Genomic DNA, 729,265 nt, shown 5'->3' with positions numbered 1-729,265 from the left:
GCCTTCACCCGCCCCGCGATGATGCACACCCTGGCCCAGATCGGCTTCCAGCAGTCCTACACCTACTTCACCTGGCGCAACACAAAGCAGGAACTTACCGAATACCTGACCGAACTGTCGGGCGAGGCCGCCTCCTACATGCGGCCCAACTTCTTCGCCAACACCCCCGACATCCTGCACGCCTACCTCCAGCACGGCGGCCGCCCCGCCTTCGCCGTCCGCGCCGTCCTGGCCGCCACCCTCTCCCCCACCTGGGGCATCTACAGCGGCTACGAACTCTGCGAGAACACCCCCCTGCGCGAAGGCAGCGAGGAATACCTCGACTCCGAGAAGTACCAGCTGCGCCCCCGCGACTGGGAGGCCGCCGCCCGCGAGGGCCGCACCCTCGCCCCCCTCATCACCCGCCTCAACACCATCCGACGCCGCCATCCCGCGTTGCGGCGGCTCAGGAACCTCCGCTTCCACCACACCGACAACGACGCCGTCCTCGCCTACAGCAAGCGCACCGGGGCCGACACGGTGATCGTGGTCGTCAATCTCGACCCTCACCACACCCAGCAGGCGACGGTCTCGTTGGACATGCCGCACCTCGGCCTGGACCAGGGCGCGTCCCTGTCCGTGCACGACGAGCTGACGGGTGCCACCTACCAGTGGGGCAGCACCAACTACGTGTGCCTGGATCCCGCCCGGGCGCCGGCCCACGTGCTCCACGTCAGGTGAGCCGCACCGCAGATCGGAGGGTCAAGAGCGTCATGACTGTCAACGAGCCCGTCCCGGACACCTTCGAGGACACACCCGCCAAGGACCGGGACCCGGACTGGTTCAAGCGCGCCGTCTTCTACGAGGTCCTGGTCCGCTCCTTCCAGGACAGCAACGGCGACGGCATCGGCGACCTCAAGGGCCTGACCGCCAAGCTCGACTACCTCCAGTGGCTCGGCGTCGACTGCCTCTGGCTGCCGCCCTTCTTCAAGTCACCCCTGCGTGACGGCGGCTACGACGTCTCCGACTACACCGCCGTCCTGCCCGAGTTCGGCGACCTCGCCGACTTCGTCGAGTTCGTCGACGCCGCCCACCAGCACGGCATGCGCGTCATCATCGACTTCGTCATGAACCACACCAGCGACCAGCACCCGTGGTTCCAGGAGTCCCGCGCCAACCCGGACGGACCCTACGGCGACTACTACGTGTGGGCCGACGACGACAAGCAGTTCCAGGACGCGCGGATCATCTTCGTCGACACCGAGGCGTCCAACTGGACCTTCGACCCGGTGCGTGGCCAGTACTTCTTCCACCGGTTCTTCTCGCACCAGCCGGACCTCAACTACGAGAACCCGGCCGTGCAGGAGGAGATCCTCGCAGCCCTGCGCTTCTGGCTGGACCTGGGCATCGACGGGTTCCGGCTCGACGCCGTGCCCTATCTCTACGCCGAAGAGGGCACCAACTGCGAGAACCTCCCGGCCACCCACGAGTTCCTCAAGCGGGTGCGCAAGGACATCGACGCCCACTACCCGGACACCGTGCTGCTGGCGGAGGCCAACCAGTGGCCCGAGGACGTCGTCGACTACTTCGGCGACTACGCCTCCGGCGGCGACGAGTGCCACATGGCGTTCCACTTCCCCGTCATGCCCCGCATCTTCATGGCCGTGCGCCGCGAGTCGCGCTACCCCGTCTCGGAGATCCTCGCCAAGACCCCCGCCATCCCCGCCGGCTGCCAGTGGGGCATCTTCCTGCGCAACCACGACGAGCTCACGCTCGAAATGGTCACCGACGAAGAGCGCGACTACATGTACGCGGAGTACGCGAAAGATCCGCGCATGCGCGCCAACATCGGCATCCGGAGGCGCCTGGCGCCCCTGCTGGACAACGACCGCAACCAGATCGAGCTGTTCACCGCCCTGCTGCTGTCCCTGCCGGGCTCGCCGATCCTCTACTACGGCGACGAGATCGGCATGGGCGACAACATCTGGCTCGGCGACCGCGACGGCGTCCGCACACCGATGCAGTGGACACCGGACCGCAACGCCGGCTTCTCCACGGCCGATCCCGGCCGTCTCTACCTGCCGACGATCATGGACCCGGTCCACGGGTTCCAGGTCACCAACGTCGAGGCGTCGATGTCGTCGCCCTCGTCGCTGCTGCACTGGACCCGCCGCATGATCGAGATCCGCAAGCAGAACCCCGCCTTCGGCCTCGGCTCCTACACCGAGTTGCAGTCGTCGAACCCGGCGGTCCTCGCCTTCCTGCGTGAATACGAGGACGACCTGGTGCTGTGCGTGAACAACTTCTCCCGGTTCGCCCAGCCCACCGAGCTGGACCTGCGCGAGTTCGACGGACGGCACCCGGTCGAGCTGTTCGGCGGGGTGCGCTTCCCCGCGATCGGCGAACTGCCGTACCTGCTGACCATGGCGGGCCACGGCTTCTACTGGTTCCGGCTCGCCCGAGTCGCATCCCGCATCGGCCGCCGCCACTGAGCGTGCGCCGAGGAAAGGACGCGTCACCATGCCGAAGACCGCATCTCTCGACCCGAGCAGTACCGGCATCGCCCAGCCGATGGCGTCGCTCGGGGAGTTGTTGCGCGAGTGGCTGCCGCGGCAGCGCTGGTTCGCCGGCAAGGACCGACCGGTCACGGATCTGCGTCTGCTGTCCATGACCGAGCTGTATCCGGGCTGTCTGCACCTGCTGGTCCAGGCGGACCACGCGCCGGTCCCCACTCCGGGCGGTGGCACCCTCACGCCCGGCGGTGACTGCTACCAGCTCCTCATCGGAGTGCAGGAGCATCTGTCGCCGCGTCTCGGCCGGGCCCTGATCGGCCGGGCGGACAGCGGTCCGTTCGCCGGTCTGACGGTCTACGACGCGCTCCTGGACCCCCGTTCGGCGCATCTGCTCCTCGAGCGGATGCGGCACCCCGGCACCCTGGGCCCTCTGCACTTCCACTCGGACCCGGCGGTGCCGCTGCCCTCCGGTCTCGCGCCGCGGCTGCTGGACGCCGAGCAGTCCAACACCTCGCTGGTGTACGGCGACGCGTTCATCCTGAAGGTCTTCCGACGCATCCAGCCGGGCGTCAACCCCGATCTGGAGGTGCCGGTCGCGCTGGCCGGCCAGGGCTGTGGACGGGTGCCCGCGCCGGTGGCCTGGTTCCGCACGACGCAGCCGCAGGAGGCGACGCTCGGCGTGCTCCAGCCGTTCCTGCCCGACGCCTCGGACGGCTGGACACTGGCCCTGCACGCGCTGTCCCGGGGCGAGGACTTCATGGCGGAGGCGCACGATCTGGGGCGGGCCACGGCGGACGTCCACCTGGCGCTGGCCGCGGCCTTCCCCGGGGGTGATCCCGGCGGGGGCGGGGCGATGGCGACGGCGATGACCGAGCGGCTGGAGGCGGCCGCGCTCGCGGTGCCCGCCCTGCGGCCGTTCGTGCCCGGGCTGCGCACCGCCTTCGCCGCCCTGGTCGCCTGCGACTCCGGGCCGAGCGCCCAGCGCATCCACGGCGACCTGCATCTGGGGCAGGTGCTGCGGGCGGGGCGGGAGTGGTTCGTCATCGACTTCGAGGGTGAGCCGTCCCGTCCGCTCGCCGAGCGGCGCAGCGTGCACTCCCCGGTGCGGGACATCGCCGGCATGCTGCGCTCCTTCGACTACGCCGCCCGGCAGCGCCGCCCCTGGCGCCCGGAGTGGGCGCGGCGGTGCCGTGAGGCCTACTGCGCCGGTTACGCCGTACGAGCGGGCTGGGACCCGCGCAAGAAGCACGCCCTGCTCCGTGCCTACGAGACGGACCGGGCCGTGTACGAGGTTCTCTACGAGGCCCGGCACCGTCCCGCCTGGCTTCCCGTACCGATGGCGGCGATCGAACGTCTCGCCGTCCGAGGAGGCTGACCCGATGGTGGCACTGCGCGACACGTCGCTCCCCGAGCCGGCGGGCCCGTTCCCGCCGACGGCCCCCGCCCTGGACGCCGGCGAGCGTGCGCGCCTGCTGTCGGGTGCCCATCACGACCCGCACGCCCTGCTGGGCGCGCATCCGGTGCCGGGTGGGATCGCCTTCCGTGCCCTGCGCCCGTTCGCCGACGCCGTGAGCCTCGTGATCGACGGCGAGCGCACGGCGCTCACCTCGGAGGGTGACGGCCTCTTCTCCGCCCTGCTGCCGCTCGACGCGATCCCGGCGTACACGCTGGTGGTGGTGTACGGCGGCGACGAGCACGAGGTGCACGACCCGTACCGATTCCTGCCGGCGCTCGGCGAGCTGGACCTGCATCTGATCCGGGAGGGGCGGCACGAGCAGTTGTGGCGGGCGCTCGGGGCGGAGCCGATGACGCACCAGGGCGTGACCGGCACCCGGTTCACGGTCTGGGCGCCGAACGCGCGAGGCGTGCGGGTCGCCGCGGACTTCACGTGCTGGGACGGGACGGCGTTCCCGATGCGGTCGCTCGGCGCGTCCGGGGTGTGGGAGCTGTTCCTGCCGGGCGTCGGTGAGGGTACGAAGTACAAGTTCGAGATCACCTCGCGGTACGGCGAGCGGTTCCTGAAGGCCGACCCGATGGCACGGCGGACGGAGGTGCCGCCGGACACGGCGTCCATCGTGACGGCCTCCCACTACGAGTGGGGCGACCAGGAGTGGCTGGCCCACCGCGGTGACACCCCGGTGCACGAGGCCCCGTTCTCGGTGTACGAGGTGCATCTCCCGTCCTGGCGGCAGGGGTTGACGTACCGTGAGCTCGCCGAGCAGCTGCCGCCGTACGTCAAGGACCTCGGCTTCACGCACGTGGAGCTGATGCCGGTCGCCGAGCATCCCTTCGGCGGCTCCTGGGGCTACCAGGTCACCGGCTTCTACGCGCCGACCTCGCGGCTGGGCACGCCGGACGACTTCCGGTGTCTGATCGACTCCCTGCACCGGGCCGGCATCGGCGTGATCATGGACTGGGTTCCGGCCCACTTCCCCAAGGACGACTGGGCGTTGGCCCGCTTCGACGGGGACGCGCTGTACGAGCCCGGGGACTCGCGCCGCGCCGAGCATCCGGACTGGGGCACGTACGAGTTCGACTACGGGCGCACCGAGGTGCGCAACTTCCTGGTCGCCAACGCGGTGTACTGGTGCGAGGAGTTCCACATCGACGGCCTGCGCGTGGACGCGGTCGCCTCGATGCTGTACCTCGACTACTCGCGCGAGGCGGGCCAGTGGGAGGCGAACGCCTACGGCGGCCGGGAGGACCTGGCCGCGATGACGTTCCTGCAGGAGATGAACGCGACCGTGTACCGGCGGGTGCCGGGTGTGGTGACGATCGCCGAGGAGTCCACCGCCTGGGGCGGGGTGACCCGGCCGACCGACAGCGGCGGTCTCGGCTTCGGCCTGAAGTGGAACATGGGCTGGATGCACGACTCGCTGGAGTACATCAAGCACGAGCCCGTGCACCGCAAGTACCACCACCACGAGATGACCTTCTCGATGGTGTACGCCTACAGCGAGAACTACGTCCTGCCGATCTCCCACGACGAGGTCGTGCACGGCAAGCAGGCCCTGGTCTCCAAGATGCCGGGCGACTGGTGGCAGCGGCGCGCCAACCACCGTGCCTACCTGGGCTTCATGTGGGCCCACCCCGGCAAGCAACTGCTGTTCATGGGGCAGGAGTTCGCGCAGGGCGGCGAGTGGTCGGAGGCGCACGGGCCCGACTGGTGGCTGCTCGACCCGGCGTACAGCGCCGAGCCGGACCACCGGGGTGTGCGGGACCTCGTCCGCGACCTCAACGTCCTCTACCGCCACACCCCGGCCCTGTGGCAGCGGGACACCGACCCGTCGGGCTTCAGGTGGGTGGCCTGCCACTCCGCCGACGACAACGTCTTCGCCTTCCTGAGGTACGACGCCGACGGCACCCCGCTCCTCGCGGTGAGCAACTTCTCTCCCGTGGTACGCCACGACTACCGCCTCGGCGTCCCCGAGGACGTCCCCGCCTGGCTGGAGGTCCTCAACACGGACGCCGCCCGCTACGGCGGCAGCGATGTCACCAACCCGGACCCGGTGAAGCCGGAGGACGGGTCGATCGGGCTCACGTTGCCGCCTCTTGCCACGGTGTGGTTGATGCCTTACCCCGTGTGAACCACGCCCGGCGGGGCATTCGGGGGCGTACGACCGGGGCGTCCCCGTCGTCGCCGCCGTAGGCCAGCAGAAAGGGCTGATCCCGTGCGCACCGTCGGAGTGGAGGAGGAACTCCTCCTGGTCGACCCGGAGACCGGCGAACCGCAGGCGCTCTCCGCCGCCGTACTCGCCCACGCGGAGCGGGAGGAGAAGGAGCAGGACGTCTTCGAGAAGGAACTCCACGACCAGATGCTGGAGTTCGCCACGCATCCGCAGTCGGGCATGGAGGCGCTGGGAGAGGAGATCGTCCGCTGCCGCAAGGAGGCGGGCCGGCACGCCCGGGAGACCGGGTGCGCGGTCGCCGCGCTCGCCACGTCACCGCTGCCGGTGAGCCCCGCCGTGGGGATGACCCGCCGCTACCGGTGGATGGCGGAGCACTACGGGATCGCGACCCGCGAACAACTCGTCCTTGGATGTCATGTCCATGTGTCCGTCGAGTCGGACGAGGAGGGCGTGGCGGTCATCGACCGGGTGCGACCGTGGCTGGCGGTGCTGATGGCGCTGAGCACCAACTCGCCCTTCTGGATGGGCCGGGACTCGGGCTACAGCAGCTATCGCAGCAGGGTGTGGCAGCGCTGGCCGTCGGCCGGTCCGACGGAGCTGTTCCACTCGCCGGAGCGCTATCACCGACGCGTCGCCGACATGGTGGCCACGGGCACCATCCTCGACGAGGGCATGATCTACTTCGACGCCCGGCTGTCCCCGCGCTATCCCACGGTGGAGATCCGCGTGTCGGACGTGTGTCTGCACGCCGACACGGCCGTCCTGATAGCGACGCTCGCCCGCGGTCTCGTCGAGACCGCCGCCCGGGAGTGGCGGGCCGGCCGCGAGCCGGTCGACCACAGTGTGAGCCTGCTGCGGCTGGCCGACTGGCGTGCCGCCCGCTCCGGCCTGACCGGTGAGCTGCTGCACCCGAAGACCATGCGGCGCACGCCCGCCGAGACGGTCGTACGGGCGTTGCTGGAGCACGTCGAGGACGCGCTCCGCGACACCGGGGACCTCGACCTCGCCCGCACGACCTGCCAGGAACTGCTGCGGCACGGCAACGGGGCCCAGATACAGTGCGCGCTGCTGGAGCGGACCGGCAGCCTGCGGGACGTCGTCACGGAGTGCGTGCGCCAGACCCAGGCCGGCTGACGTCAGAGGATCAGGGTCAGTGGCGCCTTTGCCCAGCCCTTGGGAGGGTTGTGCGTCTCCCGCGGTCCGGCCTCCGGAAGCTGCTTTCCGCGGGTGGGATTTCGCCCGGGGGGCACGCCCCCACCCGGTTCGAGACCGGTGGTGCGCTCGGGCTCAGGATCGGGATTGACGTAACTCATGCCCTCCGAGTCCCCCCGGTCCGCCCCGGACCATCGTCGTCGGAATACTTCTCGATTCCCGGCACCATCCGGTCTCACCTGGGCTACATTCGACCACCGCCGATAACGGTCCTCGTCGGTGGAGTCACACCCCGTACACGTCAGGAGCAGTGCATGCGCGACTTCGCTCTCGCTCCCCCAGCCGTTCCGTCCCTGACCGGAGGGCTCGCCGACAGCATCTTCGAGACCGCGGACCGCTCCCCCGCCCTGCGGGTGCTGGCGCGTCGGCCCGATCCCGCCTCCACCACATGGGAGGCGGTGACCGCGATCGAACTGCGCGACCAAGTGGTCGATCTGGCCAAAGGTCTGATCGCCTCCGGAATCTCACCGGGGCAGCGCGTGGCCATGATGGCCCGCACCCGCTACGAGTGGACGGTGCTGGCGTACGCCCTGTGGACGGTGGGTGCCGAGGTGGTCCCGATCCCGCCCGCGTCGTCACGGGACCAGGTGGAGTTCATCCTGCGGGACTCCGGCTGCGTCGGCGTGGTCGTCGAGGACGAGCAGACCGTCATGACGGTGGGCTCGGTGTGCGCGACGCTGCCGACGCTGCGGCACGTGTGGCAACTGGACGCCGGGGCGCTGGAGCAGCTGGTGGTGCGGGGCGAGGACGTACCGCTCGCCACCGTGGACTCGCTGCGCCGGATCGTGATGCCGGACTCCACCGCGGTCGTCGCCTACACCTCCGGCTCCTCCGGCCGCCCGCTGGGCTGCGCGCTGAGCCATCGGGGCCTGGCCAACCCGTGCGACACCCTGCTCGCGGGCTGGGGCCACACGGCGGCGCGGCCGGGAGAGCAGCCGGCCGTCCTCGCCTTCCTGCCGTTCTCCCACGTCTACGGCCTGATGATCCAGGGCCTGTGTCTGCGCGGCGGTCTGCTGATGGGCCACGAGCCCGAGCTGAGCGAGGAGGCGCTGGCGTCGGCGCTGCGCTCGTTCCGGCCGACGTATTTCTACGCGGTGCCGTCCGTGTTCGAGAAGATCTACAAGACGTTCCTGCGCACCGCCGAACAGGCGGGCCGGGGCGCGCTGTTCGAGCGGGCCGCCGAGACGGCACGGGACTTCGCCGCGGCCCTGGAACGGCAGCGGCTGGGCCGGGGGTCGGGGCCCGGTCTCGACCTGCGGCTGCAGCACGCGCTGTACGAGCGGACGGTGTACCGCAGGCTGCGCGCCGCGTTCGGCGGCCGGGTGGTCCGCGCGGTGTCGGGCGGCTCCCCGCTCAACCGCGAGCTGTCCCACTTCTACGAGGGCATCGGCATCTACGTGCACGACGGCTACGGGCTGACCGAGACCAGCGGCGGCATCACCATGCAGCCGCTGGGCCGGGAGAAGTCGGGCACGGTCGGGCAGGCCCTGCCGGGCTCGGAGATCGCGGTGGCCGAGGACGGCGAGATCCTGGTGCGCGGCCCTTCGGTGTTCCAGGGCTACGTGGGCGACGAGGCCGCGACCCGGGCGGCCCTGTGGGGCGGCTGGCTGGCGACGGGAGACCTCGGGCACCTGGACTCCGAGGGCTATCTGACGATCACCGGGCGCAAGAAGGACGTCATCATCACCAGCGGCGGCACGAGCGTGGCCCCGGCCCTGCTCGAACAGCGGCTGCGGATGCATCCGCTCGTCCACCAGGCGGTGGTCGTGGGCGACAACCGGCCCTGCGTGGGCGCGCTGATCACCCTGGACCCGGACTTCCTGGCGCACTGGCGCGGCCGCCTCGCCCTGCAGGGCGACACGCCCAGCCGGGAGGCCCGCGAGGAGAACGCGCTGCGGGACGAGATCGGGCGGGCGGTGGCCGCGGCCAACAGCGCCGTGTCCCGCTCGGAGTCCATCCGCGCCTTCCGGGTGCTGCCGGAGCCGTTCGACCTGGCCAACGGGCTGCTGACGCCGTCGATGAAGCTGCGCCGGGACTCGATCGTGCAGCACTACGCGGCGGAGATCGAGGCGATGTACCAGGCACGCGCTCCGCTGCCCCGGCAGAACCCGGTCGAAGAGGTACTGAGCTGGGACGACTCGGACAACGTGTTCCGGTAGGAGCGGTTCCCCTTTCCCGGCCCGAGGATCATGCTGGTGCGCACGTGTTCGGCTGCGTGCCCGCCCGGCTGGCGGGAAGGCATCGGGCGCGATGGGATCAATGAGGTGCCAAGACGCGATCCGAGGGCACGCGAATGGCGTTGAGGCATACCGCCTGGAGCCGCAGAAGGGATGGAACATCGTGACACGACCCAGGATCCTGGTGGTGGGGGCGGGCTTCGCCGGAGTGGAGTGCGTACGACGTCTGGAACGCAAACTCGCCCCTGACGAGGCAGACGTCACCCTGGTGACGCCGTTCTCCTACCAGCTCTACCTGCCCCTGCTGCCCCAGGTCGCCTCGGGTGTGCTGACGCCCCAGTCGATCGCCGTCTCCCTGCGCCGCAGCCGCAGGTACCGCACCCGGATCATTCCGGGCGGCGCGATCGGTGTGGACCTCAAGTCCAAGGTCTGCGTGATCCGCACCATCACCGAACAGATCGTCAACGAGCCCTACGACTACATCGTGCTGGCGCCCGGCAGCATCACCCGCACCTTCGACATCCCCGGCCTCACCGACCACGCCTTCGGCATGAAGACGCTCGCGGAGGCCGCCTACGTCCGCGACCACGTCATCTCCCAGCTCGACCTGGCCGACGCCAGCGACGATCCGGCGGAGCGGGCCTCCCGGCTGCAGTTCGTGGTGGTCGGCGGCGGTTACGCGGGGACCGAGACCGCGGCCTGTCTGCAACGGCTGACGCACGCGGCCGTCAAGCGCTATCCGCGCATCGACCCGTCGCTGATCAAGTGGCATCTGATCGACATCGCCCCGAAGCTGATGCCCGAGCTCGGCGACAAGCTGGGCCGCAGCGCCCAGGAGATCCTGCGCCGGCGCGGCATCGAGATCTCCCTCGGCGTCTCCCTGGAGAAGGCGGCGGCGAACGAGGTCACGTTCACCGACGGCCGGGTGGTGCCCACCCGCACGCTCATCTGGACGGCTGGTGTTGCCGCCAGTCCGCTGATGAGCACGCTCGGGGCCGAGACGGTGCGCGGGCGGCTCGCGGTCACCGCCGAGATGAACCTGCCCGGCAACGACGGTGTCTTCGCCCTCGGTGACGCCGCCGCCGTGCCCGACAAGGCGAAGGGCGACGAGGCCGCCGTCTGCCCGCCGACCGCGCAGCACGCCATGCGTCAGGGCAAGCACGTGGCGGACAACGTCATCGCCACGCTGCGCGGCCGGCCCCTGGAACCGTACGTGCACAAGGACCTGGGCCTCGTCGTCGACCTCGGCGGCACCGACGCCGTCTCCAAGCCGCTCGGCATCGAGCTGCGGGGCCTGCCCGCGCAGGCCGTCGCCCGCGGATACCACTGGTCGGCGCTGCGCACGAACGTCGCCAAGGCCCGCGTCCTGACCAACTGGACGCTCAACGCCCTGGCCGGGGACGATTTCGTCCGCACCGGCTTCCAGGCCCGCAAGCCCGCCACGCTGAAGGACTTCGAGTACACGGACGCGTATCTGACACCGGAGCAGGTACGGGAACAGGTGGAGGCGGCGCCGAAGCGGGAGCTGTGACAGGCCGGTAGAGAGGCCTCCGACAGGCTGCCGCGGCCCGTCCGACACGGCGTTCGCCGAGCGGGCGGGCCCGGGGCGTCCGGTGCCTGGGGGGCCGAGCGGGCGCCGGAGTCGGTCGCAGTCCGGCTGCCGGTGGCGCGGCACGGGCGTCGGTGGCCACGGCGGCGTGGGCGCCGGTGCCTGTTCCGGAGGCCGTGCTGCCGGCCGGCCCGGTGGGTGGAGGGGGACCCGTCGGGCGTCGCATGCCATGCTGGCAGCTGGATCTTGGTGCGAGGCTAGGCGGGAGAGCGCGTCGGCGTGAGGGTGGCGGGACGGTCGGTACGGTCGGTGTGGGCGGAGCTGCGGGATCGGGCGGCGGCGTCCGATCCGGGGCTGCTGCGGCTGGCGGCCGGGCTCAGAACCGTGTCGGCGATCGTGCTGACGCTGGTCGTCCTCAGTCTGCTGCGGGCCGATGTGACCCATCTGGTCGCCGGGGCCATGGCGGCGATGGTCTCCACCTTCGCCATCCGCGAGAAGCAGCGCGGCCCGCAGGCCGTCACGCTCGCCCTGGGCCTGCCCGTGGCGCTGGCCTCGGTGTCGCTCAGCGCGCTGCTCAACACGCGGGTCGTCGTCGGTGACCTGTTCTTCGTCGCGCTGATCTTCGGCGCGGTCTACATCCGCCGGTTCGGCGACCGCGGCACGGCGCTCGGGCTGATCGGGTTCCAGATCTACTTCCTGTCCCTGTTCGTCGGCGCCACCCCCGGCCAACTGCCCGAGCTGTACGCGGCGATCGCGGTGGCCTTCGGATGCAGCGCGCTGGCCCGCTTCGTCCTGGTCCCGGAGACACCCACCGGTGTGCTGGAGCGGCTGCGCAAGGCGTTCCGGGCCCGGCTCGCCCAGCTGCTGAGCGCGCAGATCGAGCTGCTGGACGCGGATCCGGACGACCTGGAGAAGGCGCTGGACGACGTCCGCCAGAAGACCGCGCGGCTGCACGAGAGCGCGCTGATGATCCAGTCCCGGCTGGGCGAGGGCACCTCCGACGAGGCCGTGGCGCGACTGGTGCAGCGCCGGATCGCCGACGCCGAGATCGCCGCCGAGCGGCTGGGTCTGCTCCTGCTGAACCTGCGCAGCGCCGAGCGCGCGGACACGCTCACCATGCATCTGCCGGGGGCCTCCTTCCCGGCGGCCGATCCACTGCCCGAGCGGGACGAGGCGACCGTCACGCTGCGCCGGGACCTCCAGTCGCTGCGGCTGCTCGTGCTGCGGCCCGGCGTCGCGGGCCTGAGTACCGCGCTGGCGCAGATCCGCAACCGGCTCCTCGGCTACCGTGACGAGAAGAATCTGCCGCCGGCGGCACCGGCCGTCCAGGACGCCTTCCGGGGAATCGGCGAGAGCGCGCGGGCCGTCCTCGGCCTGCGGATCGCGCTGGAGGGACCGCTGGACGAGTCGGACGAGTCCGACGACTCCCCCGAGACGACCCGCTCGCGCGAGGAGCTGGACGCCGAGGACGCGGCCATCGGCGCGAGTGAGGAGAGCGAGGACGAGGAGCCGCGGGACACCGGGCTGCGGCGCCCGACCACGCGTGCCGCCGTGCAGGTCGCGGTGGGGTCGGCGCTCGCCATCGTCGGCGGTGAGCTGCTCTCCGCGCATCGCTGGTACTGGGCGGTGCTGACCTGCTGGATCGTCTTCCTCAACACCGCCTCCACCGGCGAGATCCTGGTCAAGGGGTACCGTCGGCTGCTGGGCACCGTGTTCGGCGTCGTCGCCGGCATTGTGCTGGCGGGGGTGGTCGGGCAGCACACCTGGACGGCGTTCGGACTGGTGCTGCTGCTGATCTTCGCGATGTTCTACTCGGCGCCGCTGTCCTACACGCTGATGTCGTTCTTCGTGACCGCGATGCTGGGGTTGCTCTACACCCTGCTGCACACCTACAGCATGTCGGTGCTGGTGCTGCGGGTGGAGGAGACGGCGCTCGGCGCGGCCTGCGGGGTCGTCGCGGCGGCGCTGGTGCTGCCGGTGCACACGGACCGCCGTACGAACGAGTTGCTCGCCACGGCGCTGGACCGGCTCTCCGACGTCACCGAGGCGGCCGTCGACCAGCTCAGCGGCGAACCCGCCACCGAACTGCTGGACCAGGCGCGGGACCTGGACACGGCGGTGGCCGATCTGCGGGCGTCCACCAAGCCGCTGACCCACCCGATCACCCCGCTGCGCACCCGCCGCGACACCGCGCTGTACGTGGTCGCGCTCCTGGAGACCTGCGCGTACCACGCCCGTTCCCTGGCCGCGACGGCCGAACTGCTGCCGACCCATCCGTCGATAGCGGCGGATCCCCGGCTGCGCAGGGCGGGGCGGCGCATCGCGCGCAACCTGGAGGTCATCGCCGCGCACGTGGCGGGCGAGCCGGACGCGGGCGAGGTGGAGACGGGGTCCAGCATCGCGTCCCTGCTCGGGCCCGACGTACCCGGCTCCCCGCGGTACGGGCGCGTCACCGACCGGGTGCTGCGGCATCTGCAGCGCCTGGACGAGGGCGTGGTGGGTCTGGCCAGGCCGCTGAACGTGCCGGTGGCCGAGCCGAAGCGGTGATCCCGCCCGGCCCGGCCCCCTACGGGCTCACACGCGGCGCCAGCGTGCCATCGCGAAGGAGAACAGTCCGAACATGACGAGCCCGATCGCGACGCAGACCAGCAGCCACGGTCCCAGCGGGGTGGCGGCGAAGGTGCGCAGGGTGTCGTCCAGGCCCTTGGCCTTGTCGGGTTCGTAGTCGATCGCCGCACGCACCGCGAAGGCTCCCGCCGCCGCGAACACCACACCGCGGGCCAGGCCGCCGCCCACCCCCGTCACGTCCACGAGCCGCCGCTTCCGGGGCGACAGCGCACCGAACTTGAGCTTGTCGTGGAAGGACCGGCGCAGCGCCTGTACGGCGATCCACACGCCCGCCACCACGATGCCGATGCCGGCCAGAGCGACGAGCCACTGTCCGGCGGGCCACTTCAGGACCTCGGCCGTGACGTCCTTGGACTGCTTATCGCTGGATCCGCCGCCGCTCCCCGACCCCGCCGCGAAGGCCAGTACGGAGTACGCGACGAACGCGTAGAAGACGGCCCTGACCAGCGACAGCAGTCGCTTGCGTGCCTTGCGCCCGTTCGGGCCGGTGGAGCCGAAGAGCGCCTCGGACAGCCGCCACAGCGCCATCCCCACCAGTCCGATGCCCAGCGCCCACAGCATGGCGGCGCCGAAGGGCTTCTGCGCGATCTCGGCGAGGGCGCCGTGCCGGTCCGCCTGATGCCCCTTGTCGCCGAAGGCGATCTGCAGGGCCAGCACCCCGACCAGGAAGTAGATCACCCCCCTCGCGGTGAACCCCGCCCTGGCGGCGCCCTCCGCCACCGAACCCTTCGCCGCCCGCTCGGCCTCCCTGCGGCCGGTGCGTGCCATGACCCTCGTATTCATCTCGGCCTCCCGAAATTCCGGATGCCCCGGGCCGGGGCGGACATACGCGGCCCCGCCCGGCCATGGGCGCGGGCGGGGCCGAAGGATGCTCATCCAGCCACCGGCGGTTATTCAGCCCCTGACGTCGCTCCGGTCAGAGGGCCGCGTGCGGCAGCGGGGTCGGCCGCCGAGAGCCAGCGGTGCGCGGCCTGAAGGGCTTGTCTCACGTCACGCGTCCCGGTGGAGACGCACAGGGTGTACGCCAGGTCCTGGGCCCGCGGGCTCGGCATGGACCCGTGTGTGGTCTGATCCACCGCAAGCAACGCCTCGTACTCCTCGACGAGTCGGCGCAGGACGGCGGGATGGGGCCTCAGCATCGGTGTCGCTCCTTGTGTCCGTTCGTGATGTCGACCGACGAGCACCGCGGAGACGTGGACACCGTCCGGACCGCCCAGAAGGCGCTCGCTGCGGTGGTACCGCTCCGCGGGTGCGCCTCCGGTCCGAAGCACGACACAGCGTCTGCCCCACACCCTTCACGGCAAACACACGTGTGTGAGGGCGAGTTCAGAAGACGGGCACCACGGCGGTGATGCGTTTCCCCCCGGAGGGCAGGTCGGACACCCGGACGTCACGCGAGAGCCGGCAGACGATCGGCCAGCCGCGGCCACCGGGGCGCCTGCGCCCTTGTTCGTCGAAAGGGTTGGTGGCCACGGGCAGTCGGTCGCTGCGGTCGCTGACGGACACCCGCACGGCGTGTTCGTCGACCTGGACGTCGTACTCCGTGACGCCGCCGCCGTGCAGGATGGCGTTGGTGGTCAGCTCCGAGGCGACGAGCAGCGCGTCGGAGAGTCCGTCCTCGTCGCACGGCGAGCCGGTGTCGCGGCACCGGCAGGCCACCGCGCACCGTATGGCGCTGCGGACATCGGCCGGGCGACACGGGCCATGGCCGTGGGGCCGGGCCCGGGCGTCCGGCGTGTCGATGGGTTCGGTCCTGTACTTCGCACGCATCCCCTTCGCTCCCTGAGTCGTGCTGCCTCGCTGGTCTGGAAGTTGCCGGGCCCGGCAGAGGTCCCTCTGTCCGGCTCACCGTTCAACGCCCGGTCAAACCGGACCCGACCCTTCATTCCGTCTGCTTCCGCCCGCTTCCGCTCGCTTCCGGCCAGAGGTGATCGGGGGGTCATCGAAGCGCGTCGAAGGGGTACGCGGACGCCATGAGGGATGTCGTGGACTCAGACGAACTGCTGCGCCGTATCCAGCGCGCCAGGGCCTGCGCGGACGAGGAGACGCGTGCCTGGCGGGCGCGGGGCGAGGAGCTGGAGCAGACCGATCCGGGCGGTGCGCGCGAGGCGGTCGTGCGGGGGCTGGCCTATGAGGCGGTGCTGAGGGTGCTGGACGAGATCGTCACGCCCGGGGCGCACAGCGAGGAGGCGGGGCCGCCGGCCGGTGGCGTGAGCTGATGGGAGGCCGTCGGCTAGGGAACCCGCCCCCCATGTCTGTCGACCACACGCGCGCACCGCTCCTGGAAGCCCTGACCGACTATCGCCGCAAGGGGCGGCTGTCGTTCACGCCGCCCGGGCACAAGCAGGCGCGTGGTGCCGACCCGGCGGTGCGCCAGGTGCTGGGGGACGCGGTCTTCCTCGGTGACCTGCTGGCCTCGGGCGGTCTCGACGACCGGCTCACCCGGGGGCAGGTACTGGAGAACGCCGAGCGGTTGATGGCGGACGCGGTCCATGCGGAGCACACGTTCTTCACGACGTGCGGAAGCTCGTTGTCCGTCAAGGCGGCGATGCTGTCCGTCGCGGGCCCGCACGAGAAACTGCTGGTGGGGCGGGACGCGCACAAGTCCGTGGTGTCGGGACTGATCATCTCCGGCATCGAGCCGGTCTGGGTCGAGCCGCGCTGGGACGCCCGGCGCCACCTCGCCCATCCCCCGTCGGCCGAGGAGTACGAGGCCGCGTTCCGGGCGCACCCGGACGCGAAGGGCGCGCTGATCACCAGTCCGACGCCGTACGGCGCCTGCGCCGATCTGCGCTCGGTGGCCGAGGTGTGTCACCGACGGTCGGTGCCACTGATCGTGGACGAGGCGTGGGGCGCCCATCTGCCCTTCCACCCCGACCTGCCGTCCTGGGCGATGGACGCGGGCGCCGACATCTGTGTGACGAGCATCCACAAGATGGGCAGCGGCCTGGAGCAGGGCTCCGTCTTCCACGTCCAGGGCGACCTGGTGCCGCCACAGCTGCTGAAGAACCGCGCGGACCTGCTGGGCACGACCAGCCCGTCGGTGCTGATCTTCGCGGGTCTGGACGGTTGGCGCCGGCAGATGGCGCTGCGCGGTCGCGAGATCATGGGCGGCACACTGGCCCTCGCCGCGGAGGTCCGGGCGGCGATCGAGGAGATCGACGGGCTGCACGTCAGCGACCGGGCCGACTTCTGCGGGCCGGGACTGGCCGACGACTTCGACCCGTTGCCCGGTGTCATCGACGTCACCGGGCTCGGGATCACCGGCTTCCAGGCGGCGGACTGGCTGCGTGAGGAACGGCGTCTGGACGCCCACCTCACCGATCACCGCCGCATCGGCGCGCAGATCACCCACGGGGACGACCGGGAGACGACCGGCGAGCTGCTCGCCGCGCTCAAGGACCTCGCGCGGGCCGCGCCGGACCTGCCCCCGGCCCCGCGGGTGGACGTTCCGCCGCCGTCCGAACTGCGCCTGGAGCAGGCCATGTTGCCGCGGGACGCGTTCTTCGGCCCCGCCGAGGACGTGCCCGTGGACGAGGCCGCAGGGCGGATCGCCGCGGAGATGGTGACGCCGTACCCGCCCGGGATCCCGGCGGTACTGCCCGGCGAACGGCTCAACGAACCGGTGCTGCGCTATCTGCGCACCGGGCTCGCGGCGGGCATGCACCTGCCGGACCCCGGCGATCCGGAACTGGAGACCGTCAGGGTCGTGGCGGGGGACGCGCAGTGAGGTCGCGGGTACGTGGTGTGACATCGGGGTGTCGTGAAGTGAAACGGGTCACGCGGCCGGGTTTCGAGTACGCGAAACCCGCGTAGATGGTTTACCGTTCATTCATAAGTGGTCACGGGGTCGACCGTATCGGTCCCCCGGCACCACCCTTGACGGCCCTGGCTGGCCTCCCCCGTCCAGCCAGGGCTTTTTCATGCCCACGGGAAGACCTCCCGCACGCCGAGGTGCCCATGGCGCCGTCAGCGGCTGAAATGGGCGTAGGGAAAGCACCGCATCCGCTCGTCGGCGAGGAGCTGCGCGCCATGACCAAAGCGACCAAACTCCTGACCGCCCTCCCCCCGCCTCAGCGGCAGCGCCTGATGACACTCGCGCGGGAGGTGCAGTTCCGCGAGGACGCCCGCATCTTCGACGCGGGTGGCACCGCCGACCGCTTCTGGGTGATCCGCTCGGGCGCGGTCTCCCTCGTCCAGGAGGTGACGTCGCGGCAGCGGGTGACCGTCGCCGGCCTCAGCGCCGGTGACATGCTCGGCTGGTCGTGGCTCTTCCCTCCGTACCAGTGGGACTTCAGCGCCGAGGCCTTCAGCCCCGTACGGGCCTACGAGTTCGAGGCGCAGCCGGTGCTCAAGCTCTGCGAGGAGGAGCCGGCGCTGGGACTGTCACTGGTGCGGATCGTCGCCGAGATCCTCGCCCACCGGCTGGAGATGACCCGGGGCAAGCTGCTGGAGGTGTACTCGACACCACGGCGCGGGCGGCTGTAGCCGTCCCCGTGTGCCACCTCCGGTGACGGCCGCCGGGGCCGGATGCGGCAGCTGCCGCCGAGGTCGGGTCCGGCAGCGGCCCCCGGGGTCAGATGCGGTAGCGGCGCAGGGCGGGTACCGCCACGGCCAGGACCAGCATGAGGGTGACGACCAGGAGGCCGCCGCCCGCGACGGCCGCGCGGGGGCCGAAGGCCGAGCCCGCCGTGCCGTGCAGGACGTCGGCGAGGCGGGGCCCGCCCGCCACGACGACGGTGAAGACGCCCTGCATCCGGCCGCGCATCTCGTCGGTGGCGGCGGACAGCAGGATCGCCCCGCGGAAGACCATGGAGACCATGTCGGCGATCCCCGCGACGGCCAGGAAGGCCACCGCGAGCCACAGACTGCCGCTCAGCCCGAAGCCCGTGATCGCGGCGCCCCAGGCGACGACCGCGCCGATGACCATCCAGCCGTGCCGCCGGGCCCGCGAGAAGGTGCCGGAGAACAGCCCGCCGAGGACCGCGCCGATGGGGATCGCCGCGAACAGCAGGCCCAGGGCGAGTCCTTCGCCGTACGACGCGTAGGTCTCGGCGGCGAGTTGCGGGAACAGGGCGCGGGGCATGCCGAAGACCATGGCGATGATGTCGGCGAGGAAGGACAGCAGCAGCACCTTGTGCCCGGCGATGTAGCGGAAGCCCTCCGCGATCTGCCGTATCCCCGCCCGGCGCACGGCCGTGGCCGCGAGCGGCGGCAGCGGGGGCAGGCGCAGCACCGCCCACAGCGTGACGCACAGCGCGACGGCGTCGATGAGGTACAGCTCGGGCAGGCCGACGACGGGGATGAGAGCCCCGGCGAGCAGGGGTCCCGCGACCAGTCCGGTCTGCATGACGGTCGAGCCGAGGGCGTTCGCGGCGGCCAGTTCGTCGGCGGGGACCAGACGGGCGATGGAGGCGTTGCGGGCGGGCGAGTTGAGGCCGAAGAACGCCTGCTGCACGGCGAGCAGGACCATCAGGGCCGCCACCGAGTCGAGCCCGCCGACGGCCTGCAGCCAGAACAGCACCGACGTGACGGCGATACCGCCGTTGGTGACCAGCAGCAGCTTGCGGCGGTCCACGGTGTCGGCGACCGCGCCGCCCCACAGCGCGAACAGCACCATGGGAACCAGGCCGGCGAGGCTGGCGTAGCCGACCCACGCCGACGAGCCGGTGATGTCGTAGATCTGCTTGGGCACGGCGACGGCGGTGAGCTGGCTGCCGACGGCCGTGACGACGGTCGAGGACCACAGCCTGCGGTAGGCCGGGCGGCGCAGCGGCCGGGTGTCCATCGCCCACCGGCGCCAGCCGCGCCGCGCCGCCCCCTCCCCTCTCGGATCGCCCTCGTCCTCGGTCTCCGGTGCGGTGCTGCTCTCGCTGGTGTCCACAGGGTTCCTGGTTGCTCGATACATCTTTCGATTCGGGGATCACTATGGCAGGACCCGCTCGACGCGCCGCGGGGAATTCCACCGGCCGAGACGGCGGCGACGCGTCGAGCCTCGCCCGCCGGCCCGCCGCGCTGTCCAGGAGCAACTCCAGGGCGGTCGGGTGGGAGCTGGTCACCCTCCGCGGGCGGGGCCTTGCATCTCGGCCGGGGCCCCCGTTTCGCCCGTATTCGACCGGTCCAACACCGGCCTCCTCACCGGATTCTGGGCGTTCAGCGGGCCAGCGAGGCCCGGTCGCCCATGACGACGACGGGGTGGGCCTTGGGGTCCAGGGCGAGGAGGAGGTCCTTCATGTGTTCCTTGGCGATGCTGACACAGCCGTGGGTGGGGCCGTCGTGGTCGACGTGCAGCCAGATGCCCCCGCCGCGGTCCGCGCCGAGGGGGCGGGTCCAGTCCAGAGGGGATGTGCCGGGCTTGCGGTTGTAGTTGATGGCGATGACGTAGTCGAAGGAGCCGGTCAGGGGTTCGCCCTCGAAGCCCGTCCCGGGTGCGCTGAAGCCGTGGGAGTGGTCGTACGGCAGCCTGGCGCCGGGGTCGGGCAGGAGGCCGCCCGCGTCGGTGAGGGTGAAGACACCGATGGGTGAGCGCAGGTCGCCGTCGGTGTGGTGGCCGGTCCAGCCCTTGAGCGCGTTGTGCGCGGGCCAGCTCGCCTCCGCCCGCCAGCCGGCCCCGGTGCGTTGGTACAGGACGACCGTGGACTGCGGGGAGTTCTTGCCGCGCCCGGTCACCAGGACGACCTGCCGGGACTCCCGCGGCACCTCGGTCCAGGTCCTGGGGCCCACACCGGGCACCTGGTGCGGGCCCACGTCGCGGAAGACCTCGGGGCCGGGTGCGCCCGCGTGCGAGGTCGCCGGAGTTGAGCCGGGCGTGACGGCGGCGCCGCCGCATCCGGTGAGGAGGAGGGACGCGGCGAACAGCGCGACTCGGGGACTGCGTCGGATCATGCCACGACCTTGGCCGACAGTGGTGAGGAACGCATCAACTTCTAGGGTCTGTTCGGTTTGCCGGGTGTGTAGAGCCATTTCTCGAACAGCCTGTCCAGGTTCTTGCCGGACACACCTTCCGACAGGGTGATGAACTGTGCGGTCGTACCGTGGCCGTCGCGGTGCCCGGTCGCCCAGGCCCGCAGGATCCGCTGGAAGGCGCGGTCGCCGACGGCGGTGCGCAGGGCGTGCAGGGTCATGGCGCCGCGGGCGTAGACCGGGGTGCCGAAGATGTTGGCGCCGCTGCCGGGGTCGCCGGGCGGGAACTCCCACAGGGCGTCGCCGGCCGGGCGGGCGTACAGGGCGTCGAACGTCTTCTGCGCGCTGTCGCCGCCGTGCTGTTCGGCGTAGAGCCACTCGGTGTAGGTGGCGAAGCCCTCGTTGAGCCAGATGTCCTTCCAGGAGGTGAGGCTGACGGAGTCGCCGAACCACTGGTGGGCGCTCTCGTGGACGAGGGTGGACAGGCTCGGCGCGGAGTCGTACACGGGCCGGGTCTGGGTCTCCAGCGCGAACCCGACGTTCGGGGCGCGGTCGACGATCGAACCGGCGGCGCGGTACGGGTAGGGGCCGAACAGTTTGCTCTCCCACTCCAGGACGGAGGGCAGCTTCTTGAGCGCCGGGGCCGCGGCGGTGGCCTCGCGGGGGTCGACGGCGTTGTAGACCCTGATGCCGTCGCGAGTCGTGTACTGCTCCACCTTGAACTTCCCCACGGTCGCCGTGGCGAGGTAGGCGGCCATCGGCTCCGGCTGGTGCCAGCGGAAGGTGGTCCTGCCGTGGGCGGTCCGCCGGCCGAGGAGGGTGCCGTTGGCGACCGCCGTGTGCCCTTCGGGGACGGTGATCGTGAAGTCGTACGACGCCTTGTCCGTGGGGTGGTTGTTGCCGGGGAACCAGGTCATGGCGCCCTGCGGCTCCCCGGCGACGAACGCGCCGTCGTCGGTGGGGATCCAGCCGTCCAGGGAGCCGTCGGGGTCGGTGACCGGGCCGGGCTCACCGGTGTAGGTGACGGTGACACGGAACCACTGGCCCTTGTGCAGGGCCCGGTGCGGGGTGACGACGAGTTCCTGGCCGGCGCGGCGGTGGTCGGCCCTGGCGTGGTCGACGCTGAGTCCGGTGACCTTCAGCCCCTGGAAGTCGAGGTCGAACCGGGTGAGCCGCTGGGTGGCGCGGGCGGTGAGGACCGCTGTGCCGTCGAGCCGGCGGCTGCGCGGGTCGTAACGGAGGGTCAGGTCGTAGTGGCCGACGTGGTAGCCGCCGTTGCCGGCGAGCGGGAAGTAGGGATCGCCGACGCCTGCGGTCCCGGTCGTCCCGGCCGCCGCGGGTCCGGCGGCCGCGAGCAGCGCGGCGAGGGCGACGGGAACGGCCACGACGACGGCCTCGCGGCGCAGGACCTGGGTGCGTCTGGCGGGCTGCCGCCGAGGGAGTGTCACGTGCGCTCCTTGGGGGTGGAGGGTGATCAACCGCCCTCAGAGTAGGCGCGCGCTGCCACCGATTGCCCCTCGTTCAGGTCAAGTTCCACGCGCGTCGCCCGTGCTGCGACGCCGTCCCCACGCCGTACCGCAGTACGCTCCCGGCACCACCCACCCCGTGAGAGAGGCCGACCGTGAGCGTGCGAGTGCGTCGCGTCTACGAACCGCCCGAGCCCGACGACGGTGTGCGTGTCCTCGTGGACCGGCTGTGGCCGCGGGGCGTCTCCAAGGACGCGGCCCGGGTCGACGAATGGCCCAAGGACCTCACCCCCTCCACGGAGCTGCGCCGCTGGTACCACGCGGGCGAGGGGTCGTACGAGGAGTTCGCCCGCCGGTACGAGGCGGAGCTCGGCGAGCCCGAGGCGGCGGAACTCCTCGAGCACGTCCGCGAGTTGGCCCGCACGGGCACGGTGACGCTGGTGACCTCCGCGAAGGAGCCGGAGGAGAGTCACGTGGCGGTGCTGGTGCGCCTTCTGGAAGCTTAGGACTTCCGCAAGGACGCCCTGGAAGGCGCACCGGCACTGAGGCTCAGCCCGTCTGCTCGGCCGCCGCCCGTCCCGCCGCGCGGCCGGAGAAGAGGCAGCCGCCGAGGAAGGTGCCCTCGAGGGCGTTGTAGCCGTGTACGCCGCCGCCGCCGAAGCCGGCGACCTCGCCCGCCGCGTACAGCCCCTCGACGGGCTTGCCGTCGGTGCCGAGGGCGCGGGAGTCGAGGTCGGTCTGGATGCCGCCGAGGGTCTTGCGGGTGAGGATGTGCAGCTTGACGCCGATCAGCGGGCCCGCCTCGGGGTCGAGGAGGCGGTGCGGGGTGGCGACGCGGCCGAGGCGGTCGCCGACGTAGCGGCGGGCGTTGCGGATGCCCTGGACCTGGGCGTCCTTGGCGTAGGGGTTGGCGATCTGGAGGTCACGGGCCTCGATCTGGCGGCGCACCTCGGCCGCGTCGAGCAGCGGCTTGTCGGTCAGCCCGTTCATCTTCTCGACGAGTTGTTCGAGGGTGTCGGCGATCACGAAGTCCGCGCCGTTGCGCAGGAACGCCTGCACCGGGGCGGGCGCGCCCTTGCCGAGGAGGCGGTCACGCAGGACGGCCCTACGGTCCTTGGCGGTGATGTCGGGGTTCTGCTCGGACCCGGAGAGCGCGAACTCCTTCTCGATGATCTTCCGGGTGAGGATGAACCAAGAGTGGTCGTGGCCCGCGATGTCCTCGGTGGTGCGCAGGTGCTTGAGGGTGCCCAGGGTGTCGTAACCCGGCAGGCAGGGCTCCGGCAGGCGGCGTCCGAGGGCGTCGAACCACAGCGAGGAGGGGCCGGGCAGGATGCGGATGCCGTGGCCGGGCCAGACGGAGTCCCAGTTCTGGACGCCCTCGGTGTAGTGCCACATGCGGTCGCGGTTGACCAGCCGGACACCGGCGTCGGCGCTGATGTCGAGCATCCGGCCGTCGACGTAGGCGGGGACGCCGGTGACCATCTCGGCGGGCGGGGTGCCCAGCCGCTCCGGCCAGTAGCGGCGGACGATGTCGTGGTTGGCGCCGATGCCGCCACTGGTGACGATCACGGCCTGCGCGGTCAGCTCGAACTCGCCGACCGCGTCCCGGTTGGAGGCGACACCGCGCGGCGAGTCGTCGTCGGCGAGTACGGTGCCGCGCACGCCGCGCGCCACGCCGTCCTCGATGACGAGGGCGTCGACGCGGTGGCGGTGGTGGAAGGTGAGGAGCCCGTCGCGGGAGGCCTGCTTGGCGTAGTCGGCGAACGGTTCCACCACGCCGGTGCCGGTGCCCCAGGCGACGTGGAAGCGCGGTACGGAGTTGCCGTGTCCGTCGGCGCGCAGGTCGCCGCGCTCCGCCCAGCCGACGGTGGGCAGCAGCTTGATGCCGTGCCCCTCCAGCCAGGAACGTTTCTCCCCGGCCGCGAACTCGACGTAGGAGCGGGCCCAGCGCACCGCCCAGGAGTCCTCGTCCTCGATCCGGTCGAACTGCGCGCTGCCCTGCCAGTCGTTCCAGGCGAGGTCGAAGGAGTCCTTGATGCCGAGGCGGCGCTGCTCCGGGGAGTCGACGAGGAACAGCCCGCCGAAGGACCAGAACGCCTGGCCGCCGAGGTTGGCGGCGTTCTCCTGGTCGACCAGGGCGACGCGCCTGCCCCTGCTGGTGAGTTCGTGCGCCGCGACCAGGCCCGCGAGGCCGGCTCCGACGACGATGACGTCCGCATCCATGGCGACCGTTGCCCTTTCTCCTGAAGATGTGATTCCGGAATATCCGGCTGAGGTGTTGGCCGAGGTGTCAGTCCGGGGTGCCGCTGCCGTCCGTCAGCAGCGCGGTGAGCAGTTGCTTGAGCCAGGCGCGGGCGTGGTCCACGTCCCTGTCGAGCAGCAGTTGGGTGGTGACCCCGTCGTACGCGGCGACGACCGCGTGGGCGGCGGCGTCGACGTCGCCGAGGACGGCGGGCAGCGCGGTGTGGCCCTGGGCGCGGGCGAGCCGGTCGGCGACCGCGCGGCGCAGCCTGGCCCGGTGCTCGAGGAGGGACTGCGCGACGGCCGGGTCCCGGGCGGCGTGCACCAGGAAGTCCGTCTTCACCAGCAGCCAGTCGATGTCGAGGAGCAGCACGTCGGTGACCCGGTCCACGGAGGCGGGCACATGGAGGTCCGGCCCGTCGCCGGCGAGCGCGTCGGCGACCTGCTGGGCGATGAGGTCGGCGCGCTCCTGGTAGAGCGCGAAGAACAGCTCGTCCAGGCTGTCGAAGTTGGAGTAGAAGGCGCCCCGGCTGTAACCGGCGGCCTCGCAGACCTCCTCGATCGACACCCGGCCGAACCCCTTGGCGGCGAACACGGCGAACGCGGCGTCGAGGAGGTTGGCGCGCGTGCGGACGCGGCGCTTGGTCACCCGACCACCGGTGGTCTGCTGTGCGGCCATGCCTCACCTTCCCGTTCGATACAGGAATGTATCCGATACACCGATGCATCGAAAGAGGACTGGCGAGGACTGGCGAGGACTGGCCAGTGAACACACTTTCGATTCACGAGGTAGATTGGAGCGCATGGCCGCGCACCTCCAGGGCTCCCTCTTCGACCAGGCCGACGAGCTGCGGCTGGGCTCCCTCGACGGGATCCGCCGGACCGAGCTCGACCGAGGCGCCTGGCTCGACGAGCTGCCCGGCTGGCTCTCCGGATCGGACACTCTGTTCGAACAGTTGGCGGCCGAGGTGCCGTGGCGCGCCGAGCGCCGCCATATGTACGACCACGTCGTCGACGTCCCCCGACTGCTCTGCTTCTACGGCCCGGACGACCCGCTCCCCCACCCGGTGCTGGCCGACGCGCGCCGGGCGCTGTCCGCGCACTACGCCGAGGAACTCGGCGAGCCCTTCACCACGGCGGGGCTGTGCTACTACCGCGACGGCCGGGACAGTGTCGCCTGGCACGGAGACCGGACGGGGCGGGGCGCGCACGAGGACACCATGGTCGCCATCCTCTCCGTGGGCACGCCCCGCGACCTGCTGCTCCGCCCGGCCGGCGGCGGCACCGCCGTACGGCACCCGCTGGGGCACGGCGACCTGATCGTCATGGGCGGCTCCTGCCAGCGGACCTGGGAACACGCCGTACCGAAGAGCACACGCGCCACGGGCCCACGCATCAGCGTCCAGTTCCGCCCGCACGGCGTGCAGTAGGGCGACCCGGGCCGAGTACGAACTCGCGGATGCCGGCGTCCGCCGTCGCGGCCGTAGCGGCTGCGCTTCGTGCCGGACGGTGAAGTCCCGTCACATCCTGGGGCGGTTGATCAGCCGGGAGAGGACGATGACGCTCTCGGTCCGGTCGATGTGTCGGGCCTCGCGGACCCGCTGGACCGCCCGTTCCAGGTGGGGGATGTCCCGGGCCAGCATGTGCACCATCGCGTCCGCGGCACCGGACACGGTGCACGCCTCGACGACCTCGGGTATCTCCTCGAGCTCCCGCCTCAGCAGCTCCGGTGTCGCATCACTCTTGCAGTAGACCTCGACGAACGCCTCAGTGCGCCAGCCCAGCGCCTGCGGATCGAGGAGCGCGGTGAACCCCCGGATCGCTCCCGTGGCAACGAGCCGGTCGAGACGGCGTTTGGCAGCCGACGCGGACAGACCGGCGGCCTCACCGATCTCGGCATAGGTGCTGCGCGCGTTGCGCATCACGCACAGCAGGATGCGTTCGTCGATGGCGTCCATGCGTCACCCCGCCCTTCACCGTCCCGACAGGCACGCAAAGGATCGTCGACAGACCCATATTTACGCAAGAATCCCTTGCTTGATCACAACGCATGGCGATTGTTTGCGTGCCTTCCCGACTTCTAGCATCAGCCCACCGCCCACCGCCCCTGGACGAAGGTCCCTCCCGCATGCCCGCAACGCTGAGTTCCCTGGAAGCCGCCGCCCTCGCCGCGGTCGATGAAACGGCCATCGGCCGGATGCTGCTCGATCTGCTCGCCGTCCCCAGCGTGACCGGCAGCGACGCCGAGTCCGACCTGCAGCACATCCTGGCCAAGCATCTCCAGGGGCTCGGGCTGGACACCGATCTATGGTCGATGGACCTGCCCGAACTACGCGCCGCATCCGGGTTCCCCGGCACCGAGGCCCCGCGCAGTGAGGCCTGGGGCCTGGTCGGGCTGACCCCGGACGGTGGCGACGGTCCCACCCTGATCCTTCAGGGCCACGTCGACGTCGTGCCGCCCGGCGACCCGGCGCGGTGGGACGGCGACCCGTTCGCGCCCAGGACCGCCGGTGACACCGTGTACGGGCGCGGCGCCTGCGACATGAAGGCCGGAGTGGTCGCCAACCTGGCCGCCCTGGCAGCGATCCGCGCCTCCGGCGCCCGGCTGCGCGGACGGGTCGCGGCGCACTTCGTGGTGAGCGAGGAGGACGGCGGCCTGGGCGCCTTCGGCACACTGCGCCGCGGCCACACCGGCGACGCCTGCATCATCACCGAGCCCACCGGCGGCACCCTGGTGACCGCGAACGCGGGCGCTCTGACCTTCCGGATCGAGGTACCCGGCAAGGCCACCCACGGCAGTACGCGGTACGCGGGAGTCAGCGCGATCGACGCCTACCTGCCCATCCATCAGGCCCTGGCCGCTCTGGAGGCCCGCCGAAACCTGCGGCCCGACCCGCTCATGGCCGAGTACCCCGTCCCCTACCCCCTGTCCGTGGGCAGCGTGAGCGCGGGCGACTGGGCGAGCAGCGTCCCCGACCTGCTGGTGGCCGAGGGCAGACTCGGCGTCCGGCTCGACGAGGACCCGGAACAGGCGCGCGCGGAACTGGAGGAGTGCGTGGCCCGGGCCTGCGAGCGCGATCCCTGGCTGAGCGAGCATCCGGCGCGGGTGACCTGGCCCGGCGGCCAGTTCGCCAGCGGGCGGCTGAAGGCCGACAGCACACTGCGCGACGTGGTGCACGACGCGCACGCCGACGCCGTCGGCGGACCACGGATGCCGGAACGCGGTGCCCCCTACGGCAGTGACCTCCGGTTGTACTCCGCTGCCGGCATACCGACCCTGCACTTCGGCCCCGGTGACGTACGGCTGGCCCACGGCCCCCGCGAACAGGTCCGGATCAGTGAGATCGTCACCGTGGCCCGCACCCTGGTCCTCGCGGTCCTACGGAGCGTCGGCACGAAGTGATCTCCGGCTGCGCGACCGAGGGACGGCTTCTCGCTCATGCGCTCGGACCGCTGTGGAGCGTGCATCCCGCTCCCGCCGGCGGTGACGGGCGGTTGGCGTCGATGACGTGCATGACGACGCCATAGGGCTGACCGCCGTAGTAGCGGGCATCTCTCCACCGCATAAAGGTGATCAACGGCATGCCGAGCAGGCCCAGCACCTCCAGCACCAGCATCATGTGGCTCTCCGATCAGCGCCCATGGGCGCGGCCGACTGCCATGCGGTGAAGAGCGGTAGCGCGCCGCCGTCGAAGACGACGATGCCGAACGGCCGGTCGAAGGCGATGTGCCGGATGACGGGAGGGCGGACGCGGACACTGCGCACGTGGCTGTAGCCCGTCACCGCTGCCGCCTCCAGCCCCCGCTCATTGACCCGCAGCAGCGACTCCTGCACGAACTGGCCGATCATCAAAGGCTCGGGCGACATCCCCGAGAAATCCGCGCGCCCCGACACCGTCTGAGCGGCCCCGAGCGCCCGGAGGTGCCGCGTCACGTCGAGTCCCGTCCGCAGGCAAAGTCGTGGCAGCGCGACGGTGACCGCGTCCGCCTCCACGGGGCGCCGCTGATCGTGCGGGGCCCACGCGGCGGGCAGTACCTCGGCGGCGGGCTGCCCGGGCTCGCCGAGGACGAAGCTCACCTGCACGGGCTCCTGACCGACTCCCGCCATGCAACGCAGCGCCACCACGTCCACCGGGCTCCCGGACAGACCGGGCGCCGTCCACGCGTGGGTCGGCCGGGGCAGCTCCTGGAACATGGTCGGCACCAGGTGCTCGACCCCGCGCTCGTCGGTGAAAGGCCGGTCCGCGGTGTCCTGCGGCCGGAAGGGGAATTGCCAATCGGCCCGGAGCGCAAGCGCGTTGACCAGGACGAGCAGCACCTCCCGGTCCGGCCGGAGCGGCAGCGCGCCGATCAACCCGCGCGTCGCGTCGCGCACCCAGCCGTTGATCGCGGACACGGTGTCCGGGGCGCCCGGATCCAGGTGCCCGAAGCGGATCTCCGGCAGTGACTCGCGGTATTCCCGGTACAGGGGAGTGCGCGCCCAGGCCCCCGTCGCCACCGTCAGGCCGTCCGTCTCCGCCAGAGCACCCGTCGCGGCACAGGCCGCCGCTGCGGCCTCCTGCCCCGCGGCCCCCACCAACGAACGCAGCTCCTCGGCCGTCCCCGCCCGAGCGCCCGCCGCGGCAGCCGCCAGGGCAAGCCACAACCCCGCAGGCGAACACACGAAATCCCCGTCCACGGCATCGACCGCGGGGTCATCGGAAACTTCCACCAACCAGCGTTCGGCAAGCCCGCGGACGGCGGAAACATGCTGCGTGAGCTCGGCCTTCGGCACGCCTTCCCCCCAGGCTTCAGCCGTCCCCACGGCACCTGTTTCGGCCAAACGTAGCAGCCCCCTCGGACAAGATCAGGCATATCGACACAGCGGAACTCTCCGCGCCCGTACGGCTCACGCATCGCCTGGCCCTCGGGCACCTTGACCGCGATGTGCAGTAGGGGGCGCCCGGGCCCCGGAACTCTGTCGTCCGTGCGCGCGTTCCCCGACACTGGCCCCAGGACGGGGAGGCCGTATGAGGACGGAGTCCGAACGACCCACCACCGCTCCCCGGCGCGGGGAGCTGGACGTGCTGCGTGCGCTGGTCGTGCTCGGTCTCGTCTTCTTCCACGCCGGGCTGGTCTTCTCCCCCGACGACGACTTCTACGTCAAGAACGCCGAGACGACCGACGCGGTGACCGTCATGGCCGGGCTCGGCGTGGTGTGGGCCATGCCCCTGTTGTTCCTCGTCGCGGGGCTCGGCGCCCGGCACTCGATCCGCCGCCGCGGCCCGGGTGGCTTCGTCCGGGAGCGCCTGCTGCGCCTGGGCGTCCCGCTGGTCTTCGCGACGGTCGTCCTGTGCCCTCTCCCCCAGTGGCTGCGGCTGCGGGCCGCCGACCCCGGCCACCACGAGTCGTACGGGGAGTTCTGGTCCCGCTTCCTCAGCGTGCGCCCGGACCCCGCCGACTTCCCCTTCGTCCTCGAAGGGGAGCACTTCGAGACCGGCCATCTGTGGTTCGTCGTGCTGCTGCTCGCCTTCTGTCTGCTGCTGGCCCCGGTCGCGGCGCGCCTGGCGGCGGGTGGCGCGCGCATGGCCGACGCCGTGTGCCGCCGCCCGTTCCTGCTGTTCCTGCCCGCGCTGCCGCTGGCCCTCATCAACACGCTGCTGGGCCTGGAGGAGAACTTCGCGGGCTGGCACCGCTGGGCCTACCTGCTCTTCTTCCTGTACGGCTTCGCCCTCGCCGACGACGACCGCGTCCGCTCCGCGATGCGCCGCCTGGCCGTCCCGGCCGGGGTCACCGGGCTGCTGCTGTTCCTGGCGACGGCGCCCGGCTTCCTCACCGAGGACGATCCGTTCACCGCCTGGACGCCGGTCGCGATGGTCAGCCGGGCGCTGTTCAGCGCGGCGGGCTGGTGCCTGGTGGTGGCGATCCTGGGCCGTCTGGACCGGCCCCGCGAGCAGCGGTCGACGAAGCGGCGACAAGCGGGCCCGGTCATGGGCTACCTCGTCGTCGCCGCGCTGCCGTTGTACGTGCTCCACCAGCCCGTCGTCGTCGCCTTCGCCTACGGCGTGGTCGGCTGGTCCGCGCCGATCGCCGTCAAGTACGCGGTGATCGTGGCCGCTTCGCTGGCGGTGATCCTCGTCGTGTACGAGTACGTGGTGCGCCGGACCCGGGTGACGCGGCTCCTGTTCGGTATGCGTCCCGACCCCGGAACGCGTCCCGACGCCGATATCCGCCCCGACCCGCCGACCAGGCCGGTTCCCTGATCTGCTTTGCTGTGTCCCGTCGGGCACGGACCTCACCACGCGGGACGATCATGCGGGCAGATGTGCAGCAAGTCGCCGACGGCACCTATCTGGTGCACGGCAGCAACACCAACTGGGTGATCCTCACCGAGGGGGACTCGGCCACGCTGGTCGACACGGGCTACCCCGGCGACCGCGAGTTGGTGCTCGACTCCCTGGCCCAGGTGGGCAGTTCACCCGAGGCGGTCACGGCGGTGCTGATCACCCACGCGCACAACGACCACCTGGGCTCGGCCGAGTACCTGCGCGCCACGCATGGCACGCCCGTATACCTCCACGAGGCCGAAGTTCCGCACGCGCGCCGCGACTTCCTGCACCAGGTCACTGTCGGCGAGGTCCTGAGGAACGGCTGGCGGCCCGGTGTGCTGCCGTGGGCGGTGCACGCGATCCGGTCCGGCGGCACCGCGAAGGTGCCGGTGACCGCCCCCGAGCCGTTCCCCGTGTCCGGAGCGCTCGACCTGCCCGGCCGGCCCGTGCCCGTGCACACCCCCGGCCACACCCTCGGGCACTGCGCCTTCCACCTGCCCGACGCGGGGGTGCTGATCTCCGGCGACGCCCTGGTGAGCGGCCACCCCACCTCGCGCGAGCAGGGTCCGCAGCTGCTGCCCGACATGTTCCACCACGAGCGCGAGCGTGCCGTCGCCTCCCTGGACGTACTCGAAGGGCTGGCGGGCGACCTTCTGCTGCCGGGGCACGGGCCGGTGCACCGGGGACCGGTGGGACGCGCGGCACAGCGCGCACGCGAGCTCGCGGTTTAAGGTCGGGCCATGGCATTGCAGATCAGCGCCACGAATCCGGAGCACCCCACGCTCCTGCTCACCCTGCCGTGGCACCTGCCGCTGGAGGAGTGGCCCGAGGAATACCTCGTGCCGCTGCCGCGCGGCATCTCCCGCCACGTCGTGCGCTACGCGCGCGCCGGCGACGAGGTGATCGCCGTCAAGGAGCTCGCCGAGCGGCCCGCGCTGCGCGAGTACGAGCTGCTGCGCGACCTCGACCGGATCGGCATCCCCTCGGTGGACCCGCTGGCCGTGGTCACCGGTCGCCTCGACGAGGCGGGCGAGCCGCTGGAGCCGGTGCTGATCACCCGGCACCTCGGCGGGTCGATGCCGTACCGGTCGATGTTCGAGACGACGATGCGCCCGGCGACCATGCACCGTCTGATGGACGCGCTGGCCGTGCTGCTGGTCCGGCTGCACCTCGCCGGATTCGCCTGGGGCGACTGCTCGCTGTCCAACACGCTCTTCCGGCGGGACGCAGGCGCCTACGCCGCGTACCTCGTGGACGCGGAGACCGGTGACCTTCATACGCAGCTGAGCACCGGGCAGCGCGAGTACGACCTCGACCTCGCGCGCGTCAACATCAGCGGCGAGCTGCTCGACCTGGAGGCGTCCGGGGCGCTGCACCCCTCGGTGGACCCCATCGACTTCGGCACGGAGATCTGCGGCCGTTACGGGAGCCTGTGGGAGGAGCTGACCCGCACCTCGGTCTATCCGGCGGGCAAGTACCACTACATCGAGCGCCGGATCCGGCGGCTGAACGAGCTCGGGTTCGACGTGGCGGAGATGCAGATCGAGCACTCCTCCAACGGCGACACGGTCACCTTCGTGCCCAAGGTCGTCGACGCGGGTCACCACCAGCGGCAGCTGTTGCGCCTGACCGGTCTGGACACCGAGGAGAACCAGGCGCGGCGGCTGCTGAACGACCTGGAGAGCTGGATGGCCACCCAGGAGGACTACGCGCCCGGCGATCCCCTCGCCGCCCGCCCGGAGGTGCTCGCCCACCGCTGGGTGCGGGACGTGTTCCGGCCGACCGTGCGGGCGGTGCCGATCGAGCTGCGGGGCTCCATGGACCCGGCGGAGATCTACCACGAGCTTCTGGAGCACCGCTGGTTCCTGTCGGAGCACGCCCAGCACGACATCGGGCTCGAGGTCGCGGTCGCGGACTACATCGAGAACATCCTGCCGAAGGCGCGCGAAACCCTGGTGCCGACGACTCCGGACACGTCCCCGTGACTCAGTCGTGCGGGACCACGGCGACGGGGCAGTCCGCGTGGTGCAGCACGCCGTGCGCCACGGAGCCGATCCTGGCGCCCACGGCGGTGCGGTGGGCGCGGCGGCCGACGACCATCAGCTGGGCCCGTCCGGCCATCGACAGCAGGACCTGGCCCGCGCTGCCCATCTCCACGTGCTCGACGACCGGCACGTCGGGGAAGCGGTCCCGCCACGGCTGGAGGGCCGCGGCCAGCGCCTTCTTCTCGTACGGCTCCAGGCCACCGGCCTCGTCGAGGAGCTTCAACGAGCCCGGGCTGTAGGCGAACACCGGCGGCAGCGTCCAGGCGCGGACGGCGCGGACGGTCGCTCCGCGCGCGGCAGCCGTCTCGAAGGCGAACCGCAGGGCCGCGGCGCTGTCGTCGGGCTCGCCCTGCTGGCCGACGACGATGTCGCGGCCGGCCGCCTCGCCGGCCGCCTCGTCACCGGCGCGCACCAGGACGACGGGCCGCGCTGCCTCCGCGATCACCTGCTGGCCGACGGAGCCGAGCAGGAAGCCGACGACCGGTCCGTGGCCGCGCGAGCCGAGGACCAGCAGTTCGGCGTCGGCCGCCGCGGCGGTGAGGGTCTCGACGGGAGCTCCCTCCGGCAGCTCCGTGGTGATCTCCAGGCCGTGGTGCCGCTCGGCGACCGTCCGTACGGCGTCCTCGACCCCGTCCCGCACCCACTGCTCCTGTGTCGCCCGGTCCGCCACGTCCGGCTGGAGCCGCCAGGCGTGCACCACCCGCAGCGGCAGGCCGCGGCGGACCGCCTCCCGCGCCGCCCAGGCCAGCGCGGCCAGGCTCTCCTCGGTCCCGTCGACCCCGGCCGTGATCGGGCGCGTCATGGGGGTGTCTCCTCGTCTCGTGATCCGGATGCCTCGGCCCCAGTCTTCACTACGCTGACCGTCATGACCTTGGAATGGGAACAGGTGATCGTCGACGCGACCGACCCGGTGGCGCTGGGCCGCTGGTGGGCCGACGCGCTGGGCTGGGTGGTGGTGACCGACGCTCCCGACGAGTACGAGATCAGGCCCGCGCCGGAGCGGGTGCCGGGCCTCCTCTTCGTCCCGGTGCCGGAGGGCAAGACCGTCAAGAACCGGCTGCACCTCGACTTCCGCCCCGAGGACCAGCGCACCGAGGTGCACCGGCTGCTGTCGCTCGGAGCGCGGTACGCGGACGTCGGGCAGGGCGAGCAGTCGTGGGTGACGCTCACCGACCCGGAGGGAAACGAGTTCTGCGTGCTGAGCGGCCGCGTCCCGCATACCTGAGCGAAGCGGGTCGATCGAACATACGATGGCGTGAGCCGGGCCGGTGACATGGGGGAACCGGTCCCTGAACCCGAGCTCGGAGTGGGAGAGGCATGCCAGAGGCCGCCGAAGCAGCGCGGACCGTCATCCTGACCGTGGACGACGACCCGGGGGTCTCCCGCGCCGTCGCCCGCGACCTGCGGCGCCGCTACGGCGCGTCGTACCGGATCGTGCGCGCCGAGTCCGGCGAGTCGGCGCTGGAGGCGCTGCGCGAGCTGAAGCTGCGCGGGGACCTGGTGGCCGTGATCCTGGCCGACTACCGGATGCCGCAGATGAACGGCATCGAGTTCCTCGAACAGGCCCTGGACGTGTATCCGGGGGCACGGCGCGTGCTGCTGACCGCGTACGCGGACACCAACGCGGCGATCGACGCGATCAACGTCGTCGACCTGGACCACTACCTGCTCAAGCCGTGGGACCCGCCCGAGGAGAAGCTCTACCCGGTCGTGGACGACCTGCTGGAGGCCTGGCGGACCGGAGACCACCGGCCCGTGCCCAGCACCAAGGTGGTCGGACACCGCTTCTCGGCGCGCTCCTCCGACGTACGGGAGTTCCTGGCGCGCAACCAGGTGCCGTACCGCTGGTACTCCTCCGACGAGCCCGAGGGCCGGCGGCTGCTGGCGGCGGCCGGGCAGGACGGAGAGCGGCTGCCGCTGGTGGTCACCCCGGACGGGACACCGCTGGTCGAGCCGGAGGCACCCGACCTGGCCGCGCACGTGGGTCTCGCCACCACGCCGACGGCCGACTTCTACGACCTGGTCGTGATCGGCGGTGGCCCGGCGGGGCTCGGCGCGGCCGTGTACGGCGCCTCGGAGGGGCTGCGGACGGTGCTGGTCGAGCGGTCGGCGACCGGCGGGCAGGCCGGGCAGAGCTCCCGCATCGAGAACTACCTGGGCTTCCCCGACGGGGTGTCCGGCGCGCAGCTCACCGACCGGGCCCGGCGGCAGGCGACGAAGTTCGGTGCCGAGATCCTCACCGCGCGCGAGGTGACGGGACTGGAGGTCGGGGGGTCCGCGCGGGTCGTGCGGTTCTCCGACGGCTCGGCGATCGCCGCGCACAGCGTGATCCTCGCGACCGGCGTGTCGTACCGCGAGCTGGGCGCGCCGGGGGCGGACGACCTCACCGGCTGCGGGGTGTTCTACGGCTCGGCGCTGACCGAGGCGGCCTCCTGCCAGGGGCACGACGTGTACATCGTCGGCGGCGCCAACTCGGCCGGGCAGGCGGCGATGTACCTGGCCCGGGGCGCCAAGTCGGTGACACTGCTGGTGCGCGGTCCCTCGCTGTCGGCGTCGATGTCGCACTACCTGATCCAGCAGATCGCCGAGGCGCCGAACATCTCGGTGCGCTGCGGCACGGTCGTCGAGGCCGCGCACGGCTCGGACCATCTGGAGCAGCTGACGCTGCGGGACGTGGAGAGCGGCGAGAGCGAACTCGTCGACGCGCAGTGGATGTTCGTGTTCATCGGGGCGGCCCCGCTGACGGACTGGCTGGACGGGACGGTGCTGCGCGACGAGCGCGGGTTCATCCTCGCCGGGCCCGACCTGACCCCGGACGGGCGGCCGCCGGCGGGCTGGGAGCTGGACCGGCCGCCGTACCACCTGGAGACCAATGTGCCGGGCGTGTTCGTGGCGGGCGACGCGCGCGCCGAGTCCGCCAAGCGCGTCGCGTCCGCCGTCGGAGAGGGAGCCATGGCCGTGATGCTCGTCCACCGGTATCTGGAGCAGTCGTGAGCGGGCGGGCGATGCCGTGCAGCCCGGCCGAGATCGGTTCGCTGTTCCTGTTCGAGGATCTGACGCCCGAGCAGCTCGGCAGGCTGTGCGCCGCGGGGCGGGTGGAGAAGTTCGAGCCCGGCCCGGTGTACTCCGAGGGTGAGCCCGCCACCTGCTTCTACGTGATGATCGAGGGCACGGTCGTCATCTCCCGGCGGGTCGGCGGCGACGACGTGGAGGTCAACCGGACCTCCCAGCCCGGGGTGTACGCGGGCTCCATGCAGGCCTATCTCGGGGACCGGGTGCCGCAGGTGTACGGCAGCTCCCTGCGCGTGACGGAGCCGACGCGGTTCTTCGTGCTGCCCGCCGAGACGTTCTCGGCGTTCATGCAGGAGTGGTTCCCGATGGCGGTCCACCTGCTGGAGGGGCTGTTCTTCGGCTCCAGGAACACTCAGCGGGCCGTCGGGCAGCGCGAGCGGCTGCTGGCGCTCGGGTCGCTGTCCGCGGGGCTCACGCACGAGCTCAACAACCCCGCTGCGGCGGCCGTGCGGGCGACGGCGTCCCTGCGGGAGCGCGTGGCGAAGATGCGGCACAAGCTGGCCGTGATCGCACAGGGCTCCTACTCCCCCGAGGTCCTGGCCGGCCTCATCGAGATCCAGGAGCGCACCGCCGAACGGGTCGCCAAGGCCCCGGCGTTGAGCCCACTGGAGGCGTCCGACCGGGAGGACGAGCTCACCGACTGGCTGGACGACCACGCCATCCAGGAGGGCTGGCGGATCGCGCCCACCTTCGTGCAGGCCGGTCTCGACGTCGACTGGCTGGAGCAGGTCGCCGCCGCCGTCGACGAGGAGATCCTGCCCGGGGCGGTCGGATGGCTCAACTACACCGTGGAAACCGAGTTGTTGATGGACGAGATCGCGGACTCCACCACCCGCATCTCCCATCTCGTCGACGCCGCCAAGCAGTACTCGCAGCTCGACCGCGCCCCGTACCAGGTCGCCGACGTGCACGAACTCCTCGACAGCACGCTGCTGATGCTGTCGGGCAAGATCGGGCAGCGCATCAAGGTCGTCAAGGAGTACGACCGTACGCTCCCGAAGATCCCCGCGTACCCGGCGGAGCTCAACCAGGTGTGGACGAACCTGATCGACAACGCGGTCTTCGCCATCGACAGCGCGGGCGGCGAAGGCACGTTGACGGTGCGCACGGCCCGCGACCACGAGCGGCTGCTGGTGGAGTTCCGTGACACCGGGCCGGGGATCCCGCCCGACATCCGCAGCCGTATCTTCGACCCCTTCTTCACCACCAAGCCGGTGGGCGAGGGCACGGGTCTCGGTCTGGACATCTCGTGGCGGATCGTGGTCAACAAGCACCACGGCTCCCTCCAGGTCGAGTCCGCGCCGGGCGACACCCGCTTCCAGGTTCTGCTGCCGCTCACCGCGGCGGACCCCGAGACGGCCGAGGAGCCGGAATGACCAGCGAGAACAGCGACAACGGCATCGACCCCACCGTCCCGCCGAGCGGCGCGGGCTGTCTGGAGTGCGACGAGGGCGGGGGCTGGTGGTTCCATCTGCGGCGCTGCGCGACCTGCGGCCACGTCGGCTGCTGCGACTCCTCCCCCGCCCAGCACGCCACCGGCCACTACAAGGCCACGGGACACCCGCTGGTGCGGAGCTTCGAGCCGGGCGAGGAGTGGTTCTGGGACTACGCCACGGACGAGCTCTACGAGTCCGGTCCGGACCTGGCACCCCCGGTCAGCCACCCCGCGGACCAGCCCGTGCCGGGGCCGGCGGGGCGCGTCCCGGCCGACTGGGCCCGGCAGTTGAGGCGCTGAGGTCTTCCTCAGGCGCGCTTTTCCCCTGGTCGCAGGGGTGTTGTCAGTCACCCGTGCCAGGATGGAGCCGTGCCGCAGACCGTTTTCACCCCGCCGTTGATCGGCCGGGACGAGGAACTCGCCCGACTCGCCGGTGTCCTGGAACGCGCCCGGGGCGGGGAGGCCCGTGCGGTGCTGCTCGCCGGGGACGCCGGTGTCGGCAAGACGCGGGTGCTGGTCGAGGCCGCCGCGCGGGCCGCCGAGGCCGGGACGACCGTGCTCACCGGTCACTGCGTCGACCTCGGTGACGTCGGTCTGCCGTATCTGCCGTTCACCGAGATCCTCGGGGCGCTCGCGGGCGACGAGCGGTTCGCCGACGTCCTCGCCGCGCATCCCGTGGTCGACCGGCTGCTGGGTACCGGGAGCGACACCGTGCGGGACGACGGGGGTCCCCCCACCCGCTCCAGCACGGGAGGAGGGCGACTGCGGCTGTTCGAGGGCGTGGCCGGGCTGCTGGCCGACCTGGCGCGGATCGCCCCGCTGCTGCTCGTCGTGGAGGACCTGCACTGGGCCGACCAGTCCTCGCGGGACCTGCTGCGGTTCCTGCTCAGCCGTGGCGTCCTCGGGCGCCCCGCGGGCGGTGCGCCCGGCCACCGGCTCGCGGTCCTCGCGTCGTACCGCGCGGACGACCTGCACCGCCGTCACCCGCTGCGCCCGCTGCTGGCGGAACTGGTGCGGCTGCCGGGTGTGGAGCGGCTGGAGCTGCGGCCCATGGCGGACGGGGAGGTGGCCCGGCTGGTGCGTTCCCTGGAGGACCGTCCGCTGCCCGACGCCACGGTGCGCGGGATCGTGGAGCGGGCCGAGGGCAACGCCTTCTACGCCGAGGAGTTGCTCGCCGCGACGGACACGCAGGCCGGGGGCGTGCCCAGCGGGCTGGCCGACGTCCTCCTCATCCGTGTCGAGCAGCTGTCCGACACGGCCCAGCAGGTGCTGCGCACGGCCGCCGTCGCCGGACGCCGGGTGGAGCACGCGTTGCTGCGGGACGCGGTGCGCCTGTCCGAGGACGAGCTGGAGTCGGCGCTGCGCGAGGCCGTGGGACGCCAGCTGCTGGTCGCCGGCGAGGGTGACACGTACACGTTCCGGCACGCGCTCGCCCGTGAGGCCGTGTACGCGGATCTGCTCCCGGGTGAACGGGCCCGGCTGCACGGCGCGTTCGCGCGGCTGCTCGCAGGGAACGGCCGGCCGGAGAACGCGGCCGAGCGCGCCCACCACCACCGCGAGAGCCATGAGCTCGCCGAGGCGCTCGCCGCCTCGCTGGAGGCCGCCGACCACGCCCAGCGGGTGGGTGCGCCGGCCGAGGAGCTGCGCCATCTGGAGGCGGTCCTCGACCTGTGGGCGGCGGTGGAGCCGGCGGCGCGGCCCTCGGGCGACGGCGTCGACCAGGTCACGCTCACCCTGCGCGCCTCGGCGGCGGCCGCGCACGCCGGGGACACGCACCGCGCGGTCGCCCTCGCCCGCTCCGCGCTGGCCGGGGTCGGCCAGGACGCCGATGCCGAACTCGCCGCCCGGGTGCGCTACACGCTCGCCGGGAACCTGATGAGCGTCGACAGCCTGCCGGCGGCCTTCGCCCACAGCAGCGAGGCGCTGGGGATGATCCCCGCCGAGCCGCCGTCGCCCACCTGGGTGTGGGCCGCGGCCACCCACGTCATGGCGGCACGGCACGTCGGGGAGAACGACACCGCGCTGCGCGTCGCCCGCCAGGCGCTGGGCGTCGCCGAGGAGCTGGGCCTGACGGACGCGCGGGCCGACCTGCTGGTGTCGCTCGCCCTCCTGGAGGGCGACGGCCGGCGGAGCGTGCGGGGCCGCGAGCGGCTCCGGCAGGCCCGGGAGCTGGCCCTGCGGTCGGGCAACGCGCCGGTGGAGATGCGGGCCCTGGTCCACCTCGCCGTCGGCTCCTTCGAGACCGGGGCGCTGGAGGAGTGCGTGCCCTGGGTGACGGAGGGGCTGGACCGCGCCCGCCGCGCGGGGCTGCTGTCGTCGCCGTATCCCCTGGAGATGCGCTACCTGCGGCTGCTGGTGCTGTACACGCTGGGCCGCTGGGACGAGTGCCTGCGTGCGGCGGCGGACGACGCCGAGGTGCTGCCCGCGGCGGGTGGATACACCGTCGGGCCCGCGCTGTTCGTGTCGCTGGCCCGCGGCGACCTGGGTGCCGTGGAGCGGGCCGAGGCCCTGCTGAAGGGCCCGTTCGACTGGATGGCCGTGCTCGTCTCGGGCATCGTCCTGACCGACGCGGCCGCGCTGCGCGGGGATCCGCGGGGGGCGGTGACGCGGATGCGGTCCGCCGTCGACGCCCTCACGGACGACGCGGGCAGTCGCCCCGACGTCACGGTCCGGCTGGCCGCGCTCGCGCTGGCGGCCGTCTCCGACGCGGCCTGCGCCGCGCGCCTGACCGGCGACGCGGCGGCGGCGCGCCACTGGGCGGACACCGCGGCCGAGTTGGCCGAGTTGGCCCGGTCGGCGGCCCGCCGGGGCGGGAGCGGCGCGCGACAGGGGCCGGAGGGGCTCGCCTGGCTGGCCCGCGCGGAGGCCGAGCGGATACGCGCCGTGTCGGGGCCGGACGTGGCGGCCTGGGAGAAGGCGGCCGCCGCGTTCGACTACGGCGACGTGTACGAACGGGCGCGCTGCCGACTGCGGCTCGCCGAGGCCCTGTTGACGGCCGAGCGGCGCGAGGAGGCGGCCGCCGAGGCGGGTGCGGCGCGGGAGACGGCCGTGCGGCTCGGCGCCGCCGAGCTGCTGGAGCGGGTGGACGCGCTGATCCGCCGCGGCCGTCTCACTCAGGTCGCCGCCGAGGGCACCTCCGAGGGCCACGTCCCGCCGCTCACGGCCCGGGAGCAGGACGTGCTGCGGCTGCTCGCCCGGGGCCGCAGCAACCGCCAGATCGGCGAGGAACTGTTCATCAGCGGCAAGACGGCGAGCGTGCACGTCTCCAACATCCTCGGCAAGCTCGGCGCGGCGAGCCGTACGGAGGCGGTGGCTCTCGCCTACCGGCGCGGCCTGATCACACCGGAGCCGACGGCATCCCCGTGACACACCGGGTCCGCCGTCGGCCGTAGGTGCCGGCCTGCCGTCAGTGGCGGGCGGCCGGTGTGTTCGCGGCGGTCACGTTGACGGCCGCCCAGGACTTGTCGACCGTCTTGTACTCGACGCTGGTCGCGCCGTAGAGGTCCTTGGCCGCCTTCAGGGTCGCGACGCGCGCGCCGTGGAAGTCGGTCGAGGAGACCATGTAGCGGGTCAGGGCCCGGTAGTAGATGGCCGTTGCCTTGGCGCGGCCGATGCCCCGCACCGTGGAACGGTCGTAGGTGGGCGAGTTGTAGGTGACCCGGCCGATGGTCTTGCGGCCGCTGCCCTCCGCGAGGAGGTAGTACGCGTGCGAGGAGACCCCGGAGCCGGCGTGGACCTCGGTGTTGTAGACGGCCGGTGACCAGTAGTCGATCGCGCCCTCCAGCCGGTCGAGGGAGGGGCGGTCCAGGCGGCGCAGGAACTTCTGGTCCAGGCCGAGCTTCTCGCCGACGAGGTAGTTCGGCGGGTTCTTCGGGTTGTTGGCGCTGAACTCGACGTTGGAGCCGAAGATGTCCGCGAGGGACTCGTTCAGGGAGCCGGGCTCGCCGTACTGGTTGCCGGCGCTGTCGACGCGCGTGGGCTCCAGGCGGGCCGTCGCGTCGACGACGCCGTGGGTGAGCTCGTGCCCGGTGACGTCGAGGACGACGAGCGGCTTCTTCAGCAGTTCGCCGTCGCCGTCGCCGTAGAGCATGCAGCCGCACTCGGGGTACCAGAACGCGTTGCCCACCTTGTTGCCGAAGTGGACCATGGCGAGGGCGCCCTTGCTGTTGTTCTTGATGCCCTTGCGGTTGAACGTCTTCTTGTAGAAGTCCAGGGTCTGGGTGACGCCGTACTGGGCGTCGACCGCGGCACTGGTGCGGTTGGAGACGGTCCCGTTGCCCCACTTGTTGTTCGTGGAGGTGAACTTCCGGCCCTGCGCGAAGTTCACCAGCTCCTGGCCCTTGGCGTCGCGGGTCTCCGTACCCCAGCGGGTGGGGTCCTTCAGGAGGTAGCTCGTACGGGCCGTGCGGGTGGTGGTCAGCTTGACCGTGCCCGCGAAGAGGGAGGTGCCGGTGCCCGCGGCGGTGGACGGGTAGGCGGCGACGCCCGGGGCGGGGGCGGCGGTGAGGGCGTCGGCGTGCGGGGCGGTGCCGGTGGCCGGGTCGAGGGTCTCGCCGCGCTCGCGCAGGGCGTCGAGCAGCCGGGGCGAGAGGAACTCGTCGCTGTCGGTCGCGTTGCTGCGCACCTTGCCGCTGACGGCGTCCACGACCACCGTCCGGGAGCCGCCGGCGCCACTGGTGTCGGCGTCGGTGACGCGCACCTGGTAGGCGAGGGACGGGGTGCCGCCGCGGGCGTCGACGACGAGTTCGGCGGCGGACGCGCGGCCCTTGGCGACGGATGCGGCCTTCGCCTCGGCCTGCCGGGCCGTCAGCTTCGCCTTGGTGCCGGCGGGGCGGACGGCCCGGTCGGTGGCGCGGGTGACACCGGCGTACGCCAGCCGCTCGGTGAGGTGGACGACGAGGTCGCCGCCGAGGACGGGCATGCCCTGGTGCGTCCGCACGAACCGGACGTGTCGTGCGCCCTCGGGGTCGATCAGCACGTCCTGGGGCGCCAGTTGGTCGCCGTCGGTGACGCCGGTCGCGGAGGCGTGGGCGAAGGCGGCGGCGCGGGCGGCCTCGACGACGGCGGCGGCCTGGGATCCGGCTGCGGTGGCCGTGGCCGTGGTGCGGGCGTCGCCCGCGGACGGCGCCGCGAAGGCCGTGCCCGCGAGGCCCGTGGCGGCCGTCGCCACGGTGACGGCGACCGCGAGGCCGCGTATGTGTGCTCTACGCACGAATGAGGGTTCCTTCGTTCACGGGCGGCAGCGGTCACCGGCAGGGGCGACCAACCGCACAGCGACATGGCGCTGTTGAGCGCCACGGGGGCTGGTCGGGCCCCGGAGTAACCCTTACGGACACGTCATGTTCATGTAAAGCCTGATAAGCCCTGTTGAAGGCACTTCGAGGCGATACGCTGCGAATCCGCACCGCTCAGTGATCAACGGATGACCAACTGTGCGTCGGACATGGAGATGTGATGGAGCGCGAGAAGGTTGCTCACTTCGGATGTGATCGATCTCGCACTGGACCGTCGGGCAGGCCTCGGCGGAGACAGGAGAAGAACCGGATGGCCTCAGCAACGCTGAGCAGAGGTACGGCACTGGCGGCGGCCCTGCTTGCCCTCCTCGCGGTCCCGGCCCACGCGGCGCCGCAGGAACCGCAGCCCGACCTCACCGGCCTGCGCGACTTCCTGCGCACGGCGCAGCAGCAGGGGGCACCCGGCGCGATGGCACGGATCGACGACAACGGCACGGTCAGCAAGCTCACCGTGGGGGTCGCCGACCGCGCCACCGGGCGGGCCCTGAGCACCACCGACCGCTTCCGCATCGGCAGCGTCACCAAGACGTTCACCACCGTCGTCCTGCTGCAACTCGTCGACGAGGGCAAGCTGACCCTCGACACGTCGGTCAACACCTACCTGCCGGGCCTGCTGCCGGACAGCCGCATCACCGTGCGGCACGTACTGAGCCACCGCAGCGGCCTGTACGACTACACCAACGACATGTTCGCGCAGACCGTCCCCGGCTTCGAGGCCGTCCGCACCAAGGTCTTCACCTACCGTCAGCTGGTGGACCGGTCGCTGCAGCACGCCCTGACCAACGCGCCCGGCGCGGCGTACTCCTACTCGAACACCAACTTCGTCGTCGCCGGGATGCTCGTCGAGAAGCTGACCGGGCACTCCGTACAGACCGAGTACCAGAACCGGATCATCAAGCCGCTGAACCTGGCCGACACCTTCTATGTGCACCCCGACACGCACATCCCGGGCCGGTACGCCCGCGGCTACCTCACCCCCGACGAGTCCGGCGGGCCCTTGGTCGACTCCACCGAGCAGACGGTCTCCTGGGCGCAGAGCGCGGGCGCGATCGTCTCCAGCACACAGGACCTCAACACCTTCTTCTCCGCCCTGGTCGGCGGCCGGCTGACCTCGGCGGCGGGGCTGGCGGAGATGGAGCGTTGGACACCGGCGGGCACGGGCCAGGCGTACGGCCTGGGGCTGCGGCGCCGCGACCTGTCGTGCGGGGTGTCCGTGTACGGCCACACCGGCACCGTCCAGGGCTACTACACGTACGCCTTCACGTCGAAGGACGGCCAGCGCAGCCTGACCGCCGTCGCCAACACCTCCAACAACAGCGCCGTGCTGAACACCATGCTGCGCACCCTGGATTCGGCGTTCTGTGGCAAGCCGACGGCTCAGGCACGCGGCGCCGCCGCCCGAGTCGTGGAGCGACACGAGGACGTCGCGCCGGGGATCGTCCGCGACTGAGGCAGGGAGCCGGCCGGGCCGGGGCGCGGTACGAAGCCCCGGCCCGGCCGGCACGGGAACCCGACTCATCCGAACCCTCCAGGCAACCCCCACCCGTACAACCACGTCTCGCTATACACATCGCGTATACACACGTTGCATACGCGTGTCGTGTGGGACGAGACGAAAGGCACGCATGTACGGCAAGGCATTCGCCCCCGAGTACCAGGGCGCCCTCACCGCCCTCTCCGTGAACTCCGACCTGGTCGACGTACTGGCCGCCGGCACCGAGCAGTTGCGGGCCGCCGAGCAGGCCGGGCGCAGCGGGGAGGCGGCCCGCTCCGGGCTCGCGGTCGCCGAGGCGCACCGCCGGCTCGGTCAGGTGGGAGAGGCGGACCAGGCCTGGAAGGCGAGCTACCGTGCGGCCCGGGACGCCGGGGACACGGGGGCGATGGCGTGGGCGCTGTGGAGCGGCGGCACGCTGGCCCGCCAGCGCGGCGCGTTCCCGCTGGCGCGGAGGCTGCTGGGGCTCGCGGCCGAACTCGGTGAGCGGGGCGGCGACATCGTGGTCCGCGGCTACTCACTGGCGGGCCTCGCCGAGACCGGCCGCATCCAGGGCGACTACGAGGCCGTCGGCAGGCTGCACGAGCAACTGCTGGCCGAGGCCCGCAGGCGCGGCGAGGCACGGCACACGGTGTGGGCCCTGGAGGGCATCGCGCAGATGCACCGCAACTCCGGCGCGTACGACACCGCGTACGCGTTGTTCGAGGAGGCGGCGGAGATAGCGGGACGCGCCGACGACCGGCGCGGGCACGCCTGGGCGCTGCGCGGGCTGGCCGACATCGTCTCGGTGCGCGACGGCGACACGGCGCGGGCCCTCGCCCTGCTCTCCGAGGCGGAGGCGACGTGCCGTGCGATGAGCCTGTCCAGCGCCCTGGCCTACAACCACAAGATGCGCGGCAACGTCCTGTACCGGGCCGGGCGTTACGCCGAGGCCCGCGACCTCTACGAGCAGGCCCTCGCGGAGTTCCGCGCGATGCGCGAGCCGCGCGGCGAGGCACTGTCCCGCCTGGGACTGGCGAAGTCCCTGGCCCGCCTGGGCCGCGACCACACCGAGACGGCGACCGAACTCGCCGAACTGGCGGGGATCCTGGAGCGGATCGGCCTCCGACACGCACGGGAGATGGTGGCCCGGGCGCAGGACGAGCTCGGCCTGACGGTCGGGGACGCGGCGGCGGGGAGCGCGGCAGCCGGGGACACGACGGCCGAGGCCGGATGCGCCGGAGACATGGCAGCCGAGAGCGCGGCGCGCGAAGAGACAGAGGCCAAGACCGAGGCGGCCGGAAACGCGGCAGCCCGGACGACAGCGGCCGAACCCGTGGCGGCCGGAAACGTGGCCGTCGGGAACGTGGCGGTCCACAGCGCGGGGGGCGCCCTGTGACAGCGCTCCCCTCCGTCGAGCGGGCCGCGCTGCCGCTTCCCGCGGTGCTCGCCCGCAGCCGTGCCCTGGTGCGGCCCGCGTTGCGTGAGGCCGTGGGGCGGTTGCATCCGTGGGTGGCCGAGATGGCCGGGTACTCGTTCGGGTGGTGCGAGGTCGGTGGTGCGCCGGCCGTCGGGACGGGCGGCAAGGGGGTGCGGCAGGCCCTGGCGGTGCTCGGGGCGGAGGCGGCCGGGGCACCCGGGCGGGCCGGGGTCGCCGCGGCGGTCGCGGTGGAGCTGGTGCACACCTTCTCGTTGCTCCACGACGACATCATGGACGGCGATCCGACCCGGCGCCGTCGCCCCACGGTGTGGAAGGCGTACGGCACGGGGCCGGCCGTGCTGGCGGGCGACGCCCTGTTCGCGCTGGCCGTCGAGACGCTCGCCGCGCATCCGTCGGGCGCCGGTGCCGTACGCCTGCTGTCCGGCGCGCTCGGCGACCTGGTGCGCGGGCAGGCCGACGACCTGTTGTTCGCCACGCGCCCCTGGACCGGTCCCGGGCGGGTGCGACCGGACGCCTACCGGGCGATGGCCGAGGCCAAGACCGGCTCGCTGCTGGGCTGCGCCGCCGCGCTGGGTGCCGCGCTCGGCGGTGCGCCCCCGGCCACGGTCGACGCCCTGGACCGGGCCGGGCGGCACCTGGGGGTCGCCTTCCAGGTGGCCGACGACGTGCTCGGGATCTGGGGCGACCCGGCGGTCACCGGCAAGCCCGTCCACGCCGATCTGCGGGAACGCAAGAAGACGTTCCCCGTGCTGGCCGCCCTGGACTCCCCCGGCCCGTCGGCCCGGCGCCTGGCGACGCTGTTGGAGTCCGGCGGGGACCCGGGCGAGGCGGCCGTGCTGGTCGAGGAGGCCGGCGGGCGGGCGGCCGCGCTGGCGGAGGCGCACCGGCATCTGGCCGCCGTGGAGTCGGCCCTCGCCGCCGTACCGCTGGAGGCGGCGGCCGTCGAGGAGTTGCGGTCCCTGCTGGACTTCGTCGTACGCCGTGATCTCTGAGCCGCACGGCTTGTCTCTGAGCCGTACGCCATGATCCAGAAAGGAGTTGACCCCGCCGAGCTCCCGGGTCAGGGTGCGAAGCGGCGCGGACCACCACCCACCGCGCCGGAAGGATGGTTGCCTTGATCGGCATCTCGGACATCGAAGCCGCGGCCGAACGGATCGCCGGGCACGTCGTGCGCACCCCGACGGTGCCGAGTCCCGGCCTGTCCGGCCTGCTCGGCGTCCCGGTCACCGCGAAGCTGGAGCTCCTGCAGCGCACCGGCTCCTTCAAGGTCCGCGGGGCGACGGCGAAGCTGCTGTCGCTCAGCGAGGCCGAGCGGGCCGCCGGGGTGGTGGCGGTCAGCGGCGGCAACCACGGGATCGCCCTCGCGGTGATGGCCGCCGAGCTCGACGTCAAGGCGACGGTGGTCATGCCGCGCTCGGCGCCCGCGCGTTCCGTCGCGCTCGCCGAGGAGGCGGGCGCGACGGTGCGGCTGACGGAGGACATGGAGGGGGCGTTCTCCCTCGTACCGCGGCTGCGGGACGAGGGCCTGACACTGGTGCACCCGTTCGACGACCCCGTTGTGATCGCCGGGCAGGGCACCGTCGGGCTGGAGTTCGCCGAGGACGCCGGTGAACCGACCGACGTACTGGTCAGCGTCGGGGGCGGCGGGCTGATCGCCGGCGTGGCGGCGGCCCTGCGCGCGCGGCGCCCCGGGGTGCGGGTCTGGGGCGTGGAGACCGAGGGCGCCGAGGCCATGTCCGCGGCGCTGGCGGGGGGCGGGCCGGTACGGGTGCCGGTGTCGTCCATCTCGTCCACCCTCAGCGCGCCCGCGGTGTCGCAGCTGACCTACGACCATGTCTCGGCACTGGTCGAGGACGTGCTGGTGGTCCCGGACCGGGAGGCCGTGCGGGGCTGTCTGGAGCTCGCCGAACACGGCAAGGTGTGGGCCGAGCCGGCCGCGGGGTGCCTCCTCCCGGGGGCCCGTCGGGTGCTGGAAAGGGTCGGCCCGGGCGCCCGGTTGGGACTGGTGGTGTGCGGGGGCAACACGACGGCCGGGGATGTGACGGCCTGGGTGGAGCGCTTCGACCTGCGCCGGTAAATCGAAAAGGCGGTCGTATCTAATATATCGGCGCCCGGAGTTGGCTTTCCGGGCGCCGACGGCTCGGTTTACCGCGGGTTACCACCAGTTCGACGTACGGATATTCGTACGGCGGCCCCTCGCGGCCGAATTGTCCGGGCGCCGACGTGCGCGGGTACGGCATGGGCGCTTTTCGCCGCGCATACGCTCGCCGCTCCGCTCGCCACCCCACTCGCCGCTCTTGAATGAAAGACAAGAAGAGGCCGGAGTTGCGATTCCTTTGAACGCTCACCGGCGCGCTCGCCGTACCACTGGGAAAGGGCCAGAACCGGGGGTTCGACGAAGGATGACCATGGTCAAGGCGCACGTCTCCACGCACGAGTTGGTCGCCGGCAGGTACCGGCTCCTCGACGTGGTCCACCGGGAGACGAACCGGGTGTGCTGGTACGGCGAGGACGTCGAGACCTCCCGGCCGTGCCTGCTCACCGGCATCGGGCTGCCGCACGACGCGGGCGAGGAGACCACCGGCCGGGTGCTGCGCATGTCCGAGACGATGGCACGCCTGTGCCCCGGCCAGGTCGCCCCGGTGCTCGGTGCCCTGACGGAGTCCGGCACCCTGTGGACCGTCACCGACTGCGTCGACGGCACACCCCTGGGCGAACTCCTGGCCCAGCAGGGCACGCTGGGCCACGTCAGGGCGGCCCGCATCGGCCTCGAACTGCTCGACGTGCTGGACACCGCGCACGGCCAGGGCATCACCCACGGCGAACTCAGCCCGGGGCAGGTGTTCGTGCGGGAGCACGGCCCGATCGTGGTCACCGGCTTCGGACTGGCGGGCGCGACCCTGGCGCCCCGGCTCACCGCGCCGTCGTACGCCTCCCCCGAGCAGGCCCGCGACGAGCGCATCGGCCCCGCGGCCGACCTGTGGGCGCTGGGCGCCATGCTCTACACCATGGTCGAGGGGCGCCCGCCCTTCCGTGACCGCGGCCGGCCCGAGGCCACGCTCAAGGGCGTGGACCGGTTGCCGCTGCGCACGCCGGTGCGGGCCGGCTCCCTCAACCAGGTCGTGCAGGGCCTGCTGCGCAAGAACTCCCGGGAGCGGCTGACCCGCCCGGTGGTCCGGGCGGCCCTCACCCGGGTCCTGACCGAGGAACCGGAGGGGACGGCCGAGGAGGAGTCGGAACCCCTGCTGCGCCGCGCCTACACGGCGGTCGTGCACGCCGGGCCCGGGTGGAGCGGGCGCACCATGGTCGCCGGGACGGCCCTGGCCGTGGTCACCGTCGCGGTCGCCGTCCTCGCCGCCACCGACCAGCTGACCGGCACGGACAACACGTCGTCCGGCGCACAGGGCCGCCCGTCCGCCTCGGCCGACGCCTCCCTGACGCCGTCCGCTGCGCCCACCTCCGGCAGCGCGTCGGCGCAGAGCCCGGACGGGCAGGCGACCCGGCCGTCCGACACGCCGACCGCCACCGCGTCGAAGTCCCCGCCGGCCTCAGCGTCGGCCTCCGCCCCGCCCTCGGTCCCCGAATCCGCGCCCGCCGACGCCGACGGCCTGCCGTCCGGCTTCCACCGCTACGACGCCGCGGAGGGCTTCTCCGTGGCCCTCCCCGACGGCTGGAAGCGGATCAAGACCGAGCGCCAGGGCGATCTGGCCTACCGGGTCACGTACGGCGCGGCGGGTGACGCGCGCACGCTCGCGGTGACCTACAGCGAACGCGTCGGCCCGGATCCGGTCGCCGTCTGGCGCGACGACGTCGAACCCGGGCTGGAGAAGGAGGACGGCTTCCGGCGCATCGGCGACATCCGGGCGACGACCTACCAGGGGTACAAGGCCGCCGACATGGAGTGGCTCAGCGACTACGACGGCAGCCGCATCCGCACCTTCGGCCGCGGCTTCCTCCTCGGCGGCCACCGCGGCTTCTCGCTGCGCTGGACGGCACCGGCCGCCGACTGGGACGGTTCGACGAACCAGCGCGCCCTGGAGACCGCCCTGCGCAGCTTCCGACCGGCGTCGGACTGAGGCGCGCACCAGGGCCGACGCGCGCCAGGTGGTGTCCCCGCCGCGTCGGCCCCCGAGCGAACGACCGCCTGCCTCAGCCCTCCGACCGCGGCGCCCGCTGCGACCGGAGGGGCGCGCCGTGCAGTGGCTGGGTCGCCCAGCGGGCCGTGAACGTGCGGTCGGGGAGCGAGCAGGTCACGAGCAGGTGGTGCGGGGTCTCCAGGAACGCCACGTCGACGGTGAGGGTGTCGGCGTCGGTCCAGCCGCCGCTCACCGCGGTCGCCAGCGGGTCCTCGCCGACGCTCCAGCCGCCGTGGCCGAGCGACACCTCCAGCCGCTGCCCGTCCTCGGTGAGTGCGACCGTCCAGCCGTCCGCGCCGGACGCCAGGGCGACCGAGGTCAGACCCGGTTGGGCGGCGCAGACACCGTCGGCCGGGGTGAACTCGGCGGCGGACCACTCCTCGGCCCGCTCCGGCGGTGCGGGCTTGCCGGGGGCGGGCGGCAGCGCGAGCCGGGTCAGGCGCTCCCGCAGGGCCGCGTCCGCGTCCTGCCCGTCGGGCAGCGGTCCGTCGGCGAAGGCGGGCAGCAGGTGCTCCCAGACCAGGTCCAGCAGCGCCTGCATGTTCTCGGTCGCCGCGGTGGTCGCGATCACGGCCTCCTGCTCGGGCAGGACCAGGCAGAATTGGCCGTACGCGCCGTCGCCGCGGTAGCCGTGCCGGGACTGCCAGAACTGGAAGCCGTAGCCCTGGTCCCAGTCCCGCCGGTCCTCCTCGGCGACTCCGACGCCCGTCGGGATGTGAGTGCGCGTCGCCTCGGCCACCCACTCCGGGTCCAGCAGACGCTCGCCCTCCCACACACCACCGTTCAGATAGAGCTGACCGAGCCGGGCGACCACGTCCGTCGTGGCGTGCAGCCCGCTGAAGCCCAGCTCGCGGCCGGTCCGGTCACGCAGCCACGCCACCTCTCCGGCGCCCACCGGGTCCAGCAGCCGCGGTCGCAGGTAGTCCGTGAGCGACTGGCCCGTGACCCGCTGGACGATCGCGCCCAGGGTGTAGGTGGCGGGCTGGTTGTAGGCGAAGACGGTCCCCGGGTCGCGGTCCGGCGGCAGCAGGAGGAACCCTCGGACCAACTCGTCGCGGTCGAGGGCGCGGGCCAGGTCGATGGTCTCCTCGTCGTGTCCGCTGGCCATCGCCGCGACATGCCGGACGAGCATCGCGCGGCTGCGCGGGTCGGTGATGTCGGCCTCGAACTCCGGGAAGTACGAGATCACCGGATCGTCGAGCCGCATCAGCCCCTCGGCGACGGCGAACCCGGCGGCCGTGGAGGTGAAGCTCTTGCTGAGCGAGTAGAGGAGATGCAGGCGCTCGGGGGTGTACGGCGCCCACCAGCCGGAGGCCACGAGACGGCCGTGGCGCAGGATCATCAGGCTGTGGGGTTCGATGTCCGGGGCGGCGTCGAGGGCGTCCAGGAAGGCGAGGACCCTGGTGGCGTCGACGCCCTGGGCGGCGGGCGTGCCGGCAGGCAACGGGCGAACACTCATACGGGCATCCTGCCCCGATGATCGGGTGGTGATCGAGTCGTTTTCCCCATCTCGTTTTCCTCGCCCACGTCCGGGGACTCGCACCCCATGGTGCAAATCGGATACACGATGATGACCGAGCAGGCCGGCCCCCGAGAGCTCGTGGACCACGTGGTCCGGGCGGAGGAGGCGGGCTTCGACTTCTCGGTGACCTCGGACCACTACTTCCCGTGGCTGCGCGCACAGGGGCACTCGCCGTACGCGTGGGCCGTCCTGGGCGCCGCCGCGCAGGCCACGTCGCGGATCCCGCTGATGACGTACGTGACGTGTCCGACGTTCCGCTACCACCCGGCCGTGATCGCCCAGAAGGCGGCCACGCTGCAGTTGCTGTCGGAGGGCCGGTTCCGGCTGGGCCTCGGCTCCGGGGAGAACCTCAACGAGCACGTGGTGGGCGGCGGTTGGCCCGCCGTCGACGTGCGGCACGAGATGCTCGAGGAGGCCGTGGAGATCATCCGCGCGCTCTTCGAGGGCGGTCACGTCAACCACCGCGGCACCCACTTCGACGTGGAGTCGGCCCGGTTGTGGGACCTGCCCGACGAGCCGCCGCAGATCGGCGTCGCCGTCTCGGGCGAGCAGTCCTGCGCCCTCGCGGGCCGACTCGCCGACCTCGTCATCGCCACCGAGCCCAAGGCGGACCTGCTGGAGGCGTTCGACCGGCACGGCGGCACGGGCAAGCCCCGCGTGGGCCAACTGCCCGTCTGCTACGACCCCGACCGCGACGCGGCCGTGAAGCGCGCCCACGAGCAGTTCCGCTGGTTCGGCAACGGCTGGAAGGTCAACTCCGAACTGCCGCACCCGGACGCCTTCGAGTCGGCCACGCAGTTCGTCACCCCGGACGACGTCGCCGCCTCGATCCCCTGCGGCGACGACCCGGACGACTTCGTCGAGGCGGTACGGCCGTACGCCGAGGCCGGGTTCACGGAGGTCGCCCTGGTGCAGATCGGGGGCGAGTCGCAGGAGGCGTACACCGACTGGGCGGCGAAGACCCTGCTGCCCGCGCTGCGCGACGCCCTGAACTGAGGCGTCGTCGCCGTGCGCCGTCCTGTGTGGGGCTCCCTCGACAGGGAGCCCCCGCCTCAATGCCTCACCGCGACGTGTAGCGGCGCCGCGTCCACAGGGGCAGCGCGAACCAGCACAGGACGTACCACAGGACCACCGCGGCGACCAGCCAGGGCACGTAGTCGTCGTGGGTCGCCACCCGCAGGACCAGCAGCAGCGCCGCGGTCATCGTGCAGAGCAGCAGTACCAGGCCGACGAAGGTGAGCCGGGAGGCCCACCGGACCGCCTGGGGTTTCACGAGGCGCCCGGAGACCAGGCGGTGCAGGGAGACGGGGCCTATGAGGGCGCCGGTCGCACAGGCGCCCATGACCACGGTCACGATGTAGATCGCGTGGTCCGTGTCCCCCAGGCTCCGGTAGACCGGCGTGAACACAACGGTGAGCAGGAAGCCGAAGAGGATCTGGACGCCCGTCTGGGCCACCCGGACCTCCTGGATGAGCTCCCCCCACATCCGGTCGGCTCTCTCCTCCTCGGTCTCGTTGCGTCCCCTGCGCCTGTCCTCACCGTCTCCGGTGACCGTCACCGTTCCTCCCGGGATCGAACGTTCTTACGTCCTTCTGTTTCCCGCGAGTACCCCGTGAACGGCGATTCTGTCGGGTCGAGCGCCCGATCGATCTACCAGCGACCCTCCACCTGCTCCTTGATCCGCCGCTCGTAGAGGTCCCGGATCGCGGCCAGCGTGTCGTCGGACAGCTCCGGCAGCCGGGCGGCGTCCGCGTTGGCGCGGGCCTGCTCGGGCGAGCGGGCGCCGGGGATCACGGTGGTCACGCCGGGCTGCTGGACGACCCAGCGCAGGGCCAGCTGGGCCGGGGTGTACCCCTCGGGGGCGAGGGCCGCGAACTCGGCGGCCGCCTCCACACCGGTGGCGTAGTCGACGCCGGAGAAGGTCTCGCCCTGGTCGAAGGACTCACCGTGCCGGTTGTAGGTGCGGTGGTCGTTCTCGGGGAAGACGGTGTCCTTGGTGTACTTGCCCGACAGCAGGCCGGAGGCCAGAGGCACCCTGGCGATGATGCCGACGCCCGCCTCCTGCGCCGCCGGGAGCACCTCCAGGAGGGGCTTCATGCGGAAGGGGTTAAGGATGATCTGCACGCTCGCCACGCCCGGCCGGGCGATCGCGGTGAGCGCCTCCGCGCAGGTCTCGACGCTGACGCCGTACGCGGCGACGCGCTCCTCCTCGACCAGGGTGTCGAGGGCGTCGAACACCTCGTCGCTGGAGTAGACCGGCGTCGGCGGGCAGTGCAGCTGCACCAGGTCGACACGGTCGACGCCGAGGTTGCGCCGGGAGCGGTCGTTCCAGGCGCGGAAGTTGTCCAGGACGTAGTTCTGCGGGATCTGCTCGACGCGGCGGCCCATCTTGGTCGCCACCAGCACATGCAGGTCGGGCCGGCCGCTGAGGAAGGCGGCGATGGTCTGTTCGCTGCGCCCGTCGCCGTAGACGTCGGCGGTGTCGAAGAAGGTCACCCCCGACTCGGCCGCCGTCTCCAGCACCGACAGGGCTTCCTTGTCGTCCACGTCTCCCCAGTCGGCGCCCAGCTGCCAGGTGCCGAGACCGACGACGGATGCGTGCTGACCAGACCTACGGAATTCGCGCTCGTCCATGGCGTCAGTCTGTCACCCGTCGCGCCCCTGCGCGGAGCCGGTCGCTCCGGCGCGCACCTGTGAATTTTTCACCCACACGAGTGACGATGTTCGACAGCTGGGGAGCACGTGTCAGCGGGCGCCTAGCGTGAGCCCGTGACTGATCGTTCAGTGAGCAACTTCCAGCCGGCGGAGCCCTCCTGGACCCGGCGGGGCTTTCTGCGCACCGCCGCCGCCCTCACCGCCGTACCCGTGCTCGTCGCGGCGGATCCGGCCGTCGCGGCCGAGGAGCTGCCGGACTTCCCGACGGACGTCCCCCTCGCGCGCACCGCGTACCGCAACTGGGACGGCGAGATCACCGCGACCGGGCTGTGGGCCTGTGCGCCCGAGGCGCCCGAGCAGGTCGTCGCCGTCGTCAACTGGGCCTGGCGGCACGGCTGGACGGTCCGTCCCAGGGGCGCCTCGCACGGCTGGTCGCCGCTGACGATCCCGCCGGACACCCCGGCGGACGCCCGGGTCCTCCTGGTCGACACCGCCCCGCACCTCACCGGCCTGTCCCTGGAGTCGCCGAGCACCGTGCGCGCCGGGGCCGGGGCCACGCTGGAGGCCCTGCTCACGTACCTGGAGGGACATGGCCTCGGGGTCACCGCGAGTCCCGCACCGGGCGACCTCACCCTGGGCGGCGCCCTGGCGGTCGACGCCCACGGGACGGCCGTACCGGCGCGGGGCGAGAAGCGGTCGGCGGGGCACACGTACGGCTCGCTCAGCAACCTCGTCCTCTCGCTGACGGCCGTGGCGTGGGACGAGGCGAGCGGCGCCTACGCGCTGCGCACGTTCACCCGCGACCAGGCCGACTCCGCCGCACTCCTCGCCCATCTCGGGCGGTCGCTGGTCACCGAGGTGGTCCTGCGGGTGGGGGCGAACGCCAACCTGCGGTGCGTCAGCCGTACGGACATCCCGGCGGCCGAGCTGTTCGCGGCGCCCGGGAGCGACGGGCGGACCCTCGCGAGCTTCCTGGAGTCTGCCGGCCGGGTCGAGGCGATCTGGTTCGCCTTCACCGAGTTCCCGTGGTTCAAGGTGTGGAGCGTCGCCCCGACCAAGCCGTTGACCTCGCGCCGTGTGACGAAGCCGTACAACTACCCCTTCTCCGACAACGTCCCCACGCTTGTGGCGGACCTGGCCGGGCGGATGGTGTCGGACGCGGCCTGGTACCTGGCGCCGGTGCTCGGCAACGCGCAGCTCGACGTGGCGACGGCGGGGCTGGTGGCGACGCGGTCCGCCGACATCTGGGGGCCGTCGAAGAACACACTGCTGTACATCAGGCCGACCACCCTGCGGGTGCACGCGAACGGGTACGCCGTGCTCACCGGCCGGGACCAGGTGCAGCGTGTCGTCAGCGAGTTCACCGACTTCTACCGGGAGCGGCTCGACGCCTACGCCGCACAGGGCAGGTTCCCGGTGAACGGCTCCGTCGAGATCAGGATCACCGGTCTCGACGACCCGGCGGACGCCGAACTCGCGGGCGCCCGCACGCCGTCCCTCTCCGCGCTGCGTCCGGTCGACGGGCACCCGGAGTGGGACACGGCCGTCTGGCTGGACGTGCTGACGCTGCCCGGCACTCCCCACGCCGACGCCTTCTACCGGGAGTTGGAGCGGTTCCTGCTCGACACCTACGACGGCACCCACGCGCTCACCCGCGTCGAGTGGTCCAAGGGGTGGGGATACACGGACGCGGCCGCCTGGATCGACGAGGAGGTCCTGGGGACGGCCGTCCCCGACTCGTTCGGCGCGGCGTGGGGTGAGGCGGCCGCCGTGCTTCGACGGCTCGATCCGCACCGGGTGTTCGACACCTCCCTGCTGGGCCGGCTCTTCGCGTGAGACCGGGCTCGTCAAGCATCCCCACCCAAAGCGATCGTGCCACCACACAGGGCAGCTCCGGCTCGGACAAGATCGGCCCGGTTCCGGGCATCGGTGCGCCGGGGCGGTTTACCCCGCAGGTCAGGGGTACTCGCGGCGACGTACCCGAGAGAGCGAAGGAGGAGACGACCGTGACGAAGGTCGAGGAATCCATCGAGGTCGGCGTGCCCGTGCACACCGCCTACAACCAGTGGACGCAGTTCGAGACGTTCCCGGAGTTCATGAGTGGTGTGGAGCGCGTCGAACAGCGCACCGACACGCTCACGCACTGGGTGACGGACGTGGCCGGACAGCACCGGGAGTTCGATGCGGAGATCACCGAGCAGATCCCGGACGAGAGGGTCGCGTGGACGACGGTCGCCGGTGAGGCACGGCAGGCCGGTGTGGTGACCTTCCACCGCCTCGACGACGCGCACACCAAGGTGATGCTCCAGCTGGACTTCGAGCCGGAGGGCCTGACCGAGACCGTCGGCGACAAGCTGGGGTTCGTGAAGCGGCGGACGAAGGGCGATCTCAAGCGCTTCAAGGAGTTCATCGAGGAGCGCGGCCACGAGACCGGCAACTGGCGCGGCGTGGTCACCTGAGCCACGCCGCCCCCGGTCACCCGACGGCTGCCGTCCGGCACTCCGGGTGGCCCCAGCCCTGGTCGTTCTTGGCGATCTGTTCCCCGGCCGCGTAGGTGCGTCCGCACACGCAGCGGCCGGGGAACTTCGCCTTGATCGTGCGGGACGACGAATCACCGCCGCGCTGTCGGGGTGCCTTGGCCCCGGCGGCGCGGCGGCGCGTCGTGCCGGAGGTCCCGGAGGAAGGGGCGGCGGACGAGGGCGGCGGCTCGGGAGAGCCGAGGGCGCTGCCCGCGGCCTGCTGGGCGGTCGCGGCCTGGCTGGCGGCGCGGTCGGCGAAGTCGTTGAGCGGGTCGCCGTCGACCTGGTGGGCGGGCACGTAGCGGAAGTCGACCTCGCGTCCGCCGAGCAGTTCGTCGATGCGAACGACGAGCTCCTGGTTGGCGACCGGCTTGCCCGCGGACGTCTTCCAGCCGTTGCGCTTCCAGCCGGGCAGCCAGGTGGTGACCGCCTTCATCGCGTACTGCGAGTCCATCCGGACCTCGAGCGGCACGCCCGGGTCCGTCGCCGTCAACAGGCGCTCCAGCGCCGTCAGTTCGGCGACGTTGTTGGTGGCCTTGCCGAGCGGCCCCGCCTCCCAGCGGGCCGGGGCCTCGGTGTCGTCCGACACCACCCACGCCCAGCCCGCCGGTCCGGGATTTCCCTTCGAAGCCCCGTCGCACGCGGCCACCACACGTTCACGCATGCGCACGATCATGCCATGCCGATCGGCGGCGTTCCGCCGTCGCTCAGGAGACGTCCGTGGTCTGCGGCATCTCGCCCTCGGTCGTGGTGACGTCGATCACCGAGAAGTTGGCGCCCTGCGGGTCGGTGAGGGCGGCGAACCGGCCGTACGGGGTGCCCATCGGCCCGAACCGGAGCGTGCCGCCGAGCTTGGTGGCCTTGGCGACGGCGTCGTCGCAGTCGGGGACGGTGAAGTAGACGTTGATGTAGGGCGGCACCTCGGGCGGGAAGTCCTCGGTCATCTTCATCCGGCCGAAGGCCATGGCGTCGCCGACCTGGAACATGCGGAAGTCCATCGCGTCGTCCTGCATCTGCTTCACCCGGTAGGTGAAGACGGCCGGGAAGAACGCGTCCACCTTCTCGGGCTCGCGGGTGAAGACCTCGGCCCAGGCGTAGGCACCGGGTACGCCCATCGCCTCGAACCCCTCGTGCCGGCCCGCCTGCCACACCCCGAACACCGCGCCGCTGGGCTCGCGGGCCAGGACCATCGTGCCGAAGTCACCGACCTGCATCGGCCCCATCAGCACCTCGCCGCCGTTGTCACGGATCCTGCCGGCGGTGGCCTCCGCGTCGTCGGAGGCGAAGTAGAGGCACCACTGCGACGTGCCCTCCTGCCCCGGCATCGGCGGTACGACGGCGGCGACCGCCTTGCCGTCCGCGTAGGCCTGGGTGTAGTTGCCGTACTCCGACGACGCCTCGCCGAAGGTCCAGCCGAGGACGTCGCCGTAGAAGCTCTTGGCTCCCTCGACGTCACTGAACATCGCGTCGGCCCAACAAGGGGCTCCTTGAGGTGGTGCGGCCATGGTGCGGCCCTCTTCCCGGTCGATGGGGTGCCCGGAACGGCTTGTCCGAATCTTCACGCTAGCCACCTGTTGGTCGGTCCGCGCGCCGAATGCCCGCTTCCGCACGAGACTGGAGGTCTGCGGCGGACGCAGGGGGCGGTGGCATGGCGGACGGGACGATGGACGCGTGGTCGGTGGTGGCGCCGGGACCGGTCGAGGGCGGCTCACTGCGGCTGGTCGAGAAGCCGGTGCCCGTGCCCGGCGCCGACGAGCTGCTGGTGCGGGTCCGCGCGTGCGGGGTGTGCCGCACCGACCTGCACGTCGCCGAGGGGGACCTGCCGGTGCGCCGGCCGGGCGTGACGCCGGGGCACGAGGTGGTGGGTGTGGTGGCGGCCGCCGGGGCGGCGGTGAGCGCCTTCGCGGTCGGCGACCGGGTGGGCGTGGCCTGGCTGCGCCGTACGGACGGGACCTGCGCGTACTGCGCGCGCGGGGCGGAGAACCTGTGCCCCGACTCGCGGTACACCGGCTGGGACGCCGACGGTGGTTACGCCGCGTACACGACCGTGCCGGCCGCGTTCGCCCACCCGCTGCCCGGCGGTCTCGACGACGTGGCGCTCGCGCCGCTGCTGTGCGCGGGCATCATCGGCTACCGCGCGCTGCGCCGCGCCGCCCTGCCGCCGGGCGGACGGCTCGGCCTGTACGGCTTCGGCGGCAGCGCCCACCTGTGCGCGCAGGTCGCCCTGGCCGAGGGCGCCACGGTGCACGTCCTGACGCGCGGGGCCGCTGCGCGACGGCTGGCGCTGGACCTGGGGGCCGCCTCGGCGCGCGACGCGTCCGACCCGCCGCCCGAGCCGCTGGACAGCGCGATCCTGTTCGCCCCCGTCGGTGACCTGGTGCCGGTGGCGCTGCGGGCCCTGGACCGGGGCGGGGTGCTGGCGATCGCGGGCATCCACCTGAGCGACGTACCGCCGCTGCGCTACGAGAGCGAGCTGTTCTACGAGAAGGAGCTGCGCAGCGTCACCTCCAACACCCGCGAGGACGCGCGGGAGTTCCTGGCGCTGGCCGCCCGGCACGGCGTACGCGCGACGACGCACACCTATCGGCTGTCGCGGGCCGCCGAGGCCCTGGGCGATCTGAAGGCGGGACGTTTCGACGGAGCCGCCGTACTGGTGAACGACCTTTTCTGAGCGCCGCCCTCCGGCGTGCGGCGGCGCGGCCGACGCTCCCCCCGCCTCATCAGCAAGGTTTGCACCTCCAGGGACCGAAGCCGCCCCTTTCACGCCGTACCCCGCCGCCACGGCCGCTGTTTGCCTGGAACCACGCGTATGACCGCGTCGCTCACCTCTGTACTTCTCCCGGGAGGGAATGTGTCCACTCCGGACAGCGCCACCGGTCCCGCCACTGACGAACCCGTCCCCGAACCCTCTGCCGACGGGCAGCTCACCAGTCTCAGCACGCTGGCCGCGCGCCGGCTCGCCACGACCACCAAGTCCGAACCCCAGATGCAGGCCATCAGCTCGCGTTGGCTGCTGCGGATGCTGCCGTGGGTGGACGTCAGGGGCGGCGCCTACCGGGTCAACCGACGTCTCCAGCTCCGGGTGGGCCGGGGCCGGGTGCAGTTCGAGCACAACGGCGCCGACGACATCAGGGTCATCCCGGAATCACTGACCGAGCTGCCGGCGCTGCGCGGCTACCCCGACGGCGACGTCCTGAGGGAGGTCTCCACCCGGTTCCGGGTGCGCGAGATCCGGGCCGGCCAGCTCCTGTTCGAGGCCGGGCAGCCGGTCACCGAGGCGTACCTGGTCGTGCACGGCCGCTTCACCCGCTTCGTCACCGGCAAGTACGGCGAGGAGGAGGTCCTCGGGATCGTCACCGACGGTGCCGGTCTGGGCGACGAGGCCATCGGCCGCGCGGATCCCCTGTGGCTCAGCTCCGTGCGGGCGGAGACGTCGGGCGTGGTGCTGGCGCTGTCGTGGGACACCCTCATGGAGTTCACCGGGCGCGCCCCGTCCCTCGCGGCGCACCTGGAGGCGTACGCGCAGCGGCAGAGCAGGCCGATGAACCGCAAGGGCGAGGCCGATGTCCCCGTGCAGGCCGGTCACGTGGGCGAGCCGACGCTCTCCGGCGGCTTCGTGGACTACGAACTCGCCCCGCGCGAGTACGAGTTGTCGCTCACGCAGACCGTGCTGCGGGTCCACACCCGGGTCGCCGACCTCTACAACGACCCGATGAACCAGACCGAGCAGCAGCTCCGGCTGACCATCGAGGAGATCCGCGAACGCCAGGAGTGGGAGCTGGTCAACAACCGGGAGTTCGGGCTGCTGCACAACGCCGACTACGGACAGCGCGTCAGCACGTTCACCGGTCCGCCGACCCCGGACGACATGGACGAGCTGCTGTCGATGCGCCGCAAGACCAAGCTGTTCCTGGCGCATCCCAAGGCGATCGCGGCCTTCTTCCGGCAGTGCAACCGGCGCGGTCTGGTGCCGGGCACCGCGACCGTCGAGGGGCACGAGATCCCGGCCTGGCGGGGGGTGCCGATCTTCCCCTGCAACAAGATCCCGGTCAGTGACCAGCACACCAGCAGCATCATCGCGCTGCGCACCGGGGAGGGCGACCAGGGGGCCGTCGGCCTGTACCAGACGGGCATCCCCGAGGAGTACCAGCCCGGTCTCAACGTGCGGTTCATGGGCATCGACGGCAACGCGATCATCCGCTACCTGGTCACCGCCTACTACTCGCTGGCGATCCTCGTCCCCGACGCGGTCGGGATCCTGGAGAACGTGCAGATCGGTCGGACGGCCGAGTGAGCGCGGCCCTCACCTCCGGCGCCGCCTCGCTGCCGCTGCCCGGGCCGCCGAACCTCGCCCGCGCGGTGCGGGCCCGGCAGGCAGGGGCGGTCCCGGGGCTGCGGTACCGGCAGGTCGCGCCGGCCGACCCCGCCAAGGCGGCGGAGATCGACCGCCGCCTCGAGGCCTGGGCCCGCCGGCACGAGTTGTTCCCCAGGGCGTGGAAGGGCGACTTCGCCGGGTTCCAGTTCGGCCGGGCGGTGGTCCTCCAGCATCCGGCGGCGGCCGACCTGGAACGCCTCACGGTGGCCGGCCAGTTGCTGCTCGCCGAGAACATCGTCGACAACTGCTACTGCGAGGAGGACGAGGGCCGGGGCGGAGCCCACCGCGGCCTCGGCGGCCGGCTGATCACGGCCCAGTCGGCGCTCGACCCCTTCCACGGCCCGCCCGCGCTCCAGGAGGAATGGGCGCGCGGCGTCCAGGCCGACGGGCCGCTGCGCTCGTACCACTGGGCGGTCAAGGACTACGCCGTCGTCGCCACCCCCAGCCAGGTCGACCGGTTCGTGCACGACATCGCCCGGCTGCACCTGGGCTACGTCGCCGAGGCGGCGTGGGCGGAGACGCGGTACACGCCCCGGGTGTGGGAGTACCTGGTGATGCGGCAGTTCAACAACTTCCGTCCGTGTCTGTCGATCGTCGACGCCGTGGACGGCTACGAACTGCCCGAGGCGGTCTACGCCCGTCCGGAGATCCAGCGGATCACCGCGCTCGCCGGGAACGCCACCACGATCGTCAACGACCTGTACTCCTTCACCAAGGAGCTGGCGAACGACCCCACGCACCTCAATCTGCCGCAGGTCGTGGCCGCGAACGAGCGGTGCGGGCTGAAGGCCGCCTATCTGAGGTCCGTCGAGATCCACAACGAGATCATGGCGGCGTTCGAGGAGGAGTCCGCCCTCCTGTCCGCCACCTCGCCGCTCGTCGAGCGCTACGCCCGGGGTCTGTCGGACTGGGTGGCCGGCAACCACGAGTGGCACGCCACCAACACGCACCGCTACCACCTGCCCGACTACTGGTGAGCGAGCGAGCGCTTGACAGACCGTCATCAGCACCAGAACGAGGAGTCACCGTTGACCACAGCCCCCACCTCAGGCGCCCCGACCACCACCGTGCCGACCCAGTCGACGTACCAGAACCGCGTCGCGGACTACTGGAACGCCGAGGAGAACCCGGTCAACCTCGAACTCGGAAAGATCGACGACCTGTACCACCACCACTACGGCGTGGGCGAGGCCGACTGGTCGGTGCTCGACGAACCCGACCCCGAACTGCGCCGGGAGCGGACCACCGCCGAGCTGCACCGGCTGGAGCACGCCCAGGCCGAGCTCCTCGCCGGCATGCTCGGCCCGCTCACGCCCGCGGACCGCGTCTTCGACGCCGGCTGCGGACGCGGCGGCGGCAGCGTGGTGGCCCATCTGCGCTACGGCTGTCACGCCGACGGAGTGACGATCTCGGCGAAGCAGGCGGAGTTCGCCAATGAACAGGCCCGCAAGCGGGACATCGACGACAAGGTCCGCTACCACCACCGCAACATGCTCGACACCGGCCTGCCGAGCGGCGCGTACACGGCGTCCTGGAACAACGAGTCGTCCATGTACGTCGAGCTGGACCTGCTGTTCGCCGAGCACGCCCGGCTGCTGCGCCGCGGCGGGCGGTACGTGGTGATCACCGGCTGCTACAACGACACCTACGGGCAGGCCTCGCGCGAGGTGTCCCTGATCAACGCCCACTACATCTGCGACATCCATCCGCGGTCGGCGTACTTCCGCGCGCTGGCCCGCAACCGGCTGGTGCCGGTGCACGTGCAGGACCTGACCGCGGCGGCGATCCCCTACTGGGAGCTGCGCAAGGAGGCCGAGCACCTGGTCACGGGCATCGAGGAAACGTTCCTCACCGCCTACCGCAACGGCAGTTTCCAGTACCTGCTGATCGCGGCCGACCGGGTCTGAGCCACTGACGGGGCGTGTAATCCGGTCGACAACTCGGCGCTACGGACGGTGTCATGGGCCTGGTGTGCGCCATGAACGCGAAGATGCGACCCGACGAGATCGACCTCGACGCCCCGCTGGTCGCCGGGCTGATCGCCGAGCAGTTCCCGCGGTGGGCGTCGCTGCCCGTGCGGCGGCTGAAGTCCTCCGGCACGGAGAACGCGATGTTCCGGCTCGGCACGGACCATGTCGTGCGGCTCCCCCGGTACCCGGGTGCCGTGGAGAGCGTGGAGCACGAGCAGCGCTGGCTGCCCCGGCTGGGACCGCGGCTGCCCGTCGCGGCACCCGAGCCGGTGGGGCGGGGCGGTCCCGGTGCGGGGTTCCCGTGGCCCTGGTCGGTGTACCGCTGGCTCGACGGGCACAATCCCGTCGCGGGCGCCGTCGAGGAGCCCACGGAGCTCGCCGAGGACCTCGCGGCGTACATCACCACCCTGCGCGGGATCGATCCGCGGGACGGGCCGCCCAACCACCGGGGTGTCCCCCTCGCCTCCCGGGACGAGTTCACCCGTTCGGCGATCGCCCAGCTGGAGGGCAGGCTCGACACGGCCGCGGTGACGGCCCTGTGGGAGGAGGCCCTGCGCGTCCCGCCCCGCACCGCGCCGCCCGTGTGGGCGCACGGTGATCTGTCGCCCGGGAACGTACTGGTCAGGGACGGGCGGCTGGCAGCGGTGATCGACTTCGGCAATGTGGGCGTGGGCGACCCTGCCGTCGATCTGATCGTCGCCTGGAACCTGCTCCCGGCGTCGGCCCGCGCCACCTTCCGCAAGGCGGTGGGCGCGGACGACGCCGAATGGGCACGCGGGCGCGGCTGGGCGCTGTCGATCTCCCTCATCCAGCTGCCGTTCTACTGGGACACGAACCCGGTGCTCGCCGAGAACTCACGGCACACGATCGGGGAGATCCTGGCAGAAGCAGAAGGTGAGGAGAGCTAGCCTCACTCGCCCTCGTACGCCTTCTCCAGCGTGGCGATGTCGAGCTTGCCCATGGCGAGCATGGCCTTCATGGCCCGGGCGGCCTTCTCCTGGTCGGGGCCGGTGACCATCTCCATGAGCCGGCCGGGGACGACCTGCCAGGACACGCCGTACTTGTCCTTGAGCCAGCCGCAGGGGCCGGGCTCGCCGCCGCCCTCGATGAGCTTGTTCCAGTAGTAGTCGACCTCCTCCTGGTCGGCGCAGTCGATCTGGAAGGAGATCGCCTCGTTGAACTTGAACTCGGGGCCGCCGTTCAGCGCGACGAACTTCTGGCCGTTCGCCGTGAAGTCCACGGTGAGCACGGTCCCGGGGGTGCCCGGTCCGGCCTCGGTGTAGCGGGTGACCTTCCCGACGCTGGAGTTCTTGAAGATCGACACGTAGTGGTGCGCGGCTTCCTCGGCCTGGCCGTCGAACCAGAGACACGTGGTGAAACCGTCGGTGGTCATGAGTACCTCCTGGGGCGTGGAACGCAGTCACCTGTATCGACCGATCCTCACCGCGGAACTCATCGGTCGCACCGCGATTGATCCTCGCCCCGCGGGAGCCGGCCTGCTCGCGCTCTGCCCGTGGCGAATCTGCCCCGGGCAGAGAAACCTCGTACGGACGTCGTCGGAGGTCAACAGTGGAGTCGACGGCAATCCCGCGACCACGAGGAGACCCGATGACTCCACTCACCATGTTCGCCCCGCGCGCCGAGGAGGGCGACACCCCTCCGACGCGCTTCGACGACCACCTGGCCGCCCAACTGCTCGCCCAGCGCATCGTCCTGCTGGGCACCCAGGTCGACGAGATCTCCGCCAACCGGGTCTGCGCCCAGCTGCTGATCCTTTCGGCGGAGGACCCGCGCACCGACATCAGCCTCTACATCCACAGCCCCGGCGGGTCGGTGCACGCCGGTCTCGCCATCTACGACACGATGCGCCTCATCCCCAACGACGTCTCCACGCTCGCCATGGGGTTCGCGGCCAGCATGGGCCAGTTCCTGCTCGGCGTGGGCGCGCCCGGCAAGCGGTACGCGCTGCCGAACGCGCGCATCATGATGCACCAGCCGTCGGCCGGGATCGGCGGCACCACCGCGGACATCGAGATCCAGGCGGAGAACCTGGAGTTCACCAAGCGGACCATCGAGCGGATCACCGCCGAGCACACTGGTCAGACCCCGGAGACGATCGCCCGGGACGGCGACCGTGACCGCTGGTTCACGGCCGAGGAAGCCAGGGAGTACGGCATCGTGGACCGGGTCGTCGAGTCGCTGACCGACGTGCGCCCCGCGTCCGCCCGACGACGGATGGGGCTGTGACATGGGGACGTACACGATTCCGAACGTCGTCGAGCGGACCTCGCAGGGTGAGCGGTCCTACGACGTGTTCAGCCGGCTGCTGTCGGAGCGGATCATCTTCCTCGGTACGGAGATCGACGACGGCGTCGCCAACGTGGTCATCGCGCAACTCCTCCATCTGGAGTCGTCGGCGCCCGAGAGCGAGATCGCGATCTACATCAACTCGCCCGGCGGCTCGTTCACTTCGCTGATGGCGATCTACGACACGATGACGTTCGTGCGGGCACCGATCTCGACGGTCTGCGTCGGACAGGCGGCCTCGACGGCGGCCGTACTGCTGGCCGGAGGGGATCCCGGTCGGCGGTGCGTCCTGGAGCACGCGCGCGTGCTGCTCGGGCAGCCCGCCAGCGGCGGACGGCAGGGCACCGTCTCCGATCTGGCGCTCCAGGCCAAGGAGATGGTGCGGATCCGCTCCCAGGTCGAGGAGGTGCTGGCCCGGCACACCCATCACGACATCCCCTCGTTGCGGGCGGACATGGACCGCGACAAGGTGTTCACCGCGCGGGAGGCGGTGGCGTACGGGCTGGCCGACGAGGTGCTGAGCCGGCGCCCCGTGACGGTCTGAGGCGCCGGCGGGCAAGGTTGGTCAGGCGGCCAGGCAGAGCGGCCCGTTGTACGCCGTCGTGGAGGGGCGGCCGGTCCGAGCCGAGTGCCGGGTGAGTTCGCGCTGCGCCAGCGACAGCAGGTCGCCCAGGCCCAGTCCGAGGGCCTGGGCGGCGGCCGCGAGGACCTCGGAGGAGGCCTCCTTGCGGCCGCGCTCCACTTCGGAGAGGTAGGGCATGGAGATCCGGGCGGCCTCGGCGACGTCCTTCAAGGTGCGTTCCTGAGCGAGGCGTTCCCGCCTGAGGACATCGCCGATCAGGTCGCGCCACAGGGGCTCCCGGGGTGCCGGTGCGGGCGCCGGCGTCGCGGGCGCGGGTCGCAGCGGGATGACACGGGCTTGGTCGGTCGCTTGGCTCGTCACCCCCTCAGACTAGGATCCCGTGCCGCGGTGGGAGAGGTGTCCGCGTTCCGCCCTCGGTGGAATCGAAGGAATCGGTCATGTCGCCCATAGCGCCATCCTGGGCGCTCCGGGTGTACGCTGCCGTCGATTTTTCGTCACTTCCACGGTTCGGGGGGCATGCGATGGGGAAGCCCGGGTATTCGCCGTTCAGAGAGCCACGCGCTCTTCGCTTTCAGCGGAAGATGTACACGTCGAACCGTGACTTTAGGGAGAGGTAATGGACACCGCCGTGATCGGGTCGGAGGCGCAGGTCGTCGAGAAGACCGCCGGGACCAGCACGGGCGGCGGACCACTGCCCGGTGTCGAGGAGCCGCGGCGTGTGGCTCCGCGGGACGCCCGGGAACTGTCGAGGCAGTTCTTCCGGCGTCTCGCGGAACTCGAGGAAGGCACGCACGAATACCAGTACGCGCGCAACACCCTGATCGAGATGAACATCTCCCTGGTGCGGTTCGCGGCCGGCCGGTTCCGGGGCCGTGGGGACGACATGGAGGACATCGTCCAGACGGGGATGATCGGTCTGATCAAGGCCATCGACCGGTTCGAGCTGTCGCGCGAGGTGGAGTTCACGTCGTTCGCGCTGCCGTACATCGTCGGTGAGATCAAGCGTTTCTTCCGGGACACCACCTGGGCGGTGCACGTTCCGCGGCGCCTGCAGGAGCTGCGGGTGGAGCTGGCCAAGGCGCGCGACGAGCTCTCCAGCCGTCTCGACCGGGAGCCGACTGTGGCGGAGCTCGCCACGCTGATGAACCTCTCCGAGAACGAGGTCGTCGAGGCCCAGATCGCCGCGAACGGATACAACTCCTCGTCCCTGGACGCCGCGCTCACCGGCGACGGCCCCGAGAACGGCGAGGCGGTCCTCGCCGACTTCATCGGAGTGGAGGAGGCGGGGCTACAGCTGGTGGAGGACTTCCAGTCGCTCGCCCCGCTCATGGCCGAACTCAGCGAACGCGACCGGCAGATCATCCATATGCGGTTCGTGGAGGAGGCCACCCAGGCGGAGATCGGCGAACGGCTCGGCTGCTCGCAGATGCACGTCTCCCGACTGATCAAGCGCATCATCACCCGGCTGCGTGAGGGGATGCTGGGCGAACTCGGCTGCGCCTGACACAGCGGCCGCGCTCCCCTGAGTCACGGATGCCGTCCCGCCCGAGAAAGGCGGGACGGCATCGACGGGTCCAGGTCAGCTCTCGACCGATGTCGCTTCTCGGTCTACGTCTCTTCTTGGTCTACGTCGCTTCTCGGACGACGTCACTTCTTGGGCGGCTCGCCCAGCCGCATCACGGCGCTGACGCGCTTGCCGACCGGCACGCGTTCCGCGGTGACCGACGCGGCCAGCGCGTGGACGATCTCCAGACCGTGCCGGCCGACCCGCCGGGGGTCGCGCGGGAACCGGAGCGGCAGGGCGGCGCTGCTGTCGTAGACGCTCACCGTGACGCTGTCGTCGGTGCCTTCCAGTTCCAGGATGTACGGCCCGTTGCTGTGCCGGTCCGCGTTGGTGATCAGCTCACTCACCACCAGGAGCAGGTCGCCGCCCAGCCGATCGTCGATCATGGCGCACCACTCGGTCCTGAGTGTGTCGACGAAGTGCGCGGCGAAGCTGCGCGCCTCGGCGATGCATCCCGGTTCACCGGTGTAGTGCGCTGCCCGCCGTAGCGGGTCCACGGGCACATCGAAACCAGTCGGTATCACTGCCCCGTCCAGGTGCTCGATCATGCGTTTCTCTCTCGGAGGCCGGCCTGGCCGGACGCTTGCTGCACCAGTGCTCGTACCCCGGCCCGGGCAAGACACTCCCGGGACAGTTACGCCCTCGTCGAACGTGTGTTGCGATTCACGATCCGGGGGACTCCGGCGAGGCGGGCGATCCACTCGTGCCGCTCGGCAGGCAGGGTCGGCCGGGGCTGCCTAGCGTGGTCGGCGTGAGTGCGGTGATGCGGTCCGAGCGCGTGGTGGCGCCGCACGGCTGGGTGCGGGCCGGGGGTTCCGCCCTGGTCGGCCTGGTCGCGATGGGGGTCGTCGCCGCGCTGGGGCTGTGGGCGGCGGGGGCGGCCGATCTGCCGGACGGGGCGTTTCCGCGGGTGGTCGCGGCGACCGTGGTCACGGCGGTGGGCGGCACCGTGGAGCTCTCCGGTAACGCCGGAGACCTCGCCGACACGAAGGCCGGGCTGACCGTGATCCCGCTGTCGGTCACCCTGACGGGGGCCCTGGTGATCGCCGCGGGGTTCCTGCGGCCGCTGCGGCACAGGGCGGTCGCCGGCGCCGGGGAACTCGCCGGCTGGGCGGCCCGGATCGCCGTCGTGTGGCTGCTCGCGCTCCTGGCCGTGGCCTTGGCCGCCCGTCACACGTTCACGCTCTCCGTGGGGGAAGAGACGATCGACGAGCTCGGCGACATCTTCGGCGTCACACCGAAGGTGGGCTTCAGGACGGACGTACCGGCGACGCTGTTCTTCGGTCTCCTGTGGCTGGCCGGCGTCCTCCTGCTCGCCCTGCTGGTGGCGCGCGGGGCACCGTTGCCGGCCCGTCTGCTGCGCTTCCAGGAGTCGGTGCGTCCGGCCGCGTACGCCATGGTCGCCCTGCTGCTCGCATGCGTCGCCCTGGGTGTCGTCGTCGCCCTCGTCGTCGCGGTGACGCGCGGCCATCCGGTGGAGACACTGGCCGTGATCCTGCTCGGGCTGCCGAACCTGGTCTGGCTCGCGTTGACGATCGGTCTGGGCGCCACCTGGAACGGCCGGGTGGAGGGCCCCTTCGGGCTGCCCATGCCGCATGTGCTCGACGAGGTGCTGCGCTCCCCCGACTCCGCCACACTCAACCTGCGCACGCTGGCCGAGCAGGACGGCCGGGTGTGGTGGCTCCTCGCCGTGGACGCGGTGCTGCTGGCGGCCGCCGCGTTCGTGATGGCGGCCCGCTCACCGGCCCGTACGCGCCCCTGGCAGCACGCGGTGCACATGGCCGTCGCGCTCGCCCTCACGGTCCTCATGATCTGCCTGGTCGGCCGTGTCGACGCGCACTACGGCCTGTCGGTGCTGGGCATCGAAGACCTCGTCGACGGCCTCTCCGGGGAGCTGTTCCTACGCCCGGAGACCTGGACGGCCGTGGGCCTCGCCCTGCTGTGGGGTCTGGTCGCCGGCTTCCTGGGCGGGCTGCTCGCCCGAGGAGTGCGGCGGCGGGGCGAAGTGCCGGGAGGCTGAAGCGAACCGGCGTACCGGTGGGCCCGGAGCAGGGCCATGCCGTCGTCGCGGCGGAACGGCGGGCGGCCCGCCGGGGTCTCGTGGACGACACGGGCCAACCCGCGCCGTTCCAGCAGCCGCATCGGCAGCAGCAGCGGGTCGAGCGACACCGTGGGCCGGACACCAGGGGGCGTCGTCGCCGTGCCTCGGCAGTCGTCATCGCACCGCCCGCTTCCTACTTCCGCATCACGGCGGGTTCGTGCCGGCGCAGCAGCCGGGACACCAGGTGGCCGAAGAGGGCCGAGAGGACGACGAGCATGGCGATGTCGAGCAGCCACACCCCGGTCGAGTGCCGGAAGAGCGGGTCGCCGGTGAGGTCGCCGGGCACGATCCGGGCCAGGTCGAGGGTGCCGGCCATCGCGCCGAGCGCCCACCGTGAGGGCACCAGCCACGCCAGTTGCTCCAGGCCGGGCACGCCGTCCAGTTTCAGCAGCGCGCCGCAGAAGACCACCTGGACGATGGCGAGCAGCACCAGCAGCGGCATCGTCACCTCCTCCTTGCGCACCAGCGCGGAGACCAGCAGGCCCAGCATCATCGCCGTGAAGGCCAGCAGGGCGACGGCCGCGGTGATCTCGACGAGCGGCGGCAGCAACACGCCGCCCCCGCCGGGCGCGCCGAGGTCGACGCCGTAGAGGGCGACCAGGGTCAGCACCACGGCCTGCAACACCGTGACCGTGCCGAGCACCACCACCTTGGACATCAGGTACGCCGATCTGGACAGGCCGACGGCCCTCTCCCGCCGGTAGATCACGCGTTCCTTGACGAGTTCACGCACGGCGTTGGCCGCGCCGGTGAGGACACCGCCGACGCACAGGATCAGCAGCGCGTTCATCGCGGTGTCGCGGGTGAGCGCGCCACCGGCCAGGGCGCGGGCCATCGCGCCCATCACGAAGGGCAGCGCGACCATGATGACCAGGAAGGTGCGGTCGGCACCGAGGGCTGCGGTGTAGCGGCGGACCAGGGTGCCGAGTTGGGCGCCGCGGCTGCGCGGCCGGGGCGGCGGTGTCATGATGACCGGCCCGGAGCGGGGCCGGCTGGGTTGCGCGGTCGCGTCGGCCACGTACCGGCGGTGGAAGCCGGAGGCGCGGTACTCCTCCGCCCAGTCCCGTTCGGTGTCCCGTTCGAACGCCTCGAAGGCCTCCGGCCACTGGGTGAAGCCGAAGAACTCCAGAGCCTCCTCGGGCGGTCCGTAGTAGGCGGTCCTGCCGCCGGGGGCGAGCACGAGGAGCCGGTCGCAGACGTCCAGGCTGAGGACGCTGTGCGTGACGACGATGACGGTGCGGCCGTCGTCGGCGAGGCCCCGCAGCATGTGCATCACCGAGCGGTCCATGCCGGGGTCGAGACCCGAGGTCGGCTCGTCGAGGAAGAGCAGGGAGGGTTTGGTCAGCAGTTCCAGGGCGACGCTGACCCGCTTGCGCTGACCGCCGGAGAGGCTGTGCACGGGCTGCCGGGCGCGCTGTTCGAGGCCCAGTTCGCGGATGACCTCGTCGACCCTTTCTCGGCGCTCTGCCTTCGCGGTGTCCTGCGGGAAGCGCAGTTCGGCGGCGTAGGACAGGGCGCGGCGCACGGTCAGCTGGGCGTGCAGGATGTCGTCCTGCGGGACCAGGCCGATGCGCTGGCGCAGTTCGGCGTAGTCGCGGTAGAGGTCGCGGCCGTCATACAGGACGGTGCCGTGGTCGGCGGGCCGCTGGCCGGTCAGGGCGTTGAGGAGGGTGGATTTCCCGGCGCCGCTCGGGCCGACCACCGCGAGCAGGCATTTCTGCCCCACCGGGAACGACACATGGTCCAGCAGCGCCTTGCGGCCGCGGTCCACGGCGACGGAGAGGTCCTGTACGTCGAGGGAGACGTCGCCGGTGTCGACGTACTCCTGGAGTTCGTCCCCGACCAGGCAGAACGCCGAGTGGCCGATGCCGACGATGGCCCCGGGGCCCAGCCGGGCCCGGTCCTCGACGCGTTGTCCGTTGAGGTAGGTGCCGTTGTGGCTGCCGAGGTCGACGATCTCGAAGGTGCCGTCCGGCAGGGTGTGCAGCTCGGCGTGGCGGCGGGAGACGACCAGGTCGTGGAGGACGAGGTCGTTGTCGGGTTCGCGCCCGATGCGGAAGGCGCGGGTGGGCAGGGGGCGTACGGAGGTGGGCTGCCGGTACGTTCCTGTCAGGACCGGGTTGGCGACGGCGGACAGGCGTTCCGGTGCCGGTGGTGGCCGGCCGGCCAGGACGACGCACGGGCCGTCGGAGGGGCTGCCGAAGCGGAGCACGCTGCCGGGGCCCACGTCCCACTTGTGGACGCGGCCGCCGTCGGCGTAGGTGCCGTTGGTGCTCTGCTCGTCCTGGAGCGTCCAGTGGTCGCCGTCGGGTTTGAGGACCGCGTGGTGCCAGGAGACCCGGGAGTCGTCGAGGACGATGTCGCCGAGCGGGTCGCGGCCGACGCGGTAGGCGTGGCTCGGGCTCATCACCACGGAGCCCGTCTCGGTCTTCAGCACGAGTTCGGGCGCTGTCGAGGCGACAGGCCGCTCCGCCATGGCAGGATTCTATCGATCCGCTCATGTGTACGCCCGGCCGACAGGGAGGCGTCGTTCGGGGTCAGGCGACGGGCACGACCAGCGCCGGGATCACCCGCTGCATGCGCAGCGCGTCGACGGACTCGGCGAGCAGTTCGTACTCGGTGGTGTCGTCACTGACGGCGATCCGCACCAGGCGTCCGGCGGCCAGTTCGTCGGCGACCAGTTCCTGTCGGTCGACGTCCGCACACCAGGCGCGCAACAGCCCCGGTACGTCACGCACGGTGTCGGCGACCGGGACGAGCGCGCCAGGGGGGAACGCCCCGCTCTCCGGCCGCGGGTCGAGCCGCTCGGCCATCCAGGAGGCCCGGTCGCGCAGCCACCACAGGGCCAGTGCCAGGGTGGGCGCCCGGTAGGTGCCCAGTGGTACGCCGATCCGTCGGCCGCCGCAGACGCCGTATGCGGTGACATGGCATAAGAATTCGTCGTGCACGCCCCACTCCCCCGAACGTCGATCGCTGTGCCGGTGCGGCCTCGCTTTCCCTACGGCTCGTCTGTCTTTCAACAGTCCCTACTTTGAGTATCGCCCCTCCTGACACAGTGTCACCATGACTTTTTGGCCACTCTGTTGGCATATTCAGCGGATCCCTTGGCCGGATCGCGACGGACCCGGTGAGCAGGCCCTCGGGGCGGGCCATTGATCACGCGGAGTGACGAGTGAAGAGGAGTGATGAGTTCCGCCGTCCGAGGAGTGCTTCAGTGGCCGAAGGGGCCCGGAGGCGGGTGGCCGAAGGGGCCCGGAGGCGGGTGGCCGAAGGGGCCCGGAGGCGGGCGGAGCGCCTTCGGGACCCCTGCGTGTGCGAGTGTCCTACCGCTTGATCACCGCGTCGATGCGGGCCAGCTCGTCCGCGTCGAAGTCGAGGTTCTCGATCGCGCCGACGCTGTCCTCGATCTGCTGCGGGCTGCTCGCGCCGACGAGGGCGGAGGTGACCCGGCCGCCGCGCAGGACCCAGGCCAGGGCCATCTGGGCCAGGGTCTGGCCGCGCGCCTCGGCGATCTCGTTCAGGGCGCGCAGCGTGGCCACCAGTTCCTCGGTGAGCGCGTCGGAGTTCAGGAACGGACTGTCGCTCGCGGCCCGCGAGTCCTCCGGGATGCCGTCGAGGTAGCGCGCGGAGAGCATCCCCTGCTCCAGCGGGGAGAAGACGATGGAACCGACCTGGAGCTCGTCCAGCGCGTCCAGCAGGCCCCCGTCCTCCGGGCGCCGGTCGAGCATCGAGTAGCGCGGCTGGTGGATGAGGAGCGGGGTGCCGAGCTCGCCCAGGATGCGGGCGGCCTCGCGGGTCTGCTCCGCGGAATAGTTGGAGATGCCGACGTACAGCGCCTTGCCCTGCTGGACCGCCGAGTGCAGGGCGCCCATCGTCTCCTCCAGGGGAGTCTCCGGGTCGGGGCGGTGCGAGTAGAAGATGTCGACGTAGTCCAGGCCCATCCGGGTCAGGCTCTGGTCCAGCGAGGACAGCAGGTACTTGCGCGAACCCCACTCGCCGTACGGGCCGGGCCACATCAGGTAGCCGGCCTTGGTGGAGATGATCAGCTCGTCGCGGTACGACGCGAAGTCCGCCTTGAGCGCCTCGCCGAAGGCGGACTCGGCGGCGCCGGGCGGAGGGCCGTAGTTGTTGGCCAGGTCGAAGTGGGTGATGCCGAGGTCGAAGGCACGGCGCAGGATGGCGCGCTGCGTGCTGACCGAGCGGTCCGGGCCGAAGTTGTGCCACAGGCCGAGCGACAGCGCGGGGAGCTTCAGGCCGCTGCGTCCGGTGCGCCGGTAGGGCATCTCGGTGTAGCGGTCGGGGTGTGCGGTGTACAACGCGACTCCAGAGGGGTTGGCACGAGGTGAATCCGGGCTCCACTCTTTCGCGACCTGCGGCCAGTGGTCCAACAGAAGAATCCGATGGGATTCAGCGGATACGCTTCTCAGTCATGGAACTGCGCCATCTCCAGCATTTCGTCGCGGTCGCCGAGGACCAGCACTTCACCCGGGCGGCGGAGCGGCTGCTGGTGTCCCAGTCGGGTCTGTCGGCCTCGATCCGGGCACTGGAACGGGAGCTTCAGACGCCGCTGTTCGTGCGCACGACCCGCCGGGTGACGCTCACCCCGGCCGGCCGGGCGCTGCTGGGCGAGGCGGAGCGGATCCTGGCGCAGGTGCGGGCGGCGCACGAGGCGGTGGCCGCGGTGCAGGGCGTGCTGCGCGGCATGCTGGCGCTCGGCTCGGAGCAGTGCATCGCCGGGGTGAACGTGGCCGGGCTGCTGGCCGCGTTCCGGCGGCAGCACCCGGATGTGGAGATCTGCCTGCGCCAGGCGGGCTCGGGGGCGCTGGCGGAGGAGGTCGCGGCCGGGCGGCTCGACCTGGCGTTCGTGGTCCGGACGCAGGAGGACACCGACCAGCTGAGGTCCGTGCCGGTGACCAGCGAACCCATGACGGTCCTGTGCCATCCCAGCCACCGGCTCGCCGCGGCCGGCGCGGCCGTCACGCCGGAGGACCTGGGCGGCGAGGTGTTCGTCGACTTCCACCCGGACTGGGGGCCGCGCCGCACCACCGACGCCGCGTTCGCCGCGGCCGGCGTGCGGCGGACCGTGGCGCTGGAGGTGAACGACGTGCACAGCCTCCTCGACCTGGTGGACGAGGGCCTGGGCATCGCCGTCGTGCCCCGGCACTTCCGGCACAAGCGCGCGTCCCTCACCGCCCTGCCGGTGAAAGGCACCGGCGAGACCCTGTACGAGACCGTCGCCCTGCTGCCACCCGCGCAGGCCACCAGCCCGGCGGCGCGGGCGCTGATGGGCCTGCTGGAGGCCGGAGGCCCGGCGACGCCCCCGGACGAGCCCCCTCCCGCCTGACTCGACGGCGCGGTGCGATGGTGGACGTATGCATGCTAAGGACGTCCTCATCGACGGTTTCAACCGCATCCAGGAAGAGGTCCGCGCGGTGGTCGAGGGCCTCGGGCCCGACGAACTCGGCGCCCGCCCCTCCGATGACGCCAACTCGATCGCGTGGCTGGTCTGGCACCTCACCCGGGTGCAGGACGACCATCTCGCGGACGCCTTCGACCTCGATCAGGTGTGGCTGGCACAGGACTGGGAGAAACGGTTCGGTCTCGGCCTGCCACGCCACGACACCGGGTACGGCCACACGCCGGCGAAGGTCGCCAAGGTGCGGGTGGACTCCGGCGACCTGCTGACCGGCTACTACGACGCCGTGCACGAGCAGACGCTGAAGGCGCTGCGCGGGCTGAGCGCGGCGGAGCTGGAGCGCGTCGTCGACGAGCGCTGGGATCCGCCGGTCACCCTGGGCGTACGGCTGGTCAGCGTCCTGTCCGACGATCTGCAGCACGTCGGACAGGCCGCCTACGTCCGCGGGCTGCTTCAGAGCGCGGCCGCGTAACCCGGCAGGACGACGTCCTCGATGAGGGCCCTGCGCTCGTCGAACGGGATGAACGCGCTCTTGAGGGCGTTGACCGTGACCGTGCGCAGGTCCTCGACCGTCCAGCCCGCCTGCTCGACCAGCAGGGCCATCTCGCGGGTCATCGTCGTGCCCGACACCAGCCGGTTGTCGGTGTTCAGGGTGACGCGGAAGCCGAGGTCCTTCAGGGCGGTGATCGGGTGCTCGGCGATGGAAGTGGCCGCGCCGGTCTGGAGGTTGGACGTCGGGCACATCTCCAGGGCGATCCTGCGGTCGCGCACCCAGCCCGCGAGCCGGCCGAGCTTGCCCGCCGCGAGGTCGGGGATGTCGTCCGTGATGCGGACGCCGTGGCCTATGCGCTGGGCGCCGCACACCTGCAGGGCCTGGTGGATGCTGGGCAGGCCGTGCGCCTCGCCGGCGTGGATGGTGAACGGGACGTTCTCGCGGCGCAGGTGCTCGAAGGCGGCGAGGTGGTCGGCGGGCGGGAAGCCGTCCTCGGCGCCGGCGATGTCGAAGCCGACGACACCCGCGTCACGGTAGGCCACGGCCAGGTCTGCGGTCTCCTTTGTGCGGTCGAACATCCGCATCCCGCACAGCAGGGTGCCGACACGGACCGGCGTGCCCGCCGCGGCCGCCTTCGCCATACCGGCCGCGAGGCCCTCCTGCACCGCCTCGACGACCTCGGGGAGGGCCAGCCCGCCCTGGAGCATCAGCTCGGGGGCGTAGCGCACCTCGCCGTAGACGACACCGTCGGCGGCGAGGTCGAGGACGTACTCCTCGGCGGTGCGCAGCAGGCCCTCGCGGCTCTGCATGACGGCGAGGGTGTGCTCGAAGGTGGCGATGTAGCGGACCAGGTCGCCGGAGTTCGCGGCCTCGAAGTACCAGGCGGCGAGCTCGTCGGGGTCGGTGGTGGGCAGGGTGTGGCCGACCGCGTCCGCGAGTTCGACGACGGTGGTGGGGCGCAGGCCGCCGTCGAGGTGGTCGTGCAGGACGGCCTTGGGGAGCCGGCGGAGGGTGTCGGTGTCGATGCGGGGCGCGGTCATGTGCTTCGTTTCCTTGGCTGGTGGTGCTGTGGAGATCAGTCGGTGGCGTCGGTGGCGGGCTGGAGCAGGTCCCAGCGGTTTCCGTACAGGTCCTGGAAGACGGCGACGGATCCGTAGGGCTCGTGGCGCGGCTCCTCCAGGAAGGTCACGCCCGCCGCGAGCATGCGGGCGTGGTCGCGGGCGAAGTCGTCGGTGTGCAGGAAGAACCCGACCCGCCCGCCGGTCTGGTCACCGACCCGGCCTCGCTGGGCCTCGTCCTTCGCGCGGGCGAGGAGCAGATCGGTGCCGCCTTCCCGGGTGTCCGGCCGCACGACGACCCAGCGGGAGCCGTCGGGGCGGGGCGTGTCCTCGACGAGGCGGAATCCGAGGGCCTCGGTGTAGAAGCGGATCGCCTCGTCGTAGTCGTCGACGACAAGGGTGACCAGGGCGATACGTCTCATCGGAGCCTTCCCGGAGGGGCGATTGACGGGAGAGGTTATACGTAAAACTTCGGGGGCGCCAGTCGCTTGTTCGGGGCGTGGGGTCGCGAGGTTCGGGGCGTGGGGCCGCGAGCCTTTCAGGCGGGGGGCCGCGGGTGTTCCCGGCGTAGGGCTGCGGGCTCCCGGGCAGAGGGCCCGCGAGTCTTCCCGGCGTAAGGCTGCGGGCCTAGCGGGCATAGGACCTGCGCGTCTCCGGCGCATGGGGCCGCGGGCCTCCCGCGCTTGGAGCCCAGCCTTCCCGCCGGGCCGCGGGCCTCCCGAGCGTGGGGCCGCAAGTCTTCCCGGCGCAGGCCGCGGGCCTCCCGGACGTGGGACCGCGAGCTCTCCGGGCGTAGGGCCGCGAGCCTCCCGGACGCGGGACCGCGACTCTTCCCCGCGCAACGCCGCGAGCCTCCTGCGCATGGAGTCGCGAGCGTCCCGTGCTTGGAGCCGAGCCTTGCCGGCGTAAGGCTGCGGGCCTCCCGGGCACAGGGCCCGCGAGCCTCCCGCGCGCGGGACCGCGAGCTCTCCGGGCGTAGGGCCGCGAGACCTCCTGCGCGCGGGACCTCCTCCGGGCGTAGGGCCGCGGGCGGAGGGGAGGTGCGGCTTGGGCCCGAGGCGGGGGCGGTGTGGCTCGGTTAGCGTGCCGGGATGGAGATCACCAAGCCGTCCCGGGGTCGTGAGCAGCGCAAGCGGGACGTTCTGAGCCGGCTCGAGCGGGAGATCGACATCTGGGTGGCCTCGGCGGACCCGGACGGGCTGCCGTGTCTTGTCCCGCTGTGGTTCGTCTGGCACGACCAGTCCCTGTGGCTGGCGACCCGCCCGGCCAACCCCACGGGCCGCAACCTCCGTGACGGCGGCCGGGCCCGGCTGGCGTCGGGGGACACGCGGGACGTCGTGCTGATCGACGGCGACGTGGAGACGTTCACCGCGCGGGAGGTGCCACCGGACGCCGCCGACGCGTTCCTCGCGAAGACCGGGTGGGATCCTCGGGAGGACAGCGCGCTCTATGACTACTACCGGGTGCGGCCGCGCGCGGTGCAGGCGTGGTGCGAGGTGCATGAACTGCCGGAGCGGCACCTCATGCGGGACGGGGTGTGGATCGTTTAACGTCCCTCGGAGGCCTTGGGCCTGTTACTAAAGTGGCGTCGTCGCCCGAAGGGCGGCCGCGCGGCGTCCGGTGCGTGCTCTCGGCGTGCCGCCCGGAAGCCCTCGTACTGGGCGTACTCGGGCTTTCGGGCGGTGCGGCGAGAGTGCGTGCCGGGCGTGGCGCGGCAGGCGCCACTTTCGCAACAGGCCCTACGCCTCACCCGGCCCGTCGAGCCTCTCCCTCTCCTCGTCCGTCAGCCGCAGCGCCCCCGCGGCCACGTTCTGGACGAGGTGGTCGGGGTTGCCGGTGCCGGGGATGGCGAGGACGTGGGGGCCCTGGGCGAGGGTCCAGGCGAGGCGGATCTGGGCGGGGGTCGCGCCGTGGGCGGCCGCGACGGCACGGATCTCCTCGTCGTGGATGGAGGCCGGGCCGCGTGCGCCGCCGTCGCCCGCGATGGCGAAGAACGGTACGAAGGCGATGCCCTGTTCGCCGCAGATCCGCAGGACGTCGTCGGTCGCGGGGGCCCGGTGGCCGAGCCCGTACCGGTTCTGCACGCTCACCACGGGCGCGATGGCCTGCGCCTGAGCGAGATGACGGGGCTCCACGTCGGAGATGCCGAGATGGCGGACCAGGCCCGCCGTGCGCAGGTCGGCGAGCGCGCCGAAGTGCTCGGCGATCGAGTCCTGGCGCATGCGGCGCAGATAGACGAGGTCGAGGTGGTCGCGGCCGAGCTGGCGGAGGTTCTCCTCGACATGGCCGCGCAGGTCCTCGGGGCGGGCCGCGGTGCCCCACTCACCCGCGTAGTCGCGGTAGGGGCCGACCTTCGTGGCGATGAGCAGGTCGTCGCCGTACGGCGCCAGCGCGCTGTTGATGAGTTCGTTGGCGGAGCGCAGCGAGGAGAAGTAGAAGGCGGCCGTGTCGATGTGGTTGACGCCGAGCTCGACCGCCTTGCGCAGGACGGCGATCGAACGGTCGCGGTCGCTCGGCGTCCCGAGGTGGAAGGCGGCGCTGCCCGTCAGCCGCATCGCGCCGAAGCCGACGCGGCCGACGGTGTGGTCGCCGAGTTTCCAGGTGCCCGCGGCGTCCGCGGTGATCTTCTCCGAGGTCATCGGCGGAGTCTCGCACAGCCCCGGCCCGCGGGGCCGAGGACTTTACGGAGCCGTGGCGCTGAACGCTGCGGCGCTTCAGCTCAGCGGCTTCTCCAGCACCGCCTTGCGGTGGCTGAACGTCTCGATGGAGTACCGGCCGTGGTAGTTGCCCATGCCGCTCTCCCCCACGCCGCCGAACGGCAGGTCGGAGACGGTGAGATGGGCAAGCGGCAGGCCGTGGCCGATGCCGCCGGAGGAGGTCTCCGCGGCGATGCGGCCGCGGGTGTCCTCGGACTCGGAGAAGACGTACAGCGCGAGCGGCTTGTCGCGGTCGTTGACGAAGGCGATGGCCTCGTCCAGGCCGTCGACGGTCACGATCGGCAGGATCGGGCCGAAGATCTCCTCCCCCATGACGGGCGACCCGGGGTCGACGTCGGCGAGCACGGTCGGCGCGATGTACTTGTCCGTACGGTCGCTGCGGCCGCCCACGACCACACGGCCCGAGTCGAGCAGGCCGGTCAGCCGGTCGAAGTGGCGTTCGTTGACGATGCGGCCGTATTCGCCGGAGGCCTGCGGGTCGGTGCCGTAGACCGCCTCGACGGCTCGGGCGAGGGCGCCTTCGAGGGTGGCGGCGGTCTTCGGGTCGGTCAGGACGTAGTCGGGGGCGACACAGGTCTGGCCGGCGTTGAGGAACTTGCCGCGCGCCAGCCGGTCGGCGACCACGTCGAGGTCGGTGTCGCGGTCGACGAACACCGGCGACTTGCCGCCGAGTTCGAGGGTGACCGGGGTGAGGTGTTCGGCGGCGGCACGCATGACGACACGGCCGACGGTGCCGTTGCCGGTGTAGAAGACGTGGTCGAAGCGCTCGGCCAGCAGGGCGGTGGTCTCCGGGACGCCGCCCTCGACGACGGCGACCGCGTCGGTGTCGAGGTAGGCGGGCACCAGCCGGGCCAGGGCGGCGGAGGTGGCGGGCGCCAGTTCGCTGGGCTTGGCGACGACGGCGTTGCCCGCGGCGAGGGCTCCGACCACGGGGGCGAGGAGCAGCTGGGCCGGGTAGTTCCAGGGGGCGATCACGAGGACGACGCCGAGGGGGTCGTACTGGGTCCAGGCGCGCGCGTCCGCGCCGAGGTGGGCCGGGACCGGGGCGGGCTCGGGGCGCAGCCAGTCGGCGAGGTGGTCGAGGGTGTGGTCGATCTCGCGGACCGTGAAGTCGATCTCGGTGCGGTAGGCCTCGGTGGAGCTCTTGCCGAGGTCGGCGTGGAGGGCGGCGGCGAGGTCGGGGCCGTTCTCCGTGAGCATCTCGCGCAGGCGTCGCAGCTGGGCGGTGCGCCACTCGACGGGCTTGGTACGGCCGGTGCGGAAGGTGGCGCGCAGCCGGGCGACGGTGTCGGCAGGTGTCTCGGGGAGTGCGGTGGTCACGGTGCCTCGGTTCATCGGAGTCGGCTAGATGTATATGCCAACCTTTCATAGGCCGAAAGATATTCCCAACTACCGGGAACCACGTCCGGCATCGGCCGCTCGTACCAGGGCGTCGAAGAGCCCCTGCTGGGCGGGGTCCTCGTGCGCGGTGTCCTCCGGGTGCCACTGCACGGCCGTGAACCACCCCGCGGCGGCGGCGAGTTCGAGCCCCTCCACGGTGCCGTCGGCGGCGCGGGCGGTGACGGTGAGGCCCGCCCCCAGGCGGTCCACCCGCTGATGGTGGTAGCAGGAGCACTCGGCCTTCTCCGCGTCCGTCGCCTGCTCCAGTACCGTGCCGCGCCGGATCTCCACCGGGTGCACGACGTGCCGGTGCGCACGCTCCGGGCCGCCCATGTCCTGTTCCAGGGTGCCGCCGAGGGCGACGTTGACGACCTGGAGGCCGCGGCAGACGGCCAGCAGGGGCAGGCCCAGGTCCAGGGTCCGGCGGGCGACTTCGAGGTCGAAGGCGTCCTGGAGGTCGTCGACGTCGTAGACGCTGTCGTGGGTGTCGGCGGCGCCGTAGCGGTGCGGGGCGAGGTCGCCGCCGCCGGGGAGGAGGACGCCGTCGAAGCGGGTGAGGCGGGCGGGCACGTCGGTGATGGCCGGGTGGATGGTCGCCGGTTCTCCGCCGGCCCGCCACACCGCCTCGACGAGCGCGCGGGCGTTGACCTCGGCCGCGTGGCGCAGCGCCGAGGCGGTGGCGGAGAAGCGGGCGGGGACGGCGATGAGCGGGCGTAGGGGCGTCGTGGTCACAGCTGGATCCAGGTCGTCTTGAGCTCGGTGTACTTCTCCAGGGCGTGGGCGGACTTGTCGCGGCCGTTGCCGGACTGCTTCATGCCCCCGAAGGGCACGGTGAGGTCGCCCTCCTCGTAGCAGTTCACCCAGACCGTGCCGGCCTTCAGCGCGCGGGAGACGCGGTGGGCGGTGGACAGGTCGGAGGTCCACAGGCCCGCCGCGAGGCCGTACTCCGTCGCGTTGGCCAGCCGTACCGCCTCGTCGAGGTCGTCGAAGGTGAGGACGGACAGGACGGGGCCGAAGATCTCCTCGCGGGCCAGCCGCATGCCGGGGTCGACGCGGTCGAAGACCGTCGGTTCCAGGTAGGTGCCTCCCGTGTCCGCGCGGATGCGCTCGCCGCCGGTGCGCAGGCGGGCGCCCGCCGCGCGGCCCGCGTCGACGTGGTCCAGGACGCGGGCGAGGTGGCTCTCGCCGACCAGCGCGCCCATCTCGGTGGCGGGGTCGAGCGGGTCGCCCACCCGCAGGGCGCGGGCCCTGGCTACGACGGCCTCGGTGACGTGTTCGGCGATGGAGGAGTGCACCAGCAGCCGCGAGGGGGCGGTGCACATCTCGCCCTGGTTGAAGAAGATGCCCCAGGCCGCTGTGGCGGCGGCCTTCGCCAGGTCGGGGGCGTCGGGGAGGACGATGTTGGGCGACTTGCCGCCCAGCTCCAGCCAGACCCGCTTGAGGTTGGAGTCGGCGGCGTAGCGCAGGAAGTGGCGGCCGACGGCGGTGGAGCCGGTGAAGACGAGGGCGTCGACGTCGGGGTGCAGGCCGAGGGCCCGCCCGGCGACAGGACCGTTGCCGTTGACGACGTTGAGGACACCCGGCGGCAGTCCGGCCTCGGTGGCGATCCGGCCCAGCAGCAGGGCGGACAGCGGTGCGTGCTCCGAGGGCTTGAGCACGACCGCGCAGCCGGCGGCCAGCGCCGGGGCGACCTTCCAACTCGCCAGCGTCAGAGGGAAGTTCCACGGGACGACGGCGCCGACGACACCGGCCGGTTCGCGGGTGACGAGGGCCAGGGCGTCCGGCGTGGTGTGCGGGGACTCGTCGGTGAGCTTGTCGGCCAGTTGCCCGTACCAGCGGAAGGTGGTGATGGCCGCGCGCAGTTCGATCTCGTACGCGTCGGTGATCGGCTTGCCCATCTCCAGGGCGACAGAGAGGGCGAGCTCCGCCCGGCGCTCTTCGAGCAGGTCGGCGACGCGCACGAGGGTACGGCCGCGTTCGGCGGGGGTCAGGCGGGGCCAGGGGCCGGTGTCGAAGGCCCGGCGGGCGGCGGCGACGGCCGCGTCCACCTCGGCGGCGCCGCCGTCGGCGACCTCCCCCAGCACCTGGCCGTCCCGGGGCGAGACGACGGCGTAGGCCGCTCCCCCGCCGCTCTCGTCGGCGCCGTCGATGTGGTGCGCGCCGGACACCTCCAGGACCTTGGCGCGGCGCAGCCACTCGTCGTGGGTGATGTCCGGCATGCGTGGGGCCTCCAAGTCGGGCGACGGGTTCGCGTGCGTACGGGATGGAAGGAGCGGATGCTCACGAGCGGGCCGGGATCCGGACCGTCACGAGCGGGCCGTGGTCCGGCCGGTCATGAGCGGGCCCGGGTCAGTCGCGCGGCGAGCATGCCCAGGGCCAGGACGGCCGGGACGGTGAGCTCGAGCCAGAGGGCGGTGGTCTGCTCGCCGCCGATGAGGGTGGTGAAGTTCTCGACGATCAGCCAGAGGGCGCCGGCGATCCCGACGGCGCCCAGAGCGGGGGCGATCAGCGTGTTCCAGGGCCGCGTGTCCAGGCGGTCGCGCCGGAAGAAGGCGACCACGGAGACCGAGGTCAGCAGGTACAGGAGCATGATCCCGAGGACGGCGACGCCGCTGCCCCAGGAGAAGAGGGTCAGCACCGGGTCCTTGCCGGCCAGCGCGAAGGGGACGACCAGGAGCACGGCGATCGCGGTCTGGACGGCGCCCGCGACACCCGGCGAGTGGCGGCGGTTGATCGACGACAGCCTCCGCGGCAGCAGCCCGTCACGGCTGAGCGAGAACAGGTAGCGGTTGGCGGAGTTGTGGAAGGCGAGGATGCCGGCGAAGAGGGAGGTGGCCAGCAGGATCGGCAGGACGTCGTTGACCCAGGTGCCGAACCGGTCGGCGATCGGCGCGAAGACGAACGCCGTCGAGTCGCCGCTCGCCAGTGCCTTCCCGGCGGCCGCGGTGGCCTTGGACGCGCCGTAGGAGGAGACCAGCATCCAGGAGGTGAAGGCGAAGAAGCCGGTGACGAGGGCGACGGCCAGGTACGTGGCCCGGGGGACGGTCCGGCGGGGCTCGCGGGCCTCCTCGCCGTAGATCGCGGTGGCCTCGAAGCCGATCATCGACGCCACGGCGAACATCAGCGCCACGCCCGGCGCCCCCTTGAGGGCCGCGCCCGGCGAGAACGACTCGGTGAGGCCGAGCCCCTCGGGGCCGCCGCCCTTGGCGAGGGTGACGAGCGCGAAGGCCGCCAGGATGCTGAACTCCGCCAGCACGAACACCGCCAGCACCCTGGCGCCCATCTCGATGCCCACCGCGCCCAGCACCTGCACGATCGCCATGGTGACCAGGGCACACGCCCACCAGGGCGCGTCCAGACCGGTGTGGTGCGCGAGCAGGGCGCTCACGGTCGCCCCGTACAGGCCGTACATGGCGGCCTGGATCGCACAGTAGGCGAACAGCGCGATCCCGGCGCTGCCGGTGCCGAGCGAGCGGCCGAGGCCCTTGCCGATGTACGTGTAGAAGGCGCCGGCGTTCACCACATGGCGCCCCATCGCCACGAAGCCGACGGAGAACAGCAGGGTGATCACACCGGCGGCCGCGTATGCGGCGGGGGTGCCGGGGCCGTTGCCGAGGGCGACGGAGATGGGGACGGAGCCCGCGATGCCGGTCAGCGGCGCCTGGGCGGAGAGGACGAAGAAGAGGATGCCCAGGACGCCGAGCGAGTTGGGCTTGAGTCTGCCTGCGGTGGAGGTGTCGGGCGCGGTCTGGTTCCTGAGCGCTGTCTGACTGTCCACTCGGATCACCTGCCAGGGAGGGGAGAGGAATTCGTTTCAGGCCAAACGAGTTGCCTCATGGTGGGCTGGAACTATCCGTTTGGCAAGGGGTGGCGGCGGATTGCCGCGCGAAAAGAGGTCAGGCCCCGGACGACGGACGTCCAGGGCCTGGAGGGGCCGGGTGGGCAGTCAGTCGTCCGTCGGGGAGTCGGTGTCCGAGGAGGTGCCTCGGGAGGCGTCCGAGGCGTCCTCCCCGTCGGCCTCCAGCAGCCGCAGCAGGCCGCGGAGCTGCTCCACGGCCTCGTCGGTGACCTCGGGCTCGCCGAACACCAGCTGGTGCAGGACGAGCCCGTCCAGGGCGGCGAAGACGAGCCGGGTCAGCGGGCGGCCGGCGTCGCCGGGGAGCATGCGGGACAGTTCGCGCTCGGTGGCGTCGAAGTAGTCGTCGTACAGGGCGCGGAGCTGCGGGAGCAGTTCGGGCCGGCGGCGGGACTCGAGGAGCAGTTCGTACTGGAAGGCCTGGATGTCGGGGTCGGCGGTGACCATGTCGGACAGTCCGACCGAGAAGTCCGCGACCTTTCCGGTGCCCGGCTCGACGTCGCTCACGGTGAGGCTGGTGCGCACGGCGTGGGCGAGCGCCTCCTCGATGAGGGCGTCCCGGGAGCCGAAGTGGTGCACGACGAGGCCGTGGGTGGTTCCCGCCTCCTGTGCGACCGCCCGGTAGGTGAGCTTGCGCAGCCCGCCCCGGGCCACGACCCGCACGGCGGCGTTGAGCAGGGCCTCGCGGCCCTCCCCGTAGTTCATGCGCCTGCGCGGCCCACGGCTTACGGCACCCTCGGCGGAGTCGGTCATGGCTGCGACCTTACCCGCCCGTTCACTCACCGTTTCGGCGGGCGGATGCCCCGGAACTCCCAGTCGCCGCCGAGCGCGGTGGACAACACCTCCTCGGACTCGGTGGGCTGGGCGCCGACGTCGGCGCGGACGGGGACGGGCCCGGTGACGATGTGGTTGGTGAGCCGGCCCAGGCCCTCGACCTCCACCTCGACCACGTCTCCGGGCCGCACCGGCCGGGAGTTCGCGGGGGTGCCCGACAGCAGGACGTCGCCCGGGTACAGGGTGATGGTGCGGGCGATGTCGGCGACGAGGTAGTGCATGTCCCACTTCATCTCGTCGGTGGAACCGTCCTGCACGACCTCGCCGTTGACGTACGTCCGCAGCCGCTTGCCGTGGAAGTCCCAGTCGGTCACCAGGCCCGGGCCGAGCGGACACAGGGTGTCGGAGCCCTTCACCCGGAGCATGGACCCGGCGTCGGTGTCACGGAAGTCGTGCAGGCCGTAGTCGTTGGCGACGGTGTACCCGGCGATGTACTCCCCCGCTTCCGCCGGGGAGATGTTGCGGGCGGTCCTGCCGATGACGATGGCGACCTCGCCCTCGTAGTTGAGCCACTTGCAGCCCTCGGGGCGGACGATCGCGCCCCGGTGGGAGTTGAGGGCGGAGGTCGGCTTGTGGAAGTACGTGGGCGTGTCGGGGAGTTGGATCTGGAACTCGTCGACCCGGCTGCGGTGGTTGAGGTGGACGGCGATCACCTTGGACGGCACGACCGGCGGCAGGTGCTGGGCGTCCTCGGCCTTGACGCGGCGGCCGTCCCCGGCGACGAGTTCGTCCCCGTCGACGGTGACCTGGACGGCGGCACCGTCGAGGAGGATGCGGCGGTACTCGGGCATGGCTGACCTTTCTAGGGACGGTGGGGGCGACGAGGGGCGGCGGCGCCGGTCCAGCCGTCGGTCGGGCGGTCGAACCAGAGATGGACCTGGCCGGTGCCGACGGAGTTCTCGTACGCGCCGTACTGCCGGGCCGCGGCGACGCAGTCCCGCTCGCCGAGGGCGCCGGCCATCATCAGGTAGTGGAAGAACTTCGCCTCCGGCTTGAACTTCCAGAAGTCGTCCATCGTGTCGAGGACCTTGTCGTGGCGGCCCTCCTTGAACCAGGCGATGCGCTCGCGGTCGGCCTCGCGGGCCTCGGGCGTACGGATGTGGACCGGGTCGCTGGCCTCGTGGTCGCGGATCTCGCGCAACGGCCAGAACGTGTGCGAGAGGGCACCCGAGGCGATCAGCAGCACCCGTCGCCCCGGAGTGGCGGCGATGCCGTCGGCGAGCGCGCGGCCCAGGCGCAGGTGATCCTCCATGTCGCCGGTCTGGCAGACGCCGATGGTCACCCACCGTTTGTCGGGCAGGCCCTCGCCGAGGAACTTCCAGAGGTTGATGGTGGCGTAGTAGATGGGCAGGTAGTCGTCCTCGATCGCGGTGATCCAGGTGCCGTGCCGGTCGGCGAACGAGGCGATGTGGTGGGCGAGTTCGGGATCGCCCGGGAAGTCGTACGGCATCCGGCACATGCCGCGCGGCAGTTCCTCGGAGGTGAACAGGCCCGCGCGGCGCCGCTGGGCGGTGACGACGAACTCGACGGTCGTCGCCCAGTGGGAGTCGAGGACGACGACGGTGTCGTACTCGGCGGCACCGGCCTCGAAGACGTCACGGCGCAGTTCACGGAGTCCCGTGACGAGGGTGATCTCCTTGCCCTCGTTGAGCTCCAGCCGGTCGGCCTCGGGCAGCACGATGGTGGGGACGTGGGCGAGCAGGCCCGCGCCGACGATCTCACCCATGGTTCTTCCATCCGTTCGGTGCCGTGACGGTGTTCTTGAGGTCGCAGTAGAAGTCGAAGCTCCAGGTGCCGCCCTCGCGGCCGACGCCCGACTGCCGGGAGCCGCCGAAGGGTGCCTGGAGGTCGCGTACGAAGAAGCAGTTGACCCAGACCGTTCCGGCGACGAGCCGCTCGGTGACACGGTCGGCACGTCCCCGGTCGCCGGTGGCGACGGTGGCGGCCAGACCGAAGCGCGTGTCGTTGGCGAGCCGGATCGCCTCGTCCTCGTCCGCGAAGGTCTGAAGGGTGAGGACCGGCCCGAAGACCTCCTCCTGCACGATCTCCGAGTCCTGGGCGACATCGGTGAGGAGCGTCGGCGCGTAGTACTGACCGTCCACTCGATGCCCGCCGATGACCGCGCGGGCCCCGGCCGCGATCTCCCGCCGCACGAATCCGTCGATCTTCTCCAGCTGGCGGGGATGGATGTTCGGCCCGATGTCGGTGCCCTCGTCCCGTGGATCGCCCTGCGCCAGCCGGGACGCCTTCTCGACGAACCGCCGCGTGAACTCCTCCGCGACCGTCTCCTCGACCAGGATGCGGGTCGCGGCGAGACAGACCTGACCGGCGTTGTCGTACTGCTCCACCGCGAGGTCGACGGCGAGGTCCAGATCCGCGTCCGCGAAGACCAACAGCGGTGACTTGCCACCGAGTTCGAGGCTGAGCGGGGTGAGATTCGCTGCCGCGGACGCGGCGATCCGCCGTGCGGTGGGCACCGACCCGGTGAAGCTGATCCGACGTACGTCGGGGTGGGACGTCAGGGCGTCACCGATCTCGGAGCCGTACCCCTGCACGACATTGAGGACCCCGGCGGGCAGCCCGGCCTCGGCGGCGATGTCCGCCAGCAACGATGCCGTGAGCGGCGACCACTCGGCCGGCTTGAGGACCACGGTGTTCCCGGCCGCCAGTGCCGGGGCAACCTTCCACGTCGCCAGCATCAATGGCGCGTTCCACGGCGTGATCAGCACGGACGGCCCCGCGGGATCCCAGCTGACGTGGTTCGTGTGCCCCCGCGTCTCGAAGTCCTCGTGGTCCAGCTCCAGCAGCCACTCCGCGAAGAAACGGAAGTTGTGCGCGACGCGGGGCATCACACCGCGCCGGTGCGAGCGGAGCAGCGCGCCGTTGTCGGTGGTCTCGACGATCGCGAGCTCTTCGATCCGCTTCTCGACACCGTCGGCGACGGCGTGCAGGAGGCGGGCGCGTTCGGCGCGGGGGGTGGCGGCCCAGGCAGGAAAGGCGGCCTTGGCCGCGGCGACAGCGGCGCCGACTTCCTTGGGGGTGCCGCGGGAGATCTCACCGAGGACGCTTCCGTCGATGGGTGAGACGTCGGTGAAGGTCTCGGCGGAGGCGACACGCTCGCCGCCGATCCAGTGCCGGGTGTCGACGGAAACACCGCCGACGGTGATCTTGTGGGACATGAGAAGGGGCTCCTTGGAAGAAAGGGGGGTCCGGTGAGTCACCTCAGGGGCGCGGGGCTGCGGACGTACCGGACTCCAACAGCCGTCCGCCGTCCCAGACCACCCCGACCTGGCGGTAGTACGCGGCGATCGGCTCCCGAATCTCCAACCGCGCCAGTTCCTCCGTGGGCGCCTCGAACAGCTCCAACTCGGCGTCTCCCACCCAAGGTTGACCACCCTCGAACGACGCGGCCCCCGACTCGATCAGCTCATCCAGCGCCGGCCCCTTCCCCTTCTCGATCGAAGGCAGCCACCGGTGGTGGGCCATGGGATGCCCGTTGACGAACCCGTTCGACTCCGCCGGCTCCCGCAGGGTCACCACCGCCTGCGCGAGACGCCGATCCCCCGCGGCCAACGTCGCCCCGAACCGCGCCCCCGCCCCGAACCGCGGAGCGGGCCCGTACGGATGGGGCCGCGTCTGATGAATGGACCCGAGCTTCTTCGGATACCCCTGGTGCAGCCCGCGCGCGATCGCGAAGTCCTTGTCGACCCAGATGTAGACGCACCGCGAGTACGTCTGCCCCCGGTACGTGCAGCGCACGACCGCGAACGCCTCCTTGTACTGCGCGCGCACGGGATCCAGCAGCTCCTCCCCCGACGCCGAGCAGGACTGCCAGTCGGCCCAGATCAGAGCCACCGCACCGGGATCGTCGTCGGCCAACTCCAGCGGCTCGGGCAACAGTTCACGTACCCGCGCGGGATCCGTGCGGTACTCGACGGTGAGCAGGTCTCCGGAGTAGTGCCACGGCGGGGAAGGGATCAGCGACGAGGCACCGCTCGCCGTCCTGGGAGGGAAGTAACCACGGACAGAGGACATGGCGGAGGTTCCTTACGCGGTGAGGGCGGGCTGCTTCAGCAGCTGGGCGCGGTAGCGGGCAGCACCCAGGGCGGCGGCCTTGCCGCCGAGCGCGACGACACCGACCAGTCGGCCGTCGGCGTGGTAGCCGACGAGGACGTCACCGTCCGGGTCGCCGTCCAGGACACGGACGTCGTGCCGGCCGAGCCCCGGCGCCCCGAAGGACTGCAACCGGAAGTCGTGCTGGTCGCTCCAGAAGGTGGGCAGCGGGGCGAAGGCGGCCAACTCACCCGACGTGCCTGCGAGATGAGAGACGAGAACCTTCGCCGCGTGCCTGGCGGTGTCCGTCGGGATCGACCAGTGCTCGACGCGACGGGCCACACCGTCGTAGCGGGCGTTGGGGAAGCGGGCCACATCTCCGACCGCGACCACCTCCGGCAGCCCGCCGACGCGCAACTGCTCGTCGGTGAGCACACCGTCGGCCAGGTCGAGCCCGTTGCCCTGGAGCCACTCGACGTTGGCCACGGAGCCGACCGACTCCACGACCACGTCGGCGGGCAGCACACGACCGTCGCCGAGAACGACCCCGGTGACCCGGTCGTCCCCCTCGAACCCCGCCACCGACACGCCGAGTTCGAACCGCACCCCGCGCGCTTCGTGCCGCTTGAGCAGCGCACCGGCAAGGAGTTCACCGAGCGGACCGACCAGGGGCAGGGGCAGCGGATCAACCACGGTGACCCCGGACGCGCCGAGACCGACCGCCGTGGCGGCGACCTCGCAGCCGATGAAGCCGGCGCCGACCACGACCACCCGTACACCGGGCCGGGTCAGTGCGTCCCGCAGGGCCCGGGCGTCGGTGAGCGTACGGACCGTGTGACGGCCGGCGAGGGGGCCGGGGCAGCGCAGGCGCCGAGGGCGCACGCCGGTGGCGACGACCAGTCCGTCATAGGGGAGGACCGAACCGTCGTCGGTCTCGACAGTGCGTTCGGCGAGCCGGGCCGCGACGACCTTCGCGCCGAGGCGCCACTCCACGTCGGCGGTGACGGCCTTCGGGGTGAAGGCCAGGGCCTCGAAGGGGGTCTTCCCGGCCAGCACCTCCTTCGACAACGGCGGCCGGTTGTACGGCATGTGCGGTTCGTCCCCGACGACCGTGAGGGTCCCGGCCCAGCCCGCCGCGCGCAGTTGCTCGGCGGCACGCAGGCCGCCCATCGAGGCGCCGGCGACGACAATGTGTCCGGTCATGGGACTCAGCCGTCGATCCGGATGGCCTGGAGCGGGCAGACGTCGGCGGCTTCCTCGACCTCGTCGCGCAGGGCGTCGTCGGGGTCGGAGACGTACGCCAGGTGACCGTCGCCGTCCATCGAGAAGACGTCGGGGGCGGCGAAGACGCACTGGCCATGGTCCTGGCACTTGTTCATGTCGACGACGACCTTCATGGGGCGGCCCTCCTGAGGAGCTCGTTTGACTTCAAACAACATAGGGAGCCGTCCCACCCTGGTCAATACCTGTCCAGGTGGATAAATTCTTCGGACCACCCCTTGCGGGACGGCTGCCGCCTCCATACCGTTCGGAGTCAAACGAATGGCGGCGACGCGCCGCCCTCCCCCCAGCGCCCTCAGGCCCGGGGGTGCCCACCTTCCGCCTAGGAGACCCCGGTGAGCGCTCACGACACCCCGGACATCACCCGACACCTGGAGCGGCTCGCCGCCGACGGTATCGACGTGGTGCGGGTGACCTATCCCGACCTCATCGGCACCGACCGCGCCCGCGACGTCCTGCTGGACCACCTGCCCTCGGCCTGCGCGCACGGCCTCGCCTTCTGCAGGGCCGTCTACCACACCTCGCCACAGGGGGACGTGATCCCGATCGCGGGCGGTCTGGAGGCGGGCCTGCCGGACGTGTGCGTACGGCCCGACCTGTCGACGCTGGCCCCGCTTCCGTGGGAGCCCGGTGTCGCCGTCTGCCTGGGCGAGGTCAGCGACCCGGCGACCGGCGGTCCGGCGGCGGAGTCGCCGCGCGATCTGCTGCGCGCGGTGCTGGCCCGGTGCGCCGAGCACGGGCTGCGGCCGGTCGTCGGCCCCGAGCTGGAGTACTTCCTGCTGGAGCCCGCCCCCGGCACGCCCTCCGGGTGGCGCCGCGCCCCGGAGACCGCCGGAGCCGTCTACACGGCGGGCCTGCGCGCCGACCCCGACAACCATCTGCTGCGCACCCTGCGGCAGCTGCGGGACGCGGGGATCGGCGTCGTCACCGGCAACCACGAGTTCGACGGCGGCCAGTACGAGATCAACCTCGTCCACTCCGAGGCCCTGGACGCCGCCGACCGCGCCTTCCGCTTCAAGTCCGCCATCAAGGAGCTGGCCCGCAAGGAGGGCAGGCTGGCCACGTTCATGGCGAAGCCGTTCGGCGACGCCGGCGGTTCCGGTTTCCACCTCCACCTGTCCTGCGAGGACACCGACGGGCGCAACGCCTTCGACGACCCCTCGGGCGCCCACGGTCTTTCGGCCATCGCGCGGCACGCCCTCGCCGGCATTCTCGCCCACACGCCCGCGCTCGCCGCGCTGGCCAACCCGACGGTGAACTCGTACAAGCGCTTCGGCCCCGACACCCTCGCGCCCTGGCTGATCGACTGGGGCCTGGACAACCGCAGCGCGATGGTGCGCGTCCCGCCGGAGCGGGGCAGCGGTGCCCGCCTCGAACTCCGTCTCGGGGACGCCAGTGCCAACCCCTACCTGCTGATCGCCGGGACGATCGCCGCCGCGCTGCTCGGTGTGCTGGCCGCCGAGGAGCCGCCCGCCCCGCTGGAGGGCTACGGCTACGACACGGCGAGGTCCGCCGTGCTGCCGACGAGCCTGCCCGCCGCGCTGGACGCGCTGGAGGCGGACACCGCCCTCGCCGAGCTGCTCGGCAAGGACTTCACCACCTCGTTCCTGAGCTACAAGCGCAACGAGGTCGAACGCTTCCGACGGCACGTCACCGACTGGGAGTTCACCGAGTACGCCTATCACCTGTGAGGACGCCCATCACCTGTGGGTACGCCCATCACCCGCGAGAACAGCCACCACCTGTGCCGCCCGTGACATCGAGGAGACCGCACCGCATGACCACCCCGACCCTGACCGACGCCCTGCGCGAACCCATGCCCATGGCGGACGTGGACCTCGCCGACCTCGACCACTTCACCGACGGCGTCACCCCGTGGCGCATGTTCCACACCCTGCGCCACCAGGACCCGGTCCACTGGCAGCCCGAGGACGCCCCCAACTCCGGTTTCTGGGCGGTCACCCGGCACGCCGACATCACCACCGTCGACCGTGACCCGGAGACCTTCACCTCGACAAGGTTCGTCAACCTGGAGGAGGTCGACGACGACCAGATCAAGAAGCGGGCCTCCATCCTGGAGCTGGACGGCGTCCGCCACCGCGCCCTGCGCAGTGTGATCCAGCGGCAGTTCGGTGCGAGCGTCATCAACAGCTACGCCGACTTCCTGCGTGGTCTGACCGCGAGGACGCTCGACGCCGCCCTGGCCAAGGGGACGTTCGACTTCGTCGCCGACGTGTCCGCCGACTTCCCCATCAACGTCCTGGCCCGGCTCCTCGACGTCCCGCCGGAGGACAACCAGAGGCTCATCGACTGGGGCAACCGCATCATCGGCAACACCGACCCCGACTACGCGGACGTGCTGCTGCACAGCGCGGAGAGCGAGAAGTACCGCGACCTGCCCTTCCGCTCCCCCGCCTCCCTGGAGGTCTTCGAGTACGGCCGGGAGCTGGCCCGGCAGCGGCTCGGCGGCGCGGGCACCGACCTTGTCTCGAAGCTCGTCAACACCACCCCGCGCGACGGAGTGCCGCTGTCCGCGCAGGACTTCGACAACTACTTCCTGCTGCTCGTGGTCGCCGGCAACGAGACCACCCGGCACACCATCTCCCACTCCCTGCTGGCCCTCCTCCAGCACCCCGAGCAGCTCGCCCGCCTCCAGGAGGACCCCTCGCTCATCCCGACCGCCGTCGAGGAGTTCCTGCGCTGGGCCTCCCCCGTCTACCACTTCCGGCGCACCGCGACCCGGGACGTCGAGCTCGGCGGCAAGCAGGTCAGGGAGGGCGACAAGGTCGTCATGTGGTTCGCCTCCGGCAACCGCGACGAGGAGGTCTTCGGCAACCCCTACGACTTCGACGTCACCCGGCAGCACAACGACCATGTCACCTTCGGCAAGGGCAGCCCCCACCTGTGCCTGGGCAACCTCCTCGCCCGCACCGAGATCCGCATCATGTTCGAGGAGCTGATCCCGCGGATCGCCGCCATCCGCCTGGCCGGGGACGTGCCGCGCGTGCGCTCCAACTTCGTCAACGGCATCAAGAAGCTGCCGGTCGAGGTGACACTCGCCTGACCGACCTCGTTCAGTAATGGCCCGTTACTTTGTGATGCCCCTGAACGTTACTCGAGACGCCACGGTGTGGCCGGCGTGTCGTGAACGAGCAGGAGGAACGGGTGTTGACCGAAGCGTTGTCGGGTCTGGCGGCGGCCGGCGGTTCGGCGATGGTGGGGGCCATGGCGACCGATGCCTGGCACTCCGCCCGGGGCAGGTTCGCCCGGCTGCTCGGGCAGGGGGAACCGGCCCTGGAACGGGTCGAGACGGAGCGGCTCGATCGCGCGGCGGCGGACATCGATCAGATCACCGAGGGGAACCGGGACACCGCGCGCCAAAGCCTTCAGCGTCGGTGGACCGGCCAGTTGGAGCTCCTGCTGGAGGAGCACCCGGCAGCGGCCGACGAACTGCGTGCCCTCGTCGAGGAGTTGGTCTCTCGGCAGCCGAGGACTCGGCAGACCTGGGTGCAGAACAACGTCGCCCACGCGGGCGGGGTCCAGCACATCACCCAGCGCGGCGACATCAACGTCGGCGGGGCAGGCAGGGGACTCGGGTGAGCGGCGGGGTACGGGACGAGAGCCGCGGGGTACGGGACGAGAGCCCGGCCGGGACGGCTCGGGTCGGCGCGCAGAACAACGCCGCGCACGACAGTGGGACGCAGTACATCACCGGAGGCGGTGACGTGAAGAGCGTCAACCTGTTCTTCAACCGGCCCTCCTCGGACCCCGATTCCGGCGGCTCCCCGGGCGCCGGGGGGAAGTTGTCGGCGAAGATGCGGGCGGCCCTCGTCGGCTCCGGCTTCGGAGTCGTGACGCTCGCGGCCGCGCTCACCGTCTACGCCACCAACGCGCCCCGGACGTCCGACACGGCGAACACCCACGGCACACGGCCCAGCACGGCGGCCTCCGCCTCGCCGGCACGGTCGGCCTCGCCCACACCGTCGCCCTCCCCTTCCCCCAGCCCCACGCCTCCGGCGGCTCCGGCGGCTCCGCCGGTCGCGGCCCCCGCGAGGACGACCGAGCCGGCCGCGCCCGGGCCCAGCGCGGCACCGTCGAAGAGCGCGCCCTCGACGACGTACAGCGAGCCCTATGCCCCGACGGGCGTGTACTGCAGTGCCTGGCAGAGAACGGACTCGGCGGACATGGTGGTCCGGGCCTGCGCCCAGGCCGTCGACGGAATCGGGCGGGCGTTCTTCGGCGCCGAGATCGAGAACCGCGGCAAGGAGACCATGAACGCGTCGGTTCTGGTGAAGTACGTGGTCTCCCGGAAATCCCTGGCCTGCCCCAGGAAGCCCGACCCCTGGACCGGCATCGTGATCAAACCGGGCGACCGCTGGCGCTCCGCGCTCCCCGAGTGCCAGGTCGACGATCTCAAGGGGCATGCGGTGCAGTCGCAGGCATGGGCGGTGACGCAGTCCCGCGAACCGAGCGGCCTGCGGATGGCCTCCTCACCGTCGCTGGACATCCAATCGAGCGGTACCGTCGTCCCTCGTTCCACATGAGGGGGAACCCATGGCTGCCCCGAACCGCCGCGAACGCCTGCGCCGTCAGATGTCGAAGGACATCAGGGCGGTGGCACGCGAGGTCATCACCCAGCAAGGCGTGGAGGCCCTCACGCTCGCCGAGATCGCCCGCCGGATCGGGGTGACCCCGGCCGCCCTCTACCGGCACTTCGACGACCTCGCGGACATCGTCCGGCACACGGCCCACGACATCGTCGCCGAGCTCACGGCGCAGTTGCGGGCCGCGATGGACGCGCAGGACCGGACGGACTTCGCGGCCCGGCTGATCGCGCCCTCGCGGGTGTTCCGAAGCTGGTCGCTGGCGAACCGTCAGGAGTTCAGTCTCCTCTTCGGCACGCCCACCGCGGCCGCGGGCACCGCGCAGAACGACCTGACCAGCGAGTGGGTCCGCGAGCTCGCCGGCGTGTGGGGGCCGGAGTTCATGCGGCTGTGGGCGATCCGCCCCTACCCCGTCCTCAGCGACGACCAGCTCGACCCCCGCCTGCGCGAACAGGTCACCGACTACCGCGCCGCCACCGGCGTCGAGATGCCCCTGGGCGCCCTGGTCGTCATGCTCTCCTGCTGGCGCTCGATGTACGGCCAGGTCGCCCTGGAGGTCTTCGACCACTTCGCCCCCCTCATCAGCGACCAGGAGCCCATGTTCGAACTGCTGATGCAGGAGCTGGTGACCCAGCTGGGGCTGGGCGGGCACTACCGCCCGCCGCGTGATCGCCCGGAGACGACCTAGATGTGCTGTCCGGACATCGCCGCCTACGTCCGCTGGCATAACGCCCGCGCCGAACCCGAAGAGCGCCTTCGCGCCCGACTCTTCGATCCGCAGTTGGACCGAATAGCCCGCCAGGGCGGCCTGACCCAGTTCTACGATCTTCATATGAGTGACCGGAACCTGACAGCCGATGAGCTGCAGACGGCCCGACTGTCGCTACGGCGTCCGACCGAAGCCGATATCGATGCGATCTTCGCAATCCACCATGATCCCGAGACCTGCCTGCACAACCCCTCCGATGCGCTCGCCCGCCCCGATGAGGCCGAGGAGCTGTATCGACGCTGGAACGAGCAGTGGCAGCGATACGGATACGGGTACTGGGTTGTCCGGCGCCACGACTCCGATCAACAGTTGGGCTTCTGCGGGATCAAGCCCATGGAACTGCAGGGCCTCAAGGTCCTTAACCTCTTCTACCGCTTCGCCACCTCGGCCTGGGGCCAGGGCTACGCCGGCGAAGCCGCCACCGCGGTGACCACGTGGGCATCCCACCATGTTCCCGACCTGCCGCTGATCGCCCGCGTCCGGCCGGCCAACACCGCTTCCCAGCGCGTGGCGATCCGCGCCGGCCTGACTCGAGCGGAGCACCTCGACGGCACCGGATACGACGGGCACGACTGGATCTACGCAGCGAAGCTGCCGAACTGAACAGCCTCCAGGGTGCAGGTGGCCCTCACGGCAGGAAAGCTTCATGGCCGTCCAACCTTCCGAGCCAAGCCACTAGAAGACCGGTGTCAGGTCGTTCGACGGGTGGTTCCCACCCGCAAGCGCGGGCTTCTTGCATCCCCGGCGACGAGGTGGCTGTCGATCACCACCGCCGTCATCGGCGGCGCTGCGCGCAGGCGCGGTGGTCGCCATGGTCGGCACCGTTGTGCTGCGCACCCAGGAGAGCGGACCCGACCGGGGCTCTGGCCGCTGCTGCGGCCTCGGCTGACTGGACGAACAGGCGGGGCGCTACGCCTGGAGCGTCCATCCACCCTCGGCAGCCTGCTCGTGGTTCTCCCTTGCGTGATCAGCAACGAGCCTCCATCATCAGGAATCCTGATACTTTAAATTTGTAGCGATGGAGGCCGGTCATGTCATTCAGGTCCAGAATCCAGGCCAGAGGGGTCCAACTGTTGCTCGGCCGAATGATGAGCCGCGTGCACAGGGATCTGCGCTTCACCGACATCCCGAAGCGCACGGAATCCATCCGGGTGGAGACCGGCGCCGGACCGGTGACCTGCACCGTCTACCGCCCGTCGGCCGCCGCCGCAGCCCCTGCCCCCGTGTACGTCAACTTCCACGGCGGCGGGTTCGTGATCGCCCGCCCCCAGCAGGACGACCACATCTGCCGCTACATAGCCGCCACGGCCGGCTGCGTCGTGATCAACGTGGACTACGCCGTCGCCCCGCAGCAGCCGTACCCCGCACCCGTCACCCAGGCGTACGACGTCACCGCCTGGGTGGCCGAGAACGGCACCGCCCACAACTGGGACGGCTCGCGACTCGCCGTGGGCGGACACAGCGCCGGGGCCAACCTGACCGCCGCGGTCTGCCGCACCGCTCGGGACCGCGGCACCTTCACGCCCCGCCTCCAGATCATCGACTCGGCACCCCTCGACCAGCTCGCCGACCCGGCCACCAAGCAGTCACCCATCGCCAAGCCCCTGCTCACCCCTCAGCTGATGCGGGTCTTCACCGCCGCCTACGTCCCTGATCCCGCCGACCTCGCTCATCCTCTGGTGTCGCCCGGACTGGCCGACGACCTCGCCGGACTGCCACCCGCCCTGGTCATCACCGCGGAGAACGACCGCCTGCGCGACGAGGGCGACGCCTACGCCAAAGCCTTGGAGGCGGCCGGCGTTCCGGTCACCCACCGTTGCTTCGAGGGTGTCGACCACTACTTCACCCACACCGGCCCAGCGCCGGCCGGGAAGGAAGCCATCGATCTGATGGCCACCAGCCTGCGCACGGCACTCACCGCCTGACCGCTGACAGAGGCCGACAGCTCTTGTGACGACATGCTGCCCAGGACTTTGTCCGGCCGATCATGTTCGGAGCCAAATGACGAGAGCGGCTGCAGTGGCGGTGCCGAGGAAGAGGACGCCGATGTCGACGACCGCGCCCAGGTGCTGCGCGCGAGAACACCCGCGGCGGCGACATCGCCGCCTTCATGGCCGACGTGGCTCCCGCTCACAGCGATGGCGGGCCCTGGTCACCGCCCCCCGCCACGACCTGCGCACCACGCGGTGACCCATGGATGCAGGACTGGCCGGTCTTCTCGGTGGTGTCATCGGTGCAACAGTGGGGCCCTTGGGGCAGCCGGGTCCGCCTGCATAACCACCCGCAAGACTGAACAGCAGGCGCACATACAGGCCCAGACCCAGCTGACGCAGGCACAGTTAGTTCATCCGCGATTTCGTCGACATGAGCCGTCCCGGTAGAAGTCCTCCATCGCGCGGCGCACAGCCGCCTCTTGGTCGCAACTGCGCGCCCACGTGCGGGGCGTGCGCGACATCCTCGGCCGTGTCGCCCCGATCATGTCGCTGATCGCCGCTGCGGCGGCCACGGACCCGGAGATCGCCGCGCAGTGGCCTGCCGGCCCCGACCCGCGCTACACCGTCCAGCACGCCGCAGCGAAGGCACTGACCTCCAAGCCCGACGCCCGCCCCGACGTCGATACCGCCCGCGCCGCCGACCTGCTCTACGGGCTGCTCAGCCCAGAGCTATACCTGATCTTTGTCCGCGACCGGGGCTGGTCCCCGAGGCCTGGCAGGAGTGGGCCTGCGCGGCCCTCACCGCCCACCTCTGCACTGATCACGAGTAGGCCACTGATCCTTCGGCGACAGCTGCCGGTCGACCGTGCCGCCGGAGAACGTCGCGCCCCTGAAGGTGACCGTACCGCCGGACACCGACATGCCGCCGAAGTCGACCGTGCCGCCAAAGAACATCACGCCGCGGAAGTCACCTCCGTCGAAGGTGACATCGGTGAAGTCGAAGGCCTGGCCCTGCCACGAGTGCGGATGGTCGGGGAGTAGACGCAGACGGTTGCGGATGACGCAGATTGCAGAGCCTGGCGGTATACGGGGAAATTCCAGGGGAGCGGACGGCCGCGCGCTGCTACGGTCGGGCGCCATGAGCTGGCTTCCCGATGACTTCGTCCACCCCGTCCTGGTACCGCTGCCGGGCGGTGGTCATCACCTGCGGCCGATCCGGGAGGCGGACACCCCGCTCGACTATCCGGCTGTGATGGGTTCGCGCGAGCGGCTGTGGACCATCTTCGGCCCGGCCTGGGGCTGGCCCGCGGACACCATGACCTACGAGGCCGACCAGGCCGACCTTTTGCGGCACGAGAAGGAGATCGCCGCGCACCAGTCCTTCAACTACGCGCTGTTCGACGGAGCGGAGACAGTTCTGCTCGGCTGTGTCTACATCGACCCGCCGGAGAGGGCCGGCGCGGACTGCGAGATCTCCTGGTGGGTGGTGGACGAGCTGGTGGGCAGCAAGGTCGAGCATGCCCTCGACGCGCTGGTGCCGCAGTGGATCGCCGCCGACTGGCCGTTCGAGCAGCCGCGCTTCCTCGGCCGTGAGATCTCCTGGTCGGACTGGCTCGCCCTGCCGCAGCATCCCGACACGTAAGTGGTTGTTGCCCGTACCGATCTCGAAGGCTGTCGGTCGAACGGGAGTCTCGATCGGGTGACTGCGGCGGTTTCCGCGCGTGGAAGCAGGGCCTCCTGGTAGCTCGGGGGTGCGATCCCATTCCGAGTGGTACCCGGAGGCCCGGTTGTCTTTGTTGTACGCGCCCGGGCACGTTGACTTCAACTCGCCCGCCGTGTCGTGCGATTGCCTCGCGCATGCGTACGGCAACGCGGCCGACCATCCGGACCGGGTGCGCCGGCTATCCGTCGGACATGACGGACGCGGAGTGGGCGGCCGTCCGGCCGTTGCTGCCGGTGCCTGCAAGGTGGACTTTCGTGCTCAGGCCGCCGCGGGAGCGTCCGAGACTGTGATCGTGGGGTTCGGCCCGGTCCAGTTCCCCTTTTTTCCGGCTCCGGCGGCATGCTGGTGGGCCAGGCAGACGGTTGAGTGGCCTCGAGGGTTCGGCGATGGTCGGCCCACCGCCGGCCGCGGACCGGATCGGCCGGCATCAGCGGTTCGATCCGGTCCCACATCGCATCAGTGATCACTGATCGGACGGACAAGTCCGATCAACTGACCAGCCGTTCAAAGAGTCACGCTCTAGCCCATCAGCCCCGCCGCCACCGTCGCGCCCAGTTCCCAGCACGCCTCGATGTCGGCCCTGGTCGGTTCGCCGGTCACGGTGACCGGGTCGGCGGCGCGGCGCCAGCCCAGACCCGTGGTGATGGAGTCGATGGCGCGGAGCGCGCCGGTGACGTCGTTGCCGCCGTGGACGTAGGAGCCGAAGGGGCGGCCGCGCGTGGCGTCCAGGCAGGGGTAGTAGACCTGGTCGAAGAAATGCTTGAGGGCGCCGGACATGTAGCCGAGGTTGGCCGGGGTGCCGAGCAGGAAGCCGTCGGCGGCGAGTACGTCGGACGCCGTGGCGGCGAGGGCCGCCCGCCGCACCACCCGGACGCCCTCGATGTCCGGCGCCGTCGCTCCGGAGACCACGGCCTCGAACAGTGCCTGACAGTTGGGCGAGGGGGTGTGATGCACGATCAGCAAGGTGGCCACAGCCCCCCAGCCTGCACGTTCACCGCCGTGGGCCGCAAGCCGCGCCCACCATGGGCGAGCCGTTCGAAAATCTGTTGCGCACCTCGGCCCTCCCCCGGACCTTGACCCCAAGTCCAACCCCCCGCGCCCCGCCGCCCTTTCCGACGCCCCCGCCATCACGGACCTGCTCAACGCGGTGGACGAGATCGAGATCGGGCGGCCCGAGACCGACCTCCACACCGTCGAGGCCGACCTCGAGCATCCGGGGGTCGACCTCGAACGGGACTCCTGGCTGGCCTTCGACGGGGACCGGCTGGTGGTGTACGGACTGCTGTGGGACGAGTCGGGGGGCGAACGCATCGACATCGATATCGGTAAGTCCGGCCTTTGGCACTTGCGGAATGCATGCCTTGCTGATCGCCTCTGGTACTCGCGAGGCCTGGACGCCGCCCGTGCTTGCGGCCGGTCGGCGGGGCGGCCAACCATCACCACCGCCGAGATCATCGGCCTTGGGGATCAATGAACCGTAGCTATCGATGCGATTGATCACGGGTTGGCGCCTCCGCTGAGGATGCCACCACGAGTGGGCGGTCAGGCTCTCAGCCGAGCTTGTCGAGTGCTATGAGGATGTCGGCCGGTTCGGCGCGGGTGGTGTAGTCGGAGTCGACGAAGGCCCAGCGGATCACGCTGTCCCGGTCGATGACGTAGGTGGCGGGGATCGGCAGGGTGCGGGCGTGGCCGGCGTTGGAGCGGTGGAGGTCGATGCCGAGGCTCCTGTAGACGGCGGCGAGGTCGTCCGGCAGGTCGAAGGCGAGGCCGAACTGCTTGGCAGTTTCGCAGCCGATGTCGCTGAGCACGTCGAAGGCCAGCTCGTTCTTCTCCGCGTGCGACAAGGACTCGTCGGGGGTCTGCGGTGAAACGGCTACCAGACGGGCACCGCGGGCAGTGATGGCGTCGTGGTGCTGCTGCAGGGATCGCAGGGTGATGTTGCAGTAGGGGCACCAGGCGCCACGGTAGAAGGTCAGCACCACCGGCCCGTCGGCGAGCAGTTCGTCCAGCGCGACGGTCCGCCCAGTGGCCGAGGGCATTGTGAAGGACGGGGCCTTGGCGCCGACGGTCAGAGCCTCGCCGGCCTGGCCGGAGGCGGCCAGCTCGCGTGCCGCGCGCTGCATGACGGCGCGGACGTCTGCGGGGATCTGCTGCTGGCGGCTGTCGAAGAAGGCGCGCAGTTCGGCGTTGACGCTCACGGGTCTCCTCACGAAGGATAATCTTGGAATGGTCGTTTCAAGATAGCCATTGAAGTGCACTCCACGTCAACGGGCGAGGCGATATCTTGGAACCATCAGTTCAAGATGACGGGATGAGGCGGCATGCCGGACGTCAAGCATTTCGACCCCGACGCGACCCTGGACACCGTGGTACGGCTGTTCTGGCGGCAGGGCGTGGCCACCACCGGGATCCAGGACATCGTCAACGCCACCGGGCTCAACCGCTCCAGCCTGTACGCGACCTACGGCGGCAAGCAGGAGTTGTACCGCGCCGCCCTCGAACGCTACGTCCAGAACCGCTCCCGGCCGACCCTCGGCCGCCTCGAAGAGGACGACCGCGGACTACCGGCCGTCACCGACTTCTTCACCGCCCTGATCGAGACCCGCTGCACCGGCGAGTACGCCCAGTGGGGCTGCATGGTCTCCAACGCGCACGCCGGCACCGAGAACAGCGACCCCGACGTACGGGCCCTCCTGGACCGCCAGCACCAGCGGCTGCGCGACGCACTGCACACCGCGCTCCGCTCTGCCCAGCGCCGGCAGCAGCTCGCCGAAGGAGTCGACCCCGGGGCCACGGCCGACATCCTGGCGCTCCTCGCGCACGGCGTGAACCTGCGCTCCCGCGCCGGCGCGGACGCCCAGCAGCTGCAGGCGACCGTCGCGGCGGCGATCACCGCCGTGACCCGCAGGCAGTGACCTTCCCGCACCGCCGCGCCTTCTGAGCCGCACTGCCCGGACAGCGGGCGGACCCGGGCAGCCAGCCGGTCGAGATCGCCGCAGCGCAGGCCGGCCCGCTGCCCACCGCGCCGGGATCAGCCTGGTCGCGGCGCGGTCACTGGCCGAGGTGGGCCCGGGCATCGACACCCTCCTCGTGGCCGGCGCCATGGACCACGCCGACGGCCGCTACCAGGCCGTCGTCGACCAGGACGTCGTCGGATGGCTGACCACCGCGGCTCCGGCCGCACGACGCGTCGGCGGAGTGTGCGCGGGCGTCCACCTGTCGCCGAGGCCGGTCTCCTCACCGGCCTGCCAGCCACCACCCACTCGCTCACCGCCGACCAACTGGCCGCGCAGCACCCGGACATCAACGTCGACCCAGAGCCGATCTTCATCCGGGCAGGCCGTATCTGGACCTGCGCGGGCGTGACCGCCGCCATGGACCTCGCCCTCGCGATGGTGGCCGAGGACCACGGACCGGCGATCGCCCTCGACGCCGTCTTCCCGTGTCATCGGGCGCCGACCGGCACCGCCTTCGTACGGACCGGTGGCGGCCGCGCCATCGGCTACCCGGAGAACTCCCCCGCCGTCGGCCGGCGCGTCGCCGCCGTCGCCCTGCCGACGTCGGTGACCGGGCGCAGCCGGTAGGTGTAGGAGTAGTCGCGGTCGGCGAACAGCTTGTACTCGTCGTGGGTGTGGGCGCCCCAGCTGTTGTCGCCGCCCACGCCCATCTGGCGGTGGTTCAGGCGCAGGACGACCGCGTCGCGCGGGGTGAGCTGGTAGTCGTGGCGCACCCCGCTCGACAGGTCCTCCGGGGTGAAGTGCGAGGCGTTGACCTCCAGGAGCGGTTCGCCGGAGACGAGCAGGCCGACGCCGTCGCGGCGGGTCAGCGCGGCCCAGCGGACGTCGGTCTTGTTGCCGTTCTCCTGCGGGCGCAGGTAGGAGGTCCACTGCCCGGCGACGGTGCCGGAGTACAGGCCCACGTCGGTGCCGTTGTTGCGGTCCCACATGTTCTCCTCGGGGCCCCGGCCGTAGTAGTGCAGGCGGTCCAGGGCTCGCGGCAGGAACAGCAGGGTGCCGACCTCGGGGATGTACGGCAGGCTCGACGCGCCCGGGTGCAGGGTGTTGTCGACCTTGATCTCGCCGTTGCCGAACACGGTGTACGTGGTGGTGTACGTCGACTCGACGGTCGTCGGCAGGGTGCCGCTGACCTTGATCTCGACGGCCTTGTCGCGGAGCGCGCGGACACCGACCTCGGTGACCTTGCGCTGGGCGCCCGCGTCGCGCCAGGTCTGGTTGCGGGTGTGCTGGCCGTTGCCCCGGTCGTTGTCGGTGGGTGCCCGCCAGAAGTTCGGCACGGGGCCCGAGGTGAGCAGGCGGACGCCGCCGGCCTCGTACGACGTGAGGGTGCCGGTGCTCTTGTCGAGGGTGACGGTGAAGCCCCGGCCCCGGACGGTGACGGTCTTCTCGCCGTCGTCGTGGCGCAGCGTCGGCACGCTGTCCAGCGGTACGGGGGTCACGGCGGGGCTGTTCGCGGCGACGGGGAGTTGCTGTTTGGCCGTCTCGAAGCCGGCCCTGGCCCACTTGGTGGGCTCCTTGGTGGTGAAGGAGAGCTGCAGGAAGTACTCGGTGCCGGGTGCCGGGTTCCTCGGCACCTTCACGGGGACCGTGATGTCCTTGCTGGTCAGCGGGGGGACGTCCAGTTGGTCGCGGGTCAGCCTGCCGTGCTGGACGACCTTGCCGTCGGCGACGAGGGACCAGTGGCCGTCGAACTCGCGGACGTTGGTGAACAGGTACTCGTTGGTGAGGGTGACGCGGCCCGAGGTGACGGTGTCGCCGGAGGCGGGCCTGGCGTTGATCGCCTGGTAGATCTGCTTGACCTCGACCGACTTGCCGGTGGCTCCGCGGTCGGCGGTGACGATGCCGTCCCCGGAGAACGCGCCGTCGTTGGGGTTGTCTCCCCAGTCCCCGCCGTAGGCGTAGAACGTCTTGTCGCGGGGCCGCTTCTGGGTGAGGCCCACGGTGGCGGCGTCGAACCAGAACCGCACGCCGTCGTCGCCGGGGCGGCGGCTGTCGGAGGCCAGCTCCTCGGCGCTCAGCGCGCGGGCGTACACGCGCGCCCGCCGGATGGTGCCGCTGAACTCACGGGTCGGATTGTCGACGTCGGTGGCCAGGGCCAGCGGCGCGGTGTTGACGGCGGGGCGCCGGGTGGTGGTGCGGGTGGCCCGCACCGAGCCGTCGACGTGGAGGGTCAGCGTGCCGGCCGCCGCGTCGAAGACGCCCGCGATGTGGTGCTCGCGGCCGGTCCAGTCGTCCGGCAGCGCCCAGCTCGCGGTGACCCACTGGCCACCGCCGTGGATGAAGAACTCCAGGGTCCTGTCCGTCTGCTTCAGGGCGTACTGGGTGTCGCCCTTGGCGAGGATCGGCTGGTGGTAGCCGGTGACGTGCGGGGTGACCCAGGCCTCCAGGGTGAGCGAGCCGGTGAGGTCGAGGCTCGTGTCGCGGGCGAACACGGTGCCGCCCGAGATGCCCTTGGCGCGGCTGAAGGTACCGCTCGGGTTGATGACCTCGCCGCTCAGGGCGGCGGGCCCGGACTCGGTGAGCAGCTTGCGGGTCGGGGTGGGCCAGCTCAGGGCCTGGTCGACGAAGTCCCAGATCCAGCCGCCCTGGAGCACGTCGTAGCGGCGGACGAGGTCCCAGTACTTCTTGAAGTTGCCGCTGGAGTTCCCCATCGCGTGGGAGTACTCGATCATCACGTACGGCCGGGTGTCGGCGGTGTCCTTCGCCCTCGCCTCGACGCGGGAGGGGCTGTCGTACATCTCGGAGCGGATGTCGCTCATGCCCGGCCGGTCGTCGCCCTCGTACTGGATGACACGGGTGGTGTCGTAGGAGCGGATCCAGTCGTACATGGCGTTGAAGGTGCTGCCGCCGCCCGCCTCGTTGCCGAGCGACCAGATGACCACCGAGGCGTGGTTCTTGTCGCGGTGGACCATGCTCTGGGCGCGGGCCACGCACGCCTCGGTCCAGTCGGCGTGGTTGCCGGGGTACTCACCGCGGATGCCGTGGGTCTCGAGGTTGGTCTCGTCGACGAGGTACAGGCCGTACTCGTCGGCGAGTTCCAGCCACAGCGGGTTGTTCGGGTAGTGCGAGGTGCGCACGGTGTTGATGTTCAGCCGCTTGATGATGCCGATGTCCTCGACGAGGTCCGCGCGGGTGAGCGCCGAGCCGTGGGTCGGGTGCATCTCGTGCCGGTTGGTGCCTCTGAAGGAGACCGGCTTGCCGTTGATCCGCATCAGCCCGTCCTTGAGCGCGAACTCGCGCAGACCGACCCGGTGGGAGAGGGTCTCGACCACCTTGCCGGCGGGATCACGCAGGCGGAGCACGGCCGTGTAGAGGTACGGGTGTTCGGCCGACCACAGGCGCGGCGCGGGAACCTCCTTCGACGCCTGTACGGTCGTCTCGTCGCCGGAGTCGAGCGCGACCGTCTGCTGGAGCGGCCGGGACCAGACCGGGTGGCCGCCGGCGTCGTACAGCTGGGTCTCGACGGAGTACCGGCCGGCGCCCTTGCCGCCGTAGTCCCGGACGCTGGCCGTGACGGACAGTTCGGCCGTCCTGTAGTCGTCGCTCAGCGGGGTGTCCAGCTTGAAGTCGCGCAGGTGGACGGCCGGTGTGGAGTACAGGTAGACCGAGCGGAAGATGCCGCTCAGCCGGATCATGTCCTGGTCCTCGAGCCAGTCGCCGTCGGAGTAGCGGTAGACCTCGACGGCGATCTGGTTGGTGCCCGGCTTGAGGTGCCGGGTGATGTCGTACTCGGCGGGGTCGTAGGAATCCTCGTGGTAGCCGACCAGCTCGCCGTTGATCCAGACGTAGTGGGCGGACTTGACCCCCTCGAAGTGCAGGAACGTCCGCCGTCCCGACCAGTCGCGCGGGACCGTGAAGGTGCGGCGGTACTGACCCACGGGGTTGTACCGGGTGGGGGCGGCGGGCGGCTGCGCCTGCTCGCCCAGGCCGTTCGGGCCCCACCACGGGTAGGTGATGTTGATGTAGATCGGGCGGTCGTAGCCGTGCATCTGCCACGCGGAGGGGACGGGGATCGTGTCCCAGTCGGTGTCGTCGAGGTCGGTGCGGTGGAAGTCGACGTCCCGGTCGTCGGGCCGGTCGGCGTGGGCGAACTTCCAGGTGCCGTCCAGGCTCAGCCGGAACGGCGAGCGCGTGCGGTCGGCGGCGAGGGCCTGGCCAAGGGTCGCGTACGGCATCAGGGTGCTGTGCGGCGCCTCGGAGCCCAGCCGGAAGACGTTGATGTGGCCGTTCCACTCCGGGGTCGCGTCGGCCGTCTCGCGCGAGCCGGCCGCGTGGGCCGCGGCGGACGGTCCGGACAGGGCGAGCGCGCCGAGGACGGCGGCTCCGCCCTCGAGGAGACGACGACGGCTGACAGCCGTGGGAGACACGTGCGGGTGCGGCATGTCCGTGACCTTCCTCAGAGCGAACAGAAACGAACTTTCCTGACCGTGGCTCAGTACGTCTTGTCGAAAAGGAAGTGGATAAGGCAGTTGATGGCGAGTCAGTTGACTACGGCAGGTGACAGAGGTGTCACCGAGCCAGCCTCACCCTAGGTCTCGATCACAAACGAAGCAATGATGCTGTCGGACTTTGTGCGTTCCTGATGGGGCGTTGCGAGTGGGTGAGGTACGTCGAGGCTTTCATGATCATGGAGATGCGGGCTGACGCCGGCCGGTCAGCGCACCAGCTGGACGACGCCCACGGTGCCCACCACCACGATCAGGCCCCGCAGGACCACCGGGCTGAGACGGCGGCCCACCGTGGCCCCGATCTGGCCCCCGAGGGCGGAGCCCACGGTGAGGAGGGCGACGGCCGTCCAGTCGAAGTCGGCGACGAACAGGAAGACGGTCGCGGCGACGGCGTTGACGACGGCGGCGAGGACGTTCTTGACGGCGTTGAGGCGCTGCATGGTGTCGTCGAGGAGTACGCCCATCAGGGACATGTAGATGATTCCCTGCGCGGCGGCGAAGTAGCCGCCGTAGACGCTGGCCAGGGTCAGCCCGACCAGGAGGAGGGGTCCGCCGTCGGGGTGGGTGGCGGTGCCGTCGCGTTCGCGTCGGCGCCGAAGGCGGGTGCTGATCAGGGGCTGCAGGACGACCAGGACGAGGGCGAGGGTCACCAGGACCGGCACGATCCTCTCGAACGCCGTGGCCGGCAGGGCCAGCAGGAGCGTGGCACCCGCGAGGGCTCCGACGACCGCGCCGGCGCCCAGCTTGAGGATGCGTCGGCGCTGTCCCTGGAGTTCTCTGCGGTAGCCGATGGCTCCGCTGATGGAGCCGGGGATCAGACCGAGCGCGTTGGACACCGTGGCGGTGACGGGCGGCAGGCCGGTGGCGAGCAGGACGGGAAAGGTGATCAGGGTGCCGGAGCCGACAACGGTGTTGACGGCTCCGGCACCCAGGCCCGCGGCGAAGACGGCGAGCATCTCCGGCGGTGTCACGCTGCCTCGGTGGTGGCGGTGCTGATGATGTTCATGAGGCGAGCATAGGAACCGGACGGTTCGGCGGGCGCCGCAATGTCAGCGGCCGGACAGCAGCGCCTCCAGTGCCGTCGCCGTGGCGGGGTGGCGGCCCAGCAGGGCCACGCCCCGGGGTGCGGGTTCCGCCGCTTCCCACGGGTCGTCGCAGCCCAGCAGGTCGGCCACGGCGTCGCACGTGGCGGGGTGGGCGGCGAGCAGCGCCACACGGGCGGCGCCGCCCCCGCTGCGTGCCGGACGCGTGGACTCCGGCTCGGGCACGGCCCGCCACGGCGGCACCCACGCGTCCAGCGCCGCGAGCCGGCCGGGGAAGATCCGTCCGGCCTCGCGGATGAGCAGCGGGGCGAGTTCGGCGCCCCCGGAGCGCAGGCTCGTGATGAGGGTCGGCAGCCACGGCAGCAGCACCGGGTCCGGCAGCCGGGCGAACGCGTTCGACACCGCCTCCACTACGAAGTCGGCCAGCGCCGGCACCGGCTCCAGGGCGTGCAGGAAGCCGCTGAGGTAGCGCGGGTAGGCGGGCACCGCGAGGGGGTTGCCCAGCAGGTCGTCGCACCGGGTGCGCAGCTCCGCGCGGGAGAGGCGGCCGAGGTGCGTCTGGGCCGCCCACAGCAGCGCCACCTTCGACGGGTCCTCGGGGTGCGACTGGGCGACGGCCAGCTCCAGTTGGGTCCGGTCGCAGCCCAGCGACAGCGCGAGGCTCTCCATGCTGAACAGGAAGCCGAGCATGGCCGCGACCTGGCGGACGGTCGCGTCGTCGTCGGTGAACGCCGTCGGCAGCAGGGTGCAGTAGTGCGCGTACCCCGTCTTGACGAAGGACTCGATCCACGCGGGCAGCGTCGGCTCGCTGGTCCGGTAGTACGCCAGCAGGCGACGGGCCCGGCGCAGTACCTCCGGCGCGCCGTCGACGCTGCGTTCGGTCGCGAGGACCTCAAGGGCACGGGTGCCCAGTTCGTCGGCGAGGCGCCGGCTGCGCAGGTACAGGGTGGCGTCCTCGACGGCTTCGAGGACGGTGGCCGTGGTGGCCTGGGGGCCGTAGGCCGCGCGGCGCAGGCGCTGTTCCAGTACCTGCTCGATGCCGACGCCCTCGTAGCCGAGCTCGATCAGGGCCCGCTGGTGCGTGCCCAGGGCCAGGTCCCACGACTCCTGGATCGGCCGTTCGCCGAGCCGCCGCTCCCCCATGATCGGCCGGGCCGTACCGTGCGGCATCAGGTACTTCAGCATCCACAGCACGTCCGAGCAGCGCTCCAGCTCGGGCCGTCCCGCTATGTCCAGCAACGCCCGCTGCACACCGCGCTGTTGCAGCTTCAGGCCGAGTGGCGCGAGCCGGTCGTACACATCGCGGGCGAGGGGTGGCAGGGCGTCGTAGCCGACCTGGCCGATCCGGTCGCCGCCCATCATGATCTCCACGAGTCGGCGCACATCACGCCGGCCCGGCACGGAGTCCTTCTCGATGCAGGTGACGGCCGCGTCCTGGAAGTCGTACGGCGTCGGTCGGGCGCGGTCGCGCATCCCGGCGAGGAGGATCGACGTCTCGAAGACGGCGATGGCGTCGGCGGTGGAGGCGAGGTAGCCGGCCCGGCGCGCGGCACGCACGATCTCCACCGACCAGCCGAGCAGTTCGGCCTCGTCCAGGCGGTCGAGCGTGGGCGGCTGCTGGAGGAAGCCGGACAGCTTGTCGGAGGGAGGGGCGGCCGGTTCGGGCGCGGGCGCCGCCACGGGCTTCCGGGGCTTCTTCGTGCCGGCCTGTCCCTCCAGGCGGAACGGCTTCACGCCTGTGCGCTTGACGTTCTTCGCCCACACCGTGGCGGCGATCGACACGGATCCGGCGGCGAGGCCGAACTGTGCCTCGATCGCGGCGTGGCTGGACGGGATCAGGCCGTGCTGCCACTTGGTCGCGCTGGGCGGGCTGATCTCGAAGGTGTCGGTGCCGTGCACGCCGAACTCGGCGACGTGGCTGGCCGCGTGGAAGGCGCCGCAGACGTAGAGGCAGTCCTCGGGGTCGGTGCCGGTCGCGGCGAGGTGTTCGCGCATCCGGGTCCACATGTACCGCTCGCGGTCCTCGTCGACGCGCACCCGGTGCGGGTCGCCCGGGGCGAGGCGCCGGAAGAGGCTGCCGATCAGGAGCATCACCTGTCGGTAGGTGTCGTGGTCGCTGTCGCCGAGCGGCAGCTCGACGTACTGGTGCCACCACTCCGACCAGTGCCGCACCCGGCCGTGGCGCAGCAGGTGCTCCTCCAGCTCGGCGAAGCGCGGCCGCAGGTCGCCGATCTCCACGCCGACCGCGTCGCCGTGCAGGGCCGCCTCCTCCTCGGCGGACGACGACGGGGCGGTCGGCGACTCGGCGTTCGGCGTGTCCGGTTCGGCCGGTGCGGCCTGCGCGACGGGCGTCGTGTCGCGGGCGTCCCACTGGAACACGTGGTCGGAGGAGCGGTCGACGAGGACGAGTTCGACACCCGGGGTGTCGAGCGCGTAGGCGATGGCCTGGTACTCGGCGGACGCCTCGGTGATCGGCGCGACCACCGACAGCGGCGCCCACTCGGCGGGGAAGCCGTCGACCTCGGTCGCGTACGCCTGGACCGCCACCGGGAGCCGGCAGTTGCGCAGTTCGGCCAGGAGCGGGGCCATGTCCTCGCACAGCTCCAGGTAGACGACCTTGGGCTGTTTCTCCCGCAGTCGGCGGGCCATGGCGGTGGCGGAGGCGGGTGAGTGGTGGCAGACGGGGAAGATCTCGAGTGGTTCGCGTACCGCGCGGTCGACGTCGTCGACGATGCCTAGGAGGATGCCCTCCAGGGCGTCGGGGCCGTCGGCGAAGGCGGTGGCCGCTTCCTGGAGTTGGGCGCGCAGCGCGCCGAAGGTGCCCTCGGTCATGACAGGGTGGCGATCGCGTCGCGGCCGCCCTCCAGGAACTCCGGCCAGGAGCCGCCCTGTTCCTTGCTGCGCGGCTCGACGACGCCGTGCAGGTACTTGTTGAGGATGGCGAGGTCCTCCGGTTCGCGCCGGGCCAGTGAGCCGACGAGCGAGGAGGCGAGGGTGTGGGCGCTCAGCGCCCGATCGCCGAAGAAGTTGCTGTGCAGGACGGCGTCCTCGAGGACGCCGATCTGCTCGGCGGTGGACAGCGCGGACTCCAGCTTCTCGTCGTCGCTGCCGGCGGCGGCCGCGGAGGCACGCAGGTCGGCGAAGCTCTGCAGCAGCACGTCGAGGAGGGTGGGCGGCACCTCCAGTTCGATCTGGTGGCGGCGCAGCAGTTCCTCGGTGCGGAAGCGGACGATCTCCGCCTCGCTCTTCTTGTTGGTCACGACGGGGATGCGGACGAAGTTGAAGCGGCGCTTGAGGGCCGAGGAGAGGTCGTTGACGCCGCGGTCGCGGCTGTTCGCGGTGGCGATGATCGAGAAGCCGGGCTTGGCGAAGACGATGTTGTCGCTGTCACTGTCGCTGCCGAGTTCGGGCACGGAGATGTACTTCTCGGACAGGATCGAGATCAGCGCGTCCTGGACGTCGCTGGTGGAGCGGGTGAGCTCTTCGAAGCGGCCGATCGCGCCGGACTCCATCGCCGTCATGATCGGTGAGGGGATCATCGACTCGCGGGACTGGCCCTTGGCGATGACCATGGACACGTTCCAGGAGTACTTGATGTGGTCCTCGGTGGTCCCGGCCGTGCCCTGTACGACGAGGGTGGAGTTGCGGCTGATCGCGGCGGACAGCAGCTCGGCCAGCCAGGACTTGCCGGTGCCGGGGTCGCCGATCAGCAGCAGGCCGCGGTCGGAGGCGAGCGTCACGACGGAGCGTTCGACGAAGCTGCGGTCGCCGAACCACTTCTGGGAGATCTCCCGGTCGAGGCCGTCGGCGCGCTCGGAGCCCAGGATGAACAGGCGGACCATCTTCGGCGACAGACGCCAGGAGAACGGCTTGGGGTTGTCGTCGACGGACTCCAGCCAGTCCAGTTCCTCGGCGTACTTGATCTCGGCGGGGGCGCGCAACAGGTCGGACATGTGAGGGCCTTTCCAAGCGGGTGGGTACGGGAAAACTGAGCGATCAGACGAGCGATGTCTTGAGTTCCTGGACGAGCCTGCGGATGTGACCCGAGATCACCGGTGTGCCGAGGGTCTTGAAGCGTTCGCGGAACCAGGGGTTGACCTCCTGGCGCCCGGAGCTGGTCACCGAGCCGACGGGGATGAACTTCACGCCGGAGCGGTGGACTTCCTCGATGCCCTCGAACAGCGGCTGGGAGCGGTCGAACTCGTAGAAGTCCGAGATCCACACCATCACGGTGTTCTTGGGCTCGGTGATCTTCGGGCGGGCCATGGCCATCGCGACGGGGCCGTCGTTGCCGCCGCCGAGGTTGGTGCGCAGCAGCACTTCGAACGGGTCGTTCACCCAGGGGGTGAGGTCGAGGGCGCGGGTGTCGTACGCGATCAGGTGGACGTCCACCTTCGGCAGTCCCGCGAAGATCGAGGCGAGGATGGTGCAGTTGACCATCGAGTCGACCATGGAGCCCGACTGGTCGACGACCACGATCAGCCGCTGCGGTGTCGTCTTGCGGGCGGTGTGGCGGTAGTAGAGGCGGTCGACGTAGAGCCGTTCCTCCTCCGGGCTCCAGTTGGTGAGGTTCTTCCAGATGGTGCGGTCGAGGTCCAGGTTGCGGAAGACCCGCTTGGGCGGGACCGACCGGTCGATCGCGCCGACCGTGGCCTTCTCGACCTGGGTGCGCAGCACTTCGGCGACCTCGTCGACGAAGCGGCGGATCAGGGCCTTGGCGTTGGCGAGGGCCACGCCGGAGAGGTTGTCCTTGTCGCGCAGCAGTTGCTCGATGAGCGACATGCTGGGGGTGAGTTTGGCGGCGAGTTTCGGGTCGGCGAGCACCTCGCGCAGGTGCATGCGCTTGACGAGGTCGGCCTCGATGTTTCCGAGCTCGGGTCCGATCTCCGGGATCAGTGTGCTCAGGTCGGGCGTCCCGCCGTAGCCGCCGGTCGTGGTCGTGTCGGGGCCCCTGCCGTGGCTGTTGCCGCCGGAGCGGCCGCCGCGGAGTTCGCCGGGGCGACAGCCGAGGGCGCGCTCCAGCCAGCCCGCGTCGGACTGCCAGCGGGAGAGCTGTCCGGCGGTGACCGTGCCGTTGCCGGTGGCGAAGACGTTGAGCAGCACCTTCGACACGAGTGCGGCGCGGCGCACCTCGGCGGCGCGGTCGCGTGGGCTGTCGTCGTCGGCGTCGTCCCCTTCGGGGACCATCAGGCCGTCGAACTCGGCGGCCAGTTCGGGGTGGCGCTGCACGATCGAGTCGACGGAGGTCTGCGGGTCGAGCAGTGCGGGAGGCAGGCCGATGTCCTCGACGACGGCGAGGCTGGCCGCTTCCAGCGTGGTCTGTTCGTCGGAGTCGAAGAGCCGGGAGAGCAGGCGCCAGTAGAGGACCTGGCGGCGGTTGGCCTCGGGGTTCGCCTCGGGGGTCTGTGGTGCCTCGGGGGTCTGTGGCGTGTGGGTCACTTGCGCAGCAGCCTTCCCGCGCGCTCCCGCAGCACCGCGACGGCGTCGGTGGCGGCCTTCTCGGCCTTGACGCCGGCCTTGTCGGTGGTGCCCCCGGCCCACGCGCCCGCGTGGAGGGCTAGGGTCTTCTTCCGCACGGTGGTCTCCACGGCGAGCGGCTGGACGGTGTACGCGCCGTCGTCCCAGCGGAGCAGGCCGATGCACGCGGTCGACGCGGTGACGGCTTCCGGAGTCAGCGGTCCGGCGATCGGGACGCGGTCGGTGTCGACGGTGAGCGGCGGGTGTCCCGCGCGGGTGAACGTCAGGGCGGCGCCGTCCTGTTGGGCCGTGTAGCCCTCCAGGAGCACGGGGACGGCGATGCGCGCCGGGTGCCGGTCCAGGGGTGCGGTCGGCTGGGCGGTCGCAGCCGCCAGGGCCACGCGGGCGGTGGCGAAGGCGTCGGCCGGCTCTCCGGGGCGGGCGTGCTCGTCGCTCCAGACCAGGTCGCCCTCGGCGGTGACCGGCATGTCGGTGAGGTCCATGGAGAGGCCCTCACCGGCGGCCGCGAGGAGCGACAGGTGCGGCCGGAGCAGTTGCCAGACGCCGGCTCCGACGACCGTGTCCGGCTTGGGCACGGCGACGCCGGCCCGCACCAGGCGGGACGCGGTGCCGTCGGCGGGCTCGAACACGGCGTGCACCTGCGCCTGTGCGGCGGTGGCGTGTTCGTGCAGGTCGACGCCGAGGGGCAGCAGGCGGCCGGTGGCGGTGCCGGTCACGGCCGGGGCGGCGGCGCCGGGCAGTGTCAGCAGCAGCGCGCGGGACCACAGGTCGGCCCAGCGGCGGGCCGGGATCCGCTCCAGGGTGGCGCCGGGGCAGGACGCGGCGAGTTCGGCGGCGAAGCCGTCGAGGAGGGTCGCGAGCCGGCGCAGGGCCGGGTCCGGCAGCATCGCGGAGACGATCTGGGCCGCGCCGGAGACCGTGTCGTGGTCCATGCCCTGCCATCCGGCGCGGGCCAGGTCCGACAGCCAGGAGCGGGCGGCGGCCAGCAGGTTGACCGGCTGCCGCTCGACGGGCGGCGGGGCGTTCTCCTCGTCCCGGCCGCGGCCCGTGATCTCGTCGACCCGGACCATGAGGGCGTCGTGGACGGAACCGAGCAGGGCGCCGCGGGCGGCGGCGAGGGCGACGAAGTGGTCCTCGCCGGCGGCTCCGGCAGCCGCCTTCTCCGCGGCCTCGGCGACCCTGGAGGCCAGCGGCGTGCCCGTGACGGCGTGGGCGAGCCGGGTCAGGTCGGCGGCCTGCGCGGGCTGGGGGCGGAGCAGTCCGGCGACGAGGGCCCGGTCGAAGGCGTCGACGGCCGCGAGGGCTTCGTCCAGTCCCTCGACGGTCTCCGTGACCCCTTCCGCGCGCTCCCCCGCGCTCGGATCGGGCTCACCCGGGGTCACGTCCACGGTGACCGCCCTGGTCGGGGGGAAGAACTGCATCTCCGGCAACGGTGCGGTGGTCGGGGCGAGTTCGAGGTAGGCGAGGTGGCGCAGGAACCGGCTGAAGACGGTGGCGGCGGCCTTGGAGTCGGCCGGTGCGGGGCGGGTGGTGGTCATGGTCTGGGTGAGGTCCGGCGCGCTCGGATCCCCGTCCGCCACGTCCACTCGCAGATAGCGGGCGACGCGCTGACCGCCGTACTGGAGCACCGCCTCGGTGACCAAGGCGCGGATGTGGTTGCAGAAGCCGCCGCGGGCGCCGCCGCAGGGGCGGTTGTTGTTGGTGCTGCACGCGTACGCGTAGGTCCCGGCCGCGACCGACGAGACGTAGACGCGCTCGATGTCCGAGCCGCTGGACACCACGCCCTGGAGGCGTCCGTCGGCCAGTTCGACGAACGGCACCTTGGCGAGCTTGCGTGGCCGCGCGGGTGGGATCACCCGGGCGGTGCTCGACTTCTCCCAGTCCGACAACGCACCATCTCCTTCGCGCCAGCAGGGGTCCCCGAACAGACCCTTCGAAAGGGGTCCTCAAGGGGATCGTCCCGCCACCTCGGAGGGACATGAAAGAACCTACCGGCGACCACTGACAACACCTCTGACCTGCGGATCCGCCCCTCCCGCACGACGATGTCCATGGCGTCGCCGTGCGAGTGAAGCAGCGAGGCGGACCGCCCCCGTCGGGTGCTTTCACGCCTCCCCCCCTCATGGTGCGAAGGCCCGGACCCGTGCGCGACTCACGGTCGGCGCGGTGTTAGCCGGGGGAGCGCCGGGGCACTCGGGGCCCTGGTGGCTCCGCTCGGAGTCGCCGCGTACAGGCTGGAGGTGAAGGACATGGGTCACGGTGGAAACGTCATCGACGAGTTGATGACCGATCACCGCGAGGTCGAGGAGTTCTTCGGCCGGATCGAGGCGCTGCCGTCCGGTCACAAGGACCGCAAGCTCTACGCGGACCAGGCGACCATGGAACTGGTGCGGCACTCGGTGGCCGAGGAGGCGTACCTCTACCCCGCCGTACGGGAGCATGTGGCGAACGGGGACGCCATGGCCGACCGGGAGCTCGAGGATCACGCGAAGGCCGAGCAGATCATGAAGGATCTGGAGGGCTGCGACGCCGACGACCCCGAGTTCGACCGGCTGATCGGCATGCTGATGTCGGAGATCCGCGCGCACGTGGCCGACGAGGAGCAGAACCTCTTCCCGATGCTGCGCGCCTCCTGCCCGCCGGACGCGCTCGACAAGCTGGGCGACAAGGTCCGCCAGGCGAAGAAGGTGGCCCCCACCCGTCCGCACCCCGCCGCCCCCGACAAACCGCCGGCCAACAAGCTGCTGGCGCCGGGTGCCGGGCTGGTCGACCGGGTCCGCGACGCCCTGTCCGGGCGGGGCAAGGCGGACTGACACGGCGCGGGGCGCCCACGCCGACGCGCAAGGCACGCACGTCGCCCTTCATGGGCCCGTCGGGACACCCGGCGGGCCCAAGGCCGTCCCGCGTCGGAGTGTCGCCGGCTGTCCCGGCCCCCGGGTCAGGCGATGAGTGCGCGGCCCGGCCCGAGACGGTCGACGAGCTGGGCCTGGTGGAGGCCGGCCACGGGGGCGAGGAGATCGGGGTGGCGCAGCAGTACGGCCGCCTGCCGGTCGCGCTCGTCGGGTGCGACCAGGCGCCGGAACTCGGCGGCGGCCGCGTCGGTGTGACCGTCCTCGGCCAGCGCGGCCAACGCGAGATCCACCAGCTCGGGGTCGGTGAGCAGGCAGGCCGCCCAGCTCGCCACGACCTCGTCCACCCAGGTGCGCCAGGCGGAGTCCTCGTCGTCCACGGCTTCCCCGGCCGCGTCGGCGCCGCTGATCCAGTCGAGTCGCGCGGAGCCCCCGGGGCCGGCCATCCCGACCAGCGCGGCGTCCATCGCCGTCGGGTAGCGCAGCCAAGCCGCGACCGTCACGGCCTGGCGTGCCTGTACCTCGCACAGGGCGGCGGCGAGGGCGCCGCCGTTGGCCGGGTAGGCACACGTGAGCCAGTGCGCTGTCGCTGCGATGACCGGGGAGAGTGACGCGAGCAAGCTGAGCCGTCCGGGGTACTGCGGGAACAGGGGTTCCGAGAACGGTAGCTTTCGGGGCGGGGGCGAGAACATGGCTCGGCGCCCGTCACCTGCGTGGTTTCGGCCACAGTGGGGTCACAGCCTGCGCCTCCGCTCTGAACGGCTGTGCGCCGGGTCAGGCGGGCATCCGGTCGGCCGCTCGCAGGTTGTAGACGTGGAACGCCCTGCCGATGACCGGCTGGGCCACGTTGCGGACCTTGACTCCGCCGCTGGTCATGCCGTGTTCCGTGCCGGCGTGGGCGTGGCCGTGGACCGCGAGGTCGGCGCCGGCGGTGTCGATGGCCTCCGCCAGGAGGTAGCTGCCGAGGAAGGGGTAGATCTCCAGGGGTTCACCGGCGAGGGTGTCCTCCACCGGGGAGAAGTGGGTCAGGGCGATCCGTACGTCGCAGCCCTCCTCGTCCTGGCCCAGTGCCTCCAGGGACTCGCGCAGCGCGTCCGCCTCCCGGCGTGAGTACCTGACGAACTCCTTCATGATCGGCTCGCCGAACTCGCCGGCGCACCGGCCGACGAAGCCGCCGCCGAAGCCCTTGGTGCCGGCCACGCCGATGCGTTTGTCGCCGCTGGTCACGACCGTGCTCCGGCCCTGCAGGACGGTCGCGCCCGCCTCCTGGAGGACGGCGGCGACCTCGTCGGGGCGGTCGTCGTGGTGGTCGTGGTTGCCCAGGACCGCGACGACCGGGACCGCGAGGTCCTTGATCTCCCGAGCCACCACCCGCGCCTCGTCGGGCGTGCCGTGCCGGGTGAGGTCCCCGGCGAGCAACAGGATGTCGGCGCACTCGGGCAGGGTCTCGAACGAGGGGCGCAGCGCGCCCTCGCTCTCGGGACCCATGTGGATGTCTCCGACGGCTGCGACCCTGATCACGCCAGCTCCTCCGCATGGTCGGGCGACGCGGCGTCCGCGACGAGCAGGTCGCTGTAGACCGGGAATCCGGCCAGCTCGTCGCGGGCCGCGCGCAGGATGTCGTCGCGGCACTGCGCGGACGGCACGGTGCCGGTCAGCAGGACGGCCTCGCCGCGGGCCTCGACGCGTACGCCCAGCTCGCCGAGGGGGCCGGCGGCCAGGTGGTCGGCGAGGTGTGCGACGCGGTACACGAGGTTCTCCGGGGCGCCGGAGGGGTTTTCGGCGCCGTGGTGGCTCATGACTGCTCCTTCGGCGGGGCGATGACGTTCAGGCGTTCCAGGAGGAAGAGGAAGGCCGCGGGCATGGGCTCGTCGCCGCAGGTTTCGCGCACCTGCGGCCAGTCGACCTTCTCGCGCAGCGCGCGGGCCACGGGGAGCACGGCGCCGAAGTCGCAGTGGTGTTCGGAGAAGGCGGCGATCAGGCTGCCGACCAGGTCGGTCGGCGACAGGACGGGCATGCGCACGGAGTCGACGGGGATGTCCTGGGCGCGGGTGAGCATCTCGGTGGTGACCGGCCGGTGGGCCAGCTCGAAGATGATGTCGATGGCCTGGCCGAAACAGGTCGTCTTCAGCAGCCAGTCCTCCGGTGGTGTGCACACGTCCAGGCCGGCGTCGCGCAGGGTGGCCGCGACCGCTTCGGCGTCCCCGGGGCGGACGCAGAAGTCGGCGTCGTGCTGCAGGTTCGTGCTGCCGCCGTGCGCGTGGACGGCGACACTTCCGGCCAGGGCGAAGAGGTGCCCGTCCCGTTTCAGCAGGGCGCCGATCTGCTTGGCTGCCTCCAGGATCGCCTGGTGACGGTCCTGGGGCAGGCTCTGCCCCGGTGTCTCCCGCGTCTCCTGTATCTCCTCTATCTCCTGGTGCAGGCTCCGTTCCCCGGTGGGCGGGGCGGTGTGGGGCGGCTGTTACGGACTCCGCGTCGCAGGCCGGAACTCCCGCTCTTCGGGGCGCCTGGCGAGCGTCGTGTCCTCCCCGTGCTGCGTCATGGTCACTCCGTTCGAGGCGTGGAGCGATGAACCGTCCGAGCTGTCCGGACGCCGGACGGCGCCGGTGCACCCTTCGTGTACCCGGCGCCCCGCCTTCGACACGGCCCGCGCGGACGGCCGGCCGGGCGTGGTCAGCCCCGGACGCTGCCCGCCGTCAGCCCGCCGACGATGAAGCGCTGGAACAGGGCGAAGACGCACACGACCGGCAGGCTGATGAGTGTGGCGGTGGCCATCAGGGCTCCCCACGCGGTGCCGTGCTGCCCGACGAAGGCGTTGAGCACGACGGTGACGGGCCGGACGTCGGAGTCCCCGGCGAGGGTGAGACCGAAGAGGAACTCGCCCCAGGCGAGCAGGAACGACAGTCCGGCCGCAGCGATCACGCCGGGCACCATGATCGGCAGTACGATCCTCAGCAGTACGCCGGTCAGCCCGCAGCCGTCGACCAGGGCGGCCTCCTCCAGTTCGGGCGGCACCGCGCGCAGCACCGGCCGCAGCACGATCACCGTGAACGGCAGGGTGAGGGTGGTGTCGGCGGCGATCAGGCCGAGGTAACTGTCGTCGAGTCCGGCTCGGCGTTCGAGGATGAACAGCGGTGCGGCGAGCACGATGGCGGGCGGCAGCTGGGCGACGAGGAGGGCGAGCACCATGGTGCCCGAGCCGCGCATCCGCACCCGGGCGAGCGCGTAGCCGAGCGGGAGGCCGAGGAGCAGGGTGAGGGCGACGACCCCGCCGGCGATCACGAGACTGTTCAGCAGGGCCCGGGCGAGTCCTTCGTACGACAGGGCGGTGTCGTAGTTCTCCGTCGTGACCGGGGTGGGGACCCACTGGGGGGACGGGACGAGGATCCGCTCGGGCCGGGTGAGGCTGGTCTTGGCCATCCAGTACACGGGCAGCAGGAACACGGCGGTGATCAGCGTCGCGGCCGCGGTGAGCGCCCAGGGCCGGCGCGGTGGTCTCACGCGACTCCCCCTTCCGCTTCCTCCCGCCGCAGCCGTCGTACGTAGAAGACGCCCGTGAGCAGGGGTACGACGAGCAGCAGCAGGCCGGCGGCGGCTCCCCGGCCGAACCGGAAGAACGTGAAGAAGACCTCGTAGACGTAGAGGGAGAGCAGGCGGGTGGCGTCGACGGGGCCACCGCCCGTCATCACGAAGACGATGTCGAAGACCTTGAAGGTGTAGATCAGGCCGAGCAGCAGCACGGTCAGTGAGACCGGCCGCATCAGGGGGAGGGTGATCCTGAGGAAGCGCTGGCGGGCGTTCGCGCCGTCGATGGCCGCGGCCTCGTGGAGTTCCGGGTCGATGGTGTGCAGTCCGACGAGCAGCAGGAGCATGTTGAACGGCACACCGACCCAGACGTTGGCGAGGACGACGCCGGCCAGGGACGTGGAGGGGTCGGTGAGCCAGTCGTGGGTCAGGCCGCCCAGGCCGACCGCTTCGAGCAGCGCGTTGTAGGCGCCGGACTCCGCGTCCAGCAGCCAGCGGAAGAGGGTGCCGCTGACCACCGGGGGCAGCAGCCAGGCCATCAGCAGCAGCGACCTCAGCAGGCCGTTCAGCGGGAAGGGCCGGGCGAAGAGCAGGGCCAGGGCGAAGCCCAGGGTGAACTGGAGGACCAGCGAGGCGAGGGTGAACAGGAGGGACAGGCGTACGGAGTGCCAGAAACCGGGGTCGGAGACGACGGCGCGGTAGTTGGCGAGGCCGTTGAACCGCTCGGGCCCCCCGAGGAGGCTGCCCAGTTCGACGTCGTGGAGGGACGTCCACACGTTGTAGAACAGCGGGTACGCCAGGAACAGGGCGAGGAAGGCCATGCCGGGCAGGCAGAAGAGGTAGCCCTCGCGGCGGACGCGGGCGGAGGGAGCGGGTCGCCGCCAGGTTCTCCCCGCGCCCCGCACTGGTCTCCGGCCGTGCCGCGCCGTTCTGCCGGCGCGCCTCACCGCTCTCCCAGTGCCTTGTCGATCTTCGCGGCCGCCGTTCTCGCCGCGGCGGAGGGGGACGCGGAACCGGTGAGGACGGCCTGCTCGGCCTCGGCGACGGCCTGGGAGGCGTCGGCGTAGTGCGGGCCGTACTGGCGGGGGCGGGCGAGGGGCAGCTGGCTGAGGAAGAGCCGCAGGGCCGGGTCGGACGCCCAGGTGCCCTCGTCGGCGAGATCCTTGCGGGCGGGGAGGTTGCCGAACGACACCAGGTACGGCACGAGCACCGACGGTCGCTGGGTGTACTCCAGGACCTCCCAGGCCTTGTCGACGTGGTCGCTCGACGCCATGATCACCCAGTTCTCCCCGCCCAGACAGGTGGCGGCCTCCTTGTCGCGGGGCAGGGCGACGACCTCCCAGTCGAACGCCGCCTTCTTGAGGGTGGGGATCTGCCAGGGGCCGTTGATCTGGAGGGCGGCGCGCTGGTCGAGGAAGCGGGTGTTGACGTCCTGCTGGGTCCAGCCGACGCACTGCTCGGAGAGCGAGCCCTTGGCGACGAGGTCGTCGAGGAAGGACAGGGCGGTCGCGCCGTCGGTGGCGAAGGTGTCGAGGTCGCCGCCCGCCTGCCACAGGAAGGGCAGGAACTGGAAGACGCCCTCCTCGGTCTTGATCGCGCTGAGCGCCAGGCCGAACCGGTCCCCGCTGGTCAGCCGCTCGGCGGCGGAGGCCAGCTCGCCCCAGTTCGTGGGGGGAGCGACCTTCGCGGACTCGAGCATGCGGGTGTTGCGGTACAGGGCGAGACAGTTGCTGTTGTTGGGGATCCCGAGGGTCTTGCCGGCGACCTGGCAGCCTTCCCAGGGGCCTTTGTAGTACTGGTCGGCCTGCCCCCATTCCTTGACGCGGCCGGTGAGGTCGGCGAGGAGTCTGCTGCCGCCCAGGGAGTTCATGGCGACGTTGTCCACGATGGCGATGTCGGGCAGTTCGCCGGAGATCGCGCCGAGGGTGATCTGCCGGTCCAGCTCGGCGAACGGGAAGGTCCGCCGCTCGATCCGCACGTTCGGGACGTTGGCCTCGATGTCCTTGATGAGACGGTTCATTCCGGGCTGGAAGTTGTCCAGCGTGAAGTAGTCCCACCACGTGAGGGTGACCGTGCCGGTCGTGCCGGAGTCGCAGGACGCGACGGCCCCACCGAGGCCGAGGGCGGCCGCTCCCGCACCCGCGGCCCGCAGGAAACCGCGACGGTCGACCGTGTACGACATGCTCCGCTCCCAGTGGTCGGTCTGGATGCTCAGAAAGCGATCAGAAATCGAAGTCGAGGTCCGGGAACTCGGGCTCGGGCTCCGAACCCGGCACGGGGCGACAGCGTCCCGTGCTGGCGCGCAGGGTGATCAGGGGTTTCAGCAGGACGTGCCGGGGAGGTGAGCCCGGTGAGGTGAGCCGCTCGATCATGAGGTCGACGGCGACCCGGCTCATCTCCTTGGCGGGTATCTCCGCCGCGGTGAGCTGCGGGGTCACCTGTTCCGCCCAGGGGCCGGCCGCCACGCCGACGACCGAGAAGTCACGGGGCACACCGCGGCCGTGCCGGGTCAGCGCGCGGTAGACACCCTCCAGGGACGCCTCGTTCAGGGTGACCAGGGAGGTGGTCGCCGGGTCGTCCCGCAGGATCCGCTCCACGACCTCCTCCCCGGAGGCCAGGTCGTCGCCGCAGAGGTAGGCGTGCGGGGTGAGCCTCAGCTTGGACATGGCCTCCAGGTAGCCGTCGTTGCCGAGCCGCGCGAAGCCGTACCCGCTGTCGAACAGCTCCTGCGACCGGTTGACGAAGGCGATCCTGCGATGGCCCAGGTCGGCGAGGTGCTGCACACAGCCGCTCGCCAGGCCCGTGAAGTCGAGGTCCACCCAGCCGGTCACGTCGGACCGGGCGTTGCGGCCGATCAGGACGAAGGGGAAGCCGGCGTCGGCGAGGTACTCCACGCGGTCGTCCTCCCGGCGGATCTCCATGACGATCACGCCGTCCACCCGCCGCCCCGCCACCGTCCGCCGCTCGCCCTCGGACCGCTCTTCCTCCGACCGCCGCTCGCCTTCCGACCGCCGCTCGCCGTCACTCCCCTGCTCCCCCTCGGTCCCCCACTCACCGTTGGTGCGCGGCTGCTCCCCCGCCACGAGCCGCTCCCCCACCATCCGATGGAACGAGGGGGCGTACGTCGTCCTCGCCGGGGCGAGCAGCAGGTCGTAGCCGTAGTCGGTGGCGGCCTCGGCGACCCCGCCGATGAAGGCGAGCTGCATGGGGGTGTAGTCGCGGTTGCGGCCGGCCGGCGGGTAGAGCAGACCCAGCGTGTGGGTCGCGTCGCTGTCGCGCGGCCCACCCCGTGCCGTCTGCTCCCCCGCGTGGCTGCTCATGGTCCCCCGACCGGCAGCGGTTGTTCGGCCCAGATGGTCTTGCCGCCGGGGGTCTGCCGGGTGCCCCAGCCCTGGGTGAGCTGGGCGACCATGTGCAGTCCCCGGCCGCCTTCGTCATAGGTGCGGGCGCGCCGCAGGTGGGGGGCGGTGCTACTGGCGTCGGACACCTCGCAGATCAGGGTCCGGTCGCGGATGAGGCGCAGTCCGATGGGGACGGCTCCGTACCGGATGGCGTTGGTGACCAGCTCGCTGACCACCAGTTCCGTGGTGAAGGCCGCGTCCTGAAGGCCCCACAGGGCGAGCTGGCGGCTGGTCTGGGCGCGGGCGTCGGCGACGACCGCGGGGTCGGACGGCAGGGCCCAGGCGGCGACCTGGTCGGCGTGCAGGGCGCGGGTGCGGGCGAGGAGCAGGGCCACATCGTCGTCGCGGCTGTCGGGGAGCATCTGCTTGAGGATGGCCTCGCAGGTGACGTCGAGTGAGGGCATGGGCGAGGCGAGGGCGGCGCGGAGCCGTTCGAAGCCGCCGGAGACGTCGTGGTCGCGGGCCTCGATCAGGCCGTCGGTGTAGAGGGCGAGCAGGCTGCCCTCGGGCAGTTCGAGTTCGGTGGACTCGAAGGGCACGCCGCCGATGCCGAGGAGCGGTCCCGGGGTGAGCCGGACGATGCTGGTGCTGCCGTCGGGGAGGAGCACGGCGGGCGGGACGTGGCCGGCGCTGGCCATGGTGCAGATCCGGGAGACGGGGTCGTAGACGGCGTACAGGCAGCTCGCGCCGATCTCGCCGGTGTCGGGCTCGTCGTGGACGATGTCGCCGTCGGAGGTGAGATGGGTGACCAGCTCGTCCAGGTGGGTGAGCAGTTCGTCCGGGGGGAGGTCGACGTCGGCGAGGGTGCGTACGGCGGTGCGCAGGCGTCCCATGGCGGCGGAGGCGTGGACGCCGTGGCCGACGACGTCGCCGACGACCAGGGCGACGCGGGTGCCGGAGAGGGGGACGACGTCGAACCAGTCGCCGCCCACGCCGGCTCCGGTGCCGGCGGGCAGATAGCGGTGGGCCACCTCGACGGCCGCCTGTTTGGGGAGGGCGCGGGGCAGGAGGCTGCGCTGGAGGGCGAGCGCGGTGGTGCGTTCGCGGGTGTAACGGCGTGCGTTGTCGACGGCGACGGCCGCCCGGCCGGCGAGTTCCTCGGCGAGGATCAGGTCGTCGTCTCCGTAGGGCCGGGAGCCGTGGGTGCGGACGAAGACGGCGACGCCGAGGGTGATGCCCCGGGCGCGCAGCGGGGTGGCCATGACGGAGTGGAACCCGAACTCGCGGACGCGGGCGGAGCGCTCCGCGTGGGTGGCGACCCAGCGGGCGAAGTCGGGGTCGGCGGCGCCGCTGAGGACCGGCCGCCCAACGGCCAGGGAGCGGGCGGGGGGCGAGTAGGGCGGGTAGGTGTCGACCGCGCCGAGTTCGACGGCGGCCTCGGGGACTCCCTCGGCGGCGGACTGGTGGGCGACGCGGCGCAGCATGACGGCGGCGTCGACGGGGCCGGGGGCGGGTTCCTCGCCCCGGGTGACGGCGTCGAGCAGGTCCACGCTGACGAAGTCGGCGAGGTGGGGCACGGCCAGGTCGGCGAGTTCCTGGGCGGTGCGCGCCACGTCGAGGGTGGTGCCGATGCGGGTGCCGGCCTCGTTCAGCAGCGTGAGCCGCTGCCGGGCGGCGTACTGCTCGCTGCTGTCGAAGGTGGCCGTGCCGACGCCGGTCACGCGGCCGGTGGCCGGGTCGCGGACGGGCCACAGTTCGATGATCCACGCGCGTTGACGGGCGGAGGCCACGGCAGGCGCGAATCGCTCGTAGCGCATCGGCTCGCCCCGCTCGGCGACCCGGCGGACGCATTCCAGGAAGCCCTGTTCGGCGCGGATCCCGCCCAGCAGGTCCGGGTAGGGGGTGAGGCGCGCGTTGGTCGGCCGCGGCCGCTCGTCGTCCTTCGCCACCTCGTTCAGCCGCCAGGTGCCGGAGTCGGTGGTGTAGGTGGAGAGGGCCACCGAGGACTGGGCGAACGCCCACTCCAGCAGCTGCCGGTCCTGCTCCGACTCGCCCTGGGAGGCGGTGACGACGAATGCCTGGAGGCTGCCGTCGGCCCCCAGGGAGGGGTGGGCGTGGAGGGCCAGTTCGACGCGGTGGCCGTCGCGGTGCAGCAGGGCCGCCGTGCCGCTCCACTCCTGGGACGTCGTGGAGGAAACCCCCGCTGTCTCCGCGGCCCCTTGCTGGGCGAGGAGATCGACGGCTGCGCGTCCCACCACCTCCTGGGCGCGGTAACCCAGGAGTCGCCGGGCCCCCTCGCTCCAGCCGGTGACGTCGCCCCCCGGGCCGATGATCGCCGCGGCGGCATCGGTCGACCGCCCGTGGTGGCCGGCGCGCTGATCAGCAGCGGCCATTCCTGCTCACTTCGCACCCGTGCTGTGACTCACAAGTCCCAGCGTGCCCGGAGGGCAGAAATCGGACAAGTCAGGCTCGCGCGCGGGTGCGGCCCGGGCTTCCCCGGGCCCCGGGTCGACGCGATCAGTGTTCCGGGGTGCGGCACCCGCCGTGCGCGACGGCTTCGAGACGGCAGAAGCAGGACGCCTCGATCGGTACGTCGGCCAGCGCGACGGCGATCTTGAGCTGCTGGGCCACGATCCGCGCCTCGGCCGTCCTGCCCAGCCGCACCAGGCACTCGTGGAGCCCGTGCAGGGACCACACGTTGCCGGGGTGCTGCGAGGCGCGGGGCAGGGTGTCGTCGAGGCCGAGGTCCGCCCGGTAGACCGCCTCGGCATCGGTGACGCGTCCCTGTTCCAGCAGCAGGGCGCCGTAGGCGTGCCGGGTCGGCTGCATCCATCCCCAGGGTTCGTCGTAGGGGAGGTTGTCGTCGAGGGCGATGGACCGTTCGAGGGCGGCGAAGGCGGCGTCGTGGGCGCCCTTGCGGTACTCGAGTTCGCCGTCGAGCATCGCGGACGCGATCGCGAGGATGTCGGCGCAGGTGTTGTTGAACAGCATGCGTGTCTCCTGGACCCGGCCGGCGGCCGCGCGGAAGAGCGCGCGTTCGGCCTCGGCCTCGGAGACGCGGCCGGTGGCGGAGAGCGCGACACCGCGGGCGTAGTGCCGCATGGCGGTGGTCACGCTGTAGAGCTCCGCGTCGGCGGGCTCGGGCAGGTCCAGAATGTCGGCCCAGCGACCGAACCGGATCAGCACATGGACCCGCATGGCGAGGAAGGCCTCCAGCCAGTCGGCCATGGGCGGGCTCTGCACCCGGAGCAGCTCCTCCGGGAGGGCCTTCTCCAGTTGGGTGGCGGTCTCCAGGGCGACCTCGCACTGGCCGAGGAACATGGCGCCGTAGATCTTGAAGTGGTGGTTGTGCGCCCGGTAGAGGGTGTAGAAGTTCATCGCCCCGGCCCGCGCGCGGTACTTCTCGTCGACGGCGATCGCCCGGCTGTTGTCCGCCACCACACCCCGGTAGTCGCCGCACAGCACCTCCAGGTGCGAGGGCATGTGCTGGAGGTGGCCGGCGTCGGGCACCAGGTCGCGCAGCCGGTCGGCGGCGGGCAGGGCCGTCTCGGGGGTGGGCGACATCTCCATCAGGTGGATGAACAGGTGCAGGACCCCCGGGTGCCTGGCGCCCGCCTCCGTGGCCAGCGCCCGGTCGAGGGCCGCCTTGGCCTCAAGGGTGCGGGCACCGTCCGCGGGCCGGCCCGTGCGCAGGTCCCACAGCTGCCAGGGGGTGAGGTTCATCAGGGCGTCGGCGTACAGGGTGACGACGTCGAGGTCGCGGGGCGCCAGTTCGTACACGGCGCGCATGGCGTCGGCGTACGGGGTGTTCCAGACGGAGCAGTCCTCCACGGGGCGCGCCCTCGGGTAGCGGGCGCGCAGGGCGCCGATCAGGGCGCGTTCGACGGGGTCGGCGCCGGTCGACTTCTCGTGGGCCAGTTCGACGGCGGCGTGGGTGCGCTCGACGGTGCGGGCCAGGTCCTGTTCGTCGAAGAACTCCCAGGGTTTGTTGTAGTTCGGGCCGAGCGCGTAGGCGATGCCCCAGTGGGCCATGGCGCAGTCGGGGTCGGCCGCGGCGGCGGCCTCGAAGCAGGAGACGGCTTCCTCGTGGTTGAAGGCGTACGTCCACACCAGCCCGCGGTCGAACCACGTCTGCGCCTCGGGGGACGAGGTCGTCACGGGGCGGCTGTGGGTGCCGAGGTCGTAGTAGTCCATGCGACTCTCCCGAAATGGCGGCCGCCCGGGTCACCGGGGCGAGGGGCCGAAAATCTCTGCCGGGGCCTACCCCGCACCTCGTAGCGTGATCCCATGATCCGCTGGAGTCTCGACCGCTACCGCACCGAAATCATCACTCAGACGGACCTGCTGCGCACCCTGTTGACGGGCGCCGATCCCACCGCACGCGTGCCGACCTGCCCGGAGTGGAACCTCGGCCAGTTGCTGCGGCACGTCGGCGGGGTGCACCGCTGGGTCGACACCGTCGTCCGCACCCGCGCCACCGACGAGGTCCCCGACACCCTGGTCAACGAGGTCTTCGGGTACGGCGACGAGGACCCGGCCGAGCTCGACGCCTGGCTCGCCGTCGGCGCCCGTCGGCTCACCGATGTCCTGGCGGAGGCCGGCCCGGACGCCCGGGTCTGGACGGTGGTGCCGGACCAGCCCCTGGTGTTCTGGGCGCGGCGCGTGCTGCACGAGACGGTCGTCCACCGCGCCGACGCAGCGTGGACCGTGGGGGCCCGTTACGAGGTCGACGCGGCGGTGGCGCGGGACGCGCTCGACGAGTGGATGTCCTTCGGCACGGTCCCCGAGGCGTACGACGCCGACGGCGCCGAACCGTTGCTGGGTCCGGGCCGCGAGGTCTGCTTCGTGGCCACCGACGACCCGGCCGGGTCCTGGCACGTCGATCTCACCGGCGACGTCCCGCGCTGGGACCGCGCCGACGGCGGGGCGGCGGCCGTCGCGGTGCACGGCTCCCTCACCGACCTGCTCCTCCTCGTCTACGGCCGTCCGGTCGCCGATCGGGTCGAAGTGCGCGGTGACACGGGGCTGCTCGAGCTGTGGCTGCGGCGGACGGGGTTCTGGCTGCACGAGTGAGCCCGAGAACCCGGTTCTGGCTGCACGAGTGAGACCGAGAACCCGGTTCTGGCTGCACGAGTGAGCCCGAGAGCCCGAGAGGTCCCGGAGTTCAAGAGGCGGATGCAAGACGGAGGGCGCTCAGATCTGGCCACGGGAGCGCTCCCATGGAACGATGGCGCGGCTCCGGCGGAGCTCGGAGCCGCGCCGATCTCGTCGAACGGAGACCCCCCACATGCAGAACTCCGGACGGTTATTCTTGTCATGCACACGGCGCATATGCGTCGTTCTGGCGGTCTGGGCCCTGGGCGCCGCCCTCGGAGTCGCCCCCGCCGCGGCACAGCCGCAGACCGCGTCCCCGCGCACGGCGCCGAGCGCGGCCGCGGCCAAGACCGTGTACATCCCCCCGAGCTGGGCCTCGACCGGCGAGGTGCCCTGGGCGCAGGACCGCACCCGGGAGTCCGCCGACTTCATCCTGCTGTGGGGCGAGAAGTCGGGCACCGACCCGAGGAACGCCTCCGGCGACTACCGCTTCGACCCCGACAACATCCTCAGCCAGCTGGAGAACCTGTACTCCTACTACGTGAACACGATGAAGTTCACGCCGGAGACAGGACTGCTGGCCCAGCACAAGATCGACGTGATCATCACCCGGACCTGGAACCGCACCGCCCTGGACGCCTGGGCCACCGGCGGTTCGGCCGACGGCCGGGTCGGCGTCATCAACATCGCTCCCGCGGCCGCCGCACCCGGCTCCTGGGGTCTGGCCCACGAACTCGGCCACGTCTTCCAGAACTACACCTTCCTCGGCAAGGGCGGCGGCCTCGGCTTCACCGACCCGTCGGCCGGGACCTTCTGGGAGACCAGCGCCGAGTTCATGGCCATGCAGGTGTACCCGAACGGCGGCGCCGGCGACCTGACCCGGTTCCTGCGCACCGAGAACCTCGCCTACTCCTCCAGCCGTCACCACTACGGCAACTGGATGCTGGTGCAGTACCTCGTCGACAAGTACGGCGGCATCAAGACCTTCAACGACATCTGGAACCAGGCACGCAGCAACGAGCACCCGCTGGAGACCTACCGCCGCATCAACAACCTGACCCAGGCACAGCTCAACACCCGGATCGCCGAGTACGCCCAGCGTCAGGTCACCTACGACTACTCCAACCGCGCCAACGTCATGCCGTTCATCACCAACGTCTACGGCGCGGGCTTCATCAACGCCTACAACGGCGTGCCGGTGAACGCGGTGAACCAGTCCGCCGGGCACTACGGCATCCCGGACGCCCTCGCCCCGTCGGACTACGGCTACAACAAGATCAAGCTGGTGCCGTCGAGCGACGGCGCACTGATCAAGCTGCACCTCAAGGGCCACGCCAACGCGGCGGCCGGCTCGGGCTGGACGTACGGGTTCGTCGCCGTGAAGAACGGCACCCCTCGGTACGGTTCCCTCTCCAACAGCGCGGACGGGCAGATCAACTTCCAGACCCAGCCCGGCGAGAAGGAGGTCTACCTGGTCGTCACCGGCACCCCCGACTCCGTGCACCACTACGGGTACCTCGACGGCTACACCAAGAACTACCGCTATGCGTACGAGTTCCGCGTCAGCGGCGCCACCCCGTCCGGCTACGAGCCCGGTTACCAGAAGCCTGCGGCGACGGGCGGCGGCCACTGGCACTCCAACGGCGGCGGCTGGGTCGACAACCGCGCGAACGTCGCCTCGAGCGTCTACGTCGGCCCGCGCGCCGCGGTGTTCGGCAGCTCGACGGTGACCGGCAACGCCCGTATCGAGGGCCTGTCGTGGGTCAACTCCGGGGCCACGATCGGCGGCAACGTCGTGGTGAAGGACAACGCGATCGTCCAGGGCGGCGCCAACCTCTCGGGCAACCTCGTCATCGGCGGTGACGCCGAGCTGTGGATCGCGTGCTCGTCCGGAACGTACCTGATGTTCAACCCCGACCGCGGCTGCGACGGGCGGGGCGGGGAGAGCGACGTGAACCCGGCCCACGGCACGTTCACGGACGCGGAGCTGGCCATCACCGTCTAGGGCGGGCGAGGGGCCGCCGCCGTACGGCGTCGTGGGCGCCGGTCGGCGGTGGCCCCGAAAGGGCCCGTCATGACGCTGCCTTGACCGTCTGCGGAACCGTTCATGACGGACCTTTGATGCTGCCGTGACCTGCGGAGATGTCGCGTTGACAGGGGGCTCGACGGGCTTGTAGACGTGTGGGGTTCCCGGGGCTCGTGGGGCCGGTGTATCGGCCCGAGAAACGCCCCGTCGTGTCTTCAGTGACCTGCGAAGGACAACCGTGTCCCTTTTCCCCCGCGCCGTGAGATCGGCGCGCCTCATAGGCGTCTCCACCGCCGCGGCGGCTCTCACCCTGGGCGTCGCGAACACCGCGCTCGCCTGCGACATCCGCGACTTCTCCGCCGTCGCCACGTGCGACGACAACGGCAAGGGCATCATCCGCGTCACGGACACGGACGCGTCCGGCACGCCCGCCGTCGTCACGCTCTACATCAAGATGTCCGTCGACGGCGAGGACGACCGCAACCTCGACACGAAGACGATCGAGCACCCGACGGCCCAGGGGGTCAGCGTCGACTTCGCCTGGGACTGGTCGCCCGGTCAGACCTACCGCATCCACGTCAAGGCCGGCAACCAGGTCGACGACGACATCCAGCCTTTGCTGACGACGCCGTCCCAGGGCTGCGAGACCCCCGCGCCCACCACCACGCCGTCGGACTCGGATCAGGCCTCGGCCTCGGCCTCGGCCTCGGCCTCGGCTTCGGCCGCCGCCACGCCGTCGGCGTCGTCCTCGGAGACGCCGTCCGCCGCGCCCACCGGGCCGAGCGACTCCCCCGCCGCGTCTCCCCAGGGCGGCAGCGGCACGCACCTCGCCGAGACCGGTGGCGGCAACGGCACCGGGCTGATCGCCGGGACGGCGGCCGCGCTCGTCGTCGCGGGCGGTGGCGTGGTCTTCGCCCTGCGCCGCCGAAGGGCGTCCGGCTCCCACTGACACCAGAGTTCCACGTCCCTCAAGTTCCCTTGCTGCGAGGGGGCTTGAGGGGCATGGGGAGCCTTGCGGGGGGCATGGCCGAGATTTCCACGAAGTGGTCACAACTCGGCAGGCATACAACCCCCTGCACGTGTCAACTGTCCTGCCGAGAAAGAGAAGGCGACGAAGGTCACGTTTACGTATCGGGCATTTGGCCCGTGAATCTTCACACCAGCCTCACATATTGGTTAGGTTGGCGCCCAGCCGCACGGTTCCCTCCGGCGAAAGCGCCGGGTCGCGCGGCCTCCGCCGAATGCAACTGCCCAGCACGGCACAGCCGTAGGGCCGCCGTGTCCGAGCCGGTGGCCGACTCGGCAGGCGGAGTACGGAAGGAGTACGGCTTCCATGGCGACGGATCGCAGCCCGCGCACCACCGGCCTCGGTCTCCCGGACGGGGACGCCGAGCCGAGCCGGGAGGAGATCCAGCAGCGGATCAACGCCCTCTACAACCGGGCCGAGACCGACACCGGGACCTACAACGCGACCCGTGCCATGTCGACGGCGAGCAGCCTGATCGCCCCGTCCGACGCCTCCCGTGACAACGTCGCCCGCCAGTGGTTCGACGTGGCGCGCTCCAAGCTGGGCCCCACGGTCGCGGCCGTACTGCCGCCCGACAGGGCGCCCGTCCGCCCGACCGGCCCCCGCCCCGCCAGGGCACCGGAGCGCACGGCTGACGCCCCGTCGGCGCGTGAACTCCCGTCAGCACGTGAGCTCCCAGCGGCGCGTGAACTTCCGGCGGCCCCCGAGCGCCCGGCCCCCGAGCTGACCTCGCGCGCTGCCGTCGCCGCGCTGCCGTCGGCGCCGTCGTCCCGGCAGGGCAGCCCCGCGGGCCCCGCACCCACCGCGGCGGAACAGTCCACTCCGCGCACCGCCAAGGAACGCAACCAGCGCAAACTCAAGGCTGCCCGCGAGCTGTTGACCCGCCAGGCCACCCAACGCGCCACGCCCGTCGCGGCCCTGGAGGCAACGCCGAGCCCGCGGCCGTGGGACACGGGGTCGCTGCCCGCGGCGTCGACCGAAACGCCACAGGCCGCCCGGCCCTGGGACACGGGGTCGCTGCCCTCCGTGCCGACCGACACTGCGCAGGCCGCACGGCCCTGGGACACCGGAAGCCTGCCCGCCGTGCCGACCCAGACGCCGCAGACCGCCCGGCCCTGGGACACGGGGTCGCTGCCCTCCGTGCCCGCCGACACTGCGCAGGCCGCACGGCCCTGGGACACCGGAAGCCTGCCCGCCGTGCCGGCCCAGACGCCGCAGGCCGCACGGCCGTGGGACACCGGGTCGTTGCCCGTCGCCGCGCCCGAGGCGGCACCGGCCGCGCAGACCTGGGACACCGGTGGGCTGCCGGCCGTGCCGGCCCAGGCGCAACCCGCCGCCCAGACCTGGGACACCGGGAGCCTGCCGACCGTGCCGCCCCAGACCCCGCAGGCATGGGACACCGGGTCCCTCCCCGTCACCACGCCCGCGGCGGCGCCGATCCCGCAGACCTGGGACACCGGAAGCCTGCCGGTCGCCCAACCGGCCACGACCCCGTGGCAGACGCCGCAGCAGCCCACCTCCGCCGGTCAGCCGTTCGCCGCCGCCGCGCCGGTGGCCGCCGCCCCGCCCGTGGCTGTCGCACCGCCGGTGGCCGCCGCCTCGGTCGCCGCCGCCACGCCGTTCGCCACCCCAGCGCCCGTCGCCCCCGCAGCACCTGTCGCCCCCGCGGCGCCCGCCGTCGGCGTGGCCGAGTCGGTGTATCAGGGGCGGGCCGCGCGGGCCCTCGACTTCGCCCGGGCACAGGTCGGCAAGCCGTGTGTCTGGGGCGCCAACGGGCCGACGTCGTACGACTGCTCCAGCCTGACCCAGGCCGCCTGGCGGACCGCCGGTGTGGCGCTGCCGCGTTCCGCGCAGGAGCAGGCGCTCACGGGCACGGCGATCCCGCTCAGTGACCTCCAGGTCGGTGACCTGGTCTTCTTCCACGGCGCGACCCACGTCGGCCTCTACGCCGGCAACGGCATGATGATCCACGCCCCGAGCCCGGGGGCGTACATACGCGAGGAGTCGGTCCTCCACGCCGGCGAGTCGGCGGTCCTCGGCGCGGTACGGCCCGCCTGAGCCGTCCTGTCCGGTGCATGGTCCCGGCCAGGGCGGGAACCCGGTGGCCGCTGTCCGTACCGACACGTCTGGAGAGGCCATGAGTCTGTTGCGTCTGGTCGGCCGCCCCATGCTCGCCTCCATGTTCATCAGCGGCGGCCTGAGCTCCGTCCGCGCGCCCGAGGAGGTGGCGCCGGTCGCCGAGGACGTCGTACGCCCTGTCTCCGAGCGGGTGCCGGTGGTACCGGACCGGACCGAGCAGGCCGTACGGCTGAGCGGTGCCGTCCAGGTGGCGGCGGGTTTCATGCTGGCCACGGGGCGCGTCCCCCGGCCGGCCGCGCTGGCCATCGCGGCCACGCTCGTCCCGACCACTCTGGCGGCCCACCGCTTCTGGGAGGAGGAGGACCCCGCCGACCGTGCCGAGCAACGCATCCACTTCCTCAAGAACCTCTCCATGCTCGGCGGTCTGCTGATCGCCGCCGACGACACCGCGGGCCACCCCTCCCTGCTGTGGCGCGGCCGCCACGCGGCCCACGACGTACGCCGGGACGCCCATCTCGTACGGCGTTCGATCCGCGCGACGGCGCGGCCCGCGGCCGCCGCGGGTGGCGTCCGGGCCAAGGTGTTCAACTGACGGTTCGCCCCCGGCCGGAGGGCCGGCAGAGGCGGTGTCACGTCTCGCTCCGGCCCACCGCCCGCGCCGCCACGACCTGCAGTGCCGCAGCCGACAGCAGCGCGCCCGGGAGGGACCACACGCCGAGAGGGCCCGCGGCCGCCGCTCCCAGCGCGAAGCCAGTGATCTTGGCGCTGGCACCGGTGGTGCAGACCTGGCCGCGCAGGTGCTCGGGAGCCTCCCGGTGGCGGACGGCAAGGAGCGCGGCGAGCTGCGGCCCCTCGCCGACCCCGGCCAGCAGCGCGGCCATGACGACGGTGACCGGCCGCCCCGTCGCGGCCAGTGCCGACGCCGCCGCCTGGAGGAGCGCACCGGCCCGTATGACGGTCTCCGGGGCGACGTCGTACGGCCGTCTCGCCAGGACCGCGTTGGCCGACAGGGCCGAGACGGCCGTACAGGAAAGCAGCAACGCACCGCGCCCCGCTCCGCCCAGGACCTGTGCGCCCAGGAGCGGCAGGCAGGCCATCAGCATGCCCTGAGCCGCGCAGGAGACGACCGAGGAGACGGTGGCCCGGGCCAGGCGGCGGTTCGTGACGATGAGCCGAGCCCCGGCGACCAGCCCTCCGACCACGTAGACCCCTCTTCCCTCACCTGCCCCTCCGACCCCGGAGGACCCCCTTCCCTCATCTGCCCCTCCGACCCCGGAGGGCCCCCTTCCCTCATCTGCCCCTCCGACCCCGGAGGGCCCCCTTCCCTCACCTGACCCAGCGACCCCGGAGGACCCCGTCTCCCCGAGCGCACCCCTCCCCGGCAGCACCCACGCCGCAGGCACCGCCACCGCGACCAGCGCCGCCGACACCACCACCGCCGCCGGTGCGCCGGCCACCTCGGCCACTCCTCCGGCGAGCGCCGGGCCGACCAGGCCGGCCGAGCCGTATGTCATCGCGTCGAGGGCGTTGGCGCGGGGCAGCCGCTGGTGGGACACCACTCGGGGCAGCTGGGCCGTCCAACCGCCCGACAGTGCGGGCCCCAGCAGTCCGGTCAGCACCGCGACGAGGACGGTCGCACCGAAGGGCAGCCGACCGAGCCCCACGAGGACGCCCGTCAGACCCGCCGCGTACAGGACCAGCGCCACGGACAGCAGCCGCCCGGGACGCTCGGCCCGGTCCAGCAGGGCCCCCAGCACCGGCCCTCCGACCACCGCCGCGACGGTGATCGCCGCGAGCAGCGTGGACGCGTCCGTGGCCGAGCCGGACAGGGCGAACCCGGCCAGCAGGAGCGCGGGGCCGGACATGTCGTCGCCCGTACGGGCCGTGACCGCTCCGGTCAGGTACAGGCCCAGCGTGTAACGCCTCTTCATCGACGGGACGTTACGTAGGTAACTCAAACCTCCGCAAGATGCGTTACATTGCAGCGGTGTCCTCCCCCGCCGACGACTGGTCGAGCCGCCACTCCGTGCCGGCCATGGCCCGCCGCACCGCCGCCCTGCTCAACGTCCTGTCCGCCGACCGCCCCGACCCCGCGGCGGTCGCCGAGGCCCTGCTTGCTCACGGTGAGACGGGCCCTCTGGAACTCACGTCCCGCGAGGTCGAGCGGATGCGCGCGGCCGCCGCCCTGGTACGGGAGGTCTTCACCGCCGACGGCGTGGACGGCGCCGCGGAGGTGCTCAACCGGCTGCTGCACCGGCACACCGGACCGCTGCGCCTCAGCTCGCACGGGGGCGGCACGCCCTGGCACCCCCACCTCGACCGCGACGACGACGCCCCCTGGGACGAGTGGCTCCTCGCCTCCTCCTGCATGGCGCTGACCGTCCTCCTCTGGGACCGTCAGGTGCCGCCCGGCAGGGTCTGCGCCTCGCCGAGCTGCCACGACGTCTTCATCACGCAGGGCAGCGGGCCCGAGCGCCGCTACTGCTCACGCCGGTGCGCGACCCGGGAACGAGTCGCCGCCCACCGCCGCGCCGCCCGTGCTTCCGACTGACCCACGCATCTTGGTGTGTCGGTGGCGTCGGCTACAGTGCGTCCCTCTGATCGAGTGATCGAATCGCAGTTCGGGGTGGGGAAGATGTGGCGCCGAGTGGCCGGAGCGGCCTTGCTGGCGGGGGTTCTGGCGGGGTGCGGGACCGCGGAGGACGACGACAAGAAGGCGAGCGCCTCGTCGGCCCCCGCGAAGGCCGGCGGTGGGGACGGTGGCGCGGGCGCGAAGAGCGGCGGGAGGCTCGGCGGGCCCGGTACGGCCTGCGAGCTGCCCGTCTCGTTCGAAACCGCCGCGCGCTGGAAGGCGGAGTCCGTCCTGTCCGGCTCCGGCGCGTCCGGCAGCCCTGAGGAGCAGCCGGAAGAGCTCCTGTACCAGGGCCCGGTGGCCCCCGCCTGCGAGGTCGACGCCAAGCCCGCCGGACACGTCGGATTCCTCCGCGTCTACACCGGCAAGCCGGGCGGCGCCGACGCGCGCGGCGTGCTGGAGGCGTTCCTGGCGGCCGAGAACGGAGCGAGCAAGGAGACGTACCGCTCGTTCAAGACAGGCGGACTCTCCGGCATCGAGGTGGAGTACCTCTACACGAGCGAGTTCCTCGACGAGCCGAAGAAGGAACACGCCCTCGCCGTCGCCACGGCCGACGGCCCCGTCGTGCTGCACCTCGGCGGGATCGACACCCAGGAGCACCAGAGCATGCTGCCGGCGTTCGAGCTGGCGAAGCGGACCCTGCGTACCGTCTGACGGCCGTCAGACGGCGAGCAGGTCGCGCATGCGCTCGGCGGCCCGTACGGCGGCCACGCCGCAGCAGTTGTTGAAGAGCACGTGCAGCTGTTCGACCTGGCCGGCGAGGGTACGCAGCCTCGGCACCCATTCGCCGAGTTCGTCGTCGGTGTAGTCGTGGCGGAACCGGTCCTCCTTGCTCCCCGTCCCCCAGGCGGAGCTGCGCCCGTGGAAGCGCACGACGCCCACCCGGGAGGAGGTGACGGGGGCGACCGGCGGGATGGAGGTGGGCAGCGTCCGCGCCATGTCGACGCCGACGGCCGCGAAGCCGTGGGTGCGGAGCAACGCCCGACTCGTGTCCGCCTGTTCGTCACGCCACCACGCCGGGTGGCGGAACTCGACGGCGACGGGCCAGCCCGCGGTGCGCTCGGCGCACTGGGCGAGGAACCCCTCGGCCCGGGTGCCGGGCCGGAACCAGGGCGGGAGCTGGAACAGCACCACACCGAGCTTCCCGGCCTCGCGCAGTGGTTCGATCCCGTCGGCGAAGCGTGCCCAGACCTTGTCGAGGACCCACGGGTCCCGGGAATCGGCCGGTAATCCGCCGGGCAGGAGAGCCGACCTGGTGGGGTGTCCGGTCAGCAGGGAGAAGGCCTTCACGTCGAACACGAAGTCGTCCGGGGTGCGTTCCACCCACAGTCGGCTGTTGCGTGCCGAAGGCAGCGCGTAGTAGCCGGAGTCCACCTCCACGATGCCGAACCTGCCCGCGTAGTACCGCAGTCGCCCCTCGGCGTCCCGCTGCCCCACCGGGTACCAGCCACTGCCGACCAACGCCCGGTCGGTCCACGAACACGCGCCGACCCGAATCTCGCCCATGGCGCTGCGCGTACCCCGGGACGCCCCACCCGTGCGGCCCGATCACCCCTCACGCAGGGTGATGATCGTCTCACGGCCGCGGGAGCGATCGTACGCGCGCGGTCGCTGCGGGTGCGCGGCGAGGGCCGGGTGGCGCATTCTTGCTGTGTCGCCCACCCGGCGGCGCACGGACGAGGTAGGGCCATGACTGGGAGCGCCAAGGGCGAGAACGGCATGCCGGGGCGGTTGGCCGCGCTGCTGACCGACGCCGCCGCCGACGCGGCCGGCGCGGCCGACAACCGCGCCGGGGGTGTCTACCTGCGCTCGAGCACGCCCGGACAGCTGCGTCTGGCCGTGCTCGCCGGGCTTCCCGGTTCCCTGTTCCGGCCCTGGTGGCGGCTGCACGTGGACCGGCCGTTCCCGGTCGCCGACGTCCATCGGCTCGGCGTCCACGTGGTGCTGCCGAACGCCACGGAGACCATGCGCCGCTATCCCCAGTTCGCGGCCGGTCTGCCGTTCCCGTTCGGGTCCATCCATGTGCCCGTCGCCCACGCGGCCTCCGCCTTCGGTGTCCTGACCGTGCTGCGGGCGTCCGCCGCCGACGCCGCCGAGATGCTCACGGAGCGGGACCGGCTCACCCGGGTGGCGCAGCGGCTGGGCGGAGCCCTTCGGCGCCTGGAGCAGACGGGGGCGCCGGTCCGCTGGGACGACGAGCCGTTGAGCGTGCGCCCGCCGGCCACCTGCTCCGCCACGGCGCGGTCGGCGCGTTTCTCCTGGGAGCCCGCGACGGGGGCCCTGATCGCCGACGAGCACCTGCCGGCGCTGCTCGGCGTGCCCGCCGGACGGGAGCTGCGCCATGTGCGCGACCTCGCGGAGTGCGTGGCGGACCCTCCCCGGCTCCAGTACCTGCTGCGGCAGACCGCGGCCGGCCGGCCCCCGTCGCTGCCGGTGCCGGTGCGCACCGCGAACGGGAAGCCACGGCTGGTGCGGCTGTGGGGGCCCGAGGACACCGACGGCGCCCGGTCCGCCGGCGGGGTCGTGCTCGACGCCGGTTCGACCTCGACGGCCGAAGCGGCGGCCGACCTGCTCCCGGACGGTGTGCTCTGCCTGGACCGCCTGGGCGTGGTCGGCTACGCGAATCCCCGGGCCGCCGAGCTGCTGCGCCGCCCGCGCGCCGAGCTGGTCGGACGGTCGCTGTGGGAGGGCGTGCCGTGGTTGCGGCAGCCCGCCTACGAGGAGCACCTGCGCGCCGTACTGCTGTCGGACCAGCCCGCCCACTTCCACGTCAGACGGCCCTCGGGGCAGGAGGAGCAGCCCGCCGAGAGCGACTGGCTGGCTCTGTCGGTGTACGCGGGTACCGACATCCTCACCTGCACCGTCCGCCCGTCCAGCCGGGTGCCGGAGCCGCCCATGGAGCCGCCCGTGGACCCGTGGGAGAGTGTGGGCGGCGTGGAGCCCGGCCGGGGCGCTCGCCCGGCCTCCGCCGAGGACGCCACCGCTGAGGGCACCGCCACGGCCCAGGACAGCACGACGGACCAGGACGCCGTACCCGGCGAGGCAGCCGTGACGGTCGAGGCCGCCGTGACCGCCCCGATGTACCGCCCGATCGCCCTGGCCATCGCCCTCACCGAGGCCGTCACCGCCCGTCAGGTCTCCGCCGTGGTGATGCAGGAGTTGCTGCCCGCGTTCGGCGGCCGCATGCTCGCCATCTATCTGCTCCAGGACCGGCGCCTGTACCTGGCGTGGGAGCACGGCTTCCCCGAGGGCTTCCTCGCCCCCTTCGACGGTGTGGGGCTCGAAGCGCGGCTGCCCGGCGTCGAGACGCTCACCACGGGCCGCCCGCTGTTCTTCGACTCGATGCACCAGTTGCAGAGCGCCTATCCCGGCATCCCCCTCGACGCGACGGAGGGGGCGCGCGCCTTCCTGCCCCTGATCGCCTCCGGACGCCCGGTCGGTTCCTGCATCCTCGGCTTCGACCGCCCCCGCAGCTTCAGCACCCAGGAGCGCACCGTGCTGACCGCCGTGGCGGGGCTGATCGCGCACGCCATGGAGAAGGCGCAGCGCTACGAGACCGAGGCCGCGCTCGCCCGGGGCCTGCAACAGGCCCTCCTCCCCCACCGACTGTCGGCGCACCCGCAGGTGGAGACCGCCGGCCGCTATCTGCCGGGCACCCAGGGCATGGAGGTGGGTGGGGACTGGTACGACGTCGTCGAGACCGGCGGCGCCCTGGCCCTGGTCATCGGCGACGTCCAGGGGCACGGTGTCCAGGCGGCCGCGACCATGGGGCAACTGCGCAGCGCGGTCAGGGCGTTCGCGGTGGGCGACCATCCGCCGGACGAGGTGATGAGGGGGACCAACCGTCTGCTGATCGACCTGGACCCGGGCCAGTTCGCCAGCTGCTGCTACGTACGTCTCGATCCCCTCACCGGGGTGGCCCGGGCCGCCCGCGCGGGCCACCCGCCGCCGCTGCTGCGCCGTCCGGACGGGGGCACGGAGGTCGTGGAGATCCCCGGCGGCGTCGTGCTGGGTGTGGACCCGGGCGCCGGCTATCCGGTGACCGAACTGTGCCTGGAACCCGGCGCGATCCTGGCCCTGTACACCGACGGCCTGGTGGAGCGGCCGGGCGCGGACATCGACGACGGCATCGCCGCGCTGCGGGTCGCCCTCTCCCGGGTCGGCGGCGGGGAGGTCCGCTCGGACGGCCGTTTCCTGGCCGGGGTCGCCGACCGGCTCACCACGACGGCACGGCACACCGTCGACCGCCCGGACGACATCGCGCTGCTGCTCGCCAGCCGCCGCACCGCGGCACCGCGTGATGACTGAGCAGTGGCCAACCGGCCGTCGCCGGTGGGTCGTCGAACAGGGTGTGACCCTGCGTGACGCCTCTCGCCTCATGAGGCGCGGCAGTGTAGACATGGGCACATGGTCCGGATAACGGGTCGACCCGGGTCTCGGCCGACCCGTCTTCCCAGCCCCCTGCGTGCCGCGCGCCCCCATGCCCGCGGCCGGGGGTCGCTGAGTGGGCGCAGCGTCGCCGGTCAGGTGTTCGTCCTTCAGCTCGTCATCGTGTTGTTGCTGGTCGTGGCCGCGGTCGTGGCGCTGGTGCTCCAGGTGCGGCACGACAGCAGTGTGGAGGCCCGCAACCGCTCACTCGCGGTCGCGGAGACCTTCGCCAACGCGCCCGGCACCCGTGAGGCACTGAGCTCACCGGACCCCACGGCCGTGCTGCAGCCGTCGGCGGAGGCCGCCCGCAAGGCGGCGAACGTCGACTTCATCGTCGTCATGAACACCGACGGGATCCGCTACACCCATCCCAAGCCGGACCGCATCGGCAAGAAATTCGTCGGCAACCTGGCGCCCGCCCTCGCCGGCAGGACCGTGACCGAGGAGATCACGGGCACGATAGGGCGGCTGGTGCAGGCCGTGGTGCCGATCAAGGATTCCGACGGGAAGGTCGTGGGCCTGGTCTCGGCCGGCATCACGACGGCGCGCGTGGGCGGTGCCCTCGACCAGCAGCTGCCGCTCCTGCTGCTGGCCGCGGGCCTTGCGGTCGCCCTGTCGACGGCGGGAACGGCGCTGGTGAGCAGACGGCTGATGCGACAGACGCACGGCCTCGGCCCGCACGAGATGACCCGGATGTACGAGCACCACGACGCGGTGCTGCACTCCGTGCGGGAAGGGGTGATCATCGTCGGTGACGACGGCCACCTGCTCCTCGCCAACGACGAGGCGCGTCGGCTGCTGCAGCTCCCGGACGACGCCGAGGGACGTCAGGTGCGGGCCCTCGGTCTCGACCCGGCGATCGCCGACCTGCTCGCCTCGGGGCGCGTCGCCACCGACGAGGTGCACCTGGTGAGCGACCGGCTCCTCGCGGTCAACCAGCGGCCCACCAACCTGCGGGGAGGCCCGTCAGGCAGCGTCGCCACGCTCCGTGACTCGACGGAGCTGCGTGCCCTGTCAGGCCGGGCCGAGGCGGCCCGGGAGCGCCTCGACCTGCTCTACGACGCCGGGGCCCGCGTCGGCACCAGCCTGGACGTGACCCGGACCGCCGAGGAGCTGGCGGACCTGGCCGTGCCGCGGTTCGCGGACTTCGTCGTCGTGGACCTGTACGACGCGGTTCTCGCCGGTGAGGAGCCGGAACCGGGCATCGGGCTGCGGCGTACCGCGCTGGCCGGCATCCGCAAGGACGCCCCGCTCTATCCGTCGGGCGAGCGGATCCGGTTCGTGGCGTCGTCGCCGCAGGCCCGGAGCCTGGAGAGCGGCCGGCCGGTCGTGGAGCCCCGCCTCGGCGAGGCGCCCGGCTGGCGCGCCCAGGACCTGGAGCGCTCCGCGCAGGTGGTGGAGTACGGCATCCACTCGCTGATCACCGTGCCGGTGCGGGCCGGTTCCCTCGTCCTCGGCGTGGTCAGCTTCTGGCGCTCGGAGAAGCCCGAGCCGTTCGACGCGGAGGAGGTGGCGCTGGCGGAGGAGCTGGTCGCTCGTGCCGCGGTCTCCATCGACAACGCGCGCCGCTACACCCGCGAGCACAGCATGGCCGTGACGCTCCAGCGCAGTCTGCTGCCGCGCAGCCTGCCGGAGCAGAGTGCCCTGGACATCGCCTACCGGTATCTGCCCGCTCAGGCGGGTGTGGGTGGTGACTGGTTCGACGTACTGCCGCTGTCGGGGGCCCGTGTGGCGCTGGTGGTCGGTGACGTCGTGGGCCACGGGCTGTACGCGGCGGCCACCATGGGGCGGCTGCGGACGGCGGTGAGCAACTTCTCCGCGCTGGACCTGGCTCCGGACGAGCTCCTCGGGCTTCTCGACGAGCTGGTGGGCCGTATCGACCAGGACGAGCAGGACGAGGGCGGCACCGCGCCCATCACGGGCGCCACCTGCCTGTACGCGGTGTACGACCCCGTCTCGCGGCGCTGCACCCTCGCCCGCGCGGGCCATCCGCCGCCCGCGGTGGTCCGTCCCGACGGCAGCGTGACGTTCCTCGACGTGCCGGCGGGGCCTCCGCTCGGCGTGGGGGGCCTGCCGTTCGAGACGGCCTCCGTGGAGCTGGAGGAGGGCAGCCGGCTCGTGCTGTACACCGACGGGCTGGTCGAGGACCGCGAGCGGGACATCGACACCGGCCTCGAGCTGCTGGGCGCGGCCCTGGCGTCGGCCGACTCCTCGCCCGACGACACGTGCCGGGTCGTCCTGGACGCGCTGCTGCCGTCCCGGCCGAGCGACGACGTGGCGCTGATCGTGGCGTGCACCCGGGCGCTCGGGGCCGACCGGGTGGCCGAGTGGGACGTGCCGATGGATCCGGCGGCCGTCGGCGAGGTGCGGGCCGCGGTGACCGCCAAGCTCGCGGACTGGGGGCTCGAGGAGCTGACGTTCACCACGGAGCTGATCCTCAGCGAGCTGGTGACCAACGCGATCCGCTACGGCGCGGGCCCGGTGCGCGTGCGGGTGCTGCGGGACAGCAGCCTGATCTGCGAGGTCTTCGACGGCAGCAGCACCTCACCGCATCTGCGTCACGCGGCCATGACCGACGAGGGGGGTCGTGGACTGTTCCTCGTGGCGCAGTTGGGGGACCGGTGGGGCACGCGCTACACCCCGACCGGCAAGATCATCTGGGCGGAGCAGCCGCTTCCCCGGGAGGCACGCGACTCATAAACCCGACTTATGAGCCCATAGATCGGACCCGCGTACCGACTTAGGCTTGCCTCAGTTTAGGCTTCCCGTCGAGTCGTCCTGTCATCGCTCGAAGGGAACCTGATCATGCCGCGCCCTCTGCGGGTAGCCATTGTCGGAGCCGGCCCCGCCGGGATCTACGCCGCCGACGCGCTGCTCAAGTCCGACGTGGCCGCCGACCCGGGGGTCTCCATCGACCTCTTCGAGCGCATGCCCGCCCCGTTCGGCCTGATCCGTTACGGCGTCGCCCCCGACCACCCCCGGATCAAGGGCATCATCACGGCGCTGCACCAGGTCCTCGACAAGCCGCAGATCCGTCTCTTCGGCAACGTCGACTACCCGACCGACATCAGCCTGGACGACCTGCGCGCGTTCTACGACGCGGTCATCTTCTCCACCGGCGCCACCGCCGACCGTGAGCTGCGCATACCCGGCATCGACCTCGACGGCTCCTACGGCGCCGCGGACTTCGTCTCCTGGTACGACGGCCACCCGGACGTGCCGCGCACCTGGCCGCTCGAGGCGGAGAAGGTCGCCGTGCTCGGTGTCGGCAACGTGGCCCTCGACGTGGCGCGCATCCTGGCGAAGACCGCGGACGAGCTGCTGCCGACGGAGATCCCGGCGAACGTCTACGACGGCCTGAAGGCCAACAAGGCGCTGGAGGTCCACGTCTTCGGCCGACGCGGCCCCGCGCAGGCCAAGTTCAGCCCGATGGAGCTGCGGGAGCTGGACCACTCCCCCAACATCGAGGTCATCGTCGACCCCGAGGACATCGACTACGACGAGGGCTCGATCGCGACCCGGCGCGGCAACAAGCAGGCCGACATGGTCGCCAAGACCCTGGAGAACTGGGCCATCCGCGACATCGGCGACCGGCCGCACAAGCTGTTCCTGCACTTCTTCGAGTCGCCCACCGAGATCCTCGGCGAGGACGGCAGGGTCGTCGGCCTGCGCACCGAGCGCACCGCCCTCGACGGCACCGGAAACGTCAAGGGCACCGGCGAGTTCAAGGACTGGGACGTCACCGCGGTCTACCGTGCCGTCGGCTACCTCTCCGACAAGCTCCCCAAGCTGCCCTGGGACATCGAGACCGGCACCGTCCCGGACCAGGGCGGCCGGGTCGTCCAGGAGACCGGCGAGCACCTGCGGTCCACGTACGTCACCGGCTGGATCCGGCGCGGCCCGGTCGGCCTCATCGGTCACACCAAGGGTGACGCCAACGAGACGGTGGCCAACCTGCTGGACGATTACGCCAACGAGCGCCTGCAGACGCCCACTTCGCCCGCCCCCGAGGCCGTGGACGCGTTCCTCGCCGAGCGCGACGTCCGCTTCACCACCTGGGAGGGCTGGTACAAGCTGGACGCCGCCGAGAAGGCGCTGGGCGAGCCCCAGGACCGCGAGCGCGTGAAGATCGTCGAGCGCGAGGACATGCTGAAGGCGAGCGGCGCGTAAGGGGGTTCGCCCCGTAGAGCGTTCCGGCGCGGGCAGGGCCCACCCCGATGCGGATGGTGGGCGGACCCTGTCCGCGCTGCCGATTGTGGGGGCCGGGCGGCGCCCGGGACACGGGTGAGCGGCGGTCGACTGGTGCGACGGCCGCGCGCCCCGCGCGCAGGCCGTGCGCCCCGTGTGCGCCCGGGGGCTGCGCACACCCCCGCTTGATCGTGTGCGGCGTGGAAAGACAATACTGGGACCGCACGTCGTTCCCGCCCCACAGATGGACTCATGTCAACGTCCCCCAGCGCCCGTCCCACGATCCCTTCCACGGTCTGGTCGACCCGCGGCCGCCACACCGCGACCGCCGCAGCGGACGTCGTCCGAGAACACCTGCGGCGGCTCAAGGACGACCAGGTCATCGACGACTTCAAGGAAGTACCCGACGACGAGAGCCCCGAGGGCCACCGTGTCTTCGAGGCGCGCTGGCGGGTCCCGGACGCGGTGACCGTACGGGCCCGGCTGACGCTGACGGACGTCCCCGAAGCCGGCTCGGACGCCGGGCAGGAGTGGACGCTGGTCGCGGAGGCGGAGCGGCCGTGGGAGCAGCGGTGGCCCTCCCCGGCCGCCGTGTTCTGGCCCTGGGAGTACGAGAGCGACCCCGACCACGTGACCCCCACGGGCCTGCGTCTCGGCGACGCCAACCCGCTGCCCGCCGACGAACAGGACATGCGCCGCGTGTTGCGCGGTGCGCAGCGCGACGGCTGGAGCATCGACGTCGTCGTCCACGAGGCGATGACGCCCGACGCGATGGGCCGGCGGCCGCTGACGCGGTTCCTGCCGCCGGGACTGCGTCACCGCGTGGTCGAGCACCGGGCCTCCCCGCACCAGTTGCGCGCCGTGAACTACGCGCTGCGGGACTCCGGCGTGGAGGTGCCGCGCGGCGGCGCCGTCGTACTGCCGGGCACCCCAGCCCCGCCCGACGCCGACGCCGCCGACCTCGCCGTACGCACCGTGTTCCTGGACGGCTCGGAGCCGACCGGTCTGGTCGACGCGGTGGTCCGCTTCGCCGCGCTGCCGAGGCCGCTCCCGGACGGCGGTCAGGAGGCGCTCGCCGCTCTCCGCGACGACTGGAGCCTGCTGACGCTGGAGGAGGAACTGGCCCGCGAGCGCAGGCTGGTGGCGATGTACGCGGAGGCGCTGGAGGCCATGACGAAGTCCCGCGACCTGTACCGGGAGGCCGCCGAACGGGCCCACGAGGCACTCACCGTCTACCGCGAGACCGGCTCCGTCGAGGCACCCGAACCGCAGCAGACGAAGCCGGCCGACAAGTCCGGCACCTCCCCGTTGCAGCAGCTCACCCGCACCTTCGAACGCCTCAAGTGGCGCCCCGCCCCCTCCTCGAACGGCACCACCGAGGCGGAGGAGACACCCGAGAGCTAGGAACAACCGCGGGTCAGCAGAACAGCGGGAACCGGTCGGCGTCCGCTCCCAGGGCCTGCCGGTCCGGTTCCGTGAGCGGAAGGCGGCCCGTGCCGGCGCGGGCGTAGTGCTCGTCGCTCCAGTCCACGGGCAGCGGGCGGCCGAGGAGACCGTCCAGGGTGGTCCGTACGACGGCCAGGGCGGTGGGGGGCGGGCCCGGGGCGGTGGGCAGGGCGACGACGAGGTCGAGATGGTGGACGGCGGCCTCGACGGTGAGCGTGCTGATCAGGTCGCCGGCGGTCAGGACGTGGCCCTGGGTGGCGACGAGGGCGTCCGCCCGGGCCGCCGCGGCGGCGTGGACGGCGGCCGACGCGGTCTCCAGGTACAGCCCGCGCAGCTGACCGAAATCGAGGAACATGCTGGCCGCGACCCGGTTGTAGCGGCGGCCGTTCGCGGCGCCCGCGGGGTTGGGCCGCCAGTCCTGCCAGTAGGTCACGGCGTCCCGGTCGGCCGGCCCGGAGGCCGGCGTGTGCAGGGCCACCAGGGCGCGCTGGGCGTCCCCGACGAGGTGGAAGAGGAGATCGCGCACCGCCCAGCCGGTACATCCGGTGGGCTGCCAGGACTCCTCGTCGCCGAGCGGCTCGACGACGCTCGCCAGCGCCTCGTAGGCGGCGCGCAGTGCCTGGGCCTGGTCCGGCGGAACGTGTGGTTCGGGCATGCCGGCCAGCTTAGGGGTGGACCGCTTGGGCAGTCCGGTGGGCCGGAACGGGTGTCAGGTCGCGTTGCGTGGATACGCGGATCCCACGGCACCGCTCCGCCCGTCCCGGAAGGTCTCGCGCATGGGCAGCCCCAGTCATGGTCTCCACTCCGACGTCATGCTGCGCGTCAACGGCAAACCGCACACGCTGACCGTCGACCACCGGCGCGTGCTGCTGGACCTGCTGCGCGAGGATCTCGACCTGCCGGGCGCCAAGAAGGGCTGCGACCACGGTCAGTGCGGCGCCTGCACGGTCCTGGTGGACGGGCGGCGCGTCAACAGCTGTCTGCTCCTCGCCGTCTCCCTGGAAGGCTGCGACATCACGACCGTCGAGGGCCTCGCCGGTGACGGTGAGGAGCCCCATCCGCTCCAGCGGGCGTTCCTCGAACGGGACGGCTTCCAGTGCGGCTACTGCACCCCGGGCCAGATCTGCTCCGCGCTCGGCGCGGTCGCGGAGGCCGAGGCGGGTCATCCCTCGCACGTGACCGACCCGGCGACGCCGTCCGGGCGGCCCGTACCGCTGGACCGGGACGAGATCCGGGAGCGGCTCAGCGGGAACCTGTGCCGCTGCGGCGCCTACCCGCGCATCGTCGACGCGGTGGAGGACGTGATCCGGTGAAACCCTTCGCCTACGTACGGGCCGCAAGCGTCGAGGAGGCCGCCGACGCCTACGCGTCCCGCCCCGGCGCCCGGTATCTCGGCGGCGGCACCAACCTCGTCGACCTGATGAAGCTCGGCGTGGAGCGGCCCGAGGCCCTCATCGACGTCAGCCGCCTGCCGCTGGGCGCCGTGGAGGAGCTGCCCGACGGGTCGCTGCGCGTCGGGGCGACCGTCCGCAACAGCGACCTCGCGGCCCATCCCCTCGTCCGTGACCGCTACCCGGCGCTGTCCCAGGCGCTGCTGGCGGGCGCCTCCGGTCAGCTGCGCAACGCCGCCACCACCGGCGGCAACCTGCTGCAACGCACCCGCTGCCCGTACTTCCAGGACCTGTCCAAGCCGTGCAACAAGCGAGAGCCGGGCAGCGGTTGCGGTGCCCTGGAGGGCGTCCACCGCGACCACGCCGTGCTCGGGCACTCGGAGCACTGCGTCGCCACCAACCCCTCCGACATGGCCGTCGCCCTTGCCGCCCTGGACGCGCGGGTGGAGCTGTACGGCCCCGAGGGCACCCGGAGCGTCCCCGCGGCCGAGTTCCACCGACTGCCCGGGGACCGTCCGGAGCGGGACACCGAGATCCTGCCCGGTGAGCTGATCACCGGCGTGGTGCTGCCGGCCCGCCCGGCCGGGCTGCCGTCCGCGTACCGCAAGGCCCGCGACCGGGCCTCGTACGCCTTCGCCCTCGCCTCCGTCGCCGCCGTGGTGGAGGTGGCCGACGGGGTGGTCTCGTACGTCGGGCTGGCCTTCGGCGCTCTGGCGCACCGGCCCTGGCGGGCGCGGCGGGCCGAGGAGGCGCTGCTGGGAGCCGCGCCCACCGTCGCGGCGTTCGAGCACGCCGTCGATCTGGAACTGGCCGCCGCGCGGCCCCTGCGGGACAACGCCTACAAGGTGCCTCTGGCCCGCGGTATCGCCCTCGACGTCCTGGGCAGTCTCACGGCGCCCGCCAGGACCTGAACCGGCATCCCGAGGAGGACTCCATGGCCGAGCCCGCCAGCGTGTCGGGCGCTCCCGCCGAGCGCCGGGAAGGGCGTCTGAAGGTCACCGGCACCGCCCGCTACGCCGCCGAACACGCCTCTCCCGGGCGCCTCCAGGCCTGGCCCGTGCCGGCGGCGGTCGCGCGCGGCCGGGTGACGCGGATCGACACCGCGGCAGCCCTGGCCGTGCCCGGGGTCGTGACCGTGCTGACGCCGGACGACGCCCCGCGGCTGGCCGGGTCCGACGACGCCACACTGGCCGTCCTCCAGGACTCCCGTGTACCGCACCGGGGGTGGTTCGTCGCGCTGGTCGTGGCGGAGACCCTGGAGGCGGCCCGCGTCGGCGCGGCGGCCGTGGACGTCGGGTACGCGACCGAGGAGCACGACGTCACCCTCACCGACGCACACCCCGCCGGGTACGTCCCCGAGCAGGCCAACGGCGGGTATCCGGCCGTACGCGAACAGGGCGACCCCGAGGGCGCGTTCGGGTCGTCCGAGGTCCGCGTCGACGTCCGCTACCGCGTGCCTCCGCTGCACAACCACCCCATGGAGCCGCACGCCACCACCGCCCGCTGGGACGGTGACCTGCTGACGGTCCACACCTCCAGCCAGGGCTCCGGCGTCGTACGCGCCGTGCTGGCCCAGCTGTTCGACGTGCCCCAGGAACGGATCACCGTCCACGCCGAGCACGTGGGCGGCGGCTTCGGCTCGAAGGGCACGCCCCGCCCGGACGTCGTACTCGCGGTGATGGCGGCGACGCGGACCGGACGGCCCGTCACCGTGGCCCTCCCCCGGCGCTTCCTCCCGGCCGTCGTCGGACACCGCGCCCCCACCCTGCACCGGCTGCGCCTCGGCGCCCGCCCGGACGGCCGGCTGACGTCCCTGCTCCACGAGGTCACCACCCACACCTCGCACGCCAAGGAGTTCGTGGAGCAGGCCGCGACCCCCGGCCGCGTCATGTACGCCACGCCGAACAGCCGTACCGCCCACCGCGTGGTGCCGCTCGACGTGCCGACACCGTCCTGGATGCGCGCCCCGGGCGAGGCGCCCGGCATGTACGCGCTGGAGTCCGCGATGGACGAGCTCGCCACCGAGCTGGGCATGGACCCGGTCGCGCTGCGCGTCGTCAACGAGCCGGAGGCCGAGCCCGACAGCGGCAAGCCGTTCAGCAGCAGGCATCTCGTGGAGTGTCTGCGCGAGGGCGCCCGCCGGTTCGGCTGGGACCGACGCGATCCGCGTCCGCGCGCCCGCGAGGAGGGGCCCCTGCTGATCGGCTCTGGCGTGGCGGCGGCCACCTACCCCGTCCTGGTGTGGCCCTCGAAGGCCTCGGCACGGGCGCTGCCCGACGGGACCTTCCTGGTGTCGATCAACGCGGCGGACATCGGCACGGGCTCCCGTACGGTACTCGCGCAGATCGCCGCGGACGTCCTGGACGTGCCGCTGGAGCGGGTGCGCATCGAGGTGGGCCGCACCGATCTGCCCGCGGCGTCGCTCGCGGGCGGCTCGTCGGGCACCGCGTCCTGGGGCTGGCCCGTCCACGAGGCGTGCACCCGGCTCGTGGCGCTCCTCGGCGACCGCTCGGGGCCGCTGCCGGCGCAGGGGCTGGCCGTCGAGGCCGACACGGCGGGCCGGGCCGACGCCGACAGTCCCTACGCGCGGCACGCGTTCGGCGCGCACTTCGCGGAGGTCGCCGTCGACACGGTCACCGGTGAGACCCGGGTACGGCGCCTGCTGGGCGTGTACGCCGCCGGGCGCATCCTCAACGCCCGTACCGCGCGCTCCCAGTTCGTCGGCGGCATGGTCATGGGTCTGGGCATGGCCCTCACCGAGGGCAGCACGATGGACGCCGCGTTCGGCGACTTCACGGAGTCCGACCTGGCCTCATACCACGTCCCCGCCCACGCCGACGTCCCCGACATCGAGGCCCACTGGGTCGACGAGGACGACCCCCACCTCAACCCCATGGGCAGCAAGGGCATCGGCGAGATCGGCATCGTGGGCACCGCCGCCGCCATCGCCAACGCCACCCACCACGCCACCGGCATCCGCTTCCGCGCACTGCCGCTGACCCCGGACCGGGTACTGACGGGGCTGCTCGGGCGGAGCACTTGAGGCCCGACGGCCGAGGTGCAGAAACGGGTCCCGCACCTCAGTCGCCCGGTCGGCTCGCTTCCGTCGTACGGTTCGGCGCTGCTGCCGGCCTCCTCCCCGCCGGCTCTGCCACGATCAGGGCGAGGAGGGCGGTCAGGGTCGCGAGGACCGCGGTGGAGGTGGCGAGCCATGAGGGTGCCAGGGTGAGGCTCAGGGCGCGGGAGAGGCCGGCCGCGTGCCACTGGTCCTGGAAAAGCCGCGCCGTGACCAGTGCCGCCGGAACCACGACCGCTCCGGCGAGCAGCACGGCCGTGGACCGGAACGTCAGCAGCAGGGCCAGCAGCACACACAGTACGGACGCGCCGAAAGCGAATCCGTAGACCTGGAGGGACGCGCCGTCCCGGCTCGCCGGGAAGTGGGCGGCGCCACAGATCGCGAGGGCCGCGACGGTGAGCCAGGTGGGCCAGGACGGCGCCCCGGCGGTTGGGCCCGCACCGCGCGGGCGCCGGTTGCGGCCGGAGCGCAACACCAGCCGGACACCGGCACGTTCGCCCAGCAGCGTCGTCAGCCGCGACACCTCGTCGGGTGTCTGCGCGACCCCGGCGGCCCCCGTGGCCTCCGTGGCCGCCGTCGGGAACACGGGGGGCCGGTTGGGGTGGGATTCGGGAGAGCGGGTCGTCATGCTCAGCTCCAGGGACGGGGTGCGGCCGCTCCTGGCCCCCGACACGCGACACGCGACTTTCTGTTGATCATTGGCTTGATCATTAGTACGACCCCCCAGGACGGCCCGCCACTCGCGTGGGCCACATGGATGAGAACCGGCCATCCGCGGCGTGGGTGACGCACACGCGGGTACCCCGGAGGCCATACGGGCGCCGTAACCGGGAATCCGTACGGGGAAGGGGCCCGCAGACGGCGGCACACCGGCGCACCGGACCGAGGAGAGCCCGTGGACACGACCACAGCAGTGATCGCCGTCGCCGTGGTCCTCGCGGCCGTGGCCCTCGTCGTCGCCGTCTCGCTGCTCATCCGGCTGGTGAAGGCCCGGCGCTCGCTGCGGCGGGCCGGGTTGCCGACCGGGCCCCGCTGGGTCTTCTGGGGCGCCGTCCTCTATCTCATACTGCCGACGGATCTACTGCCCGACCCGGTGTACCTGGACGACATCGGCGTCCTCCTGCTGGCGCTGCGCACCCTGCGCCGCCCGGTCGCCGACGCACAGCGGCCCTCGCCTCTCGGCAGGCCGAGCGATACCGCCTGATTCCACTCAGACCCCGCTCGACCCCCGCTCAACCTCCCTGCGCCCCCGGCCGTCTCAGGTCGGGGGTGGCGAACTCGCCAATGACTACGGAGCGTAAGGAAACCAACCACCCGTTCGATTCGTATAAGTCAATGGAAGCCCAGGTGATCCACCGGGCGAAGCGACGACGCAGCACGACGCGCCATGGCGACGGCTTGGTCGGCGCAGCACGAAGAGGGAGAGACGATGCAACCGTTTGCGCTCAACTACGCACGCCCGGCGGCGGATTTGGACGTTTCCATTCCGTATGCCTATGACTCAGGACTGCAGTTGAACGTACTTCTCGACGGCCGGATCGCCGCCTCGGACCTCGCGCTGCTGAGGGAACTGGGGACCACCACGTCCACCGCCGGTTCGAAGACCCACTTCGACGACTGAACGCGGGACCGACGACGATGACCGTGTTGATCCTGACCTGTGAACAGGACGTGACCGCGGACATGGTGGTCGTGCACCTCAACGCCTCCGGGGTTCCCGTGGTCCGGCTGGACCCGGCCGACCTGACGGGCGGGGTCGCCCTCTCGGGCGAGTACGTGCACGGCGCCTTCCGCGGCCACCTCTGGTCCGCGGGTCGCCTGGTGAGCATCGACGGCCTGCGGTCCATCTGGGTGCGCAGGCCGGGCACTCCGGCCACCCGGGTGCCCGAGCCGTCCGACTGGCTCACCGAGGAGTCCTCACAGGCGTTGTACGGCATGCTGCGCGGCTCCGGCGCGAGGTGGATGAACCATCCCGACGCCGCCCGCCGGGCACGCCACAAGCCCTGGCAGCTCCGTCTCGCCCAGCGCAGCGGACTGCCCGTGCCGGCCACCCTGATCACGACGTTTCCGCAGGCCGCCCGCGAGTTCGCGGAGCGCTTCCCGGACCTCGTGGTCAAGCCGGTCTCCGGCGCGCACCCGCAGGAGCCGCCCCGCGCGGTGCCGACGAGCCGGGTGGCGCCGGACGCGGACTTCGCCGCCGTCGCGTACGGCCCGACGCTGCTGCAACGCAGGGTCGCCAAGCGGGCCGACATCCGTCTGACCGTCGTGGGGGATCACATGCTGGCCGCCCGCAAGGAGACGGCCCCGGACGCGGATCCCGACGACGTCGACGTCCGCTTCGCCCCGGCCGACCTGCCGTGGCGTCCCGTCGAGGTGCCGACCCGCGCCGTCGACGGCGTCCGCACGTACCTGCGGGAGGCCGGACTGGCGTACGGGGCCTTCGACTTCGCCGAGGACGCCGACGGCACCTGGTGGTTCCTGGAGTGCAACCAGTCCGGCCAGTTCGGCTTCGTGGAGGTGGAAACCGGCCAACCCATCGCCCGCACCATCGCGGAGTGGCTGGCGGAGCCGGGCCCGCGCGAGGGGGCGTGCTGCGGCGAGGGACGGAGTGGTACGACGGTGTCCTGAACTCGGCGGGGGCGGGCGGCCGCCCCCGATTTCAGGCCACTTGAGGGGGGGTCACTCCCCCAGCGTGCGGGCCAGCTCCGTGGTCGCGCGCGTGACCTCCGCGTCGTCCTCGGCGAGCAGCTGCGGCAGGACTCCGCGCCGGTCGCGGACGGCCCGTCGGGCCGCGCGTTCCCACACGACGGGGTTCTCACGGCGGTTGAGCAGTTTCGGGTAGACGGCGGCGGTGCTCTCCCACTGCCGGGCGTCGGCGATGCTGTTGAGCAGCTGGATGATCTGCGGCCGGCACGTCACATGGGGCAGCTGGGCGAGCTCCCACAGGAACGGCACGGTCGCTGCGGTGGCCTGCTCGACCACGAAGCCGTACTGGCAGATGCGGCTGCGCAGTTCCGTGAGCGCGGTCCGGGCGGTGTGCGGGTCCCCCCAGGCCACGCTGGTGAGGAGGAGGGGGATGGCGGCCGCGGAGCCGGTGGAGTCCTTGATCTCGCTCCAGGGCACCTGCCCGAGCGTCATCAGGGGCGTGGTGCGTGCCAGTCCCTTGGCGGGCGCGTCGCGGTCCGTGCGCTGGGTGCTCGGCTTTCCGTTCGGAGCGGGGCGCATGTCGGTGGACCCTTCCACGGTGGTGTCGGGTGTGGGACGGATCGACAGCATGGCCCAGACGGTCTTGCCCGCGGGGCGTCTGGGCGTCCAGCCCCACCCGACGGACAGGGCCTCGACGATGGCCAGGCCTCTTCCGTGCTCGTCCAGTTCGCAGGCCTCGGCCGAGGCAGCGGGCACGGGTGGGCTGTCGATGTCGTCGGAGACGGTGAGCAGCAGGTGGCCGGGGGTGAGCGCGAGTCCGAGCCGGACCGTCGGCATGCCACCGGGGACACGTGGCGCCGCGTGTTCGGCCGCGTTGGCGGCCAGTTCGCCCATCACGAGCATCGCGTCGTCCTCGCGGTGTTCGAGCGACCACTGGCGCAGGATGCCGCGGGTGAAGGCGCGGCCCAGGGCGAAGCCCTGTCGGTCGCAGCTGATGCGCAGATCGGCGGAGACGACGGAGGGTGGCGGCGCGTCGCCGTCCGGGCCGGGTTCCTCTTCCGCCTCGGCCGTCAGGACCGCGCGCAGTGGGGCGCGGTCCGCGCCGTTCCCACCCGCCCTCGGCACACCTTCACTGGGCGAACGGGGCGCGTGGTACGCAGGCGACGACACGACATCTCCCTGATGCGACGTCAGGCTGGGGCGGCAACCTCGGGGTTGACTCCGCGGCTATTATCCACGCCAACGGCGCTCGCGTGCAATTGCACGGGAAATTGCGCGGAATTCAGCCGAGCGCGCGGCACGGAACACGAACGGCAAGGAGACTGCGGTGCCACCAGTGCGGAACGGGGTGCGGGCGAGCTCGCTGGACGCCTGCTGGATCAAGACCCGGCACAGCAACGCCGAGGGGAACTGCGTCGAGGTCGCCGCCCTGACCGGCGGGGACATCGCGATGCGCAACTCCCGCGATCCCGACGGACCCGCGCTCGTCTACACGCCGGCCGAGATCACGGCCTTCCTGTCCGGCGTCAAGGACGGCGAGTTCGACCATCTGGTGCGGGGCAACGGGTGAGCCGCGCGGTCACGCCACGGCCAACTCCCGTGTCGTCACGGAGGGATACGGTGAAGGTTCGCCGAGTGAGATAGAGTTTTTCTCACGTCTGCCTGTCTCCGGGGAGCCATGATGTCCGCCGCGTCGCCTCGCATCTCGCGCCTCGAGTCCTACCTCGACCGGCCCGATCCCGCGCCGACCTTGCTGAAGATGCTGGTCGGCGTCCAACTGGCCGGGTTCCGCGAGGACGCGGGCCTCTCCCAGGACCAGGCGGCACGCGCCCTCGGCTTCAGCGGGGCGAAGCTCTCCCGCATCGAGTCCGGAAAAGGCCGTCGCCCTCCGACCGAGCGGGACGTGCGGGCCCTGCTGGAGCTGTACGGCACCGATGCCTACGAGGCCTCGGTGCTGATCAAGCTGCTACAGCGGGCCGGTGAGCCGGGGTGGTGGCAGCGCTACGACAAGCGTCTGATGCCCGAGTGGTTCGACCGGCTGGTGGGGCTCCAGGAGGCGGCGGCCACCATCCGCACCTTCGAGATCCAGTACGTCCCCGGCCTGTTGCAGACCGCCGCCTATACGCGGGCGGTGGTGGAGCGGGGGCTGCCGAACGCGCCCGCCGGTGAGGTGCAGCGCCGGGTCGAACTCCGCATGCGCCGGGCCGAGTTGGTGACCCGGGCGGACGCGCCGCGGCTGTGGGCGGTCGTCGACGAGTCGGTCCTGCTGCGGGTGCTCGGCGGCAAGGACGTCATGCGGGAGCAGCTCGGGCATCTGATCGAGATGGCCCGCCGCCCCAATGTCACCGTGCAGGTCGTGCCCTTGGACGTCACGAACGCCTCGGCGCCCGCCATACCGGTCACCTATCTCCGCTTCGGCGGCCTCGACCTTCCCGACGTCGTCTACCTCGAGCACATCAGGAGTGCCAACTTCCTCGAGGACCGGGACGAGACGGAGGAGTACCGCCTCGCTCTGGACCGGCTGGCCGACGAAGCGCTCAACCCGCGGGAGTCACTGGGTCTGCTGCGCGAGACGATGAGGTCGCGTTATCCCGCGCAGTGACGGACGACTAGGGTCTCGTGGCTACGGCAGACGGGCCACGCCGCCGAACTCGATCCACTCCTGGGTGAGCTGACGGGGTGCCACCTCGTTGTCGGGGCGCCAGGTGGACACCTCCACGAGCCCGGGAGGGAGGATGTCCAGGCCGTCGAACAGCGCCTCGACGTCCTTCTCCTGACGCACCCGCCCCCAGTGGCCCTGCGTCGCCTGGTCCATGAAGTTCGTGACGAACTCGCGCACCTCGGCGTCCTCACTGACCAGCTGACACATCAACAGGTAGCTGCCGGGCGCGAGCCGCTCCTTCACCCGCTCGACCACGGCCGCCGGTCCATCGGTCTCGCTGTCCGGGATGCAGTGGAAGACGGAGTTGAACAGCACGGCGACCGGCTGGCTGAAGTCGATCAGCCGCTGGGTGTCGGGGTGGGAGAAGATGGCGTCCGTCTCCCGCATGTCGGCGTGGATGACGGTGGTGCGCTCGTCCTGCTCCAGCAGGGCACGGCCGTGCACCAGCACCATCGGGTCGTTGTCCACGTAGACGACGTGCGCGGTGGGGTCGATGCTCTGGGCGACCTGGTGGACGTTGTCCTGGGTGGGCAGGCCGGAGCCGTGGTCCAGGAACTGACGTATGCCGTACTCCTGCGTCAGGGTCCTGACGACCCGCTGGAGGAAGCGCCGGTTGTTGACGGCCAGGCGGCGGGTGCTGGGGACGACCTTGTCGAGCTCCTCGCAGGCCGCGCGGTCGGCCGCGTAGTTGTCCTTGCCGCCCAGGTAGTGGTCGTACATGCGAGCTGCCGTCGGCACGTTGGCGTCGATCTTTGTGGACAGCCGCTTCTCCGAGTGCATTCGCTCCCCCAGCTCCGTGCCGCGCCAACTGGACTGGCATGACTGAGAGTACATCCTAGGAACTCGATGTTTGTCCGTTCCAGTCCGTTGGCACGGCAACCCGCACATGGGAGCGCAAAGTTCAGGCGGCGTCGAGCGTCGCGAGCTCCTCGGCGGTGAGGGTGAGGTCGGGTGCGGCGGCGGAGTCGCGGATCGTCTCGGGGCGGCTGGCGCCCGGAATCGGCACCACCACCGGGGACTTGGCGAGCATCCAGGCCAGGCACACGCGCTGCGGGCTCACCCCGTGGGCCTCGGCGATCCGGGCGAACGGCGCGTGGACGGAGCCGAGTTCACCCGCGCGGGAGATGCCGCCGAGCGGGCTCCACGGCAGGAAGGCGATGCCGAGCTCGTCGCACAGCCGCAGCTCCGGCTCGCTGGAGCGGAACGCCGGGGAAAACTGGTTCTGCACGGAGACCAGCCGGCCTCCCAGGATCTCGTTCGCCTGCCTGATCTGGTCCGGATTCGCGTTCGAGATGCCCGCCCTGCGGATCTTGCCCTCGTCCAGCAGCTCGCGCACCGCGCCGACGGACTCCTCGTAGGGCACCCGGGGGTCGGGGCGGTGGAACTGGTAGAGGTCGACGGCCTCGACGCCGAGCCGGCGCAGCGAGGCCTCGCAGGCCTCCTTGAGGTGCCGCGGGCTGCCGTCCAGCGTCCAGCTGCCGTCGCCGGGGCGCAGATGACCGCCCTTGGTGGCGACCAGGACGTCCCGGCCCCGGTCGTGGGAGGCGAGGGCCTTGGCGACGAGGGTCTCGTTGTGACCGACGTCGTCGGCGTGCAGGTGGTAGGCGTCGGCGGTGTCGATCAGAGTCACGCCGGCGTCGAGAGCGGCGTGGATCGTGGCGAGGGAACGCGCTTCGTCCGGGCGTCCTTCGATCGACATGGGCATGGCGCCGAGGCCGATCGCACTGACCTCGACGTCACCGATGCGGCGGGTGTGCATGGGCTGCGACCTCTTTCGAAGCTGGTGGTGCGCGGGGGTGCGCGGGGACGCACTCCAGCCTGTCCCTGATCGCGGCCGAAGGTCCAATAGAGGAAAGAGAACGCATTCAGCGCTGCGACCACTGAATCGCCGCTGTCCTCCTCGGCCGGGCGCGAGGGGTTGCGTGGTCACCCGGTCGATGTGCGACGCTCGCCACGGCCGGTGGCGCACCGCTCCGGCCGACGAGGGATCTTACGGAGAGGCGGCGGCATGCGCATCGGACTGCTCGGCACCGGGCCCTGGGCCCGTATGGCCCACGCACCCGCCCTGAGCGGGCACGACAAACTCGACTTCGTCGGGGTGTGGGGTCGTCGCCCGGAAGCCGCCAAGGAACTGGCCGCGGCGCACGCTGTGCGCGCCTACGACGACGTGGACGCCCTCCTCGCCGACGTGGACGCCGTGGCCGTGGCACTGCCGCCCGCCGTCCAGGCCGAGCTCGCGGTGCGCGCCGCGCGGGCGGGCTGCCATCTGCTGCTGGACAAGCCCCTCGCGGCGACGGTCGAGGAGGGGCGGGCGGTGGTCGAGGCGGCGCGGGAGGCCGGGGTCGCCTCGGTGGTGTTCTTCACGACCCGCTTCCAGCGCGAGACGGAGGAGTGGATCGACGCACAGGCCCGGGTCGGCGGCTGGTTCACGGCGCGGGCGCAGTGGCTGGGCTCGGTGTTCACCGGTGACAGCCCGTTCGCGGAGTCGCCGTGGCGGCGGGAGAAGGGCGCGCTGTGGGACGTGGGCCCGCACGCCCTGTCCGTCCTGCTGCCGGTCCTCGGTGACGCCCGGCGGGTGGCGGCCGCCGTGCACGGCCCCGGGGACACCGCCCACCTGGTCGTCGAGCACGCCGACGGTGCCACGAGCACCCTGACGCTGAGCCTGACCGCCCCGCCCGCCGCGTCGGGCGCCGCCGTGGAGCTGCGCGGGGAGGCCGGAGTGACACTCCTGCCGGAGAGCTCGGAAGGCGTCGTCCCCGCCCTCCACCGCGCCGCGGACGCCCTGCTGACCGCCGCCCACACCGGTCGCGCCCACCCCGCCGACGCCGCGTTCGGCCTGCGGGTCACCGAGATCCTCGCCTCGGCGGAGGCACTGCTGGCGTCGGACGTGGGCTGAGTGCCCGGTTCCACCGCGTACACCTGGTGGCGGTCGACCGGCAGCCGACGCCGCTGCGCGCGGACCGGTGACGCCGCCCGCGGGTCCTGACTCCGGTCAGCCCGCCCAGCGCTTCAGCGTGGCGATCGCGTACGCGCGGTCGGCCTCGGTGAGGGCGTCGAAGGTGACGTGGTGGTGGGCGTCCGGGGCCCACAGGGTGCGGGAGTCGCGGCCGCCGGGCTGGAAGAATTCGGCGACGGCCGGGTCCTGGGCGCCGTTGAGGAAGAGCAGGCGGTCGCCGTGGCGGCGGACCCAGCGGTCGATGTCGGGCATGACGCCGGCGTCGAAACGCATCGGGATGTCGCGCGGGACGAAACCACGCGGCTGGGAGGCGCCGGGGTGGCGCAGGAGGTCGGCCAGGTGGTGGGTGGGGGCGTCCCAGTAACCGAGTTCGGTGCCGAGTTGGTAGAAGTACGGGACGAAGTCCCGGGCGACCGTGTCGGCGTAGACGGGCAGCAGGGCGGTGGCGTCCAGCCACGCGTACAGCGCGTCCGTGGAAGCGTCGGGGCCGGGGATGGCGGCGGCGGTCGTGGCGCCGTTCTGCCAGAACATGAACGGGGCGCGCAGGACGGCGACTTCGAGGGCCTTGTCGGCACTGCCGACGATGCGGAAGGTGTCGCCGGTGGAGGCCGCCCATGCCTCGTAGCGGGCGACCAGGTCCGCGCGGCGCAGCAGGGCCTCGCGCTGTGCCCGCTCCAGCGCGGCACGGGTCTCGGAGGTGCCGACGCGCGCGAGGAAGCGTGAGTAGGCGGAGTCCTCGCGGTCGTCGACGTTGTTGGGCGCGGAGTAGGCCACCGTGCCGTCCACGTCGTGCGGGTGGAAGCGGCGGTGGTAGACGGTCGCCATGCCGCCCTTGCTGCCGCCGGTGGAGATCCACGCGCCCGGGTACAGCGTGCGGAAGAGCCGGACGACCCGGTGGTGGTCGTCGGCGGCCTGCCGGACGGTGAGGTGGGTGTAGTCGGCCGTCGGTGGGCGTGAGTCGCCGAAGTAGCGGTGTTCGACCTGGAGTTGGTTGCCGCCCAGGAGGACGGTGACTTCGGTGCGCCGGGGTGTGAGCGCCGCTTCGTATCCCGTGGTGAACAGGACGGTCGGGCGGTCGGTGCCCGTGTGGAGCAGGGTGAGGCGCTGCTCGAACGTGCCGGCCGTGCGGTCGGTGTGGTCGACCGGCTGGCGCAGGGCGAGGACGAAGAAGCGGTGTCCGGGCTCCGCGCCGGGCCGTTCCTCGATCACTCGCAGCCCGGGCAGCGCCCGCAGGGCGTTCACGATGTCGTCGTCCCCGGGACGGTCACGCTCGGCAGCGTGCGCCGGTGCCGTGACGGCCAGGCCGGCCGCCGCCGTGACCGTCGCCGTCGACAGGAGCAGGCGTCGTCTGGTCCAGGTGCGCATGGTGGGTCAACCTCCCCGTACGGTGGCCGGTCCCCTTCGTGTGCCGCCGGCCGTACGTCCAGTACAGCCATCGGGCGGCTTCGGAGGATCCCGCGCGCGGGGGGCGCCCCTCCCCCGCGAGAGGGAGGGGCCCCGGGCGTCCCGAGCAGGCCAAGGCGAGGAGTCGGGGCGAGCTAGGGCCTGTCGTTTGGATCACGCCGCAGACGCGGGGTCTGGCACGCCCATCTGCGGCGTTGTCGTCGGTTGCCGATGCTCCGCATCGACGCCCTCCTCCGCCTTGCAGCTGCACGCACCAGACCCCGCTCACCGGCGCCGAACAGCACCGTCGCTGCCCTGCGACCTGATCCAAACGACAGGCCCTAGTCGTCCGTCTCCTCGTCCTCGAACGGCTCGTCGCTCCACCGGAACCACGCCCGGTCCCCCTCGATGTGCAGGAGGAACTCGGGGACGGGACCGTCCGGTGAGGACAGGGAGACATGGCGCCGGAGCTCGTCGTAGGCCGCCTCCCACTCCTCCAGGTGTTCGTCGGCGTCGTCGAGCAGGGCGAGGTCACGGGCGAACAGCGCCTGGACGGTGTCGTACGCCGGGCCGGGGACGAATCTGCCCGACAGCCAGGGGAAGTCGGCGTCGTCGATCAGGATCTCCCCGACTCGCCGCTCACCGCTGGACACGTGCCAGACCTGCCCCACGAACGCCATACGACCTCCGTCCTCCGCCGCCGATCAGGCCTGCGCCAGCATGTCACCCGGCACTGACAACGCCTTCGTCCGTTCCGGCCACGGCCCGCTTCAGCTCGAAGTGGACGCGTTCGCGTACGACGGGGTGGCCGGCCCGCGCGAAGTGCGCGGCCATGGGGAAGTTGCCCTGGTCCGTCGCCCCGCCGATGAACTCCGCTCCCCGTTCGGAGAGGAAGTGGGTGCACTCGGTCAGCAGGTCGTAGGCGTAACCGTGCCCGCGCTGCTCCGGCACGACGCCGATGAAGCCGATGCACGGGCCCGACGGGTTGTGCGCCGGGATGTGGATGCCCACGAACTCGCCCTGCGGGGTGTGCGCCACCTGCCACCACTCGCGCGGTGAGGGGCACCAGCGGAAGAAGTCGAGCTCCTCCTGGGCGGCCCGGTCGAGGCCGCCCTCCTTCTTGGCCCGCTGGGAGTGGACGTCGAGGGTGACGGAGTGGATGCGGCGCAGCGCGTCGAAGAAGAAGGCGTCGTCCGGTTCGGGGCCGAACACCAGACGGCCGGGCCGTTCGGGCAGGCCGCAGTCGGGGGTCCAGCGGTAGATGAGGCGTTCGACCATGAGGGTGTATCCGGCGGCCCGGGCGGCGGCGAAGCGTGTCTCGGCGGCCGAGCGCAGCTCCGGGACGTCGCGCCAGCCGCCGGGCAGGGTGATCTCCAGCTCGGCCCGCCAGGGAGCGCTGCGCAGCAGCTCGGCGCCGGCTTCCTCCTCCCCTTCCGCCACGTCGAACCAGTTCACGAAGAGGGGTTCGGGGTCGTCGGGGCCGCCCCACCAGGCGGCGCGGGCGACGACACGGCCGTCGCGCAGGGCGACCCGCTTCCAGTCGGGGCGGAACCGGGTCAGCCGATGCGTCTCACCATGGCCCAGCGGGTCGGCGTGGTCGTCGAAGACAGGGGCGTCGCGCTCGTCGAGCGCGCGGATGACCAGTTCGGTCATGGGTGTCTTTCCTCCGGGATGCGTGCTGCGTGGAGCGCTCCCGGTCAGGTCAGACGGAACACGCCGGGGCAACGGAGAGGGAGCGCTGAGATGCTGTGAAACGCATGGCACTCGCCTCCTTCCGTCGGTCTCACGGCGTGCGATCACACCCTACGGACCGCGTGTCGCGGGCGTCCACCGCATTTCCGGACGTCCGGCGTGCGGGATCCGGTGCCGTGGAGGAGCGTGGTGGTGTGGCAAGGGTGCGCGTCCTGTCGTCCCACCGGGAACGGGAAGAGGAACGCGAACGGCGAAGCTGGCTGCGGGGAGCGCCGCCGCCACGCTGGGTGCGGGTGCTGCCGATCGCGCTGGCCGTCGGCGTGTGTCTGGCGACCCTGCTCAGCGACGACCCGCTCGACATCGGCTTCCTGCTGGGCGCCATCCCGCCGCTGGCCGTGCTGTCGTACGGTCCCGTGGCGACCGCGCTGCTGGGTGCCGGTGTGATCGTGATGCTCAACGTCCCGGCGTTCCAGCTGGACCGGCCGGGCAGCACCGACCTGCTGACGGTGTCCTTCGTGGCGGTGCTGAGCGTGTTCGTCTCGTTCGTGCGCAGTCGGCGGGACGTGCAGCTGGCCACCGAGCGCACCGTCGCCGAGGCCGCCCAGCGGGCGGTGGCGCCGCCGGTGCCCGAGCGCGTGGGGCCGCTGCGGTGCGCCGGGCTGTACAGGGCGGCGCAGCGCGGGACGCTCGTGGGCGGTGACTTCTTCGACGTGCGCGAGGGGCCGTACGGCGTACGGGCCGTCATGGGGGACGTGCAGGGGCACGGTCTGTCGGCGGTGGCCACGGTGGCCTCGCTCCTCGGGGCGTTCCGGGAGGCGGTGCTGGACCTGCCGGACCTGGAGGCGGTCGCGGGCCGGCTCGACCGGCGGCTGGTGGTGGACTCGGCGCGGGTGCGCCACGCCGAGCTGTTCGCGACGGCCGTCCTGCTGGAGTTCTCCCCGGACGCGGGCGCGGTGCGCATCGTGGTGTGCGGGCATCCGCCGCCGGTGCTGCTGCGCGCCGGCACGGTCGAGGAGGTCGAGGTGACGGCGTGGCCTCCGCTGGGTCTGGGCCTGCCCGACATCACTCCGTACGACGGGCTGAGCGTGCCGTTGCGGGCCGGTGACCGGCTTTTCATGGCCTCCGACGGGGTGTGGGAGGCCAGGGACACCGCCGGTGTCTTCTACCCGCTCCTCGACCGGCTGGCGGGCCTCGCCGACGGCGACCCGGGCGCGACGGCCGACCGGGTCTGGGCCGACCTGCGGGAGTACAGCGAGGAGGTCCGCGACGATGTCACGGTGCTCGTCCTCGCGCCGACGCCGAGTCGCTGACTGCGGGCCCGTCGTCGTCGCCCTCGGCGTCGATGTGCGGCAGGATCCGGTCCAGCCACCGGGGCGTCCACCAGGCATGCGCCCCCAGCAGCGTCATCACGGCCGGGACCATGAGCAGGCGTACGACGGTGGCGTCGATGAGGACGCTGACGGCGAGGCCCAGCCCGAGCATCTTGACGACGATGTTGTCGCTGATGATGAAGGCCGCGAAGACGCTCACCATGATCAGGGCGGCGCAGGTGATGACGCGGGCGGTGATCTCCAGGGCGTGGGCGACCGACGCCTTGGCGTCGCCGGTGCGCAGCCACGCCTCGTGGACGCGGGAGAGCAGGAAGATCTCGTAGTCCATGCTCAGGCCGAAGATGATCGCGAACATCATCATCGGCACATAGCTCTCGATGGGCACCTTGCCGTGGACGCCCAGCGCGGGGCCGCCCCAACCCCACTGGAAGACGGCGACGACGACGCCGTACGAGGCCGCGATCGACAGGACGTTGAGGACGGCGGCCTTGACGGCGACGAGCAGGCCGCGGAAGACGGCGAGGATGATCAGGAAGGCCAGGGCGACCACCACGCCGATGATCAGGGGCAGCCGGCTCGCGACGATGTTGCGGAAGTCGACCTGGGCCGCGGTGGTGCCGGTGACGTATCCCTTGGCGTCGGTGCCGGAGACCGCGTCGGGCAGGGTGTGGTCGACGAGCCCGTTCGTCAGGTCGGTGGTGACGGCGTTCTGCGGCGACTTGGTGGAGTAGACGGTGGCGATCAGGATGTCCCCGTCCTTGGTCGGCGTCAGCTGGGTGACCGCGGCGGCGTTCTTCGTGGAGTTCAGGGTCTGCTGCGCTTTCGAGGCGAGGGCGGAGCGCTGGGAGGACGGCACGTCCGTCTGGTCGATGACGACGGTGAGCGGCCCGTTGGAGCCGGAGCCGAAGGCGTCGGTCATCAGGTCGTAGGCGCGCCGGTCGGTGAAGGACGTGGGGTCGGCGCCGTCGCCGATGTGGCCGAGCTGGATGGAGAAGAGGGGGATGGCGAGGACGGCCACAGTGACGACGCCCGCCGACAGGTAGCGCCACGGGTGGTGTTCGACGCGTTGCGCGTAGCGGTGCCAGGTGCCCTGCGGGATCTCGCCGCCGGCCTCCGTCTCGGCCACGGGTCGGCGCACGTGGTACCGGTCGACGTGTCTGCCGATGAGCCCCAGCAGGGCGGGGACCAGGGTGAGGGCTCCGGTGACGGCGGAGACCACGGTGACGGCCGCGGCGAGGCCGAGGTTGCCGATGAAGCTCACCCCGGAGGTGTACAGGCCGGCCAGCGCGATGATCACCGTGGTGCCGGAGACGAGCACGGCGCGTCCGCTGGTGGCGGTGGCGTGCCCCGCGGCCCGCACCGGGTCGGCGCCGTCCATCAGGCTCTGCCGGTGACGGGTGAGCAGGAAGAGGGAGTAGTCGATACCGACGCCGAGGCCGATCATGGTGGCGAGGGTCGGTGACACGGTGGCGAAGGTGAACGCGGCGGCGAGCAGCCCGAGGCAGGCGAGGCCGCCGACGACGCTGATCAGCGCGGTCAGCAGGGGCAGGCCCGCCGCGATCACGCTGCCGAATCCGACCAGCAGGACGACGATGGCCACGCCGAAGCCGATCAGCTCGCTGACCCGGTCGTCCGCCGAGGGCCGGGCGAGTTCGCCGAGCGGTCCTCCGTACTCGACGTCGGCCCCGGCCGCGCGCAGCGGCTGGACGGCCTGGTCGACGCCGTCGAGGTAGCCGCTGCCGAGGGTGTTGGGCTGCTTGTCGAAGCGGACGGTGATGTATCCGGTCCTGCCGTCGCTGGAGACCGGTCCGACCTTGGACGCGGGCAGGGAGAGCGGGTTCTGCGCCGACAGCACATGGGGCAGTTTCTGGAGGTCGCCGACCGTCGTGGACATCTGCGAGCTCAGCGAGGACAGCGGCTTGTCGGCGTCGTGCGTCACGATCTGGCTGCTGTAGCCCCCGGCCTGCGGATCGTGCTCCTTCAGCACGTCGAGGCCCTTCGTGGACTGCACGCCGGGCAACTGGAAGTTGTCGGAGTAGGTGCCGCCGTAGGTTCGGTCGAGGACCTGCAGGGCGACCAGGGCGACGAGCCAGGCGATGATCACGACGAGGAAGTGGTGGGCGCACCACTCGCCGAGCCGCCGCAGACGCCCTTTGGCGGGCTTGTCCGCTCCCCCTGTTCTGACGCGGATACGTGCCATTGGCCTCGGCCTTCTCTGCCGGGCCGGGCGCCCGACATCCCCATTACACGTCGGCCTGATCTTCTCGGCATCTCGTGTTCCGCGCGTCGGGGGGCCTCGCGGAGGTTACTCAGCGGCCGGGGAAGGTACTCCTGCGGGTGACGGAGCGAGCGGCTCCGGCGGCGGGGCTGTCCTCCCTCCGGATGCACGGCGCGCTGCCGCGATGAATGGTGATAGTGGGCCCGATGGCAGTACCGGGCCGATTCAGCCCTCCGACCCGAGGAGCGGAGATCATGCCGACGTCACAGCCCGACGAGTCCCAGCCCTCCCAGGACCGCGCCACCCCCGACAGGCTGCTCCACACCCGCACCGGCACCGAGGTGTCACCCGAGGACGTGGTCCTTGTCACCGGCCGGGACATCACCCCGCGCAACCTCGAGTGGGCCCGCCGCAAGCTGGCCGAGGAGGGACCCGCCGCCATCGAGAAGCTGCTGCCCTAGGAGGGCCCGTCGTGTCCGGACGGCGGGGCGGGGGTGACCGTCGGCCCGGGTCACAACCGTCGCCGTCTCTCCGGGAGTTGAATCCTGCCCCCGTGGTGTCCGTTGTTCACCGCCGCGCTCTGTCGGAGAGTGCCCGTGCGCTGTCAGACTCCGGGGCGTGACCGACTTCGACATGCTCGTCCTCGGATCCGGCCCCGGGGGTCAGAAGGCCGCCATCGCCGCGGCCAAGCTCGGCCGCCGGGTCGCCGTCGTCGACCGCCCCGACATGGTCGGCGGGGTCTCCCTCCACACCGGCACCATCCCCTCCAAGACGCTGCGTGAGGCGGTGCTCTACCTCACCGGTATCAGCCAGCGCGATCTGTACGGGCAGAGCTACCGGCTGAAGGAGGACATCACCGTCGCCGATCTGACCGCCCGCACCCGGCACGTGGTCGGCCGGGAGATCGACGTCATCCGCAGCCAGCTCTCCCGCAACCACGTCGCCCTGTTCGCGGGCACCGGCCGTTTCGTCGACGCCCACACCGTGGCCCTGCGCGAGGCCGGCGGCGAGGAGCGGCTGATCACGGCCGAGCACATCGTCATCGCGACCGGGACCCGGCCGGCGCGGCCGGACAGCGTGGAGTTCGACGGGCGGACGATCCTGGACTCGGACAACGTCCTCACGGTCGAGCGGGTGCCGCGCTCCATGGTCATCGTCGGCGCCGGCGTCATCGGCATGGAGTACGCCAGCATGTTCGCCGCCCTTGGCAGCAAGGTGACGGTGGTGGAGAAGCGGGCCGGGATGCTCGACATGTGCGACGTGGAGATCGTCGAGTCGCTCAAGTACCACCTGCGGGACCTGGCGGTCACCTTCCGGTTCGGGGAGACCGTCGCCGCGGTGGAGCGGCATCCGCGGGGCGCGCTCACCGTGCTGGAGAGCGGCAAGAAGATCCCTGCGGACGCGGTGATGTACTCGGCGGGACGGCAGGGACTCACCGACGAACTCGACCTGGACAAGGCGGGTCTCGCCGCGGACCCGCGCGGGCGGATCGCGGTCGACGAGCGCTACCGGACGCAGGTGCCGCACATCTACGCCGTCGGGGACGTCATCGGTTTCCCGGCGCTGGCGGCGACGTCGATGGAGCAGGGCCGGGCGGCGGCGTACCACGCCTGTGGTGAGCCGGTCGGCCGGATGCACAACCTCCAGCCGATCGGCATCTACACCATCCCCGAGATCAGTTTCGTGGGACGGACCGAGGACCGGCTCACCGAGGACCGCGTGCCGTTCGAGGTGGGGATCGCCCGCTACCGGGAGCTCGCCCGGGGGCAGATCATCGGGGACTCGCACGGCATGCTCAAGCTGCTGGTCTCCCCCGAGGACCGCATGCTGCTCGGTGTGCACTGCTTCGGTGCGGGCGCCACCGAGCTGATCCACATCGGCCAGTCGGTGATGGGCTGCGGCGGAACGGTCGACTACCTGGTCGACGCGGTGTTCAACTACCCCACGCTCGCGGAGTCCTACAAGGTCGCCGCCCTGGACGCCACCAACAAGCTGCGCCAGCTCGACCACATCGGGGACTGACCGGCGCTGCTCAGAACTCTTCCGCCTCGGGATCGTCGGGGACGACGTGCACGGCGGCCTCCTCGGCGCCGGCGGCTCCGCCGTCGATGCCGACGTCGTCGGCGACCTCCTCCTTGGTGGTGTCGCCGCGCAGCCCCTCGTCCGGGGCGACGAGACGACCGGCCCGCTCACGGCCGACCTCGGTGTCGACAGGCTCGCCGTCGCCACCCGCGAGGTCGCCGACGCCGTCGCCGGGCGGCGGGGTGACATCGGGCTGCTCCCTGGCCAGCCGCCGGTCGAGGCTCTCGCCGTCGTGCTGTTCGGCGGCCGTCGTGCCGTACTCGGCGACGCCGAGCGGCTTCTCCGGCGGGGAGTAGCCCTCGTCGAGGGTGTCGTCGTAGGTACGCTCGTCCACGGCGTCCTGAAGATCGAGCGGCGCGGCGTCCTCCTGCTCCTCGTTGGTTCCCGTGGGCTGGTAGGCGTCGTCCGCCATCGTCGGTTCGCTGCCCATGACGGCCTCCTCTCTGTGCGGTGTCCGGTCTCGGGTTTCCCTTCGGACGCGCTCCAACCTCATGCGTCGCTGTCTCGATCCACACACTCGCCGCGACGGCCCCGCCCCTCTTACGCCAGTGCGTTCACCGCCGCGGCGAACACGCCTGGCAGACACGCGGCGGCGGGCATGATGAGCGGGGCGAGCGCGGACCGCTGCCGGGCTCGCACCAGGAGCTCGGTCAGCAGCCGGTGGCGGCGGGTCGCGCGGTTCCAGTCGGTCTCGTAACGACCCGGCGTCCCGCGGCGCACGTTGTCGACCAGGGCTTCGGCGCCGGTGAGGGCGAGGGAGATCCCCTCGCCGGTCAGCGCGTCGATGTAGCCGGCCGCGTCACCGACGAGCAGCACCCGTCCGTGGAAGCGGGTGCGGGCCCGCTGGCGCAGTGGTCCCGCGCCGCGCACCGCGGTTGCCGCAGCCCGGCGGGGAAGACGGCCGGTCAGCTCCGGGAAGGTCGCCAGTTGGGTCTCGAAGGGGGCCCGCCGGGAGGTCAGCAGTGCCACGCCGACGAGTGAGGGGCCGAGCGGGGTGATGTACGCCTCCCCGTGCGGTCCCCAGTGCACCTCGACGTAGGACGACCACGGAGGCACCGCGTAGTGACGGCGCAGTCCGTATCGGGGCTCCCTGCTGGTCCTCACCTCCAGGCCGAGTGCACGGCGCACCGGTGAGTGCAGGCCGTCCGCGGCGACCAGCCACCGGGCACGAAGACCGGCGCCCGGCACGGTCACGCCGGTCGCGTCCTGCTGCACCTCCCCCACGCGCAGGGGCAGTACGGGCACGCCCGCCTCGATGACGGCCCTGTGCAGGGCGCCGTGCAGTTCGGTGCGGCGCGCGCCGAGGCCGGGGCCGGCCCGGAACGCCGCCTGGACGCGGCGGGATCCCTGGACGTAGCGGATACCGGTGAACGGCTGCCCCGGGACGCCCAGCCCGAGTGCGGTGAGGGCCCGGACGGCACCGGGCATCAGGCCCTCGCCGCACGCCTTGTCGACCGGTGCCCGGCGTGGCTCCGCCACGACGACGTCGAGGCCGGCGCGCGCGGCGTACAGAGCGGTCGCCAGGCCGGCGGGGCCACCACCGGCGATCACCATGTCATGGGTGCCGCTCATGCGGGTACGGCCCGGGTGAGGGCGGCGTTCTCGCAGCGGATGCGGACGGTGAGCAGCGCCGCGTTGGCCGCGGTGAACGCCGCCGCGGTCAGCCACGCGCCGTGCACCAGCGGCAGGGCGGCGATCTCCACCACGACGGCCACGTAGTTGGGGTGGCGCAGGTACCGGTAGGGCCCGGCACCGACCAGTCGTGCCCCGGGAACGACGATGACCCGGGTGTTCCAGTACGGCCCGAGCGTCGTGACGCACCACCAGCGCAGGGCCTGGGCCAGCGCCACCAGAGCGAGCATGGGCCAGCCCAGGGCGGGCAGGAACGGCCGGTGGGCGAGGGCGGGTTCGAGGAGGCAGCACCCGAGCAGGGCGGTGTGCAGGACCACCATGACCGGGTAGTGCCCGCGCCCGTGCTCGACACCGGCGCGGGAGAGGGTCCAGGAGGCGTTGCGCCGGGCGACGACCAGTTCGGCGACGCGTTCGGCGGCGATGGTCAGGAGGAGAAGCGCGTACCAGGTCACCAGGTCACTCACCAGCGCAGCAGGACTAGTTCGGAGCAGAACCCGGGGCCCATCGCCATGAGCAGGCCCCAGCTGCCGCCCTCGGGCGGGGTGGATTCCCGGGCGTTCTGCAGGATGTGCAGCACGGAGACGGAGGACATGTTCCCCACGGCCGCCAGTGAGCTCCACGCGGTGTCCAGGGCGTCGGCGGGAAGACCGAGGGTGTCGGTGACGGCAGAGAGCACCTTGGGGCCTCCGGGATGGCAGAGCCAGGTGCCGATGTCCTCGGTGGTGAGGCCGTGGTCGGCCAGGAACGCGCGCAGGTGACGGCCGAAGTGGCTGCGGACGATGCCGGGGATGCCCGCCCCGATGACGACGCGGAACCCGCTGGCTCCGATGTTCCAGCCGAGGAGCTTTTCCGTGTCCGGGTACAGATGGCTGCGCGTGGCCACCACCACGGGCCCCGTGGTGCCGGGCCCCGTGGTGCCGGGCCCGATGGTGCCGGGCCCGGTGGTGACGCCGGTGCGGGCGACGAGCGCCGCCGCACCGTCGCCGAACAGGGCCCCTGCCACGAGGTTGGCCTGGGAGGCGTCGCGCTGCTGGAGGGTCAGTGAGCACAGTTCGACGGCCAGCAGCACGGCGGTCTCGCCGGGGTGCCCGCGCAGGTAGTCGTTCAGGCGGGCCAGACCGGCCGCGCCCCCCACACAGCCCAGGCCGAACACCGGAACCCTCTTCACATCGGGCCGCAGGCCCACGCGGCGCGCCAGTCGGGCGTCGAGCGACGGGGCGGCGATGCCGGTGATGGAGGTGCACACCAGGAGGTCGACATCGGCCGGTCCGAGTCCCGCTTCCGTCAGCGCGCCGGTGACGGCCTCCGCGCCCAGTTCGAGTCCGACCTCCATCCAGGCGTCGTTGGCCTGCCCGAAGTCGCGGAGACCGGCGTACCGTTCGATCGGCAGGGCGAGATGGCGCGCTCGCACACCTGCGGACGCGTGCAGGTGCCGCAGCATGGCGCGGTCGGCCCCCGGAGGCAGGCACAGATCACCGATCGGCTCGGTGAGATCGTCCTGGGCGTAGCGGTGCGGGGGCAGCGCGGTGCGGACTGCCGCGATCGTGGCTCCCGTGGGGGGTGCGGCCGTCCGGCACGGTGTGACGGACGGGGCGTGGATGTCGACGGTCATGGGGACACGCATACCGATAGTGCCTTCCTCGCCCCTTTTGCCCAATTATCTTTACTTTGTGTCTCTACACCCTTCCGATGTCCTCCCGCGTACGACACACCGCATCCCGGTGCTGCTGCGCTCCTGCCACCTGGAACCGGCGGTCGCCGTGACGGTGTTCGCGACCTTGCTGGCCGTGGCGGCGGGCCGCGGGGCGGCGGGTTCGGCGGCGGTGGCCGCGGCCGTGCTGACGGGCCAGTTGTCGGTGGGCTGGTGCAACGACGCGGCCGACGCCCGGCGCGACACCGCCTGCGGGCGCCGCGACAAGCCCGTGGCCACGGGTGAGCTCGCTCCCCTGGCCGCGGTGGTCGCGGCGGCGACGGCTCTGGGGCTGTGCGTGCCGCTGTCGCTGCTGAGCGGCGTCGGCGCCGGAGCGGCGCATCTGGGCATGGTGGCCACGGGCTGGAGCTACAACCTGCTGTTCAAGCGCACGGTGCTCTCCCCGCTGCCCTACGCCGTGGCCTTCGGCTCGCTGCCGGCGTTCATCACTCTCGGCCTGCCGTCACCGTCCTGGCCCGCCTGGTGGGCGATGACGAGCGGGGCGTTGCTGGGTGTGGGAGCGCACGTGGTCAACGTGCTGCCCGACATCGACGACGATCTCGCGACAGGTGTACGGGGGCTGCCGCAGCGGCTGGGCCGCGCGACCTGCCGGTGGCTGGCCCCGTTCCTGATGCTGGCGGCCGTGGGCGTGCTGGCCGCCGGCCCACCGGGCGCGGCAGGGGGCCGGGGCCTGGGACTGGCGGTGGCGGCCGGCGCCGTCGCGGTGGCGGGCACGGCCATGCCGTCGGACCTGCGGAGTCGGTGGCCGTTCCGGGCGGCGATCGTCGTGGCGGGCATGGCCGTCGCCCAACTCCTGCTGCGGGCCTCGGAGATGACCTGACCCCCCACGCCCCCATCTGCGGGACGAGCCGACCGTCTGACCATTCAGGCGGGGCAGGCTTACGGAACGGGAACTTCCCGGCGCCTCACTCGACGCCGTCCGGCCGGAAACCGGCCTCCACCAGCACCGCGGCCGCCACGCCCCGTCCGACGTGGGCGAGGCCCATCAGCAGGTCGTCACAGTCGATCCGCGCGGAGCCTCGCTGCTCGGCGCGGTCTTCGGCGAGGGCGATGGCCTTGCGGGAGTACGGCGTCCAGGCGATGCGCTCGGCGGCCTGCGAAGCCCCGAGGCTCAGCCGGGCGCCGACGCCGCGGTGGACGTCGTCCGGGCGGACACCGCCGGTCACCAGGAGCCGGGTGGCACTGTTGTCCTCGGCGGTCAGGCCCCACAACAGGTGCTCTGTGCCGATGTAGTTGTTCCGGTGGGCGACGGCGGCCTTCTTGACGTGAACCATGGCGTCCCGGAGGTCGTCGGTCATGGTGTCCGGGCCGTAGCGCTTGTGCGGCGCGTGGAAGCGCTGCTGCACCGCCTGCCGGGTCACGCCCAGGGCGGCTCCGATGTCCGTCCACGAGGCACCGTGCATCCGGCAGTGTTCGACGTAGTCCTCGACCAGGTCGTCGGCCAGGGACTGGAGTTGGCCGGCGAGTCCGGCGGCGGTCGTCAGCAGCGCCAGCCAGTCGGGCTGTTCCTGTCCACCGGGGCGGTGGGCGGTGTCGCAGGTGCGGTCCACTTCGGCGATGAGGTCGTCCAGGTCGGGTAAGGCCATGAGGCAAGTACGCCTTGACAGTTCGGATTTGTCAAGGCGAACTTGCCTACGGGGGAACCCGGTTACGGCGTCGCGTTCGGGCCGTCCGGGCGGCTGCTGCGCTGCTCGACCATCTCGCGGCTGAGCTGCTCCGTCTCCCGCTCGGAGAGACGCTCGAAGCCGTCCTCGGTGATGACCGAGACGATGGGGAAGATACGGCGGTTCAGGTCCGGGCCGCCGGTCGCGGAGTCGTCGTCGGCCGCGTCCCAGAGCGCCTGCAGCGCGGCCAGCGCGGCCTCGCGCCGGGTCATGTCCGGGCGGTAGAGCTTCTTCAACGCGCCCCGGGCATAAGGGGAACCGGAACCCTCCGCGTGGAAGGACGCCTTCTCGTACGTCCCGCCCGCGACGTCGAAGCCGAAGATGCGGCCCCTGACGGCGGCGGACGCGGTGACGTCGTAGCCCGCCAGGAGCGGTACGACGGCGAGGCCCTGCATGGCCTGGCCGAGGTTCTGGCGGATCATCCCGGCGAGCCGGGTCGCCTTCGCCCTGAGGGTCATCGGGGCGCCCTCGACCTTCTCGAAGTGGGTGAGCTCGACCTGGTACAGCTTCACCATGTCGAGGGCGAGCCCGACGGTGCCGGCGAACGCGACGGCGGTGTGGTCGTCCGCCGGGTGCACCTTCTCCAGGTCGCGCTGGGCGATGAGGTTGCCCATGGTGGCCCGGCGGTCGCCGGCTATGAGCACACCGTCGCGGTAGGTGAGCGCCAGCACGGTGGTGCCGTGCGGGAACCGGCCGGGGGCGGCGCGCACACCGTCGGGGAACGGTGGGCGCGTGGGCAGCAACGCCGGGCGGTGCGCGGCGAGGAACTCCGTGAAGGACGAGGTCCCGGGCGTGAAGAACTCCTCCCCCAACCGGCCGACGTGCTCACTCCCAGTCATGCCACTCCCCCATCCTCCGCGGACCGACACCCCAGTACTACCTGCGGCGGACGACCGGGAAACGCCCGGCGGGATCACTCGCGCGCGTTCGGCTTCCGGTGCGGTGGCTGTTCGGGAGTCTGGCGCTCCGGCGGCGCGGGGATGGTGCGGACGGCCGGGCCGTCGCCGTTCAGGGCCACCTCCTCCCCGTGGTGACGGATCGTCAGCGGCGGTCCGGACAGCAGCGTGTACGTCGCCTTGTCCGGCCCTATCTCCACGCGCAGCCGTCGGCCGAGGAGTTGGAGGGAGAACGCGAGGCGGCTGAACGTCTCGGGCAGGCGCGGGGCGAAGCGCAGGGAGTCACCCTCGCGCCGCGTTCCGCCGAACCCCGCGACCAACGCCGTCCAGGTGCCCGCCAGGGACGCGATGTGCAGCCCGTCGCGGGTGTTGTGTTCCAGGTCGCCCAGGTCCATCAGGGCCGCCTCGGCCGTGTAGTCGTAGGCGAGCCGCAGATGGCCGGCCTGCGCGGCGACGACGGCCTGGACGCAGGCGGACAACGAGGAGTCCCGTACCGTCAGCGGTTCGTAGTAGGCGAAGTTGCGGGCCACCTGGTCGTCGTCGAAGTGGTTTCCGCAGGTGTACATCGCCAGGACCAGGTCGACCTGTTTGACGACCTGCTTGCGGTAGATGTCGAAGTACGGGAAGTGCAGCATCAGCGGGTACTGGTCGGGGCGGGTGCCCGCGAAGTCCCAGCGCTGGTAGCGGGTGAACCCGGCGTGCTGTTCGTGGACGCCGAGTTCGTCGTTGTAGGGGATGAACACCGCCTCGGCGGCGTCCCGCCAGGCCGCGCTCTCCTCCGCGTCGACGCCGAGCCCGGCCGCCTGCTTCGGATGGCGTTCCACCACCTCGGCGGCGGCCAGCAGGTTCGAGCGGGCCATCAGGTTGGTGTACGTGTTGTCGTCGGCGATCGCGCTGTACTCGTCGGGCCCGGTCACGCCGTCGATGTGGAAGGCGCCGTGCGCGTCGTGATGGCCGAGCGAACGCCACAGCCGGGCCGTCTCCACCAACAGCTCGACACCGGTGTCCCGTTCGAAGTCGGTGTCCCCGGTCGCGGCGACGTAACGCACCACGGCGTCCGCGATGTCGGCGTTGACGTGGAAGGCCGCCGTGCCGGCCGGCCAGTACGCGGACCCTTCCGACCCTTCTATGGTGCGCCAGGGGAACGCGGCGCCGCGCAGACCGAGTTGGGTGGCGCGTTCCCGGGCTGCGGGCAGCGTGTTCTGGCGCCAGCGCAGTGCCTCGGCCACCGCTTCGGGAGCGGTGTAGGTCAGCAGGGGCAGCACGAAGGTCTCGGTGTCCCAGAAGGCGTGCCCGTCGTAGCCGGAACCGGTCAACCCCTTGGCGGGGATGGCTCGTTGCTCGGCTCGGGCACCGGCCTGCAGGACGTGGAAGAGGGCGAAGCGGACGGCCTGCTGGATCTCCTCGTCGCCGTCGACCTCGACGTCGGCGCGCGCCCAGAAGTCGTCGAGGTACGCGCGCTGTTCGTCCAGCAGGCCCGACCAGCCGCTGTGCGCGGCCGCCGCCAGCGCCGCCTCGACCTGGTCGCTCATCGCGGGCCGGGAACGGGCGCCGGACCAGCCGTGGGCGACCAGCTTCTCCACGCGCAGCCGCTCGCCCGGCTCGAGCACGGAGGTGACCGTCATCCGGGCCACGTCCACGTTGCTCTCGCTGCTCGTGGAGGTCCCGTCGGGGCCGGTGACCACGTGGTCGGCGGCCACGGCCACACGCAGGCCGCTGCGTTTGGTGCGGTGCACGAGACGCAGCCGCTGTCCCGAGGTGTAGTCCTCCTCGGGTTCCAGCGGCGACTTCAGCGCCCGGGCGGCGCGCGGGTCGCCGTTGGGCTCGGGCAGGCTCTCGTTGGCGACGAGTTCGGACTGGATCACCACGCGGGTGCGGCTGTCGACCGGCTCCACCTCGTAGGCGACCGCGGCGATCGCCCGCTGGGTGAGGGAGACCAGACGCGTGGAGCGCACCCGTACCGTCGTCCCGGCCGGGGAGGTCCACTCGCAGGTCCGCTCCAGGACACCCCGGCGCAGGTCCAGGGTGCGTTCATGGGTGACGAGCCTGCCGTAGCGCAGGTCGAAGGGCTCGTCGTCGACCAGGAGCCGCAGTACCTTGCCGTTGGTGACGTTGATGACGGTCTGGCCGGACTCCGGATAGCCGTAGCCGGCCTCGGCGTACGGCAGCGGGTGCAGCTCGTGCACGCCGTTGAGGTAGGTGCCGGGCAGGCCGTGCGGTTCGCCCTCGTCGAGGTTGCCGCGCCAGCCGACATGGCCGTTGGACAGCGCGAACACGGACTCGCTCTGTGCCAGTACGTCGAGGTTGAGGTCCGTCTCCCGCACGGTCCACGGCTCGACGGCGTACGAGCGCTGGCTGATCACGCCTTCCCTCCCAGTTCGGCGAGGTCCTTCACGACCACGTCCGCTCCGTGCCGGTACAGGGCGTCCGTCTGACCGACGCGGTCCACGCCCACGACGTACCCGAAGCGGCCCGCGCGACCCGCGTCCATGCCGGCCAGCGCGTCCTCGAAGACGGCCGCCCCGGAGGGTTCCACGCCGAGGTCGCGGGCCGCGGCGAGGAAGGTGTCGGGGTGCGGCTTGCCCGGCAGCTTCCGCTCGGCGGCCACCACCCCGTCGATCCGTACGTCGAAGAGGTGCTCGGCGTCGATGGAGCGCAGCACGTCGCGGGTGTTGGCGCTGGAGGAGACGATCGCGGTGCTCAGGCCCTGCGCGCGGACCGCCTCGATGTAGCGCAGGGTGCCCTCGTAGGCCTCGACGCCCTGGGTGCGGATCTTCTCCAGGAGCAGCTCGTTCTTGCGGTTGCCGAGGCCGTGGATCGTGGCGGCGTCCGGCGGGTCGTCGGGATCGCCTTCGGGCAGTTCGATGCCGCGCGAGGCGAGGAAGGTGCGCACTCCGTCGGCGCGTGGGCGGCCGTCGACGTACTCGTCATAGTCGGCGCCCGAGTCGAACGGCCGGAAGTCCTCGCCGTCGCGCTCCCGCAGGAACGCGTCGAACATCTCCTTCCAGGCGGCCGCGTGGACGACGGCCGTCTTCGTGACGACCCCGTCCAGGTCGAAGAGGCAGCTCACAATGGTGTCGGGAAGACCGAGATCCGTCATACAGGACACGGTTCCCCGCAGGACGGCGTCCACGGGGTGGCACACGCCACACGGACGTTTTTCGGCGTGCGCCGGTGACACACTCTGCGGTGTGCCCCTGACATTCGACGACCTGCTCCTGCGGGCCCGCGCCCTCGTCCCCGAGGGGCGGCGGGCGCTTCTCGGCATCACCGGCAGCCCGGGCGCGGGCAAGACGACGCTCGCCGAGCACCTGGTCCGGGAGCTGAACGGCCCAGGTGAGCCGTGGGCCGCGCATGTCCCCATGGACGGCTTCCACCTCGCCGACGTCGAACTGGACCGGCTCGGCCGCCGCGACCGCAAGGGCGCGCCCGACACGTTCGACGCGGCGGGATACGCGGCGCTGCTGCGGCGCCTGCGCGAGGAGGGGGACCGTGACGAGATCGTCTACGCGCCCGGTTTCGAGCGGGTCCTGGAGCAGCCGATCGCCGGGGCGGTCCCGGTGCCGCCGACGGCCCGGCTGGTGGTGACGGAGGGCAACTACCTGCTGCTGGAGACGGGCGCGTGGGCGCGGGTACGGCGGCAGTTGGACGAGGTGTGGTTCTGCGAGACGGACGAGGACGAGCGGATCCGCCGGTTGGTCGACCGCCACGAGCGGTTCGGCAAGGGCCGCGAGGAGGCGGTCGCCTGGGTGCTGGGCACCGACCAGCGCAACGCGGACCTGGTGGCGTCGACCCGGGAGCGGGCGGACCTGGTGGTGCGGGCCCTCATTCCAGTGGGTCGTGGCCCCAGTTCATGAGGGAGTAGCGCCACGGCGTGTCGGTGACGTCGCCCGCCGGGCGCTGCCCCAGGTGTCGGTGGACGTAGCCGACCACGGTGCGCATGTGTGCGACGTCGTCGTCGCTGAGGTCGGCCTTCTTGGTGCGGAGCAGTTCGACGATCCGACGCCCGGAGGCGTGTCCGACGCTCTCCCCGTCGCCATCGCCCTTGCTCTGGCCGACGCTCCTGGACTCGTCCGTCTCCAGCCACTTCTCCAGTCGGCCCGGCGTCATGTTGACGGCCTCCGCGAAGGCGTGCAGGGTCGCGCTCCGGTCGTTCTCGTCGTCCTTGCCCGCCATCAGGAACCGTCGTCCTTCTTGCGGAGGGCGCCGGGCTTGTGGACCGCGGAACGGCCCGTCTTGTCGCTCTCCACCTCGTACTGCGGCTCGTCGGCCGAGGCGTCCACGGTCCTGCCGACCGCCTCGGCGCGCTCTGTGATCTTCTTCTTGACCTTCCCGGGGACGCTCTGGCCGTGGCTCTTCCAGGTGACCTTGTCACCCTTGTGCAGCTTCTTCTTCGTCACGGGGGTCTCCCGAACTCAGGGCGCGTTCTTCCTTGCGACCAGAGTCACGTCACCGAAAGTGATTGGCCACTACATCCAACGTCATCTCCGGTTCCCCCCGCGTGTCGCCCGCCGGGCTCCCGATGACGGCGGTGAAGGCCTCCGTCCGCACGGTCAGACCCTCCTCGCTGTGCTCGAACGCCGGGGCGAACGGCCCGTCGGGCCCGTAGCGCACGGCGAAGACGTGCAGGTCCTCCGGCGCGCCCGGGGCCGGGTCCGCCTCCAGGGCGGACGAGGCGACCAGGTGCCGCCAGCCCTCGTCCGGGTTGCCGTAGCCGCGTGGGTCGGCGGCCAGGGCGAACGCGGCCTGTTCCTGGGTCTGTTCGGAGCGGGCGTCGAAGTGGTGGACGTCCTCGGCGTGCGGGTGCGTCGGACGCAGCGCGCCGGCCGACGTCACCCGGCCCTCCGCCGTGCGGCGCACCCGGTCGCCGTCGTCCGCCGCGTAGGGCAGACCGGCCAGCAGGTAGGGCGTGCCGTCGAGGCGTTCCACGGCCACCGTCATCCACAGCCGCGTGCCGTCGGTGACGTACAGGGACCGCACATGGCGCAGGACGTGGTCGCGGCCCACGACCGGCTTGGTGACCAGCTTGGCGGCCAGTCCCCCGGCGCGGACGTCACGGACGCGGACCTCGCCCATCGGCCGGCACAGCAGGAAGCCGTCGACGACGGGCCCGAAGCCGTGCTGCCGGTTGACGGCCGCGGGCAGGAAGTACGTGCCGTCGGCCTCGACCAGCGAGGGGGTCATGCGGTCGTCGAAAGCCACCGAGACCGTGCCGGCACGCAGTTGGTGACGGACGGGCGACGAGGACGGGGTGCGGTGCCAGGGTGTGTCGTCCTGGATCTGCCAGACCAGCATCCACGCGAAGTGGCCGTCGACCCCGCCGTCCGCCTTGACCGCGTGCCGACCCCAGTTGGTGTCGCCCCGGTAGCGGCCGAGGTCGGAGCCGATACGGCGGCTGAAGTAGCGCAGCCCGAGGACGGACTCGAAGCCGGAGTGCTGCTCGCTGTAGCGGGGGCCGCCGTTGTCGAAGCCGCCGCCCGGCAGGCGGGCGTCGATGTAGCGGGCGAGGGCGTCGCCGTCCTCGGCGAAGATCTCCTCGCCGCTGATCCGGTGGGCCTGGGCGAGGAAGGACAGCGAGATGGGGCCGTAGTTGTTGTCGTAGGCGCCACCGTGCTCGGGAGGCAGCAGCGCGCCCCGGTCGCGGACGCGGTGGGCGCGGATCTCGTCGACGTACAGGCCGAGGGCGCGGGAGCGGACCGACTCTCCGTCGCGGGGCGGGAGATGGCGGGCCAGCATCAGACCGCCGACGACGCAGCCGATGGCCTGGTTGCCGGCCTCCTGCGGGTTGAAGAAGGTCGCCTCGGTCAGCCAGCTCCAGTAGCCGCGCGCCACCTCGAGCAGCCGGGCTCGTTGGCCGACGCCGATCAGGCCGTCCGGCGCGTCGAGGATGTTCACCGCCTGGAGCAGCGCCCACACCGTGCTCGGCCAGTCGCCGATGGGGTGGGCTCCCGCCTCCAGCACGTAACGGGCGTACGGGAAGCCCGAGTTGCGGATCCGCAGATTCGGGTAGCCGGGATTGTCCTCGACATAGACCCGCTCGCGCAGATGGAAGGCGAGGCTGCGGTGCACCGCCTCCGGCAGCCGCGGGTCCTCGGTGCGCTGCAGGGCGAGCACCAGCAGCGAGGTGACGCCGAGCGAGGTGTCGCCGATGTCGTCCAGACAGTCGGGGTGTTCGAGGTTGCCCTCGGGCGTGAGCCGCTCCAGGGCCTGCTCGACGACGTCGGCGAGAACCGCGTCGTAGGCCTCGGGGCTGTCCGGCAGGTCGTGCAGCGGGCCGAGCTGGCGCGGGAGGTGCACGGGTGGGGGCGTAGGGTGCACGGGGTTCAACCCTTCATGCCTGGGGTGGCCATGGCGTAACTCGTCGGGGTCACGCGCCGGGTGCGGGACGGTGGGCGCGCAGTGCGACGGTCAGTGTGTGCGGACCCTGTCCACCGATGTGGACGCGGTTCCCGGTCGTCGCGTCGGTGCCGCCCACCACGGTGTAGTCCTGACCTGGGTCGTACCGCAGTACGTCGCTCCGGTCCGGCCCGGCGAGCGGTTCGCCTGCCTCGACGCCGACCTCGACCCGGATCTCGTCGTCACCGACCCGGTAGGTCATCGGCCCGGTCGTCAGGCACCAGCGTCCGTCGCCGATCGGTACGGCGCCCTCGGGCACGCCGCCCGGCCGGAAGGTCAGTTCGAGCGCCCAGGGCACCCGTGGTCCGCTGATGTCGATCCGCAGGTCGGCGCCGTCCTCCCGCAGGTCCACCTCGACGCGGGTCGTGTGCGAGACCTCGTCCCGGGGGCGGTCCGGGAAGGCCATCGCGGCCGAGAAGCGACCCTCGTCCGCCATCCGGTAGTCGCCGCCGTCCCGGCGCCGGCCCGGAGCAAGCGGCTGGTAGTAAGCGGCCGTAAGGGTTTCGGTGAGCCGGTACCGGCCGTCGGCGAGCTGCCGCATGTCGGCGGCGCGGAACGGGCCCAGGTCGAAGAACCCCCGGGAGAGACGGACCGCGTCGAGGACGGCGTCACCGGCGAACAGCCGCAGGAAGGTGGGATTGCAGGCGAGGCCCGAACGGATGCGCCGGTGCTCGGGCACGTCGGAGCCGCCGTACACCACCGTGTGCGCGGTGGCCGAGGCGCGGGTGGCGAGGCGCGCGGTGGTGAGGTACCGGTCGCGCGGAAGGATCTCCGCCGCCGGTGTCGGCAGTACGCGGCACAGGTCCGGGGTGAGGAGGCTCTCGGCGAGCAGGTCGGGGTCGTCGATGCCGCCGACGGCCGCCAGCCGCGCCGCCCGGCTGAAGTCGCCCCGGCCGGTGCGGACCGCGAGCAGTCGGTAGTGCGGCAGGTAGGGGGCCAGCGGGAAGGGGTGGTTCTGGTCCTGCCGTCGCGAGTGGAGGGTCTCGACCGTGCCGTCCGGCCTGATGAGGTCCAGGGTGGTGGCGAGGTTGCGTTCGACGGCGTCCAGCAGGTCGGCGCGGCCGAGCACGCCGGCCAGCAGCAGCAGTGAAGGGTTGGACACGTGGGCCGCGTAGTTGGCGCTGCGTTCCGAGTACAGGCCTTCCGCGTCGATGTCGACGCCCTCGGAGAGCCACTCCTCGATGCGGTCGAGCAGCCGGTCGTCGGGGAACGACCGGTGCAGCCGGGCCAGCGCCGCGCACAGCTCCCAGCGGTGGTTCGGGGTGTGCACCCCACCGGCCAGGAGACTTCCGGAGGCGGCACCGGCGATCTCGGCGAGCGCGGCCGTGACGTCGCGCAGTTCCGGTCCCGCGCCGGCGGCGAGGACGTGCGCGTCGCACACGTCGTTGACGGTGAAGGCGGAGTCAGGCGGCGACTGCACGTTGTCGCCGCCGGCGAAGAGGCCGGTGCCGGTCTGCACGGCCCGCAGGGCGCGCAGGTGGGTCGTCGCGGCGGCGATGGCCTGCCCGCTGCCGTGCAGGGCCGAGTCCGGGGAACGGTACGCCGCGACCAGGGTCTTCACCCTGCGCGCCAGACCACGGTGCGGCACACCGGCGGGTTCCTCGTCGGGGCCGGCCGCGAGCGGGGCGGCCAGCCGGTCGGCGGCGCGGGCCACCGACCGGACGAACTCGTGGTCGAGCGGGGTGGGCAAGGTCAGTCCTTCAGTCCGGCGTTGATGTCGGCGCCCATGACGTAGCGCTGGAAGACCAGGAAGATGGCGATCAGCGGGATCATGGAGATGACCGATGCGCCGAGCAGGACCGACCAGTTGATGTTCTGCGCGCCGACGATGCTCTGGATGCCGATCTGCACGGTGAACTTGCTGGGGTCGTTGAGCATCAGCAGCGGCCAGATGTAGTCGTTCCACCGCCACTGGAAGGACAGGATGGCGAGGGTCAGCATGATGGGCCGGGAGAGCGGCACCATGATCCGCAGGAAGATCGACAGTTCGCGGGCGCCGTCGATGCGTGCCGCTTCCACGAGTTCGTCGGGCACCGTCAGGAAGAACTGGCGGAACATGAAGCATCCGGTCGCGGTGAGCACGGCCGGGAGGATGATGCCGGCGAAGGAGTTGTAGAGGCCGAGGTTGCGGACCACCAGGAACTCCGGGGCGAGCATGACCTCGGACGGGAGCATCGTGGTGGCCAGGATGCAGATGAAGAAGACCTTGAGCCACTTGTTGTCGTACTTGGCCAGCGCGTACCCGGTGCAGCAGCTGACACCCACGGTGAGGATCGTCGTGATCACGCACACGATGGCCGTGTTGATGAAGTACTGGGAGAAGTTGGCGCTGTCCCACGCCGCCTTGAAACCCGACAGGGTGGGGTTGTGCGGCACCAGCGTCAGCGGATAGGAGAACAGGTCGCTGGCCGGCTTGAGGGAGCTGAGGATGAACCACAGCACCGGCAACCCGTAGAGGCACGCCAGAATCCACAGCAGTGTCGTCGCGGGCACCGCCCGCCGGATCCCGCCGCCGACCGCGTTGCGGGGCCGCTTCTTGGAGACGGGCTGTTTGGCGTCGGCGTCGAGCGGGCGTGGCATGTCTGTGGTTGTCATCGGTTCTCCACCCGCCGGTTGACGATCAGCTGGACGATCGCGACGGCCATCAGGATGAGCATGAGCACGAACGACGCGGCGCTCGCGTAGCCGATCTGGCCCCGTTTGAAGCCGGTCTCATAGATGTACTGGACCAGCAGGTTGTTCGACGTTCCGGGTCCGCCGTTGTTGAGGGCGACGAACACCGGGTATTCCTTCATCGCGTTGATCGTGTTGAGCAGGATGACGATGAACGAGGTGGGCGCGATGCTCGGCAGCGTGATGCTGATGAACTTGCGCCACGAACCGGCGCCGTCGAGCTCGGCCGCCTCGTAGTACGACACCGGGACGTTCTTGATCGCCGCGATGAACAGCAGCATCGTGAAACCCGTCCACGCCCAGGCTGCCGCCATCACCACCACCAGCAGCGACAGGTCCGCGTTCGACTGCCACGGAACGGCGCCTCCGCCGAGCTTCTCTATGACGTAGTTGACCAGTCCGAAGTTCTCACCGAACAGCCACCGCCACAGGACGCCCACCACGATGGGCGACAGCAGCCACGGGATGAAGAAGATGACGCGGGCGACCGACGCGCCCTTGGCGTTCTTGTTCACCACCAGGTTGGCGGCGAGCAGCGAGAGCGCGAAGTTCAGCGGGACGAAGAGGACGGTGTACAGCAGGGTCCGGGTCAGCGCGTCGTAGAACGTGGAGTCCCCGAACAGGTTGTGGTAGTTGTCCAGTCCGATCCACTGGAACACCCCCACGCCCGTGTAGTTCGTGAAGGAGTAGAGGAGCCCGATCACCGCCGGCCAGACGAAGAACAGCGCGAAGAGCACGACGTTGGCCGCGATGAGGACGAGCGGCGCGACGGTGTACTTACTGCGTCTCCTGGGCGGGCTCGCGGACACGTCCGAGGCGCGTTTTGTCATCTTCCTGACTCCGTGCTGGTGGAAGGGATTGCAGGTGGGCTCACGCCATGAGCCCAGGATCGCGGGGCGCGTCCAGGGCCGGGCGGCGGTGTCTCACCCTCGCCGCCCGGCCCCGCGGCCTACGATCCGCCGCCGACCTGCTGGTTGTAGCCGGCCACGATGTTCTCCAGGGCCTTGTCGGGCGACTGCTGGCCGTTGATCGCCTTGCCGAGCTCCGTCTTGGTCGGGTCCTCGGTGAGGCTCTTGCCCTTCAGCACCCACTGGGTCTGCGCGCCGTTGAAGTAGCCGGAGATCGGGGCGTAGAGCGGGATCGACTCGTTGTACAGCTTGAACGCCGCCTGGGCCGCCTCGGAGGTGAAGGGGTACTTCGGGTTCAGACCGTTCTCGACCGGCAGGAACCCGGAGGCCTCGCACAGCTCGCGGTAGTGGTCCGGCTCGTAGATCCAGGACAGGAACTTCTGCGCGGCGGTGGCCGCGTCACCGTTGTTGTTGAAGCCGACCATCATGCCGCCGCTGTTGACGTCGCTGGCCTGCACCGGCTGGGCGGGGGTCGGAACGCTGGCCCAGTCGAACTTCTTGATGCCGTCGGCGAAGGCGGCGACCTGCCACACGCCGGACCAGTAGGCGACCACGTCACCGCTCTGGAACATGGCCGACGGGTCGGCGCCGCTGGTCCACACCGACTTCGGCATGGTCTTGTTGTCGTTCCATCCGACGAAGGTGTTCACGGCCTTCTTGGTCGCGCTGTCCACCGAGAACTTGCCGGAGGAGTCCGCGTGGACGTACTTCCCGCCCATCTCGTACACCATGGCGCGGAGGCGGGACGGCGACTGGTCGAAGGTCAGGGAGTACTTGGCGCCGGTCTTCTCGCGGACCTTGTTCGCCGCCTTGATGAAGTCGGTCCAGGTCCAGGTCTTGTCGGGCGAGGTGGGGAAGGGGACCTTGGCCTTCTCGAACAGCGACTTGTTGATGAACAGACCGGAGGCGGTGACGTCCGAGGGGATGGACAGCACCTTCCCGGACGAGTCCTTGGCGAGGAAGTTGGCGTTGATGTTGTAGCTCTTGTTCTTGGCGATGGAGCTGAGGTCGATCAGCTTGCTCGACCAGATCGGGTCCAGCGCCGGCACGGCGGCCACGTCGGGCAGGGAGTTCGCCTGCGCGGCGTTGTGCAGCTTCGTCGTGTAGCCGTCGTAGGGGATGTTGACGAGCTTGACGGAGACGCCGGCTTCCTTCTTGTACTGCGCCACCAGCTTCTTCCAGCCCGCGTCCTGCCCCGGAACGGTGGAGATCCAGAACGTCAGCGACTTGGAGTTGCCGCCCGAGTCGCCCCCCGACCCGCAGGCCGAGAGCAGCAGGGCACCTGCCGTGGCCACGGCAGCGAGGGGAATCACGCGGCGTATGCCGCCACGGCCGAGTCGGCGGGAGCGCCGCACACCCACAGTGGTCATCTTCGATCCCTTTTTTTCGTCGGTAGGGGACGGAGCACGGCGCCGACCGAGGCGGCACGGGTGCATTGTGCAGGAAGGGTTTGCTTTCCGAGGGCGCGGCCTCGCCCGGCCGCGTCATCCTGACAGGCGAGGGTCCCCGGCCGCTGTGGCCGTCGCCGCACCAGCACGCCCTGGTGCGGTTGCCGTACGTCGAGTACGCGCGGGACGCTCACCCAAGCCGACGTCCCGGCCGACTTAGAAAGCGCTTGTCCGGACATTGGCAGACCGAGTCCGAAACCGTCAATCCTTCGTCCGCGCCGCATCGGTCACGGTTTGGACTCCTCGGGCCACCGCGAGGCGGGCGGCGCCCACGACGGTACCGAGATCGCCGACCTGGCTGCTGACCACCTCCGTGGGCCAGCTGAGCCGCTCCAGCTCGGCCCGCACACCGGGCAGGAGCTGCGGAAACGCGCCGGTGCTGCCGCCCAGCACGAGCAGTCCCGGGTCCAGTACCGCGGTCACGGCGGCGGCCAGCCGGCCCACGTCCACGGCGTGCCGGTCGACGACCGCGCGGGCCGTGGCGCTGCCCTCCTGGGCGAGGGCGAAGAGCCGTTCCGCGGTGCGCGGGCAGGAGCCGTCGGTGTCCGGCCATGCCTCGGCGGCCCTGCGCAGCAGGGAGCGGGCCCCGATGTACTCCTCCAGCGCCTCGTGGCGGGGCTCCAGGTCGTCGTCCCAGGGGTACGGCAGCCGGGCGAGCTCTCCGGCGGCGCCGTTGGCTCCGGCCAGGACGTGTCCGCCCACGACGATGCCGAGACCGATACCGACGCCGATGCGCAGATAGCCGAAGGTGTGCCGGCCGCGGGCGGCGCCCTCGTGCAGTTCCGCCAGGGCGGCGCAGTTGACGTTGTTCTCCAGGTGGACGGGCACTCCGGGCGGCAGCGCGACGGCCACCGCGTCGAAGACGGGCCGCGCCTTGGCGGTCGCCGGGCGCACGGTGCCCTCCTCGGCCCGCGCGGTGACGTCACCGACAGCGACCACGATGGTGCGCAGGGGGGCGTCGGCGGGCAGCGAGAGGAGCGCCTCGCGCACCACGTCGGCGGCCTCGGCACGCGGCCCTGTGGCCTCGGCCAGCAGGGTGCCGTCCAGGGCGCAGCCACGGACCCGGGTGAGGGCGGGGCCGAGGTCGACGGCGAGCACGGCGCCCGCGGCCGGGCCGAGGCGGTAGACGGCGGCGCTGCGGCCCGTGCCGCTGGAGGCGGTGCCGGAGTGGGCGGCGAGGTGAACGCCCTCCAGCTCCGCGACGGCGGAGGAGACCGTCGGCTTGGACAGGCGCGCGAGGCTCGCGAGCTGCGGCCGGGTCGCGGTGCCGGCCTGGGCCAGCACGGCGAATACGGCGCTCGCGCTCTCGGTCAGACGGGGGGCTCTTACCACGTCGTGTTCCACAGTTCCCCCAGGTCACAGGCCGTTCTCCGGAACCGATCAACTCGGTGGGAAGCGGCGATGGGTTGCCCTGGCGCCCTGCGTGCCCGGCCCGGACCGAAGGCCCGGAAAGCCGAGTGCGTGACGCCTATTGACACGCACTGTACTTCGTTAGTTAACTTCCTAACGAACGTCACGGTACTCGCCTGCCGTGGTCCGTCAGAAGCCCGTCCCGGGGCTTCCCTAGTTCATCAACTGCCCTGCCTCCAGGCACGGTTCGCCCACCGTCGCAGCACACAGCGCATCGACGAAAGAGGTTCCGTGCAGGACACCGCACCCCTGGTGGTCGGCATCGACGTGGGCGGCACCAAGACCCAGCTCCGCGCGTTCGCGGGCGGCACTCTCGTGGCCGATCACGTCCGTTCCAGCAGTGGCTGGCGACCGCACGACCCGGTGGCCGCCGCCGGCTGGCTGGCGGCGCTGGCCGCCGACGCGCTCCCCGCGGGCGCCCGCCCCTCCGCCCTCGCCGTCGGCGGGCACGCCTGTGAGACCCCGCGCCAGTGCGCGCAGATCCGTACCGCTCTCCAACCGCACGTCGACGCGCCCGCGCTGGTCGTGGGCGACGCCGAGCTGCTCGTGCCCGCCGCCGGACTGGACAAGGGCGTCGGCCTGGTGGCCGGCACCGGTTCCGTCGCCGTGGGGCGGCTGCCCGACGGCACCCCCGTCCAGGTGGGCGGCTGGGGCGCGGTGCTCGGCGACGAGGGCGGCGCGGCCGGTCTCGTACGGGAGGCGGCCCGCGCGGTATGGGCGGCGCACGACCGGGGTGAGGAACCCGACGAGCTGGCGCTCGCCCTGGTGGCCTCCCTCGGTGTGCCCGAGGTACCGGCGCTCGGCGCGGCCCTGGAGCGCGCCACGGACGTCTCCGCCGAGTGGGGCCGACATGCTCCCGCCGTCTTCGCCGCCGCCGAGGCGGGCTCACCGCTCGCCCGCGCCGTGATCGCGGACGCCGGCCGCTCCCTCGCCGCGCTCGTCGCCCGCCTCGGCGCACGCGGGGTGCCCGTCGACGACGTGGTGGTCGCGGGCGGCACGGTGCTGTCCCAGTCCACGCTGTACGACGCCTTCACCGCCGCCCTCGCCGAAACGGTCCCCTCGGCCCGGGCCAGGCCCCTGCGGGTGCCCCCGGTGGAGGGCGCGGTGGCGCTGGCGCGGTCTCTGCTGTGACGCACACGGCGCACAGGGGTCCCCTCGTTCACCCGCGGGACACGTCCCCGCCGCCGAACCCTCGCCGATGGGACACAACTCGGCCGTAGATCTTCGCTCGTACGCACCATCTGACGCACGGGTCACTCAACTCCCCGTCGTATCAGGCAAGATCGCACGACCTTCCCCCGGCCGCAGGGCCGAAGAACTGAAGAGAGGCACACCCATGCCGTCATCCGCCGCGCACCACTCCCCCTCCCTGAACCGGAGGGGTTTCCTCAGAGCCTCCCTGGGCGGCTCGGCCGCGCTCGTCGCCGCGCCGACGTTCGTCGGGTGGCTGGGCGCAGCGGACGCCAAGGCCGCCACCGCGCCCGCCGCGTTCGTGGACGACTACAAGACCAACGTCCCGGCGAACCTGACGCCCGAGACCAACGCCGTGGTGCGGATCCTCGGCGGCATGGCCGAGGTGTGGAAGACCGGTGCCGCCTGGAACACCGGCACACCGCTGCGTCCCGAGGTGCTGCGCGCCAACATGCGCTACTGCGCCCGGGTCACCGCCGCGCGCACCGAGGCGCAGGCGCGGGAGGCGTTCGTCTACGACCGGCAGCACCAGAGCTACGCGATGATCGCCGGCCTGGGCCCGCTGTCCGACCTGTACAAGGCGGGCGCCAAGGCGGTCACGTCGATCACCAGCGCGCCGGAGACGACTCCCCCGACGAAGATCGACGACGCCGTGCCGGCCGACGCGCCCGCGGGTTCCGCGCTGGGCGCCGGTTCGTACACCTCGGACCTCGGCCTGGTGGCCAAGCTCGTGGACACCGTGCGCGGCCCGTTCGCCTCGGGCAACCCCGGCAAGTACGCCTTCCAGTACCCGCGCCCGTGGCGCATGAACGAGGACAGCGAGGTCGTCGACACCGGCCGCACGGACGCCCTCGGCTACCCGGTGTACGACTCCAAGGTGGTCGTCGTGCCGCAGCTGCTGCGGCAGCGCAGCACCTCCCCCGTCGACGACGGCGGCTTCCCCAGCGGCCACACCAACGCCTTCCACCTGGCCTCGCTGGCGTACGCGTACGCCGTGCCCGAGCGTTTCCAGGAGCTCGTGACGCGGGCGCTCGAGCTCAGCCACACGCGGATCATGTCGGGCATGCACTCGACCGTCGATGTCATCGGCGGCCGCATCATGGCCACCGCCCTGGCCGCCGCCACGCTCGCCGACCCGGCCAACGCCGACCTCAAGAAGGCGGCGCGCGCCCAGGCGCTCGCGTACTTCCAGGAGAAGACGGGCACCACGGCCGACACCCTGTACGCGTACGCGCACGCGGCGGGCCCCGCCGCCGATCCGTACGCCGACCGCGCCGCCAACGCCCGCGCGGTGGAGCCGCGCCTCACCTATGTGCTGCCCCGGGACGGCCGGCAGAAGCCGATGACCGTGCCGAAGGGCGCGGAGGTGCTCCTGGAGACCCGGCTGCCCTACCTGGACGCGGCGCAGCGGCGTGAGGTGCTGCGGACGACGGCGCTGCCCTCCGGGTACGTCCTGCTGGACGGGTTCGAGCAGTGGGGGCGGCTGAACCTGTTCGCGGCGGCGGACGGGTACGGCTCCTTCGACTCCGACGTGACCGTCACGCTCGACGCGGCGGCCGGCGGTTTCGCGACGGCCGACGCCTGGCGCAACGACATCGACGGCCGGGGCGGTCTGACCAAGCAGGGCACCGGCACGCTCACCCTGACCGGCCACAACCGGTACACGGGCGGCACCGTGGTGGAGGACGGCGTGCTGGTCTCCGCGTCGGGTCACGCGCTGGGCCACGGTGACGTCCGGGTGCTCGGCGGAACGCTGCGGGTCGACGAGCCGGTGCAGGTGCACGGCGTGTTCGCGCAGGAGTCCGCCGTGCTGGCGCCGACGCTGCGCGCGGGCCGGCACAAGGAGGTCCTGACGGTGACGCGGCGGGTCGTGCTGGGCCCGGGCAGCGTGCTGTCGCTGCGGCTCGACGCCGAGTGCCCGCCGGCCGTCGGGAGCACGGTGCGCGTGATCGACGCCCCGGCGCTGCGCGGCCGGTTCGACCGTGTGGAGCTGAACTCCGACCGGCTGCGGGCCGTACCTGTGTACACGGCGGAAGGTCTGTCGGTACGAATCGTGAAGCGGTAACGCCCCGAGTGGCGGGAGCCGGTGCGCAGGGCGAGCGACGCCCTGCGCCGCCCTCCCGCCACCGCCCTGGGGGTGTCGCCGCGGGGCGGATGATGGCGCGCGCACAGCACACGGTTCTCGACCCGGAAACGTCGCGGATGTTCCCCGGGGCGCTCCTCGCGCGGTCGTCCGGACGGCCGCGCGGGCGGTGGCTCGTGCCGCTCCTCGCCGTCGTGCTGCTGGCGCAGATGGCCTTCGCCATGGTCACCACGGCCGTTCAGCAGACGCCGACGATCGACGAACCCGTGTACGTCGGCGCGGCGGCCGACTACCTGCACGAGCACCGGCTGCGCTACAACCCCGAACACCCGCCGCTCGGGAAGCTGGTCATCGGCGTCGGGGTGGCGCTCGCCGGGCCGCACCTCGACCCGTCGCCCGCCGCCACCCAGGAGGAGTTCGGGCAGCGGCTGCTGTACGAGTCCGGCAACGACCCGGGACGGCTGATGCTCTGGGCCCGGCTGCCGGTGATCGTGCTGACGCTGCTGTTCGGGCTGGTCGTGTTCGCCTTCGCCCGGGACCTCGCCGGTCGGGCCGCCGGACTCGCGGCGCTCGCCGTGTACGCCTTCTCCCCCGACCTGATCGCGCACGGCTCGCTGGCCACGCTGGACGTCCCCGTGGCGGGCTTCCTGCTGACGTCGGTGTGGCTGCTGTGGCGGGCCCGCCGACGGCCCCGCCTTCTGGTGCCGCTCGCGGGGGTGGCGCTCGGTGCGGCGGTGGCGACCAAGATGAGCGCGCTGCCGGCGGTTCCGGTGCTGATGGGTCTGGCCGCCCTGACCGCGTGGCGGGGGCGCGCCACGAACTGGCGTGCGGCGCTGCTGCGGGCGGCGGTCGTGGCGGCGGTGGCCGTCGCCGTCGTGTGGGCGGTGTATCTGGTGGTCGATCCGCGGCTGCGGTGGGTGCCGCAGGAGCCGGTGCCGGTGGCGCGCGGGAAGCGCGGCCTGCTGGTGCAGTTCCTGCCGTTCCCGGAGGCCTTCCGGGACGGGATGCGCGTCCAGTTCTGGATGGAGAACCGGCCGTGGGAGGGCTTCCTGTTCGGCCGGCTCTACGACGGTTCGCGCTGGTACTACCTGCCGGCCGCGCTGCTGGTGAAGACCCCGCTCGGCATGCTCGCCCTGTGGGCGGCCGGCGCGGTCGCGATGATCGCGGTACGGCGGCTGCGGCCCGCGGCGCCCTATGTACTGGTCCCGGCCGCGGTGCTGCTGGCGGTGGCCATGGAAGGGGCGCGGGACTTCGGCACCCGGTACGTGGTCTTCCTGCCGATGTTCCTGGCGGTGGCGGCGGGGTGTGTGCTCGCGGTGCGGTGGCGGTGGGGGCCGGTGGTGGCGGGGGTGCTGGTGGCGTTCGTCGCGGTCAGCTCGCTGCGGACGTTCCCGTACTACCTGCCCTACTCCAACGAGGCGTTCGGCGGGCCGGCGAAGACGCATCTGCGGCTGCACGACTCCAACGTGGACTGGGGCCAGGACCTGGGCCGGCTGGCGGACCGGCTGCACGAGCGGTACCGGGGCGAGCGGGTCTGGCTGGTCTACAAGGGCAGCGGTGTGCCGTCGTACTACGGCATCGAGGCGTCCGAGCCGCGCGGGGTGCCCGCGGACCGGGTGCACGGGCTGCTGGTGGTGTCCGACACCGCGGTGGCCAAGGCGCAGGGGTGGCTGGCCGAACTGATCGACAGCAGTCGTCCGGTGGACGAGGTCGGGCACTCGATCACGATCTACCGCAGATGAGCGGCTGGGCTATGTTGAGTCCTCGTGGAAGACAAAGGAGGCGCACCGGTGCCATCGCCGCAGCAGGCACGCGCACAGGCATCCGCGATCACCTCGGGAAAGACGGTTCCGCAGGCGGAGGCGGCCCCGACTTCCCAGCTCAGGGCACTCTTCGACGGGCCCCATCTGTCCCCGGGTCAGCGGCGCATCGCCCAGTACCTGATCGAACACATCACCGAGGCCGCGTTCCTCTCCATCACCGACCTGGCCGAGCGCGTCGGTGTCAGCCAGCCCTCGGTGACGCGGTTCGCCGGGGCGGTGGGCTTCAGCGGCTACCCGGCCCTGCGCGAGAAGCTCCAGTCGATCGCCCTGGGCGCCCTGGCCGGCGGGGGCCCCGCGGAGGAGGACAGGAGCAACGAGCTCCAGGCGGCGGTCGACGCCGAGATCACGAACCTGGAGAACCTGCGCCGGGACTTCGCCGACCCCGACCAGGTCATCGACATCGGCCGCAAGCTGTCGCAGTCGGCCCCGCTGACCGTCCTCGGCCTGCGCATCTCGGCCTCGCTCGCCGAGTACTTCGCCTACGCCGCACGCCGGGTCCACCCCGACGTGCGGCTGGTGAACCGGGGCGGCAGCGTCGCGTACGACGCGCTGTTGCAGTCCCGTGAGGCGGGCGGTACCTGGGTGCTGGCGTTCTCGATGCCCCGGCACGCCCAGGAGACGCTGACCGCGGTCCGGGTCGCGCGCAGCGCGGGGCTGCGGGTCGCCCTCGTCACCGACCTGGCGCTCGGTCCGGTGGCCGACGAGGCCGACGTCACCTTCGCGACCGGCACCGGTTCGCGGCTGGTCTTCGACTCCTACGCGGCTCCGGGTGTGATGGCCGCGGCGTTGCTGCAGGCCATGACGGACGCGGGTCCGGAGCGTACCCAGGCCCGGCTCGAGGAGTACGAGCAGATCGCGGATCAGCACCAGTTCTTCCTCCGGGACTGAGCCCGTCCGTGAGCTGCCGCATTTCTTACATAGGGTGCCTTCTACCCAAATCGCGCATGAATGTTTTCATACGTCTTGCAAAGGCGACGGCATATATAAATACTGCTCACGGCCACACCCGCCCGCACAGGGCTCCACGACGAACACCCGGAGCCGCCGTCCCCTACCCACGTCGGCGACCAGGGTGTTCGGGGCATCGCCTGCGCGAGCGCCCTCGGCGGCCCCGGTCATCCCCTGGACCGGGGCCGCCCACCCCGTCGGACCATCCCTCCGACCCGCACACCCGGAAGCGACGAACATGGCACTGACGACGATCACGCGCATCAGCCCGGACTGGCCGTGCCAGGTCAAGAACCCCGGCAGCTACGACTGGGAGCGCTCGGCTGCCAAATGGCTGCGCGAACTCGTGCCGGCCCGCTACGCCAGTTATCCCGTCCTCCTGCGCCACCCCGTGCTGCTCGCCCGTCACGCGCACCTCCAGGTCCAGCAGGAGATACGGGTCGCCCGCACCGCCCTGCAGACCGCGCGCGCCGATCTTCCCAGCCTCGGGCTGCCCGAGTCCGTCATCGAGCACACGATCAAGCTGTACGCGGCCGAGGTCATGCAGCTCCAGCACATCGCCCGCAGCGTCCGCGCGGTCAGCCAGGCCCTGGTGGACCACGGCACCGTGCGCTGACCGCCCCCGGCAGGCATGACCGCCGCCGCGCGTGGCACCCGTCGTGAACATGAGCACCACCACCCGACGCGAACCGGTGACCACCGTCCTGACCTGGCGCGTACGCCCCGGCCACGAGCGCGAGTTCGAGGAGTGGACGCACCGGGTCACCCGCTGCGCCCGTCGGTTTCCGGGCAACGAGGGCGTCTCCTGGCTGCGCCCCGAGGACGGCGGCCACCGCTACCACGCGGTGCTCCGCTTCAGCGATTCGCACCGGCTCACGGCCTGGCTGGAGTCCGAGGAACGGGCCGACTGGCACGCACGGATCGAGGGTGTCGCCTCGGAGGTCAGCAGCGAACGGCAGTCGACCAGCGGGATGGAGACCTGGTTCAGCCTCCCCGGCACCTCGGTGCAGTCGCCGCCGAAGTGGAAGATGGCGCTCACCACGTTCCTCGGCGCCTACCCCTTCACGCTGCTGATCCAGTGGCTGGTCACGCCCCACACGACAGGCTGGCCCCTGCCGCTGCGCGCCGCCGTGTTCCCGCTGGTACTGCTGCCGACGCTCACCTTCGTCGTCATGCCCCTGCTGAGCCGGCTGCTGCGGCTGTGGCTGTACCCGCCGCCCGACCGGTGAGCAGGCGGTACGAGCCTGGGGAAACCGGCACGTCCTCTCACGTGCGAGTGAATCGGGCAAGGTCAAGGCATCGGACCATCGGGGTTCCATGTGCCATGCTCGTCGCGTGACGAGCGAACCCGCCGTGCCGGCGGAGCCGGGTGCCGTGCCCGACCTGGTCGCCCTGACCAGAGTCGTGGCACGACAGCGCGTCGAGATGGACCGTTTGCAGGATCTCGCCGCCACCTCGGCGGTGCTGGAGCGGGCCAAGGGCGCGCTGATGGCGCTGACCGGATGCTCCCCCGAGGCGGCGCACGAGGACCTCCAGCAGCGCGCCAAGGCGGCGCACCGCAGCCTCCTCGAGGAGTGCTGGATCACGCTGGGCAACCTGGCGCCGCCCCCGAGCGCCGCCGTCCCCGGCTCTGGACCGGCCGATGTCGACGCCGAGAGCGCGGACGGCGCCTCCGACGTCCCGGACCCGGTCGCCGACGACGACTCCGCGGCGCTCGGCCGCCTCGCCCAGGCCCTGGCCCGGGTCGGTGGCACCCAGGATCTCGCCCGGTGTCTGCTGGAACACCTCGCGCCGGGCACGGGTGCCGACGCGGTCATGATCTATGCCCGTCCGGCCTCCGGCGGGCTGGAACTCGTCGGTCACGCCGGCATAGACGACACCGAGGCCGCCGAGTGGCGTCGGCTGCCGCCGCTGACGGGGATCGCCGCACTGGAGGCCCTGCGGACCGGTCGTGAGCGATGGCTGGAGGACATCGAGAAGGATCGCGAGCAGTACCTGCTGATCGGGGATCCGCCGGAGCGGTGGAGGTCCCGCGCCTGGCTGCCCATACCGCCCGGCGGCTCGGGCGACGTCGTCCTCGGCGTCCTGCGCGGCCACGACGGTCCGTTCACACCCCGCGTGCGGGAACAGCTGCGCGCCGCCGCCCGGCTCTGCGCGGGCTGGCTGCGCTCGGTCGACATCCTTCACCAGCCCACGCACGAGGAGCGCACCTCGGACACCGTGCAGGCGGTGTTCGACGGGCTGCCGGGCGCGGCGGTCCTGCTCAGTCCGCTGCGCGCTCCGTCGGGCGAGATCGAGGACTACCGCATCGACGCCGCGACCTCCGAGACGGTCGACGTCGTCGGCCGCTGCGGCCGCCGGCTCGCCGGTCTGCGGTTCCTCGAGTGCTGGCCCGCCGTGGCGGGTGAGGCGCTGTGGCAGGGCTGCCTGCACACGCTGACCACCGGGGAGCCGTTCGAGGGCCGGCCGTTCGCTCGGCAGCAGGTCGTGGCGGGTGTGGCCGAACTGTCCACGTACTCCGTGCGGGTGGCGAAGCTGGGCGACGGACTGATCGTCACATGGATCCGGCACGAGCCCTCGGACCGGCAGGAGCAGCGGCTGGCGGACGTGCAGCGGCTCGGGAAACTCGGCTGGGCGAACTGGAACCTGGTCACGAGCGAGGTGAGCTGGTCGTCCCAGGTCTTCTCGCTGCTCGACCGGGATCCCGCCGACGGCCCGGTCGCCCTGCCGGAACTGTCCTCCCTCGCGCTGCCCGAGGACGTCCCCGCGCTGACCCGCGCCGTCGCAAACCTGGTCGAGGCGGGGCGGCCGTTCGACCTCCCCTTCCGTATCCGCACCAGTACGGGCGTCCGGCATCTGCGGGCCGTCGCCGAGGCGGTGGCGGACATCCACGGCACCCCGGTCGAGGTGCACGGGTTCGTCCAGGACCTCACCGCGCAGCGCAGCGCCGAGCTGGCCCTCGTCGAGTCCGAGCGGGCGATCCTGACCCAGCACGGCGTGCTGCAGGCCGAACGGACCCTGGCCTCCCGGCTCCAGCACGCGCTGCTGCCCCTGCCCAAGAAGGTCGTGCGGCCGGCCGGACTGGACGTCGAGGTCGCCTATCTGCCCGCCCAGTCGGGGCTCAACGTGGGCGGTGACTGGTTCAGCGCCATCGAGCTGCCCGACGGGGACGCCCTGTTCGTGGTGGGCGACGTCGCCGGTCACGGCATCGACGCGGTCGCCACGATGGCCCAGCTCCGCTTCACCGCCAAGGGCATGATCATCACGGGCTCGTCCCTGACCGGCGCGCTCGCCCGGCTCAACACCCTGCTGCTGCACTCCCGCGACACCCAGGGCACGGCGACGCTCATCCTGGCCCGCTACAGCCCCGGCGAGCGGCGGCTGGTCTGGGCGCAGGCGGGCCATCCGCCGCCGCTGCTGCAACGGGACGGCGAGGCGCACTACCTCGGGCGTCCGCGCGGCATGCTCCTCGGGGCGTCCGACACGCCGGTCTACGAGGAGGCGGAGTGCCGGCTCCGGTCCGGTGACCGGCTCCTGATGTACACGGACGGTCTCGTCGAGCGGGCCGCGGAGAGCATCGACCTGGGCCTGGAACGGCTGGTCCGGGCCGTGAACGACCGCTCCTCGGACGAACCGGGGTCCCTCGACCGACTGCTGGCGGCGATGCTGGAGAGCGAGCAGCAGGACGACGTGTGCGTGCTCGACATCCGGGTTCCAGTGGCCCCGGGCGACGTACGTCCGGGGGGCGCGGGCGACGACGGGCACGAGGCGTCGGGGTAGCCGCTCGGCGGCGCGGGTGCCGGAGCCCACGCGCATCCAGGCGGCGCCCGCTGAATCGGAGTTCGGCGCGCCGGTCACCCGCCGCTGGTGCGGGACTCCAGGTCGCGTCGCGTGTCGTCGCCGTAGACGCCGGTCTCGTCGCCGCGGATGCCGTACCAGAGCTGGAAGCGGGCCACGGCCTGCGTGAGGACGGTGTCGTAGCGGCCGTCGGTCGGGCCGTGGTCGTAGACGTTGGGGATGCGCAGGAGGCGTTCCTGGAGGTCGGTGACCTCGGGGCCGGCGTCTCCCTCGCGCAGGGTGCCGGCGCCGTCGGGGTCGGTGGAGGGCTGGGAGGTCGGGGTGGCAGGGGTGGCCGGGGTGGCCGGGGTGGCCGGGGTGGCCTCCTGGGCGGGGGCGCTCGTCGGCGGGGACGCGGGTGCGGCGGTGTTGTCGGTGCCGTCGCCGGGCAGCAGGAAGGCGCAGCCGAAGCCGACGAGTGCCGCCGCGAGGACACAGGCCGCCGCGAGTGCGGTACGGCGGGGTCGGGGACGGTGGCTCGGTGCCGGGGCGCGGCGGCCGGTGGACACGGGAGGCAGCTCCTGTGTCTCCGCCTCGGATCCGGGCGCCGGTTCGGGCAGGCGTACGGCCTCGTACTCGCCGTTGTCCTGCGTCAGCTCCTTGAACAGCTCCGCGAGGGCGTCGGTGCGGCGCAGCCGCAGCACGCGGATGGGTTCGAGGGGTGGGCGCTCGTCCGGCTCCCCGGGTTCGTCCGGTGTCGGCACGCTGCTCTCCTTCCGTCCCGTGGTCCCCGAGGAGAGATACGCGCGGACGGCCACCCGGGTTCATCCGGGCGTCAGCCTTCGAGGAAGCGCCGCAGGGATTCCTTCAGGGCCGTCACGAAGGCTCGCGGCCGACGGCGTCGAGGGCGTCCAGGGACAGGTAGGGGTTGAGGTCCTCGGGCGGTGCAGGTCCGCCGGGTGGTCGAGGGTGGATGACCGGTCGGTTCGGCACTGTCCTCGTCGCAGTAGCGGCGCCCACGGGCCTGGTAGGCGAGGTCGGTGACGTGGAGGAGGCGGGGGCGGGTCACCTCGCGGGGCCCCTCCGAAGCTGCGACGGCGGGGCACGGCGGGCCGGGACGGCGCCGAAAGGTTGCTTCGCCTGCGGGGTGTGCTCCGCGCGGGCCGTACGATGGCACATCGAGGGCCGGGGCGTGCGCGCCGGGTCCCGGACGGCGTCGTCCTCTCCCCGGAACTTCTCCGCGTCCTCCTCCGAGTCTTCTCCCGAGTCTCCCGAAGGGTTCGCGACTCCCGTGACCACCGCAACACTGCTCGACGGAAAGGCCGCCGCGGCCGCCATCAAGGACGAACTCGCCCTGCGCGTCCAGGCGCTCAAGGACCGGGGCGTCACCCCCGGCCTCGGCACCATCCTGGTCGGCGACGACCCGGGCAGCCGCAGTTACGTGGGCGGCAAACACCGCGACTGCGCGCAGGTCGGGATCGCCTCGATCCGGGTGGAACTGCCCGCCACCGCCTCCCAGGCCGATGTGGAGGCCGCGGTGCTCCGCCTCAACGCCGACCCGGCGTGCACCGGCTTCATCGTCCAGCTTCCGCTGCCCGCCCACGTCGACACCCACGCCGTGCTGGAGCTGATCGACCCCGCGAAGGACGCCGACGGGCTGCACCCGGCGAACCTCGGCCGGCTGGTGCTGGGCATACCGGCGCCGCTGCCCTGCACCCCGCGCGGCATCATCGACCTGCTGCGCCGCAACCAGGTGCCCATCACGGGCCAGCAGTTCTGCGTCATCGGCTGCGGGATCACGGTGGGCCGCCCGCTCGGACTGATGCTGACCCGCAGCACGGAGCACGCCACGGTGACCCTGTGCCACGAGGCCACCCAGGACGTCGCCGCGCACACGCGCGTGGCCGACGTCGTCGTGGCCGCGGCCGGTGTGGCGCACCTGGTCACGCCGGACTGGATCAAGCCGGGCGCGACGGTGCTGTCCGTGGGCCTCACCCGCACGGTGGAGGGCATCCTCGGGGACGTCCACCCCGACGTGAGCGGTATCGCCGGGTCGTACGCACCGCCGGTGGGCGGTGTGGGTCCGATGACCCGCGCCATGCTGCTGACGAACGTGGTGGAGGCGGCCGAGCGGCTCTGAACCTGATCCGGCCATGAAGGGCACTCAGTTCCCCCTCAAGGGGGACTGGAGGGAACTGAGTGCCATGACCGTCGGTCAGGTGCTACGTTCCCGTTCATGAGCTCCAGCAGCAGCGCCGAGGCGGCGTCCGCGAAGCCGCCCATGCGGGACGCACTGGTCGCGGCGGCCTTCCAGCTCTTCCTGGAGCGGGGCTACGAGCAGACCACCGTCGACGACATCGTGGCGCTCGCAGGCGTCGGACGGCGTTCCTTCTTCCGCTACTTCCCCTCCAAGGAGGACGTGGTCTTCCCCGACCACGAGCGCTGCCTCGCCGACATGACGGCCTTCCTCGCCGCGAGCGACGAGGGCCACGAGCCGGTACAGCGGGTGTGCGACGCGGCCCGGCTGGTCCTGGGCATGTACGCCGAGAACCCGGGGTTCTCCGTGCAGCGCTACCGGCTCACCAAGAAGGTGCCCGGGCTGCGGGCGTACGAGCTGTCGGTGGTGTGGCGCTACGAGCGGGCCCTCGCCGACTACTTGCGCGGGCGCTTCGCCGGCCGGCCCGACGGGAACCTGCGGGCCGACGTGATCGCGGCCGCCGTGGTGGCCGCGCACAACAACGCCCTGCGCTCCTGGCTGCGTTCGGACGGCCGCAGCGACGCGGGCGCCACGGTGGACCACGCCCTGGGATACGTGCAGTCCGCCTTCGGCGCGCCTCCCGTCGACGTACGCGTCGCGTCGCTCACCGACGAGCGGCCCGACGACGTGGTCGTGGTCGTCTCCCGGCGCGAGGCACCCCTGTGGCGGGTGGTGCAGGAGATCGAGACCACGCTGGGGCGCGCCTGACGCCCACGCGCGTAGAAGGACGCGGAGAAGATTCAGGGAACGCAGTACCTTTACGAGTGGCACTGAGTGCCATACGCTGAGGCCGTGCACGGTGGCACGGTGAACCGCGCACAGGCGTGCACGGGTGGGCCGCGCACGCGGGATTTCCGCCCGAGCGCAGGGAGTTGAGCCAGCGTGTACCACCGCTCAGGAAGCGCCGTCCAGCAGGCAGCCGGCTCCGCGACGGGCCTCCTCGACCCCCGGGCCCCGGGTTTGGCCTCGGCCTCGGAGGCCATCCTCTTCCAGCGCTGCACCTATTGCGGGACCGCCATGTACCACCGGCTGCTGTGTCCGGTGTGCCGGGGCAGCGAACTGCGCACGGAGCGCAGCGACGGTACGGGCACGGTCCGCCACTCCACCGTCGTGCACCGCAACACCCCTGCCGCGCGCAACGTGTCACTGGTCGAGATGGCCGAGGGCTTCGTGGTGCGGGGCCGGGTCATGGGCCCGCCCATCGGCATCCACAGCGGCGACCGCGTGAGGCTGTCCACGGCCAAGGACCCGGTCCGCGGCGAGCCGGTCTTCCAACTCCTCGACGAGCCGTACCGGGCCTGGCGCTGACACCCTCGGCGCCGACATCGCGGCAGCCGTCCGTGGCTTGATCACGACGGTGGCCGCCTGCCCGGCTCCCCTCACAGGCAACCCACAGGGCTCTTCCTCCGTCATCCGGAACGCGTGAGGCTCCCGGTGCCGACGGGGCTGCCCGCGCTCGGGGTTCGAGGAGGGGACCATTGATCCGTGCCCGGCGAATAGGTGTCACCGCCGTGGCGGTGCTGGCCGCCCTGGCGGCGTCGCCAGGACTGGCGCAGGCGCAACAGCCGTCCGTGGGTGCGCCGTTGACGACGGTGAGCGACAGCGAGGGCGGACTTCCGCCGGGCTGGCGCATCACCGGGGAGGGTGACGCGCGGGAGCTGGTCTGGCGCGCACCGGAGCGCGTCCCCATGGGGGACGCCCGGGTGGAGTTCCATGCCGCGGGCCGCCTGCTGGGCGTACCCGCACCTCAGAAGGACGGCCGGACCTTCCGGCTGGGCCTGAAGGACGTCCACGCGACGAACCTGAGTGACCTTCAGGTGCTGGCGGCGGGGCGTCGACTGGATGCCGAGGAGAAGTCCGCCGCCCCGCGCGACCGCGACTCGCTGACCGCCGCACCACCACCGGCCCAGTCGCCCGCCGGCGCCGTCGACCCCGGCAAGCCGGGGTCGTTCCGCACGACGACCGGCGAGTACAGCCTCGACTCCGTGAAGCTGCCCGACTTCCCGGCCAAGGTGGAGATGAAGGCGGTCGTGGTGGCCCCCAAGGGCGCCACCGGCAAACGCCCCCTCGCCCTGTTCCTGCACGGCCGGCACGGCACCTGCTACAAGGGTGAGGACGTCAGCGGGAACTGGCCCTGCAAGACCGGTGAGAAGCAGATCCCGAGCTACCGCGGCTACCTGCGCGACCAGCAACTGCTCGCCTCCCAGGGCTACATGACGGTGTCCATCTCGGCCAACGGCATCAACGGCCAGGACTGGGACACCTTGGACGGCGGCGCGCAGGCGCGTTCGTCCCTCGTACGGCAGCACCTCGCGCGCTGGGCCGACTGGGCCGCCCACCCGTCCACCGCCCCGGCCGTCGTGCGCAACGCCCCGAAGACGGACCTGTCCCGTGTCCTGCTCGTCGGCCACTCGCGCGGCGGCGAGGGCGTGAACCGGGCCGCGCTGGACAGCCTCTACCCGGCGCCCGCCGACCAGGACGGCTACCGCGGCCCCGTGCGCTGGCACGTCCGCGGGACCGTGCTGATCGGACCGACGATCTTCGGCCAGAATCCGGTGGCCGACGTGCCGTCGGTGACGATCCTCCCCGGCTGCGACGGCGACGTCTCCGACCTCCAGGGTGAGGTGTTCGTCGACGGAACCCGCGGCGTCAGCCGTGGGGCGGCGCTGCACAGCGCGGTCTACGTGGTCGGCGCCAACCACAACTTCTTCAACACCGAGTGGACCCCGGGGCAGGCTGTGGCGCCCGCCGACGACGACTTCTTCGAGGACCAGGACCGGCGGGACCCGGTGTGTTCGAAGGGCACCCGGACCCGGCTGACCGCCGACCAGCAGCACAAGGCCGGCGCCACCTACATAGCCGCCGCGGCCCGGCTGTTCGTCGCCGGGGACGACCGGGCGCGCGAGCTGCTCGACGGCACCGGCAAGCGGGTCCCCTCGGCCGACCCGGCGCGCGTCCTCACGCACGCCGTCGGCGCCAACCGGAGCGGCGGCCTGCTGCCGGACGAGCCGGTCACGGTGACCGGCGGCCGCCTGTGCTCGGCCGTGGACCCCGACCCGGCGGTCGTCTGCCTGGGCGAGAACGTGTCCGGGGGGTCGCCGCACTTCGCCAGGTGGGAGACCGGCCGGGAGACCGGGCGCCGCGCGGTGGCGCTGCGCTGGTCGGCACCCGGATCCGCGGTCCGCGTCAAGCCCGCGGCACCGCTCTCCCTGGCCGGTGCGAAGAACCTCGCGCTGCGCGTGTTCGTGCCGCCGAACAGCACCGGCACAAAGCTGGACGTGTCCCTCACCGACACCTCCGGCAAGCGGGCCGCACTCGGCCGGGTCACGGTGGACGGGCTGCCGGGCAGCGACCGGACCTCCTCGTACTGGGCGCGTGAGGTGCGGGTGCCGCTCACGGCCGCCGCGCTGCGGGGCTTCGACCTGCGGCACGTGAAGACGCTGGAGCTGACGCCGCGTTCGCAGAAAGGCCAGGCGTGGCTGATGGACGCCTGGGGCTGGCGCCCCGGCACTCCGGCCGTCAAGGAGGCCGCGCTGCCGCGCGTCGACATCGGCCGCACCACGGTCAAGGAGGGCGACTCGGGCGTCCGTACATACCGGGTTCCGGTGAAGGTGTCGGGGCAAGGCAGCGGCAAGGTGCGGCTGTACGTCGTCGACCCGGAGACGGGTGAGGCCAAGGACCGTGTGGTGACGGTGCGGCCGGGCGGCCAGGGCGTCGATGTCTCCGTGCAGGTGAAGGGCAACACGCGCTTCTCCTACGACATGGACCACGGCGTGCTGGTGAAGGCGGTCCAGGGTGCCGTGGTCGGCTCGTACCACGGTGGGGTCGTCGTGCTCAATGACGACCCCATGCCCAAGGTGGGCGTGACGCCGGTCGCGGACCGGGTGACCGAGGGCAAGCCGCTGACCTGGCGGGTGACCCTGTCCGAGGCCGCGGACGCGGAGCTGTGGACCACCTTCGCGGTGGCGCCGCTGTCGAGCGGTGCCGAGCTGTCCACCAAGGACGTCGACCCGCAGTGGTTCACCGACGCCACCGGTGAGTCCACGGACCCGGAGCGCCCGCTGTCCAAGGTGGAGTCGCTGGGGCTGTGGGCGACCGTCCCCGCCGGGCGCACCAGCGCGGAGATCTCCCTCGCCACTATCACGGACCGGGTGACCGAGTCCGCGGAGTCCGTGCGCTTCCGGCACATCGACGAGGTCACCGGTGAGCCGGATGAGGGCGGCCCCGAGCTGACGGGCACGGTCCTGGACGCGTCGTAACCCAGCCGCGGAACGGGGGGCACGGACCGCCGGGTCCGTGCCCCTCTGTCATGTCAGCCGCACGCCTCTCAGGTCAGCCGGACGCGGATGCCCACGGTCCCCTCGGTGCCCCGGCGCAGCCGGCTGCCGAGGAGCGTCAGCCGGCCGAGGATGCCGTACTTGCGGGCGACCAGCGTGCGGTAGTGGGCGGTGGTGGCCGCGTCGCAGATCTCGGCGGTGGCCGGGACCTGTTCCCCGGTCGGCCTGCCCCGCACGTCGCAGGGCCCGACGAGGACGTCGCCGCGGGCCCGGATCCGCTTCACCTTCCAGGAGTCCGCGGCCGTCCAGACGCCCAGGGCGTCCCCGTCGCGCACCACCCACACCGGGGTGGGCACGCCCGTGCCGTTCTTCCGATAGCTGGTGACCAGCAGGTACTTGCCCGCCGCGAGCCGGTCGAGCGAGGTGTCGTCCATACCGGGCAGTCTAAGGGCTGTCCCGTGACCCCTGGCGGGCGCGCGACGCCAGCTACGGCACCTCGCCGCGTTGTCGGAACGTCCGCATACATCCAGTATGCGGACGTCCCTCCGCCTTGCGATGCACCGCATCTGACGCCGCACGCTGATCCACCAGGGGTCACGGGACAGCCCTTAGGCACCGCACCCCTCACCAGCGAGGCAGCCTCCGTTCGAAGTCGGGCTGGATCCGCCGCATGTAGCCGGTGTCGTCGCGGCCGCGCATCCCGGAGTCGAGGTAGCGGCGGTGGAGTCGCTCCAGGGCGTCGCGGTCGAGCTCGACGCCGAGACCGGGTCCGGTGGGGACCTTCACCTCGCCGTCGCGCAGTTCCAGGACGCCGGGGACGATCACGTCGTCGGCCGAGTTCCACGGGTAGTGGGTGTCGCAGGAGTGGTCGAGGTTCGGGATGGCCGCGGCGACATGGGTCATCGCGGCGAGGCTGATGCCCAGGTGGGAGTTGGAGTGCATGGACAGCGCGATCCCGAACGCCTCGCAGACGGCGGCCAGTTCACGGGTGCGGCGCAGCCCGCCCCAGTAGTGGTGGTCGGTGAGGAGCACCTGGATCGCGTTCTGCTCGATCGCGGGTTTCAGGTGCTCCCAGGCGATCACGCACATGTTCGTGGCCAGCGGCAGCGGTGACTCCTTCGCCACCTCGGCCATGCCCTCGATGCCCTTGGTCGGGTCCTCCAAGTACTCCAGTACGCCGTCCAGTTCACGGGCCACGTATGCCGAGGTCCCCACCGTCCAGGCCACGTTGGGGTCCAGGCGCAGCGGCCGGCCGGGGAACGCCTCCGCGAGCGCCTTGATCGCGGCGATCTCCTCGTCCGGCGGGAAGACCCCGCCCTTGAGCTTGAACGACTGGAAGCCGTACCGCTGTTGCATCAGCCGGGCCTGTTCCACGATCCCGGCCGGGTCCAGGGCCTCGCCCCAGTCGTCGCCGATGGCGGGGCGGCCGTCGAGGGCGGGGTGTTCGGCCCACTTGTAGAAGAGGTACGCGGCGAACGGCACGGAGTCGCGGACGGTGCCGCCGAGCAGGTCGCTGACCGGGCGGCCGAGCAGCTTGCCCTGGGCGTCGAGGCAGGCGACCTCCACGGCCGAGGTGGTCCAGCCGCGTTCGTGGGAGCTGGGCACGGTGGGCAGCAGGACGGCGTCGATCGCGGCGCCGACGGCCGTGGTGTCGAAGACGTCCATGCCGACGACCGTCCTGGCCGCGGTCAGCAGCCGTTCCAGGCGCGCCTCGCCGCCGGGCGACTCGCCGAGGCCCACCGTGCCGTCCTCCAGGACGAGTTGGAGGACGATACGCAGCGCGAGGGGCTCGTGAACGCCGTTGGAGTTGAGGAGCGGCGGGTCGGAGAAGGCGATGGGGGTGACGATCAGTTCCCGGATGCGGGTGGCGGAGGTGCTCATGCGCCGACCACCTCCAGACCGCGGTCGATGAGTTTCGCGAGCCGGGCGAGGTGTTCCGGCGTGGGGTCGAGCAGGGGCGCCCGTACGCCGCCCACGTCCAGGCCGCGGATCGTCACGCCGGCCTTGATGAGGGACACGGCGTATCCGGGTACCTCGTCGCGGAGCTCGACGAGAGGACCGTAGAACTCGTCGAGGAGGGTCGTCACCTGCGTCTCGTCGCCCTCGGCGAGCGCCCGGTGGAAGGCCAGGGCGATCTCGGGGGCGAACGCGAAGACGGCGGAGGAGTAGAGGCCGACGCCGATGCCCTGGTAGGCGGGCGCGGTCATCTCGGCGGTGGGCAGGCCGTTGAAGAACTGGAAGCCCTCGGTGCCCGGCACGGCGCGGACCGCGCGGACGACGCGGTGCATGCGCTCGATGTCGCCGATGCCGTCCTTGAGGCCGACGACGTGGGGCAGGGCGGCGATCGCGGCGGCCGTGGTCTCGGTGAGACGGGCGGTGGAGCGCTGGTAGAAGACGACGGGGAGGTCGGTGGCGGCGGTGACCTCCTCGACGTAGCGCACCAGACCCTGCTGGGGTGCGGTCACCAGGTACGGCGGCAGCAGCAGGATGCCGTCGGCTCCGGCGCGGGAAACCCGGACGGCCTGGTCGCGGGCGACGGGGACCGGGCCGCCGGCGGCCGCCAGGACGGGCACGCGCCCGGCGGTCGTCTGCACGGCGATGCGCGTGGCCCGTTCGATCTCCTCGGGTGTCAGGGCGTGGAACTCGCCGGTCCCGCAGGCGACGAACACGCCGCCCGCTCCGGCCGAGACACCCGACTCGATGTGCTGGGCGAGCCGTTCCTCGTCCAGTGAGCCGTCCGCGGCGAACGGCGTGACCGGGAAGAACAGCACTCCTTGGAACTTCATGTCTCCCTCGTAACTGGGGGTGTGAGGGTCAGCCCTTCGTGGCACCGGCGGCGATGCCGGTGACCAGCGAGCGCTGGAGGAGCAGGTAGACGATCAGGCTGGGGACGAGGGCGATGACCGCGCCGGCGAGGACCACTCCGGAGCCGACCTCGGGGTCGGTGCGCAGGATGGACAGGGCGACGGTGACCGTGTAGTCGGTGGGGTCCTTCGCGGCGATCAACGGCAGCAGGTACTGGTCCCAGATCATCACGAAGCCGAGGACGCCGGCCACGCCGAGGGCCGGCTTGCACAGCGGCAGGACGACCTGCCACAGCATCCGGAACTCGCCGACGCCGTCGAGGCGGGCGGCCTCCTCGATCTCGGTGGGGATGTCCTTCATGAACTCGGTCAGCAGCATCACCGAGAATCCCCAGGCGCCGAGCGGCAGGATCACGCCCCACGCGGTGCCCTTGAGGTCCACACCGACCACGGGGACGTGGCCGAGGACCAGGGACAGCGGGATGGCGATGACCTCCTCGGGGAGCATCATCGTGAGCATGAACAGGGTCAGGACCAGGGCCTGGCCGCGGAACCGGTGCCGGGCCAGCGCGTACGCGGCGAGCACGGACACCGCGAGCTGGAGCAACAGCGCGCCGCCGGCGATGACCAGGGAGTTGGTGAAGTAGTCCCAGATGCCGCGCTCCCCCGCCACCTTGAAGTTCTGCAGGGTGCTGTCGTGCGGCAGGAAGGACAGCGAGGAGCCGCTGGCGTGGGTGGTGAAGGCGCCGGAGACGATGGTCAGGAAGGGCGCGGCGAAGATGCCGAGGGCGATCGCGCAGAGCAGGATCCGCAGGGCCCAGGAGACGCCGGGCCGGTCGCTCCAGCCGAGGGCGGTGTCGAAACGGGCGGGCGTGGTGCGACGGTCTTCCGTCGCCTTCTCCACCGGGGCCGCGGGTACGGGTGCTTGAACGATGGTCGGTGCTGTCATCGCATGTCTCCCCTCTTGCGGAAGTAGTTGACCGTCACGGTCAGCAGGAGCGTCACGCAGAGCAGCACCACGGAGGCCGCGGAGGCGCCGCCGATGTCGTTGCGGGTGAAGCCCAGGGTGTAGGCGCGGGTCATCCACACCTCGGTGGAGCCGGCCGGGCCGCCGCCGGTGAGGACGTAGACCTCGGTGAAGACCCGCAGGCCGCGGATGGCGGCGAGGGTGAGGACGATGCCGAGGGCGGGGCGGATGGCGGGCAGGGTGATGTACCGCAGCCGCTGCCAGAGCGAGACGCCGTCCATCGCGGCGGCCTCGTACAACGTCCGGTCCACGCCCGCCAGTCCGGCGAGGATGATGACCATGTTGTACGGGGCGAGCATCCAGATGCTCATCACCATCGTCGCCCACAGCGCGGTGTTGGGGTTGTCGAGGTACTGCACGGGCCCGAGGCCGAGGAAGCCGAGGGCGTGGTTGATCAGGCCGTCGGAGGTCGGGTAGTACAGCAGCCGCCACAGCTCGCCGACCACGGCGGTGGCGGTGACGACGGGCAGGAAGACGGCGGTGCGGACGATCTTCAGGGTGCGGGCCTGGCCCTCCAGCAGCAGGGCGAGCAGGAAGCCGACGACGATGGCGCCGAGGGACTGGCCGATGCCGAGGAGGAGGGTGTGGCCGATGGCGTCGAGGAAGCGGTGGTCGGTCAGGACCCGGGTGTAGTTGTCCAGGCCGACCCACTTGTCGCCGAGGAAGGGCCGGACCTTGAAGAAGCTGAGCCAGACGCCCTTGCCCATGGGCAGGAACTTGAAGACGAGGGCGAGCAGCAGTCCGGGGGCGAGGAAGACCCAGGGCAGTACGGCCTTCTTGCTGAGGACCCGAGTTCTGCGTGCCCCGGGGGTGGTCACGGTGGCGGTCATTTCAACAGGTCCTGGTCCTTGAGGTCGCCGGCGAGGGTGTCGTTGAGTTCCTTGAGGCCGGAGCGGACGTCGCTGCCGCAGTAGGTGAACAGCGCGTTCAGGGCGTCGGCGGTGTCCTGCTTGACGGGGGCGAAGTCGGGTGCGTTGGGGAACTGCGCGGAGGCGGTCACGTAGGCCTTCTGCACCACGCTCCAGCGCGGGTCGTCGCGGACCTTCGCCGCGTCGAGCGTGGTGTTGACGGGGATGCGGACGACGGGCTGGTGTTCGCCGCCGGTCATGGCGAGGCGCTGACCCTCGGGTGAGACGAGGAAGGCGCCGAGGGCCTGTTCCTGCCGGGTCTTGCCGGTGCGGGCACCGAAGTAGACGTTCTCTCCGTCGGCTAGGACCTGGTTGCCCGCCGGGCCCGCCGGGGCGGGCAGGACCTCGTACTTGTCCTTGCCGAGCGCCTGGTCGAAGGTCGTCATGTTGTAGGGGCCGGTGAGGTACATGCCGGCGTTGCCGTCCTGGAAGTTGGTCGCGGTGCCGGTGACGGCGGTCAGGGCGCCGGGCTGGATGACACCGTTGTCACCACAGAACAGGTTGTTCTTCATCCAGGTCACGGTGCGCACGGCGGCCGGTGAGTCCATGACGGGCTTGTAGCCGCCGCCGGGGGTGCGCTCGATGATGCGGGCGCCGCCCTGCCAGAGGTAGCTGGCGCCCCACCAGGCGGCGTAGCCGTTCTGGGCGCTGCCCGGCACGACCATGCCGTAGGTGTCCTTCTTGCCGTCGCCGTCGGGGTCGCGGGTGGCGAAGGCCTTGGCGAGGGTGAGCATGTCCTGCCAGGTCTTCGGCTGTGGCAGGCCGAGCTTCTCGCGCCAGTCCTTGCGGACCATCAGGGTCATGGCCTGGCGGGAGTACGGGATGCCGTAGTGCTTGCCGTCGAGGCCGACGGTGGAGGCCCAGGTCTTGGCGTCGATCTGGTCATGGCCGGCGATCGCGGCGGGGTCGATCGGCTTCAGCAGGCCCTGGCCCTGGTAACTCCCCATCAGCGCCGTGTCGTTGATCATGACATCGGGGAGGTCCTTGACGGACGCCCGGCTCTGGAGCTGCTGGTCGAAGTTGATGACCGGCTGGTAGTCGATCTTGATGCCGGTCTTCTTGGTGAAGGCGGCGAACACGCGGTCGTAGGTGGCTGCGGAGTCCGGATTGCTCCGGGTCCAGACCTCCAGGGTGTTCGGGTCGCTGCTGCCCGCACTGCCGGAACCGGAGCCGCACGCGGCCGCTCCGAACATCAGCCCCGTGACGGCGAGCGTGGCGACCAGGCGGCGACGTCGTCGGCGATGCCCCATGGACTCACTCCGTTCATATCCGTGAACTCTCTTCACGAATCTAAATCGAGGCGCCCAAGCTACGAACGGTTTCAGCCGCATGTCAATACATGGCCGGAAGATTGCGCGGAGGCCACACGTTCCCGACGGGACCCCCACGAACGGCCCGCCCGGCGCGGCCGCCGACGTCGTCCTGAAGGCGTCCACCGGGGCGTGCGAGCAGCTTCGGAAGCGGTCGGGATCCGGTGCGCGGCCTTAAATACCCGGTCCGCCCGGGCCCCCGTGCGGGATGCTGGTCGTGAGCACAGGACAGGGGGCCGTGGTGTGACCTGGAAGCGTGTGAACGGGACGGGTGCGGCGGGCGCGAGCGCGGTGCTGGAAGTCGCCTGTGACGAGTCGGGGTCGGACGGCGAGAACCTCACCGGCGGGAACACGGATGTGTTCGCGCACGCGAGTGTGCGGCTGCCCACGGAATTCGCCGCCGCGCAATTGCGGGAGATACGGGACCGCATCCGCTCCCCCGCCGAGGAGTACAAGGCGAACCATCTCCTGCGGGAGAAACACCGCGCGGTGCTGGAATGGCTGCTCTCGCCGCCCGGCCCCCTGCACGGCCACGCCCATGTGCACCTCACGGAGAAGGCGTTCTACGTCGTCGACCGGGCGGTCGAACTGCTGCTGGGCGACGAGGCGCAGGCCGTGGCGCTGTACCGGGAGGGGCCGCGCACCTTCGGGGACGAGCGGTGGCGGGACTTCCTCGAAGCCGCCAACCAAATGCTGCGGGTGCGCTACGACGGCGATCCCGGCGCCCCCGTCGAGGCGTTCTTCCGCACGGTGGAATCCTTGGTGCGCGCGTATTCCGGCTCCCGCGCGGCGGTCATTCTGGAACAGCTCGCCGAGGCCCGCTCCCGGGCGGTTTCCTATCGCGCGCGCGTCACGAACAAACCGGGCCCGCTGATTCCCGTCCTCAATCCGCTGCTCCCCGCCGTCGTCCGCACGGCCGCGCACTGGAGCGCCGGCGGCCGGCCGGTGGTCCTCGTGCACGACCGGCAGAACATGCTGACGCCGGACCGCATCGCCTGGATCGAGGAGACGGCCCGCCTGCGCGGCGTCCGCCTGGCCGGGTTCCGGCTCGTCGTCGCCCGGGAGGATCCACGGGTGCAGCTGGCCGACTTCCTCGCCGGCATCGCCCGCAAGATCGCCTCCGACGAACTGAACGACCAGGGCGACCCGGTCCTCACCGCCCTGCTGCGCCCGTACGTCGGTGCGACGTCCGTCTGGGGCGACGTCCACAGCTGGGCACGGCTCGGCCCGACGGGCGAGGGCATGGGGGTCTCGACGGAGATGACGGCATGATCGTCGATCGGTGAACACGGCGGACCTCGGGCCCGTATGAAAAGAAGGGCGCTCAACGACCGGAGGGCCTCGCGGTGTTGGCACCGCACATTCGGGTTCGGGAGCCATGCATGAGGCACGTACGACGACGGACCGTCCGGCGAGTGACACGGCTGGCGGCCGTCGGCGGACTTCTCCTCGGGGGATTGATGGTCACGCAGGCCATGGCGAGTGAGACGCCCGGCGTCCCCGCCGTCCCGTTCAGTTCCGCGCAGACGGCGGGGAGCACCGGCGCGGAGTTGGTGTCCCGGCTCGGCACCTCCCGTACGGCGGGCAGTTGGGTCGACGCCGAGGGGCGGCCGGTCGTCGCCGTCACCGACGAGGAGACGGCCGCGGAGGTCCAGCGGGCGGGGGCTCGGGCCAAGGTCGTGGGGCACAGCATGAACGAGCTCAAGGCGGCCGCGGCGACGTTGCGTTCGGCGCCGCGGGTGCCAGGCACGGCGTGGGTGATGGACTACAAGACCAACCAGATCGTGGTGCAGGGCGACACCACCGTCTCCTCGGCCGACTGGTCGAAGATGACGCAGGTCGCGGCCGGCATCGGCAGCTTCGTCCGGATGGAGCGCAAGGAGGGCACCTTCACGACCCGCCTCAACGGTGCCGAGCCCATCCTGTCCACCGGCGGTCGCTGTTCGGCGGGCTTCAACGTGACGGACGGCCAGAGCGACTACATCCTCACGGCCGGGCACTGCGGCCCCACCGGCTCGATCTGGTTCGCGGACAACCGGGGCAACCAGCAGCTGGGCAAGACGGTCGGCGGCAGCTTTCCCCGAGACGACTTCTCCCTCGTCCAGTACAACGACGGCAAGGCCGGCAACGGCGCCGACGTCGTGTCCATCGGCAACGGCAAGGGCATCCGGATCACCGGCGCGAGCGATCCGGCCGTGGGACAGCGGGTGTTCCGCAGCGGCAGCACGAGCGGGCTCCGCGACGGCCAGGTGACCGGGCTCAACGCGACCGTGAACTATCCGGAGGGCACCGTCAGCGGGCTCATCGAGACGAACGTGTGCGCCGAACCCGGGGACAGCGGCGGGCCGATGTTCTCGGAGGGCATCGCGCTCGGGATCACCTCGGGCGGCAGCGGCGACTGCAAGACGGGCGGTACGACGTTCTTCCAGCCGGTGACGAAGGCGCTGGACGCGCTGCGGGTCAAGCTGATCGTGTCGGCGCCGGCCGGCGGGCAGGGCGCCGCGCCCTCCGGTGTTCCGGCGCCGTCCGCCTCGGCCACGCAGAGCGCGATCGCCCCGGGCGCGGCCTCACCGGGTTCGACGGCTCCGGTGACGGGCGGCGTGGGTGAGTCCCTCGCGGCCCGGATCATGGATCCCCGCAACGTGGGCCCCGGCCTGCTGGTCATCGCGGGCAGCCTGGTCGCGCTGGCCGCCACCCGCTTCATCCGCGCGGAGAAGGACCGCAACGCCTACCGCCGTCGCTACTCGGCGACCTGGAGCTGATCTCCGCGACACCCGTCCCCGCGCCCTCACCCTTATCCCAAGGTCAGCAGCACCGTGGCCACCGCCGCGCCCAGCAACCCCAGGGTCTGCCCCCGGGTGACCCGTTCGTGCAGCAGGACCAGTCCGAGGATCACGGGGAGAGCCGGATAAAGGGAAGCGAGCACGACCGCGACCGCCAACATCTGCTGTTGAGAGGCGAGTTGGAACAGTGTGAGGCCGAGCGCCGCCCCCGCTCCGACCGCCACCGCCCCCGCGCTCAGTGCCGCCGTGGTGCGGCGGGCGTGACGCGCGGCGGTCGGCAGCAGCACGAGTACGGCGGCGGCTCGTCCCGCCGCCAGCGGCCACAGCCCCGCGGCCGGGTCGGCCGGGGCGAGGGCCAGGTACTGCGCGGCGACCCCGAGGCCGGCGAGCAGACCGTCCCGCGTGCCGCCGCCTTCCCCGGCCCGACCGCCGCCGCCCTCCCCCGCCCGGCCGCCGGCGACCAGCCACAGCGCGGGCACCGTGAGGGCGATGCCGGTCCACGCGAGGCTTCCGGGGCGGTCGCCGAGAGCCACCCCGCACAGCACGGACAGCGCGACGGAGGTGACGGCGCTCACGGGCACGACCACGCTCATCGCGCCGTGGCTGAGGCCACGGTTGAGGAAGTGCATCGCCGCTCCGCTGCCGATGCCCGACAAGGCGCCCCACAGCAGATCGCCGGGGCGGACGGCCTCGGCGGGTATGAGAAGTGCGGCGAGGGAGGCAAGCACGAGCCCGCCCACCTGGCCGATGACAGTGACGGTCGTGAAGTGGGCTCGGCGGGACAGGAGTCCGCCGGCGAAGTCGACGATGCCGTGGACGACGGCCGAGGTCAGTGCGAGGAGGGCACCCATCCGCTACGCGGTGCCCAGGGACGGCGCTCCGATGCGGGCGGCGCTTCCGGCAGGGCGGCTGTCAGGCCGCCGTCACCGGATGAGGGGCCGCGGCGGCCCACTCCAGGACGAGGCGCTGATACTCCTCGCGCTGCTCGCCGGTCAGTGTCCCGCCCGACCGGAGCCACAGGGCCCGGATCTCCTCGTTGACCTCGGCAGCCGATCGATCGGAGACGGGTTCAACAGTGGTGGACATGGTGTGAATCTTACGGGGGCCGTAGTGAAGGCCGCGTGAGTAAAGGCCATTGATACGGACATATCAGACCGTGTTACTGATCACGTCCAACTGTCAACCCCCGCCATCCCGTTCATCATCGCCGCAGCTCAGGCCTCCGCCGCCCCCAGCACCAGCACCTGAATCGCCAGGACGGCGGCCCCGCGCGCCCAGTCGTGGAAGTCGGACACCTTCGTCTCCAACTCGACGGGAGCGGCCAGGGGATGGCGGTGGGAGCGGATGGTGTCCCGCACCACTTCGCCGGAGACGTCCATCAGGCCGACCCCCTCTCCGGCGAGGAGGATCTTCTGTGGCATCGCGAAGTTGGCGATCTGCGCCACCAGCGTGCCCAGGGCGCGGCCCGCCTCCTCGACCACCCGGGCCGGCATGGGCTCCCCCGCGGCGGCGAGGGCGAGGATCTCCTCGTAGGTGCGGTCGCGGCCGGTGGCGGCCTGGACCTGGTAGCGGATGTTGGGGATGGTCAGCAGCGAGACGGCGCTGCCGCGTTCTCCGTCGGGGGTGAGCGGGCCGTTGGGGTCGAGGATCCAGTGGCGGCCGAAGCCGCGGTCCTCCTCGGCGCAGGACACCCGCTTGCCGCCCAGCACCAGCCCGTAGCCGATGCCGGCGCCGATGGTGAGGACCACGAAGCGGTCGAGGCCGCGGCCGGCGCCGAACCAGGTCTCGGACTCGACCAGGGCGGCGACGTCGTTCTCGACGACCACAGGCAGCCCCGTGCGCTCCTCGACGAGCGCGGCGAGCGGCACGTCCCGCCACTGGAGGAAGGGCGACTCGGCGACCACGGCCCGGTCCTCGACGAGGCCGCCCACACCGATGCCGATACCGGCGAGCCTGGGGTGGGTCCCGGCCAGCTCCCGCGCCATCTCTCCCAGCACCTCGACGACCGCGTCCGGGTCGTGGGTGGTGAGGGGGCGGTCGTGCCGGGCGACGATGTCGCTGCGGAGGGTGGTGACGACGCCGTACACCATCTCCTCGGTGATCTTGAACCCGATGAAGGAGCCGGACTCGGCGACGACGGCCAGCGGCTGGGACGGGCGCCCCTGGCGCGCCTCCGCCGGAGTGCCTCCCTCGGGGACCTCGACGAGCAGCCCCGACTCGATGAGCGGCTTGGTGAGGCGGGTGAGGCTGCCCGCCGAGAGGTCCAGCCGTCGAGCGAGCTCGGTGCGCGAGAGGGGGCCGTGGACGAGCACCTCGATCGCCACCGAGCGTTCCCCTGGGCTCAGTGGCAGCCAACTGGCGGTACCTGTGGTCATGAGGGTCAGACTCCCACACGATTTCTTTCGTCAAGGAAGTAACCAGCTCACTTTAGACACGAAGAAACCGCCCGGCAAAGATGTTCGCACGACCCTTGACGCCTCGATTCTTTTGCCACAAAAGTAAGTGGCCGAGGACGAGCCGCCGCAGACGAGGGAGTCTCCCGATGACCGTCGCCTCCAGCAGCCCTCCGTCACGTCTCCCCCTGGACGGCGTCACGGAGGCACGGACCAAGCAGAGGACGCGCCGGGCGGGCGCCCGGGCGGGGCAGGGTGGTGACGGGCGGCTCGCCGCGGTCTTCATCGCCCCCGCCTTGCTGGGCTTCCTGGTCTTCCTCCTCTGGCCGACCCTGCGCGGCATCTATCTCAGCTTCACCCGCTTCAACCTGCTGACGCCCGCGGAGTGGGTGGGGCTGGACAACTACGTCCGGATGGTGCACGACCCGATCTTCTGGGACTCGCTGACGGTCACCGTCGAGTACGTGCTGATCAACATCGGGGTGCAGACGGTGTCCGCGCTCGCGATCGCCGTCCTGCTCCAGCGGCTGACCCAGTCGGCGGTGCTGCGCGGGATCGTGCTCACGCCGTATCTGATGTCGAACGTGGTCGCCGGCATCGTCTGGCTGTGGATCCTCGACACCCAGCTCGGCATCGGCAACGAGATCATCGCCGGGCTCGGCCTCGACCGCATCCCGTTCCTCGCCGACGAGACCTGGGCGATCCCGACGATCGCACTGATCAACGTGTGGCGGCACGTGGGCTATACCGCGCTGCTGCTCTTCGCCGGTCTCCAGGCCATCCCGAACGACATGTACGAGGCGGCCAAGGTGGACGGCGCGAGTGAGTGGCGGATGTTCTGGCGGATCACGATGCCACTGCTGCGACCCGTGCTCGCGGTCGTGCTGATCATGACGGTGATCGGTTCGTTCCAGGTGTTCGACACGGTCGCCGTCGCCACCCAGGGCGGCCCGGCCAACGCCACCAACGTGCTCCAGTACTACATCTACGGATCGGCCTTCGGCCGCTTCCAGTTCGGCTACGCGTCCGCGATGTCCGTGGCCCTGCTCGTCGTGCTGAGCGCGATCACCATTCTGCAGTACCGGCTCACCCGGGCCGGCCAGAGCGACCTCGGCTGACCCGGAAGGAGTCGACATGGCTGCTGTGACCGCCCCGACAACGCAGACGGGCGTACGGCCCGTACGCCGTCGTCTCTCCCCCGGCCGAATCGTGGCCTGGGTGGTGATGGCCGCGATCGTCCTCGTGACCCTGCTGCCGTTCTACTGGATCCTGCGCACCGCGCTGTCCACCAACACCGCGCTGGCCACCCACCCCGGCGACCCGCTGCCCGTCGACCTGACGGCCGGCGGCTTCGAACGGGCCCTGGGGCTGCAGTCGACGAAGGAGGCCATCGCCCAGGGCGGCTCCGGCGGCGGGCTGAAGTTCTGGCGCTACCTGATCAACTCCGTGGTCGTGTCCACCCTGATCACCGTCTGCCAGATCTTCTTCTCCGCCATGGCCGCCTACGCCTTCGCCCGGCTCAGGTGGCGCGGCCGGGACAAGGTGTTCGGCCTGTTCCTGGCCGGGCTGATGGTGCCCACGATCTTCACCCTGCTGCCGAACTTCGTACTTATCAAGCAACTCGGCCTGGTGGACAACCTGTTGGGCATCGCCTTGCCGACGATGTTCATGACGCCGTTCGCGGTGTTCTTCCTGCGGCAGTTCTTCATGAACGTCCCCCGCGAGGTCGAGGAGGCGGCGCTGCTCGACGGCGCCGGGAAGATCCGGATCTTCTTCCGGGTGATGCTGCCCATGGCATCCACCCCGGTGCTCACCCTTGGCGTCCTGACGTACATCACCGCCTGGAACGACTACTTCTGGCCGTTGATGGTGTCCTACAGCGACAGTTCGCGGGTGCTCACCGTGGCGCTGGCCATCTTCCGGGCACAGACCCCGCAGACCGGCTACGACTGGTCCGGCCTGATGGCGGCCACGCTCATCGCCGCCCTCCCGATGCTGGTGCTCTTCGGCTTCTTCGCGCGCCGCATCGTCAGCACCATCAGCTTCACCGGCATCAAGTAAGGGGACTGGCATGCGAATTCGTACGGTCGCAGCGATGACCGGGGCGCTGGCGCTGTCCCTCGTGGCCGGGTGTGCCCAGGGCGGCACAGCAGCGGGCGGCGGCACGGTGACGTACTGGCTGTGGGACGCCAACCAGCTGCCCGCCTACCAGGCCTGCGCGAAGGACTTCGAGAAGGAGAACCCCGGCCTGAAGGTGAAGATCACGCAGCTTGGCTGGGACGACTACTGGACCAAGCTCACCGCGAGCTTCATCGCGGGCACCCAGCCGGACGTCTTCACCGACCACATCCAGAAATTCGGCCAGTTCGCCGACCTCAAGGTGCTCGAACCCCTCGACGACCTGGGCATCGACGACTCGGCCTACCAGTCCGGGCTCGCCGCCAACTGGACGGGCCAGGACGGACACCGCTACGGAGCCCCGAAGGACTGGGACACCGTCGCCCTCTTCTACAACGAGAAGCTGGCCGATTCGGCCGGTCTCACCGCGGAGCAGCTCAACGACCTCTCCTGGAACCCGAAGGACGGCGGCACCTTCGAGAAGGCCATCGCCCACCTCACCGTCGACAGCAAGGGCAGGCGCGGCGACGAACCGGGCTTCGACAAGAAGCACGTGAAGACGTACGGCCTCGCGACCGGCGGCGGCGGGGACGGCGACGGCCAGACGACATGGAGCAACTTCGCCGCCTCCGCGGGCTGGAACTACACCGACAAGAAGCGGTGGGGCACCAAGTACCAGTACGACAGCAAGACCTTCCAGTCCGTGATCAAGTGGTACTTCGGACTGGCGAAGAAGGGCTACCTGGCCCCGCTCACGGACTACAGCGCGGGCGCCAACCCGGCCAACGCGCAAGTCGCCGCCGGCAAGGCCGCCACCGCCTTCGACGGCGCCTGGATGATCTCGACGTACTACGGCACCAAGGGGCTGAAGGTCGGAACCGCCTTCACCCCGGTCGGCCCCACCGGCAAGCGCGCCACGATGATGAACGGCCTCGCCGACTCCATCACCAAGAACGCCCACAACAAGGCCGGCGCGAAGAAGTGGGTGAAGTACCTGGCGTCCGACGCGTGCCAGAGGACGGTGGGGAGTTACGGCATCGTCTTCCCGGCCACGCCCGACGGCACGAACGCCGCCGTGGCCGCGTACAAGAAGAAGGGCATCGACGTCACGGCCTTCACCAAGCCGGTCGCCGACAAGAAGGACTTCACCACCTTCTCCTTCCCGATCACCAACTACGCGGCGGACATGTTCGCGCTGATGCACCCCGCCATGCAGGACATCTACGGCAACGGCAAGTCCGTGAGCAGCCTCGACCAGACCAACGACCAGATCAACCTGATCCTCTCGCAGTGATCACCCGACCAGTGAAGGGCACGCCCCCCATGACGTTCTCCCTCGGCATCGTCGGCGCCGGCCAGTTCTCCGGCCAGTTCGCCACGCTGTTCCAGGCCCATCCCGGCGTCAGCGACGTGTACGTCACCGATCTGCTGCCCGAACGCGCCGAGCAGCTGGCCTCCGCCCAGGGGCTGGCCGGCACCTTCCCCTCGTACGAGGCCATGCTGGAGTCGCCCGCGGTCGACGCGGTGGCGATCTTCACGCAGCGCTGGACGCACGGCCCGCTGGTCGTCCAGGGCCTGAACGCGGGCAAGCACGTGTACTCCGCGGTCCCCATGGCGATCACCGCCGAGGAGATCGCGGCGATCATCGAAGCGGTCAAGGCGACCGGTCTGACGTACATGATGGGCGAGACCAGCCAGTACAACCCGGCGACCGTGCACGCCCGCAACCAGATAGCCGAAGGCGCCTTCGGGCGGCTGTTCTACGCCGAGGGCGACTACGTCCACGACATGGACCTGGGGTTCTACGAGGCGTACCAGTACAGCGGCGGGGAGAACTGGAAGGCGACCGCCAGCTATCCGCCGCTGCTGTACCCGACGCACGCGGTGGGCGGGGTGCTGGGGGCCTGGCAGACGCACGCGGTGAGCGTGTCGGCGATCGGGGTCGAGGACGACCGGGGCGACGGTGTCTTCGACAAGGAGGTCAGCCAGTTCGGCAACGATGTCTCCAACGCCACCGCGCTGTTCGAGGTGGCGGGCGGCGGCTCGTTCCGTACGAACGAGTTCCGGCGGGTCGGCTACCCGTCCCACATCCGCGAGTCGCGTTTCCGGTTCTTCGGGACGGAGGCGAGCATGGAGCAGCTCGCGACGGTGGCGCTGTGGCAGGACAAGAAGGGGGTGCAGGACATCAGTGAGCTGCTCGAGCCCAAGCCGAGCATGGCTCCTGACGACCCGTCACTCCAGCACATCGCGCCGGACCTGCGGGCCGCCTTCACGTCCGGTTCGGCGCCGGTGCACGACCGGGCGCGGCTGCCGCGGGAGTTCGACCACCTGCACAACGGGCACGAGGGCAGCCATCACTTCCTGGTCGACGACTTCGTGACCGCGGTCAACACCCGCACCCTGCCGTCGGTGAACGCGTGGGTCGCCGCCCGCTACACCCTGCCGGGCATCGTCGCGCACGAGTCCGCTCGGCAGGGCGGGGTACGGCTGGAGATCCTGGACTTCGGGGACGCGCCCGAGCTGTGACGCCCTAGGTGTGAGGCGGGGGCCGGGCGCCTGTGCGGTATCAGGTGCCCGGCTTGCGGCCGTACACGAAGACGTCGTCGTTGACCCTCAGCAGCGACCAGTACTTCTTCGCGGCGGTCTTCGTCATATTGACGCAGCCGTGGGAACCGGGCGGGTTCCACATGCTGACGCCGACCGAGTGGAAGGCCTGCCCGCCGTCGAAGAACTGGCTGTACGGCATGGGCACGTGGTAGACGCTCGACACGTGGTCCTTGTGCCGCCAGTAGATCTTCTTGAGGCCGGTGCGGGTCTCGTACTTGTCGCGGCCCGTGCGCACCGGCACCGGTCCGTAGACGAGCCTGCTGCCGTCCTGGATCCAGCTCAGCTGGAGGGTCAGGTTGACGCAGGCGATGCGACCCTTGTTCGTCGGGCACTTGCCGTCCCGGTTGGGGTTGTTGCCGACGGCCTTCTGCTTGTTCATGAGGTCCATCACGCCCCAGGTGACGGGTCCCGCGTAGCCGATGTTCGGCGTGATGCCGTGCTTGTTCTGGAATGCCCGGATCGCCGTGCAGTCGGCGGCCGACTGTCTGCCGTCGACCGGGCGCCCCAGGAACTTCTCCACCTGCTTCTGGTACGGGCCGGCCTGCGTGGTGCAGCTTCCGGCCGCCTGCGCGGGCGCGGCGCCCAGCGCGATGGTGAGCGGTGCGACCAGTCCGGTGATGCCGAGTGCGACGGCACTTCGTCTGCGTATGTCCCCCATGTCGGGCCCTTCGTCCTCCGTGAATGCTGCGGTCTCTTGCACCTAGACCCGTGTACGGGGATGTCGGTTGTAATCCTGTCCGGGCTGTGACGAAACGGTGAACTTACTGTCCGGTGAGGCAAGCGCGCAAGAGGGCGACGGCTCGGGTGAGGACGTCCGGGGTCGCCGTGAACGGCAGGCGCAGGTGCTGGGTGAGCGTGGCGCCGTCGGCGGCGAAGAGCGGGCCCGGTGTCAGGGCGAGGCCGCGCCGGGCCGCCCGGGCCGCCAGTTCCGTGGCCGACGGGGTCGGGCCGAGGCGGAGCCACAGCGACAGTCCGCCGCCGGGGATCGTGTACGTCCACCCGGTCCCGTCGAGGAGCCCGGCGAGGTGGTCGCGCTGGGCACGCAGGCGCCGGCGGCGGTCGGCGAGCACGGCGTCGAGTCCGTCCCCCAGCAGCTCGGCGGCGATGAGCTGTTCCAGGGGCGGCGGCGAGAGCTGGGGCTGGAGGGGGTTGCGTCGCAGGTGGCGTACGAGGTCGGCACGTGCCCGGATCCAGCCGACGCGCAGGCCGCTCCAGAGGATCTTGCTGGCGGAACCGATCTGGATCACGCCGGGTCCGGCCAGGTGGGGTTCGGTGCCGGGCGGGGTCCTGAGGTCGAGGTCGCGCATGGTCTCGTCGGCGATCACGGGCAGCTGGAGGCGGGCGATCTCCGCACGGGTCGCCGCGCTCATGTGGGCGCCGGTGGGGTTCTGGAAGTCCGGGATCAGATAGAGGAGTTGGGGGTTGCGGCGGCGCACCGCGGCCGTGAGGTGGTCGGTGTCCCAGCCGTCCGTCGCCGTCACGGGTATCGGGAGCAGGCGGGCGCGGCGGCCGCGCAGGACGGCCAGGGCGCCGGGGTAGGTGGGGCTTTCCACCGCGACGGGTCGTCGGGGGTCGGTGTGGAGGTGGTCGACGAGCAGGGTGAGCGCGGCCTGGGCGCCGGAGGTGACGAGGATCTGCTCCGGGCGCGTCGGCAGGCCGGCGCGGGTGTAGCGGTCGGCGAGGAGGTCGCGCAGGCGTGGCAGGCCCGCCGTGGCGACGCCGGAGTCCACGAGCAGGGCGGCGCTGCGTCGGGCCGCGCGGTCCAGGGCGGCGAGGTAGGCGTCGTGCGGGGCGGCCGTGACGGCGAGGGTGAGGTCGAGGTCGGCGTCGCCCGCTCCGCCACGGTCGAGGGACCAGGGGGTGGTGCGTTCGGTGAGACGGGCGGGCAGGCGTACGACGCTGCCGCTGCCGTGCCGGGTGTGCAGCCAGCCGTCGTCCCGCAGCCGGGTCAGGGCGGTCACGACGGTGCCCCGGCTGAGCCCCAGGGTCCGGGCGAGTTCCCGCTCGGACGGCAGCCGGGTCCCGGCGGGCAGGCGGCCGTCGACGACCGCCTCGCGGACGGCCGCGGACAGGGCGTGGGCCAGCGGTGCCTTCCGGTCGCGCCAGGCGCCGAGCGCGGCGGCGAAGCCTGTTTCCATGGGTCCACTTTCTCTGGTCCAGTTCCTCTCTATTGGACCAGGTGCCGACCGGGGGCACTCGCCTAGGCTCCCGGCATGCACCGCACACTCGCCGACGACCTGTCCCGGCTTCCCGAACTCCTTCAGTCCGCCCGTGACCTGGCCGCCCGTGAGGCGACGGGCCTCGCGGAACGTACCGTGGTCCGGTTCGACGAGGCGCCCGGCCGCGACCCCCTGCCCGCCGAGGGATCCGGCGGGCAGGGCGCCCTCGCGCGGTTCGCCGAGCGGTGGGCGCCGGGCTTCTCCGGTTCCGCGGGCCCGCGCTACCTCGGCTTCGTCACGGGCGGCGCCACACCCGCCTCGGTCGCCGGGGACTGGCTGACCAGCGCCTACGACCAGAACGTGTCCGGTTCGGGCGGGTCGTGGGCGGCCGCGCTGGAGCGGGAGACGGTGGTCTGGCTGCGGGAGCTGTTCGGCCTGGGCGAGGAGCACTCCGGGGCGTTCGTGACCGGTGCGACCGTGTCCAACACGGTGGGCCTGGCGGTCGCCCGCGAGTGGCTGGGCGAGCGGCTCGGTGTGGACGTCTCGCGGGAGGGCGCCGCCGCCCTCGGCCCGGTCGACGTGCTGTCCGGCAGCCCGCACTCCAGCATCACCAAGGCGATGTCCGTGCTCGGCATCGGGCGGGACCGGCTGCGCCGTGTGCCGGTGTTGCCCGGCAACCGCGAGGCCGTCGACGTGCCCGCGCTGGAGGACGCCCTGGCCGCGCTGGAGGGGCGGCCGGCGATCGTGGTGGCGAACGCGGGCACGGTGAACACGGTCGACTTCGACGATCTGCGGGCGGTCGCGGCCCTGAAGGAGCGGTACGACTTCTGGCTGCACGTGGACGCCGCGTTCGGTGGCTTCGCCGCGCTCTCCCCCGCGTACGCGCATCTCGTCGACGGGCTCGACGCCGCGGACTCGGTCTGCGTCGACCTGCACAAGTGGCTCAACGTGCCCTACGACGCGGCCGTCCAGTTCACCCGCCGCCGCGACCTCCAGGTACGGGTCTTCCACAACGCCTCGCCCTACCTCGGCCTGCCCACCGGCGACCCCGACTTCCTGCACCTCACCCCGGAGAACTCCCGGCGACTGCGCGCCCTGCCCGCCTGGTTCTCCCTGGTCGCGTACGGCAGGGCCGGCCACCGCGAGATCGTCGAGCGCAACATCGCCCTCGCCGGGCGGCTCGGCGAGCACCTGACCGCGCTGGACGGCCTGCGCCTGCTGGCGCCGGTCCGCCTCAACGTCGTCTGCTTCACCCTCGCCGAGAACCCGACGGAGGAACGCGTGGACGCCCTGGCCCGCACGGTCGCCTCCTCCGGCGAGACGTTCCTGACGCCGACGGTGTACGGCGGGGTCCCGGCGCTGCGGGCGGCGTTCAGCAACTGGCGGACGTCGGAGGCGGACGTGGAGCGGGTCCTGACGGCCTTGGCCGCGGCGCGTGTGCGCTGACGCCGCGGTGGCGCCCGGGCCGGGCGCCACCGTGCGTCCATGTCGGTCTTCCCGCGGCGGACCGGACCTCAGCGGTACCCGGTCGTGTCCGCAGGCTTCCCCGGGTCCTGGACCTCGACGAGGTACCGCCAGGCGTCCGGGCTGCTGCCGTCGAGGTCGGTGAAGCCGTACTCACGGGCGAGGCCGCCGCTGGAGAGGGACCGGCCGTTGAAGCGGTCCACGCCGGGGTCGGCGGCGAGCGCGGCGACGGCGCGACCGACGTAGCGGGGCGTCTCGGAGATGGCGAAGTGCGGGACGCGGTCGAGGGCGTCGCGCCAGTTCTCCTCGCGCACCCCGAAGTGCTCCAGCATCATCTCCGAGCGCAGCCAGCCGGGGGTGAGCGCGACGGCGGTGGCGCCGCGCGGGCCGAGTTCGTGACCGAGGGAGAAGGCCATGCGCAGCACGGACGTCTTGGCGAGGTCGTAGAAGAGGTTGTTGCGGTAGGTGCCGCGGTTGTACTCGGCGGTGCCGTCGGTCATCTCCACCACCAGGCCGCCGGGGTGGCGCAGCAGCAGGGGCAGGGCGTGGTGGCTGGTGATCGCGTGGGTGTCGATCGCGAGCCGGAGCAGGCGGAGCCCGTTGTCGAGGTCGTGCTCCCAGACGGGGACGTCGAACTCGAAGAGCTTCTCACCGCCCCAGATGTCGTTGACGAGGACGTCGAGGCGGCCCTGCTCGTGGGCGACGCGGTCGACGAGGGCGCGGACCTGCGCCGGATCGAGGTGGTCGGTGGGGACGGCGATGCCCGCACCGCCGGCCTCGGTGACCAGGTCGGCGGTGTCCTCGATGGTCTCGGGGCGGTCGTACTCGGAGCGCTGCTCCCGGGTGCTGCGTCCGGTGACGTACACGGTGGCCCCGGCCGCCCCGAGTTCCACCGCGATCCCCCGCCCGGCGCCCCGTGTCGCTCCGGCGACGAGCGCGACCCTGCCCTGCAGTGGCCCTGACATGTCCGGCCTCCCGTTCTCCTGGTTTCCCGAGTGCTGTCGCCTTCGAGGCTGACGGGAAAGCCGGACATCTTCTGTCGCCCTTTACGCGGGAATCGCTTTGTGCGGAGGAGTCACTCGGACGGCCTGTGTCCTGCGCCGTCAGTGTCCCCGGGCGATCCACTCCTGTAGCTGCGGGGCCTCGGCGCCGATGGTGGTGGAGTCGCCGTGGCCGGTGAGGACCTGCGTCTCGGGCGGCAGGGTGAGCAGGCGGTCCCGGATCGAGTCGATGATCGTCGGGAAGTGGGAGAAGGAGCGGCCGGTGGCGCCGGGGCCGCCCTGGAAGAGGGTGTCGCCGGTGAACACCGTGCCCAGGCCGGGGTCGTACAGGCAGACCGCTCCGGGGGCGTGGCCGGGGGTGTGCAGGACCCGCAGGTCGGCGCCGGCGGCCTCGATCACCTGGCCGTCGAGCAGCCACGCGTCGGGGTCCCGGTCGGGGTGGGTCTGCTTCCACAGCGGCAGGTCGTCGTGGTGCAGCCAGATGGTGGCCCCGGTGCGGTCGGCTAGGGCGGGGGCGGCGTCGATGTGGTCGTTGTGGGCGTGGGTGCACACGATCGCGGTCAGCCGCCGGTCCCCGACCGCCTCAACGATCGCGTCTGCGTCGTGGGCGGCGTCGATCACGATCACCTCGTGGTCGTCCCCCACGATCCACACGTTGTTCTCCACGTCCCAGGTGCCGCCGTCGAGGCTGAACTGCCCGGCGGTGACGAGGCGTTCGATGCGCGCGGCCATCACAGCACCACCACCGAACGCAGCACGTCCCCGTGGTGCATCCGCTCGAACGCCTTCTCCACCTCGTCGAGCTGGATCGTCTCGGTCACGAACGCGCCCAGGTCCAGGCGGCCCTGCAGATGCAGGTCGATCAGCATCGGGAAGTCCCGGCTGGGCAGACAGTCGCCGTACCAGGACGACTTCAGGGCGCCGCCGCGGCCGAACACGTCCAGGAGCGGGAGTTCGAGCTTCATCTCAGGGGTCGGTACGCCGACCAGGACGACGGTGCCCGCCAGGTCGCGGGCGTAGAAGGCCTGCCGGTAGGTCTCCGGGCGGCCGACCGCCTCGATCACCACGTCCGCGCCGAACCCGCCCGTCAGCTCACGGATCGCCTCCACCGGGTCCGTCTCACGCGAGTTGACCGTGTGGGTGGCGCCCATCGTGCGAGCGGTCTCGAGCTTGCGGTCGTCGATGTCGACGGCGATGATCCGCGCCGCGCCCGCCAGGTTCGACCCCGCGATCGCCGCGTCCCCGACACCACCGCAGCCGATGACCGCGACGGTGTCACCCCGGCCCACGTTGCCGGTGTTGATCGCCGCGCCGATACCGGCCATCACCCCGCAGCCCAGCAGCCCCGCCACCTGCGGAGCCACCGACGGATCGACCTTGGTGCACTGGCCGGCAGCGACCAGCGTCTTCTCCGCGAACGCGCCGATCCCCAGCGCCGGGGACAACTCCTGGCCCGTCGAGGCCAGCGTCATCTTCTGCTTCGCGTTGTGCGTGTCGAAGCAGTACCAGGGCCGCCCGCGCAGACACGCCCGGCACTGCCCGCACACCGCACGCCAGTTCAGGACCACGAAGTCACCCGGCGCGACATCGCTGACGCCCTCGCCGACCGACTCCACCACCCCGGCCGCCTCGTGCCCGAGCAGAAAGGGGAACTCGTCGTTGATCCCGCCCTGCTTGTAGTGCAGGTCCGTGTGACAGACCCCGCAGGCCTGAATCCGCACCACGGCCTCGCCCGGCCCCGGGTCCGGGACCACGATCGTCTCGACGCGTACCGGTTCGTCCTTCCCCGGTGCGATCACGCCGCGCACTTCCTGCGCCATGGTGCTGCCCCTTTCATACGGCGGCTCTGCCTCTCCCTCCCGACCCTAGACGTAACTGATCAGTAACGGCGCCTGAGCCCACGACATACCCTTGCCGGTACCTCGACCAAGGAGCACCGTGACCATCGCAGAGACGGAGACCGGCGCGCCCCCGTGGCGACTGCTGCTCGGCTATGTACGGCCGCACCGATGGACCCTGCTGCTGGGCGCGGTGCTCTCCCTGCTCACCGGGGTCACCGGGCTGCTGCTGCCGCTGGTGGCGCGGGGCCTGATCGACGACCTGGGGCACGACCGTGCCATCACCGCTGCGCTGCTCACCATGTCGGGTCTCGTCGTCGCCAACGCGGCGCTGGGGGCGCTGGGTTCGTACGTGCTGCGGCGCACCGCCGAGTCGGTGGTGCTCGGCGCGCGGCGCGCGTTGTCGTCGTACCTGCTGCGCCTGCGGATCACGGCCGTCGACCGCAGCGAGCCGGGCGATCTGATGGCGCGCGTCACCTCCGACACGACCCTCCTGCGCGAGGTCACCACGGACTCGCTGGTGGGTCTGGGCACGGGCGGGCTCACGCTCGTCGCGACGGTGGTGATGATGGGGCTCGTGGAGCCCGTGCTGCTCGGGGTCACCCTGGCCGTGATCGCGGGCGCGGGTGTGATCCTCGGTCTCATCGTGCCGCGCATCAACCGGGCGAGCCGGCGGGCGCAGGACGCGGTCGGCGTGATGGGCGCCTCGCTGGAGCGGGTGCTGGGCGCGCTGCGCACGGTGAAGGCGTCCGGCGCCGAGCACCGGGAGGAGCGGACGCTGCACGGCGCGGCCGAGGAGTCGTGGCGGCAGAGCGTCAGCGCCGCCAAGTGGTCGGCGGCCGCGGGCAACACGGCGGGACTGGCGATGCAGGTCGCCTTCATCACCGTGCTCGCGGTGGGCGGGGCGCGGGTGGCGACCGACGCCATCGACGTCGGCACGCTGGTCGCCTTCCTGCTGTACGTCTTCTACCTCATGTCGCCGATCCAGCAGGTGGTCGGCGCGATCACCCAGTACCAGACGGGCTCCGCGGCCCTCACCCGTATACAGGAGGCGCTGAACCTGCCCGCCGAACCCCCGGCCGGTGCCGTCGAGTTGCCGTCGGCCGACGCGCCTCCGGCCTCCCTCGCCTTCACCGACGTGCGTTTCCGGTACGCCGACGACCTGCCGTACGTGCACCACGGTGTGACGTTCGAGGTGCCGGCCCGCGGTATGACGGCGTTCGTCGGCCCGTCCGGCGCGGGGAAGACCACCGTGTTCTCCCTCATCGAGCGGTTCTACGATCCCGAGGCGGGGTCGATCACGCTGGACGGCCGGGACGTCACCGACTGGGAGCTGCACCGGCTGCGTGCCGCCATCGGCTACGTGGAGCAGGACGCCCCCGTGCTGTCCGGCTCGCTGCGCGACAACCTGCTGCTCGGCAACCCCGGGGCGGACGAGGGCACACTCACGCGTGTGCTGAAGACGACCCGCCTCGACGGGCTGGTCGCCCGGCTGCCGCAGGGGGTCGACACGCTGGTCGGGCACCGCGGCACCAAGCTGTCGGGCGGCGAACGGCAGCGCGTGGCCATAGCCCGCGCCCTGCTGCGCCGGCCCCGGCTGCTGCTGCTCGACGAGGCCACCTCGCAGTTGGACGCGGTGAACGAGGCGGCGCTGCGCGACACGGTCGCGGATGTCGCCCGTACGACGACGGTGCTGGTCGTCGCCCACCGCCTGTCCACGGTGACGATGGCCGACCGGATCGTCGTCATGGACGCGGGCCGGGTCCGCGCGGTGGGGACGCATCGTGAGCTGGTGACCGGCGATCCGCTGTACGCGGAGCTGGCGGCCACCCAGTTCCTCGCCACCGCGGAGTGAGCGTCCGGGGCGTAGGGTGACCGGTTCAGCTCGTGGACGCGGCCCAGGGGCGGCGAGGCCCGTGACCCCGGCGGACAGGGGTGGCGGGCGCCGGGCTGCTGCGCTTGCCGAGGCGGTTGCGGCGGAGGAGTCTCGAAGGTGAGGCCGAGACGGCCCGTCGTCCCCGCGGGCCGCGGGCCTTGCGAGGAGGTCATCATGGGCACAGCGGCAAGCTCCACCTTCGACCGCCAGACCCTGCGCAGGGCCCTCGAAGGCGATGCGCAAACGCTTCTGTCGCTCTACGCGGACGACGCGGAACTGCACATCGTGGACCGCAACACCCAGCCCAGCCGCCCCCGTGTCCTGCACGGACGCGGCGAGATCGGCGAAATGCTCAACGACGTCTACAGCCGCGACCTGTCGCACAAGCTGGAGGAGTGCATCGTGCAGGGCGACCGCGCCGCCTTCAGCGAGTCCTGTCAGTACTCGGACGGTGTGCGGGTCCTCGCCGAGTCGATGGTCACCCTGCGGGACGGCAAGATCGTCGAGCAGACCATGATCCAGGCCTGGGACGAGTAGGGAGGAACACCGCGTGTCCCGCCGACCCCGGGGCCGGCGGGACACGTCGTCAGGGACGGACCGTCACGTCAGCGTCCACTTCTGGTTGTCGCCGCCGTTGCAGGCCCACAGCACCATCTGGGTGCCGTTGGCCGTGGCCGCGCCGTTGGCGTCGAGGCAGAGACCGGCGTTGACGTTGGTGAGGGTGCCGTCGCTGTTCACGTTCCACTTCTGGTTGTTCTGGCCGTTGCAGTCCCAGATGACGACCTTGGTGCCGTTGGTGGTGCCCTGGTTGTAGGCGTCCAGGCACTTGTTGCCGTACACCACGAGCTCCTTGCGGGAGGTGTACGTCCAGACCTGGTTCTGGCCGCCGTTGCAGTCCCACAGCTCGGCCTGGGTGCCGTTGGTGATGGTGTTGTCGAAGATGTCGAGGCAGCGGCCGGACTGCTTGCCGACGGCGAGGGTGCCGTTCGCGCCGGGCAGGGGCTTGACCGTGATGTCGGCGAGCGTCGGGGCGTTGGTGAAGGTCAGCGTGTTCGCCGAGCCCTTGGACAGGGAGACCAGCAGGGAGATCGTGCCCTGCGCGGAGCCGGTCGGCGGGAAGGAGACCGTGGTCGCCGTCTGGCCGTTGACCTTCAGGGTCGCGGTACGGGCCGCGGAGGAGGTGTTGGTGTAGGCGACGTCGACGACCTTCAGGCCGGTGTTCCCGGCCACCACGCCGGAGAAGCCCGACGTGCCCGCGTAGGTGCTGCCCGAGGCCTCGGTACCGCCGGTGACGGTGAGCATCACCGAGCCGCCGGCCGGGACGTTGGCGGTGTAGCTCGTGCCGAACGATCCGACGTCGGCGCGGGCCCACAGGTCACGGACGGTCGCGGAGGCGTTCGTCAGGCCCAGGTCGGACCAACGGACGGTGATGTCCCGGGCGGAGGAGGTGCGGTTGAGCAGGACGACCGCGCGCTTGCCGGTGCCGGACAGGACCTTGCCGTACACCTGCGCCCCGCTGGTGTCCTCGGCGACCTTGACCCCCTGGAGACCCCGCGGGTCCTGGTCGACCGCGACGACCTCGGGGTTCTTCAGGATGTTCGCGGTCTCGGTGGTCATCGTGCTCAGGTCGTTCCCGGCGAGGAGCGGGGCGCCGGAGATCGCCCAGAGGTTCATGTGGGTGCGGTTCTGGGCGGCGGTGAAGCCGTCCATGCCGACCATCAGCATGTCGGGGTCGTTGTAGTAGCCGGTGTGCTGGGCGGTGGGGTGCAGGCCCTGGTCGTAGTTGGACAGCAGGTTCGTCATCGACGGCTTGTTGCCGTAGAAGATGATGTCGGTGCTGGTCCGGAACATCGAGCCGAGGCCCGGGGCCCAGTTCCAGGTGTTCTGGTAGCCCCAGTTGCACAGGGAGAGGGTGAGCGGGCGGCCGGTGGTGGCCGTCGCCCGGGCGACCGCGTCGCTGATCGACTTGTACGTCGTCGCCGCGTCGAGCTTCTCCGCGTCGCCGCCGCACCAGTCGACCTTCACGAAGTCGAAGCCCCACTGGGAGAACTGGAGCATGTCCTGGTCGTAGTGGCCCTCGCTGCCGCTGCCCGGCGCGGCGGGGCGGCCGGTCGGGAAGTAGTAGCCGCAGCCGTCCTTGCCCGCGTCGGTGTAGATCCCGGCCTTGAGGCCCTTGCTGTGGATGTAGTCGGCGATGGCGCTCATGCCGCCGGGCCACTCCGACTGGTCGACGGTGATGTTGCCCGCGCTGTCACGGGTGCCCTGCCACCAGCCCTCGTCGATGTTGATGTACTTGTACCCGGCCGCGGGCAGGCCCGCCGCGACGAAGGCGTCGACCTGCTTCTTGATGACGTTGTAGTCGATCTTCGCGGCGAAGCTGTTCCAGGACGCCCAGCCCATGGGGGCGGTGGGCACGGGGATCTGCCGCGAGGTGGCGGCCTGTGCCGCGCCCGGCTGCGCGAAGAGGAGCGCGGCGGTCGCGGTCAGTGCCAGCGCGAGGGCGCGGACGGCGGCGTCTCTCCAGCGCCGGACCGGGTGCGGGCGGGGTGGGGGGTACATGCGCGGCTCCTTAGTACGGCAGGGCATGCGACTCGAAACGTTCGTGATCTCGAACAAGGATCGACTTTCCGAACGCGTCGCGGGCCGAAAGTAGAGCCACGCGCGGGCGAAGTCAACGGATGTGACAGGCGTGAATTGGCTGTATTCCATGGGTCGTTCCACCACGGCCGCCCGCGCCACGGCCATACTGTCCGTCGTGCGAGTGGCGATCATGACGGCAGGCTCCCGGGGTGACGTGGCCCCCTACACCGGGCTCGGGCACGCGCTGTCGTGTGCGGGGCATGAGGTCACCCTGGTGACACACTCCCGTTTCGAACCGCTGGTGGCGGGCTCGGGCCTGGGTTTCCACGCGCTGCCCGTGGATCCCCGGGCCGAGCTGGAGTCCTCACGCGGGCGGGGGCTGCACCGCAGTGCGAGCGGCGTGGGCAAGCTGGCCCGGGTGGTCGAGATGGCCCGGTCGTTGGTCGGGCGGATGACCGACGACCTCGTGACCGCGGCCCGCGCCAGCGACGTGCTGCTGCTTTCCGCCTCTCTCGCTCCCCTGGGGCACACCATCGCCGAGGGCCTGCGCCTGCCGAGCGTCGGGGTCTACCTGCAACCCCGCCACCCCACACGGGAGTTCGCGCCGCCCGTCCTCGGCACCGTCTCCTTGGGATCCGTCGGCAACCGGCTCGCCGCGCACAGTGTGGATCTGGCCGTGGAGCGGGTCTTCGCCCAGGCCGTCCCGGCGGTACGGGCCCGCCTGGGGCTGCCCCGCTCCCGTCGCCCCGGCGCCGCACGGCGGGCACGCGAACGGCAGGGCTGGCCGGTGCTGCACGGCTTCAGCCCTCTCGTAGTGCCCCGGCCGCACGACTGGCGTGCGGGACTCGACATCACCGGCTACTGGTGGCCGTACGACCGTGAGACCCAACTCCCCCCGCACGTACGGGACTTCCTGGACGCGGGGCCCGCTCCGGTCTTCGTCGGCCTGGGCAGCGCGACCGTGCCCGACGCACGGCGGCTCAGCAGCGACGTCGTACGCGCCTTGCGCCGGGCCGGACTGCGCGGGGTGGTCCAGCGGGGCTGGGCCGGCCTGGAGGCCTCCGGAGACGACATCCTCACGATCGACGAGGTGCCGCACTCCCTGCTCTTCCCGGAGATGGCCGCCGTGGTCCACCACTGCGGCGCGGGCACCACGGCGGCTGGCCTGCGCGCCGGCGTCCCGGCGGTCCCGGTCCCGATCCAGTTCGACGAGGGCTTCTGGGGCGCCCGCCTGGTCGCCCTGGGCGTGGCGCCCCGTGCCGTCCCCCTGCGCCGGCTGACCGCCGACACCCTGGCCTCGGCGCTGGTCCGGGCGACCCACGAGACAGGGTTCCGGCAGCGGGCGCAGGCGTTGGGCGCGCGGGTGCGCGGGGAGGACGGGGCGGGTCCGGTGGTGGCCGCGGTGAGCGCCTTCCACCGGTGAGGGCCCACGCCCCCGAACGACGGGCCCTGACCAAGGGCGTCATCCCGCGCCATCCAGTGCCCCCTCCTCCTCCCACCCCACCGGCCGCAGAATCCCCAGCAACTGACGCACCAGTTCCTGGACCACCTCGTCCAGCGTCGCGTCCACCCAGCCCGCGCTCCAGTCGTGCAGGAGGCCGTTGACGCTGCCGATGAAGGCGGCGGCGGGCAGGCGGTAGTCGCGGGTGACCGCTTCTCCGCGCTCGGCGGCGGACGTGGCCTCGGCGCGGATGAGGTCGACCCAGCGGGCGCGACGGGCCAGTCGCTGTTCCTCCAGGCGGGGGCTGACGCCGATGATCTCGACGAAGGTGATGCGGATGCGGCGGGGGTCGGCGGTGACGTTGGCGGCGTAGGCGCGGAAGATCGCGGTGACGCGGTCGGCGAGGGGCAGGTCCTGGGCGGCGGCGAACGCGGTCAGGACGGCCGCTTCCGCCCAGTCGTTGACCTGGAGGTGCAGGGCGGCCAGGACGTCTTCGAGGGTGCGGAACTCCTCGTAGAACTGCCGCGTCGACAGGCCCGCCGTCTCGCTGAGCGCGGCGACGGTGGTGCCGCGGTAGCCGGGGGTGTCGCCGAACAGCTGGAGCGCCGCGTCGAGGAACCTGCGGCGCCGCTCGGCCTGCCGCTCCTCGGCGGTCTTGCCTCCGTACCGGCCCTTCGGCGCTCTGAGTCTGCCCGTCACTGACCCCACCCTCCGTAGTCGACCCGAACTCCGGCTCCCCTCCGCCAATTTTGTCGTGTACGCAGTCTTGTGGCGAAGGGGCTCCCTTCCTTACTTTCCAGTAAGTACAGTCTGAATGCATCGGTATTCAGATTCGCACCGCCCACTCGGCATGCCCCCCAGCCAGAGGAGAGAGCACTCATGCCTGCCTTCAGAACCAGGCACCTTTGCTCCGTAGCCGCCGCCCTCGTCCTGACCGTCACCGCCCCCGCGACCGCCGCGACAGCGGTCGGCGCCGCCTCCGGCTCCGGCTCCGCCGCGCTGCGCGAGGTGATGTTCGTCGGGAACAACTGGGACGGCACCGCGGACGTCATCAAGTCGACCGGCGACTTCGCGAAGATCGGCCGGATCAATGTGATTCCCGACAAGGACCAGCGGATGGCGGAGATCAACGCCGACCCCATCTGGTGGATCGCCTTCATGACCATCCGCAACTCGGTCGGCGAGGGCCACGACCAGTTCGTGGACGACATGTACTCCACGCCGGACGGGAAGTCGGTCGTCGTCTCCCGGCCGAGCTTCGGCGACGTCGTCTCCATCGACCTCGCCACGGGTGCCGTCAACTGGCGATTCCGCGTGTCGGGCTACCGCTCCGACCACATGGCCGTCTCCCCCGACGGCACCCGGGTCGCGGTCTCCGCGTCGACCGCCAACACCGTGCACGTCCTGGACATCAACACCGGCAAGCAGCTGGGGTCGTTCGCGACCGGCGACAAGCCGCACGAGAACATCTTCTCCAAGGACGGCAAGACCATCTGGAACATGGCCATCGGCGACGTCAACACCGCGCTGGACGCGCCCTGGCTGGACTGGACGAAGGGCGACCGGCGCGTCACTGTCGTCGACGCGACCACGTTCAAGCAGGTCAAGACCGTCGACATGCGGCAGCGGCTGGACGCGATCGGTCTGAAGGACTACTCGGACGCGGTCCGTCCCGCCGTGTTCTCACCCGACGAGTCCAAGCTGTACTTCCAGGTCTCGTTCTTCAACGGCTTCTTCGAGTACGACATCGCCACCGACAAGATCACGCGGACGAAGACCCTGCCGAAGAACCCGTCCACCAGCGACGACCGGACGACCTTCGTCAACGACTCGCGCCACCACGGGCTTTCGATGAAGCCGGACGGCACGAAACTGTGTGTCGCGGGCACGATGGACGACTACGCGACCGTCGTCGACCGCGCCACCCTCCAGGAGGGCCCGCTCGTCCCCGCCTCCAAGCCCTACTGGGCCACGGTCAGCGGCGACGGCAAGAGCTGCGTCATCTCCGAGAGCGGCGCCGACCAGGTCACGGCCATCGACTTCACCACCGGCAAGAAGACGGTGTCCGTCCCGGTGGGCGACCACCCGCAGCGGGTCCGGCTGGGCCATGTGGCCGCGGACTGGACGAGCCCGGCGTCCTGACCCTCGCCGATGGCGGTTCGGCGGCCTCCGTAAGGCAGCCGGCCGCCATCGGCGCGTGACACCCTCATCTGCCGCGGGTGGCTCGGGGAACGCCCTCGGGCATCCCGAAACGCTCAGCCGCTCGAGTAGCCGCTGACATGCAGAAGCCGGAAGCCCTGGCCGACGAGGTCGTTGAAGGTCTGCTGGTACTGGCTCGCGGTCAGGCCGTGGCGGGCCTGGAACGGCGCTCCGCCGCCTTGCTCGAAGATGGCGGTGAACCGTTCGCCGCCGCCGGCGCTCAGGTAACCGTTGACGTCCACCGGCCGGAAGCCCTGGCCGACGAGGTCGTTGAAGGTCTGCTGGTACTGGCTCACGGTCAGACCGTGGCGGGCCTGGAACGCCGGTCCGCCACGTTGTTCGAAGATCGCTGCGAACAGGTCCACGCCGCCGTTGGAGTAGCCGCTGACGTGCACGGGCCGGAAGCCCTGGCCGACGAGGTCGTTGAAGGTCTGCTGGTACTGGCTCGCGGTCAGACCGTGGCGGGCCTGGAACGGCGCTCCGCCGCCTTGCTCGAAGATGGCGGTGAACCGTTCGCCGCCGCCGGCGCTCAGGTAACCGTTGACGTCCACCGGCCGGAAGCCCTGACCGACGAGGTCGTTGAAGGTCTGCTGGTACTGGCTCGCGGTCAGACCGTGGCGGGCCTGGAACGCCGGTCCGCTCCGTTGCTCGAAGATCGCTGCGAACAGGTCCAGGCCGCCGCTGGAGTAGCCGCTGACGTCCACGGGCCGGAAGCCCTGGCCGACGAGGTCGTTGAACCTCTGCTGGTACTGCCCGGAGGTCAGGCCGTGCATCGCGTGGAACGAGGGCCCAGGGGACTGCTCCCAGATCGCGGCGAAGCGCTGCATGTCGAGCGCCCTCAGCGCACCCGCGACCGTGGCGGCGCCGGCGGTACGTTCCTCTTCGCTGATGTCCCGGAGGTCGTCGCGGATTTCGAAGGTGACGTCCGAGCCGTCGCCGCCGTCCTCGATGTGCAGCACCGTGGAGCCGAGTTCGGTTGTCACCACGGCTGCGGGGGCAGCGCCCTCGGGCTGGGGGGCCTGATCGGTGGAGGAGCCGCCCCAGTGAACGCTTACTTCACCCGCGCGTGCGCCGTCGGGGTCCTCCAGCTGGTAGACGACCTGTCCTCCGGCTCCGGTTGCGCGTTCGTCGGCCTGGAACTCCCACTCCCCCCTGTCGCTGATGAGTTCAGGCGGACTCGAGGTCCACTCACCGCGATCGAGGCGCATCGCCGTGCGCCTGAGCTTCAGGTCCCGGCGGCCCGAACCTCTTGTCAGCGTGGCGTGGTTGTTGAGCGTGACATGCGTCGATCTGGTGGCCATCGCGCTCCCCTTCCAGGGGAATTGTCATCCAATTTCCGATATTCCCACGCTACGCGCCGTCGCCTCACCCTGCCTGACGATGACACCATGTCACCGCCCGAACGCGCCGAGTCGCCATCGGGGGCGGGCGGAAAACGGAAGGGCGAGGGAACCATGGGCACCGCGCCAGCGGTACAAGCGCGTTGCAGGCGCTTGCCCTCGCGGCAGGGCCCGGCGTGAACCCTGACGCGAGGGGAGAGTCGAGCGCTCTCAGCCGCCGGTCTTGGCCGCCCAGGCCGTCAACTCGGTCCGGGCCGCGGCCAGCAGGTCGGCGGAGGGTGCCGTCGCGCCGTTGGTCACCAGCGCGTAGTGCAGGGTGCCCGAGTCGGAGTCGGTGAGCAGCAGTCGGCGGCTGCCGGTGCCGCCGGGCTCCGGGGCGGCCGCGACCGGGGTCGTGCTGGTGTACGCGGGCGGGGCGTACGCCGTGCCCAGGTCGGAGACGACGGTGGTGGTGGAGGTCGGGAAGGACGCCGGGAGGTGCAGTTCGGTGGGTGCCGAGCCGCTGCCCGACCGCCACAGCAGCAGGCCGTACTGTCCGGAGCCGACCAGGCGTGCCACGTTCGGCAGAGAACCGGGGACGGGGTTCCAGGTCAGGGTGGTGGAGCCGTCGCGGGAGCGGTCCTCGTAGGTGAAGGCGACGGTCGTGCCGGAGGTGGCGCTCGGGTAGACGCGGTCGAGGAGCCGGGCGTCCTGTCGCAGCGTCGGCTTGCCCGAGTCGTCGAGGCGTACGGCGGAGAGGTCCTCGTCGTTCCAGGCGTCGGCGGAGGTGAGCACCTTGTCGGGGTTGCCGTTCATCAGCTCGTGATGGCGGCCGTTGTAGATGTCCCACTGCCACTGCGAACCCGACAGCACCGGCCCGCCGGCCGCAGTCTTCGTCCACCAGGTGGAGCCGGGCAGGCGGGAGTCGAGGGCCTGGTACATCGCCTTCAGGACGGTCGGGGCCTTGTCGGAGACGGTGCCGGCGAGCGGGTGTCCGAACTCGCTGACGACGGCGGGGGTTTTCGTGGCGGCCGCGCGGTCGCGGACCGTGCCGAAGTCGCCCGCGTACTGCCCGTCGGCGGCCTTGCCCCACATGAAGACGCCGGAGATCGCCTTCTGGTCGTAGAAGTGGGTGTTGAAGACGTAGCGTGGGCCGAGCGTGCCCGCGTCCAGCAGGCCGCCCTCCTGCTTCTGGAAGTCGATGTTGGCGTTCCAGAAGAGGTTCGGCTCGACGAAGGCGGGCTTGTCCTGCCAGCCGGCCGCGTCCATCCTGGCCCGGAACTTCACGTAGAACGGCCACAGCACGTCCCGCTCCCAGGTGCGGCTGGTCTGCCCCGAGTCGTAGACGCCCGCGTGCGGCTCGTTGTACGGGTCGAAGCCGACGACGCCCGCGAACTGCTCGGCGGACAGGTGCTGTTTGACGTACGCCATGGTCTGCTGGGCTGTGGTGAGGAAGGCGTCCTGGAGGCCGTACGCGTTGTGCCAGAAGTCGTACGACGCGCGCTTCACCGCTTCGTTCTGGGTGATGTTCTGTCCCCAGAACAGGCAGATCCCGCAGGACTCGTCGGGGTAGTTCCCGGCGTCCACGGCCCACTTGGGGGCGCCGTCGCCGGTGTACCAGCTGTCGGGGTCGAAGAGGTGGCGGGAGTAGAGGTCCTGGTGGAAGTCCGGGTAGACACGGATGCCGGCGTCGAGGAAGGCGCCCATCTGGTCGGTGGCGGCGGCCAGGTAGGCGGTGTCGACCTGCCCTCGGGCGGGTTCGGCGTGGGCCCAGGAGAGCAGGAAGCGGACGGAGTTGCCGCCGCCGAGGGCGCGCAGCGCGGTCGCGGACTTCTTGGCGTCGGCGACCGAGGCGAAGGGCAGGCCGCCGTTCTCCTCCAGCTTGGTCTCGCCGGAGACGTTGTAGCCGCGCAGGACGACCTCGCGGCCCTGGCCGTCGGTGAAGCGGCCGTTGGACACGGTCAGGGGCGTGCCGTCGAACCATTGGGAGTCGGTGAGGGGGGCGGCAGTGGCGGGGCCGGGGCCCACCACCGTCAGGAATCCGGAGAGGACAACCAGAACGACGAGGAGACGAGCCCTGATTTTCGTCATGTCCACTACAGTCCGGTGATTTCCGGACACCGTCAACACCACTGACTCACGAGTAAGTTATGACGAGCGCCCCCGTCCGAGGACGAGGGCGCTCGCTTGTGCCGTTTCCCGTTGCCGTTATGCGTGGACGTGCCGGTGTCCACGACCGTGCCCGCGGCCCGCGAACACCCGGTAGAGCGCGAGGAGGATGACGGATCCGACGATGGCCGCGATCCAGGTGGACAGGTCGAAGAAGCCGTCGATCGAGTCGACTCCGAAGATCACCTTGCCGAGGAACCCTCCGAGCAGCCCTCCGGCGATACCGATGAGCATGGTGACGATGATTCCACCCGGGTCCTTGCCCGGCATGAGCGCCTTGGCAATGGCCCCGGCGAGCAGACCGATGACTATCCACGCGATGATGCCCATGTCAGTTCTCCTAGCTGTCGGTTCGCTCCACGTGTTTCCAAGGAACCGGCGACCAAACAGCGCCGTTCAGTTCCCGAAGCGCGAGGAGCCGAGGGTGACCAGGTGGCCGACGAGGCTGATCTCGACGCCGTTCGCGGTGGCGCGTGCGGCCGTGAAGCCGACGGCCTCCGGGAGATCGACCCTCCACGCGGAGGTGGCCCGTTGGGCGCCGGGAACGGTCAACGAGAGTTCCGTGCCCTGCGCCAGGAGGGTTCCCGTGCTGCTCAACGCCTGCCCGCCCACGGTGCCCGAGACCTTGACCCGTGCCGCCTGGCCGTCCGACCCCGGAGCCTGAGAGAGTTTCAAGGGGCTTCCGTCGCCCGCCAACCGCGTGACCACGTCGGACAGTTCCTGGTAGGAGAGGGTCAGGGTCCCGGTGGCGAGGTTCGCCTCGGCGCTGCGCGCGGTCAGCGAGGTCGCCTGCACGCCGCGCAGGTCGAGACGGAGCCGGTCGACGTGCAGATAGCCGCCCTGCGTGTTGGTGGTGGTGTCGATGAGGAACCCTTCCGCGTCCAACGTGACGTGGCTGAAGTCCCGGCGCGCCGCCTGCGTCAGAAACGGGAAGCCCTCGATTCCCACGTCCACGTGTCCGTCGGTGGTGTTCCCGTAGCCGTACTTCTCCTTGACGAGCTGCGCGGCCTCCCCCTCCGCGTAGTGCACGGCCACCCGGTCCGCAGCCGTGAAGAGAACGGCCAACACCACCAATGTGATCGCCAGAACCTTCACCCATCGACGTCTCACGCCGACCCCTCCACCTTGTTCGATGTTCGCGTCCTGATGACGTGATCATGTAGGTCGCGTCGCACTGCGGAACCGTGCTTTACGAAGGGATTGCGCTCAGTCGGTGGTCCGGTCCGGCTCCGCTCCGGTCCCGGTCAGGAAGTCGGTGAGCGCGGCGGCGAGTTGTTCCGGCTGGTCCTCGGGGACGAGGGTGGAGGAGTCGGCGATCTCGATCAGCCGGCCCTTCGGGTACAGCTCCGCGAGTCGGGGACCGTGCTCACGCGGCATCAGTCGGTCCTCGGCCGCCCAGACGACCAGGACGGGGCGGTCGAAGGCGCGTAGCTCCTCGCTCCAGGCCAACAGGGTCTTCCGGTCGGGCGCCGACGTGGCGAACTTGGCGAAGTCCCTGCGGATGGCCCTGCTCCGGGTCGCGGGAGCGAACCAGTCGTCCATGATCTCGTCCGGGATTCCGCGCAGGCTCATCCCGCCGTATCCGTTGCGGTTGTTCCGGAACGCGGGCACCCGCATGAGCCGCGTCAGCAGCCGGACGCCACCGGGAACCCTGCACACGTGGGCAACCGCCTTGGCGGGTCCCGGGGGAAAGTTGTCGAACGCCTCGCAGGCCACCAGCACCATCCGCGCGACCCTCCGGCCCTGCTCCTCCGCCACGAGGAACTGGCCGCCGCCCCAGTCGTTGAGGACGAGGGTCACCTCGTCGAGCCCCAGCCGTTCGATGAACTCGCCCAGCAGCCGCGCCACACCGCGGTGGGAGAGGTCGGCGTCCGGGTTCATCGGCCGGCGATGACCACCGAGAGGCAGCGTGGGCAGGACGCAGCGGTACCCGTCCAGCAGCGGTACCACCTTGCGCCACTGCGTCTCGTTCATCGGCAGACCGTGGCCGAACACCAGCACCGGCCCGCGGCCACCGGTGTCCTGAAAGTCGATCGGTCCGGACGACAGTTCGATCTCCGGCATCGCGCCTCCATGTGACGGATCGTTGAACCCACAGTGTTGTTCCGCTGCAACCGATACTCCGGTACCGGCCGGCAGCAGCGGGTGTTCCGCGTGACCTTCGCAGTCGCAAGACCGATACTTCGAGAATGCGTGAGATTCTCCCGGTGCTGAGCGGCTGGTACGGCGCGGGAGCCCCGTTCGGGCTCGCCACCGTCGTCGCGGTGAGTCGGAGCGCGCCGCGCGATCCGGGGGCCGCGATGGCGGTGGGGCCGGAGGGCGAGGTCGTCGGGAGCGTGTCCGGAGGCTGTGTCGAGGGTGCGGTGTTCGAGCTCGCGCAGGAGGTCGTGGCGAGCGGGGAGGCCCGTCTCGAGAGCTTCGGGTACAGCGACGACGACGCCTTCGCGGTGGGGCTGACCTGCGGCGGCGAGATCACCTTGCTGGTCCGTCCGGTCACGCCCGAGCGCGATCCCGCTTTCGGTGCGGTCGCGGAGTCGGTCGCCGCGGGCGAACCGGTGACCGTGGCGACCGTGTTCGACGGTCCGGCCCCGCGCGGTGCCGCCCTCGCCGTCTGGCCGGACCGTGTGGCCGGCACGCTCGGCGCCGCCGGTCTGGACGTGGCGGTCACCGCGGACGCGCGCGGTGAACTGGCCCTGGGTGCGACGGGCGTACGGCACTACGGGCCGCACGGGGAGCGGCGTGAGGACGCCGTGTCCGTCTTCCTGCACTCCTTCGCACCGCCACCGCGCATGCTGGTCTTCGGCGCGATCGACTACGCGGCCGCCGTCGCCCGCATCGGCGACTTCCTCGGCTACCGGGTCACGGTGTGCGACGCGCGCCCGGTCTTCGCCACCGCGAGGCGATTCCCGCCGGGCGTCGAGGTGGTCGTGGAGTGGCCGCACCGGTATCTGCGGGAGACCGACACCGATGAGCGCACGGTCGTCTGCGTCCTCACCCACGACCCGAAGTTCGACGTACCGCTCCTGGAGGAGGCGCTGCGTCGGCCGGCCGCGTACATCGGGGCGATGGGCAGCCGCCGTACGCACGACGACCGGCGGAAGCGGCTGGTCGAGGCCGGTCTCACGGACCGCGAGCTGTCCCGGCTGCGCTCGCCCGTCGGACTGGACCTCGGGGCCCGTACGCCCGAGGAGGTGGCCGTGTCCGTGGCCGCCGAGATCGTCGCCCTGCGCTGGGGCGGCAGCGGCGCTCCGCTCGGCGCGACGGGCGGGGCCATCCATCCGGCCGGGAGCACGGGTCAGGACTCCGTGCCGGCGAAGCCCCGTGACGGCGAAGCCGACCCCCGTCACACGCCGTGACGGCGATGGTCCGCGATGACCGCCTCCAGGTGGCGCAGCGCCGCTGTCACGCGGGACGGGTCCTCGCGGAAGAAGGGGTCCTCCGGTACCGGGAGTGACCCGGCGAGGGCCCAGCCCCGGCCGCGTGCCCAGGTGGCGTCGTCGGTGTCGACGGCCTCGCGGAAGGCGGGCAGTGCCGAGGCGGGGAGGAACTTCCAGGCGGGCAGCAGGTCCACCGCCGGGTCGGCCACGGCGAGCGTCCCGAAGTCGATGACCGCGCTGAGCCGGCCGTTCCTGGCCAGGAGGTTGCCGGTGGCGAGGTCGCCGTGGACCCACACCGGCGGCTTGTGCCAGGCGGGTGCGGCGAGGGCCGCCTCCCACACCTCCTCCACCGCGTCGACGTCCACGAGGTCGGTCTTGCGCAGCGCCTCGATCTTGGGCCGGACACGGGCCTCCGCGGCCAGGGAGTCGCGGGTGTCCCCCATCGGGACACCGCGGAAGGCGTTGCTCTGCTCGGGTCCGGGCCCGTCGGCCGCGTCGACGCGCTGGAGGGCGGTGATGAAGCCGGCGAGGTCGAGGGCGGTCCGCACGGGGTCGGCGAGGCCCTCACTGGTGGCCGTCTCGCCGTCCAGCCAGCGGTACACCGACCAGGGGTACGGGTAGCCCTCGCCTGGTTCACCCTGCGCCACCGGTTCCGAGACGGGCAGTGGCAGGTGCGGGGCCAGTCGGGGCAGCCAGCGGTGCTCGCGCTCCACCTGTCCGGCCCAGTGGGCGTAGCGCGGCAGCCGTACGGACAGCTCGTCGCCGAGCCTGAAGGTGGCGTTGTCCATGCCGGGCCGCGGGACGGGGGTGAGGGGGAGGTGTGCCCAGTGCGGGAACTGGGCGGCGAGAAGGTGGTGGACGAGGGAGGCGTCGATCAGCACAAGGAGCATGCCAGCGGGTCCCGGGGCGACGCGTCCACCGAATTTCTTGCGCGCCATCGGAATTCCGCCGGTCCGGCGGCGAAAAAATTCTCCGCACTCGACCCGTTTTCGGGTGTGTGGGGTGGACCCGAGTGGGGTACGCGCGCCTCAATGGAGCGGGCGTTTCGCCTTCTCCAGATCATCCCTCGTGCAGAGGAAGGAGGTCCGTTGACAGCGCACCAGTCGCGAAGCCGGGCCGCTTCCGGGCGAGAGGACCGGAGCGGCCCGGCCCCTGTCTACCCCCGGGGCTTCCGGACGCGCTGCGGCAGCCGGTGCAGTGCGACGTCGCTGACGTGGCCGTCGGCCAGCGTGACCGTCATGTACGTGCAGTGGGGCTGACGGCGGCGGTCGGTCGGGGAACCCGGGTTGAGCAGGCGCAGGCCGGTGGGGGCGGTGGTGTCCCACGGGATGTGGCTGTGGCCGAAGACCAGCACGTCGAGGTCGGGAAAGCGTGCGGCGCACCGGGACTCGCGGCCCTGGGCGGGGCCGGTCTCGTGGATCGCGCCGAAGCGCACGCCGTCCAGCTCGGCGTACGCCACCTCGGGCAGCCGGGCGCGCAGGTCGGGGCCGTCGTTGTTGCCGTACACCCCGATCAGCCGTCGGCTGCGGCTCTCCAGCAGGTCGAGGGTGGCCGTGTCGACCCAGTCCCCCGCGTGGAACACGACATCGGCGTGCGGGACTTCGGCGAGCAGGGGCGCGGGCAGTTCACGGGCGCGTTTGGGCAGGTGGGTGTCGGACATCAGGAGCAGACGCACACCGTCAGCGTAGGGTCTCCCCCACCGCGGCGTCGCGATCCGGCCACCCCTGCCACTTGGCCGAAAGGAGCCACATCCGCTCCCCAGGGTTAGCATCGGGCCAGGCGCGCGCCAGAGCAGCCAGGCGCACGGCAACCGACCCGAGGGGGCCAGGAGCCCATGCCGGTCAAGGTCAGCGTCATCGTTCCCGTGTACAACCCCGGGCCGTACCTCGAGGACTGTGTCGCGTCGCTGCTGCGGCAGTCGATGCCCCCCGACGCGTACGAAGTGATCTTCGTGGACGACGGTTCCACCGACGGGACGCCGGCCCGCCTGGACGCACTAACGGCCGAGGACCCGCGCGTCCGCGTCGTCCACCAGGAGAACTCCGGCTGGTCCGGAAAGCCCCGCAACGTGGGCATCGCCGCCGCCCGGGGCGAGTACGTGATGTTCGTCGACCACGACGACCTCCTCGGCGACGAGGCCCTGGAGCGGATGTACGACTACGGCGTGGCCAACGGCGCCGATGTGGTCGTGGGCAAGATGGCCGGCAAGGGGCGTGGCGTGCCGGTGGAGCTGTTCCGTACGAACCGTCCGCGCGCGACCGTCGCGAACGCGCCACTGATCGACAGCCTCACCCCGCACAAGATGGTCCGCCGCGCCTTCCTCGACGGGATCGGTCTGCGTTTCCCCGAGGGCAGACGACGGCTGGAGGACCATGTCTTCGTCGCGGAGGCGTATCTGCGCGCGGAGAACGTCTCCGTGCTCAGCGACTACGTCTGCTACTACCACGTCAAGCGCGACGACGAGTCCAACGCGGGCTTCCGGCGCTTCGAACCGGCGGGTTACTTCAAGAACCTCCGGGAGGCCCTCGACGTCGTCGAGCGGTACACCGAACCGGGGCCGCTGCGGGACAGGCTCTTCCGGCGCTGGCTGCGCGTGGAGATGGTCGAGCGGCTGCGCGGGCGGCGCTTCCTCGACCTGCCCGAGGACTACCGCCGGGAGCTGTTCGACGAGATCCACGGGGTCGTCGTCGAGCGGTTCGGGCCGGGCGTCGCGGCGGGGCTGCCACCCGCACAGCGGGTCGTCGCCGCGCTGGCCGCCGCCGGCCGGTTCGACGACGCGGTGGCCTTCGCGGAATGGGAGGCCGCACTCGCGCTCCGCGCCGTGCCGGTCGGTGTGGAGTGGCGGGACGGGATGCTGCGGATCGAGTTCACCGCCGAGTTCATACGCGAGAGGCGGCCGCTGGAGTTCCCCGCCGGCCCGTTCTATCCCGGTGAGCCTCCCCTGGAGGTGTCCGAAGCGGTGACGTGGGTGTGCGCGGACGCCGTCGAGCGCTTCGCCGGGGCCCCGGCCGATCTGCGGCTGCGGGAGAGAGCGAGCGGCGCGCCGTACTTCCAGCCGGTGGAGGTCACCCGGGAGACGGTTCCGGTCGGCGACGGCACCGCCGTGCGGCTGGTGCTGCGTGTGACGGCCGCCGTCGATCCGGCCCGCGCTGCGAGCGGCGGTCCGCTGGGGGACGGCCTGTGGGACGCCTTCGTGCGGGTCAGGCTGGGCGGCTGGACCAAGGAGTGCCGGCTGGGCCCGGCCCCGCAGGCAGGTAGTCCGACGCCGTACGACGCCGGTGTGGTGGACGGGCTCGTGGTCCTGCCGTACTGGACGCGCCCGCACGCGAGCCTCGCCCTGGACGTGGGCCGCGCGGGCGTGCGGCTCGGCCTCGGCGGCATCACGCCCGGGGACGTCACGGTCGAGGGCGGGCGGCTGCGCGCGGTGCTTCCGCTGTACGTTCCCCGGCCCACGGGTGTGCTGCTGCGGCTGACCGGCGACGGAGCCTCCGTCGACGTGCCGGGCACGCTGAGCCCTGCCAACCCCTCCGGTCTGGAGGTCGCCCTGCCCGTCGGCGAGATGTCCGGGACCCGACGGGTCGCGCTGTGCCTGGCCCCGGACGCCGGGTCGCCCCGCTTCCACGCGCTGCCGTTCGCCCTGCGCCTCGGGTTCGGCGGGGCCCGGGTGGTGCCGGTCCCGCGGCCCGGTCTCGCACAGCGGCTGGCACGCAGGGTGCGGCGGGCGCTGGGCACGGCCCTGGGGGTGAGGAGGGCTTAGGACGACCGGGGGGACACAGTCGAGGCACGGAGGTGACGAGCCGTATGCGTCCCCTGTCGATCGAGGGCGCCTGGGTCCTCGAACCCGCGGTGTTCCCGGACGAACGCGGCAGCTTCCACGAGTGGTACCGCGGTGCGGAGTTCCGCGAGGCGAGCGGCCACGACCTGGCGCTCGCGCAGGCCAACTGTTCCGTGTCGCGCCGGGGCGTCCTGCGCGGGGTGCACTTCTCCGACGTACCGCCCGGGCAGGCCAAGCACGTCACTTGTGTGCGCGGTGCCGTCCTGGACGTGGTGGTGGACCTGCGGGTCGGCTCCCCCGCCTTCGCGCGGTGGGAGGCAGTGCGCCTGGACGACGTCGACCGGTGCGCCCTGTTCCTCGCCGAGGGGCTCGGGCACGCCTTCCTGGCCCTCAGCGACGACGCCACCGTGGTCTACCTGTGCTCGACCGGGTACGCGCCCGAGCGGGAGCACGGGGTGCACCCGCTCGACCCGGAGCTGGGCATCGACTGGCCCGAGGACCTGTCCCCGCTGCTGTCGCCGAAGGACGCGCGGGCGCCGTCGCTGGCCGAGGCGCGACGGGCGGGGCTGCTGCCGTCGTACGCGGCCTGCCTGGCGCACTACGACGGACTCAGGCGCTGACATCCACCTGTTTCCGTTCCCCCGTCACCACGACCGGCTCAGGAGCCGACGCCCACCTGCTCCAGGGCCCGGCGGACCGGCTCCCAGCCCTGGGCTCGCCGCAGGCCCAGGTTGCGGGCCCGGACGAGGGGTCGCCACAGGCCCGCTTCGAGCAGTGTCTCCGGGCGCACCGCTCCCGCGCGCTCCAGGGTCGCCTCGGGCACCTTCTGCGGGTCGGGCACGTCGTACTCCGCGACGATCTCGTCGTACCGGTCGCGCAGCACGGTGTTGCGGGGGTCGGCACCGAAGACGACGAGCTGTCCGGTGGGCTGGGTATCGACGAGGACAGTCACCAGGTCGGGGCGATGGCGGGCGAGGATCTCGGTGAGTTTGTAGACGTCGCCGGTCCAGGCCGTGGTGTGGCGGTCGCGGGCCGCCTCGTCGATGCTGCGGGGCAGCATGTCGTCGAGGACGATCACGCTGCCCCATCCGGAGTACCGCTCGACGTTGATGAAGTCGCGCAGCGCGTACTCGAACAGGTGCATGCCGTCGATGAAGGACAGGTCGAGGGTGGCGCGGCGCCAGTGGCCGAGCGGGTGGCGGCCCCGGCGCAGGTTGCGCAGCGGATGGCGGCCGCCCTTGAGGTGGGCGAGCGGGTCGGCGCGGGCGAAGAAGTCGTCGCTGGTGGCCTTCACCAGGTGGACGTCGCACCGGAGCTCCGAGGTCACCTTGAAGGCGGGGTCGACCGCGATGCTCGGGACGCGGGAGAGCTTCAGGCTGCGGCCGTCGTTGACACCGATCTCCAGGTAGTTGCGGTTGGCGGTGACCTTGTGCAGTTCCCGTAGGAACTCATGGCGTTTCACGCGGGGACTCCTTGCCGATCAGGGGCAGTGCCTCGTGCAGGGCGGCACGCCAGTCGCGCGGTGGCGGCAGGCCGGCCTCCTGCCAGCGGCCGTGGGCCAGGACGCTGTACGCGGGGCGCGGCGCGGGCCGCGGGAAGGCGGCGCTGTCGGTGGGGCGCACCCGGTCCGGGTCGGCGCCGACGCCCCGGAACACCTCGCGGGCCAGGTCGTACCAGGTGGCCTCACCGGAGCTGGTGGCGTGGAAGACACCGTGGGTGTCGGGGCCGACGCGCGGGCCGAGGTCGGCGACGCGTGCGGCGACGTCCGCGCTCCAGGTCGGCTGGCCCCGCTGGTCGTCGACGACGGCGACGGTGTCCCGGCGCGCCTCCAGGGCGAGCATCGTGCGTACGAAGTTGCTGCCGTGGGCCCCGTAAAGCCAGGCGGTGCGGACGACGGCGCTCGCGTCGGGGAGTTCGGCGCGCACGGCGATCTCGCCGGCGAGCTTGGTGCGGCCGTAGGCGGTGCGGGGGTCCGGGGGGTGGTCCTCCGGGTAGGGGGTGGTGCGGGCCTCGCCGGAGAAGACGTAGTCGCTGGAGACATGGATCAGGCGGGCGCCGGTCGCCGAGCAGGCGCGGGCGAGGATGCGGGGGCCCTCACCGTTGACGCGCAGGGCGCGTGCCTCGTCGGTCTCGGCGTCGTCGACGGCCGTGTACGCGGCGCAGTTGACGACCAGGTCGGGCCGGTGGACGGTGAAGGCGCGCTCGACAAAGTCGACCCGGGCGATGTCCAGGGCACGCCGGTCCAGGCCCACCACGTCCGCGCCGCGCCGGGTCAGCTCGTCGACCGTGTCCCGGCCGAGCATCCCGCCCGCTCCGGTGACCAGCCACCTCATGGCGTCCCGCCGGGCCGGCCGGCGCGTCGCTTCAGGGGCTCCCACCAGGCGCGGTTGGCGCGGTACCAGGCGACGGTCTCGGCGAGGCCGGTCGTGAAGTCCCGGCGCGGGTGGTAGCCGAGTTCGGTGCGGGCCTTGGTCCAGTCGACGCTGTAGCGCAGGTCGTGGCCCTTGCGGTCGGCGACGTGCTCGACCCGGTCCCAGTCGGCCCCGCAGGCGTCGAGGAGGAGGGCGGTGAGTTCCTTGTTGCTGAGTTCGGTGCCGCCGCCGATGTTGTAGACCTCGCCGGGGCGGCCCAGGGTGCGGACGAGGTCGACGCCGTGGCAGTGGTCGTCGACGTGCAGCCAGTCGCGGACGTTGCGCCCGTCCCCGTAGAGCGGGACCTTCCGGCCGTCGAGGAGGTGGGTGACGAACAGCGGGACGACTTTCTCGGGGAACTGGCGCGGCCCGTAGTTGTTGGAGCAGCGGGTGACACGCACGTCGAGGCCGTGGGTGCGGTGCTGGGCCAGGGCGAGCAGGTCGGAGGAGGCCTTGGAGGCGGAGTACGGGGAGTTCGGGCTCAGGGGGTGGGTCTCGGGCCAGGAGCCGGTGTCGATGGAGCCGTACACCTCGTCGGTGGAGACGTGGACGAACGGCCCGACGCCGTGCCGGAGAGCCGCGTCGAGGAGGGTCTGGGTGCCCAGCACGTTGGTGCGGACGAACTCGCCGGCGCCGTCGATGGAGCGGTCCACGTGGGACTCGGCCGCGAAGTGCACCACCTGGTCGGCGTCGGCCATCAGCTTGTCGACGAGGGCCGGGTCGCAGATGTCGCCGTGGACGAACTCCAGGCGGGGGTGGCCCAGGGGCAGGTTGTCGGTGCTGCCGGCGTAGGTCAGCCGGTCGAGCACGGTGACGCGGACGGCGTCGTCGGCGGCGAGCAGGGTGCGGACGTAGGCGGAGCCGATGAAGCCGGCGGCGCCGGTGACGAGGACGTTCATGTGTGGATCTGCACCTTGCTGTGGTCGCCGAGGACGAGTCGGTGGGCGCTGGGGACGACGGGGGCCGGAGTCACCTCGACGTGCCGGCCGATCAGGGAGTTCTCGATGCGGCCCACGCCGTGGATGGAGGAGTCCCGCAGCACGATGGAGAACTCCAGTTCGCTGTCGGTGATACGGCAGTTCTCCGCGATGGAGGTGAAGGGGCCGACGTAGGAGTCGCGCACTTCGGTGCCCGCGCCGATGACGACGGGACCGACGACGCGGGAGTTCACCACGCGCGCGCCCTCCTCCACGACGACCCGGCCGATGGTCTCGGACCCGCCGTCCACCTGGCCGTCGATACGGCGTTCGAGGCCCTCCAGGACCGTACGGTTGACCTCGAGCATGTCGACGACGTTGCCGGTGTCCTTCCAGTAGCCCTTGATGAGGGTGGAGCGGACGTCGGCGCCGGTGTCGATCAGGTGCTGGATGGCGTGGGTGATCTCCAGTTCGCCGCGCCGGGACGGCGAGATGGCGCGCACCGCCTCGTGGATGACCGGCGTGAACAGGTACACGCCGACCAGGGCGAGGTCGCTCTTGGGGTGTTCGGGCTTCTCCTCCAAGCCGACGACCTGGCCGGAGCCGTTCAGTTCGGCGACGCCGAAGGCGCGCGGGTCGGGCACGCGAGTGAGGAGGATCTGGGCGTCGGGGCGGGTGCGGCGGAACGTGTCGACGAGGTGGGTGATGCCGCCGACGATGAAGTTGTCGCCGAGGTACATCACGAAGTCCTCGTCGCCGAGGTAGTCCCGCGCGATCAGCACGGCGTGGGCGAGCCCGAGGGGCTTCTCCTGGGGGATGTAGGTGATGTCGAGGCCGAAGGAGGCTCCGTCGCCGACCGCTTCGCGGATCTCGTCGGCGGTGTCCCCGACGATCACGCCCACGTCGGTGACGCCGGCCGCGGCGATCGACTCCAGCCCGTAGAACAGCACCGCCTTGTTGGCCACGGGCACGAGCTGTTTGGCCGACGTGTGGGTGATCGGCCGCAACCGTGTACCGGCGCCGCCGGACAGCACGAGAGCCTTCATCTGCTTCACCATAGCCATGATCAGCCCAAATGGAACCTTGTCCTCCGCCTGCGGGGCTCCGCGGGCCCGCGCCCCCGGGCGGGCCGACGGCGGCCCGGCGGCGCCCCGAGTCAGTCGCCGGAACGTTCCAGCAGGAGCTCGCACCAGACCTGCTTGCCGCCGCTGACCGGCACGGTTCCCCAGGTGTCCGACATGGCCTCGACGAGGAGGATGCCGCGGCCGCCGGTGGCCTCCCAGCCGATGTCGGGCGGCTTGACGGGGGTGCGGGGCGAGGCGTCGGTGACGGCGACGCGCAGCCGGTGGTGGTGCAGGGTGAGGTCGAGACGGACCGGGCCGTCGGTGTGTACGAGGGCGTTGGTGACGAGTTCGGAGACGACCAGCAGGGCGGTGTCGATGTCGTCGCCGGGCACGCTCCAGCCGCGCAGGGTACGGCGGGTGTAGCGGCGGGCGTGCCGGACCGCCTGGGGGACGCGCCACACCGTCCAGGTCTCGCGCCGGGGACGTACCGCCATGCCGTCGTAGCGCATGAGGAGCAGGGCGATGTCGTCGGCGCGGAGGGCGTCGTCGAGGAGGGCGTCGGCGACGAGGCCGAGGTGGGCCGGGTCGGCGGCGGCCAGTTCGTCGGCGAGCCGCTCCATGCCCGTGTCGATGTCGGAGTCGCGGGTTTCGACGAGGCCGTCGGTGGTGAGGGCGAGCACCGTCCCCGGGCTCAGGGAGAGGGGGCTGAGGGGGAAGTCGGCCTGCGCCAGTACGCCGAGCGGCGGGCCGCCGTCCGCCTCCGCGATGTCGGTGGTGCCGTCGGGGTGGCGCAGCACCGGCGGCAGGTGTCCGGCGCGCACGCACCAGGCGGTGCCCTCCTCCAGGTCGACGTCGACGTAGCAGCAGGTCACGAAGAGGTCGGTCTCCAGCTCCAAGAGGAGCCGGTTGGCGTGGGAGACCACCACGTCCGGGGGGTGCCCCTCGGCGGCGTAGGCGCGCAGGGCCGTGCGCATCTGGCCCATGAGGGTGGCGGCGGCCGCGCTGTGGCCCTGGACGTCACCGATGACGAGGGCGACGTGGTGGTCGGGCAGCGGGATCACGTCGTACCAGTCGCCGCCGACCTCCAGGCCCGCCGTGGTGGGCAGGTAGCGGGCGACGGCGACCGCGCCGGGCAGCTTGGGCAGACGGCGCGGGAGGAGCTGGCGCTGGAGCATGCCGACCAGTTCGTGCTCGGCGTCGAAGGCGTGGGCACGCAGCAGGGCCTGTCCGGCGAGGCCGGCGGAGGCGGTGAGCAGGGCGCGTTCGTCGGGGCCGAAGTCGTGCGGGGTGTCCCAGCCGATCAGACAGGCGCCGGCCATGCGGCCCGCGGCGGGCAGCGGCAGCACGGCGAGGCCACCGGGGCCGACCTCGGCGAGGGCGGGCTCCAGGGCGGTTCCGGCGGGCCAGATCTGGGCGCGGCCCTCCCGCAGGGCGGCGGCGAGGGTGGGCATGGTGCGGACGGGCGCGTCGGGCCATTCGGAGCGCCACTCCAGCCGCCACAGCTCGGGCCAGGCCTCCGGTTCGGGCGGGTCGAGGACCGTGACGACCAGCCGGTCGTTCTCCAACTCGGCGAGGGCGATCCGGTCGGCCCGCAGCGGCTTGCGCAGGGCGGTGACCACGGCCTGGCTGACGTCGCGGACCGTGCCGGCGGTCGCGAGGGCCGCGGCCAGTCGCTGGACACGGGCCACGTCGGTGACGTCGGAGCGCAGGGTGGAGGCGTCGGCGACGGTGCCCGCGAGCCGGGCCGGGCGGCCGTCCCCGCCGGGCAGCAGCCGGCCGCGCAGCCGCAGCCATCTGGGCGGTCCGCTGGGCTGCACGACGCGGAACTCCAGTTCGCGGTCGCCGATGGACATGTGGTCGGCCTCGACCACGGACATCAGCGAGGGCAGGTCCTCCGGGACGGTGAGGCCGAGCAGGGTCTCGACCTTGCCGTCGAACTCCTCGTGGGTGAGGCCGAACAGCTCCAGGATGTCGTCGCCGACCTCGACCCGGCCGGTGTCCATGGCGAGACTGAAGGCGCCCCCCGTGAGTTCCTCGCCGCCGTCTGCGGCGGGCCCGGGCGGGGCGGAGCAGGTGGCGGCCTCGGCGACGAGCGCCAGGCACGCGCGGTCCTCGGCGTCGAAGCCGTCGGGGCTCTCGGTCATGACGAGCAGACAGCAGCCGCCGTTCTCGTCGTCCCGGACGGGCAGGGCCGCCAGATGGACGTCCCGGGACGCCATCCGTCGCGACTCGGCGTGCCCGGCGAGCTCCGCGGGACCGAGCCGGACCGGCTCCGCGGTGCGGTGGGCGTCGGCGACCGGGGAACGCCCGGCGACCGGGTAGCTCTCGCGCAGCCCGTACAGGGTCCTCGGTACGCCGACCGACTCGACCAGGCAGAGCAGGTCTCCCTCCGCGCCCGGGGCATACAGGGCGGCCAGCGTCGCGCCGGTGAAGACAAGTGCCTGTTCGAGAGTGCGGCGCACCCGCTCGGGTGAGTCGGGATCGGTCGAGAGCGTCTTGAGGGCAACCTCGGCACGCAGCGTTCTCGTCCTGCGTACGGCGGCGCCCTCACTGACCACGTCCGTCATTACAGCGCTTGTACGACGTATGCGCAGCCCCCGTGACCGTTCGACGAGCAAACGGGGCCCGGTCCGCTCGAAAGGGGCCGAACATGTCTTTACACGTGCGTACCGCACGGTGATCTCGTGACAGCGGTTACTGTCCGCGCCCCCCGACCGGCTGGAAGTCTCGGTGCCGGGTCACGGAGGGGGACGCATGGACAAGCGGTACGAGGTGTACGCGCTGGCGGACGGGCACTTCTACGACACACCGGACCGCCTGGCGGCGGGCAGGGCGCAGGCCGCGCCCCTGTTCGAGACGGCACGGCGCGCCGTCCCCGACGACTGGGCCGCGGCCCGCATCGGGGACTGGCTGACGCTGACGCCGAACGGCCCCGACGGTGCGCCGCTCGCCGGACCGGCCCAGGGATGGAAGATCCACGCCTCGGCCACCCGGGCGAACGCGGACGAGATCGCGGCGATCGTGTGGGACTACTGCGTGCCCCGGCGGATCCCGTTCAAGTTCGTCCCCGGCCCGCACCTGCTGCACCTGCGCAACACCAAGTACGCGGCCCGCGACGGCAGCGGCAAGTTCGTCACCGTCTACCCGGCCGACGAAGAGCAGCTGCACACCGTCCTGTGCGAGCTCGGCGATCTGCTCAAGGGCTACGAGGGCCCGTACATCCTCACCGACCTGCGCTGGTACGACGGACCGCTCTACGTCCGCTACGGCGCGTTCGCGCGCATGTTCGTCGTGGACGAGCGGGGCTCACTCGTGCCGGCGGTACGGGACGGCGCGGACCGGCTGGTGCCGGACCGGCGGGCGCCGTCGTTCCAGGTGCCGGAGTGGGTGAAGCTGCCGGCGTTCCTCGAACCGCACCTCGCGGCGCGCAACACCACGACGGTGGGTGAGCTGCCGTACCGCATCGAGAAGGCGCTGCACTTCTCCAACGGCGGCGGGGTGTACGCGGGCACCGACACCCGGGACGGGCGCAAGGTCGTCCTGAAGGAGGGGCGGCCGCACGCGGGGCTCGCCGCGGACGGCGCGGACGCGATCACCAGGCTGGAGCGGGAGAAGGCGGCGCTGGAGCGGGTGGCGGGGACCGGTGTGGTGCCGGAGGTGCGCGACTGGTTCGAGCTCGGCGGCCACCGCTTTCTGGTCATGGACTTCGTCGAGGGCCGCCCCCTGAACTCCTTCTTCGCCGAACGCCATCCGCTGCTGACGCCGGACCCGGATCCGGCGGACGTCGCCTCCTACACGGCGTGGGCGCTGCGCATCCTCCGGGCGGTCGAGGAGGCGGTCGAGGCCCTCCACGCGCGCGGGATCGTCTTCAACGACCTGCACGTCTTCAACATCATGGTCGCCCCCGACGGGGAGTCCGTCCGTCTGATCGACTTCGAGGCGGCGGCACCCGTCGCCGAACAGGGCCGCCAGGTGGTCGCCCACCCCGGCTTCTTCGCGCCGCCCGACCGCAGAGGCGTCGACGTCGACCGCTACGCCCTCGCCTGTCTGAGACTGGCCCTCTTCCTGCCGGTCACCACGTTGTTCGTGGTCGACCGGGACAAGGCGGCGCACCTGGCGGAGGTCGTCGCGGAGCAGTTCCCGGACGTGCCGCGGAGGTTCCTGGAGGAGGCGGTCGCGGAGATCACGCGGACGCCGGGGGCGGGTCGGCCGGGCACGGGGCAGGCCGCCGGGGGCTCGGGGACGTCGGGCGCCGGGGAGGCCGGGGACGAGGGTCGGCCGGGGCGGTCGGAAGCGGAGGAGGCCGCGGAGGCGGGTCGAGCGGGCGCCGTCGTGGGGGCGGCGCGGCTCGTCGGTGCGTCTCTCGTGTCTCCCGGCGACTGGCCCTTCAGCCGTGACTCGATGGTGAAGGCGATCCTCGCTTCGGCCACGCCGGAGCGCGACGACCGGCTCTTCCCGGGCGACATCGCCCAGTTCTCCGACGGCGGCGGGCTCGGTCTGGCGCACGGTGCGGCCGGGGTGCTGTACGCGCTGGCCGAGACCGGTGCCGAACGGTACGACGAGGGCGAACGCTGGCTGCTGGAACACACCGAGCCGCCGCCCCCGGGTACACCGCTCGGCCTGTACGACGGTCTGGCGGGCGTGGCCCTGGTCCTGGACCGGCTCGGGCACCGGGGACGGGCGCTGGACCTGGTCGACGGCATCCTCGCCGAGAAGTGGCAGAAGCTCTCCTCGGACCTGCACGGCGGTCTGGCCGGGCTCGGCCTGGTCCTCGGCCACCTCGCGGAGACGACCGGCGAGGCGGAGCTGCGGGAGCGGGCCGCCGAGGCCGCCGGTCTCCTCGTACGCCGGCTGGCCGAGCCGCTCCCCGACGCGCCCCGGCGACGGGCCGGGCTGCTGCGGGGGGCCGGCGGGCCGGCGCTGTTCCTGCTGCGGCAGTACGGGCGCACCGGTGAGCCGGAGCTGCTGGCGGCAGCCGCCGGGGCACTGCGCCGGGACCTGGAGTGCTGCGTGATCCAGAAGGGCGGCTCGCTGGAGGTCGACGAGGGCTGGCGGACCCTGCCGTACCTCGGCGACGGCAGCGTGGGCCTGGGCATGGTGCTCGACGACTACCTGGCGCACGCCGACGACGCAGGCCACACCCCGGACGCCGTGGCGGAGTTCGAGCGGGCCCGCGCCGGCGTCGTGACCGCCGCCACCTCGCGCTTCTACGCCCAGCCCGGCCTCTTCCAGGGCCGTGCCGGGATGATCCTGCACCTCGCCCGCACCTCGGCGCCCGGCGCCGGCGCGGACCGGCTCGCCGAGCAGATCGCCGGGCTGGGCTGGTTCGCGATGGCGTACCAGGGCCAACTGGCCTTCCCCGGACACCAGATGATGCGGCTGTCGATGGACCTGGGCACCGGAACGGCAGGGTGCCTGCTCGCGCTCGGCGCGGCCCTCGACGCGGGGTCCACCGCTCACCTGCCGTTCCTGCCGCCGCTCGGGCGGCCCACACAGCGCGGCTCCGCGACCTGACGGAGTCGTGACACCACCCCGTCCCCACGGATGGACACCCTAGGAAGGACACCGAAATGGCACTTCTCGACCTGCAGACGATGGAGTCCGACGAGCACACCGGCGGCGGCCAGAGCACGGTCAGCCTGCTGTCCTGCATCAGCGCCGCCAGCGTTCTGCTCTGTCTCTGACGGACCCCGTACGTCCCGGCCCCGGGCGGCCCGCTCCCGCGAGGGAGGGCCGCCCGGGGTCCCGTCCCTCACCCGCGGGGGCTGCTGCCGCATGACGACCCGTGCCGACGACGAACAGGACGGCCCGCAGGACGCACCACGGACGACCCAGGACGCGCGGGCGTTGGCGCGTTCCGCCGGGCGGCACAGCGGTCGGCGCTGCCTCGCGCTGTGTCTGCTGAGTACGGCCGCGACCGGTGCGGGCCTGGCGTTGCCGGCCGCTCTGGGCCGGGCCCTCGATCTGCTGCTGGCGCACGCCCCGGCGACCCGCTGGGTGCTGTACTGCGCCGCCCTGGTCCTGCTGCTCGCGCTGCTCGACGCGGCCGGGACCGTCCTCACCAGAACCGTGGACGCGCGCACGACGGCCTGGCTGCGGCGGCGGCTCGCCGGGCACGTGCTGGCCGTCGGCCCACGGGCCGCGGACCGCTTCGGCTCCGGTGACCTCGTCGCCCGGCTCGTCGGCAACGCCGCGCAGGCGGGCACGGCACCCGCGGCGCGGGCCGCGACGCTCGCCGCGACGGCCGGTCCGCTCGGCGGTGTCGTCGCCCTCGCCGTGATCGACCCGTGGCTCGCCGCCGTGTTCCTCGCCGGAGCACCCGTGCTGTTCCTGCTGCTGCGCGCCGTCGCCCAGGACACCTCGTCGTGCGCGGCGCGCTACCAGCGGGCGCAGGGGCGGATCGCGGCCGCGCTCACGGAGGCCGTCGGCGGACACCGCACCATCCGGGCGGCGGGTACGGCCGCGAAGGAGACGGCGCGGATCCTGCGACCGCTGCCCGAGCTGTCCCGCGCGGGCCACCTCATGTGGCGGGTGCAGGGGCGGGCCGCCGCCCGTGCCGTCGCCGTGGCGCCGTTGCTGCAACTCGGGGTGGTCGCCGTGGCCGGAGTGCTGCTCACCCGGCACCGGCTGACGGTCGGCGAGGTCCTCGCGGCCTCCCGGTACGCCGTCCTCGCGACCGGCGTCGGAGTGCTGGTCGGGCAAGTGGCGAGCCTGGCACGGGCCCGCGCCGCGACCGGGCGCCTGGCCGAGGTCCTGGCCGAGCCCGCCCCCGCACACGGGACGCGACCGCTGCCCGACGGGCCCGGCCGACTGGAGCTGCGCGGGGTGACCGTCCGGCGCGGCGGCCGCACCGTGCTGGACGGGGTCGACCTGGTCGTCCCCGGGGGCACGACGCTCGCCGTGGTCGGCCGTTCCGGCACCGGCAAGTCCCTCCTCGCCGCCCTGGCGGGACGGCTCGCCGACCCGGACGAAGGGGAGGTCCTGCTCGACGGAGTGCCGTTGCCTCACCTCCCCCACGACGACCTGCGCCGCGCGATCGCCTACGCCTTCGAACGCCCCGCCCTGCTCGGCGGCACCGTCGAGGACGCGATCGGGCTCGCCCTGTCGTCCCCCTCCCCCGCCCGCGTCCGCCGAGCGGCCCGCGCCGCCCACGCCGACGACTTCGTCCGCCGCCTCCCCGACGGCTACGCGACCCTCTGCTCCGACGCCCCCCGCTCCGGTGGCGAATCCCAACGCCTCGGCCTCGCCCGCGCCTTCGCCCACGCCGGCCGCCTCCTCATCCTCGACGACGCCCTCTCCAGCCTCGACACGGTGACCGAGTCCCGCGTCACCGACGCGCTGCTCAGCGGCGGCACGAGCAACACCCGCCTCCTGGTCGCCCACCGCGCGGCGACCGCGGCCCGTGCCGACGCGGTGGCCTGGCTGGACGGGGGACGCGTACGCGCGGTGGGGCCGCATGCGCGGCTGTGGCGGGATGTGGAGTATCGGGCGGTGTTCGGGGAGGCGGAGCACCGGGCGGTGGACAGGGAGGGGGTCGGGTCGTGACGGGCGGGGTTCGGCGGCGCGGGCCGCGCGGCGAGACGCACCGGCGTGGGCTGCGGTTCCTGCGGGCCCGGCGGCGGGTCGTCGTACGGCTCGCCGGGTGGTCCGTGCTGGAGACGGGCCAGACGTTCCTCATCGGCTACGCACCGGCCCGGGCCCTCGACGCGGGGTTCCTGCGGGGGCGTCCGGAGGTCGGGCTCGGCTGGCTCGGCGTCGCGGGCATCGGGGTCGTCCTCGGCGCGTACGGCACCGCACGGGTGTACGCGGCGGTCGCGGCGCTCGTCGAACCGCTCAGGGACCGGCTGGTCGAGCGGGTGGTGGGGCGCGGGGTGCGGGAGGGGGACCACCGGGCGCTGTCCGGGCTCACCCAGCAGACGGAGATCGCGCGGGACACCTTCGCCGGTCTGGTGATGGTCTCCCGCTCCTTCGTGTTCACCGCGGTCGGCGCGCTCGTCGGCCTGTTCTCCCTGGCCCCGCCGCTGCTCCTGGTCGTCGTGCCCCCGCTCGCGGCCGGGGTGGCGCTGTTCGCGGCGACCTTGCGACCGCTGGCCCGCAGGCAGGAGGCGTTCCTCGTCGCCGACGAGGCGCTGGCGGAACAACTCGGCACGGTCTGCCCGGGGCTGCGGGACGTCACGGCCGCCGGTGCGGAGGAACGGGTCGCCGCGGACACCGCCGCCCGCGTCGACGCCGAGCTGGGCACCGCGCGTTCCCTCGCCCGTTGGAGCACGCTGCGCGTGGCCGCCCTGGCGATCGGCGGCCAGTTCCCCATCGTCCTGCTTCTCGCCACCACCCCCTGGCTCCTCCGCCACGACGTCACCCCCGGCGCCCTCCTCGGCGCCCTCGCCTACGTCACCCAGTCCCTCCTCCCCGCCCTGACCAACCTCATCCACGGCCTCGGCACCAGCGGCTCCCGCCTGACGGTGGTCCTACGCCGACTCACGGCGGAGGGCACGGACCAGCCCTTCGAGCCTGAGGTGACCGAGCCGACCGCACAGAGCGGGCGGCCCGACGGGGCCGAGGAGACGGAGCACCCCACCCGGACCGACCGGACCGATCCCGGCCGGCAGCCAGAGCAGGCACAGCAAGCCGAGCAGGACCAGCGGGCCGAGCGGACCGGGCAGACCGAGCGGACCGGGCAGGGCCAGCGCACCGGGCAGACCGGGCAGACCGAGCGGACCGGGCAGGGCCAGCAGGCCGAGCAGGCCGAGCAGGCCGAGCAGGCCGAGCAGGCCGAGCAGGCCGAGCAGGCCGAGCAGGGCCAGCAGGGCGAGCAGGGCCAGCGGGCCGGGCAGACCCGGCAAGCCGGGCAGACCGAGCAGGCCCAGCGCACCGGGCAGACCGGGCAGACCGAGCAGACCAAGCGCGGCCAGCGCGCCAGGCGGGCCGAACACAGCGGCCAAGCTGACCGGGCGGGGGAAAGCGAGCAGGGCCAACAGTCCGGGCTGACCAAGCGGGCCGGGCAAACCGGCCGGACTGACTTGGCCGAGGAGTCGGAGCAGACCGAGCGCGGCCAGCGGGCCGAGCAGGACCAGCGGTCCCAGCCGGCCAAGCGGGACCACCGCGCCGAGCGGACCGAGTCGGCCAAGCGGGACCACCGCACCGAGCGGGCCGAGTCGGCCGGGCAGGACCAGCGGTCCCAGTCGGCCAAGCGCGGCCACCGCGCCGAGCAGACCGGTCCGGCTGACGCGGCTGAGGAGGCCGATCAGACCTCGCGCGGCCGGCGGGCCGAACAGACCGGCGCCGACCAACCGGCCGGTGCCCGCAGCGCCCTCATCGACATCGCCTCCGCCCCCGCCCGCACCCCCGTCCCCGCCCTCTCCCTCTCCTCCCTCACCTTCGCCTACGGCCCCCACAGCGCCCCCGTCATCGAGGATCTCCATCTCACCCTCCCCGCCGGAGCGCACCTCGCTGTCGTCGGCCCGAGCGGGATCGGGAAGTCCACGTTGACCGCACTGGTGGCGGGGCTGCTGGCGCCGCGGTGCGGGGCGATACGGGTGTGTGGGTGGCCGGTGCCGGGGGGCGAGGCCTCGGTGCGGCGGGTGTTGATTCCGCAGGAGGCCTACGTCCACACCGGCACCCTCGTGGAGAACCTCGCCTACCTCCGCCCGGACCCGGTGCCCGCGGCGGAGCTGCTCGCCGCGGCCGAGGCGGTGGGGCTGACCCCGCTGATGGAACGGCTCGGCGGGCTCGACGCCGAGGTGGATCCCGGGACGCTCTCCGCAGGCGAGCGGCAGCTCATCGCGCTGACCCGGGCCTACCTGTCGTACGCCCCGCTCGCGTTGTTGGACGAGGCGACCTGTCACCTGGACGCGCGGGCGGAGGAACGTGCGGAACGGGCCTTCGTGGAGCGGCCCGGCGGCACACTGGTCGTCGTCGCGCACCGGATCGGTTCGGCGCGTCGCGCGGACCGGGTCCTGCTGATGGACGGCCCGCGCACGGCGTACGGCACCCACGACGAGCTCATGCGCGACTCGGCACCGTACCGCGAGCTCGTCGGCGGCCGGCCGTCACAGCCAGCCCTCCCCCTGTGAGATACGGATCGCGTCGATGCGGTTGCGGGCGCCGGTCTTGCGGGTGATGGCCGCCATGTAGTTCCGCACGGTGCCGTGGGAGAGGTGCAGGCTCCCGGCGATCTCCGCGACGGACGCTCCCTCCGCGGCCAGGGTCAAGACACTTAACTCGCGCCGCGTCAGCGGCATCTCCGCGGCCTTGAGGAAACCGAGGCCCAGCGAATCGTCGACGAAACGTTTCCCCTCGGCGACCCGCCGGATCCCGCGCACCAGGCGATCCGGCGAGCCCTCCTTGTCGACGTAGCCGAGCGCCCCCGCCTCGACCGCCCGCTTCAGCAGCCCGGGTCTGTTCGCGGCGGCAAGCACCAGAAGCCGGGGCGGTGCGTGGTCCGGGCCCCGCCGGGTCAGTTCGCCGAGCGGCGGGATGCCGTAGGAGTCCGAGCACTCCAGGTCCGCGGCGCACACATCGGGCCGTACGGACCGCAGCAGGCCCGGCGCGCCGGGCCACGAGGTGTCGTGGACCCGCAGGTCCGGTTCGCGGCCCAGCCACTCCGCCAGAACCGATCGCACCAGACACGCGTCGTGCACCAGAAGTACCCGGATCACTGCCACCCCTTCAGCCAGCGGTACGCCTCTTGTCTCCACCGCGTTGAGCGCGTGCCCATTGTTGACGCCCGTGACCGTCCGTGGGCGCGAAGAACCGGCCATCAGGGTGCGCGGGGGCGCATGTGCGGCGCCCGTTCACTGCCGCGCGCTTCGACTGTGGGGGCATGGCCGGGCGCCGAGGGGGTAGGAGGCGGCGCCGCTCGCCGTGCGCGACGGCCCGGCACGGGGGAGATTTGTCCCTGGGACCGCGCGGCCGTGCGAGGAGGTGGTCGGCGTGTCCGACGGGCAGACGTCCCGGCAGGCGTCGGCGGCTGCCAGGCCCCCGGTGGACCAGCCGCTGCTGTCGCTCGCCCTGAGCACGATGATGGAGGACGTCCAGGCGCACTCCGGGGCGGTGTATCTGCGGGCGCCCGACGAGCCGGTGCTGGAGATGGCGGTGATGGCGGGGCTGCCCCGGGCGTTCGCGGCGCCCTGGGAGCGGGTCGGGCTGAGCGCGCCGATCCCGGTCGCGGAGGCGGTACGTCAGCGGCGGCTGGTGTGGGTGGGCGGCGAGGAGGACATGGCGACCCGCTATCCGCGCATCGCCGTCGTGCTGCCCTACCCGTTCTGCCTGGTCGCGCTGCCGGTGGCGACCGACTCCACGGTGTACGGCGCGGTCTTCCTGACCTGGCCCGGCTCGCATCCCACGGAACTCTCGGAACGGGAGCGGGAGCAGCTGACCGCGGCCTGCGACCGGCTCGCGACGCGGCTGGCGCGCGCCGCCGCGGAGAGCCGTTCGCTGCGCGCAGAGCCGGATCTGCTGGGGGTGCCGCCCGCGGGGGGTGTGGCGGGCACCCTCGGCACGGTGGAGGCGGCGCGCATGGTGGCACGGCTGCCCTACGGGCTGTGCTCGCTGGATCTGGACGGTCGGGTCGCGTTCATCAACGCGGCGGGCGCCGACCTGCTCGGTGTGCCGGCGAACCGGCTGCTCGGCACCCAGCCGTGGGCGGCGATCCCCTGGTTGAACGATCCGATGTACGAGGACCGGTACCGGGCCGCGTTGATCAGCCAGCACGTCACCTCGTTCGTGGCGCTGCGGCCGCCCGGCGACTGGCTGTCGTTCCGGTTGTATCCGAGTACGACGGGACTCAGCATCCGGATCAGCCGCGCGCGGGCCGTGTCGGAGATGAACCGCGCCGGGCCGCAGCCCGGGGACGCCCCGTCGCGGCTGGTCAGCATCTCGCAGGTGCTGAGTCTGGCGGCGGCGCTCACCGAGGCGGTGGGTGTGCAGGACGTGGTGCAGCTGGCCGCGGACGAGATCCTGCCCGCGGTGGGCGCTCAGGCGCTGGTGCTGCTGGGTACGCGGGCGGGACGGCTGCATGTGCTGGGGCACCGGGGATATCCGGATCCGCATATCGTTGAACGATTCGACGGGATGACATTGGCCTCGCCGACGCCGGGTACGTACGTCCTGCGCAACGGAGTCCCCGCGTTCTTCGACTCCCGGCAGCAGTTGGAGCGGCTGTATCCGACCCGGGACGCGACACCTGACGGCTTCGCCGCGTGGGCGTACCTGCCGCTGATCGCCTCCGGGCGGCCGGTGGGCACCTGGGTGCTGTCCTATGCGGAGCCGCATCACTTCCCGGCGGACGAGCGGGCGGTGCTGACGAGCCTCGGCGGGCTGATCGCGCAGGCGCTGGAGCGGGCGCTGCTCTACGACGCCAAGCACCAACTGGCCCACGGGCTCCAGGCGGCGCTGCTGCCCCACTCGCTGCCGTCGCTGCCGGGCATCGAGGCGGCCGCGCGCTATCTGCCGGCCACCCGGGGCATGGAGATCGGCGGCGACTTCTACGACCTGGTGCCGACGCCTCCGCTGGCGGCGGCGGTGATCGGGGACGTGCAGGGGCACAACGTCACCGCGGCCGGGCTGATGGGGCAGATCCGTACGGCGATCCGGGCGTACGCCACGGTCGGCCAGGAGCCCGGGGGCATCATGCGCAGCACGAACCAGCTGCTCATCGACCTGGGCTCGGACCTGTTCGCCAGCTGTCTGTACCTACGGCTCGATCCCGGGCGCGGTCGGGCCGTGATGGCCCGCGCGGGTCACCCTCCGCCGCTGCTGCGCCGCCCGGACGGGCGGGTCCGCGTCCTCGACCTGGCCGGGGGCCCGCTCCTGGGCATCGACGCCTCGGCGACGTATCCCACCACCGAGGTGGATCTCGCCCCCGGGTCCGTCCTCGCCCTCTACACCGACGGCCTCATCGAGTCCCCCGGCGTCGACATCGAGGACGCGGTCGCCGACCTGGCCCTGCGCCTGAACGAGTCCGGAGACCGCCCCCTCGACGAACTGGCCGACACCCTCATCCACCGCCACGCCTCCGCGGAGGAACGCCCGGACGACGTGGCGGTGTTGCTGTTGCGGGCCCGGGAGGAGGAGGGGTGAGCGGGCGGTTGCCGGAGTCGTGGTGACGGCGAACGCCGACCGCCGCCCATGGGAGTGTGGGCGGCGGTCGGGTGGCGGGGGCTCAGCGAGTGGGTGGGGGGTGGTCCGGCCCTCGGGTGGGGCCAGGGCCGGACCGTTCCACTGCCGGCCGGGACCGCTGGTGAGGCGGGATCAGCGGTTCTCGTTCAGACCGTTGTTCTGGCCGCTGTTCTGGCCGTTGCCGGCCTGGCCGTTGCCCGCACCGGCGTCCTCGCCGCCGACGCCCTGGCCGGCGTCCCCGCCGCCGACCTCCTGGCCGCCGACTTCCTGACCGGCGCCTTCACCGCCGACCTCCTGGCCGCCGACTTCCTGACCGGCGCCTTCACCGCCGACCTCCTGGCCACCGGCTTCCTGGCCACCGGCGTTCTGACCACCGGCCTCCTGGCCGGCACCCTGCTCACCGGCGCCCTGGTCACCGGCGCCCTGGCCACCGGCTTCCTCGCCGCCGGCCTGGTCGCCGGCTCCACCGGCACCACCGGCACCCGCGCCGCCGTCGCCGAGGGTCGCGCCGACCGCCTCGAGGGCGGTGGTGACCGGCTGGAAGAAGGTCTCGCCGCCGGCGGTGCAGTCACCACTGCCGCCCGAGGTGAGGCCTATCGCGCTGCCGTCCTGGGTGAACAGCGAGCCGCCGCTGTCGCCGGGCTCGGCGCAGACGTTGGTCTGGATGAGGCCGGTGACCGTGCCCTCGGGGTAGTTCACCGTGGCGTCGAGACCGAGGACCTGGCCGTCGGCCAGACCCGTGGTGCTGCCCATCCGGAAGACCTGCGCACCGACGGTCGCGTCCTGGGCCTGGGTGATCTGGACGGTCTGGTCGCCGAGGTTGACCTCGCTCGGCGCCTGCGTGTTCGGGTCGTCGTACTTCACGAGCGCGAAGTCACCGTCACCCGGGAAGGTCGCCTGGTCGACCGTGGCGATCGGCTGACCGCCCTCGGAGTCGGACCACTGCTTGGCCGCGACACCGCAGTGACCCGCCGTCAGGAAGGCCGGGGAGCCGTCGCCCGCGGTGACGTTGAAGCCGAGCGAGCAGCGCGCGCCACCGGCGAAGATGGCGTCACCGCCCGAGGCGAAGGTCTTGAACGTGCCGGCCGACTTCTTGATGGTCGCCATGTTCGAGCCGAGGCCCTGCACCGTGGACTCCAGCCGGTCCCACTTGCTGCCGGTGACCGTGCTGTCGGCGGTGACGAGGATCTTGTTGTTTCTGGGGTCGACGGCCCACGAGGTGCCCGGGATGGTCGCCTTCGCCTTCAGCGTCTTCGCACCGGCGTCGAGTTCGGCCAGGCTGTTGGCGACCTCGCGGACTTCCGCGCCCGCCTTCTTCGCCTGGACGATCACGTTGCTGTCGCCGTTCACCACGTTGACGACGAGCTTCTGCTTGTCGGCGTCGTAGTACGACCCGGCGAACGCGTCGCCGAGCAGGTTCTCGAGCTGCGAGGCGAGGTCCGAGGCGTCCGCGGACTTGAGGGTCTTCGGCGCGGCCGCGTCCGTAGCGCCGTCCTGGGACGCGTTGGCGTTCGGGAGCAGCAGTGCCGCCGCTCCGAGCGCCGCCACGCCACCTACCGCGATCGCGGCCTTGCGCTTCGGAATTCGCTTGTGACTCAAACTTCTCGACCTCCTGGGGGGACGGGGTCAGTGCTGCCGATCGGCAGCTCGTACAGCGGCGCCTGGATGGCTGTAGGTACGCAGGGGGCGGTCGGTGCGTTCAAAGCTGTTTGCCAACTGCTTTTGCGAAACACGGAATCGGCCATGGCGCGCGCATGACGGACCGGCGGCGGGAACAATCCCCCATATGACGATGACCACCGCCGAAGCCGACAAGATCCTCACCGACAACTTCGCCCCTTGGGTCCTCGCCCTCGGCCTGTCGGTCGAGGCCCTCGGGGACGACCGCGCCGTCCTGCGCCTGCCCTGGTCAGAAGGGTTGGCCCGGGAGGGCGGCGCGCTCTCGGGGCAGGCGCTGATGGCCGCGGCCGACACCGCGACGGTGATCGCCGTCTCGGCTGCCCGGGGCGCCTACGGACCGATGACGACGGTTCAGCAGTCCACGTCCTTCCAACGGCCGGTGACCGGTTCGGATGTCTTGATCGAATCGGTGCCGACCAAGGTGGGCCGCAGGATGGCGTTCGCCGACATCACGATGACCGACGAGAGGTCGGGCGAACTGGCCGCCCGGGCGAGCACGGTCTACGCGCTGCTGGGCTGAGATCCACGGACCTCGCCGGAGTGACACGTTCCGCTACCGGTTGGTAACGATGGGTTCAGTACTCGGAGCGGAATCCCGGCTTCAGGGAATCTGCACATCGAATGCTCAATCAGGTCACCGGCGTCGGCGGATCTGCACAAGTCCACGGCGCCGGCCACGCCTTTAAGGCGGGAGTGTCTGATTCGCCGTCACTCCCCTCGCACTCCCGCACGCCGTCACCGCGTCGCATGTGAAGAAGTCGCCAGCACACCGTGCGCATCTCTGCACGGATCGGCACCGCTGCGGCGCAAGTGCGCAGGTGAGACGGGTGGTTGATTGGAAGCGTCGGCCGCAAACCTGCTTTGATCCATCGCACCGCAGGAACGCCGACGGCTCCCGGAAACGGGGTCCTGGGCCACCTGCGGTCGCGGCCGTCATCTGTCCCCAGAGGGGGCCGCTCCCCCCTTATGAGATATCCATATGAAGGGAAGTTCCACCATGAACTCCACCCCCCAGGTTGAGACCGTCGAGATCTCTGACGCCGACCTCGACAACGTTTCCGGCGGTCTGGCCGTGAACGCCCTCGGCACCGTCACCGGCCTGGTGGACGGCGTCGCCCCGGTCTCCGGCCTGGTCGACACGGCCGTCGGCACCGTTGAGGGTGTCACCGGCCTGAACACCGCGCCGGTCACGAACCTGGTCGCCGGTCTCTGATCGCGCCTTCGTGCTGCTGAGTCCCGGAGCCTCCCCGGCTCCGGGACTCTCGGTCGTCGTAGTGCGGCCCGAAACAACCGACACGCGTGCGTGTCCCCTGAAGTAGCCGACACGCGGTGCGTGTCTCTCGTCGCAGGTGAGGGAAAGTCCCGTGCAGTTCCGCCAACAGGCCCTCGCCAAGCTCCAGTCCCCGGAGGAACTCGACCTCCCGGTGCGCTTCGCCCGCCCGCAGGGCTGGCTGGTGCTATCGGTGACGCTGATCGCCATCGCGGCCGGGTCCGTATGGGCGGTGACCGGCTCGGTCGCCTCCACCGTGAGCGCCCCCGCGGTCCTCACCCACGGGGAGGGCAGCTACATCCTGCAGAGCCCCGCCGCGGGCCAGGTGACCGCGATCCTCGCCAAGGAGGGCGAACGGCTCCCGGCGAACGCCCCCGTCCTGAAGGTCCGTACGAGCGAGGGCGACACCGTGGTCCGCACGGTCGCCGCCGGACGCATCACCGCGCTCGCCGCCACGATCGGCCAGATCATCCAGACCGGCGCGAACGTCGCCGCCGTGGAGAAGGTGGCGCACGCCGACGATCCGCTCTACGCGACGGTGTACGTCCCCGCCGAGAACGCCTCCTCCATCCCCGACGACGCCGCCGTCGACCTCACGGTCCAGACCGTGCCGACCCAGCAGTACGGCGTCCTGCGCGGCCATGTGAAGTCGGTGGACCGGGCCGCCCAGTCGGCGCAGCAGATCTCCGCGTTCCTCGGCGACAGCCAGCTCGGCGACCAGTTCACCAAGAAGGGCCGGCCGGTGGCCGTCCTGGTGCGCCTAGACACGTCCTCGTCGACGAAGAGCGGCTACAAGTGGTCCAGCTCCGGCGGACCGCCGTACACCCTCACCTCCATGACCATGGCCACGGGTTCGATCCGGCTGGCCGACGAGCGTCCCGTCGATTGGCTGCTTCCGTGACCACCGCCCAGGAGACCCGGAGCAGGCGCCGCGCCGCGCCGCCCAAACGCACCGTCCCCAAGGGCCGCGGCAAGACCGTCCGGACTCCCACCGTGCTCCAGATGGAGGCCGTGGAGTGCGGCGCGGCCTCCCTCGCGATGGTGCTCGGCCACTACGGCCGGCACGTCCCGCTGGAGGAGCTGCGTATCGCCTGCGGTGTCTCCCGGGACGGTTCGCGCGCCAGCAACCTGCTGAAGGCGGCCCGCAGTTACGGCCTGACGGCCAAGGGCATGCAGATGGACCTGGCAGCCCTCGCCGAGGTGAAGGCGCCCGCGATCCTCTTCTGGGAGTTCAACCACTACGTCGTCTACGACGGCATGGGGCGCCGCTTCGGCCGCCGCGGGGTCTACATCAACGACCCCGGCAAGGGCCGCCGCTTCGTGCCGATGGAGGACTTCGACGGCAGTTTCACCGGTGTCGTACTGGTCCTGGAGCCGGGCGACGGATTCACCAAGGGCGGGCGCAAGCCGGGCGTCCTGGGCGCGATGCCGGCCCGGCTGCGCGGCACCGCGGGCACCATGCCGGCCGCCGTGCTGGCGAGCCTGCTGCTGGTGCTGGTCGGTGCGGCGGTGCCGGCGCTGAGCCGTACCTATATCGACATGTTCCTGATCGGAGGTCAGACCTCCCTGTTGGGCGTGCTCTTCACGTCCATGGGGGCGTGCGTGCTGCTCACGCTCGTGCTGACCTGGCTCCAGCAGGCCAATCTGCACCACGGCCGCATCATCTCCTCCACCCTCTCCAGCGCCCGCTTCCTGCGCCATCTGCTGCGCCTGCCGGTCACCTTCTTCTCGCAGCGCAGTCCGGCCGACCTGGTGCAGCGCCTCCAGTCCAACGACGCCGTCGCCGAGACCCTGGCCCGCGACCTGGCAGCGGCGGGCGTGGACGCGGTGGTCGTCGTGCTGTACGCGGTGCTCCTCTACACCTACGACCCGCAGCTGACGTACGTGGGCATCGGTGTGGCGCTGCTCAACATCGTCGCCATGCGGGTGGTCATCCGGCTGCGCGCGACCCGTACGGCGAAGCTGCGCGCGGACAGCGCCCGGCTCACCAACACGGCGTACACCGGTCTGCAACTGATCGAGACGATGAAGGCGACCGGCGGGGAGGACGGCTACTTCCGCAAGTGGGCCGGGCAGCACGCCACCACCCTGGAGGAACAGCAGCGGCTCGGGGTGCCGAGCGCCTGGCTGGGCGTGGTCGCGCCGACGCTCGCGGCGCTGAACAGCGCGCTGATCCTGTGGATCGGCGGGATGCGGGCGATCGAGGGCCACATCTCGGTCGGTCTGCTGGTCGCCTTCCAGGCGCTGGTCACCCGTTTCACCGCTCCCCTGACCCGGCTGAACGGTGTCGCGGGCCGCATCCAGGACTTCGCGGCGGACGTGGCGCGGCTGAAGGACGTGGAGAACTTCCAGGCGGACCCGCTGTACGGCCGCTCCGGTGGCGCCGACTCCACTCGGCGGCTGCACGGGCACGTGGAGCTGGAGAACATCGAGTTCGGCTACAGCCCCCTGGACAAGCCGCTGCTCAGCGGCTTCGACCTGACCGTCGGCCCGGGGCAGCAGGTCGCGCTGGTCGGCGGCTCGGGCAGCGGCAAGTCCACGGTGTCCCGGCTGATCTCGGGCCTGTACACGCCCTGGGAAGGTGTGATCCGTATCGACGGGCAGCGGTTGGACGACATCCCGCGCGGGGCGCTCGCGGCCTCCGTCTCCTTCGTCGACCAGGACGTCTTCCTCTTCGAGGGCACCGTCCGCGACAACGTGGCGCTGTGGGATCCGTCCATCCCCGACGACGCCGTGGTGGAGGCGCTGCGGGACGCGGCGCTGTACGACGTGGTGATGCGCCGACCCGGCGGCATCCGCAGCCGCGTCGAGCAGGACGGCCGCAACTTCTCCGGCGGCCAGCGCCAACGCCTGGAGATCGCACGGGCGTTGGTGCGCAGGCCCAGCATCCTCGTCCTCGACGAGGTGACCAGCGCGCTGGACGCGGAGACCGAGCAGGTGGTCATGGACAACCTTCGCCGGCGCGGCTGCGCGTGTGTGGTGATCGCCCACCGGCTCAGCACCGTGCGTGACAGCGACGAGATCGTGGTCCTGGAGCACGGCACGATCGTGGAGCGCGGGCGGCACGAGGAGCTGGTGGCACGCGGCGGCGCGTACGCGACGCTGGTCAGGGAGCGGTGAGATGACGTACCCCCCATCCCCTCAGGAGCCCCAGGCCCAGCCGCCCCAGCCGCCCCAGGAAGGCGACCTCGTCCTGGGCGCCCTGGGCTCGCTGGGCACCCGTATGGACTGCACCGGCTTCAACCGCCTCGACCTCGAGGGCCCTCAGGTGCTGTGGCTGGTCGCGTCCGGTGCCATGGACCTGTTCGCGGTGGACGCCGGGCAGCAGGGCCACTGGCACCACCTCGGCCGGCTGGAGGCGGGCTCGCTGCTGCTCGGCCCTGTCTCCGGCCCCGAGCACACCCTCGTGGCGCGCCCGCTCAGGGACTGCGTGGTGCACCGCATCGGCCTGCGCGAGCTGTACCAGCCCGCGGACACCCAGACCTGGTCGTACGACGAGTACGGCAACCCCCAGTACGTCCCGCCGACGACGAGCCCGCTGGAGTACGCGCTCGCCCTGGGCGTGGGCCGCAGCCTGTCCATCCTCTTCCAGGCGCCGATGGCCACCGAGCGGGCCGCGGAGATGACCGACGACGACGTGTTCTGGATGCAGGTGCCGCCCGGCAGCGTCCAGTACGGCTCGCTGTACGGCGCGGAGGCGGCCGCGGACCTGCTGATGGACCCGGCGGTCTGGCAGACCATGGTCGACCAGCAGTACCGCCTGCTGACCACGCTGGACCGCTGGATCGAGCAGCTGGAACGCACCCACGAGACACGGACGGCCGCCGGCATCAAGGCCGGTGAGGCGGTCCGCGCGCAGGCCGACCGGACCCTGATCGCCGCCATCGGCAAGCGGTCGGCGAAGCGCTCCACGGCCGCCGACGCGGACGCCACGTTCGCCGCCTGCAAGCTGGTGGCCGAGGCGGCCGGGATCACGCTCGCCGAGCCCGCGAGCAGCGGAGCCGACAGTGACCGGCTCGACCCGGTCGAGCGGATCGCCCTCGCCTCGCGGGTGCGGGCGCGGGCGGTGCGCCTGGACGGGCGCTGGTGGCGGGAGAACGTCGGACCGCTGGTGGGGCACCGGGCCCTGTCGGGGGCGCCGGTCGCGCTGCTGTGGCGGCGCGGCGGCTATGTCGCCGTCCATCCGGCGACCGGACGGGAGACCCCGGTCGAGAAGGCCAACGTGGAGGAGTTCGAGCCGCGTGCGGTGATGTTCTACCGCCCGTTGCCCGAGCGGCGGCTGAGCCCGCTTCGGTTGCTGCGGTTCAGCATGCGGGGGACGCGCGGTGACCTGGCCAACCTCATCGGCAGCGGCCTGGTGACGGTGGCGATCGGGGCGCTGGTACCGATCGCGACGGGCAAGGTGCTCGGCGAGTACGTGCCGAAGGCCCAGCAGGGACTCATCGTGCAGGTCTGTCTGGCCGTGATGGTCAGCAGCCTGGTCGCGGCCGCGTTCATGCTGCTGCAGAACCTCACCATCCTGCGCCTGGAGGGCCGTATCGAGGCGACGCTCCAACCGGCCGTCTGGGACCGGTTGTTGCGGCTGCCGACGAAGTTCTTCACCGAGCGGTCCACCGGTGAACTGGCCAGCGCGGCCATGGGCATCAGCGCGATCCGCAGGCTGTTGGCCGGGCTCGGTCCGTCGGTGGCGCAGTCCGTGACCGTCGGTGCCATGAACCTCGGTCTGCTGCTCTGGTACAGCGTGCCGATGGCGATGGCGGCGGTCGGCATGCTGGTCGTGATCGCGGGCGTGTTCCTCGGGCTCGGCCTGTGGCAGGTGCGCTGGCAGCGGCGTCTCGTCGTACTCACCAACAAGCTGAACAACCAGGCGTTCCAGACGCTGCGTGGCCTGCCCAAGCTGCGGGTGGCGGCCGCCGAGAACTACGCCTACGCGGCCTGGGCGTCGGAGTTCGCCCGCAGCCGGGAGCTCCAGCAGCGCCTCGGCCGGATCAAGAACCTCAACACGGTGCTGGGCACGATCTACCTGCCGCTGTGCTCCCTGCTGATGTTCATGCTGCTCGCCGGTCCGGCGCGGGGCGCCATGTCGGCCGCCGACTTCCTCACCTTCAACACGTCGGTGACGATGCTGCTCACCTCGGTGACCCAGTTGACCGGCGCGTTCGTCTCGGCGGTGGCCGCGCTGCCGCTGTTCGAGGAGATCAGGCCGGTGCTCGACGCCACGCCCGAGGTGCGCACGGCCAGCACCCGCCCGGGACCGCTGTCCGGCGCGATCGAGGCCCGCCGCCTGTCGTTCCGCTACTCCGACGACGGCCCGCTCGTCCTGGACGACGTGTCGTTCGAGGTGCGCCCCGGCGAGTTCGTCGCGGTCGTCGGCCCCAGCGGCTGCGGCAAGTCGACGCTGCTCAGGCTGCTCATCGGCTTCGACAAGCCGGTCTCCGGCAGTGTGCTCTACGACGGCCAGGACCTGGCCGCCCTCGACCAGTCGGCCGTACGCCGGCAGTGCGGGGTGGTGCTCCAGCACGCCCAGCCGTTCACCGGATCCATCCTCGACGTCATCTGCGGCACCGAGCCGTACACACCCGAGGAGGCGCTGGCCGCGGCGGAGCTGGCGGGGCTCGCCGAGGACATCAAGCGGATGCCGATGGGACTGCACACCATCGTCGGCGGCAACGGCGCGATCTCCGGCGGACAGCGTCAGCGCCTGATGATCGCCCAGGCCCTCATCCGCCGCCCCCGCATCCTCTTCTTCGACGAGGCGACCAGCGCCCTGGACAACGAGACCCAGCGCACGGTCATCGAGTCCACCCGCAAGCTCAACGCGACCCGCATCGTCATCGCCCATCGCCTGTCGACGGTCCTCGACGCCGACCGGGTCATCGTCATGGAGAACGGCAAGGTCGCCCAGCAGGGCCCGCCGGCACAGCTCCTCGCGGACACGGGCGGCCGACTGCACGAGCTGGTGCGGCGCCAGCTGGCGTAGGCCCTCCTCGATTCCTTCTCCCCGGATCCCAGCGAAACGTTGCCGTTTCGCTGGGATCTGGTCTAGGCTCCCGGTGTACGAAACGGTTTCGTTTACGTCTCCTTTGCCCGAGCCGACGAACGACTTCCCTGGAGTGGTTCTCCATGTCCCAGAAGACCCTGACCGACGGCGCGCACACCCGCGCCGCGGAGACTCCGCCCGACGCCTCCGCCAAGCGGTGGTGGATCCTCGCGGTCGTCGCCCTCGCCCAGCTGATGGTGGTGCTGGACGCCACCATCGTGAACATCGCGCTGCCCTCGGCCCAGGCCGACCTCGGGTTCTCCGACGGCAACCGGCAGTGGATCGTCACCGCCTACGCCCTCGCGTTCGCCTCACTGCTCCTGCTCGGCGGTCGCATCGCCGACTTCTTCGGCCGCAAGCCCGCCTTCCTCATCGGCATCGTCGGATTCGCCGCGGCCTCCGCACTGGGCGGCGCCGCGAACGGCTTCGGGATGCTGGTCACCGCCCGCGCCCTTCAGGGCGCCTTCGGCGCCCTGCTCGCACCGGCCGCCCTCTCGCTGCTCAACACGACCTTCACCGACGCCCGCGAACGTGCCCGTGCCTTCAGTGTCTACGGCGCCATCGCCGGTGCCGGTGGCGCCGTGGGCCTGCTGCTCGGCGGTCTGCTGACCGACGCGCTCGACTGGCGCTGGACGCTGTACGTCAACGTGCCCATCGCGGTCCTCGCCTTCGCCGGCGGCTGGCTGCTGCTGAGCAACCACCGCGACGCGGCCGGCTCCAAGCTGGACGTACCGGGCACGGTCCTGGTCGCGGCCGGCCTCTTCGCCCTGGTCTACGGCTTCTCCAACGCCGAGACACACGACTGGGGCTCCCCGCTGACCTGGGGCTTCCTGATCGCGGGCGGGGTACTGCTGGTGGCCTTCACCTGGTGGCAGACGCGTGCCGCGCACCCGCTGCTGCCGCTGCGCATCCTGCTGGACCGGGACCGCGCGGCCTCGTTCCTCGCCGTGCTGATCTCCAGCGCGGGCATGTTCGGCGTGTTCCTCTTCCTCACCTACTACCTGCAGCTGAACCTCGGCTTCAGCCCCACGAAGACCGGTGTGGCGTTCCTGCCGATGGTCGGGGCGCTGATGGTGACGGCACAGCTCGGCACCACGCTCCTGGTGCCGCGCGTCGGGCCGAAGGTGATCATCCCGCTCGGGTTCGCGATCGCCGCGGGCGGTATGGCCTGGCTGACCGGCATCGGGGTCGGCTCGGACTTCGCGAGCGCGGTGCTGCCGCAGGTGATCGTCATCGGGGTCGGCCTCGGCCTGGTGATGCCGCCCGCCATGCAGCTGGCCACCGGCGGGGTGGCGGCCGAGGACGCGGGCGTCGCCTCCGCCACGGTCAACGCCATGCAGCAGGTGGGCGGTTCGATCGGTACGGCGCTGCTGAACACCCTGGCCGCGAGCGCGGCGACCGACTACCTGGTCGGCCGGGACGTCACCAGCAAGGCCGTCCAGGCGCAGGCCACGATCGAGAGCTACACCACCGCCTTCTGGTGGTCGGCGGGCTTCTTCGCCGCCGGCGCGGTGCTCACCTTCCTCCTGCACCGCCGCGGAGTGCCGCAGCAGGATGCCGGGGCCGCGCAGGTCGTCCACATGTGACCCAAAGGGGTCGAGCCGCAACAGACCCGAGGGGCCGCGTCTGCAGGGAGACGCGGCCCCTCGTCGTGTCGGCACTGTGGGTCGTGCGGTGATCCCAGGGACCGGCGGGCGGCCCCACTCCGCCCGGCCGGCCCCTGGTGCGAGATCGCGACGAACCCCCGCGTCAGTGACCCGCACTCCCCACTTGCGGGCCTCCTACGGCGTTCACAGGGAGATCGCGATCCCGGTCTCAGAACGCGAAGAGACTGGTCCCGTAGGAGTTCTTCACGCACTCGTTGGCGAAGGTGCGCTCATAGGAGACGCGCTTGCCCTGCCAGACGCCGTCGACGGTCACGACGACCGGGTCGTACTGCTTGGTGCACGCCATGCCGTCCCGGCTCCCCAGGGCGTCGAAGTCCCCGTCGGCGCTGCGCAGTTCGGCGCAGGCCTCGGCGGCGGCCGGGTGGGTGCCGGAGGGCCTCGGGGCGCAGGTCAGGGTGACCGCGCGGGCCGGGGTGGCGAGGGCCGAGTTGTCTCCGTGACCCACGGTCAGGACGAGCGCCGAGGGGGCGTAGAGCGAGGTCGAGGTGGCGAGGGCGGGTCCGGTGAGGGGGCCGCATACGGCGGTGGCCGCGAGGCCGAGAGTCGCTGCCCATCGCGCGGTGTTCCGCATTGTGTGCATCCTTCCGCTTGCTTCGAGGGTTGCCGGATCCAGCTCGGTCGGTGCCGGAGCGGCGAGCGCGAGTCTGCCGAGTCCGTCGTCGAATCTCACATCGAACACATGCGTTTCAGTAACCTTGCGTATTGAAACAGTGGCGTGAAGTCACAGAATTCGAACGTTCCAACGCCGAAACCGAGCGGCTCTTGATCCCTCGGGCGGGTCGGATGGCCGGTTTCCACCTGTTCGTTAATCGTCTTGAAACATTCCGCTTCCGCTCTCGGCGGACTCCTCCGCACCCCCTTGTGTTCATGGACCAGTCGAGTAATCGTCATTACATGATTACGACAGAGCAGCGCGAGAAACTGCGCGGATGGTTCGCGGGCCGACTGCCCGACGACCTCTTCGAGGAGCTGACCGAGGTCACGGTCGACCGCGAGGAGATCACCGTGATCGGCCGCATCCCCGAGCCCCGGCTGACCGAGGACGCCTCGGCCGCCGAGCGGGAGGCGGCCGTACGAAGCCGCGTCCAGGAGTTCCGGGAACGCACCCGGGAGGCCCGGATGGCGGTGGCCCGCGAGGCCGAGCACCGGTTCGACCGCAAGGTCTCCTGGGGCGTGGTGTGCGACGGGGAACGCGCCCTGTTCACGCACGTGGCCGCGCCCGTGATGACACGACTGCGCCAGCCGGAGCGCCAGGTCCTGGACACCCTCATCGCCGGGGGCGTCGCCCGCAGCCGCAGCGACGCCCTCGCCTGGTGCGTCCGACTGGTCCAGCGGCACACCGACGAGTGGCTCACCGAACTGCGGGACTCCCTGGAGCACGTCCAGCAGGTGCGGGCACAGGGGCCGGACAAGGAGGCGGAGGGGAAGGAGGCCGACGCATCGGACGGAGATCAGTGATGGCGAAGCACTGGGCGGACTTCCAGTACGAGATCTATCTCAACGGGATGTCGGGCGCGGTGCCCCGGCTGCCGACCGATCTGACCCGGCTGGAGGAGCTCACCGAGCAGCGGCTCGGCCCCGGCCCGGTCGGCTATGTGGCCGGCAGCGCGGGCGACGGCAGCACCGCGCGGGCGAACCGGGTGGCCCTGGGGCGCCGCAGGATCGTGCCGCGCATGCTGCGGGACGTGCACGAACGCGACCTGTCGGTCGAGGTGCTGGGCCGCTTACTGCCCGCGCCATTGGCGCTCGCCCCGGTCGGCGTGCTGTCGATCATGCACCCGGACGCCGAGTCCGCCGCCGCCCGTGCCGCCGCCGCGCAGGGAGTGCCGTACATCCTGTCCTCGGCGGCCGGCACGCCGATCGAGCAGGTCGCGGAGGTGATGGGCGACGCCGAGCGCTGGTTCCAGCTGTACTGGTCCAAGGACCGGGAGGTGACACGGAGTTTCCTCGGCCGGGCGAAGGCAGCCGGGTTCACGGTGCTCGTCGTCACGCTGGACACTCCACTGCTGGCCTGGCGCCCGCGTGACCTGGACCAGGCGTATCTGCCGTTCCTGCACGGCGTGGGCACCGCCAACTACTTCTCCGACCCGGCGTTCCGGGCGGGCCTGGCCAAGCCGGTGCACGAGGATCCGAACGCGGCCGTCCTGCACTTCGTCTCGCTGTTCGCGGACCCCGGCAAGACCTGGCCCGACCTGGCGTTCCTGCGGGAGAACTGGGACGGCCCGATCGTCCTCAAGGGTGTACTGCACCCCGACGACGCGCGCCTGGCGGCCGACGCCGGGATGGACGGGGTGGTGGTCTCCAACCACGGTGGCCGGCAGGTGGCCGGTTCCGTCGCGGCGGCCGACGCACTGCCCCGGGTCGTGGAGGCGGTCGGCGACCGACTGACGGTGCTGTTCGACAGCGGCGTGCGCACCGGCGACGACGTCTTCAAGGCGCTCGCTCTCGGCGCGCGTGCGGTGCTGCTGGGGCGGCCGTACGTCTACGGGCTCGGCCTCGACGGGCAGGCGGGTGTGGAGCACGTGATCCGGTGTGTGCTCGCCGAGTTCGACCTGACGCTGGCCCTGTCCGGGCACGCCACGCCGGCCACCGTCGGCGCCACCGACCTCGTGGAGGAACGGTGACGCCGGTCGTCTCACCTCATGACGTGCGGTCCGTCAGCTCCACCGGCCGGGCGGCGGGCGTCTCGGTCCCGGCGATCGAGAGGGAACCCGGGCTGGCCTGCGCCGAGTCGGTCACCCAGCGCTGACCGCCGGAGCCGTCGCGGACCTTGGCGACGACATCGGCGCCCGGTTCCCCGGTGGTGGCGGCCAGGGCGAGGGTGTCGTCCCAGCGGGGCAGCAGCTCGCCCTTGGCGGTGAGGTCGTAGCGGACGTCGTCGGCCCGCTTGTCGTCCTTCTCCGCGCACTCCCCGAGGATGACGACACCGGCGTCCGCGTGCGAGTCCAGGCACAGTTCGGGGTCGGCCACGCTGCGCAGCTGCCCGTCCTCCCCGTACGACCACTGCTGGGTCCAGTCGGAGGAGCACACCGCGAGCTCGGTCGCGGCGCCTTCCTTCGCCTCGCCCCGGACGTCGAGGCACAGGTCGGCGGCGACGTTGCGCAGCCTCGTCTGGCGGGTCGTGGTCGGCAGTTGGGCGGTGCCGGGCGGCGAGGGCGACGCGGCGGGCGGGGCCGCGGAGTCGGTGTCGGGGGCACTGCCGCGGCCGCCGGCCGCGCTGGTGGAGGCGGCCGGGTCGGCACCACCGTCGTCGGCCCACATCCCGGCGGCGAGCAGCGTCGTGAGCAGCCCGGCCGAGGCCAGGCCGACTCCGGTGAGCAGCGTGCGCGGCCCCTTGGGTCCCCCGCCGGGTACGCGGCGGGCCGGGGACGGGATGCGGGACAGGAGTCGGCGGCCTGTCCCGCCCGGGCGTCCACCGCGGTGGCGGGCGCCGCGTACGCGCACGGTCTGCTGCTGGCTGCGGCCCGGCCGGGAATCGAGGTAGCGTCGGGCGCCCCAGCCGAGCGCCGCCTCCGCGAGGAGATCGCCCAACCGGCCCTCGAAGTGGCCGAGTTGTTCGGCGGCGGCCCGGCAGTAGCGGCACTCCGTCAGATGCTGCTGGACGTCCGGCAGCAGGGCGCCGCCGCGGCGGATGGGGACGTCGAGGAGCCGGTTGTAGAAGCGGCAGTCCTTGCTCGGGGCGAGTTCCCGGTGGGCGCGGACGAGGCCCTCGCGGAGCTTGTCCCGCGCCTCTTCGAGGGCGGCGGCCGCGGCGGCCGGGTCCAGGCCCAGCAGGCCGGCCGGGACGGTGAGGGGCTCGGCCTCGACCTCGACGTGCCACAGCATGGCCCGGGCGACCGGCGGAAGGCCGTGGAACGAGCGCTCGGCCAGCACACGGTTCTCGGGGGTCAGGGACTTGGCCGTGCGCATCCCGCGGCCCCCGGCGGGCTTCTGCAGCTCCGGCAGGACACCGGATATACGGTCCTCGGCGGCCCAGAGCCGGACGGTGTCCCGTACGGCCACCAGCAGCCGGGGGCGCAACGCGGCGCCGGGCTCGCCCAGCGTCAGCCGGTCGAGGACCTGGTGGAAGGCGGCCGTGGTGACCATGGCGGCGACGCCGGAGGAGGAGGCGAGGCAGATCACCGCGTACTCGTGCGCGGGCTGCCAGTGCCGGGTGATCAGGAGGGCGGTCGCCTGGGCGACCTCGTCGTCCGGGCCGCCGCGCGTGCGGGCGGCGAGGGAGTCGTCGGACTCTCCGAACGCCCCGCCCGGCGGTGGGTAGGAGGGACGGGGTGGAGGGGGGGTGGGCACTGAGCGGATTCCTTCGGTACGTACCTGTGCGGCGCGAAGCGCGAGGGGCATGCGATCACCGACGGCGATACGGACTCGAGTCACCGCCGGACGCACGAGACCCGGCCATTGCCCCCCACGGGTGGTTCACCTTTGCACAATTAGTTCACACACAACAAGGCGCATGACCTAACATCCGACCACTGAAGGAAAGTCAGAGGTCGCGGCCACGCCGTCCCTTGGGACCTTGCCGGTCGGCCGTCAGATCTGCCAGGAGCGCAGCCGGTCCGCCGCGCCGTAGATGTCCGTCTTGCCGTCGATCAGGTCACGGGCGAGGTCCACGAGGGCGCCGTACGGAGGGTCCATGCCGACCCCGCTGACGAACATGTACGACACCGCCGTCGCGCAGGCGAAGCGGGCGTTGGCCGACGGCAGGGGCTTGAGCAGGGTGAGGGTGTGCAGCAGGGCGGCGGCCCGCCAGGCGGGGTCGGAGTTCACGCCGAGGCGGGGCGGGTCGACGCGGTGCCGGGCGACGGCGGCGACCAGTGCGGAGAAGTCGTTGATGGTGGGCTGGTCCGGCAGGACCTCTTCGTGGCGCTGGAGCAGCCAGGGCACGTCGATGTGGATGACGGGTGCCATCGGTCAGGCGACCCGCCCTTCGCCCCTGGCGGGCGGCTCGTCGTCGGGGAACGCGGCCGCGAACTCGTCGGCATGGGACGCGAAGAACCGACGGAACGCCTCCGCGCCTTCCTGCAGCGCCCGATGCCGGGCTATGTCGGCGGCGGCGGCCTCCCGTACGAGGGCCTTCATCGACGTACCCCGCTCCTTGGCGATCTGTCGCAGGTCCTCCAGCTCGCGATCGCTGAACTCCACGTTGAGGGCTGGCATGCCCCTCACGGTACCGCGCGGGTACTTTCTCGTAAATATGCGCAGGTCAAGAAGGAGGGACCGCGGTACCGATCATCGATACCGCGGCCTGCTCCTGCCGTGCGGCGCTACGGTCAGGACTGGTCTGCCACGAAGGACGCCATGCGGGTCAGTGCCGCGTTCCAGTTGATCGCGGTTTCGTTCGTCGACCAGGACTGGATGTCGTCGATGTAGCAGAACTGGCCCACGCAGCCCTGGAGCTTGAGCTGGGCGTAGGGGTCCTGGATGCTCGAGTTGGGGCCGCCGGCGAGGGTTCCCGCGGGCGGGTTCGGCAGGTTCGGGTCGAGTTGGTGGGCGTACCAGCGGCTGTGCTGGTTGTGGGCGTTCGCCTCTCCGTAGCCGGTCACGTAGGACATGTTCAGGGCGTTGCGGCCGAAGAGGTAGTCCATGCTCTGGACGGCCGCGTCGCGGTACTTCGAGGCGCCGGTGATGTCGTACGCGGTGGCGATGACGACCGCGTTGTTGAGGACCTGGTGGCTGGAGCCCCAGTCGTAGAGGTTGCCGGCGGGCGCGTACGGCATGCCGTACGGCTGGGACTTGAGCGTGGCGAGGTACGTGTCGGCGGCCTCGACCACCGATCGGCGCACCTTGTCCCGGCCCGGGAGCCCGTTGGGGACGGTGGCGAGGTCGAGGCGGCCCGCGGCGGCCGTCCTGCCCCAGTCGAAGCCGGTGGGGCCGAAGATGTCGGCGGTGTGGACCGGGGAGCTCACGACGTGGTCGGCGAACCGCTTCTCACCGGTGGTGAGGTACAGCTCCGCCGCCGCCCAGTAGAACTCGTCGGTCGCGTCGGTGTCCGGGTAGGCGCCGCCGCCGGTGCCGTCATCGGGGTCGGCGTACAGGGCGGGGTGGGCGAGCGCCGCCGACCACGCCTTGCGGGCGGCCGCCAGTGCCTTCGCCGCGAACGCCTTGTCGTAGGGGCGGTACAGGCGTGCGGCCTGGGCGGCCGTGGCGGCCAGGTTCAGAGTCGCCTGGGTGGACGGCGGGTGCAGTTCGCGCTTCTGCGGGTCGTCGCTCGGCAGCAGCGGCAGGCCGGTCCACGACTCGTCGTGGATCTTGTGGTGGGCCATTCCGGCCAGCGGCTGCCCGTCCGGCACCTGCATCTTCAGCAGGAACTCCAGCTCCCAGCGGGCCTCGTCGAGGATGTCCGGCACCTTGTTGCCGCTCTCGGGGAGCGCCAGCGTGCTGTCGCCGAGCTTCGCGGGCTGCCCGGTGCGGGCGTGCAGGGAGCGTTCGTGGGTGCTGAGCAGCTCCCAGGTGGTGATGCCGCCGTTGACGACGTACTTGCCGTGGTCGCCCGCGTCGTACCAGCCGCCGGTCACGTCGAGCGTGTAGTCGCAGACGCCCGGCTGGCAGGGCACGGCGGAGTCGCCCCGGTTGGGGGCCACGTCGACATGGCCGGCGAGCCTGCCGTAGCCGGGGCGCAGGTCGTCGCGGATCGGGGTGCCGCTGCGCTGTGTGTAGTAGTACTTCACCGCGTCCAGCCGCAGCTTCTCGTAGGCGGCGGAGCCGATGTCGAACGGGCGGCTGGTCTCGCCGTCGGCGACCAGGGTGAAGTCCTTGCCCTGCTTGCGGTAGGCGCCGAAGTCGATCGCGTGGACGTTCTGCCCGGAGGAGGCGTCCACCCCGCGCGGCACGCTCCAGCCGTGGGCGACCGTGGTGCCCCGCGCGTTCTTCAGCTGCCAGGGCAGCTTGGTGGTGGCGTCGGTGACGAGCGTGGCGTTCTTGGGGCCCGCGGGCAGGTAGGCGACCTGGTTGACGCGGACGCGCGGGCCCGTGTCGGGTTCGTACACCTCGGGGGGCACCCCGCCCAGCAGCGACACGTCGTCCATGCAGAACCGCCAGGCGTCGGCGCTGCCGCCGAGCTGGAAGGCGACCTGGCCCTGGGTGGTGTCGACCGGGGAGGTGAAGGTGTAGCTGTAGGAGTCGCCGGACACGGTCAGCACCGGGCTCGCCTCGTACCAGGTGTCGTACGGCGACACGGACAGACCGACGAGGGCCCGCGCCACATGGCCGTCGGGCGCGCCGGACGCCTTGTAGGAGAACCGGTAGGTCTCCCCCTTCACCAGGGTGATGTCGTTCTGGCCGACGGCGGCGTCCCAGCGGTTGGTGGTGCCGCCCGGCACGTCGGCGCACAGGCGGCCCTCTGACAGGCCAGCGGTGACGTTGCTCGTCGTCCACCAGGGGGCGGTGGTGGTGTCGAAGGTGCCGTTCTTGACCTGCTCGACCTCGTCGGCCCCGGCCTGCTGTGCGGGCAGCGCGCTCAGCGCGGTGGCGAGCAGGGCCGTCAGGGACAGCAGGGCGGTTCTGCGTCGTTTCACGTCCGGGCTCCTCGGGGAGGTGCGGGTGGCGCTCGTCGTGGGAGCGCTCCCAGAGACGGATGGGGCCATGCTGGTCGGCGTGGTGACACCCCGTCAACGGTCCGGACGAGACGGCTTTCGGGTCGTTGTCAGTGGCGAGTTCTACTGTGGCCTCCGACAGCTCAACGTGAACGGCTCACCACGGATCGACGAGGAACTGGAGATCTCCATGACCACCCTGCCCGACAGGCCGAACACCGCCCTGCTGGTCATCGACGTCCAGAAGGGCGTGGTGGCGGGCGCGCCCCGCCGTGACGAGGTGATCGCGAACATCGACGCCCTGATCACCTCGGCGCGCGCTCAGGACGTGCCGGTCATCTGGGTGCAGCACTCCGACGGTGAGCTCGTACGCGGCAGTGAGAACTGGCAGTACGTCGAGGAGCTCGTCCGCCTCGACTCCGAACCCCTCGTCCACAAGATCTGGTTCGACTCCTTCGAGGACACGACGCTGGAGACGGTCCTCGCCGAGCACGGGGTGGGCCGAGTCGTCGTCACGGGGGCGCAGACGGACGCGTGCATCCGCTCGACCCTCCACGGCGCCTTCGTGCGGGGGTACGACGTGACGCTGGTCGGTGACGCGCACACGACGGAGGACCTCAGCGAGTACGGCGCTCCGGCCCCGGAGCAGGTGATAGCCCACACCAACATGTACTGGTCGTGGCAGAGCGCACCCGGGCGCACCGCGGGCACGGTCGAGACGGCGAAGGTGACGTTCGGGGCGGCCGACGCGGGTTGAGGCGCTGCCGGGAGGGCGGTGCCCAGGCCGATGGCTCCCGGCCTGAGCACCACATGGTCCACTCGGGTCAGGCCGGTGCCTCCAACTTGCTGATGCGGAGGGCGCCTTGGAGCGTGCCCGGGGCGCCGCTGGTCAGGGTCAGCCGCAGTCGGGAGCCGCGTACCGCGTCGAAGGTGATGACCGTCGGCGCGTCGGAGGCCGTGGCCCAGTCGACGGCCGCCCCCGTGACCGGCGCGTAGGCGCGACCGTTCCAGACGGCGACCTCGACCCGCGCGGGGAGCGTGTGCCCGGCGTCCACCGTGAACGACACCTCCACCCGGTCGAAGGTCCGCGTCCGTCCCCAGTCCACCGAGACCCAGTCCTCGGGCCTTGCCCCGTCGAAGGCGGGGAGCAGGGCGGTCGCGGACTTGAGGAAGCCGTTGGACCAGCCGGTGGCCGGGTCGCCGTCGAGTACGGCCGCGGGCAGGGTGTCCGGTCGGCCGGAGTAACTGGCGTCGGCGTGCGGGTAGTCGACGGGGGCCGGGTACTCGGGCGCGAACTCCGGCGCCGGGGTGGTCGCCACCGACCGGGCTGTGGTCGTCCGTATGGTCGCGGTGCCCGCCCGCAGGCCGTCCGCGCGAGCCGTCACCTTCAGGACGCCCGCCTTCGTACCGGCGCGCACGATCGCGAGTGCCTTGCCGTGGAAGGCGGTTCGCGTACGGGCCTGGTAGCGCTCGGCGCTCTCCTGGCGTCCGTTGTCGAGGCCGGCGAGGGATCCGCCGGTGACGTCGAAACGGATCAGGTGCTCGGCGTCGGGCACGACCACTCCGCGGACGTCGACGACCTCGGCCGTCACGAAGGCCGGCGAACGGCCGTCGGCGGCGAGGGACCTACGGTCGGCGGTCAGCCGTACGGCGTGCGGCTTCCCCGCCGTGCGCAGGACGTCCGTGGCGACGACCCTGCCACCGCGGCGCGCGACCGCCTTCAACTCCCCCGGCCGGTACGGCACCTTCCACGTGAGATGGAGTTTGCCCGCGCTGCCGTTGGGGCTGGTGTAGCTGCCGGGGTAGGGGCCGTCGGTGAAGGTCTTGTCGTCGCCGGTCGGCTCGGTGGTCTCCAGGTACTCCCGCCCGTCGACGGTCCTCTTCCTGTCGAACTTCCTTGTGCCCAGGGACTTTCCGTTGAGGAACAGCTCGACGGTGTCGACGTTGGAGTACGCCCACACCTCGACCGTGTCGCCCTCCTCGTGGTTCCAGGTCATCGGCAGCAGATGGACCATGGGTTCGTCGGTCCACTGGCTCCTGAAGAGGTGGTACATGTCCTTCGGGAAGCCCGCGGTGTCGACCGCGCCGAAGAAGGACGCCTTCACCGGGAAGACGTCGTACGGCGTCGGCTCGCCGATGTAGTCGATGCCCGACCACAGGAACTGCCCGGCGAACCACTTCCGGTCGCGGTCCTTCTTGTGCCCGTACTCGCCGCTCATCGTCCAGGAGGCGAGGTTGTTGTCGTAGGAGGAGGTGGCGCGCTTGCCCGGCGTGTGGTTCTCGCCGGTGTTGAGGTGCTCGGGCTCCTGGTACGCGCCGCGCGTCGAGGTCTCCGAGGAGGACTCGGACTCGAAGAGGAACAGCTTGGGGTAGCGGGCGTGCAGCGCGTCCACCGACTTGGCGGTGTTGTAGTTGAGGCCCAGGCCGTCGAGCTTGGCGAGGATCAGGTCGCCCGGGGAACCCGGCGCGGGGACACTGCGGTGCCGGTGGGAGCCGATCACGATCGGCCGGGTCTCGTCATGCTCCTTGATCCGGGCGATCAGACGGTCCGCGATGCCGAGACCGGCGGTGGAGGTGAACTCACTGATCTCGTTGCCGATCGACCACATGACCACGGCGGGCGAGTTGCGGGCGGCGAGCACCATCTCGGCGATGTCCCTGTCGGACCACTCGTCGAAGAACCGGCCGTAGTCGTACCGCGTCTTGGAGCTGCGCCAGCAGTCGAACGCCTCCACCATCATCACGATGCCGAGCTCCTCGCAGACCTGGATCATCTCCGGCGAGGGCGGGTTGTGGGAGGTGCGGAAGGCGTTGACGCCCATCGACTTCATGATCGTCATCTGGCGGCGGATCGCGTCGATGCTGACCGCGGCACCGAGGGCGCCCAGGTCGTGGTGGAGGTCCACGCCCTTGATCTTGGTGTGGGTGCCGTTGAGGGAGAAGCCCTCGTCCGGGTCGAAGCGGAAGGTGCGGATGCCGAACGGGGTGCGGTAGGTGTCGGTGGTGGTGCCGCCGACGCGCAGCTCGGTGTGCAGGGTGTAGCGCCGCGGGCTCGCGAAGTCCCACAACGACGGTTTCGGGACGGTGAGTTCATGGGTGTGGTCGGCCCTGTCGGTGACGGCGACCGTGGCGGAGGTACGGGCGACGGTGCGGCCGCGGGGGTCGGTGATCCGGGAGACGACCTCGACGTCCGCGCCGGTGCCGGTCTCGTTCACCAGGGCCGTCCGCACCCTTACGAGGGCCCGCTCGGCGGTGACCTCGGGTGTGGTGACGTGGGTGCCCCAGCGCGCCACGTGCACCGGTTCGGTGACGACCAGGCGGGCCTCGCGGTAGATGCCGCTGCCGGAGTACCAGCGACTGCTCGGGAGCCGGTTCTGGACCTTGACCGCGAGGACGTTCTCGGTGGTGCCGTCGGTGTGCACCAGGTCGGTGAGGTCGAAGGCGAAGCCGGTGTAGCCGTACGGGTGGCGGCCGACCTCCGTGCCGTTGCAGTGCACGGAGGAGTCCATGTAGACCCCGTCGAACTCCACCGAGATCCGCTTGCCCGCCAGGGCGGGCGGCAGGGTGAAGGCGAGGCGGTACCAGCCGAGGCCGCCGGGGAAGAACCCGGTGCCGCTGGTCGTGCCGTACTGGGTGGTGGGCGTCTGCTCGATGCTCCAGTCGTGCGGGACCGCGACCTCGCGCCACGCCGAGTCGTCGTAGGCGGGGTCGGCGGCATCGGCGTAGGCGCCGGTCGGGTCGGTGATGCCGCCCGGGTTGACCAGCGCGAAGCGCCAGCCGTCGCGCAGGGCGACCGTGTGGCGGCCGGGCGCGTCCCGGGCGGCATCGGCGGCCGTCGCGGCCGGGGCGGCGCCCAGGAGCGATCCGGCGGCCGGGGCGGCCGCGGAGGCGATCAAGACCGATCTGCGAGTGACTGACATGGCGGCTCTCCCTCATCAGGGCTCATCAGGACCCATAAGTACTCACAACTGATCGTGAACCAACAGAATCTGACGACGTGCCACACGAGCCCGTCAAGAGGGCCGTGAGCCGCCCCGTCTCTCACGTCCCACTCAGGGGGCCGGCGTGGAAGGGGTCGACGTTCGCGGAGGACCGGTACGCACTAGGCTGGGAGACCGGTGACACCTGTTCACTGTGAGTGTGCGCGATGGAGTGGCGACGATGAGCCCGGTGTACCCGTTCGACGATGCCGCCACGGCGCGGGCCCTCGTCGGCACGGACGGCCTGCTCGTCCAGTGGAACGAGGGCGCGCGCCGTCTGCTGGGCTGGACGCCGGAGGAGGTCGTGGGCCGCCCGGCCGCGAACCTGCTGGCGGGCGACGCGCCCGCCATCCCCTCCGGCGAGCCCCGCTGGAACGGCGAGCTGGCGCTGCGGCACCGCGACGGCCGCACCGTGTCCGTCTGGGTCCTGGTCCACCACAGACACCCCGCGGACGGTGGCGGCCGGCTCGTCGTCAGCCCGCTCTGGGCGCCCGGACCACTGCCGCCGGACGACCCGCTGTCCGGGGTCGAGCTGACCCAGTCACCGTGCGCGGTCGCGATCTTCGACGAGCGGCTGCGCCTGCACCGGATCAACGCCCCCATGGCCGAGGTCCTGCGCGTTCCCGAGGAGCGCCTGCGCGGCCTGCGCATCCCCGACATCGACGGTCGGCCGCAGAGCGCGGACTTCGAGCAGCAGATGCACCGGGTGCTCACCACCGGCCGGGGCCACGACGTGCGCTCCTACGCGCCGATCAGCGGCGAGGGGCGCATCGCGGCCTGGCTGGCCCGGATGTCCCCCGTCACCGACGCCGACGGACGGGTGCGGGGCGTGTGCGTCGCCGCCCACGACTTCACCGAGCAGTACCTGGCCAGGGAGCGGCTGCAACTGGTCAACGAGGCGAGCGTCCGCATCGGCAGCACCCTCGACGTCACCCGTACGGCTCAGGAGCTGGCCGACGTCTGCGTACCGGCGCTGGCCGACTTCGTCAGCGTCGACCTGCTGGAGCCGCCCGAGCAGGGCACGGAGCCCGCGTCAGGGCAGTTCAGCGCGCCGATCACGCTGCGCCGGGTGGCCCACGGCTCGGTCAACCCGGGCAGCCCCGAGGCCGTGGTCAAGCTGGGCCAGCTCGATGTCTACCCCAGCCCCTCGCCGCAGGCCGACTCCCTGCTCGCGGGCCACGCGATCGTGGCGTCGACGGCCACGGACGACCTCGAACGGTGGCTGTCCTGGGACCCGGTCCGGCGTGGGCGGATCGAGGAGTACGGCATCCACTCCACGATGTCCGTGCCGATCAAGGCCCGCGGCACGACCCTCGGCGTCGCGGTCCTCACCCGCTTCCGGCGTCCCGACCCGTTCACGCCCGACGACGTGCTGCTCGCCGAGGAGATCACCGCGCGGGCCGCCGTCTGCATCGACAACGCGCGCCGCTACTCCCGCGAGCGCGAGACCGCCCTCGCCCTGCAGCGCAGCCTGCTCCCCCGCAACCTCCCGCGCACCGCTGCCGTCAGGGCCGCCTCGCGCTACCTCCCGGCGGCACAAGCCGGAGTGGGGGGCGACTGGTTCGACGTGATCCCGCTGTCCGGGATGCGGGTCGCCATGGTTGTCGGGGACGTGGTCGGCCACGGCGTCCAGGCCTCCGCCACCATGGGCCGCCTGCGCACCGCCGTGCGCACCCTCGCCGACATCGACCTCGCCCCCGACGAGCTCCTCACCCACCTCGACGACCTCGTGCTACGGCTCTCCGACGAGGCCGGCACCGAGGGCAGCCCCGGCGAGGTGGGCGCCACCTGCCTGTACGCGGTGTACGACCCGGTGTCCCGGCGCTGCACCCTCGCACGGGCCGGCCATCCGCCGCCCGTGCTGCTGCCGCCGGGCGGCGCGCCCCGGCAGGTCGACCTGCCCTCCGGTCCGCCGCTGGGTCTGGGCGGGCTGCCGTTCGAGTCGGCCGAACTGGACCTGCGTGAGGGGTCCGTCCTCGCGTTCTTCACCGACGGCCTGATCGAGTCCCGCGAGCGCGACGTCGAGGCGGGCCACGCGCTGCTGTGCGAGGCCCTCGCGGCCCAAGCGGACTCCCTCGACGAGACCTGCGACCGCATCCTGCACACCCTGCTGCCGACGGGCGGCGCCGCCGACGACGTGGCCCTGCTGCTGGCCCGCACCCAGGGCCTCTCGCCGTCCCGGGTGGCGACCTGGGACATCCCCGCCGACCCGGCGCTCGTCGCCCCGATCCGCAAGCAGGTCGTCGAACAGCTCGCCGTCTGGGAGCTGGACGAGGTCGGCTTCACGACCGAGCTCGTGGTGAGCGAGCTCGTCACCAACGCCATCCGCTACGGCTCCCACCCCATCAGGCTGCGGCTGATCCACGACGCGGCCACGCTGATCTGCGAGGTCTCCGACACCAGCCACACCGCTCCGCACCTGCGCCGCGCCAAGACGTGGGACGAGGGCGGCCGAGGGCTGTTGCTGGTCGCCCAGCTCACGGAGCGGTGGGGCAGCAGGCACCACACGGAGGGCAAGACGATCTGGGCGGAGCTGGCACTGCTCGACGAGGAGTGAGCACTGCTCGAGAGCGCACTTCTCGAGAGCGCGCTTCTCGCTTCGGTTCTCGCTTCGGTTCTCGCGGAGGGGGAACTCGACGCACATGTCTCAGTCGAAACGTTCCGTCGCCTTATGGGTGAGCGCGCTCGCCGTGCCGGGGCTGTTGACGGCCTGCGGCACGACGGGCCAGTCGCGGGAATCGGCCGACAGCGCGGGCGCAGTGCACCGGGTGGCGGCCGAGGCCGCCGTCGGCACCACGCGGTGCCACACCTCCGAGCTCCGCGCCTCCGTCGGCCGCAACGATCCGGGCGCCGGGCAGTGGAACTTCCCGGTCGTCCTCACCAACGTCTCCTCCCGCACCTGCACGGTGTACGGCTATCCGGGCGCCGCCTTCCTGGACGCGTCCGGCAAGCAGCTGGGCCCCGATCCGAAGCGCGCGCCGAACCAGAAACCGGCGAAGGTCACGCTGGCGCCGGGCCGCAGCGCGTGGGCGGGGCTGTCGTACAGCAATCCGGAGATCAGCGGCGCCCACGCGGCCACCCCCGCCGCGCTCCTGGTCACCCCTCCGGACGAACGGAAGCCGTTGAAGGTGAAGTGGACGGGCGGGCCCGTGCCGGTGTCCGGCAACGCCTCCTCGGTGTTCCTGACGGTGTTCGCGCCCGGCACCGGCCCCTGACCGTCCGCCCCAGCCCGACCCTCCTGTCGGGCCTCTTACCCAGCCGTGTTTTCATGGGCGGCTCCCCCATCTGATCGTGTCCTGAAGGAACCGCCCTGAACGCCCCGCTCGCCGAGTCCCTGTCCGTCGCCCTGCTCGTCGCCACTCTTGTCTGGGCCGTCCTGCGTCCCGGTGGGTGGCCGGAGGCCGTCGTGGCGGTGCCGGCCGCCGGGATCGCCGTCGCCACCGGGGTGATCTCGCCCGACCACGCGCTGGCGGAGGCCGAGCGGCTCGGGCCGGTGGTCGGTTTCCTCGCCGCGGTCCTGGTCCTCGCGCACTTCTGTGACGTCGAGGGCCTCTTCACGGCGTGCGGGGCGTGGATGGCCCGCTGGGCCGCGGGCCGCCCCCGACGGCTGCTGACCGCGGTGTTCGTCCTCGCCTCGGTGATCACGGCCGTGCTGAGCCTGGACGCCACCGTGGTGCTGCTGACGCCGGTCGTGCTGGCCACCGCCACCCGGATGGGCGTGCGGTCCCGGCCGCATCTCTACGCCTGCGCGCACCTGTCGAACACGGCGTCACTGCTGCTGCCGGTCTCCAACCTCACCAACCTGCTGGCGTTCACGGCGAGCGGCCTGAGCTTCACCCGGTTCGCCGCGCTGATGGCGCTGCCCTGGCTGGTGGCGATCGGCGCCGAGTACCTGGTCTTCCGGCGGTTCTTCGCCGACGACCTGGCGGCTCCCGCGCCCTCCGCCGACATCGCCGAGCCACCGCGGCTCCCGCTGTTCGCCCTGGTCACCGTGGCCTGCACGCTCGCCGGGTTCGTGGTGGCCTCCGCCGTCGGCGTGGACCCGGCGTGGGCCGCGTCGGCGGGGGCGCTGGTGCTGGCGGTCCGCGCGCTGGTGCGGCGGCGGGCCACACCGCTGACGGTGGTGCGGGCCGCTTCCCCGGCGTTCCTGGCGTTCGTGCTCGCCCTCGGGGTCGTCGTGCGCGCGGTGGTCGACAACGGCCTCGCCGGCGCGCTGCGGCATGTCCTGCCCGGCGGCTCGGGGTTCGTCGCCCTGCTCGCCCTGGCCGCCCTGGCCGCCGTCCTGGCGAACCTGATCAACAACCTGCCCGCGGTGCTGGTCCTGCTGCCGCTCACCGCTCCGGCCGGTGCCGGGGCGGTGCTCGCCGTGCTGCTCGGGGTGAACATCGGGCCGAACCTGACCTACGCGGGGTCGCTGGCGACGCTGCTGTGGCGGCGCATCGTGCAGCGGCAGGAGGAGGGGGTCGGCGCGGGTGTGGGCCTCGGCATCGGCTTCGGTGAGTTCACCCGGCTCGGGCTGCTCGCCGTACCGGCCGCGCTGGTCCCCGCGGTGGCGGCGCTGTGGGTGTCGCTGCTGGTCGTCGGGGCCTGAGCGCGCGTATCACCCGCGGGTCACCGGCCGCCGTAGCCGTACCCCCCGTAGCCGTAGCCATAGCCCCCGTACCCGTAGCCCCCGTAGGGGTAGCCGCCGTTGCCGTAGCCCCCGTAGGGGTAGCCGCCCGGCGCGCCGCCGTTGTGGTTGTTCGGGGAGCAGTAGTACGGGTTGTACGAGCAGGGGTCGGCCGTGGACGGTGAGGCCGTCGGGGTCGGCTTCGGGGTGGTGCGGGGTGTGGTCGGGGTCGGCGTGGGGGTGGGGGTCGGGGTCTTCGCGGCCTTCGGGGTGGGCGTCGGCGACGGGGGCGTCGGAGCGGGTTGGCTGTCCGTGCCCCAGTTGACGACCTCCATCTGGGGGTTGGGCTTCGAGGTGTCGACGACCCAGCGCTGGGCGGGGTCGTCGTCGCCACGGTTCTTGAGGACGAGGGCGCCGGAGCCGTCGGTGGCGGCGGGTGCCAGCGCCAGGTCCTGGTCCCAGCGGGGCACCAGTGTGCCCTGGAGGGTGAAGTCGTAGCGGACGTTCTTCTCGCCGGGCCGGTCGGCGCCGGTGCACGGCGCGAGCCGTACGGAGTAGCCGAGGTGGGAGTCCAGGCAGAGACCGGGGTCGGCCGCGTTGCGCAGCAGGCCGTCGGTCTCGTACGTCCACTGCTGGGACTCGGTCGAGGAGCACTTGGCCAGCCGTGTCTCGGCGCCCTGGACGGTCGCGCCGACGATGCCGACGCAGAGGCCCGAGTCCACGTTGTGCAGCCTGCCGCTCAGCGTGCCCCGGGCGGTGTCGCCGGATCCGGTCCGGGACGGGTTGGTCGTCGAGTCGCCCGAGCCCGAGCCGGGTGCCTCGGTCGTCTCGCCACCGTCGGCCGACGATGTGCCGTCGTCGGGTCCCTGGGCGGACCACAGCACCAGCGGCAGGACGACCAGCCCGCTCACGGTGAGGACGGCCGCGGCGAGGTTGCGGCGGCGGACACGACGGGCCGCCTTGCGGTCCGAACGACGGGAGACGGGACGGGCGTCGTCGGCGGGATCGGTACCGGAATCCGGGCGGGTGTCGGCACGGGACTCGGCACCGGTGCGGGACCGGGCACCGAGACGGCCGCCGGCGCGGGCGGCCTTGCGGGAGTCGGGGCGGGCGGCCTTGCGGGAGCCGGAGTCGGCCCGGCCGCCGGGGCCGATCTGCGGGGCGGGCCCGGGTGAGTCGAAGGGCTCTCCCGGGAAGCCCACGAACTCCGCCGACGACGGCGCCGGCGCGGCGGGCTCGTCGCCCCGGTTCGCCCGCGCCTCGAGGTAGGCCCGCGCGCCCCAGCCCAGGACCCCCTCGGCCAGCGCGACGCCGAGCCCTCCGCCGTTGAACTGCTCCAGCTGGGCCGCGGTGTGCGAGCAGTGCTTGCACTGCTCGAGGTGGGCGCGCAGATCGGGGTCGAGGTCGACAGCGCCGCGCCGACAGGTCACGTCCAGCAGTCGGTGGTAGCGGCGGCAGTCGTCGTCGGGGGCGAGTTCGCGGTGGACCTGGAGGCACTCGTCGCGCAGGCGCTCCCGGGCGCGGCGCAGTTCGACGCGCGCGTCCTCCTCGTCCAGGCCGAGCAGCCCGGCCGGGGTCGCCAGTGGTTCGGCCTCCACCTCGGTGTGCCAGAGCAGGCAGCGGGCGGCCTGGGACAGCCGCTGGAACGCGCGGGACAGCAGCCGCCGGTCCGCCGAGGGGAGCAGTCGGGCGGCGACACGGGCCCCGTCGTCGGTGTCGGGGCGCAGGGCCGGGTGGAGCAGGTCGCGTCGGCCGTCGGTGTCCCACTCCGCGGCGATGCGGCGCACGGTGACGAGGAGGTGGGGCCGCCACGCGGCGGTCGGTCCGCTCTGTCGCAGGGACGCGCCGAAGAGCCTCGTGAACGCCGCGGTGGTGAGCATGCCCGCGGCCCGCGCGCTGTCGGTGCACAGCCTGGCGTAGGCGAAGGCCGCTTCCCAGTGCCGGTCCAGCAGTTCACCCACGGGGTGGAGCGCGGGCGAGCCGCCCGTCCACTTGGTCAGCTCGGCACTGAGCTGTTCGTCCGTGGCATCGAACCGGCGCGCGGGGGTCGGGAAATTCGACGGGCCAGCGTCAGTCAAGGCGGCATTCCTTCCAAGGGCATGCGGCGGATCCACCCGTACAGAGTTCGGCATCTCGAACGTCCGTCTGTGCAGCTCTTTTGGAGCGCGGGGGGAGTGAACGGGGAGACGCCTCGTGCGCGCAGCGAGAATATTTTGTCTGCGCGCCGACAACGCACACCTTTACACAGGTCATCGACAGTGAACAAGAGATCTCGTGGTTTTGTGCATTGCGTGCAGGCCACCACTTTTGACGGAACGTCACTCCAGGACCTCTAAGGAATTTCGCGTCTTATCGGAGCGTAAATTCGGGTGGGGATTCCCCGATACGCGCCCGGCGGCATCCCGTACCGCTCCCGGAACACCCGGCTGAAGTGAAACGGACTGGCGAAGCCCGAGGCCGCCGCGACCCGTTCCACGGACAGGTCGGTGCTCTCCAGGAGCCGGGCCGCGTGGCCCAGCCGTGCCTCGCGCAGCGCCCGCATCGGCGAGTGGCCGAGCTGCTCGGTGAACAGGTGCGCGAACCGGGAGGGCGACAGGGCGACCGCCTCGGCGAGCGAACGGACCGTGTGCGGGGCGCCCGGGTCGGCGGCGATCAGCGCCTGCGCCCTGAGCACCCGGGCGTCGGCACCGGGCCGGGCCGACGGCGGGCGTGCGGCGGCGGTCGTGAGGAGGACGACCTCCTCCAGGGAGCACAGGGCGAGTTCCCGTGCGGCGCTGCCGTGCGCGACGGCGACCGGATCGTCCGCGGCGGGGGCGGTGACGGGCGGGGCCCCGGTGCCGGTCCAGCGGGCGTCGGCGAGCATGCGGCCGAACGCCGCCTCGACGCGCCCGTGCAGACCGGCCGGGACGGGCGTGACGACGTACATCCCGTCGCCGGTGCCGTACGGCCGCAGCCAGGACGTCCAGGACGGCCGCGCCTGACAGTGCGCCCACCAGAAACGCCAGTGCGGGGCGCCGGGCTCGACGCCGTAGCCGTGCGGGACACCCGGCGCGAGCACCACGAGGTCCCCCGCCCCGGCCCGCGTCCCGGCGTGCCCCTGGCGCAGCCGGCCGCGTCCGCCGGCCGTCCAGGTGAAGAGCCAGCTGTCCGATCCCCGGGGCCGGTCGACGGTGTACGCGGGGAGCTGGTCGAAGTGGCCGACGACCACATGGCCGGGCGGCGGCGAGGGGTCGCCGGGCGTGGCAGTCCCGGGCATGTCGTCAGCACGCATGGGCATCCTTCCGTAGGCGGTGTCGGCCTAGCGTGGTGGGCAGAGGACAACGGACCGAGGAGGGACCGTATGACAGCCACGGGCATCGACGCCGCCGAGGCTCCCATACTGACGGAGGCGGGGCTGCGGCAGTACCGGGAGGACGGCTTCACCGTCGTGCGCGGCATGTTCGGGTACGAGGAGATCGACCGGCTCCGCGCCGAGTTCACGGCGCTGCACGCGGCCGGGCCGGTGTCCGGGCACTTCGAGCCGCGCCCGGATTCCACGGACCCGCTGCGCGTGTACCCGAGGGTGATGCAGCCGCACGAGGTCAACCCGCTCGCGCGGCGGGTGCTGCTGGACGCCCGGCTGCGGAGTGTGCTGGAGGCGCTGCTCGGTGAGGAGGTGCTGGCCGCGCAGAGCATGTTCTACTTCAAGCCGCCGGGGGCGCGGGGGCAGGCGCTGCACCAGGACAACTTCTACCTGCGGGTGGAGCCGGGCACGTGTGTGGCGGCGTGGATCGCGTGCGACGAGATCGACCGGGAGAACGGCGGTCTCGAGGTCGTGCCGGGTACGCACGCGATGGACCTGTTCTGCCCCGAGGAGGCGGACGCGGGGGTGTCGTTCGCGCGGGAGTACGTACCGCCACCGCCCGGCCTCGCGGCGGTGCCGGTCGACATGGCGCCGGGGGACGTGCTGTTCTTCAACGGCAGCCTGGTGCACGGGTCGCAGCCCAACCGCACCGACGACCGGTTCCGGCGCTCGTTCATCGGGCACTACGTGGGCCGCTCCACCGCCCGCATCGGCGCGTACTACCGCACGGTGACCATGAGCGGTGAGCGGGTGTCCCTGGCGGAGAGCGAGGGCGCGGGCCCGTGCGGCACGGAGTTCACGCCGGACGGGCCTCACTGAAAAGCGCTCCGCACACGTTCGGTACCCGGCGCGAGAGGCCGGCCCTGCGTCGTCGCTGCGGCGTGCCGGTCAGTGGCCGGCGATCGGGTGGGGGGCGTAGGGCTGCTCCAGCTGCTCCAACTCCTTGTCGCTGAGGGTGAGTTCCACCGCCGCCACCGCGTCCTCGATGTGGTGGGGCTTGGCGGCGCCGACGACGGGGGACGTCACGGTGTCGCGGTGCAGCAGCCAGGCGAGGGCGACCTGGGCGCGGGGGACGCCTCGGTCGTTCGCGATGCGGGTGACGGTTTCGACGATGGCGCGGTCGCCCTCCAGGTAGAGGGTGCTGCCGAAGTCGTCCGTGGCGCTGCGGTCGGTCTCGACGCCCCAGTCGCGGGTGAGGCGGCCGCGGGCGAGCGGGCTCCAGGGCAGCACACCGACCCCCTGGTCGGCGCAGAGGGGCAGCATCTCGCGCTCCTCCTCGCGGTAGAGGAGGTTGTAGTGGTTCTGCATGGAGACGAACCGGGTCCAGCCGTGCCGCTCGGCCGCGTACTGCATCTTGGCGAACTGCCAGGCGTACATCGAACTCGCCCCGATGTAGCGCGCCTTGCCCGCCTTGACCACGTCGTGCAGGGCCTCCATCGTCTCCTCGACGGGGGTGTGCGGGTCGAAGCGGTGGATCTGGTACAGGTCGACGTGGTCGGTGCCGAGTCGGGTGAGGCTGTGGTCGATCTCGGTCAGGATCGCCTTGCGGGAGAGGCCGCCGCCGTTGGGACCGGGCCGCATCCGGCCGTGCACCTTGGTGGCGAGCACGATCTCGTCACGGCGGGCGAAGTCGCGCAGCGCCCGGCCGACGATCTCCTCGCTGGTGCCGTCGGAGTAGACGTTCGCGGTGTCGAAGAAGGTGACGCCGGCGTCCAGTGCCTGCCGGATCAGCGGGCGGGACGCCTCCTCGTCGAGGGTCCACTCGTGTGTGCCGCGGTCGGGGTCTCCGTAGGTCATGCAGCCCAGACAGATCCGCGACACGTCCAGACCCGTCGCACCGAGCTTCACGTACTGCATCGTTGCCGCTCCTGCCGTCGCACGGGGGTACTCAGGCGAGCCTACGTCCCACCCAGCAGGTCCAGCGCACGCTCCCAGCCGAACTCCCCCGCCTCGCCGCCCGCGTACGGCTCCCCGAAGCGCACGCCCATGCCGCGCAGGCGGACCAGGCTGTCCTGGTAGGCGGGGTGGGCGGCGAGGGAGTCGGACACGCACGGCAGGACGGCGATCGGCACGCCCTGGCCGGACACCTCGCACAGGGTGCCCAGGGCGAGGGTGTCGGCGATGCCGGCCGCCCACTTGTTGACGGTGTTGAACGTGGCGGGCGCGACGACGACGGCGTCCGGGTCGGGGAAGGGCCGCGGATCGCCGGGGCGCCGCCACGCGGAGCGGATGGGCCGTCCGGTCTGCGTCTCCACCGCGGCGGTGTCGAAGAAGCCGTTCAGGGCGGTGGGCGTGGCGAAGACGCCCACCGCCCAGTCCCGCTCCTGCGCGGCGGTGATCAGCTTGCTGACCCCCGCGGCGATCCCGGCGGCACAGACGACGACGTAGAGGAAGGGCTTGCCGTCGGGTTGGGTCACACGGGGAACCCTACTGAAGGGGGAAGGACCGGCCGTGTTCGGCCTCGGGCCGCGGTCCCAGGATGCGGCGCTCGGCCTCGGTGATCGGCACGTCGTTGATGCTCGCCTCGCGACGGGTCATCAGGCCGTGCGCGTCGAACTGCCACAGCTCGTTGCCGTACGACCGCCACCACTGCCCGTGGGTGTCGCGGCACTCGTACTGGAAGCGGACGGCGATGCGGTCGCCGTCGAAGGCCCACAGGTCCTTGCGCAGCGCGTAGTCGCGTTCGCGTGCCCACTTCGCGGTGAGGAACGCGACGATCTCCGCGCGGCCGGTGAGGAAGGTGTCACGGTTGCGCCAGACCGAGTCCTCGGAGTAGGCGAGGGCGACCCGGTGCGGGTCGCGGGTGTTCCACGCGTCCTCGGCGGCCTGGACCTTGCGGGCGGCGGTCTCCCGGGTGAAGGGCGGCAGGGGCGGGCGGTCGGACATGGGCTGCTCCGCTACGAAATGGAGAACGAGCGTTCTCCGGGTGGCTGCTACCGTAGGAGAACGCTCGTTCTCGCGTCAAGGAGCCAGCCGGTGAGGCACCGGCGAATGAGCCGGTGGAAGGAGTGGTCGATGGACAGCGCGGTCGCCCGCGAGCAGGCGCTGGACGCCGCCGAGCGGCTGTTCTACGGGCGAGGCGTCCAGTGCGTCGGCATGGACGACGTGCGCGGGGCTTCAGGGGTCTCGCTCAAGCGGCTCTACCAGCTCTTCCCGGCGAAGGAACAGCTGGTGGAGGCCTGTCTGGAGCGGCGGGACGAGCGCTGGCGCGGGCGGCTCACGCGGTCCGTGGAGCGGCACGAGGATCCGCGTCGGCGTGTCCTCGCCGTCTTCGACTGGCTCGAGGAGTGGTTCGGCGAGGACGGCTTCCGCGGGTGCGCCTGGATCAACGCGTACGGCGAACTGGGCGCCGTGTCGGACCGCGTGGCGCACCAGGTCCGCGCCCACAAGCAGGCGTTCCGCGACTACCTCGCCGGTCTCGTGGCCGAGGCGGGCCTGCCCGCCGCTCTGACCGGGCCCCTGTTCCTGCTGGCCGAGGGCGCGATGGTCACCGCGGGCATCACCGGCGACACGAAGCCGGCGGCGGAGGCCCGGGACGCGGCCCGGATGCTGATCCGCTGACGCGGAGGCCGGGATGCGGCTCGGGGAGATGAGTCGGCGTCGGATCAGGTGTCCGTCAGGGCGATGGCACTCACCGGGCAGGCCCGGGCGGCCTCGCGGATCATCGGGTCGCCCGCGCCGTCCTCCCGGCCCGGCAGGAGGGCGCTGTAGCCGTCGTCGTCCTGGGTGAAGACGCCCGGGGCGGCGAGGGCGCACTGGCCGGCGCCGATGCAGACGTCCTTGTCGATGTCGATGTGCATGACCGTCGGCCTCTCACCAGGTCACGGGGAGTTCCAGCATCCCCTGGATGGTGTCGCCCGGCTTGAAGGGGATCGTGTCCGCCGGGGCCGCGAGCCGCAGTCCTGGCAGGCATGCGAAGAGGGAGTGCAGGGCGATCTCCATCTCGGCGCGGGCCAGGTTCTGGCCGAGGCACTGGTGGATGCCGAAGCCGAACGACACGTGGTGGCGGGCGGAGCGGTGCCAGTCGAGGGTGTCGGGTTCGGTGTAGACGGTCTCGTCGCGGTTGATGACCGACGTCGAGAAGATCACACCGTCTCCGGCCCGGATCGTCGTCCCCGCCACCTCGATGTCCTCGGTGGCCAGCCGCAGCAGACCGTCCGCTATGGACAGCATCCGCATCAGTTCCTCGACGGCGGCGGGCAGCAGCGCCGGGTCGGCCCGCAACTCGGCAAGCTTCTCCGGATGTTGGAGCAGCGTGTAGGTGCCGAGCGAGATCATGTTGGCGGTCGTCTCATGACCGGCGACCAGCAGGATGATCGCGAGGGCGGTCACCTCCTCACGGTCCACGGCGCCTTCGCGCAGCTGCTGATGGACGAGGTCGTCGAGAACGCCGTCCCCGGGCCGCCGCTCCTTCCGCTTGCGGTCGATCAACTCGCCGACGTACTCCTCGAGTCGTTCCCGCGCCCGGAGCGTGTCGTCCGCCGTGGGTCCGCGCAGCAGCCGCCGCGACTGCTCCTCGAAGAACTCGTGGTCGGCGTACGGCACACCCAGCAGGGCGCAGATCACCATCGACGGCACGGGCAGCGCGAACGCGCTCACCAGGTCGGCGGGCGGCCCCTGGGCGGTCATCGCGTCGAGCCGCTCGTCGACGACGCGCTGGATGCTCGGGCGCAGTTCGTTGGCGCGTTTCAGGGTGAAGCTCGGGACCATCATGCGTCGCTGCACCCGGTGCTCCGGGTCGTCGACGCCGAGCAGGGCGGTCTTCTTGTGGCGGACGGCCGCGAAGCGCTCGGTGGGCGCGGGGAAGCCGGGCCGGGTGCGGTCGGTCGACAGGCGGGGGTCGGCGAGCAGGTCACGGGCGACACCGTGACCGGTCACCAGCCAGGCGGGGCTCCCGTCGAAGAGGCTGACGCGCGTCAGGGGGCGCGTGCCGCGCAGCGGCTCGTAGGCGGTCGGCGGGTGGTAGGGGCAGGTGCGGTCCTGGGGGAAGGCGACGGGTTCCGGCAGTTCCGAGAGTTCCGACAGTTCCGTCATGGAAGACCTCACAGACGAAGGGTGCGTCGTGACGATCTTCATTAGATGCCCGGGGCATCTATAGGGCGACGCGAAGTTCGGCCAGATCGGTGAACGGGACGATCTGGCCGGAGTTGAGCGTTCCGCGGCGCCGGCCGGAGGGGCGGATGCCGCTCGCGCCCGGTAATTCGGTTGCCGTCGTGCGGGCCCGCCCCCAGGATCCAGCCATGTCCACGATCGATGCCCTTCCGCCGCTGATGTCCGCCGCCACCGTTCCCGTGCGTGGCCGACAGCAGCCCGGGGGTCCCCGGAGGCTCGACGCCGCGCGCTCATGACGGGCGCGCTCGTCGCGGGGCTGGTCGCGGGCTACGGCATCGCCATCCCCGTGGGCGCGGTCGGCACCTACCTCGTCTCCCTCACCGCGCGCACCTCCCTGCGCACCGGCGCGTGCGCCGCGCTCGGCGTCGCGACCGCCGACGGGCTCTACGCCCTGCTCGCCACGGTCGGCGGTTCCGCCGTGGCCGCCGTGCTGCGGCCGGTGCTGGGGCCGCTGGCCTGGGCCTCCGCCCTGGTGCTGCTCGCGCTGGCCGCGCTGGGCGCCGTCACCGCCGTACGGCGGTACCGCGCGCGCCATCTCACCGCGCGCTCCGAGCCACCGCCGCCGAGTCCGGCGCGGGCCTTCCTGTCCCTGCTCGGGATCACGCTCCTCAACCCCACCACCGTCCTCTACTTCGCGGCCCTGGTGCTCGGCACCGGCACCGCGGACGCGGCTCATCCCCTGGCACAGGGCGCGTTCGTGCTGGCCGCCTTCGCCGCGTCCGCCAGCTGGCAGCTCCTGCTCGCCGGGGGCGGCGCGCTGCTGGGCCGGGCCCTCACCGGGCGCCGGGGGCGTCTGGTGACGGCGCTCGTGTCGAGCGGGGTGATGGCGGTGCTGGCCCTACGGATCGTCGCGCAGGCGTGAGCGGGACCGGGCCGTGTCCCGTGAATCACTGGACAGGAACCCGAGCATGGTGCGGATGAATCCCGCGCATACGCGTGTTGTAGCGCGGTACGGATCAGTCGTACGACGCGACGAGCGACGAAAGGGACGGATGCCATGCCTCTTGAGGGCGAGTACGAACCCAGCCCGACCCAGTGGGTGCGTGAGCAGGTGGAGCTGTACGAGAAGTCCGGCGGCACGGAGGGGACGACCCTGCTGGACACGGGAATGCCCGTCATTTTGCTGACCACGCGGGGCGCGCGGAGCGGGAAGATCCGCAAGACGCCGCTGATGCGCGTGGAGCACGAGGGACGGTACGCCGTGGTCGCCTCCCAGGGCGGGGCGCCCACGCACCCGGTCTGGTACCACAACGTCAAGGCCGACCCTCGGGTGGAACTCCAGGACGGCCCGCAGAAGTGGGACATGACGGCGCGTGAGGTCACCGGCGAGGAGAAGGCCGCGTGGTGGGAGCGTGCCGTCGCGGCCTATCCCCCGTACGCCGAGTACCAGACGAAGACGAGCCGGGAGATCCCCGTGTTCGTCCTCGAACCGGCAGACGGAAGCTGATCCGAAAAAATTTCCGCGTCCGGGTGCATGAACCGGGGGACCCCGGGCACCCGAAGGTCAGGCCCCGCCGCGTTCCCCCGTCGCGGCGGGGCTTTCTCGTGTCTCGCGCGCCGCTCGGTCGGTCACGTCGAGGAAGATCTGGTCCGCCTCGGGGACGATCCCGGCGATGGACCCCTTGATGCGGTCGGCGACCTCCTCGACCCGTTCGCTGTCCAGACCGGGGGCCAGGTCGATGCGGGCGGCCACGAGGGCCTGGTCCAGGCCCGTCTTCATCGTGAACAGCGCCTCTACGCTGTCGATCTCGGGCTGGGCCTCCAGCAGCGCCCGGATCCTGTGACTGGCCTCCGGGTCGGCGGCCTCCCCGATCAGCTGGTCGCGTGCGTCGCGGCCCAGCCGGTAGGCGACGTACACCAGCAGCGCGCCGATGGCGAGCGAGGCCGACGCCTCCCACACCACCTGGCCGGTGACCATGTGCAGGGCCATGCCGACGATGGCGAGGGTCACCCCCAGCACCGCGGTGCCGTCCTCGGCGACGACCGTGCGCAGGGCCGGGTCGCGCAGTCCGGCGGCGCCACCCTGCTTGCGCACCTGGTACAGGGCCCGTACGAGGGAGGCGCCCTCGGCGAGGAGGGCGACGCCGAGCACGACCAGACCGACCACGTATCCGCCGAGTTCTTCCTCCGCGCCGTTCTTGAGCGCCTCGAAGCCCTGGAAGAAGGAGAAGCAGCCGCCCATGACGAAGATCCCGACGGCCGCGAGGAGCGACCAGAAGAACCGCTCCTTGCCGTAGCCGAAGGGGTGACGGGCGTCGGCCGGGCGGCGGCTGCGGCGCAGTGCGGCCAGCAGGAAGACCTCGTTGAGGCTGTCGGCGACCGAGTGGGCCGCCTCCGACAGCAGCGCGGGCGAGTGCGCGAGGAGGCCGCCCACCGCCTTGGCGACGGCGATGACCAGGTTGGCCGCGAGGGCCACAAGGACGGTGACGCGTGTCTTGTGATCGGCTTGGCGTTCCGTAGGTGTCTCACTCACCCTTCGCCGATTGCCCAGGTCATGGCTGATCACACCGTGCCGTCGGCGGAAAACGGGGAACCCGGGGGGAAGCGGGGAACTCGGCCGGAAAGCGGGGGTACACGGCCGCGAGGCAGGCACGACAGCGAGGAGGAACCATGAGCGGCGGGGGCGCCGGCAACAGCGCGTACGGTCACACGACGTTCAAGCGGTCCAAGAGCCACTTCACCGACCGGATCACCGCGGACGGCCGCGACGGCTGGCCGGTGGAGGCGGGACGCTACCGTCTGGTGGTCAGTCGCGCCTGCCCGTGGGCGAGCAGGACGCTGGTGTCGCGACGGCTGCTGGGTCTGGAGGACGCCGTGTCCCTGGCGGTCGCCGACCCGGTCCAGGACGACCGAAGCTGGCGCTTCACCCTCGACCCCGGCGGGCGGGACCCGGTCCTCGGCATCCGCTACCTCGCCGAGGCGTACGACCGGCGGGAGGCCGACCACCCGGGCGGGGTCAGTGTGCCGGCGCTCGTGGACGTGCCCAGCGGCAAGCTGGTCACCAACGACTACCAGCAGATCACCCTCGACTTTGCGACGGAGTGGACGGCCCTGCACCGAGCGGGCGCGCCCGACCTGTACCCGTCGGCGCTGCGTGACGAGATCGACTCGGTGATGGCGGACGTCTACGAGGACGTCAACAACGGTGTCTACCGTGCGGGGTTCGCCACCGACCAGCAGGAGTACGAGGAGGCGTGCGCGGCTGTCTTCCGGCGGCTGGAGCTGCTGGTGCCGCGGCTGACCCGGCAGCGCTATCTGGTCGGTGACACGATCACCGAGGCGGACATCCGGCTGTTCACCACGCTGGTGCGTTTCGACGCGGTCTACCACGGTCACTTCAAGTGCAACCGCTGGAAGCTGACGGAGAACGAGGTGCTGTGGGCGTACGTCCGTGATCTCTACCAGACGCCGGGATTCGGCGACACCGTCGACTTCGACCACATCAAGCGGCACTACTACCAGGTGCACACCGGCATCAATCCGACCCGCATCGTCCCGCTGGGCCCCGACCTGTCCGGCTGGCTGACCCCGCACCACCGGGAGCAGCTCGGCGGGCGCCCCTTCGGGGACGGAACACCGCCGGGTCCGGTCCGCGCCGAGGAGGAGATCCCGGCGCCGGGACGCCCCTGAGACCCCCTGCTCCGACGACGCCCCGCCCCCGTACTCCCCCTGACAACCCACTTCTCCGACCAAGGAGGTCCCGTGACCAAGAAGAAGAAACTCTCCCGCGGCTACCAGCCGCTCGGCTTCGTGCTGGGCTGGTCGAGCGGGTGGCTGGCCGGGCTCGCCTTCCGCAAGACCTGGAAGGCCATCCGGCACGAGGACGACGCACCCGACGCCCTCGACCGCGACCGCGGCTGGGGCGAGGTCCTCCTCGCCGCCGCCGTCCAGGGCGCCATCTTCGCCGTGGTCCGCAGCGCCGTCGACCGCACCGGCGCGAAGGCCATCGAACACAGGACGGGAGTCTGGCCCACGAAGGAAGAGGGCGGCCGCGACTGAGCCCGCGCGCCGCACTGCGTCTGAGGCCGAGTTCCGGCTGCGTCCGCTCGGCGACACACATGGCCGCGCGCAGCCGGCCCCGGCCGACGACTGGGACCCACCGCCGCGGCTGACGCCGAGCTCGGCCGGCTCGTGTGAACGACCCACAGTGACGGCGAGGCCTCACTCGGCCGGGCCCGGCTGACGGCTTGGGCCCACCCCCGATTGCCGAGGCCCACGGGCCGGGCTCGCCTCAGCCCCACCGCCGGTGCCCGGGACACCCCCCAGAGGTCCGGGTGCCGGCGCATCTCGGACGGCCCCGGCTCTGGAACGTGCGGCGGAGCCGCTCAGCGGGGCCTCGCTCGTCCAGGGATTCGACGCCACCCGGCACGAGAGGCAGCGGCTGTGCCGTGCCGAGGGCTGGCGCCGCGTGCGCACCGGCGCCCTACGACTGCAGGTACCTCAGGACCGCCAGGATCCGTCGGCTGTAACCGGTGGTGTGCGACAGCTCGAGCTTGTCGAAGATCATGTTGAGGTTCTTCTCCACCGAACTCAGAGAGATGTGCAGCTTCTGCGCGATCGCCGTGTTGGTGTGCCCCTGGGCCAAAGCCTCGAGGACACTGCGTTCGCGGGGCGTGAGGCGGGTCAGCGGATCTCCGTGTGTCGTGCGGATGACCAGCTGCCGCACGACCTCGGGATCGATGGCAGCGCCGCCCGCCTCGACGCGTTCCAACGCATCCAGGAACTCCTCGACCTGAGCGACGCGGTCCTTGAGGAGGTACCCCACGCGTTCCGCGTTGGAGGCCAGCAACTGCGCCGCGTAGTTGCGCTCGATGTGTTGGGACAGCACCAGTACGCCGGTCTCCGGCCACCGTTCCCGGATCTCCAACGCCGCTCGCAGCCCTTCGTCGGTGTGTGTCGGCGGCATCCGAATGTCGAGGACGACGACGTCGGGTCGCCGCAAGTCCATTTCCGCCAGCAGCGCATCGGCGTCACCGAATGCGCCCAGGACCTCGTGTCCCTCCTCGATGAGGAGCCGGAGCAGTCCCTCACGCAGCAGGGTCGAGTCCTCGGCGATCATCAGGCGCATGGCAGTTCCGCGGTAATGGTGGTGGGTCCCCCTTGGGGACTGTCGACGCGCAGGACGCCGTCGAGCGCGGCGACCCGGCTGCGCAGTCCGCTCAGTCCGCTGCCCATGGGATCCGCGCCGCCTGCGCCGTTGTCCTGGATCTGCACCGTGAGCACCCTGCCGAGGAGCGCCACCCGCACGGAGATGGCCGTTGCACGGGAGTGTTTGGCCGCGTTGGTCACGGACTCCGACACGACGAAGTACGCAGCGGTCTCCACTGGCTGAGGCAACGCCTCAGTGACGTCGAACTCCGTACGGACGGGGATGCTGCACCGCTCGGACACTCCGCCCAGCGCCTCCTTGAGCCCCAGACTGTCCAACGCCGAGGGATAGACCCGCCAGGTCACTTCGCGCAGTTCCGCGAGGATGTTCTGGGACTCCTGATGTGCCTGGTGCAGCAGGGCGTCGGCCTGCTCAGGATTGCGTCCCCGGCGGGCCCGGCCGAGGAGCATGCCCAGCGCCACCAGGCGTTGCTGGATTCCGTCGTGGAGGTCCCGTTCGATACGCCGGCGTTCGGAGTCCACTGCCTGCACGACCGCTGCCCGGCTGGTGGCCAGTTCATGGATGCGTTGCTGCAGGAGTTCCCGTTCGGAGGGGCCGAAACACTCGCGGGCGATGCGCGCGTCCAGGGTGGCGAGTGAGTGGAGCCCCTGGACGTCGAGGAAGAGCAGCACACTGCCGAGGAGTACCTGCATGAGCAACTCGTCCCAGTGGAGGGTTGCCTGGGCCATTCCCCTCACGAGCAGCCCCGCCAGGACGACGCCGAAACCCAGCAGTCCGGTCACGACGCCGCAGAGCAGCCCCGTATAGCTGCGGACCGCCAGATAGCGAAGGATCTTCTGGTCGGATGCCTTGTAGTGCTCGGGGAAGCGGTCGCCGAAGAAGACGGCCCGGCGGGTCCGTTCCAGGGTCGTGAGCCGGCGGGCTCCGGTCACCATGATGCCGAGCGCGCTGATACGGGTGGGCGGCCACAGCAGGAAGGGGCCGAGGACGGTCCCGACGACGAGGAGGTAGAGGAAACCGAGCAGGGCCGTGCCGCAGCCGAAGAACGTACCGGCGCACCGACGCGGCCAGGAGGCCGGCAGGGTCGCGGCCGCGTCGCCTTCGCCGGAGTCGTCCTGGCCGAGTGGGCCCGGCAGGTGATGGGCGGTGAAGCCTGCGGAGTCCCCCTGCACGGGGGCTGAGCCTAGTGCGGCCGGGTAGCCGGAGCAAGATCGTTCGGGCCGCGTGCTCGGCGGCACCATGGTGCGAAGTTGCCGGTGGCGGGTCATGAAGTGCGGCGGTGCTGGGCCTTGTTACGGCCGCGCAGCCGTACGGCCAGGTATACCGCCAGGGCTGCGACGACCAGAACCAGCACCGCTTTGGAGACGATGCTGACGTAGGTCTCCGCCACTTCCCACTGGTCGCCCAACCAGTAACCGGCCATCACCAGGACGGCGTTCCAGATCAGGCTGCCGAGCGTGGTCAGCATGACGAACACGGGCAGAGGCATGCGCTGTACCCCGGCGGGGACGGAGATGAGGCTGCGGAAGATCGGCACCATGCGGCCGAGGAAGACCGCTTTGGTGCCGTGCTTCGCGAACCAGTCCTCCGTGCGCTCCAGGTCGGATGCCTTCACCAGCGGCAGTTTCGCCCAGATCGCGTGCATGCGTTCACGGCCGAAGAGCATGCCGATCCAGTAGAGGACCACGGCTCCCGCAACCGAGCCCAGAGTCGTCCAGAACAGCGCCGAGGCCAGCGTGAGAACTCCTTGCCCGGCGGCGAACCCGGTCAGCGGCAGGATCACCTCGCTCGGCAGCGGCGGGAAGAGGTTCTCCAGCGCGATGGCCAGGCCGGCTCCAGGACCGCCCATGGTGTCGACGAGATCGGCGGCCCAGCCCGCGATGCCGTCGGCGGGTTCCTGAGGCAGGGCCAAGGACGTGAGGTGCATGTGACTCTCCAAGCTGACGGGCCGGTCGTCCGGGCAGGCGCCCCAACTGCCCACCAAGCTAGAAAGCACAGGTCAACAGCGGTATGAGGATTACCGTCCAGTCCAATGCGGTTACCCGCACCGGACACCTGCGGAAAACCGCACCCACGGGAACGCGGCCGGCTTCCTCAGCGGCGAGGACCACCGAGGCACCCCTGGGCGTGCAGACCAACGTCGGGGTCCGGCCCAGCTCCCCTGCCGCCCGGGCCGAGCCCGGCTACGGCCGGACTCGGCCCCTCCCGCCGGCGGCCTCGCCCCGTGGGCAGCCGGGCTCGGTCTCACGCTGCTCCTGCGATGTCCGGGACACCGCTTCCCTTGCTCAGCCCTGCTTGGGTGCCGTTGAAGGGACGCGGCGGAGGGTGAAGGAGTGGCCGGCGGGGTCGGCGTAGCCGCGCTCCTCGTAGGGGCCGGGGGCGTAGTTGGTTTCCAGGGGGCGGCCGCCGAGGCCGATGACCTTGCGTTCGGCCGCGTCCAGGTCGTCCACCAGGAAGTCGAGGTGGGCCTGGAGGGAGTTCTCGGGGCGCGGCCAGCTGGGCGGGGTGGCGTTCACGTCACGGCGGAAGGCGAGCCGGGTTCCGTCGGCGCCCCTGATCTCCACCCGGTTGGCCGTCGCATCCGTCTCCTGCGCCTCCAGCAGTTCCTTGTAGAACACGGCGAGCTTCTCGGGCTCGGCACAGTCGAGCACGACGACGCCCGCTTTCACCAGTGCCATGTCTCCTCCGCGGGATTCCGGGCGCGGAACGGAGGTGCCCCGCCGCCCTGTTACCTTGCGGATATCCCGGCCCGCCCGATTCAGTCGGCCCCCGACGCGCCAGCCCGGTTCTCCAGCCGTGCCGCCGCCGCGCTCAACAGCAGTTCCAGCGCGGCCGGATAGGAGCTGTGCCGCATGGCGGCCGCGAGATGGCGGGCCGTGGCGGCGATGTGCGGATGGGTGTCGGCGGGCAGCCGGGCGTACGTCTCCCGCCACACCTGGGCCTCCGCCTCGCGCGCGGCCCTGGGCAGCGCGCTGCTCGCGGAGTCGAGGGCGCCGAAGGCCAGGTTCTGGTCGACGAACGTGTGATAGATCCGCACCGCCTCGCCGTCCGGGAACCCGGCGTCGCGCAGCACGCCGAGGATCGTCTCGACGGCCTGGATCTCGTGGACGCGGCCGGTCACCCGGTAGGCGCTGAGCACGGCCGCCCGGGGATGGGCGAGCGCGCCGGCGTGCATGCGCAGGCCGAGGTCCCACAGGTCGGCCCGCCAGTCCCCGGTGGGCCGCCAGCTGCGCAGGGTACGGCCGATCAGCTCGTCGGCGATGGCCAGCATCAGGTCGTCGGTGCGGCGGAAGTAGCGGTAGAGGGAGCTGGGGTCGGCACCCAGGGCGTGCCCGAGACGGCGGACCGAGAGCGCGTCGGCGCCGTGTTCCTCGATCAGCCGCAGAGCGGTCTCGACGATCAGCTCCTCGGAGAGGACGACACCCTGCTTGGTGGGCCGCCTGCGCCGCCGGGCGGCGGGCGGGACGACGCGCTCGGTCATGGCTGCCTCCAGGAGACGGGCGGGCGCAGGTCGGGCCCGCCCCACGCGCATTCCACGCCGACCCGGCCGTGATCCCGCACCGGGCCCGCTGTGGTGCAGCGCACTTTATGACAACACCGTTGACCTGTTAACCCCCCGGCCAGTTTCATATGCGGTCACCGGGGCCCACCGCGCCCCCCCGTGCGAGCGGAGTACTGGCCATGACCGACAACCCCTATGGCGTCACCCCTCCCGCGCGGCCCGCGCTGCGCAAGTCCCTCGGTGTCCTGGACGGCGTCGCCGTCGCCGCGTCCAGCACGGCCGCGACCACCAGTATCGGCATCGGCCTGGGTGTCACGGCCGGCGTGGTCGGCCTGCACCTGCCCGCGATCATGCTGCTGGCCTTCCTCCCGGTGCTGGGTATCGCGGGCGCCTACTCGCGCCTCAACAAGGTCGAGCCGAACGCCGGAAACGGCTACGTGTGGGTGGGCCGTTCGCTGAGCCCATGGCTCGGCTTCATGGTCGGCTGGGTGAACATCGTCGCCGTGGTCGCCTTCCTCGCCTACACGACCGCCGTCACCGGGTCCGCGCTGCTGCAACTGGCCGGGAAGGCCGGCTGGCACCAGGTGGGCCCACTCACCCTGGACCCGGGCTCCACCGCGCAGACGACCGCCGTGGGACTCGTGGTCCTGGCCCTGGTCACCGTGACCGCCGTCACCGGCATCCGCACGGCGGCACGCATGCAGACCGGACTGTTGATCTTCGAGTACGCCGTCCTGCTCGGCTTCTGCGGATACGGCATCGTCACCGGCCCGCACCCGTTCAGCCTGAGCTGGTTCGATCCGTTCGCGATCACCTCGGCGTCGGCGCTCGCGCAGGGACTGCTGCTGTCGGTGTTCTGCTACTGGGGCTTCGAGGCCGCCTTCAGCGTGAACGAGGAGGTGCGCGACCCGCGCGACGCCTCCCGGGCCGGCTTCATCACGCTGGTGACGATGCTGGGGCTGTTCCTGCTCGGCTCGATCGCCTTCCAGCGTGTCCTGTCCGAGCCGGAGCTGGCCGGGCACGGCGCCGAGGGCCTGGCGTACTTCGGTGACCGGCTGGCCTCCGAGCCGCTCGCGGCGCTGCCGCTGGTCGCGCTGATGTTCTCGGCGGTAGCCTCGCTCCAGGCCGGTGTGATCCCCACCGCCCGCGCGATGTTCGCGATGAGCCGGGACCGTACGCTCGGCCCGGTGTGGTCCAGTGTCAGCGTCCGGTACGGGACGCCGGCGGCCGGGACGCTGCTGGTCGGGGCGGTGGCCGGAGTCGTCGCGGCGCTGTCGCTGGTGATCCGGCGGCTCTCCGACATGATCATGGCCACGGTCAGCGCCGTCGGCATCGTCGTGGCGCTGTCGTACGCGCTCACCGCGCTCGCGGCGGCCGTCCGCTTCCGCGGCCTGCTGCGCGAGGACTGGCGGCAGGGCGTGCGCGCGGTGGTCCTGCCCGCGCTGAGCGCGGCGGCCCTGCTCGCACTCGGCGGCTACCTCGGCTGGTCCTTCTACACCTCCACCGACCACCTCGAACTCCGCGCGGACAACGGGTGGTTCCTGCTCCTGACTCCCCTGGCGATGATCGCGTCCGGTTTCGTCGCCGCGGCCTGGGCCAGATGGGTGCGCCGTTCCCCGTACTTCCGCACCGGCACCGGCACGGACGCCGACGCGCCCCAACTGCTCACCGTGTCCCCCTGACCCCACACGCCTGCCCCCCACGCCTGCCACCCAAGGAAACGGATCATGCCCGCAGATCTCCTCTTCACCGGCGGTCCCGTGCTCACCCCAGAGGGCCGCGGCGCGACCGCGCTGGCCGTCACCGGTGACCGGATCACCGCCGTCGGCGGCGACGACGTACGCGAACTGGCCGGGCCGCGCACGGAGGTCGTCGACCTCGCCGGACGGCTGTTGCTGCCCGGTTTCCAGGACGCGCACGTCCACCCGGTGCCGGCCGGTCTGGAGCTCACCCAGTGCGACCTGAGCGGCACGAGGACCGCCGAGGAGACCCTGGCGGCCGTCCGCGCGTACGCCGCCGCGCGTCCGGAGCGGGAGTGGATCACCGGCGGCGGCTGGTCCATGGAGGCCTTCGAGGGCGGTACGCCGACGAAGGCGCTCCTGGACGCGATCGTCCCCGACCGGCCGGTCTACCTGCCCAACCGCGACCACCACGGGGCCTGGGTCAACAGCCGCGCCCTGGAACTGGCCGGGGTCACGCGGGACACCCCCGACCCGGCCGACGGGCGCGTGGAGCGGGACGCCTCCGGCGAGCCGAGCGGGACGCTTCAGGAGGGTGCGATGCGGCTGGTCGGACGGCTCGTGCCGGCGGCTGGTCCGGCCGAACTGCTGGCCGCGCTGCTGCACGCCCAGCGCCGGCTGCACTCCCTCGGCATCACCGCCTGGCAGGACGCCCTCGTCGGCGACTTCCTGGGCATGCCGGACCCCTCGGAGGCGTATCTGACGGCCGCCCGCGACGGTTCGCTGACCGCGCGTGTCGTCGGCGCGCTGTGGTGGGACCGTGGGCGTGGGGCCGAGCAGATACCCGAACTGGCCGAGCGCCGGGCCTCGTTGAGCCACGGCCGGTTCCGCGCGGGCACGGTGAAGCTGATGCTGGACGGGGTCGCCGAGAACGGCACGGCGGCGCTGCTCGATCCCTATCTGGACAAGTGCGGCTGCGTCACCGCCAACCGGGGCACCAGCTTCATCGACCCGGACCGACTGCCCAAGTACGTCACCGAGTTGGACGCGCTCGGCTTCCAGTGCCATTTCCACGCCCTGGGCGACCGGGCCGTACGCGACGCCCTGGACGCGATCGGGGCCGCGCGGGCCGTGAACGGGCCGAGCGACACCCGGCCGCATCTGGCGCACCTCCAGGTCGTGCACCCCGACGACGTGCCGCGCTTCGCCCGGCTCGGGGCCACGGCGAACATCCAGCCGCTGTGGGCGGCGCACGAACCCCAGATGGACGAGCTGACGATCCCGTTCCTCGGGCCCGAACGGGCCGCGTGGCAGTACCCGTTCGGGGCGCTGCTCGGCTCCGGGGCGCGGGTCGCGGCGGGCAGCGACTGGCCAGTCAGCAGCCCAAACCCGCTCCAGGGAATCCATGTCGCGGTCAACCGGGTCGGCCCCGGCGGCGACGCCCCGGTGTTCCTGCCGCACGAGCGCATCTCTCTCACGGACGCGCTGACCGCGTACACCGCGGGATCGGCGTACGTGAACCACCTCGACGACACCGGCCGGCTGAGCGCGGGGGCACTCGCGGATCTCGTGGTGCTGGACCGCGACCCGTTCGAGGGCCCACCGGAGGCGATCGCTCAGACCCGGGTGGCGCTGACCTATGTGGGCGGAGAACGGGTCTACGCGGCCGACGGGGCGTGAGCCGGGATCGTCACGGGCGGCGAAATCGCCCTGCGGGCACTGGAGTTGCGCCATCGCGTCACAGGGAACGCCGCAGAGTGACCGAACTCGCCGCGAACCCGTGCCGCTCGTAGAAACGGACGGCGTCCGGGTTGGCGGTGTAGGCGGTCTCCTCCACGTGCCCGGCCCCCCGCCCCTTCGCCCAGGCGAGGAACTCCCCCACCATCCGGCCGCCGGCACGGGCACGCCGGTGCTCGGGGCGGACGTACACGCTGATCAGGGTGGCGGCGGAGCGGACGGGCCGCATGACCGAGGCCTCCGTCACGGACCCCATGAGGTGCCCTACGCCCCGCCCCTCGAACTGGACGCGACGAGCCCCGGTATGTCCTCGGCACGGGCCCACCGCACGGTCACTTCTTGATCGGTCATGGCTGCACGCCAATACCGCAACGGTGCTTGCGCTGCCCGGCGTCGACGAGGATGTCTGCGTATCCGCCGACGGATGCATGGGACTCAGGAGGCGATGATGCTCGGGAGAGGCACGCGGTTGCTCGCCGGCGCCATGATCATGGTGTGCGCGGTGCTCGTCGGCCCCAGTGCGCCAAGCGGTGCCTTTGGCAGGTCACTGCCCGCCGAAGCCGTCAGGGACGTCGTACCGAACCGGGTCATGACGTGGAACATCTGCAACCCCTGCGACGTGAGCAACGTCGACCGGGCAGCGGACATCGCCACGTACGCTCCTCAGGTCATCGGCCTGCAAGAAGCGTGCGTGCGTGACGTCGAGAGGATCCGGGAGTACCTGAGGAACCTCTACGGGCTGGTCTACCACGTCGCATACGGGACGGTCCTGCAGAACTGGAGCCGCTGCGGGGGTGCGCCGTGGAATCCGGGGGCCTTCGGCCAGGCGATCCTCTCGGCGGCACCCATGACCGATGTCGTCAAAGTGGAGTATCCCGACGGCGGATCCGAGGACCGTGGGTACATGGCGGTGACCACCACCGTGGGCGGCAGGCCCACCCGGGTCTTCGACACGCACCTCGCCCAACGACGTCAGGAGTCGGTCCGCGCGGACCAGACCCGCGTACTCGCCGCAGCCGTCGCCCGGCACGACCGGGCGATCCTTCTCGGCGACTTCAACGCCACGCCGGACGCCCCGGAACTCACCGCGATATGGGCCCTGGCCACGGACGCGGACCCCCGGTGCCATCCCTCGCCCACGGGCACCTGCGCGCCGACCACCGACTGGCAGAGCAAGTTCGACTACGTGTTCCTGCGAGGCATCGCCCCACTCGATCACGGTGTGCATGCGACCCCGTACTCGGACCACCACATGATGCACGCCGACCTGGACATGGACCGAACGTGAGGCTGAGTCAGCTGTGAACGGTGAACCGGACGTGATGCCCGGAACTGTGGCTTCCACCACGGCGCATGCGGTCTTGTCCTGGTGAGATCACCGGATGCTCGGTTTCATCCTCCGTCTCCTGCCCTTCTGGGTACGCGAGCCCCTGCTCATCGCGATCACGTCCGTTCTCGGCGTACGCATCATGTATCTCGCCGTGAGCGAGCACGATCTGGTCGCGGCCGGTCTGGGCGTGGTGTTCCTCGTGTTCACCGCGGTATCCGTCCACCGGGTGGTCCGGGCCCTGCGCGCACGCCGGAACCCGAGTCCGGTGGCCTCGGCGGGCGGGGCGGTGGTCACTGCTGTCGCCCAGGTCCCGGCCCATGCCCAGGTTCCGGCTCAGGTTCCGGCCCAGGTCGCGGCCCAGGTCGGAGCTGAGCCGCGTCCCGTTGCGGGCACTCCGGAGAAGGAGCCCAACGCGTGGGGCCAGGCCCTCGCGGCCGTGGCCGTGTTCGGGGCACTCGGAGCCGCGCTGTGGGTGGCCCCGCAGGTGATGCCGTCCGACGACACCACCTCGAAGCCCGCCACGTGTTCGAGTGCGGAGGACGAGGAGCTGCCGAAGCCCTACAAGGCGACGCCCCGGCCCGTGACCGGTGAAGAGCTCTGCAAGGCGCTCAACCGGCCCGACCTGGCCCGGCTCCTCGGTACGCCCGAAGAGACCGCGACCAACGCTTCCGGCAGCAACAACACCGCTCCCCTCACCGACGAGAAGGTCGCCCTGCCGGAGGCCGAGGTCGACTTCGAGACGTACACCGTGAATGTCGCGGCCACTTACAACCATCTGTCGACCGCCCAGTACGTGAAGTTGATGAAGTACGGAGACGAGACGAACGTCAGGACACTCACGGTTCTCGGCCGGCCCGCGGTCTTCTCCTCGGATCACACCATGAAGCTGGAGATCAATCTTGGGAGTGGCGGCTCCGGCGGGCCGGTCGAACAAGGTCCCCTCGCCAGGACGTTGACCGTGGCCCTCGACCGCAAGGACCGGGGCGGCTACTGCGACATCTCCGTGTGGAGCACGTCCGGAGCCCTTCCGGCGGACAGCGTGCTCGTCGGCATCGCCGAGAAGGTTCTTCCGGCGATCCCCGAAAGGGCTGCTCGATGACTGCGGCGAGGTAGGTCACCTCACGCGACGGCGGTCCCCTCCAGCTCCACCATCTGGCCGGGGACCGCCAGCCGTGTCACCCCGAGCATCGTGGTGGTCGGTGCCACCCCCGCGGCGCCCAACCGCGACGCCAGGACGCCGTAGTGCGGGAACAGCAGATCGATGTCGGTGGTGTAGACGTTGAGCCGGACGAGGTTCGCGAGGGACATGCCGGCCTCGCCGAGCACGGCCTCCAGGTTGTCGAGGCTCAGCGCCAACTGTGCGGCCATGTCACCGTCATGCAGGGGCTTGCCGTCGCCGCTCATCGCGGTCTGCCCTGAGCAGTACAGGGTCCGGGTGTGTCCGGTGACGATCTCCCCCTGGTTGAATCCCAACTCCGCCGACCAGGTCACCGGGTTGACCGCCGTTCGTTCCACTGCCACATCAGCTCCATTCGGTTCTTCGGTAACCACGAGCCTGCCAACAATTCACGACACCCTTGGTCATGTATTCGATACGGTCCTCGTGTGCGCGCCGATCGGCTGGTCTCGCTGGTCCTGCTGCTGCGTCAGCGCGGTCGCCTGACCGCGGACACGCTGGCCCGCGAGCTGGAGGTGTCCACCCGTACCGTGCTGCGCGACATCGAGGCGCTGTCCGCGGCCGGCGTCCCGGTCTACGCCGAACGCGGCCGGCACGGCGGGTTCGCGCTGTTGCCCGGTTTCCGGACCGAGCTCACCGGACTGAACCACGACGAGGCCCTCGCCCTGCTGACCGCCGGAACGGGGCGCGGCGAGCAGGTGTTCGGCCTCGGCTCGGCACTCGCCTCGGCCAGGCGCAAGGTGGTCGACGCGCTGCCCGAAGGCCACCGGGCCACCGCGAGCGACGCTGCCCGGCGTTTTCTCGTCGAGCCCGAGACCGATCTGCTCTCCCGCCGGCCGGACCCTGAGGAGGTGCCCGGCACGACGATGATCGAAATACGGCGCGCGGTGCTCGTCGGACACAAACTGCGCATCCACTACGCGGCCGCGGACCAGCAACCCCAGTGGCGCACGGTGGACCCGATCGGCCTGGTCACCGTGCGGGACCGGGGCTACTTGCTGGCCACGAGAGCCGGCGCGGACCGCACCTACCGGCTGTCGCGGGTGTCGGCCGCCGAGGAACTCCCCGAACCGGCACAGCGACCGAGCCAGGTCGATCTGGACCGGGTCTGGCGGGAACGCTGCGCGCGGTTCCTGTCCAGCGATCATCTCGCCGTGCTGATACGGGTGAACCCGGAGCGGCGGGAGGAGCTGCTGAGCACCGCGGTGGCCGTCCGCGCGGCAGAACCGGAGGCGGACGGCTGGCTGCGGCTGGAGGCGACGTTCCAGGATCTGCGACACGCCGAGTGGGCGCTGTGGCAGCTCAGCACGGACGCGGAGGCCTTGGCCCCGGAGTCGTTGCGCACCTCCCTGCGTGACCGCGCCGCCGCGCTCGCCGCCCGCTACGGAGCCTCGTCCTGACCGGAGTGGTTCCTGGACAGGTGTCCAGCTATGCTCGGCCTCCTGTCCTGGACAGCTGTCCAGGAACTCTAGGAAGGGCGGGGACGGACATGGAGATCCTGGCGGGCGTGCTGGTCGGGCTGGTGGCCGCGTTGCATGCGTACATCCTGGTGATGGAGATGTTCCTGTGGCAGAAGAAGCCGGGGATGTCGTTCCACGGGTTCGACCCTGAGATGGCGCGGGCGACCGCTGCGATGGCGGCCAACCAGGGGCTCTACAACGGGTTCCTCGCGGCGGGTCTGGTCTGGGGCCTGGTGGCCGCCGACCCGACGGGCTTCCGCGCGCAGGTGTTCTTCCTGTCGTGCGTGATCGTCGCGGGCGTGTACGGCGCGGCCACCGCCAACCGGCGGATCCTGGTCGCGCAGGCACTGCCCGGCGCGCTCGCCCTGGCCGCCGTCCTGATCGCCCAGTGACGCGCGGCACCCAGGAGGATCCGCGGGCCGCGCGCACCCGGGCGAGGCTGCGCGAGGCCCTGCTCGCCGAGTGTGCCGAGCGGCCGCTCGCGGAGGTCGGCGTGGCCGCGCTGGTGCGGCGCGCCGGGGTCGGCCGGGCCACGTTCTACGTCCACTACGCCGACCTGGAGGCCCTGGCCGTGGACGCCTGCGCGGACGTCGTACGCGAGGCGGTGGAGGCGCTGCACGCCTGGCAGGGCCGGCCCGACCCGGTGCACGCGCCGCCCGCGCTCGCGGAGTTCTTCGCCGCCCTCACCCCGCACGCGGGGCTGTACCGCGCCCTGCTCAACCCGGGCGGAGGCGGCCCGCTCGGCCGGGTCCTGCACCGGGACCTGCGCGCCTACAGCCTGCGCGAACGCGAGCGCGCCGGCGCGGCGGACGCCCCGCTGGTCGCCTCGGCCGTCGCCGCGACCTTCGCCGGGGTCCTGGCCGACTGGCTGCACGGCCTCCTGGACGCGAGCCCCGAGGCCGTCGCCGACCAGGTCTGGCAACTCCTGGTCGCCCTGCACGCCAGCCGGTGAGGCGCGAGCGCGGCTCAGCGGCAGCCCATTCCGTCCTTCACCAGCGGCCAGGCCTCGACGCCGTCGGGGGTGCGGACGTACGCCTTCGTCGGGTCGTCCGTCAGCCACAACCGCCAGTCGCGGAGCCGGTATCCGGTGTCGTGGGCGCCCGCGGGCATCCGGACGTCACCGTCGTACGGGGCGGTCAGCATGCCGGGTTCGAGGACGCCGTCGGGGTCGCGGGCGTACAGCCGGGCGTCGTCGCCCGCGCCCAGCTCCAGGAAGTGCGCCTTCTGCCAGTCGCAGTGGGCCGAGCCGACCGAGCTGCTGATCAGCGTGGTCTGCACCCGGCGTCCGTGCTCGTCGGTCCAGATCTGGTACGGCAGCGAGTCGGTGAAGTCGGCGGGGAGTTCGGCCGGGTTGCAGGACGCGGTGGTCTCGGGGCCCCAACCGGGAGCGCCCTCGCGGTCCTTGGCGACCACGACGGCGGCCTTGGTACGGCCGCCGACGTCGAGGGAGTACAGCACCCGGTCGCCGTCCTCGCGCTCGACCCGGTAGCCGGAGCGCGGGAGGTCGGGTTTTTCGATGTCGAAGTACAGCTTCAGGCCGTCCTCGGGGGTGTCCCCGCCGTCACCCTCGCTCCACCGCTCGCCCTGGCCCCCCGAGTAGATCTCGCCGTCGCACTCCAGGGCCCGGCCCGCCGCCCCCGACTCGACGCGCAGGGCTTGCACGCTGTCCTCGTCCAGGTCCCGCGCGGGCACGTGCAGCGGTCCGGCGTACGGGGTCGCGGGCGGGGTGCCCTCGACCACCACGTGCTCCTCGCCCCCGCATCCCACCGCCGTCACGGCCAGCACCGCCACCACCACGAGTCCTCTGCGCATCCCCGCCCCCGTTCTCCGGTCTTTCGTCTCGCTCCTTCGACGCCGAAACGACCAAGAACGTTCGGGGTCCGTCAGCGCACCGCCTGGAACGTCCGCCGGTATGCCTGCGGGGACACCCCGATCGCCGCGTGCAGGTGCTGGCGCAGGGAAGCGCCGGTGGCGAAGCCGACCTCGCCCGCGATCTGGTCCACGGAGAGGTCGCTGGCCTCCAGCAGGTGCCGGGCGCGGGCGACGCGCTGCTGGATCAGCCAGCGGCCGGGGCTCAGGCCCACCTCGTCGTTGAAGCGGCGGGCGAAGGTGCGCAGGCTCATCCGGGCGTGCCCGGCGAGGTCGGCGAGGCTCAGGGGTTCCCCGAGGCGCTCGAGGGCCCACGCCCGGGTGGCGGCCGTGCTCGTGGCCGCGGACTCGGGCACCGGCTGCTCGATGTACTGGGCCTGGCCGCCGTCCCGGAACGGCGGGACGACACAGCAGCGGGCGACCGCGTTGGCGAGTTTGCTTCCGTGGTCCTCACGCACGATGTGGAGACAGACGTCGACGCCGGAGGAGGCCCCGGCCGAGGTCAGGATGCGGCCGTCGGCCACGAAGAGCACGTCCGGGTCGAGTTCGACGTGCGGGAACATGCTCCGGAACTGGTCGGCGAGCAGCCAGTGGGTGGTCGCCCGGCGGCCGTCGAGGAGCCCGGCGGCGGCCAGTACGAAGGCGCCGGTGCAGATGGAGACGATGCGTGCCTCGGCGGGGATGCGGGCGAGGGCGGCGGCGACCTCTGCGGGGAGTTCGGCGGTGACGCTGGTGGGCGAGATCGGCGGGACGACGACGGTGTCCGCGGTCTCCAGCGCCTCGGGTCCGTGCTCGACGGTGACGCTGAAGTCGGCGTTGGTGCGCACCGGTTGGCCGTCGACCGTGCACGTCACCACCTCGTACCGACCGTCGGTCGTGCCGAAGATCCGGCTGGGGATGCCGAGCTCGAAGGGGTAGACCCCGTCGAGGGCCAGGACGACGACCCGTTCAGGGCGCTTGCGCGTTCGCATGGCACGATCCTAGCGAAGGTTGGCCATCGTGCCATTTTCCCCGCGATCACTCCCGGGCAGGCTTGATCACCATGAGCGATGTGAACACGATGCGCGCCATCAGTCAGGACGTCCTCGGCGGTCCCGAGGTGCTGAGGGAAGTGGAGCTGGAGCGGCCCGCGCCGCGAGCGAACGAGGTACTGGTCCGGGTACGGGCCGCGGGGGTCAATCCCACCGACTGGAAGCACCGCGCCACCGGCGCCATCCTCGGCTCGCCGCCCTTCGTCCTCGGCTGGGACGTCTCCGGCGTGGTCGAGGCGACGGGCTTCGGCGTAGCCGCCTTCGCACCCGGCGACGAGGTCTTCGGCATGGTGCCCTTCCCGTACGGCCACGGTACGCACGCCGAGTACGTCACCGTCCCGGCCCGGGCGCTGGTGCACAAGCCCGCCGCGATCGACCATGTGGAGGCCGGCGCCTTGCCGCTGGTCGCGCTGACGGCGTGGCAGGCGCTGGTGGAGACGGCCGACGTGCGGCCGGGGCAGCGCGTGCTGATCCACGCGGCGGCCGGCGGGGTCGGGCACGTGGCCGTGCAGATCGCCAAGACGCGCGGGGCGTACGTCATCGGCACGGCGAGCGCGGGCAAGCACGACTACCTGCGGGAACTGGGTGTGGACGAGGCGATCGACTACCGCGAGACCGACTTCGAAGAGGCCGTCAAGGACGTCGACGTGGTGCTGGACACCATCGGCGGTGACCACGCGGTGCGCTCGCTGCGGGTGCTGCGTCCGGGCGGGGCGGTGGTGTCGATCCTGCCGGTCGGGTCGGAGGAGTTCTACGAGGAGGCCGAACGGCTCGGCGTTCGGGCGGCCTTCCTCCTCGTCGACGCCGACCGCGCCGGTATGCGGGCGATCGCGGAACTCGTCGAGGCGGGGAAGCTGCGCCCCACGATCGCGGGGACGTTCCCGCTGGCCGATGCCGCCGAGGCACACAGGCTCGGCGACACCGGCCGGACCACGGGGAAGCTGGTCCTGACGGTCGACTGAACCGTCAGAAGGTCAGGACCGGCTTGATGGTCTTGCCCGAGGTCATGTCCTGGACGGCCTGGCCGATGTCCGCGAAGGCGTAGGTGCCGATCAGGCGGTCCAGCGGGAGCCGTCCCTCCTTGACCAGCTTGACCAGGGCCGGGATGAAGCTCTGGGTCTCGCTGTCGCCGAGGGTGAGGCCGACGACCTGCTTGCCGCCGAGCATGCCGTTGACGTCCAGGGCGACTTCGGTACCGAAGGCCGGGGCGCCGACGATGACCAGGGTGCCGCGGGCGGCCAGCGCATCGACGCCCTGGCGCAGGACGGCCACGTTGCCCGTGGTCTCCACGATGCCGTCGGCGCCCTGGCCGCCGGTGATCTCGGCGATCGCCTCGCCGGGGACGGCCTGGCCGGCGTCGACGGTGTGGGTGGCGCCCAACTCCTTGGCCAGGGCGAGGCGTTCGGCGACCCTGTCGACGGCGATGATCGTGGTGGCCGGGGTGAGCGCGGCCGCCATCACCGCCGACAGACCGACCGCGCCGGCACCGAGGACGACGACCGTGTCGCCGGTCGCCGGCTTCAGTACGTTCCAGACGGCGCCGACTCCGGTCTGCACTCCGCACCCCAGTGGGGCGATGGACTCCAGCGGGACGTCCGGGTCGACCTTGACGAGGCTGCGCTCGTCGACCAGCGCCCGCTCGGCGAACGAGGACTGGCCGAAGAAGTGGCCGCCGAGCGGCTCGCCCTCGCGGCTGATCGTGGCCGTGCCGTCGGCACGCCGCCCGCCCAGCAGGTTCAGCGGCAGCCAGCCGGCGCAGTAGGCGGGATGGCCGCCGTCGCAGTTGCGGCAGTCGCCGCAGGAGGTGAAGGACAGCACGACGTGGTCGCCGGGGGCCACCGCGGTGACGGCCGAACCGACCGCCTCCACGACCCCCGCGCCCTCGTGGCCGAGGACGCCGGGCAGCGGGAAGGGCAGTCCGCCGCCCGCCACGCTGAGGTCGGTGTGGCACAGGCCGGCGGCCACCAGGCGGACAACCGCCTCGTTCGGGGCCGGGTCGTCGAGGACGACGTCGGAGAGGGTGAAGGGGGCGCCGCCGGACTCGACGACTGCGGCGCGGGTGGTGATGGGCATCGGGTGAACTCCCTTTGTTCTACGGGCTGTTCTACGGCCGCACTCAGTCGAGCGAGACGACGACGGACTTGACCTTGGTGTAGGAGGCGAGCGCCTCGGGCCCGTACTCGCGGCCGAAGCCGGAGTCCTTGACACCGCCGAAGGGCACGGCGGGGTCGAGCATCGCCCAGTCGTTGACCCAGACGATGCCCGCCTGGAGCCGGTCGGCGACACGGTGGGCGCGGGCGAGGTTCCGGGTCTGGACGCCGGAGGCCAGACCGTACGGGGTGGAGTTGGCGAGGGCGACGGCCTCGTCCTCGGAGTCGAAGGGCTGGACGGTGAGGACCGGGCCGAAGACCTCCTCCTGGACGACGCGGGAGTCGTTGGCGAGGTCGGCGATCACGGTGGGCTTGTAGTAGTAGCCGCCGTCGAGGTCGAGGCGCTCGCCGCCGCAGACGATGCGGGCGCCCTCCTTGCGGGCGATGTCGACGTACTCCTCGACCTTGCGCAGGTGCTTCTCCGCCGCCATCGGACCGACGACGGTCTCGGGCTGCCTGGGGTCGCCGACGGGCACGCCGGGAACGGCCTCGGCGAGGATGCCGAGCAGGGTGCTGTAGACCGAGCGCGCAACCAGCAGGCGGGGGCCGCCCATGCAGAACTGGCCGGTGTTGAAGACGAAGCCCTTGATGATCGCGCCGACGGCCTTCTCCAGGTCGGCGTCCTCGAAGACGATGTGCGCCGCGTTGCCGCCGAGCTCCATGGTGACGGGCTTGAGGTTCTCGCCGGCGATGCTCGCGGCGTGCCGGCCGATCGCGGTGGAGCCGGTGAAGGCGATCTTGTCGACGCCGGGGTGGCGCAGCAGCGCCTCGCCGGCCACCGGGCCCGCGCCGGTGACGACGTTGACCACACCGTCGGGGACACCGGCCTTCTGCAGGAGCTCGGCCATGTACAGGGCGCTGAGCGGGGTCTCGTCGGCGGGCTTGTGGACGACCGTGTTGCCGGCGGCGAGGGCCGGGGCGAGCTTGGAGCCGGCGAGGATCAGCGGGAAGTTGAACGGGGTGATCGCGGCGACGACACCGAGCGGGCCGCGCTTGGTGTAGGCGTGGGCGTTCATGGGGGTGTCGCGCTGCGCGCCGTCGAGGGTGTACGCGAGGGAGGCGTAGTACTCGTAGTCGTTCGCGGCGTTGGTGACGTCGACGGCGTGGGCCAGCGTGATCGGCTTGCCGACGTCGAGGCTCTCCAGCCGGGCGATGTCGTCGGCGTTCTCGCGGATCAGCTGGGCCACGCGGTGCAGGACGCGCCCCCGCTCGCGGCCGCTCAGGCCGGACCACTGCCCGGCGTCGAAGGCCTCCCGGGCCGCGCGCACCGCCGCGTCCACGTCGGCGGCGCCCGCCTCCGCGACGGTGGTGACAACCGCGCCCCGGGACGGGTCGACCACCTCGCTGCGCGCTCCGTCGGCGGCCTCGCGCCACTGCCCCCCGATGAACAGTCGGCCGGGTTCCATCTCGAAGGTGGTCATCACCACTCCTCAGCGTCGTCGCCAAGATTTCAACAAACAGGTTTCCTGTTGTTTCGCCGTCTGGTGCGCAGTCTCATTACAGACAGGTTTCCTGTCAATGGTCTACGCTCTGTTCATGCTCGGCACCCAGGAAACCAAGGCACCTCCGTCACTGCTCTACATGGTGAAGCAGGTGGAGCTCGTCGTGCGCTCCCACCTGGACGAGCTGGTCAGACCCTCCGGGATCACCGCCCTGCAGTACACCGCGCTCACCGTGCTGGAACGGCACGACGGACTGTCCGCCGCACAGCTCGCCCGCGACTCGTTCGTCACCGCCCAGTCCATCGCAGATCTCGTCCGTTCCCTCGAGGGCCGCGGACTGGTGCGCCGGGAGCGCAATCCGCGCAACCGACGGGAGCTGCTGATCCTGCTGACCGACGACGGACGCGAGCTGCTCGCGCGCCACGCCGGGCCGGTGCGGGAGCTGGAGGAGCGGATGGTGCGGGACCTCACGGCACACCAGGCCGAGCAGCTCCGACAGGCCCTCACCAAGGCCTGGCACGCACTTTCGTAACCCTGTGAACAAAACCTCGAAGGAGTCGGTCGCAAATCGAAGACATATGTCAACCGAACATGCTCAAATTCACTGCATCGGGGGTAACTTGCTGGGCGGGGGGCTGCTCGGCGCACCCCGTTGTCGGAGCAGGTTGGAGGCGATGTCGTCGTGCGGCAGGAACCGGCGGCGCCCACCCGCCATCTGCGTGTGCACCGGGACCGGGGACACACGGTGCTGGAGTTCCACGGTGAGATCGACATCGTCGCCGCCGTGGAGATCGTCCCGCACCTGGACGAGGTGACGGCGGCCCCCGACCCCCGGGTGGTCATCGACCTCACCCGGATCGACTTCTTCGACTGCTCCGGGCTGCGCCTGCTGTACCGGGCCCGCAGCCGGGTGCTGGAACACGACGGGCGGCTGCTCCTCGTCTGCCCCCACCCGCTGACCCTGCGCGTCCTGCGGGTCACCGGCCTGAGCCGCCTGCTGCCCCCGCACCCGACGCTGGACGCGGCGCTCAGCCGACCCGAGGCCACGTCCGGCACGTTATGACCGCGCCCTCGACCCCACCGCCCGCGGCTACCCGGCCGTCGGCGGGTCGAACAGGGCGCTGACGGACTCGCCGTTGTGGATCCGGCGCACGGCCTCGGCGAGGGCCGGGGCGATGGACAGGATCCGCAGCTTGTCGGTGTGCTCCTCCTCGGGCACCGGCACCGTGTTGGTGCACACGATCTCCAGGACGTCCGGCTGCTCGCTCAGCCGCTTGAGCGCGCCGGCCGCGAACAGGCCGTGCGTGCACGCCACCCGGATCGAGCGCGGACCCAACTCCCGCAACCGGTCGAGGAGTTCCAGGACGGTACTCCCCTTCGCGATCTCGTCGTCGAGGACGATCACGTCCCGCCCCGCGACCTCGCCTATCACCGAGCTGATGCTGACCCGGTCGTCCGCGAACCGCTGCTTCGCGCCCGCCGCCACCTGCGCGCCGATCAACCGGGCGAACGCGGCCGCCTCCTTGGCGTTGCCGAGGTCCGGCGAGACGACGGTGGTGCGCGTGAGGTCGTACTGCCGGAAGTGCGCGGCCAGCTCGCGGTGGGCGTGCAGATGGTCCACCGGGACCGAGAAGAAGCCGTGCACCTGCGGCGAGTGCAGCGTCATCGCGAGGACACGGCGCGCGCCCGCCGCCACCATCAGGTCGGCGACCAGCCGGCCGCCCAACGAGATACGGGGCGCGTCCTTCTTGTCGGAGCGGGCGTAGGAGTAGTGCGGCATGACGACGGTGATACGGCCCGCGGACGCCCCCCGCGCCGCGTCGCACATCATCAGCAGCTCCACGAGGTGCTCCTGCACGGGCCGCACCAGCGGCTGGAGCAGGAAGACGTCCCGCTCCCGGCAGTTCGCCTGGAGCTGGACCTCCAGGCAGTCGTTGGCGAACCTGCTGACCCGGGTCGGGCTGAGGGGAACACCCAGATGGGCGCAGACCTCGGCGGCCAGCTCGGGGTGGGCACTACCGCTGAACACGGCGATGTCTCGCACGATCCGCTCCTCGCATGATCACGTCCGGGCGACCTCATGCTACGGACCCGGAAAATCCGTTGCGGCCCACCCCGGACCGTGCGCCATGATGGCGCCGTCCGCTTTCCCTCACGTCAGGACCACCCGCATGCGCCGACTCCTCGAAAACACCCGGCTCCCCCACTGGACGACGGTTCTCGAGGACTCGACCACGCATGCAGACCCTGAACATCGGAATTCTGGCCCACGTCGACGCCGGTAAGACCAGCCTCACCGAGCGGCTGCTCTTCGACCACGGCGCCGTAGACCGGCTCGGCAGCGTCGACGGCGGTGACACCCGCACCGACAGCGGGGCGATCGAGCGACAGCGCGGCATCACCATCCGCTCGGCCGTCGCCGCGTTCACCGCGCACGGCACACAGATCAACCTCATCGACACCCCCGGGCACTCCGACTTCATCGCCGAGGTCGAGCGCGCCCTGGAGGTGCTGGACGGCGCGGTCCTGGTGCTGTCCGCGGTGGAGGGCGTGCAGGCGCAGACGCGGGTACTGATGCGGACCCTGCGTCGGCTGCGGCTGCCCACGCTGGTCTTCGTCAACAAGATCGACCGCGCGGGCGCCCGCGCCGACGGCCTGATCGCCGACATCCGGCGCCGGCTCACCCCGCACGTCGTCCCGCTGACGCGGGTCACGGGCATCGGTACCCCCGGCGCCCGCGTCGCGCCCCGCGCCCTGACCCAGCAGGCCGCCGAGACCCTCGCCGAGGTCGACACCGACATCCTCGCGGCGGTCGTGGACGGCCCCGCCCCGGCCCCGGACACCCTGCGTGCCGCGCTCGCCGCACGCACCGCCGACGGCTCCGTGCACCCCGTGTACTTCGGCTCGGCCCTCGGCGGTCAGGGCGTCGCCGAGCTCGTGGAGGGCCTCGTCCGGCTGGTCCCCGAACCCGAACGAGGACCGGCCCCCGAGCCCGAGGCACCGGCCGTTGCCGCCCCGCGCGGCACGGTGTTCGCCGTACGTCCCGGACCCGGCGGCGAGCGGACGGCGTATCTGCGGCTCTACGACGGTGAGGTGACCCAGCGTCAGCGGCTGACCTTCCTGCGCCGTGAGGCCGACGGCCGGACCACCGAGGTCCCCGGACGGGCCAACCGCCTGGAGGTGATCGGCCGCCCCGGACCGCTCACCGGCGGCAACATCGCGACCCTGACCGGGGTCTTCGGCCTGCGCGTGGGCGACCGGCTCGGTGAACTCGGCGACCGGGCACCACAGTTCGCGCCGCCGACGCTTCAGACCCTGGCCCGGGCCCGCCGCCCCGAACAGGCGGCGCGGCTGCGCTCCGCCCTGCTGGCCCTGGCCGACCAGGACCCCCTGCTGCACGCCCGCCCCGCGGCCGACGGGGCCACGGCGCTGCTGTTGTACGGCGAGGTCCAGCTGGAGGTGGTCGCGGCGACCCTCGCCCAGGAGTTCGGCGTCGAGGCCGACTTCGAGCCCGGCCGGGTCCGGCTTCTGGAGCGGCCGGACGGGACCGGCGAGGCATGGGAGGAGCGGCCGTGGCTCGACCACACCAGGTACTGGGCGACGATCGGGCTGCGCGTGGAACCGGGACCGCACGGCTCCGGCGGGGTGTTCACGTACGAGACGGAACTCGGGGCGCTGCCCCGCGCCTTCCACCAGGCCATCGAGGACAGCGTGCACAGCACCCTGCTGAGCGGACCGCACGGCTGGGCCGTCACCGACTACCGGGTCACCCTGATCCGCTCGGGTTTCGCCCCTCCCCTGAGCACCGCGGCCGACTTCCGCGGCCTCACCCCGATCGTGCTGCGGCGGGCGCTCGCGCGGGCCGGGACCCGGGTGTACGAGCCGTACCACGCCTTCGAGACCGAGGTCCCGCCGGACGCGCTGGCCCCCGTGACCGCTCAGCTCGCCTCCTTCGGAGCGGAGTTCAAGGAGGCGACGGGCGGATCGACGGCGTGGGTGATCACCGGGGAGCTGCCCGCCCGGCACGTGCGCGAGGTCGAACTGAGGCTGCCGGGGCTCACCCATGGCGAGGGCGTGTGGTGGTCCCGCCCGTCGGGTGATCGGCCGGTCCGGCGGTCCGTTCGCACATGATCGGTCAACGGGTCGGTCTGGCGGGGGCGTTGCGGGGGCATCCGCTCTGTAGGAAGGAGGGCCGTCGCCATGACGACTCCCATCAGACGCGTGTCGGGACGGATGCCCGGCTGGGCGAAGGCGGTGAGCGCGGTCGTGATCGTGCTCGTCGTGTTCTTCGCGGGGATCCGGCTGAGTGTGCTCCCCGGTCTGAAGGACCTGTTCGGCACGGAGACCCACGACCGCTCCGGCCCCGCGCTGCTCGAGTCCATCCAGGACATCAGCCGCTACGACGCGGCCTCCGGCAACTTCCAGGTCGTCGTGGACCTGGAGAAGGACGCCAAGCTCCTGCCCGACGCGATCCGCGGCTCCCGCACCCTGTACGTCGGGGCGGGCACCGTGGACGCCTACGTCGACCTCGGGAAGGTCGGCAAGAACGACGTGACGGTCGACGACGACCGTACGTCGGCCACGCTCCGCCTGCCCCACGCCCAGCTCGGCAAGCCGGCGCTGGACACCGACCGCTCCTACGCGGTGTCCAAGCAGCGCGGTCTCCTCGACCGCCTCGGCGACTTCTTCTCGGACAACCCCAACAGCGAACAGGCCGTGCAGAAGCTCGCGGTACGGCACATCGGGGACGCGGCCAAGGAGAGCGAGCTGACCAAGCGTGCCGAGACGAACACCACCAACATGCTCGAAGGCCTGCTGCGCTCCCTCGGCTTCAAGGAGGTGAAGGTCTCCTTCGACGCCTGATCCCCTGACTCCGGTGCCTCGGGTGCCTGAGGTGCCGCAAGTGCCTCAGGTGCCGAGCACGCCAGGCAGGGCGAGGGCGCCGACCAGTGCGGCGCCCACCAGCAGCCATGCCACGTAGTCGCCGACGTGCCCGGACTGCAGGCGCCTGAGCGGCAGCGCCCGGTCCGGTGCGGCGAGCAGTCCGGGCCGGGTGACGGCCGCGGCGGCCAGGGCCACCGCCAGCAGGGTGGACAGGACGCCCAGCAGGGCTCCGGCCCAGCTCCAGTGCACGGCGGCGGGCGCTCCCCCGGATCCGGCCTCGTTGACGGCGTGCGCCACGACACGGGCGAGTCCGGGGGCCGTGCCGACGGCCAGCGCCCCGGCGAGCAGCACCGCCGGGACCACCGTCATGGTGTCGGGGATCCGGGTCAGCCGCTCCCGCGTCTCGGGCTCCTCGCCGGTGCCGGTCGTCTCGTACTCCTCCTCCTGGGGCGGGGGTCCCAGGCCGAGGAACACCCGTGCGGCGACCCGCAGGACGGCTCCCGCGGTGACCGCCGACGCGAGGACGTACAGCAGGGTGAGCGGCCCGCCCACGGCCTCCTCCGTGACCGTCTTGCCGAGTGCCGTGCCGAACGGCGGCAGCCCCGCGAGGCCGAGGGCTCCGACGGTGAACATCACGGCCACGCCGCGCAGCCCCCGGGCCCGCCCGTGCAGCGCGCGTTCGTCGACGCTGCCGTAGCGGTCGAGGAGGATGCCCGCGCAGGCGAACAGGGCCGCCTTCACGCCCGCGTGGCCGAGGACGTACAGCGCGATGCCGTCGTCGGCCTCCGGCTCGAGGGTGCCGATGCCGATGAGGAACAGCCCGGTGTGGGCGACGGTCGAGTAGGCGAGGAGCCGTTTGATGTGCCGTTGGTACCAGCACATGACGGCGCCGATGACGGCGGTGAGCGCGCCGAGCACGATCAGCACCCGCTCCAGGTCGGCGGCCGGGATGCCGCCCGGCCCGGAGAAGACGGTGTTGTAGACGCGCCAGACGCCGTACACGCCGAGTTCGACCATGACGCCGGACAGCAGCATGCACACGGGGGTGGGCGCGACGGCGTGCGCGTCCGGCAGCCAGAGGTGGAAGGGCACGGCGGCGGACTTGACCAGCAGGCCGGTCAGGACGAGGACGAAGGCCGCGAGGACCAGCGCGTCGGGGCGGCCGTGCGCGTCCAGGCCCCGCCCGATGTGCGTCATCGCCAGCTCGCCGGTGCGCCCGTACAGCAGGCCGATGCCCATGAGCATCGCGTACGCACCGAGGGAGTTGACGATCGCGAAGGTCAACGCGCCCTGCACGGCCTTGGGTTCGTCGATCCGGTAGCCGGTCAGCGCGAAGGCGACGACGCTCATCAGCTCGAAGAACACGAAGGCGTCGAAGAGGTCCCCGGCGATCGCGAAGCCGCACATGCCCGCCTGGAAGACGAGCATCAGGGCTGGGAAGGAGCCCGCGTGCCGGCGTGGCGGTTCATCGAAGTAGTGCCAGGAGTACACCAGCGCGGCCAGTGTGAGCAGCGAGGCGAGCGCGGCCATCCCGAGGCCCGGTCCGTCGCCCACCACGACGATGCCGACGCTGCGGCCGTTCACCGGCCGCCAGCCGCCGACCCACTCGACCATGGGCGGGGAGCAGTCGAGGAGCAGGACGATCGCGAGGGCGGCCGTGCCGGCGGAGACCGCGCACGCGATCGTTTCTGCGGCGATCCGGGGCAGCAGACGGCCCCCGGCGACCAGCAGCCCGGCTCCGAGGAGCGGGACGGCGACGAGCAGGGGCAATAGGTGGTTCATCAACCGCGCAGCTCCGAGAGCTCGTCGGGATCGACCGTGCCGTGCCGCTTGGCGACCTGCACGACGAGGGCGAGCAGGAGGGCGGTGACGGTGGCGCCGACGACGACGTCGGTCAGGGCCAGGGCCTGGACGACCGGGTCGACCACGGGCCGCGCGCCGGGCTTCATGTCGGAGAAGACGGGTGCGGTGGCTCCGTCGCGGTAGCCGACGGCCAGCAGCAGGACGTACGTGCCGGACTGGCAGACGGCGAGACAGCCGACGGCGTGGATCAGGTTGCGGCTGGTGGCGAGGCCGTAGCAGCCGACGAGGAAGATCCAGACGGCGACCAGGTACGGCAGTACGTCCATCACGGCACTCTCACCTCGCCCTCTCCCCGTTCTCCCCGCTGTCCGTGCTGTCCTTCACGATCTCCACGGCCTGGTCCAGAAAGCGGGCGAGGAGGACGACGACCGCGCAGGCGACCTCCATGCCGATGGCCGCGTTCAGCAGCGGGACGCTGCCGCCGGAGGACAGCGTGTTGAAGGTGCCGTACGGCAGCAGTGTGTTGGCGAGGAAGGCGGTGCCGGCGAGGACGGCCGCGAGGCCGGTGACCAGGTAGGCGGAGGCGGCGAGCGCGTCACCGACCTCGAACAGGCCGAGGGGCCGGACGCGTTCCAGGGCGCGGTAGTCGGCGCCGAGGTACAGCAGGTGCAGGGCGGTCGCGGCGACCACGCCGCCCTGGAAGCCGCCGCCGGGGCTGAGCTGCCCGTGGGCGATCACGTAGAGGCCGATGAGCAGGGCGGCGGGCAGGACGAGCAGGGCGTAGCCGCGTACGGGCCGGGCGACCTCGGCGGGTTCGGGCGGTTCGCGGTGTTCGTCGCGGGTCTGCCGCAGCAGGACGACACAGCCGAGCACGGCGGCGAAGAGGATGCTCATCTCGCCGAGGGTGTCGAAGGCGCGCTGGTCGAAGTTGACGGAGGCGATGGTGTTGGCGGTGTGCCGGGAGAGCGACGCCCGTACGGCCCGGTCGCCGTAGGGATGCCGGTCGCCGCCGAAGCCGGGCAGGTCGAGGCAGGCGGCCACCAGCAGGGCCGCGAGCCCCCCGCCGCCGGCGTACACGAGCCACAGCCGCAGGCGCCGGTTCACGAGCGCGGCTCCTTCTCGCGCGCCCGCCGCCGCACCTTGCGGACCGTGAGCAGCAACAGCAGCGGTGTGACGGCGGATCCGACGGCGATCTGCGACAGGGCGACGTCGGGCGCCTGGAGCACGGTGAACAGGACGGCGAGCACGACACCGAGGACGGACAGGACGAGGGCCTGTCGCTCCGGGTCGCGTGTCGCGACGGCGACGGTCGCGGAGGCGGCCACGAGGAGCAGGGCCACGACGATGACGGCGTCGGTCACGTCACACCTCGCCGCGGTCCGCTCACCGGCTCAGCCACGGCGGACCCCGCTGAACCCGCCCGACAGGGCCCGGGAGGCGACGACATTGCCGCCGATCAGCAGCGCGCCCGTGACCAGGAGCTTCGCCGTCGCACGGCCCGGTGCGGCGACCGCGCACAGGACGGCCACCACGACCGTGCCGAGGCCCGCGACCGCCCAGGTCGCTCCCCAGGCGCGCGGTGGGTCCCCGGCGAGTTCGTCGGCGAGGAGCCGGGCGAAGACGAGGGTGCCGACCGGGCCCAGCAGTGCGAGGACCAGGGCGACGTCGACGTAGCCGGGGCGGTTGTAGCCCTGGGCGAGGAGCAGCAGGGCGGGGCAGGCCAGGGCGGTGGTCAGGTTCTGGGCGATCACGCGGCGGCGCAGTGGTCCGGTGGCGACGCCCCACAGGGTCGCTCCCACTCCCCCGGCCAGGACCAGCGTCGCGGCGAGGATCCAGCCGTTCACCGGTCGGTCACCGCCCGCCGTGCGGCTCGGGCCGCGAGTGCGCCGACGGCCGCGGCGCCCGCGCCCACCGCGAGTTCCAGCGGGTCCACGGTGCTGATGAGGACCAGCCACAGCACGGCGAGGGCGGCCCACCAGCCCAGCAGTTCGGCCGCCGGGAGGAGCGTCGTACGCCGGTCCACGCGCCACCTCCTCGGCCTCGCTCTTCCGGGCATCCAAGCACCGCGCCCGTCCCGGGGGGTGGCGGCGCGCGCGGCTCTCCACCGGAGTGCCCCGAGCGCAGGAACGGAAACCGGGGGCGCGGCCGGGCCGGTGCGGGGCAGTTGTGGACTGGTCACCGCGATCCGGGGTAACCCCCTTTGTACGCCAGGGACGTTGAAGTCAGGAGAACCTCATGGTCCACTCTGTCTTGCGCCTGCGCACCACCAAGTCGGCCAAGCCCGACAAGGCGCCCAAACCGCCCCCCGCGGCCCGTCGGCGGCTCCCCTTGCCCCTCCGCCTGCTGGCGACGCTGCTGGCCTTCGCCTTCATGCTGGCGTTCGCGGTGGTGCTGGCCCGGCTCACGCTCCAGCCCTCCCCCGCGTCCCAGGCGCTGACGCACACCAATCTGCACCCGGGCCGTTCCCTGAAGGCCTATCTGGACCAGCCCGCCCTGCGGGACGCGGTCAAGCAGATCGGCGGGAACGTGCTGCTCGGCGTGCCGTTCGGCGTGCTGGTGCCGGTCGTGGCGCCCCGGACGCGCGGCTTCCTGCGGGTGCTGGTCCTGACCGCCTTCGTGATGCTCCTGGTGGAGTGCGCCCAGGGCGCGCTCGTCACCGGGCGCGCCTTCGACATCGACGACGTCATCCTCAACACGACAGGAGCACTGATCGGTTACCTGCTGCTGGGCCGTCGGCTCAGCCGGGCGGTGCATAGCTGAGGTCCGTCGCCGTGAGCGACGCGGGGACCAGGTGCAGCCAGGCGGTGCCGCGCTCATCCGACGCCGAGCGGGTCCGCGCCGAGCTCCCGGAGCCGGGTGCGGACCCGCTCGGCGTCGGGGTGGGCGAGGTCGGTGAGGAGGGCGAGGGCGCTGCGCCATGCGGCGCGGGCGGCATCGTCGTCACCCAGAGCCCGGTGGGTGTCGCCGATGCGGATGAGGGATCCGGCCTCCTCGGCCGGCACGCCCACGTCCTGGTACAGGGCGAGTGCGTGGCGGTAGCCGTCGAGGGCCCGCGCGTGGTCGCCGAGGTGGTGGTGGACGTAGGCGATGCTGTCCCAGGTGGCCGCCTGTCCGACGAGGTCGCCGAGTTCCTGCAGCATGGTGAGGGCCTCGGAACAGTGGACGAGGGCCTGCCGGTAGTCCCCGAGCGTGGCGTACGACCAGCCGACCGCGTTGAGGGCGGACGCCTGCGCGGCTTTTCCTCCGCGGTCTCTCAGCAGGTCCAGGGCCACCTGGTCGTGCCGGAGGGAGCTGTGGAAGTCACCGCGCTGCTCGGACTCCCAGGCGAGGCTGCGGTGCACGGTGGCGCGCCCGACGTCGTCCCCCAGCGCGGTGAAGGCCTCCAGGGCCCGTTCGAGGTGGGTGGCGGCCGCGTCGCGCAGGCCCAGGCGGCCCTCCGCGCGGGCCAGCCCGCGAAGACCGTGGGCCTCCATGACCGGGTCGGACAGCCGCAGGGCCGCGTCGAGCGCGGTCCGCTGCACGGCCGCCCAGTCGTGCCAGTGCCCCTGCCGGTCGAGGAACCGCTCCAGGGAGGAGACCAGCAGGCAGGCGAGGCTGTCGCGTCCCGATGCGGCGGCCGCGTCGATGACGGCGAGCAGCACCGCGTACTCGGCCCTGAGCCAGGCCAGCGCCCGTTCGTCGTCGGCGAGCGGCTCGGGGAGGACTCCGGCGGGGACGGGCGGGAGCGGCATCCCGTCCGCGTAGGGCGCGGTCAGCAGAACGGCGGCGTGCGCCGTGTGCAGGTAGTGCTCGAACAACCGGGTGACGGCCTGCCCGCGTTCGGCGTCACCGTGCCGGGTTCGCGCCAGCTCGGCCGCGTGGGCGCGGAGCAGGTCGTGGAAGGCGTACCGGCCCGGGACGTGCTCGTTGACGAGGTGCAGGCTGGAGAGCTCCGTCAGCAGCAGTCGCGTCCGGCGTACGTCGAGCCCGGCGAGGGCGGCCGCGGCCGGCGCGGTGACGTCGGGACCCGGGTGCAGCCCGAGCAGCCGGAAGAGGCGGGCGGCGGCGGGTGAGAGGGCGCGGGAGGTCCAGGAGAAGACGGCGCCGACGTCGGCGGACGTGTCGGCCCTGGTGAACGCGTCGAGGCTGCCGTGGGCTTCGCGCAGCTCTGCCGCGATGGCCGACAGCCCGAAGTGCGGGTGGGTGGCCGCGCGGGCGGCGACGCAGGCCAGGGCCAGGGGCAGTCCGGCGCACAGCGCGGCGATCTCCGCGACCGCGTCCGGCTCGGCGGCGACCCGCTCGGCGCCCAGGCGGCGGACGAGGAGTTCGCGGGCCTCGTCGGTGTCGAGCTGACGCAGCGTGAGGGAATGGGCCCCGTGGGCCGCCACCAGACCGGGAAGCTGGTTGCGGCTGGTGACGATCGTGAGGCTGCCCGGCGTGCCGTGCAGCAGCGGCCGTACATGGTCGGCGTCCCGCGCGTTGTCCAGCAGGACGAGGAACCGGCGCCCGGCCAGCAGGCTGCGGTACAGGGCGGCCCGCGCGTCCGGGCCGTGCGGGACGCGTTCCGGCGGCACCCCCAGGGTGTCCAGGAAGCCCCGGACCGCTTCGTCGGGGCTCATGACCGCGCCGGACGGGTCGAAGCCGCGCAGGTTGACGTAGAGCTGCCCGTCGGGGAACCGGTCGGCGACCCGGTGGGCCCAGTGCACGGCGAGGGTGGTCTTGCCGATCCCGGCCATGCCGCCGATGGCGCTGATCACCACCGTCCCGACCGGCCGGGCCGCGCTCGGCAGCAGCCCGAGCACCTCGTCCAGTTCGGCCCGTCGGCCGGTGAACGTCGGCAGGTCGTGCGGGAGTTGCGTGGGAACGGGAAGCGAGGCCCCTCGCCCGCCGACGGACCCGGTCGAGCCACCGGACCCTGTGGACCCCGTGTCGCCGCGCACGGTCCGGTGGGCGTCGCGCAGCTCCGGTCCCGGGTCGATGCCCAACTCGTCGGCGAGCCGGGCCGCCACGGTGTCGTAGGTGTGGAGCGCCTCGGAGCGCCGGCCGGTGGCCGCCAGGGTGAGGATCAGCCTGGCCAGCAGCGGTTCGTCCAACGGGCTGTCGGCGGCGGCCGCTCGGAGCCGGGGCAGGGCCACGTAGGGGATGCCCGCGCTCAGCGCTGCATCGGCGGTCTCCTTGACGGTCGCGAGACGCTCGTCGTCGAGTGAGCCGAACGCGGCGTGGCCGCGCGCCTCGGCGGGGATCCCGGAGGCGACCGGTCCCTGCCACAACGACAGCGCGTCGGTGAGGAGTTCCACGGCCCGTGCGGGCGCCCCGTCCAGAACCGCCCGCTGCGCCTCGGCCCGCAGCGAACGGAAACGCAGCAGGTCCAGGGAGTCGGCGTCGGTCAGCAGCCGGTACCCGCCCGCGCCCCGCAGGAGCCAGCGGCCCGTCGCCCGGGTGGGCAGGCCGGGCTCCAGGAGACGGCGCAGCGACCCGACATGCCGACGGACCACGTTGACGGCGCTGTCCGGGGGACGCCGGCCCCACAGCACGTCGACGATCTCGCTCACCGCGACCGGTTGCCCCGCCCGGACCAACAGCAGCGCCAGCAGCGCCCGTTCCTGCGGTCGTCCCGGCTCCAGCTCCGTTCCCGCCCGCCAGACCCGAACCGGTCCGAGGACCGCGAACCGCACCGACTCCGGCGCCACTCGTCCCCCCTCTGGTCTTCCGCCCCGGCACGCACCCTACGTCATGCGGAATGTGACCCTGGGTTACAAAAGCGCCGCTCGGGTCAGTGGCGGGTCCAGGTGAACTTGTCGCCGCCCACCCACCGGACCACGTCGGGATCGTCCAGGTCGTGGACGGTGATACCGAAGGCGGCGGCCGCCTCCAGCACGTCGGTGACGGCCCTGGCGAAACCGACGACCTGGCCGTCGATCTCGACGATGCGGAACGGCGGCGTGCCCGGCTGCACCCCGAGCACCAGGATCCGCGGGTTGGTCATGTGCGGGCTCGCGCTTTCGGTCATGAATAGAGCGTAGAGCGCAAACCGCGCGAGTGGCGCGTACGGGGCGTTCCGCGGACCTCCCTCAGGGGCGCCGCCAGTCGTCCCGCTCCAGATGCGAGCCCGCCTGGGGGCCCATGCGCAGCATGCCGCCGTCGACGGACCAGGAGGCGCCGGTGACGTACGAGGCGTCGGGGCCGGCCAGGAAGGCGATCACGGCGGCGACCTCGCGGGCGTCACCGGGGCGGCCGAGCGGCACGCCGGGGCGGGGTTTCGACTCCACGTCGGCGTCCTCCTGCCCGGTCATGGGCGTGGCGATCTCACCGGGCGCCACCGCGTTGACGGTGATGCCGTACTCGGCGAGCTCCAGGGCCATGACCTGGGTGAGCAGGCCGAGTCCGCCCTTGGCCGCGCAGTACGGGGCGGCGCCGACGCGCGGCTGGTGCTCGTGGACGGAGGTGACGTTGACGATCCGGCCGCCGTCGCCCTGCTGGATCATGTGCCGCGCCGCCTTCTGCCCGCACAGGAAGGGGCCGACGAGGTCCACGTCCAGGACCTCGCGCACGGTGTCGAGCTCCAGGTCGACGAAGGGCGTCATGGTGCCCGTACCGGCGTTGTTGACGAGGACGTCGATGCGGCCGAGGCGGTCGCACAGCTCGTCGACGGTGCCGGCGGCGACGGGCAGCCGGGTGAGGTCCATCTGGGCCACGACGGCCCGCTGCCCGTGGGCGCGGACCTCGTCGGCGGTCTCCTCGGCGCCCTTGAGGTCGGTGTGCCAGGTGATGCCCACGTCCATCCCCGCCCGGGCCAGTCGGACGGCGGTGGCGCGGCCGATGCCGGAGTCGGCTCCGGTGACCAGGGCCACCTTGGTGCGTGCGACGGGGACGGACACCGAAGACATGGCGTGCACCTCACGGAGACACGGAAGGGGGACGACGCTCGCAGTACCCGGGTACGTGGGGGACAAACCGCGCGCTCGCCGTGCGTGCCGGGTGGGGCTGGGGAACTCTGGAGCCAGAGGAGCGACCGCTGAGATCGGAGTCGGAGGTGGCGATGGATCCCGTCCGGGCCCTGGACCGGATCGCCTTTCTGCTGGAGCGGTCCCTGGCACCGACCTACCGCGTCCAGGCCTTCCGCACCGCGGCCCGCGTCCTGTCGCGGCTGCCCGAGGGCGAGCTGGAGGAACGGGCGCGGGCAGGCACGTTGGAGGCGCTCAAGGGCGTCGGCCCGAAGACCGCGCAGGTGGCGCGCGAGGCGCTTGAGGGGCGGGTCCCCGCCTATCTGGAGAAGCTGGAGGGCGAGGCCGGGGGCCCGCTCGCGCAGGGCGGCGAGGAGCTGCGGGCGCTGCTGCGCGGGGACTGCCATGTGCACTCCGACTGGTCGGACGGCGGCAGCCCGATCGAGGAGATGGGCCGGGCGGCGGCCGCGCTCGGACACGAGTGGGCGGTGCTGACCGACCACTCCCCGCGGCTGACCGTGGCCCGCGGCCTGTCGGCGGAGCGGCTGCGGGAGCAGCTGGACGTGGTGGAGCGGCTCAACGCGACCTGGGCGCCGTTTCGGCTGCTGACCGGCATCGAGTGCGACATCCTCGACGACGGCTCCCTCGACCAGGACCCGGAGCTGCTCGAACGGCTCGACGTCGTGGTGGTGTCGGTCCACTCCAAGCTGCGTATGGACGCGCGGGCGATGACCCGCCGCATGGTGGCCGCCGTGCGCAACCCGCACGCCGACGTCCTCGGGCACTGCACGGGGCGGCTGGTCAGCGGGCGGGGACGGCCCGAGTCGGACTTCGACGCGGACGAGGTGTTCGCCGCGTGCGCCGAGTCGGGCACCGCCGTGGAGATCAACAGCCGCCCGGAGCGCCTCGACCCGCCGAAGCGGCTGCTGCGCCGGGCCGTGGAGGCGGGCGCGCTGTTCTCGGTCGACACCGACGCGCACGCGCCGGGCCAGCTGGACTGGCAGGTGCACGGGTGTGCGCGGGCCGAGGAGTGCGGGGTGCCGGCCGAGCGGGTGGTCACCACCTGGTCGGCCGACGAGCTGCTGGCGTGGACGCGGGAGGGGCGTACGCCGGCCGGAGTGGGAGGGCGCTGACGTGGTACCCGTCTCGACACGAGAGCAGGAAGGGGCGTTTTCGACCATGCCGAGCAAGCGGCGGGCGGCCGTGTTCGATGTCGACGGGACCCTCGTCGACACCAATCACCTCCATGTGACCACCTGGTGGGAGGCCTTCAGGCAGGCGGGCCACCGGGTGCCGATGCACGCCGTCCACCGGGCCGTGGGGCTCGGCTCGACGGATCTCATCGCGCACCTGCTGGGCGACGACCGCGACGAGGAGCGGGACGCGGAGCTCAGCGCCGCCCACAAGGCCCTCTACGGCCAGTACTTCGACCGGCTGCCCGCGCTGCGGGACGCCGGGCAGCTGCTGCGGCGCCTGCACAAGGACGGCTGGGCGGTGGTGCTGGCCACCTCGGCGAGCGGGGCGGAGCTGTCCGCGCTGCGGCGCGCGATCGACGCCGACGAGGCCATCACTGCGACGGCGAGCGCCGACGACGTCGAGCGGGGCAAGCCCGCGCCGGAGCCCGTCGAGCACGCTCTGGAGCTGGCCGGGGTGCCCGCCGAGCACGCGGTGTTCGTCGGCGACACCGTGTGGGACATGCGGGCGGGCCGCCGGGCCGGGGTGCGCTGCGTCGGCGTCCTGTGCGGCGGCATCCCGCGCGCCGATCTGGAGGAGGCCGGCGCGGAGGCGGTCTACGACGACCCGGCGCACCTGCTGGCCTCCCTCGCGGACAGTCCTCTGGCATGACCCGCCGGAATCGGGGAATATCCGCAGGTCATGACGCGTGTGAGTGATGAGGTACGGCTGTGGGAGCGGCCGCTGAGCGGTTCAGGGCCGATGGATTTCGTACGGCGGGGGGCGAGCGGTGTCGCCCGGTCGGTCCGGGCGGCCTGGAGCGGCCCCGGCCGGGAGCGGGACTTGGTCGTGCAGTCGCTCAAGGCGGCTGGGGCCGCGCTGCTCGCCTGGTTCCTGGGGGGAGTCCTGCTGAGCGACCCCCTGGCCATGATGGCGCCCTGGGTGGCATTGGTGCTGGTGCAGGCCACGGTGTACAGCTCGCTGCGGCAGGCGGCGCAGCAGTTCACCGCGATCTGCGTGGGGGCGCTGCTCGCCTCGCTGGCGCAGGTGATTGCCGACGACACGACGGGCGCGCTCGCACTGTGCCTGCCGCCCCTGATGCTGCTGGCGAACTGGTCCCGGTTCGGGGACCAAGGCGTCTACGCGGCGACCACTGCCCTGTTCACCGTCGCCTCGGGCACGGCGGTCACGGTGTCGGCGGTGTCGCACCGGGTGGGGCTGGCGGCGCTCGGCGCGGTCGTCGGTGTCGCGGTCAACGCACTGATTCTGCCGCCGGTTCACCTCAGGGACGTGCGGGAGAACCTGGAGGCGCTGGCCCGGGGGGCGGGCGACGTGCTGCATTCGATCGCGGCCGGGCTGCTGGAGGGCGAATGGGACGCGTCGACGGCCGCCGAGTGGTCGCGGGCGGCCGCCCGGCTCGAACGCCGCTGTGAGGGGCTGCGCTCGGCGCGCTCCTGGAGCCGGGAGAGTCTGCGCCTGACGGCCCGCCCGCTGCGCGCACTGCACCGTGGTCCGCTGGATGTGCCGCCGGAGACGGAGGACGAACGCTGGTGCCGCGTCGCCGCCCATGTGACGGTCCTGACGCGCACCCTCGCGGTGTCCGTCGACGACGACCGCTCCCCCGCCCCGCCGGAGGGTCAGGCGCTGCGGGAGTACGCCCGGCTGCTGGAGCTGATCGGGGACGCCTGCCACGCGTCCGCCGAGGACGGGTCGCGTGCGGCGCTGGAAGAGCTGCGGGAGCTGCACGGCCGTCTGCAGCGCAGTCTGAGTCACCATGCGCGGGAGGGGGGCGCGGCCCCTACGGCGGTCCTGGGCACGCTGTTGCTGGAGGCGGAGAACATCTGGTCGGAGGTGGCGCCGAAGGAGAACGTGCCGGAGCGGGACGGGGGGTGACGCGCATCACGGCACGACGGGCGGTGGGCGGGGAACACGCACCAGTGGTTCGCCGTTGAACCACGCGTGGGTACGGATGGGACAGTGTCCCCGGGCCTCACCTTTTGCCCACAGGGACGATCGTTCGGCTGAAGCCCTGTGGAGCCTTTCGCCGAGAGGCGACCGCCATCCGTACCCACCTCTGACCGCCCCGACCGGAATCCCCCGTCCGGTCGGGGCTCGCTCTTTCCGCCCGGGTTGTGCCCGGCCCGGGCGGCGGGCCCTTGACTTCGAGCGCACTCCAATTCGTAGCGTGCCGGTCATGACCTACCGCACCACGGCACAGCACAAGATCGGTTCGGGCTTCGGCGCCGACAGCACCGCCGACGACGTCCTCGACGGCATCGACCTCACCGGGCGGCTCGCCCTCGTCACGGGCGGCTACTCCGGGCTCGGCCTGGAGACCACCCGCGCGCTGGTCCGGGCCGGTGCCCGGGTCGTCGTCCCCGCCCGCCGCACGGCCGCCGCCGCGCAGGCCCTGGAGGGCCTCACCGGTGTCGAGGTGGACGAGCTCGACCTCGGCGACCTCGACAGCGTGCGCGCCTTCGCCGACCGGTTCCTCGCCTCCGGCCGCACCCTCGACATCGTGATCAACAACGCCGGGATCATGGCGTGCCCCGAGACCCGGGTCGGGCCCGGCTGGGAGGCGCAGTTCGCGACGAACCACCTCGGCCACTTCGCCCTGGTGAACCGCCTGTGGCCGGCGATCGAGCCCGGCGGCGCCCGCGTGGTCTCCGTCTCCTCCCGCGCCCACCACTTCTCCGGGATGCGCTGGGACGACGTCGACTGGGGGGAGGGCTACGACAAGTGGCAGGCGTACGGACAGGCCAAGACGGCGAACGTGCTGTTCGCCGTCCACCTGGACCGACTCGCCCAGGACCGTGGCGTACGGACCTTCTCCCTCCACCCCGGCGGCATCATCACACCACTCCAGCGGCACATCCCCAAGGAGGAGATGATCGAGCGCGGCTGGATCGACGAGGCGGGCAACGTACTCAACCCCGGGGGCTTCAAGAGCCCCCAGCAGGGCGCCGCCACCCAGGTGTGGGCCGCGACCTCGCCCCAGCTGGCCGATCTGGGCGGCGTCTACCTGGAGGACTGCGACATCGCCGAGCCCGCCCTGTCGGACGCCGAGACCACCGGCGTCAAGCCGTGGGCGACCGACCCGGACCAGGCGGCACGCCTGTGGGAGCTGTCGGCACAGCGTACGGGGGTCGACGCCTTCGCCGGCTAGTGCCGTGACCGGAAAGGTTTGCCGGGAAGCTCGCGGCGTCCGGTGCGGTGCATCGCAAGGCGGAGCATCGCCCGTGTACTGGATGTACTCGGGCGATGCGACAACGCGGCGGTGGGGGCCCCTCCCGCGCGAGCGAAGCCGAGCGTGGGGGAGCCGTGCCGGGCGCCGCGAGCCGGTGAACCTTTCCGGTCACGGCACTAGGTGTGCTGTGGACGGGCCCCGGTGCCGCTGCCGGGGTCCCAGAACCTCGCCCCGTCCGGCGAAGCGTGGTGGTTCGCCTGTGGCTTTGGGTACTCGGTCCGTTCCCCCAGCGGAGCTGCCGAGAGGAGCCGAAGGTGAGCAGCGAAACGGGCATGAGGATCGTCGTCACGGGCGCCACCGGCAACGTCGGCACCAGTGTGGTGCGCCTGCTCTCGGAGGACCTGGGGGTCGGGTCCGTGCTGGGCCTGGCCCGGCGGATCCCGGAGTGGACGCCGCCCAGGACGGAGTGGGCCGCGGTCGACCTGTCCTCCGAGCAGGCCGACCCGGCCGCGCACTTCGAGGGAGCCGACGCCGTGATCCATCTGGCGTGGGCGTTCCAGCCGACGCACGACCCCGCGCGGACCTGGCGCACCAATGTCCTGGGCAGCATCCGGGTGTTCGAGGCGGTGGCGTCGGCGCAGGTTCCCACGCTGGTGCACGCGTCCTCCGTGGGCGCGTACTCGCCCGGGCCGAAGGACCACGCCGTGGACGAGTCCTGGCCGACGCACGGCTGGCCGGACGCCGCCTACTGCCGTGAGAAGGCGTATCTGGAGCGGGCGCTGGACACGTTCGAGCGCGACCACCCCACGACCCGGGTGGTGCGGATGCGACCGGCGTTCCTCTTCAAGCGGGAGTCGGCGAGCGAGCAGCGCCGCATCTTCGGCGGCCGCTTCCTGCCGGGGCCGCTGGCGAGGCCGGAGATGCTGCGCTTCCTGCCCGACATCCCGGGGCTGCGGGTGCAGGCCCTGCACACCGACGACGCGGCCGAGGCGTACCGGCTCGCCGTGACCTCCGAGGTTCGCGGCGCCTTCAACCTGGCGGCCGATCCGCCGGTCGACGCGACGCTGCTGGGCGAGATGTTCGGCGCCCGTCCGGTCCGCGTTCCGCGTACGGCGGCCCGCTCGGCGATCGCCGCCGCGTGGGGTCTGCACATGATGCCGGCCTCCCCGCACCTCTTCGACGCGGTGCTCCGGCTGCCGCTGATGGACGCCACGCGCGCGCGTGTCGAACTCGGCTGGCACCCGCAGCACACGGCGACGGAGGTCCTGGAGGAGTTCCTGCTGGGGCTCCAGCGGGGCGAGGGGGCGGAGACGGCGCCGATGGCGGGCCGCAAGGTGGGCTGAGAGCCGAGAAGGTGAGAGCAGGGGGCGGACGGAAGACCGCCCGCCCCCTCTTCGTGGCGCCTCACGGCCTCACGCCGACGGTTCGTCCGGTACGGGATGCTCGGGGTGGACGGTGGCCCCCTGCGGGGTGCCCTGTCGGCCCGTGCCCGCCTCGTCCGTGTCGGGCACGTCCTCGGCGGAGCCGTCCCGCTCCTCGGCGTCGGCCTCCGCGCGGGCGGTGTCACCCTCCCAGGGGTCCTCCCCGTCGCGTGCCTGCTGGTCCGGCAGGTCCCGCGGTACGGGCCCGTCGCTCTGACCCGCTCCTTCGACGCGATGCTCGGTCATGGCGTACTCCTTCCCGTCATCCGGGTTGCCGTCGTCGAAAGACAGGCGAGTACCTCCGCCGCGACCTGCGAAACCTGCGCCTAAGGGCTGTCCCGTAATCCCTGGCGGGCGTGCGACGACAGCTACGGCACCTCGCCGCGTTGTCGGGACGTCCGCATACATCCAGTATGCGGACGTCCCTCCGCCTTGCGATGCACCGCATCTGACGCCGCACGCTGATCCACCAGGGATTACGGGACAGCCCTTAGGGAACGCGCGAGGCGTTCTCGATCTCCGTCAGCGCCGCGACGAGTTCGGGCGCGACCGCCTCCTGCACCCAGGCGGCGTGGTCCTCGCCGGTCGCCCTCGGGATCGTCTCGGTGATCATGATGAGGTAGAGGTACGCGCGGTAGAGGGCGAGCCGCAACCGTGCGGGCCGGTCGAACTCGGCGTGGCCGCCTGCCTCCCGGTAGCCCGCGAGGAACGCCTCGTCCTTCGTGATGTCGCCGAGCAGGGCCAGGGAGACGAAGTCGGCCAGTGGGTCGCCCCAGAACATGCGCTCCCCGTCGATGAGGCCACCGATGCGGGCCTCGCCGGCCGTGCGGTCGACCAGGATGTTGCCCCGCCACAGGTCGAAGTGGACGAGGCGGGGGACGGTGACCTCGTCGAGGGCGTCGTGGGCGGCCTCGGCGGTACGGGCCACCTCGTCGGCCGGGAGGGGCAGCGGGGCGCCGTAGTGGCGGGCGTCGTCGAGGACGGCGTCGAACATCGTCGTGAACGCGGTCCGCCAGTCGGGGGCGAGCGGCCCCAGGGCGCCGGAGGGGTAACCGAAGGCGGGCCCGGTCACGGTGTGCAGCCGGGCCACCTGTCGTCCCAACTCGCCGCGCAGGCTGGTCTGTTCGGCTTCCGTGAGCGAGCCGTCCCAGGGGGCGCCCGGGATCGGCGTCATCAGCAGGTGCTGTCCGTCGAGGGCCAGCACCTGCGGCGCCGGGACGTCCGCGTGGGCGGCCCCGCGGTAGAACTCCGCCTCGGAGACCAGCAGTCGGTTCTCGTGCCGCAGGCCGGTCGCGGTCGGCGCGGTCTTCAGCACGTAGCGGCTGCCGTCGGTGAGGCGGAGCTCGTCGACGGCGTTGTACGTTCCGCCGCCGAGCGGTGCCAGGTGGGCGAGGCGGTCGGGCTCGAGGCCCGCTTCCGCGAGCATCCGCCGGGCCCGCTCCCAGGAGTCCGCCACCGTACGCCCACCCTTCTGTCGGTCAGCCCGCTGCTCGCTCAGCCCGCCGCGTACACGTCCTCGACGTAACGCCCGGCCGCGATGAGCCCGTCGAGCCACTGCTCGGCGTCCGCCGCGCCGGCGTCCGGCGTGCGGTCCCGGTACAGCGTACGGAACGCCTCCCGCACGCCGGGCGCCATCCGAGAACCGTCGCCGCAGACGTACACGCGGGCACCGGCGGCCAGCAGCTCCCAGACCTCGTCGGCCTCGGCGGCTATCCGGTGCTGCACGAAGGTCACCTCCCCCTCCGGGGCGGCGCTGAAGGCCGGGCGCAGGGACACGGCCCCGGCGGCCTCGGCGGCGCGCAGCTCCTCGGCGTGCAGGAAGTCGGCGTCGGGGGCGTCGCAGCCGAAGTAGCACAGCGCGGGGGCGAGTTCGGTGCCCGTCGCGAGGGCCGCCGTACGGTCGGCGACGGCACCGCGGAACGGGGCGAGGCCGGTACCGGCGGCCACCATGACCACCGGTGTTCCGGCGTCGATCCGGAAGGCCTCCCGGCAGGGCTGCACGCGGGCGTAGACGGTGGCGCCGGGCTCGATGTCGACGAGGTGACCCGAGCCGGTGCCCCGGTAGAGGCCCTTGCCCGAGCGGGAAGGGGCTTCCAGCAGGGACACCATCAGGTCCGCGTGGCCGGGGTCGACCGCGGGCGAGGAGGAGATGGAGTAGTGGCGGGGGCGCAGCGGGGTGAGCAGGTCGAGCAGCTGCGGCCAGTCCAGGGCGCCGCGCAGGGCCGGGAAGTCCTCGATCACCTCGACGAGGGTGCGCGGGTCGTCGGTGAGGGCGGCGAGGGCCATGCGCTCGGGCGGGCAGGGGTTGGCGGAGGACAGCACGGCGAGCTGGGCCGCGGTCGGACGCTCCTGCAACTCGACGTGGTGGGTCAGCAGCTGACGTACCGTCAAGGGCCGGTCCAGGGCGAGGCCGTCGCGGCGCGGGCGGGTGGGCCGGATGTCCAGGACGGTGTCGAGGTCGACGCCGAGGGCGGTCGCGGCGCGGTCGACGAGGGCCGGGGTGTTGACGGGCAGGACGGTGAGGTGGTCGGCGGTGCGGTAGGTGGTGCCCTCGGGCAGGGCGACGCGGACGAAGCGCTTGCGGCGCGGGTACCCGGGGGCGGTGAGGTCGTGGGCCTCGGTGACCGTCATCGGGACCAGCCCGTGCCGGTCAGCGAGGACGTCGAGCGGGCCGCCGGTGAGCGTGCGGACCTCGTAGGCGGCCGTGGGCTCGTCACCCGGTGCGGTGGCGTCCGGGTCGCCGTACTGCTCGAGGAGGGCGGTGCGCATCCGTGCCGTGAACGCGCGGACCGCGCCGGTCAGGTCGCCGGAGGCGTCGGCGGCGGTGCGGTCGGTGAGGCGGGTGGCGCCGAGTTCGGTGAGGCGTTCGTCGAGGCGGGTCGGGACGTGCTGGTAGGTGGCGGCCCAGTTGCGGTCGCCGACGCCGAGGACGGCGTACGTCACCCCGGACAGGTCAGGGGGTGTTGTGAAAGTCCGGTGCGGTGCCGTGGTGTCCTCCAGCCAGGCCGCGAAGGCGGTGGCGTCGTCGGTGGGGCGGCCGTTGTAGGAGGCGGCGGTGATGAACACCGGGCGGTCGGTGGGCAGGCCGGCGGCGAAGTCGTCCAGGGCGGCGACCTGGGTCTCGCACCCGATCTCCGCGGCCTCGTCGGCGAGTTGGGCGGCGAACTCGCGGCAGGTGCCGTAGTTGCTGCCGTACAGGAAGAGGGCGCCGGTGCCGGGGCGGACACGGGCGGGCAGCGCGACCGTGTCGACCGTCTCGCCGGCCGGGGCCTGGACGGCTCCCGGGAGCGGTGTGTGGGCGCGGTCCGCCGCGGTGCGCGGGGTGAGGGTCAGGGTGAAGCCCTCGGGCTTGAGGGTGAGGGTCTCCTTGACGGTGAGCCGGTAGTCGGCGTGGTCGCCGGGCCGGTAGCGGTGGACGAGCATCGCGAGCAGCATGGTCGCCTCGTGCAGCGCGAACTGCCGCCCGATGCAGGCGCGTTCACCGGTGCCGAAGGGCTTGAAGGCGTGTGCGGAGCGGGCCGCCTCCGCCTCGGGCGTGAAGCGGGAGGGGTCGAACAGCTCGGGGTTGTCACCCCACACCGGCTGCCGGTGCAGCATCGGCGCGAGCACGGTGACGGCCTGCCCGGCCTTCAGCGGGATCCGCCCGCCGAGGAGGGTGTCCTCGACGGCGTGGCGGCTGAAGGCGGCGGCCGTCGGCCACAGCCGCAGCGCCTCGTTGAGGACCTGCCGGGTGTAGGTGAGCCGCCCGACCTCGTCGTAGGTCGGCTCGGGGTCGGTGTCGCCCCACATCGCGTCGACCTCGCGCTGGACGAGCCGGAGCGCGGTGGGGTGCTTGGCGAGGTAGTACAGCGCGAAGGACATCGCGCCGGAGGTCGTCTCGTGGCCGGCGATCAGGAAGGTGATGACCTGGTTGCGGATGTTGGCGGCGTCCAGCGTGGTGCCGTCGTCCGGGTGCGCGGCGCTGAGCATCAGGCCGAGGAGGTCCTCGGCGCCGCTCTGGTCGGTGCCGGCCCGGGCGGCGATGACGTCGTCGACGACCCCGGCCAGGTAGTCGGAGTCCGCGCGGAAGGCCGCGTCGGCCGCCGAGTGGTCCTGGCCGGGGACGCGGGCGAGGCGGGTCATGGCCCACTCCAGGCAGCGGACCATCGACTCGACGAAGGGGTGGGGTTCGTCGCGCTCGAAGGAGCCGAAGTCGTAGTCGAACCCGGCGAGTCCGATGGTGTCGAGGGTCATCCGGGTCATGTCGTCGGGGACGTTCACCGGCTGTCCGGCGCCGGCGGCGCGGTCCCAGGAGTCGATGAGCCGGCGGGCCACCTTCAGCATCACGGGGTGGTAGGTGCGCATCGAGCCGAGCGCGAAGGCCGGCATGAGGATGTCGTGCGCCTTGGCCCAGTTGGGCTCGTCGTTGTACGCGGTGAACAGGCCGTCGGCGGTGAACGCGCGGACGTTCTCCAGGGCCGGCCCGACGTGCTTGGCGAACCGCCGCTCGTCGGCGAGTTCGCTCACCAGGTCGAGGTCGGCCACGAACAGGACGTCCCGCCCGTGCAGCCGCCGCACGAGCACCGGGCCGTGCTCGCGCATCAGGTCCATGATCTGCTGGATCGGCGTGTGGCCGGGGCCGGTGGCGGAGATGTCCACGACCGGAACGCCCGAGAAGGTGTCGGTGGTCCGCGGGTGCACTGCGGTGGGGGGCATGGCGCGACAACTGCCTTTCGCGGTACGGAAGTACTGCGATCAAGCCTGGTTGACGCGGTGGGGCACCCCGTGCCCCGGCACTACACGATCGTGCAGTCAAGAACGGGCAAGGGGACTTGCGCACTCCGCTTCGATGCGCAAGGCACCGGTCCGACCCGCGCGAGACGCGCCGGTCTACCCTGGCGCGATGACCACCGCGAACGTGCTGTCGATCGCTCTGGACGACATCGAGGACCCACCGCTGCGGCCGCTTCCCGGGGAGGCCGCCGAGCTGCTGGTCCGGCTGGCCCCTCCCCCGCGCCTCGTGGCTCACCTGCGGGCCGTCCACGACGTAGCCGCGCAGCTCCTCGACTGGGTGGAGCGGCGCTGTCCCGCGCTGGTCGTGGACCGGGAGGCGGTGCTCTTCGGCGCCGCCACGCACGACGTGGGCAAGACCCTGCACCCGGCGGAGCTCTCCGGCCCCGGCGCGGCGCACGAGGAGGCGGGCCGGGACCTCCTGCTGGCGCACGGCGTGTCGCCGGAACTGGCCCGCTTCGCCGCGGGCCACGCCTCCTGGGACGCCCCGGGCACCGGCGTGGACGACCTGCTGGTCAGCCTCGCCGACAAGGCCTGGAAGAACAGGCGCGTCACCGCTCTGGAGGACCTGGTGGTCGCGGAGCTCTCCCGTGCCGGGGGCCGGCCCGTCTGGGAGGAGTTCATGGCGCTGGACGAGTTCCTGACCGAGGTCGGCGAGGGGGCCGACGGCAGGCTGGCCTACCAGAACGCCCATCCCGTGCATGGGTGATGAACGCCCATCCCGTGCATCGGTGATGATGGGCGGCGGGAGGTGCCGGTGGAAGCGGGACGGTCGCAGGCCGTGGTCTGGCGCAATCGCGCGCTGATGCTGTTCGACCGGGTCGCGGTGCCGGTCGCGGTGTGCGACGTGTACGGCGCGGTCCTGCTCGCCAATCCGGCGATGGCCGCGGAGTGCGGGACGACTCCGGGGCGGCTGCGCGGGCGGGAGGTGCTGGAACTGTTCCGCCCGCAGGAGGCGACGCAGGTGGAGCGGATCGCGGAGGCGCTCCGGCTGCGGCACCGGTCGCGCTACCAGGTGTCGGTGGTCTGGCGGGCGTCCGACGGCCGGGAGCGGTACGGGGAGCTGACGGCGGACCCGGTGAGCGACACCGTGGAGGAGACACCCACCCTGCTGGTCATGCTGCGTGTCCAGGGTGACCGCGAGCCCCGCCCCGAGGAGCCGGCGGTGCGGGTCACACCGGTCGAGGCGACCATCCTCGCGCTGCTCGCCGGGGGCGCGACGACGGCCCGCGCCGCCCGCGAGACCGGCCTCACCGCGGACGGCGTGACGTACCACCTGCGGCGCCTGTCCGCCCGCTGGGGCGCCGCGAACCGCACCGAACTGGTCGCGCGCGCCTACGCACTGGGCGTGCTGGCGACAGGCGTGTGGCCGCCGTTGCCCGCCCCGGCCCAGTAGCCAGCCCTGCAGGATCCGCGAACGCATCGGTCCTGGATCTCGTACGGTCCGGTGCGGGCGGCGTCCCCGCCTCGGGGTGACGTCAGGACCCCAAGCCCTCGGCCGGGCGGGCCGGGGATGCTCGGCCACGGCTCGCGAACGCTGTCGTCGGTTTGCGCCAAGTACGGGGTGAGACCGCCGACCGGCGGTCCGGAGACGGAGGTCCCATGGCCACGGGCCTGGACGACAAAGAGCTGCTGGGCCGTGCGGCACGCGACCCGGACGCCTTCGAACCACTGGTCGAACGCCACTCGCGGGCCCTGCACGGCTACTTCGCGCGCCGCGCCCCCGGAGCCGCCGACGACCTGCTCGCCGAGCTGTGGCTCCAGGCGTACGCGACACGCCGCGGTTTCGACCCGGACCGCGGATCCGTACGGGCCTGGCTGTTCGGCGTGGCCAGGAACGTGCTCTCCGCACACTGGCGGCGGATCGCCGCGACGCGGCCCGACGTCATGCGCGGAAGCGGCGACGACGACCCCTGGGAGGCGGTGGACGACCGGCTCGTCGCGGCTGCCGTGGCGCCCAAACTGCGCGCGCTCCTCACTCGGTTACCGCCGGACGAACGGGAGTTGCTGCTGCTGGTCGCCTGGGAGCAGCTGACGCCGAGTGAGGCGGCGGCCGTGGTCGGCATCCCCGCCGCGACGGCCCGCACCCGTCTGCACCGTGCCCGCAACCGCATGCGCGCGGGCGCTCCCCTCGATCGGACCGGAGGCCCGGCATGACCGACATCACCGAACGTGACGACCTTCTTGACTTCCCGGGTGCCGACGAGCTGGTGGCGGCCGGAGCGGTGGCCCCTCCCTCGGCGGAAAGGATCACCGCCGTACGCGAGGTACTGGCTCTGCTGGCGGATCGTGAGGCCGAGCAGACGCACGCCCCGGCGCACGACGTCGTCGTACCGGGGACCGTGGCACGGCGGGGCCGTCCGAACGCGGCCCTCGCGCCCCCGGAGGACACGCTGGTCACCATCGGGGGCGCTCGGCAGCTCGCCGGTGAGCCTTCGTGGACCGGCGAGCGGCGCGGGCGTGGCTCGCGCCGCCGCCGGGTACTGATCGCCATGGCCGCGGTGGCGACGATCGCCGCCGGTGCGGTCGCCTATCCGGTGCTCGACCTGGGCGGGAAGCCGACGTCGACGGTCTCGGCGGCCTCGCGGTTCCTGAACGAGATGGCGGAGGTCTCCGAGGACGCCCAGGGAATGCAGGGGAAGTACTGGCGGGTCACCGCCGTGACGGTGAAGGCGGGCGTCCCGCGGGAGGAGACCTGGTGGGCCGACCGAGAGGGACGCACCTGGCGGGTGGACAAGAACGGCAAGGCGTACAAGTGGGAGAACCATGCCCGCTGGCGCGTGGGCGACCGGCGTCTGACCTGGCCGGATCTCGACGAGCTGCCTACTGATCCGGACGCCCTGACCGCCCGCTTCCCGAAGGACGCGGAGCTGCGGTTCTTCCAGATCGTGAACCTGCTGGACGAATCGCCCGCGAGTCCCGCGTTGCGGTCCGCCCTCTTCCGGGTCGTCGCGGAGATCCCGGGAGTGAAACTGGCCACCGGCGTCAAGGACAGCAGGGGCCGCTCGGGCACCGCGATCACGATCGCGTCGAAGTGGGTCTGGCATTCGGCCGACGGAGGGGAGCCGACCGTCTCCTGGCAGCCGGCCCGCAGCATCATCGACCCGAAGACCGGCTGGATTCTGGAGTCGAGCGGCACGCCCGCGGGAGAGGGCCGCATCACCGTGCTCACAGCGAGCCCGGCCGACCGCATCGGCTGAGTCCCGGAAATCCATTCGCTCGCCCTCGGTGCGGCTGTCTACCCTGGACCGAAACCTAGTACCCCTAGGTTTCGGTCCAGGTTCCGGAACCCCGCCGCCCAGGAGGCACTCCATGAGGTCACTCACCGAGCAGGACATCCGCAGCTCTTTCATCAACTGCTCCAAGGGCGAGGCCAAACGGCTGGCGGTCCCCCGCGATCTCGACGAACGCCCCTGGGGTGACCTGGACTTCCTCGGCTGGCGCGATCCGGGCGCACCCGACCGCAGCTATCTGGTCACCGAACGGCGGGGCGAACTCGTCGGCGTGACCCTCCGCTTCCCGCCCTCGCAGCGCGGCTTCCTGCACCGCAGCATGTGCTCCCTGTGTCTGACCACCCACCCCGGCGGCGGCGTCTCCCTGATGACGGCCCGCAAGGCGGGCCCGGCCGGCCGCGAGGGCAACTCCGTCGGGCTGTACATGTGCACCGACCTGGCCTGCTCCCTCTACGTACGCGGCAAGAAGTCCCCCGAGTCCGGGAGCCGCTTCGAGGAGAGCCTCACCCTGGAGGAGCAGATCACCCGCACCACGGGCAACCTGTCCTCCTTCCTCGACAAGCTCTACGGCTGATCCGGGCCTCACCGGTCCGTTCACCGCCCAGGCTCGCGTCCCGCACCGGCGTCGCCCATCCGGCCCATCTCCGCGTCCGGCTGGGGAAAACCACTGGTCGAGACGGGGGTTGTCCGTACCGCGCGGGCCGTTACAGTCCCCTCTGAGCACGTTCGGTGTGCCTCAGGAAGGGGAACAGGCCCAAGGATGCAAGACGTACGTGAGTGGCCTTCGTTCCTCATGGGATTGGTGAAGCGACACCGGGACCCCGTGGTCGTCCAGACGCTGCGGTCGGCCGGTGCCGCCACGATCGCCTACGTGATCGCGCTGCGCCTGAGCCCCGAGGCCGCGCCGCTGACCGCGCCCCTGACGGCGCTCCTGGTCGTCCAGGTCACGCTGTACGCCACGCTCACCAACGGCATCCGCCGGGTCAACGCCGTGGTGGCGGGTGTGCTGGTCGCCATCGCCTTCAGTCTGCTGGTGGGTCTGACCTGGTGGAGCCTCGCCCTGCTGATCGTGGCCGCACTGATGGTCGGGCGGCTGGTGCGGGTCGACGAGTACGTTCCCGAGGTGGCGATCAGCGCCATGCTGGTGCTCGGTGTGACCACGGTCGGGGACACGGCCTGGTCGCGGGTGCTGGAGACGCTGATCGGCGCGGTCGTCGGGCTGGCGTTCAACCTGTTTCTCGCTCCTCCGGTGTGGGTGGGCGAGGCGGGCGAGTCGATCGAGGGGCTGGCGCGCCGGGTGCGCCGGTTGATGCTGAGCGTCGGCGAGCAGGCGGCGGGCCGTACGCCCGTGGAGGAGGCGGCCGCGCGGCTGCACGAGGCGCGCCGGCTCGATCACGAGATCATCGAGGTGGACGCGGCCCTGCGGCAGGCCGAGGACAGCCTGCGGCTCAACCCGCGGGTACGGGAGGGCCTGCTGCACCGGGTGGTGCTGCGCACCGGTCTGGACACGCTGGAGATCTGCACGGTGGTCCTGCGCGTCCTGGCGCGCACGCTCACCGACCTGGCCAAGGCCCGCGAGCCCGAACCGCTGTTCGCGCCGCAGACGGGCGCCGCGGTGGAGCAGTTGCTGTCCGAGATCGCCGACGCCGTGGTCAGCTTCGCGGTGCTGGTGACCACCCACCTCAGCGAGAGCGCCGAGTCGGCGGAGGCGCGGCTGACCGCGGAGCTGCGCACGGCCGTCGGCACGCGCGACAAGCTGGCCCTGCTGCTGCGCGAGGAGGCCCAACGCGAGGACCGGCACTGGCAGCTGCTCGGCGCCGTCCTGACGGAGGTGAACCGGATCCTCGACGAACTCGACACCGAGCACCGCTCGCGCCGTCTGCTGGAGGAACTGGACCGTGTGTCGCGGGAACAGCGCGACCGGATGCCGCGGCTGACCCGGCTGCGCGAGCGCCTGGGCGTTCAGGAGCAGCTGTGGCGGAACCGTACGGGGATCTGAGGGCGTTCTCTGTGCAGGAGCGCCGGGCCGGGCCGGCGCGGGACGAGGGGGAGCGGGCCGATGGCCGACACGACGGTACGGATCGACGGGAACACCCTGCGGCTGCCGGGCGGGGCGGCGGTGCGGTTCGTGCGCACCCTGCGCCTGCCCGAGACGGGCACGCATCCGCTGCCGCCGGGGCTCGGCGAGTTCCCGGTCCGCCGGGTCTCCGACTATCCCGACACCGTGCCGGAGCAGTGGCGGGCGCGCGGGGGCGTGATGCTCCCGGTGTATCTGCGCGAGGCGATGTGGCTGAGCTTCACGGGCACGAGTGAGCCCGCCGCGCTCCAGGTCGGGGTGGGCAAGGTGTGCGCGGTCTCGGGCAAGCCGTGGAGCGACCGGCTGTCCCGGCGTCCCCGGCACCCCCAGAACTATGTGGTGCTGCCCCGCCAGCCCTGGCTGGACGGCATCAACTCGGGCAAGGGCACGGTCCGCCAGTTCGTGGCGGTGCCGCTGGGTCTGGGCGCGACGGTGGAGGGCCAGGTCACGGGCGAGGAGGTCTGGGGCGGCGTACAGCTGCAGTCCTTCCCGCTGCGGGACGAGCCGCTGGCCAGGTGGCGCGAGGAGGAGCGGCGCCGGGCGGAACAGCGCTCCATGACGGCGACCGGCGGCTACGGGGCCGCCCTGCCCATGGCCGCTCCCATGGCACCGGGCGCGGCCCCCGCGGCCGCTCCGGCGGGTCGGCCCCGGGCCGCCGCGGCCATGGGGCTCGGGGTCGGCGGGTCGATGCGCCAGGAGGTCTACCGGGACGAGCGGCCCCTGTCGGACTGGGCGGAGCGGCCCGCCGGGCGGGTCTTCGTGCACCTGGTGACGCCTCCGGAGTGGCGCCGCATCACCGGCGAGGCTCCCCCGCCGTCGCCGGTGGACCGTGCGGCCTACACGCGCGCGGGTCTGCCCTGGTACGACTACTACGACGCGGACGCCGAGGATCTGGCCCCCACCGACACGCTCGGGGCGGTCAAGCCGGTGGGCGACTGGCTCGGCGACGACCTCGACGCATGGCAGGCCCCGGCGCCCTCGCAGGTGCAGCACCTCAAGGGTGAGCCGGTGGAGGACGGCGACTGGTAGCCGCCGCGCGCGTCGCGCCCTCCGTAACTCACCGCGCCTCTTTTGCGTCGAACGGGTGATCCGGGCGAAGGTGGCTGTGACGACCGGGGCAACCGACGACCTGAGGTGCGGACATGGGCAGTGGTACGGAAGCGTCGCACGGAGGCTGGAGCAGGCGGCGTTTCGTGACCCTCCTCGGTGGGGCGGCGGCGCTTCCGGTACTGCCCGCCTGCGGGAGTTCGTCGGACCCGAACACGCCGCAGCCGCAGGAGGCCGCCACCTCGCCACGGCCCGAGGACACCGCTTCGGCCTCGCAGTCGCCGCCCGGGGCGCCCTCCGGCCCCAGGCCGCTCTACATCGGCACCTACACCTCCATCGAGGGCGGCGGCACCGGCATCGGCGTGGCCACCTACGACCCCGGCACCGGCCGGATCACGGGTGGCGACCCCGTCACCGGTGTCGCGGACCCGTCGTATCTCGCGGTGCACCCGAACGGGCGGACGCTGTACGCGGTGAACGAGCGCGAGCAGGGGACGGTGACCGCCGTACGGCTCGCCGACCGGAAGATCCTGGGCAGCCGTCCCACGGGCGGCGCGCATCCCTGCCATCTCTCGGTCCACCCGAGCGGGCGGTGGCTGCTCAGCGCCGACTACGGCTCGGGCAGTGTGGCCGTGCACCCGATCGAGGCGTCGGGCGGCCTCGGCGAACGCACCGACAAGGTCACGCACTCCACGCCCTCCCCCGGGCCGGGCCAGGAGGGCCCGCACGCCCATCAGTTCATCACCAGCCCGGACGGCGGTCACGTCCTCGCCGTCGACCTCGGCACGGACACCGTCTACACCTACCGCCTGGACGACAAGGCGGGCACGCTCACCGAGGCAGCGCAGGCGCACACCCGGCCGGGGGCCGGTCCGCGCCATCTCACCTTCCATCCCGGCGGCCGGTACGCCTACCTGGCCAACGAGACCGACGACACGGTCGCGGTCTGCTCCTACGATCCCCCGAGCGGCCGCCTGACCATCGGAGAGCCGCAGTCCACCGGGAGCGGGAAGGGCACCAACTACCCGGCGCAGATCCTGGTGACGTCCAACGGCGCGTACGCGTTCCTCGCCAACCGGGGCGACAACAGCATCGCGCGCTACGCGGTGGAGCGGGACGGCGCCCGGCTGCGGCTGCTGGGCACGGTGCCGGTGGAGGGGGACTTCCCCCGGCAGATCGCCTTCTCGCCGGACGGCGGACTGCTGTTCGCGGCGAACCAGAAGTCGAGTACGGTCAGCGTCTTCCACGTGGACACGGGCAGCGGTGCGCTGCGCCCCGCGGGCAAGCCGTTCGCGTCACCCGTCGCCGTCTGCGCGCTGCCGCTGTAGGGCGCGCGGGCAGGAGGCCGCGCTCGCCTGCGCCAGCAGGGCGTGCACCCGCTCGGTGAGCTGCGCGACGTCATCGGCGGGCGTGTGGAACGGCAGGCGTACGTCGCCGTGGGCGCGGGCGCGTTCGATGCGCAGCGTCAGCCCGTGCCGGTCCACGGCGAGCGGCTGGACGCGGACGGCGCCGTGCAGGCTGTCCGGTTCGACCAGCCGGGTGAGCCGCTCGACGGCGTCGGAGTGGCAGTCGGCGAGGTGGGTCAGCAGCCGCGCCTCGGCGCCGGACAGCGGGTCGGGCTCGGCGGCGGCGAACTCGTCGAGGTCGACGACCACCGCGCCGGCGGGTTCCTTCAGCACGACACGGGTGGCCGTGAAGGTGAGGTGCTCGTCCTCCGGGGCGAACCAGCCGGCGAGCCAGAGCCGGGTGCGGATCCGGCTGCGCACGGGGACGGGCGCGACGTCGGCGAACTCCAGCACGGCGGACGGCTCGCCGCGCGGCGCGCAGATGGCGGCCGTGAGCAGGGCGCTGTCCTCGGGCACGCGCAGCAGCACCCGGCCGTCGCCCGCGACACTGTGCGCACCGACGAACTCCTCGCGTCCGCCGGACGCGGTCACCGCGCAGGACCACGCGGTGGCGAGCACCGAACGCGCCCGCTGTGCCGCGGCAGGCGCGGCCGTCCAGTTCTGGCTGTCACCCATCCCAGACCTCCTTAGGTAAGCCTTGCCTAACTTATCGAAGATCGGGGTGTACGCCAACCACCGGCCCCCACCCTTCGGGGGACGCGCACGACGGTGCACGCTCAGAGGACGCCCAGCAACGCCCGCGCGCACAACTCCCGCACCTGCTCCCGCGACAGGTCCGAGCCGCGCAGCCACTCCAGACAGACCGCGGTGGTGAACGCCAGCCAGCCGCGCACCGCCAGACGCACGTCGGGGCGCTCCTCGAAAGCCGGGCCGAACTCGGGATCGGCCGCGAGGGCCGCCAGGATCTGGCGCTCCTGCGCCGCCAGGGCCCGCCGGTACACCCGGCGCACGGTCCGGTCCCCCGCCGCGTCGGCGCGGTGGAAGGCGCGGTAGCCGTGGGCGTGCGTACGCACGTACTCCAGGTAGGTGTCGAGGCCGGCGGTGAGCTGTTCGCGCACCGGGACGCCGGGCACGGCCGCCGTCATCCGCAGCATCCGCCCGCTCTCCCGCTCGACCACCGCCGCGAAGAAGTCCCGCTTGGTCGGGAAGTAGTGGTAGAGCAGCCCGCGGGAGACCCCGGCGATCTCGGCGACCTGCTCGATCCACACGTCGTCGTACGGGCTCTCCGAGAACAGCCGCGCCCCCACCGTCAGCAGCTGTTCCCTGCGTTCCGAGGTGCTGAGCCGGCGGCGTGTGCGCGCTGAGTCGTTCGCGGCCATCCCCGCACCTTACTTGACGTCGGTTCAACAACGGGTCGAGACTGATCACGTTATTGACCCCACGTACAACAGACAGTCCCACACGCACGTCACACGCACGTCCACAAGCGCTCAACCTGCCGCTGACTCAAGGGAGATCGCGTCATGGCGACGACGACGGGGGCCGTACCGACGAAGGGGCCGCGCGGTGCCGCGGCGGGCTGGCCCGAACTGCACCGCATTCCGCATCCGCCGTACCGACTGCCCTGGCTCGGCGACCTCCTGGGCGTGAGCCGGGACAAGCCCCTTCAGGACAACCTCCGGTTCGCCCGCCGCCTGGGCCCGATCTTCCGGCGCAAGGGATTCGGCAGGGAGTTCGTGTTCGTGGGCGGTGCCGAGCTCGCCGCCGACCTGGCGGACGAGACCCGCTTCGCCAAGCACGTCGGCCTCGGCATAGCCAACCTGCGGCCCGTCGCCGGGGACGCGCTGTTCACGGCGTACAACCACGAGCCCAACTGGCAGTTGGCGCACGACGTCCTGGCCCCGGGCTTCAGCCGGGAGGCCATGGCGGCCTACCACCCGATGATGCTGTCCGTGGCCGAGCAGCTCACCGCCCACTGGGACCGCGCGACGGCGGCCGGACGCTCCGTCGACGTGCCCGGCGACATGACCAAGCTGACCCTGGAGACCATCGCGCGCACCGGGTTCGGGCACGACTTCGGCTCCTTCGAGCGCACCCGCCCGCACCCCTTCGTCACCGCGATGGTGGGCACCCTCACCTACGCGCTGCTCCTCGACACCGTGCCGTCCCGGCTGCTGCTGCGGCGCGCGGCGCGCCGCAACGAGGCCGACATCGCCTACCTCAACCGCACCGTCGACGGTCTCGTGCACGCCCGCCGGTCGGCGAGCGGGAACGGCGACCTGCTGGACCGGATGCTGGAGACCGCCCACCCGGAGACCGGGGAGCGACTGTCCGCGGAGAACGTGCGCCAACAGGTCATCACCTTCCTGATCGCCGGCCACGAGACGACGTCGGGCGCGCTCTCCTTCGCCCTGCACTACCTCTCCCGGCACCCCGACATCGCGGCCCGCGCCCGCGCCGAGGTGGACCGGGTGTGGGGCGACGCGGCCGTACCGGCGTACGACCAGGTGGCCAAGCTGCGGTACGTCCGCCGGGTGCTGGACGAGGCACTGCGGCTGTGGCCGACCGCGCCGGCCTACGCGCGGGAGGCCCGCGAGGACACGGAGCTGGCCGGCGACCATCCGATGCGGCGGGGGGCCTGGGCCCTGGTCCTCATCCCGATGCTGCACCGGGACCCCGCGGTGTGGGGCGCGAACGCCGACCGGTTCGACCCGGACCGCTTCGACGCCCAGGCGGTACGCGCCCGTGCGCCGCACACCTACAAGCCCTTCGGGACCGGGGCGCGGGCCTGCATCGGGCGCCAGTTCGCGCTGCACGAGGCCATGCTGGTCCTCGGAATGCTGCTGCGCCGGTACGACCTGGTCCCGGACCCGGCCTACCGGCTCCGGGTGACCGAACGCCTGACGCTGATGCCGGACGGGCTGCGGCTGCGCCTGGAGCGGCGGCACCCCGTCACCGCCGCGGTGTCCCCCGCCGTGGAGGAGCCGTCGTCAGAGCCGCGCTGCCCAGTGCACGGGGTGGGTGACTGACTCCGGCAGCCGCGTGCCGGCGCTCCCCCGGGCCGCGTTGAGCTGCGGCTGAGTGAGGAAGAACGCGCCGGTCAGGTCGGCGTCGGTGAGGTCGGTGTCGCGCAGGTCGGCGCCTATGAGATCGGCGCCGCGCAGGTCGGCCCCCGTCAGGTCGGCGGCGATCAGGTAGGCGCCCCGCAGGTTGGCTCCGCGCAGGTCGGCGCCCTTGAGGCGGGCGCCCATCAGGTCGGCGCCCCGGCGGTTCTTTCCGCGCCCGCGGGTCCCCGCCCGGGCCAGTTCGCTGGTCCTGAGCAGGAGCGCGTTGACCTGCTCGCGGTGGGCGCCCACGTCCAGCGCGGCGAGTTCGTCGGGAGTCTGCAGGGTGAGCCGCTCGGTCTGCTCCAGGGCCCGCCGCAGGTCGGAGTGGATCGGACGGGCGGCGGGCAGGGAGAGGGCCTCGGTGAGGTACCAGAGCAACTCATGCAGGTGCCGGACGACCGGGAACACGTCGACCATGCGACGGGCGTGCTCGCGCGACCCGGTGCGCCAGTCCTCGCCGCCGAAGGTCACCTGCGAGACCTTCTGTCCGGCGCCGAAGCAGTCGTAGACCGTGCAGCCGCTGAACCCCTTCTGACGCAGCTTCGCGTGGATGCCGCACCGGTGGTCGCCCTGGAGGTTGGGGCAGGGGGTGCCGGCGTCCTTGTCGAGGGCGAAGTCCGCGGAGGCGGCGAAGGGCAGGGCCACGCAGCACAGGCCGAAGCACTGCGCGCAGTCGCCGCGCAGCGCGGCCCGGTCGGCTGGTCGATCTGACATGACGACCAGCCTACGTGCGCCGGACCGCCCCGCGTCGCGGCGGCTACCTGCTGAACAGCTCGAAGGAGACCGCGGGCTTCCCGCCGAACCGCTCCCCCGTGGCTTCGGCGTTGCGGCTCAGGAACGCGCGGACGTACGTCTCCGGGTCCTCGTCCGTCAACGCCTCGATGTAGGTGCGGTGTTCGAGCAGGGAGCGCACCGCGCGCTCCAGGCCCGGCGTGGCGTCCACGGCGTGGGTGGGTGAGGCGGATCCGGCGACGGCGACCCAGCGCACCCCGTTCCACGGCTGGAGGCCCTGCTCGACGAGCTCCGGGAAGATCCACCGGTTGCCCGCGTCCGCCGCCGCGTCCAGGGTGGCACGGCCCACCGCGACATGGTCGGGGGTGTTCCAGGCGACGCCGCCCCAGGTGTCCCGGTGGTTGAGGGTGATCACCAGCTCGGGACGGTGTCGGCGGATCGCGGCGGCGATGTTCCGGCGCAGGGCGGTGCCGTACTCGACGACACCGTCCCGGTGGTCGAGGAACTCCACCGCCGACACGCCCACCACCGCCGCGCTCGCCCGCTGCTCCCGCTCCCGCAGCGGGCCGCACTTCTCCGGCGCGAGCGTGTCGATGCCTGCCTCGCCGCGGGTGGCGAGGACGTAGGCGACCTCGCGGCCGCCGTCGGTCCAGGCGGCGATCGCCGCCGAGCAGCCGTACTCGAGGTCGTCCGGATGGGCGACGACGGCGAGGGCGCGCCGCCAGTCGTCCGGCATGGGCTGGAGCTGGGTGTTCGTCGGCTCGGTCATGGAGCCAGCCTGTCAGACCTCGTCGCGGGCCAGGGCCAGCAGCCGGTCCAGGACACGCGGTCCGCCCGCGCGGACGCCGTCGTGCTCGAACTCGTCGGTGACCCAGGTGCGCAGGCCGCGGATCGCGCGGGCGGTGTCGAGGGAGTGGGCGGTGTCGACGTACATGTCGTCGTGGTAGACGGCCGCCGCGACCGGCACCTCGTTGGTGGCGAGGCGGGCGCGGTCGTACAGGGGCCGCCAGTCGGTGCGGGCGGCGAGCAGCTCGGCGGTCTCGCGCAGGGGGCGCAGCGCGGGGTCGCAGTCGAACATCCAGGGGTGGATCGTCTCGCCGGTGAACAGCAGCGGTCCGTCGCCCGCGAGGGTCTTCGCCGCGTCGAACTGCGGGAACTCGGCGCGGACGCGTTCGGCCGACCAGGCGGTGGGGCGGGTGTCCTGGCCGTAGATCGCCTCGTGGACGAGGGCGTACAGGGGGTGGCCGGCGTACGACAGGAGTCCCTGGACCTCCTCCTGGAACGCGTCGGCCAGGGCCGGGCCCTGGGGGGTGCGGACGAAGGTGTGTTCGAGGAGGTGGTGCAGCCGGTGGCTGCCCTCGCTGCCGCCGAGGAGGATGCCGAGGGACTGGAAGGCCTCGACGGTGAGGCGGTAGCCGTTCGGGAGGACCACCGGTTCCCGCGCGAGGTGCTCGGCGATGCGCCGCGCGCGTTCGACGTCCTGGGGGTAGCGGGCGTAGTGCGCGGTCACCTTGCGTTCGACGCGCGGGTAGGCGGCGCGGTAGACGTCGTCGGCGTGGGCGTCCAGCGAGGGCAGGCCGCCGGTGACGATCGCGGCACTCAGGCCCTCCGGGGCCGTGGAGAGGTAGTTCACCGTGCAGAAGCCGCCGAAGCTCTGCCCGAGCACGGTCCAGGGGGCACCGCCGGTGACGGTCGGGCGGATGGCCTCGCAGTCGCGGACGATGGCGTCGGCGCGGAAATGCGTGAGGTAGTCGGCCTGTTCGGCGGGGCCGCCGCGCAGCGGGAGCGTCTGGCGGTTGGCCGGGGTGGAGTGGCCGGTGCCGCGCTGGTCGAGGAGGAGCACGCGGTACTCCTCCAGGGCGCGGGCGAGCCACGCCTGCTTGCCGACGAAGCGCTGGGCGCCGAAGCCGGGGCCGCCCTGGAGGTAGACCAGCCACGGCAGGTCGCGGTGCGCCTTGTCGCTCGCGACGACCTCACGGGCGTAGAGCTCGATCGTCTCCCCTGCCGGGTCCTCGTGGTCGAGCGGCACGGTGAAGTGGCGGTCGGTGAGGACGAGGCCGGGCTGACGGTAGCTGGGGGTCAACGGGACTCCTGGGGCGGTCGGGGTGCGGGCCGCGTCCCAGTTCAGCACAGGTCCGGGCGGCCGCGTGAGCCCCCGGGATCAAGGTCGGCTGCTGAATGCCCGCTCAGCGGGCGGCCAGGGGCTGCTGAACCGCCGCTCAGCGGGCCGACAGGCTGGAGCGGCGCACCACCAGCTCGGGCTGGAGCACCACGCGCCGGTGTTGGTGCGGCTTGGCCGGGGTGTCGGCCGCGGTTTCCTCCGTCTCCTCCAGGAGCAGTTCGGCGGCCAGGGCGCCGAGGGTGACGGCGGGCTGGCGCACCGAGGTGAGCGGGACGGCCGCGGCCGCCGCGAAGTCGATGTCGTCGTAGCCGACGATCGCGAGATCGTCGGGGACGTCGACTCCGGCCGCGAACATGGCCTGCAGGACGCCCAGCGCCAGCAGGTCGTTGGCGCAGAACACGGCGGTGGGGCGGTCGGCGAGGCCGAGCAGTCGGGCTCCGGCGTCCCGGCCGGCGGCGACGTCGAGCCGCTCGGTGGGCAGCTCGCGCAGGCACTCCGGACCGAGGCCGGCCTCTTCCAGGGCGTTCAGCGCGCCGGTGCGGCGGTCGCGGACCTGGTTGAAGCCGGGCGGACCGCTGACGTACGCGATGGAGCGGTGTCCGGCGTCGACGAGGTGCCGGACCGCGAGGGCGCCGCCCGCCACGTCATCCACCGAGACGGAGCACTCGGTGGTGCCCTCGGCGACCCGGTCCACCAGGACGAAGGGGATGCCGTGCCGGCGGAACGACTCGATGTTGCGGCCGGTCGCGTCCGCCGGGGTGAGCAGCACGCCCCGTACCCGTTGCTCGGCGAAGAGCGACAGGTACTCGGCCTCCTCGCTGACGCTCTCGGCGCTGTTGCAGACCATCACACCGAGCCCGGCGTCCCGGGCGGCGCGCTCGGCGCCGCGCGCGACGTCGACGAAGAAGGGGTTGCCCATGTCGAGGACGAGCAGCCCCATGATCCGGCTGCGGCCCGCGCGCAGCTGTCGCGCGGACTCGCTGCGGACGTAGCCGAGGCGGTCTATGGCGGACTGGACGCGCGCCCGGGTCTCGGTGGCGACGCTGTCCGGCCGGTTGATGACGTTCGACACCGTACCGACGGAGACTCCGGCGGCACGGGCGACATCCTTGATACCCACCGACTGGGCCATCAGGCGGGGACCTCCAGAAGGACGAGGGGCGGCGGGTGCGCGTTCACACTACCGTCACGGCAGCACCCGCCGGTCCCTCTCATGCGGGCAGGGCGAAGTCGACGACGTGCAGCGCCGACGGGGTCGTACCGGTGGACTTCTCCTGGTACATGAACGAGAGCACGTTGTCCGTCCTGACACGCAGCTCGTCGATGACGACCTCGCCGAAGGCGTTGAGGCCGCTGCCGTCGAACAGGAGCTTCCAGTCGGTGTAGCCGGAGGCCTTCGAGGCGCCGGCGATCCGGCCGAACGGGAAGATCGCGTAGGCGTTGTCGTACTTGTCCAGGATCAGCTTGGTGCGCTGGCTGGAGCCCAGCGGGACCGGGATCTCGGTCTTCTGCCAGGCGCCGGAGGAGTCCTTGCGGAGGTGGAAGGCCCGGCCGTTGGCGGTGCGGTCGGCCACGTAGTCGGTGGTGCACTGGCCGAAGCGGCCGGGGACGTAGCTGATGACGGCGTGCGGCAGGCCGGCGGAGTCGGTGAACTGGCTCTCCTGGTTCATCAGGGAGTGGTCCGGGTTCAGCGGGTCGACGACCAGGCCGCTGTCGGTGACCGCCGCCTTGTCGGAGCCGCCGGTGGTGCCGACGACGGTGCCCGCGTTGTTGCGCCAGGTGCGGCCGCGGTCGGTGGAGTAGACGTAGCCGGTGTCGTGGTTGGTGATGCCGCCGCCGTTGCACATCACGGCGCCGTTCTGCTCGCGCCAGGTGAAGAAGGCGTGCAGCCGGCCGTTGACGTCGTAGTCGATGCCGTGGAGGTACATGTTGCGGGCCGTCGAGGAGCCGTGCTCGCTGGTGTAGGTGCCGGTGGAGCTGGACCACTCGCCGAGGTTGGTCCAGGTCGAGCCGTCGTACTCGGCGAGCGCGTTGCGGCCGTTGCCGGAGATGGCGACACGGTAGCTGAGCTGAAGCTTGCCGTCCGGGGTGGAGATGAACTGCGGGTACGTGAACTGCGAGGTGAGCGCCAGGCCGTCCAGCGTGGACTGCGGCGCGCCGAAGCGGCTCGTGGTCCAGCTCAGCCCGGCCGGGTTGTCCAGCAGCCCCGCGACCGACTTGACGTAGGTGAAGCCGTCGCTGTGGGAGTCCATGTTGAGGTGGAGACGGCCGTCGACCTTGGAGACGCCCATGGAGATGACGTTGTGCGAGTCGTCGGCCTTGAGGGTGTGGCCGACCTTGACGGTGGACCAGGTGCCCCCGCCGAGGACGCGGCGGCCCACGACGGCGTTCCGGTCGGCGGTGTACCAGGCGGCGTACTGGTAGCCCTTGTAGGTCAGCAGACCGTTCTTCTGGAACGAGTTGTTGTTGACCAGTCCGTCGTACGACACGAAGAAGATGGCCTGCGTGTCCAGGGTCGTGGTGCCGGTACGGCTGACCGAGGGGCCCGGGTCGGCGGCACGGGCGGTGCCGGAGGCGAGCACGGGCGTCACCACGGCACCGGCGAGGGCGGCGCCCAGCAGCGTGCGTCTGTTCATCTCGGGGGACTCCATTGTCGGCGAGCGGTAACTGCGGGTGCGGGGGTCAGGCGAGGTGGAACACTTCGGTGAGCGGTTTCATGGCCTCGTCGGGCCGGGCGCCGTCCAGTGACTCGAAGAACGGCGCCATCTCCGCCTGCCAACGGGCGTTGACGTCGGTGGCTTCCATGCCGGCCTGGGCGGCCGCGAAGTCCTCGGTCTCCAAGTAGCCGACCAGCAGGCCGTCTTCGCGCAGGAAGAGCGAGTAGTTGTGCCAGCCGGTGGCCGAGAGGGCTTCGAGCATCTCGGGCCACACGGCGGCGTGCCGCTCGCGGTACTCGTCGAGGCGGTCCGCCCTGACCTTCAGCAGGAAGCACACGCGCTGCATCAACAACCCTCCGGATGTCAGAAGTTGAACTGGTCGATGTTCTTCTTGTCGAACACGGTCGGCTTGCCGAGGCTGATCACGCCGTCCTTGCCGATGGTGTACGAGCCCATGTCGCCGGCCTTGAAGGTCTCGCCCTCCTTGCCGGTGATCTGCCCCGACACCAGCGCCACGGCCGTGCGGGCGGCCAGCTCGCCGAGCTTCGCCGGGTCCCACAGCTCGAAGCCGTCGACGGTGCCGTTCTTGACGTACTTGCGCATGTCGTTGGGGGTGCCGAGGCCGGTCAGCTTGACCTTGCCCTTGTACTTGGAGCCCGAGAGGTACTGCGCGGCGGCCTTGATGCCGACGGTGGTCGGGGAGATGATCCCCTTCAGGTTCGGGTACTCCTGGAGCAGGCCCTGGGTCTGCTGGAAGGACTTCTGGGCGTCGTCGTCGCCGTAGGCGACCTTGACCAGCTTGACGTCCTTGTACTTCGGGTCCTTCAGCTCCTCCTTCATGAAGTCGATCCACGTGTTCTGGTTGGTCGCGGTCTGCGCGGCCGACAGGATCGCGATCTCGCCCTTGTAGCCGATCTGCTCGGCCAGCAGCTGCACCTCGGTGCGGCCGAGGTCCTCGGCGCTGGCCTGCGAGACGAAGGCGTTGCGGCAGTCCGCGGTGGTGTCGGAGTCGTAGGTGACGACCTTGATGTCGTTCTTCATGGCCTGCTTGAGCGCGGGGCACAGCGCGCCCGGGTCCTGCGCGGAGACCGCCATCGCGTCGACACGCTGCTGGGTGAGCGTGTTGACGTAGTTGACCTGGCCGGAGGTGTCGGTGGCGCTGGACGGGCCGACCTCCTTGTAGCTGGAGCCCAGCTCCTTCAGGGCCGCCTCGCCGCCCTTGTCCGCGGAGGTGAAGTACGGGTTGTTGACCTGCTTGGGCAGGAACCCGACCGTCAGCCCCTTCTTCAGGGCCGCGTTCGGGTCGGCCTTGCCACCCGAGGCCGCGGCCCCGGTGCTCTCGTTCTTCACGTCCTCCTTGGTGGTGCCGCCGCAGGCGGTGGCAGCGAGGGCAAGAGAGGAGACAACGGCCAGCGCCGCACAGGCACGGCGGAGGGATGACTTGCGCATGAGGAGGGTTCCTTTGTTACGAGGGTGAGTACAGCGCGCCTTGGAGGGGCGCGGGACTGTTTCGCTATGCGGCTCCGCCGCGTGGGCGCGACCAGCCACGGACGGCCGCAACCTTCGATACGGCCTATCCGGTGGAGCCGGCCGCCGCCCGGGCAACGGCGATCTGCTTCGCGACCCGAGGTCCAAGCACGGACACCACGAGCAGCACACCGGTCACGACGATCTGCGACTGCGCGGAGACATCCTGAAGGCTCATCACGTTCTGCAGCACACCGAGGAGAAAGACTCCCGCGATCGCACCACCGAGCGTGCCCTTGCCGCCGTCGAAGTCGATACCACCGAGCAGTACAGCGGCGATGACGGACAGTTCCAGCCCCGTCGCGTTGTCGTACCGAGCACTCGAGTAGTGCAGCGCCCAGAACACCCCGGTGAGGGACGCCATCAGCCCCGTCACCGTGAACAGGATCAGCTTCTGCCGCTTGACGCGGACACCGGCGAACCGCGCCGCCTCCTCGCTCGCGCCGATCGCGAACAGCGACCGCCCGAACGGGGTGGCGTGCAGGACGACGACGGCGATCGCGAGCAGCACCAGGAAGGGCAGGAGGGCGTACGGGATGAACGTGTCGCCGATGCGTCCGGCCGCGAAGTCCAGGTACTGCGTGGGGAAGTCGGTCACCGCGTCGGAGCCGAGCACGATCTGTGCGATGCCCCGGTAGGCGGCGAGGGTGCCGATGGTGACGGCGAGGGACGGCAGCCCGAGCCGGGTCACCAGCAGGCCGTTGACCAGGCCGCACACGACGCCGAGGAGCAGGCAGATCGGGATGATCGCCTCGATCGTCATGCCCTCGTTCCACAGCTTGCCCATCACCGCGCCGGAGAGCCCCGCGGTGGAGGCGACCGACAGGTCGATCTCACCGGAGACCACCAGCAGTGTCATCGGCAGCGCGATCAGCGCGATGGGCAGGGTGCTGCCGATCAGGAACGACAGGTTGAAGGCGTTGCCGAAGCCGTCGACGAAGGAGAAGGAGAACAGCAGCAGGACGATCAGGAGGGCGCCGACAACCGTGTCCCAGCGGACCGCGCGGCTCACCAGGGATCCGGACTCAGGCATGGCGGGCGTTCCTCTTCTTCAGGGCCGACGCCACCCGCAGCGCGACCACCCGGTCCACGGCGATGGCGAGGAGCAGCAGGATGCCGTTGATGGCAAGCACCCAGACGGAGCTGACGCCGAGGGCGGGCAGCACACCGTTGATGGAGGTCAGCAGGAGTGCGCCGAGCGCGGCACCGTAGACGCTTCCGGAGCCGCCGGTGAAGACGACGCCGCCGACCACGACCGCGCTGACGACGGTGAGTTCGTAGCCGTTGCCGGTGCCGGAGTCGACGTTGCCGAACCGGGCCAGGTACAGCGCGCCCGCGAGGCCGGCGAGGGCGCCGCAGAAGGTGTAGGCGACGAGGATCCGCTTGCGCACCGCGATGCCGGCGAGGCGGGCGGCCTCCGGGTTGGAGCCGAGGGCGTACAGTTCGCGGCCGCTGCCGAAGTGCTTGAGGTAGTACGCGGTGGCGATCACGACGGCGAGGGCGATCAGCGCCAGGTACGGCACGGCGGAGATGCCGCCGGAGCCGAAGTCGACGAATCCGCCGGGCAGGTCGGACGCGGTGATCTGCCGGGAGCCGACCCAGATGGAGTCGACGCCGCGGATGATGTACATCGTGCCGAGGGTGACGACGAGCGCGGGCACCTGGCCGAGGCTGACCAGGAGGCCGTTGAGCAGTCCGACGCCGATGCCGAGCAGCATCGCCAGCGCGACCGCGACGACCGGGTTGCCGCCGCCGTGCAGATAGGTACCGGCGGCGAAGGCGGTGATGCCGAGGGTGGAGCCGACGGACAGGTCGACGTTGCGGGTGATGACCACCAGCGACTGTCCGGTGGCGACCAGGACCAGGATGGTCGCGTTCAGCAGCAGGTCCTTGACGCCCTGCTCGGAGAGGAACTCGCTGTTGCCGGCCTGGGTGATCGCGATCATCACCAGGAAGACGACCAGGATGGCGAGTTCACGCATCTTGAAGACGCGGTCGACCAGCCGGGTGCCGCTGGACTTCGGCGTCTCGGCGACGGGGGCCTGTTCGGGAGTGGTCACCGTCATGCGGCGGCCCTCCCCGTGGCTGCGGCCATCACGGTTTCCTCGGTGGCTTCGGAGCGGGGGATCTCGGCGGTGAGCCGGCCCTCGTGCATCACCAGCACGCGGTCGGCCATGCCGAGGACCTCCGGCAGGTCGGAGGAGATCATCAGGACGGCGACGCCGTCGGCGGCCAGTTGGGACAGCAGCCGGTGGACCTCGGCCTTGGTGCCGACGTCGATGCCGCGGGTGGGCTCGTCCACGATGAGCACCTTGGGTCCGGTGGCCAGCCACTTGGCGAGGACGACCTTCTGCTGGTTGCCGCCGGAGAGGGTGTTGACGGTGTCGGCGATCCGGGCGTACTTGACCTGGAGCTTGACGGCCCAGTCGAGGGACCGGCTGCGCTCGGCGCCACGGTCCATGAGCCCCGCCTTCACGGTCGTACGCAGGCCGGTCAGGCCGATGTTGCGCTCGATGGACATGTCCATCACCAGGCCCTGGGCGCGTCGGTCCTCGGGGACGAGCGCGAGGCCGGCGGCCATGGCGGTGGAGGGCGCGCCGTTCGTCAACCGGCGTCCCCGTACTTCCACTTCGCCCGCGTCCCAGCGGTCGATGCCGAAGACGGCCCGGGCGACCTCGGTGCGGCCGGCGCCGACCAGGCCCGCGAGGCCGACGATCTCGCCGTGCCGGACCTCGAAGGAGACGTCGGTGAAGACGCCCTCGCGGGTGAGGCGGCGGACGCTGAGGGCGACCTCTCCCGGCTCGACGTCCTGCTTCGGGTAGAGCTCGTCCAGGTCGCGGCCGACCATGCGGCGCACCAGGTCGTCCTCGGTCATGCCCTCGACCGGTTCGCTGGCGATCCAGGCGCCGTCGCGCAGGGTCGTCACCCGCCGGCAGATCTCGAAGATCTCCTCGAGGCGGTGCGAGATGAACAGCACCGCGGCGCCCTGTTCGCGCAGGGTGCGCACGACCCCGAAGAGGCGGGCGACCTCGCTGCCGGTGAGGGCGGCGGTCGGCTCGTCCATGATCAGGACGCGGGCGTCGAAGGAGAGTGCCTTGGCGATCTCGACGATCTGCTGGTCCGCGATGGACAGGCCGCGGGCGGGCCGGTCGGGGTCGAGGTCGACACCGAGGCGCTGCATCAGGGCGGCCGTGGCCGCGTGGGTGGCCTTGTGGTCGATGCGGCCGAGGGCGCGGCGCGGCTGGCGGCCCATGAAGATGTTCTCGGCGATCGACAGGTCGGGGAAGAGCGTGGGCTCCTGGTAGATCACGGCGATACCGGCGTCGCGGGCGTCGCCCGGGCCGTGGAAGACGACGGGCTCACCGTCGAGCAGCACCTGGCCGGCATCCGGACGGTGCACCCCGGCGAGCGTCTTGATCAGGGTCGACTTGCCCGCGCCGTTCTCCCCGGCGAGGGCGTGCACCTCGCCGGGGAACAGCTCCAGGGAGACGCCTCGCAGTGCGCGGACCGCGCCGAAGGACTTCGAGATGTCCTTCAGCGCCAGCACCGGGGCGGGTCCCGTGTCGGACGGGTGGGTCATGGGTGGCTCCTCGACGACGTCGGCGGGAGGCCGCCACGACGTCGTGAAAGGTTTCAACTGGGTTGCCGGGACGTTAGGCACGCCACCCATGTCGCGTCAATGGGTCCGGATCGAAAAAATTTCGATAGTCGAAGGTCACGCGCCGGTCACGAAGAGAAGGGCAGGACAGAGGGGTTGACAGCCTTTGCACGGGCTCATAGCTTCCCCTCTTGAATCGTTTCACACCGTCCATCCGCCAACCCGATGTCACAGGAGCCCGAAGTGACCGACCTCGCCGCCGTGAAGGCCGCGCTGAAGACCCAGGCCGTCGAGACGCCGTCATGGGCGTACGGGAACTCGGGGACCCGTTTCAAGGTGTTCGCCCAGCAGGGCGTGCCGCGTACTCCGTACGAGAAGCTGGAGGACGCGGCCCAGGTGCACGCGTTCACGGGGGTGGCGCCGACCGTCGCCCTGCACATTCCGTGGGACAAGGTCGACGACTACGCGGCGCTGGCGAAGTTCGCCGAGGAGCGGGGTGTGAAGCTCGGCGCCATCAACTCCAACACCTTCCAGGACGACGACTACAAGCTGGGCAGCATCTGCCATCCGGACGCCGCCGTGCGACGGAAGGCTCTCGATCACCTGCTGGAGTGCGTCGACATCATGGACGCGACCGGCTCGACCGACCTGAAGCTGTGGTTCGCGGACGGGACGAACTATCCCGGTCAGGACGATGTGCGCGGGCGGCAGGACCGGCTGGCGGAGGGGCTGGCCGAGGTGTACGAACGGCTCGGGGACGGGCAGCGGATGCTGCTGGAGTACAAGTTCTTCGAGCCCGCCTTCTACACGACCGACGTTCCGGACTGGGGGACCGCGTACGCGCACTGCCTCAAGCTCGGGCCGAAGGCCCAGGTCGTGGTCGACACGGGGCACCACGCGCCCGGGACCAACATCGAGTTCATCGTCGCCACGCTGCTGCGGGAGGGGAAGCTCGGCGGGTTCGACTTCAACTCGCGGTTCTACGCGGACGACGACCTGATGGTGGGGGCGGCGGATCCGTTCCAGCTGTTCCGGATCATGTACGAGGTCGTGCGTGGGGGTGGGTTCACCTCCGAGGTGGCGTTCATGCTGGATCAGTGCCACAACATCGAGGCGAAGATTCCGGCGATCATCCGGTCCGTGATGAATGTGCAGGAAGCCACGGCGAAGGCGCTGCTGGTCGATCGGGCGGCGTTGGGTGAGGCGCAGGTGTCCGGGGATGTGCTGGAAGCGAATGCCGTGCTGATGGATGCGTACAACACGGATGTGCGGCCGTTGCTTGCGGAGGTTCGCGGCGAGATGGGGTTGGACGCGAACCCTATTGCTGCGTACAAGGCGTCCGGGTGGGCCGGGAAGATCGTTGCTGAGCGGGTTGGTGGGGAGCAGGCCGGCTGGGGGGCGTGAGCGTCTGCCGGGTCTTGTTGTCTGCGGGGTGCGGGCCGGCTGTGGCTGGTCGCGCCCACGCGGCGGAGCCGCACATCGATACAGCCCCGCGCCCCTGGGAAAGTCCACTCATCCCTCCTCGAGAAGTAAGGAATGTTCATGTCCACCCATCCCGAAGCCGCTGCCCTCCTGGCCCGGTCGAACCGGCTCGGCTCCGACCCCCGCAACACCAACTACGCCGGCGGCAACGCGTCCGCCAAGGGCACCGACACCGATCCCGTCACCGGGGGTGACGTGGAGCTGATGTGGGTGAAGGGGTCCGGTGGGGACCTCGGGACGCTCACCGAGGCGGGGCTGGCCGTGTTGCGGCTGGATCGGATGCGGGCCCTTGTCGACGTGTATCCGGGTGTCGAGCGCGAGGACGAGATGGTCGCGGCGTTCGACTACTGCCTGCATGGGAAGGGGGGCGCGGCGCCGTCCATCGACACCGCGATGCACGGGCTCGTCGACGCCGCCCATGTCGATCATCTGCACCCGGACTCGGGTATCGCGCTCGCGTGTGCGGCGGACGGGGAGAAGCTGACCGCGGAGTGTTTCGGGGACAGTGTGGTGTGGGTGCCGTGGCGGCGGCCCGGGTTTCAGCTCGGGCTGGACATCGCGGCCGTGAAGGAGGCGAACCCGCAGGCCATCGGGTGTGTCCTCGGGGGGCACGGGATCACCGCCTGGGGCGACACCGCCGAGGAGTGCGAGCGCAACTCGCTGCAAATCATCCGGACCGCCGAGGCGTTCCTGGAGGAGAAGGGGAAGCCGGAGCCCTTCGGGGGCGTCATCCCGGGGTACGAGGCGCTGCCCGAGGGCGAGCGGCGGGAGCGGGCGGCGGCGCTGGCGCCGTACGTGCGTGCCGTCGCCTCGCAGGACAAGCCTCAGGTCGGGCACTTCACCGACTCCGAGGTGGTCCTGGACTTCGTGGCGCGGGCCGAGCACCCGCGGCTCGCCGCGCTGGGGACGTCGTGTCCCGACCACTTCCTGCGGACCAAGGTGCGGCCGCTCGTGCTCGACGTGGCGCCGACGGCTCCGCTGGAGGACGCTGTCGCGCGGCTCAAGGAGCTGCACGCCGAGTACCGCGCGGAGTACGCCGCCTACTACCAGCGGCACGCCGAGCCCGACTCGCCCGCGATGCGCGGTGCCGACCCGGCGATCGTGCTGGTGCCGGGCGTGGGCATGTTCTCCTTCGGCAAGGACAAGCAGACCGCGCGCGTGGCCGGCGAGTTCTACGTCAACGCGATCAACGTGATGCGGGGCGCCGAGGCGGTGTCGACGTACGCGCCGATCGAGGAGTCGGAGAAGTTCCGCATCGAGTACTGGGCCCTTGAGGAGGCCAAGCTCCAGCGGATGCCGAAGCCGAAGGCGCTCGCCACGCGTGTCGCGCTCGTCACCGGGGCCGGCAGTGGCATCGGCAAGGCGATCGCGCATCGGCTGGTGGCCGAGGGTGCGTGTGTGGTCGTGGCCGATCTCAACGCCGAGAACGCGGCCGGTGTCGCGGAGGAGCTCGGTGGGGCCGACAAGGCCGTCGCCGTGACCGTCGACGTGACGTCCGAGGAGCAGATCGCCGACGCCTTCAAGGCGGCCGTGCTCGCCTTCGGCGGGGTGGACCTCGTCGTCAACAACGCGGGGATCTCCATCTCCAAGCCGCTGCTGGAGACCTCGGCGAAGGACTGGGACCTCCAGCACGACATCATGGCCCGCGGTTCGTTCCTCGTCTCGCGCGAGGCGGCCCGGGTGATGATCGCGCAGGAGCTGGGCGGCGACATCGTCTACATCGCCTCGAAGAACGCCGTCTTCGCGGGGCCCAACAACATCGCCTACTCCGCCACCAAGGCCGACCAGGCGCACCAGGTGCGGCTGCTGGCCGCCGAGCTGGGTGAGCACGGCATTCGCGTCAACGGGGTCAACCCGGACGGTGTGGTGCGTGGCTCCGGGATCTTCGCCGGTGGCTGGGGTGCCCAGCGGGCCGCGGTGTACGGGGTCGAGGAGGAGAAGCTGGGCGAGTTCTACGCGCAGCGGACCATCCTCAAGCGTGAGGTGCTGCCCGAGCACGTCGCGAACGCCGTGTTCGCGCTGACGGGCGGCGAGCTCACCCACACCACCGGGCTGCACGTGCCCGTCGACGCGGGTGTGGCGGCCGCGTTCCTCCGGTGACGGCCGTGCGGTCGTACGCGGCGGTCGACCTCGGCGCGTCCAGTGGGCGGGTGATGGTCGGCCGCGTGAGCCCGGACTCGCTGGAGCTGGTGGAGGCGCACCGGTTCGTGAATCGCCCGGTGCGGGTGCCGGAGGGGCTGCGCTGGGACGTGCTCTCGCTGTACGCGGGGGTGCTGGACGGGCTGCGGGCCGCCGGGCAGGTGGATTCCGTCGGCATCGACAGCTGGGCCGTGGACTACGGGCTGCTGGACGCCGACGGGGCACTGCTCGGCAACCCGGTGCACTATCGGGACGCCCGTACGGAGGGCGTCGCGGAGAAGGTGTGGGCGACGGTGCCGGCCGCCGAGCTGTACGCGGCCACGGGGATCCAGTACGCGCCGTTCAACACGCTCTACCAGTTGACGGCGGCGGCTTCCTCCGCCCAACTGGGCGATGCGCGGCGCCTGTTGCTCATCCCCGACCTGCTGTCGTACTGGCTGACGGGCGAGCAGGGCACCGAGCTGACCAACGCCTCGACGACCCAGCTCGTCGATCCCCGGACGCGGGAGTGGTCGTACGACCTGGCCGCCCGGCTGGGGATCGACCTGAGCCTGTTCGCGCCGCTGCGGCAGCCGGGGGATCCGGCGGGGGTGCTGCGGGCGGAGGTGCTGGAGGAGACGGGGCTGACGGGGCCGGTGCCGGTGACGGCGGTCGGCTCGCACGACACGGCGTCCGCGGTCGCGGCGGTCCCGGCGAGGGGCGAGCGGTTCGCGTACATCTGCACCGGCACCTGGTCGCTGGCCGGTCTGGAGCTGGACGCTCCCGTGCTGACCGAGGAGAGCCGCGCCGCCAACTTCACCAATGAGCTGGGGCTGGACGGCACGGTGCGCTATCTGCGCAACATCATGGGGCTGTGGCTGCTTCAGGAGTGCGTACGGGCCTGGGGTGACCCGGATCTGGGCGTGCTGCTGCGCGAGGCGGCCGCGGTGCCGGCGCTGCGGTCGGTGGTGGACGCGGGGGACGCGGCGTTCCTGGCGCCGGGCCGGATGCCGGAGCGGATCGCCGAGGCGTGCCGGGTGTCGGGGCAGCCGGTGCCGGAGAGCCGGGCCGAGGTCACGCGGTGCATCCTCGACTCCCTCGCGCTCGCCCACCGGCGGGCGATCGAGGAGGCGCAGCGGCTCGCCGACCACCCGGTGGACGTCGTGCACATCGTCGGCGGCGGTACCCGCAACGCGCTGCTGTGCCAGCTGACCGCCGACGCGTGTGGGCTGCCGGTGGTGGTCGGGCCTACGGAGGCGGCCGCCCTCGGCAACGTGCTGGTGCAGGCGCGGGCGCACGGCCTGGTCGGCGACCGCGCCGACATGCGGCGCCTGCTCGCCCGGACGCAGCCGCTCACCCGGTTCGAACCGCTCGGCGGCACGGACCGCTGGCGTGAGGCGGAGACCCGGCTCACCGCAAGGTGAGCCGGGGCCTCCCCCGGCCTGTCCTCGCCTACTAGGCTGCACTCATCCGATGATCGACCCCAAGGAGCCGCGATGCGTGTCGCACTGTTCCTGACCTGTGTCAACGACACGCTCTATCCGGACACCGGCCGTGCCGTGGTGAAACTGCTGACCAGGCTGGGCGTCGACGTCGACTTCCCGATGGCCCAGACGTGCTGCGGGCAGGCGCACTACAACACCGGCTACCGGCATGAGGCCGAGCCGCTCGCCCGGCATTTCTCCGACGTCTTCGGGGAGTACGAGGCGATCGTGACGCCGTCCGGGTCGTGCGCGGCGATGGTGCGGGAGCTGTATCCGCGGATGGGTGAGCGGGCCCGGGCCGAGGGACGCGGGGACGCCCTCGCGGCGACGCTCGCGCCGGTGGTGCCGAAGACGTTCGAGCTCACGGAGTTCCTGGTGGACGTGCTGGGGGTGACCGACGTGGGGGCGTACTACCCGCACAAGGTCACCTACCACCCGACGTGTCACGGACTGCGCGGGCTGGGGCTCGGCGACCGGCCCAGGCGGCTGCTCCAGGCCGTGAAGGGGCTGGAATGGGTGGAGCTGCCGGGCGCGGACGAGTGCTGTGGGTTCGGCGGCACGTTCGCGTTGAAGAACGCGGACGTCTCGGCGGCGATGGGCGCGGACAAGGTGCGCAACGCCGAGTCGACGGGTGCCGAGGTGCTGTGCGCGGCCGACAACTCGTGTCTGATGCACATCGGCGGGACGATGGCGCGGCTGAGCACGGACATGCGGCCGGTGCACATCGCGGAGATCCTGGCGAGCACGGAGGAGGAACCGGCCGTATGAGCGGGACGTTCGTCGGCATGCCGGCGTTTCCGAAGGCCGCGCACGAGGCCGTGGGCAACGCGACCCTGCGCGGCAATCTGCGCCACGCCACGCACACCATCCGCGCCAAGCGGGCGAAGGCCGTGACGGAGGTGTCCGACTGGGCCGAGCTGCGCGAGGCGGGCAAGCGGATCAAGGACCACACGCTGCGTCATCTCGACCGCTATCTGGTGCAGTTGGAGGAGTCGGTCACCGCGGCGGGCGGCATCGTCCACTGGGCGGCCGACGCGGACGAGGCGAACCGGATCGTCGCCCACCTGGTGAAGATGACCGGGGAGTCGGAGGTCGTCAAGGTCAAGTCGATGGCCACGCAGGAGATCGGGCTCAACGAGGCCCTGGAGGCGGAGGGCATCCACGCCTACGAGACCGATCTCGCCGAGCTGATCGTGCAGTTGGGCAAGGACCGGCCCTCGCACATCCTGGTCCCCGCCATCCACCGCAACCGGGGCGAGATCCGGGACATCTTCGCCCGGGAGATGGGCGAGTGGGGCCGCCCGGCGCCCGAGGGCCTCACCGACACGCCCGCCGAACTGGCCGAGGCGGCCCGGCTGCACCTGCGGGAGAAGTTCCTGCGCGCCAAGGTCGGTGTCTCCGGCGCGAACTTCATGGTCGCCGAGACCGGCACGCTGGTGGTCGTGGAGTCCGAGGGCAACGGCCGGATGTGTCTCACCCTTCCCGAGACGCTGATCTCGGTCGTCGGCATCGAGAAGATCGTGCCGACCTGGCGGGACCTGGAGGTGTTCCTCCAGACACTCCCCCGCTCCTCCACCGCCGAGCGGATGAACCCGTACACCTCGACCTGGACCGGCACCACCGACGGCGACGGCCCCAGCACCTTCCACCTGGTCCTGCTCGACAACGGCCGCACCGACACCCTCGCCGACGAGGTCGGCCGCCAGGCCCTGCGCTGCATCCGCTGCTCGGCGTGCCTGAACGTCTGCCCCGTGTACGAGCGGGCCGGGGGGCACGCGTACGGCTCGGTGTACCCGGGTCCGATCGGCGCCATCCTGAGCCCGCAACTGCGGGGCACGCAGAGCGAGATCGACGCCTCGCTGCCGTACGCCTCGTCGCTGTGCGGGGCCTGCTACGAGGTGTGCCCGGTCGCCATCGACATCCCCGAGGTGCTGGTGCACCTGCGCGAGCGGGTCGTGGAGGGCGGCCCGGTGACGCGGGAGGGCAACAAGGTGGTGCTGAAGCCGGCGAAGGGGCACGCAGCCGAGCGGGCGGCCATGCGGGCGGCGCGCTGGGCGTTCAGCCGGCCGGGCGCCCTGCGCGCCGGGCAGCGGCTCGCCTCCCGCACCCGTCGGCTCCATCCGCGCTCACTGCCGGGCCCCGGCAAGGCGTGGAGCGGTACGCGCGATCTTCCGCCGGTGCCTGCGGAGCCGTTCCGCGACTGGTGGCAGCGCACGCGCGGCGGGAACGACGGCAAGGGGGTCGCGCAGTGAACAGCAGGGAACGAATCCTGGGCCGGGTGCGGCGCGCACTGGCCGACGTACCGCGGGACGACCCGCCGTACGAGGCGGCCGTCGGCCGCGACTATCTGCGGGAGCACGGCGACCGGAGTGTCGAGCAGACCGTGGACCTGCTCGCGGAGAACCTGGCGGACTACCGCGCCGTCGTGCACCGCTGCACGGACGCCGACCTCGCGGCGACCGTCGCGGGGATCCTGGCCGCGCGGGGCGCGAAGACGGTCCTCGTCCCACCGGGTCTGGAGGCGGGGTGGCTGGCGGCGACGGACGCCGAGCGGGTCGCGGACCGGGCGGAGAGCACCCCGCACGAGCTGGATCAGGTCGACAGCGTGGTCACGGCGTGTGCGGTGGCGATCGCCGAGACCGGCACGATCGTGCTGGACGGCGGCCCCGACCAGGGTCGGCGCCGCATCACGCTCGTCCCCGACCTCCACGTCTGCGTGGTGCGCGTCCCCGACCAGGTGGTGTCCTCCGTGCCGCAGGCCCTCGAACGCCTGGACCCGGCACGCCCGTTGACGTGGATCTCCGGTCCGTCGGCGACCAGCGACATCGAGCTGGACCGGGTGGAGGGGGTGCACGGTCCGCGCACCCTGGAGGTGGTGCTGGTGAGCGAGGGCTGACCGAGGTGCGCCCGGGTCGGCTCAGGGGAGGGCCGGGCCGCCGTCGTAGGCCTCGCGGGCCTTCTCGACCCGGGCGAGGTTGTCGCCGGCCCACTCCGCGAGGTGGGCGAAGAGCGGGGCCAGGCTGAGCCCGAGGTCGCTGATCTCGTACTCGACCCGAGGAGGTACCTCCGGGTGGTACGTCCGCACGACGAGCCCGTCGCGTTCCAGCTGTCGCAGCCGCTGGGTGAGCACTTTCGGCGTGATCCCGGTGATCCGCCGCTCCAGCTCGACGAACCGCTGGCGGCCGTGCGTGTGGAGACTCCACAGGATCGGTGTGGTCCACCGGCTGAACACGATGTCCACGACCGGGCTGACCGGGCACGCGCGTTGCGGGTCGGTCCCGGCGGGGGCCGGCCGGCTCATGTCCGCGCCCATACGCATCCCTCCGGGGAAGTCACTTTCCTCTAGGTACCTACTATATCGGCGCTGTTAGCGTCGCTCTCGTCTTCAACCACACGGTTACAGCGGGGAGTTGCTCATGTTCGTGGTGACGGGTGCGACCGGGAACGTAGGCGGGGAGCTCGTACGGGTTCTCGCGGAGTCCGGGGAGCGGGTGACGGCGGTGTCACGGGGGATCTCGGGGGCGGACGTACCGGAAGGGGTCCGGTACCGGCGGGCCGACCTGGCGGACCCGGAGAGTCTGCGTCCCGCCTTCGACGGCGCTCGGGCGTTGTTCCTGCACGACGGTGGGGCCGGCGCCCACCTGTTGAGCCCGCGGGACATCCTCGACGTGGCCAAGGGAGCCGGTGTCGAACGGGTGGTGCTGCTGTCGTCGCTGGGCGTCGTGACCCGGCCGGACTCGGCCTCGCACGGAGGTACCGGCCGGGCGATCGAGGAGGCCGTCAGACAGTCGGGCCTGGACTGGACGATTCTGCGGCCCGGCGGCTTCCACTCCAACGCGTTCGCGTGGGCGGAGTCGGTGCGCACCCGGCGGATCGTCGCCGCGCCGTTCGGGGATGTCGGCCTGCCGACGGTCGACCCGGCCGACATCGCCGCGGTCGCCGCGGTGGCGCTGCGCGAGGACGGTCACGGCGGTGCGGTCCACGAGCTGACGGGCCCCGCGCCGACCACGCCGCGCGAGCGGGCCGAGGCGATCGGCGCGGCGCTCGGCGAGCCGGTCCGCTTCGTCGAGCAGAGCCGCGACGAGGCCCGCGCACAGCTGCTGGCGTTCATGCCCGAGCCGGTCGTCGAGACCACGTTGGGCATCCTCGGCGACCCGACCCCCGCCGAGCTGCGCGTCAGCCCCGACGTGCGGCGGATCCTCGGCCGCGCTCCCCTGGACTTCACCGACTGGGCGCGCCGCCATGTCGCCGTGTTCCGCGGGGAGGCTGAGGTGGTCGGTCAGCGGTAGCGCAGCCCGGCACCTACGGCGGCGGGGGCAGGGGCCTGTGACGGAGTCCCGTGACAGAAGGGCTGAACAAGCGCTTAGATAGGGGACCCGGACACTGTTTCGCCCGCGACCGCCGGAGGCCCTGTTGTTCACGTCCGTCGACGAAGTCTCCGCCCGCCTCGCCGAGACCGGGTACCTGGCCTCCCCCGCCGTCGCCACGACCGTGTTCCTCGCCGACCGCCTCGGCAAGCCGCTCCTCGTGGAGGGCCCGGCCGGGGTCGGCAAGACGGAACTCGCGAAGGCCGTGGCGCAGGTGGCCGGGGCCCGGCTGGTGCGGCTGCAGTGCTACGAGGGCGTCGACGAGGCCCGGGCCCTGTACGAGTGGAACCACGCCAAGCAGCTCCTGCGCATCAGCGCGGGCCGCGACGAGTCGTGGGACGAGACGCGGACCGACATCTTCGGCGAGGAGTTCCTGCTGGCGCGTCCGCTGCTGACCGCGATCCGCGGCGACGACCCCAAGGTGCTGCTGATCGACGAGACCGACAAGGCGGACGTCGAGGTGGAGGGCCTCCTCCTCGAGGTGCTCAGCGACTTCCAGGTGACCGTGCCCGAAATGGGCACCATCACCGCGACGCGCCGCCCCTTCGTCGTCCTCACCTCCAACGCCAGCCGCGAACTGTCGGAGGCACTGCGCCGACGCTGCCTGTTCCTGCACATCGGCTTCCCCGAGGAGGAGTTGGAGCGCCGGATCGTCCGGCTGAAGGTGCCGGGCATCGACGAGGCGCTGGCCGCGTCCGTGGTGCGGGTGGTGGGCGCGCTGCGCGCGATGGACCTGCGCAAGGTGCCGTCGGTCGCCGAGACCCTCGACTGGGCGCGCACCCTGCTCGCCCTCGGCGCGGACACCCTTGACGAGACCGTCGTACGCGACACCCTGGGCGTGGTCCTCAAGCACCAGGAGGACATTCTCAAGGCGGCCGCCAAGCTCGACCTGGACGCGCTGTGACGGCGGACGCGATCACGCCGGCGGCCGCACCGACGGATGTGACGGCGCGGCTGACCGGCCTGGTCGCCGCGCTGCGCTCGCACGGCATCCGCATCGGCACGGGAGAGACCGTGGACGCCGGGCACGCGGTCACCGCGCTGGGCCTAGCGGACCGCGCGCTGCTGCGCGAGGGGCTGGCGGCGACACTGCTGCACACCCCGGGCCAACGGCCGGTGTTCGACGCCGTATTCGACCTGTACTTCCCACGGAGCGTCGGCGCGCCGGACGGCGTCGAGGCGGACCGCGAGAGCCTGCGCGACCGGCTCGCCGCAGCCCTCGCCGCCAACGACTCCGCGCTGATGGGCCAGTTGGCGGTGGAGGCCGTCGACGGCTTCGGCGTCTACGGGAGTTCACCGGGCTCGGACGGCTGGTCGTCGTACCAGGCCCTGGACCGGATCCGACCCCAGACGCTGCTCGCCCGCGTCCGCGACGACGTGCGCGCGCAGTCGGACGGTGCCGGGTTCACCGACCGGCTCCTGGAGGACGAGATCCGGCGGCGCATCGAGGCCTTCCGCGCCCTGGTGGCGGCGGAGGCGCGGCGCCGGGTCGCCGAGCGGCGCGGCCGGGACGAGATCGCGCGCCGGGCCGTCGCCCCGACCGCCGACCGGGTCGACTTCCTGTACGCCGGGAAGGACCGGCTGGCCGAACTGCGGCGCACCGTCCAGCCGTTGGCCCGCAAGCTGGCGACGCGCCTGGCCGCCCGCCGCCGTCGCGCCGCCCGCGGCACCATCGATCTGCGGCGCACCCTGCGCGGTTCGCTGTCGACGGGCGGGGTGCCGATACGGCCCGTGCTGCGCCGACGCCGGCCCGCCCGCCCCGAACTGGTGCTGCTGTGCGATGTGTCGGGCTCGGTGTCCGGGTTCTCCGACTTCACGATGCTGCTGGTGCAGGCGCTGCACGACCAGTTCAGCAAGGTGCGGGTCTTCGCCTTCGTCAACCGTATCGACGAGGTGACCGGCCTCCTCGCCCGTGGCGCGGCCGACCCGGAGGGCCTCGGCGCCCGCATCCGCGCCGAGGCCACCCTCACGGGCTGGCACGGCAGCAGCGACTACGGCGTCGCGCTGGGCGAGTTCACGGAACGGTACGGCGCCGCGATCGGCCCCCGTACGACGGTCTTCGTGCTCGGCGACGCCCGCACCAACATGAGCGACCCGAACCTCCCCGCCGCGCGCCACCTCACCGAACGCGCCCGCCGCACCTACTGGCTGAACCCCGAGCCCAGGGCCCAGTGGGGCGGGGGCGACTCGGCCGCCCTCGCCTACGCGGACCTGATCGAGATGCACGAGTGCCGCAACGCCCGCCAGCTCAGCGCGCTGGTGGGGCGACTGCTGCCGATCTGAGCGAGTCCCGTGCCCCTCGACGGCGCTCAGCCCTCCTTGGCCTTCGCGTACTCCGTGGCCATCTGGCCCGCGAAGTCGTACACGATGCACTGTTCGTCGCCCACCACCCAGGCGTCGTGCCCGGGTGAGACCACGAAGACGTCGCCGGGACCGACCTCGGTCTCGCCGCCCTCGTCCATGGTGACGTGCATGCGTCCCTGGACCACATAGCCGTTGTGGTGGACCTGGCAGGTGTCGGTGCCCGCGATGGGTGCCACGGACTCGGTCCAGCGCCAGCCGGGCTCGAAGGTCGCCACGGCGAAGTCGAGGCCGCTCATGTGGACGGCTTCGAGGTGGCCGCGGGGGTAATCGCGCCGCTCGTCGGGCTTGTCGAGCGTCTTCACTTCCAGCATGACGCTCCTCCCTTCCGGCCGCGCCTCACCGCGGCCGGGGCCCGTCTCCCCGGCGGCCCTGGACGTCCCCGGTGGGGGCCGAGCCCCACCACTTCATCGTCCGCCCGTCCCCTCGGGGCCGCCATTCGGAGGAACGCGGACTCAGTCCGCGTCGCCGCAGAGGGAGGCGAAGCGGGCCGTGTCGATGTTGCCGCCGGAGACGATCACGCCGACACGGCGCGGGAGGGGCCCGGCGCGGCCGGCGAGGAGGGCGGCCAGCGGGGTGACGCCGCTGGGCTCGACGACGATCTTCAGGCGCTCGAAGGCGAACCGCATGGCCCGGCGGATGTCGTCGTCGGAGACGAGGGCGATGTCGTCGACGAGCCGCCGGTTCACGGAGAAGGTCAGTTCGCCCGGGGTGTGCAGGGCCTGGCCGTCGGCGATGGTGCGCGGCACGGGGATCTCGACGCGACGGCCCGCCGCGAGGGACCGCTTGGTGTCGTCACCCGCCTCCGGTTCGACGCCGATCACGCGGATGCCCGGGAGCAGGGCCTTGGCGGCCGTGGCGCTGCCCGCGATCAGCCCGCCACCGCCGACCGGTGTCAGCAGGGCGTCCAACTCGCCGACCTCCTCCAGGAGTTCGAGGGCCGCGGTGCCCTGTCCCGCCATGACGTGCGGGTGCTCGTAGGGCGGGACGATCGTCAGGCCCCGTTCGGCGGCCAGGGCCTCGGCGATGGTGACGCGGTCCGCGGCGTAGCGGTCGTAGGTGACGATCTCGGCGCCGTAGCCGGCGGTGGCCTCGCGCTTGGAGCGCGGGGCGTCCTCGGGCATGACGATCACGGCGGTGGTGCCGAGCTCCCGGGCGGCCAGGGCGACGGCCTGGGCGTGGTTGCCGGAGGAGTAGGCGGCGATGCCCCGGGCGAGCTGCTCGTGGGTGAGCCGGGAGGCGGCGTTGTAGGCGCCGCGGAACTTGAACGCGCCGACCCGCTGGAAGTTCTCGCACTTGAGGAGGACTTCCGCTCCCAGGAGCGCGTCGAGGGTACGGGAGCGCAGCACCGGGGTGCGGTGGGCGACGCCCTTGAGTCGCGCGGCGGCGTCGCGGACGTCGTCGAGGGTGATCGGCGGGGGCGCGGTCGTCACGTGGGGTCTCCCTCGGAGGTCTGGTCGGTGGCTCGGGACTGGGAGAGATAGCTGTAGGCGGAGGCGCGGGAGATGCCCAGGCGCTGCGCCACCTGCTCGATCGCACGGCGTACGGCGAAGACGCCCCGCTCGTCGAGGCCGCGGAACAGCTCCAGTCGCCGTGCGCGGTCGAGGCCGGCCCAGGTCTGGTTCCCGTGCAGCAGATGAGCGTCGACGAGGGCGTCCACGACGGAGTCGATGTCGTTGCCGAAGGTGGTCACCGGCGGATCGGCGCCGGCGCCGGACCCGGCGATTCCGGCGAGCGCGCCGAGCAGGGCCTGGGCCTGGTTGACAGCGGTGACGTCCAGGTTGACGCACAGGGCGCCGAAGACCGTGCCCGTGGAGTCGCGCAGCAGCATCGTCGAGGACTTCACCAGCTGTCCGGAGCCGGTCCTGGTGAGGTAGTTCAGCTCGTCCCCGGCCTTGTCGCCGCGGGCCAGGACGCGCAGGCCGATCTCGCTCATCGCCCCGCCCACGGCGCGCCCCGTCACCGAACCGGCGACGGCGACGACCGACTGCTCCGGGCGTCGGTAGTCGTGGATCACCACCTCGCACACGGGGCCGAACGTCGCCGCGATCCCGTCGGCGACGGGGCCCAGCGCGGCGAGGATCGCGTTCCGCTCCTGCTCCAGGGACTCCTCCGCTGCCATGCGCCCTCTCTCAGGTGGGGCCGACGGCCCCTGCGCACATCATGTTAGATGTACAGTCCAGACCTTGTACAGACAGTCCAGATGAAGTCCGAGGTGCCTAGCGAGCCGTCTGCATCTCCCGCCGGGTGCCGTGGGCATGGACGTCCAGCAGGGCACTCCCGCCACGGCGCCAGGCGTCGAGCAGGCGGGCGGCCAGCCGGTCCTCCAGCAGGTTCGTCGCCTGGATGCCGAAGACGACGTCGTCCTCCAGGTTGGGCTCGTTCTCCAGCAGTCCGCCGATCACGTCGTGCCGGACGACCTGCTCGTGCACGGCGTCCGCCTCCACGTGTTCGTCGTAGAACCGCACGGCCGCGGCGCCCGCCCCGACCCGGCGCAGGGCCTTCGCCAGTCGGCGGGACCCCGGGGACGACGTCACCTCGACCGTGGCGAAGTGCCCGACGAGGGCACCGCGCAGGGCGCGGTGCAGGCCGAGCAGGGAGGCCAGGTTGACGGTGGCGAGGAGCTCGGCGGGCGCGACGTCCACGTAGTGGCCGTAGGCCGTTTCGAGGCCCAGGTCCTCCATCAGGTCGGCGAACAGCCGCGCGTGGATCTCGTCGGCCCGGCCCGCGCCGAACTCGTCGAACTCGACGGCGACCATCGCGGCCTTGGCCCGGCCGTGCAGTCGAGGGATCACCCAGGCGTGCGGGTCGGCCTCCTTCAGGTGGTACAGCGACCTGAGGGCCGCGTACTCCTTGAGGTGTCGCAGCTCGCCCTCGTCGCGCAGGAAGTGGCTCACCCCGGCGGCCTCGGGGCCGACGGGCTCGGTCTGCAGGTCGTCCAGTGCCTGCCGTGCCGTGGCCCCGCCGTCGACGTCGGCGCGCAGGGCCGCGAGGAACCGCTGCTCCAGGGCGCGGCGGACGCGCAGCAGGGCGGGGTCCCACTCCCGGTCGTCGTCGACGTCCTCGAAGCCCTGGTAGTGCAGCTCGTAGAGGACGTACAGGGCGAGCTGGAGGTCGTCGCCGTAGGGGGCGGCGTCCTCGACGGCCCCCAGGGACGGCTGGTGGCACGGGTCGCGCAGGGCGCCGAGCACCGCGTGGGAGAGCGGTCCCCGCGCGGTGGGCAGCCGTGGGCTCCGCTCACGCGGTTCACGACCGATCGGCATCAGCCGGCTCCCTTCGTCCGAGACGTACGGTCCTGCTCCGGCCCCCCGCCCCTGGTGCGTCGCCGGTGGCTCGTGTCGCACCACGGGTAGATGGCGCTGCGGCGGCAGGTGCAGATGGCCACGGTGAAACGGTCGGAGGTCACGACCTCGCCGTCCTCACCGACGATCTCGACCGGGCCCTCGACGAGCAGCGGCCCGTCGCGCTCGGCGCGGATACGGCACGGGCGCTCATTCCTTGGAGGCACGGATCACCACCAGCTCTTCCCGCAGGTCCGCGGCGGACAGCCCGCGTCCGCGCAGCCAGGTCAGCCTGGAGCGCAGGACCGGGCCGAACGGGATCGACGTCCGGTCCGTGACCTCCGCGCTCAGCCCGGCGCCCTTCAGCCGGGTCAGCGTGTCCTCCACCCCGCACAGACCGGAGTGCACCAGCAGCAGGGCACCGGTGGGGCGCAGCACCTCCGGTGCCTCGGCGCACACACGGTCCAGCAGGGCGCGCCCGTCCTGCCCGGCGTCCCAGGCGCGTGCGGCTCCCCGCGGCGGCCATCGGCCGGGGGACGGGACGTACGGCGGATTGCTGATCACCAGGTCGAAGGAGCGGTCACGGACGGCGCCCGTGAGATCGCCGTGGCGGACCTCGACGCGCTGCCGGCTGCACCACGCGTTGAAGCGGGCGGTCAGCACGGCCCGCCAGGAGATGTCCACCGCCGTGACGCTGGCGCCGAGCCGCGCGGCCTCCAGTGCGAGGGCCCCGCTTCCCGTGCCCACGTCCAGGACGTCCGCGCCCGGCCGGATGCCCTCACGGCGCAGCGCGTCGGCCAGCAGACGGGTGTCGTGCTGCGGCTCGTACACGCCGGGCGGGGTCATCAGCCTCGGCGGGACGGGCGCTGTGGTGGTCTCGGTGGTCATCGGGCTCCTCGCCGTGCCCCGGCGGCACTCGGGTGGTCAGGTCCTGGTCGCTGCTCCCGGGTCCCCCTTCTGCACGTGCACCACACATGATCGGTGCGCTTCTCCCACTTACGGGTACACGGGACGATCTCACCGGGAGACGTCGAGGAGGGCTGAATCGATGGGCCGCACGCACGATCTTCCCGTCCTGCGCTCCCTCCAGGAGTTGGGGAGCCTGGTGCGGCGCTACCCCGATCTGTTCGTGCGCTGGTCGCGGGGCCCCCGGACCGATCTCGGCGCCTCGGCCAGCACGGACGAGCTGACGGGTGTACGCATGCCGGGGCTCTCGGCCAATCCGCTCGCCGTGGAACCCTGGTGGGAGGACCGTCCGGTCGAGCTCTGGGTCGCCCGGCGGCTCCACGACTACTCCCACCTGCCCCGCGACAAGGGCCCCGGGGTGCGGGCCTGGGTGCTGCGCGGGCGGATCGAGGGCCGTGGTCCCGACAACGAACCGCTGGTCCGCGAGGTCCGGCCGATCGGCTGGGTCGACGACGGGGTCATCAAGGAGGCACAGGCCGAGGTGGACCGGCAGGAGGGCGCCTGGGGCACCCTGCGCCGCGACGGCGACGACACGGACGCCGGGAACGGAGGCGCCGGGAACGGAAACGGAGACGCCCGCGCCGACGACCGATGAGTCGTCGGCGCGGGCGCGCGCCTCGCAGAGGTCCGGTCTCCGTCGGTCCTCGCCGTCAGTCCTCGCCGCGGACGATGTTCGAGTCGGGGCCGGCGCGGTCGACGGGCGCGGCGGTCCGGGCGTCGACGGCCGAGATCCAGGTACGTACGCCCTTGCCCCGCAGGCGACGGGCCCTCGCCCAGCCTGTCTCTGGCCTTCGGACTACCGGGTTCTCCATGGCGTGCGCGGTCACGGTTGCTTCATCTTCCTTCTAAGATCGCTTCGGTCCCTGAGTCGGTGTACGGACCGGGTGTACGGGCCGAGTCCCCCGTCGCGCCTCGGGCAAACGCCCGCGAGCCTCGTACCCGTCGAACCGGGCCGGCTCACCTGCCTCCGGTGCCGCCGCTGCCGAACGAGCCGCTGGACCCCTCGTCCCAGCGCCGGGGCGCCTGGTCCTCGCTGCGCCTGCCGCCGGAGTTCCTGAGTTCGTGCGGGGTGAGGCGTTCGCTCCCGTCGGCCGCACGGGGCATCTCGTCGGGTTCGCGGAGCTCGTGGGTCTCGCGCACCGGCCCGCCCTCGGGGACTCGCGGATGGTGCTCACCCGGTCGCAGGTGCGCGTGCTCGCGCCCGCGCACCCTGGTGCCGAACCGGACGGCCCACACCAGCGCACCGGTGATGACGAGACCGCCGACGAGGATGGCGAGGAATCCGAAGGTGGTACCGGCCCCGGCTGCTTCGTAGTGGATGGTGTCCATTGCCCCCGGGTACCCGCGACCGCCCTTCGGAATACGCGCGGGTACCACCTGCCCCTCCGACGGCGGAACGGGAGCGTGGCGTGAGCGGCCGCGCCGGGTCGCGGCAGTAGCGTCGGGCTGCCGTGCCGGGTCACGGCCCGGGCTCTCACCAGGCGCGCATGGAGGAGGACGATGACCGAACTGTCGGAACGCGTCGACGACGGAGCCGGCCGCGACACCTCCTCGCACTCCTTCGGCCATACGCTGCTGGGCTGGGCGACCACCACCGACCACAAGGTGATCGGCCGGCTGTACATGGTCACGGCGTTCTGCTTCTTCCTGCTCGCCGGTCTGCTGGCGCTCGCGATGCGCGCCGAACTCGCCCGTCCGGGGCTGCAGTTCCTCAGCAAGGAGGGCTACAACCAGTTCTTCACGGTCCACGGCACGGTGATGATGCTGCTGTTCGCCACGCCGATGTTCGCCGGTTTCGCCAACGCCGTGATGCCACTGCAGATCGGCGCGCCGGACGTGGCGTTCCCCCGCCTGAACGCACTGTCGTACTGGATGTACCTGTTCGGCGGTCTGATGGTCGTCTCGGGTTTTGTGGTGCCGGGCGGCGCGGCGTCGTTCGGCTGGTTCGCGTACGCGCCGCTGAACAGCTCGTACTACACCCCCGGCGCGGGCGGTGACCTGTGGACGATGGGGCTGGTGGTGACCGGTGTGTCGACCACGCTGGGCGCGGTCAACTTCATCGCCACGATCATGTGTCTGCGGGCGCCGGGGATGACGATGTTCCGGATGCCGATCTTCACCTGGAACGTGCTGTTCACCTCGATCCTGGTGCTGCCCGCGTTCCCGGTGCTGGCGGCGGCGCTGCTGGCGCTGGAGTCGGACCGGAAGTTCGGCTCGCACGTCTTCGACGCGGCGAACGGCGGTGCCCTCCTCTGGCAGCACCTGTTCTGGTTCTTCGGGCACCCCGAGGTGTACATCGTGGCGCTGCCGTTCTTCGGGATCGTCACGGAGATCATCCCGGTGTTCTCACGCAAGCCGTTGTTCGGGTACCTGCCGTTGATCGGCGCGACGATCGCGATCACCATGCTGTCGGCGGTGGTGTGGGCGCACCACATGTTCGCCACGGGCGCGGTGCTGCTGCCGTTCTTCTCGCTGATGTCGTTCCTGATCGCGGTGCCGACGGGCATCAAGTTCTTCGCGTGGATCGGCACGATGCGCAACGGGTCGCTGTCGTTCGAGACTCCCATGCTGTGGGCGATGGGGTTCCTGGTTTCGTTCCTGCTGGGCGGGCTGAGCGGGGTGCTCATCGCGTCGCCGCCGCTGGACTTCCACCTCACCGACTCGTACTTCATCGTGGCGCATCTGCACTACGTGCTGTTCGGCACCGTGGTCTTCGCGATGTTCGCCGGGTTCTACTTCTGGTGGCCCAAGTTCACCGGCCGGATGCTGGACGAGCGTCTGGGCAAGCTGCACTTCTGGCTGCTGTTCCCGGCGTTCCAGCTGACCTTCCTGGTGCAGCACTGGCTCGGCGAGGAGGGCATGCCCCGCCGGTACGCCGACTACCTGCCCTCGGACGGCTTCACGCTGCTGAACACCCTGTCGTCGGTGGGCGCGTTCCTGCTCGGCGTCTCCACCCTCCCCTTCCTCTACAACGTGTGGCACACCGCCCGCCACGGGCGGCGCGCCACCTCGGACGACCCCTGGGGGTATGGACGGGGGCTGGAGTGGGCGACGTCCTGTCCGCCGCCCCGGCACAACTTCGTGGCGCTGCCCCGGGTGCGTTCGGAGTCCCCGGCGTTCGACCTGCACCATCCGGACATCGAACTGCGGAAACAGGAGCACTTGCCCCATGCGGACTGAGGCGTTGCTGTTCGGCGGTGTCGCCGTCTTCTTCGGGGGCACCGCGGTGCTCTACGGCATCTGGTCGCACGGGGATCCGGCCGGTACGGCGGCGCTGATCGTGGCGTGCCTCATGGCCGGGGTGATCTCGTTCTTCTGCGCGGTGAACTACCGGCGCAGGGGACGGCGCCCCCAGGACCGCGGCGACGCCGAGGTGGCCGACGGCGCCGGGCCGCTGGAGTTCTTCCCGCCGGAGAGCCACTGGCCGATCGCGACCGCCGCCGGGTTCGCGGTCGCCGCGACCGGGGTGGTGTACGGGCTGTGGCTGTTCCTCATCGGCGTCGGCGCCCTGGGAGCCGGGGTGTTCGGAATGGTGTTCCAGTACGCCGACCGGGGCTCCGGCCGGGAGGGCTGATCGGTGCCCTGGGGGCGCCGGGGCGGAACGTCTCCACCGGCCGGTGGTCGCTCTCGTAGCCCCCGGTGACGGACTGACGCACCTCTCCGGTCTCCTCGCCCTCGGTCAGGCGTTCGCGCTCCGACGCCAGCAGGGCGTGGCACAGCCGGCGGGTGACCATGAAGCCCAGGACCGGGCCGACGACGAGGGCGACGCGCAGGATCCAGGTCAGGACGTTCACGGAGACGCGGAACGTCTGGGCGATGATGTCGTTGCCGCCGGCCAGCAGCAGGACGCCGTAGAAGACGATGCCGGCGACGCCCAGTCCGGTGCGGACGGGACGTTCGCGCGGGCGGTCGCACAGGTGGTGCTCCTGTCTCCCCTCCCCCGTGAGCCGCTGCTCGACGAACGGATACAGGTACAGGACGAGGAAGAAGACCCCGGGAAGGACGACGGCCGGCAGCAGGACGTTCCACATGAGGGTGTGCCCGGCGACGTTGGTCTCCCAGGGCGGTACGAGCCGTAGCGCGCCCTCCAGGAAGCCGACGTAGAAGTCCGGCTGGGAACCGGTCGACACGAGGTCGGGGCGGTAGGGGCCGTAGACCCAGACCGGGTTGATCTGCGCGAGCCCGGAGAGAGCGGCCAGCACGCCGAAGACCATGAGTGACAGGCCGGCCGAACCTGCCGCGAACTGGGGGAGCATCGGCTTGCCGACGGCGTTCTCGTTGGTCCTGCCCGGACCGCGCCACTGGGTGTGCTTCAGGTAGAACACCAGGATCAGGTGGACGGTGACCAGGCCGATCAACGCGGCGGGCAGCAGCAGGATGTGCAGGCCGTACAGCCGGGGCACGATGTCCGAACCGGGGAACTCGCCCCCGAAGGCGAACATGCTCACGTACGTGCCCACCACGGGGATCGACAGCATGATGCCCTGCGCGATGCGCAGTCCCGTGCCGGAGAGCAGGTCGTCGGGGAGCGAGTAGCCCGCGAACCCCTCGGCCAGGGCGAGCACGAGCAGGGTGACGCCGATGACCCAGTTCACCTCCCGGGGCCTGCGGAAGGCGCCGGTGAAGAAGATGCGCAGCAGATGCACGCCGATCGCGGCGACGAAGACGATGGCCGCCCAGTGGTGCATCTGACGGATGAGCAGGCCGCCGCGGACCTCGAAGCTGATGTGCAGGGTGGAGTCGAAGGCCGCGGACATGCGGACGCCCTGCAGGGGGACGTACGAGCCGTCGTAGAGGACCTCGCGCATGTTGGGCTCGAAGAAGAAGGTCAGCCAGATCCCGGTCAGCAGCAGGACGATCAGGCTGTACAGCGCCAGTTCACCCAGGAAGAACGACCAGTGGTGGGGGAACGCCTTGCGCAGCAGCGCGCCGCCCCCGTCGTAGACCGGCAGCCGCGCGTCGGCCGCGTCGGCGACCTTCGCAGCAGCCCCGTCCTCCCGCTCGCGCTCCACGCGGCGCCTCCCTCCGCGACCGGGCCACACCCGTCACAGGGGATGACTTGCCGCCGCCGCGCCGGGCGAGCACCCGTGCGCGGCGAAACACTCGCCCGGCGCGGCCAAGACACCCGTTCGGACGACATCAGTCGTCGGGGTGGCCCTCGGCGGTCCTGCGGTTGGCGTTCGGGCTGGGCGAGATGGGGTCGCCCGTTCCGCCGTGGGTCGGCCGCGAGGTGTCGACGTCGTCCTCCTCGCCTTCCTGCTTGAGCTCCTCCAGCACCTCCTCCGTGGCGTCGTGGGTCGGCTCCTTGTGTGTGTGACGGCGCTTCAGGTTGTTTCGCATGGGCGCCGGGTACCCGGAGATCGGTCGCTCATCGCCCGTGGAAGCAGGCATTACGCACCCGTGTCCGGGTACTCAGCCACCATGCGTGTAGGAGTGGTGGACGCTGGGTCGAACACGGTGCGGCTGGTGGTCGCGGACGCGGAGGGCGGGGTGCCGCTGCCGGTGCACACGGCCAAGTGGAAGCTGCGCCTGTCCGAACAGGTGGGGCCGGACGGGCACATCGGCGAGGAGGCGGTGGAGCAGCTGGCGCAGGCGGTGGGCGCGGCCGCCCGCACCGCCCAGCGGTGGGGCGCGCCCGGCCCGTTGGCGTTCGCGACCGCTGTCGTACGGGCGGCGCCCAACCGGCTGGACGTGCTGCGTACGGTGCACCACCGGACCGGGGTGCGGATGTGCACCCTGCCCGGTGAGGTGGAGGCCGAGCTCACCTTCCTCGGCGCCCGGCGCTGGCTGGGCTGGCGCTGCGGGCCGCTCGCGCTGTTCGACATCGGCGGCGGCTCCCTGGAGGTGGCGTTCGGGCGGGGGCGGCTGCCGGAGTTCGCGGCCTCGCTGCCGCTCGGCGCCAACCGGCTCACCAACGAGTTCTTCCGCACCGGGGACCCTCCCACGCTGGAGGAGGTGAAGGCGCTGCGGCGCAAGGTGCGCCACCAGTTGCGTGACGTGTCGGCCCGCATCCGCTGGGAGGGGCCGCGCACCGCCGTCGCCACCTCCCGTACGTTCCAGCAGCTGGCCCGGCTGTGCGGGGCCGCGCCAGGGCGTGACGGACCCTTCGTCGACCGCGTCCTGCACCGCGCCGACCTGCGCCGCGCCGTGGACACGCTCGTCGCCCTGCCCGCCGCCGAACGCGCCCTCCTGCCGGGCATCTCCGCACCACGCGCCCGGCAGAGCCTCGCGGGCGCCATCGTCGGCCACACCGCCCTCAAACTGACCGGCATCCGCACGGTGGAACTCTGCCCCTGGGCCATCAGAGAAGGCGTCTTCCTCCGCTACATCGAGGAGGGCCCCGACTGGTGGACCAGCACCACCCACGAAACCGACGGCGAGCTCACCGCCCCCGGCGCACCCCTGCGAGTGGCCGCGTCGACGAGCTGAGCGGCCCGGGACCTCTGCACGGGGCGTGTGGAGGTGGCGTGGGTGCCCCGGCGGCGGACACGAGCAGGGACGTGTGCCGCGGCGGATCCGAGCGCGCCTGCGGGTGGCCGTCCGCTCCGCCATGCCGCGGCACCAGCTGATTGGCACGCGATCGCTCAACAATCCATCGGCACCATCAGAAGCACGGCGGAGGTGTGCACGACGGCTCCGACGGTCAGGTCGGGTTCACGAATCGGCAGCCACAGCAGCGCCACGTCGACCTCCCCGGCCCGCAACGGGTCCAGGGGCGAGGCCGGTTGGATCTCGCGGTATTCAACGGAGGCACCAGGATGGCGAATGTCACGTAACTCCACAGCCCCACCCCCAACTGTCTCGCGCTGTGGACGCCAAGGTAGCCCCCTCCGGCCCGTCCCAGGGACCCTGCGGCCACTGCGTGACAGCGGGTGTATCGCCCGCCCCGCACCTGTCTCGTGGACTCACAGCCGGCGCGAACCGCGGCCGCCCCGTCGGACCAGGCGGCGCAGCAGGCGGAAGGTCTGGAAGAGGGTGAGGGGCCACAGGGCGGCGAAGCACCAGATGACGGTGGGGTTCGAGGTGCGGATGGCCAGGACGGCGAGGAGGATCGACGCGGAGGCCAGGAGCAGGACCGACGCGGTGAGCCACGGCAACCCCCGTCGCGTCCGCACGGGGGGCTCGCCGCGCATCGCTCGCGCGAAGCGCCGGTCGCGTCCCAGGGTCGCCTCGATCCGCAGCAGGGCGAGGCGTTCGCCCGGTGACAGTCGTACGTCGTCCGTGTGCCCGTCTTCCACGGCGGCGGTACCTCCTTCGAGCCAGGGACCCCGCACTGGGCCGAGTGCCCCGAAACCGCCCCTCGAAGCACGCGGCGAAGCCCGTCGTGCCTACGCCGTCCTCGCCTCCTGCCCGTCGGCCGCCGCACCCGTGGCACCTGTCCGCTCCCGTCGGCCCAGCAGTGCCGCCGCCACCACCGCCCCCAGCGCCGCACCCGCCGCCGCCACGAGGACGGCCGCGTGGAAGCCCTGGGTCATCAGGTCGCCGACGGAGCGCAGGACGTCCTCGCGGAGGGACGGTGACTGGGCCGGGATGTCGTCGAGGCGCCCGTGCTCGACGGCCTCGGCCAGCCTCTCGCGGGCCGTGCCGGGCAGCGGGAGCGCCGACAGGACGTCCGGCAGGCCCGAGTGCAGCTCCCGCTGGACGAGCGTGCCGGACAGGGCCACGCCGAAGACGGCGCCGACCTGTCGGCAGGTCTGGGACATGCCCGAGGCGACACCGGCCTGTTCCGGCGGCACGGCCGACAGCAGTGCGACCGTGGCCGGAGCCCCCACCACGGACACGCCGGCGCCGATCAGCACGAGCGGCCACCAGTACGTACCGAAGCCGCTGCCGGCCTCCATGCCCAGCAGCGCCACGAACCCGCCCGCCGCCACCAGCGACCCCAGGACGATGGCCAGTCGTGTCCCCAGTCGGCCCGCGACGGCCGGTGCCAGCACCGACGCCACGGTGATGGACACGGTCAGCGCCAGCAGCCGCAGCCCGGTCTGCACGGGAGTGAGCCCGTCGACCTGCTGGAGGAAGAGGGTGAGCAGGAAGATGATCCCGAACAGCCCGAAGAAGCCGAGGAAGTTCACCGAGCAGGTCATCAGCACCACGCGGTTGCGCAGCAGCGCCAACGGCAGCATGGGGTTGCGGGCCCGGCTCTCCCACCCCACGCACAGCCCGAGCACCAGCAGCGAACCGCCGAGCAGCCCGAGGATGCGTGCCGAACCCCAGCCCCGCTCTCCGGCCTCGATCAGGGCGTACGCCATCACCCCGATCCCGGCAACGAACAGCACCTGCCCGACCCAGTCGATGCGTCGGCCCGTCGCTCCCCGCTCGCTGCGGGCCCCCGCCCCGAGCGGCAGCAGCCGGGCCAGCGCCACCATGGCGATCACGCCGATCGGCAGGTTGACCCAGAAGATGCTCTGCCAGGAGTACGCGTCGACGAGCAGCCCCCCGACGATCGGCCCGGCGGCCAGCGCCACCCCGCCCACGCCGGCCCACACGGCCACCGCCGAGGCCCGGGACCCTTCCTCGGTGTAGAGCTGACGGATCAGGGCCAGCGACACGGTGATCATGACGGCGCCGAACACGCCCTGGACGGCCCTGGCCACGAGCAGCGCCTCGATGGTCCCGGACAGCGCGCACGCCACCGACGCGCCGGTGAAGCCGACGAGGCCCACCAGGAAGACCCGGCCGCGTCCCAGCGTGTCGCCGAGCGTCCCCGCCGTGAGGAGGAAGCACGCGAAGGTGAGGACGTAGATGTCGAACACCCACTGCAGGGCCGAGACCCCGATGTCCAGCTCGGACTGGATGTCGGGCAGCGCCACCCCCACCACCGTGCTGTCGAGGTACACCATGACGACACCGGCGCAGATGAACGCCAGGCGCAGCGGGCGCGACCCGCGTCCCCGCGCCGCCGCGACGGTCACGAGCCGACGACCGCGGAGTCCCGCCGGCTGCTGGTCAGCTCGATCTCCTGGCCGAGGAGCCCGCGCAGGATGAGCTCGATGCTGTCGCTCAGCGCGCGCATGGCGACCGGGTTGATGATCGGTTCCAGGCTGGGGATGCCCATGTCGAACTCGCAGGAGAACAGGACCACGACGTCGGGTCCGGTCTGCCGGACGTCCCAGGTGCCGACGAAGCGGGCGAAGTCGCCGGTGAGCTGTTCGAAGGTGATGTGCCGGGCGGTGGGGTCGATGACGTCCCGTTCGGTCCAGGTGAGCACGCCGCCGCGGAAGTTCACGGCCCAGGCGGAGTCGACGGTGCCCGCCTCGTCGGCGGTCACCGTGACCTCGCGGACGGCGTCGGTGTGGTCGGAGTAGCGCTCGAAGTCACGGATTCGGTCGAACACCTGGTCGGCGTCGCGGTCGGACAGTAGTCCCTCGACGGTGATGAAGCAGGCCATGACGGGTTCCTCCGTTGGCGATGATCTCGATGAGCTGTCGGTACGTGGTGGTCAGCCGATGACCAGCGGGCCCCCCTCGAAGGCCGTGCACAGGGCCGCCGCCGACGAGGCGCGGGAGGGCGGATGGAACTTCAGGGCCGCGGCGCAGGCGGCCAGGTAGGAGGTCTCGTCGCCGGAGACGTAGGCCATGCCGCCGAGCGCCTCCAGGCAGCGCGGCACCACGCGGTCGATGGTGTCCTGCACCGAGAACCGGCACACCAGGGACTGGAGCAGTTCGGCCTGGCCGACGGGGCCGTCCGCGTCCAGGGGCGCCGCGGCGCCCACGACGGTGCCCATCGCCGCCTCCAGTTCGACCAGGATCCGGGCCCGCTCCGCGGGGTCCGCCCGCCCGCCGGCGAGGACACGCTCGGCGAGCGCGCTCGCCATGCCCAAGTAGGAGGCGGCCATCATCAGCTCGAACCAGATGAAGCCCACCGTCTGGATGTCGTCCAGGCTGCCGTCGTCGCCGAGTTCGGTGCGGACCACCATGTCCGGCGGGACCCGCACGTCCTCCAGCCGTACCTCGTCGCTCTCCGCGCCGGCCAGCGCCGCGGTGCCCCAGAACGGGTGCACCGAGATGCCCGGCGTGGCCGCGGGGACCACCGCCACCGCGAGCTGGGGTCCGCTGTCCGTGTCGAGCATGACGGAGGCGGTCAGGAGGTCCATGGAGGCGGACAGGCTGCACGGTTTCTTGGAGCCGTTGAGGACGACGGCGTCGCCGTCCTGACGGGCCGTGATCGAGGAGGCGAGGATGGACTGGCCGGACCTGCCCTCGGCGAACCCGGAGGCCATCAGGAGCCCCTGGTCGGCGACGGCCTCCAGCAGCATCCACTCCAGGCCCTTGGTGACCTCGTACGCCTGGATCAGTCCGGCGACCGAGAAGTGGTGCATGGTGGTGGCCACCGCGAGGGACGGGCTGCGGGAGCCGATGGCGCGCTGGAGCCGTACGGCCTCCACGGCGCTCGCGCCCAGGCCCCGGTGCTCCGCGGGAACCACCACCCCGGAGCCGCCCGCCTCCTTGAAGAGGGCGAGCGCGGGGCCCTGCGGCCGTTCCCGCTCGCCCAGGGTCAGGTCGGCCAGCCGGCCGTCGAGTCCCGGGAGGAACTTCTCCAGTGTCTGCCGTTCGCGTTCAAGAAACCGCATCCCCGTCTCCCCCTGAAGGCGCGTGCCATGACTGTCCGGTGCGGGTCTTGCCGATCCACCGGCCGATCTCTGCGGCGATGGGCTGTGACCGGTTGGCCCAGGCCATGTGGCTGAGCCGTTCGCCGTGGTGCCACCGGGTCACCTCGGCGCCGCGCAGCAGCCCGGTCAGCGCGTCGACGGCGTCGCGCGGGGCCAGCGTGTCGCCCTCGACGGACACCGCGAGCACCGGCAGGCGCAGCGCGGCGATCAGTTCCTCGTAGTCGACGTCGGCCCCGGTCGGGCGGTAGCGGCCGGTACGGGCCATCCGGGCCCAGTCGGCCACCAGCACCCGGGACTGCCGTCCGGCGAAGCGCAGGACGTCACCCGGCCAGTAGCCGCGCACCCGGGCGACGCCCGCGACGATGCCGGTGCCGAGCAGCGGGATCAGCCCCGTGAGTCCCGGATACGTCCGGAAGTGCGGGGTGCCGGCGGCGACGAGCAGGACGCCGTCGAGGTCGGCCGGGTTCCGGGCCGCGTACATCAGGCCGATCTGGCCGCCGAGGCTGTGGCCCAGGAGGAACACCGGGCTGCCCGGGGCGCGTTCGCGCAGGGCGGCGAAGACGGCCGGGTAGTCGACGGTGGCCAGGTCGTGGTAGCCGTAGCGGGCCGAGGCGTCCGGCCGGGGCCGGCTGTCACCGTGTCCGCGCAGGTCGGCGACCGCCACGCCCAGGCCCTCGGCCTTGAGGGTGGTGGCGAAACGCCGGTAGAACCGGGCCCGTACGCCGAGTGCGGGCCACACCACGACGAGGGGTTCGCCGGGTGCCCCCGGCCAGTGGTGCACCGCGAGCTCGGCGCCGTCCGGCAGCGTCACCGTCAGCCGCTCGGCCTCCGCCGTGTCGTCGGGTCGATCGCTCACTCGCCCATCCCCATGTACGCGAGCCGGGTGGTCTGGGTCGCTCCGGCCCACTCCAGCGCGGTGGTGATCCGTTCCTCCGGTGTGCTGTCCAGCAGGCGGCGGCCCGGCCAGATCTCGTGGTCGCCGATGACGTCGGCGATCTGCTCGATGCCCGCCTGGAACAGCTCCTCGCGGCGCTGGAGCACCGCGAACACCGGCAGCGTGCCCCACAGTTCGTTGCCGCGCCGGACCACGTCCGCCAGGTGTGGCTTGAGGCCCGGGTCCTTTTCGAGGCTGCGCTTGACGATCTCGCTGCCGACGGTCAGGTGTCGGATCTCGTCGATGCCCGCCCCGCGCTCGACGCTCGCCGCCGCCGGGTCGACGATCTTCCACTTGTGCTCGCTGAGTTCGCCGGTCGGCGCCAGCACCCCTTCGACGAGGATGGTGAGGACGGCGACCCCGGAGACGAACGGGTGCGGCCCGTTCATCACGTCCAGGCCGAACTGCTCCAGCGGGTCCAGGACGTTCCTCTGGTGCTCGCCCGCGTACTGCTCGATGACGTCGTCGAGTTCCGCCTGCGGGACGCCCACCTCGATCATGTGGGCGCGGAACGCCTGCGCGTGCCGGGCCTCGTCCAGCAGCTGGGTGGCGTAGAACTCCATGGACTTCACGTCGGGCGCGTTCGCCACGAGGGAGGTGATGGCCCGGGCGGCCTTGTCCTCGGCGATGGAGCGGAAGGAGAACTCGAAGAGGAGGGCGTCGCGCAGCGGGCCGGGCTTGAGCATGTACTCCGGGGTCACGGCGTCCGGGTGGTGGCCGTTGACCAGGCCCTTGAGGGTGCCCTGGGCGACGTTGGCGATCCAGTAGTCCAGGTCGCACTGCTCCGGGCTGAGCCTGAGCTCACGGGCACCCTCCAGCACGTTGGGCGCCAGGTCCCAGTCGGCTTCGGGAGCGATGTTCGCCGTCATCCTGTCAGTCCTCACGATCGGTCGGTTCGCAGTGCGTTTCACAGTGCGATTCAGATGGCGTTGGTGATGCGGAACAGCTGCCACAGGGAGGACGGCCGGGGCCCGCCCCTGAAGGCGACGTACTCGGGTTCGATCACATGGGGCGCCCACTTGAGCTTGAACGCCTGCTGCGTGCGGGCCGGGTAGACGAAGGCGCCCCGCTCGGCGATCAGTTTCACCATGCGGGTCAGCAGGGGGTTCGCGGTGGTCGGCTCGGCGCCGAGTCCCGCGAAAGGGGTCAGTCCGAGGTGGAGCCACTCGGCCTTCTCCTCGGCGAACGTCTCCAGCGCCGTGTGGTTGATCAGCTCGATGGTGCCGACCGAGGCGTCCGGGGTGCGCCGGGTCAGGTCGTACAGCCAGCCGGGGCGGGTGCCGTACGCGGGCGAGTAGGTGATGTAGCCGATGACCTTCCCGTCCCGTTCGGCCACGAACAGCCGCCGGTGCGGAGCACCGCGGCCCTGGCGCTCGCCCACCAGGAACGTCATCCGCTTGACGTGCCACCCCTTGTCGCGCAGCCACCGGCGGTCGATCTCGTCCAGCGCCGGGAGCCGGTCGAGGGGTGACATCTCACGGACCGTCACCCCTTCCCGCCGGGCCCGGGACATGTTCTGCCGGATCTTCGCGAGGGCCTTGCCCCGGAGGGAGAAGGCGCCCAGGTCGATGCTGTACGAGCTGCCCAACTGGTTGACCGTCCAGCCCTGTCGGGTGAACAGCTCCACGTCCGCCGCCCGCACCTGCGCCGCCACGAGGCGGCGCCGACTGCCGGCCACCCGGGCCTGGAACTCGGCCAGCAGGTCGGCGCGGTGCTCCGGCGGCGCGAAGGGTCCGCCGAAGAGGAAGACGCTGTTGCCGCGGCGCCGGTGGGCGACGACACCCGGCACGGTGTCGGAGGTGAAGTGCTCGACCCCGTCGTTGTACGCGAGGAATCCGCTGGGATGGTCGGCGTACGCGGCGAGGCCGTCCAGGGCGGCCGGTCGGGGGACGGTCATATCGCGTGCGCCTCCGCCCGCCGCGCGCGGTGCGCCTTCTGCTTGCTGGTCTCGAAGTGCTCGAACGGCAGGTCGATCGGCTTGGCGTAGTTGCCGAGCAGCCCCCGGTCGCCGAACAGGTGCAGCGGCACCACGAGAAGCGCCCACTCCGGCCGCACGAGCCACGCCCACGTCAGGATCACCGTTCCGGCGGTGAGCCAGGTGTGCATCACGTTGTACAGCACGTGGAACACCGGGTGGATACGGCCGTCCCTGGACAGGGTGTAGGCGATCAGGCCGGGGATGTAGCCGATGAGGTCGATGTAGAGGAACAGCAGGATCGCCGGGCCCCAGCGCACCTCGTCGATGTGCCACAGGAAGGCGACCGCCGCCACCCCGAAGGCACCCAGGTACTCCGCGCGTGTCGTCAGGTAGTTCTGCCGGTGCCCGAAGGCCTGCTCGGCGTTCATGGTCATTCCCTCGCTCGTGACGCGTCGGCGGTCAGGCCGAGGCGTAGACGTCGTACCGGCTCTTGATCATGTGGCGCAGGGACGCCCGCCAGGCCTCCTCGTTGGCCTTGACGTCCGCCGCCGCCTCGCAGCCGGGGATCTCGGCCAGCGAGGTGGGGATCGGGTAGTCGTGGAACAGCACGGCGGTCATGTCCAGCAGACGGTCGAGCCGGGTGGTCGCCCAGTCGGGCACCACGTCGAAGAAGGCCGGGCGCACCAGCCGCTCGACGATGTCGGGGGCCAGCACCCGCAGGGGGTCGACCTGGATGCCCTCGGCGGCCGCCTCCTCGATGATCAGTTCGACCAGTCGGTGGGTGGTGAGCGCGTGCGGGCCGCCGCTGAGCCAGTACTGGCCCGACCGCACGTCGGCGTCCATGAGGGACACGATCGCCCGGGCCACCACGTCCTGCGGGACGAAGTCGACATGGCCCTCGGGCGCGCTGGGCACGAAGGGCAGCCGGTTGCGCAGAACGTTGTGGGCGAAGGTGTGCAGTCCCTGAGCCTCGGAGATCTCGCCGGTGACGGAGTCGCCGATGATGATCGACGGACGCACGATCACGACCTGCGCGCCGCTGTCGGTGACGATCTTCTCGCCGGCCGCCTTCGACGACACGTACAGGGCGGGACTGCTGCCGGCCCGTCCGGCCTCGTCGCCGCCGGCCGCGCGGATCTCCTCCAGCCGTGCCACGTAGGCGGTGCTGACGTGGATCAGCGGGGCGTCGGCGTCGAGGGCGAACCGCGAGATGTGGCGGGCGCCTTGGACGTTGAGGGTCTCCATCTCCTCGGCGGTGCCGCTGAACTTCACGTAGCCCGCGGCGTGGACCACGACGTCCACGTCGGCGCAGAGCGCGCGGTAGGCGGCGGGGTCGAGCCCCAGCAGGGGCTTGGAGACGTCACCGTGCACCACCTGGTCGCAGCCGGCGGGGGGCCGCCGGTGGGCCAGGCCGATGACGTGATGGTGCTTCAACTGTGGGATGAGGGCCGTACCGAGGACTCCGGCGCCCCCGGTCAGCAGGACGGTCTTGGTCGACAGGGTCATGTCGAGGCCTTTCGCAGCCCTTCGCGGGCCGTCGCGGAGAGGTGCGCACAGGTGCACGGAGCACCGAGGCGCAGGAGGTGCGCAGAGGTGCTACGAGGTCAGGAGAAGGTCTTCGCCAGGGCCGTCAGGGAGCCGTCCACCGCTTCCAGCAGCCGGGCCTCCTCCTCCGGTGTGATGACGGCGGGAGGCGTGAGGCGGACCACGGGATGCGCGTTGAGCGAGTGGTTGACGACCACATGGCGGTCGACCATCTCCAGCAGCAGCTCCCCGGCCTGGCTGGCGTCGGCGAGCTCGATGCCGATGAGCAGTCCGGCGCCGCGCACCTCGCGGACCAGGCCCGGGGCCCGGTCGGCGGCGATGCCGCGCAGGGCGTCCAGGAGCCGGGCGCCGATCTCGGCGGACCGGCCGACCAGCCCCTCGTCGCGGATCACCTCGACGGTGGCGCGGGCCGCGGCCATCGCGATCGGCGCCCCGGAGTAGGTGGAGGTGTGCAGGTAGGGGTCGGCGTCGAAGGGCTCGAACGCCTCCCGGGTCGCGAGCGCGGCGGACACCGGTACGACACCCCCGGACAGGGCCTTGCCGACCAGCAGCACGTCCGGCCGGACCTCGGCGAGGTCGCAGCCCCACCAGGCGCCGAGCCGTCCCAGCCCGGTCATCACCTCGTCCACCACGAGGAAGGCGCCGTTCTCCTGGCACAGTGCGGCCACCTCCTTGAGGTAGCCCGGAGGCGGCAGGATGACGCCGGCCTCGCTCTGGACGGGTTCCACCACGACGCAGGCGTCGCCCTCGCCGGCCCGCAGCGCCTCGGCGAGCGCGGGGGCGTCACCGAAGCGGACGTGGGTGACGTCCGGCAGCAGCGGCCGGAAGGGGGTCTGGTAGAGGTCCTTCGCCGTCAGGGTCAGCGCGCCGAGGGTCTTGCCGTGGTAGCCGTTCCGCATCGAGATCAGCCGGCGCTTGCCGTGCGCCCTGGCCAGCTTGATCGCGGTCTCGGTGGCCTCCGTGCCGGATCCGGCGAAGTGGACCCGCTCGAGCCCGGCCGGTGCCACGGAGATGAGCTCCCGGGCGGCCGGACCGACCGCGGGATCGAGGAAGAGGCGGGTGGAAAGGGCTTGTTGTTCCGCCTGCCGTTGCACCGCCGCGACGATATGCGGATGCCCCGCCCCCGTGAAGAAGACTCCGTATCCCCCGCAGTTGAGGAATTCCTGCCCGTCGGTGGTCACGACACGGGCTCCGGACGCGGACCGCTCGACCAGTCCGCCGAACATCGATGCCAGTTGACTGCGCCCCCTGCTGACGTACTTACGGTGCAGGGTGATCGCGTCGTCGTCCTCGGAAAGCCTGCCTTCTAACGAACCTGTGTTCATCTGTGAACTCCCCCGTTGAAACGCGGAATTTCATATGCCGCTCGGCCGTGGATCATTTCCACGTTCCATCGCGGTCTTCAGTCTGGCCAGGGTCCTTCGCATGCCGTCCCGGTTGACGGCGGCGCGATGAGCGGGCGGGGTGCCGGTGAAGACAAGGCCGAGAAGCTTGGCGACCGGGGCGCTGCGTCCGTTGCGCAGGTCCTCCCAGTACTCCGTCACCAGGCTCTCCCCCTCCCGGTCCTCGAATCGGTAGCCCCACAGTGCCACCGGCATGCCGAACGTCCGTACCTCGAAAGCGAATTCGCGCGCACGTTCGGCGCGGACGACCGTACAGGAGGTGAACCAGAACCACAAACGTCGGCGATTGAATCCGATGAAGCGGGATCCGGCCGGGAATTGTTGATTGCGAGACCAGACGCCGACACATTCCGGGCTCCACTCGCCCATGCGACGAACATCACTCACGGCCAGGTAAACGGAATCGGCCGGAGCGGAAATGAGAGCGCTCTCCTCGACCTTCCCTCGCTGGTCCACCGGGTCTCCAAACATGCCGGGAAGTGCGCCGGAACTCGTCTCTGAAGTGCAAGATTTGACAGTCCATCACTATAGCGGTGATCAATGACGGGTCAACAGTGGACCAAGGAATTCCGCTTCAAATCAAGTAGGCCCGGAATGTACGAATGGGACAGCAAAAGCGCACGGTGGTTGGTGACTTGTGACGTTGACCCGGGCGTGCCGCCCCAGCACAATGAGCGCGCACCCGCGAGAGCGCTCTCAGGGTGACCTCTCCCACCCCTCGAGGAGATCCATGACCGGCAGTCAAGGCCCGGTGCTCAGCCGCCGCGCGCTCATCGGGACCGGACTCGCCGTCGGCGCCGCAACCCTCACCGCGGCCGGGGCCGGCCAGGCGGGAGCGGCGGAACGCCCGTCCGCCGTCACCGCCCCGCGCCGCGCGTACGCCTTCCTCGCCGCCGCCACGGACGCCTATCCGGACCACGGCGCCGTCCGGCTGGCCCAGAGCTACACCGACCAGGCCGGCCTGTTCAGCACGGCGTTCACCTACGACAACGCCCTCGCCGTGCTGGCCCTCCTCGCCTCCGGCACCGAGGACGCCCGCACCCGGGCCACGGCGCTCGGGGACGCGCTCCTCTACGCCCAGGCCCACGACCCGGTGTACGACGACGGCAGACTGCGCCAGGCCTACAACGTCGGCCCGTACACCTTCTACGACGGTTCGCCGCAGCCGGACGGGTTCGTCCGGGCGGACGGCACGGCGAACGTCGGTACCCAGTTCGGCTTCACCGGTACGGCGGTGGGCGACATGGCGTGGGCCGGCATCGCGCTCGGCGCGCTCGCCCGGCGGACCGGAAAGCGGCGCTTCCTCACCGGCGCCGTACGGATCGGCGAGTGGATCGAGCGCGTCGGCCGCACCGACGAGCCCCTCGGCGGTTACAAGTTCGGCGTCAACGGCGCCGACGAGAAGCTGCCCTTCACCTCGACCGAGCACAACACCGACCTGATCGGCCTCTTCGGACGGCTCGCCGGGCTCACCGGGGACCGGGTGTGGCGGGAACGGCGCGCGCGGGCCGCGGCCTTCGTCACGAAGATGTGGGAACCCTCCGGGGGCTTCTTCTACACCGGCACCAACGACGGCGTGACCATCAACAGGTCCCCGATCCCCGAGGACACCCAGACCTGGACGCGACTCGCCCTGCGATCCCCCGCGTTCGCCCGCTCGCTGGACTGGGCGGCGACCCACCTCGCCGTCGTGGACATGGCCGACCGCCGCAACAGCACGGTCCCCGAGGGCCAGTCCTACGAGGGCGTGACCTTCAGCTCCGCGAGTGTCCTGGCGAACGAGGACGCCCCGATCGCCGACGGCCAACCCAAGCCCGACCGCAACGGCGTGTGGTTCGAGGGCACGGCCCACCTGGCACTCGCCCTGCGCGACCGGCACGCGCCCGGGGACGAGGCCCGGGCCCGACGCCTGCTCGCCTCCATCGAGCGCGCGCAGGACCTGCTGGGCGGCGGCCAGACGCTCGGGGGCAGGGCAGTCCCCGACCGTTCCGGGGTCGTTTCGGCCAGCAGCCCGCTCGACACCGGGTTCGGGTTCGGCTACTACCCCTACCGGCACACCGGTGCCACCGCCTGGTACCTGCTGGCAGCGGCCCGCGCCAACCCGCTGGAAGCCTGAAGGTCGGTTTGCGTTCGGCGGCGCCGGGAAACCCGGGGCGGACGAACCGCCCGCCGGAGGGAGTGCCCATGCCCTCGCGCCGCGACGAACCTCACGGCCGCGCCCTGCTGAGCGACGCACTGCGCAACAAGGGCGTCGCCTTCACCGAGGAGGAACGGCAGAGGTACGGCCTGGTGGGCATGTTGCCACCCGGTGTGCTCTCCCTCGAACAACAGGCGCGGCGTGCCTGGGAGCAGTTGTGCTCCCAGGACGGCGACCTGGCGAAGAACGTGTACCTGGAGCAGCTCCACGACCGCAACGAGGTGCTGTACCACCGGCTTCTCGCCGACCATCTCACCGAGCTGCTGCCCATCGTGTACGACCCGACGGTGGGCGAGGCGATCAAGCGGTACAGCCACGAGTTGCGCGGTCCGCGCGGGGTGTTCCTGTCGGTGGACCGTCCGCAGGACGTGCGGCCCGCGTTCGAGGCGCTGGAGCTGGGTCCGGACGACGTCGACCTGGTGGTGGCCACCGATGGCGAGCAGATCCTCGGCATCGGGGACTGGGGCGTCGGCGCCATGCGGATCTCGGTCGGCAAGCTGGCCGTCTACACGGCCGCCGCCGGCATCCACCCGGGCCGTGCGATCCCGGTCGTGCTGGACGTCGGCACCGACAACCAGGCGCTGCTCAACGATCCGCTGTACGTGGGCAACCGGCACAGCCGGGTGCGCGGCAAGGACTACGACGCGTTCGTCGGCGCGTACGTCGACACCGTGCGGGAGCTGTTCCCTCACGCCCTGCTGCACTGGGAGGACTTCGGGCCCGCGAACGGCCGCCGCCTCCTTGAGACGTACGGCGAGAAGGTTTGCACGTTCAACGACGACATGCAGGGCACCGGTGCCGTCGCCCTGGCCTGTGTGCTGAACGCGGCGCGCGTCTCGGGCACGCCGATGCGCGAGCAGCGGGTCGTGGTGTTCGGCGCGGGCACGGCCGGGGTGGGCATCGCCGACCAGCTGCGGGACGCGATGGTCCGCGACGGTCTGGGGCACGACGAGGCCACGGCCCGCGTCTGGTGCGTGGACCGGCAGGGCCTGCTGCTGGGGTCCACCGAGGGGCTGCGGGACTACCAGCGGCCGTACGCCCGTCCCGACGACGAGTGGGACGACCGGCCGGTCGGGCTCCAGGAGGTGGTCGACCGGGTACACCCGACTGTGCTGGTGGGCACGTCGACCGTACGCGGCGCCTTCACCGAGGACGTCGTACGGTCCATGGCGAAGCACGTGGAGCGGCCGGTCGTGCTGCCGCTGTCCAACCCGACCGAGAGGATGGAGGCGCATCCCGAGCAGGTCCTGCGGTGGACCGGCGGCAAGGCCCTCGTCGCGGCCGGTGTTCCGTTGCCGCCGGTGGAGCTGGACGGCACCACGTACGTCATCGGCCAGGCCAACAACGCGCTGGTCTACCCGGGGCTCGGGCTCGGCGCCGTGGTGGCGCGGGCCTCTCGGGTCACCGACGGGATGCTCCAGGCCGCGGCCGAGGCGGTGGCGGATCTGGCCGACCCGTCCGGGCCCGGTGCCCCGCTGCTGCCGCAGGTGGGGAACCTGCGCGTCTCGTCCGCGACGGTGGCGACGGCGGTCGCGCGCCGCGCCGCCGCGGACGGGGTGGCGGGCGCCGACCTGGACGACGTCATCCAGCGGGTGCAGGACGCCATGTGGGAGCCGGACCACGCCGGGCCGGGCGCCTGACTCCCACCTGACGTCGCCTCAGCCGCTGTGGACGCCGACCTCGCGCAACGAGTAACCCCAGTCCGTGCCGCGGCCCAGGCCCTGGACGCGGACGTAGCGGGCCGGTGTGCCGGCGAACCTGGCGGTGTCCAGGCCGCCGTCGCCGGAGGCGGTGGACCAGGCGGTGTGCCAGTGGACGCCGTCCGTGGAGAGGTCGACGCGGTAGGACTTCCCGTACGCGCGTTCCCAGTCGAGGGTGACCCGTCCGACGAGGTTCGTGGACCCCAGGTCGACCTGCCACCACTGGTCGTCGCTCCAGTCACTGGCCCAGCGGGTGCCGGTGTCGCCGTCCGCGGCCCGGCCCGGCGCGTAGCTCGTGAACGGGTTGGACTCGGAGGAACTCGCCGTCGCCGGGGCGCCCTTGGCGAGGTTGACGCCGGCCTGGTGCCTCTCGGACGCGCCCCAGGTGTCGAGGTAGGACTCGGCGCCGCGGAAGAGGTCGTCGACCACGTCCTGGCCACCGACGAGCCGGATGTCCTCGATCCAGTCCGGGACGAGGCCGTAGTGCGCGGCTCCGTCGGTGTTGAGGTCCCAGGTGCGCTGACCCGTGGTCTGCCGGTCGATGACGGATCCGCCGTCGACGCTCTTGAAGGGGTACGTGACCTTGTGGGCGGCGTCCGCGCCGCGCGGGGCCGGCCAGCCGCCGACGCCGTTCATGTCGGTGCCGTAGCCGTAGCCGACGCCGTACTTGTCGCGCAGGGCGTCGGTGCGCTTCGCCTCCGCGGCGAACTGTTCGGAGCCGTGCATGTACTGGGCGACGAAGCCGCCGAGGCCGTAGACCCGCTCGGTCCAGTTCAGGTCCATCCAGCTGTGCGAGGAGATGACTCCGGGGTAGGACGCGGCCTCGAAGATGTCGAGGGCCCGGCCGGTGGCCTTGACGCTCATGTGGTCGACCTCGAGCATCATCTTGCGTTGCATCATGCCGCGCACGGCGTACTCGCCGAGGTCGGTGAGCCCGCGGGTGTTGCACTGGGCGTCCGCGGCGTACGAGGGGACGTCGACCCCCGCCGGGAGTTTCGCCTCGGCCTCGGGTGCGGCGGCCCCGCCGATGGGGTTGTCGTGCTGGGGGCCGGTGCACTTCTCGGTCTTCCAGAAGGTGCCGGTCGACAGGAACTGCCCGATGTTGATGGCGGTTCCGAGGCCGCCCTCGTCGAAGCGGACGCCGCACAGGGCGTTGTCGAACTTGTGGCACAGGAACATGCTGCGCACGCCGAGCGCGTACAGCTCGTCCAGGCCCTTGTCGATGTCGGCCTTGTCGCACTGCGCGATGTCGAGGATCTGCTTGCAGCCGAACGGCTCGGAGGTCTCCACGCCGAGGATCACGGCCAACTTGCCCTGTTCGACGACCTGTCGGGTCTGTGCGCTGTCGGTGACGATCCGGAACCAGCCCTTGCCGGTGCCGCCGTACATCTTGTCGACGTAGGCCTGGAGGTCGTACGTCAGCTTCGCCTGGAGACGGATCGACGTCATCTCGTCGCAGCCGCGGTCCTTGAAGAAGTAGATCGAGCAGATCACGCCGTTGGTGACGAGGTCGTTGACGAGGACCCGCTGGCCGCCGCGCCAGGCGCGCTCGACCCAGGCGTAGTAGTTCTGCTGGTGGGTCAGCGAGTTGTACCGGGGCCAGTCCTTGAAGGTGGGCCAGCCGTTCGGGTCGTGCTTGCCGTCGCCGCCGTTGGTGATGAAGTCGAAGACCGCGAGGGAGCCGTCCGGGTAGTGCTCGGGACAGTCCTTGAGGGCGTCGGCGATGCCCGCCTCGGAGAAGGTCTTGCCGCAGATGAGCCGTCCGCCGAAGGCCTCGTTGGCGAAGAGGTGGTCGTGCGCGTCGACGAACCCGCGTACCTCACCGGCGGAGTTGGTTCCCTTGAAGGGCTCGCCCGTGACGTTGATCTGCGAGTCCGGCGCGGGCCGTGCGGTGGGTGTCCACCAGTCGGCCGCGGCGGCCGAACTCGGCGTGGGGCCGAGGGTCATGGTCAGCACGAGAAGGAGCAGCGAGACGAGGGTGACGTCTTTGCGGCTGCGGTACGGGCGTCGAGCGTCGGTCACTACCCACGTCCCTTGGATTGTCATGAGCGGCACAAGGTGTGGGACGAGGATCACGGTTGCCGGATGCCGCGTCAATACTTCGCGGTAACTTCCCGTTCTCGTGGGCCTGTTACGAGACCAGCCCGGCCTTCTCGCAGGCCGCGCGCAGCCCCGGGGCGCAGATCTGGTTCACGGTGTACACGCCGTCCTTGACGAGGGTCTGCCCGATGTTGTCGACCGTCACCGTGCGCGGGGTGAGCAGGACGGCGGGGACGCGCCGGGTGGTGGGGGTGTCGAACGTCGTCGTTGCGATGTCACGGAGGTCCTCGCCGCGGCCCAGTGCCACGGCCATGGCGGCGGCCGCGTCCGCTTCCGCCTCGAACGGCTTGTACACCGTCATGTACTGCTCACCCTTGACGATGCGCCGCACGGCCGCGAGGTCGGCGTCCTGTCCGGTGACGGGGGGCAGGCTTTGGACGCGGGCGCTCTTGAGGGCGGAGATGACACCGGCGGCGATGTCGTCGTTGGCCGCCAGGACGCCGTCGATCCGGTTGGGGCCCAGCGCGGCGATGGCCGCGGACATGTTGGTGTGGGCGTTCTCCGTGCTCCAGCCCTGGGTTTCGTACGACCGCCTGATGTGCACCTCGCCGGTGAGGACGGAGAGCGCGCCCCTGCGGAACCAGGCCTCGTTGGCGCTGACCGGGTCGCCGTTCATCATGACGACGTCCTCGCCCCTCCCCCGTTCCGCCAGGGCCTTCAGGAGCGCCTCGCCCTGGAGCCGGCCGACCTGTGCGCCGTCGAAGGTGACGTAGCCCGAGATCGGGCCCTCGGCGAGCCGGTCGTAGGCGACGACCGGGACGCCCTCCTTGCGGGCCTCCTGGATGGAGGAGCGCAGCGCCTTGGTGTCAGCGGCGTCGAGGATCAGGACTCTGGCCCCCTTGGTGATCATGGAGACCATCTGCTGGCGCTGCCTGGCCGCGTCGCCGTCGGCGTTGGCGTACTCCACGGTGCAGTCGGGGCAGAGCTCCTTGACCCGCTTCTCGATCAGCGGCTTGTCGGACCGCTCCCAGCGCGGGGTCGACCGGTTCGGGAGCAGCAGGCCGACGGTGAAGCTGTCCGAGCCCTTGCCTCCGTCGTCTCCGCCGCAGCCGGCCAGGGACGCCGCCAGCAGCCCCGCGACGAGCGCCGCGAACCCTTGCCACACACGGGACCTCATGACAGATCCCAGCCTTTCCTCCGGGGCCCGGTCTCCGCCGGGGTCGGCTCGCCGCGCGGTACGACGATCTCGCTCCACACCTGCTTGCCACCGGCCACCGGCACCGTGCCGAAGGACTCCGCCATCGCCTCGACCAGGAGCAGGCCGCGGCCGCCGGTGGACTCCCAGTCGACGATCACCGGCTTGGCGGGCGCCCGCGGCGAGGAGTCGCTCACGCTGACCCGCACCCGGTCCCCGCGCAGCATCAGATCGACGCGGACCGGGCCCTGGGTGTGCACCAGAGCGTTGGTGACCAGTTCGGACACGACCAGCAGCACCGCGTCGGACGCCTCCTCGGCCTGCCACCGGCGCAGGGTGCGCGCGGTGAAGCGGCGGGCGTGCATGACGGCGTCGGGCAGTCGCCACACCGCCCAGCCGGACCGTATCGGCCGGCTCTCCATGCCGTCGTAGCGCAGCAGCAACAGGGCGACGTCGTCCTCACGACGGCCGATCTCGCCGAGCAGTTCGTCGGCCATGCGCCCGGGATCGGCCGGGTCGGCCGCGGCGAGCGCGGCGCGGGTGCGGTCCATGCCCTCGTCCAGGGGCAGGTCGGCGGCCTCGACCAGGCCGTCGGTGACCAGGGCGAGCACCGTGCCGGGGGCCAGGGCCACGGCGGTCATGGGGAACTCCGCCTCCGCGAGGATGCCCAGCGGGGGCCCGCCCTCGACCTGCACCTCCTCGGTGGCGCCGTCCGGATGGCGTACCAGCGGTGCGAGGTGCCCGGCCCGGACGAAGAGGGTGTTGCCCTCCTCCATGTCCAGTTCGACATAGCAGCAGGTGGCGAACAGGTCGGTCTCCATGCCGACGAGGAGGCGGTTGGCGTGGGAGACGACCACGTCGGGCGGGTGGCCCTCCACCGCGTACGCCCTGACCGCGGTCCGCATCTGACCCATGATCGTCGCGGCTCCGGCGCTGTGTCCCTGCACGTCGCCGATGACCAGCGCGACGCGGTACTCGGACAGCGCGATGACGTCGTACCAGTCGCCGCCCACCTGAAGGCCCCGCCGGGCGGGCAGATAGCGGGCCACGGCCGTTCCGCCGGGCAGCACGGGGAGGCGGCGGGGCAGCAGGCTGCGCTGGAGCATCGTGGCGAGTTCCTGCTCGGCGTCGTGCGCGTGCGCCCGCTGCAGGGCCTCTCCGACCAGTGCCGCGGTGGCGGTCAGCAGGGAGCGCTCCTCGGGGACGAACTCGTGCGGCTGGTCCCAGCCGACCAGGCACACTCCGGCGATCCTGCCCTTGGCGGGCAGCGGCAGGACGGCCAGTCCCCCGCTGCCGATGCCGGCGAGGCCGGACTCGAGGACCGTACCGGCGGGCCACAGGTCCATCCGTCCGTCGCGCAGCGCCATCTGCAGGGTGGGCAGGCCGCTGACCGGGGCGTCGGGCCACTCCGAGCGCCACTCGGAACGCCAGATCTCCGGCCACGCCTCGGGCCGCGGCGGGTCGAGCACGGTCACCATGAGCCGGTCGTCCTGCAACTCGGCCAGCGCCACGCGGTCGGCGCCCAGCGGCTCGCGCAGCGCGGTGACCACGACCCGGCTGACGTCGCGGACGGTGGCGGCGTCGTCGAGCGCTGCGGTCAGCCACTGGATCCTGGACACGTCGTCGGCGCTGCGGCGCAGCACCGAGGTCGCGGTCACCACGCCCAGCACCTGCTCCGGCCGGCCGTCGGTGCCCGCGGCGACCCGGCAGCTCAGGCTCAGCCAGCGCATCTCGCCGGTGGGGCGGCGGACCCGGAACTCCAGCTCCCGCCTTCCGAACGCCTGGGTGGACGGCTCCAGGACCGACATCAGCGCGTGCATGTCCTCCGGGAGGGCGTGCGCGAGCAGGGTGTCGGCCTTGCCGTCGAAGTCGTCCGGGGTGATGCCGACCAGGTCGAGCAGGGTCTCGTCGGCCTCGATGAAGCCGGTGTCGGGTACCAGGACGAAGGAGCCGACACGCAGGCCGCGCAGGGCCGGACTCAGCAGCGGAGGCGCCGCGGGGCGGCCGTTCACGGGGTGCAGCAGGTCGGCGAGGGCGTCGGCGTACCGCTCGAGGAAGCCTCGTTGCTCGGCCTCGAAGCCGCCCGAGAAGGACCCCACGACGACGAGGCAGCCCAGCCGTCCGCCCTCCCACCCGAGGGGCAGCGCACCGAACGAGACGTCTCCCCTGGCCGGTGTCGGGCCACCCTCGGAGTAGGAGGCGAGGGCGGCGGGGTTCAGCCACACGGGCCGGTCCGCGCGGAAGGCGTGCGCGGCGGGTGAGTCTCCGGACAGCGGCAGTTTCTGAGGCAGCCCGTAGTCGGCGGTGGCGCATCCGGTGGTCTCCGCCAGCAGGAGCTCGGCGCCCCCGGCGTCGGGCACGTAGAGCGCCGCCAGCGCGACTCCGGCGAAGGCCAGGGCCCGGTCACTCACGGCGGCCTCTGGCGCCGAGAGCGGTGAACCGGTGTCCACGACTCCGGCCTCGGACACTCGCGACTGCGAGACTCCGGCCCGGACAGGGCCGTCATGAGGCATGTGCGCAACCTACCTCCCGTCCATGCCGCCAGGTGCCGACAGGATGAGATCGGGGTACCCATACACAAGAATCGCATAAACGGACTAACGGGACAGAATTGTGCGATTTTCCGCGGCACAGGTGCGATTCACGGCGACGGAACAGCACGAGGCCGGATCGGCCGCGCCCACTCGCCCAGGTGCGACGGGCCCGCCGCACGTCCGGGTCGCGGGCCCATGGGACCGAGGCACCCCCTCATCTACGACGCTCCGCCGCCGAGCCGGGCGACCACGGGCCGGCCGAGCCCCCGGAGCGACCCCGCCGCGAGGCCGACCAGGGGCCGACCGGACGGCTCCACTCGCGCCCGTGCGAGGGTCACCGCAGGGCCGGTCGGCGGGCCGTGCCGCTGCGCTCGCAGATCATCGAGCCCGGTGCAAGACTGACGACGTGGTCGACGCGTGGCTCGGTGAGGAGGCCGGAAGGCGCCATGCTCGATGCGGGAGCCGACTGTACCGGGCTGGTCGGGCGAAGGCCCCACCCCGCCGGGGTGGGTGACGCCGCGCCGCGACCGCCCGAGCCGCCGCGCGCAGGTGTGCGAGGGCGGCGGGCCGTCACCGCGAGCGCCCTCGCAGCGCATCGCACCCGCGCCCGTCCGACCCGCCGCGGCCCCCGTTCCACGTTGCGCGCGCGCCGTTCCACCCCCGCACCGCGCCGGCGGACAAGGGAGGTCCCGCACATGAAGGCCTGCATACGGGACGCGGCGCTCATGATGGTCGCGGTCTCGACGGCGGTCACGCTCGCGGCCTGCGGGGCGGGCGGCTCGAACGACTCCGTCGGAGGGGACCCGCCGACGATCGGTCTGCTGCTGCCGGACGCCACCACGGCCCGCTGGGAGACTCAGGACAGGCCCCTGCTGGAGAAGGAGATCGAGAAACTGTGCGCCGACTGCCAGGTCGAGCACGCCAACGCCAAGAACGACGTGGCCCTCCAGCAGGAACAGATGGACTCCATGATCACCAAGGGCGTCGACGCCATCGTGCTCGTCGCCGTGGACGCCCGCTCGCTCGGCCCCGCCGTCACGAAGGCGGACCAGGCGGGCATCCCCGTGATCTCCTACGACCGCATGGCCCAGGGCCCCATCGCGGGCTATGTCTCGTTCGACGGCGAGGAGGTCGGCAGGCTCCAGGGCGGGGCGCTGCTGAAGGCCATGGGAGACGACCCGGACAGCGGGGACGACCGGCAGATCGTCATGATGAACGGCGATCCCAGCGATCCCAACGCGGTGTCGTTCAAGAAGGGCGCGCTGTCCGTGCTCCAGGGCAAGGTGAAGATCGGGAAGGCCTTCGACACCCTGCAGTGGAGGACGGAGAACGCGAACACGAACATGTCCGGCGCCATCTCCGCCCTCGGTGCCGGCAACATCCACGGCGTCTACGCCGCCAACGACGGCCTCGCCGCCGGGAGCATCTCCGCCCTCAGGGCGAACAAGGTCAGCCCGCTGCCCCCGGTCACCGGACAGGACGCCGAACTGGGAGCGGTGCGGCGCATCCTCGCCGGCGACCAGTACATGACCGTCTACAAGCCCTTCGCCCCCGAGGCCGCCGGCGGCGCCGCCCTGGCCGTGGCCGCGGCCCGTGACGAGAACCTCGACCGTGTCGCGGACGACAAGGTGACGGCCGACGACGGGAAACTGGTACCGGCCGTCATGCTCGCCCCGGTGTCCGTGACCGTCGACAACATCAAGGACACCGTGGTGAAGGACGGCGTGTACACGGTCCAGCAGGTCTGCGTCCCCCAGCTCGAGGCCGCCTGCGCCAAGGCCGGACTGACCTGACAGGGCGGTCCCGCGCTCCGGGGCCCGGGAAGGAGATGGTTCCGTGCCGAGTCCCCCCTTGCTGGCGCTGCGCGGGGTGTGCAAGCGCTTCGGCGTCGTCGACGTCCTCACGGACATAGAGCTGGAGATCCACGCCGGCCAGGTCGTCGCACTGCTGGGCGACAACGGGGCCGGCAAGTCCACCCTGGTCAAGGTGATCTCCGGGGTGACGCCCGCGGACCGGGGCGTGATCGAGTGGGAGGGCCGGCCGGTCCACATCAGGCGTCCCCACGACGCCCGTGACCTCGGCATCGCCACGGTCTACCAGGACCTCGCGCTGTGCGGGAACCTCGACGTCGTCGGCAACCTGTTCCTCGGAAGGGAGATCCGCCGGTACGGGTTCCTCGACGAGGTGGAGATGGAGCGCCGCTCCATGGACCTGGTCAAAAGGCTGACCAGGGGCATCCCCGACCTGCGGGCCCCCGTCGTGTCCCTCTCCGGCGGTCAGAGACAGACGGTCGCCATCGCCCGTTCGCTCCTCGGCGAGCCGCGCGTCCTCCTTCTGGACGAACCGACCGCGTCGCTGGGCATCGAGCAGACCGGCGAGGTCCTCGACCTCGTCGACCAGTTGCGTGAGCGCGGCCTGGGGGTGCTGCTCATCAGCCACAACATGGGCGACGTCAAGGCGCTCGCGGACCGGGCCGCCGTACTGCGGCTCGGGCGCAACAACGGCTTCTTCGACGTGAACACCGCGTCCCAGGAACAGATCATCTCCTCCATCACGGGCGCCACCGAGAACGTGCCCCGCCGAATGGTCCCCCGGGAGGCGGGGTGGTGAAAGGGAAGCGCTTCGCCCGGGCCGTGGAGGGCTGGGTCGCCGTCTTCCGGCGCAAGCTGAGCGCCGGTGAGCTGGGTTCCCTGCCCGTCGTCCTCGTCCTCGTCGCGATCTGGATCGTCTTCCAGTCCCTCAACTCGAACTTCCTCTCACCGCGCAACCTGTCCAATCTCAGCGTGGACATCGTGGGCACGGGGCTCATCGCCGTCGGCATCGTCTTCGTGCTGCTGCTCGGCGAGCTCGACCTGTCGGTCGGCTCGATCAGCGGACTGGCGGCGGCCGTCTTCGCGGTGCTGAACGTGAACAACGGCGTGCCGGAGTGGCTGGCCCTCGTCGTGGCGGTGCTCGCGGGAACCGTCGCGGGGACCGTCCAGGGCTACTCCTTCGCGCGCACTCGGGTGCCGGCGTTCGTCGTCACCCTCGCGGGGCTGCTCACCTGGAACGGCCTCATGCTCTCCATCCTCGGCACCAGCGGCACCGTCAACCTCGACGAGAACGGCCTGGTCGCCGAGCTGACCAGCCACTACTTCACCAACGACGCCGCCGCGTACGGCGTGGCGACGGTCGGCGCGGGCCTGGTGTTCCTCGTGTCGTACCAGGACCGGCGGCGTCGCCAGGCCGTGGGTATGCCGCACCGCACGCTGCGGAGCATCCTGGTGCGCACGGGGATCCTCGCGGTGATCGCGTTCGCCGCCGCGTATGTGCTCAACCGTTTCCAGGGACTGCCGCTCGCTCTGCTGATCTTCCTCGTGGTGGTGGCCGGCCTCGACATCCTCCTGCGCCGCACGCACTACGGACGGCAGGTCTACGCCCTCGGCGGGGGCGTGGAGGCGGCACGACGGGCCAGCCTCAGCGTGACGCGGGTGCAGACCGCGGTGCTGGCGATCTCGGGCACCATGGCGGCGGTCGGCGGCCTTTTCCTGGCGTCCCGCATCACCTCGGTGAGCCAGAGTTCGGGGTCGGGTGTGCTGCTGCTCAACGCCATCGCGGCGGCCGTCATCGGTGGCACCAGTCTGTTCGGGGGGCGTGGCACGACCTGGTCGGCGGTGCTCGGCATGCTGGTCATCCAGTCGATCGCGTCGGGCATGGCGATCACGGACACGCCCGCCGCCGTCCAGTTCATGATCACGGGAGGAGTGCTCTTCGCCGCGGTGGTGATCGACTCGCTGTCGCGTCGCTCGCACGAGGCACACGGGCGGGCGTGAGAACGTCGTTCACCCGTGGCGACAGGCGCGCCCGGGGCCCCGAAGGGCCCCGGGCGCCGGCTCGGCAATGCCTCAATGCCTCAGGTTCGCGCCGACCGCGGCCGCGACGACGCGGTCCCGTTCGGCGCGGGTGAACCGCCCCTCGGACAGCCAGGTGTCGGCGAGGGTGCGCACCGCCCGCACGAAACGGCCGGAGGTCGAGAACGGAGCCTGCGCCCAGAGCACGTCGAGGAAGGTCGGACCGTCGGCGCCGGCACGGTTCGGTACGCCCGAGTCGGTCGTGCCGAACACGACGACGGGCTCGGAGCGCTTGAAGTAGGCGTGGTAGCGGGTGTCGTCCGCGATGTGGAACGGGGCGAGGGTCAGTCCGTGCGTGGTGAAGTGCAGCGGGCGGCTCTCGGGGCGGATCGAGTCGGCGAGATCGCCCCGGAGAGTGAAGTCCTTGTAGAAGGAGAACGAGCGGAACCCGGTCTCCGGGCTCCGGGCCACCAGCAGGACCGGCCCGTAGAACACCGACTGGACGGTGGGATCGTCCAGGGCCTGTTCGATACGCAGGCGGTACGGGGCGGAGATCGCGACCCGGTCGCCGCGCCGCCAGCTCCTGCTCAGGGTGAGGTAGCTGCCGGGCACCGCCGCGACGCGCTGCCGGACCCCGTTGACCGTGACGGTAAAGCCTGCCGTGGCCCAGGACGGCACCCGGAGCTTCAGGTCGAGGGTCCCGCCGCCCTCGCGGAAGGTCAGCGTGCGGACGCCCTCGGCCGGGTAGTCGCTCGTCTGCTCGATGACGAAGCCCCGCTCCGCCCAGCGCAGCGTCGAGGCCAGGTAGAGGTTGACGTACAGCGCGGTGCCGTCGGCGGAGCGGAAGTAGACCGAGTCCTGGTACTTGGTGTGGTTCTCCATGCCGGTGCCGCCGCAGCAGGTGCCGGTGTTGTCGTACTCCCGCACCACCCCCGGGCCCATGCCGACGAAGTAGGTGACCTCCGGGCTGGTCGTACTGGGGGCGTCCCGGCGGGAGGCGAGGATGTGGTTGGTCAGGCCCCGCTCGTAGTAGTCCATGTACGCGGGGTCCGGCTCGTGGAAGAACAGCTGGCGGCTCAGCTTGAGCATGTTGTACGTCGCGCAGGTCTCGGCGTTGTTGTCGCCCAGGGTGGCGGCGATGGCCCCCCGGGCCCGGAACATCTCCCCCTGTCCCGTGCCGCCCAGGCTGTACATCCGGGGGTTCACGACCATCCCCCAGAAGTTGCGGGCCGCGTCGGCGTACTTCTCCTCCCCCGTGTGGTCGGACAGCCGCCTGTATCCGGTGAACTGGGGGATGTGCTGGTTGGCGTGCCGGCCGTTCAGGATGTCGCGGTCCTCGGCGCAGGCGTCCAGCAGGGCGGTGTTGTCGAAGCAGCGGGCGGCCGCGAGGTGCTCCGCCCGCCCGGTGAGGGCGTACAGGTCCGCCAGCACCTCGTTCATCCCGCCGTACTCACCCGCGATGTAGATCGACCACATGCGCTCCAGCTGCTCCTCCGGCAGCCGGCCGAGCCTGCTGTGCACCCAGTCGCCCATCTTGGCGGCGATGGTCAGCGCCTGCGCGTTCCCGCCCAGCGTGTGGGCGTCGAGGAGCCCGCGCATGATCTTGTGGCAGGTGTAGTACGGCGCCCAGATGGTGGGGTACGTCGTGTAGCTCTCCAGCAGGATGAACTGTGTCTCCGGGTACGCCGCCAGGAAGCCGGGGTGGCTCGGTTTCGGCGAGCCGTGGTCGGCCAGGGCCTGCTGGCACTCGCCGAGCGCGGTGACCAGGTAGTCGAGCTTGGTCTTGAGCGCGGCCTCGCGGGTGTCGGCGTACGCCTGGGCGACGAGGGTGAGGAAGTGCCCGCCGAAGTGGCCGCGGAGGTTGCCGTCGGAGGTCTCCCAGCCGCCGGGCGGCCGGGCGCCTCGGGTGTCGAGCCCGGCGTTGGCGCGGAAGACGGCCAGGATGCGGTCGGCCGGGTAGGCCCGGGCGTAGTCGAGCATCAGGTCGCGCTTGCGGCGGAAGACGCTCTCGCCGAGGGTCACCTGGTCGAGAGCGAAGGGGCGTACGGCCCAGGTGGGAGGGGTGGGAGCGGCGGCGGGCGGGACGGCGGTCGGCAGGGCCGGGGCTGTGTGCGCTGCGGCGGCCGCGGTGGTCGTGTGAATGAGGGGGACGGCAGCGGCGGTACCGGCGGCGAGGCTCAACAGACGGCGGCGGGTGGGGGGTTGGGACATGCTCGGGCTCCGATCGTGGGTCGTCGGCGGGCATGGGCGGTCGTGGGGCGACATCATGGGGCGGCGGTCACGGTGACGGTGGCCGTGGCGCGGTAGGTGGTGCCCGCCACGGTTCCCTTCACCTCGAAGGTCCCGGGACGCGCGTACTGGTCGGGATCCACGGGGTCCCAGGTCACGGAGACCCCGCTGTCCTTCGAGCCGTCGTTGTAGGTGGCGACGACGGTCGGTGGAAGCGTCGGTGCCCGGCCGGGCCGGGTGGTGATCCGCTCCTCGGCGAGGCTGGTGATCTCGACGGCGTCGGTCTGGCGCACCCACACGGTCGCGGTGACGGGCCGCGCGGCCCGGTCGGCGAGCCCGGTGATCCGTACGCTGGTGCCGCCCTCGGCGACCTGTCCCTCGGTGAGGGCGGGCCAGGCCACGGGCGAGCGGGCCGTCGAGCCGTCCGGGTACACCAGCGTGACCTCAGGCGGCAGTTGGGGGATCCTGCCGCGCGGGGTGGGCACGTGGACCTCGCGCACGGACTCCGGTGTCTCCGCGTACACCTTCCACTCCTGCACACCGAGGGCCAGGTTCGGGTGTCCGGTCATCCGGGCGCGCAGGGCGGTCGTGGTGACGGGTGTGAAGGTGGTCCGGTTGTAGCGGTCCTCCGCGGTGCCGTAGTCGCTGGGTGCGGCGACCTCGCGCCAGGTGTCGCCGTCGCGGTACTCGATGACCCAGGAGGCGGGGACGCCGACGCCGTCGTCCGCGCCGGGCTGGGCGTCGCGGAAGAAGTACAGGTCGGATCCGTCCACGCGGACGGGTTCGTCCCAGGTGTACTGGACCCACTGGGTGCCCTTCTGGGGCCAGCTGCCCCAGCGCGGCGCGTCGGAGGACGAGGCCGGTTCACGGCCGTCGTTGATCGCCGCGACCGACTCCCAGCCCGAGGTGTAGGACGCCGTGGGCGTCGCGGACGGGGCCACGTTGACCCGGCCGTCGGAGACTCCCTCCGCCTTGACCACGACCTTCTTCGACGATCGCGACGCGCCGTCGGTGGCGGTGAGTTCGAGGGTGTAGGTGCCCGGCTCGGTGAAGCGGGCGACGGTGGTCGGGGCGTTCGGCGTGTCGAGGATGACGGTGCCGCCCTCCGGGCCGTCCGCCATCTTCCACGAGGAGGACAGCTTCCGCGCCGGCAGCCCGTCGTCCTCGACGATCCCCGTCAGCCGGACCTGGCCGGGGCGGCTGTAGGTGGTGTCGCGCCAGGCCTCGACGTAGGGCGCGTGGTTGCGGGCCGCCGGGGGCCGGACGCCGGTGGCGAACGCCTGGATCTCCTTCAGCCCACTGGTGTGACCGTCGCGGTGGCGCATCAGCACCCGCAGCTTCTCGGTGGTCACCTTCTTGAAGCGCGCCTCGTTGAGGTTGGCCCTCGGATTCACCGGTGCCTTGACCGGTCCGGCCACGTCCTTCCACTGCCCGCCGCCGTCCTGGTACTGCACGGTGTAGAGGGCGGGTTCGGCGTATCCGCCCGGCTTCTTGTCGCTGTAGAAGTAGAGCCGGACGTCGTCGACCTGGCGCGGTTTCCCGAAGTCGATCTCGTACCAGTCCTCGGCGTTGCCCGACCCGCGGGCGCCCCAGAACGGCTCGTTGACGGTGAAGCCGTCGACCGCTCCCGCCGCTCCTCTGCCCGGTGCCTCGTGGGAGGCTCGGGCGCCGGCGCCGGCGGCGAGGTTCTGCTTCGCCTTGCCGGTCAGATCGCGGCCCGCCTTGGCGAACAGGTCGGTGACGCGGTCCTTGGGGCCGTACTCGACGTCCTGCGGCTCGGCGACGGTCGTCCGCAGACCGGTCGTTCGGGCCTTCGCTCCTCCCCCGTCGGGGAAGGTGACCTTGCGGGTGACGGGGTCGTAGACGAGGTGGGTGAGGCGGTCGGCGGTGAGGGCGAGCTTCCCGTCGAGGTAGAGGGAGTACCCCTCGGGGACCTGCTTGCCGTAGGGCCGTTTCCCGTCGCCCGGTTCGTCCCACAGCACGGCCACGTCGGTGCCGCGGTAGTTGATGTCGGTGGCGGCGAAGTGGGACCAGTCGATGTCGATCGGCGACAGCTCGATCTTCCGGTCGTCGCGCGGTCGGAAGCCCATGGCGTCCTCGATCACGGTCCAGTTGGTGGTGCCGAGGATCGTGTGGTGGATCCAGGAGCGGTAGCCGATCTTCTGCGGGTCGGCGCTTCCGTCGGCCCAGAACTCGTTCTGGTCGGGCCACCGGTTGTCACCGTCGACATAGTGGGACCAGGCGTTCCAGGAGAGCAGCTTCTTGTACCAGCTGTTGTCGATGTATCTGTTCGGGTACTTCCGCAGCACCGAGGAGAGGAAGCGGAAGGTAACGGTGGAGTTGATGACGGAGAAGTTGTTGCTCCCCGGGTACCCCTGCTCCGCCGCCTCCGCCTTGTCGGCCTGGTTCGCCGTGTAGAAGGGGAAGACCGGGTACTGCTTGTCGTCCGCCCACAGCCGCAGGGCCTCGAGGTACTGGGGGTCCTCGTCCGGCGTGGGCATCAGGCCCACGCTGTACGGGTAGTAGTTGTTGATCTCCTTCCAGGGCACCAGCGTGTCGCTGGCCACGTGCCGGTGCTTGAGCAGCTTGTCCTTCGGGTCCCACAGGTACTTCAGGACCGCGTCCTTGACCCGCTTCGCGATCCCGCGCATCTCGTCGGCCTTCGCGCGCTCACCGATCAGGTCGTAGGCGCGGGCCGCCGCCAGGGCGTTGCTGTAGACGTACGCCGACTCGGTGCGGTCGAGGTTGCCCGGCTTCCAGTGGAACGACACCGCGTCGGCGTCGTTGCCGGTCATGGCGCCCCAGTCGTACTCGATCAGCCCGTTGCCGTCGTGGTCGTAGCTCTCCAGCTGGCCCCGGACGTCCTTCTCCGCGTACCGCGCGAGGTTGCGCGCGATGCCGTCCGGCCCGCCGTGCACCTGGTAGGAGCGCCAGGCCGCCTCGGAGATGTACTGGGTGTAGCTGTTGGACCAGTTCTCCGGGTCGCCCGGGTTGTCGGTGTACTTGCCGCTCTTCGACACCTCTCCGGCCGACACCCACGGGCCGTACCCGTAGCTAGGGTCACGCAGGTACTTGAGGTCGTCGACGAACATGCCGACGGTCAGCGCGATGGCGTTGTCGTAGCCGAGCACGCCCTCCATCGAGGTGGGGAACTGGTAGTCGTTGCCCGGGATGTCGGCGTCGAGGTAGTTGTAACGCAGCAGCCACCAGCGGTAGTAGAGCGTCTTCTCGATGTTGTCGTCGGGCACGTCGAGGTAGGGCAGGTTCTCCGCCCACCAACGGTTGTACGTCTGTACGTGGTTGCGGAAGGCGGCCGCCGGACTCGCGGTGCGCACGGCGGCGTACTCCGTGCGCGAGCGGGCGATCTCCTCGGTGACGAAGCCGAGTTGGACCTTGGTGGTGAGCGTGCGGCCCGCGGGCACGGTGAGGGTGCGCGTCAGGGACTCGCCCTGGCTGTCGGGGGCGAAGCCGTCGCCGCCGAGCCGGGGGAAGACGGTGGTGAGGTTGTTCTTCGCGGCGACCGTACCGGTGAGTTCACGGCCTTCGGCGGTCGTGGTGTACGGGGACGAGGCCCGCAGCGTCACCGTGCGGCGCGCGGAACCGGTGTTGGTGACGGCCAGGTTCGTCACGGCCACGTCGGCGTCGGTGATGAACTTGGTCTGCGTGACCTTCAGGCCGGTGGCCTCGTGGGTTAACTCGCTGCGCCAGTAACTGGGCGTCTGCGTACGGGCGTCGGTGTTCTCCCGGAGCGTCAGGTTCTCACCGTCCACGGCCAGGTCGACGGTGTACGCGGATCGGTTGTCGATGCTCTCCCAGTACGCGACCTTGCCGCCGAACCCGAGCCGGGAGGGCTCGTGTTCCTTCATGAACACCGCCCGGCCCCGGGTGAACAGCCAGTCCCCCGCCGGGTCCTCACCCTTGCGGGCCAGCATCCGGTCCATCCAGAAGTCGGTGCCGTTCCCGGCCTTCCGGTCGGCCTCGAACTGGGCGCGCAGGGTGCGGCGGGTGCTGAATCCGGCCGGCAACTCCGGTACGGGATGGGCCGATCCGGAGTACACCGGGTAGCCGATGTCCGCGTTGTCCGCCGCTGCGGGCGTGGCGGCGGCGAGCGTGGCCAGCAGCCCCAGGGCCAGCGCTCCGGCCAGGGTGGCGCGGTGGCGCCGTCTTCTCCACGACCAGCTCATGACGACCTCCCGTCAGGCCTTGTCGTCGGCAGCCACACCCGCATCGTCGAGGGGCCTCGGTTCGCCCAGGAGTGGTAGGGCACGAGGACGATCCGCTCACGGTCGGCTGAAGGTGCGAGGTCCTCGTCGGTCGTTCCGTACGGCCACGGGGCGTCGTGCCGCGGGCCCGGTACGGCGAGTTCTCCCGGCACGACAACGGTGTCGTCCGGCCCGTCCTCCGGCTCGGCGGACGGATCCACCCGTACGACGTCGACGTCGTGCCCGCCCGGCAGGTCCACCGACTCCGCGCAGTACACCAGCGGCCCCCGTTGGACGGCGAGCGTGCCGCGCACCGCGTCGACACGCGGATCGGCGCCGATCCAGCGCGGTGTCATGGGCAGTTCGAGCCGGACCTCGTCGCCGGACCGGAAGACCCGGGTGACCTCGGCCGTGCCCGGCGCGACGGGACGGCGTACGCCGTCCGGGTCGACCAGCCAGGCGGTGGCACCCCGCGTCCACGCGGGGACGCGCAGGGACAGGGTCCACGGGTGGTCCGGGGACCGGCCGATCCGTACGGTCACGCTGCCGCCGGACGGGTAGTCGGTGCGGACCCGCAGTGCGACGGCCCGGCCCGAGGCGAGAGAGGTGGCGATCTCCGCGTCGGCGTACTGGTGCAGTTGGATGCCGTCGTCGTCCGCCGTCGCCACATACGCGGGCAGCGCGGCCAGCGTCCGGGCCACGTTGGTCGGGCAGCAGGACACCGCGAACCAGGGGGCGCGCAGGCTCGACTCGGCGCGCGGGCTCTCGGCGTCGAGCGGCGGCACCGTGCCGCGGCGGCGCCGGTGGAGGGTGTTGGCGTAGAAGAAGGCCCGGCCGTCGTCGGACGGGGAGGTCGCGACCACGTTGAACAGGGTGCGTTCGGCGAGGTCGGCGTAGCGCGGGTCGCCGGTGGCGAGCAGCAGCCGCCAGCTGAGCATCACGGAGGCGACGCCGGCGCAGGTCTCCGAGTAGGCCCGGTCGGGCGGCAGCACGAAGTCGTCGCCGAAGGACTCGTCGCGGTGGTGCGAACCCATGCCCCCGGTCAGGTAGGTACGGCGGGCGACCGTTGCCTCCCACTGCCGTTCGACCGCGGCGAGCAGGTCCTCGTCGCCGGTCTCGACGGCCACGTCGACGGCGCCGGCGGCGAGGTAGAGGGCGCGGACGGCGTGCCCGCGCAGGACGGTGGCGTCGCGGACGGGCACGTCGTCCTGGAAGTAGGCGCGGCCGAACTCGATGTCGGCGAGCGTGCGGTGTCCGCGGCGGGTGACGAAGAGCGCGGCCTGGTCGAGGTAGCGCTGCTCGCCCGTCGCCCTGGCCAGCTCGACCAGGGCCGTCTCGATCTCGGGATGTCCGCAGACGCCCTCGATGCCGCCCGGGCCGAAGGTGGCGCACACGTGGTCCGCGGCCCGGCGGGCGATCTTCGCCAGCTCACCCTCGCCGCGGGCCCGCGTCTGGGCCACGCCCGCTTGGATCAGGTGGCCGTAGCAGTACAGCTCGTGGCCCCATTCGAGGTCGCTGTAGCGGGGCTGCTGGCCGGGGTGGCCGAAGGCGGTGTTGAGGTAGCCGTCGGCCTCCTGGGCGGGAGCGATGGTCTCGGTGAGTGCGGCGATCTGTGTGTCGAGCGCGGGGTCGGCACCGGAGCCTGCCGCCCAGGCCATGGCTTCGAGCAGCTTGTAGACGTCGGAGTCGGCGAACTCCCGGCCGCGCCGGTCCCGGTGGACACGGCCCTCGACGGCGGCGGGGAAGTTGCCGATCCAGCCGACGCGTTCCATCCAGTCCCGGCAGTGGTCGAGTGTGGCGGTCGCGTTGACCTCGCGGCGCCGGTCCCAGAAGCCCCCGGTGATCCTGACCTCGTCGAGCCCCAGCGGCCGCAGCCGTCCCCGGCTCGGCGCCACCGGCAGGACGGATGACCGCGCCGTGTTCTCCCTCACCAGTTCATGCCTTCGGTACGTCCCTTCAGTGATCGGTGTGTGGACGGATGCCTCAGCCCTTGAGCGCGCCCGACATGAAGCCCCGTACGTAGTGCCGTTGCAGCAGCAGGAAGAGCAGGAGGCAGGGCACGCCGAGGACCACCACGCCCGCCTCGGTGGCGCCGTAGTCGACGGCACCCATGCTCTGCTGGCGCAGGTTCGCGACGGCCAGCGGCAGGGGTGCCTTCGCGCTGTCGGAGATGAGGATCAGGGGTGCGATGAAGTCGTTCCAGGCCGCGAGGAAGGCGAAGAGCCCCACGGTGATCAGCCCCGGTCGCACCGCCGGGAGCAGGATGCGGCGCAGTGCGCCCGCCGTGCCGCAGCCGTCGACGAGCGCCGACTCCTCCAGCTCGCGCGGTACCGCCTCGAAGGAGATCCGCATCATGAAGGTGGCGAACGGCAGTTGGAACATGGCCAGGACGAGGCTCAGCCCGATCAGCGAGTTCTGCAGGTGGAGCCTGCCGAGCAGGACGTAGAGCGGGATGAGGAGCGTGGCGTACGGGACCATGAGGATGGCCAGGGTCAGCAGGAACAGCAGGTTCTTGCCGGGGAAGTCGAAGCGGGCGAAGGCGTAGCCGCCGAGCAGTGACACCCCGAGGGTCAGGGCCACGGTGAGGGCCGAGACGACGGTGCTGTTGAGGAGGTAGCGCCACAGGCCGGCGTCGTAGTCGAGCAGGGTGCGGTAGTTGCCGAGGCCGTAGCCGGAGTCCTGGGCGGTGCCGGGCTGGGCGCTGACCGAGGCCCAGGCGTTCCACAGCAGCGGGAAGAGGAAGATGACGGCCAGACCTCCGGCGACGACGTAGTAGGGCGTCCGGCCGAGGGCGCGGGTGAGCACCGTGGTGTCCCTTCCTGTGGTGGTGGGCGTCATGACTCGGCGTCGCGGCGCAGACCGCGGAACTGCAGCACGTTGAGCAGGAGCAGCGCGCCCAGCACCAGGATCGACAGGGCCGCCGCGGTGCCGAGGTTCAGCCGCTGGAAGGCCTCGCGGTAGATCAACTGCACGACGGTGACGGTGCTGTTGTCCGGTCCGCCCTTGGTGAGGACGAAGAACTGGTCGAACGCGAGCAGGGATCCGGTCACGCAGAGCAGCAGGGACAGCGCGAGCGACGGCCGCAGCAGGGGCAGCGTGATGGAGCGGAAGATCTGGGCGCGGCTCGCGCCGTCCATGCGGGCGGCCTCGTACACCTCGTGGGGGATGCGCTGGAGGCCCACGAGCAGGATCAGCATGTAGAAACCGGCGAACTTCCAGACGACGAGGAACACCGTCGACAGCAGCGCGGACGTCGGCGTGCCGAGGAACGACACCGGATCGTCGACGAGGCCGAGTTTCTCCAGGGCGCTGCTGAGGGGGCCGGTGGTGGGGCTGTACAGGCCCCAGAACAGCAGGGAGGCGGAGGCCAGCCCGAGGGCGCCGGGCAGGAAGTAGACCGTGCGGAAGAAACCGGCGCCGGGGCGGGACTCCTGCACCAGCAGGGCGAGCAGGAGCGCCAGACCGAGCAGGACGACCGTGACGATGACGGTGTACAGGAGGGTGAAGCGGACGGCGGGCCAGAACAGGGTGCTGTCGGTGATGTCGGTGTAGTTCTCGGGGGCGTTGCCGCCCCGGTCGCCCGCGAGCAGCGGCCAGTCGCTGAGCGACATCTGCCCGACGAGCAGCAGGGGCAGCAGGAAGAAGACCGCGACGTACAGGGCCGTGGGAGCGGCGTATCCGAGCCCCTGGATCTTGCGGGACCGCCACCGTGCCGCGGAGGTACGGGGGCGGTCCGCCGGGCGCCGCGGTGGCGCCCGGTGCTCGGCGGCCGCTCGGTCGGGCGCCTTCACCTGCATGGCTCTCCTCTGCCGTGTGACGTGGGAGGGACTTGCGGGGCCGGGGTCAGTCGGCCAGCGACGCGCTGACCGCCTTGTTGTCCTTCTCCAGGGACGCCCCGTCGCTGAAGACCGCGTCGCGCATCAGGCTCAGCCAGGGCCCGTTGGGGTCGTTGAAGGTCTGCCCGAACTTCAGCGCGTACGGGGTACGGCCGTCGGCGACGAGCTGGTTGATGGTGACCAGGCGCGGGTCCGCGGCCGAGTACTTGTTGGACGCCAGGTCGGTGCGCGCCACCACGTCCTTGTGGGCGGCGACCACGTCGACCTGTGCCTCGTCGTCCAGGGACCAGGCGAGGAAGTTCCAGGCCTGGTCGGCCTTCTTGCTGGTGGCGGCGATGCCGATGGCGTCACCGCCGACGAAGGTGGACTTGCCGCCGTCCGGTCCGGGGATGGGGGCCACGCCGAGGTCGAGGTCCTTGGGCATCAGGCCCAGGGTGGTCGACGGCATGGGCATCACGCCGACCTTGCCTTTCGGGAAGATGCCGGTCCAGGTCGCGCCCGTCTCGTCGCGCGCGCCGGGGGCGACGATGTCGTCCTTCACCCATCCGCGGTAGGTGTCGTAGACCTTCTTCGCGGTGGCGGAGTCGAGCTTCGCCTCGGTGCCGTCCTCGTTCAGCACGTCGTCGCCCGCGGCCCAGATCGACGGCCACCAGGTGAAGACACCGCAACCTCCGCAGTTGCCGCCGAAGAAGGTGCCGTTGACGTCGCCGCCGAGCGCGTCCACGGCGCGGGCCTGCTGGTCCCATTCGGCCAGGGTGGTGGGCGGTTTCGCGGGGTCGAGCCTGGCTTTTTTGTAGAGCTCCTTGTTGTAGAAGAGCACCGACAGGTCGAGGGTGTGCGGCACGACGTACTTCTTGCCCTCGTAGGTACCGGCCTTGATGTGCGACTGGGCCAGTTTGTCGGCGAAGGGCAGGGCGTCGACGCGTGAGGTGAGGTCGGCGAAGAGACCGCTGGAGGTGTAGTTCGGGACGAACACCACGTCGGAGGCGAAGAGGTCGGGCAGGTCGCGGGAGCCGGCGGCGGCTCCGACCTTGGCCTGGTAGTCGTCGGTGGGGATGACCGTGAGCTCGATCTTGTTCTTGTGCTTGGCGTTGTACGCCTTCACCAGAGCCTCGCTCTGGGGTCTGGTGGCGGCCCGCGTCCACATCGTCAACGTACTGCCGTCGTCGACGCCCTTCGCGTCCGCCGCCTTGCCCCCTCCCCCGCCGCCCGAACCGTCCTCCCCCGACGACCCGCATGCCGTCACCAGGCTCGCGGCGGCGAGTAACGCGACGGCGCCCGTGACGAGTCCGCGTGTCCGTCCACGTGGTCCGGTCGTGCTCCGCATGACGATCCCCCTCGACAGAAATGGACCGAAAAGGCTTTCTGAAAGCTAGGACGCCGCTCACTGCCCGTCAATCCCCTTGCACAGAACGTCTTGAGACGGCTCACCGAAACCAGCGAAAACGGCAGTGACGCACTCGGGCCGAAAGTTCTCGCGTACGGTTTTACGCACGCGACGCGAGACAGGAGAACCCCCCATGACCCAGGCCACCGGCCCCTCTCGTTCGCATCCCGCCACGCTCGGCGACGTGGCCCGGCTGGCGGGCGTGTCCATCGCCACCGCGTCCAAGGCGCTCAACGGCCGCAGTCAGGTGCGTGCCGAGACCCGGCAGCGGGTGATCGAGGCGGCCGAGCGGCTGTCGTTCCGTCCCAACCAGCTGGCCCGTGGTCTGCTCGCCGGGCGGACGGGCACGGTCGGGCTGCTCACCAGCGACCTGGAGGGCCGCTTCAGCATCCCGATCCTCATGGGCGCCGAGGATGCCTTCGGCGCGGGCGAGGTCGCGGTCTTCCTGTGCGACGCCCGCGGTGACGCGATCCGCGAGCAGCACCACGTCCGCGCGCTGCTCGGACGCCGGGTCGACGGCCTCATCGTGGTGGGCAGCCGGACCGATCCCCGGCCGTCGCTCGGCCGCGAACTGCCCGTCCCGGTGGTCTACGCGTACGCGCCCTCGGACGATCCGGCGGACCTGTCCATCGTCCCCGACAACGTCGACGCCGGCCGGATCGCGGTGGAGCACCTGCTCGCCTGCGGCCGGACCCGGATCGCGCACATCACCGGCGACCCCGGCTACCTCGCGGCGCGGGACCGGGCCGAGGGCGCGCGGGCCGCGCTCGCCGACGCCGGTCTCGCCCTGGTCGGTGAACCGCGGTTCGGGGCGTGGTCGGAGGGCTGGGGGCGGGCGGCCACCGCGCTGCTGCTCGACCGGCACCCGGACGTGGACGCCGTGCTGTGCGGCAGCGACCAGATCGCCCGCGGTGTCATGGACGTCCTGCGCGAGCGCGGGCACCGGGTGCCGGACGACGTGGCCGTGATGGGCTTCGACAACTGGCAGGTCCTCACGTCCTCCTCCCGCCCGCCGCTGACCAGCGTCGACATGAACCTGGAGCAGGTCGGACGGGCCGCCGCGCACGCGTTGTTCACCGCGATCTCGGGGGTGCGGCGCTCGGGGGTCGAGTCGCTGCCCTGCCGCGTGGTGATCAGGGAGTCGACGGCTCCGCTCTCCTGAACCCGTGAACGGCCCCAGGGGGCGTTTCGAAAGTCCCGCACAGCACCCACGGCGCCCGGCAGGCACTCTCGCCGCACCGGCCGAAAGCCCAAGTACGTCCAGTACGAGGGCTTCCGTCCGGCACACCGAGAGCACGCACCGGACACCGCGGGCACCGCACAGGACTTTCGAAACACCCCCTGGCGGCTCACGCGCCCTCTCTTGACACTTCCTCAGCTCGCTCCTACGTTGCGAAAACCTTTCAGGTCAGTTTCCTCGCACGTATGTCAGGCACATGACATTCCGCTTGCCGTCAACCGGAGAGGGAGCACCTCATGAAGCGCCTCCTCGTCGCCCTCGTGCTCATCCTCTGTTCCGCCGTCACCGCCACCCCCGCCTCCGCGGCACAGACCATCGGGTTCCCCAGCTTCAGCGGACCCGCGATCCCGGCACCGCCCGTCGCCCACACCACGGGCGACATGATGAAGGCCATCTACGACGCGGAGAGTTCGGGCACCGACTTCTGGATGGACCGCCTGCTCGCCCGCTCCGGCAACGACCCGGCCGGCTCCTGGCTGATGAGCCGTGGGCGGGCCGTCTTCATGAAGGAGCACGACCCCTCCAAGCTCGGGTTCGGCGGCAAGGTCGCCTACTGGGAGAGCATCAGCGACAACAGCGCCTACACGGTCGCGATCAGCCCCGGCACCTTCACCGAGCAGGTCGCCCAGCGCCGGCAGGTGCCCAGCCACTGGAAGAGCGTCCACACCAGCGGCTCGATCACGGTCGACCAGACAAAGTTCGTCACGGACAACAACGTCGCGGTGACCAACCTGGCGATCAAGAACAACGGCACGAGCTCCACCACGCTGCAACTACGCGCGACCTCCCCGTACGCCACCACCGGCACGGGCAGTGAACTCACCGGGCAGGTGAGCGCCAAGAACAACCTCACCACCATCAGGCCCCGGCTCACCGGCGACGGTTTCAGCGTCTCCAGCGGCGGCCTCAACCGCTCCGTGACGATCGCGGCCGGAGCCACGGTGACCACCAAGGTGGTGATGGGCTTCGTCACCGACGAGATCCCCGAGTCCCTCACCGAGTACAACGCGTACGCGGGCTACTCCCCCGCGACCGCGTTCGCGACCCACGTCAAGGCCTACAACCTGTGGTGGGCGCAGAACGTGCCCTACATCGACGTCCCCGAGCCCGCGATCAAGAAGAACATCTACTACCGCTGGTGGCTGATGCGCTTCAACAACCTCGACGCCGACATCCCCGGGCAGACCTTCCAGTTCCCGACCTCCACCGAGGGCGTCCTGGGCTACAACAACGCGATCGCGCTCACCCAGCCCATGCACATCGACGACCTCAAGTACCTGCGCAACCCGGCCTACGCGTACGGGGACTGGCTCAGCGTCGGCCAGACCTCCAAGGGCGGCCGCTTCCTGGACAACCCGGGCGACCCGGAGAACTGGTCCAACAGCTACACCCAGTACATCGCCGAGGCGGCCTGGAAGAGCTACCAGATCCACGGCGGCCAGCCGGCCATCGCGGGCAACCTGGCCAAGTACGCCGAGGGTGACGTCAAGGGCCAACTCGCGTACTACGACCACGACAACAACAAGCTGATCGAGTACGACTGGGGCGCCCTGACCGGCAACGACGCCGACGCGGTCTCCTTCCACTGGAAACCCGGGAACATGGACCGCGCCGAGTCCGCCTACCAGTACAGCGGCGCCCTCGCCGCCGCGCAGGCCTACGAGGCGATCGGCAACACGGCCAAGGCCACCGAGATGCGCACACTGGCGACGCAGATCAAGGACGCCATCGTCAACGTGCTGTGGAACCCGGGCCGGCAGCTCTTCGAGCACCGGCTGAAGTCGACCAACGAGTGGGTGCCCTGGAAGGAGATCAACAACTACTACCCGTTCTCGGTCGGCGCCGTCCCCAACACCGCGACCTACAAGCAGGCGCTGCGCCTGTTCGACGACCCGGCGCAGTACCCGGTCTTCCCCTTCTACACCGCCAACCAGGTCGACAAGAAGGCGGCGGCCGACGCCGGGAACCCGGGCTCCAACAACTTCTCCACCATCAACTCCACCGTCCAGTTCCGGCTGTACTCCTCGGTGCTGCGCAACTACCCCAACTCCTGGATGAGCGCGACCGACTACAAGAAGCTGCTCTACTGGAACACCTGGGCGCAGTACATCGGCGGCAACACCCAGTGGCCCGACGCCAACGAGTTCTGGGCGGACTGGAACGGCAGCTCGATCGACTACCGCTCCTGGATCCACCACAACATCCTCGGCAGCAGCAACTGGACCGTCATCGAGGACGTGGCCGGTCTGCGGCCGCGCAACGACGCGAAGGTGGAGCTCTCCCCGATCGACATCGGCTGGAGCCACTTCACCGTCAACAACCTGCGCTACCGGGGCGCCGACCTGTCCATCGTCTGGGACGACCCGGCCGACGGCGTGGTGCGCTACCCCGGTGTCCCGGAGGGCTACTCGATCTACGTCAACGGCACCCGGGTCGCCACCGTCAACTCCTTGGTGCCCTTCACCTGGGACCCGGCCACGGGTGACGTCACCACGAGCGGCACGGTCACCCACCACACGGCCGTCCCCGGCCTCAAGGCGCCCAACCAGGTGGTGCAGGACAACCCCCGTCTGGTCGACATGTTCGCCAAGGCGGGCGTGGACCTGACCGCCGACCTGACCAACCTCGCCTCCGGGGCGACGGTGACCGCCTCCCACACCGGCTCCGGCAGCACCACCGCGGGAGCGGTCGACGGGTATCCCACCAACGAGCCGTTCTGGGGCGCCGGCGGCTCCCCCAACAGCCAGGACTGGTACGAACTGAACTTCGGCACCGCCCGCACGCTCAACGAGGTGCGCCTGTACTTCAAGGACAGCCGCCCGGCGAGCACCACCTACCGCGCTCCGTCCGCGTACGCCGTCCAGTACTACGACGGCAGTTCGTGGGTGAACGTGCCCGGCCAGACCAAGAGTCCGGCGGCTCCGCGGGCCAACTACAACCTGGTGCAGTTCCCGGCGATCAGCGCCCAGCGCGTCCGGGTGCTGGCCACCAACGCCTCCGGGGCCAAGACCGGTCTGACCGAGGTGAAGGTCTTCAACCGGGGTGGCGTCCAGCCACCGGCCAACCTCGCGACGTCAGCGACGGCGTCCGCGTCGTACACCTCCTCCTGGGAGAGCGTGACCGCGGTCAACGACGGCATCGACCCGCCCTCGTCCAACGACACGGTGAACCCGCGCTGGGGCACCTGGCCGGAGTCCGGGCAGCAGTGGGCCGAGCTGACCTGGCCGTCGGCGAAGACGATGAACAAGGCCGAGGTGTACTTCTTCGACGACGACGAGGGCATCGACATGCCCGCCTCGTGGAAGCTCCAGTACTGGAACGGCAGCGCCTACGTCGACGTGCCCGGCGCGAGCGGCTACCCGCTGGCCAAGAACCAGTACAACACCGTCACGTTCACCGCGACGGACACCACGCGACTACGTGTGCTTCTCACCAGTAACGGCACCAACTCCGTCGGCCTCCTGGAAGCGAAGGTGTACGGCCCGTGACTCGTTCCAGATGTCTGTCCGCGCTCATAGGCGCCCTCACCATGGTGGTCGCCTTCCTGGTGGCGCCGCCCCCCGCTGCCGCGGCCGTCACGTTCACCTCCACGGGGGTGAACCAGAACGGCGGCAACTGCCTGGATCTCCCGAACAGTTCGTCGACCAACGGGACGCAGCTGCGTGCGTTCTCGTGCGGTTCCGGAGCGAACCAGAACTTCGGTTTCACCCCGGTGTCGGGGTCGAGCGACACGTACACGATCACCACCCAGTCCGGTCAGTGCGTCGACGTCCACGGCGCGTCCACCGCGGACGACGCGGCGGTCATCCAGTGGCCCTGCCACGGCGGGACGAACCAGCAGTGGCGGCTCACCCCGGTGTCGGTGAGCGGGGCGGACAAGACCTTCAACCTGGTCTCCGTCAGCTCCGGCAAGTGCGTGACGCCGAGCGGCGGTTCGTCGGCCTCGAACACCGACCTGGTGCAGCTGCCGTGCGCCACGGCGAACGGCAGGGTGTGGCGGCTGCCCGGCTTCAGCGGCGGCGGCACGGGCACGAAGACCTTCACCAACCCGCTCTCCCAGCACGGGCCCGACCCCTGGCTGACGTACTACGACGGGTACTACTACCTCGCCACCACCACCTGGAACTCGACGGTCACCATGCGCAAGGCCGGCACCCTGGCGGGGCTCGCCACGGCCACCGACCAGGTGATCTTCAACCTGACCCGGCCCAACGGGGCGGGCACCATGTGGGCCCCGGAGTTCCATCTGCTGGACGGCCCGAACGGCAAACGGTGGTACTTCTACTACACGGCCGGGCGGGAGCCGTACGACCTGGGTACGCAGCGGATCCATGTGCTGGAGAGCGCCGGTCTGGACCCGATGGGGCCGTACACCTTCAAGGCCGACCTGCTCGACCCGACCCAGGACAACACCTGGGAGCTGGACCCGAGCATCCTGCAGCTGAACGGCAAGCTCTACCTGCTCGGCACGTTCTACAACGGCTCGCAGCCCATGTTCATCCGGCCGCTGTCCAACCCGTGGACCGCCAGCGGCACCCGGCGCGTGCTGTCCACGCCGACCTACAGCTGGGAGACGGTGGGCGGCGCGGTCAACGAGGGCGCCGAGGTGCTCCAGCGCAACGGCAAGACCTTCATCGTCTACTCCGCGAGCCACTGCTCCACGCCGGACTACAAGCTGGGCATGCTGACGTACAACGGCGGCGACCCGCTCAGCTCCTCCTCCTGGGTCAAGTCACCGAACCCGGTGTTCCAGCGGTCAAACGCCAACGGGGTGTACGGGCCCGGCCACAACGGCTTCTTCAAGTCACCCGACGGCACCGAGGACTGGATGGTGTACCACGCCAACAACTCCGCGAGCGGCGGCTGCGACATGAACCGCACCACCAGGGCGCAGAAGTTCACATGGAACGCCGACGGCACTCCGAACTTCGGCACCCCGGTGGCCCTCGGAGTCACCCTGCCCGCACCCTCAGGCGAGTAGCCCGGCGAGGAACGGTGCGAGGGTTCGGGTGAACGTGTTGTGCGACGGGGCGGCGAACAGCGGGTCGAGGTGGTTCATCCCGCTGTCCGTCTCGTACCGCGCGTACGGGATGCGCGAGTTGGCCACGACCTCGCGCGCGGCCGACACGATCGTCCCCTTGGCGTAGCTCGTCTCGAAGGCGTACAGGGAAACGTCGAGGCCCGCGGTGTGCAGCAGCCGCAGGCCCAGCGAGCGAGCGAGAGCGGTGTCCTCGTAGGGGTCGGTGACGTCGAGGTCCACCGACAGCCGGGCCGGCCAGTACCACTCCCAGACGGTCGGCTCCGGTCCCGCGTACGCCGTCGCGACGCGGCTGACCGGTGTGATGCCGGTGTCGGTCCAGCCGCGTACGTCACCGCTGTCGGCGAGGTGTCCCGAGTGCACGCTGATGTCGTTGGGCCAGCCGAAGCCGGTGTCCACCAGGGTGCCCAGCAGGGCGGCGTTGGTGACGGGCACCGGCGGTCGCAGGGCCTCGGGCATCCGGGGTTGCAGGACCGAGCGGCCGTCCGGGTCGGTGTGCGCGTACCAGCCCGCGAGCTGGTACCAGATCTGGGTGCTCTCCGCGCGGTCGCCCAGGCCGACCGCGCTCAGGGTCAGGTCGAAGACCGCGCCGTCCTCGATGGCCGCGAGCCGCTGCCGCACCTCGTCCGGTGCGTTGTGGACCGGCTCGCCCGTCCCGTCGAAGGCGCCGCGCACCCCGCCGTCGACCAGGGCGAGCGCCGCGAGGTCCCGGTGTCCGGGGCGGCCGTCGAAGTCCCAGGCGGCGTACGCCAGCGCGGTGGTGGCACCCCAGGAGTGGCCGCCGAGCACCACCCGGCGCCGGCCGCCGCGGGAAGCGGCGTCCACGACCGTGCGCAGGTCCGTCACGGTGCGGGCGAGGCCCCAGCGGGCGGCGAAGGCGGAGCGTGCGGGGTCCTGCGAGCGGTAGTGGCCGTCCAGGTAGTACGCGGCCGGGTCGGCGGTGGCGAACCCGGCGCGGTCGGCCAGGTTCTCCTCGCGCCGGTCGAACGCCCACACCTGCACGCCGGGCACGGCCGCGACGAGGTCCCGGGCGAGCAGCCGGAAGTCGTTCGCGGCTCCGAACATGCCGGGCACCAGCACCAGGATCGTGTGCGCCGTGTCGGGACCGACCTTGAGCACGTGCACGCGGTCCGTGCCGACCGGACCGCCCCCGGCGCCCACGGACAGCGGGACGTACGGCTCCCGGCCCCGCCCGGCGGCGGCCGCCGCGGTGGGGCCGCCCACCGCGGACGTCAGGGCGAGCCCGCCGAGGATTCCGCCCAGCACCGCTCTGCGCGGCAGGCCTCCGGTCATGGGGCGCACCCGCCCACGCGCTTGCTGCTCAGCGCCACGTCGTCCATGCGGAGGTCGTACGAGGAGGGCGTGGGATCGGCCTGGTACAACTGCCAGCCCAGCTTGAGCTTGTCGAAGCGCGGGAAGACGAAGTCGTCGGCCGTACCGCCGTGTTGCTTGGTGGACACGGTCAACTCGGGCTTCTCCACGCCGTCCATGTAGACGGTGACCCGGTTGTCGGTCGCGTCGAGGTGGAGCTCGACGCACTGCCAGGTCCCGGCCGTGGCCGGGGCCGAGGTCTTCCAGGCGGTCCAGTCGCCGGTGGGGCCCAGGTCGGAGCCGACGCCCCAGAAGTTGCCCCGGTCGGTGGGAGCGTACTGGCCGCCCAACGGCCGTACCAGCGTGGGGGTGTCGGAGCCGGAGGCCTCCGCCATCGTCCAGTGGGCCCAGTCGGGGGAGATGGGGAGCCGGTCCACGCGCAGCCGCAGCCGGGCCCAGAAGCTGTTGCCTGCGGGTGCGAGGTCGGACAGGACGAGGAAGGCGCGGCCGTTGCCCTCCGTGTGGAGTCTGAGCTGGCGGCCGTGGCCGGTGGTGCTCCGTTCGACGGTCAGCGAACCGTTGGAGGTGTCGCTGGTCCAGCCGCGACCCGCGGTGACCGGGCCGAGGGGAAGGCGGTCGAAGTTCTCCCGGGCGAAGGTTCCGTAGGAGGGTCCGTTCGGGGCTCGGTTCGCGGCCTCGTGCGGGGCTTCCCGCGGGGTGGGGGTGGCAGAGGCGGTGGGGGGTATCGCAAGCAGCGTGGCCGCCGACACCAGCGCGGCAGCGAGCTTCCTCATGCGTGTCATGGGGGCCAGTCTGCAACATTGAAAGCTCAAGCAACATAGGCCACTTGAGCCGATTCCGGGAGCGCGGCCGGCTTGCGGATCAGCAGCAGCGCCGCGTCGTCGTGCAGGCGCCCGCCCACGTGCGCCAGCAACTCGTCGTGCAGCCCGGTGAGGGTGCGCGCCGGTTCGTCGGACACATGGCGGGCCAGTCCCTCCACCAGCGGATAGAACGCGCGGTCGCGGTCGCGGGCCTCGATGACCCCGTCGGTGTAGAGCAGCAGCTGGTCGCCGTCGGCGAAGGGCAGTCGCTGGAGGCTGGGCGTCTGCTCCGTGAGGGCGCGCAGCCCGAGGGGTGGTGCGGGGTGTGCGGGCTCGACCGTCTCGACCGGGCCGCTCGCGCGGACCAGCAGCGGCGGCGCGTGGCCGCAGTTGACCACCTCCAGCTGCCCGCCCCGGGGGTACCCGGCGACCACGGCGGTGACGAAGTCGTCGCCGCCGAGGTTGCGCGCCAGACTCCGCTCGATCCGGTCGACGACGGCGAGGAGGTCGGGTTCGTCGTAGGCGGCCTCGCGGAAGACGCCGAGGACGAGAGCCGCGGTCCCGACGGCGGGCAAGCCCTTGCCGCGCACATCGCCGACGATCAGCCGCACGCCGTACGGGGTGGGTATCAGCGCGTAGAGGTCCCCGCCGATACGGGCCTCGGCCGCCGCGGCGCTGTAGCGGACGGCCGTCTGGAACGGTCCGACGGTCGCCGGGACGGGCTTGAGCAGGGCGTGCTGGGCGGTCTCCGCGACCGATCGGACGGCGGCGAGCACCCGTTCCCGGCGTACGCGCAATACGCTGGCCAGGCCGCCGGCCAGGGTGACGGCGGCCAGGGCGGACAGCGCGGCCGCCAGTTCACGGGCCGGAACACCGTCTCGGATGCCGAGCGACGCGCCGAGGGCGGCGGCGAGGAGACCGACGCCGAGAACACCGCGCGGCCCGTTGGTGGTGGCGGCCAGCGCGGGCCCGGCCGCCAGGAGGGGCAGCCAGATCATCCCCGCCCCGCCGACGAGATCGGCGATCACGACGCCCGTGACGATCAGTACGGGCACGAGGGGTGTGCCGACGGTCAGCTGGGCTACGGCACGCCTGCGGACGGACGCACCGGGCTCGGCTTCTCGCTTGGTGAACAGCCGTGTCAGCCAGCGGTCGTCACCATGGTGTCGGGCCTGACTCATGTCTCGTCCGCAGTCCTCACCTGTGTCCGGGGCATCCAGAAATGCCTGTTTCATCCAGGAAAGACGTTCGGGTCGGCCGTCACAAGGAGCCGGATTTCAGATGGTGAGCGAGAGGCCCCGGGTCACCCGGCTCGCGGTCGGCAGCAGCCGTCCCCGGATCTCGTCCAGCCGGGACAGCCGGTCCGCCGGGAGCGAGACGCCGAGCGAGCCGAGCGTGTCCCCGCTGTAGACGGGCACCGCGACACAGATCGTGCCGAGGGTGTACTCCTCCAGGTCCGTGACGGCGGGGGCGACGGGTGAGGAGTCGAGCCGCCTGAGCAGTTCCGGCGGACTGGTGATCGTCCGAGGGGTGAGATCGGCGAGGCGGTGCCGGGAGAGGTAGTCCTTGCGGGCCTCGTCGTCGAGCTCACGCAGCACGGACTTGCCCAGCGCGGTGGCGTGTCCGGCGTCCTCGAAGCCCACCCAGAGGTCGACGCGGGGCGCCCGGGGGCCGTCGACGATCTCGGCCACCCGGATCTCGCCGTCCTCGTAGAAGGTGAGGTAGGCGGCGGTGGCGAGTTCGTCCCGCAGCGCGGCGAGCGTGGGCCGGACACGGCTGAGCAGCGCCTGCCCACGGCCCGTGGTGTGCAGCGCCTGCAGCTTGTCCCCGAGGACGAACCCGCCGTCGGCCAGCTTCCGTACGTATCCGTCGTGGACCAGGGTCCGCAGCAGGTGGTACGCCGTGGCCAGGGGCAGCCCGGTCTCCCGCGCCAGCTGCTTCGCCGGCGCGCCGTTCTGGTGCGCACCCACCGCCTCCAGCAGCCGGAACGCCCGCTGCACGGAAGTGATCAGAGTCGGCCCGTCCTGCCCAGCCATACGACCAGCGTGCGCCAGGCACCCGGCGCAGGCAAGGCGCACTCCTTCCGGCCGGGGCGTCAGGGTCGACGGCCGCCCCGGTCGAGGCGGAAGAAGTACAGCCCGCCCGCTCCGGCGGCGAGCAGCGGACCGGTGGCGGACCAGCCGCACAGCGAGAGCTCGCCTTCGGTGCGCATCAGCGCGATGAACACCACTCCGACGCCGTCGTCCCCTGCCCCCACGCAGCCTCCATGCTCGCGAACGACGAAGCCCGCCCCGCCCGCCCATCGGCGACCAGGGGGTGTCCTCCGGTCCCGTTCTTCCGTCCGGCACCCCCGGCGGACATCGTTCCGGAGCCGCGCGGCGCTACAGAGGGGTCGCCGTGTGCAGGACGAGGGCCAGGGTCAGGGCGGAGTTCGCCGATGACATGGCGGAGACGGCTGTTCCGGCGGCCGCAGTCCAGGCCGCGATGCCCACGGCCGTGAACGCGGACGGCCGGCTGCGGGTCATGGGTGCCGGGGCGAGAAGGGCGGCCACGCGGCGGGGTACCGGGCCGGAGGCGGCGAAGCCGGTGAGCCCGGCGACGGCGGGAGGCGGTGCGGCGGGGTGGGAGACCAGTGCGGCGCGGCCGATCGCGCGGGCCACGGTACGGCGGCTTCGCACGGCCGCGGCCGCTTCCTCGTCCGCCCAGCGTTCCGTCGTGTAGGACACCGCCGTACGCAGCGGGTGCAGGAACGGGTTGGCGAGCGCGGCCAGGCGGACGGTGAGGAGGAAGCGGTGGTGGCGAGCCGTGAGGTGGGCGCGCTCATGGGCGAAGAGGGCCCGGCGTTCGGCCGGTGCGAGGCGGGAGAGCAGTGCCGTGCTGACGACGATGCGGTCACGGGGCCCGCCGGGCAGCGCGTACGCGTACGGGACCTCGTCGGGCAGGACCGCCGCCTCGGTGGCCGGCAGCCCGGCGAGCGCGCGGTGGGCCCGGCGGCGGGTGCGCCAGTGGCGCCACACGGTGCGCGCGCACGCCGCCACCACCGCGAGCAGCACCGGGACGGCCGGCGGGCCGACGGTCTCGTCGTACGGCACCGCCGCGCGCACCTCCGGGTCGGACCAGCCGTCGGGCAGGGGGTTCCCGGGGAGCTGGGCGGTGCCCACCACCATCAGCAGGCCCAGGCAGACGGAGCTGCATGCCGCCATGGCGGCCGCAAGTCCGGTCAGCAAACGGGTGGCGGTGCGCGGATCGAGGTGGTGTTCGGCGAGGCGGGCCACGGGCCACGCCGTGAGCGGCAGGATCAGCGGAAGGAAGACGAACACTCCCATGCGGCCTCAGTCCGTCCCCTGCGATTCCGGACGGCCGAGCAGCTCCCGCAGGAGGCGTTCGTCCTCCGGTTCGAGGGAGGTGACGAAGCTGGCCAGTACCGCTTCCCGGTCGCTCTCGCCGTCCAGCACCTTGCGCATCCGGTGCGCGGCGAGCCCGGCCTGGTCCGCCACCGGCGTCCAGGCGAAGGACCGACCCACGCGCTCCCGGGTCACCGCACCCTTCGCCAGCAGCCGCGTGAGGATGGTGATCACGGTCGTGTACGCGAGGTCCTCGCCGAGGCGTTCCTGCACCCGGCCCGCGCTCGCCGGCCCGTCCGCCTCGCGCAGGGCCGCCAGGACCAGCCCTTCCAGCTCGCCCTGTCCCCGGCGCCGGGGACCCTGCCGCCGGTTCGTCACACCCGGTCTCCCTTCCCTCGCCGCGCAGTTCACGAGGAGTCCATCGTAGAGATCCGCGGCACCGCTCACCGGCTGTGAGCTGCGCAACGTCCACTCCCGTCGGGGTTTACGTCGGCCGCGAGTGGTGAGGCGGCCCGGATGCCCGACAGCCTCACCCCCGCCGCGCCTCCCGCCGTCCCCTTACCGGCCTCGGACGCGGGGACACGCAGAGCCGCGACCGTGTCCGGGCGGCCCAAGCAGCGTGACGCGTTCTTCGACAACGCCAAGTACCTGGCGATCGTGCTGGTGGCCATGGGGCACGCCTGGGAGCCGCTGCGGTCCGGCAGCCGTGCCGTCACCGCGCTCTACACGGTCGTCTACGCCTTCCACATGCCGGCGTTCATCGTCATCTCCGGCTACTTCTCCCGTGGCTTCGACGCGAGCCCGCGGAAGATCAAGCGGTTGATCAGCGGTGTCGCCGTCCCCTACGTCGTGTTCGAGACGGCGTACAGCCTGTACACACGGTGGGCGGAGCACGTCCCGGACCGTCAGATCAGTCTGCTCGACCCGCTGTACCTGACGTGGTTCCTGGCGGCGCTGTTCATCTGGCGGCTGACCACCCCCCTCTGGGAGAGCGTGCGGTGGCCGGTGCCGTTCGCTCTCGGCATCGCGGCGCTGGCGACGCTGTCGCCGTCCCTCGGTGGCGACCTCGACCTGCGGCGGACGCTGCAGTTCCTGCCCTATTTCGTCCTGGGCCTGTGCCTGCGGCCGGAGCACTTCCGGCTGGTGCGCCGTCGTGAAGTGCGCGTCCTGGCCGTGTCGGTCTTCGCCGGCGCGCTCGCGGTGGCGTACTGGGCGGTCCCGCGGTTCGACTACGCCTGGTTCTTCCACCGCGACAGTGCCGTGGAGCTGGGCGCGCCCGCCTGGTACGGGCCCGTGATGACGCTGGCCCTCTTCGGGTGTTCCCTGACGCTGGTGGCCTGTTTCCTGGCCTGGGTGCCCGGGCGGCGGACCTGGTTCACCGTGCTGGGCGCCGGCACGCTCTACGGGTATCTGCTGCACGGCTTCGTCGCGGTGAGCGCCAACCGCTGGAACTGGTACGGCCCCGCCTGGGTGCACGGCCCCCTCGGCGAGATCACCGTGACCCTCGTGGCGGCCGTGGTGGTGACCGTGCTGTGCACGCCGCCCGTGCGTCGGGTCCTGCGCTTCGCGGTGGAGCCGAGGCTCGACCGGGCCTTCCAACGGGAACCGGCCCGGCCGGCATGACCGGGCCGCCTCGCGCGGGGGCGCGCGCGAGGCGGCCCGGCGGTCCGTGGGGCCATGACCGGGGCCAAGCCCTGATACGAGTAAAGGGCAGGCAAAAGCAGCTGGTCAAGAGCTTACTTGCGCCAGGCGGCGACAGTTTTCGGACGTTCGGGAGGGCGGAGGGGAACTTCTCTCTGCAGCCGCTAGTTTCTACATTGCTGTAGATGTCTACCGAGCGTATGGAGTTCACATGGCCCTGTGGGACCGCTTCAAGGAATCCGCGACGCAGATGCAGACCCAGCTGCTGGCGAAGAAGAACGACCTCAAGAGCGGCGCCTTCCGCGACGCGAGCATGGCGATGTGCGCTCTGGTCGCGGCCGCCGACGGCACCGTGGATCCCTCCGAACGGCAGCGCGTGGCACAGCTGATCGCCACCAACGAGGTGCTGCAGAACTTCGACGCGACGGATCTGCAGCGGCGCTTCGACGCCAACCTCGACAAGCTCACCGCCGACTTCGACTTCGGCAAGGTGAGTGTGCTGCAGGAGATCGCCAAGGCCAAGAAGAAGCCGGCCGAAGCCCGTGCCGTCGTCCAGATCGGCATCGTCATCGGGGGCGCGGACGGCGACTTCGACAAGACCGAGCAGGCCGTGGTGCGCGAGGCCTGCTTCACCCTGGACCTGCCGCCGCACGAGTTCGACCTCTGAGCGCCCCGCGACACACCCCACGGGCCCCGGATCGGCTGATCCGGGGCCCGTGGGGCGGTCGTACGCCGTCGTCAGTGGGCGGCGGCCTGGATGCTGCCGCCCGCCACGAGCCCGTCGGCCGAGCCGACGGCCGCGAGGTCGGCGCAGACGTCGCCGAGCGGCGTCTCGAGGTGCAGGCCGCCGACGCCACCGGCGGCGAGACCACCGGAGACGGCGTCCAGGGCGGCGTCGGAGATCTCGGTGGTCTCGACCTGGGGGGCAAAGTTCATGGCGAGCGGTTCCCTTCGGATAAACACTGGTGAATGGCGGAGTTCGCCCGATTCCCGCATGGAAACCGTCCCGGCGACGTGAGCCACGCGCTGGATCAAAGCACGCCGGCGAAGGGACGGCCAGCGCCCCGGAGCCCGACCGGCGCGTATCGCGAAGGGCGACTTCACCGGTGTGACAGCGCCATGACCGAACACACCGACTCCTTCACAGGGCCCGCCACGCCACTGCACGCCCGGGCGTTGCCGCCGCATTCCGAAACACCCGCTCACGACCGCTGTCGGGGCTCCGCGTGCCCTGCCGGTGAACGGTGTGCAGGTTTACTGGATATTCCATATGTGCTCGAAATCCCGGACATCCGAGGGGCGTGTAACGTGGCGGCGCGTCATGAAGCGGACTTACAGCGAAGGATCAGCCCAGTGACACCCCACTCGAGCGGAATCGACCGTCTGCCCATCTACGACAGCCTGGTGCGTGAACAAGGTGACGTCGTGACAGAAGTGCGCGAGGTGGCGGAACAGATGCAGCTCCAGGCGGCACAGGCCCTGAGGGGCCATCACGAGGTCCAGCACCGTTCACCGGAGCTCACATGACCCGCCTGTGATCGCGGCGGCGCAGCGTCATGACGCGCTCGGCGCCGGCCCCATGCCCCGCAGCTGCTGGATGGTCCCGCCGAGCTCGGACCGGACCTCCTTCAGCTTCTCCTCCTTCGCGGCGACGACCCAGCGCGTGCCGACGAGGTAGGTGCCCCCGTAGATGCTGGCGCTGTCCAGCCAGGTGTTCTTGAACTTCTCCTCGGGGAAGGTGGTGATGATGTAGTCGCCCTTCTTCGAGTGGCACACGCCCTCGCGCAACTCGTCCGCGTCGATGCGGATCTTGGGGGTGCAGCCGATGAGTCCGGCGATCACCTCCACCTTCGCCGGGGCCACCACACCGGCCGCGGGCGCGGCGGACACCTTGGTCGGCTCGCTGTCCGCCGAAGCGTCGTCGTTGCTTCCGCCGCAGGCGGTGGCCAGGGAAAGCAGGGCCAGACTCGCTGTCAGGGCGGCCCCGCGCGCCAGTCGCTTGAACACGTGCCTCTCCGTATCCGGGTGTTCCCGGCCGCGTCGGCGGCCGAGTGTACGACAGGAGATACGGGTGAACGTCCCTGTCCGTTCAGGCGTATTCGCGTACGGGGGAATTCTCCCGTTGGGGATTCCGTGGCGAGGGTGTGCGGATCGTGTAGGAGTGGTCCACGAATTGACGGCGTATAAACCCGTCGATACCGATTCGGTCCACGCCGACACTTCGGGCTGCCTTGCAGCGATATCCTTCATGCAGTAACTACGTGAATCATGAACTTGTTCACCCGCGCTGCGTCCCTGCGCCGCACGGCACCCCCCGCCGCTCCACAACACCCCGACGATCCGTCGGCGTTCGCCTCTTCCGGCCGGCCTGACCCCACTCTCGCCGCGCTCACCGGGGAATGGATGATCGACCCCGCCCACAGCCGGATCGGTTTCTCCGTCCGGCACGCCATGGTGACCACCGTGCGCGGGGCCTTCACGGAGTACGAGAGCCGTCTCTACTTCGACGGCCACGACCCCGCTCGTTCGCGGGCGGAGATCGTGCTGTCCACCGCCAGCGTCGACACCGGTGTGGAACAACGCGACGCGCACCTGGTCCACCGTGACTTCCTGGACGCCCAGGCCTATCCGCGGATGCGGTTCACCAGTACCGCGGTGGAGCTCGCGAGCCCCGACGTGTACCGCATGACCGGTGACCTCACGATCAAGAACCGGACCCGTCCGGTCGTCCTGGAGCTCACCTACATCGGCCAGGTCACCGACCCGTTCGGCTACGAGCGGGTCGGCTTCGACGGGACCACCACCATCAACCGTTCCGAGTGGGGCCTGACGTACAACGCCAGGCTGGCGGAGGGCGGCGCGATGGTGAGCGAGAAGGTGCGCCTCCAGTTCGACATCGCCGCCATCCGCGCCACCCCCGCCCAGGCGGCACTCTGACGTCAGTGGGCGGGCGCGTGGTGGCGCCCGCCCCGTCCGTCCGCGAGTCCCGCCGTCCACTTCTCCTCGATCCTGGCGACCTTCCACACCAGCAGGGCGACCGCCCATGTCGCGACGATCACCACGAGTGTGAACCAGCCGATGACGTGCAGCGCCAGGACGAACGCGCGGCCACCCCGGCGAGACTCGCCCACTCCTTGCGCGTCATGTACGCCTTCTCTTCATGCTTGGGGGCCGCCTCGACTGCCCGGGCGGCCCCTTCAGCCTTGTGCTTCTTTTGTCGCAGCTGCAACTAACTAGCAGTAGAGCTCAGGCCACGCTACGGTCAGCCCTCGTGGACCGGCCGCGGACGATCGCGAACACCGCCGCGCGCAGGCCGCGTACCGCTGGGGACGCCGTCATGCCGCCGACACTCCCACGTGGGGGCGCGGCGCCGATCGGTCAGGGCCGGGCCATCAGCTGTCGGGAGGCGACAGGAAGACGACGATGTCCGTCTGCCTGCCCGGCAGGGGCTCGGGCTCCCGCCAGCCGACGCGGCGGTAGAAGGCGAGGGTGTCGTGCGCCTGGTTCCATGTCAGGAGCCAGGCGCGGCCGCCAGGGGTGGTGTCGATGAGAGCGGACAGCAGCCTACGCCCGAGCCCGGTGCCCCGGGCGGGTGCCCGTACTCCCAGTTCATCGATCTCCAGTGCGCCGACGAGGAGTGCGCCCGGAAGCCGGGGCGGTGCGCGTCCCGCTCCAACCGCTCCCGGAAGGCCGCCGCGACCTCGGAGGCGCCCCTGTGCTTCCAGGGCGGGGCGGTGAAGATCTCGACATAGGCCGCGGTGAGCTCGTCCGCGACGGTGAGGATGTCCGAGCCGAAGTGCCGCATGACGGGGAACCCTAGCCGGACTTCGTCCTCACCGCGCCTGGGTGACGATCCGTCAGGCTCCGTCGGTGCGGCGGCTCTTGAGCCACCAGGCCAGGCCTCCCAGGGCGAGTACGCCGACGGCGATTCCGACGGGGACGCCGAGGGACATGCCGTCGGAGTCCTCGGTGCTGTCCGCGGCCTTCGCCGAGGTCGTCGGGGTCGGCGACGGGGTTGCCGGTGTCGGCTCGGCGGAGGCGGAGGCGGGCTCCTCGGTGGGGGTCGGGCTGATCACCTTGGCCCCGGGCTCGGCGGCCTTCAGTTCGAGGCGCGGGGCGGGGTGGCCGTGCTCGTCGCCCTCGCCGCCGCTGCCGCTGTCGTCCAGCTCGATCCAGCGGTCGACCTTTCCGTCGCTGTAGGTCTGCAGGGTCTTGAAGGCGAGCGACTTGGCGTCGGGCAACTGGCGTACGGACACGACGTACTCGACGTCCTCCCCCACGGCGAGCTTCGTCCCCGAGACGGTGTAACCCCGGCCGGTGGGGGCGAACTTCCACCCCTTGGGGCCTTCCTTGTAGGTGATGTCGCCCGGGGTGATGCCCTCGGGCAGGATCACCTCCAGCTTCGAGATGCCGGCGGAGGCGGACTCCGACTCGGCGGTGAAGGTCAGCGCGACGTCCTGGGCGAGGGCACGGGCGCCCTCGGCCTCGACCTCCGTATGGGCGGAGGCCGGCCCGGCGGTCGCGACGGCGGTGGCGAGCGCGACCGCCGCGAGGACGCCGAGGCGGCTCGCCGCGTGCGCGAGGTTGGTGCGGGACACTTCGGACTCCTGAGGGGTTACGGGACAACAACTGCGGTTCCCTCAGGGAGTCGGAAGCCCCGCGAGAAAAGTTCCCGAGGCCGGCGGGTGATCCGCGTCACAGGCCGGCAAGGCCCGCCGCCTTGCAGTGCCGCGATGCCCATGCTGACGCCGTCGATCTGCCCGGCCTTCAGCTCTCGCACCCTGTGATGTCGTCCGCGCAGTCCTGTACGTCCTCACGGGCGACGGCGTCGAGCCGCCACAGGACGAGGCCGTCGGCGTCACGCTTCGCCGGTGTGATCGTGGCGGTGAAGGGGGCATCGCCGGGGATGTTGAACTGCTCCGCCTCACGGTCGCCGCACTCCACCTCCCACTCGCTCTCCGTGTGGCGTCACCCCCTCGGAAGGCGGCGCCACGCGTCGTCGAGGCGGTGGCGAGTTCGAGAATCCGCTGCGTAAGTTCCGGGAGTCCGGGTAGACGGTGGCAGTCGGCGGGAAAGCGGCGGGCGTGAACCTGGGGAGGTCGAACGCAGCCCTTTCCCGCCTTTTCTTCTGCGCCGGTCCGTCCGGACGGCGGGTCAGTCCGCCGTCAGCGGCTGCTCCGCCCAGATCGTCTTCCCGCGGTAGGTGTGGCGGGTGCCCCAGCTCCGGGTCAGCTGGGCCACCAGCATGAGGCCGCGGCCTCCCTCGTCGAAGACGCGGGCTCGGCGCAGATGGGGTGATGTACCGCTGGCGTCGGTCACCTCGCAGATGAGGTTGCGGTCCAGGATCAGACGCAGTTCGATGGGCGGTCGGCCGTAGCGGATGGCGTTGGTCACCAGTTCGCTCACCACGAGCTCGGTGACGAACGAGGCCTCCTCCAGGCCCCACTCCCGAAGCTGCCGGCCGGCCGCGGTGCGGAGCTCGGCGACCGCGGACGGTTCCGGCCGTACGTCCCAGGCGGCCACGTGGGCCGAGTCCAGGGCGTGCGTACGAGCCAGCAGCAGGGCCACGTCGTCGACGGGCCGGTCCGGAAGCAGTGTGTGCAGGACGGCGTCGCAGCTCTCTTCCAGGTCCGCGGCGGGGCCTGCGCGGGAGAGCACGTCCAGCAGGGCGTCGACGCCTTCGTCCATGTCGTGGCCGCGGGCCTCGACGAGACCGTCGGTGTACAGCGTGAGCAGACTGCCCTCGGGCAGCTCGAACTCGGCGGACTCGAAGGGCAGCCCGCCCAGTCCCAGTGGGGGCCCGGCGGGAAGGTCGAGGATGTGGGGCTCACCGCCGGGGCGCCGCAGCACCGGCGACGGATGGCCCGCGCGGGCCATGCAGCACAGGCGGCTGACGGGATCGTAGACGGCGTACAGGCAGGTGGCACCGAGGTCTCCGGCGTCGCCCGAGGTGCCGTCCGCCTCGGCCGTCAACCGGTCGACCACGTCGTCCAGATGGGTGAGAAGCTCGTCGGGGGGAAGGTCCACGTCGGCCAGCGTGCGCACGGCGGTGCGCAGCCTTCCCATCGCGGCCGACGCCTGTATCCCGTGGCCGACGACGTCACCGACGACGAGAGCGACCCGGGCACCGGAGAGCGGTATGACGTCGAACCAGTCGCCGCCGACGCCGGCCTGTGCGCTGGCCGGTCGGTAGCGTGAGGCGACGTCGACCGCGGGCTGCCGAGGGGGCCGCTGCGGCAGCAGGCTGCTCTGCAGGGTCAGCGCGGTGGTGCGCTCGCGGGTGTAGCGGCGGGCGTTGTCGATGCTCAGGGCGGCTCTCGCGGTGATCTCCTGGCCGAGGAGCAGGTCGTCCTCCTCGAAGGGGTCCGGACGCAGGTGACGGGAGAAGGTGGCCACACCGAGCGTGATGCCTCGGGTACGCATCGGCACCGCCAGGACCGAGTGGAAGCCGAACCGTCGCATCCGTTTCGCCCGTTCCGGAGCCTCGGCGGCCCATCTGGCCGTCCCGGACCGGGTCACCTCGTGGATCCGGGGCCGTCCGGAGGCCAGGCACTCGGCCGCGGGGGACGGGTCCGGGTAGACGGCGACCTCTCCGAGCGGGACCACGGCCTCGGGGCAGCCCGGCAGGACCGACTGGTTGGCCACGCGGCGCAGGAGGACGGGGCTGGGCAGGGTCAGGGCGCTCAGTTCCCGGTCGTCCTCGATGTCGGGGAGCAGGTCCACGGTGACGAAGTCCGCGAGCTCCCCGACGGCCACGTCGGCCAGTTCCTGCGCGGTGCGGGCCAGGTCGAGGCTGGTGCCGATGCGGACCCCGGCCTCGGCGATCAGCGCCAGTCGCTTGCGGGCCAGGTGCTGCTCGGTGACGTTGTGCGCGGACAGGAGCACGCCCCGCACCGTGCTGTCGGTGTCCCGTACCGGCGCCAGCGACACCGACCACACGCTCTCGCCCGGATCGCCCGCCAGTTGCAGGGTCGCCCGCAGATGTTGCCGTTCGCCGGTCCTCAGCACCTGCCGCATCAGCTGTTCGGTGCGGTCGCTCTCCGGGCCGAGGACGATTTCCGACGCCCGCAGCCCGCGCATCTCCGCCTCGGTCAGGCCCATCACGCGTTCCATGTCCGCGTTGACCCGCAGCAGCCGCAGTCCGGTGTCGTAGAGGGCCATGGTGCACGGGGACTGGGTCAGCGACCAGCCGAGCAGACCGGCCTCGTCGAGCTCGGGACGGGACCGGGCCACCGGTGAGACGAGCAGCCACTCATGACCATCGCCGTCACCCGGGGCCATCTCACGGCGATGCGCCAGCAGACTGACCGGCACGAGGTGGCCGTCCCGGTGCCGCAGGTCCACCGCCCCGTTCCATCTGCGCAGACCCACGACGGACCGCAGCGACACGATGGGGGCCTCTCCGGCGAGCAGCACGGCGGCCGACCGGCCCACGACCTCCGACGCCCGGTACCCCACCAGCCGCCGCGCGCCCTCGCTCCACCCCGTCACCACGCCGTGCGCGTTCACGACGGCCCGGGCCGTAGCCGCCTCGCCGTCGACCTGCGTCATCGCACCCATCCTGGTGTCAGCAGCACCGGACCGTACCGACACATAAGGAATACACTATAGAACTTGCAATATTTACGCGTGCGTAGCCAAAACCCGCCCAAAGGGTCAGCGGGTCGTGGCGATGCGGCAGGCCCGTTCGAAGGCCCGGGCGACGTGCCGCCGACCTGGCCGGCGGCGCCGCCGTGTCTCAGTGCTGGAGCGGCTCGTAGTCGAACCAGTCGAAGTGGACGGTTCCGGCCGAGGCGTACATGCCGATCACGCGGCCGGTGAATCCGCCGGCGACCTCGGTGGACAGGTACCGGCCGTCGAGCGCGGCGAGCTCGACGAACGTGCCCTCCGCGTCCTCCACGCCGAGCGAGACGGTGTCCGGTCCTTGGCGTGCCTCGGTGACCCTCCGGGTGGCGGCCACCTCGATCCTCAGCACCACCGGGCCGGCGGCCGTCGGACGGGAGGCCACCACCGATCGCAGCGGACCGATACGGGCGACGACCTGCACCTGCCCGGGCGTCGCTTCGATCGCGTAGTGGTGCTGCTCGTCGAGACGGATCGCCAGGCCCCCGCGCCCGTCGGCCGGGTCGACCAGGACCCGGGTGCGGCAGGAGAGATGCTGCTGGCGGCGACCGACGAAGGTGACCTCGTGGTCGTCGAGCGACTCGCCTCGGGCGCGCAGGCTCAGCCAGCCGGCCCGTTCCTTCGTGGTGTGGTCCCACGCGGGCCGGGAGCGCGGTGAGATCCAGGCGGGGGCGAGGTCACTGAGGTCGAAGTCGTCCCGGACCGGCACGACGGCAGGCTCGTGCAGCGGCCACGGGGGCGGGGCCATGGCGGGTGTCACCTCTCCGACGACCGGCCAGCCGTCGACCCAGGTCACCGGAGCCAGGAACGTCTCCCGGCCCAGTACGTGCCAGCCGGGCGTTCCGCCCTGTGGCCGGACTCCGAGGAACACCATCCACCACGAACCGTCCGGGCCCTGCACGAGGTCCCCGTGGCCGGTGTTCTGGATGGGGCGGTCGGTACCGCGATGGGTCAGGATCGGGTTCTCCGGGCAGGGCTCGAACGGCCCGTTGGGCGTGCGGCCCCGGGCGATCGAGACACCGTGGCACCGCTCGGTACCGCCCTCGGCGATGAGCAGGTACCAGTAGTCGCCGATCCGGTACAGATGCGGGGCCTCCGGGGCCTTGGCACCGGGCGTGCCCGACCAGAGGCGCCGCGGCTCACCGAAGGTCTCCCCCGTATGGGGGTCGATGCGGACCTGGCTGACTCCCGCGACGGTGCACCAGCAGTTGCCCTCCTCGTCCCAGGCGAGATCCGGGTCGATTCCGTGCACCCCGGGCAGCCGGATCGGATCGGACCAGGGGCCGACCGGGTCGGTGGCCGTGAACAGCACGTTGCCGTCGCCGCTCACGTTGGTGACGATCAGCCAGAAGCGGCCGTCGTGGTGGCGCAGGGTGGGTGCGTAGAGCCCGCCGGACGAGGTGGTCTCGGGCGGCAGGCGCAGTTGACTCGGCCGGTCGAGGGCGTTGCCGATCTGGGTCCAGTGCACCAGGTCCCGGCTGTGGAAGAGGGGTACGCCGGGGAAGTACTCGAAACTGGAGCACGCGAGGTAGTAGTCCTCGCCCGCCCGGCAGATGCTGGGGTCGGGGTGGAACCCCGGGAGCACGGGGTTGCTGATGGTGTGGTCCCTCTCGGGCGCGCTCGACAAATCGAGTCCTTTCAGAGGTTGATCACAGCGGCGACGGCAGCGACGGGCCGGGCTGCCGTCGGTCAACTCTCAGCGGCCGCGGGGCCGTTGTACCACCAAGGGGCGGCTCGTCGAGTCCAATGAGAAAGTTTCGCACCTCAACAACAGATACTTTCCATCGGAGGTTAGCCACGGGCCCCCGTGTGGTCAATGGGCGGGGGAGCCGTGCTGGCGCGCACCGTCAGGGTCGTCGCGATCTCCAGGCCGACCTGGGGCGCTTCCTCGCCGCGACCGAGGGTGAGCGCCAGCTCGGTCGCGGCCACGGCCATCTCGGTCAGGGGCTGGTGAACGGTGGTCAGGGGCGGGTCCACCCAGGCGACGACCGGCAGGTCGTCGAACCCCACGACGCTCAGGTCGTCGGGGATGCGCAGGCCCACTTCACGCGCCGCCTGGTAGACACCGAGCGCCTGCAGATCGTTGGCGGCGAAGATCGCCGTCGGGCGTTCGGGCAGCGCCAGCAGGGTGCGCGCCGCGGCGCAGCCGTCCTCGCGGGTGAGGCCGGCGTGCACGACGATCTCCGGATCGATCGGCAGGCCGGCGGCGTGCAGCGCGCTGCGGTAGCCGTCCAGCCGGGCGGAGCAGCACAGTTGATCCTCGGGCCCGCTGATCATCGCGATGCGCCGGTGCCCGAGTTCGGCGAGGTGACGGGTCGCGGTGCGGCCGCCGGACCAGTTCGTGGCCCCGACGTACGGGACGTCGCCGGGCAGTTCCATGATCGGGTCGAAGACGACGAACGGGATTCCCTTGGCCGTCAATTGTGCGCGCTCGGCCTCGGAGAGCTGCGCCACGGACAACACGCAGTTCGGACGCCGGGAGACCGTGTCCTCCCAGGTCGGCGGCGTGTTGTCGTGCAGACCGAACTCGGACACCATGACGCCGACGCGGTGTCGCCGGGCCACCCGCTCCACACCCCGGATGATCTCGACCGCCCACATGTCCTTGAGTTCGCGGAACACGAGCTCGACGACGTTGCTCCGGCCGGCGCCGGCCGGCTTCCGGTAGCCGTACCGGTTGATCAGCTCCTCGACGCGGGCCCGCGTGTCCGCGGAGACCCCCGACTTTCCATTCAGCACCTTGGAGACGGTCGGAACCGAGACCCCCGCCGACTCGGCGATGTAGGCGATCGTCACGGACTTGGGGGCGTCACGCTCCTCGCGCTGCCGATCCGCCGTTCCCTCTGCTGCGTCGTTCGCCAACGTGGCCTTCCCCGGTTGAACAGCGTCGTACAGGTGTGCCGGGTCATTCTCGCATCTCTTACCGACGAACCTGTGGCCTCGGACACATCTTCATGTTAATTTCTCCGCCGCGCGCAACGAAAGTTTCCTTCACTGGCTGACACCTCAGACGGCTTGCAGCTCCGGGCCGCCCCCACCGGAAGGTGCACGTGATGACGACGCGACTGGCAAGGTTTCTCGCCCGACACCGCACACGGAGACTGGCAGCACTCCTCCTGGCGATCGCCCTGTTCCCGCTGATGCCCGCCACCGCGCAGGCCGCCGATCCCCCACCGCCGAGCTCCCCGGCCGCTCGCAGCGCGGTGGCGGCCATGCAACCCGGCTGGAACCTGGGCAACACCTACGACGCCATCCCCGACGAGACCTCCTGGGGCAACCCGCCCGTGACCAGGGAGCTCCTCAGGAAGGTCAAGTCGCAGGGCTTCAAGAGCATCCGCCTGCCCGTCACCTGGGGCACCCACCAGGGCGCCGCGTCCAGCTACACCATCGACCCGGCCTGGATGGCGAAGGTGCGGCAGGTCGTCGACTGGGCCATGGACGAGAACCTGTACGTGCTGCTCAACATGCACCACGACTCGTGGATGTGGGTCAACAACCTCGCCACGGACCACGACACCGTCCTCGCCCGGTACGAAGCCACCTGGACCCAGATCGCGGCGGCGTTCCGCGACGAACCGTCCAGGCTGGTCCTGGAGAGCATCAACGAGCCGACGTTCAGCGGCACTTCGGGCGACGACCAGAACTACCGTCTGCTTGCCGAACTCAACCGCGTGTTCCACCGGATCGTCCGCGAGTCCGGCGGCGGCAACTCCAACCGCCTGCTCGTCCTGCCCACCCTGTACACGAACTCCGAACAGGGCCGACTCGACGCGCTGGCCGGCGAACTCACCGCCCTGCGTGATCCCATGGTCGCCACGACGATCCACTTCTACGGCTGGTGGCCGTTCAGCGTGAACATCGCCGGCTACACCCGCTTCGACGCCACCTCGCAGCAGGACCTCACGGATCAGTTCGACCGCGTCCACAACACCTTCGTCGCGCACGGCATCCCGGTCATCATCGGCGAGTACGCCCTGCTCGCCTACGACCACAACCGCCCCGGCATCATCGAGCGGGGCGAGCAGCGCAAGTACTTCGAGTTCCTCGGCCATTACGCCCGCGAGCGCAAGCTCACCACCATGCTGTGGGACGCCGGTCAGTTCCTGAACCGCACCACCCTGCAGTGGCGGGACCCCGAGCTGTTCGCCCAGATCAGGTCGAGCTGGAGCACACGCTCCGGAACGGCCTCCAGTGACCTGGTGTTCCTCCCGAAGTCGAGCCCCGTCACGAGCCGGACGCTCACCCTGAACACCAACGGCACCGACTTCCAGGGCCTGAGGCACGGCAACCGCAACCTCGTGAACGGCAAGGACTACACCGTCTCCGGCAGCAGCCTCACGCTGACGGCCGCCGCGCTCACCGAGCTGGCCGGCAACCGGACGTACGGGGTCAACGCGACGCTGGAGGCCAGGTTCTCCCGCGGTGTGCCGTGGCGGATCGACGTGATCACCTACGACGCCCCGGTGCTGTCGACCGCCTCCGGAAGCACCAGCGGCCTGACCATTCCCACGCAGTTCCGCGGGGACATGCTGGCGACGATGGAGGCCAAGTACGACGACGGTAGCAACGCCGGCCCCGCGAGCTGGACCTCCTTCCAGCAGTGGGACACCGCCTTCTCGGCGTACACCGGCGACTCCATCAAGCTGACCGCCGAGTTCTTCAACTCCCTCAGGGACGGCTCCCGGGTGACGCTCACCTTCCATTTCTGGAGCGGCGCCACAGCGACCTACCACGTCACCAAGACGGGCGGCGCGGTGACCGGCACCACCGCCTGACCTCACTGCCGCGCGGCCGGCCCCCGGCCGCGCGGTGCCCACCGTGCGCACGTCCGTACTGGTCAGCCTGGGCATCACCGTCTTGGGCACGGCCGTCTCGATGGTGGTGTCGGTGACGCCGCCCGCATGGACGGCGCCGGCGACTGGCGGATCCTATGGTCGGTGGTGCTGCCGACGTCCCGTGCGGTGACCGCGGTCATCACCCTGTTCTACGCCGTGGGCAGAAGCACTTCAGGACCGGTGTCCTCACCGGCGCGATCAAAGGCTGACCGCCCTGCTGCGTGGCTGCGGCCTCCCGTGTTCACGGACCTTCCACGGCCGTGACCAGCCGCCGTACGGCTTCGTCGACCGTGGAGCGGGGGCAGCCCAGGTTCACGCGCATGTAGCCGTGACCCTCGATCCCGAACTTCTGTCCCTTGTCCAGCCACAGACGCGCCCGAGTGAGCATGAACCTGTCCAGGGACTCGGCGTCCATCCCGAGGCCACGGCAGTCCATCCACGCCAGGTAGAGGGAGTCGGCCGGCAGCACGCGCACCTTCGTGGTGGCACTGTTGACCGACTGCGCGAAGTGCGCGTGGTTGCCGCGCAGATAGGTGAGCAGTTCCTCCAGCCATGGCTCACCGTGCGCGTAGGCGGCTTCGGCGGCGACCATGCCCAGCAGGTTCACCAGCGGGAACAGGTTGCGCTCGTACTGGCGGGCCAGTTCCTCACGCAGCCCGCGGTCGGGGACGAAGACGTTGGCGCACTGCAGGCCGGGGAGGTTGAAGGTCTTGCTGGGGGCCGTGCAGGTGATGCTGTTCCGCGCGAACTCCGCGCCGAGGGAGGCGAACGGGATGTGTTTCCTGTCCGGGTTGATGATGAGGTCCTGGTGGATCTCGTCGGACACGACCAGGACGCCGTGCCGGGCGCACATCTCGCCCATGGCCCTCAGTTCGTCCTCGGTCCAGACGTTCCCGGTGGGGTTGTGGGGGTGGCTGAGGATGAACAGTTTGGTGTCGGGCCGGATGGCGGCCTCGAACGTACGGGCGTCGAACCGGTAGCCGTCGTCGGTCCGCTCCAGCGGCGCGAACGCGAGGTGGCGGCCGTTGAGCAGGACGTCGTCGTGGAAGTGCGCGTAGACGGGTGGCTGGATCAGGACCGAGTCGCCCGGCGCGGAGAAAGCCTGTACCGCGGTCTTGAGCGTGGTGATGGTGCCCGCGGTCTGCAGCACCCACTCCCGCGGCACCTCCCAGCCGAACCGCCGGGCCTGCCAGTCGGTCACGGCGTCGAGGTAGCTGTCGCTCGCGCCGCCCGGATATCCGAACACGCCGTAGTCCACGGCCTGGTGGAGCGCGTCGATCACGGCCTGGGGTGCCTTGAAGTCGGTGTCGGCGACCCACATCGGCAGCGGTTCGGCCGCGGCCTCGTCGGCCGTCAGTAGCTCATGGGCGGAGCCCCACTTCATGGAGTTGGAGTTCCTGCGGTCCACGACGGTGTCGAAGACGGACCCCGTGCTCTTCTCGGCGATGTCGCGTCGTTCCTGGTCACCGGGGGTGGTGTCGGCTGCCATGGCTGGATGCTAGCCACGAAGCCGGGCCAAGTGTTCGTGACTCAGCAGCCGGCCCGACGCGGTGACCGGGTGACGGCGCCGGGTCCGCTGTCAGCGCTCGAACTTCCAGGTGACGCTCCTGGTGTCGGCCTTGGTCACGCGGACGGGGATCTGGACGGTCTCGCCGTCGCTCTTCGTGCCGGTGCAGACGAGGCCGGCTCCCGCCACGGCCTTCAGATCGGTGGGGCAGGTGACTCCGGAGACCTTGTCGCCGAACCAGGGCAGCGGGTGGTACTTGCTCTCGGTGCGGCCCGCGACGATGTTCGCCGCGAGCGCCCTGTGGCCGTCCACCGAGGCCGTGCTGTGCTCGTCCAGGCGGCTGGTCGACTCCGTGCCGGCGATCAGATGCGTGCCGAGGCCACCCAGCGCGACCACGGCGGTCACGGCGCCGACGACCCCGACGAGGAACTTGCTGCGCTGCATCGCGTACTCCTGGTGTCCGTGGTGAGGATGCGGCTCCACTCTCGCCCGCGGGCCCGGTCGCGCGCCTCGGCCGAACGGCCGGAATCACGGGCCGGGCCCGCCGCGCTCCCTCGACCATTCGGCTGACCCCGCTTGCCGGGGGCCCGAGCGGCCTGAACGGGTCGACGCAGGCGGGCACGGCCGGGACCTGGTCACCGTCCCTCGGTGACCAGGTCCCGCAGGTACGTCATGCCGTCCTTGAAGCCGTCCCTCGGATCGATCCACGTCAGTCCGGCCTCGTGGACGACCGGCTGACTGAACTCGTCCTCGGTACCGTCCGCGCGGCGCAGGCAGCGCCGCTCTTCCAGGGCGGTGGCGATCGCTTCGAGCCAGTCGGGAAGGGCCCAGCCGGTGGGCACGCTCTCCTGGTCGACGGCCCAGGTGCCGACTCTGCCGTAGTCCGGTCCGTCCTCGCGCGCGTCGACGTAGTAGCCGTACCACCCGTCGCGGGGGTTGCAGGCGAACGGGATCAACCCCGGCTCGCGCTCCCATTGCAGGGTCATCAGCTCGTACTGGGCTTGAACGGACTGGAGGGGCAGCCAGCCCTTGGCGCGAGGCAGCCAGTCGACGCGCCCGTAGCTTCCGACGGGGTCCGCGGAGTCGACACCGGCCGAGCCGTCGTGCAGCAGGTACCACGCCCGTAGAGCATGCGGGAACGGGTGTCCGATCGCGTCTTCCACGGCGGCGATCTGGTCGGTCGTGGCGGGCCAACGCAGCAGCGCGGCGGAAGTCGGAGCGTACTGCCGCAGCCAGGTCTCGATCCGTTCCCACGCTCCCCGCGTCTTGCGTGTGGCCGCGGCGATCGGCTGCACCACGGCGTGTATCCGTCCTAAGTCGTCGGTCATGGGGGCAGCGTACGGGGGCGCGTCGCGCCACCACGGCTCGCGCCGCGATCGGCAGGGTGACGCGCCCGGTGCAGCAGGCCACCTCCAGGACCGCGAACCGCTGGTCGTGGGAAGTCCGCATCGTCGTGTGCGGCCAGGTCCTCCGGTGGTTTCATCGTGCCGTCGTCGGCGTCGGACCGAAAGCGTCGGCAAGGCTGGTCAGGATGGAGCCGGACCAGTTGCTCTGCCCGAACACGCTGACCGGCATGGCGAGCACGCCGCACTCGCGCTGGAGCGTCTCCGCCGGGATTTCAACCGGGAAGAAGTAGTTGCCGGGACAAGTCCGGCTCGCCGTGGGAATCGCCCCGAGCACTTCGTCCGGCAACCGTTCGAACAGCCGCTCGGCCCGTGCGGCCAGTTCGTCGACGACCTGCCGGGGCACGTGGCTGTGCTCGGTCAGCAGACGGTCGGCGAGCCTCAGCTGTGCCGACGTCGGCGGATCCGCCCGGAACGCTGCGGCCAGTTCGGCTTGCGCCGGACCCAGCAGGACCACGCCGAACGTGCGTGGCCACAGCCATCCCTTGGTGACCGAGTGCAGCAGGACCGCACAACCGGTGTCCAGCAAGCGCCGTGTGCCGGCGGCGAACGGGGCTCCCAGGTCGTAGACGCTGTCGATCAGCACACGGCGGCGTGGTGATTCCCGCAGCCACGAAACCACCGCGGCGCACTCGGCGTCGGTCAGGTATCGGCCGAGCGGCTTGCTGGGGTTGGCGAGCAGCAGGTATTCGGGCCGGTGGTCCGTCGGCGACCTCGGCAGGGCAGGCGCCGGTAGCGTCGGGTAGGACGCGGGAGCCAGGCCCGCAGCGCGGGCCAGCTCGAAGTAGACCGGGTACACGTCGCCGGGCAGCCACAACCGCGCTCGCTCGGCGCGCAGCCAGTGGAACACCACACCGAGCCCGTGCCGGACCCCTCGACAGACCATGGCGTGGCCGGACCACTCTTCCGGCAGCTCGAAGCGACGCAGCCAGGCACGGGCGAGATCGCACCGGTGCACCGTCCTCATGTCGGTCGGCGGTTCCGGTCGCACCGGAGCAAGCGCCCGGTACACGTTGGTCTCGGCGACGTCCAGCAGCGACGGCGAAGCACTGAGTTGCCGCCGCCGGCTTTCCTGGAACTCGTCGAACCTCATGCCGGTGCGCCTTGCGGCACGATCTCGCTGGCCCGGTCTTCCAGGGAGGCGTAGCAGCGTCCGTCGGCCATGACGTTCCAGCTGCGCGCGATCCCGCTGGTGCGTTCCCAGAGTAGGCTGGGCTCGGTGTAAGCGGCGATCCGCATCGGCCGGCCGTTCCAGCTGCCGTGGTAGACCGGCGCTCCCCAGGGCAGGCGGCTCGCCAGTTCGAAGCCGTGCTGCTCGGCGAACCGGGTGACGATGGACAGCGAGACCTGGTGCTCTCGGCTCCAGACGTTGGCGGCGCGGTCGAAGTAGAGCGACTCAGTGCTGGTGGACACGTAGAGCTCTTTGAAGCAGACTTCCTCGACACCGAGAGCCGCGGCCCACGAAAGGTAGTCGGCGACCCCGGCCGCGTCGGCGACGCCGCCGTGCTGGAGCACGCAGATCAGCCTCATACGCAGCCCCGGCCAGCGGTCACGTTCCACACGCCAGGTGTCGATCACAGAGCTCACCGGCGTGCGCAGCGTCATCAGCCGCTCGCTGACGGCATCGTCCTGATGGTGCCGGGAGACCGCCAGCACGCTCAGGCCCGCGGCGCTCAGGGCTGCGAGGCGGCCGGCCCGGTCAGCGTGCCGGCCTTTCGCCAGGGTGTGCCCGTTGGTGATCAGGACGACCTTCGGGAAGGCCGCCGAGCAGGCGGACACCAGTCGCAGCTGCTGTTCGAACGGTATGAGCGTGGGCTCCCCGCCGCCGGTGATCACCGCACGCTCGGCCCCCGCCGCACGGGCGCGCTCCAGCCAGTGGGCGACCGCGTCCCACGGGACCGGTGCCGGCGCTTGGTCGCTGGAGATCGAGGCCGAGGAGAAGCAGAACGAACACCGGGCTTGGCAGGCGGAGGCGACCGGCAGAAGCGAAACCGAGCGCGGCCGCATGTCGGCGTAGCGACGCTGTGCCGATCCGTGCAGGTGCAGGGAGGCCGCCATCGCGTCCTCGACCGTTGTCGGACGCAGAGTGAACTCGTCGCCTGCTTGATCGAGTTCGTGGACTGCTGACAACCGGATACGAGCCTCGTGCAGTTCCATGCCGAGGCCGGTCGACACGTTGGGCACCAGCTCGTCGGGGTCCACCATGGTTTCCAGTACCAGCAGCCGGTCGCCCGGAATGGCCAGACGGTCCAGCAAGCGTCGCGCCTTGCCGATGCCGATTCCCAACTCAGCACGGGTCAGCAGGTGGAAGCGGTCGGGATGGGTACTCTCCGGAATCCCCGCCTTACCGTAAGCGAACGCGTACTTGTCGAAGCCCCTCGCGAAGTTCGACAGCACGATGACGTGGAAGCGCTGGCCGCTGTGGTTCATCCCGTCATCATGCATGAACGGGCCCGGCCGACATGGGCCGAACTGCAGGCGGAACGCGGTGTCCCGATCCGATCCGTCGTCGACGACACGCCCCGCCCTGGCGCGCACCAAGCGCGTGTTCACCCCCGGCGGATCATGCCGCAGACGCGGGGCTTGGCACGTCCATCTGCGGCGATGAGTCGGCGTTGGTTTCCTGCGACTTGATCCGCCGGACAGGCCCTAGTGTGGAAAGCGGAGGCAATCGCATGAGTGCGTCGGTGTTCGCCGGGCTGACGGCAGTCCCGACCGGTGGCGCATCCCGGATCGGACTGGCCACGGCACGCCTGCTCGCGACCCGGGGGCCCGGGCCGACTGGTCGCCACCGGCGAGGTCGCCGCCGTCGCGTACCTCGCGAACCCGGCCTCCGGTTCCACCACCGGCACTGATCTCGCCGTCGACGACGACACGTACGGACCAGGGAGCCGCCCGTGCGAAACCGTCCGCAAGGAGAACCCGCCGTGAAGACCACATGCCTCAGATACGTGTGTCTGGGCGTCGTCACCGCCCTCACCGTCACCGCGCTCAGCGCCTGCGGGGGCTCCGGTGCCGACTCGGACGGTGCCCCGGTGGTGGGCGTGGACTATCCCCGTTCCGACACCGACTTCTGGCAGTCGTACATCAAATACACTCCGCGGTTCGCCAAGGAACTGGGCCTGGAACTGAAGACCACCAACTCGCGGAACGATGTCGACAAGCTCGCCTCCAACGCGCAGGTTTTCATCATCCACGGGGTGAAGGGCGTCGCGATGGCCCCGCAGAACACCGCCGCGATCGCGCCCGTCCTGCAACAGCTGGCCGCGCAGAAGATCCCCGTGGTCACCCTGGACACCCGTCCCGACACCGGCGACGTCTACATGGTGGTGCGCGCCGACAACCGCGCCTACGGAGAGAAAGCCTGCCGGTTCCTCGGCACCAAGCTTGGCGGAGAGGGCAAGGTCGTCATGCTCGAGGGCGACCTCGCCTCGATCAACGGCCGGGACCGCACCGAGGGGTTCAACGCGTGCATGAAGCACAACTACCCCAAGATCAAGGTCTTCGGTGAGGCGACGAACTGGGACGGGGCTGTCGCGGCGGAGAAGCTGCAGACGGCGCTCACGGCCCACCCGGACATCAAGGGCGTCTACATGCAGTCCAGCCTGGCGCTCTCCGGCACCCTTCAGGTGCTCAAGCAGCAGGGGCTGCTGGTCGGCCCGAAGGACAAGAAACACGTGTTCGTGGTCTCCAACGACGGCATTCCCCGGGAGCTCAAGGGCATAGCCGAGGGCAAGATCGACGCCACGGTCTCCCAGCCCGCCGACCTCTACGCCAAGTACGCCCTCCAGTACCTGAAGGCGGCGATCGAGGGCAAGACGTTCAAGCCCGGCAGGACCGACCACAACAGCACGGTCGTCAAGGTCCGCGACGGTCTTCTGGAGGACCAGCTCTCCGCGCCGCTGGTGACGGCCGACGGCGGCACCTATGGCGGGGTCGCGAGCCTCAAGAGTGACGACACGTCTCTCTGGGGCAACAACCTCGGCTGACCGGAAATAGGTCGGCTTCTAGGACGGGGCCGCCGTCGTTGGTCAGCTCGGCGCCGGTCAGGTCGAGCCGGCGACTGATATGCGCGCCCGTAAGCTGGACCGCGCCGTGCGGCAGCCCTATCGCGCCATGCGGGCCGAGACCAGTGGCCGTCAGACCGGTCAAGACATCTCAGGGGATTGACAAGTCAAGTCGCCTGCATGGTCCGGGTGAGCGAAAGCGGAGGCGCGCCTCATTGATCGGCATGCGTCAACATGGTCTACCGGGCGGAACATCATGTGGCGGCCTGGTAGGGCGATCTAGCGGTGAGGGTGGGGTCCGTGGATCAGAGCGAAGACCAGATCTTGGCTGAGGAGCTTGCTGCGCTTGGCGCGGTGGGTGGGGGTAGTGGCGGCTTGGTTCGGGTTGTGGCCAAGCTGATGAGGAAGAACGTTCATGAGATCGATCTGCTTGTTCAGTTGCCGTTCGACGATGTGGTGAAGCGCGTCTCCAGTGTGCTCGGGAAAGCGGGCCGGGCAGTCGAAACCGTGCCAGTTGGCTTGGGCGAGGACGAGGAGACCATCCGCGTTGTTGTCAGCGGTGGTGCTGGTGGTCTGAATCCTGTAGTGGTGACCGCGCGGGTGCTGAAGGTCGATGAGGACAGCTCGGAGGTCTGGCTTCGTGCAGCTGCCAAAGAGGGGCTGATCAGGCAGCGAGCCGGGGAGAAGGCCGCCGTCCGTCTCGCCGCCCTGCTGAGCAAGGCAACCGGAGCGGACAAGGCGGGCGGGTGAGCGGCGGGGTCAACAGCAGCCGGGGCCATCTCACAGCGTCGGCCCGGCGGAGCCGGTCCGCCTCGGCTCATCGGCCGTTTTCACGGTCGCCCGTCGGCCGATCGACGGAGGGCCGGAGTCCCCCGATCGGCGGAGAAGCGCGGCTCGGCAGACACAGCCGCTCCCGCGGACGGTGGGGTACGTCGGCAGCGCAGGCAGGCGCCCGTGGCGATCACGATGGCCGCGGTGCCGTAGGCCCACGCCTGGAGGGGGAAGCCGGGCAGGAGCCGGCCGGCGAGGTAGAGGACGGTGCCGGCGAGGGTGACGGTCAGCCATTCCCACCTGCCGTCCATGGCCACCAGAGCGACCACGAGCAGGGAGTACCAGGGATAGCTCGGTGAGAAGAGGAGCAGGGCGGTGCCGGTGACGAGCAGGGCGCCGCGCCAGGGGCGGGCCGGGTCCCCGCGCCACCACACGTACAGGGCGGTCAGGGCGAGCAGCACGGCCGCGGTCGTCCCTGCGGCGACGTCCGGCAACAGGAGCCGCAGCAGGGCGAAGCGGCGGACGTGGCCCGGTTCGTAGCCCTCCTCGTGGAGGTAGCCGGGGAGGTAACCCAGGACGCCCGCGCCGGAGGCCGCGACATAGGGCAGGTAGGCGAGCGCCACCGCGGCGACGGCGGCCGCGGCGACCCGCAGGACGCGGAGCGGGCCGCGCTGCCCGGACAGTGCGCCGGGCAGGACGAGGACGGGCAGGAGTTTGACAGCTATGGCCGCGCCGAGCAGCGCGCCACGGCGGGTCCCGGCGGTGGCGGTGCCGAGCGCGAGCACGACGAACAGCACGCCGAGGGTGTCGATGTGGGCGTTGTTGACCGCTTCCAGGGCGACGGCCGGGCACCAGGCCCACAGCGCGGCACGGGCCGGGGCCCGTGCCGGGTCACCGCGCCGGCGCAGGACGCGCAGCAGGGCGAGGGTCGTGCCGAAGGCCAGGGCGGCGCCGCCGATCTGGAGCGGCTTGTGGCGGCTGTCCGGCGGGGACAGCGTGTCGACGGCGAAGTACCAGCCCTCGGCGACCGGCGGGTAGATGGTGGGAACGGTGGGCCGGTTGATGCGGACGCACAGGCCCTTGGCGGTGTGGGTGAGTCCCCACCCTTCGCAGACCTCCTGGGTGGGGAACAGCCAGTCGTCGCGCAGACGGGCGAGTTCGGGGGCGGCGGGCGGGTGGGCGTAGGGGGAGATGCCGGCGGCCTGGACGCGACCGTCCCAGGCGTAGCGGTACATGTCGTTGCTGGTGCGCGGCTGCGCGGTGAGCCCGGCCAGGGCGACCGCGGCCGAACCGGCGAGGACGAGGACGGTCGCGGCGCGGACCGGAACCCCGCGTACGGTCCACACGGCGGCGGCGAACAGGGTCCAGGCCACGGCGTATCCGCACAGCAGGCGGCCGGGGGCGCTGTGGTTGTCGCCTGCATGGAGGGTGATGACGACGGCCGCGGTGAGAGCGGCGAGAAGGGCCGCGGTCGCGGCGACACGGATCCGGGTGCGCTGTGCGGCGGGTTGGTGGGACGGGGGCGGGACGGGGCTGCCGGCATCCTGCCGGTGCGAGGTGGCGGTGTCGCTCATGGGCGGTCAGGCCCTCCCCGGCGCATGGGGGGTGTGGCGTCGAGCCCCGTGTTCGGCCGGTGCAGTTCCAGGAAGGGGCGGTCGTCGGTCGTCCACCGACCGGTGAGGACCCACCCGGTGGCGTCGGCGGCGCGCAGCAGGGCGGTGGCACCGACGCGGGCCCAGGGAAAGGGGCGTCCGTGCCTGCCCTCGGCGTCCTCCACGCGGACGGTGAGGTGTTCGTCCACGTCCTGCGGGGCGGCTTCCACCAGCAGGCGCCCGCCGGGGCGGAGCAGGTCACGCAGGCGGGTGAGCAGAGCCGCCGGGTCGCCGCCGATGCCCACGTTTCCGTCCATCAACAGGCCCGTGCCCCAGCGGCCCTCGCTCGGCAGCCGGTCGAAGACGGACCGCCGCAGGGCGGTACCGCCCTGGCGCCGCGTCCGGGCGACGGCGGCGGGGCTGACGTCCACTCCGAGGGCCGGCATACCGCGGGCGGCCAGGGCGGCCACCAGACGTCCCGGCCCGCAGCCGACGTCCAGGACCGGTCCGGTGCAGCGGTGCAGTACGGCGGTGTCGGCCGCGTCGGGAGCGGCGCAGAAGCGCTCCATGTCAAGGGGGAGCAGTTCGTCCGCTCCTTCGCCGGCCCGCGTCATGCGGCGCAGGTACAGCGGGCCCCGGCCGAGGCGCACGGCGCGGCTGTAGGGGTCGTCCGTCCAGGGCTCGCCCGGCTCGACGGGCGCGAGCTGATCGGCGCCGTGCGTCGGCGCCTTGGGCTGGGAGGGCAGCGTGACGTGGAGGACGTTCCGTTCCGACGCCGTTCGCTGCTGCGGCTCGGTTCGTCCGACGACGGCAGTGCGCGTCCCCTGCGCGATGCCGCTCATCGGACGCTCTCCGCGAGCGAGTCCAGAGCGGCGGCGAAGCGAGATCCGGGCGGACAGCAGGCGACCACCTCGGCCGCGTCGGCCGCGGTGTCCACGTCTCGCAGCAGCGGCAGGTCACCGACCGTCAGTCCCGCCTCGACGAGCCTGCGGCGCTGGACGGCCCCGGTGCGGTCGGTGGACATCGGCACTCCCCGTACGAGGGCCCCGGCGCGGGACGGATCGGCGAAGCCCAGGGCCCAGAATCCGCCGTCGGCGGCGGGGCCGAACCAGGCGTCGTGTCCGTCGGGGCCGACCTCGGTCAGCAGGTCCGGGGTGAGCTGCGGGGTGTCCATGCCGACCAGCAGCGCGGGATCGGGTCCGCAGAGCGCGAAAGCGGCGGCGATGCGTTCGTCGAGGCCGCCGGACGCCTGGGGCACCACCTCGTAACCGGGCGGCAGCCAAGGGCCGGGGGCCCCGTCGAGGACGAGCACCCGGCGCCGGGCGGGGACCTGGAGCATCGTGTGGAGCGTGTCGGTCAGGGCGGCCTCGGCCAGGGCGGCCGCCTCCTGCGGGGTGTAGGGCGGGGTGAGGCGGGTCTTGACCCGTCCTGGCACCGGCGCCTTGGCGATGACCAGCAGGGTGGCCGAACCCGCCGCTACGGAAGGAGAGTTCACAGGGCGCCTCCCGCGATGCTCGCGCCGACGGCCGGGGTGGCGGCCGGCCGCTCGGCGAGGACGGCCCGCATGTCCCGTACGGCCTGCCAGGTGCCGCGCCAGGTCCCGGTGACCTTCGAACGGCCCGTGCGGGGGCGGTAGGGCACGTCGGTCTCCGTCACCCGCCAGCCGGCGTCGGCGGCGCGGACCACCATCTGCAGCGGATAGCCGGAGCGTCGGTCGGTCAGGTCCAGGGCCAGCAGCGCCTCCCGGCGGGCGGCACGCATCGGGCCGAGGTCGTGCAGGCGCAGGCCGGTGCGGCGGTGGACGAGGCGGGCCAGCTCCAGGTTGGCCAGCCGGGCGTGCAAGGGCCAGGCACCGCGGGCGGTGGGCCTGCGCCGGCCCAGGACCAGATCCGCGGTGCCGTCGAGGACGGGACCGGCGACGGTCGGCAGCAGTCCGGGATCGAGGGAGGCGTCGCAGTCGCAGAAGCAGACCACGTCCGCAGTGGCGGCGGTGAGGCCCGCGTGGCAGGCGGCGCCGAAGCCGCGCCGTGGCTCATGGACCACGTACGCGCCCAGGTCGCGGGCGATGTCGGGGGAACCGTCGGTGGAACCGTTGTCGACGACGATCGCGCGCCAGCCGGGCGGGATTCGCTCCAGCACCCACGGCAGGGCCTCGGCTTCATCGAGGCAGGGCAGCACGACGTCCACAGAAGAGGGGGATGTCTCGATCACCTCACTCACACTACGGACATAAAACAGACATAAGGGATGCGGCGTCCTTACGGAACGCTGACGTCGCTCGCCGCCTCCGTCCGCGTGCCCTTCCTGGTGTGAGACTCGGTGGTGTGAAACGCGTACTTGTCGTAGATGACGATCCCACCGTCTCCGAGGTCGTCGCCGGATACCTGGACCGGGCGGGATTCACCGTGGACGTGGCCGCCGACGGCCCCACAGCCGTCGCTCAGGCCGCCTCCCGGCAGCCCGACCTCGTGGTCCTGGACCTGATGCTGCCCGGCATGGACGGACTGGAGGTCTGCCGCCGCATCCGCGCGGCCGGACCGCTCCCGGTGATCATGCTGACCGCGCGCGGTGACGAGGAGGATCGCATCCTCGGCCTGGAGGTCGGCGCGGACGACTACGTCACCAAGCCCTTCAGTCCCCGGGAACTGGTGCTGCGGGTCGAGTCCGTGCTGCGGCGCGCGGGTGTGCCGACGGCCGCCCGGGCCGGGGCGGTGGAGCCATGGCTGCGGGCCGGCCCGCTCGCCCTTGACCCCGCCGCCCGCCGTGCCACCCGTAGCGGCACCGAACTCGCCCTGACGGCCCGGGAGTTCGACCTGCTGGAGTACTTCATCCGGCACCCCGGGCAGGCCACGAGCCGGGAGCAGTTGATGCAGCGAGTGTGGGGCTGGGAGTTCGGCGACCTGTCGACCGTCACCGTGCATGTGCGGCGACTGCGCGAGAAGGTCGAGGACGACCCGGCGCAACCGCGCCTGATCAGCACGGTATGGGGTGTCGGCTACCGTTTCGACCCTCCCGCACCGCAGGAAGGCGAGGCCGGCCGTGGTCAGTGACACCCTCCTCATCGCGCTCTACGCGGCGATCGGCGCCGTCGGCGCGGGACTGGCCGGAGCGGCGGCCCTGCGGGCGCTGCGGAACCGTTCCGTCGCCGTGTCCCTCGCCGTGGTCGCCGCCGTCACCGTGGCGGCGATGCTCGCCGGAACCATGCTGGTGTCCTGGGCGATGTTCCTGTCCGACCACGACCTGTGGGTGGTGACGATGGTGTGCTCCATGGCCGCGGTCGTCTCGCTCGTCGTGGCGCTGCTGCTGGGCCGCAGCGTCGTACGCGGCAGCCGGGAGCTGGCCGAGGCCACTCGCGCCCTCGGGGACGACGGCAGTTTCACGCCGCCCGCCGCCGCACCCACGGCCGAACTGGCACATTTGAGCCGCCAGTTGGCTGCCACCAGCGCCAAACTCGCCGCCTCCCGGGAACGGGAACGGACCCTGGAGGCCTCACGGCGTGAACTGGTCGCCTGGATCTCCCACGACCTGCGTACCCCGCTGGCCGGCCTCCAGGCGATGACCGAAGCCCTCGAGGACGGCATGGTCGACAACCCCCGTGTCTACCTCACCCGCATCCGCGCGGAGGTCGGACGCATGAGTGCCATGGTCGGCGACCTGTTCGAACTGTCCCGCATCCAGGCCGGTGTGCTCGCCCTGTCCCCGGCCCGGATGTCGGTCTACGACCTCGTGGGCGACGCCATCGCCGGCGTCGACGCCCTGGCCAGGGAACACGGGGTACGGCTCGTGGGCCACGGAGTCGAGCCCGTACCGGTGGAGGTCGACGGCCGCGAGATGTCCCGTGTCCTGGCCAACCTGCTCGTCAACGCGATCCGCCGCACACCCGCCGACGGCACGGTCGCCGTCGCGGCTCACCGTGAGGCGGACCGGGTCGTGCTGTCGGTCACCGACGGCTGCGGCGGTATCGCCCCGGAGGACCTGCCCCGCGTCTTCGACACCGGCTGGCGCGGCACCGACGCCCGCACCCCGCCGGCCGGGGCGGGGCTCGGCCTGGCCATCGTGCGCGGCATCGTGGAAGCCCACCAGGGACGCGCCGCCGTGTGCAACGTGCCGGGCGGCTGCCGGTTCGAGGTGCACCTGCCCGCCGCGGTCTGAGAACGACGGGTGCGGGGAACGGCCGCCTTGGCAGGAAGGAGGAACGGCCCGGCGGGGAAGCCGGACCGGTCCTGCCGCTCTCACACGTCGACCGGTCGCGTCAGCCTCACACGTCGGACCGGTCGCGTCAGCCCGCCCGGAGGGGCACCGACGCGAACTCCGCCATTCCTTCCGCGAAGCCGACCCGCGGTTTCCAGCCCAGTTCGTCGCGCAGCCGCTGCGAGGAGGCGGTGACGTGGCGGACGTCGCCGAGCCGGTACTCCCCCGTGACGACCGGCACGGGTCCACCGTGGGCCTCGGCCAGCGCGGCGGCCATCTCCCCCACCGTGTGGGGCTCTCCACTGCCGACGTTGTACGCCCGGAGACTGCCCTCGGGCAGGGTGTCCACGCCGTCCAGCGCCGCGAGGTTCCCGCCGGCGACGTCCCGGACGTGGACGAAGTCCCGCCGCTGACCGCCGTCCTCGAAGACGCGCGGGGCCTCGCCGCGCGAGAGCGCGGACCGGAACAGCGAGGCGACGCCCGCGTAGGGAGTGTCCCGTGGCATTCCCGGGCCGTACACGTTGTGGTAGCGCAGGGCGGCGACCCGCCCGCCGGTCGCCCGCGCCCATGCGGCGGACAGGTGCTCCTGGGTCAGTTTCGTGGTGGCGTAGACATTGCGTGGATCGGCCGGCGCGTCCTCTGCCACCAGGCCGGCGGCCAGGGGTTCGCCGCAGTGCGGACACGGCGGCTCGAAACACCCTGCCTCGAGGTCCGCCCCCCGGCGCGGTCCGGGCCGTACGACGCCGTGCCGTGTGCACGCGTAGCGTCCCTCGCCGTAGACCACCATCGAACTCGCCAACACCAGGCGCTCCACGCCCGCTTCGGCCATACCGGCCAGGAGCACGGCGGTGCCGAGGTCGTTGCAGCGCACGTAGTCCGGGGCGTCGGCGAAGTCCTTGCCGAGACCGACCATCGCGGCCTGATGGCAGACGGCGTCCACGCCTCGCAGGGCATCGGCCACCGCCTCCGCGTCACGGACGTCGGCGTGCCTCCAGTCCACCCCGTCGGGGACCGGTGGGGGCGTGCGGTGCGCGGCGGGCAGCAGTGCGTCGAGCACACGCACGTCGTGCCCGGCGCCGGTGAGGGCGGTGACGATGTGCGAGCCGATGAAGCCCGCACCTCCAGTGACCAGGATCAACATGCCACCGACCGTAGGCCCGCGCACCCGGTGGCGGGCCGCTCGACGCGATGACGTCAGGGGTTCGTAAGGCTTTCGGGCTCCCGCGCCCTGTCGGCCGGCCAGGACGCCGCCACCGTCAGCAGGGCGAAGGCCACGGCGAAGCCGAGCATGGTGAACACGCCCTTCGGCCAGAAGATGTGGCTGTCGACGAACGACCAGCAGGCGACCGACAGGACGGCGGCACCCGGCAGCACCCGCACACCGTGCCGCCGCCAGAGCACCGCGCAGGTGGCGAGCGAGGCACCGGCCAGCCCGTACACCCCGGTCCGCCCCAACTCGTCGCCGGTGGCGAACAGTCGTCCCGCCGCGCCGTGCACGCCGTGGTCCACCACGGTGCCGGCGGAGATGCCGGCCACCGCGTCGAGGCCGGAGTAGTAGGCGGCGTAACCGATACATCCGGTCCAGGAGAGCACGGTCAGGGCCCCCTCGATGTCGCGGCGAGGCCTGCCCCACAAGGGCACGAGCAAGCCGAGGACCAGGAAGGGGAAGACGGGCAGCAGGACGATGTGCAGCCCGGCCCAGTGACCTGCCGTCGCCGCAGTCAGATGCGAAGGGTGCATCAGACCCGCGACGGCCAACAGCAGCGGAGCGGCGGTCACCACGGCCGTCCTGCGCAGAATACGGAGGGATCGCATCCGGTCACGCTAGGCGGCCGCCGGGCGGTCGACCGCGTCCTCCCACGACGCGTAAGACACCCGTAAGACGGCTCGACCACCGGCGGGCAGGTGTGTTCACCGTTCGGGCCGCCGACGACCGCGCCCGAACCTCCGCAGGGCCGACCAGAGCGCCGTCGCCGTGGCCACGGCCACCATGGCGATCAGCCAGTTGCGCGGATAGTCCAGCGGCAGCACCGACGAGTTGGCCGTCTTCCCCGGACGCAGCAGTACGGGCAGCGCCACCGTCGTCAGCGCGCCGGCGACCAGCAGCGCCCCGCGGACCGGTCCGCGCACACCGCCGCGTACGAGCACCAGCCCAACGAGCAACACCACCGGGACGATCAACAGGTCGTGCAGAACGACAGCTCCGCCCAGCCACACCAACACACCCGGCAGATCGCGGACGTCCATCAGGAGGGACACCCCGACAGCCATGAGCGCCACACCGGCGATGCCCGCCGTCACGCGCAACACCGTCATCCCAGCACCTCCAGTCGGCCGACCCACTTGGTCTGCAGCACGCCCGGCCGGTCTGGGGCGATGAGCCGCGCCGGGTAACCGTGGTCGGGGTCGAGTTCCTCGCCGTTGAGGCGCAGGGCGAGCAGGGTCAGCGGGTCGCGGGCATGTGCACGGCCCAGCTCGGACACCCGGTAGCCGCCACGCAGTTGCAGCGACACCACCCGCACCCGCGCGTCCGGTGGCGCATCCGCCCGCTCCAACAGATCCACCACCCGCACGCCCGTCCAGCGCGCCGATCTGCTCCAGCCCTCCACGCAGGCGATCGGCAACTCCACCTCGTGCTGCGGCAGAGCCCGCAGGTCGTCCAGGGTGAGGGTGTACGGCCGTGGACCGGCCACCACCAGGCGGTACTGCTCGCCGGCGATCCGGCCGACCCCGGCCGCCGCGGCGGTTCGGTTGACCGGAAGGGACTGTGGCCCCTTGTCGGGGTGGCGGGGCGCGAACAGCAGGAAGTCCTTGAGCGGGGTGAACGACTGGCCCACTGTGGTCAGTGTGACGGCTCCGGCGGCCGCGCCCACCGCGGCCAGCAGCGAGCGCCGGTCGCTGCCGTCCTGTGTCGGCAGGGCGAGGGTCCCTGGTGAGCGGCGGGTCCAATGGGCCCGGATCTCGGGTGCCTTGACCGCGATGTGCAGGACCAGCGCCCCGACGACCAGCCACCCCACTGCGTAGTGCACCGGCACGAACGAGAACGGCCACGGGTACCACTGGGCCGTGTTCAGCAGTCCGGTCGCAAGCTCGAAGAGGGAGCCGGCCACCAGCACAGCGACCGACAGCCGCTCCAGGGCGTGCCTGGCCGACCGCAACGGCGGCCACTCGAACAGTCGCGGGTACACCGTCCACAGCTTCGCCAGCAGCAAGGGGATCGCCGCGATACCGGAGGCGACGTGAAGCCCCTGGGTGAGCCGATATCCCCACACCGGGCGGCTCGGGACGGCGTCGGCCCAACCCGGAGGATGTTGCATGAAGTGGCTGACCAGCCCGGTGACGAAGCACACGGCGAACGCCGGTCCCAGCCAGCGGCCGATCGAGGTCGCGGTGCGGGCGTCATGCAGTCTGCCCTGGAACACCGGCGGAGAGACACGCAGTTTCATGCCCCCCATCCCACTCGGGACCCGGCCGTTGCGGAACAATCGAACTCTTACGGAACAGGGACGTTCCGTCAGCGAGTGCGACGTGCGGAGCCGCGGACGGGTGCCCGATGCTCAGTTCCTGTGGCCGACCGGCCGTCCCGGCGGGCCTGGCGTGCCCGGCGTGCGTGGCAGTGGGTTGGGTGCCGTGCCGCCTTCGAGGACCGCCTCGACGTTGTGGGCGGCCAGGCCGACCATCGCGGCTCGTGTCGGGAGGCCCAGGTATGACGGACGCACTCAAGCGCCTCTCCGATGAAGGCGTCGCGATCTGGCTGGACGACCTGTCGCGCAAGCGGATCACGTCCGGCAGTTTTATAGCTAGGGCCGATGCAGAACGATCGAGTTGATGGGTGTCAGGTCGAGGTGCCACGCGATGCGCGGGATGCTGCCGAACGTGCAGTCGACGCCGTTGTAACCACGGCACACATCGTAAGTGGCGTTTGTGCCGCCCGTCTGGTTGTTGGCGACCCAGTGGTAGCCGTACTGATTGCTCAGGTTGTGGGCGCCGTAGCTGTAGTAGATGTTGGTGATCCTGTTGGGGTCGGGAGGGGCGGTCGGCTCCTTTCCAGGGTCCTGAGCGTAGATGCACACTGCTCCAGCGGGACAGCCGTAGTAGGCGTCAGTCGCGGCCGACGCCTCGGCTGCGCCAGCGCCGCTCAGGCTCATGACGATCAGAGTGGCGCAGCCGAGAGCTGCGGCGATGGGACGCGGTGATTTCACGATCTCTCCTCCTGTTTGCCTCGATGGTTTTTCTCGGACCGGTCGGTGCCTTTCCCGCTCGTTCAGAGCTGGATGAGGGAGGGGGCGTCAGCAGTGCTTCACGTAGTGGACCCCCGACCAGTCGGCGACGTCGTCCGAGGAATAGGCGCCGGAGTCGGCCCAGCGGACGACGAAGTCGTTGTCCTTGAATCCGGCTTGAGTTCCCGGGGTCCGATTGTTGATCCACGATCCGTTGCCGAACCAGGGGATCTTGTAATCCGCGCAGTGGTACATGTCGATGACGCCACCGGACCGATTGACGTCGCTGTAGGCGCAGAAATGCCCGTAGCGGCAGGATAAGAGGCCGCCTGAGCGGTTTCACCCCGGTCCTGCCCGGGAGGGCGAGCGTAAGCACGGCCCCCGTGCCGAGCAGGATGCGGTCGGCAGCGATCTGGGTGCCGCCCACGCCGGCGATGTAGGCATCCACCCGGTTCTGCAGGGCCGTAGCCTCTGCTGAGGTCAGCCCCGGTTCCCTGGTTTGCCCAGCGGAGCTTCCTACGGGCGCCGTGCCGGCGGTGGCCGTTCCGCACATCGCCAAGACGGGCTTGCCGATCCGGCGACGATGCCACGCGCCCACGTCCGACGGCGTCTGTGTCGCTCGTCTCCAAGCCCTGTTGCCGCGCTCCACCTGTCGGCCGAGGAGGCCGAATCTCGCACTGTCGACCACGATCCTGACTTGACGCTCCGTCGCGTGCATTCGCTTGAACCTCGTCGCTCGAACCCTGTCAGGGCACCGCCGAGCGGTGATCCCCCCTACTTCGCGGCCACGACGCAAGATCCACTTGCTGCGGATTCCGAGCGTATGGCACTCGTTTGACGACCGTAAGCGGGATGCACGCCCCGAGAGCACCATTGCGCGCACGGCAGCCCCCCAAATCGTGCACGGCATGTGCGGACACAAGTAGAGTTCCTGCGGCGGGACTTGGAGGTGCACGGGTATGACGGACCGTGAAGGCTGCCGATTAAAAGGAACCGAGTCGTTCGAGGCTCTTGCCTCGGCCCTGTTCGCGCCTTTGCGGGTGAACGATGCTGGAAGGCCGGCATTCGAAGCCGTAGTCGATCACGCGGACATCGGGCCCCTCGTCGTCGCGCGTATCCAGGCCGACGCGGCGACGGTGACACGGGACAACCGCTGCATCACGTCCAGTGACACGGAGTGGATGCACTTCAATGAGCCTCCGCCAACTTGAAAATCGCTGGTCAGCAGGGCTGGTGTGACCGTGTTCCGGGGTGCTTGTGCTGGTCGGGGGCTGGAGCCTGCGCTGTATATCGTCCGTCAGCGGGCGGCTTGCCGGTTCCTGCTCGCGGCGGGCGGACGGCCTTCTACGATCCGGTGTATGGATCCCGAGCTGCTGGAGCGGATCACCGCGCGGCGTGGGGAACTGGACGAACTCGAAGAACAGCTGGCCAACCAGCTGGCGGAGGTCCGGGCCGAGCGCGACGAACTCGCCGGCGCCGAGAAGGTTCTTGAACGGATGAGCGAGCAGCTTGCCGAGGAACGGGCCTCGGCCGGGCCGGCGCCCGGGCAGGTGGGCGGCCGGGCGGTGATGATGATCCCGCACCGCACGTCCGGCGTGGAGGAGACCATGCTCCCGCCGGACTACCAGCGCATCCTGGCCGTTGTGCGGGAGGCTGCCGGGCCGGTCATGGCTCGGCAGGTCGGCGAGGTGCTGGGGGTGGACGTCAGCGTGCGGGCCAGACTGGAGCCGTTGCGCGGGAAGCTGGTCAGGCTGGCCGACCGCAGCTGGCTGCGGAAACTGCCCGACGGCCGGTTCACCACTCGCCTGTGACCAGGGACGCTGCCGCTCTGATGGCGCTCTTTGACTGAATTCCCCCTGCTCTGTTCCAAGTCTGCTTACGAGTTGGTGCGTGATAGCGGGTGAGGCGTGTTTGGCCTGGTCGTGGCCTGTTCTCAGGTGTTGTTGGTGCGGTCGGAGACGAGGCCGGCGATGGCGCGGTAGGTGTCGGGCAGGCGGTCGCGGCGGTGGGTCCAGCGCGTCAGTTGTTTCCAGCGTTTGTGGTCGGCGAGGGCGTGTTCGACGGTGATGCGGTCGGAGGAGTGCCCGTGGCGGTCGCGTTCCCACTGTTCGACTCTGCCGGGGAGGGCTCCGGGCCGGGGATTTCTGGGTGGTGTGATCGCTTGCCCGCGGTGGTCGCGGCTCAGGCCCAGGTAGCCGTCGTCCAGGAGGACCTCGACGTCGGGGAAGTGCTGGAAGCAGACGGCGATGCCTTCGTTGCGGGCGGCCGTGGCGTCGTGCATACGTCCAGGCCGCAGCGCATCGGTCCATAACGTGCGGCCACGCCAGTCGGCTATCACGGTGGCCTTCATCGTGTTCTGCTTCTTCTTGCCCGAGACAAACGCACGGCGACCGCCGCGGTTGGCCGGCGGCCTGCGGACCTGGATCTCGGTGGCGTCCAGCCGCAGCTCGACGCCCTCGGCCTGGGCGTAGGCGAACACGTCCGTCAGCGTCCGAAGACGCAGGCCGGGACGGTCGGGGACCGCGCACCCCCGCTCGGCCAGGAGCCGACGTATCTCCCCGATCGCGCGGGTGATCGTGGAGCGGTCGACACCGAATAGCAGCCCGAGCACCGAGTGCGGCAGATCATGGCGCAGGTGGATCAGCGTGGCCACCAGCCGGTCGACGAACACCAGCTGGTGACGGGCGCCGGCACCCGCAGCCCGTTTCCTGTCCCCACCTCGTGCGGCATGACGGCGGCCCTCGAGGACGGCCTGCCACGGCACCGCCAACTCCTCAACCAAGTAGGTGAAATGACGCCGAGAGATCCCAGTGAACAGCCGATGCGCCAGCACCGCACGATTGACCATGATCGCCACAACCGGATCATGCCATCTGCCTGGCACGAAGCTTTACCCGCTATCACGCACCAACTCGTTAAGGGCTGGCGCCTTCTGCGGAAACTCCGCTGCAGCACCAACCGCATCACTGACATCCTGAAGGCCGTCCTCGTCCTTCACCATGCCTCGACCTGAGGCTAAAAAAGGCTCCATGAGTTTTGACATCTTCGTATGCCGGTTCAAGAACGGTGAGCCGACGCCGCTGGACATGAGTGCTGCGCACGAGGTCCTCGCTCCCTATGTGGTGGCACGGGACCCCGGGACGAACTTCCTGCAGGTGCGTACGGCGGAGGGGGAGGAGGCGGGTGTGTTCTTCTCCAGCCCGGGCAACATCACCTTCAACCGCTTCGGAGGCGGCGGAATCATGGACATTCTGGCCATCCTGCTGCGCCGGCTGGATGCAGTGCTCGTCGTCCCGGGCGGACCAACCATGATTCAGCGGGACGAGGACCGCGACCTTCTGCCTGCCGCCCTCAGGGACGAGTGGCCCGTCGTCGTGGCCCGCACCGGCGCGGAAATCGATCGAGCGATCCGGGCTTCTTGAACGAACGGACGGGGGCCCATCCCTGGTGCCCGCCACCGGGAACGGCCTCGTGAAGACCGTTCTCCTCCTTCACCACGCCTCAACCTGAGGTTGAAAAAGGCTCACGGTAGTTGTCACATAGGCAGGTTTGCTGTCACCGGAGTAGTGGAGCACGCGCGGGTTCCGGAGGAGCGCTGACGGGCTGCGGAGCCCTTCCCCGCGGGCTCAGTTGAGTGGCCTGAGACAAGACCGCGCCCCAAAGAAGCGGCCGAGCGCCGACCCGATCGGGCTGATGCGACTGTTCAGCATCACCGAGCAGACCGCCATGCCCTGCCTTGGCGCGGCCCACCCGAAACGCACCGCCAAGCTGCCCAGGTAGCCCGCCTCGTTCAGCCGTGGATGGTGGCGAGCCAGTCGGTCAGCGCGCTGTTGACCTCGTGGGGGCGTTCCTGCTGGACCCAGTGGCCGCAGCCGTCCAGGAGGTGAGTGGCGGACAAGGCGGGGAGAGTGGTGGAGTAGGCGTCGATGGCGTCGGCCATCCAGGTGGTGGAGGCGTCCAGTGTGCCGCCGATGAACAGGGCGGGCTGTGTGATCGGGGCTCCGTGGTGGGGGGCGAGGTCTTCCCAGTCGCGGTCCATGTTGCGGTAGCGGTTGAGGGCGCCGGTCAGGCCGGTGCGCTCGAACTCCCCGGCGTAGACGTCGAGGTCGTCCTCGGTCAGCCAGGCTGGGAGCGGGCCGGCGGGGAAACGGTCACGCAGCCGGCCGCCCAGGGCGACGAAGTGCGGGTCGGGCTCGTCATGGGCGGGCATGGTGTCAGCGGACAACGCGGCGTAGAAGCCGGCGAGCCAGCTCCGTACGTCGGGCTCGATCTCTGTCTCGGCGCGGCCGGGTTCCTGGAAGTAGGAGACGTAGAACTCCTGCTCGGTGCCGCCGATCTGGCCGAAGATGTCGGTGGGTCGGGGGCCGCCGGGCGGCGCGTAGGGGACGCTCAGCAGGCCGACGGCGCGGACGATCTCCGGGTGGAGCAAGGCGGAGGCGGCGGCGATGTTGGAGCCCCAGTCGTGGCCGACGATCACCGCGCTTTCCTCGCCGAGGGCGCGCACGACGGCGACGTTGTCTTCCACCAGATTGAGCATTCGGTAGGCATCGGTCGCGGCGGGCTTGGAGGAGCGGCCGTAGCCGCGTACGTCGATCGCCGCGGCCCGGTACCCGGCCGCGGCGAGGGCCGGGAGTTGGCGGCGCCAGGAGTACCAGGACTCGGGGAAACCGTGCACGAGCAGGACCAGCGGACCGGTGCCCTGCTCGACCAGGTGCAGGCGTCCGGCCGGGGCCTCGACGGTGCGGTGGCGGAGCGCGGCGGTCGGCTCGGATTGCATAGGGGCTTCTCCTCGGTTCGCGGGCAGACGCGGCTACCCATCGAGCATGCGGCGCGACGCCCACCCGACGCGATCGGTCTTGCCATCCTGGCAAACTCGCAGGACGGACGGTGGAGCGGCGCGGTCGGAAGGAACGGTCACAGTGGAAGTCGACGAGGTGGACGGCACGTTGGCGGCGATGGGGCCCAGGCTGCGAGCCGCACGCGAGCAGCACGGCGCCACGCTCGCCGGTATCAGCTGCGCGACCGGCATCTCACCGAGCACGTTGTCGCGGATCGAGACCGGCCGGCGCAAGCCCACCCTGGAGGTGGTGCTGCGGCTGGCGAAGGAGTACGGCGTCTCTCTGGACGAGCTGGCCGGTACCGCACCCGTCCCAGCAGCCGAGTCGCGCACCTCGGCACCGCTGAGCTTCGGCGACAGCAAGGTGGTGCTGCCGCTCACCCGGTACGTCGGCGGCCTGCACGCCCACAAGCATGTCCTGCCTGCCATCGAAGGGGCGCCCGCGCGGCCACGTCAGGTCTCCCACGAGGGCTACGAGTGGCTGTGCGTCCTGTACGGGCGGCTGTGGCTCGCACTCGGTGACCGGGACCTCGTCCTGGCTGCCGGGGACGCCGCCGAGTTCGACACCCGCATCCCCCACGGAGTCGCGAACGCCGGGTCTGACGGACCGGTCGAGTATCTGATCTTGTTCGGGCCGCAGGGAGAACGTCTACGGCAGCGCACCCATCCAGCCGCTGGTCGCGGGACTGGTGAGAGAAAGGCTGCTGAATGAGCATGTGTGACAAGCCGCGTGCCTCATTGGTGACAACCACGCTGCTTCATTCGGTCTCATTCGCCACGTCATCCGGCTCTGCCGGTGACAACTACTGAGCTTCGGCTCAATTCACGGGCCGCCGTTCAGCGCTCTGGCGGCGGCCCGCTCCCGAATCCGCACGTGAATGCGAGGACTTGATGACCACGCCCTGGTCGCGCCGGCGCGATGTCCGCCGCCCTCTCGCCTCACGCGTTGCTGCGCCGCGCGAGCCGGTCGACCCCGCCCGCATCGGCTGGCGCGTGGTGCGCCGCCGCGCGAAGGGCATGTACGCCGCCGCCGTCGCACGCGCCCTCGAGGGCGCCCGGTTCGACGCACGGCAGGACTCGCGGCACGAGCACCTGGCCGACGACACCCGCGTCCGCGCGGAGCTCGCGGAGTGGGAGCGCATCGAGCAGCTGCTTGCCGACGCGGCCCCGGGCACCGTGTACGACCCGGACACCGACGACGTCGTCCAGGCCGAGCTCGCCGCCGAAGCCGCGGCCGCCGCCGCACGGGAAGCCGAGCTGCGCGAAGCCGCCCGGGTCGCGGCCCGCGCCGATGAGCTCCAGGCGCTGCGCGAGCTGGGCACGCTGGAGCAGACCGAGCCCCGCGAAGGCGACGAAGCCGCCCGGGACGAACTCACCCGCCGCTGACCTGTCTCAGGGAAGTTCGACCGGTCTCACTGAAGATTGACCACTGGCGGGTTCGTCTCACCGAAGTGTGACCGTCGCTGTTCTGTGCCACCGATCAGATGGTTCGTCAGCCGCGCACCGCGCGGGTGGCGACCGACGCTGAGCGGGCCTGTCTGCCCTGAGAGGATCAGGGCATGGCGGAGTCACCTATGCAGATCAATGCCCTCATCGTCGATGCCGCTGACCCTGAGCGGCTTGCCGCGTTCTGGTCAGAGTTGCTTGGCCGGCCAGTCGTGGGCCGCATGGGACCCTACGTATGGCTGCAGCGCGAGAACGGCCTGGGTCTGGGCTTCCAGCGAACCGGCGAGCCCAAGTCTGTGAAGAACCGTATGCACTTCGACGTCACCTCACCCAACCCGCCGACAGAGCAGGAACGTGTAGAGGCGCTCGGCGGACGCCGGTTGGAGGAGTACGACGCCGGCGGGTTTCTGGTGATGGCGGACCCCGAGGGCAATGAATTCTGCATCATCCCCGAAGGCCCCTTCGAACTCGATGACGAGGGGCGCGCGGACTACCTCATCTGACCGGCCTTCCCGCCTGAGCGGGAAGGCCGTCGGCTCCCCCGCCGTCATCGGAGTTTGATCGGCGCTGGCGATACCGGCGTCCTGTCCCCGGCCCACTCGGCGATGGTCCAGCAGTTCTTGCGCGGCAGGTCCGACAACAGGCCGGGTACCAACTTCCGGGCCCGGCATCGGGATTCGACCCGTGTGAAGCGTCCCGCTATCCGCTCATCAGGCCCTCGAACGCCTCCTGCCAGCAGGCAGGGGCTACGCTGTGACCTGCGGCCACCGCATGATCGTTTGTCTTCACACACCGATGATCAACGGTGGCCGCACCCGTCTCCACACCGCGTCAGGTCGCGCAGCGTCTGCCTGCCGTCCTGTGTATCGGAGGGCTTGTGCAACGTGGCGAAGTCTGGTGGGTCCAGTTCGACGAGCGGAGGTTGGTCGTACTGCTGTCAGGAGACGACGCGTCCGGGTTCCAGGTGATGCAGGTCGTCGCTCCGGCGGGCCTCGACATCAGCGGTCTGGGCATCGAAGTGACGGTCGGCGCCGGTGAAGGGCTGCCGCTCGAAGGCGTGCTGCGGCTCGCGTTCCCGCGTCCAGGCTTCACCCCGTGCACGTGGCTGACCACCGTGTCCCGGGACGACCTGATAGAGCGGGCGGCCGTCCTGTCCTCCAGGAAGCTCAGCGAGATCGACGATGCCCTCCGACTCGCTGAACAAGCACAGGAGCGGACCCCGGCAACGACCGCGAAGCTCAGCGAGATAAGGGACGCCCTCCGCCGCGGTGAACTCGGGTAGACGGAGAAGGAGCCGACGCCCGCGACGGCATGGGCGATCTCGGGCGAGATGAGCCACGCTGGACACCTGCCGCCTCGACGCCCCTCACCATCGAGATCACGATCTACGGCTGGAGTACTAGGGCCTGTATCCGGTCGTGAGCAAAGGGCCGTTCGCGTGGGGTCGTTAATCCAGATCATGGAGGCGCGGAGATACAGGCCGGCGAGGTAGCTTCCGGGAGTCTTGTCATAGCGGGTGGCTATGTCTCGCCAGGCTTTCAGCTTGTTGATCAGGCGCTCGACGGTGTTCCTCTCCTTGTAGAGATCGGCGTCGTGGCTGACGGGCCGACCGCCCCTGCTGCCTCGCTTCTTCCGGTTCGTGGCCTGGTCCTTCTTTTCCGGGATGATCGTCTGGATCCGGCGTTGGCGCAGGTAGGCGCGGTTGGCGCGGGACGAGTACGCCTTGTCCCCGGCGACCGCGGCCGGCCGGGTGCGGGGACGGCCGACGGGCCCACGTCCCCGCACCTTCTTCAGCACTGGGATGAACTGCGGGCTGTCTGCGGCCTGCCCGGCGCGGTCAGGACGAGCGCCAGCGGGCGGCACTTGCGGTCGGCGACGAGGTGAACCTTGCTGGTCTGCCCGCCGCGCGAGCGCCCGAGCAGGGCGGCCTCCAGTCGGAGCCGGTGTCGGCGCCGGAGGCGGCCTCGCTCTTCCTGGATGGGGTCACCGTCTCCGGATCGTCCGTCTTACCCCTGCTCATCGCCCCCTTTTGACCGAGCCTTCTCCTCGGCGGCCCTCTCCAGGGTGGCGAGGAAACCGTCGCCGAGCTGCATCCCGGCGGCGTCATGGTGGGCCCGGGCGATGGTGGAGTCCACGCTGACCAGCGACAAGTCCACCTCACCCCACTTCGCGGCCTCGGCTATCAGGCCGTCCAGCAGGGCCTCGACGCCCTCGAACTGTTGCCGCAGCCGCTCGGGATACGGGCCGTACCTGCCGATCGACAGGTACGGCGCAATGAACCCCCATGCCTCGTCAGTCAGTTGTGTCCGTGTCACGCACCACGAACTACCAGGTCACGTCACGAGGCTGCCAACAGTGGGCCGAGTTCGGCGGCCCACTGCGGGTAGAGCGCGACCTTCTCCTCGTGCAAGGCAAGGATGTCCCGGGCCAGAGTGGGCGTCATGTCGTCGGACAGGTCCGGGCCAATGGCGATCCTGGCCAGGTAGGGCATGATCTGCGGGTCGCCAGCCAGGTGGACCGGATCATGCATGTACCGCCGCAGAGCTGGCAGGTCGGCGATGCCGACGCAGCAGGCATGGGTGAAGCCGTCGGGACCGCCGAGTACCTGACCCACCGTCGAGAACGACACTGACTCGACAGAGGCCGTCCGCCGTATCACCGCGAGCACGCGCTCGCGCTCCTCCTCGGTCGCGGTCTCCTTGAACGCAAAACGCAGCATGTGAACGATCACGCCTGTGCCACCCTTCCGAGCATACTGAACCAGCCGGTTCAGAGAACTGTTCTGATTGGTTCAATAGCTACACTGAACCCATGGGTTCAGAAGCGTCAACCGGAGGCGGGCGTACGTCTCGTGGGCTGATCGAGCGGCGGCAGGCGATACTGGACGGCGCGTTCGCGGTGTTCGCACGGCGCGGCTACGCCCAGGCATGCGTGAAGGAGATCGCACAGGAGGCGGGCGTGGCCAAACCGACCGTCTACAGCCATCTGAACGACAAGGAGAGCCTCTACCGTGAGGCCGTCGAGGCCGTCGCTGACCGGATCGGCGCACGCAGCCTCGCTGTCATCGAGCAACTGCGCGAAACCGCCACGGACGCCGACCCGCGCACCGCGCTCACGGTCGTGGCCTGCGGCCTGCTGAAGGTGTTTGGTACCGCAGACGCCATCGCCGTAAGGCAGTTGGCCTGTGCGCAGGCGGCGCAATTCCCCGACCTGGCGGCGAGCGTACGTGAGCGTACAGTCCTGCAGGTACGCTCCGCCCTCGCTGACCGCTTGGCCCGCCTGGCCCTCGATGGCCGCCTGAGCAGATGCGACCCGGAGCTCGCCGCCGAACACTTCCTCTCGCTGATCACCGGCTCGCTGGAGTACCGCTCCAGCGCCGCCCTGGACAGCGTCGCGGACCCCGTTGTGGACGTCTTCCTGCGCGCTTACGGAAAATGATCCGCTCCGGCATGTCGCCGCGAACTCGACGCACCGGCAGGTCCAAAACCTCCACGCGCTCGCCTCAAGCACGCGATGATGAGCTGCCCCATCACTACCAACAGATCGCGACGGCCGGCATCCACGGAGGAACACCGTCGAGCGCCTGATCAACAAGCTGAAAGCCTGGCGAGGCATAGCCACCCGCTATGACAAGACTCCCGGAAGCTACTTCGCCGGCCTGTATCTCCGCGCCTCCATGATCTGGATTAACGACCCCACGCGAACGGCCCTTTGATCACGACCGGATACAGGCCCTAGTACTCCAGCAGCGGTTCGTGTCCTGGGCTGGCGGTTGTCGTTGTCCTGGCATGGAGGGGATGACTGAAGTCATTAACTGGGCTGCGGAGTTGGAGTCGGTATTCGAGCGGGTGGCGGGCCGGTTCGGTCGGGCGGATCTACGGTGGCGGATGCGGGACTATGTCCGCGGTCTGCTGGGCCAAGCGGCACGCAAGAACGGCTGGCAGCTTGCGGAATGGGCAGGCCACCGCACTCCGGACGGCTTTCAGCGGCTGTTGAACAGCAGCGTCTGAGACGCGGATGCCCTGCGTGACGATGTCCGTGCTTACGTCGGTGAGCGTCTCGGTCCGGGCGGGGTACTGATCATCGACGACACCGGGTTCATCAAGAAGGGCACCACGTCGGCCGGGGTGGGTCGGCAGTACACCGGCACCTCGGGAAAGATCGACAACTGTCAGATCGGGGTGTTCGCCGCCTACGCCACCAGCTCGGGCCGGGCCCTGGTCGACCGGGACCTCTACCTCCCGAAGGCCTGGACCTCCGACCGTGACCGCTGCCAGGCGGCGAAGATCCCTGATGAGCGGGGCTTTGCCACCAAGGGTGAACTGGCCCGGGACATCGTCCGCCGTTGCATTGCCGCCGGCCTGCCCGCCGCCTGGGTCACCGCGGACGAGGCCTACGGACAAGACTGGCACTTCCGCCGCCTGCTCGAACAACTCGACGTCGGCTATGTGGTCGCGGTCCCCAAGTCCCAGCAGATCAAGTCGCCGGCCGGGATCTGGCGCATCGACCAGCTCATCGAGGATGCCCCTGCCGATGCCTGGCAGCGGCTGTCCTGCGGCGACGGAGCCAAGGGCCCGCGCGTCTACGACTGGGCCGCGGCCAAGCTGCCCGCCAACCTGATCTTCGACCCCGATCCACCCACTCATCACCGATGGGTAATGGCCCGCCGCAGCCTGTCCGACCCCGGCGAGCTTGCCTACTACCTCGCCTACGCACCCGTCGGCACCGAGTTGGCCGAGCTGGTCCGCATCGCCGGCTCCCGCTGGGCGATCGAAGAGTGCTTCCAGGCCGCGAAGAACGAATGCGGCCTGGACCAGTACGAGGTCCGCCGCTACGTCGGCTGGTACCGGCACATCAGCCTGGCGATGCTCGCCCGCCTTTCTGACAGCACTCGCAGCCCAGGCCGGTGAGGCGGCAAAGGGGGCTGCAGAAACGGATCAGCCCTCGTCCCGCTCACCGTGGCAGAGATACGGCGACTCCTGGACGTTCTCCTACCCCACCCACGAGCCGACCACAACGCCGTCACCCACACACTGAAGTGGTCGGCCTGAAGAAGACGCCGCCAAGCCATCGCCCGCCGATGCCACTATTGAAAACGCAGCTCAAGACACGAACCGCTGCTGGAGTACTAAAGGGTGTTGCACAAGGCTGCGATCCGGGCATTTGCCTTGTATGCGTGGGGTGTTGAGGGCTGAGCCGTTGTGGGTGGAGACGTTCACAGGGCTGCGGATGGACCGGTTTGAGAAGTTGCTGAGGGTGGTGCGGGAGCGGGGCGGGAACGGTCCCGGTGGCGGTCGGCCGTGGTGTCTGCCGCTGGCCGAGCGGGTGCTGCTGGTGGCCGTGTACTACCGCACGAACCTCACGATGCGGCAGCTCGCCCCGCTCTTCGGGATCTCCCCGGCCACGGTATGCCGGGTCATAAAGCGCCTGCGGCCGCTGCTCGCGCTGGAGCCGGCACCGCGGCCGGTCGCGGGGGTGGAGCGGTTGTGGATCGTGGACGGCACGTTGATCCCGGTCCGCGACCGTACGGTCGCAGCCTCGTCCCGTGACTACCGGTTCTCGGCGAACGTGCAGGTCATCATCGACGCCGAGACCCGCCTGGTCGTCGCATCAGCGCGTCCGGCGCCCGGGAACAAGGCCGACGCCCACGTGTGGCGCGAGTCCGGTCTGCCCGCGACGGCTGCGGGCACGACCGTGATCGCCGACGGCGCCTACCTGGGCACGGGCCTCATCGTTCCGCATCGCAGACGCGCCGGACGGCCCCTCCTGCGCGGGCAGGAGGAGGACAACGCCGAGCACCGGCGTGTCCGAGCCCGCGTCGAGCACACCTTCGCCCGGATGAAGCACTGGAAGATCCTGCGCGACTGCCGTCAGAAAGGAGACGGCCTCCACCATGCCGTCCAGGCCGTCGCCACCCTGCACAACCTCGCCCTCGCCGGGTGAAACAGCAGGTCAACAACCGCTGAGCCATGCAAACAGCCACACTTGTGCAACACCCTTTAGTCGATCGGCACCACGACCACGGGGCAGTGGCTGCGGTGCAGCAACGTGTGGACGACCCCGCCCAACCTCGGACCAGCTCGGTGCGTTCGGCGATGGGCGCCGATGACCACGAGACCAGCCTCGCGGGTGGCCTCCAGCAGAGCGTGGGCCGGGCCGGTGCGGACGGTGCGGGTCTCGACGCCGACCTTGGGATAGCGCTCGTGCAGGGCGGCCACGTCGAAGTGCGCGACCGCCTCCTCGGCGGCTTCACGCCTGGCTTGTTCCCGCTGCCCGGGACTTGTCGCGGGCAGCGGCGAGGGCACCTCCGGAGTGAGGCGTCGGTGGGTCCAGGAGTGCAGGACGCGCAGCCGGACACCGCGCCGCTCCGCCTCCTGGAAGGCGTAGGCCGCCGCGTCCACGTCGGCGTCGCTCTCCAAGCCGAGCAGCACCTCGCGCTCGCCGTCACAGGGGTGGTCCCCGCGTACGACCATCAGCGGACCCTTCGTGTGCGCGGCCTCCCGACGGCATCACCGCAGCAGACTTCGCCTGAGACGGCCACGGTCTGCGGAGTGACGAAGCTGCCCCTCGACGCGACCGCGGCGCACCGCGAGGCGACATCCCACCCCATCCACAAGCCTTGACGATTACTCCCTGCTTGTGAGCATTCTGCGGGCCGAAGGACACGGCTGTCGTGAGCCGGGCGTGAGGTTGTGGGAATGCGGGAACCCACGAGGAGGCCTGTGGGTCTGACAGGTGAGAGCGCATCGCGACGTGAGGATGAACCGTGCCCTTCCCTGACATACTGAACCGCCTGGATTCGTGGCTGGAAGCCCACGCGCCAGACGAGTTCCGCACTCTTAACCCGCCCGCTACGGCGGCGCAGATCAGTGAAGTCGCCGAGAACCGGTTCGATCTCCATCCGGAGTTGGGGCTCTGGCTCGCCCACCACAACGGGGTGTCGACCTGGACGCGGCCGGGAGGGCCGGGGGGATGGCTGCCTGGTGGCCACTATCCGCTGGACGCGGAGGGGATGCGGCTCGGGCAGCGGGACATGGAACAGGAAGTGGCCTGGAGTCTGGAGGACGAGAGCGAGGAGTCCGTCGTCGGGACGACCGCGCATGTCCGGTGGGTCCCGCTCGCCAGGACGCTGTCGGGGGTGGAGCTTGTCGTCGACCATCGGGAGGGGCCGGCCCAAGGGGCGGTCCTGGAGATCGACCAGGATGCGGAGTTGTGGGGCGTCGTCCGCTGGAAGAGCGTGGCGGAGATGTTCGAGGAGACGGTCGTGTCCCTGGAGACGGGACATCCTGTGGTGACCGCACTGGGCAAGGAGATCCGGGCCGAGTACGTCCGTGAGGACGACGGCACCTCGCAACTGGTCTGGCACTGATACCGCAGAAGGGGAGACCGGCACAGCACAAACGCGAGCGAGGCAAGCGTGACATCACCGCACGACCATCAGGACATCGCCAGCCGCTTCCTCATCGCAGACACGCCCACCCGCATGGCGCTTGTGCGTGACCCAGACGCCGGGTTGACGCCCTGCGCAGCCTTCTCGGCACAGCCGCCTACGACGAACTCGCCGAACTAGCCGGCCCGGCTCCGCAGCAGCACCTGGCGGATACTGCGCCTACCAACCTCATCTTCGTCCCAGGCGTCATGGGCAGCACCCTCGCCAGCTCCGGCCTCGGCGGCATCTGGTGGCTGGACATCAGATCACGCAACAGAATTGACAGCCTGGCTCTCGCCCCCGACGGCCAAAGCGACGCCCACCCCTCCTTCAAAATCCTGTCTGTCGCAGTGGATGCCTCCTACGAAGGCTTCCTCTTTGCCGCCGAAAAGCGACGCGATATCCAGCACCTCACCTTCCCCTACGACTGGCGCAAACCGTTCCACCACAGCGCCGACGCCCTGCACCAGGCCTTGCTGGCAGCACACGAGGCAAACCACCACAAGACTCCGATCAACATCGTTGCTCACAGCATGGGCGGGCTCGCCGTACGCACCGCGCTCATGCGCCATCCCGACATGTGGAACCTCATTGGCAAGATCGTATTCCTCGGCACACCCCACTACGGGGCTCCCGCCATCGGCGGCTACCTCAAAAACCACCTATGGGGCCACGACTTCCTCACCCTGCTCGGCAGATACCTCTCACGCGACACCTTCCGCTCCCTGTCAGGCGTACTGAACCTGCTCCCCGCTCCCGTCGGCGTCTACCCCGCGACCGACGCCAAGGACGCCGCCGAATACGACCACCCCTGCACCAACTTCGACCCCTACGAGGCCGAGGCCTGGCACTTGCAGCTCGACCACACCCAGGAACTACACCTGCAGTCTCTCCTCGACGCGGCGGCCCGGCACCACAGTGACCTACATGCCTGGCATAGGGCTCTCGACCAGCGTCAGCGCGACCGTATGGCAGTGATCGCCGGCACCGGTTTCAAAACCCTCTTCCGCCTCGCATACAACAAGCGGTAGGTGCGCTCGATCCAAGGAACGTTGCCTTACGGAGGGCCATCCGTCGAGCTGTGGCCTCATACGACTCACAACCAGTACTCACATCAAACCTGACACCACATCAGAACGTGCGTCATCCGTGCGTCAGGAATCGCCGCGGGCCCAGGCGGCTCCGGCGCACAAATCGCCATCGAAGCACCGGCAACCGCACCTCAGACAGTGTTCTCCACGTCCACCCGTTGCGACCACCGGAAACAGGTCGAAGCGGCGGCCATTCCCCGAAAAACCGCAGGTCAGGCACCCTCTCGGAGGGGCTCCAGGATAGCGACGCACTCCACGTGCGACGTCATCGGGAAGGTGCGCAGCCTGCCCCATTCCAAGAAACATGCAGGTCAGAGGCGGTTTTGAGGGCGAAATTCAGACCCCCTGGTGAGCCTCGTGCGTCATACGTGCGTCACCACCGCAGCCAACGCGAAGCCGACCTTCTCCCAGCGTTCCCCGACCCGCGCGGTGCCGCGGTCCCCCTGGCTCTCGTTCGGCGCCAGCCATCCTCTGAGGTGAGTGGGGCAAGACGGACCCATCACCTCACCCAGCAGGTCGTCAGGCGGTCGTCAGATGCCACACGGCCCCTTCGCCCTGAGCGCAGGCGAGCTCTCCGAGCCGCACCGACCACTCGTGTTCCGAAGTTTCCTCGTCCCGCCACGCCCACAACCTGGTGGTGTGCCGGTGCAGGGGATACTCCGCCGTCATCCCCATCGCGCCGTGCAGCCGGTGGCCCAACCGTGCTGTCACCGTCGCGGCTCGAGCGGCCACCTCGCGTGCGGTTGCGACCGAAGCCGTGGCCCTGTCCGTGTCGAGTTCCCGGTGCACGGCGTGCTGGGCCCTCTGCAGCGCTGCCTTCCTACGTCCGGGGACGGGCTGTTACGGGGCCGGAGCGTCAAAAACGAGCGTCACGGCCAGGGCACGCTCCTCGGCGGGTTGGGCCCGACGGGCACGTCTTGCGCAGTCGCTTCCCGGCCCCACAGGTTTCTGGGCCCAGGCTGGTGCCGGGGGCGACGGCGAGGCCGCGCGTCGGTGCGCTGCGGGCGCGACCTTCGCGCCGCGCCGAGGGATCGGCCGGAAGGGAAGAGGCCGTGGCGGGCGTGATGGACGTCCCAGGTGAGGTCGGCGAAACCCGGGGAATCAGTGGCGACATCGGATGGGAGGTTGCCATGGGTGGCGGAGATCTGGAACTGGGCGAGCTTCTGGCCGCCGCGGAGGCCGCGCCGCCCGGGGAATCCGTCGGCGTAATCGCGCACGACCTGCGCAAGCGCTTCGGGGCGGAGCGTGTCTCGTTCCTGTTCGCCGATCTTGTGGGGCAGCGGTTGCTGCGTCTGACCGCGCCCGCCGAGGGTGCCACGGCGGACGGTGCCGAGCGGATCGATTTGCGAGGCAGCGTCTACGACACGGTTCTCCGCGGCCAGCGCCAGCATGTGGAACCGGACGGCCAGGGCGGCAGACGCGTGATCTCGCCGGTGACCAACCGCGGCGACTGCATCGGTGTGCTGGAGGTGACGCTGCAGCACACCGACGATACCGTGCTCGGACAGATCAGCGACGCGGCCCACGCGCTTGCTTACATCATCGTCACGGACCGGCGCTTCACCGATCTGTACCACGCGGGCCGACGCACCACCCGGACCAGCCTGGCCGCCGAGATCCAGCACCAGTTGCTTCCTTCGGCCTCCTGCTGTGAGGCCCCCCAGTTCACCCTCGCCGCAGGACTGGTGCCGGCCGACGACATCGGCGGCGACACGTACGACTACACCCTCGATCGGGACACCCTGCACCTGTCCATCACCGATGCCATGGGGCACGACACCGACTCCGCCCTGCTGGCCACATTGCTCATGGGTGCGTTGCGCGGCGCCCGCCGCAGTGGCTGCGACGCGCTCCAGCAGGCCCGGCGTGCCCACGAGGCCCTGCTGGCCCACAGTCGCGGATTGGCCACCGGACAACTGCTGTGCGTCCGCCTCGAGACGGGTGCCTGCGAACTGGTCAACGCGGGACATCCCTGGCCTCTGCGCCTGCGCGAGGGCGCCGCCGAGGTCGAGGAGGTCAAGCTCGCCGTCAACCTGCCGTTCGGCGTGGCTGCGCCCACCTCCTACCGGCTCCAGGAGCTTCAGTTGCGCCCCGGTGACCGCCTGATCCTGCTCACCGACGGCATGCAGGAACGCGGTGCCGCGGCTGTCGACCTGGCCTCTCTCGTGCGCGACACCCGCGCCTCACATCCCAGGGAGGCCGTCCGCACCCTGACGACCGCGGTACTTGATGCCTGCCGGGGCAACCTCAAGGACGACGCCACTGTCCTCGTCCTGGACTGGCACGGTCCCCGGCGATGACCGACCGGCCATACCGACCCGCCCCGTGAACCTTGCTCTGGGCCCGCAGCCTGCCGCCACCGTCTTGCTCCGGGATGGTCGAGTGCCCCGACTCGGGCAGGCGGGTGTGGCCCTGTCGGATCTGATCCTGGCTGAGTTGCGTGACGCGTTGGCGCGTCTCGCGTAAACGATCCCGGTCACTTTGGCGCCGGAGACCGACCGACCCGGTCCTGAACCGAGCGGCGGCGCGTCCTGCGCCGTCTCGGGGCAGTGGCCGTCACCTCGTATGCGGGAGCCGTGCACATGTGATCGGGTCGAACACCGCTGCGTAGTGGGCGATTTTGAGCGTGGCCGGAGGGCTGACATCCCGTGGCCCCTTCGCCCATGTCCCTGCATGGTGTGAGGGTGCGCGAGGGGCGGACCGGGTGGAGCGGACGCAGCCGGGAACCGGGGCGCTCACCGGTGTTGGGCGTTGGTGACCGCGGCTTCCCTGAGCCGAACAACGCTTCGGCCCCCTCGGCGGTCAGGGCTCGGGGAGGTCCCGGACGTCGGCTCGACCTCGACGGAGTGATGACCGTTCCTTGCCGACGGCTTTGCGTCCATGCGCAGGTATCCAGGGAAGACGAACCACCATGACAGTGAACGAATCCCCTCGCGGCACGACCCTGCTCGCAGATCCCCTGCGCAACAAAGGCACCGCCTTCGACCCCCAGGAGCGGGCCGCGCTCGGTCTCGACGGGCTGCTTCCCCCTGCCGTGGAAACGCTCGACGAACAGGCCGACCGCGCATACGAGGCGTTCCTGGGCTACGACAAGCCGCTGAACCGGCACATCTATCTGCGCCAGCTGCAGGACACCAACGAGATCCTCTTCCACCGCTTGGTCACTGGCCACCTGGAGGAGATGCTGCCCGTCGTCTACACGCCGACCGTCGGCGAGGCGTGCCGGCGCTTCAGCGAGATCTACCGCCGCCCGCGCGGGTTGTTCCTGTCGCACGAGGACCGGCACCGCTTCCGGGAGATCCTGCGCAACCGCCCGCACCCGGCCGTGGACGTCATCGTCGTCACCGACGGTCAGCGCATCCTGGGGCTGGGCGACCAGGGTGTCGGCGGAATGGGCATCCCGATCGGCAAGCTGAGCCTCTACACCGCCATCGGCGGCATCCACCCGGCGCGTACGCTGCCGATCCTGCTGGACGCCGGGACGGACAACGAGGAGCTGTTGGCCGATCCGCACTATCTGGGCCGCCGCGAGCGCCGCGTCACGGGCGCCGCGTACGAGGAGCTGGTGGAGTCGCTGGTGTCGGCGGTGGAGGCCGAACTGCCCGGCACGCTGCTGCAGTGGGAGGACTTCGCGACCGCCCACGCCCGCCCGATCCTCACCCGCTACCAGGACCGGCTGCTGACCTTCAACGACGACATCCAGGGCACGGCCGCCGTCGTTCTCGGGGCGCTGACCACGGCCACCACGGTCGCGGGCACCCGCCTGACCGACCAGCGGATCGTGATCCTCGGTGCGGGCTCCGCGGCGGTCGGGGTGGCCGACATGATCCGTACGGCGATGACGGAGGAGGGCCTGTCGCAGGACGAGGCCCGCTCACGCTTCTGGTTCGTTGACGTCGAGGGACTGCTGGTGGCCTCACGCGACGGGCTCAGCGAGGAGCAGCGTGTGTACGCCCGCAGCGACGAGCAGGAGTCGTACGGCCTTGCCGAGGTGGTCCGCCGGGTGGAGCCGACCGTGCTGATCGGCCTGTCCACCGCGAAGGGCGCCTTCACCGAGGAGATCGTCCGGCAGATGGCCTCCGTTTGCGATCGGCCGGTGATCTTCCCCCTGTCCAACCCGACCTCGCACTCCGAGGCAGACCCGGCCGACCTCGCCCGCTGGACGGACGGCAGGGCCCTGGTCGCCACCGGCTCGCCGTTCCCGCCCCTGAAGATCGACGGCCGCGAAGTACCGGTGGCGCAGGCCAACAACGTGTACGTCTTCCCGGCCATCGGCCTCGCGGTGACGGCCGCCCGGGCGACCCGGGTCACCGACCGGATGATGGTCGCCGCCGCCCGCGCCGTGGGCCGGTGCGCCGCACGATCCGCGACGGACGACGTCGGCCCCGCGCCGCTGCTGCCAGCACTGCGGGACATGCGCGAGGCTGCCCGGGAGATCGCCGTGGCCGCGGCGGTGGCGGCCGTCGAAGACGGCGTCGCACCGCATGCGACCGAGGAGGATCTGCGGGCGGCCGTCGTACGCACCCAGTGGACCCCGCAGTACGAACGATGACCTGATGCCGCATCAGGTCATCCGCCTTGCCGTGTTCGCTCCGCGACCGGGCGCCTCACCCGCGGCGGCAGCGTCGGCGAGATCACGATCACCCTCGGCGGCGCCACCGCCCGCGTCCGGGGCAGCCGGCCCCGCCCCGTACCGCCAGATCGCCGACGGATCCCTGGATCCCGCCGTCGGCTGCAAGGCGCTGCTGCCGGCTGCCGGCACGGGCCTTGCCGGGCGAAAGTCGCGACGGCACCGTGACCGCCGAACTCAGCCTGCATTCCCGGGGATCGCGCTGCATCCTGAGCGGCGTCGTGGCTCCGAAGCGCTGCGGATGAAGTCGTTCCTCTTTCGGTGCGCTCGGTCCAGGCAGCTGCCTGGTGTGACGCGGTACGGGCCGGGCATGTGATGGTTCGGACTCGTCCAGCGCCCGTGACGTTCTGTCTGCATGGTTCAGTGGGGGATTCGGCGTGATACTTGACGGCATACCGGTACACCCTGCTTGCGACCCCCCGCCTGACGCAGCAGCGCGCAAGCAGCGCCTGCGCCGTCGGCTGGAGCGACTGCTCGGCGTGGCCGCCACCGAAGGCAATGATCTCGTACCCCTGCGCAACGGTGATGAGATTTTCCCCGCGATGCTCGGGGCGATCCGTTCGGCTCGGCACACCATCGACATGATGACGTTCGTGTACTGGCGGGGGCAGATCGCTCACGACTTCGCCGTCGCCCTGGCCGACCGCGCCCGCGCAGGGGTGCGCGTGCGCCTGCTGCTCGACGGCTTCGGCGCCAAGGAGATCGAGCGGCGGCTGCTCGACCTCATGACCACTGCGGGCGTCCATGTGGCCTGGTTCCGCAAACCCGTGTGGCTGTCCCCGTTCAAGCAGAATCACCGCTGTCACCGCAAGGCCCTCATCGTCGACGAGCACACCGCCTTCACCGGCGGCGTCGGCATCGCGGAGGAGTGGTGCGGCGATGCCCGCAACCCAGCCGAGTGGCGAGATACCCACGTCCAACTGCGCGGTCCGGCCGTGGACGGCATCGCGGCCGCGTTCGCGCAGAACTGGGCGGAGTGCCACGACGAACTCTTCGACGGCCGGGATCGCTTCACGGAACACCCGCAGGCCGGCTCGTCGGTGGTGCAGGTCGTTCGCGGCTCCGCGAGCATCGGCTGGCAGGACATGCAAACCCTCATCCGGGTCATGCTCAGCTCCGCCGAGGAACGCTTCCGGCTGGCCACCGCCTACTTCGCCCCAGACACCTACTTCATCGACCTGTTGTGCGAAACCGCTCGTCGCGGCGTGCGTGTCGAGATTCTGTTGCCCGGCCCTCACACTGACCAGCGTGCCTGTCAGCTCGCCGGTCAACACCACTACACGCGTCTGTTGCAGGCCGGGGTGCGCATCCGTCAGTACCAGCCGACCATGATGCACGCCAAGATCATTACCGTGGACTCGGTTGCCTCCCTCATCGGGTCCACCAATTTCAACCGCCGGTCCATGCACCACGACGAAGAGGTGATGCTCGCCGTCCTGGACGAGGAGTTCACTGCCTCGCTCGACCGGGACTACGAGGCGGACCTCAAGCGCAGCCTGGACATCGACCTCGCTAGATGGACACGGCGGGCCGTGCTGCGACGCGCCAGAGAAGCCGTAGTCACCCCGATCCGGCGCTTCCTGTGAGCCGACCGGCACCCCTGGCACAAGGTGAACCGCAGGCGCCGCGCGAGCTCATACACTCAGGTGCGGGGAGGCGCTTTCCAACGGCAAGGCGATGCCGATGCCCGCTACGCCCGGCATCCACCCACGAGCGTCTGCGGGCAAGGCAAGGGCGTTGAAGTCCACGTCACTCAGCACGATCAGGCTCTGTCCATCGTCCACGCGGCGAGTTGGAACACGACGACACCGAGGCCGTCGAAGCCGCATGGGGCCGCCGATCTCGCGGGTCTTGCCACGTCACTGCCGGGTCTCGCCCACATCACACTCGCCGACGGCATGATCGCTCAACGCGCTCCTCGAAGCCCGGCGCCGGTACGGCATACCCGACCGCGACCTCCTCCTGCTCCGCCCGCTGCACCCCCGGTCGGTCGGCTCCTACGTTGGTGCACAGCAGGCGGGTGCTGCCCACGGGCAGCGGCCTACCGGGCGCTGGAGCGTCGGAGTGCGGGTCGGCGCCCAGCAGCAAGCTGTGCGCTTCCTGGGTGGTGGTGTCACCGTCCGCGGTGACCAGCAGCGGCGGCGGACGCCCGGCGCCCGCCCGTTCCAGGTGGTAGCGGCCGCCTTCTGCGCCTTTGAGCAGCGCGTACACGTGTGGCGTCCGGTGGCTGTGAACGGATTCGACGGCGATGCAGCCCTGCGGTGCTGACGCAACGGCGCAGAGCCGGGAGATCCAGCCCCGCCCGACCGACAGGACCTCGCGAAGTGAGGCACTACGCCCGACGTCTCTCTCCCCCGGCTCCGCGAGGACACCGGGTCGCCGTCCGGTGGTCGGGCCGCCGACCGTCAGGCGGTGCTGAGCATGCCTTCGCGCAGGCGGGCCAGGAGACGGGAGATCAGCCGGGAAACGTGCATCTGGGAGACGCCGAGACGATCTGCGATCTGGGCTTGGGTGAGTTCCTCCACGAACCGCCAGTGAATGATCTTGCGGTCGCGTTCGTCGAGTTCGGCGATCATGGGTCCAAGGGCGTGAAAGTCCTCGACCAGGCCGAGGGCCGCGTCCTCGTCGCCGATGAAGTCCGCCAGCGCGGCCTCGCCGTCCTCGCTCCCGTTGATCGCCGCGTCCAGGGAGGCCGACTTGTAGCCGTTGGAGGCCAGCTGGGCCTCGACGACCTCGTCCTCCGACAGGCTCATCAGCTCGGAGAGCTCCCTGGTCGTCGGTGTCCGGCCCAGTCGGCTGCGCAGTTCCTCGTTGGCACGGGCGAGTTGGACGCGGGCTTCCTGGAGCCGGCGCGGAACGTGCACGGCCCAGGAGGTGTCACGGAAGAACCGCTTGATCTCGCCGACGATGTACGGCACGGCGAAGGAGGTGAACTCGACCTCGCGGGACAGCTCGAACCGGTCGATCGCCTTGATGAGTCCGATCATGCCGACCTGGACGATGTCCTCCATCTCCTCCGGCCCGCGGCTGCGGAACCGACCGGCCGCGTAGCGGACCAGGGACATGTTCATCTCGATCAGCGTGTTCCGGGCGTACTGGTACTCGGGTGTGCCCTCCTCCAGCACCGCCAACTGGTCGAAGAACAGCTTCGACAACTTCCGCGCGTCCTTCGGTGCGACCTTGGCAGGGTCCGCGATCTCCGGAACGTCCACCGTCTGCCCAGCGGTCTGCACGGTCGTCGTCATCATGCGCCCCTCCCCTTCGGTCGGCCTCGTCCTCGCCGGGCCATGGTCCGGCAAGCACGCGCATACCCCGGCCGCCGGTCAGCATTCCTCGAACCTCTGTCAGTCCCCCCTCGGCTCACCGTGACTTCGTACGACTTCCTTCACCTTGGCCACCGCGAACCCCCACCCCTGTTCGACGGTCGGCTTGGCCGGCACGGCGATCTCGTCGGAGTTGGTGAGGACGTCGAGCAGGACCGGGCCCGGACTGCGCAAAGCGCGTCGCACGGCGCTCTCCACGTCGGCCGGGTCGGTCACGCGGATGCCGGTGATGCCCATGGCTTCAGCTACGGCGGCGAAGTCGGGGTTGTCGAGCACGGTGCCGAACTCCGGCAGCCCGGACTGCTCCTGTTCGAGTTTCACCATGCCCAGCCGACGGTTGTCGAAGACGACGAGCTTGACGGGAAGGCGGTACGTCTTCAGGGTCATGAGGTCGCCGAGGAGCGTGCTCAGTCCGCCGTCGCCGCAGAAGGCCACGACCTGGCGCTCGCGGTCCAGGCACTGGGCGCCCAGAACCTGAGGCATGGCGTTGGCCATCGAGCCGAGGTTGTAGGAGCCGATGAGGCGTCGCTCGCCACGCATCTCGACGAAGCGCGAAAGCCACACCGTGGCCATGCCCGTGTCGGAGGTGAAGACGGCGTCGTCGGCCGCGATCCGGTCGACGGCCGCGGCCAGCACTTCGGGGCGGATGTCGTGGGCACGGTTGGTCAGCGCGGAGCGGACACGGCCAACGACGCCCTTGTCGTGCGACGGGTCGGCGAGCCGGGCCTGACCCGTGCGCCACTTGTCGAAGCGTTCACACACCTTCTCCAGGTGAGAGCGGTCACGTGCGCCTTCGGACCCGGCGGGCGCGGCGGCGAGGTGGTCCAGGAGGTCGCGTACGGTGGCGCCGTTGTCCCCCACGAGCCCGGCGTCGACCGGTACCCGGCGTCCGATGTGGGTGGCCTCGGTGTCCACCTGGATCACGGTCCGGCCCTCGGGATACCAGTCCCGGTAGGGGAAGTCCGTGCCAAGCAGCACAAGGGTGTCCGCGTCCTGGAGGGCCGCCGCGGCGGCGGGGTTGCCGATCAGCCCCGTCTGGCCGACCTGGAAGGGGTTGTCGTCGCCCTCGAAGCCCGCCTTGGCCTTCAGCGTGAGCACCATCGGCGCGGCCAGGCGGTCGGCGAGGGTGAGGACGTCCTCGCGGGCGGTGCGGGCGCCCTCACCGACGAGCAGGGTGACCGTCCTGCTGTATGCGGTCATCGCGCAAGCAGTCCGGAACGCCTGGGACTCCGGGATCCGCGATCCGGAAGCCGTGCTCCGGACCGTCCGGAACGCCACCGGCAAGGACGTTCCCGCGCACGGCGCCCCCGCGGCCTGTTACTGGTGTAGCCATTGTGGGAGAAGCGGTAGGTACCGGACGAAGGAGCAACGCGCCACCAGATTGTTGGCGTTTCCGCGGGAGGCAGCCACATTCAGGCAGCTCGGACGGGGTTCTCGACTAACAGGCGGCGTTTCGCACGGCAGGTCTGCCTGCTGTTCACAAGTGAGCGTCCCGGCCCCCGCCTCAGGGGCGAGAGCCGGGACGCAGTGTGGACGTGTCAGTCCGCGGCGCGGACGGCGGGCATCGCCAGGTGCACCGGTCCGGCGCCGGATTCGCTCTTGCAGGAGTCGTGGCAGTCCTTCTCCAGGCTGCAGCACAGCGAGCAGATCGCGCCCTGGTGGAAGGGGCAGTTCGCCATGTCGGGCCGCTCGAAGTCCGTCGCGCACACCGAGCAGGTCAGCGTGGCCGCCGACGGCAGTCCGTCGGAGTCGAGCAGCGGCTCGTCGAGGTCGTCGGTGCGGGCGATGTAGTACTTGCCCTTGGTCAGCACCGCGAACAGCGGGGAGAGCGCCATGGCCAGGAACAGGGCGATGAAGGGGGAGTACGCCTTGCCGTAGTCGCCGAACGCCTCGAAGTAGGCGGCGATGGAGACCGCGGACGCGATGAGCATCGAGCCGAAGCCGACCGGGTTGAAGTTGTACAGGTGGGCGCGCTTGAACTCGATGTAGGAGGGGCTGAGCTTGAGCGGCTTGTTGATGACCAGGTCGGCGACGACCGCGCCGATCCAGGCGATGGCCACGTTGGAATAGAAGCCCAGGACCGTGTTGAGGAAGCCGAAGACGCCGCCTTCCATCAGGGCCAGCGCGATGCCGACGTTGAGGAAGATGTAGACGACACGGCCCGGGTGACGGTGGGTGAGGCGGGAGAAGAAGTTCGACCAGGACAGCGAGCCGGAGTAGGCGTTCGTCGAGTTGATCTTTATCTGGGACAGGATGACGAAGAAGGTGGCCAGTCCCAGGGCGACGGGTGCGGCGAAGGTCTTGAAACCGTGCACGTACTGCTGGATGGGCTCGTTGGCCTTGGAAAGGCCCACGCTGCCGGCGATGTAGAAGGCAAGGAACGCGCCGCCGATCTGCTTGGCCGCGCCGAGGACGACCCAGCCGGGGCCGGCGGAGAGCACCGCACCCCACCACTTCTTCGCGTTCTGCGGTGTCTTGTCGGGCATGAAGCGCAGGTAGTCGACCTGCTCGCCGATCTGCGCGATCAGCGAAAGGGCCACGCCGGCGCCGGCGCCGACACCGAGCATGCTGAGGCTGGAGCCGGTCGGCGAGTTGCCGGCGAAGTGGGTGAACTCCGAGAACTTGCCCGGCTCCTGGATGGCGATGGACACGAACGGGGCGACCATCAGCACCAGCCAGACCGGCTGGGTCCACACCTGCATCTTCGACAGCGCCGTCATGCCGTAGATCACCAGTGGCAGGATGATCAGCGAGCAGATCAGGTAGCCGACGGCGAGCGGGATGTGCAGGCCCAGCTCCAGCGCCTGGGCCATGATCGAGCCCTCGAGGGCGAAGAAGATGAAGGTGAAGCTGGCGTAGATGACCGAGGTGAGCGTCGAGCCGAGATAGCCGAAGCCCGCGCCCCGGGTCAGCAGGTCCATGTCGATGGAGTACTTCGCCGAGTAGTACGAGATCGGGATGCCGGTGAGGAAGATGACCACTGCCGCGGCGAGGATGGCCACCATGGCGCTGGAGAAGCCGTTGGAGATGGCGATCGAGCCGCCGATGGCGAAGTCCGCGAGGTAGGCGATGCCGCCCAGGGCTGTGGTGGCCACGACATAGGGGGTCCAGCGGCGGAAGGACTTGGGCGCGTAGCGCAGCGAGTAGTCCTCCAGCGTGTCGTTCTTGGCCCAGTCGTTGTACGTGCGGCCTGCGGCGCCGGGAGCCTCGGCGGACGTGTCCGCCACCGTCGGCGGTGGCGTGGGCGCCTGGTTGTCGACGATCTCCGTCACGGCTGTTCCCTCTTCCTGAGCGGAGCCCCGGACACCCCGGGGCAGTGCACGGAAGATTCCAGCCACATTGTTTCTTCGCCGTTTCGCCGCCTTTAAAAGGAAGTTCTTTGATTATCTCTTTGGTGACGCGCGTAGAATCGTGCGCAGGATAACTGAGGCATTACTGCTTCGACCGGCCTGAAGCCCTTCCGACCTGCCCATTCGAAAAACCCACTCAGCGTCGGCGTGGACGCTGAAAGCGTTTCGGAATTCCGATGAAATCCACAGTCCCGCGGGAGCCGGCAGACGGGGCTGGAGAGTGTCGGGTTCCGGAATTGCATGCGGACCGAAGGGACGATCAGCTGGACAGCACCTACGGCATCCCCACCGATCGATGAGGCTGCCTAAAAGTTCCCCTAGAAAGTATTCCTGTGGCGGGGTACTGTCAACGGGTCGGCGGGAGAGCCTGCTGCCGGCCCGCTGACCAGCACGAGGCGGACAGGGGTGTCAGAGTTGGGCGACGACGTGGAAGTCGAACGCGTCCGCCCGCGCCAGGTAGAGCGGCTGCCGGAGGTGGTTGCCGCGCAGCCGCAGCAGACCGCGCGGGCCCTCGTAGGCCACTCCCGCCCCGACGTCCGCGGCTCTGCGCATCGCGCGCACGTCCAGGAACCCGGCCCGCTGCGCCAGGGCGGCCAGCAGCCGCAGCCCTTCGAAGCAGGATTCGCCGAGGCTTCCGGCGACCGGCGCCTCCGCTCCGAACCGGTGCGTGTAGCGGCGGCCGAAGTCCAGGCTCTCCGCGGTCGCCAGCGCCTCGAAGAAGCCGGCCGCGGCCCACAGTCCCTCGGTGGCGTCGGCGCCCGCGGCCAGCAGCATGTTCTCGTCCAGGTGTGTGCTCAGCCGCTGGCAGCGCTGGTGCAGTCCGTACGCGGAGAAGGCCCGGCTGAAGCGCACCGCGTCGTCCCCGACCAGCAGCATCAGCACCGCGTCAGCCCCGCACCGCTCGATGCGGCGCAGCGCCGGACCGAAGTCCTCGGCCCCCAGCGATACGAAGACCTCGTCGTGGACCCGGCCGCCCAGGGCGCGGGCGTACCGGCGTGCGGCCCGGGCCGTCGCTCGCGGCCACACGTAGTCGTTGCCCACCGTGCACCAGCGCCGCACCCCGGTGGCCTCGGCAAGCAGCCGCATCGCCGGCAGCAGCTGCTCCGTGTCGGCCTCCCCGGTCAGGAACACCCCAGGGGTACGTTCGCCACCCTCGTACTGCGCCGTATAGACGTACGGGACGCGGCCGGCGATGCGCGGCGCAAGCGTCCTGCGCACCGCCGAGATGTGCCAGCCCACCACCGCGTCCACGGCGCCCAGCGACACCAGCGCCTCGACCTCGGCCGCCACGCGCTCCGGCGGCGCCCCGCCGTCCACCACGACGAGACGGACTTCGCGGCCCAGGATGCCGCCCGCGGTGTTCAGCTCCTCCGCGGCGAGCTGAGCCGACAGCTCGCACGACGGGCCGAAGAGGCCCGCCGGGCCCTGCAACGGCACGACCAGCGCCACGGTCACCGCCTCACCCGCGCTGCGCGGACGCGTCGGCCGCATCGGATCCATGAGACCAACCTCCGTGAGGGCATGGGGGACGCAGATCCTGGTCCCGGCCCCGGCACCCTCGCAGAGGCTCGTAATGTTCCCGCACAGTAGACCTACCGGAAGGACACCGGCAATGCCGTCCGAACCGTCACCGGACCTCGCCCATCTCCTCAGCCACGCCGAGCGGCGCCTGATCCGGCGGCTGACGGTGCTGCTGGCCGAGGAAGGCTGCTCCATCGAGCAGTGGCGCGTGCTGTCCCTCACCGCCGACGGCAAGGGCCACCCGATGACCGAGATCGCCGACCACGCGCTCATGCCGGCCCCCAGCCTCACCAAGCTCGTGGACCGCATGGTCGCCGACAACCTCGTCTACCGCCGCGCGGATCCCGGCGACCGCCGCCGCGTCCTGCTCTACCTCTCCGCCCGTGGCCGTATCCTCCACGACCGCGCCGCCCACCGCGTCCACGCCGAGCAGGCCAGCCTCCTCGCCGCCATCGACGACCAAGGCTCACTCGCCACGGCCCTGTCCCTGCTCGCCTCGGCCCTGGATCAACAGCCCGGGCCCCGGACCGGTGCGGCAAGATCCCACTGATCCTCCTGGTCTCCACCGGCAGCCGTGACCGCCAGGTGTTCGACCGGCGTTGCCGGCAGGGCGTCGCCGGTCAGCGGACCCGCTCGGTGCGCTTGACAGCCGCGCCTGCCTCGACAGGCGAAGGGCTCCCACGAGTCACGTCCTCGCGGGAGCCCTTCGTGTTACCGCCTGCAAGTGAAGGTTGAGAAGACGATCACGAGCAGGACGTCTGTGCAGACGCTGTTATGGCGTCACGGCGCGAGCAGCAGGCTGTCGCCGCGCTCCTTGGCGGCGGCGTAACGCTTGGCGACGTCCTGCCAGTTCACGACGGCCCACATGGCGTCGATGAAGTCGACCTTCTGGTTCTTGTACTGGAGGTAGAAGGCGTGCTCCCAGGCGTCGAAGACCAGGATCGGGGTGGAGCCCTGGCCGAGGTTGCCCTGGTGGTCGTAGACCTGCTCGACGATCAGCCGGCCACTCAGCGGCTCGTACGCCAGCACGCCCCAGCCCGAACCCTGGGTGGTCGCGGCGGCCTTGGTGAGCTGAGCCTTGAAGCCCGCGAAGGAGCCGAAGGACTCGGCGATCGCGTCCGCGAGCTCGCCAACGCCGTCCTTCTCCAGCGGCTCGCCGCCGCCGTCGCCGGTCATGTTGTGCCAGTAGATCGAGTGCAGGATATGCCCGGAGAGGTGGAAGGCCAGGTTCTTCTCCAGGCCGTTGATCGAGCCCCACTGCTCCTTGTCACGGGCCTCCGCGAGCTGCTCCAGCGTGTCGTTCGCGCCCTTCACGTACGCCGCGTGGTGCTTGTCGTGGTGCAGCTCGATGATCTGCGGGTTGATGACCGGTTCGAGCGCTGCGTAGTCGTAGGGAAGCTCCGGGAGCGTGTAAACCGCCATGTCCAACGTCCTCCGACATAATTGCAATCGATGTGCAGTTGCACGTTATCAGCAGAAGGAGTCGATAGCCGATCAGGCGTTGGTCCTAGGACCGCGGTCGCGTCGCAGGCCCAAGGGGCGTTCCACTGTTGGAGAGAACGGGCCAGGTTTCGGCCTGCCTCGAGAAAAGGACGCCGGTTCGGCCGGCGCACCCCTCCTCAGAAGGGCCCTTGGGCGAGCGTCGGGCAGGGAGGCGCCGGGAGATCGCGGTCACCGCATGCCGGGCACGGTCACCGGTGGGCGAACTGCAGTGCGGGACGCTCCCACGTGATCTTCGGCGGAGCCGGGGCGACCGTACCGCCCCGTACGCCGCCCAGCCGCCGGTAGAAGTCCTCCGCCGGCGGATGGGCGACCACACGCACCGCGGCCAGACCTGCGCCCCTGGCCTGGCCGATCATGTGTTCCACCAGGTAGCGCCCGATGCCCTGGCCCTGAGTGGCTAAGGGCTGTCCCGTAATCCCTGGCGGGCGTGCGACGACAGCTACGGCACCTCGCCGCGTTGTCGGAACGTCCGCATACATCCAGTATGCGGACGTCCCTCCGCCTTGCGATGCACCGCATCTGACGCCGCACGCTGATCCACCAGGGATTACGGGACAGCCCTTAGGGCGGCACCATTTGGCTCCACCCAGGGCGACTCCAACTGGTCCCACTGCGAGGGGCGTTCGGAGGTACTTGGGGGTAGTGGCGAGGTGAAGTGGCCCCACCCTGGGGCTTGCCCTGGGACGGTGCCGAGCACGAGGCGTTCTGGGCCATGGCTCAGCGGCAGCTCGGCGAGATCGAGGGCGCGAAAGCCCTGGTCCGGGTCCTGCTCCTGCACCGCCATCAGCAGCACGCGGACATGCTGGCGGGCCTGCGAGCCGCCGTCGACCTGGGCACCTGCAACGACGACGTGGTTGCCCTGGAGGCCCGCAAAGCCGCCCAGGCAGCCGGCCGGGCCCCCACCGTCACCACCCCACCGGCAGTGGCGGACCAGGAAGACCCGGTGGACCCGCAGTTGCCGCAGGTCAGCCATCTCGCTCCGCGTCGTCTGGCCAGGTCACTGCCCGAGGACGCCCGCCCGCTGCCCCGTCTGGAGCAGTGGGACGAATTGCTGAACCTGCGACGGAAGGATTCGTCATGACTGCCGCCCAGCATGCGCTCACCGCCCAGGCATCCGACGCCGCGATCGACACCGCCTGCCGGATGCCGCGGCTGCCCATCATGCGGGCCCAGGCCGCCGACACCATCGCCCGCGCTGAGCGCGAGGGGCTGTCCTACGCCGGATTTCTCGCCGAGCTGCTGATGGCCGAGTGCGAGGACCGCGACCGCCGCCGGGCCGAACGCCGCATCCGCGCCGCCCATTTCCCGCGCGAGAAGTCGCTGCGCGAGTTCGACTACGCCGCCAACCCCAACGTCGACCCGGCCGTCATCCACAATCTGGCCACCTGCGACTGGATCACCAAGGGCTACCCGCTGCGTCTGATCGGGGACTCCGGCACCGGCAAGTCCCACCTGCTCATCGGCCTGGGCACCGCTGCCGCCATGGCCGGTTACCGCGTCCGCTACACCACCGCCGCCAGCCTGGTGAACGAGCTCGTCGAGGCCGCCGACGACAAGCAGCTGGGCAGACCATCGCCCGCTACGGACGCATCGACCTGCTCGAAATCGACGAACTCGGCTACCTCGAACTCGACCGGCGTACCTGGCGCAGGCACGCGTCCGGCACAGTCCTCGCCTGCGCCACCGACAGGCAGGGAAGCCCTCAAGCAGCTCGGTTCAAACGGCTCGCTCAAGCGGCTCGGTCGCTCGGGCGGATCACCGCCGCGATGGTCTTGATCGCCCCGCAGCGCTCGAAGTGCAGCGTGAAAGACACGAAGTCGCCCGCCTGCAATCCCGCCTTTCGCGCATCACATCCCGTCCCGTGTCCGCACGCCCGCGACAGGCCGGGTCCTGCCGACAGGGCTCCGCCGGCAGGACACCAGGAAGGGGCTACTCGGTCCGGGACCTCACAGAGCGGCTACGCACGACGGCGAACACCGCCGCCGCCAGACCCAGCACCCCGACGACCAGGCCGGCCACCCCGAGGCCACGAGCAGTCGAGTCGCTGCTCGACGCGGCCGGCTCGGCACTCGCAGAACTCTTCGGGCTCGCCGACGTGGCGGTGGCGGCGCTGCCGTCCTCCTCCGCGCCCTTGGCGGTGAGCTTGAGGACGGGCGCCGGATTCTCCGGCTCCTCGCCGCCCTGCTCGGCCTCCTCGATCCAGCGGACGACCTTCCCGTCGGAGTACGTCTGGAGGGTCTTGAAGGCCAGCTGGTCGGTGTCCTCGGGCAGCTGACCGAAGGCGACGTTGAAGTCCTCGTACTGGCCGGCGCCGATCTTCCCGCCGGTCCAAGTGATCTCGGAGACGGCGTCGGTGATGGTCCCGTCGTCGGTCTTGACCGGCGTCTTGAGCTTGGTGTTGGTGACCTTCGCGGTCCAGCCGTCCTGCGGGGAGACGAGGACACCGAGGACGGGGTGGTCGGTGGGCAGGAAGACCTGCACCTTCGTGGTGCTCGCGGTGTCCTCCTCGTTGGGGACGCGGAAGGTCAGGACGCCGTCGGTGGTGCCCTTGGCGTAGCTGTCGGGGTGCACGGTGACGTGCGCGGAGGCGGTGCCTGCGGCGGCGAGGACTCCTGCGGCGGTCAGCGCGGTCACGGTGGCCGCGCGGCGCAGGGTGATGCGTGTCAGAGACATGAGGGATGGATCTCCATACTTGAAAAAGGTGTTGGGGTCAGATCGCGTACCAGATCCGCACCGGAGGTCCACGTCGGCGCACGGCGTACCGCAACAACACCTGACAGGACAGGCGGCGCTCATCGGCTGCCCTGCCCGCGACACCCGCCGCCGCGGGTGAGCTCCACGCCCCCGACGACAGCCCCCACCAAGCCACCAGCCCCGGCACGAGCGCCACCGCCCGCCGCAGCAGCGACCACATCGCGGCCTCGCCCCACCGCAGCCACCAGGTCATGAGGACGGCCGCCGCGATGTGGGCCGAGGTGGCGTGGGGCGCCATCGCGTGCGTGTGGGCCATGCGCATGCCGTGCATGGCCATCACGGCATGCGGTCGGGCGGCTTCGAACGCGAGATGCAGCCCGCTCTGAGCTGCGAGCGTCCCGCCTCCGATGCCGGCGAGCGAACGCTCCCGCCCGGCAAGCAGAGCAGCGGCGACGAATACGGGCGCGAAGCCCGCGGCCTGCGCCCACACGGGTGGCGCTACCCCGGTCGCCAGCACGTGTCCCCCGGCTGCGAGCAGCACACACAGCGCGGCGAACACCGCCGCGCGCAGGCCCCGTACCGGCAAGGACACGTCCATGGCGCCCCGATACTCCCACGCGGCGCACGGGGACCTTGCAGCGTGTGCACTTTCGCACCACCGCCGCCCGACGCCGTCTGCTTGCATGGCTGGCTTCGCCTCGGGAGTCGGATGCGCCATCGGTCCGATGCCGAGTTCTCTCGAGCGGCGACGAGGCAGCTGAAGCGCCCGTGAACGAGGGCGCTTCGCTTCAAAAGTCGCATATAGCCCGCTGTGAGTTCCTTCCGACGGGTGCGATTTTCCCCGTATGTCGGCCCGTTGCACGTGAGTCGAGCGCTGGGCATCCATGAGGTGCCGGAGCATCCGCACGGCGGAGCGACGAACTGGGACGAGGTGGCACCGATGGCTGGCGTGAGCCCGGAACCGATAGCGACTTTCTGCGGGAACTGCAACTGCGGATGTCCGCAGCTCTTCCTCGACGCGGATGCGCCCGAGGACAAGCGGGTGCGGATCACTGATGACTTCGGGCGGCAGGTCCAGATGAGCGAGGAGCAGTTCGCCGACCTCGTCGCCCAGGCCAAGGCCGGCGCACTGGACCGCCTGACCGCAGCCCCGGCCTGACCCGCGCTTCGGCCGTCTCGCCGCCATGGCGGGGTCGCCTGGATGGCCGGGGGGCGTCCCTCGGCGAAATGGCCCTGCACCTGGTGCCCCGTTACGACGGGACCGAGGCGGCCGAGTCCACCTGGTCCGGGATCCAGTAGGAGGCCCCGGAACCCGTCCCGGGAATCCGGGGTCTGACGCAAACTCACCGCCGCTTCAGAGGCCGGCGGTTTCGGCGTGGTGGGCGGCGTCGTCTTCCGGGCTCCCACCATGCGCCAGTGGGCGGGCCGCGTAGGTGATGCGGATGACACCGTCGGCGTGCCGTTCGGTGCTCGCATTGACACCGAAAACATCGGCGAGGAGATCCGGGGTGAGCACCTCCAACACCGGTCCCGCCGCCGCCACGGCTCCTTCGCTCAGGACGACGACGTGGTCGCAGAGGCGGACGGCAAGGTCGAGGTCGTGCAGAACGGCGAGGGTGGTGACGCCGGTGGCCCGGATCAGGTCCAGGAGCTCGAACCGGGCGCGGATGTCGAGATGGTTGGTGAGCTCGTCCAGCACAAGAAGCTGTGGGTTTTGGGCCAAAGCCCGGGCCAGCAGGACGCGCTGGCGTTCTCCGCCGGACAGGAATGCGTAGTCGCGGTCCGCGAATGACCGTACGCCGCAGCGGTCGATCGCGTCGGACACGGCCTCGTGGTCCTCGGGTCCGTCGCGGCCGAGCAGGCCGTGGTGAGGGGCGCGGCCGAGGGCCACGATCTCGCTGACCGTCAGGCCGGTGGTGTTACCGCCTGCATCCTGGAGTACGGCCGCCGTATGGCGGGCCGCGGCGCGGGGGGACAACTGCCACACGTCGTCCTCACCCACCCTGACCGCGCCGTCCACCGGGCGCAGTGAGCGGTAGACGGCCCGCAGCAGGGTGGACTTGCCGCTGCCGTTGGGGCCGACGAGCCCGACGATGTCGCCCTTGCGGGCCTCAAGGCTCACGTCCCGGAGGATCGCGTTGCGGTCCAGGGTGACTTGGAGCCGGTCGACAGTGAGTTTCATACGGTCAGTCCAAACCCTTGTTGCGGCGCAGCAGCCACAGGAAGAAGGGGGCGCCGAGCAGGGCGGTGAGGATGCCCAGCGGCAGTTCGTTGGGGCGGTTGAGAGTGCGGGAGAGCAGGTCGACCAGGACCAGGTAGACGGCGCCCAGCAGCGCCGTCAGAGGCAGCAGTCGGCGGTGGTCGGCTCCAATGGTCAGCCGCACCAGGTGCGGGATCATCAGGCCGACGAAGCCGATGCTGCCCGCGACCGCGATGACTGTGCCGGTCAGCAGAGCGCTGAGGACCAGCAGGACGGCGCGCAGCCGGTTGACGTCGACGCCGAGCGCGGTGGCGGACTCGTCGCCGGCCAGCAGCACGTTGAGGCGGCGGCCGAACAGGGACATCAGGGTGGTCGTGGCGAGAACGACCACGGTGACTGTGGGCAGTTGGTCCCACTGGGCGCCCGAGACGCTGCCCAGCATCCAGAACATCACCGTCCTCAGCTCGGTGGGGGTCGCCTGGAGCTGGACGTAGCTGGTCGCGGAGAGAAAGACGTATCCCACGGCGACGCCCGCGAGCACCAGCCTGGTCGGGGCCATCCGTCCCCGGCGCTGTCCGAGGGCGAAGACCAGCGCGCCGGCGGCGACCGCGCCGAGGAAGGCCGCCGCCGACACCCCGAGCCCGGCGAGCGCGGCGCCACCACCCAGGGTGATGACGAGGACGGCGCCGAGCGTGGCGCCGTAGGAGAAGCCCAGCACGATGGGGTCGGCGAGCGGGTTGGACACCACGGTCTGGAGCACCGCGCCGGACACCGCCAGGCCCGCGCCGACCACGGCTGCCAGGACCACCCGCGGGGTGCGGAAGTTCCAGACGATCTGGTCGAGCGCGGGATCGGATGGCGCCGTCCCGGCGCCGGTGACGTGGTGGAGGACGATCCCCCACACGTCCCCGACGGGGACGTTGACGGCGCCGATGCTGATCGCCACGATCATGGTGGCGGCCAGCGCGACGGGCAGGAGCATGAACGCCAGCTGAACCCTGAACCGGCTCAGAGCGCGTCGGGGTGCAGCATGTTCGCGATCTTCTCCACGGCCAGGTCGTTGCTGGGGCCCAGGTACATCGAGTCGGACAGCGTCACGTACGTGTTGTTCTTGGCGGCCGGCCACTGGGGGAACTCCTCGAGAAGTTTCTTGGCGTACGCCGCCGGGTTGGGGTCGTTGTAGCCGATGACGACGAGGGCGTCGACGTCGGTGGCGGCCACCTTCTCTTTACTCAGGTCGGCGAAGGTGGTCTTGGCGGCGTCCCCGAAGGCGTTGGAGGCGCCGGCCTTGGCGAGGATGTCGTTGACGATCCCGTGGGCGAAGACCGAGCTGAAGTCGTTGCTGCCCATGGACATGTTGGAGAAGAGCACCATGACCTTCGGGGGCTTTACTCCCTTGACCTTTTCGGAGACCGCCGCGATGTTCTTCTCGGAGGCGGCGATCAGCTTCTCGGCCCTGTCACTGACGTTGAAGATCTTTCCCATGTCGCGCAGCAGCCGGTAGCTGTCGGCGACGGTCATCTTGGAGGGGTCGTCGTCGCAGCCCTGCGGGGAGACGTAGTTGTTGGCACCGACCTGCTTCAGCTGCTCGCGGGTGGCGAAGCCGTTCTTCCGGTCGAAGCCGTACGTGGTGACGGACAGGGCGAGATCGGGGCGCAGCCCGAGCATCGCCTCGCGGGGAATGTCGTATGCCTCGTTGACCTTGACGTTCCCGGTGGGCAGGGACTTGATCGCGGCGGCCCGGCCGGCGACCTCGGACATGCCGTAGCTCTGCTGGTTGGAGACGATCTTGTCCTGGAGGCCGAGGGCAAGGAGCGTGGAGACCTCGGCCACGGAGGCGCCGTTCATCACGACGACCCGGCTGGGCGCCTTCTCGAAGGTCTGCTTCTCGCCACAGTTGTCGAGGGTCACCGGGTAGCCGGAGTTCGAGGCCGCAGCCTCGGTCGTGCTGTCGCTCGCCTTGTCGTCGGGCGAGGAGCCGCATGCCGCCGTGAGGAGGCACAGGGCTGCGGCCAGGACGGTGGCGACCGGCCGTTTCATCGACATGCGGGCTCCCTGCGTACGAAATGCGCTTGTGAGCTGGAAGGTTTCTGTTGCAGTAGTCGAGGCGAAGTGGCCGTGGGTTCCCGGCAGTTGCGAAGCGTTTCGCGGCGTCCGCTTCTTGACCGCCCTCAAGTACAGGCAATGCGGGGTGGACCTGCGCGACTTGATCGAGGAGGTCCGCGTCAGCGCCTGGTATCCCTGCCGCAGTTCACCCGCAGGCTCCTCCACGACCAGCACGCCGTCATCGCCGGCCTCTCCTCAACTCGGAGCTCAGGTCGCCGGCTTCAGCTGATCAAGCGATCCGGATACGGCCACGCAGAACTCGACAGAACCTGACCGTGGACCCACCACAAGTTCGCAGGCTCATCACACGATCAGGCGACAGAGTCCGTTCATCCGTACCTGCCTGAGCACTTCGCCGAGTACGCGGTCAGGGGGTCTCCGGCGGCCATGGGTACTCCATCACGTGAGCCACCTGCCGGGCCATCTCCGCCCCTTCGAGGCGGTCGACGAGGTGAAGCGACATATCGATCCCGGCGGACACGCCCGCGCTGGTCACGATGTGTCCGGCATCGACCCATCGCTGCCCGGTGAGCACATCGACGTCCGGATACCGCGACGCGAGGTCGTCGAGAACGCTCCAGTGAGAGGTCGCGCTGAGCCCCGCGAGGAGTCCCGCCGCCGCGAGGACCAGGGCACCGTTGCAGACGGACGCCATGAGCGTGCCTTCGTCCGCGAGAGCCCGCAGGCGTGACAGGTGCGTCTGGTCGGTCTGAAGGAGATCGGTCCCGGCACCGCCGGGGTGAACGAGGAGGTCCGGCCTCGGCCCGTCGTCGATGGCACCGTCGGGCGTGACCGTCAGCCCCAGGCCGCACCGCACCGGTCCGCCATCGATGCTCGCGCTACGGACGACCACGTCCCGTTCGGTCAACTCCTGCCAGAGCCGGAGGGTCTCCCACGGGCCGACGGCGTCCAACGGCTCGACGTCCTCGAAGAACAACACGGTGACTCGATAGGGCAGTACGTCGGTCATGGTTTTGGCGTCTCCTGGAGAGCGAGCGGATGGTTCAACACGAGTTCGGGACCTGATCACTTGATCGTTCCGGGCCCGCCGTCACACCCACAAGTGGCATAAGACGCGACTGCCGATAGATTTCTGCCGTGGCCGTTTCGATGACATCACAACGCCCTGTCCGGCGGCATCGTGTCGCCGTGCTCGCACTTGACGGAGTGCTGCCGATGGAGGTCGGCATGCCGTTCCATATCCTCGGTCTGCCAGAACTGCCTTACGAGGTGATGCTCTGCGGTCGCGTCCCGGGTCCCGTCGAAACGGACAAGGGATGGCCCCTGCTCGCCACGCACGGTCTCGACGCGGTCCGCGACGCGGACACCGTGATCGTGCCCGCCTTCCGCGGATACCTCGACGGCTCACGGGACGACGCGGTGGCCGCACTGCGCCAGGCACACCTCAACGGCGCCCGCATCGCCTCGATCTGCACAGGAGCGTTCGCGCTCGCCTCCGCAGGGTTGCTCGACGGTAGGCGCGCGACGACACACTGGCGCTACGCCGACGAACTCGCCCGCCTCCATCCGAAGGTCGAGGTCGAACCCGACGCACTCTACGTCGACGCCGGAGACGTCCTCACCTCCGCGGGCGTGGCCAGCGGCATCGACCTGTGCCTGCACCTCCTGCGGCGCGACCACGGAACGGCCGTCGCAAACGCGGTGGCACGAGAGATCGTCGCCGCACCGCATCGGGAAGGCGGACAGGCGCAGTTCATCAGGAGGCCGCCGGCACCGCCGAGCAGGACTGGCCTCGGCCCGACTCTGGAATGGGCGCTGACCCGCCTTGACAAGCCACTGACGGTCGCCGACCTGGCCGCACACGCCCGGCAATCCACCCGGACCTTCGTGCGCAGCTTCGCGGCCGAGACCGGCACCACCCCTATCAAGTGGCTCAACACGGCACGCGTCGACCGAGCCCGCGAACTCCTCGAAACCACCGACGCCACCATCAGCCACATCAGTCAGGTTTGCGGCCTCGGCACCCCGGCGAACTTCCGGCAGCACTTCCGCCGCACCACAGGGACCACACCGAGCGAATACCGCCAGGCTTTCGCCGTGATCTGACGCCTGCCCAGCCGACTCCCTGTCGGCCAGGCGACAGACTTCTCCAGCAGGCCGGGGCCCCCGGCCAGCCGCGTGATAGAAACGGAGGATCGCCAGGACATCGGCAGTGGGCCAGACCCGCAGATTCGGGCACTCAGCGTCAGCCGGACACGACAGCACGACCTCCGCCCGAGGCACCAGGGACACGTACGTCCCGCAGCGACCCCACCAGGTCCGGATCGAAGAAGCACTTAACGTCATGGGTGGCCTCCGCCCACAGGACCACGAGAGGGCATGCCATCGCGCGCACCCACGTTTGGCTCCATGCCCGCGTCACAGCATCACCTGCTGACACCTCGTCAGCTAAGTCAGCAGAAGTCAGCAAGCGGACTGCCACACGCAGCCGCACTTCGGAATCAACAGTCCGCCCGCGACCAGGCACGCCCGACCACTTCTCGCATGCCGCTCTCAACAGCCGGGAGCAAGGAGCCGGGAAACCGCGACCTCCTGCCCCCAGCAGCCCAGCTCACCCGTCTCAGCAGGTCAGCGCACCCTTCCTCTGGGCTTCAACGCCACGGGCGGCAGCTCTGGGGCCGGAAGCGGGGCTCCGTCGTACCCCTTCACCTCACCGAACCGGGAACCCGTCATCCAGTCCGCACGAGCCTGCACGATCTCTTCCTGGGACCGCCCGATCCAGTTCCAGAACATGATCAGCTCCTCCTCGAACGGCTCGCCGCCGAGCAGCATCAGGCCCGCGTCGGACTCGGCGCGTACGGGGAGTTCGGTGCGGCCGCAGCCGAGGTAGAGCATGGAGCCGGGCAGCAGGGGCACGCCGTCGACGTGGGCCTCGCCGGACATGGAGAGAACGGCGTACTCGAAGTCGGGCTCCAGGGGCAGGCGTACGTCCGCGCCGTGGGCCAGGGTGAGGTCGGCGCCGACGATCGGGGTGTACGTCGTGCCGGGCGAGGTCGCCCCGTCGAGGCCGCCGAGGATCAGTGTGGCCTTCAGGCCGGGGGCCGTGACGACCGGCAGGTCGCCGTGGTGTTCGAAGTGTGGGTCGGTGTGGCGGTGGCTGTCGGGGAGCGCGACCCACAGCTGGGCGCCGTGCAGCAAGCGGGCGTGGGACCTGGGGCTCTCCTCGGAGTGGCTGATGGCCCGGCCCGAGGTCATCAGGCCCAGTTCGCGCGGACGGATCGTCTGCAGGCTGCCGGTGGAGTCGCGGTGCAGCACCTCGCCCTCGTGGAGCCAGCTCACCGTCTGCAGGCCCATGTGCGGGTGCGGGGGCACCTGCATGCCGGGCTCGTCGGCGATGTCATCGGGGCCGTAGTGGTCGACGAAGCACCAGGCACCGACCATGCGGCGGCCCAGGTTGGGCAGCAGGCGGCGGACCTCGGTGGACTCGCCGAGCTTCACACGGCGAGGGCTGAGAAGTTCGCGGACCGGCTCCGCCACGACGAAACCACGGCCGCCGCACACGGCGGGAACCGCCTCGCGATCAAGATTGCTCATGTCGCCCAACCTAGTCCTGTGGGAGCCGTCGCGTCAGCGCGTCCTCGACCGGCGGCGAAGGGGCCCAGCGCCGCCCCCCTCACGTAGTGGAATATTGAATCAATCTACTCCGTTGTCGGCCTCGAAGGAGGTCAGCGTGGACATCACGTACTACGACCACGGAACACAGGCGGAGCGCTGGGAGCGCGCGCGGATGTTCTTCGACGCCAAGGACTACGCCGCCGCGGCCCGCGTCCTGAACGGGCTGGTCGAGGAGGTGCCGGAGCAGACAGGACCGCGGCTCCTGCTGGCGCGCGCCTACTACCACTCGGCCCAACTGCGGCGCGCCGAGTCCGAGTTGCGCGCCATCGTCGAGCGTGACCCGGTGGAGCACTACGCGCGGCTGATGCTGGGCCGCACCCTCGAACGCCAGGGGCGCCACGAGGAGGCCGGACCACACCTGCGCCTCGCCTCGGCCCTCGCGGGCGACTTCGACGAGATCTGATCCCGCCTACCCCTTCCATATGCGCGGGCCCGGCTCCCCCATGGAGCCGGGCCCGCCGCACGTCCGCACCTGCCCTGCCGCTACGCCGCCTTCCCGTACGTCCGCCGTCCCCGCCGGTACGCGATCTCACCGAGAGCCACGTCCACCACGACGAACGCCACCAGCGGAATGCCCAGCAGCGGTACGAAGTAGCCGAGGACGGCGACCGCGGCCGCCAGCGGGACGAGGATCTGCGGGGGCACCTGCTGCCAGGCGCCGCGCGGGATCGGGCGGCCGAAGGCGGACCCGCGGCCGCGCTGCCACCACATGCGGTAGCCCCACACGATCAGCAGGACCAGCGAGAGCGCCAGCAGCATCAGGGCGATCTGGTTGACCAGGCCGAAGAGGACGCCGGTGTGCAGGTCGATGCCCCAGCGGGTCAGCTTCGCCAGAAGCGGGTAGTCGGCGAACCGCAGGACGTCGGTGACCTCGCCGGTGGCCGGGTCGATCGCGACCGCGTCCTGCTTCTCGGGCCAGCTGCGCTGCACCTGCTTGACGACGTACGCGGAGGAGGCGTCGGCGGGCGGAACGATCTCGACCGGGTCGCCGAGCCCCTCGGCGCGCGCGGCCGCCAGCACCTTGTCCAGGCCGACGCCGTGCCCGGCGTCCCCGCCGGAGCCGGAGCCGGCCGCCGCGCCGTGGCCCGCGTGATCGCCGCCCGCCGTCGTGGACACCGACGGGGTGGAGTGACCGAGCGAGGTGCGCAGCTCGTCGATGTTGGCGCCGGCGTACGTGGACCAGGTCAGGCCGGTCGCCGAGAGGAAGAGGAAACCGACGGCGGCCCACACGCCGACGCTGCCGTGCAGACCCAGGGTGCGGCGCCGTCCACTCGTCCCACGCACCTTGCGCTGGGCGCGGCGCCGGGAGAACCACAGCACCAGGCCGCCACCCGCGATCACCCACAGCCAGCTCGCGGCGAACTCGCTGTAGAGCCGGCCGTTCTCTCCGAGGTGCAGATCGCGGTGGAACTCGTCGATCCAGGTGCGCAACGGCAGCGCACCGGTCGCACCGTACTGTTCGAGGGAGCCGCGCACCTTGGCGGTGTACGGGTCGACGAACACGGCGAGAGTGTGGGTCGGGTCGACGCCCTCGACGCCGGACAGCAGCACCCTGGTGGTGGCGTCGGCCTCCGGGGAGGGACGTACGGCCGAGACCGTGCCCTCGGGGTAAGCCTTGCGGGCGGCGGCCACCTGCTGCGAGATCGGCTGCTTCGTCTCACCCACGGACACCGTCATCTCGTGGGCGTACACGAGCTTCTCGGCCTGGAACGCGCCGGCGTAGAGGAATCCGGTGACGGCGGCGACGAGCAGGAACGGTGCCACGAACACGCCGGCGTAGAAGTGCAGTCGCAGGATCAGCGGGCGCAGCGGGGCCCATCTGCCGGGGGTCGGCGCGGGGGCGCTCGGCTGCGGGGCCTCGTCCGATGGGGATCCCCCCGCTGGAGCGGAGCCGGATGTGGGGGAGGGCGAGGAAGCGGTGGTCATCGGCGGGTTTCTCCGGGGTCCGGGGCCTGTCTCAGCCCGTGTCGCTCCAGTAGTCGGGGGGCGACATGGCCGAGTTCCCGGCGACGTCAGTGGCCTGCGTCACACGAGGGCGTTGCGCCGGAGCGCACCGGTCGTCGTGCGGTGCCGTGGCATCCTGGCGCGATGGCATCTTCCCCTGACCGCGCGCCCCTCGCCGAGCGGGTCGAGGAACTCCTCGCCACCGACGGCCCGTTGCCCATCGTCGCGGCCGGCGACCCGGTGCTGCGGCGCGGCACCGAGCGCTTCGAAGGCCAGTTGGAGCCCGCGCTCCTCGCCCGTTTCGTCGAGGCCCTGCGCCGCACCATGCACGCGGCGCCGGGCGTCGGCCTCGCCGCGCCGCAGGTCGGCGTGGCGCTGCGGATCGCGGTCATCGAGGACCCGGCGCCGGTTCCGGAGGAGATCAGAGTGGTCCGGGGCCGGGTGCCGCAGCCGTTCCGGGTGCTGGTCAATCCGGTCTACGCGCCCGTCGGCACCGCCCGTGCCGCGTTCTTCGAGGGCTGCCTGAGCGTGCCGGGCTACCAGGCGGTGGTGGCGCGGCACGCCGAGGTGCGGCTGACCGGTGCGGACGAGCACGGGCGCCCGCTGGACGAGGTGTTCACTGGCTGGCCCGCACGGATCGTGCAGCACGAGACGGACCACCTCGACGGCGTCCTCTACCTGGACCGGGCCGAGCCGCGCTCGCTGTCGTCGCACCAGGCGGCGGCCGAGTACTGGGCGCAGGCGACACCGGAACGGGCGGCTGCCGCGCTGGGGTTCCGCCTGCCGGACTGAGTGCCTCGGGCTGCGGGCCCTGGACTGAGGGCTCCGGCTGAGTGCCCTGGGCTGAGGACGGGTGATCCCGCGATCGGGCTGAGCGGAAGGCTCGTTGTCCTACCGTGAAACGGAGTTCACCTCCAACGCGCTGCACAACCTCGGCGCCGCCCTCTGCTGCTGGGGCAGTTCGCCGCCGCGGCCGAGCTGCTGAGCGAGGCGGTCGGGATCGTCCCCGACCTTGGGGAACGTGAGCTCGAGCAGCGGGCCCGGGCCGCCGAGGAGGTGGCCCGCACCGTTCGGCGCGAACCCTCCCCCGCCTCCTCAGAGCCCTCGGCTCACCCCCGATAGGCCTCCAGCAACCGCAGCCACACCTCGCTGACCGTCGGATACGACGGCACCGCGTGCCACAGCCTGCTGATCGGGACCTGTCCGGCGACGGCGATCGTCGCCGAGTGGATGAGTTCACCGACGCCGGGTCCGACGAAGGTGACGCCGCGCAGGATCTCCTCCTCCAGGTCGACGACCATGCGGGCGCGCCCACGGTAGCCGTCGGCGTAGAGGCCGGCGCCGGCGACCGAGGAGAGGTCCACGTCCACGGCCCGGACGCGGTGGCCGGCCTGTTCGGCCTCCGCGAGGGAGAGGCCCACGGCGGCGGCCTCAGGGTCGGTGAAGACGACCTGGGGGACGGCGGCGTGGTCGGCGGTCGCGGCGTGGGCGCCCCACGGCTCCGACTCGGGGATCGCCACGCCGGAGGCGCGGGCGGCGATGGCTGCGCCGGCGATGCGGGCCTGGTACTTGCCCTGGTGGGTGAGCAGTGCCCGGTGGTTGACGTCGCCGACGGCGTAGAGCCAGTCGGTGCCGGTCACCCGCAGGCTGTCGTCGACGGAGAGCCAGCTGCCGGGCTCCAGGCCGACGGAGTCGAGGCCTATGTCGTCGGTGCGTGGGGCGCGGCCGGTGGCGAAGAGGATCTCGTCGGTCTCGATGCGGTCGCCACGGTCGGTGACGACCACGACGCCGCCGTTCTCGCGGGCCACCGACTCCACGGAGGTACCGGTGCGGATGTCGGCGCCGGCCTCGGTGAGGGCCTCGGCGACCAGTTCGCCGGCGAAGGGCTCCATGCGGTTCAGCAGGCCCTTGCCGCGTACGAGGACGGTGACCTCGGAGCCGAGGGCCTGCCAGACGGTGGCCATCTCCGTGGCCACCACTCCCCCGCCGACCACGACCAGGCGGCCGGGGACGGTCTGCGCGCTCGTCGCCTCCCGGCTGGTCCAGGGCTTGATGTCGGCGAGGCCGGGCAGGTCGGGCAGCTGGGCGCGGCTGCCGGTGCAGACCACGACCGCGTGCCGGGCGGTGAGGACGCGCCGCTCGCCGTCGGGGCCGGTGACCGTCACCGTGCGTTCTCCGGTGAGACGGCCGTGGCCGCGGTGGAGGTCGGCGCCGATGCTCTCCAACCACTGGATCTGGCCGTCGTCCTTCCAGTTCGAGGTGTAGTAGTTGCGGTGTTCGAGGACCGCGGCCGCGTCGAGGGGGCCCTGCACGGCCTGGCTGAGGCCCGGTACGCGGCGGGCGTCGGCGCGGGCGATGACCGGGCGCAGCAGGGCCTTGCTGGGCATGCAGGCCCAGTACGAACACTCGCCGCCGACCAGTTCGCTCTCCACGACCGCGGTGGTGAGGCCGGCCGCGCGGGCGCGGTCGGCGACGTTCTCCCCCACGGGCCCGGCTCCGAGCACCACGACGTCGTACGCGATGGTTTCCGTTTCCGTCATGGGGTCAGTCTGGTGGGTGGTGTGCGACGAAGCCACATGGGTATGCGCGCCGGACACCATGCGGAATAGGTGGTCGTGCGGCCGTGTTGTGCCGACGGCTTCGCCCCCGAACCCAGGAAGAGGGATTCACGCCATGAGCAGCACCGTGGAGCTCACCAAGGAGAACTTCGACCAGACGGTCACGGACAACGAGTTCGTCCTGATCGACTTCTGGGCGTCCTGGTGCGGGCCGTGCCGTCAGTTCGCGCCGGTCTACGAGAAGGCGGCCGAGGAGAACCCGGACCTGGTGTTCGGCAAGGTGGACACCGAGGCGCAGCCGGAGCTGGCCGCGGCCTTCGGCATCCAGTCGATCCCGACGCTGATGATCGTACGAGACCAGGTCGCCGTGTTCGCACAGCCGGGCGCCCTGCCCGAGTCCGCCCTGACGGACGTCATCGGACAGGCCCGCAAGCTCGACATGGACGAGGTCCGCAAGTCGATCGCCGAGCAGCAGGCCGACGCCCAGGCCGAGTAACTCCGCGTAACTCCGCGCGGGGCGGCGCCCTCCCCGTGGAGGGGATGTGCGGGGCGCCCTCCGCCGGGCCCTGGCGTCGACTCCCGCCTACCCGACGGCGCCCCCGACCGAAAGGACGACCGTCAGTCGGCGACAGTCCCTAGAAGGGGTACGGCGCCACATCCCCCCGCACCGTCGTCCAGCGCAGCTCCGTGAAGGCCTCCAGGTTGGCCTCGCCGCCGAAACGGGCGCCGGTGCCGGAGGCGGCGATGCCGCCGAAGGGGGCCACGGCCTCGTCGTTCACGGTCTGGTCGTTGATGTGGACGATGCCGGTGGGGATGCGCTCGGCGAGGTCGAGTCCGCGCGCCGTGTCGCGGGTGACTATGCCCAGCGAGAGGCCGTACGGGCTGTCCGCGGCCAGGGCCGCCGCCTCGTCGGCGGTGTCGAAGGGTCGCACGGGCGCGACCGGGCCGAACACCTCCTCCGCGTAGGCGGGGGTGTGGTCGTCGACGCCGGACAGGACGGTCGGGCGGTAGAAGAGCTGGTCGTGGGTGCCGCCCGCGGCCAGTTTGGCGCCCCCGCCGGTGCTCGCCTCGACCAGTGCCCGCACCTTGGCGAGCTGGGTGCCGTCGATGAGGGGCCCGAGGTGGACCTGAGCGCGGTGCGGGTCGCCGACGGCGAGGGAGTCGGCCTTGGCGGCGAGCCGCTCGACGTACTCCTCGTAGAGGGACCGGTGCACCAGGTGACGGCCGGTCGTCATGCAGACCTGGCCCTGGTGGAAGAACGAGCCCCAGGCGGCCGTGGAGATCACGGCGTCGAGGTCGGCGTCCTCCAGGACCACCAGGGCGGAGTTGCCGCCGAGTTCGAGGTGGGCGCGCTTGAGGTGGCGGCCCGCCGCCTCGCCGACGGCGCGTCCGGCCGCCGTGGAGCCGGTGAACGAGATCACCGGTACCCCCGGGTCCGCCACCAGTGCCTGGCCCACGTCGGGGCCGCCGGGCAGAACCTGCAGCAGCCCCTCGGGCAGGCCCGCCTCGGCGAAGACCGCCGCGAGGGAGAGCCCGCCGCAGACCGCGGTGCGCGGGTCCGGCTTCAGTACGACCGCGTTGCCCAGCGCGAGCGCGGGGGCGACGGAGCGGATCGAGAGGATCAGCGGAGCGTTGAACGGCGCGATCACACCAGCGACGCCCACGGGGACCCGCCGGGTGTACGACAGGCGCGGGGCCTCGCTGGGCAGCACCTGGCCGGCCGGCTGGGAGGCGAGGGCGGCGGCCTCGTAGCACTCCTGGGCCGCGACGTGCAGTTCGAAGTCCGCCTTGCCGGCTATGGAACCCGACTCGCGCACGAGCCACTCGCGCAGCTCCTCGGCGTGGGCCGCGAACAGGTCACCGGCCTTGCGCAGCACCCCGGCGCGGACGAAGTGGGGAACGCGGGCCCATTCGGTCTGGGCGGCGCGGGCCGCCTCGACGGCCGGGCGGACGTCCTGCGCGGCGGCGAGGGTGACCGTGGCGAGCCGGTCGCCGGTGGCGGGCTCGGTGACGGCGTACTCGGGGCCCGACAGAGTGCGGGACTGCCAGGTCTTCTGGTCGAGCAACGGCATGGCGGCTCTCCGATTCAGCATGCGGTGGTCGAACGCGTACCCTTTGGTTGAGCGCTCAACAGCCTAGCGGGAGGGGACGCGGGTGAGCACCGCGTGAGCCTGGCGATTCAACTCGACTCGCGCCGCACCACCGTCGCACCGTACGTCTCACGCGCCTCGGGCTCCGCTCCCGGATTGCGCACCGCGCGGTCGACGAGTCCGGCCAGGTCGCGCCCCGAAGGCAGCTCGATGCGAATGGTGCTGAGCCGGGGGCGCAACAGCCGGCCGAGCATGAGGTCGTCGGCGCCGATCACGGCCGTGTCCTCGGGGATGCGCACGCCCTCGTCCTGGAGGGCACGCATCAGCAGCATGGCGTACTCGTCGTTGTACGTGAACACGGCGTCCAGGCCCAGGTCCCGCCAGCGGGCGGCGAGGGCGGCCGCGGACTCCTCCGTGTGGGCGAGCGGCAGCTCGGTCACGGTGGCGTCGGTGCCGCGCAGGGCGGCGCGGGTGCCGTCCAGGCGGGGCCGGGAGAACATCTCCATGCCCCGCTCCTGCGGGACGACGACGCCGATACGGCGGCGGCCGCGGGCGTACAGGTGCTCGGCCGCGCTCCTGCCGACGCCCTCGTGGTCCATGAGCAGCGCGTGGGCGCCCTCGACCGGCTCGGCGCCGAGCGTCACCACGGCCCGGGCTCCGGACCGCTTCAGGACGGCCACCCCGTCCGGGCCGATGCCGGGGCCGGGCACCAGCACCGCGACCGGCCGCAGCTCGGCCCAGGCACGGGCGGCCTCGTCACCGCGCAGGCCGCTGGCGCCGTACTGGACGACGGTGTAGTCGAGCCGGCTGAGCGCGCGCTGGAAGTCGTGCACGAACCGGCTGTACAGCGGGCCGGCCGGGACGGGCGGGGCGGGCATCAGGACGATCCGGGTGTGTCCCGCGCGCAGGCTGCGGGCCGCCGCGTGCGGCACGTACCCGAGTTCCTTCGCCGCCTCGTGGACCCGGCGGCGCGTCGGCTCGCTGATCCGTACGGCGCTGGTGTTGTTCAGGACGTAGGAGACGGTCGCGCGCGAGACGCCTGCCAGGCGGGCCACATCGGCGCTCGTGGGTACCGGGCGCGGTGCGGGGGACGGCAGGGGCGCGGGCGTTTTCGGTATCTGCACCATGACGTACGGCATCTTGGCAGAAGCGCGGAGCCGGGGTCCGGGCGGGGGAACATGGTCCCGATTTCTACGAACTGGCGTGCATATGGGGGCGGTTCACTCCGTACGGGCCGTCTCGGCGACGTACGCGTCACTGGGCAACGTACGCGTCACCCGAGCGACGTCCGCGTCACCCGGGCGACCAGGTCGCACCAGGCCACCTCCAGGCGCTCGATCGGCATCCCGCAGCGGCTGGTCAGGTGGTGGACCAGGACGGGGTTGAGGCTGCTCATGAGTGTGTGGGCGAGGACCTCGCTGTCCGCGTCCGGCACCGCCTGCCGCAGCAGCAGGGCGACATGGCCGTGGTGCAGTTGCCGGACCGGGGCGGAGAAACGGCGCTCGGGGCTCGGTTCGGCCGCCAGCTGGAGGTCCAGCTCGTCGACCGAGCGGCGCAGCAGGGCGCAGCCGAACGCCCGCAGCCGCTCCGCGGGGGGTGCCCCGGGGCCCAGCGGCGGCGGGCCGCCGAGGAAGGCGGCCTGGAACTTCTTCTCGGAGTGGTCGAGCAGTGCCGTCAACAGGCCGGTGCGGTCGCCGAAGCGACGGAAGACCGTGCCCTTGCCCACGTTGGCCGCGACCGCCACCGCCTCCATGGTGACCCCGGCCGCGCCGTGCTCCGCCACCAGTCGCCCGGCCGCCTCCAGCAGCCGGGCCCGGTTGCGGGCCGCGTCGGCACGCAGGCAGGGCTCCTCCTCGATGGGGCCGACCTGCAACAACTCGGTCGCGGCGAGTGACTGTCGCGTCTTCGGGAACGGCGGCGGGGCGGCGGACATGAAAACAGCGTAAAGCACTGGGAACAAAACTGGACCGCGGTCCGCTTAGGGTGATACAAAGCTAAACGGACCCCGGTCCGGATCCAACGGCACTTTTTCGCACGTCAGGGAGTTAGCATGTCCGTTCGCATTCTTGCGCTCGTCGGCAGCCTTCGCGCCGGTTCGACCAACCGCCAGCTCGCCGAGGCAGCCGCCAAGCTCGCCCCCGAGGGTGCGAAGGTCGAGCTGTTCGAGGGCCTGGCGGAGATCCCGTTCTACAACGAGGACATCGACGTCGAGGGCGACGTCCCGGCCGCCGCCGCCAAGCTGCGCGAGGCCGCGCAGGCCTCCGACGCCTTCCTCTTCTTCTCGCCCGAGTACAACGGCACCATCCCGGCCGTCCTGAAGAACGCCATCGACTGGCTGTCCCGCCCGTACGGCGCCGGAGCCTTCGGCGGCAAGCCGGTCGCCGTGGTCGGCACCGCGTTCGGCCAGTTCGGCGGCGTCTGGGCGCAGGACGAGACCCGTAAGTCCGTGGGCATCGCGGGCGGCAAGGTGATCGAGGACATCAAGCTCTCCATCCCCGGTTCCCTGACCCGCTTCGCCGAGACCCACCCGGCCGACGACACCGAGGTCGCCGCCCAGCTGACCGAGGTCGTCGAGCGCCTGCACGGCCATGCCACGGAGCCGGCCGCCGCCTGATCACTGCCTGATCGCCGTCTGAGACACGAAGGGGGCCGGAGTCTTCCGGCCCCCTTCTCGCGTGCCTCGGATCGCTCTGCCCGATCGTCCTGCCCGATCGCCCTGCCGGATCGCTCTGCGGTCGCTCGCCGAGAGGTCGAGCAAGCGATTTCTGAGTCAAGCTGCCGAAAAATCGTTCAAGCCCGCGACCACTGGCCGTCATCTCTGATTGGCTGGACGGATGCAGACACTTTATCGACGACTGCTGACTCTGATGCCTCGACTTGGTTTGCACGTGACCGACCTCGGTCCGGGATCGGCGGTGGTCTCCCGGCGCAACCGGCGGGTCAGAATGCCCCTGGCCCAGGGCGCGGACGTGGTCGCGCGGGACAACGGCCGCTGGTCGGTGACGGGCGCAGGCGAGGACACCTGGGTGGTGCGGCGCCGCAAGTCCCGCGCGGAAAGGGAACAGGGGGGCGCCCAGTCGACGAGTGTCAAGCTCGGCGACAGCGGCGCGCGCCTCCTGCTCGACCCCGCCGCCCTTCAGGACGAGCGCAAGCTGCAGCTCGCGGCGGCCGAATACCTCTGCCACCAGCACGTGGCCGCCATGCTGGAGTTCTACGGCGTGAACTGCGTGTTCGACGTGGGCGCCAACGCCGGCCAGTACGCCCGCCGGCTGCGCCGCCACGGCTACACCGGACGCATCGTGTCCTTCGAGCCCACCGCCGGGACCTTCGCCAAGCTCCAGAAGGCCGCCGAGAACGATCCGGACTGGTGGGTGTACCACTACGGCCTCGGCCGCGAGGACACGGCGAGCACCATCCACATCGGCTGGAACAGCATGAACTCCGTCCTGCCGCCCAGCGACTACGGCAAGGACCGCTATCTGCGGTTCGCCAAGTCCGAGACGGAGGAGATCCAGATCCGCCGCCTCGACGGCATGATGGAGAAGGCCCTCGACGGCATCACCGACCCGCGCCCCTTCCTGAAGATGGACACCCAGGGCTACGACCTGGAGGTCTTCGCCGGAGCCGGTGAGCGCGTCGGGGAGTTCGTGGGACTCCAGTCGGAGGTCGCCGTGCTGCGGCTGTACGAGGGCAGCCCGGGCATGAGCGAGGCGATCGCCACGTACGAGGCGGGCGGCTTCGGGATCACCGGGATGTACCCCGTCACCCGTGAGGCCAACACGGGCCGGGTGATCGAGTTCGACTGCGTGATGATGCGCGCGGACGCGGCCCCGGCGACGGACTGACCCCGCGTCGGACCGACCCGCGCTACGCCCCGCTCGCCTCGGCCTGCTGCTCCAGCTTCCTGGACGCCCTGAGGCTGGTGAACGTCGTGATCGCCAGGACGAGCACGATGAAGCCGAGCGAGAACGGGATGCTGATCTCCGGGACGTGGACCCCGGACTCGTGCAGCGCGTGCAGCACCAGCTTGACGCCGATGAAGCCCAGGATGATCGACAGGCCGTACGACAGGTGGACCAGCTTCCTCAGCAGGCCGCCGATCAGGAAGTACAGCTGCCTGAGGCCCATCAGCGCGAAGGCGTTGGCGGTGAACACGATGTACGGGTCCTGGGTCAGCCCGTAGATCGCGGGGATGGAGTCGAGCGCGAAGAGCACGTCGGTGGAGCCGATCGCGAGCATCACGACCAGCATCGGGGTCATGATCCGCTTGCCGTTCTCCGTGATGAACAGCTTGGTGCCGTGGTAGCGGTCGGCGACACCGAAGCGGCGCTCTACGGCCTTGAGCAGCTTGTTCTCCTGGTACTCCTCCTCGTGCTCCTCCTTGCGGGCGTCCTGGACCAGCTTCCACGCGGTCCAGATCAGGAAGGCGCCGAAGAGGTAGAACACCCAGGAGAACGCCGAGATGATCGCGGCGCCGGCGGCGATGAAGCCGGCGCGCAGCACGAGCGCCATGATGACGCCGACCATCAGCACCCGCTGCTGGTACTGCGTCGGCACCGCGAACTTGCCCATGATCAGGACGAAGACGAAGAGGTTGTCGACGCTCAGCGACTTCTCGGTGATGTAGCCGGCGAAGAACTCACCGGTCGGCTGTCCGCCGCCGTAGAGGAACACCCCGAGGCCGAAAACGCACGCCAGCACGACCCAGACGATCGTCCAGGTCCCCGCCTCCCTCAGTGTCACCTCGTGGGGTTTGCGGCCGATGAAGAAGTCGACGCCGACCAGGGCGCACAGGGCCACGACGGTCAGTATCCAGACGGTGAGGGACACATTCACGGGAGGTACTCCTGGGCCTGCGAAGATCCTGTGGGGGAATGGACATCGTTGTCGGGTGGCTGGATCCCTTCCACCTCCGAGGGGTGAACAAGAGGTCACGTCCTGGTAAGGAATGGGTTCGGGTGTTCGGGCGGCCACCCGCCGAATGGCGGGCAGGTTCCGCCGTACGGCGGCGGTCCGGGCGGCCGGGCGTGCGCTCATCATGGGCCGCACGAGCCGCCGCGTTCCGCGTGAGGAGTAGCCATGACCTCGGTCCCACCCCCGTTCGACCCCGAACTCGCCGCCGCCCTGGAACTGATCAAGGACATGATCTCGCCGGGCATCACCCCGGAGGAGATCGACGACGCCCGCCGGGGTCCCGGCATCGAGATGCTGGCCGAGCTGGATCTGACGCTGGACGGGTTCTTCGAGGTGGAGGACCGGGAGGTGCCCGGCCCCGAGGGTTCGCCTGCGATCTCGCTGCTGATCTGCCGTCCCACGGCCCCGGCGGCCTCCGGTCCGCGCCCCCTGATCTACCACGTCCACGGCGGAGGCATGATCCTCGGCAACAACCGGGTCGGGGTGGACGGGCCGCTGGCCTGGGCGAAGGAGCTGGACGCCGTCGTGGTGTCCGTGGAGTACCGGCTCGCGCCGGAGCACCCGTACCCCGCGCCGGTCGAGGACGTGTACGCCGGGCTGGTGTGGACGGCCGAGAACGCCAAGGAGCTGGGCGCCGACCCGGAGCGGATCGTCATCGCCGGGGCCAGCGCGGGCGGTGGCCTGAGCGCGGCGCTCGCCCTGCTCCTGCGGGACCGCAGGGGCCCGCGCCCGCTCGGCCAGCTGCTCATGTGCCCGATGCTGGACGACCGCAACGACACGCCGTCGGTCCACCAGATGGCGGGGCTCGGCATCTGGGACCGTACGGCCAACGAGACCGGGTGGACCGCGCTCCTCGGCGAACTGCGCGGCGGCCCCGACGTCTCCCCCTACGCGGCCCCCGCCCGCGCCGACGACCTCTCCGGCCTGCCCCCGGCCTTCCTCGACGTCGGCTCCGCGGAGACCTTCCGCGACGAGGTCGTCACCTACGCCTCGCGCATCTGGCAGGCCGGCGGCGTCGCCGAGCTCCACGTCTGGCCCGGCGGCTTCCACGGCTTCGACGGCTTCGCCCCACAGGCCTCTCTCTCCCGCTCGGCCCGAGCAGCCCAACTGACCTGGCTGCGGAGGCTGCTCGCGGAGTGAGGGCGGGCGCCGGCCGCGGGGGGGATATCGCGCGCGGGGCTTGGTGGCCCAGGTTGATCGCGCCCCTCGGGTGGTGAACGCGCGAGGCCCGCGCTGATCCCGCTCCCTCGGCAAGCCGACACCACACCTACCGCCCCCGCCGACATCGGCCCCGCGTGTCCGCCCCGGGCGGGATCCGCGTTAAGCCCCGGGCCTCCGGCTCTGGGCACCAGCCCCCCGCCAGGGCACAGGGCACCGGCGCCCACAGGCCGACCCCCGGCGCCCCTGCCCCTGCCCCTGCAGCGAGCCGGCACCGCAGTCGCGCCCGCGCCGCCGACGTCGGGGCCTGCCTCGCGTTCAGCTGGGGGTCTTCCGCGTCGTGCCGCCGGGTAGGTGACGCCGGGCTCCGGCCTGGCCGGTGCCGGTGCCGCGGGCGGCCCGGCACCCCCGAAGGGGACGATGTCGCGTGGGCGCGGACGTGCGGTCTCGCCGGTGGCCCTCGTGCGGGCGCTGTTCGGGGGCGTGGGTGTGGCGCATCATGGGCGCATGAAAGAGCTGGCCGGGCGGTTGACCGCGTTGGACCCGGATGCCGGGGCCGCTGTGCAGGTCATCGCCTACTTCGATCGCCTGGCCGAGTCCCGGGCGGGGATGGAGGCGCTGGTGCGGGGCGCCGCCGTACTCGCCGGAGTGGCGGCGCGGCTCGTCGACGTGGACCGGCAGGTGCGGATCCGGGTCGAGGCGGACGGCACGCGCCGCGACACCGACCTGCTGCCTGATCCGCGGTGGCCGTCGGCCGCGCTGACGCCGGGCGGTGCTCCGGCGCTGTGGCTGGAGCGCGCCGGGGCGGCGCCGAGTGTGGTGGACGCGGTGATCCTGGAGCGGGCCGCGGGTGCCGTACGACTCGTCCTGGACCGCACGCGCGGCCGGGCACCGATCGACGACCCCGCCCTGGTCGAAACCGTCCTAGACGCCACCGCCCCCGAGGCGGCCCGGCTGCACGCGGCCCGCCGCCTCGGACTGGCCCCGGGCGCACAGGCCCGCGCCCTCGCCCCGCTCGGCGGCCGGCCACAGGTCCTCCCCGCGGACGCGCGGATCGAGCAGACAGAGCAGACCGCGCAGGCCGCACGGACCTGGCCGGCCGAAACGCCCGCCGGGCGCTCCGGTGCCCGTGTCCCCCTTCCCGCCGCGCACCCCGAAAGCCCCGTCGGCCGTCCCGTCCCAGACCCACCCGGCTCGCTGCGTGCCGGTGTCGGCCCTGCCGTTCCCCTGACGGAGCTGCCCCGCTCCTGGGCCGCCGCGCGCACCGCGTTGCGGTTCACCGCCGACGGCACCGCGCAGGATCCCGGTCCGCGGGTCGTGTACGCCGACGAGCTCGGCGGTCTCGCGCTGCTGGCCGATCTCGTCGCGCCGGGGGGCGAGCCGCCGTCCGACGTGCAGGACCTGGACGCGGCCGCCGCGGACGCGCCCTGGCTGCTGGTGACGCTGCACGCCGTGGCGACGACGGCGAGCCTGCGGGCGGCCGCCGCCGAGGCGAACGTGCACCACTCCACCCTCCAGGACCGGTTGACCCACGCCGAACACCTCCTCGGCTGGCCGGTGCGGACCCCGCAAGGCCGGCTCAGACTCCAACTTGCCCTGGAGATGCGCAGGTTGGCCCGCCCCTGAGCGTCGAGAGGCCGTCAGGCGGGAGGGCCGGCCTCCATCGGGTCCTCGTGGGTGACGAAGTCGTCGACGAGACGGCGGAAGAGCGCGGCGAGGTGATGGAGGTCCTCGGGGACCAGTCCGTCAGGGCCATTTCTCAGGTACTCACTCTCGGCGACGTACCGAAGGACCGTCACGGCCGCCTTGTCGAGCGGCAGTCCGGCCAGGGCCATCAGCTTCTCGTGCTGGCGGGCACAGCCCGGCCCCTGTGATCTGGCACACATCCTCTTCTTGTCAGCTCTTTGGCGGCGACTTGTCAGAGTCTTCGGATTGCATGGCGGCGGCCCCCTTCCCCCCACAGTGAGGAGTGCCGTGTCCGACACGCTGACGCAGGCCGCGAGCGACGAGACGGGCGGTGCGACACCGGAGTTCCCGATGCCCCGTGCGGCCGGGTGTCCGTTCGCGCCGCCCCCGGAGATGATGCGGCTGCACGCCGAGAAGCCGGTCTCCCGAGTCCGGCTGTGGGACGACAGCACGCCGTGGCTCGTCACCCGGTACGCGGATCAGAGAGCCCTGTACGGCGACAGCCGCCTCAGCGTCGACCCCACCCTGCCGGGATACCCCCACTCCAGCGCGGCCTTCCAGGACGCCTTCACCAGGAACCCGCCGTCGTTCCTCAACATGGACGACCCCGAGCACACCCGCATCCGCCGTATGGTCACCGCCCCCTTCGCCATCAAGCGCATCGAGGCCATGCGGCCCGCCGTCCAGCGGATGACCGACGCCTTCATCGACGCCATGCTGGCCGGCCCCAAGCCCGTGGACCTGGTGGAGGCCCTCGCGCTGCCGCTGCCGTCGCTGGTGATCTGCGAACTGCTCGGGGTGCCGTACGACGACCACGAGTTCTTCCAGAGCAAGAGCAAGGTGGGCGTCCGCCGGGACGTCTCCCCGGAGGAGTCCCGGGCCGCCTCCGGCGCACTGCTGACGTACCTGGACGAGCAGCTCCAGGCCAAGCTCGCCCACCCGGCCGACGACATGCTCTCCGAACTGGCCGCCCGGATGCGGGACGGCGACCTCACTCGCCGCGACGCCGCCATGCTGGGCCTGCTTCTGCTCGGCGCCGGACACGAGACGACCGCCAACATGATCGCCCTCGGTGTCCTGGCGTTCCTGGAGCACCCGGAGCAGCTCGCGGTCGTCCGCGACACGGACGACCCGCAGGTCGTCGCGGGCGCGGTGGAGGAGATGCTGCGCTATCTGACGATCGTCCACAACGGCCAGCGCCGCGTCGCCCTCGAGGACGTCGAGGTCGGCGGTCTGGTCATCCGCGCCGGAGAGGGCGTCGTCATCCCCGGCGCCACCGGCAACTGGGAGGCCGGGCTCTTCCCCGAACCGGACCGGCTCGACGTCCGCCGCAACGCCCGCCGCCACATGGCCTTCGGCTTCGGCGTCCACCAGTGCCTCGGCCAGCCCCTGGCCCGACTGGAACTCCAGGTCGTCTACAGCACCCTCTTCCGCCGCGTCCCGACCCTGCGCCGGGCCACCGACCTGGAGAAGATCCCGTTCAAGGACGACGGCGTCGTCTACGGCGTCTACGAGCTGCCGGTGACCTGGTGATCCGTACGACCGCCCCGCCCGCCCAGGGGTTGTCCGGTCGATCACGTAAGTCGCTGAGCTGCCACTTCTTCTCGAAGGAGGCGGTGATGGCACCCGAAACCGCCGTCGCAATGGTGCAGAAGATCACGGACGGGGACTACGCCGACGATGCCGAGGCCAGCGGCATAGTGGAGGCGCTTGACCGGGCCTTGCCTGTCCCAGCGGATATGTGAGCGACTTGATCTTCTGGCCCAAGAGCCGGAATCCGACAGCGGCAGAGGTGGTCGATCAGGCTCTGGCCTACCGTCCCCTTGCGTTGTGAGATGACCTCAAGTCCAAAGCCCGATGATCAAGGCAACGGCGGTGACGGTGCTTAGGAACGCCGCGGGGTGGCGGCCCAGATCCGAAGGCGCCCCCGGCCCGCGCCACACCATGCTTGGCGGAGCCAAAGGCGCCTCCCCGTACGACCCTTGGGAGCTCTACCTCAGCCAGCCTGCCCCGTCGGCCGCACCGTGATGTGGTTGATGTCCACGCCTGCGGGCTGGTTGACGGCGAACACAATGGTGTCCGCGATCTGCTCGGCCGTCATCGTGGCGGCTGCCTCGGGGGTGCCGCCGCGGGCGTGCCAGAAGGGGGTGTCCACGATGCCGGGGGCGACAACGGTGACGCCGACTCCGTCCTGGCCGACCAGGAGGCGGGTGTTCTCGGCGAGGGCGTGGGCGGCCCACTTGGTGACGGAGTAGAGGTTGCCGGGGGTGTGGCGGACGCCGGCGACCGAGCCGATGATCACGATTCGGCCCTTGGAGGTCCTCAGGTGGGGCAGGGTCTCCTGGATCAGCAGGGCGGGGCCCAGGACGTTGGTGAGGATCATGGCGCGCATGTCCTCAGGGGCGTGGGTCTCCAGGTTGCCGGGCAGGGAGAAACCAGCGTTGGCTATGACGTTGTCCAGCTGGCCCCAGGTGTCCAGCACGTGGCGGACGGCGGAGGCGACGTCATCTGCTTCGCCGGCGTCGCCGGTGATCGTCAGCAGCCGCTCGCCCGCCCCCGCGGTGGTGGCGAAGGCGGCCAGCTTGCCTACGTCGCGTCCGGTGACGGCCACGCGGTGGCCCTGCTTGAGCAGGGCGCGGGCGGTGGCGGCGCCGATTCCGGTCGAGCCACCGGTGATCAGCGTGACGGGTTCCATGGGACGGCCTCCTCGGCGACGGGGTCATCGGGGCAAAGCGCCTGCACTCTACCCAGCGATCTTCGACGCTCGCTCCCGGCTTTCTCCGACGGCTCCGCTCCTGACTGTGGATCAGGAGTTAGGCAGTGCCATGCCGATCAGTTGAGTCGTTGATAGGACTGTGGGACATAGGGGTGATCTGACTGACGCCCGGTGGGAGCGACTTGAGCCGCTCCTGACAGTGAGCAACCGACGCTGTGGCCGATGGCGGGACCATCGGCAGGTAATCAACGGAGTGCTGTACCGGATCCGGACAGGCGTGCAGTGGCGCGATCTGCCGGAACGCTACGGGCCGTGGAAGACGGTCCGGCCCAGCCAGCCGAGCGGGCAAGCCCGCGAACCACCGATCCCATGCCCGCCGCATTGCGTTGCCGCGCGTATGCGACGAACGGCCACCAGACACCCTGCACCGTACAACGGCCCTTCGGCCACAAGTGCTTCCGGCGCTCCCCGTGGGACGGGGCACGCAGCCTCTTCTTGCCGACCAGCCCCGCCTCTCCGTACTCCCGGAACTGGGCTGCGCCACCTTGCAACCGCCGCTGTCGGTCTGGTCTCGGCTCTCGTCATGGCGGGAGCCACCTCGGCCACCGCGGCCACCGCGGCCACCGCGGCCACCGCGGCGTCCCCGGCCGACGCTCCGTCCATCCGCTCCGAAGGCAGCGGACAGGCCATCGACGCACTGCCCGAACAAGGGCATCGCCGATCTCCAGCGACGCACTGCTGGGAAGCCCACCAAGCAGGCTCCAGCAGCGAACAGACCGGCAAGAACAGCCTCGGCACATGACTTCTTCGCGAGGTAGGTCGGTGCCGGAACGGCGCTCGTCCGATCGACGACGGTGGCCAGGGTGTGTTCGCTGCTGGCCTCGTGAGACACCGCAGGTCAGGCGCGCGCACCTGGGCCGAACAGTGCAGAAGCCATGACAGCGCCCAGGAGTGAAGCCGAGCGACACGAAGTCAGTGGCACAGCCCCACATGGCCGCCGAGCCGTTCCTGGCAGATCCATCAGGAAGCAGCGCTTGTGTCCCGATTGGGTCAGCTGGGGATCTCATCGGGTGTGCTCACCGTCCTGTCGCCCGGTCGCTGAGCGCCTGCCGACCCGGGCTCGCGGAGCCAGAGGATCAGCGAGGCAAGGAGCAGTCCAGCCTGGTAGCGGTCCGCGAGCTTGTCGAAGCGGGTTGCTACCGCGCGGAACTGCTTGAGCCGGTTGAAGCACCTCTCGACGACGTTGCGGTGCTTGTACGCTTCCGCGTCGAAGGCGGGTGGCCGGCCGCCCTGGGAGCCCCGACGGAGCCGGTTGGCGATCTGGTCGGAGCGTTCAGGGATCGTGACGGCGATGCCATGACGACTGCACCAGGCGCGGATCGCCCGGGATGAATAGGCCTTGGCCGCCAGCTCCCGGTCCGGGCGGGTGCGTGGCCGTCCCCGCCCGGACCGCGGGACACCGACAGCGTCGAGTACGGCCGCGAACACGGTGGAGTCGTTGACGTCGCCGGGTGTGAGCACGAGCGACGGCCGCAGCCGTCGACCGCCAAGTGAACCTTGGTGGTCAGGCCGCCCCGGGACCGGCCGAGGGCCTGCCGTGCCGCCGAGCATTCCGGATCGTCCAGTCTGTTCCCGTCGGCCTCCCCTTTTTACGGGCGCCGGCGGCGTGTTGATGGACGCGGTTGATCGTGGAGTCCACCGAAACCGTCCACTCCACCATGCCCACCGCGTCATCACGGACCTGGACATGCGCCAGCAGCTTCGCCCAGGTGCCGTCCGCATCCCGGCGGGCGAACCGCGCATAGACCGTCTGCCACGGCCCATACCGCGCCGGCAGATCCCGCCACGGCGCACCCGTCCGCCGTCGCCACAGCACCCCGTCGACGACCTGCCGGTGACCACGCCACGGGCGCCCGCACCCGTCCACGCCCGGAAGCAGCGGCGCTATCCGCTCCCACGCCGTATCCGTCAACTCGCCTCGACCCGTCACAAGATCATTATCAGATACGGCCTGGTGACCTGAGTCGGAGATTTTCGGGTAGATCTCGCGAGCTGCCTGGCGTGCCGGAGGCCGGATTCCAGCAAATCGGCCCGGACCTGGCAGCCGCACGGCATCCGACTGACGGCCGCCGATCTGGCGAGGAAATCTCCGACTCAGGTCACTAGCTGTTGCAGAAGGTTGCTGACGCTGCCGGTGAGGTTTCAGGTCGTGGGGTCCCAGAGTCCTTCGGCCTTGCCGCGGGCGAGGTGGTCGGCGTAGACGCCGACCTTCCAGGTGATGACGGACCGGCACTCCTCCAGTGCCTGGATCTGTGCGTCGACGCGCCGCCGGTGGGCTTCGAGAAGCTGCAGGCGTTCCGCCTCGTTTCCCGGACCGTGCCGCACCAGCTCGGCGAACTGCTTGAGGTCGGCCAGCGGCATCCCGGATTCCCGTAGCTTGACGCAGATCAGCAGCCAGTCGACGTCGAACGCGCTGTACCGGCGCCGGCCTCCGGAGGTGCGCTGGACCGGTCCGACGAGCAGTCCCTCGCGCTCGTAGAAGCGCAGCGCGTGGACGCTGAGTCCGGTCTGCTCGGCCACGTCGCCGATGCTCAGTGGCGTTGCAGGAGTCTCGGTGCTGGCCATGCGTCGCAGTCTAGGACTTGATCTAGACCTCGCTCTAGATCGTAGCTTCGACGGCATGACCAGCATTCATCAACAGCCGCTCGGCTCGCACTTCTCCGCCACCAGCACTGCCCAGGACGTCACCGCGGGCCTCGATCTGTCCGGCACGAACGCCGTGGTGACCGGGGGCTACTCCGGGCTCGGCCTGGAAACCACCTGTACCCTCGCGGCCGCCGGAGCCCGCGTCATCGTTCCGGCGCGCCGGCCTGACATCGCGCGGGCCGCACTCGCGAATGTGAAGGGCTGCGAGGTCATCCCCATGGACCTGACCGACCTCGCCAGCGTGCGGGCCGCCGCCGCACACATCCGCGACTCCCTGGCCAGGCTCGATCTGCTCATGGCCGTCGCCGGAGTCATGGCCACTCCCGAACGGCGCGTGGGACCCGGCTGGGAGGGCCAGCTCGCCGCCAACCACTTCGGGCACTTCGCCCTCGCCTGCGAGCTCTACCCACTCCTGGCCGCCGCCGACGGTGCACGCGTCGTGGTCAACAGCTCCGCCGGCCACACCCTGACCGACATCCGCTGGCACGACCCGCACTTCCGCACCGGCTACGACAAGTGGCTGGCCTACGGCCAGGCCAAGACCGCCAACGCCCTCTTCGCCGTACACCTCGACACGCTCGGGCGCGGCGACGGCGTCCGGGCCTTCTCCCTTCATCCAGGCAAGATCATCACAGGGCTGCAGCGGGAAATGGCACTCCAAGAACAGATCGACCGCGGGTGGGTGGACGAGCACGGCAACGTGATCGCCACCGACTTCAAGAACCCCTCCCAGGGCGCCGCCACCGGCCTGTGGGCCGCCACCTCCCCTCTCCTTGCCGACTGCGGCGGCCTCTACCTGGAGGACTGCGACATCGCCGGCATCTCCGCCCCCGAAGCGTCCATGGACGACGGCGGCGTCCGCGCCTACGCCATCGACCCCGATGCAGCCGCACGGCTGTGGGACCTGTCCATCGCCGCGACCGGCACCGCCCCGATCCTCCGATGACGCCACCACACCGCAACGCACCACTGACCATCGAAGGCCGACGTCGCCTCGTCGAACGCTGCCCCGCCCGCCCGATCGCGCACGTCACCGCTGAAATGGGCATCTCTCGGGCGTGCGCCTCGCAGTGAGTCAACCGGTGGCGCCGTCATGGTGACCTCGGTCTGCTCGACCGTCCGTCGACCCCACACCACATCCCGCGTTCGACCTCGGCATGGGTCATCGAGAAGATCGAATCCTGGCGACGCCAGAAGAACATCCGGCGGCTGCTGCTGGAAGCCCAGGCCGCGCGACTGACCGGCGTCGGCGTCGGGCACCACACACCTCCCTGTGCGGCAGTCGCCGGAACAGCTTCAGGGTCTCGTCACGACTCCGGCGCGGCCGCGTATCGGGCCACCGGGCTGACTACGACCTCATCGCACACACCTGTTACCCAGCCCGACATCGTGGCTGACAGACCGCCATGGAGAGGATCGAAAACATGAGCATTGCCCTCGTGCGGAACCCCGGAGACGACACGCCGTACCACTACTTCAGCGCTGTGAACGAGCAGGCCGTGTCGACCACTGAGACGGACGGAGTGGTCAGCGTCGTGCGCCTGACCATGCGTCGCGGCGACGCGCCGCCCCTGCACACCCACAGCCGAGAGGATGAGAGCTGGGTAGTCCTTGCCGGCCGTGTCCGGATCTGGGTGGGATCGGCATCCCTCGATGAGTGCGATGTGCACGACGCCGAAGCCGGAGCCTACATCTACGGCCCGCGGCACGTCCCCCACACGTTCCAGCCGATCACGACGACCGCGGAGGTCCTCGTCATCAACAACCCCGGAGCCGTTGAGAGTTACTTCCAGTCAGTCGGATCAGCCGACACGCGTCGCGATGTGGAGAACACCGACCTCCTCGCCCAGTACGGACCAGAGCTCCTCGACAACCCGCCTCCCGCCAAGGAGTTGTCCGGTCGGTCATGTGCGGAGCCAGATGACGAGGGCCGCCGCAGTGGCGGTGCCGAGGAAGACGAAGCCGCGCTTGTCATAGCGGGTGGCCACGGCCCGGGACTGCTTCAGCCTGTTGATCGCCCGCTCGACGGTGTTGCGTTTCTTGTACCGCTCGTCGTCGAAGCCGGGTGGCCGTCCGCCGCGTGAGCCTTTGCGCAGGCGTGCGGCCTGGCTGTCGGTCTTCCTGCTCCGGGATGATGAGCCGGATGCCCCGGCGCCGCAGGTAGGTGCGGCACGGACGGTTGCTGTATCCCTTATCGGCCGCGAGACTGTCGGGCTTCGTGCGTGGCCGGCCTCGCCTGGTGCGCGGGACGCGGATCTTTTCCAGTACGGCCTTGAACTGGGTGCAGTCTGCCCGCTGTCCGCCGGTGAGAACCAGGGACAGCGGACGGCAGCGGCCGTCGGCGCTCAAGTGGAGCTTGCTGGTGAACCCGCCGCGCGAGCGGCCGAGTCCCTCACTCACGATGGTGGAGTCGACCGAGATGTCCCGGTCGACCTCGCCCGCAGCGTCGGCGGCGGCCTGGACCTGCTGCAGCAGACGCTCCCACGTACCGTCGGCCGACCACAGCCGGTGGCGTTCGTAAACCGTCTTCCACGGCCCGAACCGCTCAGGTAGATCCCGCCACTGCACACCGGTCCTCACCCGGTGCAGGATCCCGTCGATCACCTGCCGGCGATCCCGCCACCGGCCACAACGCCCGTTGCTGACCGGCAGGAACGGCCGCAGCCGACCGACCCCACTCCCCATCCGTCAGAGCGCCCCGCCCCATACCCACACCAACGACCCGAACAGCAAGACAGTCACATGATCGACCGGACAACTCCTAAGACCTGCAGACGTCCTTGAACTCGTCCGCCGCCTTGTCGATCCCGCTGGAGTCGGGACTGGCGTCACCGTTCAGTACGGAGTCGTTGTAGTCCTCGATCGCCCGGCCCAGGTCGTCGACCGCCTTGCCCACCTTGTCGTCGGTGGCGTTGCGGTGGCAGTCCAGGGAGTTGTCGGTGCCCTCGCAACCGGTGAGGAGTCCCGCGGTCAGTGTGACGGCGGCGACGGCGGTGGCGAGGGCGGCGACACGGCGGCGACGAGGACGGTTCGTAAGCATGAGGTGGTCCCTTTCCGATGGCTGGGACACCCACGATCCCGTCAGCCACCCGACCCTCACGAGGGACCGGGCTCCCGGATCCGGGGTGTAGCGCGCTACACCCCGGATCCCCGCTCCCCCGCGACGGGATCGGGGGGCGTTTTCACGCCCGCTGGGCGCGTCATCCGCCCGCGACGCCCTCGGCCTCCCAGCGCAACAGGTCGCCCGGCTGGCACTCGAGAACCTCGCACAGCGCGGCCAGCGTCGCGAAGCGCACCGCCTTGGCACGGCCGTTCTTGAGGACCGCCAGGTTGGCGGGCGTGATCCCGACGCGGTCCGCCAGCTCGCCCACGGACATCTTCCGCTTGGCCAGCATCACGTCGATGTCGACGGCGATCGGCATCAGATCACCTCGTCCAACTCGGCCTGCATCCGCGCCGCTTCGACGTCGCGCGCGACGGCCTGCGCGAGCAGCATCCGCAGCACGAGCACGATGAGGGCGACTCCCAGGATGGCCACGCCGACCCCGCCCATGATGACGGTGACGCCCGGGTCGTCCCGTTGGCCCGGCGCATTGATGGCCGTGACCGCGAACCACACGAGGGCAGCCGCCACGATCGCTCCGATCACCCCGTCCACGTACCGGAAGGCGGCGTGGGAGAACACGGTTCCGCGTCGCACCATGCCCACCAGCCGCCCTACGCAGATCACGGCGACCTGGACCGACACCATGCCCAGGATCGTGACCACGCGCAGCGGGGTCAGCGGGAGCGACCCGTCCTCCGGGTCGCTCCCGCTGACCAACGCCCACACCATCAACGCCTGTACGAACACGGTGCCGACGAGCACCACCACGAGCACGGCGCGCAGCGCACCCACCGCCAGCTTTCCCATGGCTCACCCTTCCATCGAGTTGCGATGGAAATCTATCGATTGTCGATAGGCAAAGCAAGGCGATGCGGCCCTTGTCCACGTGTCTATGTCTCGGTGCGTCTACGAGACCGGTGAAGCCCTACGACGTCGACCCGCGGCAGCTCACGCGTGCCAGTCGGGGTGGCCCGGCATGGCGGGGACTTTCTCGCCGTACAGCCACGAGCGGAGGAAGGGGCCCAGGTCCTGGCCGGTGACGCGGCCGGCGAGGCGGATGTAGTCATCGGTGCCGGCGACGCCGTCGCGGTGTTCGCGGATCCAGGCGCGTTCGACGCGTTGGAAGTCGGCCTCGCCGACCTTTTGGCGCAGGGCGTACAGGGTCAGGGCGCCGCCTTGGTAGGCGTTGTCGCCTTAGGGGGCCATCGCCCGGGGCGTGTAGGCGCCGGGGTGCCGCGCAGCGATCGGTCCCTCCTTGCGGAGGCGGGCGTTGGCGTCCTGGTACATCCCGCGCATGGCGTCCTCCAGGCTGATGCCGTGCGCCCGAGCCGTCCACAGGGTCTGGTAGTAGTCGGCGTGGCCCTCGTTCAGCCACACATCGCTCCAGCGGCGCGGGGAGACGCTGTTGCCGAAGTACCCGTGGGAGATCTCGTGCTCCACGACGACGTCCGTGCCGTTGTCCGCGTACGCCTTCGGGGTCAGCTGTTCAGCGGCCAGGAGGGTCAGGGACTGCGTTTCCAGGTCGCCGCCCAGCGGGGTGGCGTAGACGCCGTAGGTGCGCAGTGGGAAGGTGCCCGGGCCCAGGCGCTGCTCCAGGAAACGGATCGCTTCGGGGACGGTCCTGTTCAGCTGCGGTTGGATGGATCGCGCCTGGCCGGCGGGGAGCGCGTAGCGCAGCTTGATGCCGTGCGGGCCCTTGGCCTGTACGCAGCACGGCGAGCAGACCTGCCCGTCACAAGGGTTCGGCCTCCGGACCCGCCAGGGGCACGCCTCGACTCCCCGCCGCCCAGGGATCAGTCCTGGACCCGGGTGGGCAGGATGATCGCGGACGGGTGTTCCGGGTCGTGGTGGACGGTCTGGTCGGCTGCCAGGAGCACGGTCGCGGTGGCGCGGGGCACTCCCGTGCCGGGGTTGCGGGCGTAGCGGGGGAAGGCGCCGCTGGAGACCTGGACGCGGATGCGGTGGCCGCGCTTGAAGCAGCTCCAGGTGCTCGACACCTGGCACACCTCCGGCCTGCGTGGGACGGGCAGCCACGACGTGGTGGCGGAGGACGTGTTCGTACCCTCCCACCACATCCTGTCGCTGACCGACCGCCCCCTCGTCGACGCCCCGCTCTACCGGTTTCCGATCTTCGGGTACTTCGCCCTGGCCGTTGCTGCCGTCGCATTGGGCAACGCCCGAGGGGCCATCGACGATCTGCTCGACCTGGCCGTCCACAAGGTGCCCACGGGCTCGCGGCGCAGGCTGGCCGAGAGGCCTGCGACCCAGACCGCCGTCGCCCGGGCGGAGGCCCAACTGCGGGCCGCACGCGCCCTGTTCTACTCCGCGATCGACGACGCGTGGCGCGCCGCCACCACGCGCGAGGACGTCCCCGTCGACCTTCGCACCGGCCTCCGTCTGGCCGCGACCCACGCCGCGCGTACGTCCGCGGAGGTGGTCAGGGCCATGCACGACCTCGGCGGCGCATCATCGATCTACGAGGACTCGCCCCTGCAGCGCCGACTCCGGGACGCCGACGCCATCACCGCCCACATCCAGGTCGCTCCCACCACATGGGAGATCACCGACCGCCTCCTGCTCGGTGTGCCGACGGACGTCGAGGGCCTGTGACAGAGGCGGTGGTCGCCGGCGCCGAGCACACCGTCTCATTCGACAAGTACTCGATGCTGATCGACGGACGCCGGCCCGGCGGCGAGCGCGCGCCGGGCCGAGCCCCGCACCACCTGTCAAACGGCCCGGAGAGGGAGGCATTCCGGAGCCAGGACGACCGACCAGGTCAGCGGCGGTACGGGTCAGGCCCAGGCCGTCACCGGTACGAACGAACTGTCCTGCCGGAACAGGTCCGTGCCGTCGGTCGGGTCGACGCGGAGCTGGTAGTTGTAGTGGCGCAGGTAGTAGCCGGGGTAGTTGTACGCCTCGAGGCGCAGCGAGCCGCTCGCGGTGCCCGTGCGGGCGATGAACGTGGCGTCCTTGGCGAACGTCGAGGTGCCGTCGTTGGGGTCGAAGCGGCCCCGGAAGCTGTAGTGGCGCAGGTAGTTGCCGGCGGCGTCACGGAAGGAGTAGCCGTTCGCGTCGGCGAGGCCGGCGACGACGGTGAAGGTGGACGCCTGCTTCTCCGCGGTGCTGCTGGAGCCGCTCACCACGGGCAGGTTGAGGAGCGATGACTGCTCCTGCCAGTACCGGGTGGAGAAGTTGGCCGACTGGAAGGAACGGGTGACGTTCTTCGCGAGGCTCACTCCGCCGGACACCGTTTCCTTGATGACGGTGAAGTGGCGCGCCGTTCCGGATATGGCGGGCAGCGCCTTCGGCGCGCTCCAGGTGGCGAAGGTGTCGTAGCTGTCGCTGTAGTAGTACTTGCCGTCGCCGTAGCCGTCGAAGAAGATCCGCCAGGCGCCGTTGTCGAGCTGCACCAGCGCGGGGCCCTCGCGGTAGCTGCCCCAGCCGGCCCAGTCGCCGGTCCTGGAGATCGTGTAGGGGCCGGTGAGGCGCGAGGCGGTGGCGTACTCGATGTACTTGGCCGTCTCGTTCTTCGTGAAGGCGTGGTAGGTCGAGCCGATCCGCACGATGAACGTGTCGATGTGGTTGGCGCCGATGCCGGACAGGGCGACCGGTGAACTCCAGGCGGTGAGGGCGGAGTTGGTCGCCTTGAGTACGTAAGGGGTGAAGATCCACTCGTCGTTGGTGGTCGAGCAGGACACGATGATGTTGACGCTGCCGTCGCTGTCGACGAACCACTCCGGCGCCCAGGCGCGGGACAGGTTGGCGATCGGGACGGTGTAGTCGTACAGGAAGGTCCAGTTGACGCGGTCGCTGCTGCGCGCGAAACCGATGGTGGTGCTGACGTCCTGCCAGGTGTGCGTGGTGTAGGTGATGTAGTAGAAGCCGTCCGTGTGCTTGAAGACACTGGCGTCGCGGATGCGGTTGCTGGGCGGGGTGTACGCCGAGGACTTCACCAGGCGGAAGTCGGTGGCGTCGTCGGACTGGTAGACGTTGACCGTGCCGTCGTTGCTGTTGAGGAACGGAACGATGGTGTAGCGGGTGGCCGAGCCGCTGGGCGGGGCCGCGGCGAGGGCCGTGCCGAGCAGGCCGGGCGCCTCGCCCAGCACGAGCGCCGAGGCCGGCAGAGCGGCCAGCGCGCGCAGGAGGGTGCGGCGGGACGGGCTGGGGGGACGTCTGGTCACGTGCGGCTCTCCCTGGTGCTGAGGAGTCCCAAAGACTCGGTCGTTCGACAATCCGAACAGGGTTCGGAAAGTCGATCGAAAGGTAGGGGTGGGGCCCGGGCGCGTCAATGGTTTGCGCAGGACGGAACCGGCCCCGTGGGGGAGCTGTTGTGTCGGCGCTGCTCTCGGTGGCTGATGTCGGAGGCGAGTATTCCTGCCGCGCGCGTGTGGCGTTCCGTCATCACGCCACCACACGTTACCGTTCGGTAGGACAACGCCGTCCCGGAGTGCCCGGAGGTACCCGCATGCCGCTCGACCCTGGCGACCGCGCCGACCGCGCCGAAGGCCTGGCGGAGACCGCCCGTGCGCTGGCCGACGGGGAGGTGTCGGCCCGTGAGCTGGTCGAACGCACGCTCGCACGGATCGAGGCGGCGCAGGGCACCCTCAACGCCTTCCGTGTGGTCCGGGCCGAGGCGGCGCTCGCCGAGGCCGAGGCGGCCGACCGGGAACTGGCCGACGGGGCGCGCCGCCCGCTGCTCGGGGTGCCCGTCGCCGTCAAGGACGACATGGACGTGGCGGGCGAGCCGACCGCGTTCGGCTGCCGGGGCGAGCACCCACCGGTGGCCGAGGACGGCGAGGCGGTACGGCGGCTGCGCGCGGCCGGGGCCGTGATCGTCGGCAAGACCAACACCTGCGAGCTGGGGCAGTGGCCCTTCACCGAGGGCCCCGCGTTCGGCGCCACCCGCAATCCGTGGAGCACCGAGCACACCCCGGGCGGTTCCTCGGGCGGGTCGGCGGCCGCCGTCGCCGCCGGTCTCGTGCCGGCCGCCCTCGGCTCCGACGGGGCCGGCTCGGTCCGCATCCCGGCCGCCTGGACCCATCTGATCGGCATCAAACCGCAGCGCGGCCGCATCTCGACCTGGCCGCGCGGCGAGTCCTTCCAGGGCATCACGGTCAACGGCACACTCACCCGGACCGTGGCCGACGGCGCCCTGCTCCTCGACACGGCGAGCGGCAACCACGCCCAGGATCCGCACCGGCCCCCCGCCGTCGACGCCTCGGCCGCGGTGGGCCGCGACCCCGGCCGGCTGCGGGTCGCGCTCGCGCTCAAACCGCCGTTCACCGCGCTGCCCGCCCGGCTGTTGCCCGACGTGCGCGTCCGGGTCGTCGAACTCGCGGAGAAACTAGCCGGGTTGGGGCACACCGTCGAGGAGGCCGACCCGCCGTACGGGCAGATCGGGCTGACGTTCATCCCCCGGGCGACCGCGGGGATCGCCGAGTGGGTCGCCGAGGCGCCCTTCCCCGCGCTCCTCGACCCGCGCACCCGCGAGGCCGCCCGGCTGGGCCGGCTGCTCGCCGGCGCGCCGCTGCGGGCGGCGCGCCGCGCGGAGGCGGCCCTGCACCGCCGGATCGGCGCGTTCTTCGAGACGTACGACGTGGTCCTCGCGCCGACCACGGCCGCTCCCCCGCCACGGATCGGGGCCATGCTGGACCTGGGCGGGTTCGCCACCGACCGCGCCATGATCGCCGCCTGCCCCTACGCCTGGCCGTGGAACGTCCTGGGCTGGCCCGGCGTCAACGTGCCCGCGGGCTTCGCACCCGGCGGGCTGCCCGTCGGGGCGCAACTCCTCGGCCCGGCCGACAGCGAGCCCCTGCTGCTGTCCCTCGCCGCCCAACTGGAGTCCGAACTGCGCTGGTACGAACTCTGGCCCCCGCACACGGCGGTCGCGGACTCCTCCCCGGCGGTGTGAGCCCGCGCCCAGGGAGCGCCCCGAGGCGGGCGAGCGCGGGAGGCAGCGGAGTCCGTGAGCATGCCAGGGCGCAGCAAGCACGTTGCGGGCGCGCCGGCCCTTACCCTGTGCCCATGGAGGACGCTTCGTTGGTCGGGCTCATGGGGCGGGTCACCGGCACGGTCGGGCCGGGGCTCGTCGGTGAGGTGATCGTCCGGGTGCGGGGCGGGGCCGAGCACTTCCTGGCCTACCCGGCGAACGGGATCGGCCGCATCGCGCCCGGGACCGTGGTGATGGTCGTGGAGCATCTGCCGCCCAGGACCGTCTACGTCACGGAGGCCTACGACAGTTGAGACCGCCTCTGCGCAGGTGAGAGCCGTGCGCGTCAAGGTTTCGACAAGGATCCGTCAGTCTCTGTTCCCCGGGGTCGGGCAGGAGCACACTCCCTTCGTTCGGTGCCGTCAGGGCACCATGCAAAGGGGGCGTATGCCGATGGTTGTCGGCGTCGTTGCGGGGGTGGCGGTTGTCGCCGTCCTCGCTCTGATCGGTCTGTTCAAGTTGATGTGGCGGGTCGCGGAACCCAATGAGGCACTCGTCATCTCCGGCTCCAAGCACCGCATGGAGGGCCTGGAGGAGGGGATGGGCTTCCGCATCGTCACGGGGCGCGGCACGCTGGTGATGCCCGGGGTGCAGGTGGTCCGCAAGCTCTCGCTCGACCTGAACGAGACCGAATTGCAGGTGGACTGCGTGACCCACCAGGGCATTCCGCTGAAGGTGCGGGGCGTGGTCATCTTCAAGGTGGGCGACGACTTCGTGTCGATCGCCAACGCGGCCCGGCGTTTCCTCGACCAGCAGAAGCTGATGTCGGAGCGGGTGCACAACGTCTTCGCCGGTCATCTGCGGTCCATCGTGGGCGGGTTGACGGTCGAGGACATGATCCGCGACCGGGAGAAGCTCACCGGGCAGACCCGTGCCGCGTGCGGCACGGAGATGGAGAAGCTGGGCCTGATCGTGGACTCGCTGCAGATCCACGAGATCGAGGACCCGACCGGGTACATCCAGAACCTGGCGATGCCGCACGCGGCGGCCGTACAGCGGGACGCGCGCATCGCGCAGGCGGAGGCGAATCGTCTCGCCACGGAGGCGGAGCAGGCCTCGTTCGCCCGGATGGCGGAGGCGACCCGCGACAGCGAGATCCTCCAGGCCGGTTACCAGGCCGAGCGTGACAAGGCGGGCGCCAAGGCCCGTCAGGCGGGTCCCCTCGCCGACGCGGCCGCCCGCCAGGAGGTCGTCGTGCAGGAGACCCGGGTCGCCGAGCTGGAGGCGCACCGGCGTGAGCAGCAACTCCAGGCCGATGTCCGCAAGCCCGCGGACGCGAAGGCCTACGAGAAGCGCACGCTCGCCGAGGCGGAGCGCGACGCGCGGATCTCGGCGGCGCAGGCCAAGGCGAAGGAGACGGAGCTCGCGGCCGCCGCCGAGGCGACCCGGGTGAAGACCGCCGCCGGAGCCGAGGCCGAGGCCACGAAGACACGGGGCACGGCCACCGCCGCCGCGACCCGTGCCACCGGCGAGGCCGAGGCCGCCGCCGCACAGGCCAGGGGTCTGGCGGAGGCCGAGGCGATCAAGGCGCAGGGTCTCGCGGAGGCGGAGGCCATCAAGGCCCGTGCCGCCGCCCTCGCCGAGAACCAGGAGGCCGTGGTGGCGCAGCAACTCGCCGAGAAGTGGCCGGAGATCGTCCAGGCCGGCGCGTCCGCGTTCGGCAACGTCGACAACATGGTGCTGCTCAACGGCGCCGACGGCATGGCCGAGGTGTTCGCGAAGGCGCTCACCATGGGCGGCACCGGACTGGGTCTGGCACGACAGTTGCTGGCGTCGATGAACCAGAACGGGCAGGCCCAGAGCGGGACTCCGTCCCTGAACGGGGTCGCGGGCCCGCCGTCGCAGAAGGTGCCGGTGCAGGACAAGTAGTACTGCGTGTTCACGGGGGCAGCCTCTAGGGTGCCCCCGTGAACACGTTTACCGACGAGAACGTCCCGGGCCGCTTCGGCCCCTCCGCGACCACCGAGGCCGACCCCCGCGAGGTGGGCCGGGTGCGCACCGAGTACTCCCCCGCGCACGACGGCGACCCCGACCCCGGCGAGATCGTCTGGACGTGGGTCCCCTTCGAGGAGAACGACGGCCGGGGCAAGGACCGCCCGGTGCTCGTCGTCGCCCGCGAGGCGGGCGGTACGTTCCTCGCCGTGCAGCTCTCCAGCAAGCACCATGACGGTGACCGGGAGTGGGTGGCGATCGGCAGCGGACCGTGGGACCGCTCGGGGCGGGAGTCCTGGGTGGACGTCGACCGTGTGCTGAGGCTGCACGAGGACGGCATGCGCCGGGAGGCGTGCGCGCTGGACCGGATGCGTTTCAACCTGGTGCGGCACCGGCTGCACGAGCGCTACGGCTGGACCTGAGCGCTCTCGTGGGGGAACGCCTTCTCGAAGGCGCCCCGCACCACGTTCCCCGGCGTCCGGTCCAGCACGCCGAACACGACCTGCGTGAACGTGCGTGCGAATCGGCCGCCGGGTTCGAGCAGCGCCCGGAACGCGCCCGCCACCTGCGCCGGGTCGTTGCGGAACACCCCGCAGCCCCAGGCGCCCAGCACCAGGCGCCGGTAGCCGTGGGCGGCGGCCGTCTCCAGGACCCGTTCGGCCCGGACGGCCAGGGCCCGCGGCAGCTCGGCAGCGCGCTCGGGCACCGTCCGCAGGACGACGCCGGCGTTCGGCGCGGCCGAGGTCAGGAATCCGGCGGTGTACGGCTCGTCCAGCAGGCGGCCGCGGTCGTCCCGGAAGACGGGCACGGACGGTGAGTGGATGACGCGGTCCGTGTAGAACGGGTCGCGGTGGGCGCGGTGATGGTCGTAGAACTCGCGGACCTCGACCAGGCAGGCGTACAGCGCGGAGGCGCGGCACAGTGCCTCCTCCTGGGCCTGGGCGCCGTTGAGGTAACCGCCGCCGGGGTTGCGCGCGGAGGCGAAGTTCAGCACCGCGACCGGTCCGTCCGGCGCGAGCCTGCGGGCCGCCTCCGTGCTGCTCTCGCCGGTGACCGCGATCCGTGTGTCCACATCAGCCGCGTCGGGCGCCGGCACGGCTACCGGCACCGGATCCGGGCCCACCATCAGCGTCCCCTCGCGGGCCGCCCGTATCGCCGCCGCGAGCGACACCTCGTGCCCGTCCGGCGCGCGGTACGCGCCCGCCGTCACGATCTGCTCGGTCTCGCGCGCGATGCCGCGCAGCCGCGCGCTCACGGCGCCACCCCCGTGGGCGCCGTGACCGCGCGCCGCGCGGCCTCTCCCGTCCCGTCCGTCTCCCCCGTCGTGCTCATGAACGCATCGTGAGGGATGCTGGACGCGCGGTGCAACGGAGTTTTCCGGGTACGAGAACACCCGGGAAGTGGCCGTCCCAGGTCCCGAAAGTACCGTTGTGCACCCTTGTGCGATTCGGATTGAGGGTCTTGGGTGGGACGAGTGATGCCGGTCCGGCTCTCATGAAGGCCGGACCGATGGCATGGTGGAATCTCAGGAGGATCCCGACATGTCGGATACGCCAAGTGACTGTTCGGCCGGTGACTGTACGGAGCACCACACCGTTGTCACCGAGGCCGACGTAGAGGCCCTGGTCAGGGGCATCTGTTTCAAGACCGGCCCGCCTCGCGCGGTCGGGGTGGAGGTGGAATGGCTCGTCCACGAGCTGCGTGAACCGCGGCTCCCCGTATCACCCGAACGACTCAGAGCGGCCTACGCCGCCCTGCGGACCGTGGCCCTGAGGTCGGCGCTCACCATCGAGCCCGGCGGCCAGCTGGAGCTCAGCTCGCCGCCCGCCGCCTCCCTGATGGAATGCGTCCGCACCGTCTCCGCCGACCTCGACGCCGTCCGCACGGTCCTGCGCCGGGACGGCCTCACCCTCGTGGGCCTCGGCGCCGACCCCTGGCATCCGCCCCGCCGGTTCCTGCGGGAGCCGCGCTACGACGCCATGGAGGCGGCCCTCGACCGTACGGGCCCGGCCGGCCGCGCCATGATGTGCACCTCGGCCTCCGTCCAGGTCTGCCTGGACGCCGGGCACGAGGACCCCGGCCCTCTCGGGGTCGGGCGGCGCTGGTGGCTGGCCCACACGCTGGGCGCGGTCCTGGTGGCCGCGTTCGCCAACTCCCCCCTGCTGGGCGGCGAGCCCACCGGCTGGCTCTCCACCCGCCAACTGCTGTGGATGGAGATCGGTGCGGGCCGCGCGGGCGCACCCGAGCTCGACGCCGAGCCGCGCGGTGCCTGGGCACGGCACGTCCTGGACTCCCCGGTGATGTGCATTCGCAGCGAGGACACCCCGTGGGACGTGCCCGAGCGGCTCACCTTCCGGGAGTGGACGAGGTCGGGGCGGCCGACGCGCGAGGACCTCGACTACCACATCACGACGCTGTTCCCGCCGGTCCGGCCGCGTGGCCACCTCGAGCTGCGGATGATCGACGCGCAGCCCGGCGACGACGGGTGGATCGTGCCGCTCGCCGTGGCGACCGCGCTGTTCGACGACCCGGAGGCCGCCGAGACGGCGTACCGGGCGGTGAAGCGCCTGACCGAGCGTGCCATGGCGCTGCCGGCCCCGCACAACCCGCTGTGGCTCGACGCGGCCCGGCGCGGTCTGGCCGACCCCGAACTGCACGACGTCGCCCTCACGTGCTTCACGGCGGCGCTGGAGGCCCTGCCCAGGCTCGGTGCCACCGCGGAGGTTCTGGACACCGTCACGGCGTACCTCGACCGGTACGTCCGCCCGGGCCGGTGCCCCGCCGACGATCTGCTGGAACAACTGCGCGACGCGGACGGTCGCGCGCACGGGAAGGACATCCACCCATGACCGAGCCCGCCCTCGACGCCGAACCCACCGTCGACGCCGATACCGTCCGCGAGCGGGCGGTGGCCTCCCTCGTCACAGCGCGCGAGCGCACCACCTTGCTGACCACCTGTGTCGAGGGACCCGACCTCACCGCCCAGCACTCGCCCCTGATGTCGCCGCTGGTCTGGGACCTGGCGCACATCGGCAACCAGGAGGAGCTGTGGCTGCTGCGGGCGGTCGCCGGCCGGGAGGCGATGCGGCCGGAGATCGACGGCCTCTACGACGCCTTCGAACACCCCCGCTCCGAACGCCCCTCGCTGCCCCTGCTGCCGCCCGACGAGGCCCGCCGGTACGCGGCGGACGTGCGCGGGCGGGCGCTGGACGTCCTGGAGAGCGCCGACTTCCACGGCACGCGGCTGACGGAGGCCGGCTTCGCCTTCGGGATGATCGCGCAGCACGAACAGCAGCACGACGAGACGATGCTGATCACCCATCAGCTCCGCAAAGGCCCGCAGGCCCTCACCGCACCGGACCCGGACCCCGCGCCGCTGTTCACCGGGCCGGCCGAAGTCCTGGTCCCCGGCGGCCCGTTCACCATGGGCACCTCCACCGAGCCGTGGGCCCTGGACAACGAACGGCCCGCGCACCGCCGGGAGGTGGCGCCGTTCTACATCGGCACCACACCGGTGACGAACGGCGCGTACCAGGCGTTCATCGACGACGGCGGCTACGACGACGAGCGCTGGTGGACCGCGGACGGCTGGGCCCACATACGCGGGCACGCGCTGTACGCACCGCTGTTCTGGCGCCGTGACGGCAGGCAGTGGCTGCGCCGCCGCTTCGGCGTCACCGAGGTCGTACCGCCCGACGAGCCGGTGCTGCACGTGTGCTGGTACGAGGCCGACGCCTACGCCCGCTGGGCCGGACGCCGGCTGCCCACGGAGGCGGAGTGGGAGAAGGCCGCCCGGCACGACCCGGCGGGCGACCGCTCCACGCGCTACCCGTGGGGCGACGCCGACCCGGCGCCCGAGCACGCCAACCTCGGCCAGCGGCACCTGCGTCCGGCGCCCGCGGGGAGCTATCCGCAGGGGGAGTCGCCGCTGGGCGTACGGCAGTTGATCGGTGACGTGTGGGAGTGGACCGCGAGCGACTTCCTGCCGTACCCGGGCTTCCAGGCCTTCCCGTACAAGGAGTACTCCGAGGTGTTCTTCGGCTCCGACTACAAGGTGCTGCGGGGCGGTTCGTTCGCCGTGGACCCGGTGGCCTGCCGGGGCACGTTCCGCAACTGGGACCATCCGATCCGGCGGCAGATCTTCTCCGGCTTCCGCACCGCGCGCTCGGTGGACGTCTGATGTGCCGTCATGTGGCGTACGTGGGCCCCGAGGAGCCACTGGGCCGGCTTCTCGTGGAACCCCCGCACGGTCTGTACCGGCAGTCGTGGGCGCCCCGGCGGCAACGGTACGGGACCGTCAACGCCGACGGTTTCGGCGTGGGTTGGTACGCGCCGGGTGACCCGGTGCCCGCCCGCTACCGTCGGGCCGGGCCGATCTGGGCCGACCTGTCCTTCGCCGACCTGGCGCGGGTCGTGCGCACCGGTGCCCTGCTCGCCGCCGTCCGGGACGCGACCCTGGCGGGGGCGGACGCGGAGGCCGCGGCGGCGCCGTTCGCCGCCGGCACCTGGCTGTTCAGCCACAACGGCGCCGTCCCGGGCTGGCCGGGTTCGCTGGCCGCGCTCGCGCCCACACTCCCCGCGGTGGACCTGCTGTCCCTGGAGGCCCGCAACGACTCGGCGCTCGTGTGGGCGCTGGTCCTGGCGCGCCTGCGGGCCGGTGACGACGAGGCGGAGGCGCTCGCCGCCACGGTCCTCGAGGTGGCCGCGGCGGCCCCCGACGCCCGGCTCAACCTGCTGCTCACCAACGGCGAGACCATCGCCGCGACCGCATGGGGAGACACCCTCTGGTACCTCTCGGAGCCCGGCCGACGCGCGGTCGTGGCCTCCGAGCCCTACGACGACGATCCGCGCTGGCAGGAGGTCCCCGACCACACCCTGCTCACGGCGAGCCGCGCCGACGTCCTGCTCACCCCGCTCAAGGACCTGAGCGAGGACACGGCACCCGTACCGTTCGAGGAGCCAAGCACGTGAGTCCGTTCCGAGTAACCCGCACCCTGCCCGAGGACGCCACGGAGACCGCCCTGCGCGTCGACGTCCTGCGCGGCCTGACCGCCACGCCCAAGACGCTGCCGCCGAAGTGGTTCTACGACGCCAACGGCAGCGAACTGTTCGATCAGATCACGGAGTTGCCCGAGTACTACCCCACCCGTGCCGAGCGGGAGATCCTTCTCGCCCGGTCCGGCGAGATCGCCGCCGCAACCGGCGCACGTACCCTCGTCGAACTGGGCTCCGGCTCCTCCGACAAGACCCGCCATCTGCTCGACGCGCTCACCGGCGTGCACACCTACGTTCCCGTCGACGTCAGCGAGAGCGCCCTCACCGGCGCCGGGCACGCCCTGATCGCCGAGCGGCCGGAGCTGAACGTACACGCCCTGATCGCCGACTTCACCGACACGCTGACCCTGCCGGACACGCCCGGGCCCCGGCTGGTGGCGTTCCTCGGGGGCACGATCGGCAATCTGCTGCCGGACGAGCGCGCCGGGTTCCTTGCGTCCGTACGGGCGTTGCTGTCCCCCGGTGACGCGCTGCTGTTGGGCACCGATCTCGTGAAGGACGAGCGGGTGCTGGTCCGGGCGTACGACGACGCGGCCGGCGTCACGGCCGCGTTCAACAAGAACGTCCTGGCCGTCGTCAACCGTGAGCTCGGCGCCGACTTCGACCCGGACGCCTTCGGCCACGTGGCGCTGTGGGACGCGGAGAACGAGTGGATCGAGATGCGTCTGCGCTCCCGTGCAGCGCAGACGGTCAAGGTCCCCGTCCTGGACCTCGCCGTCGACTTCGCCGCGGACGAGGAGTTGCGCACGGAGGTGTCGGCGAAGTTCCGCCAGGAGGGCGTGCGCGCCGAACTGGCCTTTGCCGGGCTGGAGTTGACGCACTGGTGGACCGACTCCGAAGGGCGGTTCGCGCTGTCGTTGAGCACGGTGCGGTGACGTGGGACGTCGGCTGACGTCGACCGACGTCAGCCGCGTCGCCGCGTCGCCGCGTCAGCCCAGGGAGACCTCCAGCGCCTTCGTGACGCGTCGGGAGGCGCGGCGGGCCTCCGTCGCGGGGTCGGCCCCGGTGAGCACCTTCGTCATGTAGTCCTTGATCGGGTTGTCCGCCTCGACGGCGGCCCACTCGGGGGTACTGGGGGTCGCCCGCCCTTGTGCGGCGCCCGCCGCCATGGCGGCGACCCCCTCCTCGCCGGAGACCGCTCCGGCGAGGGTCCGCTTGTTGGGCACGTAGTTCATGGTGCGGGCCAGCTCGGTGTTCCACTTGGCGCCGGTGAGCGCCTTGACGACGGCGACGGCCCCGTCGTGCTGGTCCGTCCGCCTCGGTACGACGAGGTCGGAGCCGCCGGTGAAGACGGCACCCGGCTTGTCGGCTCTCTTGCCGGGGACGGGGAAGAAGCCCAGCTTGCCGGCGAGGTCCGGGTTCTGCTGGACGATCACCCGGGCGAGCCCCGGCACCGCCACGATCTGGGCGACCTTCCCCCGGGCGAACACGTCGGCCTGCGGCGGGTGGTCCTCGTCGGCGGCGACCGGGCCGTCGCCGAGGGACTGGAGTTTGCGGTAGAAGTCCATGCCGCGCAGGGCGGCCGGGGTGTCCAGGGAGCCCTGCCAGATGCTGTTGCGCTCGGTCGCCAGGTCGCCGCCCTCGTCCCAGATGAAGCCGGAGAGGGTGTACCAGTCCTGCCCGGCCAGGTAGATGCCCTGGTGCCCGTCCGAGTCGAGCTTCTCGGTGGCGGCGAGCCATTCGGCGCGGGTCCGGGGCGGGGCCTTGACGCCGGCCTGCCCGAAGAGGTCCTTGCGGTAGATGACGACGCGGTTGGCCGCGTACCAGGGGATGCCGTACTGGTGGTTCCTCAGCTGCCCCGGTACGGCGAGGCCCGGCAGCCAGTCGCGGCCGCCCCAGTCCCGCACCGACTCCAGCGTCAGGTCGAGAAGGCGGCCCCCCTCGACGTACTGCGGGACCTGGGTGTTGCCGACCTCGATGACGTCGGGACCGGACGGGGTGTCCGTCTCCAGGGCGGCCTCCACCTTGGCACCGATGCCGGTCCATTCCTGGATGCGGATGTCGAGGTCGAGGTCGGGGTGGGCGCGTTCGAAGTCCTCGGTGAAGCGGCGCAGGAAGTCCTGCGACGCGCTGTCCTTCATCAGCCACACGGTGACGGTGTGCCGTTCGCTCTCCCCGAGGTGCGGCACCAGACCGCAGGCGCTGAGGCCGAGACCGAGAAGTGCTGCGGGGACACAGACGTGGGCGAGGGGGTGACGTCTCACGGGGGTCCTGTTTCTGTCTGGCGGACAGGGGTCACGGGCCCGGCGTGGGGGACGAGCGCGGTGCTCGAACGGGTGTGCCGGATTTTGGTATAGACCAATACGGCGGGTCAAGGGGGCCCAGGACATTGCCCCGACGTCTCGCGCGCCGCCGCGACTTGGGGCACGGTGGAGTGACGCGTGACACACGTGAGCACTCACGGAGAGGAACCCGCATGTCGAACCACACCTACCGGGTCACCGAGATCGTCGGCACCTCCCCGGACGGCGTCGACGAGGCCATCCGCAACGGCATCACCCGCGCCTCACAGACGCTGCGCAACCTGGACTGGTTCGAGGTGACGCAGGTACGCGGACAGCTCGAGAACGGCGAGATCGCACACTGGCAGGTCGGCCTGAAGGTGGGCTTCCGCCTGGAGGAGAGCGAGTAAGCCCCCAGAGCCTGTCCGAGGACACCCCCCTCAGGTACGCCCTTCACGCTCCTGCGCCGTCTTCAGCTCGGTCGAGGGTGTCGCCCAGCGGGCGAGCACGACATGAAAGCCCTCCCGCCGGGCGTCCTCGCAGACCAGTTCGTCGTCGTCGACGAGCACGCGGACCTCCCGGGTACGGGCGAGCCTGCGGAGGATCTCCAGCTTGGTCCGCCGGGCGGGCCTGCGGTCGTCGTTGCGCCGCATGTACACCCGCCCCGTGGGCAGCCCGTGCGCGTCGAGCCAGTCGAGCGTGTCCTGACGGCAGCGTTCGGGCCGCCCGGTGAGGTAGACGACATCGCACTCCTCGGCGCTCTCCACGGCCAGCGCGACGCCCTCCGCCAGCGGCGGATCCTGCGGAGCGGCCGCGAAGAAGGCGTCCCAGTCACGCGGCTTGCGCTCCAGGAACCGCTGCCGGTGCGCCGTGTCGGCGAGCGTGTTGTCCAGGTCGAACACGGCGAGCGGGCGCTTGCCGCCGGCCGCCCCACGTCTGCCGCCGACCGCCTCACGGCCACTGACGGCCGCCCCACGGCTGCTGCTGTTCATCACACGGCCACCCTACGCACCCGGCAACCTTCGCGCCCCGGGCGGCCACTGCTGTGCGACGACAGCCGACGGCGGTCGGCGACGGCCGGCACCGGCGGGCAGGCAGGCGGAGGCGGGAGACCCCATGCGCAACACGGCGATCTGGACGGCGGCACTGGCGAGCGCGGCACTGGTGACGGCATGGGGGACAGCGGGCACGGCCGCCGCCTCCCCGGCGGCCGCGGCGGCCACGACACTCGTCGTCGCCACGAACGGCGACGACACCGCCCCCGGCACCCTCGCCCGCCCCCTGAAGACCGTCCAGCGGGCGGTGGACCTGGCGAAGCCGGGTGACGTCATCGCCGTACGCGGCGGTACGTACACCCTCACGGACAACATCACCATCGCCACCTCGGGCACCGCGTCCCAGCCCATCACCCTGGGCGCCTACCAGGGCGAGCGCGTGGTCGTCGACGGCGAGCGGCTCCCCGCGAGCCACACCCCCGTCGGCGGCAGCATCCCGCGGGCCGAGCGCGGGGCGATCCACCAGGAGGCGTCGTACTGGCGGATCTCCGATCTGGAGATCATCAACGGGCCGTACGGCGTGTACTGCGACGGCTGCAACGGCAACGTCTTCACCCGCCTGTCCACTCACGACAACTACGAGTCCGGCTTCCAGCTCCAGGGCACCTCCAGCAACAACTTGATTCTGAACCTGGACAGTTACGCCAACCGCGACCCGCGCAAGAACGGCGAGAGCGCGGACGGGCTGGCCGTCAAGGAAGGCAGCGGCGCCGGAAACGTCGTGCGCGGCGCCCGTCTGTGGAACAACGTCGACGACGGCTTCGACGCCTGGAAGTTCACCTCTCCCATCCTGATCGAGAACACCGTCGCCCACGGCAACGGTTTCAACCGCTGGGGCTTCCCCGACTTCGCCGGAGACGGCAACGGATTCAAGCTCGGGGGAGGCAGCCCGGCGCCCGCCGTGGCCCATACCGTGCGCAACTCGACCGCCTTCAAGAACGCGGCACACGGCCTGACCGACAACGGCAATCCGGGCGCCCTCGCCCTGAGCAGGAACAGCACGTACGGCAACCAGGGCACCGGCTTCGACGTCGACACCTCGGGCGGCAAGGCCGTACTCGCCGCCAACCTGTCCGTCGCCGACGCGCGTGCCGCGGCCGTCGGACCGGGCACGGTCGCCAGCGGCAACTCCTGGAACCTCGGCGGGACATGGAACGCCTCGTCCGTGCTCAGCACGGACCCCGCCCCGCTCACGGGTTCCCGAGCGGCCGACGGCTCGCTGCCGTCGGCGCCGTCGTTCCTCGTCCCGCGCAACGGAGCGGCCGTGGGCGCCCGGTTCTGACAACGCATTTCACGTCCGGCGGTTGATTGCTCAAGCACCCCACTGCAATACTCCGCTTTCGACCCAGCCGATCCACAGGAATCCGAACAGCCGGGAATTCGGATTCACAATCCCCCCACAAAACCCGCACCGTGCGGGGCACACAGCAGCAAAGAAGGTGCGTTTGTGCCCGAATTTTCACCGTGGCCCGACGACTCGTCCGCATTTCACGCTCCGAGCTCCGAACCGATAAGTCCGCAGCAGATGTCGCACGATCCGGAATTCCGCTCGCTGCGCCGTGCCCGGCTGCGGTTCGGGGTGCGGGCCACGGCCCTGTCGGTCGGTGCGTTCCTGCTGTACGTGCTGCTGTCGAGTTTCGCGCCCGGTGTGATGAACCAGCCCCTGATCGGCCACCTCACCCTCGGACTGACCCTCGGTCTCGGGCAGTTCGTGGTGATGGCGGCGACCGCCTGGTCCTACGTACGGCACATGCGCACCAAGGTCGACCCGCTCGCCGGCCACTTCCGGTCACAGCTGCGGCATGAACCTCTTCGTCCGCGTTCGAGCGCACACGGAACGGCCGCGCACGGAACGGCCCCGCAGGCACAGGGCGCGAGGGGGTACCGCACGTGGTGACGAGCGCAGCCGGCGTCGTCGACGACTTCAGCCTTCAGCTGACGTTCGTCCTGTTCCTCTCGGTGGTCGTGGCCACCCTGTTCACCGCGCTGCTGACAGCTCCTCAGCGCGACGAGATCGGCGAGTTCTACCTCGGCAACCGCACCATGTCGCCGTTGCGCAACGGCCTCGCCATGTGCGGCGACTACCTGTCCGCCGCGACGCTGCTGGGCAGTACGGGCCTGGTGGCCCTGACCGGCTACGACGGGTTGATGTACCTCGGCGGCACCACCGTCGCCTGGATGATGGTGATGCTGCTGATCGCCGAACCGCTGCGTCGGACAGGGAAGTTCACGCTGGGCGACACGGTCGCGCTGCGCATGCCCCGGCAGCAGCGGCCGGTGCGGCTCGCGCTGGCCGTGTGCACCCTGGCGATCGCCACGCTCTACCTGGTGGCGCAACTCGTGGGCAGTGTGGCCCTGTTGACCCAGTTCACGGGTGAACCCAGCCCCGTCACCCGCACCTTGTGCGTGATCGTGATCGGCACCGTCGTCATCATGTACGCCTCCCTCGGCGGCATGCCCGGCGCCACGGTCATCCAGATCATCAAGGCGGTGATGCTGGTGGTGGGCATCACGGTCACCGCGGGCTGGGTGCTCCACCACTACGACTGGAACCCCAACGCCCTGCTCTCCGCGGCCGCCGACCGCAGCGGCAACGGACTGCAGTTCCTCGAACCCGGCCTGCGCTACGGCGGCACCACGACCAACAAGGTGGACTTCTTCAGCCTGGAACTGGCGATCGTCCTCGGCCTCGCCGCACTCCCCCACGTGCTGATGCGGCTGCTCGCCCCGCGCAGCGTCAAGGTGCTGCGCTCCTCCGTGGTGTGGGCCCTGGGCCTGGTGGGGTTGGTCTGCTTCGCGGCCGGCATCGTCGGCCTCGGCGCCAGCGCCGTCGTCGGCCGGGACACCATCGCGGACACGGACCGCACCGGCAACGCCTCGATCCTGCTCCTCGCCCACGAGTTGGGCGGCAGTGTCCTCACCGCGCTGCTGTCCTGCCTTGCCTTCGTCACGCTGCTCGCCGTCGCGGCCGGTCTGACCCTCGCCGCGGCCTCGTCCCTCGCCCACGACCTCTACGGCGAGGTGATCCGCAAGGGCCGGGCGAGCGAGCGGGAGGAACTCACCGTCGCCCGGCTGGCCGGGGTCGTCATCGGCGTCCTGGGCATGCTGCTCGCCCTCGTCGCCTGGGGGGCGAACACCGCGACGCTGGCCTTCCTCGCCTTCGCCATCGCGGCGTCCGCCCTCCTGCCGACGCTGGTGTACACCCTCTTCTGGAAACGCTTCACGGCCCTGGGCGCGCAGCTCAGCCTCTACGGCGGCCTGCTCTGCTCCGTCCTGCTCGTCGTGTTCTCCCCCGTCGTCTCCTCCACGCCGGCCTCGATCTACCCGGACTCCGACTTCGCCTGGTTCCCCCTGCAGAACCCCGGCATCGTCTCCATCCCGGCGGGCTTCCTCCTCGGCTGGCTCGGCACGGTACTGAGCGACCGGCGCGAGAGCGCCCCGTACGAGGAGTTCGAGGTGCGGATGCTGGTGGGGGTCGCGGAGGAGTGAGCCGTCACCGCCCCCGGGGCGGCCGAACCGACCCCGGGGCGGCCCGCCGAGCCCCTGCCGCCCCGTCTCATGGGCCGGCTCCCGAAGTGACCCCTGACGTCGGCGCCACGGGCCGCGGGTGTGCGGCGAGCCAGTGCTGGAGTTCGGCGTGCCGGAACTGGTACACGGGACCGGAGTAGCGCATGAGGCCCACGGTGCACGCCCAGTCCAGGAAATGGCCAAGACGCAAGGGGAGCCGGCGGCGCGAGCAGAGCAGGAAGACCAGATAGCGACGGGCGGCGCTGAGGCCCGAGGCCTGGCCGGAGGCGATCGCCGCGGCCGCCCCGACGACCAGGCCCGTGCTCGGCTCGAGCAGCAGCGCCGCCGAGCCACCGAACGCCACGCCTCCGCACAGCCCGGTGCCGACGGCGTAGAGGAGCCCGTACACGGTGTCGTCGCGGAGGGCGACGGGTGGGCTCACGGCGGTCGTGGGAGCTCCTCTGAGTCCGGCCGCGACGCTGAACCGGAAGCCGGCGGTGAGCCCGGCGACCAGGCCCAGGACCGTTCCCAGGGCCAACGCCGCGCCCTGATGCCCGGCCGCGGCGGCCCATGCGCCGGCCGCGAGCCCCACGACGGTGCCGATGACCGTGCCGAGGAGGAGGTTGGCGACGAGGCCCAGCAGGAAGCGTCCCCGTCGGCCGGGGAGATGCCGTTTCTGCCAGTCGAGTCTGCTCGGGCTCAGCGCGAGGGCGGCACCGAGCCCCGAGACCGCGGCCAGGGCCAGGACACAGGCCGCGGCCTCCCCGGGGCGCGGTGTGAGCCAGGCGGCCGGGAGGACCGCGGCGATCGAGCAGAAGGTCAACAGCGCGTCCGCGACGCGCACCTTGAGCGCACCGGCCAGCGGCCACAGGGCATGGACGTTGATGTCGGTGGTCAGGTGGGCGACGGCGCCGGTTCCCCCCAGATGCCGGGTGAGGTGATGCAGCCAGACGTGGACCCGGTCGGGGTGGTAGGGAGCCGGAGCCGTGCCGTCGGCCGCCGACTCGACGGCGGCGGGGATGTAACGGTCCAGCAGGTGGCGGTCGAGTGCGTCCGGGTCGTGCAGCGCGATCAGTTCCGCCGGCCGGCCTCGGTACCGGTAGACGGTGGCGGTCAGCCCGAGCCGCCAAGGAGTCGACAGGGCACGGGCGAGTGTTCCTGTGGGATGCAGGTCGAGATGGTCCAGCAGCGGCCCCCAGCGCGTGGCGTCGTACGAGCGTTCACGCAGGTAGGACAGCGCTCGCGCGGACTCCACGGGCGAGACGAGCACCAGCGCGGAGTCGATCAGCGGTTCGTGTCGCATGAGGGCCTCGTAGTGGGCGATCCTGCTGGTGAGTACGACCGGCCCAGCGTCCAGTCCGGTCTGGTGGGCGTTGAGAAGCCGTAACGCGGCCGCCGCACGCGGAGCCGTCGGGTCCGCCGAGCCGTCCGCGCGCAAGGGGTCCATCTCGTCGAGGCCGTCGAGGACCGGCAGGACCATGCGGCGGGCGACCAGCTTGGCCGCCATGTCCCGGGGCCAGTCCAGAGCCTGTGACAGGTGTTCCTCCAGCAGGTCGGTCAGTGACTGGCCGGTGTCCCACTGTGCCATCGGGATGCGGACCGGAACGGGATCGGTGTCGGCCCGTCCGGCGGCCAGCGCGACGACCAGTTCCAGCGCGAGAACCGTCTTCCCGGAGCCCGGGGCGCCCGCGATGACGAGCCGCCCGGGGCGGGTGGCACGGAAGAACTCCGCGATGTCGGGTTCGGGCGGGGGCTGTCCCGGTGCGGGGTCCCCCGGTACGCGGAAAGTGTGGCCCGCCGCCGGGGCGTCGGCACCGCGTCCGGGCGTCGCCCGCAGCGTGTAGCGCAGGTCGATGCGCCGGGTGTCCGCGCCGAGGAGCTGCCGCCGTAGCTTGCCCTCGCTCTCCTGCACCTGGACGGCCAGCGTCGCCGCCCACTGCCGCACGAGGTCGGTGTCCGTCGTCTCGAGTGGCTTCCGCAGCGCCGCCACCGCCGCGGCCAGTCCCGCCACCGAGACCGGCAGCCCGAGCAGACCGGCCGTATCGGCCGGGTCGAGCCCACCACGCAACAGCTGCGCGACCACGTACGCGGCAGCTCCCAGGAAAAGCACCGTGCCGACCCCTACGGCCAACAGCCGACGCTCCCGCTGCCGTCGTCCCCCGATGTCCGCCATGCCTCGCTTCATACCCCTCGCCCGGCGAGAACTCTCCGGCCGCGGTGACAAGTTGACCAATCGCCCGAAGTTGCAGGTATGGGCGCCTGCAACTCCGTACCATGTCCGTGCACTTGGCCGTCCCGGCCCTCACACCCACCGCAGGCGGACCCTCCTGGAGGCGCGATGTCGTCAGCCGGCTCGACCGTGGGGCGCGCTTGAACGGCCCGGACGCCGTACTGGACGAACTCACCCGGCTCCTGCTTCGCCTCGACGGCTTCCGGGACGAACAGACGCGCCAGGTGCTCCTGGAGGAACTCTCCGCGGACACCGGTGAACGGATCGAGGTCTCGGGAGACGATCCCCTCCCACAGGCGCGCTCCCTGATCCGTCAGTGCGCGTGGCGCCCCGGCGTGATGCCCGTTCTGGTGGACCTGCTGCGCGACTTCCACGGCGACACCGCCGAGACACTGCGCTTCCGTGAGCTGGCCCCCCGGCTCGGGTTTCCGTCGCTGCTCACCGGGGAGGAGCGCGCCACGCTGCTGCGCCTGCTGCGCTCCTGGGAGCGGGACATCTGGCGAAGCGCCTACGCCCGGGCGGCGGCGCTGGTGCCGGAGCGGCCGGAGGACCTCCCGCACGCCCTGGAGCTCCTGGAAGACCTCATCGCTCCGCCGGGGGACGTCCCTCCGCTGCTCCGCTTCGCTCTCACCCTCGCCGATCGTTCCGCGCCGCAGGATCGTGTGCGCCTCTGGGAGTGGGCGTACGAGGTCGCCGAACGCCTCGGCATCCCGGCAGGCCGACTGGGCGACCCCGCCGCCCCCGGCCGGACGCGACCGCCGGAGGGCGTGACCCTGGTCCTGCGCCTTCAGCCCTTCCTGCCGGCCCGGCCGGAGTACCTGCTGTCGGTGTGGCTCGGCCAGGGCGACGGGCATTGGATCCCCCTCGTCCACGAGGACGAGCCGCAGCGCCTCGACCAGATCTCCGCCCGCGTCAGGGACTTCCTGCGCACGGCACACGAGTACGACCTCGACGGACCGAGCCGCGTCGAGTTCATGCTGCCACGCGAACTGATCAACCTGCCCGTGGAACAGTGGTTGGTGCCGACGTCCCCCCGGGACCCCGGGAGGCCCCTGGGGTGTCTGCATCCCGTCGTCGTGCGGGACCAGGACCGCCAACGCGACCCCTGGACCCGCCGGTTGTGGCAGGACAGGTGGCGACGACTGCGGCACGGCCGCCCCGACCACGTGCCGGCCCTGCTGCTCGACGCGGACCAGACGGCCGTCGGCCGGCATGAGTTGTCCCAGCGGATGGAAACGGCTGTCCCCGTGCTGGTCAGTGGAACGTCCTCCTGGGAAGAGCAGGAGGGCACCCTCCAGGAACGCCTGGAGCTGCTTCTGCAAACCGGGGTGCCCATCGCGGTGTGGGACCGCACGGGGGGCCCCGAGAGCACCCGGTTCCTCCGGGAGGACCTGGCCCCCCGACTGGTCGACGAGGGGGGACTCGACAGGCTTCCGCACATCATCCTGGATCTGCGCAGGCGCACCGCGGCTCTGGACGGCGCACACCGCCCGAGCACCGACCTCGCTCTGCTCTGGGACGACCCGGAGCGCACCCCGCTGCGCGCCGGAGAGTTCCGCGCACCCCTGTGAGGCCACATGAACGAAGGGCAGGCATCGAAGGTGTCGCACGCATGGCACGTCTACCGAGGCACAGGAGTACCGCACGAAGGCATCGAGAGGCTGCCCGCGCCCCCGCCCTGGCGCACGCCGTCGGCGGCGGAGTCGCGGTACGGCCGCTCGGCCCCGGACCCGTGGCTGCGCGGAGCCGTCTACCAGGCGACGCCGGAGATCGTGGACGTCGTCAACGCCGCGCTGTACCTGCGGCGTCCCCTCCTGGTGACCGGTCCACCGGGCTCGGGCAAGTCCTCCCTCGCCCACCACGTGGCCCACGAGCTCAGGCTGGGCCGCGTGCTGAGCTGGCCCATCACCAGCCGCTCCGTCCTGCGCGACGGCCTGTACACGTACGACGCGCTGGGCCGCCTCCAGGACGCCAACCTGAAGGTGGAGTCGCGCCACATCGACGATGTGGGCGTCATGGACATGGGCTACGACTCTCCCCCGCCGCGTGCCCTGGACATCGGGCGGTACCTGCAGCTCGGCCCGCTCGGCACGGCGCTGCTCCCGAGCCGTGTTCCCCGGGTCCTGCTCATCGACGAGATCGACAAGAGTGACCCCGATCTGCCCAACGACCTGCTCAACGTCTTCGAGGAAGGTGAGTTCGTCATCCCCGAACTCGCCCGTCTCGACCGTCCGGAGGCCCGGGTGCAGGTCTATGACGACCCGCGGGAGACGGTGCACGTGATGCACGGACGAGTGCGCACCGAGGCGTTCCCGTTCACCGTGCTGACGAGCAACGGCGAGCGGGAGTTCCCCGCCGCGTTCCTGCGCCGCTGTCTGCGTCTGGACCTGCCCGAGCCGAGCCTCGACCTTCTCGTCCGTATCGTCGAGGCGCATCTGGGACGGGAGGCCGTGGAGCGGGGCGCGGCGCTCATCGAGGAGTTCGTCCGGCGCAGGTCCGGTGAATCCCTCGCCACCGACCAACTGCTCAACGCGGTCTACCTTCTCCTCAGGGACGGCGGCGGTGGGACACACGAGGGGGACACCGTGCTGCAGACCGTACTGAGGCGGTTGGATCCAGGGTTCTGATGACCGACGACCTCATCTCTCGACTTCTGCGGGGCGCCGAGGACCGGCCGACCTGGCAGGAGGTGGCGGACGCCCTGTGGCTGGCGGGACACCTCCCCACACCGCCGGACGGCCGCCCCGGCGCCCGGAGTGCCGGATCGCCGCCCGTGCCGGACGCGCCGCCGCGACCGGCCCCGGGGCCGACGGCCCGGTTCCCCAGACCGCCGGGAGCGGACCCACCGCGTGATCTCCCGGCGCCGCACCGGGACGAATCCGAGGACGCCTCGTCCGCCCTGGCGAGGCTGGCGCTGCCCGGCGGGCGGGGCGCGGCCGGGAACGCGACCCCGGTCCGCCTGCCGACGGCGCCCGCGCTGTCGGGTGCCCTGGCATTGCGCAGGGCCCTGCGCCCCCTGGGGCGCCGGACTCCCCCCGGGCTCCGGCCCCAGCTGCAGTTGGACGAGGAGGCCACCGTGAACCGCGTCGCCGACACCGGGTTCTGGTTTCCGGTGCTGCGGCCCGCGCCGACCCGGTGGCTCGATGTCGCCCTGGTCGTCGACGACAGTGTGTCCATGGCGGTGTGGGACCGCGCGGTACGGGAGTTCCGAGCACTGTTGCAGAGCGCCGGCTCCTTCCGGTCGGTCCAGGACTGGACGCTGCCGTCGGAGCAGTCCCGATCCCTCGGGGTCGTCCTGCGGCGGGGGCTCCCCTCCCCCGGTGCGAGCACCTCGGCGACCTACAGCAGTCCCGGCGAACTCGTCGATCCGACGGGGCGGCGAGTGGTTCTCGTGGTCTCGGACTGCATCAGTCCCTCGTGGTCGGACGGCACCCTCGACCAGTTGCTCCGGCTGTGGGGCCGCAGCGGACCGGTCGCCATCGTTCAGCCGCTGCCCCGCAGGATGTGGGAGCGCTGCCCGCTGGACCTGCACGAAGTGAAGTTGCGCTCGCCCGTCCCGGGCGCGAACACCGGGCTGGTGACGTCCGCCGCGTCCAAGGGTGACATGCCTGTGCCGCTGCTGATGCTGGACGCGCGGTCGCTCGGCCCGTGGGCGTCGCTCACCAGCGGGGAGTCGTCGGACTTCGACGCGCTGGTCACCCTTGTCGGCTCTGCACCGGCGCGCCGGTCGACGCCCCCGGACGGGCCGACCGCTGCGGAACTCTCCCCCACCGACCTTCTGGAGCAGTTCAGGGCCTTCGCGAGCGAGGAGGCCTTCAAGCTGACCGTCTATCTGTCCGCCGTGGCGCTGAGTCCGCCGGTCATGCGCATCGTGCAGCAGCAGATGCTGTCCGACCCGCATCCGTCCCAGCTCGCCGAGATATACCTCAGCGGTCTCCTGGAACGCACCGAGGACAGCGTCGGAGCACGGGGCGACGACATCATGTTCGACTTCCGCCCCGGGGTACGCGCGGAGCTCCTCGGCGGACTCGGTCGGCGGGCCGCGCGAGAGATCCTGCGTCTCGTCTCCGACTACCTGGCGAACGAGTACGGCTCCCACGTGGATTTCGCCGCCGTGCTCCGTGCCGACGCGTCAGCCGTGGAAGAGCTGCGCCGCCACCGGCCGTTCGCCGAGGTGTCCGCGCAGGTGCTGCGCCGGCTCAGCCCCAAGTACGAGACGGTCGCGCAGAGTCTGGAGCGCTCCCCGGTCCCGGACCGGGCGGTCGGTGCGGCCGCGGGCACCCGCAAGGTCTGGGGCACACGACCGCCGCGGGCGACCGAACTGTTGGACCGCGAGCCGCTGTTGAAGGAGTTGCACCAGGCACTGACGAGTGGCGAGGCGGTGCCTCAGGTCCTGTGCGCACCGGAAGGCGGTGGATCCACGGCTGTCGCGGTGGAGTACGCGCTCACCCTCGGCTCGGAGTTCGACTTCGTGCTGTGGCTGTCCGCCGGATCGCCCACCGTCGGCGGGGCGGATCTGGCCCGCGCGGCCGACGAACTGGCGCGGCGGGCCGAGGACGGCACCGATCCCCGCTGGCTGCTGGTCCTGGACGGCGCGACCCCCGACGAGGTGCTGCCCGACCTGCCCGGTGGCCGCCGTTCGACGCTGGTGACCTCCGCGGCCCCGGACTGGCCCGAGGGGTTCACCGTCCACCGCGTGCCCGCGCTGAGGCGCCGAAAGGCGATGGCGCTGGCGCACCTGCACGCCTCGGCGCTGGAGGCGTCGCAGGCCCGGCGTCTCGCGGAGCGGCTCGACGGCTCACCCCTCGCCCTGGAGCTGGCGACGACCTTCCTGTCGGTCACCGGCGAGACGCCCGAGGCCTGGCTCGACCGGCTCGGGCCGGGCGACGACTCCTCGGCGGCGTCGCCCGGCGACGGCTCCTCTACGGCGGCTGCGGCCTCGGCAGCAGCAGCGTCCGACCCGGTGGGCGAGGCGTGCCGGGTCTCGCTCGACCATGTCCTGAGGTCGGAGAGGTCCACCCGGGACGTGGCGCGCCGGATCGCCGTGCTCGCCGCGGGTCCCGTACCCGTCAAGCTGCTGACGGACCGAGCGCCCGAGGCGTCCGGCAGGTACGCGGACCCGGCGCTCGCGGCGTTGCGCCGACTCGCCCTGCTGCGGGACGGAGAGCCGGGCGACGAGTGGGTTTTCGTCCCCCCGGTCGTCCAGCGCGCCTGCCAGGAAAGGCTGACCGAGGACGAGTTGGCCGAAGCCCGCCGGGCGGCACGCGCCCGGATGGTCGAGCACTTCGGACGCGACCTCCCGGAGGTTCCGGCGCTGTGGACCCGCTTCGGCAAGCTGACCCGGCATCTGGACCCGGTGGGCGCCCTCGGCGACAAGGATCCGGACATCCGCGAGCTCGTCCTGCGACAGCTGCGGTACCTGCATGCCTGCAAGGACACGGCCGGTTGCCGGGCCCTCGGCACGCTCGCGCTGCGGCGCCTGCTGGCCAACGCCGGTGCCGGGTACCCCGGTGTGCGGGCGCTGGTGGAGCTGCTCGCGAAGGTCCTCGACGCGTGTGGCGCCGAGGAGGAGGCGGCCGGGATCCGCGCCGACCCCGAGGACTGGTTGCGGCAGCAACCGGGCGCGACGTGACGGCCACCGCCGGGGAACCGTCCGCGCGCGCCCGGCCGGACGGATCGCAGCCCCGGCCCCAGCACGGCTCGTCCGGCGCGGCACCGGACGTCGAGACCGCTCGCCCGCTCCGCCGCAGGGCCTTGAGCATCGGTGTCTCCCGATTCGCGCCGCACCCCGAGTACGGAGTGGAGGACGACGACGAGCCCGATGACCTCTCCTTCGCCCGCGATCGCGTGGCGGCCTTGAAGAAGGCCCTCGAACACGAGGCGTTCGGCTACGTCTGCACCACGCTCACCAGCGCCGGCGCCGGCGAGAGCACGGTGGACGACCCCGGGCCGACGGCGGCCGCGCTCGGCGCCGCGCTCCGCGAGACCCTCACCGAGTCACCGGGTGACGACGTGCTGATCGTGCACGTGCTCAGTCACGGAGTGCCTCGTACCACCGGGCTCTACGCCCTCGGATCGGACAGCGCCCATCTGCCGGAAACCTCCGTGGACGCGTGGCTGGCCGCGGTTGAGGACTTCCCGGGCCGCCCGGCCGTGCTGTTCCTCCTCGACCTGTGCCATGCGGGACAGGCCGCCCGCAGGGACTGGCAGCTGCGTACCCTGGACGGTTCGAACCGCGCCTGGGTCATGGCCGCCGCGGGCGAGTCGGAACTCGCCGTGGACGGGCGCTTCACCCAGGCGGTCGCCGAGGTGCTGAACGACATCGCGGAGAAGCGGATCCAGTTCGACCACGGCCGACGCTTCATCGACTACTACTGGTTCGTCGGCGAGGTCGAGTCGCGGGTGAAGCTCCTCGCCGCGGACCGCGGCGGTCTGTCGCAACGGGTCACCGCGATCGCCGCCGACCGGGCCGCTCGGGATCTCCCGTTCCTGCCCAACCCCTGTCACGACTCCAGCCCGCTCAACCGGGTCCGGGGCGAGATCGGCGCCCGGCTGAGCGGCGAGCTGGGCGCGTTCCTGGACGAGGTCGCCGACCTGGCGCACTTCCGACGCCACGCCCAGGGCGGTGCCGGCTTCCCCGAGGTGTTGCGGGCCGAGGGCGGCCGAGGGCTGTTCACCGGCCGTGCGACGGAGACCGCGCGCCTGGCGGACTGGTTGGAGGACGAGACCGCCTCCAGGCTCTGCGTGGTCACGGGCAGCCCGGGAGCGGGGAAGTCGGCCCTCATCGGCGTCCTGCTGTGCGCCGCCCATCCGCGACTGCGTACGCCGACGGAGTCGCTGTGGGAGCCACTGGGCCGGTCCGTGACGGCGAGCTCAGCGCTGGCCGCCGTCCATGCCCGGCAGCGAACGCTGCGCGAGATGGTCGACTCGCTGGCCCGGCAACTGGACCTGCGACCGGCGGGACCGAACACGGAGGCGCCGACCGACTGGACCGTGGAGGAGCTGATCGACGCACTCCGCCGGCTGGCCGGGCCTCCTCCCGTGGTGATCGTCGACGCGCTCGACGAGATGCGGTACGGGCGCGAGGCCGTACGGACGCTTCTCCAGCCGATCGGCACCGCGGTCAGACCCGACGGCAGACCCGTGTGCCGGCTTCTGCTGGGCGCGCGCAACGAGGAGCCGTTCACGGCGCTCGTCGAGACGGCCCGGACGTCCGGGGACCTGGTCGACCTGGACGACACACGCCGCGAGTATCTCGAGAAGGACCTCCGCGAGTACATCGTCAAACTGCTGACGGCCGCGCTCCAGGACGCGGCGCCGGGCGGCCCGAGCGACGAGGCCGTGGCCGGGTTCGCCGCGACCACGGCCCGAGCGCTGGCGGACGCCGCGACGGGCTCGTTCCTCATGGCGGCGCTCTACGCGTCGTACGCGCTTCAGGACTCCGTACGGCAGCGGCTCGTCGACCCGGCGGCGGCCCGGAAGCTCGGCTCCGAGGTACCGCTGACGCTTCCCGGGCTCCTCGACCTGAGTTTCGGTCAGGATCACGCCCATCAGCTGCTGCGTCCGGTGCTCGCGGCTCTCGCCTTCGCACAGGGCGACGGTATGCCGGTGTCGGCGGTCACCGCCGTGGCCCGGGTGTTCGCATCCGGCACCGTGCGCGTGGACGCCGCCGTGGTCGGGCAACTCCTGGACGACGTACGGGCGTTCCTGCGCTCAGTGGCGGACAGGGACGGCACGATGCTGCACGGGCTGCTCCACAAGAGCGTCGCGGACGAGTTGCGCCTGCGCCCGGTCCCGACGGATCAGCAGCTCTCCGACACACCCGGGGTCCTGGTCCACGAGGCGTTGCTGCGGTCCCTGCGCGACGATCCGGACGGGCGTCCGGCGTGGGGCGCGCTGCACGGTTATCCACGGCGGCACCTGGCCCAGCACGCGGTGGACGCCGGGCGGTTCGACGAGTTGTGCACCGACCCCGAGTTTCTGGTGCACGCCGACCCCGACTGGCTCGTGCCCGAGTTGCGGCACGCCGTCTCGGAGCCGGCGAGGAGCGCCGCGGCCGTCTACCGGACGAGCGCTCATCTGCATCGCAGGGTCGAGGCCGAGCAACGGCGCCACATCCTGGCCCTGGACGCGGTCCGGCACGAGGCCCGGACCCTCGCCGACCGGCTCGCCGATCCCGTCCCCGGCACCGGATCGCCCATGCTCTGGCGCCCGTCCTGGGCGACCGGGAGCCGGATCAGTGCGGCCCACGCGTTCACCCTCCAGGTACCGGACGACCGGGTGACCGCCCTGGCGGCGGCGACGATCGACGAGGCGCCCCTCGTCGTCACCGGGAGCAGGAACGGCAAGGTGCGCGTGTGGAACACCCGCACCGGACGGCAACATGCCTGGGCCGATCCCCGTTCGGGAGAGATCCAGGCCCTGGTCTGCACGCGGGTCGAGGGTGCCACGGTCCTGCTGAGTGCCGGCAGCGGAGGTGCCCTGACCCTGTGGGATCTGCCCGCGCTGACGGCCAGGAGCCTGCCGCTCGACGGGCACACCGCGACGGTGCGGGCCCTCGCGTGCGGCGAGGTGGTGGACAGTCCGAGCGCGCTGACCGCGGACGAGTCGGGCCGCCTGCTGCTGTGGGATCTGAGTGGCGACGAGCCGGTGAGTACGTTACGGCTGCCCCGGAGCACGAACCGGGTCACCGCACTCGCGCTGGTGCAGGCGCGGGACGGGGCGCGGACGCCGGTCGAACAACGTTCTGTCCTCGCCATCGCCGTGAACGAGCCGGACCACATCCGTTTCTGGTCGCTCGTCACCGAGGAGGAACTGGGCCCAGGGATCCGTCACCCGTCACAGGTCAACGCCCTCGTCACCCTCACGGCCCGGGGTGCGGAGCAGCTCGTGACGGCAGGAAAGGACGGACACGTACGCCTCTGGAACGCCCGCACGCACGAGCTGACCTCGCAGTCGGCCGCACCGCACGACGGGCCGGTCTACGCACTGGCCTGCGTCACCGGCACGGAAGGCGTCCGGATCCTCAGCGGTGGCAGCGACGGCACGATCCGCAGCTGGGACCCCGAGGAGGACGGTCGGCAGCTGTCCGAGATCAACCGGTTCGTGGGGCACATGGGGGCTGTCACCGCTCTCGCCCATCCCGAGTCCGACCCTCCGGTGGTGGTCTCCGCGGGCACGGACCCGGTGCTGTGGGTGTGGAACGTGCCGTGGGAGAGGCAACGTACGAGTATGCCCGTCGGGCACACCTCCTGGGTCACCGCCCTCACGGTCGCCGAACTCCCCGAACGTGTCCTGCTCGCCTCGGCGGGGGCCGACGGCCACATCCACCGCTGGGACCTCGCCGACGGAACCCCCTACGGCACCCCCCTCACCCCCGACCCCGGACCCGAGCGCGCCCGCACCCCCGACACCAGACCCGTGCACGCCCTCACCACCACCCACCTCGACGGCCGCCCCGTCCTGGCGTCGGGGGGAGCCGACGGTCACATCCACCGCTGGGACCTCGCCGACGGAACCCCCTACGGCACCCCCTTCGCCACGGGTACCGGCCCCGTGCACGCCCTCACCACCACCCGTCTCGACGGCCGCCCCGTCCTGCTGTCGGGGGGAGCGGACGGCCTGCTGCTGTGCTGGGACGCGGCGTCCGGCCGTCGGCGTGGGCTGCCGTTCGCAGGCCACAGCGGCGGAGTCAACGCCGTGGCCGGCGTGGACCTCGGTGGCAGACCCACCGCCGTCTCCTGCGGTGACGACGGCACCCTGCGGATCTGGGACCTGTGGACCGGCCTCGCCGCGCGGGCCCCGGTCGCGGCGCACCAGGGCTGGGCCACAGCGCTGGCCTGCACGGAGCTGGACGACGGCACCGCCGTCGCGGTCACGGGCGGGCAGGACGGCCTGGTGCGCGTCTGGGACCTGGCGAACGGGACCGGTCTGACGGAGCCACTCAGAGTGACGGGCGGCGTCAACGCCGTGGCGTGCGGCGCCGTCGGGGGAACGCCGGTGGTGGTGGCCGCCGATGACTGCGCCGTGCGGGTCTGGGACCTCGCGTCGGGCCGGCTGCGCGAGAACATCGGTGTCCCCGGGACGGTGCCGACGCTGCTCCTTCGCGGGCAGGAGCTCGTCCTGGGCTGCGAGTGGGAGGTCGTGGTGCTGCGCCGGAGACGGACCCCGGAGGACTGACCGGCCTCAGCCGGCGGGAAGCAACGGGCCCAGTTCACGGGCCAGTTCGGGCAGTGCCAGATAGCGTGTCGCCTTGTGCGAGGCCACCAGTCCGAGCGAGACGTCGTAGTGGGCGTCGATTCCCGGGAAACGGCTGGGCAGGTCGCGGGGTACGGCAACCATGTCGCCGATGTCGGCGATGTTGACCCAGCGCGCGACCTTCGGGGGCCGCAGCCCCTTGTGCTCCTCGTTGCCCTCGCCCAGCGAAAGGCGCTCGAAGACGACATGGGGCATGCCGAGCGGCGAACCCAGCGTCACGAGCAGGTCGAGCTCCACCGGGTGGTGCCACAGCGCTTCGTACGCCACGACGGAGCCCAGCGAATGCGCGACCACGACCCTGGGCCGCCGTTCGCTCAGCACCCGGTGCACTTCCTCGCGCACCGCGGCCCGTCGTGGTGAGTTCCGGTCGGAGATGTAGGTGTCGACCTCGCGGCAGAACAACACCGCGAACCGCCGTGCCGCCGTGCCGTACCGTTCGGCGAGCCAGCCGGCCGCCTGCCGGACGGGCAGCGTGCCCGGTCCCATCGTGACCTCGGCGGGAGCGCCCAGCGCGGACACCCAGTCCACCAGGAGCCGTTGGGCCCCCGGCGGCAGCTGCTCGGGTTCGTCCGCGCCCTGGGTGGTGCCGAGATGCAGCAGCTGGGAGTAGTACGCGGCGTGGACCGTCCGAGGGTCGGGCGGAAGCCCGAGCGCCGCGGTCCACTCGGCGGCGAGGGCCTGCCCGGCCAGCTCCACCGTGCCCGCCCGGGCCAGGTACCGGTAACACCGGATGCCGTGGATTCCGACGATCATCCCGCCTCCCCCTGCGGCACGGACGCCGCCCCCGAACAAAGCGTAGGACACGGGCGTCAGCATTGCCTGCACCTTCAGCCCTGCATGGCGCTTTCATGGACAAGGTGCGCCGCGAGGAATCCTGCGGGCTGTCCGGTGTTGAACCCGGTATGAGTTCCGTGATCGCCTCGGCCCGCTTCTCCGTGCTCGACCGCTCCCGCACCCGCGAGGGCCGCCCGGTCGGTGAGGCGCTGCGGGACACCGTGGGGCTCGCGCGGGAGGTGGAGCGGCTCGGGTACCACCGGTTCTGGGTGTCGGAGCACCACGGTGTGCCCGGGGTCGCAGGGTCGGCGCCGACCGTTCTGGCGGCCGCCGTGGCCGGGGCGACGCGCACGATCCGGGTCGGCACCGGCGGGGTCATGCTGCCCAACCACCGGCCGCTGGTCGTGGCCGAGCAGTTCGGGGTGCTGGAGTCCCTCTTCCCGGGCCGGATCGACATGGGCCTGGGCCGCTCGGTGGGCTTCACCGACGGGGTGCGCAGGGCCCTGGGCCGCGACAAGGACGACGCCGGGGACTTCGCCGGGCAGCTCCAGGAACTGCTGGGCTGGTTCCGGGGCACTTCCCCGACCGGTGTGCGTGCGCGGCCCGCGGAGGGGCTGGCGGTGCCGCCGTTCGTCCTGGCCATGGGCGAGGGCGCGACCATCGCGGCCCGCGCCGGCCTGCCGATGGTCATCGGCGACCTCCGTGACCGGGAGAAGATGCGGCGCGGGATCGAGACCTACCGCGCGGGGTTCCGGCCGTCGCCCTGGGCGAGCGAACCGTACGTCGTCGTCTCCGGCACGATCGCCGTGGCGGAGACACCCGAGGCGGCCCGGCGGATCCTGATGCCGGAGGCCTGGTCGATGGCGTACTCGCGCACCCACGGCACCTTCCCGCCGCTGCCGCCCGCCGAGGAGATCGAGGCCCGGGCGATGACCGCGAAGGAGCGCGGCTTCTACGAGTCCGGCCTGACCGGGCACATCGTCGGCACCGAGGAGCAGGTCGCCGACGAGCTGGACATGCTGTTGAAGGACACCGGCGCGCAGGAGATCCTCGTCACGACCAGTACGTACGACCGTACGGCGCTGCTGGACTCCCACCGGCGACTGGCCGGGATCGTGAACGGGGAGAACGTCACCGGGTGACGCCGTGCGGAGCTTCGGTCCCTGAGCTCATGAGCCTAGACTCGGGGATTTGTCCCGCCCCAGTCGAAGCCCCGTACGGAGATGTCGCTCATGCCCGGCTCACCCGACTCGTTCGTCCGCGTGCGAGGCGCCCGCGAACACAACCTTCGGAGCGTGGACGTCGACATCCCCCGGGACGCGTTGACCGTGTTCACAGGCGTCTCCGGTTCGGGGAAGTCGTCGCTGGCGTTCGGCACGATCTACGCGGAGGCCCAGCGCCGCTACTTCGAGTCGGTGGCACCGTACGCGCGCCGCCTGATCCACCAGGTCGGCGCGCCGAAGGTCGGTGAGATCACCGGTCTGCCGCCCGCGGTCTCCCTCCAGCAGCGCCGCTCGGTGCCGACGTCCCGCTCCTCGGTCGGCACGGTCACCAACCTCTCGAACTCGCTGCGGATGCTGTTCTCCCGCGCCGGGGACTACCCGCCGGGTGCCGAGCGCCTCGACTCGGACGCCTTCTCCCCCAACACGGCGGTCGGGGCCTGTCCGGACTGCCACGGCCTGGGACGCGTCCACCGGACGACCGAGGAGTCGCTCGTCCCCGACCCGTCCCTGTCGATCCGGGAGGGCGCGATCGCCGCGTGGCCGGGCGCCTGGCAGGGCAAGAACCTGCGCGACATCCTGGACGCGCTGGGGTACGACGTGGACCGCCCCTGGCGCGAACTGCCCGCCGGGGAACGGGAGTGGATCCTGTTCACGGACGAGCAGCCGGTGGTCACCGTGCACCCGGTCCGGGACGCCGACCGCATCCAACGGACGTACCAGGGCACGTACATGAGCGCCCGCCGGTACGTCATGAAGACGTTCTCCGACTCCAAGAGCGCGACCCTGCGGGCGAAGGCGGAGCGCTTCCTGACCAGCGCGCCCTGTGCGGGCTGCGGCGGCAGCCGGCTGCGGCCCGAGGCGCTGGCGGTCACCTTCGCGGGCCGTACGATCGCCGAGCTGGCCGCGGTGCCGCTGGTGGAGCTGGCGGATTCCCTGACGGCACGGGACGAGGCGTCGCGGGTCCTCACCCAGGACCTGCGGTCCCGGATCGAGCCCGTCGTCGAGCTGGGCCTCGGCTACCTCAGCCTCGACCGCGCCACTCCCACCCTCTCGGCGGGCGAGCTCCAGCGGCTGCGCCTGGCGACCCAGCTGCGCTCCGGTCTCTTCGGGGTCGTGTACGTCCTCGACGAGCCGTCCGCCGGACTGCACCCGGCGGACACCGAGGCGCTGCTCACGGTGCTGGAGCGGCTGAAGGCCGCGGGGAACTCGGTGTTCGTGGTGGAGCACCACCTGGACGTGGTCCGCGCCGCCGACTGGCTCGTGGACGTCGGCCCGCACGCCGGCGAGCACGGCGGACGGGTGCTGCACAGCGGGCCGGTGGCGGACCTGGCCGCGGTGCCGGAGTCCGCGACGGCCCGCTACCTGTTCGACCACTCCCCCGCGCCCGCGCGGCAGGTCCGCACCCCGCGCGGCCAGTTGAAGGTCGGCCCGGTCACCCGGCACAACCTGCGCGGGGTGACGGCCGAGTTCCCGCTGGGCGTGTTCACCGCGGTCACCGGTGTCTCGGGCTCGGGGAAGTCCACGCTCATCGGCGAGATCACACCGGACCTGGCGGGCGTGGGCCGGCTGGTGGCGGTGGACCAGAAGCCGATCGGGCGCACCCCGCGCTCCAACCTCGCCACGTACACCGGCCTCTTCGACGACGTCCGCAAGGTCTTCGCGGCCACCGACGCGGCACGGGCGCGGGGTTACGGCGTCGGCCGCTTCTCCTTCAACGTGACCGGAGGGCGCTGCGAGACCTGCCAGGGCGAGGGGTTCGTCAGCGTGGAGCTGCTGTTCCTGCCGAGCACGTACGCGCCGTGCCCGGACTGCGGCGGCGCGCGCTATGAGCCCGCGACGCTCGAAGTGACGTACCGGGGACGGAACATCGCGCAGGTGCTGGACCTGACGGTGGAGGGGGCCGCGGAGTTCTTCGCGGACACCCCGGCCGTGGCCCGCAGCCTGTCCACCCTGCTCGACGTGGGCCTCGGCTATCTGCGTCTCGGACAGCCCGCGACCGAGCTGTCCGGCGGCGAGGCCCAGCGCATCAAACTGGCGAGCGAGTTGCAGCGCGGCCGCCGCGCCCACACCCTCTACCTCCTCGACGAACCCACGACCGGTCTCCACCCCGCCGACGTGGAGGTCCTGCTGCGCCAGCTGCACGGCCTGGTCGACAGCGGCCACACGGTCATCGTCGTCGAACATGACATGTCCGTCGTCGCCGGGGCCGACTGGGTCGTCGACCTGGGCCCGGGCGGCGGCACCGCGGGCGGCCGCATCGTCGCGGCGGGGCCGCCGAGGGAGGTGGCGGGGGCGGAAGGGAGCGCGACGGCCTCGTATTTGTGGCGGGAGACTCACGCGAAGGGCTGACTGAGAGGCGGACCGCCGGGGCGGTTCAGTCGTCCGAGTCGCCACCCGAGCTGCCGCTCGAGCTCCGGCGCTTGCCCGAGGCCCCGCTCACCAGGTGGCCCAGGGCGACCGTGACGAGGGCCACCGCGCGCACCCAGCGCGGGCCACCCCGCGCCGCCCACACCACACAGACGCACCCCCCGATGACGAGCGCGAGGACACACGACAGAACGAGCACGTCCATGCTCTTCCCCCCTTCTGGTACTGCTGGTCAGCGCCATTCTGTCAGTGGAATCCGCCGCCCCGCCTCCGGGCCGCCCCCGCCCTCCGGGCCGCCCCGTCACCGTCCGCGCCACGCCCGGTAGTGGTCCACGAGCGTCTCCTCGATCGGGCGGTAGGTGAGGCCCAGTTCCGTGATGCTGCGGGAGTTGTCCACGCGGAAGCGGATGCCGAGGTGTTTGCGGATGTAGTCCTGGGTGAGTCCGAAAGCGGGGCCGAGGAGGCGAACGGGCCAGTGCGGGAGGGCTGTTCGGGGCAGGCGGAGGTTGCGGGGGTGGTGCTTGCGGAGGATGCGGGACATCTGGTGGAAGGACGTCATCTCCTGCGCCGCCACGATGTAACGGCCGTGCGCCTCGGGTCGCTCCGCCGCCGCGATGTGTGCCAGGGCGACGTCGCGTACGTCCACCGTGGTGAAACTGAAGTCGGGGGCGCCGTAGAAGAAGTAGCCCTTGAGGAGTTCGTCCAGGAGGAAGAGGCTGCCCGAGTCCGAGGCGGGAGTGAGGGAAGGACCCAGGACGAGGCCCGGGTTGACGGAGACCATGCTCCAGCGGTCCTGGGCCGCCTCCGCCTCCCACGCGGCTCGCTCCGCGACCGTCTTGGCGTAGTGGTACGGGTTGTTCTCGACGGTGCTCGTGGTGTTGACGTACTTCTCCGACAGGACCCGGTCGTCCATGTCCAGCACGTCGGCGTAGTCGCCGAAGATCGCGCCGACGGTGGAGGTGAAGACCAGTCGGACGACCGTCTCCGTCCGCTCCACGCTCGCGAGCACGTTGCGCGTGCCGAGCAGCGCGGGCTCCACGACGTCCCGCCGGCCGTCCTTGATCTTCTCCGGCATGAGGAACGGCGAGGCCACGTGGAAGACGACCGAGCAGCCCTTCATCGCCTCGTCGAAGGACCCCTCGCGCAGCAGGTCCGCCTCGAAGATCTCCAGCCGGCCGGGGTGCGTGGCGCCCATCGCCCGCAGCGGGTCCGTCTTCGCCGCGTTCGCCGTGCTGCGGACGGTGGTACGCACCCGGTAGCCGCGCTCCAGCAACTCCCGCACCAGATGGGCGGCCACGAACCCGCTGCCGCCCGTCACCAGAACCGCCTCCCCGCCCGGACCACCCTTCACACGCACTCCCCTCACGGCATCGGACCTGGCCCGCCATGATCTCACCATGGCAGGCCAACAGCCCCTCGTGTACCAGGAGTTCGTCGAGGTCGCGTCGCCGGTTCAGCGCTCGCCGCGGCCGGCCGGCCGACCGTCGAGGGGTCGGCCCGCCGGTCCGGGCACGGCGAGGTGCTGGACGACTGGAGCGACGACCCGCGCCTGACGCGTCCGGCCCAGTGAGTGCTCCTCGGCCGCCCGGGCGAGGGCCCTGCGGTCGGCGCAGTCGCCCGCACCGATCGCGGGCGGCACATGGACCTCGGCCGTGAGACCCCGCGCCGCGACCACCCGCCACACCGAGGCGAGGAGCGAGTCGTCACCGACGAAGGCGGGTGCCGTGCTGGCCGCTCCCCCGGCGATCCGGTACCGGATGCGCACCGGCTGGACCGGGACCCGCGCGTCGAGGGCGGCCTGGAAGACGGCCCGGCGGAAACGGCCCTGGGCGCGCCCGCACCAGGTACTGCCCTCGGGGAACACCGCGACGGCCTGCCCGGCACGGAGGGCCCCCGCGAGGCGCGCGACCGTGTCGGGGAGCGCGCGCAGCCGGTCGCGGTCGATGAACACCACGCCGCCGCGCGCGGCCAGCGCCCCCGCGATGGGCCACTGCCGGATCTCGGCCTTGGCCAGCATGCGGGCCGGGCGGACGGCGGCCAGCAGCGGGATGTCCAGCCACGATATGTGGTTGGCGACCAGCAGCAGGCCGCCGGTGGGCGCGGTGCCGCCGGTGACACGGAGCCGTACCCCGGCGGCCCGGACGATCGCCCGGCACCACCAGCGCACCGCCCCGGCCGGTATCCTCCCGCCGATCGGCGTCAGCACGACCCCGGCGAGGATCAGCGCCACGACCACCGCGAACCGCAGTACGGCGCGCGGTACGGCCGCGGCGGACCCCGTCGCCTCCACGCACGCCCGCGGGGTGCAGGGCGCGCTGGGAAGCCAGACGCTCATCAGGCCGGCACGAGAGAGAGGAAGTGCCGCAGGTAGCGCGAGTTGACCCGGCGCATCGACAGCAGCACATACAGGTCGGCGACCCCGAAGTCCGGGTCGTGCGCGGGCTCGGCGCACACCCAGGCCCCCAGGCGGAGGTAACCGCGCAGGAGGGCGGGGAGTTCGGTGCGCGCGGGAGCGGCGGCCGTCTCGTCGGGCACCCACGGCAGCAGCGGCCGTACGCGGTACTCCTCGGGCGCCAGGTACTTCTCCCGTACGCGGTCCCACGTCCCGGCCGCCAGAACGCCGCCGTCGGCGAGCGGGATGGAGCAGCAGCCGGCGAGCCACTCGTGGCCCCGGTCCACCATGTAGCGGGCGATCCCGGCCCAGATCAGGCCGATGACGGCGCCGTCCCGGTGGTCGGGGTGCACACAGGAGCGGCCGACCTCGACGAGCCCCGGCCGGATCGCGTCCAGCGGCGCGAGGTCGAACTCGCTCTCCGAGTAGAGCCGCCCGGCCACCGCGGCCCGCTCCGGCGGCAGCAGCCGGTACGTCCCGACGACCTGGCCGGTCAGGGTGTCCCGGACGAGCAGGTGGTCGCAGTAGGCGTCGAACGGGTCGACGTCGAGGCCCGGCTGCGGGGAGTTCAGCAGGGCCCCCATCTCCCCGGCGAACACCTCGTGCCGCAGCCGCTGAGCGGCCCGCACGTCGTCCTCGTCACGGGCCAGGGTCACGGTGTAGCGGGTGGGTGCCACGTTCTGCGGGGGACGGTCGAGCGTGGAAACGCCGGTCATGGCTCACTCCAGGGACGGGCCACTTCGGGGACGGTGGCGTACCCCTTGTTTCTTCCGACCCTGATTGGCGAGCACATGACGGACGGCGGGAGGGAGGATGTGGGGAGGTTGAATCCCAGGAGCGACAAGCCACAGCGCACCCGCACCCCGAAAACGACAGCTCCCCCTACGGCGCTACCGCTTCACCTTCCGCGCAGCCCGCAGCCACTCCCTGTTCATACCCGTGATGGACACCAGAGGGATGCCCTTCGGGCAAGCCGTCGCGCACTCCCCCGCCAACGTGCACCCCCCGAACCCTTCCTCATCCATCTGCGCGACCATGTCCAGCACCCGCGTCTCCCGCTCCGGCGCCCCCTGCGGCAACACGTTCAGATGATTGACCTTCGCCGACGTGAACAACATCGCCGCGCCATTGGGGCACGCGGCCACACACGCCCCGCACCCGATGCACTCCGCATGCTCGAACGCGGAGTCCGCGTCCGGCTTCGGCACGGCCGTCGCATGGGCCTCCGGCGCGGACCCCGTCGGCGCGGTGATGTACCCACCGGCCTGGATGATGCGGTCGAACGCCGACCGGTCCACGACCAGGTCCTTGATCACCGGAAACGCCGACGCCCTCCACGGCTCCACATCGATCGTGTCGCCGTCCTTGAAGGAACGCATGTGCAGCTGACAGGTGGTGGTGCGCTCCGGCCCGTGCGCGTCGCCGTTGATGACGAGCGAACACGCCCCGCAGATGCCCTCCCGGCAGTCGTGATCGAAGGCCACCGGGTCCTCGCCCCGCAGGATGAGCTCCTCGTTGAGCGTGTCGAGCATCTCCAGGAACGACATGTCGGGTGAGATGCCGTCCACGTCGTACGTGGACATGGTGCCGTCGGCGTCGGCGTTCTTCTGCCGCCAGACGCGCAGGGTGAGCTTCATGCGTAGCTCCGCTGGGTGGGGTGGACGTACTCGAAGACCAGGTCTTCCTTGTGCAGGGTGGGGGCCTCGCCCGTGCCGGTGAACTCCCAGGCGGCCGCGTACGAGAACTCCTCGTCCCTGCGGGCGGCCTCGCCGTCGGGCGTCTGGGACTCCTCGCGGAAGTGGCCGCCGCAGGACTCGGCTCGGTGCACTGCGTCGAGGCACATGAGCTCGGCGAGCTCCAGGTAGTCGACGATCCGGTTGGCCTTCTCCAGCGACTGGTTGAACTCCTCGCCGGTGCCGGGCACCTTGATGCGCCGCCAGAACTCCTCGCGGATCTGCGGGATGCGCTCCAGTGCCTTGCGCAGCCCCGCGTCCGTCCGCGCCATTCCGCAGAACTCCCACATGAGTTCGCCGACCTCGCGGTGGAAGGAGTCGGGGGTACGGTCGCCGTCGACGGACAGCAGCAGGTTGAGCCGGTCCTGGGTCTCCGCCAACACCTCCTGCACGACGGGGTGTTCGTCGGTCACCTCGCCCTGGTGCGGGTTGCGGGCGAGGTAGTCGTTGATGGTGGCCGGCAGCACGAAGTAGCCGTCGGCGAGGCCCTGCATGAGGGCGGAGGCGCCGAGCCGGTTGGCGCCGTGGTCGGAGAAGTTGGCCTCACCGATGGCGAACAGGCCGGGGACGGTGGTCTGGAGGTCGTAGTCGACCCACAGTCCGCCCATCGTGTAGTGCACGGCGGGGTAGATCCGCATCGGCACCTCGTACGGATCCTCGTCGGTGATCCGCTGGTACATGTCGAAGAGGTTGCCGTACTTGGCTTCGACGGCCCCGCGCCCCATGCGCTCGATGGCGTCGGCGAAGTCGAGGTAGACGCCCTGCCCGCCCGGCCCCACTCCCCTGCCCTCGTCGCAGACGTTCTTCGCGGCGCGGGAGGCGATGTCGCGCGGGACCAGGTTGCCGAAGGAGGGGTAGATGCGCTCCAGGTAGTAGTCGCGCTCGTCCTCGGGGATCTTGTTCGGCGGCCGGTCGTCGCCCTTGGCCTTGGGCACCCAGATCCGGCCGTCGTTGCGCAGTGACTCGCTCATCAGGGTGAGCTTGGACTGGTGGTCGCCGGTGCGCGGGATGCAGGTGGGGTGGATCTGGGTGAAGCAGGGGTTGGCGAAGTAGGCGCCCCGCCGGTGGGCGCGCCAGACGGCGGTGGCGTTGGAGTTCATGGCGTTGGTCGACAGGTAGAAGACGTTGCCGTAGCCGCCGCTGGCGAGTACGACGGCGTCCGCGAAGTACGTGTCGATCTTCCCCGTGATCAGGTCCCGCGCGACGATTCCGCGCGCCCGCCCGTCGACGACGATCAGGTCGAGCATCTCGGTGCGCGGGTGCATCTCCACGTTGCCTGCGGCGATCTGCCTCGACAGCGCCTGGTACGCGCCCAGCAGCAGCTGCTGGCCCGTCTGTCCGCGGGCGTAGAAGGTGCGGGACACCTGGACGCCGCCGAAGGAACGGGTGTCGAGCAGACCGCCGTACTCGCGGGCGAAGGGCACGCCCTGCGCCACGCACTGGTCGATGATCTCCACGGAGATCTGGGCGAGCCGGTGGACGTTGGACTCGCGTGCCCTGAAGTCGCCGCCCTTGACGGTGTCGTAGAAGAGGCGGTGGACGGAGTCGCCGTCGTTGCGGTAGTTCTTCGCCGCGTTGATACCGCCCTGGGCGGCGATCGAGTGGGCGCGGCGCGGGGAGTCCTGGTAGCAGAACTGGACGACGTGGTAGCCCTGTTCGGCGAGGGTGGCACCGGCGGAGCCGCCCGCGAGGCCGGTGCCCACGACGATCACCGTGTGCTTGCGCCGGTTGGCGGGGTTGACCAGCTTGGCCTCGAAGCGGCGTGTGTCCCACCGTTCGGCCACGGGGCCGGAGGGGGCCTTGGTGTCGAGGACGGGTTCGCCGGTCGCGTAGTCGGTGTAGGTCATGTTCAGCTCACCACTCCGGTCATGACGCCCACGGGTACGGCGATGAAACCGGCCGTGAGCAGCAGCGCGAGGACGTCGGCGACGGTCTTCAGGGCGCGGTCGCGGGTGCGGCTGCCGACGCCGAGGGTCTGGGCGGCGCTCCAGAAGCCGTGCCGGATGTGCAGGCCGAGCGCGAGCATCGCGACGATGTAGATGACGTTGCCGTACCAGGTGGAGAAGGTGTCCACGACGTTCTGGTACGGGTGGCCCTCCTGGAAGCCGCCGGAGTGCACGGTGCCGGTGGTGAGGTCCAGGATGTGCCAGACGATGAACAGGCCGAGGATGATTCCGCCCCAGCGCATCGTGCGGGTCGCGTAGCTCGCCCTCGGCTTCTTGTGCACGTACTTGCTGGGCCGTGCCTTGATGTCGCGGCGGCTGAGCTGGTAGGCGGACGTGGCGTGGGCGACGACGGCGACCACGAGCACGATCCGGACGAGCCAGAGTGTCCACTCGTAGTGCATGAACGGTTCACCCACGGTGCGCAGCCAGTGGGCGTAGTGGTTGAACTCGCCGGCCCCGAAGAAGATCTTCAGATTGCCGATCATGTGGACGACCAGGTACAGCAGCATGATCATGCCGCTGACGGCCATCACGGTCTTCTTGCCGACGGTGGAGTCCCACACGGTGCGTGCCATGGAAGGCCGTCGGTCCGTCCGCGTTGCCAGAGCCATGGCTCAAGACGCTAGGCCCGGCCACCCTGATCGGTCCAAGACATGGTCCGGCTTGATTCCATAGGGAACGCCTATAGTGGCGGGATGCAGTTCCAGCAGCTCCAGTACTTCGTGGCGGTCGCCGAGACCCGGCACTTCACCCGGGCCGCGGACCTCGTCCATGTCGCCCAGCCGTCGCTGTCCCAGCAGATCAAGGCGCTGGAGCGGGAGCTCGGGGCGGATCTGTTCCTGCGGGCGCGGGGCAACATCACGCTCACCGACGCCGGCGAGGCGCTGCTGCCGCTGGCCCGGCGCATCCTGGCGGACGCGGAGACCGCGCGGCACGAGGTGCAGGAGCTGGCGCAGCTGCGCAGTGGCCGGGTGCGGCTGGGGGCCACGCCCAGCCTGTGCACCGGTCTGCTCCCGGACGTGCTGCGCGCCTTCCACGACCGCTATCCCGGCATCCGGCTGCTGATCGAGGAGGGCGGTTCGCACGACCTCGTACGGGAGTTGGCGCGCGGCGCGCTCGATCTGGCCCTGGTGGTGCTGCCACTGCCGACGCCGTCACCGGCGCTGACGACGGTGGACTTGCTGCGCGAGGACCTGGTGGTGGTGTCGTCGCCGGAGGCACGGGCGCCCGGGCGGGGCGGGCGGGTGGTGCGGGTCGCGGAGCTGGAGGGCGAGCGTCTTGTGATGTTCCGGCACGGCTACGACCTGCGGGAGCTGACCGTGGCCGCCTGCCGGGCGGAGGGGTTCGAGCCGGATTTCGCGGTGGAGGGCGGCGAGATGGACGCGGTGCTGGGGTTCGTGCGGGCGGGGCTGGGAGTGGCGGTCGTCCCCCGGATGGTGGCGGCACGGTCCGGGCGGGGCCTGCGGGTGACCCCGCTGGCCCGGCCCGGACTGCACCGCACGATCGCCCTGGCACACCGGAGTGATGTGGCTCCGCCTCGGGCGGCCAGGGAGTTGCAGCGGATGCTGCTCGAGCGGTGAGGGGCGCTGCGCTGCTGCTGCACCGTTCAGGGCAAGCGCCGTTGAGGTCTGCGGCACCGTCGTGGCTGGTCGCGCAGTTCCCCGCGCCCCTAGGGCCTGTCGTTTGGATCAGGCCGGCTGTAAGACGCGGCGCCTTGCAGCCGACCCGAGCGGGGTCTGGTGCGTGCAGCTGCAAGGCGGAGGAGGGCGTCAACGCGATGGGGGTCCCTCCCGCGCGAGCGAAGCCGAGCGTGGGGGAGTTGGCAACCGACGACAACGCGGCAGATGTGCGTGCCGGCCCCCGCGACGCCGGGATGATCCAAACGACAGGCCCTAGGGGGCCTCGGTCTCCACGAGCCTGTCGAAGAAGAACTCGTGCTTGAGGAACGACACGTCGTACTCGCCGCCCGGGTAGGGCGGGATGAGCTGGGCCGCCTGGAACAGGCGCCAGCCGTCGAGCAGCGCGGCCAGGCCCGTCTCGTACGGTGGCTCGTCGCTGTCGCCGGTCGTCGGCCTGGTGCGGCCCGTGCCGTCGTAGACGGACCAGCCGACGACGGACGAGTCCAGCGCCGACGTGGCCAGGTACAGGACCAGGACCTGCTGCCTGAGCGGTGTGGCGGTCATGCGGGGACTGGTGGTCATGCCGGTACCTCCTGCGAGACGTCCGCCTGCGGGCGGTTCGAGACCCGGGTCACCCAGTGGTCCAGGTCGAAGGAGTCGTCACCGGTCAGCGCCCGCCAGAGCATGACCCGGTTGTAGCGCTCCAGACGGCCCGTCGCCGGCTCGTACCACGGGAACACCGTGTCCAGTTCCGACCGCACCCGCGGATCCGCCAGGTCGGCGGTGTCCCACAGCCGCCGCTGCCGGACCACCGGATTGAACCGGATCTTGAACATGTAGCGGGGCGTGTCACTGTCGTTGCGCCGCCCACCGTGCCAGATGCCGTGGTGCAAAAACACCACCGTGCCGGCCGGACAGGTCAAGCGTTCCTGCCCGCGCAGGTTCTGGTAGCGGCCCGTGTCGCTCTCGTTGGTCCGCCGCAGGTGGCTGCCGGGGACGCTCAGCGTGCCGCCCATCTCCAGCGTGACCTCCTGCGGGTAGTACATGAGCTGCACGTCGAACGCGTCCGACCGGACGTCGATGATCGCGTCCCCGTGCAGCGGCTGCGCATCACCTCCGCGCGGCTCGCGGATGTGCACGAAGTGGTGGTCGACGTTCGGCTCCGGCCCCACGAGGCTGTGCAGTGCCCCCGCCACCTCGGGAAGCTCCAGGAGTCGCCGGACGAACGACCCCTCGGGGTACGCCGTCGACACGGGCGTCCCGTACGGCACCGGCGCCACGCCCGCGCTCAGCACCTCCAGCGCCTCGGTGTTCATCCGGGCCGGGACCACGGCGTCCATGCGCAGCGAGCCGCGCGCCACGAAACGGGCCAGGTGGACCGAACTCAGCAAGTGTTCTGTGACTGCCATACCCGGAACGCTAGGCAGCCCAGGCCCTTCGGGGCGTTGGCCCGGCTCACCACTACTGGTAATTTCTCACCATGCAGACGGTTGTCGCCCATCTGGACGCGCCTCCGGTGCTCGCCAGCGTCGGTGTCGGCGTCCACGGTCCCGCCGGGCACACCGACGTCTTCCGGCTCCCCGATCTGTGGCAGCTCCACCTCTACCGCTACGAGGCGGACCTCACGGTCGACGGCACCCCGCACGCCATCCGCCCCGGCCGGGTCAGCCTCGTGCCGCCCGGTGCCACCACCCGGTTCCGGTACCGCGGCCGCTCGGAGCACCTCTACGCCCACCTCCGCCTGCCGGCCACCGGCACGTCCCGCGCGATCCCGGTCATGCAGGACGCCGGAACCCAGCTGCCCGCCCTGACCGCGCAACTGCACCAGGCACTGGCCTCCTGGCCGAGCACGCCCGTCCGCGCCACCGCCGAGGTCTGGGCCGCGCTCTGGCGGGTGGCCCACCTCACCGAGCCTCCCCCGCACGGCGCAGGCGCCGGCCCTCACCCCGCCGTCACCACCGCCATCGCCCACATCGAGGCACACCTGGCCGATCCGCTGACCGTCCCGGGCGTGGCCCGCGTCGCCGGTGTCTCGCACAACCACCTCACGCGGCTGTTCCGCGCCGCCACCGGCGACACCGTCATCGCCTACATCCGGGCCCGTCGGATGGCCCGCGCGCATCACCTGCTGCGCGCCACCACCCTCTCCATCCCGGCCATCGCGGTCTCCGTCGGCATCCCCGACCTCCAGGCCTTCAACAAGACCTGCCGCCGCGAACTCGGCGCCTCACCGCGCGCCCTGCGCCCGCCTCAGCCCTGGACGACGGACAGGACATCGGTTTCGTAGTCACCCCGTCGCGTCCACCAGGGCCAGCTCGTGCAGGCGTTCCGGGGGGCCGGGGCGGGCGTAGTACCAGCCCTGGGCGGTGTCGCAGCCCAGTATCCGCAGTTGTTCGGCCTGAGCGCCGGTCTCGACACCCTCGACGGTGACCGCGAGGTCGAGGCTGTGGGCGAGGGAGACGATCCCCTCGACGATCTTGAGGTCGACGGGGTCGGCCGGGAACTGCTGCATGCTCTGGGTGAAGGAGCGGTCCAGCTTGAGGATGCTCACCGGGAGGCGGCGCAGGTTGGCGAGGTTGGAGTAGCCGGTGCCGAAGTCGTCCAGGGCGATGTCGACGCCCATCTCGGCGAGGCGGCGCAGCGGCTTCAGCAGATCGTCGTCGGCGCCGATCAGCGCCGACTCGGTGACCTCCAGGCACAGCGCCCGGGGCTCCAGGCCCTCGCGCTCCAGGATGTCGATGGTGTCCTGGACCAGCCCTGGATGGCTGAGCTGGCAGGGCGAGAGGTTGACGTTGACGCGCAGCGGGCCGGTGAGCGCGTTCCCGCCGTGCCGTTCTCGCCACTCGCGGGCCTGTCTCACCGACTGCGCCAGGACCCAGCGCCCCAGCGGCACGATCAGCCCGGTGTGCTCGGCGAGCGGGATGAACCGGTCGGGGCCGAGCACCCCGTGCTGCGGGTGCAGCCAGCGCACCAGCGCCTCGGCACCGCGCACACTGCCGTCGCCGAGGTGGACCAGCGGCTGGTACTCGATGAAGAACTCACCCCGCTCCAGGGCGGTCGGCAGCGCCGTGGTGAGCCCGTTGCGGGTGATGGCGCGGGCGTCGGCCTCCGGGTCGGCGAGCTCGAAGCGGTTGCCGCCCGCGGACTTGGCCCGGTACATCGTGATGTCGGCGCTGCGCAGCACCTCCGCGGCGCTGCGCTCTCCCGCCGCACCCTCCACGATGCCGATGCTCCCCCGCACCGTCAGCTCCCGGCCGTCCACACTGACCGGGGCGATCAGCGCGTTCATGATGCGTCCGGCGAGTTCGTCGACCTCGCACCGGGTCTCGGGGCCGGTGGTCAGCGCCACGAACTCGTCGCCGCCGAGGCGCGCCACCATCTCGCCCGGCGCGGTGGCGCAGGACTGCAACCGGTCGGCGACCTCGACGAGCAGCCGGTCGCCGGCGGCGTGGCCGAGGCTGTCGTTGATGGTCTTGAAGCCGTCGAGGTCGAGGTAGCACAGGCCGAAGCGCTGGTTCTCGCCGGCGGCCAGCACCTTCTCCAGGCGTTCGAAGAACAGGGTGCGGTTGGGCAGACCGGTGAGGGCGTCGTGCGTGGCCTCGTAGCGCAGCCGCAGGTTGAGCAGGCGGCGCTCGGTGGTGTCCTCCATGAGGGCCAGCTGGTACCGGGGGTCGCCGTCGGCGTCGCGCAGCAGGGAGACCGTCAGGTTGGTCCACAGGGCCGTTCCGTCGGGGCGGCAGAACGCCTTCTCCACGTGGTAGTGCTCGCGTTCGCCGCGCACCAGCTCCTCGTAGAGCCGCCAGACCTGCGGGGCGTCGTCGGCGTGCGTCCACTCCCGGACGTTGCGGCCGCGCACCGTCTGCTCGGAGCCGCCGAACATGCGCATCAGTGCCCCGTTGACCTGGAGGACGTTGCCGTCGAGGTCGGCGATGCCGATGCCTATGGCGGCGCCCTCGAAGACCGCGCGGAAGCGGGCCTCGCTCGCGTGCAGCGCCTGCGCGACCACGCCCTGCGCCTGCAACGCGGCCTGGGCGATGGCCTCCTGCTCGGCCAGAGTCCGCTCACGCAGCGCCCGCGCGAAGCCGGCGGCCATGGCGTGCTGCAACCGGGAGCAGCGGGTGCGCAGCTCCTCCTGGTGGCCGTCCTCGCCGCAGTAGAGCACGAGGTAGGCGTCGACGCAGTCCAGGCTGTGGCTGAGGGCGTCCGGGTCGGTGCAGTGCGCGTCGACGAGCGCGGCGCCGACGGCCTTCGCGGCCTCGGCGTCGAACGCCCTGGCCCGCAGCGCCTCGCTCAGGCGGCGGGCGAGCGGCAGGAGCCGCTCCTCGAACTCGGGCCGGGTCAGCGAGGTCGACGTCACCGGGAACACCGCCCGGCTCCAGATCGTCGCGAACCGGCGCAGTCTGCCCTCCGGCCCGTCCGGCTCCGCGGTCACGCGGTACGCCCCACGCCCGCGAACCCGGAGAAGGCATAGGGATCCTCGTCCTCCGGAGCCGTCTCCGGCCGCCAGCGCGGCGGCGACACCAGTCCCGGTTCCACCATGTCGTACCCCTCGAAGAACCGCGCGATCTCGTCACGCGAGCGCATGATCAGCGGGTTGCGAATGCCCTTGTACACGTCCACCGCGCCCTCGGCCCGCTCGGGTGCCAGCGGGATTCCCTCGTACGAGGCATGCGTGAGGATCAGCAGGCTGCCTGGCGCGAGTGCCTCGCGCAGCTCGGCCACCGCACCGTACGGGTCGTCCGCGTCTTCCACGAAGTGCAGTATGGCAACGAGAAGCAGCGCCACTGGCCGATTCAGGTCGATCAGGTCGAGAACCTGGGAGTCGGCGAGGATCTCCTGGGGCTTGCGGAGGTCGGCGGCGACGACGGCGGCGTCGGCGTTGCCCGCGAGGACCGCCTGGCTGTGCGCGACGGCCACCGGGTCGTGGTCGACGTAGACCACGCGCGCGCCGGGGCTCGCCGCCTGGGCCACCTCGTGGACGTTGCCGAAGGTGGGGATGCCCGAGCCGATGTCGAGGAACTGGGTGATGCCCTCGTCGGCCGCGAACCGCACCGCGCGGCGCATGAACGCCCGGTTCGCCTGCATGATCTTCGGAAGTCCCGGCATGAACTCCATGGCCTGGCGGGCCGCTTCCCGGTCGGCCTCGAAGTTGTGCGAACCGCCCAGGTAGTAGTCGTAGATCCGCGCGACACTGGGCACCGAGATGTCGATGCTTCGTGGGGCCCAGGCGGGACGCTCCATCTATCTCTCCAAGGCGCTAGGCGATCCGGTGTTCGAGCAGAGGCTACTGATCGCCCGCCAAAAGAACGAGCGGAAACGGAAATTGACCGTCCGTTCCCGGTCACTGCCACGCGTCACGTGCCACGACAGCGGTCCGCCCCCCTCCGTGCGGCGCGGAGGGGGGCGGACCAGGGGTCGGTCACACCGGAGCGGGCAAGGATCGGCCCTGGGGAGGTGATCTCTACTGCGCCGGAGCGCCGACCAGCTTTCCGTCGGGGGCCACGGCGTACCACGTGCCACCGACGCCCTGACCGTTGATGTCGCCGGGGGCCTTGTCACCGGCGAAGGTGTAGATCGGCGAGCAGTTGACCGTCATCTGCTTCACGCCGTTGTCGGGCCGGGTGAAGCTCATCAGGCCCTTCTTCTGGACGCCCTGGGTGTCGTTGACCTCGACCGGCGCGACGACCGGCCACTTGTCCAGGCAGGCATCCTTGCAGTTCGAGACGGGCTTCGGCCACGCCTTGTCCTTGACGAAGCGGTAGACCGTCATGCCGTTCTTGTCGACGACGATCTCACCGAGGTTGGGGTCCTTGCGGGTGGACAGTCCGGGCAGGTCGGAACTGCCCTTCGCCTTCTTGCCGTCGGGGGCCAGCGCGTACCACTTGCCGCCCACACCCTGGCCGTTGACGTCACCGGCGGACTTGTCCTTGGCGTAGCGGTAGGCCGGCCAGCCGCCGATGGTCAGCTGCTTGGTGCCGTCGGCGCGGGTGACCTCGCCGAGCGCGGACTTGTCGATGCCCTCGCCGGCGGCCGCGTCGTCCGCGGGCACGGGCGGCCAGGCCGTCGCGCAGTCGCCGTCACAGTTCGACTTCGGCGGTTCGGCGGTGTCCTGGTCGAACCGGTAGAGGGTCATGCCGTTGCCGTCGGTCAGCACCTCGCCGAGTTCGGCGTTGGTGGACACGGCCAGCTTCCCGGCCCCGACACCCTGCGCGTCAGGCACGGAGGCGGGGGCCGAGGGAGCGGCGGAACCGGCCGCCGCGCCGGCACCGGCGCTTCCGTAGTCACCGGTACCAGCCACGGTGCCGGTACCGGCCACAGTGCCGGCGCCGGCCGCGGCCGTGGCGCCCACGTTCTGACTCGACGCCGAGCCGGATTCCTGACCGCACGCCGTCGTCAGCGCCAGCACGGCCGCAGCGCTCGCCACGAGTGAGGCGCTCCGCCAGGAGGTCTTCATCGTCGTCAACTCCCGTAAATCACAAGGATGTCGCAGCGCCCTGCTGCGCCGCCGCACGGTCATGAGTACGCAGGGAACCCGTGGGTGTGTTCAACGCCGGCACAAATTTCTTTCCAGGAACCGTGAAGGAGGTTCCCGGAGGACCGGCGACGGTCCTCGGAAAGCCGTGCGGCAAACCCCGGGGGCCGAACTTCCCTCGTTCGGGGCAATCTGCTCGCGGTACGGACGCCTGCCCGCGCGCGAGGACTCATGATCTTCGTCGTGCATGCATCCGAACCGACCAGATCCCCTTTTGTCTCAAGGGCGTTGGCCCTGATGACCATGACGTGGATCCTCGTGGGCGCACCGGCGGGCACCGCGTCGGCCGACGCGTGCGCGTCCGCCTCCACGGGTCCGAACGGCATCGAGGTGGTGGCCGTCGCCGGAAGCCACACCTGGCCGACCCCTCCGCCGTGCCCGGTGCCGACACCCCCGCCGCCGTGCCCGACACCGACACCGACACCGACTCCCACCCCGCCGCCGAGCCCCCCGCCCACGCCCACACCCACGCCCCAGCCGTCCAAACCCCCGCCGCCGAGGCCGACGCCCACACCGGCACCCGATCCACCGCCTCCGCCGCCCCCGCCCCCACCGGCACCGCGGCCCGCGGCCCCCCGTCCGGCACCCACTCCGCCGCCGACGCCCACACCGACGCGCACCCCCACACCGTCAGCCACGCCCGAGCCGGCCCCGCGTCCCTCCGTACGGCCGGTGAGCTACCCGGAGTACCACTCCCCGCCGCACAAGGCGCCGGCGCACGGGGGAACGTCGCCCCTCACCCACGTCCTGCTCATCACGGTGCCCGCGGTGGTCGCCGTCGCCGCGCTCCGTCCGCGCTGATCCCTGGAGGAACCCTTGCCGGAATGGCTTGTTCTGACCCTCGCGATGGTTGCCGCGTGTGCCGTGGTGCTCGTCATCACCTTCCTGAGGCACCGCTCGGTGGGCGAGGACGACGACCCGTCCGAGACCCCGGACGTCATCGAGTACATGACGATGTGGATCGGCGTGGTGTACGCCATCGTCCTGGGCCTGGCCATCGCCGGTGTCTGGGAGGCCCGCAGTGTGGCCCAGGACCACGTCCAGGCGGAGGCGCAGGCGCTGCACGAGATCTCGGAGCGCGTCCGCGTCTATCCCGTCGAGGCCCGTGACCGTATTCGGGATGACGTCAACACCTATGTCGGACACGTCGTCACCACCGAGTGGAAGACGATGGCCGACGACGGCCGTCTCACCGAGCGCGGTGACCAGCTGCTGGAGCGCGTCCGCGCGGACGTCACCGACTACGAGCCACAGACGGACTTCGAGGCCCAGGCCTACCAGCCACTCGTCGACCAGGTGGCCGCCGCGGACCAGGCGCGTACGTCCCGCTCGAACTCGATCGAGCCGACCATGCCCGGCGTGGTGTGGTTCGGGCTGATCGCCGGAGCGGTGATCACCATCGGAATGGTCCTCGCCCTCCAGATCAGGCGGACCCCGCGCGAACTCGTCCTCGCCGGGCTGTTCTCCGCGCTGATCGCCTTCCTGCTCTTCCTCATCTGGGACTTCGACGCGCCCTACAGCCGCGGCATCACGGCGTCAGCGGAGCCGTTCCTGGCCCTCTTCCCGGGCGTCAAGGGCTGACGGGCGCCCCACTCGGGGACCGGCCGACATCTCCGCCCCGGACCTTTTCCCGGGATCCGGGGCGGAGACCTGTTTCAGATGCGCTTCTCGGAGCGGCGGCGCAGCCAGAACACGCCACCGCCGATGACGGCCAGGGCCACGAGCCCGCCGCCGATGGCCATGTCGGTCGGCGTCGCCCCGCTGGAGCTGCTGCCGCCGAGACCTCCGCGGACACCGCCGAGGACGGTGAAGGCCGCGTCGCGCGTCAGCGGGGCACGCCCGTTGCAGTTGGCCGTGATGCTGTACGGCCCCGGGTTGGCGTTGTCGCGGATGGTCGCCGTACCGCTCGCGGTCCCACTGGTGCCGCCGACCCGGCGCAGGTTCACCGGCGAGGTGAAGGCCGGGGAGTTGGCCGTGCCGCCGCCCGGGCATCCGTCGACCGTCACCGTCAGCTGACCACCCCGGGCGATCACGCTGGGCATGGCGACGATGTTGCTGGCGATGCCGCTGTTGCCACCGCCGTGCCCATCGTTGCCGTTTCCGCCGGCGTTGCCGTTGCCCCCACCGTTGCCGCCGAAGCCGTTGCCGTTGCCGTCCCCGCGCCCGCCACCATTGCCGCCGTTCCCGTTCCCCCCGAAGCCATTGCCGTCCCCGTGCCCGCCACCGTTGCCGCCGTTCCCGTCCCCGCGCCCGTGCCCGCCACCGTTGCCGCCGTTCCCGTTCCCGTTCCCCCCGAAGCCGTTGCCGTTGCCGTTGCCGCCGACACCGTTGCCGTCGCCGCCGAACCCGTTACCGCCGTTGCCCCCATCACCGCCATTGCCGCCATTGCCGCCGAAGCCGTTTCCGCCGCCGTCGCCGCCACTGTTGACGTAGGCGTTGGCGCCGCTGTTGCCCATGCCGTCCGCGACGGCCGCCGGGGCGGCGAGGCCGAGGACGGAGACCGCGACGGCCGAGACCGCCAGGGCACGAGGAGTACGCATGTGAACCTCCGCGGAAGGCGCCCCGGGACCCGTCCCCGGTCGATCGGCGAGAAAGCGCCTCCCGAAAAAACCCTCAGATGCCTTTCTCGCGCCCGCATTTCGGGAATGGTCCGTCCTGGTGAGATGACACGCCGTCGGAAAACCATTCAAGGCGATATCACCGCAGGTCACAGACCGTCAGAAAATTCTGATCAGCGAGGACTCGGATGGCGCACCGAGCGGCCCGTGGGCCACCCGTTCGCATCTGTCCCCGTCGCCGGTCGCGTGCGGTGGACTTAGCGTTCTTGTATGTCAATGTCTGCGTTCGAGCTGTACGAGGTGGCCGAAGAGGAGGAGCGGCGGAGGAAGCGCGCCCCGTGGGGCGTGACAGCGCTTGTTCTGCTGACTGGTCTCGCGCTCATTCGCAATGGTTCGGGGGAGTTCGACGTCGGCCCTCCGCAGCCCGCGTCGGCGGCCGCCGCGGACAGCCGTACCGCTCCGAGCACCTTCGTCGCCCCGCAGGCGCTGCCGTACGCGGTGCCCGCCCGGGTGCGGATCCCCTCCATCCAGGTGGACGCGCCCGTCACGCCGGTCGGCCTGGACACGGACGGCTGGGTCGGCGCGCCGCCCGCGGAGGACCCGAACCTGGCCGGCTGGTTCACCGGCGCCGTGTCGCCCGGTGAGAAGGGAACCGCGGTCATCGTCGGGCACGTCGACAACATGCAGGGCCCCGCCGTGTTCTACGGCCTCGGGGCACTGAAGAAGGGAAGTCGCGTCGAAGTGGAGCGCGGAGACGGGAAGACCGCCGTTTTCGAGTTCTACGGCATCGAGGTCTTCGCGAAGAGCAATTTCCCCGGCGACCGTGTCTATGCCTCGAAGGGCACCCCGGAACTCCGGATCATCACCTGCGGCGGCGGTTTCTCCAAGCAGAACGGCTACGACGGAAACGTCGTAGCATTCGCCCGCCTGGTCGAGGTCCGCTGAGCGTTCCCCGGCCGGGCGTTCCCGGCCGGGGCGGCGAAGGGCCGTACCGGCCCGCTAAGGGCTGTCCCGTAATCCCTGGTGGATCAGCGTGCGGCGTCAGATGCGGTGCATCGCAAGGCGGAGGGACGTCCGCATACTGGATGTATGCGGACGTCCCGACAACGCGGCGAGGTGCCGTAGCTGTCGTCGCACGCCCGCCAGGGATTACGGGACAGCCCTTAGGCGTACTGCCGGCGCGGGACGGTGATGTGATAGCCGTCGTCCAGCAGTTGCGGGAGATAGGCGCGCAGCGCCCGCACACTCTGCGAGCGGTCGCCCCCGGCGTCGTGCGAGAGCACCACGACACCGGGGGCGGCGCCGTACTCGACCCGGTCGATGATGGTGCGGGTGCCGGGGGTGGTCCAGTCGAGGGTGTCGACGGTCCAGGCGAGCGGTTCCATGCCGAGTTCGGCGCCGAGCTGGAACGCGGCGCGGTTCCAGGCTCCGTAGGGCGCGCGGAACCACTGGGGGCGTTCGCCGTACGCGTCCTCGATGACGTCGCAGGTGCTTTCCATCTCGGAGCGGATGCGTCCTCGGGTGAGGCTGGTCAGCAGGGGGTGGGACCAGGTGTGGTTGCCGACGACGTGGCCCTCGTCGGCCATGCGTGCCAGCAGGTCCTTGTTGTCGGCGGCCATCTCCCCGCAGACGAAGAACATCGCGCGGACGTCGTACTCGCGCAGGGTGTCGAGGATGCCTGGGGTGTAGCGGGGGTCGGGGCCGTCGTCGAAGGTCAGCACCATGGTGCGGCCGCGTCCCGACAGCCGTAGCAGCGGCTCGCGCCGTACGCGGGGGCGGCGCGGGCCGGTGCGCGCCTCGCCGTATCCGGTCAGGGGCTGGAGGCGGTACGTGGAGGGGGTCACCGGGAGGCGGCGCACCGGGGCGCCTCCAGTGGGAGCCGTGGCCCCTCCGGCGGGGGTGGTGGCGCCTCCGCCGGCGGCCGTGGCGCCCCCCGCCGAGGGCTCGGGGCCGGGTCCGCCCGTCGTGCCCAGTGCGAACAGTCCGGCCGTGCCGGCCGCCCCCAGAGCGGCGCCTCCGGCGAGCAACACCCGGCGCCGCGTGAGCAACTGATCCTTCTTCATGACTCATCAGTCGCCCGACAAAAGCCCGGGGCACCTCACCGACACCGGCACGGCGGCACGTTTCCACTCGCCCGGCGCAGTTCCGCTGGCGGGTCAGCGGCGGCGTACCAACGGGATCGGGAGGGAGAGCATGGTGCGCGGTGCGACGCCGACCGGGTAGGTGTCGGTGCCCGCGGCGCGCAGCCGCTTCAGTGTGCGGTGCCGGACACGGACCTGTTCGGGCAGGTCCGCGTCCGGCACGTCGGGGCCCGGTTTCGTCCCCTCCGTCGAGGCCGAGCGCCGACAACGGCGGCAGCCCCTCGGTGGTGGCGGGCCGCTGCCCGCCGTTCGAGTGCCCCTTTCCCCAGCGTTTGTGCAGGGACGGTACGGAGACGAAGCCCTCGGCGAAGGCGCACTCATGGTTTCGACTGTAGGAACAGCGGCGCGTCCTCCCCCGTCGAGCGGGTCCCGGCCTCCGGCCGGACCTGCGGTTTCCGCTACGCTCGTTGCCGTGACGAACCATCACGAACACCAGTTCGAGCTGGGAACGGACGGCCCGAAAGTCATCGTGGTCGGCATGGACGGCTCCGACTCGTCCTACCGGGCCGCGGCCTACGCCGCGGGGCTGGCCCGGCGCCAGCGGGCGCTGCTCGCCGCCGTGTACGTGCAGCCGGTGATGACGGCGAGCGCGGCGCTCGGGGTGCCGGTCGCCGGGACGACCGACGCGATCGCCGAGGACCTCCTGCGGGAGATACGGGACGCCACCGAGCGGGTGAAGGGGGTGTTCGACGTGCGCTGGGAGTTCCACACCTTCCGCGGCGACCCCTACAGCGGCCTGGTGAAGGCCGCGGACGAACTGAAGGCGGACGCCGTGGTGGTGGGAGCCTCGGAGCAGGCGGGACACCGGATCGTCGGTTCGGTCGCGATCCGCCTGGTGAAGGCGGGACGGTGGCCAGTGACGGTGGTGCCGTAGCGCTGCCGCGCGGTCGTTGGCCGACGCGTCACCGCGAGCGCCGCGCCACGGCCGACGAGCACGCCGGCGTGAGCCGACACGCCACCGCAGGCGGGTGCGTCCCCTGGGCCGAAGCGCCCCTCGCGCTGACGCGGCCCGCAGGGCAACACGTATCCAATGGCAGCGCGCTCCAAGGGCCAACGCGCCCCAGAGCCCAACGCAGGCGGGTGCGTGCCCCTCGCCCGAAGCACCCCTGCGCTGACGCGCCCCAGGGGCAACGCGCCCCCAGGGCAACGCGTCCCGAGGGCCTCGCAGGCGGGTGCACGCCCCTCGCCCAAAGCACCCCTTGCGCTGACGCGCCCCCAGGGGCAACCCGCCCCCAGGGCCGACGCCCCCTCGGCCGGCGCACCCCGTGCACCGATCCCGAGCCCCCGGCCCCGGCCCCGGCGGCGTCCTGCTACTCCCCCATCACCAGCCCGTCCTTCGCGGCACCCCGGCTGAGTACGACCTCTCGGATGCGGTCGCGGACGCCGGTCAGTTCGGCGCCCTGGGCGATGGCCCGGTTGACGTCGACCGCGCGGCCGGCGTCGACGTCGAACAGTTGGGGGAGGAACTCCGCCTTGGTGACCTCCCAGCGCCCGCCCGGCCTCTTCGGCGGGGCGAAGGTGAAGCGGGCGATGGTGGACTGGTTGCCGCGGGGGTCCTGGACGCCCTGGTTGAACATCTCGCCGGCGACCTGGTCGCCCATCCCGTAGACCACCCAGGTGCCGTTGACCTTCTCGTAGGCCTGCGGGACATGGGCGTGGGTGCCGAGGATCAGGTCGACGGCCGGGCGGCCGTCCACGCGGGCGGCGGTGAGCCGCTGGGCGAGGCTCTGCTGCAGGGCGTCGGGTTCCTCCTGCCACTCGGTGCCCCAGTGCAGGGACACGACGACCACATCGGCGCCCGCCTGCCGCGCGGCCCGGGCGTCGGCGAGGATCCGCTGTTCGTCGATCAGGTTGACCGCCCAGGGCTGCCCGGGCGGGAACGGCAGGCCGTTGGTGTCGTAGGTGTAGGCGAGGTGGGCGACCTGCGCCGAGCCGGCGCGCAGGATCGTGACGGCGCCCGCCTCGGCCTCCGTACGCGCCGACCCGGCGTGCCGCACACCCCACCGGTCGAGGGTGTCCAGCGTGTGCACGATGCCCGCCGCGCCGTCGTCGAGGGAGTGGTTGGAGGCGGTGGAGCAGCCGTCGTAGCCGACCGAGGCGAGGCCCGCGGCCACTTCGGGCGGTGACTTGAAGACGGGGTAGCCGGTGTAGTCCCCGTTCGCGCCGTACACGGTCTCCATGTGACACAGCGCCAGGTCGGCGCGGGAGACCACGGGCTGGACTCCGGCGAACATCGGGCGGAAGTCGTAGCCCGTGCCGCCGGCGTCGAAGCCCGCCCGTTCGATGATCGAGCTGTGCGGCAGGACGTCGCCGGAGGCGACGAGGGTGAAGGCACCGGAGTCGGCGGCCGGGGCCGGCCGCCCGGGCCCCGAGGGCGGTTCGTGGCGGTGGGCCTGGCAGGCGGCGGCCGAGGCCAGGAGGGCCGTGAGTGCCAGGGCTACCTGTCGTCTGCGTGCGATCATTCCTCACCCCACTGAGGTCATATTTACGCACAAATAGGTACGATATTGGCCGCTGTCGCAAACAGCCTCAGGGCCCCCACTCACCCGTCCGGTGTGCGCGAGTGGCGGGATCCGACCGTTCGTCGAACCGTTCGTCGACGCGATCGACCGTCCGCCGCAGACCCGTGTGCGCCCCCTGTCCCCGGCCGCCGCCCTGCGGTCCCATACGCGCATGACGGCCGGAACCACCCTCACGAACGGTACGAACGGGACGACCGCCGAGCACGAGCTCGCCGCACTCCAGCGCGAGCACGGCCGATCGCTCTTCGCGCTGCTGCTGAGGCTGAGTGACGGCGACCGGCAGCGCGCGGAAGACCTCGTGCAGGAGACGCTGGTACGGGCCTGGCAGCACCCCGAGGCACTGCGCGCCGACGCCTTCGACTCCGTACGGCCGTGGCTGCTCACCGTGGGACGGCGGCTCGCGATCGACGCGCGGCGGGCCCGGCAGGCACGGCCCGCGGAGGTCGGCGACGCGGTGCTCGAGCACGCGCCGATGTGCGCGGACCACGCCGAGCGGTCGGCCGCCACCCTGGATGTGCGGGAGGCTGTGAAGACTCTCACTCCCGAGCACCGTGAAGTCCTGGTGCTCGTGTACTTCCAGGGGGCGAGTGTGGCGGAGGCCGCCGCAACCCTGGGGATTCCGCCCGGTACCGTGAAGTCCCGCGCGTACTACGCGCTGCGCGCCCTGCGCAGGGTGCTACCGGGATACGCGGCCGACCTGCGGTGAAACCAATGGGACAGCAAAACCTCCGTAAAGCGCCTTGCTGAGGACCCCGGTTGAGTAATCGGCTGTCCTTATCCGTGTTCCGGACTGGGGGGCCCGGGTTCGGGCGACGCGCACGCACCGGAGGAAGGCAGGAAGGAATGCCGCACAGAGGTCATCAGAGCACGGACGGCACCGGCGGCGGCGAACTCACCGTTCCCATGGCCTGGTTGTACGCCGAGTACATCGCCGACGAACTGCTGCGGACCGGCGATCTCATGCCGCCGACGTCGTTCGAGTTCCGCGCCGGGCGCGACGCCCTGGCGCTGACCATCTTCCTCTCCGACACCGACGGCGAGCTCCCGGGCATCCGGGTCGTGACCCAGCTGGAGACCTGGCTGTCGCTGACGGCCTACGACCAGCCGTGGCAGGACTGGGTGAGCGAGCGGATGGCCGTACTGACGGCCGAGGCGGCCACGTCCCCGGACCCCGCGCCCGACCTCGAACTGGCCGCCGCCGCCTGGCGTTGGCTGGAGGAGACCGAGCTGCTCGCCCCCGATCTGAACGCGGTGCCGGGCGGTGCTCCGGTGGTCGGTGAGGACGAGGGACCGAAGGTGTGGACGCCCGCCTGGCAGCTGGGGTTGCCCCTCGGGCATCTCGCCATCCATCTTTTTTAGAACCGGACCAATCCGGGGCCCGAACCGCTCCGAATATCTTGGTCTCGATTGTGTGTACGGCTGAGTGATTCGGGTGCCGGGTGCGTACGGGTGGGAGCAAGGAGTAACAACCCCACCCGCCCCCCAACGGCACGAGGATTGCGCATGAGGTCCCAGGAAAGGCATCACGACGCCGGCGCCTACGCGCTCGGCGTGCTGGACGAAGTGGACGCCTTCCGCTTCGAGGACCACCTCATGGAGTGTCCTCAGTGCGCGGCGCAGGTCAGCGAGTTCGGGCCCGCCACACGGCAGTTGATGCTGTACCGGCAGGCGACGCCGCGGGTCGTGCACCCGTTCGCCGGCGCCGGCCCGCGGCTGCTGGACCGGCTGCTCGGCGAGGTCGCCGCGCGGCACCGGGCGCGCCGTCGGCGTGTGCTGTACGCGGTCGCCGCCTCCGTGGTCGTGGCGCTGGCCGGACCCGCTCTGATGATGCTGTCGGCGAGCGGCGGCGAGAGGGAGGCCGTGCAGGTCACCGCGACGGACGAGCGGTCGGGTGTGTGGGCGCAGGTGACGGTCGAGGACGAGGCCTGGGGCAGCAATGTGCAGCTCCAGGTGAAGGACGGCGCGGGCCCTCGCAACTGCCGTCTGATCGTCGTCGGCCGGGACGGCTCGGAACGGACGGTCACCAACTGGATGGTGCCCCACCACGACGCCCGGCCCACCTCCGTGCAGGGCGGTACCGATCTGCACGCCGACGACATCCTCCGCTACGAGATCCGCTCGGCTGAGGGCGAGCAGCTCGTGACCCTCAAGGCCCCCTGATTTGCCAGCTCACAGCCACCGACGGACACTGAACATACGGACGTGGAGCCGCTGATGGCCCGCTCCGCGCCGCCCCTGCGAGCACGACCGAAGGGGCTGAGCCGGTGGAGAAGCAACTGCTGGTCCTCCTCTCCGAGGAGGAAGCGGAACCCGAACGCGTGGCGGAGCTGACCGGCTACCTGCGCGAGGAACTGCTCGAACTGGACGTGGACGACGTCACGGCGGTGCCGGGCGAGGAAGTCCCGCCCGGGGCACGGGCCGTCGACATCACGCAGATCGGCGCCCTGATGGTGGCGCTGGGCAGTTCGGCGACCGCTCTGAACCAGGTCGTGACCGTGGTGCGGTCGTGGCTGGGCCGGTTCCATGACTCACGCCCCTCGCTGCGTCTGGAGTTGGACGGTGACGTCATAGAGGTTTCCGAGGCGACCGACGACCAGGTCAGGGAGGCGTTCGGGATGTTCGTCCGGCGCCATTCCACCGCGGAGGCGCAACCATGACGGAAACCCGGCACGCCCTGATCATCGCCAACGACCACTACGACGACCGGGGACTGAAGAAGCTCAGGGCGCCCGCCCAGGACGCCGCCGCGCTCGCGGAGGTGCTGCAGAATCCGCAGATCGGCGACTTCGACGTGGAGGTCGTGCGCAACGCGCCCGCCGATGTCATGCGCAGACGCATCCAGAAGTTCTTCACCCAGCGCGTCCGCGACGACACCCTCCTGCTGCACTTCTCCTGCCACGGGCTCAAGAGCGAGTCCGGCGAGCTGTACTTCGCCGCCCGGGACACGGAGATGGGGCTGCTGGACGCCACGGCGATCTCGTCCCAGTTCGTCCGCGGCTGCATGTCCCGCACCAGAGCGGGCCGGACCGTGATGTTCCTCGACTGTTGCTACGGCGGCGCCTTCACCCGAGGATCGTCCTCCGTTCGCGCCTCCGGAGACGTGAACGTCCTCGAATCCTTCGAGGCGGCCAAGTCGCCCGGCGGGCGGGGCTGGGCCGTCATCACGGCGTCGGACTCCATGGAATACGCCTTCGAGGGCTCCGATCTCACCGAGAACTCCGCTCCTCGGCCCTCGCTGTTCACGCAGGCGGTGGTGGACGGCCTGAAGACCGGGGAGGCGGACCGCGACGAGGACGGCGAGGTGCGTCTCAACGAGCTCTGCGACTACGTCCAGGACCACGTGCAGGCGGAGAATCCGAACCAGACGCCGAAGCGCACCGTGGAGATGCAGGGGGATCCGTGGCTGGCGCACAGCCGACGTGCCCGCATAAAGATCGCGGCCGAGCCCTCGCCGCCCTTCCTCCAGAACGCCATGAACAGCGACGACATCGTGACCCGGCAGGGCGCCGTCGTGCAGCTGGGCCGCCGTCTGCGCAGCGGCGTCCTCTCCGTCGCCGAAGGAGCCCGCCAGGATCTGGAGCGGATCGCCCGCAACGACCTGCCGGACGTCGCGGGTGACGCGAAGGGTGCCCTGCGCAAGGTCCGGCTGGCTCCCGCACCGACGCGCCTGAACTTCGGCACGGTGCCGCAGGGCTCGACCCCGGAGCAGCGGTCCGTGACACTGGGCGGCCCGCCGCTCGCCCGGCACTGCGTGGCCTATCCGACCCGGTCATGGGTGCGGGTGGACCCGATGCCCACCGGTCTCAAGGTCGGCGTGGAGACGTCCGGACAGGGGCACCTGACCGCGGACATCGTGCTGAAGGGGGTCGCCGAGGAGACGCTGATCCCCGTCGAGGTGACGGTGGAGCCGACCACCGGCCGGGGGCCCACGACGGACCAGGAGCCGACGGCGTCCGATGATGCGACCGAGCCGCACGACGTGGTCGTCCACCCTCCGCCGCCCGAGGAGCCACCGCCCGAACCGCCGCCGGAGGAACCCCCGAGGCGGGCTCCGTTCACGTTCAGCCGCGCCCCGGCCCTCGCCGGAGCGGCCCTCGCTCTCGCCGTCACCGCGGTCATCACGGTCATCCTGGCCATCCAGGCCGGAGCGGTGGCCGTCGGGGATCGGGCCGACGCGGGAGTGGACGGCAACCTCGAGGACAACATTCGCGACCAGGGAGCACTTGCGCCGCTCATCATCTCCCTGATCACCGCCGCCTTGGCAGTCGTCGTCAGCGCCCTCGCACGGCACGACCTCGGAACGCGGCGGGAGCACGTCACGGACTCGGCGGCCCGCCACACCGGCACCATGACCTCGGTCGCGAAGGGCCTGGCGATCCCCGCGCTGGTCCTCGGCGTGCTCATGATGGTCGCCTACCTGGTGGGCAGCCAGTACTGGTGACCTACTTCAGCAGCCTCGACATCCTGCGGTCCGCCAGCGGCTTGCCCCCCGTCTGGCAGGTCGGGCAGTACTGGAGGGACGAGTCGCTGAAGGAGACCTCGCGGATGGTGTCGCCGCAGACCGGGCAGGGCTCGCCGGTGCGGCCGTGGACGCGCAGGCCGGTCTTCTTCTCGGACTTGAGGCGGCCGGCGGCGAGGCCGCGGGAGCGGTCGACGGCGTCGGTGAGGGTGGTGCGCAGGGCGGTGTAGAGGGTGTCGGTCTCCTCCGGGGTGAGGGAGGCGGCCAGCTTGAAGGGGGACATCTTCGCGGCGTGCAGGATCTCGTCGCTGTAGGCGTTGCCGACGCCGGCGATGAGGCTCTGGTCGCGCAGGGCGCCCTTGATCCGGCGGCGCTCCCCGGAGAGGAGCCCGGCGAGTCTTGCTGCGTCGAAGTCGGCCGCGAGCGGGTCGGGGCCGAGGCGGGCGACGCCGGGGACCTGCTGCGGGTCGTGTACGACGTACACCGCGAGCCGCTTCTGGGTGCCGGCCTCGGTGAGGTCGAAGCCCTCGCCCGTCTCCAGGGCGACCCGCAGGGCGAGGGGGCCCTTGCCGGGGCGGGGCGGGCCGTCGGGGAGGCGGTCCTTCCAGTGGAGCCAGCCGGCGCGGGCCAGGTGGGTCACGAAGTGCGGGCCGCCGTCCGTCTCCAGGTCGAGGAACTTGCCGTGGCGGTGCACGGCGGTGATCTCGCGCCCCTCGACGGCGGTCACGGGCGGGTCGTACGTCTTCAGGACGCTGATGGCGACGGGCAGGACGCGCACGATCTCGTGACCGACGGCACGCTCGGTCAGGAAGTCCTTGAGCGCTTCGACCTCGGGCAGTTCCGGCATACGTCCAGAGTGCCACCGGGGACCGACACCCTCAGCTCCGGATGCTCAGCCGCCGGGCACCCTGAACTCGCTCCACACGCACTTGCCGCCGCCCCGCGCCTCCACGCCCCACTCGTCCGTGAGGAGCTCGACCAGGAGCAGGCCGCGCCCCGAGACGCCGGACTCCCCGGCCTCGCGGCGGCGCGGCAGGGCGCTGGAGGAGTCCTCGACCTCGACGCGCAGACGGCGGTCGGTGTCGCCCAGGACCCGCAGGGTGACGATGGCGGCGCCCTCGGTGTGCATGAGGGCGTTGGTGATGAGTTCGTCGGCGGCCAGCTCGATCTCGTCGGCGCGGTCCCACAGGCCCCAGGTGCGGACCGCGGCGCGGATCATGTGCCGGGCGCCGGTGAGGGCCTCGGGGTCGCCGGGAGCCACGTGCTGCTGGAGCCGGCCGCCGGGCCGCAGGGTGTCCGGGCCCCGGCGGCGCAGCAGGAGCAGGGCCACGTCGTCGTCGCCGGCGCGTTCCTCGGCGATGTCGATCAGCCGGTCGGCGAGGCCGCGTACGTCGTCGGGGCCGTGGGCGATGAGGCTGGTGAGGGTCTTCATGCCGTCGTCGAGGTCGGCGCCCGGCTGCTCGACCAGTCCGTCGGTGCACAGCAGCAGGGTGTGACCGGGGTCGAGTTCGAGGGTGGTGACCGGGTAGTCGAGGGTGCCGAACTCGGCGGAGAGGCCGAGCGGCAGGCCGCCCGTGACCGGGATGCGCCGGCAGGTGCCGTCGGGCGCCCGCACCAGCGGGTCGATGTGGCCGGCCCGGACCACCTGGACCACGCCGGTGGACAGGTCGGCCTGCGCGTACAGGCAGGTGGCGAAGCGGTCGGTGTCGAGTTCGTGCAGGAAGACGGAGGCGCGGGCCATCACCGTGGACGGGGGATGGCCCTCGGCGGCGTAGGCGCGCAGCACGATGCGGAGCTGGCCCATGACGGCGGCGGCGTGCGTGTCGTGGCCCTGGACGTCGCCGATGACGGCGCCGACCCGGCCTCCGCCGGAGGGGGTACCCCCAGGCAGCGGGATCAGGTCGTACCAGTCGCCGCCGATGTCCCGGCCGAGGGAGCCGCCGATCGTGGCGGCGCGGTAGCGGACGGCGATGTCGGCGCCGGGGACGCTGGGGATGGTGCGCGGCAGCATGGCCTGCTGGAGGCCCTGGGCGATGTCCTTCTCCTGCTCGTAGAACATGGCGCGTTGCAGGCTCTGCGCGATGCTGCTGCCGAGCGCGACGAGGATGTTGCGCTCCTCGGGGGTGAAGCCGTGCCGGTCGCTGTAGAGCAGGCCCATGGCGCCGATGGGGCGGGCCTGGACGATGAGGGGCAGGTAGGCGGCCGAGGTGATGTTCAGGTCGGTGATGTACGGCCACAGGACGGGGTAGCCGGCGGCGAACTCCTCGGGCGACTCGATGAACCGCGGGCTGAGGGTGCGGACGACCTCGCTCATGGGGTAGGGCTCGTCGATGCGGGTGACGAGGGTGCCGGGCACGAAGCTGCCCGCGGGTCCCTCGGCGACCAGCCGGATGCGGCCCGCCTCGACCAGGCCCATGACGAGGCTGGTCGCGCCGAGGTGGGTGAGGCCGTGAATGTCCTTGAGGACGTCGATGACGTCCCGCACGGTGCGGGCGTGCGCGAGGGCGGCCGTGGTGAGCTGGACGACGTTGGTCTGCTCACGGCGGGCGTCGTCCAGGGCTGCCTCGTCGCCGCGGTCGGCGAGGTCCCTCAGCTCCTCGGCGGCGTCGCGGACGATGCCGATGATCCGCCGGGGGCGGCCCGTCTCGTCACGGCGGATGTAGCCCTGGGTGTGGGTCCAGCACAGGCTGCCGTCGCGGCGGCGGATGCGGAAGTAGGCGCCGTAGTTCTCGCTGCCGTCCTTGATGGCCTGGGCGACGAGGGTGTCCAGGCGGACGGCCTCCGCCTCCGGGAACCGCGGGGCCAGGCTCTCCGGGCGGCCGTCGTACTCCTCGGGGAGCACGTCGAAGATCTCGTGGGCCCGGGCGTCCATGTGGTAAAGGCCGGTGTCCAGGTCCCAGTCGAAGCTGCCCATGCGGTTGAGGGCGAGGATCGGATCCGGGTGGGCGGGCCAGTCGTCCGGGAGTGACAGCGCGCTCGCTCCCCGATCAGCCATGCGCCCACTTTGTCAGGATTTGCCCGATTCTTCGAGCGGGCGGAACACCTGGGTTACCCAGTCCGAGGCATGGAACACGGTGAGTGACGGGGCCGGAGAGAAGAAGAGGAGCGCGAGGCCGTGGAGTGGTTCACCGCACCCGAGTACTGGGTGAGCCGGCTGGTCTTCCAGCGGGCTCTGGCCTGCGTGTATCTGGTCGCGTTCCTCACGGCGGCCCTCCAGTTCCGCGCGCTGCTGGGCGAGCGGGGGATGCTGCCGATCCCCCGGTTCGTCCGGCGTGTGCCGTTCCGGCGGGCGCCGAGCCTGTTCCATCTGCACTACTCGGACCGTTTCTTCGCCGTCTGCGCCTGGACGGGGTGCGCGGTGTCGGTGGCGCTGATCGCGGGTCTGGACTCCCTGGTGCCGCTGTGGACGGCGATGCTGCTGTGGCTGGTGCCGTGGGCGCTGTACCTGTCGATCGTCAACGTCGGCCAGACCTGGTACGGCTTCGGCTGGGAGTCCCTGCTCCTCGAGGTGGGGTTCCTCGCCGTCTTCCTCGGCAACGACGAGGTGGCTCCGCCGTTCCTCGTGCTGTTCCTGCTGCGCTGGATCCTGTTCCGGGTGGAGTTCGGGGCGGGTCTGATCAAGCTGCGGGGCGACGAGTGCTGGCGGAAGCTGACCTGCCTGGACCACCACCACGAGACACAGCCGATGCCGGGCCCGCTGAGCTGGTTCTTCCACCATCTGCCCGGGCCGCTGCACCGGGTCGAGGTGGCCGCCAACCACGTCACGCAGCTCGTGGTGCCGGTCCTGCTGTTCACCCCGCAGCCGATCGCCACGGCCGCCGCCTGCCTGATGATGGTCACCCAGCTGTGGCTCGTCCTGTCGGGCAACTTCTCCTGGCTGAACTGGATCACCATCGTGCTGGCCGTGTCGGCCCTGCGGCTGCCGGGCGAGGCACCGTCGCTGCCCGGCACCCCGCTCTGGTACGAGGTCGTCGTCCTGGCGGTGGCCGCGCTGCTGGTGTTCCTGAGCTATCGCCCGGTCGTGAACATGATCTCCCGCGCCCAGGTCATGAATCGCTCCTTCGACCCGCTCCACCTGGTGAACACCTACGGCGCGTTCGGCAGCGTGAGCCGCGTCCGCTACGAGGTGGTGGTCGAGGGCACGCCCGACGACGTGCCGCGCGAGGACTCCGAGTGGCGCGAGTACGAGTTCAAGGGCAAGCCGGGCGATCCACGGCACTGGCCGCGCCAGTACGCCCCGTACCACCTCCGGCTGGACTGGATGATGTGGTTCGCCGCGCTCTCCCCCGCGTACGCCGGGGCGTGGTTCGGTGTCATGGTCGAACGGCTCCTGGAGAACGACCGCGACACCCTGAAGCTGCTGCGCCGCTCCCCGTTCCCGCCCGACGAGCCTCCGCGCTACGTCCGCGCCCGCCTCTTCCGCTACCGCTACACGAGCTGGCGGGAGCTGCGGGCGACGGGCGCGTGCTGGGAGCGGACGTATGTGCGGGAGTTTCTGCCGCCGACCCGGCTGGCGGTGGCGGTTCAGAGGTCGTAGACGCGGGCGGCGGTGGTCTCGAAGAGGAGCGTGCGTTCGTCGGGGCTCAGCTCCTGCGTCAGCCGGCCGGCTGTCGACAGCACCTCGGCGTACGTCGCCGCCAGTGTGCACACCGGCCAGTCCGAGCCGAACATCAGCCGGGCCGGTCCGAAGGCCTCCAGCACCGTGTCGGCGTAGGGGCGCAGGTCGTGGACGGTCCAGTGGGCGTGGTCGGCCTCGGTGACCATGCCGGAGAGCTTGCAGACGGTGTTGGGGAGTGCGGCAAGCGCGCGGACGGCGGTGGCCCAGGGTTCGCGCGTGCCGGAGGCGATGGGCGGTTTGCCGAGGTGGTCCAGGACGAACGTGAGGCCGGGGTGGTCGGCGGCCGCCTTGGCGCAGGCGGGGAGCTGGTGGGGCAGGACGACCAGGTCGTAGGCCAGGCCCGCGTCGGCGACGGCGGCGAGGCCGCGGTGGACGTCGGGGCGCAGCAGCCACCGCGGGTCGGGCTCGCCCTGGACCTGGTGGCGAACGCCCTTGAGGTGGTGGCCGCCGGGGAGTTCGCGGAGCCGGGCCAGTTCGTCGGCCACGTCGGGGCGGGTCAGGTCGGTCCAGCCGACGACGCCCGCGACCAGGTCGTGTCCGGCGGCGAGGGCGAGGAACTCGGGGGTCTCCTCGGGCACGGTGACCGTCTGCACCAGGACCGTGCGGTCGACGCCGGCCGCGCGGGCCTCGGGTGCGAGGTCGTCGAGGGTGAAGTTCCGGCGCAGTGGCTGGAGTTCGGGCCCCCGGATCCAGTCCTGGTCGCGGACGGACAGGTCCCAGACGTGGTGGTGGGCGTCGACGCTCACGGCAGCTCCCACACGACGGGCAGGCCGGCGGCGGCGCCTTCGTCGGAGTAGTCGTGCACCACGTCGAGCAGTTCGGCCATGCGGGCCTGCCAGGCCACGTTGACCGGGAGTTTCTCCAGTTCGGCGAGGAGTCGGGCGTAGTCCTCGCAGTCGAGGACGTGGAAGAGGTCGGTGCCGCTGCGCCAGATCGTCCAGGACGTGGCGCCGGCGGCGCGGATGGCGTCGGTGAGTTCCTTCGGGACCTCGCGGTGGGCGGCTTCGTACGCGTCGATCCGGTCGGCGCGGACCTTGGTGTGCAGGGCGACTCTCATGACGGCTCCTCCCGGGGCAGCAGACCGGTGTCGTGCAGCTCCTGCCAGAAGGCGGCGGGGACGGGGGTCGCGAACTGCTCGGCGCCGTCGCGCACCTCGTCCGCCGTGCGGGCGCCGACCAGCACGCTCGCGACCGCCGGGTGGGCGGTGCAGAAGGCCAGGGCGGCGGCGCGCAGGGTGATGCCGTGCCGGTCGGCGACCGCCTGCATGCGCCGGGCCTTCTCGAGCAGCTCGACCGGCGCCTGGGCGTAGTTGTAGGTCGCTCCGGGTCGTGGGTCCGCCAGCAACCCCGAGTTGAAGGCGCCCCCGATGACGACCGACACGCCCCGTTCGAGGGCCGCGGGCAGCAGCTCGGCCCCGGCGCGCTGGTCGAGCAGGGTGTAGCGGCCCGCGCACAGCACCACGTCGACGTCGGTGTCCCGCACGAAGCGGGTGAGCATCTCCGCCTGGTTCATGCCGGCGCCGATCGCGCCGACCACACCCTCCGCGCGCAGCTTCTCCAGGGCCGGGTAGCCCTCGCGGAAGGCCTGTTCGGCGTGGTCGTCGGGGTCGTGCAGGTAGACGACGTCGACGCGGTCGAGGCCTAGGCGTTCCAGGCTCGCCTCCAGGGTGCGCCGTACGCCGTCGGCGGTGAAGTCCCAGACGCGGCGGTGGGTGGCGGGGACGGCGAAGCCGCCCGCGAGGTCGTCGCCGGTGCCGTCGGCGGGTTCCAGGCGGCGGCCCACCTTCGTCGACACCGTGTACCGCTCGCGGGGGTGCTCGCGCAGGGCGGCGCCGAGGCGGCGCTCGGAGAGGCCGAGGCCGTAGTGGGGCGCGGTGTCGAAGTAGCGCAGGCCCTGCCGCCAGGCCTCGGTGACGGCGTCGTACGCCTGCTCGTCGGTGACCTCGGTGTACAGGTTGCCGATCACGGCGGCGCCGAAGCCGAGGCCGCTGACCTCGACGCCGCTGCGGCCGAGGGTGCTCACTGCCCCACCGGCCGAAGGCGCAGGCCCTGCATGCCGCCGTCGACCGCGAGGGCGGTGCCGGTGGTGGCGCCGGACAGGGGGCTCGCCAGGTAGGCGATGGCGCCTGCGACCTCGGCGGCGGTGACCAGGCGGCCGGTGGGCTGGCGGGCCTCCAGGGCGGCACGTTCGGCCGCCGGGTCGTCGGCCTTGTCCAGGAGCCGGCCGACCCAGGGGGTGTCGGCGGTGCCGGGGTTGACGCAGTTGACGCGGATGCCCTCGCGGACGTGGTCGGCGGCCATGGCGAGGGTCAGGGAGTACACGGCTCCCTTGGCCGCGCTGTACAGGGCCCGCTGCGGCAGGCCGGCGGTGGCGGCGATGGAGCAGGTGTTGACGATGGCCGCGTGGGAGGAGGCACGCAGGTGCGGCAGGGCGGCGCGGGCCGTGCGGACCATGCCGACGACGTTGACGTCGAGGACGCGGTGCCACTCGGCGTCGTCGTTGTCCTCGACGGTGCCCAGGGCGCCGATGCCCGCGTTGTTGACCAGTACATCGAGGACGCCGTGGCCGCCCAGGTCGGCGACGGCGGCCTCGACGGCCGCGCGCACGGCGGCGTCGTCGGAGACGTCGGCCGTGTACGCGAGCAGCGGCTTCTCGACCGATGACGTGTCCAGGTCGAGTACGGCGACCCGGGCGCCGCGCGCGGCCAGCAGCTCCGCGGTGGCGCGGCCGATGCCGGAGGCGCCGCCCGTCACCAGTGCGCCGAGACCCTCGAAGTCGCTCATGCCGCGTGCCCCTTCTTCGCCTTGACGTCGGCCTCGGTGCCGGCATCGATGTCAGCGGCCCAGAAGGTGCCGCCGGGATAGGTGTACCGCGCGATCGACTCCGGGCGCATGGCCGCCGAGAAGCCCGGCAGAGAGGGGACCTTGTAGTGGCCTCGGTGGATCACCACCGGGTCGAGGAAGTGGTCGTGCAGATGATCCACGTACTCGATGGTGCGGTCGTCGATGGTGCCCGAGACCGCGAGGTAGTCGAACATCGACAGGTGCTGGACGAGTTCGCACAGCCCGACGCCGCCCGCGTGCGGGCAGACGGGGACGCCGAACTTCGCGGCGAGCAGCAGGATGGCGAGGTTCTCGTTGACGCCGCCGACGCGGGCCGCGTCGAGCTGGAGGATGTCGACGGCGCCCGCCTGGAGCAGCTGCTTGAAGACGATCCTGTTCTGCACGTGCTCGCCGGTGGCGACCCTGACCGGGGTGACGGCCCGGCGGATCGCCGCGTGGCCGAGGATGTCGTCCGGGCTGGTGGGCTCCTCGATCCAGTACGGCTCGAACTCGGCGAGGGCCTTGGTCCAGCGGACGGCCTCGTCGACGTCCCAGCGCTGGTTGGCGTCGATCGCGAGGCGGATGTCCGGGCCGACGACCTGGCGGGCGACGCGGCAACGGCGTACGTCGTCGTCGAGGTCGGCGCCGACCTTCAGTTTGATCTGGGTGAAGCCGTCGGCGACCGCCTCGGCGGCGAGCCGGGTGAGCTTGGCGTCGTCGTAGCCGAGCCAGCCGGCCGATGTGGTGTAGGCGGGGTACCCGTGTTGGAGCAGGAGGTTCAGTCGCTCCTGTCTTCCCTCACGGGCGCCGCGGAGGATGGCCAGGGCGTCGTCGGGGGTGAGGGCGTCGGTGAGGTAGCGGAAGTCGATCTGGGCGACCAGCCACTCGGGCTCGGCGTCGGCGAGCAGGCGCCACAGGGGCTTGTCGGCGCGTTTGGCCGCCAGGTCCCAGACGGCGTTCATCACCGCCCCGATCGCCATGTGCATCACGCCCTTCTCGGGGCCGAGCCAGCGCAGCTGGCTGTCGCCGATCAGGTCGCGGTTCAGGCTGCCCGGGTCGGCGCACAGCTCCTGCACCGACCGGCCGACGACATGACCGCGCAGTGCCTCGATCGCGGCGACCTGGACCTCGTTGCCCCGCCCGATGGTGAAGGTGAACCCGTGCCCCTCGTGCCCGTCCTCGGCGTCCGTGCGCAGGACGACGTAGGCCGCCGAGTAGTCGGGGTCCGGGTTCATCGCGTCGGAGCCGTCGAGCTCGCGCGAGGTGGGGAAGCGGATGTCGTGGGTGTCGACCGCGGTGACGCGGGCGGGGGTCGGGGACACGGGGTGCCTTTCCGTCGGTTGGTGGGGGGGGTCAGTCCTGGGCGCGGCCCGTGGTCACTCGGGCGATCATGAGGGCGACGAGGATGATGCCGCCGTAGATGGCCTGGATCCAGAACGACGGCACCTGGGCGAGGGTGAGCAGGTTCTGTACGACGCCCAGCAGGAGGACGCCGGTGAGGGCGCCGAACATGGTGCCCTTGCCGCCGTCGAGGCTGATGCCCCCGATCACCGCGGCCGCGAACACGGTGAAGATCATGTTGTTGCCCTGGTTGGCGCTGATCGCGCCGACGTACCCGGTCTGCAGGAGGCCGCCCACCGAGGCGAGCGCGCCGGCCACCACGAACACGCCCAGCATCACGCGCTCCACGCGGATGCCGGCCGCGCGGGCCGCCGCCGGGTTGCCGCCGATGGCGTACAGGGCGCGTCCGACCCGGTGGTACTTCAGGACGAACCCGGCGACCGCGAAGGCGGCCGCGGCCAGCCACACCGACATCGGGACCGTGAGGAAGGTGGTGGTCGCCAGGGAGTAGAAGGAGTCCGGCATGCCGAAGAGCGTCTTGCCCTTGGTGGCGCCGACCAGCAGTCCGCGCAGCACGATCAGCATCGCGAGCGTCACGATGAACGCGTTCAGCTTGAACTTCACGACCAGGACGCCGTTGAAGGCGCCGACGGCGGCGCCCGTGACGAGGACCGCCAACAGGGCCAGCCCGGCGGGGAGTTCGGTGCCCCAGCCGGAGGCGGCCGCGGGCAGGACCAGGAGTGCGCCCACGGCGGGCGCGATACCGACGACCGACTCCAGGGACAGGTCGAACTTGCCGGTGATCAGCACCAGCGACTCGGCGAGCACCACCATGGCGAGCGCGGCGGAGGCGCCGAGGATCGAGATCAGGTTGCGCTCGGTGAGGAAGGAGTCGTTGACGACCGCGCCGAGCACCATGAGCAGCAACAGGGCGGGCACGAGAGCCAGTTCGCGGGCCCGGCGCAGCAGGACCGTCCGGGCGGATGCCACGGCGGGGCCGCCGACGGCGGCGAGCGGCGGGGCGGTCCCGGTGCCGTTCGCGCCGGCCTTGCTGTCAAGCATGGTCCACTCCTTCGATGGAGGCGATCAGGTCGTGATCGCGCCAGCCCGCCGGGTGCTCGGCGACGACACGGCCGTGGAAGAGGACGAGGACGCGGTCGCAGCGGCGCAGGTCGTCGAGCTCGTCGGAGACGACGAGTACGGCGGTGCCGTCCTCGCGGGCGCTGTCCACGCGGGCGAGCAGGGACTCCTTGGACTTCACGTCGACGCCCGCGGTGGGGTTGATGAGGACGAGGAGACGCGGGTCGGAGGCGAGCGCGCGGGCCATGACGACCTTCTGCGCGTTGCCGCCCGACAGGTCGGAGACGGGCTGGTCCGGGCCCTCGGCATGGATGTCGAGGCGGTCGATCAGCGCGGTGGCGAAGCCACGCCTGCGTTCGGTGCCGATGAAACCGAGGCGCCCGAGCCGCTCCAGGACGCTCAGGGTGGCGTTGTCGCCGATGGTCATGCCGGTGACCAGGCCCTGGTCGTGCCGGTCGCGGGGGACACAGCCGACTCCGGCTTCCAGGGCCGCCTGCACGTCGCCGAACGGAAGGTGCTCGCCGTCGAGTCGAGCGGTTCCGCGGGTCGGTGTGTACAGGCCGGCGAACGACTCGGCGAGTTCGATCTTGCCGCTGCCGCTGATGCCGGCGAGGCCGACGACCTCGCCGCGGCGGACGGTGAGGTCGACGTTGTCGTACGCGTCCGACGTGAGCCCGCGCGCTTCGAGCAGGACGGGGGCGGTGTCGTCGACGGCTGTTTCCTTCAGGCCCTGTTCGGCGATCACCTCGATGGACTCCCCCGCCATGGCCTCCACCAGCGCCGCCCTCGGCAGGTCGGCGACCGGTGCCGTGGTGATCCAGCGGGCGTCGCGCAGGACGGTGACGGTCTGGCAGACCTCGTAGACCTCCTGGAGGTGGTGCGAGATGAACAGGAAGGTGACGCCCGAGTCCTGAAGGGCGCGCATGCGGGTGAAGAGGCGCTCGATCTCGCGGTTGTCGAGCTGTGCGGTCGGTTCGTCGAGGACGATGAAGCGGGCGCCGAAGCTCAACGCCCTCGCGATCTCCACCATTTGCCGGTCCTCGACCTTGAGGTCGGCGGTGCGCGCCTCGGGGTCGACGCGCACGTCCCAGGTGTCGAGGAGCTGGGCGGCCTCGGTCTTCAGTCGGCGCCAGCTGATGAACCCGCGGTGCAGCGGCTGGCGGTTGATGAACAGGTTCTCGGCGACGGTCAGCTCGGGTACGACCGTCGGGTGTTGGTACACGCAGGCGACCTTGCGGCGCCAGGCGTCGCGGTCGGCGAGCGCGGGCGCGGGGTCGCCGTCGAAGCGGACCTCGCCCTCGTCGGGGGCCTGGAGGCCGGTGAGGACGTTGACCAGGGTGGACTTGCCGGCGCCGTTGCGGCCGACGAGGGCGTGGGACTCGCCGGGCAGCACGGTGAGCCGGCCGTCGGCGAGGGCGACGGTGGGGCCGTACCGCTTGACGACGCCCCGCGCCTCAACGAGTGGAGTGCTCATCCGACCGTGTTGCCCCACAGCTCGGGGTCGTCGACGTTGTCCTTGGTGACCAGGGGCGCCGGGAGCTGGTCCTCGAGGATGCCGCTGGGCAGCTTGACGATCGTGGAGTCGTGGTCGGTCGGTCCGGGCTTGAAGGTCTTCCCCTGCATCGCCGCCTTGATGTAGTACATGCCGTACTTGGCGTAGGCGTCGGCGGGCTGGGAGACGGTGGCGTCGATCTCGCCCTTGCGGATGGCGTCGAACTCCTGCGGGATGCCGTCGTTGGAGACGATCCTGATGTGGCCCGCGCTTCCGGCCTTCTTCAGCATCCCCTTCGACTTGAGGGTCTGCAGCGTCGGCGCGAGGTAGACCCCGCCGGCCTGCATGTAGATGCCCTTGATGTCGGGGTTGGCGTTGAGGAGGGTGTCCAGCTTGGAGGCCGCGGTGTCGGACTCCCACTTGGCGGGGATCTCCAGCACCTTCAGCTTGGGGAAGTTCTTCTTCACGCAGGAGCGGAACGCCTCGGAGCGGTCGCGGCCGTTGACCGAGGCGAGGTCGCCCATGATCTGCACGACCTTGCCGGAGGAGATGTTCTTCCCGAGGTACTGGCAGGCCTTCTCGCCGTAGGCGACGTTGTCCGCGCGGACGACCATGGCGACCTTGCCCTTGTCCGGGGCCACGTCCACGGCGACGACCGGTACGCCCTTGCGTTCGGCCTGGTCGAGTCCGGCCTCGATGGCGGCGCTGTCGAGCGGGGCGACGACCAGGCCTTCCACGCCTTGGTTGAGCTGGTTGTTGATGTCGGTGATCTGCTGTGAGGGGTCGCTGTTGGAGTTGACCGTCTTCAGCGCGTCGACACCCTCCGACTTGGCCATCTTGGGCACGTAGTCGTTGTACGACTGCCAGAACGGCGAGGTCAGCAGGGGCAGGATCACCCCGACCTTGCCGGTGCCGTCGCTCTTTCCGCCTCCGGCACCGGAGGCGCCGGTGTCCTTGGTGCTGCCGCACGCGCCGAGCACGAGCGAGGCGCCGACCGCCGCGGCCACCACGCCGACGATCCGAGTCCTGTTCCGCTTCCACCCTGTTCTGACTGTCCTGCCGGTCATCTGGCAGCTCCTCATTGAGCGTCTTCGAGCAGATGCCCGCATACTTATCAGACCACTTCCCCTCGGGAACACCCTTCGGCGTCAATTTTCCCGCTTCTCGGCCATAGTGGTCCGACCACTCGGGTGGCTAAACTGCGGCGCATCCGGTGAGTGGAGGAGACGGCGTGGAGCAGACGGCCCCGCAGAAGGGCACGGTGACGCAGCGCGCCATCGAGCGGATCAAGGCGATGATCGCGGAGGGCCGTCTGGAGCCGGGCCAGCGGCTGCCGACCGAGCGCGACCTCGCGGCCCAGCTCGGCATCTCACGCAGCTCGATGCGTGAGGCGATCCGCGCGCTGACGGTCCTCGGGGTGCTGGAGGCCCGCCACGGCTCCGGCATCTACGTGACCCAGCTCCAGGCCGGTGACCTGCTGGAGACCTTCGGCGTGGTGGCCGACCTGTCCCGTGGCCCGCGGCTGGTGGAACTGCTCGAACTCCGGCGGATCCTGGAGTCGACGGCGACCGCGCTGGCCGCCGCCCGCATCACTCCCGGCCAGCTCGCGACGGTGGAGAAGCACCTGACGGCGATGAACGCCTCCGACGATCCGGAGGAGATCCTCGCCCACGACCTCGCCTTCCACCGGGAGATCGCGGTGGCCGCCGGCAACGAGACCATGGCCGCGATCCTGGAGGGCCTGTCCTCCCGCACCTTCCGCGCCCGCGTCTGGCGCGGCTACCAGGAGGAGGGTGCCTTCGACCGCACCCGCCGCGAGCACGCCGCCATCCACCGCGCCCTGGCCGCCCGCGATCCGGAGGCGGCCCGCACGGCGGCGGCCTCGCACGTGGGCGAGGTGGAGACGTGGCTGCGGTCGCAGCTCAGCGGCGGAGCTGCTCCGTCAGCGGCCGGGACGGCCGGAACGGAGTAGAACTCGATGCAGGGGTGGCCGAACGGGCGTGCGGGGCGCAACGGTTTACTTCACCTCGTTCACCTCGTTGACCCCATCACTCCCGAGGAGCGCCCGTGAGCACCTGGGTCGGTCGGACCGCCGCCGAGATCGCCGTCGCCGTACGTGAGAAGCGGGCCACGCCACGGGAGGTGGTCGCCGAGCATCTCGCCCGGATCGAGCGGCTGGACGGCCGGATCGGGGCGTTCCGTACGGTGCGGGCCGAGGCCGCGCTCGCCGAGGCGGACGCGGTGGGCGCCCGCGCGGACCTGACCGAACTGACGCTCGCGGGCGTGCCGGTGGCGGTGAAGGACAACCTCGGGGTGCGCGGTGAGTCGACCCGGGTGGGCTCGGCGGCGACGCCGGACACGCCCGCCGGTGACGACCATGTCACCGTGGCCCGGTTGCGTGCGGCGGGCGCGGTGGTCGTGGGGCTGACGAACGTGCCGGAGCTGTGTGTCTTCGGCACCACCGACGGCGTCCACGGCATCGCCCGCAACCCGTGGGACACCTCGCGCACGGCGGGCGGCTCGTCCGGCGGCAGCGCGGCCGCGGTCGCCGCGGGGCTGGTGCCGGTCGCCCTCGGCAACGACGGCATGGGCTCGCTGCGCATCCCCGCGGCCAACTGCGGCCTGGTCACCATCAAGCCGGGCCACGGGGTGGTGCCCGCGGGGATCGGCGAGGGCGACTGGTTCGGCATGTCGGAGAACGGCCCGCTCGCGACGACCGTCGAGGACGCGCGCCTGCTGCTGTCGGTCCTCGCGGACCCCGACGTCGTACGCCCCGCCGCGCCCGGTACGCGCAGGATCGCCCTCTCGCTGCGCAGCCCGCTCGCCGGCGTCACCATCAGCCGTCCGTACGCGGACGCGGCGCGGGAGGCGGCCGGGCTGCTGATCAGGGCCGGTCACCAGGTGCGGCGCGCCGACCCGCCGTACCCGCAGTCGCTGAGCCTGACCTCGCTCGCGCACTGGACGGCGGGCACGGCCGTGGACGCCCAGGGGCTCGACCCGCGGCTGCTGACCCGGCGCACCCGCGTGCACGCCGCCGTGGGACGGCGCTTCCTGCCCGTGGTGCGCCGCGGCGGAAGCAGGGAGGCGCTGCGCCGGCGCCTGGAGCCGTTCTTCGACGCGTACGACGTGCTGCTCACGCCGGCGCTGGCCCGCCGCTCCCCGCAGGCGGCGCCGTGGCACGAGCGGGGCTGGCTGCGCAACCTCGTGGCCAACACCGCGTACTCGCCGCTGACCCCGCCGTGGAACCTCACCGGCTGGCCGGCGATGTCGGTCCCGATCGGCACGCTCCCCTCGGGCGCCCCCTGCGCCGTGCAGCTGGTGGGGCGGCCCGGGTCGGAGGCGGAACTCCTGGAGCTGGCGGGGCGGTTGGAGGAGCTGCGTCCGTGGCGGCGGACGGCGCCGCTCGACTGAGAGAGCGACTCCCGGCCGGGTTGCGCTACAGCGCCCTGTACATCACATGGAGTCCGACGAGGCCGTGCCGGGGGTGGTCGAAGGCCTCCGGGACGGTGCCGAGGATCGTGAAGCCGAGGGAGGTCCACAGGCGGACGGCCGGGTTGGTCTCGACGACCGCGTTGAACACCATGCCCCGGTAGCCGTGGGCCGCAGCCTCGGCCAGGATGTGCTCGGCGAGGGCCCGGCCGATGCCGCGGCCGCCGTGGTCGGGGTCGACCATGAAGCCGGCGTTGGCGATGCGGGCGGCGGGGCCGCCGTAGTTCGAAGTGAGGTAGGCGGAGCCGACGACGGCCGCGGTGTCATCGCCCGTACTGGTGTCGTTGGTGTCGTCCTCGACGACGTACACGCGCTTGGCCGGGTTCATCCACAGGGCGCGGGCGGCTTCCTCGGTGGTGTCCGGGTCCCAGGTGTAGGTCTCGGCCGCGGCCACGACACGGTGCCAGAAGGGCCAGATCCGCGGCCAGTCGTCGGCGGTGGCTTCCCTGATCAGCATGGGCGTGAGTCTCGCACGCCCATGCCGTCGGCGATCGCGAACGTCCTGCCGGGATCAGTCCACGCTGGGCAGGATGTGCGGCTCGGCGAGGTCGTCCTCGTAGCCGGCCAGGCGGATGGGGGCCGAGCGCGCCCACACGTCGAGGCTGCCGAGCTCGCCGCTGCGGCGGCGGGCGCGCTCAGGTCGATCCTTGGGGCGTTGTTCGCGATTCGTCTTCTCCGGTGTCACCGCGCACTCCTTATGTGTCGGGTCACCCTCGGGGCGTGCCGGCCAGTCTGCGTTCCCGCGCCTGACGCCCGCTCGGGTCTGGGTCGAAGCAGTTCGGACGCGGTGGCGCCGGTAACTCGTAGGAGAGCAGGCCGCTGTGCACCGGCGAGTCCCATGACGGACCATGGGTGTGGGTGGGACCCGTTACTGCTGTCCGTCGGCTACAGATTAACCAAATGAGCAGGCGGCCGCTCTATGGGGCTGAAAAATCGGTGTAACCATCGCAAGTCGCCCGCATGCATTTGGCCACGAAGCGCACCCTTTTGCCCCATGATGCCCCGTTTGAAAGTCACCCGACCGGCCTACAACGGCCGAATGCGGCTTCAGGGGGCCGGGCCGTTCAGGTGCCGTTGGCTCGGTCGAAAGCTCGTCATGATCTGCTGGCGTACCGCAACGGCTGTCTCGCGGGAGGACTGACGCATGGAACTGCGCAGCGTCGAGGAGCTGATGGACCTGATGTACGCCTGCCGGGGCGTGCGGGGGACCCCGGACCGGGCGGGCCGCTCAGTCGACCTGCACGAGCACGCGCTGCGGACGGCCGCCCTGCTGCGCCGAAGTCGCCCCGCGGACAAGGAACTCCAGGTGTCCGGCCTGGTCCACCCCGTCGGCCGGCTGCTGCGGCCCGACGCCGCGGCGACCTGGGGCCTCCACACCGCCGACGCCATACGGGCACTGCTCGGCGATCGGGTCGCCCGCCTCGTACGGCATCACCCCTGGCACGGCCCCTCCGCCGACGACGACGTGCTGAGCCTGCGCCAGGCCCACGAGGAGGGCCGCCTCGCCGCGTTCGACGCCGGGGTGCTGGAGGACTGGCGTACCGTCCTGGAGCTGCTGGCGGCACGCAACTCACGCCTCGGGGCTGTCGATTGAGGGTGCGCCGTGAGACCGTACGCCGATGACGTCGTCGTACGGGTTACGCGGTAGGGCCGCCGTCGTCACGGGGGCCACGCGGGGTATCGGCCTGGCGGTGGCCCGGGCGCTCGCCGATGCCGGGGCCCAGGTGTGCGTGAGCGCGCGGAACGCTGACGAGGTACGGCGTGCCGCCGCCGAACTGGGCGCGGTCGGGCTGGCCGGGAGCGTCGCTGACGACGGGCACCCGAGCGCCTTGACGGACCTGTGCCTGCGCGAGTTCGGCCGTCTGGACATCCTGGTCAACAACGCGGCGACCAACCAGCCGTACGGCCCCCTCGTGGACGCCGACCCGGACCTCTGGCGCGAGGCCTTCACCATCAACGTCGAGGCCCCGCTCCGACTGGTCCAGTGCGCGTGGCACGGCTGGATGCGCGAGCACGGCGGCACGGTGGTCAACATCTGCACGGAGGGCGCGACCCACGTCGGCCCGGGAGTCGGCGCCTACGGCACCAGCAAGGCGGCCCTCCTCCACCTCACCCAGCAGCTCGCGGGCGAGCTGGGGCCGGGGGTACGGGTCAACTCCGTATCCCCCGGCCTCGTACGCACCGAGATGGCCCGCTTCGTATGGGAGCCGGGAGAGCCGGACATCGCGTCGGGCCTGCCACTGGGCCGGATCGGAGAGCCGGAGGACGTGGCGCGGGCCGTGTTGTGGTTGTGCTCCGACTCGGCTGAGTGGATCACAGGGGCAGACCTACTGGTGGATGGCGGCACGAACGTACGCAGGGCCAACACCCGTGATCGCTACCACTTGCCCGGCGCGTAATCCTTCAGGAAGACCCCGTACAGGTCCTCCCCGGCCTCACCGCGCACAACCGGGTCGTACACCCGAGCCGCCCCGTCCACCAGATCCAGCGGCGCGTGGAAGCCCTCCTCCGCAAGCCGCAGCTTGTCGAAGTGCGGCCGCTCGTCCGTGATCCAGCCGGTGTCCACGGACGTCATGAGGATCCCGTCGGTCTGGAACATCTCCTGCGCGCTGGTCCGCGTGACCATGTTCATCGCGGCCTTCGCGGCGTTCGTGTTCGGGTGCCCCGCCCCCTTGTAGCCACGGCCGAAGACGCCCTCCATCGCCGAGACGTTCACGACGTACGCGCGCTTGCTGGAAGCCTTGCTCGCGGCCGCGGCCATCGCCGGCCGCAGCTTGCTGATCAGGATGAACGGCGCCGTGTAGTTGCACAGTTGGGTCTCGAGGAGCTCCACCGGGGAGATCTGCTCGATGGTCTGCACCCAGGTGTTGGTGTCGACGACGTCGGGGACCAGGCCACCCGCGTCGATGGCGGTGCCGTCGAGGTGCCGGGCGACGCTGGCGTTGCCCGCGACCAGGGCGAGGTCGGCGACCTTCTGCGCGTCGAGGCCGCTGATGCCGACGGGCAGCGCGGCGAGCCCGTCGACGGCGCCGGAGTTGAAGGCACCGATGACGTGGTGGGCGGGCAGCTCCCCGGCGGGCAGCGGGGCGCTCTCGCCGTCGACGAGGGCGGCGTAGGCGGAGGGCAGACGGCGTACGGTCTGCGTCGCGTTGTTGATGAGGATGTCGAGCGGGCCCGCCTCGGCGACCTGGTCGGCGAGGGCGACGGCCTGCGCCGGGTCGCGCAGGTCGATGCCGACGACCTCCAGCCGGTGGATCCAGTCCGCCGAGTCGTCCATGGCCTTGAAGCGGCGGATGGCGTCCTTGGGGAAGCGCGTGGTGATCGTCGTGTGTGCGCCGTCCCGCAGCAGCCTGAGGGCGATGTACATGCCGATCTTGGCGCGGCCGCCGGTGAGCAGCGCGCGCTTGCCGGTGAGGTCGGCGCGGACGTCGCGCTTGGCCCGGTTCACACTGGCGCAGTCCGGACAGAGCTGGTGGTAGAAGTAGTCGACCTCGACGTACCGGGCCTTGCAGGTGTAGCAGGAGCGGGGGCGCTGGAGCACACCCGCGATCCTGCCCTCCTCCGTGATCGACGACGGCAGGATGCCCTCCGTCTCGTCGTCGATGCGCTGGGCGGAGCCGGTGGCCGTGGCCTCCGTGACCGCCTTGTCGTGCGCGGTCTTGGCGGCCCGGCGCTCCTGGCGGCGGCGCTGCTTGACGGTGCGGTAGACGCCGGCGGTGGCCCGGCGCACGGCGATCGCGTCGGGGTGGTCGACCTCCAGCTTGTCGAGCTCCTCGAGCACGCTCAGGCAGACGGCGAGCCGCTCCGGGTCGATCCCGGGCCCGTACACGATCTCCTCCATGGATTCCATGGACTCCATCGACTCCATGGACGCCGAGCCGTCCTCTGTCACCGTCATCGCGCTGCCGCTTCCCTGATCAACCCGCGCAGCGCTCCGACCGCGCCCGCCCTCGAACAGGCGATTTTACGGAGCGCCGAGCCACTCCTCCAAACGCGTGCCGGTCAAGGGGCACAGGCCGTGATGAGCGTCTCCACCTCCGCGGTCACGGCCCGCGCGAGCCGGTCGAGGTCCGGTACCGCCTCGGCGTCGGCGACGAGGCCGTAGTGGACGCGGCCCCGGTACGTCGACACGGCCACCGCCAGGGACTGGCCCGCGGCGAGCGGGGCGTACGGGAACACCTCGGTCACCGGGTTCCCGCCGAGCTTCAGGCCGAAGCTGGGCAGGGGCACGCTGGTGACCAGGATGTCGAACCACAGCCGCGCGGCCTGGGCCGCCAGGGGGCCGCCGATCCGGTGGCCGAGCGCCGGGACGTGGTCGGCGAGCAGGGCGACGGCTCCGGCGCCCCGGTTGGGGCCGGCGTCCTTGTTGCGGTCCATGGCGGCGCGCACGGCGGCCAGGCGGCGGAGCGGGTCCGGGTCGTCGACGGGGAGCCTCATCAGGTAGCCGGAGAGGCGGTTGCCCTGGGGGTGGGCGGTGCGCGGGCGGCGCTTGGACACCGGGATCAGGGCGCGGGGCGCCACGCCGTCGCTGCCGTCGCCGCGCTCGTCGAGCCAGCGGCGCAGGGCGCCCGCGACGACCGCGATCAGGACGTCGTTGACGGTGCCGCCGACGACCTTGCGGACGCGGTGCACGTCGTCGAGGTCGACGACCACGCCGGCGGTGCGGCGGGTACCGGTGGGCTCGGCGCTGAGCGCGCGGGTGGTGCGCATGCCGAGGGTGGACACGGCGACGGAGGCCCCGATGTCGAGGGCGCGGCCCACGTCGGACAGGGCGCCGCGCACCAGGTCGGGCAGTCGGCGTACGTCGGGCAGGAGGGCCCGGGGCGGCTCCGCGGGGCGGGGCCGGGGCGCGGGCAGGTCCATCGGGTCGAGGACGGCGGCGGCGAGGGTCAGCGCCCGCAGGCCGTCGGCGAGGGCGTGGTGGAACTTGAACAGCACGGCGAAGGAGACACCGTCCTCGCCTGGCAGCACGTGGGCCTCCCAGGGCGGCCGGTCGCGCTCCAGCGGACGCTCCATGAGGCGGCCGGCCGCGGCCTGGAAGTCAGGGGTCGCCTCGTGCAGCCGGACGTGGTCGAGGGGGTCGAAGTCGGGGGCGGGTTCGCGTACGGCGCCGCCGAGGGCGGAGGGGCGCCAGACGTCCCGGATCCGCATGCGCAGTCCGGGTACCGCGGCGGCGCGGGCGGCGAGCAGGTCGGCCGCGTGGGCGCCCGCGGTGGGCGAGTGGGACGTGAAGACCCCGAGTGCGCCGAGGTGCATGGGGTGCTCGGCGGTCTCGATGTTCCAGAACGCCAGGTCGAGAGGTGCCAGCGGGTCAGTCAAGGGCTTGCCTCGCGTCGACGAAGGGTGGACCAGCAGTCAATCGCCCGCGATCGATTACGGTCAAGTACGATCAAGCTACGCACAGTTAACATCCGATTAAGTATCGGATCTCGGCAACCCCAGTGTCCCGCAGGCCGCGGGGCCTCGCAGGACACCGACGTCACCGTGTCGTGGCGGAAAACGATCGGTACGCCGTTACGACACGCGCTGGCCCTTCCCCAGCGCGATCACCCCGCCCTTGGAGACGGTGTACAGCTCCGCGTCCCGTTCCGGATTGACCCCGATCGTCGCGCCCGGCGGCACCTCGACGTTCTTGTCGAGCACGGCCCCGCGCACCACCGCACCCCGTCCGATGTGCACGTTGTCGTGGAGGATCGAGCCCTGCACCACCGCACCCGGGTCGACCAGGACACCTGGGGAGAGCACCGACCTCGTGACCTGCCCGCGAATCAGGCAGCCCGCACTGATGATCGACTCGCTGGCCATGCCGCCGGCGTTGAACCGGGCGGGCGAGAGCTGGTTGGAGTGCGTGTAGATCGGCCAGCTGCGGTTGTAGAGGTTGAAGGCGGGACGCTCGGCTATCAGGTCCATGTGGGCGTCGTAATAGGCGTCGAGCGTGCCGACGTCACGCCAGTAGCCCCGGTCCCCGTTGGTCTCGCCGGGCACATGGTTGGCGCTGAAGTCGTACAGCTGTGCCTCACCCCGTTGGGTGAGCTGGGGCAGGATCGAGCCACCCATGTCGTGCACCGAGTTCTCGTCCTCGGCGTCCCGCTGGAGCGCCTCGATGAGGGCCTTGGTGGTGAAGATGTAGTTGCCCATGGAGGCGAAGACGCTCTCCGGGTCGTCCGGCAGGCCGGGCGGGTCGGCGGGCTTCTCCAGGAACTGGTCCACGCTCTGGCCGTCCGAGCCCGGCGTGATCACCCCGAAGGAAGACGACTCGCCGCGCGGCACGCGGATCCCGGCCACCGTCACACCCGCACCGGCCTCGATGTGCTGGGTGAGCATCTGCCGCGGGTCCATGCGGTAGACGTGGTCGGCGCCGAACACCGCGACGTACTCGGGCTGTTCGTCGTAGATCAGGTTCAGCGACTGCAGGATCGCGTCCGCGCTGCCCAGGTACCAGCGCGGGCCGAGCCGCTGCTGGGCCGGGACCGGCGTGACGTAGTTGCCGAGCAGGCTGGACATCCGCCACGTGGTGGTGATGTGCCGGTCCAGCGAGTGCGACTTGTACTGCGTGAGCACGCAGATGCGCAAAATATCGGCGTTGACAAGATTCGAGAGCACGAAATCGACCAGGCGATACGTTCCGCCAAAAGTGACCGCGGGTTTCGCGCGGTCGGCGGTCAGGGGCATCAGGCGTTTGCCCTCACCGCCCGCCAGTACGATTCCGAGCACCGAAGGTCCACCACGACGCATGGCCGCTCCCCTCACCCAGGTTGACCCATGCCTGCCCCCGCGCGACATGGCCTACGCCTGTTTCACGATCTCCTCGTACAGCCGGACCGTACGCCGGGCGATCGCGTCCCAGCCGAACTCCCCCACCGCGCGCTCCCGCCCGGCCTCGCCCATCCGGCGGGCCTTGTCCGGGTCGCCGAGGACGGCGTCCAGGGCCCGGGTCAGACCGGCCTCGAAGTCGTCGTCCACGGACACCAGCGCACCGGTCACACCGTCCTCGACGACCTCCGGGATGCCGCCGACCCGGGAGGCCACGACGGGCGTGCCGCAGGCCATCGCCTCCAGGTTGACGATACCGAGGGGTTCGTACACCGACGGGCAGACGAACACGGCCGCGTGGGTGAGCAGTTGGATCACCTCCGCGCGCGGCAGCATCCGGGGGATCCAGTACACGCCGTCGCGGACCCGGCTGAGCTCCTCGAAGAGATCGCGGAACTCCCGGTCTATCTCGGGCGTGTCCGGCGCGCCCGCGCACAGCACGACCTGCGCCGACGGGTCGATGTCCCGCACCGCGCGCAGCAGGTGCGGCACACCCTTCTGCCGGGTGATGCGGCCGACGAACAGCACGTACGGGCGGTTCGGGTCCAGGCCGACCCGGGCGAGGGCGTCGGTGTCGTGGTCGGGCCGGTAGAGGGCGGTGTCGATGCCGTTGTGCACGACGTGGACCCGGCCCGGGTCCAGCGCCGGGTAGCAGGTGAGGATGTCCTCGCGCATGGCGCCGGAGACGGCGATCACCGCGTCGGCGGCCTCGATCGCGCTGCGTTCGGCCCAGCCGGACAGCTCGTACCCGCCGCCGAGTTGCTCGGCCTTCCAGGGGCGCAGGGGCTCCAGCGAGTGCGCGGTCATCACGTGCGGGATGCCGTACAGCAGTTTGGCGAGGTGGCCGGCCAGATTGGCGTACCACGTGTGGGAGTGGACGAGTTCGCGGCCTTCGACGGCGGCGGCGACGGAGAGGTCCACGGAGAAGGTGCGCAACGCGTCGTTGGCGCCGTCGAGGGCGGACCAGGGGCGGTGGCGTACGACGCCCTCCGCGCGGCCCTCGCCCCAGCAGTGCACGTCGAGGTCGACGAGGGACCTCAACTCCCTTGCGAGAAATTCCACGTGGACGCCCGCTCCGCCGTAGACGTCCGGGGGGTACTCCCGGGTCAGCAGTCCCACTCGCACCCGCAACCCCCAGCTCTCTACGACCGGTTCCTTTTTCATGGTCACCCAGATGCGCCGCGTGGGGAAGAGCGCGGGGCCCGTGTGAAGCAACAGTCACCACACACGCCCCCTTCGGGCACACGGTAGTAGAGGCAGCAACTCCGGCGCCGGAAGGCCGTGCCGGCCCGGACGCCGGTGCCGACGAGCAAGGGGTGAGCGAGGAGTTCGGTGGTCAGGGCGTGGGCGCGTGCGGCGGCATCGGGGCGGCCGTGGGCGCCTGCCCAGCGGTCCAGCTCCCGTGCCGCGCCCGCGAGCGCGGATCCCGCGTTGCCCCACAGCAGGCCCTCGGCGAGGCGGTACCGGGCGCGCAGAGCGGCGGCCAGCGGCCGCAGGTGCCCCTCGAGCACGACGTCCGCCACGGTCGCCGCGTCCCCGGGCAGGGGCCGTACGGCGGTCAGCCACAGGTCGTCGGGGGCCGACGCGTCGGCGTCCCAGCACAGCAGCCGGGGGGCGAGGTCGGGTGTGCGGCCGTGGAGGACGGCACAGCCGAGCGCCACCGACCACAGGCGGGCCGCCAGGCCCTGGTGCGCGATGGAGGCCGCGATCCGCCTTTCGGAAACCCGCAGACTTTCCGCTACTTTTCGGACACGAAACGTCAGCGGATCGTCGAACACATCCGGGACCGTGTCCGTATAGACCTGCGCGAGCGTCGGCAGCGGCGCCCGCTGTTCTCCTGCCGTGCGCAGGACGAAGAAACCGCCGAGGGGGCGGAGAGCGGAGAGGCCGGGGTCGAGGTCCACGACGAGAAGTAGTACCAAGGGCCGTAGGCCCTGTGGTCGACGGGTCCGCGTCCGTGTCACCCCCCTGAGGGAGGACAGGGAACCGGTCGTACTCCATCGGCAGTATGACCATTTGCGTGCTCAGGGACGACGACGGGAACAGCTCGGCACGGCATCGTGTTGTGCATGGAAGCAGACCGTTCGCCGCGCCGGGCCCCGCGCCCCGGCCCCACGCAGAGGAGCAACCGGTGAGTGCCCTCGCGTTGTCCGTGGTCCTGTCGTTCGTCTCCGCCGTCGCGTACGCGGGCGGGGCGATCGTGCAGGAGCAGGTCGCGGTGTCCTCCCCCGACGAGCAGTACGCGCCGCTGCGCCGGCCGAGCTGGTGGGGGGCGGTGGCGCTGAACGGCCTCGGCGGACTGCTGCACGTGGTGGCGCTCGCCTACGGCCCCCTCAGCCTGGTGCAGCCGCTGGGCGCGCTGACCATCGTCTTCGCGCTGCCCATGGCCGCGCTGTTCGTCGGCCGCAAGGCCGGGGCGGCCGCCTGGCGGGGCGCGATCATGGCGACGGTGGGTCTGGCTGGTCTGCTGTCCCTGGTCGGCGCGTCCGAGGCGCAGTCGCTGAGCACCCCGCAGCGGGTGAGCGTGGCCCTGGTCACGGGTGGCGCGGTCGTCGCGCTGATGATCGCGGGCCGGGCGGCCCACCGGCACCCGGCGGTGCGCAGCATGCTGCTCGCCACCGCTTCCGGCATAGCGTTCGGCATGTCCTCGGTGTTCACCAAGACCGTCGCCGTCGACTGGACCGACGGCGTCTCGGCCGCGGACCTGCCGTCCCTCGCGGTGATCGGCGTGCTGGCCACGGCCGGCATACTGCTGTCGCAGGCCTCCTACCGCGGCGGCGGCCTCGCCGCCCCGCTCGCCACGCTGACGGTGGTGAACCCGGTGGTGGCGGCCGCGGTCGGCATCACGATGTTCGGCGAGACCTTCCGCTACGGCACCACGGGCACCGTGCTCGCCCTGAGCTGCGGTGTGGTGGCGGCGGGCGGCCTGATCCTGCTGACGACCGAGCGGCTCACCCACACGCCGGCGCCGTCCGAGAAGGCGCCGTCGGACACCGAGCCCGTCACCGCCGAGGCGCGCCCCGCCCTCCCCGGGCAGCCCGTCGCCGAGCTGCCCGAGCAGGCGGTCTCACCGGCACCCACTCCGGTTCCGGCACCGATTCTCCCGACACCGGCACCGAGCCCGGCACCGGTTCTGGCAACGGCCGCCGTACTGCCGGCCCTGGAGAGCCGCATCCCGTCCCCGAGCGCCGTGCCGGAGAGTGCGTACGGCGACCGCGACCCGTCGGACGTGGACGAGCCGGTGCTCTTCCCCAGCAACTTCTACGGCGGGCCGTACGTCCCGATGCGGGTCCTCGACCGGCACCGCGCCCGGGTCAAATCCTGACGCCGCCGGCCCTCAGGTAGGCCAGCGGGTCTACGTCCGACCCGAAACCGGGCCCCGTCCGCACCTCGAAGTGCAGATGCGGGCCCGTGCTGTTGCCCGTGGAGCCGGAGCGGCCGAGGCGCTGGCCGGTGCCCACCGTCTGACCGTTCCGCACGGAGATCGCCGAGAGGTGCGCGTACTGGGTGTAGCGGCCGTCGCCGTGCCGGACGACCACCTGGTAGCCGAAGGAGCCGCCCCAGCCCGCGCTGACGACCGTGCCCGCCGCGACCGACTTCACGGTCGTGCCGGTGGGCACGGGGAAGTCGACACCGGTGTGGTAGCCCTTCGACCAGGAGGAACCCGCCGCGTGGTAGGGCGTGCCCATGGAGGCACTCACGGGGGCGACCAGGGAGTGGCTGTTCGTCTTCTGCCTGCTCTGCGAGGAGGACGAGGACGAACGCGACGAGGAGGTCTTCCTCTTCTCACGGGACTCGGTGCCGCTCCGGCTCGTCGTGCCGGAGCCCTCTCCGTGCAGTTTCAGCCGCTGCCCCGGCAGGATCAGGTTCGGGTCGGCTCCTATGGCCGCGCGGTTGGCCGCGTACAGCCGTCGCCAGCCGCCCCGGACGTCCTGGTCGTCGGCGATGCCGGAGAGGGTGTCGCCGTGGACCACCGTGTACATCTCGGCGGTGCCGGCGCGCGACTGGGGCGTGCTCTGCGGCTGCACGTCCTTCAGTGAGCTCTTCTGGGTCCGGGCCGATCCGGTGCGGCTCGGGTGGATCTCGGGCGTGTCGCCGCCCCGGGTGAGCCCGGCGCGTGCCGAGCACACCGGCCAGGCGCCGGGGCCCTGCCCCTTCAACACCTTCTCGGCGACGGCGATCTGCTGGTCCTTGGTGGCCAGGTCCGCCCGGTGCGCGTACGCGGTGCCGCCGTACGCCGCCCAGGTGGACTGGGTGAACTGCAGGCCACCGTAGTAGCCGTTGCCGGAATTGATGTCCCAGTTGTTGGTCGACTCGCACGCGGCGACCTTGTTCCAGGTGTCCACGTCGGCCGCCTGGGCGGCTCCGGCGCCGATGAGCGGTATCGCGATACCCGCGCCGCCCGCCGTGACGGTGAGTGACGCTCGGTTGATCCTGTTGGGCTGATACCGGCGGTGCCGACCGCGTACGGCCATGAAGCTTCCCCCTCGACATGCGCAGGAGGGCCAAAAGTAAGGGCCCCTAACAGGCCATGACAAGACTCCAAACCAGCCTCGCCGCCGCCCAAGTGACCGGGAACGAACTCCGGTTGCAGTACGGCTGAGGCAGGTGGGGTCTTCCGTGCGTATCTGCGTACGCAACCGTACGCAATCTCGAACACCCCGGGGTGTGCGGTCGGTCAAGCGGCAGGAAAGGATGGCCGGAACGGCATACTGCCGAGCAGGACCGGCACGACGATGTCCCCGATGCTCAGGATGTTTAGGAGCCAAACCGTATGAGCACTACAGCCCAGATCGGCGTCACGGGTCTCGCGGTCATGGGCCGCAACCTCGCCCGCAACTTCGCCCGCAACGGCTACACGGTCGCGGTGCACAACCGCACGGCCGCGCGTACGCACGCCCTGGTCGAGGAGTTCGGCAGCGAGGGCGACTTCATCGCGGCGGAGACCGCCAAGGAGTTCGTGGCGGCACTGGAGCGGCCCCGCCGCCTGGTCATCATGGTGAAGGCGGGCGACCCCACCGACGCGGTGATCCAGGAGTTCGCCCCGCTCCTGGAACCCGGCGACATGATCATCGACGGTGGCAACGCCCACTTCGCGGACACCCGGCGCCGCGAGCGCGACCTGCGCGAGCAGGGCATCCACTTCGTCGGCATGGGCGTCTCCGGCGGCGAGGAGGGCGCGCTGCACGGACCGAGCATCATGCCGGGAGGTCCGCGGGAGTCGTACGACTCGCTCGGCCCGATGCTGGAGAAGATCTCGGCGAAGGCCGCGGACGGCGCGCCCTGTGTGACGCACGTCGGTCCGGACGGCGCCGGGCACTTCGTGAAGATGGTCCACAACGGCATCGAGTACGCCGACATGCAGCTCATCGGTGAGGCGTACCAGCTGCTTCGCGATGTGGCCGGGTACTCCCCCGCGCAGATCGCGGAGATCTTCCGCACCTGGAACACGGGCCGACTGGACTCCTACCTGATCGAGATCACGGCGGAGGTCCTGTCCCACGTGGACGCGGCGACCGGCAAGCCGTTCGTGGACGTGGTGGTGGACCAGGCGGAGCAGAAGGGCACCGGCCGCTGGACGGTCCAGATCGCCCTCGACCTCGGTGTCCCGGTCTCCGGCATCGCGGAGGCGGTCTTCGCCCGCTCCCTCTCCGGTCACGCGGCGCTGCGCGAGGCCTCGCGGGGCCTGGCCGGACCGAAGGCCTCGCCGCTGTCCGAGGCGGAGGCGGGCGCGTTCGCCGACCGCGTGGAGCAGGCGCTGTACGCATCGAAGATCGTGTCGTACACCCAGGGCTTCCACGAGATCGCCGCGGGCAGCGAGGAGTACGACTGGAACGTCGACCTGGGCGCGGTCTCGGCCCTGTGGCGCGGCGGCTGCATCATCCGCGCGGCCTTCCTCGACCGGATCCGCGCGGCCTACGACACCCGGCCCGACCTGCCGAGCCTGCTGTCGGACGACACGTTCGCGCGGGAGATCGCGGAGGCGCAGGACGACTGGCGTGAGGTCCTGATCGCCGCGACCCGCCAGGGCGTCCCGACGCCCGGCTTCGCGGCGGCGCTCGCCTACTACGACGCGCTGCGCGCGGAGCGGTTGCCCGCGGCGCTCACGCAGGGGCAGCGGGACTTCTTCGGTGCGCACACGTACCGGCGGACCGACCGGGAGGGGTCGTTCCACACCCTGTGGGGCGGGGACCGGTCGGAGGTGTCGGAGTAGCGCCAACCGCGCTGAGGGTTGCGGTGGGCGGCGTTCTTTCGCCGCCCACCGCTTCTCGTTCGCCGCTTCTCGTTCGCTGCTCGTCAGGTGAGTGGTGGTCCCGGCTCCGGGTTCGGCACGGGCTCCGGTCCCGGCGGGATCGGGGACGGAGAGGGTTCCGGAGGCGGAGTCGGGTGAGGGCCGGGGCCCGGTGTCGGATCCGGTCCTGGGGGCGGGGTGGGATCGGGTCCCGGTGCCGGTGGGGTCGGGTCGGGCGGCGGTCCGGGCGGAGTGGGGGTCGGTGAGGGTCCGGGCGTCGGTCCGGGGGGAACGGGGTCCGGGTACGGGTTGGTCATGATGTCCTCCGGCCAGTCGGTCGACATCGGCACTGGCTGTGTCCGCTCTGGACTACTCCCCCGCGTACCCGACGCCCGTGCCGCCAGTCACCCAGGCGCGTCAATGCGTCGGCCCAGGTGGGCCTTCCGACGCGCGGCGACGCCCCTCAGAACCGTCCGGGGTGCGCGACGAGCCACTCCTTCGCGGCCTGCAGCAGCCGCGGGTCGGCGGCCGGGGCCTCCTCGGGGTGACGCTCGGCCCACTTGACGACGTACGGGCAGAGCGGGGCGACGGAGACGTCCTCCCGCGCGGCGACGGCGTACAGCTCACGCGCCAGCGAGCCCGCGATGCCCTTGCCCTCGTGGGCCGGCTCGACGATGGTGTGCACGGGGACGAGGGCGCGCGAGGGGGACTCGAGCACGAAGTACTCGATGCGGCCGACGACTTCGCCGCCGTCCCCGAGGGCCTCCAGGCGGCCCGCCGCCCGGTCGTCGCGGATCTGGACGTCGCTCATGGGCACTCCTCGTCGAACGGTCAGGCGCCCACGGCCTGCGGGCTGCGCTCCTGGTCCGAGCCGGGCACCGGCTCCGACGGGTCCGCCCCGAGGGCCACGATCCGGTTGTCGCGGTCCACGTGCACCACCCGCGGCTTCAGCGCCCGCGCCTCGGCGTCGGTCACCTGAGCGTAACTGATGATGATCACCAGATCTCCGGGATGAACCAGATGGGCTGCCGCCCCGTTGATCCCGACCACCCCTGACCCACGCTCGCCCTCGATGACGTACGTCTCCAGCCGGGCCCCGTTGGTGATGTCCACGATGTGCACGAGCTCACCGGGCAGCAGGTCGGCGGCGTCGAGCAGGTCGGCGTCGATGGTCACCGATCCCACGTAGTGCAGGTCGGCCTGGGTGACGGTGGCGCGGTGGATCTTGGACTTGAACAGAGTACGCAGCACTTTGGACTCCTGGAAGACGGCTCCCTGCCTGCTTTGTGCAGGTCAAGGGCGGTCTTCACTCTACACGGGCACGCGTCGGAGTCGAAGATACTGAGGAACATCGACTTCACTCGGGCAAGAAGGCTCCTCACCTGCACTTCCGTGCGAACAAGGCTGTTTCTCCATCGCCAGCCAAGCACCTGTTCGAACACCCGTCCCCGGATGTGCGAGGACTGATGCTGACCGGATGCTGACTTACCTGACCATACGTCAGGTCAAGCGCGGAGCCGCCTTTGGCATCGACCGGACAACCCCAGGTGGCGTAGCAACCGGCTGCCCTGCCGGCCTAGGACCAGCCCCGCTCGCGGGCGCGGGTGATCGTGGCACAGCAGGTCACGCGGAGGACCGCCGCGATGGAGTCGGCTGCGGCTTCCGTCTCGGCGTCGGGAATGACGACGGTCCCGAGGAGGCCCATGGCGCCGGCGCAGTGGACGAGAGGGCACCCGGCGGGCGACGGTCAGGGCATCCCGCTCGCGGTGTCGCTGACCGGCGGTAACCGTGGGCGACGTTACCCAGTTGCCGCCTCTGCTCGACAAGATCCCGCGGGCAGCGGGACCGGTCGGCCGCCCGCGCCGACGGCCTGATGCCCTGCTCGCGGACCGCGGCTACGACCATGACAAGTACCGCCGTCTAGTGCGGGCTCTCGGCATCACACCGGTGATCGCCGAGCGGGGCGAGGACCACGGCAGCGGCCTGGACGTCTTCCGGTGGGTGGTCGAGCGCACGATCACCTCCCTTTTCGGCACGACTTCCAGATAGTCCATCTCTCCCGTCCTCCCTGCCGCGCATGTCGCGTTCCCGTGTCGGAGAAGGAAACGGGAAGCAGCATCGATCGTCTTGTCCGCCCCGGCCAGACTGCCGCACGCTACGTGCAGCGCCGACTCGGCCGATGGCGGGAGGGGTTGGAGGTTTCCGTGCCACAGCCGTCCACCGCATTCGGCGAGGAGTTGAGGAAGCGGCGTCTGGAAGCAGGGCTCAGCCTCACCGCCCTGTCCGGCTCCGTGCACTGCGGCAAGGCGCAGTTGAGCAAGGTGGAGCGGGGCCTGAAGGCCCCCAGCCGTGATCTCGCCCGCCTGCGTGACGCCGCCCTCGGGGCCGGCGGGGCCTTGCTGTCCCTGCTCGCACCAGAGAGCGTACGCAACGACCTCCCAAGACCTTCGTGACGATCGCCACAGCAGGGCTCGACCAGCCGACCATCAGGCCGAACAAGATCTGTTCTTTGATCCGGCGGCGCGCAATATAGCCGCGCATCGCCGGTCAGCCAAACCGGCGTTTCCGCTGATCATTGCTGCGCCCTCGCGATGACGCTTGGCGGTGGCACGCGACAGGCACCACCCAACCCACTAGAAACAAATGTCGAGCCGCAGTCCCGATTGGGCTTCCGGCCGATGTAAAGGACGCCGCAGCGGACAGCTGACGCAATCCGGCTTCCAGACCGGCCACACCACCCGAGGAGAGCGCCGGGTTATCGGCCGGTCGGGCCGAGGACCGCTGTCACGAGCCGACGCGCGTACGCGGCGTCGAGTCCGTCCGGGCGGAAGAGGATGCGGTACATCAGCGGGGCGACGACGCCGTCGATGACCGTCTCGACGTCCGGCGTCTTCTCCCCGCGTTCTGTCGCACGGGTGAGGATGACGTCGATCTGTTCGGCGGCGTAGGCCGAGCACTGGCCGGCGTTGCTGCCGTCCGGGTCGCCGAGCAGGGCGTCACGGATGTAGGCGCGGCCAGTGGGAGAGGACATCTCGTCGAGGAACTGCTCGGCCCAGGCCGTCAGGTCGGCTGGCAGGGCACCGTGGTCCCCGGGCGCGGTCTCGGGCCGCAGACGCTCGACCGCCACGTCCGACAACAACTCCTGCAGATCCCCCCAGCGGCGGTAGATCGTCGACGGTGTCACGCCCGCGCGCTGGGCGATCATCGGTACCGTCAGGGCGTCGCGGCCCACCTCCGAGGCGAGTTCGCGCACGGCGGCGTGCACCGATGCTTGGACCCGGGCGCTGCGCCCACCGGGGCGTACCATCTGCCTGCTCATGGAACTCATCTTAAAGCGAAATCATTGCGTCTAGTGAGCCGCTGGGCCACCGTTCGACGGCCTCTCTCGCTGCCAGTCGTGTGGTTCAGCGCCGCCTCGGTGCACGCCCGCAGGGAGGAGACCTTCATGGCGCGGACGTGATCCGTCCCCTCGTGCTCACAAAAGACGTCGTCCAGGCGCTGGGCTGGTCGTCCTTCCGCGCTGCGGGATGCGCGGTGCGGTCTGTCCGCTCCATCAGCCTCGGCGCCGTCGCCGCTCGGGCACTTTCGGGGAACGCCCGCGCAGGCTGTGTCGTCGAGAGCGGGTGAGTGCCCGACGGCTGCGGCACAGCCGTCGGGCACTCGCCCTGCCCATGCGATGCTGCCGGGTCCCGCCCTTCGTTCACGCCGCGTGTGCGAGGTCGTGGGCGGGCTGGGTCTGCTCGTAGGCGTGGCCGACCCGTAGGAGTACGCCCTCTTGGAGCGGTCGCCCGAGCAGCTGCATACCGATCGGCAGCCCCGCCGTGTCGTGGCCGACCGGCATGGACAGGGACGGTACTCCGGTGATGTTGGCGGGGGACGACAGGCGCACGTAGGCGTCGGAGACGCCCTCGACGGTGCCGTCGGCCCAGGTGATCGTCTCCTGGCCAGCCCTGACGGCGGTCGCCGGGACGGTGGGGGCGGCGATCACGTCGACCTCCGTGAGCATGCGGGCCCATTCCTGCCGCATGAGGGTGCGGGAGCGCTGGGCGCGCAGGTAGTCTCCGGCGGGCATCAGTTCGCCGGCCTCGAGGAGGACGCGGACGTCGTCCTGGTAGAGCTCGGGGACCGTGCGCAGGGTCGCCTCGTGGTAGGCGGTGGCCTCGGGCACCATCAGGCCCCACTGGGTGGCCTGGATGTAGCGCGTCATGGGGATCTCCACCTCGACGAGGCGTGCGCCGAGCGCCTGAAGCTGGTCGATGGCACGCCGGACGGCGGCTTCGACCTCGGGGGCGACCTGGTCGAAGTAGTAGGTGCGCGGCACGCCGACCCGCAGCCCCGTCAGGTCCGTGCCCGCATCCGGCCGGTAGTCCCTAGCGGGTGTGGTCAGGGAGGCGGGGTCGCGGGGGTCGTGCCCGGCCAGGGCGGCCAGGACCAGGGCCGCGTCCTCGACCGTGCGGGCGATCGGGCCGACGTGGTCCAGTGACCAGGACAGAGACGTGACACCGTGCCGGGGGACGAGCCCGTAGGTCGGCTTGAGGCCGACGACCCCGTTGAGCGCGGCGGGCACCCTGATGGATCCGCCGGTGTCGGTGCCCAGGGCGAAGGTGGCCATGCCCGCGGCGACGGCAACGGCGGACCCGCCGCTGGATCCGCCGGCAACCCGGCCTGTGTCCCAGGCGTTGTGGGTCTGTGGGGTGGTCAGGCCATAGGCGAACTCGTGCGTGTGCGTCTTGCCCAGCAGGACCGCACCGGCCTCCGCCAGGCGCGCGGCGACCGTGCTGTCGGTCTGCGCACTGTGATCGCCGCGGACCCGGGAGCTGGCCGTTGTCGCCGCGCCCGCGACGTCGATCAGATCTTTGACGCCCATGGGGATGCCGTGCAGCGGACCGAGGTAGCGGCCGGCCGCGATGTCGTGTTCGGCTGCACGCGCGGCAGTGCGGGTGCGCTCGGCGGTGACGGTGACGTAGGCCCGAAGGCGCGGCTCCATATGCGCGATGCGCTGAAGCACGGAGTCCGCCAGCTCGACGGGGGACAACTCCCGAGCCTCGATCGCGTCGGCGGCTGCGGTCAGGGACAGTTCATACGGCTGCATCGGGCTTCTCCTGTTCCGCGCGGTAGGCGGGGGCGGGCGGGGTGTCCCCGAAGTCCAGCTCCCGCAGGACCGCGACGACGGAGTGGATGTGATGGGCGGTGGCCGCGACCGCGGCGTGGCGGTCGGCAGGCAGCGGGAGCCCGGCGCGGGCGGCCCAGCGGGCCGCTTCCGGCGGGGTGAGCTCTACGGCGGACATGGATCTCTCTCTTCTCGGGCCGAAGCGGCGAAGCACCCACTTCAGCTACAAAAGCTAAACATTTGCGTTAGTCCACTGTAGGGTCTACGGTTCCTTAAAGCAAACCCATTGCCTTTAGCGCATGAGGAGTCCCATGCCCACCGTCACACCCCGAGCTCCCGCGCCACGCCGCCCCTACCAAGCCGCCCGCCCCCGCACAGCCAACCGCGCGGCGTCCTTCGTACTGAACGCCTCGATCCTGGCCGCACTCCTCGCGGCATCCAGTGCACCCACCCCGCTCTACCCCCATTACCAGGACGCCTGGCGCCTGTCCGCGCTCGCCATCACCGTGGTGTTCAGCGCCTACGCACTGGCCCTGCTGTTGGCCCTGCTCACCACCGGAGCACTCTCCGACCACCTGGGACGACGCCCCGTCCTGGCGGGCGCCCTGGCGGTGGAGGCCGCCTCCATGGTGCTGCTGGCCTCGGCGGACGGCGCCGGTGCACTGACCGCCGCCCGCGTCCTGCAGGGGGCGGCCACCGGCGCGGCCGCCAGCGCCGCGGGCGCGGCCCTCCTCGACCTGGAAAACCCCCGGCGTCCGGGCCGGTCCGCCCTGACCAACAGCATCGCCCCGGTGGCGGGCATGGCCGCCGGCGTCCTGACCTCCACCCTTTTCATCCGTTTCGTGCCCGCCCCCACGGTCACCGTGTACGTCGTGCTCGCGGTCCTCTTCGCCGCCCAGGCGGTCGCGGTCATGTTCACGACGGAGACGGCCCGCCCGCACCCCGGCGCCCTGAGTTCGCTGCGCCCTGAGCTCGCCGTGCCCCCGTCGGCGCGTCGCGCTCTGCTGGCGGCCGGTACCGGTGTCGTCGCCGTCTGGGCCCTGGGCGGCTTCTACTCCTCCCTCGGGCCGGCGCTCGTGCGCCTGGTGGCCCCTGGTGCCCCGCAGGCGGCCGGCGGCATGGTCTTCTTCACGCTGACCGCCGCGGCCACGCTCACCGTGTGGACACTACGGCGCACGGCGCCTTACGCCGCCGCCACCGGCGGGAGCCTGGCCGTCGCTCCCGCCGCGGCCCTGACGCTGAGCGGTCTGCACGGAGCCGCTCTGCCCGCCGTCTACGGCGGCGCGGCTCTGGCCGGGATCGCCTTCGGCGCCGTCTCCCAAGGGGCGCTGCGCATGACACTCGCCTCCCTCGACGCGCAGGACCGTGCCGCGACCCTGGCCGCCTACTACGTCCTCAGCTACCTCTCCATGAGCCTGCCCGCCATCGCCGCGGGTGCCGCCACCCAGCACTACGGGCTGCGCACCGCCGCCCATACCTATGCCATCGCCGCCACCCTGCTCGCCGTCGCGGCCCTGGCCGCACTCACCGTGTCAAGGGGCAGGACAGTCCACCACGCGCACAACGACCTTCCGTAACGAGAGCCAGAGGACAGAACGATCATGAGCACTGCCCGCCACAACCACCCGGCCACCGACCTGATCGCCGCCCCCTCCTGGACCGTGGGCGACGTCACCGTCCACCGCATCGACGAGGTTCTCCTGCCGCCCGCCACCGGACCGTGGCTGCTGCCCGACGCCACCCCGGACCTCGTCGCCGCGCAGGACTGGCTGCGTCCCCACTTCGCCGACGACGAGGGCACCCTCCGCATCGACAGCCACAGCTTCGCGTTCACCCTCGGCGGCCTGCGCATCCTGGTCGACACCGGCATCGGCAACGGCAAGGAACGGGCCAACCCCGCCTGGCATGGCCTGGATACCGACTACCTGCAGCGCCTGACCGTCGCCGGATTCCCCCCGGACTCGGTCGACCTGGTGATCCTCACCCACCTGCACGCCGACCACGTCGGCTGGAACACACGGGAGGTGGACGGTGATTGGGTGCCCACCTTCCCCCACGCCCGTTACCTGACCTCCCGCACCGAGCGGGAGTTCTGGGCCGGGTACGACATGGACGAGGCACGCGAGCAGATGTTCCGCGACTCCGTGATCCCGGTCGAGGAGGCGGGACTGCTCGACCTCGTCGACGTCCCCGCCGAGGGCATCGACGTCGCCCCCGGCCTGCGCCTGCTCCCCACCCCCGGCCACACCCCCGGCCACGTCGCCGTCGAGCTGACCAGCCACGGCCGGACGGCACTGATCACCGGCGACTGCATCCACCACCCCGTCCAGCTCGCCCACCCCGCCATCGGTTCCTGCGTCGACATCGCCCCACAGCAGTCCGAGACCTCGCGCCGGACACTGCTCGCCTCACTCGCCGACACGGACACCCTCGTCCTGGGCACCCACTTCGCACCGCCCACAGCCGGCCGCGTCGTTTCCCATGAGGGCGGCTACCGACTCTCGCCCGTCCCCGCCAGCTCGCACTGACCCGGCGACGGTCCGGGCGGTGTCCATCAGGGGAGCGTTATCCGCTTGTCGAGTGGCGCGTCTTCGTGGTGCCTCGGCTCGGCCGGGCAGGCGTCGAGCAGGTCGCCGGTGGCTCGACCGTCGTCCGCGCGCATCACCACGCGGTAAGCCATGCCGAATGTCAATACAACAGCCACCAACGAGTGACAGAACCACGGCCAGGCATCTCTTCCTGCCCGGCACCTTCTTCGCAGCATCCCGGCCCGTTGTCGTGGCCGGGACTCCGACGGAGGCATGGATGCTCTGCGTGTCCAGGACCACCAGGCTCGGGTCGGCTAATCGTTTCCGCTTCTCCCGCAGCTGCCAGCGCAGCAGGTCGTGAATGTCCTGGTCGGTGCTCTCGTCGCGCCAGAGGCAGAGTAGTACTTCACCGCTCCGGGCGGGGGCATGTCATGGGGCAGGAACTCCCACTGACAACCCGTGCGGTTCTGGTAGAGGATCGCGTTCACGATCTCCCGCATCGCGTACTTCCCCTGATGCCCGCTGACCGACGGATGCCGGGCCTTCCATGCCGTGATCACGGGTTCGAGGAGCTGCCACTGCTCGTCGCTGAGATCGCTCGGGTACGGGCCCCAACGTCACACCATCGAGCGATGACAAGACCGACAGAACGCCACATCCCGCACTCTCAAAGCGTAATGACGGCGGCCGGTAGCTCGCCTGTCAGGATGACGTCCTTCGGCAGGGCCAGGCCGTAGTGGTCCTGGACGATCCCGAGCGAGGTCCGGTAAGCCGCGTCCCGCTCCAAGTCGTGGACGCCCGCCGCATCGAGAGCGCGTCGGATCTCGTCCGGCTCGTCCCCGAACGCCAGTGATCTGGAAGTTCCGCTCGGGAGCCCGGTGGCGGGAGATGCCGGACCGGTGCGGCACCTGGTCCACCGTGCAGTGGCGGGACGCCGGAGTCGTCGAGGCTCCGCTGGAGGGCGTGATCGCCGAGGCGGCCGAGCGGCACCCGTTACGGGGCCCGGAACTACGTGCCCGGGACAGCAAGCATGCGCCTACGAACCTTGATCCTTGCTGGGGGCGACCGGGAAGGATGCCTCGTCGCGGCCCGTTCCGTCGGTGATCCACCACCTGTCCTCGCCGAGAAGGGTCAGTTCCGCGCGGCCGTCGCCGTCCCAGTCCTGGACGGCGAAGAGCGTGCCGTCGGGGCCGTCGTCACCCGGCACGGACCGCTTGGTGGAGCGCCAGGGCTTCGATCCGAGCCCGTGCTCGGAGCCGCCCCGCAGCACCTCGATCCGCGCGTCCCCCGCCTCCTTCTTCTTGGTGAGCTGTACGGCCAAGTCGTCGCAGCCATCGCCGTTGAAGTCCCCGACGGCAAGCCTGGCGCCGAAGCCCTCCTTGAAGTCGCCGCCGTCCATGGTGACCCACTTCCCCGGCTCCTTCCCGTAGCGGACGCTGACCTGGCCACGCCGGTGGGGTGTGTCGACCTCGTCGTAGCTGTCGACGAAGCTCCGACCAATGGCGATGTCCTGGCGCCCGTCGCCGTCGAAGTCGCCGAAGACGATGTTCTCGCCCTCCGGCAGCCGCTCGGGTTCCTTGCTCAGGCCGTCGGCGGTACGGGCGCCGCCTGTGAACAGCAGGGGCGGATCCCACGGAGAGTTGTAGAGCGCGAGATCGGTGGCGCGGTCGTCGTTCGCGTCCCCGGCGACCAGCACGGGTGACGCGCCCTCGTGGACCGGGCTGGGGATCTCCACGGTCCTGACCGGGGCGCCGGAGCGCTTGAACGGTCCCTTGAGGACAACCAGTTCCCGAGCCTCGTTCGAGTCCCTGAACACCGCGAGGTCGGTGTGGCTGTCCCCGTCGAAGTCGCCGGCGACCGGCGCGGTGCTGTATCCGCTGCCCGGTAGTGGCACACGCCCGTGCGCTCCGCCGACCCGCGGGCCCTTGGGGCCTCCCCACAGGACCTGGGCGGCGCCGCTCACGACGAGGTCGGCGTGGCCGTCCTCATCCAGGTCGGCGACCGTGGGCTGCAACGGGTCGTCACCCGTCTGAACGTCGTGCGGCACACCGAGGTCGTCGTGGGCGAAGACGGTCGTGTGGTCGGGGTCAGGACCGTGCTCGGAACCGGGCACGACGAACAGGTCGAAGTTCTCCGTCTCGGAGATCTCGTGCACCAGATCGACGAAGCCGTCCCCGTCGAGGTCGGGGGTCGCGGGCGTGGCCTCGCGCGCCGAATCGACGGCCCGGCAGGGGCTGTTGGGGACCACACGCGCGCCGCCGGACGGTCGAAGGACGAGGAATGCCAGCACCGCCACCACTACGAGGGAGGCCGCCACGGCGTGCCACATGCGCATGTAGCGGAAGAACGGACCGCCTGCTGTCGGAAAGTGCATCAGCCCACTGCACGGGCGTGGACGCGGCCCGCACAAGGAAGCAGATCATTTCGTTACGTGGGTGATGCACGACGGTCCTGCCATCGCCCGGGGTACCGGGTGCGGTCGCGGCGCTCAGCCGGCACGTCGACTTCAGCACGCGACCGCTGTTCGAAGAGTACAGGCGGAGCGGAGGGAGAGACACGCCAGGCGACGGTCTCCCCCGGTGAGCCGCCAGGGCGCCGACGTGAGCCTGACTCCCACCCCGGCGCCTGCCCCGCCTCCGCCGCCAGCCGCCACCGTATGACGGGTGCCGGCGGCGACGCCGGGCGATATCGGCTCCACCGACCTCCCCCAGCAACCGAGGCGTCGGCCCGTGCCCGCCGCCCGGCCTGATCGGCTCTTGCGGCGCGGCCATCTCCATGCCGAGTCCCTCTTCCGGCGCGCGACCGACCGCGACGGCACGTCCGCCCCGACAGGCTTCGCTACGGCCTCAGACCGCCTCCCAGAGGCCGGCGTCCAGGATGCGGGCCGCCCTGGCGACGCTCCCCGGCATCAGGTGCCGGTAGGTGCGATACGTCTCCTCGATCGACTTGTGGCCCATCCATTCCGCCACGTCGGTGATCGGTATCCCATTCCCGAGTGCGTTCGAGGCAAAGTAGTGCCGGAAGCCGTACATGCCGACACCGCCCTCCGCGGGCAGGTCCCTGAAGAGCCTCCGCACACGACGGCGCTCCATCGGCTCCGTGTAGTAGCCGCTCGGACCGCGCAGCAGATAGCCCTCCTTCGTGGTGCCATGCTTCTCCTCGTACCGCTCCATCTCTTCCCGCACCGAGCGTGGCAGAGGAACCTCCCGGAACTCCCCCGCCTTGCTTGGAGTGGATCTGCTCGTGCACCCGGTAGGCATCGTCGGCCACGACATTGTTGATGTTCACCGCCCGGGCTTCCCCGTTCCGCAAGCCGCAGCCCACCATCATGACGATCTCAAGCGCGAGATCTTCGTCAGCGGCTGTCAGGGCCTTCTTCACGTAGGCGAGGGATGGGATGACCACCTTTTCGCGGACGTATTCCGGTTCCTGGACGCCCTTCACAGGGTCGTCCGCCATAGCGCCCTTGCCATACGCGTCCCGGAGGATCGCCTTGAGGACGCGGAAGATGTTCACCTGGTTTCCGCGCCCCACCCCGTCCGTCTCCAACTCGTCCAGGAAGCGCTCGACCACGATGGGCGTAACCGAGTTCAGTTTCCGCGACCCGAGACGAGGGATGATGTGCACGTTGATGGAGCTGTCCACGTGCCACCCCGTCGAATACTCCGTCATCTTGCGCTGACGAGGCCGCCACCGCTTCGCGTATTCCACGATCGTCTGCTGTCCGAGTTCGCGGCGCACCTCGGCGACGGATGGTGCCGTTGTCTTCTTCTCCGCGTAGGTCTGCGTGAGACGCTCGATCGCATCGTCCTGCGTGTCGTAGCCGGCTTCTTCACGTTGCTTGCCGAGAGCGTCCCGGAACCGGATCGTGTACGGGTGCGGGCAACGGGTCGGCCTGGCACAACCGCACTCCTTGAAGAACGACCCCATCCCACGGGCGAGCTGTCGAGCCACGCATCAAGCCTTCCGAGCAGGGCGATGGGTGGCGCAGGAGGCCCTGCCGTAGGTGCAGGTCAGCAAGCCGGACACCGCCCGGCCCGATGCTGACCTTTTGCTGACCTGGAGGCCGCAATCAGGGTCGCTCCCTGCCCGCTTTGTGCAGGTCAAGGGCTGTTCTCTCACCTTACAGCGGCCCGCCACCAACGCGCTTCCGACGCCCCTTGCAGGCTTTGTGCTGACCGCTTGCTGACTTGGCTGACGCTTCGCCAGCCACGTACGGAAGGCTCTTCATGAGCCTTACATCTCACCTTCGGCCAACAAACGGGACCAGACTATAGATCCGTCTACCGGAGGCACATCGAGATCTGTGTCACGTCAGCGTCGAGGCAGAGGACTCGGTCTGCAGTCGAGCGTCATGGCACGCGACGTCCACGTCGGCGAGCAGACCAGGCAGGCCCTCGGACTGGCCCGCTTTCAGCGGCCGAACCGTGACTGCAACTGCTCAGGGAGACGTTCGCCCTGGATCCGGAAGTTGGCCACGGCCTCTTCGATCCGATGTAGGTCGCCGGTTGTCAGCTCGACGTCGAGTGCGCCCAGGTTCTCTTCTAGGCGGTGCAGCTTGGTGGTGCCGGGGATCGGCACGAACCACGGCTTCTGCGCCAGCACCCAGGCGAGAGCGATCTGGGCCGGCGTGGCTCCTTTGTCATCGGCAATCCGCTGCAGCAGGTCGACCAGCACCTGGTTGGCTCGCCGTGCTTCAGGGCTGAAACGCGGAAGCAGGCGACGGAGGTCGTTGTCGGCCAGCGACGTGCTGGAATCGATCTTGCCGGTCAAAAATCCTTTGCCGAGCGGGCTGTAGGGCACCAGGCCGATGCCCAGTTCCTCCAAGGTCGGAATGATTTCGGTTTCGTGCTCGCGCATCCAGAGCGAGTACTCACTTTGCATTGCCGTTACTGGCTGCACGGCGTGGGCGCGACGAATCGTCGCGGCACCGGCCTCGGACAAGCCGAAGTGCTTTACCTTGCCTTCGGTGATCAGCTCCTTGACCGTGCCGGCCACGTCTTCGATGGGCACGTTGGGGTCGACGCGGTGTTGGTAGAGCAGGTCGATGCATTCGGTTTGAAGACGCTTGAGCGATGCCTCGGTCACCCGGCGGATCTGCTCGGGTCTGCTGTCGACCCCGGACATCGGGGTCGGCCCGTGCTCGCCGTGCTTGATTCCAAACTTGGTGGCGATCACCACCTGGTCGCGGACCGGTGCCAGCGCCTGACCGACCAGGTCCTCATTGGTAAACGGGCCGTAGACTTCGGCAGTGTCGAAGAAAGTCACGCCGTGGTCAACGGCCGCCCGCAGCAGCTTCGTCATCTCGGCTGTGTCTTGTGGCTGACCGTAGAAGAAACTCATGCCCATGCAGCCGAGCCCGAGAGCCGAGACTTCGAGGTCTCGCCCTAGTTTGCGCTTTTGCATTAGAGATACTCCTGAGATATCGATCGTCTGACTCCCGCTTATTTCGTGTTTAGCCGGGAGCCGGTATAGAAGGTAGGCAGCCTTCCGGGACGTCGGCGAGACCCTAGTGATACAGGCGTGCCCTCAACGCTATGGCCTTGGAGTGCACTCCAAGCAAGCGGGTGTGGCCGGTGTCTGGGCTGCGGGGATGGATGTGAAGGTAGAAATCGTTCGTGAAGCGGACCCTGAGCTGGTCGAAGCCTTAGGCCAGCACCGGGGCTTAGAAACAGGTCCTGAGCTTGTCTTTTTGACCTCGGCGTGAGACGAGACGGGCGAGTGCCGCCGTGGGCCAGCAGAGCCGTTCGAGAAGAGGGCTGGTGACTACGAACCAGTGGACGCTGACGCTGCCCCGCTTTTTTTCTGAGGATGGCCACTGGGACAAGGACGGGCGCGTGTCCGTGACCGTCATGGCCTGCTCGGTGCCCAGGTGGCGGAGTCGCCGAAGGCGAACTCGCCGCCGTGCTTGGGCGGTCGACCGCCGTTCGTGCGCTCAGTGGTCCGAGAACCGACAGACGACCCCGCGAACCAACAACCCCAGGCCGTCCAACCTGGGCCTGTGGCCCACACAGTCCAGTGCGGGCCACAGGCGGTCATTGCGGTGAGGAACGAGGACCGGGTTCCAGCACGCCTTCCGGCTGATCTGCCTGTCAGTCGATCCCGCGCGAGACCACCAGACCGCACGCGCCCGACGACGCGCTCTCGCAGGCGGTGTCTCCCGCGGCCAGTACGGCGCGGGTGCCGGGAACACCGTCGATACCGAGGATCGAACTGCCCGCGCTGGTCGTGATGTCCTCGGGAAGCTGCTCGTCGGTCCAGGAGGCGCCGTCCCATCGGGAGAGCACCGCATGGCTGCTGCCCACTGGCCAGCCCGCGACCCACACCTTTCCTGAGCCGTCCACGCCCGCGGCGTTCACCTCGTCGACGCCGGGCAGGGGGACCGGCCGCCAGGTGCGGCCGTCCCATCGTGTGGCGAGCAGTCCGCGGGGCACCCCGGGGTCGTTGGTCTTGCCGAACACCTGGACCGTTCCGCGCTTCGTCGTCACGATGTGGTTGGCCACCCAGCCGACGTCGTACTTCTTGGGCACGGGGATGGTGGCCACCGTCCAACGCCTGCCGTCGAAGTGGTAAAGCAGGGGCATCGCGGTGCCGTTGGTGTCGGCCTGGGCGGTGACCCACACGTCGTCGGGGCCGGTGCCCGTGATGCTCCAGGGCTGTAGCGGGGCGCCGTTCGGTGCCGGAGGAAGAGTCGTCCGCTGCCACGTGCGGCCGTCCCAGTGCTCGAGCTGCGCGGCGTTCGCGTTCGTCGCCGGGTTCCAGTCCGCGGTGGTCAGCCACACGGAGTCCCGGCCGAACGAGGTGAGGTCGCCGACGAAGCGGAGCCAGCCCTCGGCGGGTGCCGGACGCGGTACCCGATTCCACCGGGTGCCGTCCCAGTGCTGGAGCACGATCGGGCTGGCCGCCGTGGGAGGCGCGGCGGCGCCACCGCGGAAGCGGTTCGCCGGGGAGCCGGGCAGCCGTTCCGCGAGGCGGTCCGGTGTCCGGGCCGCGGACGCGGAGCCGATCTCCACGTCGGTGTACGTCCCGGCGGCCCAGGCGTCGTCGGGGCCCGAGGCGGTCACCGCGTCGAACTGCGTGGGTCTGCCTTCGGTCGCCGCGGGCCGGACATCGTTCCAGCGGCTGCCGTCCCAGTGCTTGACCAGCGGGGTGGTGGAGAGGGAGTCGTCCACCTTCCTGCCGACCGCCCAGGCATCGGTCCTGGTCCTCGCGTCGATGTCGAAGAAGTCACCCGACTGCGCCTCGGAGAGCGGTAGCGCGACCTTCCAGGGCGTCTGCTTGGGGGCCTTCGTCGCGGGCAGCGCCTGGGCGGCCCACGGTGTGGTGAGGGTGAGGGCACAGGCCGCGACTGCGGTGGCCACGCGGGCGCCGCGTGAGGTGGACCGTCATACGGGGGTTCTCATCAACTCGTGCCTTTCGGAGGTGGGTATCCGTGACAGACCCGCCGGTCTCCCTCCCGCGTCCCGGGCCGCCGAGGCGGCGAGAGGGGTGGATCTTCGGCGAGGGGCGGGTGGTCCGGCGGTGCCGATCCCGCGGGGGAGAAAATCAGTGCCGGGCGTTCTCCGGCACGGTGATCTGCCGCTGCGCCCATTCCATCCGCGTGGTCGCCGAGTAGGACACGGCCGTGCCGGCGTCCAGCCCCGCCTGCCGCGCGGTGGCCGACGGTTCGGCCAGGACGGTGAGTTCGGCGAGCAGAGCGCCGGTGGACGGGTTCACGACCAGCCGCTGCTCCACGCTCCCCAACGGGGTCTTCGCGTTGTCGGGGAGCGTGATGCCGATGCCCCTGCGGCCCAGCGGGTCGGTGGCGGAGTCCTGGACGCGGATGCCCGGCAGGTCGGCGAGCAGGCGGTACGCGGCGGCCCGGGTGCCGGGCTTCACCGGCATGGTGATGAGATTGCCCGCCTGGCGCAGCATCCAGGCAGTACTGCCGCCGCTGGTCTCCGAGCCGCCGTCCCGCTCGTACAGCCGCTCCAAGTGTCGACGCAACCGTGCGCTGTCGGTGGGCAGTTTCCGCAGATCCTGGTAGGAGACGTTGTCCGGGCCGACGGCGTAGATCTTGTTGTCGCTGTCCGTGCGCATGACCATGGGCCGCCCGGGTCCGATCGTGAGCGCGACCCTCATCCGGCCGTCAGTGTCTGCCGGGCTCTCCACTTGTCGCGGTGAACCGGCTGCCCGCCAGCGTTCCTCGTCCGCCGCGGTGCGGGGCCGGGTCTCGGCGTCCAGGCCGGTGACCATCAGGCTCCGGGTTCCCGGGCGCACACCCACCGACCACTCCGAGGTCGCGGTGCTCCGCACGGCGAAGCGCCGCCCCGGCTCGCCGACGATGTCCACGTTCTCCGACCGCGTCGTCACCCGCCAGTACGTTCCTTCGGCAGCCGAAGCCTCCGCCGCCTGCGCCACCCCCAGCAGTTCCATACGGCCGGCCGGCGCCGTCGCGGTGGCGGACGGCGGGCGTGTGCCCGCCCGCGCACTTGTGGTTCCGTGCGAATCCTGCTGGACGAGAGTACCCACCACGACCGCGGATGCCACGGCGGCCGCGACGGCTCCAAGTGGCAGGAGCCGGGGACGCAGCCGCGTCAGGGGACGTCCGGTGGACCTCTCCTGCGCTGCGGCCATGATGCGCGTCAGGTCCTCGTGCTGCCGCCGGGAGCCCGCCAGCAGGGACGGGTCCAGCTCGGCGGGCCGGGCGTTTGCCAGCGTCCTCATGACGTCATGACGCTGCGCGGACGATGGGCGGGTCTTCCTCATGTGAGTGCTCCTTCGCGGTCAGTGCGGCCGTCAGTGCGCCGCGCTGCCGGTGCGGCTGGTACGGACACGTTCTCCGCGGCCCGTTCCAGACGACGACGGGCCCGGTGCAGCCGGACGGTCAGGGTCGCAGTGGGGCAGCCCAGAACACGTGCGGCCTGCTTGGGAGTCAGCCCGTGCCAGGCGATCAAGGTCAGCAGTTCCCGGTCGGCGTGGGACAGGCTCGCCAGGGCCTGGAGCGCTGCCTCGCGATCGCTCACGCCCATGGCCACGTCCTGCGTCTCGGTCAGGGCGCCGCGGCTGATGCGCTGTGCCTCCTGTGCGGCGAGGGCGTATTGGCGGCTGTCCCGGCGACGCAGCTCCCGCACCAGGTTGCGAGCCACTCCCAGGAGCCAGGGCAGCGCGGGCTGCGGAACGTCCCGCATCCGCCGCCAGGCAACGGTGAAGGTCTCGCTGGTGATGTCCTCACCGACCTGTCGTCCCACCTGGCTCGTGGCGTAGGCGAGTACGCGCGGATAGCACTCCTCGTAGACGTCCCGGAAACGTTCGGCTTGGGTCACGCGCCGTCTCCTCGTATCGGCTCTGTCACCGAGAAATGTGCGTGACAGCCGAGTTATTACAGGCCGACCAGAAATCCGTGACGACGGCCTCCACGACGGCTCGGCTCAGCAGGGCGTTCAGCCGGTCGCACGGTGGCGGGCATGTGCGGCCGGTTCGGGTGCTGGCCTGGGCAAACGGCCGAAGGGTGGCCGACGGGGCCGACGGGGCCGTCGGTGGGGATCGGGTAGTGGGAGGGGACGACGGTGCGGAACCAGTAGCGGCCTTGCTCGTCCGTTCGGAAGAGGCCGCGCCCGTTGCCCTGTGGCTGCAGGAGGTGCAGCAGGTCAGGATGGCGGCCTCGGTGACTCCGACCAGGGAGCGGCTGGCGATGATGCCGGGCAGCGGGGTGGTGCCGAACACCGCGTACAGCACGGTCGCGACCACGAGCAGGCGCTTGCGTCCGAGCCGGGCCACGATGACGCTCGCGAAGGGTGCCAGCAGCGCCAGCGAGAGGGCCGGTGCGGTGAGGGCCAGCGCGACCAGCGCCTCGACGCCGGGCACGGTGGCGAAGTGGCGCTGCATCCTCGGCAGCACCGGGGCGATGAGGAGAGCGCCCATGACCAGCAGGCAACTGCCGGCCATCCCCCAGGCTGGCCCACCAACCGCTGATCAGAAATACCGCTCCCGGACAGCCGCCCTGGACAAGTTGGGCATGCGCTGGTGACCCTGCTGGCACTCCCCCGGACCTTCTCACCCCAGCGCGCTTTTTTCGCCGCCGCAGCGATTCGGCCGAAGTCACGTCCTCATGAGTGGTAACTGCGCTTTTCGAGGCGGGAACTGAGGGTCAGTCGGTGTCGGTGGGTCTTGGCATGATCGCGGCATGACTCCTTCGATCGTGGAAGAGCTCGTTCTCCGGACGGCCGCGAGGCATGGCGTTCCCGGGCCGGTCGCACAGGAGCTGCTCGCCGGCTCCCGACCGTGCCTCCACCTGGTCCCTTTCGAGGGCCTGACGCTCGTCCAGCAGGAAGAGGCCCGTCCTGCCGCGCGCACGGGAGGCCTCCCCTCCCTGCCGGACGGCGTCGACTGGCCCGATGGGCGCAAACCTCTAGTGCTGACCATCGATTGCGCGGCGCTCCCTCGTGAAGCCCTGGACATCGAGCTGCCGTCCGACGGGAGCCTGTTGTTCTTCACCCAGATCGAGTACGAGCCGGAGTCGTCGGTGGTGCTCCACGTTCCCGCCGGCGTGCGGACCACGGAACGCTCGGCGACGTATGAGCTCGACGGGGAGCCGGAGCAGGTCAGGGTCTACCAGCCGGATGTTCTGTATCCGGTGCCTGGACTGACCGTCTCACCCGATTGGCGCGACGCCCCGGCGACCAGCGCGTTCCTGGACAGCGGCGCGGACCGGGACGACATCCTGGACGATTTCGAGGACGCCGTGCGGAGAGCGTCAGCGGGCGGCGCCTCACACGGAGTCGCCGTCCAACTGGGCGGTTTCTCCAACCCTTGGCAGTCAGCTCCGGACGAGGGCGATCTCGTCCTCCTCGCGCAGATACACGGTCAGTCGATCGACCCCAACGTCTACACCCAGACCCTGATCGTCGGCACCCACGAGGACATCGCAGGGCGCCGGTACGAAGCCTTGGAGTTCGAGCAGCAGGTCTGAACAGCCACCGGTTTCCTGACCGCGGCTCTGGCTCCTTTTCTTCCGTGGGGCCCGGTTTTGGCGTTCGACACGGACCGGCAGAGGGCAGCGTGCGGGGTCATGTGGAATGGGCGTGTGCAGGGCGGGGTCGTTCAGGCTCAGGCTGGGCTGGGCTGGCCCAGGATTTTGGTGCAGCGCTGGACGGTATCGATGCTCAAGCCGAACATCTCGCTGATGCGCTTGGCGTCGCCGCCGGCGAGGGCCTCTTGCAGTAGACGGTCGGTGCGCAGGTCGCGGGTGTTGAGGTTCGGGCCCGGACGCCGCGGCCAGGACGATGACGCGGCCGTCGACGGTGAGGCGATCGCCGTCGATGTCGGCAAGCCGCAACAGGCGCAGCTGTTGTGAGCGCAGGCCGTGGAAGGCGGTGAGTCGGCACCGCCCGACGGCGTGCGCGATACCGTCACGTTCGGGGGTGGGCGGGCCCGAGATACGTGCCGCGGGCGTCGCAGATGCCGATCTCGTGGTCGTGGTGCGGCATGTAGCACACGGTTCCGGATGAGCTCGCGAAACGCCCGTCGCTCCGCGGTCAGCCCGCCCCCTTTGCGTGCGGGCATCCGGTGGAACACGGCCGCGCCGAGTCCGGTCCGAAGTCGGACAAATTTTTCCAGGCCAGCGGCCAGTAACGCGCAAAATGCACAAAACCGACCGGAGAGGGAGCGCCGGGCGGGTTGTATGCGTTTGTGTCCGGAAGCCCGAGAGTCAAGTAGACGAGGCTTCGAGCGGTGATTGCTCACGCGCGGACAAGAAGTTGGGCACGAAACGGTTCCACAAAGACGCCGATGAACACCCGCGGCCCCTGGCGATTGACGCCGCCGCCCTGGCGTGTTGGGGGTGATGGCGATGACTTGGTCAGGGGGCGGGAACGGAACGCGTCAGAAACCTGCCGTGGTGACCGGTAAGCACCGGCGGTGGGTGGTCGAGCTTGGTAAGTGGTGACGGTCGACCCGCTTGGTTTGCGGTCCGGCATCGCGGTTGCCGACCAGATCACTCCGTTATGGGCAGGCACTCGGCGAGCAGGTCGACGACGTCACGCCAAGCTCGCTGCGCGTGCTGCGGGTGGTAGCCGACACCGGGGCGCACGGTGTGGTCGACCGGTGGGTGATGGAAGGCGTGCAAGGCGCCACCGTAGACCACGAGGCGCCAGTCAACGCCCGCAGCTTGCAACTCGGCGGTGAATGCGTCCCGTTGCGCGGGCGGCATGATCGGGTCTTCCGACCCGACCCCGGCCCACACCGGGCAGTGAATGCGCGCGGTCTCGCCTCGTCGGCCCGTGGTCAGTGCGTTGACTGTCCCGATCGCGCGCAGGTTGACGCCGTCGCGCCCGAGTTCCAGCGCGATTGCGCCTCCGGTGCCGTAACCGATGGCGGCGATCCGGTTGGGGTCGGTCCGTGGCTCGGCGCGGAGCACATCGAGCGCCGCGTGGCCGATGCCTCGCATCCGGTCGGGGTTGGCGAGCAACGGCATGCAACGGGCCAGCATCTCCTCGGGGTCGCCCAAATAGCATCCGCCGTGGAGGTCGAAGGCCAGCGCCACGTATCCCAGCTCAGCGAGCGCATCGGCCCGGTGGCGCTCGACGTCGCTGAGACCCATCCCCTCGGGCCCGACCAGTACCGCGGGCCGGCGGTCGACACCGGCCGGGAGCGCGAAGTGCCCGATCATCGTCAGGCCGTCGGCCGCGTATTCGATCGTGCGCGTTGTAACCGTCGTCATGGGCCTGGACTGTAGTGATCGTCGAGCCCGATCGGGCCGGTGTTCTGCCGCTGGCAGAAGGCAAGTCTCTGGCGTATTCCGAAACACCCCCGTCAGCGGTTCAGCTGATCCATCAAGTCCCGGTTCCCGGCGCGTGCGGCGGCGAGTTCCTCGCCGCGCTCGGTGAGTTCGGAGCGGAGGTCGAGGATCCGCTGCTCCAGCTCGCCGATCCGGCGGGTGAGTGTTTCGACGTCGGCGGGGGCACCGAGTCCGGAGGCTTCCCGGACGGTTTGTCCGAGTACTTTGGACAGGCGTTGTTCGACCCGGGTGATGTGTGCGGAGAGACGGCCGTTACGAGCCGTGAGGTTCGCGATGTCGGCCAGCAGCGACTGGTGGCTGACCTGGGGCCCGGCGGCAGCGCCGGGCCGCGGTTCGGCTGCGCGGGCCAGGACGGCCGCGTTCAGGTCGCCGTGGCGGTGAATCAGGCTGCGGTGGACGCCGGCCGCGCGGGCGACTGAGACGGTGACCTCCTGACCGTTGGCGGCGAGCTGGTTGAGGGCGTTGAAGACTCGGGCCCGACGGCGTTCGGAGTCCGCGGCCCGTGCTTTGGCCAGGTGGTCCGGTGACGCGGTCATGCGTCGCGGTCCAGCCGCAGGTTCGGCTCGGGTGCCCTGACACCGGGCATTCCGAGGGAGACGGTTCGGGTCTTCCGCAGGGTGCGGGTGCCCTCCTTGATCTGTTCGCGCTCGTCGTCCGTGAGCCTTTCGAGGTCGGTTCTGGCGAGCCACGCATCAAGCCTTCCGAGCAGGGCGATGGGCGGCGCAGGAGGCCCTGCCGTAGGTGCAGGTCAGCAAGCCGGACACCGCCCGGCCCGATGCTGACCTTTTGCTGACCTGGAGGCCGCAATCAGGGCTCTGACTTGCGGAAACACCCAAACGCTAGATCTTGGACTTGAAGAGAGTACGCAGCACTTTGGACTCCTGGAAGACGGCTCCCTGCCTGCTTTGTGCAGGTCAAGGGCGGTCCTCACCGTACACGGGCACGTGTCGAAGTCGACGATTGTGAGGAACATCGCTTGCCTCTGGCGAGAAGGCTCCATGCCTGGGCTTCTGCGCGAACCAGGCTGTTGCGACTCGTCGGCCAAGCACCTGTTCGGACGCCCTCTCGGCGTGCGAGGATTGATGCTGATCAGATGCCGACTTATACCTGACGACGCGTCAGAAACATGAGGAGCATAGGACGAGCCACTTCCCGGGAACACCTGGTATTGAGCGAATCCGGGTACCGCTTCAATCATTGCCGTCGTCGCCGGCAACAAGACCAAAGGGTGCAAGCGGTGCCTGAACGCCCACGTCCTCAGCCGGTCCCGGGTGCACCAGCCCCGAACCGGCGAGCGCGGGCGAGGCCACGGTCCTGCGCCGCCCGCCCGGTGAGCATGACGTTTCCGTTCGGGCGGATGCGCAGTTGGTGCAGCGGATCCGGGACGAGACGCAGGACTCGGCTCCCGAGGCCGCCCGTTCGCATTCCTTGGCGGTGAGGGTCACCGTGTCCTGCTCGGGTCCATAGGTCGTATTCAGCTCGTAGAACCGATTGAGCGCGTCCACGGCATCGGCGCCCACCCCGTGCTGGTGCCGTACACCGCGCAGCCACTCCGGTTGCTGCTCCGTGGCCAGAACCTTGCGCAGGAAATCCAGAGCCACCTTCTCCTGGCGGTCGACGTTGGGTGCAGGGGGGACCAGACGCGGTGTGGGCACGGCCGGTGCGTAGGCGGGCGAGGTGAGGCGGGCCCTGACGGATGCACCTCCGCCAGCCCCGGGCACACCACCAGCGGATGGCAACGCCTGGGTGGTCCGGCGGATGCCAGTGACGCGGAGAGCCGCCGGTCGACGTGCGCCTTCCGCGCCGAGCAGTACAGCCCCTCCCGCCACCGGATCCAGGCGGTCAGGTCCGGCATCGAGGGCACGTCAACACCATGCCCTCCCCGACCGCCAACCGCGTTCCCAACGCATCTGGACCTGCAGGGCATCCCCGGCCGCGCTCTTGGCGGTTCCTCGGCGGATGAACCCCGAGCTTCTCAAGATCCACGACAGAGTCAAGCTCAGATGTCGATCCTGGACCGGTCCAGCGTGGCAGCGGAGCTGGTGATGAACTCCCTGCGGGGAGCCACGTCGTTGCCCATCAGCAGGTCGAAGACGCCTTCCGCGGCATCCAGGTCGGAGAGGTTGATGCGGCGCAGGGTGCGGTGGCGCGGGTCCATCGTGGTCTCGGCCAGCTGGTCGGCGTCCATCTCACCCAGCCCCTTGTAGCGCTGGATCGAGTCCTTGTACCGGATGCCCTCGCTCTGGAACTCCATCAGCGTGTCACGCAGCCCGCGATCGGAGTACGTGTAGACGTACTTGTCCTGGCCCTTCTTTGGCTGGACGAGCTCGATGCGGTGCAGCGGCGGCACGGCGGCGAACACCCGGCCGGCCTCGACCATGGGCCGCATGTAGCGCTGGAAGAGCGTCAGCAGCAGACAGCGGATGTGGGATCCGTCCACGTCCGCGTCGGTCATCATGATGATCTTGCCGTAGCGGGCCGCGTCGAGGTCGAAGGTCCGGCCCGAACCCGCCCCTATGACCTGGATGATCGCGCCGCACTCGGCATTCTTCAGCATGTCGCTCACGGACGACTTCTGGACGTTGAGGATCTTGCCCCGGATCGGCAGCAGTGCCTGGAACTCGGAGTTCCGGGCGAGCTTGGCCGTACCGAGCGCGGAGTCGCCCTCGACGATGAACAGCTCGCTGCGGTCGACGTCGTCGCTGCGGCAGTCGGCGAGTTTGGCGGGGAGCGAGGAGGACTCCAGGGCGGTCTTCCGGCGCTGGGCGTCCTTGTGCTGGCGGGCCGCGATGCGCGTACGGGCGGCGGCGACCGCCTTCTCCATGACCACCCGGGCCTGGGCGGCGGCGTCGCGCTTGGTGGAGGTCAGGAACGCCTTGAGCTCCTTGCTGACCACGTTGTTCACGATGCGGCGGGCCGCCGAGGTGCCGAGGACCTCCTTGGTCTGGCCCTCGAACTGCGGTTCGGCGAGGCGGACCGTGACGACCGCCGTGAGCCCCTCCAGGGCGTCGTCCTTGGCGATGTCGCCCTCGGCGACGCGCAGCAGCTTCTTGGCGCGCAGCACCTCGTTGAACGTCTTGACGACGGCCTGCTCGAAGCCGGCGACCTGGGTGCCGCCCTTGGGGGTGGCGATGATGTTGACGAATGACCTGAGCGTGGTGTCGTATCCGGTGCCCCAGCGCAGCGCGACGTCCACGCCGAGCTCGCGGGTGACCTCCGTGGGCGTCATCTGGCCGTGTTCGTCCAGGACCGGGACCGTCTCCTTGAAGGCGCCCTGTCCGCTGAAACGGAGGATGTCGCAGACCGGCCTGTCGTTCGCCAGGTACTCGCAGAACTCGCTGATGCCGCCGTCGAAGCGGAAGGACTCCTCACCTTTGCTGCCGCCCTCACCGAGGCCGTACTCGTCGCGGACGACGATGGTCAGCCCGGGGACCAGGAATGCGGTCTGGCGGGCACGCTGGTGCAGGTTCTCCAGGGAGAGCTTGGCGTCCTTGAGGAAAATCTGGCGGTCGGCCCAGTAGCGCACGCGCGTGCCGGTCCGTGACTTGGGGATTGTGGTGGTCCGGTGCAGTCCCTGGGCGGGGGTGAAGGGGGCATCGGGTCCAGGGCCGGTGTAGGTGCCGGGTGTGCCGCGGCGGAAGCTGATGGCGTGAGTGCGGCCGTGGCGGTCGACCTCGATGTCCAGCCGGGCGGACAGCGCGTTGACCACGGAGGCGCCGACGCCGTGCAGGCCACCGGAGGCGGTGTAGGAGCCGCCGCCGAATTTTCCACCGGCGTGGAGTTTGGTGTAGGCGATCTCGACTCCGGACAGGCCGGTGCGGAGTTCGGTGTCCACGGGGATGCCGCGGCCGTTGTCGGTGACTTCCACGGAGCCGTCGTCGTGGAGGATGACCTCGATGTGGTCGCAGGCGCCGGCCAGGGCCTCGTCCACGGAGTTGTCGATGATCTCCCACAGGCAGTGCATCAGACCGCGGCTGTCGCTGGATCCGATGTACATGCCCGGGCGCTTGCGCACGGCTTCGAGCCCTTCGAGCACCATCAGGTGCCGTGCGGTGTAGTCGGAGCCGTCCTGGGGGCGGCTGCCGACGGCCGGGGCGGGGAATGTACTCACGCAGTGCTCTCCTGAGTAACAGAGGTAGCGGTGGGGCTTTGGGTCACGCGTCCGAGAGGGGCGGGAGCAGTGCCCAGGGTCAGATGTCCAGGAAGCGGACGTCCTTGGCGTTGCGCTGGATGAAGTGGCGGCGGGCTTCCACGTCCTCGCCCATCAGGACGGAGAAGAGGTCGTCGGCGAAAGCCGCGTCATCGACGGTGACCTGTCCCAGGACCCGGTGGTCGGGGTCCATGGTGGTGACGCGCAGTTCCTCGGCGTTCATCTCGCCCAGACCCTTGAAGCGCTGGATGGAGTCGTCCCTGATCCGGCGGCCGTCCCGTCGGCCCCGTTCCAGGAGCGTGTTGCGTTCGCGGTCGGAGTAGGCGTATTCGACGTGGTCCCGACTCCACTTGATCTTGTACAGCGGCGGGCGGGAGAGGTGGACGTGCCCCTCCTCGACCAGTGGCCGCATGAAGCGGAACAGGAAGGTCAGCAGCAGGGTGCTGATGTGCTGGCCGTCGACGTCCGCGTCCGCCATCAAAATGATCTTGTGGTAGCGGAGCTTGGCGATGTCGAAGTCCTCGTGCACACCCGTGCCGAACGCTGAGATCAGCGCCTGGATCTCCTGGTTCTGCAGAATTTTGTCGATCCGCGCCTTCTCGACGTTGAGAATCTTGCCGCGGATCGGGAGGATCGCCTGGTACTGCGGGTTGCGGCCGGCTTTGGCAGAGCCGCCGGCGGAGTCTCCTTCGACGATGAAGATCTCCGACGTCGCCGGGTCGTTCGACTGGCAGTCGGACAACTTGCCCGGCAGCGCCGCCGTTTCCAGCAGGCCCTTGCGGCGGGTCAGGTCGCGCGCCTTGCGGGCCGCGACCCGGGCCGTGGCGGCCTGGACGGCCTTGCGCACGATGTCCGCGGCCTCGTTCGGGTTGCGGTCGAGCCAGTCGGTCAGATGCTCGTGGACGATCTTCTGAACGAAGGTGCGCACCTCGGTGTTGCCGAGTTTAGTCTTGGTCTGACCCTCGAACTGCGGTTCGCCGAGCTTGACCGAGATGATCGCGGTCAGGCCCTCGCGGATGTCCTCGCCGGAGAGGTTCGCGTCCTTTTCCCGCAGCAGCCTCTTCTCCCGCGCGTAGCGGTTGACCACAGTGGTCAGGGCCGTGCGGAAGCCCTCCTCGTGGGTGCCGCCCTCATGGGTGTGGATCGCGTTGGCGTAGGAGTACACGCTGTCGGTGTACTGGCCGTTCCACTGCAGGGCGATCTCGGCCGACAACAGCCGTTCCGTGTCCTTGGCGGCGATGGTGATGACCGAGGGATGGGCCGGCTCGCCCTTGCGGGCATTGAGGTGGGCGACGAAGTCGGTGATGCCGCCGTCGTAGCGGTAGGAGACCGTCTTCGCTGCCGGGTCCGAGTCGGCTTCGTCGGCCGCGGCCGTCGCGCGCGCGGAGGACCGTTCGTCGGTGAGGGTCAGGGTGAGCCCACGATTGAGGAAGGCCATTTCCTGGAAACGCCTGGCCAGCGTCTCGAAGGAGTATTCAGTGGTCTCGAAGATGTCGCCGTCCGCCCAGAACGTCAGCGAGGTGCCCGTCCGGGAGGTGGCCTCGTGGCGGGCCAGTGGGGCAGTGGGAGCGCCGTCCCTGTAGTCCTGCGTCCACCGGTGGCCGTCGGTCCAGATCTCCGCCGACAGCCGGGTCGACAGGGCGTTGACCACCGACAGACCCACACCGTGCAGACCGCCGGAGACTGCGTACCCGCCGCCCCCGAACTTGCCGCCCGCGTGCAGCACGGTCAGCACCACCTCGACGGCCGGCCGCTTCTCCACCGGGTGCATCCCCACCGGGATGCCGCGGCCGTTGTCGACCACCCGCACCCCGCCGTCGGCCAGGACCGTCACGTCGATCCGGTCGGCCACCCCCGCGAGTGCCTCGTCCACGGAGTTGTCCACGAGCTCCTGCACCAGGTGATGGAGCCCCCGCTCTCCCGTGGAGCCGATGTACATCCCGGGCCGCTTGCGTACGGCGTCCAGGCCGTCCAGAACAGTGATCGCGTTGGCGTCGTACGACGCCGTCCCCACATGGCCTGGCTGCTGGGATCCGCAGGTGTCGGTGGCGGTGCGAGTGTCGTAAGTAGTCACAGACGCTCTCTTTCGGGCATAGCAGACCCCGCTCCCGCACCAGGGTGCGGGAGCGGCCGGACAACTGGGGGAGACACGGCACGGCAGCCCGAACAGGGCCCCAAGGCACACGGATCTCGGGACGTCGCCGACCGTGACGCTGCCGAGCGTACCGGAATCGCCCCTCGCCGACGGGATGAGAGCACCCCTGTACGCCGCTGTGCGACTCCCGCGCCACCTAAGCCAATCCCCTCTGCCTTGACCCACCGAAAATGCGACAGGGAGCCACTCAGGGGGTTTCTTGGTGCCTTGCCGCGTAGCGCCCCGGGCACTATTTCCGGCGTAACCCTCCGCGGTCGCCAGTCGCGCTGCGTCAGGCCGCCGGCCCGACCTCCCACTGAACCCAGGTTGTCGAGGGGCGGGATGGTGCCGGGTTGCCGGCTCGGCGCTCGGGCCGTGTGTCGGGGATGGCGAGGACGCGTGCCGCCTTCTGGACATCCGTGTCGGACACCATCGTCCCCATGACCGGCTGCCGCGGCGTGCCGGCCCTTGGGTCGGCACGCCGCGGACCGTCATTGACTCGTCAACGCGTGAGCGCCTGACAGGCCGCATAGCTGGGCAACAGGCCCCGATCCCGGGCTTCGGCGAGCAGGAGCGCGCCCTGGTCACGGGCGGAGAGCAGCGGGGTGCCGGCGGGCCAGTTGATGGCCAATTCGGGATCGAGCGGGTGCACGCCATGCTCGGATGCCGGGGTGTAGGTCTGCGAAGACAGATAACACAGCGTGGCCTCGTCCGAGATGGCGCAGAAGCCGTGCCCGATGCCTTCCGAGAGGTAGACGGCCTTACGGCTGGCATCGTCGAGTCGGGTGCCTTCCCAGCGCCCGTACGTCGGCGAGCCGACCCGCAGGTCCACCACCACATCGAACACCGCGCCGCGCACACACGTCACGTACTTGGCCTGCCCCGGCGGCACATCGGCGAAGTGGATGCCGCGCACCACGCCGCGAACGGATACCGACAGATTGGCCTGGGCCAGCCGCAGTGGGCGGCCGACCTCTGCGGCGAACTGGTCGACGCGGTACCAGTCCAGGAAGACCCCGCGCGGATCGGCGTGCTGCTTGGGGGTGATCTCCCAGGCACCCTCCATGCCGAGCGGGCGAAGTTTCACGACGACTTCAACTCCGGCAACTCCTGATCGGCGAGCAGGTCGAGGAGATACCGGCCGTAGCCGCTCTTGAGCAGCGGGCGGCTGAGTTCCCGCAACTGGTCGTTCCCGATGAGGCCGCAGCGCCAGGCGACCTCTTCCACGCAGCCGATCTTGAGGCCCTGCCGTTCTTCCACCACACGCACGTACTCCGATGCCTGGACCAAGGAGGTGAACGTTCCCGTGTCCAGCCAGGCGGTACCCCGGTCGAGCGCGGTAACCCGCAGCTGGCCCCACTTCAGATAGGTTTCGTTGACCGCGGTGATCTCCAGTTCGCCACGCTGACTGGGCATCAGGCCGCGAGCGACCTCCAACACCCGGTTGTCGTAGAAGTACAACCCCGGCACGGCGTACCGCGACTTGGGATTGGCCGGCTTCTCCTCTATGGAGACGGCCGTACCGGCCTCGTCGAACTCCACTACGGCGTAGGCCCTGGGGTCGGCTACGACGTAGGCGAAGATCCGTCCCCCGGCGGGATCGCTGTACTGACGCAGCCGAGTTCCCAGGCCCGCGCCATGGAAGATGTTGTCCCCGAGGACCAAGGCCACCGACTGGTCGCCGATGAACTCGGCACCCAGGACAAACGCCTGCGCGATACCCTCGGGCTTCTCTTGGACGGCGTACTCAAGACACAGGCCCAGTTGCGAGCCGTCGCCGAGGAGGTGACGGAACTGGCGCTGGTCCTCGGGGCGCGTGATCACCAGTATCTCCCGTATGCCGGCCATCATCAGCGTGGTCAGCGGGTAGTAGATCATCGGCTTGTCGAAGACCGGTATCAACTGCTTGGAAACAGCCCGGGTGACCGGCCACAGCCTGGAGCCGGTACCGCCCGCAAGAAGGATTCCCCTCAACCAGCCACCTCATCAGCAACCTGACAACGCCTGATCATCGTTGGTGCAGCCCTCGATGTCACCACGCCGACTCCGCCGATATCACACGCGGTTCGGGTATGGGAACAATGAAACGGCCGCCCTCTTCCAGAAACGACTTCTCCTTGCTGATGATCTCCGGCGCGTAGTTCCAGGCCAACAGCAGGTAGTAGTCCGGTACATGGTGGCTTGCTTGTTCCGGCGACCAGATCGGAACTCTGGAGCCCGGTAGGATTTTTCCCTGCTTCAGAGCTGTTGTGTCGCTACAGAACCGGATCTCCTGATGCCCCAGCCCGCATGCGGCCAGCAGCGCGCTGCCTTTGGTTGGTGCGCCGTATCCAGCCACTGTCTTTCCCTCTGCCACCAAGCTGCGCACCATTTCCCGGATCTGTGCGCGCACCCGTTCCGTACGCTCGGCGAATTTCTGGTATGTACTCTCCTCTGCAATGCCCTGGCTTCGTTCTTCCGCGAGCATCTCGGCAACGGCGGGCCGCACCTCATAGCCGGCGGTGGCCGGGGCGGCGAAGACCACGATCGAGCCGCCGTGCACATCGGCTGTATGTACGTCCACGACGCGAAGCCCGTGCGACTCGAACAGCCTGCACAGCGCGCCGAGCGAAAAGTAGGAAAGATGTTCGTGAAAGATGGTGTCGAACTGATTGTTTGCGAGCAGTTCCACCAGATAGGGAACTTCCACGAAGAACAGGCCATCAGGCGCCAGCAGGGCAGAGACTCCGTTGAGGACTTCGTGGATGTTGTTGATGTGGGCGAAACACTGGCGACCGAACACCAGTCGCGCCGGACCATGTCCAATCGCGATCTCCTGGCCGACTTCGGTGGTGAAGCCGGCAGGAATCGTCTTGACGCCGCGGTCATTGGCGATGTCGGCGAGATTGCGCGCGGGATCAACGCCAACCACCCGCATGCCGGCCTGCTGGAACAGCTCCAGGTGAGCACCGGTGTTACTGCCGAACTCCACGACGAGATCTCTGTCGGTCAGGCCGACCCACCGGATACACAGTTCGACGAGCTGCCGCATGTGCTGGATGATCGAGCCTGTGTCCGAGGCGACGTAACGGTAGTGCCCGAAAAGGACATCTGGTTCGATGACATGTCGCAGTGTCATCAGCCAGCATTTCCGGCACACGCCGACATCCAGCGGGAACAGAGTCTCATCCTTTGGGTCATCTTCCGTGCCGAGCAGGTTTCCGGCCAATGGTGTCGATCCGAACGAGACCACATCAAGCCAATCGTTGTGCCCGCACACCCGGCACTCGTTGACGGGACGCACAGTGTCCTGCATCTCTTCCTCCCCCTCACGGGAATGTCCGACGAGTTGTGGACGCGGATCGAACCACCGTTCCGCCGGCGGCCGCTGCGGTGCTGGAACGACACCGGTGTCCGGCAACGCCTGCACGAGCAACGGCTCGCCGAGCTCAACGGTGCCGTGGCGTTGGACTGGTCGAGGGCGGTGACGGACGGCTCTCATATCCGGTCCGGGGCCGCCGGAGGCCGCCCCGGCAGCGACCTATGCGCTGCCGCACCGGTTCCGCCGTCTGCGCATCCGCTGGGAGATCAGTGACGACGTCCACGAGGCGTCCCTCCACCCGGCTGCGCCCTCATCTACTGGCGTCGGTTGGTGAACCCGTCGCTTTGTCAGGATTTTTAAGCGGTTCCCACCAACCACGGTGAGTTCGGTACCACTCCACTGTCTCCGCCAGCCCGTCCGCGAACGCGACACGAGGCGAATAACCGAGTTCCGTACGAATTTTGGTGGTGTCCAGCGAATAGCGGAGATCATGACCCAACCTGTCCGGAACATGCCTCACCATGTCCCAGCCGGCACCACAGGCTTCGAGGATGTGTTCGGTCAGTTCGAGGTTGGTCAACTCGGTGCCACCGCCAATGTGGTAAACCTCCCCGGGCCGACCACCGAGGAGCACGCACTGGATGGCGCGACAGTGGTCCGACACGTGCAGCCACTGTCGGCGGTTGTGGCCGTCCCCGTACACCGGAACCTGCTGCCCGTCCAGGAGATTGGTCGTGAACAGCGGGATCAGCTTTTCCGGATACTGGTACGGCCCATAGTTGTTGGTGCATCTGGTGACCACGACGTCGAGCTTCCGGGTCCGGTGCCAGGCCAGCGCCAGCAGGTCTCCCGCCGCCTTGGCTGCCGCGTACGGTGCGTTCGGGGCCACCGGGGATGCCTCGGTCCAGGCACCCTCGGAAATCGATCCATACACCTCGTCGGTCGAGATGTGAACGAACCGTCCTAATCGGTGACGGGAGGCCGCTTCCAGCAGCACCTGCGTACCCAGTGCGTTCGTACGGACAAACGAAGCGGCACCTTCGATCGAGCGATCCACATGTGTCTCAGCAGCGAAGTGCACGATCGCGTCGTGTCCGGCGACCACATCGTCCACCAGATCCCGATCACTGATGTCGCCTCGCACGAACCGGTAATTCTGCAGGTCCGCGATCGGTGCCAGGTTGAGCTCGTTGCCAGAATATGTCAATTTGTCCAGAACGGTGATGTGGGTTCCCGATGAGCCCGGCAGAGTGCCACGCAAGGTAGCCCGGACGAACTCCGAGCCAATGAAGCCGGCACCGCCCGTCACCAGAAGTCGCATCCGCGGAACCTCCTTTCTCTTACTCGAGGAGGATTACCATTCATCGTCAGCCAGAAGGGAAAACGACTGCTCCAGAGCGGCAGACCAATGCCGAATCGGCGTCAGCCCGGCCTCGCGCCAGGCGGCATGCCCCAACACCGTGTACCGGGGACGCAGTTCGCCGCCGGCGACCTGGTCGCTGCACACCGGGCGGATTCGTCCGGGATCCGCACCGAGCAACCGGAAGATCATCCGGGCGAAGTCGTACCACGTGGTCTCGCCTGAGCTTGTCCCGTGGAACACGCCAAACGCACCGTGCCGAACGAGTGCCACGATCTGTTGTGCCAAATCCACAGTCCACGTTGGCTGGCCCCACTGATCGTCTACCACGTCCACCGTCTTGCGCGTCTGCTCCAGCCGGACCATCTTGCGAATGAAGTTCGCGCCATGTCGACCGTACAGCCAGGCGGTTCTTACGATCGTCCCGTCGTCCGGCAGCAACTCGAGCACCGCCTGCTCGCCGGCCAGCTTTGTCCGGCCGTATGCGTTGATCGGACTGGGGGTCGCACTTTCGGCATAGGGTCGGCAACTCGCGCCGTCGAAAACGTAATCGGTGGAGAGATGGACCAACCGTATCGATCGATCGCTGCATATCGTAGCCAGCTCCCTTACCCCTCTTCCGTTGATAAGAAGGGCCTCCGCTTCACTGGCCTCCGCTTCATTAAATCGCGTCCATGCTGCGCAATTGACGATCGCCGTCGGTTGATATTTGGAGACAACGGCTCGGACCGAAGAGCGGTCAGTGATGTCGAGATCCTGTCGAGTGGCAGCCAACACTGGTTCGTTCAGCGCCTCCAAAACCCCCACCAAATCCCTCCCGAGCATTCCTCCCGCACCAGTAACTAACCACCGATTCACCATACGAGCTTCCAGCCCCGCCGCCATAGTTGTCAAGGCGAATGAGTCGGTAGGTGGTTATTGAGTGGTCGTTGTCCGGCCAGTGGACTGGTTGATACAGACCGCTTGAGGAAATTTCGGTACTCCAGGACGATGTGCGATTCTCTGCGCCAAGATCAAGTGGGTAAGATCAGATATTCAAACGGGGCCGCCGGTCGGCTCGGCGGCCGCGAACGCTTCCCGCGCTGTCGGGTCAGTTCGCGACCGAGGGGTTTAGCCTCGATCGTTCATGAGTTCCCGTCAGCTTGCTGACGGGGGCTTTGTGTCTGTGCGGTGGGGTCTTTTCGGGGCTGGGGCAGGCTGAGGGCCCAGCTCTCGCGTCGGGTGGGCGCCGGGTTCCACTTCGCCGGTGTGGTGGTGAGGGTTGTCGGGATGGTCGAAGTGGCTGGTCAGCCGGGGTTCGGGAGGATGCGGAGTCTGTCGATCGCGTGGGTGATGACGTCGGTCCAGGGCCATCTGGCCGTGAAGCGCAGCCAGTGGCGGCGGCCGGTGTTCACGAACTGAGCGGCGGCGGAGAACAGCCGCAGGCGGAGCCTCTTGGGTTCCCAGCGGCGGGTCTTGCCGGTCAGGGCAAGCATGGGCATCCAGGCGAGGAGGTCGAGTGCGAGGGAGACGATCTCCAGCCAGATCCGGTTCTGTGCGGTGTCGTGCAGGGGCAGGTTGCGCAGTCCGGTGTCGCGGGCGCCTCGGATGCGGTCCTCGCAGCGGGCCCGTCTGCGGTGACGCAGTTCGAGGTCGGCGAGCTGGCCGCCCTTTGTGTTGGTCGCGAAGCAGGTCAGCCGCAGCCCGTCGAGGTCGGTGAACCGCAACTGGGCGCCGGGGTGCGGCCGTTCCTTGCGGACGACCAGCCGCATCCCCTTCGGCCACGTGCTCAGGTCGGGCATCTCGGTGATCTCCGCGACCCAGGCGCCGGGCCGCTCGGTGCCGCCCGCGTCGTAGGCCGGCGTCCACGCCTTCTTCGGGATCTTCAGCACGGCCTGGTGGATGGCGTCGGTGATGGTCATTCCGACGGAATACGACAGCCACCGGCCCGGCCTGGAGAGCCAGTCGAGGAAGGCATGAGTGCCGCCGGCGGAATCGGTGCGGATCAGCGTCTGGTGTCCCCGCCGCAGGTGTCTGGGGAGTTGGGCCAGGGCGAGCTGGGCGGTTTCGATGTGGTCGGCGGCGGTGTTGGAGCCGGCGTTGCCGGGCCGCAGCAGGGCAGCCACCGGCTCTCCGGACCCGGCCTGGCCGTGGTCGACGAACGCGACGAGCGGATGATGGCCGACGGTCTTCTTCCAGGTCGCGGTGGCGTCCTGCTTCTCGGAGTGCGCGAGGACGAGGACACCGTCGATGTCCACGATCACGCTGCCGTCGGCGGCCGGGCCGTTCGTCCCGGCCAGCTCCCAGACCCGCGTGCGTACTTCGGCTCGGGCCGCGCGGATCGCGGTGAGGGCCTTCGGCCCGGCTGCGGCGAGGGCGTCGACGAGCCGGGAGACCGTGGGGTCGGATGCCACCGGGCCGAACACGTCGGGCTCGGCCCGCAGCATGGCGACGTCGGCGAGGCAGTCCCCGCCCAGAGCTGTTGCGAGCGCGACATCCAGCAGGACCTTGCCCGGGTCGTGCACCGTCCGCGGCTTGCGCCACGGCGCCATGGCCGCCGATACCGCGGTGTCCAGACCCACCTTGCGGACCGTCTCGACCAGCAGCGCGGCCCCGGCCTGCGAGACCGCCCCGCGGCCGCCGCCCTCGACGCGGACACGCGGGTAGAACCCGATACGCTTGCTCACCTGGAGAGTGCTTCTTTCCGTGCAGTCAACAGGACCCTAGACAAGTCCCATCGTTGCAGGTCAGGAGCACTCTCTGCCTATTTGATCAAGACGTGGACGAGCACGCCCATGAAAGCGCGAGGTTAGCGCTCCCGGAACTTGGCCGCCAGGTTTGGCCTGCTGGTTCAGGCTGATGTCTGGTACTCGTGGATCAGTCGGCCGAGTACAGGTCGGCGATGGATCCGCCGCGCCGGGACAGGCAGTGGGATCACGTCGGTACATTCGGCGCGGCGGTGTGAACGGACCGCTCCGTGATGGCGTTCATTCGTAGTGCCTGCGGTCAACGCCAGAAACACCGTTCCCGGGGTGGACCCGGCGTGGCGGGCCGGGAACACCGGTCGTCAGACGGTCCCGGCCTGGGCGACGGTGAGCAGGTTGAGCACGACGGCACGGCGTGCGGGATCGGGTAGCGCGAGTGCGGTGGGCACGAGGACCGGTGGGACGGGCGGAACGAGGGCGACAGCGGCGGGGACGTGGTGGAGGAGGTCTGCGGCGAGTAAGGCCCAGCAGTCTCCGGCGGAAACGGGTCCGGTGAGGAGGTCTTGAGCTCGGGTGAGAGTGGGGCCCTTCTGGGGGGTGAACCCGGCCGCCTGGCAGGCAGCGGTGATCAGGTCGTCGGTACCGGGGCTGTCCGCGCGAGCGTATCGGGCCAGAGGGAGTTCAGCGAGGGTGGCGAGGTCGCCGGCGGAGTCGGCGCGTGCAGCGGGGACGGCCAGGAGCAGCGGCTCGTCCCAGAGGTGATGAACCCGCACGCCCGGGGTGGCCTGTGGTGCGGCCACGAAGGCGGCGTCGAGATCGTGGTCGGCGACTGCGGCGAGATGACCGGTGGTTGAGGCAGAGGTCGTCACCTGGAGCGTGATGCCGGGGTACGCGCTGCGGACGACCGCGAGTGCGGCATCGACGCGGGGGCCGAGTCCAATGCTGCTACCGATGCGCAGCAGGCCTGTGTTACCGGCGGCCAGGTCGGCGGCCGCGGCGGCGGCGCGGTCGATGCCGCGTAGCGCGCGGCGTGCGTGGGCCAGGAAGGCCTGGCCGTCCGGGGTGAGTCGGACCCGGCGGTGGGACCGGTCGAACAACGTGAGTCCGAGTTCGCGTTCCAGCCGCGCGACTTGCTTGCTCACCGCGGCTTGAACGATGTGCAGGGTCTCGGCCGCCCGGCCGAAGTGTTCACACTCGGCGACGGCGACGAAGTAGCGCAACTGCCGAACCTCCATCATTACCGCCCTCCGCACCTCGATCGATTCCTACCGGTGATTGTTCCATGACCATGTTGGTCATTGATCGGCTCTGGTGGGACCGGCTGAAGTGAAGTCAGCGAGTAGACGTCATCAGCCAAGACAGAAGGGCCGATATGAGAGAGACCGACGTGGCCGAACCGATGCAGGCAGGGCGCTGGGCAGCGTACTCGGTGTGCCTGCTGGCGGGATTCGTGACGCTGCTGGACGTGAGCGTCATCAACGTCGCGGTCCCCTCGATGCAGGCCGGGCTTCACTTGTCAGCCGGGCAGGTGTTGTGGGCGGCGTTCGGCTACACACTGACCTTCGGGGTGGTGCTGGTGCCCGCCGGGGCGCTGGGCGATCAGCTCGGCAGGCGGCGCACGCTGCTGGTTGGGCTGGCCTTCTTCGCGTTCGGCAGCCTGGCCTGTGGACTGGCGGCCTCCGGGTGGTGGCTCGTGGTCGCCAGGCTGGTGCAGGGCCTCGCCGCAGGGTTGGTGACGCCGCAGGTGGTCGGGCTGATGCAACAGTTGTTCGCACGGGGCCCGGAACTGGGCAAAGCAGGCGGGGCGTACAGCGGGATGATCGCCGCGACTACGGCCATCGGCCCGCTGGTCGGCGGTCTGCTGATCCAGGCCGGCGGCCCTGCCAGCGGATGGCGGTGGGTGTTCTTGGTGAACGTGCCCATCGCGGCGCTGTCGCTCCCCTTGGGCCTGCGGTGGCTCCCCCGCGATCGGCAGCAGGTACGAGGAGTTCGACTCGACCTGCTCGGGATAGCACTGCTCGGATCCGGTGTCGCCGCGCTGATCCTGCCGCTGATCGCGGCTGAGCAGCGACAGCCGTCGGTGCCCTGGTACCTGCTCGGGCTGTCGGCCCTGCTGCTGGCGTGTTTCATCGCCTGGGAGCAGCGCTGCACGCGCTCCGGCCGACCACGGCTGGTCAACCTCGCGATGTTGCGCCAGCGCGACTATGCGATAAGCGCGTTCGTCGGCATGGGCTACTTCGTTGGCTTTGTCGGCATCCCGTTCGTGGTGTCGCTGTACTTCCAACAAGGGCTGGGTTATTCGGCACTGGCCGCCGGCGCCGTCGGGACCCCCACTGCGCTCGGCGCGGCGATCAGCGCCCCGCTGGCCGGCCGCGTGGTCCACCGGGTCGGACGCCGGTTGGTCGTCATCGGACTGGCCGCCGTCGCACTGGGATCCGCCGGGCTGCTCGCCCTGATCGGCCACCGCGCGGGCGGCCTTGTGTGGCTGCTCGTGGCCGGGCCGCTGCTGCTCGCCGGCGTGGGCAGCGGGCTGGTGATCGGACCGAACCTGACGCTGGCCCTGCAAACGGTGCCCCTGACCGAGGGAAGTGCCGCCGGCGCCGTCCTGCAAACCGGGCAGCGCATCGGATCGACGATCGGGATAGCTGTCATCGGAGCGCTGTACTTCGGCTCCCTGACCGCCCACCGCGGCGACCATCTCCGCGCCGCCACCGACGGCCTCCTCGGCTCGACCGTGGCGATCACGATCACACTGCTGATCACCGTCATCGCCCTACTGGCCACGCGAGATCGGCGACCGTCCGAGCAGCCCGGCACCCCAGCCACCGACGGCGACCAGCCCGACTGAACCCGTGTCCGGCACCCGTTCGGTAGGACACCATCCCCGGTGGCGCCGACGGTGCTACCCGGGGATGAGCCAGTCCCGGCCGAGATCGGCGACGTCCGAGCAGCCCATGAGCGCCAGGGTGCGGTCGATTTCCTCGCGCAGGATGTTGAGCACGTGTTCGACCCCGGACTCGCCACCCACGGCAAGTCCGTAGAGCGCCGGGCGACCGATCAGGCAGCCATCCGCACCAAGGCACAGAGCCTTCACCACGTCGGTGCCTCTGCGGATCCCGCCGTCGATGAGCACCGTGGCCCGGTGGGCCAGCCGGTCGGCGATCACGGGCAGCGCGTCCAGTGTGGCCGGGGCGCCGTCCAGCTGTCGGCCGCCGTGATTGGACACGATGATCCCGTCCGCACCAAGCGAAACAGCGCGTTCTGCGTCATCTGCGTCCAGGATTCCCTTGACGTAGCAGGGTCCCTGCCACCGCGCGCGGACCCTGGCGAAGTCGTCCCAGTTGAGTTCGCCGGCCATCATCCGTTCCCGGCGCACCTTCGCCGCGAGCGCACCGGCTGTCACTCCGCTCATCCCGACCAGGTTGCCCGTGAACACCCGTTGGTGGCGCAGGACTTTGCACGCCCATCGAGGGTGCAGCGCGGCGTCCAACACGTGCCTGGGGGTGAGCACGGGCGGGATGCTCATGCCCTGCAGCCGTTCCGGTTCGCGGTTTCCGAACACCGGTGTGTCAACCGTGACCACCAGCGTTGGGCAATCGGCTCGTCGGCCGCGCTCGAGCAGCCAGTCCATGAGTTCTCGATCGCGCCACGGATAGACCTGTAGCCAGTGTCCGACCGGGCTCGCCTCGGCGACCTCTTCGACAGAATAGGACGCTGCCGTGCTCAACACGATCCTGGTACCGGCTGCGGCCGCACCGCATGCGGTGGCCAACTCGCCGCGCCAGTGCACCAGTCCGTTGATCCCAGTTGGCGCAATCAATACCGGGATTGCCAGCTCGGTGTTTCCGAACCGGGCAGCCATTTTCCGCCCAGCGGAACTGCGCAGCACTCGTTGACGCAGGGACCAGCGGGCGAACGCAGACCGGTTGGCCGCCAACGTGACGGAATCGTCTGCGCCGTTCTCCACGTACGCCCACACCAGCTCGGGCAGGACCCGCCGGGCGGCCGTTCGGTACCCGGCAATGCTGATCGGTCGGCCCTGTTTCGGCAGAGCGAACCTGATGGCACCCACTCACACCCCCGAGGAATTCACCGACCGAAAGGGAATTAACTCACTCGTTCGCCGTCAGCAAGTGGGCAGTTCAGTCAAATCGGGTGCCGGCCGCCGCGTCGGGACCACCGCGTTGAGCAGAAACAGTTCGCAGTCGGCGGCGACTGTTCTCAGCGCCTCGTTGGCCGCGCGGATGCCCTCCACCTCATGCTGGTCGAACAGCAGTGCCAGCGTGGTCCCGCTGTGTGCGACCGAAACTCCGTAACTGCCACAGGCATCCGCCACTTCCCTGGCAACCTCGAAGTTCCGCTTGTACACCCGCCGCTGGTTGACCTCGGCGCTGATCATCGCGGCCCGGCCGATCAACGCGAGATCACCCAGCCGGAAACCCCGGTCCACCAAGTCGAACGCCAAGGCCAACCGCTCGCTCTCGGCCTCGGTACAGGGCAGCCGCCGCATGGTCACGGTGTCCACCGCCCCACCCTCGTCCAGCACCAACGCAGCCATCGGCGGCGGGTCGTCGTAGCGCAACAGCACCTCGCCGCGGATGAAGTCGAACAATGTGGGGACCGGATGGCACACCGCATCGGACGGCTCCAGCTCGCAGCACAGCCGCATGATGTCGTCGTCAGCGAGCGGCACGCCGAGCCACCGCGCCATCGCCCGGCACAGCGCCGTCAGGTCCGCGGAGCTGCTCGCGTGTCCGCGGCCCTCCGGGATCATCGAGCTGACCAGCACGTCCAGCCCGACATCGGCGGAACTGGCCCCGACCAGCCGGTCGAGCAGCAAATCGCACATCCGGCGGACCTTGACCTTCGACCGTGGCCACACCCGGACGCCGGGCAAGTAGGAGCCACGCACGACCACGTCGCTGTACCAGTCGACGGGAAAGGTCACCATCAGCTCGCGGCCATCAATCGTGCCTTGAACGAGCTCGCCGCAGGTACCGACTGCTCGTCCGCGTCCGCTCTCAACAGGTTGCATTGACCTTCCGTTCTCGACGGTCGCCGACCGTTTACACGACGGGCAGTTCGGACCTGGCCCGCAAGCCTCGGCAGTGCGTGCGGAACCGAGCCGCGTATCCGGCCAGGCGGCCCTCGATCCGGCCGGGGACGTTCTGCCCATCCGGCGCGACCGGGAGGCGCAACAGATGTGGTTGGGTGAGCTCGTCGGCGAGGAGGCCGGCCACCACGGAGCCGACGCCGTCGGCCGGTGGTGGGGACAACACCAGATAGCCGAGCGAGGCCGCCCAGGACTCGATATCCCCGACCGGCGGGGTGGGCTGGGCGCCTGTGGAACTGTACGCGCGGTCATCCAAAACGATGTGGATCAGCGGCAACGCGGTGAACTCGGCGGCCAGCAACAGCGCGCCGGGATTCATCGCCAACGCGCCGTCCCCGTCGACGACGATCACCGGTTGGGACAGCCCGGCCGCGACGCCCACGGCGACACAGCCGGCCAGCCCCATGGAGCCGACCATGTAGAAGTGCCCGGGCTTGTCCTGGATGTCGTTGGCGATACGGCAGGCATAGCCGGTGGTGAACACGATCGGCGTGTCCCCGGACGCGCCGATGATCTCGGCGATGGCTGCCACCTTGGTCTGCGGCGAGTGCGTCATCGTGCGGATCGTCACGGGCGCCAGCCGAAAAGTCCGGGGGCGATGAGCAGGAACCGCGGTTCGTCCACCTTGGTGGCGAGCCAGTTGGCTGTGGCCTCGGTCAGGTCGGCGCCGTCGGCGAGCCAGCGGACGTCCGCATTCAGACCGGCCAGGATCGTCGGGGTGAGCGTGCCCATAGCGCTGTTCTCCTCAGTGTTGTCCGGGGCCATGCCCCGGACGCTGATGACCGTGACCACGTCGAGCCGGCAGGGCGTGATCAACGACGCGAAGGCGTTGACCGACTGGCCGAACCCGGAGTTCTGCATCAAGACCACCGGCTGCCGGCCGGCTAGTGCCGCGCCGGCCGCGACCGCGACCGCGGAGTCCTCCCGCGCGATGGTCCGCATCCCGCACGCGGCGTCGAGCTCGCGGTACAGCTGGGCGAGCACGCCGCACGGGGTGCCCAGGAATGGACCAGACCGACCGGTCGTCAGGATCCGCGCGAGCCGACCGGCCACGTCCTCAGCAGGCTTGGCAACCGATGTACTCATCAACCACCCTCGCCGTCCGCCTGGATCGCACCGCTGATGAGCGCGCGTACCTCGTCCGGGGTGTTCACCTCGATCAGCCGACTCCGATCGATCTGGTTGAACTCACCTTCGGAATACGCGCCCGAGCCATGGATGACCACGTCGGCGCCGGCGGGGATCAAGTCACGGTCGATCGCGTTGAGGCAACCGACGGCGGACATCACCATGGCCCACTCCCGCAGCTGGCGGGGGTCCTCTGGCAGCCGGTGGAAGTCGGCGCCGCGCAACAGATCTCGAACGAAGGCATATCGGTTGACGCACTCCGGCAGGGAAACCACGATCCCGTTGCCACCGTGGTCGGCCACCAGTTGCCGGACCGCTTTCGTCGTCGGCGGGTTGCGCGTGTAGAAGGTCCGTTCCAGGCGCTCGCTGGCTGAATAGCAGTACTCGGGCAACCGGGGATCGGCGTCCGAGGGCCTGGTCAGCAAGCCGTCACCGGTGGCCCGGTACAGGTCCCGGACCACGGTTTCGATGTCAACGCCGGTAACGGCGCTGACAAGATCCGGCGTCTCCAAATGCTGCACCAGCAAGTAGCGCTGCGGCACGTCGAACCGGACACCGTCCTCGGCCGCCATCTGCCGGCCCAGGTCGTGTCCGAGAAAACCGTAGGCGCTGGAGACAGCGTGGGTGTGCCACCGCTCGCCGACAGGCGGGAAGTACTCGTACTCGAACAGTGTCCGAATGAAGTCGGCCACCATGTAGTTCTTCGGGTTCAGCGTGTACCAGACTCGAAACCCACGCAGGACAGGATCGTTGGCGGCCAGATCACCGACGGCGGCCGTCGTGATCTTCTTGACATGTTCACGCTCGGGGCTGGAGTAGACGCCCATCGGGTTGGCCGCGTGCAGCGCCGGATCGGCATCGAGGTCGGAGGCCCACAGTTTGGGCAGTGAACTGGCCGGCACCACGGTGACCACGCGCAGCCTGCTCGGGTCCGACAGACCGACCTGGTAGGCGCGTAGCACCGCGTTGCGCAGCGCCACCGCCTTGTTGGCCGCCGACGGGGTCACCAGCAGCACCGGTTCGCCGGTCAGCTCGGTATGCCGCACCGCGCGGGCCACGATCACTGAGGAGCCGAAGGTTTTCGTGGTGTGTGTGCCCGGGTTCTCGGTCAGGTTGAGGAAGTGAAGGCGACGTCCTTGGTATTCGCCAAGTTCACTGGCGGAAATTGCGCTGACCGAAAAGAATTCGTCCAGCTCGGGGCCGAGTTTGGGAAGTTGCCAGCTCGGTTCGAACCAGGAATCGGTACTGACCCAGGTGGTATCGATCCGCTCACTGGCCACGAGCAGATGCTGATAGTAGAAGCTGAGAGAGTTAGGGACTCGATGCAAGACCCCCGTGGCCGAAGAGCCCTGCACGGACCGATGTTCTGAGTGAGTACACATTACGGTTCACCGCATTCTGATCCGGATCCGCGATTAGTGTTCTTGTGCCCTCCGCCCCGGTGGTCCACATACCCGAGGCGACGAGTCGCTGTGGGACTACTTGGTGCGCTGCCAGTAGACACCGTCGCGGTCGATCCTGATCAGTTCGTCGGCGATGTCGAACCGCTCACGGTATTCATCCACAGCGTCTTTGCACGGCGGGCACATCAGGTAGTCGTCCACGATGACGTAGCCACCGACGGACACCTTCGGGTAGAGGTTGGTCAGGGTATCCCAGGTGGATTCATACAGGTCCCCGTCCATTCGCAGTACGGCGAGCGCGTCGATCGGCGCGGTGGGCAGCGTGTCCTTGAACCAGCCGGGGAGGAACCGGACCTGCTCGTCGAGCAGGTCGTAGTTGCGGAAGTTGCGCCGGACCTCGTCCTCGGACACCGCGAGCACCGAATTTCGCCGATGCAGCGCCATCTTCCGGTCGCCGGCATGGCCGTCCTCACCGACGTCAGGAATGCCCTGGAAGGAGTCAGCGACCCAGACAGTCCGGTCGCGCACGTCGTGGGCGCGCAGAATTCCCCGCATGAAGATGCACGCTCCCCCACGCCACACCCCAGTTTCCAGGAGGTCACCGGGAACATTGTTGCCAATCACGTCCTCGACACATTGCCGAATGTTTTCGAGGCGTTTGATTCCGATCATCGTGTGCGCGTTCGCCGGCCAGTCGCGTCCCTCGTTGCGGACCTCTTCCCGGTACGTTGAATCGCGATGGGAGAAGTTTTCCCGGTGCGCGGGATCCTCATACACCGTCCCGGCTAACACCTTGATCATGAGGTCCAGATACAGCGATGAGTCGCTGCCTGTGCCTTGGGGGATTTCTTCGGGCTGAGATTGGAGTATGTGTGTCACCCTGCCTACGATAGGTGCCACGACCAGCCGGGTCCAGATGCCTCGGCTCAGGAATTTCCACCTACCGCGCTTACGCCGCGAGTTCGACGAATCCGTAGCTGACGACTCGATGCCATAATTCTTTATGTATCCGCCGTCTTCGAGTTCTTCCCGGACGCCGATCTTCTCGAGCGGGTGGTCCACGCCTTCGGCGTGGCGAGCAGGACACGAATCCGTTGGTGGCGGGAGTGCCCAGCCGGGGCCGGCCACTGTGCGGCCGGCCCCGGCAGCCCGGTGACGCCTTCGACGTCGTGGCGGGCGTCAACTCGGGCGAGTTACGGGCAAAACTTCCACCAACGTGCTGAGCAGCAGGACCGAACCGCCGCTCAGGCGGCGGCCCGACGGGCGAAGCACTTGACCGTGGGAACGCCGTAGCCCCGGTCATCGACCCAAATTCTCTGCTCGGACACCGGCGTCTCACCGGCCGCCTGAGCCAGGGCGTCGCGGTAGTCCTGGAGCCGGGGCGCGTAGTAGTGAGCCAGCGCCCAGGCGACCTGCATCTCCGGGTCCCAAGGCCGCTCCTTCAGAAACTGAACCCACGTCCGGAACCCGGGCTCGTCGAAGTCGCTGAGATGCAGGAAGGAGACGTTGAGGATGGCTCCCCCTGGCTTGACCAGGCGCAACATGGTGTCGAACCCCGCCGGGAGACGGGTGAGCCGGTGGAACGCGTGCCGCGAGACCACCAGATCCGCTTTCCCGAGCAGATCCTCCATGCCGGCCGGGGACTGCGCGTCCCCGTGACGGAATTCCAGCTTCTTGCCCTGCTCGGCGGCATACTCCCGTGCAATTCGGACCATGTCCTCCGAGAGGTCGACACCGACCAGGTTCAGCGATGGGAACCGGGAGGTGAGGATGATCTCCAACTCCCCCGAACCACAACACAGGTCGACCACGGTCTGGCCATCGGCGATGCCGGCGCCGACCAGCAGGTCCACGAACTCGTTGTACCTTTCGAACGCCCGGGAGCCCATCCGGTGAAAGGCTTCGGCCTCGGATCCCGTAATCGGTTCAATCTTCATCTCGATCCCCCTGGTGCTGCGTCGGTGAACTGATCTCAACGATTGGCGGGATGACCGTCCCGATGCGCCATGACGTGCGGATGCAGGCTGGGTCGCGGGGTCCGCGGTAGGGAGTTCTCTTCCACAAGGCCCACCCGCCGAGGGCCTCGCCGATGCGATGGTGTGGAAGGTTCGCAGCTTCGAGGACAGGAATTTTTCGCCCTCGTCGGCGAGCAAAATCTTCAAATAAGCCTACATGCCATTTCGGCGTTCTGCGACCACTTGCGATCCTCCGCGGAACGGAAGTACACACAGCCAAGCGTCATTCAGGAGGTGAGCCGCTGGTGGCGTCGGGTTGTGACGGCGGTAAAGAGCCGGGGGTCACCGATGAGTGCGCGATGAATGGCGTCGACGGCGCGGATTCCGTGGGCGTGATGCCGGTCGGTTCCGGATTCTAAGAACCGTTATGCGAGCGCTCTTTCGTGAACACCTCGAACAGCAACTGGGCGAAGGGCTCCGAATCGGTCAGGAAGCCGGTGTGGTCGCCGGGAAAGTCGACGAGTTCGGTGCCGAGTTGATCGGCGAGTGCGACCGCGGTGCGGTGGAAGAGCGCCCCCTGGGCCTTGGCTCCGCCGGCGATGACGATTCGGTCGGCAATGGGTCGCAGCGCGTCGATGTCAGGCCGGTAGCGGGTAGTTGGGCGAAGGGTGAAATGGAAGAGCCGGTCGAGGATGGTCCACACGTCCCACGGGGCGGTGAACGAATTCGGTCCGGGCGGCTCCGGGGTTGGCCGGTGCAGGCGGATGTCGGCCAGGGCGAGGTACTTCTGCAACGCCGCGGGGCGGTCCTCACGGTACATGTCGCATATCTCATCGATGGCGGCGCGCAACTCTGCGCGGTCGGTCAACAGCTCGAGCAACGGGGGCTCGTGGGCGACCAGCACCCTGACCTGCTCAGGGTGCTGGGCAGCCAGCGCGAGCGCGGTCACACCGCCTCCGCTGCTGGCGAACAAGTACGCCGGCCCGGTGTCGAGCGCCGAAATGAGCCGGTGCACGTCGTCGGCCATCAACTCGGGGATTGCGTCCTGGTTCGGGTCGTCCGCAGGGCTGCTGTGGACCCCACGGGGGTCGAAGGTCACGACCGTGAAGTGCTCGGCCAGCGGCCGCGAGATCGGCGCGAACCCTTTGCAGCCCATGGGTAAACCGACCACAACGAGCAGGGGACCTGCTCCTTGGATCTCGTAGTGCAAGCGCGCGCCAGGCACTCCCAGGCCATACACCACCGGTCCGTGGTTCGCCATGTTCAGTTGGTCCTTCCTGCTGCTGAGAAGTGTGCTGTCTCCGTGGGGTCACGGGGTCATCGAGAGCTCGCGGATCATCTCCTCCGGCACCGTGACATCATCGAACCAGCGTCCGCCGAAGGGGCGGGGTATCGGCAGGATCTGGTCGCTGGAATAAGCGAGGATCTTGCGGTTGTAAGCGCGCATTTCGTCCCGCAGGGTTGCGGGAAGCCGGCCGTCCAGGGAGAGAGCGTGATCCATCTCCGCGAGGAGCCGCTTGGTCTGATCAATTGTCTTCAGCACCGCTTCGCAGAACACGCTGGACAAAACACCGTGCTCGCCCTTGATGCTCACCAGCCGCTCGATCGCCTCGTAGGAGACATCCTGAATGTCGCGTCGGCTCAGCCACTCGGTTTCATAGTTCAGCCGACGGTACCAGAGCGGTTCGACCATGGCCTGCCGATGTTGCTCCAGCGTACGGTGGTGGATTCGGTAGCCGTACTTGTCGGGCTCCTCGAAGAATCGGCAGCCAGGGTCCAGGAAGGGCACCATGGGACAGATGAGCGGTAGGACCGACGACCCCGCGAATTTGCTGATCAGGCGCTCCGAGTAGGCAACCGTGTCGCGCACGGACTGGCTGTCCTGATATGGCATGCCGATGAAAAACCAAATCATCACGCCCTTGACCCCGGCGTCCAACGCGCGTGGAATCCATTCCTCCATCTCGGCCATCGTGTATGTGCCGCGGCCGGCCGCCTTGCTGATCTTCGGATCGTGCGACTCGGGGGAAAGCATGATGTACGAGTCCGTGGAAGTGCCCATCTTCTTCAGCGTGTCGTCGGGCGTCAGGTTGAACTGCTCGAAGAAGACACTCCGGTACCCGAGGTCGCGCACAGCGTCGAGATATGCGTGCATCCTCGTCTTGCCTTCCGAGTAGCACTGGAGGGCGTAGATGGAGGTGTGTCTGGCCGCCTCCCCCATCGTCTTGAGCTCCTCGACGATCAGGTCGTTGTCCTTTCGTACGAGGGTCTTGTCCACCTCCATGATGTTGCGATAGGCGAAGCGAGAGCCGCCGCACCAGCCGCAGTCGTGGGCGCACCCGGTGTTCGGCAGCGTCATGATCAGCTTGCTGGAAAGTGGCGTCACAGGCGTGTTCTGGTAGTAGGACCAGTCATTCCTGACGTTGTTGTAGTCCGTGGTGGGTTTGTGGCTGAATCCCGTGGTCTCGACCCGATCATCACCCTTGTAGAGGAGGTTGGGTATCGAGCTGAAGTCTCGGCCACCCCGGACCACAGCCTCGACCAGCTGGGTGATGGGGGCGAGCGTGTCGTATCCCTTAACAACGACGTCCACTTGCGGGTACCGGATGAGTTCCTGGGCAAAGTAGGTGGCCGAGATGCCACCGAAGACGATCAGCGACTCCGGATGAATCCGCTTCACCACCTTGGCCAGCTCGATTGCACCGTTGCACTGGGTCATCCAGTGCAGGTCGAAGCCGAATATCGGCGCTTCCAACCGCCCGATCAGTCGCTCGACATCGAGATTCGGGTGCGTCAACATCAAGGAGGCGATGTTGACGATTTGACAGTCGAAGTCGTGGTCGGCCAGCTGTTGCTTGATCGAGAACCAGCCGATGGGGTACATCTCGTAGACGGACGTGACGTTGACACTGTCGCTGTCACTCAGGTAGGCGAACAGGATGTCGTCACGGTCCCGGAAGTCGTACACGCTGGGCGCATGTAGCAGGAACATGTCCGCGTTTAATTTCAATTGAACATCCAGACTATTTGTCGGCGACGACGAGGGTCTTCACTTTCGCGACAGGCTCTCGTGCACAAGCTCACTCAGGGTGCGCACGGACTTGAAGGTAGTGGCGGTGACGTCGATCAATGGCACGTGGACGCCATAATCCTCCCCGAGGTGCGCAACCAGAATGGCAGTGTTCAGGGAGTTGAGTATTCCGAGCTCAAGCAACGGGGTATCCGCGTCGAGCTCGCCCTCAGGATCCCCGGCCAGGAAGCTCTCACGGATGAAGGTGAGCAGCTCGGACGAAATGTCTTCTCGGGTCTGGGTTGTCATTTCTCACCCTTGAACTTTCCGTGCGCCGTGGAGTGGTATCTGCAGAGCCGCGAGGTCGAGCTTCCCTCGATCGTTGTGGGGCAGCCGGTCGACGAAGCGGATGTCACCGGGGATCATGTGCGGTGCGAGTCTGTCGGCCAGATGTCGACGCAGCGCGACGTTCCCGAAACTGCTTCCCTGGCTTCGGACCACGAACGCGGCCAGGACCCGGTCCAACCCCTCGCCCACCGCGACGACAGCGGCCTCGGTGACCCCCGGATGGGAGTACAGCGCCGCGACGACGTCTCCGAGTTCGATCCGGTGTCCGCGGATTTTCACCATGCCGTCGCGGCGCCCGAGGTAATCGAACGAACCATCTGGCCGGACCTTGACTCGATCGCCGGTCGCGTAAGGGCCCTCCTGCGGCTGCCGGCCCCAGTAACCAGCAAAGACTGTCGGCCCGCTGACGACCAGCTCGCCCTCCTCACCGGGGTCAGCTTCCGAACCGTCGGCGCGGCGAGCCCAGACCCGGTCGCCGCTGCACGGCCTACCGATCGGGACCGGCAGGTCGCGGGCAAGGTCCGCGGGACGGACCTCGTGATAGGTGCACACGTTGGTCTCGGTAGGTCCGTACAGATTGAGTAGCCGGGCGTCGGACCAGGCGGCGAGGGCTCGGAGATGGACGATCGGAAACGGCTCGCCGGCGAACAGCAGCGCGCGGAGCGTCTCGGGCGCGGGCCGGTCGAGCAGACCGCCGTCACGCAGCATGAGAATCAGCGCGGAAGGCACGGAATACCACACGCTGATCCGCTCGCGGTGCAGGAACTCGACCAGCCGTTCCGGGGCGTACGCGAATTCGGCGTGTACCAGACACACGGCCGCCCCCACGGTGAAAGCGGCATAGAGGTCGAGGACGGACAGGTCGAACGAGAGCCCCGAATGGTTGGCAAAGCGGTCCTGCGGGCCGGGGGCGAGTTCCGCAACGGCCCAATCGATGAAGGCCAGGGCGCTGCGGTGGCTGATGCAGACGCCCTTCGGCGTCCCGGTCGAACCCGAGGTGTAGAGGATGTAGGCGAGATCGTCTGGTTCAACACACGTGTTCACCCGTGTACGCGGGAGAGCGTCGGGCACCGGCGCGGCGTCGAGGTCGACACACGCGAGGCAGTCGCGAAGCGGGCTTGGCAACCGCGCGGACAGGTCCTGCGGAGCGCACAGGGCGAGCGCCCCGGACTCGCGCGCGATCACCACGAACCGCTCGGGGGGAGTGAGGGGGTCGACCGGGATGTAGATCGCACCGAGGCGCAGGACCGCCTGCATGGCGGCGATCGCGTTGGCGGACTTCGGGGACCAGATAAGCACTCGATCCCCCTTCCCGATTCCATGGCCGGACAGCCTGCCTGCCAGGGCGTCCGCTCGTTCGTCGAGTTCCCCGTAGCTCGTCGAACCGGCGGGTCCGACAACCGCGGGAGCGTCGGGCGTGCGAGCTGCGGAGGCGGACAGCAGGTCGTGGAGGCCGCGCCGATCACTCATGCTTCGGCTCCTGGGTGCAGTAGGAAAGGTTGGTTGGTCATGTGGAACGCCTGACGGCACGAAAGGCTTTGGTCCTGCCGTCAGAGATCATTTGCTGAAACCAGTTCTCGACCGACCGCTCATAACCCCAAGCTCTTCGCGACAACCTCCCGTTGAATCTCCGTCGTCCCCGAGAAGATGTTCAGCGGTATGGCGTTCTGCAGCTGCTGGCCGATTCCGTCTGCTGCCAGATACCCCCGCGCACCGAACACCTGCACCGCGTCCAGCGCGTTGGCTACGGCGGCCTCGGCGACTGCCGTCTTGGCCAATGCGGCCGCCTCCACGGCCGGCCGGCCTTGGTCGAGGTACCAGCACGCGCGGTACAGAAGCAGGCGGCTGGTTTCCAGCCTCAGTTTCATGGTGGCGAGCCGGTGGGAGATCGCCTGGAAGTTCCCGATGCTGCGGCCGAACTGCTTGCGGCTCTTGGCATGGTCCACGCACTGGGCCAGTTGAACCTCCATCGCACCCAGGTAGATCGCGGGCAGACAGGCGCGTTCCCAGGTCATGGAGCGTTGGAAGACGCTGTTCCCCTGGTTCTCGGCGCCCAACAGATAGCGGCCAGGAACCTTGCAGTCAGTGAACTCGACCTGCGCGGCGGCACAGCCGTTCAACCCCATCTTGGCCAGCAGGGAATCGACCCGCAGGCCGGGCAGGGTTCGCGGGACCGCGAACGCCGACATCCCCAGATAACCGGCGCTCGGTGCGGTGGCCACGTAGGTGATGAAGACGTCCGCCAGCGGGGCGTTGCTGACGAAGGATTTCTTTCCGTTCAGGACGTAGCTGTCACTGTCGGCCACGGCTGTCGTGGTGAGTCTGCTCAGGTCCGATCCCGCATCGTCCTCCGTCATCGCGTTCGCCGCGATAACGGTTCCCGAGGCCAGTCCCTGTAGCAGCTCGGCCCGCACCGGATCGCCCGCGTGATCGGCCAGGACGGTACCGCAGGCAAGCAGGTGTGCCGCGATCCCGAAGGCGAGGCCGGTGTCCGCGCCACCGGCGCAGAACGCTTCGAGGCACAGCGCCGTGTCCAGAGCACCGAGCCCGCCGCCGCCATGTTCCGTGGGCAGGCACAGGCCAGTCATGCCGAGTTCGGCCGCGGCCAGCCAACTGTCCTTACCAGCGATGCCGTTGGGTTCAGTGGCCTGCAGCTTGCCGGCGCCTGCGCGAATGTGGTCGACGCGCTGTTGCTGCTGTGGGCTGAGGTCAAAGTCCATCGGGCCGAGCCTCCTGGTTCCGAAAGACGGCGGTATCGAGAATTCGGATGACGGCCGCCTTGTACGTGACGCCAGGCGAGGAACCGCACAGCAGCAAGTTGTCGCCGGGGCCGACCTCGCCCGTGGACAACAGGTGGTACAGGGCGGCGAGATGGTCGCCGGCCCCGAGGTGGCCGGTTGTCCGGCTGAACTCCCAGGTCGAGCGTTCCAGCGAGAAACCGAGGATCTTCAGGTAGGAGGCGGCCGCCTGACGCGGCATGGAGTGGATCACGACGGTCTTGATGTCGCGGGCGTCCACACCGGCCTCGTGGAGCGCCTGGTCCACGCACTCCACATTGTGCTTCTGGTGGCCTAGGAGGAGCTGTACCCAAGTGCCGTCATCGGTCGCCCTCTGCTGGAATCGTGCGGCTCTGGCCCCGTAGTCCAGAAAGGTACCGGTGGTGGCGCCGGGCGGGAAGAGCGGCTCGCCGGCCCGGTGGACCTCCTCCATCCCGGAAAAGGTGGTGGTGCATATGGACAACAGCTCCGCGAACCCCGGGGAAGAGCCCAGCACCACCGCGCCCGCGCCGTCACCCAGGTAGGCCAGCCCTTCGCCGGGGTTCCATCTGTCGATCAGCGGGGTTCCGAAGTTGTCACTGGAGGTGATCAGCACCCCGCCACCATGAGGTGCGCATTTCACGTAGGGGACGGCCAACTCCAGTGCGCTGAAAGTCCCGTTGCAGCCATGCCTGAGTTCCACAGCGAGCAGATCGTCACCAAGCAGGTGCCGCTGGAGATAGTACTGCGGCCCCCATCCGTCGGGTCCCTGGTGCCAAACCCCGGTGTGGAGCAGCAGTCCGATGTCATCGGCGCTCAGTCCACTGCTGTTGAGGGCTCGGTGCGCGGCGATCAACGCGATTTCGGCAGGAGAGACGTCACCGGCGACGGACACGCCAGTGATCCCAGAGGCGTCAGCAGATTCCTTCGAGACGAGCCCCTGCCGCACTGCGGCATCGACGCTTTTTGTCTCGGGCCGGAAGACTCCGATCCCGGCCATGTACGTACCCGATGTCCGCATGTGCCGCGCCCTATGCCTCGGCAGCGGCGCCGCCGCTGTCCCGTCGCAGGACAAGATCCGCGATGGAACGTAGCGAGATTGCTCCGCCCAGACGGTTGCCGGCCGTCCAGTCGATGTGGAATTCCCTGCCCACATTGTCGAGCAGCAGCGCGAGCGTGAGCGAGTCCACCCCGAGGCTCACCAGCGGTGCGGTGGCAGACACCGCCACACCCGCCGGCCGCTGGTCCCAGATGTTGTTCAGCAGCGTTTCCAGGCGAGTAAGGACGTGCTCGAGCTCGGTGTGTCCAGTGACCATGTCGCGTAGTTCCCGTCGATTGTGTTGCCGCGGAGACGAGTCGCAAGACAGTGCGAGCACGAAATCCACAGCAGTTCTGACTACTGTCAACCCTGCGACGCGTGCTGCGGTCGCAGGACATCCTGGCTGTGCTCGAGGACCAGGGCCACGAGGTCCTGGGCCACCTCGGTCGGTTTCGGTCGGCTCGCGTTCTCTTCGGCGAGTTGTGCCGAGATCGCCCGGTGCGGGCCGTCTTCGGTGATCAGCGCGCAGGCTGCTGTGATCCGCGCCAGGTCATCGGTGTCGTGCGGCAGGCTCGTCCCCGCGCCGACCGCGGTGATCCGCTCCGCATTGGCGAAGTGGTCGGCGAAGTGCGGGATGACCAGTTGCGGCACGCCGAACGCCGCCGCCGCCATGGTGCTCCCGGAGCCACCGTGGTGCACGATCGCGGTGCAGGTCGGCAGCAAGTCACACAGCGGGATCCTCGCGGCACGCACGCCGCCGGGCAAGTGACCCAGCAGCGACCGGTGGCTCTCGTCGATGGCGATGACCACCTCTTGGCCCAGCGCCACCAGTTCGTCCAGCAGCAGCCGCCACAGCGGTGCGACCCGCGGATTGCGCCGAGGCAGGGACGTGCCCAAGGTCAGGCATACCCGGGGCCGTGGCGACGGCCCGCCCAGTAGCCAGTCGGGCACGACGGCCGGGCCGTTGTAGGGCACATACCGCATGGGCATGGTCGCCACCGCATCCGAAGGCTGGAGGCTGTCGGGGCACACGTCGATCGTCCTGGCCGGCTCTGCCCACGGGGACAGCCCGAGTCCTGCCGGTTCTGAGTCCAGGGCCGCGGCCGCGGCGCTCAGCAGTCGCTCCGGCGGGATCAGGCCGTAGGAGTGCCGCACCCAGGGCACGCCGGCGATCGTCGCCGCGGCAGGCCCGGCCAGCTCCATGGGTTCGGCAATCACCAGGTCCGGGTGCCACGCGTCGACGAGTGCACGGACGGCGGGCAGCGCTCGGACACCGATCTCGGCGCACCGGTGGCCGGTCCTCTCAGCTGGGCTCACCGGACCGCCGGACAGGCCAGACAGGTCGGACAGGCCGGACAGGCCGATCGGTTTGAACAGCTCGACCGGGTCAACAGGGTCCCGCACGGCCGCGGCAGGCAGTCCGGCTCCGGTCACCACCGGGAGAAACTCACGGTCGGTGGCGACCAGCACGGTGTGCCCGGCCGCCTGTAGCGCCCAGGCGAGCGGCACCATGGGAAACAGGTGGCCGATACCGGGCAGGCTCGTGAACAGCACTCTCATCGAATGACTCACCTCACCTGTCCACCAGCACGTCCGGGCCCTCACCGCGAGCCTCGGCGCTGACCTCGCGGATCCGCAGCCGATCCATCTTCCCGGTGTTGTTGATCGGGAACTGCCGCCAGCGCACGAACCGGACCGGAGCGTGCGTCGGGGTCATGGCCTGCGCGACGTGGTCGCGCAGAGCGGCGAAACTCGGGGCGTCCTCGGTACTGAGCACGACAGCGGCGTGCAGTTCCTCGATCAGGTCCGGCCTGCGGTGGCCGTACACGCACGCGTCCACCACGCCGGGACAGCCGACGAGCACCTTCTCCACCTCGGTCGGACTGACTCGCGTGTCCTGCACTTTGACCATCTCGTGCATCCGGCCGAACAGCCGCACGTACCCGCGTTCGTCGACGGAGCCCATGTCGCCGGTATGCACCCAGCCGTCCCGGACCACCCGCGCGGTGCCCTCGGGATCGCCGATATAGCCGGCCATATTGTTCGGGCTGTGCACCACCACCTCGCCGATCTCGTTGACCGGCAGGTCTCGTCCTGTTTCCGGGTCGCGGATCGCGATGGTGATCCCCGGCATCGGCCGGCCCACGGTGGCCAGCAGTTCAGGATGGTCGTGGTCGTCCTCACGGAGCATCGCGATCCGGCCGGTCTCGGTGGAACCGTAGGACTGGGACAGCACACCAGGAAACACAGTGACCGCCTCCCGCAGGCGTTCCGGCGATGCGGGACAGCCGACATACACCAGGTGTTGCAACGAGGACAGGTCCGTGGTGCGAACATCGGGATGGTTGAGGATCGCGTAGAGCTGCGGCACACCCATGAATGTGTCGGTGACCCTGTGCGTCACGACATCTCGCAGGAAGTCGGGGGGATCGAACTTCTCACGCAGCAGCACGCTGCCGCCGGCGGCCAGCGCTATGTCGACGACCATTCCTACTGTGTGGCTCACGGCGGTCATTGCCAGATAGGTCTGCCGCGGCCGGGGTTGCCCGGCCAGGCCGACCACGGTCGCGTTCCATGCCCCGAACGGTTTGCACACGCCCTTGGGTTGGCCGGTGGTACCGCTGGTATAGAGCACCATTGCCAGCTCAGGTGTCTCGGCCGGGAATTCCACCGCCACGTCCTCGACCGGCCGGCCGTCGGCGGTCACCGTGCCGGACGCCGGATGACCGAGGCCGCACAGCACGAGTTTGTCCGGAACCGTCTCGTGGATGGTCTCGGCGAGCTGAGCGTTGCGCTCGTCGAACACCAGTACAGATGCGCCTGCTTCACGCATCATCCGGACCCGGGTGGTGACCGGCAGGTCGTGGGTTACGGTGCCGTGGTTGGCGCCGGTTATGTACACGACCGATGCGCCCAGCAGGTGTGCGGCATAGCGGACGATCAGCATCCATGGGCTGTTCACCTGGGTCAGGATGGCCACCGCGTGGTCGCGTGCCACACCTGCCTCGCGCAGTGCCGTCGCGATCCGCCGTACCGATCGGTGGAGCTCTGTGCCGGTGATTACCGTGTCCCGCCACCGGACAACCGGTCGCGCGCCGTCCCGCGCCGCCTCATCGAGGATGCGGGTGACGTAGTGCTCCGGTCCGTGGTCCCTGTTCGCCACCAGTGACTACCTTTCGCGAAGTAGAGGTACTCCCGCTTGGGCAGCGGCGAGGTAGATCTCCTGCCCGGTGATTCCGACAGCCTGCTCGTCGACCAGAAACTCCGTCACGTGCGCGACCCCCTCCGCATAGGAGACCGCGCTGTTGTTGACCGCCGGTTGGTGCGCCGGGGCCCGGCTGTCGACCGCGCTGTCGGCCGGCGCGATGAGGTTCACGGTGATACCGGACCTCGCCAGCTCCAACGCCGCGGACCGGGTGAAACCGATCAACCCGGCCAGCACGGGCTGCGAGGTGCGCCAGGCGTTTTCGCCCACGTCGACCGGCTCGGTGACGATGATGATCCGTCCCCACCGGTGGTGCAGTAGTTGGCCGGCCCCAGCCTGGCAACATACGAACGCCGAGCGCAGCGCCCGTCGTACCACGCCATAGCGCTGTTCGTCCGCGAGTTCGTCCTCGGGCAACCCGTCCGGCACCGGCCCCGGTTCGATGCAGGTGACCAGCACGGCGGGGCTGCTCAGCGTGGTACGCACCTGGCCGAAAGCGACACCGACCGACCTGGCGTCGGTCAACTCGGCCTCCACCGTGACGCACCGCCTGCCGGACTCCTCGATTCGCCTAACAGTTTTGTCGGCCGCCGTGAATTCGGTGTCCAGCAGGGCGACGTCGAAGCCCCGCGCCGCCAACCTGAGCGCGACCGCGAGCCCCGTGTGCTCGCTGCCGCCGGCCACGACCGCGACTCCTGTCATCGCCGACCACCTTCGACGTGGATGGTCTCCCCGGTGAGGTAGCCCGATTCCGGCCGGGTGACGAATGCCACCACCGCGGCGATTTCCTCGGGCGTCCCGATCCGGCCCACGGCCGAGGACATCGCCGCCTCCAGCAGGACGGTGTCCCGATCCACACCGAGCCGTTCGGTCAGCTCGTCCACCATCGGCGTGGCCACGAAGCCCGGTGCGATCGAGTTGACCGTCACGCCGTGGGGACCGAATTCGGCCGCGAGCGTGCGGGTGAGCCCGGCAATCGCGCCCTTCGCGGTCGCATAGTTGGTCTGACCGGCATTGCCGCGCGCGGCAACAGAACTGAAGTTGATGATCCGGCCGTGCCCCTGCCGGCGCATGTGCCTGCCGACCGCGAACGAACATCGGATGGTGCCGCCGAGGTTGACGTCCAGGACCCTGTCCCACTCCTGGTCGCTCATGGTGAGCAGCAGCCGATCCTGGGTGACCCCGGCGCAGTTCACCAGCACGTCGAGGTGACCGAACTCCTCGACGGCCGAGGCGACGGTGGCCGTCACCGCGTGAGCTACGGTGACGTCACAGCCGAGCCCGCTGGCCCGTCCGCCGGCCGCACGGATGGCCGAGAGCGTGGCTGTGGTGTCCTGTTCCACGCGGTCGACGACGATCACCGCCATGCCCTCCGAGGCAAGGCGCTCGGCCGTGGCCGCGCCGATGCCCCGGCCGGCTCCGGTGACCATCGCGACCGGCTCGTAAGCCACCGCTGATGCGGCGGGCCCAGTCATCGGGTCGCCTCCGGGGTCGGCGCGCCGACCAATTCCGCTCGATGTACGCAAGGGCAGGCTGCCGGGCGGTCTGAGCAGAACTCGGTGCCTTGCCCGTCCTCGAATGCGTTGGCCGCGTTGACAGTGCTCATCATGTGCACGTCCAGGGGGCTTCAGGCCGTGATCTTGATCGGCAGTGAGCTCATGCCGTGCAAGATGCTGGAGTAGATCCACCGCTCTTCGCCGATCTGCTCCAAGTCGCCCACCAGCCGGCGTAACCCGTCGAGCACGGCGTAGACCTCCATCCGGCCGAGGTAGTGGCCGAGGCAGTAGTGCGAGCCGTAGGCGAAGGTGAAGTGCTTGTTCGGGGTGCGGGCGAGCTTGAACTCGTCCGGCGCGTCGAAGACGGTCTCATCCCGGTTGGCTGAGGAGATCCACACGCTGACCACATCGCCGGCCTTGATCTGCTGGCCGTTGATCACAACGTCTCCGGTTGCCTTCCGACCACCGTGCAGCGACGGCACGGTCCACCGCAGTGCCTCCTCGGTCGCCGTCTTCAGATCGACATCGCCATTCTTCAGGGCTCGCCACTGGTCGGGATTCTCGATCAACGCGAGGACCGTGCCGGTGATGGCGTGTCTGCCGGTCTCGTCACCGCCGATCATCAGCCCGTAGCAGTTGGCTATCTGCTCGGCTGCATTGAGCGGATCGCCGTCGATCCGGCAATTCGCCAACAGGCTGACCATGTCGTCCCGGTCACCACCACGACGCTCCTTGAGTAGTTTGCTGAAATACAGGAGGATCTCGTTCTTGGCGACCCAGCTCTCCTCAGGAGGTTCGTCCGCGTAGTCCGTGCTCCACGCGTGCGCGGTCAAGCCAAGCAAGTATTCCCGGTCGGTCTGGGGAATCTCCAACAGGTCGCAGATGGCGCCCAGCGGCACTTTCGCCGAGATGTCCCGCGCGGCATCGCATTCGCCTCGATCCAGCGCTGCCAGCAGCAGCTCGTCAACAGTTTCCCGCAGCGAGTTGGCGATCAGGTCGAGCATCTGCGGCGAAAAGCCCTTGGACAACAAGTTGCGCACCTGGTGGTGGCGCACACCGTCGGTGACCGCGAGCATGGCACCCGAGGCCGAGTCACCGCCGGTGAGCAAGGTGGCCAGCGCGTTACCGTTCTCCGTGGTGAAGTGCGCCTTGTCCTTGTACACCTCATTCACGTCGGCATACCGGCTGATCACCCAGAAGCCGGGCTGCTCACCCCGTGGCTGCTGCCAGTACATCGGTCGATTGGCCCGCAGATGCCGGAAGACCGCATCGAGCTCGTACTCGGCGTGCAGAATGGGCGAGGCCAGGTCGATCTCCTCGAGTTCGTCGGGGGACACCATGGGACGGGTGCTCATCTCTCACTCCCCGAGGGTCGCTATCGCGGCCAACTGCTCGATGGTCGGATGGTCGATCACGGACCTGGGCAAGAGCACCAAGCCGGCTTCCTGCGCTCGCTGAATGAGGTCGACAGCCAGGATGCTGTTCCCGCCCAGTTCGAAAAAGTTACTGCGCACGTCGATCTCGCCAAGGCCGAATAGGTCTCGGAAGATATCGAAAAGGATCTTCTCGGCAGAAGTGCGCGGTTCCTGACCGGCGGGCCGGGTGGTCTTGATCGGCGGCAGCGCGGCTCGGTCTGTCTTTCCGCTGGGAGTCAGAGGAATGGCGTCGATGGTCGCGTAGATCGACGGCACCATGTAGTCGGGCAGGAAGCGGCCGGCGTGCTCACGCAGTTCGCCCGCTGCGGGCGTGGTGCCGTGCGTCGGCACCACGTAGGCCAGCAGCTGCGGCCCGTCGGCTTCGCCGGCCCGCAGCACGGCCACCGCCTGGGCCACGTCCGGATGTTGGCTGAGCACGGACTCCACCTCTCCGAGCTCGATTCGGAATCCGCGCAGTTCGACCTGGTCGTCAATCCGGCCGTGGAACAGGATGTCGCCGTCGGCCCGTATGGAGGCCAGATCACCGGTGCGGTACATCCGTTTGCCGTCGGCGGCGAAGGGATTGGCCACGAACACCTGCGCGGTCAAATCAGGGCGGTTGAGGTAGCCGCGCGCGAGCCCGGCACCGCTGAGGTACAACTCGCCGATTTCTCCGACCGCGACTGGTAGTAGTTCGTCGTCGAGGATGTGCACAGACACGCCTGGAATCGGCCGGCCAATAGTGACCTCGTCCGTCGGGGTCAGCGGGCCGGTCATGGTCGCGCACACGGTGCACTCGGTCGGACCGTAGGCGTTGACCAAGAGGCGTCCTGTTGCCCACTGTTCCACCAGGCCGGCCGGGCACGCCTCGCCGGCCACCACCAGAACGCGTAGGTCCGGCGTCGCGTCCGGGGACATGGTCGCGACTGCGGCAGGCGGCAGCACCGCGTGGCTGACCTGGCCCTCCTGTAGGGCCCTTTCCAGCGGGTCACCGGCCAGTGTGTCCGACCCTGGCACCACCAAAGTGGCACCGGAGGTAAAAGTGGCGAGCAGCTCGGTCAAATAGGCGTCAAAGCTCGGCGAGGCGAACTGGAGCACCCGGCTGTCCTCAGTGACCTGCATCGTGGCGACCTTGGCCGCGGCCAAGGCGGGCAACCCGGCACCGGTCAGAGCGACACCTTTCGGTCGACCTGTCGAGCCCGAGGTGTAAATCACGTAAGCCAGGTTTGTAGCGGCGAGTGAGCCACCACGTTCGTCCTCAGTCACGTCGGTGTCGGGCAGTGCGTTGAGCGTGGCAGTCTGCTTAACCGAGTCCAGCACCAGCTGCGGCACCCCGATGTCAGCAGGCAGCTTCGGGACAGCGGTCCGGATGGTGCACAGCAATGCGGGCTCGGCATCAGCGAGCACGTAGGAGATCCGCTGCTGCGGGTGGTTGACGTCCACGGGCAGGAACGCCGCCCCGGCCTTGGCCACGGCAAGCACGCTGATCACCATTCGACTGGATCGGGGCAGCGCCAGTGCCACCACACGGCCCGGGCCCACCCCCTCGCTGAGCAGCAGTCGGGCCAACTGGTTTGCCCTGGCATTCACCTCGTCGTAGGACAGGATCTCGCTTTTCGAGACAATCGCCGGACTGCTTGGCCGACTGCGTACCGTCCGCTCCCACAGTTCGGCCAGCGTGGCCGATGCCGTCCTGGTTGTCGCCGACCGATCAGAAGCCTTGTTCAGATCCTTGGAGAACAAACCGCCCCCTGTTGAATATCAGCATGGTTGTACCACCGTTAAGTCTCCATGCCGTCGGAACATACTCCCCGGATAGCTGAAATGAAATGCTGCACGAACAGGTGACTTCCGAGATATCTTGCCCGATATCTATCTCGACGACGCTCCAAGCGCTGGGAAGTCATGCATCGAATGCTTCGCATGATTGAATCACGCATTGGGTCTGCCGTGAAGCGCCTGGCCCCTTGAGGCCCGGGGATGCCGCAGCCGTTGCGAAGCGTTGGATCAAGGGACCTGCGTCGCACCATTGTTGTCCGACGAGCAGTTCCGAGTCTGGAACGAGGCCTGGCCGGAGGCCCGGCCGAGCACGACCAGCGGTCGCAGTTTCGACTTTTGAACGAGCGGTTTCTACTCGTCACCCATCGCCGGCCGCAGGCTCAACGGTCGCATGTCTGTCCAATGTTCATTGACGTAATCGATGCACTCTTGCCGCGACGCCTCATTGAGAACGACGGTCCACCCCTTGGGAAGAGCAGCGAACGAAGGCCACACAGAATGCTGCCCCTCGTCATTGATCAGGACCAGATAGACGCCGTTCTCGTCCTCGAACGGGTTCGTCGCCATTACATGCGCCTCCGTAGATATCATCGACTGGAGAATCGACCTGTCGGTCCTGCAGGCAGGTGTATCGGACTGCCGCAACCTCGAAAACGGCGTTGCGGAGAATACTCATCTGCCTTCTCGAACACCACCGCCACAGCACGCTCACGTACCTCACGAGAGTGCCTCGAAGACCGAGCCATCTCTCCATCGTCTTCATCACACCGGGGCGGTTCAAGATTCCAGGCCCGACCCGGTGACCATGATGCCGACCGTCGACGTTCGACTGTGTGGTGGTGTTCAACCGTATGGTTCGAGCAGTTGAACGTCCCGCAGCCACCGGATCAGACCGTATTTCTCCGTCAGGCGGTGTCTCGGCCCGCGAGCTGGTCGGCCAGATGTTGCCACGCGGCGGCGCACTCGCGGGCCATGTCGATCACCATGACACGACAGTGTTCCGGCACGTTGTCCGCGATCTGGGCGATCTGCTCGACGCTGCCCGGGGCGGCGCCGCCAAGCAAGCGGAGCAAGCGTCGGCCGACGTCGGTGAACCGCAGCGATGGGTTGTTGCGCAGGCTCTGCAGCACGCGGCTGTAGTCCGGACCGGTTCGCTGCGTCGCCGTGACCGGGCGTGGTTTCAGGGCTGCCTGCTGTAGGGCGGTTGTTGCCGGCTCGCCTCGCCGCAATCTGGCGCGCACATTGCTGGCGGTGCCTACCGAGATCCGCGCTGCTTTGGCTACTTCGCGAACCGACGCGTTCGGGTTCCGGGCCAGCAGATCACTCGCACGCCGGCGTCCTTCGGTGCCGTCCTTGGGGCGAGTCCGGCCATCCTGCCCGATTCTACGCTCGAGCGTGCCAGCGATGGATGGCGATCTCAAAGACGCGACAGTGCTGGCCGCCAATCCAGTGGTCCGTGCGATCTTGCGGTCGGACCAGTGCGGGTGCGAATCCATGATCCGCGCGGCGGCAGATTTGCGCTCAGCCATCGTCAACGGCAGGCCGTGCGCACGATTCAACTCAACCGCGAGGACAAACACATCGGCTGAGGAACCATCGACGAAAACGACCTCGATCCATTCGTCGCCACGAAAACGAGCTGCCCGCAGTCTGTACATTCCGTCGATGACCCGCCGTGTCTCACGGTGCACGACAATCGGTGGCAGGACCTCCTCCGTTTCGACCAGTGCACGAATGTGTTCAGTGCTTTCGTCGGACCGCAGTAGTTCAAACGGCGGCAATAACGAAGCGATCGGAACCCGCTCCCCTTTTCCGATTGCTTTAGGTGAAATCGACGTCATCTCCTCATCACCGCTGTTACTCATATGACCCCCCATAGGACATAATGATCTGGCTTGGATCAGCGCGTGTAGGACATGGGTGACCAGACGCAGGTCTTGACCAGGCTCAGCAGCATCAAAGCACGTTCATCGCTCATTACAACGACTACCCGAATGACTCAATTCGGTCCGCGTCCAGATCGATCACGGCCATGCCTGACGTATGCACATTCGCACGGTGTGCGGAATCGTCGGCTCTACCCGGCGTGGCCTGTGAGTGGTTGACGGTGAGCCCATCGCCGACTGCCCCCGTTCGATTCTAAGTCACCGACATCGGCGCCCTGGAGGTCATCGGCGCCGTGCATGTCGAGCCGAGGGTTCGTCCTAGGCATCGGTGCCGGATCCGTGAGCGCCGGTGTTACGCGAGTGCTCACCGAGAGGGGCGTGCCGCGTGGTGAACGGAAGGCCGGATTCGAGGAGTTCGTCGAGTTGACCGCCCTCCCCGATGTCAGGCGTCCGCCGGCCACTTCCTGCGACGTAGTTCGTGCAAGAGGTCCTCAGCGTTGCGCGGAGTGACCGAAAAGGCGACCGTAGGGTCGAGGCTGTCCGGCCGCTGCGAGATGTTGATGCCGTGCATCACCAACCCCGGCGCTGGCCACGTCGCTGAAGAGGCGGGCCAGCTCGGTCGGCCGGTCGTCGACGGAAACATCTGTGGGCACGAGCGCCCACGGCCGTCCGTCGAACAGGTCGTCCTGCGCCGTCAGGGGACCGGATCCCGGCCGTCCCACCAGTGGATGACCACCCACCACAGTGGCAAGGTCACAACCCAGTACTTCCAGTTCACGCCAGCGCGAGACCTTCACTCCCGCCACGTCGACGTAGAAGCGAGCGGTTCCCCTCGACTGGTGAGACGCGACCACCGCGGTGCCACTTGGGCCGGCGGCACGGCGACCACCGCCGGGTCCACCGCTTCCGGCGGTTCCTCGGCCGTCCCGGCACCGACTGCTTCGGCAATGCACAGTGCGACGGGACTGGCGTCCATGAGGGGGGTGTCGGCGCCTTGCTTCCGCAGCGCCGGACCGGTGGACGTACCGATCATTCCAGCCCCGATCATCTCGGCCGTGCGCATTGATCTCCCGCAATCCCTTCGGGGCCGTCACGCAGCAGTGCCGTAAGGCACCGATATCGTATGAGCGCATCCGGTCAAATGGCCTTGTCGACGACGGATAAGATCCAGTCCGTCAGAGTCAGATTGCTCCCCCGCGCCGCCTCCTTCCACCGTTCGAGACGTAACTCGTCTAATTGAAGGCTGAGCTGAACCTGGCGCCGGAGATCATCTTCTTCGCCCGATATGCTGGCCCGGATCTGTTTGCGCAGCTGGTTCCTCGACCAGTTCAGTCGGACTGCGAAGTCGAGCCAGTGGTCCTGTTCGGCTTCCGAGAGAGATGCTACTTCCATGTGATGTTGGAACGTGAGGCTGTCTCGCCGGCGGGACGGCTCGAATTTTCTCGCCACCCAGGCATAATTTCGCAGCGTTTGGTAGTCAAGCTTGGTCTTCTCCATCGCCCGGCGGTATCGCTCACCATAATGGTTCTGCCCGAACACCAACCAATCACCGATCCACCAGGCCGACGAATCGCACACCGCGAGGATCCTTCCGCCGAGGCGGCACCATGCCTCCAGGGAGATATCTTGCGCGATCTGAAGCCTGGTCCTCTCGGCCGAAACCTCCAGGCCAAGATACGAGGCATGGCTTGATTGCCTGCTGTCAACGGGGGTCGCGTCCCCTGCAGTCGGTCTCACCGGAGTGGCGCCGCACCCCCCAGCCTTCGAAGCTTTCGGACCAGACGCGACCACGATGCCTCCCGTTTCCGTCGTCAGGACAAGCAAGTCGGCGCAGCCTTGGTCCATCTCAAGCACGCTGCTTCGACCGACCGATCGTCAGATTACTAACGTCGACCGTTCATGAGGAGCCGTCAGCTTGCTGACGGGCCGAGTTCGGCCACCGCCGGACCTGCCCGTCTTCCATCACCGCGGCCCTCAGCATTACGCACAGGAATTTGAGGACCGACCGGTCGCAGACGCGTTCCTCGACCGCTTGCATCAACTTCTCATGCGGAATGCCTCGAAACAGTTGGCGATATCCGTCTCCCCCCAGCGCCTGCCCCGCCATGCCTCATCGATCAAAACTTGGAGGGCATCGTGCGCCCCGCGCATGGGACCGGCTCCACCCGGAACTCCGGCCTGATGCTGACCATTTGCTGACTCCGACGCGGCAATCAGGCCCCTGACCTGCGGAAACACCCAAACGTTAGATCTTGGACTTGAACAGAGTACGCAGCACTTTGGACTCGTGAAAGACGGCTCCCTGCCTGCTTTGTGCAGGTCAAGGGCGATCTTCACTCTACAGGGGCACGCGTCGAAGTCGACGATTGTGAGGAACATCGCTTCACTGTGGGGAGAAGGCTCCCTGTCTGCGCTTCTGCCCATGAACGCCGGTCCGGCCGGCTCGAGGGCGACGGGATACAGTGCGCGAGACGGCAGCCTGGTCAGGGAGGGGAAGCGTGACCGCCACCAGCAACGCCCGGCCCGCTGAGGGTGAAGTGCCGGCGCCGCGGCAGAGCCGACTGCACCGCCTGATGCGCCACATCCCGCTGATCGCCCCCGTCCTGTTGTGGGCCGTGCCCTGCTGGGTGCTCCTGTACACCGGCCAGCACTGGCCGCTGCCCATCACACTGGTCGGCACCGCCCTGTTCGCCCTCGGCCTCATATGTATGCCGCTCACGATGGTGCGCGGCCACGGCCGACGCCAGCAGGACCGGGCCGCGATCATCGGTGACACCCTGCTGGGCACCAGCTGGGTCCTGTTCACCTGGTCCGTTCTCATCGGCGTCCTCTTGCGGCTCGCCCTGACCGTGGCCGGCGTCGGCGAGAGCCAGGACCGGGCCAGAATCGTCACGTGGGCTGTCCTCGGCGTAACCGCCGTACTGCTCGCCTGGGGGTACGCCGAGGCCCGCCGCGTGCCACGCGTGCGCCGGCTGGACGTGCAACTCCCGCGACTGGGTGCCGGGCTGGACGGCCTCCGCGTCGTCCTCATCACCGACACCCACTACGGCCCACTCGATCGCGCTCGCTGGTCGGCACGGGTGTGCGAGACGGTGAACGCTCTGGAAGCCGACTTGGTCTGCCACACCGGCGACATCGCGGACGGCACGGCCGAACGCCGCCGCGCCCAGGCCGCCCCCCTCGGTACCGTGCGGGCGACCCGGGCCCGTGTGTACGTCACCGGCAACCACGAGTACTACAGCGAGGCCCAGGGCTGGGTCGACCTGATGGACGAGCTGGGCTGGGAGCCGTTGCGCAACCGCCATCTGCTGCTCGAACGCGGAGGCGACACCCTCGTGGTGGCCGGCGTGGATGACGTCACCGCCGAGTCCTCCGGTCTGGCAGGCCACCGCGCCCACCTCGCCGGAGCGTTGAACGGCGCCGACCCCGACCTGCCCGTCCTGCTCCTGGCACACCAGCCCAAGTTCGTCGACCGTGCGGAAGCCGCCGGCATCGACCTTCAACTCTCCGGCCACACCCACGGCGGCCAGATCTGGCCCTTCCACCACCTGGTCCGCATCGACCAGCCCGCCCTCGCCGGCCTCAGCCACCACGGCACCCGCACTCTCCTCTACACCAGCCGCGGCACCGGCTTCTGGGGCCCGCCGTTCCGCGTCTTCGCCCCCAGCGAGATCACCCTGCTCGTGCTCCGCTCCCCGCACCCGCCCACCTCGCCGTAGCACCGGACGGGCCAACCCGTCCGCTGGGAGGTGTCCTCGAGCTGAGTGTGCGGCGGCAACGGATGACCGGACCGGGCTGCCGTTCCGTACCCTGACGGCATGCGCATGCGCCCCACGCTGAGCTGGACCCCTGCCGAGGACCTGCGGCCGGGTACGACGGATCTGGAACCCGTCATTGATTCGCTGCACACCGGCGGAGTGCTGGTGCTGAGCGGAGCAGGGATCTCGACGGAATCGGGCATCCCTGACTACCGGGGCGAGGGCGGGAGCCTGAGCCGACACACTCCGATGACCTACCAGGACTTCACCGCCAGCAACCATGCCCGGCGCCGGTACTGGGCGCGCAGTCACCTCGGCTGGCGCACCTTCGGCGGAGCCCGCCCCAACGCCGGGCACCGGGCCGTAGCCGCCTTCGGACGGCACGGCCTGCTCTCGGGTGCCATCACCCAGAACGTGGACGGTCTGCACCAGGCCGCCGGCAGCGAGGACGTCCTGGAACTCCACGGAGCCCTGGCCCGGGTCGTCTGCCTTTCCTGCGGTGCCTTCAGCCCCCGCCGCGAACTCGCCCGACGGCTGGAGGAGGCCAATCCGGGGTTCGAGCCCGTGGCCGCCGGGATCAACCCGGACGGTGACGCCGACCTCACGGATGAACAGGTCGGAGGCTTCCGCGTGGTGCCCTGCGCCATCTGCGGCGGCATCCTCAAGCCGGACGTCGTGTTCTTCGGCGAAGCCGTTCCGCCGCAACGGGTCGAGCACTGCCGCGAGCTCGTCGATTCCGCGACGTCGCTGCTGGTCCTCGGATCCTCACTGACGGTGATGTCAGGGCTCCGCTTCGTCCGTCAGGCGGCCCGGGCCGGAAAGCCGGTGCTGATCATCAACCTGGACCAGACCCGGGGCGACCAACACGCTCTTGCCAGGGTTTCGCTCCCACTGGGTACAGCCCTCACCACCGTGGCAGACCGGCTGGGCATTCCCGTCGACGGCCAGGAGACGGTGAGACCCTGACCGTGGAGGGAAGTGCCCGTGCCCGGGTCCGTCCCTGTCACCCGTCGCCGGACCGAACGCGCCGGCCTCCGTGCTCCTGTCGGACATGCAGGCGGTCGACGGGGCCTGGGACCGCGCTGCCGGCGGCCCGGCCCCCGGTCGAGGCAGCCGGTAGCAGCCCGGAGGCACCCCGCGTCATGCAGCCGGCGCCAGGCGAGAATGGTCAGCTCAGCCTCGCCCAGCTTCTCGGAATTGCATCCGGCGCCGATCTGTCTGCGCCCCTACGGCTCAGGTTCGACCCAGCTCAGTCCGTCCCCCGACGCCACCAGTCCGCCGGGCCGCAGAGGCGCCTCCGCCTCCAGCGGTCCGCCGAACAGCCCGCGTTCCTGAAGGACGGTCCCCTCCTGGAACACCTGTCGGAAGCTCTCGGACTCGTAGAGCGGATTGCGCAGGTCGTCGGCGTCGGGGAGGCGGCGTACGGCACGCTCGAAGTCGTCGGCGACTGCTGTCAGCCGTGCGCCCGCCGGCCCGCCCCCGGTGAGCGAGGCGTCGCCGGAGGCCAGACCACCCACCAGCTCGACGAACGCCTCGAGTTCCGTCGTGCCGACGTTGGTGACCTTGCGCGCCTTCCAGAAGTACGACCGTTCGTCCTGGTGCATGTCGTAGAAGGAGACCAGGAACTCGTGGAACAGGCCGTACTCGTGCCGGTAGCGGGCCTCGAACTCGGCGAACAGACGGTCCTCGTCCAGGGTTCGGGCGAGACAGCCGTTGATGGACCGGGCGGCGAGCAGCGCGCCGTAGGTCGCGAGGTGGACTCCGCTGGACAGCACCGGATCGACGAAGCACGCCGCGTCTCCGACGAGCACCATGCCGGGCCGCCACAGCCGTGACTTCCAGTACGACCAGTCCTTGCGTACGCGGACCCGGTCGTACGGGACTTCCGTGGCCTGCGGGACGCCGTCGAGGAAGCCGCGTACCTCCGGGCAGGCGTCGATCAGACGGCGCCAGGCGGTCGCCGGGTCCCGCTGGATCGCCTCGGCGTTCTCGCGGGCGACCACTGCTCCGACGCTGGTCAGGTCGTCCCGGAGCGGGATGTACCAGATCCAGCCCTCGTCGAAGGCAGCGCAGAAGATGTTGCCGTCGTTCGGTGCCGGGAGCCGCGCGCCGCCGGCGAAGTAACCGAACACCGCGATGTTGCGGAAGAAGTCGGAGTAGGTCCGCTTCCCGCCGACGTGCGTGTGGATCCTGCTGCCGTTGCCGGAGGCGTCCACGACGTACCGGGCGCCGGCCTCGCGGATCTCGCCGTCCGGTCCTGTCCAGCGCACTCCGCGGACCCGCTCCTCGTCGGCGATCACCCCGGTCACACGGCAGCCCTCCCGTACGTCCACGCCGACCCGGCGGGCGTTGTCGAGGAGGATCGCGTCGAACCGGGACCGCTCGACCTGGTAGGCGAACGAGGTCGGGTCGGCCAGCCGGGGCGACAGCGCGAAGGAGAACTGCCATGGGTCCCGGTTCCGGCCCCAGCGGAAGGTGCCGCCGCGCTTCGGCTTGAAGCCCGCGTCGGCCATCTCGCCCTCGACGCCGAGGATCCGGCACACACCGTGCACGGTGGAGGGGAGCAGGGACTCGCCGATCTGGTACCGGGGAAAGGTCTCCTTCTCCAGAAGGAGGACCCGATGGCCGCGCAGGGCGACGGCCGCCGAGACGGTGGCCCCCGCCGGGCCGCCGCCGACCACGATGACATCGAAGTGCTGCGCGGGCTTGGCGGAACTCACGGAACTCACTTGTCTCCCTTCGTCGTTCGTGCGTCGATCTTCGTCGTTCGTGCGTCGATCTTCGTCGTTCGTGCGTCGATCCAGCTGCGGATCGCCGACACGGTTGTCCCCGCGTGTTCCTGCATCATCGTCAGATGGTCGCCGGGGACGTCCATGACGTCGTGTGCCGACGGCCAGGACGTCCGCCAGTCATCCGCCTCGGCGGAGGCCGCCATGGCGGGCGTGGGCCGCAGCGCTCGCACCAGGAGCGTGGGCGTGGCGACCGGTTCGGGATCCCAGCCGAGGAAGATCCGGTTGTAGGCCCCCATCGCGGCCAGGGCGGTGTCGTCGTCCCCGGTGATGACGACCGGCTGTCCGACGTCCTGCGGCGGCGGTGCGGCCAGGGACAGCAGCCAGTCCTTGTCGCTGTTGTCCGCCGTGATGTGGTACGTGTCCAGCAGCACCAGGCCGTTGGGTGCCCGGCCCGATTTTTCCAGCTGGTGGGCCACCAGATGCGCCACATTGCCGCCCGCCGACCGTCCTACGACCACGAACGGCCCGTCCCCGACGTGCCGCAGCACGCTCTCGGCCTGCGTGTGCGCCAGCGCGGCGCGGTCCTCCGGGACGGCGGCACCGGCGCCGATACCAGGGTGCGGGAATTCCAGGACCTCCAGGTCCTTGTGGAAAGCGCGGTGGAAGCGGGGGAAGTCTCCGCCGTCCGACGCGAGCGAGGGATGGTAGGCCGGGAAGTAGACGACCGTCGGCCTTCCGGAGCCGGGGCGGCCGTGGGAGCGGCGGATCGGGGGCAGAGCGTGCTCGCGGGCTTGGGCGGCCGTGAAGGAGGGCAGTGCCCAGGACGCGGTGACGAGCAGGTGCATCGCCGCCACCGGTTGTCCGCAGGCGCTGACCGTCCGGAACAGCGAGGAGAGGGTGTACGCGGGCCGCTCGGCCTCAGGGGCCTCGGGTGCCTCGGCGGCACCAGGGGCCTCGGGGGCGGCTGCGGCGGCCGGTTCGCCGTCCAGCAGGCCGAGCAAGTGGCGTGCCAGCTCCTCGGCGGTGCGGTGCTCGAACACCACTGCCGCCGACAGCCGGAGCCCCAGCGCCATGCTCAGCCGGTTGCGGATCTGCACGGCGGTGAGAGAGTCGAACCCCAGGTCAGCGAGGCTCTTGCCGGCCGGCAGCGCGTCGGCGTGCGGATATCCGAGCACCGCGGCCACATCGGTCCGCAGCAGCTCCACGAGCGCCGCCTCCCGCTCGACCGGCGACATGGGGGCCAGCCGTTTCCGCCAGACTCCCGGCTCCAGCATCTGCCCAGGAGAGCCGGCGGAGCCGGGGGCCGTCGCAGCGGCGGTCGGCCGGTGCTGACGGACGAGTCCGCGCAACAGTGGCGGCAGGTGCCCCGCACCGGACCGAAGCGCTGCCCGGTCCAGCAGGATCGGCGCCAGGACCGGCTCCGCCGAGCGCAGCGCGGCGTCGAACAGGGCCAGGCCCTGCTGTGTGGACAGCGGCACCAGCACGTCGCGTGGGTGTGGGCGCTGTGCGCGCTGTTGGGGCTGCTCCGTCGCCATGCCGCCGGCGTGCTCCCACGGGCCCCACGCCAGCGACAGCGTCGGCAGCCCTTCCGCGGCGCGGCGGTGGGCGAGGGCGTCGAGGAAGGAGTTCGCGGCCGCGTAGTTGCCCTGGCCCGCCCGGCCCAGCAGGCCGGAGACGGAGGAGAACACGACGAACGCCGAGAGACCCATGTCCCGGGTCAGTTCGTGCAGATTCCAGGCCGCGTCGGCCTTCGGGCGCAGCACGGCCGCCATCCGCTCGGGGGTCAGCGAGTCCAGCACGCCGTCGTCGAGGACCCCGGCGGCGTGCACCGCGGCGGTCAGCGGCGGCTCACAGTGCTTGACGACCTCGGCCAGCGCGGCACGGTCGGCCGCATCACAGGCGACGATGCCGACCTGGGCTCCCATCTCCTCCAGGTCGCCGCGCAGTTCCCGGGCTCCTGGCGCCTGCGGACCACGGCGTCCGGTCAGCAGCAGATGCCGTACGCCGTGTTCGGCGACCAGGTGACGCGCCAGTTCCGCACCCAGCGCGCCGGTGCCTCCGGTGATCAGCACCGTCCCGCCCGCGCCGAAGGCAGCCCCCGCGGCTGAGGCGTCCCCGGCCGGGACAAGACGCGGAACCGTCACCTGGCCGTCCCGCACACGGAGTTGATCCTCACCGGTGGCGACAGCCGACGGCAGCATCCGCAGCGACTCGGGCCGCTCGTCCACATCCACCAGAACGACACGACCGGGCAGCTCCGACTGCGCGGCACGCACCAGTCCCCAGACCGCCGCACCCGCCAGGTCGGGCACCGGCCCGGTGGCGTCCCGCGTCACCACGACCAGCCGTGAGCCCGCCGTACCGGGATCGTCCTGCCAGTCCTGAAGCGTTTTGAGCAACCTGCCGGTCAACTCGTGCACGGCGGACAGCGGATCGGAACCGGTCGCTCGCGCGACAGCCGTGACGGCGACGAACTCGGCGTTCACGGCGCCGGGCAGAAACCCGGCGAGGTTCAGCTCGTCCGGCCCGCGCACCGCCCATGCGCGCTCGTCGGCGTGGCCGGGGACTTCGAGGGCGGCCCATTCAGGGCGCAACAGAGCCCTTCGTACGATGTCGTCCGTCATGCCGGCCGTCATGTCAGCTGCGTCGGCCGGCAGTTCCCTGGTGGCCAGTGAGTCCACGCGCGCCACGAGTCGGCCGGAAGGGTCGGCCAGCGTCAGCGAGACCGTGTCCGGGCTCAGTGCTGTCACCTTGACCCGCAGCTCCGTGGCTCCCGAGGCGTGCAGGCTCACGCCGCTCCATGCGAACGGCACCCGCACCGTGCTCGTGTCGGGGGGCGCGGCCAGCAGGGGCGCGTGCGACGCGGCGTCGAACAGGGCGGGGTGGAGTCCGAAGCGGCCCACTTCCGAGGTGTGCGAGGCGGGCAGCCGGACCTCCGCGAAGACGTCGTCGCCGCGCCGCCAGAGTGCGCCGACCCCCTGGAAGGCGGGCCCGTAGACGAGCCCGGCATCGGCGAGGGCGGCGTACGCGTCGGTGAGATCCAGCGTCTCGGCGCCCTGGGGCGGCCACGCGGTCAGTTCGCCCTCCGCGGCACGTCCGCGGCCCAGCTGACCGGTGACGTTCCGGGTCCACGGGGCGTCCTCGGCGGACTCCTCCGGCCGGGAATAGATGTCGACCGGCCGTCGGCCCGAGTCGTCCCGCGCACCCACCACGACCTGCACCCGCATCTCCGCGGAACCGGGCAGGGCGAGCGGCGACAGCATCACGAGGTCGTCGACCGCACCGCAGCCCACCTCGTCACCCGCACGCACGGCCATCTCCACGAACACTGTCGCCGGCACCATCACCCTCCCGGCGACGACATGGTCCGCGAGCCACGGGTGGCTCGCCAGGGACAACAGCCCGGTCAGCACCGTCCGTTCGGTGTCCGGCACCGGGAACGCCGGGCTCAGCAGCGCCCCGGCACCGGCCGCCGCCGGGGGCGGTGCGTCCAACCAGTACCGCTGCCTCTGGAAGGCGTACGTCGGCAGGTTCACGCGCCGCGCGCCAGAATCCGCGTACACCGCCGTCCAGTCGACAGCGGCGCCGGCCACATGCAGCCGCGCCACGGCCGACAGAAGCGTTTCCGGTTCGTAGGCACCGCCCCGTGTGGCCACGGCGAGAACCGAGCCGTTCGGGGACGCGTCGGTCAGGCAGTCGGTGGCCGCCGCGGTGAGTGCGGGCCCGGGACCGAGTTCCAGGTAGGCCGAGACCCCGTCGTCCGCGAGCCGGCGCACGGCGTCGGCGAAGCGCACGGGCAGCCGGGCGTGCCGCGTCCAGTACTCGGGCGAGCACAGGTCCGCAGGCTCGGCGGGGCGGCCCGTCACGGTGGAGACGATCGGGATACGCGGCGGTCGGAAGGTCAACTCGCGGGCGATCCCCAGAAATTCGTCGAGCATCGGCTCCATCAGGGGCGAGTGGAAGGCGTGACTCACCCGCAGCCGTACGGCCCTGCGACCTCGCGTCTCGAAGTCGGCCGCGACCGTGAGCACCGCGTCCCGCGCGCCCGAGATCACCACTGAACGAGGCCCGTTGACGGATGCGATCGCCACCTGCGCCCCGAACTCCGCAAGCGCCGTGACGGCTTCCTCCTCGGTCGCGTCCAGCGCCACCATCGCGCCGCCGTCGGGCAGCGCCCGCATCAGCCGGCCGCGAGCGGCGACGAGCGTCGCCGCGTCGGGCAGATCGAGTACGCCGGCGACATGCGCGGCCGTCAGCTCGCCGACGGAGTGGCCCACAAGCCGGTCGGCTCGAACGCCCCACGACTGAAGCAGCCGGAACAGCGCCACCTCGAACGCGAACAGTCCGGCCTGCGTGAAGTCCGTACGGTCCACAAGTGCCGCCTGCGGTGAGCCCGGCTCGGCGGACAGCACCGCGCTCAGCGGCTGTGGGAGCCGGTCGTCCAGGTGCCGGCAGGCCTCGTTGAAGGCTTCGGCGAAGACGGGGAAGGCGGCGCCCAGTTCGGCACCCATCCGGGGGCGCTGGGCGCCTTGTCCGGTGAACAGGAAGGCGGTACGGACCTCCGGGTCCACCAGTCCTCGTACGACTCCCGGTGCGTCCCGGCCCCGCGCGAACGCGCTCAGCGCGTCCAGCATCCGTGTCCGGTCACCGGCCGGCACGATCGCCCGATGGGCGAGTGCGGAGCGCGACACCGCCAGCGAGTAGCCGACGTCGGCGGGCGACAGGTCCGGCCGGTTCGCCACTTCGGCCGCGAGTCGTCGGGCCTGGGCGCGCAGGGCGGTTTCGTCGGCGGCGGAGAGCAGCCACGGCACCGGCGGCGGCGCGGCTGTCTCCGGGGAGAGGGCCGTCTCCCTCCCCGGCGCCTCCTCCAGAATCACATGCGCGTTGGTCCCGCCGATCCCGAAGGCCGAGACCCCCGCACGCCGCGGCCGGTCCGAGGCCGGCCAGGGGCGGGGCTCGGTGAGCAGTTCCACCCGGCCCGAGGACCAGTCCACGTGCGGTGTCGGCGAGTCGGCGTGCAGGGTCCGGGGCAGTTCACCGTGGTGCATGGCCTGCACCATCTTGATGACGCCGGCCACTCCGGCCGCGGCCTGCGTGTGCCCGAGGTTGGACTTGACCGAGCCGAGCCACAGCGGCTCCTCGCGGCCCTGCCCGTACGTGGCCAGGAGTGCCTGCGCCTCGACGGGATCGCCCAGCCGGGTGCCCGTACCATGGGCCTCCACCACGTCCACGTCAACGGCGCGCAGCCCCGCGTCCGCCAGCGCCTGCGTGATCAGCCGCCGCTGAGCCGGCCCGTGGGGCGCGGTGAGCCCGTTGGAGGCGCCGTCGGAGTTGACGGCGGAGCCGCGGAGCACGGCCAGGACCGGATGGCCGCGCCGCCGCGCGTCGGACAACCGCTCCAGCAGGACGAGTCCCACGCCCTCGCCCCAGGCCGTGCCGTCGGCTGCCGCCGAGAAGGACTTGCAACGCCCGTCCGGCGACAGCCCGCGCTGTCGGCTGAAGGCCAGGAACGGCTTGGGCGTCGCCATCACCGTGACCCCACCGGCCAGCGCCAGCGAGCACTCGCCCGAGCGCAGCGCCCGCGCCGCCCAGTGCAGCGCGACGAGGGAGGACGAGCACGCGGTGTCGACCGTGATCGCGGGACCGCGCAGGCCGTACGCATAGGAGATCCGCCCGGAGGCCACGCTGCCCGCCGAGCCCAGGCCCAGGTGCGCCTCCAACTCGTGGGAACGGGTGAAGCGGGCGGAGTAGTCGCCGTGCATCACGCCGACGAACACGCCGGTGTCGCTCTCGCGCAGCGACGTTGGGTCGATCCCGGCCCGCTCCCACACCTCCCAGGACGTCTCCAGGAGCAGCCGCTGCTGCGGATCCATCGCCAGCGCCTCGCGCGGCGAGATCCCGAACAGCCCGGCGTCGAACTCTGCGGCCCGGTGCAGGAATCCTCCGTGGCGCGCGTACGACGTGCCGATCCGGTCGGGATCGGGGTCGTACAGGGCGTCCAGGTCCCAGCCGCGGTCGGTCGGGAACTCCGAGACGGCGTCCCGGCCCTGCGACACCAACTCCCACAGATCCTCGGGTGAGTCGACGTCACCGGGATACCGGCAGCCCATGGCGACGATCACGATCGGATCGTCCTGAGGAGCCCGGTCCGGTCCGCCGTACGACCGCGGGCTTCCCCCAGGCTCGCCCTCGCTGAGCGCGACGCGCAGGTACCGAGCCACCCCGGCCGGTGTCGGATGGTCGAACACCAGCGTCGCCGACAGGCTCAGACCGGTCAGCGCACCGAGCCGGTCCACCAGCTCGACCACGCCGACGGACGTCATGCCGAGATCGGCGAAGGAGCTGCCCGCGTCGGGCAGATCGCCCGGCACAGGCCGGCACACCTCGGCCGTCTCGCAAAGCACCACCTCCCGTAGCGCACGCTCCTGGTCGTCGGGCGAGAGGGACAGCAGCCGCTCACGCAGGTCGGTCGGGGCGGTGTCGCCCGCGACCGCGACGGCCGGAGCAGGGGCGACCAGCTCGTGCCGGACGATCTTGCCGGACGCGGTGCGCGGGACGGCGGCGATCTCGCGGACCTCGGCCGGCACCTTGTAGTCGGCCAGCCGGATACGGCACTCGGCAAGCACCCGCCGTGCGTCGAGCCCGCCCGGGCCCGGTACGACGAAGGCCACCGGCACCTCGCCCAGCACGTCGTGCGGCACGCCCACGACCACGGCCTCGGACACACCGGGACACTGCGACAGCGCCTGCTCGATCTCCGTCGGATGGATGTTCTCGCCCCCGCGGATGATCAGCTCGCTGACCCGGCCGGTGAGCTCGAGATGGCCGTGTTCGACGCGGTGTCCGAGGTCGCCGGTGCGGTACCAGCCGTCCCGCAGCGCGGCGGCCGTCGCCTCGGGCTGCTCGTGATAGCCGGTCATCAGGCTCGGCCCACGTACCCAGACCTCGCCCTCGGCGCCGTCCAGGACGTCCTCGCCGCTCCGGGGGTCGACGACACGTACGTCCATGCCGGGGACCGGGGGCCCGCAGGAACCGTCGACCCTGGGGCCCTCCGGACGGTTCACCGCGATCATGCCGCAGGTCTCGGTACTGCCGTACGCGTCGAGCAGCGGCGCCCCGAGGATCTCCTCCACGCCCGCCCGCAGTGCGGGGCCGCTCGGGGCGCCGGCCACGACGCACAGCCGCAGCGCCGGCGGGGCGTCCCCGGCCGAGTCGACCAGCCGGTGATACGTCGCAGGAACGCCGGCCAGCATGGTGAACGGCCCGCCGAGCCCCTCGTACGCCGTGAGCAGCTCCTGCCGCAGACCGCCCGGCGCCAACAGATCGCCGGCGATCCTGGCGCTCGCGCCCACGGCCGTCACGCCCAGGATCGCCAGCGAGTGCCCGAAGCTGTGGAACAGCGGAAGCGGCCAGAGCAGCCGGTCGTCGGGCGACAGACCGAAGATCGGGGCGTAGCAGGCGGCCACGGACCACAGCGCGGCCCGCTGCGTGGACAGCACGCCCTTGGGCCGGTGGGTGGTGCCGGAGGTGTACAGCATCCAGGCCGGATCGTCGAGCCCCAGCAGGTCGATCTCCGCCGGCCCTTCGCTCTCGGCCGCGCTCCGGAACAGCTGGGCGCCGTCCGGGATGGTGCCGGTCCCGGTGACCAGGACGTCCAAGGCGTCGTACGGCGGTGCCAGGCGCCGCAGTTGTGCGAGGTGCGCGGCGTCGGTGATGACGAAGGCTGCGCCGCTGTCCTGGAGGAAGTGGGCCAGCTCGGCGTCGGAGGACCGCGGATTGAGCGGGACGCCGACCATCCCGGCCCGCAGCACGGCGAGGCAACTCTCCACCATCTCCACACAGTTGCCGAGGCAGATCGCGACGCGGTCGCCACGGCGAAGTGCCGTGCGGGTGAGATACCCGGCCAGCGCGCGGGTGCGACCCTCCAGCTCGGCGTAGGTGACGCTGCGCGAGGAGTCGGAGTAGGCGACCCGCTGCGCCGCCGACTCGGCGTGCTCCTTCAGCAGCTCCGGCAGCGGCCGGTTCAGCTCCTCACGCCACATGGTCCCGCCTTTCAAGTCCCTCGCTGCGCAACGCTGTTGAGCCTACGTGGACAGTCGGCCGTGATGGTCCGGACGGCGCCGGTGTGCCACAGGCACGCGCCCGAACAGCGCGTGTCGATGACGGCCGGCCTGCTCGTCCTCATGCTCTGGGGGCTGCCCAAAGGCCCGACCGAGCCGCAGTTGCACGGAACGCTTGCCGGCCAGGACATCGCCGTCACCCTGCGCACCCACCGCCCCGTCCCGCCTGGCCAGCCCTTGAACCAGCGCCTGACCTCCGCCCGGACACCGTCCGGCCCGATGCTGACCATGACCGCCGGAGTGACGGTCATCACGGACATCCTTCAAGGGGAGCTGCGTAGGCTTGTGCCGTCGTCGCGGTGAACCACGCGCTTTCGGTGGTGTGGTCAGGGGTGACCGGCGACCAACAGGAAGGCTGAGCCGGTGATGCAGACCGCGAGGGCTGTCACGGCGGTGCAAGCACCCAGTGACATGATCATGACTCGGGCGCCCCGGTCGGCCATGGGTCGGGACGGCGTCGGTTCCTCGATGCCGTCCCGCACCCCACGCCACCACAACAGGGACAGCTCCTGCCAGCGTCGCCGCTCTCCGGCCGCGGTGCGGGGCTCGGTGCCGTCCAGATGCCGCAGCAGGTCAGTCCGGTAGACGTCGAAGGCCACCTTGACCTGCTCCGCGTAGCCGACAGCGGCGCTCACCCCCGTCATGTACGAGATCCATGCCGCGAGCGCTCCTCCGCCGAAGCACACGGCGAAGAGCCACCAGCTCTGCTGTGTCACGAGGAGCGCCGTACCGGAGAGCGCGGCGAAGAGTGCGAACAGCGTCGCCATGACCAGTCTGCACTCCAGGTCGGCCCGTGCCGCCGCGAGGCCCGCGACGACGCGGTCGGGCAGCAGGGGATACAGGCGCGGCCACACCAGGACGGCGTCGAGGCCGTAACGCAGCCGGGGATACCGCTCGGCGCTCTTCAGCACGTTGCCGAGCCGGGTCGGCCTGACCTGTTCCGGCTGGGTCTCCGGGGGATAGCAGTCGTTGAGGACCGCTTCTGTCCGCCGGTCGGTGAGCGCCTCCTGGGCCAGGCGCCGCTGCCGGCCGCGGTGCCAGGTGCTGCCCAGTTCACCGACGACCCTGCCCAGCGAGGTGGGCCAGTACCCGGCGTACCAGCGCACCAGTTGGTCGCTCCACCCGGCCAGCAGGGTGGCGATCAGGAGGGCAGCGACGAACGCGACGGCGATCAGGAGTGTCTTGTCGTACGCCCCCAGCCGCGACCAGTCGGCTCTGGCCCGACGGGCGCCGAGGGCGACGACCGCGCCGAGCACCGCGGATCCCCAGACGAACGCCAGACTGGGGAGGAACGCGACGAGGAGGAAGCGGCGGTCGAGGACGCCCGCGCTCTCCTTGACAAGGGAGGTCAGCACCGCCTGCCGTCACCCGCTTTCGAGCCGGTGCGGGTCGGTGGTGGCGGCGCACTCGGGTGGGTTGTCGGGATCGAAGATGCGAATGCGCTGCAGGGGGGTGCCACAGCGTCGGCAGCGGACGGTGGCCAGGCCGATCTGTGGATCACCGTCGGCCGGGTCCGGCGTGCTCCCGTTCAGGCCCGCCCCCATGACGTCGGGCTGAATACCGACGCCGTCCTCGTCGATGAACCGGTCGATGGGTTCCCTCGGTACGACGCCGACGATGCTGCCCTGTCCGTCGGCGACCGCCACGGCGACGACGGGTAGGTTCAGCAGGGTCACCGCCGGACTCTCCAGGAAGTCGGGCAGGGTGCTTCCGGCGTTCACCACCACCAGCGGTGGCAGGGGCGCCGCCGGATCCCGCAGTGGCGGGGACGACCGACGCAGCCGTTCGGCTTCGATGAGCGTGAAGGGGACGCCGTCCTCGACGACGATCACGTAGCCGTCGACGCCGAGGAGAGCGTCGGCGAGATCGTCCGGACGGAGCGCGGCGTCGACCGTCGTGACCGAGCACTCGGCCATCTCTCCGAACTTCATGGTCGGTTCGATCCTCAACCCCCGCCCCCTACGACAACGAACGGTGCCCAGTAGTAAGGATGGTCGAAGACGGGCACGGCGTAGTCCGTCGTGCCGCGCCTGCCTCGCGCAATTCCCAGGCGCGCCCGCGTGGCACCGGCCTGCGCGCGCTGCGCGTGGCGGGTCCCTGTCCGCTGCGTGCGCACCACCGCCGTGAAGCCGTCAAGGGCCGCCCGGTAGTCGCGGGCCCGCAGACGTGCGTCGGCGACCTGGAGGGCAACGGTGGCCTCCGCCGCACGCGACTGCCCCGCGAAGCCCTCGCAGTGGGCGACGACTTCGGCGGCCGTGATCCGGCGCAGTTCGAGCTGGGCCCGACGGAGGGCGGCGGCGTCGCTCATCCCGTCGAGCCGGAACCGGTAGAAGGCACGCATGAGAAGGCTGGTCGACAGGTCGTCCACGGGCCACAGGCCGACGACCACCGAGTGCACGCCCGCGTAGAGCAGTGCCCTGGTGAACCCCATCAGTTCGTCTCCGGGCCTGTCCCCGTTCCGTCCGGACTCACAGGCACTGAGCGTGACGAGGTTCGCCGGAAGAGACAGTTCGAGAATGTCCGCAGCCGTCAGCCGTGCGTCTCCTCGGCGGTCCGGCGCCATCAACAGGCCTGAGTTCATGGGCTGGTTGTCGTCGAACCGGCCGTGGCAGGCGAGATGCAGTACGTCGACCCCGCGGGGCACGCGGGCGAGGGCCGCGGTCATTTGGGGCTTGGTGGCCTCCCGGCCCACGAAGAGCCGCGCTCGCTCGCCGTAGAGGGCGGCGATCTCGGCACTCTGCTGCCGGGCGTGGAGAAGAGGCCGCTTGGTGTGGCCGTCCGCGAAGACCAGCGCCGCCGTTCGGCCGTCGTCGTACTTGTCGACCGTGTACGACGCGGTCGACGCGCTGGGGGTGTATCGGACCGGGTGCCGGTCGGCGACGCAGACGTGGGCATCGATCCGCAGCGCGTGCAGGGGGATCCGGTGGAGCGGGCCGTGGGGCACGAACCAGAGGGTGTCGCCCTCGGCGCACCACCGCGCGAGCGGGGCGACCAGCGGGGCGAGCTCGTCCTCCCAGGTCCCGCGTCGGCTGTACCTGAGGTTCCGTGCGGAGTGCTCCGAGGAGAACAGGTCCCGGGTCAGCTCGCCGAGCCGCCTCCGGGACAGGGGTATGTCGACGATCTCCGGCCGGGCGAGGTCTGCGCGGCCGATGAACAGCAGTGTGCTCTCCTCGGTGACCAGGTACTCCGCCAGGACCGTTCCGGTGCGCGCACGGCGGAGGAGTCCGCGAACGGTTTCGTAGTCGGCCGGAACGGCGGCGCGCAGTGCGGCGTATTCCGCCAGCTTCCGGTAGTCGAGCATCCGGCTCCAGCAGCTCGTCAGTTCCGTTTGCGCGGAGCGCAGTTCCACCACGGAGGCACGCCGCAGGCCGGTCTGCCGGACCTGGTCGCGCGCCTTCGTGAGGCGTTGCACGGCGGCCCGTTCCTCCTCGATGAGCGGCTCGTCGGCCAAAGCGGCCGGAACCCGCATACGGCTGCCCAGCAACTCCGTCAGCGCCCGTGAACCCGAACTCTCCATGATCTCGAAGGCGAGGGTAGCCGACTCCTCGAACTCGGCGGATCCGCCGTCATGGGACTCGACCGTCAGCAGCCGGACCACGGCCTCGTACATCGCGGCGGCCTGTTCGAAGAGGGCGACGCGCAGGTCGTCGTCGACGATCCTGGCCCTCAGTTCCTCGTAGTGGCCGACCGCGTAGAGGAGGAATCTGCGGGCCGAGCGCGGATCGATGCCGCGCAGCGCCAGCCCGAAAGCGCCACAGAGCCAGAACGCCATCGGCACCAGCCCCAGTTGCTCCAGGGTCCGGCTCGCTTTCTCAACCTGCCGGACGACGCGCCCGTACCGCCGTGTCTGCCAGTTCCGCACCGCCGATCGGACCTGGGACATCACCGGCTCCGGCAGGCCGGCGAGCGCGTAGTCGAGCTGGAGCATGGGGTGCGGCACGTCGTCCTCGACGGTCTCGGATTCCGGCCCCCGCAGCGCGCCCGGACTGAGCTGCTCGACCGCCGAGAGGATCCAGAAGTCGGTGCGCGGCATCAGCATCACGGAGAGCGTGAACGCGCGGCCCTCGAACTTGCCGTTGAGTCTGTCCATGGTCCGCAAGTCGTTCTGGCTGACAGCCGTTTCGTCGGCTTGGCCGAAGGCTTCCTTCGCGGCGTCCTGCCGGCCCAGCCTGAGGTGGAACGCCCCCGTCAGCAGCAGTGCGCGGCGGCGCAGCAAAGGCAGGACCGCCTGGTCGCCGAGGACCGGAGCCAGGGTTGGCAGGGACTTCTCCGGGGTGAGGCTGCCCGCCAGCGAGGAGGAGACACGGCTGTCGGCCGCGAGGTCGCGTTCACCCGCGGTCTCCCAGATCCGAGCGGCCTGCAGGAACGACGCGGCTGCCTCCTCGCGGAAGCCGAGGACCTGGTAGACCTCGCCCAGGCCACGGGCGCAGAACCCGTCGATCAGGCGCTGTCCGGCGCGGTACTTCGTCAGCTCCGTCCCGGACAGCCGCCGACCGGCGCAGGCGTCCGCCTCCTTGAGCAGCTCCGCCGCATCGTCGATCCAGGAAATCACCCATTCGTCCAGCCGCACCCCGGCCGAACCGGGCGCCCGCCAACGGCGGGCGATGCGCTCCGGTGGAGCTGAGCGATTGCCCCGTGCGTGCTCCAGTCCTTCCTTGATGAGGGTCCGCGGCAGGGTGAAGTCGGGGTAGCCGCTCCGGTCCGCGATCGCGTCGTGCAGCCAGGCCCGCTGCATCCGGTACCGGTGCATCGGCGTCGCACGCACGTAGAGGGAGGCGTCCAGCCGCTGTTGGACCAGCCCCGTGCGCCGGACCAGTAGCACACAGAGCGCCGATACGGCGGCGACCAGCCACAGCGCGGCCTGCCGCAGCCGCGCGTCCGGATGATGGACGACAGCCAGGAGCAGGCCCAGCGCCGGGCCCGGGAAGAACCCGTAGCCGGCGGCCAGCGCCAGCCTGAGACGCGGTCCGGCGTAGTCGGTCGCGAAGCGTGACAGCGTGGTGGTGTGGGCGAGTTGCAGGAAAAACGCCGCATACGCGCCCGACAACGCGACCGCGACGGAGTGGTCGTGGAGGAACACGTGATCGCGCCAGACGTGAATCAGCCACTCGCCCATCGGGCCCGCCGCCAGGACGGTGAGGCCGACGGCCCAGATGCCTGATGCCAGGCGGACCTCCTGACGGGTCTGCCGGATCAGCCGCCCGCTCTCGACGAGGAGATACCAGTGCAGTGCACTCAGCGCGGCGGCCGCCAAGACCGTCGGCACGTCCGGAGCGTCGGCGGTGGCGACGGCGATCAGCGGCGCCAGCCCGGCCAGCACGGCGAATCCGTCGACCAGCGATACGCCGATGTCCGGCTCTTCCCTCAGGAGACAGGCGAGGTAGGAGGGGTGGCGCCACCAGCCGAGCAGCTGACGTCGGTACGCTCGGAAGGGGCCGATCGAGGCCGCGAGCCCCAGCGGAACCAGCCACCACAGCAACGCGGGACCCACCCCCGAGGCAGCGAGCGCGGTCCCCATGCCGACGCCCGCCGCGAAATTGCCGAACAGCCCCAGCAGCAGACCGAGGAGCATGAGGAGCAGTGGGCCGGTCTCCCGCACCTGTTCGCCGAGCGGCTGCGCCAGCCACCAGCCGATTGTCCCCCAGAACACAGCCCGCCCGGCACCGAACCGCATCACGGTGGCCCAGGCCAGCAGCGCGAGGGTGAGAAGGGGCCATAGCAGGCGCCTTTTCAGCCAACGCTGGAAGAGGCCGTAGACCACGACGGCGGCCGCCACGCCGGCTGCGACCGTGGTTCCCAGCGTGTCGCTGAACAGCCTCAGGAACAGCCAGGCGATCCCTCCCCAGAGCGCAGAGAACAGAACAAGCAGCACGGGGGCGACGATCCACCAGCGCAGCCGGGGGCTGCGTATCAGTTTGACCGTCTCGAGCAGGCAGAGCACGACGGCCACTGCGGTGACCGCCCAGCGCAATCGGTCGTCATCAGTGAACTGAGCGGCGATGAACCACGCCGCACCGCCCCACAGGACGCATTCGGTAGAGGTCGAGAAGAGGGCCCGGAACACTTGCGATGCGGACACCGGAAAACGTTAGGACGCCCGCCCGCCTCCAGGAAGGGGCGCGGGCCGTGGTACGCGCACGGCGCGCAGTGCTCGGGGCTCACGGCCGCACCTGCCGCACGCCCTCGGGGAGCGGCGCGCGCAGCGCGTGCGCGCCTCACACTGTGCCGATGACCGGCGCGGTCACCACGGTTCCGCAGGTGATCCCGCCTCGGTGCCGTAACAGCGCACGCGCTCGGCCACGTCCGGGGCACCGATGGTGTCGTAGTGGGTGGCGAGCAAGCCGACGGCTGCTTCGGCTCCGGCGTCAACTGCCTTGTGCAGCAGGGCTGTCGCAGCCGCGGTTCGGCCGTGGAGGCGGGCCAGGCCGAGCAGCGCCTGCGCGCTCCCGACGTCGCGGGCACGCTCGTACAACATGAGGGCTTCGGTACGAAGTCCAAGCTCCTCGCACATGCCTCCGGCGCTCAGCAGAACCGGCGGAGCGCCTTCGGTCTCCACGCCGCGCCGGAACTTCTCGGCTGCCCCTGTGGCCGCGTACCCGACGAGCAGGTAGCTGTCGCCTTTGGGAACGGGCCCCGAATCGGAGGCCGACTGCCGTTCACCGACGGTGACCAGCCGGGCGGCGTCGCCGTCCTTCCACAGCTTCGACTTCAGAGCGCCGATGGTCTGTGTCCGCCCGTACCGCAGTATGGCCAGCGCGAGCGTCAGGGCGTCGTCGACACGGCCTTGGGCGTACCAGCGGTGGGCCAGATAGAAGCCGGGGCCTTCGTCGCCGTGTTCGGCGGCGAGCAGCGCCTGGGCGTGGGCGGCCGCCGAGTCGCCGGTGGAGGCGTAGTACTCGGGCAATCCCCACAGACACTTGACGTGTCCGCCGGAGATGGCGTCGGCAACGGCCTGGTCCCGGCGCGTGGTGTCCCCGGCGTCGTGCCACAGCTTCGCGAGATCCTTCCAGGCGTCGTGCTGACCCAGGTCGGCCGCTCGACGGTATGCGGTCGCCGCTGGGCGCACATCGTCCTCGTACTCCTCGTAGAAGGCACCGAGCAGTTGCCACGTGTCCCCGTCCTCGGTCCGTGTGGCCTGGCCGACGGCGTGCTCCTGTTCCTCGCTGTTGCCCGCGGTCCGGGCGATCAGCGCGAGCAGCACCCATCCTTCGGGGCGGCCGCCGGCGATCGCCTGTTCGGCGGCGGACGACGCCGCCTTGAGATCGCCGGCCTCCCAGAACCCACCGGCCGCCGAGATCAGGTACTCATCCCAGTCCGGACACGAGCCCAGGGCCAGTAGGGCCTGTGCGGCTCCGACCTGGTCACCCGCCTCGGTGCGGTGCCGGCACAAGCGCCGTAGGGCCTTCCCGTAGCCGTGTTCGGACACCGCGCGACGGCCCGCCTCTTCAGCGCGGCTGGTCTCCCCCGCCTTCTCGTAGAGGAACATGAGGTCTTCATAGGCTCCGGGTGCGCCCAGGCGTTCCGTCCGCTCCAGCAGGTCGATGGCGTCCTGGATGCGGTCCTGCTCTTCGAGCCGTCCGGCCTCGGCGAGGATGACCTCACAGTTCCCCTTGGCCGCGAGCCCGGGGGCGAAGAGCAGCGCCTCGACCGAGTGCCCCGCCTCGCTCAGCGCGTAAGCGAAATTGCCCAACTGCCAGTCGTCGATGCGTTGGCCCGCGCGGACGGCGTCCTCGACATCGCCGAGGTCCAGCAGCGTCGTGGCGAGCGCGGCCCATGCCCTGGCCGAGTTCACCGACTCCGCCGCCCTGCGCTGCCAACCGGCCGCGTCCCGCGGCTTGCCGACCGAGTCCAGCCGCTCCGCCAGGAGCAGGGCGGGGCCGACGTCGCCCAGCTCCAGCGCCTCCCCCGCGGCCGCCTCGGCGTCGGCGGTGTGCCCAGCCCGCCAGAGCGCGCCAACGAGCAGCTCGTGCACCCGCACCGAGGGGTCGGCTTGCAGTGCGCGGCGCGCCAGATCGACACTCAGTCGGTAACGGCCTCGGGTCTCCGCGGCCTTGGCGAGCGCGTGCAGGCCCGCCGGAGACGGCAGATGCGTGGCGGCGGCCGCCCACCAGGCGTCCGGTGGGCAGTCCAGCGCGCGCCGGCGCGAGATCTGCTGGCGCAAGTAGTCCGCCAACCGGTACATGTTCCCGTCTGCTTGCGGCCGGCCCGGACCGGTCACCAGCGTGGTCAACGGCCCGGGGACGCCCCTGCATGGCTCGCCCGCGTCACCGAGCGCCTGCCGGAACCACCGTTCGGACCATCGACCATCCTTGGTCCGCAGATAGGACTCCGGCAACAGGGCCCAAGCGGCGGCCGACAGGAACGGCCGGCTGACGTCGTCGGGGTAGCCGAGCCTTGCGGCATCGACGGCTGCGTCGATCAGGGCGCGGATCTCCGGACCGCCCTGGTAGCGGGCCAGCAGCTCCCGGCCACCGGCCAAGTACTGGGTGGCCTCGTCCGGATGGGCGGCGATCGCCTCGGCCAGGCGTGGATCCCGTGCCGTGGCAGCCGCGACGGTGGCCGCGGGCACCCGCCGGAAGCCGACGTCCTCAATGGCGATCTGGCGGTCTTCGAGCAGGCGCCCGGCAGGGGTGTCGCCGTCCGTGAGTTCCCGAAGATGCTCCGGCCAGAGGGTGCCCAACACCAGGACCGGGCCGCGCCCCGGATCGTTCAGCAGGGCATGCAGGGCGCGCGCGGCGGGGTCGTCGTCCGCATTGGTGAGGTAGCGCTGCGTCTCGTTGAGCCACAGCACCGTACGGGGAATGGCGTGCTGTGCGCTCAGTCCCTCGACCAGTTCGTAAGCGCTCGGAGGGTGCCACACTCGCCACGTCGGATCAAGGAGAGAGAGCGCCTCGAAGCAGGCACGCGTCTTGCCGGTCGAGGACCCGCCGACCAGAACAGCGAACCGGTTCCGGCCCTCCGCCGCCTCCCGCACGACGGACCGAATCGCCAGGTCGTGCGCGCGGTCGAGGTAGCACGGCAGATTCGGCAGGTCCGGGGTGGACACGGCGGGGTCGATGGCCGGGTGGACGCCCAGGGCGATCGCCTCGTAGATGTGGTCGCCGACCGGGAAGGAGGGGATCGAACGCGGTGACTCCGGTGGGTCACTGTCGCCCGTACTGAGCATCAGGCGCCGCAGGGTGGTGTAGGTCCGGTGTTGCACGGAGTCGGGCCTGGCGATGCTGGAGTGGTCGCCGGGCAGCGCCCGGGCGTCGGGGAAGACATGCTGCGCCGAGGGAGCCGGCACGATGTTGTCGCTCTCCCCGGCGTAGACGGAGAAGGGAATGGGGCAGGTACGGTCGGTGACCGCGGCGGCGTGGACCACGTCGTTCATCACCTGTCTCGCGGTGTCGTTGACGGCACCGTCCAGCGGGCGCAGTTGACGCTCCTGCGGGTGGCGTGACCCCAGGACGTTCCGGCGCAGAGACAGAAAGATCTCGGAACCGTTGGTCGGGCAGGCGAGCAGGACGATCCGCCTGATCCGCGCAAGTTCGCGTCCGCGGCCCGCGGTGAGCATCCGCGTGAGGTAGCGCTGCACGATCAGACCGCCCTGGCTGTGGGCGACGAGCATCAGACGGGAGAAGGGTTCGCCCTCGGTGTCCAGGTACTCCTTCAGACTGTCCGCGGCGGTGTCGAAGCTGGGGAAGGTCCGGGTCGGGTTGATGCGCTTCAGCCCCGTGGAGTAGGAGAAGGGCAGGGGCTGGACGAAGTCCAGGCTGTCATCGGCCGTGATCAGCTTGGTGAGCGGGTCCCACATGGCGGGCTTGGACCGGATCCCGTGTACGAGGACCACACCCAACCGGTGCTTCTGCAAACCGACCTCCCCAGTGCCGACCGGAGTTCACAAGTTAGCCGCCTGGGCCTCACAGCGGTGGGGGTTCGGCCGATCTTCCGCCGGGCGTACGTGACGTGACGACGTACACTCCGACCCTGTCCGCAGAGGTCTCCTATCCGGACGGCTCCACGGTCAAGGCCCGGTTCGCCAGCTCCACCGAGGGCGCGGCCCACCAGTGGGGCCTGGTGGACCGGAGCGCTCTTCGGAAGCGGCTCGTGTCTCCGGCCGACGCCCCGCACGGGGACGCGGCGGTCGTGGTCCAGCCCGGAACTGCCCAGCGCTACCGTGTGACGTTCTTGACCGGCAGGGGCTTGGTGGCGCGGGCGATGTAGTAGTCCTTGGGGGCGGAGAAGATCACGAACTGGTTGTCGTAACCCCTGATTTTGACGCGCACTTTGTAGTTCCCGTTGGCGTCGGTGGTGGCCTGCGCGTTGTACTCGCTTTCGTAGTACGTCCGCAGCAGGACACGGGTGCCGGCGACCGGCCCGTGGCCGGCGGGCCAGGCGACCTTGCCGGTCACGGTGAGCGTGTCACCGGCGCGGACACTGGTTTTGTCGACGTTGTACGTGATCGTGCTGAAGACGGGTTTCACGGCGACCACGGCGCGGGTGAAGACAAGGTCGTGGTCCGAGGGGTCCTCGGCCGGGTCGTAGGAGGCGTAGAACTCCACTTCGTGCCGGGGGTTCAGGAAGAGGCTGGTCTGGTTGTCCCACCGGTCCGCCTGGACGCCGGGGAGCGTGAACCGCCCGTCCGCGTCGGTGACGACGGTGCCGAGGCTCCGGTTCTCCCGCTCCGTCGGGTCGATGGGGTCTCCCCAGGGGTTCCAGGTGGTGTAGAGAACGTTCTGGCCCAGGGTGACCGGGGCGCCCGCCGCGGGCGTGCCGTCGGGCCGGGTCAGCTTGCCGGTCAGGGTGACCGTGCGGCGGCCGAAGTCGGTGGTGAATCTGCTGGTGGCCAGGCGCAGTTCGTAGGTCGCCGCCTCCGCCGCGGCACTTCGCGTGGAGGCGGGGCCGGCGGCCCCGAGGGCGGGCGGCGCCCCGGCCGCGGTCGTGGCGAGCGCGGTGAGGACGGCTGCGGTGGCGAGGCGAGCCGCCCGTGAACGTATGCGCATGTGGACTCCTTGGTCAGGTGTCGTGCGTTCCTCCACCGGTTTGACACATGAGAGACCTGCTGCGGTTGTAACGCCCGGATGAAGTACACCCAGAACACATGGTCCGCGAACACGGCATTCACCCCAGGTTCACCGAGTTCACCTGGCCACCGACGATGTCCGTGTCGCGCGTGCGGCGGATCGGTCCGTCGTTCGAGCGGTGCAGGCACAACGGACCGATGGTCCGGTGCCTCAGTTCTCCAGGACGAAGATCGGCTTGTGGCCGGCCCGGTCCGAGGTCAGTACGTCGGGGATCTCGTCCCAGCCGTACACTCCGCTGGTGACCAGCTCGGGATGGAGCGTTCCGGCGGCCACCGCCTCCAGCGTCGGTGTCATGTTCGGCCGCGCGTGCCCCTTGCCGTTGTGGAAGTGGACTCCGCGCTGGTACAGCGCGAGCAGCGGGAGCTGGACCTCGTCGAAGTAGATGCCGACGCTGTTGACGTAGCCCTCGGGCATGACCGACAGCAGTGCCTTGCGCAGGCGCTCGGGGTTGCAGCTGGCGTCCACGGCGAGGTGGAAGTCCTTCTCCCGCTTGCCGTTGATGTCGTGGACCTCGGCGCCGAGCTGCTCGGCGACCTTCATCCTGACCGGGTCGTCGTCGTAGTACACGGTGTGGGCGTTCGCGCAGTGGACCGCGACGTCGACGCAGTACAGGCCGATGGAACCGGTGCCGCCGAACACCGCGATCTTCGGGTCGGGGATCCCGGCGACGGTCGGCATCACCGTCTCCCAGCCGAGGGCGAGGTTGTCGCCGATCGACGCCAGGTGCACGGGGTCGACCCCGGCGGGCAGCTTGGCGAGGTTGAAGTCCGCGTAGGGAACGCGGATGAGTTCGTCGAAGGTCCCGCCCCAGGCCCCGTTCACCGGAAGTCCGTACTGGGCATCGCCATGGAGGAGACAGCGGGCCGGGTGTCCGAGTTCGCACTGTGCGCAGCTGCCGCACGCTATGTGCCACGCGACGCCGACGACGTCTCCGACCGCGACATCCGTGCAGTCGGGGCCGACCTCGACCACCGTGCCCACGCACTCGTGGCCGATCGGGAACGGACCGAATCCGGAGAACGGCGTCTTGTCACCGATGACGTGGTGGTCGAGATCGCAGGTCGTGGCCGCGAGCGGGCGTACGAGCGCGTCCGTGCCGTCGACGATGGTGGGGGTGTCGACCTCGTCGAAGCGCAGTTGCCCGGGCGCGACGAACATCAGGCTCTTCATGGGGAAAGCTCCTCGGTTTGCGTGGGAGATTGCGGGCCGGACGGTGTGTCCGTCCGGCCCGGTGCCCGCGTGCGGTCAGATGGCGCCGGACTCCGGGGCGCCGACGGGGATCGCATCGAGGAAGAGCGCGTCCGGGGGGCCGGCCAGTGCCTGCGCCAGGGCGACGCCGATCTCCCGCATCGCGGCGCCCTTCATGTGCGCGCTCAGTGCGTCCTGCGAGGCCCACTTCTCGATCATGACGAACTCACCGGTGGTGCCCGCCTTGCGGTGCAGCGCGTACAGCAGGCACCCGGGTTCGGCGTGCACCGCGGGTAGGGCCTCCTTGAACGTCTTCTCGACCAGCTCTTCCTGGCCCGGCTTCGCGACCATCGTCGCCACCAGGACTACGGGCTCGGACATGAGCACACCTCTCTCGCTATAACACTCGTTATAATCATGGCAGATGTTGCGGGCCGCTGGTCACAGCGGCTGGTGGGTTCGATCCAGGGCCGCGAAAGCGGCCCTGACGTACTGGGCCGTGCGGTCGCTGCCGAGCACGCCGGTGCCCATTCCGTTCATGACGTACGAGATCGCCGCCCGGCGTTCGGTGTCGATCACCACCACCGATCCGCCCCAGCCCGTCCAGAAGCAGATCCGCCCCGGCGGGAGATACGGCACCGCCGGCGACGGCAGCCCGAACCCGATACCGAAGCGCAGATGCGCTCCGAGCACCAGGTCGGGGCCGTCGGACTGCCGGCTGAAGATCAGGTCGATGGTCGACGGCGACAGCAGGCGTACGCCGTCCAGGGTGCCGCCGCACGCGATGACGGAGTGGATCCTGGCGAGCGACCGGGCGTTGCCGTGGCCGTTCGCCGCACCGATCTCGGCGCGTCGCCACTCGGGACGCCACGACTCGTCGGCGCCGCCCAGAGGGCCGGTGAACGTCTTCACCGCCACACTGTTCGGATCGGCGCCGGCGAGGTCGCTCGACCGGAACGGCGGCGGTACGACATCGGCGACCCTGCCGAACTCGGAGTCCGGCAGACCGATGTGGAAGTCGGCGCCGAGCGGCCCCGCGATCTCCTCGGCGACGAACCGGCCCAGGGTGCGCCCGTCGATCCGCCGGACCAACTCGCCCACCAGATGACCGTAGTTGAGCAGGTGGTAGCCGGAGGCCGTGCCCGGGGGCCACCACGGCGCCTGCGCGGCCAGCCGGGCCGTCGAGGCCGGCACGTGGCAGACGTCCGCGACGGTCACCGGCCGGTCCCACCCTGAGACGCCGGAGGTGTGCGAGAGCAGGTGCCTGACGAGCACGCCCTCCTTGCCGCGCGCGGCGAACTCCGGCCAGTACCGGGCCACCGGGGCATCGACGTCGAGCAGTCGGCGCTCGACCAGCAGCAGCGCGGCCAGGGACGTGACCGTCTTCGTGCACGACCAGACGTTGGTGATCGTGCCGCGCCGCCACGGCACCGTACGGCCCTGGTCTGCCCATCCGCCCCACAGGTCGACCACCGGTTCCCCGTCGACCATGACCGCGACACCGGCACCGAGTTCCTCGCCCGCGTCGAGGTTCTCGGACAGCCGCGCGGCCACCTCCGCGAAACGCTCGTCGCACACGCCGTCCAGATCCGCCATGGTCAGGCTCCCGTCCGGACGTCGTCGCCGGCCGGACGTACCGCCGCACGGGGCACGCCGCGCAATTCGCGGCGCAGGCTCGCGCGCGCGATGTCGGCCACGTCCAGCAGATAGGTCTGGCGCATCCGCCACGGGGCACGGTGACCTTGCCGGGGAAAGCTCTGGACGCCCCGCTGGACGTAGCCGGACGCCAGCTCGATCATGGGCTGCTCGCGGACGCCGGGCTCCGCGGGCGGGGTGACCGCCGCGAGGCCGGCGCGGCGCATGTGGTTGAGGACGCGGCACACCAACCGCGCGGTGAGATCCGCCCGCATCGTCCAGGACAGGTTGACGTAGCCGAAGCAGAGCGCGAAGTTCGGCACGTCGCTGAGCATCGCGCCCCGCCACAGCAGGTGACGCGCGGGCTCGACCGGCTCGCCGTCGACGCTCACCGCGACATGGCCGAACGCCAGCATGCGCAGCCCGGTCGCCGTCACCACGATGTCGGCCGGCAGCACCCGGCCCGACCGCAACCGGATCCCCTCGGCGACGAAGCCGTCGATCTGGTCGGTGACCACCTCGACCTCGTCGCGCTGGATCGCCTTGAAGAGGTCCGCGTCGGCCGTGATGCACACCCGCTGGTCCCACGGTGCGTACGACGGGGTGAAGTGCTCACGCACCGCGTCCTGGCCGATCCGTCGCGCGGCGGCCGTGGTCAGCAGCGCCCGCGCCCGGTCGGGGAAGCGTCGGCAGTAGTGGTAGAAGCCGTTGGAGTAGGCGGCGTTGCGCGCCCTGATGACCCGGTGCGCCAGTCGGGCGGGCAGCCGTCGCCGGACCCCGGCGGCGAACCGGTCCCGGCGCGGCAGCGCGCTGATCCATGTCGGCGTGCGCTGCAGCATGGTCACCTTCGCCGCGTCCCGGGCCATCGCGGGGACCACCGTGATCGCGGTCGCACCGCTGCCGATCACGACGACACGCTTGCCGGTGTGGTCGAGCCCGTCAGGCCAGAACTGCGGATGCGCCACGGTGCCGGCGAAGGACTCGACGCCCGGGAACTGCGGGTCGTGGCCGCGTTCGTAGTCGTAGTAGCCGGTGCACAGGTAGAGGAACGAGCAGGTCATGGTGGACCGCCGCGGACTCCCCTCGCCGCCGCCCCGTTCGACGGTCACCGTCCAACGGGCGGTCTCGCCCGACCAGTCGGCCGAGACCACCTTCGTGGAGCAGTGGATGTGGCGGTCGATGCCGAACCGTTCCACGGTGCGCCGCAGGTAGTCGAGGATCTCGTCCCCGTCGGCCATGGAGTTCTCGCCCGTCCAGGGCTGGAACGGAAAGCTGAGCGTGTAGATGTCGGAGTCGGCGCGGACGCCCGGGTAACGGAACAGGTCCCACGTCCCGCCGAGGGACTCGCGGGCCTCCAGCACGGCGTACGACCGGTCGGGGCACTGCGACTGAACCCGGTACGCGGCGTCGATACCGGAGATACCCGCGCCGACGATCAGGACATCGACATGGGCGGGCGGCGAGGCGGAGTGCGGGGAACTGGTCATGGCACCCGAGTATGGAAGCGCTCCGAAGACGCCACTTGACTCTGGGCGACAAGAATTTAACTCCGCACGACACCCGGAGACGGAGGACCACATCGGGCGTCACGGCGGACCTGCGTCGGCGTCCGGCCGAACCAGCGGCGCGCCGCCCGGGTGAGCGCCGCCTGCCCGGCCAGCTCCACCAACGAGGCGACCTGCGAGAACGGCATGTCGGTTCCCGTCAACAGCCGGTGTGCGGCGTTCTTGCGTACGTCGTCGAGGATCGCCTGGAACGAGGTGCCCTCCTGCGCCAACCGCCGCTGCAATGTGCGTGGATGCATGTGCAGCCACTCCGCGACCAGGTCGATCCGCGCGGGAACCGTGCCCAGAGCGCGCCCGACCGCCGACCGCACCGTGGTCGTGAGGCTGTCACGGGGATCGGTGTAGTGCGTCTCCAGGTACTCGACGACCATGCGCCGCAGTTCGGGGTTGACCGGGGTCGACATCGGCTGGGCGAAGAGCTTCGTCGGCACCCGCAGCAAGGCGCGGCCGGCGTTGAACCGGACCGGCGCGCCGAAGAACTCGGCGTACACGGACTCATCGGTCAGCGGTGGATGCGGCAGGTAGACCCCGAGCAAGTCGTACCCGCCGCTCATCGTGATGAGATTGCGGTGCAGCAGCCCCAGACCCGCGTCGATCGTCTGCGGCTCGTACGGAATGTCCGGATGCACCATCCGGTATTCGACGGCGCCCACCCCCGCATAGCGCTCGGGATCGTCCGTACGGGTCAGACGAATTCCCTGATTGTGCACGAACAGGAAGCGCGAGGCGCAGTCCAGACCCTCTCCGACCGTGTCGCAGTTCCCGACCGCCAGAGCCAGCGGGCCGAGCATCGACATGTCCTGGTACGCCGCCAGGCGCAGGCCGAGATCCGGACGCTCCAGGTTCTTCGCGGCGCGGCGCAGGATGCGCCCGGCCGTCACCGTCGGCAGCAGTCCGTGGTCGGAATCCAGGTCACCCGGCGAAACGCCGAATTGGGCCAGCAGTCCTGCCGCGTCCCCGCCGAGATCGTCGATCAGGCGATCGATGCCCCGGATCGCGGCAACCCGGATTTCCATGTGCGATGTCCCCACGCTCTCGCCGTCAGGACGGCGCCCTCGCGGCGTGCGACGAGAAACTCCATGACATTCGGCGCGGCCTGAACGCCACGGGCATCCGCGAGACGGTCAATCACGTGTGCCGCCCCAAGCGCCTCGCCGCGGTCGAGGACCGACTTCACGCCCCCAGCGCCGCGCGGACGGCCTTGACCCGCTCCTCGGTGAAGACCCCGCTCTCGAGGAGCGGCAGGACGGACAGCACACCTCCCGACGACCCCCAGCTCCCCTCGTCGATCACCCGGAAGTTGACCCACCAGGCCGGCGACGGCTCGTCCAGCCCACAGGCCACCGCGAGCGCGGCCAGCACCCGCTCGATCACCTCGGCCCGTACGTCCCGCTGCCAGGCGGCGTCCATGACCGCGATGTCGATCACCATGACGTCGGGGTCAGGAGTGGAGTCGGCCAACAGTCGCCCGCCGATGGCCATCATGTCCCGCTCACGCTCGACGAAGTGCACCTGGAACCCGGCCCTGGCGGCCGGGGCGTGCTGCCCGACCTCGGGCACCAGTACCGCGTCGGTCAGGGTCTCGGCCAACGCGCGGCGCTGCTCAAGACCCAGGCGCCCCTTCGGGGCATTCACGGTGATGATCGTCATGACAGCCTCCTATGACAGTCGTTATAGACCAGCAGACTACACAACCGGAAGCGAGGACCAGAACGGGCGGCGCGCAGAGATCGGGGCAGGACGACGATCCGCGGATCAGAGGTGGATCACCAGGGCATCTCACCGTGACGGTCACGGAAGGTGCCGGTCGGTCCGTCCGCCCCGATGGTGGCGAGCTCGACGATCGCGTCGGTGCCCTCGGTCACTGTCTGCGGGCCGCTGTGCCCGTTGAAGTCGGTCGCGGTGTAGCCCGGGTCGGCCGCGTTCACCTTCACGTCCGGCCAGGACTTCGCGTACTGCGTGGTCAGCATGGTCACGGCGGCCTTCGACGCCGTGTAGAGCGGCGCGACGGCCCGGCCCTCGACGCGCCCGGTGTCGTGGGTGGCCGCGAAGGACCCCATGCCGCTGGACACGTTGACGATGACCGGGTTCGCGGACTTGCGCAGCAGCGGGAGGAACGCGTGCGTCACCCGGACGATCCCGACGACGTTGACCTCGAACACCTCGCCGGCGTCAGCGGCCGTGATCCGGTCGGCGGGGCTGTGCGTCCCGAAGACACCGGCGTTGTTGATCAGGACGTCGATGCCGCCCTCGCGAGCGGCGACATCGGCAGCGGCCGCGGACACCGACGCGTCATCGGTCACATCGATCTGGACGAAACGGGCCCCGAGTGCGTCGGCGGCCACCTGGCCACGCTGAGGATCACGGGCGCCGACGACGACGGTGTGGCCGGCCTCGATCAAGCGGCGGGCGGTCTCGTACCCGAGGGACTTGTTGGCTCCGGTGATGAATGTTGTTGTCATGCGTTCACTCTCGGCCCGTGACGAGAGGACAACCAGTGCCCCCTGCGACGGTAGGACTGCCAGTACCAGGCACAACGCCTGTCCGGCGGACACAATGGTCGGGTGGACGAGACCCTTGGCACGGCATTGCGCCGCTGGCGCGACCGGCTTTCTCCCCTCGACGTCGGGCGGACCTCGCGGCCCGGACGACGTGCGGTGGGGTTGCGGCGCGAGGAACTGGCCGAGTTCGCGGGGCTCTCGGTCGACTACGTGGTGCGGCTGGAGCAGGGGCGTGCCACGAGCCCTTCGGCGCAGGTCGTCGCGAGCCTGGCCAGGGCACTGCAGCTGCAGCCCATGGAACGCGATTACGCCTACCGGCTGGCCGGCCTCCTGCCTCCCCAGGAGGGGACGATCTCCACGCATGTCCCGGCCGGGGTCCAACGGATGCTGGCTCGCCTCGGGGAATTCCCGGCGGGCGTCTTCAGCGCCGACTGGACCTTGCTGTCCTGGACTCCGGGATGGGCCGTGCTGCTGGGTGATCCCAGCGCACGGACACACGTCGAGCGGAACCTGGTGCGGGCGGTCTTCGCCTCAGGCCCCTCAGGGCTCGCGGCCTGGCCCGTGCTCCAGGAGGGTGACGCCCTGAAGCCCGCCCTCGTCGCCGATCTGCGCACGGCTCTCGTCGACTACCCCCGTGACCGCGGCCTGACCGGCCTGGTCGCGGAACTGCGGTCCACCAGTGCGGAGTTCACCCGGCTGTGGGACGAGGGTGCGGTCGGTCCGCACGTCTCGGCCCGCAAGACCATCGTGCATCCCCAGGTCGGCGAGGTGACGTGCGACTGCGACGTGCTCACCGTCCCGGGCTGCGACATCCGCCTCGTCGTCTACACGATGGCCGCGGGTTCCGTCGATGCGGAGAAGCTGGAGTTCCTGCGGGTCACGGGCGGCGTCCGCGCCGACGGCCCCTCACCTCCGGGGCCCGGCCTGTTCTCCAGGCCGTGACGGTCCTGGTCGCAGACCCGAGCCGCCAAGGGGCCCTGTACTCATGCATCCACCTGGCCGAGATCACCCGGCCAAGGACCGTGTTCGATCAGAACCGTCCACACGATCGGTAGAAATACGGCTTCTTACACGAAGACGGCGCTGATGTCGCCGCCGAAGTATCCGCTGCCTGCCCATGCCCACGAAATGTTCGGGGCGTTGACGATGGGGCCGCCGATCGTGGTGCAGCCGCCCGCGCTGCAGGCCGTGCCGACGACGTAGTAGCGTCCGGCGCTGCAACCGACCCCGACGTACTTGCCGTCGGTGCTTCGGTAGGTGCTGCACCCGCTGGCCTGGTTCGGCTGGGCGACTGCCGGAGTCGCGAGAACGATCGTGGCCGCGGAAGCGGCGGCGCACAGGGTTGCCACGAGACGTGCTCGAGTCTTCATGGTGGCTGCTGCCTTTCGTAGATGGGATGCGTTCCGCCCGGGTTCTGTCAGCAGTTCTTGACCCAGTGCACCCAATACCAGGGGGCGTCCGGGTCCTGTGAGAAGGCGCCGTCGTCGTGCCACTTCGAGACGCCGTAGTCGTCCAGGAAATTCGCGACCGTACCCGTGGACTGGTTATTGATCCAGGAACCGTTCTCCAGCCACGGAATGCGGTAGTTGTAGCAGGCCCACATTTTGATCTTGTCGCCCGTGTACCAGGTGCCCTTCCACGCGCACATGGTGTTGCCGGGGCAGAGCTCGGAGGCGGGCTTCCTGGGCGCGTTCGCCGTCCGGACAGTGCTCTCGCCCGGCAGAGCCAGCAGGATCTCCCCGCGGTCGCCGAGACGGATCTTGTTCACGGACACCTGGGTGCCACCTGTCTCCGACAGGTAGGAGTCCACGCGTCGCTGCAGTTCATGCGCCTGCGCGCTGGTCAGCCCGAGTCCCTTCGCCTGTGCGGCGAAGTCGGTCCTGGCCGATCCGTTCGCGGCGGTGGCCACTCCCGTCGTGGTCGTGAGCGTGCAGAGTCCCACTGCAACGGCCACGACCGCACCGCACTTTGCCCTGTTTCGCCACGTCATCAAACCATTCCCTCCAAAGAGAGCCGCAGCGTTCCAGTCGGTGCCGCCGCTCAGGAAATCGTGCTCGCACGGTGATCTACCAGGCGCCGGTCATCCACCACCGCTGGTCCTGGTAGCTGGTGTTGTAGTTGCAGCGCTCCATGGTGATCGGGCCGCCGGTGACGTTGGAGCTGTCCATGCACAGGTTGTTGGAGTTGCGGAAGTGAGCGGCTGATTGTCGACCGGGTACCACTTCTGGCTGAGGTAGCTGTCCTCGTAGTGGCATGGCGCCATGATCACGTGTGCACCCACCGCGTTGCTGCGCAGGTCCATACACAGGTTGTTGGCATTCTGGATGTTGTACACCTGGTTGGAGTCGAGCGTGCGGTACCACTTCTGACTGGAGTAGGTGTCCTCGTAATGGCACGGGTAGGCCAGCACGACCTCCGCGCCCGGCTGATTGGACCCCAGATCCCAGCATCGTCCTGTGTTGGCCACATTGGCGGGCCCACTTATGGTGAGGATGCCCGTGTCGATTGCCGAGCTGGTCCCCGGCGTGCCGAGCATCAGCCCGGCCGTGGCCGACAGCCCTATGGCCAATCGGCCGACAATGCGGGTGCTCATCCCGATCGCGATGAACTCAGCCATCGATTCCCCTTCGAGAGTCCGGCAATTCCACCGCCGACGGGTGGAGACCCGCAGGACGGCGGATCGAGCGGCGCGGCGTATCCGCGGCGCGGCCTGCCGTGACCCGCGCTCGTTGATCACCGTAGGCCCAAGCTGCGGCTACGGGGGCACCAAAGGGCGCACCGTGACTCCCCAGTTCGTGCACAATGCACCACACGAAAGCAAGGTGCTCGTTCAAGCGAAGGTCGGGGGTACATCGCATGACAGACCGTGCAGGTTCCCGGTTAAGAGGAACCGAGTCGTTCGAGACAGTTGCCTCGGCCTTGTTCGCCCCGCTGAGGGTGAGTGATCCCGGCCCCCAGGAATTCGAAGCCCTGGTCAACCACACAGCTGTCGGACCCGTGGTCATCGCTCGTATCCAGGCCACCGCCGCAACGGTGACACGGGACAACAACAGCATCACCTCCACCGACATGGAGTGGATGCATTTCAATCTCCACCACCACGGTCCGGTCACGGCGACCCAGGATGACCGGACCACGACCGTCAAACCCGGTGAACTGTTCGCCTGTGACAACACCCGGCCCTACCGGCTCATCGGTGCTGACCCCACCGACATGACCGTGCTCTGCATCCCCCGGGCAAGTCTCGGCAGACACGCGAACTCCATAAGCCGGCGCACAGCACTCCCCATCTGCGCTCGGGAGGGGATCGGCCGACTCCTCGGCCACGCCCTGTCCACTGCCAACGACGGCCTCGTCCATCATTGCGCGGCGGCAAGTACGCATCTGGGTGACGCGCTCACCGCACTCCTCCTCGCCGCATTCGCCGACACCACCCCCGAACAGGCCTCCGTCGCCAGCGATCTCGCCGACCGTATCCGCGCCTATGCACTGGCCCACCTGGACAACCCCCACCTCAGCGCGGAACACGTCGCACGCCGGCACCACATCTCCGTCCGCCACCTCCACGCGCTCTTCAAAGACAGCGACCTGACCTTCGCCGCCTGGGTCCGCCATGAACGCCTGCTACGGATCCACCGAGACCTCCTCGACCCCGCCTCTTCGGAGATCTCCACGGCCGCGATTGCAGCACAATGGGGAGTGCACGATCCCAAACACCTTGGCAGGGCTCTGAAACGCGAGTTCGGCACAACCGTCAGCGACCTACGCCGCAGGCAAAAGGACTGAGTTCGGGGCTCCCGTTCGATCGACAAGCCTCAAGATCGGTACGCCGGCACTCGGGGTCAGCCGCGGACGCGGAGGTCGCGCCAGTCGGCGGTGAGTCCCTGTCCGCGCAGGGACGTGCTGGTTCCCTCATTGAGCGGGTGCACGGTGAAGACGCCCATGCCGATCTTGACTGACGCGGGGAGCTCGGCGACCAGCTCGTCGTGAACGGTCTTACCATCCAGCCGTCAGGTGATCCGTTTGGCGGCGGTGTCGATGGTGATCTCTCCGTGGTGCAGCTGTCCGGGTGTCGCGGAAGGGCCGTACAGCGGGTCGCTCACCACGCGAGTGAAGGGGGAGGCCACCCCGGGGTACGGCAGGCGTTCGGTGATCGCGAAGAGGACGAAGGCCGCGAAGCCGTCGCGGTGGTTGTACGGCGTCGCGTTGAGCGCCTCGGCTGCGATCGAGGCGGAGAAGCTGATGCTGTCGGCCTGGGCAGGGTGAAGTCCTCGGTGGACGCACGAGGAACTTGCAGTTGTCGGCCATCTGGACCGGGTGGCTCCGGGTGAACTGGTCGATGGCGATCCGCACGCCGCCGTCGCCGGTCGTGACCTTGGCATCCGGCTCATTGGCGACGAACGTCGCGCCGTCCGGGAGGGGGAACGTCAGGTGGAACCAACGGCTCATGTCCAGGGTCGGCCCCTCGAAGCTGTCGTAGACGATCTCGTGTCCAGGGTCTCTGCTCGTCATGGCGTCTTTCCTTTCGCGCTGCCGGTCTGGCTGGGATGGAGGTCCAAGCGGCCGATCTGGAAGAGCCGCCCGACGTCACGCTTCACTTTCGGCCAGTGGCCTCCGCGACGGTGGGACGGCCAGTACCAGGCACCACGTCGACGGGCGCAGTGGGACATCACCACCCGGAGACGTCGCCGTCCGCCGGTGGGAACGGTGCGGGCCGTGATCGGCTTGCCCGCGTCCTCGCTGTCCAGCCGGCCAGCATCCCGGTGTCGCGCTCCATCAGGCCCGCGAGTCGCAGCAGCACCGCGCCGCGCTCCCGGACCGGCAGCCGCACGGCGGTCAGCCCGGTGTGGCTCTCGGCGGCGGTCAGCCCGGTGGGGCTCTCCACTGCGGTCATCTCTCCTCCACCAGTTCCCAGCGTCCGTCGGTCTGCCGGGCCATTCCCCGGCGGCGCAGTTCCTCGAGATAGCGGGCCATGCCGCGCTCGCCCCGCTGCCGGAACAGCGGAAACACCTTCGGCAACAGGTTCGGCGCCAGCATCGCGAGCCGGACCAGACGGGACTCGCCGTTCCGGGGGTAGGCCTCCAGTCGGGGCTTGTCGAGCAGGTTCACCACGGCCGCCACGACGTCGTCGGCCTGCTGTGGCGGGTCCTGAAACTGCAGGGAGTTCCCGCCGTCCACGGCCTCCTGGCGCAGCATCCGGGTGTCGGTCGCCGAGGGCAGCACCGAGCCCGCCAGGATGCCTTTGCTCCTCAGGTCGAGCCCGAGGGCGAGCATCGCCCCGCGCAGCCCGAACTTCGAGGCCGTGTAGATCGGGGTCTCGCCCAGCGGGAAGATCCCGCCGAGGGAGACGGTGGTGACCACACGGGCGTCAAGGGAGGCCCGCAGCAGCGGGATCGCGATCCTGGTGGCGACCAGCGGGGAGGTCAGATTGAGGGTGATCTCCCTCTCGATGCTCTCGACGCTGCGCACGTCGAAGCGTTCGGCGCTGGTCATTCCCACGTTGTTGACGAGCACGTCGAGGCGGCCGTAAGCGTCGGCGACCTGGTCGAAGAGGTGCTCCACCTGGGCCCGGTCCACCAGGTCGCAGCCGAGGGCGGTGTGGCCGGCGCCGGGAAGCTCGGCCGCGACCTTCTTGGCGCGGGCCACGTCGATGTCGACGACCACGCAGTGGGCGCCCCCGGCGGCGAAGCGACGGCACATCGCGCTGCCGATCCCGCCGGCGCCACCGGTCACCAGCATGACCTTGTCATGGAAGTCGAAGCCGCTCACGACACCGCCTCCGCGTCCCGCAGGGACCGCACGCGCGGCGGCAGGCCCTCGGTGCGCCAGCCCATCTCGGCCGCGACCCTGGCGAGGTGCTTCACGAGGGCCGCGCTGTCGACGTAGCCGGTGTGCCGGGGCGAGTCGACGAACTTGATGCCACCGGACAGGTCCGGGCGGTCGGTCCGGATCAGGCGTGCGAAGCGCTCCGCGTTCGGCAGTCGGTGCCCCGCGCCATGGATGTACCCGGCGATCAACTGGGCCTGGGTGTCGAACAGTTGGTACGCGCCGGAGTTCGTCTCCACGAAGCCGACTCCGCACAGGCCGTGGTGCTCGCGGGAGAACGACGACAGGTACAGGTCGGGGTGCTGCTCGTCGCCGAAGTACTTCTGCGCGACCGGCACCTTGTGGACGTAACCGGTGGCCAGCAGGATCAGGTCGAAGTCGTCGTGGGTGCCGTCCGTGAAGTGGACCGTCCTGCCCTCGGTGCGGGCGATCCCCGGTTTGGCGGTGATGTCGCCGTGCTGGAGGTGGTGGATCAGCATCGAGTTGATCGCGGGGTGGGTCTCGAACAGCCTGTGGTCCGGCTTCTGCAGGCCCAGGCGCGTCGGGTCGCCGTTGATGATCCGCAGGAGGGTGCCGAAGACCCGCTGCGCCAGCCACATCGGCAGGTGCGGTCCGCCGCTCGCGATGGTGTCCACCGGCCGGCCGAAGAGGTGCTTGGGGATGAACCAGTAGCCGCGGCGCATGCTGATCACCGCGTGGTCCGCGCTGCGGGCCGCGTCGCAGGCGATGTCGCAGCCGGAGTTTCCGGCTCCCACCACCAGGACCCGCTTGCCGCGCAGTTCCTCCGCGCTGCGGTAGCCGACCGTGTGGCGGACCTCCCCGGTGAAGTTCCCGGGCAGTTCCGGGATGTTGGGGTGCCACTGGGACCCCGTGCACACCACGACATGGCTGTGCACGGTTCGCTGTCCGTCGGTCCGGGTGACCACCCAGGTGCCGTCCGCGTTCTTCTCGACGCTTTCGACCTCGACGCCGAACTGGATGCGCTCCGTCAGGCCGTAGGCGTCCGCGAAGGATTTCAGGTACGAGAGGATCTGCCGGTGCGGGGGATAGTCAGCGAACTCGTCGGGCATGGGAAATCCTCCGAAACCCGAGAGAGTCCTGCTGGAAATGAAATGGGCCGACTCGTACATCGGGCTGCCGGGGTTTTCGATGTCCCAGATGCCGCCGGGCCCGGTGTGCCGCTCGACATGCGTGTACGGCAGATTCCGCTCCGTCAGGGCTCTGGCGACGGCCAGCCCGGCAGGCCCCGCCCCGATCACACAGGTGTCGTACTGAACATTTTCCATGAACCAGGCTCCTTTTTTCAGCGGTTCGCGGCCCCATTTCCGAAGGGCTGAGGGGAATTTATTCATCCCGCACTCAGCGGGAAATGGTCCGCGCGGTCAACGAGGGGGCTTGGGCGGCCAGGCGCTCGAAAGATCGTGCGGTCGCCAGGACGGCGAGGACGAGTGCGGCGGGTATCGCGTAGGCGAGTCGGAAGTGGCCGGTGGACCCGAGGATTCCGCTGGCGGCCCCGCCCGCGAGCACACCCGTGTAGTTGAAGACGTTCATGCGGGCCAGGACCGCTTCGGTCGCGTCCGGTCGCAGGCGTCCGGCGGAGGCGACGCACAGGGGGACGAGTGCGGAGACTCCGAGCCCGGTGCACGCGGCGGACAGGACCGCGTACGGCCAGGCGGGGGCGGCTGCCAGGCCGGTCAGGGCGGTGGCGGTGAGCAGGGTGGCGGCACGGATCACGGCCGCCGGGCCGATCCTGCGTGCGAGGTGGTCGGCGCAGGCCCGCCCGGTGACGGTGCCCACCTGGTAGGCCGCGTAGGCCAGGGGCGCGACGGACAGGGCGGCGTCCAGGGTCTGATGGAGATAGAGCGTCGACCACGAGGAGACCGTGGAGTCGATGACGTAGGCGACCAGGAGGACAAGGCCGAACGGTGCGAGCCTGACCCACAGGCCGCGGCCGAGCACGGCCGACTCCCCCTGGCCGGACACGGCACGTGGTGGGTCGGTGGGGAGCGTGTGCGAGCGGAGCGTCAGGGCGAGGGCCAGCACGAGGCCGGCCTGTGCGGTCAGGGTGTGCTCGGCGGGCCGGCCGAGGTGAGCCGTACCCGCGGCCAGCAGGGCGGCCGCGACGCCGGCCGCGCTCCAGGCGGCGTAGAAGGAGGCGAAGATGCTCCGCCCGTAGTGGCGCTCGACGGCTGCGGCCCGGGTGTTCGCCGACACGTCGATGCACCCCAGCGCCATGCCGAACAACCCGTAGGACACCGCGACCACGGCCTGGTCGGGAGCCCAGCCGATGAGCAGCAGAGCCGCGGCGGTCGCCATGACGGCGGCCCGCATGGTGGCGACCGGCCCGAGCCGCCGGATGACGGCCAGTCCGGCGAAGCTCCCGACGCCCGCGCTCAGCGCGACGGCCACGACGAGCACGGTCATCGTCAGCGGAGAGAGGGAGAGGCGCTCCTTGACGGCGGGCACCGTGGTGGACACCGCGGCCACCGCTGCCCCCTGGGCGGCGAACACCGTCGCCACGCCCCGCCGGGCCGCGGCGAGCGGGCTGCGGGGCGCGGATCTTCGCGGAGCCGGGGTCTGAAGAGGTGCGGTCATGGTGAGCCTTCGTCTCTTGCGCTCTCGCGCCGTCTCCCCCTGGGTCGCGGCCGGCGAGGCGGGCGGGGTTCCGCACAAGGTAGGGAGGGGGAAACAGCCGTGTGCAGCGCGCCGGAGGCCGAAAGGGGGGCTTCGGCGGCCACGCCCGCGACAGGCGAGGCCCGGCTGCCTACAGTGAGGCGAGAAACGCCCTGGTGAGAGGGAACGCGATGCCCGATGCCCCCGCCCCGGTCACTTCCGCGGGAACGAGCCGCAGCACCTCGGCCACCATCGCGCCGAACATCCTCCGCTACCTCGCCCGGGTCGCCGACGAGCACGGCGTCGACCTGCGGCCGCTGCTGGCCCGGGTCGGGCTGGACCCGACGGTCATGGGCTCCGCCGCGCTGCGGGTCTCCTACCGGCAGGGCAGTGACGTCATCCGGCAGGCGGTGGAGCTGACCGGGGACGACCACCTGGGGCTGCGCGTGGGCGCGGCGCAGCACCTGACCGCGTGGGGGCTGCTCGGCTTCGCCATGATGGCCGCCGACACCCAGCAGGACGCCATCGAGACGGGCGTGCGCTATCAGAACCTCTCCGGGGCGATGACGGTGTGGTCGGCCCGCTGGGAGGACGCCGGCTATGTGTTGCGCGCCGATCTGCCGGACCCCGCGCTGGATCCGACGGTCGCCGTCTTCCTGATCGAGGAGGCGTACTCCAGCGTCGTCACCCTCTCCCGTCTGAGCATCGGCGCCGACTTCGCACCGCAGGCGGTCGAGTTCGCCTTCCCCGCCCCGCGCGACGCGCGCCCGTTCGCCGAACTGTTCCGCTGCCCCCTGCGCTTCGACGCCGCCGGCAACCGGATGGTGATCCCCGCCCGGTGGGCCCGGGCGGCCATGCCGGGACGGGACCCCATCACCTACGCCTCGGTACTCGACGTGCTGGAGAAGGAGACGGCATCACGGCGCGACCAGCAGGACCTGCTCGAGGTGCTGGAGATCTCCATCGCGCAGAGCCTTCCGGCCGTCCCCTCGTTCCCCGAGCAGGCCCGCAGGCACGCGTCCAGCGAACGCACCCTGCGCCGTCGCCTGGCCGAGTGCGGCACCACGTACGAGGCGATCGTCGACGGCGTACGCCGTGAGCGGGTCGAACACTTGCTGCGGCGACCGGAGTTGACGCTCCGTGACATCTCGCGCCAGGCGGGCTTCGCCGACGTGAGTGCGCTCCGGCGGGCAGTGCGCCGGTGGCACGGAGTGACCCCGCTCGAGTTGCGCACCGGACTGCGAGCCACGCCCTCGCGAGGCCTCACCTCCGGTCTGCCGGTGCCTCCCGGACCGGGGTGAGCTGCGCGGCGGCCCGCTCGCACGTACCGGAAAGGATCATCGGCGAGCTCGTCGACCTCCTGCCCGCGGCCGCTCGAGAGTGGCCGGCGGGAGGAAGCGGCAGCCTGGCCGGCGGTGAGGCCTTCCGTCAGTCCTTGCCGACGACGACCACCTCGTCCTCGACCGTCCAGCGGCGCCGCTCGGCTTTGGGCGGGTTGATCCGTACGCCGTAGCCGGGGCTCGTCGACGCGTCGTCGTGGCTTCGGTAGCCGATGGCGCATTCGCCGCGCTGCCGTGCCGCGGCCACGACGGTGGCGAAGGTCGTCTCATGTCCTGGCAGCACGTAGTCGGTGGCCGGCCGCAGGCGGACCCCGGTGCCGTCGGCGGAGAACAGTTCCTCGAACACCGCTGCCAAGTGCCGGTTCTGGGAGATCTGTGCCATGAGCAGGCCGATGAGCTTGCCACTGATGATCACGTCGGCTCCGGGGCCGACGGGGGCCAGCGCGCGGTTGCGGTCGTCGATCAGTTCGGTGACCACCGGCAGTTCGCGCCCGGTGGATTCCTCCAGTTGGCGCAGCAGCAGGAGGGTGACGAGCGTGCGGTTGTCGGGGTCGTCCGGCGGCTGTCCGGGGGCGGGGTCCTGGCCGAGCACGATCACGCTGTCGTAGGAGTGGACGTCCAGGTGTTCCAGGGTCTCGGGGCGGGTGACGTCACCGTGGTGCAGTGTCAGGGTCAGGTCGGTGCCGCTGTGTGCGTCGGCCTCGGTCACCTGCCGGACTGTCGCCTCACCACCGTCCGCCACCACGTCGACGGCTGACCCGGGCCGGGCGCGGCGGCGCAACTGGTCGACCATGAGCGGTGCCCGGCGGTTCCAGCCCAGCAGGAGAACCCGCTCCGGTCGCGCGGGCGTCGGAGGGCCGGACGCCATCGCCGCCTTCTCGACCAGGTCGGCACAGTCGCCGGGCCAGGCCGTGTCGTCGTCACGGGAGATGACGATGAGTCGGTCGTCCGCCGCGATGGGCTTCTGCGGGGGCGGGTTGAGCAGGGGGGTTTCTCCGCGCATGATCCCGACGACGCACGACGTCGGGTAGGACAGCAGCGCGTCACCGAACGGGCGGCCGGCCAGGTCAGGCTCCTCGATCAGGTAGAACTCGTCGCCGGCGAAGTCGAGGAGTTCCTGGTGGACGAGGGAGAGCCCGGGGCGGCGCGCGGCCTGGACGATCAGCCGGGCGGTGACGGTGTCGCTCTCCAGGACGACGCCGCCCGGCCCGGCTGCGAGACGGGCGGCCAGGCGGTAGCGGTCGTCCCGGACCGCGGCGACGACGGGCGGGCGGGTTCCCTCCCCGGCCAGGGCCGCCCTGAGCGCCAGCAGCGTCTTGACCACCTCGGCGTCGGCGTCGGGCTCGTCGTGGGGCAGGACCAGCACGACACCGGCCGTGGCGGGGCTGGTCAGCGTGAGCACGGCCGGGTCGGTGGTGGGGCCGCTGCGGCAGATCAGCCGGGTACGGCCGACGGGACCCACCTTCGTGCTCAGGGCGTCCTCCATGGTGGTCTTGTCCCGGTCGGCCAGCACGGCCACCGCCGCCCGCCGCTGGTTGGCGTTGGCGGCCACCAGCTCGCTCACCACCGTGAAGATCTGCTCCGACCACCCCAGGACCACGGCGTGCCCCTGTTCGAGCACGGTGGAACGGCCCCGCCGCAAGTCGGTGAGCCGCTCCGTGAGTACCGTCGTGATCAGGCCGACGAGCGTCGAGACGTACAGCAGAGCGACCAGTGCGAGCAGCACCGACATCGTCACGCGCAGGGGCGTTCCCGTCGCACCGCCCAGCCGGAGTGTCTCCCCGGTGAGGTGCCACACCTCCACCAGCCGGTCCGCCAGGGGCGCCGGCGCGGCGGGGTCGGTCCACACCACCACCGCACTGGCCGGGACGACGACGGCCAGACACGACAGCGCCATCCAGCCGACGAGAGCGGAGGCACCGCGGGCCAGCGTGCTGTCGAACCAGTAACGGACTCTGTCACCGAACCGCGTGCGCCGCTGCGCCACCCTTCCCCCTCCGTCGCCCCGACTACGCATGTGGCAGTGTGGGCGATCGGTCCGGACGGCAGACGGAGTTCCCCCGGCATTCATCCCTTCGGGTCTCCCGGGCCGTCCCCTTCGACGGACCTGCTGTGACGTCAGGGTTCGTCGCCGTCTTCGCTCCTTCGAGTCAACGCCGGAGCGAAGATCGGGCATCCGGTCACGGCCGCCAGTACAAAGGCCGCCATGACTGAAGATCACGCGGTGGTGCGCTCAGACGGCGGTCTCTCCCGGAGGGGCTTCGCAGCGGTGGCCGGTACGGCCACGGTGGCGACGGCCCTGACCGGCGGTGTCGCCGCCGCCCTGCCCGCCCTGCCCGCACCGGCCGCCCCGGGCGAGAGGCGTGGCACCGACTTCGACCGGTGCCTCGCCGTCGCTCGCGCACTTCTCGTACTGGACTCCGACGATCGCCCCCTCGTTCCGCGCTACCAGCGCGTTCTTCAAGAAGGACTGCCTGTTCGTCGACGGACGCGCCCCAAGGACGTCCTGGTCGTCGGCGCCGGTCCGGCCGGTCTTGTGACTGCCTGGCTGCTGAAGAAGGCAGGGCACCGGGTGACGGTGCTGGAGGCCAACGGCAATCGCGCGGGCGGACGCATCAAGACCTTCCGCACCGGCGGCCACGAACACGCCGGGCAGCCCTTCGCCGATCCCCACCAGTACGCCGAAGCGGGCGCCATGCGTCTCCCCGGCAGCCATCCCCTGGTGATGGAGCTGATCGACCAGTTCGGCCTGAAGAAGCGGCGTTTCCACTACGTCGACGTCGACACCGAGGGACGTCCCGCCGCCCGCACCTGGATCTACGTGAACGGTATCCGCGTGCGGCGCGCCGACTACGCCCGCGCGCCCCGGCGCGTGAACCGCTCCTTCGACGTGCCCCGGGCGCACTGGGACACTCCGGCCGCCGCCATCCTGCGCTCCGCGCTGGACCCGGTGCGCGACGAGTTCAGTCACGTCGACCGCGACGGCAAGCGGGTCGACAAGCCGCTCCCGGAGCGGCTGCGGGGCTGGGCCCGCGTGGTGCAGCGGTTCGGTGACTGGTCGATGTTCCGTTTCCTCACCGAGCACGCCGGCCTGGACGAGCGGACCATCGACCTGATCGGCACCCTGGAGAACCTCACCTCCCGTCTCCCCCTGTCCTTCGTCCACAGTTTCATCGGCTCCTCCCTCATCAGCCCCGAGACGCCTTTCTACGAGCTGGAGGGCGGCACGGCCGTACTGCCGGACGCCCTTCTGGAACGCGTGCGCAAGGACGTGCGGTTCGACCGCCGGGTCACACGCATCGAGTACCACCACCCGGACCGCCCTTCGCGCGACGCCGAGCACGTCCGGGGCAAAGGCCCGCAGGTGTGGGTGGACACCGTGTCCGAGGGCCGCGACGGTCCCGTCGTACGCGAGCAGTTCACCGCGGACGTCGCCGTGGTCACGGTGCCGTTCTCCGGACTGCGCCACGTGCAGATCGACCCGCCCATGTCGTACGGCAAGCGCCGCGCGGTCTGCGAGCTGCACTACGACAGCGCGACCAAGGTGCTGCTGGAGTTCAGCCGCCGCTGGTGGGAGTTCGACGAGTCCGACTGGAAGCGCGAGCTGAACGCCGTCGACCCGGGCCTGTACGACGCCTACCGCACCGGCCGCGCCGCCGCGGACGGCCGCCTGCTCGGCGCCCATCCCTCCGTGCCCGGCGGGCACATCACAGCGGGTCAGCGCACCCACTACGCAGCCCACCGCGCGAGCACGCGCGACCAGCCGGAGGCGGTCGACGTCGTGGGGGGCGGCTCGGTGTCGGACAACGCCAACCGGTTCATGTTCCACCCCTCCCACCCGGTTCCGGGCAGCGCGGGGGGTGTGGTCCTGGCCTCCTACAGCTGGGCGGACGACGCGCTGCGCTGGGACTCCCTGGACGACGAGGCGCGGTACCCGAACGCTCTGTGCGGCCTCCAGCAGGTCTACGGCCGGCGTATCGAGGTCTTCTACACCGGCGCGGGGCGCACACAGAGCTGGCTGCGCGACCCCTACGCGTACGGGGAGGCGTCCGTGCTCCTGCCCGGGCAGCACACGGAGTTGCTGCCCGCCATCCCCGTCCCCGAAGGGCCGCTGCACTTCGCCGGGGACCACACGTCCGTGAAGCCGGCCTGGATCGAGGGAGCCGTGGAATCCGCCGTGCGTGCCGCCCTGGAGATCCACACCGCGTGAGCCACGCGGTCAGCCGGCCCCGGGGCGCCCTGCGCCGGGGCCGGCTGACCTGCGGTCGCCGCCCGCGCGCAGCAGGTGTCTCGCCCCTACCGGAACGTGCTCTCGCCCGAGGACATGTCCTGGGTGCCGATGACGGAGAGCAGTTCCAGTTGGGCGGCGCCCTCGGTGCCGGGTGGGGCGTCGAACCACAGCAGGCGCTGGCGTCCGTCCTCGCTGAACAGGTTGTGGCAGTCGAGTTCGACGACTCCCAGCGTGGGGTGGACGACGCGTTTGCGGGTGGTCCGCCGCAGGGCGACATCGTGCGCGTCCCACAGGGCGGCGAACTCCTCGCTGCGGCGCCGTAGATCGGCCACCATCGCGGCGACTTCCGTGTCGCGGCCGCGCCGGGCCGCGACGGCCCGGAGGTCGGCGACGAAGGCCCGGGAGTGCTGCGGGTGGTCCTCGGCGGGATAGAGCAAGCGGGAGGCGGGCTCGGTGAACCAGCGGTGGACGAAGCTGCCCGCCGCCCCGCGCCGCTCCGGAGCACGGCCGAGCAGCGCGACGGCGAGCTCGTTCTGGACGAGGGTCTCGTGCAGGTCGGTGATGATCTGCGCGGGCGTCGTGGTGAGCCGGTCGAGCAGGCCCAGCAGGGCCGGCTGGGCCTGGGCGTTCGGGCCATGGGCCGCCGACGGAACGGGCCGGTCGGCGAGGTGGAACAAATGGTCGCGTTCGTCGCCGCCGAGGCGCAGCGCTCGTGCGAGGGCGGCCAGCACCTGCGCCGAGGGCTGGACGCCGCCTCCGCGCTCGAGCTCGGTGTAGTAGTCCGCCGACAGACCGGCCAGCTGCGCGACTTCCTCGCGTCGCAGGCCGGGGACCCGGCGGCGCGGTCCGGTGGGCAGTCCGACGTCGGAGGGCCGCACCCGGTCGCGCCGGGACCTCAGGAACGCGGCGAGCTCAGGGAGGTTCACCTCCCCATCATCACGCGCGCCGCCGAGGCGGAGCCAGGGGATGACAACCCCAGGGTGGACAGAGCCCTGGCCGGCTGTCCGGCAGTGGACGACTGTGGTGTGCACGGCCGGCCGGGACAACGGCTCCGGTCCGTCGCCCCCTTCCCACGTTCCTCGCACCGGAGTCCCCATGCCCACCTCGAATCAAGTGGCGCGCGATGCCACGTCCGCGCCCACCCCCTTCCCCGACCCCGACCGTCCGCGTGTCGCCGTCGTCACCGGCGGTTCCCGCGGCATCGGCCGCCGGACCGTGAGCCGGCTCGCCGCCGACGGATTCGCCGTCGTGGTCGGCTACGCGGGCAGCCAGGAGCTTGCCGAGGCGGCCGTCGAAGAGGTCACCGCTTCCGGCGGCCGGGCGGTCGCCGTACGCGCCGACGTCGCCGACGAGCAGGAGGTGGCGGCGCTGTTCGCCACCGCCGCGACGGAGTACGGCGGTGTCGACGTCGTCGTCCACGCGGCAGGCCGGGCCCATACGGCGCTCATCGCCGACCTGGACCTCACGGAACTGGACGCGCTGCACCGCACCAACATCCGCGGCACCTTCGTCGTCGCCCAGCAGGCCGCCCGCACGGTGCGCCGGGGCGGAGCGATCGTCATGTTCTCCACGTCCGTGGTGGGCCTCGCCTTCCCCGGCTACGGCGCCTACAGCGCGAGCAAGGGCGCCGTGGAGGCCGTGACGCTCATCCTGGCCCGCGAGCTGCGCGGCCGGGACGTGACCGTCAACGCCGTCGCGCCCGGTCCCACCGCCACCGACCTGTTCCTCGACGGCAAGGACGAGGAGACCGTGGCCCGGCTCGCCGCGCAGCCGCCGCTGGAACGGCTCGGCACCCCGGCGGACATCGCCGAAACCGTCGCCTTCCTGGTGTCCCCGGCCGGGCACTGGATCAACGGCCAGGTCGTCCGGGCCAACGGCGGCATCGTCTGACCCCGTCACACCACACAGGAGAGAGAACCCTCATGCCGTTCGCGAACTTCAAGGTCCCCGCCGACACCCTCACCGAGGAGCAGAAGGAACAGATCATCACCCGCACCACCGAGCTCTACGTCGACCTCTACGGCGAACGCGCCCGCGCCGCCACCCTCGTCCTGGTCGAGGAGGTCACCGACGGCGGCTGGGGAATCGGCGGCAACGTGCTGACCCTCGCCAAGCTCCAGCAGACGCCGGAGCACTGACCGGGGCATGCGCATCAGGGACGTCCAGAAGATCGGCCGCGGCACCATCTGCCGTTCCTTCACCGGCGCCGGCTTTGCAGCGGAGCACGTGCGCGCGCATCAGGGCGGCGGGTCGGGGGCTGGAGGACTAAGAGGCCGCGCAGATAGGCGCGGTTGCAGACCCCGGTAGCAATGCAGGCACAGGTCCTGGTGATCACGGAGTTGCTACGCTCTGTGATGATCGGGGACACCTGTGCCTGTAAAAGGCGTACGAGTGGTTCACGCCCCCTGGGTCGGCTGGCTATTCCGAGCGGATCAAGCGGCTGCCGGGGAGGGTGTTACACCCCCGGTTGGCTGTTCGCTGGCGAGGGCTGACGGAGCTGCGTTGAGTACCGTGTCCAGCATGGCCCGTGATGCCTGAAGGGCCTCGATCTCCTGTGTAATCCGCTGCCGTTCGCCTTGGAGCTGGCGGACCAGGTCCGGACACATGGGGACCAGGTGGTCGATGTCGTCGGCAACACAGGGCAGGACTTGAGCGATCACGGTGGTGGAGAGGCCGGCCGTCAGGAGGCTGCGGATACGGCGCACTGTCTCCACGTCTGCGTCGCTGTACTCCCGGTATCCGCTGGGAAGTCGGGTCGGGGCGAGCAGCCCCTGCTGTTCGTAGTAGCGCAGGAGTCGTTCGTGCACTCCAGTCCGCTGGACCATCTCCTTCATACGCATGGGATGCTGCCTCTCCCGGCGACTTGACTCTGACACCGGTGTCGGAGTTTAGCGTCGTATCCATGAGTGCTGAACAGGCCGTTCTCGAACGGAATCTTGATGTGTACGTGCAGGGCAGCGGCCCTGCCCTGCTGCTGGCGCACGGTGCCGGCGGCGGTATCGAAGGCAACTTCGGGCTGGTGCTCGACGATCTGGCGCGGGACCACACGCTGATCGGTCCGCACTACCCAGGAGCGGGCGGCACACCGGTCGCAACTGAACCGCTCGATCCCGACGAGCTCGCAGACGCCCTTGTCGCCTCCGCTGTGGCACGCGGGCACGAGACGTTCGCCATCCTCGGAGAGTCCCTGGGAACCGCCATCGCGGTGCGCGCCGCGACCCGCCATCCCGAACGGGTGACAGGACTGGTGCTCACGGCAGGGTTTCCCGTGGCCGATCCAGTCCTCGCACACGCCTCCCAACTGATCGCCCTTCTCGGCAAGGCGGGCGAGTGGGAGGAGGTGGCCCGGCTGGCTTTCCTGGCGTGCCTGTCCGAGAGCCAGTTGAACGGGCTGTCGCCGACCGACGTGGAGGAGGCGGTGGCGCAGGTGGAGGCGTCGATGCCTCCCGGCATGCTCGACCACTTCGACCTTGTCTCCCGTGTGGACGTCCGCGGCGACCTCACCGGCGTGACGGCCCCCGCCCTCGTGTTCGCGCCGACGGGAGACCGTCT

Annotated in this window: 640 protein-coding genes and 24 pseudogenes (1 of these 664 only partly in view); 278 read left to right on the top strand and 386 right to left on the bottom strand. The window is 71.0% G+C overall.

Annotation, left to right across the window (positions count from 1 at the left end; translation table 11 throughout):
* The 5 genes from ACGFNV_RS06860 to ACGFNV_RS06840 all read left to right on the top strand — a co-directional run.
* Positions 1-720 (top strand): DUF3459 domain-containing protein (locus tag ACGFNV_RS06860; RefSeq protein ID WP_393619926.1); only part of this gene is annotated, 720 nt, incomplete at its 5' end.
* A gap of 32 nt (positions 721-752) precedes the next feature.
* Positions 753-2,471: a maltose alpha-D-glucosyltransferase gene (gene treS, locus ACGFNV_RS06855; protein ID WP_393619925.1), complete on the top strand. Its 1,719-nt coding sequence runs from the start codon at positions 753-755 to the stop codon at positions 2,469-2,471.
* Between the two features lie 28 nt (positions 2,472-2,499).
* A complete protein-coding gene (locus tag ACGFNV_RS06850; RefSeq protein ID WP_393619923.1) occupies positions 2,500-3,867 on the top strand; it encodes a maltokinase in 1,368 nt (455 codons plus the stop codon).
* A 7-nt stretch (positions 3,868-3,874) separates the two neighbouring features.
* Complete coding sequence (gene glgB / locus ACGFNV_RS06845; RefSeq protein WP_393620067.1) at positions 3,875-6,079, top strand: 1,4-alpha-glucan branching enzyme; 2,205 nt, start codon at positions 3,875-3,877, stop codon at positions 6,077-6,079.
* A gap of 84 nt (positions 6,080-6,163) precedes the next feature.
* Entirely contained in the window at positions 6,164-7,255 is a 1,092-nt protein-coding gene (locus tag ACGFNV_RS06840) for a glutamate--cysteine ligase (RefSeq protein ID WP_393619921.1), read from the top strand.
* A gap of 2 nt (positions 7,256-7,257) precedes the next feature.
* Here ACGFNV_RS06840 and ACGFNV_RS06835 read toward each other — a convergent pair whose 3' ends face one another.
* Entirely contained in the window at positions 7,258-7,434 is a 177-nt protein-coding gene (locus ACGFNV_RS06835) for a DUF6480 family protein (protein WP_393619920.1), read from the bottom strand.
* A gap of 153 nt (positions 7,435-7,587) precedes the next feature.
* Here ACGFNV_RS06835 and ACGFNV_RS06830 point away from each other — a divergent pair, with 153 nt between their 5' ends.
* From ACGFNV_RS06830 to ACGFNV_RS06820, 3 genes are all read left to right on the top strand, one after another.
* Positions 7,588-9,492: an AMP-dependent synthetase/ligase gene (locus tag ACGFNV_RS06830; protein WP_393619919.1), complete on the top strand. Its 1,905-nt coding sequence runs from the start codon at positions 7,588-7,590 to the stop codon at positions 9,490-9,492.
* Positions 9,493-9,694: 202 nt separating this feature from the next.
* Positions 9,695-11,041, top strand: coding sequence for an NAD(P)/FAD-dependent oxidoreductase (locus tag ACGFNV_RS06825; protein WP_393620065.1), 1,347 nt, complete (start codon positions 9,695-9,697; stop codon positions 11,039-11,041).
* A gap of 297 nt (positions 11,042-11,338) precedes the next feature.
* Positions 11,339-13,606: an FUSC family protein gene (locus ACGFNV_RS06820; protein ID WP_393619918.1), complete on the top strand. Its 2,268-nt coding sequence runs from the start codon at positions 11,339-11,341 to the stop codon at positions 13,604-13,606.
* A 27-nt stretch (positions 13,607-13,633) separates the two neighbouring features.
* Here the strand turns inward: ACGFNV_RS06820 and ACGFNV_RS06815 are convergent, their stop codons facing one another.
* From ACGFNV_RS06815 to ACGFNV_RS06805, 3 genes are all read right to left on the bottom strand, one after another.
* A complete protein-coding gene (locus tag ACGFNV_RS06815; protein WP_393619917.1) occupies positions 13,634-14,470 on the bottom strand; it encodes a DUF1206 domain-containing protein in 837 nt (278 codons plus the stop codon).
* 107 nt (positions 14,471-14,577) lie between these two features.
* The gene (locus ACGFNV_RS06810) at positions 14,578-14,826 is read right to left on the bottom strand and encodes a DUF5133 domain-containing protein (protein ID WP_393619916.1); all 249 of its coding nucleotides are present in this window, start codon (positions 14,824-14,826) and stop codon (positions 14,578-14,580) included.
* Between the two features lie 187 nt (positions 14,827-15,013).
* Positions 15,014-15,457 (bottom strand): ATP-binding protein, encoded by a 444-nt coding sequence (locus tag ACGFNV_RS06805; RefSeq protein WP_393619915.1) that lies wholly within the window; start codon positions 15,455-15,457, stop codon positions 15,014-15,016.
* A gap of 203 nt (positions 15,458-15,660) precedes the next feature.
* Between ACGFNV_RS06805 and ACGFNV_RS06800 the strand changes: the two genes are divergently transcribed.
* The 3 genes from ACGFNV_RS06800 (at position 15,661) to ACGFNV_RS06790 (ending at position 18,175) form a co-directional block, all read left to right on the top strand.
* Positions 15,661-15,906 carry a hypothetical protein gene (locus ACGFNV_RS06800; protein WP_393619914.1) on the top strand — a complete coding sequence of 82 codons (246 nt, stop codon included), beginning with the start codon at positions 15,661-15,663 and terminating at the stop codon, positions 15,904-15,906.
* A gap of 32 nt (positions 15,907-15,938) precedes the next feature.
* Positions 15,939-17,417, top strand: a complete 1,479-nt coding sequence (locus tag ACGFNV_RS06795) for an aminotransferase class I/II-fold pyridoxal phosphate-dependent enzyme (RefSeq protein ID WP_393619913.1) — start codon at positions 15,939-15,941, stop codon at positions 17,415-17,417.
* Between the two features lie 302 nt (positions 17,418-17,719).
* On the top strand, positions 17,720-18,175 hold the full coding sequence (locus tag ACGFNV_RS06790; protein WP_393619911.1) for a Crp/Fnr family transcriptional regulator: 456 nt from the start codon (positions 17,720-17,722) through the stop codon (positions 18,173-18,175).
* Between the two features lie 88 nt (positions 18,176-18,263).
* On the opposite strand, the gene ACGFNV_RS06785 is transcribed toward ACGFNV_RS06790, so the two are convergent.
* From ACGFNV_RS06785 to ACGFNV_RS06775, 3 genes are all read right to left on the bottom strand, one after another.
* The gene (locus tag ACGFNV_RS06785; protein WP_393619909.1) at positions 18,264-19,595 is read right to left on the bottom strand and encodes an MFS transporter; all 1,332 of its coding nucleotides are present in this window, start codon (positions 19,593-19,595) and stop codon (positions 18,264-18,266) included.
* A 245-nt stretch (positions 19,596-19,840) separates the two neighbouring features.
* The gene (locus ACGFNV_RS06780; protein ID WP_393619908.1) at positions 19,841-20,572 is read right to left on the bottom strand and encodes a L,D-transpeptidase family protein; all 732 of its coding nucleotides are present in this window, start codon (positions 20,570-20,572) and stop codon (positions 19,841-19,843) included.
* 41 nt (positions 20,573-20,613) lie between these two features.
* The gene (locus tag ACGFNV_RS06775; protein ID WP_393619906.1) at positions 20,614-22,038 is read right to left on the bottom strand and encodes a M1 family metallopeptidase; all 1,425 of its coding nucleotides are present in this window, start codon (positions 22,036-22,038) and stop codon (positions 20,614-20,616) included.
* 173 nt (positions 22,039-22,211) lie between these two features.
* On the opposite strand from ACGFNV_RS06775, the gene ACGFNV_RS06770 reads away from it, so the two are divergent.
* Positions 22,212-22,562 (top strand): DUF488 domain-containing protein, encoded by a 351-nt coding sequence (locus ACGFNV_RS06770; protein ID WP_393619904.1) that lies wholly within the window; start codon positions 22,212-22,214, stop codon positions 22,560-22,562.
* A gap of 43 nt (positions 22,563-22,605) precedes the next feature.
* Here ACGFNV_RS06770 and ACGFNV_RS06765 read toward each other — a convergent pair whose 3' ends face one another.
* Complete coding sequence (locus ACGFNV_RS06765; RefSeq protein WP_393619903.1) at positions 22,606-24,279, bottom strand: FAD-binding dehydrogenase; 1,674 nt, start codon at positions 24,277-24,279, stop codon at positions 22,606-22,608.
* Positions 24,280-24,346: 67 nt separating this feature from the next.
* Positions 24,347-24,976, bottom strand: coding sequence for a TetR/AcrR family transcriptional regulator (locus ACGFNV_RS06760; protein ID WP_393619902.1), 630 nt, complete (start codon positions 24,974-24,976; stop codon positions 24,347-24,349).
* A 124-nt stretch (positions 24,977-25,100) separates the two neighbouring features.
* Between ACGFNV_RS06760 and ACGFNV_RS06755 the strand changes: the two genes are divergently transcribed.
* Positions 25,101-25,727: an alpha-ketoglutarate-dependent dioxygenase AlkB gene (locus tag ACGFNV_RS06755; protein ID WP_393619900.1), complete on the top strand. Its 627-nt coding sequence runs from the start codon at positions 25,101-25,103 to the stop codon at positions 25,725-25,727.
* A 90-nt stretch (positions 25,728-25,817) separates the two neighbouring features.
* Here ACGFNV_RS06755 and ACGFNV_RS06750 read toward each other — a convergent pair whose 3' ends face one another.
* Positions 25,818-26,255, bottom strand: a complete 438-nt coding sequence (locus ACGFNV_RS06750) for an Lrp/AsnC family transcriptional regulator (RefSeq protein ID WP_393619898.1) — start codon at positions 26,253-26,255, stop codon at positions 25,818-25,820.
* 170 nt (positions 26,256-26,425) lie between these two features.
* On the opposite strand from ACGFNV_RS06750, the gene ACGFNV_RS06745 reads away from it, so the two are divergent.
* Positions 26,426-27,700: an ArgE/DapE family deacylase gene (locus ACGFNV_RS06745; protein ID WP_393619897.1), complete on the top strand. Its 1,275-nt coding sequence runs from the start codon at positions 26,426-26,428 to the stop codon at positions 27,698-27,700.
* Positions 27,701-27,734: 34 nt separating this feature from the next.
* On the opposite strand, the gene ACGFNV_RS06740 is transcribed toward ACGFNV_RS06745, so the two are convergent.
* Positions 27,735-27,917, bottom strand: a complete 183-nt coding sequence (locus ACGFNV_RS06740; RefSeq protein WP_393619895.1) for a hypothetical protein — start codon at positions 27,915-27,917, stop codon at positions 27,735-27,737.
* On the bottom strand, positions 27,914-29,071 hold the full coding sequence (locus ACGFNV_RS06735) for a serpin family protein (protein WP_393619893.1): 1,158 nt from the start codon (positions 29,069-29,071) through the stop codon (positions 27,914-27,916). Before ACGFNV_RS06735 ends, ACGFNV_RS06740 begins: the two co-directional genes overlap by 4 nt.
* A gap of 235 nt (positions 29,072-29,306) precedes the next feature.
* On the opposite strand from ACGFNV_RS06735, the gene ACGFNV_RS06730 reads away from it, so the two are divergent.
* From ACGFNV_RS06730 to ACGFNV_RS06720, 3 genes are read left to right on the top strand one after another with little or no spacing between them, the layout of a single operon-like run.
* Entirely contained in the window at positions 29,307-30,539 is a 1,233-nt protein-coding gene (locus tag ACGFNV_RS06730) for an acyltransferase (RefSeq protein WP_393619891.1), read from the top strand.
* 50 nt (positions 30,540-30,589) lie between these two features.
* Positions 30,590-31,336: an MBL fold metallo-hydrolase gene (locus tag ACGFNV_RS06725; RefSeq protein ID WP_393619889.1), complete on the top strand. Its 747-nt coding sequence runs from the start codon at positions 30,590-30,592 to the stop codon at positions 31,334-31,336.
* A 9-nt stretch (positions 31,337-31,345) separates the two neighbouring features.
* Positions 31,346-32,590 carry a DUF4032 domain-containing protein gene (locus ACGFNV_RS06720; protein WP_393619887.1) on the top strand — a complete coding sequence of 415 codons (1,245 nt, stop codon included), beginning with the start codon at positions 31,346-31,348 and terminating at the stop codon, positions 32,588-32,590.
* A 1-nt stretch (position 32,591) separates the two neighbouring features.
* Here the strand turns inward: ACGFNV_RS06720 and ACGFNV_RS06715 are convergent, their stop codons facing one another.
* The gene (locus ACGFNV_RS06715; protein WP_393619885.1) at positions 32,592-33,452 is read right to left on the bottom strand and encodes a universal stress protein; all 861 of its coding nucleotides are present in this window, start codon (positions 33,450-33,452) and stop codon (positions 32,592-32,594) included.
* 63 nt (positions 33,453-33,515) lie between these two features.
* Here ACGFNV_RS06715 and ACGFNV_RS06710 point away from each other — a divergent pair, with 63 nt between their 5' ends.
* The 5 genes from ACGFNV_RS06710 to ACGFNV_RS06690 all read left to right on the top strand — a co-directional run bounded on the left by ACGFNV_RS06710 (position 33,516) and on the right by ACGFNV_RS06690 (position 40,523).
* Entirely contained in the window at positions 33,516-33,875 is a 360-nt protein-coding gene (locus ACGFNV_RS06710) for a VOC family protein (RefSeq protein ID WP_393619884.1), read from the top strand.
* Between the two features lie 92 nt (positions 33,876-33,967).
* Positions 33,968-35,644 carry an FAD-dependent oxidoreductase gene (locus ACGFNV_RS06705; RefSeq protein ID WP_393619882.1) on the top strand — a complete coding sequence of 559 codons (1,677 nt, stop codon included), beginning with the start codon at positions 33,968-33,970 and terminating at the stop codon, positions 35,642-35,644.
* Entirely contained in the window at positions 35,641-37,098 is a 1,458-nt protein-coding gene (locus ACGFNV_RS06700) for an ATP-binding protein (RefSeq protein ID WP_393619881.1), read from the top strand. Before ACGFNV_RS06705 ends, ACGFNV_RS06700 begins: the two co-directional genes overlap by 4 nt.
* Positions 37,095-37,457, top strand: a complete 363-nt coding sequence (locus ACGFNV_RS06695; RefSeq protein WP_393619879.1) for a UBP-type zinc finger domain-containing protein — start codon at positions 37,095-37,097, stop codon at positions 37,455-37,457. Before ACGFNV_RS06700 ends, ACGFNV_RS06695 begins: the two co-directional genes overlap by 4 nt.
* Before the next feature lie 69 nt (positions 37,458-37,526).
* Positions 37,527-40,523, top strand: coding sequence for an ATP-binding protein (locus ACGFNV_RS06690; protein ID WP_393619877.1), 2,997 nt, complete (start codon positions 37,527-37,529; stop codon positions 40,521-40,523).
* Positions 40,524-40,563: 40 nt separating this feature from the next.
* Here ACGFNV_RS06690 and ACGFNV_RS06685 read toward each other — a convergent pair whose 3' ends face one another.
* Positions 40,564-42,369 carry a M4 family metallopeptidase gene (locus ACGFNV_RS06685; protein ID WP_393619875.1) on the bottom strand — a complete coding sequence of 602 codons (1,806 nt, stop codon included), beginning with the start codon at positions 42,367-42,369 and terminating at the stop codon, positions 40,564-40,566.
* Between the two features lie 332 nt (positions 42,370-42,701).
* On the opposite strand from ACGFNV_RS06685, the gene ACGFNV_RS06680 reads away from it, so the two are divergent.
* The 5 genes from ACGFNV_RS06680 (at position 42,702) to ACGFNV_RS06660 (ending at position 49,439) form a co-directional block, all read left to right on the top strand.
* Positions 42,702-43,901, top strand: a complete 1,200-nt coding sequence (locus tag ACGFNV_RS06680) for a serine hydrolase domain-containing protein (RefSeq protein ID WP_393619873.1) — start codon at positions 42,702-42,704, stop codon at positions 43,899-43,901.
* A gap of 175 nt (positions 43,902-44,076) precedes the next feature.
* Complete coding sequence (locus tag ACGFNV_RS06675) at positions 44,077-45,321, top strand: tetratricopeptide repeat protein (protein ID WP_393619871.1); 1,245 nt, start codon at positions 44,077-44,079, stop codon at positions 45,319-45,321.
* On the top strand, positions 45,318-46,355 hold the full coding sequence (locus tag ACGFNV_RS06670; RefSeq protein ID WP_393619869.1) for a polyprenyl synthetase family protein: 1,038 nt from the start codon (positions 45,318-45,320) through the stop codon (positions 46,353-46,355). Before ACGFNV_RS06675 ends, ACGFNV_RS06670 begins: the two co-directional genes overlap by 4 nt.
* Before the next feature lie 122 nt (positions 46,356-46,477).
* The gene (locus ACGFNV_RS06665; RefSeq protein WP_393619868.1) at positions 46,478-47,440 is read left to right on the top strand and encodes a threonine/serine dehydratase; all 963 of its coding nucleotides are present in this window, start codon (positions 46,478-46,480) and stop codon (positions 47,438-47,440) included.
* 325 nt (positions 47,441-47,765) lie between these two features.
* The gene (locus tag ACGFNV_RS06660; protein ID WP_393619866.1) at positions 47,766-49,439 is read left to right on the top strand and encodes a serine/threonine protein kinase; all 1,674 of its coding nucleotides are present in this window, start codon (positions 47,766-47,768) and stop codon (positions 49,437-49,439) included.
* 73 nt (positions 49,440-49,512) lie between these two features.
* On the opposite strand, the gene ACGFNV_RS06655 is transcribed toward ACGFNV_RS06660, so the two are convergent.
* Positions 49,513-50,958 carry a serine hydrolase domain-containing protein gene (locus ACGFNV_RS06655; RefSeq protein ID WP_393619864.1) on the bottom strand — a complete coding sequence of 482 codons (1,446 nt, stop codon included), beginning with the start codon at positions 50,956-50,958 and terminating at the stop codon, positions 49,513-49,515.
* A gap of 87 nt (positions 50,959-51,045) precedes the next feature.
* On the opposite strand from ACGFNV_RS06655, the gene ACGFNV_RS06650 reads away from it, so the two are divergent.
* A complete protein-coding gene (locus ACGFNV_RS06650; protein ID WP_393619863.1) occupies positions 51,046-52,017 on the top strand; it encodes an LLM class F420-dependent oxidoreductase in 972 nt (323 codons plus the stop codon).
* A gap of 64 nt (positions 52,018-52,081) precedes the next feature.
* Here the strand turns inward: ACGFNV_RS06650 and ACGFNV_RS06645 are convergent, their stop codons facing one another.
* Together ACGFNV_RS06645 and ACGFNV_RS06640 are read right to left on the bottom strand one after the other, a co-directional pair.
* Positions 52,082-52,579, bottom strand: coding sequence for a DUF6328 family protein (locus ACGFNV_RS06645; RefSeq protein ID WP_393619861.1), 498 nt, complete (start codon positions 52,577-52,579; stop codon positions 52,082-52,084).
* A gap of 92 nt (positions 52,580-52,671) precedes the next feature.
* Positions 52,672-53,655 carry an aldo/keto reductase gene (locus ACGFNV_RS06640; RefSeq protein ID WP_393619859.1) on the bottom strand — a complete coding sequence of 328 codons (984 nt, stop codon included), beginning with the start codon at positions 53,653-53,655 and terminating at the stop codon, positions 52,672-52,674.
* A gap of 135 nt (positions 53,656-53,790) precedes the next feature.
* Between ACGFNV_RS06640 and ACGFNV_RS06635 the strand changes: the two genes are divergently transcribed.
* Both ACGFNV_RS06635 and ACGFNV_RS06630 read left to right on the top strand, forming a co-directional pair.
* Positions 53,791-55,512, top strand: a complete 1,722-nt coding sequence (locus ACGFNV_RS06635; protein ID WP_393619857.1) for a cholesterol oxidase substrate-binding domain-containing protein — start codon at positions 53,791-53,793, stop codon at positions 55,510-55,512.
* Positions 55,513-55,682: 170 nt separating this feature from the next.
* The gene (locus ACGFNV_RS06630) at positions 55,683-56,135 is read left to right on the top strand and encodes an SRPBCC family protein (protein WP_393619855.1); all 453 of its coding nucleotides are present in this window, start codon (positions 55,683-55,685) and stop codon (positions 56,133-56,135) included.
* A 16-nt stretch (positions 56,136-56,151) separates the two neighbouring features.
* Here the strand turns inward: ACGFNV_RS06630 and ACGFNV_RS06625 are convergent, their stop codons facing one another.
* Together ACGFNV_RS06625 and ACGFNV_RS06620 are read right to left on the bottom strand one after the other, a co-directional pair.
* Positions 56,152-56,871 carry a ribonuclease H gene (locus ACGFNV_RS06625; RefSeq protein WP_393619853.1) on the bottom strand — a complete coding sequence of 240 codons (720 nt, stop codon included), beginning with the start codon at positions 56,869-56,871 and terminating at the stop codon, positions 56,152-56,154.
* A 31-nt stretch (positions 56,872-56,902) separates the two neighbouring features.
* Positions 56,903-57,700, bottom strand: coding sequence for a VOC family protein (locus ACGFNV_RS06620; RefSeq protein WP_393620063.1), 798 nt, complete (start codon positions 57,698-57,700; stop codon positions 56,903-56,905).
* Between the two features lie 158 nt (positions 57,701-57,858).
* Between ACGFNV_RS06620 and ACGFNV_RS06615 the strand changes: the two genes are divergently transcribed.
* From ACGFNV_RS06615 to ACGFNV_RS06595, 5 genes are all read left to right on the top strand, one after another.
* On the top strand, positions 57,859-58,866 hold the full coding sequence (locus ACGFNV_RS06615; protein ID WP_393620062.1) for a zinc-binding alcohol dehydrogenase family protein: 1,008 nt from the start codon (positions 57,859-57,861) through the stop codon (positions 58,864-58,866).
* A gap of 180 nt (positions 58,867-59,046) precedes the next feature.
* On the top strand, positions 59,047-60,489 hold the full coding sequence (locus ACGFNV_RS06610; protein WP_393619851.1) for a family 2B encapsulin nanocompartment shell protein: 1,443 nt from the start codon (positions 59,047-59,049) through the stop codon (positions 60,487-60,489).
* Positions 60,486-61,547, top strand: a complete 1,062-nt coding sequence (locus ACGFNV_RS06605; RefSeq protein ID WP_393619849.1) for a family 2 encapsulin nanocompartment cargo protein terpene cyclase — start codon at positions 60,486-60,488, stop codon at positions 61,545-61,547. The genes ACGFNV_RS06610 and ACGFNV_RS06605 overlap by 4 nt, the downstream gene beginning before the upstream one ends.
* Positions 61,548-61,598: 51 nt before the next feature.
* The gene (locus ACGFNV_RS06600; RefSeq protein WP_393619847.1) at positions 61,599-62,477 is read left to right on the top strand and encodes a geranyl diphosphate 2-C-methyltransferase; all 879 of its coding nucleotides are present in this window, start codon (positions 61,599-61,601) and stop codon (positions 62,475-62,477) included.
* Positions 62,478-62,548: 71 nt separating this feature from the next.
* A complete protein-coding gene (locus ACGFNV_RS06595; RefSeq protein ID WP_393619846.1) occupies positions 62,549-63,448 on the top strand; it encodes an aminoglycoside phosphotransferase family protein in 900 nt (299 codons plus the stop codon).
* Positions 63,449-63,450: 2 nt separating this feature from the next.
* Here ACGFNV_RS06595 and ACGFNV_RS06590 read toward each other — a convergent pair whose 3' ends face one another.
* The gene (locus tag ACGFNV_RS06590) at positions 63,451-63,933 is read right to left on the bottom strand and encodes a VOC family protein (RefSeq protein ID WP_393619845.1); all 483 of its coding nucleotides are present in this window, start codon (positions 63,931-63,933) and stop codon (positions 63,451-63,453) included.
* Between the two features lie 215 nt (positions 63,934-64,148).
* On the opposite strand from ACGFNV_RS06590, the gene ACGFNV_RS06585 reads away from it, so the two are divergent.
* Together ACGFNV_RS06585 and ACGFNV_RS06580 are read left to right on the top strand one after the other, a co-directional pair.
* Positions 64,149-64,787 carry an ATP-dependent Clp protease proteolytic subunit gene (locus ACGFNV_RS06585; protein WP_393619843.1) on the top strand — a complete coding sequence of 213 codons (639 nt, stop codon included), beginning with the start codon at positions 64,149-64,151 and terminating at the stop codon, positions 64,785-64,787.
* A 1-nt stretch (position 64,788) separates the two neighbouring features.
* Entirely contained in the window at positions 64,789-65,391 is a 603-nt protein-coding gene (locus tag ACGFNV_RS06580; RefSeq protein ID WP_393619841.1) for a ClpP family protease, read from the top strand.
* A 21-nt stretch (positions 65,392-65,412) separates the two neighbouring features.
* Here ACGFNV_RS06580 and ACGFNV_RS06575 read toward each other — a convergent pair whose 3' ends face one another.
* On the bottom strand, positions 65,413-65,790 hold the full coding sequence (locus ACGFNV_RS06575; RefSeq protein ID WP_133924998.1) for a helix-turn-helix transcriptional regulator: 378 nt from the start codon (positions 65,788-65,790) through the stop codon (positions 65,413-65,415).
* A 256-nt stretch (positions 65,791-66,046) separates the two neighbouring features.
* On the opposite strand from ACGFNV_RS06575, the gene ACGFNV_RS06570 reads away from it, so the two are divergent.
* A complete protein-coding gene (locus ACGFNV_RS06570) occupies positions 66,047-66,934 on the top strand; it encodes an RNA polymerase sigma factor SigF (RefSeq protein ID WP_393619839.1) in 888 nt (295 codons plus the stop codon).
* A gap of 143 nt (positions 66,935-67,077) precedes the next feature.
* Here the strand turns inward: ACGFNV_RS06570 and ACGFNV_RS06565 are convergent, their stop codons facing one another.
* Positions 67,078-67,542, bottom strand: coding sequence for an ATP-binding protein (locus tag ACGFNV_RS06565; protein ID WP_393619837.1), 465 nt, complete (start codon positions 67,540-67,542; stop codon positions 67,078-67,080).
* Positions 67,543-67,757: 215 nt separating this feature from the next.
* On the opposite strand from ACGFNV_RS06565, the gene ACGFNV_RS06560 reads away from it, so the two are divergent.
* Complete coding sequence (locus tag ACGFNV_RS06560; RefSeq protein WP_393620060.1) at positions 67,758-69,014, top strand: streptophobe family protein; 1,257 nt, start codon at positions 67,758-67,760, stop codon at positions 69,012-69,014.
* Between the two features lie 214 nt (positions 69,015-69,228).
* On the opposite strand, the gene ACGFNV_RS06555 is transcribed toward ACGFNV_RS06560, so the two are convergent.
* The 3 genes from ACGFNV_RS06555 to mgrA form a co-directional block, all read right to left on the bottom strand.
* The gene (locus ACGFNV_RS06555) at positions 69,229-71,571 is read right to left on the bottom strand and encodes an FHA domain-containing protein (RefSeq protein WP_393619836.1); all 2,343 of its coding nucleotides are present in this window, start codon (positions 71,569-71,571) and stop codon (positions 69,229-69,231) included.
* A 61-nt stretch (positions 71,572-71,632) separates the two neighbouring features.
* Positions 71,633-72,043: a hypothetical protein gene (locus tag ACGFNV_RS06550; RefSeq protein ID WP_393619834.1), complete on the bottom strand. Its 411-nt coding sequence runs from the start codon at positions 72,041-72,043 to the stop codon at positions 71,633-71,635.
* A gap of 375 nt (positions 72,044-72,418) precedes the next feature.
* A complete protein-coding gene (gene mgrA / locus ACGFNV_RS06545) occupies positions 72,419-73,411 on the bottom strand; it encodes an L-glyceraldehyde 3-phosphate reductase (RefSeq protein WP_393619833.1) in 993 nt (330 codons plus the stop codon).
* A 113-nt stretch (positions 73,412-73,524) separates the two neighbouring features.
* Between mgrA and ACGFNV_RS06540 the strand changes: the two genes are divergently transcribed.
* The gene (locus tag ACGFNV_RS06540) at positions 73,525-74,439 is read left to right on the top strand and encodes a LysR substrate-binding domain-containing protein (protein WP_393619832.1); all 915 of its coding nucleotides are present in this window, start codon (positions 73,525-73,527) and stop codon (positions 74,437-74,439) included.
* A 28-nt stretch (positions 74,440-74,467) separates the two neighbouring features.
* Positions 74,468-74,983 (top strand): DinB family protein, encoded by a 516-nt coding sequence (locus ACGFNV_RS06535; RefSeq protein ID WP_393619831.1) that lies wholly within the window; start codon positions 74,468-74,470, stop codon positions 74,981-74,983.
* Here the strand turns inward: ACGFNV_RS06535 and ACGFNV_RS06530 are convergent.
* Positions 74,965-76,044 (bottom strand): adenosine deaminase, encoded by a 1,080-nt coding sequence (locus ACGFNV_RS06530; protein WP_393619830.1) that lies wholly within the window; start codon positions 76,042-76,044, stop codon positions 74,965-74,967. The genes ACGFNV_RS06535 and ACGFNV_RS06530 overlap by 19 nt on opposite strands.
* A 35-nt stretch (positions 76,045-76,079) precedes the next feature.
* Complete coding sequence (locus tag ACGFNV_RS06525) at positions 76,080-76,484, bottom strand: VOC family protein (RefSeq protein ID WP_393619829.1); 405 nt, start codon at positions 76,482-76,484, stop codon at positions 76,080-76,082.
* Positions 76,485-77,153: 669 nt separating this feature from the next.
* Between ACGFNV_RS06525 and ACGFNV_RS06520 the strand changes: the two genes are divergently transcribed.
* Complete coding sequence (locus tag ACGFNV_RS06520) at positions 77,154-77,612, top strand: pyridoxamine 5'-phosphate oxidase family protein (RefSeq protein ID WP_393619827.1); 459 nt, start codon at positions 77,154-77,156, stop codon at positions 77,610-77,612.
* Between the two features lie 189 nt (positions 77,613-77,801).
* On the opposite strand, the gene ACGFNV_RS06515 is transcribed toward ACGFNV_RS06520, so the two are convergent.
* The 12 genes from ACGFNV_RS06515 to ACGFNV_RS06460 all read right to left on the bottom strand — a co-directional run bounded on the left by ACGFNV_RS06515 (position 77,802) and on the right by ACGFNV_RS06460 (position 90,299).
* Positions 77,802-78,701: an aldo/keto reductase gene (locus ACGFNV_RS06515; RefSeq protein ID WP_393619825.1), complete on the bottom strand. Its 900-nt coding sequence runs from the start codon at positions 78,699-78,701 to the stop codon at positions 77,802-77,804.
* A 75-nt stretch (positions 78,702-78,776) separates the two neighbouring features.
* Positions 78,777-80,114, bottom strand: a complete 1,338-nt coding sequence (locus ACGFNV_RS06510) for an aldehyde dehydrogenase family protein (protein ID WP_393619824.1) — start codon at positions 80,112-80,114, stop codon at positions 78,777-78,779.
* A 54-nt stretch (positions 80,115-80,168) separates the two neighbouring features.
* On the bottom strand, positions 80,169-80,891 hold the full coding sequence (locus ACGFNV_RS06505; RefSeq protein ID WP_393619823.1) for a gamma-glutamyl-gamma-aminobutyrate hydrolase family protein: 723 nt from the start codon (positions 80,889-80,891) through the stop codon (positions 80,169-80,171).
* A complete protein-coding gene (locus ACGFNV_RS06500) occupies positions 80,888-82,378 on the bottom strand; it encodes an aldehyde dehydrogenase (RefSeq protein ID WP_393619821.1) in 1,491 nt (496 codons plus the stop codon). Before ACGFNV_RS06500 ends, ACGFNV_RS06505 begins: the two co-directional genes overlap by 4 nt.
* A gap of 113 nt (positions 82,379-82,491) precedes the next feature.
* Complete coding sequence (locus tag ACGFNV_RS06495) at positions 82,492-83,937, bottom strand: APC family permease (RefSeq protein ID WP_393619819.1); 1,446 nt, start codon at positions 83,935-83,937, stop codon at positions 82,492-82,494.
* 168 nt (positions 83,938-84,105) lie between these two features.
* Entirely contained in the window at positions 84,106-84,768 is a 663-nt protein-coding gene (locus ACGFNV_RS06490) for a TetR/AcrR family transcriptional regulator (protein WP_393619818.1), read from the bottom strand.
* Positions 84,769-84,794: 26 nt separating this feature from the next.
* Positions 84,795-85,640: a fumarylacetoacetate hydrolase family protein gene (locus ACGFNV_RS06485; RefSeq protein WP_393619816.1), complete on the bottom strand. Its 846-nt coding sequence runs from the start codon at positions 85,638-85,640 to the stop codon at positions 84,795-84,797.
* Positions 85,641-85,651: 11 nt separating this feature from the next.
* On the bottom strand, positions 85,652-86,575 hold the full coding sequence (locus ACGFNV_RS06480; RefSeq protein WP_393619815.1) for a 3,4-dihydroxyphenylacetate 2,3-dioxygenase: 924 nt from the start codon (positions 86,573-86,575) through the stop codon (positions 85,652-85,654).
* A complete protein-coding gene (locus tag ACGFNV_RS06475) occupies positions 86,568-88,028 on the bottom strand; it encodes an aldehyde dehydrogenase (RefSeq protein ID WP_393619813.1) in 1,461 nt (486 codons plus the stop codon). The genes ACGFNV_RS06480 and ACGFNV_RS06475 overlap by 8 nt, the downstream gene beginning before the upstream one ends.
* 43 nt (positions 88,029-88,071) lie before the next feature.
* On the bottom strand, positions 88,072-88,884 hold the full coding sequence (locus ACGFNV_RS06470) for an acetoacetate decarboxylase family protein (RefSeq protein WP_393619811.1): 813 nt from the start codon (positions 88,882-88,884) through the stop codon (positions 88,072-88,074).
* Positions 88,885-88,896: 12 nt separating this feature from the next.
* The gene (locus ACGFNV_RS06465) at positions 88,897-90,105 is read right to left on the bottom strand and encodes an NAD(P)/FAD-dependent oxidoreductase (protein WP_393619810.1); all 1,209 of its coding nucleotides are present in this window, start codon (positions 90,103-90,105) and stop codon (positions 88,897-88,899) included.
* Between the two features lie 5 nt (positions 90,106-90,110).
* Positions 90,111-90,299, bottom strand: coding sequence for a ferredoxin (locus ACGFNV_RS06460; protein ID WP_393619809.1), 189 nt, complete (start codon positions 90,297-90,299; stop codon positions 90,111-90,113).
* Positions 90,300-90,518: 219 nt separating this feature from the next.
* Between ACGFNV_RS06460 and ACGFNV_RS06455 the strand changes: the two genes are divergently transcribed.
* The 10 genes and pseudogenes from ACGFNV_RS06455 to ACGFNV_RS06410 all read left to right on the top strand — a co-directional run.
* Entirely contained in the window at positions 90,519-91,874 is a 1,356-nt protein-coding gene (locus tag ACGFNV_RS06455) for a glutamine synthetase family protein (protein ID WP_393619807.1), read from the top strand.
* A gap of 86 nt (positions 91,875-91,960) precedes the next feature.
* Complete coding sequence (locus tag ACGFNV_RS06450; RefSeq protein WP_393619805.1) at positions 91,961-93,247, top strand: cytochrome P450; 1,287 nt, start codon at positions 91,961-91,963, stop codon at positions 93,245-93,247.
* 104 nt (positions 93,248-93,351) lie between these two features.
* Complete coding sequence (locus ACGFNV_RS06445; protein WP_393619804.1) at positions 93,352-93,783, top strand: hypothetical protein; 432 nt, start codon at positions 93,352-93,354, stop codon at positions 93,781-93,783.
* Positions 93,780-94,727: a hypothetical protein gene (locus tag ACGFNV_RS06440; RefSeq protein WP_393619803.1), complete on the top strand. Its 948-nt coding sequence runs from the start codon at positions 93,780-93,782 to the stop codon at positions 94,725-94,727. Before ACGFNV_RS06445 ends, ACGFNV_RS06440 begins: the two co-directional genes overlap by 4 nt.
* Positions 94,728-94,737: 10 nt before the next feature.
* Positions 94,738-95,475 carry a TetR/AcrR family transcriptional regulator gene (locus tag ACGFNV_RS06435; RefSeq protein WP_393619802.1) on the top strand — a complete coding sequence of 246 codons (738 nt, stop codon included), beginning with the start codon at positions 94,738-94,740 and terminating at the stop codon, positions 95,473-95,475.
* Positions 95,476-96,159, top strand: coding sequence for a GNAT family N-acetyltransferase (locus tag ACGFNV_RS06430; protein WP_393619800.1), 684 nt, complete (start codon positions 95,476-95,478; stop codon positions 96,157-96,159).
* 485 nt (positions 96,160-96,644) lie between these two features.
* A complete protein-coding gene (locus tag ACGFNV_RS06425; RefSeq protein ID WP_393620058.1) occupies positions 96,645-97,481 on the top strand; it encodes an alpha/beta hydrolase in 837 nt (278 codons plus the stop codon).
* Between the two features lie 519 nt (positions 97,482-98,000).
* Positions 98,001-98,531, top strand: a complete 531-nt coding sequence (locus ACGFNV_RS06420; protein ID WP_393619798.1) for a hypothetical protein — start codon at positions 98,001-98,003, stop codon at positions 98,529-98,531.
* 97 nt (positions 98,532-98,628) lie between these two features.
* A complete protein-coding gene (locus ACGFNV_RS06415; protein WP_393619797.1) occupies positions 98,629-99,132 on the top strand; it encodes an N-acetyltransferase in 504 nt (167 codons plus the stop codon).
* Positions 99,133-99,241: 109 nt separating this feature from the next.
* Positions 99,242-99,497 (top strand): annotated as a pseudogene (locus ACGFNV_RS06410) (transposase); the annotation flags it as partial.
* On the opposite strand, the pseudogene ACGFNV_RS06405 reads toward ACGFNV_RS06410, so the two are convergent.
* A pseudogene (locus ACGFNV_RS06405) lies at positions 99,458-99,695 on the bottom strand (IS5/IS1182 family transposase); the annotation flags it as partial. The pseudogenes ACGFNV_RS06410 and ACGFNV_RS06405 overlap by 40 nt on opposite strands.
* Before the next feature lie 37 nt (positions 99,696-99,732).
* A complete protein-coding gene (locus ACGFNV_RS06400; protein WP_393619796.1) occupies positions 99,733-100,185 on the bottom strand; it encodes a flavodoxin family protein in 453 nt (150 codons plus the stop codon).
* Between the two features lie 154 nt (positions 100,186-100,339).
* On the opposite strand from ACGFNV_RS06400, the pseudogene ACGFNV_RS06395 reads away from it, so the two are divergent.
* Positions 100,340-100,534 (top strand): annotated as a pseudogene (locus ACGFNV_RS06395) (GNAT family N-acetyltransferase); the annotation flags it as partial.
* 229 nt (positions 100,535-100,763) lie between these two features.
* Here the strand turns inward: ACGFNV_RS06395 and ACGFNV_RS06390 are convergent.
* The gene (locus ACGFNV_RS06390; protein WP_393619795.1) at positions 100,764-101,411 is read right to left on the bottom strand and encodes a peroxiredoxin-like family protein; all 648 of its coding nucleotides are present in this window, start codon (positions 101,409-101,411) and stop codon (positions 100,764-100,766) included.
* Between the two features lie 123 nt (positions 101,412-101,534).
* Between ACGFNV_RS06390 and ACGFNV_RS06385 the strand changes: the two genes are divergently transcribed.
* Both ACGFNV_RS06385 and ACGFNV_RS06380 read left to right on the top strand, forming a co-directional pair.
* The gene (locus ACGFNV_RS06385) at positions 101,535-102,128 is read left to right on the top strand and encodes a TetR/AcrR family transcriptional regulator (RefSeq protein WP_393619794.1); all 594 of its coding nucleotides are present in this window, start codon (positions 101,535-101,537) and stop codon (positions 102,126-102,128) included.
* Between the two features lie 240 nt (positions 102,129-102,368).
* Positions 102,369-102,797 carry a hypothetical protein gene (locus ACGFNV_RS06380; protein ID WP_393619793.1) on the top strand — a complete coding sequence of 143 codons (429 nt, stop codon included), beginning with the start codon at positions 102,369-102,371 and terminating at the stop codon, positions 102,795-102,797.
* Here ACGFNV_RS06380 and ACGFNV_RS06375 read toward each other — a convergent pair.
* From ACGFNV_RS06375 to ACGFNV_RS06345, 7 genes and pseudogenes are all read right to left on the bottom strand, one after another.
* Positions 102,716-106,612 carry a glycoside hydrolase family 2 TIM barrel-domain containing protein gene (locus ACGFNV_RS06375; protein WP_393619792.1) on the bottom strand — a complete coding sequence of 1,299 codons (3,897 nt, stop codon included), beginning with the start codon at positions 106,610-106,612 and terminating at the stop codon, positions 102,716-102,718. The two genes, ACGFNV_RS06380 and ACGFNV_RS06375, sit on opposite strands and share 82 nt — an antisense overlap.
* Before the next feature lie 272 nt (positions 106,613-106,884).
* The gene (locus ACGFNV_RS06370) at positions 106,885-107,634 is read right to left on the bottom strand and encodes a sulfite exporter TauE/SafE family protein (protein WP_393620056.1); all 750 of its coding nucleotides are present in this window, start codon (positions 107,632-107,634) and stop codon (positions 106,885-106,887) included.
* Positions 107,635-107,727: 93 nt separating this feature from the next.
* Positions 107,728-110,553: a hypothetical protein gene (locus ACGFNV_RS06365; protein WP_393619791.1), complete on the bottom strand. Its 2,826-nt coding sequence runs from the start codon at positions 110,551-110,553 to the stop codon at positions 107,728-107,730.
* A complete protein-coding gene (locus tag ACGFNV_RS06360; protein WP_393619790.1) occupies positions 110,550-111,674 on the bottom strand; it encodes an AAA family ATPase in 1,125 nt (374 codons plus the stop codon). The genes ACGFNV_RS06365 and ACGFNV_RS06360 overlap by 4 nt, the downstream gene beginning before the upstream one ends.
* 43 nt (positions 111,675-111,717) lie before the next feature.
* On the bottom strand, positions 111,718-113,160 hold the full coding sequence (locus ACGFNV_RS06355) for a VWA domain-containing protein (protein WP_393619788.1): 1,443 nt from the start codon (positions 113,158-113,160) through the stop codon (positions 111,718-111,720).
* Complete coding sequence (locus ACGFNV_RS06350; RefSeq protein ID WP_393620055.1) at positions 113,157-114,581, bottom strand: hypothetical protein; 1,425 nt, start codon at positions 114,579-114,581, stop codon at positions 113,157-113,159. The genes ACGFNV_RS06355 and ACGFNV_RS06350 overlap by 4 nt, the downstream gene beginning before the upstream one ends.
* Before the next feature lie 9 nt (positions 114,582-114,590).
* Positions 114,591-115,088 (bottom strand): annotated as a pseudogene (locus tag ACGFNV_RS06345) (hypothetical protein); the annotation flags it as partial.
* Positions 115,089-115,448: 360 nt separating this feature from the next.
* Between ACGFNV_RS06345 and ACGFNV_RS06340 the strand changes: the two are divergent.
* On the top strand, positions 115,449-116,012 hold the full coding sequence (locus ACGFNV_RS06340; protein WP_393619787.1) for a hemerythrin domain-containing protein: 564 nt from the start codon (positions 115,449-115,451) through the stop codon (positions 116,010-116,012).
* 125 nt (positions 116,013-116,137) lie between these two features.
* On the opposite strand, the gene ACGFNV_RS06335 is transcribed toward ACGFNV_RS06340, so the two are convergent.
* The 10 genes from ACGFNV_RS06335 to ACGFNV_RS06290 all read right to left on the bottom strand — a co-directional run bounded on the left by ACGFNV_RS06335 (position 116,138) and on the right by ACGFNV_RS06290 (position 127,108).
* Complete coding sequence (locus ACGFNV_RS06335) at positions 116,138-116,668, bottom strand: hypothetical protein (RefSeq protein WP_393619785.1); 531 nt, start codon at positions 116,666-116,668, stop codon at positions 116,138-116,140.
* 154 nt (positions 116,669-116,822) lie between these two features.
* Complete coding sequence (locus ACGFNV_RS06330; RefSeq protein ID WP_393619784.1) at positions 116,823-117,569, bottom strand: metallophosphoesterase; 747 nt, start codon at positions 117,567-117,569, stop codon at positions 116,823-116,825.
* A complete protein-coding gene (locus ACGFNV_RS06325) occupies positions 117,566-117,847 on the bottom strand; it encodes a BON domain-containing protein (protein WP_133925037.1) in 282 nt (93 codons plus the stop codon). The genes ACGFNV_RS06330 and ACGFNV_RS06325 overlap by 4 nt, the downstream gene beginning before the upstream one ends.
* Positions 117,844-118,470 carry a hypothetical protein gene (locus tag ACGFNV_RS06320; protein ID WP_393620053.1) on the bottom strand — a complete coding sequence of 209 codons (627 nt, stop codon included), beginning with the start codon at positions 118,468-118,470 and terminating at the stop codon, positions 117,844-117,846. The genes ACGFNV_RS06325 and ACGFNV_RS06320 overlap by 4 nt, the downstream gene beginning before the upstream one ends.
* A gap of 251 nt (positions 118,471-118,721) precedes the next feature.
* The gene (locus ACGFNV_RS06315; protein WP_393619783.1) at positions 118,722-119,549 is read right to left on the bottom strand and encodes a carbohydrate ABC transporter permease; all 828 of its coding nucleotides are present in this window, start codon (positions 119,547-119,549) and stop codon (positions 118,722-118,724) included.
* Positions 119,546-120,394 carry a carbohydrate ABC transporter permease gene (locus tag ACGFNV_RS06310; protein WP_393619782.1) on the bottom strand — a complete coding sequence of 283 codons (849 nt, stop codon included), beginning with the start codon at positions 120,392-120,394 and terminating at the stop codon, positions 119,546-119,548. The genes ACGFNV_RS06315 and ACGFNV_RS06310 overlap by 4 nt, the downstream gene beginning before the upstream one ends.
* A 122-nt stretch (positions 120,395-120,516) precedes the next feature.
* Entirely contained in the window at positions 120,517-121,755 is a 1,239-nt protein-coding gene (locus ACGFNV_RS06305) for an extracellular solute-binding protein (protein WP_393619781.1), read from the bottom strand.
* A 40-nt stretch (positions 121,756-121,795) separates the two neighbouring features.
* Positions 121,796-122,893, bottom strand: a complete 1,098-nt coding sequence (locus ACGFNV_RS06300; protein WP_393619779.1) for a LacI family DNA-binding transcriptional regulator — start codon at positions 122,891-122,893, stop codon at positions 121,796-121,798.
* The gene (locus ACGFNV_RS06295; protein ID WP_393619778.1) at positions 122,890-125,307 is read right to left on the bottom strand and encodes a SpoIIE family protein phosphatase; all 2,418 of its coding nucleotides are present in this window, start codon (positions 125,305-125,307) and stop codon (positions 122,890-122,892) included. The genes ACGFNV_RS06300 and ACGFNV_RS06295 overlap by 4 nt, the downstream gene beginning before the upstream one ends.
* A 124-nt stretch (positions 125,308-125,431) precedes the next feature.
* Positions 125,432-127,108, bottom strand: coding sequence for a hypothetical protein (locus ACGFNV_RS06290; protein WP_393619776.1), 1,677 nt, complete (start codon positions 127,106-127,108; stop codon positions 125,432-125,434).
* Between the two features lie 93 nt (positions 127,109-127,201).
* Here ACGFNV_RS06290 and ACGFNV_RS06285 point away from each other — a divergent pair, with 93 nt between their 5' ends.
* The 5 genes from ACGFNV_RS06285 (at position 127,202) to ACGFNV_RS06265 (ending at position 133,732) form a co-directional block, all read left to right on the top strand.
* Positions 127,202-127,987: a maleylpyruvate isomerase family mycothiol-dependent enzyme gene (locus tag ACGFNV_RS06285; RefSeq protein WP_393619775.1), complete on the top strand. Its 786-nt coding sequence runs from the start codon at positions 127,202-127,204 to the stop codon at positions 127,985-127,987.
* A gap of 238 nt (positions 127,988-128,225) precedes the next feature.
* A complete protein-coding gene (locus tag ACGFNV_RS06280; RefSeq protein WP_393619773.1) occupies positions 128,226-130,013 on the top strand; it encodes a DUF6055 domain-containing protein in 1,788 nt (595 codons plus the stop codon).
* Positions 130,014-130,272: 259 nt separating this feature from the next.
* On the top strand, positions 130,273-130,983 hold the full coding sequence (locus tag ACGFNV_RS06275; RefSeq protein ID WP_393619772.1) for an LAETG motif-containing sortase-dependent surface protein: 711 nt from the start codon (positions 130,273-130,275) through the stop codon (positions 130,981-130,983).
* A 384-nt stretch (positions 130,984-131,367) separates the two neighbouring features.
* Positions 131,368-133,119, top strand: a complete 1,752-nt coding sequence (locus tag ACGFNV_RS06270; RefSeq protein ID WP_393619770.1) for an NlpC/P60 family protein — start codon at positions 131,368-131,370, stop codon at positions 133,117-133,119.
* 79 nt (positions 133,120-133,198) lie between these two features.
* Positions 133,199-133,732, top strand: coding sequence for a DoxX family protein (locus ACGFNV_RS06265; RefSeq protein ID WP_393619769.1), 534 nt, complete (start codon positions 133,199-133,201; stop codon positions 133,730-133,732).
* Positions 133,733-133,769: 37 nt separating this feature from the next.
* Here the strand turns inward: ACGFNV_RS06265 and ACGFNV_RS06260 are convergent, their stop codons facing one another.
* A complete protein-coding gene (locus ACGFNV_RS06260) occupies positions 133,770-135,071 on the bottom strand; it encodes an MFS transporter (RefSeq protein WP_393619767.1) in 1,302 nt (433 codons plus the stop codon).
* Positions 135,072-135,109: 38 nt separating this feature from the next.
* Here ACGFNV_RS06260 and ACGFNV_RS06255 point away from each other — a divergent pair, with 38 nt between their 5' ends.
* Together ACGFNV_RS06255 and ACGFNV_RS06250 are read left to right on the top strand one after the other, a co-directional pair.
* The gene (locus ACGFNV_RS06255) at positions 135,110-135,691 is read left to right on the top strand and encodes a CGNR zinc finger domain-containing protein (RefSeq protein ID WP_393619766.1); all 582 of its coding nucleotides are present in this window, start codon (positions 135,110-135,112) and stop codon (positions 135,689-135,691) included.
* An 84-nt stretch (positions 135,692-135,775) separates the two neighbouring features.
* Positions 135,776-136,426, top strand: coding sequence for a lipoprotein (locus ACGFNV_RS06250; RefSeq protein WP_393620051.1), 651 nt, complete (start codon positions 135,776-135,778; stop codon positions 136,424-136,426).
* Positions 136,427-136,432: 6 nt separating this feature from the next.
* On the opposite strand, the gene ACGFNV_RS06245 is transcribed toward ACGFNV_RS06250, so the two are convergent.
* Positions 136,433-137,278, bottom strand: a complete 846-nt coding sequence (locus tag ACGFNV_RS06245) for a DUF72 domain-containing protein (protein ID WP_393619765.1) — start codon at positions 137,276-137,278, stop codon at positions 136,433-136,435.
* 183 nt (positions 137,279-137,461) lie between these two features.
* On the opposite strand from ACGFNV_RS06245, the gene ACGFNV_RS06240 reads away from it, so the two are divergent.
* From ACGFNV_RS06240 to ACGFNV_RS06225, 4 genes are all read left to right on the top strand, one after another.
* Complete coding sequence (locus tag ACGFNV_RS06240) at positions 137,462-140,080, top strand: SpoIIE family protein phosphatase (RefSeq protein ID WP_393619763.1); 2,619 nt, start codon at positions 137,462-137,464, stop codon at positions 140,078-140,080.
* 99 nt (positions 140,081-140,179) lie between these two features.
* Positions 140,180-142,900 (top strand): SpoIIE family protein phosphatase, encoded by a 2,721-nt coding sequence (locus ACGFNV_RS06235; RefSeq protein ID WP_393619761.1) that lies wholly within the window; start codon positions 140,180-140,182, stop codon positions 142,898-142,900.
* A 105-nt stretch (positions 142,901-143,005) separates the two neighbouring features.
* Entirely contained in the window at positions 143,006-144,370 is a 1,365-nt protein-coding gene (locus ACGFNV_RS06230) for an FAD-dependent oxidoreductase (RefSeq protein WP_393619759.1), read from the top strand.
* A 270-nt stretch (positions 144,371-144,640) separates the two neighbouring features.
* On the top strand, positions 144,641-145,792 hold the full coding sequence (locus ACGFNV_RS06225; RefSeq protein ID WP_393619758.1) for a hypothetical protein: 1,152 nt from the start codon (positions 144,641-144,643) through the stop codon (positions 145,790-145,792).
* A 13-nt stretch (positions 145,793-145,805) separates the two neighbouring features.
* On the opposite strand, the gene ACGFNV_RS06220 is transcribed toward ACGFNV_RS06225, so the two are convergent.
* Entirely contained in the window at positions 145,806-146,489 is a 684-nt protein-coding gene (locus tag ACGFNV_RS06220; RefSeq protein ID WP_393619756.1) for a maleylpyruvate isomerase N-terminal domain-containing protein, read from the bottom strand.
* A gap of 121 nt (positions 146,490-146,610) precedes the next feature.
* On the opposite strand from ACGFNV_RS06220, the gene ACGFNV_RS06215 reads away from it, so the two are divergent.
* Genes ACGFNV_RS06215 through ACGFNV_RS06205 form a run of 3 tightly spaced genes read left to right on the top strand, consistent with a single transcriptional unit; the run spans position 146,611 to position 150,268 of the window.
* Positions 146,611-147,147 carry a 2Fe-2S iron-sulfur cluster-binding protein gene (locus ACGFNV_RS06215; protein ID WP_393619754.1) on the top strand — a complete coding sequence of 179 codons (537 nt, stop codon included), beginning with the start codon at positions 146,611-146,613 and terminating at the stop codon, positions 147,145-147,147.
* Positions 147,144-148,136: an FAD binding domain-containing protein gene (locus ACGFNV_RS06210; RefSeq protein WP_393619752.1), complete on the top strand. Its 993-nt coding sequence runs from the start codon at positions 147,144-147,146 to the stop codon at positions 148,134-148,136. Before ACGFNV_RS06215 ends, ACGFNV_RS06210 begins: the two co-directional genes overlap by 4 nt.
* Before the next feature lie 23 nt (positions 148,137-148,159).
* Positions 148,160-150,268, top strand: a complete 2,109-nt coding sequence (locus ACGFNV_RS06205) for a xanthine dehydrogenase family protein molybdopterin-binding subunit (RefSeq protein WP_393619750.1) — start codon at positions 148,160-148,162, stop codon at positions 150,266-150,268.
* A 37-nt stretch (positions 150,269-150,305) separates the two neighbouring features.
* Here ACGFNV_RS06205 and ACGFNV_RS06200 read toward each other — a convergent pair whose 3' ends face one another.
* Entirely contained in the window at positions 150,306-150,929 is a 624-nt protein-coding gene (locus ACGFNV_RS06200; RefSeq protein WP_393619748.1) for a hypothetical protein, read from the bottom strand.
* Positions 150,930-151,196: 267 nt separating this feature from the next.
* Between ACGFNV_RS06200 and ACGFNV_RS06195 the strand changes: the two genes are divergently transcribed.
* From ACGFNV_RS06195 to tgmB, 3 genes are all read left to right on the top strand, one after another.
* Positions 151,197-151,505: a YkvA family protein gene (locus tag ACGFNV_RS06195; RefSeq protein ID WP_166662178.1), complete on the top strand. Its 309-nt coding sequence runs from the start codon at positions 151,197-151,199 to the stop codon at positions 151,503-151,505.
* A 225-nt stretch (positions 151,506-151,730) separates the two neighbouring features.
* Positions 151,731-151,922, top strand: coding sequence for a putative ATP-grasp-modified RiPP (gene tgmA / locus ACGFNV_RS06190; protein WP_133925965.1), 192 nt, complete (start codon positions 151,731-151,733; stop codon positions 151,920-151,922).
* Between the two features lie 17 nt (positions 151,923-151,939).
* Positions 151,940-152,929: an ATP-grasp ribosomal peptide maturase gene (gene tgmB, locus ACGFNV_RS06185; protein WP_393619746.1), complete on the top strand. Its 990-nt coding sequence runs from the start codon at positions 151,940-151,942 to the stop codon at positions 152,927-152,929.
* Positions 152,930-152,980: 51 nt separating this feature from the next.
* Here the strand turns inward: tgmB and ACGFNV_RS06180 are convergent, their stop codons facing one another.
* Positions 152,981-153,526, bottom strand: a complete 546-nt coding sequence (locus ACGFNV_RS06180; protein WP_393620049.1) for a hypothetical protein — start codon at positions 153,524-153,526, stop codon at positions 152,981-152,983.
* 66 nt (positions 153,527-153,592) lie between these two features.
* Positions 153,593-154,072: pseudogene (locus ACGFNV_RS06175) on the bottom strand (ATP-binding protein); the annotation flags it as partial.
* A 202-nt stretch (positions 154,073-154,274) separates the two neighbouring features.
* Between ACGFNV_RS06175 and ACGFNV_RS06170 the strand changes: the two are divergent.
* Both ACGFNV_RS06170 and ACGFNV_RS06165 read left to right on the top strand, forming a co-directional pair.
* Positions 154,275-154,517 carry a DUF397 domain-containing protein gene (locus ACGFNV_RS06170; protein WP_393619745.1) on the top strand — a complete coding sequence of 81 codons (243 nt, stop codon included), beginning with the start codon at positions 154,275-154,277 and terminating at the stop codon, positions 154,515-154,517.
* A gap of 111 nt (positions 154,518-154,628) precedes the next feature.
* Positions 154,629-155,549, top strand: coding sequence for a helix-turn-helix domain-containing protein (locus tag ACGFNV_RS06165; protein WP_393620047.1), 921 nt, complete (start codon positions 154,629-154,631; stop codon positions 155,547-155,549).
* Between the two features lie 21 nt (positions 155,550-155,570).
* On the opposite strand, the gene ACGFNV_RS06160 is transcribed toward ACGFNV_RS06165, so the two are convergent.
* Positions 155,571-156,389 (bottom strand): SAM-dependent methyltransferase, encoded by an 819-nt coding sequence (locus tag ACGFNV_RS06160; RefSeq protein ID WP_393619743.1) that lies wholly within the window; start codon positions 156,387-156,389, stop codon positions 155,571-155,573.
* 121 nt (positions 156,390-156,510) lie between these two features.
* A complete protein-coding gene (locus ACGFNV_RS06155) occupies positions 156,511-157,368 on the bottom strand; it encodes an aldo/keto reductase (protein WP_393619741.1) in 858 nt (285 codons plus the stop codon).
* 249 nt (positions 157,369-157,617) lie between these two features.
* Between ACGFNV_RS06155 and ACGFNV_RS06150 the strand changes: the two genes are divergently transcribed.
* Entirely contained in the window at positions 157,618-158,505 is an 888-nt protein-coding gene (locus ACGFNV_RS06150; protein ID WP_393619740.1) for a Gfo/Idh/MocA family protein, read from the top strand.
* A gap of 96 nt (positions 158,506-158,601) precedes the next feature.
* Here ACGFNV_RS06150 and ACGFNV_RS06145 read toward each other — a convergent pair whose 3' ends face one another.
* The 3 genes from ACGFNV_RS06145 to ACGFNV_RS06135 all read right to left on the bottom strand — a co-directional run bounded on the left by ACGFNV_RS06145 (position 158,602) and on the right by ACGFNV_RS06135 (position 161,601).
* Complete coding sequence (locus ACGFNV_RS06145; RefSeq protein ID WP_393619738.1) at positions 158,602-159,930, bottom strand: S28 family serine protease; 1,329 nt, start codon at positions 159,928-159,930, stop codon at positions 158,602-158,604.
* A 359-nt stretch (positions 159,931-160,289) separates the two neighbouring features.
* Positions 160,290-160,628 carry a hypothetical protein gene (locus ACGFNV_RS06140; RefSeq protein ID WP_393619736.1) on the bottom strand — a complete coding sequence of 113 codons (339 nt, stop codon included), beginning with the start codon at positions 160,626-160,628 and terminating at the stop codon, positions 160,290-160,292.
* Between the two features lie 43 nt (positions 160,629-160,671).
* Positions 160,672-161,601: a GNAT family N-acetyltransferase gene (locus tag ACGFNV_RS06135; RefSeq protein ID WP_393619734.1), complete on the bottom strand. Its 930-nt coding sequence runs from the start codon at positions 161,599-161,601 to the stop codon at positions 160,672-160,674.
* Between the two features lie 233 nt (positions 161,602-161,834).
* On the opposite strand from ACGFNV_RS06135, the gene ACGFNV_RS06130 reads away from it, so the two are divergent.
* Entirely contained in the window at positions 161,835-162,950 is a 1,116-nt protein-coding gene (locus ACGFNV_RS06130; RefSeq protein WP_393619732.1) for a PP2C family protein-serine/threonine phosphatase, read from the top strand.
* Here the strand turns inward: ACGFNV_RS06130 and ACGFNV_RS06125 are convergent.
* Positions 162,913-165,171, bottom strand: a complete 2,259-nt coding sequence (locus ACGFNV_RS06125; RefSeq protein ID WP_393619730.1) for an MMPL family transporter — start codon at positions 165,169-165,171, stop codon at positions 162,913-162,915. The genes ACGFNV_RS06130 and ACGFNV_RS06125 overlap by 38 nt on opposite strands.
* A gap of 272 nt (positions 165,172-165,443) precedes the next feature.
* Here ACGFNV_RS06125 and ACGFNV_RS06120 point away from each other — a divergent pair, with 272 nt between their 5' ends.
* On the top strand, positions 165,444-165,650 hold the full coding sequence (locus ACGFNV_RS06120; RefSeq protein ID WP_393619728.1) for a hypothetical protein: 207 nt from the start codon (positions 165,444-165,446) through the stop codon (positions 165,648-165,650).
* Positions 165,651-165,807: 157 nt separating this feature from the next.
* Positions 165,808-167,211: a Si-specific NAD(P)(+) transhydrogenase gene (gene sthA / locus ACGFNV_RS06115; RefSeq protein ID WP_393619727.1), complete on the top strand. Its 1,404-nt coding sequence runs from the start codon at positions 165,808-165,810 to the stop codon at positions 167,209-167,211.
* Between the two features lie 10 nt (positions 167,212-167,221).
* Here sthA and ACGFNV_RS06110 read toward each other — a convergent pair whose 3' ends face one another.
* The 4 genes from ACGFNV_RS06110 to ACGFNV_RS06095 all read right to left on the bottom strand — a co-directional run bounded on the left by ACGFNV_RS06110 (position 167,222) and on the right by ACGFNV_RS06095 (position 170,515).
* Entirely contained in the window at positions 167,222-167,701 is a 480-nt protein-coding gene (locus ACGFNV_RS06110; protein ID WP_393619725.1) for a DUF5709 domain-containing protein, read from the bottom strand.
* Positions 167,702-167,811: 110 nt separating this feature from the next.
* Positions 167,812-168,843: an NAD(P)/FAD-dependent oxidoreductase gene (locus ACGFNV_RS06105; protein ID WP_393619724.1), complete on the bottom strand. Its 1,032-nt coding sequence runs from the start codon at positions 168,841-168,843 to the stop codon at positions 167,812-167,814.
* Positions 168,840-169,355: an isoprenylcysteine carboxyl methyltransferase family protein gene (locus tag ACGFNV_RS06100; protein WP_393620045.1), complete on the bottom strand. Its 516-nt coding sequence runs from the start codon at positions 169,353-169,355 to the stop codon at positions 168,840-168,842. The genes ACGFNV_RS06105 and ACGFNV_RS06100 overlap by 4 nt, the downstream gene beginning before the upstream one ends.
* 8 nt (positions 169,356-169,363) lie before the next feature.
* Positions 169,364-170,515 (bottom strand): type III polyketide synthase, encoded by a 1,152-nt coding sequence (locus ACGFNV_RS06095; RefSeq protein WP_393619722.1) that lies wholly within the window; start codon positions 170,513-170,515, stop codon positions 169,364-169,366.
* Between the two features lie 58 nt (positions 170,516-170,573).
* On the opposite strand from ACGFNV_RS06095, the gene ACGFNV_RS06090 reads away from it, so the two are divergent.
* Positions 170,574-171,434, top strand: coding sequence for a UbiA family prenyltransferase (locus tag ACGFNV_RS06090; RefSeq protein WP_393619720.1), 861 nt, complete (start codon positions 170,574-170,576; stop codon positions 171,432-171,434).
* An 85-nt stretch (positions 171,435-171,519) separates the two neighbouring features.
* On the opposite strand, the gene ACGFNV_RS06085 is transcribed toward ACGFNV_RS06090, so the two are convergent.
* The 4 genes from ACGFNV_RS06085 to ACGFNV_RS06070 form a co-directional block, all read right to left on the bottom strand.
* Positions 171,520-172,200, bottom strand: coding sequence for a Clp protease N-terminal domain-containing protein (locus tag ACGFNV_RS06085; RefSeq protein WP_393619718.1), 681 nt, complete (start codon positions 172,198-172,200; stop codon positions 171,520-171,522).
* A 62-nt stretch (positions 172,201-172,262) separates the two neighbouring features.
* Positions 172,263-173,117, bottom strand: coding sequence for a proteasome subunit beta (gene prcB / locus ACGFNV_RS06080; RefSeq protein WP_393619716.1), 855 nt, complete (start codon positions 173,115-173,117; stop codon positions 172,263-172,265).
* Between the two features lie 74 nt (positions 173,118-173,191).
* Positions 173,192-175,537: a glycoside hydrolase family 65 protein gene (locus tag ACGFNV_RS06075; protein WP_393619714.1), complete on the bottom strand. Its 2,346-nt coding sequence runs from the start codon at positions 175,535-175,537 to the stop codon at positions 173,192-173,194.
* On the bottom strand, positions 175,534-176,274 hold the full coding sequence (locus tag ACGFNV_RS06070) for a beta-phosphoglucomutase family hydrolase (RefSeq protein WP_393619712.1): 741 nt from the start codon (positions 176,272-176,274) through the stop codon (positions 175,534-175,536). Before ACGFNV_RS06070 ends, ACGFNV_RS06075 begins: the two co-directional genes overlap by 4 nt.
* Positions 176,275-176,365: 91 nt before the next feature.
* Between ACGFNV_RS06070 and ACGFNV_RS06065 the strand changes: the two genes are divergently transcribed.
* Positions 176,366-177,031, top strand: a complete 666-nt coding sequence (locus ACGFNV_RS06065; protein WP_393619710.1) for a nucleoside/nucleotide kinase family protein — start codon at positions 176,366-176,368, stop codon at positions 177,029-177,031.
* On the opposite strand, the gene ACGFNV_RS06060 is transcribed toward ACGFNV_RS06065, so the two are convergent.
* The 8 genes from ACGFNV_RS06060 to ACGFNV_RS06025 form a co-directional block, all read right to left on the bottom strand.
* Positions 177,000-177,350: a DUF3140 domain-containing protein gene (locus ACGFNV_RS06060; protein WP_393619708.1), complete on the bottom strand. Its 351-nt coding sequence runs from the start codon at positions 177,348-177,350 to the stop codon at positions 177,000-177,002. The two genes, ACGFNV_RS06065 and ACGFNV_RS06060, sit on opposite strands and share 32 nt — an antisense overlap.
* Complete coding sequence (locus ACGFNV_RS06055; protein WP_393619706.1) at positions 177,350-177,574, bottom strand: DUF2945 domain-containing protein; 225 nt, start codon at positions 177,572-177,574, stop codon at positions 177,350-177,352. Before ACGFNV_RS06055 ends, ACGFNV_RS06060 begins: the two co-directional genes overlap by 1 nt.
* Positions 177,575-177,623: 49 nt before the next feature.
* Positions 177,624-179,471, bottom strand: coding sequence for a hypothetical protein (locus ACGFNV_RS06050; protein WP_393619704.1), 1,848 nt, complete (start codon positions 179,469-179,471; stop codon positions 177,624-177,626).
* A gap of 70 nt (positions 179,472-179,541) precedes the next feature.
* A complete protein-coding gene (locus tag ACGFNV_RS06045) occupies positions 179,542-181,260 on the bottom strand; it encodes a hypothetical protein (protein ID WP_393619703.1) in 1,719 nt (572 codons plus the stop codon).
* A gap of 2 nt (positions 181,261-181,262) precedes the next feature.
* Positions 181,263-182,165 carry a carbohydrate ABC transporter permease gene (locus tag ACGFNV_RS06040; RefSeq protein WP_393619701.1) on the bottom strand — a complete coding sequence of 301 codons (903 nt, stop codon included), beginning with the start codon at positions 182,163-182,165 and terminating at the stop codon, positions 181,263-181,265.
* The gene (locus tag ACGFNV_RS06035) at positions 182,162-183,073 is read right to left on the bottom strand and encodes a carbohydrate ABC transporter permease (RefSeq protein ID WP_393619699.1); all 912 of its coding nucleotides are present in this window, start codon (positions 183,071-183,073) and stop codon (positions 182,162-182,164) included. The genes ACGFNV_RS06040 and ACGFNV_RS06035 overlap by 4 nt, the downstream gene beginning before the upstream one ends.
* A 119-nt stretch (positions 183,074-183,192) precedes the next feature.
* Positions 183,193-184,521 (bottom strand): extracellular solute-binding protein, encoded by a 1,329-nt coding sequence (locus ACGFNV_RS06030; RefSeq protein WP_393619697.1) that lies wholly within the window; start codon positions 184,519-184,521, stop codon positions 183,193-183,195.
* 279 nt (positions 184,522-184,800) lie between these two features.
* Complete coding sequence (locus ACGFNV_RS06025; RefSeq protein WP_393619696.1) at positions 184,801-185,931, bottom strand: ROK family protein; 1,131 nt, start codon at positions 185,929-185,931, stop codon at positions 184,801-184,803.
* Between the two features lie 309 nt (positions 185,932-186,240).
* Between ACGFNV_RS06025 and ACGFNV_RS06020 the strand changes: the two genes are divergently transcribed.
* From ACGFNV_RS06020 to ACGFNV_RS05990, 7 genes are all read left to right on the top strand, one after another.
* Positions 186,241-187,140, top strand: coding sequence for an N-acetylglucosamine kinase (locus tag ACGFNV_RS06020; RefSeq protein WP_393619694.1), 900 nt, complete (start codon positions 186,241-186,243; stop codon positions 187,138-187,140).
* A 205-nt stretch (positions 187,141-187,345) separates the two neighbouring features.
* Complete coding sequence (locus ACGFNV_RS06015) at positions 187,346-189,265, top strand: phosphatase PAP2 family protein (RefSeq protein WP_393619692.1); 1,920 nt, start codon at positions 187,346-187,348, stop codon at positions 189,263-189,265.
* A gap of 89 nt (positions 189,266-189,354) precedes the next feature.
* A complete protein-coding gene (locus ACGFNV_RS06010; protein WP_393619690.1) occupies positions 189,355-191,025 on the top strand; it encodes an ArnT family glycosyltransferase in 1,671 nt (556 codons plus the stop codon).
* Between the two features lie 48 nt (positions 191,026-191,073).
* Positions 191,074-191,994, top strand: a complete 921-nt coding sequence (locus tag ACGFNV_RS06005; RefSeq protein WP_393619688.1) for a MurR/RpiR family transcriptional regulator — start codon at positions 191,074-191,076, stop codon at positions 191,992-191,994.
* 298 nt (positions 191,995-192,292) lie between these two features.
* Complete coding sequence (locus ACGFNV_RS06000) at positions 192,293-192,670, top strand: hypothetical protein (RefSeq protein WP_393619687.1); 378 nt, start codon at positions 192,293-192,295, stop codon at positions 192,668-192,670.
* Positions 192,671-192,719: 49 nt separating this feature from the next.
* Positions 192,720-193,283, top strand: coding sequence for an antibiotic biosynthesis monooxygenase (locus ACGFNV_RS05995; RefSeq protein ID WP_393619686.1), 564 nt, complete (start codon positions 192,720-192,722; stop codon positions 193,281-193,283).
* A gap of 88 nt (positions 193,284-193,371) precedes the next feature.
* On the top strand, positions 193,372-195,834 hold the full coding sequence (locus ACGFNV_RS05990; RefSeq protein ID WP_393619685.1) for a SpoIIE family protein phosphatase: 2,463 nt from the start codon (positions 193,372-193,374) through the stop codon (positions 195,832-195,834).
* Positions 195,835-195,908: 74 nt separating this feature from the next.
* Here ACGFNV_RS05990 and ACGFNV_RS05985 read toward each other — a convergent pair whose 3' ends face one another.
* Positions 195,909-196,595, bottom strand: coding sequence for a peptidoglycan-binding protein (locus ACGFNV_RS05985; RefSeq protein WP_393619683.1), 687 nt, complete (start codon positions 196,593-196,595; stop codon positions 195,909-195,911).
* A 527-nt stretch (positions 196,596-197,122) separates the two neighbouring features.
* Here ACGFNV_RS05985 and ACGFNV_RS05980 point away from each other — a divergent pair.
* The 4 genes from ACGFNV_RS05980 to ACGFNV_RS05965 all read left to right on the top strand — a co-directional run bounded on the left by ACGFNV_RS05980 (position 197,123) and on the right by ACGFNV_RS05965 (position 202,347).
* Positions 197,123-197,971 (top strand): bifunctional methylenetetrahydrofolate dehydrogenase/methenyltetrahydrofolate cyclohydrolase, encoded by an 849-nt coding sequence (locus ACGFNV_RS05980; protein WP_133925099.1) that lies wholly within the window; start codon positions 197,123-197,125, stop codon positions 197,969-197,971.
* 96 nt (positions 197,972-198,067) lie between these two features.
* Positions 198,068-198,796, top strand: coding sequence for a TetR family transcriptional regulator (locus ACGFNV_RS05975; protein WP_393619682.1), 729 nt, complete (start codon positions 198,068-198,070; stop codon positions 198,794-198,796).
* Positions 198,797-198,970: 174 nt separating this feature from the next.
* A complete protein-coding gene (locus ACGFNV_RS05970; protein WP_393619681.1) occupies positions 198,971-199,396 on the top strand; it encodes a Zn-ribbon domain-containing OB-fold protein in 426 nt (141 codons plus the stop codon).
* A gap of 170 nt (positions 199,397-199,566) precedes the next feature.
* Positions 199,567-202,347, top strand: coding sequence for an alpha/beta hydrolase family protein (locus tag ACGFNV_RS05965; protein ID WP_393619680.1), 2,781 nt, complete (start codon positions 199,567-199,569; stop codon positions 202,345-202,347).
* A gap of 68 nt (positions 202,348-202,415) precedes the next feature.
* Here ACGFNV_RS05965 and ACGFNV_RS05960 read toward each other — a convergent pair whose 3' ends face one another.
* The 6 genes from ACGFNV_RS05960 to ACGFNV_RS05935 form a co-directional block, all read right to left on the bottom strand.
* The gene (locus ACGFNV_RS05960) at positions 202,416-202,799 is read right to left on the bottom strand and encodes a PPOX class F420-dependent oxidoreductase (RefSeq protein ID WP_393619679.1); all 384 of its coding nucleotides are present in this window, start codon (positions 202,797-202,799) and stop codon (positions 202,416-202,418) included.
* A 190-nt stretch (positions 202,800-202,989) separates the two neighbouring features.
* Positions 202,990-204,246: a glucarate dehydratase family protein gene (locus ACGFNV_RS05955; protein ID WP_393619677.1), complete on the bottom strand. Its 1,257-nt coding sequence runs from the start codon at positions 204,244-204,246 to the stop codon at positions 202,990-202,992.
* Complete coding sequence (locus ACGFNV_RS05950; protein WP_393619676.1) at positions 204,243-205,151, bottom strand: 5-dehydro-4-deoxyglucarate dehydratase; 909 nt, start codon at positions 205,149-205,151, stop codon at positions 204,243-204,245. Before ACGFNV_RS05950 ends, ACGFNV_RS05955 begins: the two co-directional genes overlap by 4 nt.
* Positions 205,152-205,179: 28 nt before the next feature.
* Complete coding sequence (locus ACGFNV_RS05945) at positions 205,180-206,118, bottom strand: carbohydrate ABC transporter permease (protein WP_393619675.1); 939 nt, start codon at positions 206,116-206,118, stop codon at positions 205,180-205,182.
* Positions 206,115-207,026, bottom strand: coding sequence for a carbohydrate ABC transporter permease (locus ACGFNV_RS05940; protein ID WP_393619674.1), 912 nt, complete (start codon positions 207,024-207,026; stop codon positions 206,115-206,117). The genes ACGFNV_RS05945 and ACGFNV_RS05940 overlap by 4 nt, the downstream gene beginning before the upstream one ends.
* Entirely contained in the window at positions 207,023-208,354 is a 1,332-nt protein-coding gene (locus ACGFNV_RS05935) for an ABC transporter substrate-binding protein (protein ID WP_393619672.1), read from the bottom strand. Before ACGFNV_RS05935 ends, ACGFNV_RS05940 begins: the two co-directional genes overlap by 4 nt.
* Positions 208,355-208,657: 303 nt before the next feature.
* Here ACGFNV_RS05935 and ACGFNV_RS05930 point away from each other — a divergent pair, with 303 nt between their 5' ends.
* Together ACGFNV_RS05930 and ACGFNV_RS05925 are read left to right on the top strand one after the other, a co-directional pair.
* Positions 208,658-209,686 carry a hypothetical protein gene (locus tag ACGFNV_RS05930; RefSeq protein WP_393619670.1) on the top strand — a complete coding sequence of 343 codons (1,029 nt, stop codon included), beginning with the start codon at positions 208,658-208,660 and terminating at the stop codon, positions 209,684-209,686.
* A 110-nt stretch (positions 209,687-209,796) separates the two neighbouring features.
* On the top strand, positions 209,797-211,176 hold the full coding sequence (locus ACGFNV_RS05925; protein ID WP_393619669.1) for a S1 family peptidase: 1,380 nt from the start codon (positions 209,797-209,799) through the stop codon (positions 211,174-211,176).
* Between the two features lie 32 nt (positions 211,177-211,208).
* On the opposite strand, the gene ACGFNV_RS05920 is transcribed toward ACGFNV_RS05925, so the two are convergent.
* From ACGFNV_RS05920 to ACGFNV_RS05910, 3 genes are all read right to left on the bottom strand, one after another.
* Positions 211,209-212,048, bottom strand: coding sequence for an EamA family transporter (locus ACGFNV_RS05920; protein ID WP_393619667.1), 840 nt, complete (start codon positions 212,046-212,048; stop codon positions 211,209-211,211).
* A 61-nt stretch (positions 212,049-212,109) separates the two neighbouring features.
* On the bottom strand, positions 212,110-212,283 hold the full coding sequence (locus ACGFNV_RS05915) for a hypothetical protein (RefSeq protein WP_133925111.1): 174 nt from the start codon (positions 212,281-212,283) through the stop codon (positions 212,110-212,112).
* A 128-nt stretch (positions 212,284-212,411) separates the two neighbouring features.
* The gene (locus tag ACGFNV_RS05910) at positions 212,412-213,572 is read right to left on the bottom strand and encodes an ROK family protein (protein WP_393619665.1); all 1,161 of its coding nucleotides are present in this window, start codon (positions 213,570-213,572) and stop codon (positions 212,412-212,414) included.
* A gap of 167 nt (positions 213,573-213,739) precedes the next feature.
* Between ACGFNV_RS05910 and ACGFNV_RS05905 the strand changes: the two genes are divergently transcribed.
* The 4 genes from ACGFNV_RS05905 to ACGFNV_RS05890 are packed head-to-tail and all read left to right on the top strand — an operon-like array spanning position 213,740 to position 218,234.
* Positions 213,740-214,708, top strand: coding sequence for a carbohydrate ABC transporter permease (locus ACGFNV_RS05905; RefSeq protein ID WP_393619663.1), 969 nt, complete (start codon positions 213,740-213,742; stop codon positions 214,706-214,708).
* Between the two features lie 16 nt (positions 214,709-214,724).
* Positions 214,725-215,651 carry a carbohydrate ABC transporter permease gene (locus ACGFNV_RS05900; protein WP_393619661.1) on the top strand — a complete coding sequence of 309 codons (927 nt, stop codon included), beginning with the start codon at positions 214,725-214,727 and terminating at the stop codon, positions 215,649-215,651.
* Between the two features lie 10 nt (positions 215,652-215,661).
* On the top strand, positions 215,662-217,002 hold the full coding sequence (locus ACGFNV_RS05895) for an ABC transporter substrate-binding protein (RefSeq protein ID WP_393619660.1): 1,341 nt from the start codon (positions 215,662-215,664) through the stop codon (positions 217,000-217,002).
* Between the two features lie 29 nt (positions 217,003-217,031).
* Positions 217,032-218,234 carry a Gfo/Idh/MocA family protein gene (locus ACGFNV_RS05890; protein WP_393620044.1) on the top strand — a complete coding sequence of 401 codons (1,203 nt, stop codon included), beginning with the start codon at positions 217,032-217,034 and terminating at the stop codon, positions 218,232-218,234.
* 40 nt (positions 218,235-218,274) lie between these two features.
* Here ACGFNV_RS05890 and ACGFNV_RS05885 read toward each other — a convergent pair whose 3' ends face one another.
* Positions 218,275-218,973, bottom strand: a complete 699-nt coding sequence (locus ACGFNV_RS05885; RefSeq protein ID WP_393619658.1) for a L,D-transpeptidase family protein — start codon at positions 218,971-218,973, stop codon at positions 218,275-218,277.
* Between the two features lie 103 nt (positions 218,974-219,076).
* Positions 219,077-220,453, bottom strand: a complete 1,377-nt coding sequence (locus ACGFNV_RS05880) for a PLP-dependent aminotransferase family protein (RefSeq protein WP_393619657.1) — start codon at positions 220,451-220,453, stop codon at positions 219,077-219,079.
* A gap of 75 nt (positions 220,454-220,528) precedes the next feature.
* Between ACGFNV_RS05880 and ACGFNV_RS05875 the strand changes: the two genes are divergently transcribed.
* On the top strand, positions 220,529-221,920 hold the full coding sequence (locus ACGFNV_RS05875) for a pyridoxal phosphate-dependent decarboxylase family protein (RefSeq protein WP_393619655.1): 1,392 nt from the start codon (positions 220,529-220,531) through the stop codon (positions 221,918-221,920).
* 68 nt (positions 221,921-221,988) lie between these two features.
* Here ACGFNV_RS05875 and ACGFNV_RS05870 read toward each other — a convergent pair whose 3' ends face one another.
* From ACGFNV_RS05870 to ACGFNV_RS05860, 3 genes are all read right to left on the bottom strand, one after another.
* The gene (locus tag ACGFNV_RS05870; RefSeq protein ID WP_393619653.1) at positions 221,989-222,903 is read right to left on the bottom strand and encodes an SDR family oxidoreductase; all 915 of its coding nucleotides are present in this window, start codon (positions 222,901-222,903) and stop codon (positions 221,989-221,991) included.
* Positions 222,904-223,041: 138 nt separating this feature from the next.
* The gene (locus ACGFNV_RS05865) at positions 223,042-223,671 is read right to left on the bottom strand and encodes an MBL fold metallo-hydrolase (RefSeq protein WP_393619651.1); all 630 of its coding nucleotides are present in this window, start codon (positions 223,669-223,671) and stop codon (positions 223,042-223,044) included.
* Entirely contained in the window at positions 223,671-224,759 is a 1,089-nt protein-coding gene (locus tag ACGFNV_RS05860) for an S-(hydroxymethyl)mycothiol dehydrogenase (RefSeq protein WP_393619650.1), read from the bottom strand. The genes ACGFNV_RS05865 and ACGFNV_RS05860 overlap by 1 nt, the downstream gene beginning before the upstream one ends.
* Before the next feature lie 118 nt (positions 224,760-224,877).
* Between ACGFNV_RS05860 and ACGFNV_RS05855 the strand changes: the two genes are divergently transcribed.
* Both ACGFNV_RS05855 and ACGFNV_RS05850 read left to right on the top strand, forming a co-directional pair.
* Entirely contained in the window at positions 224,878-226,632 is a 1,755-nt protein-coding gene (locus ACGFNV_RS05855) for an ABC transporter ATP-binding protein (RefSeq protein ID WP_393619648.1), read from the top strand.
* 195 nt (positions 226,633-226,827) lie between these two features.
* Positions 226,828-227,190, top strand: a complete 363-nt coding sequence (locus ACGFNV_RS05850) for a nuclear transport factor 2 family protein (RefSeq protein WP_393619647.1) — start codon at positions 226,828-226,830, stop codon at positions 227,188-227,190.
* A gap of 63 nt (positions 227,191-227,253) precedes the next feature.
* Here ACGFNV_RS05850 and ACGFNV_RS05845 read toward each other — a convergent pair whose 3' ends face one another.
* Positions 227,254-229,212, bottom strand: coding sequence for a ricin-type beta-trefoil lectin domain protein (locus ACGFNV_RS05845; RefSeq protein ID WP_393619645.1), 1,959 nt, complete (start codon positions 229,210-229,212; stop codon positions 227,254-227,256).
* A gap of 211 nt (positions 229,213-229,423) precedes the next feature.
* On the opposite strand from ACGFNV_RS05845, the gene ACGFNV_RS05840 reads away from it, so the two are divergent.
* The gene (locus ACGFNV_RS05840; protein ID WP_393620043.1) at positions 229,424-230,656 is read left to right on the top strand and encodes a glycosyltransferase; all 1,233 of its coding nucleotides are present in this window, start codon (positions 229,424-229,426) and stop codon (positions 230,654-230,656) included.
* A 39-nt stretch (positions 230,657-230,695) separates the two neighbouring features.
* Here ACGFNV_RS05840 and ACGFNV_RS05835 read toward each other — a convergent pair whose 3' ends face one another.
* Entirely contained in the window at positions 230,696-231,373 is a 678-nt protein-coding gene (locus tag ACGFNV_RS05835; protein WP_393619644.1) for a TetR/AcrR family transcriptional regulator, read from the bottom strand.
* A 180-nt stretch (positions 231,374-231,553) separates the two neighbouring features.
* Here ACGFNV_RS05835 and ACGFNV_RS05830 point away from each other — a divergent pair, with 180 nt between their 5' ends.
* A complete protein-coding gene (locus tag ACGFNV_RS05830) occupies positions 231,554-232,816 on the top strand; it encodes a YncE family protein (RefSeq protein WP_393619643.1) in 1,263 nt (420 codons plus the stop codon).
* 113 nt (positions 232,817-232,929) lie between these two features.
* Here ACGFNV_RS05830 and ACGFNV_RS05825 read toward each other — a convergent pair whose 3' ends face one another.
* From ACGFNV_RS05825 to ACGFNV_RS05805, 5 genes are all read right to left on the bottom strand, one after another.
* Entirely contained in the window at positions 232,930-234,174 is a 1,245-nt protein-coding gene (locus tag ACGFNV_RS05825; protein ID WP_393619642.1) for a hypothetical protein, read from the bottom strand.
* A gap of 249 nt (positions 234,175-234,423) precedes the next feature.
* Positions 234,424-236,283 (bottom strand): endoglycosylceramidase, encoded by a 1,860-nt coding sequence (locus ACGFNV_RS05820; RefSeq protein ID WP_393619640.1) that lies wholly within the window; start codon positions 236,281-236,283, stop codon positions 234,424-234,426.
* Between the two features lie 117 nt (positions 236,284-236,400).
* Positions 236,401-236,691, bottom strand: a complete 291-nt coding sequence (locus ACGFNV_RS05815) for a GlsB/YeaQ/YmgE family stress response membrane protein (RefSeq protein WP_393619638.1) — start codon at positions 236,689-236,691, stop codon at positions 236,401-236,403.
* A gap of 66 nt (positions 236,692-236,757) precedes the next feature.
* Entirely contained in the window at positions 236,758-237,471 is a 714-nt protein-coding gene (locus ACGFNV_RS05810; protein ID WP_393619637.1) for a DUF2993 domain-containing protein, read from the bottom strand.
* 96 nt (positions 237,472-237,567) lie between these two features.
* Positions 237,568-238,425, bottom strand: coding sequence for an alpha/beta fold hydrolase (locus ACGFNV_RS05805; protein ID WP_393619635.1), 858 nt, complete (start codon positions 238,423-238,425; stop codon positions 237,568-237,570).
* Between the two features lie 125 nt (positions 238,426-238,550).
* On the opposite strand from ACGFNV_RS05805, the gene ACGFNV_RS05800 reads away from it, so the two are divergent.
* On the top strand, positions 238,551-239,717 hold the full coding sequence (locus tag ACGFNV_RS05800; RefSeq protein WP_393619633.1) for an XdhC family protein: 1,167 nt from the start codon (positions 238,551-238,553) through the stop codon (positions 239,715-239,717).
* Here ACGFNV_RS05800 and ACGFNV_RS05795 read toward each other — a convergent pair.
* Together ACGFNV_RS05795 and ACGFNV_RS05790 are read right to left on the bottom strand one after the other, a co-directional pair.
* On the bottom strand, positions 239,705-240,628 hold the full coding sequence (locus ACGFNV_RS05795) for an aminoglycoside phosphotransferase family protein (protein ID WP_393619631.1): 924 nt from the start codon (positions 240,626-240,628) through the stop codon (positions 239,705-239,707). The genes ACGFNV_RS05800 and ACGFNV_RS05795 overlap by 13 nt on opposite strands.
* 266 nt (positions 240,629-240,894) lie before the next feature.
* Positions 240,895-241,413, bottom strand: a complete 519-nt coding sequence (locus ACGFNV_RS05790; protein ID WP_393619629.1) for a metallophosphoesterase family protein — start codon at positions 241,411-241,413, stop codon at positions 240,895-240,897.
* Between the two features lie 159 nt (positions 241,414-241,572).
* On the opposite strand from ACGFNV_RS05790, the gene ACGFNV_RS05785 reads away from it, so the two are divergent.
* On the top strand, positions 241,573-243,495 hold the full coding sequence (locus ACGFNV_RS05785; RefSeq protein ID WP_393619627.1) for a glycosyltransferase family 2 protein: 1,923 nt from the start codon (positions 241,573-241,575) through the stop codon (positions 243,493-243,495).
* A 44-nt stretch (positions 243,496-243,539) separates the two neighbouring features.
* Entirely contained in the window at positions 243,540-244,133 is a 594-nt protein-coding gene (gene rfbC, locus ACGFNV_RS05780) for a dTDP-4-dehydrorhamnose 3,5-epimerase (protein ID WP_393619625.1), read from the top strand.
* A gap of 38 nt (positions 244,134-244,171) precedes the next feature.
* On the opposite strand, the gene ACGFNV_RS05775 is transcribed toward rfbC, so the two are convergent.
* The 5 genes from ACGFNV_RS05775 to ACGFNV_RS05755 form a co-directional block, all read right to left on the bottom strand.
* Positions 244,172-244,975 carry a class I SAM-dependent methyltransferase gene (locus tag ACGFNV_RS05775; RefSeq protein ID WP_393619623.1) on the bottom strand — a complete coding sequence of 268 codons (804 nt, stop codon included), beginning with the start codon at positions 244,973-244,975 and terminating at the stop codon, positions 244,172-244,174.
* On the bottom strand, positions 244,962-245,846 hold the full coding sequence (rfbD, locus tag ACGFNV_RS05770; protein WP_393619621.1) for a dTDP-4-dehydrorhamnose reductase: 885 nt from the start codon (positions 245,844-245,846) through the stop codon (positions 244,962-244,964). Before rfbD (ACGFNV_RS05770) ends, ACGFNV_RS05775 begins: the two co-directional genes overlap by 14 nt.
* Positions 245,843-246,823 carry a dTDP-glucose 4,6-dehydratase gene (rfbB, locus tag ACGFNV_RS05765; protein ID WP_393619620.1) on the bottom strand — a complete coding sequence of 327 codons (981 nt, stop codon included), beginning with the start codon at positions 246,821-246,823 and terminating at the stop codon, positions 245,843-245,845. Before rfbB (ACGFNV_RS05765) ends, rfbD (ACGFNV_RS05770) begins: the two co-directional genes overlap by 4 nt.
* Positions 246,820-247,887, bottom strand: coding sequence for a glucose-1-phosphate thymidylyltransferase (locus tag ACGFNV_RS05760; protein WP_393619619.1), 1,068 nt, complete (start codon positions 247,885-247,887; stop codon positions 246,820-246,822). Before ACGFNV_RS05760 ends, rfbB (ACGFNV_RS05765) begins: the two co-directional genes overlap by 4 nt.
* Before the next feature lie 110 nt (positions 247,888-247,997).
* Positions 247,998-250,472 (bottom strand): SpoIIE family protein phosphatase, encoded by a 2,475-nt coding sequence (locus ACGFNV_RS05755; protein WP_393619618.1) that lies wholly within the window; start codon positions 250,470-250,472, stop codon positions 247,998-248,000.
* Positions 250,473-250,659: 187 nt separating this feature from the next.
* Between ACGFNV_RS05755 and lanKC the strand changes: the two genes are divergently transcribed.
* The 4 genes from lanKC to ACGFNV_RS05735 all read left to right on the top strand — a co-directional run bounded on the left by lanKC (position 250,660) and on the right by ACGFNV_RS05735 (position 257,978).
* Positions 250,660-253,419, top strand: coding sequence for a class III lanthionine synthetase LanKC (gene lanKC / locus ACGFNV_RS05750; protein WP_393619617.1), 2,760 nt, complete (start codon positions 250,660-250,662; stop codon positions 253,417-253,419).
* Between the two features lie 56 nt (positions 253,420-253,475).
* Positions 253,476-253,589, top strand: a complete 114-nt coding sequence (locus ACGFNV_RS05745; protein ID WP_393619615.1) for a SapB/AmfS family lanthipeptide — start codon at positions 253,476-253,478, stop codon at positions 253,587-253,589.
* A 91-nt stretch (positions 253,590-253,680) separates the two neighbouring features.
* Positions 253,681-255,450 (top strand): ABC transporter transmembrane domain-containing protein, encoded by a 1,770-nt coding sequence (locus ACGFNV_RS05740; RefSeq protein ID WP_393619613.1) that lies wholly within the window; start codon positions 253,681-253,683, stop codon positions 255,448-255,450.
* Positions 255,447-257,978 (top strand): ATP-binding cassette domain-containing protein, encoded by a 2,532-nt coding sequence (locus ACGFNV_RS05735; protein WP_393619611.1) that lies wholly within the window; start codon positions 255,447-255,449, stop codon positions 257,976-257,978. The genes ACGFNV_RS05740 and ACGFNV_RS05735 overlap by 4 nt, the downstream gene beginning before the upstream one ends.
* Here the strand turns inward: ACGFNV_RS05735 and ACGFNV_RS05730 are convergent.
* Positions 257,955-258,563 carry a LuxR C-terminal-related transcriptional regulator gene (locus ACGFNV_RS05730; RefSeq protein WP_393619609.1) on the bottom strand — a complete coding sequence of 203 codons (609 nt, stop codon included), beginning with the start codon at positions 258,561-258,563 and terminating at the stop codon, positions 257,955-257,957. The genes ACGFNV_RS05735 and ACGFNV_RS05730 overlap by 24 nt on opposite strands.
* A gap of 265 nt (positions 258,564-258,828) precedes the next feature.
* On the opposite strand from ACGFNV_RS05730, the gene ACGFNV_RS05725 reads away from it, so the two are divergent.
* Positions 258,829-260,985, top strand: a complete 2,157-nt coding sequence (locus ACGFNV_RS05725) for a SpoIIE family protein phosphatase (RefSeq protein WP_393619608.1) — start codon at positions 258,829-258,831, stop codon at positions 260,983-260,985.
* Between the two features lie 171 nt (positions 260,986-261,156).
* On the opposite strand, the gene ACGFNV_RS05720 is transcribed toward ACGFNV_RS05725, so the two are convergent.
* Positions 261,157-262,623: a S1 family peptidase gene (locus ACGFNV_RS05720; RefSeq protein WP_393619606.1), complete on the bottom strand. Its 1,467-nt coding sequence runs from the start codon at positions 262,621-262,623 to the stop codon at positions 261,157-261,159.
* Positions 262,624-262,810: 187 nt separating this feature from the next.
* Here ACGFNV_RS05720 and ACGFNV_RS05715 point away from each other — a divergent pair, with 187 nt between their 5' ends.
* From ACGFNV_RS05715 to ACGFNV_RS05690, 6 genes are all read left to right on the top strand, one after another.
* Positions 262,811-263,224: a PaaI family thioesterase gene (locus ACGFNV_RS05715; RefSeq protein ID WP_393619605.1), complete on the top strand. Its 414-nt coding sequence runs from the start codon at positions 262,811-262,813 to the stop codon at positions 263,222-263,224.
* Between the two features lie 477 nt (positions 263,225-263,701).
* On the top strand, positions 263,702-263,917 hold the full coding sequence (locus ACGFNV_RS05710) for a type A2 lantipeptide (RefSeq protein WP_133925148.1): 216 nt from the start codon (positions 263,702-263,704) through the stop codon (positions 263,915-263,917).
* Positions 263,918-264,068: 151 nt separating this feature from the next.
* Positions 264,069-264,875 (top strand): HlyD family efflux transporter periplasmic adaptor subunit, encoded by an 807-nt coding sequence (locus ACGFNV_RS05705; RefSeq protein WP_393619603.1) that lies wholly within the window; start codon positions 264,069-264,071, stop codon positions 264,873-264,875.
* Positions 264,872-267,094: an NHLP family bacteriocin export ABC transporter peptidase/permease/ATPase subunit gene (locus ACGFNV_RS05700; protein WP_393619602.1), complete on the top strand. Its 2,223-nt coding sequence runs from the start codon at positions 264,872-264,874 to the stop codon at positions 267,092-267,094. Before ACGFNV_RS05705 ends, ACGFNV_RS05700 begins: the two co-directional genes overlap by 4 nt.
* A 1-nt stretch (position 267,095) precedes the next feature.
* Positions 267,096-269,954, top strand: coding sequence for an NHLP bacteriocin export ABC transporter permease/ATPase subunit (locus tag ACGFNV_RS05695; RefSeq protein WP_393619601.1), 2,859 nt, complete (start codon positions 267,096-267,098; stop codon positions 269,952-269,954).
* 143 nt (positions 269,955-270,097) lie between these two features.
* Positions 270,098-271,600, top strand: coding sequence for an MFS transporter (locus tag ACGFNV_RS05690; RefSeq protein ID WP_393619599.1), 1,503 nt, complete (start codon positions 270,098-270,100; stop codon positions 271,598-271,600).
* Between the two features lie 229 nt (positions 271,601-271,829).
* Here ACGFNV_RS05690 and ACGFNV_RS05685 read toward each other — a convergent pair whose 3' ends face one another.
* Positions 271,830-272,252, bottom strand: a complete 423-nt coding sequence (locus ACGFNV_RS05685) for a protease inhibitor (protein WP_393619597.1) — start codon at positions 272,250-272,252, stop codon at positions 271,830-271,832.
* A 323-nt stretch (positions 272,253-272,575) separates the two neighbouring features.
* Here ACGFNV_RS05685 and ACGFNV_RS05680 point away from each other — a divergent pair, with 323 nt between their 5' ends.
* Positions 272,576-273,139: a hypothetical protein gene (locus tag ACGFNV_RS05680; protein WP_393619595.1), complete on the top strand. Its 564-nt coding sequence runs from the start codon at positions 272,576-272,578 to the stop codon at positions 273,137-273,139.
* Positions 273,139-274,305 (top strand): lactate 2-monooxygenase, encoded by a 1,167-nt coding sequence (locus ACGFNV_RS05675; protein ID WP_393619593.1) that lies wholly within the window; start codon positions 273,139-273,141, stop codon positions 274,303-274,305. Before ACGFNV_RS05680 ends, ACGFNV_RS05675 begins: the two co-directional genes overlap by 1 nt.
* 16 nt (positions 274,306-274,321) lie before the next feature.
* On the opposite strand, the gene ACGFNV_RS05670 is transcribed toward ACGFNV_RS05675, so the two are convergent.
* From ACGFNV_RS05670 to ACGFNV_RS05655, 4 genes are all read right to left on the bottom strand, one after another.
* Positions 274,322-275,971 (bottom strand): RICIN domain-containing protein, encoded by a 1,650-nt coding sequence (locus tag ACGFNV_RS05670; protein ID WP_393619591.1) that lies wholly within the window; start codon positions 275,969-275,971, stop codon positions 274,322-274,324.
* A gap of 240 nt (positions 275,972-276,211) precedes the next feature.
* Positions 276,212-276,589, bottom strand: a complete 378-nt coding sequence (locus ACGFNV_RS05665; protein ID WP_393619590.1) for a toxin Doc — start codon at positions 276,587-276,589, stop codon at positions 276,212-276,214.
* A 3-nt stretch (positions 276,590-276,592) separates the two neighbouring features.
* On the bottom strand, positions 276,593-276,838 hold the full coding sequence (locus ACGFNV_RS05660; protein WP_133925158.1) for a hypothetical protein: 246 nt from the start codon (positions 276,836-276,838) through the stop codon (positions 276,593-276,595).
* Between the two features lie 113 nt (positions 276,839-276,951).
* The gene (locus tag ACGFNV_RS05655; protein ID WP_393619589.1) at positions 276,952-279,195 is read right to left on the bottom strand and encodes a glycoside hydrolase family 9 protein; all 2,244 of its coding nucleotides are present in this window, start codon (positions 279,193-279,195) and stop codon (positions 276,952-276,954) included.
* A 208-nt stretch (positions 279,196-279,403) separates the two neighbouring features.
* On the opposite strand from ACGFNV_RS05655, the gene ACGFNV_RS05650 reads away from it, so the two are divergent.
* The gene (locus ACGFNV_RS05650) at positions 279,404-279,970 is read left to right on the top strand and encodes an isochorismatase family protein (protein WP_393620041.1); all 567 of its coding nucleotides are present in this window, start codon (positions 279,404-279,406) and stop codon (positions 279,968-279,970) included.
* Between the two features lie 67 nt (positions 279,971-280,037).
* On the opposite strand, the gene ACGFNV_RS05645 is transcribed toward ACGFNV_RS05650, so the two are convergent.
* A complete protein-coding gene (locus ACGFNV_RS05645) occupies positions 280,038-283,133 on the bottom strand; it encodes a glycoside hydrolase family 2 TIM barrel-domain containing protein (RefSeq protein WP_393619588.1) in 3,096 nt (1,031 codons plus the stop codon).
* Positions 283,134-283,374: 241 nt separating this feature from the next.
* Here ACGFNV_RS05645 and ACGFNV_RS05640 point away from each other — a divergent pair, with 241 nt between their 5' ends.
* From ACGFNV_RS05640 to ACGFNV_RS05630, 3 genes are all read left to right on the top strand, one after another.
* Positions 283,375-285,750, top strand: a complete 2,376-nt coding sequence (locus ACGFNV_RS05640) for a SpoIIE family protein phosphatase (protein ID WP_393619587.1) — start codon at positions 283,375-283,377, stop codon at positions 285,748-285,750.
* Between the two features lie 85 nt (positions 285,751-285,835).
* Positions 285,836-286,408, top strand: a complete 573-nt coding sequence (locus tag ACGFNV_RS05635) for a DUF4232 domain-containing protein (protein WP_393619586.1) — start codon at positions 285,836-285,838, stop codon at positions 286,406-286,408.
* Between the two features lie 95 nt (positions 286,409-286,503).
* The gene (locus tag ACGFNV_RS05630; RefSeq protein WP_393620040.1) at positions 286,504-287,784 is read left to right on the top strand and encodes an arsenic transporter; all 1,281 of its coding nucleotides are present in this window, start codon (positions 286,504-286,506) and stop codon (positions 287,782-287,784) included.
* 20 nt (positions 287,785-287,804) lie between these two features.
* On the opposite strand, the gene ACGFNV_RS05625 is transcribed toward ACGFNV_RS05630, so the two are convergent.
* Entirely contained in the window at positions 287,805-289,880 is a 2,076-nt protein-coding gene (locus ACGFNV_RS05625) for a ricin-type beta-trefoil lectin domain protein (protein WP_393619585.1), read from the bottom strand.
* Between the two features lie 254 nt (positions 289,881-290,134).
* Positions 290,135-291,073, bottom strand: coding sequence for a helix-turn-helix domain-containing protein (locus ACGFNV_RS05620; protein WP_393619583.1), 939 nt, complete (start codon positions 291,071-291,073; stop codon positions 290,135-290,137).
* Positions 291,074-291,142: 69 nt separating this feature from the next.
* Here ACGFNV_RS05620 and ACGFNV_RS05615 point away from each other — a divergent pair, with 69 nt between their 5' ends.
* Positions 291,143-291,964, top strand: coding sequence for a phytanoyl-CoA dioxygenase family protein (locus tag ACGFNV_RS05615; RefSeq protein ID WP_393619581.1), 822 nt, complete (start codon positions 291,143-291,145; stop codon positions 291,962-291,964).
* 69 nt (positions 291,965-292,033) lie between these two features.
* Here ACGFNV_RS05615 and ACGFNV_RS05610 read toward each other — a convergent pair whose 3' ends face one another.
* The 3 genes from ACGFNV_RS05610 to ACGFNV_RS05600 are packed head-to-tail and all read right to left on the bottom strand — an operon-like array spanning position 292,034 to position 294,031.
* Positions 292,034-293,002: an aldo/keto reductase gene (locus tag ACGFNV_RS05610; RefSeq protein ID WP_393619579.1), complete on the bottom strand. Its 969-nt coding sequence runs from the start codon at positions 293,000-293,002 to the stop codon at positions 292,034-292,036.
* A gap of 41 nt (positions 293,003-293,043) precedes the next feature.
* Positions 293,044-293,562 carry a flavoprotein gene (locus ACGFNV_RS05605; RefSeq protein ID WP_393619577.1) on the bottom strand — a complete coding sequence of 173 codons (519 nt, stop codon included), beginning with the start codon at positions 293,560-293,562 and terminating at the stop codon, positions 293,044-293,046.
* Between the two features lie 10 nt (positions 293,563-293,572).
* On the bottom strand, positions 293,573-294,031 hold the full coding sequence (locus ACGFNV_RS05600) for a nuclear transport factor 2 family protein (protein WP_393619576.1): 459 nt from the start codon (positions 294,029-294,031) through the stop codon (positions 293,573-293,575).
* A 129-nt stretch (positions 294,032-294,160) separates the two neighbouring features.
* Here ACGFNV_RS05600 and ACGFNV_RS05595 point away from each other — a divergent pair, with 129 nt between their 5' ends.
* A complete protein-coding gene (locus ACGFNV_RS05595; RefSeq protein ID WP_393619574.1) occupies positions 294,161-294,706 on the top strand; it encodes a TetR/AcrR family transcriptional regulator in 546 nt (181 codons plus the stop codon).
* Positions 294,707-294,750: 44 nt separating this feature from the next.
* Here the strand turns inward: ACGFNV_RS05595 and ACGFNV_RS05590 are convergent, their stop codons facing one another.
* Genes ACGFNV_RS05590 through ACGFNV_RS05580 form a run of 3 tightly spaced genes read right to left on the bottom strand, consistent with a single transcriptional unit; the run spans position 294,751 to position 296,387 of the window.
* Positions 294,751-294,945, bottom strand: a complete 195-nt coding sequence (locus ACGFNV_RS05590; protein WP_393619573.1) for a ferredoxin — start codon at positions 294,943-294,945, stop codon at positions 294,751-294,753.
* Positions 294,946-294,958: 13 nt separating this feature from the next.
* On the bottom strand, positions 294,959-296,179 hold the full coding sequence (locus ACGFNV_RS05585; RefSeq protein ID WP_393619571.1) for a cytochrome P450: 1,221 nt from the start codon (positions 296,177-296,179) through the stop codon (positions 294,959-294,961).
* Between the two features lie 58 nt (positions 296,180-296,237).
* Positions 296,238-296,387, bottom strand: coding sequence for a hypothetical protein (locus ACGFNV_RS05580; RefSeq protein ID WP_393619569.1), 150 nt, complete (start codon positions 296,385-296,387; stop codon positions 296,238-296,240).
* 102 nt (positions 296,388-296,489) lie between these two features.
* Here ACGFNV_RS05580 and ACGFNV_RS05575 point away from each other — a divergent pair, with 102 nt between their 5' ends.
* Together ACGFNV_RS05575 and ACGFNV_RS05570 are read left to right on the top strand one after the other, a co-directional pair.
* Positions 296,490-297,119: a LysE family transporter gene (locus tag ACGFNV_RS05575; RefSeq protein ID WP_393619568.1), complete on the top strand. Its 630-nt coding sequence runs from the start codon at positions 296,490-296,492 to the stop codon at positions 297,117-297,119.
* A gap of 135 nt (positions 297,120-297,254) precedes the next feature.
* Positions 297,255-297,704, top strand: a complete 450-nt coding sequence (locus ACGFNV_RS05570; protein ID WP_393619566.1) for a nitroreductase family deazaflavin-dependent oxidoreductase — start codon at positions 297,255-297,257, stop codon at positions 297,702-297,704.
* Positions 297,705-297,761: 57 nt separating this feature from the next.
* Here ACGFNV_RS05570 and ACGFNV_RS05565 read toward each other — a convergent pair whose 3' ends face one another.
* Entirely contained in the window at positions 297,762-298,730 is a 969-nt protein-coding gene (locus tag ACGFNV_RS05565) for a cation diffusion facilitator family transporter (RefSeq protein ID WP_393619565.1), read from the bottom strand.
* A gap of 137 nt (positions 298,731-298,867) precedes the next feature.
* Between ACGFNV_RS05565 and ACGFNV_RS05560 the strand changes: the two genes are divergently transcribed.
* Positions 298,868-299,887, top strand: coding sequence for a glutathione S-transferase family protein (locus ACGFNV_RS05560; RefSeq protein WP_393619563.1), 1,020 nt, complete (start codon positions 298,868-298,870; stop codon positions 299,885-299,887).
* A 72-nt stretch (positions 299,888-299,959) separates the two neighbouring features.
* Complete coding sequence (locus ACGFNV_RS05555) at positions 299,960-300,256, top strand: DUF4235 domain-containing protein (protein WP_393619561.1); 297 nt, start codon at positions 299,960-299,962, stop codon at positions 300,254-300,256.
* Positions 300,257-300,680: 424 nt separating this feature from the next.
* On the opposite strand, the gene ACGFNV_RS05550 is transcribed toward ACGFNV_RS05555, so the two are convergent.
* The 5 genes from ACGFNV_RS05550 to ACGFNV_RS05530 form a co-directional block, all read right to left on the bottom strand.
* Positions 300,681-301,325: a response regulator gene (locus tag ACGFNV_RS05550; RefSeq protein ID WP_393619559.1), complete on the bottom strand. Its 645-nt coding sequence runs from the start codon at positions 301,323-301,325 to the stop codon at positions 300,681-300,683.
* Complete coding sequence (locus ACGFNV_RS05545; protein WP_393619557.1) at positions 301,316-302,539, bottom strand: sensor histidine kinase; 1,224 nt, start codon at positions 302,537-302,539, stop codon at positions 301,316-301,318. Before ACGFNV_RS05545 ends, ACGFNV_RS05550 begins: the two co-directional genes overlap by 10 nt.
* Positions 302,540-302,631: 92 nt before the next feature.
* Positions 302,632-303,294 (bottom strand): DedA family protein, encoded by a 663-nt coding sequence (locus tag ACGFNV_RS05540; protein ID WP_393619555.1) that lies wholly within the window; start codon positions 303,292-303,294, stop codon positions 302,632-302,634.
* Positions 303,295-303,652: 358 nt separating this feature from the next.
* The gene (locus ACGFNV_RS05535; RefSeq protein WP_133925179.1) at positions 303,653-304,045 is read right to left on the bottom strand and encodes a VOC family protein; all 393 of its coding nucleotides are present in this window, start codon (positions 304,043-304,045) and stop codon (positions 303,653-303,655) included.
* 80 nt (positions 304,046-304,125) lie between these two features.
* Positions 304,126-304,848, bottom strand: a complete 723-nt coding sequence (locus ACGFNV_RS05530) for a TetR/AcrR family transcriptional regulator (protein WP_393619553.1) — start codon at positions 304,846-304,848, stop codon at positions 304,126-304,128.
* A gap of 200 nt (positions 304,849-305,048) precedes the next feature.
* Here ACGFNV_RS05530 and ACGFNV_RS05525 point away from each other — a divergent pair, with 200 nt between their 5' ends.
* Together ACGFNV_RS05525 and ACGFNV_RS05520 are read left to right on the top strand one after the other, a co-directional pair.
* Entirely contained in the window at positions 305,049-306,551 is a 1,503-nt protein-coding gene (locus tag ACGFNV_RS05525; protein WP_393619551.1) for an APC family permease, read from the top strand.
* A gap of 45 nt (positions 306,552-306,596) precedes the next feature.
* Positions 306,597-308,228 (top strand): amidohydrolase, encoded by a 1,632-nt coding sequence (locus ACGFNV_RS05520; protein ID WP_393619549.1) that lies wholly within the window; start codon positions 306,597-306,599, stop codon positions 308,226-308,228.
* 58 nt (positions 308,229-308,286) lie between these two features.
* On the opposite strand, the gene ACGFNV_RS05515 is transcribed toward ACGFNV_RS05520, so the two are convergent.
* On the bottom strand, positions 308,287-308,532 hold the full coding sequence (locus ACGFNV_RS05515; RefSeq protein WP_393619548.1) for a GNAT family N-acetyltransferase: 246 nt from the start codon (positions 308,530-308,532) through the stop codon (positions 308,287-308,289).
* 177 nt (positions 308,533-308,709) lie between these two features.
* On the opposite strand from ACGFNV_RS05515, the gene ACGFNV_RS05510 reads away from it, so the two are divergent.
* On the top strand, positions 308,710-309,573 hold the full coding sequence (locus tag ACGFNV_RS05510; RefSeq protein WP_393619547.1) for an endonuclease/exonuclease/phosphatase family protein: 864 nt from the start codon (positions 308,710-308,712) through the stop codon (positions 309,571-309,573).
* A gap of 94 nt (positions 309,574-309,667) precedes the next feature.
* Positions 309,668-310,714, top strand: a complete 1,047-nt coding sequence (locus tag ACGFNV_RS05505; RefSeq protein ID WP_393619545.1) for a DUF6215 domain-containing protein — start codon at positions 309,668-309,670, stop codon at positions 310,712-310,714.
* Positions 310,715-310,734: 20 nt separating this feature from the next.
* Here the strand turns inward: ACGFNV_RS05505 and ACGFNV_RS05500 are convergent, their stop codons facing one another.
* A complete protein-coding gene (locus ACGFNV_RS05500; RefSeq protein ID WP_393620039.1) occupies positions 310,735-311,130 on the bottom strand; it encodes a RidA family protein in 396 nt (131 codons plus the stop codon).
* Between the two features lie 90 nt (positions 311,131-311,220).
* Between ACGFNV_RS05500 and ACGFNV_RS05495 the strand changes: the two genes are divergently transcribed.
* From ACGFNV_RS05495 to ACGFNV_RS05485, 3 genes are all read left to right on the top strand, one after another.
* A complete protein-coding gene (locus ACGFNV_RS05495; RefSeq protein ID WP_393619543.1) occupies positions 311,221-312,192 on the top strand; it encodes a helix-turn-helix transcriptional regulator in 972 nt (323 codons plus the stop codon).
* A gap of 89 nt (positions 312,193-312,281) precedes the next feature.
* Positions 312,282-312,644, top strand: a complete 363-nt coding sequence (locus tag ACGFNV_RS05490; RefSeq protein WP_393619541.1) for a DUF1304 domain-containing protein — start codon at positions 312,282-312,284, stop codon at positions 312,642-312,644.
* Positions 312,641-313,204, top strand: a complete 564-nt coding sequence (locus ACGFNV_RS05485) for a TetR/AcrR family transcriptional regulator (protein ID WP_393619539.1) — start codon at positions 312,641-312,643, stop codon at positions 313,202-313,204. Before ACGFNV_RS05490 ends, ACGFNV_RS05485 begins: the two co-directional genes overlap by 4 nt.
* 14 nt (positions 313,205-313,218) lie before the next feature.
* Here ACGFNV_RS05485 and ACGFNV_RS05480 read toward each other — a convergent pair whose 3' ends face one another.
* Both ACGFNV_RS05480 and ACGFNV_RS05475 read right to left on the bottom strand, forming a co-directional pair.
* On the bottom strand, positions 313,219-314,064 hold the full coding sequence (locus tag ACGFNV_RS05480; protein ID WP_393619537.1) for a hypothetical protein: 846 nt from the start codon (positions 314,062-314,064) through the stop codon (positions 313,219-313,221).
* A 71-nt stretch (positions 314,065-314,135) separates the two neighbouring features.
* On the bottom strand, positions 314,136-315,092 hold the full coding sequence (locus ACGFNV_RS05475; protein WP_393619536.1) for a GlxA family transcriptional regulator: 957 nt from the start codon (positions 315,090-315,092) through the stop codon (positions 314,136-314,138).
* Positions 315,093-315,163: 71 nt separating this feature from the next.
* On the opposite strand from ACGFNV_RS05475, the gene ACGFNV_RS05470 reads away from it, so the two are divergent.
* The gene (locus ACGFNV_RS05470; protein WP_393619535.1) at positions 315,164-316,114 is read left to right on the top strand and encodes an NADP-dependent oxidoreductase; all 951 of its coding nucleotides are present in this window, start codon (positions 315,164-315,166) and stop codon (positions 316,112-316,114) included.
* A gap of 4 nt (positions 316,115-316,118) precedes the next feature.
* Here ACGFNV_RS05470 and ACGFNV_RS05465 read toward each other — a convergent pair whose 3' ends face one another.
* Positions 316,119-317,225 (bottom strand): NAD(P)-dependent alcohol dehydrogenase, encoded by a 1,107-nt coding sequence (locus tag ACGFNV_RS05465; RefSeq protein ID WP_393619533.1) that lies wholly within the window; start codon positions 317,223-317,225, stop codon positions 316,119-316,121.
* Positions 317,226-317,268: 43 nt separating this feature from the next.
* Positions 317,269-318,723: an aldehyde dehydrogenase family protein gene (locus ACGFNV_RS05460; RefSeq protein WP_393619532.1), complete on the bottom strand. Its 1,455-nt coding sequence runs from the start codon at positions 318,721-318,723 to the stop codon at positions 317,269-317,271.
* Between the two features lie 115 nt (positions 318,724-318,838).
* Here ACGFNV_RS05460 and ACGFNV_RS05455 point away from each other — a divergent pair, with 115 nt between their 5' ends.
* Together ACGFNV_RS05455 and ACGFNV_RS05450 are read left to right on the top strand one after the other, a co-directional pair.
* Positions 318,839-319,276, top strand: a complete 438-nt coding sequence (locus ACGFNV_RS05455; RefSeq protein WP_393619530.1) for a MarR family winged helix-turn-helix transcriptional regulator — start codon at positions 318,839-318,841, stop codon at positions 319,274-319,276.
* A 150-nt stretch (positions 319,277-319,426) separates the two neighbouring features.
* Positions 319,427-319,807 (top strand): anti-sigma factor antagonist, encoded by a 381-nt coding sequence (locus ACGFNV_RS05450; protein WP_393619529.1) that lies wholly within the window; start codon positions 319,427-319,429, stop codon positions 319,805-319,807.
* A 27-nt stretch (positions 319,808-319,834) separates the two neighbouring features.
* Here ACGFNV_RS05450 and ACGFNV_RS05445 read toward each other — a convergent pair whose 3' ends face one another.
* Positions 319,835-320,788, bottom strand: a complete 954-nt coding sequence (locus ACGFNV_RS05445) for a ribose-phosphate diphosphokinase (RefSeq protein ID WP_393619527.1) — start codon at positions 320,786-320,788, stop codon at positions 319,835-319,837.
* Between the two features lie 194 nt (positions 320,789-320,982).
* Between ACGFNV_RS05445 and otr(A) the strand changes: the two genes are divergently transcribed.
* Both otr(A) and ACGFNV_RS05435 read left to right on the top strand, forming a co-directional pair.
* On the top strand, positions 320,983-322,875 hold the full coding sequence (otr(A), locus tag ACGFNV_RS05440; RefSeq protein WP_393619525.1) for a tetracycline resistance ribosomal protection protein Otr(A): 1,893 nt from the start codon (positions 320,983-320,985) through the stop codon (positions 322,873-322,875).
* 69 nt (positions 322,876-322,944) lie between these two features.
* Entirely contained in the window at positions 322,945-323,607 is a 663-nt protein-coding gene (locus ACGFNV_RS05435; RefSeq protein ID WP_393619523.1) for a DUF4230 domain-containing protein, read from the top strand.
* Between the two features lie 45 nt (positions 323,608-323,652).
* Here ACGFNV_RS05435 and ACGFNV_RS05430 read toward each other — a convergent pair whose 3' ends face one another.
* From ACGFNV_RS05430 to ACGFNV_RS05405, 6 genes are read right to left on the bottom strand one after another with little or no spacing between them, the layout of a single operon-like run.
* Positions 323,653-325,410 carry a complex I subunit 5 family protein gene (locus tag ACGFNV_RS05430; RefSeq protein WP_393619522.1) on the bottom strand — a complete coding sequence of 586 codons (1,758 nt, stop codon included), beginning with the start codon at positions 325,408-325,410 and terminating at the stop codon, positions 323,653-323,655.
* On the bottom strand, positions 325,410-325,757 hold the full coding sequence (locus tag ACGFNV_RS05425) for a sodium:proton antiporter (RefSeq protein WP_133925198.1): 348 nt from the start codon (positions 325,755-325,757) through the stop codon (positions 325,410-325,412). Before ACGFNV_RS05425 ends, ACGFNV_RS05430 begins: the two co-directional genes overlap by 1 nt.
* Positions 325,758-325,767: 10 nt before the next feature.
* The gene (locus tag ACGFNV_RS05420; RefSeq protein ID WP_393619521.1) at positions 325,768-326,535 is read right to left on the bottom strand and encodes an MnhB domain-containing protein; all 768 of its coding nucleotides are present in this window, start codon (positions 326,533-326,535) and stop codon (positions 325,768-325,770) included.
* Complete coding sequence (locus tag ACGFNV_RS05415) at positions 326,532-326,792, bottom strand: Na(+)/H(+) antiporter subunit B (RefSeq protein ID WP_393619520.1); 261 nt, start codon at positions 326,790-326,792, stop codon at positions 326,532-326,534. The genes ACGFNV_RS05420 and ACGFNV_RS05415 overlap by 4 nt, the downstream gene beginning before the upstream one ends.
* Before the next feature lie 30 nt (positions 326,793-326,822).
* Positions 326,823-327,275, bottom strand: coding sequence for a monovalent cation/H+ antiporter complex subunit F (locus ACGFNV_RS05410; RefSeq protein WP_393619519.1), 453 nt, complete (start codon positions 327,273-327,275; stop codon positions 326,823-326,825).
* Positions 327,272-327,454 (bottom strand): hypothetical protein, encoded by a 183-nt coding sequence (locus tag ACGFNV_RS05405; protein ID WP_393619518.1) that lies wholly within the window; start codon positions 327,452-327,454, stop codon positions 327,272-327,274. The genes ACGFNV_RS05410 and ACGFNV_RS05405 overlap by 4 nt, the downstream gene beginning before the upstream one ends.
* Positions 327,455-327,666: 212 nt before the next feature.
* Between ACGFNV_RS05405 and ACGFNV_RS05400 the strand changes: the two genes are divergently transcribed.
* Positions 327,667-328,191: a VanZ family protein gene (locus tag ACGFNV_RS05400; protein WP_393619517.1), complete on the top strand. Its 525-nt coding sequence runs from the start codon at positions 327,667-327,669 to the stop codon at positions 328,189-328,191.
* A gap of 53 nt (positions 328,192-328,244) precedes the next feature.
* On the opposite strand, the gene ACGFNV_RS05395 is transcribed toward ACGFNV_RS05400, so the two are convergent.
* The 3 genes from ACGFNV_RS05395 to ACGFNV_RS05385 form a co-directional block, all read right to left on the bottom strand.
* Entirely contained in the window at positions 328,245-331,100 is a 2,856-nt protein-coding gene (locus tag ACGFNV_RS05395; RefSeq protein ID WP_393619516.1) for a BTAD domain-containing putative transcriptional regulator, read from the bottom strand.
* An 83-nt stretch (positions 331,101-331,183) separates the two neighbouring features.
* Positions 331,184-331,420 carry a hypothetical protein gene (locus tag ACGFNV_RS05390; protein WP_133925205.1) on the bottom strand — a complete coding sequence of 79 codons (237 nt, stop codon included), beginning with the start codon at positions 331,418-331,420 and terminating at the stop codon, positions 331,184-331,186.
* A 61-nt stretch (positions 331,421-331,481) separates the two neighbouring features.
* Positions 331,482-332,297 (bottom strand): SDR family oxidoreductase, encoded by an 816-nt coding sequence (locus ACGFNV_RS05385; protein ID WP_393619515.1) that lies wholly within the window; start codon positions 332,295-332,297, stop codon positions 331,482-331,484.
* Between the two features lie 152 nt (positions 332,298-332,449).
* Between ACGFNV_RS05385 and ACGFNV_RS05380 the strand changes: the two genes are divergently transcribed.
* From ACGFNV_RS05380 to ACGFNV_RS05360, 5 genes are all read left to right on the top strand, one after another.
* Positions 332,450-333,487: a PHP domain-containing protein gene (locus ACGFNV_RS05380; protein WP_393619513.1), complete on the top strand. Its 1,038-nt coding sequence runs from the start codon at positions 332,450-332,452 to the stop codon at positions 333,485-333,487.
* A gap of 46 nt (positions 333,488-333,533) precedes the next feature.
* The gene (locus ACGFNV_RS05375) at positions 333,534-334,199 is read left to right on the top strand and encodes an HAD family hydrolase (RefSeq protein WP_393619511.1); all 666 of its coding nucleotides are present in this window, start codon (positions 333,534-333,536) and stop codon (positions 334,197-334,199) included.
* A 30-nt stretch (positions 334,200-334,229) separates the two neighbouring features.
* Positions 334,230-335,420 carry an aromatic acid exporter family protein gene (locus tag ACGFNV_RS05370; protein WP_393619509.1) on the top strand — a complete coding sequence of 397 codons (1,191 nt, stop codon included), beginning with the start codon at positions 334,230-334,232 and terminating at the stop codon, positions 335,418-335,420.
* 301 nt (positions 335,421-335,721) lie between these two features.
* Positions 335,722-336,693 (top strand): SDR family NAD(P)-dependent oxidoreductase, encoded by a 972-nt coding sequence (locus tag ACGFNV_RS05365; RefSeq protein WP_393619508.1) that lies wholly within the window; start codon positions 335,722-335,724, stop codon positions 336,691-336,693.
* A 335-nt stretch (positions 336,694-337,028) separates the two neighbouring features.
* Positions 337,029-338,057, top strand: coding sequence for an SDR family oxidoreductase (locus tag ACGFNV_RS05360; RefSeq protein WP_393619506.1), 1,029 nt, complete (start codon positions 337,029-337,031; stop codon positions 338,055-338,057).
* A 69-nt stretch (positions 338,058-338,126) separates the two neighbouring features.
* Here the strand turns inward: ACGFNV_RS05360 and ACGFNV_RS05355 are convergent, their stop codons facing one another.
* The 3 genes from ACGFNV_RS05355 to ACGFNV_RS05345 all read right to left on the bottom strand — a co-directional run bounded on the left by ACGFNV_RS05355 (position 338,127) and on the right by ACGFNV_RS05345 (position 342,830).
* A complete protein-coding gene (locus ACGFNV_RS05355) occupies positions 338,127-338,381 on the bottom strand; it encodes a hypothetical protein (RefSeq protein WP_393619505.1) in 255 nt (84 codons plus the stop codon).
* 244 nt (positions 338,382-338,625) lie between these two features.
* Positions 338,626-339,591, bottom strand: coding sequence for a phosphotransferase family protein (locus ACGFNV_RS05350; protein ID WP_393619503.1), 966 nt, complete (start codon positions 339,589-339,591; stop codon positions 338,626-338,628).
* 38 nt (positions 339,592-339,629) lie between these two features.
* On the bottom strand, positions 339,630-342,830 hold the full coding sequence (locus ACGFNV_RS05345) for a bifunctional cytochrome P450/NADPH--P450 reductase (protein WP_393619501.1): 3,201 nt from the start codon (positions 342,828-342,830) through the stop codon (positions 339,630-339,632).
* A gap of 187 nt (positions 342,831-343,017) precedes the next feature.
* Between ACGFNV_RS05345 and ACGFNV_RS05340 the strand changes: the two genes are divergently transcribed.
* The 8 genes from ACGFNV_RS05340 (at position 343,018) to ACGFNV_RS05305 (ending at position 350,590) form a co-directional block, all read left to right on the top strand.
* Positions 343,018-343,614, top strand: a complete 597-nt coding sequence (locus ACGFNV_RS05340; protein WP_393619499.1) for an HD domain-containing protein — start codon at positions 343,018-343,020, stop codon at positions 343,612-343,614.
* A gap of 96 nt (positions 343,615-343,710) precedes the next feature.
* Complete coding sequence (locus tag ACGFNV_RS05335; RefSeq protein WP_393620038.1) at positions 343,711-344,301, top strand: PAS domain S-box protein; 591 nt, start codon at positions 343,711-343,713, stop codon at positions 344,299-344,301.
* A gap of 206 nt (positions 344,302-344,507) precedes the next feature.
* Positions 344,508-345,062, top strand: a complete 555-nt coding sequence (locus ACGFNV_RS05330) for an RNA polymerase sigma factor (RefSeq protein WP_393619498.1) — start codon at positions 344,508-344,510, stop codon at positions 345,060-345,062.
* On the top strand, positions 345,059-346,105 hold the full coding sequence (locus ACGFNV_RS05325; RefSeq protein WP_393619497.1) for a CU044_5270 family protein: 1,047 nt from the start codon (positions 345,059-345,061) through the stop codon (positions 346,103-346,105). Before ACGFNV_RS05330 ends, ACGFNV_RS05325 begins: the two co-directional genes overlap by 4 nt.
* A 112-nt stretch (positions 346,106-346,217) precedes the next feature.
* On the top strand, positions 346,218-346,712 hold the full coding sequence (locus tag ACGFNV_RS05320) for an FBP domain-containing protein (RefSeq protein WP_393619496.1): 495 nt from the start codon (positions 346,218-346,220) through the stop codon (positions 346,710-346,712).
* A 186-nt stretch (positions 346,713-346,898) separates the two neighbouring features.
* Positions 346,899-348,137, top strand: coding sequence for an FUSC family protein (locus ACGFNV_RS05315; protein WP_393619495.1), 1,239 nt, complete (start codon positions 346,899-346,901; stop codon positions 348,135-348,137).
* Positions 348,138-348,197: 60 nt separating this feature from the next.
* A complete protein-coding gene (locus ACGFNV_RS05310; RefSeq protein ID WP_393619493.1) occupies positions 348,198-349,244 on the top strand; it encodes a hypothetical protein in 1,047 nt (348 codons plus the stop codon).
* 113 nt (positions 349,245-349,357) lie between these two features.
* Complete coding sequence (locus ACGFNV_RS05305) at positions 349,358-350,590, top strand: lactonase family protein (protein WP_393619492.1); 1,233 nt, start codon at positions 349,358-349,360, stop codon at positions 350,588-350,590.
* Here ACGFNV_RS05305 and ACGFNV_RS05300 read toward each other — a convergent pair.
* Both ACGFNV_RS05300 and ACGFNV_RS05295 read right to left on the bottom strand, forming a co-directional pair.
* On the bottom strand, positions 350,558-351,283 hold the full coding sequence (locus tag ACGFNV_RS05300) for a DUF2470 domain-containing protein (RefSeq protein WP_393619490.1): 726 nt from the start codon (positions 351,281-351,283) through the stop codon (positions 350,558-350,560). The two genes, ACGFNV_RS05305 and ACGFNV_RS05300, sit on opposite strands and share 33 nt — an antisense overlap.
* Before the next feature lie 101 nt (positions 351,284-351,384).
* Entirely contained in the window at positions 351,385-351,987 is a 603-nt protein-coding gene (locus ACGFNV_RS05295; protein WP_393619488.1) for a TetR/AcrR family transcriptional regulator, read from the bottom strand.
* A 144-nt stretch (positions 351,988-352,131) separates the two neighbouring features.
* Here ACGFNV_RS05295 and ACGFNV_RS05290 point away from each other — a divergent pair, with 144 nt between their 5' ends.
* The gene (locus ACGFNV_RS05290) at positions 352,132-353,637 is read left to right on the top strand and encodes a cytochrome P450 (protein ID WP_393619486.1); all 1,506 of its coding nucleotides are present in this window, start codon (positions 352,132-352,134) and stop codon (positions 353,635-353,637) included.
* Here ACGFNV_RS05290 and ACGFNV_RS05285 read toward each other — a convergent pair.
* From ACGFNV_RS05285 to ACGFNV_RS05240, 10 genes are all read right to left on the bottom strand, one after another.
* Positions 353,599-354,429 carry a pentapeptide repeat-containing protein gene (locus tag ACGFNV_RS05285; RefSeq protein ID WP_393619485.1) on the bottom strand — a complete coding sequence of 277 codons (831 nt, stop codon included), beginning with the start codon at positions 354,427-354,429 and terminating at the stop codon, positions 353,599-353,601. The two genes, ACGFNV_RS05290 and ACGFNV_RS05285, sit on opposite strands and share 39 nt — an antisense overlap.
* 43 nt (positions 354,430-354,472) lie before the next feature.
* Positions 354,473-355,216 carry a PIG-L deacetylase family protein gene (locus ACGFNV_RS05280; protein ID WP_393619483.1) on the bottom strand — a complete coding sequence of 248 codons (744 nt, stop codon included), beginning with the start codon at positions 355,214-355,216 and terminating at the stop codon, positions 354,473-354,475.
* Positions 355,217-355,228: 12 nt separating this feature from the next.
* Complete coding sequence (locus tag ACGFNV_RS05275) at positions 355,229-356,530, bottom strand: alpha/beta fold hydrolase (RefSeq protein ID WP_393619482.1); 1,302 nt, start codon at positions 356,528-356,530, stop codon at positions 355,229-355,231.
* Between the two features lie 136 nt (positions 356,531-356,666).
* Positions 356,667-357,701, bottom strand: a complete 1,035-nt coding sequence (locus ACGFNV_RS05270; RefSeq protein ID WP_393619480.1) for a LacI family DNA-binding transcriptional regulator — start codon at positions 357,699-357,701, stop codon at positions 356,667-356,669.
* A gap of 79 nt (positions 357,702-357,780) precedes the next feature.
* Positions 357,781-359,205 (bottom strand): BNR repeat-containing protein, encoded by a 1,425-nt coding sequence (locus ACGFNV_RS05265; protein WP_393619478.1) that lies wholly within the window; start codon positions 359,203-359,205, stop codon positions 357,781-357,783.
* A gap of 46 nt (positions 359,206-359,251) precedes the next feature.
* Entirely contained in the window at positions 359,252-359,572 is a 321-nt protein-coding gene (locus ACGFNV_RS05260) for an L-rhamnose mutarotase (RefSeq protein WP_067280349.1), read from the bottom strand.
* 17 nt (positions 359,573-359,589) lie between these two features.
* Complete coding sequence (gene rhaS / locus ACGFNV_RS05255) at positions 359,590-360,675, bottom strand: rhamnose ABC transporter substrate-binding protein (RefSeq protein WP_393619476.1); 1,086 nt, start codon at positions 360,673-360,675, stop codon at positions 359,590-359,592.
* A gap of 124 nt (positions 360,676-360,799) precedes the next feature.
* The gene (locus ACGFNV_RS05250; protein WP_393619475.1) at positions 360,800-361,786 is read right to left on the bottom strand and encodes an ABC transporter permease; all 987 of its coding nucleotides are present in this window, start codon (positions 361,784-361,786) and stop codon (positions 360,800-360,802) included.
* Entirely contained in the window at positions 361,779-362,819 is a 1,041-nt protein-coding gene (locus tag ACGFNV_RS05245) for an ABC transporter permease (RefSeq protein ID WP_133925232.1), read from the bottom strand. Before ACGFNV_RS05245 ends, ACGFNV_RS05250 begins: the two co-directional genes overlap by 8 nt.
* Positions 362,816-364,333 (bottom strand): sugar ABC transporter ATP-binding protein, encoded by a 1,518-nt coding sequence (locus ACGFNV_RS05240; RefSeq protein WP_393619473.1) that lies wholly within the window; start codon positions 364,331-364,333, stop codon positions 362,816-362,818. The genes ACGFNV_RS05245 and ACGFNV_RS05240 overlap by 4 nt, the downstream gene beginning before the upstream one ends.
* A gap of 261 nt (positions 364,334-364,594) precedes the next feature.
* Here ACGFNV_RS05240 and rhaI point away from each other — a divergent pair, with 261 nt between their 5' ends.
* The 6 genes from rhaI to ACGFNV_RS05210 all read left to right on the top strand — a co-directional run bounded on the left by rhaI (position 364,595) and on the right by ACGFNV_RS05210 (position 372,331).
* A complete protein-coding gene (rhaI, locus tag ACGFNV_RS05235) occupies positions 364,595-365,755 on the top strand; it encodes an L-rhamnose isomerase (RefSeq protein WP_393619472.1) in 1,161 nt (386 codons plus the stop codon).
* Positions 365,756-365,893: 138 nt separating this feature from the next.
* Positions 365,894-367,933, top strand: a complete 2,040-nt coding sequence (locus ACGFNV_RS05230; RefSeq protein WP_393619470.1) for a bifunctional aldolase/short-chain dehydrogenase — start codon at positions 365,894-365,896, stop codon at positions 367,931-367,933.
* 5 nt (positions 367,934-367,938) lie between these two features.
* The gene (locus ACGFNV_RS05225; protein WP_393620036.1) at positions 367,939-369,375 is read left to right on the top strand and encodes a rhamnulokinase family protein; all 1,437 of its coding nucleotides are present in this window, start codon (positions 367,939-367,941) and stop codon (positions 369,373-369,375) included.
* Positions 369,376-369,447: 72 nt separating this feature from the next.
* A complete protein-coding gene (locus ACGFNV_RS05220) occupies positions 369,448-370,203 on the top strand; it encodes a (Fe-S)-binding protein (RefSeq protein ID WP_393619468.1) in 756 nt (251 codons plus the stop codon).
* A complete protein-coding gene (locus ACGFNV_RS05215) occupies positions 370,200-371,687 on the top strand; it encodes a LutB/LldF family L-lactate oxidation iron-sulfur protein (RefSeq protein WP_393619466.1) in 1,488 nt (495 codons plus the stop codon). The genes ACGFNV_RS05220 and ACGFNV_RS05215 overlap by 4 nt, the downstream gene beginning before the upstream one ends.
* Positions 371,684-372,331 (top strand): lactate utilization protein C, encoded by a 648-nt coding sequence (locus ACGFNV_RS05210; RefSeq protein ID WP_393619465.1) that lies wholly within the window; start codon positions 371,684-371,686, stop codon positions 372,329-372,331. Before ACGFNV_RS05215 ends, ACGFNV_RS05210 begins: the two co-directional genes overlap by 4 nt.
* 21 nt (positions 372,332-372,352) lie before the next feature.
* On the opposite strand, the gene ACGFNV_RS05205 is transcribed toward ACGFNV_RS05210, so the two are convergent.
* Positions 372,353-372,736 carry a winged helix-turn-helix transcriptional regulator gene (locus ACGFNV_RS05205; protein ID WP_393619463.1) on the bottom strand — a complete coding sequence of 128 codons (384 nt, stop codon included), beginning with the start codon at positions 372,734-372,736 and terminating at the stop codon, positions 372,353-372,355.
* Positions 372,737-372,851: 115 nt separating this feature from the next.
* Between ACGFNV_RS05205 and ACGFNV_RS05200 the strand changes: the two genes are divergently transcribed.
* The 3 genes from ACGFNV_RS05200 (at position 372,852) to ACGFNV_RS05190 (ending at position 376,085) form a co-directional block, all read left to right on the top strand.
* The gene (locus tag ACGFNV_RS05200; protein ID WP_393619461.1) at positions 372,852-373,724 is read left to right on the top strand and encodes an SDR family oxidoreductase; all 873 of its coding nucleotides are present in this window, start codon (positions 372,852-372,854) and stop codon (positions 373,722-373,724) included.
* A gap of 124 nt (positions 373,725-373,848) precedes the next feature.
* Positions 373,849-374,706 (top strand): AAA family ATPase, encoded by an 858-nt coding sequence (locus ACGFNV_RS05195; protein WP_393619460.1) that lies wholly within the window; start codon positions 373,849-373,851, stop codon positions 374,704-374,706.
* Positions 374,703-376,085 carry a VWA domain-containing protein gene (locus ACGFNV_RS05190; RefSeq protein WP_393619459.1) on the top strand — a complete coding sequence of 461 codons (1,383 nt, stop codon included), beginning with the start codon at positions 374,703-374,705 and terminating at the stop codon, positions 376,083-376,085. The genes ACGFNV_RS05195 and ACGFNV_RS05190 overlap by 4 nt, the downstream gene beginning before the upstream one ends.
* A gap of 26 nt (positions 376,086-376,111) precedes the next feature.
* On the opposite strand, the gene ACGFNV_RS05185 is transcribed toward ACGFNV_RS05190, so the two are convergent.
* The 6 genes from ACGFNV_RS05185 to ACGFNV_RS05160 form a co-directional block, all read right to left on the bottom strand.
* Entirely contained in the window at positions 376,112-376,477 is a 366-nt protein-coding gene (locus ACGFNV_RS05185) for a cupin domain-containing protein (RefSeq protein WP_393619458.1), read from the bottom strand.
* A 141-nt stretch (positions 376,478-376,618) separates the two neighbouring features.
* Complete coding sequence (locus tag ACGFNV_RS05180) at positions 376,619-377,596, bottom strand: threo-3-hydroxy-L-aspartate ammonia-lyase (protein ID WP_393619456.1); 978 nt, start codon at positions 377,594-377,596, stop codon at positions 376,619-376,621.
* Positions 377,593-378,285, bottom strand: coding sequence for a transcriptional regulator (locus ACGFNV_RS05175; protein WP_393619455.1), 693 nt, complete (start codon positions 378,283-378,285; stop codon positions 377,593-377,595). The genes ACGFNV_RS05180 and ACGFNV_RS05175 overlap by 4 nt, the downstream gene beginning before the upstream one ends.
* A gap of 97 nt (positions 378,286-378,382) precedes the next feature.
* Complete coding sequence (locus ACGFNV_RS05170; RefSeq protein WP_393619454.1) at positions 378,383-379,426, bottom strand: iron-containing redox enzyme family protein; 1,044 nt, start codon at positions 379,424-379,426, stop codon at positions 378,383-378,385.
* Positions 379,426-379,671, bottom strand: coding sequence for a CDGSH iron-sulfur domain-containing protein (locus ACGFNV_RS05165; protein ID WP_393619453.1), 246 nt, complete (start codon positions 379,669-379,671; stop codon positions 379,426-379,428). The genes ACGFNV_RS05170 and ACGFNV_RS05165 overlap by 1 nt, the downstream gene beginning before the upstream one ends.
* Entirely contained in the window at positions 379,655-380,332 is a 678-nt protein-coding gene (locus ACGFNV_RS05160; RefSeq protein ID WP_393619451.1) for a HemK2/MTQ2 family protein methyltransferase, read from the bottom strand. Before ACGFNV_RS05160 ends, ACGFNV_RS05165 begins: the two co-directional genes overlap by 17 nt.
* Positions 380,333-380,492: 160 nt before the next feature.
* Here ACGFNV_RS05160 and ACGFNV_RS05155 point away from each other — a divergent pair, with 160 nt between their 5' ends.
* A complete protein-coding gene (locus ACGFNV_RS05155) occupies positions 380,493-381,005 on the top strand; it encodes a DUF6098 family protein (RefSeq protein ID WP_393619450.1) in 513 nt (170 codons plus the stop codon).
* Between the two features lie 55 nt (positions 381,006-381,060).
* Here ACGFNV_RS05155 and ACGFNV_RS05150 read toward each other — a convergent pair whose 3' ends face one another.
* Both ACGFNV_RS05150 and ACGFNV_RS05145 read right to left on the bottom strand, forming a co-directional pair.
* Positions 381,061-381,237, bottom strand: a complete 177-nt coding sequence (locus ACGFNV_RS05150; RefSeq protein WP_393619448.1) for a hypothetical protein — start codon at positions 381,235-381,237, stop codon at positions 381,061-381,063.
* Between the two features lie 130 nt (positions 381,238-381,367).
* Complete coding sequence (locus ACGFNV_RS05145) at positions 381,368-381,739, bottom strand: DUF6479 family protein (protein WP_393619446.1); 372 nt, start codon at positions 381,737-381,739, stop codon at positions 381,368-381,370.
* 294 nt (positions 381,740-382,033) lie between these two features.
* On the opposite strand from ACGFNV_RS05145, the gene ctaD reads away from it, so the two are divergent.
* Positions 382,034-383,590 carry a cytochrome c oxidase subunit I gene (gene ctaD, locus ACGFNV_RS05140; protein WP_393620034.1) on the top strand — a complete coding sequence of 519 codons (1,557 nt, stop codon included), beginning with the start codon at positions 382,034-382,036 and terminating at the stop codon, positions 383,588-383,590.
* Positions 383,580-383,984, top strand: a complete 405-nt coding sequence (locus ACGFNV_RS05135; RefSeq protein ID WP_393619445.1) for a cytochrome c oxidase subunit 4 — start codon at positions 383,580-383,582, stop codon at positions 383,982-383,984. Before ctaD ends, ACGFNV_RS05135 begins: the two co-directional genes overlap by 11 nt.
* On the opposite strand, the gene ACGFNV_RS05130 is transcribed toward ACGFNV_RS05135, so the two are convergent.
* Both ACGFNV_RS05130 and ACGFNV_RS05125 read right to left on the bottom strand, forming a co-directional pair.
* Complete coding sequence (locus tag ACGFNV_RS05130; protein WP_393619443.1) at positions 383,902-385,422, bottom strand: cytochrome bc complex cytochrome b subunit; 1,521 nt, start codon at positions 385,420-385,422, stop codon at positions 383,902-383,904. The two genes, ACGFNV_RS05135 and ACGFNV_RS05130, sit on opposite strands and share 83 nt — an antisense overlap.
* Before the next feature lie 127 nt (positions 385,423-385,549).
* Positions 385,550-385,750 carry a hypothetical protein gene (locus tag ACGFNV_RS05125; protein WP_393619442.1) on the bottom strand — a complete coding sequence of 67 codons (201 nt, stop codon included), beginning with the start codon at positions 385,748-385,750 and terminating at the stop codon, positions 385,550-385,552.
* Positions 385,751-385,831: 81 nt separating this feature from the next.
* On the opposite strand from ACGFNV_RS05125, the gene ACGFNV_RS05120 reads away from it, so the two are divergent.
* Positions 385,832-386,839: a Ppx/GppA family phosphatase gene (locus ACGFNV_RS05120; RefSeq protein ID WP_393619441.1), complete on the top strand. Its 1,008-nt coding sequence runs from the start codon at positions 385,832-385,834 to the stop codon at positions 386,837-386,839.
* A gap of 476 nt (positions 386,840-387,315) precedes the next feature.
* On the opposite strand, the gene ACGFNV_RS05115 is transcribed toward ACGFNV_RS05120, so the two are convergent.
* The 11 genes from ACGFNV_RS05115 to ACGFNV_RS05065 all read right to left on the bottom strand — a co-directional run bounded on the left by ACGFNV_RS05115 (position 387,316) and on the right by ACGFNV_RS05065 (position 397,278).
* The gene (locus tag ACGFNV_RS05115) at positions 387,316-387,648 is read right to left on the bottom strand and encodes a DUF3040 domain-containing protein (protein ID WP_393619439.1); all 333 of its coding nucleotides are present in this window, start codon (positions 387,646-387,648) and stop codon (positions 387,316-387,318) included.
* 90 nt (positions 387,649-387,738) lie between these two features.
* Positions 387,739-389,325 (bottom strand): MFS transporter, encoded by a 1,587-nt coding sequence (locus tag ACGFNV_RS05110; protein ID WP_393619437.1) that lies wholly within the window; start codon positions 389,323-389,325, stop codon positions 387,739-387,741.
* The gene (locus ACGFNV_RS05105) at positions 389,322-389,801 is read right to left on the bottom strand and encodes a type II toxin-antitoxin system RatA family toxin (protein ID WP_393619436.1); all 480 of its coding nucleotides are present in this window, start codon (positions 389,799-389,801) and stop codon (positions 389,322-389,324) included. Before ACGFNV_RS05105 ends, ACGFNV_RS05110 begins: the two co-directional genes overlap by 4 nt.
* A 51-nt stretch (positions 389,802-389,852) precedes the next feature.
* Complete coding sequence (locus ACGFNV_RS05100; RefSeq protein WP_393619434.1) at positions 389,853-390,983, bottom strand: acyl-CoA dehydrogenase family protein; 1,131 nt, start codon at positions 390,981-390,983, stop codon at positions 389,853-389,855.
* Complete coding sequence (locus ACGFNV_RS05095; RefSeq protein WP_393619432.1) at positions 390,970-391,878, bottom strand: alpha/beta fold hydrolase; 909 nt, start codon at positions 391,876-391,878, stop codon at positions 390,970-390,972. The genes ACGFNV_RS05100 and ACGFNV_RS05095 overlap by 14 nt, the downstream gene beginning before the upstream one ends.
* Positions 391,875-392,825 (bottom strand): VlmB-like protein, encoded by a 951-nt coding sequence (locus ACGFNV_RS05090; RefSeq protein ID WP_133925258.1) that lies wholly within the window; start codon positions 392,823-392,825, stop codon positions 391,875-391,877. Before ACGFNV_RS05090 ends, ACGFNV_RS05095 begins: the two co-directional genes overlap by 4 nt.
* 50 nt (positions 392,826-392,875) lie before the next feature.
* The gene (locus ACGFNV_RS05085) at positions 392,876-393,853 is read right to left on the bottom strand and encodes a bifunctional lysylphosphatidylglycerol flippase/synthetase MprF (RefSeq protein ID WP_393619430.1); all 978 of its coding nucleotides are present in this window, start codon (positions 393,851-393,853) and stop codon (positions 392,876-392,878) included.
* A complete protein-coding gene (locus ACGFNV_RS05080; protein ID WP_393619428.1) occupies positions 393,850-394,302 on the bottom strand; it encodes a hypothetical protein in 453 nt (150 codons plus the stop codon). Before ACGFNV_RS05080 ends, ACGFNV_RS05085 begins: the two co-directional genes overlap by 4 nt.
* 31 nt (positions 394,303-394,333) lie before the next feature.
* On the bottom strand, positions 394,334-395,380 hold the full coding sequence (locus ACGFNV_RS05075; RefSeq protein ID WP_393619427.1) for an SDR family oxidoreductase: 1,047 nt from the start codon (positions 395,378-395,380) through the stop codon (positions 394,334-394,336).
* Positions 395,381-395,478: 98 nt separating this feature from the next.
* The gene (locus tag ACGFNV_RS05070) at positions 395,479-396,744 is read right to left on the bottom strand and encodes an aspartate aminotransferase family protein (protein WP_393619425.1); all 1,266 of its coding nucleotides are present in this window, start codon (positions 396,742-396,744) and stop codon (positions 395,479-395,481) included.
* A gap of 30 nt (positions 396,745-396,774) precedes the next feature.
* Entirely contained in the window at positions 396,775-397,278 is a 504-nt protein-coding gene (locus tag ACGFNV_RS05065; RefSeq protein ID WP_393619423.1) for an SRPBCC family protein, read from the bottom strand.
* Between the two features lie 274 nt (positions 397,279-397,552).
* On the opposite strand from ACGFNV_RS05065, the gene ACGFNV_RS05060 reads away from it, so the two are divergent.
* Together ACGFNV_RS05060 and ACGFNV_RS05055 are read left to right on the top strand one after the other, a co-directional pair.
* Entirely contained in the window at positions 397,553-398,938 is a 1,386-nt protein-coding gene (locus ACGFNV_RS05060) for a Tat pathway signal sequence domain protein (RefSeq protein ID WP_393619421.1), read from the top strand.
* Positions 398,939-399,006: 68 nt separating this feature from the next.
* A complete protein-coding gene (locus ACGFNV_RS05055; protein WP_393619419.1) occupies positions 399,007-400,659 on the top strand; it encodes an NAD-dependent malic enzyme in 1,653 nt (550 codons plus the stop codon).
* An 18-nt stretch (positions 400,660-400,677) separates the two neighbouring features.
* Here ACGFNV_RS05055 and ACGFNV_RS05050 read toward each other — a convergent pair whose 3' ends face one another.
* The 3 genes from ACGFNV_RS05050 to ACGFNV_RS05040 all read right to left on the bottom strand — a co-directional run bounded on the left by ACGFNV_RS05050 (position 400,678) and on the right by ACGFNV_RS05040 (position 406,467).
* Positions 400,678-402,741 carry a discoidin domain-containing protein gene (locus ACGFNV_RS05050; protein WP_393619417.1) on the bottom strand — a complete coding sequence of 688 codons (2,064 nt, stop codon included), beginning with the start codon at positions 402,739-402,741 and terminating at the stop codon, positions 400,678-400,680.
* A gap of 109 nt (positions 402,742-402,850) precedes the next feature.
* Positions 402,851-403,936, bottom strand: a complete 1,086-nt coding sequence (locus ACGFNV_RS05045; protein WP_393619415.1) for a sugar ABC transporter substrate-binding protein — start codon at positions 403,934-403,936, stop codon at positions 402,851-402,853.
* Entirely contained in the window at positions 403,933-406,467 is a 2,535-nt protein-coding gene (locus ACGFNV_RS05040; RefSeq protein ID WP_393619413.1) for a SpoIIE family protein phosphatase, read from the bottom strand. Before ACGFNV_RS05040 ends, ACGFNV_RS05045 begins: the two co-directional genes overlap by 4 nt.
* A 716-nt stretch (positions 406,468-407,183) precedes the next feature.
* On the opposite strand from ACGFNV_RS05040, the gene ACGFNV_RS05035 reads away from it, so the two are divergent.
* Genes ACGFNV_RS05035 through ACGFNV_RS05025 form a run of 3 tightly spaced genes read left to right on the top strand, consistent with a single transcriptional unit; the run spans position 407,184 to position 410,300 of the window.
* Positions 407,184-408,281: a sugar ABC transporter substrate-binding protein gene (locus ACGFNV_RS05035; protein ID WP_393619411.1), complete on the top strand. Its 1,098-nt coding sequence runs from the start codon at positions 407,184-407,186 to the stop codon at positions 408,279-408,281.
* A 43-nt stretch (positions 408,282-408,324) separates the two neighbouring features.
* Positions 408,325-409,098 (top strand): ATP-binding cassette domain-containing protein, encoded by a 774-nt coding sequence (locus ACGFNV_RS05030; RefSeq protein WP_393619409.1) that lies wholly within the window; start codon positions 408,325-408,327, stop codon positions 409,096-409,098.
* Complete coding sequence (locus tag ACGFNV_RS05025) at positions 409,095-410,300, top strand: sugar ABC transporter permease (protein WP_393619407.1); 1,206 nt, start codon at positions 409,095-409,097, stop codon at positions 410,298-410,300. The genes ACGFNV_RS05030 and ACGFNV_RS05025 overlap by 4 nt, the downstream gene beginning before the upstream one ends.
* Before the next feature lie 72 nt (positions 410,301-410,372).
* Here ACGFNV_RS05025 and ACGFNV_RS05020 read toward each other — a convergent pair whose 3' ends face one another.
* Genes ACGFNV_RS05020 through ACGFNV_RS04995 form a run of 6 tightly spaced genes read right to left on the bottom strand, consistent with a single transcriptional unit; the run spans position 410,373 to position 421,912 of the window.
* Positions 410,373-412,529 carry a beta-L-arabinofuranosidase domain-containing protein gene (locus tag ACGFNV_RS05020; RefSeq protein ID WP_393619405.1) on the bottom strand — a complete coding sequence of 719 codons (2,157 nt, stop codon included), beginning with the start codon at positions 412,527-412,529 and terminating at the stop codon, positions 410,373-410,375.
* A gap of 53 nt (positions 412,530-412,582) precedes the next feature.
* Positions 412,583-416,731, bottom strand: coding sequence for an Ig-like domain-containing protein (locus ACGFNV_RS05015; RefSeq protein WP_393619403.1), 4,149 nt, complete (start codon positions 416,729-416,731; stop codon positions 412,583-412,585).
* Positions 416,728-418,680: a glycoside hydrolase family 127 protein gene (locus ACGFNV_RS05010; RefSeq protein WP_393619401.1), complete on the bottom strand. Its 1,953-nt coding sequence runs from the start codon at positions 418,678-418,680 to the stop codon at positions 416,728-416,730. Before ACGFNV_RS05010 ends, ACGFNV_RS05015 begins: the two co-directional genes overlap by 4 nt.
* Positions 418,681-418,732: 52 nt before the next feature.
* Positions 418,733-419,554: a carbohydrate ABC transporter permease gene (locus ACGFNV_RS05005; protein ID WP_393620033.1), complete on the bottom strand. Its 822-nt coding sequence runs from the start codon at positions 419,552-419,554 to the stop codon at positions 418,733-418,735.
* A 29-nt stretch (positions 419,555-419,583) separates the two neighbouring features.
* Complete coding sequence (locus ACGFNV_RS05000; protein WP_393619399.1) at positions 419,584-420,546, bottom strand: carbohydrate ABC transporter permease; 963 nt, start codon at positions 420,544-420,546, stop codon at positions 419,584-419,586.
* A 46-nt stretch (positions 420,547-420,592) separates the two neighbouring features.
* The gene (locus tag ACGFNV_RS04995) at positions 420,593-421,912 is read right to left on the bottom strand and encodes an ABC transporter substrate-binding protein (protein ID WP_393619398.1); all 1,320 of its coding nucleotides are present in this window, start codon (positions 421,910-421,912) and stop codon (positions 420,593-420,595) included.
* Between the two features lie 193 nt (positions 421,913-422,105).
* Between ACGFNV_RS04995 and ACGFNV_RS04990 the strand changes: the two genes are divergently transcribed.
* The 3 genes from ACGFNV_RS04990 (at position 422,106) to ACGFNV_RS04980 (ending at position 428,193) form a co-directional block, all read left to right on the top strand.
* Entirely contained in the window at positions 422,106-423,134 is a 1,029-nt protein-coding gene (locus ACGFNV_RS04990; protein ID WP_393619396.1) for a LacI family DNA-binding transcriptional regulator, read from the top strand.
* Positions 423,135-423,448: 314 nt separating this feature from the next.
* On the top strand, positions 423,449-426,700 hold the full coding sequence (locus ACGFNV_RS04985; protein WP_393619395.1) for a discoidin domain-containing protein: 3,252 nt from the start codon (positions 423,449-423,451) through the stop codon (positions 426,698-426,700).
* Positions 426,697-428,193 (top strand): family 43 glycosylhydrolase, encoded by a 1,497-nt coding sequence (locus ACGFNV_RS04980; protein WP_393619394.1) that lies wholly within the window; start codon positions 426,697-426,699, stop codon positions 428,191-428,193. The genes ACGFNV_RS04985 and ACGFNV_RS04980 overlap by 4 nt, the downstream gene beginning before the upstream one ends.
* On the opposite strand, the gene ACGFNV_RS04975 is transcribed toward ACGFNV_RS04980, so the two are convergent.
* The 7 genes from ACGFNV_RS04975 to ACGFNV_RS04945 form a co-directional block, all read right to left on the bottom strand.
* Positions 428,182-429,543: an alpha/beta hydrolase gene (locus ACGFNV_RS04975; protein ID WP_393619392.1), complete on the bottom strand. Its 1,362-nt coding sequence runs from the start codon at positions 429,541-429,543 to the stop codon at positions 428,182-428,184. The genes ACGFNV_RS04980 and ACGFNV_RS04975 overlap by 12 nt on opposite strands.
* On the bottom strand, positions 429,540-430,364 hold the full coding sequence (locus ACGFNV_RS04970) for a hypothetical protein (RefSeq protein WP_393619391.1): 825 nt from the start codon (positions 430,362-430,364) through the stop codon (positions 429,540-429,542). Before ACGFNV_RS04970 ends, ACGFNV_RS04975 begins: the two co-directional genes overlap by 4 nt.
* Before the next feature lie 26 nt (positions 430,365-430,390).
* Complete coding sequence (locus ACGFNV_RS04965) at positions 430,391-431,563, bottom strand: PP2C family protein-serine/threonine phosphatase (RefSeq protein WP_393619390.1); 1,173 nt, start codon at positions 431,561-431,563, stop codon at positions 430,391-430,393.
* Between the two features lie 96 nt (positions 431,564-431,659).
* A complete protein-coding gene (locus ACGFNV_RS04960) occupies positions 431,660-432,418 on the bottom strand; it encodes an IclR family transcriptional regulator (protein WP_393619389.1) in 759 nt (252 codons plus the stop codon).
* Positions 432,419-432,477: 59 nt separating this feature from the next.
* A complete protein-coding gene (locus ACGFNV_RS04955; RefSeq protein WP_393619388.1) occupies positions 432,478-432,639 on the bottom strand; it encodes a hypothetical protein in 162 nt (53 codons plus the stop codon).
* Between the two features lie 124 nt (positions 432,640-432,763).
* Complete coding sequence (locus ACGFNV_RS04950; RefSeq protein ID WP_393619386.1) at positions 432,764-433,708, bottom strand: M56 family metallopeptidase; 945 nt, start codon at positions 433,706-433,708, stop codon at positions 432,764-432,766.
* Positions 433,709-433,714: 6 nt separating this feature from the next.
* Positions 433,715-434,104 carry a BlaI/MecI/CopY family transcriptional regulator gene (locus ACGFNV_RS04945; RefSeq protein ID WP_166662184.1) on the bottom strand — a complete coding sequence of 130 codons (390 nt, stop codon included), beginning with the start codon at positions 434,102-434,104 and terminating at the stop codon, positions 433,715-433,717.
* A 138-nt stretch (positions 434,105-434,242) separates the two neighbouring features.
* Between ACGFNV_RS04945 and ACGFNV_RS04940 the strand changes: the two genes are divergently transcribed.
* Together ACGFNV_RS04940 and ACGFNV_RS04935 are read left to right on the top strand one after the other, a co-directional pair.
* Positions 434,243-435,349: an acyltransferase family protein gene (locus tag ACGFNV_RS04940; protein WP_393619384.1), complete on the top strand. Its 1,107-nt coding sequence runs from the start codon at positions 434,243-434,245 to the stop codon at positions 435,347-435,349.
* A gap of 229 nt (positions 435,350-435,578) precedes the next feature.
* Entirely contained in the window at positions 435,579-436,034 is a 456-nt protein-coding gene (locus ACGFNV_RS04935) for a tellurite resistance TerB family protein (RefSeq protein WP_393619383.1), read from the top strand.
* A gap of 71 nt (positions 436,035-436,105) precedes the next feature.
* Here ACGFNV_RS04935 and ACGFNV_RS04930 read toward each other — a convergent pair whose 3' ends face one another.
* Positions 436,106-436,303, bottom strand: coding sequence for a hypothetical protein (locus tag ACGFNV_RS04930; RefSeq protein WP_393619381.1), 198 nt, complete (start codon positions 436,301-436,303; stop codon positions 436,106-436,108).
* A 417-nt stretch (positions 436,304-436,720) separates the two neighbouring features.
* Here ACGFNV_RS04930 and ACGFNV_RS04925 point away from each other — a divergent pair, with 417 nt between their 5' ends.
* Positions 436,721-436,894: a hypothetical protein gene (locus ACGFNV_RS04925; RefSeq protein WP_393619380.1), complete on the top strand. Its 174-nt coding sequence runs from the start codon at positions 436,721-436,723 to the stop codon at positions 436,892-436,894.
* Positions 436,895-436,921: 27 nt separating this feature from the next.
* Here ACGFNV_RS04925 and ACGFNV_RS04920 read toward each other — a convergent pair whose 3' ends face one another.
* Positions 436,922-437,374: a hypothetical protein gene (locus ACGFNV_RS04920; RefSeq protein WP_393619379.1), complete on the bottom strand. Its 453-nt coding sequence runs from the start codon at positions 437,372-437,374 to the stop codon at positions 436,922-436,924.
* Positions 437,375-437,635: 261 nt separating this feature from the next.
* Between ACGFNV_RS04920 and ACGFNV_RS04915 the strand changes: the two genes are divergently transcribed.
* Positions 437,636-438,304, top strand: coding sequence for a YceI family protein (locus ACGFNV_RS04915; protein ID WP_393619377.1), 669 nt, complete (start codon positions 437,636-437,638; stop codon positions 438,302-438,304).
* 2 nt (positions 438,305-438,306) lie between these two features.
* Here ACGFNV_RS04915 and ACGFNV_RS04910 read toward each other — a convergent pair whose 3' ends face one another.
* The 8 genes from ACGFNV_RS04910 to ACGFNV_RS04875 all read right to left on the bottom strand — a co-directional run bounded on the left by ACGFNV_RS04910 (position 438,307) and on the right by ACGFNV_RS04875 (position 445,852).
* Entirely contained in the window at positions 438,307-438,498 is a 192-nt protein-coding gene (locus ACGFNV_RS04910; protein WP_393619375.1) for a hypothetical protein, read from the bottom strand.
* 261 nt (positions 438,499-438,759) lie between these two features.
* Entirely contained in the window at positions 438,760-438,975 is a 216-nt protein-coding gene (locus ACGFNV_RS04905) for a GNAT family N-acetyltransferase (protein ID WP_393620031.1), read from the bottom strand.
* Entirely contained in the window at positions 438,879-439,172 is a 294-nt protein-coding gene (locus ACGFNV_RS04900; protein ID WP_393619374.1) for a hypothetical protein, read from the bottom strand. The genes ACGFNV_RS04905 and ACGFNV_RS04900 overlap by 97 nt, the downstream gene beginning before the upstream one ends.
* A gap of 52 nt (positions 439,173-439,224) precedes the next feature.
* On the bottom strand, positions 439,225-439,965 hold the full coding sequence (locus ACGFNV_RS04895; RefSeq protein WP_393619373.1) for a DUF1775 domain-containing protein: 741 nt from the start codon (positions 439,963-439,965) through the stop codon (positions 439,225-439,227).
* Positions 439,966-440,134: 169 nt separating this feature from the next.
* Positions 440,135-440,311: a hypothetical protein gene (locus tag ACGFNV_RS04890; protein ID WP_393619372.1), complete on the bottom strand. Its 177-nt coding sequence runs from the start codon at positions 440,309-440,311 to the stop codon at positions 440,135-440,137.
* Between the two features lie 210 nt (positions 440,312-440,521).
* Positions 440,522-442,918, bottom strand: a complete 2,397-nt coding sequence (locus ACGFNV_RS04885) for a SpoIIE family protein phosphatase (RefSeq protein WP_393619371.1) — start codon at positions 442,916-442,918, stop codon at positions 440,522-440,524.
* 187 nt (positions 442,919-443,105) lie between these two features.
* On the bottom strand, positions 443,106-444,617 hold the full coding sequence (locus tag ACGFNV_RS04880) for a glycoside hydrolase family 43 protein (RefSeq protein WP_393619370.1): 1,512 nt from the start codon (positions 444,615-444,617) through the stop codon (positions 443,106-443,108).
* 164 nt (positions 444,618-444,781) lie between these two features.
* A complete protein-coding gene (locus ACGFNV_RS04875) occupies positions 444,782-445,852 on the bottom strand; it encodes a LacI family DNA-binding transcriptional regulator (RefSeq protein ID WP_393619369.1) in 1,071 nt (356 codons plus the stop codon).
* A 191-nt stretch (positions 445,853-446,043) separates the two neighbouring features.
* Here ACGFNV_RS04875 and ACGFNV_RS04870 point away from each other — a divergent pair, with 191 nt between their 5' ends.
* Both ACGFNV_RS04870 and ACGFNV_RS04865 read left to right on the top strand, forming a co-directional pair.
* Complete coding sequence (locus ACGFNV_RS04870) at positions 446,044-447,765, top strand: cellulase family glycosylhydrolase (protein ID WP_393619368.1); 1,722 nt, start codon at positions 446,044-446,046, stop codon at positions 447,763-447,765.
* 114 nt (positions 447,766-447,879) lie between these two features.
* Positions 447,880-447,987, top strand: a pseudogene (locus tag ACGFNV_RS04865) (carbohydrate ABC transporter permease); the annotation flags it as partial.
* A 79-nt stretch (positions 447,988-448,066) separates the two neighbouring features.
* Here ACGFNV_RS04865 and ACGFNV_RS04860 read toward each other — a convergent pair.
* The 5 genes from ACGFNV_RS04860 to ACGFNV_RS04840 form a co-directional block, all read right to left on the bottom strand.
* Positions 448,067-449,314, bottom strand: a complete 1,248-nt coding sequence (locus ACGFNV_RS04860; RefSeq protein ID WP_393619367.1) for a MalY/PatB family protein — start codon at positions 449,312-449,314, stop codon at positions 448,067-448,069.
* 90 nt (positions 449,315-449,404) lie between these two features.
* Positions 449,405-449,776 carry a DUF4333 domain-containing protein gene (locus tag ACGFNV_RS04855; RefSeq protein WP_393619366.1) on the bottom strand — a complete coding sequence of 124 codons (372 nt, stop codon included), beginning with the start codon at positions 449,774-449,776 and terminating at the stop codon, positions 449,405-449,407.
* Positions 449,777-449,967: 191 nt separating this feature from the next.
* Entirely contained in the window at positions 449,968-450,660 is a 693-nt protein-coding gene (locus ACGFNV_RS04850; protein ID WP_393619365.1) for an SMI1/KNR4 family protein, read from the bottom strand.
* A gap of 151 nt (positions 450,661-450,811) precedes the next feature.
* The gene (locus ACGFNV_RS04845; RefSeq protein ID WP_393619364.1) at positions 450,812-451,828 is read right to left on the bottom strand and encodes an aminotransferase class I/II-fold pyridoxal phosphate-dependent enzyme; all 1,017 of its coding nucleotides are present in this window, start codon (positions 451,826-451,828) and stop codon (positions 450,812-450,814) included.
* Complete coding sequence (locus ACGFNV_RS04840) at positions 451,825-453,165, bottom strand: radical SAM protein (RefSeq protein ID WP_393619362.1); 1,341 nt, start codon at positions 453,163-453,165, stop codon at positions 451,825-451,827. The genes ACGFNV_RS04845 and ACGFNV_RS04840 overlap by 4 nt, the downstream gene beginning before the upstream one ends.
* A gap of 288 nt (positions 453,166-453,453) precedes the next feature.
* Here ACGFNV_RS04840 and ACGFNV_RS04835 point away from each other — a divergent pair, with 288 nt between their 5' ends.
* The 3 genes from ACGFNV_RS04835 to ACGFNV_RS04825 all read left to right on the top strand — a co-directional run bounded on the left by ACGFNV_RS04835 (position 453,454) and on the right by ACGFNV_RS04825 (position 455,492).
* Positions 453,454-453,666, top strand: a complete 213-nt coding sequence (locus ACGFNV_RS04835; RefSeq protein WP_393619360.1) for a hypothetical protein — start codon at positions 453,454-453,456, stop codon at positions 453,664-453,666.
* Positions 453,663-454,724, top strand: a complete 1,062-nt coding sequence (locus ACGFNV_RS04830; RefSeq protein WP_393619359.1) for a sugar ABC transporter substrate-binding protein — start codon at positions 453,663-453,665, stop codon at positions 454,722-454,724. The genes ACGFNV_RS04835 and ACGFNV_RS04830 overlap by 4 nt, the downstream gene beginning before the upstream one ends.
* Positions 454,725-455,042: 318 nt before the next feature.
* A complete protein-coding gene (locus tag ACGFNV_RS04825; RefSeq protein WP_393619358.1) occupies positions 455,043-455,492 on the top strand; it encodes a hypothetical protein in 450 nt (149 codons plus the stop codon).
* Between the two features lie 80 nt (positions 455,493-455,572).
* Here ACGFNV_RS04825 and ACGFNV_RS04820 read toward each other — a convergent pair whose 3' ends face one another.
* Genes ACGFNV_RS04820 through ACGFNV_RS04805 form a run of 4 tightly spaced genes read right to left on the bottom strand, consistent with a single transcriptional unit; the run spans position 455,573 to position 459,313 of the window.
* Complete coding sequence (locus ACGFNV_RS04820; RefSeq protein ID WP_393619357.1) at positions 455,573-457,087, bottom strand: glycosyltransferase 87 family protein; 1,515 nt, start codon at positions 457,085-457,087, stop codon at positions 455,573-455,575.
* Positions 457,084-457,947: a methyltransferase domain-containing protein gene (locus ACGFNV_RS04815; RefSeq protein WP_393619356.1), complete on the bottom strand. Its 864-nt coding sequence runs from the start codon at positions 457,945-457,947 to the stop codon at positions 457,084-457,086. The genes ACGFNV_RS04820 and ACGFNV_RS04815 overlap by 4 nt, the downstream gene beginning before the upstream one ends.
* Positions 457,944-458,600 carry a DUF2064 domain-containing protein gene (locus tag ACGFNV_RS04810; RefSeq protein WP_393619354.1) on the bottom strand — a complete coding sequence of 219 codons (657 nt, stop codon included), beginning with the start codon at positions 458,598-458,600 and terminating at the stop codon, positions 457,944-457,946. The genes ACGFNV_RS04815 and ACGFNV_RS04810 overlap by 4 nt, the downstream gene beginning before the upstream one ends.
* A complete protein-coding gene (locus ACGFNV_RS04805; RefSeq protein ID WP_393620030.1) occupies positions 458,597-459,313 on the bottom strand; it encodes a glycosyltransferase family 2 protein in 717 nt (238 codons plus the stop codon). The genes ACGFNV_RS04810 and ACGFNV_RS04805 overlap by 4 nt, the downstream gene beginning before the upstream one ends.
* A gap of 116 nt (positions 459,314-459,429) precedes the next feature.
* Between ACGFNV_RS04805 and ACGFNV_RS04800 the strand changes: the two genes are divergently transcribed.
* A complete protein-coding gene (locus ACGFNV_RS04800; RefSeq protein WP_393619352.1) occupies positions 459,430-460,155 on the top strand; it encodes a response regulator transcription factor in 726 nt (241 codons plus the stop codon).
* Positions 460,145-461,257, top strand: coding sequence for a sensor histidine kinase (locus tag ACGFNV_RS04795; protein WP_393619351.1), 1,113 nt, complete (start codon positions 460,145-460,147; stop codon positions 461,255-461,257). Before ACGFNV_RS04800 ends, ACGFNV_RS04795 begins: the two co-directional genes overlap by 11 nt.
* Positions 461,258-461,384: 127 nt before the next feature.
* Here the strand turns inward: ACGFNV_RS04795 and ACGFNV_RS04790 are convergent, their stop codons facing one another.
* From ACGFNV_RS04790 to ACGFNV_RS04765, 6 genes are all read right to left on the bottom strand, one after another.
* On the bottom strand, positions 461,385-462,437 hold the full coding sequence (locus ACGFNV_RS04790; protein WP_393619350.1) for an NAD-dependent epimerase/dehydratase family protein: 1,053 nt from the start codon (positions 462,435-462,437) through the stop codon (positions 461,385-461,387).
* A 53-nt stretch (positions 462,438-462,490) separates the two neighbouring features.
* Entirely contained in the window at positions 462,491-463,111 is a 621-nt protein-coding gene (locus ACGFNV_RS04785; protein WP_393619349.1) for a hypothetical protein, read from the bottom strand.
* A gap of 96 nt (positions 463,112-463,207) precedes the next feature.
* On the bottom strand, positions 463,208-463,612 hold the full coding sequence (locus ACGFNV_RS04780) for a hypothetical protein (protein WP_393619348.1): 405 nt from the start codon (positions 463,610-463,612) through the stop codon (positions 463,208-463,210).
* Positions 463,609-464,751, bottom strand: a complete 1,143-nt coding sequence (locus ACGFNV_RS04775) for a molybdopterin-dependent oxidoreductase (protein WP_393619346.1) — start codon at positions 464,749-464,751, stop codon at positions 463,609-463,611. The genes ACGFNV_RS04780 and ACGFNV_RS04775 overlap by 4 nt, the downstream gene beginning before the upstream one ends.
* A 345-nt stretch (positions 464,752-465,096) precedes the next feature.
* Complete coding sequence (locus tag ACGFNV_RS04770) at positions 465,097-465,498, bottom strand: hypothetical protein (RefSeq protein WP_393619344.1); 402 nt, start codon at positions 465,496-465,498, stop codon at positions 465,097-465,099.
* 87 nt (positions 465,499-465,585) lie between these two features.
* Complete coding sequence (locus ACGFNV_RS04765) at positions 465,586-465,771, bottom strand: hypothetical protein (RefSeq protein ID WP_393619343.1); 186 nt, start codon at positions 465,769-465,771, stop codon at positions 465,586-465,588.
* A gap of 704 nt (positions 465,772-466,475) precedes the next feature.
* Between ACGFNV_RS04765 and ACGFNV_RS04760 the strand changes: the two genes are divergently transcribed.
* Both ACGFNV_RS04760 and ACGFNV_RS04755 read left to right on the top strand, forming a co-directional pair.
* Entirely contained in the window at positions 466,476-466,727 is a 252-nt protein-coding gene (locus tag ACGFNV_RS04760) for a hypothetical protein (protein ID WP_393619341.1), read from the top strand.
* A 147-nt stretch (positions 466,728-466,874) separates the two neighbouring features.
* Positions 466,875-467,327 carry a hypothetical protein gene (locus ACGFNV_RS04755; protein ID WP_393619339.1) on the top strand — a complete coding sequence of 151 codons (453 nt, stop codon included), beginning with the start codon at positions 466,875-466,877 and terminating at the stop codon, positions 467,325-467,327.
* A gap of 122 nt (positions 467,328-467,449) precedes the next feature.
* Here ACGFNV_RS04755 and ACGFNV_RS04750 read toward each other — a convergent pair whose 3' ends face one another.
* Complete coding sequence (locus tag ACGFNV_RS04750) at positions 467,450-468,364, bottom strand: transposase family protein (protein ID WP_393619338.1); 915 nt, start codon at positions 468,362-468,364, stop codon at positions 467,450-467,452.
* Between the two features lie 69 nt (positions 468,365-468,433).
* Here ACGFNV_RS04750 and ACGFNV_RS04745 point away from each other — a divergent pair.
* Positions 468,434-468,529: pseudogene (locus tag ACGFNV_RS04745) on the top strand (IS5/IS1182 family transposase); the annotation flags it as partial.
* Between the two features lie 16 nt (positions 468,530-468,545).
* Positions 468,546-468,938, top strand: a complete 393-nt coding sequence (locus ACGFNV_RS04740; RefSeq protein WP_393619336.1) for a hypothetical protein — start codon at positions 468,546-468,548, stop codon at positions 468,936-468,938.
* A gap of 368 nt (positions 468,939-469,306) precedes the next feature.
* On the opposite strand, the gene ACGFNV_RS04735 is transcribed toward ACGFNV_RS04740, so the two are convergent.
* Positions 469,307-470,293: an alpha/beta fold hydrolase gene (locus tag ACGFNV_RS04735; RefSeq protein ID WP_393619335.1), complete on the bottom strand. Its 987-nt coding sequence runs from the start codon at positions 470,291-470,293 to the stop codon at positions 469,307-469,309.
* Between the two features lie 178 nt (positions 470,294-470,471).
* On the opposite strand from ACGFNV_RS04735, the gene ACGFNV_RS04730 reads away from it, so the two are divergent.
* The 3 genes from ACGFNV_RS04730 to ACGFNV_RS04720 all read left to right on the top strand — a co-directional run bounded on the left by ACGFNV_RS04730 (position 470,472) and on the right by ACGFNV_RS04720 (position 472,302).
* Positions 470,472-471,065: a helix-turn-helix domain-containing protein gene (locus ACGFNV_RS04730; RefSeq protein ID WP_393620028.1), complete on the top strand. Its 594-nt coding sequence runs from the start codon at positions 470,472-470,474 to the stop codon at positions 471,063-471,065.
* Positions 471,066-471,244: 179 nt separating this feature from the next.
* Complete coding sequence (locus ACGFNV_RS04725; RefSeq protein ID WP_393619333.1) at positions 471,245-471,739, top strand: hypothetical protein; 495 nt, start codon at positions 471,245-471,247, stop codon at positions 471,737-471,739.
* 173 nt (positions 471,740-471,912) lie between these two features.
* Positions 471,913-472,302, top strand: coding sequence for a VOC family protein (locus ACGFNV_RS04720; protein WP_393619331.1), 390 nt, complete (start codon positions 471,913-471,915; stop codon positions 472,300-472,302).
* Positions 472,303-472,376: 74 nt separating this feature from the next.
* Here ACGFNV_RS04720 and ACGFNV_RS04715 read toward each other — a convergent pair.
* Positions 472,377-472,535, bottom strand: a pseudogene (locus ACGFNV_RS04715) (IS701 family transposase); the annotation flags it as partial.
* Between the two features lie 141 nt (positions 472,536-472,676).
* Between ACGFNV_RS04715 and ACGFNV_RS04710 the strand changes: the two are divergent.
* Positions 472,677-473,081: a type II toxin-antitoxin system PemK/MazF family toxin gene (locus ACGFNV_RS04710; protein ID WP_031080431.1), complete on the top strand. Its 405-nt coding sequence runs from the start codon at positions 472,677-472,679 to the stop codon at positions 473,079-473,081.
* 143 nt (positions 473,082-473,224) lie between these two features.
* On the opposite strand, the pseudogene ACGFNV_RS04705 reads toward ACGFNV_RS04710, so the two are convergent.
* Both ACGFNV_RS04705 and ACGFNV_RS04700 read right to left on the bottom strand, forming a co-directional pair.
* Positions 473,225-474,114, bottom strand: a pseudogene (locus ACGFNV_RS04705) (IS5 family transposase); the annotation flags it as partial.
* 23 nt (positions 474,115-474,137) lie between these two features.
* Positions 474,138-474,530, bottom strand: a complete 393-nt coding sequence (locus ACGFNV_RS04700) for a Dabb family protein (RefSeq protein ID WP_393619329.1) — start codon at positions 474,528-474,530, stop codon at positions 474,138-474,140.
* Between the two features lie 80 nt (positions 474,531-474,610).
* Here ACGFNV_RS04700 and ACGFNV_RS04695 point away from each other — a divergent pair, with 80 nt between their 5' ends.
* From ACGFNV_RS04695 to ACGFNV_RS04680, 4 genes and pseudogenes are all read left to right on the top strand, one after another.
* Positions 474,611-475,237 (top strand): TetR/AcrR family transcriptional regulator, encoded by a 627-nt coding sequence (locus ACGFNV_RS04695; protein WP_393619327.1) that lies wholly within the window; start codon positions 474,611-474,613, stop codon positions 475,235-475,237.
* A 118-nt stretch (positions 475,238-475,355) separates the two neighbouring features.
* Positions 475,356-475,514 (top strand): annotated as a pseudogene (locus tag ACGFNV_RS04690) (IS5/IS1182 family transposase); the annotation flags it as partial.
* 73 nt (positions 475,515-475,587) lie between these two features.
* Positions 475,588-476,836: pseudogene (locus ACGFNV_RS04685) on the top strand (IS701 family transposase).
* Positions 476,837-476,971: 135 nt separating this feature from the next.
* Entirely contained in the window at positions 476,972-477,742 is a 771-nt protein-coding gene (locus tag ACGFNV_RS04680; RefSeq protein WP_393619325.1) for a transposase, read from the top strand.
* 56 nt (positions 477,743-477,798) lie between these two features.
* Here ACGFNV_RS04680 and ACGFNV_RS04675 read toward each other — a convergent pair.
* A pseudogene (locus ACGFNV_RS04675) lies at positions 477,799-478,302 on the bottom strand (universal stress protein); the annotation flags it as partial.
* 263 nt (positions 478,303-478,565) lie between these two features.
* Between ACGFNV_RS04675 and ACGFNV_RS04670 the strand changes: the two are divergent.
* The 5 genes from ACGFNV_RS04670 (at position 478,566) to ACGFNV_RS04650 (ending at position 486,535) form a co-directional block, all read left to right on the top strand.
* A complete protein-coding gene (locus ACGFNV_RS04670) occupies positions 478,566-479,168 on the top strand; it encodes a hypothetical protein (RefSeq protein WP_393619323.1) in 603 nt (200 codons plus the stop codon).
* A gap of 269 nt (positions 479,169-479,437) precedes the next feature.
* Positions 479,438-480,259: a lipase family alpha/beta hydrolase gene (locus ACGFNV_RS04665; RefSeq protein ID WP_393619322.1), complete on the top strand. Its 822-nt coding sequence runs from the start codon at positions 479,438-479,440 to the stop codon at positions 480,257-480,259.
* Positions 480,260-481,449: 1,190 nt separating this feature from the next.
* Complete coding sequence (locus ACGFNV_RS04660) at positions 481,450-482,619, top strand: PP2C family protein-serine/threonine phosphatase (protein WP_393619321.1); 1,170 nt, start codon at positions 481,450-481,452, stop codon at positions 482,617-482,619.
* 611 nt (positions 482,620-483,230) lie between these two features.
* Entirely contained in the window at positions 483,231-484,871 is a 1,641-nt protein-coding gene (locus ACGFNV_RS04655) for an NAD-dependent malic enzyme (RefSeq protein ID WP_393619319.1), read from the top strand.
* Positions 484,872-485,326: 455 nt separating this feature from the next.
* The gene (locus ACGFNV_RS04650; protein WP_393619317.1) at positions 485,327-486,535 is read left to right on the top strand and encodes a phosphatidylserine/phosphatidylglycerophosphate/cardiolipin synthase family protein; all 1,209 of its coding nucleotides are present in this window, start codon (positions 485,327-485,329) and stop codon (positions 486,533-486,535) included.
* Positions 486,536-486,830: 295 nt separating this feature from the next.
* Here ACGFNV_RS04650 and ACGFNV_RS04645 read toward each other — a convergent pair whose 3' ends face one another.
* From ACGFNV_RS04645 to ACGFNV_RS04625, 5 genes and pseudogenes are all read right to left on the bottom strand, one after another.
* Positions 486,831-487,160 (bottom strand): SpoIIE family protein phosphatase, encoded by a 330-nt coding sequence (locus ACGFNV_RS04645; RefSeq protein ID WP_393619315.1) that lies wholly within the window; start codon positions 487,158-487,160, stop codon positions 486,831-486,833.
* 194 nt (positions 487,161-487,354) lie between these two features.
* On the bottom strand, positions 487,355-488,197 hold the full coding sequence (locus ACGFNV_RS04640; protein WP_393619314.1) for an RNA polymerase sigma factor SigF: 843 nt from the start codon (positions 488,195-488,197) through the stop codon (positions 487,355-487,357).
* 96 nt (positions 488,198-488,293) lie between these two features.
* Positions 488,294-489,505 (bottom strand): annotated as a pseudogene (locus ACGFNV_RS04635) (thiamine pyrophosphate-dependent enzyme); the annotation flags it as partial.
* Between the two features lie 305 nt (positions 489,506-489,810).
* Entirely contained in the window at positions 489,811-491,544 is a 1,734-nt protein-coding gene (locus ACGFNV_RS04630; RefSeq protein WP_393619313.1) for a purine-cytosine permease family protein, read from the bottom strand.
* 486 nt (positions 491,545-492,030) lie between these two features.
* The gene (locus ACGFNV_RS04625; protein WP_393619311.1) at positions 492,031-493,122 is read right to left on the bottom strand and encodes a substrate-binding domain-containing protein; all 1,092 of its coding nucleotides are present in this window, start codon (positions 493,120-493,122) and stop codon (positions 492,031-492,033) included.
* 112 nt (positions 493,123-493,234) lie between these two features.
* On the opposite strand from ACGFNV_RS04625, the gene ACGFNV_RS04620 reads away from it, so the two are divergent.
* On the top strand, positions 493,235-493,693 hold the full coding sequence (locus tag ACGFNV_RS04620) for a MarR family winged helix-turn-helix transcriptional regulator (RefSeq protein ID WP_393619310.1): 459 nt from the start codon (positions 493,235-493,237) through the stop codon (positions 493,691-493,693).
* A 230-nt stretch (positions 493,694-493,923) separates the two neighbouring features.
* Here the strand turns inward: ACGFNV_RS04620 and ACGFNV_RS04615 are convergent, their stop codons facing one another.
* Positions 493,924-494,565, bottom strand: coding sequence for a superoxide dismutase (locus ACGFNV_RS04615; protein WP_393619309.1), 642 nt, complete (start codon positions 494,563-494,565; stop codon positions 493,924-493,926).
* A 269-nt stretch (positions 494,566-494,834) separates the two neighbouring features.
* Complete coding sequence (locus ACGFNV_RS04610; RefSeq protein WP_393619307.1) at positions 494,835-495,125, bottom strand: GNAT family N-acetyltransferase; 291 nt, start codon at positions 495,123-495,125, stop codon at positions 494,835-494,837.
* Between the two features lie 176 nt (positions 495,126-495,301).
* On the opposite strand from ACGFNV_RS04610, the gene ACGFNV_RS04605 reads away from it, so the two are divergent.
* Both ACGFNV_RS04605 and ACGFNV_RS04600 read left to right on the top strand, forming a co-directional pair.
* On the top strand, positions 495,302-495,727 hold the full coding sequence (locus ACGFNV_RS04605; RefSeq protein ID WP_393619306.1) for a hypothetical protein: 426 nt from the start codon (positions 495,302-495,304) through the stop codon (positions 495,725-495,727).
* A pseudogene (locus ACGFNV_RS04600) lies at positions 495,724-496,286 on the top strand (ATP-binding protein); the annotation flags it as partial. The gene ACGFNV_RS04605 and the pseudogene ACGFNV_RS04600, both read left to right, overlap by 4 nt.
* A 289-nt stretch (positions 496,287-496,575) precedes the next feature.
* On the opposite strand, the gene ACGFNV_RS04595 reads toward ACGFNV_RS04600, so the two are convergent.
* Positions 496,576-497,319, bottom strand: a complete 744-nt coding sequence (locus ACGFNV_RS04595) for a YcnI family protein (protein ID WP_393619304.1) — start codon at positions 497,317-497,319, stop codon at positions 496,576-496,578.
* A 37-nt stretch (positions 497,320-497,356) separates the two neighbouring features.
* Positions 497,357-497,938, bottom strand: a complete 582-nt coding sequence (locus ACGFNV_RS04590) for a hypothetical protein (RefSeq protein WP_393619303.1) — start codon at positions 497,936-497,938, stop codon at positions 497,357-497,359.
* A 342-nt stretch (positions 497,939-498,280) separates the two neighbouring features.
* On the opposite strand from ACGFNV_RS04590, the gene ACGFNV_RS04585 reads away from it, so the two are divergent.
* Positions 498,281-498,499, top strand: coding sequence for a hypothetical protein (locus ACGFNV_RS04585; RefSeq protein ID WP_393619302.1), 219 nt, complete (start codon positions 498,281-498,283; stop codon positions 498,497-498,499).
* Between the two features lie 195 nt (positions 498,500-498,694).
* Here the strand turns inward: ACGFNV_RS04585 and ACGFNV_RS04580 are convergent, their stop codons facing one another.
* The 4 genes from ACGFNV_RS04580 to ACGFNV_RS04565 form a co-directional block, all read right to left on the bottom strand.
* The gene (locus tag ACGFNV_RS04580) at positions 498,695-499,522 is read right to left on the bottom strand and encodes an ABC transporter ATP-binding protein (RefSeq protein ID WP_393619300.1); all 828 of its coding nucleotides are present in this window, start codon (positions 499,520-499,522) and stop codon (positions 498,695-498,697) included.
* A gap of 4 nt (positions 499,523-499,526) precedes the next feature.
* Entirely contained in the window at positions 499,527-500,492 is a 966-nt protein-coding gene (locus tag ACGFNV_RS04575; RefSeq protein WP_393620026.1) for a FecCD family ABC transporter permease, read from the bottom strand.
* A 56-nt stretch (positions 500,493-500,548) separates the two neighbouring features.
* Entirely contained in the window at positions 500,549-501,586 is a 1,038-nt protein-coding gene (locus ACGFNV_RS04570; protein ID WP_393619298.1) for an ABC transporter substrate-binding protein, read from the bottom strand.
* A gap of 427 nt (positions 501,587-502,013) precedes the next feature.
* Positions 502,014-502,616: a DJ-1/PfpI family protein gene (locus tag ACGFNV_RS04565; protein ID WP_393619296.1), complete on the bottom strand. Its 603-nt coding sequence runs from the start codon at positions 502,614-502,616 to the stop codon at positions 502,014-502,016.
* Between the two features lie 140 nt (positions 502,617-502,756).
* On the opposite strand from ACGFNV_RS04565, the gene ACGFNV_RS04560 reads away from it, so the two are divergent.
* Positions 502,757-503,713 carry a GlxA family transcriptional regulator gene (locus tag ACGFNV_RS04560; protein ID WP_393619294.1) on the top strand — a complete coding sequence of 319 codons (957 nt, stop codon included), beginning with the start codon at positions 502,757-502,759 and terminating at the stop codon, positions 503,711-503,713.
* 75 nt (positions 503,714-503,788) lie between these two features.
* Here ACGFNV_RS04560 and ACGFNV_RS04555 read toward each other — a convergent pair.
* Both ACGFNV_RS04555 and ACGFNV_RS04550 read right to left on the bottom strand, forming a co-directional pair.
* Positions 503,789-503,993, bottom strand: a pseudogene (locus ACGFNV_RS04555) (hypothetical protein); the annotation flags it as partial.
* Between the two features lie 242 nt (positions 503,994-504,235).
* Positions 504,236-505,201 carry a pirin family protein gene (locus ACGFNV_RS04550; RefSeq protein ID WP_393619293.1) on the bottom strand — a complete coding sequence of 322 codons (966 nt, stop codon included), beginning with the start codon at positions 505,199-505,201 and terminating at the stop codon, positions 504,236-504,238.
* Between the two features lie 136 nt (positions 505,202-505,337).
* Here ACGFNV_RS04550 and ACGFNV_RS04545 point away from each other — a divergent pair, with 136 nt between their 5' ends.
* Positions 505,338-505,685 carry a tetratricopeptide repeat protein gene (locus ACGFNV_RS04545; RefSeq protein ID WP_393619291.1) on the top strand — a complete coding sequence of 116 codons (348 nt, stop codon included), beginning with the start codon at positions 505,338-505,340 and terminating at the stop codon, positions 505,683-505,685.
* 80 nt (positions 505,686-505,765) lie between these two features.
* On the opposite strand, the gene ACGFNV_RS04540 is transcribed toward ACGFNV_RS04545, so the two are convergent.
* Positions 505,766-507,208, bottom strand: a complete 1,443-nt coding sequence (locus tag ACGFNV_RS04540; protein ID WP_393619289.1) for a PepSY-associated TM helix domain-containing protein — start codon at positions 507,206-507,208, stop codon at positions 505,766-505,768.
* A gap of 162 nt (positions 507,209-507,370) precedes the next feature.
* On the opposite strand from ACGFNV_RS04540, the gene ACGFNV_RS04535 reads away from it, so the two are divergent.
* Positions 507,371-508,018, top strand: a complete 648-nt coding sequence (locus ACGFNV_RS04535; protein WP_133925324.1) for a peptide deformylase — start codon at positions 507,371-507,373, stop codon at positions 508,016-508,018.
* A 317-nt stretch (positions 508,019-508,335) separates the two neighbouring features.
* On the opposite strand, the gene ACGFNV_RS04530 is transcribed toward ACGFNV_RS04535, so the two are convergent.
* A complete protein-coding gene (locus ACGFNV_RS04530) occupies positions 508,336-509,766 on the bottom strand; it encodes a dihydrolipoyl dehydrogenase family protein (protein WP_393619288.1) in 1,431 nt (476 codons plus the stop codon).
* 133 nt (positions 509,767-509,899) lie between these two features.
* Here ACGFNV_RS04530 and trxA point away from each other — a divergent pair, with 133 nt between their 5' ends.
* Entirely contained in the window at positions 509,900-510,280 is a 381-nt protein-coding gene (gene trxA / locus ACGFNV_RS04525; RefSeq protein ID WP_393619287.1) for a thioredoxin, read from the top strand.
* 139 nt (positions 510,281-510,419) lie between these two features.
* Here the strand turns inward: trxA and ACGFNV_RS04520 are convergent, their stop codons facing one another.
* The 3 genes from ACGFNV_RS04520 to ACGFNV_RS04510 all read right to left on the bottom strand — a co-directional run bounded on the left by ACGFNV_RS04520 (position 510,420) and on the right by ACGFNV_RS04510 (position 513,807).
* Positions 510,420-511,856 (bottom strand): benzaldehyde dehydrogenase, encoded by a 1,437-nt coding sequence (locus ACGFNV_RS04520; protein ID WP_393619285.1) that lies wholly within the window; start codon positions 511,854-511,856, stop codon positions 510,420-510,422.
* Between the two features lie 107 nt (positions 511,857-511,963).
* On the bottom strand, positions 511,964-513,013 hold the full coding sequence (locus ACGFNV_RS04515; protein ID WP_393619284.1) for a LacI family DNA-binding transcriptional regulator: 1,050 nt from the start codon (positions 513,011-513,013) through the stop codon (positions 511,964-511,966).
* A 134-nt stretch (positions 513,014-513,147) separates the two neighbouring features.
* The gene (locus ACGFNV_RS04510; RefSeq protein WP_393619282.1) at positions 513,148-513,807 is read right to left on the bottom strand and encodes a TetR/AcrR family transcriptional regulator; all 660 of its coding nucleotides are present in this window, start codon (positions 513,805-513,807) and stop codon (positions 513,148-513,150) included.
* 117 nt (positions 513,808-513,924) lie between these two features.
* Here ACGFNV_RS04510 and ACGFNV_RS04505 point away from each other — a divergent pair, with 117 nt between their 5' ends.
* Positions 513,925-514,488, top strand: a complete 564-nt coding sequence (locus tag ACGFNV_RS04505; RefSeq protein ID WP_393619280.1) for an NAD(P)H-dependent oxidoreductase — start codon at positions 513,925-513,927, stop codon at positions 514,486-514,488.
* A 274-nt stretch (positions 514,489-514,762) separates the two neighbouring features.
* Complete coding sequence (locus tag ACGFNV_RS04500) at positions 514,763-515,719, top strand: FkbM family methyltransferase (protein ID WP_393619279.1); 957 nt, start codon at positions 514,763-514,765, stop codon at positions 515,717-515,719.
* A 22-nt stretch (positions 515,720-515,741) separates the two neighbouring features.
* Here ACGFNV_RS04500 and ACGFNV_RS04495 read toward each other — a convergent pair whose 3' ends face one another.
* Positions 515,742-516,710 (bottom strand): TerC family protein, encoded by a 969-nt coding sequence (locus ACGFNV_RS04495; RefSeq protein WP_393619278.1) that lies wholly within the window; start codon positions 516,708-516,710, stop codon positions 515,742-515,744.
* Positions 516,711-516,953: 243 nt separating this feature from the next.
* On the opposite strand from ACGFNV_RS04495, the gene ACGFNV_RS04490 reads away from it, so the two are divergent.
* Together ACGFNV_RS04490 and ACGFNV_RS04485 are read left to right on the top strand one after the other, a co-directional pair.
* Complete coding sequence (locus ACGFNV_RS04490; protein ID WP_393619277.1) at positions 516,954-517,928, top strand: alpha/beta hydrolase; 975 nt, start codon at positions 516,954-516,956, stop codon at positions 517,926-517,928.
* Positions 517,929-518,453: 525 nt separating this feature from the next.
* The gene (locus ACGFNV_RS04485) at positions 518,454-519,572 is read left to right on the top strand and encodes a helix-turn-helix domain-containing protein (RefSeq protein ID WP_393619275.1); all 1,119 of its coding nucleotides are present in this window, start codon (positions 518,454-518,456) and stop codon (positions 519,570-519,572) included.
* A 14-nt stretch (positions 519,573-519,586) separates the two neighbouring features.
* Here the strand turns inward: ACGFNV_RS04485 and ACGFNV_RS04480 are convergent, their stop codons facing one another.
* Complete coding sequence (locus ACGFNV_RS04480) at positions 519,587-519,832, bottom strand: hypothetical protein (protein ID WP_393619274.1); 246 nt, start codon at positions 519,830-519,832, stop codon at positions 519,587-519,589.
* Between the two features lie 88 nt (positions 519,833-519,920).
* On the opposite strand from ACGFNV_RS04480, the gene ACGFNV_RS04475 reads away from it, so the two are divergent.
* Positions 519,921-521,165, top strand: coding sequence for a cytochrome P450 (locus ACGFNV_RS04475; protein WP_393619272.1), 1,245 nt, complete (start codon positions 519,921-519,923; stop codon positions 521,163-521,165).
* Between the two features lie 86 nt (positions 521,166-521,251).
* The gene (locus tag ACGFNV_RS04470) at positions 521,252-521,377 is read left to right on the top strand and encodes a hypothetical protein (protein ID WP_393619270.1); all 126 of its coding nucleotides are present in this window, start codon (positions 521,252-521,254) and stop codon (positions 521,375-521,377) included.
* Between the two features lie 251 nt (positions 521,378-521,628).
* Here ACGFNV_RS04470 and ACGFNV_RS04465 read toward each other — a convergent pair whose 3' ends face one another.
* On the bottom strand, positions 521,629-522,327 hold the full coding sequence (locus ACGFNV_RS04465) for an SDR family oxidoreductase (protein ID WP_393619268.1): 699 nt from the start codon (positions 522,325-522,327) through the stop codon (positions 521,629-521,631).
* 160 nt (positions 522,328-522,487) lie between these two features.
* On the opposite strand from ACGFNV_RS04465, the pseudogene ACGFNV_RS04460 reads away from it, so the two are divergent.
* Both ACGFNV_RS04460 and ACGFNV_RS04455 read left to right on the top strand, forming a co-directional pair.
* Positions 522,488-522,670, top strand: a pseudogene (locus ACGFNV_RS04460) (transposase); the annotation flags it as partial.
* 261 nt (positions 522,671-522,931) lie between these two features.
* Positions 522,932-523,150: a hypothetical protein gene (locus ACGFNV_RS04455; RefSeq protein ID WP_393620069.1), complete on the top strand. Its 219-nt coding sequence runs from the start codon at positions 522,932-522,934 to the stop codon at positions 523,148-523,150.
* Between the two features lie 248 nt (positions 523,151-523,398).
* Here ACGFNV_RS04455 and ACGFNV_RS04450 read toward each other — a convergent pair.
* Positions 523,399-524,338, bottom strand: a pseudogene (locus ACGFNV_RS04450) (IS5 family transposase).
* A gap of 212 nt (positions 524,339-524,550) precedes the next feature.
* Positions 524,551-524,973: a MerR family transcriptional regulator gene (locus tag ACGFNV_RS04445; RefSeq protein WP_393619266.1), complete on the bottom strand. Its 423-nt coding sequence runs from the start codon at positions 524,971-524,973 to the stop codon at positions 524,551-524,553.
* A 55-nt stretch (positions 524,974-525,028) separates the two neighbouring features.
* On the opposite strand from ACGFNV_RS04445, the gene ACGFNV_RS04440 reads away from it, so the two are divergent.
* The 3 genes and pseudogenes from ACGFNV_RS04440 to ACGFNV_RS04430 form a co-directional block, all read left to right on the top strand.
* On the top strand, positions 525,029-526,000 hold the full coding sequence (locus ACGFNV_RS04440; protein ID WP_393619265.1) for an SDR family NAD(P)-dependent oxidoreductase: 972 nt from the start codon (positions 525,029-525,031) through the stop codon (positions 525,998-526,000).
* Positions 525,997-526,248, top strand: a pseudogene (locus ACGFNV_RS04435) (leucine zipper domain-containing protein); the annotation flags it as partial. The gene ACGFNV_RS04440 and the pseudogene ACGFNV_RS04435, both read left to right, overlap by 4 nt.
* A gap of 212 nt (positions 526,249-526,460) precedes the next feature.
* A pseudogene (locus ACGFNV_RS04430) lies at positions 526,461-526,808 on the top strand (cupin domain-containing protein); the annotation flags it as partial.
* A gap of 150 nt (positions 526,809-526,958) precedes the next feature.
* On the opposite strand, the gene ACGFNV_RS04425 reads toward ACGFNV_RS04430, so the two are convergent.
* The 6 genes from ACGFNV_RS04425 to ACGFNV_RS04400 form a co-directional block, all read right to left on the bottom strand.
* Positions 526,959-527,739, bottom strand: a protein-coding gene (locus ACGFNV_RS04425; protein WP_393620024.1) for an IS5 family transposase whose coding sequence is annotated in 2 segments (ribosomal slippage) — positions 526,959-527,099 and positions 527,101-527,739 — 780 coding nt in all. Because the reading frame shifts where the segments join, the coding sequence is not laid out codon by codon here.
* Positions 527,740-527,815: 76 nt separating this feature from the next.
* Positions 527,816-528,094 (bottom strand): hypothetical protein, encoded by a 279-nt coding sequence (locus ACGFNV_RS04420; protein ID WP_393619264.1) that lies wholly within the window; start codon positions 528,092-528,094, stop codon positions 527,816-527,818.
* A 160-nt stretch (positions 528,095-528,254) separates the two neighbouring features.
* A complete protein-coding gene (locus ACGFNV_RS04415; RefSeq protein WP_133925337.1) occupies positions 528,255-528,476 on the bottom strand; it encodes a helix-turn-helix transcriptional regulator in 222 nt (73 codons plus the stop codon).
* Positions 528,476-528,967, bottom strand: a complete 492-nt coding sequence (locus ACGFNV_RS04410; RefSeq protein WP_393619262.1) for a DUF2975 domain-containing protein — start codon at positions 528,965-528,967, stop codon at positions 528,476-528,478. Before ACGFNV_RS04410 ends, ACGFNV_RS04415 begins: the two co-directional genes overlap by 1 nt.
* A 387-nt stretch (positions 528,968-529,354) precedes the next feature.
* Positions 529,355-529,657, bottom strand: coding sequence for a M1 family aminopeptidase (locus ACGFNV_RS04405; RefSeq protein ID WP_393620022.1), 303 nt, complete (start codon positions 529,655-529,657; stop codon positions 529,355-529,357).
* Positions 529,658-529,953: 296 nt separating this feature from the next.
* Positions 529,954-530,157, bottom strand: a complete 204-nt coding sequence (locus ACGFNV_RS04400; RefSeq protein WP_393620020.1) for a CocE/NonD family hydrolase C-terminal non-catalytic domain-containing protein — start codon at positions 530,155-530,157, stop codon at positions 529,954-529,956.
* Here ACGFNV_RS04400 and ACGFNV_RS04395 point away from each other — a divergent pair.
* Entirely contained in the window at positions 530,132-530,770 is a 639-nt protein-coding gene (locus ACGFNV_RS04395) for an acyl-CoA dehydrogenase family protein (protein ID WP_393619260.1), read from the top strand. The two genes, ACGFNV_RS04400 and ACGFNV_RS04395, sit on opposite strands and share 26 nt — an antisense overlap.
* A 182-nt stretch (positions 530,771-530,952) precedes the next feature.
* Here the strand turns inward: ACGFNV_RS04395 and ACGFNV_RS04390 are convergent, their stop codons facing one another.
* Positions 530,953-532,341 (bottom strand): glycoside hydrolase family 43 protein, encoded by a 1,389-nt coding sequence (locus tag ACGFNV_RS04390; RefSeq protein ID WP_393619258.1) that lies wholly within the window; start codon positions 532,339-532,341, stop codon positions 530,953-530,955.
* A gap of 284 nt (positions 532,342-532,625) precedes the next feature.
* Here ACGFNV_RS04390 and ACGFNV_RS04385 point away from each other — a divergent pair, with 284 nt between their 5' ends.
* The 4 genes from ACGFNV_RS04385 to ACGFNV_RS04370 all read left to right on the top strand — a co-directional run bounded on the left by ACGFNV_RS04385 (position 532,626) and on the right by ACGFNV_RS04370 (position 536,503).
* A complete protein-coding gene (locus ACGFNV_RS04385) occupies positions 532,626-534,071 on the top strand; it encodes an amidase (RefSeq protein WP_393619257.1) in 1,446 nt (481 codons plus the stop codon).
* Between the two features lie 113 nt (positions 534,072-534,184).
* The gene (locus ACGFNV_RS04380; protein ID WP_393619256.1) at positions 534,185-534,403 is read left to right on the top strand and encodes a hypothetical protein; all 219 of its coding nucleotides are present in this window, start codon (positions 534,185-534,187) and stop codon (positions 534,401-534,403) included.
* Between the two features lie 133 nt (positions 534,404-534,536).
* Positions 534,537-536,018, top strand: a complete 1,482-nt coding sequence (locus ACGFNV_RS04375) for a flotillin family protein (RefSeq protein ID WP_393619255.1) — start codon at positions 534,537-534,539, stop codon at positions 536,016-536,018.
* A 38-nt stretch (positions 536,019-536,056) separates the two neighbouring features.
* Entirely contained in the window at positions 536,057-536,503 is a 447-nt protein-coding gene (locus ACGFNV_RS04370) for a type II toxin-antitoxin system PemK/MazF family toxin (RefSeq protein WP_133925350.1), read from the top strand.
* On the opposite strand, the gene ACGFNV_RS04365 is transcribed toward ACGFNV_RS04370, so the two are convergent.
* Entirely contained in the window at positions 536,488-537,336 is an 849-nt protein-coding gene (locus ACGFNV_RS04365) for a TIGR02452 family protein (protein ID WP_393619253.1), read from the bottom strand. The two genes, ACGFNV_RS04370 and ACGFNV_RS04365, sit on opposite strands and share 16 nt — an antisense overlap.
* Positions 537,337-537,622: 286 nt before the next feature.
* On the opposite strand from ACGFNV_RS04365, the gene egtA reads away from it, so the two are divergent.
* The 4 genes from egtA to egtD are packed head-to-tail and all read left to right on the top strand — an operon-like array spanning position 537,623 to position 542,011.
* Positions 537,623-538,930, top strand: coding sequence for an ergothioneine biosynthesis glutamate--cysteine ligase EgtA (gene egtA / locus ACGFNV_RS04360; protein WP_393619251.1), 1,308 nt, complete (start codon positions 537,623-537,625; stop codon positions 538,928-538,930).
* The gene (gene egtB, locus ACGFNV_RS04355; protein ID WP_393619250.1) at positions 538,927-540,261 is read left to right on the top strand and encodes an ergothioneine biosynthesis protein EgtB; all 1,335 of its coding nucleotides are present in this window, start codon (positions 538,927-538,929) and stop codon (positions 540,259-540,261) included. The genes egtA and egtB overlap by 4 nt, the downstream gene beginning before the upstream one ends.
* The gene (gene egtC / locus ACGFNV_RS04350; protein ID WP_393619249.1) at positions 540,261-541,052 is read left to right on the top strand and encodes an ergothioneine biosynthesis protein EgtC; all 792 of its coding nucleotides are present in this window, start codon (positions 540,261-540,263) and stop codon (positions 541,050-541,052) included. Before egtB ends, egtC begins: the two co-directional genes overlap by 1 nt.
* Positions 541,049-542,011: an L-histidine N(alpha)-methyltransferase gene (gene egtD / locus ACGFNV_RS04345; RefSeq protein ID WP_393619248.1), complete on the top strand. Its 963-nt coding sequence runs from the start codon at positions 541,049-541,051 to the stop codon at positions 542,009-542,011. The genes egtC and egtD overlap by 4 nt, the downstream gene beginning before the upstream one ends.
* 54 nt (positions 542,012-542,065) lie before the next feature.
* Here egtD and ACGFNV_RS04340 read toward each other — a convergent pair whose 3' ends face one another.
* Positions 542,066-543,340: an extracellular solute-binding protein gene (locus ACGFNV_RS04340; RefSeq protein ID WP_393619247.1), complete on the bottom strand. Its 1,275-nt coding sequence runs from the start codon at positions 543,338-543,340 to the stop codon at positions 542,066-542,068.
* 212 nt (positions 543,341-543,552) lie between these two features.
* Between ACGFNV_RS04340 and ACGFNV_RS04335 the strand changes: the two genes are divergently transcribed.
* Positions 543,553-543,768: a dodecin gene (locus tag ACGFNV_RS04335; RefSeq protein WP_393619246.1), complete on the top strand. Its 216-nt coding sequence runs from the start codon at positions 543,553-543,555 to the stop codon at positions 543,766-543,768.
* A gap of 30 nt (positions 543,769-543,798) precedes the next feature.
* On the opposite strand, the gene ACGFNV_RS04330 is transcribed toward ACGFNV_RS04335, so the two are convergent.
* Complete coding sequence (locus ACGFNV_RS04330) at positions 543,799-544,350, bottom strand: hypothetical protein (RefSeq protein WP_393619245.1); 552 nt, start codon at positions 544,348-544,350, stop codon at positions 543,799-543,801.
* A gap of 124 nt (positions 544,351-544,474) precedes the next feature.
* Here ACGFNV_RS04330 and ACGFNV_RS04325 point away from each other — a divergent pair, with 124 nt between their 5' ends.
* The 3 genes from ACGFNV_RS04325 to ACGFNV_RS04315 all read left to right on the top strand — a co-directional run bounded on the left by ACGFNV_RS04325 (position 544,475) and on the right by ACGFNV_RS04315 (position 547,902).
* The gene (locus ACGFNV_RS04325; RefSeq protein ID WP_393619244.1) at positions 544,475-545,695 is read left to right on the top strand and encodes a right-handed parallel beta-helix repeat-containing protein; all 1,221 of its coding nucleotides are present in this window, start codon (positions 544,475-544,477) and stop codon (positions 545,693-545,695) included.
* A 243-nt stretch (positions 545,696-545,938) separates the two neighbouring features.
* Positions 545,939-546,310: a DUF485 domain-containing protein gene (locus tag ACGFNV_RS04320; protein WP_393619242.1), complete on the top strand. Its 372-nt coding sequence runs from the start codon at positions 545,939-545,941 to the stop codon at positions 546,308-546,310.
* Positions 546,304-547,902, top strand: coding sequence for a cation acetate symporter (locus ACGFNV_RS04315; protein WP_393619240.1), 1,599 nt, complete (start codon positions 546,304-546,306; stop codon positions 547,900-547,902). Before ACGFNV_RS04320 ends, ACGFNV_RS04315 begins: the two co-directional genes overlap by 7 nt.
* A 67-nt stretch (positions 547,903-547,969) precedes the next feature.
* On the opposite strand, the gene ACGFNV_RS04310 is transcribed toward ACGFNV_RS04315, so the two are convergent.
* Positions 547,970-550,093: an NACHT domain-containing protein gene (locus tag ACGFNV_RS04310; protein ID WP_393619238.1), complete on the bottom strand. Its 2,124-nt coding sequence runs from the start codon at positions 550,091-550,093 to the stop codon at positions 547,970-547,972.
* 197 nt (positions 550,094-550,290) lie between these two features.
* Here ACGFNV_RS04310 and ACGFNV_RS04305 point away from each other — a divergent pair, with 197 nt between their 5' ends.
* The 4 genes from ACGFNV_RS04305 to ACGFNV_RS04290 are packed head-to-tail and all read left to right on the top strand — an operon-like array spanning position 550,291 to position 560,329.
* Positions 550,291-551,721, top strand: coding sequence for a hypothetical protein (locus ACGFNV_RS04305; RefSeq protein ID WP_393619237.1), 1,431 nt, complete (start codon positions 550,291-550,293; stop codon positions 551,719-551,721).
* Positions 551,722-551,727: 6 nt separating this feature from the next.
* Positions 551,728-552,777, top strand: coding sequence for an AAA family ATPase (locus ACGFNV_RS04300; protein WP_393619236.1), 1,050 nt, complete (start codon positions 551,728-551,730; stop codon positions 552,775-552,777).
* On the top strand, positions 552,777-555,782 hold the full coding sequence (locus tag ACGFNV_RS04295; RefSeq protein WP_393619235.1) for an SAV_2336 N-terminal domain-related protein: 3,006 nt from the start codon (positions 552,777-552,779) through the stop codon (positions 555,780-555,782). Before ACGFNV_RS04300 ends, ACGFNV_RS04295 begins: the two co-directional genes overlap by 1 nt.
* Entirely contained in the window at positions 555,779-560,329 is a 4,551-nt protein-coding gene (locus tag ACGFNV_RS04290; RefSeq protein ID WP_393619234.1) for an AAA family ATPase, read from the top strand. Before ACGFNV_RS04295 ends, ACGFNV_RS04290 begins: the two co-directional genes overlap by 4 nt.
* 6 nt (positions 560,330-560,335) lie before the next feature.
* Here the strand turns inward: ACGFNV_RS04290 and ACGFNV_RS04285 are convergent, their stop codons facing one another.
* Entirely contained in the window at positions 560,336-561,160 is an 825-nt protein-coding gene (locus ACGFNV_RS04285; RefSeq protein ID WP_393619232.1) for a serine peptidase, read from the bottom strand.
* Between the two features lie 149 nt (positions 561,161-561,309).
* On the opposite strand from ACGFNV_RS04285, the gene ACGFNV_RS04280 reads away from it, so the two are divergent.
* Together ACGFNV_RS04280 and ACGFNV_RS04275 are read left to right on the top strand one after the other, a co-directional pair.
* The gene (locus ACGFNV_RS04280; protein ID WP_393619230.1) at positions 561,310-562,323 is read left to right on the top strand and encodes an LLM class flavin-dependent oxidoreductase; all 1,014 of its coding nucleotides are present in this window, start codon (positions 561,310-561,312) and stop codon (positions 562,321-562,323) included.
* Between the two features lie 90 nt (positions 562,324-562,413).
* Positions 562,414-564,753, top strand: coding sequence for an ATP-binding cassette domain-containing protein (locus ACGFNV_RS04275; protein ID WP_393619228.1), 2,340 nt, complete (start codon positions 562,414-562,416; stop codon positions 564,751-564,753).
* 25 nt (positions 564,754-564,778) lie between these two features.
* Here the strand turns inward: ACGFNV_RS04275 and ACGFNV_RS04270 are convergent, their stop codons facing one another.
* The 7 genes from ACGFNV_RS04270 to ACGFNV_RS04240 form a co-directional block, all read right to left on the bottom strand.
* Positions 564,779-564,976, bottom strand: coding sequence for a hypothetical protein (locus ACGFNV_RS04270; RefSeq protein ID WP_393619226.1), 198 nt, complete (start codon positions 564,974-564,976; stop codon positions 564,779-564,781).
* A 96-nt stretch (positions 564,977-565,072) separates the two neighbouring features.
* On the bottom strand, positions 565,073-566,122 hold the full coding sequence (locus tag ACGFNV_RS04265) for an NAD-dependent epimerase/dehydratase family protein (protein ID WP_393619225.1): 1,050 nt from the start codon (positions 566,120-566,122) through the stop codon (positions 565,073-565,075).
* A gap of 102 nt (positions 566,123-566,224) precedes the next feature.
* A complete protein-coding gene (locus ACGFNV_RS04260) occupies positions 566,225-567,106 on the bottom strand; it encodes a lysophospholipid acyltransferase family protein (RefSeq protein WP_393619224.1) in 882 nt (293 codons plus the stop codon).
* A complete protein-coding gene (locus ACGFNV_RS04255) occupies positions 567,106-567,879 on the bottom strand; it encodes a GNAT family N-acetyltransferase (RefSeq protein ID WP_393619223.1) in 774 nt (257 codons plus the stop codon). The genes ACGFNV_RS04260 and ACGFNV_RS04255 overlap by 1 nt, the downstream gene beginning before the upstream one ends.
* 174 nt (positions 567,880-568,053) lie before the next feature.
* Positions 568,054-568,800 (bottom strand): succinate dehydrogenase/fumarate reductase iron-sulfur subunit, encoded by a 747-nt coding sequence (locus ACGFNV_RS04250; protein ID WP_393619222.1) that lies wholly within the window; start codon positions 568,798-568,800, stop codon positions 568,054-568,056.
* Complete coding sequence (locus tag ACGFNV_RS04245; protein ID WP_393619221.1) at positions 568,797-570,743, bottom strand: fumarate reductase/succinate dehydrogenase flavoprotein subunit; 1,947 nt, start codon at positions 570,741-570,743, stop codon at positions 568,797-568,799. Before ACGFNV_RS04245 ends, ACGFNV_RS04250 begins: the two co-directional genes overlap by 4 nt.
* A 2-nt stretch (positions 570,744-570,745) precedes the next feature.
* Positions 570,746-571,417 (bottom strand): succinate dehydrogenase, encoded by a 672-nt coding sequence (locus ACGFNV_RS04240; RefSeq protein ID WP_393619220.1) that lies wholly within the window; start codon positions 571,415-571,417, stop codon positions 570,746-570,748.
* A gap of 120 nt (positions 571,418-571,537) precedes the next feature.
* On the opposite strand from ACGFNV_RS04240, the gene ACGFNV_RS04235 reads away from it, so the two are divergent.
* The gene (locus ACGFNV_RS04235) at positions 571,538-572,422 is read left to right on the top strand and encodes a LysR family transcriptional regulator (protein WP_393619218.1); all 885 of its coding nucleotides are present in this window, start codon (positions 571,538-571,540) and stop codon (positions 572,420-572,422) included.
* Positions 572,423-572,734: 312 nt separating this feature from the next.
* On the opposite strand, the gene ACGFNV_RS04230 is transcribed toward ACGFNV_RS04235, so the two are convergent.
* Both ACGFNV_RS04230 and ACGFNV_RS04225 read right to left on the bottom strand, forming a co-directional pair.
* The gene (locus tag ACGFNV_RS04230) at positions 572,735-573,043 is read right to left on the bottom strand and encodes a hypothetical protein (protein ID WP_393619217.1); all 309 of its coding nucleotides are present in this window, start codon (positions 573,041-573,043) and stop codon (positions 572,735-572,737) included.
* The gene (locus ACGFNV_RS04225; protein WP_393619215.1) at positions 573,040-573,870 is read right to left on the bottom strand and encodes a phytanoyl-CoA dioxygenase family protein; all 831 of its coding nucleotides are present in this window, start codon (positions 573,868-573,870) and stop codon (positions 573,040-573,042) included. The genes ACGFNV_RS04230 and ACGFNV_RS04225 overlap by 4 nt, the downstream gene beginning before the upstream one ends.
* A 71-nt stretch (positions 573,871-573,941) precedes the next feature.
* Here ACGFNV_RS04225 and ACGFNV_RS04220 point away from each other — a divergent pair, with 71 nt between their 5' ends.
* On the top strand, positions 573,942-574,748 hold the full coding sequence (locus tag ACGFNV_RS04220; RefSeq protein ID WP_393619214.1) for a helix-turn-helix domain-containing protein: 807 nt from the start codon (positions 573,942-573,944) through the stop codon (positions 574,746-574,748).
* On the opposite strand, the gene ACGFNV_RS04215 is transcribed toward ACGFNV_RS04220, so the two are convergent.
* From ACGFNV_RS04215 to ACGFNV_RS04205, 3 genes are all read right to left on the bottom strand, one after another.
* On the bottom strand, positions 574,749-576,893 hold the full coding sequence (locus tag ACGFNV_RS04215; protein WP_393619212.1) for a putative bifunctional diguanylate cyclase/phosphodiesterase: 2,145 nt from the start codon (positions 576,891-576,893) through the stop codon (positions 574,749-574,751). It abuts the gene before it with no gap.
* Entirely contained in the window at positions 576,890-577,702 is an 813-nt protein-coding gene (locus ACGFNV_RS04210; protein WP_393619211.1) for an SAM-dependent methyltransferase, read from the bottom strand. Before ACGFNV_RS04210 ends, ACGFNV_RS04215 begins: the two co-directional genes overlap by 4 nt.
* Before the next feature lie 220 nt (positions 577,703-577,922).
* The gene (locus ACGFNV_RS04205; protein WP_393619209.1) at positions 577,923-578,915 is read right to left on the bottom strand and encodes an SCO0930 family lipoprotein; all 993 of its coding nucleotides are present in this window, start codon (positions 578,913-578,915) and stop codon (positions 577,923-577,925) included.
* A gap of 750 nt (positions 578,916-579,665) precedes the next feature.
* Between ACGFNV_RS04205 and ACGFNV_RS04200 the strand changes: the two genes are divergently transcribed.
* Positions 579,666-579,794, top strand: coding sequence for a hypothetical protein (locus ACGFNV_RS04200; RefSeq protein ID WP_393619208.1), 129 nt, complete (start codon positions 579,666-579,668; stop codon positions 579,792-579,794).
* A 15-nt stretch (positions 579,795-579,809) separates the two neighbouring features.
* Complete coding sequence (locus ACGFNV_RS04195; protein ID WP_393619206.1) at positions 579,810-580,574, top strand: hypothetical protein; 765 nt, start codon at positions 579,810-579,812, stop codon at positions 580,572-580,574.
* A 74-nt stretch (positions 580,575-580,648) separates the two neighbouring features.
* On the opposite strand, the gene ACGFNV_RS04190 is transcribed toward ACGFNV_RS04195, so the two are convergent.
* The gene (locus tag ACGFNV_RS04190) at positions 580,649-581,056 is read right to left on the bottom strand and encodes a hypothetical protein (protein ID WP_393620018.1); all 408 of its coding nucleotides are present in this window, start codon (positions 581,054-581,056) and stop codon (positions 580,649-580,651) included.
* A 771-nt stretch (positions 581,057-581,827) separates the two neighbouring features.
* Here ACGFNV_RS04190 and ACGFNV_RS04185 point away from each other — a divergent pair.
* Entirely contained in the window at positions 581,828-582,496 is a 669-nt protein-coding gene (locus ACGFNV_RS04185) for a class F sortase (RefSeq protein WP_393620017.1), read from the top strand.
* Positions 582,497-582,714: 218 nt separating this feature from the next.
* Here ACGFNV_RS04185 and ACGFNV_RS04180 read toward each other — a convergent pair whose 3' ends face one another.
* Together ACGFNV_RS04180 and ACGFNV_RS04175 are read right to left on the bottom strand one after the other, a co-directional pair.
* Positions 582,715-583,614: a polysaccharide deacetylase family protein gene (locus tag ACGFNV_RS04180; protein ID WP_393619204.1), complete on the bottom strand. Its 900-nt coding sequence runs from the start codon at positions 583,612-583,614 to the stop codon at positions 582,715-582,717.
* A 93-nt stretch (positions 583,615-583,707) separates the two neighbouring features.
* The gene (locus ACGFNV_RS04175) at positions 583,708-583,854 is read right to left on the bottom strand and encodes a hypothetical protein (protein ID WP_393619203.1); all 147 of its coding nucleotides are present in this window, start codon (positions 583,852-583,854) and stop codon (positions 583,708-583,710) included.
* 250 nt (positions 583,855-584,104) lie between these two features.
* Here ACGFNV_RS04175 and ACGFNV_RS04170 point away from each other — a divergent pair, with 250 nt between their 5' ends.
* A complete protein-coding gene (locus ACGFNV_RS04170; RefSeq protein ID WP_393619202.1) occupies positions 584,105-584,566 on the top strand; it encodes a universal stress protein in 462 nt (153 codons plus the stop codon).
* Between the two features lie 436 nt (positions 584,567-585,002).
* Here the strand turns inward: ACGFNV_RS04170 and ACGFNV_RS04165 are convergent, their stop codons facing one another.
* Entirely contained in the window at positions 585,003-586,154 is a 1,152-nt protein-coding gene (locus ACGFNV_RS04165; RefSeq protein ID WP_393619201.1) for a CapA family protein, read from the bottom strand.
* A 211-nt stretch (positions 586,155-586,365) separates the two neighbouring features.
* Here ACGFNV_RS04165 and ACGFNV_RS04160 point away from each other — a divergent pair, with 211 nt between their 5' ends.
* The 5 genes from ACGFNV_RS04160 to ACGFNV_RS04140 all read left to right on the top strand — a co-directional run bounded on the left by ACGFNV_RS04160 (position 586,366) and on the right by ACGFNV_RS04140 (position 590,655).
* On the top strand, positions 586,366-586,920 hold the full coding sequence (locus ACGFNV_RS04160) for a sigma-70 family RNA polymerase sigma factor (protein WP_393619200.1): 555 nt from the start codon (positions 586,366-586,368) through the stop codon (positions 586,918-586,920).
* A 137-nt stretch (positions 586,921-587,057) separates the two neighbouring features.
* A complete protein-coding gene (locus tag ACGFNV_RS04155) occupies positions 587,058-587,573 on the top strand; it encodes a hypothetical protein (RefSeq protein ID WP_133925380.1) in 516 nt (171 codons plus the stop codon).
* 144 nt (positions 587,574-587,717) lie between these two features.
* Positions 587,718-588,374 carry a zf-HC2 domain-containing protein gene (locus ACGFNV_RS04150; protein ID WP_393619198.1) on the top strand — a complete coding sequence of 219 codons (657 nt, stop codon included), beginning with the start codon at positions 587,718-587,720 and terminating at the stop codon, positions 588,372-588,374.
* 104 nt (positions 588,375-588,478) lie between these two features.
* Positions 588,479-588,871 carry a hypothetical protein gene (locus tag ACGFNV_RS04145; RefSeq protein WP_393619196.1) on the top strand — a complete coding sequence of 131 codons (393 nt, stop codon included), beginning with the start codon at positions 588,479-588,481 and terminating at the stop codon, positions 588,869-588,871.
* Positions 588,868-590,655 (top strand): caspase domain-containing protein, encoded by a 1,788-nt coding sequence (locus tag ACGFNV_RS04140; RefSeq protein WP_393619194.1) that lies wholly within the window; start codon positions 588,868-588,870, stop codon positions 590,653-590,655. The genes ACGFNV_RS04145 and ACGFNV_RS04140 overlap by 4 nt, the downstream gene beginning before the upstream one ends.
* A 1-nt stretch (position 590,656) precedes the next feature.
* Here the strand turns inward: ACGFNV_RS04140 and ACGFNV_RS04135 are convergent, their stop codons facing one another.
* Positions 590,657-591,520, bottom strand: a complete 864-nt coding sequence (locus tag ACGFNV_RS04135) for an Fpg/Nei family DNA glycosylase (RefSeq protein ID WP_393619192.1) — start codon at positions 591,518-591,520, stop codon at positions 590,657-590,659.
* A 45-nt stretch (positions 591,521-591,565) separates the two neighbouring features.
* A complete protein-coding gene (locus tag ACGFNV_RS04130; protein WP_393619190.1) occupies positions 591,566-593,668 on the bottom strand; it encodes a SpoIIE family protein phosphatase in 2,103 nt (700 codons plus the stop codon).
* Positions 593,669-593,788: 120 nt separating this feature from the next.
* On the opposite strand from ACGFNV_RS04130, the gene ACGFNV_RS04125 reads away from it, so the two are divergent.
* Positions 593,789-595,210, top strand: coding sequence for a lipase maturation factor family protein (locus ACGFNV_RS04125; protein WP_393619188.1), 1,422 nt, complete (start codon positions 593,789-593,791; stop codon positions 595,208-595,210).
* On the opposite strand, the gene ACGFNV_RS04120 is transcribed toward ACGFNV_RS04125, so the two are convergent.
* Genes ACGFNV_RS04120 through ACGFNV_RS04085 form a run of 8 tightly spaced genes read right to left on the bottom strand, consistent with a single transcriptional unit; the run spans position 595,198 to position 603,093 of the window.
* Positions 595,198-596,037: an amidohydrolase family protein gene (locus ACGFNV_RS04120; protein WP_393619186.1), complete on the bottom strand. Its 840-nt coding sequence runs from the start codon at positions 596,035-596,037 to the stop codon at positions 595,198-595,200. The two genes, ACGFNV_RS04125 and ACGFNV_RS04120, sit on opposite strands and share 13 nt — an antisense overlap.
* Positions 596,034-596,348, bottom strand: coding sequence for an L-rhamnose mutarotase (locus ACGFNV_RS04115; RefSeq protein WP_393619185.1), 315 nt, complete (start codon positions 596,346-596,348; stop codon positions 596,034-596,036). Before ACGFNV_RS04115 ends, ACGFNV_RS04120 begins: the two co-directional genes overlap by 4 nt.
* On the bottom strand, positions 596,345-597,313 hold the full coding sequence (locus ACGFNV_RS04110) for an aldo/keto reductase (RefSeq protein ID WP_393619183.1): 969 nt from the start codon (positions 597,311-597,313) through the stop codon (positions 596,345-596,347). Before ACGFNV_RS04110 ends, ACGFNV_RS04115 begins: the two co-directional genes overlap by 4 nt.
* Entirely contained in the window at positions 597,310-598,074 is a 765-nt protein-coding gene (locus ACGFNV_RS04105) for an SDR family NAD(P)-dependent oxidoreductase (RefSeq protein WP_393619181.1), read from the bottom strand. Before ACGFNV_RS04105 ends, ACGFNV_RS04110 begins: the two co-directional genes overlap by 4 nt.
* Positions 598,071-599,435 carry an L-fuconate dehydratase gene (locus tag ACGFNV_RS04100; RefSeq protein WP_393619180.1) on the bottom strand — a complete coding sequence of 455 codons (1,365 nt, stop codon included), beginning with the start codon at positions 599,433-599,435 and terminating at the stop codon, positions 598,071-598,073. The genes ACGFNV_RS04105 and ACGFNV_RS04100 overlap by 4 nt, the downstream gene beginning before the upstream one ends.
* A gap of 31 nt (positions 599,436-599,466) precedes the next feature.
* The gene (locus tag ACGFNV_RS04095; protein WP_393619178.1) at positions 599,467-600,516 is read right to left on the bottom strand and encodes an ABC transporter permease; all 1,050 of its coding nucleotides are present in this window, start codon (positions 600,514-600,516) and stop codon (positions 599,467-599,469) included.
* Complete coding sequence (locus tag ACGFNV_RS04090) at positions 600,509-602,008, bottom strand: sugar ABC transporter ATP-binding protein (RefSeq protein WP_393619176.1); 1,500 nt, start codon at positions 602,006-602,008, stop codon at positions 600,509-600,511. Before ACGFNV_RS04090 ends, ACGFNV_RS04095 begins: the two co-directional genes overlap by 8 nt.
* Positions 602,005-603,093: a sugar ABC transporter substrate-binding protein gene (locus tag ACGFNV_RS04085; RefSeq protein ID WP_393619175.1), complete on the bottom strand. Its 1,089-nt coding sequence runs from the start codon at positions 603,091-603,093 to the stop codon at positions 602,005-602,007. Before ACGFNV_RS04085 ends, ACGFNV_RS04090 begins: the two co-directional genes overlap by 4 nt.
* 164 nt (positions 603,094-603,257) lie before the next feature.
* Here ACGFNV_RS04085 and ACGFNV_RS04080 point away from each other — a divergent pair, with 164 nt between their 5' ends.
* A complete protein-coding gene (locus tag ACGFNV_RS04080) occupies positions 603,258-603,998 on the top strand; it encodes a FadR/GntR family transcriptional regulator (protein WP_393619174.1) in 741 nt (246 codons plus the stop codon).
* 95 nt (positions 603,999-604,093) lie between these two features.
* Positions 604,094-605,437: an amidase gene (locus ACGFNV_RS04075; RefSeq protein ID WP_393619173.1), complete on the top strand. Its 1,344-nt coding sequence runs from the start codon at positions 604,094-604,096 to the stop codon at positions 605,435-605,437.
* Positions 605,438-605,462: 25 nt separating this feature from the next.
* On the opposite strand, the gene ACGFNV_RS04070 is transcribed toward ACGFNV_RS04075, so the two are convergent.
* Together ACGFNV_RS04070 and ACGFNV_RS04065 are read right to left on the bottom strand one after the other, a co-directional pair.
* Positions 605,463-605,972, bottom strand: a complete 510-nt coding sequence (locus ACGFNV_RS04070) for a GNAT family N-acetyltransferase (protein WP_393619171.1) — start codon at positions 605,970-605,972, stop codon at positions 605,463-605,465.
* Positions 605,973-606,026: 54 nt separating this feature from the next.
* The gene (locus ACGFNV_RS04065; RefSeq protein ID WP_166662192.1) at positions 606,027-606,200 is read right to left on the bottom strand and encodes a hypothetical protein; all 174 of its coding nucleotides are present in this window, start codon (positions 606,198-606,200) and stop codon (positions 606,027-606,029) included.
* A 459-nt stretch (positions 606,201-606,659) separates the two neighbouring features.
* Here ACGFNV_RS04065 and ACGFNV_RS04060 point away from each other — a divergent pair, with 459 nt between their 5' ends.
* Positions 606,660-607,109 (top strand): hypothetical protein, encoded by a 450-nt coding sequence (locus ACGFNV_RS04060; RefSeq protein WP_393619169.1) that lies wholly within the window; start codon positions 606,660-606,662, stop codon positions 607,107-607,109.
* 25 nt (positions 607,110-607,134) lie between these two features.
* Positions 607,135-607,914: an SDR family oxidoreductase gene (locus ACGFNV_RS04055; protein WP_393619167.1), complete on the top strand. Its 780-nt coding sequence runs from the start codon at positions 607,135-607,137 to the stop codon at positions 607,912-607,914.
* On the opposite strand, the gene ACGFNV_RS04050 is transcribed toward ACGFNV_RS04055, so the two are convergent.
* From ACGFNV_RS04050 to ACGFNV_RS04030, 5 genes are all read right to left on the bottom strand, one after another.
* On the bottom strand, positions 607,893-609,413 hold the full coding sequence (locus tag ACGFNV_RS04050) for an SDR family NAD(P)-dependent oxidoreductase (RefSeq protein WP_393619166.1): 1,521 nt from the start codon (positions 609,411-609,413) through the stop codon (positions 607,893-607,895). The two genes, ACGFNV_RS04055 and ACGFNV_RS04050, sit on opposite strands and share 22 nt — an antisense overlap.
* A gap of 104 nt (positions 609,414-609,517) precedes the next feature.
* Entirely contained in the window at positions 609,518-610,834 is a 1,317-nt protein-coding gene (locus ACGFNV_RS04045) for a wax ester/triacylglycerol synthase family O-acyltransferase (RefSeq protein WP_393619164.1), read from the bottom strand.
* A 195-nt stretch (positions 610,835-611,029) separates the two neighbouring features.
* On the bottom strand, positions 611,030-612,250 hold the full coding sequence (gene glgC, locus ACGFNV_RS04040; RefSeq protein WP_133925402.1) for a glucose-1-phosphate adenylyltransferase: 1,221 nt from the start codon (positions 612,248-612,250) through the stop codon (positions 611,030-611,032).
* Positions 612,251-612,301: 51 nt separating this feature from the next.
* A complete protein-coding gene (glgA, locus tag ACGFNV_RS04035) occupies positions 612,302-613,453 on the bottom strand; it encodes a glycogen synthase (protein ID WP_393620015.1) in 1,152 nt (383 codons plus the stop codon).
* Between the two features lie 41 nt (positions 613,454-613,494).
* Positions 613,495-614,250, bottom strand: coding sequence for a (2Fe-2S)-binding protein (locus tag ACGFNV_RS04030; protein WP_393619161.1), 756 nt, complete (start codon positions 614,248-614,250; stop codon positions 613,495-613,497).
* Between the two features lie 209 nt (positions 614,251-614,459).
* Here ACGFNV_RS04030 and ACGFNV_RS04025 point away from each other — a divergent pair, with 209 nt between their 5' ends.
* Positions 614,460-615,653, top strand: a complete 1,194-nt coding sequence (locus ACGFNV_RS04025) for a DMT family transporter (RefSeq protein ID WP_393619160.1) — start codon at positions 614,460-614,462, stop codon at positions 615,651-615,653.
* Here the strand turns inward: ACGFNV_RS04025 and ACGFNV_RS04020 are convergent.
* Positions 615,643-616,803: a transglycosylase family protein gene (locus ACGFNV_RS04020; protein WP_393619158.1), complete on the bottom strand. Its 1,161-nt coding sequence runs from the start codon at positions 616,801-616,803 to the stop codon at positions 615,643-615,645. The two genes, ACGFNV_RS04025 and ACGFNV_RS04020, sit on opposite strands and share 11 nt — an antisense overlap.
* A gap of 299 nt (positions 616,804-617,102) precedes the next feature.
* On the opposite strand from ACGFNV_RS04020, the gene gndA reads away from it, so the two are divergent.
* Positions 617,103-618,542, top strand: coding sequence for an NADP-dependent phosphogluconate dehydrogenase (gndA, locus tag ACGFNV_RS04015; RefSeq protein ID WP_393619156.1), 1,440 nt, complete (start codon positions 617,103-617,105; stop codon positions 618,540-618,542).
* A gap of 481 nt (positions 618,543-619,023) precedes the next feature.
* Here gndA and ACGFNV_RS04010 read toward each other — a convergent pair whose 3' ends face one another.
* The 3 genes from ACGFNV_RS04010 to ACGFNV_RS04000 form a co-directional block, all read right to left on the bottom strand.
* Positions 619,024-619,371, bottom strand: coding sequence for a GNAT family N-acetyltransferase (locus tag ACGFNV_RS04010; RefSeq protein WP_393619154.1), 348 nt, complete (start codon positions 619,369-619,371; stop codon positions 619,024-619,026).
* Between the two features lie 20 nt (positions 619,372-619,391).
* Entirely contained in the window at positions 619,392-619,811 is a 420-nt protein-coding gene (gene panD / locus ACGFNV_RS04005; RefSeq protein WP_393619152.1) for an aspartate 1-decarboxylase, read from the bottom strand.
* A gap of 325 nt (positions 619,812-620,136) precedes the next feature.
* The gene (locus tag ACGFNV_RS04000) at positions 620,137-620,265 is read right to left on the bottom strand and encodes a hypothetical protein (RefSeq protein ID WP_281261912.1); all 129 of its coding nucleotides are present in this window, start codon (positions 620,263-620,265) and stop codon (positions 620,137-620,139) included.
* On the opposite strand from ACGFNV_RS04000, the pseudogene ACGFNV_RS03995 reads away from it, so the two are divergent.
* Together ACGFNV_RS03995 and ACGFNV_RS03990 are read left to right on the top strand one after the other, a co-directional pair.
* Positions 620,264-620,588 (top strand): annotated as a pseudogene (locus ACGFNV_RS03995) (transposase); the annotation flags it as partial. The gene ACGFNV_RS04000 and the pseudogene ACGFNV_RS03995 sit on opposite strands and share 2 nt — an antisense overlap.
* 176 nt (positions 620,589-620,764) lie before the next feature.
* The gene (locus ACGFNV_RS03990; protein ID WP_393619151.1) at positions 620,765-621,013 is read left to right on the top strand and encodes a helix-turn-helix domain-containing protein; all 249 of its coding nucleotides are present in this window, start codon (positions 620,765-620,767) and stop codon (positions 621,011-621,013) included.
* Between the two features lie 302 nt (positions 621,014-621,315).
* Here ACGFNV_RS03990 and ACGFNV_RS03985 read toward each other — a convergent pair whose 3' ends face one another.
* The 3 genes from ACGFNV_RS03985 to ACGFNV_RS03975 form a co-directional block, all read right to left on the bottom strand.
* Entirely contained in the window at positions 621,316-621,879 is a 564-nt protein-coding gene (locus ACGFNV_RS03985) for a TetR/AcrR family transcriptional regulator (protein WP_393619149.1), read from the bottom strand.
* Positions 621,880-622,260: 381 nt separating this feature from the next.
* Entirely contained in the window at positions 622,261-623,652 is a 1,392-nt protein-coding gene (locus ACGFNV_RS03980; protein ID WP_393619147.1) for an amidase, read from the bottom strand.
* A complete protein-coding gene (locus ACGFNV_RS03975) occupies positions 623,639-623,848 on the bottom strand; it encodes a hypothetical protein (protein ID WP_393619146.1) in 210 nt (69 codons plus the stop codon). Before ACGFNV_RS03975 ends, ACGFNV_RS03980 begins: the two co-directional genes overlap by 14 nt.
* A 133-nt stretch (positions 623,849-623,981) precedes the next feature.
* On the opposite strand from ACGFNV_RS03975, the gene ACGFNV_RS03970 reads away from it, so the two are divergent.
* On the top strand, positions 623,982-625,247 hold the full coding sequence (locus ACGFNV_RS03970) for an MFS transporter (RefSeq protein ID WP_393619145.1): 1,266 nt from the start codon (positions 623,982-623,984) through the stop codon (positions 625,245-625,247).
* 24 nt (positions 625,248-625,271) lie between these two features.
* Positions 625,272-626,198 carry an MBL fold metallo-hydrolase gene (locus tag ACGFNV_RS03965; protein ID WP_393619143.1) on the top strand — a complete coding sequence of 309 codons (927 nt, stop codon included), beginning with the start codon at positions 625,272-625,274 and terminating at the stop codon, positions 626,196-626,198.
* A 177-nt stretch (positions 626,199-626,375) separates the two neighbouring features.
* On the opposite strand, the pseudogene ACGFNV_RS03960 reads toward ACGFNV_RS03965, so the two are convergent.
* The 10 genes and pseudogenes from ACGFNV_RS03960 to ACGFNV_RS03915 form a co-directional block, all read right to left on the bottom strand.
* A pseudogene (locus tag ACGFNV_RS03960) lies at positions 626,376-626,806 on the bottom strand (transposase); the annotation flags it as partial.
* A 428-nt stretch (positions 626,807-627,234) separates the two neighbouring features.
* On the bottom strand, positions 627,235-628,572 hold the full coding sequence (locus ACGFNV_RS03955; RefSeq protein WP_393619141.1) for an FG-GAP repeat domain-containing protein: 1,338 nt from the start codon (positions 628,570-628,572) through the stop codon (positions 627,235-627,237).
* Positions 628,573-629,044: 472 nt separating this feature from the next.
* Entirely contained in the window at positions 629,045-629,383 is a 339-nt protein-coding gene (locus ACGFNV_RS03950) for a tyrosine-type recombinase/integrase (RefSeq protein WP_393619139.1), read from the bottom strand.
* A gap of 421 nt (positions 629,384-629,804) precedes the next feature.
* Positions 629,805-629,870, bottom strand: a pseudogene (locus tag ACGFNV_RS03945) (hypothetical protein); the annotation flags it as partial.
* A gap of 741 nt (positions 629,871-630,611) precedes the next feature.
* Entirely contained in the window at positions 630,612-631,604 is a 993-nt protein-coding gene (locus ACGFNV_RS03940) for an aldo/keto reductase (protein WP_393619137.1), read from the bottom strand.
* A 686-nt stretch (positions 631,605-632,290) separates the two neighbouring features.
* Positions 632,291-633,559 carry a hypothetical protein gene (locus ACGFNV_RS03935; RefSeq protein WP_393619135.1) on the bottom strand — a complete coding sequence of 423 codons (1,269 nt, stop codon included), beginning with the start codon at positions 633,557-633,559 and terminating at the stop codon, positions 632,291-632,293.
* Between the two features lie 184 nt (positions 633,560-633,743).
* Complete coding sequence (locus ACGFNV_RS03930) at positions 633,744-634,904, bottom strand: CU044_5270 family protein (RefSeq protein WP_393619134.1); 1,161 nt, start codon at positions 634,902-634,904, stop codon at positions 633,744-633,746.
* Positions 634,905-634,942: 38 nt separating this feature from the next.
* Positions 634,943-635,503 carry an RNA polymerase sigma factor gene (locus ACGFNV_RS03925; protein ID WP_393619133.1) on the bottom strand — a complete coding sequence of 187 codons (561 nt, stop codon included), beginning with the start codon at positions 635,501-635,503 and terminating at the stop codon, positions 634,943-634,945.
* 146 nt (positions 635,504-635,649) lie between these two features.
* A pseudogene (locus ACGFNV_RS03920) lies at positions 635,650-635,814 on the bottom strand (6-chlorohydroxyquinol-1,2-dioxygenase); the annotation flags it as partial.
* Positions 635,814-636,125: pseudogene (locus ACGFNV_RS03915) on the bottom strand (MFS transporter); the annotation flags it as partial. The pseudogenes ACGFNV_RS03920 and ACGFNV_RS03915, both read right to left, overlap by 1 nt.
* Positions 636,126-636,363: 238 nt before the next feature.
* Between ACGFNV_RS03915 and ACGFNV_RS03910 the strand changes: the two are divergent.
* Complete coding sequence (locus ACGFNV_RS03910; protein ID WP_393619131.1) at positions 636,364-637,149, top strand: DUF1963 domain-containing protein; 786 nt, start codon at positions 636,364-636,366, stop codon at positions 637,147-637,149.
* Positions 637,150-637,286: 137 nt separating this feature from the next.
* On the opposite strand, the gene ACGFNV_RS03905 is transcribed toward ACGFNV_RS03910, so the two are convergent.
* The 13 genes from ACGFNV_RS03905 to ACGFNV_RS03845 all read right to left on the bottom strand — a co-directional run bounded on the left by ACGFNV_RS03905 (position 637,287) and on the right by ACGFNV_RS03845 (position 653,843).
* A complete protein-coding gene (locus ACGFNV_RS03905) occupies positions 637,287-637,508 on the bottom strand; it encodes a hypothetical protein (protein WP_393619130.1) in 222 nt (73 codons plus the stop codon).
* A 664-nt stretch (positions 637,509-638,172) separates the two neighbouring features.
* The gene (locus tag ACGFNV_RS03900; protein ID WP_393619128.1) at positions 638,173-638,898 is read right to left on the bottom strand and encodes a dienelactone hydrolase family protein; all 726 of its coding nucleotides are present in this window, start codon (positions 638,896-638,898) and stop codon (positions 638,173-638,175) included.
* Between the two features lie 92 nt (positions 638,899-638,990).
* A complete protein-coding gene (locus tag ACGFNV_RS03895) occupies positions 638,991-639,512 on the bottom strand; it encodes a hypothetical protein (protein WP_393619126.1) in 522 nt (173 codons plus the stop codon).
* Between the two features lie 654 nt (positions 639,513-640,166).
* The gene (locus ACGFNV_RS03890) at positions 640,167-640,631 is read right to left on the bottom strand and encodes a hypothetical protein (RefSeq protein WP_393619124.1); all 465 of its coding nucleotides are present in this window, start codon (positions 640,629-640,631) and stop codon (positions 640,167-640,169) included.
* Positions 640,632-640,975: 344 nt separating this feature from the next.
* Positions 640,976-643,087, bottom strand: a complete 2,112-nt coding sequence (locus tag ACGFNV_RS03885; RefSeq protein WP_393619122.1) for a type IIA DNA topoisomerase subunit B — start codon at positions 643,085-643,087, stop codon at positions 640,976-640,978.
* 79 nt (positions 643,088-643,166) lie between these two features.
* Positions 643,167-645,200, bottom strand: coding sequence for a novobiocin-resistant DNA topoisomerase (ATP-hydrolyzing) subunit B (gene gyrB, locus ACGFNV_RS03880; RefSeq protein ID WP_393619120.1), 2,034 nt, complete (start codon positions 645,198-645,200; stop codon positions 643,167-643,169).
* A 562-nt stretch (positions 645,201-645,762) separates the two neighbouring features.
* Entirely contained in the window at positions 645,763-646,347 is a 585-nt protein-coding gene (locus ACGFNV_RS03875; protein WP_393619118.1) for a dTDP-4-dehydrorhamnose 3,5-epimerase family protein, read from the bottom strand.
* Positions 646,344-647,234, bottom strand: a complete 891-nt coding sequence (rfbA, locus tag ACGFNV_RS03870) for a glucose-1-phosphate thymidylyltransferase RfbA (protein ID WP_393619116.1) — start codon at positions 647,232-647,234, stop codon at positions 646,344-646,346. Before rfbA ends, ACGFNV_RS03875 begins: the two co-directional genes overlap by 4 nt.
* A 58-nt stretch (positions 647,235-647,292) precedes the next feature.
* Positions 647,293-648,555: a class I SAM-dependent methyltransferase gene (locus ACGFNV_RS03865; protein WP_393620013.1), complete on the bottom strand. Its 1,263-nt coding sequence runs from the start codon at positions 648,553-648,555 to the stop codon at positions 647,293-647,295.
* Between the two features lie 316 nt (positions 648,556-648,871).
* On the bottom strand, positions 648,872-649,882 hold the full coding sequence (gene rfbB, locus ACGFNV_RS03860; RefSeq protein ID WP_393619114.1) for a dTDP-glucose 4,6-dehydratase: 1,011 nt from the start codon (positions 649,880-649,882) through the stop codon (positions 648,872-648,874).
* Positions 649,883-649,915: 33 nt separating this feature from the next.
* Positions 649,916-650,782: a dTDP-4-dehydrorhamnose reductase gene (gene rfbD, locus ACGFNV_RS03855; protein WP_393620011.1), complete on the bottom strand. Its 867-nt coding sequence runs from the start codon at positions 650,780-650,782 to the stop codon at positions 649,916-649,918.
* Positions 650,783-651,207: 425 nt separating this feature from the next.
* Positions 651,208-652,587 carry an IS1380 family transposase gene (locus tag ACGFNV_RS03850; RefSeq protein ID WP_393619112.1) on the bottom strand — a complete coding sequence of 460 codons (1,380 nt, stop codon included), beginning with the start codon at positions 652,585-652,587 and terminating at the stop codon, positions 651,208-651,210.
* Between the two features lie 380 nt (positions 652,588-652,967).
* Positions 652,968-653,843 (bottom strand): LysR family transcriptional regulator, encoded by an 876-nt coding sequence (locus tag ACGFNV_RS03845; RefSeq protein ID WP_393619110.1) that lies wholly within the window; start codon positions 653,841-653,843, stop codon positions 652,968-652,970.
* A 134-nt stretch (positions 653,844-653,977) separates the two neighbouring features.
* On the opposite strand from ACGFNV_RS03845, the gene ACGFNV_RS03840 reads away from it, so the two are divergent.
* Positions 653,978-655,453 (top strand): MFS transporter, encoded by a 1,476-nt coding sequence (locus ACGFNV_RS03840; protein WP_393619108.1) that lies wholly within the window; start codon positions 653,978-653,980, stop codon positions 655,451-655,453.
* Between the two features lie 54 nt (positions 655,454-655,507).
* On the opposite strand, the gene ACGFNV_RS03835 is transcribed toward ACGFNV_RS03840, so the two are convergent.
* The 24 genes from ACGFNV_RS03835 to ACGFNV_RS03720 form a co-directional block, all read right to left on the bottom strand.
* Positions 655,508-656,677, bottom strand: a complete 1,170-nt coding sequence (locus ACGFNV_RS03835; protein ID WP_393619107.1) for an alpha-hydroxy acid oxidase — start codon at positions 656,675-656,677, stop codon at positions 655,508-655,510.
* Positions 656,678-656,731: 54 nt separating this feature from the next.
* Positions 656,732-657,640, bottom strand: a complete 909-nt coding sequence (locus ACGFNV_RS03830) for a hypothetical protein (RefSeq protein WP_393619105.1) — start codon at positions 657,638-657,640, stop codon at positions 656,732-656,734.
* A gap of 31 nt (positions 657,641-657,671) precedes the next feature.
* Positions 657,672-658,274 (bottom strand): thiamine pyrophosphate-dependent enzyme, encoded by a 603-nt coding sequence (locus tag ACGFNV_RS03825; RefSeq protein ID WP_393619103.1) that lies wholly within the window; start codon positions 658,272-658,274, stop codon positions 657,672-657,674.
* Positions 658,275-658,285: 11 nt separating this feature from the next.
* Positions 658,286-658,804, bottom strand: coding sequence for a hypothetical protein (locus ACGFNV_RS03820; RefSeq protein ID WP_393619102.1), 519 nt, complete (start codon positions 658,802-658,804; stop codon positions 658,286-658,288).
* Positions 658,804-660,228, bottom strand: a complete 1,425-nt coding sequence (locus tag ACGFNV_RS03815) for a DUF6002 family protein (RefSeq protein ID WP_393619100.1) — start codon at positions 660,226-660,228, stop codon at positions 658,804-658,806. The genes ACGFNV_RS03820 and ACGFNV_RS03815 overlap by 1 nt, the downstream gene beginning before the upstream one ends.
* 96 nt (positions 660,229-660,324) lie before the next feature.
* Positions 660,325-661,050 (bottom strand): demethyldecarbamoylnovobiocin O-methyltransferase, encoded by a 726-nt coding sequence (novP, locus tag ACGFNV_RS03810; protein ID WP_393620009.1) that lies wholly within the window; start codon positions 661,048-661,050, stop codon positions 660,325-660,327.
* 443 nt (positions 661,051-661,493) lie between these two features.
* Positions 661,494-662,186 carry a class I SAM-dependent methyltransferase gene (locus tag ACGFNV_RS03805; protein WP_393620007.1) on the bottom strand — a complete coding sequence of 231 codons (693 nt, stop codon included), beginning with the start codon at positions 662,184-662,186 and terminating at the stop codon, positions 661,494-661,496.
* Between the two features lie 433 nt (positions 662,187-662,619).
* Positions 662,620-663,465: an alpha/beta fold hydrolase gene (locus ACGFNV_RS03800; protein WP_393619098.1), complete on the bottom strand. Its 846-nt coding sequence runs from the start codon at positions 663,463-663,465 to the stop codon at positions 662,620-662,622.
* A gap of 48 nt (positions 663,466-663,513) precedes the next feature.
* Entirely contained in the window at positions 663,514-665,172 is a 1,659-nt protein-coding gene (locus ACGFNV_RS03795) for a cobalamin-dependent protein (RefSeq protein ID WP_393619096.1), read from the bottom strand.
* A gap of 81 nt (positions 665,173-665,253) precedes the next feature.
* Entirely contained in the window at positions 665,254-665,523 is a 270-nt protein-coding gene (locus ACGFNV_RS03790) for an acyl carrier protein (RefSeq protein ID WP_393619094.1), read from the bottom strand.
* Positions 665,524-665,526: 3 nt separating this feature from the next.
* Entirely contained in the window at positions 665,527-667,032 is a 1,506-nt protein-coding gene (locus ACGFNV_RS03785) for an amino acid adenylation domain-containing protein (protein ID WP_393619093.1), read from the bottom strand.
* Positions 667,033-667,151: 119 nt separating this feature from the next.
* Positions 667,152-668,282, bottom strand: coding sequence for an acyl-CoA dehydrogenase family protein (locus tag ACGFNV_RS03780; RefSeq protein WP_393619091.1), 1,131 nt, complete (start codon positions 668,280-668,282; stop codon positions 667,152-667,154).
* A complete protein-coding gene (locus ACGFNV_RS03775; protein ID WP_393619089.1) occupies positions 668,272-669,318 on the bottom strand; it encodes a ketoacyl-ACP synthase III family protein in 1,047 nt (348 codons plus the stop codon). The genes ACGFNV_RS03780 and ACGFNV_RS03775 overlap by 11 nt, the downstream gene beginning before the upstream one ends.
* A 31-nt stretch (positions 669,319-669,349) precedes the next feature.
* Positions 669,350-669,634 carry a phosphopantetheine-binding protein gene (locus ACGFNV_RS03770; protein ID WP_393619088.1) on the bottom strand — a complete coding sequence of 95 codons (285 nt, stop codon included), beginning with the start codon at positions 669,632-669,634 and terminating at the stop codon, positions 669,350-669,352.
* A gap of 86 nt (positions 669,635-669,720) precedes the next feature.
* A complete protein-coding gene (locus ACGFNV_RS03765) occupies positions 669,721-670,917 on the bottom strand; it encodes a nucleotide disphospho-sugar-binding domain-containing protein (protein WP_393619086.1) in 1,197 nt (398 codons plus the stop codon).
* Between the two features lie 13 nt (positions 670,918-670,930).
* The gene (locus ACGFNV_RS03760; RefSeq protein ID WP_393619085.1) at positions 670,931-672,520 is read right to left on the bottom strand and encodes a class I adenylate-forming enzyme family protein; all 1,590 of its coding nucleotides are present in this window, start codon (positions 672,518-672,520) and stop codon (positions 670,931-670,933) included.
* A 6-nt stretch (positions 672,521-672,526) separates the two neighbouring features.
* Entirely contained in the window at positions 672,527-673,246 is a 720-nt protein-coding gene (locus tag ACGFNV_RS03755) for an SDR family oxidoreductase (RefSeq protein ID WP_393619084.1), read from the bottom strand.
* 14 nt (positions 673,247-673,260) lie between these two features.
* Complete coding sequence (locus tag ACGFNV_RS03750) at positions 673,261-674,037, bottom strand: SDR family oxidoreductase (protein ID WP_393619083.1); 777 nt, start codon at positions 674,035-674,037, stop codon at positions 673,261-673,263.
* A 152-nt stretch (positions 674,038-674,189) separates the two neighbouring features.
* Positions 674,190-675,413, bottom strand: coding sequence for a cytochrome P450 (locus ACGFNV_RS03745; RefSeq protein WP_393619081.1), 1,224 nt, complete (start codon positions 675,411-675,413; stop codon positions 674,190-674,192).
* 3 nt (positions 675,414-675,416) lie between these two features.
* Positions 675,417-677,216, bottom strand: coding sequence for an amino acid adenylation domain-containing protein (locus ACGFNV_RS03740; RefSeq protein WP_393619080.1), 1,800 nt, complete (start codon positions 677,214-677,216; stop codon positions 675,417-675,419).
* 387 nt (positions 677,217-677,603) lie between these two features.
* Complete coding sequence (locus tag ACGFNV_RS03735) at positions 677,604-677,819, bottom strand: MbtH family protein (protein WP_393619078.1); 216 nt, start codon at positions 677,817-677,819, stop codon at positions 677,604-677,606.
* A gap of 338 nt (positions 677,820-678,157) precedes the next feature.
* The gene (locus tag ACGFNV_RS03730) at positions 678,158-679,117 is read right to left on the bottom strand and encodes a ParB/RepB/Spo0J family partition protein (protein WP_393619077.1); all 960 of its coding nucleotides are present in this window, start codon (positions 679,115-679,117) and stop codon (positions 678,158-678,160) included.
* 512 nt (positions 679,118-679,629) lie between these two features.
* Entirely contained in the window at positions 679,630-680,271 is a 642-nt protein-coding gene (locus tag ACGFNV_RS03725; protein ID WP_393619075.1) for a prephenate dehydrogenase/arogenate dehydrogenase family protein, read from the bottom strand.
* A 4-nt stretch (positions 680,272-680,275) separates the two neighbouring features.
* Positions 680,276-680,929 (bottom strand): LmbU family transcriptional regulator, encoded by a 654-nt coding sequence (locus ACGFNV_RS03720; protein ID WP_393620006.1) that lies wholly within the window; start codon positions 680,927-680,929, stop codon positions 680,276-680,278.
* Positions 680,930-681,636: 707 nt separating this feature from the next.
* On the opposite strand from ACGFNV_RS03720, the gene ACGFNV_RS03715 reads away from it, so the two are divergent.
* Positions 681,637-682,857: a metallophosphoesterase gene (locus ACGFNV_RS03715; protein ID WP_393619074.1), complete on the top strand. Its 1,221-nt coding sequence runs from the start codon at positions 681,637-681,639 to the stop codon at positions 682,855-682,857.
* Positions 682,858-682,956: 99 nt separating this feature from the next.
* Positions 682,957-683,862, top strand: a complete 906-nt coding sequence (locus ACGFNV_RS03710) for an NAD-dependent protein deacetylase (RefSeq protein WP_393619073.1) — start codon at positions 682,957-682,959, stop codon at positions 683,860-683,862.
* Positions 683,863-684,122: 260 nt separating this feature from the next.
* On the opposite strand, the gene ACGFNV_RS03705 is transcribed toward ACGFNV_RS03710, so the two are convergent.
* Positions 684,123-685,616: a tryptophan 7-halogenase gene (locus tag ACGFNV_RS03705; protein WP_393620005.1), complete on the bottom strand. Its 1,494-nt coding sequence runs from the start codon at positions 685,614-685,616 to the stop codon at positions 684,123-684,125.
* A gap of 5 nt (positions 685,617-685,621) precedes the next feature.
* On the bottom strand, positions 685,622-693,670 hold the full coding sequence (locus tag ACGFNV_RS03700; protein WP_393619071.1) for an SDR family NAD(P)-dependent oxidoreductase: 8,049 nt from the start codon (positions 693,668-693,670) through the stop codon (positions 685,622-685,624).
* 63 nt (positions 693,671-693,733) lie between these two features.
* Between ACGFNV_RS03700 and ACGFNV_RS03695 the strand changes: the two genes are divergently transcribed.
* Complete coding sequence (locus ACGFNV_RS03695; RefSeq protein ID WP_393619070.1) at positions 693,734-694,051, top strand: hypothetical protein; 318 nt, start codon at positions 693,734-693,736, stop codon at positions 694,049-694,051.
* Positions 694,052-694,074: 23 nt separating this feature from the next.
* Here the strand turns inward: ACGFNV_RS03695 and ACGFNV_RS03690 are convergent, their stop codons facing one another.
* From ACGFNV_RS03690 to ACGFNV_RS03675, 4 genes are all read right to left on the bottom strand, one after another.
* Positions 694,075-695,103 carry a hypothetical protein gene (locus tag ACGFNV_RS03690; protein ID WP_393619069.1) on the bottom strand — a complete coding sequence of 343 codons (1,029 nt, stop codon included), beginning with the start codon at positions 695,101-695,103 and terminating at the stop codon, positions 694,075-694,077.
* Positions 695,104-695,112: 9 nt separating this feature from the next.
* Positions 695,113-695,679: a hypothetical protein gene (locus ACGFNV_RS03685; RefSeq protein ID WP_393619068.1), complete on the bottom strand. Its 567-nt coding sequence runs from the start codon at positions 695,677-695,679 to the stop codon at positions 695,113-695,115.
* Between the two features lie 14 nt (positions 695,680-695,693).
* The gene (locus tag ACGFNV_RS03680) at positions 695,694-699,827 is read right to left on the bottom strand and encodes a CHAT domain-containing protein (protein WP_393619066.1); all 4,134 of its coding nucleotides are present in this window, start codon (positions 699,825-699,827) and stop codon (positions 695,694-695,696) included.
* Positions 699,828-699,989: 162 nt separating this feature from the next.
* Entirely contained in the window at positions 699,990-703,601 is a 3,612-nt protein-coding gene (locus ACGFNV_RS03675; protein ID WP_393619065.1) for a hypothetical protein, read from the bottom strand.
* A 95-nt stretch (positions 703,602-703,696) separates the two neighbouring features.
* On the opposite strand from ACGFNV_RS03675, the gene ACGFNV_RS03670 reads away from it, so the two are divergent.
* Complete coding sequence (locus ACGFNV_RS03670; protein WP_393619064.1) at positions 703,697-703,954, top strand: hypothetical protein; 258 nt, start codon at positions 703,697-703,699, stop codon at positions 703,952-703,954.
* On the opposite strand, the gene ACGFNV_RS03665 is transcribed toward ACGFNV_RS03670, so the two are convergent.
* The 8 genes from ACGFNV_RS03665 to ACGFNV_RS03630 all read right to left on the bottom strand — a co-directional run bounded on the left by ACGFNV_RS03665 (position 703,903) and on the right by ACGFNV_RS03630 (position 711,664).
* Positions 703,903-704,733, bottom strand: coding sequence for an acyl carrier protein (locus ACGFNV_RS03665; protein WP_393619063.1), 831 nt, complete (start codon positions 704,731-704,733; stop codon positions 703,903-703,905). The two genes, ACGFNV_RS03670 and ACGFNV_RS03665, sit on opposite strands and share 52 nt — an antisense overlap.
* A gap of 231 nt (positions 704,734-704,964) precedes the next feature.
* Complete coding sequence (locus tag ACGFNV_RS03660) at positions 704,965-705,984, bottom strand: zinc-binding dehydrogenase (RefSeq protein WP_393619062.1); 1,020 nt, start codon at positions 705,982-705,984, stop codon at positions 704,965-704,967.
* A 75-nt stretch (positions 705,985-706,059) separates the two neighbouring features.
* Complete coding sequence (locus ACGFNV_RS03655) at positions 706,060-706,383, bottom strand: putative quinol monooxygenase (protein WP_393619061.1); 324 nt, start codon at positions 706,381-706,383, stop codon at positions 706,060-706,062.
* Between the two features lie 60 nt (positions 706,384-706,443).
* Positions 706,444-707,598 (bottom strand): serine hydrolase domain-containing protein, encoded by a 1,155-nt coding sequence (locus ACGFNV_RS03650; protein ID WP_393619060.1) that lies wholly within the window; start codon positions 707,596-707,598, stop codon positions 706,444-706,446.
* Positions 707,599-707,600: 2 nt separating this feature from the next.
* On the bottom strand, positions 707,601-709,124 hold the full coding sequence (locus tag ACGFNV_RS03645; protein ID WP_393619059.1) for a flavin-containing monooxygenase: 1,524 nt from the start codon (positions 709,122-709,124) through the stop codon (positions 707,601-707,603).
* 56 nt (positions 709,125-709,180) lie between these two features.
* Entirely contained in the window at positions 709,181-710,218 is a 1,038-nt protein-coding gene (locus ACGFNV_RS03640; protein WP_393619058.1) for an AraC family transcriptional regulator, read from the bottom strand.
* A 157-nt stretch (positions 710,219-710,375) separates the two neighbouring features.
* A complete protein-coding gene (locus tag ACGFNV_RS03635) occupies positions 710,376-710,852 on the bottom strand; it encodes a 4-oxalocrotonate tautomerase family protein (RefSeq protein ID WP_393619056.1) in 477 nt (158 codons plus the stop codon).
* A gap of 116 nt (positions 710,853-710,968) precedes the next feature.
* Positions 710,969-711,664: an SDR family NAD(P)-dependent oxidoreductase gene (locus ACGFNV_RS03630; protein ID WP_393619054.1), complete on the bottom strand. Its 696-nt coding sequence runs from the start codon at positions 711,662-711,664 to the stop codon at positions 710,969-710,971.
* Between the two features lie 102 nt (positions 711,665-711,766).
* Here ACGFNV_RS03630 and ACGFNV_RS03625 point away from each other — a divergent pair, with 102 nt between their 5' ends.
* Positions 711,767-712,645 (top strand): helix-turn-helix domain-containing protein, encoded by an 879-nt coding sequence (locus tag ACGFNV_RS03625; RefSeq protein ID WP_393619052.1) that lies wholly within the window; start codon positions 711,767-711,769, stop codon positions 712,643-712,645.
* Between the two features lie 125 nt (positions 712,646-712,770).
* Here the strand turns inward: ACGFNV_RS03625 and ACGFNV_RS03620 are convergent, their stop codons facing one another.
* The 3 genes from ACGFNV_RS03620 to ACGFNV_RS03610 all read right to left on the bottom strand — a co-directional run bounded on the left by ACGFNV_RS03620 (position 712,771) and on the right by ACGFNV_RS03610 (position 714,320).
* Positions 712,771-713,073 (bottom strand): hypothetical protein, encoded by a 303-nt coding sequence (locus ACGFNV_RS03620; protein ID WP_393619051.1) that lies wholly within the window; start codon positions 713,071-713,073, stop codon positions 712,771-712,773.
* Between the two features lie 47 nt (positions 713,074-713,120).
* The gene (locus tag ACGFNV_RS03615; protein WP_393619050.1) at positions 713,121-713,657 is read right to left on the bottom strand and encodes a hypothetical protein; all 537 of its coding nucleotides are present in this window, start codon (positions 713,655-713,657) and stop codon (positions 713,121-713,123) included.
* A 126-nt stretch (positions 713,658-713,783) separates the two neighbouring features.
* The gene (locus tag ACGFNV_RS03610) at positions 713,784-714,320 is read right to left on the bottom strand and encodes an RICIN domain-containing protein (RefSeq protein WP_393619048.1); all 537 of its coding nucleotides are present in this window, start codon (positions 714,318-714,320) and stop codon (positions 713,784-713,786) included.
* Between the two features lie 302 nt (positions 714,321-714,622).
* Here ACGFNV_RS03610 and ACGFNV_RS03605 point away from each other — a divergent pair, with 302 nt between their 5' ends.
* Positions 714,623-715,489, top strand: coding sequence for a helix-turn-helix domain-containing protein (locus ACGFNV_RS03605; protein WP_393619046.1), 867 nt, complete (start codon positions 714,623-714,625; stop codon positions 715,487-715,489).
* Positions 715,490-716,372: 883 nt separating this feature from the next.
* Here ACGFNV_RS03605 and ACGFNV_RS03600 read toward each other — a convergent pair.
* The 4 genes from ACGFNV_RS03600 to ACGFNV_RS03585 form a co-directional block, all read right to left on the bottom strand.
* Entirely contained in the window at positions 716,373-716,597 is a 225-nt protein-coding gene (locus tag ACGFNV_RS03600; protein ID WP_393619045.1) for a hypothetical protein, read from the bottom strand.
* Positions 716,594-717,472 carry an SDR family NAD(P)-dependent oxidoreductase gene (locus ACGFNV_RS03595; RefSeq protein WP_393619044.1) on the bottom strand — a complete coding sequence of 293 codons (879 nt, stop codon included), beginning with the start codon at positions 717,470-717,472 and terminating at the stop codon, positions 716,594-716,596. The genes ACGFNV_RS03600 and ACGFNV_RS03595 overlap by 4 nt, the downstream gene beginning before the upstream one ends.
* On the bottom strand, positions 717,469-718,815 hold the full coding sequence (locus ACGFNV_RS03590) for a flavin-containing monooxygenase (protein WP_393619042.1): 1,347 nt from the start codon (positions 718,813-718,815) through the stop codon (positions 717,469-717,471). The genes ACGFNV_RS03595 and ACGFNV_RS03590 overlap by 4 nt, the downstream gene beginning before the upstream one ends.
* 73 nt (positions 718,816-718,888) lie before the next feature.
* Positions 718,889-720,124, bottom strand: coding sequence for an MFS transporter (locus tag ACGFNV_RS03585; RefSeq protein WP_393619040.1), 1,236 nt, complete (start codon positions 720,122-720,124; stop codon positions 718,889-718,891).
* A gap of 209 nt (positions 720,125-720,333) precedes the next feature.
* On the opposite strand from ACGFNV_RS03585, the gene ACGFNV_RS03580 reads away from it, so the two are divergent.
* Positions 720,334-721,443 (top strand): AraC family transcriptional regulator, encoded by a 1,110-nt coding sequence (locus tag ACGFNV_RS03580; protein ID WP_393619038.1) that lies wholly within the window; start codon positions 720,334-720,336, stop codon positions 721,441-721,443.
* A gap of 127 nt (positions 721,444-721,570) precedes the next feature.
* Here ACGFNV_RS03580 and ACGFNV_RS03575 read toward each other — a convergent pair whose 3' ends face one another.
* A complete protein-coding gene (locus ACGFNV_RS03575) occupies positions 721,571-723,469 on the bottom strand; it encodes an NAD-binding lipoprotein (protein WP_393619036.1) in 1,899 nt (632 codons plus the stop codon).
* Positions 723,470-723,688: 219 nt separating this feature from the next.
* On the opposite strand from ACGFNV_RS03575, the gene ACGFNV_RS03570 reads away from it, so the two are divergent.
* Positions 723,689-725,692: a flavin monoamine oxidase family protein gene (locus tag ACGFNV_RS03570; RefSeq protein WP_393619034.1), complete on the top strand. Its 2,004-nt coding sequence runs from the start codon at positions 723,689-723,691 to the stop codon at positions 725,690-725,692.
* A gap of 86 nt (positions 725,693-725,778) precedes the next feature.
* Here the strand turns inward: ACGFNV_RS03570 and ACGFNV_RS03565 are convergent, their stop codons facing one another.
* Entirely contained in the window at positions 725,779-726,639 is an 861-nt protein-coding gene (locus tag ACGFNV_RS03565; protein WP_393619032.1) for a helix-turn-helix transcriptional regulator, read from the bottom strand.
* Between the two features lie 169 nt (positions 726,640-726,808).
* On the opposite strand from ACGFNV_RS03565, the gene ACGFNV_RS03560 reads away from it, so the two are divergent.
* Together ACGFNV_RS03560 and ACGFNV_RS03555 are read left to right on the top strand one after the other, a co-directional pair.
* Positions 726,809-727,603 (top strand): SDR family oxidoreductase, encoded by a 795-nt coding sequence (locus ACGFNV_RS03560; RefSeq protein WP_393619030.1) that lies wholly within the window; start codon positions 726,809-726,811, stop codon positions 727,601-727,603.
* 32 nt (positions 727,604-727,635) lie between these two features.
* Entirely contained in the window at positions 727,636-727,851 is a 216-nt protein-coding gene (locus ACGFNV_RS03555) for a tautomerase family protein (protein ID WP_393619028.1), read from the top strand.
* Between the two features lie 294 nt (positions 727,852-728,145).
* Here ACGFNV_RS03555 and ACGFNV_RS03550 read toward each other — a convergent pair whose 3' ends face one another.
* A complete protein-coding gene (locus ACGFNV_RS03550; protein ID WP_393619026.1) occupies positions 728,146-728,553 on the bottom strand; it encodes a MerR family transcriptional regulator in 408 nt (135 codons plus the stop codon).
* A gap of 62 nt (positions 728,554-728,615) precedes the next feature.
* Here ACGFNV_RS03550 and ACGFNV_RS03545 point away from each other — a divergent pair, with 62 nt between their 5' ends.
* Positions 728,616-729,265, top strand: the 5' portion of a protein-coding gene (locus tag ACGFNV_RS03545) for an alpha/beta fold hydrolase (protein WP_393619024.1). Its footprint extends 160 nt past the window's final position; only the first 650 of its 810 coding nucleotides appear in the window; it begins with the start codon at positions 728,616-728,618; the stop codon falls past the right edge of the window.

The sequence above is a fragment of the Streptomyces sp. NPDC048751 genome (assembly GCF_043198595.1).
GTDB lineage: Bacteria > Actinomycetota > Actinomycetes > Streptomycetales > Streptomycetaceae > Streptomyces.
This window is presented reverse-complemented; position numbering and strand designations above follow the sequence as displayed.

What these genes read in the sequence shown, in the direction of transcription:
- treS (WP_393619925.1), top strand. Translation starts at nt 753, where the DNA reads ATGACTGTCAACGAGCCCGTCCCGGACACCTTCGAGGACACACCCGCC.
- ACGFNV_RS06850 (WP_393619923.1), top strand. Translation starts at nt 2,500, where the DNA reads ATGCCGAAGACCGCATCTCTCGACCCGAGCAGTACCGGCATCGCCCAG.
- ACGFNV_RS06835 (WP_393619920.1), bottom strand. Translation starts at nt 7,434, where the DNA reads ATGAGTTACGTCAATCCCGATCCTGAGCCCGAGCGCACCACCGGTCTC.
- ACGFNV_RS06830 (WP_393619919.1), top strand. Translation starts at nt 7,588, where the DNA reads ATGCGCGACTTCGCTCTCGCTCCCCCAGCCGTTCCGTCCCTGACCGGA.
- ACGFNV_RS06815 (WP_393619917.1), bottom strand. Translation starts at nt 14,470, where the DNA reads ATGAATACGAGGGTCATGGCACGCACCGGCCGCAGGGAGGCCGAGCGG.
- ACGFNV_RS06810 (WP_393619916.1), bottom strand. Translation starts at nt 14,826, where the DNA reads ATGCTGAGGCCCCATCCCGCCGTCCTGCGCCGACTCGTCGAGGAGTAC.
- ACGFNV_RS06805 (WP_393619915.1), bottom strand. Translation starts at nt 15,457, where the DNA reads ATGCGTGCGAAGTACAGGACCGAACCCATCGACACGCCGGACGCCCGG.
- ACGFNV_RS06800 (WP_393619914.1), top strand. Translation starts at nt 15,661, where the DNA reads ATGAGGGATGTCGTGGACTCAGACGAACTGCTGCGCCGTATCCAGCGC.
- ACGFNV_RS06795 (WP_393619913.1), top strand. Translation starts at nt 15,939, where the DNA reads ATGTCTGTCGACCACACGCGCGCACCGCTCCTGGAAGCCCTGACCGAC.
- ACGFNV_RS06790 (WP_393619911.1), top strand. Translation starts at nt 17,720, where the DNA reads ATGACCAAAGCGACCAAACTCCTGACCGCCCTCCCCCCGCCTCAGCGG.
- ACGFNV_RS06785 (WP_393619909.1), bottom strand. Translation starts at nt 19,595, where the DNA reads ATGTATCGAGCAACCAGGAACCCTGTGGACACCAGCGAGAGCAGCACC.
- ACGFNV_RS06780 (WP_393619908.1), bottom strand. Translation starts at nt 20,572, where the DNA reads ATGATCCGACGCAGTCCCCGAGTCGCGCTGTTCGCCGCGTCCCTCCTC.
- ACGFNV_RS06765 (WP_393619903.1), bottom strand. Translation starts at nt 24,279, where the DNA reads ATGGATGCGGACGTCATCGTCGTCGGAGCCGGCCTCGCGGGCCTGGTC.
- ACGFNV_RS06760 (WP_393619902.1), bottom strand. Translation starts at nt 24,976, where the DNA reads ATGGCCGCACAGCAGACCACCGGTGGTCGGGTGACCAAGCGCCGCGTC.
- ACGFNV_RS06755 (WP_393619900.1), top strand. Translation starts at nt 25,101, where the DNA reads ATGGCCGCGCACCTCCAGGGCTCCCTCTTCGACCAGGCCGACGAGCTG.
- ACGFNV_RS06750 (WP_393619898.1), bottom strand. Translation starts at nt 26,255, where the DNA reads ATGGACGCCATCGACGAACGCATCCTGCTGTGCGTGATGCGCAACGCG.
- ACGFNV_RS06745 (WP_393619897.1), top strand. Translation starts at nt 26,426, where the DNA reads ATGCCCGCAACGCTGAGTTCCCTGGAAGCCGCCGCCCTCGCCGCGGTC.
- ACGFNV_RS06740 (WP_393619895.1), bottom strand. Translation starts at nt 27,917, where the DNA reads ATGATGCTGGTGCTGGAGGTGCTGGGCCTGCTCGGCATGCCGTTGATC.
- ACGFNV_RS06730 (WP_393619891.1), top strand. Translation starts at nt 29,307, where the DNA reads ATGAGGACGGAGTCCGAACGACCCACCACCGCTCCCCGGCGCGGGGAG.
- ACGFNV_RS06725 (WP_393619889.1), top strand. Translation starts at nt 30,590, where the DNA reads ATGCGGGCAGATGTGCAGCAAGTCGCCGACGGCACCTATCTGGTGCAC.
- ACGFNV_RS06720 (WP_393619887.1), top strand. Translation starts at nt 31,346, where the DNA reads ATGGCATTGCAGATCAGCGCCACGAATCCGGAGCACCCCACGCTCCTG.
- ACGFNV_RS06715 (WP_393619885.1), bottom strand. Translation starts at nt 33,452, where the DNA reads ATGACGCGCCCGATCACGGCCGGGGTCGACGGGACCGAGGAGAGCCTG.
- ACGFNV_RS06710 (WP_393619884.1), top strand. Translation starts at nt 33,516, where the DNA reads ATGACCTTGGAATGGGAACAGGTGATCGTCGACGCGACCGACCCGGTG.
- ACGFNV_RS06705 (WP_393619882.1), top strand. Translation starts at nt 33,968, where the DNA reads ATGCCAGAGGCCGCCGAAGCAGCGCGGACCGTCATCCTGACCGTGGAC.
- ACGFNV_RS06695 (WP_393619879.1), top strand. Translation starts at nt 37,095, where the DNA reads ATGACCAGCGAGAACAGCGACAACGGCATCGACCCCACCGTCCCGCCG.
- ACGFNV_RS06680 (WP_393619873.1), top strand. Translation starts at nt 42,702, where the DNA reads ATGGCCTCAGCAACGCTGAGCAGAGGTACGGCACTGGCGGCGGCCCTG.
- ACGFNV_RS06675 (WP_393619871.1), top strand. Translation starts at nt 44,077, where the DNA reads ATGTACGGCAAGGCATTCGCCCCCGAGTACCAGGGCGCCCTCACCGCC.
- ACGFNV_RS06660 (WP_393619866.1), top strand. Translation starts at nt 47,766, where the DNA reads ATGACCATGGTCAAGGCGCACGTCTCCACGCACGAGTTGGTCGCCGGC.
- ACGFNV_RS06655 (WP_393619864.1), bottom strand. Translation starts at nt 50,958, where the DNA reads ATGAGTGTTCGCCCGTTGCCTGCCGGCACGCCCGCCGCCCAGGGCGTC.
- ACGFNV_RS06650 (WP_393619863.1), top strand. Translation starts at nt 51,046, where the DNA reads ATGGTGCAAATCGGATACACGATGATGACCGAGCAGGCCGGCCCCCGA.
- ACGFNV_RS06640 (WP_393619859.1), bottom strand. Translation starts at nt 53,655, where the DNA reads ATGGACGAGCGCGAATTCCGTAGGTCTGGTCAGCACGCATCCGTCGTC.
- ACGFNV_RS06625 (WP_393619853.1), bottom strand. Translation starts at nt 56,871, where the DNA reads ATGATCGTGCGCATGCGTGAACGTGTGGTGGCCGCGTGCGACGGGGCT.
- ACGFNV_RS06620 (WP_393620063.1), bottom strand. Translation starts at nt 57,700, where the DNA reads ATGGCCGCACCACCTCAAGGAGCCCCTTGTTGGGCCGACGCGATGTTC.
- ACGFNV_RS06615 (WP_393620062.1), top strand. Translation starts at nt 57,859, where the DNA reads ATGGACGCGTGGTCGGTGGTGGCGCCGGGACCGGTCGAGGGCGGCTCA.
- ACGFNV_RS06595 (WP_393619846.1), top strand. Translation starts at nt 62,549, where the DNA reads ATGAACGCGAAGATGCGACCCGACGAGATCGACCTCGACGCCCCGCTG.
- ACGFNV_RS06590 (WP_393619845.1), bottom strand. Translation starts at nt 63,933, where the DNA reads ATGACCACCGACGGTTTCACCACGTGTCTCTGGTTCGACGGCCAGGCC.
- ACGFNV_RS06585 (WP_393619843.1), top strand. Translation starts at nt 64,149, where the DNA reads ATGACTCCACTCACCATGTTCGCCCCGCGCGCCGAGGAGGGCGACACC.
- ACGFNV_RS06580 (WP_393619841.1), top strand. Translation starts at nt 64,789, where the DNA reads ATGGGGACGTACACGATTCCGAACGTCGTCGAGCGGACCTCGCAGGGT.
- ACGFNV_RS06570 (WP_393619839.1), top strand. Translation starts at nt 66,047, where the DNA reads ATGGACACCGCCGTGATCGGGTCGGAGGCGCAGGTCGTCGAGAAGACC.
- ACGFNV_RS06565 (WP_393619837.1), bottom strand. Translation starts at nt 67,542, where the DNA reads ATGATCGAGCACCTGGACGGGGCAGTGATACCGACTGGTTTCGATGTG.
- ACGFNV_RS06560 (WP_393620060.1), top strand. Translation starts at nt 67,758, where the DNA reads ATGCGGTCCGAGCGCGTGGTGGCGCCGCACGGCTGGGTGCGGGCCGGG.
- ACGFNV_RS06555 (WP_393619836.1), bottom strand. Translation starts at nt 71,571, where the DNA reads ATGGCGGAGCGGCCTGTCGCCTCGACAGCGCCCGAACTCGTGCTGAAG.
- ACGFNV_RS06540 (WP_393619832.1), top strand. Translation starts at nt 73,525, where the DNA reads ATGGAACTGCGCCATCTCCAGCATTTCGTCGCGGTCGCCGAGGACCAG.
- ACGFNV_RS06535 (WP_393619831.1), top strand. Translation starts at nt 74,468, where the DNA reads ATGCATGCTAAGGACGTCCTCATCGACGGTTTCAACCGCATCCAGGAA.
- ACGFNV_RS06530 (WP_393619830.1), bottom strand. Translation starts at nt 76,044, where the DNA reads ATGACCGCGCCCCGCATCGACACCGACACCCTCCGCCGGCTCCCCAAG.
- ACGFNV_RS06525 (WP_393619829.1), bottom strand. Translation starts at nt 76,484, where the DNA reads ATGAGACGTATCGCCCTGGTCACCCTTGTCGTCGACGACTACGACGAG.
- ACGFNV_RS06520 (WP_393619827.1), top strand. Translation starts at nt 77,154, where the DNA reads ATGGAGATCACCAAGCCGTCCCGGGGTCGTGAGCAGCGCAAGCGGGAC.
- ACGFNV_RS06515 (WP_393619825.1), bottom strand. Translation starts at nt 78,701, where the DNA reads ATGACCTCGGAGAAGATCACCGCGGACGCCGCGGGCACCTGGAAACTC.
- ACGFNV_RS06510 (WP_393619824.1), bottom strand. Translation starts at nt 80,114, where the DNA reads ATGAACCGAGGCACCGTGACCACCGCACTCCCCGAGACACCTGCCGAC.
- ACGFNV_RS06500 (WP_393619821.1), bottom strand. Translation starts at nt 82,378, where the DNA reads ATGCCGGACATCACCCACGACGAGTGGCTGCGCCGCGCCAAGGTCCTG.
- ACGFNV_RS06490 (WP_393619818.1), bottom strand. Translation starts at nt 84,768, where the DNA reads ATGACCGACTCCGCCGAGGGTGCCGTAAGCCGTGGGCCGCGCAGGCGC.
- ACGFNV_RS06485 (WP_393619816.1), bottom strand. Translation starts at nt 85,640, where the DNA reads ATGCCCGAGTACCGCCGCATCCTCCTCGACGGTGCCGCCGTCCAGGTC.
- ACGFNV_RS06480 (WP_393619815.1), bottom strand. Translation starts at nt 86,575, where the DNA reads ATGGGTGAGATCGTCGGCGCGGGCCTGCTCGCCCACGTCCCCACCATC.
- ACGFNV_RS06475 (WP_393619813.1), bottom strand. Translation starts at nt 88,028, where the DNA reads ATGTCCCACAAGATCACCGTCGGCGGTGTTTCCGTCGACACCCGGCAC.
- ACGFNV_RS06470 (WP_393619811.1), bottom strand. Translation starts at nt 88,884, where the DNA reads ATGTCCTCTGTCCGTGGTTACTTCCCTCCCAGGACGGCGAGCGGTGCC.
- ACGFNV_RS06465 (WP_393619810.1), bottom strand. Translation starts at nt 90,105, where the DNA reads ATGACCGGACACATTGTCGTCGCCGGCGCCTCGATGGGCGGCCTGCGT.
- ACGFNV_RS06460 (WP_393619809.1), bottom strand. Translation starts at nt 90,299, where the DNA reads ATGAAGGTCGTCGTCGACATGAACAAGTGCCAGGACCATGGCCAGTGC.
- ACGFNV_RS06450 (WP_393619805.1), top strand. Translation starts at nt 91,961, where the DNA reads ATGACCACCCCGACCCTGACCGACGCCCTGCGCGAACCCATGCCCATG.
- ACGFNV_RS06435 (WP_393619802.1), top strand. Translation starts at nt 94,738, where the DNA reads ATGGCTGCCCCGAACCGCCGCGAACGCCTGCGCCGTCAGATGTCGAAG.
- ACGFNV_RS06430 (WP_393619800.1), top strand. Translation starts at nt 95,476, where the DNA reads ATGTGCTGTCCGGACATCGCCGCCTACGTCCGCTGGCATAACGCCCGC.
- ACGFNV_RS06425 (WP_393620058.1), top strand. Translation starts at nt 96,645, where the DNA reads ATGAGCCGCGTGCACAGGGATCTGCGCTTCACCGACATCCCGAAGCGC.
- ACGFNV_RS06415 (WP_393619797.1), top strand. Translation starts at nt 98,629, where the DNA reads ATGAGCTGGCTTCCCGATGACTTCGTCCACCCCGTCCTGGTACCGCTG.
- ACGFNV_RS06385 (WP_393619794.1), top strand. Translation starts at nt 101,535, where the DNA reads ATGCCGGACGTCAAGCATTTCGACCCCGACGCGACCCTGGACACCGTG.
- ACGFNV_RS06380 (WP_393619793.1), top strand. Translation starts at nt 102,369, where the DNA reads ATGGCTGACCACCGCGGCTCCGGCCGCACGACGCGTCGGCGGAGTGTG.
- ACGFNV_RS06375 (WP_393619792.1), bottom strand. Translation starts at nt 106,612, where the DNA reads ATGCCGCACCCGCACGTGTCTCCCACGGCTGTCAGCCGTCGTCGTCTC.
- ACGFNV_RS06370 (WP_393620056.1), bottom strand. Translation starts at nt 107,634, where the DNA reads ATGCTCGCCGTCTTCGCCGCGGGCCTGGGTGCCGGAGCCGTCAACACC.
- ACGFNV_RS06365 (WP_393619791.1), bottom strand. Translation starts at nt 110,553, where the DNA reads ATGACCGAGGGCACCTTCGGCGCGCTGCGCGCCCAACTCCAGGAAGCG.
- ACGFNV_RS06360 (WP_393619790.1), bottom strand. Translation starts at nt 111,674, where the DNA reads ATGTCCGACCTGTTGCGCGCCCCCGCCGAGATCAAGTACGCCGAGGAA.
- ACGFNV_RS06340 (WP_393619787.1), top strand. Translation starts at nt 115,449, where the DNA reads ATGGGTCACGGTGGAAACGTCATCGACGAGTTGATGACCGATCACCGC.
- ACGFNV_RS06325 (WP_133925037.1), bottom strand. Translation starts at nt 117,847, where the DNA reads ATGAGCCACCACGGCGCCGAAAACCCCTCCGGCGCCCCGGAGAACCTC.
- ACGFNV_RS06310 (WP_393619782.1), bottom strand. Translation starts at nt 120,394, where the DNA reads ATGGCCTTCCTCGCCCTGTTCCTGGCGTACCCGCTGTTCTACAACGTG.
- ACGFNV_RS06305 (WP_393619781.1), bottom strand. Translation starts at nt 121,755, where the DNA reads ATGTCGTACACGGTCGACCGTCGCGGTTTCCTGCGGGCCGCGGGTGCG.
- ACGFNV_RS06300 (WP_393619779.1), bottom strand. Translation starts at nt 122,893, where the DNA reads ATGAGCAGCCACGCGGGGGAGCAGACGGCACGGGGTGGGCCGCGCGAC.
- ACGFNV_RS06295 (WP_393619778.1), bottom strand. Translation starts at nt 125,307, where the DNA reads ATGGCCGCTGCTGATCAGCGCGCCGGCCACCACGGGCGGTCGACCGAT.
- ACGFNV_RS06290 (WP_393619776.1), bottom strand. Translation starts at nt 127,108, where the DNA reads ATGGACTACTACGACCTCGGCACCCACAGCCGCCCCGTGACGACCTCG.
- ACGFNV_RS06285 (WP_393619775.1), top strand. Translation starts at nt 127,202, where the DNA reads ATGATCCGCTGGAGTCTCGACCGCTACCGCACCGAAATCATCACTCAG.
- ACGFNV_RS06270 (WP_393619770.1), top strand. Translation starts at nt 131,368, where the DNA reads ATGGCGACGGATCGCAGCCCGCGCACCACCGGCCTCGGTCTCCCGGAC.
- ACGFNV_RS06265 (WP_393619769.1), top strand. Translation starts at nt 133,199, where the DNA reads ATGAGTCTGTTGCGTCTGGTCGGCCGCCCCATGCTCGCCTCCATGTTC.
- ACGFNV_RS06260 (WP_393619767.1), bottom strand. Translation starts at nt 135,071, where the DNA reads ATGAAGAGGCGTTACACGCTGGGCCTGTACCTGACCGGAGCGGTCACG.
- ACGFNV_RS06255 (WP_393619766.1), top strand. Translation starts at nt 135,110, where the DNA reads ATGCGTTACATTGCAGCGGTGTCCTCCCCCGCCGACGACTGGTCGAGC.
- ACGFNV_RS06250 (WP_393620051.1), top strand. Translation starts at nt 135,776, where the DNA reads ATGTGGCGCCGAGTGGCCGGAGCGGCCTTGCTGGCGGGGGTTCTGGCG.
- ACGFNV_RS06245 (WP_393619765.1), bottom strand. Translation starts at nt 137,278, where the DNA reads ATGGGCGAGATTCGGGTCGGCGCGTGTTCGTGGACCGACCGGGCGTTG.
- ACGFNV_RS06240 (WP_393619763.1), top strand. Translation starts at nt 137,462, where the DNA reads ATGACTGGGAGCGCCAAGGGCGAGAACGGCATGCCGGGGCGGTTGGCC.
- ACGFNV_RS06235 (WP_393619761.1), top strand. Translation starts at nt 140,180, where the DNA reads ATGGTCCGGATAACGGGTCGACCCGGGTCTCGGCCGACCCGTCTTCCC.
- ACGFNV_RS06230 (WP_393619759.1), top strand. Translation starts at nt 143,006, where the DNA reads ATGCCGCGCCCTCTGCGGGTAGCCATTGTCGGAGCCGGCCCCGCCGGG.
- ACGFNV_RS06225 (WP_393619758.1), top strand. Translation starts at nt 144,641, where the DNA reads ATGTCAACGTCCCCCAGCGCCCGTCCCACGATCCCTTCCACGGTCTGG.
- ACGFNV_RS06220 (WP_393619756.1), bottom strand. Translation starts at nt 146,489, where the DNA reads ATGCCCGAACCACACGTTCCGCCGGACCAGGCCCAGGCACTGCGCGCC.
- ACGFNV_RS06215 (WP_393619754.1), top strand. Translation starts at nt 146,611, where the DNA reads ATGGGCAGCCCCAGTCATGGTCTCCACTCCGACGTCATGCTGCGCGTC.
- ACGFNV_RS06205 (WP_393619750.1), top strand. Translation starts at nt 148,160, where the DNA reads ATGGCCGAGCCCGCCAGCGTGTCGGGCGCTCCCGCCGAGCGCCGGGAA.
- ACGFNV_RS06200 (WP_393619748.1), bottom strand. Translation starts at nt 150,929, where the DNA reads ATGACGACCCGCTCTCCCGAATCCCACCCCAACCGGCCCCCCGTGTTC.
- tgmA (WP_133925965.1), top strand. Translation starts at nt 151,731, where the DNA reads ATGCAACCGTTTGCGCTCAACTACGCACGCCCGGCGGCGGATTTGGAC.
- tgmB (WP_393619746.1), top strand. Translation starts at nt 151,940, where the DNA reads ATGACCGTGTTGATCCTGACCTGTGAACAGGACGTGACCGCGGACATG.
- ACGFNV_RS06180 (WP_393620049.1), bottom strand. Translation starts at nt 153,526, where the DNA reads ATGCGCCCCGCTCCGAACGGAAAGCCGAGCACCCAGCGCACGGACCGC.
- ACGFNV_RS06165 (WP_393620047.1), top strand. Translation starts at nt 154,629, where the DNA reads ATGTCCGCCGCGTCGCCTCGCATCTCGCGCCTCGAGTCCTACCTCGAC.
- ACGFNV_RS06160 (WP_393619743.1), bottom strand. Translation starts at nt 156,389, where the DNA reads ATGCACTCGGAGAAGCGGCTGTCCACAAAGATCGACGCCAACGTGCCG.
- ACGFNV_RS06155 (WP_393619741.1), bottom strand. Translation starts at nt 157,368, where the DNA reads ATGCACACCCGCCGCATCGGTGACGTCGAGGTCAGTGCGATCGGCCTC.
- ACGFNV_RS06150 (WP_393619740.1), top strand. Translation starts at nt 157,618, where the DNA reads ATGCGCATCGGACTGCTCGGCACCGGGCCCTGGGCCCGTATGGCCCAC.
- ACGFNV_RS06145 (WP_393619738.1), bottom strand. Translation starts at nt 159,930, where the DNA reads ATGCGCACCTGGACCAGACGACGCCTGCTCCTGTCGACGGCGACGGTC.
- ACGFNV_RS06140 (WP_393619736.1), bottom strand. Translation starts at nt 160,628, where the DNA reads ATGGCGTTCGTGGGGCAGGTCTGGCACGTGTCCAGCGGTGAGCGGCGA.
- ACGFNV_RS06135 (WP_393619734.1), bottom strand. Translation starts at nt 161,601, where the DNA reads ATGACCGAACTGGTCATCCGCGCGCTCGACGAGCGCGACGCCCCTGTC.
- ACGFNV_RS06125 (WP_393619730.1), bottom strand. Translation starts at nt 165,171, where the DNA reads ATGGCACGTATCCGCGTCAGAACAGGGGGAGCGGACAAGCCCGCCAAA.
- ACGFNV_RS06120 (WP_393619728.1), top strand. Translation starts at nt 165,444, where the DNA reads ATGCCGACGTCACAGCCCGACGAGTCCCAGCCCTCCCAGGACCGCGCC.
- ACGFNV_RS06110 (WP_393619725.1), bottom strand. Translation starts at nt 167,701, where the DNA reads ATGGGCAGCGAACCGACGATGGCGGACGACGCCTACCAGCCCACGGGA.
- ACGFNV_RS06105 (WP_393619724.1), bottom strand. Translation starts at nt 168,843, where the DNA reads ATGAGCGGCACCCATGACATGGTGATCGCCGGTGGTGGCCCCGCCGGC.
- ACGFNV_RS06095 (WP_393619722.1), bottom strand. Translation starts at nt 170,515, where the DNA reads ATGACCGTCGACATCCACGCCCCGTCCGTCACACCGTGCCGGACGGCC.
- ACGFNV_RS06085 (WP_393619718.1), bottom strand. Translation starts at nt 172,200, where the DNA reads ATGGCCTTACCCGACCTGGACGACCTCATCGCCGAAGTGGACCGCACC.
- prcB (WP_393619716.1), bottom strand. Translation starts at nt 173,117, where the DNA reads ATGACTGGGAGTGAGCACGTCGGCCGGTTGGGGGAGGAGTTCTTCACG.
- ACGFNV_RS06070 (WP_393619712.1), bottom strand. Translation starts at nt 176,274, where the DNA reads ATGACGGATCTCGGTCTTCCCGACACCATTGTGAGCTGCCTCTTCGAC.
- ACGFNV_RS06060 (WP_393619708.1), bottom strand. Translation starts at nt 177,350, where the DNA reads ATGGCGGGCAAGGACGACGAGAACGACCGGAGCGCGACCCTGCACGCC.
- ACGFNV_RS06040 (WP_393619701.1), bottom strand. Translation starts at nt 182,165, where the DNA reads ATGACAACCACAGACATGCCACGCCCGCTCGACGCCGACGCCAAACAG.
- ACGFNV_RS06035 (WP_393619699.1), bottom strand. Translation starts at nt 183,073, where the DNA reads ATGACAAAACGCGCCTCGGACGTGTCCGCGAGCCCGCCCAGGAGACGC.
- ACGFNV_RS06030 (WP_393619697.1), bottom strand. Translation starts at nt 184,521, where the DNA reads ATGACCACTGTGGGTGTGCGGCGCTCCCGCCGACTCGGCCGTGGCGGC.
- ACGFNV_RS06015 (WP_393619692.1), top strand. Translation starts at nt 187,346, where the DNA reads ATGCCGTCATCCGCCGCGCACCACTCCCCCTCCCTGAACCGGAGGGGT.
- ACGFNV_RS06010 (WP_393619690.1), top strand. Translation starts at nt 189,355, where the DNA reads ATGATGGCGCGCGCACAGCACACGGTTCTCGACCCGGAAACGTCGCGG.
- ACGFNV_RS06000 (WP_393619687.1), top strand. Translation starts at nt 192,293, where the DNA reads ATGGCACTGACGACGATCACGCGCATCAGCCCGGACTGGCCGTGCCAG.
- ACGFNV_RS05995 (WP_393619686.1), top strand. Translation starts at nt 192,720, where the DNA reads ATGAGCACCACCACCCGACGCGAACCGGTGACCACCGTCCTGACCTGG.
- ACGFNV_RS05990 (WP_393619685.1), top strand. Translation starts at nt 193,372, where the DNA reads ATGTGCCATGCTCGTCGCGTGACGAGCGAACCCGCCGTGCCGGCGGAG.
- ACGFNV_RS05975 (WP_393619682.1), top strand. Translation starts at nt 198,068, where the DNA reads ATGAGCTCCAGCAGCAGCGCCGAGGCGGCGTCCGCGAAGCCGCCCATG.
- ACGFNV_RS05960 (WP_393619679.1), bottom strand. Translation starts at nt 202,799, where the DNA reads ATGGACGACACCTCGCTCGACCGGCTCGCGGCGGGCAAGTACCTGCTG.
- ACGFNV_RS05955 (WP_393619677.1), bottom strand. Translation starts at nt 204,246, where the DNA reads ATGAGCACCTCCGCCACCCGCATCCGGGAACTGATCGTCACCCCCATC.
- ACGFNV_RS05950 (WP_393619676.1), bottom strand. Translation starts at nt 205,151, where the DNA reads ATGAAGTTCCAAGGAGTGCTGTTCTTCCCGGTCACGCCGTTCGCCGCG.
- ACGFNV_RS05945 (WP_393619675.1), bottom strand. Translation starts at nt 206,118, where the DNA reads ATGACAGCACCGACCATCGTTCAAGCACCCGTACCCGCGGCCCCGGTG.
- ACGFNV_RS05940 (WP_393619674.1), bottom strand. Translation starts at nt 207,026, where the DNA reads ATGACCGCCACCGTGACCACCCCCGGGGCACGCAGAACTCGGGTCCTC.
- ACGFNV_RS05935 (WP_393619672.1), bottom strand. Translation starts at nt 208,354, where the DNA reads ATGGGGCATCGCCGACGACGTCGCCGCCTGGTCGCCACGCTCGCCGTC.
- ACGFNV_RS05925 (WP_393619669.1), top strand. Translation starts at nt 209,797, where the DNA reads ATGAGGCACGTACGACGACGGACCGTCCGGCGAGTGACACGGCTGGCG.
- ACGFNV_RS05920 (WP_393619667.1), bottom strand. Translation starts at nt 212,048, where the DNA reads ATGGGTGCCCTCCTCGCACTGACCTCGGCCGTCGTCCACGGCATCGTC.
- ACGFNV_RS05915 (WP_133925111.1), bottom strand. Translation starts at nt 212,283, where the DNA reads ATGTCCACCACTGTTGAACCCGTCTCCGATCGATCGGCTGCCGAGGTC.
- ACGFNV_RS05910 (WP_393619665.1), bottom strand. Translation starts at nt 213,572, where the DNA reads ATGACCACAGGTACCGCCAGTTGGCTGCCACTGAGCCCAGGGGAACGC.
- ACGFNV_RS05905 (WP_393619663.1), top strand. Translation starts at nt 213,740, where the DNA reads ATGACCGTCGCCTCCAGCAGCCCTCCGTCACGTCTCCCCCTGGACGGC.
- ACGFNV_RS05900 (WP_393619661.1), top strand. Translation starts at nt 214,725, where the DNA reads ATGGCTGCTGTGACCGCCCCGACAACGCAGACGGGCGTACGGCCCGTA.
- ACGFNV_RS05895 (WP_393619660.1), top strand. Translation starts at nt 215,662, where the DNA reads ATGCGAATTCGTACGGTCGCAGCGATGACCGGGGCGCTGGCGCTGTCC.
- ACGFNV_RS05890 (WP_393620044.1), top strand. Translation starts at nt 217,032, where the DNA reads ATGACGTTCTCCCTCGGCATCGTCGGCGCCGGCCAGTTCTCCGGCCAG.
- ACGFNV_RS05885 (WP_393619658.1), bottom strand. Translation starts at nt 218,973, where the DNA reads ATGGGGGACATACGCAGACGAAGTGCCGTCGCACTCGGCATCACCGGA.
- ACGFNV_RS05880 (WP_393619657.1), bottom strand. Translation starts at nt 220,453, where the DNA reads ATGGAAACAGGCTTCGCCGCCGCGCTCGGCGCCTGGCGCGACCGGAAG.
- ACGFNV_RS05875 (WP_393619655.1), top strand. Translation starts at nt 220,529, where the DNA reads ATGCACCGCACACTCGCCGACGACCTGTCCCGGCTTCCCGAACTCCTT.
- ACGFNV_RS05870 (WP_393619653.1), bottom strand. Translation starts at nt 222,903, where the DNA reads ATGTCAGGGCCACTGCAGGGCAGGGTCGCGCTCGTCGCCGGAGCGACA.
- ACGFNV_RS05865 (WP_393619651.1), bottom strand. Translation starts at nt 223,671, where the DNA reads ATGGCCGCGCGCATCGAACGCCTCGTCACCGCCGGGCAGTTCAGCCTC.
- ACGFNV_RS05860 (WP_393619650.1), bottom strand. Translation starts at nt 224,759, where the DNA reads ATGGCGCAGGAAGTGCGCGGCGTGATCGCACCGGGGAAGGACGAACCG.
- ACGFNV_RS05850 (WP_393619647.1), top strand. Translation starts at nt 226,828, where the DNA reads ATGGGCACAGCGGCAAGCTCCACCTTCGACCGCCAGACCCTGCGCAGG.
- ACGFNV_RS05845 (WP_393619645.1), bottom strand. Translation starts at nt 229,212, where the DNA reads ATGTACCCCCCACCCCGCCCGCACCCGGTCCGGCGCTGGAGAGACGCC.
- ACGFNV_RS05840 (WP_393620043.1), top strand. Translation starts at nt 229,424, where the DNA reads ATGACGGCAGGCTCCCGGGGTGACGTGGCCCCCTACACCGGGCTCGGG.
- ACGFNV_RS05830 (WP_393619643.1), top strand. Translation starts at nt 231,554, where the DNA reads ATGCCTGCCTTCAGAACCAGGCACCTTTGCTCCGTAGCCGCCGCCCTC.
- ACGFNV_RS05825 (WP_393619642.1), bottom strand. Translation starts at nt 234,174, where the DNA reads ATGGCCACCAGATCGACGCATGTCACGCTCAACAACCACGCCACGCTG.
- ACGFNV_RS05820 (WP_393619640.1), bottom strand. Translation starts at nt 236,283, where the DNA reads ATGACGAAAATCAGGGCTCGTCTCCTCGTCGTTCTGGTTGTCCTCTCC.
- ACGFNV_RS05815 (WP_393619638.1), bottom strand. Translation starts at nt 236,691, where the DNA reads ATGGGCATCATCGCGTGGATAGTCATCGGTCTGCTCGCCGGGGCCATT.
- ACGFNV_RS05805 (WP_393619635.1), bottom strand. Translation starts at nt 238,425, where the DNA reads ATGCCGGAGATCGAACTGTCGTCCGGACCGATCGACTTTCAGGACACC.
- ACGFNV_RS05800 (WP_393619633.1), top strand. Translation starts at nt 238,551, where the DNA reads ATGCGTGAGATTCTCCCGGTGCTGAGCGGCTGGTACGGCGCGGGAGCC.
- ACGFNV_RS05795 (WP_393619631.1), bottom strand. Translation starts at nt 240,628, where the DNA reads ATGCTCCTTGTGCTGATCGACGCCTCCCTCGTCCACCACCTTCTCGCC.
- ACGFNV_RS05785 (WP_393619627.1), top strand. Translation starts at nt 241,573, where the DNA reads ATGCCGGTCAAGGTCAGCGTCATCGTTCCCGTGTACAACCCCGGGCCG.
- rfbC (WP_393619625.1), top strand. Translation starts at nt 243,540, where the DNA reads ATGCGTCCCCTGTCGATCGAGGGCGCCTGGGTCCTCGAACCCGCGGTG.
- rfbD (WP_393619621.1), bottom strand. Translation starts at nt 245,846, where the DNA reads ATGAGGTGGCTGGTCACCGGAGCGGGCGGGATGCTCGGCCGGGACACG.
- rfbB (WP_393619620.1), bottom strand. Translation starts at nt 246,823, where the DNA reads ATGAACGTCCTCGTCACCGGCGCCGCCGGCTTCATCGGCTCCGCCTAC.
- ACGFNV_RS05760 (WP_393619619.1), bottom strand. Translation starts at nt 247,887, where the DNA reads ATGAAGGCTCTCGTGCTGTCCGGCGGCGCCGGTACACGGTTGCGGCCG.
- ACGFNV_RS05755 (WP_393619618.1), bottom strand. Translation starts at nt 250,472, where the DNA reads ATGACGGACGTGGTCAGTGAGGGCGCCGCCGTACGCAGGACGAGAACG.
- lanKC (WP_393619617.1), top strand. Translation starts at nt 250,660, where the DNA reads ATGGACAAGCGGTACGAGGTGTACGCGCTGGCGGACGGGCACTTCTAC.
- ACGFNV_RS05745 (WP_393619615.1), top strand. Translation starts at nt 253,476, where the DNA reads ATGGCACTTCTCGACCTGCAGACGATGGAGTCCGACGAGCACACCGGC.
- ACGFNV_RS05740 (WP_393619613.1), top strand. Translation starts at nt 253,681, where the DNA reads ATGACGACCCGTGCCGACGACGAACAGGACGGCCCGCAGGACGCACCA.
- ACGFNV_RS05715 (WP_393619605.1), top strand. Translation starts at nt 262,811, where the DNA reads ATGACGATGACCACCGCCGAAGCCGACAAGATCCTCACCGACAACTTC.
- ACGFNV_RS05710 (WP_133925148.1), top strand. Translation starts at nt 263,702, where the DNA reads ATGAACTCCACCCCCCAGGTTGAGACCGTCGAGATCTCTGACGCCGAC.
- ACGFNV_RS05695 (WP_393619601.1), top strand. Translation starts at nt 267,096, where the DNA reads ATGACGTACCCCCCATCCCCTCAGGAGCCCCAGGCCCAGCCGCCCCAG.
- ACGFNV_RS05690 (WP_393619599.1), top strand. Translation starts at nt 270,098, where the DNA reads ATGTCCCAGAAGACCCTGACCGACGGCGCGCACACCCGCGCCGCGGAG.
- ACGFNV_RS05685 (WP_393619597.1), bottom strand. Translation starts at nt 272,252, where the DNA reads ATGCGGAACACCGCGCGATGGGCAGCGACTCTCGGCCTCGCGGCCACC.
- ACGFNV_RS05680 (WP_393619595.1), top strand. Translation starts at nt 272,576, where the DNA reads ATGATTACGACAGAGCAGCGCGAGAAACTGCGCGGATGGTTCGCGGGC.
- ACGFNV_RS05675 (WP_393619593.1), top strand. Translation starts at nt 273,139, where the DNA reads ATGGCGAAGCACTGGGCGGACTTCCAGTACGAGATCTATCTCAACGGG.
- ACGFNV_RS05665 (WP_393619590.1), bottom strand. Translation starts at nt 276,589, where the DNA reads ATGGCACCCGTCATCCACATCGACGTGCCCTGGCTGCTCCAGCGCCAC.
- ACGFNV_RS05660 (WP_133925158.1), bottom strand. Translation starts at nt 276,838, where the DNA reads ATGCCAGCCCTCAACGTGGAGTTCAGCGATCGCGAGCTGGAGGACCTG.
- ACGFNV_RS05650 (WP_393620041.1), top strand. Translation starts at nt 279,404, where the DNA reads ATGACCACCCTGCCCGACAGGCCGAACACCGCCCTGCTGGTCATCGAC.
- ACGFNV_RS05645 (WP_393619588.1), bottom strand. Translation starts at nt 283,133, where the DNA reads ATGTCAGTCACTCGCAGATCGGTCTTGATCGCCTCCGCGGCCGCCCCG.
- ACGFNV_RS05640 (WP_393619587.1), top strand. Translation starts at nt 283,375, where the DNA reads ATGAGCCCGGTGTACCCGTTCGACGATGCCGCCACGGCGCGGGCCCTC.
- ACGFNV_RS05635 (WP_393619586.1), top strand. Translation starts at nt 285,836, where the DNA reads ATGTCTCAGTCGAAACGTTCCGTCGCCTTATGGGTGAGCGCGCTCGCC.
- ACGFNV_RS05620 (WP_393619583.1), bottom strand. Translation starts at nt 291,073, where the DNA reads ATGCGTGCTGACGACATGCCCGGGACTGCCACGCCCGGCGACCCCTCG.
- ACGFNV_RS05615 (WP_393619581.1), top strand. Translation starts at nt 291,143, where the DNA reads ATGACAGCCACGGGCATCGACGCCGCCGAGGCTCCCATACTGACGGAG.
- ACGFNV_RS05610 (WP_393619579.1), bottom strand. Translation starts at nt 293,002, where the DNA reads ATGCAGTACGTGAAGCTCGGTGCGACGGGTCTGGACGTGTCGCGGATC.
- ACGFNV_RS05600 (WP_393619576.1), bottom strand. Translation starts at nt 294,031, where the DNA reads ATGTCCGACCGCCCGCCCCTGCCGCCCTTCACCCGGGAGACCGCCGCC.
- ACGFNV_RS05595 (WP_393619574.1), top strand. Translation starts at nt 294,161, where the DNA reads ATGGACAGCGCGGTCGCCCGCGAGCAGGCGCTGGACGCCGCCGAGCGG.
- ACGFNV_RS05590 (WP_393619573.1), bottom strand. Translation starts at nt 294,945, where the DNA reads ATGCACATCGACATCGACAAGGACGTCTGCATCGGCGCCGGCCAGTGC.
- ACGFNV_RS05585 (WP_393619571.1), bottom strand. Translation starts at nt 296,179, where the DNA reads ATGACGGAACTGTCGGAACTCTCGGAACTGCCGGAACCCGTCGCCTTC.
- ACGFNV_RS05580 (WP_393619569.1), bottom strand. Translation starts at nt 296,387, where the DNA reads ATGGCTGGATCCTGGGGGCGGGCCCGCACGACGGCAACCGAATTACCG.
- ACGFNV_RS05575 (WP_393619568.1), top strand. Translation starts at nt 296,490, where the DNA reads ATGACGGGCGCGCTCGTCGCGGGGCTGGTCGCGGGCTACGGCATCGCC.
- ACGFNV_RS05570 (WP_393619566.1), top strand. Translation starts at nt 297,255, where the DNA reads ATGCCTCTTGAGGGCGAGTACGAACCCAGCCCGACCCAGTGGGTGCGT.
- ACGFNV_RS05560 (WP_393619563.1), top strand. Translation starts at nt 298,868, where the DNA reads ATGAGCGGCGGGGGCGCCGGCAACAGCGCGTACGGTCACACGACGTTC.
- ACGFNV_RS05550 (WP_393619559.1), bottom strand. Translation starts at nt 301,325, where the DNA reads ATGCGCCTGATGATCGCCGAGGACTCGACCCTGCTGCGTGAGGGACTG.
- ACGFNV_RS05540 (WP_393619555.1), bottom strand. Translation starts at nt 303,294, where the DNA reads ATGCACCTCACGTCCTTGGCCCTGCCTCAGGAACCCGCCGACGGCATC.
- ACGFNV_RS05535 (WP_133925179.1), bottom strand. Translation starts at nt 304,045, where the DNA reads ATGGCACTGGTGAAAGCGGGCGTCGTCGTGCTCGACTGTGCCGAGCCC.
- ACGFNV_RS05530 (WP_393619553.1), bottom strand. Translation starts at nt 304,848, where the DNA reads ATGACCGAGCGCGTCGTCCCGCCCGCCGCCCGGCGGCGCAGGCGGCCC.
- ACGFNV_RS05525 (WP_393619551.1), top strand. Translation starts at nt 305,049, where the DNA reads ATGACCGACAACCCCTATGGCGTCACCCCTCCCGCGCGGCCCGCGCTG.
- ACGFNV_RS05520 (WP_393619549.1), top strand. Translation starts at nt 306,597, where the DNA reads ATGCCCGCAGATCTCCTCTTCACCGGCGGTCCCGTGCTCACCCCAGAG.
- ACGFNV_RS05510 (WP_393619547.1), top strand. Translation starts at nt 308,710, where the DNA reads ATGCATGGGACTCAGGAGGCGATGATGCTCGGGAGAGGCACGCGGTTG.
- ACGFNV_RS05505 (WP_393619545.1), top strand. Translation starts at nt 309,668, where the DNA reads ATGCTCGGTTTCATCCTCCGTCTCCTGCCCTTCTGGGTACGCGAGCCC.
- ACGFNV_RS05490 (WP_393619541.1), top strand. Translation starts at nt 312,282, where the DNA reads ATGGAGATCCTGGCGGGCGTGCTGGTCGGGCTGGTGGCCGCGTTGCAT.
- ACGFNV_RS05480 (WP_393619537.1), bottom strand. Translation starts at nt 314,064, where the DNA reads ATGCGCAGAGGACTCGTGGTGGTGGCGGTGCTGGCCGTGACGGCGGTG.
- ACGFNV_RS05475 (WP_393619536.1), bottom strand. Translation starts at nt 315,092, where the DNA reads ATGCGAACGCGCAAGCGCCCTGAACGGGTCGTCGTCCTGGCCCTCGAC.
- ACGFNV_RS05470 (WP_393619535.1), top strand. Translation starts at nt 315,164, where the DNA reads ATGAGCGATGTGAACACGATGCGCGCCATCAGTCAGGACGTCCTCGGC.
- ACGFNV_RS05465 (WP_393619533.1), bottom strand. Translation starts at nt 317,225, where the DNA reads ATGCCCATCACCACCCGCGCCGCAGTCGTCGAGTCCGGCGGCGCCCCC.
- ACGFNV_RS05460 (WP_393619532.1), bottom strand. Translation starts at nt 318,723, where the DNA reads ATGACCACCTTCGAGATGGAACCCGGCCGACTGTTCATCGGGGGGCAG.
- ACGFNV_RS05455 (WP_393619530.1), top strand. Translation starts at nt 318,839, where the DNA reads ATGCTCGGCACCCAGGAAACCAAGGCACCTCCGTCACTGCTCTACATG.
- ACGFNV_RS05435 (WP_393619523.1), top strand. Translation starts at nt 322,945, where the DNA reads ATGACGACTCCCATCAGACGCGTGTCGGGACGGATGCCCGGCTGGGCG.
- ACGFNV_RS05430 (WP_393619522.1), bottom strand. Translation starts at nt 325,410, where the DNA reads ATGAACCACCTATTGCCCCTGCTCGTCGCCGTCCCGCTCCTCGGAGCC.
- ACGFNV_RS05425 (WP_133925198.1), bottom strand. Translation starts at nt 325,757, where the DNA reads ATGGACGTACTGCCGTACCTGGTCGCCGTCTGGATCTTCCTCGTCGGC.
- ACGFNV_RS05400 (WP_393619517.1), top strand. Translation starts at nt 327,667, where the DNA reads ATGGTCCACTCTGTCTTGCGCCTGCGCACCACCAAGTCGGCCAAGCCC.
- ACGFNV_RS05390 (WP_133925205.1), bottom strand. Translation starts at nt 331,420, where the DNA reads ATGACCGAAAGCGCGAGCCCGCACATGACCAACCCGCGGATCCTGGTG.
- ACGFNV_RS05385 (WP_393619515.1), bottom strand. Translation starts at nt 332,297, where the DNA reads ATGTCTTCGGTGTCCGTCCCCGTCGCACGCACCAAGGTGGCCCTGGTC.
- ACGFNV_RS05380 (WP_393619513.1), top strand. Translation starts at nt 332,450, where the DNA reads ATGGATCCCGTCCGGGCCCTGGACCGGATCGCCTTTCTGCTGGAGCGG.
- ACGFNV_RS05375 (WP_393619511.1), top strand. Translation starts at nt 333,534, where the DNA reads ATGCCGAGCAAGCGGCGGGCGGCCGTGTTCGATGTCGACGGGACCCTC.
- ACGFNV_RS05370 (WP_393619509.1), top strand. Translation starts at nt 334,230, where the DNA reads ATGACGCGTGTGAGTGATGAGGTACGGCTGTGGGAGCGGCCGCTGAGC.
- ACGFNV_RS05365 (WP_393619508.1), top strand. Translation starts at nt 335,722, where the DNA reads ATGACCTACCGCACCACGGCACAGCACAAGATCGGTTCGGGCTTCGGC.
- ACGFNV_RS05355 (WP_393619505.1), bottom strand. Translation starts at nt 338,381, where the DNA reads ATGACCGAGCATCGCGTCGAAGGAGCGGGTCAGAGCGACGGGCCCGTA.
- ACGFNV_RS05345 (WP_393619501.1), bottom strand. Translation starts at nt 342,830, where the DNA reads ATGCCCCCCACCGCAGTGCACCCGCGGACCACCGACACCTTCTCGGGC.
- ACGFNV_RS05340 (WP_393619499.1), top strand. Translation starts at nt 343,018, where the DNA reads ATGACCACCGCGAACGTGCTGTCGATCGCTCTGGACGACATCGAGGAC.
- ACGFNV_RS05335 (WP_393620038.1), top strand. Translation starts at nt 343,711, where the DNA reads ATGCTGTTCGACCGGGTCGCGGTGCCGGTCGCGGTGTGCGACGTGTAC.
- ACGFNV_RS05330 (WP_393619498.1), top strand. Translation starts at nt 344,508, where the DNA reads ATGGCCACGGGCCTGGACGACAAAGAGCTGCTGGGCCGTGCGGCACGC.
- ACGFNV_RS05325 (WP_393619497.1), top strand. Translation starts at nt 345,059, where the DNA reads ATGACCGACATCACCGAACGTGACGACCTTCTTGACTTCCCGGGTGCC.
- ACGFNV_RS05320 (WP_393619496.1), top strand. Translation starts at nt 346,218, where the DNA reads ATGAGGTCACTCACCGAGCAGGACATCCGCAGCTCTTTCATCAACTGC.
- ACGFNV_RS05315 (WP_393619495.1), top strand. Translation starts at nt 346,899, where the DNA reads ATGCAAGACGTACGTGAGTGGCCTTCGTTCCTCATGGGATTGGTGAAG.
- ACGFNV_RS05310 (WP_393619493.1), top strand. Translation starts at nt 348,198, where the DNA reads ATGGCCGACACGACGGTACGGATCGACGGGAACACCCTGCGGCTGCCG.
- ACGFNV_RS05305 (WP_393619492.1), top strand. Translation starts at nt 349,358, where the DNA reads ATGGGCAGTGGTACGGAAGCGTCGCACGGAGGCTGGAGCAGGCGGCGT.
- ACGFNV_RS05300 (WP_393619490.1), bottom strand. Translation starts at nt 351,283, where the DNA reads ATGGGTGACAGCCAGAACTGGACGGCCGCGCCTGCCGCGGCACAGCGG.
- ACGFNV_RS05295 (WP_393619488.1), bottom strand. Translation starts at nt 351,987, where the DNA reads ATGGCCGCGAACGACTCAGCGCGCACACGCCGCCGGCTCAGCACCTCG.
- ACGFNV_RS05290 (WP_393619486.1), top strand. Translation starts at nt 352,132, where the DNA reads ATGGCGACGACGACGGGGGCCGTACCGACGAAGGGGCCGCGCGGTGCC.
- ACGFNV_RS05285 (WP_393619485.1), bottom strand. Translation starts at nt 354,429, where the DNA reads ATGTCAGATCGACCAGCCGACCGGGCCGCGCTGCGCGGCGACTGCGCG.
- ACGFNV_RS05280 (WP_393619483.1), bottom strand. Translation starts at nt 355,216, where the DNA reads ATGACCGAGCCGACGAACACCCAGCTCCAGCCCATGCCGGACGACTGG.
- ACGFNV_RS05270 (WP_393619480.1), bottom strand. Translation starts at nt 357,701, where the DNA reads ATGGCCCAGTCGGTGGGTATCAAGGATGTCGCCCGTGCCGCCGGAGTC.
- ACGFNV_RS05265 (WP_393619478.1), bottom strand. Translation starts at nt 359,205, where the DNA reads ATGAACAGACGCACGCTGCTGGGCGCCGCCCTCGCCGGTGCCGTGGTG.
- ACGFNV_RS05260 (WP_067280349.1), bottom strand. Translation starts at nt 359,572, where the DNA reads ATGCAGCGCGTGTGCTTCCTGCTGAAGGTCAGGGCGGACCGCCTCGAC.
- rhaS (WP_393619476.1), bottom strand. Translation starts at nt 360,675, where the DNA reads ATGCGCAAGTCATCCCTCCGCCGTGCCTGTGCGGCGCTGGCCGTTGTC.
- ACGFNV_RS05250 (WP_393619475.1), bottom strand. Translation starts at nt 361,786, where the DNA reads ATGCCTGAGTCCGGATCCCTGGTGAGCCGCGCGGTCCGCTGGGACACG.
- ACGFNV_RS05245 (WP_133925232.1), bottom strand. Translation starts at nt 362,819, where the DNA reads ATGACGGTGACCACTCCCGAACAGGCCCCCGTCGCCGAGACGCCGAAG.
- ACGFNV_RS05240 (WP_393619473.1), bottom strand. Translation starts at nt 364,333, where the DNA reads ATGACCCACCCGTCCGACACGGGACCCGCCCCGGTGCTGGCGCTGAAG.
- ACGFNV_RS05230 (WP_393619470.1), top strand. Translation starts at nt 365,894, where the DNA reads ATGTCCACCCATCCCGAAGCCGCTGCCCTCCTGGCCCGGTCGAACCGG.
- ACGFNV_RS05220 (WP_393619468.1), top strand. Translation starts at nt 369,448, where the DNA reads ATGCGTGTCGCACTGTTCCTGACCTGTGTCAACGACACGCTCTATCCG.
- ACGFNV_RS05215 (WP_393619466.1), top strand. Translation starts at nt 370,200, where the DNA reads ATGAGCGGGACGTTCGTCGGCATGCCGGCGTTTCCGAAGGCCGCGCAC.
- ACGFNV_RS05205 (WP_393619463.1), bottom strand. Translation starts at nt 372,736, where the DNA reads ATGAGCCGGCCGGCCCCCGCCGGGACCGACCCGCAACGCGCGTGCCCG.
- ACGFNV_RS05200 (WP_393619461.1), top strand. Translation starts at nt 372,852, where the DNA reads ATGTTCGTGGTGACGGGTGCGACCGGGAACGTAGGCGGGGAGCTCGTA.
- ACGFNV_RS05185 (WP_393619458.1), bottom strand. Translation starts at nt 376,477, where the DNA reads ATGCTGGAAGTGAAGACGCTCGACAAGCCCGACGAGCGGCGCGATTAC.
- ACGFNV_RS05175 (WP_393619455.1), bottom strand. Translation starts at nt 378,285, where the DNA reads ATGGCAGCGGAGGAGTCCCTGGAGCAGGAGCGGAACGCGATCCTCGCC.
- ACGFNV_RS05170 (WP_393619454.1), bottom strand. Translation starts at nt 379,426, where the DNA reads ATGCCGATCGGTCGTGAACCGCGTGAGCGGAGCCCACGGCTGCCCACC.
- ACGFNV_RS05160 (WP_393619451.1), bottom strand. Translation starts at nt 380,332, where the DNA reads ATGACCACCGAGACCACCACAGCGCCCGTCCCGCCGAGGCTGATGACC.
- ACGFNV_RS05155 (WP_393619450.1), top strand. Translation starts at nt 380,493, where the DNA reads ATGGGCCGCACGCACGATCTTCCCGTCCTGCGCTCCCTCCAGGAGTTG.
- ACGFNV_RS05145 (WP_393619446.1), bottom strand. Translation starts at nt 381,739, where the DNA reads ATGGACACCATCCACTACGAAGCAGCCGGGGCCGGTACCACCTTCGGA.
- ctaD (WP_393620034.1), top strand. Translation starts at nt 382,034, where the DNA reads ATGGTCACGGCGTTCTGCTTCTTCCTGCTCGCCGGTCTGCTGGCGCTC.
- ACGFNV_RS05135 (WP_393619445.1), top strand. Translation starts at nt 383,580, where the DNA reads ATGCGGACTGAGGCGTTGCTGTTCGGCGGTGTCGCCGTCTTCTTCGGG.
- ACGFNV_RS05125 (WP_393619442.1), bottom strand. Translation starts at nt 385,750, where the DNA reads ATGCGAAACAACCTGAAGCGCCGTCACACACACAAGGAGCCGACCCAC.
- ACGFNV_RS05120 (WP_393619441.1), top strand. Translation starts at nt 385,832, where the DNA reads ATGCGTGTAGGAGTGGTGGACGCTGGGTCGAACACGGTGCGGCTGGTG.
- ACGFNV_RS05105 (WP_393619436.1), bottom strand. Translation starts at nt 389,801, where the DNA reads ATGGCCTGCTTCATCACCGTCGAGGGACTACTGTCCGACCGCGACGCC.
- ACGFNV_RS05100 (WP_393619434.1), bottom strand. Translation starts at nt 390,983, where the DNA reads ATGCGGTTTCTTGAACGCGAACGGCAGACACTGGAGAAGTTCCTCCCG.
- ACGFNV_RS05090 (WP_133925258.1), bottom strand. Translation starts at nt 392,825, where the DNA reads ATGACGGCGAACATCGCTCCCGAAGCCGACTGGGACCTGGCGCCCAAC.
- ACGFNV_RS05085 (WP_393619430.1), bottom strand. Translation starts at nt 393,853, where the DNA reads ATGACCGTCCCCCGACCGGCCGCCCTGGACGGCCTCGCCGCGTACGCC.
- ACGFNV_RS05080 (WP_393619428.1), bottom strand. Translation starts at nt 394,302, where the DNA reads ATGAACGCCGAGCAGGCCTTCGGGCACCGGCAGAACTACCTGACGACA.
- ACGFNV_RS05075 (WP_393619427.1), bottom strand. Translation starts at nt 395,380, where the DNA reads ATGACCCTGTCGACCAAGACCGTCCTGCTGACCGGGGGCGCCGGAGTC.
- ACGFNV_RS05070 (WP_393619425.1), bottom strand. Translation starts at nt 396,744, where the DNA reads ATGAACACAGGTTCGTTAGAAGGCAGGCTTTCCGAGGACGACGACGCG.
- ACGFNV_RS05060 (WP_393619421.1), top strand. Translation starts at nt 397,553, where the DNA reads ATGACCGGCAGTCAAGGCCCGGTGCTCAGCCGCCGCGCGCTCATCGGG.
- ACGFNV_RS05055 (WP_393619419.1), top strand. Translation starts at nt 399,007, where the DNA reads ATGCCCTCGCGCCGCGACGAACCTCACGGCCGCGCCCTGCTGAGCGAC.
- ACGFNV_RS05045 (WP_393619415.1), bottom strand. Translation starts at nt 403,936, where the DNA reads ATGAGGTCCCGTGTGTGGCAAGGGTTCGCGGCGCTCGTCGCGGGGCTG.
- ACGFNV_RS05040 (WP_393619413.1), bottom strand. Translation starts at nt 406,467, where the DNA reads ATGCCTCATGACGGCCCTGTCCGGGCCGGAGTCTCGCAGTCGCGAGTG.
- ACGFNV_RS05035 (WP_393619411.1), top strand. Translation starts at nt 407,184, where the DNA reads ATGAAGGCCTGCATACGGGACGCGGCGCTCATGATGGTCGCGGTCTCG.
- ACGFNV_RS05020 (WP_393619405.1), bottom strand. Translation starts at nt 412,529, where the DNA reads ATGTCCCAACCCCCCACCCGCCGCCGTCTGTTGAGCCTCGCCGCCGGT.
- ACGFNV_RS05015 (WP_393619403.1), bottom strand. Translation starts at nt 416,731, where the DNA reads ATGAGCTGGTCGTGGAGAAGACGGCGCCACCGCGCCACCCTGGCCGGA.
- ACGFNV_RS05000 (WP_393619399.1), bottom strand. Translation starts at nt 420,546, where the DNA reads ATGCAGGTGAAGGCGCCCGACCGAGCGGCCGCCGAGCACCGGGCGCCA.
- ACGFNV_RS04995 (WP_393619398.1), bottom strand. Translation starts at nt 421,912, where the DNA reads ATGCGGAGCACGACCGGACCACGTGGACGGACACGCGGACTCGTCACG.
- ACGFNV_RS04990 (WP_393619396.1), top strand. Translation starts at nt 422,106, where the DNA reads ATGACCCAGGCCACCGGCCCCTCTCGTTCGCATCCCGCCACGCTCGGC.
- ACGFNV_RS04985 (WP_393619395.1), top strand. Translation starts at nt 423,449, where the DNA reads ATGAAGCGCCTCCTCGTCGCCCTCGTGCTCATCCTCTGTTCCGCCGTC.
- ACGFNV_RS04975 (WP_393619392.1), bottom strand. Translation starts at nt 429,543, where the DNA reads ATGACCGGAGGCCTGCCGCGCAGAGCGGTGCTGGGCGGAATCCTCGGC.
- ACGFNV_RS04970 (WP_393619391.1), bottom strand. Translation starts at nt 430,364, where the DNA reads ATGACACGCATGAGGAAGCTCGCTGCCGCGCTGGTGTCGGCGGCCACG.
- ACGFNV_RS04965 (WP_393619390.1), bottom strand. Translation starts at nt 431,563, where the DNA reads ATGAGTCAGGCCCGACACCATGGTGACGACCGCTGGCTGACACGGCTG.
- ACGFNV_RS04960 (WP_393619389.1), bottom strand. Translation starts at nt 432,418, where the DNA reads ATGGCTGGGCAGGACGGGCCGACTCTGATCACTTCCGTGCAGCGGGCG.
- ACGFNV_RS04950 (WP_393619386.1), bottom strand. Translation starts at nt 433,708, where the DNA reads ATGGGAGTGTTCGTCTTCCTTCCGCTGATCCTGCCGCTCACGGCGTGG.
- ACGFNV_RS04940 (WP_393619384.1), top strand. Translation starts at nt 434,243, where the DNA reads ATGCCCGACAGCCTCACCCCCGCCGCGCCTCCCGCCGTCCCCTTACCG.
- ACGFNV_RS04935 (WP_393619383.1), top strand. Translation starts at nt 435,579, where the DNA reads ATGGCCCTGTGGGACCGCTTCAAGGAATCCGCGACGCAGATGCAGACC.
- ACGFNV_RS04930 (WP_393619381.1), bottom strand. Translation starts at nt 436,303, where the DNA reads ATGAACTTTGCCCCCCAGGTCGAGACCACCGAGATCTCCGACGCCGCC.
- ACGFNV_RS04915 (WP_393619377.1), top strand. Translation starts at nt 437,636, where the DNA reads ATGAACTTGTTCACCCGCGCTGCGTCCCTGCGCCGCACGGCACCCCCC.
- ACGFNV_RS04900 (WP_393619374.1), bottom strand. Translation starts at nt 439,172, where the DNA reads ATGCGGCACTTCGGCTCGGACATCCTCACCGTCGCGGACGAGCTCACC.
- ACGFNV_RS04885 (WP_393619371.1), bottom strand. Translation starts at nt 442,918, where the DNA reads ATGACGCAGGTCGACGGCGAGGCGGCTACGGCCCGGGCCGTCGTGAAC.
- ACGFNV_RS04870 (WP_393619368.1), top strand. Translation starts at nt 446,044, where the DNA reads ATGACGACGCGACTGGCAAGGTTTCTCGCCCGACACCGCACACGGAGA.
- ACGFNV_RS04860 (WP_393619367.1), bottom strand. Translation starts at nt 449,314, where the DNA reads ATGGCAGCCGACACCACCCCCGGTGACCAGGAACGACGCGACATCGCC.
- ACGFNV_RS04855 (WP_393619366.1), bottom strand. Translation starts at nt 449,776, where the DNA reads ATGCAGCGCAGCAAGTTCCTCGTCGGGGTCGTCGGCGCCGTGACCGCC.
- ACGFNV_RS04850 (WP_393619365.1), bottom strand. Translation starts at nt 450,660, where the DNA reads ATGACCGACGACTTAGGACGGATACACGCCGTGGTGCAGCCGATCGCC.
- ACGFNV_RS04845 (WP_393619364.1), bottom strand. Translation starts at nt 451,828, where the DNA reads ATGAGGTTCGACGAGTTCCAGGAAAGCCGGCGGCGGCAACTCAGTGCT.
- ACGFNV_RS04840 (WP_393619362.1), bottom strand. Translation starts at nt 453,165, where the DNA reads ATGAACCACAGCGGCCAGCGCTTCCACGTCATCGTGCTGTCGAACTTC.
- ACGFNV_RS04820 (WP_393619357.1), bottom strand. Translation starts at nt 457,087, where the DNA reads ATGAGCGACACCGCCACCTCGCACCGGCAGGATGCCGGCAGCCCCGTC.
- ACGFNV_RS04815 (WP_393619356.1), bottom strand. Translation starts at nt 457,947, where the DNA reads ATGAGCGGCATCGCGCAGGGGACGCGCACTGCCGTCGTCGGACGAACC.
- ACGFNV_RS04790 (WP_393619350.1), bottom strand. Translation starts at nt 462,437, where the DNA reads ATGTTGATCCTGGTCACTGGAGGTGCGGGCTTCATCGGCTCGCACATC.
- ACGFNV_RS04785 (WP_393619349.1), bottom strand. Translation starts at nt 463,111, where the DNA reads ATGCGATCCCTCCGTATTCTGCGCAGGACGGCCGTGGTGACCGCCGCT.
- ACGFNV_RS04780 (WP_393619348.1), bottom strand. Translation starts at nt 463,612, where the DNA reads ATGACGGTGTTGCGCGTGACGGCGGGCATCGCCGGTGTGGCGCTCATG.
- ACGFNV_RS04775 (WP_393619346.1), bottom strand. Translation starts at nt 464,751, where the DNA reads ATGGGGGGCATGAAACTGCGTGTCTCTCCGCCGGTGTTCCAGGGCAGA.
- ACGFNV_RS04765 (WP_393619343.1), bottom strand. Translation starts at nt 465,771, where the DNA reads ATGTACCACTGCGCGGATTACAAGATCCCCTGGTTCGGCAACGGATCG.
- ACGFNV_RS04760 (WP_393619341.1), top strand. Translation starts at nt 466,476, where the DNA reads ATGACGGACCGTGAAGGCTGCCGATTAAAAGGAACCGAGTCGTTCGAG.
- ACGFNV_RS04755 (WP_393619339.1), top strand. Translation starts at nt 466,875, where the DNA reads ATGGATCCCGAGCTGCTGGAGCGGATCACCGCGCGGCGTGGGGAACTG.
- ACGFNV_RS04750 (WP_393619338.1), bottom strand. Translation starts at nt 468,364, where the DNA reads ATGGTCAATCGTGCGGTGCTGGCGCATCGGCTGTTCACTGGGATCTCT.
- ACGFNV_RS04740 (WP_393619336.1), top strand. Translation starts at nt 468,546, where the DNA reads ATGAGTTTTGACATCTTCGTATGCCGGTTCAAGAACGGTGAGCCGACG.
- ACGFNV_RS04735 (WP_393619335.1), bottom strand. Translation starts at nt 470,293, where the DNA reads ATGCAATCCGAGCCGACCGCCGCGCTCCGCCACCGCACCGTCGAGGCC.
- ACGFNV_RS04730 (WP_393620028.1), top strand. Translation starts at nt 470,472, where the DNA reads ATGGGGCCCAGGCTGCGAGCCGCACGCGAGCAGCACGGCGCCACGCTC.
- ACGFNV_RS04725 (WP_393619333.1), top strand. Translation starts at nt 471,245, where the DNA reads ATGACCACGCCCTGGTCGCGCCGGCGCGATGTCCGCCGCCCTCTCGCC.
- ACGFNV_RS04720 (WP_393619331.1), top strand. Translation starts at nt 471,913, where the DNA reads ATGGCGGAGTCACCTATGCAGATCAATGCCCTCATCGTCGATGCCGCT.
- ACGFNV_RS04695 (WP_393619327.1), top strand. Translation starts at nt 474,611, where the DNA reads ATGGGTTCAGAAGCGTCAACCGGAGGCGGGCGTACGTCTCGTGGGCTG.
- ACGFNV_RS04680 (WP_393619325.1), top strand. Translation starts at nt 476,972, where the DNA reads ATGCGTGGGGTGTTGAGGGCTGAGCCGTTGTGGGTGGAGACGTTCACA.
- ACGFNV_RS04665 (WP_393619322.1), top strand. Translation starts at nt 479,438, where the DNA reads ATGGGCAGCACCCTCGCCAGCTCCGGCCTCGGCGGCATCTGGTGGCTG.
- ACGFNV_RS04660 (WP_393619321.1), top strand. Translation starts at nt 481,450, where the DNA reads ATGGGTGGCGGAGATCTGGAACTGGGCGAGCTTCTGGCCGCCGCGGAG.
- ACGFNV_RS04655 (WP_393619319.1), top strand. Translation starts at nt 483,231, where the DNA reads ATGACAGTGAACGAATCCCCTCGCGGCACGACCCTGCTCGCAGATCCC.
- ACGFNV_RS04640 (WP_393619314.1), bottom strand. Translation starts at nt 488,197, where the DNA reads ATGATGACGACGACCGTGCAGACCGCTGGGCAGACGGTGGACGTTCCG.
- ACGFNV_RS04625 (WP_393619311.1), bottom strand. Translation starts at nt 493,122, where the DNA reads ATGGATCCGATGCGGCCGACGCGTCCGCGCAGCGCGGGTGAGGCGGTG.
- ACGFNV_RS04620 (WP_393619310.1), top strand. Translation starts at nt 493,235, where the DNA reads ATGCCGTCCGAACCGTCACCGGACCTCGCCCATCTCCTCAGCCACGCC.
- ACGFNV_RS04615 (WP_393619309.1), bottom strand. Translation starts at nt 494,565, where the DNA reads ATGGCGGTTTACACGCTCCCGGAGCTTCCCTACGACTACGCAGCGCTC.
- ACGFNV_RS04610 (WP_393619307.1), bottom strand. Translation starts at nt 495,125, where the DNA reads ATGTATGCGGACGTTCCGACAACGCGGCGAGGTGCCGTAGCTGTCGTC.
- ACGFNV_RS04595 (WP_393619304.1), bottom strand. Translation starts at nt 497,319, where the DNA reads ATGTCTCTGACACGCATCACCCTGCGCCGCGCGGCCACCGTGACCGCG.
- ACGFNV_RS04590 (WP_393619303.1), bottom strand. Translation starts at nt 497,938, where the DNA reads ATGGACGTGTCCTTGCCGGTACGGGGCCTGCGCGCGGCGGTGTTCGCC.
- ACGFNV_RS04585 (WP_393619302.1), top strand. Translation starts at nt 498,281, where the DNA reads ATGGCTGGCGTGAGCCCGGAACCGATAGCGACTTTCTGCGGGAACTGC.
- ACGFNV_RS04580 (WP_393619300.1), bottom strand. Translation starts at nt 499,522, where the DNA reads ATGAAACTCACTGTCGACCGGCTCCAAGTCACCCTGGACCGCAACGCG.
- ACGFNV_RS04575 (WP_393620026.1), bottom strand. Translation starts at nt 500,492, where the DNA reads ATGATCGTGGCGATCAGCATCGGCGCCGTCAACGTCCCCGTCGGGGAC.
- ACGFNV_RS04570 (WP_393619298.1), bottom strand. Translation starts at nt 501,586, where the DNA reads ATGTCGATGAAACGGCCGGTCGCCACCGTCCTGGCCGCAGCCCTGTGC.
- ACGFNV_RS04565 (WP_393619296.1), bottom strand. Translation starts at nt 502,616, where the DNA reads ATGACCGACGTACTGCCCTATCGAGTCACCGTGTTGTTCTTCGAGGAC.
- ACGFNV_RS04560 (WP_393619294.1), top strand. Translation starts at nt 502,757, where the DNA reads ATGACATCACAACGCCCTGTCCGGCGGCATCGTGTCGCCGTGCTCGCA.
- ACGFNV_RS04550 (WP_393619293.1), bottom strand. Translation starts at nt 505,201, where the DNA reads ATGAGCAATCTTGATCGCGAGGCGGTTCCCGCCGTGTGCGGCGGCCGT.
- ACGFNV_RS04540 (WP_393619289.1), bottom strand. Translation starts at nt 507,208, where the DNA reads ATGACCACCGCTTCCTCGCCCTCCCCCACATCCGGCTCCGCTCCAGCG.
- ACGFNV_RS04535 (WP_133925324.1), top strand. Translation starts at nt 507,371, where the DNA reads ATGGCATCTTCCCCTGACCGCGCGCCCCTCGCCGAGCGGGTCGAGGAA.
- ACGFNV_RS04530 (WP_393619288.1), bottom strand. Translation starts at nt 509,766, where the DNA reads ATGACGGAAACGGAAACCATCGCGTACGACGTCGTGGTGCTCGGAGCC.
- trxA (WP_393619287.1), top strand. Translation starts at nt 509,900, where the DNA reads ATGAGCAGCACCGTGGAGCTCACCAAGGAGAACTTCGACCAGACGGTC.
- ACGFNV_RS04520 (WP_393619285.1), bottom strand. Translation starts at nt 511,856, where the DNA reads ATGCCGTTGCTCGACCAGAAGACCTGGCAGTCCCGCACTCTGTCGGGC.
- ACGFNV_RS04515 (WP_393619284.1), bottom strand. Translation starts at nt 513,013, where the DNA reads ATGCCGTACGTCATGGTGCAGATACCGAAAACGCCCGCGCCCCTGCCG.
- ACGFNV_RS04510 (WP_393619282.1), bottom strand. Translation starts at nt 513,807, where the DNA reads ATGTCCGCCGCCCCGCCGCCGTTCCCGAAGACGCGACAGTCACTCGCC.
- ACGFNV_RS04505 (WP_393619280.1), top strand. Translation starts at nt 513,925, where the DNA reads ATGTCCGTTCGCATTCTTGCGCTCGTCGGCAGCCTTCGCGCCGGTTCG.
- ACGFNV_RS04490 (WP_393619277.1), top strand. Translation starts at nt 516,954, where the DNA reads ATGACCTCGGTCCCACCCCCGTTCGACCCCGAACTCGCCGCCGCCCTG.
- ACGFNV_RS04485 (WP_393619275.1), top strand. Translation starts at nt 518,454, where the DNA reads ATGAAAGAGCTGGCCGGGCGGTTGACCGCGTTGGACCCGGATGCCGGG.
- ACGFNV_RS04480 (WP_393619274.1), bottom strand. Translation starts at nt 519,832, where the DNA reads ATGTGTGCCAGATCACAGGGGCCGGGCTGTGCCCGCCAGCACGAGAAG.
- ACGFNV_RS04470 (WP_393619270.1), top strand. Translation starts at nt 521,252, where the DNA reads ATGGCACCCGAAACCGCCGTCGCAATGGTGCAGAAGATCACGGACGGG.
- ACGFNV_RS04465 (WP_393619268.1), bottom strand. Translation starts at nt 522,327, where the DNA reads ATGGAACCCGTCACGCTGATCACCGGTGGCTCGACCGGAATCGGCGCC.
- ACGFNV_RS04455 (WP_393620069.1), top strand. Translation starts at nt 522,932, where the DNA reads ATGGCGGGAGCCACCTCGGCCACCGCGGCCACCGCGGCCACCGCGGCC.
- ACGFNV_RS04445 (WP_393619266.1), bottom strand. Translation starts at nt 524,973, where the DNA reads ATGGCCAGCACCGAGACTCCTGCAACGCCACTGAGCATCGGCGACGTG.
- ACGFNV_RS04440 (WP_393619265.1), top strand. Translation starts at nt 525,029, where the DNA reads ATGACCAGCATTCATCAACAGCCGCTCGGCTCGCACTTCTCCGCCACC.
- ACGFNV_RS04420 (WP_393619264.1), bottom strand. Translation starts at nt 528,094, where the DNA reads ATGCTTACGAACCGTCCTCGTCGCCGCCGTGTCGCCGCCCTCGCCACC.
- ACGFNV_RS04415 (WP_133925337.1), bottom strand. Translation starts at nt 528,476, where the DNA reads ATGCCGATCGCCGTCGACATCGACGTGATGCTGGCCAAGCGGAAGATG.
- ACGFNV_RS04410 (WP_393619262.1), bottom strand. Translation starts at nt 528,967, where the DNA reads ATGGGAAAGCTGGCGGTGGGTGCGCTGCGCGCCGTGCTCGTGGTGGTG.
- ACGFNV_RS04385 (WP_393619257.1), top strand. Translation starts at nt 532,626, where the DNA reads ATGCCGCTCGACCCTGGCGACCGCGCCGACCGCGCCGAAGGCCTGGCG.
- ACGFNV_RS04380 (WP_393619256.1), top strand. Translation starts at nt 534,185, where the DNA reads ATGGAGGACGCTTCGTTGGTCGGGCTCATGGGGCGGGTCACCGGCACG.
- ACGFNV_RS04375 (WP_393619255.1), top strand. Translation starts at nt 534,537, where the DNA reads ATGCCGATGGTTGTCGGCGTCGTTGCGGGGGTGGCGGTTGTCGCCGTC.
- egtA (WP_393619251.1), top strand. Translation starts at nt 537,623, where the DNA reads ATGTCGGATACGCCAAGTGACTGTTCGGCCGGTGACTGTACGGAGCAC.
- egtB (WP_393619250.1), top strand. Translation starts at nt 538,927, where the DNA reads ATGACCGAGCCCGCCCTCGACGCCGAACCCACCGTCGACGCCGATACC.
- egtC (WP_393619249.1), top strand. Translation starts at nt 540,261, where the DNA reads ATGTGCCGTCATGTGGCGTACGTGGGCCCCGAGGAGCCACTGGGCCGG.
- ACGFNV_RS04335 (WP_393619246.1), top strand. Translation starts at nt 543,553, where the DNA reads ATGTCGAACCACACCTACCGGGTCACCGAGATCGTCGGCACCTCCCCG.
- ACGFNV_RS04330 (WP_393619245.1), bottom strand. Translation starts at nt 544,350, where the DNA reads ATGAACAGCAGCAGCCGTGGGGCGGCCGTCAGTGGCCGTGAGGCGGTC.
- ACGFNV_RS04325 (WP_393619244.1), top strand. Translation starts at nt 544,475, where the DNA reads ATGCGCAACACGGCGATCTGGACGGCGGCACTGGCGAGCGCGGCACTG.
- ACGFNV_RS04320 (WP_393619242.1), top strand. Translation starts at nt 545,939, where the DNA reads ATGTCGCACGATCCGGAATTCCGCTCGCTGCGCCGTGCCCGGCTGCGG.
- ACGFNV_RS04310 (WP_393619238.1), bottom strand. Translation starts at nt 550,093, where the DNA reads ATGGCGGACATCGGGGGACGACGGCAGCGGGAGCGTCGGCTGTTGGCC.
- ACGFNV_RS04300 (WP_393619236.1), top strand. Translation starts at nt 551,728, where the DNA reads ATGAACGAAGGGCAGGCATCGAAGGTGTCGCACGCATGGCACGTCTAC.
- ACGFNV_RS04295 (WP_393619235.1), top strand. Translation starts at nt 552,777, where the DNA reads ATGACCGACGACCTCATCTCTCGACTTCTGCGGGGCGCCGAGGACCGG.
- ACGFNV_RS04285 (WP_393619232.1), bottom strand. Translation starts at nt 561,160, where the DNA reads ATGATCGTCGGAATCCACGGCATCCGGTGTTACCGGTACCTGGCCCGG.
- ACGFNV_RS04280 (WP_393619230.1), top strand. Translation starts at nt 561,310, where the DNA reads ATGAGTTCCGTGATCGCCTCGGCCCGCTTCTCCGTGCTCGACCGCTCC.
- ACGFNV_RS04275 (WP_393619228.1), top strand. Translation starts at nt 562,414, where the DNA reads ATGCCCGGCTCACCCGACTCGTTCGTCCGCGTGCGAGGCGCCCGCGAA.
- ACGFNV_RS04270 (WP_393619226.1), bottom strand. Translation starts at nt 564,976, where the DNA reads ATGGACGTGCTCGTTCTGTCGTGTGTCCTCGCGCTCGTCATCGGGGGG.
- ACGFNV_RS04260 (WP_393619224.1), bottom strand. Translation starts at nt 567,106, where the DNA reads ATGAGCGTCTGGCTTCCCAGCGCGCCCTGCACCCCGCGGGCGTGCGTG.
- ACGFNV_RS04255 (WP_393619223.1), bottom strand. Translation starts at nt 567,879, where the DNA reads ATGACCGGCGTTTCCACGCTCGACCGTCCCCCGCAGAACGTGGCACCC.
- ACGFNV_RS04250 (WP_393619222.1), bottom strand. Translation starts at nt 568,800, where the DNA reads ATGAAGCTCACCCTGCGCGTCTGGCGGCAGAAGAACGCCGACGCCGAC.
- ACGFNV_RS04245 (WP_393619221.1), bottom strand. Translation starts at nt 570,743, where the DNA reads ATGACCTACACCGACTACGCGACCGGCGAACCCGTCCTCGACACCAAG.
- ACGFNV_RS04240 (WP_393619220.1), bottom strand. Translation starts at nt 571,417, where the DNA reads ATGGCACGCACCGTGTGGGACTCCACCGTCGGCAAGAAGACCGTGATG.
- ACGFNV_RS04235 (WP_393619218.1), top strand. Translation starts at nt 571,538, where the DNA reads ATGCAGTTCCAGCAGCTCCAGTACTTCGTGGCGGTCGCCGAGACCCGG.
- ACGFNV_RS04230 (WP_393619217.1), bottom strand. Translation starts at nt 573,043, where the DNA reads ATGACCACCAGTCCCCGCATGACCGCCACACCGCTCAGGCAGCAGGTC.
- ACGFNV_RS04225 (WP_393619215.1), bottom strand. Translation starts at nt 573,870, where the DNA reads ATGGCAGTCACAGAACACTTGCTGAGTTCGGTCCACCTGGCCCGTTTC.
- ACGFNV_RS04220 (WP_393619214.1), top strand. Translation starts at nt 573,942, where the DNA reads ATGCAGACGGTTGTCGCCCATCTGGACGCGCCTCCGGTGCTCGCCAGC.
- ACGFNV_RS04210 (WP_393619211.1), bottom strand. Translation starts at nt 577,702, where the DNA reads ATGGAGCGTCCCGCCTGGGCCCCACGAAGCATCGACATCTCGGTGCCC.
- ACGFNV_RS04205 (WP_393619209.1), bottom strand. Translation starts at nt 578,915, where the DNA reads ATGAAGACCTCCTGGCGGAGCGCCTCACTCGTGGCGAGCGCTGCGGCC.
- ACGFNV_RS04185 (WP_393620017.1), top strand. Translation starts at nt 581,828, where the DNA reads ATGTCTGCGTTCGAGCTGTACGAGGTGGCCGAAGAGGAGGAGCGGCGG.
- ACGFNV_RS04180 (WP_393619204.1), bottom strand. Translation starts at nt 583,614, where the DNA reads ATGAAGAAGGATCAGTTGCTCACGCGGCGCCGGGTGTTGCTCGCCGGA.
- ACGFNV_RS04165 (WP_393619201.1), bottom strand. Translation starts at nt 586,154, where the DNA reads ATGATCGCACGCAGACGACAGGTAGCCCTGGCACTCACGGCCCTCCTG.
- ACGFNV_RS04160 (WP_393619200.1), top strand. Translation starts at nt 586,366, where the DNA reads ATGACGGCCGGAACCACCCTCACGAACGGTACGAACGGGACGACCGCC.
- ACGFNV_RS04155 (WP_133925380.1), top strand. Translation starts at nt 587,058, where the DNA reads ATGCCGCACAGAGGTCATCAGAGCACGGACGGCACCGGCGGCGGCGAA.
- ACGFNV_RS04150 (WP_393619198.1), top strand. Translation starts at nt 587,718, where the DNA reads ATGAGGTCCCAGGAAAGGCATCACGACGCCGGCGCCTACGCGCTCGGC.
- ACGFNV_RS04140 (WP_393619194.1), top strand. Translation starts at nt 588,868, where the DNA reads ATGACGGAAACCCGGCACGCCCTGATCATCGCCAACGACCACTACGAC.
- ACGFNV_RS04135 (WP_393619192.1), bottom strand. Translation starts at nt 591,520, where the DNA reads ATGCCGGAACTGCCCGAGGTCGAAGCGCTCAAGGACTTCCTGACCGAG.
- ACGFNV_RS04130 (WP_393619190.1), bottom strand. Translation starts at nt 593,668, where the DNA reads ATGGCTGATCGGGGAGCGAGCGCGCTGTCACTCCCGGACGACTGGCCC.
- ACGFNV_RS04115 (WP_393619185.1), bottom strand. Translation starts at nt 596,348, where the DNA reads ATGAGAGTCGCCCTGCACACCAAGGTCCGCGCCGACCGGATCGACGCG.
- ACGFNV_RS04105 (WP_393619181.1), bottom strand. Translation starts at nt 598,074, where the DNA reads ATGAGCGACTTCGAGGGTCTCGGCGCACTGGTGACGGGCGGCGCCTCC.
- ACGFNV_RS04095 (WP_393619178.1), bottom strand. Translation starts at nt 600,516, where the DNA reads ATGCTTGACAGCAAGGCCGGCGCGAACGGCACCGGGACCGCCCCGCCG.
- ACGFNV_RS04090 (WP_393619176.1), bottom strand. Translation starts at nt 602,008, where the DNA reads ATGAGCACTCCACTCGTTGAGGCGCGGGGCGTCGTCAAGCGGTACGGC.
- ACGFNV_RS04085 (WP_393619175.1), bottom strand. Translation starts at nt 603,093, where the DNA reads ATGACCGGCAGGACAGTCAGAACAGGGTGGAAGCGGAACAGGACTCGG.
- ACGFNV_RS04070 (WP_393619171.1), bottom strand. Translation starts at nt 605,972, where the DNA reads ATGCTGATCAGGGAAGCCACCGCCGACGACTGGCCGCGGATCTGGCCC.
- ACGFNV_RS04060 (WP_393619169.1), top strand. Translation starts at nt 606,660, where the DNA reads ATGGAACTGCGCAGCGTCGAGGAGCTGATGGACCTGATGTACGCCTGC.
- ACGFNV_RS04055 (WP_393619167.1), top strand. Translation starts at nt 607,135, where the DNA reads ATGACGTCGTCGTACGGGTTACGCGGTAGGGCCGCCGTCGTCACGGGG.
- ACGFNV_RS04050 (WP_393619166.1), bottom strand. Translation starts at nt 609,413, where the DNA reads ATGACGGTGACAGAGGACGGCTCGGCGTCCATGGAGTCGATGGAGTCC.
- glgC (WP_133925402.1), bottom strand. Translation starts at nt 612,250, where the DNA reads ATGCGTCGTGGTGGACCTTCGGTGCTCGGAATCGTACTGGCGGGCGGT.
- ACGFNV_RS04020 (WP_393619158.1), bottom strand. Translation starts at nt 616,803, where the DNA reads ATGGCCGTACGCGGTCGGCACCGCCGGTATCAGCCCAACAGGATCAAC.
- gndA (WP_393619156.1), top strand. Translation starts at nt 617,103, where the DNA reads ATGAGCACTACAGCCCAGATCGGCGTCACGGGTCTCGCGGTCATGGGC.
- ACGFNV_RS04010 (WP_393619154.1), bottom strand. Translation starts at nt 619,371, where the DNA reads ATGAGCGACGTCCAGATCCGCGACGACCGGGCGGCGGGCCGCCTGGAG.
- ACGFNV_RS04000 (WP_281261912.1), bottom strand. Translation starts at nt 620,265, where the DNA reads ATGGGCCTCCTCGGGACCGTCGTCATTCCCGACGCCGAGACGGAAGCC.
- ACGFNV_RS03985 (WP_393619149.1), bottom strand. Translation starts at nt 621,879, where the DNA reads ATGAGCAGGCAGATGGTACGCCCCGGTGGGCGCAGCGCCCGGGTCCAA.
- ACGFNV_RS03980 (WP_393619147.1), bottom strand. Translation starts at nt 623,652, where the DNA reads ATGCAGCCGTATGAACTGTCCCTGACCGCAGCCGCCGACGCGATCGAG.
- ACGFNV_RS03975 (WP_393619146.1), bottom strand. Translation starts at nt 623,848, where the DNA reads ATGTCCGCCGTAGAGCTCACCCCGCCGGAAGCGGCCCGCTGGGCCGCC.
- ACGFNV_RS03970 (WP_393619145.1), top strand. Translation starts at nt 623,982, where the DNA reads ATGCCCACCGTCACACCCCGAGCTCCCGCGCCACGCCGCCCCTACCAA.
- ACGFNV_RS03965 (WP_393619143.1), top strand. Translation starts at nt 625,272, where the DNA reads ATGAGCACTGCCCGCCACAACCACCCGGCCACCGACCTGATCGCCGCC.
- ACGFNV_RS03955 (WP_393619141.1), bottom strand. Translation starts at nt 628,572, where the DNA reads ATGCACTTTCCGACAGCAGGCGGTCCGTTCTTCCGCTACATGCGCATG.
- ACGFNV_RS03940 (WP_393619137.1), bottom strand. Translation starts at nt 631,604, where the DNA reads ATGCAAAAGCGCAAACTAGGGCGAGACCTCGAAGTCTCGGCTCTCGGG.
- ACGFNV_RS03930 (WP_393619134.1), bottom strand. Translation starts at nt 634,904, where the DNA reads ATGAGGACGCTGGCAAACGCCCGGCCCGCCGAGCTGGACCCGTCCCTG.
- ACGFNV_RS03910 (WP_393619131.1), top strand. Translation starts at nt 636,364, where the DNA reads ATGACTCCTTCGATCGTGGAAGAGCTCGTTCTCCGGACGGCCGCGAGG.
- ACGFNV_RS03900 (WP_393619128.1), bottom strand. Translation starts at nt 638,898, where the DNA reads ATGACGACGGTTACAACGCGCACGATCGAATACGCGGCCGACGGCCTG.
- ACGFNV_RS03895 (WP_393619126.1), bottom strand. Translation starts at nt 639,512, where the DNA reads ATGACCGCGTCACCGGACCACCTGGCCAAAGCACGGGCCGCGGACTCC.
- ACGFNV_RS03865 (WP_393620013.1), bottom strand. Translation starts at nt 648,555, where the DNA reads ATGCAGGACACTGTGCGTCCCGTCAACGAGTGCCGGGTGTGCGGGCAC.
- rfbB (WP_393619114.1), bottom strand. Translation starts at nt 649,882, where the DNA reads ATGCGACTTCTGGTGACGGGCGGTGCCGGCTTCATTGGCTCGGAGTTC.
- rfbD (WP_393620011.1), bottom strand. Translation starts at nt 650,782, where the DNA reads ATGGTGAATCGGTGGTTAGTTACTGGTGCGGGAGGAATGCTCGGGAGG.
- ACGFNV_RS03845 (WP_393619110.1), bottom strand. Translation starts at nt 653,843, where the DNA reads ATGATGGAGGTTCGGCAGTTGCGCTACTTCGTCGCCGTCGCCGAGTGT.
- ACGFNV_RS03840 (WP_393619108.1), top strand. Translation starts at nt 653,978, where the DNA reads ATGAGAGAGACCGACGTGGCCGAACCGATGCAGGCAGGGCGCTGGGCA.
- ACGFNV_RS03830 (WP_393619105.1), bottom strand. Translation starts at nt 657,640, where the DNA reads ATGCAACCTGTTGAGAGCGGACGCGGACGAGCAGTCGGTACCTGCGGC.
- ACGFNV_RS03825 (WP_393619103.1), bottom strand. Translation starts at nt 658,274, where the DNA reads ATGACGCACTCGCCGCAGACCAAGGTGGCAGCCATCGCCGAGATCATC.
- ACGFNV_RS03820 (WP_393619102.1), bottom strand. Translation starts at nt 658,804, where the DNA reads ATGAGTACATCGGTTGCCAAGCCTGCTGAGGACGTGGCCGGTCGGCTC.
- ACGFNV_RS03815 (WP_393619100.1), bottom strand. Translation starts at nt 660,228, where the DNA reads ATGTGTACTCACTCAGAACATCGGTCCGTGCAGGGCTCTTCGGCCACG.
- novP (WP_393620009.1), bottom strand. Translation starts at nt 661,050, where the DNA reads ATGATCAAGGTGTTAGCCGGGACGGTGTATGAGGATCCCGCGCACCGG.
- ACGFNV_RS03805 (WP_393620007.1), bottom strand. Translation starts at nt 662,186, where the DNA reads ATGAAGATTGAACCGATTACGGGATCCGAGGCCGAAGCCTTTCACCGG.
- ACGFNV_RS03800 (WP_393619098.1), bottom strand. Translation starts at nt 663,465, where the DNA reads ATGGCGAACCACGGACCGGTGGTGTATGGCCTGGGAGTGCCTGGCGCG.
- ACGFNV_RS03790 (WP_393619094.1), bottom strand. Translation starts at nt 665,523, where the DNA reads ATGACAACCCAGACCCGAGAAGACATTTCGTCCGAGCTGCTCACCTTC.
- ACGFNV_RS03785 (WP_393619093.1), bottom strand. Translation starts at nt 667,032, where the DNA reads ATGAGTGATCGGCGCGGCCTCCACGACCTGCTGTCCGCCTCCGCAGCT.
- ACGFNV_RS03780 (WP_393619091.1), bottom strand. Translation starts at nt 668,282, where the DNA reads ATGGACTTTGACCTCAGCCCACAGCAGCAACAGCGCGTCGACCACATT.
- ACGFNV_RS03775 (WP_393619089.1), bottom strand. Translation starts at nt 669,318, where the DNA reads ATGGCCGGGATCGGAGTCTTCCGGCCCGAGACAAAAAGCGTCGATGCC.
- ACGFNV_RS03770 (WP_393619088.1), bottom strand. Translation starts at nt 669,634, where the DNA reads ATGGTCACTGGACACACCGAGCTCGAGCACGTCCTTACTCGCCTGGAA.
- ACGFNV_RS03765 (WP_393619086.1), bottom strand. Translation starts at nt 670,917, where the DNA reads ATGAGAGTGCTGTTCACGAGCCTGCCCGGTATCGGCCACCTGTTTCCC.
- ACGFNV_RS03750 (WP_393619083.1), bottom strand. Translation starts at nt 674,037, where the DNA reads ATGACTGGGCCCGCCGCATCAGCGGTGGCTTACGAGCCGGTCGCGATG.
- ACGFNV_RS03745 (WP_393619081.1), bottom strand. Translation starts at nt 675,413, where the DNA reads ATGAGCACCCGTCCCATGGTGTCCCCCGACGAACTCGAGGAGATCGAC.
- ACGFNV_RS03735 (WP_393619078.1), bottom strand. Translation starts at nt 677,819, where the DNA reads ATGGCGACGAACCCGTTCGAGGACGAGAACGGCGTCTATCTGGTCCTG.
- ACGFNV_RS03730 (WP_393619077.1), bottom strand. Translation starts at nt 679,117, where the DNA reads ATGAGTAACAGCGGTGATGAGGAGATGACGTCGATTTCACCTAAAGCA.
- ACGFNV_RS03725 (WP_393619075.1), bottom strand. Translation starts at nt 680,271, where the DNA reads ATGCGCTCATACGATATCGGTGCCTTACGGCACTGCTGCGTGACGGCC.
- ACGFNV_RS03710 (WP_393619073.1), top strand. Translation starts at nt 682,957, where the DNA reads ATGCGCATGCGCCCCACGCTGAGCTGGACCCCTGCCGAGGACCTGCGG.
- ACGFNV_RS03700 (WP_393619071.1), bottom strand. Translation starts at nt 693,670, where the DNA reads ATGTGGCGTGAGGAGCTGAACCGGCCGCTGCCGGAGCTGCTGAAGGAG.
- ACGFNV_RS03695 (WP_393619070.1), top strand. Translation starts at nt 693,734, where the DNA reads ATGGTCCGGACGGCGCCGGTGTGCCACAGGCACGCGCCCGAACAGCGC.
- ACGFNV_RS03685 (WP_393619068.1), bottom strand. Translation starts at nt 695,679, where the DNA reads ATGAAGTTCGGAGAGATGGCCGAGTGCTCGGTCACGACGGTCGACGCC.
- ACGFNV_RS03665 (WP_393619063.1), bottom strand. Translation starts at nt 704,733, where the DNA reads ATGCGCATACGTTCACGGGCGGCTCGCCTCGCCACCGCAGCCGTCCTC.
- ACGFNV_RS03660 (WP_393619062.1), bottom strand. Translation starts at nt 705,984, where the DNA reads ATGAAGAGCCTGATGTTCGTCGCGCCCGGGCAACTGCGCTTCGACGAG.
- ACGFNV_RS03655 (WP_393619061.1), bottom strand. Translation starts at nt 706,383, where the DNA reads ATGTCCGAGCCCGTAGTCCTGGTGGCGACGATGGTCGCGAAGCCGGGC.
- ACGFNV_RS03650 (WP_393619060.1), bottom strand. Translation starts at nt 707,598, where the DNA reads ATGGCGGATCTGGACGGCGTGTGCGACGAGCGTTTCGCGGAGGTGGCC.
- ACGFNV_RS03645 (WP_393619059.1), bottom strand. Translation starts at nt 709,124, where the DNA reads ATGACCAGTTCCCCGCACTCCGCCTCGCCGCCCGCCCATGTCGATGTC.
- ACGFNV_RS03640 (WP_393619058.1), bottom strand. Translation starts at nt 710,218, where the DNA reads ATGGAAATCCGGGTTGCCGCGATCCGGGGCATCGATCGCCTGATCGAC.
- ACGFNV_RS03635 (WP_393619056.1), bottom strand. Translation starts at nt 710,852, where the DNA reads ATGACGATCATCACCGTGAATGCCCCGAAGGGGCGCCTGGGTCTTGAG.
- ACGFNV_RS03630 (WP_393619054.1), bottom strand. Translation starts at nt 711,664, where the DNA reads ATGACAACAACATTCATCACCGGAGCCAACAAGTCCCTCGGGTACGAG.
- ACGFNV_RS03620 (WP_393619051.1), bottom strand. Translation starts at nt 713,073, where the DNA reads ATGAAGACTCGAGCACGTCTCGTGGCAACCCTGTGCGCCGCCGCTTCC.
- ACGFNV_RS03610 (WP_393619048.1), bottom strand. Translation starts at nt 714,320, where the DNA reads ATGGCTGAGTTCATCGCGATCGGGATGAGCACCCGCATTGTCGGCCGA.
- ACGFNV_RS03600 (WP_393619045.1), bottom strand. Translation starts at nt 716,597, where the DNA reads ATGACCGCAGTGGAGAGCCCCACCGGGCTGACCGCCGCCGAGAGCCAC.
- ACGFNV_RS03590 (WP_393619042.1), bottom strand. Translation starts at nt 718,815, where the DNA reads ATGGAAAATGTTCAGTACGACACCTGTGTGATCGGGGCGGGGCCTGCC.
- ACGFNV_RS03585 (WP_393619040.1), bottom strand. Translation starts at nt 720,124, where the DNA reads ATGACCGCACCTCTTCAGACCCCGGCTCCGCGAAGATCCGCGCCCCGC.
- ACGFNV_RS03580 (WP_393619038.1), top strand. Translation starts at nt 720,334, where the DNA reads ATGCCCGATGCCCCCGCCCCGGTCACTTCCGCGGGAACGAGCCGCAGC.
- ACGFNV_RS03570 (WP_393619034.1), top strand. Translation starts at nt 723,689, where the DNA reads ATGACTGAAGATCACGCGGTGGTGCGCTCAGACGGCGGTCTCTCCCGG.
- ACGFNV_RS03560 (WP_393619030.1), top strand. Translation starts at nt 726,809, where the DNA reads ATGCCCACCTCGAATCAAGTGGCGCGCGATGCCACGTCCGCGCCCACC.
- ACGFNV_RS03555 (WP_393619028.1), top strand. Translation starts at nt 727,636, where the DNA reads ATGCCGTTCGCGAACTTCAAGGTCCCCGCCGACACCCTCACCGAGGAG.
- ACGFNV_RS03550 (WP_393619026.1), bottom strand. Translation starts at nt 728,553, where the DNA reads ATGCGTATGAAGGAGATGGTCCAGCGGACTGGAGTGCACGAACGACTC.